The 888,970-nt window shown below is 68.8% G+C and carries 863 protein-coding genes, 10 tRNA genes and 4 pseudogenes (1 of these 877 only partly in view); 416 read left to right on the top strand and 461 right to left on the bottom strand.

From position 1 onward, the window contains the following. Window positions 1-246 precede the first annotated feature (246 nt). From ACZ48X_RS15895 to ACZ48X_RS15885, 3 genes are read left to right on the top strand one after another with little or no spacing between them, the layout of a single operon-like run. The gene (locus ACZ48X_RS15895) at window positions 247-1,584 is read left to right on the top strand and encodes a substrate-binding domain-containing protein (RefSeq protein ID WP_336348776.1); all 1,338 of its coding nucleotides are present in this window, start codon (window positions 247-249) and stop codon (window positions 1,582-1,584) included. Window positions 1,585-1,588: 4 nt separating this feature from the next. Continuing rightward, window positions 1,589-2,545, top strand: a complete 957-nt coding sequence (locus tag ACZ48X_RS15890) for a carbohydrate ABC transporter permease (protein ID WP_336348777.1) — start codon at window positions 1,589-1,591, stop codon at window positions 2,543-2,545. After that, on the top strand, window positions 2,542-3,621 hold the full coding sequence (locus tag ACZ48X_RS15885) for a sugar ABC transporter permease (RefSeq protein WP_336348778.1): 1,080 nt from the start codon (window positions 2,542-2,544) through the stop codon (window positions 3,619-3,621). The genes ACZ48X_RS15890 and ACZ48X_RS15885 overlap by 4 nt, the downstream gene beginning before the upstream one ends. Window positions 3,622-3,839: 218 nt before the next feature. Here the strand turns inward: ACZ48X_RS15885 and ACZ48X_RS15880 are convergent, their stop codons facing one another. Both ACZ48X_RS15880 and ACZ48X_RS15875 read right to left on the bottom strand, forming a co-directional pair. Continuing rightward, window positions 3,840-5,705 carry a receiver/sensor box histidine kinase gene (locus tag ACZ48X_RS15880; RefSeq protein ID WP_336348779.1) on the bottom strand — a complete coding sequence of 622 codons (1,866 nt, stop codon included), beginning with the start codon at window positions 5,703-5,705 and terminating at the stop codon, window positions 3,840-3,842. 400 nt (window positions 5,706-6,105) lie between these two features. After that, window positions 6,106-6,981 (bottom strand): hypothetical protein, encoded by an 876-nt coding sequence (locus ACZ48X_RS15875; RefSeq protein WP_336348780.1) that lies wholly within the window; start codon window positions 6,979-6,981, stop codon window positions 6,106-6,108. Window positions 6,982-7,136: 155 nt separating this feature from the next. Between ACZ48X_RS15875 and ACZ48X_RS15870 the strand changes: the two genes are divergently transcribed. Genes ACZ48X_RS15870 through ACZ48X_RS15860 form a run of 3 tightly spaced genes read left to right on the top strand, consistent with a single transcriptional unit; the run spans window position 7,137 to window position 10,470 of the window. Next, complete coding sequence (locus ACZ48X_RS15870) at window positions 7,137-8,315, top strand: DUF3179 domain-containing protein (protein WP_336348781.1); 1,179 nt, start codon at window positions 7,137-7,139, stop codon at window positions 8,313-8,315. A 46-nt stretch (window positions 8,316-8,361) separates the two neighbouring features. Next, window positions 8,362-8,958, top strand: coding sequence for a hypothetical protein (locus tag ACZ48X_RS15865; RefSeq protein WP_336348782.1), 597 nt, complete (start codon window positions 8,362-8,364; stop codon window positions 8,956-8,958). 60 nt (window positions 8,959-9,018) lie between these two features. Continuing rightward, window positions 9,019-10,470 (top strand): hypothetical protein, encoded by a 1,452-nt coding sequence (locus ACZ48X_RS15860; RefSeq protein ID WP_336348783.1) that lies wholly within the window; start codon window positions 9,019-9,021, stop codon window positions 10,468-10,470. On the opposite strand, the gene ACZ48X_RS15855 is transcribed toward ACZ48X_RS15860, so the two are convergent. From ACZ48X_RS15855 to minD (ACZ48X_RS15845), 3 genes are all read right to left on the bottom strand, one after another. Then, a complete protein-coding gene (locus ACZ48X_RS15855; RefSeq protein ID WP_336348784.1) occupies window positions 10,443-11,204 on the bottom strand; it encodes a histidine kinase in 762 nt (253 codons plus the stop codon). The genes ACZ48X_RS15860 and ACZ48X_RS15855 overlap by 28 nt on opposite strands. A gap of 131 nt (window positions 11,205-11,335) precedes the next feature. Continuing rightward, window positions 11,336-11,881: a DUF8054 family protein gene (locus ACZ48X_RS15850; RefSeq protein WP_336348785.1), complete on the bottom strand. Its 546-nt coding sequence runs from the start codon at window positions 11,879-11,881 to the stop codon at window positions 11,336-11,338. Then, on the bottom strand, window positions 11,878-12,654 hold the full coding sequence (gene minD / locus ACZ48X_RS15845; protein ID WP_336348786.1) for a cell division ATPase MinD: 777 nt from the start codon (window positions 12,652-12,654) through the stop codon (window positions 11,878-11,880). The genes ACZ48X_RS15850 and minD (ACZ48X_RS15845) overlap by 4 nt, the downstream gene beginning before the upstream one ends. A gap of 378 nt (window positions 12,655-13,032) precedes the next feature. Between minD (ACZ48X_RS15845) and ACZ48X_RS15840 the strand changes: the two genes are divergently transcribed. Together ACZ48X_RS15840 and ACZ48X_RS15835 are read left to right on the top strand one after the other, a co-directional pair. Next, entirely contained in the window at window positions 13,033-13,686 is a 654-nt protein-coding gene (locus ACZ48X_RS15840; RefSeq protein WP_336348787.1) for a SatD family protein, read from the top strand. Next, window positions 13,680-14,132 carry a hypothetical protein gene (locus tag ACZ48X_RS15835; protein WP_336348788.1) on the top strand — a complete coding sequence of 151 codons (453 nt, stop codon included), beginning with the start codon at window positions 13,680-13,682 and terminating at the stop codon, window positions 14,130-14,132. Before ACZ48X_RS15840 ends, ACZ48X_RS15835 begins: the two co-directional genes overlap by 7 nt. A gap of 57 nt (window positions 14,133-14,189) precedes the next feature. On the opposite strand, the gene ACZ48X_RS15830 is transcribed toward ACZ48X_RS15835, so the two are convergent. The 8 genes from ACZ48X_RS15830 to ACZ48X_RS15795 all read right to left on the bottom strand — a co-directional run bounded on the left by ACZ48X_RS15830 (window position 14,190) and on the right by ACZ48X_RS15795 (window position 21,473). Next, on the bottom strand, window positions 14,190-15,056 hold the full coding sequence (locus tag ACZ48X_RS15830; RefSeq protein ID WP_336348789.1) for an adenosylcobinamide amidohydrolase: 867 nt from the start codon (window positions 15,054-15,056) through the stop codon (window positions 14,190-14,192). Next, window positions 15,053-16,123: a threonine-phosphate decarboxylase gene (locus tag ACZ48X_RS15825; protein ID WP_336348790.1), complete on the bottom strand. Its 1,071-nt coding sequence runs from the start codon at window positions 16,121-16,123 to the stop codon at window positions 15,053-15,055. The genes ACZ48X_RS15830 and ACZ48X_RS15825 overlap by 4 nt, the downstream gene beginning before the upstream one ends. Window positions 16,124-16,150: 27 nt before the next feature. After that, window positions 16,151-17,155 carry a nicotinate-nucleotide--dimethylbenzimidazole phosphoribosyltransferase gene (locus ACZ48X_RS15820; protein WP_336348791.1) on the bottom strand — a complete coding sequence of 335 codons (1,005 nt, stop codon included), beginning with the start codon at window positions 17,153-17,155 and terminating at the stop codon, window positions 16,151-16,153. After that, the gene (locus tag ACZ48X_RS15815) at window positions 17,152-17,802 is read right to left on the bottom strand and encodes an NTP transferase domain-containing protein (RefSeq protein ID WP_336349656.1); all 651 of its coding nucleotides are present in this window, start codon (window positions 17,800-17,802) and stop codon (window positions 17,152-17,154) included. Before ACZ48X_RS15815 ends, ACZ48X_RS15820 begins: the two co-directional genes overlap by 4 nt. Further along, window positions 17,802-18,626: an adenosylcobinamide-GDP ribazoletransferase gene (locus ACZ48X_RS15810; protein ID WP_336348792.1), complete on the bottom strand. Its 825-nt coding sequence runs from the start codon at window positions 18,624-18,626 to the stop codon at window positions 17,802-17,804. Before ACZ48X_RS15810 ends, ACZ48X_RS15815 begins: the two co-directional genes overlap by 1 nt. A gap of 379 nt (window positions 18,627-19,005) precedes the next feature. Next, window positions 19,006-19,650 (bottom strand): DUF1616 domain-containing protein, encoded by a 645-nt coding sequence (locus ACZ48X_RS15805; RefSeq protein WP_336348793.1) that lies wholly within the window; start codon window positions 19,648-19,650, stop codon window positions 19,006-19,008. Between the two features lie 183 nt (window positions 19,651-19,833). Then, window positions 19,834-20,769, bottom strand: coding sequence for an adenosylcobinamide-phosphate synthase CbiB (gene cbiB, locus ACZ48X_RS15800; protein WP_336348794.1), 936 nt, complete (start codon window positions 20,767-20,769; stop codon window positions 19,834-19,836). After that, window positions 20,766-21,473 (bottom strand): HAD family hydrolase, encoded by a 708-nt coding sequence (locus ACZ48X_RS15795; protein WP_336348795.1) that lies wholly within the window; start codon window positions 21,471-21,473, stop codon window positions 20,766-20,768. Before ACZ48X_RS15795 ends, cbiB begins: the two co-directional genes overlap by 4 nt. Window positions 21,474-21,675: 202 nt before the next feature. On the opposite strand from ACZ48X_RS15795, the gene ncsA reads away from it, so the two are divergent. Then, window positions 21,676-22,683, top strand: a complete 1,008-nt coding sequence (gene ncsA, locus ACZ48X_RS15790) for a tRNA 2-thiolation protein NcsA (protein ID WP_336348796.1) — start codon at window positions 21,676-21,678, stop codon at window positions 22,681-22,683. A gap of 48 nt (window positions 22,684-22,731) precedes the next feature. On the opposite strand, the gene ACZ48X_RS15785 is transcribed toward ncsA, so the two are convergent. From ACZ48X_RS15785 to ACZ48X_RS15765, 5 genes are all read right to left on the bottom strand, one after another. Beyond that, the gene (locus ACZ48X_RS15785) at window positions 22,732-22,998 is read right to left on the bottom strand and encodes a hypothetical protein (RefSeq protein WP_336348797.1); all 267 of its coding nucleotides are present in this window, start codon (window positions 22,996-22,998) and stop codon (window positions 22,732-22,734) included. Then, window positions 22,998-24,077, bottom strand: coding sequence for a hypothetical protein (locus tag ACZ48X_RS15780; protein ID WP_336348798.1), 1,080 nt, complete (start codon window positions 24,075-24,077; stop codon window positions 22,998-23,000). Before ACZ48X_RS15780 ends, ACZ48X_RS15785 begins: the two co-directional genes overlap by 1 nt. A gap of 180 nt (window positions 24,078-24,257) precedes the next feature. Continuing rightward, entirely contained in the window at window positions 24,258-25,469 is a 1,212-nt protein-coding gene (gene ftsZ, locus ACZ48X_RS15775; RefSeq protein WP_336348799.1) for a cell division protein FtsZ, read from the bottom strand. A 2-nt stretch (window positions 25,470-25,471) separates the two neighbouring features. Next, window positions 25,472-25,645, bottom strand: coding sequence for a ribbon-helix-helix domain-containing protein (locus ACZ48X_RS15770; protein ID WP_227132043.1), 174 nt, complete (start codon window positions 25,643-25,645; stop codon window positions 25,472-25,474). Window positions 25,646-25,877: 232 nt separating this feature from the next. After that, the gene (locus tag ACZ48X_RS15765; protein WP_336348800.1) at window positions 25,878-26,483 is read right to left on the bottom strand and encodes a double zinc ribbon domain-containing protein; all 606 of its coding nucleotides are present in this window, start codon (window positions 26,481-26,483) and stop codon (window positions 25,878-25,880) included. Window positions 26,484-26,651: 168 nt separating this feature from the next. On the opposite strand from ACZ48X_RS15765, the gene ACZ48X_RS15760 reads away from it, so the two are divergent. After that, window positions 26,652-26,725 (top strand) — tRNA-Tyr (locus ACZ48X_RS15760). A gap of 42 nt (window positions 26,726-26,767) precedes the next feature. Here ACZ48X_RS15760 and ACZ48X_RS15755 read toward each other — a convergent pair. Continuing rightward, window positions 26,768-28,108 carry a zinc metalloprotease gene (locus tag ACZ48X_RS15755; protein WP_336348801.1) on the bottom strand — a complete coding sequence of 447 codons (1,341 nt, stop codon included), beginning with the start codon at window positions 28,106-28,108 and terminating at the stop codon, window positions 26,768-26,770. Window positions 28,109-28,227: 119 nt separating this feature from the next. Here ACZ48X_RS15755 and ACZ48X_RS15750 point away from each other — a divergent pair, with 119 nt between their 5' ends. Both ACZ48X_RS15750 and ACZ48X_RS15745 read left to right on the top strand, forming a co-directional pair. After that, entirely contained in the window at window positions 28,228-28,683 is a 456-nt protein-coding gene (locus ACZ48X_RS15750) for a DUF4442 domain-containing protein (protein ID WP_336348802.1), read from the top strand. An 88-nt stretch (window positions 28,684-28,771) separates the two neighbouring features. Beyond that, entirely contained in the window at window positions 28,772-29,422 is a 651-nt protein-coding gene (locus tag ACZ48X_RS15745) for a DUF7095 family protein (protein WP_336348803.1), read from the top strand. A gap of 211 nt (window positions 29,423-29,633) precedes the next feature. Here the strand turns inward: ACZ48X_RS15745 and ACZ48X_RS15740 are convergent, their stop codons facing one another. From ACZ48X_RS15740 to ACZ48X_RS15710, 7 genes are all read right to left on the bottom strand, one after another. Continuing rightward, window positions 29,634-30,728: an aminopeptidase gene (locus ACZ48X_RS15740; protein ID WP_336348804.1), complete on the bottom strand. Its 1,095-nt coding sequence runs from the start codon at window positions 30,726-30,728 to the stop codon at window positions 29,634-29,636. A 63-nt stretch (window positions 30,729-30,791) separates the two neighbouring features. Beyond that, window positions 30,792-31,661: an ArsR/SmtB family transcription factor gene (locus ACZ48X_RS15735; RefSeq protein ID WP_336348805.1), complete on the bottom strand. Its 870-nt coding sequence runs from the start codon at window positions 31,659-31,661 to the stop codon at window positions 30,792-30,794. Between the two features lie 96 nt (window positions 31,662-31,757). Then, entirely contained in the window at window positions 31,758-32,558 is an 801-nt protein-coding gene (locus tag ACZ48X_RS15730) for a class I SAM-dependent methyltransferase (protein ID WP_336348806.1), read from the bottom strand. A gap of 72 nt (window positions 32,559-32,630) precedes the next feature. Beyond that, window positions 32,631-33,701, bottom strand: a complete 1,071-nt coding sequence (locus tag ACZ48X_RS15725) for a carboxypeptidase-like regulatory domain-containing protein (RefSeq protein ID WP_336348807.1) — start codon at window positions 33,699-33,701, stop codon at window positions 32,631-32,633. Window positions 33,702-33,900: 199 nt separating this feature from the next. Further along, window positions 33,901-34,812, bottom strand: a complete 912-nt coding sequence (locus ACZ48X_RS15720; protein ID WP_336348808.1) for a deoxyribonuclease IV — start codon at window positions 34,810-34,812, stop codon at window positions 33,901-33,903. A gap of 72 nt (window positions 34,813-34,884) precedes the next feature. Further along, window positions 34,885-35,718: a lipoate--protein ligase family protein gene (locus ACZ48X_RS15715; protein WP_336348809.1), complete on the bottom strand. Its 834-nt coding sequence runs from the start codon at window positions 35,716-35,718 to the stop codon at window positions 34,885-34,887. Window positions 35,719-35,930: 212 nt separating this feature from the next. Continuing rightward, on the bottom strand, window positions 35,931-36,128 hold the full coding sequence (locus tag ACZ48X_RS15710) for a hypothetical protein (RefSeq protein ID WP_336348810.1): 198 nt from the start codon (window positions 36,126-36,128) through the stop codon (window positions 35,931-35,933). Between the two features lie 140 nt (window positions 36,129-36,268). Here ACZ48X_RS15710 and ACZ48X_RS15705 point away from each other — a divergent pair, with 140 nt between their 5' ends. Next, window positions 36,269-37,033 (top strand): MBL fold metallo-hydrolase, encoded by a 765-nt coding sequence (locus tag ACZ48X_RS15705; protein ID WP_336348811.1) that lies wholly within the window; start codon window positions 36,269-36,271, stop codon window positions 37,031-37,033. Window positions 37,034-37,064: 31 nt separating this feature from the next. On the opposite strand, the gene ACZ48X_RS15700 is transcribed toward ACZ48X_RS15705, so the two are convergent. Then, window positions 37,065-37,760: an SDR family NAD(P)-dependent oxidoreductase gene (locus ACZ48X_RS15700; protein WP_336348812.1), complete on the bottom strand. Its 696-nt coding sequence runs from the start codon at window positions 37,758-37,760 to the stop codon at window positions 37,065-37,067. A 119-nt stretch (window positions 37,761-37,879) separates the two neighbouring features. Here ACZ48X_RS15700 and ACZ48X_RS15695 point away from each other — a divergent pair, with 119 nt between their 5' ends. Next, entirely contained in the window at window positions 37,880-39,292 is a 1,413-nt protein-coding gene (locus ACZ48X_RS15695) for an FAD-binding oxidoreductase (RefSeq protein ID WP_336348813.1), read from the top strand. Window positions 39,293-39,335: 43 nt separating this feature from the next. Here the strand turns inward: ACZ48X_RS15695 and ACZ48X_RS15690 are convergent, their stop codons facing one another. Next, window positions 39,336-39,758 carry a hypothetical protein gene (locus ACZ48X_RS15690; protein ID WP_336348814.1) on the bottom strand — a complete coding sequence of 141 codons (423 nt, stop codon included), beginning with the start codon at window positions 39,756-39,758 and terminating at the stop codon, window positions 39,336-39,338. Between the two features lie 233 nt (window positions 39,759-39,991). On the opposite strand from ACZ48X_RS15690, the gene ACZ48X_RS15685 reads away from it, so the two are divergent. After that, window positions 39,992-40,900: an RIO1 family regulatory kinase/ATPase domain-containing protein gene (locus ACZ48X_RS15685; protein ID WP_336348815.1), complete on the top strand. Its 909-nt coding sequence runs from the start codon at window positions 39,992-39,994 to the stop codon at window positions 40,898-40,900. 432 nt (window positions 40,901-41,332) lie between these two features. Here the strand turns inward: ACZ48X_RS15685 and ACZ48X_RS15680 are convergent, their stop codons facing one another. From ACZ48X_RS15680 to ACZ48X_RS15655, 6 genes are all read right to left on the bottom strand, one after another. Further along, window positions 41,333-42,184, bottom strand: coding sequence for a hypothetical protein (locus tag ACZ48X_RS15680; RefSeq protein ID WP_336348816.1), 852 nt, complete (start codon window positions 42,182-42,184; stop codon window positions 41,333-41,335). Window positions 42,185-42,356: 172 nt separating this feature from the next. After that, window positions 42,357-43,346: a metal ABC transporter permease gene (locus ACZ48X_RS15675; RefSeq protein ID WP_336349657.1), complete on the bottom strand. Its 990-nt coding sequence runs from the start codon at window positions 43,344-43,346 to the stop codon at window positions 42,357-42,359. Window positions 43,347-43,384: 38 nt separating this feature from the next. Then, entirely contained in the window at window positions 43,385-44,227 is an 843-nt protein-coding gene (locus ACZ48X_RS15670) for a metal ABC transporter ATP-binding protein (RefSeq protein WP_379761783.1), read from the bottom strand. Further along, complete coding sequence (locus ACZ48X_RS15665) at window positions 44,224-45,303, bottom strand: metal ABC transporter substrate-binding protein (RefSeq protein WP_336348818.1); 1,080 nt, start codon at window positions 45,301-45,303, stop codon at window positions 44,224-44,226. The genes ACZ48X_RS15670 and ACZ48X_RS15665 overlap by 4 nt, the downstream gene beginning before the upstream one ends. A gap of 272 nt (window positions 45,304-45,575) precedes the next feature. Beyond that, the gene (locus ACZ48X_RS15660) at window positions 45,576-46,457 is read right to left on the bottom strand and encodes a polymer-forming cytoskeletal protein (RefSeq protein WP_336348819.1); all 882 of its coding nucleotides are present in this window, start codon (window positions 46,455-46,457) and stop codon (window positions 45,576-45,578) included. Next, window positions 46,454-47,809, bottom strand: a complete 1,356-nt coding sequence (locus tag ACZ48X_RS15655) for a pentatricopeptide repeat-containing protein (RefSeq protein ID WP_336348820.1) — start codon at window positions 47,807-47,809, stop codon at window positions 46,454-46,456. The genes ACZ48X_RS15660 and ACZ48X_RS15655 overlap by 4 nt, the downstream gene beginning before the upstream one ends. Window positions 47,810-48,032: 223 nt before the next feature. Between ACZ48X_RS15655 and ACZ48X_RS15650 the strand changes: the two genes are divergently transcribed. Next, a complete protein-coding gene (locus ACZ48X_RS15650; RefSeq protein WP_336348821.1) occupies window positions 48,033-49,286 on the top strand; it encodes a trans-sulfuration enzyme family protein in 1,254 nt (417 codons plus the stop codon). Window positions 49,287-49,370: 84 nt separating this feature from the next. After that, window positions 49,371-50,717 (top strand): MFS transporter, encoded by a 1,347-nt coding sequence (locus ACZ48X_RS15645; protein ID WP_336348822.1) that lies wholly within the window; start codon window positions 49,371-49,373, stop codon window positions 50,715-50,717. Window positions 50,718-50,759: 42 nt separating this feature from the next. Here the strand turns inward: ACZ48X_RS15645 and ACZ48X_RS15640 are convergent, their stop codons facing one another. The 4 genes from ACZ48X_RS15640 to psmA form a co-directional block, all read right to left on the bottom strand. Further along, the gene (locus tag ACZ48X_RS15640; RefSeq protein WP_336348823.1) at window positions 50,760-53,999 is read right to left on the bottom strand and encodes a PAS domain-containing protein; all 3,240 of its coding nucleotides are present in this window, start codon (window positions 53,997-53,999) and stop codon (window positions 50,760-50,762) included. An 89-nt stretch (window positions 54,000-54,088) separates the two neighbouring features. Next, window positions 54,089-54,775: an MBL fold metallo-hydrolase gene (locus ACZ48X_RS15635; RefSeq protein WP_336348824.1), complete on the bottom strand. Its 687-nt coding sequence runs from the start codon at window positions 54,773-54,775 to the stop codon at window positions 54,089-54,091. 218 nt (window positions 54,776-54,993) lie between these two features. Then, window positions 54,994-55,683 (bottom strand): archaeal proteasome endopeptidase complex subunit beta, encoded by a 690-nt coding sequence (gene psmB / locus ACZ48X_RS15630; protein WP_379761784.1) that lies wholly within the window; start codon window positions 55,681-55,683, stop codon window positions 54,994-54,996. Then, window positions 55,680-56,438: an archaeal proteasome endopeptidase complex subunit alpha gene (gene psmA, locus ACZ48X_RS15625; protein ID WP_336348825.1), complete on the bottom strand. Its 759-nt coding sequence runs from the start codon at window positions 56,436-56,438 to the stop codon at window positions 55,680-55,682. Before psmA ends, psmB begins: the two co-directional genes overlap by 4 nt. A 273-nt stretch (window positions 56,439-56,711) precedes the next feature. Here psmA and ACZ48X_RS15620 point away from each other — a divergent pair, with 273 nt between their 5' ends. From ACZ48X_RS15620 to ACZ48X_RS15610, 3 genes are all read left to right on the top strand, one after another. Next, on the top strand, window positions 56,712-57,098 hold the full coding sequence (locus ACZ48X_RS15620; protein ID WP_336348826.1) for a hypothetical protein: 387 nt from the start codon (window positions 56,712-56,714) through the stop codon (window positions 57,096-57,098). Beyond that, entirely contained in the window at window positions 57,095-57,640 is a 546-nt protein-coding gene (locus ACZ48X_RS15615) for an NUDIX hydrolase (protein ID WP_336348827.1), read from the top strand. Before ACZ48X_RS15620 ends, ACZ48X_RS15615 begins: the two co-directional genes overlap by 4 nt. Window positions 57,641-57,730: 90 nt before the next feature. After that, window positions 57,731-58,204: a luciferase domain-containing protein gene (locus tag ACZ48X_RS15610; protein WP_336348828.1), complete on the top strand. Its 474-nt coding sequence runs from the start codon at window positions 57,731-57,733 to the stop codon at window positions 58,202-58,204. A gap of 41 nt (window positions 58,205-58,245) precedes the next feature. Here the strand turns inward: ACZ48X_RS15610 and ACZ48X_RS15605 are convergent, their stop codons facing one another. The 5 genes from ACZ48X_RS15605 to ACZ48X_RS15585 all read right to left on the bottom strand — a co-directional run bounded on the left by ACZ48X_RS15605 (window position 58,246) and on the right by ACZ48X_RS15585 (window position 62,848). Next, window positions 58,246-59,115 carry an EamA family transporter gene (locus ACZ48X_RS15605; protein WP_336348829.1) on the bottom strand — a complete coding sequence of 290 codons (870 nt, stop codon included), beginning with the start codon at window positions 59,113-59,115 and terminating at the stop codon, window positions 58,246-58,248. A 257-nt stretch (window positions 59,116-59,372) separates the two neighbouring features. Continuing rightward, window positions 59,373-59,963, bottom strand: coding sequence for a 50S ribosomal protein L15e (locus ACZ48X_RS15600; RefSeq protein ID WP_336348830.1), 591 nt, complete (start codon window positions 59,961-59,963; stop codon window positions 59,373-59,375). Window positions 59,964-60,126: 163 nt separating this feature from the next. Continuing rightward, entirely contained in the window at window positions 60,127-61,674 is a 1,548-nt protein-coding gene (locus ACZ48X_RS15595; protein WP_336348831.1) for an Hvo_1808 family surface protein, read from the bottom strand. A 74-nt stretch (window positions 61,675-61,748) separates the two neighbouring features. After that, on the bottom strand, window positions 61,749-62,480 hold the full coding sequence (locus ACZ48X_RS15590) for a class I SAM-dependent methyltransferase (protein WP_336348832.1): 732 nt from the start codon (window positions 62,478-62,480) through the stop codon (window positions 61,749-61,751). A 242-nt stretch (window positions 62,481-62,722) separates the two neighbouring features. Then, entirely contained in the window at window positions 62,723-62,848 is a 126-nt protein-coding gene (locus tag ACZ48X_RS15585; RefSeq protein ID WP_336348833.1) for a hypothetical protein, read from the bottom strand. 364 nt (window positions 62,849-63,212) lie between these two features. Between ACZ48X_RS15585 and ACZ48X_RS15580 the strand changes: the two genes are divergently transcribed. Then, a complete protein-coding gene (locus ACZ48X_RS15580) occupies window positions 63,213-63,818 on the top strand; it encodes a hypothetical protein (RefSeq protein WP_336348834.1) in 606 nt (201 codons plus the stop codon). Window positions 63,819-63,928: 110 nt separating this feature from the next. On the opposite strand, the gene ACZ48X_RS15575 is transcribed toward ACZ48X_RS15580, so the two are convergent. Both ACZ48X_RS15575 and ACZ48X_RS15570 read right to left on the bottom strand, forming a co-directional pair. Next, window positions 63,929-64,000 (bottom strand) — tRNA-Thr (locus ACZ48X_RS15575). Between the two features lie 57 nt (window positions 64,001-64,057). Continuing rightward, window positions 64,058-64,741, bottom strand: coding sequence for a DUF7114 family protein (locus ACZ48X_RS15570; RefSeq protein WP_336348835.1), 684 nt, complete (start codon window positions 64,739-64,741; stop codon window positions 64,058-64,060). Between the two features lie 61 nt (window positions 64,742-64,802). Between ACZ48X_RS15570 and ACZ48X_RS15565 the strand changes: the two genes are divergently transcribed. Both ACZ48X_RS15565 and ACZ48X_RS15560 read left to right on the top strand, forming a co-directional pair. Next, the gene (locus ACZ48X_RS15565; RefSeq protein ID WP_336348836.1) at window positions 64,803-65,507 is read left to right on the top strand and encodes an enoyl-CoA hydratase/isomerase family protein; all 705 of its coding nucleotides are present in this window, start codon (window positions 64,803-64,805) and stop codon (window positions 65,505-65,507) included. An 81-nt stretch (window positions 65,508-65,588) separates the two neighbouring features. Then, window positions 65,589-66,344: a hypothetical protein gene (locus ACZ48X_RS15560; RefSeq protein WP_336348837.1), complete on the top strand. Its 756-nt coding sequence runs from the start codon at window positions 65,589-65,591 to the stop codon at window positions 66,342-66,344. 38 nt (window positions 66,345-66,382) lie between these two features. On the opposite strand, the gene ACZ48X_RS15555 is transcribed toward ACZ48X_RS15560, so the two are convergent. Beyond that, on the bottom strand, window positions 66,383-67,180 hold the full coding sequence (locus ACZ48X_RS15555) for an NAD+ synthase (protein WP_336348838.1): 798 nt from the start codon (window positions 67,178-67,180) through the stop codon (window positions 66,383-66,385). A gap of 135 nt (window positions 67,181-67,315) precedes the next feature. Between ACZ48X_RS15555 and ACZ48X_RS15550 the strand changes: the two genes are divergently transcribed. Next, window positions 67,316-67,386 (top strand) — tRNA-Gly (locus tag ACZ48X_RS15550). 708 nt (window positions 67,387-68,094) lie between these two features. Here ACZ48X_RS15550 and ACZ48X_RS15545 read toward each other — a convergent pair. From ACZ48X_RS15545 to ACZ48X_RS15535, 3 genes are all read right to left on the bottom strand, one after another. After that, window positions 68,095-68,250, bottom strand: a complete 156-nt coding sequence (locus tag ACZ48X_RS15545; RefSeq protein ID WP_227132116.1) for a DUF7331 family protein — start codon at window positions 68,248-68,250, stop codon at window positions 68,095-68,097. A 173-nt stretch (window positions 68,251-68,423) separates the two neighbouring features. Further along, on the bottom strand, window positions 68,424-68,735 hold the full coding sequence (locus ACZ48X_RS15540) for a DUF7577 domain-containing protein (protein ID WP_336348839.1): 312 nt from the start codon (window positions 68,733-68,735) through the stop codon (window positions 68,424-68,426). Window positions 68,736-68,861: 126 nt separating this feature from the next. Next, window positions 68,862-69,770 (bottom strand): acyltransferase, encoded by a 909-nt coding sequence (locus ACZ48X_RS15535; RefSeq protein ID WP_336348840.1) that lies wholly within the window; start codon window positions 69,768-69,770, stop codon window positions 68,862-68,864. A 226-nt stretch (window positions 69,771-69,996) separates the two neighbouring features. Here ACZ48X_RS15535 and ACZ48X_RS15530 point away from each other — a divergent pair, with 226 nt between their 5' ends. The 4 genes from ACZ48X_RS15530 to ACZ48X_RS15515 all read left to right on the top strand — a co-directional run bounded on the left by ACZ48X_RS15530 (window position 69,997) and on the right by ACZ48X_RS15515 (window position 73,496). Beyond that, window positions 69,997-70,296: a hypothetical protein gene (locus tag ACZ48X_RS15530; protein ID WP_336348841.1), complete on the top strand. Its 300-nt coding sequence runs from the start codon at window positions 69,997-69,999 to the stop codon at window positions 70,294-70,296. Window positions 70,297-70,383: 87 nt separating this feature from the next. After that, a complete protein-coding gene (locus ACZ48X_RS15525) occupies window positions 70,384-70,836 on the top strand; it encodes a hypothetical protein (RefSeq protein ID WP_336348842.1) in 453 nt (150 codons plus the stop codon). Window positions 70,837-70,923: 87 nt separating this feature from the next. Then, window positions 70,924-71,982 (top strand): aldo/keto reductase, encoded by a 1,059-nt coding sequence (locus ACZ48X_RS15520; RefSeq protein ID WP_336348843.1) that lies wholly within the window; start codon window positions 70,924-70,926, stop codon window positions 71,980-71,982. Window positions 71,983-72,587: 605 nt separating this feature from the next. Then, window positions 72,588-73,496: a YceK/YidQ family lipoprotein gene (locus tag ACZ48X_RS15515; RefSeq protein ID WP_336348844.1), complete on the top strand. Its 909-nt coding sequence runs from the start codon at window positions 72,588-72,590 to the stop codon at window positions 73,494-73,496. A 125-nt stretch (window positions 73,497-73,621) separates the two neighbouring features. On the opposite strand, the gene ACZ48X_RS15510 is transcribed toward ACZ48X_RS15515, so the two are convergent. Then, window positions 73,622-75,196, bottom strand: coding sequence for a heme-binding protein (locus ACZ48X_RS15510; protein WP_336348845.1), 1,575 nt, complete (start codon window positions 75,194-75,196; stop codon window positions 73,622-73,624). A gap of 135 nt (window positions 75,197-75,331) precedes the next feature. Here ACZ48X_RS15510 and ACZ48X_RS15505 point away from each other — a divergent pair, with 135 nt between their 5' ends. Then, window positions 75,332-75,856: a PadR family transcriptional regulator gene (locus ACZ48X_RS15505; RefSeq protein ID WP_336348846.1), complete on the top strand. Its 525-nt coding sequence runs from the start codon at window positions 75,332-75,334 to the stop codon at window positions 75,854-75,856. A 90-nt stretch (window positions 75,857-75,946) separates the two neighbouring features. Beyond that, entirely contained in the window at window positions 75,947-78,139 is a 2,193-nt protein-coding gene (locus tag ACZ48X_RS15500) for a CARDB domain-containing protein (RefSeq protein WP_336348847.1), read from the top strand. Window positions 78,140-78,181: 42 nt separating this feature from the next. Here the strand turns inward: ACZ48X_RS15500 and ACZ48X_RS15495 are convergent, their stop codons facing one another. Then, window positions 78,182-79,966, bottom strand: coding sequence for a site-2 protease family protein (locus ACZ48X_RS15495; RefSeq protein WP_336348848.1), 1,785 nt, complete (start codon window positions 79,964-79,966; stop codon window positions 78,182-78,184). Window positions 79,967-80,151: 185 nt separating this feature from the next. On the opposite strand from ACZ48X_RS15495, the gene ACZ48X_RS15490 reads away from it, so the two are divergent. Then, a complete protein-coding gene (locus ACZ48X_RS15490; RefSeq protein ID WP_227132140.1) occupies window positions 80,152-80,301 on the top strand; it encodes a 50S ribosomal protein L40e in 150 nt (49 codons plus the stop codon). 71 nt (window positions 80,302-80,372) lie between these two features. On the opposite strand, the gene ACZ48X_RS15485 is transcribed toward ACZ48X_RS15490, so the two are convergent. After that, window positions 80,373-80,987 (bottom strand): MBL fold metallo-hydrolase, encoded by a 615-nt coding sequence (locus ACZ48X_RS15485; protein WP_336348849.1) that lies wholly within the window; start codon window positions 80,985-80,987, stop codon window positions 80,373-80,375. Window positions 80,988-81,094: 107 nt separating this feature from the next. Between ACZ48X_RS15485 and ACZ48X_RS15480 the strand changes: the two genes are divergently transcribed. The 3 genes from ACZ48X_RS15480 to ACZ48X_RS15470 all read left to right on the top strand — a co-directional run bounded on the left by ACZ48X_RS15480 (window position 81,095) and on the right by ACZ48X_RS15470 (window position 82,542). Beyond that, window positions 81,095-81,271: a DUF5786 family protein gene (locus tag ACZ48X_RS15480; RefSeq protein ID WP_227132143.1), complete on the top strand. Its 177-nt coding sequence runs from the start codon at window positions 81,095-81,097 to the stop codon at window positions 81,269-81,271. Next, on the top strand, window positions 81,268-81,852 hold the full coding sequence (locus ACZ48X_RS15475; protein ID WP_336348850.1) for an endonuclease dU: 585 nt from the start codon (window positions 81,268-81,270) through the stop codon (window positions 81,850-81,852). Before ACZ48X_RS15480 ends, ACZ48X_RS15475 begins: the two co-directional genes overlap by 4 nt. 75 nt (window positions 81,853-81,927) lie before the next feature. After that, window positions 81,928-82,542: a uracil-DNA glycosylase gene (locus tag ACZ48X_RS15470; RefSeq protein ID WP_336348851.1), complete on the top strand. Its 615-nt coding sequence runs from the start codon at window positions 81,928-81,930 to the stop codon at window positions 82,540-82,542. Between the two features lies 1 nt (window position 82,543). Here the strand turns inward: ACZ48X_RS15470 and ACZ48X_RS15465 are convergent, their stop codons facing one another. The 4 genes from ACZ48X_RS15465 to ACZ48X_RS15450 all read right to left on the bottom strand — a co-directional run bounded on the left by ACZ48X_RS15465 (window position 82,544) and on the right by ACZ48X_RS15450 (window position 87,894). After that, window positions 82,544-83,578, bottom strand: a complete 1,035-nt coding sequence (locus ACZ48X_RS15465; protein ID WP_336348852.1) for a PhnE/PtxC family ABC transporter permease — start codon at window positions 83,576-83,578, stop codon at window positions 82,544-82,546. Further along, window positions 83,575-84,330 (bottom strand): phosphonate ABC transporter ATP-binding protein, encoded by a 756-nt coding sequence (locus ACZ48X_RS15460; protein WP_336348853.1) that lies wholly within the window; start codon window positions 84,328-84,330, stop codon window positions 83,575-83,577. The genes ACZ48X_RS15465 and ACZ48X_RS15460 overlap by 4 nt, the downstream gene beginning before the upstream one ends. Window positions 84,331-84,390: 60 nt before the next feature. Then, a complete protein-coding gene (locus ACZ48X_RS15455) occupies window positions 84,391-85,365 on the bottom strand; it encodes a substrate-binding domain-containing protein (RefSeq protein ID WP_336348854.1) in 975 nt (324 codons plus the stop codon). 246 nt (window positions 85,366-85,611) lie between these two features. Next, a complete protein-coding gene (locus ACZ48X_RS15450; protein WP_336348855.1) occupies window positions 85,612-87,894 on the bottom strand; it encodes a DUF4350 domain-containing protein in 2,283 nt (760 codons plus the stop codon). A 246-nt stretch (window positions 87,895-88,140) separates the two neighbouring features. Between ACZ48X_RS15450 and hisH the strand changes: the two genes are divergently transcribed. Then, complete coding sequence (gene hisH / locus ACZ48X_RS15445; RefSeq protein ID WP_336348856.1) at window positions 88,141-88,812, top strand: imidazole glycerol phosphate synthase subunit HisH; 672 nt, start codon at window positions 88,141-88,143, stop codon at window positions 88,810-88,812. A 25-nt stretch (window positions 88,813-88,837) separates the two neighbouring features. Here hisH and ACZ48X_RS15440 read toward each other — a convergent pair whose 3' ends face one another. From ACZ48X_RS15440 to ACZ48X_RS15410, 7 genes are all read right to left on the bottom strand, one after another. Next, window positions 88,838-89,251 (bottom strand): DUF5809 family protein, encoded by a 414-nt coding sequence (locus ACZ48X_RS15440; RefSeq protein WP_336348857.1) that lies wholly within the window; start codon window positions 89,249-89,251, stop codon window positions 88,838-88,840. A gap of 24 nt (window positions 89,252-89,275) precedes the next feature. Then, window positions 89,276-89,779, bottom strand: a complete 504-nt coding sequence (locus tag ACZ48X_RS15435; RefSeq protein ID WP_336348858.1) for a DUF5810 domain-containing protein — start codon at window positions 89,777-89,779, stop codon at window positions 89,276-89,278. A 108-nt stretch (window positions 89,780-89,887) separates the two neighbouring features. After that, window positions 89,888-90,412, bottom strand: coding sequence for a ribosomal protein S18-alanine N-acetyltransferase (gene rimI, locus ACZ48X_RS15430; protein ID WP_336348859.1), 525 nt, complete (start codon window positions 90,410-90,412; stop codon window positions 89,888-89,890). 26 nt (window positions 90,413-90,438) lie between these two features. Continuing rightward, entirely contained in the window at window positions 90,439-90,945 is a 507-nt protein-coding gene (locus ACZ48X_RS15425; RefSeq protein ID WP_336348860.1) for an HPP family protein, read from the bottom strand. A 191-nt stretch (window positions 90,946-91,136) separates the two neighbouring features. Next, window positions 91,137-92,168, bottom strand: a complete 1,032-nt coding sequence (locus ACZ48X_RS15420; RefSeq protein ID WP_336348861.1) for a proline racemase family protein — start codon at window positions 92,166-92,168, stop codon at window positions 91,137-91,139. Then, window positions 92,165-92,776, bottom strand: a complete 612-nt coding sequence (locus ACZ48X_RS15415; RefSeq protein WP_336348862.1) for a TetR/AcrR family transcriptional regulator — start codon at window positions 92,774-92,776, stop codon at window positions 92,165-92,167. Before ACZ48X_RS15415 ends, ACZ48X_RS15420 begins: the two co-directional genes overlap by 4 nt. 126 nt (window positions 92,777-92,902) lie before the next feature. Further along, a complete protein-coding gene (locus ACZ48X_RS15410) occupies window positions 92,903-94,879 on the bottom strand; it encodes an aconitate hydratase (RefSeq protein WP_336348863.1) in 1,977 nt (658 codons plus the stop codon). A 214-nt stretch (window positions 94,880-95,093) separates the two neighbouring features. On the opposite strand from ACZ48X_RS15410, the gene ACZ48X_RS15405 reads away from it, so the two are divergent. Then, entirely contained in the window at window positions 95,094-95,603 is a 510-nt protein-coding gene (locus ACZ48X_RS15405) for a deoxyuridine 5'-triphosphate nucleotidohydrolase (RefSeq protein WP_336348864.1), read from the top strand. A 42-nt stretch (window positions 95,604-95,645) separates the two neighbouring features. On the opposite strand, the gene ACZ48X_RS15400 is transcribed toward ACZ48X_RS15405, so the two are convergent. The 3 genes from ACZ48X_RS15400 to ACZ48X_RS15390 all read right to left on the bottom strand — a co-directional run bounded on the left by ACZ48X_RS15400 (window position 95,646) and on the right by ACZ48X_RS15390 (window position 100,913). Next, window positions 95,646-96,425 carry a hypothetical protein gene (locus ACZ48X_RS15400; RefSeq protein ID WP_336348865.1) on the bottom strand — a complete coding sequence of 260 codons (780 nt, stop codon included), beginning with the start codon at window positions 96,423-96,425 and terminating at the stop codon, window positions 95,646-95,648. An 89-nt stretch (window positions 96,426-96,514) separates the two neighbouring features. After that, window positions 96,515-97,945, bottom strand: coding sequence for a S8 family serine peptidase (locus tag ACZ48X_RS15395; protein WP_336348866.1), 1,431 nt, complete (start codon window positions 97,943-97,945; stop codon window positions 96,515-96,517). 142 nt (window positions 97,946-98,087) lie between these two features. Continuing rightward, entirely contained in the window at window positions 98,088-100,913 is a 2,826-nt protein-coding gene (locus tag ACZ48X_RS15390) for a S8 family serine peptidase (protein ID WP_336348867.1), read from the bottom strand. 156 nt (window positions 100,914-101,069) lie between these two features. Between ACZ48X_RS15390 and ACZ48X_RS15385 the strand changes: the two genes are divergently transcribed. Further along, window positions 101,070-103,073 (top strand): winged helix-turn-helix transcriptional regulator, encoded by a 2,004-nt coding sequence (locus ACZ48X_RS15385; protein WP_464379820.1) that lies wholly within the window; start codon window positions 101,070-101,072, stop codon window positions 103,071-103,073. A gap of 47 nt (window positions 103,074-103,120) precedes the next feature. Here ACZ48X_RS15385 and ACZ48X_RS15380 read toward each other — a convergent pair whose 3' ends face one another. From ACZ48X_RS15380 to ACZ48X_RS15370, 3 genes are all read right to left on the bottom strand, one after another. Continuing rightward, entirely contained in the window at window positions 103,121-103,429 is a 309-nt protein-coding gene (locus ACZ48X_RS15380; protein ID WP_379761997.1) for a CHY zinc finger protein, read from the bottom strand. Window positions 103,430-103,575: 146 nt separating this feature from the next. Next, window positions 103,576-104,247 carry a helix-turn-helix domain-containing protein gene (locus tag ACZ48X_RS15375; RefSeq protein ID WP_336348870.1) on the bottom strand — a complete coding sequence of 224 codons (672 nt, stop codon included), beginning with the start codon at window positions 104,245-104,247 and terminating at the stop codon, window positions 103,576-103,578. A 447-nt stretch (window positions 104,248-104,694) separates the two neighbouring features. After that, window positions 104,695-105,723, bottom strand: a complete 1,029-nt coding sequence (locus tag ACZ48X_RS15370; RefSeq protein ID WP_336348871.1) for a hypothetical protein — start codon at window positions 105,721-105,723, stop codon at window positions 104,695-104,697. 134 nt (window positions 105,724-105,857) lie between these two features. Here ACZ48X_RS15370 and ACZ48X_RS15365 point away from each other — a divergent pair, with 134 nt between their 5' ends. Beyond that, window positions 105,858-106,781: a DMT family transporter gene (locus tag ACZ48X_RS15365; protein WP_336348872.1), complete on the top strand. Its 924-nt coding sequence runs from the start codon at window positions 105,858-105,860 to the stop codon at window positions 106,779-106,781. A gap of 125 nt (window positions 106,782-106,906) precedes the next feature. On the opposite strand, the gene ACZ48X_RS15360 is transcribed toward ACZ48X_RS15365, so the two are convergent. Both ACZ48X_RS15360 and ACZ48X_RS15355 read right to left on the bottom strand, forming a co-directional pair. Beyond that, window positions 106,907-107,641: an archaeal proteasome endopeptidase complex subunit alpha gene (locus ACZ48X_RS15360; RefSeq protein ID WP_336348873.1), complete on the bottom strand. Its 735-nt coding sequence runs from the start codon at window positions 107,639-107,641 to the stop codon at window positions 106,907-106,909. An 85-nt stretch (window positions 107,642-107,726) separates the two neighbouring features. Beyond that, on the bottom strand, window positions 107,727-108,194 hold the full coding sequence (locus tag ACZ48X_RS15355) for a thiol-disulfide oxidoreductase DCC family protein (RefSeq protein ID WP_336348874.1): 468 nt from the start codon (window positions 108,192-108,194) through the stop codon (window positions 107,727-107,729). Between the two features lie 99 nt (window positions 108,195-108,293). Between ACZ48X_RS15355 and ACZ48X_RS15350 the strand changes: the two genes are divergently transcribed. Further along, entirely contained in the window at window positions 108,294-109,055 is a 762-nt protein-coding gene (locus ACZ48X_RS15350) for an ABC transporter ATP-binding protein (RefSeq protein WP_379761999.1), read from the top strand. A gap of 12 nt (window positions 109,056-109,067) precedes the next feature. Further along, window positions 109,068-110,690, top strand: coding sequence for a hypothetical protein (locus tag ACZ48X_RS15345; RefSeq protein ID WP_336348876.1), 1,623 nt, complete (start codon window positions 109,068-109,070; stop codon window positions 110,688-110,690). Between the two features lie 96 nt (window positions 110,691-110,786). Here ACZ48X_RS15345 and ACZ48X_RS15340 read toward each other — a convergent pair whose 3' ends face one another. Continuing rightward, a complete protein-coding gene (locus ACZ48X_RS15340; RefSeq protein ID WP_336348877.1) occupies window positions 110,787-111,518 on the bottom strand; it encodes a hypothetical protein in 732 nt (243 codons plus the stop codon). A gap of 429 nt (window positions 111,519-111,947) precedes the next feature. Between ACZ48X_RS15340 and ACZ48X_RS15335 the strand changes: the two genes are divergently transcribed. The 3 genes from ACZ48X_RS15335 to ACZ48X_RS15325 all read left to right on the top strand — a co-directional run bounded on the left by ACZ48X_RS15335 (window position 111,948) and on the right by ACZ48X_RS15325 (window position 113,834). Beyond that, window positions 111,948-112,139 carry a hypothetical protein gene (locus ACZ48X_RS15335; protein ID WP_336348878.1) on the top strand — a complete coding sequence of 64 codons (192 nt, stop codon included), beginning with the start codon at window positions 111,948-111,950 and terminating at the stop codon, window positions 112,137-112,139. Between the two features lie 271 nt (window positions 112,140-112,410). Further along, complete coding sequence (locus ACZ48X_RS15330; RefSeq protein ID WP_336348879.1) at window positions 112,411-113,016, top strand: hypothetical protein; 606 nt, start codon at window positions 112,411-112,413, stop codon at window positions 113,014-113,016. Next, the gene (locus tag ACZ48X_RS15325) at window positions 113,013-113,834 is read left to right on the top strand and encodes a hypothetical protein (RefSeq protein WP_336348880.1); all 822 of its coding nucleotides are present in this window, start codon (window positions 113,013-113,015) and stop codon (window positions 113,832-113,834) included. Before ACZ48X_RS15330 ends, ACZ48X_RS15325 begins: the two co-directional genes overlap by 4 nt. A gap of 143 nt (window positions 113,835-113,977) precedes the next feature. Here ACZ48X_RS15325 and ACZ48X_RS15320 read toward each other — a convergent pair whose 3' ends face one another. The 3 genes from ACZ48X_RS15320 to ACZ48X_RS15310 form a co-directional block, all read right to left on the bottom strand. Further along, window positions 113,978-114,688 carry a hypothetical protein gene (locus tag ACZ48X_RS15320; protein WP_336348881.1) on the bottom strand — a complete coding sequence of 237 codons (711 nt, stop codon included), beginning with the start codon at window positions 114,686-114,688 and terminating at the stop codon, window positions 113,978-113,980. 365 nt (window positions 114,689-115,053) lie between these two features. Continuing rightward, window positions 115,054-118,686, bottom strand: coding sequence for a S8 family serine peptidase (locus ACZ48X_RS15315; protein WP_336348882.1), 3,633 nt, complete (start codon window positions 118,684-118,686; stop codon window positions 115,054-115,056). 270 nt (window positions 118,687-118,956) lie between these two features. Further along, window positions 118,957-119,658: an Ntn hydrolase family protein gene (locus ACZ48X_RS15310; protein WP_336348883.1), complete on the bottom strand. Its 702-nt coding sequence runs from the start codon at window positions 119,656-119,658 to the stop codon at window positions 118,957-118,959. Window positions 119,659-119,973: 315 nt separating this feature from the next. Here ACZ48X_RS15310 and ACZ48X_RS15305 point away from each other — a divergent pair, with 315 nt between their 5' ends. Both ACZ48X_RS15305 and ACZ48X_RS15300 read left to right on the top strand, forming a co-directional pair. Next, on the top strand, window positions 119,974-120,771 hold the full coding sequence (locus tag ACZ48X_RS15305) for an ABC transporter ATP-binding protein (RefSeq protein ID WP_336348884.1): 798 nt from the start codon (window positions 119,974-119,976) through the stop codon (window positions 120,769-120,771). A 6-nt stretch (window positions 120,772-120,777) separates the two neighbouring features. Continuing rightward, on the top strand, window positions 120,778-122,475 hold the full coding sequence (locus ACZ48X_RS15300; protein ID WP_336348885.1) for a hypothetical protein: 1,698 nt from the start codon (window positions 120,778-120,780) through the stop codon (window positions 122,473-122,475). A 128-nt stretch (window positions 122,476-122,603) separates the two neighbouring features. Here ACZ48X_RS15300 and ACZ48X_RS15295 read toward each other — a convergent pair whose 3' ends face one another. The 3 genes from ACZ48X_RS15295 to ACZ48X_RS15285 all read right to left on the bottom strand — a co-directional run bounded on the left by ACZ48X_RS15295 (window position 122,604) and on the right by ACZ48X_RS15285 (window position 125,536). After that, window positions 122,604-123,122, bottom strand: a complete 519-nt coding sequence (locus ACZ48X_RS15295) for a hypothetical protein (RefSeq protein WP_336348886.1) — start codon at window positions 123,120-123,122, stop codon at window positions 122,604-122,606. A gap of 552 nt (window positions 123,123-123,674) precedes the next feature. Beyond that, a tRNA-Arg gene (locus ACZ48X_RS15290) sits at window positions 123,675-123,747 on the bottom strand. Window positions 123,748-124,090: 343 nt separating this feature from the next. Next, complete coding sequence (locus ACZ48X_RS15285) at window positions 124,091-125,536, bottom strand: MATE family efflux transporter (protein ID WP_379762001.1); 1,446 nt, start codon at window positions 125,534-125,536, stop codon at window positions 124,091-124,093. Window positions 125,537-125,696: 160 nt separating this feature from the next. On the opposite strand from ACZ48X_RS15285, the gene ACZ48X_RS15280 reads away from it, so the two are divergent. Then, window positions 125,697-125,960, top strand: coding sequence for a hypothetical protein (locus ACZ48X_RS15280; RefSeq protein ID WP_336348888.1), 264 nt, complete (start codon window positions 125,697-125,699; stop codon window positions 125,958-125,960). An 83-nt stretch (window positions 125,961-126,043) separates the two neighbouring features. On the opposite strand, the gene ACZ48X_RS15275 is transcribed toward ACZ48X_RS15280, so the two are convergent. Then, entirely contained in the window at window positions 126,044-126,625 is a 582-nt protein-coding gene (locus ACZ48X_RS15275) for a 2Fe-2S iron-sulfur cluster-binding protein (protein WP_336348889.1), read from the bottom strand. 185 nt (window positions 126,626-126,810) lie between these two features. On the opposite strand from ACZ48X_RS15275, the gene ACZ48X_RS15270 reads away from it, so the two are divergent. Next, complete coding sequence (locus tag ACZ48X_RS15270; protein WP_336348890.1) at window positions 126,811-127,587, top strand: ABC transporter ATP-binding protein; 777 nt, start codon at window positions 126,811-126,813, stop codon at window positions 127,585-127,587. Then, window positions 127,580-129,121, top strand: a complete 1,542-nt coding sequence (locus tag ACZ48X_RS15265; protein ID WP_336348891.1) for a hypothetical protein — start codon at window positions 127,580-127,582, stop codon at window positions 129,119-129,121. Before ACZ48X_RS15270 ends, ACZ48X_RS15265 begins: the two co-directional genes overlap by 8 nt. Window positions 129,122-129,147: 26 nt before the next feature. On the opposite strand, the gene ACZ48X_RS15260 is transcribed toward ACZ48X_RS15265, so the two are convergent. From ACZ48X_RS15260 to ACZ48X_RS15230, 7 genes are all read right to left on the bottom strand, one after another. Beyond that, entirely contained in the window at window positions 129,148-129,687 is a 540-nt protein-coding gene (locus tag ACZ48X_RS15260) for a 2'-5' RNA ligase family protein (protein ID WP_464379819.1), read from the bottom strand. Next, window positions 129,684-129,881 carry a hypothetical protein gene (locus ACZ48X_RS15255; RefSeq protein ID WP_464379818.1) on the bottom strand — a complete coding sequence of 66 codons (198 nt, stop codon included), beginning with the start codon at window positions 129,879-129,881 and terminating at the stop codon, window positions 129,684-129,686. Before ACZ48X_RS15255 ends, ACZ48X_RS15260 begins: the two co-directional genes overlap by 4 nt. Before the next feature lie 166 nt (window positions 129,882-130,047). Continuing rightward, window positions 130,048-130,857, bottom strand: a complete 810-nt coding sequence (locus ACZ48X_RS15250) for an N-acyl homoserine lactonase family protein (protein WP_336348893.1) — start codon at window positions 130,855-130,857, stop codon at window positions 130,048-130,050. A gap of 74 nt (window positions 130,858-130,931) precedes the next feature. Beyond that, the gene (locus tag ACZ48X_RS15245) at window positions 130,932-131,492 is read right to left on the bottom strand and encodes a GNAT family N-acetyltransferase (protein WP_336348894.1); all 561 of its coding nucleotides are present in this window, start codon (window positions 131,490-131,492) and stop codon (window positions 130,932-130,934) included. 2 nt (window positions 131,493-131,494) lie between these two features. Continuing rightward, entirely contained in the window at window positions 131,495-132,037 is a 543-nt protein-coding gene (locus ACZ48X_RS15240) for a universal stress protein (RefSeq protein WP_336348895.1), read from the bottom strand. 213 nt (window positions 132,038-132,250) lie between these two features. Then, window positions 132,251-133,165, bottom strand: coding sequence for an MBL fold metallo-hydrolase (locus ACZ48X_RS15235; RefSeq protein ID WP_336348896.1), 915 nt, complete (start codon window positions 133,163-133,165; stop codon window positions 132,251-132,253). 315 nt (window positions 133,166-133,480) lie between these two features. Beyond that, entirely contained in the window at window positions 133,481-133,879 is a 399-nt protein-coding gene (locus tag ACZ48X_RS15230; RefSeq protein WP_379762003.1) for a gamma-glutamylcyclotransferase family protein, read from the bottom strand. 54 nt (window positions 133,880-133,933) lie between these two features. Between ACZ48X_RS15230 and ACZ48X_RS15225 the strand changes: the two genes are divergently transcribed. The 7 genes from ACZ48X_RS15225 (at window position 133,934) to ACZ48X_RS15195 (ending at window position 142,945) form a co-directional block, all read left to right on the top strand. Further along, complete coding sequence (locus ACZ48X_RS15225; protein WP_336348898.1) at window positions 133,934-135,340, top strand: MATE family efflux transporter; 1,407 nt, start codon at window positions 133,934-133,936, stop codon at window positions 135,338-135,340. Window positions 135,341-135,426: 86 nt separating this feature from the next. Then, a complete protein-coding gene (locus tag ACZ48X_RS15220; RefSeq protein WP_336348899.1) occupies window positions 135,427-136,461 on the top strand; it encodes a DUF7490 domain-containing protein in 1,035 nt (344 codons plus the stop codon). After that, window positions 136,458-136,820 (top strand): hypothetical protein, encoded by a 363-nt coding sequence (locus tag ACZ48X_RS15215; protein WP_336348900.1) that lies wholly within the window; start codon window positions 136,458-136,460, stop codon window positions 136,818-136,820. Before ACZ48X_RS15220 ends, ACZ48X_RS15215 begins: the two co-directional genes overlap by 4 nt. 55 nt (window positions 136,821-136,875) lie before the next feature. Next, a complete protein-coding gene (locus ACZ48X_RS15210) occupies window positions 136,876-137,169 on the top strand; it encodes a DUF6432 family protein (protein WP_227132215.1) in 294 nt (97 codons plus the stop codon). A 106-nt stretch (window positions 137,170-137,275) separates the two neighbouring features. Continuing rightward, a complete protein-coding gene (ygfZ, locus tag ACZ48X_RS15205) occupies window positions 137,276-138,385 on the top strand; it encodes a CAF17-like 4Fe-4S cluster assembly/insertion protein YgfZ (protein WP_336348901.1) in 1,110 nt (369 codons plus the stop codon). 131 nt (window positions 138,386-138,516) lie between these two features. Beyond that, on the top strand, window positions 138,517-139,965 hold the full coding sequence (locus ACZ48X_RS15200) for an ATPase domain-containing protein (protein ID WP_336348902.1): 1,449 nt from the start codon (window positions 138,517-138,519) through the stop codon (window positions 139,963-139,965). Further along, window positions 139,958-142,945 carry a PAS domain S-box protein gene (locus ACZ48X_RS15195; RefSeq protein ID WP_336348903.1) on the top strand — a complete coding sequence of 996 codons (2,988 nt, stop codon included), beginning with the start codon at window positions 139,958-139,960 and terminating at the stop codon, window positions 142,943-142,945. Before ACZ48X_RS15200 ends, ACZ48X_RS15195 begins: the two co-directional genes overlap by 8 nt. Before the next feature lie 38 nt (window positions 142,946-142,983). On the opposite strand, the gene ACZ48X_RS15190 is transcribed toward ACZ48X_RS15195, so the two are convergent. From ACZ48X_RS15190 to uvrA, 5 genes are all read right to left on the bottom strand, one after another. Then, window positions 142,984-143,898: a metallophosphoesterase gene (locus ACZ48X_RS15190; protein ID WP_336348904.1), complete on the bottom strand. Its 915-nt coding sequence runs from the start codon at window positions 143,896-143,898 to the stop codon at window positions 142,984-142,986. Window positions 143,899-143,900: 2 nt separating this feature from the next. Further along, the gene (locus tag ACZ48X_RS15185; RefSeq protein ID WP_336348905.1) at window positions 143,901-144,992 is read right to left on the bottom strand and encodes a geranylgeranyl reductase family protein; all 1,092 of its coding nucleotides are present in this window, start codon (window positions 144,990-144,992) and stop codon (window positions 143,901-143,903) included. Between the two features lie 178 nt (window positions 144,993-145,170). Beyond that, on the bottom strand, window positions 145,171-146,211 hold the full coding sequence (locus ACZ48X_RS15180) for a beta propeller repeat protein (protein ID WP_336348906.1): 1,041 nt from the start codon (window positions 146,209-146,211) through the stop codon (window positions 145,171-145,173). A gap of 56 nt (window positions 146,212-146,267) precedes the next feature. Next, a complete protein-coding gene (locus ACZ48X_RS15175) occupies window positions 146,268-146,747 on the bottom strand; it encodes a type IV pilin N-terminal domain-containing protein (protein WP_336348907.1) in 480 nt (159 codons plus the stop codon). Between the two features lie 411 nt (window positions 146,748-147,158). Beyond that, window positions 147,159-150,182 carry an excinuclease ABC subunit UvrA gene (gene uvrA / locus ACZ48X_RS15170; protein ID WP_336348908.1) on the bottom strand — a complete coding sequence of 1,008 codons (3,024 nt, stop codon included), beginning with the start codon at window positions 150,180-150,182 and terminating at the stop codon, window positions 147,159-147,161. Window positions 150,183-150,299: 117 nt separating this feature from the next. Here uvrA and ACZ48X_RS15165 point away from each other — a divergent pair, with 117 nt between their 5' ends. After that, on the top strand, window positions 150,300-150,881 hold the full coding sequence (locus ACZ48X_RS15165; RefSeq protein WP_336348909.1) for an LURP-one-related/scramblase family protein: 582 nt from the start codon (window positions 150,300-150,302) through the stop codon (window positions 150,879-150,881). Between the two features lie 41 nt (window positions 150,882-150,922). Here ACZ48X_RS15165 and ACZ48X_RS15160 read toward each other — a convergent pair whose 3' ends face one another. Next, window positions 150,923-153,178: a PAS domain S-box protein gene (locus ACZ48X_RS15160; protein WP_336348910.1), complete on the bottom strand. Its 2,256-nt coding sequence runs from the start codon at window positions 153,176-153,178 to the stop codon at window positions 150,923-150,925. A 184-nt stretch (window positions 153,179-153,362) separates the two neighbouring features. Between ACZ48X_RS15160 and ACZ48X_RS15155 the strand changes: the two genes are divergently transcribed. The 7 genes from ACZ48X_RS15155 (at window position 153,363) to ACZ48X_RS15125 (ending at window position 160,378) form a co-directional block, all read left to right on the top strand. After that, a complete protein-coding gene (locus ACZ48X_RS15155; protein ID WP_336348911.1) occupies window positions 153,363-153,809 on the top strand; it encodes a universal stress protein in 447 nt (148 codons plus the stop codon). A 90-nt stretch (window positions 153,810-153,899) separates the two neighbouring features. Further along, window positions 153,900-154,643: a TIGR00266 family protein gene (locus tag ACZ48X_RS15150; RefSeq protein ID WP_336348912.1), complete on the top strand. Its 744-nt coding sequence runs from the start codon at window positions 153,900-153,902 to the stop codon at window positions 154,641-154,643. Between the two features lie 120 nt (window positions 154,644-154,763). Next, a complete protein-coding gene (locus ACZ48X_RS15145; RefSeq protein ID WP_336348913.1) occupies window positions 154,764-155,444 on the top strand; it encodes a TIGR00266 family protein in 681 nt (226 codons plus the stop codon). A gap of 135 nt (window positions 155,445-155,579) precedes the next feature. Beyond that, window positions 155,580-156,557, top strand: a complete 978-nt coding sequence (locus tag ACZ48X_RS15140) for an ROK family protein (RefSeq protein ID WP_336348914.1) — start codon at window positions 155,580-155,582, stop codon at window positions 156,555-156,557. Window positions 156,558-156,670: 113 nt separating this feature from the next. Then, window positions 156,671-158,188, top strand: a complete 1,518-nt coding sequence (locus tag ACZ48X_RS15135) for an LVIVD repeat-containing protein (RefSeq protein WP_336348915.1) — start codon at window positions 156,671-156,673, stop codon at window positions 158,186-158,188. Window positions 158,189-158,337: 149 nt separating this feature from the next. Then, window positions 158,338-159,870, top strand: coding sequence for an LVIVD repeat-containing protein (locus tag ACZ48X_RS15130; protein WP_336348916.1), 1,533 nt, complete (start codon window positions 158,338-158,340; stop codon window positions 159,868-159,870). 130 nt (window positions 159,871-160,000) lie between these two features. Then, the gene (locus ACZ48X_RS15125) at window positions 160,001-160,378 is read left to right on the top strand and encodes a NifU family protein (protein WP_336348917.1); all 378 of its coding nucleotides are present in this window, start codon (window positions 160,001-160,003) and stop codon (window positions 160,376-160,378) included. Between the two features lie 65 nt (window positions 160,379-160,443). On the opposite strand, the gene ACZ48X_RS15120 is transcribed toward ACZ48X_RS15125, so the two are convergent. Further along, on the bottom strand, window positions 160,444-160,806 hold the full coding sequence (locus ACZ48X_RS15120) for a cell division protein SepF (RefSeq protein WP_227132251.1): 363 nt from the start codon (window positions 160,804-160,806) through the stop codon (window positions 160,444-160,446). Between the two features lie 179 nt (window positions 160,807-160,985). Here ACZ48X_RS15120 and ACZ48X_RS15115 point away from each other — a divergent pair, with 179 nt between their 5' ends. The 3 genes from ACZ48X_RS15115 to ACZ48X_RS15105 all read left to right on the top strand — a co-directional run bounded on the left by ACZ48X_RS15115 (window position 160,986) and on the right by ACZ48X_RS15105 (window position 162,652). Further along, entirely contained in the window at window positions 160,986-161,393 is a 408-nt protein-coding gene (locus tag ACZ48X_RS15115) for a hypothetical protein (RefSeq protein ID WP_336348918.1), read from the top strand. A 68-nt stretch (window positions 161,394-161,461) separates the two neighbouring features. Continuing rightward, complete coding sequence (locus ACZ48X_RS15110; RefSeq protein WP_336348919.1) at window positions 161,462-161,866, top strand: hypothetical protein; 405 nt, start codon at window positions 161,462-161,464, stop codon at window positions 161,864-161,866. A gap of 72 nt (window positions 161,867-161,938) precedes the next feature. Further along, on the top strand, window positions 161,939-162,652 hold the full coding sequence (locus ACZ48X_RS15105; protein ID WP_336348920.1) for a DUF1028 domain-containing protein: 714 nt from the start codon (window positions 161,939-161,941) through the stop codon (window positions 162,650-162,652). A gap of 42 nt (window positions 162,653-162,694) precedes the next feature. Here the strand turns inward: ACZ48X_RS15105 and ACZ48X_RS15100 are convergent, their stop codons facing one another. Then, entirely contained in the window at window positions 162,695-163,174 is a 480-nt protein-coding gene (locus tag ACZ48X_RS15100) for an RNA-binding protein (RefSeq protein WP_336348921.1), read from the bottom strand. Window positions 163,175-163,304: 130 nt separating this feature from the next. Between ACZ48X_RS15100 and ACZ48X_RS15095 the strand changes: the two genes are divergently transcribed. Further along, window positions 163,305-163,601: a DUF7562 family protein gene (locus tag ACZ48X_RS15095; RefSeq protein WP_336348922.1), complete on the top strand. Its 297-nt coding sequence runs from the start codon at window positions 163,305-163,307 to the stop codon at window positions 163,599-163,601. A gap of 72 nt (window positions 163,602-163,673) precedes the next feature. On the opposite strand, the gene ACZ48X_RS15090 is transcribed toward ACZ48X_RS15095, so the two are convergent. Further along, on the bottom strand, window positions 163,674-164,837 hold the full coding sequence (locus ACZ48X_RS15090) for a PrnB family protein (protein ID WP_336348923.1): 1,164 nt from the start codon (window positions 164,835-164,837) through the stop codon (window positions 163,674-163,676). Between the two features lie 147 nt (window positions 164,838-164,984). Continuing rightward, on the bottom strand, window positions 164,985-166,013 hold the full coding sequence (locus tag ACZ48X_RS15085) for an alpha/beta hydrolase (protein WP_336348924.1): 1,029 nt from the start codon (window positions 166,011-166,013) through the stop codon (window positions 164,985-164,987). 120 nt (window positions 166,014-166,133) lie between these two features. Here ACZ48X_RS15085 and kynU point away from each other — a divergent pair, with 120 nt between their 5' ends. The 6 genes from kynU to ACZ48X_RS15055 all read left to right on the top strand — a co-directional run bounded on the left by kynU (window position 166,134) and on the right by ACZ48X_RS15055 (window position 173,372). Further along, the gene (gene kynU, locus ACZ48X_RS15080; protein ID WP_336348925.1) at window positions 166,134-167,426 is read left to right on the top strand and encodes a kynureninase; all 1,293 of its coding nucleotides are present in this window, start codon (window positions 166,134-166,136) and stop codon (window positions 167,424-167,426) included. Window positions 167,427-167,540: 114 nt separating this feature from the next. Further along, window positions 167,541-168,680 (top strand): PAS domain-containing response regulator, encoded by a 1,140-nt coding sequence (locus ACZ48X_RS15075; protein ID WP_336348926.1) that lies wholly within the window; start codon window positions 167,541-167,543, stop codon window positions 168,678-168,680. A gap of 309 nt (window positions 168,681-168,989) precedes the next feature. Then, a complete protein-coding gene (locus ACZ48X_RS15070; protein WP_336348927.1) occupies window positions 168,990-170,291 on the top strand; it encodes a ribonuclease catalytic domain-containing protein in 1,302 nt (433 codons plus the stop codon). A 276-nt stretch (window positions 170,292-170,567) separates the two neighbouring features. Then, complete coding sequence (locus tag ACZ48X_RS15065; RefSeq protein ID WP_336348928.1) at window positions 170,568-171,212, top strand: metal-dependent hydrolase; 645 nt, start codon at window positions 170,568-170,570, stop codon at window positions 171,210-171,212. A 101-nt stretch (window positions 171,213-171,313) separates the two neighbouring features. Further along, the gene (locus ACZ48X_RS15060; protein WP_336348929.1) at window positions 171,314-172,162 is read left to right on the top strand and encodes an SDR family oxidoreductase; all 849 of its coding nucleotides are present in this window, start codon (window positions 171,314-171,316) and stop codon (window positions 172,160-172,162) included. Between the two features lie 73 nt (window positions 172,163-172,235). After that, entirely contained in the window at window positions 172,236-173,372 is a 1,137-nt protein-coding gene (locus ACZ48X_RS15055) for a hypothetical protein (protein WP_336348930.1), read from the top strand. A gap of 59 nt (window positions 173,373-173,431) precedes the next feature. Here ACZ48X_RS15055 and ACZ48X_RS15050 read toward each other — a convergent pair whose 3' ends face one another. The 11 genes from ACZ48X_RS15050 to ACZ48X_RS15000 form a co-directional block, all read right to left on the bottom strand. Beyond that, complete coding sequence (locus tag ACZ48X_RS15050) at window positions 173,432-173,626, bottom strand: hypothetical protein (RefSeq protein ID WP_336348931.1); 195 nt, start codon at window positions 173,624-173,626, stop codon at window positions 173,432-173,434. Between the two features lie 74 nt (window positions 173,627-173,700). Next, window positions 173,701-174,462 (bottom strand): PHP domain-containing protein, encoded by a 762-nt coding sequence (locus tag ACZ48X_RS15045; protein ID WP_336348932.1) that lies wholly within the window; start codon window positions 174,460-174,462, stop codon window positions 173,701-173,703. Window positions 174,463-174,531: 69 nt separating this feature from the next. Beyond that, entirely contained in the window at window positions 174,532-175,122 is a 591-nt protein-coding gene (locus ACZ48X_RS15040; protein ID WP_336348933.1) for a mechanosensitive ion channel domain-containing protein, read from the bottom strand. Window positions 175,123-175,372: 250 nt separating this feature from the next. Continuing rightward, a complete protein-coding gene (locus ACZ48X_RS15035; RefSeq protein ID WP_336348934.1) occupies window positions 175,373-175,987 on the bottom strand; it encodes an HNH endonuclease in 615 nt (204 codons plus the stop codon). Between the two features lie 384 nt (window positions 175,988-176,371). Then, window positions 176,372-177,379 (bottom strand): tyrosine-type recombinase/integrase, encoded by a 1,008-nt coding sequence (locus ACZ48X_RS15030; protein ID WP_336348935.1) that lies wholly within the window; start codon window positions 177,377-177,379, stop codon window positions 176,372-176,374. Further along, window positions 177,376-177,654: a hypothetical protein gene (locus tag ACZ48X_RS15025; RefSeq protein WP_336348936.1), complete on the bottom strand. Its 279-nt coding sequence runs from the start codon at window positions 177,652-177,654 to the stop codon at window positions 177,376-177,378. The genes ACZ48X_RS15030 and ACZ48X_RS15025 overlap by 4 nt, the downstream gene beginning before the upstream one ends. Further along, the gene (locus ACZ48X_RS15020) at window positions 177,651-177,929 is read right to left on the bottom strand and encodes a hypothetical protein (RefSeq protein WP_336348937.1); all 279 of its coding nucleotides are present in this window, start codon (window positions 177,927-177,929) and stop codon (window positions 177,651-177,653) included. The genes ACZ48X_RS15025 and ACZ48X_RS15020 overlap by 4 nt, the downstream gene beginning before the upstream one ends. Then, a complete protein-coding gene (locus tag ACZ48X_RS15015) occupies window positions 177,926-178,279 on the bottom strand; it encodes a hypothetical protein (protein WP_336348938.1) in 354 nt (117 codons plus the stop codon). Before ACZ48X_RS15015 ends, ACZ48X_RS15020 begins: the two co-directional genes overlap by 4 nt. After that, entirely contained in the window at window positions 178,276-178,479 is a 204-nt protein-coding gene (locus ACZ48X_RS15010) for a hypothetical protein (protein ID WP_336348939.1), read from the bottom strand. Before ACZ48X_RS15010 ends, ACZ48X_RS15015 begins: the two co-directional genes overlap by 4 nt. A gap of 79 nt (window positions 178,480-178,558) precedes the next feature. After that, window positions 178,559-178,813, bottom strand: coding sequence for a hypothetical protein (locus tag ACZ48X_RS15005; RefSeq protein WP_336348940.1), 255 nt, complete (start codon window positions 178,811-178,813; stop codon window positions 178,559-178,561). Window positions 178,814-178,910: 97 nt separating this feature from the next. Beyond that, entirely contained in the window at window positions 178,911-179,105 is a 195-nt protein-coding gene (locus ACZ48X_RS15000) for a ribbon-helix-helix domain-containing protein (RefSeq protein ID WP_336348941.1), read from the bottom strand. Window positions 179,106-179,208: 103 nt separating this feature from the next. Here ACZ48X_RS15000 and ACZ48X_RS14995 point away from each other — a divergent pair, with 103 nt between their 5' ends. Then, complete coding sequence (locus ACZ48X_RS14995) at window positions 179,209-179,430, top strand: hypothetical protein (RefSeq protein WP_336348942.1); 222 nt, start codon at window positions 179,209-179,211, stop codon at window positions 179,428-179,430. Window positions 179,431-179,731: 301 nt separating this feature from the next. Here ACZ48X_RS14995 and ACZ48X_RS14990 read toward each other — a convergent pair whose 3' ends face one another. After that, window positions 179,732-180,571 carry a hypothetical protein gene (locus ACZ48X_RS14990; RefSeq protein ID WP_336348943.1) on the bottom strand — a complete coding sequence of 280 codons (840 nt, stop codon included), beginning with the start codon at window positions 180,569-180,571 and terminating at the stop codon, window positions 179,732-179,734. 410 nt (window positions 180,572-180,981) lie between these two features. Here ACZ48X_RS14990 and ACZ48X_RS14985 point away from each other — a divergent pair, with 410 nt between their 5' ends. The 7 genes from ACZ48X_RS14985 (at window position 180,982) to ACZ48X_RS14955 (ending at window position 184,241) form a co-directional block, all read left to right on the top strand. Beyond that, on the top strand, window positions 180,982-181,392 hold the full coding sequence (locus ACZ48X_RS14985; RefSeq protein ID WP_336348944.1) for a type IV pilin N-terminal domain-containing protein: 411 nt from the start codon (window positions 180,982-180,984) through the stop codon (window positions 181,390-181,392). Between the two features lies 1 nt (window position 181,393). Continuing rightward, window positions 181,394-181,804 carry a type IV pilin N-terminal domain-containing protein gene (locus ACZ48X_RS14980; protein ID WP_336348945.1) on the top strand — a complete coding sequence of 137 codons (411 nt, stop codon included), beginning with the start codon at window positions 181,394-181,396 and terminating at the stop codon, window positions 181,802-181,804. Between the two features lie 3 nt (window positions 181,805-181,807). Then, complete coding sequence (locus ACZ48X_RS14975; RefSeq protein ID WP_336348946.1) at window positions 181,808-182,368, top strand: type IV pilin N-terminal domain-containing protein; 561 nt, start codon at window positions 181,808-181,810, stop codon at window positions 182,366-182,368. 22 nt (window positions 182,369-182,390) lie between these two features. Next, window positions 182,391-182,876 (top strand): type IV pilin N-terminal domain-containing protein, encoded by a 486-nt coding sequence (locus ACZ48X_RS14970; RefSeq protein WP_336348947.1) that lies wholly within the window; start codon window positions 182,391-182,393, stop codon window positions 182,874-182,876. 236 nt (window positions 182,877-183,112) lie between these two features. Beyond that, the gene (locus ACZ48X_RS14965) at window positions 183,113-183,409 is read left to right on the top strand and encodes a DUF7692 domain-containing protein (RefSeq protein WP_336348948.1); all 297 of its coding nucleotides are present in this window, start codon (window positions 183,113-183,115) and stop codon (window positions 183,407-183,409) included. 55 nt (window positions 183,410-183,464) lie between these two features. Continuing rightward, the gene (locus ACZ48X_RS14960; RefSeq protein ID WP_336348949.1) at window positions 183,465-183,638 is read left to right on the top strand and encodes a hypothetical protein; all 174 of its coding nucleotides are present in this window, start codon (window positions 183,465-183,467) and stop codon (window positions 183,636-183,638) included. Window positions 183,639-183,641: 3 nt separating this feature from the next. Next, window positions 183,642-184,241, top strand: a complete 600-nt coding sequence (locus ACZ48X_RS14955; RefSeq protein ID WP_336348950.1) for a hypothetical protein — start codon at window positions 183,642-183,644, stop codon at window positions 184,239-184,241. Between the two features lie 3 nt (window positions 184,242-184,244). Here ACZ48X_RS14955 and ACZ48X_RS14950 read toward each other — a convergent pair whose 3' ends face one another. The 14 genes from ACZ48X_RS14950 to pan2 all read right to left on the bottom strand — a co-directional run bounded on the left by ACZ48X_RS14950 (window position 184,245) and on the right by pan2 (window position 196,854). Next, entirely contained in the window at window positions 184,245-184,613 is a 369-nt protein-coding gene (locus ACZ48X_RS14950) for a hypothetical protein (protein ID WP_336348951.1), read from the bottom strand. Window positions 184,614-184,821: 208 nt separating this feature from the next. Beyond that, window positions 184,822-185,985: a P-loop NTPase family protein gene (locus tag ACZ48X_RS14945; protein ID WP_336348952.1), complete on the bottom strand. Its 1,164-nt coding sequence runs from the start codon at window positions 185,983-185,985 to the stop codon at window positions 184,822-184,824. Further along, window positions 185,978-186,772, bottom strand: coding sequence for a hypothetical protein (locus tag ACZ48X_RS14940; RefSeq protein ID WP_336348953.1), 795 nt, complete (start codon window positions 186,770-186,772; stop codon window positions 185,978-185,980). Before ACZ48X_RS14940 ends, ACZ48X_RS14945 begins: the two co-directional genes overlap by 8 nt. Next, window positions 186,772-187,335: a hypothetical protein gene (locus ACZ48X_RS14935; protein WP_336348954.1), complete on the bottom strand. Its 564-nt coding sequence runs from the start codon at window positions 187,333-187,335 to the stop codon at window positions 186,772-186,774. The genes ACZ48X_RS14940 and ACZ48X_RS14935 overlap by 1 nt, the downstream gene beginning before the upstream one ends. Before the next feature lie 33 nt (window positions 187,336-187,368). After that, window positions 187,369-189,021 carry a hypothetical protein gene (locus tag ACZ48X_RS14930; RefSeq protein WP_336348955.1) on the bottom strand — a complete coding sequence of 551 codons (1,653 nt, stop codon included), beginning with the start codon at window positions 189,019-189,021 and terminating at the stop codon, window positions 187,369-187,371. A gap of 24 nt (window positions 189,022-189,045) precedes the next feature. Continuing rightward, entirely contained in the window at window positions 189,046-189,462 is a 417-nt protein-coding gene (locus ACZ48X_RS14925) for a hypothetical protein (RefSeq protein ID WP_336348956.1), read from the bottom strand. A gap of 295 nt (window positions 189,463-189,757) precedes the next feature. Further along, a complete protein-coding gene (locus tag ACZ48X_RS14920) occupies window positions 189,758-190,615 on the bottom strand; it encodes a hypothetical protein (RefSeq protein ID WP_336348957.1) in 858 nt (285 codons plus the stop codon). 582 nt (window positions 190,616-191,197) lie between these two features. Continuing rightward, window positions 191,198-191,269, bottom strand: a tRNA-Ala gene (locus tag ACZ48X_RS14915). A gap of 31 nt (window positions 191,270-191,300) precedes the next feature. Further along, window positions 191,301-191,957 carry a rhomboid family intramembrane serine protease gene (locus tag ACZ48X_RS14910; RefSeq protein ID WP_336348958.1) on the bottom strand — a complete coding sequence of 219 codons (657 nt, stop codon included), beginning with the start codon at window positions 191,955-191,957 and terminating at the stop codon, window positions 191,301-191,303. Between the two features lie 71 nt (window positions 191,958-192,028). Next, complete coding sequence (gene rpsJ, locus ACZ48X_RS14905) at window positions 192,029-192,337, bottom strand: 30S ribosomal protein S10 (RefSeq protein WP_227132365.1); 309 nt, start codon at window positions 192,335-192,337, stop codon at window positions 192,029-192,031. A gap of 3 nt (window positions 192,338-192,340) precedes the next feature. Continuing rightward, complete coding sequence (gene tuf / locus ACZ48X_RS14900) at window positions 192,341-193,606, bottom strand: translation elongation factor EF-1 subunit alpha (protein WP_336348959.1); 1,266 nt, start codon at window positions 193,604-193,606, stop codon at window positions 192,341-192,343. A gap of 365 nt (window positions 193,607-193,971) precedes the next feature. Then, window positions 193,972-194,922, bottom strand: a complete 951-nt coding sequence (locus ACZ48X_RS14895) for a homoserine dehydrogenase (protein ID WP_336348960.1) — start codon at window positions 194,920-194,922, stop codon at window positions 193,972-193,974. After that, the gene (locus tag ACZ48X_RS14890; RefSeq protein ID WP_336348961.1) at window positions 194,919-195,452 is read right to left on the bottom strand and encodes an amino acid-binding protein; all 534 of its coding nucleotides are present in this window, start codon (window positions 195,450-195,452) and stop codon (window positions 194,919-194,921) included. The genes ACZ48X_RS14895 and ACZ48X_RS14890 overlap by 4 nt, the downstream gene beginning before the upstream one ends. A gap of 160 nt (window positions 195,453-195,612) precedes the next feature. Beyond that, the gene (pan2, locus tag ACZ48X_RS14885) at window positions 195,613-196,854 is read right to left on the bottom strand and encodes a proteasome-activating nucleotidase Pan2 (RefSeq protein ID WP_336348962.1); all 1,242 of its coding nucleotides are present in this window, start codon (window positions 196,852-196,854) and stop codon (window positions 195,613-195,615) included. 177 nt (window positions 196,855-197,031) lie between these two features. Between pan2 and ACZ48X_RS14880 the strand changes: the two genes are divergently transcribed. From ACZ48X_RS14880 to ACZ48X_RS14870, 3 genes are all read left to right on the top strand, one after another. Next, window positions 197,032-197,691 (top strand): potassium channel family protein, encoded by a 660-nt coding sequence (locus ACZ48X_RS14880; RefSeq protein ID WP_336348963.1) that lies wholly within the window; start codon window positions 197,032-197,034, stop codon window positions 197,689-197,691. A 265-nt stretch (window positions 197,692-197,956) separates the two neighbouring features. Further along, the gene (locus ACZ48X_RS14875; protein WP_336348964.1) at window positions 197,957-198,844 is read left to right on the top strand and encodes a dihydrodipicolinate synthase family protein; all 888 of its coding nucleotides are present in this window, start codon (window positions 197,957-197,959) and stop codon (window positions 198,842-198,844) included. 152 nt (window positions 198,845-198,996) lie between these two features. Next, window positions 198,997-199,467, top strand: a complete 471-nt coding sequence (locus ACZ48X_RS14870) for a DUF7384 family protein (protein WP_336348965.1) — start codon at window positions 198,997-198,999, stop codon at window positions 199,465-199,467. A gap of 24 nt (window positions 199,468-199,491) precedes the next feature. Here the strand turns inward: ACZ48X_RS14870 and ACZ48X_RS14865 are convergent, their stop codons facing one another. The 4 genes from ACZ48X_RS14865 to ACZ48X_RS14850 form a co-directional block, all read right to left on the bottom strand. Next, window positions 199,492-199,695 carry a hypothetical protein gene (locus ACZ48X_RS14865; protein ID WP_336348966.1) on the bottom strand — a complete coding sequence of 68 codons (204 nt, stop codon included), beginning with the start codon at window positions 199,693-199,695 and terminating at the stop codon, window positions 199,492-199,494. Window positions 199,696-199,766: 71 nt separating this feature from the next. After that, entirely contained in the window at window positions 199,767-200,543 is a 777-nt protein-coding gene (locus ACZ48X_RS14860; RefSeq protein ID WP_336348967.1) for an SDR family NAD(P)-dependent oxidoreductase, read from the bottom strand. A 286-nt stretch (window positions 200,544-200,829) separates the two neighbouring features. Continuing rightward, window positions 200,830-201,444, bottom strand: coding sequence for a non-canonical purine NTP pyrophosphatase (locus ACZ48X_RS14855; protein ID WP_336348968.1), 615 nt, complete (start codon window positions 201,442-201,444; stop codon window positions 200,830-200,832). 77 nt (window positions 201,445-201,521) lie between these two features. Further along, the gene (locus tag ACZ48X_RS14850) at window positions 201,522-202,175 is read right to left on the bottom strand and encodes a helix-turn-helix domain-containing protein (protein WP_336348969.1); all 654 of its coding nucleotides are present in this window, start codon (window positions 202,173-202,175) and stop codon (window positions 201,522-201,524) included. A gap of 131 nt (window positions 202,176-202,306) precedes the next feature. Here ACZ48X_RS14850 and ACZ48X_RS14845 point away from each other — a divergent pair, with 131 nt between their 5' ends. After that, the gene (locus ACZ48X_RS14845) at window positions 202,307-203,986 is read left to right on the top strand and encodes an NADH-quinone oxidoreductase subunit D-related protein (RefSeq protein ID WP_379762005.1); all 1,680 of its coding nucleotides are present in this window, start codon (window positions 202,307-202,309) and stop codon (window positions 203,984-203,986) included. Window positions 203,987-204,010: 24 nt separating this feature from the next. On the opposite strand, the gene ACZ48X_RS14840 is transcribed toward ACZ48X_RS14845, so the two are convergent. The 4 genes from ACZ48X_RS14840 to ACZ48X_RS14825 all read right to left on the bottom strand — a co-directional run bounded on the left by ACZ48X_RS14840 (window position 204,011) and on the right by ACZ48X_RS14825 (window position 206,815). Continuing rightward, window positions 204,011-204,283 (bottom strand): DUF5808 domain-containing protein, encoded by a 273-nt coding sequence (locus tag ACZ48X_RS14840; RefSeq protein WP_336348971.1) that lies wholly within the window; start codon window positions 204,281-204,283, stop codon window positions 204,011-204,013. 153 nt (window positions 204,284-204,436) lie between these two features. Continuing rightward, on the bottom strand, window positions 204,437-206,155 hold the full coding sequence (locus tag ACZ48X_RS14835) for a bifunctional N(6)-L-threonylcarbamoyladenine synthase/serine/threonine protein kinase (protein ID WP_336348972.1): 1,719 nt from the start codon (window positions 206,153-206,155) through the stop codon (window positions 204,437-204,439). A gap of 215 nt (window positions 206,156-206,370) precedes the next feature. Beyond that, the gene (locus ACZ48X_RS14830; protein WP_227132387.1) at window positions 206,371-206,505 is read right to left on the bottom strand and encodes a 30S ribosomal protein S27ae; all 135 of its coding nucleotides are present in this window, start codon (window positions 206,503-206,505) and stop codon (window positions 206,371-206,373) included. A 4-nt stretch (window positions 206,506-206,509) separates the two neighbouring features. After that, window positions 206,510-206,815 (bottom strand): 30S ribosomal protein S24e, encoded by a 306-nt coding sequence (locus ACZ48X_RS14825; protein ID WP_227132388.1) that lies wholly within the window; start codon window positions 206,813-206,815, stop codon window positions 206,510-206,512. A gap of 145 nt (window positions 206,816-206,960) precedes the next feature. Here ACZ48X_RS14825 and ACZ48X_RS14820 point away from each other — a divergent pair, with 145 nt between their 5' ends. Further along, the gene (locus tag ACZ48X_RS14820; RefSeq protein ID WP_336348973.1) at window positions 206,961-209,546 is read left to right on the top strand and encodes a methyl-accepting chemotaxis protein; all 2,586 of its coding nucleotides are present in this window, start codon (window positions 206,961-206,963) and stop codon (window positions 209,544-209,546) included. Window positions 209,547-209,668: 122 nt separating this feature from the next. Here ACZ48X_RS14820 and ACZ48X_RS14815 read toward each other — a convergent pair whose 3' ends face one another. The 6 genes from ACZ48X_RS14815 to ACZ48X_RS14790 form a co-directional block, all read right to left on the bottom strand. Next, a complete protein-coding gene (locus ACZ48X_RS14815) occupies window positions 209,669-210,274 on the bottom strand; it encodes a GTP-dependent dephospho-CoA kinase family protein (RefSeq protein ID WP_336348974.1) in 606 nt (201 codons plus the stop codon). 1 nt (window position 210,275) lies between these two features. Then, window positions 210,276-210,473 (bottom strand): transcription elongation factor subunit Spt4, encoded by a 198-nt coding sequence (gene spt4, locus ACZ48X_RS14810; RefSeq protein WP_227132394.1) that lies wholly within the window; start codon window positions 210,471-210,473, stop codon window positions 210,276-210,278. Then, complete coding sequence (locus ACZ48X_RS14805) at window positions 210,474-211,043, bottom strand: DNA-directed RNA polymerase (RefSeq protein WP_227132396.1); 570 nt, start codon at window positions 211,041-211,043, stop codon at window positions 210,474-210,476. A 2-nt stretch (window positions 211,044-211,045) separates the two neighbouring features. After that, window positions 211,046-211,426, bottom strand: coding sequence for a PIN domain-containing protein (locus ACZ48X_RS14800; RefSeq protein ID WP_336348975.1), 381 nt, complete (start codon window positions 211,424-211,426; stop codon window positions 211,046-211,048). A 7-nt stretch (window positions 211,427-211,433) separates the two neighbouring features. After that, window positions 211,434-212,669 (bottom strand): translation initiation factor IF-2 subunit gamma, encoded by a 1,236-nt coding sequence (locus ACZ48X_RS14795; RefSeq protein ID WP_336348976.1) that lies wholly within the window; start codon window positions 212,667-212,669, stop codon window positions 211,434-211,436. 180 nt (window positions 212,670-212,849) lie between these two features. Further along, a complete protein-coding gene (locus ACZ48X_RS14790) occupies window positions 212,850-214,691 on the bottom strand; it encodes an SLC13 family permease (protein WP_336348977.1) in 1,842 nt (613 codons plus the stop codon). A 156-nt stretch (window positions 214,692-214,847) separates the two neighbouring features. Here ACZ48X_RS14790 and ACZ48X_RS14785 point away from each other — a divergent pair, with 156 nt between their 5' ends. The 7 genes from ACZ48X_RS14785 (at window position 214,848) to ACZ48X_RS14755 (ending at window position 219,803) form a co-directional block, all read left to right on the top strand. Then, window positions 214,848-215,723: a DUF7351 domain-containing protein gene (locus ACZ48X_RS14785; RefSeq protein ID WP_336348978.1), complete on the top strand. Its 876-nt coding sequence runs from the start codon at window positions 214,848-214,850 to the stop codon at window positions 215,721-215,723. Between the two features lie 274 nt (window positions 215,724-215,997). Further along, window positions 215,998-216,432 carry an ester cyclase gene (locus ACZ48X_RS14780; RefSeq protein WP_336348979.1) on the top strand — a complete coding sequence of 145 codons (435 nt, stop codon included), beginning with the start codon at window positions 215,998-216,000 and terminating at the stop codon, window positions 216,430-216,432. A gap of 166 nt (window positions 216,433-216,598) precedes the next feature. Beyond that, window positions 216,599-216,859 carry a hypothetical protein gene (locus tag ACZ48X_RS14775; RefSeq protein ID WP_336348980.1) on the top strand — a complete coding sequence of 87 codons (261 nt, stop codon included), beginning with the start codon at window positions 216,599-216,601 and terminating at the stop codon, window positions 216,857-216,859. 64 nt (window positions 216,860-216,923) lie between these two features. Continuing rightward, window positions 216,924-217,589: an HAD family hydrolase gene (locus ACZ48X_RS14770; RefSeq protein ID WP_336348981.1), complete on the top strand. Its 666-nt coding sequence runs from the start codon at window positions 216,924-216,926 to the stop codon at window positions 217,587-217,589. A 125-nt stretch (window positions 217,590-217,714) separates the two neighbouring features. Next, a complete protein-coding gene (locus ACZ48X_RS14765) occupies window positions 217,715-218,701 on the top strand; it encodes a DUF5787 family protein (protein ID WP_336348982.1) in 987 nt (328 codons plus the stop codon). A gap of 98 nt (window positions 218,702-218,799) precedes the next feature. Continuing rightward, window positions 218,800-219,228, top strand: coding sequence for a hypothetical protein (locus ACZ48X_RS14760; RefSeq protein ID WP_336348983.1), 429 nt, complete (start codon window positions 218,800-218,802; stop codon window positions 219,226-219,228). Between the two features lie 68 nt (window positions 219,229-219,296). Further along, window positions 219,297-219,803 (top strand): DUF367 family protein, encoded by a 507-nt coding sequence (locus tag ACZ48X_RS14755; RefSeq protein ID WP_336348984.1) that lies wholly within the window; start codon window positions 219,297-219,299, stop codon window positions 219,801-219,803. Between the two features lie 24 nt (window positions 219,804-219,827). On the opposite strand, the gene lysS is transcribed toward ACZ48X_RS14755, so the two are convergent. Both lysS and pyrH read right to left on the bottom strand, forming a co-directional pair. After that, window positions 219,828-221,516, bottom strand: coding sequence for a lysine--tRNA ligase (gene lysS / locus ACZ48X_RS14750; RefSeq protein WP_379761785.1), 1,689 nt, complete (start codon window positions 221,514-221,516; stop codon window positions 219,828-219,830). Window positions 221,517-221,690: 174 nt separating this feature from the next. Then, window positions 221,691-222,407 carry a UMP kinase gene (gene pyrH, locus ACZ48X_RS14745; protein WP_336348985.1) on the bottom strand — a complete coding sequence of 239 codons (717 nt, stop codon included), beginning with the start codon at window positions 222,405-222,407 and terminating at the stop codon, window positions 221,691-221,693. 474 nt (window positions 222,408-222,881) lie between these two features. Between pyrH and ACZ48X_RS14740 the strand changes: the two genes are divergently transcribed. Beyond that, window positions 222,882-223,130 (top strand): DUF7123 family protein, encoded by a 249-nt coding sequence (locus ACZ48X_RS14740; RefSeq protein ID WP_227132412.1) that lies wholly within the window; start codon window positions 222,882-222,884, stop codon window positions 223,128-223,130. Between the two features lie 184 nt (window positions 223,131-223,314). Then, on the top strand, window positions 223,315-224,481 hold the full coding sequence (locus ACZ48X_RS14735; RefSeq protein WP_336348986.1) for a site-2 protease family protein: 1,167 nt from the start codon (window positions 223,315-223,317) through the stop codon (window positions 224,479-224,481). A gap of 62 nt (window positions 224,482-224,543) precedes the next feature. On the opposite strand, the gene thiL is transcribed toward ACZ48X_RS14735, so the two are convergent. Next, window positions 224,544-225,443 (bottom strand): thiamine-phosphate kinase, encoded by a 900-nt coding sequence (gene thiL, locus ACZ48X_RS14730; protein ID WP_336348987.1) that lies wholly within the window; start codon window positions 225,441-225,443, stop codon window positions 224,544-224,546. 203 nt (window positions 225,444-225,646) lie between these two features. On the opposite strand from thiL, the gene ACZ48X_RS14725 reads away from it, so the two are divergent. From ACZ48X_RS14725 to hisS, 5 genes are all read left to right on the top strand, one after another. After that, entirely contained in the window at window positions 225,647-226,681 is a 1,035-nt protein-coding gene (locus ACZ48X_RS14725; protein WP_336348988.1) for a lysylphosphatidylglycerol synthase transmembrane domain-containing protein, read from the top strand. A gap of 106 nt (window positions 226,682-226,787) precedes the next feature. Then, a complete protein-coding gene (locus ACZ48X_RS14720; protein WP_336348989.1) occupies window positions 226,788-227,243 on the top strand; it encodes a 30S ribosomal protein S19e in 456 nt (151 codons plus the stop codon). 73 nt (window positions 227,244-227,316) lie between these two features. Continuing rightward, complete coding sequence (locus tag ACZ48X_RS14715) at window positions 227,317-227,664, top strand: DNA-binding protein (RefSeq protein WP_336348990.1); 348 nt, start codon at window positions 227,317-227,319, stop codon at window positions 227,662-227,664. After that, window positions 227,665-228,255: a DUF7411 family protein gene (locus tag ACZ48X_RS14710; protein WP_336348991.1), complete on the top strand. Its 591-nt coding sequence runs from the start codon at window positions 227,665-227,667 to the stop codon at window positions 228,253-228,255. A gap of 93 nt (window positions 228,256-228,348) precedes the next feature. Then, a complete protein-coding gene (hisS, locus tag ACZ48X_RS14705) occupies window positions 228,349-229,653 on the top strand; it encodes a histidine--tRNA ligase (RefSeq protein ID WP_336348992.1) in 1,305 nt (434 codons plus the stop codon). An 11-nt stretch (window positions 229,654-229,664) separates the two neighbouring features. Here the strand turns inward: hisS and ACZ48X_RS14700 are convergent, their stop codons facing one another. Further along, window positions 229,665-230,114: a hypothetical protein gene (locus ACZ48X_RS14700; protein WP_336348993.1), complete on the bottom strand. Its 450-nt coding sequence runs from the start codon at window positions 230,112-230,114 to the stop codon at window positions 229,665-229,667. A 326-nt stretch (window positions 230,115-230,440) separates the two neighbouring features. On the opposite strand from ACZ48X_RS14700, the gene truA reads away from it, so the two are divergent. After that, the gene (truA, locus tag ACZ48X_RS14695) at window positions 230,441-231,283 is read left to right on the top strand and encodes a tRNA pseudouridine(38-40) synthase TruA (RefSeq protein WP_336348994.1); all 843 of its coding nucleotides are present in this window, start codon (window positions 230,441-230,443) and stop codon (window positions 231,281-231,283) included. 73 nt (window positions 231,284-231,356) lie between these two features. Next, window positions 231,357-231,584 carry a hypothetical protein gene (locus ACZ48X_RS14690; RefSeq protein ID WP_336348995.1) on the top strand — a complete coding sequence of 76 codons (228 nt, stop codon included), beginning with the start codon at window positions 231,357-231,359 and terminating at the stop codon, window positions 231,582-231,584. Window positions 231,585-231,587: 3 nt separating this feature from the next. Here the strand turns inward: ACZ48X_RS14690 and ACZ48X_RS14685 are convergent, their stop codons facing one another. Then, window positions 231,588-232,916 carry a M28 family metallopeptidase gene (locus tag ACZ48X_RS14685; RefSeq protein ID WP_336348996.1) on the bottom strand — a complete coding sequence of 443 codons (1,329 nt, stop codon included), beginning with the start codon at window positions 232,914-232,916 and terminating at the stop codon, window positions 231,588-231,590. Window positions 232,917-233,080: 164 nt separating this feature from the next. Between ACZ48X_RS14685 and pepF the strand changes: the two genes are divergently transcribed. Then, entirely contained in the window at window positions 233,081-234,871 is a 1,791-nt protein-coding gene (gene pepF, locus ACZ48X_RS14680) for an oligoendopeptidase F (protein ID WP_336348997.1), read from the top strand. 39 nt (window positions 234,872-234,910) lie between these two features. Here pepF and ACZ48X_RS14675 read toward each other — a convergent pair whose 3' ends face one another. Both ACZ48X_RS14675 and ACZ48X_RS14670 read right to left on the bottom strand, forming a co-directional pair. Then, window positions 234,911-235,306 (bottom strand): DUF6199 family natural product biosynthesis protein, encoded by a 396-nt coding sequence (locus ACZ48X_RS14675; RefSeq protein ID WP_336348998.1) that lies wholly within the window; start codon window positions 235,304-235,306, stop codon window positions 234,911-234,913. Window positions 235,307-235,384: 78 nt separating this feature from the next. Beyond that, complete coding sequence (locus ACZ48X_RS14670) at window positions 235,385-235,819, bottom strand: PaaI family thioesterase (protein WP_336348999.1); 435 nt, start codon at window positions 235,817-235,819, stop codon at window positions 235,385-235,387. Window positions 235,820-235,931: 112 nt separating this feature from the next. Between ACZ48X_RS14670 and ACZ48X_RS14665 the strand changes: the two genes are divergently transcribed. Then, the gene (locus ACZ48X_RS14665; RefSeq protein WP_336349000.1) at window positions 235,932-236,096 is read left to right on the top strand and encodes a DUF7331 family protein; all 165 of its coding nucleotides are present in this window, start codon (window positions 235,932-235,934) and stop codon (window positions 236,094-236,096) included. Window positions 236,097-236,189: 93 nt separating this feature from the next. Beyond that, on the top strand, window positions 236,190-237,098 hold the full coding sequence (gnd, locus tag ACZ48X_RS14660) for a phosphogluconate dehydrogenase (NAD(+)-dependent, decarboxylating) (RefSeq protein ID WP_336349001.1): 909 nt from the start codon (window positions 236,190-236,192) through the stop codon (window positions 237,096-237,098). 6 nt (window positions 237,099-237,104) lie between these two features. Here the strand turns inward: gnd and ACZ48X_RS14655 are convergent, their stop codons facing one another. Together ACZ48X_RS14655 and ACZ48X_RS14650 are read right to left on the bottom strand one after the other, a co-directional pair. Then, complete coding sequence (locus ACZ48X_RS14655) at window positions 237,105-237,755, bottom strand: hypothetical protein (RefSeq protein ID WP_336349002.1); 651 nt, start codon at window positions 237,753-237,755, stop codon at window positions 237,105-237,107. A 226-nt stretch (window positions 237,756-237,981) separates the two neighbouring features. Beyond that, window positions 237,982-239,127, bottom strand: coding sequence for a thiolase family protein (locus tag ACZ48X_RS14650; RefSeq protein ID WP_336349003.1), 1,146 nt, complete (start codon window positions 239,125-239,127; stop codon window positions 237,982-237,984). 131 nt (window positions 239,128-239,258) lie between these two features. Here ACZ48X_RS14650 and ACZ48X_RS14645 point away from each other — a divergent pair, with 131 nt between their 5' ends. From ACZ48X_RS14645 to ACZ48X_RS14635, 3 genes are all read left to right on the top strand, one after another. Beyond that, the gene (locus tag ACZ48X_RS14645; protein ID WP_336349004.1) at window positions 239,259-241,856 is read left to right on the top strand and encodes a flippase activity-associated protein Agl23; all 2,598 of its coding nucleotides are present in this window, start codon (window positions 239,259-239,261) and stop codon (window positions 241,854-241,856) included. 27 nt (window positions 241,857-241,883) lie between these two features. After that, a complete protein-coding gene (locus ACZ48X_RS14640; RefSeq protein WP_336349005.1) occupies window positions 241,884-243,275 on the top strand; it encodes an ATP-binding protein in 1,392 nt (463 codons plus the stop codon). A gap of 92 nt (window positions 243,276-243,367) precedes the next feature. Then, a complete protein-coding gene (locus tag ACZ48X_RS14635; protein WP_336349006.1) occupies window positions 243,368-244,192 on the top strand; it encodes an MBL fold metallo-hydrolase in 825 nt (274 codons plus the stop codon). Window positions 244,193-244,195: 3 nt separating this feature from the next. Here the strand turns inward: ACZ48X_RS14635 and ACZ48X_RS14630 are convergent, their stop codons facing one another. Then, window positions 244,196-245,617: an arylsulfotransferase family protein gene (locus tag ACZ48X_RS14630; RefSeq protein ID WP_336349007.1), complete on the bottom strand. Its 1,422-nt coding sequence runs from the start codon at window positions 245,615-245,617 to the stop codon at window positions 244,196-244,198. A 215-nt stretch (window positions 245,618-245,832) separates the two neighbouring features. Here ACZ48X_RS14630 and ACZ48X_RS14625 point away from each other — a divergent pair, with 215 nt between their 5' ends. The 3 genes from ACZ48X_RS14625 (at window position 245,833) to ACZ48X_RS14615 (ending at window position 248,258) form a co-directional block, all read left to right on the top strand. Further along, window positions 245,833-246,147: a HalOD1 output domain-containing protein gene (locus ACZ48X_RS14625; RefSeq protein WP_336349008.1), complete on the top strand. Its 315-nt coding sequence runs from the start codon at window positions 245,833-245,835 to the stop codon at window positions 246,145-246,147. Between the two features lie 236 nt (window positions 246,148-246,383). Next, complete coding sequence (gene serS / locus ACZ48X_RS14620) at window positions 246,384-247,766, top strand: serine--tRNA ligase (RefSeq protein ID WP_336349009.1); 1,383 nt, start codon at window positions 246,384-246,386, stop codon at window positions 247,764-247,766. Between the two features lie 153 nt (window positions 247,767-247,919). After that, window positions 247,920-248,258, top strand: a complete 339-nt coding sequence (locus ACZ48X_RS14615; protein WP_336349010.1) for a hypothetical protein — start codon at window positions 247,920-247,922, stop codon at window positions 248,256-248,258. Between the two features lie 148 nt (window positions 248,259-248,406). Here the strand turns inward: ACZ48X_RS14615 and ACZ48X_RS14610 are convergent, their stop codons facing one another. Both ACZ48X_RS14610 and ACZ48X_RS14605 read right to left on the bottom strand, forming a co-directional pair. Further along, window positions 248,407-248,850 carry a nuclear transport factor 2 family protein gene (locus tag ACZ48X_RS14610; RefSeq protein ID WP_336349011.1) on the bottom strand — a complete coding sequence of 148 codons (444 nt, stop codon included), beginning with the start codon at window positions 248,848-248,850 and terminating at the stop codon, window positions 248,407-248,409. A gap of 132 nt (window positions 248,851-248,982) precedes the next feature. Beyond that, window positions 248,983-249,858, bottom strand: a complete 876-nt coding sequence (locus ACZ48X_RS14605) for a redoxin domain-containing protein (protein WP_336349012.1) — start codon at window positions 249,856-249,858, stop codon at window positions 248,983-248,985. A gap of 154 nt (window positions 249,859-250,012) precedes the next feature. Between ACZ48X_RS14605 and ACZ48X_RS14600 the strand changes: the two genes are divergently transcribed. The 6 genes from ACZ48X_RS14600 (at window position 250,013) to ACZ48X_RS14575 (ending at window position 257,196) form a co-directional block, all read left to right on the top strand. Continuing rightward, complete coding sequence (locus ACZ48X_RS14600) at window positions 250,013-251,839, top strand: Rieske 2Fe-2S domain-containing protein (RefSeq protein ID WP_336349013.1); 1,827 nt, start codon at window positions 250,013-250,015, stop codon at window positions 251,837-251,839. Window positions 251,840-251,933: 94 nt separating this feature from the next. After that, complete coding sequence (locus tag ACZ48X_RS14595) at window positions 251,934-253,307, top strand: NAD-dependent succinate-semialdehyde dehydrogenase (RefSeq protein WP_336349660.1); 1,374 nt, start codon at window positions 251,934-251,936, stop codon at window positions 253,305-253,307. 84 nt (window positions 253,308-253,391) lie between these two features. Further along, complete coding sequence (locus ACZ48X_RS14590; protein ID WP_336349014.1) at window positions 253,392-254,687, top strand: PQQ-binding-like beta-propeller repeat protein; 1,296 nt, start codon at window positions 253,392-253,394, stop codon at window positions 254,685-254,687. Then, window positions 254,684-255,634 (top strand): hypothetical protein, encoded by a 951-nt coding sequence (locus tag ACZ48X_RS14585; RefSeq protein WP_336349015.1) that lies wholly within the window; start codon window positions 254,684-254,686, stop codon window positions 255,632-255,634. Before ACZ48X_RS14590 ends, ACZ48X_RS14585 begins: the two co-directional genes overlap by 4 nt. Window positions 255,635-255,662: 28 nt before the next feature. Then, the gene (locus tag ACZ48X_RS14580) at window positions 255,663-256,016 is read left to right on the top strand and encodes a hypothetical protein (RefSeq protein WP_336349016.1); all 354 of its coding nucleotides are present in this window, start codon (window positions 255,663-255,665) and stop codon (window positions 256,014-256,016) included. Window positions 256,017-256,125: 109 nt separating this feature from the next. Beyond that, entirely contained in the window at window positions 256,126-257,196 is a 1,071-nt protein-coding gene (locus tag ACZ48X_RS14575; RefSeq protein WP_336349017.1) for a metal-dependent hydrolase, read from the top strand. On the opposite strand, the gene ACZ48X_RS14570 is transcribed toward ACZ48X_RS14575, so the two are convergent. From ACZ48X_RS14570 to ACZ48X_RS14560, 3 genes are all read right to left on the bottom strand, one after another. Further along, window positions 257,178-257,402, bottom strand: coding sequence for a hypothetical protein (locus ACZ48X_RS14570; protein ID WP_336349018.1), 225 nt, complete (start codon window positions 257,400-257,402; stop codon window positions 257,178-257,180). The genes ACZ48X_RS14575 and ACZ48X_RS14570 overlap by 19 nt on opposite strands. A 2-nt stretch (window positions 257,403-257,404) precedes the next feature. Further along, on the bottom strand, window positions 257,405-258,616 hold the full coding sequence (gene ilvA / locus ACZ48X_RS14565) for a threonine ammonia-lyase (RefSeq protein WP_336349019.1): 1,212 nt from the start codon (window positions 258,614-258,616) through the stop codon (window positions 257,405-257,407). 100 nt (window positions 258,617-258,716) lie between these two features. Then, window positions 258,717-258,926, bottom strand: coding sequence for a dodecin family protein (locus ACZ48X_RS14560; RefSeq protein ID WP_336349020.1), 210 nt, complete (start codon window positions 258,924-258,926; stop codon window positions 258,717-258,719). A 135-nt stretch (window positions 258,927-259,061) separates the two neighbouring features. Here ACZ48X_RS14560 and ACZ48X_RS14555 point away from each other — a divergent pair, with 135 nt between their 5' ends. Continuing rightward, window positions 259,062-260,261, top strand: coding sequence for a DUF7093 family protein (locus ACZ48X_RS14555; protein WP_336349021.1), 1,200 nt, complete (start codon window positions 259,062-259,064; stop codon window positions 260,259-260,261). Between the two features lie 37 nt (window positions 260,262-260,298). Further along, the gene (locus tag ACZ48X_RS14550) at window positions 260,299-260,688 is read left to right on the top strand and encodes a DUF5611 family protein (protein WP_336349022.1); all 390 of its coding nucleotides are present in this window, start codon (window positions 260,299-260,301) and stop codon (window positions 260,686-260,688) included. A gap of 201 nt (window positions 260,689-260,889) precedes the next feature. Here ACZ48X_RS14550 and ACZ48X_RS14545 read toward each other — a convergent pair whose 3' ends face one another. Beyond that, the gene (locus ACZ48X_RS14545) at window positions 260,890-261,021 is read right to left on the bottom strand and encodes a hypothetical protein (protein WP_336349023.1); all 132 of its coding nucleotides are present in this window, start codon (window positions 261,019-261,021) and stop codon (window positions 260,890-260,892) included. Between the two features lie 53 nt (window positions 261,022-261,074). On the opposite strand from ACZ48X_RS14545, the pseudogene ACZ48X_RS14540 reads away from it, so the two are divergent. Next, window positions 261,075-262,401 (top strand): annotated as a pseudogene (locus ACZ48X_RS14540) (RNA-guided endonuclease InsQ/TnpB family protein). 49 nt (window positions 262,402-262,450) lie between these two features. On the opposite strand, the gene ACZ48X_RS14535 reads toward ACZ48X_RS14540, so the two are convergent. From ACZ48X_RS14535 to ACZ48X_RS14525, 3 genes are all read right to left on the bottom strand, one after another. Next, window positions 262,451-263,902, bottom strand: a complete 1,452-nt coding sequence (locus ACZ48X_RS14535; protein WP_336349024.1) for a ribonuclease FAU-1 family protein — start codon at window positions 263,900-263,902, stop codon at window positions 262,451-262,453. Next, window positions 263,899-264,327, bottom strand: coding sequence for a DUF7532 family protein (locus ACZ48X_RS14530; protein WP_336349025.1), 429 nt, complete (start codon window positions 264,325-264,327; stop codon window positions 263,899-263,901). The genes ACZ48X_RS14535 and ACZ48X_RS14530 overlap by 4 nt, the downstream gene beginning before the upstream one ends. Before the next feature lie 155 nt (window positions 264,328-264,482). Next, the gene (locus tag ACZ48X_RS14525) at window positions 264,483-264,656 is read right to left on the bottom strand and encodes a hypothetical protein (RefSeq protein WP_336349026.1); all 174 of its coding nucleotides are present in this window, start codon (window positions 264,654-264,656) and stop codon (window positions 264,483-264,485) included. Between the two features lie 190 nt (window positions 264,657-264,846). On the opposite strand from ACZ48X_RS14525, the gene ACZ48X_RS14520 reads away from it, so the two are divergent. Next, complete coding sequence (locus ACZ48X_RS14520) at window positions 264,847-266,001, top strand: PrsW family intramembrane metalloprotease (RefSeq protein ID WP_336349027.1); 1,155 nt, start codon at window positions 264,847-264,849, stop codon at window positions 265,999-266,001. Window positions 266,002-266,071: 70 nt separating this feature from the next. Here ACZ48X_RS14520 and ACZ48X_RS14515 read toward each other — a convergent pair whose 3' ends face one another. Continuing rightward, entirely contained in the window at window positions 266,072-266,689 is a 618-nt protein-coding gene (locus ACZ48X_RS14515) for a riboflavin synthase (protein ID WP_336349028.1), read from the bottom strand. Between the two features lie 157 nt (window positions 266,690-266,846). Between ACZ48X_RS14515 and ACZ48X_RS14510 the strand changes: the two genes are divergently transcribed. Further along, window positions 266,847-267,110: a DUF7533 family protein gene (locus ACZ48X_RS14510; RefSeq protein ID WP_336349029.1), complete on the top strand. Its 264-nt coding sequence runs from the start codon at window positions 266,847-266,849 to the stop codon at window positions 267,108-267,110. Between the two features lie 20 nt (window positions 267,111-267,130). Here the strand turns inward: ACZ48X_RS14510 and ACZ48X_RS14505 are convergent, their stop codons facing one another. The 8 genes from ACZ48X_RS14505 to ACZ48X_RS14470 all read right to left on the bottom strand — a co-directional run bounded on the left by ACZ48X_RS14505 (window position 267,131) and on the right by ACZ48X_RS14470 (window position 273,544). Continuing rightward, the gene (locus tag ACZ48X_RS14505; RefSeq protein ID WP_336349030.1) at window positions 267,131-267,424 is read right to left on the bottom strand and encodes a hypothetical protein; all 294 of its coding nucleotides are present in this window, start codon (window positions 267,422-267,424) and stop codon (window positions 267,131-267,133) included. A gap of 97 nt (window positions 267,425-267,521) precedes the next feature. Then, window positions 267,522-268,616 (bottom strand): nucleotidyl transferase family protein, encoded by a 1,095-nt coding sequence (locus ACZ48X_RS14500; RefSeq protein WP_336349031.1) that lies wholly within the window; start codon window positions 268,614-268,616, stop codon window positions 267,522-267,524. An 80-nt stretch (window positions 268,617-268,696) separates the two neighbouring features. Continuing rightward, the gene (locus tag ACZ48X_RS14495; RefSeq protein WP_336349032.1) at window positions 268,697-269,137 is read right to left on the bottom strand and encodes an ester cyclase; all 441 of its coding nucleotides are present in this window, start codon (window positions 269,135-269,137) and stop codon (window positions 268,697-268,699) included. A gap of 141 nt (window positions 269,138-269,278) precedes the next feature. Continuing rightward, entirely contained in the window at window positions 269,279-269,722 is a 444-nt protein-coding gene (gene arsN2, locus ACZ48X_RS14490; RefSeq protein WP_336349033.1) for an arsenic resistance N-acetyltransferase ArsN2, read from the bottom strand. A gap of 130 nt (window positions 269,723-269,852) precedes the next feature. After that, on the bottom strand, window positions 269,853-271,025 hold the full coding sequence (locus tag ACZ48X_RS14485) for a M24 family metallopeptidase (RefSeq protein WP_336349034.1): 1,173 nt from the start codon (window positions 271,023-271,025) through the stop codon (window positions 269,853-269,855). Between the two features lie 7 nt (window positions 271,026-271,032). Continuing rightward, window positions 271,033-272,889: an ATP-dependent helicase gene (locus tag ACZ48X_RS14480; RefSeq protein WP_336349035.1), complete on the bottom strand. Its 1,857-nt coding sequence runs from the start codon at window positions 272,887-272,889 to the stop codon at window positions 271,033-271,035. A 135-nt stretch (window positions 272,890-273,024) separates the two neighbouring features. Next, the gene (locus ACZ48X_RS14475; protein ID WP_418934290.1) at window positions 273,025-273,183 is read right to left on the bottom strand and encodes a DUF7563 family protein; all 159 of its coding nucleotides are present in this window, start codon (window positions 273,181-273,183) and stop codon (window positions 273,025-273,027) included. Between the two features lie 184 nt (window positions 273,184-273,367). Continuing rightward, window positions 273,368-273,544: an HVO_0416 family zinc finger protein gene (locus ACZ48X_RS14470; protein ID WP_336349036.1), complete on the bottom strand. Its 177-nt coding sequence runs from the start codon at window positions 273,542-273,544 to the stop codon at window positions 273,368-273,370. A 170-nt stretch (window positions 273,545-273,714) separates the two neighbouring features. On the opposite strand from ACZ48X_RS14470, the gene ubaA reads away from it, so the two are divergent. The 3 genes from ubaA (at window position 273,715) to ACZ48X_RS14455 (ending at window position 276,154) form a co-directional block, all read left to right on the top strand. Next, entirely contained in the window at window positions 273,715-274,530 is an 816-nt protein-coding gene (gene ubaA / locus ACZ48X_RS14465) for an SAMP-activating enzyme E1 (protein WP_336349037.1), read from the top strand. An 82-nt stretch (window positions 274,531-274,612) separates the two neighbouring features. Further along, window positions 274,613-275,206, top strand: a complete 594-nt coding sequence (locus ACZ48X_RS14460) for a methyltransferase family protein (RefSeq protein WP_336349038.1) — start codon at window positions 274,613-274,615, stop codon at window positions 275,204-275,206. Between the two features lie 99 nt (window positions 275,207-275,305). After that, the gene (locus ACZ48X_RS14455; RefSeq protein ID WP_336349039.1) at window positions 275,306-276,154 is read left to right on the top strand and encodes a DUF4097 family beta strand repeat-containing protein; all 849 of its coding nucleotides are present in this window, start codon (window positions 275,306-275,308) and stop codon (window positions 276,152-276,154) included. 29 nt (window positions 276,155-276,183) lie between these two features. On the opposite strand, the gene ACZ48X_RS14450 is transcribed toward ACZ48X_RS14455, so the two are convergent. The 3 genes from ACZ48X_RS14450 to ACZ48X_RS14440 all read right to left on the bottom strand — a co-directional run bounded on the left by ACZ48X_RS14450 (window position 276,184) and on the right by ACZ48X_RS14440 (window position 278,401). Continuing rightward, window positions 276,184-277,119: an ABC transporter substrate-binding protein gene (locus tag ACZ48X_RS14450; protein ID WP_336349040.1), complete on the bottom strand. Its 936-nt coding sequence runs from the start codon at window positions 277,117-277,119 to the stop codon at window positions 276,184-276,186. An 80-nt stretch (window positions 277,120-277,199) separates the two neighbouring features. After that, window positions 277,200-277,418 (bottom strand): hypothetical protein, encoded by a 219-nt coding sequence (locus tag ACZ48X_RS14445; RefSeq protein WP_336349041.1) that lies wholly within the window; start codon window positions 277,416-277,418, stop codon window positions 277,200-277,202. Between the two features lie 35 nt (window positions 277,419-277,453). Next, window positions 277,454-278,401 carry a hypothetical protein gene (locus ACZ48X_RS14440; RefSeq protein WP_336349042.1) on the bottom strand — a complete coding sequence of 316 codons (948 nt, stop codon included), beginning with the start codon at window positions 278,399-278,401 and terminating at the stop codon, window positions 277,454-277,456. Window positions 278,402-278,519: 118 nt separating this feature from the next. Here ACZ48X_RS14440 and ACZ48X_RS14435 point away from each other — a divergent pair, with 118 nt between their 5' ends. From ACZ48X_RS14435 to ACZ48X_RS14410, 6 genes are all read left to right on the top strand, one after another. Continuing rightward, window positions 278,520-278,897, top strand: a complete 378-nt coding sequence (locus ACZ48X_RS14435) for a Rid family detoxifying hydrolase (RefSeq protein WP_336349043.1) — start codon at window positions 278,520-278,522, stop codon at window positions 278,895-278,897. Next, entirely contained in the window at window positions 278,897-279,097 is a 201-nt protein-coding gene (locus ACZ48X_RS14430) for a hypothetical protein (RefSeq protein WP_336349661.1), read from the top strand. Before ACZ48X_RS14435 ends, ACZ48X_RS14430 begins: the two co-directional genes overlap by 1 nt. A gap of 93 nt (window positions 279,098-279,190) precedes the next feature. Then, a tRNA-Ser gene (locus ACZ48X_RS14425) sits at window positions 279,191-279,272 on the top strand. A 460-nt stretch (window positions 279,273-279,732) separates the two neighbouring features. Further along, window positions 279,733-281,151 (top strand): LamG-like jellyroll fold domain-containing protein, encoded by a 1,419-nt coding sequence (locus ACZ48X_RS14420; protein WP_336349044.1) that lies wholly within the window; start codon window positions 279,733-279,735, stop codon window positions 281,149-281,151. Window positions 281,152-281,236: 85 nt separating this feature from the next. Continuing rightward, on the top strand, window positions 281,237-282,673 hold the full coding sequence (locus ACZ48X_RS14415; protein ID WP_336349045.1) for a PAS domain-containing sensor histidine kinase: 1,437 nt from the start codon (window positions 281,237-281,239) through the stop codon (window positions 282,671-282,673). Window positions 282,674-282,745: 72 nt separating this feature from the next. Beyond that, window positions 282,746-283,510: an SOS response-associated peptidase gene (locus tag ACZ48X_RS14410; RefSeq protein WP_336349046.1), complete on the top strand. Its 765-nt coding sequence runs from the start codon at window positions 282,746-282,748 to the stop codon at window positions 283,508-283,510. Between the two features lie 48 nt (window positions 283,511-283,558). Here the strand turns inward: ACZ48X_RS14410 and ACZ48X_RS14405 are convergent, their stop codons facing one another. Then, window positions 283,559-285,505 (bottom strand): alkaline phosphatase D family protein, encoded by a 1,947-nt coding sequence (locus tag ACZ48X_RS14405; protein ID WP_336349047.1) that lies wholly within the window; start codon window positions 285,503-285,505, stop codon window positions 283,559-283,561. A 427-nt stretch (window positions 285,506-285,932) separates the two neighbouring features. Here ACZ48X_RS14405 and thsB point away from each other — a divergent pair, with 427 nt between their 5' ends. The 3 genes from thsB (at window position 285,933) to ACZ48X_RS14390 (ending at window position 289,175) form a co-directional block, all read left to right on the top strand. After that, on the top strand, window positions 285,933-287,600 hold the full coding sequence (gene thsB, locus ACZ48X_RS14400) for a thermosome subunit beta (protein WP_379761787.1): 1,668 nt from the start codon (window positions 285,933-285,935) through the stop codon (window positions 287,598-287,600). Between the two features lie 229 nt (window positions 287,601-287,829). Beyond that, window positions 287,830-288,243, top strand: a complete 414-nt coding sequence (locus ACZ48X_RS14395; RefSeq protein ID WP_336349048.1) for a hypothetical protein — start codon at window positions 287,830-287,832, stop codon at window positions 288,241-288,243. Beyond that, window positions 288,240-289,175 (top strand): hypothetical protein, encoded by a 936-nt coding sequence (locus ACZ48X_RS14390; protein ID WP_336349049.1) that lies wholly within the window; start codon window positions 288,240-288,242, stop codon window positions 289,173-289,175. Before ACZ48X_RS14395 ends, ACZ48X_RS14390 begins: the two co-directional genes overlap by 4 nt. Window positions 289,176-289,335: 160 nt before the next feature. On the opposite strand, the gene lrp is transcribed toward ACZ48X_RS14390, so the two are convergent. After that, window positions 289,336-289,797, bottom strand: a complete 462-nt coding sequence (gene lrp, locus ACZ48X_RS14385; RefSeq protein WP_336349050.1) for an HTH-type transcriptional regulator Lrp — start codon at window positions 289,795-289,797, stop codon at window positions 289,336-289,338. A gap of 125 nt (window positions 289,798-289,922) precedes the next feature. Here lrp and glnA point away from each other — a divergent pair, with 125 nt between their 5' ends. The 9 genes from glnA to ACZ48X_RS14340 all read left to right on the top strand — a co-directional run bounded on the left by glnA (window position 289,923) and on the right by ACZ48X_RS14340 (window position 300,332). Further along, window positions 289,923-291,275 carry a type I glutamate--ammonia ligase gene (gene glnA, locus ACZ48X_RS14380; RefSeq protein WP_336349051.1) on the top strand — a complete coding sequence of 451 codons (1,353 nt, stop codon included), beginning with the start codon at window positions 289,923-289,925 and terminating at the stop codon, window positions 291,273-291,275. A 151-nt stretch (window positions 291,276-291,426) separates the two neighbouring features. Then, window positions 291,427-291,762 (top strand): hypothetical protein, encoded by a 336-nt coding sequence (locus tag ACZ48X_RS14375; RefSeq protein WP_336349052.1) that lies wholly within the window; start codon window positions 291,427-291,429, stop codon window positions 291,760-291,762. A 51-nt stretch (window positions 291,763-291,813) separates the two neighbouring features. After that, window positions 291,814-294,108 carry a DNA mismatch repair endonuclease MutL gene (gene mutL / locus ACZ48X_RS14370; RefSeq protein WP_336349053.1) on the top strand — a complete coding sequence of 765 codons (2,295 nt, stop codon included), beginning with the start codon at window positions 291,814-291,816 and terminating at the stop codon, window positions 294,106-294,108. 3 nt (window positions 294,109-294,111) lie between these two features. Further along, window positions 294,112-295,149: an RNA 3'-terminal phosphate cyclase gene (gene rtcA / locus ACZ48X_RS14365; protein ID WP_336349054.1), complete on the top strand. Its 1,038-nt coding sequence runs from the start codon at window positions 294,112-294,114 to the stop codon at window positions 295,147-295,149. A gap of 142 nt (window positions 295,150-295,291) precedes the next feature. Further along, window positions 295,292-296,254 (top strand): bifunctional 2-dehydro-3-deoxygluconokinase/2-dehydro-3-deoxygalactonokinase, encoded by a 963-nt coding sequence (kdgK1, locus tag ACZ48X_RS14360; RefSeq protein ID WP_336349055.1) that lies wholly within the window; start codon window positions 295,292-295,294, stop codon window positions 296,252-296,254. 276 nt (window positions 296,255-296,530) lie between these two features. After that, entirely contained in the window at window positions 296,531-297,742 is a 1,212-nt protein-coding gene (locus ACZ48X_RS14355) for a hypothetical protein (RefSeq protein WP_336349056.1), read from the top strand. A 147-nt stretch (window positions 297,743-297,889) separates the two neighbouring features. Further along, window positions 297,890-299,302: a dihydrolipoyl dehydrogenase family protein gene (locus ACZ48X_RS14350; protein WP_336349057.1), complete on the top strand. Its 1,413-nt coding sequence runs from the start codon at window positions 297,890-297,892 to the stop codon at window positions 299,300-299,302. A 113-nt stretch (window positions 299,303-299,415) separates the two neighbouring features. Further along, window positions 299,416-300,048 (top strand): Hsp20/alpha crystallin family protein, encoded by a 633-nt coding sequence (locus ACZ48X_RS14345; protein WP_336349058.1) that lies wholly within the window; start codon window positions 299,416-299,418, stop codon window positions 300,046-300,048. A 47-nt stretch (window positions 300,049-300,095) separates the two neighbouring features. Further along, window positions 300,096-300,332: a DUF8132 family protein gene (locus tag ACZ48X_RS14340; protein ID WP_227132555.1), complete on the top strand. Its 237-nt coding sequence runs from the start codon at window positions 300,096-300,098 to the stop codon at window positions 300,330-300,332. A gap of 190 nt (window positions 300,333-300,522) precedes the next feature. Here ACZ48X_RS14340 and ACZ48X_RS14335 read toward each other — a convergent pair whose 3' ends face one another. Next, window positions 300,523-302,271, bottom strand: coding sequence for a MutS-related protein (locus tag ACZ48X_RS14335; RefSeq protein ID WP_336349059.1), 1,749 nt, complete (start codon window positions 302,269-302,271; stop codon window positions 300,523-300,525). 122 nt (window positions 302,272-302,393) lie between these two features. On the opposite strand from ACZ48X_RS14335, the gene ACZ48X_RS14330 reads away from it, so the two are divergent. After that, entirely contained in the window at window positions 302,394-303,284 is an 891-nt protein-coding gene (locus ACZ48X_RS14330) for a ribonucleotide-diphosphate reductase subunit beta (protein WP_336349060.1), read from the top strand. 110 nt (window positions 303,285-303,394) lie between these two features. Here the strand turns inward: ACZ48X_RS14330 and ACZ48X_RS14325 are convergent, their stop codons facing one another. Then, window positions 303,395-303,637: a glutaredoxin family protein gene (locus ACZ48X_RS14325; RefSeq protein WP_336349061.1), complete on the bottom strand. Its 243-nt coding sequence runs from the start codon at window positions 303,635-303,637 to the stop codon at window positions 303,395-303,397. A gap of 283 nt (window positions 303,638-303,920) precedes the next feature. Between ACZ48X_RS14325 and ACZ48X_RS14320 the strand changes: the two genes are divergently transcribed. The 4 genes from ACZ48X_RS14320 (at window position 303,921) to ACZ48X_RS14305 (ending at window position 306,671) form a co-directional block, all read left to right on the top strand. Further along, the gene (locus ACZ48X_RS14320; protein ID WP_336349062.1) at window positions 303,921-304,475 is read left to right on the top strand and encodes a metal-dependent hydrolase; all 555 of its coding nucleotides are present in this window, start codon (window positions 303,921-303,923) and stop codon (window positions 304,473-304,475) included. Between the two features lie 121 nt (window positions 304,476-304,596). Continuing rightward, complete coding sequence (locus tag ACZ48X_RS14315) at window positions 304,597-305,523, top strand: hypothetical protein (RefSeq protein WP_336349063.1); 927 nt, start codon at window positions 304,597-304,599, stop codon at window positions 305,521-305,523. A gap of 26 nt (window positions 305,524-305,549) precedes the next feature. Further along, window positions 305,550-306,014 carry a transporter gene (locus ACZ48X_RS14310; protein WP_336349064.1) on the top strand — a complete coding sequence of 155 codons (465 nt, stop codon included), beginning with the start codon at window positions 305,550-305,552 and terminating at the stop codon, window positions 306,012-306,014. 66 nt (window positions 306,015-306,080) lie between these two features. Further along, window positions 306,081-306,671, top strand: a complete 591-nt coding sequence (locus ACZ48X_RS14305) for a DUF4112 domain-containing protein (protein ID WP_336349065.1) — start codon at window positions 306,081-306,083, stop codon at window positions 306,669-306,671. Window positions 306,672-306,688: 17 nt separating this feature from the next. Here the strand turns inward: ACZ48X_RS14305 and ACZ48X_RS14300 are convergent, their stop codons facing one another. Together ACZ48X_RS14300 and ACZ48X_RS14295 are read right to left on the bottom strand one after the other, a co-directional pair. After that, complete coding sequence (locus tag ACZ48X_RS14300; protein ID WP_336349066.1) at window positions 306,689-307,951, bottom strand: hypothetical protein; 1,263 nt, start codon at window positions 307,949-307,951, stop codon at window positions 306,689-306,691. Window positions 307,952-308,003: 52 nt separating this feature from the next. Then, complete coding sequence (locus ACZ48X_RS14295) at window positions 308,004-309,848, bottom strand: hypothetical protein (RefSeq protein ID WP_336349067.1); 1,845 nt, start codon at window positions 309,846-309,848, stop codon at window positions 308,004-308,006. Between the two features lie 439 nt (window positions 309,849-310,287). On the opposite strand from ACZ48X_RS14295, the gene ACZ48X_RS14290 reads away from it, so the two are divergent. Beyond that, window positions 310,288-311,640, top strand: a complete 1,353-nt coding sequence (locus ACZ48X_RS14290) for a phosphoribosylamine--glycine ligase (RefSeq protein WP_336349068.1) — start codon at window positions 310,288-310,290, stop codon at window positions 311,638-311,640. 40 nt (window positions 311,641-311,680) lie between these two features. Here ACZ48X_RS14290 and ACZ48X_RS14285 read toward each other — a convergent pair whose 3' ends face one another. The 4 genes from ACZ48X_RS14285 to ACZ48X_RS14270 form a co-directional block, all read right to left on the bottom strand. Further along, window positions 311,681-312,358: a cob(I)yrinic acid a,c-diamide adenosyltransferase gene (locus tag ACZ48X_RS14285; RefSeq protein ID WP_336349069.1), complete on the bottom strand. Its 678-nt coding sequence runs from the start codon at window positions 312,356-312,358 to the stop codon at window positions 311,681-311,683. 63 nt (window positions 312,359-312,421) lie between these two features. Next, window positions 312,422-313,099 (bottom strand): alpha/beta hydrolase, encoded by a 678-nt coding sequence (locus ACZ48X_RS14280; protein WP_336349070.1) that lies wholly within the window; start codon window positions 313,097-313,099, stop codon window positions 312,422-312,424. A 112-nt stretch (window positions 313,100-313,211) separates the two neighbouring features. After that, window positions 313,212-313,547, bottom strand: coding sequence for a thioredoxin family protein (locus ACZ48X_RS14275; protein ID WP_336349071.1), 336 nt, complete (start codon window positions 313,545-313,547; stop codon window positions 313,212-313,214). Between the two features lie 118 nt (window positions 313,548-313,665). After that, window positions 313,666-314,718, bottom strand: coding sequence for a transcription initiation factor IIB (locus ACZ48X_RS14270; protein WP_336349072.1), 1,053 nt, complete (start codon window positions 314,716-314,718; stop codon window positions 313,666-313,668). A 159-nt stretch (window positions 314,719-314,877) separates the two neighbouring features. On the opposite strand from ACZ48X_RS14270, the gene ACZ48X_RS14265 reads away from it, so the two are divergent. After that, window positions 314,878-315,627 carry a helix-turn-helix domain-containing protein gene (locus tag ACZ48X_RS14265; RefSeq protein WP_336349073.1) on the top strand — a complete coding sequence of 250 codons (750 nt, stop codon included), beginning with the start codon at window positions 314,878-314,880 and terminating at the stop codon, window positions 315,625-315,627. 57 nt (window positions 315,628-315,684) lie between these two features. Further along, entirely contained in the window at window positions 315,685-316,050 is a 366-nt protein-coding gene (locus tag ACZ48X_RS14260; RefSeq protein WP_336349074.1) for a rhodanese-like domain-containing protein, read from the top strand. A gap of 130 nt (window positions 316,051-316,180) precedes the next feature. Here the strand turns inward: ACZ48X_RS14260 and yciH are convergent, their stop codons facing one another. From yciH to ACZ48X_RS14230, 6 genes are all read right to left on the bottom strand, one after another. Next, the gene (gene yciH, locus ACZ48X_RS14255) at window positions 316,181-316,474 is read right to left on the bottom strand and encodes a stress response translation initiation inhibitor YciH (RefSeq protein WP_166039521.1); all 294 of its coding nucleotides are present in this window, start codon (window positions 316,472-316,474) and stop codon (window positions 316,181-316,183) included. Window positions 316,475-316,654: 180 nt separating this feature from the next. After that, window positions 316,655-318,916, bottom strand: a complete 2,262-nt coding sequence (locus ACZ48X_RS14250; protein ID WP_336349075.1) for a transglutaminase TgpA family protein — start codon at window positions 318,914-318,916, stop codon at window positions 316,655-316,657. Window positions 318,917-318,994: 78 nt separating this feature from the next. After that, window positions 318,995-319,999 (bottom strand): DUF58 domain-containing protein, encoded by a 1,005-nt coding sequence (locus tag ACZ48X_RS14245; RefSeq protein ID WP_336349076.1) that lies wholly within the window; start codon window positions 319,997-319,999, stop codon window positions 318,995-318,997. Between the two features lies 1 nt (window position 320,000). After that, on the bottom strand, window positions 320,001-320,993 hold the full coding sequence (locus ACZ48X_RS14240) for an AAA family ATPase (RefSeq protein WP_336349077.1): 993 nt from the start codon (window positions 320,991-320,993) through the stop codon (window positions 320,001-320,003). Window positions 320,994-321,228: 235 nt separating this feature from the next. Next, window positions 321,229-321,423 carry a cold-shock protein gene (locus ACZ48X_RS14235; RefSeq protein ID WP_227132578.1) on the bottom strand — a complete coding sequence of 65 codons (195 nt, stop codon included), beginning with the start codon at window positions 321,421-321,423 and terminating at the stop codon, window positions 321,229-321,231. Between the two features lie 80 nt (window positions 321,424-321,503). Continuing rightward, window positions 321,504-321,803, bottom strand: a complete 300-nt coding sequence (locus ACZ48X_RS14230; RefSeq protein WP_336349078.1) for a DUF7573 domain-containing protein — start codon at window positions 321,801-321,803, stop codon at window positions 321,504-321,506. Between the two features lie 66 nt (window positions 321,804-321,869). Between ACZ48X_RS14230 and ACZ48X_RS14225 the strand changes: the two genes are divergently transcribed. Further along, window positions 321,870-322,088 (top strand): hypothetical protein, encoded by a 219-nt coding sequence (locus ACZ48X_RS14225; protein WP_336349079.1) that lies wholly within the window; start codon window positions 321,870-321,872, stop codon window positions 322,086-322,088. A gap of 137 nt (window positions 322,089-322,225) precedes the next feature. Here the strand turns inward: ACZ48X_RS14225 and ACZ48X_RS14220 are convergent, their stop codons facing one another. The 3 genes from ACZ48X_RS14220 to ACZ48X_RS14210 form a co-directional block, all read right to left on the bottom strand. Then, window positions 322,226-323,221: a 5,10-methylenetetrahydromethanopterin reductase gene (locus ACZ48X_RS14220; RefSeq protein WP_336349080.1), complete on the bottom strand. Its 996-nt coding sequence runs from the start codon at window positions 323,219-323,221 to the stop codon at window positions 322,226-322,228. Further along, window positions 323,211-323,969 (bottom strand): coenzyme F420-0:L-glutamate ligase, encoded by a 759-nt coding sequence (locus ACZ48X_RS14215; protein WP_336349081.1) that lies wholly within the window; start codon window positions 323,967-323,969, stop codon window positions 323,211-323,213. Before ACZ48X_RS14215 ends, ACZ48X_RS14220 begins: the two co-directional genes overlap by 11 nt. Window positions 323,970-324,061: 92 nt before the next feature. Beyond that, window positions 324,062-324,547, bottom strand: a complete 486-nt coding sequence (locus tag ACZ48X_RS14210; RefSeq protein WP_336349082.1) for a metallophosphoesterase family protein — start codon at window positions 324,545-324,547, stop codon at window positions 324,062-324,064. Window positions 324,548-324,603: 56 nt separating this feature from the next. Here ACZ48X_RS14210 and ACZ48X_RS14205 point away from each other — a divergent pair, with 56 nt between their 5' ends. Next, the gene (locus ACZ48X_RS14205; protein WP_336349083.1) at window positions 324,604-325,947 is read left to right on the top strand and encodes an eIF2B alpha/beta/delta subunit family protein; all 1,344 of its coding nucleotides are present in this window, start codon (window positions 324,604-324,606) and stop codon (window positions 325,945-325,947) included. A 385-nt stretch (window positions 325,948-326,332) separates the two neighbouring features. Beyond that, the gene (locus ACZ48X_RS14200; RefSeq protein ID WP_336349084.1) at window positions 326,333-326,908 is read left to right on the top strand and encodes a GNAT family N-acetyltransferase; all 576 of its coding nucleotides are present in this window, start codon (window positions 326,333-326,335) and stop codon (window positions 326,906-326,908) included. Between the two features lie 40 nt (window positions 326,909-326,948). On the opposite strand, the gene engB is transcribed toward ACZ48X_RS14200, so the two are convergent. Beyond that, window positions 326,949-327,566, bottom strand: a complete 618-nt coding sequence (gene engB, locus ACZ48X_RS14195) for a GTP-binding protein EngB (RefSeq protein WP_336349085.1) — start codon at window positions 327,564-327,566, stop codon at window positions 326,949-326,951. Window positions 327,567-327,900: 334 nt separating this feature from the next. On the opposite strand from engB, the gene ACZ48X_RS14190 reads away from it, so the two are divergent. Together ACZ48X_RS14190 and ACZ48X_RS14185 are read left to right on the top strand one after the other, a co-directional pair. Beyond that, window positions 327,901-329,322: a TIGR00341 family protein gene (locus tag ACZ48X_RS14190; protein WP_336349086.1), complete on the top strand. Its 1,422-nt coding sequence runs from the start codon at window positions 327,901-327,903 to the stop codon at window positions 329,320-329,322. Window positions 329,323-329,357: 35 nt separating this feature from the next. Further along, window positions 329,358-330,122: an SIMPL domain-containing protein gene (locus ACZ48X_RS14185; RefSeq protein WP_336349087.1), complete on the top strand. Its 765-nt coding sequence runs from the start codon at window positions 329,358-329,360 to the stop codon at window positions 330,120-330,122. Window positions 330,123-330,138: 16 nt separating this feature from the next. Here the strand turns inward: ACZ48X_RS14185 and ACZ48X_RS14180 are convergent, their stop codons facing one another. The 6 genes from ACZ48X_RS14180 to ACZ48X_RS14155 all read right to left on the bottom strand — a co-directional run bounded on the left by ACZ48X_RS14180 (window position 330,139) and on the right by ACZ48X_RS14155 (window position 334,163). Next, window positions 330,139-331,104 (bottom strand): NOG1 family protein, encoded by a 966-nt coding sequence (locus ACZ48X_RS14180; protein WP_336349088.1) that lies wholly within the window; start codon window positions 331,102-331,104, stop codon window positions 330,139-330,141. Between the two features lie 98 nt (window positions 331,105-331,202). Beyond that, on the bottom strand, window positions 331,203-332,309 hold the full coding sequence (locus ACZ48X_RS14175) for an N-acetylmuramoyl-L-alanine amidase (protein WP_336349089.1): 1,107 nt from the start codon (window positions 332,307-332,309) through the stop codon (window positions 331,203-331,205). Window positions 332,310-332,429: 120 nt separating this feature from the next. Next, the gene (gene hisE / locus ACZ48X_RS14170) at window positions 332,430-332,774 is read right to left on the bottom strand and encodes a phosphoribosyl-ATP diphosphatase (protein WP_336349090.1); all 345 of its coding nucleotides are present in this window, start codon (window positions 332,772-332,774) and stop codon (window positions 332,430-332,432) included. Then, window positions 332,771-333,220: a bifunctional nuclease family protein gene (locus ACZ48X_RS14165; RefSeq protein WP_336349091.1), complete on the bottom strand. Its 450-nt coding sequence runs from the start codon at window positions 333,218-333,220 to the stop codon at window positions 332,771-332,773. The genes hisE and ACZ48X_RS14165 overlap by 4 nt, the downstream gene beginning before the upstream one ends. Window positions 333,221-333,317: 97 nt before the next feature. After that, complete coding sequence (gene pdxT, locus ACZ48X_RS14160; RefSeq protein WP_336349092.1) at window positions 333,318-333,917, bottom strand: pyridoxal 5'-phosphate synthase glutaminase subunit PdxT; 600 nt, start codon at window positions 333,915-333,917, stop codon at window positions 333,318-333,320. Between the two features lie 84 nt (window positions 333,918-334,001). Then, window positions 334,002-334,163: a preprotein translocase subunit Sec61beta gene (locus ACZ48X_RS14155; protein ID WP_323674512.1), complete on the bottom strand. Its 162-nt coding sequence runs from the start codon at window positions 334,161-334,163 to the stop codon at window positions 334,002-334,004. Between the two features lie 184 nt (window positions 334,164-334,347). On the opposite strand from ACZ48X_RS14155, the gene ACZ48X_RS14150 reads away from it, so the two are divergent. Beyond that, window positions 334,348-334,617, top strand: a complete 270-nt coding sequence (locus ACZ48X_RS14150; RefSeq protein ID WP_336349093.1) for a thioredoxin family protein — start codon at window positions 334,348-334,350, stop codon at window positions 334,615-334,617. Between the two features lie 89 nt (window positions 334,618-334,706). Here ACZ48X_RS14150 and npdG read toward each other — a convergent pair whose 3' ends face one another. Beyond that, window positions 334,707-335,375: an NADPH-dependent F420 reductase gene (gene npdG / locus ACZ48X_RS14145; protein ID WP_336349094.1), complete on the bottom strand. Its 669-nt coding sequence runs from the start codon at window positions 335,373-335,375 to the stop codon at window positions 334,707-334,709. Window positions 335,376-335,561: 186 nt separating this feature from the next. Between npdG and ACZ48X_RS14140 the strand changes: the two genes are divergently transcribed. After that, the gene (locus ACZ48X_RS14140) at window positions 335,562-336,401 is read left to right on the top strand and encodes a response regulator (protein WP_336349095.1); all 840 of its coding nucleotides are present in this window, start codon (window positions 335,562-335,564) and stop codon (window positions 336,399-336,401) included. A 128-nt stretch (window positions 336,402-336,529) separates the two neighbouring features. Here the strand turns inward: ACZ48X_RS14140 and ACZ48X_RS14135 are convergent, their stop codons facing one another. From ACZ48X_RS14135 to ACZ48X_RS14125, 3 genes are all read right to left on the bottom strand, one after another. Further along, window positions 336,530-336,964: a hypothetical protein gene (locus ACZ48X_RS14135; protein ID WP_336349096.1), complete on the bottom strand. Its 435-nt coding sequence runs from the start codon at window positions 336,962-336,964 to the stop codon at window positions 336,530-336,532. Between the two features lie 54 nt (window positions 336,965-337,018). After that, complete coding sequence (locus ACZ48X_RS14130) at window positions 337,019-337,489, bottom strand: hypothetical protein (RefSeq protein ID WP_336349097.1); 471 nt, start codon at window positions 337,487-337,489, stop codon at window positions 337,019-337,021. A 130-nt stretch (window positions 337,490-337,619) separates the two neighbouring features. Next, window positions 337,620-338,495 (bottom strand): TIGR01548 family HAD-type hydrolase, encoded by an 876-nt coding sequence (locus tag ACZ48X_RS14125; protein WP_336349098.1) that lies wholly within the window; start codon window positions 338,493-338,495, stop codon window positions 337,620-337,622. A 102-nt stretch (window positions 338,496-338,597) separates the two neighbouring features. On the opposite strand from ACZ48X_RS14125, the gene ACZ48X_RS14120 reads away from it, so the two are divergent. The 5 genes from ACZ48X_RS14120 to ACZ48X_RS14100 all read left to right on the top strand — a co-directional run bounded on the left by ACZ48X_RS14120 (window position 338,598) and on the right by ACZ48X_RS14100 (window position 344,578). Then, window positions 338,598-339,278 (top strand): MBL fold metallo-hydrolase, encoded by a 681-nt coding sequence (locus ACZ48X_RS14120; RefSeq protein ID WP_336349099.1) that lies wholly within the window; start codon window positions 338,598-338,600, stop codon window positions 339,276-339,278. 187 nt (window positions 339,279-339,465) lie between these two features. Then, a complete protein-coding gene (locus ACZ48X_RS14115; protein WP_336349100.1) occupies window positions 339,466-340,584 on the top strand; it encodes a tRNA (guanine(26)-N(2))-dimethyltransferase in 1,119 nt (372 codons plus the stop codon). Between the two features lie 109 nt (window positions 340,585-340,693). Then, window positions 340,694-342,145 carry a YhjD/YihY/BrkB family envelope integrity protein gene (locus tag ACZ48X_RS14110; RefSeq protein WP_336349101.1) on the top strand — a complete coding sequence of 484 codons (1,452 nt, stop codon included), beginning with the start codon at window positions 340,694-340,696 and terminating at the stop codon, window positions 342,143-342,145. Next, window positions 342,142-343,002 (top strand): phosphatase PAP2 family protein, encoded by an 861-nt coding sequence (locus ACZ48X_RS14105; protein ID WP_336349102.1) that lies wholly within the window; start codon window positions 342,142-342,144, stop codon window positions 343,000-343,002. Before ACZ48X_RS14110 ends, ACZ48X_RS14105 begins: the two co-directional genes overlap by 4 nt. 97 nt (window positions 343,003-343,099) lie before the next feature. Further along, on the top strand, window positions 343,100-344,578 hold the full coding sequence (locus ACZ48X_RS14100) for a carboxypeptidase M32 (RefSeq protein WP_336349103.1): 1,479 nt from the start codon (window positions 343,100-343,102) through the stop codon (window positions 344,576-344,578). 7 nt (window positions 344,579-344,585) lie between these two features. On the opposite strand, the gene ACZ48X_RS14095 is transcribed toward ACZ48X_RS14100, so the two are convergent. The 8 genes from ACZ48X_RS14095 to mutS all read right to left on the bottom strand — a co-directional run bounded on the left by ACZ48X_RS14095 (window position 344,586) and on the right by mutS (window position 358,248). Then, the gene (locus tag ACZ48X_RS14095; RefSeq protein WP_336349104.1) at window positions 344,586-344,873 is read right to left on the bottom strand and encodes a hypothetical protein; all 288 of its coding nucleotides are present in this window, start codon (window positions 344,871-344,873) and stop codon (window positions 344,586-344,588) included. A 61-nt stretch (window positions 344,874-344,934) separates the two neighbouring features. Further along, entirely contained in the window at window positions 344,935-346,170 is a 1,236-nt protein-coding gene (locus ACZ48X_RS14090) for a PAS domain-containing response regulator (protein ID WP_336349105.1), read from the bottom strand. Between the two features lie 69 nt (window positions 346,171-346,239). Next, window positions 346,240-346,590, bottom strand: a complete 351-nt coding sequence (locus tag ACZ48X_RS14085; RefSeq protein ID WP_336349106.1) for a hypothetical protein — start codon at window positions 346,588-346,590, stop codon at window positions 346,240-346,242. A 118-nt stretch (window positions 346,591-346,708) separates the two neighbouring features. Next, window positions 346,709-348,685: a cation:proton antiporter domain-containing protein gene (locus ACZ48X_RS14080; protein WP_336349107.1), complete on the bottom strand. Its 1,977-nt coding sequence runs from the start codon at window positions 348,683-348,685 to the stop codon at window positions 346,709-346,711. Window positions 348,686-348,861: 176 nt separating this feature from the next. Next, on the bottom strand, window positions 348,862-350,859 hold the full coding sequence (locus ACZ48X_RS14075; protein WP_336349108.1) for an AMP-dependent synthetase/ligase: 1,998 nt from the start codon (window positions 350,857-350,859) through the stop codon (window positions 348,862-348,864). 292 nt (window positions 350,860-351,151) lie between these two features. Then, a complete protein-coding gene (locus ACZ48X_RS14070; RefSeq protein ID WP_336349109.1) occupies window positions 351,152-353,137 on the bottom strand; it encodes an AMP-dependent synthetase/ligase in 1,986 nt (661 codons plus the stop codon). Between the two features lie 133 nt (window positions 353,138-353,270). Further along, window positions 353,271-355,232 carry an AMP-dependent synthetase/ligase gene (locus tag ACZ48X_RS14065; protein WP_336349110.1) on the bottom strand — a complete coding sequence of 654 codons (1,962 nt, stop codon included), beginning with the start codon at window positions 355,230-355,232 and terminating at the stop codon, window positions 353,271-353,273. Window positions 355,233-355,518: 286 nt separating this feature from the next. Further along, a complete protein-coding gene (mutS, locus tag ACZ48X_RS14060) occupies window positions 355,519-358,248 on the bottom strand; it encodes a DNA mismatch repair protein MutS (RefSeq protein ID WP_336349111.1) in 2,730 nt (909 codons plus the stop codon). Window positions 358,249-358,537: 289 nt separating this feature from the next. Between mutS and ACZ48X_RS14055 the strand changes: the two genes are divergently transcribed. Beyond that, window positions 358,538-358,732, top strand: a complete 195-nt coding sequence (locus ACZ48X_RS14055; RefSeq protein ID WP_336349112.1) for a hypothetical protein — start codon at window positions 358,538-358,540, stop codon at window positions 358,730-358,732. A gap of 75 nt (window positions 358,733-358,807) precedes the next feature. Next, window positions 358,808-359,368 carry a response regulator gene (locus ACZ48X_RS14050; RefSeq protein ID WP_336349113.1) on the top strand — a complete coding sequence of 187 codons (561 nt, stop codon included), beginning with the start codon at window positions 358,808-358,810 and terminating at the stop codon, window positions 359,366-359,368. Between the two features lie 48 nt (window positions 359,369-359,416). Here the strand turns inward: ACZ48X_RS14050 and thiD are convergent, their stop codons facing one another. Together thiD and ACZ48X_RS14040 are read right to left on the bottom strand one after the other, a co-directional pair. Next, entirely contained in the window at window positions 359,417-360,850 is a 1,434-nt protein-coding gene (gene thiD, locus ACZ48X_RS14045) for a bifunctional hydroxymethylpyrimidine kinase/phosphomethylpyrimidine kinase (protein WP_336349114.1), read from the bottom strand. A gap of 114 nt (window positions 360,851-360,964) precedes the next feature. Beyond that, the gene (locus ACZ48X_RS14040; RefSeq protein WP_336349115.1) at window positions 360,965-361,981 is read right to left on the bottom strand and encodes an AIR synthase family protein; all 1,017 of its coding nucleotides are present in this window, start codon (window positions 361,979-361,981) and stop codon (window positions 360,965-360,967) included. 138 nt (window positions 361,982-362,119) lie between these two features. Here ACZ48X_RS14040 and ACZ48X_RS14035 point away from each other — a divergent pair, with 138 nt between their 5' ends. Next, entirely contained in the window at window positions 362,120-362,791 is a 672-nt protein-coding gene (locus ACZ48X_RS14035) for a bacterio-opsin activator domain-containing protein (RefSeq protein ID WP_336349116.1), read from the top strand. Between the two features lie 31 nt (window positions 362,792-362,822). Here the strand turns inward: ACZ48X_RS14035 and ACZ48X_RS14030 are convergent, their stop codons facing one another. From ACZ48X_RS14030 to citZ, 4 genes are all read right to left on the bottom strand, one after another. Further along, entirely contained in the window at window positions 362,823-363,263 is a 441-nt protein-coding gene (locus ACZ48X_RS14030) for an arsenate-mycothiol transferase ArsC (RefSeq protein ID WP_336349117.1), read from the bottom strand. After that, complete coding sequence (locus ACZ48X_RS14025; protein ID WP_336349118.1) at window positions 363,260-363,655, bottom strand: ArsR/SmtB family transcription factor; 396 nt, start codon at window positions 363,653-363,655, stop codon at window positions 363,260-363,262. Before ACZ48X_RS14025 ends, ACZ48X_RS14030 begins: the two co-directional genes overlap by 4 nt. Window positions 363,656-364,260: 605 nt before the next feature. Next, window positions 364,261-364,719, bottom strand: coding sequence for a pyridoxamine 5'-phosphate oxidase family protein (locus ACZ48X_RS14020; RefSeq protein WP_336349119.1), 459 nt, complete (start codon window positions 364,717-364,719; stop codon window positions 364,261-364,263). Between the two features lie 218 nt (window positions 364,720-364,937). Continuing rightward, entirely contained in the window at window positions 364,938-366,074 is a 1,137-nt protein-coding gene (gene citZ, locus ACZ48X_RS14015) for a citrate synthase (protein ID WP_336349120.1), read from the bottom strand. 200 nt (window positions 366,075-366,274) lie between these two features. Between citZ and ACZ48X_RS14010 the strand changes: the two genes are divergently transcribed. Next, window positions 366,275-367,630, top strand: coding sequence for a potassium channel family protein (locus ACZ48X_RS14010; protein WP_336349121.1), 1,356 nt, complete (start codon window positions 366,275-366,277; stop codon window positions 367,628-367,630). Window positions 367,631-367,824: 194 nt separating this feature from the next. On the opposite strand, the gene ACZ48X_RS14005 is transcribed toward ACZ48X_RS14010, so the two are convergent. Continuing rightward, window positions 367,825-368,817: a DUF7536 family protein gene (locus ACZ48X_RS14005; RefSeq protein WP_336349122.1), complete on the bottom strand. Its 993-nt coding sequence runs from the start codon at window positions 368,815-368,817 to the stop codon at window positions 367,825-367,827. Window positions 368,818-368,949: 132 nt separating this feature from the next. Here ACZ48X_RS14005 and ACZ48X_RS14000 point away from each other — a divergent pair, with 132 nt between their 5' ends. Genes ACZ48X_RS14000 through ACZ48X_RS13990 form a run of 3 tightly spaced genes read left to right on the top strand, consistent with a single transcriptional unit; the run spans window position 368,950 to window position 371,595 of the window. Further along, entirely contained in the window at window positions 368,950-369,906 is a 957-nt protein-coding gene (locus ACZ48X_RS14000) for a succinylglutamate desuccinylase/aspartoacylase family protein (RefSeq protein ID WP_336349123.1), read from the top strand. A 1-nt stretch (window position 369,907) separates the two neighbouring features. Beyond that, window positions 369,908-371,032 (top strand): pyridoxal-phosphate dependent enzyme, encoded by a 1,125-nt coding sequence (locus ACZ48X_RS13995; RefSeq protein ID WP_336349124.1) that lies wholly within the window; start codon window positions 369,908-369,910, stop codon window positions 371,030-371,032. A gap of 29 nt (window positions 371,033-371,061) precedes the next feature. Continuing rightward, window positions 371,062-371,595, top strand: a complete 534-nt coding sequence (locus ACZ48X_RS13990; RefSeq protein WP_336349125.1) for an NUDIX hydrolase — start codon at window positions 371,062-371,064, stop codon at window positions 371,593-371,595. A 188-nt stretch (window positions 371,596-371,783) separates the two neighbouring features. Here the strand turns inward: ACZ48X_RS13990 and ACZ48X_RS13985 are convergent, their stop codons facing one another. Next, window positions 371,784-373,142 (bottom strand): tRNA(Ile)(2)-agmatinylcytidine synthase, encoded by a 1,359-nt coding sequence (locus ACZ48X_RS13985; RefSeq protein ID WP_336349126.1) that lies wholly within the window; start codon window positions 373,140-373,142, stop codon window positions 371,784-371,786. 185 nt (window positions 373,143-373,327) lie between these two features. Between ACZ48X_RS13985 and ACZ48X_RS13980 the strand changes: the two genes are divergently transcribed. Beyond that, a complete protein-coding gene (locus tag ACZ48X_RS13980) occupies window positions 373,328-374,311 on the top strand; it encodes a transcriptional regulator (RefSeq protein WP_336349127.1) in 984 nt (327 codons plus the stop codon). 133 nt (window positions 374,312-374,444) lie between these two features. Here the strand turns inward: ACZ48X_RS13980 and ACZ48X_RS13975 are convergent, their stop codons facing one another. The 4 genes from ACZ48X_RS13975 to ACZ48X_RS13960 form a co-directional block, all read right to left on the bottom strand. After that, on the bottom strand, window positions 374,445-374,699 hold the full coding sequence (locus ACZ48X_RS13975; RefSeq protein WP_336349128.1) for a glutaredoxin family protein: 255 nt from the start codon (window positions 374,697-374,699) through the stop codon (window positions 374,445-374,447). A 77-nt stretch (window positions 374,700-374,776) separates the two neighbouring features. Further along, window positions 374,777-376,201 (bottom strand): arylsulfotransferase family protein, encoded by a 1,425-nt coding sequence (locus ACZ48X_RS13970; RefSeq protein ID WP_336349129.1) that lies wholly within the window; start codon window positions 376,199-376,201, stop codon window positions 374,777-374,779. An 82-nt stretch (window positions 376,202-376,283) separates the two neighbouring features. Continuing rightward, window positions 376,284-377,738, bottom strand: a complete 1,455-nt coding sequence (locus ACZ48X_RS13965) for an NCS2 family permease (RefSeq protein ID WP_336349130.1) — start codon at window positions 377,736-377,738, stop codon at window positions 376,284-376,286. A gap of 196 nt (window positions 377,739-377,934) precedes the next feature. Continuing rightward, window positions 377,935-378,684: a YqjF family protein gene (locus tag ACZ48X_RS13960; protein WP_336349131.1), complete on the bottom strand. Its 750-nt coding sequence runs from the start codon at window positions 378,682-378,684 to the stop codon at window positions 377,935-377,937. A gap of 118 nt (window positions 378,685-378,802) precedes the next feature. Between ACZ48X_RS13960 and ACZ48X_RS13955 the strand changes: the two genes are divergently transcribed. Next, window positions 378,803-380,812 carry a DEAD/DEAH box helicase gene (locus ACZ48X_RS13955; protein WP_336349132.1) on the top strand — a complete coding sequence of 670 codons (2,010 nt, stop codon included), beginning with the start codon at window positions 378,803-378,805 and terminating at the stop codon, window positions 380,810-380,812. Between the two features lie 58 nt (window positions 380,813-380,870). Here the strand turns inward: ACZ48X_RS13955 and ACZ48X_RS13950 are convergent, their stop codons facing one another. The 12 genes from ACZ48X_RS13950 to ACZ48X_RS13895 all read right to left on the bottom strand — a co-directional run bounded on the left by ACZ48X_RS13950 (window position 380,871) and on the right by ACZ48X_RS13895 (window position 395,249). Continuing rightward, window positions 380,871-381,581 (bottom strand): phosphoribosyltransferase family protein, encoded by a 711-nt coding sequence (locus ACZ48X_RS13950; RefSeq protein WP_336349133.1) that lies wholly within the window; start codon window positions 381,579-381,581, stop codon window positions 380,871-380,873. A gap of 157 nt (window positions 381,582-381,738) precedes the next feature. Then, a complete protein-coding gene (locus ACZ48X_RS13945; RefSeq protein WP_336349134.1) occupies window positions 381,739-382,290 on the bottom strand; it encodes a DUF7519 family protein in 552 nt (183 codons plus the stop codon). Next, a complete protein-coding gene (locus ACZ48X_RS13940) occupies window positions 382,287-384,275 on the bottom strand; it encodes a DUF58 domain-containing protein (protein ID WP_336349135.1) in 1,989 nt (662 codons plus the stop codon). Before ACZ48X_RS13940 ends, ACZ48X_RS13945 begins: the two co-directional genes overlap by 4 nt. Beyond that, window positions 384,272-385,270, bottom strand: a complete 999-nt coding sequence (locus tag ACZ48X_RS13935; RefSeq protein ID WP_336349136.1) for a DUF4129 domain-containing protein — start codon at window positions 385,268-385,270, stop codon at window positions 384,272-384,274. Before ACZ48X_RS13935 ends, ACZ48X_RS13940 begins: the two co-directional genes overlap by 4 nt. A 152-nt stretch (window positions 385,271-385,422) precedes the next feature. Next, entirely contained in the window at window positions 385,423-387,366 is a 1,944-nt protein-coding gene (gene thrS / locus ACZ48X_RS13930; RefSeq protein WP_336349137.1) for a threonine--tRNA ligase, read from the bottom strand. Between the two features lie 216 nt (window positions 387,367-387,582). Continuing rightward, the gene (gene pyrE, locus ACZ48X_RS13925) at window positions 387,583-388,110 is read right to left on the bottom strand and encodes an orotate phosphoribosyltransferase (RefSeq protein WP_336349138.1); all 528 of its coding nucleotides are present in this window, start codon (window positions 388,108-388,110) and stop codon (window positions 387,583-387,585) included. Window positions 388,111-388,373: 263 nt separating this feature from the next. Continuing rightward, on the bottom strand, window positions 388,374-388,919 hold the full coding sequence (locus ACZ48X_RS13920; protein ID WP_336349139.1) for a CDP-2,3-bis-(O-geranylgeranyl)-sn-glycerol synthase: 546 nt from the start codon (window positions 388,917-388,919) through the stop codon (window positions 388,374-388,376). Between the two features lie 25 nt (window positions 388,920-388,944). Continuing rightward, window positions 388,945-389,700 (bottom strand): maleate cis-trans isomerase family protein, encoded by a 756-nt coding sequence (locus ACZ48X_RS13915; RefSeq protein ID WP_336349140.1) that lies wholly within the window; start codon window positions 389,698-389,700, stop codon window positions 388,945-388,947. Continuing rightward, window positions 389,697-391,313, bottom strand: a complete 1,617-nt coding sequence (locus ACZ48X_RS13910; RefSeq protein ID WP_336349141.1) for a hydantoinase B/oxoprolinase family protein — start codon at window positions 391,311-391,313, stop codon at window positions 389,697-389,699. The genes ACZ48X_RS13915 and ACZ48X_RS13910 overlap by 4 nt, the downstream gene beginning before the upstream one ends. After that, window positions 391,310-393,355: a hydantoinase/oxoprolinase family protein gene (locus ACZ48X_RS13905; protein WP_336349142.1), complete on the bottom strand. Its 2,046-nt coding sequence runs from the start codon at window positions 393,353-393,355 to the stop codon at window positions 391,310-391,312. The genes ACZ48X_RS13910 and ACZ48X_RS13905 overlap by 4 nt, the downstream gene beginning before the upstream one ends. Beyond that, a complete protein-coding gene (locus ACZ48X_RS13900; protein WP_336349143.1) occupies window positions 393,356-394,564 on the bottom strand; it encodes an Nramp family divalent metal transporter in 1,209 nt (402 codons plus the stop codon). 142 nt (window positions 394,565-394,706) lie between these two features. Further along, window positions 394,707-395,249, bottom strand: a complete 543-nt coding sequence (locus ACZ48X_RS13895; protein WP_336349144.1) for a ribbon-helix-helix protein, CopG family — start codon at window positions 395,247-395,249, stop codon at window positions 394,707-394,709. A gap of 155 nt (window positions 395,250-395,404) precedes the next feature. Here ACZ48X_RS13895 and ACZ48X_RS13890 point away from each other — a divergent pair, with 155 nt between their 5' ends. Further along, window positions 395,405-396,244: a proline dehydrogenase family protein gene (locus ACZ48X_RS13890; protein ID WP_336349145.1), complete on the top strand. Its 840-nt coding sequence runs from the start codon at window positions 395,405-395,407 to the stop codon at window positions 396,242-396,244. Window positions 396,245-396,364: 120 nt separating this feature from the next. Further along, entirely contained in the window at window positions 396,365-397,030 is a 666-nt protein-coding gene (locus ACZ48X_RS13885) for a DUF502 domain-containing protein (protein ID WP_336349146.1), read from the top strand. A 43-nt stretch (window positions 397,031-397,073) separates the two neighbouring features. Here ACZ48X_RS13885 and ACZ48X_RS13880 read toward each other — a convergent pair whose 3' ends face one another. Next, window positions 397,074-398,357 carry a DUF7094 domain-containing protein gene (locus ACZ48X_RS13880; protein ID WP_336349147.1) on the bottom strand — a complete coding sequence of 428 codons (1,284 nt, stop codon included), beginning with the start codon at window positions 398,355-398,357 and terminating at the stop codon, window positions 397,074-397,076. 153 nt (window positions 398,358-398,510) lie between these two features. Here ACZ48X_RS13880 and ACZ48X_RS13875 point away from each other — a divergent pair, with 153 nt between their 5' ends. The 5 genes from ACZ48X_RS13875 (at window position 398,511) to ACZ48X_RS13855 (ending at window position 405,696) form a co-directional block, all read left to right on the top strand. Beyond that, window positions 398,511-399,821, top strand: coding sequence for a helix-turn-helix transcriptional regulator (locus ACZ48X_RS13875; RefSeq protein ID WP_336349148.1), 1,311 nt, complete (start codon window positions 398,511-398,513; stop codon window positions 399,819-399,821). Between the two features lie 123 nt (window positions 399,822-399,944). After that, a complete protein-coding gene (locus ACZ48X_RS13870; RefSeq protein WP_336349149.1) occupies window positions 399,945-400,736 on the top strand; it encodes an electron transfer flavoprotein subunit beta/FixA family protein in 792 nt (263 codons plus the stop codon). Beyond that, window positions 400,733-401,692: an electron transfer flavoprotein subunit alpha/FixB family protein gene (locus tag ACZ48X_RS13865; RefSeq protein ID WP_336349150.1), complete on the top strand. Its 960-nt coding sequence runs from the start codon at window positions 400,733-400,735 to the stop codon at window positions 401,690-401,692. The genes ACZ48X_RS13870 and ACZ48X_RS13865 overlap by 4 nt, the downstream gene beginning before the upstream one ends. A 379-nt stretch (window positions 401,693-402,071) precedes the next feature. Continuing rightward, window positions 402,072-403,181 carry a BMP family lipoprotein gene (locus tag ACZ48X_RS13860; protein WP_336349151.1) on the top strand — a complete coding sequence of 370 codons (1,110 nt, stop codon included), beginning with the start codon at window positions 402,072-402,074 and terminating at the stop codon, window positions 403,179-403,181. Between the two features lies 1 nt (window position 403,182). Beyond that, window positions 403,183-405,696 carry a methyl-accepting chemotaxis protein gene (locus ACZ48X_RS13855; RefSeq protein WP_336349152.1) on the top strand — a complete coding sequence of 838 codons (2,514 nt, stop codon included), beginning with the start codon at window positions 403,183-403,185 and terminating at the stop codon, window positions 405,694-405,696. A gap of 82 nt (window positions 405,697-405,778) precedes the next feature. Here ACZ48X_RS13855 and ACZ48X_RS13850 read toward each other — a convergent pair whose 3' ends face one another. After that, window positions 405,779-406,636, bottom strand: coding sequence for a DNA polymerase sliding clamp (locus tag ACZ48X_RS13850; protein ID WP_336349153.1), 858 nt, complete (start codon window positions 406,634-406,636; stop codon window positions 405,779-405,781). Window positions 406,637-407,060: 424 nt separating this feature from the next. Here ACZ48X_RS13850 and ACZ48X_RS13845 point away from each other — a divergent pair, with 424 nt between their 5' ends. From ACZ48X_RS13845 to ribH, 5 genes are all read left to right on the top strand, one after another. Beyond that, window positions 407,061-407,624: a hypothetical protein gene (locus ACZ48X_RS13845; protein ID WP_336349154.1), complete on the top strand. Its 564-nt coding sequence runs from the start codon at window positions 407,061-407,063 to the stop codon at window positions 407,622-407,624. A 94-nt stretch (window positions 407,625-407,718) separates the two neighbouring features. Then, the gene (locus tag ACZ48X_RS13840) at window positions 407,719-409,116 is read left to right on the top strand and encodes a DolP-mannose mannosyltransferase (protein WP_336349155.1); all 1,398 of its coding nucleotides are present in this window, start codon (window positions 407,719-407,721) and stop codon (window positions 409,114-409,116) included. Between the two features lie 111 nt (window positions 409,117-409,227). Continuing rightward, window positions 409,228-410,070: a polyprenyl synthetase family protein gene (locus tag ACZ48X_RS13835; protein WP_336349156.1), complete on the top strand. Its 843-nt coding sequence runs from the start codon at window positions 409,228-409,230 to the stop codon at window positions 410,068-410,070. Window positions 410,071-410,229: 159 nt separating this feature from the next. Continuing rightward, on the top strand, window positions 410,230-410,826 hold the full coding sequence (locus tag ACZ48X_RS13830) for a riboflavin synthase (RefSeq protein ID WP_336349157.1): 597 nt from the start codon (window positions 410,230-410,232) through the stop codon (window positions 410,824-410,826). Next, on the top strand, window positions 410,823-411,290 hold the full coding sequence (gene ribH / locus ACZ48X_RS13825; RefSeq protein WP_336349158.1) for a 6,7-dimethyl-8-ribityllumazine synthase: 468 nt from the start codon (window positions 410,823-410,825) through the stop codon (window positions 411,288-411,290). Before ACZ48X_RS13830 ends, ribH begins: the two co-directional genes overlap by 4 nt. Before the next feature lie 28 nt (window positions 411,291-411,318). Here the strand turns inward: ribH and ACZ48X_RS13820 are convergent, their stop codons facing one another. Then, window positions 411,319-412,428 (bottom strand): DUF373 family protein, encoded by a 1,110-nt coding sequence (locus ACZ48X_RS13820; protein ID WP_336349159.1) that lies wholly within the window; start codon window positions 412,426-412,428, stop codon window positions 411,319-411,321. Window positions 412,429-412,507: 79 nt separating this feature from the next. After that, window positions 412,508-412,759 carry a hypothetical protein gene (locus tag ACZ48X_RS13815; RefSeq protein WP_336349160.1) on the bottom strand — a complete coding sequence of 84 codons (252 nt, stop codon included), beginning with the start codon at window positions 412,757-412,759 and terminating at the stop codon, window positions 412,508-412,510. Window positions 412,760-412,890: 131 nt separating this feature from the next. On the opposite strand from ACZ48X_RS13815, the gene ACZ48X_RS13810 reads away from it, so the two are divergent. Beyond that, a complete protein-coding gene (locus tag ACZ48X_RS13810) occupies window positions 412,891-413,802 on the top strand; it encodes a YqcI/YcgG family protein (protein ID WP_336349161.1) in 912 nt (303 codons plus the stop codon). Next, window positions 413,799-414,380: a cysteine hydrolase family protein gene (locus tag ACZ48X_RS13805; RefSeq protein WP_336349162.1), complete on the top strand. Its 582-nt coding sequence runs from the start codon at window positions 413,799-413,801 to the stop codon at window positions 414,378-414,380. Before ACZ48X_RS13810 ends, ACZ48X_RS13805 begins: the two co-directional genes overlap by 4 nt. Window positions 414,381-414,409: 29 nt before the next feature. Here the strand turns inward: ACZ48X_RS13805 and ACZ48X_RS13800 are convergent, their stop codons facing one another. Next, window positions 414,410-414,928, bottom strand: coding sequence for a phosphate-starvation-inducible PsiE family protein (locus ACZ48X_RS13800; RefSeq protein WP_336349163.1), 519 nt, complete (start codon window positions 414,926-414,928; stop codon window positions 414,410-414,412). A gap of 189 nt (window positions 414,929-415,117) precedes the next feature. Here ACZ48X_RS13800 and ACZ48X_RS13795 point away from each other — a divergent pair, with 189 nt between their 5' ends. Continuing rightward, window positions 415,118-416,113: a radical SAM protein gene (locus ACZ48X_RS13795; protein WP_336349164.1), complete on the top strand. Its 996-nt coding sequence runs from the start codon at window positions 415,118-415,120 to the stop codon at window positions 416,111-416,113. A 72-nt stretch (window positions 416,114-416,185) separates the two neighbouring features. Here the strand turns inward: ACZ48X_RS13795 and ACZ48X_RS13790 are convergent, their stop codons facing one another. Beyond that, window positions 416,186-416,620 carry a DUF7979 domain-containing protein gene (locus ACZ48X_RS13790; RefSeq protein WP_336349165.1) on the bottom strand — a complete coding sequence of 145 codons (435 nt, stop codon included), beginning with the start codon at window positions 416,618-416,620 and terminating at the stop codon, window positions 416,186-416,188. A gap of 139 nt (window positions 416,621-416,759) precedes the next feature. On the opposite strand from ACZ48X_RS13790, the gene ACZ48X_RS13785 reads away from it, so the two are divergent. Further along, window positions 416,760-418,166, top strand: coding sequence for an outer membrane protein assembly factor BamB family protein (locus ACZ48X_RS13785; RefSeq protein WP_336349166.1), 1,407 nt, complete (start codon window positions 416,760-416,762; stop codon window positions 418,164-418,166). Between the two features lie 66 nt (window positions 418,167-418,232). On the opposite strand, the gene ACZ48X_RS13780 is transcribed toward ACZ48X_RS13785, so the two are convergent. Beyond that, window positions 418,233-419,177 carry an alpha/beta fold hydrolase gene (locus tag ACZ48X_RS13780; protein ID WP_336349167.1) on the bottom strand — a complete coding sequence of 315 codons (945 nt, stop codon included), beginning with the start codon at window positions 419,175-419,177 and terminating at the stop codon, window positions 418,233-418,235. 298 nt (window positions 419,178-419,475) lie between these two features. Here ACZ48X_RS13780 and ACZ48X_RS13775 point away from each other — a divergent pair, with 298 nt between their 5' ends. Both ACZ48X_RS13775 and ACZ48X_RS13770 read left to right on the top strand, forming a co-directional pair. Then, window positions 419,476-419,955, top strand: a complete 480-nt coding sequence (locus ACZ48X_RS13775) for a TRAM domain-containing protein (RefSeq protein WP_336349168.1) — start codon at window positions 419,476-419,478, stop codon at window positions 419,953-419,955. A gap of 186 nt (window positions 419,956-420,141) precedes the next feature. After that, window positions 420,142-420,927: an SDR family oxidoreductase gene (locus ACZ48X_RS13770; RefSeq protein WP_336349169.1), complete on the top strand. Its 786-nt coding sequence runs from the start codon at window positions 420,142-420,144 to the stop codon at window positions 420,925-420,927. A gap of 18 nt (window positions 420,928-420,945) precedes the next feature. On the opposite strand, the gene ACZ48X_RS13765 is transcribed toward ACZ48X_RS13770, so the two are convergent. Together ACZ48X_RS13765 and ACZ48X_RS13760 are read right to left on the bottom strand one after the other, a co-directional pair. Then, window positions 420,946-421,977, bottom strand: a complete 1,032-nt coding sequence (locus tag ACZ48X_RS13765) for a mannose-1-phosphate guanylyltransferase (RefSeq protein WP_336349663.1) — start codon at window positions 421,975-421,977, stop codon at window positions 420,946-420,948. A gap of 26 nt (window positions 421,978-422,003) precedes the next feature. Further along, window positions 422,004-422,282, bottom strand: coding sequence for a DUF7091 family protein (locus ACZ48X_RS13760; protein WP_336349170.1), 279 nt, complete (start codon window positions 422,280-422,282; stop codon window positions 422,004-422,006). A 225-nt stretch (window positions 422,283-422,507) separates the two neighbouring features. On the opposite strand from ACZ48X_RS13760, the gene ACZ48X_RS13755 reads away from it, so the two are divergent. From ACZ48X_RS13755 to ACZ48X_RS13740, 4 genes are all read left to right on the top strand, one after another. Next, complete coding sequence (locus tag ACZ48X_RS13755) at window positions 422,508-423,443, top strand: replication factor A (RefSeq protein WP_336349171.1); 936 nt, start codon at window positions 422,508-422,510, stop codon at window positions 423,441-423,443. 1 nt (window position 423,444) lies between these two features. Then, on the top strand, window positions 423,445-424,053 hold the full coding sequence (locus ACZ48X_RS13750) for an RPA family protein (protein ID WP_336349172.1): 609 nt from the start codon (window positions 423,445-423,447) through the stop codon (window positions 424,051-424,053). 125 nt (window positions 424,054-424,178) lie between these two features. After that, window positions 424,179-424,598: a DUF8146 domain-containing protein gene (locus tag ACZ48X_RS13745; protein ID WP_336349173.1), complete on the top strand. Its 420-nt coding sequence runs from the start codon at window positions 424,179-424,181 to the stop codon at window positions 424,596-424,598. A gap of 213 nt (window positions 424,599-424,811) precedes the next feature. Continuing rightward, window positions 424,812-425,012, top strand: a complete 201-nt coding sequence (locus tag ACZ48X_RS13740) for a hypothetical protein (protein WP_336349174.1) — start codon at window positions 424,812-424,814, stop codon at window positions 425,010-425,012. Window positions 425,013-425,024: 12 nt separating this feature from the next. Here ACZ48X_RS13740 and ACZ48X_RS13735 read toward each other — a convergent pair whose 3' ends face one another. After that, complete coding sequence (locus ACZ48X_RS13735) at window positions 425,025-425,480, bottom strand: DUF5814 domain-containing protein (protein ID WP_336349175.1); 456 nt, start codon at window positions 425,478-425,480, stop codon at window positions 425,025-425,027. A gap of 276 nt (window positions 425,481-425,756) precedes the next feature. Here ACZ48X_RS13735 and ACZ48X_RS13730 point away from each other — a divergent pair. The 3 genes from ACZ48X_RS13730 (at window position 425,757) to twy1 (ending at window position 427,515) form a co-directional block, all read left to right on the top strand. Continuing rightward, window positions 425,757-425,829: transfer RNA gene (locus ACZ48X_RS13730), tRNA-His, on the top strand. Window positions 425,830-426,146: 317 nt separating this feature from the next. Continuing rightward, window positions 426,147-426,413: a hypothetical protein gene (locus ACZ48X_RS13725; protein WP_336349176.1), complete on the top strand. Its 267-nt coding sequence runs from the start codon at window positions 426,147-426,149 to the stop codon at window positions 426,411-426,413. 112 nt (window positions 426,414-426,525) lie between these two features. After that, window positions 426,526-427,515 carry a 4-demethylwyosine synthase TYW1 gene (twy1, locus tag ACZ48X_RS13720; protein ID WP_336349177.1) on the top strand — a complete coding sequence of 330 codons (990 nt, stop codon included), beginning with the start codon at window positions 426,526-426,528 and terminating at the stop codon, window positions 427,513-427,515. 28 nt (window positions 427,516-427,543) lie between these two features. On the opposite strand, the gene ACZ48X_RS13715 is transcribed toward twy1, so the two are convergent. Then, window positions 427,544-428,929, bottom strand: coding sequence for a hemolysin family protein (locus ACZ48X_RS13715; protein WP_336349178.1), 1,386 nt, complete (start codon window positions 428,927-428,929; stop codon window positions 427,544-427,546). Window positions 428,930-429,155: 226 nt separating this feature from the next. Then, window positions 429,156-432,239, bottom strand: coding sequence for a PAS domain S-box protein (locus ACZ48X_RS13710; protein WP_336349179.1), 3,084 nt, complete (start codon window positions 432,237-432,239; stop codon window positions 429,156-429,158). A gap of 260 nt (window positions 432,240-432,499) precedes the next feature. Here ACZ48X_RS13710 and ACZ48X_RS13705 point away from each other — a divergent pair, with 260 nt between their 5' ends. From ACZ48X_RS13705 to ACZ48X_RS13690, 4 genes and pseudogenes are all read left to right on the top strand, one after another. After that, window positions 432,500-433,204 carry a DUF120 domain-containing protein gene (locus tag ACZ48X_RS13705; protein WP_336349180.1) on the top strand — a complete coding sequence of 235 codons (705 nt, stop codon included), beginning with the start codon at window positions 432,500-432,502 and terminating at the stop codon, window positions 433,202-433,204. Beyond that, window positions 433,201-433,956 (top strand): 3,4-dihydroxy-2-butanone-4-phosphate synthase, encoded by a 756-nt coding sequence (ribB, locus tag ACZ48X_RS13700; protein WP_336349181.1) that lies wholly within the window; start codon window positions 433,201-433,203, stop codon window positions 433,954-433,956. Before ACZ48X_RS13705 ends, ribB begins: the two co-directional genes overlap by 4 nt. Before the next feature lie 86 nt (window positions 433,957-434,042). After that, window positions 434,043-434,984, top strand: coding sequence for a branched-chain amino acid transaminase (locus ACZ48X_RS13695; RefSeq protein ID WP_336349182.1), 942 nt, complete (start codon window positions 434,043-434,045; stop codon window positions 434,982-434,984). Between the two features lie 214 nt (window positions 434,985-435,198). Continuing rightward, window positions 435,199-435,441, top strand: a pseudogene (locus ACZ48X_RS13690) (type IV pilin domain-containing protein); the annotation flags it as partial. Between the two features lie 281 nt (window positions 435,442-435,722). Here the strand turns inward: ACZ48X_RS13690 and ACZ48X_RS13685 are convergent. After that, the gene (locus ACZ48X_RS13685; protein ID WP_336349183.1) at window positions 435,723-436,397 is read right to left on the bottom strand and encodes a methyltransferase domain-containing protein; all 675 of its coding nucleotides are present in this window, start codon (window positions 436,395-436,397) and stop codon (window positions 435,723-435,725) included. A 154-nt stretch (window positions 436,398-436,551) separates the two neighbouring features. Between ACZ48X_RS13685 and ahaH the strand changes: the two genes are divergently transcribed. The 14 genes from ahaH (at window position 436,552) to ACZ48X_RS13615 (ending at window position 450,642) form a co-directional block, all read left to right on the top strand. Further along, on the top strand, window positions 436,552-436,884 hold the full coding sequence (gene ahaH, locus ACZ48X_RS13680; protein WP_336349184.1) for an ATP synthase archaeal subunit H: 333 nt from the start codon (window positions 436,552-436,554) through the stop codon (window positions 436,882-436,884). Then, entirely contained in the window at window positions 436,871-439,009 is a 2,139-nt protein-coding gene (locus tag ACZ48X_RS13675; protein WP_336349185.1) for a V-type ATP synthase subunit I, read from the top strand. The genes ahaH and ACZ48X_RS13675 overlap by 14 nt, the downstream gene beginning before the upstream one ends. A 191-nt stretch (window positions 439,010-439,200) precedes the next feature. Further along, complete coding sequence (locus ACZ48X_RS13670) at window positions 439,201-439,470, top strand: F0F1 ATP synthase subunit C (protein WP_336349186.1); 270 nt, start codon at window positions 439,201-439,203, stop codon at window positions 439,468-439,470. 22 nt (window positions 439,471-439,492) lie between these two features. Continuing rightward, window positions 439,493-440,080 carry a V-type ATP synthase subunit E gene (locus tag ACZ48X_RS13665; RefSeq protein ID WP_336349187.1) on the top strand — a complete coding sequence of 196 codons (588 nt, stop codon included), beginning with the start codon at window positions 439,493-439,495 and terminating at the stop codon, window positions 440,078-440,080. Beyond that, the gene (locus ACZ48X_RS13660) at window positions 440,077-441,132 is read left to right on the top strand and encodes a V-type ATP synthase subunit C (RefSeq protein WP_336349188.1); all 1,056 of its coding nucleotides are present in this window, start codon (window positions 440,077-440,079) and stop codon (window positions 441,130-441,132) included. The genes ACZ48X_RS13665 and ACZ48X_RS13660 overlap by 4 nt, the downstream gene beginning before the upstream one ends. Next, window positions 441,129-441,452 (top strand): V-type ATP synthase subunit F, encoded by a 324-nt coding sequence (locus ACZ48X_RS13655; protein WP_336349189.1) that lies wholly within the window; start codon window positions 441,129-441,131, stop codon window positions 441,450-441,452. Before ACZ48X_RS13660 ends, ACZ48X_RS13655 begins: the two co-directional genes overlap by 4 nt. Before the next feature lies 1 nt (window position 441,453). Then, a complete protein-coding gene (locus tag ACZ48X_RS13650) occupies window positions 441,454-443,220 on the top strand; it encodes an ATP synthase subunit A (RefSeq protein WP_336349190.1) in 1,767 nt (588 codons plus the stop codon). 2 nt (window positions 443,221-443,222) lie between these two features. Continuing rightward, window positions 443,223-444,638 carry an ATP synthase subunit B gene (locus ACZ48X_RS13645; RefSeq protein WP_336349191.1) on the top strand — a complete coding sequence of 472 codons (1,416 nt, stop codon included), beginning with the start codon at window positions 443,223-443,225 and terminating at the stop codon, window positions 444,636-444,638. Between the two features lie 193 nt (window positions 444,639-444,831). Further along, complete coding sequence (locus ACZ48X_RS13640; RefSeq protein ID WP_336349192.1) at window positions 444,832-446,511, top strand: bacterio-opsin activator domain-containing protein; 1,680 nt, start codon at window positions 444,832-444,834, stop codon at window positions 446,509-446,511. Between the two features lie 72 nt (window positions 446,512-446,583). Further along, window positions 446,584-447,345, top strand: coding sequence for a bacteriorhodopsin (locus ACZ48X_RS13635; protein ID WP_336349193.1), 762 nt, complete (start codon window positions 446,584-446,586; stop codon window positions 447,343-447,345). Between the two features lie 133 nt (window positions 447,346-447,478). After that, window positions 447,479-448,276: a lycopene cyclase domain-containing protein gene (locus tag ACZ48X_RS13630; RefSeq protein ID WP_336349194.1), complete on the top strand. Its 798-nt coding sequence runs from the start codon at window positions 447,479-447,481 to the stop codon at window positions 448,274-448,276. Next, window positions 448,273-449,319 (top strand): Brp/Blh family beta-carotene 15,15'-dioxygenase, encoded by a 1,047-nt coding sequence (locus ACZ48X_RS13625; protein WP_336349195.1) that lies wholly within the window; start codon window positions 448,273-448,275, stop codon window positions 449,317-449,319. Before ACZ48X_RS13630 ends, ACZ48X_RS13625 begins: the two co-directional genes overlap by 4 nt. A gap of 138 nt (window positions 449,320-449,457) precedes the next feature. Then, complete coding sequence (locus ACZ48X_RS13620; protein ID WP_336349196.1) at window positions 449,458-450,153, top strand: V-type ATP synthase subunit D; 696 nt, start codon at window positions 449,458-449,460, stop codon at window positions 450,151-450,153. A gap of 93 nt (window positions 450,154-450,246) precedes the next feature. Continuing rightward, window positions 450,247-450,642: a DUF6276 family protein gene (locus ACZ48X_RS13615; RefSeq protein WP_336349197.1), complete on the top strand. Its 396-nt coding sequence runs from the start codon at window positions 450,247-450,249 to the stop codon at window positions 450,640-450,642. Between the two features lie 337 nt (window positions 450,643-450,979). Here the strand turns inward: ACZ48X_RS13615 and prf1 are convergent, their stop codons facing one another. Further along, the gene (gene prf1 / locus ACZ48X_RS13610; protein ID WP_336349198.1) at window positions 450,980-452,221 is read right to left on the bottom strand and encodes a peptide chain release factor aRF-1; all 1,242 of its coding nucleotides are present in this window, start codon (window positions 452,219-452,221) and stop codon (window positions 450,980-450,982) included. Between the two features lie 274 nt (window positions 452,222-452,495). Next, window positions 452,496-453,170, bottom strand: coding sequence for a hypothetical protein (locus ACZ48X_RS13605; RefSeq protein WP_336349199.1), 675 nt, complete (start codon window positions 453,168-453,170; stop codon window positions 452,496-452,498). Window positions 453,171-453,433: 263 nt separating this feature from the next. On the opposite strand from ACZ48X_RS13605, the pseudogene minD (ACZ48X_RS13600) reads away from it, so the two are divergent. Beyond that, window positions 453,434-454,300: pseudogene (gene minD, locus ACZ48X_RS13600) on the top strand (cell division ATPase MinD); the annotation flags it as partial. Between the two features lie 281 nt (window positions 454,301-454,581). Further along, on the top strand, window positions 454,582-454,725 hold the full coding sequence (locus ACZ48X_RS13595; protein ID WP_336349201.1) for a hypothetical protein: 144 nt from the start codon (window positions 454,582-454,584) through the stop codon (window positions 454,723-454,725). 137 nt (window positions 454,726-454,862) lie between these two features. On the opposite strand, the gene argS is transcribed toward ACZ48X_RS13595, so the two are convergent. Then, window positions 454,863-456,614 (bottom strand): arginine--tRNA ligase, encoded by a 1,752-nt coding sequence (gene argS / locus ACZ48X_RS13590; protein ID WP_336349202.1) that lies wholly within the window; start codon window positions 456,612-456,614, stop codon window positions 454,863-454,865. A 775-nt stretch (window positions 456,615-457,389) separates the two neighbouring features. Between argS and ACZ48X_RS13585 the strand changes: the two genes are divergently transcribed. After that, window positions 457,390-458,004 carry a DUF7344 domain-containing protein gene (locus ACZ48X_RS13585; RefSeq protein ID WP_336349203.1) on the top strand — a complete coding sequence of 205 codons (615 nt, stop codon included), beginning with the start codon at window positions 457,390-457,392 and terminating at the stop codon, window positions 458,002-458,004. Between the two features lie 65 nt (window positions 458,005-458,069). On the opposite strand, the gene ACZ48X_RS13580 is transcribed toward ACZ48X_RS13585, so the two are convergent. Continuing rightward, window positions 458,070-459,251 (bottom strand): CBS domain-containing protein, encoded by a 1,182-nt coding sequence (locus ACZ48X_RS13580; RefSeq protein WP_336349204.1) that lies wholly within the window; start codon window positions 459,249-459,251, stop codon window positions 458,070-458,072. Between the two features lie 114 nt (window positions 459,252-459,365). On the opposite strand from ACZ48X_RS13580, the gene ACZ48X_RS13575 reads away from it, so the two are divergent. Both ACZ48X_RS13575 and ACZ48X_RS13570 read left to right on the top strand, forming a co-directional pair. Beyond that, complete coding sequence (locus ACZ48X_RS13575) at window positions 459,366-459,746, top strand: cupin domain-containing protein (RefSeq protein ID WP_336349205.1); 381 nt, start codon at window positions 459,366-459,368, stop codon at window positions 459,744-459,746. Window positions 459,747-459,823: 77 nt separating this feature from the next. Next, window positions 459,824-459,946: a hypothetical protein gene (locus tag ACZ48X_RS13570; protein ID WP_336349206.1), complete on the top strand. Its 123-nt coding sequence runs from the start codon at window positions 459,824-459,826 to the stop codon at window positions 459,944-459,946. A 22-nt stretch (window positions 459,947-459,968) separates the two neighbouring features. Here ACZ48X_RS13570 and ACZ48X_RS13565 read toward each other — a convergent pair whose 3' ends face one another. Beyond that, entirely contained in the window at window positions 459,969-460,982 is a 1,014-nt protein-coding gene (locus ACZ48X_RS13565; RefSeq protein WP_336349207.1) for a hypothetical protein, read from the bottom strand. Between the two features lie 129 nt (window positions 460,983-461,111). On the opposite strand from ACZ48X_RS13565, the gene ACZ48X_RS13560 reads away from it, so the two are divergent. From ACZ48X_RS13560 to ACZ48X_RS13530, 7 genes are all read left to right on the top strand, one after another. Then, entirely contained in the window at window positions 461,112-463,166 is a 2,055-nt protein-coding gene (locus ACZ48X_RS13560; RefSeq protein WP_336349208.1) for a DEAD/DEAH box helicase, read from the top strand. Window positions 463,167-463,307: 141 nt separating this feature from the next. Beyond that, window positions 463,308-464,048 carry a DUF7504 family protein gene (locus tag ACZ48X_RS13555; RefSeq protein ID WP_336349209.1) on the top strand — a complete coding sequence of 247 codons (741 nt, stop codon included), beginning with the start codon at window positions 463,308-463,310 and terminating at the stop codon, window positions 464,046-464,048. A 319-nt stretch (window positions 464,049-464,367) separates the two neighbouring features. Further along, window positions 464,368-465,075 carry a DUF7504 family protein gene (locus tag ACZ48X_RS13550; RefSeq protein WP_336349210.1) on the top strand — a complete coding sequence of 236 codons (708 nt, stop codon included), beginning with the start codon at window positions 464,368-464,370 and terminating at the stop codon, window positions 465,073-465,075. Window positions 465,076-465,198: 123 nt separating this feature from the next. Continuing rightward, entirely contained in the window at window positions 465,199-467,088 is a 1,890-nt protein-coding gene (locus tag ACZ48X_RS13545; RefSeq protein ID WP_379761800.1) for an SLC13 family permease, read from the top strand. Between the two features lie 75 nt (window positions 467,089-467,163). Next, window positions 467,164-467,236 (top strand) — tRNA-Pro (locus tag ACZ48X_RS13540). A 283-nt stretch (window positions 467,237-467,519) separates the two neighbouring features. Next, complete coding sequence (locus tag ACZ48X_RS13535) at window positions 467,520-468,017, top strand: hypothetical protein (RefSeq protein ID WP_336349211.1); 498 nt, start codon at window positions 467,520-467,522, stop codon at window positions 468,015-468,017. Between the two features lie 160 nt (window positions 468,018-468,177). Beyond that, window positions 468,178-468,621 (top strand): ribbon-helix-helix domain-containing protein, encoded by a 444-nt coding sequence (locus tag ACZ48X_RS13530; protein WP_336349212.1) that lies wholly within the window; start codon window positions 468,178-468,180, stop codon window positions 468,619-468,621. Between the two features lie 11 nt (window positions 468,622-468,632). Here ACZ48X_RS13530 and ACZ48X_RS13525 read toward each other — a convergent pair whose 3' ends face one another. The 17 genes from ACZ48X_RS13525 to ACZ48X_RS13445 form a co-directional block, all read right to left on the bottom strand. After that, a complete protein-coding gene (locus tag ACZ48X_RS13525; protein WP_336349213.1) occupies window positions 468,633-469,301 on the bottom strand; it encodes a hypothetical protein in 669 nt (222 codons plus the stop codon). Between the two features lie 175 nt (window positions 469,302-469,476). Next, window positions 469,477-469,635 carry a hypothetical protein gene (locus ACZ48X_RS13520; protein WP_336349214.1) on the bottom strand — a complete coding sequence of 53 codons (159 nt, stop codon included), beginning with the start codon at window positions 469,633-469,635 and terminating at the stop codon, window positions 469,477-469,479. Continuing rightward, entirely contained in the window at window positions 469,632-470,393 is a 762-nt protein-coding gene (locus tag ACZ48X_RS13515) for an LVIVD repeat-containing protein (protein WP_336349215.1), read from the bottom strand. Before ACZ48X_RS13515 ends, ACZ48X_RS13520 begins: the two co-directional genes overlap by 4 nt. Further along, window positions 470,390-470,884 carry a hypothetical protein gene (locus ACZ48X_RS13510; RefSeq protein WP_336349216.1) on the bottom strand — a complete coding sequence of 165 codons (495 nt, stop codon included), beginning with the start codon at window positions 470,882-470,884 and terminating at the stop codon, window positions 470,390-470,392. Before ACZ48X_RS13510 ends, ACZ48X_RS13515 begins: the two co-directional genes overlap by 4 nt. Continuing rightward, window positions 470,877-471,179, bottom strand: a complete 303-nt coding sequence (locus tag ACZ48X_RS13505; protein ID WP_336349217.1) for a hypothetical protein — start codon at window positions 471,177-471,179, stop codon at window positions 470,877-470,879. Before ACZ48X_RS13505 ends, ACZ48X_RS13510 begins: the two co-directional genes overlap by 8 nt. Then, a complete protein-coding gene (locus ACZ48X_RS13500) occupies window positions 471,176-471,745 on the bottom strand; it encodes a hypothetical protein (protein WP_336349218.1) in 570 nt (189 codons plus the stop codon). The genes ACZ48X_RS13505 and ACZ48X_RS13500 overlap by 4 nt, the downstream gene beginning before the upstream one ends. A 1-nt stretch (window position 471,746) precedes the next feature. After that, window positions 471,747-472,286: a hypothetical protein gene (locus ACZ48X_RS13495; RefSeq protein WP_336349219.1), complete on the bottom strand. Its 540-nt coding sequence runs from the start codon at window positions 472,284-472,286 to the stop codon at window positions 471,747-471,749. Then, on the bottom strand, window positions 472,286-472,543 hold the full coding sequence (locus ACZ48X_RS13490) for a hypothetical protein (protein WP_336349220.1): 258 nt from the start codon (window positions 472,541-472,543) through the stop codon (window positions 472,286-472,288). The genes ACZ48X_RS13495 and ACZ48X_RS13490 overlap by 1 nt, the downstream gene beginning before the upstream one ends. A 4-nt stretch (window positions 472,544-472,547) precedes the next feature. Then, window positions 472,548-473,294, bottom strand: coding sequence for a hypothetical protein (locus ACZ48X_RS13485; RefSeq protein ID WP_336349221.1), 747 nt, complete (start codon window positions 473,292-473,294; stop codon window positions 472,548-472,550). Then, window positions 473,291-473,812 (bottom strand): hypothetical protein, encoded by a 522-nt coding sequence (locus ACZ48X_RS13480; protein WP_336349222.1) that lies wholly within the window; start codon window positions 473,810-473,812, stop codon window positions 473,291-473,293. The genes ACZ48X_RS13485 and ACZ48X_RS13480 overlap by 4 nt, the downstream gene beginning before the upstream one ends. Beyond that, a complete protein-coding gene (locus tag ACZ48X_RS13475; RefSeq protein ID WP_336349223.1) occupies window positions 473,812-474,105 on the bottom strand; it encodes a hypothetical protein in 294 nt (97 codons plus the stop codon). Before ACZ48X_RS13475 ends, ACZ48X_RS13480 begins: the two co-directional genes overlap by 1 nt. A 137-nt stretch (window positions 474,106-474,242) precedes the next feature. Further along, window positions 474,243-474,809, bottom strand: a complete 567-nt coding sequence (locus tag ACZ48X_RS13470) for a hypothetical protein (RefSeq protein WP_336349224.1) — start codon at window positions 474,807-474,809, stop codon at window positions 474,243-474,245. 515 nt (window positions 474,810-475,324) lie between these two features. After that, window positions 475,325-475,702 (bottom strand): hypothetical protein, encoded by a 378-nt coding sequence (locus ACZ48X_RS13465; protein WP_336349225.1) that lies wholly within the window; start codon window positions 475,700-475,702, stop codon window positions 475,325-475,327. Between the two features lie 119 nt (window positions 475,703-475,821). Next, a complete protein-coding gene (locus ACZ48X_RS13460) occupies window positions 475,822-476,211 on the bottom strand; it encodes a PIN domain-containing protein (protein ID WP_336349226.1) in 390 nt (129 codons plus the stop codon). Next, complete coding sequence (locus tag ACZ48X_RS13455) at window positions 476,208-476,408, bottom strand: DUF7557 family protein (protein WP_336349227.1); 201 nt, start codon at window positions 476,406-476,408, stop codon at window positions 476,208-476,210. Before ACZ48X_RS13455 ends, ACZ48X_RS13460 begins: the two co-directional genes overlap by 4 nt. Before the next feature lie 108 nt (window positions 476,409-476,516). Then, complete coding sequence (locus tag ACZ48X_RS13450) at window positions 476,517-477,908, bottom strand: PAS domain-containing protein (RefSeq protein WP_336349228.1); 1,392 nt, start codon at window positions 477,906-477,908, stop codon at window positions 476,517-476,519. A gap of 76 nt (window positions 477,909-477,984) precedes the next feature. Beyond that, window positions 477,985-478,350: a hypothetical protein gene (locus ACZ48X_RS13445; RefSeq protein WP_336349229.1), complete on the bottom strand. Its 366-nt coding sequence runs from the start codon at window positions 478,348-478,350 to the stop codon at window positions 477,985-477,987. 158 nt (window positions 478,351-478,508) lie between these two features. On the opposite strand from ACZ48X_RS13445, the gene ACZ48X_RS13440 reads away from it, so the two are divergent. From ACZ48X_RS13440 to ACZ48X_RS13430, 3 genes and pseudogenes are all read left to right on the top strand, one after another. After that, the gene (locus ACZ48X_RS13440) at window positions 478,509-480,299 is read left to right on the top strand and encodes a vWA domain-containing protein (protein ID WP_336349230.1); all 1,791 of its coding nucleotides are present in this window, start codon (window positions 478,509-478,511) and stop codon (window positions 480,297-480,299) included. An 18-nt stretch (window positions 480,300-480,317) separates the two neighbouring features. Continuing rightward, complete coding sequence (locus tag ACZ48X_RS13435) at window positions 480,318-480,830, top strand: hypothetical protein (protein ID WP_336349231.1); 513 nt, start codon at window positions 480,318-480,320, stop codon at window positions 480,828-480,830. 45 nt (window positions 480,831-480,875) lie between these two features. Further along, window positions 480,876-481,073, top strand: a pseudogene (locus tag ACZ48X_RS13430) (type IV pilin domain-containing protein); the annotation flags it as partial. 149 nt (window positions 481,074-481,222) lie between these two features. Here ACZ48X_RS13430 and ACZ48X_RS13425 read toward each other — a convergent pair. Further along, window positions 481,223-482,338 carry an alpha/beta fold hydrolase gene (locus ACZ48X_RS13425; RefSeq protein ID WP_336349232.1) on the bottom strand — a complete coding sequence of 372 codons (1,116 nt, stop codon included), beginning with the start codon at window positions 482,336-482,338 and terminating at the stop codon, window positions 481,223-481,225. Between the two features lie 103 nt (window positions 482,339-482,441). Here ACZ48X_RS13425 and ACZ48X_RS13420 point away from each other — a divergent pair, with 103 nt between their 5' ends. The 6 genes from ACZ48X_RS13420 to ACZ48X_RS13395 all read left to right on the top strand — a co-directional run bounded on the left by ACZ48X_RS13420 (window position 482,442) and on the right by ACZ48X_RS13395 (window position 487,857). Next, the gene (locus ACZ48X_RS13420) at window positions 482,442-485,063 is read left to right on the top strand and encodes an ATP-binding protein (protein ID WP_336349233.1); all 2,622 of its coding nucleotides are present in this window, start codon (window positions 482,442-482,444) and stop codon (window positions 485,061-485,063) included. After that, entirely contained in the window at window positions 485,064-485,345 is a 282-nt protein-coding gene (locus tag ACZ48X_RS13415) for a DUF7854 family protein (RefSeq protein WP_336349234.1), read from the top strand. 66 nt (window positions 485,346-485,411) lie between these two features. Then, window positions 485,412-485,750, top strand: coding sequence for a DUF7855 family protein (locus ACZ48X_RS13410; RefSeq protein ID WP_336349665.1), 339 nt, complete (start codon window positions 485,412-485,414; stop codon window positions 485,748-485,750). 38 nt (window positions 485,751-485,788) lie between these two features. Next, window positions 485,789-486,607, top strand: a complete 819-nt coding sequence (locus tag ACZ48X_RS13405; RefSeq protein WP_464379817.1) for a DUF7856 family protein — start codon at window positions 485,789-485,791, stop codon at window positions 486,605-486,607. 90 nt (window positions 486,608-486,697) lie between these two features. Next, window positions 486,698-487,174, top strand: coding sequence for a DUF7857 domain-containing protein (locus tag ACZ48X_RS13400; RefSeq protein WP_336349236.1), 477 nt, complete (start codon window positions 486,698-486,700; stop codon window positions 487,172-487,174). Then, window positions 487,171-487,857 (top strand): MinD/ParA family ATP-binding protein, encoded by a 687-nt coding sequence (locus ACZ48X_RS13395; protein ID WP_379762009.1) that lies wholly within the window; start codon window positions 487,171-487,173, stop codon window positions 487,855-487,857. The genes ACZ48X_RS13400 and ACZ48X_RS13395 overlap by 4 nt, the downstream gene beginning before the upstream one ends. A 10-nt stretch (window positions 487,858-487,867) precedes the next feature. Here ACZ48X_RS13395 and ACZ48X_RS13390 read toward each other — a convergent pair whose 3' ends face one another. Continuing rightward, complete coding sequence (locus ACZ48X_RS13390) at window positions 487,868-488,782, bottom strand: transcription initiation factor IIB (protein ID WP_336349238.1); 915 nt, start codon at window positions 488,780-488,782, stop codon at window positions 487,868-487,870. Window positions 488,783-488,952: 170 nt separating this feature from the next. Between ACZ48X_RS13390 and ACZ48X_RS13385 the strand changes: the two genes are divergently transcribed. Next, window positions 488,953-489,468 (top strand): DUF7858 family protein, encoded by a 516-nt coding sequence (locus ACZ48X_RS13385; RefSeq protein WP_336349239.1) that lies wholly within the window; start codon window positions 488,953-488,955, stop codon window positions 489,466-489,468. A 100-nt stretch (window positions 489,469-489,568) separates the two neighbouring features. Here the strand turns inward: ACZ48X_RS13385 and ACZ48X_RS13380 are convergent, their stop codons facing one another. Together ACZ48X_RS13380 and ACZ48X_RS13375 are read right to left on the bottom strand one after the other, a co-directional pair. After that, the gene (locus ACZ48X_RS13380) at window positions 489,569-490,318 is read right to left on the bottom strand and encodes a P-loop NTPase family protein (protein ID WP_336349240.1); all 750 of its coding nucleotides are present in this window, start codon (window positions 490,316-490,318) and stop codon (window positions 489,569-489,571) included. 51 nt (window positions 490,319-490,369) lie between these two features. Continuing rightward, complete coding sequence (locus ACZ48X_RS13375; protein WP_336349241.1) at window positions 490,370-490,795, bottom strand: HIT family protein; 426 nt, start codon at window positions 490,793-490,795, stop codon at window positions 490,370-490,372. A 201-nt stretch (window positions 490,796-490,996) separates the two neighbouring features. Between ACZ48X_RS13375 and ACZ48X_RS13370 the strand changes: the two genes are divergently transcribed. Both ACZ48X_RS13370 and ACZ48X_RS13365 read left to right on the top strand, forming a co-directional pair. Further along, window positions 490,997-491,251, top strand: coding sequence for a hypothetical protein (locus tag ACZ48X_RS13370; RefSeq protein ID WP_336349242.1), 255 nt, complete (start codon window positions 490,997-490,999; stop codon window positions 491,249-491,251). 122 nt (window positions 491,252-491,373) lie between these two features. Next, the gene (locus ACZ48X_RS13365; RefSeq protein ID WP_336349243.1) at window positions 491,374-492,072 is read left to right on the top strand and encodes a hypothetical protein; all 699 of its coding nucleotides are present in this window, start codon (window positions 491,374-491,376) and stop codon (window positions 492,070-492,072) included. A gap of 55 nt (window positions 492,073-492,127) precedes the next feature. Here the strand turns inward: ACZ48X_RS13365 and ACZ48X_RS13360 are convergent, their stop codons facing one another. After that, window positions 492,128-492,313, bottom strand: coding sequence for a hypothetical protein (locus tag ACZ48X_RS13360; RefSeq protein ID WP_336349244.1), 186 nt, complete (start codon window positions 492,311-492,313; stop codon window positions 492,128-492,130). Window positions 492,314-492,466: 153 nt separating this feature from the next. On the opposite strand from ACZ48X_RS13360, the gene ileS reads away from it, so the two are divergent. Both ileS and ACZ48X_RS13350 read left to right on the top strand, forming a co-directional pair. Continuing rightward, window positions 492,467-495,652: an isoleucine--tRNA ligase gene (gene ileS, locus ACZ48X_RS13355; RefSeq protein WP_336349245.1), complete on the top strand. Its 3,186-nt coding sequence runs from the start codon at window positions 492,467-492,469 to the stop codon at window positions 495,650-495,652. 85 nt (window positions 495,653-495,737) lie between these two features. After that, the gene (locus ACZ48X_RS13350) at window positions 495,738-497,912 is read left to right on the top strand and encodes a CARDB domain-containing protein (protein ID WP_336349246.1); all 2,175 of its coding nucleotides are present in this window, start codon (window positions 495,738-495,740) and stop codon (window positions 497,910-497,912) included. Window positions 497,913-497,978: 66 nt separating this feature from the next. On the opposite strand, the gene ACZ48X_RS13345 is transcribed toward ACZ48X_RS13350, so the two are convergent. The 3 genes from ACZ48X_RS13345 to ACZ48X_RS13335 form a co-directional block, all read right to left on the bottom strand. Further along, window positions 497,979-498,515, bottom strand: coding sequence for a heme NO-binding domain-containing protein (locus tag ACZ48X_RS13345; protein ID WP_336349247.1), 537 nt, complete (start codon window positions 498,513-498,515; stop codon window positions 497,979-497,981). Window positions 498,516-498,637: 122 nt separating this feature from the next. Then, the gene (gene prs / locus ACZ48X_RS13340; RefSeq protein ID WP_336349248.1) at window positions 498,638-499,486 is read right to left on the bottom strand and encodes a ribose-phosphate diphosphokinase; all 849 of its coding nucleotides are present in this window, start codon (window positions 499,484-499,486) and stop codon (window positions 498,638-498,640) included. Window positions 499,487-499,557: 71 nt separating this feature from the next. Further along, on the bottom strand, window positions 499,558-500,415 hold the full coding sequence (locus tag ACZ48X_RS13335) for an HVO_0234 family beta-propeller protein (RefSeq protein WP_336349249.1): 858 nt from the start codon (window positions 500,413-500,415) through the stop codon (window positions 499,558-499,560). 159 nt (window positions 500,416-500,574) lie between these two features. On the opposite strand from ACZ48X_RS13335, the gene glmM reads away from it, so the two are divergent. Then, a complete protein-coding gene (gene glmM / locus ACZ48X_RS13330) occupies window positions 500,575-501,939 on the top strand; it encodes a phosphoglucosamine mutase (protein ID WP_336349250.1) in 1,365 nt (454 codons plus the stop codon). Window positions 501,940-501,987: 48 nt separating this feature from the next. Here glmM and ACZ48X_RS13325 read toward each other — a convergent pair whose 3' ends face one another. The 4 genes from ACZ48X_RS13325 to ACZ48X_RS13310 form a co-directional block, all read right to left on the bottom strand. Continuing rightward, window positions 501,988-503,136, bottom strand: a complete 1,149-nt coding sequence (locus ACZ48X_RS13325) for a DUF7118 family protein (RefSeq protein WP_336349251.1) — start codon at window positions 503,134-503,136, stop codon at window positions 501,988-501,990. Window positions 503,137-503,208: 72 nt separating this feature from the next. After that, window positions 503,209-503,580 (bottom strand): phosphoribosyl-AMP cyclohydrolase, encoded by a 372-nt coding sequence (hisI, locus tag ACZ48X_RS13320; RefSeq protein WP_336349252.1) that lies wholly within the window; start codon window positions 503,578-503,580, stop codon window positions 503,209-503,211. Window positions 503,581-503,688: 108 nt separating this feature from the next. Continuing rightward, on the bottom strand, window positions 503,689-504,078 hold the full coding sequence (gene fer, locus ACZ48X_RS13315; RefSeq protein WP_227133873.1) for a ferredoxin Fer: 390 nt from the start codon (window positions 504,076-504,078) through the stop codon (window positions 503,689-503,691). Window positions 504,079-504,213: 135 nt separating this feature from the next. Continuing rightward, complete coding sequence (locus ACZ48X_RS13310; RefSeq protein ID WP_336349253.1) at window positions 504,214-505,359, bottom strand: inorganic phosphate transporter; 1,146 nt, start codon at window positions 505,357-505,359, stop codon at window positions 504,214-504,216. Between the two features lie 195 nt (window positions 505,360-505,554). Between ACZ48X_RS13310 and hisA the strand changes: the two genes are divergently transcribed. Further along, complete coding sequence (gene hisA / locus ACZ48X_RS13305; RefSeq protein WP_336349254.1) at window positions 505,555-506,289, top strand: 1-(5-phosphoribosyl)-5-[(5-phosphoribosylamino)methylideneamino]imidazole-4-carboxamide isomerase; 735 nt, start codon at window positions 505,555-505,557, stop codon at window positions 506,287-506,289. Between the two features lie 187 nt (window positions 506,290-506,476). Here the strand turns inward: hisA and ACZ48X_RS13300 are convergent, their stop codons facing one another. Then, window positions 506,477-506,725 carry a DUF8028 family protein gene (locus ACZ48X_RS13300; RefSeq protein WP_336349255.1) on the bottom strand — a complete coding sequence of 83 codons (249 nt, stop codon included), beginning with the start codon at window positions 506,723-506,725 and terminating at the stop codon, window positions 506,477-506,479. Between the two features lie 424 nt (window positions 506,726-507,149). Here ACZ48X_RS13300 and hisB point away from each other — a divergent pair, with 424 nt between their 5' ends. The 6 genes from hisB (at window position 507,150) to ACZ48X_RS13270 (ending at window position 512,497) form a co-directional block, all read left to right on the top strand. Next, window positions 507,150-507,737, top strand: coding sequence for an imidazoleglycerol-phosphate dehydratase HisB (gene hisB, locus ACZ48X_RS13295; RefSeq protein WP_336349256.1), 588 nt, complete (start codon window positions 507,150-507,152; stop codon window positions 507,735-507,737). Between the two features lie 77 nt (window positions 507,738-507,814). Further along, complete coding sequence (locus tag ACZ48X_RS13290) at window positions 507,815-508,300, top strand: DUF3592 domain-containing protein (RefSeq protein ID WP_336349257.1); 486 nt, start codon at window positions 507,815-507,817, stop codon at window positions 508,298-508,300. A gap of 222 nt (window positions 508,301-508,522) precedes the next feature. Continuing rightward, window positions 508,523-509,026 carry an amino acid-binding protein gene (locus ACZ48X_RS13285; RefSeq protein WP_336349258.1) on the top strand — a complete coding sequence of 168 codons (504 nt, stop codon included), beginning with the start codon at window positions 508,523-508,525 and terminating at the stop codon, window positions 509,024-509,026. Between the two features lie 85 nt (window positions 509,027-509,111). Further along, entirely contained in the window at window positions 509,112-509,630 is a 519-nt protein-coding gene (locus ACZ48X_RS13280) for a hypothetical protein (protein WP_336349259.1), read from the top strand. Next, complete coding sequence (locus tag ACZ48X_RS13275; protein WP_336349260.1) at window positions 509,627-510,238, top strand: IMPACT family protein; 612 nt, start codon at window positions 509,627-509,629, stop codon at window positions 510,236-510,238. Before ACZ48X_RS13280 ends, ACZ48X_RS13275 begins: the two co-directional genes overlap by 4 nt. Window positions 510,239-510,316: 78 nt before the next feature. Then, entirely contained in the window at window positions 510,317-512,497 is a 2,181-nt protein-coding gene (locus ACZ48X_RS13270; protein WP_336349261.1) for a S9 family peptidase, read from the top strand. Between the two features lie 42 nt (window positions 512,498-512,539). On the opposite strand, the gene ACZ48X_RS13265 is transcribed toward ACZ48X_RS13270, so the two are convergent. Further along, window positions 512,540-512,941, bottom strand: a complete 402-nt coding sequence (locus ACZ48X_RS13265) for a hypothetical protein (RefSeq protein WP_336349262.1) — start codon at window positions 512,939-512,941, stop codon at window positions 512,540-512,542. Window positions 512,942-513,110: 169 nt separating this feature from the next. Between ACZ48X_RS13265 and ACZ48X_RS13260 the strand changes: the two genes are divergently transcribed. The 4 genes from ACZ48X_RS13260 (at window position 513,111) to ACZ48X_RS13245 (ending at window position 516,622) form a co-directional block, all read left to right on the top strand. Next, window positions 513,111-513,692: a magnesium transporter gene (locus ACZ48X_RS13260; RefSeq protein ID WP_336349263.1), complete on the top strand. Its 582-nt coding sequence runs from the start codon at window positions 513,111-513,113 to the stop codon at window positions 513,690-513,692. Then, window positions 513,693-514,256, top strand: a complete 564-nt coding sequence (locus ACZ48X_RS13255; protein ID WP_336349264.1) for a magnesium transporter — start codon at window positions 513,693-513,695, stop codon at window positions 514,254-514,256. 125 nt (window positions 514,257-514,381) lie between these two features. Then, window positions 514,382-515,464: a hypothetical protein gene (locus tag ACZ48X_RS13250; RefSeq protein ID WP_336349265.1), complete on the top strand. Its 1,083-nt coding sequence runs from the start codon at window positions 514,382-514,384 to the stop codon at window positions 515,462-515,464. Between the two features lie 90 nt (window positions 515,465-515,554). Continuing rightward, window positions 515,555-516,622, top strand: coding sequence for a nucleoside recognition protein (locus ACZ48X_RS13245; RefSeq protein ID WP_336349266.1), 1,068 nt, complete (start codon window positions 515,555-515,557; stop codon window positions 516,620-516,622). Between the two features lie 48 nt (window positions 516,623-516,670). Here the strand turns inward: ACZ48X_RS13245 and ACZ48X_RS13240 are convergent, their stop codons facing one another. Next, entirely contained in the window at window positions 516,671-517,621 is a 951-nt protein-coding gene (locus ACZ48X_RS13240; protein ID WP_336349267.1) for a CBS domain-containing protein, read from the bottom strand. Window positions 517,622-517,669: 48 nt separating this feature from the next. Between ACZ48X_RS13240 and ACZ48X_RS13235 the strand changes: the two genes are divergently transcribed. Then, window positions 517,670-518,743 carry a molybdopterin-dependent oxidoreductase gene (locus ACZ48X_RS13235; RefSeq protein WP_336349268.1) on the top strand — a complete coding sequence of 358 codons (1,074 nt, stop codon included), beginning with the start codon at window positions 517,670-517,672 and terminating at the stop codon, window positions 518,741-518,743. Here the strand turns inward: ACZ48X_RS13235 and ACZ48X_RS13230 are convergent. Continuing rightward, window positions 518,740-519,402 carry an HAD family hydrolase gene (locus ACZ48X_RS13230; protein WP_336349269.1) on the bottom strand — a complete coding sequence of 221 codons (663 nt, stop codon included), beginning with the start codon at window positions 519,400-519,402 and terminating at the stop codon, window positions 518,740-518,742. The two genes, ACZ48X_RS13235 and ACZ48X_RS13230, sit on opposite strands and share 4 nt — an antisense overlap. A 94-nt stretch (window positions 519,403-519,496) precedes the next feature. Beyond that, entirely contained in the window at window positions 519,497-519,934 is a 438-nt protein-coding gene (locus tag ACZ48X_RS13225) for a MaoC family dehydratase (RefSeq protein WP_336349270.1), read from the bottom strand. Between the two features lie 382 nt (window positions 519,935-520,316). Here ACZ48X_RS13225 and ACZ48X_RS13220 point away from each other — a divergent pair, with 382 nt between their 5' ends. Further along, window positions 520,317-521,216 (top strand): hypothetical protein, encoded by a 900-nt coding sequence (locus ACZ48X_RS13220; protein WP_336349271.1) that lies wholly within the window; start codon window positions 520,317-520,319, stop codon window positions 521,214-521,216. Between the two features lie 698 nt (window positions 521,217-521,914). On the opposite strand, the gene ACZ48X_RS13215 is transcribed toward ACZ48X_RS13220, so the two are convergent. Both ACZ48X_RS13215 and ACZ48X_RS13210 read right to left on the bottom strand, forming a co-directional pair. Then, window positions 521,915-521,989 (bottom strand) — tRNA-Arg (locus ACZ48X_RS13215). Between the two features lie 49 nt (window positions 521,990-522,038). Beyond that, window positions 522,039-522,416 carry a YccF domain-containing protein gene (locus tag ACZ48X_RS13210; protein WP_336349272.1) on the bottom strand — a complete coding sequence of 126 codons (378 nt, stop codon included), beginning with the start codon at window positions 522,414-522,416 and terminating at the stop codon, window positions 522,039-522,041. A gap of 129 nt (window positions 522,417-522,545) precedes the next feature. On the opposite strand from ACZ48X_RS13210, the gene ACZ48X_RS13205 reads away from it, so the two are divergent. The 3 genes from ACZ48X_RS13205 to ACZ48X_RS13195 all read left to right on the top strand — a co-directional run bounded on the left by ACZ48X_RS13205 (window position 522,546) and on the right by ACZ48X_RS13195 (window position 526,128). Continuing rightward, a complete protein-coding gene (locus ACZ48X_RS13205) occupies window positions 522,546-523,118 on the top strand; it encodes a nucleoside monophosphate kinase (protein WP_336349273.1) in 573 nt (190 codons plus the stop codon). After that, complete coding sequence (locus ACZ48X_RS13200; protein WP_336349274.1) at window positions 523,115-523,549, top strand: RNA-binding domain-containing protein; 435 nt, start codon at window positions 523,115-523,117, stop codon at window positions 523,547-523,549. The genes ACZ48X_RS13205 and ACZ48X_RS13200 overlap by 4 nt, the downstream gene beginning before the upstream one ends. Window positions 523,550-523,719: 170 nt before the next feature. After that, the gene (locus ACZ48X_RS13195) at window positions 523,720-526,128 is read left to right on the top strand and encodes an outer membrane protein assembly factor BamB family protein (RefSeq protein WP_336349275.1); all 2,409 of its coding nucleotides are present in this window, start codon (window positions 523,720-523,722) and stop codon (window positions 526,126-526,128) included. A 90-nt stretch (window positions 526,129-526,218) separates the two neighbouring features. Here ACZ48X_RS13195 and ACZ48X_RS13190 read toward each other — a convergent pair whose 3' ends face one another. The 5 genes from ACZ48X_RS13190 to ACZ48X_RS13170 all read right to left on the bottom strand — a co-directional run bounded on the left by ACZ48X_RS13190 (window position 526,219) and on the right by ACZ48X_RS13170 (window position 532,286). Then, entirely contained in the window at window positions 526,219-527,316 is a 1,098-nt protein-coding gene (locus tag ACZ48X_RS13190; protein WP_336349276.1) for an aminopeptidase, read from the bottom strand. An 86-nt stretch (window positions 527,317-527,402) separates the two neighbouring features. Continuing rightward, the gene (locus ACZ48X_RS13185; RefSeq protein WP_336349277.1) at window positions 527,403-527,732 is read right to left on the bottom strand and encodes a transcriptional regulator; all 330 of its coding nucleotides are present in this window, start codon (window positions 527,730-527,732) and stop codon (window positions 527,403-527,405) included. A gap of 313 nt (window positions 527,733-528,045) precedes the next feature. Next, window positions 528,046-530,010 (bottom strand): phenylalanine--tRNA ligase subunit beta, encoded by a 1,965-nt coding sequence (locus ACZ48X_RS13180; protein ID WP_336349278.1) that lies wholly within the window; start codon window positions 530,008-530,010, stop codon window positions 528,046-528,048. Continuing rightward, window positions 530,010-531,512 carry a phenylalanine--tRNA ligase subunit alpha gene (gene pheS / locus ACZ48X_RS13175; protein ID WP_336349279.1) on the bottom strand — a complete coding sequence of 501 codons (1,503 nt, stop codon included), beginning with the start codon at window positions 531,510-531,512 and terminating at the stop codon, window positions 530,010-530,012. The genes ACZ48X_RS13180 and pheS overlap by 1 nt, the downstream gene beginning before the upstream one ends. 342 nt (window positions 531,513-531,854) lie before the next feature. Next, a complete protein-coding gene (locus ACZ48X_RS13170) occupies window positions 531,855-532,286 on the bottom strand; it encodes a hypothetical protein (protein WP_336349280.1) in 432 nt (143 codons plus the stop codon). A gap of 200 nt (window positions 532,287-532,486) precedes the next feature. Here ACZ48X_RS13170 and ACZ48X_RS13165 point away from each other — a divergent pair, with 200 nt between their 5' ends. Further along, the gene (locus ACZ48X_RS13165; protein ID WP_336349281.1) at window positions 532,487-533,143 is read left to right on the top strand and encodes a class I SAM-dependent methyltransferase; all 657 of its coding nucleotides are present in this window, start codon (window positions 532,487-532,489) and stop codon (window positions 533,141-533,143) included. A 59-nt stretch (window positions 533,144-533,202) separates the two neighbouring features. Here the strand turns inward: ACZ48X_RS13165 and ACZ48X_RS13160 are convergent, their stop codons facing one another. Together ACZ48X_RS13160 and ACZ48X_RS13155 are read right to left on the bottom strand one after the other, a co-directional pair. Beyond that, window positions 533,203-534,831 carry a hypothetical protein gene (locus ACZ48X_RS13160; protein WP_336349282.1) on the bottom strand — a complete coding sequence of 543 codons (1,629 nt, stop codon included), beginning with the start codon at window positions 534,829-534,831 and terminating at the stop codon, window positions 533,203-533,205. Window positions 534,832-534,968: 137 nt separating this feature from the next. After that, entirely contained in the window at window positions 534,969-536,567 is a 1,599-nt protein-coding gene (locus ACZ48X_RS13155; protein WP_336349283.1) for a tryptophan--tRNA ligase, read from the bottom strand. Window positions 536,568-536,681: 114 nt separating this feature from the next. Here ACZ48X_RS13155 and ACZ48X_RS13150 point away from each other — a divergent pair, with 114 nt between their 5' ends. Then, complete coding sequence (locus ACZ48X_RS13150) at window positions 536,682-536,861, top strand: hypothetical protein (RefSeq protein ID WP_336349284.1); 180 nt, start codon at window positions 536,682-536,684, stop codon at window positions 536,859-536,861. Between the two features lie 21 nt (window positions 536,862-536,882). Here ACZ48X_RS13150 and ACZ48X_RS13145 read toward each other — a convergent pair whose 3' ends face one another. Further along, window positions 536,883-537,929, bottom strand: coding sequence for a tRNA-intron lyase (locus ACZ48X_RS13145; RefSeq protein ID WP_379761826.1), 1,047 nt, complete (start codon window positions 537,927-537,929; stop codon window positions 536,883-536,885). Between the two features lie 283 nt (window positions 537,930-538,212). Then, on the bottom strand, window positions 538,213-538,977 hold the full coding sequence (locus ACZ48X_RS13140; protein ID WP_336349285.1) for a DUF91 domain-containing protein: 765 nt from the start codon (window positions 538,975-538,977) through the stop codon (window positions 538,213-538,215). Between the two features lie 148 nt (window positions 538,978-539,125). On the opposite strand from ACZ48X_RS13140, the gene ACZ48X_RS13135 reads away from it, so the two are divergent. Beyond that, entirely contained in the window at window positions 539,126-540,142 is a 1,017-nt protein-coding gene (locus ACZ48X_RS13135) for a threonine aldolase family protein (protein WP_336349286.1), read from the top strand. A gap of 36 nt (window positions 540,143-540,178) precedes the next feature. Here ACZ48X_RS13135 and ACZ48X_RS13130 read toward each other — a convergent pair whose 3' ends face one another. Continuing rightward, the gene (locus tag ACZ48X_RS13130; protein WP_227133913.1) at window positions 540,179-540,322 is read right to left on the bottom strand and encodes a DUF7859 family protein; all 144 of its coding nucleotides are present in this window, start codon (window positions 540,320-540,322) and stop codon (window positions 540,179-540,181) included. Window positions 540,323-540,608: 286 nt separating this feature from the next. On the opposite strand from ACZ48X_RS13130, the gene ACZ48X_RS13125 reads away from it, so the two are divergent. Further along, entirely contained in the window at window positions 540,609-541,286 is a 678-nt protein-coding gene (locus ACZ48X_RS13125; RefSeq protein WP_336349287.1) for an ArsR/SmtB family transcription factor, read from the top strand. A gap of 427 nt (window positions 541,287-541,713) precedes the next feature. Here ACZ48X_RS13125 and ACZ48X_RS13120 read toward each other — a convergent pair whose 3' ends face one another. Beyond that, on the bottom strand, window positions 541,714-542,244 hold the full coding sequence (locus ACZ48X_RS13120) for a metallophosphoesterase (protein ID WP_336349288.1): 531 nt from the start codon (window positions 542,242-542,244) through the stop codon (window positions 541,714-541,716). Window positions 542,245-542,391: 147 nt separating this feature from the next. On the opposite strand from ACZ48X_RS13120, the gene ACZ48X_RS13115 reads away from it, so the two are divergent. Both ACZ48X_RS13115 and ACZ48X_RS13110 read left to right on the top strand, forming a co-directional pair. After that, window positions 542,392-542,988 (top strand): hypothetical protein, encoded by a 597-nt coding sequence (locus ACZ48X_RS13115; protein ID WP_336349289.1) that lies wholly within the window; start codon window positions 542,392-542,394, stop codon window positions 542,986-542,988. Between the two features lie 99 nt (window positions 542,989-543,087). Further along, window positions 543,088-544,068: a cation diffusion facilitator family transporter gene (locus tag ACZ48X_RS13110; RefSeq protein WP_336349290.1), complete on the top strand. Its 981-nt coding sequence runs from the start codon at window positions 543,088-543,090 to the stop codon at window positions 544,066-544,068. Between the two features lie 33 nt (window positions 544,069-544,101). Here the strand turns inward: ACZ48X_RS13110 and ACZ48X_RS13105 are convergent, their stop codons facing one another. From ACZ48X_RS13105 to ACZ48X_RS13095, 3 genes are all read right to left on the bottom strand, one after another. Next, the gene (locus ACZ48X_RS13105; protein ID WP_336349291.1) at window positions 544,102-544,272 is read right to left on the bottom strand and encodes a DUF8027 family protein; all 171 of its coding nucleotides are present in this window, start codon (window positions 544,270-544,272) and stop codon (window positions 544,102-544,104) included. A 103-nt stretch (window positions 544,273-544,375) separates the two neighbouring features. Beyond that, the gene (locus ACZ48X_RS13100; RefSeq protein WP_379762012.1) at window positions 544,376-545,587 is read right to left on the bottom strand and encodes an ABC transporter permease; all 1,212 of its coding nucleotides are present in this window, start codon (window positions 545,585-545,587) and stop codon (window positions 544,376-544,378) included. A 20-nt stretch (window positions 545,588-545,607) separates the two neighbouring features. Continuing rightward, window positions 545,608-546,381, bottom strand: coding sequence for an ABC transporter ATP-binding protein (locus tag ACZ48X_RS13095; protein ID WP_336349667.1), 774 nt, complete (start codon window positions 546,379-546,381; stop codon window positions 545,608-545,610). A gap of 240 nt (window positions 546,382-546,621) precedes the next feature. On the opposite strand from ACZ48X_RS13095, the gene rpiA reads away from it, so the two are divergent. Continuing rightward, complete coding sequence (rpiA, locus tag ACZ48X_RS13090) at window positions 546,622-547,356, top strand: ribose-5-phosphate isomerase RpiA (protein WP_336349293.1); 735 nt, start codon at window positions 546,622-546,624, stop codon at window positions 547,354-547,356. A 210-nt stretch (window positions 547,357-547,566) separates the two neighbouring features. Here rpiA and ACZ48X_RS13085 read toward each other — a convergent pair whose 3' ends face one another. Continuing rightward, window positions 547,567-547,734 carry a DUF1931 family protein gene (locus ACZ48X_RS13085; RefSeq protein WP_166039076.1) on the bottom strand — a complete coding sequence of 56 codons (168 nt, stop codon included), beginning with the start codon at window positions 547,732-547,734 and terminating at the stop codon, window positions 547,567-547,569. Window positions 547,735-548,078: 344 nt separating this feature from the next. Here ACZ48X_RS13085 and larB point away from each other — a divergent pair, with 344 nt between their 5' ends. From larB to ACZ48X_RS13060, 5 genes are all read left to right on the top strand, one after another. Next, window positions 548,079-548,852 carry a nickel pincer cofactor biosynthesis protein LarB gene (larB, locus tag ACZ48X_RS13080; RefSeq protein WP_336349294.1) on the top strand — a complete coding sequence of 258 codons (774 nt, stop codon included), beginning with the start codon at window positions 548,079-548,081 and terminating at the stop codon, window positions 548,850-548,852. 135 nt (window positions 548,853-548,987) lie between these two features. Beyond that, window positions 548,988-549,140, top strand: coding sequence for a DUF7563 family protein (locus ACZ48X_RS13075; RefSeq protein WP_418934291.1), 153 nt, complete (start codon window positions 548,988-548,990; stop codon window positions 549,138-549,140). Between the two features lie 56 nt (window positions 549,141-549,196). After that, window positions 549,197-549,484 carry a GIY-YIG nuclease family protein gene (locus tag ACZ48X_RS13070; RefSeq protein WP_336349295.1) on the top strand — a complete coding sequence of 96 codons (288 nt, stop codon included), beginning with the start codon at window positions 549,197-549,199 and terminating at the stop codon, window positions 549,482-549,484. 59 nt (window positions 549,485-549,543) lie between these two features. After that, complete coding sequence (locus ACZ48X_RS13065; RefSeq protein WP_336349296.1) at window positions 549,544-549,789, top strand: ferredoxin; 246 nt, start codon at window positions 549,544-549,546, stop codon at window positions 549,787-549,789. Between the two features lie 97 nt (window positions 549,790-549,886). Continuing rightward, on the top strand, window positions 549,887-551,860 hold the full coding sequence (locus ACZ48X_RS13060; protein WP_336349297.1) for a bacterio-opsin activator domain-containing protein: 1,974 nt from the start codon (window positions 549,887-549,889) through the stop codon (window positions 551,858-551,860). 335 nt (window positions 551,861-552,195) lie between these two features. Here the strand turns inward: ACZ48X_RS13060 and mdh are convergent, their stop codons facing one another. From mdh to ACZ48X_RS13045, 3 genes are all read right to left on the bottom strand, one after another. Then, entirely contained in the window at window positions 552,196-553,110 is a 915-nt protein-coding gene (gene mdh / locus ACZ48X_RS13055; protein ID WP_336349298.1) for a malate dehydrogenase, read from the bottom strand. A gap of 249 nt (window positions 553,111-553,359) precedes the next feature. Further along, on the bottom strand, window positions 553,360-554,154 hold the full coding sequence (locus ACZ48X_RS13050; protein WP_336349299.1) for a cohesin domain-containing protein: 795 nt from the start codon (window positions 554,152-554,154) through the stop codon (window positions 553,360-553,362). An 84-nt stretch (window positions 554,155-554,238) separates the two neighbouring features. Further along, the gene (locus ACZ48X_RS13045) at window positions 554,239-557,556 is read right to left on the bottom strand and encodes a S8 family serine peptidase (RefSeq protein WP_336349300.1); all 3,318 of its coding nucleotides are present in this window, start codon (window positions 557,554-557,556) and stop codon (window positions 554,239-554,241) included. A 306-nt stretch (window positions 557,557-557,862) separates the two neighbouring features. On the opposite strand from ACZ48X_RS13045, the gene ACZ48X_RS13040 reads away from it, so the two are divergent. After that, window positions 557,863-558,507, top strand: a complete 645-nt coding sequence (locus ACZ48X_RS13040; protein ID WP_336349301.1) for an Sjogren's syndrome/scleroderma autoantigen 1 family protein — start codon at window positions 557,863-557,865, stop codon at window positions 558,505-558,507. A 30-nt stretch (window positions 558,508-558,537) separates the two neighbouring features. Here the strand turns inward: ACZ48X_RS13040 and ACZ48X_RS13035 are convergent, their stop codons facing one another. The 11 genes from ACZ48X_RS13035 to ACZ48X_RS12985 form a co-directional block, all read right to left on the bottom strand. After that, window positions 558,538-561,090: a DEAD/DEAH box helicase gene (locus tag ACZ48X_RS13035; protein ID WP_336349302.1), complete on the bottom strand. Its 2,553-nt coding sequence runs from the start codon at window positions 561,088-561,090 to the stop codon at window positions 558,538-558,540. Window positions 561,091-561,199: 109 nt separating this feature from the next. Further along, the gene (locus ACZ48X_RS13030; RefSeq protein ID WP_336349668.1) at window positions 561,200-561,799 is read right to left on the bottom strand and encodes a dolichol kinase; all 600 of its coding nucleotides are present in this window, start codon (window positions 561,797-561,799) and stop codon (window positions 561,200-561,202) included. 29 nt (window positions 561,800-561,828) lie between these two features. Then, a complete protein-coding gene (gene glyS, locus ACZ48X_RS13025) occupies window positions 561,829-563,562 on the bottom strand; it encodes a glycine--tRNA ligase (protein WP_336349303.1) in 1,734 nt (577 codons plus the stop codon). Then, window positions 563,555-564,406 (bottom strand): CBS domain-containing protein, encoded by an 852-nt coding sequence (locus ACZ48X_RS13020; protein ID WP_336349304.1) that lies wholly within the window; start codon window positions 564,404-564,406, stop codon window positions 563,555-563,557. The genes glyS and ACZ48X_RS13020 overlap by 8 nt, the downstream gene beginning before the upstream one ends. A 121-nt stretch (window positions 564,407-564,527) precedes the next feature. Further along, entirely contained in the window at window positions 564,528-565,160 is a 633-nt protein-coding gene (locus ACZ48X_RS13015; protein WP_336349305.1) for a DUF7529 family protein, read from the bottom strand. 125 nt (window positions 565,161-565,285) lie between these two features. Continuing rightward, window positions 565,286-565,744 carry a DUF7555 family protein gene (locus ACZ48X_RS13010; RefSeq protein ID WP_336349306.1) on the bottom strand — a complete coding sequence of 153 codons (459 nt, stop codon included), beginning with the start codon at window positions 565,742-565,744 and terminating at the stop codon, window positions 565,286-565,288. Between the two features lies 1 nt (window position 565,745). Then, entirely contained in the window at window positions 565,746-567,392 is a 1,647-nt protein-coding gene (locus ACZ48X_RS13005) for an ABC transporter ATP-binding protein (protein ID WP_417448646.1), read from the bottom strand. An 11-nt stretch (window positions 567,393-567,403) separates the two neighbouring features. Further along, entirely contained in the window at window positions 567,404-568,795 is a 1,392-nt protein-coding gene (locus ACZ48X_RS13000) for an ABC transporter ATP-binding protein (protein WP_336349308.1), read from the bottom strand. Then, window positions 568,795-570,534: an ABC transporter permease gene (locus tag ACZ48X_RS12995; protein ID WP_336349309.1), complete on the bottom strand. Its 1,740-nt coding sequence runs from the start codon at window positions 570,532-570,534 to the stop codon at window positions 568,795-568,797. Before ACZ48X_RS12995 ends, ACZ48X_RS13000 begins: the two co-directional genes overlap by 1 nt. Continuing rightward, window positions 570,531-571,601, bottom strand: a complete 1,071-nt coding sequence (locus tag ACZ48X_RS12990; RefSeq protein WP_336349310.1) for an ABC transporter permease — start codon at window positions 571,599-571,601, stop codon at window positions 570,531-570,533. The genes ACZ48X_RS12995 and ACZ48X_RS12990 overlap by 4 nt, the downstream gene beginning before the upstream one ends. A 156-nt stretch (window positions 571,602-571,757) precedes the next feature. Continuing rightward, the gene (locus ACZ48X_RS12985) at window positions 571,758-573,674 is read right to left on the bottom strand and encodes an ABC transporter substrate-binding protein (protein ID WP_336349311.1); all 1,917 of its coding nucleotides are present in this window, start codon (window positions 573,672-573,674) and stop codon (window positions 571,758-571,760) included. A 402-nt stretch (window positions 573,675-574,076) separates the two neighbouring features. On the opposite strand from ACZ48X_RS12985, the gene ACZ48X_RS12980 reads away from it, so the two are divergent. The 3 genes from ACZ48X_RS12980 to ACZ48X_RS12970 all read left to right on the top strand — a co-directional run bounded on the left by ACZ48X_RS12980 (window position 574,077) and on the right by ACZ48X_RS12970 (window position 579,980). Then, window positions 574,077-574,247 (top strand): DUF7556 family protein, encoded by a 171-nt coding sequence (locus ACZ48X_RS12980; protein WP_336349312.1) that lies wholly within the window; start codon window positions 574,077-574,079, stop codon window positions 574,245-574,247. 171 nt (window positions 574,248-574,418) lie between these two features. Continuing rightward, a complete protein-coding gene (locus ACZ48X_RS12975) occupies window positions 574,419-574,838 on the top strand; it encodes a PPC domain-containing DNA-binding protein (protein WP_336349313.1) in 420 nt (139 codons plus the stop codon). Continuing rightward, window positions 574,839-579,980, top strand: a complete 5,142-nt coding sequence (locus ACZ48X_RS12970) for an LAGLIDADG family homing endonuclease (RefSeq protein ID WP_336349314.1) — start codon at window positions 574,839-574,841, stop codon at window positions 579,978-579,980. It begins immediately after the preceding gene. Window positions 579,981-580,383: 403 nt separating this feature from the next. Here the strand turns inward: ACZ48X_RS12970 and ACZ48X_RS12965 are convergent, their stop codons facing one another. Continuing rightward, on the bottom strand, window positions 580,384-580,647 hold the full coding sequence (locus tag ACZ48X_RS12965; RefSeq protein WP_336349315.1) for a hypothetical protein: 264 nt from the start codon (window positions 580,645-580,647) through the stop codon (window positions 580,384-580,386). 3 nt (window positions 580,648-580,650) lie between these two features. Here ACZ48X_RS12965 and ACZ48X_RS12960 point away from each other — a divergent pair, with 3 nt between their 5' ends. Together ACZ48X_RS12960 and ACZ48X_RS12955 are read left to right on the top strand one after the other, a co-directional pair. Continuing rightward, window positions 580,651-580,950 carry a DUF7130 family rubredoxin-like protein gene (locus ACZ48X_RS12960; protein WP_336349316.1) on the top strand — a complete coding sequence of 100 codons (300 nt, stop codon included), beginning with the start codon at window positions 580,651-580,653 and terminating at the stop codon, window positions 580,948-580,950. Window positions 580,951-581,046: 96 nt separating this feature from the next. Next, window positions 581,047-581,964: a ketopantoate reductase family protein gene (locus ACZ48X_RS12955; RefSeq protein ID WP_336349317.1), complete on the top strand. Its 918-nt coding sequence runs from the start codon at window positions 581,047-581,049 to the stop codon at window positions 581,962-581,964. An 87-nt stretch (window positions 581,965-582,051) separates the two neighbouring features. Here ACZ48X_RS12955 and ACZ48X_RS12950 read toward each other — a convergent pair whose 3' ends face one another. The 5 genes from ACZ48X_RS12950 to ACZ48X_RS12930 form a co-directional block, all read right to left on the bottom strand. Further along, a complete protein-coding gene (locus tag ACZ48X_RS12950) occupies window positions 582,052-583,086 on the bottom strand; it encodes a lysylphosphatidylglycerol synthase transmembrane domain-containing protein (protein WP_336349318.1) in 1,035 nt (344 codons plus the stop codon). A 79-nt stretch (window positions 583,087-583,165) separates the two neighbouring features. Next, window positions 583,166-584,743, bottom strand: coding sequence for a sulfatase-like hydrolase/transferase (locus ACZ48X_RS12945; protein ID WP_336349319.1), 1,578 nt, complete (start codon window positions 584,741-584,743; stop codon window positions 583,166-583,168). 188 nt (window positions 584,744-584,931) lie between these two features. After that, the gene (locus tag ACZ48X_RS12940) at window positions 584,932-585,288 is read right to left on the bottom strand and encodes a NifU family protein (RefSeq protein ID WP_336349320.1); all 357 of its coding nucleotides are present in this window, start codon (window positions 585,286-585,288) and stop codon (window positions 584,932-584,934) included. Between the two features lie 227 nt (window positions 585,289-585,515). Further along, window positions 585,516-586,205 (bottom strand): phosphatase PAP2 family protein, encoded by a 690-nt coding sequence (locus ACZ48X_RS12935; RefSeq protein ID WP_336349321.1) that lies wholly within the window; start codon window positions 586,203-586,205, stop codon window positions 585,516-585,518. Window positions 586,206-586,310: 105 nt separating this feature from the next. Further along, window positions 586,311-586,628 (bottom strand): DUF5783 family protein, encoded by a 318-nt coding sequence (locus ACZ48X_RS12930; protein ID WP_336349322.1) that lies wholly within the window; start codon window positions 586,626-586,628, stop codon window positions 586,311-586,313. Between the two features lie 158 nt (window positions 586,629-586,786). Between ACZ48X_RS12930 and ACZ48X_RS12925 the strand changes: the two genes are divergently transcribed. After that, on the top strand, window positions 586,787-588,550 hold the full coding sequence (locus ACZ48X_RS12925) for a vWA domain-containing protein (RefSeq protein WP_336349323.1): 1,764 nt from the start codon (window positions 586,787-586,789) through the stop codon (window positions 588,548-588,550). 4 nt (window positions 588,551-588,554) lie between these two features. On the opposite strand, the gene ACZ48X_RS12920 is transcribed toward ACZ48X_RS12925, so the two are convergent. The 3 genes from ACZ48X_RS12920 to ACZ48X_RS12910 form a co-directional block, all read right to left on the bottom strand. Next, window positions 588,555-589,919, bottom strand: a complete 1,365-nt coding sequence (locus ACZ48X_RS12920) for an RDD family protein (RefSeq protein WP_336349324.1) — start codon at window positions 589,917-589,919, stop codon at window positions 588,555-588,557. 1,148 nt (window positions 589,920-591,067) lie between these two features. Beyond that, a complete protein-coding gene (locus ACZ48X_RS12915; protein WP_336349325.1) occupies window positions 591,068-591,676 on the bottom strand; it encodes a DsrE/DsrF/DrsH-like family protein in 609 nt (202 codons plus the stop codon). 1 nt (window position 591,677) lies between these two features. Then, a complete protein-coding gene (locus tag ACZ48X_RS12910; protein ID WP_336349326.1) occupies window positions 591,678-591,923 on the bottom strand; it encodes a sulfurtransferase TusA family protein in 246 nt (81 codons plus the stop codon). Between the two features lie 260 nt (window positions 591,924-592,183). Between ACZ48X_RS12910 and ACZ48X_RS12905 the strand changes: the two genes are divergently transcribed. The 7 genes from ACZ48X_RS12905 to ACZ48X_RS12875 all read left to right on the top strand — a co-directional run bounded on the left by ACZ48X_RS12905 (window position 592,184) and on the right by ACZ48X_RS12875 (window position 597,451). Continuing rightward, window positions 592,184-593,368, top strand: a complete 1,185-nt coding sequence (locus ACZ48X_RS12905; RefSeq protein ID WP_336349327.1) for an MBL fold metallo-hydrolase — start codon at window positions 592,184-592,186, stop codon at window positions 593,366-593,368. A gap of 1 nt (window position 593,369) precedes the next feature. Beyond that, window positions 593,370-593,840: a YeeE/YedE family protein gene (locus tag ACZ48X_RS12900; RefSeq protein WP_336349328.1), complete on the top strand. Its 471-nt coding sequence runs from the start codon at window positions 593,370-593,372 to the stop codon at window positions 593,838-593,840. Further along, the gene (locus ACZ48X_RS12895; RefSeq protein WP_336349329.1) at window positions 593,837-594,310 is read left to right on the top strand and encodes a DUF6691 family protein; all 474 of its coding nucleotides are present in this window, start codon (window positions 593,837-593,839) and stop codon (window positions 594,308-594,310) included. The genes ACZ48X_RS12900 and ACZ48X_RS12895 overlap by 4 nt, the downstream gene beginning before the upstream one ends. A 538-nt stretch (window positions 594,311-594,848) precedes the next feature. After that, a complete protein-coding gene (locus ACZ48X_RS12890; protein WP_336349330.1) occupies window positions 594,849-594,998 on the top strand; it encodes a DUF7512 family protein in 150 nt (49 codons plus the stop codon). Between the two features lie 2 nt (window positions 594,999-595,000). After that, window positions 595,001-596,038 carry a sulfite exporter TauE/SafE family protein gene (locus ACZ48X_RS12885; RefSeq protein ID WP_336349331.1) on the top strand — a complete coding sequence of 346 codons (1,038 nt, stop codon included), beginning with the start codon at window positions 595,001-595,003 and terminating at the stop codon, window positions 596,036-596,038. A 172-nt stretch (window positions 596,039-596,210) separates the two neighbouring features. Further along, window positions 596,211-596,621, top strand: coding sequence for a helix-turn-helix domain-containing protein (locus tag ACZ48X_RS12880; protein ID WP_336349332.1), 411 nt, complete (start codon window positions 596,211-596,213; stop codon window positions 596,619-596,621). A 140-nt stretch (window positions 596,622-596,761) separates the two neighbouring features. Further along, window positions 596,762-597,451, top strand: a complete 690-nt coding sequence (locus tag ACZ48X_RS12875) for a DUF2270 domain-containing protein (protein ID WP_336349669.1) — start codon at window positions 596,762-596,764, stop codon at window positions 597,449-597,451. A gap of 161 nt (window positions 597,452-597,612) precedes the next feature. On the opposite strand, the gene ACZ48X_RS12870 is transcribed toward ACZ48X_RS12875, so the two are convergent. After that, a complete protein-coding gene (locus ACZ48X_RS12870) occupies window positions 597,613-598,308 on the bottom strand; it encodes a TVP38/TMEM64 family protein (RefSeq protein ID WP_336349333.1) in 696 nt (231 codons plus the stop codon). 123 nt (window positions 598,309-598,431) lie between these two features. Next, window positions 598,432-599,052, bottom strand: a complete 621-nt coding sequence (locus ACZ48X_RS12865; protein WP_336349334.1) for a DUF2238 domain-containing protein — start codon at window positions 599,050-599,052, stop codon at window positions 598,432-598,434. Between the two features lie 64 nt (window positions 599,053-599,116). Between ACZ48X_RS12865 and ACZ48X_RS12860 the strand changes: the two genes are divergently transcribed. Beyond that, window positions 599,117-599,719, top strand: coding sequence for a metal-dependent hydrolase (locus ACZ48X_RS12860; RefSeq protein ID WP_336349335.1), 603 nt, complete (start codon window positions 599,117-599,119; stop codon window positions 599,717-599,719). A gap of 185 nt (window positions 599,720-599,904) precedes the next feature. After that, window positions 599,905-601,047 carry a PstS family phosphate ABC transporter substrate-binding protein gene (locus tag ACZ48X_RS12855; protein ID WP_336349336.1) on the top strand — a complete coding sequence of 381 codons (1,143 nt, stop codon included), beginning with the start codon at window positions 599,905-599,907 and terminating at the stop codon, window positions 601,045-601,047. A gap of 156 nt (window positions 601,048-601,203) precedes the next feature. Here the strand turns inward: ACZ48X_RS12855 and ACZ48X_RS12850 are convergent, their stop codons facing one another. The 5 genes from ACZ48X_RS12850 to ACZ48X_RS12830 all read right to left on the bottom strand — a co-directional run bounded on the left by ACZ48X_RS12850 (window position 601,204) and on the right by ACZ48X_RS12830 (window position 607,557). Next, entirely contained in the window at window positions 601,204-602,616 is a 1,413-nt protein-coding gene (locus ACZ48X_RS12850) for a DHH family phosphoesterase (protein WP_336349337.1), read from the bottom strand. 78 nt (window positions 602,617-602,694) lie between these two features. After that, window positions 602,695-603,837, bottom strand: coding sequence for a DUF2332 domain-containing protein (locus ACZ48X_RS12845; protein ID WP_336349338.1), 1,143 nt, complete (start codon window positions 603,835-603,837; stop codon window positions 602,695-602,697). Window positions 603,838-604,962: 1,125 nt separating this feature from the next. Next, entirely contained in the window at window positions 604,963-605,841 is an 879-nt protein-coding gene (locus ACZ48X_RS12840) for an ABC transporter permease (RefSeq protein WP_336349339.1), read from the bottom strand. Next, window positions 605,838-606,845 (bottom strand): ABC transporter ATP-binding protein, encoded by a 1,008-nt coding sequence (locus ACZ48X_RS12835; RefSeq protein ID WP_336349670.1) that lies wholly within the window; start codon window positions 606,843-606,845, stop codon window positions 605,838-605,840. Before ACZ48X_RS12835 ends, ACZ48X_RS12840 begins: the two co-directional genes overlap by 4 nt. Before the next feature lie 202 nt (window positions 606,846-607,047). Continuing rightward, window positions 607,048-607,557: a winged helix-turn-helix transcriptional regulator gene (locus ACZ48X_RS12830; protein WP_336349340.1), complete on the bottom strand. Its 510-nt coding sequence runs from the start codon at window positions 607,555-607,557 to the stop codon at window positions 607,048-607,050. Between the two features lie 130 nt (window positions 607,558-607,687). Here ACZ48X_RS12830 and ACZ48X_RS12825 point away from each other — a divergent pair, with 130 nt between their 5' ends. The 3 genes from ACZ48X_RS12825 to ACZ48X_RS12815 all read left to right on the top strand — a co-directional run bounded on the left by ACZ48X_RS12825 (window position 607,688) and on the right by ACZ48X_RS12815 (window position 610,768). Continuing rightward, complete coding sequence (locus tag ACZ48X_RS12825; RefSeq protein ID WP_336349341.1) at window positions 607,688-608,143, top strand: NAD(P)-dependent oxidoreductase; 456 nt, start codon at window positions 607,688-607,690, stop codon at window positions 608,141-608,143. Continuing rightward, complete coding sequence (locus tag ACZ48X_RS12820; protein ID WP_336349342.1) at window positions 608,140-609,132, top strand: NmrA family NAD(P)-binding protein; 993 nt, start codon at window positions 608,140-608,142, stop codon at window positions 609,130-609,132. The genes ACZ48X_RS12825 and ACZ48X_RS12820 overlap by 4 nt, the downstream gene beginning before the upstream one ends. Window positions 609,133-609,370: 238 nt before the next feature. Then, window positions 609,371-610,768, top strand: a complete 1,398-nt coding sequence (locus ACZ48X_RS12815; protein WP_336349343.1) for an MFS transporter — start codon at window positions 609,371-609,373, stop codon at window positions 610,766-610,768. On the opposite strand, the gene ACZ48X_RS12810 is transcribed toward ACZ48X_RS12815, so the two are convergent. The 5 genes from ACZ48X_RS12810 to hemL all read right to left on the bottom strand — a co-directional run bounded on the left by ACZ48X_RS12810 (window position 610,765) and on the right by hemL (window position 615,887). After that, window positions 610,765-611,514 (bottom strand): uroporphyrinogen-III synthase, encoded by a 750-nt coding sequence (locus ACZ48X_RS12810; protein ID WP_336349344.1) that lies wholly within the window; start codon window positions 611,512-611,514, stop codon window positions 610,765-610,767. The genes ACZ48X_RS12815 and ACZ48X_RS12810 overlap by 4 nt on opposite strands. Then, the gene (cobA, locus tag ACZ48X_RS12805; protein WP_336349345.1) at window positions 611,511-612,374 is read right to left on the bottom strand and encodes a uroporphyrinogen-III C-methyltransferase; all 864 of its coding nucleotides are present in this window, start codon (window positions 612,372-612,374) and stop codon (window positions 611,511-611,513) included. The genes ACZ48X_RS12810 and cobA overlap by 4 nt, the downstream gene beginning before the upstream one ends. Window positions 612,375-612,377: 3 nt before the next feature. After that, complete coding sequence (gene hemC / locus ACZ48X_RS12800) at window positions 612,378-613,502, bottom strand: hydroxymethylbilane synthase (RefSeq protein ID WP_336349346.1); 1,125 nt, start codon at window positions 613,500-613,502, stop codon at window positions 612,378-612,380. Between the two features lie 120 nt (window positions 613,503-613,622). Continuing rightward, the gene (locus tag ACZ48X_RS12795) at window positions 613,623-613,955 is read right to left on the bottom strand and encodes a hypothetical protein (RefSeq protein WP_336349347.1); all 333 of its coding nucleotides are present in this window, start codon (window positions 613,953-613,955) and stop codon (window positions 613,623-613,625) included. Between the two features lie 594 nt (window positions 613,956-614,549). Continuing rightward, window positions 614,550-615,887 (bottom strand): glutamate-1-semialdehyde 2,1-aminomutase, encoded by a 1,338-nt coding sequence (gene hemL / locus ACZ48X_RS12790; protein WP_336349348.1) that lies wholly within the window; start codon window positions 615,885-615,887, stop codon window positions 614,550-614,552. 235 nt (window positions 615,888-616,122) lie between these two features. Here hemL and ACZ48X_RS12785 point away from each other — a divergent pair, with 235 nt between their 5' ends. Continuing rightward, the gene (locus ACZ48X_RS12785; protein WP_336349349.1) at window positions 616,123-617,040 is read left to right on the top strand and encodes a DMT family transporter; all 918 of its coding nucleotides are present in this window, start codon (window positions 616,123-616,125) and stop codon (window positions 617,038-617,040) included. A gap of 512 nt (window positions 617,041-617,552) precedes the next feature. Here ACZ48X_RS12785 and ACZ48X_RS12780 read toward each other — a convergent pair. The 5 genes from ACZ48X_RS12780 to ACZ48X_RS12760 form a co-directional block, all read right to left on the bottom strand. Next, a complete protein-coding gene (locus ACZ48X_RS12780; protein ID WP_336349350.1) occupies window positions 617,553-618,863 on the bottom strand; it encodes an O-acetylhomoserine aminocarboxypropyltransferase/cysteine synthase family protein in 1,311 nt (436 codons plus the stop codon). 129 nt (window positions 618,864-618,992) lie between these two features. After that, window positions 618,993-619,340 carry a P-II family nitrogen regulator gene (locus ACZ48X_RS12775; protein WP_336349351.1) on the bottom strand — a complete coding sequence of 116 codons (348 nt, stop codon included), beginning with the start codon at window positions 619,338-619,340 and terminating at the stop codon, window positions 618,993-618,995. After that, complete coding sequence (locus ACZ48X_RS12770) at window positions 619,333-620,814, bottom strand: ammonium transporter (RefSeq protein WP_336349352.1); 1,482 nt, start codon at window positions 620,812-620,814, stop codon at window positions 619,333-619,335. Before ACZ48X_RS12770 ends, ACZ48X_RS12775 begins: the two co-directional genes overlap by 8 nt. Continuing rightward, the gene (locus ACZ48X_RS12765) at window positions 620,814-620,942 is read right to left on the bottom strand and encodes a hypothetical protein (protein ID WP_464379853.1); all 129 of its coding nucleotides are present in this window, start codon (window positions 620,940-620,942) and stop codon (window positions 620,814-620,816) included. The genes ACZ48X_RS12770 and ACZ48X_RS12765 overlap by 1 nt, the downstream gene beginning before the upstream one ends. Before the next feature lie 392 nt (window positions 620,943-621,334). After that, complete coding sequence (locus ACZ48X_RS12760; RefSeq protein WP_336349354.1) at window positions 621,335-621,757, bottom strand: hypothetical protein; 423 nt, start codon at window positions 621,755-621,757, stop codon at window positions 621,335-621,337. Between the two features lie 322 nt (window positions 621,758-622,079). On the opposite strand from ACZ48X_RS12760, the gene ACZ48X_RS12755 reads away from it, so the two are divergent. Then, complete coding sequence (locus tag ACZ48X_RS12755; protein ID WP_336349355.1) at window positions 622,080-629,462, top strand: outer membrane protein assembly factor BamB family protein; 7,383 nt, start codon at window positions 622,080-622,082, stop codon at window positions 629,460-629,462. Between the two features lie 54 nt (window positions 629,463-629,516). Here ACZ48X_RS12755 and hemB read toward each other — a convergent pair whose 3' ends face one another. After that, window positions 629,517-630,500, bottom strand: a complete 984-nt coding sequence (hemB, locus tag ACZ48X_RS12750; RefSeq protein WP_336349356.1) for a porphobilinogen synthase — start codon at window positions 630,498-630,500, stop codon at window positions 629,517-629,519. A gap of 166 nt (window positions 630,501-630,666) precedes the next feature. Between hemB and ACZ48X_RS12745 the strand changes: the two genes are divergently transcribed. From ACZ48X_RS12745 to ACZ48X_RS12725, 5 genes are all read left to right on the top strand, one after another. Further along, window positions 630,667-631,311: a DedA family protein gene (locus ACZ48X_RS12745; protein ID WP_336349357.1), complete on the top strand. Its 645-nt coding sequence runs from the start codon at window positions 630,667-630,669 to the stop codon at window positions 631,309-631,311. 64 nt (window positions 631,312-631,375) lie between these two features. After that, the gene (locus tag ACZ48X_RS12740; RefSeq protein WP_336349358.1) at window positions 631,376-631,918 is read left to right on the top strand and encodes a GNAT family N-acetyltransferase; all 543 of its coding nucleotides are present in this window, start codon (window positions 631,376-631,378) and stop codon (window positions 631,916-631,918) included. Window positions 631,919-631,981: 63 nt separating this feature from the next. After that, the gene (locus ACZ48X_RS12735; RefSeq protein ID WP_336349359.1) at window positions 631,982-632,536 is read left to right on the top strand and encodes a GNAT family N-acetyltransferase; all 555 of its coding nucleotides are present in this window, start codon (window positions 631,982-631,984) and stop codon (window positions 632,534-632,536) included. A gap of 103 nt (window positions 632,537-632,639) precedes the next feature. After that, window positions 632,640-632,981: a hypothetical protein gene (locus tag ACZ48X_RS12730; protein WP_336349360.1), complete on the top strand. Its 342-nt coding sequence runs from the start codon at window positions 632,640-632,642 to the stop codon at window positions 632,979-632,981. Window positions 632,982-633,160: 179 nt separating this feature from the next. Continuing rightward, window positions 633,161-633,607: a DUF4870 domain-containing protein gene (locus ACZ48X_RS12725; RefSeq protein ID WP_336349361.1), complete on the top strand. Its 447-nt coding sequence runs from the start codon at window positions 633,161-633,163 to the stop codon at window positions 633,605-633,607. A 199-nt stretch (window positions 633,608-633,806) separates the two neighbouring features. Here ACZ48X_RS12725 and ACZ48X_RS12720 read toward each other — a convergent pair whose 3' ends face one another. After that, window positions 633,807-635,972 carry a heterodisulfide reductase-related iron-sulfur binding cluster gene (locus ACZ48X_RS12720; RefSeq protein ID WP_336349362.1) on the bottom strand — a complete coding sequence of 722 codons (2,166 nt, stop codon included), beginning with the start codon at window positions 635,970-635,972 and terminating at the stop codon, window positions 633,807-633,809. Window positions 635,973-636,279: 307 nt separating this feature from the next. On the opposite strand from ACZ48X_RS12720, the gene ACZ48X_RS12715 reads away from it, so the two are divergent. After that, a complete protein-coding gene (locus ACZ48X_RS12715) occupies window positions 636,280-636,894 on the top strand; it encodes a conditioned medium-induced protein 4 (RefSeq protein WP_336349363.1) in 615 nt (204 codons plus the stop codon). Between the two features lie 87 nt (window positions 636,895-636,981). Beyond that, window positions 636,982-637,644, top strand: coding sequence for a CRISPR-associated protein Cas4 (locus ACZ48X_RS12710; protein WP_336349364.1), 663 nt, complete (start codon window positions 636,982-636,984; stop codon window positions 637,642-637,644). Window positions 637,645-637,713: 69 nt separating this feature from the next. Here the strand turns inward: ACZ48X_RS12710 and ACZ48X_RS12705 are convergent, their stop codons facing one another. The 4 genes from ACZ48X_RS12705 to ACZ48X_RS12690 form a co-directional block, all read right to left on the bottom strand. Beyond that, window positions 637,714-638,079, bottom strand: coding sequence for a hypothetical protein (locus tag ACZ48X_RS12705; RefSeq protein ID WP_336349365.1), 366 nt, complete (start codon window positions 638,077-638,079; stop codon window positions 637,714-637,716). 122 nt (window positions 638,080-638,201) lie between these two features. Continuing rightward, a complete protein-coding gene (locus tag ACZ48X_RS12700) occupies window positions 638,202-638,819 on the bottom strand; it encodes an L-threonylcarbamoyladenylate synthase (protein ID WP_336349366.1) in 618 nt (205 codons plus the stop codon). 92 nt (window positions 638,820-638,911) lie between these two features. Beyond that, window positions 638,912-639,430, bottom strand: coding sequence for a peroxiredoxin family protein (locus tag ACZ48X_RS12695; RefSeq protein WP_336349367.1), 519 nt, complete (start codon window positions 639,428-639,430; stop codon window positions 638,912-638,914). Continuing rightward, window positions 639,430-639,762 (bottom strand): glutathione S-transferase N-terminal domain-containing protein, encoded by a 333-nt coding sequence (locus ACZ48X_RS12690; RefSeq protein WP_336349368.1) that lies wholly within the window; start codon window positions 639,760-639,762, stop codon window positions 639,430-639,432. Before ACZ48X_RS12690 ends, ACZ48X_RS12695 begins: the two co-directional genes overlap by 1 nt. Window positions 639,763-640,025: 263 nt before the next feature. Between ACZ48X_RS12690 and ACZ48X_RS12685 the strand changes: the two genes are divergently transcribed. The 3 genes from ACZ48X_RS12685 (at window position 640,026) to ACZ48X_RS12675 (ending at window position 642,252) form a co-directional block, all read left to right on the top strand. Then, window positions 640,026-641,426, top strand: coding sequence for a hemolysin family protein (locus tag ACZ48X_RS12685; RefSeq protein ID WP_336349369.1), 1,401 nt, complete (start codon window positions 640,026-640,028; stop codon window positions 641,424-641,426). Window positions 641,427-641,502: 76 nt separating this feature from the next. Next, window positions 641,503-641,826 (top strand): hypothetical protein, encoded by a 324-nt coding sequence (locus ACZ48X_RS12680; RefSeq protein ID WP_336349370.1) that lies wholly within the window; start codon window positions 641,503-641,505, stop codon window positions 641,824-641,826. 108 nt (window positions 641,827-641,934) lie between these two features. Next, window positions 641,935-642,252, top strand: a complete 318-nt coding sequence (locus ACZ48X_RS12675; RefSeq protein WP_336349371.1) for a hypothetical protein — start codon at window positions 641,935-641,937, stop codon at window positions 642,250-642,252. A 4-nt stretch (window positions 642,253-642,256) separates the two neighbouring features. Here ACZ48X_RS12675 and ACZ48X_RS12670 read toward each other — a convergent pair whose 3' ends face one another. Further along, window positions 642,257-643,450 carry an inorganic phosphate transporter gene (locus tag ACZ48X_RS12670; protein WP_336349372.1) on the bottom strand — a complete coding sequence of 398 codons (1,194 nt, stop codon included), beginning with the start codon at window positions 643,448-643,450 and terminating at the stop codon, window positions 642,257-642,259. A gap of 84 nt (window positions 643,451-643,534) precedes the next feature. After that, on the bottom strand, window positions 643,535-644,278 hold the full coding sequence (locus ACZ48X_RS12665; protein ID WP_336349373.1) for a response regulator: 744 nt from the start codon (window positions 644,276-644,278) through the stop codon (window positions 643,535-643,537). A 126-nt stretch (window positions 644,279-644,404) separates the two neighbouring features. Here ACZ48X_RS12665 and ACZ48X_RS12660 point away from each other — a divergent pair, with 126 nt between their 5' ends. Then, window positions 644,405-645,409 (top strand): hypothetical protein, encoded by a 1,005-nt coding sequence (locus tag ACZ48X_RS12660; RefSeq protein ID WP_336349374.1) that lies wholly within the window; start codon window positions 644,405-644,407, stop codon window positions 645,407-645,409. On the opposite strand, the gene ACZ48X_RS12655 is transcribed toward ACZ48X_RS12660, so the two are convergent. Beyond that, entirely contained in the window at window positions 645,406-646,104 is a 699-nt protein-coding gene (locus ACZ48X_RS12655; RefSeq protein ID WP_336349375.1) for a DUF5828 family protein, read from the bottom strand. The two genes, ACZ48X_RS12660 and ACZ48X_RS12655, sit on opposite strands and share 4 nt — an antisense overlap. A gap of 137 nt (window positions 646,105-646,241) precedes the next feature. Here ACZ48X_RS12655 and upp point away from each other — a divergent pair, with 137 nt between their 5' ends. The 3 genes from upp to surE all read left to right on the top strand — a co-directional run bounded on the left by upp (window position 646,242) and on the right by surE (window position 648,683). Continuing rightward, window positions 646,242-646,919, top strand: coding sequence for a uracil phosphoribosyltransferase (gene upp, locus ACZ48X_RS12650; protein ID WP_336349376.1), 678 nt, complete (start codon window positions 646,242-646,244; stop codon window positions 646,917-646,919). Between the two features lie 84 nt (window positions 646,920-647,003). Further along, window positions 647,004-647,213, top strand: a complete 210-nt coding sequence (locus tag ACZ48X_RS12645) for a DUF7569 family protein (protein ID WP_227134008.1) — start codon at window positions 647,004-647,006, stop codon at window positions 647,211-647,213. Window positions 647,214-647,816: 603 nt separating this feature from the next. Next, window positions 647,817-648,683 carry a 5'/3'-nucleotidase SurE gene (gene surE / locus ACZ48X_RS12640; protein ID WP_336349377.1) on the top strand — a complete coding sequence of 289 codons (867 nt, stop codon included), beginning with the start codon at window positions 647,817-647,819 and terminating at the stop codon, window positions 648,681-648,683. A gap of 30 nt (window positions 648,684-648,713) precedes the next feature. On the opposite strand, the gene ACZ48X_RS12635 is transcribed toward surE, so the two are convergent. The 7 genes from ACZ48X_RS12635 to rpl18a form a co-directional block, all read right to left on the bottom strand. Next, the gene (locus tag ACZ48X_RS12635; protein ID WP_336349378.1) at window positions 648,714-649,952 is read right to left on the bottom strand and encodes an MFS transporter; all 1,239 of its coding nucleotides are present in this window, start codon (window positions 649,950-649,952) and stop codon (window positions 648,714-648,716) included. Window positions 649,953-650,068: 116 nt separating this feature from the next. Next, on the bottom strand, window positions 650,069-650,431 hold the full coding sequence (locus ACZ48X_RS12630) for a DUF6176 family protein (RefSeq protein ID WP_336349379.1): 363 nt from the start codon (window positions 650,429-650,431) through the stop codon (window positions 650,069-650,071). Window positions 650,432-650,487: 56 nt separating this feature from the next. Then, the gene (locus tag ACZ48X_RS12625; protein ID WP_336349380.1) at window positions 650,488-651,894 is read right to left on the bottom strand and encodes a signal recognition particle protein Srp54; all 1,407 of its coding nucleotides are present in this window, start codon (window positions 651,892-651,894) and stop codon (window positions 650,488-650,490) included. Between the two features lie 279 nt (window positions 651,895-652,173). Beyond that, window positions 652,174-652,746, bottom strand: coding sequence for a response regulator transcription factor (locus ACZ48X_RS12620; RefSeq protein WP_336349381.1), 573 nt, complete (start codon window positions 652,744-652,746; stop codon window positions 652,174-652,176). A 146-nt stretch (window positions 652,747-652,892) separates the two neighbouring features. Continuing rightward, complete coding sequence (ftsY, locus tag ACZ48X_RS12615) at window positions 652,893-654,158, bottom strand: signal recognition particle-docking protein FtsY (protein WP_336349382.1); 1,266 nt, start codon at window positions 654,156-654,158, stop codon at window positions 652,893-652,895. A gap of 6 nt (window positions 654,159-654,164) precedes the next feature. After that, window positions 654,165-654,623: a prefoldin subunit alpha gene (pfdA, locus tag ACZ48X_RS12610; RefSeq protein WP_379762019.1), complete on the bottom strand. Its 459-nt coding sequence runs from the start codon at window positions 654,621-654,623 to the stop codon at window positions 654,165-654,167. Next, on the bottom strand, window positions 654,623-654,799 hold the full coding sequence (rpl18a, locus tag ACZ48X_RS12605; protein WP_336349384.1) for a 50S ribosomal protein L18Ae: 177 nt from the start codon (window positions 654,797-654,799) through the stop codon (window positions 654,623-654,625). The genes pfdA and rpl18a overlap by 1 nt, the downstream gene beginning before the upstream one ends. A gap of 456 nt (window positions 654,800-655,255) precedes the next feature. Here rpl18a and ACZ48X_RS12600 point away from each other — a divergent pair, with 456 nt between their 5' ends. Next, entirely contained in the window at window positions 655,256-657,337 is a 2,082-nt protein-coding gene (locus ACZ48X_RS12600; RefSeq protein WP_336349385.1) for a DUF7289 family protein, read from the top strand. A gap of 31 nt (window positions 657,338-657,368) precedes the next feature. On the opposite strand, the gene ACZ48X_RS12595 is transcribed toward ACZ48X_RS12600, so the two are convergent. From ACZ48X_RS12595 to ACZ48X_RS12585, 3 genes are read right to left on the bottom strand one after another with little or no spacing between them, the layout of a single operon-like run. Next, the gene (locus ACZ48X_RS12595; RefSeq protein WP_336349386.1) at window positions 657,369-658,034 is read right to left on the bottom strand and encodes a translation initiation factor IF-6; all 666 of its coding nucleotides are present in this window, start codon (window positions 658,032-658,034) and stop codon (window positions 657,369-657,371) included. Between the two features lie 2 nt (window positions 658,035-658,036). Then, entirely contained in the window at window positions 658,037-658,315 is a 279-nt protein-coding gene (locus ACZ48X_RS12590; protein ID WP_227134018.1) for a 50S ribosomal protein L31e, read from the bottom strand. Between the two features lie 2 nt (window positions 658,316-658,317). Continuing rightward, window positions 658,318-658,470 (bottom strand): 50S ribosomal protein L39e, encoded by a 153-nt coding sequence (locus ACZ48X_RS12585; RefSeq protein ID WP_227134019.1) that lies wholly within the window; start codon window positions 658,468-658,470, stop codon window positions 658,318-658,320. Window positions 658,471-658,609: 139 nt separating this feature from the next. On the opposite strand from ACZ48X_RS12585, the gene ACZ48X_RS12580 reads away from it, so the two are divergent. Next, entirely contained in the window at window positions 658,610-659,965 is a 1,356-nt protein-coding gene (locus ACZ48X_RS12580; protein ID WP_336349387.1) for a hypothetical protein, read from the top strand. Here ACZ48X_RS12580 and thpR read toward each other — a convergent pair. Next, window positions 659,935-660,489: an RNA 2',3'-cyclic phosphodiesterase gene (gene thpR / locus ACZ48X_RS12575; RefSeq protein ID WP_336349388.1), complete on the bottom strand. Its 555-nt coding sequence runs from the start codon at window positions 660,487-660,489 to the stop codon at window positions 659,935-659,937. The genes ACZ48X_RS12580 and thpR overlap by 31 nt on opposite strands. A 172-nt stretch (window positions 660,490-660,661) precedes the next feature. On the opposite strand from thpR, the gene ACZ48X_RS12570 reads away from it, so the two are divergent. Beyond that, window positions 660,662-661,702: a DNA primase large subunit PriL gene (locus ACZ48X_RS12570; protein WP_336349389.1), complete on the top strand. Its 1,041-nt coding sequence runs from the start codon at window positions 660,662-660,664 to the stop codon at window positions 661,700-661,702. Window positions 661,703-661,838: 136 nt separating this feature from the next. Here ACZ48X_RS12570 and ACZ48X_RS12565 read toward each other — a convergent pair whose 3' ends face one another. The 6 genes from ACZ48X_RS12565 to ACZ48X_RS12540 form a co-directional block, all read right to left on the bottom strand. Next, complete coding sequence (locus ACZ48X_RS12565) at window positions 661,839-662,078, bottom strand: DUF7472 family protein (protein ID WP_336349390.1); 240 nt, start codon at window positions 662,076-662,078, stop codon at window positions 661,839-661,841. A 197-nt stretch (window positions 662,079-662,275) separates the two neighbouring features. Further along, window positions 662,276-663,364, bottom strand: coding sequence for a DUF7350 domain-containing protein (locus ACZ48X_RS12560; RefSeq protein ID WP_336349391.1), 1,089 nt, complete (start codon window positions 663,362-663,364; stop codon window positions 662,276-662,278). Window positions 663,365-663,474: 110 nt separating this feature from the next. Then, the gene (locus ACZ48X_RS12555; protein ID WP_336349392.1) at window positions 663,475-664,761 is read right to left on the bottom strand and encodes a DUF7405 family protein; all 1,287 of its coding nucleotides are present in this window, start codon (window positions 664,759-664,761) and stop codon (window positions 663,475-663,477) included. A gap of 135 nt (window positions 664,762-664,896) precedes the next feature. After that, a complete protein-coding gene (locus tag ACZ48X_RS12550; protein ID WP_336349393.1) occupies window positions 664,897-666,453 on the bottom strand; it encodes a TrkH family potassium uptake protein in 1,557 nt (518 codons plus the stop codon). Between the two features lie 98 nt (window positions 666,454-666,551). Then, on the bottom strand, window positions 666,552-667,067 hold the full coding sequence (locus ACZ48X_RS12545; protein ID WP_336349394.1) for a winged helix-turn-helix transcriptional regulator: 516 nt from the start codon (window positions 667,065-667,067) through the stop codon (window positions 666,552-666,554). Window positions 667,068-667,125: 58 nt separating this feature from the next. Continuing rightward, window positions 667,126-667,458: a DUF7471 family protein gene (locus ACZ48X_RS12540; RefSeq protein ID WP_336349395.1), complete on the bottom strand. Its 333-nt coding sequence runs from the start codon at window positions 667,456-667,458 to the stop codon at window positions 667,126-667,128. Between the two features lie 177 nt (window positions 667,459-667,635). Here ACZ48X_RS12540 and ACZ48X_RS12535 point away from each other — a divergent pair, with 177 nt between their 5' ends. Next, window positions 667,636-668,376 (top strand): SWIM zinc finger family protein, encoded by a 741-nt coding sequence (locus ACZ48X_RS12535; RefSeq protein ID WP_336349396.1) that lies wholly within the window; start codon window positions 667,636-667,638, stop codon window positions 668,374-668,376. A gap of 93 nt (window positions 668,377-668,469) precedes the next feature. Next, window positions 668,470-670,947: a DUF5059 domain-containing protein gene (locus ACZ48X_RS12530; protein WP_336349397.1), complete on the top strand. Its 2,478-nt coding sequence runs from the start codon at window positions 668,470-668,472 to the stop codon at window positions 670,945-670,947. 315 nt (window positions 670,948-671,262) lie between these two features. On the opposite strand, the gene hjc is transcribed toward ACZ48X_RS12530, so the two are convergent. After that, window positions 671,263-671,691, bottom strand: coding sequence for a Holliday junction resolvase Hjc (gene hjc, locus ACZ48X_RS12525; protein WP_336349398.1), 429 nt, complete (start codon window positions 671,689-671,691; stop codon window positions 671,263-671,265). 254 nt (window positions 671,692-671,945) lie between these two features. On the opposite strand from hjc, the gene ACZ48X_RS12520 reads away from it, so the two are divergent. Then, window positions 671,946-672,554, top strand: coding sequence for a hypothetical protein (locus tag ACZ48X_RS12520; protein WP_336349399.1), 609 nt, complete (start codon window positions 671,946-671,948; stop codon window positions 672,552-672,554). Window positions 672,555-672,681: 127 nt separating this feature from the next. Further along, a complete protein-coding gene (locus ACZ48X_RS12515; protein ID WP_336349400.1) occupies window positions 672,682-673,269 on the top strand; it encodes a class I SAM-dependent methyltransferase in 588 nt (195 codons plus the stop codon). Window positions 673,270-673,427: 158 nt separating this feature from the next. Here the strand turns inward: ACZ48X_RS12515 and ACZ48X_RS12510 are convergent, their stop codons facing one another. Then, window positions 673,428-674,711, bottom strand: a complete 1,284-nt coding sequence (locus tag ACZ48X_RS12510) for an adenosylhomocysteinase (protein WP_336349401.1) — start codon at window positions 674,709-674,711, stop codon at window positions 673,428-673,430. A gap of 96 nt (window positions 674,712-674,807) precedes the next feature. Then, window positions 674,808-675,356 carry a hypothetical protein gene (locus ACZ48X_RS12505; RefSeq protein WP_336349402.1) on the bottom strand — a complete coding sequence of 183 codons (549 nt, stop codon included), beginning with the start codon at window positions 675,354-675,356 and terminating at the stop codon, window positions 674,808-674,810. Window positions 675,357-675,521: 165 nt separating this feature from the next. On the opposite strand from ACZ48X_RS12505, the gene ACZ48X_RS12500 reads away from it, so the two are divergent. Next, entirely contained in the window at window positions 675,522-677,954 is a 2,433-nt protein-coding gene (locus ACZ48X_RS12500; protein ID WP_336349403.1) for a PAS domain S-box protein, read from the top strand. Window positions 677,955-678,269: 315 nt separating this feature from the next. Here the strand turns inward: ACZ48X_RS12500 and ACZ48X_RS12495 are convergent, their stop codons facing one another. Both ACZ48X_RS12495 and ACZ48X_RS12490 read right to left on the bottom strand, forming a co-directional pair. Next, window positions 678,270-679,016 carry a hypothetical protein gene (locus ACZ48X_RS12495; protein ID WP_336349404.1) on the bottom strand — a complete coding sequence of 249 codons (747 nt, stop codon included), beginning with the start codon at window positions 679,014-679,016 and terminating at the stop codon, window positions 678,270-678,272. 374 nt (window positions 679,017-679,390) lie between these two features. Further along, window positions 679,391-680,677 (bottom strand): amidohydrolase, encoded by a 1,287-nt coding sequence (locus ACZ48X_RS12490; RefSeq protein ID WP_336349405.1) that lies wholly within the window; start codon window positions 680,675-680,677, stop codon window positions 679,391-679,393. Between the two features lie 373 nt (window positions 680,678-681,050). On the opposite strand from ACZ48X_RS12490, the gene hisG reads away from it, so the two are divergent. Then, window positions 681,051-681,899: an ATP phosphoribosyltransferase gene (gene hisG, locus ACZ48X_RS12485; protein WP_336349406.1), complete on the top strand. Its 849-nt coding sequence runs from the start codon at window positions 681,051-681,053 to the stop codon at window positions 681,897-681,899. 112 nt (window positions 681,900-682,011) lie between these two features. On the opposite strand, the gene ACZ48X_RS12480 is transcribed toward hisG, so the two are convergent. The 5 genes from ACZ48X_RS12480 to ACZ48X_RS12460 form a co-directional block, all read right to left on the bottom strand. Next, window positions 682,012-682,362 (bottom strand): hypothetical protein, encoded by a 351-nt coding sequence (locus ACZ48X_RS12480; protein WP_336349407.1) that lies wholly within the window; start codon window positions 682,360-682,362, stop codon window positions 682,012-682,014. A gap of 102 nt (window positions 682,363-682,464) precedes the next feature. Continuing rightward, window positions 682,465-682,839, bottom strand: a complete 375-nt coding sequence (locus ACZ48X_RS12475) for a DUF7473 family protein (RefSeq protein WP_336349408.1) — start codon at window positions 682,837-682,839, stop codon at window positions 682,465-682,467. 92 nt (window positions 682,840-682,931) lie between these two features. Continuing rightward, entirely contained in the window at window positions 682,932-683,555 is a 624-nt protein-coding gene (locus ACZ48X_RS12470) for a PH domain-containing protein (RefSeq protein WP_336349409.1), read from the bottom strand. After that, the gene (locus ACZ48X_RS12465; protein ID WP_336349410.1) at window positions 683,555-684,976 is read right to left on the bottom strand and encodes a PQQ-binding-like beta-propeller repeat protein; all 1,422 of its coding nucleotides are present in this window, start codon (window positions 684,974-684,976) and stop codon (window positions 683,555-683,557) included. The genes ACZ48X_RS12470 and ACZ48X_RS12465 overlap by 1 nt, the downstream gene beginning before the upstream one ends. Window positions 684,977-685,108: 132 nt before the next feature. After that, window positions 685,109-685,678, bottom strand: a complete 570-nt coding sequence (locus ACZ48X_RS12460; RefSeq protein ID WP_323674213.1) for a TATA-box-binding protein — start codon at window positions 685,676-685,678, stop codon at window positions 685,109-685,111. Between the two features lie 172 nt (window positions 685,679-685,850). Between ACZ48X_RS12460 and ACZ48X_RS12455 the strand changes: the two genes are divergently transcribed. Beyond that, on the top strand, window positions 685,851-687,011 hold the full coding sequence (locus ACZ48X_RS12455) for a TIGR01177 family methyltransferase (protein ID WP_336349411.1): 1,161 nt from the start codon (window positions 685,851-685,853) through the stop codon (window positions 687,009-687,011). A gap of 33 nt (window positions 687,012-687,044) precedes the next feature. On the opposite strand, the gene ACZ48X_RS12450 is transcribed toward ACZ48X_RS12455, so the two are convergent. The 5 genes from ACZ48X_RS12450 to ACZ48X_RS12430 all read right to left on the bottom strand — a co-directional run bounded on the left by ACZ48X_RS12450 (window position 687,045) and on the right by ACZ48X_RS12430 (window position 692,443). Beyond that, window positions 687,045-687,425, bottom strand: coding sequence for a hypothetical protein (locus tag ACZ48X_RS12450; protein ID WP_336349412.1), 381 nt, complete (start codon window positions 687,423-687,425; stop codon window positions 687,045-687,047). Between the two features lie 68 nt (window positions 687,426-687,493). Continuing rightward, window positions 687,494-687,931, bottom strand: coding sequence for an acyl-CoA thioesterase (locus tag ACZ48X_RS12445; protein ID WP_336349413.1), 438 nt, complete (start codon window positions 687,929-687,931; stop codon window positions 687,494-687,496). A 155-nt stretch (window positions 687,932-688,086) separates the two neighbouring features. Then, on the bottom strand, window positions 688,087-689,808 hold the full coding sequence (locus ACZ48X_RS12440) for a sensor histidine kinase (protein WP_336349414.1): 1,722 nt from the start codon (window positions 689,806-689,808) through the stop codon (window positions 688,087-688,089). Between the two features lie 125 nt (window positions 689,809-689,933). Further along, window positions 689,934-690,956, bottom strand: a complete 1,023-nt coding sequence (locus tag ACZ48X_RS12435) for an AAA family ATPase (protein WP_336349415.1) — start codon at window positions 690,954-690,956, stop codon at window positions 689,934-689,936. A gap of 167 nt (window positions 690,957-691,123) precedes the next feature. Continuing rightward, complete coding sequence (locus ACZ48X_RS12430) at window positions 691,124-692,443, bottom strand: DUF4382 domain-containing protein (protein WP_336349416.1); 1,320 nt, start codon at window positions 692,441-692,443, stop codon at window positions 691,124-691,126. Window positions 692,444-692,638: 195 nt separating this feature from the next. Between ACZ48X_RS12430 and rnz the strand changes: the two genes are divergently transcribed. Continuing rightward, the gene (rnz, locus tag ACZ48X_RS12425; RefSeq protein ID WP_336349417.1) at window positions 692,639-693,574 is read left to right on the top strand and encodes a ribonuclease Z; all 936 of its coding nucleotides are present in this window, start codon (window positions 692,639-692,641) and stop codon (window positions 693,572-693,574) included. 78 nt (window positions 693,575-693,652) lie between these two features. Next, entirely contained in the window at window positions 693,653-695,668 is a 2,016-nt protein-coding gene (locus ACZ48X_RS12420; RefSeq protein WP_336349418.1) for a DUF460 domain-containing protein, read from the top strand. A 45-nt stretch (window positions 695,669-695,713) separates the two neighbouring features. Here the strand turns inward: ACZ48X_RS12420 and ACZ48X_RS12415 are convergent, their stop codons facing one another. From ACZ48X_RS12415 to ACZ48X_RS12405, 3 genes are all read right to left on the bottom strand, one after another. After that, the gene (locus ACZ48X_RS12415) at window positions 695,714-695,911 is read right to left on the bottom strand and encodes a hypothetical protein (RefSeq protein ID WP_336349419.1); all 198 of its coding nucleotides are present in this window, start codon (window positions 695,909-695,911) and stop codon (window positions 695,714-695,716) included. Window positions 695,912-696,061: 150 nt separating this feature from the next. Then, window positions 696,062-696,256: a hypothetical protein gene (locus tag ACZ48X_RS12410; RefSeq protein ID WP_336349420.1), complete on the bottom strand. Its 195-nt coding sequence runs from the start codon at window positions 696,254-696,256 to the stop codon at window positions 696,062-696,064. A gap of 167 nt (window positions 696,257-696,423) precedes the next feature. Beyond that, window positions 696,424-696,642 carry a DUF7470 family protein gene (locus tag ACZ48X_RS12405; RefSeq protein WP_336349421.1) on the bottom strand — a complete coding sequence of 73 codons (219 nt, stop codon included), beginning with the start codon at window positions 696,640-696,642 and terminating at the stop codon, window positions 696,424-696,426. Window positions 696,643-696,779: 137 nt separating this feature from the next. Here ACZ48X_RS12405 and eif1A point away from each other — a divergent pair, with 137 nt between their 5' ends. Together eif1A and ligA are read left to right on the top strand one after the other, a co-directional pair. Continuing rightward, a complete protein-coding gene (eif1A, locus tag ACZ48X_RS12400) occupies window positions 696,780-697,070 on the top strand; it encodes a translation initiation factor eIF-1A (RefSeq protein ID WP_336349422.1) in 291 nt (96 codons plus the stop codon). A gap of 195 nt (window positions 697,071-697,265) precedes the next feature. Beyond that, window positions 697,266-699,338 (top strand): NAD-dependent DNA ligase LigA, encoded by a 2,073-nt coding sequence (gene ligA, locus ACZ48X_RS12395; RefSeq protein ID WP_336349671.1) that lies wholly within the window; start codon window positions 697,266-697,268, stop codon window positions 699,336-699,338. Window positions 699,339-699,344: 6 nt separating this feature from the next. Here ligA and ACZ48X_RS12390 read toward each other — a convergent pair whose 3' ends face one another. The 10 genes from ACZ48X_RS12390 to ACZ48X_RS12345 form a co-directional block, all read right to left on the bottom strand. Next, a complete protein-coding gene (locus ACZ48X_RS12390; RefSeq protein WP_336349423.1) occupies window positions 699,345-699,767 on the bottom strand; it encodes a type II toxin-antitoxin system VapC family toxin in 423 nt (140 codons plus the stop codon). After that, the gene (locus tag ACZ48X_RS12385) at window positions 699,768-700,013 is read right to left on the bottom strand and encodes an AbrB/MazE/SpoVT family DNA-binding domain-containing protein (RefSeq protein WP_336349424.1); all 246 of its coding nucleotides are present in this window, start codon (window positions 700,011-700,013) and stop codon (window positions 699,768-699,770) included. Window positions 700,014-700,320: 307 nt separating this feature from the next. Continuing rightward, window positions 700,321-700,998, bottom strand: coding sequence for a hypothetical protein (locus ACZ48X_RS12380; protein ID WP_336349425.1), 678 nt, complete (start codon window positions 700,996-700,998; stop codon window positions 700,321-700,323). Continuing rightward, window positions 700,995-701,831, bottom strand: a complete 837-nt coding sequence (locus ACZ48X_RS12375; protein ID WP_336349426.1) for an ABC transporter permease — start codon at window positions 701,829-701,831, stop codon at window positions 700,995-700,997. The genes ACZ48X_RS12380 and ACZ48X_RS12375 overlap by 4 nt, the downstream gene beginning before the upstream one ends. Further along, window positions 701,831-702,874 carry an ABC transporter ATP-binding protein gene (locus ACZ48X_RS12370; RefSeq protein WP_336349427.1) on the bottom strand — a complete coding sequence of 348 codons (1,044 nt, stop codon included), beginning with the start codon at window positions 702,872-702,874 and terminating at the stop codon, window positions 701,831-701,833. Before ACZ48X_RS12370 ends, ACZ48X_RS12375 begins: the two co-directional genes overlap by 1 nt. Window positions 702,875-702,952: 78 nt before the next feature. Further along, window positions 702,953-703,492: a cupin domain-containing protein gene (locus ACZ48X_RS12365; RefSeq protein ID WP_336349428.1), complete on the bottom strand. Its 540-nt coding sequence runs from the start codon at window positions 703,490-703,492 to the stop codon at window positions 702,953-702,955. Window positions 703,493-703,617: 125 nt separating this feature from the next. Then, complete coding sequence (locus ACZ48X_RS12360) at window positions 703,618-704,460, bottom strand: ABC transporter permease subunit (protein WP_336349429.1); 843 nt, start codon at window positions 704,458-704,460, stop codon at window positions 703,618-703,620. Next, entirely contained in the window at window positions 704,457-705,542 is a 1,086-nt protein-coding gene (locus ACZ48X_RS12355; protein WP_336349430.1) for an ABC transporter ATP-binding protein, read from the bottom strand. Before ACZ48X_RS12355 ends, ACZ48X_RS12360 begins: the two co-directional genes overlap by 4 nt. A gap of 193 nt (window positions 705,543-705,735) precedes the next feature. After that, the gene (locus tag ACZ48X_RS12350) at window positions 705,736-706,011 is read right to left on the bottom strand and encodes a DUF7967 family protein (RefSeq protein WP_336349431.1); all 276 of its coding nucleotides are present in this window, start codon (window positions 706,009-706,011) and stop codon (window positions 705,736-705,738) included. Window positions 706,012-706,127: 116 nt separating this feature from the next. Then, window positions 706,128-707,405 (bottom strand): outer membrane protein assembly factor BamB family protein, encoded by a 1,278-nt coding sequence (locus ACZ48X_RS12345; RefSeq protein ID WP_464379852.1) that lies wholly within the window; start codon window positions 707,403-707,405, stop codon window positions 706,128-706,130. 129 nt (window positions 707,406-707,534) lie between these two features. On the opposite strand from ACZ48X_RS12345, the gene ACZ48X_RS12340 reads away from it, so the two are divergent. Then, window positions 707,535-708,110: a hypothetical protein gene (locus tag ACZ48X_RS12340; RefSeq protein ID WP_336349433.1), complete on the top strand. Its 576-nt coding sequence runs from the start codon at window positions 707,535-707,537 to the stop codon at window positions 708,108-708,110. Window positions 708,111-708,126: 16 nt separating this feature from the next. Here the strand turns inward: ACZ48X_RS12340 and ACZ48X_RS12335 are convergent, their stop codons facing one another. Continuing rightward, complete coding sequence (locus tag ACZ48X_RS12335) at window positions 708,127-709,104, bottom strand: hypothetical protein (RefSeq protein ID WP_336349434.1); 978 nt, start codon at window positions 709,102-709,104, stop codon at window positions 708,127-708,129. A 154-nt stretch (window positions 709,105-709,258) separates the two neighbouring features. On the opposite strand from ACZ48X_RS12335, the gene ACZ48X_RS12330 reads away from it, so the two are divergent. Together ACZ48X_RS12330 and ACZ48X_RS12325 are read left to right on the top strand one after the other, a co-directional pair. Then, complete coding sequence (locus ACZ48X_RS12330; protein WP_336349435.1) at window positions 709,259-711,028, top strand: excinuclease ABC subunit C; 1,770 nt, start codon at window positions 709,259-709,261, stop codon at window positions 711,026-711,028. A gap of 86 nt (window positions 711,029-711,114) precedes the next feature. Next, window positions 711,115-711,609 carry an acyl-CoA thioesterase gene (locus tag ACZ48X_RS12325; protein ID WP_336349436.1) on the top strand — a complete coding sequence of 165 codons (495 nt, stop codon included), beginning with the start codon at window positions 711,115-711,117 and terminating at the stop codon, window positions 711,607-711,609. Between the two features lie 59 nt (window positions 711,610-711,668). Here ACZ48X_RS12325 and ACZ48X_RS12320 read toward each other — a convergent pair whose 3' ends face one another. Further along, window positions 711,669-712,658 carry a ribonucleotide-diphosphate reductase subunit beta gene (locus ACZ48X_RS12320; RefSeq protein WP_336349437.1) on the bottom strand — a complete coding sequence of 330 codons (990 nt, stop codon included), beginning with the start codon at window positions 712,656-712,658 and terminating at the stop codon, window positions 711,669-711,671. 46 nt (window positions 712,659-712,704) lie between these two features. Beyond that, window positions 712,705-715,179 (bottom strand): ribonucleoside-diphosphate reductase subunit alpha, encoded by a 2,475-nt coding sequence (locus tag ACZ48X_RS12315; RefSeq protein ID WP_336349438.1) that lies wholly within the window; start codon window positions 715,177-715,179, stop codon window positions 712,705-712,707. 321 nt (window positions 715,180-715,500) lie between these two features. Between ACZ48X_RS12315 and ACZ48X_RS12310 the strand changes: the two genes are divergently transcribed. Then, entirely contained in the window at window positions 715,501-715,653 is a 153-nt protein-coding gene (locus ACZ48X_RS12310) for a hypothetical protein (protein ID WP_227134063.1), read from the top strand. 136 nt (window positions 715,654-715,789) lie between these two features. Here the strand turns inward: ACZ48X_RS12310 and ACZ48X_RS12305 are convergent, their stop codons facing one another. Beyond that, on the bottom strand, window positions 715,790-716,224 hold the full coding sequence (locus tag ACZ48X_RS12305; RefSeq protein WP_336349439.1) for a universal stress protein: 435 nt from the start codon (window positions 716,222-716,224) through the stop codon (window positions 715,790-715,792). Beyond that, window positions 716,224-717,384: a sulfite exporter TauE/SafE family protein gene (locus tag ACZ48X_RS12300; RefSeq protein WP_336349440.1), complete on the bottom strand. Its 1,161-nt coding sequence runs from the start codon at window positions 717,382-717,384 to the stop codon at window positions 716,224-716,226. Before ACZ48X_RS12300 ends, ACZ48X_RS12305 begins: the two co-directional genes overlap by 1 nt. 365 nt (window positions 717,385-717,749) lie before the next feature. Here ACZ48X_RS12300 and larE point away from each other — a divergent pair, with 365 nt between their 5' ends. Then, window positions 717,750-718,637 carry an ATP-dependent sacrificial sulfur transferase LarE gene (larE, locus tag ACZ48X_RS12295; protein WP_336349441.1) on the top strand — a complete coding sequence of 296 codons (888 nt, stop codon included), beginning with the start codon at window positions 717,750-717,752 and terminating at the stop codon, window positions 718,635-718,637. A gap of 233 nt (window positions 718,638-718,870) precedes the next feature. Beyond that, complete coding sequence (locus ACZ48X_RS12290) at window positions 718,871-721,708, top strand: M14 family zinc carboxypeptidase (RefSeq protein WP_336349442.1); 2,838 nt, start codon at window positions 718,871-718,873, stop codon at window positions 721,706-721,708. A gap of 65 nt (window positions 721,709-721,773) precedes the next feature. Here ACZ48X_RS12290 and ACZ48X_RS12285 read toward each other — a convergent pair whose 3' ends face one another. After that, window positions 721,774-723,207, bottom strand: coding sequence for a twin-arginine translocase subunit TatC (locus tag ACZ48X_RS12285; RefSeq protein ID WP_336349443.1), 1,434 nt, complete (start codon window positions 723,205-723,207; stop codon window positions 721,774-721,776). Window positions 723,208-723,317: 110 nt separating this feature from the next. Here ACZ48X_RS12285 and ACZ48X_RS12280 point away from each other — a divergent pair, with 110 nt between their 5' ends. Together ACZ48X_RS12280 and ACZ48X_RS12275 are read left to right on the top strand one after the other, a co-directional pair. Continuing rightward, window positions 723,318-725,822 (top strand): twin-arginine translocase subunit TatC, encoded by a 2,505-nt coding sequence (locus tag ACZ48X_RS12280; RefSeq protein ID WP_336349444.1) that lies wholly within the window; start codon window positions 723,318-723,320, stop codon window positions 725,820-725,822. 109 nt (window positions 725,823-725,931) lie between these two features. Next, window positions 725,932-726,108: a ribbon-helix-helix domain-containing protein gene (locus ACZ48X_RS12275; RefSeq protein WP_336349445.1), complete on the top strand. Its 177-nt coding sequence runs from the start codon at window positions 725,932-725,934 to the stop codon at window positions 726,106-726,108. Between the two features lie 21 nt (window positions 726,109-726,129). On the opposite strand, the gene ACZ48X_RS12270 is transcribed toward ACZ48X_RS12275, so the two are convergent. Next, window positions 726,130-726,906, bottom strand: coding sequence for a 23S rRNA (uridine(2552)-2'-O)-methyltransferase (locus tag ACZ48X_RS12270; RefSeq protein ID WP_336349446.1), 777 nt, complete (start codon window positions 726,904-726,906; stop codon window positions 726,130-726,132). 48 nt (window positions 726,907-726,954) lie between these two features. Here ACZ48X_RS12270 and ACZ48X_RS12265 point away from each other — a divergent pair, with 48 nt between their 5' ends. Further along, complete coding sequence (locus ACZ48X_RS12265; protein WP_336349447.1) at window positions 726,955-727,764, top strand: rubrerythrin family protein; 810 nt, start codon at window positions 726,955-726,957, stop codon at window positions 727,762-727,764. Window positions 727,765-727,792: 28 nt separating this feature from the next. On the opposite strand, the gene ACZ48X_RS12260 is transcribed toward ACZ48X_RS12265, so the two are convergent. The 5 genes from ACZ48X_RS12260 to ACZ48X_RS12240 all read right to left on the bottom strand — a co-directional run bounded on the left by ACZ48X_RS12260 (window position 727,793) and on the right by ACZ48X_RS12240 (window position 731,491). Next, complete coding sequence (locus ACZ48X_RS12260) at window positions 727,793-728,161, bottom strand: hypothetical protein (protein ID WP_336349448.1); 369 nt, start codon at window positions 728,159-728,161, stop codon at window positions 727,793-727,795. Between the two features lie 86 nt (window positions 728,162-728,247). After that, the gene (locus tag ACZ48X_RS12255; protein WP_336349449.1) at window positions 728,248-728,520 is read right to left on the bottom strand and encodes a DUF7553 family protein; all 273 of its coding nucleotides are present in this window, start codon (window positions 728,518-728,520) and stop codon (window positions 728,248-728,250) included. A 60-nt stretch (window positions 728,521-728,580) separates the two neighbouring features. Then, window positions 728,581-730,092, bottom strand: coding sequence for a hypothetical protein (locus tag ACZ48X_RS12250; RefSeq protein ID WP_336349450.1), 1,512 nt, complete (start codon window positions 730,090-730,092; stop codon window positions 728,581-728,583). A 5-nt stretch (window positions 730,093-730,097) separates the two neighbouring features. Further along, a complete protein-coding gene (locus ACZ48X_RS12245; RefSeq protein WP_336349451.1) occupies window positions 730,098-731,006 on the bottom strand; it encodes a LolA-like protein in 909 nt (302 codons plus the stop codon). 38 nt (window positions 731,007-731,044) lie between these two features. Continuing rightward, a complete protein-coding gene (locus ACZ48X_RS12240; protein WP_336349452.1) occupies window positions 731,045-731,491 on the bottom strand; it encodes a hypothetical protein in 447 nt (148 codons plus the stop codon). Window positions 731,492-731,592: 101 nt separating this feature from the next. Between ACZ48X_RS12240 and uvrB the strand changes: the two genes are divergently transcribed. Further along, window positions 731,593-733,692 carry an excinuclease ABC subunit UvrB gene (uvrB, locus tag ACZ48X_RS12235; RefSeq protein ID WP_336349453.1) on the top strand — a complete coding sequence of 700 codons (2,100 nt, stop codon included), beginning with the start codon at window positions 731,593-731,595 and terminating at the stop codon, window positions 733,690-733,692. Between the two features lie 15 nt (window positions 733,693-733,707). Here uvrB and ACZ48X_RS12230 read toward each other — a convergent pair whose 3' ends face one another. The 4 genes from ACZ48X_RS12230 to ACZ48X_RS12215 all read right to left on the bottom strand — a co-directional run bounded on the left by ACZ48X_RS12230 (window position 733,708) and on the right by ACZ48X_RS12215 (window position 736,161). Continuing rightward, window positions 733,708-734,949 (bottom strand): hypothetical protein, encoded by a 1,242-nt coding sequence (locus ACZ48X_RS12230; RefSeq protein ID WP_336349454.1) that lies wholly within the window; start codon window positions 734,947-734,949, stop codon window positions 733,708-733,710. Then, entirely contained in the window at window positions 734,936-735,301 is a 366-nt protein-coding gene (locus ACZ48X_RS12225) for a hypothetical protein (RefSeq protein ID WP_336349455.1), read from the bottom strand. Before ACZ48X_RS12225 ends, ACZ48X_RS12230 begins: the two co-directional genes overlap by 14 nt. 137 nt (window positions 735,302-735,438) lie before the next feature. Further along, on the bottom strand, window positions 735,439-735,687 hold the full coding sequence (locus ACZ48X_RS12220) for a DUF8015 family protein (RefSeq protein WP_336349456.1): 249 nt from the start codon (window positions 735,685-735,687) through the stop codon (window positions 735,439-735,441). A gap of 255 nt (window positions 735,688-735,942) precedes the next feature. Beyond that, complete coding sequence (locus ACZ48X_RS12215) at window positions 735,943-736,161, bottom strand: hypothetical protein (RefSeq protein WP_336349457.1); 219 nt, start codon at window positions 736,159-736,161, stop codon at window positions 735,943-735,945. 78 nt (window positions 736,162-736,239) lie between these two features. Between ACZ48X_RS12215 and ACZ48X_RS12210 the strand changes: the two genes are divergently transcribed. The 4 genes from ACZ48X_RS12210 (at window position 736,240) to ACZ48X_RS12195 (ending at window position 740,459) form a co-directional block, all read left to right on the top strand. Next, on the top strand, window positions 736,240-738,231 hold the full coding sequence (locus ACZ48X_RS12210; protein ID WP_336349458.1) for a MutS-related protein: 1,992 nt from the start codon (window positions 736,240-736,242) through the stop codon (window positions 738,229-738,231). 166 nt (window positions 738,232-738,397) lie between these two features. After that, window positions 738,398-738,556, top strand: coding sequence for a hypothetical protein (locus ACZ48X_RS12205; protein WP_336349459.1), 159 nt, complete (start codon window positions 738,398-738,400; stop codon window positions 738,554-738,556). 123 nt (window positions 738,557-738,679) lie between these two features. Then, window positions 738,680-739,810: an ORC1-type DNA replication protein gene (locus ACZ48X_RS12200; RefSeq protein WP_336349460.1), complete on the top strand. Its 1,131-nt coding sequence runs from the start codon at window positions 738,680-738,682 to the stop codon at window positions 739,808-739,810. Window positions 739,811-739,889: 79 nt separating this feature from the next. After that, window positions 739,890-740,459, top strand: a complete 570-nt coding sequence (locus ACZ48X_RS12195) for a DUF1684 domain-containing protein (RefSeq protein ID WP_336349461.1) — start codon at window positions 739,890-739,892, stop codon at window positions 740,457-740,459. A 4-nt stretch (window positions 740,460-740,463) separates the two neighbouring features. Here the strand turns inward: ACZ48X_RS12195 and ACZ48X_RS12190 are convergent, their stop codons facing one another. Both ACZ48X_RS12190 and ACZ48X_RS12185 read right to left on the bottom strand, forming a co-directional pair. Beyond that, entirely contained in the window at window positions 740,464-740,715 is a 252-nt protein-coding gene (locus tag ACZ48X_RS12190; RefSeq protein WP_336349462.1) for a hypothetical protein, read from the bottom strand. A gap of 84 nt (window positions 740,716-740,799) precedes the next feature. Continuing rightward, a complete protein-coding gene (locus tag ACZ48X_RS12185) occupies window positions 740,800-741,087 on the bottom strand; it encodes a DUF5789 family protein (protein WP_336349463.1) in 288 nt (95 codons plus the stop codon). Window positions 741,088-741,238: 151 nt separating this feature from the next. Here ACZ48X_RS12185 and ACZ48X_RS12180 point away from each other — a divergent pair, with 151 nt between their 5' ends. The 4 genes from ACZ48X_RS12180 (at window position 741,239) to rio1 (ending at window position 743,895) form a co-directional block, all read left to right on the top strand. Next, window positions 741,239-742,039: a PHP domain-containing protein gene (locus ACZ48X_RS12180; RefSeq protein WP_336349464.1), complete on the top strand. Its 801-nt coding sequence runs from the start codon at window positions 741,239-741,241 to the stop codon at window positions 742,037-742,039. 77 nt (window positions 742,040-742,116) lie between these two features. Next, entirely contained in the window at window positions 742,117-742,278 is a 162-nt protein-coding gene (locus ACZ48X_RS12175; protein ID WP_227134088.1) for a DUF6757 family protein, read from the top strand. A gap of 94 nt (window positions 742,279-742,372) precedes the next feature. Continuing rightward, window positions 742,373-742,882, top strand: a complete 510-nt coding sequence (locus tag ACZ48X_RS12170) for a cupin domain-containing protein (protein ID WP_336349465.1) — start codon at window positions 742,373-742,375, stop codon at window positions 742,880-742,882. 95 nt (window positions 742,883-742,977) lie between these two features. Continuing rightward, entirely contained in the window at window positions 742,978-743,895 is a 918-nt protein-coding gene (gene rio1, locus ACZ48X_RS12165; protein WP_336349466.1) for a serine/threonine-protein kinase Rio1, read from the top strand. Between the two features lie 3 nt (window positions 743,896-743,898). On the opposite strand, the gene ACZ48X_RS12160 is transcribed toward rio1, so the two are convergent. Continuing rightward, window positions 743,899-746,004, bottom strand: a complete 2,106-nt coding sequence (locus tag ACZ48X_RS12160) for a BGTF surface domain-containing protein (RefSeq protein ID WP_336349467.1) — start codon at window positions 746,002-746,004, stop codon at window positions 743,899-743,901. A 305-nt stretch (window positions 746,005-746,309) separates the two neighbouring features. Here ACZ48X_RS12160 and trpS point away from each other — a divergent pair, with 305 nt between their 5' ends. The 9 genes from trpS to ACZ48X_RS12115 all read left to right on the top strand — a co-directional run bounded on the left by trpS (window position 746,310) and on the right by ACZ48X_RS12115 (window position 759,221). Beyond that, entirely contained in the window at window positions 746,310-747,593 is a 1,284-nt protein-coding gene (gene trpS / locus ACZ48X_RS12155; protein WP_336349468.1) for a tryptophan--tRNA ligase, read from the top strand. A 107-nt stretch (window positions 747,594-747,700) separates the two neighbouring features. Further along, a complete protein-coding gene (locus ACZ48X_RS12150) occupies window positions 747,701-749,074 on the top strand; it encodes an MFS transporter (RefSeq protein WP_336349469.1) in 1,374 nt (457 codons plus the stop codon). 125 nt (window positions 749,075-749,199) lie between these two features. Further along, window positions 749,200-749,754 (top strand): KH domain-containing protein, encoded by a 555-nt coding sequence (locus ACZ48X_RS12145; protein ID WP_227134093.1) that lies wholly within the window; start codon window positions 749,200-749,202, stop codon window positions 749,752-749,754. A gap of 262 nt (window positions 749,755-750,016) precedes the next feature. After that, window positions 750,017-752,272, top strand: a complete 2,256-nt coding sequence (locus tag ACZ48X_RS12140) for a DUF4350 domain-containing protein (RefSeq protein ID WP_336349470.1) — start codon at window positions 750,017-750,019, stop codon at window positions 752,270-752,272. After that, window positions 752,269-754,638 (top strand): methyl-accepting chemotaxis protein, encoded by a 2,370-nt coding sequence (locus ACZ48X_RS12135; protein ID WP_336349471.1) that lies wholly within the window; start codon window positions 752,269-752,271, stop codon window positions 754,636-754,638. The genes ACZ48X_RS12140 and ACZ48X_RS12135 overlap by 4 nt, the downstream gene beginning before the upstream one ends. Before the next feature lie 197 nt (window positions 754,639-754,835). Next, window positions 754,836-756,524, top strand: coding sequence for a thermosome subunit alpha (thsA, locus tag ACZ48X_RS12130; protein WP_336349472.1), 1,689 nt, complete (start codon window positions 754,836-754,838; stop codon window positions 756,522-756,524). 282 nt (window positions 756,525-756,806) lie between these two features. Further along, on the top strand, window positions 756,807-757,286 hold the full coding sequence (locus tag ACZ48X_RS12125) for a CBS domain-containing protein (RefSeq protein WP_336349473.1): 480 nt from the start codon (window positions 756,807-756,809) through the stop codon (window positions 757,284-757,286). A 111-nt stretch (window positions 757,287-757,397) separates the two neighbouring features. Then, window positions 757,398-758,384 (top strand): ornithine cyclodeaminase family protein, encoded by a 987-nt coding sequence (locus tag ACZ48X_RS12120; RefSeq protein WP_336349474.1) that lies wholly within the window; start codon window positions 757,398-757,400, stop codon window positions 758,382-758,384. Between the two features lie 132 nt (window positions 758,385-758,516). Next, a complete protein-coding gene (locus ACZ48X_RS12115; protein ID WP_336349475.1) occupies window positions 758,517-759,221 on the top strand; it encodes a hypothetical protein in 705 nt (234 codons plus the stop codon). 62 nt (window positions 759,222-759,283) lie between these two features. On the opposite strand, the gene leuS (ACZ48X_RS12110) is transcribed toward ACZ48X_RS12115, so the two are convergent. Further along, on the bottom strand, window positions 759,284-762,142 hold the full coding sequence (leuS, locus tag ACZ48X_RS12110) for a leucine--tRNA ligase (RefSeq protein WP_336349476.1): 2,859 nt from the start codon (window positions 762,140-762,142) through the stop codon (window positions 759,284-759,286). A gap of 194 nt (window positions 762,143-762,336) precedes the next feature. On the opposite strand from leuS (ACZ48X_RS12110), the gene leuS (ACZ48X_RS12105) reads away from it, so the two are divergent. The 3 genes from leuS (ACZ48X_RS12105) to ACZ48X_RS12095 all read left to right on the top strand — a co-directional run bounded on the left by leuS (ACZ48X_RS12105) (window position 762,337) and on the right by ACZ48X_RS12095 (window position 766,541). Beyond that, on the top strand, window positions 762,337-765,216 hold the full coding sequence (gene leuS, locus ACZ48X_RS12105) for a leucine--tRNA ligase (protein ID WP_336349477.1): 2,880 nt from the start codon (window positions 762,337-762,339) through the stop codon (window positions 765,214-765,216). Between the two features lie 133 nt (window positions 765,217-765,349). Then, on the top strand, window positions 765,350-765,928 hold the full coding sequence (locus tag ACZ48X_RS12100) for a hypothetical protein (RefSeq protein WP_336349478.1): 579 nt from the start codon (window positions 765,350-765,352) through the stop codon (window positions 765,926-765,928). Between the two features lie 55 nt (window positions 765,929-765,983). Beyond that, window positions 765,984-766,541: a hypothetical protein gene (locus ACZ48X_RS12095; RefSeq protein ID WP_336349479.1), complete on the top strand. Its 558-nt coding sequence runs from the start codon at window positions 765,984-765,986 to the stop codon at window positions 766,539-766,541. Here the strand turns inward: ACZ48X_RS12095 and ACZ48X_RS12090 are convergent. From ACZ48X_RS12090 to ACZ48X_RS12075, 4 genes are all read right to left on the bottom strand, one after another. After that, complete coding sequence (locus tag ACZ48X_RS12090) at window positions 766,534-766,947, bottom strand: Hsp20/alpha crystallin family protein (RefSeq protein WP_336349480.1); 414 nt, start codon at window positions 766,945-766,947, stop codon at window positions 766,534-766,536. The two genes, ACZ48X_RS12095 and ACZ48X_RS12090, sit on opposite strands and share 8 nt — an antisense overlap. A 131-nt stretch (window positions 766,948-767,078) precedes the next feature. Further along, window positions 767,079-767,903 (bottom strand): prephenate dehydratase, encoded by an 825-nt coding sequence (pheA, locus tag ACZ48X_RS12085; protein WP_336349481.1) that lies wholly within the window; start codon window positions 767,901-767,903, stop codon window positions 767,079-767,081. 111 nt (window positions 767,904-768,014) lie between these two features. Then, window positions 768,015-768,479 (bottom strand): SRPBCC family protein, encoded by a 465-nt coding sequence (locus tag ACZ48X_RS12080; RefSeq protein WP_336349482.1) that lies wholly within the window; start codon window positions 768,477-768,479, stop codon window positions 768,015-768,017. 141 nt (window positions 768,480-768,620) lie between these two features. Further along, complete coding sequence (locus ACZ48X_RS12075) at window positions 768,621-768,836, bottom strand: hypothetical protein (protein WP_336349483.1); 216 nt, start codon at window positions 768,834-768,836, stop codon at window positions 768,621-768,623. A 117-nt stretch (window positions 768,837-768,953) separates the two neighbouring features. Here ACZ48X_RS12075 and ACZ48X_RS12070 point away from each other — a divergent pair, with 117 nt between their 5' ends. Next, a complete protein-coding gene (locus tag ACZ48X_RS12070; protein WP_336349484.1) occupies window positions 768,954-769,292 on the top strand; it encodes a cupin domain-containing protein in 339 nt (112 codons plus the stop codon). A 36-nt stretch (window positions 769,293-769,328) separates the two neighbouring features. Here ACZ48X_RS12070 and ACZ48X_RS12065 read toward each other — a convergent pair whose 3' ends face one another. After that, on the bottom strand, window positions 769,329-770,075 hold the full coding sequence (locus ACZ48X_RS12065; protein WP_336349485.1) for an HU family DNA-binding protein: 747 nt from the start codon (window positions 770,073-770,075) through the stop codon (window positions 769,329-769,331). Between the two features lie 61 nt (window positions 770,076-770,136). After that, window positions 770,137-771,597: a dihydrolipoyl dehydrogenase gene (gene lpdA, locus ACZ48X_RS12060; protein WP_336349486.1), complete on the bottom strand. Its 1,461-nt coding sequence runs from the start codon at window positions 771,595-771,597 to the stop codon at window positions 770,137-770,139. Window positions 771,598-771,735: 138 nt separating this feature from the next. Here lpdA and ACZ48X_RS12055 point away from each other — a divergent pair, with 138 nt between their 5' ends. Continuing rightward, window positions 771,736-772,158 carry a hypothetical protein gene (locus ACZ48X_RS12055; protein WP_336349487.1) on the top strand — a complete coding sequence of 141 codons (423 nt, stop codon included), beginning with the start codon at window positions 771,736-771,738 and terminating at the stop codon, window positions 772,156-772,158. Window positions 772,159-772,172: 14 nt separating this feature from the next. Here the strand turns inward: ACZ48X_RS12055 and ACZ48X_RS12050 are convergent, their stop codons facing one another. From ACZ48X_RS12050 to pdhA, 4 genes are all read right to left on the bottom strand, one after another. After that, window positions 772,173-772,961, bottom strand: coding sequence for a DUF3179 domain-containing (seleno)protein (locus ACZ48X_RS12050; protein WP_336349488.1), 789 nt, complete (start codon window positions 772,959-772,961; stop codon window positions 772,173-772,175). 159 nt (window positions 772,962-773,120) lie between these two features. After that, on the bottom strand, window positions 773,121-774,707 hold the full coding sequence (locus ACZ48X_RS12045; RefSeq protein WP_336349489.1) for a 2-oxo acid dehydrogenase subunit E2: 1,587 nt from the start codon (window positions 774,705-774,707) through the stop codon (window positions 773,121-773,123). A gap of 1 nt (window position 774,708) precedes the next feature. Further along, window positions 774,709-775,722 (bottom strand): alpha-ketoacid dehydrogenase subunit beta, encoded by a 1,014-nt coding sequence (locus ACZ48X_RS12040; RefSeq protein ID WP_336349490.1) that lies wholly within the window; start codon window positions 775,720-775,722, stop codon window positions 774,709-774,711. A 1-nt stretch (window position 775,723) separates the two neighbouring features. Continuing rightward, entirely contained in the window at window positions 775,724-776,833 is a 1,110-nt protein-coding gene (gene pdhA / locus ACZ48X_RS12035; protein ID WP_336349491.1) for a pyruvate dehydrogenase (acetyl-transferring) E1 component subunit alpha, read from the bottom strand. A 403-nt stretch (window positions 776,834-777,236) separates the two neighbouring features. Here pdhA and ACZ48X_RS12030 point away from each other — a divergent pair, with 403 nt between their 5' ends. Then, window positions 777,237-779,219 (top strand): sensor histidine kinase, encoded by a 1,983-nt coding sequence (locus ACZ48X_RS12030; RefSeq protein WP_336349492.1) that lies wholly within the window; start codon window positions 777,237-777,239, stop codon window positions 779,217-779,219. Window positions 779,220-779,258: 39 nt separating this feature from the next. Here the strand turns inward: ACZ48X_RS12030 and lipA are convergent, their stop codons facing one another. Further along, a complete protein-coding gene (gene lipA, locus ACZ48X_RS12025) occupies window positions 779,259-780,203 on the bottom strand; it encodes a lipoyl synthase (RefSeq protein ID WP_336349493.1) in 945 nt (314 codons plus the stop codon). Between the two features lie 25 nt (window positions 780,204-780,228). Then, window positions 780,229-781,458 (bottom strand): alpha/beta fold hydrolase, encoded by a 1,230-nt coding sequence (locus ACZ48X_RS12020; RefSeq protein ID WP_336349494.1) that lies wholly within the window; start codon window positions 781,456-781,458, stop codon window positions 780,229-780,231. A gap of 189 nt (window positions 781,459-781,647) precedes the next feature. Here ACZ48X_RS12020 and ACZ48X_RS12015 point away from each other — a divergent pair, with 189 nt between their 5' ends. From ACZ48X_RS12015 to ACZ48X_RS11995, 5 genes are all read left to right on the top strand, one after another. After that, window positions 781,648-783,063, top strand: coding sequence for an MATE family efflux transporter (locus ACZ48X_RS12015; RefSeq protein WP_336349495.1), 1,416 nt, complete (start codon window positions 781,648-781,650; stop codon window positions 783,061-783,063). Between the two features lie 343 nt (window positions 783,064-783,406). After that, complete coding sequence (locus ACZ48X_RS12010) at window positions 783,407-783,946, top strand: hypothetical protein (protein ID WP_336349496.1); 540 nt, start codon at window positions 783,407-783,409, stop codon at window positions 783,944-783,946. A gap of 201 nt (window positions 783,947-784,147) precedes the next feature. Next, window positions 784,148-784,558, top strand: a complete 411-nt coding sequence (locus ACZ48X_RS12005) for a hypothetical protein (protein WP_464379851.1) — start codon at window positions 784,148-784,150, stop codon at window positions 784,556-784,558. 117 nt (window positions 784,559-784,675) lie between these two features. Further along, window positions 784,676-787,021 carry a DEAD/DEAH box helicase gene (locus tag ACZ48X_RS12000; RefSeq protein WP_336349498.1) on the top strand — a complete coding sequence of 782 codons (2,346 nt, stop codon included), beginning with the start codon at window positions 784,676-784,678 and terminating at the stop codon, window positions 787,019-787,021. 2 nt (window positions 787,022-787,023) lie between these two features. Then, on the top strand, window positions 787,024-787,443 hold the full coding sequence (locus ACZ48X_RS11995; protein WP_336349499.1) for a hypothetical protein: 420 nt from the start codon (window positions 787,024-787,026) through the stop codon (window positions 787,441-787,443). Window positions 787,444-787,567: 124 nt separating this feature from the next. Here ACZ48X_RS11995 and ACZ48X_RS11990 read toward each other — a convergent pair whose 3' ends face one another. Beyond that, the gene (locus ACZ48X_RS11990) at window positions 787,568-788,131 is read right to left on the bottom strand and encodes a hypothetical protein (protein WP_336349500.1); all 564 of its coding nucleotides are present in this window, start codon (window positions 788,129-788,131) and stop codon (window positions 787,568-787,570) included. A 129-nt stretch (window positions 788,132-788,260) separates the two neighbouring features. On the opposite strand from ACZ48X_RS11990, the gene ACZ48X_RS11985 reads away from it, so the two are divergent. Both ACZ48X_RS11985 and ACZ48X_RS11980 read left to right on the top strand, forming a co-directional pair. Next, window positions 788,261-788,539 (top strand): hypothetical protein, encoded by a 279-nt coding sequence (locus ACZ48X_RS11985; protein ID WP_336349501.1) that lies wholly within the window; start codon window positions 788,261-788,263, stop codon window positions 788,537-788,539. Window positions 788,540-788,638: 99 nt separating this feature from the next. Beyond that, on the top strand, window positions 788,639-788,944 hold the full coding sequence (locus ACZ48X_RS11980) for a DUF7344 domain-containing protein (RefSeq protein WP_336349502.1): 306 nt from the start codon (window positions 788,639-788,641) through the stop codon (window positions 788,942-788,944). Window positions 788,945-789,077: 133 nt separating this feature from the next. On the opposite strand, the gene ACZ48X_RS11975 is transcribed toward ACZ48X_RS11980, so the two are convergent. Both ACZ48X_RS11975 and ACZ48X_RS11970 read right to left on the bottom strand, forming a co-directional pair. Further along, complete coding sequence (locus ACZ48X_RS11975) at window positions 789,078-789,563, bottom strand: hypothetical protein (protein ID WP_336349503.1); 486 nt, start codon at window positions 789,561-789,563, stop codon at window positions 789,078-789,080. Window positions 789,564-789,635: 72 nt separating this feature from the next. Next, entirely contained in the window at window positions 789,636-790,226 is a 591-nt protein-coding gene (locus tag ACZ48X_RS11970) for an NADPH-dependent FMN reductase (protein WP_336349504.1), read from the bottom strand. Window positions 790,227-790,395: 169 nt separating this feature from the next. On the opposite strand from ACZ48X_RS11970, the gene ACZ48X_RS11965 reads away from it, so the two are divergent. Further along, a complete protein-coding gene (locus tag ACZ48X_RS11965; RefSeq protein ID WP_336349505.1) occupies window positions 790,396-790,890 on the top strand; it encodes an ester cyclase in 495 nt (164 codons plus the stop codon). Window positions 790,891-791,030: 140 nt separating this feature from the next. Here the strand turns inward: ACZ48X_RS11965 and ACZ48X_RS11960 are convergent, their stop codons facing one another. Then, window positions 791,031-791,162, bottom strand: coding sequence for a hypothetical protein (locus tag ACZ48X_RS11960; RefSeq protein ID WP_336349506.1), 132 nt, complete (start codon window positions 791,160-791,162; stop codon window positions 791,031-791,033). Between the two features lie 283 nt (window positions 791,163-791,445). Here ACZ48X_RS11960 and ACZ48X_RS11955 point away from each other — a divergent pair, with 283 nt between their 5' ends. Both ACZ48X_RS11955 and ACZ48X_RS11950 read left to right on the top strand, forming a co-directional pair. Next, a complete protein-coding gene (locus ACZ48X_RS11955; protein WP_336349507.1) occupies window positions 791,446-792,846 on the top strand; it encodes a phosphoglucomutase/phosphomannomutase family protein in 1,401 nt (466 codons plus the stop codon). A 62-nt stretch (window positions 792,847-792,908) separates the two neighbouring features. Further along, window positions 792,909-793,442: a hypothetical protein gene (locus ACZ48X_RS11950; RefSeq protein ID WP_336349508.1), complete on the top strand. Its 534-nt coding sequence runs from the start codon at window positions 792,909-792,911 to the stop codon at window positions 793,440-793,442. Window positions 793,443-793,588: 146 nt separating this feature from the next. Here the strand turns inward: ACZ48X_RS11950 and ACZ48X_RS11945 are convergent, their stop codons facing one another. From ACZ48X_RS11945 to ACZ48X_RS11930, 4 genes are all read right to left on the bottom strand, one after another. Beyond that, complete coding sequence (locus tag ACZ48X_RS11945; protein WP_336349509.1) at window positions 793,589-794,032, bottom strand: GNAT family N-acetyltransferase; 444 nt, start codon at window positions 794,030-794,032, stop codon at window positions 793,589-793,591. A 2-nt stretch (window positions 794,033-794,034) separates the two neighbouring features. After that, window positions 794,035-794,532 carry a peroxiredoxin family protein gene (locus ACZ48X_RS11940; protein WP_336349510.1) on the bottom strand — a complete coding sequence of 166 codons (498 nt, stop codon included), beginning with the start codon at window positions 794,530-794,532 and terminating at the stop codon, window positions 794,035-794,037. A 4-nt stretch (window positions 794,533-794,536) separates the two neighbouring features. Further along, entirely contained in the window at window positions 794,537-794,737 is a 201-nt protein-coding gene (samp2, locus tag ACZ48X_RS11935) for a ubiquitin-like small modifier protein SAMP2 (RefSeq protein WP_336349511.1), read from the bottom strand. A gap of 120 nt (window positions 794,738-794,857) precedes the next feature. Next, window positions 794,858-795,928: a bactofilin family protein gene (locus ACZ48X_RS11930; protein WP_336349512.1), complete on the bottom strand. Its 1,071-nt coding sequence runs from the start codon at window positions 795,926-795,928 to the stop codon at window positions 794,858-794,860. Window positions 795,929-796,093: 165 nt separating this feature from the next. Here ACZ48X_RS11930 and ACZ48X_RS11925 point away from each other — a divergent pair, with 165 nt between their 5' ends. The 3 genes from ACZ48X_RS11925 (at window position 796,094) to alaS (ending at window position 802,992) form a co-directional block, all read left to right on the top strand. Continuing rightward, a complete protein-coding gene (locus ACZ48X_RS11925) occupies window positions 796,094-799,144 on the top strand; it encodes a replication factor C small subunit (RefSeq protein WP_379761910.1) in 3,051 nt (1,016 codons plus the stop codon). 189 nt (window positions 799,145-799,333) lie between these two features. Next, complete coding sequence (locus tag ACZ48X_RS11920) at window positions 799,334-799,915, top strand: response regulator transcription factor (protein WP_336349513.1); 582 nt, start codon at window positions 799,334-799,336, stop codon at window positions 799,913-799,915. 287 nt (window positions 799,916-800,202) lie between these two features. Then, window positions 800,203-802,992 (top strand): alanine--tRNA ligase, encoded by a 2,790-nt coding sequence (gene alaS, locus ACZ48X_RS11915; RefSeq protein ID WP_336349514.1) that lies wholly within the window; start codon window positions 800,203-800,205, stop codon window positions 802,990-802,992. 177 nt (window positions 802,993-803,169) lie between these two features. Here the strand turns inward: alaS and ACZ48X_RS11910 are convergent, their stop codons facing one another. Continuing rightward, the gene (locus tag ACZ48X_RS11910) at window positions 803,170-803,589 is read right to left on the bottom strand and encodes a carboxymuconolactone decarboxylase family protein (protein ID WP_336349515.1); all 420 of its coding nucleotides are present in this window, start codon (window positions 803,587-803,589) and stop codon (window positions 803,170-803,172) included. A gap of 619 nt (window positions 803,590-804,208) precedes the next feature. Then, window positions 804,209-805,372, bottom strand: a complete 1,164-nt coding sequence (locus ACZ48X_RS11905; RefSeq protein ID WP_336349516.1) for an HD domain-containing protein — start codon at window positions 805,370-805,372, stop codon at window positions 804,209-804,211. A gap of 95 nt (window positions 805,373-805,467) precedes the next feature. On the opposite strand from ACZ48X_RS11905, the gene ACZ48X_RS11900 reads away from it, so the two are divergent. The 3 genes from ACZ48X_RS11900 (at window position 805,468) to ACZ48X_RS11890 (ending at window position 809,010) form a co-directional block, all read left to right on the top strand. After that, on the top strand, window positions 805,468-806,238 hold the full coding sequence (locus tag ACZ48X_RS11900) for an alpha/beta fold hydrolase (RefSeq protein WP_336349517.1): 771 nt from the start codon (window positions 805,468-805,470) through the stop codon (window positions 806,236-806,238). A gap of 403 nt (window positions 806,239-806,641) precedes the next feature. After that, on the top strand, window positions 806,642-807,364 hold the full coding sequence (locus ACZ48X_RS11895) for a type 1 glutamine amidotransferase (RefSeq protein WP_336349518.1): 723 nt from the start codon (window positions 806,642-806,644) through the stop codon (window positions 807,362-807,364). A gap of 74 nt (window positions 807,365-807,438) precedes the next feature. Next, window positions 807,439-809,010 carry an aryl-sulfate sulfotransferase gene (locus ACZ48X_RS11890; protein ID WP_336349519.1) on the top strand — a complete coding sequence of 524 codons (1,572 nt, stop codon included), beginning with the start codon at window positions 807,439-807,441 and terminating at the stop codon, window positions 809,008-809,010. A gap of 40 nt (window positions 809,011-809,050) precedes the next feature. On the opposite strand, the gene htpX is transcribed toward ACZ48X_RS11890, so the two are convergent. Beyond that, window positions 809,051-809,938, bottom strand: coding sequence for a zinc metalloprotease HtpX (htpX, locus tag ACZ48X_RS11885; protein ID WP_336349520.1), 888 nt, complete (start codon window positions 809,936-809,938; stop codon window positions 809,051-809,053). Window positions 809,939-810,058: 120 nt separating this feature from the next. On the opposite strand from htpX, the gene ACZ48X_RS11880 reads away from it, so the two are divergent. The 5 genes from ACZ48X_RS11880 (at window position 810,059) to ACZ48X_RS11860 (ending at window position 815,229) form a co-directional block, all read left to right on the top strand. After that, complete coding sequence (locus ACZ48X_RS11880; protein ID WP_336349521.1) at window positions 810,059-810,523, top strand: hypothetical protein; 465 nt, start codon at window positions 810,059-810,061, stop codon at window positions 810,521-810,523. A 117-nt stretch (window positions 810,524-810,640) separates the two neighbouring features. Then, on the top strand, window positions 810,641-812,935 hold the full coding sequence (locus tag ACZ48X_RS11875; protein ID WP_336349522.1) for an ATP-dependent DNA helicase: 2,295 nt from the start codon (window positions 810,641-810,643) through the stop codon (window positions 812,933-812,935). Further along, on the top strand, window positions 812,935-813,522 hold the full coding sequence (gene cgi121, locus ACZ48X_RS11870) for a KEOPS complex subunit Cgi121 (RefSeq protein ID WP_336349523.1): 588 nt from the start codon (window positions 812,935-812,937) through the stop codon (window positions 813,520-813,522). The genes ACZ48X_RS11875 and cgi121 overlap by 1 nt, the downstream gene beginning before the upstream one ends. Before the next feature lie 72 nt (window positions 813,523-813,594). Next, window positions 813,595-815,013 carry an oxidoreductase gene (locus tag ACZ48X_RS11865; RefSeq protein WP_336349524.1) on the top strand — a complete coding sequence of 473 codons (1,419 nt, stop codon included), beginning with the start codon at window positions 813,595-813,597 and terminating at the stop codon, window positions 815,011-815,013. Between the two features lie 63 nt (window positions 815,014-815,076). Further along, the gene (locus tag ACZ48X_RS11860) at window positions 815,077-815,229 is read left to right on the top strand and encodes a hypothetical protein (RefSeq protein WP_227134142.1); all 153 of its coding nucleotides are present in this window, start codon (window positions 815,077-815,079) and stop codon (window positions 815,227-815,229) included. A gap of 82 nt (window positions 815,230-815,311) precedes the next feature. On the opposite strand, the gene ACZ48X_RS11855 is transcribed toward ACZ48X_RS11860, so the two are convergent. Further along, window positions 815,312-815,384, bottom strand: a tRNA-Gln gene (locus ACZ48X_RS11855). 426 nt (window positions 815,385-815,810) lie between these two features. On the opposite strand from ACZ48X_RS11855, the gene ACZ48X_RS11850 reads away from it, so the two are divergent. Then, on the top strand, window positions 815,811-817,928 hold the full coding sequence (locus tag ACZ48X_RS11850; protein ID WP_336349525.1) for a bifunctional metallophosphatase/5'-nucleotidase: 2,118 nt from the start codon (window positions 815,811-815,813) through the stop codon (window positions 817,926-817,928). Window positions 817,929-818,080: 152 nt separating this feature from the next. Beyond that, window positions 818,081-818,662, top strand: coding sequence for an IMP cyclohydrolase (locus ACZ48X_RS11845; protein WP_336349526.1), 582 nt, complete (start codon window positions 818,081-818,083; stop codon window positions 818,660-818,662). Window positions 818,663-818,711: 49 nt separating this feature from the next. Here ACZ48X_RS11845 and ACZ48X_RS11840 read toward each other — a convergent pair whose 3' ends face one another. Beyond that, a complete protein-coding gene (locus ACZ48X_RS11840; protein WP_336349527.1) occupies window positions 818,712-819,788 on the bottom strand; it encodes a patatin-like phospholipase family protein in 1,077 nt (358 codons plus the stop codon). Further along, the gene (locus ACZ48X_RS11835; protein ID WP_336349528.1) at window positions 819,788-820,648 is read right to left on the bottom strand and encodes an SDR family NAD(P)-dependent oxidoreductase; all 861 of its coding nucleotides are present in this window, start codon (window positions 820,646-820,648) and stop codon (window positions 819,788-819,790) included. Before ACZ48X_RS11835 ends, ACZ48X_RS11840 begins: the two co-directional genes overlap by 1 nt. 154 nt (window positions 820,649-820,802) lie before the next feature. On the opposite strand from ACZ48X_RS11835, the gene ACZ48X_RS11830 reads away from it, so the two are divergent. The 4 genes from ACZ48X_RS11830 to ACZ48X_RS11815 all read left to right on the top strand — a co-directional run bounded on the left by ACZ48X_RS11830 (window position 820,803) and on the right by ACZ48X_RS11815 (window position 823,519). Next, window positions 820,803-821,462 (top strand): metallophosphoesterase family protein, encoded by a 660-nt coding sequence (locus tag ACZ48X_RS11830; protein ID WP_336349529.1) that lies wholly within the window; start codon window positions 820,803-820,805, stop codon window positions 821,460-821,462. A gap of 130 nt (window positions 821,463-821,592) precedes the next feature. Next, window positions 821,593-821,889 carry a hypothetical protein gene (locus ACZ48X_RS11825; RefSeq protein ID WP_336349530.1) on the top strand — a complete coding sequence of 99 codons (297 nt, stop codon included), beginning with the start codon at window positions 821,593-821,595 and terminating at the stop codon, window positions 821,887-821,889. Between the two features lie 233 nt (window positions 821,890-822,122). Next, entirely contained in the window at window positions 822,123-822,704 is a 582-nt protein-coding gene (locus ACZ48X_RS11820) for a hypothetical protein (RefSeq protein ID WP_336349531.1), read from the top strand. Next, complete coding sequence (locus tag ACZ48X_RS11815; RefSeq protein ID WP_336349532.1) at window positions 822,701-823,519, top strand: HTTM domain-containing protein; 819 nt, start codon at window positions 822,701-822,703, stop codon at window positions 823,517-823,519. The genes ACZ48X_RS11820 and ACZ48X_RS11815 overlap by 4 nt, the downstream gene beginning before the upstream one ends. A gap of 52 nt (window positions 823,520-823,571) precedes the next feature. Here ACZ48X_RS11815 and ACZ48X_RS11810 read toward each other — a convergent pair whose 3' ends face one another. Continuing rightward, a complete protein-coding gene (locus ACZ48X_RS11810; protein WP_336349533.1) occupies window positions 823,572-824,750 on the bottom strand; it encodes an aspartate kinase in 1,179 nt (392 codons plus the stop codon). Between the two features lie 278 nt (window positions 824,751-825,028). Between ACZ48X_RS11810 and ACZ48X_RS11805 the strand changes: the two genes are divergently transcribed. Further along, complete coding sequence (locus ACZ48X_RS11805; protein ID WP_336349672.1) at window positions 825,029-825,460, top strand: hypothetical protein; 432 nt, start codon at window positions 825,029-825,031, stop codon at window positions 825,458-825,460. Between the two features lie 61 nt (window positions 825,461-825,521). On the opposite strand, the gene ACZ48X_RS11800 is transcribed toward ACZ48X_RS11805, so the two are convergent. Beyond that, window positions 825,522-827,099 (bottom strand): DNA-directed DNA polymerase II small subunit, encoded by a 1,578-nt coding sequence (locus tag ACZ48X_RS11800; RefSeq protein ID WP_336349534.1) that lies wholly within the window; start codon window positions 827,097-827,099, stop codon window positions 825,522-825,524. Window positions 827,100-827,324: 225 nt separating this feature from the next. Between ACZ48X_RS11800 and ACZ48X_RS11795 the strand changes: the two genes are divergently transcribed. Beyond that, on the top strand, window positions 827,325-828,449 hold the full coding sequence (locus ACZ48X_RS11795; RefSeq protein WP_336349535.1) for a S26 family signal peptidase: 1,125 nt from the start codon (window positions 827,325-827,327) through the stop codon (window positions 828,447-828,449). Window positions 828,450-828,835: 386 nt separating this feature from the next. On the opposite strand, the gene ACZ48X_RS11790 is transcribed toward ACZ48X_RS11795, so the two are convergent. After that, window positions 828,836-830,329, bottom strand: coding sequence for a Cdc6/Cdc18 family protein (locus tag ACZ48X_RS11790; RefSeq protein WP_336349536.1), 1,494 nt, complete (start codon window positions 830,327-830,329; stop codon window positions 828,836-828,838). Between the two features lie 2,335 nt (window positions 830,330-832,664). Here ACZ48X_RS11790 and ACZ48X_RS11785 point away from each other — a divergent pair. The 6 genes from ACZ48X_RS11785 (at window position 832,665) to ACZ48X_RS11760 (ending at window position 837,696) form a co-directional block, all read left to right on the top strand. Continuing rightward, window positions 832,665-833,306, top strand: coding sequence for an Era-like GTP-binding protein (locus ACZ48X_RS11785; RefSeq protein WP_227134152.1), 642 nt, complete (start codon window positions 832,665-832,667; stop codon window positions 833,304-833,306). A 6-nt stretch (window positions 833,307-833,312) separates the two neighbouring features. After that, window positions 833,313-833,699: a DUF2073 domain-containing protein gene (locus tag ACZ48X_RS11780; protein WP_227134153.1), complete on the top strand. Its 387-nt coding sequence runs from the start codon at window positions 833,313-833,315 to the stop codon at window positions 833,697-833,699. Continuing rightward, window positions 833,699-834,844, top strand: coding sequence for an OapC/ArvC family zinc-ribbon domain-containing protein (locus ACZ48X_RS11775; protein ID WP_379761920.1), 1,146 nt, complete (start codon window positions 833,699-833,701; stop codon window positions 834,842-834,844). The genes ACZ48X_RS11780 and ACZ48X_RS11775 overlap by 1 nt, the downstream gene beginning before the upstream one ends. Before the next feature lie 282 nt (window positions 834,845-835,126). Next, window positions 835,127-836,692, top strand: coding sequence for an MATE family efflux transporter (locus ACZ48X_RS11770; RefSeq protein WP_336349537.1), 1,566 nt, complete (start codon window positions 835,127-835,129; stop codon window positions 836,690-836,692). A 78-nt stretch (window positions 836,693-836,770) separates the two neighbouring features. After that, a complete protein-coding gene (locus ACZ48X_RS11765) occupies window positions 836,771-836,860 on the top strand; it encodes a hypothetical protein (protein ID WP_418934292.1) in 90 nt (29 codons plus the stop codon). 5 nt (window positions 836,861-836,865) lie between these two features. Then, window positions 836,866-837,696 (top strand): DUF7089 family protein, encoded by an 831-nt coding sequence (locus ACZ48X_RS11760; protein ID WP_336349538.1) that lies wholly within the window; start codon window positions 836,866-836,868, stop codon window positions 837,694-837,696. Window positions 837,697-837,739: 43 nt separating this feature from the next. Here ACZ48X_RS11760 and ACZ48X_RS11755 read toward each other — a convergent pair whose 3' ends face one another. The 3 genes from ACZ48X_RS11755 to ACZ48X_RS11745 form a co-directional block, all read right to left on the bottom strand. Next, a complete protein-coding gene (locus tag ACZ48X_RS11755; protein ID WP_336349539.1) occupies window positions 837,740-838,183 on the bottom strand; it encodes a nucleoside triphosphate pyrophosphohydrolase in 444 nt (147 codons plus the stop codon). A 22-nt stretch (window positions 838,184-838,205) separates the two neighbouring features. Beyond that, entirely contained in the window at window positions 838,206-838,784 is a 579-nt protein-coding gene (locus ACZ48X_RS11750; protein WP_336349540.1) for a DUF7090 family protein, read from the bottom strand. A 108-nt stretch (window positions 838,785-838,892) separates the two neighbouring features. Then, complete coding sequence (locus tag ACZ48X_RS11745) at window positions 838,893-839,345, bottom strand: DUF2391 family protein (protein ID WP_336349541.1); 453 nt, start codon at window positions 839,343-839,345, stop codon at window positions 838,893-838,895. 355 nt (window positions 839,346-839,700) lie between these two features. On the opposite strand from ACZ48X_RS11745, the gene ACZ48X_RS11740 reads away from it, so the two are divergent. Both ACZ48X_RS11740 and ACZ48X_RS11735 read left to right on the top strand, forming a co-directional pair. Further along, window positions 839,701-840,381, top strand: a complete 681-nt coding sequence (locus ACZ48X_RS11740) for a class I SAM-dependent methyltransferase (protein ID WP_336349673.1) — start codon at window positions 839,701-839,703, stop codon at window positions 840,379-840,381. Window positions 840,382-840,533: 152 nt separating this feature from the next. Further along, a complete protein-coding gene (locus ACZ48X_RS11735) occupies window positions 840,534-842,927 on the top strand; it encodes a PAS domain S-box protein (RefSeq protein WP_336349542.1) in 2,394 nt (797 codons plus the stop codon). A 323-nt stretch (window positions 842,928-843,250) separates the two neighbouring features. On the opposite strand, the gene ACZ48X_RS11730 is transcribed toward ACZ48X_RS11735, so the two are convergent. Continuing rightward, complete coding sequence (locus ACZ48X_RS11730) at window positions 843,251-843,748, bottom strand: MaoC family dehydratase (RefSeq protein WP_336349543.1); 498 nt, start codon at window positions 843,746-843,748, stop codon at window positions 843,251-843,253. Between the two features lie 88 nt (window positions 843,749-843,836). Between ACZ48X_RS11730 and ACZ48X_RS11725 the strand changes: the two genes are divergently transcribed. After that, window positions 843,837-844,685, top strand: a complete 849-nt coding sequence (locus ACZ48X_RS11725; protein WP_336349544.1) for an alpha/beta fold hydrolase — start codon at window positions 843,837-843,839, stop codon at window positions 844,683-844,685. Next, on the top strand, window positions 844,682-846,304 hold the full coding sequence (locus ACZ48X_RS11720) for an AMP-binding protein (protein ID WP_336349545.1): 1,623 nt from the start codon (window positions 844,682-844,684) through the stop codon (window positions 846,302-846,304). Before ACZ48X_RS11725 ends, ACZ48X_RS11720 begins: the two co-directional genes overlap by 4 nt. A 60-nt stretch (window positions 846,305-846,364) precedes the next feature. Here the strand turns inward: ACZ48X_RS11720 and ACZ48X_RS11715 are convergent, their stop codons facing one another. Together ACZ48X_RS11715 and ACZ48X_RS11710 are read right to left on the bottom strand one after the other, a co-directional pair. Beyond that, window positions 846,365-846,733 carry a hypothetical protein gene (locus ACZ48X_RS11715; RefSeq protein WP_336349546.1) on the bottom strand — a complete coding sequence of 123 codons (369 nt, stop codon included), beginning with the start codon at window positions 846,731-846,733 and terminating at the stop codon, window positions 846,365-846,367. A 58-nt stretch (window positions 846,734-846,791) separates the two neighbouring features. Further along, window positions 846,792-847,622, bottom strand: a complete 831-nt coding sequence (locus tag ACZ48X_RS11710; protein WP_336349547.1) for a DUF429 domain-containing protein — start codon at window positions 847,620-847,622, stop codon at window positions 846,792-846,794. 165 nt (window positions 847,623-847,787) lie between these two features. Between ACZ48X_RS11710 and ACZ48X_RS11705 the strand changes: the two genes are divergently transcribed. The 9 genes from ACZ48X_RS11705 to ACZ48X_RS11665 all read left to right on the top strand — a co-directional run bounded on the left by ACZ48X_RS11705 (window position 847,788) and on the right by ACZ48X_RS11665 (window position 857,655). Continuing rightward, on the top strand, window positions 847,788-848,492 hold the full coding sequence (locus ACZ48X_RS11705) for a helix-turn-helix domain-containing protein (protein ID WP_336349548.1): 705 nt from the start codon (window positions 847,788-847,790) through the stop codon (window positions 848,490-848,492). A gap of 124 nt (window positions 848,493-848,616) precedes the next feature. Next, window positions 848,617-850,008: an ABC transporter substrate-binding protein gene (locus ACZ48X_RS11700; protein WP_336349549.1), complete on the top strand. Its 1,392-nt coding sequence runs from the start codon at window positions 848,617-848,619 to the stop codon at window positions 850,006-850,008. A gap of 3 nt (window positions 850,009-850,011) precedes the next feature. After that, complete coding sequence (locus ACZ48X_RS11695; protein ID WP_336349550.1) at window positions 850,012-850,875, top strand: ABC transporter ATP-binding protein; 864 nt, start codon at window positions 850,012-850,014, stop codon at window positions 850,873-850,875. A 74-nt stretch (window positions 850,876-850,949) separates the two neighbouring features. Next, on the top strand, window positions 850,950-851,630 hold the full coding sequence (locus ACZ48X_RS11690) for an ABC transporter ATP-binding protein (RefSeq protein ID WP_336349674.1): 681 nt from the start codon (window positions 850,950-850,952) through the stop codon (window positions 851,628-851,630). A 124-nt stretch (window positions 851,631-851,754) separates the two neighbouring features. Beyond that, window positions 851,755-852,780, top strand: a complete 1,026-nt coding sequence (locus tag ACZ48X_RS11685) for a branched-chain amino acid ABC transporter permease (RefSeq protein WP_379762022.1) — start codon at window positions 851,755-851,757, stop codon at window positions 852,778-852,780. A gap of 379 nt (window positions 852,781-853,159) precedes the next feature. Beyond that, window positions 853,160-854,371 carry a branched-chain amino acid ABC transporter permease gene (locus ACZ48X_RS11680; RefSeq protein WP_336349676.1) on the top strand — a complete coding sequence of 404 codons (1,212 nt, stop codon included), beginning with the start codon at window positions 853,160-853,162 and terminating at the stop codon, window positions 854,369-854,371. Then, on the top strand, window positions 854,364-855,509 hold the full coding sequence (locus tag ACZ48X_RS11675; RefSeq protein WP_336349551.1) for a 3-oxoacyl-[acyl-carrier-protein] synthase III C-terminal domain-containing protein: 1,146 nt from the start codon (window positions 854,364-854,366) through the stop codon (window positions 855,507-855,509). Before ACZ48X_RS11680 ends, ACZ48X_RS11675 begins: the two co-directional genes overlap by 8 nt. A 63-nt stretch (window positions 855,510-855,572) precedes the next feature. Then, the gene (locus ACZ48X_RS11670; protein ID WP_336349552.1) at window positions 855,573-856,967 is read left to right on the top strand and encodes an MFS transporter; all 1,395 of its coding nucleotides are present in this window, start codon (window positions 855,573-855,575) and stop codon (window positions 856,965-856,967) included. A gap of 82 nt (window positions 856,968-857,049) precedes the next feature. After that, window positions 857,050-857,655, top strand: a complete 606-nt coding sequence (locus tag ACZ48X_RS11665) for a DUF7474 family protein (RefSeq protein ID WP_336349553.1) — start codon at window positions 857,050-857,052, stop codon at window positions 857,653-857,655. 406 nt (window positions 857,656-858,061) lie between these two features. Here ACZ48X_RS11665 and ACZ48X_RS11660 read toward each other — a convergent pair whose 3' ends face one another. Continuing rightward, the gene (locus ACZ48X_RS11660; RefSeq protein WP_336349554.1) at window positions 858,062-858,268 is read right to left on the bottom strand and encodes a hypothetical protein; all 207 of its coding nucleotides are present in this window, start codon (window positions 858,266-858,268) and stop codon (window positions 858,062-858,064) included. A gap of 94 nt (window positions 858,269-858,362) precedes the next feature. On the opposite strand from ACZ48X_RS11660, the gene ACZ48X_RS11655 reads away from it, so the two are divergent. Continuing rightward, entirely contained in the window at window positions 858,363-858,791 is a 429-nt protein-coding gene (locus ACZ48X_RS11655; RefSeq protein ID WP_336349555.1) for a hypothetical protein, read from the top strand. A 61-nt stretch (window positions 858,792-858,852) separates the two neighbouring features. On the opposite strand, the gene ACZ48X_RS11650 is transcribed toward ACZ48X_RS11655, so the two are convergent. Continuing rightward, window positions 858,853-859,596 carry a DNA polymerase sliding clamp gene (locus tag ACZ48X_RS11650; RefSeq protein WP_336349556.1) on the bottom strand — a complete coding sequence of 248 codons (744 nt, stop codon included), beginning with the start codon at window positions 859,594-859,596 and terminating at the stop codon, window positions 858,853-858,855. 207 nt (window positions 859,597-859,803) lie between these two features. Here ACZ48X_RS11650 and ACZ48X_RS11645 point away from each other — a divergent pair, with 207 nt between their 5' ends. After that, window positions 859,804-860,175, top strand: coding sequence for a thiol-disulfide oxidoreductase DCC family protein (locus ACZ48X_RS11645; RefSeq protein WP_336349557.1), 372 nt, complete (start codon window positions 859,804-859,806; stop codon window positions 860,173-860,175). 20 nt (window positions 860,176-860,195) lie between these two features. On the opposite strand, the gene ACZ48X_RS11640 is transcribed toward ACZ48X_RS11645, so the two are convergent. Together ACZ48X_RS11640 and ACZ48X_RS11635 are read right to left on the bottom strand one after the other, a co-directional pair. Then, window positions 860,196-861,182, bottom strand: a complete 987-nt coding sequence (locus ACZ48X_RS11640; protein ID WP_336349558.1) for a phosphotransferase family protein — start codon at window positions 861,180-861,182, stop codon at window positions 860,196-860,198. A 531-nt stretch (window positions 861,183-861,713) separates the two neighbouring features. After that, on the bottom strand, window positions 861,714-862,877 hold the full coding sequence (locus tag ACZ48X_RS11635) for an acyl-CoA dehydrogenase family protein (RefSeq protein ID WP_336349559.1): 1,164 nt from the start codon (window positions 862,875-862,877) through the stop codon (window positions 861,714-861,716). Window positions 862,878-863,300: 423 nt separating this feature from the next. Here ACZ48X_RS11635 and ACZ48X_RS11630 point away from each other — a divergent pair, with 423 nt between their 5' ends. After that, on the top strand, window positions 863,301-863,741 hold the full coding sequence (locus tag ACZ48X_RS11630) for a YybH family protein (protein WP_336349560.1): 441 nt from the start codon (window positions 863,301-863,303) through the stop codon (window positions 863,739-863,741). Window positions 863,742-863,883: 142 nt separating this feature from the next. Here the strand turns inward: ACZ48X_RS11630 and ACZ48X_RS11625 are convergent, their stop codons facing one another. After that, window positions 863,884-864,738, bottom strand: a complete 855-nt coding sequence (locus ACZ48X_RS11625; protein WP_336349561.1) for a DUF8054 domain-containing protein — start codon at window positions 864,736-864,738, stop codon at window positions 863,884-863,886. Between the two features lie 1,113 nt (window positions 864,739-865,851). On the opposite strand from ACZ48X_RS11625, the gene pspAB reads away from it, so the two are divergent. After that, complete coding sequence (gene pspAB, locus ACZ48X_RS11620) at window positions 865,852-866,478, top strand: PspA-associated protein PspAB (protein WP_336349562.1); 627 nt, start codon at window positions 865,852-865,854, stop codon at window positions 866,476-866,478. 52 nt (window positions 866,479-866,530) lie between these two features. On the opposite strand, the gene ACZ48X_RS11615 is transcribed toward pspAB, so the two are convergent. Further along, window positions 866,531-867,952 carry a serine hydrolase gene (locus ACZ48X_RS11615; protein ID WP_336349563.1) on the bottom strand — a complete coding sequence of 474 codons (1,422 nt, stop codon included), beginning with the start codon at window positions 867,950-867,952 and terminating at the stop codon, window positions 866,531-866,533. 402 nt (window positions 867,953-868,354) lie between these two features. Between ACZ48X_RS11615 and radA the strand changes: the two genes are divergently transcribed. From radA to ACZ48X_RS11590, 5 genes are all read left to right on the top strand, one after another. Beyond that, window positions 868,355-869,386, top strand: a complete 1,032-nt coding sequence (gene radA, locus ACZ48X_RS11610) for a DNA repair and recombination protein RadA (protein ID WP_336349564.1) — start codon at window positions 868,355-868,357, stop codon at window positions 869,384-869,386. 227 nt (window positions 869,387-869,613) lie between these two features. Next, window positions 869,614-870,012 carry a hypothetical protein gene (locus ACZ48X_RS11605; protein ID WP_336349565.1) on the top strand — a complete coding sequence of 133 codons (399 nt, stop codon included), beginning with the start codon at window positions 869,614-869,616 and terminating at the stop codon, window positions 870,010-870,012. A gap of 62 nt (window positions 870,013-870,074) precedes the next feature. After that, entirely contained in the window at window positions 870,075-870,314 is a 240-nt protein-coding gene (locus ACZ48X_RS11600) for a sulfurtransferase TusA family protein (RefSeq protein ID WP_336349566.1), read from the top strand. Continuing rightward, on the top strand, window positions 870,311-871,450 hold the full coding sequence (locus tag ACZ48X_RS11595) for an NAD(P)/FAD-dependent oxidoreductase (RefSeq protein WP_336349567.1): 1,140 nt from the start codon (window positions 870,311-870,313) through the stop codon (window positions 871,448-871,450). Before ACZ48X_RS11600 ends, ACZ48X_RS11595 begins: the two co-directional genes overlap by 4 nt. A 10-nt stretch (window positions 871,451-871,460) precedes the next feature. Next, entirely contained in the window at window positions 871,461-872,123 is a 663-nt protein-coding gene (locus ACZ48X_RS11590) for a helical membrane plugin domain-containing protein (RefSeq protein WP_336349568.1), read from the top strand. Window positions 872,124-872,133: 10 nt separating this feature from the next. Here ACZ48X_RS11590 and ACZ48X_RS11585 read toward each other — a convergent pair whose 3' ends face one another. Next, window positions 872,134-874,887, bottom strand: a complete 2,754-nt coding sequence (locus ACZ48X_RS11585) for a S8 family serine peptidase (RefSeq protein WP_336349569.1) — start codon at window positions 874,885-874,887, stop codon at window positions 872,134-872,136. A gap of 249 nt (window positions 874,888-875,136) precedes the next feature. On the opposite strand from ACZ48X_RS11585, the gene ACZ48X_RS11580 reads away from it, so the two are divergent. Further along, window positions 875,137-876,051, top strand: a complete 915-nt coding sequence (locus tag ACZ48X_RS11580) for an alpha/beta fold hydrolase (protein WP_336349570.1) — start codon at window positions 875,137-875,139, stop codon at window positions 876,049-876,051. A 215-nt stretch (window positions 876,052-876,266) separates the two neighbouring features. Here ACZ48X_RS11580 and sufU read toward each other — a convergent pair whose 3' ends face one another. Next, window positions 876,267-876,716, bottom strand: a complete 450-nt coding sequence (sufU, locus tag ACZ48X_RS11575; RefSeq protein ID WP_336349571.1) for a Fe-S cluster assembly sulfur transfer protein SufU — start codon at window positions 876,714-876,716, stop codon at window positions 876,267-876,269. 181 nt (window positions 876,717-876,897) lie between these two features. On the opposite strand from sufU, the gene ACZ48X_RS11570 reads away from it, so the two are divergent. Beyond that, window positions 876,898-878,334 (top strand): LVIVD repeat-containing protein, encoded by a 1,437-nt coding sequence (locus tag ACZ48X_RS11570; protein WP_336349572.1) that lies wholly within the window; start codon window positions 876,898-876,900, stop codon window positions 878,332-878,334. Window positions 878,335-878,353: 19 nt separating this feature from the next. Here the strand turns inward: ACZ48X_RS11570 and ACZ48X_RS11565 are convergent, their stop codons facing one another. Next, window positions 878,354-879,025 (bottom strand): HD domain-containing protein, encoded by a 672-nt coding sequence (locus ACZ48X_RS11565; RefSeq protein WP_336349573.1) that lies wholly within the window; start codon window positions 879,023-879,025, stop codon window positions 878,354-878,356. A 1-nt stretch (window position 879,026) separates the two neighbouring features. Beyond that, window positions 879,027-880,274: a cysteine desulfurase gene (locus tag ACZ48X_RS11560; RefSeq protein WP_336349574.1), complete on the bottom strand. Its 1,248-nt coding sequence runs from the start codon at window positions 880,272-880,274 to the stop codon at window positions 879,027-879,029. A 246-nt stretch (window positions 880,275-880,520) separates the two neighbouring features. On the opposite strand from ACZ48X_RS11560, the gene ACZ48X_RS11555 reads away from it, so the two are divergent. From ACZ48X_RS11555 to ACZ48X_RS11540, 4 genes are all read left to right on the top strand, one after another. Further along, entirely contained in the window at window positions 880,521-883,730 is a 3,210-nt protein-coding gene (locus ACZ48X_RS11555; RefSeq protein WP_336349575.1) for a hypothetical protein, read from the top strand. Between the two features lie 187 nt (window positions 883,731-883,917). Then, on the top strand, window positions 883,918-885,162 hold the full coding sequence (locus ACZ48X_RS11550) for a hypothetical protein (RefSeq protein ID WP_336349576.1): 1,245 nt from the start codon (window positions 883,918-883,920) through the stop codon (window positions 885,160-885,162). Continuing rightward, window positions 885,134-885,577, top strand: a complete 444-nt coding sequence (locus ACZ48X_RS11545) for a helix-turn-helix domain-containing protein (RefSeq protein WP_336349577.1) — start codon at window positions 885,134-885,136, stop codon at window positions 885,575-885,577. The genes ACZ48X_RS11550 and ACZ48X_RS11545 overlap by 29 nt, the downstream gene beginning before the upstream one ends. A gap of 2 nt (window positions 885,578-885,579) precedes the next feature. Next, window positions 885,580-885,897: a hypothetical protein gene (locus ACZ48X_RS11540; RefSeq protein WP_336349578.1), complete on the top strand. Its 318-nt coding sequence runs from the start codon at window positions 885,580-885,582 to the stop codon at window positions 885,895-885,897. Window positions 885,898-885,921: 24 nt separating this feature from the next. Here the strand turns inward: ACZ48X_RS11540 and ACZ48X_RS11535 are convergent, their stop codons facing one another. After that, window positions 885,922-886,335, bottom strand: coding sequence for a hypothetical protein (locus tag ACZ48X_RS11535; RefSeq protein ID WP_336349579.1), 414 nt, complete (start codon window positions 886,333-886,335; stop codon window positions 885,922-885,924). Window positions 886,336-886,579: 244 nt separating this feature from the next. Then, window positions 886,580-887,176 (bottom strand): DJ-1/PfpI family protein, encoded by a 597-nt coding sequence (locus ACZ48X_RS11530; protein WP_336349580.1) that lies wholly within the window; start codon window positions 887,174-887,176, stop codon window positions 886,580-886,582. Between the two features lie 192 nt (window positions 887,177-887,368). Between ACZ48X_RS11530 and ACZ48X_RS11525 the strand changes: the two genes are divergently transcribed. Further along, entirely contained in the window at window positions 887,369-888,199 is an 831-nt protein-coding gene (locus ACZ48X_RS11525) for a high-potential iron-sulfur protein (protein ID WP_336349581.1), read from the top strand. A 36-nt stretch (window positions 888,200-888,235) separates the two neighbouring features. On the opposite strand, the gene ACZ48X_RS11520 is transcribed toward ACZ48X_RS11525, so the two are convergent. Continuing rightward, entirely contained in the window at window positions 888,236-888,529 is a 294-nt protein-coding gene (locus ACZ48X_RS11520) for a DUF424 domain-containing protein (RefSeq protein WP_336349677.1), read from the bottom strand. Continuing rightward, a protein-coding gene (locus ACZ48X_RS11515) for a tetratricopeptide repeat protein (protein WP_379761938.1) crosses the window boundary here: on the bottom strand, window positions 888,529-888,970 show its 3' portion. The gene runs 428 nt beyond the window's last position; only the last 442 of its 870 coding nucleotides appear in the window; its start codon lies off the right edge, out of view — the gene reads right to left on this strand; its stop codon occupies window positions 888,529-888,531. Before ACZ48X_RS11515 ends, ACZ48X_RS11520 begins: the two co-directional genes overlap by 1 nt.

Raw genomic sequence — 888,970 nt, 5'->3', positions numbered from 1 at the left:
TCGTTCGTCCCCCTCAGCGTCGCAGCCGTCTCGTTCCTGGCCGTCGGCGTCGCGGGTTCGATGCGCGCGCGAGGGCGCGCCGTGTGGCCGCGGCCGACGTGAACGCCATCGAACCCCCAGTATCGGGGGTCGAACCGCCCGATTGCTAGCGCGGGTGACAGCAGCTAGCAGGGGACCGGCGGGTTGTGAGACGTTCGCACCCAAAGGACTAAATACGCGAACACATATTTCATCATAGATTCAGGCATGAGTGACCAGAGACGGGAGTTCCTGAAGAAGACGGCAGCACTGACCGCGCTCACCGGCGTTGCGGGCTGCGTGGGCGTCTCCGAAACGACCGAGACCAGCGCACCCACCGAGGGCGACGGCGGCGACGGCAACTCCGGCGACGGCGGCTCCGGCGACGAGTCCACCACGACCACCGAGGAAGAGGGACTCAGCGTCGTCGAACCCGAGAACTCCGGCGGCACCGCCGAACTCTGGCACGCACGCCGCGAAGCCGAGAAACGCAGCCTCGAAGCCCAGATCGAGACGTTCAACGGCGAGTACGACCAGCAGGTCAAACCCAGCGAGATCGCGGAACTCGGCACGAAGACCGAGACCGCCATCCCCGCCGGCAAAGGCCCGCACTCGTTCGACCACGCCCACGACTGGGCGGGCAAGTACTACCAGAACGGGTGGGTCGTCGACGCCAGCGACGACCTCCGCGTCGACCCCGACGAGTACTTCACGTCGACCGGCGCGGACGCGACGCAGTTCGACGGCGCGACCGTCGGCCTCCCCTACGCCGCCGAGACCGTCGGCCTCGTCTACAACACCGACATCGTCGACGAACCGCCGGAGACCTTCGAGGAGATGAAGAGCATCATGGACGACTACCACGCACCGAGCGACGGGAAGTACGGCCTCAGCTACCCCGTGAACTCGTACTTCCAGAGCGCGTGGATGCACGCCTTCGGCGGGTTCTACTACGACGACGCCAACGACGAACTCGGCCTCACGAACCAGGAGACGGTCGACGGCCTCGAGTTCATCGTGAACCAGCTCGCGCCGTACATGCCGGACTCGCCTGACTACGGCGCACAGGCGGAGGCGTTCAAACAGGGTCGCGCACCGTTCGCGATCAACGGCCCGTGGTTCCTCGGCGGCGCGCGCGACGCCGGCGTCAGCCTCGACGTCACGTCGTTCCCGACCGTCGACGGCAACGAACCGTCGCCGTACACGGGCGTCAAGCTCCTGTTCTTCTCCAAGCAGATGGGCGAAGGGAAGGACGCGAACGCGACCGCGAGCCGCGAGTTCATCGAGTGGTACACCACGAACCCCGACGTCCTCAAGGGCCTCGCCGACGAGCACGCGTACATCCCCGTCCACAAGGAGCTCGCGGAGAGCGACGACCTCTCCCCGACCGTGAGCGGGTACGCGAGCGCCGTCTCGCAGGGCATCCCGATGCCGACGAACCCGAAGATGCAGGGCGTCTGGGGGCCGACCGACGGCGCACTCAAGCGCGCGTTCAACGGCCAGCAGACCCCGAAGAAAGCGCTCGAGCAGGCCGAGACGGAAGTGCGCGAGAACTGGAACAGCTAGAGGGATGGAGAACGCCAACCGCACCGACTACCGAGAACGCACCAGCAGCGTCCAGCGCTGGGTGCGCGAGAACGCCGGCCTGTTCCTGGTCCTCCCGGGCCTGTTCCTGTTCTCGGCGTTCATGTTCTACCCGATCCTGTACCTGCTGTACCTCTCGTTCATGCGGGCGACGAACGCCCCGCCGACGAGCATCCACGCGGGCAACGAGCAGTTCATCGGGCTCGAGAACTACGTCACCATCCTCGCGGACCCGAGCTTCTGGAACAGCATGGGCGTCACGTGGCTGTTCGTCGCGACGAGCGTCGCACTCAAGCTCGCGTTCGGTATCGCGGTGGCGCTCGTCCTCACGAGCGACCGCGCTCGCGGGAAGCGCTTCATGCGGTCGCTCGTCATCCTCCCGATGGGACTCCCCGCGGTCTTCTCGATCACGGTCTGGTCGAAGATCTTCGACAACGCCCGGTACAGTCTCGCGAACAAGGTCCTCCTGAACCTCGGGTTCGAGAAGGTGAGCTGGATGACCGAACGCTGGCTCGCGTTCCTCACGTACAACGTCACGGAGGTCTGGCTCGCGTATCCCTTCATCGTCATCATCACGGTGAGCGCGCTCCAGGACGTCCCGGACGCGCTCCACGACGCGGCGAAGGTCGACGGCGCCGGCTATCTCGCGCGATTCCGGCACGTCACCCTGCCCGCCATCAAGCGCCCCGTGATGTTCGGCGGGATACTCACGGCCGCGGCGTCGTTCCAGCAGTTCCTCATCCCGTTCATCTTCAACGACGGCGGCCCGGGCGAGGCGAACTCGCTGCTCATCCACTACGGGTACACGGAGGCGTTCGGGAACACGTCGCCCGCGTACGGGAAGGCGGCGTCGATCATGATGCTGACGCTCCTGTTCATCGGCGCGTTCATGTGGTTGAACGTGAAGAAGGGGAAGCTCGCCGACGGGGTGGGTGACCGATGAGTCTCCTCGGGCGCGTCGCACGGTCGGTCGCGAGCGACGCGAAGACGGTCGCGTACTCGCCGATAGCCGCGTACGAGCACACGCGGTACACCGTCACCGGGATGCGGACCGGTGACGTCGACCCGGCGGACGTCGCGATGTCCGTGGTGTCGACGGTCACCGCGCTCGTCGTCGTCTCGCTCCTCCTGTTCCCGATCTACTGGGTGCTGAAGCTCGCGCTGAGCGGCGGGAGCGCGTCGCTGTTCGCGACGAACATCAACCTGCTCCCGACGGACCCGAGCCTCCAGACGTTCGTCTGGGTGCTCGGCGACCTCATCCTCCCCGGGTACAAGGTCTCCGTCACGATTCCGGGCCTCGGGTACGACGTCTTCGTCAGGACGCCGGAGCTCGTGTTCTTGGACGCGAGCGCGCACGGCGTCGAGTACCCGAGCGAGTTCAAGCGCTACCTCTGGAACTCGATGACGGTCGCCGTCCCGACGGTGTTGCTCGCGATGAGCCTCATCGTCCCGGGCGCGTACGCCCTCTCGCGCCGGCAGTTCATCGGTCGCGGGAAGCTCCTCTACGGCTACGTGCTGTTCACGCAGGTCGGCGGCGGCATCGGTATCGCGAGCCTCATCGCGCTGTACGCGCTGTTCGTGCAGGTCGGCCTGGACGCGAACAAGCTCGCGCTCTCGGTGTACTACGCCGCGACCGCGGTGCCGTTCAACACGTGGCTCCTGAAGACGTACATGGACGGCATCCCGAAGTCCTACGAGGAGGCGGCGTACGTCGACGGCGCAAGCCCGCTCCGGGTCGTCTGGGAGGTCGTGCTCCCGCTGTCGAAGGCGGGGCTGGCGACGGTCTTCATCTTCACGTTCCTCGCGGGCTGGACGGAGTTCATCGTCGCCCAGACCATCCTGGCGACCGACCAGTACACGCTCCCCGTCGGACTCTTCCTGCTGGTGAGCGAGTACTCGACGCCGTGGCCGAAGTTCTCGGCGTTCGCGTTGACGTTCGCGCTCCCGATCATGCTCGTCTACCTCGGCGCGCAGCGGTACATCGAGGACGGACTGAGCTTCGGCGGCGTCGAAGGCTGAGGCCTTCGACCGCCACCGAATCGCGGAGATCGACGGCCGCGCCGCACGCGACCGAAACGAAACCGCGTCGCACGCGGCCGAAATCGCATCGCACGCGGCCCACACCCGACGCGCGTCGGTCCGCGGCCGCGAACCACACGCGGTCGACCTCGCCACGGGTCGACCCCATGCCACCACTTCTGACGGACGACCCCGACCCGCCGCCAGTGACGATGTCGTCACTCCTCGACGACGTCGACGCCGTGGAACGCGAAGCGCGCACCGCCGAATTCGCTCTCGCCGAGCGAGACGGTCCAGCCGTGCGCGTCCGCGATCTCGCGGACGATGGCGAGCCCGAACCCGGTGCCCTCGTCGTTCGTCGTGAACCCGTGCTCGAAGACGTCGTCGCGTTCGCTGTCGGGGATGCCGGTGCCGTCGTCGTCGACGAACAGGAGCGCGCTCGCGGTGTCGACGCCGACGCGGAGGCGCGTGGCGTCGCCGTGTTCGATGGCGTTCCGGAACAGGTTCTCGAACACCGTTCGGAGGCGTTCGGGGTCCGCGAGCACGTGCGGGGCGTCCCGGTCGACGTCGAGTTCGGCGTCGGGCGCGTCGACGACGCGCCACGCCTCCGTCGCGGTCGCGGGCAGCGACGCCGGTTCGGGGTCGTCGACGACCTCGCCGTCTCGCGCGAGCGTCAGGACGTCCTCGATGAGCGCCGCCATGCGGTCCAGGCTCGTCGCGATCTCGTCGACGGTCGCGTCGTCCGCGTCGCCCGCGGCGAGCACCTCGAGGTGGCCTTGCGCGACCCCGAGCGGGTTCCGGAGGTCGTGACTGACGACGCTCGCGAACTCCGAGAGCCGTTCGTTCTCGCGCTCCAACCGCCGTTCGCGCTCGTGGCGCTCCAGCTCGTACCGCACCCACGTCCCGAGGAGTTCCACGAACGTCTTCTCCGCGTCCGTGAACTCGCGGGCGTGCTCGGTGTCCGCGAAACAGAGCGTCCCGTACAGCTCGCCGTCGACCTCGACCTTCGTGCCGACGTAGCACGCGAGGTTCCAGCGTTCGTACGCCGGGTCGTCCCGCCACTCGTCGGCGGCGTCCGCGACCGCGAGCGTCTCCTCGGCGGCGATTGTGCGCCGGCAGTACGTCGTCGACATCGGCTCGGTCGCGCCCGGCTGGAGGCCCGGGTGCGCGCTGTCCGCGGCGACGACCTCGAACTCGTCGTCGATCGCCGACAGGAACCCGACGTCGACGTCGAAGCGCTCGCACCCGAGTTCGAGGAGCGCTTCGACCTTCGCCTCGAAGTCCATCTCGGGGTTCGAGGTGAGTTCGACCATCCGGCGGCGCGCGCGCTGGGCGGCCACCTGCTCGGTGACGTCGTCCTGAATGCCGACGTAGTGCGTGACGTCGCCGTCGTCGTACACGGGCGCGACCGTCACTCGATTCCAGAACCGCGTCCCGTCGACGCGATAGTTCCGGAGTTCCACGGTCTCCGAGTAGTCCTCGTCGATGGCGGCGCGGAGCGCCGCGACCCCCTCGGGGTCGGTGTCGTCGCCCTGCAGGAACCGGCAGTTCCGCCCGAGCGCGTCCGCGGCCGCGTAGCCGGTGATGGTCTCGAACCCGCGGTTGACGTACACGAGCGATTCGTCGGGGTCGTCGGCGTCCGCGACCGTGATGCCGACGCCAGCCTGGTCCATCGCGGCGGCGCGGATGTCGCGGTCCTCGCGGACGCGTTCCGCGGCGATGCGGTCGGTGACGCGAGCGCGCAGTAGCGCGTGCTCGTGGTCGGCGCTCGCGGGAACGTAGTCGACGCCGTCGGTCGTGGCGAGGTCGCGGACGCGACCGGGGTCGCGTCCGTCGGCGGTATCGTAGTAGACGACGGGGAAGTCGGGGGCGACGTCGGTCGGATCGCACGGCGCCGTAGGGGTCAGGACGAGACAGTCCGCGGTCCCCGCGTCGACGTCTTCCAGGAGGGTGGACGGGTGGACGCGACGGACGTCGAGCGTGAACGTCGAGTTCTCGATGGGCGCGCCCGCGAGCGCCGTCTCGAGGTCGGCGTCGGCGACGAGCACGGTCGGCGTGCCGGTCTCGATGGCGTGGTCGACCATCCCGTCATCGCCTCCGCGTCGAACTCGACCGGTGGGGGTGAGTGTACCGGTGGGGGTGAGTGTACCGGTGGGGGTGAGTGTACCGGTGGGGGTGAGTGTACCGGTGGAGGTGGGTGTGTCGGTCCGCGCGTGGCGCAGGCACGACTGTGGTGGGCGGCCCCGTCGCGGCGCGGGAGGCGCAGGCGCGACGACGCGAGGACGCCCGACGAACGGCTATCACACGTTCGCGGACGACCCGGGGACAGTAATGCGCTTCGGCCAGCGAACGCCTTCGACGCACGACGCCGACTCGAACCCGAGCGACGCGACGCCCGCAACGGCCGTTCGAGAACGCGGCCACCGTCGCAGTCAGTCAGTCGGTCAGTGTCACTCTCGAGAACGCGGCCACCGTCGCAGTCAGTCAGTCCTCGACGGGAGCGTGCGCGCGCCGCGTCGTGTCGACGCCCTCGTCGGCCGCCCACGCCGTGAGTGCGTCGAGCATCCCCGCGATCTCCGCGTACGTCTCCTCGAGTTCGTGGACGTTCCGCCCGGAGTCCAGGAGTTCGGTCCCCATGTGGTGGACGACGTTCCCGTAGTGCGCGACCTGATTCCGGAGGTCGCGGACGTCTGTGAGCGCGTCGGCGACCGCCTCCCCGTCGTCGTACCCGAGGCAGTCGACGACGGCGTCGCACTCGACGGCGGCCTGCTGGAGCTGCCAGAACGTCGTGTAATCTATCTCGCGGAGCTGGAGGTCCGCGTCCGCGTACGACTCGAACTCCTCGATGACCGCGTCGTACTCGGATGTCTTGCCTGCGCCTTCGCGTTGCAGCATCGAGAGCGTCCCCTGCCAGTTCGCCTCCGCGTCGACGAGGTCCCGGAGCCGCATCTCGAGTTCGCCGATGCGCGTGTAGAGGAACGCGTGCGCCGCGGGCTTGTTCAGGTCCGAGCGCGTGACGATGCCCGCGACCCGGCCGTGCCAGCCGACGAAGTAGAACGGCTCGGCCTCGAGTTCGACGACGAGGTCCTCGAACCCGAGGTCGGGCGAGAGGAGGTTCGAGAGGTCGATGCGGTCGGCGTGCTCGTAGACCCTGTCGTCGGGTGATTCCTCGCGGACGACCGCGAGGTCGTCCCGAGTCACGTAGAGGTACGGCGGGTCCTCGCGCCGCAACGGTGCGGCGGTGTACCCGTTCTCGACGAGCCAGTCGTGGACGTCCGCGACGCTCGCGCCGGCCCCCGCCGCGTCCGGGTTCCGCGTCATGAGCTCGCGGACCGTCACCTGCTCCTGGTGACCGAACATTACCAGTCATCTCGACGCCACGTCACTATGATTGTTCCCTAGCCGTTCCGGGTGACCCCGGTTGCGTCCTGGACCGCGACGTGGCGGCGAGCCCTCGTGCGTGAGTCGTGCACGAGCCACGTAGGGCTTTTCAGGTACGGGTGCTACTGGCTGTCGTGCAATCGAGAACCCGACGGTCCGTGCTCGCCGCGACCGCGAGCCTCGCCGCGGGCGGGCTCGCGGGCTGCCTCGATTCGAGCGACGGCAGCGGCTCGACCCGCGGCGGCGAGACCACCGGCGGCGATGGAACCGCCACGTCCGGCGGCACCGACCCGTCCTCGACCCCGGCGGACGTCGGCCTCCCGACGCGCGAGGAGCCCTTCCACGTCCCGGATTCCGCGAAGCGTCTCCGCGAGAACGTCGTCGGCGGCGGCCCCGGCAAGGACGGTATCCCGAGCGTCGACGACCCCGAGTTCGAGCCCGTAAGCGACGTCGGCGACCGCATCAACCCCGGGATGCCCGTGTTCGGCGTCGAGGTCGACGGCGACGCGAAGGCGTACCCGCAGTACGTCCTCGTCTGGCACGAGATCGCGAACGACGTCGTCGGCGGCCGCCCGCTCGCGGTGACGTACTGTCCGCTCACGGGAACCGCGATGGCGTTCGAGCGCGGCGACGTCGAGTTCGGCGTCAGCGGGCGGCTCGTGAACTCGAACCTCGTGATGTACGACCGCGCGACGGACTCGCGGTGGCCGCAGGTCATCGGGACCGCCATCGACGGCGACTTCGAGGGTGCGAGCCTCCGGCAGGTACCGACGACGTGGACGACGTGGGAGCGGTGGCAGGCCGCGAACCCCGACGGCAAGGTGCTCACCGAGGACACCGGGCACGTCCGGAACTACGGCCGCGACCCGTACGGCGACTACAACCCGACGCGCGGCTACTACGAGTCCACGAACTTCCTGTTCGCGCCGATCCGCGAGAGCGACCGCCTGGAGCCGAAGGCGGTCGTGCACGGCGTCCGCTCGGGCGACGGTGCGTTCGCGGCGTCCGAGGCCGTGCTCCGCCGGGAGCGCGTCGCCGCGGGGAGCGCCGGGTCGCTCGACGTCGTCCTCGTGTACGATCCCGCGTTCGCGGCGGGCGTTGCGTACGCGAACCCCGACGGCGCGAGCGTCGAAGCGGACGGCGACCGCTACCGCGTCGACGGCGGCGAGCGGGTCGCTGCCGGCGACCTCCCGCTCGAGCGGCTCCCGAGCTTCGACGCGATGTTCTTCGCGTGGTACGCGTTCTACCCGGACAGCGAGTTCGTGCTCGCGGACGAGGACGCCAAGTCCCCGAGCGAGGTGCGTGCACGATGAGCGATGCCGAGGTGGACGCGACCAGCGAACCCGGGGGAACCCCGCGATGAGCGAGGCGACGGTGACGCGGTCGGTGCCGCGGCGTGCGCGCCGCGTCGCGAGTCGCACCCGGCGCGCGCTCGGCCTCGTTCGCTCGCGTCGCGACGGTCGCCTCGCGTTCGGGGGCGGCACCCTCGCGTACCTCCTCGTGTACATGGTCGCGACCGGCGCCCTCTCGGTCGGTCGCCCGGTCGGATTCGACGTCGTTGTCGCCAGCGACCCGCTCGGCAAGCTGTTCGCGCGAACCGGCCCGGTGAGCTTCGAACCGCTCGCGCTCGTCGACCTCGGCCTCGCGCGCGTCCTGCTCGCCCCCGGCGACCTCCTTCTGGGTACCGGGCTCGCCGCGCTCGTCGGCGCGAACCTCGCGCTCACGTACCTCGCGGTCGTCCAACCGAAAGCCTGCGGCATCGACACTGGCGCGGGCGTCCTCGCCGCCGTCCCCGCGCTCCTCTCCGGGACCGCGTGCTGCGGGCCCGTCGTCCTCCTCGCCGTCGGCGTCACCGCCAGCGGCGCGCTCGTCTCGCTGTTCGCGTGGCTCGTCCCCCTCGGCGCGCTCAGCCTCCTCGCGAGCCTCGCGTACGTCGCCGGGAAGATAGCCGTCTGAACGACGGTCGAGTCAGGGGGCGGCTATATGACGGTCCCGCCGGAATTTCGACCGTCCGCCATGTTCCGGCGCGGTTCGAGCCCTCCACCCAGTCGCACCGCCACCGAACGAGCCGCGACGTCGCCGTTCGCGACGACACGCTCCGGAGTCGTCGCCCTCGCCCTGGTCGCGCTCGTCGCCCTCGCGGGCTGTAGCGGCGCTCCGACGACCACCGACGCCCAGACGACCACCGACGCCCCGGGGCCGACGGACGCGGCCCCCGCGACGAACGCGACCGCAACCACCGCACCCCCTTCGACGACGGACGCACCCACGACGCGGGCGACGACGGACCGCGAGTCGACCACCACGCCCGGCGACCACGACGGGAACGACACCGCGTCGTTCCGGATTCCGGTCCGGGGGAACGGGACGCTGCCGTTCGACCACAACGAGACGTACGCGCGGACGATGACGCTCCTCGGGCTCGACGACCCCGTCGACCCGCCGAGCCAGATATACCTCTACCGGCCGGCGACGCCCTGGCAGCCGACCGTCTCGGACCCGTTCGCGCTGACGCTCATGGACGCCCGCGAGTCCTCGAACTTCTCGCGAGAGACCCGCACCGGCCTCAGCCTCGCGCTCTCGGGGACCGAGTCCAGGACGGACCTCGAGTTCACGGTCGTCCACGAGTACGTCCACAACGCGCAGTTCGCGCGCATCCAGGACACCCCGACGTGGGACACGACGTTCTCGGACGCGTACCAGCGGCATCGCGCCGCCGCCGCCGTCGTCGAAGGCGCGGCGTCGTACGTCGCCCTCGAGTACCTCGCGCGCTACGAGAACCGGAGTCGCGCCGCCGTGGTCGCGGAGACCGACGGCTACCGGAACGCGTCGCCCGCCGGCAAGTACGCGTGGGCGCCGTACCACTTCGGGCGCGAGTACGTCGCCGAACGCGTGGACTCGCCCGCCGATCACTGGCGGCTCTACGAGGAGCCACCGCAGACGACCGAGGAACTCATCCACGGCCTCGAACCCGGGTCGGAGCCACCGAAGCCGCTGTCGGTGACGGTCGACGCGGACGCGTGGTCGGTCGAGGAGCGCGAGACGCGCGGCGAGCTGTTCGCGCGCGTCGTGCTCGCGAGCGAACTCGCCGAACCGAAGGCTGCCCGTGGCGCGGCGGGCTGGGGGAACGACGAACTCGTCGCGTTCTCGAACGGGAGCGAGCGAGCGTTCGCGTGGACGCTCCGGTGGGACGACGCCGCGAACGCGACCGAGTTCGTCGACGCCTTCGGCGCGGCGACGAACGCCCGCAGTCCCCGGTCGGACGGCGGGTGGACGGTCGACGACACCCGGATACGGCTCGTGCGCGTTTCGCCCGAGACCGTCGTCGTATTCACCGGCCCGGGGTCGTTCGTCGACTCGGCGACCGCGACCGGGAGCGACGGGAACGTCACCGTCGGCGGCCCCGCTGCGGGCCAGTCGCCGGCGTCGCGAGCACGAGGTCAGGCCTGGTACGCGTCGCTGACGTAGGACTCGATGTCGCGGACGCGGTCACGGTCGAACGTCCAGAACCCGCGCCAGTGGCCGTCGTCGTCCTCGACGCACACGAGCGCGGCGTGGTCGGCGTCCGACCCGTCCGGTGGGACGAACACGACGAACCAGACCGCGTCCAGGTTCGGATGGTTCGAGTGCGCCGACAGCGAGCTCTCGGGCGTCCAGTCGCCGACGCCGTAGACGTTCGCGTCGAGGTCGGTCTCGGCGAGCGTCTCGTACACCGTCTTCGTGCCCTTCTCGTCGTCGATGCGTGACAGCCGCTGGAACCCCGAGTGGATGCGGCCCGCGCCCTCGCGGTACGCGAGCGCCTCGATGAACCGCGATATCTCGATGAGGAGGAACTTCTCCTTGCGCGTCGACGGGTACCCTTCTGCGTTGAACGGGACGTCGGCGAGCTCCGCGAGCACCGCGGGCGTCTCGACGTCGGCGAGTTCCCGGGACCCGGTGATGTAGATGTCGGAGTTCACGAACAGGACCGCGTCGCCGACGTCGTCGAGTTCGGACTCCGCGACGCGCTCGCCGTCGCGCGTGAGGACGACGAGGTTCTCCTCGCCGCCGTCGGTGAGCGCGGTCTCCACGTCGACCGGCTGGCGCTCGAAGAGGTCCTCGAACATCCCAGTGACGTGCTCGTTCCCGGCCCCGCTCACGTTCACCACGGTGAGGGACACGCTGGGGGCGTCCAGTTCGTCGACGAAGTCCGCCAGTTGCATTCGATACGTACCAGGGAACGGATTCACAAGTACCTTGCCGCCGGTTCGAGCCTCGATATCGGCGGGACCGCTCTGCCGCCGGTTCGAGCCTCGACGTCGGCAGGACCTTCGGTCGGTCCGCGGCGGCGCGGTCAGGAGAGCTCGTCGACGAACCCCCACTCCTCGGCGCGGCGTTCGGCCTCGGCGCGGGCGTCCTCGCGGAGTTGTTCGACGCGGTCCTCGTTCTCGAGGAACGATTCGAGGGGGTCGTCCGCGGCGTCGTGCCCGGGGTGGTCGGCTTGGGCGCGGTCGCGGGCGGCGGCGGCGAGGTCGTGGTCGCCGGTGAGGACGCGCGCCGGTTCGCCGGGAGCGACCGCGAGCGCGTCCGCGCCGTCGGCGTCGTGCACGTCCGCGAGCGCGTCCGGGTCGACCGCGCGACGTTCCGCCTTCACGGGGCCGGGGCCGGCGAGGTCAGCGAGCGCGTCCGCGCCACCGCGCTCGGTACCGGTGTGCGACGCGAGGACGGGGACGCCGTCGCGGACGGTGAGGACGCCCGCGCCGTCGTCGCCGAGGAGGAGCGTCGCGCTCGGTTCGAGCACGAGGTAGCCCGTGAGGCGTTCGTCGAGTGCCGCGCGGAGCGCGCGCTCGTGGTCGTCGAGGACGCGCGAGGCGACGACGTCGCCCTCTGGGAGTCTCATGGGCGGTCGGGGACGACGGCGCTCGCGAACCGGTCGGCGACCGCGTCCTCGTCGCCGTCCGCGGGGTCGAGGCGCGACGCGGCCGCCCGGAACGCCTCTGCGGGCGGCGATTCCGGGGCGTGCGCGACGAGCGGTTCGCCGGCGGCGCGCGCCTCGCGGACGACGTCGGCGGCGGGGACGCTCGCGAGCACGGGCGCGTCGAAGTACCGTTCGGTCTGGTCGCGGACGGCGTCGACGTCGTCGGGGTCGTGCACGCGGTTGTAGCAGACGCCGGCGGTCTCGGTGCCGTACGCTTGCGCGTACTCGTGGACCTTCAGGCCGTCGCTGAGTGCGGGAATCGTCGGTTGTAGGACGACGACGATGCGGTCGGCGAGGACGATGGGGAGGACGGCGGACTTCGACCCGAGTGCGGCGGGCGAGTCGAGCAGGAGGACGTCGGTGTCGGCGGCGAGGTCGGCGACGACGTCGGCGAGCCGGTCGGGGTCGGCGGCCTCGAAGTCGCCGAGGTCGGTGCCGCAGGGGACGACGCGCATCCCGAAGCGCTCGTAGGTGGCGTCCGCGACGGCGACGTCGTGGTCGCCCAGGAGGAGGTCGTGGAGCGTGACGGGGGCGTCTTCGAGGTCGGCGTGGAAGAGGAGGTTCGCGAGGCCGGTGTCGGCGTCGACGACGGTGACGTCGTGGCCGTCGTCGGCGAGCGCCATCCCGAGGGCGAGCGTGGCGGTCGTCTTCCCGGTGCCGCCCTTCCCGCTCGCGACGGCGATGGCTTCGACCATGCGTCGTCGTCGCTCGCGGAGTTGCTAAGCGGTTTCGGTACGCGAAAGAAAGGCGACCCCACCCTCGGGGTCGACGGGAGGACGGCCGACAAAGGGGGGAAGCCGGCCGATCCGTCTCGAACGGACCGTGTGACACGTCGAGAGTCCACCCCTCGACTGAACGAAATCACTGTCCACGGGGACCTATAGTTTATGGCCGGGGCCTGATTATTCAACCAACGGTTATGGCTGAATCCGAGCACGTACGGTAATCGAAGGCCGTCGGGGCGGCCTCGTCGCACCCCGCCGACGGCCATCCCACGCCCACCCACGCCAAAAAATCAACCACTAATGGTTGAAAGAGTGCTTTTAACCCGTTCGAGGTTGAGCCTTCGGACGATGACAGTCCGTCGTTGCGTCGTCCTCGGCGACGTCGTCGACTCCCGAAACCTCGACGACCGCGAGGACGTCCGCGAGACGCTCGAAGCCGCGGTCGCCGCCGCAACCGACGCCGCCGGCGACGCCATCGTCGCACCGTTCGCCGTCCTCAAGGGCGTCGACGAGGTCGGCGGCGTCCTCGACGAACCGGGCGCGGTCGTGCCAGCGTTGCGCGCGCTCGTCGAACACCTCCACCCCATCGAACTCCGCGTCGGCCTCGCGTGGGGTGCCGTCGACGTCGCCCCCGACGCGGACGCCGTCGCCGCGATGGACGGCCCCGCGTTCCACCGCGCCGACGAGTGCCTGCAGGCCGCCGCCGCCGACGACCGCTACGTCCGCGTCTCGCTCGCGGACGTCCCGGACGTCTTCGCCGCCGTCCTCGGCGACCAGCTCGACCTGCTCTCGCTGTGGACGAGCACGTGGACGCCCCGCCAGCGGTCGTTCGTCACCGCGTACCGCGACGCGGACACGATGACCGCGGTCGCCGACGCGTTCGACGTCTCCGTCCAGATGGTGTCGAAGACGCTCGACCGGACGCGCGCCGCGACCGTCTACGCCGTCGAGGACACGCTCGAAGCAGCGTTCGCCGCTGTCGGCGGTGACGACACGTGGTAGCGTCCTGGCGCGTCGCCCGCGGCACGCTGCTGGTCGCGTCGCTCGCGGTGTTCGCAGCGCTCGCGTGGACCGCGTGGCCCCTCGACCTCTCGGGGGTCCCCCTCCATCGGTACGCCGGGTTCGCGGCCGCCGGCGCGTTCCTCTGGGCGACCAGCGGGTACGTCGTCCGCTGGGCGCTCCGGTTCGCGGGCACCGACAGCGACGCCGGCGACGCCGACACCGGCCGCGCCATCGGGAAGGTCGAGAACGCGCTCGTCCTGACGCTCGTCCTCACGGGCGCGTACACCGCGCTTGGCCTCGTGTTCACCGCGAAGTCCATCGTCCGCTGGCAGGACATGGACTCCGAGAACACGACGTACTACCTCACCGGGAGCGTCGCGAACTTCACGTACAGCCTCCTCGTCGGCGTCGCCGCCCTCGCCGTCTTCGGGCCGTCGCCGTTCTGAACGCGTCGCCGTCCATCGCGGCGACGGCGTCGTCGTCCTCCCAGCGAGGCGACGACCTCAGTCCTCGACCGAGAACACGGCCGCTCGCGAGTCCGTGGTGACGCCGTACCGGGCGTCCGCGACCGACGTGGGCGGGGACTCGCTCGCGTCGTTGTAGCGTGCGTCGAGTGCCGCGGCGACGGCGTCGCGAACGCACGCGCGGGTGGCGGCCCCGACCCTCGTCGCGCTCCCGGAGAACGCCGCAGGGTCGCCGTCGGGGTCGCAGGCGGCGACGACCGCGTCGCTCGTCGTCCCCGGGACGCCGACGCGGTCGAGGAGGGTCGTCGCACGGGCTTCCGCGGCGACGGCGACGAGGTTCGCGAGCGCGCCCGGCGCGAGGTCGCGGGTCGTGCCGACGACGACGTTCACCGTCCCCGGCACGAACTCGCCGTCCGGGAGGCCGTCGTCGCCGTCGCCTCCCGCGTGGTCAGTGGCGGGCGCGCGGAGCGCGTCGTCGTCGGTGGGGAGCGCGGCGGGGTTGGAGACGCCCGCGGTCGCGTACGCCTCGACGGGGCCGAGGCGCGCGCCGCGAGCGTGCCGGGTCGCGACCCCGGTGAGGAGCACTGGTGCGTCGCCGCGGGCCGCGGCGGCGACGCGTTCCGGCGCGACGCCGCGCTCGCGGAGGCGCTCGTCGACGAACCCCGCGAGGTCGTCGCACCGCCAGTCCTCCGGGACCGTACACGAGTACGCCGCGTCCGCACGCATGCGGCCGCCGCGCCACCCCGTCGACAGCCACTCCGTGCCGGGGCGCGCGAACTCGAGGACGTCCTCGCACCGGGTCGCCGCGAAGAACGGCGCGTCCGCCGACGGCTCCGGGACGCCCGCCCCCGCATCCGAGTCCGCGCCGCCGGCCGCCGACGGGGGCGCGTTCCCGTCGTCGCTCACGCGTCCACCACCTCGGCGAGCACCCGGAGCAGTTCGTCGTTCTCCGCTGGCGTGCGGACGGCGACGCGGACGTGCGCGTCCAGCCCATCGAAGGTCGTCGCGTCGCGGACGGCGACGCCGCGCTCGCGGCACGCGGCGACGACGCCCGCGGCGTCGCGGCCGGTGTCGGCGACGTCGAGGAGGACGAACGGCGCAACGCCGTCGCGGTCGGTCGCGTCGTCGTACGCGCGGACGCCGTCGGGGAGCCCGGTTCGGATGCGGTCGCGTTCGACCGCGACGCGCTCGCGGGTATCCGCGACGAAGTCGTGGTCGCGGAGGCAGTGCGCGCCGACCGCGGCCGCGGGCGCACCGAGGTTCCACGTGCGGCGGGCGGTCCGGAGCCGGTCGCGCTCGCGGCCCGTGGCGACCGCGAACCCGGCGCGGAGCCCGGGGAGCCCGAACAGTTTCGTGAGCGAGCGCGCGACGACGACGCCGGGCTCGCCAGCCATCGAGGGTTCGTCGGTGAACCCGAGGAACGCCTCGTCGACCAGCAGGGTCGTCCCGGCGTCACGGCAGCGCGCGGCGAGCGCGCACAGCGCGTCGTGGTCGTACACGTCCCCCGTGGGGTTGTTCGGGTTGCACGCGACGACCAGTCGGGCGTCGGCGAGCGCGCCAGCGTCGAGGTCGACGACGGCGTCGTGCGCAACGCGGTCGACCGTCGCGCCCTGCAGGTCGGCCTCGCGAGCGTACTCCCCGAACGACGGCGCCGGCACGAGCACGCGGTCGCCGGGGTCGAGCGTCGTCGCGAACGCCAACCGGAGCGCGGCGAGCCCACCGGGCGTCGGGACGACGTGCTCGCGACCGATTCCGCGAGCGGTCCCACGGCTGACGTAGTCCGCTGCGGCGTCCCGGAACGCGGGGTACGCGTCGTCGGGATACCGGGTCGCGTCGTCGAGCGCGCGCTCGTAGACCGCGCGGACGCCGTCGGGCCGCTCCGGGTTGACGTTCGCGGAGAACTCGAGGACGTCCGGGTCGCGCGTCCCCCCGTGCGGGACGCGCTCGGCCGCGTCGACCGCGTCAGGGCGCACGCCCCGTCACCTCCCCCGGCGAGCGCGTCACGACTCCCCTCCCGCGGTGGCGTCGCCGACGAGGCGGTCGTAGAGTTCGCCGGCGCGGTCGCGGACCGCCCCGAGGTCCCCGGTGGCGTTCGCGAGCGCGAGCGCCCCGCCCATGCCGACGCCCTCCTTCGCCTCCCCGTCGACGTACCCGCCGAAGCCGACGTGCGCGCGGTCGAACTGCGGGTCGGTCACGGTCGGCTCGCAGTCCAGGCGACGGGCGGTCTCGCGGAACGCGACCGCGTCGTCGTCAGCGACGTAGCTCGTCGTCGCGACGTCGAGCGGGCCGGTCGCGCCGTCGTGGCGGGCGAGCGCGGCGACCGCGAGCTGCTGGGTGCCGCCCGCGAGCGTCACGCGCTTCCCGGCGGCGAGCGCGCCCGTCGCGACGCCGGCGAGCGTCGCGAGCACCGGGTCGCCCATCCGCCGGGTCGCCTCACGCGGGTCGTTCTCGCAGTCGCCAGCTTCGAGGCCGCTCGCCGCGAGCCCCTCCGAGACGACCTCGCGCTTGCGCTCGATGGGGTTCGTCGGGAGCGACGACGACACCGCAGCGTCCTCGCCGAGTGCGCGCAGCACGCCGAGCGCGGTCGTCGTCCCACCGGGGATGGTCTCGGCGAGCACGAGGTGGTCGTCGGGCAGCGACCGCCCGACGCCGCGCGCCGCGAGGAACGCCCCGGGCGCGGTCGGCACCGGGTCGGCCTCGCGGACGTCCTCGCCGGGCCGCGCACCGACCGAGACGGTCGGCGCACCCGTCGGTTCCGCGAGCCCCGCGTCCACGACCGTCACGTCGAACCCGACGACCTCCTGGGCGGCGCGCGTGACGATCGCGGGCGTCGGCGTCCCCGTCGGCGACACCGGTACCGACGGCGCGCGGACGACGTCCCCGTACGCGAGGACCTCCGCGTCCGCGCTCGGCGTGTACGCCATCGCCTCCGGGTCCGCGCCCGCGGCACTCAGTCCCTCGATGCGCGCGGTCTCCGTCGACCCCGCAGCGAGCACGAGCCTCATCGGTCGCCCTCCACGGCGTCGTCCGTCGTTCCGTCGCTCGCGCGAACCGGGGCGTCCCCGGGCGCCGCGGCGAGCGCGGCGGCGACGTCGGCGTCCCCGAGTCGATTCACGTTCACGGCCAGTCGAGCGTCGTAGGTCGTATGCATGTTCTCTCCTCCAGTGTCGACGACGTTCAAGCCCGTCGGTGCGAGCCCGTCGAACGCGGTGTCGACGCTCGCACCGAGGCGCTCCTTGAGCGCGACGGGCACGCAGACCGACAGCGACCCGGTCGGGTCCGCGGCGTCGCCGCCAGCACCGTCCTCGCGAGCGATGCGTTCGCGGGCGGCGAGCGCGCGGTCGACGTGCTCTGGCGCGAGCAACGGCAGGTCCGCGGCGGCGGTGACCGCGGGCCGGCCGACGACGTCGAGCGCGGCGTCGAGGTCCGCGACGTAGCCGTCGCCGGGCGTGTCCACGACGGTGACGTCGTCGCGCGCGGCGAGGTGCTCGCGGGTCCGCGGCGTCTGCGGCGACACCGCGGCGTAGACGTCCTCGATGCCGTCCGCCGCGGCGAGCGCGTCGACGACGCGGTCGACCATCGCACGCCCCGCGACCGCGAACAGCGGCTTCTCCACGTCGGCGTCGAGGCGCGTACCCGCGCCGCCGCACATCACGAGAGCGTCCACGCTAACACCCCCGCGTGGAGCCCCAGGACGCGCGCGACCTCGGTCGCCGCGCCGAAGACGTCGCCGTTCGGGCCGCCGAGGCGACGAGTCGCCCACGCGCCGACGACGGCGGTCCCGGCGAGTGCGCCCGCGAACGCTCCCGCCGCGGCGACCGCGACCGCACCGCTCGCCGCACCGGCCAACGTGGAACCGGCGGCCAGGAGCGGCCACGCGACCGCAGGTCCGGCGAGCGCGAGCGCGAGGACCGCGGTCCCGACGCCGGCGCCCTCGGTGATGGCGCTCCCGAGGCCGTCGTGGGGCGCGGAGCCGAACGCGGCGAGCGCCGCGAGGCCGACGCGCGCACCGACCTCCGCCGCGAGGACGACCGCGACCGCAACGAACGGGGCCGTTCCGGCGACCGCGACCGCTCCCAGCGCGAGACCGGCGACGACCAGGGAGACGGCCGCGAGCGCGCCGACGCCCGTCGTCGTGTCCGCGAGCACCTCGCGCCGGCGGTCGCGGTCGCCGTGGACGACCATCGCGTCCCCGCAGTCCGCAACGCCGTCGAGGTTGTTGACGCCGACGAGCGCGTACACCGCGAGGACGTACGCGAACGCGACCGACGCCACGGGCAGGTCGGAGGCGACCGCGAGCGGCGCGGCGACGACGACCGCCGCGAGCGCGCCCACGACGTACCCGGGGACGACCGCGGCCGCCGGCGCGGCGGTGAACGCCGCCCACGCGTCGCCGTCTCGACCCACCGGCACGCGCGTCAGGAACCCGAGCGCGCCCGCCGCCGCCGCGAGCGCACCGCGAACGCGACCCGTCATCGCGCCACCACCACCGCCGGTGGCGGTCGCTCGCCGCCGTCCGGACGCGAACCGTGGTCCGGACGCGAGCCGCGTTCGACAGCGAACGCGGCGAGGACGCACTCGTTCATCTCGACTCCGGGTTCGCGGACGAACGGTTTGGGCGTTCTGGAACGCCACCGCTATCGAAGCACGCGAAACTCCGAAGAAGGGTCAGCGAACGTACTCAGGTCGGGACGCCGAGCACGCTCTCGTTCTCCGAATCGGCGGCCGGGTGAGGGTTCGACCGACGCGTCGAACGCGACCGCTATCGTGCCGTGGTCGAAGGCGGGGGGAAGCGGAGCCGTCGGGCCGAGAGCAGGCGCCGAGGGGAGGAACGCGCCTCGGTCGCGGGACCGAGTCAGGCGGCGGGGGCGGCGAGCGCTGACGCGGTCGCGTTCGCGGACGTCTCGGTGGCGTTCTGCGGGTCGTCGTCGCGCTCGGTGACGTCGACGAGCGCGGGCCACGAGTCCGCGGCGTCGGCCGGCCGCGGGTTCGCGGGCGCGTCGCCCTCGAACACCATGAGCACGATCCGGTAGTCGTCGCCGGTTTCGTTCACCGTGACGTTCCCGGACACCGTCTGGCGGGCGTCGGCGACGGTCGTCGAACGCTCGAGGAGCGTCTCGTTCGACGTCACCGCGATCGACGCGTTCTCGCCCTCGGTCGTCATCTGGTACTCCTGGAGGAGGGCGACGACGGTGTAGGACTGCTCGTCGTCGGACTGGTCCCGGAGCGTGATCTCGACGGGCGTCGGCTCGCCCGCGTAGACCGTGGGGTGACCGCCGTCCGCGGCAGCGTTCGCGGAGACGCTCCCGGTCAGGACGACGTCCGCGTCGGTCCCCGTCGTCACCGTCGTGCGTTCGGTCGTTTCGTTCGACGTCGCGTCGTCTGCGTTCGTCGTGTCGGTCGCAGTGGTCGCGGTGTTCGGCCCACCGAGGGCGCCGAGACACCCGCTCGTCGCGACGACGACGACGAGGAGGGCGATCGCTGGGATGCGGGAGACCATACTCGGGGTCCATCGGAGACACGACAAATACTTTGTGGAACCACCACCATCACGATACGTTTTCTCGGGCGTCGACTCCGAACCGAAACGAATGCATCAGGCCCCAAGAATCCCGTAAACGAAAGCCTCAGTCTCGACACGTGCACGAACGTTCTCGGTATCGTTACAATCTCTCGATACGCGTCACGGGAGCGCGAGCACCTCCGCGGGGGTGGGGACGGCGAGCGCGAGCGCGGCTGCGGTGGCGACGGCGAGCCACCCGGCGCGGTCGACGACCGCGAGTGCACGCTCCGCTATCGGCGTCGGCGGGAGCGGCGCGTCGGGATTCAGCACGTAGACGCCGGGTTTCTCCAGTCGGACGTCGACCGCGGCCGCGAGTGCACCCATCGGCCACCCCGAGTTCGGCGACGGGACGCCCGCGAGCCACTCGCGCGCGCGACCGAGCGCATCCGGTCGACCACCGGCGAACGCGAGCAGGCCCGCCGACAGCCGCGCCGGCACCCACATCGCGGCGTCGTCGAGGCGTGCGCTCGCGGTCCCGTGACGCTTGGCGGGGTACCCGAGCATCGAGTCGAGCGTGTTCACGGCCTTCACCCACGCCGCCGCGCCCGCGCCCGCAGCGATACCGAACGGGAGCGCGACGACGAACGCGAGGAGGGGCGCGACGAGCCCGTCGGCGAGGTTCTCGGCCGCGGACTCGACGGCCGCGGACCGCACCTGCGCCGGCGAGAGCGCGCTCGCGTCCCGCCCCGCGAGCCCCAAAAGGTCCTCGCGCGCCGCCGCGAGGTCGCGGTCACTCGCTGCGACGACGTCGCGAGCGAGCGCGAGGAGCATGCGTCGACTCGTCGCCGCGAATAACGAGAGAACGGCGGCGACGACCGACAGCCACGGGGTGAGGTATCCAACCGCGAGCACGACGCCCGCGACCACGCCCGCAGCGGCGAGCGGGAGGACGACCGCGACCGCGGCGCCCGCGACCGCCGGGTTCGCCCACTCGCGGTCCGCGAGCGCGACGACGCGCCCGAACCACGCGACCGGATGCAGGCGGTTCGGTGGTTCGCCGACCGCCGCGTCCAGCCCCGCCGCCGCGGCGACGACGAGCGCGCCGAGCGCACTCACTGCGACCCCGCTCCCTCGTCGGTCGCGCTCGACGCGTCACCGTCGTCGTCGACCGTGGTCGACGCGGCTCCGCCCCTGCCGGTCGAACGGGCGAACGACGCGACGACGTCCACGAACTCCGCGGACGCGACGTCGCGGACGTCCACGAACGACCCGCCGACGCGCTCGACGCCAGCGTCCGCGTCCGCGTCGCCGACGTGCACGAGCGCGTTCGGCTCGCAACCAAGCCCGTCCGCCACGCGCTCGAAGATCCGCTCGTCGGGCTTCCGCCACCCGCACGCGGCGCTCGCGACGACCACGTCGAACGCGTCGCGCATATCGGCGCGAACGAGCGTCTTCCGAACGAGTCCGGGAACCGAGCAGTTCGAGCACACCGCGACCGAGCCGTGCTCGCTGGCGGCCGCGACCGCGTCGCGCGCACCACGACGAACCGTCACGTCGGGGTCGAACGCGGCGACGACCGCACGCCGCGGCGCGTTCCCAGGCGCATCGACGCCGCGGCTCGCGAGCGCTCGCGCGACGTGCGCCGGAAGCGGGACCTCGGCTCCCTCCGGCGCGTCCACGTGCACCTCGCGGTACGCCTCGCCCCAGTCCTCGGGGACGTCGACGTCGCGAGCGCGAAGCTCGCGCGCCACCGCTTCAGCGGGGTCATCGGGTCGCGTGACGTCGACGAGCGTCCCGAACAGGTCGAACGATACTGCCACTACGTTCGACTCAGCGAAAACAGACTTGAAGATGACGGAACTACTGACTCGACCAGCATACGGCGCCCGCCAGGGCGCCGTTTCTACCGTCTCGACTCCACGAGCATCCGGCGACCTCCAGGCCGCCGGTTCTCGTGGTCGTGTTTGTCGTGAGCGTGTGGAGCGAAACCCGTTTCCCCTCGGGTCCGGTACGGGTGAGCGAATGGAGTGTTCGAAGTGCGAGCGGGATGCGGTGATGCATGCGGCGTATTCGGGCGCGCACCTGTGTGATGCGCACTTCGCGGAGTCCGTGGAGCGCCGTGTGCGGCGACGGGTTCGCGAGGACAATCTCGTGCCGCGTGACGCGACGCCGGAGGACCCGGAGACGTGGGTGGTCGGGCTGTCGGGTGGGAAGGATTCGGTTGCGCTCACGCAGATCCTGCACGAGACGTTCGAGGCGGATCCTCGTATCGAGCTGGTGGCGTTGACGATCCACGAGGGCATCGAGGGGTATCGCGACGAGAGCGTCGACGCCTGTCTCGAGCTGACCGAGGACCTCGACGTCCGTCACGAGGTCGTGTCGTACGCCGAGGAGTTCGGCGTGGAGATGGACGACGTCGTCGAGGACGACCCCGAAGGGATGGCGCCGTGCGCGTACTGTGGGGTGTTCCGACGCGACCTTCTCGAGCGCTACGCCGACGAGTTCGGCGCGGACAAGCTCCTGACCGGTCACAACCTCGACGACGAAGCCCAGACCGCGCTCATGAACTTCCTCGAGGGCGACGTCGCGCAGATCGCGAAGCACTTCGACGCGAGCCTCGGGCCGTTCGACGAGCGCGGGAGCGACGGCGACGGTGCGCCGAGTCGCGAGGACCAGGAGCACTTCGTGCCGCGCGCGAAACCGCTCCGGGACGTCCCCGAGAAGGAGGTCGCGCTCTACTGTCACCTCCGGGACCTCCCCGCACACATCACGGAGTGCCCGCACGCGAGCGAAGCGTACCGCGGCGAGATACAGCAACTCCTGCACGGCCTCGAGGAGAATCATCCCGGGACCCGTCATAGTATCCTCGCGGGCTACGAGGAGCTCGCGGGTATCGTCGCGAGCGAGTATCACTCCGACGCCGACGACTCGCGGGACGAAGCCGACCTCGGCGAGTGCGAGCGCTGCGGGAGCACCACCACGCGAGACGTCTGTCGGAAGTGCCAGTTACTCGACGCGCTCGACGCCTGAGGCGACCGGACAGGGCTAACTCGACCCGCCACCGCGGCGTCCGACGCGTCAGACGACGACGTACACAACCAGTCCTGCGAGCGCGACGCCAACGCCCGTGAACACGCCGATGTCCACGTACGTTCGGGCGACCGCGTCGCGCGAGTCGAGCGCGACGGCGACACCCGCGACGGCGACACCCACGAGGAACCCCACCGGCCCGAACCACGCGTGCGGCCCGCCACCGCCGCCGTGCGCGGCCACCCGCCCCGACGACACCACCAGGGCGACCATCCCAGTCACGACGAACCGCTGCAGCAACCCCGCTCGCCGCATCACGACACCTCCTCGGTCGTCACCGCCGCACGACCATCGGCCACGACGCTCGCGAACAGCACGCCGACGAGCGCAGCGAGCACCACCGCCCCAACGACGACGTGGATCGACCAGTTGAACAGCCCCTCCTGGAGGTACGAGTGGTCGATGCCGACCGTGAGGTCGACGACCGTGAAGTACACCGTCACGAACGCCGCCGGGAGGCCCGCCGCGAACGCGGTGAACGCTCGCGACCGGAGCGCACGACCAATCCCGACGCGACGCACGTACACCGCGAACACGTCCGCGAGCACGCCCGCGACCACCGCCGGAACCAGCAACCACACGTACCCCTCGACCTGCACGATAGCGAACGCCGCCACCCCGAACGCAACCGTGAACGCACCCGGCACGAGGTCGAACCGACGAAGCGTCGCCACGACCGCACCGACGTACACGAGCGGCCACGCGACCAGCATCGTCACCACCGACCGCATCGACTCCCACTCGAAGTGCGGGTACGGCCGCACGAGCGGATTCACGAACCCGCCGAACATCCCGAGAATCGCGAGCGCGAGCGTCATCGACACCACGACCGGGACCGCCCCGAAGGCCGTGTCCGCGTCCTCGCCGCGACGCGCCGCCGCTCGGAGCGGCGACAGCAGGAACAGGACCGACCCGACCGCGAGCGTCAAGTGACTCGGACTCACGAGCGCCTCGAAACTCTCCTCGAACCCGAACGCCGAATGCCAGAAGAAGTCACCGACGCCCCCGAACCCGAACACGAGGACGCCGACGATACCCCACCGGTATCCCGGCGGCACCGCCGCCACCCAATCCAGCCCACGGGACCGGCGGTGCGCCGTCCCGGCGAACAACGTCACCGCCACCACGAGGAACGCCGAATAGAAGAACACGTGCTCGGCGGTGAAGAACCCCTCCTCGGCGAACGAGATACCGGCCGCGTGCGACCGGAAGTCCGCAGCGATCCCCGCCACGGTCAACAACGAGAACACCGCGACCACCGCGTCGAACGTCCGACTCGACACCGGCAACCCGACGCCCTCGGTCACGTCACTCGAAACTGTCGTCGAACCCATGCCCGACCGTTCCACTCGCGAACACGTATAAATTACAGATTGTTTTCAGAGCCAGCAAAACGTCGCGCTCCGGGCCGCAGCCGTCACTACACCACGAGAACGGAAGGAAGGAAAGAGAACGGCCACGTGGCCACCGACGACGTCGACCGACCAGGGAGATCGGTCTCCACGAGTGCGCCGTCAGCGGATGACGTCCAGACCGTTGTTCCGCTCGACCTCGCTCCGACCGCCGTCGCTCTGCGCGCCAGACTGTCCGCCGAACGACCCGTCGCCGCTGACGTTCTGGCTCGCGTCGAACTCCGTCTCCTGACTGCCACCGACACCGTCGACGCCGTCGATGGCCTGCCGGGACTTGTTCGCCTGCTTCTGCGTGCTCGGCCCGAGCACCTGCGCGGACTGCACGCCCGTCATGATCGCCATGACGCGGACCTTACCCTTGTAGTTCTCCTGGATGCGCGCACCCCAGATGACGTTCGCGCTCGCCTCAAGACGCTCCGTGATGTTGTCCGCGATACCCTCCGCCTCTTTCAAGGTGAGGTCCGGGCCACCCGTGATGTGCACGAGTCCACCGCTCGCACCGCGGTAGTCCACGTCCAACAGCGGATGGTTCATCGCGTCGTTCACCACCTCGCGCGTCTTGTTCTTGTCCTGGGTCTCACCGACGAGCATCACCGCCACACCGCCCTGGTTCATGATGCTCGTCATGTCCGCGTAGTCCAGGTTGATGAGCGACGGCTGCGTGATCGTCTCCGAGATCCCCTTGACGGTCTCCGCGATGATCTGGTCCATCACGGAGAACGCCTTCCCGATCGGGAGGTTCGGGACGTAATCCAGCAGTCGATTATTGTCGAGGACGATGATGGAGTCAGCTTCCTCGCGGAGCTTCTCCAGGCCTTCCTCGGCCTTCACCGTCCGCGCTCGCTCCACGTTGAACGGCGTCGACACCATGCCGACGACGATCGCACCCTGCTCCTTCGCGATCTTCGAGACCACGGGCGCGGCACCAGTCCCGGTGCCACCACCCATGCCGGCGGTCACGAACACGAGGTCGGCCTCACCGAGGACCTCCTTGATCGTGCCCTGCGCCATCTCCGTGGCGCGCTCACCCATCGACGGGTCGCCACCGGCACCGAGTCCGTTCGTGAGGGACTTCCCCACGAGGATCTTGGTGTCGGCCTCGATCATCTTCAGGTGCTGTTTGTCCGTGTTGATCGCGATCGTCTCCGCGCCTTCAACACCGATGTTGTACAGGCGATTGACGGTGTTGTTGCCGGCGCCGCCAGCACCGACGATGACGATGCGGGGATCGCCGAAGTCGTCTCCGTCGATCTTCTGCTGCTTCTTCTTCTCTTGTTCCTCGTTCTCGAGGGCTTCTTGGACTATGTCCTGCATCGTCACACCTTCGCCCAGCTGCGGCCGCCTTTCTCGGCGCGGTCGCCTTGTTCGTTTAGCATTTCACGGACGGCGGAACGGATCGCTTCCGACCGGTTCGGAAACTCGCCCGTCTCCACCATCTGTTCGACCTCCTCGATCTGCTGTTTCGGAATGCGCAGTGTCACACGCTCCATGGTTCGTAATTTCCCCTTTGGGTAAGACGGCACGCGTGAGAGTCACACGCAATTTGTCTTACACGGCTAAACCCCAGTAGGGCAGTCCGTTCATCACCGCCGGACGCAGCCTGTAAGACGACCGTCTTACGCGACTGTATGCACTGTGTCATACGTAATAAAACTACCGCCGACATATTTCGACGGGCTCGTAGAGCGACTCCAGAGCCGCCCTACTCGCCGTTTACAGCGTTTACCCCGAATCGAGGACGTCAGCGGCCGGCGTCCGACGCCCACAGCCCGGACAGAACGCCCAATCCGACCGCACCTCGTCCCCACACTCGCAGAACGCCCGACGAGACGCCTTCTCACCACAGTTCGGGCAGTACACGTGCTCGCCGTCCAACGCCTCCCCGCACTGCGCACACGACTCATGGTCGTCGGACGACGACTCCACGCCCCCAGCCTCACTCTCGCCCGCAGTCGCCTCCGCCGCTTCATCCGACACCTCCGCATTCTCGTCGGACACCGCTCCTTCGACCGCGACCGTCACGTTCACGTCCTGTGGTTGCGGACGAACACCGAACCCGCGGTCCGCGAGCGCCGCATCCACGCGCTCGCGAACCACCTCGTCCACTCGCTCACGAACGAGCGCGTCCAGCGTCTCCGCATCCGCACCCCCAACCGAACCACCATCGGCATCCTCGATCACATCACCGTCCGCGAGCCGCTCGCTCCCCGCGTTTACATCCTCGAGATACGCGCGCAACGCCTCACGAACGACCTGGCTCTTCGAGGCGTCCATCGCCTCGAGTTCCGCGACCAGGTCGTCGTCCGCGCGAACGGTAATCTTACTCATCTAACACCAGCCACAACACAATCATCGTATTTCAACTTTCCTCACCGTCAGACACCCGAATCGACGACCCACAGCGACCACCGCGCCGTGACACGTAATCGCCCCCCGAAGGCACCACGAAAGAAAACCCTTATATCTACCCACGGACCAAGCAGTGAATGCGATTGCCCGCCCTTAGCTCAGACTGGTAGAGCAGTCGACTGTAGATCGACTTGTCCCCCGTTCAAATCGGGGAGGGCGGACTTCTCCTGCAGTCGATTCGTAGTCGAATTCTCGCCGTTCCTTCAGCTAGCGGTGGCGTTCGTCGGTGTCTCGTTCGTGGTATTCGCGGTGGACGGGATGGGGAGGTTCGTGGTGAGTGCTGGTGGGCCGTACATGTTGGTTGCGAGGTACGCCCAGTCGTCGAAGGGGGCGCTGGTGCTGTAGCCGAGGGTCTCCCAGGGGGCGTTGTAGTTCATCACGCTCTCGTAGCGGTCGTGTGGGACGTCGTACGAGTCGATGCCGTCGTAGTCGTCGTTGGAGAGGCCGAGTGCGTGCCCGAGTTCGTGCATGAGGACGTGTGCTTGGCCGCGGGTCGTGTATTGGTCGCCGTCGCGGCCGCTCGTCTGGAGGACGACGTGGCCGGTAGTTGCGAAGCCGGCGACGGAGTCGCCGGCGAGGCGGGCGTCGCGGACGACCATCGCGTGGTGATAGCCGCGGGTTTCGTTGTCGAAGTACGAGAGGCGGAGGCGGAGGCTGTCGAGTTCGTTCGTCTTCGGTTCGCGCGGGATGGCGTCGTCGACGACGACGTGCAGCGAGATGCCGGTGGTGCCGTCGGGGTTCGTGATGGGTGCGTTCGCGTACTCGTCGACGACGAGCGCGATCGCGGTCGCGTTCGGGCGTTCGCCGCGCATGTAGTCGAGTTCGACGAAGACGTCGCGAGCGAGCGGGTCGGCTGCGGCGAGCGGGCCGCTGTCGGCGGCTTCGACGCCGTCTTCGAGGCCGTCGTCGTCGGTGTCGGACGACGTCGGGTCGGTGTCGTACACGCGGAGTTCGACGGCGTCCGGGAGTCGGTCGCCGTCGGTGTCGTTCGTCGTCGGGTCGGTGCCGAGTTCGCGTGCTTCGCGGCCGTCTCGGAGGCCGTCGTCGTCGGTATCGGGGTTCGTCGGCGACGAACCGTACTCGGCGACTTCGACGCCGTCACCGAGGCCGTCGTCGTCGCTATCCGCGACGAGCGGGTCGGTCCCGTACGTCTCAGCCTCCTGACCGTCTTCCAGGCCGTCCTCGTCCGTGTCCACGACCGTGGGGTCGGTCCCGAGCGCGTTCACTTCGCGGGCGTCGTCGAGACCGTCGTCGTCCGTGTCGACTCGAAGCGGGTCGGTGCCGACGTCGACCTCGCGACCGTCTTCCAGGCCGTCGCGGTCGGTGTCCGCGAGCGTGGCGTTCGTGCCTGCGTCGCGTTCCGCGCCGTCGGTCAATCCGTCGGCGTCGGTGTCCGCGACGAGCGGGTCGGTGCCGGCGCGGAGTTCGTCGAGCGAGCCGACGCCGTCGCCGTCGAGGTCAGCGAGTGCCGCGGCTCCGCCGACCGCGAGCGCGAGGATGGCGACGCCGACGAGGAGGACGACGAGTGAACGACGGGAACGCACGTGCACCAAGTTGGCGTGGCACGCGATTAGTCCTTTCGCGCGACGGCGCTGCGAGGAACGCGTCGCGGTGCGCGCGCAGTTCCACAGCGTTCACGATACCGTCGGTCGTGGACCCAGCCATGAGCGAGTCCTGGCGGACGCGGCTGGCGCGATTGAAGTTCAACCTGTTCCCCGTCTACCGCGGAACGGGTGGCCGCGTCCGGTACATCCGCGAGGACTGGCAGGAGATCCGCGTCGAGATCCCGTATTCGTGGCGGACGAAGAACTACATGGGGACGACGTTCGGCGGGAGCATCTACGGGGCGTGCGACCCGATGCACGCGATGCTCCTCATCAAGAACCTCGACGAGTCCACGTACGCAGTGTGGGACACCGAGGCGTCCATCGACTTCAAGAAACCCGGGAAGACGGACCTGTACGCGAAGTTCGAGCTGTCCGACGACGAGATCGCGTCGGTGAAGCGCGCGGTCGACGCGGACGGCCCGGTGAATCGCGCGTACGAGGTGGACGTCGTCGACGCCGACGGCGTCGTACACGCGACCGTCGAGAACGTCGTGCACGTCTCGAAGCGCTGACTCCGCGGGTCGACGGCCTGGGACACGGTTCCCGAGGGCGGCGTGCTGAAGCGGGCTGGTTTTGACCGTGGCCGCGTTACCCTGGAGCATGAGTCTCTCACGGGACGACGCGCTGGACCGCGTCGCCGCCATCGTGGACGCGGTCGAGTCGGAGACGATGCCGGTCCCGGTCCGCGAGGTGTGGGTGTACGGCGACGTCGCACTCGGCCTCGATCCGGTCGACCGCCTGGACGTGTACGTCACGAAGGACATCCTGATGCGTGGGGACAGCGACCGCGCCGACGAGTTCGAGCGCGATCTCGGCGTGAAGGGTGTCGGACAGACCGTGCGCGCGGCGTGGGCCGAGGAGCACCCCGACCTGGTGCGGGCGAACGCGAACGGGCACGCGGCACCCGAACAGTGTCTCGCCGCGCACCTCCTGGAGGACGACGAACCCATCCATCTCGAGGTGTGTAACGCGAGCTTCGAGGACAACGTCACGCAGCGCCTCGAGGGCGCGAAGACGCGCGGCGACTGGACGCAGCTGCTCGACCCGCGTGGCGTCTGTCTGTTCGCGGAGGGCCAGCGGAGCGACGAGGCGATGCGGAAGCTCCGCGACGGCGAGGTCGCGCTCCCGACGCTCTCGCGGTCGCTCCAGATGCTCGGCCTCGACGAAGGGGACGCGCAGGACGCAGCCCAGGAGTTGCACGCGTGGCGCGACGAGCAGGAAGGCGCAACCGTTCGCGGCGACGTCGTCTAGCGGTCGCTACCGGTGGGGTGAACGACGAGAGGGTCGTGGCTGGCGAGCAGGCGGTGCGTGCGTCGTCGTCGCGTCGGCGCACCGCGCTCCCGTCTGGACCGACGCGACCATTCCTCAGCGCATCGCCGTCGTTCGCCGCCCGATGCAACTTGAATCGTTGGGGCGTCGAGGAGGAAGCGGACGGGACCGAGACCCAGCGTCGACGTGTGGATTACTCGCCGTCGAACCCGTCTTCGAACCGGAACGTCCCGTTGCGCTGCACTATCTCGCCGTCGACCTCGATGAACGAGTTCTCGCTCATGTCCACGATCATGTCCATGTGCGTCGCGGACTCGTTGAGGGGTTCGCCGTCGGGGACGGTGTGCTCGATGGCCTTCCCGACCGCCATGTGGACGGTGTCACCCATCTTCTCGTCGAACAGCATGTTGTACGTGAACCGGTCGATGTCGCGGTTCATCCCGATGCCGAGTTCGCCGAGGCGGCGCGCGCCCTCGTCGGTGTCGAGCACCGCGCCGAGGACGTCCTCGTTCTTCGCCGCCGAGTACTCGACGACCTCGCCGTCCTCGAACACGAGGTGGGCGTCCTGTATCTCGCGGCCCTGCGCCATCAAGGGCATGTCGAACAGGACCTCGCCCTCGACGCTCTCGGGTCGCGGCGCCGTATAGACTTCGCCGCCGGGGAGGTTCAGTTCGCCGTAGTCGTTCGCCGTCACCATCCCGTCGACGCTCATCCGGATGTCGGTGGTTTCGCCGGAGACGATGCGGACCTCGTCCGCGGGGTCGAGGATCTCGACCATCTGTTCCTGGTGCTCGCGCTGCGCGTCCCAGTCCTTGTTCACAGCGTCCCAGACGAACGACTCGTACGCGTCGGTACTCATCTCGGCGTCCTGTGCGTTCCCCGGCGCGGGGTACTGCGTGCCCACCCAGCGCGTCTCCATGCGGGCCTCCGAGATGGGCTTCCCGGCCTTCGATGCGGCCTGGACCTTCTCGGGGTCGACGTCGCTCGTCTCCTTCGTGTTCTCGTCGCCACGGACGATGACGACGACGTCCGTCTCCTCCATCTCCGCGAGCCGGTGTTCGGCGAGCGAGAACGAGTCCTCGTCGGCGGCGCGCATGTACGCTCGCGACGCCCGCTGGCTTCGCAGGTGGTACGCGGGGTTCGCACCCTTCTCGCCGAGTTTCTCCGCGAGCGCGACGACGAGGTCCTCGGCCGCCGACGGCGCGACGATGCGGACGTTGTCGTCCGCCTCGACCTTCGTGGAGTGTTCGACGATCACTTCGGCGTGCTGCTCGATGCGTGGATCCATACCGAATCGGTCTCGCGTCCCCGAGTTAAGGGTTTCCAGAAGCGTTCTTCTGTCTGAATCTTTTCACTCGCGGGTGGCGTCGAGGACGTCGCCGGTGTCGCCGAGCGTCACGACGAGGCGCTCCCCGCCGAGCTCGAACGACGTCTCGTACCGCGGCGGGTCGTCGCTCACCGCGGAGGTGTCGTCGTCGACGATGCCGGGGAGCGTCCAGGGGAGTCGCTCCTGCACGGTCACGCCGTGGTCGTGACAGAACGCGACGAACGCCGGATGCCGGAGTGCCGCGACTGCCGCGACGGAGCCCGTGACGTACCCGCAGCGCGTGCACTCGGTGTGGTACGCGTACGCCGGGAGGGCGTCGTCGTCGCTCTCGACCGACCGTATCTCGCCCTCGACGTGTCCGTAGCACTCCGAGCAGATACCCGCCGTCACCAGGTCGAGTTGCGCGTACGTCTTCCGGACCGCGAACCTGACGATCTCCTCGGTCGACCGGTCGGTCGCCGCGGCGGGCGGGAGCGCCGTCACGAGCAGCGGGTGCTCGTCCTCGCACTCGACGCGCAGCTGGCCGTCGCCGAAGTGCGCGACGACCGGCGTCTCGCAGAGCGGGCACTCCTCGTCGAGTGGCGCCGGGTCGAGATCCAAGACGTCGTCGTCGTACGTTCCGGCGAAGATGGCGCCGACGATCTCGTTCCCTGCTTCGGTCAGCGAGTACTCGCCGTCCTCGGACGCGACGAACCGGCCGCGGAGCTTCCCGAGGTGGTAGTTGAACCGGCCGGAGTCCGCGACGCCGACGCGCTCGCGGAGCGCGGAGAACGACAGCCCGGGGTTCTCGGGGTCCTCGCAGCGGGCGTCGACGAGCGCCTCGAGGATGGCGACGCGCGTCTCGTCGCCGAGCGCGGCGAACGCGTCGGAGACGCTATGGGTGTCCTCGACCATACTCGCTCGGTGGCTGCACGCGAACAAAAACCTCCGCTCCGGCGACGACCGCGCGGCGCCTCGCTCCTCGCCGAAGCGAGTGCGCGAGGAGCGCGGTCAGTCGTCGGGGACGCGCCCGACGGTGACGTGGAACGGGACGGTCTCGACGCGCCGATAGTCGCCGTCGGCGGCCTGCGCGGCGGCCTCGCGGCCCATCTCGCGCCAGTTCTCGCGGAGGTCGTCGTACTCGCTATCGGAGAGGACGGCGCGGAGGCTGGCCTCGTCGCTCGCGAGGCCGGCGCCGCTGGCTTTGCGCGCGACCGCTTCGAGGTCGGCGTCGTCGTACGGCGGTTCGATGGTGCGCGTGTGGTCGTACCGCCTGGTGCCGAGGACGTCGAGGCCGGCGTCTTGGAGGATTTCAGCGGCGTCCGCGCCGAGCGCGGGGTCGACCGTCGACCCGGCGATGTACGCGGCTCGCGCGGCCCTGGCGAGCCCTGGTTCGCGGTCGACGGTGGAGTCGACGGTGACGGCGGCGTTGTCGGGTTCGACGACCGCGACCAGGTCCCGGGAGGCGCGAGCGAACTCGCGGACGGCGGCGCTCGGGTCGGAGAGGTTCACGAGGAGCGCCTGGCACGCGACGAGGTCGAACGCGTCGTCGTGGACGGGGAGGCGCGTCGCGTCGCCGGCGACGACGGGGACGTGCTCGCGGGCGACCGCGAGGAGCGCGGGGTCGGCGTCGCACCCGACGACCTCGCCGGGCGTCTCCGCGGCGAGCACCCTGGAGAACTCGCCGGTCCCGCAGCCGACGTCGAGCACGCGCTCGCGGCCGGGGAGGTCCATGTCCGCGAGCGCGCTCGTCGAATCCGCCCACATCCCGCTCCGGGTGTGTTCGAGGTAGTCCTCGTCGAACCGTCGCACGCGTCCACGTCCGGGGGCGGTCGGGAAAAGCGAGTCGGTCCGCGGCGTCGGCTGGTCGACCCGGTGTCGCCGTCAGGCCTGCTGGCGGGCGGCGAACGCGGCGACGACGAGCGTCGTCGCGGCGAGCGCAAGCGCGAGCCCGAACCCGGGAACGGTCCGCTCCACGAGCCCCAGGCCGGTGGTCGTCGCATCGTCCTCGGTCGTCGACCCGCCGGCGCCGTCGTCACCGGCATCGCCGGGCGTGCGCGTCCCGGTTGCGGTGTCGGTCCCAGGGACGGTGACGGTCGCGCTCCCGCGCCACGTCACGACGACCTCATCGCCGGGACCGGGCTCGGGCGCGCTCGCGCTCGCACCGAACCGCACCGAATCGCCGGGCGTCGCGTTCGCGGGCGCTCGCACGACCAGTTCCGCTCGCGCCCAGTCGCCCGCTGGCACGTCCGCGAAGTGGAACGTCCGCGTCGTCTCGTTCACGCGCACCGCCGACCCGCGGTAGTCGACGACCGTCCACCCCGCGGGTGCCTCGAAGTACGACACCGACAGCGACGCCGGGTCGTCGTTCCGGTTGTACGCCGCGACCGTCACCGTCGCGTTCCCGCCGGGCGCGACCTCCGTCCCGCGCGCCTCGTACGTCAACGGGCGGTCCGCGCGCAACGCGAGGTCGACGGCCGCCGGGTCGCCGCTCGCGCTCGCGTTCACCGTCCGCACCGCGCTCACGTTCCCGTCCCGGAGCGCGACGACGTCGTACTCGCCGGCCGGCACCTGGAGACGGAACGATCCGTTCGCACCCGTCTCCGTGACGTGCAGCGTCGTGCTCGTCTCGTCGTCGACGACGGCCGCGAGCTCGCTCGGCGTCGCCTTCTCGAACAGCGGTTCGGGACTCGGCGCGAGGACGACCGACGCGTTCGCCGCCGACGAACCACCGGGCGCACGCACGACCCCGGTGACGTTCCCCGTCCGGTCGTCGTCGTCGTCCACGACCGCGCCCGGCTGGTCGGGGACCGACTCGGAGGACGCCGGCACCGCGTCCGTGACCGGCCCGACACCGACCGCGACGACCGCGGCGGTCGTCACGAGCGCGAACGTCGTGAGCGCAACGAACACCACGACCGCCTGTGCGCCCGGGCCGAGACTCCCGTCACTCATACCTGTTCGTTGCCCGTGAACGCACAAAGACCCACAAGATAGCTTCGATGACGCTTTCACCCTCTCCCGTCGGCCGTCTCCACCACTGCCGTCGCCCTCTCGTCGGCCGTCTCCACCACTGCCGTCGCCCTCTCGTCGGCCGTCTCCACCACTGCCGTCGCCCTCTCGACCGCTCCGTTCCGCCCCTCGTCGCTCGCGTTCAGGCGTCGTAGTCGTCGCGGAGTTCGCGGACGCGCTCGACGTTCCACGTGAAGCTCTTCCCGTCCTCGGTTGGCGTCTCCAGTACGAGCGGCACCTCGCCGTCGACGATGGCGTCGTGGTTCACGAACGCGCGCATCCCCGCCTCGCCGATCTCGCCCTCGCCGACGTGTGCGTGCTCGTCCTTGTTCGTCCCGCAGGCGTGCTTCGAGTCGTTCAGGTGCACGCACTCGAGGTGCTCGAACCCGACGACGTCGTCGAACTCCGCCATCGTCTCCGCGACGGCTTCGGCCGAGGACAGGTCGTAGCCCGCGGCGAACGTGTGCGCGGTGTCGAGGCAGACGTCGAGGTCCTGTTCGGACTGCTCGAGGACGCTCGCGAGGTGCTCGAACTGGCCGCCGAGCTTCGTTCCACTTCCCGCGTCGCTCTCGATGAGGACCGTGACGCCGTCGGGGACGTCGAGTTCGTCGAGCGCGCTCGCCGCGTTCTCGATGCCGCCCTCGACGCCCGCGCCGGTGTGCGCACCGAGGTGGACGTTCACGTACTCGATACCGAGGCGGTCCGCGGCGTCGACCTCCTGCTGCATCGAGTCGATGGACTTCGCGCGCAGGTCGTCCTTCGGCGTACAGAGGTTCACGAGGTACGACGAGTGAATCACCCACGGCCCAGCGAGGTGCTCGCTCGTCTGCCCGCGGAACGCCGCGGCTTCGTCGTCCTCGAGGGTCCCGTGGTCCCAGACCTGCGGCGAATGCGTGAAGATCTGCCCGCAGTTCCCACCGATGACGCGCTGGTTGTTCACCGTCACCTCGATGCCGTCGTCCGCCTTCTTCGACTTCCGCGTGAACGCGTACGCCGAGTCGCCGTCCTCGACCCAGTGCTGGCCCGTCGAGACGTGCGCACCTACCTTGAGCATGCCCGGAGCGACGCGGTAGCGGGTCAAAGTGCCTTCGGAAGCGGCCGGCGCTTCACGCTGGGCGCTCGCGCCCTACCGCGCCGCGTCGCGGTCACGCACCCACTCCTCGGCCGCGTACTTGTCGTCGACGAGGTCGCGTGCGGCGGCGAGTTCCGCGTCGGTCCACGCGCCCTCGCTGGCGTCGCACCAGTCCGCGAGGCCCTCCTCGAGCGCGGTGACGAACACGTCGCGCTCGACGTCGGCCTGTTCGCGGACGCTCGTCACGCGCTCGCGGAACCGCTCGGGCGTGACGTCGTGGTCCGCGAAGACGCCGAGGTGGTTCGCGAGCGCGTGGTCGTACGAGATGGAGCCGTGCTGGATGACGGCGTCGCGCTGGCGGTACTGGGCGTTCCCCGAGAGCTTCCGGCCGGTTCTGTCGTCTCCATCAGCTTCGTACGCGAACACGTCGTGCGCGGGGTGGATGCCCCGCAGGTAACAGGCCGGTTCGTGGATGCTGTCGTACTCGCGGTCGGCGAAGTCCGTGTCCACGCCGACGCTCCGGATAGCGTCGAGCACTGGCTCGCAGAGGAGCTCGTAGCACTCCATGAGGTCGCCGGGTAGCTCGTCGGCGGGCGCGACGATGCTGTAGGAGACGTCCGCGTAGCTGTCGTGATAGATGCCGCCACCGCCAGTCTGGCGCCGCGTCACGTCGATGCCCTCGCGCTCGCAGAACGCCCAGTCGACGCTCTCGGCGGCCTGCCGGTACCCCATCGAGAGGCAGCTCGGCTCCCAGCGGTACACCCTGACGGTGCGAACGCCGTCCTCGACGGCGGTCCGTGCCGCGACCTCGTCGAGCGCCATGTTCGTCGCTCCGTCGTGCGCTTCCTCGCGTATCAACCGCCACTCGGCGTCCGCGACCGAACCCATACCCGCGAGTTCGCCCACCCCCAGCATAGGGGTTTGGACTCGCCTCGAGGACGACCAGCGACCGTCACGCGTCCTCGAAGCGCCGGTTCCGCGAGCCGAACGTCGACGAAACGACTGGATCAGACAGCGGTCGCTCGACGCGTCGAGCAGCCGAGAAGTGGGTGAAGTGGTGTGGGATGACTGCGCTCCGCAGCGGTGGGAGGTGGGCGGCGCTACTCGGTGTCGGGTTCGGCGACCGCCTCGTCGAGACCGTCCTCGCGCGTGGCCTCGTCGAGGTACTCGGAGAGGTCGTCGTCGACCTCGCGTTCGCCGTTTGCTTCCTCGGTGTCCTGTTCTTCGACGACCTCCGTCTCGCCGGTCACCTTCTCGAACAGTGCACCGTAGTCCGCTCCCGACTGGGATTTCGACATTGGGTGATTCCTCCGTACAAGTACGCTACCGCCGACCCCAAATCACCACTCGGCCTAACCTGTATGGCTCGCCGTGACACGCGACGGCGTGGCCGCCACCCATCAACAGGCATATGCCGGGCAGTCGCGACGACGCGACCATGCAGTGCACCCTCCTCGGGACCGGTGACGTGACCGGTGTCCCGGCACCGTTCCGAGCCCTCGACGACGCAGGTGCCGCGGCGCGACGCCGTCGCCCCGGCCTCCTCGTCGAGACCGACGAAGCCACCGTCCTGTTCGACGTCCCGCCGGAGTTCCGCGAGGGCGTCCGCGACCGCGGCGTCCGCAGCCTCGACGCGACGTTCGTCACGCACTGGCATCACGACCACGTCGGCGGCGTCGACGACCTCTCGCTGTCCGCGCGCGCCGACGTCGTCGCGGACGACCTCTACCGGACGCCGACCGCCGGCGAGCACTTCCACCGCGAGAAACCGTACCTCGCCGACCGGTTCGACGAACACGACCTCGCGCACGGTGAGCCAGTCACCGTCGCGGACGTGACCGTCACGCCCATCCCCGTGAGTCACGACCGGCCCGCGTTCGACGCGCTCGCGTTCCGCGTCGAGACCGACGACGCCACGCTCCTCTACGCGCCCGACTTCGAGACGTGGTGCCCCGACATGCCCGGAGGAGACGACTACCGGAACGCCGACCTCGCCATCCTCGAAGCAACGAGCGTCGTCGCCCCCCACATGCTCGACGACCTCGCCCCCCGCGAGGACCCGGTCGCCGACGCCGCCGCCCACCGCACCGTCCTCGTCCACCTCAACGAGCACCTGCTCGCGCGCGACACCGCCACCGTCGCCGCCGACGTCGCCGACCAGGGCTACGAACTCGGCACCGACTTCGAGACGTACGTCGTCTGAGCGCTGCAGCGCCAGACGTCCGCCTCCCGAGTCACCAGGGCTCTAGTTCTTCGTCGCGCCACAGCCGCCCGCTCGGCCCGTCGCGGAGTCGCGCGAGGAACACCGGCGTCTTCGCGCCCTCCGCGACGCTCCGCGGCGCGTGCTCACCGCCCATGTCGGTGCGAACCCATCCAGGACACGCCGCGTTCACGTACAGCGACGGGTACTGGCGCGCGAGCCCCTGCGTGAACGCGTTCAATCCCGCCTTCGACACGCCGTACGGCAGGTGCGAGTCGTCGATGCCGTCCGCGAACTGTCCGGACCCGCTGGAGACGTTCACCACTCGCGCCCCGGACCGGTCGTCGCTCACGAGCAACGGGAGCGCGTACCGCGTCACGAGCATCGGCCCGAGGAGGTTCGTCCTGAGCGTCCGGTCGATAGCCGCGGTGTCGACGTCCCCGTACTGGCCCTGCGGACCGTAGACGCCCGCGTTGTTCACGAGCACGTCCAGGCGCCCGGACTCCGCTCGGAGGCGCTCCATCGCCGCAGCCACCTGCGACATGTCGGTGACGTCCAACTCGACCGGTTCCTGGTGGGTCGCGGTCACCGTCTCCGGGTCGCGCGCTCCGGCGTACACGGTCGCGCCCAAATCGACGAGTCTCGCAGCGATCTCGGCGCCGATACCTCGATTCGCGCCGGTCACGAGCGCGGTCTGCCCGGACAGCGACTCGTGGAGGTCGACGTTCATGGCCACGTAGAGGGCTCGAGCGGGCATAATCCCGCGGCTGACGTATCCAGGGTAGCATCCGTCAGTGCAGAGTTATTCCCTCGTAGCGCGTCTGTACGTCGTCCGTTACGGATACGACCATGAGCACACACAGATCCATCATCGACGAGTCCGTCCTCCGAACGCTCCGCGCCCGCGTCGCCGGTGACGTCCTCACACCGGACGAGGACGGCTACGACGAGGCCTGCACCCTCTGGAACGCCGCGGTCGACCGCGCCCCAGGCGTGTTCGTTCGCGCGCACACCGCCGACGACGTCGCCACCGCTATCGCCGCCGCACGCGAGCACGACCTCCCGCTCGGCGTGCGCGGCGGCGGCCACCACGTCACCGGGAGCGCGCTCGTCGACGACGGTATCGTCGTCGACTGCACCGAACTCACCGACGTCACCATCGACCCCGACGCGAAGACCGCGCGCGTCGAACCCGGAGCGCGCGTGAGCGACGTCCTCGCCCCCGCACAGGAGCACGGCCTCGCGCCCGTCGCGGGCTCGGCCGCCCAGACCGGTATCGCGGGGTCGACGCTCGCCGGCGGCATCGGCTGGCTCCGCCGCGAGCACGGCCTCGGCGTCGACGCGCTCCGCTCGGTCGACCTCGTGACCGCCGACGGCGACCGCATCACGGCGAGCGCGACCGAACACTCCGACCTCTTCTGGGGTATCCGCGGCGCTGGCTCGAACTTCGGCGTCGTCACGAGTTTCGAACTCGAACTCGCAGCTGTCGGGCCCGAGGTCGCCATCGCCCAACCCATCTACGCGCTCGAGGACGCAGCGAGCGTGCTCGCCGCGTACCGCGAGTGGGCTGCGGATGCCCCGCGAGCGGTGACGACGCTCGTCGCACTCATGCACGTCCCGCCGCTCCCGGTCGTGCCCGAGGAAGCGGTCGGCGCACCGGTCGTGATGCTGTTCGGCGTGTACGCAGGCGACGTCGAGGATGGCGAAGCCGCGCTCGCCCCGCTCCGCGAATTCGGCGACCCCATCATGGACATGAGCGGCCCGCAACCGCTCGCGGGCGTCCACGAGATAGCGCGCGACCTGTTCCCGGACGGCCGCCGGTACTCGTGGCACTCCATCTACGCGACCGATCTCGCCGACGACGCCATCGAGACGCTCGTCGACGCGCTCGCGAACGCACCGACCGAGCAGTGCGAACTCGGCGTCTGGCACCTCGGCGGCGCCATCGCCGACGTCGACGACGACGCGACCGCGTTCGGGTTCCGCGACCCCGAGTTCATGCTCGCCGTCGACGCCGCCTGGGAGGACCCCGACGACGACGCGACCGCGATCGAGTGGGCGCGCGACACCTGGACCGAACTCCGCGCCCAAGCGGCGACCGTCGACGGGTTCTACCCGGGCTTTCCCGGGTTCGTCGACGACCACGACGAACGCGCCCGGATGGCGTACGGCGACAACCTCGACCGCCTCCGCGACCTCAAAGCCGAGTACGACCCCGAGAACGTCTTCGCGAGCAATCTCAACGTCGAGCCCGCGAACTGAACCGCTCGAACCGACGACGCACGCTGTCGAGTCGGTTCTTGTCTTAGCGCCTGTACCGTCGCCGTACCAGGAGCCCGGTGATGGGAAGCGCCACGAGTTCGGTGAGAATCAGGATTACGAGGAGTTCGATACCGAACGAATTCACCAACACGAGGGTCGGTAGGATGCCGACCAGGAGTGGGAGCGCGAGATGGGTTCGGTCGCTGAAGGGCCCGAACAGTTCGATGAGGACGACCGAGGCGAGACCAGCGAAGGCGCCGAGCAACAACCCGCCAGCGACGAGTGCGGCGATGAGGGTGCCGAGGAGAGCGAGGCCGTTACCGTCCGTCGCCCCGGGTGCGTCGGTCGGGACGGCGGTTGTCGATGTCGACTGCGCGGCGACGGCGGACGACCAAACGAAGACGCCGAGGGCGGAGATAGCGAGCGAGAAAACTGCTACGCGGGTCGGTGAACTTCGACGGTTCATCGCTTCTATCCTGTCCGATGCGTCAGGCGAGTAAATATGTTCGCTATGTAGAACGAGCGCGCTCGCGTGCTGAACGGCCGCTACGCGAGGGTCCGTCCTCCGAACGAACGATCGAGTATTCTGTCGTGCCCGCGCCCAGCCGCACCGCATTTCGTATCGCAATCACTGGTTTATCACTTATGCCAGGGCCCGTGACGGGAGGCTTTTCCGCGTCGCCCGACTACGCTCGGTCGATGGTCCAGAACGTCGCGCCGATGATGGTCGACCTCGAACAGGAGGACTTCAACCTCCTCTCAGGGGTCGAGCAGGGGATGCGGTTCTCGGAGTGGGTGCAGCGCGGGAAGCTCCCGGACTTCTCCGGGTTGACGGCGGAGAACGTCGACTACCGCCTGGACCGCTGCCTGGACCGCGACCTCATCCAGCGGAAGACGATCCAGTACGAGGGCTACAAGCTCACCCCGGAGGGGTACGACGCGCTCGCGCTCCACACGTTCGCGGAACGCGAGACCGTCCAGGGGTTCGGGTCGAGTCTCGGCGTCGGGAAGGAATCCGACGTGTACGAGGTCCAGTCGTACAAGCCGATGGCGCTCAAGTACCACCGCGAGGGCTACACGAACTTCCGCGAGGTGATGAAGGAGCGCGATTACACGAGCGACCGCGACCACGTCTCGTGGCTGTACACCGCGCGGAAGGCAGCGGAACGCGAGTACGAGCGCCTGGAGACGCTGTATCCCGACGTCTCGGTGCCGCGGCCGGTCGACCACAACCGGCACGCGATCGTCATGGAGAAGATGGAGGGCGTCGAGCTCGCGCGAACGCGCGTCGAACCCGAGCAGGTCGTGGGCGTCCTCGACCTCGTCCTCCGGGAGATGGCGACGGCGTACGACGCCGGGTTCGTGCACGCGGACATGAGCGAGTACAACGTCTTCCTCGCCGAGAGCGGCGTGACGGTGTTCGACTGGCCGCAGGCGGTGCCGTCGAGTCACGAGAACGCCCGCGAGTTCCTCGCGCGCGACGTCGACAACATCGTCGGGTACTTCCAGCGGAAGTACCCGAGCGACGTCCCCGACCTGGACCGGGAGGGCGTCGTCGACGCGCTCGCCGCCAGCGAGTTCGAGTCCGTCCGCGAGCACGCTGCCTGAACGACACTGGCGTTATCCGCGCTCGCGTCGGCTGAAGGACGGGCGGACTGGCGTTATCCGCGCTCGCGTCGATTCCCGGCTAGATTCTTCCGCTCTTTCGCTCGACGAGCGCCGGCTGTCGACGCTCACCCGGAGGGTTCGACCGTCGAAGAACCCGCTCCGCCTGAGCGACGAAGCGCCTTTCGGGGGGTAGAGTTGGCTCCGCGTCGCGATGACCTGGCCGCTGCTCACCGCTACCGTCCAGGATTCGGTGTCGAGATGGGTTCGTCGGTCCGAATACGCCACGAAGAATCGTATTTCGTACATTCTTGTGGGACTGGCCACCAACTGGTAAACCAGATACTGCTATAGCAAATCGGAGAGTGGCTCGCGAGGCAAGGGCTCGTGAACGGTCGCGAGAGAGCGTGACGCGTACGGATGGCTCGCGGGGCGTCAGGCGACCGGCGGTCGGCCCTCGCGAGCGGGTCGAGCGTCGCCGGGCCGCATCGCGCGGAGGTACGCGACCGCGAGTCCCGCGACCACGACGACGGGCGCGAACGAGAGGGCGGCGGCCAGCGGCGTGAGCGTGATGCCGTCGCCAGCTGCGATGGCGAGCGTCATCGCCGAGATGGGGGCGGCGAGGAGCGTGCCCATGACGAAGAGCACGCCGGCGAGGAGTGCGGCCATCGGGCGTTCGCGCCGGAGCCAGACGCCGACGACGACGAGGGCGGGGACGACGACCGCGAGGTCGAGGACGTGCGAGAACAACGCCTGCGGGCCCGTCTCCTGGACGAGGACCGGGACGGTACCCGCGAGTGCGGCGGGAACGAGTTCCGAGAGCCAGAGCGCGGCGAGCGCGAGGCCGACGAGGACGAGCCCGAGCCCGTAGCGCCTCGCGTCGATGCGGCCGGTGACGGCGTCGTGGACCGGCTCGTGGTCCGTGTCGAGGAGCGCGGCGACGAACGTCCACAGCGAGAGCGCGAAGAGGACGAGGTACGCGAAGAACGCGTCGTTGAACGATACCTGGACGACGACGCTGAACCAGATGTACGCCATGAACGCGAGCGCGCCGAGCCAGACGATGCGGCCACGCAGCGACCCGCGGACGGTCGCGTACAGGCCGGCGGCGAGCGCGGGCACGCCGACGAGGAGTATCGTTGCGTCCTGGACCCGGTAGTTGGTGACGAGCGCGTCGGCGTCGCGGTAGTGCTCGGGACGCAAGAGGCCGAGCGCCGTCGCGAGGACCGAGAGGCCGACGATGGCGAGCGATGCGACGAGTTGCCAGCGAGGGATGGGTCGAGCCATGGTGAGTCGTCTAGAAGGACGACGAGCGCGCTATTAGCCCGATATCGCGGTTCTCGGGGGGTGAGAAGGCATCGACGCGGAGAGGACGTCGCGACGCAGGGGGCGACGGCGACGACTCCGAAGGGGCGTCGCGACGACTGCAGGGGGCGGTCGAGGCGGGTCGACGCGAGACTCAGTCGCCGAACGAGTCGGTCTCGTCGACGTTGATGCTCCCCATCTCGGGCGTGGATTCTTCGCCGTACGCCGTCTGGACTTTCCCGATGACGACCGCGCCGACGTAGATGGCGACGGCGATGAGGACGATGACGCCGCCCGCGGTCGCCTCACCGTAGTAGGAGGCTGCGATACCGAGGATGACGGCGAGTTCGGCGAGCACCACGGAGACGAGCAGCGATTCGTTGAAGCTCCGGGAGACCTGCGAGGCGCCCGCGACGGGGACGACGAGCATCGCGGCGACGAGGATGACGCCCATGATCTGCATCGCGCCGACGACGACGAGCGCGGTCAGCATCACCATGATGCGGTTGTACCAGTTCACGGAGAGCCCGGAGACGGCCGCGGCGGTCTCGTCGAACGTGACGTACAGGAGCTGGTTCCGGGTGAGCCCGACGACGGCGACGACGATCGTGAAGAGGACGAGGAGGATAGCGGCGCTCTCGGCGGACACCGTCGAGAGGTTCCCGAACAGGAACTGGTTGACGCCGACGGCGAGCCCGCCCGCGTTGAGACTGATGAGGGTGGTACCGAGCGCGAACCCGGTGGAGAGCACGATCGCCATCGAGACGTCGTTGTACGCGTCGGTCGCTTCGGAGATGAGTTCGATGAAGAGCGCGGCGATCATCGCGACGACGACCGCGGTCAGGTACGGTGACACGCCGAGGTCGAGGACCGCGTTCAGGAACAGGCCGACGGCGACGCCGGCGAACGCGGTGTGTGCCAAGGCGTCCCCGATGAGTGCGAGCTGGCGGTGCACGAGGAACGTCCCGATGAGGGGCGCCATCACGCCGATGCAGAGGCCGACGAGGATGGCGCGATGCATGAAGCCGTACTGGAGGAGTTCCAGGCCGGTGGCGCCGGCGAGCCACGACATGAGGCCCGACCAGAGGTCGAGGAACCAGTAGAGCGGGGCGAGGACGCCGTCTTCGCCGGTGAGGAGTGGCATCCCGGGGGTCCCGGAGAGGACCGCGAGGCTGAGCGCGGTCATGCGTCACCTCCGAGGAAGTTCGCGGCGGTGCCGAACGCGCGGGCGAGGGCGTCGCTCTCGACGAACTCGTCGGTCGGGCCGTCGAAGTATATCTCGCGGTTCAGGCAGACGACGCGGTCGGCGTGCTCGGTGACGGCGCCGAGGTCGTGTTCGATGAGGAGGACGGTGATGCCGCGCTCGTTGAGTCCGTCGAGCAGGTCGTAGAACGCTTCGACGGACTCGACGTCGACGCCGACGGTCGGTTCGTCGAGCACGAGGAGGTCGGCTTCGCTCGCCAGCGCTCGGGCGATGAACGCGCGCTGGCGTTGCCCGCCGGAGAGTTGCGTGACGCGACGGTCCGCGAACGCGGTCATGCCGACGGTCTCGAGGGCGTCGTGGACGATCGCCCAGTCCTCGCTGTCGAGGCGGCCGAACCCGACGTGCGGGAACCGCCCCATCTTCACGACCTCGCGGACCGTGATGGGCATCTCCTTCGAGGCGCTCGCGTGCTGGGCGACGTACCCGATGCGCGAGCCGTCGTCGAACCGATGCGAGGGTTCGCCGAAGATGCTGGCGCTGCCGGTGTCCGGCCGGAGGAGGCCGAGCATGAGTTTCATGAGCGTCGACTTCCCGGAGCCGTTCGGGCCGACGACGGCGACGTACTCGCCGGGGTCGATGCGCAGCGAGATGTCCTCGACGACTGGCGTTGCGGTGTACCCGAAGTCGACGTCGGCGAGTTCGACGACGGCGTCCGTCGACTGGGCGGCGTCGGTCGACGGAGCGGCGTCGTCGCGGTGGGCGTGGTCGGTCTCGCTGTCGTCGTCGGCCATGGTCGTGGTCGGTGAGTGGTTCGCGCTCATTCGAAGTTAGTCCACTCCTTGGCCCAGCCGTCGGGGCCGACGTTTGCGGGTTCTTCGTTCCCGAGGACGACCTCGAACGTGGGCATGTTGATGTTGTACGCGATCTCCTCGTACCCCCAGTTCTCCTCGACCCAGTCCTCGCGGACGCCCGCGTACGGCGTGACGGGGAAGTACGCCTCGACCTGGGTTTCCGCGAGCAGTTGCTTTGCGGGTTTGCGGGACTCGAAGACGCCGTTCGCGATGTACTTGATGTCGTTCTCGTCGATGACGCGCTTCGCGTCGGCGATGTCGGAGGGTTTGACGTCGCCGCTCGCGGCGAGGTTCGTGACGAGCGGACGCATGGTGACGTCGTACTTGACGCCGATGTACTGGAAGGCGTTGTGCGCGGCGAGCTGGACGACGTCGCGGTCGGCGGCGTCGAAGATCGCCTGGTAGTCCTCGTCGATCTGCGTGATGGTTTCGTCCTTGTACGTCGTGGCGTTGTCGCGGAGCGCGTCTTCGTGTTCGGGGGCGAGTTCGACGAGGCCCTCGGTGATGTTGTCGATGCTGGTCTTCGCGCGGTCGGGGTCGAGCCAGAAGTGGGGGTCCTTGCCCTTCTGTTGGCCGACGCCTTCCTCGTCGGGGTCGAGGGTGGCGGCGAGGTCGACGAGTTGGACGCCTTTGCGGGCGTTGATGAGTTGGGTGTCGACGTCGTCGTCCTTGAGCGTCTGGATGGCGCGGTCGGCCCACGGCTGGAAGCCGGGGCCGACGTGGAGGAACGCGTCGGCTTCGATGATGTCCTTCGTGACGCTGGCGTTAGGCTCCCAGCCGTGGCCGTGGAGGCCGGTGGGGACGAGGTTCTCGACCTGGATCGGCGTGCCGTCGACGACGTTCCGCGCGAAGTCGAAGAAGCTGAAGAAGGAGGCGACGACGACGGGGCCGTCGCCGTTCGCGCCGTCGGTGTCGTTCCCGGGCGAGTTGTTCGCGCTACCGATGCTGTCGATGCAGCCGGCGAGGCCGCTCGAGAGGAGTCCTGCGGTCGCTGCGAGCGTGCCGCGGCGAGAGAGTCGCGGTCGTTCGTCCGTCGAATCGGTCATTGTCGAGTAGGTGTAGACCTCGGCTAGGATATAGTACTTTCCATCAAAGTGTAGAATTAGACTAGTCTAAAGTGGTGGCTGTGTCGTGGTTTCGTGCCGACGGGACCTCGGGCATGCAGGCAGCTAGGCTGGTAAGCAGGTTGGTAGGCACGCAGGTTGGTAGGCACGCAGGTTGGTAGGCACGCAGGTTGGTAGGCACGCAGGTTGGTAGGCACGCAGGCAGGTCGGCTGGTAGGCAGCAGGCTGGTAGGCAGCGGTCTGTGACGCGGCGGTCACCCGGGGATGTCCGCCGGTTCGAACGCCTGCCAGCCGAAGTACGTGACGAGGACCGCGCCGAAGCCGACGCTCACGACGACCAGGGTTGCGAGCGTGCCCACGATGGGGACGGCGTCGAGGAGGTCGAGGGCGACGACGAGGAGTGCTGCGCCGGCGGCGGCGGCGACGTCCGGTCGGTCGACGGGGAGCGCTCGTCCGAGTCGGGCGCCGGCGGCGGCGAGCGCGTAGAGGAGGACGAGGAACTCGCCGACGACGCCGAGGACGCTGACGGGGACGAGGACGACGGTGAACGCCATCGCGACGAACCCGACGAGGAGGGTGACGGCGGCGAGCGCCCCGACGACGCCGGAGACGAGCGCGTGCCCGGTCATCGCGTCGCCGACCGTCGCGAGCGCGTCCGGTGCGCGTCGAGCGAGCAGGAACGCGAGGGCTGCGAGCGCGAGCGCCTGCATGGCGAGGAACCCGAGGCGTTCGGCGAGCGTGCGCTCTCGCGGGGCGACCTCGACGGTCGTGCGACGCGGGACGCGCGCGCCGGCGGCGACGCTGGTCGTCCCGCCGAACGAGCGGAGCTCGCCCGTTATCGCGGCGCCGTCGAGGACGCTGAGGTTCCCGGCGAGCACCGTCACCTCGGCGTCGACCGTGCCGGCGACGACCGCGGTCCCATCGATGACGTAGATCGGCCCGTCGACCGTCGCGTTCGCCGGGACGGTCACGGTCCCGCCAGCGACGACGAGCGGGTCCGTCTCACCGCCAGCGGCGAGGGCGTCGGCGTCGCGCGCGCCGTCGAAGACGACGTGCATGGCGTCTGGGTCGGCGCCGCTCGCGCCGACCAGGAGGAGGACGACGACGAGCAGCGGGAGGACGTCCATGACGCTCATCGCTCCACCTCCGGCGCGCTCCCCGCCGCGTCCTCGGGAGCGCGGTCGGCGTCGCGGCGTCGGTCCCTGGACCGTGCGATGGCGTACATCCGTTTCGCGTACGCGCCGACAGCGAGGCCGAACAGGAGGAGGAGGGCGAGCGCGTTCACGAGGTTGAGGTGCGTGAGGAGCGTGACCTCGGCGTGCGCGAGGTAGAGCGCGACCGCGGTGCTGGCGAACGTGGCGACCCAGCCGGCGAGCCCGATACCGAGCGCGCTGTGGGTGCCGATGGTGTCGGCGGTGGCGAGGTCCGGCCAGAGCGCGAAGTTCATCGTCGTGTAGAACGAGACGGCGACCGCGTACAGCAGCGGGTTCGCGAGACTCGGCGTGCCCGCCGCCGTCGGGAACACCGCGGCGACGCGGAGTTCTGTCGTGTAGAGGACGTGCGAGAGGGCGAACAGCGCGAAGATCCAGAGGAAGACGCCGTTGCGCGAGAAGTTCGTGTAGAGGACGCCCGCGGCGAACGCGCCGAGGACGTGCGCGCCGGCGATGAGGAGGCGCGTCTCGATCTGGGGCGACTGCCAGGAGGTGAGGAGGAGCGTGGGCGTCTCGATGATGCGGAGGAACCCGAGGCTGTCGACGAAGAAGACGCCGAACATCAGGACCAGGGGCGCGACGAACGCGAGACTCCGTGTGCGAACGGGGTCGGGGTAGTTGAAGCGTCCGCGGCCGAACGCGTCCTGTTGCGCTTCGAGGTGGTCGAGGACGCGTTCGACGGCGTCGACGCGACCGCTGGCGAGCACGGCGAGCACGACGATACCGGGCGCCACCGCGGCGGTCATGAGGTTGCTGAAGACGACGACGTTCCAGTCGAGCGGGATGGCGTTCGCGAGCCCGTACGTGAGGGCGGTGATGGCGGCGGCGACGTACCCGCGGTCGGGGACGGGGATGGTGTCGATCGCGAGCGCGAACGAGACGGGGAACCCGACGCCGAGTGCGGCCGAGCCGGCGACGATCCACGCGCCGAACGCGGGCGCGGTCCGGACGTGCGGCGCGAGTACGGTGAGGACGAACTGGACGCAGACGACGGCGAGGAGGAGCCGGAGCTTCGTGCGGATGCTCGTGCTCCACCCGCGGCGGTCCATGGTGACGCCGGTGGCGACGGCGGCGACGAACGTGCAGAGCGCGAGGACGCCCATCCAGAGGGACACGGTCGTCTCCGGGAGGCCGACGAGCCGGGTGCCGAGGTCGATGAGGCCGAGCTGGACGAACGTGATGTTGTAGTAGTAGCCGGCGGTCATCAGGGCGACGAAGAGCGCGTAGCCGGCGAGGGTGGACCAGTCGCGGTCGCGGAGGTACCCGAAGAGACGCATCGTACGTGTTTGCTCGACGCGAGCGGACAAAAAGATGGAGCGCCGTCCGTGACCCGCGAACGCCCCGGCCGTGACTCTCTCGGGCCGGGAGTGGTCGAGCTTCGACGACCTCGGCCTGTCGAGATGTCCAGAATCCCGCAGTATTACTTAACAGAATATTGCCCCTGGCCCAATATTACAAACTCATGAAAGGTTTTTTCGCGAGTGGCGGCGAGTATCACGTATGGACAACCGGGACAACCCACACCACTTCGAGACGCTCTCGGTCACGCACGGCGAACGCGCGACGCCCGGCGAACCGATGACGGGCGACGTCGTCTCACCCATCCACCTCGCGTCGACGTACGCGCTCCCCGGCCTGGACACCGAGATGTCTCTCGAGGACCTCGACCCGAGCAAGGGCGACTTCGTCTACTCGCGGCTCTCGAACCCGACGCGGCACGCCGTCGAACAGCGCCTCGCCGCGCTCGAGGGCGGCGACCACGGGTACGCGTTCTCCTCGGGGACCGCCGCCATCTTCACGTTCCTCCTCGCCGCCGTCGAACCCGGCGACCACGTCGTCGCGTTCGACGACCTCTACGCCGGCACCCGCCGGATGCTCGAGGACGTCTTCGCGAGCCGACTCCACGTGGACGTCGACTTCGTGGACGCGACCGACGCCGAGAACGTCGCCGCCGCCGTCACGGACGCGACCACGGTCGTCTGGATGGAGACGCCGACGAACCCGACGATGAACATGTGCGACATCGGCGCCATCGCCGACATCGCGGACGACGCCGACGCCCTGTTCGGCGTCGACAACACGTTCATGAGTCCGTACTTCCAGAACCCTCTCGAACTGGGTGCGGACGCGGTCGCGCACTCGACGACGAAGTACCTGAACGGGCACTCGGACTCGGTCGGCGGGGCGCTCGTCACGAACGACGACGCGCTCGCCGAGGAGGTCGAGTTCCTCCAGACCGTCGGCGTCGGCGACATGCTCTCGCCGTTCGACAGCTACCTCCTCCTGCGTGGCACGAAGACGCTCCCGATGCGGATGGACCGCCACGAGGCGAACGCGATGGCGGTCGCCGAGTACCTCGAAGCCCACGACCTCGTCGACGCCGTCCACTACCCCGGGCTCGAATCCCACCCCCAGCACGACCTCGCGACCGAGCAGATGAGCGGGTACGGTGGCGTGCTGAGCTTCGAGCTCGCCGGCGGTATCGAGGACGCGAAGCGCTTCCTCGAAGCGCTCGAGGAGTTCACGCTCGCCGTCTCCCTCGGCGGCGTCGAATCGCTCGTCGAACTCCCCGCGGGCATGACTCACGAACCGCTCGCGGTCGACGAACGCGAGGCGCTCGGTATCACGGACACGCTCGTCCGCGCGAGCGTCGGCGTCGAGCACGTCGACGACCTCGTCGCCGACCTCGACCGCGGCTTCGACGCGATGGTCGACGGCGCCGAGTTCGAGGCCACGCCCGCCGCCGACGACTGAACAGTCGGGTTCTCTCCTCCCGCTGTCGTCGGCATCGCCGACCGAGAGCGAAACCGTTTCGAGGCGGGCGTGGCGAGAGCGAGTGTGACCTTCGGCCTCGACCGGACGCGCCTGCAGTTCCCCGTCCTCTATCTGACGCGGTTCGCGACCGGGTTCGGGTTCGCGACGCTCGCCGTCCTCCTGGCGACGTACGTCAACCAGTACGACCCGTCGGGGTTGATGCTCGGCCTCTTCACGAGCGGGTTCGCCATCGCGCAGACGATAGCGGTCGTCCCCATCGCGTACCTCGGTGACGCACGCGACAAGCGCAACGTCCTCGTGGGCGTGCTCGCGCTCGGCGTGCTCGCGTACGTCGGGTTCGCCGCGCTCGACGTCTACAGCGGTGGCGAGTGGGCGTTCGTCGGCGTCCGCGCGGTCCAGGGCGCCGCCGTCACGGGGTCGGGGCTCTTGTCGCTCGCGCTCGTCGGCGACCGGTCGCCGCCGACCGAGACCGCGCAGTTCATCGGGAAGGCGAACTCGTGGCGGTTGCTCGCGGGCATCCTCGGCGGCGGCGTCTCCGGCATCCTCTACGACGTCTACGGGTTCGGCGTCGTCTACAGCGTCATCGTCGGTCTGCTGTCGGTCGCGATGGCGGGCGTCGTGTTCGTGCTCTCCCCCGACACGACCCGCGTCGAGGGGTTCCCGTTCAGGGACCTCGCGGTGAACGCGCGCATCCTGACGCTGACGGGGTTCCGCGCGCCGTACGCAGTTGCGGTGACGCTCGTCCGCACGTGGGTGCTCCTGTACGCCGGCGTCGAGGCGCTCCAGGGCGGCCTCGGGTTCGCGGTCGCCGCCGTCAGCATCGTCTACGGCGCCGAACGGTTCACGAACATGATCTGTCAGCCCTACACGGGCCGGCTCTCGGACCGCTTCGGGCGTGCGATGTTCGTCGCCGCGGGCGGTGGCGCGTACGGACTCGTGGCGCTCGCCGTCCCGTTCGCACCCGACCTCGCGTCCGCGATAGCGCTCCCGTCCGCGTCCGCGCTCGCGACCGCCGTCGCCGGCCTCCCCGGCGTCGACGCCCTCGTCGACGCGTCCACGGCCGCGGGGCTCGTCGAACGCGGCCTCGACACGCCGAGCGGGACGTTCCTCGTCCTCGTCGCGCTGAACGGGTTGCTCGGCGTCGCGGACTCGTTCCGCGAACCCGCGAGCATGGCGCTGTTCGCGGACGAGGGCAGCGACGGCGACGGCGTCGCCTCCAGCTTCGGCATCCGCGAACTCGTCTGGCGACCCGGGAGCGTCCTCGCCCCGCTCGCCGGCGGCGTCCTCACCGAACAGGTCGGGTACGCGTCCGTGTTCTACGTCGGCGGCGCGAGCGCGCTCGTCGGCGTCGGCGCGTTCCTCGCCGCGCTCTGGTACACGCAGGGCGCGGACGCGCTCACCAGCTGGTAGCAAGGGGAGGCGCCGTCGAACGCGGGATCCACCGACCGAGAATCAGTCCGCGGTCCCGTCCGCGAGCGGGAGCGTCACCGCGAACGTCGCCCCCGAGTGCTCGTCGTCGACGAGCGCGACCTCGCCACCGTACGCGTCCACGGTCTCCCGGACGAGGTAGAGCCCGAACCCGGTACCCGGGGAGTCGAAGCCCTTCTCGCCCTTCCGGAAGAGGTCGTCGCGCATCGACTCGTCGACGCCCGACCCGTTGTCCGCGACGTACACCGTCGCCGTCTCCGCCTCCTCGTCGACCGCGACGTCGACGAACACCTCGGGGTCGGTGGCGTCGTTGTGCTGGACGGCGTTCACGAGGAGGTTCTCGAACACCTCCGGGAGGAGTTCGTCCGCGGCGACCGCAATCCCCGGCAGCCCCTCGGCGTCGACGGCCACGTCGAACGCGCCCTCGAGCTTCTCTATCTCGCTGTCGAGCACCGCGTCGAGCGCGATCGGTTCGCTGTCGTGGTCGTCCTCGACGAGGATGTGCATGAGCGACCGCATCGTCTCCACGAAGTCGATCATCTCCGCGAGTCGCGACGCCGCCGTCTCCAGGTGGCCCTCGACTGACTCGTCGACGTGGCCCTCGAGCATGTCGGTGCGGGCGTGCGCGACGTTCAGACTGTTCAGGAGGTTGTGTCGAAGGAGACGGTTCACGTACTCGAGTCGCTCGCGTTCGTGTTCGAGTTGCGCGCGACGTTCCCGGCGTTCCGTGACGTCCTGTGCGAGCGATATCCCGCCCGTGATGGAGCCGTCGTCGCGGACCGGGATGGCGCGAACGACGAGCGTGCGGTCGTCGAGCGCGACCTCGCGCTCGACGAGGTCGCCGGCGAGCGCGTCCTCGTGCGCCGAACAGAGCGTGTCGCGAACGGGTTCGGGGAGCGCGTCGACGTCCCCGGGCGCGCTCCCGACGAGCGCGTCCTCGTCGACGCCGAGCACGCGCTCGTAGAGCGACCCCGCGACCGTGACGTACGCGCACTCGGTGTCGAACATCGTCACGGTCGCGTTCGGGACGTTCTCCGCCAAGGTACGGTACTGGCGTTCGCGCTCGCGGAGCTCGCGGTCCCGTTCCGCGAGAGCGATGGCGAGCCCGACGACCTCGCCGAGCTGTTCGACGACGCGACGCTCCCGGCCGTCGAACGCGTGCGGGCGGTCCGCGTAGATCGAGAGGACGCCGAACGTCTCGTCCTCGTGGACGAGCGGCACCGCGACCGACGACCGGTACCCTTCGGCTTCCGCGTGCGCGCGCCACTCGTCGTCGACGTGACCCGTGCGGACGTCCTGGGTCGCCGCGAGCGCGTCCTCGCGGAGCGCCGTCGCCGCCGGCGCGTTCGCGGCACTCGCGTCCAGCGACAGGTCGCGCTCGTCGAGGACGCCGTCGACGCCCGCCTCCGTCCGCACGTACACGTCGCCGTCGCCGTCCGCGTCACCGATCCACGCGAACTCGTAGCTGGAGGCGTTCGCGAGGCGCTCGCAGACGACGCGCTCTATCTCCTCGCGGCTCGAGTACCCCGAGAGCTCGCGGTTGATGTCCCTGACGACCCGCGAGAGCTGGTCGAGCGCGGCGAGACGCTCGTTCTTCGTCGCGAGCGTCCGCTCCCGTCGCTTCCGGTCGATGGCGGACGCGACGACGTTCGCGACCGACCGCACGAACCGCCGGTCGTCCGCTGAGACCGCGTCGGGGTCCGCGACCGTGACGACGAGTTCCCCCCACGGCGCGTCGTTCGCGCCGACCTCCGCGGCGACCACGCCCGGGTCCTCGCGGTCGTGTACGCTCGTCGGTTGGACGTCGACGGTGCCCTCGACCGCGTCGGCGTCACCGACGCACGCGCGAACCCGCGCCTCGCTCTCCGGACCGCCGTCGCCGAACTCGAGGAGGGACGCGCTCGACGCACCGAGGGTCTCCGCGGTCCGCTCGGTCGCCTGCCGGAGGAACCCGTCGACGTCCGCGCGCTCGATCGCCTCCCGACTCAACTCGGAGACGACCTCCTGCTGGGCGAGTCGCTCGTTGAGCGCCTCCTCGCGGTGCTTGCGGTCCGTGACGTCCTGGAAGTACACCGACAGCCCGGATTCGCTCGGGTACGCACGCACCGCGAACCACGTCGACAGCGGCGGAAAGTACTCCTCGAACGCCACCGACTCCTGTTCGCGCATCGCCGCCCGGTACTGGTCCGCGAACGTCGTTCCGGCCGCTTGCGGGAACGCCTCCCAGATGGACTCGCCCGTCACCGCCTCGGGGTCCACGTCGATGAGTTCCGCCGCGGTCTCGTTCACGTACGTGAACTGGAACTCGTCGTCGAGCGCGAAGAACGCGTCCGTCACCCGTTCGAGGGTCTCGTCGAGTTCCGCAACGAGTTCGTTCTTGCGCTGCCGGAGGCGTTCGCGCGCGCGCTCGTCGTCGGTGACGTCCCGGAACGACGCGAACGCCGCAACCGGGTCGTCGCCGAGCGGGACGACGTCCACGACGTACCACGCGGACTCGCCGTCGACCGGGTCGACGCGGAACTGGTGGCCGTAGGACGCCTCCCCGGTCCGGAACACGCTCGCCCACGGTCTCGCGTCCGGCGACACGAACTCGCCGTCGGTGTCGTACACGTCGACGTCGCCCGTTCTCGTCTCCCCGATGGAGATTGCGAACTCCTCGCGCGCCCGGTCGTTCGCCCGCACGACCGTGCCGTCTGGCTCGAAGACGACGAGTCGGTCCGGGCTCGTCTCGAACAACCGGTCGACGACGTGCCCGCGCCAGTTGTCCACCGCGGGCCGCGGCCCCGGTTGCGACGCATCCCCTATCCGTGACTCGTCGTCGCCCATCACCTCGCGCGGCGTTGAGCGCCCCTCACTCGCCGCAGACGCGGCCCCGAGTGCCGCCTCCCCGTCGCGGTTGACAGCCGGGACTCGTGCCGTCGCCCAAACCGGTTCGAACGCGCGCTCGACGGTGCCGACGACGTCGTCGTCGACCGTACAGAACGCCGTGACGTTCGCGTCCACCGCCGCGCTCGCGAGCGCCCCGTCGACCGCGCTCGCGACGACGACGACCGGTGACTTCGGCAGTCGCTCGCGGACGCGACCGACGACCGCCGGGTCGGTCTCCGCGTCGACCGCGAGCACCACGCCGGCGCCCGTCTGCGCGCGCTCGACCGCCGTCTCGACGCCGTCGACGTGCTCGACGTCGACGTCCGACGCTGCGAGCGTCGCCGCGACCGCACCCGCCCCATCCCCCGTGCAGACGATACCGTGTGAATCCGGCATTCGTCGGAAAGTTGAGAGTCCGACGGGCAAAAGCCCACGACCTAAACGACCCGTCGCGAGCGGCCACCGCGGCACCGACGTTCGTGCCGTCAGGCGAGTCGCGCGGCGAGGTCGGCGAGCGCGTCGCTGCCGCCCGCGGCGAGGGGCTCGCCGTGCCCCATGCACGCCACCTCGAACGCCGGGGCGCGGTCGGCGAACGCGCGCACGCTCTCACCGGCCCGACGCCGGTTCCCGTCGAACACCCGCGGCACGCGCCGCAGCGCCCCGTCCGCGGTCCCGCGCACGAGGTCACCGAGCAGCCCGACGCCGAGGCGGTCGCTCACGAAACACAGGTGCCCGGGCGTGTGTCCGGGCGTCTCGAACACCTCGAACGACCCGACGGTATCGCCCTCGCCGACGAACCGGACCTCGAGGTCCGGGCGTTCGACGAGCGGGACCGACACGAACCGCGTCAACACCGCCTTCGCGCCGCGCAACGGCGGCTTGCGCTCGCCCGTCAGGATGCGCCCGTCCGTGTCGCTCGCGTACACCGTCGCGTCGAGTTCGTCGTCGAGGCGCGCGAGCGCCCCGACGTGGTCGACGTCGTAGTGCGTCACGAGCACGCGGTCGACGTCGCCGAGCCCGAATCCCGCGTCGCGAACGCCCTCGCGGATGGTTCCAGCGTCCCACGGCACCCCGGCGTCGACGAGCACGAGGTCGTCCCCGTCCGCCACGAGGAACATCGACGACGCCCGCCCCTCCATCGCCCACACGCCAGCCACCAGTTCCCGACTCATACCCACACGCACCCGCTCCGCCGACAAAAGCACCGCCCCAACGACGCCCTCGCCGGCACGCGAACCGGACCGTCCAGTGCCAGCGCTCGCCGACCGCTCACCGCGACGCCAGCGCGAACCCGACCGCTCACCGCGACGCCAGCGCGAACCCGACCGCTCACCGCGACGCCAGCGCTATCGCTATCGAGCGTCGAAACCGCGAGAACCGAAGGAGCCGATCAGACCTCTTCGGGGTTCGGGAAGTCGTCGTACTCCGTGATGGAGACGTCGCCCTCGGTGACCTCACAGAGGACGAGACCGTTCCCGGAGCCAGTGTCGCGCTCCGCCGCCGAGATGACGGCCTTCGCGGCCGCCTGCTTCGCCTCACTCATCGACATGTCGTCGTGCCAGGACTGCTCGAGGTACCCGTACGCGACCTGCATCCCGCTGCCCGTGACGGTGTAGTCGTCCTTCATCACGCCACCCGCCGGGTCGATGGAGAAGACGTGACTGCCCTCGTCGTCCACGCCACCCAGGATGGGGTTGATGGCGAAGTACGGGCCGCCGCGCGCGAAGTTCCCCGCGAGCGTCGACAGCGCCGTCATACTCATCTCCTCGCCGCGACGCGCCTCGTAGAGGTTCACTTCCGCGCGGAGGCTCGAGATGAACGACTGCGCGCCACCGACGCTCCCGACGAGCGTCATCGCCGCGCTCGGGTGGATCTCCTCGACCTTCACGACCTTCTTGTTCGAGACGAACCGGCCACCGAGGCTGGCGCGGCGGTCGGTCGCGATGACGACGCCGTCGTCGGTCGCGATACCGACCGTCGTCGTCCCCGTCTTGTTCACGTTCTCCTGGTCCTCTCCGGCGTGCTCGCCCCAGTCGCTCGGCGCGATCTCGGGGTCGTAGGGGTTGTCAGCGTCCATCATTCTGCATCACCCTCGTCTTCCTCGGCGAGGAGGTCGAGCGCCTCGAGGCGCTCGCCGATCTCGTCGGTCGACAGCGATTCCACGCTCCCGGTCTCCGTCGGCACGGTCGACACCGCGATGCCTTCCGCCGGGAAGCCGTCCTCGGTCGCCTCCGCGAGCGACTCGAGCGCGAGGTCGACGCCCTCGCCGAGACTCAGCGCGTCGTCGTAGTCCTCCTCGAGACGACGCTGGATGTCCTCGCGAGACCCGCCGATGGCGACCGCCTTCCACTCGTAGGGCGTCCCCGACGGGTCCGTCTCGTAGAGCCGCGGTGTCCCGTCGTGCTCGACGCCGCCGACGAGCAGCGCGACGCCGAACGGGCGCGCACCGCCCGTCTGCGTGTACTGCTGGATGTGGTCCGTGACGTGCTTCGTCAGCGTCTCCACGCCGACGGGCTCGCCGTACCGGAGCTGGTTCACCTGGCTCTGGCGACGCGCGACGTCGATGAGCTGGCGGGCGTCAGCGACGTGGCCCGCGCTCGCGATACCGACGTGGTCGTCGATCTTGTGGAGTTTCTCGACGCTGTCGCGCTCCATGAGCGGCGACCGCGTGCGTCGCTCCGCTGCGAGCACCACGCCGTCGGGCGTTCTGATACCGACGCTCGCGGAGCCGCGCTTGACGGCTTCGCGTGCGTACTCGACCTGGTAGAGACGTCCGTCCGGCGAGAAGATAGTGATCCCGCGGTCGTACGCCTGCTGTTGATTTTGTCCTTGCATGGGAGGTTCCGTAACCTGAGGTAAGTGGACGGGTTCGGAAGTACTTTCTGTAAGCCATCAGCCGGCCATCTGGACTCCGAGCTCGTCCATCGTGCCCGGTTCTTGGACCCGACGACCTTTAAAAACTCCGTCCCGGGCAACACCGCTGGCGTTCTCGGTCCCCTGCCCCGGTTCTGAACGCCGAGCATCGCGGTCTCGTGGCGACCCGCCCCGGCGCGCTCGGCGGCCGCCTCGTCCGGTGGACGTTTCAACGCGACCCCCTAACGTCGGCGTATGCGACAGCGGTACATCCTGGTGCTCGTCGCGCTCGTGGTCCTCGGGCTCGCCGTCGGCGCACTCCCGAGTCTCCTCAAGAGCGGCGACCCGTATCGCGTGCAGGCGACCGACGTCGGGAACGCGTCGACGTTCGACGGCGCGACGTACGACGCGACGGACGTGAGCGAACGCCGGTTCCCGTACGTGACCGAAGCGATCGCGGACGGGACGTCCGGGTCGTACTACGAGGGCCCGTTCGGCGTGAAGGAGTCGTTCAGTCACTCGCCGTTCGACGAGTTCGGCGCGGTCGCGACGCGCGTCCCGAACGCGGTCGAGGGCGACGTGGCGTACGTGACGTACAACGGAACGGTCTACCGACTGGAGATCGTTCGTGAGGACGAATGAGTCGAGACCTCCCCGCAGGCGAGTGGCCGGTTCGCGAGTCGGTCGCTGAGTACGAGACGCCGTGGTACACGGGCGGCCGTGACCGCGTCGAGCAACCGGACGGCTCCGAGAAGGACTACTACTGGGCGGAGCTCCCGGACGCGGTCGTGGTGGTAGCGTCGACGGGCGAAGAGGTCGTGTTCGTCGAACAGTACCGGCCGACGATCCGTCAGACGCAGCTCGAGCTCCCCGCTGGCATCGTCGAGGACGGCGAATCGTACACGACGGCGGGGGCGCGCGAACTCCAGGAGGAGACCGGGTTCGACCCCGCGGGCGTTTCCCTCCTGCAGGAGGTCTGGTGCTCGACGGGCCTGCTCCGGCATCGCCGCGGGTACGTGTTCGCGGAGGGATTGACGCCCTGTGAGCGCGAGCTCGACAGCAACGAGTTCATCGAGGTGCGGTCGGTCCCCGTCGCGGACGCCATCGACGTGGCGCGCGACCCGCCGACGAACGACGCGACCCTGGAGGCGCTGTTGCTCGCGAAGGAGGACGGCCTGCTCTGACCGCGAGCACGGGACGCCCTGCGCTGACCGCGTACGCTCGGTGCCCTGTCCGACCGCGAGCGTCAAATCCTTCGAACGCGTATTGTTAACATGGTTCGAGACGAGTCCGCGGCAAGTCAGCTAGCGGCCACCACCGCGCTGGTCGCGGCCGCGGTCGAGGCGTGGCCCGGCGTGATCGTCCGCGAGCACCCCTTCGGCGGGACGGCGTTCTTCCTCGGGACGCGCGAGTTCGGACACGTTCACCGGTCCGGCCTGCTCGACGTCAACTACAATCGGAGCGTCCGCGACGCCCTCGTCGCCGCCGGACGCACGGGTCGTCACAGCGTCCACCCGGACTCTGGCTGGACGTCGTACCGCATCCGCGACCCGAGCGACGTCGACGGAGCCGTGTGGCTCCTCCGGCTCTCCTACCTCGCGACCGCGATAACGCTCTCGCGCACGCAGACCGGGCGGCGCGCGCTGGCGACCCTCGACCTCGACGCGGAACTCGACGCGCTCGACGCACCGGCGCCCGTGACCGAACGCTACCGGCAGCGAGCGCGGAACCTCGGGCTCGCCGCCTGAAGCTCGCACCCCGAGCCTCTGGGTCTGACCGCGGTCAGCACTCACCCGAGCGCGATGAGTGCGACGCCGCCGACGGCGAGCGCCGCAGCCGCGAGTCGCGCACCGAAGCGTTCCTCGTTCAGGACGACGCCGCCGAGGACGACCGCGACGATAGCCTGCGCGTTCACGAGCGGAGATGCGACGCTCGCCGCGAGCTCGACGAACGCGAGCGCGACGACGTGCTGGCCGACCGCGACGAGCACCGCGAGCGCCGCGAGCGCGCCGAGGTCGCCGCTGACCGCGACGTCGTCCGGCCAGTTGCGCGCGGCGAGCGGCGCGAACATGACCGCGACGATGGGGAAGAGCACGAGGACGAACGCCGCCGGGTCGACGCCGAGGTCGCCCATGAGGTGGCGTTTCCCGACGTCGACCACGCCGAACGTCGCCGCCGAGGCGAGCGCGAGCTGGCCGGGGCGGAGCGTCACCGCACGCCGCAGGGGCGTGAGGAGGTCGCCCTGGTAGTTCGCGAGGTAGAGCGCTATCGTCACGACGACCACCCCCGCAACCTGGAGCGACCCCAGGTCGGTTCCGGGGAGCACGGCGAGTTCGATTGGGAGGACGAACAGCGGCACGACCTTGCTCACGGGCGCGACGTAGGACACGTCGCCGAGCGTGAGCGCGCGGAAGAACGCGAGTATCGCGACGCCGCCGAGGGCGTTGACGCCCACGAGGACCGCGAGCGTGTACGGGTCGGTCGGGACCGTCGCACCGCTCGCGGCCGCGACCGGCGCGTACAGGACGGTCGCGATAGCGTACACGCAGACGACGTACACCGAGTCCGGATAGTGCGCGAACCGGTACTTGACGAGGAAGACGTACGTCCCGAAGACGACCGCGCCGGCGAGCGCGAGCGCGATACCCAGCGTACTCATCGACGACCCCAACTCATCTGCGAGTACCTATCGAGACCGCAGGGAAAAGCCCCGCTATGTTAACTCGGTATGTGTTCGATGGGCGTGGAGGAGGTCCCGAGCGGTCCACGCTCGCAGTCCAACCTCGCGCAGATTCAGCGCTCGCTCGCAGCACACCCCTCGCTCGCAGCACACCCTTCGCATCCAGCCCAGCCATCGCTACGCGAGTGACGCCCGAAAGAAACCGAAATCGCCGCTGGAGTCGACCCGAGTCGGCGTTACTTCGCGCGACCCTGGCCGCCGTTGTTCGAGGGTCGGGTGTGCTCGGTACCCTTGCCCTTGAACGTGAGGCCGCGGTTCTGCGTGCCGGCGCTCGTGAGGCCACGGAACGCACGCGACTGGTGCTGGCTCTCCGTGATCCACGAGAGGTCGTCGTCGTTCTCGATCGCGGGATGCTCGGGGTCCACGAGGATCACTTCGTGCCACTTCTGCGAGCCGTCCTCACCGACCCAGTACGAGTTCAGCACGCGGAGGTTCTTGAACTTCCGCGACGCTCGCTCCTCCGCGATGCGCTGGATGTTCTTCCGGCGCCCGATGCGGTTCACGCCCTGGCGCTTCGAACGACGCCCCTTCTTGTGTCGGGACTTCCGCGCCGTCCCCTTCCGGACGCTGACGCGCGCCACGACCACGCCCTGCTTGGCCTTGTAGCCGAGCTCGCGGGCCTTGTCGAGACGCGTCGGTCGCTCGACGCGCTCGATGGCGCCCTGATTCCGCCATTCTTGCTTTCGCTGCCACTGGAGTTCGGCGAGCTTCCCGTCGTCGGGGTCCCGCCACGCTTCCTTGATGTGCGAGTAGAAACTTCGTGCCATGGTCTATCACCACGGGCGTTTGCCGGTTCAGTCCCGGATGGGACCACATTCCGATGACCTGTCGATGACAGGTGCCCACTGGTGCCCGTCGACCAGCGAGTTGGTCGAACTTCCCGCGTCGTCGCATAAAGGGTTTCGGAACCCCGCGGCGCGCGTCACGGCCTCACACGGCCAGCGGCGCGACGCAGGGCGGTGACGGCGCGAGCGCGTTCGCTGGCGCGACGCGCTGACTCGCCGGTTCGTGGACGTCGCCGAGGTCCTCGACCGCCGGCGCGTTCACGATGGTGACCCGCGACCCCGACACGTCCACGTAGAACGCGTCCGCGTACGGCCCGTCCGGTATCACGAACACACCGTCGTCGCCCGCGTCCGCACCACGGTACCGCAGGAGGTCGCGGTACGCCCGCGCGAACTCCCGGGCCTCCCCGTCGTCGTCGAACCGCAGCCGCCACACGTACCCCGTGTCGCCGTCGTCGCGCTCGTACGCGTACAGCGAATCACCCGCCCAGCCGGCACTCGGCGGGAGCGCGTACGTTATCGGGACCGGCCCGCTGTCCGTGAGGAACTGGTCGCGCGAGACGATGCTCCCCTCGACGTCGTCGTACAGCGTCGCCGCGAACATCGTCGCCACGTCCGCCTCGCCCGCGACCACGCCGCCGTTGCCGACGCGCGACCACTCGCCCGAACTCCGGTCGGGCACCGACACGCTCTCGACGGCGTCGTCGTTCCGGTGGATGATCTGCTCGCTGGACGCCGCCGGGTCGCTGTAGAGCGCGTTCACGGCCGCCCACCCGCCGCGTTCCTTCGTCGCCGCGACGTACGCCTCGCCTTCCGCGTACGGGAAGTACGACAACAAATACAGGCCCATGTTCGGGCGCGGCGCCGCCGCCGCACCCGAGCCACCCTCCTCCCCTCCGCCGTCGCCGTCCGCGGTCGTCCCGCCGTCGCTCGTCGACTCCTCTCCGCCGGTCTCATGGCCGACGCACGCCCACTCGGCCCCGCAGCGCTCGCGGACCTGCCGATCGACGAAGTTCGCGTCACCCTCGATGAGCGCCACGAGCGCGCGCTGCTCGTCCCGCGTCGGCGACTGCGGGAACCGCACGTCGAGGTTCCCGCGGAACTGGTACGCGTGCACGAGCTCGTGCGCGAGCGTCACCTCGTCGACCGTCGGCGTCGACGACGGCGCGACGATGGTTATCTCGTCCGCGTTCGGCGAGTAGAACCCCTGGACGCTCGCCGACCGCGTCTCCGCCTGCTCCTCCTGGGCGTCCGTCGACTCGCCGACGAGGAACAGCGCCTCGAGCCGCACCGCCTCCCTGGTCGCCGCGGCCTCGTCACCACCACCGCCGCCGCCGCTCTGGCGCTCGCGGTACTCCTCGCGCGACAGGATGGAGACCGGCACGCGCCGGTCGAACTCGACGTTCCGCACGTACTCGACGCGGGCCATGCTCCGGTTCACGACCGCCGCGAGCTCCGACTCGTTCAACCCATCCCCGGGCGTGACCGCGAGCGACTCGTTGTACCAGACGCCGTTCTCCCAGCCCTTCACGTCCTCCTCGGGGTCCGCGAGCGCGCCCCCGTCGTCGGGCGCGGGCGCGGTCTCCGAGTCGCTCGTCGTCGCCGTCGACTCCTGGAACGCCGACAGCGTACAGCCAGCGAGCCCGACCATCGCGACCACGGCGACGACGACGAAGACGACTCTCGTTCGCATCTACCCGTACCTCGGAGTCTGCGCGATAAAAACGTCGTGGCGTTCGGCCGCGCCGCCGGGGATGTCTGGGTGAGTCACTCCGGTCGTTGCGCGACGATAGCGCTCTGGACGTTCCAGTGACTCCCGAACGGGTTCTCGCCGTACCCGGCCTTCAAGCCGAGCGCGATCAGCCAGGCGAGGGCGACGAACGGATAGTGGACGAGCGCGAACGCGCCGCTCAACCATCTGACGCCGAGGAACATGCACGTCCGTCGGACGGGCGAGAAGAGCACGTGCAGGAGCGTGTCGACGTAGCTCCCACCTCGATAGAGCGTGTCCACGTCCAAGCCAGCGGCGACTGCGAGGTCGTTCAGGCCGTGGATGCTCGGTCGGGAGTAGTCGTGGGGTTGCCCGTGGAGCGGGTAGTTGAACGCGACGGCGCCGAACAGCTTCCCGCCGGGCTTGAGAACCCGTTGAATCTCCTCGAAGAGCAGGTGGAGGCGGGAGAGCGAGACGTGTTCGAACACAGCCGAGCAGATGACGCTGTCGAACGTCTTCGCCGCGAAGGGGAGGTTCGTGCCGTCCGCGCGAACGTCCAGGTTGTCGTACTGGTCGATGTCCATGCGAACGACCTCGGTCGTGTTCGGGAAGTCCCAGTGGTCGTGCGTGCCACCGCCACCGGCACCGACGTCGAGGACACGCCCGCTGACCGCCGAACCCGTCAGTTCGTGGAAGTGGCTCCGGTAGCGACCGGTGTATCCGCGGTCGGGAGAGAACCGCGTGATGGTCGCGTCGATGATACGTGGACCGTCCGGTGGCGCGTCCATAGCGCTCTCTCGATGTGCGACGGTATAACCACACTGGCCCCATCGACACCCCACGAGAAGAAGTGTCAGCCCGAATATTGGATGTGGTTCGGAATCTTCGACTGCAGCCCGTCGGGCGCTCGCCCCCGGAGTCACCGACCGAGTCCACCACTGCCGCCAGCGCCAGGAACACTCACCCGCTCCACTCGATCTAGTTTCTCCCGCGCGACAGACCAATCGACGGACGAGGAGGGCCGCTCCCGCTACGACCCGACGTACCGCGCGACGACGCCGGCGAGTATCACGAACGCTCCCGTCACGAACGTCCCGGGGATGGGGAGCGCGAACAATCCAACACCGAACGCGATAGCGGCGGTCGACGCTCGCATGGATGGACGTCGCGGCTACGTGAACGTGGAACCCGCGCCAAATCACCTTGTGTGCGTCGACGGTCGCTCGTCGCGCGGCGGGACGGCCCCACCGTGCGTTCGTCGAGCGACGGATGGCCGGTTCACGGCCGGGCGCGGGCCGGTCCGGGGAGCGTGAACGACACGTCGCCGTTCTCCGTCGTGGTGCAAGAGGCGACGAGCGCGTCCGTTCCCCCTCCCACCGGACCGGTCTCCGGGCACGAGCGTGCCGACCGCTCGTACGCCCGACGCCGGCTCGTCGACGACGGAACCGCCCTCCGAACCGATAATCCAACGCGAACTAACCGCGAAATATGTAAACCAGGCCGGGGCGATTCGTCGTAGTATGGCGCCGATCCGCGCGAAGGACCTCTTCGTGACGTTCACCATCTTCGAACTGACGCTGCTGCTGTACTACGGACTCATCGCGATTGACCCCGACCTCGTCGTCCTCCGGTTCTGGGCGCGACCTCTCCACTGGACGGTCGTCTCGACGTACGCGCTCACCGCGCTCGGCGTCGCAGCCACGTGGCTGCACTACGAACGCCCGCTGGAGGTCCGCGACGCGCTCGCCATCGCCGGCGTCGTCTGTCTCGTCCAGGTCCCCCTCTCCCCGATGATAACGCACCCGTTCTACTGGCGGCCGCTCTCCGAGACCGCACTGATGCAGGGGATATACTCGCAGTTACGACTCGGCCTCCCCATCGCACTGCTCCTCCCGCTCGGCGCAGCAGGAACGAAACGCGAGTTCGCGGCCGTTCTCGCACTCGCCTGCTCTCTCCCACTCCTCGCCGTCCTGTACCGCGCCCACAACCACCTCTACTACGGCGGATACCAGTGGCCGGTCGACGTCCTCGCACTCAACGCCACCGTCGGGTTCGCCGTCGCCATCGGCCTCGGCACTCTCAACTTCGCCATCGGCCGCTACGCAGCCACCCGCACCCCGTCGTAGCCACCATCGGACACCAGCGACTCCGCGACGCACGAATCGAACCCGGAACCCAAGGAGCGGTCGGTTCGAGGAACACGTCCAACTACGCAGCGAGAGGAATCGGCGAGAGAAGCCTAGGCCGGAATTTGAATCCGGGGTCTCGTCCTTACCAAGGACGCGCTTTACCGCTAAGCTACCCAGGCGCGTTGGAACGCATCTTCCACTTGTCGGGATTCGTTTTAATGCGTTTCGATTCGCGGCTACGAATCGCCCGCGGACTGGGGGACGCCGTCGTCCGCGGTCGGCTCCTCGGGCGGAATCGTGGCGTGGAGGTCGGCGACGGTCGGGAGGAAGTCCAGTTCGTGCGGGAACCCACGGTCGGTGACGTGGTCGATGCAGTCCGCGACGACGGCGTACAGTTCGGGCGTCGGGGTGCCGTCGGCGGCGGTGGTGCCGGCGAGTGCGGCGAGTTCGAGGACGTCCCGTTCGAGCGTGCGGTCGTGCTCGGCGGGGTCCCTGGTGGGGTCGCGCTCGGCGTCGCGGCGTTCGGTCTGCTCGCGGCCGAACGTGCGGACGGTCTCGACGGCGCGGCCGGCCGCGTCCGTTCGCGCGAGCAGGTAGAAGCCCCTGGAGACGAGGACGTCGGCGGCGAGGATGTCGAGGTTCGGCTGGGTCTGGTCGTCGACGTCCTCCCAGGGTTCCGTGTGGGAGAGCGTGCGGGTGAGGCGAAGGCCGTCGTAGATGAGTTGGACGCCGGCGGCGCGGCTACCGATGGCGTTCAGGTCGACGGTGTCGTCGACGGCGCGCGCGCAACGGAGTGCGAGCGTGCCGGGGGCGAGCGAGCCGCCGTCGACGTGTGCGACGATGTCGTCGCGGAGGCGCGCCGGGTAGACGTCCTCGACGGCGTCCACGGCGGCCGAGCGACACGTTGCTGCCTCGTCCATCGCGCGTAGGTAGCAACGGGACACGCAAAGACCTTTGGAAACGACGGACGTCCGCGGTGGTGTGATTCGAGTCGACCGCGACGGGGACGTCTGCGTGGTGAGCATCGACCGTCCGGACCGGCGGAACGCGCTTCGACCGACGGACCTGGACGTGCTTGCGGACGCGGCCGAGCAGGTGACGGCGCCCGTGCTGTACCTTCACGGGGAGGGGCCGGCGTTCTGTGCGGGCGCGGACCTGGACGTCGTCGCCGACCTGGACCGCGAGGGTGCGCGGGACCTGGCGGCGCGCGGGCAGCGCGTGGTGCGCGCGTTCGAGTCGACGGACGCGGTCGTCGTCGCCGGAATCGACGGCCCGGCGCGTGGTGGTGGCGTGGAGCTCGCGCTCGGCTGCGACGTGCGGGTGGCGACGCCGGCGGCGTCGTTCGCGGAACCGGGCGTGTCCCTCGGGTTGTTCGGCGCGTGGGGCGGGACGGCGCGGCTGGCGCGCATCTGCGGGGAGGGCGACGCGATGGACCTCGCGCTCTCCGGGCGGAGCGTGGACGCGACCGACGCCCACCGGATGGGGCTCGTGTCGCGCGTCGTCGACGACCCGCGCACGGTGGCTGACGAGATAGCGGCGCACCCGCCGGATGCGCTCGGGGCGCTGAAGCGACGGATGCGCGACCGCGAGGACGTCCAGAGCCAGGAGGCCAGGGAGGTGGAGGCGTTCGCGGACCTCGTCGCGAGTCACGCCGACGACATCGCCGCCGCGCGCGACGAGGACTGACCGCGTCGGTACTCCGGTGGGGCATCGGGCAACGAGTCCTCGTCCGAAAGAGTCGTAGTGCGCGAACGCCGACGTTGGGGCGTGACAGATTGCGAGCACTGCTCGGAATCGTTCGAGGACGAGGCCGCGTACCTCAGGCACCTCGGCGACGAGCATCCGGGCGAGATGGGGCCGATAGAGCGACGGCGACTGGACGAACTCGGCGGCGGCGACGGCGGGCCGTCGACGCCGCTGCTCGTCGCCGGTATCGCCGTCGGCGCGCTCCTCCTCGCCGTCATCCTGTACACGCTCACCATCGGGGGTAGCGGGAGCGGTCCGAACAGCGAACTCGGCGAACTCGGGCCGGCGCCGAACCCGCCCGGGCACCAGCTCGGGCCGGCGGGGACCGACGAGGTGTATCGACCGTACAGCCTCGGGGCGGCGCACGAGCACGGGCCGATCAGCGTGAACGTCGACGGACAGCAGATAGACTTCCGGCGAGCGGAGTTCCAGCATCCGCGAGAGATGCGCGCGTTCCACTTCGAACGCGGGCTGCGACGCTGGCACGTGCACGCCAAGGGCGTGACGCTCGAGTACGCGCTGGAGGCGACGGCGTTCGGCGTGACGAACACGTCGTTCGCGTACGACGGCGTCGTCTACCGGCAGGGGGCGAACGCGCAGGCGCCGGACGGCTGGGAGGTCGTGACCGGTGCGACCGTCGTGTACGAGGTCAACGGCGAACCGGTGGCGCCGGAGACGTACGTCCTCCAGGAGGGCGACAGCATCTCGGTTCGCGTGCAAGCACCCGGCGGTGGGTCGACGAACGGGACGACGACGAACGCGAGCGCGCTCGCCTGAGCGGTCTCGATTTCTCGACTGGTTCTCTCCTGGAGCGGTCAGGGCGTGGGGTCGACGGGCGCTGGCGGCATCGCGCGCTTGTGCTTGCTGGCTTCGTAGAGTTCGCGGACCTGCGTGATGGCGTCGCGGTCGACGTCGAGCGCACGTTCGGTCGCGGCGGGCGAGAGGTCGCCGTCGACGTGGAGCGCGAGGATGGCGTCGATTGTATCGTAGTCGAGCCCCAGCTCGCCCTCGTCGGTCTGGTCCGCCCAGAGTTCGGCGGTCGCTTGCTTCTCAGCGAGGTCGTCTGGCGCGCCGAGGTGCGCGGCGAGCTGGCGGACCTGTTGCTTGTAGAGGTTCCCGATGGGGTTGCAGTCGACGGCCTGGTCGCCGTACTTCGTGAAGTACCCGGTGAGGGCTTCGGCGCGGTTCCCGGTGCCGAGGACGACGCGGTTCTCTTCGTTCGCGACGTAGTAGTTCAGGACGCCGCGGACGCGAGCGCGAGTGTTCCCGACGGCGGTTCGGTCGCGGTCGCTCCCGGGGACGGCGTCGACGAGCGCGTCGACGATGGGTTCGATCTCGACGACGTCGTACTCGATGCCGAGGTCCTCGGCGACGCGCTCGGCGTCGCTCATGTTGCCGTCGCTCGATACTTCGGCGGGAAGGACGAGCCCGCGGAGGTTCTCTTTGCCGAGTGCGCTCGCCGCGAGGTACGCGGTCGTGGTGGAGTCGACGCCGCCGGAGAGGCCGAGGACGGCGCCGTCGGCGCCGGCGTCGGCGACGACGTCCTGGATGAACGTCTCGATGTGGTCGCGTCGGTCGCGGAGTTCGTCGTCGGAGAATCGCAGGTCAAGCATCACGCGTCGGTAGGGATTGCATCGACAAATACGGTTCCATGACGCGGAAACGATGGACGTGCGTCCAGTTCCCGGCCGCCCGGCGGCCGCGAAGCGCTACGTTCAAGTGCAAGCGGCCGGAATCGACGGATGCGAGCGCCGTTGGTCCAGTGGTAGGACAGTGGCTTCCCAAGCCACTAGCCCGGGTTCAATTCCCGGACGGCGCATTTTCTGAGCGAAACGAAGAAGATCGCCACCGGGAATTGAACCCTACCAGTCGCGCGCAGCGAACGCAGTGAACGAGCGCGTCTGGTTTCGGTTCAATTCCCGGACGGCGGACTCCCTTCGGTCGTCCACCGTCCGACTTCCCGTTCGCCTCGCTCACGGGAATCCCGGACGGCGCACTTCTCCGGAACACCACGAGCGAGGAGCGACAGCGACGAGCGAGTGCCTTCGCGGGGTGGGGTTCGCGTCGGGGGGTCGGGTGGTATGCGGTGTCTAGTGGGGGTGGATGGTGGGTCGTAGGCGGTTGGTTACGATGCTGATGGGGGTGGTATCGGTGGTGTATGGTCGCCTGGGCTCGCGTGGTGGCGTGTGTGTTCGGTGTGGCGTGTCGCAGGCGAGTGAACGGTGGTGGTTAGTGTGCGGTTTAGTGTGGTGGTTCGGGGTGTGGTGGGGTGCTGGTTGCTGGTGGGTGTGGCGTTGGGGGCGGTGCTGGTGTTCCAAAGTGTTCGGTATGCGTTGTATAGCGTGGGTCTGGTGGTGTTGTGCGTGGCGCTGGTGGTGTTCGCGTTGGAGCCGGAGTGGCGCCAGTATGGCTATCGGTAGGTTGGTGCGGTCGCTCGCTGGCGGCTGTTGCTGTGTGAGGGGTCGTCGTCGCGTGCGTTCGCGTCGACGACCGGTTGCGTCGCTGTACCCACCCCACCCCTGGGGTTTCAGGCTTCGTCGCGCCGTTCGAGTCCGTCTTCGACGGGACGCGTGGTGTCGGATTCGATCCAGGCGTCCAGGTTCTCGCGGTCGTAGATGACCATTCCTTCGACGGTTTCACGGCCGACGTAGCGGTCGGCGTCTTCGTTTTCCTGTGACTGCATCCGGGTTCGATGCAGGATATAGTTCGGTCGGGCTTATGCTTGCTGGCCGGGTGAGCGCGGCGATAAAAGCATGACGGCCACGGGGCGAGGAAGGGTGGTTCGGGGTGATCGAGGGTCGGGTGGTTGGGGTGGCGCGGCGTGGGCGGGGTGGCGGGTCGAGCGGTGACGGAGGGTCAGCCGAGCGAGCGCGTGCAGTTACGGCAGTACTTGATGGTGCCGAGGTGTTCGTTCGCCGTGCCGCAGTGCGGGCATGCGCGGAACGCGTCCTCGGTGGGGTGTGCCGGTGGGACGCGGTCGTCGAGGTCGTCCTCGTCGACGCGGTTCCGGTGGACGCGGTCGCCGACGCGCGTGTATTCTTCGGGGTCGCCGATGGCGCTCGCCTGTGGGTTCCGCTCCCCGCGGCGCACGTAGTACGCGTAGATGGCGAGCTGGACGACCGCGAACAGGACGGCGTAGCCGATTATCCAGCTCCAGACCTCGACCATATGTGCTAGTTGTTCGCATGGCACTTGATTGTTGTCGCTCGCGGGTCCACCTGCGCGCGAGTGAGCGGACGGGTCGTGGCGAGACGGGACAGGACGGGTCGGAGCGGAAGCGGGTGGGTGGCGTCGTCAGCGGCCGCCGGGCGGCGCGAGGTCGCGGCGGAACTCGTCGAACACGTCGAGGTCGTCGTCGAGGTCGTACTCGATGCGGCGTTCCGCCTGGCGGTTCACGTTCGCGTCCTCGAGCGGTTCGGCGACGTCCTCCCAGCCGGGTTTGACCTTCACGCTCTTGGCTGGCGACCCGACGGCGACGTGGTGCGCGGGGATGTCGCTGGAGACCGCGGCTTTCGCGCCGACGACCGCGTTCTCGCCGATCTTGCAGCCCGCGCGGACCATCGTGTCGTACGTGATGCGCGCGTCGTCCTCGACGATAGTGTGGTAGTTCTCGACCTCGGTCTGGTCGACGACGTCGTGGTCGTGACTGTAGATGTGTGCGTCGTCGCTGATGGAGACGCGGTCGCCGATGGTGAGCTTCCCGCGGTCGTCGAGGTGGACGTCGTCGTGGATGACGACGTTGTCCCCGATGGTGATGTTGTGGCCGTACGTGAACGTGATGCCCTTGAAGAACCGGCAGTCGTCGCCACACTCCTCGAAGAGGTGGTCGGCGAGCATCGCGCGGAACCGGAGCGCGAACTCGACGTTGTCCGCCATCGGCGTCGCGTCGAACTGCCGCCAGAGCCACTGGAGGTGCTTCGAGGTCTCGAACTTCTCCTCGTCTTTCTCGGCGTAGTACTCGGATTCGAGCGTGGTGTTGCAGGGGTCGTACCCCTGGAGACGGACGCGTTCTGCGGGCGAGACGTCCGCGTCGTTCTGCCAGCGCTCGTAGGCGTCGCGGTCGCCGTGGAGGTCGACGAGGACGTCCTCGACGACCTCGCACGTGGACTCGTCGTCGCCGCGGAGTCGCTCGTCGACGTCCTCGATGAACGCTCGGACGCCTGCCTCGGCGCCCCCGGGAAGCGTGACGTGCCGTTTCGTCATGCTCGCCAGTTGGCGGTCGGCCCTGATACCCGTTTGGTTGTGCGAAGCCCGCGTCGTCCCGCTCCTCGCGCTGGTTCGGCCAAGCACTGATACCGATGCATCACTTTGGTATGGTATGGCATACTCGCGTCGGTCGGTGCTACGCGGGTTAGCCGCGGCGGCATCGTTCCCAGCGCTCTCCGGGGCCCTGTCGAGCAGGCAGCCTCGGCGCTTCGAGCAGCTATCGGTGTCTGTCACCGGCCCGGGGTCGCTCTGGGTTGGGACGCTCGGGTTCCGCGACGCCGACGGCACCGAGCGCTGGGAGGACGTCTTCGGACTCGGCGACCTGGACTACCTCGCACCGAACGACTTTCAGGTCAACGACCGAGTCACCGAACTGTACACGCCCGTCGAGTTCGTCGCAGCCCCGATGGCCGGCCACGACCCCGCGAACCCGCTCTCCGCGTCGCTCTCGACGGACGACGCCGAACTCGCGTCCGGAACCGTCACCGGGGTCGACGACGCCATCACCCTCACCTTGGAGTGACAGCGAGCCGCCGTTGGAGTGACGGATGGCGGTCGACCGTGGCGAGGTGCCAAGGTTTAAGCAGTCGCCGCAAAACTTGCGTGCCGTATGGGGACAGGCGGCACGGGGCGAGGAGCGAGCGAGATGGATGCGACCCGTAGACGCATCGTCGCCGCGGGCGCGACGGTGGTCGCGACGGCCGGCACCGGGTGCACGTCAGTCATGGGCGTCTTCGGCGACGACGCGTACGACTCGGTGCGCGTGACCGTCGATGCCGACAGCGTCGTCTGGTCCGGAACCGTCTCCTTCCGGAGCACCGACGGGGTGCGCGTGAGCATCTCGGTCGACCGCGCCCTCGGCAGCCGTTCGTACGTCCTTCCCGACGACATCGACGCCGAAGGCTACGACGCGGTCGGCGAACCGATACGCGTCGTCGTCGTCCCGGAACGAGGCGTCTCCGAGCGCACGCCCCTGTCCGTGGTGGTCGATTGCGACGGCGACCGCTGCGGGCGGGCGCAGACGACCGACGGCGACGAACCGCTCCGCGTCGACGTCGGGTGACGACGTCCGACCCACTCGTCGGCTCGCGTTCTCGCTCGATGGCGACGAAGCACACCCGCTAAGTGCGGGGCGTCCCTAGGTCGTCGTATGCATTACCGCGAACTCGGCGCAGCGGGCGTCGACGTGTCCGAGATCGGGTTCGGCGCGTGGACGGTCGGCACCGACTGGTGGGGCGACCGCACCGACGAGGAGGCCAAGGAGATGCTCCGGTACGCGTTCGACCAGGGCATCACGTACTTCGACACGGGCGACGTGTACGGGCACGGGCACAGCGAGGAACTCGTCGGCGAGGCGCTCGCGGACGTCCGCGACGAGGTCTCGGTCGCGACGAAGATAGGGTACGACTTCTACAACAACCCGCAGGCGGGTCACGGCGAGCTCCCGAAGGAGATGCACCCCGAGTATCTCGACGACGCGCTCGAGCAGAGCCTCGACCGGCTCGGGTTCGACAAGGTGGAACTCCTCCAGTTGCACAACGCGAACGTCGAGGAGATCGACGCGGACGTCCTGGAGTGGCTCGACGAGGTCAGGGAGAGCGGTCGCGCGGACGCGGTCGGTATCGCGCTCGGGCCGAGCATCGGCTGGCTCGCGGAGGGCGAGAAGGCGATCCGCGAGGAGTTCGACTCCGTCCAGCTCGTCTGGAACGCGCTCGAACCCGAGATCGGCGACCGATTCCTGGAGGTCATCGAGGAGACCGGGAGCGAGACGAGTCTCGTGCCGCGCGTCCCGCACTCCTCTGGGTTGCTGAACGAGCAGATAACGCCCGAGAACCCGCCGGGCGAGGGCGACCATCGCGCGTACCGGCCGGACGCGTGGTTCGAGACGGGGTTCGAGAAGGTCGAGAAGCTTCGGTTCTTGGAGGGTGACGGCGAGCGGACGATGGCGCAGGGGTCGCTCCAGTACCTCCTCTATCACGACGCGGTGGCGACGGTGACGCCGACGTTCCGCACGCGCGAGGACATCGACGCGTGGGCGGCGGCGAGCGACGTCCCGCCGCTGTCGGCCGAGGAGTACGAGCGCGTTCGCGAACTCCAGGCGAACGGGTTCGAGCTGGACCGCGACGACGGCATGGACAGTCTCCGGTCGTCCGTCGGCGGTGAGGACATCGAACGCGCCGGGCTCGACAAGCACGTCGCGGGCGACTGAGGCGACACTCTCGCGAACCCAGGACGTTGGACGGACGTCGAAAAAAGAACGGGTTCGAGGGCACCGAAGCGGTCGTTCGACGCCCGTAAGCACTCCTTACGGGGCGTTTAGGCAGTCTATACTGATATGGGATACCACCGTAGCACTGAGTGCCCGTTGGCGCTCGTCCCCACATCGAGCCGCCAGGGCCTGTCCGCACACGCACACCATACGAGGGGGGAGGCCGACGCGAGTCGGTTCCGTCGTACCGGGTGCACTCGTGCAGACGTCGACAACCGCACCACCGAATCCACCGGCCGACACCCACCCACCCACCCCACCCACGTCAGGCCGGTTCCACCCACCCACCCATCTACGGTCCGAGGCCGGCCGCTTTCGCGGCCGGCTTCTATCGGATTCTTTCGGTGCGACCGACCCAATTCTCTCGATAGCGACCGCGCCGTCGAACGACCGACGACGATAGCGAGTGAGACGGTTCTGGGGCGTTCTGGAGCGTTCTGGCCCGCTATACGGTAGTTCTCTCGTGACCTTGCGGTTCCCGTCGACGGCGTCGGCAATACAACTTTGGCGCAGGACCTATGTAACCAAGGCCACTCGGTTCGGGCATGACACGAACACGGCGTTCACTGTTGAAAGTCACGGCGGCGTCCGGCGCGGTCGCGCTCGCGGGTTGTTCGAGCATCCTCGGTGGGTCCGAAGGCGCGAGCGAGACGCAATGGCTCTACCAGCCGGGGACGGTCGGCGACGTCGACCACTACCTGTCGCTGCGGTACAAGCCCTCGGCGATCGCGGAGCGCGCGGCGAACTTCGACGACGACGTCTACGACGCGATGCGGTCGTTCGGGAGTTCCGCGCGCGACCTCGTCGGGTTCGAGTTCGGGACGACCGACGCCCAGCTCGCGTTCGGGAAGAACGCCGTCCTCGCTGCGGACTTCGAGACGGACGACGTCGCGTCGACGCTCGAAGCCGAGGAGTTCAGCGGCGAGGACACGTACAAGAACTACGACGTGTACGTCGGCCCGGACGAGGACGCCGCGGTCGGCATCGGGAGCAGCGAGGTCGTCGTCGCGCGCTCGACGGGCATCTTCGGAAGCGCGGACAACGCCGAAGCGGTCCTCGAAGGCATCCTCGACGTGAACGCCGGTGACGCGGAAAGCTACACCGCCGACAGCGAGGACTTCAAGGCACTCACGGACGCGTTCGGTGACAGCGCCATCCAGTCGATGCGGACGTACGACGAGACCGAGTCCACGGACACCGACGACGGCGACTTCGCGGGCGAGGTCGCGCGCGGAATCGACTCCGTGCTCGTCGACGACGGCATCGAGACGACGTTCGTCCGCGTGTTCAACGAAGCGTCCGACATCGACGAAGGCGACATCGAGGACTGGGTGGACGCCGACGACACGTTCGACGAGTTCCAGGACGTCGAGATATCGACGAACGGCCGCGTCGTCCAGGTCACGGGCACGGAAGCAACCGGCGCGTACGACTTCTACGTCGGAAGCGCCTGAACCCGCTCGAACAGTCCCCACCCCGAAACGGCGACCTTGCGGCCGCCGTATGCTACCGCAGTCAGTCAGTTCACACCCCGAAACGGCGGCCTGGAGGCCGCCGTATGCTCCTGCGACCAGTCAGTTCACGCCAGAAAGACGTGCCGCGGGCGGTCCGCGAGGACGTCCCGGCCCCAGTCGACGGTGTCGCTGAAAGCGTCCGAGCGGAAGAACGCCATCGCGTCGCCGCGGGACTGCCAGCGCGACGCGATGAACATGTCGTTCTCGTCCTCGACGTTCGCGAGGAGGTCCGTCTTCACGTGCCCGTCCATGTCCGCGAGGACGCCGCCGACGGTCTCGAACTTGTCGACGAAGTCCTCGCGTTTCTCGGGCTTGGTCGTGTAGAACATCCCCATCGTCCCCCACGTGTCGGCGTCGGCGTCGTCGCCGGCCTGCCGGACGATACCGGGGAGGTCGGTGAGGAACCCGCTCGCGGTGTCGGCGGCCTCCTGGGCCTCCCACACGCTCGCGACGGCGTGCGGCCCGTCGGGGTTCTCGTAGACCGCGGTCTTCACGTGGCGGTCGTAGTGCTCGAAGTTCCCGCGCAGGCCATCCATCTCCTCGTAGAGTTCGTCGACGTCCGCGTCCGAGTAGAGGACGACCGCGTACACGTCCTCGCCGTGGGGCTGCCCGCCGTAGACGCCCTCCGCTTCGAGTTCGTCGCGGACGTCCGCGGGCGGCCCGCCAGCGTCGTCGCCGTGCGCGCGCTCCGCGTCGTCGCCGTGGTGGTGGCCGTCGTCGTCGCCGTGGTGGTGGTCACCCTCGCCGTGGTGATGCCCACCGTCGTCGCCGTGATGGTGGCCGTCGTCGTCACCGTGACCGTGGTCGTGGTGGCCGCCTTCGGCGTCCGCGGCGTCGCGCTCCCCCTCGGGGACGGGGATGTCCTCGCCGGCGAAGAACGCGGGGAGGTCCGCGGGCGGGAACTTCCGGCCGACGAGGAAGTCACCGAAGTCAGCGAACTGCGACGTCGACGGGTCGAACCGCATCTCGTTCAGGAGGTCCTTCACGTTCGAGAGGTCGTCCGCCCAGAGCGTGATCCCCCACTCGTGAGCGTCCATGCCGACGGACGAGCAGATCATCTGGTCGACCTTCCCCGCGTAGTCCCGGCCGATGTCCGCGTGACGCATGATGTGCTCGGCGCGCTCGTCGTACGGCGTGTCGTACCAGTTCTGCTCGGGCTGACGGCGCTTGCTCATCGGGTAGAACGACACGAACTCGCTATCGGGTATCTCCGGGTGGAGTCGGTCGTCGATGTAGTCGCCGATGGCGGCGTCCTCGTCGGTCTCGCCGGCGAGGTACTCGCGGGTCTGCTCGCCGTACCCCGACGCCTCCGTGACGGAGACGTAGCTCGTCGCGCGTTCGGTGAACGCGGCGAGCGCGGTGTCCTCGAACGACCGCTCGATGCGGTCGAGGTCCGCCATCGTCGGCCGCAAGTGCAGGAAGAGGAGGTCCGCCTTGTGACCCATCACCGAGTAGCACGCGGACTCGCCACCCTCGCTTCGAGCGGCGTGCTCGCGGTGCACGAGGAAGTCCTCGCCCGCCTCGAGCGCGCGCTCGCGCTCGTGCTCGGGCGCCTCCCGCCAGGCGTCCCAGTCCACCGTCCGGAAGTCGTGCAGTACGTACGACCCTTCCGCCGTGAGCGGCGGTTCGCGTTGCTCCATGCTCGCGCGTTCGGCGGGCGGCCAGAAGGCCGTGTCGGTCTCGGGTCGGGGACGACGGCGAGCGAACGACCGACAGCGGCAACGGACTCCGAGTATCGAAACCCTTTCACGACCGCCACGGAAGATAAGGACAAGATGCGTAAGAGCGGCCCGCCGAAGGGGCTCATCGCGTACATCGTCCTGGAACTCCTCGCGGAGAAACCACGGTACGGGTACGAGATACTCAAGGAGATAACGGACATCAGCGGCGGCCACTGGGAGCCCTCGTACGGGTCGGTGTACCCGATACTGTACAAGTTCGAGGACGAGGGATGGGCGCAGCGAATCGAGCGCGAGGACGAGCCCGACCGGAAGTACTTCGAGCTCACGGACGACGGCGTGCTCGAACTCGACCGCCGACGCGAGGAGTCCGCGAGGAAGGCCAAGGAGTTCGCGGACGTCATCCTCGGGTTCTATCACGTCTACGTCGCGTTCTCGTGCGACGACCGGTTCGAGGTGCCGGCGCTCGACGGCGAGTGGCACTTCGACGAGGACTTCTCGGCGTGGATCGTCGAGCAGATGATCCGTCACCACGACCACTACTTCGGTGACTTCGAGCGCGTGGACGCGACGCCCGACGAGTTCTACGACGCCCACGGCGTCGACCGCGACGACGAGTAGCGACCGACGAGGGTGGCGCCCCGACGGGGGAGCACGGTCCTGTCATAGTATGGCAATATTTTTTATCAGTAGGTTAGTACGTCAGGATCGATGCCCTCCAATCGACTGCAGACGCTACTTGTCATCGCGGTCGTCGGCCTGGCGGTGCTCGCACCGCTTGGCGCGGCGACCTCGATGGGCGTGGCGACGGACGGTTCGACAGCGAACGACGCGACGACGGTCGGTCCGGACGAGACGCTCGAAGACGGCGGCGAGTACCGCGTCGGCCAGACGCTCGTCTCCGATTCCTGGGACGTGGACGCCGTGGAGCTCCAGTATCGCGAGGACGACTCGTGGGCGTTCGTCGCGCAGTTGTCCGTGACCGACGGCCGCGTTCGCGTGAAGACGGACGGCCTCGACCCGGGCCGATACCGGCTCGCGGCCGACGACACCGATCGAACCGTCTCGTTCCGGCTCCGCGCGGGAACGACCGAGACGACGGTCGACGAGTCGACGACGACGGCCGAACCCACGACGAGCACGTCCGGGACGACGCTCGTCGCGGGCGGCGAGTACCAGCCTGGCCAGGTCCTCGTATCGGACTCGTGGAGCGTGAGCACGGTCGAACTCCAGTACCGGACGGACGACGCCTGGGCGTTCGTCGCGCAGTTGTCCGTGACCGACGGCACCGTCACCGTCTCTACTGACGGCGCCGACCCCGGCCGGTACCGGCTCGTCGCCGACGGCACCGCGCGAACCGTCTCGTTCCGGCTTCGCGCGCCGACGACGGCGGCGACGACGGTCGACGATTCGACGACGACCGAGACCTCGACGAACGATCCGGACGAAGCCCTCGAGGACGGCGGCACGTACTGGATGGGTCAGACGCTCGTCGACGAGCGGTGGAACGTGGACACCGCGGAACTCCAGCAGGAGCGGGACGGTTCGTGGGTGTTCGTCTCCGAGATCCCCGTCGACGACGACACCGTCCGCGTGCACACCGCCAACGCCGACCCCGGCCGGTACCGGCTCGTCGCCGATGGCACCGCGCGAACCGTCTCGTTCCGGCTTCGCGCGCAGACCCTCGACGCCTCGCTGAACGCGTCCGTCCTCCGGGACCACGGTTCGGCGGCGGCGACGACGACGAACGTCTCCATCCGGTCGAACCGAGCCGGGTACGGCCTCGCCGTCACGAGCCCGGACCTGAACGGGTCCACGCTCCGTCGCGTCCTCGAGGCGGGGAAGACGGTCGATACGGACGACGACGGCACCGCCGACGCGGTCCTCATCTACGACGTCTCCTCGAACGCGGAACTGACCGCGGACTTCCGCTGCACTGGCGCCGGGAACCACACGCTCGCGTTCACGCCGGTGGACGCGTCCGCGACGGCGAACGCGACCGTGACCGTCGAGGCGCCGGCTATCGCCGACGTCTACTTCACGGAGAAAGCGCTCCGGTCGTCGAACGATGGCGTGGTCCGCATCCCGGTCGGCATCGACCGGTGCGCTGACCGCGCGACCGTCGTGCTCGGGAGCGGGAACGAGCCGGTGTCGTTCGTCGCGACGCTCGCCGACCCCGACGACGACGGCCGCGCCGTCCTCCGCTGGAACACGAGCGCGACCCAGACCGTCGACAGCGCGCTCGCCGCCGGCAACGGGACGACGCTCGTCGACGCGACCCGACGACGACCCGACGGCGACACCGACGGTGCCGCCGTGAACGGCACGTACGCGCTGTCGCTGTACGCCGGGAACGACACCGACGACGTCGAGGTGGACGTCGCGGCCGCGATGACGGACGCGAACGCGGACGAGTCGCCCGCGGTCGACATCGCTGCCGTGGACGCACCGACCGCACTAGCCACCGGCGACGACTTCGGGGTCGCGGTCACCGTCGAGAACGCCGGCGAGAGCGCGGCGTCGACGACCGTTCGCCTGGTCCGCGACGGCGAGAACGTCTCGACGAAAGCAGTCGACGTCGCGGCCGACGCGACCGAGGTGGTGACGTTCTCCCTGCGCGCCCGCAACGACACGGGGACCGCTCGCTACCGCGTCGTCGCCGGCGACGCGAACGCCACGTTCGAGATGGACGTCCGATACCGCGATACCACAGACGCCACCACGACGCCGACCGAGACGGAGACGGTCGACCCGACTACCGCGGCGACGACCGCCGGAAACGAGACCGCTAGCGCTACCGGAACCGGGTCGTCGACGGACGCGACCGGGATGCCCGGGTTCGGGCTCGTGGCCGCACTCGTCGCGGTCATCGGCGTCACGCTCCTCGCGCGAACGCGGCGCTGACCGGCCGGAGTGCGGTCGTCGAAGAAAGGGGACGCCGGGCGGTCAGAGGAGGCTGGGGACGACGACCATCGCGAGCAGGCAGACGAGCATCGTGACGCCGACGCTCGTCGTGACGTACCGGACGTGCCGGCGTTTCGGGTCGATGGGGAGCCGCGAGATGATGGCTTCCGTGCTCGTGCGGAGGATGTGGCCGCCGTCGAGCGGGAACGCGGGGATGCAGTTGAAGAACCCGAGCTGGACGTTGATCCACCCGGTCCAGAACGCGAGGTTCGCGAGCACGAACACCGCGTCGGCGCCGAGGAAGGAGAGCGGGCCGCCGCTCGCGACGTAGAAGTTCGTGATCGAGCCCTGGAAGCCAGCGAAGTTCAACGGGAGGTTGAACGCGCCGAACGCGCTCGCGAACGGGAGGATGAGCGTCCCGATCATCGTCCCGAAGAACCACTGGACGAGCCCGGCGTCGCCGGGGCCGCCGCCGCCGAGCGCGCCGAGGTAGTTCTCCGCGGGGTACAGTTGCACGCCGAAGTCCGTGACGACGAGCCCGGTCGTCCCGAACACGGGCTGGACGCCGAGGAAGCCGCCGCCGTCCTGCGCGCCGAGTTCGACCTCGTACGTCTCGCGAGCGCCGTCGTGGTACGCGGTGATGGAGACGGTCGTCCCGGGGTCCTGGTTCTCGACGTACCGGACGAGTTCGCGCGTGTCGACGACGCGCTCGCCGTCGACCGCGGTGACGACGAGCATCTCGCCGGCGGGCGCACCACCGGCCGCGAACGGGTCGCCGTCGAGCACGCGGACGTACGCACCCGCGACGAACTCGGTGGTCGCCACCGTTCCGTTCGCGCGTTCGACGGTCGCGTTCACCGGGCCTGGTGACGCCTCGACGGCGTCGTAGAACCCGGCGGTGGTACTGACCGGCGTCCCGTTGATCGCGGTTATCGTATCCTCCGGCGCGACCGCGGCTGGACCACCACGCACTGTCTGCGTGACGAGAACGGTGCGTTCCACGCGCTCGGTGCGCTCGCCGTCGATCTCGACCTCGACGGTCTCCGCGGTGGTGTTCGCGAGCATCGCGGAGACGTCCGCGTTCGACTCGACGACGGCGCCGTCGAACGCGGTGATGCGGTCGCCTTCGCCGATGTCCGCTTGCGCAGCGGGCGACCCCGGGAACGCGCCGGCGACCGCCGCGCCCGGTGCGACCGACAGCGACGCGATGATGGGGCCGAACAGGAGCGCGTACGCGACGACGGTGACCGCGAAGTTGTTCGTGACGCCCGCGGCGAACATCCGCGTCTGCGCGCCGCGCGTCCGGTCGCGGCGCTGTTTCTCGTTCGGTTCGACGAACGCGCCCACGGGGAGGATGGCGAGGAGCGCGAGCCCCATGGACTCGATCTCGATGTCCTCGACGCGAGAGAGGAGGCCGTGTCCGCCCTCGTGGACGATGAGGCCGACCGCGAGCCCGAACACGATACCGGGCGCGGCCGACAGCGGCAGGAAGTCGTTGACGCCCGGGATGACGAGGAAGTTCTTCGGGTTACTGACCGTCTGCGTGGCGGGGTCCTGGACGACGTTGAATGCGGCGAACACGAGCGCGACGAAAGACCCGACCATGACGACGAGCGCGATGCCGACGCCGACGTTCGCCCACGCACGCCAGAACCGCTTCGGGCCGGCGAGCCAGTTCAAGAACGCCCGCCCGCGCTTCGTGTGGAGGGTGAGTATCGGACCGCTCGTCCCGACGAACGACGGGAGGAGCCCGTTCCGGTTAGCGTAGATGACCGCGAGCCAGTAGACTGCGAGCCCGAACAGCACCCACTGCAGCGTGGAGACCATCACTCGTCTCTCGGGGACGCGCGGGCAAATGGCTTTGGTTACCCTGTACTCAGGCGGTCGAACCGACCGCACGCCGGGGGTTCCGCGTTCGAGTGCACTGGAACGGTCACCGCCAGTCGTCGCGTTCAGCGTGGCTCGCGGCGGAACTCGGAAAGGTTTAACCGCGACCGGGAAGGAGGGACGGTATGGCCAGTTTCAAGGAAGCAGAAGCGCGGAACCTCGAGAAGATGATCTGCATGCGATGTAACGCCCGGAACTCCAAGGAAGCGAAGCGCTGCCGGAAGTGCGGGTACAAGAACCTGCGTCCGAAGGCGAAGGAAGCGCGCGCAGCCTGATTCGCGGCGTTCGTCCTCCAAACCGCTTCTTTCACGCGTTCGACGCTCCGTCAGCGAGTGGCGACGCTCGCTCAGGCTTCGTCGGGGTACTTCGGTTCGCGCTTCTCCGCGCGAGCGAGCGCGGTCTCGACGACGTCCCGGACGTCGCCGTGGAACTCGCTCCCGTGCCCGGCGTACATGTGCTCGACGGTCTCGGGGAACCGGTCGAGGAGGTGCCGGATGCTCTCGATGAGGCGCTCGCGGCTCTGGCCCGCGTAGTCGGTGCGCCCGAAGCTCCCGTAGTCGAACGCGCCGTCGTCGTGCACGACGACGTCACCCGAGTACAGCGTCGTCTCGGAGACGAAGGAGACGTGGTCGCTCGCGTGCCCGGGCGTGTAGACGACGTCGAAGTCCTCGTCGCCGATGGCGACGGTGTCGCCGTCCTCGAGCGCGTGCGTTCGGTGCTCGTGTTCGGCGTACGCGTACACGTCCGGGTCGAACGCGTCGACGACGGCGTCCAACTGCGCGACGTGATCGCCGTGCTGGTGCGTGAGGTAGACGACGTCGACGTCGTCGACGTGCTCGCGGACCGCGTCGACGACGCCGTCGTACGCGCCGGCGTCCACGAGCGCCGTCACGTCGCCCGTCACGAGGTAGGCGTTGCACGTGAACGTCTCCGCGTCCGCCGTCACCGTATGTACTGTCACATGAGTACGGACGGACGGTCGATTACTAAAGCCTGACGCGCCACGCCTTCGGAAACTGACGAATCGCCCGTGACGCTTTTGAGCCTGCACGATAGTGTTTCACACGTATGGGTTTTGGGAGTTACGACGAGTCCGAGCAGGGCTCGCAGGAAATCGACACAGACCTGGACGAGGACACCGTCGACGGCCGTGATACCGACCACGACGGTGAGGTCGACTTCGAGAACGGGGCATCGAACGATGAACTCCTCGATCGCTTGCAGGACATCAAAGACGAGACGTGAAGCCAGGGGCGCGCGCGGTGGGGGTCGCCGAGTCCTACACCGGCGACGCGAGCACCCTCGCGGGCGTGGTCGCGCGACGCGACAGAGCCGTCGAATCCGTTTCTTTCGGGCAGTGTACGGTCGGTGGGAGCGACGCCACCGTCGGCGTCGGTGACGTCGTCGAGTCCCTCGAGCGACCGGACGCGCGCTACGTCCTGGTCGCTGGTGTGGCGCTCGCGTGGTACAACCTCCTCGACCTCGACGCGCTCCACGAGCGACTGGACCGGCCGGTGCTCGCGGTGACGTTCGAGGCGAGCGAGAGCCTCGAACCGGCGCTCAGGGACGCGTTCGACGGGGACGCGCTCGACGCGCGACTCGACGCGTACCACGCGCTGCCGGCACGCCGCGCCGTCCGCGTCGCCCGCGACGACGCCAGTGTCGAGGGGCGCAGCGACGTCGTGTACGTTCGCGCGGTCGGTATCGGCGACGAGCACGCCGCCGAGGTCGTCCGCGCGTTCACGCACGAGAGCGGCCGGCCGGAACCGGTCCGCGTCGCCCGCGAGGTTGCGCGCGCCGGCGACGCCCTCCGTCGCGGCGACTAACCGCGTCCGCCGGCCGCGGTCGCGTCGACGACCAGGGGCGAAACCGTTAGGAGCGTGCCCCACCGCGGAGTGCACATGAGCGACGACGACGCGGTCGCGTTCGAGGGCGCGACCGTCACCGCCTGCACGCGCTGCCCGGAACTCTGTGACTCGCGGTCACGCATCGTGAACGGCGTCGGCCCCGACGACGCCGCGCTGTGTTTCGTCGGCGAAGCCCCGGGCGCGAACGAGGACGAACGCGGCGAGCCGTTCGTCGGCCGGTCGGGGGACGTCCTCGACGACGCACTCGGCGACGTCGGGCTCCTCCGCGAGGACGTCCGCATCACGAACTGCGTGCGCTGCCGGCCGCCGGACAACCGCGACCCCAGGACCGACGAACTCGCGAACTGCCGCGACCATCTCGAACGCGAACTCGACGCCGTCGACCCCGACGTCGTCGTGACCCTCGGGAAGGTCCCGAGCCAGCACCTCTTAGAGCGCGACGTCGCCATCACGAGCGAAGCCGGCGACGTCCACGACGTCCGCGTCGGCGACCGCCAGTTCCGCGTCGTCCTGAGCGTCCACCCCGCGGCGACGCTCTACGACCGCAGTCAACGCGATACGTTCACCGACGCCATCGCCGAAGCCGCGGCGCTCGCGGGCGTCGAGAGAGAAGGAAGCGGCGGGCAGTCCCGCCTCGGCGAGTTCTGAGTTACGACCGACCGAGCCAGCGATCGCCGTCGAACAACCGCTTCAGTGCAGCGAAGAACCCGTCACCGGTGTCCTCCTCCGGGCGGAGTCGCGACCGGAGCCGCGAGGAGAACAGCTCGACGCTGATGACGATGACGATGACCATGAAGATGCCAGCCGCAGCGCGACTGAACGCGAGCTGCGCGAGCTGACCCTTGATGTACTGGCCGAGGCCACCCGCGCCGACGACACCCAGCGAGATGGCGATACGGACGTTGATCTCCGTGATGTAGAGTGCCCACGCGATGAACGACGAGAACACCTGCGAGAGCATCCCGAAGCTGATGACCTGCGAGCGGTTCGCGCCCGTCGAGGAGATCGCCTCGATGGGGCCCTCCTCGACCTCCTCGAGTTCGTCCGTGAACAACCGACCCATGTTCCCGATGGTGTCGGTCGCGATGGCGAACATCGCGGACAGCGGCGTCGGCCCGAACACGGGGATGTAGAACAGCACCCAGACGATCGCGGGGATCGCGCGGATGGTGCTCATCGTCCCGCGGAACAGGAAGTTGAACGGGAACGGCGTCACGCGCTCACTCCCGAGCACGCCGAAGAACAGCGCGAGCGGGAACCCGACGACCGTCCCGGTGAGGCCGACGATGATCGTGACGACGCTCGCGCCGACGATGCTCGTCCCCTCGTTGCGTCCCATGACGGCGTCGACGAGCGACCCCGGGTTCGCGAGGCTTCCGAACAGCCCGCTCCACCCGTCGAGTTGGTTCTCGGAGGAGTACAGCGTGAAGAACCGGAAGTCCGGCGTCGCGAAGTTGAACATGTTTTCGAGGAACACCGGGAACTGCCGGACGACCGCCGCCAGCGTGAACCCGAGGTACGCCAGGCCCGCGCCGGTCGCGGCGAGCACGCCGACGACCAGGCCGAGCATGAGGAACCGGCGGATGCGCTGTGCGCGCTCGATCTCCATGAGCCGGTCCTTGATGCGCTGGGACGTGTCCGCTTGCGTCCCGCCCATCTCCACGGACGCGCTCTCTTCGCTCATTGTATCGCCTCCTGGGTGGCCGCCGAGGCCTCCTCGTCGTCCTCGTAGTAGATCTCGTCGACGACGTCCATCGTCAGGTCGTCCTTCCCGCCGTCGAAGACGACGCGGCCGTCGCGCAGCCCGATGTAGCGTTCACCGAACTCGCGCGCAAGTCCGACCTGGTGGAGGCTCGCGATGGTCGTGAGGGTGCGTTCTTTCGCCGCGTCACGCATGTACCCCATCACTTCCTCCGCGGCCTTCGGGTCGAGGCTCGCGACGGGTTCGTCCGCGAGCATGAGGTCGGGTTGCTGGACGAGTGCGCGCGCGATGCCGACGCGCTGTTTCTGCCCGCCGGACATCGAGCCCGCGCGCTGCTGGGCTTCGTCGAGCAAGCCGACGGTGTCGAGCGCTTCGAGCGCGTTCACCTTGTCGGGCGTGTCGTACCACGTGAGGAGACTCCGGACGAGGTCCTCGCGGCTGAGTGCGCCCGTCAGGGCGTTCTTGTACGCGCTCATCGACTCGACGAGGTAGTGCATCTGGAACACCATGCCGATGTCGCTGCGTCGCCCACTGAGCTTCCGGTCGCCCATGTACACGCCGCCTTCCGTCGGCTCGGTGAGGCCGTTCAGGATGCGTAGCAGGGTCGACTTCCCTGCACCCGAGGGCCCGAGGAGCACCACGAACTCGCCCTCCGGGATGGTGAACGAGGCGTCCTCGAGCGCCACGGTATCCCCGTAGCGTTTTGTCAGGTTCTCTACGTTAATCGCTGGCATTGACTAAATATTCGTGAAGAACGGTTAGTTGCTTTCGAACTCGACTCGATGAATCGCCGTTCAGGCGGAGTCCAGCAGGTCGGTGCTGAGGCCGAGCGAGTTCGCGACGTCGATGACCGGCTGGTAGGTCTCGAGGCTCGCGGGACGGACGCCCGAGAACCAGAGGTCGTCCTCGGTCTTGTCCTCGGGAGTCTCCGAGTTCGGCATGCCGTTCGCGCCGAGGTACATCGAGTCGGGCGCGTCCTTGAGCGCGTTCACGAGCGCGTTCTTGTTCTCCTCGGAGAGCTCGGGGCTCGTCACCATCGGCGCGCGCGGGATGCCGTTCTCGTTGTAGTCCTTCATGTAGTCCGCGATCGGGCGGACACCGTCGACGTAGCCGTCGTCACCCTGCGTGATGAACTTCCCGACGGCGGCGGCGTCGGCCTGGCCGTCCTGGAGCGTCTTGAACGCTTCCGCGTGCCCGGACCACGTGCCCGTGAAGTCCGCGCCGTTGTCGCTCGAGGGCGCTTCGCCGACCTTGAGGCCTTCCTCCTTCAGCATCCAGAGGGGGTAGAGCGAGCCGGACGCCGACGTCATGTCCGCGAACGCGATCGTCTTGCCCTTGAGGTCGCTGACGGACTCGATGTCGGAGTCCTCGCGGACGACGATGACGCTCGTGTACTTCCAGGAGCCGTACGCCTTCCGCTGGAGCGCGATGTTGGCCTTGTCGGCCTTGACGCCGAGGGCGGCCGCGAACGGACCGGTCTCGGCGATGTCGGCGGACCCGGAGCCGAGGCCCTGGAGGACCGCGGAGTAGTTCGACGCGTACTGGAGTTCGACGTCCGCTTTGTCGCCGAGCTCGCTGTTGAGGTGCTCTTTGACCGGGCCGTACTGCTTCATCATGTAGTTCTGGGGCTCGGTCGGGCTCATCATGAACTGGACCGTGCCGTCGTTGTACGGCTGGCTGCCGAAGCTACCGATGCAGCCCGCCATGCTCGTGAGGCCGAGGGCCCCCGCCGTGCCTGTCGCCTTGAGGAAATCGCGTCGACTTGCCATTGCGAATCAATTCATAGTTCTTGATTATGACCTTAAGTTTTCCTAATCGTTCTATGTAGAACTATGTAGAACAAAAATAAGACGGCGGCCAGTTCTCATGTTAAACCGTCCTGCGGTATCTGCGGGACGGATGGTAACCAGTTGCGGGATTCGACGGAGGATTCGAAAGTCGCCTCCGTTCCGTCGGGGAGTTCGCCCCGCCGCGGAGAGCGAGTCCGCGAGCGAACAACTCCGGCTATTGAGTCCTCAACTGTAGGACCCGAACAGGTCGAACGTGGTGTCGAAGTTCGACGTGACGGGGATGGCGTCGTCGCCGTTCAGGTTGTTCGAGTAGTCCGTGACCGCGGCGCCGAGGCGGAGGTCGGTGCCGAGCGCGCTCGCGAGGTCGTTGAGTGCGGTCGCGTCGCCGTTGGCGGCACCCATGAGGACGACGGCGCCGCCGTTCGCCGCGAACGACTGGACGGCGTCGACCTCGGCGGTCGTGAACCCGCTCGCGGGCGTGGTGACGACGAGCGCACGACCCGTGGAGAGGTCGGCGTTCGCGAGGTCGTTGCGCTGCTCGAACCCGAGGTCCTGGCCTTCGAGGTACCGCTGGTAGTACGCGGCGTCCTCGCTGGAGAGCGCGGCGTCGGACCCGAACTGGCCGTGGCCGCCGTCGACGAGGACGTTCCCCGTGGTGGCCGCGAGCGAGTCGACGAGGTTCGTGAGGAACGGGAAGTTCCCGTAGTCGCTCGTGTCGACCGCGTACCCTTCGTCGGCCTCGTAGGTCTCGTCGATGACGAGGCCGCCGACCATCGCGACGTTGTTCGCGGCGTCCACGCCGACGAGCGCGTTCGCGCCGTCCGCGTCCGTCACGGGCACGCGACTCGACGAGAGCGAGCCGTCGCTACTCGTGACGGCGGCGGCTTGCGGGAAGAACAGCTCGTCGACGCTCGCGTCCCGGATCTCACTGGAGGCGTCCGGGTTCGCGTTCGCCCAGACGCCGAGGTCGTTCGAGCGCGCGGCCTGCTCCGCCGCGAGGAACGCGTCGTGCTTCGCGAGACTGGAGCCGTACACGCGAGCGTACCCGTCCTCGATTATCTGCTCGTTGTAGAGGGTGTCCCGGGAACCGTCGCCGGTCGCGTCGTACTTGACGTACGCGAGCAGGCGACCGAACGGGTCGGTCTTGCCCTCGTTGTCGTCGTAGAATATCTCGACGGTGTCGCCGACGTCGAACGCGTCCTCGGCGTACTGCGTGCCCTCGTCGCCCCACGTCGCGAGGTAGTCGAGCGAGTCGATGCCCTCCCACTCCGGGGGGCGTTCGGCGTCCTGGTTGCTCGCTTTCTCGGCGGTGTCGATGCCGAGCACGCGGATGCTCTCGGTGGAGCCGTCGTCGAACTGGACGTCGAACGTGTCGCCGTCGCTGAGCGCGTCGATGGTGACCGTTGTCGTGTCCGGGCCGCCCGCGCTCTCGACCGTAATGCTGACCGTGGCGTCGTCGGTCGCGCCGTCGTCGTCGGTGACGGTGAGCGTCGCGTCGTAGCTCCCCGCGGTGTCGTAGGTGTGCGTGGGCGTCGCGCCGGTCGCGGTGGCGCCGTCGCCGAACGTCCAGTCGTAGCTCGCGATACTGCCGTCGGCGTCCGTCGAGCCACTGCCGTCGAAGGCGACGCTCGTCCCGGGTGCGACGGTGGTGTCGTCGGCGCTCGCGCTCGCCGTCGGCGCCTCGTTCCCGTCACCGCCGTCGCCGCCGTCACCGCCGTCACCGTCGAAGTACGGGAAGTCGGTGACGAAGACGTCCGTCGTCGGCTCGTAGGACGCCCCGGCGTTCTGCTCGTCGTCGTAGACCTGGTCGTCGTTGAACTGGAAGACTGTCCCCACGCGCTCGCAGATCTCGTCGAGTCGCTGGGTGGCGTCGTAGTCGTTGTAGTCGGACTGGTCGTGGAGGAACAGCGTCCCGCCGTCGGCGACGAACGCGGCGAGCGCGTCGAGTTCGCCGTCGGTGAGGTACTCGCCGGGCGCGGTGACGACCGCGGCGTCGGCGTCCGCGAGGTCGTTGTGGAGGTTCTGCGTTGCCTGGACGTCGAAGCCGTCGCTCTCGGCGGCGGCTTCGAACTCGCTGAACTTCTCGAGCGTCCAGTACTGGCCGTTGGATTCGTCCCAGAGGACGGTTCCGGAGCCGACCTCGGCGTTCCAGACGTCGAGGAGGAACTGGAGGTTGTCGTACTCGCCGGTGAGCGAATCGTCGTCGACGAGCGTCGAACCGAACGCGACGACGCCCTCGTCGACCGCCACGAGGGGAATCTGGCGGGAGTCCCAGTACTCGAAGGCGTCGTAGTCGTAGTCGGCGTCGTCGTTGGTCGCGGTGTCCTCGGCCCACACGGGGACGTACGCGTCGTCGGTGAGCGGGCCGCCGTCGGCGCGGTAGAACGAGCCCGACGAGTGGAATCGGAGTCGCGAGATGGTGGATGCGGATTGGTGCCCTGCCTTCGCGGACGCCGACCCTGCGAGGGCCGTCGCCGCGGTGAGTTCGATGAAGCGTCGTCGACGCATCGTCCTACGATGGATAGAGACGTTAATTAAAGTCTTCTATGTTCAATATATAGCCTTGGAAACTAACGTAAATAATCCGAAGGGAGTTGGATGCCATCGGTCGACGCCCGCGATACCAGTGGATTCCCCGAGTGCACCCCGAAGGCGCGCGGTTCGACGACCCCCTGCGCCGCCGCCTCCAGTAGCGTCACGGCAGATGGGGCCGGATGGGAAACCCGTATGCCTCGGCGGCGTCGAGAGTGACCCATGAGCCAGCAGTCCGCGAGCGCAGACCGCACGGACGCCGCCGTCGCCGACGTCGCCGTCGTCGACTACGGGCTCGGGAACCTCCGGAGCGTCACGCGCGGCCTCGAGCGCGCCGGTGCGACGGTCACCATCACGGACGACACCGACGCCATCCGGAACGCGGACGGCGTCGTCCTCCCGGGCGTCGGCGCGTTCGGCGAGGGCATGGAGAACGCCGGGCCGTTCCGCGACACGCTCCGCGAGGTCGCGGAGTCGGACACGCCCCTGTTCGGCATCTGTCTCGGGATGCAGATGCTCCTCACGTCGAGCGAGGAAGCCGAGAAAGCCGGGCAGGGCGACGCGAAAGGCCTCGACCTCATCCCCGGCACGAACGAGCGGTTCGCAGCCGACCTCACCGTGCCGCACATGGGGTGGAACGAACTCGACGTCCAGCGCGACCACCCCATCGTCGACGGGGTAGACGGCGAACACGCGTACTTCGTCCACTCCTACTACGCGGTACCCGACGACGACGACGCCGTCGTCGCCACCACCGACTACGGGCACGACTTCGCGAGCGTCGTCGCGAACGACGACGGCACCGTCTTCGGCACCCAGTTCCACCCCGAGAAGTCCGGCGAGACCGGCCTCCGCATCCTCCGGAACTTCGTCGACCTCTGCGTCGACGACTGACCAGCTCGAAAGCCTGGCGACCCCGTCAGAATCGCTCCTTGTATATCTCGCCGTACGCCTGCCGGCGGAGCGTCCCGACCGCGGCGTCGCGTTCTTTCTGGAACGTCGCCGCCACCGCTTCCCCTGCGAACGGGGCGACGTGCCACGCGACCGAGTCGACGTGCTCGCTCCCGCGCTCGACGACCTCGCCGTCGAACTCGTCGCGCCACGCCTCGTACTCGTCGCGCGAGCCGACGCGGACCTCGAGCTCCGCGGCGAACAAGACGTCGCGCGCGGTCTCGACGACGTCGCCCGTGACGCGCTCGCGGTACTCCTCGCGGTCGAACGCCATCGCCTTCGCGACCTCCTTCACGACGAGCTGCGCGGTCGGCCCGACGGACTCGTAGGCCTCGCGCGCCGCCGACTCGGTCTCGGGCGACAGCCTCCCTTCGACGTCCATACGCGAGCGTTCCGGCGTCGGGAACTACTCGCTTTCGCTTGAGGCGTCCTCGGCCGCGTCCGCGTCGCTCGCGTCCGCGCCGTCGTCCCTGCTCGCGTCCTCGCCGTCCTCGTCGAGCCCGTACATCTGCTCGGTGAGTCGCTGGGCTTCCTGCATCACGCCCGCCGCGTCCTCGGTGAGGTCGCCGCGGCCGCCGGCCGGTGCGTCGCTCGCACCACCAGCGCCGCTCATCCCGCCCGCGCCGGGGCCGCGATGCCCGCTCTGCTGGGCGAGCTCGTCCTCCAGTCGCCCGCCGTGGTCGTGGCTCGCGTGGTCGTCGTCCTCGAGTTCGGGGACGTCGACCTCGGGAACCGCCTCCGCGACCTTCGGCGCGAGCGACTCGGGGTCGTCGTCGCCCCAGTCGGGGACGTGCTCGTCCAGCCACGACTCGTGGCCGTCGCCGCGGATGACCGCGGTGAACGCGAGGTGGTTGGCGAGATGCTCCGCGTCGGTCTCGGGGTTGTCGCACACCGGACAACGGTACGCCATCGGCTTATCGCAGGCGCTACGCGGACAAAGGGGTTCGGGACTCGCGTGGCCACTCCACCGCGTCGCCGCCGCAGTCAGTCCGCGCTGTCGGTCGCGTCGCCGCCGCGGTCAGTCCGCGTCGTCGGTCGCGCCGTAGTCGCGGTCGCGACGCCCCCAGTCGTCGAGGCCGCGCACCATCACGAACGCGTCCGTGCCGTCCTCGTAGTAGCCGCCGACGCGCCGGAGCGTCTGGAACCCGAAGTCCTCGTAGAGGTGGATGGCGGCGTCGTTGCCCTCGCGGACCTCGAGTTTCACGCTCGTCGCGTCGCCCTCCGCGAGCCGCGTCAGCGCGTGCGCGAGCAACCGCCGACCGTAGCCGTGCCCGCGGCGCTCGGGGTGAACCGCGAGGTCCTTGACGTGCCCGAACGCTCGCCCGTGGTTCGGGACGACGTCGGCGACCACGTACCCGACGACGGCGTCGCCTTCCTCGGCGACGAGGAACCCGGGTTCGTCGAGGAACCGGTCGAACACCTCGTACGGCCACGGCTGCGGGAACGACGCCTTCTCGATGCGGTAGATGGCGAGGAGGTCCGCGCGCTCCGCCGGTCGGATCCGCGACCTGCCGTCGTCGGGGAGGGGAGCGGTCGTCGTCACGCCTCCCGATTGGTCGCGCTCGCGTATCAATTCTCGGGGTGCCCGCCGACGCGGTCGATGCCGGCGTCGGCGGCGAGGAGCGCGCCGACGGACGCGACGACGCCCGCGAGCTGGAGTGGCGTCGTGAGGAGGCCCAGGGAGACGATGAGCGTCGTCGCACACGCCGGGGCGTGTGAGACGCCGAGCGCGCGCATGCCGAACGTCGTCGCTGCGACCGCGAGCGCACCCGCCACGCCGAGGCGGACGGTCGCGAACGCACCCGGCGGCACCGCGGTCGTGACGACGTGCCCGCCGGCGAGCGCGTGGTACGCGAGCGCGCCCGCGGCGACGCCGACCGCGTGCCCGCCCAGCACCACCCGTCCGCTCGGTGGGTCGTCGGCGGTCGCGAGCACGTACGCCGACGGCCCGAGACTCGGGAACACGAGCGGGACGCCCGACAGGAACGCGGCCGCGGTCGACACGAGCAGGAGGACGCCAGCGCGAGCGCTCCGCGCCAGTTCCAGCGTCCGCGCACCCACGGAACCCCGCGCCATTGCGACATTCGAGCGTACCCGAGGGTTTCAGCGTGACGCTCTCGGACGACAGGTCGTCCCGGAGTCGATTCACTCCACCCGGCCGTTGCCTCGAAGTCGATTCACTCCACCCGGGTTGCCTCGAAGTCGATTCACTCCACCCGGGTTGCCTCGGAGCCGATTCACTCCACCCGGGTTGCCTCGGAGCCGATTCACTCCACGCGGAAGCCGTCCCGGAGCGGGTCGGTGGGGTCGCGGACGAACTCGCTGCGGCCGGTGACGTGCGCGCTCCCGGTGACGCGCGGCACGACCGCGTCGACGTCGCCGACGGTCGTCGTCGTGACTATCTCGCCCGTGAACGTCGTGCCGAGGATGCTCTCGACGACCAAGGGGTCGCCGACGTCGAGCGCGCCGCGGGCGTGCTGGATGGCGAGCCGACCGCTGACGCCAGTCCCGGTCGGCGACCGGTCTATCTGGCCGTCCGCGAACACGCAGACGTTCCGGGAGTCGGCGTCATCGCCGTGGGCGGGGCCGCGGAAGATGGTCCCGTAGACGTACTCCAGGTCGTCGTTCTTCGGGTGGTGGAGGTCGACCGCGTCCGCGACCGCGCGCTTGACCGCCATGCCCGCGCGCTCGATGGCGTCCGCGTCCGCCGTCGTCAACGACAGGTCGAACCGGTCGGCGTCGCAGTACGCGTAGAACGCACCACCGTACGCGACGTCGACCGTCACCTCGCCGTACCCGGGGACGTCCACCGTCTCGTCGAGCGCGTGCGCGAACGACGGCACGTTCTCGAACGAGACGGCGGCGACGCGACTGTCTGCTTCGACTTCCACGGTCGCGGTGACGAGGCCCGCGGGCGTGTCGAACCCGATGGTCTCGGTCGGCGGCGTGGCGTCGACCATCCCGGTCTCGACGAGGACGACGCCGAGCGCGACGATACCGTGCCCGCACATCGTACTGTAGCCGTCGTTGTGCGCGAACAGCACGCCGACGTCGCCGTCCGCGGAGGTTGGCTCGGTGAGGAGCGCGCCGTACATGTCGCGGTGACCGCGCGGTTCCAGCATCAGCGCGGTCCGGAGGTCGTCGTGGTTCGCGACCGCGTCCCGTCGGCGCGCGAGGATCGTGTCGCCGTCGAGGTCGGGGAACCCGTCGACGACGACGCGGAGCGGTTCGCCCGCGGCGTGCGCGTCCACCGTCTCGATCCGCACCCAGTCCTCGGGGAGCCGTGGATTCCAGTTCATCCGTCCGAGTCCCCCTCGAGCAGGCGTTCGTCGAGGTAATCGAGCAGCATCGTCTCCACGTCGCTCGTGTCCACGCCGAGACTCACGCGGCGGTTGTGCGCGCCCGTGAGCGCCGTGGCGACGAACGTCGCGACCGCGTCCGCGTCCACGTCCCGCCGGAACCGCCCGGTCTCCTTGCCCTCCTCGACGTTCGACCGGACGACGTCGTGCAGCAGGCGGTCGAACCGCCGGAGCGACGCCTGGAACGCCTCGTCGTACGGCGCCTGGCTCTCTATCTCGAGTATCGCGACGCGGAGCTCCTCGCGGCCGTCGTCGTCGTCGTGGTAGACGGTGCGGACGACCTCGCGGAGGCGCTCGCCGGGGTCGTCGCCCGCGATACTCGCGAGTTCGGACTCGAAATCGTCGTAGAGGAACTCGAGGAACGCGACGAGGAGGTCGTGCTTCGAGTCGAAGTGATAGTGCAGCGTCGACTTCGAGAGGTCCGTGCGGTCCGCGATGTCGACCATGCGGAGGTCCGCGTACCCGCGCTCGCAGAGCGCCTCGAACGTCCCGCGCATTATCTGCTCGATCGCCTCGGGACTCTCCTCGTCGGCGTACCTCTCACTCATACTGACCGACTAGTCAGTCGACGGGCTTGAAGCTTCCCGCCGCCGCGACAGTTACCGCGTCGAACAGAGACACCGCTCGGTCACCGCACTGAAAGAGAGAGGAGAGATATCGCGTTCGACGACCGCTCAGTCGTCGGCCGGGGACGCGCCGCTCGCACCGTCGCCGGCGCGCTGCTTCGTCCACGGGAGCTTCCCGCCGACCGCGAGCATGTCGCGCTCGCGCTGGGACGCGTCGAGTTTCGCCGTGAACTCCCAGTCGTCGTTCACGCTGACCGTGAACTCCTCCTGGCCGGACTCCACGCCGTCGCGGATGTCGTCGACCACGGAGAGCTCGTCGCCCTGCTCGATCTGCTCGTAGTCCTCCGCGTCGATGCGGAACGGCGCGATACCGAAGTTGAACAGGTTCGCCTTGTGGATGCGCGCGAAGCTCTGCGCGAACACCGCGTCGATACCGAGGTACATCGGGCACATCGCCGCGTGCTCGCGGCTCGACCCCTGACCGTAGTTCTCGCCCGCGACGAGGACGCCACCGTCAGCGGCTTCGGCGCGCTCGGGGAACGTCTCGTCGATCCGCGTGAGCGTGAACTTCGAGTACTCCGGGATGTTCGACCGGTACATCAGGGCGTCCGCGTTCGCGGGCGTGATGTGGTCGGTCGTGATGTTGTCCCCCATCTTCAGGAGGTTCTCACCGGAGAGCTCGGCGTCGAGCTCGTCCTTCAGCGGGACGTCCTTGATGTTCGGGCCCTTCACGAGTTCGTCGTCGACGGCCTCGTCGGGCGCGATGAGGTCCGTCTTCGAGCCGTCGTACTTGTCGGGGAGCTCGAACCCGGGGTCCTCGAGGTCGCCGAGTTCGTCGGCGAGGTCGCGCGGGTCGACGATCTCGCCCTTGATCGCCGCCGCGGTGGCGACCTCCGGCGAGCACAGGTAGACGGAGTCGTCGTCGATACCCGAGCGACCCTCGAAGTTCCGGTTGAACGTCCGCAGCGAGACGGAGTCGGACGCGGGCACGTGCCCGATGCCGATACACGCCCCGCACGTCGCCTCGGAGAAGTTCACGCCGGCCGCCATCATCTCGGCGACCCAGCCGTCGCGCGCGAGCATCTCGCTCGCCTGCTTGCTGCCGGGTGCGACGATCATCTCGGTCTTCATGTCGACCTCGCGGCCCTCCAGCATCTTCGCGGCCGGGAGGATGTCGCTGTACGCACCGTTCGTACAGGACCCGATCATGACCTGGCTGACGTCGACGCCCTCGACCTCGCGGACGGGGACGATGTTGTCCGGCATCGACGGCTCCGCGATGAGCGGCTCGATGTCGGAGAGGTCGACGACGATCTCGTCGTCGTACTCGGCGTCCTCGTCGGGACCGATCTCGACGTAGTCCTCCTCGCGGTCCTGGCGCGCGAGGTAGTCCTTGGTCGCCTCGTCGGTCGGGAAGATCGAGGACGTCGCACCGAGCTCGGTGCCCATGTTCGTGATGGTGGTGCGCTCCGGTACGGAGAGCGTCTCCACGCCGGGGCCGGTGTACTCGAGGACCTTCCCGACGCCGCCCTTGACGGTGAGGCGTCGGAGCATCTCGAGGATGACGTCCTTCGCGGTCGCCCACGCGGGCAGCTCGCCTTCGAGCCGCACGTTCACGACCTCGGGCATCTCGATGTAGTACGGCGCGCCACCCATGGCGACCGTCACGTCGATACCGCCCGCGCCGATCGCGAGTTCGCCGAGCCCACCGGGCGTGGGCGTGTGCGAGTCCGACCCGAGCATCGTCTTGCCGGGCGCGGCGAAGTTCTCCTTGTGGACGTTGTGACAGATGCCGTTACCGGGGCGCGAGAAGTGCGCACCGTAGGTGCCTGCCGCGGACCGAAGGAAGCGGTGGTCGTCCGTGTTCTTGAAGTCGAACTGGTACGTCTGGTGGTCGCAGTACTGCGCCGCGATCTCCGTCTGAACCTCGTCCAGTCCCATCGCCTCGAACTGGAGCCAGACCATCGTCCCCGTCGTGTCCTGCGTGAGGACCTGGTCGATCTCGATCCCGATCTCCTCGCCGGTCTCGAGCTCTCCCTCGACGAGGTGGTCGTCGAGGATTTTCTCGGTAAGTGTCTGTCCCATAGCGTTCAAACGTCCGCGACGACCGACCTTAAAACCCGCGAGTTAGTTGGGGGAAAACCATGAGGAACCGGCGTCGCCGGCCCCTGATTCGTGCGAATCTTGCCAGCGAACTGGACGAGCGTTCACGCCCCCGCATCGGGCGCCCCAGGAGCGACGGCCGGGGTCGTGACCGCGACTCGGAAGCTACATTCCCCTCGACGGAGACCGCCCGGACATGTACAGAGACGGGTCGTTCGTGGCATCGCACGTGGAGCCGACGCGAGAGGACCAGCACCAGCCGAACGGCGTCGACCTCACCTTGGAGGCGGTGTTCGAGCAGCGCGAACCGGGCCGCATCGGTCGCGAAGGGAAGGAGATCGGCGAGCGGCAGGCGCGCGAGCCCGAGACGGTCGGTGAGAGCGCGGGCGAGACCGACGTCGAGGCGAGCGACGACGCGGGCACGTACTACCTCGAGGAGGGGTCGTACGTCGTCCGGTACGGCGAGACCATCTCCATCCCGGAGGGGCACGTCGGGTTCGTGTACCCGCGGTCGTCGCTCATGCGGAACTCCTGCATGCTGAACACCGCGGTGTGGGACGCCGGCTACACCGGGAAAGGCGAGGGGCTCCTGCAGGTCCATCACGACGTCGAACTCGTCGAGGGCGCGCGTATCGCGCAGCTCGTGCTCGCGGAAGCGGAGCACGACGGCGAGTACGACGGCACCTACCAGGGCGAGAACCTCTGACTCACGAGGACGAGAACCGCTAAGGGACGGCCGCGAAGGCGGTCAGGGGCAGACGGGTTCGTCGTCTTCGGTCTCGGGGATCGTGATCTGGCCGACGTCGTCGTAGTCCGTGTAGTTCATCTCGAGGTCGACGGTCGTGGTGCGGCCCTGTTGGACGAACGTGACGTGCATCGTCGTGCGGAGGAGGTTGCGGTCGTCCTGCGAGACGTACTGGGTGACCGTCGCGTTCCGCACCGTGACCTCGCTGAGGTCGACCGAGGAGTCGTTCGCGACGACGCGCTTGAGCGCGTTCACGTTCGGCCGTATCTCGACGACGTACGCGGTCTCGCCGCGAACGGTCTGGTTCTCCAGAAGGGCCGCACTGGTACCGGTCGCGTTCAGGAGTTCGCCCTGGGACTCGACGGAGAGCCCCTGGTTCCAGACGCCGGACACGGACGTCGAGTTCCATCCGGACTCGGTGCTGCTGTCGCGCCAGCAGCGCGTGTCGTCGACGACGTACACGTCGGTGAACTCCTTCGAGCGCGTGGTGTTCGTCAGGACGGACTCGGTGACGTCCATGTAGAGGCGTTCGCTCGTGTGGTTCACGGTCCCGTCGGCGGTCATGTTCACCTCGTTCTGGCCGAACGCGACGACCTGCGTCATCGTGAAGTTGTACGCGGACACCGACTGCATCTCGGAGACGGCGTCGGTGGCGATGGCCTCGGCCTGCCCGTCGTCGGCGGCGTCGTCACCGAGGAACGGGAGGTTCGTGGCCCCGCACCCGGCGAGGGAGACGGCGAGGACGAGCGCGAGAGCGACGCGAGCGTGCGTGGAGCCGGACATCAGTTGCCCGAGCCTAGCATGGGGGTGGTTACGACCTTTTTGGTCCGCGGCCGGCGTCGGCCGCGGGGTCGAACGCCGTGGTCGACCGCTCAGGGGTCGGTGAGCGTGACGTCGTCGAACCCAGCGAGGGTGCCGTCGGCGGCGCGGGAGGCGGCGGCGTCCGCGTCGACGAACCCGGCGCCGGCGTTCGCCGGCGTGTACCCGTCGCTCGCTTCGTACGCGGTCGCTTCGATCGTGTTCAGGACGTCCATCGGAGCGGGGTCGCCGTGTCCGTTCTGGCGGTAGGCGTCGACGACGAGCGCGGCGATGCCGGCGGTGACGGGACAACTCATGCTCGTGCCGCTGATCGTCGCGTAGTAGACGGACTGCGAGGACGCGGTCGCCTTGAGCGCGTCGGCGGGCGACATCGTGGAGTTCACCTGGTTCCCGGGGGCGGCGACGCCGTTCCGGTAGACGCCGACCGAGCCGGTCGCGGTCGAATCGTCCGCGTAGTGCGATTCGAGGTTCGCGAGCGCGGTCTCGCGGTCGTAGTTCGCGTCGGTCGACGCGGCGCGGCCGCGCGACGAGAAGTCCGTCACGGTCTTCCCGTCGGTGGTCGCGGCGACGGAGAGGACGTGCGGCGCCTTCGCGTAGTCGTTGAGCGTGTCGGTACTCGGTCCTGAGTTCCCGGCGGAGATGACGGGGAGGAGTCCCGAGTCGAACGCGGTCCACGTCGCGGTCTCGAGCGTCCCGTCGGGGTTGTAGTCGGCGGCGCTCGCGGACCCGTAGGAGTTCGAGACGACGTCGACGCTCCCGGCGTGGTTCGCGAGGAGGTGGTCGTACGCTGCCGCGGCCTTCAGGATACTGATGGCCGCACCCGAGGAGTAGACGGTGAGGTCGACGCCGGGCGCCATCCCGGAGTCCTCGCCGTTTGCCGTGCCGTCGCCGGCGATGGTCCCCGAGCAGTGCGTGCCGTGGCCGACGTCGTCGGAGTCGAGCGGGCCGACGTCAGTCCAGAGCGTCGGCGACCCGAGCGGATTCCCCGCCCACTGGTAGTTGTGGACGGCGGCGTCTAGGTCTGGGTGGTCGCCGTCGAGGCCGGAGTCGACGACGGCGACGTGCGCGCTCGACCCGTCGTACCCCAGGTCGCTGCGGACGACGTCGACGTCGGTGACGTCGCGCGCGTCGGCGTTGTGGTAGTCGAGTTCGCGGTTCGCCTCGACGAACCTGACTGACTCCCAGTCGGCGACGGTCGCTATCTGCGAGCCCGTCAGGACGGTGTACGCGACGGGGAGGACGTCGAACGCGAGGTAGCCGTCGGCGAGGGCGAGCGCGTCGAGGTGGTCGATGGCGCTCGAGTCGTCGAAGACGACGAGCGCCTCCTGGAGCGCGTCGCTGTCGCGGTCGAGCGCGTCGTCGATCGGGCCGCCGTCGGCGGCAGCTGCTGCGCCGGAGAGGCCGGCGAGCGCGGCGGTGCCGGCGAGGCCGGCGGTCGTCTGGAGTACGGTGCGTCTGTCGAATCGCGCGGTCTCTCGTGTCATCGGAGTTGAATCGCGAGTGCTGGGTTCGGTCGCGGTCGAAGGGGTTGGTCAGCGTCGCCGCGTCGAGCGGTCGTACGTCGTTACGTGCTCGCGTCGAGCGGTCGTACGTCGTTACGTGCTCGCGTCGAGCGGTCGTACGTCGTTACGTGCTCGCGCCGAGGACGACGTTCGTGTCGCTCGTCCCGGAGACGGCGACCCAGCCGGTCGCGTCGTCGGGCTTCACCTCGGCCGGGCCGAACGTGTACGCGTTCGAGGTCAGGCCGCCCTCGGGGGCTTCGGCGAAGTACGTCACGGTCGTGTCGCTGTCGGCGGCCGCGGTCGGCTCGAAGTAGACGTACTGGACGTCGCCGGCGTCCTCGACGTGCGAGACGTCGTCGCTGTACTCGGTGAGGACGTCCCACGCGGCGGGGACGACGTCGCGGAACTCGCTGTCCGCGCTCGGGTTCACCGAGAGGTCGACCTGGTTCGTCTGCCCGCCCGTGAACGCTGACCCGTCGTCCGTGCGCGTCCCGGAGACGAAGAACCCGGCCTCGGCGTCGACGGAGAGCGAGCAGTGCGCCTGCACGTCGTAGCCGTTCACCGCGCCGGGGACGTTCACGAGCTTCGCGACGACGTAGAGCGTCCGGTCGTCGCTGTCACGCGGGATGGAGACGGTCGTACTCGCCGACCCCTGGAGGCCCTGCGCTCGCGCGAGGACGTTCGGCTCGCCGTACTCGGCGGGCTCCTCGGCGTCGTACACGAACACGTCGACGTGCGGCGCCTCCTCGGCCATGCCCTTGTTCCCGCCGCTGTAGTAGTCGAACGACAGGTCGACCGAGACGGTGCCGGGACCGGCCTGGACGTAGCCGGCGACCGCTCGCGAGTCCTCGGGCAGGTTCAGGCCGAGCGTCGCGTCCACGGTCGCGTCCGCGACGTCGCGCGTCACCGCGTCGACCGCCGCGTCCGGGTTCACGCGCCCGTACCCCTCGTAGGGGTCGCGGCCGCCGAAGTCGTACGTCGGCGCGTGCGCCCGATGCTTCCCGGCGGCCGTGAACGGCGTCTCGCTCGCGGTCGCCAACAGCACCTGCTTCAGCCGGTAGACGTCCTCGAGGTCGGCGTCGTCGGGATGCGGGAGCGCGATGCTCGCCGGCGCGTCCTCCTCCATCGCCTGCGAGACGAGGCCGGCGACGCCCGTCGTGAACGGCGTCGCCATCGACGTCCCAGCCTTCCCCGTGTATCCAGCGATCGGGTCCTGTTCGTCCTCGGGCGTGTCCGGCGCGCCCGTGAGCGCGGCGTCGACGACGTCGTCGAGCTTGCCGCCGGGCGCGGAGACGTCGGGCTTCATGTACACCGCGTCGTCGTCCTCGTCGAGTGCGCCGATACCGCCGGAGGAGTACGCGGCGAGCCCGTCGAGCGGCCCGGTCGCGCACACCGAGATGCACTCCTCGGCGATGGCCGGCGAGCCGTTCCCGTTCGCGGGCGTCGCCGCGTTCCCCGCCGCCGCGCACGTCAGGACGCCCGCCTGGGCGATGTCCTTGATGCCGCCGGGGATGGTGTCGAGGACGCCGCCGACGCTCCCGAGCGGGAGGCCGCCGACGTACCCCCAGGACATGTTCACCGCTCGCACGTTGAAGAGGTCCGAGAAGGCCTCGGCGTGCTTCGCGAGCTGGCCGGTGGGCCCGGAGAGCCCCTGGAGGCCGACGAGGCTCTGGTCGGGCGCGACGCCCGTGTGGAGCCCGGTCGGCGTGCCCGTGCGGTCGCCGTTCGTCTCCGCGGGGTCCTCGAACGCGCCGACGCCGACCGCTTCGACCGTCGCGGTGGACGCGAGTTCGCCCTCGGCGGCGCGGACGATGACGGTGTACGTCCCCGTCTCGGTCACGGGCGTCTCGGCGACCGCGTGGTCGTTGACCGCGGAGTCGCTCGTCGCGCTCGTCGCGTCGAGTTCGCGGCCGTCGGGCCCCTCGATGAGGACCTCGATGGCGGTCCCGTAGACGGCGCCGAAGACGCCGGTGTCGGCGTCGGCGTCGACCTCGTACTGGCGGGTGTCGCCGAGCGCGAGCACCTCGCCGGGCTCCTCGTACGTCGCGGTCTCGGGGTCGACGCTGCTCGCGCGACCCGTCCCGGTCATGATGGACGCGCAGTGCGTGCCGTGCCCGTTCGGGTCCCGTGGCTGGTTGTAGCTCCCGTACCGCGGGCCGGGGTCGTACCAGCCGACGGTCTTCGGGGCGGCCGCGCCGGAGCCGGCGTCCTCGAAGACGACGCTCGGGTCGGCAGCCTCGAACGACCCCGACTGCTCGTAGTACGTCGCGGTGATCTCGTACTCGCAGGTGACGTTCAGCCACGTCTCGACGACGAACCGGTACTCGCCGCCGCCCTCGACGTAGCGATCTATCTCCTCGGGCTGGCTGCCCTTCGTGGAGGCAGCGACGCGCTCCCAGTCGCCGTCGACGCGCCGGTCGAGGTAGAGTTCGAGGTCCTCGCCGTTGCCCTGGACGTCCTCGGGCGTCCACGTCATCGTGACGTCGATGCCCTCGGCCTGGTCGCTGGTCGTGAAGACGTGCTCGTTCGTGCTCGGGTTCGCGAACGTGCCCGGACCCATGGTTCCGGAGAACGCTTCGCCGGCGTCGAGGTCGGTGCGTTCGCGTTCGCTCGTCGGGATGACGACGTCGCCGTCGCGGACGACGGCGCGGACGCCGTTCCACGGGCCGAGGTCGGGGTGGCGAGCCTCGACGCCGGAGTCGGTGAGCGCGACGGTGCGGTCGGGGCGGCCGCGGTACCCGCGGTCCCATACCTTCGCGGCTTCGCGCGTTCGCCAGTTGCTGTACGTCGTGTCGACGTCGCTCGCCGCGGCGCTGGTCGCAGCATCGGTCGCGGCGCTCGCGGAACCGGACGCGACCGCTGCGGCCGCCAGCGCGGCCGTACTCGTGAGGAACGTTCGTCGTGTCGTCCCGGAGCTCTCGTCTCCGAGTCCCGTGTCATCGTTGCGCATGACGTACCCTGGAGACTCGACGGGATGGAAAAGGAGATTCACACAAACCCGTCCAAATATGAGAGACACTCACTAGCACGAACCGATGGCGGCCACCATCGCGAACGGTAATAATTGCAAACTTACTTGGCCAGCGGCGGCTAGCCATGCGTCAACGTGACATCGGTCGCTCGCACCAGAGACGCCGCAACGACGGCGCTCGCGCTCCTCGCCGTCGCACTCGTCCTCCTTGCGCCTCCCGTAGCGACCGCCACCGACGCCACCACCGTTCCCGACAACACCACCGACGACGGCCTCACCGGCAACACCACCGACACCGTCGACAATACGACCGATACCGTCGACAATACGACCGATACCGTCGACAATACGACCGATACCGTCGACAACACCACCGACGGCACCATCGACAACACCACCGACGACACTGTCGACAACACCACAGACAGCACCACCAACCCCGACAATACGACCGATACCGTCGACGACACCACCGACACCGTCGACAACACCACCGACGCCATCGACAATACGACTGACGGCACCGTCGACAACACCACCGACACCATCGACAATACGACTGACGGCACCGTCGACAACACCACCGACACCATCGACAATACGACTGACGGCACCGTCGACAACACCACCGACACCATCGACAATACGACCGACGGGACGCTCAACGACACCACCGGGAACGCGACGAGTGACGACCTCGCCGGCAACACCACCGTCGGCAACGCCACCGGCGACGGCTTGACGAACGAGACCACCGCCACGGTAGGGGACGCGTCCGACTCGGTCGCGAACAGCACGACGGGCGCCACCGGGAACGCGACGGACGCGAACGCGAACACCACCAGCAGCATCACGGACACGACCGAGAGCGTCACGGACACGACCGGGAGCGTCGCGAACACCAGTAGTTCCCTCGCGAACGAGACGATAGCAGGCGTGACCGCGACCGTGGAGACAGCAGGGATGCGGTCGCTTGCCGGGACGGTCACGGACCTGTCGACCGCGACGGTCGAGGGCGTCCTCGAGGTCTCGACGATGTCGAGCACCGGCCTGCTGTCGGGCGTCGTCGCCGGAACGACGACGAGTACGACCGGACTCCTCGACGGCGCCCTGGAGGCGACCGACGGGGCGACCGACGCGCTCGACGGAAGCGACGGCGGTGCCGGCGCCGGCGGCGCTGGTGGCAGTGACGGCGGCAGCGGCGCCGGTGACGGCGACGCCGCGAGGTCCGAGACGGCAGGCGGCGGCGAGCAGGCCGCGCTCGCGGACACCAACGACCGCGGTGCGCTCGGCGACACCAGCGGTGACGGCGCCGACGACGGCCCCGGCGCAGGCGTCGGCGGTGGCACGGGCGCGACCGACGAGACCGACCCGGGACTCGTGGGCATCGACGGCCCAGCCGCGACCGCGTGGTACGGCGCGCTCCCCGGCGGCACCGCGACCGCGTTCGCGCTCGCGACCCTCCTCGCGACCGCCGGCATCGGGACCGCGACGACCGCCAGCGCCAGCGCGCTCGGCGCGACCTCGCCCACGCCACTCCGGGCGCTCGCGAGCACCGCGCGCCGCGAACTCGAGGACCGACTACACCGCATCCCCGGCGTTCCCGTCTACAAGTACAGCCGGTACGACGACAGCGACCCGCTCGAGCACGACGTCCGCGACAACGCATACGAGATCATCGACGACGACCCCGGCATTCATCTGTCCGCTGTCGCCGACGCGACCGACGCGTCGCTGTCCACCGTCCGCCACCACCTCCGCGTCCTCGAGGACGAACGACTCGTGCACAGTCGGAAGGTCGACGGCCACCGCCGGTACTATCCAGTCGGGAGCGAGCACGAACCGCTCCGGGACGCACTGAAGGACCCGACGCGCGCCGCGCTCGTCCGCGCCCTCCACGACGACGGCCCCGCCCCCAACGGCGACCTGGCGGACGCACTCGACCGGGACCCCAGCACCGTCACGCACCACCTCCAGAAGCTCGCGGACGCCGGCGTCGTCGAGCGGACGCGCGACGGCCGCCGCGTCGTGAACGCGCTCACCGCCGACGCCGCCACCGCCCTTCCACCGCGTCAAGGCGACGACGACAGCGAACCCGCGACCCGCGACGTCGACGCACCGACACCCGCGGACGACTGACGGGGACGTCGAGGCGCGCAACGCCGCACGAAGAGAGCAGCCTCGAGCTACACGTCGAAGTAGCGGTCGGCGTGCGCCCCGCACCCGGGGTTGAACGCGTGCCCGCACGCCGGGCACTCGTGCCCGCAGTCCAAGTACGTCGCTATCGAGAGGACGGTTTCGCACGCGCCACAGAGGACCGCTGGCGCGTCGAAGCGCTCGCGCGGCCAGCGGGTCGCGTCGTGGTCCGCGACCGCGTCGTGGCACGCGTGACACGGATAGAACTGCTCGCAGCACGCGAACCGTATCGCGACGACGTCACGGTCCGTGTCGTAGTGCGCGCACCGCGTCGCCTCGTCTACGGCGACACCGAACACCGCGACGCCGCCGACGACGCAGCGTCCGTCGGCGACGCAGCCGCCATCGCCGTCGCTGTCGCCGCCCGCGCGGTCAGTGGTCACGGCGTCCGTCGACGGGACGCCAGCGTCCTCGGTCATGACTCTCGACTCCGAGCGCCGTCAGCCTACGTGTTGCTGTTCTCCTCCTCGGCGAGCGTCTCCTCCGTCACCGTCTCGCGGATGAGCGTCTCCATCCCGCGGCGCAGGCGCTCGGACGCCGCCTGCCCGGAGATGTTCATCTGCTGGCCGAGCTCCTGGAGGGTCGTCTCCCGCGGGATGTCGAAGTAACCGACCTGGACGGCGCGCGTCAACAGGTCTCGCTGCGGGTCCGTGAGCGCGATCTCGTCCCCGGACCCGGAGAACGGCTTGCTGTATATCGAGTCGACGTCCACCGTCAGGTCGACTGCGGCGCACGCCTCCCGGAACTCGTTGAACGCGTCCCGGGTCGGGAACAGCATCTTCACCGTCCAGCCGTCGCCGTCCGTCTCCCCCTTCAGGAAGACGCCGTCGGAGTCGATCGCCGCCTCGTAGATGTCGACGTCCGGCTGGTCGAGGTCGTAGTGCACGCGGTAGAGGCGTTCGTCGCCGTTCTCCGCGATCAACCGCGAGTCGGTGATCGTCTCGTCGACGCCGAGTCCCGTTTCGAACGACTCGAAGTCGCCTTCCGACGCCCAGAAGACACTCCGGAGCGGTATCGAGGATGAGGAGTCCACGTGCTGGACCGCCACCTGCATCCCCGGCGCGTGCTCGAGTGCTGTCGACAGGACCTGGGAGTCGAGATGGAACTGTACGAACATCCTATGCTTGGGCAGGTGTCGAGATGTACATCGTATATTCCCCCGTATCAATCAAGGTCTTCAAATCCATTCACGTTTCTAATCCAGCACTTTATATCGGTACTGCCTGCATATGCAGGTTCGAGCGGGTTTCTCGGCCGTCGGTGGTGAATGCAAGTGCTGCCGGAACCTGACGGTCTCGTTCGGCCCCTCGACGGGGCGAATCGCCAGACTCCGGTTCGAGGCTTCGAGACTGCGTCTCGCGGCCACTCCGGTACTTTCCATCAGCCCTCGATGCAGACCATCTCCATCCACTTTCTAGACAGGTTTCTCTGTAGAGGGGTCTCGGTCGAGTGCGCGCGAGCACCGTCGTTCCCCACGGGGGTTTCGACGGGGTTCACCGGGCGAGCGGCCGGCATTCGGACGACGTTCCCTCCGCGGCGAGCACCCGGTCGTCGCGACCAGGGGTCATTCGAGGACGGCGTCGAACGACTCGACGCGCCGCTCGCCGTCGCGATACCGCTCCAGATAGTACCGGACGCCGGGCTGATGGGCTGCGCCGACCACGAGGTGGACGTCGCCGAACTCCCGGCACTGCGCCGACGCGTCGTCGTCCGCAGCACCCGGATCGCCCGGCTGCATCCCCTCGGCGTCACCCGTCTCCCCGGTCGTCGTTCCGTCGGCGTGGGCGACCGCGTAGTCGGCCATCCGCGCGTTCCGGGCGTGCGTGACGAGTTCGAGCTCGGGGTCGTGGCGCCGCAGCCACTCGCGTTCGAGCGGTTGCGGGAGGAACGCGCACTCGTAGTACCGCTGGAGGCGCCAGAGCGCGCTGGGGTCCTCGGCGGCGCGTTCGCGCAGTCGGAACGACGCGAAGTCCGAGCCGGTCGCGTGGTCGGCGTGACTCCGGAAGAACTCGCTGGCGACGCTCCCGACCGCGCGCTCGAACCGCCGCCCGAACCGGTCGCCGCTCGCGTCCACGAGCGAGAACGCCGCCTCCCGGAACTCCGAGGCGAGGTCCCCGACGTCTTCGGCGAGCGAATCGAACGGGTCGCCGTCGACGTGCGATTCGATGCCGCGCCGCTGGCACTCGCGGAGCGCCCACCGATAGTCGTCCATCCCACACACGCCCGGGACGTCCCGGAAGTACATCCCGCGGATGCCCTGCTCGCAGTACACGGTCGCGCCGGCGTCGAGGAACCCCCGGACGTGCTCGCGGAGGAACTCGCGCTCCGCGTCCGTGTCCGCGTGCGTGATACCGTGGACGTGCACGGACCGCTCGCCGACGCGAACCGTCGCGCCCGGCACCCGAGCACCGGCCTCGACGACCTCGTCGACGCCGTCGAGCTCCCGGCCGCGGAGCCGGCGCCACGCGTCCTTCGCCGCGAAGTACGCCTCGTGCTCGGCCGCGGCGTCCACCACGTCGGCGAGCGCGGAGAGCGACCCCGCCGCCCGGATGGCGGCGAGTCGCTCCCGACCCGCTCGCGACAGCTCGGTCATGCAGTCGTGCTAGTACGTGGCACCCCGATAAGTGGCTAGCGGCCGCGCGTCCCCCGCGTCCAGCCGACGCCATCGCACGTGCCACGTTCCCCGCTTCCCCGCCGGTTATGGCGCTCCCGCGCACACCACCACGCGTGGCGCTCTCCGCACCGCTCGACGTCGTCGCACTCTCGCTCCTTCCAGCAGTCCTCTGGGGGTTCACGCCCGTCATCGAGAAGCGCGCGCTCTCCGACGGCGGCACGCCCCTGCAGGCGTCGCTCGTCGTCGTGCTCGCGGACTCCACCATCTACCTCGCCGCCATCGCCCTCCTCGAACCATCGCCGTTCCGCGGCATCTCCGTCGAGACGCTCGCCGTGTTCGCGCTCGCCGGCGCCACCGGCACCGCCCTGGGCCGCATCGCCATCTTCGCCGGGAACCAGCGCGTCGGCGCCAGCATCTCCAGCGCCGTCCTCTCCGCACGCCCACTGTTCGCCACCGCGCTCGCCGTCGGCTTCATCGGCGAACCCCTTTCCGCCCCGACCGCCGTCGGTATCGCCGTCCTCGTCCTCGGCCTCGGCGTCCTCGCCGTCGCGAAAGGCGGTGACATCGAAGGGTGGCAGCCCCAGGACCTCCTCGTGCCGCTCGCCGCCGCGGCCGCGTTCGCCGTCGGGAACGTCGCGCGCCGCTACGGCCTCCAGCTCGGCGACGCCAGCGCACTCGAAGCCGTCGCCATCAACGAGCTAGCCGCGCTCGTCGCGCTCGCCGCGTTCCTCGCCGCCACCGGCCGCCGCGACGTCCTCCAGAAACCACCGCGCACCTACGTCGTGTTCGCCGCCAGCGGCACCATCACCGCCGTCGCCCTCCTCAGCATGTTCACCGCGCTCGCCCACCCCCAAGGGCGAGTCGCCGTCGTCGACCCCCTCGTCGCCACCGCACCCCTCTTCACCATCGCCTTCTCCGCCATCTGGCTCCGTGACCTCGAACGCGTCACGAAAGGCGTGCTCGCCGGCGTCCTCCTCGTGGTACTGGGCGCCGGACTCGTCACTGGCGGCCCCACAGTACTCGACGCAGTCAGCTGAATCGCCGTCGACCCGGACCGTCCCCCAAACCCGACGACGTCGGAGGAGTGAATGCCGAGAACGAGGAAGAGCGCCGCGCCGTGGCCCGCGAACGCTTCCGGGTGCTGCCCGACTGCGGCCGGCGACTACTCGTCGTCGACCGACACGTCGAGTTCCGAGAGGTGGGCGTCGACGGTCTCCGTCGAGAGCAACTCCACTGACGCCGTCGACGCGTCGACAACAGACACGTCGAAGACGCCCGGGCGAACCGTCTCTGTCAACGGTGCGAGCGTCTCCAGCGCCAAGTCGACGCCCTCGTCCAGACTCATCGACTCCTCGTGGCGCTGTGCGAGCGACTCGCGAGCGGCCTCCGCACCGTTCCCGATACCCGTCGCCGTCCACTCGTACGTCGTCCCCGACGGGTCGATACTGAACAGTCGCGACTCCCCGTCGCGAACGCCGCCCACGAGTAGCGCCGCACCGAACGGCCGATAGCCGCCCGTCTGCGTGCGCTCCTGGATGTACTCGCTCAGGAGGTCGGTCAGCTCCGCGACCGAGATCGGTCGGTCGAACTCGAACCGGTTCTCCTGCGCATCCCGACGGCAGACGTCGATGAGGTGTCGCCCGTCCGCGACGTGGCCTGCACTCGCGACAGCGATGTGGTCGTCGACGTAGTGCGTCTTCTCGATGCTCTCCAGGACCACCAGCGGCGAACGAACCCGGCGGGACGCAGCGAGCACGATGCCGCTCTCCGTCCGCAGCCCGACGCTCGTCGTCCCACGTTTGACCGCCTGTCGGGCGTACTCGACCTGATAGAGGCGGCCGTCCGGCGAGAAGATAGTGCTCCCCCGGTCGTACGCCTGATGTCGGTTATCCTCCATGTAGCCGCCGTTTACAATACCCACTACAATAAATATTGATAAGTACTACTGTGGTTCGAACCCGCGGCCGTGGACGGATGGACGGTCACTCGACCGACCGCTGACCGTCCGCAGGGCCGTCCGACAGGAACGCGTTCGAGACGTCGGCATCCGGCATCATGCAGCGGTCCTTCCGACCGAACCACTCGTAGCGGCGAGCAGCGACGAAGTCGTAGACGGCGTCGCTGACCGCGGACGGAACGAACCGAAGCGGCCACGCGTACCGATACGGTGCGTCCAGATTCGCCGCGACGCGCAGCGCCGCCTCTGACTTCGTGTACGCCGCACCGTCCTCGATGAGCACGAATGTCTCCCGCTGACCCGGGTCGAGGTCGTACTCCGAGAGCAACGCCTGCCCGACCGACGATTGGAGCGACGCGAACCTGAAGCGGCCGTCGGCGTCGCGCGGCAACACGAACTGCACGAACCGATTACACAGATTACAGACACCGTCGAACAGGACGACGGGATGGCCGGCAGCGATAGCCTCGCGCGCTTCCTTGACGTCCGTCACGATACCCGATCCTTCGGCGCGCGCGCCCTAATCCATTTCGGACCGAAGTGGGTTTTAAACAAGTCCGCAACTTTGATGAATTGACACGGGCTACGGGACATCGTGTCTCGACGTTTCGCCATCGAAGCCACCCAACTACGGAAGACGTTTGGCGACGAAGTCGCGGTCGACGGCGTCGACCTCCAGGTCCCGAGCGGCCACATATACGGCTTCCTCGGCCCGAACGGCGCCGGGAAGACCACGACGATGCGGATGCTGGTCGGTCTCACCACGCCGACCGCGGGAACGGCCTCGATAGCCGGCGCCGCCATCGAGGACCGCGACGCCGTACGCGCGAACGTCGGCTACCTCCCGGAGCGCCCGCCGCTGTACGACGAACTGACCGCGGTCGAGCAACTGACGTACTACGCCGACCTGCGCGGCGTCCCCGACGCCGAGGTCGACGACCGGGTCGAATCGTGGCTCGACCGGTTCGACCTCCTCGAGGACGCCGACAGACGCATCCAGGACTACTCCACGGGAATGCGCCAGAAGGTCGGACTCGTGCAGGCGCTCCTCCACGACCCACCCGTCCTGTTCCTCGACGAACCGACGAGCGGTCTCGACCCGAACGCCGCCCGGACCATGCGCGAAGTCCTCACCGAACTCGCCGACGGCGGCACGACCATCTTCCTCTCGACGCACATACTCCCCGTCGTGGAGGAACTCGCCGACACCGTAGGGGTGCTCGACGACGGGACGCTCGTCTCTGAAGCGACGCCTGGCGAGTTGACTAGCCGCGCGGAAGCCGGAACCGACTGGTCGCTCGAAGACGCGTTCATCGACATCACCACCGACCGCGAGGGCGAGGTCACCCCGTAATCACGGCCACCAATGAAGACATCTCTCTCAAAGAGCCTCCGAATCGCCGGCATCGAGTCCGTGCGGCAGTTACGGCAGTTGCGCGAACGCCCGGCCCTCGCTGCGATGAACGTCCTGCCAGTCCTCCTACTCATCCCGACCGTCGTCGGACAGGCGCCGATTCCCGTGTACGAGGACCTGATGACGTCCGATGCCGCGTACAGCCTCGGGGAGCGCCTCGCCGCCGGTGAGTCGACGGCCGTCCTCGAGACCATCCGGACCGTCTCCGTCGGGTTCTTCCTGTTCCTGGGGTACCTCGTCGCACTCCCTGAACTCACCGAGGGCGGCGTCGTCAACGAACTCGAGGGGCTCCTCGTCACGGTCGCCCCCGGCGAGATAGCGCTGGGAGAGATGGTCACGTACGTCGGGTTCACCATCAGGCTCGGCGGCGCTATCGTCGTCGCCGCCGCGCTCGCGTTCGGTGCCGGCGTCGGGTCGGCCGCGGCGGCGGCGTTCGTGCTCCTCGCCGGCGCCGCCGCCATCCTCACCGCCGTCGGAATCAGCTACCCGGCGATGCTCGGCGTCCAGCTCGCGTTCAGGCGCGTTCGGTGGCTGAGGGAGAACAAGGCACTGGTCGCCGGCCCCATCGTCGTCGTCGGGTTCCTCGCGACCAGAGTACTCGCCGACCCGCTCGCGGTCGTGCATGGCACGCCGCTGGCGTGGTACGCCGACCTCGCGCTCCTGGGTACGGCCGCGGAGACGTCTCTCGTCCAAGCCGGAGTGGTGCTCGCCGCCGGGCCGCTGGTCTTCGTCTGCGGTGCACTCGCCGCCGGGCGAGTTGGCGCGAGCCTCTGGTACGCCGACGACCGCTCGACGACGTCGACGGACGCGAGCTCGGACTCGCCCGGGTTCCTCCCGCGACTCGCACGGAAGGTGGCGACCAGGGAGGCGGCCGCCGTCGCCAGGGTGACCTGGTGGCGGGTCCGCCGTCGCCCGCGAGTGCTGCTGTTCGGCGGGCTCCTGCTGTCGCTCACCATCAGCGCGGGCGCCGCGGCCGTGAACGCGTACCCGACCATGCTCCCCTACGCCGTGGCGACGTACGGTGCGGCGACGTTCGGCGTCGGAACGACGCTCAACCCCCTCGGGAACGAGGGCCCGATGCTGCCGGCGACGCTCACGACGCCGGAAGGCGGCGCCACGCTACTGAACGGACACGCCCTGGCCGCGTCTATCCCCGGGACGATCGTCGTCGGCGTGGCGACGCTCGCCGCGGGCGTCACCACCACGCTCCCGCTGTCGTCGGTGCTCGCCGTGACAGTCCTCGGCGTCGTCCTCGGAGCGACCGGTCCGTTCATCTCCCTCGCCATCGGCGTTTCGTTCCCCCAGTTCGAGGGCATCTCGATACACAGCAGTCGCGGAATGTACCCGCCGCGCCTGCAGTCCGTCATGCTCTACCTCGTGGTCGTCCTTTGCCTCGGCGTCCCCGCGCTCGTCGGCGTGTACGGGCCCGAGACGGTAGCGACCGTCGTCCCCGTGCCGCCGGCGGCGGCAGCGATGCTCGGCGTGGCTGGCAGCGTCGTCGCGAGCGTCACGCTCGCGTCGGTCGCGTACCGGTTCGCGCTCGGGCGAGTCACCGGATTCGAACTCGCGTCCTGAGAGCGGCCGGCCGGCACGTTCGAGCGACGGCGGTGGCCGTCCGGTAATCGAACGACGGAGACGAAGAAGCGGGCGTCGCTCGAGGACGCTGTCGGCTTAGCTCTGTGCTTCGATGAGTTCGTCGACCGAGGCGCTGACGGTGGTCTCTTCGGTCTCCTCGAGGCTCGCCTCGGCGAGGGAGTCCCGGGAGAGGTTGGCGTCGCCGCCGGCGGCGACGGCCGTCCCGACCGCGAACCCGAACGCTGCGGCGGCGAAGACGCCGACACAGAGGTTCGAGTCGGTGTCGACGCGGATGGAGTCGCCGTCCGTCTCGGTGGGGATCATCTGGTTGGCGTCCTGCTCGCCCTCGTCGAGGGTCGGCGGCACGACGACCAGACGGTACTGGACGTCCGCCGCGTCGTCGACGTCCTGCTCGACAGAGAACGCGTCCTCGTCGAGTTCGCCGCCCTGGTAGGGGGCGACGGCGACGCCGAAGGAGTCATCGTCCACGGCGAGGTCGTCGACGACCGTCCGTTCGTGGTACGTGAGGTCGGCCGTAGCAGCGTCGTCGGCCGTCTGCGGGGCGTCCTCGGCGTCGGTGTACGCTTCGAGTTCGTCCTCCATCAGTTGACGGAAGGCGGCGCCGTCACCGGTCCGAACGGACCGGTCGAACTCCTCGATGACCTCGGAATCGGCACTCCCGTGGAGGAGGACGAGGCTACCCTCGATGGGCCCCATCGAGACGTCCTGGACGTCGTCGTCCGCCACGCGGATGACGGGCGGTGCGACGCGGCGGTGTCCGTTAGCAGTCACTTCACCTTGGTCGAAGCTGTCAAATTGCTCTGACATACAACCGAGAACATATTTACGGGATACGCTAATAAATTTATTGCAAGAAAAGTTATATGGACGGATAGTTTTCGAATTTTGAGAGCGGGCCGGTAGCAATAGAAAATCGATAGGTCCACCCCTGCTGGCAGATTCGTCGGATCGTCGATTCCGTCATCTCGACGCACGCATCGTTCTATAATTTAGATAAGAAAATATCTAGCTCGATTGGACAGACATATTTTATCCAGAGAATACTGACCCATGATAAACAATATCAAGAGTCGTTTGAATTCGTTCTCTTGGGTTGAGGCGTCCACACTCACCGGTCGGCCGAGACCGGGTCGCTCGCGAGGCCGACCCCGCGTCAACACCCCGCCGCCGCCGAAGATTTTTCAACAAGTGTAACCTTCAAAAAGATTTAAGGACCTGCTGCCGTTACTGATGGTTATGGGTCTGAAGGACCAACTCCCTGGCGGGCGCGTCCAGATAGTCGCCCTCTGGGTGCTCGCGGTCGTCTTCGTCGTACTGGCCATCGCGAACGTCCCCGTACTCGGGATCGACCCGGTCTCCCTGGCGGTCCTCGCCACCGTCTTCGCCGCCCTCACCACCACATACAACTGGAACGCCCAAGCGGCCTGACGACCTCGTCCTGCCGCAACGATGACGTGTAGCCGAACAATCACACCCAGGGACCGAACGGTCAGCAAGGTCGCAGGGTCGCGCCCCGGTCTCCACTCGACGGCATTCCCGGGCCGGCCGATACCATCGACCGGCTCGACGACGACCAGTCCTCACCTAACGCGACGCGCCAGTCGATTCCGGCAGGCGTGTTTTCCCATCTCCGATTACGTGAAACTTGCGCGCATATCAGTAAATTTAATGAGCCTATCAGCAAAACGCAATCTGAAACATGAGTCCACTGACTGTGCCGATAATCTTCGTCCTCCTCGCGTGGATAGCTGTAACCATCTTGAACTCGACGGAGCGCTCTCGCTCTCTCCTCCGCCGCATCGTCGGTGACTTCGCACCGATAATCCCCGGATGGAGCTTCTTCGCTCCGACCCCGGGCCAGGTCGACTACCACCTCTTCTACAGGGACAAACGGGTAGACGGCTCGAAGACGGCGTGGCAGCGCGTCCCGCGGTTCGGCATGGAACGCAAGTGGACTCACCTGTTCTGGAACACCGACATCTACCGTGACAAGGCCCTCTTCGACGTCGTCGAGCACTTCACGAGCACCGTCGCCGACGAACACGAACCCGTCGAAGCCGACGAGACGACCGACGGGTCGTCGGCCGTCGCCGACGAGGAGAACGCCCAACAGCTCGAACTAGAGCCCGTCGACCTCGGCGACAAGCAAGGCTCCATACTGTACATGTCGCTGCTCAACTGCGTCTCGCTCCAAGACCACTCCCGTATGAGCGACGCAACCCAGTTCGCCATCATGGCCAACTCGCGCGAGCAAACCCAGTACGAACCGATCTACATCTCGCAGTTCCACAAGCTCGAACAATGATAGACGGCATCATCGACACCAACCTCGCCTTCCGTGCCATGTCCGCGTTCGTCGCGCTCTGGGCGTGCCTGTCGGGACTCGAACAGCTCTCCAGCGCGGGCACCCTCGAGGACGACGGACTGCTCAGTTGGCGCGTCTTCAAGCTCTACTTCCAGAACAACACGGGGTCGAGGTTCGTGGAACCGTTCGTCGAACCGACCGGGTTCAAAGCCGTGCTCGTCACCCGCATCGTCTTCGGCGTCCTCCTGGCCGGCGCTGCCGCCCTGGACGCCCTGCATCCCGCGCTCTTCGGCGTGCTGTTCCTGACCGACGTCGTCATCCTCTACCGTATCCTCGTCGGTCTCAGCGGCGCCTACCACATGGTGATGGTGATGAATATCGGGCTGTTCCTGGGGACGCTGTTCCCCGAAGGGAGCGTCGTGCGGGTCGCGGCGATACTGTTCATGGCAGTCCAGGGAATCCTCGCGTACGCGATCGCGGGCTACCTCAAGCTCATCTCGTCCGACTGGCGGTCCGGTACCGGCCTCCAGGGCGTGTTCGCTACCTACACGTTCGGGGAGAATCGAGTGTACGACCTCCTCACGTCATACCCGAACGTCAGCCTGTTCGCTTCCTGGTCTGTCATCATCTTCGAGTGTCTCTACCCGCTGGTGCTCGTCGTCGACCCGTCGACGACGACACTGTTCTTCGGAACGGCTATCGTCTTCCATCTGATGAACGGGCTACTCATGGGGCTGAACGGGTTCATCCTCATCTTCCCGGCCTCGTACTTCCCGGTGTATCTGACGAACCTCTACGTCCACCAGTGGTTCCTGTAGCGGGGTCGCCGACCGTCGCGGCCGCTCGCACGCACACGACGGGCGTGCACGCCGAGGACGGCGTCGTGACCGTCGTTCGGTGAGGACCGAATCGCGTCAAAAAAGGCGTTGTCGGCTGGTCACGTCGACCACCTCGTCCGCGTTCAGCTCTGTGCGTCGATGAGTTCGTCGACCGAGGCGTCCGCGTCGACGTCTTCGGCGTTCGAGGCCTCGACCAGCCCTTCGGACATACTGTTGACGCGCGAGGTGACCGCGTACCCGGCACCTGCCGAGACGACGAACGCGCCGGCGGCCAGCAGCGTCCCACAGACCTCGGACTCGCCGGCGAGGCGGACGGAACTGCCGTCCGCGTACTCCGGGATGGTATCCATCGCGTCCTGCTCGCCCTCGTCGAGGGTCGGCGGCACGACGATGAGTCGGTATTCGACGTCGGCGTCGCTGTCGACGACGTCCTCCTCGATCTTGAACCCGGACTCGTCGAGGTCCCCGCCGTTGAAGCTGGTGACGGCGACGCCGCAGGTGTCGCCCGCAGCGAGGGTCAGGTCGTCGGTGACGGTACGTCCACAGTAGGACAGCTCCGCGGTCGCCTGCACGTCGTCGCCGTGGCTGTCGGCGTCGGCGGAGAGTTCGGACTCCAGCCAGCTCTGGAACGCCTCGACGTCGGTACCCGAGTCGAACAGGTCGATAGCGGGAGAGTCGGATTTCCCGTAGAGGACCACGAGACTGCCGTCGAGTCCCTCGATGGACGCGTCCGCGACGTCCTGCTGGGTGAGCTCGATAACTGGCGGTGCAACTCGGCGGGTCGAACCGTTGATAGCGGTCCCTTGCTCCAGGACCTCAGTATGCTTTTGCATACGTATTCACCAGCATTGTCATGTGGCTATATAAAATTAATTCATACTACAGTCAGAAACATCGAAGTCAATGGGTCCGCTCACCCAGTTGTCGGGACGCTATCCTGCGATAGTAACCGGAGAATCGAGATGTAAGCAGTTAGTATCGAACTATACGATACGAGAGATGCGCACGTTACAATTCTATTATATTGTACCCGTTCTGAGTTTTGGTTCCCGTTATCGAGGGGCGTGAGTTGTTCGGGTTTCGACCACACGGAAGCGGTCCGCGCCGACGGGACCAGCCGACGCAAGGGGCGTATCAGTTCGCGGCACAGACGACGACTGCCACGGGCGTCGGGCGGATGCTACGCCGCCCTCTGCCGTCAGTCGCGCTTCCGGAGACCGAGCGCCACGGCGGCGACCACCGCGAGCACCGCAACGAGCCCCGAGAACCCCGGCGATCCATCGCTCGCAGCGGTCGTCTTCGTCGTCCTCGTCGGCGCACTCGTCGAGGGCGTCTCCGTCGCCGTCGCGGTCGTGGGTGCGGCCGTCGTCGAAGACGTGGTCGTCGCCTCCGTAGTCGTAGGTACCGTGATGCCTTCCTCGGATTTGTAGGCGCCCTCCCCGGGACCGGCGGGCCCGTCACCGATGACCGTCGCGTTCTCCGACGTGACCATCATGAGGTTCCCCGACTCGTCGACCGCGAGCACGCGAACGTCGAGCCTATCACCCTCGCTGAACGAGGACGTGTCGGCAGTCACCTCGTACGTCTGCGGGCCGACCTTCGAGACCGCGTCCGGCGCGACCGACCCCTCCACGAACGCGCTCAGTAGCGCCTCGTAGTCGTCGTTCTCGAGCGCCCGCTGGACGACCTCCTTCGGTTCGTCACCGGAGACGGTCGCCACGTCGAACTTCCCGATGGCGCCCAACACGGTGACGTTGCTGTCCTCCTTGACTTTCAGGCGGACGGTGGCCTCACCGCGTGGAACGGTATTGTAGACGGTCAGGTTCTCGAGCCAGTACACGTCGAGACGCGGCGGCTGAGTGTCGGTCCCGGGCTCGTAAGTCCCGTGGTAGACCGACTGCGTCATCGTCGACCGGTTCTGGGACGGGTTCCGGCCGATAGTGTACAGCGTGACCGATTCGCCCTCGGCCACTGGAAGCGGTGCCTTCACGACCGCACCCGGACCCTGCGAGTCGAACACTCGCGCGCTATCGTTCCCGATGTCGACGACGAACGTGTTCGGCTCCGGCCCGAAGTCCCGGAGGACTTCGTGACTCAGGTCCTTCTTCTGGGCGGCCTTCGTCGTGAACCGGCCGTCCTGGAGCCGCCACTTGAGGAGCCGACCCGTCGTCGGGTGGACGTTGACCGTGACGATTCGAGAGCTATCGGCGCGAGGCACCTGCGGGTTCGCCCAGCCACCCCACTGGCGCTCCTCGCCGCCACCGTACGCGCCGAACCCGTAGGCGGCCGTCTGCGGCGTCACATGCACGGTCTGTCGGACGCGGTCACCGATTCGGAGCGGGATACCGAGGCTCCCGCCCTCTCGCCACGTCACCGTCTGCACGTAGGGAATGACGCTGTAGGAACTCCCACGGCCGTTCCGGTAGTACGTCACGTCGATCTCCGCCAGTCGACCGGGTTCGGCCGTGAACGTCTCCGGACCGTCGACGCCGACCGTCGCGTAGTGCAGGAGGTAGACGTCCGGTGCGTCGAAGTTCTCGGAGCTCCGACTCACCGACGACCGCGGGACGAGCGTCGCCGCGACGCTGGCGTTGAACTCGGGTGACTGACTGAACCGCACGCTCTGCTGGCGCGCGCGCACCGACCGGAGTTCGAACAGCGTCGACTTGCCGTCCCCGGCGAACCGGCGCTGGATCACGCCCTCCGAGTACAGCGCCATCTGGTTGCCGGCGGTCTCTTCGAGCGCGCCGGCGTCTATCTCGTACCGGACGGTGTCGCTCTCGTTCAGGACGACCGTCCCGTCGCCGTCGACGTCGACGGTCTTCGCCACCATCACCATCTCGCCCGTCCGCTCGTCGCTGCCGATGCTCCCGACGGTGACGTCGTTCCCGAACGTCCGGTACGTCATCGTCGAGTCGTTCAGCGACGTGAGTCGCGACCGCTCGTACTCGGGGACGTTCGAGGTGACCAGCAGCGGGTCGGACGCGACGTCCTGTGCGTCACCACCAGCGGTCTTGTTCACGCGGAGCGTGTGCGAGCGAGCGTACCCGAAGCTCGTCGACAGCGAGTCGCCGCGTTCCGGAGTGACGGTCAGGCGGCCGGCGTACACGCCGCCGTCGCTCCCGGTTTCGACCGTGAGGCGGACCGCCGCGCTGTCGCCGGCGGGAACGGTCACCGTCGAGCGATTGAGTTCGACCGCGCCGGCTCGGTCGTCGGCTATCTCGACCGCGGTGGCGTCGAGCGACACGGTGCGAGCGTCGTCACCGGTGTTCTCGATGGTGACGACGCGAGAGAGCGTCGTCCCGGACTCGCGAGCGCCGAAGCTGATAGTTCCCGGGGAGACGTAGAGGGTCGTGTTCGCGGCGTGACTCGCGTCGACGCTCCCGCCGCCATGCTCGTAGACGTTGCGTCCCTCGAGCGGGTCCGCGGTCGACACCAGGAGCGACTCGACGTCGCTCGGCTGGAGGTCGGCACGCTCCGAGAGCAGGGCCGCGGCGTGGCCGCCGACCAGGGCGGCGCTGACCGACGTCCCGGTCTTCGTGGTGTAGTCTGATTCGACTTCGTCGGCGCCGATTCGGTCATCGGACGCCGCGCCGCGGACGTAGAACCCAGGTGCGACAACGTCTGGCGCCAGGTGCGCCGAGGCGGTCGGGCCGCGCTCCGAGAACGCCGCGACGTCCCCCTGCGGGGTCGTAGTGCCGACCGTGAGTACGCCCGGGGCGGCGCCGATGCCGTGGGACGCCGACCAGAACTCTCGGACGCCACTGTCCGGCGAGGTCTTCGGGACCGGCTTCCCGCCGACTGGCGCAACGACGAGCGACCCGCGCTCGACCGCGGCGTCGACGGCTGGCTCGACGAGCGTCCGGACCTGGCGGCGGTCCGCGTCGACGTCGACGCCGACGTAGATGACGTCCGCGCCGTTCTTCGAGGCGAACTCGATGGCCGAGAGGACGTCGGATAGCTTGCCGCCGCCGGCCGTGTTCGCGACCTTCAAGTCCATGTACTTCGCGTCGCTGGCCACGCCGGCGTGACGGCCGTCGCTTGCGTCGCCGCTCCCGAGCATGACGCCGGCTACGTGCGTGCCGTGGCCGCTGACGTCGGTCGCCTCGCCCCCGGTCTCGGTGTAGTCCTTCTCGAGGACTTCCGCACCGTCGTCGAGGTCGGGGTGCGTCTCGTCGACGCCGGTGTCGATGACCGCGACGACGGGCTCGTCGCCCGCGGCCGCGGCGTCGCCGTCGTCGGTCGACTGCGTCGTCCGGGCGTCGCTCGCCGGTCCCGTGTCCAGCGAGACGTACTCGACGACCGGCGACGTTCGAAGGTTCCGGAACGCTTCGCCGTCGTCGGACGCCGGCACGGACGCGACGATGGCGTCGCTGTCCTCGAGGCGGTGGTGGAATCGAAGCCCCATCTGGGCGGCCCACGCGCGGTGCTGACCGCTGTCGAAGTCGGCGTCGAGGCTGACGACCACGCGCGTCGATTCCGCGTCGTCGTAGCCGTTCCGGAAGAGGTAGTCGACGTCGAACAGCGCGGGCGAGAACCGCTCGAGGTCGACGCCAGCCGGGAGCACGTAGGTGCCGTCGGCCGTCTCAACCCGCCGCAGGGCCGCGTCGTCGGTGGTTCGATACCCAGTCTCGCCGTTGGACTGGACGGCGGTGACGGTCTGGCCACTGAGGAGCGTGAGTTGCTCACCGTCGCCGGCCGGCGAGGCGTGTTCCGGGAGCGTCGACCGTTCAGCGGCCGGGAACGCGGCCCCGGCCGTCGACCCGTCGACGTCGTGGGTCGTGAGTGCGACTTCTGCCGGTCCGGTGGCGCCGTCGGTCGGACTGGCCACACCGACACCGACACCGACGGCGCTGAAGACTACGAGGAGCGTTACGATTCCCGCCGCAAACTGCGCTCGACGTCCAGGTGCCATTATCGATGACTCCGCCTTTTTGTCCTGCATTGATAAATATTTTGTATCTGTATAGAATACATTAGAATCTATCCTCGGGCTGCAGTATAGAAACGGATTCGACGGTCCCTACACCGAGGAACGAGCCGTTGTGGCGCTGTCTCCACCACCAGAACTGTATCGTCTGCCGACAGGTCCGTCGGCGTTTCAGGGAGCGTTCTCGAACGCGTCGTAGCCGGTGACGTCCACGCCGTCGTTCGTGATGGTCGCCACGTGGAGGCCGTTGCCGGACGCCGTGTCGCGCTCGACCGCCGACCGGACCGTCTCCACAGCGAGGTCCGTCGCCGCAGACATCGAGAGGCCCTCCTCGTACTGGTCCTCCAGGACGCCGTACGCGAGTTCCATCCCCGACCCCGTCGCGATGAAGTCGTCAGTGAGCAGCCCGCCAGCGCCGTCGACCGACGCCAGTCGCGGGCCGTCCTCGTCGATACCGGCGACGAGCGGGTGAATGCGGCGACCGCCGACCTCGCGAATCATCTTCGCGACGAACCGCTGGAGGGCCGCGATGTCCAGGGGGTCCCCGCGGCGGAGTTCGAAGTACTTCGTCTCCGCCTGCATGAGTTTCGTGAACGACTGCGCGTCGCCGACGGACCCGACGAGCGTCATCGCCGCCCGCGGATGCACCTGCAGAACCTTCTGGACGTTCTTGTTCGCGACGAACTCGCCGCCGAGCGACGCTCGCTTGTCCGTCGCCAGGACGACTCCGTCGGCGGCGCTGACCCCGATCGCGGTCGTCCCCGTCTTGACGGTGCGCGACGACTCGCTCGTCTCCGAGCGGTCGGAGCGAGAGAGCACGCCCCCGTCTCGCGAATCGAGGAGTCGTCGAACTCCGTGCCGGCTACGTTCCATAATCATGCAGACCGTTCGGGTATTGAAAAATTTGTCGATACATCAGATATCTGTCCGACGGCGCGACCCCACGCCGCCGGCGCGCCCGCGCCGAGCTGGCGAAGTCGCCCAATCGAGGACTGGCAACCGGGTCGACCACGTCGCATCCAGCGTCGGTCGTCCCGGAAGTAACGGAAGTAACCGATAGTTTTAGAGGGAGCCATTCGTTTTATTCGATACGATGTTCATCCGGGAAAATCGACCGTCGCCGCCGCGACCCGACAACGCACCCACGGAACCGGTGCCCGAGGACGCCCCCGAGGTGGCTGCGTCGGGATGACCGACCTCGCGATAGAGACCGACGGCCTCACGAAGCAGTTCGACGACGAACTCGCCGTCGAGGACCTCACCCTACAGGTACCCGAAGGGAGTATCTACGGATTCCTCGGCCCGAACGGCGCCGGGAAGACCACGACGATGCGACTCCTGACGTCCCTGACGGCACCCACGTCGGGGACCGCGACCGTCGCCGACGTCCCGGTCGCCGACCGACCCGCCCTCGCACCGAAGATAGGGTACCTGCCGACTGACCCCCCGGTGTTCGAGGAACTCACCGGCCGCGAGCAGTTGCACCACGTCGCCCGCCTCCACGGACTCGACGACGAGACGCGTACCGAACGCGTACGCGACCACCTCGAACGGTTCGACCTCCAGTCCGCGGCCGACCGTCGCGTCGCCTCCTACTCGACGGGCATGCGGAAGAAACTGGGTCTCATCGGGGCCGTCCTCCACGACCCCGACGTCGTGCTGTTCGACGAACCGACGAGCGGCCTGGACCCCCGTGCCGCGCGGACGGTTCGGGACACCGTCGCGGAGATGACGACTCGCGACGTCACCGTCTTCCTCTCGACGCACATCCTCGACGTCGTCGAGGAACTCGCCGACAGCGTGGGCGTCATCGACGACGGCGTGCTCGTCGCGGAAGGCTCCCCCGAAGAGCTGAAAGCCCGAAAAGAGGACGGCGCACACGGCGACCTCGAGGACGTGTTCCTGCAGGTAACCGGTGACGCGGACGAGCGGACCGCCCGGAGCGACCGCGAAGTGGCGACCGCCGGCTCCGAGGACGTGAGGTGACCCACCGTGAGTGACGCCTCGAAGGACGGGTCGGTCGGCGACCTCCAGCACCTCTCGCTCTCGCGGAGCCGCGAACTCGCCGTCACCGACGTCCGCCGGGAGTTCAGGCGCGTCACCGACCAGGACTTCCTCGTCCTGTTCGGACTGGTGGCGCTCGCCGGCCTCGTCACGGGCGCGTGGGTGACCTACGACGTCGGAACGTCAGTCGGCACCTCGTACGCGAACGGCGAGGGATCGTGGCTCTCGACGACCGGCCTCGTTTACGGCTGGAGCGCACTCTGGCTGGCGATGGCCGCCGTCGCGACGATAGAAGCCGTCGGGTCCAACGGCGATCTGGCGAACGACGGGTACTACCTCACCATCCGCCCCACCGTCGACCTGGTCGCCGCACGACTGCTGTCGACGGCGACGAAGTCGACGCTGTTCGTCGCCGTCCCCGTCGCCGGCACCACCGCCGGCATCTGCCTCGGCCTCGGCACGCCGCTCCCGGTCGTCGGGAGCGCGCTGGCGAGCGTCGCCATTCTCGCCTCCGCCATCCCCGCGGGCTACGCCCTGGGTCTCGCAGCGAAAGGCGCCATCCGACGGTCCCCGGTCCTATCGAGCCTGAAACCACTGCTCGCCCTCGTCGCCGCCGGCGGGTACGTCGTCCTCATCGTCACCGGGGAGATAACCGCCGTCGTCGACGAACTCGGACCGCTCCTGGAGGCCCCACCCCTCGGGTCGCTCAGTGACCTCGCGCTGCTCACGACGACCGGCGCGGACGCGTCCGTCACCGCTGCAGTGACCGCGCTCGTCGCCGCCAGCGCCGTCGGCGCCGTCGGCGCCGTCCTGGCGGTGCCCGCCGCCCGGTTCGCTTGGGAGGCGAGCGGGACTCCCGAAGACGACGACGAAACCACCGACGTCGAGACAGCAGCGTCCGAGGACCGCCTGGACGCCGCCTTCGCGACCGCCGGTTTCGCGCCCGAATCCCGAACGGTCGCAATCACGCGACTCCGACGCGTCTACCGCGAGCCGTTCCAGTTGCTCTTCGCTGTCGTCCCGCTGATTGCCGCGATACCGCTCGCCGCTCGCATCGTCCGCACCGGAGACGTCCCCTGGTACGCCGCCTGGTTCGTCGTCTGGTACGGGGCGTGGGCCGCGGGCGCCGTCCTCCCGCTGAACCCCATCGGCGACCTCGGACAGATGCTCCCGACCGTGCTGACCGCCCGCGCCGACGGCGCGAAGATAGTACGCGGGACCGTCCTCGCCGCCGCGGCACCGGTAGCGCCCGCGACCGCCGCCGTGGCTGCCGTCGTCGGCATCGCTGCAGGCCTCCCCGCTCACGAGGTGGTCGCCGTAGCAGGCGCTGGCGTGGGCGCGGTCGTCGCCGCCGCAGTCCTCGCAGCCGGTATCGGCGCCGTCTTCCCCCGGTTCGAGTCGCTGACTGTCTCCGACCACAGACGGATGGTCCCACCGAGCAAGGTCGCGTACGGCGTGTTCTCTATCGCGCTCACGCTCGCGGTAGCCGGCGTCGCCGTCGGCGTCAGCGAGCCGGCTCGGACCCTCGGGTCCGTGCTCGCCGGTCGGTATCTACCGTTCGGCGTCGACCCCAGCGCCGAGACGCTGGCGACCGTCGGATGGGTGCTCGCCGCGACGGTCGCAGTAGCGGTGCCGGTAGCGTACCGGTGGGCCGTCCACCGCATCGACGACTATCAGGTCGCGTGACATCCGGACGGCGACCGAGAAGCAATCGATAGGTCCGCGCACGCACCGTGACCGCCTCCAGTTCTATTCGAGTACCGCGTCGCGGTCGATGCGAGACCCGTCTGACGGCCCCGCCACCGGCGGCCGAATCACTCGAGAACCGTCTCGGGCGTCCTATCGCCGAGTTCCAGCGCGGCGAGGACGACGAACCCACCGACGAAGATGGTGTTCTTGAGGATGTACGCGGCGAACGAGTCGAACAGCCACGGGACCCCGAAGAGGAACGGGTCCTGGAAGTAGAAGTCTCTCGCGACGACGAGCGAAAGGAACGTGACGAACTGGTGACTGAGGAACAGCGGGATAGCCAGTCGAAGGCGTCTGAAGACGAACAGGAGACCCAACAGCGCCTCGTAGAGACCGATGCTGAGCATCGCGAGGCCGACGCTGACGCCAATCTCCGGCAGTCCGAGAGCGGTGACGAAGTGCGCGACCTCGCCTTTCACTGGCGTGGTCATCCCGGTGAGGAACGCCTGTATCTTCAGCATCCCGTAGTAGAAGAAGACGAACGCGTAGGTTGCGAACGCTATCTGAGTCCCGTAGGGGACGAAGATCCGGTCGACCACGTAGTCGGTTCCGTCGCTATACAACTCCACGGTGCGTGAAACCATTTCAATCACAGGTACCTGTAGATTAGATGCAAATCTTATAAATTTACTCACCCCTTTATTTATTTGATTACGATATCACAGTCGGTATAGCCTCAACCGCGCGAACGCGCCGACGCGACCCGCGGCAGCGCCGCCAGAGACGGCCCCAACGACGTCGACCCACCGTCACACCACTCGCGACACCCGTCCCCGCCTCCAGCTCGAACACCGCAATTGCCGATCGACGGGGCGCAACCACCTCGCTACACTCGTCGTCTTGCGTCGCGAGAAGCAGACCCGACGGGAGTCCCGCGAGCGAGCGGCACGCGGAGCGAGCGAAGCGAGTCCCGCGAATACGAACGGCGAAGCCGTGAGCAGGGAGCGAGTGGAACTACGTCGGGGTAGCGAGATGTTCCGCAGGAACATCGAACGGACCCGACGGGATTTGAACCCGAAGCCAGACGTGCTCGCTCACTCCGTTCGCTGCGCGTCTGGCAGGCATTCAATTCCCTCGTTTGTCGTTTCTGGCGACCCAGACTCCTCGCTGCGCTCGTCGTGTTGCGTCGCCAGAAACGGACCCGACGGGATTTGAACCCGCGACATCGTGGTCCGGAACCACGCACTCTGTCCACTGAGCTACGGGCCCTCGAATGTGCATTACCCACCTGGTGCTATAACGGTTGTGAAGCGGTGTGCGGTCTGGCTGTCGGATCGGTTGGTGGCAGGCGATAGACGAGTGGACCCGACGGGACTCCCATGAGCGAGCACTAGCGAGCGAAGGGGAGTATGTCAGAGTTTGCTCTGACAGGATTTGAACCACGGTCACTCCACTCGCTCCGCTCGTTTCGCTCCCTGATTCAAATCCCGCGACATCGTGGTCCGGAACCACGCACTCTGTCCACTGTGCTACGGGCCCTCGCTATTGGGTTTCGTGGTGGATTGTGGAACGGTTGCGTTCGTGGCGGGTGCTTCCAGTGGTGGTGCGTCTGTTATTGGTCGCCGCCGTCGGTGGTTGCGGTGGGGGTGTCGTCGATGACGGTGGATTTCCAGGTGCCGCGGGTGAAGTAGGCGGCGGCGGCGATGGCGCCGAGGATGTTCCCCATGGCCATCCCGATCCAGATGCCTTCGGGGCCCATGTCGAGCGCTTGGATGACGAGTGGGCCGAGGCTGATGTCGAGGAGTGGGATGGTGAGTGGGCCGAGGGTGATGACGCCGAGGGCGAGGTAGGCGACGGTGGGGACGCGGCCGAGCCAGAGCGCGACGATACTGAAGCCCATCGCCGTTTTGGTGTCGCCGGCGCCGCGGAACGCGCCGAGGAGGACTTGGAGGACGCCGATGAACGCGAATTCGACGCTCCTGATGCGGAGGTAGTTGGAGCCGAGAGCGACGGTTTCGGCGGCTTTGTCGGTGCCGGTGGCCATGAAGACGCCGACGATGGGTTCGGGGAAGACGGCGGCGACGATGGCGGCGACGACCATGACGCCGGCGCTTGCTTTGGCGGCGATCCAGACGGCGCGTTCGGCGCGGTCGGCTTGGTCGGCGCCGAGGTTCTGGCCGACCATGGTGTTCGTCGCTCTGCCGAGGCCCATGGCGGGGAGGAAGATGACGGAGACGAGGCGGTTCCCGAGGCCGTACGCGGCGACGACGGCGGGCGCGAACGTGACGACCATCGCGGTGAGGGTGAGCATCGCGGCGGCGCTCGCGGATTGTTCGAGCGCGCTGGGGACGCCGATGCGGACGATCTCGGTGACGTGCTCGAGTTCGAGGCGGAGGTCGCTGATTGCGACGTCGGGGCCCTTGTGCGTGAAGAAGAGGATGTAGATGCCGAGGACGCTGGCGGCGCCCCGGGAGATGATGGTGGCGAGGGCGGCGCCGCGGATGCCGAGCTGGGGGATGGCGGCGGCTTGCCAGCCGAAGATGAGGATGGGGTCGAGGACGACGTTGAGGGCGACGGAGAGGAACATGACGCGCATCGGCGTCTGGGTGTCGCCGTACCCGCGCATGAGTGCGGAGAACACGAAGAACCCGAAGAGGAACGGGAGGCCGAGGAAGAACACCTCCATGTAGGCGGCGGCGAGCGGGATGACCTGGGCGGTGGTGTCGGCTTGGCTGGGGAGGAGCGCGAGGAGGTCGCCCGTGAAGAGGTAGCCGAGTGCGGAGAGTGCGAGCGCCAGCAGCGTGACGAACCCGAGCGTCTGGCCGGCGACGGTGCCGGCGGAGCCTTCGCTGTCGGCGCCCGTGTACTGGGCGACGAGGATGGCGCCGGCGGCGGTGAATCCGCCGGCGACGCTGATGAGGAGGAAGATGATGGGGAACCCGATGCTCATCGCGCCGACGGCGTCGGCGCTGAACCGCCCGAGCCAGAACGTGTCGGCGACGTTGTACGCGACCTGGAGGAGCTGGATGGTGACGATGGGCCACGCCAACCGGATCATCGGTCGGACGAGCCCGCCCTCCGTGATGGTGTCGTCGCTGGAGGAGCTCACTACGTTTCGAAACGAAAGTGGAACGCTTGAACCTGTTGATACGACCGTGCGGCGACGAAAGGAACGGTCGAGCAGAAGGCATTAGGGCACCGACGACGCACCGCGACCTATGTCAGCTTTCGGAGCGTATCGGGTCGGTGGCGAGGCCGGCGCCCTTGCGGGGTACCTCCTGTTGAGCGTCGTGTCGTACCTGTTCCCGTTCGCCGCGCCGTTCACCGCAGTGGTCCTCTGGTATCGCGCCAGGACGTGGGACGGGTCGGCGAACGGACGGAAGCTCCTGCTAGTGCTCGCCGTCGCGATGACCGCGCTCGCGGCACTCGTCGTGACCGGACTGCCCGTCGACGCCGAGTTCACCGAAGTGACGGGACTGTAGCGGCCCTCGACGGAGAGCCCAACAGAGAGCGGAGAGTGATCGGCGAGAAGAATCGGGAGCGGCGAGTGCGTCCGTCGCGTGCGTCAGGGCGTTTCGTTCGTTTCGAGCGTGAAGGAGTCGCGCGGGTAGGCGACGCAGGTGAGGACGTAGCCGTCCTCGAGTTCGGGGTCGTCGAGCATCTCCTGGTTGTCGTGCTCGACGAAGTCCCGCGAGTCGCCGCCGTCGATGTGGCCGGCGCAGGAGACGCACTGGCCCTGTCGGCAGGCGTAGGGAAGGTCCCAGCCCTCGTCCTCGCCGGCCTCCAGGAGCGTCTCGTTGTTCGCGACCTCGATGGTCTCGCCTTCCTTCGTGTACTCGATGTCGAAGTACTCGATCTCGTCCTCGGGGATGTCGCCGGGACTCGAGGTGTCCTCTTCGGCCTCGCCTTCTGCGAGTTCCCCGCCGGCTTCGCCGCCGCCACCGATGGCGGCGACGCCGCCACCGCCGATGGAGCGGTTCATCGGCTCCGGGAAGTCCGTCTCGGGCACGGTCTCGGCGCGGTGTTCGAGGACCTCCTGGGAGATGTCCTCGTTCGCGGTCCAGCCGGTCCCGCGAGCGTAGTGCAGGACGACGGCGATGACCGTGAGGGCCACCCCGATTCCGAGGCCCACAGTGCTGACTGCCATGTGTAGGCGGATTAGAAGACCTGGTTTAATTCACTTGTGATTGTTCTCGCCGTCGTGGACCGACCCTCGGGTGGTTCGGTGCGTCCAGGGACTCTGGCGGAGCGGCGCGAGCGAGCATCGATGGCGAACTGTGCGAGTGACTTGGACGGGAGGTTCAAGGCGTCGTGGTGGCTAGCGCTCTGGTAGTGACCGACCTCGCCATCGACGCGGACGGCCTCGGGAAGCGCTACGGGGAGACGGTTGCGGTCAGGGACGTCTCGCTTTCGGTGGCGCGCGGGACCGTCTACGGGTTCCTGGGGCCGAACGGCGCGGGGAAGACGACGACGATGCGGATGTTGACGACGTTGACGACGCCGACGTCGGGGTCGGCGACGGTTGCGGGCGAGCCAGTCACGGACCGCGCGGCGGTGACCGAGCACCTCGGGTATCTGCCGGAGGAACCGCCGGTGTACGACGAGTTGACGGGGCGCGAGCAGTTGTCGTACGTCGCCGGGTTGCGTGACCTGCCCGAGGACGTCGCCGGCGAGCGCGTGGACGCGCTCCTTTCGCGCTTCGACCTGGCGGACGCGGCGGACCGGCGCGTCGGCGGGTACTCGACGGGGATGCGCCAGAAGCTCGGCGTCATCCAGTCGGTGCTGCACGAGCCCGAGGTGGTGTTCTTCGACGAGCCGACGAGCGGCCTGGACCCGCGGGCGGCGCGGACGATGCGGGAGACCATCGCGGACCTGGCGGCGCAGGACATGACGGTGTTCCTGTCGACGCACGTGCTGTCGGTCGTCGACGAGCTCGCGGACGAGGTGGGCGTGCTCTTCGACGGCGAGCTCGTCGCGGAGGGCTCTCCGGACTCGTTGAAGTCGCGTGCGGCGGGCGGCGAGCGGACGCTGGAGTCGGCGTTCATGGACGTGACGACGCCGGACGACGCTTCGACGGTCGATGCTCCGGGAGGGCGCGACGGTGCCTGAGCGACGGCGAGGGTGGCTGCGGGACGCGGCGGCGATCGCTCGCGTGGACCTGCGGTGTACGCTGCGACGGTTGCGGGCGCATCCGCGGACGGTGGTGGCGCGCACGCTCGTGCTCGGCGTCGCCTGGGTGGGGTTCTTCGGTGGAGATGGCGTGCTCGCGCCGGATGGGACACCGTCGGTCGCGGGGACGCGGTTGGCTGCGATGGGGCTGTGGGCGTTCGTCGCGGCGACGGTCGCGATGAGTGCGCCGCGGTCGCTCGACGACGTCGACGCGGGCACCGAACTCGTCCTGAGTGCGGGGCTGCGGGCGACGGTCGTCGGGGTGCTCGCGGTGACAGCGGTGGAGTCGGCGTTCGTGTTCCTCGCGTTCGTCGGATTAGGCGTGCTGCGCGTCGCGGTGACGGCGAGCGCGCCCGTGCTGGCGACCGTTCTCGGAGTGGCGACGGTGCTCGTCGGCGTCGGGACCGCGGTCGTCGCCGGGTTCGCGGCCGGTCTCGCGGCGCACCCGCTCGCGCGGCGGACGCCCGGGTTCGCGAGGTATCCGCGAGCGATATTCGTACCCGTTCTCCTGCTCGTCGTGCTCGCGCTCCTGCGCCCGGACGTCCTCGGACCGGCGGCGCGGGCGCTCCCGCCGGCGTTCCTCGCGGACGCGTTCCTCCTCGCGTTCGGCGACGGCGACCCGCTCCTGGCGGCGGTGGCGCTCGTCGGCGGCGTCGCCTCGATACCGCTGCTCGCGTGGAGTGGGTTGCGTGCGGCGCGGAACGTCTGGTTCGACGGCGACGACACCGGCGGCACCGGGACCACGCGCGGCGGTCGCGTCGTCGTCGCGGTCGTCGACCTCGCGCGACCCGTGACGCGTCGGCCGACGCGCGCCGTGGCGACGCGAGCGTGGCTCCGGATGCTCCGGAACCCCCGGACGCTCTTCCAGCTCGTCGTCCCCGCGTTCATGCTCGCCGCCGTCCTGATACAGGACCCGCCCGGTATCGCGGGCGCGCTCCCCGTGCTCGTCGCCGGGTTCGCGGGCGTCAGTGCGGGGTTGACGCTCACGCTGAACCCGCTCGCGCTCGAGGGGGAGGCGCTCCCGGCGCTCCTGACGACGCCCGTCGCCGGCGCGAGCGTCGCTCGCGGCTACGCGTTCGCCGGCGTGCTCGCCGCCCTCCCGACGCTCCTCGTCCTCGTGCCGCCGCTCGCGTACGTGACCGGGCTCGGCGCGACCGCGACGGCCCTGACGGTCACGTGGGGCGTCCTCGTCGCCGCGTTCGGCGCCGTCCTCTCCACCGCGGTCGGGTTCCTCATCCCGTCCTCGGGCGCGGCCGCAGCGGGCGACACCGAGGCACCGACGCAGGCCGCCGTCCTCGTCTACACCCCGATCGCGTTCCTCGCCGCAGCGTTCGGGATGGGCGGCCTCGTCGCGCTCGACTCCGGGGTCGGGCGTGCGCTCCTCGCCGCCGACGTCCTCCTCCTCGCGACGCTCGGCTGGTTCGCGTACCGCCACGTCGCGAAGCGATACGCCGCGCTCACGATTGACGGCTGAATCGGCGCAACAGGACGGACCCCCGCTCAGAACTCGACGCGCGAGCGGATGTGCATCTCGTCATCGGTCGCTTCGAGGTGCGCGACGTCGTTTATCTCCATCTCCCACGCGAACTCGCGTTCGCCGAGGTACTCGACGACGTCCCCGAGCTGGTCGCGTTCGAGGCTGTAGTACGCGAGCGTGACGTGCGGGAACCACCGGTCGGGATGGTAGTAGTCGTCGGCGTGCTCGGCGAACTCCGTGAGGCGATTCCACAGCGAGTCGTGGAGCCCGGCGAGTGCTGGCGACCGCGCGATCGGGAGGTAGACGACGGGCGCGGCGGTGAACACGCCGACCCCGCCCGTGTGGACGGTGAAGGGCTCGGTGTCGGCGGCGACGGAGTGCAGCCGTGATTCGACGGTCGCGGGGTCGTAGCGTTCCGCGACGTGATAGGAGATGTGCGGCGGCGGGAGTTCGCCCGCCGGGTTCAGGTCGAACTCGTCGGCGAGGTCCTCCCAGACGTCGAGGACGCGCTGGTGGTGCTCGTCGGGGAGTGTCGAGATGACGGCTGAGTGCATGTCGGTCATCGGTTGGATGGCGTCGTCGACGTCGACCGCACCGCCCGCACTACCTGCATCGCCCGCACTACCTGCATCGCCCGCACTACCTGCATCGCCCGCACTACCTGCATCGCCCGCACTACCTGCATCGCCCGCACTACCTGCATCGCCCGCACTACCTGCATCGCCCGCACTACCTGCATCGCCCGCACTACCTGCATCGCCCGTGTAGTTCGCGCCGCCGGCATCGTCGGCGTTCGCTCACGAACCTGCGTGCGTTTCAGGGCCGGTACTGGTTGACCTTGCGCGTGGGGGTTCGTGAACGTAACGGCCAGCGAGGGACGCGAATCCGACGCCCGGAACGACGCCTTCCCGGAGCGTCGGCGATCACTCGAGCGCTTCCGGTGGTTCGGGGAGGCTGCCGATGTCGTCGGGGTCGTGGTGGACGTAGACGTCGGCGTCGTGGATGCGTTCGCGGTGCTTGACGTCGCGGATGGAGTCGACGCTCGCTTCGAGACTCCACGCGAACGACGCGGCGAGTTCCTCCTCGTACCCCTGGCGGTGGTTCGCGGCGTCGGCGGCCAGAATCACGGTGCCGGCGTCGGGAAGTTCGAGCTGGAGGCTCTGGTGGCCGGGACTGTGGCCGGGCGTCGGGAACGCGACGACGCTCCCGTCGCCGAAGACGTCGTACTCTCCCTCGATGGGGGTGACGTTCGCGTCGAGCCGGCGGAGCGGGAGGAGGTCGCCGGTGAGGTAGAACAACCGCTGGACGCCGTCGGGCGCCCACGCGTACCGGAGTTCCTCCTTCTGGACGACGATCTCGCAGCCGGCGTCGACGAACAGGTCGAGGTTCCCGGCGTGGTCGGTGTGGAGGTGACTCATCACGACGACGTCGACGTCCCCGGGGCCGTAGCCGACGTCCTCGAGGAGGTGTTCGACGCGCTGGGATTCGTCCATCTCGATGGCGTCGACGAACTCCGCCATGTGGGGCGCGCCATCGGGCCCGTACTCGGTGGGGTTCTCCTTCATGTCGTAGGAGAGCCCGGTGTCGAAGAGGACGGTGCCCTCGGGGTGCTCGACGAGGTACACCGGGCACGTTCCGGCGTACGGTTCGCCGAGGTTCGTCATCTGTACGGCCATCGAGAAGTCGAACGTCCAGTGCCCCGTGTTCAGCGTGTACAGATGGTCTGCGGTCACGGGATCTCGTAGGGGTGCCGCGGGTTTAAGTTCGGCCAATGCACCGACGGCGCCGTCGTCCGGACAGTGGGTCGCTACAGTTCCTTTGCGTACCGGACGCTCCGACCCTTGCTCGACGTCTCGGTGAACCCGAGGCGGTCGTAGACGTGTCGGGCGCGGTGGTTCGACTGGGCGACGGTCAGCCAGACGTCGGTGACGCCGAGCGAGCGCGCGTGCTCGAACGTCGCGTCGAGGAGCGCGGTGCCGACGCCGGCGTCCTGATGGTCCTGGTGGACGAAGACGCCGAGTTCGTGCGCGTCGGCGTCGTCCGGGACGAGGACGGCGTGCCCGACGACGGCGTCGTCGTGGACGGCGAGCACTGACAGCTCGTCGAGGACGACCGACAGCCACTCGGTGCGGCCGGCGTCCGTCGCGGGCGGCAAGCCCTGGGCGCGATACGCCGGCGCGAAGTCGGCGTACATCGCGTCGACGTCGCCGTAGCGCTCGGGCCGATAGCGCTCGAACGCGACGACGCGGCCGTCGTCGTCGACGAACCGGTCGATGCGGGCGTCGTCGCTGCGCCGGTCGTCGACGCCCTCGTCGTCGGGGCGACGGTCGCTGGCGGGGGCCGGCCCGTGGATGGGTTCGCTCGACATCCTCAGTCGTCCCTGCCGAACGTCACCGGGCACGGCGCGTTCAGTGCGACGCGCTGGGCGGTGCTCCCGAAGACTACCTTCCCCGTTGGGGTGCGTCGCCGGCCGCCGACGAGGACGCGCTTGGCGTCGACGGCGTCGGCCGCGGCGACGATCTCGCCGGCGACGTCGTCGCCGACGCGCGCGTCGACGTCCATGGTCGTTCCCCAGGCGCGGAGCGGTTCCTCGAGGCGGCCGACGACGTCGCGGACGGGCGCGACGCGACCGACGAGGTCGTCGGGGTCGGGGCGCTCGTCCTGGTGGTAGTTCAGTCGGTCGCGGACGGCCGCGTACCGGTCTTCGGTGAAGACGTGGAGGACGCGGACGGTGGTCTCCATCATGCCGGCGACCTCGGCGGCGGTGTTCGCGAGCGTCTCGACGCGTTCGGCGTCGCCGTACCCGATGGGGAGCAGGACGGTGTCGCGGTGGTCGCGGCGCGCGCGAACGTCGTTCGCGACGCCGAGGTCCTGGCCTGCAGCGGCGGCGGTTCCGCGCGTCGACTCGGTCATTCGGGGTCCTCCGCGGCCGGTTCGGTCGGCGGGCCATCGATGCGTGGGTTCATCCTGGCTAGCTCTCGCTCGCGGACACGGATAACGGCTGCCCATAACCACACCACCAGAGGATTAAACACCTAGAACAACACGCCTGGACGATTGAGAAAGAACGAGCGTCCAGGACGAGAACGGATAGAGCCCGTATCGTCAGATTACGGTTCCGCGCGGTCAGTCGTCGCGTTTCCGGTCGAGGTACGCGAGGACGCCGCGGACGTTCATCGCGGTCTCCGCGCTCGCCTTCCGGTCGCCCCAGACCGCGTCCATCTCGGTGTTCTCGACGAAGTGCTCGACGACCGCGTCGTCGTCGCCGAGTTCCTGCTGGGCGCGTTCGACGGCTGCGACCCAGTCCGTGAGTCGCGCCTCGTAGCGTTCGAGGCGGTCGTCGGTCGGTTGCGCGCCGAAGTGCGCGTACAGGAGCGTCGAGGGGTCGAGGTTCGCGATGGTCTCGACGTCCCGGAGCGCCTGTTCGAGGTCGAACTGCGGCGGCGGCGTGGTCTCCCTCACTTCGTCGATGGCGGGGACGTAGATGCCAGCGGCGTCCGCGGTGAAGACGGCGTCGTTCGCGGGGTCGTGGAAGACGTGCTGGTGCGGGGCGTGTCCGGGAGCGTCGTGCGCGCGGAGTTCGTGGTCGCCGAGGTCGACGACGTCGCCGTCTTCGAGCTCGCGGATGCGGTCCTCGGGGACGGGCTCGGGTTCGGTGTAGAACTCGAACTGGTCGCCGACCGCCGACTTCGTGCCTTCCCAGAGCCGCGTCGGGTCGACGAGGTGGCGCGCACCGTTTGCGTGGACGGCGACGGTCGCGTTCTCGCATTCGTCGGCGAGGAACCCCGCGCCGCCGGCGTGGTCGAGGTGGACGTGCGTCGGCACGACGTACGCGACGTCCTCGGGGTCGACGTCGGCGTACTCGAGCAGGTCGAGGACGCGGTCGTAGTGCGTGCCGATGCCGGTGTCGACGAGCGCCGGCTCCTCGGCGTCGAGCAGGTAGACCGCGCCGTAGGCGTCCACGTCGTACATCCCGGTGTCGACGTGGTAGAGGTCCGTGCACTCCCCCGTCGTGACTTCGGTGACGTCGCCTCGTGTCATACAGGAAGCGGGCGGGGACGGGCCAAAAGTCGGTCGGTCGCGGCAGTAGCTCGACTACGCTATCAGTCGAGTCAGTAGCTCGACCGCGCTGTCGCTCGCGGGTCGTTGGTGCCAAAGGGGAAACATCGGGGAGCGTGTGACACCCCGAATGCAACCAGAACACGGGGAGGGAGATACATAAACCCCATCCAACCGGAGTGAAAGTATAATCGCACGACTGCGACGGGTTCGAATCGGCGTCTGACGCCAGTTCGACGTCCGTCTGCCGCACCGAACCGGGGGTCGAGGGTGCGAGTCGGCTGGCGAGGTCCATGGTCATCGGGGGGCGATGCTGACGTCGTTCGCGTCGACGTACCGGCGGACGCGCGCCGCGAGGTCGTCGTCGCCGGGCCACGCGACCGACTCGGCGACGTCGAGGCGGTCGGGGTCGCCGACGTACACGGCCGCGCTCGCGCCCTCGAAGCCGGTCGTCGGAACGGCCACGCGGACGTAAAGGCCGCGAGCGACGCCCTCGTACGCGTCCAGTGCGTCGACGGCGTCGGTCTCGAGGAGTCGCCCGTCGACCTCGCCGCCGGGGGCGAGCGTCGGGTATCGGCCGTCGACCCGGTGGAGGCCGCGGAGTGTCGCGTCGCCGGCGAACGACCACGCGCGGTCGCCGAGCACCTCGCTGACGCGGTCGGGGTCGGTGAGCGTCCCGTAGACGAAGGCGTGCACGACGCGGACTTCGGGTTCCGCCACCCTGAAACCCGCGCCCGTTCGACTGAGAGCATGGACTGGCGGCGGACGAAGCGCGTCTGGCGGCGAGTGGCCGGACTCTCCTGGCCGATATCCGTCGAGCAGACGGTCCGCACCGGGATGCGGACGACGGACGTGTTCGTCACCGCCGCGTTCTCGCCGGCCGCCGTCGCCGCCATCGGGCTCGCGGACCTCTACGCCAGGTTCCCGCTCCGCGTCGGCCTCGGCCTCGGCGGTGGCGCCATCGCGCTCTCCAGTCAGGACACCGGCGCCGCGAGCGGGACCGACAGAGACGACGACGCGGCCGCACGAGCCGACCTCAACCGCGACGAGGCCGTGACCCAGGCGGTCCTCATCTCCTTCCTCGCGGGCGTCCCGTTCGTCGCGTTCGGCCTCCTGTTCGGCGAACCCGCCATCGCGTTGCTCGGTGCGCCCGACGAGGTGGCGCGGGTCGGCGGCGCGTACCTCGCCATCATCTTCGCCACCGCACCCGCTCGCATCGTCGGCCTCACCGCGGCGCGCGCACTCCAGGGAACCGGCGACACGCGCACGCCGATGGTCGTGAACGTCGCCGGGAACCTCCTCAACATCGCGGGGTCGCTCGTCCTCGGCCTCGGGTTGTTCGGCGTCGCGAGCTATCGCGTCGTCGGCGTCGGCGTCGCCACCGCCGCCGGGAACGTCTTCATCGCGCTCGTCCTCGCTGCCCTCATCGCGTCCTCGGCGACCGACGTCGGGTTCGTTCGCCCGCGGTCGACGATAGTCGGCCGCCAGCTCGTCGCCGTCTCCGCGCCGCGGATCGTCGAGGGGCTGTCGAACACGCTCGCGAACTTCCCGTTCAACGCGCTCCTCCTGTCGTTCGGGACGGACGTGAACGCCGCGTACCAGATCGGCTTGCGCATCTACCAGCAGGTGACGGGCCCGCTCTCGCGCGGGTTCAACGTCGCGGCGAGCGTCGTCGTCGGGCAGGCGCTCGGCGAGGGCGACGCGGCGGCGGCGCGCGAGAACGGGTGGGCGACCGCGACGCTCGGCCTCGTCACGGTCGGGACCGCGGGCGCGCTCATCTTCGCGTTCGCGCCGACGCTCGTCGGGTTCTTCACGACCGACCCGGGCACGGTCCCGAACGCGGTGGCGTTCACGCGGACGTTCGGCGTCGCCGCGCCGTTCCTCGTGTCGTTCGTCGTCGTCTCCGGCGCGCTCCAGGGCGCGAGCGACACCCGCACGCCGCTCGTCGCGCGGGTCGTCAGTCTCCTCGCGTTCTACCTCGGGTTCTCGTACGTCGCGAGCGTCGAACTCGGCTGGGGCGTCCCCGGCATCCTCGCGGGCGTCGTCCTCCACTACGCGAGCGCCGCGACCATCGTCACGCTCGGGTTCTGGCGCGGCGACTGGGCGACTCGCGCGAGCGACATGTTGCGCGAACGCGGGAGCGCCGGCGACGACTGAGTGCGCACTGAACCACCGGGACACTTGATTTCGCCGGCGTCACGAGGTACACAAGACACTTGTAGTCTCTCTCGGGATTCCGTGACGTGCGAACCGAGTCCCTCCTCCTCGGCGTGGTCGCGCTCGCGGTCGTCCTCGGCGTCGGCGTCGCCGTGGGCGTCCCGGGCGCGCTCGACCCACCCGAGGACACGCCAGACCGCCCCGAGAAGCCCGCGATGGTCGACGTCGTCGAGATGACGATAGCGCCCGGTGACGTCGGCGGCGAGAACGCCACCCTCCGCGTCCGGCCGTTCCTCGCGCAGCGCGGCGGTGCCGCCGAGAACGTCACCGTCCTCCTGCGCGCCGTCGACCACGATACCGGGTTCGTCGCAGCGACCCAGCGCCTCTCCTACGGGACGCTCGACGGCGACGTCACGCGGAGTCGCGAGGGCGCGCTCACGGTCGCTCGCCAGGGCGGCTACGACGTGCAAGCGATCGTGTACGTGAACGGGTCGCGCGTCGAGACCGGCGTCCGCGACGTCGACGGCGTCGGCACGCTCACGCCCGACTACCGCGACACGCCCCTCCAGTTCCAGGACTTCGACGCGGGCCTGCCCGTCATCGAGTACAGTATCGACGCCGTCGAGAACAACCGGTCGACGCTGTCGGTGTCGACGTACCTGACGAACACCGGCGACAGGACCGTCGACGACCTCGAACTCGTCCTGACGGCGCGCCAGAACGGCTCGAACGTCGTCGCCGACCGGACGACGGTCGAACTCGGCGCGGTCGGGAGCGGGAAGACCGTGCAGCCCACGGGAACCATCGTGGTGCCCGACGACTACAACTACTACCTGGACGCGGTCCTGTGGCGCGACGGCACGGTCGTCGCGACCGCGCGCTCCACCGCGAACCTCGCGCCCGGCACCGGCCTCCGGGTGGACGACAACACGACCACTGACGACGACGAGGGCTTCCAGGCCAGCGACTTCGAGTCGACGGAGTCCGGACGCGAGGAGGGGACCGAGGAGCCACTGACCGAGACGCAGGCGGGCGGGAGCGGCGGCCAGCCCGGGTTCGGCGTCGCCGTCGCCGTCGTCGCGCTCGTCGCCGCGGCACTCATCGCGAGGACTCGACAATGACCGACGATTCCACTTCGACGACCGACGCCAGCCGAGATAGCGACGCAGACGACCGCGACCGCGACAACCGCGGCGACCGACCCGGTCGAGAGCGCGACGACCGCGACCGCGAACCGCGCGGGCGCTCCCGGAGCGGGCTGTTCGAGGGCGACCTCTACGAGCGCCTGCAGTGGCTGGCGCTCGTCGTCCTCGTGCTCGTCGCCGTCGCGACGCTGTTCTCGTTCTACACGAACGTGACGCGACTCATCTCGATCTGGGCGAGCCGGAAGTACGAACCGGCGTTGCAGGCGGCGTTCGCGCTCGCGGTGCTCGCGACCGCGCTCGCGGGCATCGTCTCGCTGTCCCGGAACCTCCGCTAGAGACCCCCCGGGTTTGGGGCAAGGGTCAAAGTCCCTCCCGTCGAACTACTGCGTGATGAGAGCGAAGCGGGAGTTCCGTGACCGCGACGACGTGTCGGTCTCGGTGCTCGACGCCCTGGTCGAACGCGGGGAGGAGGGGATGACCGTCTTCGAACTCCGGTCGCACGTCGACGCCGGTATCGACGAGATAGAGCCGGCGCTCACGGAGTTGAAGGACGACGACCTCATCGAGGTCGACCGGTCGGGCGGGCAGACGCTCCTGAAACCCGACCCGCGCGTCGTCCCCGAGGACCCGGAGGACGACGAGCCGTCGCTGTTCGACGCGCTCCGCGACAAGCTTCCGTTCTGAGCCGCGACAGCGTGCAGTGCTGCGGCGTGGTCTCGGGTCGTGGCGACGTCGGTGCGTGCGAACCGGGACCGTACTGCTCTTGCCGTTCGGGCGTCCACGCCTCCACATGACCATCATCGATGACGTGCACGAGGCGCACGGGGCGACGTTCGTCGAGCGAGGGGGCCGTCGCGTCGTCCGGGACTACGGGCGGCCGGCGCGGACGGCGATGGCGGTTCGGCACGTCGTCGGCGCGTTCGACGCGGCGTACGGCGTGGTGACGGTGTCGGGGAGCGACCGCCGGGAGTTCGTGAACGACGCGGTGACGAACGTCGTGCCGCGCGAGGACGGCGAGGGCGCGTACGCGCTGCTGTTGTCGCCGGAGGGGCGCGTTCGCACGGACATGTACGTGTACGAGGCCGACGGCCGGTTGCTGTGTTTCACGCCGCCGGGGCAGGCGGGGTGGCTCGCGGAGGAGTGGGATTCGCGGACGTTCGTGCAGGACGTCGACGTGGCGCGCGCGAGCGACGACTTCGCGGTGTTCGGCGTGCACGGCCCGAAGGCGACGGAGAAGGTCGCGAGCGTCCTGAACGGCGCGGGAACGCCCGCGGAGCCGTTGTCGTTCGTTCGCGGGTCGATGGGGGACGCGGGCGTCACCGTGATCCGGAACGACGGGCTCGCGGGCGAGGAGGGCTTCGAGGTCGTCTGCACCGCGAGCGAAGCCGAGCGGGTGTGGGACACCCTCTTGCATCACGGGAACAACGCGACGCCGTTCGGGTACGCGGCCTGGGAGACGCTGACGCTCGAAGCCGGGACGCCGTTGTTCCAGACGGAACTCGACGGTCGGGTGCCGAACGTCACCGGCGTCCGGAACGGCGTGGACTACGAGAAGGGGTGTTTCGTCGGGCAGGAGACGGTGGCGCGCGTCGAGAACGTCGGCCGGCCGTCGCGGCGACTCGTCGGCGTGGAGCTCCCTGGCGTCGAGGACGGCGACGCGCTCCCGGGTGCGGGCGCGACCGTCAGCGTCGACGACGAAGACGCCGGGGAGGTGACGCGAGCCGCGTGGAGTCCGCACCGCGAGGCGGGTATCGCGTTCGCGCTCGTCCCCTACGACGCCGACGTCGAGCACGTCGCGGTGGACGTCGCCGACGACGACGGTGCGCTCGACGGCGACGTGGTCGCGCTCCCGTTCGTCGACGGCAGCGACCGGTCCGCGCGAGTCCCGACCTACGATTGAGCAGTCGCCACCCCCGCGACGGCGTCGGTCACGGGGCGGCGACCGTGGACGCTCAAACCACCGCCGTCCTGCGGTTTGAACGGATGAAACCGGTGGGCAGGTTTATATTTCGCCGTATCTAGATTTCACGTATGTCTACCACCCCCACCGCGCGCCTCTCCACGGGGGTCCAGGGCCTCGACGACGTCCTCGAAGGCGGCCTGGTCCCGAACCGAGCGTACCTCCTCCGTGGCGGGCCCGGGATGGGGAAGACCATCCTCGGCGAGCACTTCCTGACCGCGGACGACGCCGAGACCTCGCTGTTCGTCTCCCTCGAGGAGTCCGCGGAGAACCTCCGAGCGAACGCGGCGAGCGTCGGTATCGACCTCTCCGGCGTCGAGATAGTGGACTTCAGTCCGGACGCCGACCGGTTCGGCGACGGCGGCGCGTACGACGTGTTCGCGCCCGGTGATCGCGGCCCGTCGCTCTCGGAGGGGATCCGCGAGGCCGTCGAAGCTCACGCCCCCGATCGGGTGTTCGTCGACCCGCTGTCGCGCCTCCGGCAGTTCACCGCGGACCAGAGCGCGTTCTACGACGAGGTGGGCGCGTTCACGTCGTACGTCCGCGACGGGGACGCCACGCTCCTGTTCTCGACGCAGCCGACGACGGCGTCGCCGGACGAGGACCTGGAGTTCGTCGCCGACGGCAGCATCGAGCTCGCACACGAGCGGAAGGGTCGGACCATCAGCGTCCGCAAGCACCGCGGTGCGTCGTTCCAGTCGGGCACGCACACGGTCACCATCGACGGCGACGGGATGCACGTGTACCCGAAGCTCGTTCCGGACGTGCGGACCCGCGAGTTCGAAGCGACGATGCAGTCCACGGGCGTCGGGGAGTTCGACCGCATCCTCGGCGGCGGGATATCTCCCGGCACGGTCACGGTCATCAGTGGCGCGACGGGCGTCGGGAAGACGACGACCGCGGCGCAGGTCGCGGTCGCGGCGGCTGAGCGCGACGAGCGCACGGTCGCGTACCTCTTCGAGGAGGCCGAGGACACGTTCGTGCATCGCGCGGACGCGATCGGGATGCCGGTGTCGTCGATGCTCGACGACGGCAGTCTCGCGCTCGAGACCGTGGAGGCGCTCGCGGTGTCGCCCGACGAGTTCGCCGCGGGCGTCCGCGAGGAGGTCGAGGAACGCGGTGCGCGCGTCGTCGTCATCGACGGTATCGCGGGGTACCGCACCGCGATCCGTGGCGCCGACGACGACCTCGTCCGGGAGCTCCACGCGCTCTGCCGGTACCTCCGCGGGATGGGCGTCACCGTCCTCCTGACCGATGACGTGCACACGGTCACGGGCGACTTCGAGCCGACGAGCGAACGCATCAGTTACCTCGCGGACAACATCCTCTTCCTCCGGTACCTCGAGTACCGCGGGGAGCTCCGGAAGGCCGTCGGCGTCCTGAAGAAGCGCTCGAGCGACTTCGAGCGGACGCTCCGCGAGTTCGAGATAACCGCGGACGGAATCGACATCGGCGAGCCCCTCAGGGACCTCAGAGGGATCCTGACGGGGACGCCGGAGTGGTCTCGCGAAGATGAGTGACCGCTCGAGCGACGGACTGGCGTCGAACGGCCGGACGACGACGTGGCTGGCGACGGACGCGTCGACGGTCGTGCTCGGCGTCGCGGACGCCAGCGTCCGCCGGTCGCTCGAGTCGTGGTTCGAGGACGAGGCGTACGACGTGCGGGTGGCGGCACCCGATGACCTCCCGGCGGACGGGGACCTGTACGTCGTCGACGCGGGCGCACTCCGGACTGCTGCACCGCAGATAGAGCGCTGGAAGGCGGCGTCGTCGGTGTTCACGCCGTGCCTGCTCGTCGCCGAGGGCTCGCAGGGCGATCGCATTGCGGCGAGCACGGAGCAGGTCCTCCAGGTCGTGGACGACGTCCTGGAGACGCCGCTTCGGACGCCGTCGTTGAAGCGACGAGTCGACAGCCTCCTCAGGGCGCGCGTGCTCGCAACGCAACTCCAGGAGCGCTCTCGCGAGTACGAGCGACTCGTCGAACTCCTCCCGATCGGGTTGTTCGTCCTGGACGACGCGGGGACGGTGACGTACGCGAACGAGCGCGCCGGGTCGCTCGTCGGCGTGGACGCCGCGACGGTTCGGGGGTCGGCGTTCTCCGCGTTCGTGCAGCCCGCGGACCGCGATGCGGTCGCGGCGGCGCTGGACGGCGACGGGTCGTCGACGATCACGGTCCACCTCCAGTGCGAGGACCCGCCCGAGGCTATCGGCGCGGCCGACCGCGTGGGTCTGGACACCACAGGTGAACGCACCGTCGAACTCTCGGTGAGCGTCGTCGAGGACGACACGACGCAGGTGCTCGCGCAGGACGTCACCGAGCGGGAGGCTCGCATCGAACGGCTCCGCGTGTTCGAGCGCGCGGTCGGCGAGGCCGGCGTCGGCGTCAGTATCGCCGACGCGCAAGCCGACGACCACCCGCTCGTGTACGTCAACGACGAGTTCTGCTCGCTCACCGGATACGGCCGCGACGCCGCCCTCGGTCGGAACTGTCGGTTCATCCAGGGCGAGGACACCGACCCGAGGGTCGTCGACGAGATCCGCGCGGCGCTCGAGGTCGAGGCACCGGTGTCGGTGACGATACGGAACTACCGCGCGGACGGCACGCCGTTCTGGAACGAACTCACGATAACGCCCGTGTCAGACGCTGACGGGACGGTCACGCACTTCCTGGGGTTCCAGCGTGACGTGACCGAGCGCCGCGAACGGATGCGGTTGTTCGAGCACCTGCACGAGGCGACCGAGCGACTGCAGGGCGCGCGGACGCCGACCGAGGTCGCGGAGTCCGCGGTCGAGTCCCTCCGGAACATCCTCGAACTCGACGTCGTCGTCTGCTGGTTCCCGAACGACGACCGGACGCGCCTGGAACCGGTCGCAGTTGCCGGCGTGGACGAGGCAGTGCCGATCGAATCCGGGTCGAAGGACTGGACGGCGTTCGTCGACGGCGCGAACGTCACCGAGGTCTCGGTCACGGACCACGAGACCGACGCGGAGACGGGGCTCGTGTTCTCGCTCGGCGACCACGGGCTCATCGGTGCCGCCGACCCGGAGCGCGAGTACACGCAAGCGGTGCGGGACGCCGGGCACGCGTTCGCGGACCACGTCACGGTCGCGCTCGACCGCGCCGAACGCGAGGCCGAGCTCGCGGCGACGACCGCGGACCTGGAGAACACGCTCGAACGCATCAAGGACGGGTTCATCGCGCTCGACGCCGACTACGACATCACGTTCGTGAACAAGCAAGCGGAGTCGCTCCTGCCGTACACCGCCGACGAGCTCGAGGGCCGGAACCTCTGGGAGGCGTTCCCGAGCGAGGTCGACGGGGCGTTCTGGACGCAGTACCACGAGGCGCTCGAGACCGGTGAATCGCGGACGTTCGAGGCGCACTACGACGAACTCGACCTGTGGTTCGAGGTGACGGCGTACCCGAGCGACGACGGCCTGACGCTGTACTTCCGGGACGTCACCGGGCAGCGCGAACGCAAGCGCGAGCTCGAGCGGTACGAGACCATCGTCCAGACCGCCGGCGACCCGATATACACGCTCGACGAGGACGGCTACTTCACGAGCGTGAACGACGCGTTCGTCGACCTCACCGGGTACGAGCGAGACGACATCGTCGGCGAGCACGCACGAGCCATCTTTCCGGCGGACGACTTCGAGGCCTGCGAGCGCGTCATCTCGACGCTCCTCTCGGCGGCCGGCCCGGACAGGGAGACGGTCGAGGTGGACGTGATGACGCGGTACGGCGACCAGCGCGACTGCGAGGTCGCCATCGCGCCACTCCCCGGCGAGGACTTCGGTGGGACCGTCGGCGTCATCCGCGACCTCACGGAGTTCAAGGACAACGAGCAACGCCTCGCGGTCCTCGACCGCGTCCTCCGGCACAACCTCCGGAACAACCTGAACGTGGTCACCGGTCGCACGCGCGCACTCGCCGACCACGAGGACGACGCGGTCCGCAAGTCCGTCGAAGCGGTCGAGGAGGCGGCGTCGGACGTCCTGGAGATAGCGAACAAGGCACGGGCGTTCCAGCAGGCGCTCGAGGACGCGCACTCGTCGCTGGGGACCGTCGAGATCTGCGCGGTCGCTCGTGACGTCGTCGACGACGTCGCAGCGGCGACCGAGCGGGCGTCGGTCAGCTGCGAGCTGGAGTCGGCGGCGTCGCTCCGGGTTCGCGGGAACGAAGCGGTGGAGCTCGCCATCGCCGAACTCGTGGAGAACGCCGTCGCGCACAATCCGAACGCGGACCCGTCGGTGCGCGTGACGGTGAGTCGGAGCGACGGCGAGGCGCGGGTGGTCGTCGCCGACGACGCACCCCTCATCCCCGAGCAGGAGGTCGCGGTGCTCGAGTCCGACGTGGAGACGCCCCTCGAGCACGCGAGCGGACTCGGCCTCTGGCTCGTCCGCTGGACCGCGACGACGTTCGGCGGCCAGCTCGCGTTCGACAGCACGCCCGAGGGGAACCTCGTGACGTTCGCACTCCCGATAGTCGAGGACTGACCCGGCCACGCACTGCCAGCCGCGAGGTCGGTAGGTGGCTAGACGTCCCGGAGGCGCGCGCCCCCGTCGGCGGTGCGTTCGAGCGCGCGGAACGCGTCCGGCGTCTCCACGGTCACCGCTTCGCCGCCGCGCTCGCCGGCGTTCTTCTTCGTGACGTCCTCGCAGACGACGTTCCCCTTCCGCGTCACGCGCTCGTGGGGCGTGTGCCCGACGACCTGCTTCGGCGCGTCCCCAGGGAGATGCTCCCAGCCGAGCCAGAGCGGCCCGGCGTCCGGTCCCTTCGGGTGGTCGCGCCCGGCGCGACTCACCCACTCCTCGTCGAACGCGCGCTCGAACGTCCGATACGCGTCGGCATCCGTCCCGACGACGTCCGCGACGCTCGCGACGACCGCCCGGAACGCGTCGTTCGCTCGCGCCGGGTCGAGACCGTCGACCGCGCCGGCGTGACTGTACGTGTACTCGTAGCCGTCGTACGCCACCGCGAGGTCGCCGGCGGCGACCGCGTCGAAGAACGAGCGCCGGGTCGCGTCGTCGACCCTATCGCAGTACCAGTCCGCCGACCCGACGCCGCCCGCGAGCACGAACTGCTCGTGGTTCCCGCAGTGGTACCGGACGTGCCCCGCTGGTGCCTCGCGCTGGAGGCGTCGAATCGTCTCGACGACGCGCTCGCTATCGCCGCCGCGGTCGACGAGGTCGCCGTTCGCGACGAGGACGTACTCGCGCCCATTCTTGCCTCCCACCCAGTGGAGGTCGCCGTCGTCGTCGCGCTCGACGAGCGGCGCGAACTCGGCGTGGTCGCCGGGGAGCCTGAGCGCGGACGCGAACGAGTCGTAGTAGCCGTGGACGTCCGACAGCGAGACGACCGTCGGCGGATACGACTCGTCGTCGGCGAGCGCGAACACGGTGTCGCGCGCCGAACGGTCAGCGTAGCGCGCCGACCCGTCGTCGGGCATCGTCACGACCGCCCGAGCCAGCTCGCGAGGTGCTCGCGCGAGAACACGCTCGTCGGCCGGTCCATGTGCACGCCGATCTCGCCGGAGAACGCCTTGAGACCGAGGCGCTGGACGGGTTCGGGGAGCGAGTACGCGCGTCGAATCCAGTGCCCGAGCCGTATCTCGGTCGCGAGTTCGTCGCGCCACGCCGCCTCGTACGCGCCGAGGGTGCCCGGCCGGTCCGGTTCTATCTCGCGGGCCGCGTGGTCGGCGCTGCGCATCCCGTAGAGGATGCCGCCGCCCGTGAACGGCTTCGTCTGTGCGGCCGCATCGCCGACGAGGAACCCGCGGTGGCTCGTCACCGAGTCGGCCGGGCCGACCGGGATGAGCCCCGAGCAGCGCTTCGTGACGTCGACGTCGTACCCGGCGGGCCCGACGAGGTCGTCGAACAGCTCGTTCACGTCCGGGCCCGGCGACGCGGCGAGGCCGTACTCGACGCCGGCGTCGCCGCGCGGGATGCGCCACGCGAAGAACTCCGGCATCGTCAGGTGGACGTCGACGCGGTCGCCGTGGTCTTCCTCGTCGCTGAACCCGAGCACGCCGTGGAGGAGCTCGTCCGGTTCCGGGAGGTCGAGGTCGCGGCGGACGCGAGACGTCGGGCCGTCGCAGCCCGCGACCATCTTCGCCTCGACGTCCGCGACGCCGTCCGGGCCGCGGACCGTCACCGTCACCGAGTCGTCGCCCTCGTCGACGTTCGTCACGGTGTGGTCCTCGCGGACCTCGGCGCCCGCCTCTCGCGCCAGCTCGGCGAGGTGGCGGTCGAGGCCGACGCGGTCGATGACGTTCGACACGACCTCGGTCTTGTAGAAGTCCTCGAAGTCGCTCTCGGGCCCCTCGACGTGGAAGCGCGCGCCGTACACCTCGTTCTGGAGGAGGTCGTCGCGAGCGCCCTCGCCGGCGTACTGCCAGATATCTCCGGAGACGTGCCCCGAGCACGCGAGCGGCTCACCGAGCCGGCCCTGTTCGAACGCGAGCACGTCGTACCCGGCCTCGGCCGCCCGCCGCGAGAACCGCGCGCCGGCGGGGCCGACGCCGACGACGACGAAATCGTACATGCCCCCACTGACCCACGCGAGGAGTAAAGCAGTCACGGAAACCCCGCCGCAGCCCCAGCAACCGAGAGGCAACCCACCAGAGTTTACGTCTCATGTAAACCCCGGCCGGTGGACGACGGCCCGCCACTGGGTGGACGACGGCCCGCCGCTGGGTGGACGACGGCCCGCCGCTGGCGAGTCAGACGTGGACGAGGCCCCGAGCCGTCCCGCCGCCCTCGCCGAAGGGGAGGTCAACGTCGAGGCGCGTCCACGCGTCGCCAGCGTCTGTCGTCCGGTAGAGTCCGCGGTTCGACGCGGCGTAGAACGCGCCGGCGTCGTCGCCGGCGGCGAGCACTGGCCGGGTCTGGCCGTCGGCGCCACCGAGGCCGTCCATCGCGCGCTCCCAGGGGTCGTCGCCGCGCTTCCGGTAGACGTACGTGTCCGCGTTCGCCGGCGTGTGCGCGGTCCGAGCGCCCGTCGCGGCGCTCACGAGCCGGACGTCCGGGTCGGCCGGGTCGACCGCGACGCTCCAGCAGTACCGATGCCCGAGCCCGTCCTGGGGGTGCTCCCACGCGTCACCGTGACGGGTGCTCTCGGCGTACCCGTCACCAGCGGCGGCGTACACGCGCCCCGGCGCGTCCTGGTGCGTCGCCATCGAGTGCGTGTCCCGACGCGACCCCGGCGGTCGCTCGCGGAACGACGCAGTCCCATCCGCGACGTCCAGCACGACGAGCGCGCCCGCCTCCACCGCGACCAGCACGCGACCCTCCCGATGTGGGTCCGGCTCCAGCCACCGCACGTGATGCGTGTGCGGTCGCGGCGGGAACGCCCACTCGTCGCTCGACGGCAACTCGACCAGGCCCGAGAGGTGCTGGAAGGAGTCGCCGCCGTCGGTCGACCGGTAGACGCGCGACGGCTCCGTCCCCGCGAACACGACGTCCGGGTCCCACGGCGCCACCGCCACCGCCGTCACGTGCGACGCGTCCGCGCCGTCCACAGGTGGGCCGAGCGCGACCCGCGACCACGACCCGCCACCGTCCGTCGACCGGAACAACCCCTCGCCGGCCGTCCCGACGAACGCGCGTTCCGGCCGTGCCCGCGACGCCGCCACGCACTCCACGCGAACGCCGTCCGCGTCGGCATCGTCGTCCTCGTCAGCAGCGGGCACGAACGCCTCCTCGACCACTGGCACCGACGAGTCGACGACCGCCACGCGACGGTCGGTCGCAAGATACAGCATACCACGACTCACGCGACGCGACCGGAAAAGCGCCGCGCCGTCCGTTCCCCGAGAGATCAGGAGAGGTCGGGGAGGTCGCCGTTCGCGAGGATCTGCGAGGACGCGCCGTCGGGCGTCGTCCAGAGCACGAGCACCTGCTCGCCGTCATCGAATGCACTGGTCTCACCGGTGGTGACCCCGAGCACCCACTCCTCGCCGGGCTGCCAGACGTCACCGGGATGGTTCGTCGTCTCCAGCCACGGGTGCCCGGACGGTGGACTGCCCGCGTACTCGACGGTCACGCGATCCGTGTCGATGTCCTCCCCGCCGTCGTGCTCGATAATGAACTCCTCGTTCGGGTCGTTCCCCCAGCCGTCCGCCGTGCCCTCCTCGGACACGTACCGGAATTCGGCGTCGGGGACCGACGTCGTCGTGTTCGCGCCGAGGACGAACACGCCGATGACCGCGGCCATCGTGACCGTGATTCCGACCATCAGTATCACACCGATGACTGGCGATACCGCGTCGTCGTCCGCGAGCAGGGCCCCGAGTTCCATGGTGGATACACCGGACGGTTGCTCGTCCGTTCGGCTGGAACACACGAACGCTTAGTTAATATAGCTACCGGATATTCGAAATTAAGACGCGAGGGGCGTAGTCATCTGGGTCAGAAGACTGCATGAGAAATCAAGTCGATTTTAATAAACCGAGAGATGGCGGTGCCGTCACCGCAGAACCTCCACCGTCGCCCCGAACGTTCAAACCCGAACGCGCGGCGAACCCGGGCGTGCACTGACCACCGCCCCGGCGCGGCCACGACGGGAGCGCGGCGCACCGCCCGGGGACCCCGAGCGCCGCCTGTTCGCCATCACACCCGCTAGCGACGCTCGGGCCAACACCAACGCTCGTGGCGTCAGCGACGCGACAAGTAGCAGCGACGCGAAAAGGAGAAGTGACGCGAGAAGCTGTCAGTCGTCGGTCGCCGGTGCCGCCTCGACCTCCTCGTCGTCGGCGTGCTCCATGTCGCGCGTCTCCGGTTCCACGCGCTCGCCGCGCGGCCCCTCCGCCTCGACCGCCGGGAGGAGGTCGCGCAGATAGCGGCCCGTGTGGGACGCGTCCGTCCGCGCGAGGTCCTCGGGCGTCCCCTCGGCGACGAGTTCGCCGCCGTTCTCGCCGCCCTCGGGGCCGAGGTCGACGACGTGGTCCGCGTTCTTCACGAGGTCGAGCTCGTGCTCGATGACGACGACCGTGTTGTCGTTGTCGACGAGTCGATGCAGGACGTCGATGAGCTTCTTCTCGTCCGCCGAATGCAGGCCCGTCGTCGGCTCGTCGAGCAAGTAGAGGGTGTTCCCGGAGTCCTTCTTCCCGAGTTCCTCCGCGAGCTTGATGCGCTGGGCTTCCCCGCCGGAGAGCGTCGTCGACGGCTGCCCGAGCCGCATGTACCCGAGGCCGACGTCCTTCAGGAGCTTCAGGCGCCGGCGGAGCTGCCCCGAGGACTCGAAGAAGTCGTACGCCTCGTCGACGCTCATGTCCAGGACGTCCGCGATGGTCGCGTCCTTGTACGTCACGTCCAGCGTCGCGTCGTTGTACCGCGCGCCGTCACAGGCTTCGCAGGGCACGTAGACGTCGCTGAGGAAGTTCATCTCGATCTTCACGGTGCCCTGGCCGCCGCACTCCTCGCAGCGACCGCCCTTGACGTTGAACGAGAACCGGCCCTTCTCGTACCCGCGCTGCTTCGAGAGCTTCGTCTCCGCGAACAGCTCGCGGATGTAGTCGAAGACCCCAGTGTAGGTCGCCGGGTTCGACCGCGGCGTCCGCCCGATGGGGCTCTGGTCGATGAGTCGCACCGTCTCGACGTCCTCGATGCCCGTGATGTCGTCGTGCTCGCCGGGATTCACCGAGGTGTTGTCGTTCATCCGCCGCGCGAGGCCCTTGTAGAGGACGTCGTGCATGAGCGTCGACTTCCCGGAGCCGGACACGCCCGTGATCGCGGTGAACGACCCGAGCGGGAGGTCGACGTCGAGGTCCTTCAGGTTGTGCTGGCGCGCACCCTCGATAGTGAGGAACGCGTCCGCGCTCCGGCGCTGTGCCGGCACGGGAATCTGTTTGCGGCCGGCGAGGAAGTCGCCGGTGACGGAGTTCTCGGTGGAGACGATGTCGTCGTAGTCGCCCTGCGCGACCACTTCGCCACCGCGTTTGCCGGGGCCGGGCCCCATGTCGATGACGTTGTCCGCGCGCCGCATCGTCTCCTCGTCGTGCTCGACGACGATGAGCGTGTTCCCGAGGTCACGGAGTTCCTCGAGCGTGTTCAGGAGGCGATCGTTGTCGCGCTGATGCAGACCGATACTCGGTTCGTCGAGCACGTAGAGCACGCCGACGAGCCCGCTCCCGATCTGCGTCGCGAGCCGGATCCGTTGGGATTCGCCCCCAGACAGGGTCGCGGCTTCCCGGTCGAGCGTGAGGTACTCCAGGCCGACTTCGGTCATGAATCCGAGGCGCGCACGGATCTCCTTGAGGATCTCCTCGGCGATCTTCGTCTCGCGCTCGTTCAGGTTCGCCTCGACGCCGTCGAAGTGCGCGAGCGCGTCCCCGATGCTGAGGCGGTTCACCTCCGCGATGCTCGTGCCGTCCACGAGGACGGCACGGCTCGCGGGCTTGAGCCGGGAGCCGTCACACGCCGGGCACTCGGTGACGCTCATGTAGTCCTCGATGTGGTCGCGCGTCGAGTCCGAGTCAGTCTCCAGGTAGCGGCGTTCGAGGTTCGGGATGACGCCCTCGAAGCGCTTCTCCTTCCGGCGCGTGCCGTTCTTCGTCTGGCGCTTGAACACGACCTCCTCGCTGGTGCCGTAGAGGAACGCCTGCTGGACGTGGTCGTCGAGTTCTTCGAACGGCGTGTCCAGACTCACGTCGAAGTGTTCGGCGACCGCGTCGAGGCGCGTCTGGTAGTACGAGCGATTGTAGCTCCACGCTTCGAACACGTGCTTGAGCGGTTTCGATTCGTCGACGACGACGCGGTCCTCGCTGACCTCCTTCGTCTCGCCGATGCCCTCGCACTCCGGGCACGCGCCGTGCGGGGAGTTGAACGAGAACGACCGCGTCTCTATCTCGGGGATGTCGATCCCGCAGTGCGTACACGCGAGCGCCTCGCTGAGTTCCACGACGAGGCGGTCGTCGGTCTCGGTCTCGTCCGCGTCGTCGCCGGCGTCACCGAGCGCGCCAGTGGAGCGTGCCGCGGACCCACCGAGGGCTTCCGCCGCTCCCTCGGGCGGATCGGGGACGACGACCTTCACGACGCCGTCGGCCTCCTCGAGCACCGTCTCCACGGAGTCCGTGATGCGCGGTCGCGTCTCCGTACTCACCTTGATGCGGTCGACGACGACGTCGATCGTGTGGTCGTAGTTCTCGTCGAGGTCGGGTCGGTCCATCGTGAGGTCGTACGGTTCGCCGTCGACCTCGACGCGGGCGTAGCCGTCGGCGACGAGGCGGTCGAACTCGTCCTCGAACGCGCCCTTCTGGTCGCGGACGACGGGCGCGCAGAGCTTCGCCTTCGTGCCCTCCGGGAGTTCCATGATGCGCGAGACCATCTCCTGCGCGCTCTGCTCGCCGACCTCGCGCCCGCACTCGGGGCAGTGCGGGGTGCCGACGCGAGCGTACAGCAAGCGGAGGTAGTCGTGGAGTTCGGTGACGGTTCCAACAGTGGACCGCGGGTTGTTCGCCGCGGCCTTCTGGTCGATACTGATGGCGGGCGAGAGGCCTTCGACGGTCTCGACCTGCGGTTTGTCCATCTGGCCGAGGAAGTTCCGCGCGTACGCCGACAGCGACTCGATGTAGCGACGTTGCCCTTCGGCGTACACGGTCTCGAACGCGAGCGAGGACTTCCCGGACCCGGAGAGGCCGGTGACGACGTTGAACTGCTCGCGCGGGATCTCGACATCGATGTCCTTGAGGTTGTGTTCTTCCGCGCCACGGACCTCGATGTACTCCTTTGTCATTGGGGGTAGACAGTGACTGCACCAGTGAAGGGTTGTCGGTTGCGTTCGATACGGTGGGGTTCCGCGTCCGGGCAGCCCGTCCATTGGTTTAAGTCGGTTACTCGGGCAAGGGACGGTATGGACACAGATCGTTCCTACGACATCCAGGGCTTGGACCTCGTTGACGACCACTACACGGTCGAGCAGGCGCTCGTCCGGAACAAGTACAAGGCGATGGATTCTCGCGGGAACGTCCTCATCCGCGGGAAGCAGAAGATGTTCAAGATGAAGGAGGAGTTCCCGTTCGTGGACGCGGACGGGAACGAGGTGTTCACGGTGAAAGCGGGCGGCATCATCGACGTCGCCGGGAACTACGTCTTGACGGACGCACGGACCGGCGAGGACCTCGTCATCCTCGACAACGACTACAGCATCTTCCAGGACACGTGGAAGATCCGGGACGCGAAGACGGAGGCGAAGCTCGCGGAGATCAACTCGCGTGGGACGCTCGTCACGCTCGCGCGAAACTTCCTGCCGTTCGGTGGGTGGATTCCGCACAAGTACGAGATCACGGACCGCGACGGCGACCACGTCGGGAGTATCGAGGGCCAGTTCTCGCTGAAGGACCGCTACGAGATCCACATCGACGACGCGAGCGACGTCCCGAAGGAACCCGTCATCGCGGCGGCGATGGTCATCGACGCCATCCAGGGGAACTGACCGAGCGGTCGCCGTCGCGGCCCGACGCGTCCGTTCGGGCGTCAGGCCGCGCGGAGTTCGAGGACGACCTCGCTGCCTTCGGTGGGGTCGCCGAAGGAGACGCCGCCACCGAGCGACCGCGCGACCCACGAGACGACCCAGAGCCCGAGGCCTTCGCCGTGTTCGACGCGCGAGACGGACCGGTCGCCGGTGAGGAGGTCGCGTTCGTGGTCTGGGATGCCGGGGCCGTTGTCGGCGACGACGATGTCGACGCCGCCGGCTTCGGTGGGTTCGACGAGCACCTCGACGACGGGGTCGGGGCGCTGTGCGTGCTCGACGGCGTTCTCGACGAGGTTCTCGACGGCGAGGTCGAGGCGTTCGTCGGCGTTCGCGATCGCTTCCTCGGGCGCGTCGGTGGTGATGGTGGCGTCGGGGTACGTGTCGCGGAGTCTGTCGGCGAGCGACCGCACGTGGTCGGCGACGTTCGTCGGGCCGGTCGTGAACGTCGAGTCCTTCCGGATGACCTGTTCGAGCTGGTGGACCTTGTCGGCGAGTGCGGCGGCGTCCTCGGCGCGACCGATGACGTGCCTGAGGATGCCGACGGCGTCGGGGTCGTCGAGGTCCTCCGCGAGCTGGTCGAGGTACCCGGTGACGATGCCCATGTCGGTGCGGAGGTTGTGCCGGAGGACGCGATGGAGGACCTGAAGGTGCTGTTCGCGGTCGTACTGGTCGGTGATGTCGGTGTAGATACCGAACGCGTGCACGTCGTCGCCGTCGACGTGGTACGGGATGCCTCGGAAGAGGAAGTGGCGGTCGCCGTCGGCGGTCGAGCGCGTGATCTCGGCGCTGACGTTCTCGTCGGCGAGTGCGCGCGCGTCGAGTTCGTCCGCGAGTTCGTCGTCGTCGTCGTTCGGGACGAGGATGTCGTTCACGGGCGTGCCGACGACGTCGGCTTCGTCGTGCCCGAATACGTGCTCGAACGCGGGGTTGACGGAGTCGATGACGGGTTCGCCGTCCTGGAAGCTGGAGTCGATGACGGGGTCGGGGAGGTGCTCGAACAGCGACCGGAAGCGGTCGCGTTCCCGGTCGCGTTCCGCTTCGGCGGCGAGCAGGTCGCTGATGTCGCGGATCGCGCCGATGGTGCCCTGGTAGGTGCCGTCGTCGTCGCGGAGGACGGAGAGTTCGATCTCGGCGGGGATGGGGTCGCCGTCGGCGGTGAGGGCGTCGGCGCGGTACGTGCGCGTGGCGTTCGGGTCGTCGTCCTCGAGGAGGTCGACGATGAGTTCGGTGCCGCGTTCGAGGCCGTCGTCGGGGAAGAACCGGGAGACGTGCGAGCCGAGGACGTCCTCGCGGTCGTAGCCGGAGGCGTCGACGACCTCGTCGCTCGCGAGGACGATGCGGCCGCGTTCGTCGAGGACGTACATCATCTCGCGGACGTTGTCGACGACGGTCTGGTAGAGCGACAGGGTCTGTTCGCGGCGGGCGCGGTCGACGCCGGCGGCGGCGTTCGCGGCGAGTATCTCGGCGAGTTGGACGTCGGCGTCGTCGATGGCGTCGACGCCGTCGGCGCCGACGGCGAGGACGCCGTGGTCGCCGAGCGGGAAGAACATGAGCGCGCAGTCGTCGTGCTCGATGACGGTCGGTTCGCCGCTCTCGTAGACGCGCCCGACGGGTTCTTCGCCGGCGTCGTACGTGGTCTGCCAGTCGTGGTCGTCGGGGCGGGCGGCGGCGAGCGCGAGCGTTCGCGGGTCGTCGTAGGCGTCGTGGACGGCGGCGAGTGCGGTGACGTCGTCGACGAGCCAGACGCTCGCGCGTTCGAAGCTGAGGATGTCGACGGCAGCGTCGGTGACGACGGCGGCGATGGACGCCGGTCGGCGCGTGGTCATGAGTTCGCGGGCGGTGGCGAGGAGGCCGCCGAGCGTCTGGTCGTTTGGGCTGGTGACGCGTGCGTCGGCGTGATGCGTGATGCGTTCGCTGAGGCGCGCTTCAGGGTCCGACCAGACGCCGAGTGGGAGGTATTCGGTTGCGGCGCCGGCGGCGACGGCAGCGGCGAGGTCGTCGTCGGGGTCGCGACTGGTGAGGATGGCGGGGACGCCGGGGTGGCTGGTGGTGAGGCGTTCGAGGAGGCGTCGGCCGCTCGGGCCGTCCGAGCGAGCGTTCGGGCAGACGATGCAGTCGACGCGTGCGGAGCCGAGGACGTCGCTGGCTTCCGATTGCGTGGCGGCGGTGTACACCAGGAGGTCCTCGCGGTCGGTGAGGGCGTGTCGAGTGGTGTCTTCGTCCCCTTGCACGTAGAGGACTGCGGTCTGCGCGCTCATCCGCGTCGCATGTCCCTAGGCGGGGGCGTGACTATGAAAGTGTCTGCCGACGACGGCGGGGTCGGTGGAAGGAGTCGGTTGGCGTGGGTCGGCGTCCCCGCGCCCCACCCGAACCCCGTTGATTGCTCCAGATGCGAGTAAATACTCCACCAGTATTATGGTCGTGCCGCCCCATTCGGGGTGCATGACGCTCTCGACGCTACTCGTCGCGGTCGGCCCCGGTGACGCGGACCGGGTGGACACGCTCGCGACGGCCGTCACCGACGTCGCCGTACCGACCGGCGCTCGCGTGGTGCTCCTGCACGTCTTCGAGGAGGACGACTTCGATGGGGTGCGCGAGCGACTCGACCAGTCCGACGCCAGCCCGACGGCGGCCGCACGCCGCCAGAAGACCGTTCGCGACCTGACGGCGGCGTTCGACGACGCCGACGTGGCGTACGACGTCCGCGGGCGCGTCGGGAACAAGTCCGACGCTATCGTCTCGACGGCGGAGGACGTCGACGCTGACCGCGTGTTCGTCGCGGGCCGCGACCGTTCGCCGACCGGGAAGGCGGTGTTCGGGTCGACCGCGCAGTCCGTGATGCTCTCGGCGCCCTGCCCCGTGACGTTCGTCCGCGCCGGCACGACCTAACCGACCGCGAATCGACGAGACCGACCGCGAATCGACGACCGCGACCACCCGTGTGACTGTTTTACAAGGAGTGCGGTGGAACGTGTCTGCATGGACCACGAGATCCGGAACCGGCCGTCGTTCGCCGCCGTCGAGATAGACCTGAACCAGGGCGAGAGCGTGATGGCCGAGTCCGGCGCGATGGTGTCCCACGAGGACGGCATCAGTATTCGCACGGACCGCGGTGGCGGCGGGCTGATGAAGAACCTGAAGCGCTCGATACTCGGTGGCGAGTCGTTCTTCCGGAACACGTTCACCGCCGACTCCCCTGGTTCGGTCACGTTCGCGCCGCCGCTCCCCGGCGACGTCGTCCAGTACGACCTCGACGGGACGGTGTACCTCCAGAGCGGGTCGTACCTCGCCGCGCACCCCGAGATAGACGTGGACGCGAAGTTCGGGGGCGGGCGGACGTTCTTCGGCGGCGAGGGCCTGTTCCTCCTGAAGTGCTCGGGACTGGGCGAGCTGTTCATGTCGAGCTACGGCGCAGTCGAGGAGAAGGAGTTGCGCGCCGGCGAGGGGTTCACGGTCGACACGGGCCACATCGTCGCGTTCGAGGAGTCGGTCGCCTGGAACGTGCGGAAGGTCGGCGGCCTGAAGTCGACGCTGTTCTCCGGCGAGGGCCTGGTCTGCGACATGGAGGGCCCGGGGACGGTGTGGCTGCAGACGCGGAGCCAGGACGCGTTCCTCTCGTGGCTCGTCCCGCACCTGCCGACGCGCGAGACGAGTAACGGTGGCGTGTCGTTCGAGATGGGTGGCGGCCACTTTGGTGGCGGCGGTCGCGGCGGCAACATCTGACCCGCCCCGGGGCGGGCTCGCGCGGTCGGGCGGGCTCGCGCGGTCGCTGTCGGGGGAGCGTGCGTCGGGCGAGCACCCCACGGCGCACGCTTATGGTGTCAACCATCGTATGGGACGGGTATGGAGTACGAGATACGCAACCGGCCGTCGTTCGCTGCCGTCGAGATCGACCTGAATCAGAGCGAGACCATCATGGCGGAAGCCGGGGCGATGGTATCCCACGAGGACGGCATCGCCATCGAGACGAACCGCGGTGGTGGCGGCCTGATGAAGAACCTGAAGCGGTCCGTGCTCGGCGGCGAGTCGTTCTTCCGGAACACGTTCACCGCCGAGTCGCCGGGGTCGGTGACGCTCGCGCCGCCGCTCCCCGGCGACATCACGCAGTACGACCTCGACGGGACGCTGTTCGTCCAGAGCGGGTCGTATCTGGCGGCGACGCCCGAGATAGACGTGGACACGAAGTTCGGCGGCGGCCGGTCGTTCTTCGGCGGCGAGGGGTTGTTCCTGCTCGAACTCACGGGGACGGGCCCTGTTTTCATGTCGAGCTACGGCGCGGTCGAGGAGCGCGAGCTCGCGGCCGGCGAGCGGTTCGTCGTCGACACCGGCCACATCGTCGCGTTCGAAGGTGGCGTGAACTGGGACGTCAAGAAGGTCGGCGGCCTGAAGTCGACGCTGTTCTCCGGCGAGGGCCTCGTCGCGGAGTTCCAGGGGCCGGGGCGCGTGTGGCTGCAGACGCGGAGCCAGGACGCGTTCCTCTCGTGGCTCATCCCCCAGTTGCCGTCGACGAACAACAGCAACTAGCCCCGGTCGCGGCCCCGAATTACCGGTCGCGCCACCGCCTCGGCGCTCGCTTCTTTCCCGTCCGACCACCGCGAAACTCGATATCGAGTAAATGCTACAGCGTTAAGTGCGCGGGGCTCGGTGACTCGAACGAGAATGGCCACGTACGCGGGCGTCGACCTGGGCGCCACGAACATCCGGGCCGTCGTCGGCGACGCCGAGGGACGCGTCGTCGGGTCGAATCGTCGAGGAACACCGCGCGGACCGACCGGCATCGCCGTCACCGAAGCCGTCCTCGACGCGCTCCGGGGCGCGTGCGCGGACGCCGGCGTCGAGCCGACGGCCGTCGACGCCTGCGGCATCGGCTCCATCGGCCCGCTCGACCTGGCCGAGGGGAGCGTCGAAGACCCCGCGAACCTCCCCGATACCATCGACCGCATCCCGCTCGCCGGCCCCATCGGGCAGCTCGTCGACAGCGACCGCGTCTACCTCCACAACGACACCGCCGCGGGCGTCATCGGCGAACGCTTCCACTCGACGCGGAACCCCGACGACATGGCGTACCTCACGATATCCTCGGGTATCGGTGCGGGCGTCTGCGTCGACGGTCGCGTCGTCGCCGGCTGGGACGGGAACGCCGGCGAGGTCGGGCACTACGTCGTCGACCCGGAAGGCCGCATGACGTGTGGATGCGGGAAGGACGGGCACTGGGAGGCGTACTGTTCGGGCGAGAACATCCCCGGGTACGCGCGACTGCTCGCCGAGGACGACCCGACCGTCGACACCGCGCTCCCGCTCGAGGACCCCGACTTCTCCGCCGCGGACGTCTTCGAGCACGCCGACGACGACGCGTTCGCCGCGCACGTCGTCGACCAGCTCGCGCACTGGAACGCCATCGGCGTCACGAACCTCGTGCACTCGTTCGCGCCCCTCGTCGTGTTCGTCGGTGGCGCGGTCGCGCTCCACAACACCGAGCGCGTCCTCGACCCGATCCGTGACCGCGTCGCGGAGATGGTGATGACGAACGTCCCCGACATCGAGCTGACGACGCTCGGCGACGACGTCGTCGTGAAGGGCGCACTCGCCAGCGCGATGACCGAGGGCACGGGCGACCGCAAGCACCTCACCGCCTGACCAGCACCGCCCGACCACCCCAGGAACGGGTCGCGTCACCATCCCGCACGGTTGCTAAAATCAACGCCGTACATTCGCTATCTTTTAACTATACTGCGTTCTGGGATGTTGGTATGCGACGCAGACAGGTCCTCCGTTCGAGCGCTGGCGCGCTCGCCCTCGCCGGCATCGGCGGGGTCGCGAGCGCAGACGACGCATCGTACGCCCCGAAAGGCGAAGTCGCCGTCGACGGCACGCAGGAGGTCGCGACGACCGACGACGGCAACTACGCCGCCGTCGCCGCCGGGAAGGGCTTCGCTATCGTCGACGTCACCGACCCGGCCGCCCCGAGCGTCGCCGCCGAACGCGGCGCGCTCCTCCAGGAGAACGAGAACGGCCCGATGCAGATGATCGCGGACGTCAAGATCGACGGCGACCGCCTCCTCGTCACCGGGCCGAACGGGTCGTCGCGCGGAGAGCTCGTGAAGGCCGCCCTCCTCTACGACATCAGCGACCCCGCGAACCCCGAGCGTCTCGACGTCCTCGAGGTCGACCACCCCATCCACAACAGCTTCTACGTCGACGGGTACGCGTACCTCACCGTCTCTGACTTCGAGTACGAGGGCGCGAAGATGGTGGACGCGACCGGCGACGAGTTCGAGGTCGTGAACTCGTTCTCCATCGTCGACCACGACGACAAGTGGAGCGACGTCCACGGGTTCCTGCGGTCCTGTCACGACCTCTACGTGCAGGACGACGTCCTGTATCTCGCGCAGTGGGACGCCGGAACGTACATGGTCGACATCAGCGACAAGCAGAACCCGACGGTGCTCGGACGCGCCGGCGGGCTCCCCGCGGACAAGCTCTCGCAGGTCCCCCAGCAGAGCCTCGGCGCGGTCGGCCTGCAGCCGCCGGGGAACAGCCACTACGTCCGGCCGGGCCCGGACGCGAACTACCTCTACAAGGGCGCGGAGTCCTGGGACGCGGACCCGAACGACGACAAGCGCGGCGCGAGCGGTATCACGGTGTTCGACATCTCCGACATGGCGAACCCGAAGGAACTCACGACCATCCACCCGCCGGGCGCGGAGGACGAGACCCGCGGCGGGCAGTTCACGACGAGTCACAACTTCTCGGTTCGCGGCGACCGGTTGTTCTCCTCGTGGTACTACGGCGGCGTGATGGTGCACGACGTGAGCGACCCCGCGAACCCCGAGCGCCTCGCGTGGTGGCGCAAACCCAGCGAGACGATGTTCTGGGGCGCGAAGGCCGCGGGCGACCGCGACCTCTTCGTCGCCGGGAACATGCAGGGGAGCGTGATGACGTTCTCCACGAAGGCCGGCGAGATGGCGGACCCGCCGGGCGCGTTCACGCCGCCGGAGGAGACGAGTCTCGTCACGGACATCGACTGGTCGCAGTACCTCGAGAGCGAGAGCACGACGACCGAGCCGACGACCACGGCGCCGACGACGACCGAGCCGACGACCGAGATGCCGACGACGACCGAGATGCCGACGACGACCGAGATGCCTGACACCGAAACCACCGAATCCAGTGGGTCGCCCGGGTTCGGCGCGCTCGCCGCAGCGGGCGGTCTCGGACTCGGCGCCGCACGCCTCCTCTCGAACACGGACGAGGACGACGAGGAGTAACGCACCGCCCGACCGTCGGTGCCCGACGAGGGCCGCACGGCGATTGCCCGCGACCACCGCCCGCCATCCGTCCGTTCCGTCGAGCGCGACGCGGTTTCTTCCAGCGGCGGGTAGACAGTCTTATGCTCGAAGCTCCGTTGTTCGTGTGCATGGAACACGACCCCTGGTCCCTGCGGCGGCGCGACGTCCTTCGCGCTGGCGCGAGCGCGACGGCAGTGGCGGCGCTCGGAGCGACGGCGAGTGCGACCGAGGCCGGCGCGACCGACGCGACCACCCTGGCGTCGAGCGCGGCGTACGCACCGCGCGGACAGGTCGACATCGACGGTGCCGCGGAGGCCGTGGTGACGCCGGACGGCGAGACGGCGTTCGTCGCGGTCGGGAGCGGGTTCGTGAGCGTGGACGTCTCCGACCCAGCGAACCCGACGGTCGTCGGCGAGGCGGCGGGCCTCCAGAGTCCGGACGGCGAGAACGTCCGCGAGGTCCTGGACGTGAAGTACGACGACGGCCAGTTGCTCGTGCCGACCGCGGCGCAAGGCGGTGGGCCGCGTGGATTCTACCTCTACGACGTCAGCGACCCCGCGAACCCGACGCAGGTCGGTGACTGGTTCCCGACGCCAGAGAGCGGCATCCACAACGCCGCGCTCGTCGACGGCGTCGCGTACCTCACGACGGGTTTCAATCTCGAGGTCGACATCGTCGACGTCTCCGGGGACGCCTTCGAGCGCCTCGCGACGTGGGAGCCCAGCGACTGGAACGAGGACTGGGCGCGCCCCCGGAACGCGCCGCTACACGACCTCTACGTCCAGGACGGCGTCGCGTACTGCGCGTACTGGGACGCCGGCGTGTTCGTCGTCGACGTCTCGGACCCCGCGAACCCGTCGTTCCTCTCGCGCGTCGGCGAGTACACGCTCGAGGAGAACCAGGAACTCACGCAGTCCGCGTACATCGAACCGGGCGGGAACGCTCACTACGTGACGGTGAACGAGGACGCGTCGCTGATGGCCGAAGGCGGGGAGTCCTGGGACCTGGACGCGAGCGACGACTCGGGTGGCCCGTCGGGAATCACGCTCTACGACATCAGCGACGCGGCGAACCCGGAGCGCGTCGGGCACGTCGCGCCGCCGGTGTCGCGGAGCAACGCGTACCGCGGCGGGACGTGGACGACGAGTCACAACTTCGACCTCCGGAACGGCAGGCTGTACGCGTCGTGGTACCAGGGTGGCGTGAGCGTCCACGACGTCTCGGACCCGGCGAACCCGGAGCGCGTCGCGTGGTGGGCGTCGCCGACCGAGCGCGCGTTCTGGACGGCGCGGCTCGCGAAGCCGGGCGAGTTCTTCGTCGCCTCGAGCTACGAGGTGAACGGCACGACCGGCGGGCTGTTGACGTTCCCGGACGTCGCGGGGGAGATGGCGGAGAAGCCGAGCGAGGTGGCGTGGACTCGCGAGGAACTGGAGGCGCGAGCGCCGGCGACGACGACGGAGCCGACGACGACCACGACCACGGCGCCCACGACGACCGAACCGACGACCGCCGAACCGACCACGGCGATGCCCGAGGAGGCGCCGACGACCACGACCGAGGACGCGAGCGGGTCGACGCCCGGGTTCGGCGTGCTCGCTGCACTCGCCGGCCTCGGCGTCGGGGCGAGCCGCCTGCTCCGGTCGCGCGACGACGACGCCTGACGCGAGGCCGCGTCGTCGGGACGCCCGGGGCCGCAGCGTCGTCCCGGCGGGCGGTCTATCACGGTCGTTCCAGACGAATCGTGCGACTGATACCCAAACGTTATCCTCGCGCGCAGGCTACCCAGAAGCAATGAGTACGGACGCGACCGACGCCGACGCGACCGAGGAGGCGCTCCGGGAGCGCGTCGAGACGTGGCTCACGAAGCAGATGCCGATCATCCAGATGCACGGCGGCACGAGCGCCGTCCGCGAAGCCGACCCCGAGACGGGCGAGGTCATCGTGGAACTCGGCGGCGGCTGCAAGGGCTGCGACGTCGCGAACATCACCACCGGGAACATCGAAGCGGAACTCCTGACGTGGGAGGAGATCGAGGACGTCACCGTCCGCGTCCCCGACGCCGGCGAGAGCCTCGGCGTCGACCAGGCCGAATCCATCATGGGCGTCGACCGCACCGAAGGCGGCCGCGGCGACTGGGGCTCCTCGAACCCCGGCAAGGACTCCTTCTAAGAGCTTCGGAGCCATCGCTCGCGGACGGTTCCGAGCGCGCCAGCGAGAACGAGCGACGCCGTCGGTCAGTCTCGGCCGAGTTTCTCGCGGCTGATCTTCACGCCCGTCGGGGTGACGATGAGCTGGTCGTCGCCCTTCTGGACGATGTCGCCGCCGACCTCGTCGGCGACCTGTCGGAGTTCGTCGACGATGTGTTCGACGGTGCGGTCCTCGGTGCGGAGGCGCGTGATGTCCGCGATGACGAGGTCGCCGTCGTAGACGGCGTCCTTGATGTCGATGGCGTCGGCCTGGCCGTCCACCTCGGCGATGTGTACCTGCATCGCGGCGCCGTCGGAGGCGGCGGCGTCGAAGTCGCCGACGTCGAGTTCCACGTAGTCCTCGGTGCTGCGTTCGTCGCGGCCGCCGAGGATCTTGCTCATGAAGCCCATACCGGAGTAGGTTCCACGGCAACCGTATAGTTCTTGCGTCAAGGTCCGTGGAACGTGGCCGAGGGCGCGGCGGTGAGCGACGACGAAGGAGCGAAGGTCTCGGTGGCTCGAATCGTTCGAAGCGGCCGCAGGGCGGGCGCTCCAGAAGGTTCTTGTCCAGCTCCGGAGTGGTTGTGCGTATGCGGCAGTCTCGGTTCGCGTGGTTCGGCGTGGTCGAGTTGCTCCTGGCAGCTGCACTACTCGCGGTCTTCGGGCCGGTCGTGCTGACGACGACGGCGGTCGTCCCGCTCGTCGTGGTCTCGGGCATCCTCGCGATTCTCGCTGCCCGGTACGCCGTCATCGAGGTCGCCGGCGTGAGTGTCACGTGGCGCTCGCTCGTCGGCGCCTCCTACCTCGCGTTCGCCGTGATGTGGCCGCTCATCTACGGCCCGACCGTCCTGTTCGGCGACCCGGTCGCGGAGGACTACCTCATGTTCGTCGTCGCCGTCGTGTCCGCCGGCTGTTTCCTGTTCTTCGGCATCGACATCGCTCGCGGCGGCCGGCATTTCGACGTCACTGGCGACGTCGACCGCGTGCTCTCGCTGTGAGGTCGGTCGTCGACGCCGTTCAGCGCCCCCTCGAAAAGCTCTTGTCCGTTCTCCGAGACGTCGACGGTATGCGTCAGTCCCTGTTCGCGTGGTTCGGCGTCCTCCTCCTGCTCGTCCCGGCCGCGTTCGCCGCCATGTTCGGGTGGCGAGCGGCCCTCGGCCAGTCGACGATGCCGCTGTTCGCCGTCGCCGGCGTGCTCGCCGTGCTCGCCGGGCGCGTCGCCGCCGTCGAACTCGGGGGCGTCAGCGTCTCCTGGCGGTACCTCCTCGGCAGCGCGTACGGCCTAGTCGCGGTCGGTAACCTCCTCGGCGTCCCCGCCACGCTCTCGGCCGCCGACGCCACGGCAGGCCTCGTCTCGGCGGGTGCGGCGGTCGTGGTCTCGCTCTGCATCGGGTTCATGGGCATCGACATCGCTCGCGACGGCCGGCACTTCGAGATACGCGGGAACGTCGAGCGCGTCCTCTCGCTCTGAGCGACTCCGCGGGCGCGGTGACGGACTGCCGCGGGACGGACGCTTTTGTCCCGCGGGACGGTACCGGTGCGCATGACGTTCAGCATCTGCGTTCGCGAGACGTACGAGGACGACGACGGCGACGAGCAGACGCGGTTCGGCGTGGCGGTGACGACGCGGTTGCCGGGCGTGGGGACGATGTGTCCGTTCGTCTCCGAGCACGGCGCGGTCGCCACGCAGAGCCTCGTGAACGAGCGCCTCGGCCGGAAGGGCGTCGAGTACCTCGACGACGGCCTCGGGGTCGAGGACGCACTCCAGTCGCTGCTGAACGCGGACGCCAACGCGCCCGCTCGACAGCTCCACGGCGTCGGCCGCGACGGCGAGTTCGCGTTCAGCGGCGACGAGTGCATGGACCACTACGACGACGTCGTCGGCGACGGCTACACGGTCGCGGGGAATCTCCTCACCGGCTCCGAAGTGCTCGAAGCGACGAGCGACGTCTACGAGGGCACGCGCGACGACGACCGCCCGCTCGCCTTGCGGCTCATCGACGCGCTCGAAGCCGGCCACGAGGAAGGCGGCGACAAGCGCGAGGACCTCACCGTCCAATCCGCCGCCGTCAAGGTCGCGACGACCGAGGACCGCGAACCGGAACCGTACTACGACGACCTCCGCGTCGACGCCACCGAAACGCCGCTCGCCGACCTCCGAGAGACCTACGAGTACGCGAAGCAAGGGTACGAGGCGGCGCTGGAGAAGTACGGCGACGCCTACGAGGACGACGACATGGACGCCGCGGAGGAGTAGTCGGCTCACCCGCGAGCGAAAGGACGGCGTCCAGCAACCCGTTCAGACGTCGAACTCGTAGAGGTCGTCGCCGACGTGGTGGACGCTCTCGACGACCTTGCCCTCGCTGCCGACCATGTCGTCGCCGTCGACGAGCGCGCGCCCGATGGCGAGGACCTTCCCGTGGGACTCCTCGGCGATGGCGACGAGGTCGCCCTCGCTGATGGCGTCGTCCGCCTCGACGATACCGGGCCGCATGACGTCCGCGCCGTTCGAGACGAACGAGATGGCGCCCGCGTCGACCGTGACGACGCGCGTCGCCGGCGGGTGCTCGTTCGCGCCCGAGACGGTCAGGAACGGTTCCTCCTCGACGTAGAGGACGTCCGGCTCGCCGTCGACGAGCACGACGTCGAACTCGCTGTCCTCGATCTCGACGAGCTCGTACGCGTCGCCGTCCAGGTCGACACCGAGTGCGTCACTGACGGCGTCCTCGACCTCGCGTACGTCGTCGCTCCGGAGGTGATGCCGGGACTTGACTTCCATACGAGAAGCCCTCGACAGCGACCGGCTTAAAGGACGCGTCTCGCGGTCTCGGTGCGTGTCGGAGTCGTCGCGTTGCGCGATTCGAAACACCGGGCGAAAGTACAAGTCCCGGGGCGCCGTCGCTTCGCGTATGTGGCGGTCAGGGAGCAGTTCGGGGAGTGACCCGGTCGCGTGCGTGGCGTGCGGGACGGAAGTGCCGCGGGACGACGCACGCGAGTACGACAAGCACGGGGACCGCTGGGAGCGCAACGGGAAAGCGTTCGAGTACCTCTGCAAGCCGTGCTTCCGACGTGAGTGCCATCAGCCCCGCGACGAACTCGAATCGCTGCTCGTGGACCTCGACGCGGGCGAGGGCCTGAGCGACGACGAGTTCCTCGCGGCGTACGTCGAGGCGGTCCACGAGCGCTACGGGAAGGTCGAGGAGTAACCGGTCGACGAGCGCTACGGGAAGGTCGAGGAGTAGCCGCTCGCGTTCGCTTCTCGCGGACTCACGGCCCCGTCAGAGGCCGGTGTCCGCGGTCTCGTTCCGCATCGTCCCGAGGAACTGCATGAAGTCGGTGCCGCCGGTGCCGGTGGCGTCGCCGGTGGCGGCGACGATGTACTGGACGACCTGCGAGAGGTGTATCTTCCGGAAGTCGTGGAGCGCGTCGATGGCGTCGTTGTACGCGTCGACGAGCGCCGGGTCGCTGTCCGCGACGTACTCGCGGAGGCCCGTGGCTGCCTCGAAGCCGGCGACGAGCGCGCGATGCTCGGGCGGCATGTACTCGCGCATGTCCCGGAGATGGTCGAGGAGGCTCGTGGCGGCGTGGTCGACGTCGAGCGCGCCGTCGAGCGCGGGGAGGACGCTGCTCTGCGCGCCGCTGCCGCCGCGGTACGATTGCGGGCCGTCGAGGGCGTCGACGCCCTCGTAGACGACGTCGTCGAACCCGTCGAAGTACGGGCGGTAGTCGGTCGCGAACACCGCGGGGTCGTTCCCTTCGGTCATGCGCTGCATGATGCGCGTGCACTCGCCGAGGGACTCCGCTATCTCGCGGCACGCCGCCTCGACGAGCGCGCGGTCGTCGTCGTGGACGCCCTGGTAGGCGTCGCCGGCGGCGACGAGCGCGCGGCCAGCGGCGGCTTCGATGGCGACGTGGACCGCGTAGAACCAGCGTTCGTCGTCGAGGTCGGTGAACGAGACGACGGCGTCGACGTTGTCGACCGCGAACCCCTCGCTCGGGTCGCGGAGGTGCCAGTTGTGGAGGCCCTGCGTGTCGTACGCAAGCATCGGTTTCTGGTCGAGGCGGTCGCTGGCCTCGTAGAGGCCGACGGCGAGCCCCGGCGGTATCGAGTCGACGGGGTCGGCGTCGATGACGTGGACGTGCGCGCTGGCGAGGAATCCCGTGACCTGCCGGAGTCGGACGACCTGTCGCTGGGTGAGGTCGTCGACGATCGCGGGGTCGATGGGGTCGAGTGCGCGCGTGCGGTCGCGGAGCGTGCCGTCTTCGAGATGCGCCGGGAGTGCGTCGGCGAGCGCGTCGAGTGCGTCGAGCGCGTCGGCGGCGCCGGGTGGGACTGGGTCGTCGCTGAACGAGACGAGCGGGTCGTCGTCCGGGAGGAACCCGCGGGCGCGACTGACGCCGTGCGCTCGCGGGTCCGGGAACGACCCGGTTTCTGCATCCATACTCCACACATAGGACGCATGGGGCCAATCAAACTTCCCGGCGACGTCCGTGCGAGAACCACCAGAAGGGACGGGTAGCGTGCAGGTTCGTACGTCGAGGGCCGGTTCTGCCATCGAGCCGGAGTGACGGGGCGTCTTCGACACCGGTCAGCGCACGATATCGTCGACGGCGTCGGCGACCTCGTCGAAGGCGTCGGCGGCGAGGGCGACCTCGTCGACGACGCTACAGAAGCCGTGTGCGAGCGTCGGGTAGTGAGCGTGCGTGACGGGGACGCTGGCGTCGGCGAGCGCGTCGACGTACGCGGCGGCCTCGTCGCGGAGGACGTCGACGCCGGCGGTGGCGACGACCGCGGGCGGGGCGTCCGCGAGCAGGCGCTCGGGCGCACCGAGTGGGACGGCGAAGGGATTGTGTGCGTCGACGGGACTCCGGAGGTAGTGACGCCACCCCCACGCGACGTCGGCGGTCGACAGCAGCGCCGCGTCGTCGTGCTCGTCGTAGGACGCGCGACGGCCGTCGTCGGTTGGCGCGCTCGGGCCGTCGAACGCGCTCTCGGCGGACAGCATCGGGTACAGAAGCACCTGGACGTCGAGGTCGACGCCCGCGTGGCCGGCGCGGAGCGCGGTCGCGGCCGTGATTCCGCCGCCCGCGCTCGTCCCCGCCACGCCCACGCGCTCCGTGTCCGCGCCGAAGGCGTCTGCGTGCTCGCGCGCCCACTCGACGACCGCGAACGCGTCGTCGACCGCCGCCGGGAACGGGTGCTCGGGCGCGAGCCGGTAGTCGACCGAGAGCACGACGCGACCGGTGCGCGCGGCGAGCTCCCGGCAGACGTCGTCCGCGGAGTCGAGCGTCCCGAGCACGAACACGCCGCCGTGCGCGAACACGAGCACGCCCGGGTCGCCCTCGACCCCGGCGTCGCGCTGCTGGCGAGCAGTGGGGCGGTACGCGCGAACCGGAATCGAGTGCTCGCCGGATTCCGCCCCGTCACCCGAGCCCTCGACCGCGAAGTCGCGGACCGTCGTCATCTCGGGACCGCCGCCCGCGCCGAACAACTCGTCCTCGAGGCGACGAGCAGCGTCGACCGCCATCGAGTGCCACGGCGGCAAGCCCGTCTCGGCGAACGACTCGACGACCGCCGCGAACTCCGCGTCCAACTCCCCGCCCTCGGCATCGGTCATACGCGTCGCGTCGCCCGGCGACGACCTAAACCCACCGCCGTCGACGCAGTCCTCGGGCGTCAGCGCCGACGACGGCGCACCACCGAAATCGGTACGTGCCCGCCCGTCGTGCTCGCCAGTATGGACGACTCCGACGCGACGAGCGCGCTCGAACGCGCCAAGGAACGCGACGCCGACGACGAACTCGCCGAGTTCCGCGAGCGCTTCGACGTCCCCGACGAGTACTACATGGACGGGAACTCGCTCGGCCCCATCTCCACGGACGCCGCGGACAGCCTCGAGAACGCCGTCAGCGAGTGGCGCGAGCTCGGCATCCGCGGATGGACGGAGTCCGACCCCGAGTGGTTCCACTACGGCGAACGCATCGGCGCGAAGCTCGCGCCGCTCGTCGGCGCCCGCGAGAGCGAGGTCGTCGTCGCGGACTCGACGACCGTCAACATCCACAAGCTCGTCGGGTCGTTCCTCGACGCGCGCGACGACGACCAGCCACCGGGCGTCCTCGCGAACGACCTCGACTTCCCGACCGACCACTACGCGATGGCCGCCCAGCTCCGCCAGCGCGGCCTCGACCCCGACGAGCACCTCCTGCGCGTCGAATCCGCGGACGGCCGCACCATCGACGCGGACGCCGTCGTCGACGCCATCGAAGAGAACGACGTCGGTATCGTGTTCATGCCGAGCGTGCTCTACCGGAGCGGCCAGCTCCTCGACGTCGAACGCATCACGGAAGCCGCCCACGAGCACGGCGCGTACGCCGGGTTCGACCTCGCGCACTCCGTCGGCGTCGTCCCGCACGACCTCCACGACGTCGGCGTGGACTTCGCGGTCTGGTGTAGCTACAAGTACCTGAACGCCGGTCCGGGCGCCATCGCGGGCCTGTACGTCCACGAGCGCCATCACGACGTCGAGCCGGCGCTCGCGGGCTGGTGGGGCAACGACAAGGAGACGATGTTCGACATGGCACTCGACTTCGACCCGGCGCCCGACGCGGGCCGCCACCAGGTCGGGACCGTGCCCGTGCTGTCGGCGGCGCCGCTCGACGGCGCGCTCGACGTCGTCCGCGACGCCGGCATCGACGCCATCCGCGAGAAGTCCGTCGCCCTCACCGAGTTCATGATCGCGCTCGTCGACGACCGCCTCGCCGAGCACGGCGTCGACGTCGGGACGCCCCGCGACCCCGAGCGCCGCGGCGGGCACGTCGCGCTCGAACACGAGGAAGCGTACCGGCTCAGTGAAGCGCTCCGCGACCACGGCGTCGTCACCGACTTCCGCCAGCCGAACGTCGTCCGCGTCGCCCCCGCACCGCTCTACGTCGGGTTCGAGGACGTCCACGACGTCGTGCACATCATCGAGGACATCCTCGAAACCCGCGAGTACGAAACGTACGACCGACAGAGCGGCGGGGTGACGTGACCGGAGTCGGCTCGGCGCGCTCGAGGCGAGACACCCGGTCGCAGCCACGGGCGGCAGATTCATGCTATCACGGCCCTTGAGAGTGTCAATGAACCGCACGGAGGGTGGGGCGATTTGACTGCGGCCGACGGCGAGTTACGCGTCCTGCACGTGGACGACGACCCGGCCATCGCCGAACTCGCGGCCACGTTTCTGCAGCGGGAGAACGACCGGCTCGACATCGAAGTCCTGACCGCGGCGAGCGACGGCTGCGAGTACCTCAGCGAGCACGACGTCGACGGCATCATCTCCGACTACGAGATGCCGGGCGCGAACGGCCTCGAGTTCCTCCAGTCCGTCCGCGAACACGACCCCGACATCCCGTTCATCCTCTACACGGGGAAAGGCAGCGAGGAGGTCGCGAGCGCCGCCATCTCCGCCGGCGTCACCGACTACCTCCAGAAGGAGACCGGGACCGACCAGTACGCGCTCCTCGCGAACCGCCTCACGAACGCCATCCAGCACCAGCGCGCGACCGTCGCGCGCCGCCGCCAGCTCGCCGCCATCGAGCGCGCCCGCGAAGGCATCAGTATCCTCGACACCGACGGCGAGTTCGTGTACGTCAACGACGCGTACGCCGACCTCTACGGGTACGCGCCCACGGAGATGCTCGGCGAGCACTGGTCGCTCATCTACGTCGACGACGAGATCCCATTCGCCGAAGACGTCATCCTCCCGACCGTCGACCGCGACGGCTACTGGGAAGGCGAGACCACCGGCCTCAGAGCGGACGGGTCGACGTTCCCCGAGGACCACGTCGTCTCCGCGACCGAACACGGCGAACTCGTCTGCACCATCCGCGACGCCACGACCACTCGAACCCCCGACGTCGCCGAGCGCGACGACGTCGACCACCGCTACTCCAAGACCATCCTCGACACGTTCGACGACCCAGTGTACGCGCTCGACGCCGACGGCCACTTCACGTACGTCAACGCCGCGTTCGCCGACCTCGTCGGGTACGACCCCGACCACCTCCTCGACAGCGACGCCACCCTCGTCACCGACACCCGAACCCTCGACGCCGTCGACCAAGCACTCACCGCACGCCCCGAGACCGACACCCCCGACGCACACACCAAACACACCATCGACGTCGACATCACCCCCCGCAACGGCGACCCCATCCACTGCCAAGCAGACCTCACACCACTCGCCACCCCCGACGGCACCCCCGACGGCACCGCCACCCGCCTCCACATCCACACCCCCTAACTGACACCACCACACCGCGGAAGGGCCTCGACAGTCGCGGACGACGTCGCTCGCGCCATCGGCGCTTCCCGACGCCCCGCCACCGCACCGCCGAAGGGCCTCGAGAGTCGACGACGACGTCGCTCGCGCCTCCGGCGCGTCGCGACGCCCCGCCACCGCACCGCCGAAGGGCCTCGAGAGTCGACGACGACGTCGCTCGCGCCTCCGGCGCGTCGCGACGCCCCGCCACCGCACCGCTGAGTGCGGGCGCCGACCGCGGGCGACGTGCCTGTCGACACGTTTTCCTGCCCCACCCGCGTAGCCGGTGCCATGAGCGACAACGCGCAGGCCGAGGCCGGGACCGCGGAAGGCCAGGGCCCCGTGAAGATAGACGAGGAACTCGCGCGACACCTGGAGAACAAGCGCGAGGACCTCTTCGAGAAGTTCGACATCCGCGACGAGTTCCCGCCGGAAGTCATCCAGGAGGCCGAAGAGCGCACCGAGGGCGTCCAGCAGGAGATCCAGGACGAGCTCGAGGAGCGCGAGGACCTGCGCGACCTGACGACGTGGACGACCGACCCCATCGACGCGCAGGACTTCGACGACGCACTCAGCATCCGCGAGAACGAGGACTCGTACACGCTCTGGGTGCACATCGCCGACGTCACGCACTACGTCCACCCCGAGTCGAAGATGTGGGAGGAAGCCGTGCAGCGCTCGAACACCGTGTACCTCCCCGCGTACACGATGCACATGCTGCCGCCGACGCTCGCCGAGACCGTGTGCTCGCTCGTCCCGAACGAGGACCGCCTCGCGCACACCGTCGAGATGGAACTCGACAAGGAGAACCTCGGGTACGAAGAGATAGACATCTACAAGTCCGTCATCGAGAGCGACGAACGCCTCACGTACAGTCAGGCCGAGCAGCGCCTCGACGACCCCGACGCCGACCTCCACGAGGAGAACCAGATGGTGTTCGAGCTCGCCGACCAACTCCACGAGCAACGCAAGGAGGACGGGTCGCTCGTCCTGAACCCGCGTCGGGACCGCGCGCACACCATCATCGAGGAGTGCATGCTGAAAGCGAACAAGGCCGTCACGCACGAACTCATGTGGAATCGCGGCGTCGAAGCGATGTACCGCGTGCACCCGCAGCCGACGCCCGACGAATGGGACAAGGCGCTCGTCGAGATACAGGACTTAGACGGCGTCTCCATCCCGGGGAGTAGCTGGGACGACCCGCGGAAGGCCGTGAACGCGACCCTCGAGGACGCTCCCGCGCGCCAACTCGACAAGATCCAGTGGGCGGTGATGAAGGTGATGCCGCGCGCGAAGTACATGAGCGACCCCTTCGGCGGCCATCACGCGCTGAACTTCGACATCTACGGGCACTTCACGAGCCCCATCCGGCGCCTCTCAGACCTCATCAATCACTGGATCGTGTACACGAACGACGTCCCCGAGGACCTCCAGGCGCTGTGCTCGCGCGCGTCGGACAAACAGAAGGACGCGGAGACCTGCGAGCGCGAGTACAAGGACTTCCTCACCGAGGTCGGCCTCGACCCGAACGCCGTGAACAACCGCGGTCTCGAAGTCGTCGAGGACGCCGAGGACGCCGACCACACGGTCTGATCCGCCGCGCGAACGCGCCCTCGCTCGCCTCGTACTGGCCGCGCTGAGCGATCTCGTCCTGGTTCGTTTTCGGTCACAGGTTCCTGCAGGAGCGTGCCCCGTATTCCGGAAGTTGTCGGCCGTTTGCTCGTCGATACATAAAGAGTGGACATCTGAATGGGACGGCCAATGATGTCATGGTGTATCAGGTAGCACTGGGTTCATGACGTGGGGATCGCAGCCGAGCGACCGACGCATCGACACCGAACGACCGACGACAGTGGGGGTGACCGAGGCGTGTACGCGCTCGGCCATCTGGGTCTAGTCCTCCTCGCCTTCGCCCCGATCGCCCGCCACCTCCGCCGCACGAATCGTACGCCACTCGCCGCCGCCGGGACCATACAGGTCGCCGCCCTGTCGACGATCCCCGACGCCGACCTCCTCCTCGCGAGCGTCTCGCATCGCGGCGTCACGCATACCGTCTGGTTCGCGCTCGCCGTCGGCAGCGGCCTCGCGACGCTCGCCGCCCTGCGAGCGCTCCGCCGACCACCGGCGCCCGGGCGGCGACGCTGGACCGCCGGACTCGCGAGCGGCCTCATCGGCGCGTTCGCCGTCCTCGCGCACCTCGTCGGCGACGTCATCACGCCGATGGGGATCACGCCGCTCGCACCCGTCGTCGACGCGCACTACTCGCTCGCGGTCGTCAACGCCGCCGACCCGAGCGCGAACAACGCGCTGTTCGCGCTCGGCGTGCTCGCGACGACCTCGACTTGGATCGCCGGACGCGTCCGCGTGCCACGAGCGCGACCGACCCCGCGGACCGTGCTCGCGTGGCTCGCGCGCATCGACCGCCGACCGTGGCGGACGCCGACCACGCACCGCGACGACCGCACCGCGGGACAATCGACGCGCGGCGCACTCGACGAGAACGCGCCGCGCTGACCCGGACCGGCGTCCGACCGGGAACCCTCGACAACGGGAACTGCACGCGCGCGGTTGCGGGTTCCCGAACATCGACAAGCCCCGGGTGCGTCCTCCGGGGTATGCCGACTGCACCAGACCTGAGCGGGTCGACCGCCTTCATCACCGGAACGACTCGCGGGATCGGGAAGGAGATCGCGCTCGCGCTCGCCGACGCCGGCGCGAACGTCGTCTCCACGGGGAAGACCGTCGACGACACTGACAGTGATCTAGAGGGCACCATCCACAAGACCGCCGAGGAGTGCGAGGCGAAGGGCGTGGACGCGCACGCCATCCAGTTGAACGTCCGCGACGAGGACGAAGTGGAGGCCGCCGTCGAGGAGGCCATCGACGAGTTCGGCGAGATAGACATCGTCATCAACAACGCGAGCGCGATCCAGATCGCGAACGTCGAGGACCTGCCCGCGAACCGCTTCGACCTGATGACGGACGTGAACGTCCGCGGGACGACGCTCGTCTCCCGCGCGTTCATCCCGCACCTCAAGGAGCAGGACGAGAGCTGGCTGCTGACGAACGCGCCGCCGGTGACGACCGACCGGTCGCCGGGGAAGGCGCCGTACGCGTGGTCGAAGCTCGGCATGTCGTTCGTGACGCTGTCGCTCGCGACGGAACTCGGCGGGTACGACGTCGGGTGTAACAGCTTCTGGCCGGCGACCGCCATCGACACGCGCGCGACGCGGTACTTCGGGCTCGGGACCGAAGACGACTGGCGGACGCCCGACGTCGTGAGCGACGCCGTCCTCGAGATACTCAAGCGCGACCCCAGCGAGTGCACGGGCAACGCGTTCTACGACGAGGAACTGCTCGCGGAGGCGGGCGTCGATGACTTCGCCGAGTACAACCTCACCGAAGGGGACCCGGCACCCACGTCCGCGCAGATGTTCAATCCCGAGTACGAACGCCCGTACTGACGCGGCACTCGCGACCGAGACTCGGCTACCGACCCCAAGCGTATTTCTTTCGAGACACGAAACGCGAGTACTGATGGCTACAGGTTCGGTCGTCGCGTCCGCGCTCTTGATACTCGTCTTGCTCGCGCTGGTCGTGTTCGTCGCGAACGAGAGCGCGCTCCTCCGCAACGCGACCCCCTACGAGTCGACGTGGCCGCATCCGGACCGAGAGGCCGCACGGGTCGTCCTCGAGGATGGCCGGGCGTTCGACGACCGCGAGTGGGAGGCCGTGGAGCGCACGCACTCGTATCTCGCCGCGAACCCCGAGGCGTGCGTCGACGACCTCCTGTTCGACGTCCGGCCGCTCGCGCGCTGCGGGCGACTGTCGCCCCGGGCGTGGTGGGCGGACGTCGTCGCACGCGGACTCGCCACGGAGAGCGACGTGGAACTGGACGCGGTTCGAGCGGGCGAGCGCGCGGTTCCGTCGGCGGCGCTCCGGGAGCGCGCGAGCGACCTCCCGGGGAGTCCGTTCGGGGACGCACCCGCGTTCAGGCCGGCGTACGCAGTGTCGCGACCGCGGGAAGACGACGGGTTCGGGGCGGCGCTCCCGGGGCCGTTCGCGGTCACGGACGTCGCCGCCGACGACCACCGGGTCGTCGTCGAGGGCGCCGACGAGCGGGCGGCGTTCTCGGTGGTCGACCGCGACGGCGACCTGGCGGTGGCGCCGGTCTCGGACGCGTACCGCCGCGAAGGCATCGCCGGCCCGCCCGCGGAGTGGTTCGTGGACGCGGCGAACGCGCTCGAAACCGTACTCCCGGAGCGGTTCGATGCCCTCGACGACGCAGATTCGCCGTGGCCGAGCACGGACGACTCGAGGAGAACTGAGTCCGGAGCGACCGGAGACGCCCCACCGGTCGTCGCACCCCCGGCGCACGCGCCGTCGGTCGACGCGTTCGACTGCACGGTCCACCGTGGACCGGCATCACCGTCCCAAGACGGAACTGCCACGGACGATGCGATATCGACCACGGACGATGCGACGACGGTCCCCGAAAACACGCGAACGATGGTCGACGTAGCCGGCGGCGGCGACCGCGAAGCACTCCTCGTCGACGCGGACGGCGTCGTCCGGTTCTCGTCCACCGGCGCTCGCCGCGGCCACGACCGCGTCTGGGCGACGCGCGCAGTCGCCGCCGCGGACGTCGCCGTGCACGACTCCCAGAACGCGTGATCGTCGCTGCTCGCAACCGTCTGCAGAACCCGGTTACGGGGTCGACGTCGACGCCACGGCTACGGCTCGGGCGTCCAGTTACAGGTCGTGCCGGTCGCAACGTCGGACTCGGTGCTGTACGCCGACAGGCACCCCCAGTTACAGAACGCGAACTCGCTCCCGTCCCTCGCGTCGACCGCGTCGGGGGCGCTCTCGAACACGACCACCGGGTCGTGCGCCTCCACCTCGCACCCGCAGTACGTACACTCGGTCATACCCCAACCGACGCGAGACGGGGACTTCCAACTTCCTCCTCGTCACCGCGTAACGCAGACGGCCACGCTGGCAGTCACTGGTCGGTGCGGTACTCCGCGATGGAGCGCGGGACCGCCGGGACGAGCGGTGCGCGCGACGTGAACTCGTAGAGGCTCTTCCGGAGCGCGCCCTTCCCGTACTGGACCGCGGACTTCGAGATGGGCGTCCGCCGACCGACGACGCTCGTGTCGCCGTTGCTCAGCGCTTCGACGACCTGCTGGACGGAGACGTCCGAGACGCTCGCCGCGTCGACCGCGACCTCGGTGTACGCACGGCCGACGTTCGGGAGGTAGTGCGCGTCGCTCCCCGCAACCGCCCCGTACCCGTACGATTCGGCGTACCGGCGTGCACGCCGGTTCCGCCAGCCCGTGAACAGCATCGAGTTGTACACCTCGACCGCGTCCACGCGCGTCTCGTCGAGCACGCGCCGCCGGACGCCGTGCCTGGTGCGCTGGAACGGATGCGGGACCACCGCCGCCCCACCGAGCTCGCGGACGCGCTCGACGGTCTCGCGGTAGCTCATCCCGCGCGCTGGCCGTTCCTCGACGCCGACCGCGAGCAGGTGTCCGTCCGCGGTCGACACCTCCACGCCGGGGATGCCGACGAGCCCGTACTCGGGCGCGAGCTCGGCCGCTTCGAGACTCGCCGCGATACGGTCGTGGTCGGTCACCACGATACCGTCGAGACCGATCGCGCTCGCGTGCTCCAGCAGGAGCTCCACGGGCTCGTGGCCGTCGTACGACAGCGACGAATGCACGTGCAGGTCCAGCGACAACAGCGTTCGGTCCCCAACCATCAGTTACTCTCCGTTTGCTCCCGACCGACGTGAACCTTCTCCCAAACCCCACCCCACGAAAAGAGTGAGTCAGTCCCCGACCGCGTGCTCGCTCCCCGCGCTCTTGGGCCCGACCGAGTCCTGCCGCCACTTCTTCTCCACGTCTCGGTTCGCGAGCACCACGAGGTCGCCGTCCTCCGCGCGAAGCCGCGTCTTCCGCAGGTCGATCGCGACGATCTCGCCCGTCACGCTCGCGGACTCCACCACGTCACCCTCGTTGAAGTCCGGGTCCCGCAGGAGGTAGACGCCCGCGACCGTATCCGCGATCATCTCCTTCAACGCGTACGCCACCCCGAGCCCGACGAACCCGCTCGCCGTCCCCAGGCTCGCCGCCACGTCCCCGAGCCCAACTATCTTGAACAACGCGAGCGCCGCCCCGAACCACAGGAACACGCCAACGATAGCCACCCACAAGTCCACGACGAGCTCCTGGTCCTCCGGATAGATCCGGTCGAACACCCGCCGCACCACCGTCAACACCACCCGAATCAGGACGTACGCGATCGCCAGGAACAGGATGCCAAGCAGCACGTGCGGAATCGCCTCCACGATCCCACGCACGAACTCCTCGACGACCACCTCCACGTCCACCGGCTCCGCAGGCTCAGTCTGCAATACCATACCACACGCGACTCGCCGCCCACACGAAAACGTACGGGGTAACAGACAGATAGCAATGCCATTCGCACGTCGGCAAACCCGTTCACTGAAGGTTTGAACCCGAAACCAGACGTGCTCTCCCTGCGTTCCCTACGCGCGACTGATAGGGCTTCGAACCACAGCTTCGGCGACGATTCATGCCGCTCGCGGTGGGGTCGCGGCAGAGAATAGTAGACGCGTTGGAAGGTCGCACCGTCAGCAGCAGTGTAGATTAGTAGTCAGATATTTTCGTTTGCCTTGAACCAAGTGACTGACCCCGCTCCTCGAGACTTCTCTCTTGAATCCAATCGGAAAAACCGTCCTCTCCATACACGATCTTCCCCGAGGTTTTCGACCCACCATGTGCGGCTTCGTGACAATGTGAACAGAGCGTTGCTAAGTTTGAATCATCATTCGTACCCCCCTGACTGACTGGCAAAACGTGGTGGACCTCTAATGCCGTTTCAACTTCCAGACCACAACGAAGGCAGGAACCACCATCCCGATTAATTATCTTCGTTCGCGCACCCGGGGAAACCTTCTCATTCTGGTTGGATTTTGACCACTCCTTCTCAAACCCGCCTCTCTCATCATCATATGAGAACCGCCTCGCATACGACGGTGAACAACCGATGGCTTCAGCGACCAGTTCTGACTCAATTTTCTGTTCGCAGTATTCATGTAGTCTACATATCTGTACTTCGTACGTTTCCGATTTCAGCCCTTCAGATTCGAGTAACGATTCCACAACCTCGCAAAATTCGGTTTTAACCGGCTCGGGACGCGGATGAGTAGAACGGTACTCTGTATAGAGTTCCCGTATTTCGTCAGCGGACACGGAGACCATCAATTATCAAAGGGAGAATTAGACTGATGAGACAAATGGTTTTGTCCTCACATAGACCAGACCAATTCCAATGAAACGAGACGAGAGCGCGCTGAGGATTTGAACCCGAAACCAGACGTGCTCTCCCTGCGTTCGCTGCCCGCGACTGGTAGGACTTCAAATCCCAGCTTCGGCTACGGTTCCCGCCGCTCACGCACGCCTCGCTGTCGCTCGCGGTGTGGTCGCGGCGGAGAATAGTGGACTCGCTGGGATCCCCGCGAGCGAACGCAGTGAGCGAGGGGGAATACAGCGAGCCCATGACTGTCGCGAGTGAAACGAGCGGCAGGAATGGACTCGCTGGGCAGGTACCGACGGGTATCGCCGCGCAGTCGTGTAGTTTTCTCATCATTCGAGGTGGTTTTTTCTGACGTTCATCTTCTCGCGCTCGGTTCGGGCGTCGTAGTGCTTGTAGAGGACGTCGAGGCTGACGTCCATCCGTTCGCTGACGGTCTCGGGGGGTGTCGAATCGTTGAGGTGGGTGGTGATGCTTCCACGTCGTATGTCGTGAGGAGAGCGGGCACTCGGGCACTTGCTCGGGTAGCCGTCGGCGCCGCGAGCGTCACACGTCTCCGGCTCGCGGTCGTGCGGGCACTCGCCGAGATTGCACGGGTGCGTGGCCTGGTTCACCCAGTTGTAGATGGTGTCGCCGGTCGGCCGCCCGTACTGGGTCGTGACGAGTGGTTCACGACCGTGGTCGTCGGTGACGTCGTGACGGTCCGGGTTCTCCCGGTACCCCTCGACGACCTCGTAGTCTCGCGGTCGAAGCCACACCCATCGTTCCCCGTTCTCGCCGTTCTTCAGGCGGGTTCCGTCGTCGAGACGGTGTCGGAGTACGATGGCGTTGTCCTCGGGCCGGAGGTCGTCGACGTCGATGGACCGGAGCGCACTCCGTCGCATGCCCGTCCGCCACAGGATGGTGAGGACGGCGTGGATGCGACTCGACCGATGATACTGGTTGTAGTAGTTGAGGATGCGCTCCGCGCGGTCCGACTTCAGCAGCTCGTCGCGACTTTCGGCGCCGTCCGGAAGATCGGGCGCGTGGACCTTCTCCGCGAGACCCTCGCGAACTCCCTCGATATCCGCCCAGTACCGGAGCGCCTGGCGGATGGTCGAAAGCTGTTTCTGGAGCGTGAGGGCGGCGATGTCGTCGCGACGCCACGCGACGAAGTCAGACAGGTCACGGCCCGTGAGGTCGTTCAGGTTCTCGATATCGCGCTCCGCACACCACGCCTTGAAGTAGTTCAGGCGGGTGCGTGCGTTTTCGAGCGTGCTCTCGCGAACGCTCGGCTCACGGTGTCGGAGGAACCGCTTCACGCCTTCGCTCGGCGGGAGGTCCTGGAGGTCATCGGTCATCGTCCGCTCCCTCCGTCGGCGCGAGCCTGCTGTTCGCTCGTCGAGTCGACCGCGGCGGGGGCGAGCGTGTCGCCCCACGCGGCGAGGACGTGCTCGAGGCGGAACGCCATCCACTGGTTCGCCGCGACCTCGAGGACGTCGAACCGCACGTGAACCTCGCCGCGCGCCTCGGTGATGGACCGGACGCGCATCGCGCCGAGCTTCGAGTGCTCGACGTGCGTCCCGACGGCAAGTCGGTGGCCGTCGACGACGACCGCGTCGACGTCCGCGCTCATGCTATCGTCCTCCGGTAGCCGCAGCGCTCGCACGTCTCGGCGGTCTCGACCTGGGGCCAGTCGTCGCTGGTCCGGTACGCGTCGTCGTCGACGACGTCGTCGCTCCAGGACGCGAGCACGCGCCGACCGGTCCGGCGCTCGACGAGGTAGAGCGCCCCGTCGCACTGCGGGCACGACGTCGCCTGGCGCTCGCGCTCGAGGACGCGCGAGCCAAGGTCGGGGTCGTCGACGAACCGGAGGTCGGTCGGCGGGACGTCGGGCGTCGGCCGCTTCATGACTTGACCTCGCGACCGCGCACGACGTCGACGGTTCGCGTGACGTCGTCGCGCTCGTCGAACGCTCTCTCGACGTCGACGAAGTCGGCGGTCCACCGAGGTTCGAACCGCATCACCGCGTCGTCCGTGCGGTCCTCGCGGCACTCCTCGCGACGGACGCGGAACGCGGTGACGGACTCGGGCGGGTCGACGCGCACGGCGCGGTGGCCGTCGAACGCCCACTCGTCGGCGCCGTGGAAGAGCGCCCGGTCGACCAGCTGGAGGTCCGTCCTGTTGACGCAGTCGGGGTCGCGGACGTCCTCGAGCGCGACGAACTCGTGGTCGTCGACATCGTCGAGCGCGGGCGTCACGCCGCCTCACCTCGTTGGTCGTCGACGTCGTAGCGCCCGGCGAGCTTCAGGAGGTCGAGCGTGCCGCGGTCGACGACTCGCGCCTCGGAACCGCCCTGTTCGGCGACCGCGTCGGTCGCGCGTGCCTTCGAGCTCGGCCCGGCGAGCAGCGCGAGTGTGCGGCCGACACCCTCGTCGACGGCGAAGTACTCCCCGCTCATGCCACCATCACCCCGAGCGGGACCGCGACGCCGGCCGTGATGAGCGAGAGCCCGACGACCGCCTTCGTGACCGGCCGCATCACGCGTCACCTCCGACGGCGTCGGGGTCGGCCTCGACGAGCGCCTTCGCGAGCGTGCCGCGGCGGTGGCCGCCGCCGGGACCGCGGTCACGTTCCGCGAGCTCGTCGAACGTGGCGCCGCAGTCGTTGCAGACGTACGCGGCGTCGGGGTCGCGCGACCGCGACGCGCTCGAGTGCTTGTCGCGGCGCGGGTAGACGTTCGTCTCGGCGGTCCCGCAGTGCGGGCACGCGCCGATGGTTGTCGCGTCCGTCACGCGCCACTCCCTCCACGAGTGTCGGTGCCGTGAGTGAAGACGCCGGACTTAGAACAGTCGGCGGCGTTGTCTCCCTCGGGGGCTCGCTGGTAGGACATCACGCGCTGGCCCCCGTCTCCTCGGGCCCCAAACCCGAGGATTCGTCCTGAACGCCGAGTTTCTCGGCGAGCGCGTCGCGGACGACGTCGCTCTTGTTCGGCCTGTAGCCGGTCGCTTCTTCGACCTCGTCCAGGTGCCGTTCAAGCCGGGCCTGGAGTTGGTCACCAATCCGGAATCCGATAGTCGGTGCCATTGCGTTTAGCGTGTTAAACGAGTCTAACAATATAACTTATGGTGCTATTAGACAAGCTGAAAATCCCACGTTGATTAGTTGTGTTGCGTGTAATACAGGTATAATGAGCGACGACGGCGAGACGACGGTGGGCTTTCGCGTAGATGACGAGCTACTCGAACAGTTCATGTTGGCGTACCGGAAGGCTCAGGCGGAGGGTCTCGCACCGGCAAACGGGGACAGGAGCCAAGCCTTTCGTCAGCTGATGCGCGCGTTCGTCAACGACCCGACCATCATCGAGAAGGGCTCGACGGATGCAGAGATCGAGTCCGGCGAAGACTCCTGAAGCACTCCGGGCAGAGGAGCGCGACGCCGACGTTCAGTTCGACGTACCGCCAGCCCGCCGCGTAGTGCTTCTCGGGCTTCGTACGACTGCAATCGGCACATCCTTCGGGCGACTGTTGTGGTGTCATCGTGGCCTCCCGTCTCGAACGAGAACGGAGATACACAAGAGCGTAGTCGGGTGGTTTCCGGAAACTTCCGGAAAGCTCGTCGAACCGCCAGATTCTCGCGGGAGGACGATAGACGCGGTGGTTCTGGAGTTTCAGCGGCGTTTCCGGAAAGCGTCCGCGAACCGGGTGACGGCGTCAGTAATCGAGTAGCACGTCGAGCGCGCGACTGTCCAGGTAGAGGTTGTGGCCGCTTCGAGAGACGAGGTCGGGATGGGTGAGTTCCGTGAAGAGGCGTTCGACGTCGTCGTGGTAGGACTCGGCCCGTTCCTCCTTGATGGCGAGAACGGGTTCGTACTCGCGCATCGTGCCGCGGTTGAGGACGACGGCGCGACACCAGACCGCTCGCGTCTCGGGAGTGGCGTCGAACAGCCACTCGGGAAGGTGTGCTGGGGCTTCGGTGGTCTTCCGGCCGGTGTGTGCGCCAGCAGCGGCGAGACAGCGCCCGAAGAGCGTGACGTGCTCGTCGACGACGATCTCGTTCACGCGCTCGTCGCCGAACATCGCCTCGGGCGCCTTCTCGGTTCGTTCGATGACCCGGTAGTTCAGGCCGACGGCGTCGAGCGCGGTAGCGAGCACGTCCATCTCGCTCTTCACGAACCCCCGGTTCTCGTTGATGCGCGCGTAGAACCGGGGCTGGTAGGAGTCGGCAGCGAGACTGCCGCCGCTGTAGATCCAGGCGACGAGGCGGGTCCAGGCGTGCCCGAGGTCGGTGTCGACGTCGACGTCGAGCCATCCGAGGTCGCGCGCGGTGTCGATGGCGCGGACGGGGTCGGGTTTCGCGTCGCCGTCGACCCACGGGCGGATACGGCTTCGTGGGAGTTCGAGCGCGGTCGCGACGGCGTGACTCCCCTTCTCGGGGTGGTCGGCACAGTACGATTGGACGCGTCGGTATTCTTGAACGCGAGCCCAGGCTTCCAGCTCTCCGTTCCGCGGGTAGGTGGACGCGAGCGCATATGGCGTGATTATCGTGACCATCGGGGTCGTCAGTGTGTCGACCTCGGGTGCCCGCCTGATAAAGGGAGTCTTTAGAGTATCTCTATCACACCGTGGTGCGCGCGATTCGCGCACGCTACGCGCACCAGTCCCGCCACCAATATCGTATATAAATGTTGTCCTGTGCGTTTCGAACAGCCATTTCGTGACAGAATAATATTTAATCTTGTAATGGTTCGTTACGGTATCGTAGAACCACAACCAGTCACCGGTTTTGAACAGTCTTCAAGCCGCCATTGAACGCGCGCAATTCGAGCTATACCAATTTCCAGACACACTTGACGAAGCGGAATCCGAACCGATGGCCGACGGGATTAAGTAAGAAGCTTCTAATCTGAATGGTAACATCGGCACGGTGGGTGAACCGTCAGCCGGTGTGGGAAACTACAACAATGCAACTGAAGAACCTCTTCGCGGACGAGGACGCGGTGTCGCCGGTCATCGGGGTCATCCTGATGGTGGCAATCACCGTCATCCTCGCAGCCGTGATCGGCGCGTTCGTACTCGGAATCGGCGGGAGCCAGGAACAGACTCCGCAGGCCAGCTTCTCGTATGAAGCACCCAGCGGCGGTGGTGCAGTAGACGTAACTCACCAAGGTGGAGACTCAATTGATGCCAGCAATATCCAGTTTGGTGGCGCTGTTTCCCCTGCGGTGGATCCGAGTAGCACGCCATCTGAGTGGACTGCAGGAACGACGCTCACTGCAAGTTCCGGGACCTGGAATCCTGGTGATTCCGTTACCGTGATTTGGTCCTCACCAAGCAGCGATTCCTCGAACATTATCGCAGAGGGGACCGCGTAATATGGATTTTAAAAGCCTATTCACTGATGAGGACGCGGTGTCGCCGGTCATCGGGGTCATCCTGATGGTGGCAATCACCGTCATCCTCGCAGCCGTGATCGGCGCGTTCGTACTCGGTATCGGCGGGAGCCAGGAACAAGTCCCGCAAGCTAGCTGGGACTTCGAACATTCGGGTGGTGAAGTAACTGCGACTCATGCAGGAGGAGACCAGATTAGTGCTAGCCAATTGTCGTCGACTGGTGACCACGCTGAAGGGTCTGGTATCTTCTCAAGCTATACAGAGGTCTCCGCTGGTGACTCCAGCCAAATCACTGATGGAACCGGAAGCTTCGGTTCTGGTGATACGATAAACATCGTCTGGAAGTCCCCTAGCAGTGACAGCTCGAACATCATCGGAACTTTCGAAGGTTAAAACATGAAACTCAACTCCATCTTCACTGATGAAGACGCGGTGTCGCCGGTCATCGGGGTCATCCTGATGGTGGCAATCACCGTCATCCTCGCAGCCGTGATTGGCGCGTTCGTACTCGGTATCGGCGGGAGTCAAGAACAGGTTCCTCAGGCTAGCTGGTCTTCAAGTGCTAATCCAACTGGGACTGGTGTCGAGGCCGGATTCGAGACTGCTGATGGCGACCTAGAGCAGAACGACGAGTTCACTATCGAACACCGGGGCGGTGACTCAATCCAGTGGAACCGGTTGAGCTTCAAGGTGACTGGAACCTCAACTGGTGCTAGTAGTACAACGTATACAGCAACGGTTGACCCGACTTCTGGGACCCAGGAAGGCACGTGGTTCTCCAACGGGGGGTCTGCTTACACTGGTACGAATACGATGAGCGCAGGCACTTCATTTACAATCACTGAAGGAACCGTGAGCGGCACGGACCTGTACCTTATCGACGGTGGCCAAGTCAGCGTAGTCTGGAGTTCTGGTAGTAGCGATTCTACCCAGATTATCAGCACGCAGGAGATCTAAGTTCTCCTGTCGCCCTATTTTTATGCAGCTAAGAGCGCTCATTACTGACGAAGATGCCATTTCTTCGACCATCGGAGTCGTGTTGATGGTGGCGGTGACTGTCATCCTCGCAGCAGCGGTAGGGACGTTCGCGCTCGGCCTGGCGGAAGAATCGACGAAGGAGACGCCGTCAGCTTCGATAGAAACAGAACGCGGGGTAACGACAGTGGCAGGGACGACGCACCAGACGATGGACATCACGATCATCGGTGGGGATGCGCTGAAGCCGAAGTTTGTGACGGTCAAGCTGGATGGGTCGGTAGTGTGGAACTCCGACGAACAGGCTGGAGCGACCACCGGAATTGCGATATACAATTCGAAGACTTGGCCGACGTCGTCGAAGATCGAGTCCGGTGATACGCTCGGGCTGCGTGAGGATGGAACGACGTTCACGAGCGATAAGACGTTCCAGGTGGTCTGGAATAACGGCCAGAAGTCGCAGGTTCTCGGCTCGGCCGCTGCGAACTAACTCAACTTCTCTTCTCGCCTCGGTCTCCCTGCGGTCGCACGTCGACAAACCGGTTCGCCCGGATATGAACACGAGTCGCGCCTCCAGGACGACCGCCGTGTTCACGAGCGCGGGGGTCGCACCGAGATCGTGCCCGACTTGAGCTCGTCGACGACCGCCTTCGACACCATTCTTTATATGTTGACCTCCAGTGGCTGACCGCAGCAAACTAGGAATAGCAGCTCGTGTTCACGAGCATGGCACGCCGAGACGTCCCCGGCAGCGTCCGCATCCGCACCGACGACGGCAACGAATGGCGATACGACGCAATCCAGGCCGCCGCCGACTACTACGACTGCAACCGGTCAGACGCCGTCGCGTACGCGTGCGAGGATATGACAGGAGCCGTTGGTTTTCTTGAAGAGGTCCTGAACCGGAAGGACTTGAGCCAACAACAACGTGAGGAACTTGTTCAATCCGCAAATTCCCACCTTCGAGGTATCCAAACAGAGGTACGGTGTCAAGTGTCTATTCACACGGAGTCAAACAAATAGAAGAGTAAATCCTAACGCACGCCAATTTTAAGTCTTGTAAGAATAATGACCGACTATGGACCCGGGTGAGATTTTTGGTGCAATTGCCACATTTGTCGTTGGAGCAATCGTAATTCTGTCTCTCTTGGGCGTGAGCATCGGAAGCGGAATAATGGATATCGCCACCTCAATCCTCATATTTGCATTTGTTGTTGCTGTTATAGTTGGGCTTCTGAGCGAAGGCTTCTGAACCATGTCCGAGTCTACTAATCTGGAATCCGAAAAGGAAGAAACTACACCGATACGTGCCCGAGTACCAGACTCGCTTTCGCGACTACTAAATCTGGATTTACTGGACGAGATTCTTCGAGACTTGGGCGAGATTCATTGGTTCAGAGTCTCAATTACCACATTCTACGTCGGCGTAATGGGGCTCAGTATCTGGGGTGCGGTCTTCTCAATCGCTTTCGGGTTTTCATATTTATTTGATTCATCAGGGATACTTAGTAGCATAAGCAGATTTGCCACTGTGGGCCCTCTAATCCCTGTCGTCCTGTGGATGTTTGCAGGCTTCTCAAAATATGTAGCTACAAATCTTAGCGAATCGTTTGAGGGAGAGATAGCGAATTGGTCGACAGTAGACAATATCAAAATGTCCCTTGTTGCGTCGTTCAGTCTCGGTGCGGCATTCATTCTCCGGTATTTTGTTTTTCGCGCTGGGTATGAGGTATACCAAGATGGAATTACCCAGTACGAACTCGGAGGGCTCATTATCGTTGATTTTTCTTGGGTTAGCTTGCTACTCATAGGGATTGGAGCATATGGTGCAATCCTATCCGAACAGTCCTACTAAGAACTAAAATTTCAGAACTTCTATTGGGACCTTCGCTTTCCGTGAACCACGATGACCGCCTGTGGAGGACCACTGCATCGGCGGTATCTTCGTTGCTCGCTTCATCCGAACCTTCAGCACGCGCATCCCGCGGCCGCTCCTGGAGTACGGCGCGAATGCGTACCAGCCGTCGGCGTCAAGGAGCTGGTCGTGCGCTCGTTCGTAGATCTGGAAGTAGCCCGTGGAGTCGACGTCGCAGCTCTTTATCTCGACGGGCGTCCCGTTCTGGAACTTCGCGTCGTGCCAGTAGCACCGCGCGGGCTCGAGGTCGCGCTCCTCGATGACGTGGTGCTCGGCCGCGGTGCCGTACTTGTTCGCTTTCTTCGACGGCATCGTTACCCTCCGGGGACCGCGAACCCGACCGTGCCGGGGGCGCGTCGCGACGCGCCACCCGTCCCGCGCACGCGCCGATATATATCCGACTCCGCCACCCACGACCGCGCGCGGTCATCGCGGGGTCGCGTCCCGACCCACGGTCGGGGCGCGTCCCATGACCTACGGCGGGGGCGGTTTCGCTTGGCACGTTTGCAAGGCGGCGCCGTCATCCGATTACCGCCTCCACGTTGGAAACCCACTGCGCGCGCTCGCCGTTCGACTGGATGTCGTTCCACCAGTTCCGAACGGTAGCGTGGCTGTACGGAACGTACTCGGCGGTTTCGCGGTCGCTCATCCCGCCCTCCTTGCAGGTCTTTATCGTCCACGCCGCCACCTGCTTCACCGAGTCCTCCTCGAGCGCGTCCTCGTCGTCGCCCTCGCCCGCGCTCCAGGACCACTCGCTCGCCTCGTCCGTCGACATGTTCCAGTCCGTCGGCGGAATCCCCTCCAGCGGCCGCGGGTCGACGCCCCGGAGTTCGCCGCCGGAGACGCGGTCGGCGATGACGGCCGTCTTCTGCGACTCCTTCTTGATGATCGTCCCAACCCGCCACAGGAGCGGGTGAATCGAGGACTCGCCGTGGGCGATGTAGATGAGCGCCCCGCCGTACTTGCGGATCTTGTAGACGAGCGGCCCCATCTTCTTCCGGACCTCGTGGCCCTGCTTCCCGGTCCCCGACGCGGAACTCGAGAACTCGTCGCCGATGAACAGCTTCGGCTGCTGGCTGTTCTGGACCGGGTCACCGTCCTGCTGGACCCACTCGGTCAAGAGCTCATAGTTCGGAATCCACCCGTCCTCGACCGTGCCGTCGTCGCGAACCCACCGGTCGTTCCGGTCGAGCGTCCGGATGTTCGACCCCACGAGGAGGTCGCCCGAGACCCAACGCTGGCGCAACTGGCCGAGGAGCCCCGCGAAGTCGCTCTTCCCCGCGCCCATCTCCCCGAGCACGACGATGACGGGCGCCGGTCCCGCGACGATGTCCTCGAGGCGCGTGACGGCCTTGATGCCCGCGAGGTCCGCCTCCTGCGACGGGTCCCCGATGTAGTGCTTCAGCGTCACGGTGTCGCCGTTCGCGACCGCATCCCGCGCCGTCTCGTGGCCCTCCGCCCGGAGGATGTCGCGGTTCTTCCCGACCTCCATGTAGTTCGCGGGCGCCTTCCCCTCCCACTTCTCCGGGTCGTGGTGGATCGCGCGCATCGCCAGCTGGCGGTCCACCTGCTCGTCGCGCACGAACGCCGTATGCGGGAGCACCTGCTCCGGGTCGCGCTCACGGTTCCCGTCCTGGAACTCCCGGAACCCGCCCACGGTGTAGTTGTCCTGCTCGTCACCCATGCCTCGACCCTCCGTCCGTCGCCGCCTGCTCCTGGGTCGCGGGCGGTCCCGACGTCGTCTCGATACCGTGTTCGTCGGCGTAGGCCTCGGCGTACTCGTCGACGTCCTGGATCTCGGAGTTGTCCGCGTTCTCCGCATCCTGCTTCGCCGCCTCGAAGCGGTCCTTCACGGCCGTCTTCGGGTTCATCTGCCCGCGCTCGTCGGCCTCGGCCTCTTCGTTGATGACGTCGTTCTGGATCTGTACGCCCATCTTCTTGATGCGCCCACGCAGCCGGTTGAACGACAGCCACGTCTTGATCAGGTCACCGTGGATGTCCTCGAGCATCGACCGCACCGTGACGAGCTTCGAGTCCGCCAGCGCCGACATGTACGTCCCGCGAACCCGGAGCGTCTCCGTGTCCGGGTACCAGTCGAACTCGCGAACCTCGAGGTCGCGCCCGTCGTTGACCGGCTGGGGCGCTGGCCCGTCGACCTCCATCTCGTCGAGGACCTCCGGCTTCACCCGGTACTTCTCGCGCTCGTCGGTGACGCCGTTGATGTGCCAGAGCGTCTCCCTATCGTCCGTTCGGAAGAACTGGATGAGCGTCACGAACCACGCGAACATGATGGGACCGAACAGCAGTCCGGCCGCGAGGATGCCGCCGACGACCGGCGGAACCCTGGGGATGTCCGGCTTGAAGAGCAGCATCGCCACTCCGCCACTGAACAGCACCGCCAGCACGAGCAGCTGGCCTTCCGCAAGCACGTACGCGACGCGGTCCTGGAACCGCTGGAAGCGCGACGGCATCACTCCGCCCTCCGGACGGGCGGGTCCCGTCCATACGTCACGTACACCGCCGCGCCACCGGAGACGACGACTGAGAGCCCGAGCCCGGTGAGCAGGCCGCTCATGCCGCCGAAGTACTGGAACGGGTTCGAACTCATCCCCGTCGACGTGTACCAGCCCTGCCCGTTGGCGAGCACGTAGATCGCGTGCCCGCCGTCGTACTCGGCGGCCTCGAGGCGCACCGTCGTCCGGCCGTTCCGTGTGACCGTGACCTCACGTGACTCGGCGCCGGGCTCGAAGTTCCCACTCCCTTCCTCGGAGAGCCGCGCCATCGACGCCGCCGGGTCCTGTATCGTGACGCGTTCGACCGCGTCCGCCTCGAGCACCACCACCCAGTCGCCGTCGACGACCTCCGCCGACACGATGTGCACCGTGTTCCCGACGTGGCCCTGGTACGACGTCGGCCCCGTCGGGTCCGGCACGCCCGCCGTCGTTGACGTCGGCGCCGGGGTCGTCGACGAGGTCGTCGTGTTGTTCGGGCTCGCCAGCGCCACACCCGCGAGCGCGGTCGATACCACTACCACCGCCACGAAAACCGAGAAGATGCGTCTCATGGGTTAGCTCGCGAACTCCTTGCCGACGACCACCACCACGCCGAGCGCGACGAGCGCCCCGACCCCCGCCCCGAACGGACTGATGTTTCCGAAGTCGAACTCCGGTGGCGGAGTCTCCGTGTCGCTACTATGGGTGTTCAGCGTCTTATCGCGGTATTGCAGGATATCCAGCAACTCCTGTTTCGTGAACGTGGCGTTCGACGTCGCGCGAACCTGTTCTTGCGTCGAGGTTCGGTTAACGCTCTCGCCGGTCTTCACGTTCCTCAAGCTCTCTATCGTGAACGTCCCGTTCAGGATGAACCGCTCAGTCTCGTTCGCATTCACCTGTGCGACGAAGTACACCGGGCTGTTCGTGTTCGACGTGTCGTACGTCGTGTTCACGACGAAGCTCCCGTTCGTCTTCGCCGGCTTCCAGTCCGTGAACATCGTGCCCGTCAGGTTGACAGGCTCCGGGTCGACCGTCTCGTAGCTCGATGAGCTGGCGTTGTAGATCTGCGACGGCACTTCGTCGTAGGTGATGGAGAACGAGTTGTTGATACTCCCATTGATTCCCATGCAACCCATCTCGCCAGCCGCCCAACCGTAGTAGCCAGTCGATTCCAGGTCAGTGTTGAACTGGCTCGTCATCGTCGTGCAATCGACGATATCCATCGAATCGAAGTCGCTGGAGTTAGTCTTTGATTCGATGGCATCAACGAACTGCGCGGCGTTTTCCTTCATCCGCTCCGTCCGGTCTAACACGTCCTGAGTCCGGTTGTAGTAGTCCTCTTGGTCGAGAAAAACTTGATCTCCAGGGTCCGCCGCGAGGGAAGTCGCTTCGGGGTCGTCTATCCAGATAGCGGTATGGGTAGACGAGTTCGGTCCATGGTCGTGCGGAGTCATGTTAAAAACAACATCTCCAGCACTGTTGTAGACGATTAACCGGGCTACCGTCGTCGTGGAACCGTTCGGCAGCGGAGCCTCTGAAGTGCCAAGTCCGAGAGTCCCGAACTCGAAGCTGTGAGTCGTCGCCTTGGGTGATCCGCCGGTTCCCGGGAGGTCGTCGAGCGCGAGCGACGTGTTAAACCCGTACTGCTCGGAGGAGTTGAAAATCATGTACGCATGGTGGGCGCTCGTGTTCCACGATGCGTATTCGTTCATCGCCACCGTCGTGTAGTATTTTTCGACGGTCTGGTTCGCGCTTGTCTTCATTACCGACGTGTTCGATTCGTTCCGGTACTCCTTCGCCACGTCCGCCTTCACGTCCGCCCACACGTAAGTCTCGGAGTCCTTCAGACGGTTCTCCATCGTCGTCAGGAGCGTGGAGTAATGGCTGAAACCCACGTCAGCCGCCGCGAAGGCCTCCGCGTGGCTCGCGTTCTTGATTACCTCCCCGGAGTAACACGTCTGGTTCGCTTCCAGGACGCTTCCGCCGTCCAGGGCGTTGCGAGCAATCGCGTATCCCTCATCTAGACGGCCGACCACGAGGTCGACTGCGAGGTCGCCGGTCGACGGTGGATTACAGTCTGGTTGGAGTTGAACGCCTAGCTCTTTCGTTGCCGCATCATCGGCCCCAGCCGCCAAAGCCGCGCCGAGCATCGGCTGGAACGCCACCGCGACCACGAGGGCCACGATGAGCAAACGGTACGCCTTCCCGGTCGTAGTGGTGGAATCCATGAATAGAGCCTCCGAGAAGGGTGGTTAGTAGTACGCCGCGAGGTAGTACCCCGCGCCCATCACCATCAGTGCGACCGTGCCGATGATGTCGCTCGAGACGACGATGTCGTGGCCGGTCGGGAACAAGACGACGGCGTGGATGACGAGCATCCCGGCGGGGATGTAGCGGTGCCAGTCCTGGTCGTAGTCGCCGACCTCGTTGGTCGCCCACACGACCGCGAGCACGAGCGTCGTCGTCAGCCACGCCCACGTGAGGTCGAGCCCGCCGAGCGTCCAGACGACGTCGCTCATGCTGAAGGAGACGCCGAAGTACGTCAGCGAGATCGTCGCCTCGAGGAGCGTGACGAAGCTGGCGATTGCGAAGAACGGTGCGCCCAGGGAGTCGATGATGTCGACTCCCGAGTTGTTGTGGATGAAGTCTGGTGCGTCTAACGTGGACATAGTCCGCTCGGGAGTTCAGCGAACCGCCTGAAAAACCCACGAACGCAGCGTAACGCGCCCATTCGCGGGTGAGAGAGTGAGACTTTACGCCGTCGTAAACCTCTGGAGACACCGAGTGTAATCCGCGTTGCTGGTTCTTTTCGCGCTCTAACTAGGACGAGAGAAGGACGAGAGATTACACCCCACAGTAGCGAAGTGTTGTGTTCAACCGCGGCGGCCGTGGAAGCTCGTGGGTTCCTGATAGGTTCGGGCTATCGCCCGCCCGGCGGGATTACGGGGGTTCCCCGTCCGGGGTTTACGACGGCGTAATATCACCCCCGTCCGCCAGTGCGTCCCCTCGCTGCGGCGCGTCGCTCGTCGCGGCGCCGTCGTCAGCGGCGCCTGTCGCGTCCCTGAGACGCTCCGTGTACGACACCCACGCCTCGCGGTCCACGACCACGAGGTTCGTGCTGTTCCGTCTCTCGTCGCCGCTGGCGGCGTAGAACTCGAAGAGGTCCTTCCCGAACTTCCCGACGAACTCCATCACGCGACGCACCGTGTTCGGGTTCGGGTCGTGGACGTCGAGACGCTTCGCCAGCTCCGGCGTCGCGACCTCGCGCTCTATCACGTCCCGGACCTTCGGCGACTTGAGGTGCATCTCCTCGCCGCTCGGCGTCGCGTACTGCGCGATGAACGGGAACAGTCGCGCGGCGATCTCCTGGTTCTCCGTGAGGTCGTGCTCGTGAGGCTCGAGGTTCGTCGCCGCCGTGTAGTACTGGTGGAGCGGTACGAGGTCCTCGACGGCTGCACCGCCACTCTGCGCGGCGACCTCCGCAGCGTCGACCTCGCCGCGCGCGACCTCCTCGACGCGCTCCTCCACGTCGTAGAGGCGCTGGAAAACGTGCCCATCCTCGCGCACAAGAGTGTCCGCCTTTGTCGCGCCAATATCGCCGTAAACCACGTCTTCGAGGTCCCAGATGAGGTTCTTCGTGAAGTCGAGTTTCTCTCCCATGTCTCGGTCGACCTCCGCGAGCGCGCGCTCCGCGTCGCGTCGACGCCCGCGTTCCTCCTGGAGCTCGCCCTCGAGGTCCGCGACCTGTTCCTCGAGGTCCGCGATGCGCTCCTCGAACCGCGACTCCATTTCCGCGAGCGCGTCCGCGAGGTCATCGGTCATCGCGAACGCACCCCCGCGGTCGCGCTCGTCGACGAGTCGACCTCGACGAGATTCTTCCCGCACTCGTCGCACCGCCACGCACCGGCGCCGTGGGTGCTCCCGCAGCACGGGCAGGCGATTCGGGTCACTGCGACACCCCCTTGCCCGACTCAACCCCTGGGGTCGCGTCTCGGAAACCGGCTTCCAGCGTCGGCGTGATTCGACGTCCCGTCCCGGTACGCTGGAGTCGACGCGGACAGTTGGTTCCGTGCCCCGCCTCGCGCTGTCCATCCGTGAGGCGCGTGCACCGAGCGCCGCAGTTCGCGCATCTGAACTCGCGGGTGCCGTTCGGCGACGGGTTCGCGTTCTCGCGCCTTCGAAGTTCTTCGGTACTGATAGAACCGAGAACCGCCTCGGCTCGTTTCACCGCGCACCACCTCGAATCCTTCTACCAGACCGCCCGAGGGTAGAGAGGTGGAAGTCGGTCGTTTGGTCCTTCGATTCTGAAACTGGTTCTTTGCGGGGTCGGTCCCATCGAGAACTGACGCGTCCGTCGCGAACACCCGGAGCTACCGGATAGTTCGCGAAGATGTCAGAAATTAGTGGACTCGCTGGGATTTGAACCCAGGGCCTCTTCCTTGCGAAGGAAGCGATCTACCTCTGATCTACGAGCCCGCGGTGCGCGATTATTGGTTGTGGGTGGTGCTTATTTGTAGCTTGCGTTTCGCTGGTCCGTGTGGGTGTTTGGCGGGGGTTGGAGGGCGTCGAGGCGGCCGGCGGCGAGGCCGAGGAGGATGCCGGTGAAGTGCGCGATGAGGGCGACGCCGGGGCTGGCGGTCATCCACGTGAGGATGGCGGCGATGGTGAGTGCGAGGAGCCATTCGAGGGCGGGGCCGACGTTGAGGCGGTTGGCGATGGTGGTGGTGAGGCGGTTGCCGCCGAGGACGTACCCGTAGAGTGCGAGGACGGCGCCGCTCGCGCCGAGGACGGCACTCCCGACGACCGGGCCGCCGACGAGTCCGTTGAGGAGGCCGCCGAACCACACCTGACTCAGTCCAGCGAGCGCGCCAGTCACGAGGAAGAACGCGTGGAACCGCCACCGCGTCGTGTAGCGCTCCAGGACGAACCCGACGAGCACGAGCGCGATCGTGTTCGAGACGAGGTGGCCGACGCCAGCGTGCGCGTACACGCTCGTGAACACCGTCCACGGCCGCAGCGTCACCGGCGCCCCCAGCACGAACAACGTCTGATACAACTGGCCGAGCCCGAGCGCCAGCTCGAACAGTACCGTGACCTGCTGGAAGACGAACACCACCGCGAACGCGACGAGCGTATCCACGGTCGGACTCCCACGAAGACCCATACCCACGACTAGGAGCCTCGCGGCTCTTCAGTGTTGAGGAGAGTGAAAGAAGCCGTGCGCGAGAGAGCGGACTAGTCCTCGAGGACGATCTCGATGCTGACGTCGTTCGGAACCTGAATCCGCATCAGCTGGCGGAGCGCACGCTCGTCCGCGTCCAGGTCGATGAGACGCTTGTGGACGCGCATCTCCCAGTGCTCCCACGTCGCCGTCCCCTCACCGTCCGGGGACTTCCGCGAGGGCACTTCCAGCGTCTTCGTCGGCAGCGGAATCGGCCCCGACAGCGACACGCCCGTCTTCTCCGCGATGTCGCGGACGTCGTCGCAGATGTCGTCGAGGTCGTCGGGGCTCGTCCCGGCGAGTCGAACGCGAGCCTGCTGCATGGATTACTCGCGGTTCTCGACGGACAGGACCTTCCCGGCCGCGATGGTCTGACCCATGTCGCGGACCGCGAACGAACCGAGCTCGGGGATCTCCGAGGACGGCTCGATGCTGAGGGGCTTCTGCGGGCGCACGGTGACGACCGCTGCGTCGCCGGTCTGGATGAAGTCGGGGTTCTCCTCCGCGACCTCGCCAGACGAGGGGTCCATCTTCTTGTCGAGGCTCTCGATGGTACACGCGACCTGCGCCGTGTGGGCGTGGAAGACCGGCGTGTACCCGGCCGTGATGACCGAGGGGTGCTGCATGACGACGATCTGCGCCTGGAACGTCTCGGCGACGCTCGGCGGGTCGTCGGCGGGGCCACAGACGTCACCGCGGCGGATGTCGTCCTTGCCGATGCCGCGGACGTTGAACCCGACGTTGTCACCGGGTTCGGCCTTCGGCACTTCCTCGTGGTGCATCTCGATGGTCTTGACCTCGCCACCGACGTCGCTCGGCTGGAAGCTGACGTTGTCGCCGATGTTCATGATACCCGTCTCGATACGCCCGACGGGGACGGTACCGATACCGGAGATGGTGTAGACGTCCTGGATGGGGAGGCGGAGCGGCGCGTCCGTCGGCGGCTCCGGCTCCGGCAGGTTGTTGAGAGCCTCGATGAGGATCTCGCCGTCGTACCATTCCGTGTTCTCGGAGCGCTCGGCGATGTTGTCGCCTTCGAACGCGGAGATCGGGATGAACTCGGCGTCGTCCGTGTTGAACTGGACCTGGTTGAGGAGGTCGGTGACCTCGCTCTTGACCTCTTTGTACTTGGTCTCGCCGTAGTCGACGAGGTCCATCTTGTTGACACCGACGATGAGCTCGCCGATGCCGAGGGTGCGCGCCAGGAAGACGTGCTCCTGGGTCTGGGGCGCAACGCCGTCGTCTGCTGCGACGACGAGGACGGCGTTGTCAGCCTGGGACGCGCCCGTGATCATGTTCTTGACGAAGTCGCGGTGACCAGGACAGTCGACGATGGTGAACTCGTACTCGTCGGTGCTGAATTCCTGGTGGGCGATGTCGATGGTGACACCGCGCTCGCGCTCTTCGGCGAGGTTGTCCATGACGTAGGCGAACTCGAAGCCGCCCTTGCCCTTCTCTTCGGCTTCCTCGCGGTGCTGCTCGATGACGTGCTCGGGTACGCTCCCCGTCTCGAAGAGGAGTCGCCCGACCAGTGTGCTCTTCCCGTGGTCGACGTGGCCGATGATGGCCAGGTTCTGGTGTTGGTCGCTCATTGGTTGTCTCACGCGCAGAGGCGCTGTGTGGAATCCTTTCGGCAGAAACGGTTAAAACGATTTCGATACGCGCTACCCGAGACCCCGCCGCCCTCGGGCGGTTTGGTGTTGTCAATGTCACGCATGGACGGGTTTGCGACGTCGACGCCCGGTCCGGATACGAACGGTTGACGGGCACGCGAACGCAGGATACGCTGAACGAGCAGTGTCGCCGTCGCAGCCGACCGAACAACCAGTGACGCTATCGCAGCCGACCGAACAACCAGTGACGCTATCGCAGCCGACCGAACAACCAGTGACGTTATCGCAGCCGACCGAACGGCGAGCCGTGTGACCGCGGGCGGCCCAGCGGGTGCGGTGAGCGCTCAGTCTTCGAGTCGGCGGACGTCGGCGAGGACGGCGCTCGCGGTCTCGTCCCCGCCGGCGCCGCGACCGCCGAGTTCGAGCGCACCCGCCGATTCCGTGTCGAGCTGGACGACGTTCTGGGTGCCGGTGACGGCGAGCGGGCCGCCTTCGGGGACGAGTCGCGGCCCGACGCGGGCGCCCTCTGCGGTCGCTTCGCCGACGAGGCGGACGGTCCGGCCGTCTTCCGCGGCGAGGTCGAGCGCGCTCGGGGGGATCGACCGGATGCCTTCGACGTCGGCGTCCTCGAGCGTGTACGTCGCGTCGCCGTCCGCGAGGACGTTCGCGAGGATGACGCACTTGAGCGCGGCGTCGGTCCCGTCGACGTCGAACGTCGGGTCGGCCTCCGCGACGCCGAGGTCCTGTGCTTCCGCGAGCACGTGCTCGTAGGAGAGGCCTTCGGCGGCCATCCGCGACAGCACGAAGTTCGCGGTCCCGTTGAAGATGCCCTTCGCTGCCGTGACCTGCGAGCGCCCGTAGTCCTCGATGGTGCCGAGGACGGGGATGGCGCCGGCGACGGTCGCCTCGAACCGCACGCGCCCCGCGCTCTCGGCTTCCAGGGCCGCGACGTCCGCGTAGCGTTCCGCGACCGGGCCCTTGTTCGCGAGGACGACGTCCCTGTCGCGTTCGAGTGCGCGAGCGACGTGCGAGAACCCGGGTTCGGCGTCGTCGAGCGTCGTCGGCGTCGCCTCGACGAGTGCGTCGTACTCGGCGTCGAGCGCCGCTTCCGGGTCGAGTTCGCCGACGCGACCACGTGCGGACTTCCGCTCCAGGACCGCCTGCGCGTCCAGGCCCTCGTCGTCGACGACCGCGGTCTGCGAGTCCGCGACCGCGACCACGTCGTGTCCGTGTTCGCCCGCGAGCGCGACGACGGACCGCCCGACCGCGCCGGCGCCCATGACCGCGAGCTTCACGCCGACCCCTCCACGAGCGGTTCCACGACCTGCAGGTCCTTCTCGTCGGCGACCGCCCGAACCGTCTCGAGCGCCTCGACGACGCCGTCGGACTCGACCGCCAGGTGCACGCGTGCACTCGACACGTCGTCGGTCCCCTCGGGGGCGTCCAGCGAAAGGTCCGTAACCGAGGCGGCCGCGCACGCCTCCACGCGCGAGAGCGTATCCGAGAGGTCGGTGTCGACGAGGTGCCCGACGAGCAGCACCGTCACCTGCTCGGTGTACGCGTCCTCCCCCGCCTGGATGACGGTGACGCCAGCGTCCCGGAGTGCGTCGACGATGTCGTCGAACCGGTCGGGGCGACACTCGAGGTCGACCTCGACGGGGATGTTCCCGCGCGGTGTGAGGTTCCCGCGCTCGTGGTAGATCGAGAGCAGATTCCCGCCGTTCTCCGAGATCGGTTCCAGCGCCCGCAGCAACTCGCCGGGTTCGTCGACGAGTTCCAGCCGGACCGTGTACGCTCGCACCGCCGCGTCCACGTCAGCGGCCACCCGAGCCACCTCCCTGTCGGCTCCGTCGGTCGTCCATGCTGGAACCAATCGCGTTCTCTCGTATAAGCCTTCAGCCACGCACAAGTCTCGCCGCTCACCAGCGCACTGATACGCCAGGGAAGAAACCGCCGTCGTCACTCCAGAGAGACCGCCGCCGTCGTCAGTAGTGGTACGCCGTGTAGCCCGCGCTCGGAACGGGCGTTCCGGAGTCCTCGTTCTCGAGTTTCTCGATCGCCTCCTCGAAGTCCGCCGTCCGGACCTCGGTGCGCTCGTCGCGGATGGCGAACATCCCGGCTTCCGTGGTCATGCTCTCGATCTCCGCACCCGAGTACCCCTGGGTCTGCTCGGCGAGCGTCTCGAAGTCCACGTCGTCGGCGACGTTCATGTTCTGCGTGTGGATCTCGAAGATGCGCTTCCGGCCTTCGACGTCCGGCTCCGGTACCTCGATGAGGCGGTCGAACCGCCCGGGGCGGAGGATGGCGCGGTCGAGCATATCGAAGCGATTCGTGGCGGCGATGATGCGGACGTTCCCGCGCGCCTCGAAGCCGTCCATCTCGCTCAAGAGCTGCATCATCGTCCGCTGGACCTCCGCGTCACCCGACGTCTTCGACTCCGTGCGCTTCGCGGCGATGGCGTCGATCTCGTCGATGAAGATGATGGCGGGTTCGCGCTCCTCGGCGAGTTCGAAGAGGTCGCGGACGAGCCGCGACCCTTCGCCGATGAACTTCCGGACGAGTTCGCTCCCGGCCATCTTGATGAACGTCGCGTCCGTCTCGTTCGCAACGGCTTTCGCGAGCATCGTCTTCCCGGTGCCCGGCGGCCCGTACAGGAGGACGCCGCTCGGCGGGTCGATACCGACGGTATCGAACTGTGCGGGATTCACGAGCGGTTCCTCGACGGCCTCGCGGACCTCCCGGATCTGTTCCTCGATACCGCCGATGTCGTCGTAGACGACGTCCGGGCTCGCGTCGACCTCCATCGCTTGTGCGCGAGCGTCCGTCTCACCGGAGAGGATGGTCTGCACGCTGAAGGAATCGTTGACCGCGACGCGGTCACCGGCCTGCAGTTCGTCCGCCATCCGCCGCGAAACGTCCGTCAGGACCTCCTGGTTGTTCCCGTGCTGCTTGACGACCGCTTCCTGCTCCTCGTCCGCGACCTCCTCGACGGTCGCGATGTACAGCGACGAGGTCTTCAACGCCTCGTTCTCGCGTTCGGTGTGGTCGACTTCGGCTTTCAGTTCCTCGCGTCGCTCGTCGGCGGTCTCGAGTTGACTCGAGAGCTGCTCGTGGACGTCCGTGATCTCCACGAAGTGCTCTCGAAGCGCCTCGAGGCGTTCCTCGTCCGACATGTCCTGGTCGAGGTCGAGCCTGGGACGGTCGGGCAATGAGGGACTCCGGGACATTCGTTGTCGGTCGTATGCGACGGTCGTAAAAGGACCTTTGGGTTAGCGCACGCCGGACGGCAGCTATCGGATGAACGCGTCGAATCACCCGACGTCACGGCTTCAGCTCGCGGCTCGCACCACGCTGTGGTCGGTCGGGACAGGGCTTTTTATCCGATGGCCGCGTACCGAACGTCCATGAAGTTCGTTATCGTGGGGTACGGTCGCGTCGGTAAGCGAACGTCCCGCATCCTCAGCGAGGAAGACCACGACGTCGTCGTCGTCGACAACGACCACGAGCGCGCCGAACGCGCGCGCGACGCGGGCTACACGGTGGTCGAGGGCGACGGCCAAGAGGAAGCCGTCCTCGAGGAAGCGGGCATCGCGACCGCGGACGCCATCGGCGCACTCACCCCGGACCTGAACGTGAACTTCGCCGCGTGCATGGTCGGGAAACACCACGGCGCACGCACCGTCCTCCGGATCGACGAGGACTACCGCGAGGACATCTACGAGAAGTACGCCGAGGACGTCGACGAGATAATCTACCCCGAACGTCTGGGGGCGGCGGGCGCGAAGACCGCGATGCTCGGCGGCGACTTCAACGTCCTCGCGGACATCACCGAGCAACTCCGCTTCTCGGTGTTCACCGTCGACGCCGACTCGCCGCTCGTCGGCCAGCGCCTCGTGAGCGTCGACCTCCCCGAGGAAGCTCGCGTGTACGCACACGGAGGCGCGGACGAACCACTCACCATTCCACTTCCGACCGTCGAACTCGAAGCCGGCGACCGCGTCGCGGTCGTCGTCGACCAGGACGGCGTCGACGCCGTCCGCGAGAGCTTCCACGCGGCCGCCTGACTCCTCGTTCCTCGTCACACTCGGTCGTCCTCACGTTCGGTCGTCGACCGAAAGGAACCGCAGGGGTTCCGTCGTCGTGTGACCCCACGTCGGTACCCAAAGGGAGAGAGACAGCGACGGGCGCGCGATGGATTCGGATGGGAACTGAGGCCGGATGCGCGCCCATCACTCCCATGCGACCGGGATTCAATAAATGCCCGTCAGACGGCCGGCCGACGGAGGTGTGACGGGAGCGTTTTTCCCGATAGCCGCCACAGTCGTGCGTATGTTCGTCTCAGGGACTGGATTACCGCTCGCGACACCGTTCGACGAGTCTGGGGACGTGGACGAGGCGGCGTTGCGCTCGCTCGTCGAGGCCGTCGAGGCCGCGGGCGTGGATTTCGTCGTTCCGTGCGGGTCGAACGGCGAAGCCGTGCATCTCGACGTGGCCGAGCGAACGCGCGTGACCGAGGTCGTCGCGGACGCCGCCACGTTGCCCGTCGTCGCCGGCACCGGCCATCCGAGCGAGCGCGTGACCGTCGAACAGACGCGAGCGGCGGCGGACGTCGGTGCGGACGCAGCACTCGTCGTCTCGCCGTTCTACCACCAGCACGACGCGGGCGCTATCGCGACGCACTACGAGCGCGTCGCGGACGCGAGCCCGATACCGGTCTACCTCTACAGCGTCCCGAAGTACACGGGGACGACGCTGCCACCGCGGACGGTGCAGTCGCTCGCCACGCACGAGAACGTCCACGGCATCAAGGATTCGAGTGGTGACCTGGAGACGCTCCAGCGGTACGTCACACTCACCTCGGGCGCGGACTTCGACGTCCTCGTCGGCTCCGGGAGCGTGTACGCCGCCGGCCTAGACGCTGGCGCGAGCGGTGGCGTGCTCGCACTCGCGAACGTCGTCCCCGACCTCGCCTCGGAGGTCTACGACCTGCACGCGAACGGCGACGACGACGCTGCACGCGCACTCAATCGCGACCTCGTGGAGTTGAACCGCGCGGTGACAGCCGAGTACGGCGTCCCGGGACTGAAAGCCGCGATGCGTTCGCGCGACTACGCCGCCGGTTACCCGCGCCGGCCGTTCCAGCCCGTCAGCGACGACGTTCGCGCGGAACTGGTCGCGCTCGTCGACGAGGCTCTCGCCGACGCGTCCGTCGAATGACTCCGTGACCGCGCCCGCGACCGGCGCGTTCTTTGACCGGGGCCGTGAACGTCGACGCATGACCTGGGCCGAGCTGTTCGACGCGACGGCCGACCTGGACGTGACCGACGCGGACGTCCGCGAGGCGCTCCGCGAGCACCGGGAGGGCGACGATGCCTGACGCGTCGCCGACGCGGATCGTCGCGGACGCGGACGTCCTCGCCGCGGACGTCCTCGTCGGCGGCGCGAGCCGGGACGCGCTCGATCACGTCCGCTCGCACTCGTGGCTGACGCTCGTCGCGAGCGACGAACTCCTGGACGACGCCGAGGCGGTCGTCGCAGCGCTCGCCGACGACGACCTCGCGGCCGCGTGGCGCGAGCGCGCCGCCGCCGCGACCGAGCGCGTCGACCACGAGCCCGGCGACCATCCAGGACTCGCGTCCGCGGTCCATGGTGGCGCCGCGCACCTCCTGTCGTTCGACGACGCGCTCGGGAGCGTCCAGACGGGGATGAGCGTCCAACCGCACGCGAAGCTCTCGGTCCGGCCGCCGGACGCGTTCGCGCGACTGTTCGACGCCGCGAGCCTCTACGCGGCCGAATTCGACGACGACTACCCGGGACCAGACCAGGACCCGCGCGCCTAGACGCTCTCGCGGGAGTCCACGCGCCTAGACGCTCTCGCGGAACGCTCTTGCGAGCGCGACGTACAGCACTGGTGCGGACACGAGCACCCACAGTGCACCCGCGCCGAGCATGACGACGTCGTCCGCGAACACCCAGAGAACGACGCCGACGACGACGAGTTCCGAGAGGACGGTGAGCGCACCTGCGACTCGCTCGACACCGACCGCTTCGAGTTGCGACTCCGACATACACTGGTTGGCAGTCGGACGCGTCAAAACGATACCGGCCGAGGCGGCGAGGGTCGGGGTGCTCCGACTCGCTACCGGTCGCCGTTGACGCGTTCGACGACGCGCCGGAGGATGGGGCGGGGCGTGACGCGTTCGCCGTAGTACGTCGCCTTGCTCAGGAGGTTCGGGAGGATGATGGTGTCCCCGGCGAGGAGGCCGCGGTAGCCGGCGGCGGCGACGGATTCGGCGTCGTTCATGAACATCGACCCGATTACGGAGTCGGTCATGTCCGCGCGGTCCTGGAATCCGGTGTCGACGGGGCCGGGACAGAGGACGCTGACGTCGACGCCGGTGTCGCGGTTCTCGACGGCGAGCGCTTCGCTGAACGAGTTCACGTACGCCTTCGATGCGTAGTAGCCCGCCATCTTCGGGCCGGGGACGAACCCGGCGGTGCTCCCGACGTTCAGGATCTTCCCGCGGTCGCGCTCGCGGAAGTCCGCGAGGAACAAGCGGGTGAGGACGACGAGCGTCTCGACGTTCAGCCGGATCTGGGAGCGTTCTTCGCCGACGTTGGACTCGTGGAATTCACCGTACGTGCCGATGCCGACGTTGTTCACGAGGATGCCGACGTCGAGGTCGCGTTCGTCGACGTCGTCGTAGAGTGCGTCGGCGGCGTGCGGTTGGTCGAGGTCGTGGACGATGGTGGTGGCGGTGACGCCGTAGCGGTCCTCGAACTCGGTGGCGGCGTCGGCGAGCGCGTCCTCGCTGCGGGCGACGAGGACGACGTCGTGGCCGTGGCGGGCGAACTGGCGGGCGAGTGCGCGACCGATGCCGCCGGAGGCACCGGTGACGAGGGCAGTCTCCTTCACGTCCGGAGTCGAGAGCGCCGGGACGTTAACCGCTCCGCTCTCGGACCGCGAGGCAGGGTGGGTGTGGCGGCGCGGGACGTGGTGAGCGGTGGGTGGCGACGAGGGGGGCGTGCAACGACGGCCGTCGCGAGTGCGTCGGTCGCCGGACGGCGCGCTCGCGAGTGGTGGACGCGGTGGTCGCGCGAGACGGACGTCGATGACGGCGGGGCTCGCGGACCGCGAGCGGTCAGGGCACGCCGGGCGTCGCCGCGGCTTCGTATAAGAAGAAAGGGGGCGGCGGGTCGAGTTACTTGGCACCCTTGGTATCGGCGGGTTCGCCGGCGAGCCAGTCGGCGAACTTCGCGAGGGCGCGACCGCGGTGACTGACGGCGTTCTTCTCGGCGGTACTCATCTCGGCCATCGTCGTGCCGTCGTGCTCGAAGATGGGGTCGTACCCGAACCCGCCGTCGCCGCGCGGGGCGACGATGGTCCCGGGGACGCTCCCCTCGAACGTCTCCACCTGCACCGCGTTGTCGCTCTCACCGGTCTCCTCACCGTCGCCGCCGTCGCCAGCGTCGTCGGGGCGGTGGGCGTACGCGAGGACGGTCCGGAAGTGCGCGCGTCGGTCGTCCTCGGCCTCGCAGAGCCGCCAGACGCGGTCGACGCCGAGGGTGTCCTCGACGAACGACGAGTACGGGCCGGGGAACCCGTCGAGCGCGCGCACGAACAGGCCGGCGTCGTCGACGAGCACGGGGTCGACCCCGCCGAGTGCCTCGAACGCTTCGCGGGCGCCGGCGGCGGCGACGGTCGCGAGGTCCCCCTGGACCTCGGTGTAGTCGTAGTCGACGCGCTCGACGTCGTCGAGGTACTCGCGGGCCTCGTCGGCCTTCCCCTCGTTGCTCGTGACGAATCGGATGGGCATACGCGAGACAGCGGTCCCGGGTGGTAAGGAGGCGTCGGTCCGCGGTCGCCGTCGTAGAGTGGTCGTGGTGTGCGCGGTCACACGTCGAGGTCGCCGAGGATGCGGCTCTCGGCGCGCCGGAGGTGTTCGGCGGCGGTGCCGGGCGCGCAGTCGATGGCGTCGGCGACGTCGTCGACGCCGGCGTCGCGCGGCACCTCGTAGTAGCCCATGCGCTGTGCGGCGCGGACGGCGTCGCGCTGGCGGGTGGTGAGGTCGACGCCGACCTCGGGGTCGGCGGGCGGGTCGTCGCCGACCTGGTCGACGGTGACGTCGATGACGTCGGGGACGCCGTCGAGGACGGCGCGGAGGACGTCGGGGTCGCCGACGACGCCGAGGGACATCGTGCGGTCGGTGTGGTACGCGACGGGTGGGACGGCGAGGACGCTATGCTCGGCGAAGACGTCGAGGAGGGAGGCGTCGACGTCGGCGGGTGATTCCTCGACGTATACGTAGAAGGCGTCGTCGGTGATGGGCGCGAGTTCGAACGACTGGACGCGGTCGAGGTCGGCGAGACGCTCCGCGTACGGCTCGCGGTCGCCGCGGACGTGGAAGAGGAGGGTGTTCGCGTCCGGGCCGTCGTAGTTCCAGTGGATGAGCCGGTAGTCGGCGTAGTCGCCGTGTTCGCAGACGAACGCGTGCATCGGGTGGATGACGTCCCCGGGGAGGTCGAGCGTGAGCCGGAGGTACTTCACGTTCAGTCGATTCCGGACGGTCGACTTAAAACCTCTAGTGGGTGAGACGATGGAGTCGTGCGTCGGCCCCGCGTCGGTTCGACCATGCGATACTGTCGATTCGACGGGGGTGCTCGGTCGTGAGCGAGGCCGTGCTGCGCGAACGCGAGACGGACGCGGACCGGGGGCCGACGGTCGAAGCGCTCGAGCGTGCGCTCGGCGACCTCGCGGTCGGTCGCGACGAGCACGTGAACGCGCCCGCGGTCGTCGTCCGCCCGGACACGGTCGCGGACGCGGTCGCGACGCTCCGGGACGAACTGGGGCTCGACCACTGCGCGTGCGTCACCGCCCAGGAGTACGCCGACCGCTTCGAGACCGTCTACCACCTCCGGGACTACGACGACCCGCGGCGGGAGGGGAGCGTGGTCGTGCCGACGACGCGCGAGTCGCCGGAGAGCGAGAGCGCCGCGAGCGCGTTCCGGACGTGCGACTGGCACGAGCGCGAGGCGTACGACCTCCTCGGTATCGAGTACGACGACCACCCGGACCTGCGGCGCATCCTCCTCCCGGAGACGTGGCAGGGCCACCCGCTGCGCGAGGACTTCGACCAGGACCGCCCGCAGGTCGTCACGCTCGAAGCGCACGCGAACCCGCTCGCCGACGACGCGCGCGGCGGCGCGGAGTCGGGAGGTGGCGAGGCCGGCCGAGAGACGATGTTCCTCAACATCGGCCCGCATCATCCCTCCACGCACGGCGTCCTCCACGTCGAGACCGTACTGGACGGGGAGACCGTCGTCGACGTCGACCCCGACATCGGGTACATCCACCGGTGCGAGGAACAGATGTGCCAGTCCGGGACGTACCGCCACCAGATCATGCCGTACCCCGACCGGTGGGACTGGGCGTCGGCGGGCCTGCTCAACGAGTGGGCGTACGCGCGGACCATCGAGGACCTCGCGGACGTCGACGTCCCCGAGTACGCGCAGGTCATCCGGACGATGGGCGCGGAACTCTGCCGGATCGCGTCGCACATGCTCGCGATAGCGACGTACGCCCTCGACGTGTTCGGCGAGTTCACCGCGGTCTTCCAGTACGGCATCCGCGACCGCGAGAAGGCGCTCGGCCTCCTCGAGGAGTTGACGGGCCAGCGGATGATGTTCAACTACTTCCGCGTCGGCGGCGTCGCCTGGGACCTCCCCCAGCCCCGGGAGGCGTTCTTCGAGCAGGTCCGTGAGGAACTCGACACGCTCCCGGACGCGATGGACGAGTACTACGACCTCCTCGCGAACAACGAGGTCTTCCAGACGCGGACGATGGGAACGGGCGTGCTCGACGCCGAGACCGCGAAGACGTACGGCTGTACGGGCCCGGTCGCTCGCGGCTCGGGCGTCGACTACGACCTCCGCCGCGACGACCCCTACGGGTACTACGACGAACTGGAGTGGGACGTCGTCACCGAGGACGCCGGCGACAACCTCGCTCGCGTCATGTGTCGGATGCGGGAGGTCGAGCAGTCCGCGCGCATCGTCCGCCAGTGCGTCGACGTCCTCGAGGACTGGCCCGAAGACGACCGCGTCGTCCAGTCGAACGTCCCGCGGACGCTGAAACCCGAGCGCGACCGCGAACTGTACCGCGCGGTCGAGGGCGCGAAGGGCGAACTCGGCATCTATCTGCGGAGCGACGGCACGGACTCGCCCGCGCGGTTCAAGATACGGAGCCCGTGCTTCTCGAACCTGCAGGCGCTCCCGGAGATGGCCGAAGGCGAGTACGTCCCGGACCTGGTCGCGACGCTCGGCAGCCTCGATACTATCATGGGCGAGGTCGACCGCTAGAAGGGGAGAACGCCTCGTTCGCCGTCAGTCCTCGACGACGACCTCGACGGGGTCCTCGTCGCCGACCGCGTCGTCGTCGCTGCCGCCGCGCTCGTTCCAGAGGAGCGCGCCGACGACCGCGAGCGCGACCCACGACCGCCAGTTCGCGAGGTTCAGCGTGTACCCGATGCCGAACGGTTTCTCGACGAGCATCCCGTCACCGGGCTGCCAGTAGGACTTCAGCATGCGACTGATGCTCGGTCGTTCGAAGTTGTACGGGATTCCGAAGACCTCCCCGCTGCTGGGCTTGTCGGACATACGAAAGGATACGCGCGGTCGACTTATCAACGTTGCCGTCTCCCAACCCGCTCACGTCCAGTTCCCGTCGCGGTCTCGCGCGACCGCGAGCCAGTCGAGAGAGTACTCGAAGGGTCGCTCCAGTGCTCGAAGGGTCGCCGGAGTGCTCGGCCGCTACTGGTAGCGGCCGCGGCCTTCGACGGCTTCGAGCTGGTCGAGGACGCGGTCGTCGCCGGCGGCGGCGTAGCCGTCGCGGAGCGCGGCGCGGAGCGGCCCGGGGTCGCTCGCGGTGCCGACGAGGCTCTGGTCGAAGACGTGGAGGTCCATCGCGTAGTCCTCGACCTGCTCGGTGTGGTAGCCCAGGCCGAAGTCGACGAGGAACACGCGCTCGTCGCCCGCTTCGTCGTCGATTCCCCCGGCCTCGTCGCCGTCGCCGGCTTCGGCCGCTCCGGTTCCGCTGCCACCGGTCACGCGGACGTTCCGCGTCGTCGGGTCGCCGTGCACGAACCCGGCGTCGTGGAGCGCCGCGAGGTGCGCGCCGACGGCGCGGACGCGTTCGGCGGTGAGCCCGCGAGCGAGGTCGCGGTCGCCGACGTGCTCGAAGACGAGCGTCCCTTCGTCGTCGTCGACCTCGCGGACGACCGGCGTCGGGACGCCTTCGGCGCGCGCGGCGTGCGTGAGTCGCGCCTCGCTCCGCGTCCGGGTCTCGCGGAGTCGACGGTCGAGCTCGGGGTGCCGGTACGCTTTCGGGACGCGGCGCTTCGTGACGACGTCGCCGACGTCGACGACCGCTTCCGCACCGCGGACCTCGGTCCCGGATTCGGGCGCGATGGCGACGTCCTCGCCGGCGTCACGCCACGTCACCGGGACCTCGTCCGGCCGGAAGTTCGCGTCCACGTTCGAGTCCTCGATGGCGAGCGTGTCGCCGGCGGCGTACATCTTCGCACCGAGCAGCGCGATCATGCCGGCGTTGTCCCGGAGGAATCGCGGTTCGGGCGCGTAGAAGTCCGCGTCACGGGCGTCACACATCTCCTCGAGCATCCGTTTGAGGCGCGCGTTCTGCGCGACGCCGCCGCCGAGGACGAGTTCGTCACTTCCGGTCAGACTGAGGGCGCGTTCGGTGACCTCCGCGAGCATCGCGAAGATCGTCTCCTCCAGCCCGCGGCAGACGTCCTCGACGGGAACGCCGTCGTCGGACGCTTGCTTCGCGGCGCTCATGATGCCGGAGAACGAGAAGTCCATGCCCTTCACGACGTACGGCAGGTCGACGTACTCGCCGTCTTTGGCGTGCGCTTCGACCTTCGGGCCGCCGGGGTGACTCCAGCCGACGTGTCTCGTGAACTTGTCGATGGCGTTCCCGACGCCGGTGTCCATCGTCTCGCCGAGGACGCGATAGCGGCCGTCGCGGTACCCGAGCAGGTGCGCGTTCGCGCCGCTCGCGTTCAGGCACACCGGCGAGTCGAACCCGGAGCGATGCCGGCCGATCTCGAGGTGCGCGACCATGTGGTTCGCGCCGACGAGCGGGACGTCGAGCGCTTGCGCGAGCGCTCGCGCGGCCGTCCCGACGATGCGGAGGCACGGCCCGAGGCCGGGGCCGCGCGAGAACGCGACCGCGTCCACCGCCGGCCCGTCGCCGTCGTGCCGGTCGCGAGCGTCCGCGAGCGCCGCCGCGACGACGCTCGGGACCGCCTCCTGCATGTGCTCGGCGGCCTCGCGCGGATGGATGCCGCCGCTCTCGGGCTCGTACGCCTCGGAGTGGATGCGGAAGTCGTCGCGCGCACCGTCGTACACCGCGGCGCTCGCGCACCACGCCGTCCCCTCGATACCGAGCACGCGAACCGGCTCGCCGTCCCGCGTCACGCCGCCGTCCGCTACCTCCCCTGCGTCGGCCATCTACTTGCTCTGGACTCGGCCACCCAGCGAGAAGACGACTTCGGTCCGCGACCGCCGGCGCTCCAGGGAGCCAGGCGCGCGCGACGACGCCGGCGCTCCAGGGAGCCAGGCGCGCGCGACGACGCCGGCGCTCCAGGGAGCCAGGCGCGCGCGACGACGCCGTCGCTGGTCGAGCGTGGCGTCGAAAGAACGGTACGCGGGTACTTGCTGCGGCGCTACTGCCACTCGGTGTAACTGCACTTGCCGCAGTGCAGTCGGTCGCCGTAGTCGCCGAGGAACGTGTCGCCGCAGCGCGGGCACTGTTCGCGCGTGTGCTCGCCGTCGTCGTCGTAGAACTCGTGTGCGGGCATGCTATCAGGCCTCCTCCGCTTCCGCGTCCTCGCCGGTGATGGCGTTCCGGTCGAGCATGTGTTCCTGTTCGACGTCCTGGGCGTCCTCGGCCGTCTCGTAGACCTTCGCGTAGCCGACGGTCTTGCGCATCCCGAACTTCGTGTCGAGTTCGCGGACGACGACCTCGTCGGCGTCCTTGTTCAGCTTCGCCGCGAGGCTGTCGCGGACGGAGAGGCGCGAGGGCGTGGCTTCGTCGTGGACGACTTCGAACGTGACGTCCGTGCGGTGCAACATCGGGTTGTCCTCTTCAGAGAGGATTTCGACGTCCATGGTATCTCAGTTACCGTAACTACCCCTCGAAACCCCTAAAAGAATTTCGAAGTGCCCAACCGACCCCACCGGACAGATACCTTATTTATTCAAGGTCGAGTACCATTGCCATTGGATTTATCACACTCGGGGAGAGTCCCCGGGTATGTTCGGTATACTGCGGCGTGTCGTCCCGGACGCCATCCGGCGACGCTACGCACTCAAGTTCGGTATCGTCATGCTCTGTCTCGGCGTGGTCGTCGCCGGCATCGGTGTCGCCGCGACCACACAGGTACAGAACGAGGTCCAGAACGGCGCGAAGGCGGAGTACGAACAGGTCGCGAGACAGGAGTCCGCGAAGCTCGCAACCTGGAACGAACGCAACCTCCAGCTCGCGACCCACCTCTCCGGGACCCTCGCCGTGCGGCAAGGCGACGGCGACGCGATCGACGCGCTGTTCCAGAACCGCACCGACAGACCAGGGATCTACCGCATCGACTACGTCGACCTCCAAGCTGGCGAGGTCGTCGTGTCGACGCGGCGCGCCGAGGGTCGGTCGCTGTCCGAACTCGACGTCGAGGACGCCGACCGCCTGCGGCGCGTCGCGACGAGCGACGGCGGCGGGTTCTACGGCGCCTACGAGCGCAACAGCGTGGAGGCGATGACGTACGCCGCGGCGACGCCGGACGGCGACCACGCCGTCCTCGTGACGATGGACGCCGGCACGGTCGCGACGGACCTCGATGGTGCGACGGAGAACGGCGCGGTCGCCGTCATCGACCCCGAGAAGCGCATCGTGTTCGACAGCGAATCCGAGGAGGGAACGGGCAAGTTCCTCTCGACGTACGAGACGGGACGCGCGGACCAGTACGTCCAGGCGCGGTCCGAGTCCGCCGGGTTCTCGCAGTCGCTCGTCACGGGGCCGGCGTCGGGCGTGCTCGTCGGCGACGACGGCTACGGGCTGCCCCAGGAGACGTACCTCGCCGGGTACTCGCCCGTCGAGGGCACCGACTGGGTCGTGGTCGTGCACGAGCCGACCGGGACCGCGTTCGGGTTCGTGAAGGACGTCCAGCAGTACGGGCTGCTCGTCACGGGCGGCATCGTCGTCCTCATCGGCCTCGTCGGGCTCGTGCTCGGTCGGAACACCGTCCGGTCGGTCGACGACCTCCGCCGGAAGGCCGGCCGCATGGAGGACGGCGACCTGAACGTGGACTTCGACACGCACCGGATCGACGCCATCGGCCAGCTGTACGTCGGGTTCGCGTCGATGCGGGACGCGCTCCGCGACCAGATACGGGAGGCCCAGGAGGCGCGCGAGGCCGCCGAGGCGGCGCGCGCGGAAGCCGAAGAGATGAACGAGCATCTGGAGCAGAAGGCCGACGAGTACAGCGCGGTCATGCAGGCGTGCGCCGACGGCGACCTCACCGAGCGGATGCGTCCGGAGTCCGAGAGCGCGGCGATGCGGTCCATCGCCGTCGAGTTCAACGAGATGGTCGCCGAGATCGAGGCGACGACCGCGGAGGTGAAGGCGTTCGCGAGCGAGGTCGCGACCGCCAGCGAGGAGGTCACCGCCTCCAGCGAGGAGGTGCGTTCGGCGAGCCAGCAGGTCACGGAGTCCATCCAGGAGATCTCCGATGGCGCGGAACGCCAGAACGAGAGCCTGCAGTCCGTCAGCGGCGAGATGGAGCAGCTGTCGACGACCACCGAGGAGATCGCGGCGTCCTCGAACGAGGTCGCGGACATCGCGGAACGAACCGCACAGACGGGACGCGAGGGCCGGGAGGCCGCCGAGGCAGCCATCGAGGGGATGGCGGAGCTGGAGAGCGAGTCCGAGAGCGCGGTCGCGGCCATCGAGGACCTCGAGAACGAGATGAGCGAGATCGACGAACTCATCGAGTTCATCGGCGACATCGCGAAGGAGACGAACATGCTCGCGCTGAACGCGAACATCGAGGCGTCTCGCGGGTCGGCGGAGGCGAGCGGTGACGGCGACGAAGGGTTCGCGGTGGTCGCGCAGGAGGTCAAGGAGCTCGCGAGCGAGACGAAGGACGCCGCCGAGGACATCGAGGCGCGCCTGGAGCGCATCCAGGACCAGACCGAGCACACCGCGGGCGAGGTCCAGCAGACCGCGGACCGCGTCGCCGAGCACACCCAGAGCGTGCGGGACGCGGCCGGGGCGCTCGACGAGATCGCGGAGTACGCGGCGGAGACGAACGACGGCGTCCAGGAGATATCCGCGGCGACCGAACAGCAGGCGGCGAGCACCGAGGAGGTCGTCGCGATGGTCGACGACGCCGCCACCATCTCAGAGGAGACCACCGCGGAATCCGAGAACGTCGCCGCCGCCGCCGAGGAGCAGACCACCGCACTCACGGAGGTGTCGAACTCGGCGAGTTCGCTGAGCGAGCAGGCGTCGCAGCTCTCGGCGGCGCTCGACCGGTTCGACACCGCCGCAGCACCCGAGGACGACGTCGCGTTCGACGAGGAGACGGTTGCGAGCGCGTTCGAAGAGCACGCGGAGGGCCAGGCGCGACCGGGTGACGAGCCGGCCGGAGAGCTCGGCGAGCCCGAGTTCGACGCGTTCGACGGCGAAGCCCCCGGAGATGCGTCGTCGGAGGACTCGAGCGCGAGCGCCACGCCCGATTCCAGCGGCACGAGCGACACCGACGGCGACGCGTCGGCCGACACCGACGGCTCGCCCGACGGCGACGAGTCCGACGACGGCGACGAGTCGCTCACGTTCGACGACTGACGGCGCAGTCGCGTCCCTTCACCTCGTTCTTCGCGGTCGAGCGACCGACGCCTCCACGGGCGCGACCGGCCCGACGACGCCGTCGCTAGCCGAGTCCGCGAACTTCGAAGAACCGCCCTCGGTCAGGCGTCGTCGACCGCCGCCCAGAACGCGTCCTGGTCGCCGTCCATGCGCTCGAGGAGCGCACGGAACTCCGCTTTCGTCTCCTCGGTCACGGGCACGTGCACCATCCCCGCGTCGGGCTGGCCGTACACGACGCTCGCCCCGACCGGCGCCACCATCACCGCGGGCAGCACCGCGAGGTCCTCCTCGCCGTCGACGAACACCGTCGTCGGCTCGGCGGCCGCGACCGCGTCACCGAGCGCGCGAACGAGCGCCGCCGAGAGCGCGCCAGCCGGGTTCGCGACCGTCACGTCCGGGTGTACGACCGCGTCGCGGACCGCGTCGTCGACGACCTCGCGCTTCGTGTGCTCGTCGACGACCGCCACGTCCGGCTCCCGGCCCGCCTGCAGGAAGTGATACGTCACGATGTCACCCACCGCGACGAGCGGCCCGTCGACGTCCGCCAGGAGCGCCTCGGCGTCCGTCTCCACGGGCCCGAACGGCTCCTTGAACGCCGACCGCAACGACTCCGGGAGCGTCAACAGCACGTCCGCTTGGCCCGCGGTCTCGTCCGCACCGTCCCCGTCGCCCGCACTCTCGTCCGCACCGTCGTCCACGCCAGTCACGTTACCGGACCTTCAACGCGTACGCGCCCGCTTCCGTGACCTCCATCTCCTCCGCGATCATCGAGGTCTCCGGGTGCGCGATGACGACGTAGCCCGCCCAGTCCTCCGACAGCGACGTCGACCCACAGCTCGGACACTGGTTCGCGTCCGGGTCGACGACGCGATGGCACTCGCGGCAGACGAGGCGATCGTTCGCCATCTAATCACCCGCCTCCGCCTCGCGACCCTGCCGGTCCTCGGCCAACCAGCCGTGCTTCCCGAGCCCCGGCTGCTTCGCCGTGAGCCCGATCTTGGAGTCGCGCGGATTCCGTTCGTCGATGCTCTTCGTCACGATACGCGCTCGAATCGCGTCCTCGACGCCGAGCGTGCGATTCGACTCGCTGGACGCGAGCTGCTGGTTCTCGCCGTCGTACGCGAGGTACTCGTCGCTGATCTGGGAGACGTGCAGCAGGCCGTCGACCGGCCCGATGCCGACGAACGCCCCGAACTCCACGACCTCCACGACCGTCCCGTCGACGACCTCCTGCATCTGCGGGTCGAACGTCACCGCGTCGAACTCCGCCTCGTAGTACACGCCCGGGCGGTTCGGCAACACCGCACCCGTCCCGATGTCGTGAACGTTCACGACCGAGACGACGCTCCCAACGTCTTCGTCCATTCGCCCCTCGAGCTTGTCCTGTAGGAGTCGCTTGACGAGCTCCGGACTGACGTCCGCGAGCTCCTTCGGGGGGACCTCTACCGTATCCTTGAGCCTGACCTTCTTGTACATCGCTATGGTCGAGTGATATCCAGTTTGTTCGTGCCGCGTAATGCTATTACCGGAACGCTCGCGTCCAAGACGCGGTCCCGGAGCGGTTGGTCGTTCGTGACGACGGCGTCGACTCGCCCGTCTTCGGCGAGTTCGACGAGCGCGTCGTCCGCGTACGATTCGGTGGTGTCCACGCGCGTCGTGCGCTCGACGGCGAGGTCGTACCCGACCGACGCCGCAGTGCCCTCCAGCCCGCCGCCGTCGGCGAGCTTCCGGAGTTCCTCGACGACCGCCTCCGGGACGACCGGCTCGGCGTTCTCGACCACTCGGTCGAGTTCGTCGAACAGTCGGACGTCGAGTTCGACCGGCATCATGAGTGCACTGGTGTCGAGCGCCACGCGCATCGGTCCGTCACCCGTCGAGGGTCCCGACGCCGATGAGCCGCCAGCGCGCACCGACGCGACGGTTGATGGCTATCTTCGCGCCCGTCTCCGAGCAGACGGGGCGTTTGAGGTTCACTTCGCACTCGCCGTCGCGCGCGGACGTGACCGCACCGACCGTGGTGGCGGTGCCGACGGTGAGCATGAGCGGTTCACCGGTGTTGATGGGTTCGACCTCGGTCATGTCGTCGCCGACGACGCGGTCGAGCAAGTCGACCGACATCGTGAACGAGTCCCAGACCGGCGGGAGCGAACCGGGCGCGCCCGCGAGCTGGCCGGCGAGCGCGTCACCCTTCGTGAGCGCCGGGTCGAGGCCGGTGCCGACGCCGAGCAGGCCACCGGGCGAGACCTCGTCGACGCTCGTTCCGCCCGCCTGCAGCGAGCGAATCGAGGTCTCGATGGGGCGGTACTCGGTCTGCCCGCCCTCCTCGACCTCGCGACCGGGCTTGATCTCGATCTCGTCCTCGGGCTCGAAGCGCCCGCGGACGAGACTCCCGCCGACGACGCCACCGAGGAGGTCCTCCCACGTGGTGCCGGGGCGGTTGATGTCGAAGCTCCGCGCGCAGTGCAGGAGCGGGTCCGCGTCCGGGTCGCGTTCCGGCGTCGGAATCTCGCGCTCGACCGTCTCGATGAGGACGTCCGTGTTGACGTCCTGCTGCGCGCTGATGGGGACGACGGGGGCGCCTTCGGCGACGGTACCCTCGACGAACTCCTGGATCTGCTCGTAGTTGTCGCGCGCTCGCTCCGCGTCGACGAGGTCGACCTTGTTCTGCGCGATGACGATGTTCTCGATCCCGATGATGTCGAGCGCCATCAGGTGCTCTTCGGTCTGTGCTTGCGGGACGTCCTCGGTCGCGGAGACGACGAGGACGGCGCCGTCCATGATCGCGGCGCCGGAGAGCATCGTCGCCATCAGCGTCTCGTGACCGGGGGCGTCCACGAACGAGACGGTGCGGAGGACGTCGGTCTCGACGTCGTGCTCGGGGCAGGTCTCCTCGACGGTGAACGCTTCGGTGTCGTCGCACTCCGGGCATTTGCGGAACGTCGCGTCCGCGTACCCGAGTCGGATGGAGATACCGCGCTTCATCTCCTCGGAGTGCTGGTCGGTCCACTCGCCACTGAGCGCCTGCACGAGCGTCGTCTTGCCGTGGTCGACGTGGCCGACGAGTCCGATGTTCACCTCCGGTTGTCGGTGTGTTCCTGACATCTTCAAAGAGGAATCTTGGATACGACTACCCTTGTGCGCTTGATAAACCCACCGTTCCTGATTTCGCGCGCGAGGCGCCGCGGCGCCGGTAGCGTCGGGTTACGTGCACCGCCGCGTGGGACGCAACCGGCGCTGGGCCGCGAATCGACTCCACGCCCGACCAGAGAGGATTCGGACCCCTTACACGCCGAACCAGGCGGCGATGCCGAGCGTGGTGACGGCGGCGAGCAGGAGTTGGAGTGGCGCGCCGACGCGAGCGTAGTCGGTGAACTTGTAGCCGCCGGGGCCGTACACCATGAGGTTCGTCTGGTAGCCGATGGGCGTCATGAACGCGGTCGGTCCTGCGAACGTGACGGCGAGCAGGAACGCGAACGGGTCGTGACCGAGGTCGACGGCGGTGCGGGCCGCGATGGGCCCGAGGAGGACGATGCTGGCGACGGGCGTGATGACGTTCGCGAGCAGGCCGGTGAGGAGGTGGAAGGCGGCGAGGATGATGAGGACGTGGAGGCCGCCGATGCCGGCGCCGACGGTCTCGGCGATCCAGGCGGCGCCGCCGGTCGCGTCGAGTGCGGTCGCGAGCGGGAGGACGCCCGCGAGGAGGAAGATGACGTTCCAGGAGACGGCGTCGTAGCCGGCGGCGGAATCGAGCGTGCGGGTGACGAACGCGAGCAGGCAGCCGGCGAGTGCGGTGAGGTAGATGGGGAACGGCGTGAGTGCGGCGGCGAGGACGGCGCCAGCGAGTGCGAGGAGTGCGAGCGGCGTCTTCGGGTCGAGGTCGGGGAGGTCGCGAGCGAACGCGTCCGCGAACAGGCCCTTGGTGACGAGGAGGCTCCCGCGGTCCTGGAGGTGGTCGGCGGCGCCGCCGCTCGCGTGCATGAGGAGGGTGTCGCCGGCGCGGAGTTCGGCGTCTCGCAGGCTTTCGTGGCGGACGTCGCTGCCGCGGCGGATGGCGATGACGGTCGCGTCGAAGCGGTTCCGGAACCCGATGTCGAGCGGGGTGCGGCCGACGAACGTCGAGTCGTTGGGGACGACGGCCTCGTAGAGCGTGCTCGCGGTCCACGGGGCGGCGAGGTCTTCGGCTTCGACGACCTCGCGCGGGAGTTCGCGGAGGCCGTACTCGGTCGTGAACCGGTTGCGTTCCTGGCGGCTTCCCTGGAGCGTGAGGACGTCCCCGGGTTCGAGTGCGCGGTCGGTCTCGGCGGCGACGACGACCTCGCCGTCGCGTTCGAACTGGAGGACGTCGACGTGCGATTCGAGGTCGCCGAAGCGTTCGTCGACCTGCATGCCGACGAGCGCGGAGTCCTCGCGGACGACGGCGACGCCGAGGTAGCGTTCGAGCTCGTAGACGTCGACGAGGTCCTCGGTCGGTTCGATGCGTTCGGGGACGATGCGACGGCCGACGGTGAGGAGGTACGTGCCGCCGACCGCGCAGACGAGGAGGCCGACGGGCGTGAGTTCGAACATCCCGATGGGGCCGTGGTCCATGACACCGGCGGCGGTGAGGTCGGTGGCGATGTCGCTCGCGAGGACGTTCCCGGCGGTCCCGACGAGGGTGAGCGTGCCGCCGAACATGCTCGCGTAGCTGAGCGGAATGAGGAGCTTCGACGGGGAGAGGTGGGCGTCCTCGGCGAGGTCGGTTATCATCGGGATGAAGACGGCGACGACGGGCGTGTTGTTCACGAAGCCGGCGAGCGGCATGGTGGCGGCGATGGTGGCGAGGAGCGTTCGGCGTTCGTCGCCGCGCGTCCAGCGCGCCATGAGGACGCCGAGGTAGTCGACGAGCCCGCTGCGTTGGACGGCTTCGCTGAGGACGTACATCGCGAGGATGGTGAGGACGGCGGGGCTCGCGAACCCGGCGACGGCTTGCTCGGGCGTGACGCGCGTCCACGGTTCGAGCAGCGCGAGGGAGACGAGGATGCCGAGGGCGGTGACGTCGGGTGGGACGACCTCGGTGACGAACGCGAGGAGCGCGAGCGCGACGACGACGAACACGACGAGGGTGCCCGTGCTGAGAGCGGCCATTGCCGTCGGGTTCGCGGGGGTGCGTGATATAAGTCGGCGTCGGCTGGATTCACCGACGGGTCGGCGTCTGTCCCACTCCCCCGGAGTTGATGACAGATTTCCTACCAAAGCTCGTTTTAGCGAACGTTTAGGGCCGATGCGGTCGGATTCGTTCGTATGAGTCGCGCCAGCATCACGGAGTGCGAGGACTGCGTCGAGCCCGCGGAGGCGTTCTCGGTCGTGGGGAACGAGACGCGCCTCGCCATCCTCGAGGCGCTCTGGCAGGCGGATGCGGACGTCGTCCGGTTCTCGCGACTTCGCGAGGCGGTCGGCGTCCGCGATAGCGCGCAGTTCAACTATCACCTCCAGGAGCTCGTCGGGCAGTTCGTCGCGGGCGGCGACGACGGCTACGAGCTGAAGTACGCGGGCAAGGCGGTGGTTCGCGCGCTCCTGGCGGGCGAGTTCACGCACGACCCTGAGTGGGAGGCGTTCGAGATCGACGGCGAGTGCGTCGCGTGCGGGGCGACGCTCGTCGCCGAGTACGTCGACGAGACCATCTGCGTCTCGTGTCCGGACTGCGGGCACGCCCACGGCGAGTACGCGTTCCCGCCGGGCGGGCTCACGGACCGGTCGCGCGAGGAGGTGATGGCGGCGTTCGACCAGCGCGTCCGCCACCTGCACTGTCTCGCCGCGGACGGCGTCTGTCCGGAGTGCAACGGCCGGATGCACAGCGAGGTGGAGCGCGGCGGCGACTGCTGTCTGGGCGCGGACCTCCGCGTCGAGCACGAGTGCGCGCAGTGCGGGCACTCGCTGTGTTCGGCGGTCGGGCTCGTCCTCCTCGACCAGAGCGACGTCGTGACGTTCCACCGCGAGCACGGCGTCGACCTGAACGCGACGCCGTACTGGCAGCTCCCGTGGTGCGTCTCCGACCACCACACGACCGTCGAACGCGAGGACCCGCTGCGGGTCGCGGTGGACGTGCCGCTCGACGACGAGACGCTCCGCGTCGCGCTCGACGCGGACCTGCAGGTGGTGGACGTGGAGCGACACTGACGACCGCGAGCGAACCGTTTAGGTGGGTGTAGAGGTATCTGTCGGAGTCTTCTCGCCCGACCTCGTCTCCGTCACGCGGTTCTCTCCCAACGCTCTTATCGTCCTACCTTGGAACGACGCCACATTACCGAACGGCCGTGACGAGTTCGCGTCCCCGGATGCGAACCTGTCGGGGTCCGCACCTCACGCTCGCATAACTAATCTCGCTGCTCGCCTCGAGGACCGTAGCGCACCGAGCACGAGCGACGGGAGCGCAAAAGAGAGACAGACGACAATGGCAACAAAGACCGGTCAGGAGTCGAACGAACGGATTGCGCGACGATACCCCGAAGAGGTCGTGACGAAGGGCGACATCGACCTCATCGACGAACTCTGCACTGTGGACGTCCTCGACCACAGCCCGCTGGGCGAGCTGCAGGGGCATCAAGAGTTGAAGAATCAGATCGAGATGCTTCGAGGCGGGTTCAGTGACTTCAGTGCGAGCGTGGACGAGGTCATCGCCGAGGGCGATCTCGTCGCGATGCGCGTGACGCTGCGCGGAACGCACGACGGCGAGTTCATGGGGACCGAGGCGACGGGCAAGTCGTTTGAGGTGCCGAACATGATATTCACTCGCGTCGAGAACGGACAGATCGCGGAGCGGTGGGTCGTCCCGGACATGTTCGGGATGCTCACGCAGATCGGTGTCGTGGAGCGACCGACGGCGTAACGCTCTTCGGGGACGCCGGTAGCGACCCGAGCAGTTGTTTTGCGGTGTGTTGGTGGCCGGTGAGTCAGACTTGGGTCCCGTACTGAACGAGATTTCAGTACGAACGCCTACAGAAATGTAATTCAGATTACCCTTATGGTGTCGTGGGCTGTAGGTAGAAGTGAAGATGAACTCCCACCACCACTCCCAGAACGGCCGCAACGCACTCGACGTCCCCAGCCCGGTCGCCCCCTCCGGCCTCGAACTACTCGGTCGCGTCGCCGCACTCGTCGTCGCCGCACTCGCCGTCCTCGCCGGCCTCGCGGTCCTCGCCGCGAACGTCCCCGCCGTCGCCGTCGTCCTCGGGATGCTCGCCGCCGCCGCACTCGTCGTCGCCGTCGTCGCCCTCCCCGTCGCGTTCGTCGCCGCCGTCGGCGCCAGCCTGTAGATCACACCCCTGGCTCCCCTTCCCGTCCCACACATTGATACGCCCGTTCAGCGAACGCAAGAGCGTGTACGACGCAGTCGTGTTCGACGTCGACGGAGTGATCCTTCGACGCCATCCCGACTACCCGTCCGTCTATCGCGACGCGGTCCGCGACGCCTTCCGCGCGTTCGACGTCGACCCGTCGCCCGAGGACGTCGAGTCGTTCTTCGGTGGCGCCAGCAAGTCCCTCGCCGAGATGCGGGCGACGTGCGACCGCCACGACATCGACCTCGAAACGTTCTGGCCGGAACGCGAACGCCGATCCGCGGCCCTCCAGCGGCGCATGATCGAGCGCGGCGACCGGGTCCTCTACGACGACGTGAGCGTGCTGTCGACGCTCGCTGAAACGCACGCCCTCGGATTCGTCTCCAGCAACCAGCACGAGACCATCGAGTTCGTCGTCGAGCACTTCGACCTCGCAGACGACCTCGAGACGTTCCACGGCCGGCGACCGACCGTCGACGGCTTCGAGCGAACGAAACCCGACACCCACTACCTCGACGCCGCGCTCGACGACCTCGAGACGCGCGACGCGCTCTACGTCGGCGACGGCGGACACGACGTCGTCGCAGCACACCGAGCGGGGCTCGACAGCGCGTTCGTGTGGCGCGACCACCGCGACGGCTACGACCTCCCGGAATCACCGACCCACGAGGTCGACCGCCTGACCGACCTCCTCGACGTGATATAGCGCGCCCGACCGCGTCCCGTGCGACCGTCCGACGCGACGACGCTCTCCTGCGCGACCGACCACCGTGGACGCCGTCCCCCGTGGCGAGCGCGACGCTTTTGCCCTCCCGAGCCGTGCCTTCGACCGTGTCCGAGTACGGGTTCGAACTGTCGCTGTGCGCGCACCTGGAGCGCGAGCGAACCGGCGTGCTCGCGCGCCAGCTCGGCGGCGGCGTCCACGCCCCCGGGAACCGCGTGCTCGACGTCGTGCACGTCGAACCCGGCCCCAGCTTCGACGAGCGCGCCGCCATCACCGAGCGGCGCATCCCCGACCCCGCCATCCGCGGGCCCGCCGGCCCCGGCCGCGCCCGCCCATGGCGCGGCGCGCTCCCCGACGACCTCCGTGACGAGTCCGCGCGCCGCATCGCGGACGCCTGCGTCGACCGCGGCTTCTTCGAGCGCGAACGCCGCGGGAGCCGCGAGTACCTCCGCCAGACCGCCAGGTATCCCGACGACTGGTTCGGGCGCGTGCTCGCCGTGGAGAACAAACCCGACCTCGGAACGCCCGGCGACCTGGAACGCCAGCTCCGCCTCGACGTCAGTCTCGCGCTCGTCGACGCGGTCGTGCTCGCGACCGAGAGCCACGTCACGGGCGCGCACCTGAACCGTATCCCCGACGCCGTCGGCGTCTGGCGCTACCACCCCGAGTCCGGCGAACTGGACGTCGTCCGCGACCCCCAGCCGCTCGCCGTGGACGACCCGGGCGTCGAGTTGCTGGACGAGCACCCCGCGCGAACCGACGTCGCCGTGGTCGACGCCGCCGAGAAGCGCGGTGCACGCCGTCGGCTCGCCGAGCGCGCGTACGGGAAGGGCTGGCGGACGTTCGCCCTCCCCGACTGCGAGCGCGTCGCGCCCGACGCCGACCCCGTCGCCGACCACGCGACGCTCCCATACTGTACGCACCACGACCGCGTCGTCGACCCCGCCCGCGACTGCGGCACCGACTGCCCCGGGCACCAGCCCGCGGACGCACCCGACGTCGACCTCGACGCCGAACGCGACGCCCACGGCGCCTGGATTCGCGACCCCGACGGCCGCCGGACGCGCCAGAGCGGCCTCGACGCGTTCGAGTGACGGCGAACAGCCTCAACCGCGGCACGCTCGGGGAGCGCGGGCGACCGCAGGCGACCGGAACCGCAACCGTTCTTGACGCGGCGGTTCTTCCATCGGGCATGGTCGCGTTCGAACTCCGGGACGTCGCTGGCGGCTGGGACACCGCCGCCCTCGGCCCCTCGGACCACGTCGAGTTCACCGTGCACGCCGACGACGAATCCGTCGTCCACACGTACGGCTCCTTCCACCAGCTGCTCCGGCTCTACGACTGCGCGAGCCGCGAGCGCACCAGGCACCCGCAGTTCCTCGGGTACGACCTCGCCGAGCGCGGCGACCGCGTGCACGTCGACCTCCACGGCGGCCGCGTCGAGACCACCTACGGCGACCTCGAGACCGCGCTCGAGGCGTTCCTCGCGGACGTCTTCGACGCGCTCGACGCCCACCCGACGCACGGGTCGCGCGACGACCACCTCGCCACCATCGCCGAGCACGACGTCGCACTCGTCGACGTCCGCGCGCTCTACGACGACCTCGCCGGCGGCGACTGACCGGCCACTGCGCACCACGCGTCCGAACGAGCGCCTTTTACTCGCCCGCCGCGAACCACGAGACAATCGTGGACCTGCACGTGCGGTACGAGGGCGACGACGACCCGAAGAAGTGCACGGCGCGCAAGCTCGAGCGCTTCGACCTCGCAGAGCTCCATCGCTCCGACCGCGCGACGCCGTACGGCGTCGTCCTGAACCCGCACGCCGACACCGCACTGTCGCCAGCCGACGCGGACGTATCGAACCTCGTCGCGCTGGACTGCTCGTGGGAGAGCGCCGGCGAAGCGATGTTCAGCCTCCCCGGCGAGCACCGCGCGCTCCCGTTCCTCGTCGCCGCGAACCCCGTGAACTACGGGAACGCCTTCCAGCTCACGACCGTCGAAGCACTCGCTGCCGGCCTCCACATCCTCGGACACCCAGAACACGCCGAGCGTATCCTCGCGAAGTTCACGTGGGGCGAGACGTTCCTCGAACTCAACGCCGAACCCCTCGACCGATACGCCGCCTGCGAGAACTCCACCGAGGTCGTCGCCGTCCAGGACGACTACCTCGTCGACGAAGAGACCGCGGAGTAGCCGCAGCCGCGTCGACGCGACCGCTCAGGCCTCGCGTCGGAGGCGCTGCACGACGAACTCCTGCTCGAGCTTCCCGAGGAACTGCCCGAGTTGCGGGCCCTCCTCCTCGCCGAAGAACAGCTCGTAGCCCGCACCGAAGAAGTCGCCGATCGGTAGTCCGTTGTCCTTCGCCGTCTCGTAGATCTCCCCCTGGATGGCCTCGCCCTCGTGCCCCTCCTCGACGAAGTCCGCGAGGTCGTCGAGCGCGGCCTCGGTCTCCGCGTCGAAGTCGACGTCCGGGAGGTCCTCGAGGACCGTGTAGTTGTACTCGTTGTCCTGCCGGCTCGCCCAGGTGCGGGCTCGCTCGACGCGCTCGAACGCGCGCTCGACGACCGCGTCGCTCGGGTCCTCGGGGAGGTGCCCCTGCTTGACGGCGTGCTCGACGCGCACGTCGTGGTCGGGGAACATCCCGAGGACCGCCGCGAACGTGTACGGAATCCTCGTCGGGCGCTCCTCCGCGGCCGCGTCGGCGGGGGCGGTCCCGGGGTCGAGGTGGTCGACGAGGAACGGGTACACGCGCTCGGCGCGCTCGCGCTCGTCCTCGCTCGCCTCCACCTCGCCGTAGTACACGCTCTCGAAGCGGTCGAACTCGTCGACGAGCTGGTCGAGGTTGGAGAGCGGGAAGTCCCGCGCCTTCTTCGGGTTCTTCGCGAAGAAGAAGCGCAGTACCTCCGGTTCCAGGAGGTCGAGGACGTCGTCGACGAGGACGACGTGCCCTTCGCTCGAACTGAACGGTTCGCCGTCCAGCGTGAACCACTCGTACACCATCGGGACCGGCGGCTCGTTCCCCAGCAGGTTCCGGGCGACGTCGTCGCCGCTCGGCCACGACCCCTCCGCGTGGTCCTTCCCGAACGGCTCGAAGTCGACACCGAGGACCTGCCACTGCGCGGGCCACTCGAGGCGCCACGGGAGCTTGCCCTCGCGGAGCGTCGCCGTGCCCTCGTGCCCGCACCCGGAGATGACCTGGTCGCCGGCTTCCATGTCCGTGCACTCGTAGTCGACCTCGCCGTCGCTCGCGCGGATGGCAGTGACGGTCTCCGTGACCTTCCCGCACTCCGCGCAGATGGGGTTGAACGGGACGTAGTCGTCGTCGACCTTGTCCTGGTACTCGCGGAGGACGTCCCGCGCCTCGTCGACGTGCTCGAGGACGAACCGCGTGACGGCCTCGAAGTCGCCGTCCTCGTAGAGGTCGGTGTTCGAGACGAGTTCGATGGGGACGCCGAGGGCGTCCGCGCCGGACTGGATGAGGTTCGAGAAGTGCGCGCCGTAGGAATCACAGCACCCGAACGGGTCCGGAATCGCGGTGTAGGGATGCCCGAGGTTCCGGCCGAGCGCGCCCGCGTCGACGTCACCGAGGTCGACGAGATTCCCGTCGAGGTCCGCGAGCTTCCGCGGGAGCTTCCGGAGCGGGTCGCGGTCGTCGCTCGTGAACACCTGCCGGACCTCGTAGCCGCGCTCGCGGAGCACTTCCGCGACGAAGTACCCGCGCATCACCTCGTTCATGTTCCCGAGGTGCGGGACGCCCGACGGCGAGATACCGCCCTTGACGACGATGGGCTCGTCGGGGTTGCGGTCGAGAACGACGTCCGCGACGTGGTCCGCCCAGAAGGCGTGCCGGCGGTCCACACCGTCGTCGGCGCTCAGCGTGTACGGACTGATGGCGTCGTCGCTCACGACGCATCACCGCCCGCTACGAGGGGTCGAATCATACGAGAACGTCCGAGCGAGCCGTTCTTAAGGGTTGTCAACTCCCGAAAGCGCCTCGGAGCCGACGAGAACAGCAGGGAGGGAGGAAGGAAGGACTGGAGACGATGGAAGAACTGGAGACGGCGGAGCGGCCGGGGCGCGTTACTCGGCCCAGTACGTGAGCTGGTCGCCGGCGCCGTCGGGAACGACGTCGGTGCCCTCGTGTTCGCCGTAGCGGACGGCGTCGAGGACGCGCTCGGGGTCGGTGCCGTCGAGGACGATGGTGCGGGTGCCGGCGCGCTGGATGATCTTCGCGGCGAGGAGGTCCACGGGCGCGGAGGACCCGGCGTTCATCTCGAGGCCTGCGATGACGTCGACGAGGTCGGCAGCGGAGAGCTCGGGGTACTGTTCGGCGTCGTCGTCCTCGTTCGGGTCCGCGGAGTACACGCCGGGGACCGAGGTGGCGTACACGAGGAGGTCCGCGCCGACGTACTCCGCGACCGCGGCGGACACCGCGTCCGTCGTCTGGGCGGGCGTGACGCCGCCCATCACGCAGACGTCGCCGTTCCGGAGGACCTCGCCCGCCTCCTCGTAGTCGGTGGCGGGCGCGTTGGCGACGCCGTCGCCGAGCGCGGCGATGAGGAGGCGCGCGTTCAGGCGCGTGACGTCGATACCGAGCTGGTCGAGTTCGATCTCGTTCGCGCCGAGGTCGCGGGCCGCACCGATGTACTCGCGGGCGACGCCACCGCCGCCGACGACGGCCGCGACCTGGCATCCGTCGTCGACGAGCGTCCGAACGGCGTCCGCGTACGCCGCCACGCGCGGGGAGTCGAGGTCGGGCGCGAGGACGCTGCCGCCGATGGAGACGACTACCTTCATGTTACACCCGCATACCCCGGTGGCGTTCATAAGGGTTGCCAACTCGCGTGCGACGGACGCCACATTGGTTTGGGTGTGGCCTTTCGTACCGGGAGCGTTCGTGATACGGTGACCCGTGACGGGAGTCCTGCGAGCGGTCGAACGGGCGGTCGCGGCGGCTGACGACCGTCGGCACGCGCCAATGTGGGACGCGCGAGCGGGATTCGTTCGGCGCGTTCGAGAGCGAAAACAGTGGCTTCGGACCCGATAGCTCGCATTACGCAAACATCTCCGGAACCGCAGTAGGTTCGAGTTTAGAAGCGTTAGAAGCGGTTCTAAAACGTCTAAGCGTCTCTGAGGACTTTGTGAAAGGAGAGCGAATCGACGCGAAACGTGAAATGAACACGAGATGACTCGAAAAAACACTAAACGAACCGAAGGGACTGCCCTTTATAACATCCTCCCGGTGATAGCGATGAGCGAGGCGAACTCACAATGAGCGCAACTACCCAACCCTCCACGGACGACGCGCCGAGCAAGGAAGCCCGCCTGACCGAGTACCTGCGCGAGAAGGCCGCGGACGGCGAGATGTACTTCAAGTCGAAGTTCATCGCCGACGAGGTCGGTCTCTCCCCCAAGGAGATCGGTGCGCTGATGGTCAAGCTCACCGACGCCGCAGAGGACCTCGAGATCGAGAAGTGGTCGTACACGAGCGCGACCACGTGGCGCGTCGAACCCGCCTGAGAGGGCGACGCCACGCCGTCCGAGTCGCATCAGTCACTCTCGCGCGGACCTGGTCCCCGCCGGTCCCCGCACCCCTCCCCCACACCAACACCGACTCTCTCACCCACCCGTCCGCCCCGTCGACGACGGCCACTCCCACGGGGCGCCGTGGGTTTTTACGCGACCACGTCATACCGAGGGATAGATGCAGCCCGGTGACCCCGCTCGGTCCGCGAACTCGCCAGCAGGGGGACGGCCGTCGGCACCGCCCGGCGCGCCCGACCCCGCGGCGTTCGACGACCAGTTCCACACGTACGAGACGCAGGTCATCGACGACGAGGTACGGTACTACGGCGAACCGCTCGGGAGCCCCGAGGCGGTCGTGCGCGACATCTGGGAGGTGTTCCACGAGCACGACCACGAGGTCGAGTTGACGGTCGAAGCCGGACGGTACGTCCTCGTCGCGACCGAGCAGTCCTACGGTATCGACGGCGTTCCCTGGAAGAACGTCGCGCTGTTCCTCGCGACGATCGTCACGACGCTGTTCGTGGGCGCGCAGTGGTACCTCATCGACCCGGTCGCGGACCCCTGGAAGGCGGTGACGACCGCGTGGCCGTTCTCCGCGGCCGTGATGGGCGTCCTCATGACCCACGAGCTCGGGCACTACGTCGCGAGCCGGTATCATCGCGTGAACGCGAGCCTCCCGTACTTCATCCCGTTCCCGAGTCTCATCGGGACGATGGGTGCCGTCATCCGGATGAAAGGCCGGATGCCCGACCGGAAGGCCCTGTTCGACATCGGCGCGAGCGGCCCGCTCGCGGGGCTCGCGGCGACGATCGTCGTGACGACCATCGGGTTGTTCCTCCAGCCGATTCCCGTCGACCCGACGATCATCGACGCCGAGGGCACCATCACCATCAGCCTCGGGTTCCCGCCGCTGATGCACGCGCTCTCGTGGATAACCGGCCAGCCGCTCCAGTACGGGCAGGCGCTGAACGTGAACCCGGTCGTCATCGGCGGCTGGGTGGGTGCGTTCGTCACCGTCCTGAACCTCATCCCGGTCGGCCAGCTCGACGGCGGGCACATCACGCGCGCCGTCTTCGGCGAGAACCAGTCGACGCTCGCCGCCGTCGTCCCCGTCGGCCTGTTCGGGCTCGCGGGCTACCTCCACTACTTCGAGGACATCGCGTTCCAGGCGGTCGCCGTCTGGGTGTTCTGGGGCGTGCTCGCGCTCGTCGTCGGACGCGCCGGCACCGCCGAACCGGTTCGCGACGAACCGCTGGATTCGCGGCGGCTCGCGCTCGCCGCGCTCACGTTCGTCCTCGGCGCCGCGTGCTTCATGCCGGTCCCGGTGCTCGTCTCGACGACGTGACCGCGAGCCGTCGGTCGCGTTCGTCCGCGAGTCGCGTGCGTCGACTCGCGTTCGGGTGACGGTTAGTCGCCGTGCGTGAACCCGCGGTCTGGGAGTGCGTCCCCGCCGACAGTGACGGCGCCGTCGCTCGAGGCGGCTGCGGTGTCACCGGTGACGTCACCGACGACGGTGAGCTCGACCGGGCACGCGTCGCGTGCGGTCGCGATCTCGTCATCGGGGAGCGTGCAGACGAGTTCGAAGTCCTCGCCGAAGAAGACGGTCATCTCGCGAGCGTCCGCGTCGTCGGTCGCGTAGTCGGCGACCGCGTCGACCGCGGGGACGGCGGCTTCGTCGACGTCGATCGTGCAGTCGCTCGCGGCGGCGAGCTGGTGCAGTGACCGTGCGAGGCCGTCGCTGGAGTCCATCATCGCGGTCGCGTACGGGGCGAGGGCGCGACCGGCGGCGACCCGGGGCGTGAACTGGAAGAGGTCGTTCGCGCGGTCGACGTCGCCCGCGTCGAACGCGCGGAGCGCCGCTGCCGAGCGACCGAGTCCGCCAGTGACGCAGACGACGTCGTCCGCGGTGGCGCCGGCGCGGGTGACGGGGTCGTCGGTCTCGCCGAGCGCCGTCGACGCGACCGTGAACTCGTCGTGGCCGTCGAGGTCGCCGCCGACGTACTCCGCGTCGACGCGCTCGCAGACGTCGCGAGCGCCCGAGAGGAACGCCTCGAGGTCCGCAGCGTCGAACGCCGGTGCACCGTACACCGCGACGGCAGCGGTCGCCTCCGCGCCCATCGCAGCGACGTCCGAGAGCGACGCACCGACCGCTCGCCAGCCCGCCGTGTACCGCGTCGTCCCCGCCGGGAAGTCCGTCGACTCGTGGAGCATGTCCGTCGTCACCACCGTCCCGTCGACGACCGCGGCGTCGTCCCCGGCGCGCCCGACCAGGCCGCCGACCAGGTCGAGTGCCGCCCGTTCGTCCATGCCCTCGAATTGCGGTCGAATCGACAAAAGCGACGCGATACCGAGCCCCCGTCCCGCTAGCTCCCGCCCCACGCTGCCGGATCCGTCCCGACACCACCGACTCAATCACGGCGTCACCGGTAGCCGTCGCGGCCGCCGACGGCCGCCCCGCGCCATCGTTACGAGGCGGTGGGTTCAAACAGGGTGCGGTCGTCGGGTCGTGTATGTTCGAGGACGTCGACGGTCGCGCCATCGCCGCCGGATTCCTCGGCGCGGCCCTGGTCCTCCTCGCGCTCCTGTGGTTCGTCGGCGTGGACGAGGTGCTCACGCGAGTGACGAACGCACCGCCGAGCGTGCTCGCACTCATCGTCGCCGCCGCCGTCTGCTGGCTCGCGTCGTGGGGGCTCGCGCTCCGCGCCGTCCTCGCGAGCCTCGGCCTCTCGCTGTCGCGGATCCAGTCGTTCGTCGTGTTCTCCGCGGCGACGTTCGCGAACAACGTCACGCCGTTCGGGCAGGCCGGCGGCGAACCCGTGAGCGCGCTGTTCATCTCGCGCGAAGCCGACACCGAGTACGAGACCGCGCTCGCCGCCATCGCGAGCGTCGACGGCCTGAACTTCGTTCCCTCCATCGGGTTCGCGTTACTCGCAGTCGGGTACTACGCGGTCACCATCGCGTTCAACGACCGGCTCGTGTTCGTCGCCACCGCCGTCGCCGCGCTCGCCGTCGCGCTCGCCGTCGCCGCCGTCCTCGGGTGGCGGAACCGGTACGCGATAGAGCACCGGCTCGTCCGCGGGCTCGCCCCCATCCTCGGGCGCGTGACCGCACGACTCCCCGTCGTCTCACGCGTCAAGGTCGACGTCATCGAGCGCCGCATCGAGGGGTTCTTCCACGCCATCGAGCGCGTCGCGACCGACCGCCGGAACCTCGCGAGCGCGCTCAGCCTGTCCGCGCTCGGCTGGGCGTTCTCCATCACGTCGCTGTCGCTGTCGCTGTACGCGGTCAGTGACGTCGCAGCCGTGAGCGTCGTCGCCGCCGCGATGCTCGCCATCCCCCTCGGCAGTCTCGCCGGCGTCACCCCGCTCCCCGGCGGCCTCGGCGGCATCGAAGCCGTCCTCATCTTCGTCCTGACGCCCGTCCTCCCGGCGCTGGGGAGCGGTGCCGTCGCCGCCGCCGTCCTCCTGCATCGCGCCGCGACGTACTGGCTCCCGCTGCTCGTCGGCGGCGGCTCCGTCGCCGCGCTCTCCGCACGAGCCGAGTAGCACCGCGTCTCGCGGTCGTTCACCGCCGAACACGCCGGATTCGAGCGCGTGGACGCGGCTATCGAATACGATGGACTTTTAGGCAGCGCGGGGGTACGAACCGGCAATGACGACGATGTACGACGTCCCGGCGGACGCGCTCATCGAAGCGCTCGCCGACGACCTCTCGGACCGACTCGAGGAACCGGAGTGGATGATCGTGACGAAGACCGGCAACAGCAAGGAGCTGCCGCCCGAACAGGACGACTTCTGGGCGACCCGCGGCGCCAGCCTCCTCCGGAAGGTCGCGGACAACGAACCGATCGGTATCGAGCGCCTGTCGACGATGTACGGCGGCTCGAAGGCGGGTACGAACCGCTACGGCGTCTCCGGCACGCACCGCGAGGACGGCTCGAAGAAGGTCATCCGGACGCTCCTCCAGCAGCTCGAGGACGAGGACCTCATCCAGACGCGCGAGGGCCAGGGTCGCGCCATCACCCCCGAGGGTCGCAGTCTCCTCGACGACACGGCCGGCGAGGTCATGCATGATCTCGACCGCCCGGAACTCGAGAAGTACGCGTAAGCACGTCGACGAATCGGGGCGCGCGGTGTCGAGTCCCGAAACCGTTTTTTCGCCGACGCACGAAAGCGTTCGTATGAGCGACAGCCAGGACGACCTCGAGAAGCTACGCGAGGAGAAGATGCAGGAGCTCCGCGAGCGAAAGCAGGCTCAAGAGGGCGACAGCGAGGCCCAGGAGGCCCGCCAGCAGGAGGCCGAGGCCCAGAAGAAGGCGTTGCTCCGCCAGCACCTCACTGACGGGGCGCGAAAGCGCCTGAACTCGGTGAAGATGAGCAAGCCCGACTTCGGCGAGCAGGCCGAACAGCAGATTCTCGCGCTCGCACAGCGCGGCCAGATCGGGGGGAAGATCGACGAGGAGAAGATGAAGGCGCTCCTGAAGGAACTCAAGCCCGACGAGAAGAGCTTCAACGTGCGTCGGCGGTAGATGGAGCTGGGGTTGCTCTACAGCGGTGGGAAGGATTCGACGCTCGCCGCACTGTTGCTCGACGACTTCTACGACGTGACGCTCGTCACCGGGCACTTCGGCGTGACCGACGACTGGGAGCACGCGAAGGCGGCAGCGGAGTCGGTCGGGTTCGCGCACGAACGCATCGAGCTCGACGAGGCCGCGGCGCAGGATGCGGTCGAGAAGATGGTCGCTGACGGGTTCCCGCGGAACGGCATCCAGGCGGTCCACGAGCACGCGCTCGAGCGACTGGCCGCGGAGGGGTTCGACGCGATCGCGGACGGGACGCGCCGCGACGACCGCGTGCCGACGGTGTCGCGCGCGCAAGCGCAGAGCCTCGAGGACCGCCACGACGTGGACTACATCTCGCCGCTATCGGGGTTCGGGCGTGGTGCGGTCGACCGGCTCGTCGACTCGGCACTCTCGGTGACCGTCGGGCCGAGCGAGTCGATTCCGCGCGCGGACTACGAGGCGGAGTTACGCGCCTTGCTCCGCGAGGAACACGGCGAGAGCGCGGTCGCCGACGTGTTCCCGGCGCACGACCAGACGTACGTCGAAGGGCCGCGGTAGGGCGTCGTTCGGCGCGCACTCGGCGCACGCTCGGGTTCGTGGTGTGCGTCGGCAAGCGAAAGGTTGGAGGGACGGACTCGCGAAGCCTCGGGTATGTATGATGGACTGAAGGGGTTCAAGGACTTCTATCCCCGCGAGATGGCCGCCCACAGGGAGGTCATCGATACCGTCGAAGGGGCGGCCCGGCGATACGGGTTCCGGGAGGTAGAGACCCCGCGACTCGAGCGCGCGGAGATGTGGACGGACAAGTCCGGTGACGAGATCGTCGACGAGCTGTACGCGTTCGAGGACAAGGGCGGGCGGATGGTGACGCTCGCGCCGGAGTTGACGCCGACGGTCGCGCGGATGGTCGTCGCGAAGCAACAGGCGCTCTCGAAGCCGATCAAGTGGATGTCGACGCGGCCGTTCTGGCGGTACGAGGCCGTCCAGCAGGGACGATTCCGCGAGTTCTACCAGACGAACGTCGACATCTTCGGGTCGAGCGAACCGGACGCGGACGCGGAGATCCTCGCGTTCGCGGCGGACGCACTCGTCGACCTCGGGCTCGACGCAGCGGACTTCGAGTTCCGCGTCAGCCACCGCGACGTGCTCGGAACCGTCCTCTCGGAGTACGGCGACGACGTGGACACGCGCGAGGCGATCCGCGCGGTCGACAAGCGCGCGAAGGTCGAGGAGAACGAGTACCTCGGCCTGCTCGCCGACGCCGGCCTCTCCTACGACGACGCCCGCCAGTTCGACGACCTCCTCGTCGCGGGCGAGGACGACCTCGACGAACTCGTCGCGTTCAGCGACGCCGTCGAACCCGCCGTGGACAACCTCCGCGCGGTCCTCGACGCCGCCGAGGACTTCGGCGTCCGCGAGTACTGCGACCTGTCGCTGACGACCGCTCGCGGCCTCGACTACTACACGGGCGTCGTCTTCGAGTGCTTCGACAGCGCGGGCGAAGTCGGCCGGTCCGTGTTCGGTGGCGGCCGCTACGACGACCTCATCGAGGACTTCGGCGGCCAGCCGACGCCCGCGGTCGGCGTCGCACCCGGCGTGATGAACTCGACGCTCCCCCTCCTCCTGCAGCGCGCGGGCGTCTGGCCCGAGGAGGAACTCTCGACGGACTACTACGTCCTCCAGGTCGGCGACACGCGCCCGGTCGCCGCCAGGGTCGCGCGCGACCTTCGCACCGCGGGGCACGTCGTCGAGACGGACGTCTCCGGGCGAAGCTTCGGCGCCCAGATGGGGTACGCGGACTCCATCAACGCCGACACCGTCGTCATCGTCGGCGAACAGGACCTCGAGAACGACGAGGTCACCATCAAGGACATGGCGTCGGGCGATCAGACGACCGCACCCGTCGACGACTTCCCCGGCGACCGCGAGAAGCCGACGTACGACGACTACGCGTAAACTACCCCACCCTACTCGCTCACGGCGTCGCCGTCCGCTTCGTCGAGCGCCTTCCGGCACCGGTAGACGACGGCGGACTGTACCATCTCGCCGGGCGTCCGGAACGCGGTCGTCCGGGAGAGGAACGAGCTCGTGGTCGCGGCCGCGGGGTCGGCGTCGTCGCCGTCGCGTCGCCCGGCGAACGCGGCGTCGACGTTCGAGCGCGTCCACGGGCTCGCGCCGAGGAAGTCCGCGAACGACTCGAACTCCGAGTGCGCCTGGAGGAACGCTGGACTGAGGAGGGTGGCGAGTGCGGCGACGTCGCCGTCCGCGACGCGGTCGGCGAGTTCGGCGCCCTCGCCGAGCGCGTCCGTGAGGGCGTCCAGGTCCGCGTCCGTGTACGGGCCGTCGTCGAGCGCGAGTCGGTCGGCGAGGTTCGCGCCGACGAGGTCGGCGACCTCCTCGCCCGAGTACTCCGTCATGGAACGGTAGTCGGCGGGTGCGCGGGTAAGCGTGTCGCCAACCGACCGCGGCGACACCGGGCGATGGTTCAAGTAGCGAGACGCGGCGACGGTCGGCGTGCCGTGACGACCCATCGCGGGGCGCGCCCGACGACCAGCGCGACGCCAGCGTCCCGCGACGAACGAGCCAGCGCGCTCACCGTCGAGTAGCGGGCGGCGAGCGCGCTCGGCGAGGCGTCGCCAGTCAGCCCCAAGTCGCCTCCGCCCCACCAGCGGCGACGCACTCCTCCGTCGCAGCGGCGCCGTCGTCCGGAGGGCACTTCTCCCCGAGTCGCGTAGCCGTCGGTATGCGTGCGTTCCGCGTCGCGTACGACGGCCGGCCGTACCACGGCTTCCAGCGACAGCCCCAGGTTCCAACGGTCGAGGACGCCATCTTCGACGCGCTCCGCGACCTCGGCGTGCTCGCGAGCGACGCCGACGCACCCGAGGGATACGCGGCCGCGGGCCGCACCGACGCCGGCGTCTCGGCGATAGCGCAGACCGTCGCGTTCGAGTGCCCGGACTGGCTGACGCCACGCGCGTTCAACGGCGAACTTCCCGAGCACGTCCGAGCGTGGGCGAACGCCGACGTCGACGCCGACTTCCACGCGACCCATCACGCCACGAGTCGCGCGTACGACTACCACCTGTACGCGCCGACCGCCGACGCGGACCGGGCAGCAGCGGCGCTCTCGCGAGTCGAGGGCACGCACGACTTCGCGGACCTCACCGCGGCGAGCGACGACGACACCACCCGCACCGTCGAGACCGCGACCGTCGCCCGCGACGGCGACGTCCTCCGCGTGCACGTTCGCGCCGACGGCTTCCTCTGGGAGCTCGTCCGCCGCATCGTCGCGCTCGTCCGGAGCGTCGCAACCGGCGACCGCAGCCTCGACGACGTCGACCGCGCACTCGCCCCTGCTCCGCTCCCCGACCACGAGCGCGTCGGGCCCGCCCCGCCCGAACCGCTCGTGCTCGTCGACGCAACCTATCCCGACGTCGCGTTCGAGCGCGACGACGAAGCAGCGACGAGCGCCACCGCCGTCTTCGAGTCGGCGCACGCCACCGCGGTCTCGCGCGGTCGCGTGACAGCCGCGCTCCGGGACGGTGTCGACGCACCGGCGTCACCGACCGATGCGGACCCGCGCTGAGTCGGCCTGATCACTTCTCGCCGTGGGACGTGATAGCGATTGGACTTATGCCGCTGTCTCCCGTAGCCGTCGTATGGTCGAGTCATCGTCCGCGACGCGTCGGGCGGCACGCGTCGCGGGGCGCGTCATCTACGTGGCGCTCGTCGTCCACGCGCTCTCCGTCGTCCTCACCGCCGACTGGCCCGAAGTGGCAACGCTCGCGTTCCTCCTCGCAGTCTGGTACGACTATCGCGCGTCGATGACCCTCCGCCGCGTCCACCGGCGGGTGTTCGGCCGTGCGGCCGGTCGCTCCGCAAGGTGAGCGTCACGCCTCCCAGTCAGTCGGCCAGATGCCGGCGGCGCGCATCCCGGCGTCGAAGTCCTGATCGACCATCGCGTCCCTGAGTGCGTCCTCGTCGACGCGACCGACCTCCGTATCGGCGATCTCACGCACGAGGAGCGTGGCGAGCATCGCGTGTTCGCGAACGACGCGGGCGTCGGTCTTGTCGAACGTGTCGGCGGCGGTGTGCCCCCAGCCGCGGCCGCGTTCGCCCGAGTCGCTATGCAGTTGGACGGCGGGAACGCGTTCGCGGAGGAACGGCCAGTGGTCGCTCCACGGGTGCGGGTCGGCGTCCGTCCGAACGGGGTGGTCGACGGCGTCGGCGACGGCGTCGACCGCGGTCGCGAGGTCGTCGCTGCCGTGGGGCATCGCGACGAGGTTCCGGTGGCGCCCTGCGCCGTCGACGTTCACGACCGCGTGGACGTCGTCGAGGTCGAGCGCGTCCGCGAGCGCCGCACCGCCGAGGAGGCCGACCTCTTCGGCGCCGACGCCGGCGACGCGGACGCGAGCGTCGAGCGCGTCTGCGGCGTCCAGCCGGCAGAGCGTGCGAGCGACTGCGACGACGACGGCGATGCCGCAGCCGTTGTCGAGTGCACCCTCAGCGACGTCGTGCGCGTCGAAGTGCGCGAGCACGACGACCTCGCGGTCCGCGTCGGCGGGGCCGAGGACGCCATGAACGAACTCGCTCTCGCCGTCGTCTATCGTCGCGTTCACGTCGAGTTCGACCGCCCCATCGCGGTCGGCGTACTCCGCGAGCCACGCGCCCGTTTCCTTCGAGACGCCGACGCCGGGTGCGGCGGCCGGTTCGTCGAACCGGAGCGACCCCGTGGGCGGGAGCTGGCCGTCGATGTGGTTCCGGAACAGGAACGCTTCCGCGCCGGCGTCGATGGCGTGCCCGAACGACTCCATCCGGTGAACGAACCGGCCGTCAGCGGGCGAGTCCGTTCGGGCGAGCGCGATGGCGCCGTCGAGGTCCGCGTCCGCTATCTCGGCGTGCGTGCCGTGGCCGACGTCGACGAGCGGCCCGTCGACGCTCGCGGACGGCGAGTACGGGAGCGCGACGCCTTCGAACGCGCGGTCGACGGGGTCGGTGACGCGGAGCGTCGTCGCGCCGCGCGTCCACACCGTGAGCGGGAACGACTCCCGGTCGACGTCGCGCACGCCGGCGTCCCGGAAGGCGTCCGCGACGAGGTCGGCGGCACGGGCTTCCCCGGGGTGACCGGCCATCCGGTCGTCGAGCTCGCAGAGGCGTCGCAGGAACCGCCGCGGTTCGTCGTCGCGCCACGTCGCACCGAGCGCGCTATCGAGGTCCATGCGTTCCCGTACGAGCGCGAGCGTAAGCCAGTTCGGCCCGCGGCGAGACCGACGACGGCGTCGTCACTCGACGAGGAACCGCCTCGAGGAACGGTCGCGCGACCGAACCGGCGAGACCGTGGCGAGTGGCAACGCTTACCTGAAGCTATGGCCAAGAGCGTGCCATGAGTTCGGTCCCCGAGCGGTCAGAGATCGACGAGGAGTACAAGTGGGACCTCGAGAGCATCTACGCCTCCGACGACGAGTGGGAGGCCGCCTTCGAGGACGTGAGTGAACGACTGGAGGACCTGCAGGCGTACGAGGGCGCGGTCGTCGAAGACGGTGAGACGTTGCTGGAGACGCTGGAGACGCGCGACGACGTGATGCGGGAGGTCGCGAAGGTCGCGAACTACGCGCAGATGCGGTCCGCGGAGGACACGACGAACCAGCAGTACCAGGCGTTGTCGGCGCGCTCGCAGTCGCTGGCGTCGGACGCGAGCTCGGCGGCGTCGTTCATCGAACCGGAGATCCAGAGTGCGAGTCGCGACGAGGTTTCGGCGATGGTCGAGGCGACCGACGGCCTGGAGCAGTACGAGCACTATCTCGACGACGTCCTGCGGACGAAACCGCATACGCGCTCGGCGGAGGTCGAGGAGGTCCTCGCGGAACTCGGTGAGGTCACGCACGGGAGTGGTGACGTGTACAGTATGCTCGCGAACGCGGACATGGAGTTCCCGACCGTCGAGAAGCCCGACGGCGATGCCGTGGAGATCACGCAGTCGAACTTCACGACGCTCCTGAAGAACCAGGACCGCGAGTTCCGGCAGACGGTCCACGAGGAGTTCTACGACGAGTGGGCGGATGTCCGGAACGCGGTCGGGACGGCGTACAAGAACTCCGTGAAGGCGGACGTGAAGGAGGCGCGCGTCCGGAACTACGAGACGGCGCGCGAAGCGGCGATGGACGGCCCGAACGTGCCCGTGGACGTGTACGACAACCTCGTGGAGACGGTGCGGGAGAATCTCGACAAGCTCCACCGACACAGCGAGCTGAAGGCCGAGGTGCTCGGTGTGGACGAACTGGAGATGTGGGACGTCTACATGCCGATGACGGACTCGGAGAGTCCGGACGTCGAGTACGAGGAGGCGACCGAGTACGTCGTCGATTCGCTCGGCGTCCTCGGCGAGGAGTACCAGTCGCGGGTCGCGGAGGGCCTGGAGTCGCGGTGGGTGGACGTCTACGAGAACGAGGGGAAGCGAGCGGGTGCGTTCTCGAGTGGGACGTACGACACGCAGCCGTTCATCATGATGAACTACCAGGACGACATCGCGTCGATGTACACGCTCGCGCACGAACTCGGGCACTCGATGCACTCGCAGTACACGAAGGACGCGCAGCCGTACGTGTACTCGAGTTACGAGATCTTCGTGGCGGAGGTGGCGTCGACGGTGAACGAGACGCTCCTCACGCAGCACCTCCTGGATACCGTGGACGATCCGGAGTTCCGCCGGCACGTCCTGAACGAGTACCTGGAGCGGGTGCGGTCGACGCTGTACCGCCAGACGATGTTCGCGGCCTTCGAGCATCAGGCCCACGAGTTGGTGGAGGACGGCGAGGCGCTCACGCCGGACGTCCTCGACGAACTCTACGGCGACCTCAAGCGCGAGTTCTACGAGCCGGCGAACGTCGACGAGCACATCGAGCGCGAGTGGATGCGTATCCCGCACTTCTATCGCGCGTACTACGTCTACCAGTACGCGACGGGTATCTCGGCGGCGGTGGCGCTCAGCCAGGGGATACTGGAGGGTGACGAGGATGCGGCGGCGCGCTACCGCGAGTTCCTCTCGAAGGGCTCGCGCGAGTACCCGCTCGAACTCCTTTCGGGTGCGGGCGTGGACATGTCGACGAGCGACCCGATCCAGTCGGCGCTCGACGTCTACGACGACTATCTCGACGAGATGGCGGCGCTGATCTGACCGTCGGGCCCGCGAAGAGTATCGAGACGGGGGTGTCGGTCAGTCGTCGCCGGGTTCGTCGGCGTCTTCGAGGTCGATCTCGACGGGGTCGTCGGCGTCCTCGACGTCGTCGGTTTCGTCGTCTTCGGAGAGTGCTTCCGGTTCGTCGTCGGCGTCGCCGGTCGCTGCGGTCTCGGCGTCCACGGTGGTCTCGGCGCTCGCTGCGAGGAGGAAGCCGGTGAGGCCGGCGGCGATCATGCCGGCGCCGCTGGCGCGCGTCGCGTCGACGTACCAGTCGCGGGGCGTGAACTCGCCGTCGCCGAGGTCCTCGTAGCGCGTGGCGAGCGAGAGTTTGTCGCCGAGGACGGCGGCTTTCTTCGGGGCGACGAGGGTGACGACGCCGACGGCGACCGTTCCGAGTGACGCGACCTTCCGGAGCTTCGGGTTACCGAGCATACACGAACGTTCGGGGCGGGCGACCAAAAGCCCGTGCCTTCTGACGTTGGGTGGCGTCGACGGAGTCCCGTGGTGTGGTCACTCGGCGTCGTCGAGTCGGGCGCTCTCGCTCCACGCGGAGCCGTCGACGTCACCGGCGGTCTTGAACGTCCCGCGGGCGGTGGCGACGAGCGTGTCGTCGTGCGTGATCCGGACGTCGGCGACGGCGACGGTGTCGCCGTCCTTCCGGACGTCGGCTTCGGCGTGGAGGTCGCCGCGAGCGGGTGCGAGATGGTCGAATCGGATGTCGATGGTCGGTGTGGGTTTGTGGTGGAGGCTGATGACGGCGGCGCCGGCGACGGTGTCGGCGAGCCCGTGGACGACGGCGCCGTGTGCGACGTCGCTGCCGGGGACCGACGAGTGGTGGTCGTCGAACGCGAGTTCGCCTTCTGCGTGCCCGTCCTCGGCCGCGGTGACCTCGATGCCGAGGTGCCGACAGTACGGGATCTGGGACATGATGTCCGCCAAGTCCATGCCAACCCCTCTGGACCCCAACCTCAAACGCGTTGTGTGTTCTCAGCGACCTACGTCTCTAGCCGCGACAGCTACTCGCGTGTCCACCGTAGCGAGTGTCGAGGAGACTACCATGGGAGCAGACGTCTACGATCCGAACGCGATAGACGACGCGCCGGTCGCGGAGCGCTATACGGCTATCGAGACCGACGATGGCGACCTCGTCGTGTTCGACGCGAAAGCGGAGGACGCCTGGATTCAGGCCACTGACGCGACCTGCCTCCCTCGACTCAGGTGACGACGGGAGCGGTGAGAGCTCGCCGGGACGCGTCGAACCGGGTGTTCGTCGGCGACCGGAATCACTACCTGTCCGGTCCGCGCACGCCGACGCATGCAACTGGGCGTCATCGGCCTCGGTCGGATGGGGCGCATCGTCGTCGACCGGACACTGGACGCGGGCCACGACGTGGTCGCGTTCGATCTGGACGAGCACGCGGTCGCGGACGCGGCTGACGCGGGCGCCGAACCCGCGGAGTCCGTCGTCGACCTCGCCGAGCGACTCGGCGACGACAAACGAATCTGGTTGATGGTGCCCGCCGGGGACGCGGTCGACGCGGCACTCGACGACCTCGAACCGCACCTCGACGGCGACGACGTCGTCGTCGACGGCGGGAACTCGTACTTCGAGGACTCGGTGCGGCGCGCGGAATCGACCGACGCAGCCTATCTCGACTGTGGAACGAGCGGTGGACCGGCGGGTGCAGCGGTCGGGTTCTCGCTGATGGTCGGCGGCCCGAAGTGGGCGTACGACGAGCTCGTGCCGGTGTTCGACGCGGTCGCGACCGGCCCGGACGGCCACGACCGCATGGGGCCGGCCGGCAGCGGGCATTACGTGAAGATGGTGCACAACGGCGTGGAGTACGCGCTCATGCAGACGTACGGCGAGGGCTTCGAGCTGCTCGCGAACGGCCGGTACGACCTCGACCTGGAATCGGTGGCGCGGACGTGGAACAACGGCGCTGTCATCCGGTCGTGGCTCCTCGAACTCTGCGAGGAAGCGTTCAGGGAGGAGGGTAACGACCTCGGGACGGTCGCGGACCGCGTCGAGGGCGGGTCGACGGGGACGTGGACGGTGCAGGAGGCGCTGGAGCAGGAGGTCGCGGTCCCGCTCATCTACGAGGCGCTCGGCGAGCGCTTCGACTCGCGCACTGAGGACCCTGGAAAGTTCTCGCGCCGCCTCGCGAACCGTCTCCGGTACGGCTTCGGCCGGCACGACGTTCCCCGGACCGACGACGCCTGACGACCGTCACTCGCTTCCGTCGGTGGTCGTGTCGCCGTAGACGAGTTCGAGCGTCGCATCCACTTTCTCCGTGCCGTCGAGCAGACTGCCGTCGGTAAGCTTCGTGCGTCCGCGAATCGTCGCGAGCGCGTCGCCGTCGGTGAACTCGGTCGCGGGGGCGAACGTCGTCCGGAACCGGTACGCGACCCCCTGACTGGACGGCTCGGGCAACGTGACCGTCCACGACCGCAGTCGGTCGCTCGTCTCGCTCGCCAGTCGGAACGCGGCGTCCGGACTGTCGGCATCGACGGTCGTCATGTTCGTCTCCGCAGCCGTCACCTCGCCGTCGACGCCCCGCCAGTCGTGCTCGCCGCGGACGTTCGCGTACCGCCACTCCGACCCGAACGCGCTCGCGCCCGACCGAACGCGGTGGAAGCTCACGACCACGAGCGAGCCGTCCGCACGCTCGAACGCCGCCGTCGACGACTCCAGTTCACCACGCGGCGCCCCGCCGCTGCGCGCGTCGTCGAGCGCCACCAACTCGGGGTCCGCGGGCGCCGTCGCCCCACGCCCGAACCGCGCCGGCTCCCCGGAACTCGACCCCAGCGCCGAACACCCCGCCAGCCCGGTCGCAGCCGCGAGCGACCCCGCTCCAAGCACCGCGCGTCGACTCGGCATACCAGACGCTTCGAGCGAACGCCTATCCACCTTCGGAAAGCGGAGCCAGCAACTCCACGACCAGTACCCGAAAAACGTGGGCGAAAAACCGGAATCGACCGCTCGCTTACGCGCTGTTCACGTCGAACTCGATCGCCGCACCCTGCCGGCGACCACCTTTTCTCGGTCCGGTCGCTCCGCTCACGGACCGGAAAACGTGGGCGAAAAACCGGAATCGACCGCTCGCTTACGCGCCGTTCACGTCGAACTCGATGGCGGCACCCTGCCCGAACCCGACGCAGAGGGTGGCGAGGCCGCGGCCGCCGCCGCGCTTGCGGAGTTCGTGGATGAGCGTCACCGGGAGGCGTGCACCGGAGGCGCCGAGCGGGTGCCCGATGGCGATGGCGCCGCCGTTCACGTTGAAGATGTCCTCGTCGATACCGAGCTCTTCGCGAGCGTACACCGTCTGGGACGCGAACGCCTCGTTCAGCTCCACGAGGTCGTAGTCGTCGATGTCTCGACCGTTGCGTTCGAGGAGGCCGCGCGTGGCGGGGACGGGACCGATACCCATCACGGTCGGGTCGACGCCCGCGACGTTGTTCGCGCCGACCTCGGCGAGAATCTCGAGGTCGTGCTCCTCCGCGAACTCCTTGCTCGTGACCAGCGTCGCGGCGGCGCCGTCACTGATCTGACTGGAGTTCCCCGCGGTGACGTCCTCCATGAACACCGTCGGGAGACCCTGCAGCGTCTCGAAGTCCGTGCCCGGTCGGATGCCCTCGTCCTTCGTGACCTCGCCGTCGGGCGTCTCGATGGGCACGATCTCGTCGTCGAAGCGACCTTCCTCGGTCGCGGCGGCAGCGCGCTGCTGGCTCTGGGCCGCGTAGCGGTCCTGGGCCTCTCGCGAGACGTCGTACTCGCGAGCGACCTTCTCCGCGGTCATCCCCATCTGGAGCTCGATCATGTTGTACATGTCCTGGAAGTCAGGGTGGAAGCTCCGGCCGTCCATCCCGCCCTCCATGGGGACGTTCGTCATGTGCTCGAACCCGCCCGCGATGACGGCGTCGCGGTTCCCGGCGGCGACGGCGTCGCTCGCGGAGATGACGGACTGCATCGAGGACGCACACCAGCGGTTGATCGTGGTCGCGGGCACGCTCTCACCGAGGTCGCTCATGAGCGCGATGACGCGCGCCACGTTGTTGTCCTGATGTCCGCGCTGCTGGGCGCACCCCCACATGAGGTCGTCGACGTCCTCGCCGTCGAGGTCGTTCTCGTCGAGGATCTTGTTGATGAGCGGGACCGAGAGGTCCTCGCCGCGGATCTCCGAGTAGACGCCGTCCTTCTTCCCCTGCGGTGTTCGGTACGCAGCCGCGATGACGGGTGTCTGTGGTTCCATGCGGGTACAGTGGGACCCCTTCGCCATAAAACACTGCAGAACTCCGAACGCCGGAGTCCGCAGTTTACGCGCCCGACACGGGAGAGCGGATAGCAAAAAGCGTTTACCCCCACACGGATTCTCCGAGAACAATGACCGACGAGTCCTCGGAGCCCTCCGATTCCGACGAGGACCCCACGCGAGGCGAGCGCGACCCGCCCGACGACGCCGACGGAGTCGACCGGCCCGACCGCGACGAGCAGCCGGAGCGAGACGCCACTGCCGGCGACGACTCGGGCGACGACGAACCGCACGCCGAAGACAGCGCACCCGACCACGACGCAACAGCAGGCGACACGCCCGCCCACGACCAAACAGCAGGCGGGAGGACCGACGACGCACAGGCGGACGAGGCCGGGTTCGAGTTCGGGGGCGCCGTCGAACCCGAGCCGGACGCGGCCGCGTCGACGGACGACGGCGACGAATCGACCTCTGAGGTTGCCGCTGCCAACGAATCCGTGCGCGACGACGAGCACGAGCCCGAGGACGCGGGGTTGTTGGCGGCGGCGAACCGGCGGACGCCGTTCCCGGACACGTCGATGACCGTGCTGGCGTCGCTCGTCGCGATGACGGTCGCTGGGTTCGTGCTGCGGTTCGTGAACCTCGGTGCGCGCGTCGCCCACCAGGACGAGGGCCGGGTCGGGTACTGGATCATCCGCTACCTCGAATCCGGCGTCTGGGAGTACCGTGCCATCGTCCACGGCCCGTTCCTCTTCCACGTGAACAAGTACGTGTTCGGGTTCCTCGGGCCCTCGGACTTCACGTCCCGGCTCGTCGTCGCCGTCATCGGCGCGCTCCTCCCGCTGACGGCGTGGTTGTTCCGCGAACACCTCCGGGACAGCGAGGTCGTCGCGCTCGGCTTCCTCTTGACGCTGAACCCCGTGCTCGTGTACTACTCGCGGTTCATGCGGAACGACGTCCCGCTCGCCGCGTTCATGCTGCTCGCCACCGGGCTCGCGGTCCGGTACTACGACACGCGCCGGTACCGGTACGTGTACGGGAGCGTCGGCGCGTTCGCGCTCGGGATGACGACGAAGGAGAACGGGCTCCTGTACGCGGCGTGCTGGCTCGGCGCGGCCGCACTCCTGCTCGACCACCGGCTGTTCGTCGCGAGCCAGGGCGACGCCGACCGTGGGCCGTTCCGGACCGCGGTCGCGTACGTCCGCTGGCTCCTCCCCGTGCGCGTCAAACGTCTGCCAGCGGCCGTCCAGGGTGCGTGGAACCCCGACCGGGGGACGCCCGACGACGACGCCAGCAGTCCCGGCCGGACGAGCCCGTGGAACTGGGTCGCGGTGAACTGGACCGCGGCCGTGGTCGCCGTCACCGCCGTCCTCGAGTTCCTCGCCGTCATCGTGTTCTTCTACGCGCCCCGCGGCGGCGGCTACATGAAGGTCGGCGGCGGCGGGCCACCGGACGTCCGCGAGGACACCACCGGCGAGATGGGACTGTACTCGTCGCTCGACGGCTTGCTCGCGGGCGACACCACGGAGTTCCGGCTCGTCGTCGAGGAGTCACTCGTCGGGAGCTGGCAGGAGTTCACGCGCATCTGGGGCGGCCACGAGCACTCCTACACCGCGTTCCTCAAGCACTACGTCGAGGTGATGATCGCGGGCGCACTCGTCGTGTCCGCGTTCGCGGTCGTCGGATTCCTCGTCGACCGGTACGGCGACGGCGGCCCGCGCGACCTCGTCGCGCTCGCGAGCTACTGGGGGTTCGTGAGCGTCCTCGGGTACCCGATCGCGACCGACATCAAGGCCGGGTGGGCGACCGCGCACGCCATCGTCCCACTCGCCATCCCGGCCGCGGTCGGGCTCGCGATCGTCATCCGGTGGGGCGTGCAGTCGTTCACGCTCGATGACGGCGTCGGCGTCGCGCTCGCGGTCGTCCTCCTGCTGTCGGTCGTCGGCTGGATGGGGTTCGCCGTCACCGACCAGGTGTACGTGAACTCACAGGCGCCGGACAACAAGATCATCCAGTACGCGCAGCCGTCGACGGACGCGAAACCGACGCTCGACCGCGTGCGCGAACTCGGCATGGAGCGGGGTGGTGCGGGCGACGTGGACGTCCTCTTCTGGGGTGACAAGTTCGCAATCGCGGACGAGAGCGGCCTCGCGCAGCCGCCGGCGCCGGGCCCGTACTACGACCGGCGGGTCTGGATGTGGTACATGGAGATGTACCAGTACGACGCGAACCAGACCGGCGAGCACTTCGTGTACAGCGACACGGACGACAGCCAGGTCCTCAACGAGACGCGGCCGCCGGTCGTCGTGGCGCTCGGCCAGAACGAGGGCGCGAAGGTTCCGAAGGACGGCGGCGAGGAACTCCACGAGTGGCTCGTCGAGAACGGCTACGAGCGCGTGGTCCACCAGCGGTACGGGGACGACCCGGACGGCGACTACTCGCGCCCCATCCTGTTCTACGTCCGCGAGAACCCCGAGGAGTCGACGGACGACCCGCCGCTCGACCCGTCGCCGGGGCCGATAGAGAACGTGAACGCGACGACGTCGATCGACGTCGACTCGACGGCCGTCACGCCCGTCGCTGCGTCCCTGCCGGCGCGCTCACCCGTCACGACCGACCTGACGGCGGTTTCGCCCGTCGAGTCTCCCGTGATGGCGGCGCCGTCGGCGCGTTCGAGCGGGTCGACGCCGCGAGCGACGGCAACGCGACGGCCGCTTCGACGGTCTTAAACGCGCTCCGCTCGTACGTCGCGGGGAATGAGCAACGCGGCGCTCTCGGTCGTCGAACTGTTGTTGACGGCGCACGTCTACAACGAGGAACGGTCGCTGGACGAGAACGACTTGCCGCCGCGGTACCGGCGTGTCTTCTATAGCGACGGGGAGGTCAAACGCCCCGTGTCGGTGACGAACGCGACGGCGCGCGCCGCCGCGAGCACGGACCACCCCTGGGACGCCATCTCGGGGTTGATGTTCACGGAGCGCGACGAGTTCTCGGGCTCCATCTCGCTCGCGGACACGGCGATGGCCGTCGAGTGGTACGCCGAGAACGCGGACGCCGAGCGCGTCCACACGAACCCCGTCCTGGCGTACGCGTACGGCGCGGACGGGTCGTTCGACGTGGACGCGTTCGCGGACGTCGACTACGAGTCCGCACGGGAGGCGAACCGCCCTATCCAGGCCGACCGCGTCTGGATCGACTCGTTGCTCGACGAGTACTTCGACTCGGACGACGAGGACGAGGAGGACATGCTCGACCTCGTGGACATCCGTGCGCCCGAGGAGATCGATATGACCCTGGACGACCTCGTCCTCACGCAAGAGCAGGAGGACGAGATCCAGAAGATCGTGAAGGCCATCGAGCATCGGGATTACCTCGCGAGGATCGGACTGCGCGAGATCGGGAAGTTGCTGTTCGTCGGGCCGCCGGGGACGGGGAAGACGAGTACCGCGCGGGGGCTCGCGCACTCGCTGGACCTGCCGTTCGTCGAGGTGAAGCTCTCGATGATCACGAGCCAGTACCTCGGTGAGACGGCGAAGAACGTCGAGAAGACGTTCGAGGTCGCCAAGCGGTTGTCGCCGTGTATCCTGTTCATGGACGAGTTCGACTTCGTCGCGAAGACGCGCGGCGGGGACGAGCACGCCGCCATCAAGCGTGCGGTGAACACGCTCCTGAAGAGCATCGACGACATGTCGCTCATCGACGACGACGTCCTCCTCATCGGAGCGACGAACCACCCGGACGACCTGGATTCGGCGGCGTGGCGGCGGTTCGACGAGATCGTGAACTTCCCGAAGCCAGACCGCGGGATGCGTTCGGACATCCTCCGACTCATCACGCACGCGATGGACATCGACGAGTTCGAGCCGGACGCCATCGCGGACATCACCGAGGGACTGACCGGGAGCGACCTCCGGCTCGTGATGCGCGAAGCCGTGTTGTCGGCGCTCACGGAGGAGCGGACGACGCTCACCCAGCAGGACCTCGTGGACGCGGTCGAGGAGTTCGAGGAGCGCGACAACCTGAAGAACCTCGACATGATGGACGGCGACGGCGACGCGCTCATCGCGGGCGGGACGCCGGGCGCGACCGACGGCGGCCACGACCACGACCACGACGACCACGCGCACGACCACGGCGACGACGACTGAGCGCTTCGTACTGGACGACGACTGTCGCCTCGGCGCGAGCGGGCGACCCGGGACGCGACGACTTTTCCGGCCGCGTCGTGTAGGGGGAGGCGATGCAGGTGACGTTGCTCGGGACGGGTGATACGACGGGGACGCCGACGCCGGGATGCGAGTGCGAGACGTGCCGGGAGGCGGTCGAGCGCGGCGTCGAGCGCACGCGGTTCTCGGTGCACGTCCACAATCCCCGTACTGGAGAGTCGTTGCTCGTGGACGCGAGCCCGGACTTCCGGTATCAGTTCCTGAAGAACGACGTCGACCTTCCGGACGCGGCGGTCATCTCGCACGTCCACTTCGACCACCTGGACGGCCTCGGGAACGCGTACCGCTTGCTCGACAGTCTGGACGTGTACGCGGCCGACGAGACGGACCCGAAGACCGGCGAGAGCGTCGCTGGGACGGTCGCCCGGAAGTACGACTACCTCGACACGGTCACCGCGTACCCGACCGCGCCGTTCGAGACGGTGGAGACGTGCGGGTTCGAGGTGACGCTCGTCCCCGTCGACCACCCGCCGCTCGTGTGTTACGGGCTCGTCGTCGAGGACCCCGAGACCGGTGCGAAGCTCTCGCTCTCCGGCGACACGAGCTACGGCATCCCCCAGGAGTCGCTCGACGCGCTCGCCGACCCCGACCTCCTGCTCGCGGACGGAATCGTGCCGTCGTCGCTCTGCGAACACCACCCGCTCGGCGGGAAACACGAGGCCTCCGACGGCACGTACCGGACGTTCGGCACGAAGCACATGACGCGAGAGGGCGCGCTCGCGCTCGCCGACGACCTCGACGCGACCGAGACCCGTATCGTGCACGCCGCGCACTTCTACCCCGCCGACGAGGCGTTCGAAGAACCCATCGCGGTCGACGGCGAGACGTACGAGCTCTGAGCGTCAGTCCTCTTGCCGGCCGACGTACCAGTGATACCCGACGACGCTCAGGACGATCGCGCCGAGTGCGACGAACGCAACCGCGAGGTACTCGAGTCCTCGCACGAACCCACCGCTGTTCACGCCGTGGTCGCTGTCCGAGTCGCCGTCAGCTCCGTCCTTCGAGTCGCCGCCGAAGACGTCACCGACGATGTTCCCGCCGCCGGAGCCGCCGTCGATGTCCTCGAATCTCGTCGCGTTCTTCAGGTAGGCGTCGCAGCGCTCCTGCTGGGTCGCGTTGAACGCCGCGTCCCCGTGAATGTTCACGGCGCCTTCGGCGTCCTGGTCGGCGATCGTGGGGCCGCCCGCCTCGTCACCGTACTGGACGCGCTCCACGTCGTAGACGAGCCACGGCGTGTACACCTCCCAGACGACCTCGCCGTCGGGCGCGACCTCCAGCACGCGGTTGTTGCTGGAGTCGCCGACGAGCGTGTTCCCGTTCGGGAGGCGGTCGGCGTCCCGCGGCCACGACAGCGACGACGCGTTCCCGACGCGCCACGTCCGCTGCCAGTCGCCGTCGCGGCGTGCGTACTCGACGATGCGGTTGTTCTCCGAGTCCGCGACGAGCACCGTCGACGTGTCGTTCTCGCTCTCGTAGTACACGGGATTGTGCTGTTTTCGCATCACCTCGCCGCTGTTCGGTTCGCCGAGCTCCCAGACGACGTCGCCGCTCGTGCGGTTCACGAGGATGGTCATGTCGAAGTTCCGCGGGCTCGCGAGGTAGTGCGTCTCGTTGATGGCGTCGACGTCGTTCACGTGCGTCCAGTCCTCGCTGTAGTTCCCGCCGATGTCCGCCTCCCGGCTGTAGTGGTCGCGGAACTGCCACTGCCACGTGATCTCGTCGGTCGTCCGGTTGTAGACAAGCAACCGGTCGCGGTTCCCGGAGACGTTCGCGGTGGCGCGCATGTTCGCGACGAGTATCTCGGTGTCGCTGAGGAGGTCGGCGTCGTGCGTGTCCTGGAACGGCGCGGTCTCGCTCCAGACGGTCTCGCCCGTCTCCGGGTCGAGTTTGTAGAACACCGTCCGCCCGGGCTTTTCCTTCCCGCGGTACTTCGTGGCGGTGACGAACAGCGTCCCGTCGTCGACGGGGTCGACGTCGTACGACCACGTCGTGCCCTCGCGATGATGCACCCACTCGATCTGTCCGCGCGGGCCGAGTGCGACGAGGCGTGCTTTGCGCTTCCCGCCGTCGTCGCCGAACCGCATCCCCTGGACGCTGACGACGGTGAGGCCGTTCGCGGCGCGCTCCATCGTGCCGACGCAGGGGTTCGCGTCGCCGGGCGTGACCGACGTCGTCGACGCTTCGGTCCCGGCGGACGCGGTGAGGACGACTGGTGCGGCGACGCAGAGACAACACAACACGACGAGGACGGAGCGACGACGCATACACCAATCCGGTTACCGGCACTCGGTATCAGTCTTGTCCCACGCATCGAACGCACCGGGCGTCCCGGCCGCTGGTTCGCTCCGCGTTCTCCTTTCCGGGCGCATCAGTCGTCGCAATCCCCGGATTCGGGCTCCGTCTCCTCTAGCGTGTCGGGGTGGCGAGACGTGCTCACGCGGTCCGGAAGGCTAAAGTCGTACTTGGGGAATCCTGTGGTATGGACGAGGAGGAGCGACCGTCACGGGATGGGGACGGTCACGGGGAGACGACGGCCCGGCGGACGTTCGATTGGGCGGAGACGAAGCCGTCGTCCGCGGTCGTCGAGGTCGTTTCGAGCGCACTGGGAGCGGCGGCGACGGACGTCGAACCGCTCTACACTGCCGTCGACCCGGATGCGCTCGACAAGCTCGTCTCGGACCCGGACGGTAGACGTGATTGTACGGCCGTCGTCGTCTCGTTCACGTTCGCTGACCGACACGTGACCGTCGAGGGGACGGGGACGGTCGTCGCCGAACCCGTGAACGTCGGGTGACCGGCTCTTCGATTCCTCGCTGGGTCGCGTGACCGACTCTTCGATTCCTCGCTGAATCGCGTATCCCTCGCTGGGCCGCGTGACCGACTCTTCGACCCTTCGATGGGTCGCGTGACCGATTCCTGTTCGCGACGAACAGCCGCTAGAGGACGCTCTGAGCGGGTCGTCACGGCCTGGCACGCGTGACCACGGTTCCGATACGATTTTCCGCGGGCCAGTCGAACCGTCGGGCAAGAATGCTCAGCCGGCAGTACGTACGCGAGAACCCCGACGAGGTCAGAGACGCCGTCGAACGGAAGGGCGTCACGGACGTGGACGTGGACGAGATCCTCGAGATCGACGCGGAGTGGCGCGAGCTGAAGGCGGAGGGCGACGACCTCCGGCATCAGCGCAACGAGGTCAGTCGCTCCATCGGCCAGCTCAAGCAGGAGGGCAAGGACGAGGAGGCCGAGGAGGCCATCGAGCGCTCGCAGGCGCTGAAGGACGAACTGGAGGCGGTCGAGGAGCGCGCGGACGAGCTCGAGGCGGAGCTCCACGAGCGATTGCTCGAGGTGCCGAACGTCCCTCACGAGAGCGTGCACACGGGCGCGGACGAGTCGGACAACGAGACCCGGTACCGGTGGGGGTTCGAGGACCTCCGTGACCTCCCCGACGAGGTCGTGCCGCATTACGACCTCGGCGAGGACCTGGACGTCCTCGACTTCGAGCGCGGCGCGAAGGTCACGGGTGGCGGGTTCCAGTTCGTCAAAGGTGACGGGGCGCGCCTCGAGATGGCGCTCGTGCAGTTCATGCTCGACGTCCACCGCGAGCAGGAGTACACCGACGTCCTCCCCCCGGTGCCGGTGAACTCGGCGTCGATGCGCGGCACGGGCCAGCTCCCGAAGTTCGACGAGGACGCGTACCGCGTCGGCGCGCGCCAGGACGACGAGTACGACGACGACGACCTCTGGCTGCTCCCGACCGCGGAGGTCCCGGTGACGAACATGCACCGCGACGAGATCCTGCTCGACGACGACCTCCCGCTGAAGTACCAGGCGTACTCGCCGAACTTCCGGCGCGAGGCCGGCGAGCACGGTACCGAGACGCGGGGGTACGTGCGCGTCCACCAGTTCAACAAGGTCGAGCTCGTGAACTTCGTGCGGCCCGAAGAGTCCTACGAGCGCCTCGAAGGCCTGCTCGACGAGGCGACCGAGGTCCTCGAACGACTCGGCCTCCCCTACCGCGTGCTCGACATGTGCACGGGCGACATGGGGTTCACGCAGGCGAAGAAGTACGACGTCGAGGTGTGGGCGCCCGGCGACGACATGGACGACGGCCCCGAGGAGGGCGGCCGCTGGCTCGAGGTCTCCTCGGTGTCGAACTTCGAGGACTTCCAGGCACGACGTGCGGGCATCCAGTACCGCCCCGAGCGCCACGAATCGGCCGAGTACCTCCACACGCTGAACGGGTCGGGCGTCGCGCTGCCGCGCGTGATGGTCGCCATCCTCGAGTACTACCAGAACGACGACGGCACCGTCGAGGTCCCCGAACCGCTCCGCGAGTACATGGGCGGCCAGGAGGTCATCGAGGGGCACAGTCCCGTCGGCGAGAGCGCGCTCGGCGCCGGCGACCGCGAATAAGGTCGCATTCGCGGCCGACTGATTCCCGCCCTTTCCGTCGACGGGATGATTCACCGAGACGACGTCCGGGGATGGTCGGAGGGTCGGACAGAGGGGGGGAGCCTGCGGCGTATACGGACAAGAGATTTGGTGGAGAGGTACACTCGAAGTCACATGTCCCCGACTATATCTCGGAGAGCGGTCGTACTCGCGGTGATACTTGTTGGTGGCCTCGCGCTCGTCCTCGCTGGTGGCGGCTTTCTGACCGAGACGAACGTAACGGTCCACGCGACGTTGGTGGAAGCCCCCGAAAATACGTCCCCGAAGTACACCTTAGCGGAACTCGGTGACGACAATCCAGTGGAGGTCGCGAGCGAAAGAGCGCTGGCACAGAACGGTTCAGGCTCGGTGAACACGACTGGTAGTCGTTTACAGGAGGAGGGAATTCCCCAGGAGACGTTCTTCGTCGGGCATCGCGACCAGTGGATTCGAATAACATTCCGGTCTAAGTGAAGAAAAGGTCTGGAGGGAAGCGGGCAACTCGTATCCTGACGTACCGATTCTACCCGTTATGTTCCGGATGTTCCCGTGAAGACGACGGTCGGGGACGCGACGCTTGGAAGTGAGCGCCACGGTAGCAGTATCCCGTCCGACTGCTATCTCACCGCGTGTAGGTGTCGAGGGCGACGATGCGGTCGGCGAGGACGTCGAAGCAGTCGACGAACCGGACGAGGACGTCGCCTGATTCGCGGACGACGGTGCCGCGTGCGAGGACGGTCTCGGCTTCGTCGCCCGCGGTCGGCGTCCACTCGCCCGTCGCGTCCGCGCCGTCGGTCGCGGTCGGGCGACCCGGTCCGTCGCGTTCGAGTCGAGCGCCGTGCGAGCGGTCCTCGCCCGGTGGTTCGACGAACACGCCGTCGAGGTCGTGCGTGGTGTCGCTGTGCGGTCGCGACTCGGTCATGAACGAGAGGAACGCGTCGCGGCCGTCGAACGTGCGGTCGGGGCGGCGCTGCGTGAACCCGGGTGCGAGTACGTCCCGGAGGTCGTCGTAGCGCGCGTCGTCGAGGCACGCGTAGTACGTGCGGACCGTCGCCTCGGCGTCCATGTTCCAGTGGTTCTCGCCCTGGATTGAAAAGCGCTCGGTGCGCGGACCGCAGGCGGGCGTCGGGCATCGCGGGACGAGCAGCCGCGGCGGTGGACCGCGACCACGGTGGTGGGCCGCGACCGCGGCGGCGTCTCAGTCGAACACGAGGGCGTCGGGGTCGAGTAGTTCGCCGACCTGGCGCGCGGACTCGTGGGGGCGCTGGGCGTCCTCGTGGTACTCGTCGGCGACGCCGTCCTTGCCTTCGACGCGGTGTTCGGCGGCGCTCGCAAACCACGCGGCGGCCTGCCGGAAGTCGTCGCTCGCGTCGCGAGCGGTCGTCGCGGCGTCGTGGACGCGCTCGCTCTCGGCGAACCGGCGCGCGGAGTCGAACGCGCCGCCGGCGGAGTCGAAGTACGCGACCGCTTCCTCGAACGCGGCGACGGCGTCCAGCCAGTTCTCGCGGTCGTACGCGCCGAGGGCGTTCTCGAACTCCGAGCGTCCGTACGTGTAGTGCTGGTAGCCGCGGCCGTAGCGTTCGGCGGCGGTGCGGTCGTCCTGGACGGCGTCGATGGCGTTCCGGACGGCGTCGAGGTCCGGTTGGGTCATCGGGTCGTCGGTACTCCAGGCGTACGCGACGCGGCCGCGGTCGTCGACGACGAACAGCGCGCGCTTCGGGACGCGCAGGTGTCCGTCGAGTTCCTCGTGGAGGACGCCGTACTCCTCGGCGACCTCGCCGATGGAGTCCGTCAGCAGCGGGAACTCGAGCGCGTTCTGTTCGGCGAACGCGCGGTGGCTGTGCACGGAGTCGCCCGATATCCCGAGGATGGTGACGTCGTCCATGAGCGTCAGGAGGTCGATGTCCCGGAGACTGCAGAGTTCGTCGGTGCAACCGGGGCTGAAGTCCATCGGGTAGAACGCGACGACGACGACGTCCTCGCCGACGTAGTCGTCGAGCGCGAACTCGTCGATCTCGCCGTCGTGGTAGCCGGGGAGCGCGAACGCGGGTGCCTCGGTTCCCTCCGTGAGCATTACCGCGGCGTACGCGCGGCCCGTACTTAGGCCTCGTGCCCACCGAACCAGGGGGGGGGTCGTCGCGGCGGCGCGTGCCGTCGTCGCGGTCGAGTCCGGTTGGTGAAATCGAGTTCAGGGAACGCCTTTGTCCCATCCGGTCGAAGCGTGTGGTATGGCAACGAGCGACGACGGCGACGGGTTCGTGCGGGCGACCAGTCTCGCCGACCTCGAGGACGCGGGCCGGGAGCTGTTCACGGCGCGAGGCACCGCCATCGCGCTGTTCCACCACGAGGGCGAGGTGCGCGCGGTCGACAACCGCTGTCCGCACATGGGCTTTCCACTATCCGATGGGAGCGTCGAGGACGGCGTGCTGACGTGTCACTGGCATCACGCGCGCTTCGAGCTGTCCTGTGGCGATACGTTCGACCCGTGGGCGGACGACGTCGCGACGTACCCCGTGGAGGTCCGCGACGGCGACGTCTACGTGCAGCCGAATCCGCCGCGTGACCGCGACCCGGCGGCGCATTGGCGCGACCGCCTCGACACCGGCCTCCGGGAGAACCTCCGGCTCGTCGTGGCGAAGAGCGCGGTCGGCCTCGACGACGCGGGCGTCGACCCGGTCGACGTCGCCGAGCGCGGCGTCGCGTTCGGGACGCGCTACCGCGAGGACGGCTGGAGTAGCGGACTCACGATCCTCGCCGCGTTGACGAACGCGCTCGACGTGCTCGACGGCGACGACCGGAAGCGCGCGACGTACACGGGCCTCCGGCACGTCGCGAGCGACTGCGCGGGCGAGCCCCCTCGCTTCGACCAGCCCGCGTTCGACGTCGACGACGTCTCCGCGGACCGCCTCGCGGAGTGGTTCCGCGAGACCGTCGAGGTCCGCGACAGCGACGGCGCCGAGCGCGTCCTCAGGACGGCGGTCGAGACCGCTTCGCGCGAGGACGTGGAGGCGATGCTGTACGCGGCCGCCACCGACCACGCGTACCTCGACGCCGGACACTCCTTCGACATGACGAACAAGGCCGTCGAGACGCTCGACCACCTCGGCTGGCCGAGCACGACCGACGCCGTCCGCCAGGAGGACGACGCGGCGGACGCGGCGGACGTCCTCGCGAGCCTCGTGACGCGCTTCACGGACGCGGACCGCGCGGAGGAGGGCTCGGAGTGGCGCCAGCCCGAGGACCTGGCGGCGATGCGCGAGAGCTTCGAGGCGGCCCTTCCGACGCTCGCCGCGGGCGAGCGCGACCCGGACTGGCGGCCGCCGTCGGGCTTCCAGGACGCGCTGCTGGGCGACGACCCGCACGACGTCGTCGACGCCCTCCGGGACGCCATCCGCGACGGGGCGACGGTCGGAGCGCTCGCGCACGAGGTGGCGACCGCCGCCGCCACCAGGGTGGCGCGGTTCGGGACGACGAACGAGTTCGGCGACTGGAACACCGTGCATCACACGTTCACGTACGCGAACGCCGTCCAGCAGGCCGCGAGCCGCGTCGAACCCACCGAACTCTACCGCGGCGTGCTCGACGGCGCGTTCAGCGTGTACCTCGACCGGTTCCTGAACAGCCCGCCCGCACCGGTTCCGAACCCGGCGGACGGCGACGCCGGCGAACTCGGGACCGTCGAGACGCACCGCGAGAGGCTCCTGGACGCGTTCGACCGCGAAGGTGCGGTGAACGACGCCGGCCGCGAGGCCGCCGCGCTGCTCGCGGTCGCCGACGACCCGCGCGAACTCTGGTCGACGCTCGGCGGCGCGCTCCTCCGCGAGGACGCCGGCTTCCACACGCTCCAGGCGTACGAGGCCGCACACGCGCAGTTCCACGCGGCGCGCGACCGAGCGAGCGACGGCCCCGAGGGGCTGCCGAGCGAACGCGAACGCACCGCCGCGGTCGCGGCCGCGCGCTACCTCGCCGCGCACACCCCGACGAGGCGCGAAGCCGAGCAGACGTTCACCATCGCCAGCCGCCTCCTCAGGGGCGAGAGCATCCACGAGGACTGACCGACTCCACTCGGCCGCGACGCACCGGGGATCGGCCCGGAAACCGCCGCGGGGGAATCTACTTGCCGCGGGCTGTCGAAGTCGAGGTATGGCGATGGAACGCGTGAATCCGGCGACGGGCGAGCACATCGAGACCGTCGACGCGCACACGGACGCGGAGGTCGACGAACTGCTCGGGGCCGCTCACGAGCGCTACCTCTCGTGGCGCGAGGTCCCGATGCACGAGCGCTGCGAGCTCATGGCGAACGCGGCGGACGTCCTCCGCGAGAACCAGGAGGAGTACGCCCAACTCATGACCGAGGAGATGGGGAAACCCATCACGGGGGCTCGGAGCGAGGTCGAGAAGTGCGCGTGGGTGTGCGAGCACTACGCCGAGCACGCCCAAGCATATCTGCAGGACGAGACGCTCCCGAGTCCGCCGGAGGCGGAGGCGAAGGTCGTCCACGAACCCCTCGGCGTGGTGATGGCGGTGATGCCGTGGAACTACCCGTTCTGGCAGGTATTCCGGTTCGCCGCGCCGAACCTCGTCGCGGGGAACGTCGGCGTCCTGAAGCACGCGTCGAACGTCCCCGGGTGCGCGAAGGCCATCGCGGAGGTGTTCCGCGAGGCCGGGTTCCCGCAGGCGTGCTTCCAGACGCTCCTCGTGTCGGGGTCGAAGGCGAACGAGGTCATCGAGGACGAGCGCGTTCGTGCGGTGACGCTCACGGGGAGCGAGCCCGCGGGGCGCGCGGTCGCCGAGACCGCCGGCCGGGAGCTGAAGAAGACGGTGCTCGAACTCGGTGGCGCGGATCCGTTCATCGTGCTCGACGACGCGGACGTGGAGGCGGCGGTGACGCGTGGCGTGACCGCGCGCCTCCTGAACTCCGGGCAGTCCTGTATCGCGGCGAAGCGCTTCGTCGTCCACGACGCAGTCTACGACGAGTTCATCGAGCGGTTCGTCGCGGAGATGGAGGCGCAGACCGTCGGCGACCCGACCGACGAGGCGACGGACGTCGGCCCGCAGGCGCGCGAGGACCTCATGGCGGAACTCCACGACCAGGTCGAGCGCTCCGTGCGGGACGGTGCGACCGTCGAGTGCGGCGGCGAACCCCTCGACCGCGAGGGCTACTTCTATCCGCCGACGGTGCTGACGGACGTCCCGCCGGACGCGGCCGCGGCGTGCGAGGAGACGTTCGGTCCCGTCGCGGCCGTCTTCCGCGTCGACAGCGAACAGGACGCCATCGACCTCGCGAACGACTCGACGCTCGGGCTCGGCGCGAGCGTCTGGACCGAAGACCTCGAACGCGGCGAGCGCATCGCTCGCGAGATAGAGGCCGGGTGTACGTTCGTGAACGAACTCACGAAGAGCGACCCGCGCGTCCCCTTCGGCGGCATCAAGGACTCCGGGTACGGGCGCGAGCTCGCCCAGCACGGCATCAAGGAGTTCCTGAACGAGAAGACCGTGTGGGTCCAGGACGCCCAGGACTGACCGCGTTCGACGCCCGGGCAACCACCGGCGCGACCCGATAGGTCGAACGCAAGACACTTTCTGTGGCGGCGCGAACCGCCGCGCATGCCCCCCAGCCCTCCACCGACGAGCGACGCCTCGTCGCGGGCGACGGCACGGTGGCGCGACCGCGCCATCTCGCGTCGTGACGCCCTCGCTGCGACCGGAAGCGCCGCCGTCGCCGCGCTCGCCGGCTGTCTCGGCACCGATGCGTCGGCCGCGACCGTGAACGCGGCGCCCTGGCCGATGCAGGGCTACGACGCCGGCCGGACGAACCACCGCGCGGACGCGAAGCCACCCCGTAGCGACCTCGCGGTCGCGTGGCGGGGCGACCTCCCCGAGCGGTGGCCGTCGACCCGCCAGCCGGTCGCGTACGACGACCTCGTCGTCGTCCCGAACGACGGCGTCGTCGGACTCGACCGCGAGGACGGCAGCGAGCGGTTCGCGCTCCACCCTACCGAACGCGGGCTGGCTGTCGCGGCCGCCGACGGCTACCGGACGCCGACGCTCGTCACCGGCAGCACCAGCACCGTCCTCGGCCTCGACGCGACCGGCGGCGTCGATACCGGCGTCGGGAAGCGCGTCGCGGAACGCTGGCAGGTGGGCGGCGACGACGACGGCCCGTTCCCGGGCGGACTGCTCGGCGGCGACGACGTACTCGCGGGGACGACGCCCGTGGCCGCCGACGGCGTCGTCTACCACGCGAGCCCCGACGCTGCGGTGGTCGCGCGCGACGCGGCGAGCGGCCGGGAGCGCTGGCGGCACGTCGGCGAACGCGGTGGCGGGTTCTTCGCGGTCGGCGAGCACGTCTACGTCGCGACGTTCGGCGAGTCCGTTCGCGCGCTCGACCCCGCGGACGGACGCGTCGTCTGGACGCACCGCGAGCGCGACGGCGACCCGAACCGCTGGACGGGCGTCTCGGCGGCTGACGGTGACGTGTTCGTGAACGACGGGCGCGGGGTCACGGCGCTCGACGCGACCGACGGCGGGCGCGTGCGCTGGCGGTCCGGCGACGGCGAGCGAACGGACGTCAGGACGGACTACGGCGTGCCGACCGTCGTCGACGACCGCGTGCTCCTCTCGGGGTTCGACGCGGTGTACGGCTTCGACCGGGAGACGGGCGAGCGCGTCTGGAAGCGCGCGCTCGACCCGACCGACCCGCGGCACGTCGCGGCCGCGGGCGACCTCGCGTTCGTCCCGACCGAGGGCGATGGACTGGTCGCGCTGCACGCTGCGACCGGCCGCACGGCGTGGGAGTTCGCCCCGCCGGACGCGTGGGAGGTCGGCCCGCCGGTCGTCGCCGACGGTCGCCTCTACGCCGTCGCCGGCAACGCGCTCGTCTGCCTGGAGGGGTCGCGATGACGGTCACGGAGGCGGTCCGCGAGCAGCACGAGCGCGACGGTCGAGGTGGACGGGACGCGGCCGACGACCGCGGCGACGGCGACCGTGGCGGTGGCGGGGACGAGCCCCGCGGGCCGGACCCGTCGAAGCCGGTGCGGCGCGCGTTCGGCGTCGTCTCGCGACGACCGGTACTCCTGTTCGCGTTCGCGCTCGCGGCTGTCGTGGTGGCGGCCGCGGACGTCGCGCGCATCCTCGACCCGGTCGGGAACGCGACCCCGAACGTCATCGGGGGCGGCCTGTCGTTCTCGTTCCTCGCGTACCCGACCGGGACGCGCGTCACGATGGTCACGCCTGGTTCGCTCGTCGGCCTCCAGCCGTGGTGGCTGCTGGCGACGGTCGTCCTCGGCGCTATCGGGCCGCTCGCGGCGGGCGTGGCGACGACGTGGACGGTCGCGCGGGCGGCGAACCGCGAGGTGACCGTCGAGCGCGCGCTCGCGACGACCACGTACGTCGTCGCGGTCGCGGCCGCCTGGCACGCCTCGGTCTGGCTCCTCGAGGTGTTCCCGGCGGCGGTCGCACCGCTCCTCCTCGTCGGCCTCTGGCTGTCCGCGCGCCTGTTCCCGGCGCCCGCGCTCGCCGCGCTCGACCTCTCGCCGCTCGACGCGGCGAGCGAGGCGTACGCGCTCACTCGCGGTCGAGCGTTCGGCTGCTTCCTGTCCGTGCTCGGCGCCGGGACGCTCGGAAGCCTCCTCGCGGACCTCGGGACCGTCGCCGCTATCTCGCAGAGCGACCCGAAGTTCGCGCTCGGAACCGTCCTGAGTTACACGTTCGCGGGCGCCATCGGCGCGGTCGCAGCGACAATTTACGCCGTCGAGGCGCGCGAAGAACGCGAACAGTGGCGTGCGGCACGCGAGGAACGCCAACAGGGACGAGCCGGCAGCGAGGACGAGCGGCGAAACGGAAACTGACTTGGCCGCGCCGCCGCGAGGACCGAGCATGACAGACTCCGACGCCGGCGCGACCGACGTCGACGGTGACGGGAGCGCGATGGACGCCTCGACTGCACTCGCCGGGGCGCGCGGGAAGCTCGCGCTCGCCGCGGTGTTCCTCGTCGCCATCGTCGCCGCCGAACTCACGGACGTCAGCGCGCCCGCGGTCGGCCTCGACACGGCGTTCGACGTGCAGGCCGCCATCGTCGGGACGTTCATCGTCCTCTTCGGGGGCGCACAGATCAGTCACGCGACGGACGTCGCCGGAAGTGCGGACGACGGCACCGCCAGCCAGTTGCAGCGCGGCGGCGCGGTCATCGTGCTCGGCGGGCTCGTCGTGCTCGCGGTCGCCTTCCTCTGACCCCGTGGCGCGTGGCACTGGCACGCCGCGCCAGCGACGTGGCGGGCGTGCGATTCGTTCGCACAGGTAGCGAGTCGTTTATTCGCTCGGGCCACGTACAACGGTCGAATTGTTCGTCGGTCACTCGCTGGTCGCGTTCGCCGTGGTCGCCGCCGTCGCCAGCCGCGCGTTCGACGTGGACGGCCGGCGGGCGCTCGTCCTCGGTGCGATAGCGGGTGCGTTCGCGGCGGTCCCGGACGCGGACATGGCGTACGCCGCGACGGGCGTCCTCGACGTCGCGCTCGCCGCGACCGTCGGCGCTGGCGGCGCTGTCGGTGGCAGTGAGGGCGTGTTCGCGGTGACGGGCGCGTTCTGGGCGGCGTCGACGATCGTCCACCGGTCGATGACGCACTCGCTCGTCGTCGCCCCGGTCGCCGCCGTCGGGTTCGCGCTCCTCGTGCATCGCGGGCAGCGCGTGCGACTCGCGGTCGCCGTCGGCGCCGGCGTCCTCGCCGCGCTCGCCGCGCTCGCGGTGGTCGTCCACGGCGCACTCGGGTTGTTCGTGTTCGCGGCGTTCGTCGCCGCAGGCGTCGGCGTCGCCGCCGTCGTCCGCTACGGCACCACGCTCGACGCCCGCGGGACGTTCGTGCTCGCGCTCGTCGGGCTCGCCTCCCACCCGTTCGGGGACGTGTTCACGGGCGAGCCGCCCGCGCTCCTCTGGCCGCTCGACGCCCGCGCCCTCGACGCCCGCGTCGCGCTCTCGACCGACCCGACGCTGCACCTGCTCGGCGCGTTCGCGCTCGAACTCGCCGTCATCGCGCTCGCACTCGTCGTGTACGCCGACCTCGCCGAGCGGTCGGTGCGGCCGTCGCCGCGCGCACTCCTCGGCGTCGCTGGCGGGCTCGCGGCGCTCGCGCTCCCCGCGCCGACGCTCGACGTCTCCTATCACTTCGTGTTCTCCGTGCTCGCCGTCGGCGTCGTCGCCGCCAGCCCGGGCCTCGCCGCGACCGCGCGCCGCCTCGTCGCTCGCGGTCGCGCCGCACTCGCCGCCGCCGCCCCACGCCCAGTGTTCGCCGACGGCGGCCACACCGTCGCCGCGCCCGCCGACCACGACCGCGCGCTTCGCGCGCTCGCCACCGCCGTCGCGACCGTCGCGCTCGCACTCGGCGCGTACGCCGTCGGCTACCTCGTCGTCGCCTGAGCGGACGACTCGTCGCGCAGTCGCCACGCTCGGTACGCAAGCAACGTTGCCGCCGCCGCCAACGCGACGCCGGGGAGCGCGAACAGGAGGTTCGGCGAGCATCCCGCAGCGATACAGAGCGCGTGCTCGAACGACTGCTGGACGAGGACCGCGCCAGCGAGCGCCATCGCCGTCGCGCCGACGACGCGCACGCGAACCGCAACCACAGCTAGACCAGGACCTCGACCTCGTAGCCGGCGTCGCGGATCGCCTCGATGAGCTCCTCGACGTGGTCGTGCCCGCGGGTCTCGAGGTCGATCTCGACCTCGGTGTCGGCCATCCCGATCTGGCGGCTCGTGCGGTCGTGCTGGATGGCGTAGATGTTCGCCTTCTTCGCGCTGATGACGTCCAGCAGGTCCTGGAGGCTCCCGGGGCGGTCCCGGAGGACGGTCTTGATCTTCACGTACCGGCCGGTGGCGACGAGGCCGCGCATGATGACGGTCGTGAGCGTGTTCAGGTCGATGTTCCCGCCGCACATCGCGGGCACGATGACCTCTCCCTCCTCGAAGTCGAACTTCTCGAAGAGCAGCGCCGCGAGCGGCGCGGCGCCCGCGCCCTCGACGAGCGTCTTCCCGCGTTCGAGGACGTACGTGAGCGCCATCGCGATCTCGGGGTCGCTGACGGTGACGACCTCGTCCACGCGCTCGCGGATGACCTCGAACGGCTGGTCGCCGACCCTGCGGGTTGCGATACCGTCCGCGATGGTGTCGACGCTATCGCGCTCGTATATCTCGCCCTTCTGGAGGCTCTGCGCGACGCTGGAGGCGCCCTCGGCCTGCACGCCGACGATGCGGACGTCGGGATTCCGGCCCTTGACCGCGGTCGCGATACCCGAGATGAGGCCGCCGCCGCCGATGGGGACGAGCAGCGTCTCGACCTCCGGGAGGTCGTCCATGATCTCCAGGCCGATTGTGCCCTGGCCCGCCATCACGTACGGGTCGTCGAAGGCGTGCACGTACGTCCGGTCCTCGGATTCCTCGAGTTCGTGCGCGTGGTCCGCCGCTTCGTTGTAGTCCGCGCCGTACAGCACGACCTCCGCGCCGTAGCTCTGGGTCGCGTTGATCTTCGAGATGGGCGCGTACTCCGGCATCACGATCTTCGAGTCGACGCCCGACCGCGACGCGGCGAGCGCCACGCCCTGCGCGTGATTGCCCGCGCTCGCCGTGACGACGCCCTTGTCCCGGGCCTCCTGGGGGAGCGTCATGATGCGGTTGGTCGCGCCCCGTATCTTGAACGACCCGGTGCGCTGGAAGTTCTCCATCTTCAGGTGGACCTCCGCACCCGTCATGTCCGAGAACGTATGCGAGTACTCGATCGGTGTGTGCCGCGACGTCTCCCGTACCCGCTCCAGGGCTTCCTCCACGTCCGCGAGTTCTATCATGCCACGAGATTCCCGGCCCGCCCGCTAATCGTTTTCGGGGCGAGCGAACCGTGGACCGCTCAAGCGGAACCGTCGCCTCGCGACGGCGGGCCTGGCGCGGTCAGTGCTGGTGGTGGACGGGGAACGCGACCTCGACCGTCGTCTTGTACTCCGTGATGCGACCGTCCTCGACGTTCGCCGTCCAGTCCTCCACCTCGATGCCGCTGATGTTCTCGACCGACTCGTTGGCCTGCGCGAGCGCTTCGGCCGCGGCGTCCTCCCAGGATTCGGTCGACGTTCCGAGCACCTTGATTATTTTCACTGCCGTCATGGCAGTCGACGTTGGTCGCGAACCGGCTTTGGTATGCGCGCACCCCGGGAGCGGTATGGGTCCGTTAGTGGAGTGAAAGGTCTTGCATCCGGGGTTGCACTAGCCTTTTACGCTCGCACGGGGAACGGTAGCGCAATGGGTCTCAGGTGTTCGCTCATCGGCCACGACTGGGGCGAGAGCGAGATAGAGCGCGATCGCGACGAACAGGGAAGCGAGGTGGTGTTGACGGTCCGCGAGTACGAGGTGTGTGCGCGCTGTGACGACCGGAACCTCATCAGCGAGAACACGGAGGTGACGACGCTCGCGACCGACGACGAGGCGGCGCCGGCCGAGCGTGCGCCGGAACCGACGCGCGACGGCACCGAGGCGCCCGAAGCGGGCGACGGCGCGGCGGCAGAACCGACGGCCGACGCGGCTGGCGCGGCCGACGCGGCCGAGGCGGGTGACGTGGACGCCGAGCCGGGGACGGACGCGACCGGCGATGGTGCCGACACGCACGGTGACGCAGCAGCGCACGAGGGTGCGCCCGCAGAAGCTGGGGCGGCCGAGATAATCGGCGGCGACGCCGGGTCGACCGACGGCGACGGGACCGACGCGACGGCCGCTGACGCGACGGCCGCCGACGAGACCGCTGCCGACGCGGCCGACGACGAGGAACCGCCGGTCGACGACGCGGTCTTCATCGACGACGCGGAGGACGACGCGGGAGAGGGCGCGGACGTCGACGCCGTCGAGGACGCGGTCGCGGACGCCGAGGAACCCGTCGCCGACGCCGCACCGGACCCGCACGGCGACGCCGCACCCGGTGCGACCGGTGACGCGCCCGACGACGACGCACCGGACGCTCCGGCGGCCGCGGACGAGACGGCGGTCGCGGACGACGACGGCGTCGTCCTCGACGACGACGACGGCGACGGTGGAACCGTGGACGACGACCGCGAGCACGGCGAGTGGCCGGACGGCCCCGACGATGCGAGCGCGAGCGCGCCGAATGCGGACGTCTCGGGCGCCGAGACTGGTGCGGGCGACGCGACGACCGGCCAGTTACACGAGTCCGCCGCCGCGGCCGACGGCGACGACGGCTACGACGCGGAGTTCATCGACGACGACACCGCCCGAGAGCAGACCCAGCCGGAGCCCGAGCAGGCGTCGGATTCGCCGAGCGGTATCAAGTCCGCCGGGGAGACCGCACCACCGGGACAACGCCACTCTCGGACCGGCGAGCTCGTCTGTCCGAACTGCCAGAACGCCGAGAGCGCGGACCGGACGAGCCTCCGCGCGGGCGACATCTGCCCCGAGTGCCGGAAGGGCTACCTGAGCAACCCCGGCGAGTGACGAAACAGGTAAACCACCGCCCGCCAATGTGCCTTCCATGAAGGAGTACAAGATGCGTCGTGGCGAGTACCTCGAGGAAAGAATCCCGGACCTCGAAGGAACCGTCGAGGAGACCTTCGGCCCCATCACTGGCACGGAGGAGTTCAAGGGCAGCGACCTGTTCGTCGTCGGGGAACCCGACAACCCCGTGTTCGAGCGCATCGTCGTCGGCGCCGTCGAGTACGGCTCGAAGAAGGACAAGCTCGCCGTCGAGTTCCACGAGCGCGACCCGACGGAGCTCTCCCCCGACGAGCTCGAGGCCGCCGAGGAAGCGGTCTCGGCGAAGAACGAGTTCCTCCTCGACGCGACCGGTCGCGACGCGAAGGCGCGCCGCGACTCCCTGAAGCGCTCGGTCGAGGACGACCCCGACCACGACGTCGACGCCTGAATCGCGACGTCGACGCCGGAGACGCCACCCTCGTTCGTTCTCTCTTCGTTCCCGTAGCGACGCGGCCGAGCAGCAGGACGGAACCGGCGTCCTGGCGGACGCCACGCTGGTGCGACCGGTAGCCTACCTGGATCGAGGAGAGGGTCCCGCCGTTCACGGCGGGCGTGAATCCGACAACAGAGACACAGCCGGCGACACCGCTCAGTCTGGGGTATCTAGGTCGTTCGCCGCGTGGAGCAACATCCCTTCCCACGTCAGGCCGTGGTCGTTCTTGATTCGACTCAACCGTTCATGCACGTCGTCGTCGACGACAACGTGGATGTTCTTCGCCATACATACATACAAAAACTAAACATACATTAGTCTTCGGATGCAACGACCTGTTGATGAAGCGCACCAACGAGTTCGTCGTACGCCCCCGCTCCGAGAAGGACGAGGAGCTACTGCGACGACTGTTGGACGCTTCTGCCGCACTCTGGAACGAAATCAACTACGAGCGCCGCGAGAACTACGCCGACCCGGACGGCGACGTCTGGGACATCAGCGAGTACCGCGGACGCTACGGTGGCACGCTCGGTGCGTCCACCGTCCAACAGGTCGAGCGGAAGAACCGCGAAGCGTGGCGGTCGTTCTTCGCACTCCAGGAAACGGGTGAAGCCAACGGCAAACCCGGATTCTGGGGGAGTGGCGACGACCGCGAGCTCCGCACGTACATCCGCAACACGTCGTACACGGTCGAGTGGGGCGACTACTCCCGACTCGAGATTCTGGTCGGCCAAGACCTGAAAGACGAGTACGGGCTTGGCTACCGCGAGCGCCTCCGACTCGAAGTTCGGGGCGACCCGAACTGGAAGGAGTACGACAAGCAGGGCCGGTTGGAGCTTTACTACGATGAGGCTTCGGACGAGTTCAGGGCCTTTCAGCCAGTCACTATCGACAATTCTCGACTGGCACAACCACTGGCTTCGGAAGAAGCCGTCACCAGAAATCCCAGATTTCTGGTTGCCCATCAGACGTAGTCTGATGACCGCGCTGGACATCGGTGCGAACAACCTCGTCGCCTGTACGACCACGACCGGCCAGCAGTACCTCTACGAAGGACGCGGCCTGTTCGAGCGGTTCCGCGAGACGACGCGCGAGATCGCGCGCCTCCAGTCCAAACTGGACGACCAGCGCCGGTCGAGCAAGCGAATCGACCGGCTGTACCGTCGGAGAACCCGGCGTCGCGACCACGCACAGGACGCGCTCGCCCGCGACCTCGTCGAGCGACTGCACGAGGAGGGCGTCGCGACCGTGTACGTCGGCGACCTGACGGACGTTCTCGAAACGAGCTGGTCCGTCCGGGCGAACGAGAAGACACACAACTTCTGGGCGTTCCGCGCGTTCGTCGAGCGACTCGCCAACACCGCCGAGGAGTACTGTATCACGGTCGAAGTGCGTTCGGAAGCGTGGACGTCGCAGACGTGTCCGAACTGTGGGTCGACCGACCGGACGACGCGACACCAGGACACGCTGACGTGCGAGTGTGGCTTCGAGGGCCACGCGGACCTCGTCGCGTCCGAGACGTTCCTGAGACGGCAGACCAACGTAGCAAGGCCGATGGCACGGCCTGTATGCCTCAAGTGGGACGACCACAATTGGTCGGAGTCACCACGCTCTCCCCGTCCCAACGAGGAGCATACGAACCCGCAAGTTGCCTCCGTGGGCCGGTAGTCGATACCCCCAGCGCGAGGAAACCCCGGCGTTCACGCCGGGGAGGATGTCATTGGAGTGCGTTCTGGACGGACGTGGCGACGGTGCGTGCGCGGTCGGCGAGCGCGGGCGGGACGTGGCCGGCGTCGACGGCGGCGTCGAGTTCGTCGTCGTCGACGCGCTCGACGGTGCCGTCCGCGTGTTTGACGACGTCGACGTGGAGGTCGACGTAGCGCGCGCCGTCGGGGAACAGTTCGACGGGCGTGCAGACGTTCACGTACGTTCCCTTCGTCTCGCCGTCCTCGCTCCGGTACACGGTCGGGTACCACCAGTTGCCTTCGGTGAGTTTCGTGATGGCGACGTCGCCTTCCTCGCGCGGGATGCCGAGCGCGTCGTACGTGCCGCCGCCGGTCATGTCGCGTTCGACCGTGAGTTTGCCGGCGTCGGCGTCGAGCGCGGTGATGCGGCCGCGGCCGAGCGTGTAGCGGTCGCCCTCGGGTTTCCCGTGCTCGATGGTGATGGTGCCGTCGTCGCGCGGCCCGAACGCGTCGACGACCGCCGCGAACGGGAGGTCGTCGGTCTCGTCGGCGTCGCCCCACGCGCCGTCGCCGGCGTGCGCGAGCACGCCTTCGGCGAAGTCGACGGCGTCGCTCGCGCTCGCACTCCCGGCTTTGACGCGGTGGTGGCCGGGCATCGTCGTCGCCACCGCGCGCCGGTCGTCGTCGAGCGCGAACCGGGACTCGCGCCCGAACCACACCCACGCCGTCGCCGCCGCGGGGACCTCCTCGAGGCTGGTGTCGAGGCGAACCGGGACGTCGTCCGGGTCGCCGTCGGGGAGTGCGTCGAGTGCACGAGCACGGTCGCTCGCGGCGTCGAGCGCGTCCCCGAGCGCGCTCATGTCGGCGTCGGCGGCGGCGCGCTGCCAGCGGACGCCCCAGCCGTCGGGCGGGTCCGGCTGGAGGAGTTCGGTGGTGCGGACGAGTTCGGTTGCGCGCTCCCCGCGGACGTTCGCGCTGACGCCCGAGCGCGCCCGGTCGAGCGCGACGAGGCCCCCGCGAACGCCGAGCGCTTCGGCGACCTCCGGGCGGTCGTCGCCCCACGGCGGCGCCGCGTCGACGACCTGCACGCGCCGGACGTCCCCGGGTTCGACGTAGCCGTCGGCGTCGTCGAACGGCAGGAACGCCTCGCGGTCGCCGAGGTCGACGACCGCGCCGCTCCCCATGGCGTCCGTGACGGGCGCGAGGAACACCGCCCCCTCGGGCGCCGGGTCGTCCCACGAGAGCGCGTCCACGGCCACGCCCGCGAGGTCCTCGCGGAGCGTCCTGACGGCGTCGGGGTCGCCCGAGAGGCCGACGCCCTGACGGTCCGCGGTCGTCGACGCGGCGACGTCCGCGGGTGCGAACCCGAACTCGTGGTCGAAGCGCTCGCGGATCGGCGGCGACGCCTGCACGACGTCGTGGTCGGCGTCGAGCAGTCGCTGCGTGATGGCAGTCGTGTAGATGCCACGGACGCGCGCCCTCATTCCAGTGCCTCCCGCGTCGGCGCGAACCGCACGCGCTCGTGGACGCTCGGGCCGAGCGACAACTCCACCACGAGCGGGTCGCCCGAATCGGTCGCCCCATAGTCAGCAGCGTCGTCGCCGCTCGCGCGTTCGAGGACGCGGCCGTCCTCGACGTACGCGCCCCACGTCTCGAAGCGGAGCCAGCCGCGCATCTCCGCGGCGTGGGTCGTGACGTCGCAGTAGTCGACGGCGTGCTCGGGGTAGTCGCTCGCGCTGTGCGCCATGTCCATGTCGGAGTACACGACGTCGTGCGCGTCGAAGAACGCGCCGAGCGCCGTCGCGGTCTCGTCGACGAGGGCGGCGACGCGCTCGCTCGCAGCCTGGAGGTCGTCGGTGTCGAGGCCGACCTCGCGGAGCGCGGTCTGCGTGCGCTGGTCGAAGTGCATGCCCGACCGTTCGAGGGTCGCCGGTAAGAAATCCCTCGTCTCCGAGCGGCCGGTCGACGTCGCCGGACGCGCTCGAGGTGTGGTCGTACGATGCGGACGCTGGTCGCGTCGCTCGGCGTGACTGTGGGTTGGCGTACGGAAACTCGTCGCTGCGGTCAGTCGTCGGCGGCGGCGGAGAAGGAGGCGGAGCGCAGAGAATGAGAGGCGGCGGCGGCGTCGTCGTCGGGTGCTGGTCGGTTCGAGAGTGTCGGTACGCGTTTTCGGTCGTTCTCGTCCTCGGGTGTGGGGAGTCCCGGGAAGAGAAGGTTGCTGTTGTCCTCGTCTGTCATTAGCATACGTTGGCTCTTCGTTCCTTATGAATCCCCTCCTTAAACAACTTGTGGTAGCTAATAGCATACAAGGACATTTAAGGACGGGTTGGTGCCACGTCGACGCCCCCGGAAGCACCCGGTCGCGCGCTCGGGTGGAGCGGCGCTCGATGGGGCAACGCTTAGGACCCACGTGCAACAAATCGGGGGCATGAAACGGGGTCGGGATCCGGTCGAGCGCGCCGCGAGCGACGACGAGGACCTCCAGGAGATCGCGACCTGGGAGCCCCGGACGCGACTCGACCGGTTCGCGGTCGGGTTCTACGAACGCATCTTCCCCGCCATCCGCGGTCTCGTCCTCGCCACGGCCGTGCTGTTCACCCTCGCCATCCTCTTCGCGAGCAGCATCGGCACCCCGCGACTCCCCGTCGTCGCGCTGTTCGCCGCACTCTCCGCCGTCCCCGCGCTCGCCCTCGCCGCGTACGTCTACGTCGCGGACGTCACCACGAAGGAACCACTCGACCTCATCGCGGCGACGTTCGCGCTCGCGTTCGTGTTCGCGAGCTTCGCCGCCATCGTCAACACCGCCGCCGAACCGCTGTTCGCGGCGCTCGGCGGCCTCGGCGTCGTCGGGTACTTCCTCCTCATCGTCGCCCCCGGCGAGGAACTCGTGAAGCTGCTCGCCGTCCGGTTCTACGCGTACCGCGACGGCCGATTCGACTCGGTCGTCGACGGCGCGGTCTACGGCGCCGTCGCCGGCCTCGGGTTCGCGACCATCGAGAACGCCATCTACGTCACGGGGTTCGTGCAGCAGGCGACCACCGGCATCGTCGTCGACCAGGCGATCGACATCGCGCAACGCCGCGCACTCGCCGGCCCCGGGCACGTCATCTACTCGGGCATCGCCGGGTACTACCTCGGTCTCGCGAAGTTCGTCGACGAACACCGCGGCGCCGTCGTCCTCAAGGGCCTCGTCATCGCCGCCGGCTTCCACGCCCTCTACAACCTCACCATCGGGTTCGCGCCCGGTATCGTCGGCGGGCTGCTGGGCGTCGGCCCCATCGTCGCGTTCGTCGTCTACGTCGTCGCGTTCGACGGCGTCGCCGGCGGCTTCCTCGTCCTCAAACTCTACAACTACCGGGACGCGTACAATCGCGTCGACGCGGGACGTACCTACGACCCGGACGCGCCCGTGGACGCGACCGAGATCGACCCGAGCACGAACGACGACCCCATCGCACCCGGCGCCAAGCGCGCGCAGTCCGCTCAGGAGGCCGACGAATCGACGGCAACCTGGGGGACGGACGACGCCGAGACCGACGCCGGATGGGAGTCCACCGTCGAGGACGACGACAGCGGCTGGTAGCGCGTTCGCTTCTCGTGGCGAGTGGCGCGACCGGTTCTTCCAGCGAGTGTTCGACCGCGTTCCGCGCCGGTCAGTCCTGGTAACCGTCGAGCATGGACGCGACGTACTTCCCGACGACGTCCACCTCGAGGTGGACGGGGTCGCCGACTCCCTTCTCGGAGAGCGTCGTCACGTCGTAGGTCGTCGGGACGATGGCGACCGTGACGCGCGGCCCCGAGTCCCCGCTCCCGGCCTGGAGGTCGGCGATGGTGAGACTGATGCCGTCGAGCGTGATGGAGCCCTTCTCGACGACGTAGTCCGCGTAGCGCGCTGGGAGTTCGAACTCGAAGAACCAGTCCTCGCCGCCCGTGGAGTCGACGTTCGTCACCGCGGCGACCGCGTCGACGTGCCCCTGGACGAGGTGGCCGTCGAACCGGCCGTCCGCCGGCATCGCGCGCTCCAGGTTGACGGCGTCGCCGACGTCGAGGTCGCCGAGGTACGTCTTCGCGACGGTCTCCTCGGCGAGGAACACCTCGAACGTCTCGTCGTCGAACGCCTCGACCGTGAGGCAGACGCCCGACACCGCGATGCTCGCGCCGTGCGCGACGTCCCCGAGGACGACGTCGCCGGCGATGGTGAGCCGCCGGCCGTCCTCGGTGACCGCGACGTCGACGACCTCCCCGGTCTCCTCGACGATACCCGTGAACATGCCTGCGGGTTGGCTCGACCGCCGGATAGCGGTGTCGGTCCCCGGTCGTCGAGCGCGCGATCGTCCGAGAGCGGTGTCGGTCCCGGTCGTCGCGGAGGCGAGCACCGCGAGGCGAGTCCCGGCGGGCTTTTGGTCGCGTAGCGGGTACGGACGGCAAATGCCTCGTTCGATCTCCGAGCAGTTCTCGCTCATGGTGGCGGTCGTCATCGCCGCCCCGATCGCGCTCGCGGGCGTCGACATGACGCTCCGCGGGGAGACGACGTGGGGGCCCGCGCTCGTCGGCGTGAGCATCATGATACTGCTCGTCGAGAAGTACGTCACGACCCCGCAGGACGTGCCGGGCCTGGCGGTCGCGAAGGCGGTCGGGTTCGTCGCGAAGGACCCCGAGGAGGACGCGGACGCGAGCGACGGCGACGGCTGACGCCCTCGCTTGGTCGGAACTTACGCGTCCGCGGACCCGTCGACGGTCGCGGTGTGCCGACCGTACGCGTACCCCGTCCAGACGAGGGCGGCCGGGAGGGCGACGGCCTCGACCAGTCGTACGAGCAGCAGGTAGTACATCGCCGTCTCTCCTGGCGTCCCGAGGCGGGGAAGCCACGGCGCGATAGCGGTGTCGGAGGCGAACGCGGCCGCGAGCACGCGGTCCGCGGCGACGACGAAGGCCGCAAGCGCGAGCGCGACGATGGCGGGGCGGCGCACGGACGGGTCGGTTCGGAGTGCGCGTAGCACGCTCATGCGGGGGCCGTCGGCTGCGCGCCCCAAAGTGGTTGCGTCGGCGTCCCCGGGCGTCTCTCCCACCGCGTCGTCGTTTCACTCCTTCCACGCCGTCGCTTCACTCCGCTCGCGCTGTCGCCTGCCAGTCGCGAGCGTAGCCGGCGATTTCGTCGGCGAACGCGGCTCTCGCCGCGCTCCAGGCTTCCTCGTCCGCGTCGCGGGCGCGCCGCCACGCGGCGACCTGGTCGGCGTCTTCGGCGCTCGCGAGTCGCATCATCTCGACGACGACGTCGTCGGTGACGCGCCAGCGCGCGTCGGGATTGCCGCGGACGGCGGCGCGGATGCGGTCGGGGTCGTCGGCGAGCGTGAACCGCGACTCGGGGAGGCGCCGGGAGAGTTTCGGCTGGTCGTCGAGGCCGGGAACGAGGCGCGTGTAGAGGGCGTGGAGGGTGCCGTCGGTGGGGGCGCGTTCGCGGACGCCGTCGACCATCGGGCGGAGCGAGCGCTCGTCGGCGCCCATGACGATGCAGTTCGCGGCGTAGTCGTCGGCGACGAGCGGGTGGAGCATGTCGGCGACCATCAGGAACCCGTCCATGCGGCGCGTGAAGCGACTTGGTTCCCAGTCGCTGGGGAGGTCGGTCTCGTCGAGTGCGGCGGCGTCGACGCCGGCGTCGTCGTACGCGTCGCGGTTCGCGCGCTCCCACGCGGTGACGTCGAGGTCGACCGCGGCCATGTCGCGCTCGGGGTCGGCGTACCGCGCGAGGTGGTACGCGGTGTGCGTGACGTCCTCGGCACCGTACTGGGTGCGGAGGCGGCCGCGGTCGTGGTCGAACCCGAGCGCGTCGACGAACGCGACGAACCGCCGGGCGCGTTCGCGGACGACGTCGAGCGCGTACCCCTGCGTGCTGTAGGGCTCGAAGTCGGCGACGACGAACTGGACGTCGAACCCGGCGCGCTGGAGGGCGATAGCGGTCTGCATCTGGCCGAGCGTCCCGACGTGGGGCGGGCCGGTGACGCTCACGCCGAACGTCAGGACGCCGTCGGTCCCGGCGCGGTCGGCGAACGCGCGGGCGTCCTCGCCGACGACGAATCGGCGGCGGACCTCGGCCGGCGGGAGGTCGCCGAGCGCCAGCGGTTCGCTGGCGTGGTCGTCGACTGGCTCGTAGCGGTCGCGAGCGCGGAGCGCGTCGTAGTGGTCCTCGAGTGAGGCCATACGACGAATCGTTTCACCTGTCAGTAAAGTGTTACTCTGTGACTAGGTACCGATGCGCAAATGAAGGCCGTGGTCGTCGGTCAGTTCGCGCCGGGGACGTCCATGCCGATCTGTCGCATCACGCCCATGGCGTCGTACTGCGCCCAGGACTCGGCGAGTTTGCCGTCCTCGAACCGCCACTCGATGTGGTCTTCGATGCTGATTCGTTCGTTCGTCGCCGGCATCCCCATGTACTCGCCGGTGTGGATGCCGGACACTCGCCCGCGGTGGAAGACGTGGTCGCCCTCGGCGACGACGTCGAGCACCTCGTAGGTGACGTCGCTCATCGCGTCGTGGATCGGGTCGAACTGGTCGCGCACGTCGGCGACGGTTCGCATACCGTCGGGCACCGCGGGGTCGTGGCCGACGTAGTCGGCTGTGCAGTGTGCCTCGAACTCGTCGTACTTGCCCGACCAGAGCAGGGTGGAGAGTTCCTTCGCGAGCCGCTTGTTCGCCGAGGTGTTGTCGATGGCTGCAGTCATTTGTAATCAACAATAGCTAGGTTTCGTAGCGGCTTAGCTGTTGTTCGACCATCAGAAAAGGCGACGCTACCAGGTGCGGAGGCCCGCGGACCCGCCAGCGAAGCCGGGTCTGACAGTCCGATGGCGGCTCCGGCACGGTGGCTACAGGTGCTTGCGCATGCACGTCGCCGACGCCGGACAGAGGTCGGCGAACTCGGCGGTATCCCGCAGCGCGGCGGGTGCGGTGTCGCGGTCGACGCGGTCGTACCCGCGGTCCGCGAAGAACCCCGCGGCGGTCGTCGTCAGGAGGTAGAGCGCGTCGACTCCCCGGTTGCGGGCTTCGCGTTCCAGGGCGTCGCAGACCGCCGTTCCGTAGCCCTGGCCGCGGGCCGCCTCGCGGACGACGACCGACCGGAGGAGCGCCACGTCACCAGCCACCTCGAGCCCGCCGATGCCGACCGCCTCACCGTCGTCGAACGCGACGAAGAACTCGCCGGGGCCCTCGCGGACGTCCGCCGCTGGAAGGTCGTTCCCCACGAGGAGCGCCTCGACGTCGGCGAGTTGCTCACCGGTCGCGCGTTCCAGCTCGACAGCGCGCTCGCTCATGGGTCGACGTTCGACGACGAGGCTCGTAAGCGCTTCCCAGCGAGAGACCGCGTTCGAGAACGAGCCCGAGCGAGTCAGACGGAATCGAAGCCGGTCAGGGTGCGCAGTCGAGTCACGGTGAACAGTCGAGTTACGGCGAGAGCGACCGGGACGCGGTGCCGAGGCCTTCGGCGCCGTCGTCGGTGACGACCGCCAGGTCCGCGACGCGAACGACGCCGTCCGGCCCCGAGACTGTCGCGTCCAGCGCGACGACCGCGCCCTCGCGCACCGTCTCGTCGCCGTCGAGGGGGCGTTCGCGGCGGGCGAGGCCGACGCCGTGCGCATCGAACGTGCTCGCGGGGTCGTCGAACCCGTACGCCGACACCTCCGCGGCACCCTCGCGTTCGACCGCGGCTAGGTCCACGCTCGGTTCGAGTTCAGCGAGCGCCGCGTCCACCGCACCGTCCGCGGCGAGTTGCGCGCGCCGCGTCCACCCGCCGTCGCCGTCGACGACGAGCGTCCGCACCACGCGCCCGTGGTAGCCGTCGCGGTCCCGCGGCGCGAGCGCGACGACGACCGGTTCGCCCGGACGAAGTGCCGCGTCCGACCGCGGCGTCGCATCCACGCCCGCGCCGACCGCGACCACGCCCGGGTCGACGCCCGCACCCGCGAGCTCGGTCGCGACCTCGCGGCGCAACCGCTCCGTCGTCAACGCCATCCCCTCGAACGCGAGGTGGTCGTCCGCCGGCTCGACCTCCGCCTCGTCGCCAGCGTGCCCATGGCCGTGACCGTCGCCACCGCCGTGGCGTTCGCTCTCGCGCAGGACCGCGCGAGCGCGCTCGACCGCGGCGTCCGCCGCCATCTGCACGCTCCGCACCCGAAGACGCTCCGCGTCCGTCTTCGCGACGCGCGCGTCCTCGACGACCGACGTCGACGCCACCTCGAACCCGCGGCCCTCCAGGTACAGCGCCGCGTCGTGCGGTATCGACCGCGGCGCGAGCACCGAGCCCTCCCGACCGAGGTCCTCCAGGGCGACCGCCACGCGCTCGCCCGTCGGAACGTCGCCACCACCAGGCAGCACGCGGTCACCCGGGAACGCCTCCCGCGCCCCGTCCGGTGAGTCCGGCGCGAACAACATCGCCTGCTCGGGCGTCACGCACATCCCCAGCTCGCCGTCGAGACCGCTCGCCCGCGCCAGATACCGCAGGATAGCGTCGTCGCTCGTCCCAACGTGCACGAACGCCGTCGCCTCGCGGTCCGCGAGCGCCTCGCGAACCGGCGCGTACTCGACCGCGAGCTGTGGGCTGCCTGCGTCCCCACCCATCTCTCGCCTAGTCCGCGGCCTCCATCGGCTCCTTGGCCTGCGCGATGAGGTCCTCGAGGTCCGTGCCCGTCGGCTCGTTGTTCAGGAGCACGTCGATGGGGAGCGTCGGCGCCCCATCGACGAGGTTCTCCAGGAGCACGAGGCGTTCGCGAGCACGCGACATCCCGACGTAGAACACGCGGCGTTCGTTGTCCGTCAACATCGGAACCGGACTCGTCGTCTTCGTGAACTCGCGCCCACCCGGGACCTCGTCGGGGTCCGCGGTCGCCGCCATCTGCTCGACGACCTTCTCCGTCAGGTCCGTCCCCACGAACACGTGATCGGCCTCGCGACCCTTCGCCGAGTGAATCGTCCCCAGGCGGACCGTATCGCGGGGCAGTCCGTGGTAGTCCGGGCTCGCGAAGTACGCCTTCATCGTCTTCTTCTGGAACGACGTCACCTTCCGCACCATGTCCGACGCCGACGCCGGCCCCGGCATGAACGGCACGTGGTCGCCGATGACGTCGGCGGGGATCTCGAGGTCCGTGAGGTCCTCGACGCCCGCCTCCTCCTCCATCTCGTCGACCGTATCGAAGAGGTCGTCGCGCTCGTTCGTCCCGAACGCCGAATCCGCGAGCATGTCGGCGAGCCGACGCGCCTGCAGTCCGTTGACGGCCTCGTCCTCGTCCACTCGCTCGACCGCCGTCACGTAATCGTCCAGGCGGTCCGTCCACATCCGCTGGTCCGTGAGGCACTTGAACGGAATCCCCTCCGTGATGAACTCGTCGATGAACTGGAACATCTGGTAGCGAGCGCGGAACAACAGCATCACCGTCTCGGGGTCGTCGTCGTCCATCGTCTCGTCGACGGTGCGGCGGACGTTCCGGACGAGGTCGAGCATCGACGGTCGCTGCACCGCCTCCACGACACCACCCTCCTTCCGCGGTTTCAGGTCCTTGTCCTGGCGCTTCGAGATGTGTCGAATCTCGCGGTTCACGACGTTCAGGACGTTCGACGGCAGCCGATACGAGTTCGGGAGGATGACGTCCTCGTCCGGGTCCGCTTCCAGCAAGAGGTCGGGGTCCGCGCCCTGCCACGCGTACACGACCTGGTCGTCGTCGCCCGCGATGAGGATGCCCGTCATGTGCGGTTTCCACTCCTCGTACACCTCGTGCTGGAGCTTCGTGATGTCCTGGAACTCGTCGATGACGAGGTACTCGACGTTCGGGAGCAGCGACCGCTGCTTGACGCGTTCGAGCATGTCAGCGAACCCGATGACGCCGTTCTCGCCCTTGTACGACCGCCAGCCGCGGATGGCGTCGGGGACGTCGATGCGGTCGTCGTCGCTCGGCCACGTCGGCGTGTACTTGTTGCCCTCCTGCGCGTTCGGGTCGATCTCGGGCGGAAGGCGGACCTCCTCCTCGTTCCACTGGAAGGGGACGTCGTACCAGTCCGCCACGTCGCGGTTCGTTCGCTGCAGCCACTGGCTCGTCGCGATGATCTTGTTCCCGATAGTCGTCGACCGCGCGGTCCGCCGGCCGGCACCGCCGTACTCGTCCTCGAACTCGAGGCCGAAGTCGTCACAGAACTCCTCCTTGTCGTCCTCGCCGACGACGTCACCGCGGGAGAGGTTCAGGAGGTCGTACGCCTTCGCGTGCATCGTGCAGACGTTCCCCTGGAGCGCCCGCGGGTTCTCGTCGAGGCGCTCGGCGAGGCGTTCGCGGATCTCGGCGGCGGCCGCTCGCGTGTAGGAGACGACGAGGATGTCGCGGAACTCGACGTCGTCGTCTTCGAGGATGCCTTCGACCTTGTCGAGGAGGGCGGTCGTCTTCCCGCTGCCGGGACCACCGAACAGACGGGTGAGTGTCGCGTCCGAGTCGGTCATTGTACCCACACTGGGCCCGAACGTTCATAAGGACCGTGGGTTCGGCGGGGCGGGGTCAACGCGTCGCTAGATGCCGGACGAGGAGAAGGTCCCGGAGGCGGTCGACGAGCGATACGGGGCGTTCCCTGGACGATGCTAGTTGTTGCGCGGAGAGCGGGCTTCGCGCACGTCGCTACCGTCGCGGATCTTGTCCTTGCAGTCCGGGCATACTCGGGGGTTCTCGACGCCCCGAGGTGTGAACACCCGGGCGTATGCATCCGTGACGAAGGACCCGCAGTTTTGACATTCCGGCATTTGGAACTCCATCTTCCTGTAGGGGAATAATCTGTATTAATGGTACCGCCGCTCGTGGTAGGCTGGCGCAATAGCCACCGGCCACCACCAGTGGAATCGAGTGACTGCGGTGGACTTCGCACTGTTTGTTACACTTTCCGGAAGAGTGTGAAAATCAGGTTTTACCACTCTGTGGCCTGCTCAGTCAGGGCTCCCAGTCGCAGACGGTGCACGCGGCAGCGCCGTCGTCGTGGAGCGCCATGCACTCCGGGCACTGGAGTTTGTTGTAGTTTCGCTCCCACCCTACCGGTTCCGTCTCGTGACCGCGGTTCTCGAGGAATTGGTCGAACACGTCGTCACCGGTATCGGGTGCGGACGCCATATGACACGGTAACGCATGGCAGGCATATAAAGTATGCTCCTACGACAGTTCGCGATACGAACCGGCAGGGACGCGGTAACCATCCCGAAACCACCCGCAGTCACCGTCTCGGCCGCGCTCGACGGCGTCGTATCCACGGACGTAAGTTCCTCGACGCGCTACGTCCGGCCGTGAGCGACCTGAACCTGGACGCGACCCAGCTCGACCGGTACTCCCGGCACGTCATCATGGACGAGGTCGGGCCCGACGGGCAGGCGGCGCTGCTCGACGCGAGCGTCCTCGTCGTCGGCGCGGGCGGCCTCGGCGCGCCCGTCCTCCAGTACCTCGCCGCCGCCGGGGTCGGCCGGCTCGGGGTCGCGGACGACGACGTCGTGGAGCGCTCGAACCTCCAGCGGCAGGTGATCCACGCGGACGCCGACGTCGGCCGCCCGAAGGTCGACAGCGCCCGCGAGTTCGTCGAAGCCCTCAACCCGGACGTCGCCGTCGAGACCCACGAGACCAGGGTCGACCGCGACGACGCCCCCGGACTCGTCGCCGAGTACGACGTCGTGGTGGACGCGAGCGACAACTTCGCGACGCGATACCTCCTGAACGATGCGTGCGTCCTCGCGGACACGCCGCTCTGTCACGGCGCCATCTACAAGTTCGAGGGACAGGCGACGACCATCGCGGCCGGCGGTGCACCGTGCTATCGGTGCCTGTTCCCCGAACCGCCCGAGCCCGGAACGGTCCCCGACTGCGCGACGACGGGCGTCCTCGGCGTCCTCCCCGGCACCATCGGCGCCGTGCAGGCGACCGAAGCCGTCAAACTCGTCACCGGCATCGGCGACCCCCTCGTCGGGCGGATGTTCACGTACGACGCCGCCGACCTCACCACCGACGAGGTCCCCTACCGCGCCAACCCCGAGTGCCCGGTCTGCGGCGACGACCCCGTCGAGAGCGTCGCGAGCCAGACCTACCAGGAGACGTGCGCGGTCCCCGAGTAAACGCGTCTCCGGGGGGGTTCCCGGCGACCTCCCACCCAAACCACCAGAGGTTTTAAATTCTAACAGTTTGTGTCCGGAAGCGATGGTCGAACTCGTCGCGTTCGCGGTCGCTGGCGCGTGCGTCGTCGCACTGTTCGCGATGATGGTGGTGACGTTCGTCTCGGACGTCAGACTCTGGCCGTCCGGCGACGACGACCGCAAGTTCAAAGTCTACGTGACGTTCTCGCGAACCTTCCTCCTCGGGTTCCTCGCGACGACCGCGCTCGACTGGGGCGGCACGTGGCTCCCGGTGTCAGGACTCGCTCTGTACGGCCCCGGCGCGGTCCTCCTCGTCGCCGGCGTCGCGCTCCTCCTCAAGTCCGGGAAGGACCTCGGTGGAGACGCGACGAAGGGCCAGGTCGACGAGTTGCGGACCGACGGCCTCTACCGGTACTCGCGGAACCCGCAGAACCTCGCGTACCTCGTCTTCTTCGCGTCGCTCGCCGTGCTGTCGAACTCGACGCTCGTCGCCGCCCTGACCGCCGGGGCAGCGGCGTTCATGGGCCTCCAGGCCGTCGTCGAGGAGCCGTGGCTCCGCGAGACCTACGGCGAGGCGTACCTCGCGTACCGCGAGCGCGTCCCCCGCTTCGTCGGCCTCCGCTCGGTCACGCGCGCCGTCGCCACGCTCCGGGACTGACCGCGCCGCCATCGCGAACACCTGTCGCGACCGCCCGGACCGACCCGTGCTCGCGAGTGTCAGTACGATATTATCTCCTCGGCGCGCGTATTCCCACGCATGACTCCCCGTACATCTCACACCTCCAGTTCCATCGACCGTCGCCACTTCCTCGCGGGCACGGCCGCCGTCGCCGCGACGGCGCTCGCCGGCTGCATCTCGACGAGCGGCGGCATCTCGAACGGCTCGAAGTCCGCGCTGTACGTCGTCCCCGAGGACCGCTTGCTTCGCGTCATCGCCGAGAACGGTGACGTTCGCGTGCTCGCGGACGACAGCCTCGACCGCGTGAAGGTGCGGTCGACCGTCGCGTCGAACGGCCTCGGGAACCCCCTCGAGAGCGCGCCCGTCGAGACCGCCGTCGAGAACGACCGGTACGTCGTCCACGCGCGAGCGGAACGCGACGGATTCCTCGGCGGGCGCGTCCGTCACGACGTCGAGGTTCGCGTCCCCGCCGGCGTCCGCGTCGACCGCGTCGAGACCGCGAACGGCCGCGTCCACGTCTCCGGCGTCGCCGGCGACGTCCACGCGTCCTCCCGGAACGGCGACGTCGCGGCGTCGAGCGTCGACGGCGTCGTCACCCTGGAGTCGTCGAACGGCGACGTCACCGCGACCGCGACCCGCGGCGTCGCGAGCGCGACCACCGGGAACGGCGACGTCACCGTGGAACTCGCCGCGCTCGACCGCGACGCCGATATCAGCTCCGGGAACGGCGACGTCACGGTCAGGGTCGGCCCGGCGCTCGCCGCGCGCGTCGACCTGTCGACCGGGAACGGTCGCGTCAGCGTCGTCGACGTCACCGTCGACGCGGACGTCGACGAGCGCCGGCACGTCCGGGGCCGCATCGGCGACGGCGGTCACCGCATCGACGCCAACACCGGGAACGGCGACGTCCGCCTCGAAGCGTACTGACGCCGCCGTCTCGCTCGGTTTCTATCGGTTCAGGCTTCAGCGTGCAGTTCCGCGAGCGGCCGCGCCGCCTCCCGCGGTGGGGCGTCGAACGCGTCCGGCCACAGCATCGCGGCGACGTGCTCGACCGTGTCGACGATACGGGGACCGGGCCGGTTCGCGTAGTGATGGCCGTCGAGCGCCCACGTCCGCCCCGACTGGACCGCCGAGAGCGACTCCCAGCCGTCGTGGCCGGTGAGCGCGTCCAGGTCGCGTGCGGTCTGGTCGAGGCCGAACCCGCAGGGTGCCGCGATGGCAACCTCGGGGTCGTACTCGCGGACCTCGGCGAACTCGCGGGGGCGCGCCGACTCGCCGGGGTCGACCATCCCGTACTCGCCGCCGGCGGCGTCGACGACGTCCGGCATCCAGTGCCCCGCGACCATCACGGGGTCGAGCCAGTCGAAGATGGCAACTCGTGGACGCTCCGCGCCGGTCGCCTCGCGGACGGCGTCGACGCGCTCGCGGACGGCGTCGACGCGCTCGCGGAGGTCCGCGGCGACCTCGCGCGCCTCGTCCTCGCGGCCGACCGCGGCGCCGACGCGCTCGACGTCACCGACGACGTCCTCGAGGCGATGCGGGTCCGTCGTCACCACCTCGGGGTTCGCGTCGATGCGCTCGACCGCGTCCTCGACGAGCACCGAATCGACCGCGCACACGTCACAGATACCCTGCGTGACGACGACGTCGGGGTCGAGTTCGTCCAGCACGTCCACGCGGATACCGTACACGCCCTCGCCCGACGATTCCGCCTCGGCGACCTGCGCGTTGATCTCCGCGCTGTCGGCCTCCGGGTCGACGTTCGCGTAGTTCACCGCCGGCAGGCGCTCGGCCTCGGGCGGGTAGTCGCACTCGTGACTGACGCCGACCGGTTCCACGCCGACGGCGTACAGGATCTCCGTCGCCGACGGCAGCAGCGACACGACGTTCATGCCCGCAGGTTGGGAGCGGGGTCACAAAACGCCACGCGTTCGCGAGTCGGCACCGGCGTCGACCGCCGCACGGGCTGGCGTCAGCGCGTCAATCCGAGGACGCTGACCGCGAGGCCGGCGACGACGAGCGGCCAGAACTCCGGGAGGACGGCGCCGACGAGGCTGACGTGGATACCGAAGAGGATGAGCTTCGGCCCGGTGAGCAGGCGCTCGTCGGCGCGCTCGGCCTTCGCGGCACGCACCCGAGAGAGCGGAGACCGACCAGAGCCGTCGGGCGCGTCCGTCGACGACTGGGACATACCTCCAGGTAGCGAGCACGAGCCTATGAGTCTCCTCATCTCTCGGCGCCGTACCGGACGGTGAGGAACTTGCGGCCGAACAGCCACATCTCGTGGGTCGCGACGACCGCACTCGAGCGGTCGACGCTCGGTGCTGTCGCGTCGTCCGCGGGCGTCGCGTCGTCGGCGGGCGTCGCGTCGTCGGCAGGTGTGGCGTCGGCGGGCCAGACGCGGAAGCGCTGGTGGGCCGGGAGCCGGTAGTCGGCGGTCGCGGTCGACCAGAACAGGCCGGGGTGGCCGGGTGCGCGCGTCGTCAGGTCGACGCCGACGTCGTCGCCCTCGGCGAGCGCGAGCGCTCGCGGTTCGAGCACCGTCGAGAGCGTCCCACCGGGGAGTGGCACGGCGATGTTCACGTACCGCCGGTCGTCGTGCACGTGCGACCCGTAGACGGCGACGAACACCGCCTCGCCGGTGTCGACGTCCGTCCGCACCCAGAACCGCGCGTCCTCGCGCGGGTCGACCACGTCCGCCGCGCCGCCAGTCGCGCTCGTGGCGGCGTCCGCGTCGAGCGCGTACAGGTCGTTCTCGACGACGCGGACGCGACCGCGCTCGCAGGGACCGGGGAGGTTCAGCTGTTCGAGCGCGCTCGTGACCGGGGCCGCGAGCGCCGCGCCCGCCCTGAACGGCCGATGCCACCCGGCGCTGACGGTCATCCGGTACTCGCTCGTCCGCTCGTAGAACCGCCGCACCGCGGGCGCGACCCGCGACGTCTCGAAGTCCTCGCGAGCGAACGCGTCCAGGTCGTCCATCTCGCCGACGACGCGGTCGCCCGCGAGCCCCGACCGCTCGTGGAAGTCCGCGCCGACGCGACCGCGCGAGCGGACGCGAGCCAAGGGAACGTCGTCGACGCGAGCACGCGAGAGCCGACGGCTGGCGTGCGCTGCGAGTGCCCCGCCAGTCGCGACCGCGAACGCGCCTGCCGCGAACGCACGACGTCGGTCCATGCCCACGCGTCCGCCCCACGGAGCCAAAAACGGGCGGGAACCGACGGCGGCCGGAAGCCGCCCTGGGGCCGACGCCGACCCGCCAGTCTTTAAGAGGCATCCGGGAGTGGTCTCGCGCATGAAGCGCATCATCAGCACGGACGACGCACCCGAAGCGGTCGGCGCGTACAGTCAGGCGACGACGAACGGCGACCTCGTGTTCACCGCCGGCCAGATACCGATGACGCCCGACGGCGAACTCCTCGACGACGAGGACATCACCACGCAGACCCGGCAGAGCCTGGAGAACGTCCAGGGCATCCTCGAGGAGGAGGGCCTCACGATGGAGGACGTCCTGAAGGCGACCGTGTTCCTCGCGGACATCGACGACTTCGAGGAGATGAACGCCGCGTACAAGGAGTACTTCGTCGACAACCCGCCGGCGCGCTCGGCGGTCCAGGCGGGCGCGCTCCCGAAGGGCGTCGGCGTCGAGATCGAGGTCATCGCGTCCGAGTGATGGACGCGGCCGCGAAGTCCGCACTCCTCTGGGGCGCCGTCGGCGCGATGTCGTTCCTCGTCCTCCACCAGGGGTACGTCCTCCTCGGGAACACCGGCATCGGCCTCCTCCCCGCGATAGGAGTGGCGGTCGTCGTCGGCATCGTCACGACCGCCGTCGCGTACGTCGGCGAGCGCAGGCTCTTCCAGAACACGCCCTGAATTGCGTCGCCGCGTCCCCCGACGCCGCGCTCGCTAACCGCCCGAAGCGGAAACAAAGCCCTTAAATTACCGAGTCCGGTATCGTCGAACGGAGCCAGGATGGCCGAACGGTAAGGCGCACGCCTGGAAAGCGTGTTCCCTTTCGGGATTCAGGGTTCAAATCCCTGTCCTGGCGTATTCTACCGCCGACAACAGTGAACGAGACGCGTAGCGTCGAGTGAACGCTGTCGGCGGTGAATCGCCGGACGCAGGGTTTGAACCCTACGAGTCGCAGCGCCCGAGCGGAGCGAGGGCGACCGTCTCGTATCGGTTCGAATCCCTGTCCTGGCGCTTCTTCACCGCAACAACGAGCGAGGAGCGATAGCGACGAGCGAGTCGTTCGGTGAAGAAGCGGAAACAGGATTTGAATCAGGGAGCAGCTTGCTGCGACCGTGGTTCGAATCCCTGTCCTGGCGTTTCTGGAGGCGACAACGACGACGAGCGATAGCGACGGGTGGGTTCGTGTGGTTGGCGCTGTTCGAGGTGGGGGAGTGGTCGTGTGGTGATGGTTGGGGAGACTGGTCGGCGGTATCGCAGTCTGGTGGTCTGGGGGCCGATAGGTCTATCAGCGTACACGTGGTGGGTTCGTGTGATAGATGCCTGAGTCGGTATTGGAGGTGGCGAAGCGGCGGGCTGACGTGCTGGATTTGTTGCGTGATGGGCCGTTCGATAAGCGGATGCTGGTGGAGCGGGTGGGGTCGTCGCGGTCGACGGTGGATCGGGCGACGAAGGAGTTGGCGTCGAAGGGGTTGATTCGGCGGTTGAATGGGGAGTTCGAGACGACGGTGACGGGGGTGTTGGCGCTCGGTATCGTGCACGAGTGCGAGCGGTCGGCGACGGCGTTGGAGCGGTCGGCGGCGGCGTTGGAGCCGTTGTGGAAGGAGGCGCCGTTGTCGGTGGATTTCCTTCGAGAGGCGGATCGTGCGCTCGTCGGGGACGTGGCGGGGTTCGACGTGCGTGCGGGGGTTCGGGCGGCGTTCGAGCGGGCGTCGTCGGTTCGGGCGATAGTTCCGGACGTGTCGAGCGTGGAGCACCTGGAGGTGTTGTACGCGCAGGCGGTGGAGGGCGAGACGGCGGTCGAGTTGGTGTGCTCGGAGGCGTTGTTCGATGCGCTCGCGGCGTCGTACTCGGGGTGGCTGCATGGGATGGTGGTGGATGGTGACGCGTCGGTCGCGACTGCGGCGGTTCCGGAGTTCGCGTTGTTCGTGAGCGATCTCGGGACGCATCGGGTCGCGCAACTGGTCGTGTACGACGACGGCCGGCCGCACGCGGTTCTGCGGAACGAGACCGAGGAAGCGCTTGCGTGGGCGGACGACTGCGTGGACGCGTGCGCGTCGAGGGCGACCGACCGGACCGAGGACGTCCGCGAACTCCCGGAGGCGTCGTCGTTCGCGGGTGTGGACGGCTCGGGGCCGGTGCTCGGTGAGCGCGCTGCGGCCGCGACCGCGCCGGCGGACCTGGGCGAGGGCGAGCCGGCGAGCGAGTCGCTGCTCGGCGCGGGCTACGCGGTCGACGGCGGGCGGCTGCGGACGCCGGCGTTCGGCGCGGCGGGTGCGGCGACGGTCGCGTGCTGGCTGCGGCCGACGGGGTCGCTCTCGACGTGGCAGGTCGTCGCGAAGTGGGACGAACTCACGCTCGCGCTGCGTCGCGAGCAACTCCTCGGGCGGCTGTACGACCGCGACGCCGACCGGTCGCGCGCGGAGGTGAGCGTGCCCGCGAGCACCCTGACCGTGGACGCCTGGCAGCACGTCGCGTACGTCGTCGACGGCGAGACCGCGTGCCTCTACGTCGACGGCGAGCTCGTCGGCGAGACCGCGGACCGGTATCCGGTCGCGCTCGACGCGATCGGTGCGGCGGTCGGCTATCACTACGTCGACCGCGACCAGGGCGTGCACACGCCCGACTTCGAGGGGCAGCTCGCTGACGTCCGGTTCTACGACGCCGCGCTCGACCACGAGGACGTCGAGCGACTCCACCGCACGACCGCGCCGTCCCGCGGGCCGGCGTCGCCCTGACCGGGGTCCGTACCCTGTGACCGACCGCGTATCGAGAACTGTCCCGCCGGAAGCGCTTTTTACGTCGTAGGTCGAGGTACGTGTCGTGTTCCGCGAGTTCGCGTCGGACGATGGAGCGACCGGTGGCGCGAGCGTCTGCGCCGTCGGCGTGGACGTCTCCGGGCTCCTTCCCGCGTTCGACGTGAACGCGGTCGCGGACGTGGACGCGGTGGTGACGGCGGCCGCGGTCGGCGTCGTCGACTGCGTCGTCGTCGGCTCGGACCCGCCGACAGCGTCCCTGGCGGGGTTCGTCGACGCGGTCGACGAGGTCGCCGACCGCGTGCCGGTGGTCGTCGTCACGCACGGTGGCGATGGCGCGGTCGCGGACGCGCTCGCCGCTGGCGCCGACGAGGTCGTGGACGTCACGCGCGCCGACGCGGGTGACGTGCTCGCGCATCGCGTGCATCGTGCGGTCGAGTACGCGGGGTCGCGGCGCGCGCTCGGGAAGGCCGAGGAGTTCTTCGAGCAGGCACTGGACTCGATGATGGACGCGTTCTACGTGTTCGACGAGACGGGGCGGTGTCGGTACTGGAATTCGGCGCTCGCGGACGTCACGGGGCTGTCGGACGCGGAACTCGAGGGGCGGCCGGCGCCGGACTTCGTGGTGAACGCGGACCGGGAGCGCATCGCGCGCGCCATCGCGGTCATCCTGGAGACGGGAGCGGCGACGGTCGAGGTGGACCTGGAGACCGCGGCCGGTGACGCCGCACCCTACGAGTTGACGGGCACGCGACTCACGGACGCCGACGGGGACGTCATCGGGTTCTGTGGCGTCGGGCGGGACGTCTCCGGTCGCGAGCGCCGGGAGCGCGAGCTCCGCCGGCAGGCCGAACAGTTGTCGGTCCTGAATCGCGTGCTCCGGCACGACATCCGGACGACCGCGAACATCGTCGCGGGGTACGCGGAGACGCTCCCGGATCACCTCTCGGCGGTCGACGAGATCGTCGAAGCGGCGCACGACCTGGTGGCGCTCGGGGAGCGCGCTCGCGAGCTGGAGCGCGCGTTCGAGACGGACGTGACGAAGAAACCGTTCGACCTCGGCGCGCACCTCCGGCGGACGGTCGACGGGCTCGAGGAGACGTACGATGCGGCGTTCTCGCTGTTCGCGCCGGACGCGTTGTGGGTGTCGGTGAGCGACCGCATCCCGTTCGTGTTCGAGAACGTGATGGAGAACGCGGCCGAGCACAACGAGGGCGACACGCAGCGCGTCGACGTCGTCGCGCGCGAGGAGCACCCCGGGGACGGCGGCCCGTGGGCGGTCGTGGAGGTGCACGACGACGGCCCGGGCATCCCGAAGCACGAGCGCGAGGTGTTCGACGCGACCGCGGAGACGCCACTGAGTCACAGCGACGGCCTCGGGCTCTGGCTCGTGAACTGGCTCGTCGAGGACGAGGGCGGGACGGTCGCGGTCGACACCGGCGCCGAGGGGACGACCGTCGTCGTTCGATTACCGCTCGCGGACGAGGACGACCGCGGTGCGTGAGGGCTCCGGGAGGGCGGTCCAGCGACCGTCGCCGACGGTGCGCATAAGCGCTCGCCGTTCCTACGCCGAGGTATGTGTGGTCGATACACGCTGACGGTCGAGGCCGGGGACCTCGCGGAGCGCTTCGGCGTGCACGTCCCGGAACGCTACGAGCCGCGGTACAACGCGGCGCCGCGACAGTCCCTCCCCGTCGTCCGGACGGGCGTCGACGTCGACGACGAGCACGCATCCGGCGACTCTCCGGACGCGGCGGTGCCGGAGGATGCTGGTCGCGAGCTCGCGTTCGCCGAGTGGGGGCTGGTGCCGTCGTGGGTCGACGAGCCCGACGACGCGAATCGCCCCATCAACGCGCGGTCGGAGACGGTTCGCGAGAAGCGCTCGTTCCGCGACGCGTTCGCGCGCCAGCGGTGTCTCGTGCCCGCGGACGGGTTCTACGAGTGGACCGAGCGCGGCGGCGGGAAGCAACCGTATCGCGTCACGCTCGACGACGAGTCCGTGTTCGCGATGGCCGGCCTCTACGAGGTCTGGGAGGGCGAGGTCGCGCAGTCCAGTCTCGCCGCGTTCGGCGCCGACGGCGACGACGACGACCGACGCCGGCGCGTCGAGTCGTTCACGGTTCTGACGACGGACCCGAACGACGTCGTCGCGGACCTCCATCACCGGATGGCGGTCGTCCTCGACCGCGAGGACGAGGCGACGTGGCTCCGCGGCGACCCCGACGAGGCTGCGTCGCTGCTCGACCCGTACCGTGGCGGGATGCGCGCGTACCCGGTGTCGACTGCGGTGAACGACCCAGGTAACGAGTCCCCCGGGTTGCTCGACCCGGTCGACGTCTGAGCGCGGCGACTCGCCGCCGGCTACTCGCGCCGGTGGCGTCGCAGTCGGTCACTCGCGCCGTTGGAGTCGCGGTCGGCCGTCGGGGACGACGTACTCGGCGAGCGTCCGTCGGTCGGCGTCGGCGCTGTTCTCGTCGATGTCGACGCCGTACGCGGTGTAGCGCGCCTCGTCGCGCGTGAACTCGACGACCGCGTACCCGTGCTCGTGCCAGTCGACGAACTCCAGGTGCGGGTTCTCCTCGAGCGCGAGGTCGTCGACGTCGCGCTCGTCGAGCCACGCGGGATACGTGAGGACGTCCGCGGCGTTCACGCTGGAGACCGCCGGTGCGAGGAGTTCGACGCCGACGCGTGGTCCGCGGTCGCCGCGACCGAACTCGCCGTAGTGCGCGTGCTGGATGCCCGCCATCGCGCAGTGCAGGTCGCCCGTGAGCGTCACGAAGTTCCGCGGGCCGCGTCGCCGGAGGTGCCGCATGAGCTGGTGGCGTTCGTGCTGGAAGCCGTCCCAGGCGTCGTGCAGGAACTCCACCTGATTCCAGCCCGTTCCCTGCGTGAGCGGCATCGTCAGCACCTCGTTCAACCACACGGTCCAGCGCGCGTCGCTTTTCGCGGTCCACGTCTTCCACCAGCGCTTCTGGTCGGTGCCGAGCATCGTCCGCCCGCGCTCGTCCTCGCTGAAGCACGTCACGACCTCGCCGTCGGGGCACGGCGGGCCGTTCCTGAACAGGCGCTCGTCGGTGACCGCGAGGTCGACGAGGTCGCCGAACTGGACGCGCCGCCAGAGCTGGAGTTGGTTCTGGAGGTGCTCGGCTTCGGGGTCGTAGTCGACACGCATCGGCATGTGCTCGACCCACGCCTGGATGCCGTTCGCCGTGAGCTGTATCGCGAACTCGGGGTCGCGCCCCCTGCGTTTCTCGGGGAGAACGGGGGCGTCGGCGGCGTAGTCCCAGTAGCGGTTGTTCCCGATCTCGTGGTCGTCCCAGCCCGCGACGAGCGTGTGCCGTTCGAGCGCTTCCTGGAGGAACCGGTCGCGCTTGTACCGGTTGTAGAGGTACCGGAAGTCGTCGAGGGACTCCGCGAGCGGCTTGCCGCTCGGCAGCGAGAGTCGCCTGTCCTCGGGGACGCGCCGGCCGGGCGTGGTGTACTGGCCGTTCGCGGATTCGTAGATGAAGTCACCGAGATGCAGGAGGAAGTCGACGTCCTCCTCGGCGACGTGATGGAACGCGCCGTAGTAGCCGTTCTGGTAGTCCTGACACGAGACGACGGCGACGCGCAGCGAGTCGGGGCTCGCGTCCGGTTCCGGGAGCGTCCGCAACCGGCCGGTGCGGGTCGCCGTGCCGTCGTACACGAACCGGTAGTGGTAGAACGAGTCCGCGTCGAGTTCGCCGTCGAGGTCGACCTGGACGACGTGGTCGTGGCGCGCCGAGAACCGAGCGTCGGGCACGATGGTGGAGACGACGATATCCGAGAAGTCGGGGTCGGTCGCGACCTGGCAGACGAGCATGCCGTTGTGTGCGGCGGCCGACGGGGAGAGGCGCGTCCAGACGATGGCGCCGGACGACGTCGGGCCGCCACTCATCACTGACTGCGGGAACACCGCGTCGGGGTCCGCGTCCGCGTTCACGTCGACGACGGTCGGGTCGCGAGCGTCGAGGTCGGCCGCGGCGACCGGCTGGACGATGTCGCGGTCGCCGAGGATTGCCAAGAGCCCACCGCCGACGGTCGCGGCGGCGACCGACCGGAGGAACCGACGGCGACCACCATCACCAGTGGTCGACCCGCCCACACCACCAGTGGTCGACCCGCCCACACCACCCTCGGACTCGCAGGGCACCGACTCATCGGTCCTGGTCACCGATCCATCTGTCCCGGTCTCCGACTCATCTGTCTGTGCCGCTCCGTTCGTCGTCTCCCGGGTCGTCGTTTCCTGGTTCCTCGGCTCCGTGTTCGTCGGTTCCGCGGTGGGTTCCTCGTCGCCGCTGCCAGAACCTCGGTCCATCGCGACACAGGTAGCATGCCAGCGAGATAGTTATCGACCGGTTTGTCCGCGCGTGGTCGTCGACAAGGGCCGACTGTCCACTGGAAAGCCGACCGTAGCGGGAGACGGCACCGCGGGCCCGCTTCCGATGGTGTCCCGGACGCGAAGCCCTGTCAGGTGGTCGTTACACGCGCGACGGTCGGCGCCCGCGCGATGGTCGGTGTTCGAGGGCTGGTTGCCGGTCGTCTCGACGCCCGAAGATAGTACTTAAAGGACGGCCCTTTGCCGAGGAACACGCGTTGCGGAGCTTGGTAACACACGTCACACAACCACCGTAGTCGCGCCACTGTACTGCGTTTTCGCCGAAGGCCCACAGCCAGCCAGAATAGCTGACAATTTGCGTATGTTCAACCTTTATTACGAATCACAATCATAGATGCGAGTGACTATGAGTCAGCGAATGGCCCAAGGCCAGCCCATGATCGTAATGTCGGACGAATCCCAGCGCGTCAAGGACAAGGACGCGCAGGAGTACAACATCTCCGCGGCTCGCGCCGTCGCGGAGGCCGTCCGCTCCACACTCGGCCCGAAAGGGATGGACAAGATGCTCGTCGACTCGATGGGCGACGTCACCATCACGAACGACGGCGTCACCATCCTCAAGGAGATGGACATCGACAACCCGACGGCCGAGATGATCATCGAGGTCGCCGAGACCCAGGAGGACGAGGCCGGTGACGGCACCACGACCGCCGTCGCGGTTGCGGGCGAACTCCTCAAGAACGCGCAGGACCTCCTCGAGCAGGACATCCACCCGACGGCCATCATCAAGGGCTTCCACCTCGCGAGCCAGCAGGCCCGCGAGGAGGTCGACGACATCGCCGAGCACGTCGAACCCGACGACGAGGCACTCCTCCAGAAGGTCGCCGAGACCTCGATGACCGGCAAGGGCGCCGAGCTCGACAAGGAGCACCTCGGCCAGCTCATCGTCGAGGCCATCCAGCAGGTCGCCGTCGACACCGAGGGCGACGAGACTCTCGTCGACATGGACTTCCTGAAGATCGAGACGCAGACGGGTCGCTCCGCGAGCGAGAGCGACCTCCTGAAGGGCGCGGTCATCGACAAGGACCCCGTTCACGACGACATGCCCAAGAGCGTCGGTGACGCGGACGTCCTCCTCCTCAACGAGGCCGTCGAGGTCGAGGAGGCGAACGTCGACACCGAGGTCAACGTCACGGACCCGAGCCAGCTCCAGCAGTTCATCGAGCAGGAGGAAGCCCAGCTCAAGCAGAAGGTCGAGCAGATCATCGACACGGGCGCGGACGTCGTCTTCTGCCAGAAGGGCATCGACGACATGGCCCAGCACTACCTCGCGAAGGAAGGCATCCTCGCCGTCCGTCGCGTGAAGAAGTCCGACATGGAGTTCCTCTCCGAGATCGTCGACGGTGCGGTCGTCAGCGACCTCGACGACGTCGACCCGGCCGACATCGGGCACGCCGACGTCGACCGCGACGACGCCGACGACATGTTCTACGTCACGGGCGACGAGAACGCACACGGCGTGACGCTCCTCCTCCGCGGCTCCACGGAGCACGTCGTCGACGAACTCGAGCGCGGCGTCACCGACGCGCTCGACGTCGTCGCGTCGACCGTCCGCGACGGCCGCGTCGTCGCCGGCGGTGGCGCAATCGAGGTCGAGGTCGCGAACCGCCTCCGCGATTACGCCGACTCCGTCGAGGGCCGCGAGCAGCTCGCCGTGGAAGCGTTCGCGGACGCGCTCGAACTCATCCCGCGCGTCCTCGCCGAGAACGCCGGTCTCGACAGCATCGACACGCTCGTCGAGCTCCGCGCAGCACACGAGAACGGCCAGCACCGCGCCGGCCTGAACGTCTTCAGCGGCGACGTCGAGGACACGTTCGAGTCCGGCGTCGTCGAGCCCGCGCACGCGAAGGAGCAGGCGCTGACGTCTGCCACCGAGGCCGCGAACCTCGTCCTCAAAATCGACGACATCATCTCCGCCGGCGACCTGTCGACGGACAAGGGCGACGACGAAGGCGGCGCTGGCGGCGGCATGGGCGGCATGGGCGGCATGGGTGGCATGGGCGGCGCGATGTAAGCGAGGCAGGCAAACGCGAACCCATCGGGTGAGCGGCAAACTGCCTCGTTGTCGAGCGGGCGTAGCCCGCGAGACGAGACCAGGGCACATTCGCCGCACAGCCCCCATCGACCCGGCCGGAGCCGCACTGACTCAGAACACGCGGATTCCTTCTTTCGCGCACCGTACTCGACAGCCGCGGCTGCGTCGAGCGAGTAGCCTTTTGTAGCATCCGTGTCGATTCCGTGGTATGGCAACGCGACGAGGGGTGTTGGCCGCGCTCGGCGCGAGCGCGCTCGGTGGCTGTGCGGCGTTCCCTCGCGACCGCGCGGCACCGACGACGAACCTCGCGACCGGACCGCAGATGCACGTCGACGTCTCGTACGACACGGCAGGGGGGACGCTCCGGTGCGTGGTCGACATGGGAACACCGTTGACGCCGTCGAACACTGTGCGATTGGTAGTGAGCGGCGAAGGGGGTTCGGACGTGGTATGGGTCGCCCGAGACGGGACGGCGGAACGGTCGTTCCCGGTCGAGCCCGGTGACGTTCTCGAAGTCGAGTGGAGCGCCCCGGACGCCTACGTCTGGTGGGTCGGACCTGGCGGGGGAATGAAGAATGTATTCGGCGAACTCGACGCCGAGGCGACGAGTGACGACGCATGAACTGGCGGTGGCTCGTCGACGCGGACGTCCGCTGGCGGACGCTCGTCGCGGCGTACGTCGGCGTCCTCCTCGTCACCGGGAGCGTCGTCGGGTACGTCCGCATCGCTGACGTCCACGGACCGCCCGCCGAGCACCGCATCTCGCCGGACGCCCAGCCCGGTGAGATGATCGCGACCGCGAACGAGGCGTTCCAGCACGTCGACCATCGCGTCGTCACACGCGTCTCCGCGGTGAACGGGAGCGAAAGACGCCCCGTCTTCGCGTACGAGTACCGCTACGATTACACGGACCGCCAGTTCTTCGCGCAACGCGTCTGGACGGGGTCGTACGCGAAACGATGGGAGCGGTCGTACACCCCGTACTGGTTCCCACTCGCCGTCCTGCCTGGGAAGTACTACGTCACAGACGGCCGCGTCGAGATTGGCGCCAATCATCCGGAAGGAGGCTCGCTCGGTTCCCGCGAGTTCGAAAACCCGAGGCCGCCGTTCCGCAGAGGTGCGTTCTCGGCGTCGTCGCCCGATAACGTGTGGGAGTTCGCATACGGCGGGAACGTCTTCCTCGAGGGTGCGAGCGAGGCGGACTGGTCGGTCGTCAGCGAGAACGCGTCGACGGTCGTCCTCGGTATCGACGCCCACGAGGAGTACTACGAGACGCGACAGATGTTCTACGCACGCGACGTCCACGAGGGGAGTTCCATCCGCGTCGTCGTCGACAAGGAGTCGGGGCGCGTGACGCGGATGGTCGAGCATCGCGTCGCGACGTACGAGGTCACCGTCGAGCGCGCCGACGGCGAGTACGAGGACGTCGAACGAACACGGCACTACGTCGTCGTCACCGAGTTCAGCGAGTACGGGACGGTCGACGTCGAACGACCCGAGGGTGTCGGGTCACCGACGCTCAAGGAACTCTGGCGGGACTTCTTCTACTACTGACCCCGCGAACGGACCGAACGACGACACACCGACCTCGCGGTCGCCGTCTGCTCGTGGGGCGATTCCAACGAGAAACGCCGGCTCGGGGCCGGCGTCTGCTCGTGCGAGCAACCACCCCAGAAACGTCACCCTGGCGGGTGCCGTACGCTCGTGCGGGCGGTTACTCTTCTTCGATGTCGAGCGTGAACTGTTCGTTCTCGTTGACGGTGTTGAGGACGACGCTCGTGTTCGACTCGTTGATGTCGGGGTCGGTGAGGAGTTCCTTGATCTGGGCGTTCATGCCGTCGGTGTCGGTGAACTTCCCGATGGCGACGACGTCGTAGTCGCCGGTGACCTCGTAGACCGAGGTCATCTGCTTGTGGCCCTTCAGGCGCTCCGTGATGTCCGGGAGCGCGCTCCCCTCGACCTTGAGTTGGATGAACGCGGTGACGTCGTACCCGAGTTCGTCGTAGTCGACGATGGGCGTGTACCCGCGGATGACGCCCTGGTCTTCGAGGTCGCTGAGGTGGTTCGAGACCGTGGTCACCGAGACGTCGAGGTCCTCGGCGAGCGATCGGAGGCTCGCGCGGCCATCGCCGAGAAGTGCATTCACTAGCTTCGCGTCGAGATTTTCGTAGGTCATTACCCCAACGTGCGCCCCGGAGGGTTTAGAACTTTACGAACGTACAATCGGTGCGAGTTGGGCGAAAGTTTGCTTACAGCACTAAGGTTTTTGTACTGGAAGTAGTTTGTCGAAGCGAGCATAAGATGACAAGCGGCAACCTCTCCGAGAAGGAGGAAGCGGTGCTGGAGACCATCGACGAAGAGAACATCGACTTCCTGCGTCTGCAGTTCACGGACATCCTGGGGACCGTCAAGAACGTGTCCGTCCCGGCACGCCAAGCGGAGAAGGCGTTCACGGAGGGCATCTACTTCGACGGGTCCTCGATCAACGGCTTCGTCCGCATTCAGGAGTCCGACATGCGTCTGGACCCCGACCCGGAGACGTTCGCCGTGCTGCCGTGGCGCTCCAAGGAGGACGGTGGCGCCGCGCGCCTCATCTGCGACGTCATCGACACGTCCACGGGCGAGCCGTTCTCGGGCGACCCGCGCGGCGTCCTGAAGCACGCGATCGAGCGCGCGGACGACCTCGGGTACACGGTGAACGCCGCGCCGGAGCCGGAGTTCTTCCTGTTCGAGGAGGACGAGGAGGGACGTGCGACGACGAAGACGAACGACGCCGGCGGGTACTTCGACCTCGCACCGAAGGACCTCGCGCAGGACGTCCGTCGGGACATCATCTTCGGCCTCGAATCCATGGGGTTCGAGATCGAGGCGAGCCACCACGAGGTCGCGCAGGGCCAGCACGAGATCAACTTCACGTACGACGACGCGCTGTCCACGGCTGACAACGTCGCGACGTTCCGGTCCGTCGTCCGCGCCATCGCGGCCGAGCACGACCTGCACGCGACGTTCATGCCGAAGCCGATCGCGCGCATCAACGGCAGCGGGATGCACACGCACTTCTCGCTGTTCCAGGACGGCGAGAACGCGTTCCACGACGACGACGACGAGTTCAACCTGAGCGAGACCGCCAAGCAGTTCACGGCGGGTATCCTCGAGCACGCACCCGCGATCGCGGCGGTCGCGAACCCGACCGTGAACTCCTACAAGCGCCTGGTGCCGGGCTACGAGGCGCCGGTGTACGTGGCGTGGTCCGACCGGAACCGCTCCGCGCTCATCCGGAAGCCGGCGGCGCGCGTCCCCGCCGCATCGCGTATCGAGGCGCGCTTCCCCGACCCGTCGTGTAACCCGTACCTCGCGTTCGCGGCGCTCATCCACGCCGGTCTCGACGGTATCGAGCAGGGCATGGAGTGCGACGACCCGGTCCGCGAGAACATCTACGAGTTCGACGAGGCCAAGCGCGAGGAGTACGGGATCGACACGCTCCCGACGAACCTCGGCGAGGCGCTCGACGCGCTCGAAGCGGACGAAGTCGTCCAGGATGCGCTCGGCGAGCACGTCACGGAGAAGTTCCTGGAGGCGAAGCGCTCGGAGTTCAACGATTACCGCGTCTCCGTCTCCGAGTGGGAGAAGGACCGCTACCTCGAGACGTTCTGAGGCGACTCGCGGTCACGGTTCGCTTTTTTCGCGTCGACGACGACCGGTTAGAGGAGCGTGCTCGCGAGTGCGGCCAGCGGTGCGAGGACGGGGAATCGCCGACGGCACGTCGTTCGTCAACGTTTAGCACGCTGAGCGGCTAGCGTGACGTATGGACACGGAGGCGACGTTCAGGGTCGAACGGGACGGTGAACGGGTCGTGCTCGTTCCGCGGTTCTGGCCGAGCGACCTCGACGCCGAGGCGCGCAGCGCCTACGACGGCCTGCGGACGCTGCACGTCGTCGAGGACGGCGCCATCTCGATGCCGGCGGAGTACCTGCCGGGCGTCGAACCAGGGAGTACGGTGGCGCTTTCTTCGGTCTGGGCGGCGCGCACCGAACGCCTGGGTGCGCTCGGCGCCGGCCCGTTCCCGGCTGGCGCTATCGACGGCGCACTGGCGGACCGCGACCGCATCGCTCGCACGCTCCTCGACGACCACGGTCGGTAACCAGGCCGGCCGACCGTCACGCGTTTGACGCCGCCGCCCGTCGACCCGGACATGACAGGGACGGACATCCGCGAGCTCGACGCGAGGACCGTCGAGCGCATCGCGGCCGGGGAGGTCGTCGAGCGCCCGGCGTCGGTCGTGAAGGAGCTCGTCGAGAACGCGCTGGACGCTGGGGCGTCTCGCGTCGCGGTCGCCGTCGAGGACGGCGGGACCGGCGGGGTGACGGTGCGCGACGACGGCCACGGGATGACGGAGGTGGACGTCCGCGCGTCGGTCCGCGAGCACACGACGAGCAAGATACGGGACGTCGACGACCTCGAGGCGGGCGTGTCGACGCTGGGGTTCCGCGGCGAGGCCCTCCACACCATCGGCGCGGTGTCGCGGATGACCATCCGGACGCGGCCGCACGACGCCGAGACGGGGACGGAACTCGTGTACGCGGGCGGCGAGGTCGAGTCCGTGAGCGAGGTCGGGTGTCCGGCGGGGACGACGATCGACGTCGAGGACCTCTTCTACAACACGCCGGCTCGCGAGAAGTACCTGAAGACGACGCCGACGGAGTTCGCGCACGTGAACCGCGTGGTTCGGTCGTACGCGCTCGCGAACCCGGACGTCGCGGTGTCGCTCGAGCACGACGGCCGCGAGGTGTTCGCGACGCCCGGCCGCGGCGACCGGCTGGCGACCGTGATGGCGGTGTACGGTCGGGAGGTCGCGGAGGCGATGCACGCGGTCGACGACGTCGACGTCCCGGAGGGGCCGCTCGACGACGTCCACGGGCTCGTGTCGGACCCGGAGACGAACCGGAGCGCGCGCGAGTACGTCTCGGTGTTCGTGAACGGGCGCGCGGTCTCGGCGAGCGCGGTCCGCGAGGCGGTCATCGAGGCGTACGGCGGGCAACTTGACGCCGACCGGTACCCGTTCACCGCGCTCTTCCTCGACGTGCCCGCGGGCGACGTGGACGTGAACGTGCACCCGCGGAAGATGGAGGTCCGGTTCGCGGACGAGGCGGCGATGAAGCGACAGGTGCGCGCGGCGGTCGAGGAGACCTTGCTGGACGCTGGCCTCGTCCGCTCCTCGGCGCCGCGCGGCCGCTCGAAGCGACCGGAGGCGGCGGTCGAACCGACGACCGCGAGCGACCTCGACGACGACGGCGACGCCGGCGGCGTCGACGACGCTGACGTGCTCGACGCCGAGAGCGCCCGCGATTCGGTCGACCGCGACGACACGGACGCTGGCGACGACACGGATACCGGCGGCGACACGACCGCTCGCGACGACCCGGAGGACGGCGACGATAGCGACGAGGGCGAGCGTGTCGGGGTCGCACCCGACGCGTCGACGCCGGTGGACGACGAGACGACGCGGGACCGGTCGGCGCGCGACGCGAGTGCGGAGGCTGCGAGCGCCCCGTCGTCGACGGCGGACGCGACCGCGACCGGGTCGACGCGGTCCGAGTCGTCGAGTTCGACCGCCGGGCCGGCCGGTGGCTCTACGCGGTCGAGCGAGCGCGTCGACGCCGAGTCCTCGTCGCCGAGCGAGAGCGAATCCTCGTCGCCGGCCGCGGGCGAGCATCGCACGAGCAGTCGGGAGCGAATCGGACGCGCCGAGGGACCCGACGGTGGCGACGACGGGCGGTTCGGTGGCGCGGCCGAGCAGCGGACGTTGACGGGCGAGGCGGCGACGCCCGAGGGCGAGTACGACCGGTTGCCGTCGATGCGCGTCCTCGGCCAGTACCGCGACACGTACCTGGTCGCCGAAACGGAGGACGGGCTCGTGCTCGTCGACCAGCACGCGGCGGACGAGCGCGTGAACTACGAGCGGTTGCGGGCGGCGTTCGAGGCGGACGCGACCGCGCAAGCGCTCGCCGAACCCGTGACCCTGGAGTTGACCGCGGGCGAGGCCGAGGCGTTCCCCGCGTACCGCGAGGCGCTCGCAACGCTCGGGTTCCACGCGGAACGAACCGACGGCGCGACCGACGAGAGCGGGTCGGCCGGCGCGCGCGAGGTGACGGTGACGACGGTGCCCGCGGTGTTCGACGAGACGCTCGACCCGGGGGACGTCCGCGACGTCCTCTCCGGGTTCGTCGCGAGCGACGACGACGGCGCCGCGACCGTGGACGCGCTCGCGGACGCGTTCGTCGCCGACCTCGCGTGCTATCCCTCCGTCACCGCGAACACGAGCCTCACCGAGGGGTCGGTCGTCGAACTGCTCGAGGCGCTCGACGACTGCGAGAACCCGTTCGCGTGCCCGCACGGCCGGCCGACGGTCGTTCGGTTCGACCACGACGAGGTCGAGGACCGCTTCGAGCGCGACTACCCCGGGCACGGCGGCCGCCGGGAGCTCTGACCGATGACGGTCGAGATAGACGGGAGCGCGGGCGGCGGGCAGATTCTGCGGTCCGCGCTCTCGCTCGCGGCCATCACGGGCGAGGCCGTCACCGTCGAGGACGTCCGCGGTGACCGCCCGAACCCGGGATTGAAGCACCAGCATCTCGCGTGCGTGGAGGCGGCCGCCGACGTGTGCGACGCCGACGTCGACGGCGCCGAACTCGGGAGCGACACGGTCGCGTTCGACCCCGGCGACCCAACGGGCGGCGAGGTATCGGTGGACGTCGAGACCGCGGGCGCGGCGACGCTCGTGTTCGAGACCGTCCTGCCACTCGGCGTCGTCGTCGACGACCCCATCGAGCTGTCGGTGACCGGCGGCACGGACGTCGCGTGGTCGCCGACCGTCGACTACTACCGGCACGTCCGCCTGCCCCTCGCCGCGCACGCCGGCTGGGAGGCGACCGTCGACGTCCCCCGGCGCGGGTTCTACCCCGAAGGAGGAGGCGAGGCGACGCTGCACGTGGCGCCGAGCGACCGCGAGCGCGTCGCGTTCGACGACCGCGGCGCGTTCCGAGGGGCGCGCGTCGAAGCGGTGGCGTCCAGCGACCTCGCGGACGCCGACGTCGCCGACCGGCTCGTCGCCGCCGCGGTCGACGACCTCGAGACGGCGAACGTCGACGTGAACGCGTCGACCGCCCGAACCGTCACCGCGCCGAGTACCGGCGCGAGCGTGCTCGTCGTCCTCGACTACGAGACGACGACCGCCGGCTTCAGCGCGCTCGGCGAACCCGGAACGCCGGCCGAGGTCGTCGGCGAGCGAGCCGCCGCGGACGCCATCGCGTTCCGCGAGCAAGCGCGAACGAGCCCGGACGCAGGTGGGCCTCCCCGACCGCCCGTCGTGGACGCGTACGCCGCGGACCAGCTCGTGCTCGCGCTCGCGCTCGCCGACGGTCGCGTCCGGCCCGCGACCGTCACCGACCACGTGCGGACGAACTGCGCGGTCGCTCGCGAGTTCGGCTACGACGTCCACGTCGAGGACGGCGTCCTCGTCGGCGACTGACCCGACGCGGAACGGTTGGTGGGTTCGCCCCAGCCCGCTCGCCGCTGTCGGCCAGTGGAACGCTTGCGTCGCGGGGGAGACTTATACCGGTGCCTTCCATTGGTAGGGACATGACTGGCGTACGCTCCCCTGGGGTGGTTCGATGAGCGACGACCTCGTGACGTTCGGCGAGACGATGCTCCGGCTCTCGCCACCGAACGACGAACGACTGGAGACCGCTCGCGAGTTCGAGGTGCGCGCCGCCGGCGCGGAATCGAACACCGCGATCGCGGCGGAACGCCTCGGCGCGGTGACGACGTGGATGTCGAAGCTCCCGAACACCGCCCTCGGGCATCGCGTCGACGGCGGCCTCCGACAGTACGGCATCAACACGGACGTCGTGTGGACGGACGACGACGACGTCCGCCAGGGCACGTACTACCTGGAGTCCGCGGGCCGCCCGCGCGGGTCGAACGTCGTGTACGACCGCGAGGACGCCGCGGTGACGACGGCGACGCCCGAGGAACTGGACGTGGACCGCATCCGGAACGCGCAGGCGTTCTACACGACCGGTATCACGCCCGCGCTCAGCCCGCAGTTGCGGGAGACCGCGGCGACCTTGCTGGACGCCGCCCAGCAGGCGGGGACGATGACGGCGTTCGACGTGAACTACCGCTCGAAGCTCTGGTCGCCCGAGGAGGCCAGGAAGACGGTGACGCAGTTCTTCCAGGTCGTGGACGTCCTCATCATCGCGCTGAAGGACGCGAAGGCCATCCTGAACTACGAGGGCGACGCGACCCAGCTCGCGCATCACCTCGCGAGCGAGTTCGACTTCAAGACGGTCGTCGTGACCCGGGGCGACCAGGGCGCGCTCGCGTGGAACGACAACGTCATCCACGAGCAACCGGCGTTCGAGACGGATACCGTGGACGCCGTCGGGACCGGTGACGCGTTCGCTGGCGCGTTCCTCGCACAGCGCCTGTCTGGCGCCGACATCCAGAAGGCGCTGAAGTACGCGGCCGCGACCGCCGCCCTCAAGCGGACGATACCGGGCGACGTCGCGACCGTCACGAAACCCGAGGTCGACGCGGTCGTGAACGAAGGGAACGCCGACATCTCCCGGTAGTCGCCTTCCTCCAGGGATGTCGCAGGGTCGGCCTGTCGAAGGGCGGGCCCGGGGCTGAGTCGGTCGGTCGAAGGGTCGACCCGACGCGGGTTCGGCTGGTCGCGGGTCGACTGGGGTCTGGAGTCGGTGGGCTAGCGAGCAAGTTGCCTGTGGTCGTGTTCGAGAGCGCGTGAACCGATAGCGAGTTTGTTACTGTTTCACGCCCGTATCCCGTGATTTCCAATTCACTTAGGACGTATGGATATTGCGGGTACCCGGAATATCCACGAACTGCGTATGAAAGCAAAGTCGACGCTACTGGCCGCGCTCGTCGTCGTCGCTACGATAGCGACGCCCGCGGCCGCGGCGCTGACGACGAGCAGCACAGACGCGACGAACACGGCGGACGCGAAGGCCTACGCCGGGACGCACGTCTCCTACGACGTCCAGGGCGACGCGGTCGTGAACTACACCGTCGACGGCGAGACGATGGTCGACTCGGTGGCGGTCGAATCCGAGTCCGACTACGAGGAGCGGACCGACGCGAGCGGGAGCGTCGGCCTCGGGACCGTCGTCGAACTCGACGGCCTCGGCCTCGAGATGGGTGCGTCCTCGAAGACGGAAGCGACCGTTCGGACCGAGGGCGCAGCCGAAATCGTGACGCACGACAACGCGGACGGGACGTTCGTCGTGAAGAGCGGTGACGGCGGCCAGTACGTCCACGCGAACGTCGGCGCCGACGCCGACGCCGAAGCGACGGCCGACGATCGCGTCGTCGTCGAGACCGACGACGGGAACACGAGCACGTTCATCGTCGTCGGCGACGGGAACGTCACCGTCAACGAGGAAGGGAACGTCACCGCGAACCTCGGCTCCGACGCCCAGCTCGTCTTCCGTTCGTCCGGCGAGGAACGGAGCGAGGACGACAAGCAGGTCGAGCGCATGATCGCGAACGGTACCGCGACCGCCGAGGTGTACGTGATGGAGGAAGGCGGCGAGACCGTCGAGGACACCGTCACGTACGGCGAGGGGACGACCGTCGAGACCAGTGCCGAGGCCGAGCACACGGTCAACGTGACGGTCGAGCGCTCGAAGAGCCAGGGGAAGGTCGTCGTGACGCACGTCTCCGAGGCCGCGGTCGGCGCGACGGACTCGCTCGACGTGACCGTCGACGGCGACGCCGCGGCGAAGGCCGAGAGCTACAGCGCGCTCCGTGCGGCCGCGAACGGCGGTGACGAGGCGAAGTACCGCGTCGTCCAGGACGCGAGCGCGCAGGCCGAGGGCCAGGCGACGGTCCTCGTCGCGTTCGACCACTTCTCGGAGCGCTCCGCGTCCATCTCGGGGTCGGAGACGACGAACGACGACGGCAGCGATAGCGACGACGGGAGCGACGGCGACGACGGCACCGATGACGGCGACGCCGGGAGCGGGATGCCCGGGTTCGGCGTGACGGCCGCGCTCGGCGCGCTCGTCGCGGCGAGCTTCGTCGCACTCCGCGTCCGCGAGTAACCACCACGTCTCGATAGCGAGTCGACGCCGCGTCGTTCGCAGTCACCCGCGCGATTTCTCGAGGACGTTCGGTACACGGCAGGCGATTCTCCACGTTCGGCACACGGCAGGCGAACGCCTATCACGCTCGCTGCCCGAGTGCCCGCCATGACACACGTCGCTATCGTGGGCGCGTACGGGAGTGCGGGCGCCGCCGTCGCCGGCGCGCTCGCGGACGAACCAGGGGTGGAGTTGACGCTCGTCGACGACGGCGAACCCGGCGGTGGGCTCTGCATCCTCCGCGGCTGCATGCCGTCGAAGGAGGTCATCTCCGCGGGCGCACACCGGTTCCAGGCGCGCCACGACCACCGACTCGAGGGCGACCTCCCCGACGTGGACCTGGACGCGGTCGTCGACACGAAGGACGACCACGTCCTCGGGTTCGCCGAACACCGCCGCGGCGCGATCCACGACCTCGCCGAGCGCGACGACGTGACGTTCCACCACGAGACCGCGCGGTTCGTCGACGACCGCGTCCTCGAAGTCGCCGACGAACGGATCGAACCTGACTACGTCGTCGTCGCCACGGGCTCCGCGCTGAACGTCCCCGACCTTCCCGGCATGGACGACGTCGACTACATGGGGAGCAGGGACGTCCTCGACGCGCGCTCGCTCCCGGATTCGGGGATCGTCATGGGGTTCGGGTACGTCGGCCTCGAGATGGTGCCGTATATCGTCGAAGCCGGCGGCACCGACCTCACGGTCATCGAGCACGACGCGCGCCCGCTCGACGAGGCCGACCCGGCGTTCGGCGACGACCTCCTCGAGGTCTACGAGGACGAGTGGGACGTCGATATCCGCCAGCACACGTACGAGGACCGCGTCGAACCGACCGAGGACGGCGGCGTCCGCCTCCACGTCTCCGACGAGAACGGCGACCCGGACGTCGTCGAGGCCGAGGAGCTGTTCCTGTTCACGGGCCGCCGCCCGAACGTCGACGGCCTCGGCCTCGAACACACGCGTCTCGACCCCGGCCGCGACTGGGTGCGGGACACGATGCAGGCCACCGACGACGACCGCGTGTTCGTCGTCGGCGACGTCAACGGGAAGGAACCCATCCTCCACGTCGCGAAAGAACAGGGATTCCAGGCGGCCGAGAACCTCCTCGCGCACGCTCGCGGCGACCACGACGCCATCGAACCGTACGAGAACGTCCACCATCACGTCGTCTTCTCCGCACTCGGCGTGTATCCCTACGCGCGAGTCGGGCACTCCGAGGCGAGCGCCGAGGAAGCCGACCGCGACGTCGTCCACGTCACGCGGGAGGCGAGCGACGACGGCGTGTTCAAGACGAAGGACGTCCCCGAGGGTCGCGCGAGCCTCGTCGTCGACGCCGACGACGGCACCGTTCTCGGCTACCAGGGCCTGCACTATCACGCCGACGTCATGGCGAAGACGATGCAGCTCGCCGTCGAGATGGGGCTGGACGTCCGCGAGATACCGGACCGCGCGTACCACCCGACGACGCCCGAGATACTCGACGGCCTCGTCCGGGACGCGAGCGACGCCGTCGGCGAATGACGGGGGCTGAACGATGACAGACTGAAACAGCCCTAAAGGTGCGTCTGGCACCGTGCTAACTCGGTTCTCTACGTCTTTATCTCCTCACACGGCGTACGTGGTGGTGATTACAAATGCGAAACTTCGACGAAATGAGCCGGATGTTCGAGGAGATGGACCGAATGTTCGACGGCATGTGGATGGACCGCACGTTCGGCGACCGCACACCCATGCTCGAAGGGCGTTCGACCCCCACCCTCGAGGGTCGCACGACCGACGGCATCGAGCACATGACGAACCTCCACGAGGAGGACGACATGTACGTGTTCGTCATGGACCTCCCCGGGTTCGAGAAGGACGAAATCGACCTCGTCTACCACGACGGCCACCTCAAGATCTCCGCGGTGACCGAGATCAGCGAGGAGTCCGAGACGTCGTACGTCCGGCACTCGCGCAGCACGAACGAGACGGTCGCCATCCCTGGCGAGATCGACGTCGACGGCATCGAGGCATCCTACCACAACGGCGTCCTCGAGGTCACCCTCCCCATGCTCGAGGGCGAACGCGACCTCGGTCACGACATCGACATCCGCTATACGACGTTCACCTCGGCGTCGAGTTGGGACGCTTCGGTACGGTCGCTTCGGACCCCGGGTCGACTCAGGGCCCGCCGAGTCTCGGGGGCGAGACACAGACCCGACGTATTCTATTTCGAGCATCAAATCTTCGACCCGCCTACGGTTTTAATATACGCAATCAATTGGTAAGGAAATATTAGATACCTTTAGGCATCTCGCAGATTACCGTTGATGATATGGGTCGGAAATTCGGCGCCTGTCTCGGCACGATCGGACTGCTCACCACCAGCATCGCCTCGTGGTTCCTGATGAAAGGACCGTTCCTCGGGACCGGCCTCCCGGAGACCGAGTACCTGCTCGGCGCGATCGCACTCCTGCTCGTCGGACTCGTGCTGCTCCGGAGCGGACTCAGTTCGCTCATCCACCACCGCGGGAGCACCGACCGCGTCATCATCAGCAACAAGAAGACCTGACCGGTAACGGCCAGACACAGGAACCGCCCCGACACCCGGCCCCGTCGACCCACCACCCCCACCCGAACCCTCACGCGGACCGGACCCATCCGGGTCCACACCCACACCACTCGGAAACCCACACCTTCCCCCGAATCGTCGTGGACCACCCACGACGACCCCCCATCCTCGACGACGACACCACCCGTTCCTAGGACTCGCTCCACCGTGCATCGGCGAGCGTCCGCTGCACGACCTCGTGCCCGACCGCCTCCGCGAGCGTCTCGAACCCCGCGCGCTCCGACCGGTCGTCCGCGTTCGCCACCAGCCGCGACACGATGAACTCCGGCGTCGACCGCCCGACCTGCCCGAACCGCGGCTGATAATCCACCTCCAGCTCCAACTCCGGCGTCAACCCCTCAGCGAAGATACCGTCCACGCGCGCCGTCCCCGGGAGCGGCTCCAGGTCGTCCGCGAGATGCGTCACGAACGTCCCCAGCGCCGCCTTCTCCACCGTCAACGTCACCAGCCCATGCAGGAGGTCCGCGGCACTCCCCGGTTCCGTGATCGCCTCGAACTCGTCGACGAGCATCAACGTCCGGCCCTCCGCGGTCAACGGCGGGACGACGTTCCGGAGCGTCGACTCGAGGACGCCCGCGTTGAAACTCGCGTGCCGCCGATGGAACACCACCGAGTCGAACTGGCCGACGGCAGCACGGTCCGCGGGCACCGGCAGCCCCATGTGCGCGAGCAGGACGACCTGGCAGAGCGTCTCCAGGAGCGTCGTCTTCCCACCGGAGTTCGCGCCAGTGAGCACGCTCACGCGCTCGCGCCCCGGTGGCGCCGCGAGGGCGTGCTCGCCGAGCGCGTACCGGATCGGCTGCACCGACTCCCCGTCGTTCGCAGCGAGCGTCAGATTCCGTGCCCCCTCGACCGCGACCGCGTCCTCGACGAACTCGGGAGCGGTCAGGTCGAACGCCGCCGCGAACCGCGCGAGCGACAGCTCGAACGCGACGTCGTCGACCGCCGCGACCGCCCGGTCGACGTCCTCGCGCGCGTCCGCGACCGCACCCTGGAGTTCCACGCGAACCTCGCGCTCGCGCTCCTCGACCGCCTCCCGCCGGTTCGCCGAGAGCACTCGCAGCGCCTCGTTCACGAAGTCCGTCGCATCCCGCGCCTCCTCGGGTGCCGCGTCGCGGACCGTCGTCGCCTCCACGCCCGTCTCCGCACAGACGTGGTCGACGAACGCGTCCTGGAACCCGCCAGCAGTTCGGGCGCCGTCCCCGCGGATGGCCTCGACGACCGACCCCGCGTTCGCCTCGAGCGTCTCGACGGCCGCGACCTGCTCGCGGAGGTCGTCCAGGCGGTCGTCCGCACCGGTCGCGACGTGTCCCTCGCGGAGCGCGCCCAGCGCACGCGACGCGTCCACGAGCGCGTCGCGGTTCAACCCCGAGAGTGGCGCGAACACGCCGTCGTCGTCGACGACGTCCGCGTCGAGGAGCGCGATCGCCGCCTCGACGCTCGCCTTCTCCCCGCCATCGGCGTCGTCGTACGCGTCGAACGCCGCCACCACCGCCTCCCGTTCGTCGTCCGACAGCGCCTCCCAGGACGCACGTGCCGCCTCCACGTCCGCGAGTCGGTCCCGCATCGCGTCCCGGTCGGAAAGCGGTGTCAGGACGTGGATGGCGTCCGCCGCCCGCGCCGTCAACGCGAACGACCCGGCGACCGACAGCAGGTCCTTGTACACCTCGCGTGCGTCACTCGTCGCGAGCACGTCCATCCCCGACCCACCCGTCGCTCGGCGGAGGATACGCGTCGCTCGTCCACGCGGCACGCCCGCGTCGACGAGCGCCCTGACGTCCCCGGCTTCGATGGCGTCGATCGCCGCGTCCACGCCCAGTTCCTCGACGAGCAACGCCCGCGTCTTCGGGCCGACCCCCCAGTACTCCTCCAGTCGCATACCACAAGCCTGCGAGCGCGACGTAATCAAAACCCCGCAACCGTCTCACGTCACCGCGACGACCGGGGGACCCGGGACCGAGCCCCGGGGGATTGATTTCGCGAGCGCACCAACCGCTACGCATGACCGAGGACGCGCTGCGGGCTGGCATCGACGAGGACGCGAGTTCGTTCCGGTACTATCGCAACGCCGTCTCCCGGCACTGGGACCCGGTGGACGTCGACCTCGACGTGGACGTCGACCGCGTCGCGGACCTGGACGCGGCGGCGTTCGATTCGCTCCGCCGGACGCTCGCGCTGTTCGGCGCGGGCGAGGAGGCGGTCACGGAGGACCTGTCGCCGCTCGCGGTCGTCCTCGAGGACGTCAACGACCAGTTGTTCCTGACGACACAGCTCTACGAGGAGGCCAAGCACGCGGAGTTCTTCCATCGGTACTGGACGCGCGTCATTCACGAAGCCGAAGACCGCCGCGGCCTGGAGCGCTCGAACCCCCACGATCCGGCGTGGTTCAACGACGCGTACGACGAGCTCTTCGAACGCAACGAGGCGGCGATGACTCGACTGCTCGACGACGATACGCCCGAGAACCGCGCCCGAGCGTACTGTCACTACCACCTGACGGTCGAGGGCATCCTCGCGCAGACGGGGTACTACGGCGTGCAGACGTCGTTCAGTGGCGACGTCGAGGGACTCCCGGAGCTCCCGGGGCTCGTCGAGGGGTTCTCGAAGATACGGAGCGACGAGGGACGCCACGTCGGGTTCGGGATGCGGAAGCTGAAGGACCTGGTCGGTGCGGGCGACGTGTCGCCGTCGCTCCTGCACGAGTTGACCGGCGAGCTCGCGATGCTCGTCCAGGACGCGGTGTCGGCGGCGTCGGACGACGACGCGGTCGCCGTGGGCGCCGAGGACCTCGCGTCGTACGCCGCGCGGAAGCACGCCGAGCGCATGGAGCAGATCGTGGACGCGGCGAAGGACGTGCCGGACGTGGAGACGTTGACCGAACTCGACGGGTGACCGGCGGTCGTCCGGACGACTGACGGGCCCCCTCGTGGCCGACGGCCGTCCTGACGGGACAGCTGGAGCTCTTGGACCGGGTCAGCCGTTCACGGTGCTGCGTCGGCCGCTCACTCGCCGTACGTGGTGTCGAGGTACTCGAGGATGTTCGCGGATTCGTTCATCGTGACGCCGTGGGCGTCGTCGACGAGGACGGGCACGGCGCGCTGGCCGGAGACGCGCTTGACATCGTTGCGCGCGGAGTGCATGGCGTCGACCCAGACGGACTCGTAGTCGAGGTCGAGTTCGTCCATGCGGTCCGCGACCTTCTCGCACCACGGGCAGCCGTCGAGCTGGTAGAGTGTTCGCGTCACGCGCCCTCGTAGGTCCCGGTCGTAGAAGGGTCTGGGGGTCCAGTCGGCGTCGCGCGTGAGTGCCATGCCGGCGTCGCACGTGAGTGCCGTGTCGGCGTCGGTGTGGGGCGAGCAGCCGGGCCGTGGGGCGTGACGCGACGGCGGCCCGGGCTCCCGCCTCGACCGTCGCGTCGCACGCGTCAGGTGACGGTGGCGTTGGCCGCGGCTTCGTACTTGAACGCTCGGGTGGTTGGATGGAGCGTCGACGACGACGTTTTGCCGCTGAGAGCGGTACGTATGGGTGATGATGGCGACGACGCACGCGTTCGTCGGGCTGGCGTTGGCGAGCGCGTACGCCGCGGCGGGTGGGGAGTACGCGACGGCCGCCGCAGCGGGTGCGCTCGCAGGGGGTGTGTTCCCGGACGTCGACCTCCTCGCTGAGCACCGGAAGACCCTGCACTTCCCCGAGTACTACGCGGTGCTCGGGGTCCTGGCGGTCGTGGTCGCCGCTGTCGCGACCGTGCCCGTGACCGTGGGCGTGGCGGGGTTCCTTGTGTCCGCGGCGGTGCACTCGGCGAGCGACGTCTTCGGTGGGGGGACGGAGGCGCGGCCGTGGCTCGCGCAGGACGACCGTGGCGTGTTCCTGCACACGCAGGGGCGGTGGGCTCGACCGCGGCGCTGGGTGCGGTACGACGGGGCGCCGGAGGACCTCGCGGTCGCCGTCGCGTTCGCGGTCCCGGGGTGGGTCGCGTTCGACGGCTGGATTCGAGAGGCCGTGGTCGCGGGTGTCGTGGTGTCGGTGGGGTACGTGCTCGTGCGTAAACGACTGCCAGCGCTCGAGGAACGGTACCTCCAGTAGGGCCGATGTCCGTGGGTTGCTTTCGCACGCAGGGTGTATCTCCAACGAACCGGACCTCAGAAATTAAAACGCGCCAACAGATGAGTGAAATTTATGGTGTTGGGGTGCGATGGTTTCTCCAATGGCACAGCGAGAGGACCGAGCCGAGGAGTTCGTCGAGGTGCGGATTCCCGCGGCACTCGCCGACCGCATCGACAACGTCTACGCGGAGTGTCGAGGGTACGACTCCTCGTCGATGCAGGAGAGCCTGAGCGTGCTCTGCGACATCGCGGCCGGTCGTCTCGACGTCCCGGGAGAGACCGCGCTCGACCGCGTCGACCGTACCAGCGTGCCCGAGGACGACGCTGCGGCGGACCCGACGACGGAACTGGCGTCCCCGACGGGCGTCGTCGCCGAGTTGAGCGACGAACGCCGCGCGAACATCGACGCGGCGTTCCCGACGCGCTGGAGTGCGGATTCGACGGTCGCGGCGCGCCTGACGGCTGTCGTCGACCGGTACGTGCAGAACCCGGAGGGGATGCCGGACGCGGACGCTCGCGAAGCCGATGCGCTACACGTCGTCGGGGAACGCGAAGGACTGTCGCCCGACGAACTCCGCGAGCAACTCGTCACGGCCCTCTACGGGAACACCGGACTTCCGGACGACCTCGCCGGCGAGTTCTTCAGTGAGGCGCTCGCGACCGTCGAGGAGGCGGCGTCAGCGGCCACCGAGACCGACGACGACGCGTCGTCGACCGTCGACGCGGACCTCGACGGCCCGGATTCCCCGATATTCGACGACGACGGGCCACCCGCGCTCACGGACGGGCCGCCGGCGAAGCCCGCGCAGCCGGCGAGCGACCTCGACCCGGAGGCGGCGTTCGACTCGCCGACGGACGAGGTCACGGTGGATTCGCTGCTCGCCGACGAGGCGGCGCCGACGGCGCGCTGCGAGCGCTGCGAGGCGTACCACGAGGTCGACGACCTGGAGACCGTCATCGGGTCGGCGTCGTCGACCATCGAGTTACTATGCGGGTCGTGCGCGGCCGCCGTAGAGGAGAAGGATTAACGGGGCGGCGGGCGGACGGTATCCGCATGGCTATCGTCGAAGTCGTCGTTCGCGCGATCCATCTGGTCGTCGCGGCGATGTGGGTGGGGTCGGTGTCGTTCTTCGCGTTCGGCGTGCTCCCGCTGGCTCGAGAGGGGTCGTTGAACGCTGCGCCACTGGAACGGTTCACGCAGCGACTGCAGGTCGGGTCGCGGCTCGCGTCGGTCCTCTTGCTCCTCTCGGGCGGATACATGATCTCGCTGGCTGGGTACGAGACGTCGTCGTTGGTGTCGTCGACGAGCGGGCATCTCGTCCTCGCGATGGTGGTGCTCTGGCTGGCGTTGACGGGACTCGTCGAGGTCGGTGCGTCGAGGGTGCTCGAGGGTGCGGAGGACCTGAAGGTGCGGACGCCCGCGAAGCGCGCGACAGCGATACTGCGTGCGGCGACGTTCGTGGGCGTCCTGCTGTTGGTCGACGCGGTCCTCATCCGGTTCGCGCCGGCGTTGTTCTGAGGGCGCGAGTTCGACGGCTGATTCTTGGGCCCGGTCTTCTTCAGTCGTGATGCCGTAGGTCGGGGTATGACTGGTGACGACCGCGACCCGTTCGCGGAGCCCTACGACGGCCCGGTACCGGATGGCGTCGACGAGGCGGCGGTCGACCGGATGCGTCTCGTCGCGAAGGTGATGGACGACGCGGTGCGGCTCCCGGGGACGGACTTCCGCGTGGGCGCGGACCCGGTGCTCGGTGTCCTCCCGGGCGTCGGTGACGTCGTCGCGGCGGGCGTGTCGATGTACATCGTGCTGGAGTCCGCGCGCCTCGGGGTGTCGTACGGGACGCTCGTTGAGATGCTCGCGAACGTCGCGATAGACGTCGCGGGTGGTGCGATTCCGTACGTCGGCACGGTCGTGGACGTGATGTTCAAGTCGAACCAGCGGAACCTCGCGCTCGCGCTCGACGACCTCGCCGAGGGCGCGTCGGACACGGTGTTCGCGAGCGTCGAGGACGCGGCGACGGACGCGCTCGAAGGCGCGGCGGACGCGACCGAGGAGGTCGTGGACGCCGCAGCGGACGCCGCGAGCGGGGACGAGACGGTCGGTGCGGGGACGACGGCGGAGCGGGACGGGCCGGTGGAGATACCGATCGAGGTCGAGGACGAGGACGTGGAGTGAGTACCTGAGCGCGCCGGTCAGCGCGCGGTCGCGCGCCGGAGGCGGTCGGCGACGTGCTCGGGTCGGTCGACGTACGCGAGCGTCTGCCGGTAGAACCCGTACGGTCGCTGGTCGACGTCGAGGTCGCTCCGGTCGAGGGTGACCGCGGCCGCGTCCGTGCCGGGTGGCGCCAGCCAGTGCCCGCGTTCGACGGAGACGTCGTGGATCGCGTCGAGGGGTGCGCGCCACTGGACGGCGTCGAGGCGCGTGTCGTACGCGACGAGTTCGTCCTCGTACAGTCGGTACTCCGTCGTCGCGAACGCGAGGTCGAAGTGCGCGACGCCCGCGAGCCCGAACCCGACCGCGGTCACGGCGAGCGCGGTGGCGACGCCGACGACGAACGCCGGCATCAGGTCGAGTCCGAAGGCGCCACCGACGAGGGAGACGCCGGGAGCGAAGAAGATGATCGAGATGACTCGATACTTGATGTTGCCGAAGCCCAATTCGATCCGGGGGAGGATGCCGTCGAGGAGTCCGGCAATCCTGACCGCACGCCGATCAGGACGGAACACCTCACTGGGGCGTCCCGCGGGGGCCGCGAGTTCGAACGAATCAGCGGGCGTGGGCGACGCGTCCCGGCGCCGTTCGTACGCGACCCGTCCCAGTACGACGAGGACTGCGATCGTCGCGAATAACGTGGAGGCGTCGAAGGGCGCGTCGGCATGAAAGGTATCGACGACGACGACCGGGAACGGTATGAGTAACGAACCCATCCAGGAACGGGACGGGCGGGTCCGAGCGGCCGGTGGACGCGGCGAGTGGACGAACCGACGGAACGCCGTTCCGTGTTTCACGACGACCGCCAGTCCCCCGGCGGCGAGGACTGCACTCGTCGGCCACGACAGCACCGAGAACGGCGGGTCGAGGGCTCTCGTCGCGAGAACGACGACGGCGACGGAGGCAAACGCCAGGGCGACGGCGCACACCAACGTTATCTTGAAGTTGTGGACGGCAACCCTCGGTAGCCAGCCGACCGGCTTCAGCGTGCCGAGCTTCGCTGTCAGGAACCTGAACGACCCGGGGTCACCGTTCCGTCGGAGCGCAGGCGGCTCCAGCGGCGAATACGTCTCCCGTGGCGCGGCAAACACCGTCTCGACGCTCTGTCGAAGCAGCCCCACGAACAGGTCGGCCCAGTAGAGCAACAGCACGACGTACAGCGAGAACGGATGCACCGCGACCGCCGCGAGCGCGACCGCATCGACGGCGAACGCGGGGACGCGGCCGAAGCGACCAGAGGACATATTTATCAGTTTGGTCATGGGGTAAAAATCCTGTCGAGGACCGTCCGTCAGGTCAGCAGGGGTCGATCTCCGAGATGACGTCTCCGTTGCAGAGGTCGTCCTTCACGTCACGGTAACCGAAGTACTGCGAAATGAACTGGGTGAGGGCCTCCGCCACAACCGCGCACACGACCGCTGCCGGAAGTGCCGCGATGAAGTAGACGCAGGCCGCCGACGTCACCTCGGAGACGATGATATCACGGAGTACGACGGCGAAGAACACGCAGAACGCACACCCCGCGCCGGTATCGAGCGCCTCAAAGAAACCGTTGCTCGCCAGACTGACCAGGGTCACAGCGGGAGCCATGGCGATCCGCCATATCAGCTTCGGGGCCCACTGTTCTTTCCACGGAAGATCATCCGCGAGGCCCGCAATCAGGTATGGCGACGATATGACGATGTTCTGTGCGGTTACGGCGACCTGGTCCATATGCCCCTTGAACACGCCCCATAGCCGCTTCGCCGCATCGTAGGCGTCTGCGCCGATATCCGTCAGGAGGTCCTTCACGTCATTCAGGAACGAGAGGAAACCCTGCGTTCGAACGTCTTCGGGGGTCAAGCGAGCCTCTAGGTCGCCGAGATCAGATGGCTTCACTTGCTTGTCGGGGTTCGCCGTCTCGGCGAACAGCTCCGCGGTGTACTCCACGTCGGGCGTAGCTGGTTCGGACTCCGAGCGACTGACCGTCATCGTTTCGCTCTCTCGACGAAGCTTGTCGACGGTCGGACCGACGGGGAGGATTACGGCGTCGATCGTCACCTGCTCGTTACGCTCGAAGTGCTTGTATAGAACGCTGGCGTGCTCGATACCGCGAGGCGTCTGTCGGACGGACAGCACGGCACTGTCGCCCTGCCCCGGGTCAGCGAGTTCGTGTTCGACCGACCGGACGGTCGTCGTGTCGCCGGACCTCACTTCCTGGCCCGCAATACCGGCGGCGTCATATCGGACGCGCCCCGACGCGATATCGACGAGCCGCTGGAACGCGTCCGTCCGCTCGACTTTCGCTGCCGCCTGGAGCGTGGTCGACTTCTCGGCCGACGGATACTCGTTCCGCGAGAGCTGGACGGACAGGTCGTCGATCACGATCCGTTCCAAGTCACCGAACGGGACGGCCGTCACCGACTCGCCCGCGGACACCGAGAGGTCGGCCACGTCATACGCCTCGTGATCGACGACCAGCCCGTTCGTCGTCTCGACACTGACCCTCGCTCCGGCATCGCCGGGCGCACGGGCAACGATTTGATTCCGGTCGTCGTCAATCTCGACGCGAACACCGTTCGGGTGCTCAACTGCAGTCACCTGCCCGGCGTACCGTCGGACGGTTCGGCCCGTGAAGCGGGCCGCGCCACTGGTTCCGTGTGGCGCCACACTTTCGTCGACGTTACGCGTCGTTTCGACCGTGTACGCTTCCCGCGACGATCGAGCGGTGGCCTTGAACTCGTGTGGCCGCGTCGACGGTAGCACGTCGCTCGAATCGATGCGCGACCCGTTCCGGCGGATCGTCGCGTCACCGTCCAATTCGAAGTACGTGAGTTCGCCCGCGTACGACACGACATGCGTTTCGCGAGCCCGCCCGGTGGCGGTGCGTGCGTTCGGCCGGTCGATCGTGTCCTTGTCGACCGAGACAGCGCCGCTCGCGGACACGTCGTACTCGACCGTCCCGTTCGGCGAAATCTCAAGCGTGTTGTGCGGGAAAGCGTCGACATCGAACGGTTCGCCGTCGACGCGAACGCGCGCTTTGCCGTCGACCGAGAACGCCGTGAACTCGCCCGTGAAGCGGAACGTCCGCGTTTCGTCGGCGATAGACTCCGAGGCGACGCCATCAGTGAGTGCTGATTCTGGGGCGTCTTCAGCCTTCAAGAGCCCTGTGACGGCAATTTCGTACCGAGCCCGTCCCGCGGCGTGGATCTGGACGGTTCGTTCGGCCGCACTCTCCGTTTGGACGTCGCCGAACTGACGGACGTCATCGGCCGCCGCGAGTTCGCTCGCAGCACCCGTCCCGACGAGTCCAGTTCACCGATTGCACCAACTGATCCGAGAAGGTCTCTCCGAGAGACTTCCGAGTTCTGTTTAGACATCCAAGAAAAAGAGAGAATTAATGACTTTTAAATATTTTTATTTTATAAATTTATACATATACGGAGTGGAGTACATGGGCCAGATTTCCCCCCCCCACATGATAGAATTCATATCATGAATTAATTTTCGCCCAAACTTAGAATATCACTGAGACAGTCTCCGAACCCAAACCGGTCAGCCGTGCGAGAATGCTTTTCCGCCCTGCGGGAGTACCGCCGGTATGTCCCCGAGGAACTTCCTGTTCTGTTCGCTCGATGCGGCACTCTGCGGTGACCTCGCGTGGCAGGTCGGTCGGGAGGGCCACGACGTGAAGTACTACGTCGAGCACGACGCGGACCGCGACATCGCCGACGGGTTCGTCGAGAAGACCGACGACTGGCGCGGCGAGTTGGACTGGGCGAACGTCGTCGTGTTCGACGACATCTGGGTCGGCGACGAGGTCGGCACCGGCGAGCTCGCGGCGGAGCTGCGCGCGGACGGACACGCCGTCGTCGGCGGAACGCCCGCGACCGACCGCCTGGAGGACGACCGCGGGTACGCGATGTCCGTGCTCGAGGAGACCGGTATCGAGACCGTCGAGCACCGCGAGTTCACGGACTTCGACGACGCCATCGAGTACGTCCGGTCGAACCCGGCGCCGTACGTCGTCAAACCCCTCGGCGAGGTCCAGAACGTCAAACGACTCGTGTACGTCGGCCGGGAGCGCGACGGGAGCGACGTCGTGGACGTCCTCGAAGCGTACGAGTCCGCGTGGGGGCACCGCATGAAGGGGTTCCAGCTGCAGCGCCGCATCGACGGCGTCGAGGTCGCCGTCTGCGGGTTCTTCGACGGCAACGAGTTCGTCGACCCGATCAACTTCAACTTCGAGCACAAGAAGCTGTTCCCGGGGAACGTCGGACCCTCCACCGGCGAGATGGGGACGGCGATGTTCTGGGCTGGCCGGAACCGCCTGTTCGAGGAGACCCTCGGGAAGCTCGAGGAGTGGCTCGCCGACGAGGGGTACGTCGGCAGCATCGATCTGAACTGTATCGCGACCGACGACGGCGTCTATCCCCTGGAGTTCACGCCGCGCTTCGGGTATCCGACGATCGCGCTCCAGGAGGAGTCCATCCTCTCGGGGAGCGGCGAGTTCCTCCACGACCTCGCGCACGGCATGAATCCGGAGCCGACGGTGCATCGCGGGTTCCAGATCGCGGTGCGCGTGGTGCTGCCGCCGTTCCCGTTCGACGACGAGAAGACGTACGACGAGAGTTCGCGCAACGCCGCGCTCGTGTTCGACACCGAGGACGGTCGACCGCCCGAGGGCGTCCACATCGAGGACGCGAAGCGCGTGACGCCGGACGGGGAGCCCACTGCGGACCGCGACGGCGAGTGGCGGGTCGCGGGCGGGACCGGGATGCCGCTGGTCGTCACGGGGATGGGCGAGACGATGCAGGCGGCCCGCGAGCAGTGCTACGACCGCGTCGACCAGGTTCTCGTCCCGAACCTGTACTATCGCGACGACATCGGCGAACGGTGGATCGATGGCGAGGGCGACCGCCTGCACGCGTGGGGCTACCTCGGCCCGCAGTAGGCGTCGGCGACTGCGGTCGCTGGCCGGTGGACTCCCGGCGTCAGAACTCGGTTCCCTTGCGGGCGCGAACGCCGTCGTCGAACGGGTGACGCTGTTTCTTGACGTTCGTGACGAGGTCGGCGCGTTCGGTGACGTACGTGGGGTCGTCGTGGCCGCCGGTGAGGACGAGTTCGAGCGCGTCAGGCTTCGACTCGACGAGGTCGGCGACGGCGTCGGGCGCGACGAGGTCGCGGTTCGCGGCGTAACAGAGTTCGTCGAGGACGAGCATGTGGACGCCGTCGTCCGCGGGCGCTTCGAGGTCGAGTGGTTCGGTGAGGTCGGCGTCGTGCGCGGCGTCGATGAGCTCGCGGGCGCGCTCGAGGCCGCCCTGGGCGCGGGCTTCGTGGTCGACGTCGTCGGTGCCGTCGTTCATCGCGTGCCAGCCGTAGTGCCCGGAGTGCTCGTACGTGAACCCCGGGACGGCGTTGATGGCGTTGTACTCGCCGCGGACGTCCTCGACGCTCGCCGCGCCGCCCTTCATGAACTGGAGGAGGTGCACGCGGTAGCCGTGGCCGGCGGCGCGAAAGCCCATGCCGAGCGCGGCGGTCGTCTTCCCCTTCCCGTCACCCCACCAGACCTGCGTCCGCCCGAACTCCGCGGGCGCCGCAGGCTGGATGTCGTGTGCGTCGAGCGCACCAGCGTCGTCGGTTCCGTCGGGCGTATCGGCGTCGCGAGGCATACGTCGACGGTCGACCGCGGGTCGCTTCAGTCCTCGCCTTCTCGACGGCTCTTGTTCGGCGCGTCAGTCCGCGCCGTCGCGTGCGCCGTCGACGATGGCGATGGCGGCGTCGAGTTCGTCCTCGACGACGCCGTGCCCGATACCCTGATAGATTCGTTCGTCGACGTCCGCGCCGAGTCCCTCGAGGACCTCGGTGGTCTCGTGGACGCGCTCGAGTTCGATGTGGGGGTCGTTCTCGTCGCAGCCGACGAAGACCGGGGTGCCCGCGAGGTCGCCGTCGTCGGTCGCGTACCCTTCGATGGAGACCTCGGGCCCGATGAGGCCGCCGCTGAAGACGACGAGGCCACCGTAGCGCGCGGGATGCGTCGCGACGTACTCGCTCGAGAGGCACGCGCCCTGGGAGAACCCGAGGAGGACGACGTGCTCGCGCCCGACCGCGTCGACGGCCTCGGCGACGACGCCGTCGACCTTCGCGAGCCCGGAGTCCAGGCCGGGCTGGTTCGACTCGGTCGGCGCCGTGAACGGGTTCGGGTACCACGTCCGACCCGCAGCCTGTGGCGCGAGGGACGCGACGTCGTCGAACCCGAACTGCTGGGTGAGCTGGAGCATCGACTCCGCGGTCGCGCCGCGGCCGTGCGCGCAGACGACCGCGGCGGTCGCGTCCGCGAGGTCTGCACCAGCGGTCGCAACCGGCTGGTCGCCGTGCGGGTCGTCGCCACTGTGCGGGTTCCGGCCTCTCATCGCGCTCGCCCTCCGCGTCTCGACTTCGGACGTGTCATACCTCGAGTTACGGACGCGAGCGGTTTAGCCGGTTGCCTCCCGGTAGGGGCGATGCACTCGTTCGACGCCGCGTTCAGGCGGCCGTGGGTTCGTCGACGAACTCGAGGACGGCGTCGGCGGACTGGAAGCCGTCGGCGACCCGGCGGACGGGTTCGCCGTCCTCGTAGTACACGAGGAGCGGGACGCTCGTGACGTTCAGGCGCTCGACGAGCGGCGGGTCGTCGCGCGGGTTGACGAGCGCGACCGCGACGTCGGTCGCGCGAGCGACGTTCCCGAGCACCGGCTCCATGGACGCGCAGATACCGCAGCCGTCAGTGTAGGCTTCCAGCAGCACGCGGTCGTGCGATTCGAGGAACGCGTCGAGTTCGGCTTCGTCGGCGAGATACGTCGGTTTCTGGGAGTCACTCATCGGGGCATGATAGGGCGTCGAAGCGTTTCAATCCACGGCGGGGAGACGAGGAGCGAGTCAGTCCGCGGCGCCAGTCGTCCGCTCCGCGCTCAGTCCAGCGGCGACGCCGGCAGTCGATTCAGTCCGCGGCCTGCCCTTGCTGGGCGTTCTGGGCGGTGCGGAGGAGTTCGCGGTAGCGGTCGCGGATGGTGACCTCGCTGACGTCCGCGGCGTCACCGACTTCGCGCTGCGTGAGGTCTGCGTCCTCGAGGAGACCGGCGGCGTAGATGGCGGCGGCGGCGATACCGACGGGAGACTTCCCGGAGTGGACGGCCTCGCGCTTGGCGGTCTCGACGAGTTCGCGGGCGCGGCGTTCGACGGCGTCGGGGGCGTCGAGGTCGCTCGCGAACCGCGGCAGGTAGCTCGCGGGGTCCGCGGGCTGGACCTCCAGGGAGAGTTCGCGGACGATGTAGCGGTACGTGCGCGTGAACTCCTGTTCGTCGACGCGGGAGACGCGCGTCACCTCGTCGACGGTGCGCGGCGACCCGGCCTGGCGGGCGGCGGCGTGCAGGCTCGCGGTCGCGACGCCCTCGATGCTGCGCCCGGGCAGGAGGCCGTCCTCGAGCGCGCGCCGGTAGACGACGCTCGCGGTCTCCCGGACGTTCTTCGGGAGCCCCAGCGCCGACGCCATGCGGTCGATCTCGCCGAGGGCCTGCTTGAGGTTGCGTTCCTGGCTGTCGCGCGTGCGGAAGCGCTCGTCCCACGTCCGCAGGCGCTGCATCTGCTTTCGCTTCTGCGCGGAGAGGCTGTTCCCGTACGCGTCCTTGTTCTGCCAGCCGATGGTGGTCGAGAGCCCGTCGTCGTGCATCATCTTCGTGGTGGGGGCGCCGACGCGGGACTTCTCGTCCTTCTCGCTGGCGTCGAACGCGCGCCACTCCGGGCCGCGGTCGACCTCGTCCTCGCTGACGACGAGCCCGCAGTCCTCGCAGACGGTCTCGCCGCGCTCCTCGTCGACCGCGAGGTGCCCGCTGCACTCGGGGCACGTCGTCACGCTCTCGTCGTGCTCGTGCTCGCGTTCGTCGGCCTCGTCGGCCTCGTCGGCCTCGTTCGCCCGGGCGCGTGTACCTGGTCGCGTCCGCGTCGGGCTCTCGTCCGCTCGCGAGCGTCGAGTGTCGAAGCGTTGGGTCGTCATACACACTCGTTTCTCGGACAGCCCCGAATAGGTTCGTTCGGCATTTGCCAAACGGCCTGGTCGAGTGAGAGGGGGAGCCACCACTCACGTCCCGCGATTATCATCACTTAAATAACCACCGGCGAAACAGTTAGGTTGGCATATGCCAAACGAACGGGCGTGAGAGAGTACGTCTTCACGCTCGAGTACGACCGCGGCGTCGACCCCATCGCGGACGTCTTCATCGACCACCCCGAAGCCATCGCGCGCTCGGTCGCCTGCAACGTCGTCGGCGAGGACATGTGGCGCATCGACCGATTCAGCGGTCCCGAGCACGCCATCGACGCCCTCGAAGAGCTCGTGCTCGACGCGAACCGGTGCAACGAATGCCCCGAAGGCGCCTGCGACTCCTACCGCGAACACGAACTCCTCGAGACCAACGCGACGACCGCCACCGTCTACACGTACCGCCAGGGCATCGACGCCTGCCCCGCCCTGCCCTACCCCGCGAGCGAGCACCTCGGCCCCGGCCTCTTCTTCGAGACGCGGCGCCGCGGGAACGAGTACGTCTGGCGCATCCTCACGCGCGACGACACCGGCGCCGGCGAACTCTTCGACCACGTCCGCGACTCGTTCCCCGACAGCATCGGTATCTCCCTCAGTCAGACCGGCGACCCCACGCACTGGGGCGACGGCGACGACGACCGCGACGAACTCCCCTACGAGCAACGCGCCGCGCTCGAAGCCGCCGTCGACGCCGGATACTACCAGACTCCGCGCGAGAGCACGCTCGCCGAGGTCGCCGAGGACGCCGGCATCCCGCGGTCGACGCTCCAGTACCGCCTCCAGAACGCCGAGACGTGGCTCGCCACCGAGTTCACCGAAGGCTGCCTCGGCGTCGACGACGACGTCCCCGAACGCGCACCCTGACGGATCCAGGGAGAGAGCGCGCTCCTTAACACCGCGCCCACCATAGGACGCCTACGAATGGACGGCGAAGTCGCCCCCGATGACGTCGAAACGCTCCGCGCAGCCGACGACGTCGACCTCTGTATCGTCGACATCAGGAATCCCTCGAGCTACGCCCGCGGCCACATCCCCGGGTCGCGGAACGTGCCACTGCCCGAACTCACGAACGCCGTCGACGCGCTCCCCGACGCCGACCGCGTCGTCACCGTCTGCCCGCACGGCAAATCGAGCGTGCAGGCCGCACGCCTCATCGCGTCCTACGAGGGCGTCGACGCCCCCGTCGAGAGCATGGCCGGCGGCCTCACCGCGTACGACGGCGAACTAGCCACCGGCACGCCCGACGCCGACGGCGACGCCACCGACGGCCCCAGCGCGCCCTTCTAACGCCGTCGCTCGCGGTCGTCCGAACTCGCTTCTGACGCTCTCGCTGCCACCGCAGCACTCCTCGACGCACCGAACGGGACCGGCGGCGCTAGCGCTCGCGAGTGGTGAACGAACCGGAAGGAGAGGGAGGTCAGGCGACGTTGAATCCGCGGTCGCGGAGGAAGTCCTCGATGCGGCCCGAGTGGTTCCCCTGGAGTTCGATGTGGCCGTCCTCGACGGTCCCGCCACAGGCGAACTTGGACTTCAGGTCCGACGAGAGGGAGTCGATGTCGACGTCCTTCGATTCGAACCCTTCGATGACCGTTACCTCTTTCCCGTATCTGCGCTCGTCAATGCGGATGGTTATCTCCGTATCTCCCTTGGCCACGTCCTCGCAGACGCAGAGTTCCTCGGGGAGCCCGCACGTCGAGCAGACTTCCGACATTACGATTCGAAGTTACGGCGTCGTCATATTAAACACTATCGGGACTCCGGGACCCGAATAAAACTCGAACCCGGACGCGTCGGCGCGTTTCCGGGGGGTTCGCCGGGATAAGGCGCCGCGGGACGCATCGACGAGGCGACGCGACGCGAACGCCCGGTCGGAGTAGCGGCGTCGCGGACGCTAGCGGAACCGTCGGAGTAGCGGCGTATGCGCTCGCACGGTGTCGTCGACGAGCGCGACGACCTCGTCCGCCTCCGCCTCGTTGACGCCGTTCCCGTACACGGCGTGCTCGTAGAGCTCGCCGACGCGCGTCACCTCCTCGTCGAGGCCGGCGCGCGTCAACGCCTCGATGTACGCGGGCGGTGACTCGTCGACGTGGCGCGCCCGGTAGTGGCGCTCCAGCAGGAGCTCCAGGCGTTCGACCGCGCGCTTCACGTCGGTCTCCGGGTCGACGCGACCGCCGTGCCAGTGGATCTTCGCCGTGCGGAGCGCGCGGTCGGTCGCTCCGGTCCGGTGCGCGCCCGCGGCGAGTCCGACGAGCGCGACGAACGCGACGAACAGCGTCTCCGGCGGGATCGGCCCGCCACCGCTGCCCTCGTCGCCGCCGTCGCTGGCGTTCGTCGTCTCCCCGCCCGTCTCGAGCGTGAAGTTCCCGCCGCCAGCGACCGTCGTCCCGCCGAGATTCGGGTTCCGGAACGTCTGCTCGGTCCGGTTCACGTCCGTGGCGTTCGTCGCCGGCGTCGTCGACGGCGTCGTCGTCGTCAACGGCGCGTCCTCGCTGTCGTCGACGTCGACGTTCGCGTCACCGTCCTCGCGCGCCTGCTCGATGCGCTCGACCTCAGCGGACTGCCGCGGGCCAGCGGGCGTCGGGTCGAACTTCACCCAGCCGACGTCCTCGAAGTACACCTCGACCCACGCGTGCGAGTCCGACCCGCGGACGAGCCACTCGTTGTCGTCGACCTGCTGGCCGGGCGTGTACCCGACCGCGAACCGCGCCGGGATGCCCTGACTCCGGAGCATCATCACCATCGTCGTCGCGTAGTACGTACAGTACCCCTGCTCCATCTCCAGCAGGAACTTCTCGGCGATGTTCCCGCTCGGGCGGTCCGTGTCGAGCGAGTACCCGCGGTTCCCCTCGAGCCAGTCCTCGATGGCGACCGCGGTCTCGTAGGGGTTCTGGGCGTCCGCCTGGGACACGATGCGTTCGGTCTTCGACGTGAACGCCTCCGAGAGCCCCTGCGCTTCCGTGTAGCGGTTCTCGACGCGCGTCGGGTAGTTGGTCCCGGTCGCGCGCAGCGTCTCCTCGTCCGCAGTCGGGACTGCACTCACGACGCTGTACCGGTCGCCCTCGCGGAACCGGACGTCGGATTGGATGCCGCCGTTGAGCGTCACCTTCGTGAACTCGCGGACGTCACCGCGGACCTCGACGGGCTGGTTCGCCGCCGGCATCACCTTCGCCGGCGCGAGCACCTCGAACGTCTGACTCACGCGCGTCGTCTCCCCGGGCGGTTCGTCGAGCAGACTCGGCGAGTAATCCCTGGACTCGCCGCTACGCAACCACGTCTGTCCCGTGAAGCGGTCGTAGGTCGCCACCCGCCAGTACTGCGCCTGGTCGGCCTCGACCTTGAACCGGACCTCCGGCGACAGCCGGATGGAGCCGACGATGGGCGCCCGCCCGGTCTCCGCGGTCAGACTCCCTTCGACGGTCGCCGCGCCCTCGCCGCCCGCTCGCGGCAACAGGAGCGGACTCCCGGGGAGCACAGGTACGGAGGAGATGACGAGCATCGCTGCGAACAGCAAGATGAGGACGTCCACCTGCTTGAGCGTCCCACCGCGGCGTTCGAGTTCGCCGAACCCGACCGCCGCAATACCCGCGACGGCGCCGAACAGCAGCGGGACGCGCCCCAGCAGGACCGGCGCGTCGCCGGTCATGATGAGGACGGCGAGCGCGAGCCCGGCGACGCCCACCGCGGCGACGTACCGCCGTCGGAGCGCGAGGTACGTCGTGATGAACACCGGCGCGGGCGCGAACCCGAGGATCCACACGGTCGGTTCGACGAGCTTCAGAACCCGCCATCCCGTGAGGAGCGCGAACGCGTCGGTGAGAATCTGGCCGCCGCGCGTCGTCAACGACACGACGCCCAGCGGCGTCGCGAGCAGGTACGCGAGGCCGCCCGCGAACACGAGCACGACCGTGAGGATGGCGGCGACGCGCTCGCCGACGGTCCGCGAGAGCGCGTACCCGCCCGCGACCGACCCGAGGACGACCGCCGCCAATTCGGGCGTCCCACCGACCGACGGCACCGCCGTCAGCTCGAACAGGACCGCGAGGAACGTCGCCGTGATACCGGCGACGCCCGCGAGCGCGAGCACGCGGAAGCGATTCGATTCGGACTCCTCGTCGGACGCGAACCGCGCCCCGAGCCGATCGACGGTGCTCATATCGACACCTCCGCGCGACGAGAACAGTCAGTGATACTCATATCGACACCTCCGCGCGACGAGAACAGTCAGTGATACTCATATCGACACCTCCTCCCGAGCGGGAGCGTCGCGGACGAACGACGAAAACGGGACCTCGCGGTCGGCCATCTCGACGCGTACGCCCGTCGACTCGCTGCCCGTGACGACGACGTTCGCGCGCTCGCGGTGCTCGTCGGGAACCTTCCCCGGGCCGACGGTCGCGAGCAACGACAACAGTGCCTCCCGGTGGTCCGCGCCCGCATCCGTCTCGAGTTCGCCGTTCGGCGCCGACAGGCCGACGCGGATGCCCGAATCGAGGAGGTAGAGCGCGATGCTCGCGGTCGCCTCCGCGACGTGGTCGTCCCAGCCGTCAGCGCTCTCGCACGCGATGTGGACGTCGCCGACGTCCTCCTCGCTCACGAACTGCTTCACGACGAGGTCGTTCGCCGCACGCTTCGCGCTCGACTTCCAGTGCACGTCGCGCAGCGAATCCCCGCGGTCGTACTCGCGGAGACTATCGAACTCCTCGCGGTTGTGCTCGAACCCGCCCTCCGGCAGGAGGTTGAGCTCGTGCCGGGTCGACCCCGTCAGCGCGTACACGCGCGGGTAGACGAGCACGCTGTCGCGATGCCCGTACCGGTGCTCGGCCTCCGCGAGCCCGAGCACGTCCACGATGCGGACCGAGAGCGGCCCGAGGTCGTGCTCGCCGCGGTCCGTGTACGTCACGTCGTACGCGAGGTCGCGCGTCCCGAGCGTCGCCTCGAAGTACGCACCGTCGAGTTCGAGGCCAGGGCTAGCAGTATCCTCGACGGTCGCCGCGACCGGCGACCCGACGTCGAACGACAACGTCACCTGCTTCGTCTCGTCGATGAACCCCGGGTCGGGAACGCGTCGCGTCACCTCCGGGCGGCCCGCACGCCGCACCTGGACGGCCGCGCCGACGACCGCCACCAGCACCGGGATGACGATGACGCCGAGCGCCTGCGCGCCGAACACGAACGACGCGAGCACGCCGAGGACGACCACGCCGAGCGCCGCCTTCCCGCGTCGAGTCAACCGCATCTCACTCGACCGGAACCGTCTCGATGGCGTCCGCCACCACTTGCTCGCCCTGGTCCTGCGGCCCGCTCGCCGACAGCCGGATGCGGTGACTGAGCACGCGCGGCGCCTCCGTCTGCACGTCCTCGGGCGTCACGTACCCGCGACCGCGGACGACCGCTCGCGCCTGCGCCGCCCGCATCAGCGCGATGGTGCCACGAGGCGACACGCCGAGCTTCGCGTTCTCGCGCGTGTACGCCGCGATGCGCGTCCCGTACTCGCGGACCGCTTCCTTCACCGTGACGTTCGCGACGGTCTCGCGCGCCTGCCGGATGGTCGCAGTATCGGTGACCGACGTCAACGACTCGATGGGGTGATGGCCGACCGCACGCGCGACGACCTCCGACTCCTCGGCCTCGTCGGGGTAGCCGAGGTGGAGTTTCTTCATGAAGCGGTCGACCTCCGCGAGCGGCAGCTCGTACGTTCGGTTCGGCTCCACGGAGTTCTGGGTCGCGATGACCGTGAACGGCTGCGGGAGCATCCGCGTCGTCCCGTCGACCGTCACCTGCTGTTCCTCCATCGCCTCAAGGAGCGCGCTCTGGGTCTTCGGCGGCGCACGATTGATCTCGTCGCCGAGGACGACGTTCGCGAACACCGGCCCCTTCTGGAACTCGAACTCGCGGGTCTTCTGGTTGAAGACGTTCACGCCCGTGATGTCCGACGGCAGGAGGTCCGGCGTGAACTGGACGCGTTTGAACGAACACTCGATGGACGCCGCGAGCGCTCTCGCGAGCATCGTCTTCCCGACGCCCGGGACGTCCTCGAGGAGGACGTGCCCGCGTCCGAGCATCGCCGTGACGACGTGCTCGATCTCGTCGTGATGCCCGACGATGACGTCCTCGACGTTCGCGATGACGTCCCGACTGACCTGCGCGGCTTCCTCGACCGGGAGCGATTCCGGGTCTGTTTCTGGGCGACTCGACTGCGGCGTCGCATCTGGAGTGTTAGCGTCCGTCATGTGTTATCGTCTGACAGCGCCGGTGTGTGGACCGGCGACCGACCTGGAGGGCGGTCAATCCCTTCGCAGTGCGTGCGACCCTCGCGGCAGCTGGGCGTCGCCGACGCTACCGACGGTCGAACCCGCGCGCCCCGTGCCCGAGCGTGACACACCACGTACTGTCAGTGTGTAGCGGTCGCTGCCATGTAACGTTGCCGGGGACACAAAATTTCGTTTGTCCGAAGCTGTCCTGCGATTAGAGGCGCGTGAGGTTCTCGGCGCGCGGGCCCTTGTCGGCCTGCACGATGTCGAACTCTACCTCCTGTCCCTCTTCGAGGTCGGGGCCGCCGATGTCCTCCATGTGGAAGAAGACGTCCTCGTCCGCGTCCTCGGTGTCGATGAAGCCGTAACCGCCCGTGTCGTTGAAGAAGTCGACCGTACCTGTTGGCATACGCTTGCATGAAGGACGTTGGCAAGCATAAAGGTTGTCACGAGCAAGATTCCGCGGTTTCCGGGCTCGAAACCCCCGTACTACCAGGGTTTGCACGCTGCGCAGACGTCGCCGCCGTCGTCGTCGGCGACCCACAGCCGCTCGACGACCGCGTCACAGACCGCACACGCCGCACCGGCTGGCTCGTACCGCGACGTCGACACCGCCGGTGACGCCGACGCCACGCGTGCGGCGACGGTCGACTCGGTCGCGTCACTCGGGCCGCTCCCGTCATCCGACAGTTCGTCGGCGCCCTGGGCGTCGTCGCCGCACTCCTCGTCGTCGGTCCCGTCCCCTGCATCGCGCCCGACGAACTCGTCGATGGAAGCGTCCTCGGTCATATCACGTTCGAGGAGCGGCCGGGCCTTGAGCGCAACGGACAAGTACCCGCGCTCGAAGGGTCGAGTATGAGCACCGGAACGTTCTGGCTCGTGTCCGAACTGCAGACCGCCGCGGAGTCGTTCGGGACCGCCGCGAGCGTCGACCCGCTATCGGCCGCACTCGTCCTCATCGGCGGCCTCATCACCGCAGGGGCGTCCCTCGCCTTCGGCGCACTCGCCCTCGGCGGCATCCTCGACGCATTCGGCGACAGTTTCTCGCAGTCCCCGCCCCCTGGTTCGAACTGAACCACGACGAAGCGCGAAGCCAAGGCGAAGTCCAGACGACCGACCGCTGACGGCCACGTCGCCGACACGGGTTACGCTCTCCTCGCACTCACCAAGACCTCAGCAGCCCAGCGAACCCGGAATCCCGTCGATGACGGTCACCGCACGCGGTCGAGCGCGTCGGCACTCAGCTCGATCGCGGCTTCGACGTCCGGGCCGAGTGGCGCCGCGGCGACGATGCCGTCCGCGTGGTCGAGGATACCCTCGAAGCGGTCGGCGACGGTCGCTGGCGTCCCCGCGATACAGAACGCGTCCAGCATCGCGTCCGTCACGGCCGCGCCAGCCTCTCCGAACTCGCCCGCGGAGACCGCGTCGCCGACCGCCCCAGCGCGCTCCCGGTCGATACCGTGGCGGTCGAGCACCGGCGGCGGCGCACCGCCGACGATGAACGCGACCGGAATTCGAGCCGCCTCGCGCGCCGCCGTCTCGTCCTCGGCGACGCTCACGCTCGCGTACGCCAGGAACGACACGTCACCGTACTCGTCGGGGCGCTCCGCGCGGCCTTCGGCGACGCGCTCGGCCGCCCACGCGACGTCCCGCGGATGCGACCCGTTGTAGAGCACGCCGTCGGCGTGCTTCGCCGCCATCCGCGTCATGTGCGGGCCCTGCGCGCCCACGAACACCGGAATCTCGCCCGGCGGCTCGTAGTTCAATCGCGCACCGTCCGCGACGAACGTCCCGTCGTGCTCGACGCGCTCGCCGTCGAACAGGTCCTGGGCGACCTTGAACGACTCCAGGACGCGCCGGAGCGGCCGGTCCTGGTCGACGCCGAGGTTCGCGAGCGTCGACCGGTCGCCTGCACCGAGTCCGTACATCCCCCGGCCGTCGCTCGCCTCCGCGAGCGTCGCCACACGTGACGCCTGCGTCACCGGATGCGTCTCGTACGGATTCACCACACCCGGCCCAAGTCGGACGCGCTCGGTTGCCTCGGCCATCCGGGACAGCGCGACGAACGGGTCGCGGTTGTTGTAGTGACTCGACGCGAACACCCCGTCGAACCCGCACGCCTCCGCGGTCTCCGCGAACCCGACGAGGTCCTCGACGGGATGCTCGGGCGTGATTTCAACGCCGAACTGGACGTCCTCACTCGTCATACTCCCACCCCCGCAAGGCCTGCCGGACGAAGTCACCGTCGACCGACCGATAGAGGTTCTCGCTTCCCTCGAGGTCACCGAAGTCCCAGTCGCGCACGACCGTCACGGGCGTTCCCGCGTCCGCTTCACCGGAGACGAGGTTCGCCGCCGCCGCGAGCTCGTCGACGACGCACTGCACCGTCACCTCGAGTTCGTGCCCGTCGCGGTCCGTCTCCCCGCGGTAGTCGCGACTCGCCGGCATCCCCGCATACCCGATAGCGACCCCGGTCTGGCCGTGCCGGAACGGCCGCCCGCTCGTGTCCGTCACCACCACCGGGTTCTGGTGTTCGAGCCTCTCGCGGATGCGAGCCGCGCTCTCGTCGGGGCGTTTCGGTAACAGGAGGACGTCGCCAGTGGGGACGTTCGACCGGTCGATGCCCGCGTTCACGCCGACGTGCCCGAACCGCGTCTCCGTCAGGAGGAACGGCGCCTCCATCAGGAGCTCCGTGGACTCCTCGAGCACCGCCTGCGCGAACCGCGGGTCCTTCTCCTCGCCAGTGAGGTCCGCGAGCCGGTCCGCGATCTCCCGCGCCCGCGGCCCTGCCGGGTAGTCCGCGAGGTCCGCGACGCGTCCCTCGGCCTTCGACACGACCGTCGACGCCACCACGACCACGTCCTCGGGCGCCAGGTCGAAGCGCGCGTCGACGAGCGCCGCGAGGTCGTCGCCCTCGCGGACCTCCGGGACGTCCGGGACCGACAGCAGTTCCATGCACGAGCGTCCGGGAGCCGCCCTCAAAGACCAACCGGTACCGGACGAGCTAGCCACGCCCGAGCGCACCGTCGTCGTGGCGCGCTCGCTCGTCAGCGCTCGTGGAGCGTCACGTCCACGCTGCCGTCGTCGACGTCGAGCTCGTAGCACGTCGTGCGCGTCGCCGGCGCCGCCCCGGTCGCACTCCCCGGGTTCAGGAGGCGGATACCGTCGACGGTCTCGTCGAGGACCTCGTGCGTGTGCCCCGAGAGGACGACGTCGGCGTCGTGCTCGCGGCCGACGTCGAGGACGCGCTCGCGATAGGATTCGACCGGGCCGGTCCCGTGCGTGACCGCGAACCGGACGCCCTCGCGCTCGAAGACCTCGACGTCCGGAAGATCGAGACTCGCGGGGTCCATGTTCCCCGCGACGACGGTCGCGTCCGGCACCAGTTCGCGGACCGCCTGATACGACGATTCCGCGTCGAAGTCACCCGTGTGGACGACGTGGTCGGCGTCACGGACGACGTCCGCGACCCACTCGGGGATGCTGCTCGCGCGAGACGGCACGTGCGTGTCGCCGAAGACGACGAGTCGCATACGCGGGGGTACGGCGAGTCGGAACTAAGTTCCCCGGGGCGGTCGAACGGGCGCGTATGACCGACGAGGAGACCCACGTCGTCACCGCGTTCGCTCGGCACGACGGCCACGTCCTGCTGTGTCGACGCAGCGAGCACGTCGGGACGTACACCGGACGCTGGGGCGCCATCTCGGGGTACGCCGAGGGCGACCCGGACGAACAGGTACTCGTCGAACTCCACGAGGAAGCCGGGTTCGAGACCGACGCCGTCGACCTGGTGCGCGCCGGGTCGACCGTCGACGTTCGCGACGACGACCTCGACACGCACTGGGTCGTGCACCCGTACCTGTTCGACGTCGACGACCGCGACGTCGCCGTGAGCGAGGAGCACGAGGCCTGCGAGTGGGTGCACGCGACCGAGATGCTCCGCCGGGACTGCGTGCCCGGCCTGTGGGCGGCGTACGAGCGCGTCGCACCGTCGGTGCGGTCGATCACGGCCGACGACGAGCACGGGGCGGCGGCACTGTCGGTGCGTGCACTCGAAATCCTCCGAGACCGCGCGGGCGTCCTGCGTGCCGAAGGCGCGTCCCCGGAGGCGGCAACGGACGAGGTCGCGGACCTGGCACGGCGACTGTGCCGGGCGCGCCCGAGCATGGCGGTCCTCGAGAACCGCGTGAACCGCGCGATGGCGACCGCGGACGCGGACGCGGCGAGCCTGGAGACGGCGGCGATGGACGGTATCAACCGCGCGGTCCGCGTGGACGTCGACGCGGCCGAACGCGCCGCGGCGCTCGTCGGCGACCGGACGGTCCTGACGCTGTCGCGGTCCGGAACCGTCCTTCGCGCGCTCCAGGAGGCGAACCCGACCGCGGTGTTCGTCGCGGAGTCCCGTCCGGGGAACGAGGGCGTCGGCGTCGCGGAGCGATTGCTGGCGGACGCCCCGACGACGCTGCACACGGACGCGGCGGTCGGGCACGTGCTCGCGACGGAGGACGTGGACTGCGTGCTCGTCGGGGCGGACGCGGTGCTCGCGGACGGTCGCGTCGTGAACAAGACCGGGACGCGGTTGGCGGCGGTGGCGGCAGCCCACGAGGAGGTCCCGTTCTTCGTGGCGTGCGCGACGGACAAGGTCCGCACGGACGACACCGTGAACCTCGAGTCCGGGCGGCGGTCAGCGGTCTACGACGGGTCGGCGCCGCTGGACGTGACGAACCCGACGTTCGACGTGACGCCCGCGCACCTCGTGGACGCGGTCGTCACCGAACGCGGCGAGCTGGACCAGAGCGACGTACGCGAGGTCGCGGACGAACTCGCGTCGCTCGCAACGTGGGACGACGACGCCGACCGTGAGGCCGACGACGACGGCGACGCTGCGGAAGGGGCTGACAACGACGACGCGTCGGCGGCGAACCGACGGTAGCGGTCGGCGGCGCTCGCGATCGGCTCGCGGCGGGTTCGTGCGACGGGACGTCGTCGGGTTTCGCGAGGCCGTCGCACGACAGTGGTCAGGGCACGTCGCTCCTCGCCGCGGCATCCGACTTGAACCCCTGCTTCCGGGCGCTCGGTGGACCCGGCGGCGAGTCGAAACGCGCAAGACGCCGCCGGGTGAACGTCCCGGTGGCGGCAGTGACGAAGCGTTACCCCCACCGAGCCCCGTCTGACGAGGGATTTTCATCCGAGCCGCCACTCCGACGTTCGACGAGCGACAGCGACGCCGTCGCGTGGTTCCGGTCGGTGTGACAGGTGTGACAGTCGTGACCTGCAGGACCGCCGCTGGTTCTTGTAGGGGTGTGCTTCGTGTAGGTATGAACGTACGACGCATGACGGACCTGGACCGTGGCGCTGTCGCGAACCTGCATCGGCGGTCGGCGCGCGAACTCGGCGCCGAAGCGTACGACGAGGAGACGGCGAAGGCGTGGGCGGGCGACCGCTGTCACTGCGATTACGACCTCGCGGACGCGGACTCGGCGTTCGTGGTTGCGGTGACGGCGCCGGACGTGACACGCGGGCCGCGCGTGGAACGCTCGCCGGGCGGTGGCGAGGGGGACGTTGCGGGGTTCGCGCACCTCGACCTATCCGCGGGCGAGGTTGTAGCAGTGTACGTCAGTCCGACCTACGCCGGCGAGGGCGTCGGCTCGATGCTCCTCTCGCACCTCGAGGCGCGCGCTCGCGACGACGGGGTCGAATCGCTCTCGGTCGCGTCGTCGCTGAACGCGGTCGGGTTCTACGAGCACCACGACTACGCCGTCACCGAGTCGGCGACGGTCGAGACGCGCGGCAACGGTGTTACCGCGACGCTCGACGTCCGCGTGATGGAGAAGTCCCTCGAAACCGAGGTGTCCAGCGTCCAGTCCGCGGAGGTCCCGGCGGCGTCCCGGTGAGCGCGACGCCAGCCTGGAGACCGCGTCGACGAGACGACCGTCAGAAGAACTTGAAGAGGTCGTCGCGCTTCGCTTCGTGGAGGTGCGTGCGGACCGCGTCGTTCAGCGGCTGTATCTGCCCGCGCTTGGCGGTGATGGGCGCGACGGTGTCCTGCCACTGCTGCCACGGCGGGAACAGCCCGAGGCGGTCGCAGAGGTCGTTCAGGCGTTCCTCGCGGTCGTCGACCTTGTCCATCTTGTTCACCGCGACCACGGTCGGCACGCCGAGGTCCTCGAGGACGTAGAACATCTCGACGACGTACGGGATCTCGTCCTCGCCGCTGTGGCGGTCGATGATGTCGACGACGCTCTTCCCGTCGACGACGATGACCGCGACGAGGAAGTTCGCGGCGTACTCCTCGAGGTACGCGACGATGTCGTCCTTGATCTGCTCGCGGTGGTCCTCGTGGACGCCGGACATGAACCCGAACCCGGGGAGGTCGGTGAGCACGAAGTCGTCGCCCGCCCAATCGTAGTGGTTCGGCTCTCGCGTCACCCCCGGCTTCTGGCCGGTGTCGAACGTGTGGCCCGTTATCTCCCGCATCAGCGTGGACTTCCCGACGTTCGACCGGCCGACGAGAACGATCTCGTCCGAACGGTCGGGACGCGTCTCGAACATACCACTCGTACCCGACCGACGGGGAAAAGCATGACTCGTTGAGCTCGCCAGCCGGCCAACTGCGATTGCGCGCCAGCGAGCGAGCGTTCAAGTGCGAAGCCGCGACCAACGCCGGGGCGTGCCGTGAGTCGACCCCGGTCGCCCGAGGCGGGAGTGTGGCACAGCACCGGGGCGCGTCGCGTGCCACCTGCTCGCCACGACGCCTGCTGTCAGCAGCGCGCTCGGGCAACGCCGCGACGCTCGTCGAACGACGGCGCGAGAAACCGACCAGGGCGCCCGGGTCGGTCGAGGAGGACCCCCGACATATTTCTCCGCGGGTCGCGTCGCGTGACTCGTGCGACTCGTCCAAGTGATGGTGCCGGCCGGGAAACGCGAGACGGTCCTCGGCGCGCTCGACGACGAGGGCATCGATTACGCCGTCACCGACGAGACCAGCGGCCGCGAGTACACCGCGGTCGTCTCGTTCCCGCTCCCACAGGCCGCGGTCGAGCCAGTGCTCGACTCGCTACGGGAAGCCGGCCTGGAGCGCGAATCGTACACGGTCGTCGTCGACGCCGAGACCGTGCTCTCGAAGAAGTTCGAGGCGCTCGAAGCACGGTACGAGGCGGACGAGGACACGACCGGTGACCGCATCGCTCGCGAAGAGCTGGCGGCGCGCGCCCAGGACCTCGCGCCGCGATTCACGACGTACGTCCTGATGACGGTCGTGAGCGTCGTCATCGCGACCGCCGGTATCCTCCTGAACTCGCCGGCGGTCGTCGTCGGGTCGATGGTCATCGCGCCGCTCATCGGGCCGGCGATGGCGACCGCGGTCGGGAGCGTCATCGACGACGAAGCGCTGTTCGGTCGTGGCCTGAAACTCCAGGTGCTCGGGTTCGCGATCGCGATCGCGGCAGCGGCGCTGTTCGCGTGGTTCGTGAAGACCGTGCACTTCGTCCCACCGGGATTGGACCCGACGACGATAGAGCAGGTGTCCTCGCGGCTGACGCCGGACTTCCTGTCGCTCGCGGTCGCACTCGGGGCCGGTATCGCCGGCGCGGTGTCGCTTCGCTCGGGGGTGTCCGCGAGTCTCGTCGGCGTCATGATCGCGGTCGCGCTCGTCCCCCCGACCGCCGTCATCGGCATCGGTATCGCGTGGGGGCTCCCCGTCGTCGTACTCGGCGCGAGCGTGCTCGTCGCCGTGAACGTCCTCTCCATCAACCTCGCGGCGATGTCGACGCTCTGGTACTCGGGGTACCGGCCGGACAACTGGCTGCGTCGCGACCAGGCGCGGACCGCGACGCTGTTCCGCATCGGCGTTCTCGTCTCCGCGATCGTCCTCCTGTCCGTGTTCCTCGGTGGGACGACGTACATCTCGTACGCGACCGCCATCGCCGAACAGGACGTCCGCGACGACGTCGAGGGCGTGCTCGACCAGGACGCCTACGACCGTGTGCGTCTCGTCGACCTGGAGACGACGGAGACCGACCAGCTCTGGGAGCAGCCCACGGACCCGATGCCCGAGCACGTGGTCGTGACGGTGTCTATCCCGCCGGGCGCGACCTATCCTGGACTCGCAGCGGACGTCCGCGCAGCCATCGCGGGCGAATCCAATGGCGTCACGGTCGAGGTCCGGTTCGTGGAGACCCAGCGCGCACCCCGGGTCGCCCCGCCGGAGGTCGCGTCCGTGCCATCACCGGACCACGCCAACGCCATTCGCTCGCTAGAACCACCCGCTCACACGCCTCAGTTAGGTGAAGTCGCGGTTTCACGGTGACGTAGGTTCTTCTCGGTAGCGAGCGTACGGTGGGTATGCATTCACGAGTTCTGCAGGTGCTTGCGGTGGCGTTCGTCGTCGCGACCGCGGGCTGTCTCGGTTCCATCGCCGGGACGTCGAACGCTGCGGCGCCCGCGCTCGCGGGTGGTGACGGCGTGGCGACGAACACCATCGACGTGCGTTCGACCGCGAGCGTCACCGCCGCACCGGACCTCGTCGTCGTCCACGTCGCCGTCGTCGGCGAGGGCGATACCGCCGAGGCGGCCGCCCGTGCGGCGGCGGCGGACGCCGACGGCCTCCGTTCGGCGCTGGACGGCGTCGTCGACCGCGACGGCCAGGCGGTCGACGTCACCGTCGAGAACGCCGGGTATCACCTGTCGCCGCGCTACGATTACTCGCGGGAGTCGCGCGAGATCGTCGGCTATCAGGCGACGCAGTCGTTCCGCGTCGAGACCGCCGCGGTCGACGCTGCCGGTGCGGTCGTCGACGCGGTCGTCGACGGTGGCGCGAGTCGCGTCCACGGCGTCACGTTCACGCTCAGCGACGACGCACGCGCCGACCTCCGGAGTGACGCACTCACCGCCGCGATGGAGAGTGCGCGCGCCGACGCGGACGTCCTCGCCGCAGCAGCCGGTGTCAGCGTCGACGCGCTCGCCGGGGCGAGCACCACGAACGTCGACGCGACGCCGTACTACCGCGGGTACGCCGAGGACGCCGGCGCCGACGGCGCCGCCACCTCGTTCGAACCGGGCGACGTCACCGTCACCGCGACCGTCACCGTCGCCTACACGTACGAGTAGCGGAAAGAGAGGGACGTCAGTTCTCGTCGAAGGGCAGTTCGGGCTCGTAGTCGATGACGTCGACCGCCATGTCGAGGACAGCGTCGACGTTCTCGTCCTCGGTGATGCTCATGTACGCGTCCGCGTCCACGTCCGTCGACCGGTCGCTCTTGTTACAGATCGTGAGGACGGGGACGTCGTCGAATCGCGACTCGACCTCCGCGAGGAGTTCGAGCTGTGACTCGAGCGGGTACCCGCAGTCGCCGCTCGCGTCTATCATGAACAGCACGCAGTCTCCGAGGTGCGTGAGCGCCGACACCGCTTGCGCTTCGATGTCGTTCCGTTCGTCCTCGGGTCGGTCCAGCAGCCCGGGCGTGTCCACGATCTGGTAGCGGAGGTGACCGCGCTTGAAGTGCCCGACGCCGATGCCTTTCGTCGTGAACGGGTAGCTCGCGGTCTCGCCGCGCGCGGCCGTGACGGCGTTCACGAACGAGGACTTCCCGACGTTCGGGTAGCCGGCGACGACGATCGCGGGCTCGTCGGGGTTGATGTCGGGGAGCGTCTTCAGGTCGTCGCGCGCCTCGCCGAGACGGAGGAGGTCGTCCTCGACCTCCTCGACGACGTCGGCCATCCGGGCGAACGCTTGCTTCCGGTGTTTGCGTGCCGTGTCGGTGTCGGTCTTCCGGAGTTTCGACTGGTACTCGTCGCGGATCTCGGCGGTCTTCCGGCTCGCCCACGTCACCTCGTTCAGGCTCTTTCGGACGGCGTCGACGTCGACGATGGCGTCCGCGAGCTCGTAGTAGAACGGGTCGATCGTGGAGAAGTCCGGCCACGCGGTGACGACGTTCTCCAGGTTGTCCGAGAGGATGTTCGACGCGGTCGTCAGCATCGACTGCTGGGCTTCCAGTCCGGACTTCGCGCGTCCGGAGCGCGCCGCCCGCGAGAACGCCTTGTCGATGAGTTCCTCCGACCGTGGTGTCGTGGGGAGGTTCTCGAAAATCATGTGCAATCGTACACGACTGCGACGTAAAAGCGCGTCTATCGGGGCGTGGGCGTGTCACGCCGCGGCGTGGTCGGTGTCGCGCTGTCTCGACGACGGCGTCAGCGACTACCGAGGAATTCGCCGGGGCACCACGCCCAGAGGTCTTCGCCGTCGGTGAAGTGGACGCCCCACCACGTGTAGCCGTCCTCGTCGACGGGCCCGTTCACGATCTGGCCGTCGGTTGAAGCGGGCATGACCTTGATGGCGGTGGCGTCGAGCCCGGGTTGTTCGCGGACGTAGACGTCGGCGGTGGTCTCGACGAGTTCGTCCATGACGAACTTCTGGGGGGCGCCGGCGTCGAGGTACTGTTCGACCGACCAGCCCCAGACGTCCTGGTCCTGCCAGTGGAGCCCCCACCACGTGTAGCCGTCTTCGTCGACGGGCCCGTTCACTATCTCGGCGCGGGAGTCGGCGGGGATGGTGTCGACGAGTGCGGCGTCCGTGCCGGGTTGTTCGCGCGTGTTGAGGTCGGTGGTGTTGTGCACGATGTCGCCGTCGGCGAACGTCGGGTCGCTACCGCCACCGCCGCTGCCGCCGTCGTCGACGAGCGACATGAGGTAGTCCCAGTCGAACGTGCTGCCGGGGTCCTGTTTCCCGCCCGTGACCTGGTCGCAGTCGTAGGGTGAGGGGACCTGTTCGTGCCCGATGACGCCGCCGTCGCCGTCGTACGCGCTACACGGTGCGAGGTCGTACGTCGGGTGTTGGGCGGGGACGTCGTACGCGTCGCAGACGTACTGGATGATGTCGGCGGTCTGCTGGTAGATGGCGTCGTTGAAGTCGGTCTCGTCGGCGTAGCCTTCGAGTTCGATGGAGACGCCGGTGTCGTTGTACGGGCCGTTGCCTTGCGTCCACGCGACGTCGTCGAGGCGCACCATCTTCGTCGTCTGGTCGGGTTGGTTCCCGACGACGTAGTGACTGGAGACGTTCGAGTCGGGGTTCTGGAACCAGCTGATGCAGCCTTCGTAGCTGCCTTCGATGGTGTGGACGACGATCCAGCGGACGTCGCTCGGGCCGCGGGAGGCGTACTCGAAGTTGCTGTCGTCGGCGGGCCGCCAGTCGTCGGTGGGGTCGGTCGCTGCGCTGGTGGTGGTCGCGAGGCCGCCGAGTGCGAGGGCGCCCAGTCCGGTGCCGGTCGCGCGGAGGATGTCTCGTCGAGACCCGTTCATGGGACGCGAACGCATACCGAGGACGGGTTGTTGAAGCTTGTTGAACAGCAAGCAACGCAGAGAGAGTTTCCATTGGCTATTTCCAACGGTTTCGGTCGTTGCGTGTGTTGACGGCGGTCGCTACCGGCGCGACGCCAGCTCCTCCCGGAGCGCCTCCAGGGGGACGTCCTTCATCGCCAACAGCACGAGGAGGTGATAGACGATGTCCGCGCTCTCGTGCGCCATCTCGTCGTGGTCGTCGTCCTTCGCCGCGAGCACGAGCTCCGTCGTCTCCTCGCCGAGCTTCTCCAAGACCGCGTTCTCGCCCTTCTCGTGCGTGAACAACGACGCCGTGTACGAGTCCTCCGGGAGTTCGCGCTTGCGGTCCTCGATGACCGCGAACAGCTCCTCGAGTATCTCGTCCGCGGACTCGCCGGCACGCTCGTCGACCGCCTCACTCGCGTCGCTCCCGTCGGAGTCCGTCATGGGTAGTCGGTCACCTCGCGGACGTCGTCGAACTCGTCGAACTCCGCCGGGTCGCTCCGGCCGCTCTCGAAGACGGCCTCGGTCATCTCGATGGGGACGTTCGTGCGCGCGGCCAGCGCCAGGCAGTCGCTCGGGCGCGCGTCCACCACCGTCTCCCCGCGGGGCGTCTCCAGGTGGAGGTCCGCGATGTACGTCTTGTCCTCCACGCGACTGACGACGACCTTCTCGACGCGCCCGCCGAGTTCCTCCATCACGTCGAGCAGGAGGTCGTGCGTGAGCGGTCGCCCGATGTCGGTCGCGTCCATCCCGCGAGCGATGGCGAGCGCCTCCTCGCCGCCGACGAAGATGGGGACGACGTCGTCCCGGTCGTCGACCGCGAGCAGGACGACTGGTGCCGGCCCGTCGTGGGTAGCTGCCACGCGAACCGAGTCGATCTTCGCATGCATAGGCGTCCGGTCGCCCGCCAGCGGGAAAAACACATCTACTCGGGGAGGGCGCCTCGTCTCGAAGCGCCATGTCGCTGCCGCGAGCGCGCGCTCGCGGTCAGGCGTCGACCGCGACCGAATCGAAGAACGCGAGGTCGTGGACCCGCGAGTCCGTCGTCAGTTCGGGGTGGAAGCTCGTCCCGACGACCGCGCCCTGCTTGACCGCGACCGGGTTGTCGTCCCAGGACGCGAGGACCTCCACGTCGTCGCCGACGTCGTCGATGACGGGTGCGCGGATGAACACCGCGGGGAACGGGTCGTCGAGACCAGCGACGTCCAGTGGCGCTTCGAAGCTGTCCTTCTGGCGGCCGAACGCGTTCCGGTCGACGGACACGTCGAGCACGTCGAGTTCGCGGACGCGGTCGTCCTTCGCGTCCCGGGACGCGACGATGAGGCCCGCACACGTCGCGAGCAGTGGCTTCCCGGCGTCGACGTGCGCGACGATCTCCGGCGCGATACCCTCGTCGTGGAGGAGTCGCGAGATGGCGGTCGACTCGCCGCCCGGGAGGAGGAGGACGTCGCACTCGGGGACGGTCCCGGACTGGCGTATCTCGTGGACGACCACGTCCTCGCCGTGCGCTCGGCCCGCGCGGCGGATAGCGTCGGCGTGCTCGGAGACGTCGCCCTGGACCGCGACGACGCCCGCAATCAGTGTCATGCTCGGCGCTAGGCGATGTGAGAACAAAAACGGACGGCATCCGTCGTCGATGATGACGGACCAATCGGAGAACGGGCGACCGCTTCAGAGTGCCGCCGACAGGACGAGCACGAAGACGCCGAAGAGCGCGCCGACGGCGACGACGGTACGGGGGTCGATGCGGATTGCGTTACGGTCCTCGGCGTCGAAGTACCGGACGAGCCCCGCACTGGACATCAGGCCGCCGGAGTTCTGACCACTGCTCATGAGTGTCCTTCGGCGGCGCGACCCACTAAACCTTTCGACCCGCGGATTCGCCCGTTGCGTCGGGCTCGACCGCGAGCGTGCCACGGAGCGATCGCTCGAACCGGTGTCCGTGGTCGGTCTGGTGACGGGCGCACCCGTCAACCAAACCCTTAACCGGTCCGGTGGGCAAGTTCGCATCGATACGATGACGGTGACACTCAAGGACTTCTACGCCGACTGGTGTGGCCCCTGCAAGACCCAGGACCCCATCCTCGAGGAACTCGAGGAGGACTGGGAGGGCCGCTTCCAGGTGGAGAAGGTGAACGTCGACGAGGAGCAGGACGTCGCGAACGAGTACCAGGTTCGGTCACTGCCGACGCTCGTCGTCGAGAACGACGACGGTATCGTCGAGCGATTCGTCGGTGTCACGCAGCGCGAGGACCTCGAGGACGCCCTCGAGCAGGCCGGCGCCTGAGCCGGAACGCTGCGCGCTTCCTTCGTTCTTCGAGGCTCGTGAGCGACGGCGCTGGGTCGTTCGACCCAGGAGTGGTTGCGGCCGAGTCCCTACTGGAACTTCACGCCGACGTCGTGCATGCCGTCGTTGTGTCGCGCGATGTTGATGACGAGTGGCGTCACGGACTCGACCTCGCTCGCGTTCGCGATGGGGCCGGCGTCGAGCGCGCGGAGCCCCTCGATGGCGGCCGCGAGCTGGGAGACGGTGTCCTTCGCGTCGGGGTCGTCGCCGACGAGGAGCGTGTCGAGGTCGAGTTCGACGTCGAGGTTCGCGAGCCGGTCGGCGCTGAGGTTGTGGAACGCGCCGACGACCGGGACGTCGTCGGGGGCGGCGCGGGCGGCGAGCGCGGTGACGCTTCCCGCGCTCGGTGCGTGATAGTGCATGCCGTCCTCGTCGCCTTTCATCCCGACAGCCGGGGAGACGAGGACCGTCTCGGAGTCGAGCTTGTCCGCGACGGCGTCGACGGTGTCGCCGACGTGATACGGTGGGACAGCGAGCACGACGACGTCCGCGCGGTCGGCCGCCATCGCGTTCTCGAACCCCTTCACGGTGACTTCGCGGCCGCGCGAGTCGAGTTCGGTCTCGTACTCCTCGGCCTTCGTCCGCGCTTTCTCGGGGTCCCGAGAGCCGATGATGACCTCGTGGTCGGTGTCGTACGCCCAGCGGAGCGCGAGCCCCTGGCCGATGTCGCCGGTACCGCCGAGTAGTGCGATTCGCATGCGTCATCGTGCGTGTGGCGTGCGATTAAGCGTTTGGAACACGGTCGTCCTGTCGGACTCCCAGATTACTGCTGGCAGCGAGGCGACGGTATCGACGGTGGTCGCCGGTGTCGGTATCCGGTGACTACTCCCCGGTAGATGGCAACTACAGTACTAGTTTATGCTGGTAGGAGCTGTATGTCTGTCATGGAATCCCCCCGAAGCCCGGCCGTAAGCGTGCTGCACGTCGACGACGACGACCGAATCCTCGAACTCGTGCAGACGCGACTCGAACGCGAGTTCGACCGCCTCCACGTCGACACGACCACGAGCGTCGACGACGCCATCGCCGCCTTGGAGGACGACGTCGACTGCATCGTCACCGACTATCGGATGCCGGGCGACGACGGCCTCGACCTCCTGAAGCGCATCCGCGTCGCCGACCCGCACGTGCCCGTCGTGTTCTTCACCGGCCACGGGAGCGAGGAGATCGCTGCGGAAGCGATCAGCGCGGGCGTCACGGACTACCTCCAGAAGGGCGCGGACGAGAGCACGATAGCGCTCCTCGGGAATCGCGTGCTCTCGCTCGTCGACCGTCGGCGCGCCGACGAGGCGGCTCGCGACGCCGACCGGCGCGTTCGCCAGGTCTACGAGCGCATCAACGAGGCGTTCCTCGGGCTCGGCCGCGAGTGGGAGGTCACGTACGTGAACGACCGCGCGGAGGAACTGCTCGACGTCACCGAGGACGACGTCGTCGGCGAGGAGGCGTGGTTCGTGCTCCCGGCGCTCGACGGCGAGTTCCGCGAGCACGTCGAGGCGGCTCGCGAGGCACAGGAACCGGCGACGTTCGAGTATCCCGCGGAGGACCGCTGGTTCGAGGTCGCCGCGTACCCGAGCGAGGACGGCGTCTCCGTGTTCCTCGCGGACACCACCGACGAACACGCGGCGAAGCGCGCGGTCGCGGCGCTCTCGAAGGAGCTCGACACCGCGAACAGCCAGTTCCGTCAACTCCAGTCGCGGCTCGCACGCCCGCCCCGCAAGTTCTGACGTGCGGACGGCTGGACGACGGGCACCGACCGCGTGACGCGGTCGGTACGTGACGGTCGGCGACGGTGTGGGGAGGGAGTACAGTCGAAGGGAGTCCGGCCGGAGGGGGGTTCGGTCGGTTCGGACGGTCAGTTCTGACGGTAGTACGCGTCGCGGTCGTACCAGTCGAGAGCGTCGGCGACCCTGTCGCCGAGCCAGCGAGTCCCGAGGAGCGAGGACGCGACGATGCCGACGACGAGGAGGTCGCTCGCGACGTCGGCGGCGTCCGCGAGCGCGAGGGCGGCGGTGACGAACGCGAGGGCGGCGAGGAGTTCGACCGCCCAGCGCCGGCCCTCGACCGGTATCAGGAGCCGGTCGTATCCGCCAGCGAACACCAGGACGACGGTGGCCGCAGCGCCGGTGAGGCCGGCGCCGGCGAGCGGTACGGCGAGCGACGTCGCGGTCGCGTCCGGCGCGAGCACGACCGCGAGAACGAACCCGACGACGGCACCGCCGGCGAACGTGACGAGTGCGCCGAGGACGCGGTCGACGCGAGGGACGGCGTTCGTGGAGGAGGGCTGCATGCGCGACCGTGCCGGCGCTCGGCAGTTGAAGCTTCGGCTTCCGCTGGCGGGTCGTCACCGGTGGTCGCTATCGGCCGTCGGTCGCGGTCTCCGGCGCCACGCGTAGGCGTCGCGGTCGTACCAGTCGCGCGCCTCGGCGACGCGCTCGCCGACGTGGACGGTCCCATAGTACACGACAGCGGCACCGAGCGCCACCCAGACGATGGTCAACGTGGGGACGAGGTCGACGAGCGCGGACGCGGCGAGGACGGCGACCGCGACGACCGCGAGTTCTATCGTCCAGCGACGCCCCTCCACGGCGACGCGGAGGTACGCGTACCCGTCGCCGAGGACGAGCAGGAGCGTCCCGAGGACGCCAGCGATGGCGCCGCGAGCGACGCCCGCGGGGCCGGCCGCGGCGGGGAGCGTCGGGTCGACGAACGCGGCACCGAACGACCCGACGCCGGCGGTGACGAAGAACGTGAGCGCCGCCCCGAGCGCGCGGTCGACGGGCGGAACTGGCGCGGCGTCGGACCCGAATTGCACGCGTACAACGCCCCGAGCGCGACACATCAATCTTCCCGTCGCAACGGCGGGCGGTCGCCGCTCGCAATCGCTCGATAGAGTACGGCGGGCGGTCGCCGCTCGCAATCGCTCGATAGAGTGAGGCGAGCGGTCAGTCGTCGAGGAACGCGGGGAGGTCCTCGATGGAGTCGAGAACGGCGCTCGCACCCGCGGTCTCGTACTTCTCGCGGCCCGAATCGCCGGTGAGGCCGCCGGTGAGGACGCCGATACCGTAGTAGTCGCGGTTCGGGTCCGCTTCGCTGGCGTTCACGGCTGTCTCGACGTCGTCGAGCGTGTCCCCGACGAACGCGACGGAATCCGCGGCGAAGCGCTCGGCGAGCGTCGTGAGCGCGTACGGATGCGGCTTCCCCTCCTCCCAGTCGTCCATCGTGAACCGGTGCTTCGCCGGGAGGTCGAGGCCGACGCGGTCGAGCGCGATCCCGGCCTCCGCCGCGGGCCGACCGGTGACGACGCCGACGTCGAACCGCCGCGTCAGCGCGTCGATGGTCGCCGTGCTCGCGAGCACCGGTTCGTCGTGGATGAAGCCCTCGCCCGCGATATCGGGGTCCGGCTCCTGGTCCTCGATGCCGCGGTAGAGGTCCGCGCCGAGATAGAGCTGCTGGAAGACGTCCCGGAGGCGTTCGCGGTCCCAGTCGCGGCGTACGCGCTCGGTCGCGTTCCCGCCGAGTTCCGCGCGCACGACGCGCTCCGCGGCGTCGACGCCACCGCCTTCCTCGGCGATGCGGTCCGTGTACGCGTCCATCGAGAGCCCGAGGCCCTCGCCCTGCGCGAGCACGAACAGCGCCGCGGCGTACGTCAGCTCCCAGTCGTTGTTGAACCCGCCGGCGTCCTTGAACTGCTGGATGTCGTCCTTCCTGATGGTGCGCCCGTACACCGTCTCGATGCTCTCCACGATGGCGCGCCGATAGGAGCCAGCGACGTCCACGAGCACGCCGTCCACGTCCAGTACGACCGCGTCAACGTCCATGCGCGACCCGACGCGGGCCGGGGGCAAGAGCGTCCCGACTCGGCCCGAGCGAACGACGCCAGATGGCCACACCTAAGCGCGGTCACGACGCACCCGCCAGTCGTGGCAATCCAGATACACGAGGGCGTCTGGCAGATCGACTGCCGGACGCGCGACCAGCCGAACGTCTACGTCGTCGACGACGTAGACGTAACGCTCGTCGACGCCGGCTGGCCCGGCGACGCCGACACGGTGCGAGCGGGGGTGCGCGACGCGGGCTTCGAACTCGCAGACGTGGACCGCGTCCTCCTGACGCACTACGACGCGGACCACGTCGGGTCGCTCTCGAGACTGACGCCGGAACTCGACGCGCCCGTCCACGTTCACCGACTGGAGGCGCCCTACGTCGCCGGGGAGCGACTGCCGCCGTGGACCGCCCGTCGCGGAGTGGAAGCCCTCCACCGGCTCTACTACCGGCGGCTCACGCTCCCGGACCTCCCGGTTCGACCGGTCGAGGACGACGACACGATTGGCGGGTTCCGAGCGTACCACACGCCGGGGCACACGCCCGGCCACGTCGCCTACGTCCACGACGCACACTCGGCGGTGTTCCTCGGCGACCTCGCGTACGCCCTCGGCGACTCGCTCCGCGCATCCGGGCGACTCCTGAGCTACGACCACGGCCAGGTCACCGAGAGCGTCCGAGCGCTGCGCGACCGAACAGACGACGTCCGCTACGTCTGCCCTGGACACGGCCCGCACCTCGAAGGCGCCCACGACCGGCTGTCCGAACTGCTCGACTGACCGCGAGCGCGGGACGAACGGAGCGAAACGCATCGCGTTCCAGTCCCCAATGAAGCCGACGACCGAACGGTCGCCGGATGCTCCTCCGGCCACAACACACCAGAACCGACGACCGAGCGGTCGCCGGATGCTCCGCCGGCCAGCGGACTCCGCGTCGCTTTTGCGCGTTCGCGGTCAGTGGTCGAGCATGGAGGTCACGGAGGGCGCGGTGACGGTCGAGGTACCCGAACAGGAGGGGGAGGGGAAGACGGACGCGGTGTTCTTCAATCCCGTCCAGGAGTTGAATCGCGACCTCACCGTCGCCGTCCTGGACGCGTACCGCGAGCGCGAGGAGCGCGCGGAGACGTACCTGGACGCGATGACCGCGACCGGGATCCGCGGCGCTCGCGCAGCGGCGCAGGGCTGGGACGTGACGTGCGCGGACGTCGACCCCGAAGCGGTCGAACTCGCCGAGTCGAACCTCGCGCGGAACGACCTCGACGGCCGCGTCCTCGAACGCGACGTCAACGCCCTGCTGTGGGACGAGTACGTCGACGTCGTCGACATCGACCCGTTCGGGTCGCCGATGCCGTTCGCGGACGCCGCGTTCGCCAACACGAGGGACCTCGTCTGCATCACCGCGACCGACACCGCGCCGCTATGTGGCGCGCACTTCGACTCCGGCGTCCGCTCGTACAGCGCCGTCCCGCGGAACACGGACTTCCACGCCGAGATGGGGTTGCGCATCCTCCTGGGTGCGCTCGCGCGGACCGCCGGCCGGTTCGACGTCGGCGTCGACCCGATATTCACGCACGCCACGAGTCACTACGTCCGCACGTACCTCGACTGCACGCACAAGGCCAGCGCCGCGAACCGGAGCGTCCAGGACGCCCAAGGGTACCTGTATCACTGCGAGGACTGCCTCTACCGCGAGTCCTCGCGCGGACTCGTCGCCGACCCGCCCGAGGCGTGTCCGCGCTGCGAGAGCAACCGCATCTCCGCCGCCGGCCCGCTCTGGCTCGACGCGTACGTCGACCGCGAGTTCACCGCGAGCGTCCGCGAGCGCGTCACCGACGACATGGGGACCGCCGAGAACGCACGCGAACTCTGCACGACGCTCGAACGCGAACTCGACGAACCGAGTCACTACGACCAGCACCGCCTCTGCAAGCAGTGGGGCGTCGGCGCCCCCGCGATGGACGCCTTCCTCGACGCCGTCCGCGACGCCGGCCACGACGCCAGCCCCGCGCACTACGGCGGCACGACGTTCAAGACGACCGCGAGCATCGACGCGATGCGCGACGCCGCGAGCGACCTCGGCCCCTGACCGCTCGAGTGCAGGGTGAAGACCACCAAGCGGTCGACGTGGTACGGAGTCCGGAGACCCCCGTCACGTCGGGCGGACCCTTTTCCGCGTCCTCGTCGAACGATACGGCGTGCTCTCGGGAGGAATCCGTCGAACCGTCGGCGTCGGCCGCGCGACCATCGCGCTCGCTCGCAGCGAGCAGATCACGTTCCTCGCCGCCGCCATCGCGTACTACGCGTTCGCCTCCGTCGTCCCGCTAGTCGTCCTGACCGCGGTCGTCGCGAGCGTCCTCGGCGGCGAAGCGCTCGCAACCGACCTCGTCGCCGTCCTCGGCAGCGTCCTGACGCCCGCCAGCCAGGACGTCCTCCTGTCGACGCTCACGACCACCACCGGCCGAGGCAGTGCAACGTTCGTCGGCGTCGTCGCGCTCCTCTGGAGTTCCCTGAAGGTGTTCCGCGGGCTCGACACCGCGTTCTCGCTCGTCTACGGGAACGACGGCACGCCCGGGTTCCTCGACGCGATCGTCGACGGCGTCGTCGCGCTCGCCGCCGTCGGCGTCGCCATCGGCGCGAGCGTCGCGCTCCTCGCCACGCTCGCGTTCGTCGACCTCCCGTACCTCGACCGTGCCGGGTTCGTCCTCGAGGTGTTCGTGCTCGCCGCCGCGTTCTACCCGCTGTACTACCTGTTCCCGGACGTCGACGTCGAGTACACCGAAGCGGTTCCGGGCGCGCTCCTCGCGGCCGTCGGCTGGACGGCGTTCTCCGGGCTCTTCCGGTTGTACGCCGAGAACGCGGAGAGCTTCGCGGTCTGGGGCGTCCTCGGCGCGGCCCTGGTCGTCGTCACGTGGCTGTACGTCGGCTCGATACTCCTCCTCGTCGGCGCCGCCGTCAACGCCGTGCTCGCGGGCAGGGCGCTCCCCGCCGTCGAATCGGACGTCTCCGCGACCGTCGACCGGCACCTTCAAAGTGCGGGCTTGCGACACACCGAACCAGCAATGGGGGACGACGACCGCGAGGACTCCCGGGACGTCGACGCGACCGACGAGCCACAGGACGACGTCGAGACCGGTGCCACCGACGAACCACGAGACGACGCGGATACCGGTGGGACCGACGAGCCACGGGACGACGCGGCCGCCGCGAGCGCGACGGGCAGCGCCGCGAGCCACGACCACGCCCCGTCGGAGACCTCCGGCGAGACCGACGAACCGGACCCCGAGGCGTTACGCGAGGAGATCGAGGAACTCCGCCAGGAGCTCGAGTCGTTCGAGGACGACGTCGACGACCGCACCCTCCACCGGGACGAGATCGAACGCGACCTGAAGCGGTACGTCCGCCGGCGCGTCCGCCGCGGGAAGGCCCGCGGGTGGGGGCCGTACCTCGTCCTCCTGTACGGGACCGTGATGACGCTCGGCGTGTTCTACACGCCGTACCTCGGCGACGGCTGGGCGATCTTCGCGATGATCGTCATCTGGCTGTCCACGCTCGGCCTCTACGCGCTGATGCTCCTCGTCGGCCTCGGCGTGAACGCCGTCCGCGCGCCGGGACGACTCCGTGACGCCATCGGCGACTGGCGGTCATGAGTCGGAGCGTCGGCGTCGCGGAGTTCCTCGCGGGCCTCGTCCCGCCGTGGGCGCTCCCGGTCGTCCTCGTCGCGACGACGCTCGCGGAGGCACCCATCGTCGTCGCGCTCGTTCTCGGCCGGTACTGGTTCCGGGACCGCGGCGACGGGATGCGCCTCGCTATCGTGGTGGCGACGGCGTTCGCGGCGATGCTCGCGCTCAAGCACCTGTTCGCGCTCCCGCGGCCGCCCGCGGAACTGCGCGCACCCGTCTCGGCGGTCCCGGCGCCGTTCGACGTGATCTACGAGAGCTTGCTCGACACGGACGAGTCCGGGTTCCCGAGCGGGCACACGACCATCGCCGCCGCGGTGTTCGGCGGGGCGGCGCTGGACGCCGAGAACCGTCGGAAGTGGCTCGGCGTCGCTGCGGTCCTCGTCGCGCTCGTCGGCGGGTCGAGGCTGTTCCTCGCCGTGCACTACCTCGCGGACATCGCGGGCGGCATCGCGCTGGCCGCGGTCGTCATCGGTGCGGCGCGGCTCGCTGACGGCTGGCTGGAGGCGCCGAAGGGCGCGCTCGCGGTCGGGAGCGTCGGCGTCCTGCTCTCCGCGGCCGTCCTCCCCGGGTCGCCGGAGGTGCTCGCCGCCGCGGGCGTCGTCGTCGCCGTCGGCCTCATGTGGCTGAGCGTGGACGTCCCCGAGGAACCGTGGACGCTCTCGGTCGGGACCGCCGAGCGCGCGCTCGTCGCCGTCGGTATCGGCGCGCTCGCCGCGACCCCCATCCTCGTGTTCGGGATGACGCCCGTGCTCGCGTTCGTCGTCAGCGTCGTCGGGGTGAGTGCGGCCGTCGCCGTGCCCGCGTTCGACGACCTGGAACGCTGAGTCGGCACTCTCTGACTGGACGCCACCACGCTCGCCGAGCGCGTGGCGTGGTGCCGCTACCCAAACGACGATGCGGCTGGGTGTCGCGAGTGCTGGCATGAGCGCGTACGACGACCTCCTCGACCGGTACCGACGGTACTCGAACCTCGGGAACGCCGCGATGTTGTTGAACTGGGACCAGCAGGTGACGATGCCCGAGGGCGGGACGCCCGCGCGCGCCGAGCAGTCCGCGGCGCTGTCGGCGGTCCGCCACGAGCACTTCACGGCCGACGAGACCGGGCGACTCCTCGACGACGTCGACGAGAGCGACCTGAGCGACGCCGAGCGCGCGGTCGTCCGCGAGATACGCCACGACTACGAGCGGAACGCGGAGGTACCGAGCGACCTCGTCGACGACCTCACCCAGTTGCAGAGCGAGGCCCAGGAGACCTGGCAGGCCGCGAAGCGCGACGACGACTTCGACGCGTTCGCCGACTCCCTGGTCGACCTGAAGGCGCTGCATCGCGAGCGCGCCGCCCACATCGACCCCGACAAACCGGCGTACGCGGTGATGTTCGAGGACGGCGAACCGTACCTCCCCTTAGAGCGCGTCGAATCCGTGTTCGACGAGCTCCGCGAGGGCCTCGTCCCGCTCATCGACGACATCCGCGAGAGCGACACCGAGGTGGCGTGGCCGTTCGACGGCGAGTACGACCACGACGTCCAAGAGGCGCTGTCGCGGGACGTCCTCGACTACCTCGGGTACGACTGGAACAGGGGCCGCCTCGACGAGGCGCCGCACCCGTTCATGTCCGGAACGCAGTACGACGCCCGCATCACCACGCGGTACAGCGACGACGAACCGCTGGACGCGCTCACCGCGACCGTCCACGAGTTCGGGCACGCCACCTACCAGCTCGGGCTGCGCGACGACGCGTACGCGACGCCGCTCGGCGAACCGCGCTCGTCGGGCGTCCACGAGTCCCAGAGCCGGTTCTACGAGAACCACGTCGGGCGCACGAAGGCGTTCTGGGACGCGAACCGCGACCGGTTCGTCGAGCACTTCCCGCGCCACGACGACGTCTCCGCGCGCGAACTCTACGAGGCCGCGAACAAGGTCCGCCCGGACAACCTCGTCCGCGTCGAGGCGGACGAACTCACGTACCACATGCACATCATCCTGCGCTCGGAGATCGACCGCGCGTTCGTCGAGGGCGACCTCGCGGTCGACGAGATACCCCACGCGTGGAACGAGAAGATGGACGACTACCTCGGCGTGGTACCCGAGTCCGACCGCGAGGGCTGCCTGCAGGACATCCACTGGAGCTACGGGTTCGCGGGCTTCCAGAACTACACCGTCGGGAGCGTGCTCGCCGCCCAGATCGACCACGCGATGCGAGAGGACCTCCTCGTGGACGCGCTCGTCCGCGACGGCGACCTCGACCCCATCCACGACTGGCTCACCGAGCACGTCCACCAGCACGGCCGCCGGTACACGACGCCCGAACTCGTCGAGGAAGCCACCGGCGAACCGCTCACCGCAGAGTACTTTCTCGACTACGTCACCGAGAAGTACACCGACCTCTACGACCTCTAACCAGGCGTCAGAGGAGGTGCGCGAGCCCGCCCGCGAGGAGCGCGAGCCCGCACGCACCGACGACGACCGCGACGATCTCCGGGCCGTGCTCGCCGAACGGCGACGACGCCCAGTCGGTGTGCTCGTGGCCCGACGCCACCTGGACGGCGACGACCGCGAGCATCACCGCACCCGACCCCACCGAGACCGCGACGAGGAACGACCCCGTCGGGTCCGCGATCGTCGCGGCCGCGAGCACGAGGTTCGCGACCGCCGCGAGCGCGAGCGCCCCGCCGAGCGCGTCGTAGCGATCCATGGCCGACTCCTCGTACGCTGCCCCGAAAAAGCCACGTCACGGTTCCACGACGCGAGACCGACTAATCGTCGACGACCTGGATCGTGAACACGAGCAGTTCCAGGTCGCCAGCGTCGTCGTACAGCGGCGCGCCGTTCACCGACACCGTCAGTCGCTCTCCATCGTCGCGAACCACCGAATGCAGGAGGTTCTCGACGCGGACGTCGTCGCCCGGCGCCGACCGCTCCGCCTTCGCCTTCAGCGTCTCGAACCCCGTCTCCGCGGGCGGGAGCGGGTCGCCATCGGGCGTCTGGAGCTCCCACTCGTCGTCGTCGTACTGCCTGTCCAGCACCGCCTCCCGGGTCGTCCCGAGGATGTCGAGCGTGCGGTCGTTGATGAGGTGATACGACCCGTCGAGCTCGTTCACCATGATACCGACCGGGCTCGTCTCCAGGAGCTGGCGCGTCAGGTCGCGCTCCCGGCGCAGGTCCTCGCGGAGCTCGCGCTCCTCGGTCACGTCCGTGATGACGCCCTCGAGCGCGACCAACTCGTCGTTCTCGAACACGCCGCGGCCGCGCTCCCACACCCACTTCGACTCGCCGTCGGCCGTCCGGATCTCGTACTCGACCTGGAACGGCTCCCGCGCGTCGATCGCCGTCTGCACGACCTCCCAGATATCGTCGCGTTCGCCCTCGACGATGACCTCCTGCTCCCAGTTCACCGCCTCGGACTCCAGTTCCGACGGCGAGTACCCCGTGAGTGCCTCCGCGCCGTCGCTCACGAACGTCATCGGCCACCCGCGCTCGTTCTCGCAGCGATACACCATCCCCGGGAGGTTCGAGACGAGCGTCCGGAACCGTCGTTCGCTCTCCCGCAGCTGCTTCACGCGCCGCTCCAGCTCTCGCTCCGTCCGGTACCCGTCGACCGCGTTCTCGATGCGGTTCGCGAGCACCTCGTACTGCTCGGTCCCCGTCTCCTTCTGGAGGTAATCCGTGACGCCCTTCGAGATGGCGTCGCTCGCAACCTCCTCGCTCCCCTTCCCAGTGAACAGGATGAACGGGAGGTCCGGATGGTCCTCGCGGACCGCGTCGAGGAACTCGATACCCGTCATCCCCGGCATGTCGTAGTCGCTGACGATGCACTCGAAGTCCTCCGCCGCGAGCCGGTCGAGCGCGGTCGACGCGTCCTCGACGTGCGTCACGCTCAGCTCGCCTTCGCGTTCCAGGAACTCTCCGGCGAGCGCTCCGAGCTGGGCGTCGTCCTCGGCGTGCAACACGCGGACGTCACCACCCCGGTTGCGCTCGGCACCAACGGTCATCGCGGTGTGTTTGACCGAGGAACCGGGTAAGTGTTCTGTCCGCGCGAGTCGCGTCGCCGAACCGGCGACCTAGAGGAACTCGCGGACCTCGGAGTACCACATGTCGTGGTACTCGGTCGCGTCGATGGCGTCGGCGATGACGGCGGCGAGCGCGTGCCAGCAGCGCTCGGTCGGGTCCTCGGGGTCGAGGTTGTACTCGGCGTCCTTGCACGTGCAGCCGTCGCCCTCGACGACGTACTCCTCGCGGTGCCCGACGACGACCACGAAGTCCCGGTACTCCTTGACGCGCCCCTCGCTGACGGCCTCGATGGCGCGCTGGCCGCGGTCGCCGTGCACGTCGACGATGCGGCCGACGACGTCCGGCGTCAACTCGCCGGCGGCCCCGAGGTCGCGTCGCCACTCCTCGAAGGGATTCGTCACGACGACCACCCGACGCGGTCACTCACGCCCGAGTCGTACGGAGGCCACCGCCAAGTACGGTTCGGTCGGCCGACACCTCCGCGCGACGAGGAGTGGATGACAACCAGCGACGTCGCGGTCAATCGCTGGGGTTACAGACCGACATCGCCTCGCGGACGCCGTCGCGCCGCCCGAGGAGCGTTATCGAGTCGCCTCGTTGGAGCGTGAAGTCCGCGCTCGGCACCTCCGTCTTCCCCTCGCGCTCGACGAGCGCGATGAGACAGCCCTCGGGGAGTTCCGGCCCGATCTCGCGGACGGTACGGCCGGCGAGCTGTTCGCTCGTCACCTGGACCTCCTGGACGTCGCCGTTGTCGCCGATGTGCGTCATCCAGTTCGCGAGCGCCGGCCGCTCGATCTGGTTGTCGAGCGCCCACGCGGTCGCCATCGTCGAGGAGATTGTGCGGACGCCGAGGTCCTCGAACGCTTCGACGTTGTCCGGGTTGTTCGCGCGAGCGAGCACCTTCTCGGCGTTGAACTTCGAGTCCGCGAGCTGCGCGACGAGGAGGTTCACGTCGTCGTCGCCGGTCGCGGCGACGACGATCTTCGCGTTCTCCGCGCCCGCGGACCGCAGGACGTCGGTGTCGGTGCCGTCGCCCTTGTGGACGGTGAATCCGGCTTCGCGAGCGGTCTCGATGATTGCTTCGTCGTTCTCGATGAGGACGACGTTCTCTCCACGGTCTTCGAGGCGTTCGGCGAGCGCTCGGCCCACCTTGCCGCCTCCGACGACGAGTACACGCATTGGTATCACATCTAGGTATTCCGCGATCTGTCTGGCGAGCCCTCCTTCGAAGACGACGGTGAGGAGGATGACGAGGAAGACGGTGCCGACGAGGACGTCGGAGCTCGCCACGAGCGCGTCGGCTTCCTGTGCGAGCGCCGCTGCCTCGGCGCCCGAGGCGGCTTCGGCGGCTTCGCGGGTCTCGCTGGCGAGGCTCTCGAGTTCGAGCGCGAACAGCGTCGCGACGGACGCGGGGATGATGCCGCGCGGCCCGACGAGACTCACGAACATCCGTTCGGCGTTCGTGAGGCGGTCGCCGGTCGTCGAGACGAACACGAGTAGCGGCCGGAGGACGAGCGCGACGACGACCACGACCGCGAGTCCCTGCCAGCCGAGGGCGATGAGCTGATCGAAGTCGAGGAGGGCGGCGAGCGCGATGAAGACGAACGAGAGCACGAGCAGCGTCACGTCGCCCTTGAACTCCTCGATCTGCTCCTCGTAGGGGAGGTCGGTGTTCCCGAGGACGAGCCCAGCGGTCGCGACCGCTGCGACGCCCGCTTCGGTGAATATCTGGTTCGCGGCGGCGAACGCGACGATGGCGCCAGCGATGGTGAGCAGGCGCGCGTTCTGCGGGGCGTTGTCCGGCGACAGGTCGACGTACCGGATGAGGTAGTAGAGTACCGCGGCGACGACGAGGCCGACGAGGACGCCGGTGCCGAGGCGTTCGGCGAACAGGCGGACGTAGTCGGTGGCGGTCGGCGCGTCGAGCCGGAGCGTCTCGAAGATGACGACCGCCATGATGGCGGCGCTGACGTCGTTCACGATGCCCTCGGTCTCCAGGGCGGCCGCGACGCGGTCGCGGACCGGGACGACGGCGAGGATGGGCGTGATGACCGTCGGGCCGGTCGCGACGAGTAGCGACCCGATGAGGAAGGAGATAGTCCAGGACGCCCCGAGGAGGTAGTGGACGGCGATGCCGGTGCCGACGAACGCGATGACGGCGCCGACGGTCACCAGTCGGAGCGTCGCGGTCGGTGCCTCCCGGAGTTTCTCTATCTTCAGGTGGAACGCGCCCTCGAAGACGATGATGGCGACCGCGAGCCCGACGATGGTCGAGAGCGGGCCGGCGCCGCCGAACGTCTCAAGCGTGATGATGCCGAGGACGGATGGCCCGACGATGATGCCCGCGGTGATGAGGAAGAGGACGCTCGGAACGCGGAAGCGCGCACCGAGGACCTGGGAGCCGACGCCGAGCGCGACGATGAGGGCGACGAACGTCAGCAGGTTCAAGCCATCCCCACCTGTGGCGAGCACCGGCGCTATCTCGAAGCCGAGCATGTATCGGCCACGAACAGCGCCGACTCCTTAAAGGGGTCGTTTGCGGATGGTGCCATACGGGAAATCACTGGACGTGCGTCCAATTTTACTCTGCGAACGGGTTACGGACGGACGCCCGACCGGTTGACTCGGCAAAATTGACCATGTGGCGAGTTAGCGCCGCATCCGGGCCCGCCCTAGTCGTCCGCCGCGGCCTGCGACCGCTGGTCGGACTCGCCGTATATCTCCTCGACGAGCACGTCGTACCGGTTCTCGATGTTCCGACGCTTCTTCTTCATCGTCGGCGTCAACAGGTCGTTGTCCTCCGTGAACTCCTCGGTGACGAGCCGGAACTCCTTGATCTGCTCGTGCTTCTCGAAGCGCTCGTTCACCTCGTCGACCTCCTCCTGGACGACCTCGATGACGCGCTCGTGGGTCACCATCTCCTCGGGGTCCGCGGGGACGTCGACGCCCTCGCGCTCGGCGGCGTTCCGGAGGAACTCGAAGTTCGGCACGACGAGCGCCCCGATGAACTTCTCGCCGTCGCCCGTCACCATCACCTGCTCGACGACCTGACTCGACGCGAACGCGTCCTCGATCGGCGCCGGCGCCACGTTCTTCCCCGTCGACAACACGAGGATCTGCTTCGCGCGCTCGCGGAACACGAGGTAGTCGTCCGGTCGCTGCTGGACGATGTCCCCGGTACGGAACCAGTCCTCGCCGTCGTCTTCGGCGGGCGTGAACGCCTCCTCGGTCTCCCCCGGCTTGTTCCAGTAGCCCTCGGTGACGTTCTCGCCGCGCACGAGCAACTCCCCGATCTCGCCGAGCGCGTCCACCGACTCGTCCTCCGGGACGACGCTCGTATCGATCCGCGTCTCGACGCCCGGGAGCGCCGGCCCGATCGTCCCGATCTTCGGGTCCTCCGGCGGGTTCGAGGAGACGACCGGCGCCGCCTCCGTCAACCCGTACCCCTCGTAGATCGGGAGCCCCATCCCGTGATAGAGCGTACACAGCTCCTCGCTCAACGTCCCACCGCCCGAGATGAGGTAGTTGATGTTCCCGCCGAGCGCCCCCCGGACGTCACTGAACACGAGTTTGTCCGCGAGCCAGTACCGGAGTTTGAGTCCCGCTCCCGGCCGGTCCGACCGATAGTAGTCCCTGGAGACGTCCGTCGCCCAGTTGAAGATGCGCTCCTTGAACCCGGACTCCTGGGCTTGCTCGCGGATGGCGTCGTAGATCTTCTCGTAGACCCGTGGGACGCTCGTCGCCGTCGTCGGTTCGACCGCCTGGAAGTCCTCCTTCAGGGTGTCGACGCTCTCGGCGTACGCGACGCACGCCCCGGCGCCGAACTGGAGGAAGTGCCCGGTGAGCCGCTCGAAGACGTGCGCCAACGGAAGGTACGAGACGGTCCGCGTCTCGTTGTCGACCACGGGGTACTCGCTTCCCTTGTCCTCGCGGGGCCCGTACCGCTTGTACGTCTGGTTGACGTTCGCGCGGAAGTTCCGGTGCGTGAGCTTCACGCCCTTCGGTTGCCCGGTCGTCCCGCTCGTGTACACGAGACTCGCGAGGTCGTCGACGTCGGTCTCGTCCAGCCACGACTGATACTCCGCCTCGTCGAACCGGCTTCGCCCTTGCTCGTAGACGTCCGCGAGCTCGTAGACGCCGTCCTGGTCGTCGTACTCCGCGGGTAGCTCGTCGAGCGAGACGACGAACCGGACGTCGAGCGAGTCCGAGACCTCGAGCACGCGCTCCACGAGGGCCGCGTTCTCGACGACGACACCGGTCGCGCTCGGGTCGTCGAGCAGGTACCGGACCTGCGCGGACGACGACGACTTGTACACGGTCGTGACGACCGCGCCCGCCGACAGGAGCCCGAAGTCGCACTGCGCCCACTCCATGCGGGTGTCCGCGAACATCCCGACGCGCTGCCCGTTCTCGACGCCGAGCGCGCGGAACCCCGCGGCGAGCGACGTGACGACGTCGTGCATCTCCCCGTACGTTAGCGTCGCGTACTCGTCGTCGGGTGCTGCATCAATCGCGTCCGTGTTCGCGAGCGACCGCTCGTACACCCCGCCCTTGTACCGCTGTGCGGGCCGGTCCGGTTGCCGCGTCGCCGTCTCGTCGAACATCTCCGCGAGCGTGTTCATCCCCACCAGCTCGTCCGTGAACGTTCGCTCTGCCTCCGCCCAACTCATGTTCGGTCGACAATACAACCGAACCCCGATAAATCAAACCCCTCGTTACCAGTCCGCACGGTCGAAAGAAATCGCACGCAGGCGTCGACGGCCACAACACCCATGCGTTCCTTTCGTGAGCAAGGTCGGCGAATCGCACCGTCGACGAACCCGCACCGACCGCGCGCGAAACCGTCGTCACGGACCACCGCTCGCGGACCACGGCACGCACCGGAGCGTCGACCGGTACCACACCACTCGCACGCTCAGACCGCTCGCACAGCGCCGGCTCGCGTCCGCACGTCGCACTCACTCACGCCTCGACGCGCGCCTCCTCGTCCGCGTACATGTCCTCGACGAGGTCCTCGTAGCGCTCGTGGATGTTTCGACGCTTCTTCTTCAACGTCGGCGTCAACAGGTCGTTGTCCTCCGTGAACTCCTCGGCGACGAGCCGGAAGTCCTTGATCGTCTCGTGCTTCTCGAAGCGCTCGTTCACCTCGTCGACCGCGTCCTGCACGAGTCCACGGACCGTCTCGTCCGCGACCATCTCCGCCGGGTCCGAGGGCACGTCGACGCCCTTCCGCGACGCGACCTCACGAACGCCCTCCGGCGCTATCACGAGCAGCGCCGACACGAACTTCCGCTGGTCGCCGACGACCATGCACTGCTCGACGACCTCCGAGGACACGAACGCGTCCTCGATCGGCGCCGGCGCCACGTTCTTCCCCGTCGACAACACCACGAGTTGCTTCGCGCGCTCGCGGAACACGAGGTAATCGTCCGGTCGCTCCGTCACGATGTCGCCGGTGCGGAACCAATCGTCGCCGTCGTCGTCCGCGGGCGTGAACGCCGACTCCGTCGCCTCCGGCTTGTTCCAGTATCCCTCGGTGACGTTCGGCCCACGGATGAGGAGTTCGCCCGTCTGCCCGAGCGCGTCGTCGAACTCGCCCTCCGGCACCACCGACTTGTCTATCTTGTACTCCTGGTCGACGATCGCCGGCCCGATCGTCCCGATCTTCACGTCCTCCGCTGGGTTCGCCGCGACCGCCGGCGCCGCCTCCGTCAACCCGTACGCCTCCAGGATATTGAGGCCCATCCCGTGATAGAGCTGGTTGAGGTCGTCGCTCAACGTCCCACCGCCCGAGAGGAGCGCCTCGATGTTCCCACCGAGCCCCTGCTTTATCTGCTGGAACACGAGCTTGTCCGCGAGCCAGTACTTGAACCGGAGACCGGCACCCGGCCGCTCGGTGCGGTACACCTCGCGGGAGACGTCCGTCGCCCACTCGAAGATGCGTTCCTTCAACGCCGACTCGCGCGCCTGCTCGCGGATGCCGTCGTAGAGCTTCTCGTAGACGCGCGGGACGCTGTTGGCGACCGTCGGCTCGAGTTTCGGGAAGTCCTCCTTGAGGGTGTCCGGGCTCTCCGCGAACCCGACGCACACACCGAGATTGTACATGAAGAAGTGACCGGCGTGCCGTTCGAGAACGTGCGCGAGCGGGAGGAACGAGATGGAGACAGAGTCCGGCCGGACCTGCGGGACCGAATCGGGTTTGTCCGGTCGCGGCCCGTACCGCGTCACCATCTGATTGATGTTCGCGCGGAAGTTCCGATGCGTGAGCTGGACGCCCTTCGGCGGCCCCGTCGTCCCGCTCGTGTACACGAGACTCGCGAGGTCCTCGACGTCGCGGTCGTCCAGCCACGACTGGTACTCCGCCTCGTCGAACCGTTGTCGTCCCTGCTCGTAGACGTCCGCGAGCTCGTAGACGCCGTCCTGGTCGTCGTACTCCGCGGGCAGCTCGTCGAGCGAGACGACGAACCGGACGTCGAGCACGTCGGCCACCTGGAGGACGCGGTCGAGGAGTTCGGCGTTCTCGACGACGACGCCGGACGCCCCCGAGTCCGAGAGCAGGTACCGGACCTGCTCGGGCGACGACGACTTGTACACCGTCGTCACCACGCCGCCGGCAGCCAGAAGCGCGAGGTCGCACTGCGCCCACTCCATGCGGGTGTCCGCGAACATCCCGACGCGCTGGCCCGGTTCCAGGCCGAGCGCGCGGAATCCCGCGGCGAGCGACCGGACGATTTCACGCATCTCCTCGTAAGTCAGCGTCGCGTACTCGCCGTCCGGCGCCGCGTCGACAGCGTCCGTGTTCGCGAGCGACCGCTCGTACACCCCACCCTTGTACTTCTGCGCCGGGTCCGACAGGTTCCGGCCAGCGGACCGTTCGAACATCTCCGCGAGCGTCTCCATCCGAACGTGCTCCCCATCGTGCGCACGCTCGGCCTCTTGCCAATCCATGCCGGCAAAGACGTGGGGGCCCTCAAAAAGACTTGTAGCCGATGAATGACATTAACTCGCACGCCGAGAGCGGTGACCCACCGTCCACGCCGAACCGACCACCACGAACACCGCGACCGCGAGCGGTCGGCGCTTACTCGTCGTATATCGACGCGACCGCGTCCGCGTACCGCTCCAGGATGTTCCGGCGCTTCTTCTTCATCGTCGGCGTCAACATGTCGTTGTCCTCCGTGAACTCCTCGTCGACCACGCGGAACTTCTTGATCTGCTCGTATGACTCGAAGTCCGGGTTCACGCGGTCGACCTCCTCGCTGATACGGTCGTGGACGTACTCGTGCTCTGCCGCCGCCGCGTCCGCCTCGGGCAGCGCCACGTCGTCGTCGACCGCCTGCTCGCGGAGGTACTCGAAGTTCGGCACCATCAGCGCACCGACGAACTTCTCGCCGTCCCCGACGACCATGCACTGCTCGACGACCTGCGACGAGGCGAACGCGTCCTCGATCGGCGCCGGCGCCACGTTCTTCCCCGTCGACAACACGAGGATCTGCTTCGAGCGCTCCCGGAACTCCACGAACCCGTCCTCGCGCCGATGCACGACGTCACCCGTCCGGAACCAGTCGTCGCCACCGTCGTCGGCGGGCGTGAACGCCGCGTCGGTCTCCTCGGGCTTGTTCCAGTACCCCTCGGTGACGTTCGGCCCTCGCGCCAGCAGCTCGCCGACCTCGCCGGGGTCGTCGGCGAACGGCGCCTGCTCGACCGCCGCCTCGTCCACCCGCAGTTCGACGCCCGGGAGCGGATACCCGATCGTCCCGATCTCGGGTTGCTCGGGCGGATTCACCGTCAACACCGGCGCCGTCTCCGTCAACCCGTACCCCTCGAGGATGGGGAGCCCCATCCCGTGATAGAGCGCGCAGAGTTCCGCGGAGAGACTCCCACCGCCCGAGATGAGCATCTCGACGTTCCCACCGAGCGCATCCCGGACCTGCTGGAAGACGAGGCGGTCCGCGACGCTCGCCTTCGCACGCAACGCCAACCCCGGGTCGTCGGTCGTATGGTACTCGACGCCGACGTCCGTCGCCCAGTTGAAGATGCGTTCCTTCACCGACGATTCCGTCGCCTGCTCGCGGATGGCGTCGTAGATCTTCTCGTAGACGCGCGGAACGCTCGTCGCCGCCGTCGGCGACACGAGCGAGAAGTCCTCCTGGAGCGTGTCCGGGCTCTCCGCGTACGCCACGCACGCACCGGACCCGAACATCAGGAAGTGCCCCGCCAGCCGCTCGAAGACGTGCGCGAGCGGCAGGTACGAGACGGCGCGCGTATCCGCGTCGATGCTCGGGAGGCCCTCGCGGTCCGGACGCGGCCCGAACCGCTTCCGGATCATGTTCACGTTCGACCGGAAGTTCCCGTGCGTGAGTTGGACGCCCTTCGGTTGCCCGGTCGTCCCGCTCGTGTAGATGAGGCTCGCCAGGTCGTCGAACTCGCGCGCATCGACCCACTCCAGATACGTGTCCTCGTCGAAGTGCTTCGAGCCGAGGTCGTGGACCTCGTCGAGCGTGTAGATGTCGTCGCGACGCTGATGTCGTCGCTCCTCGAGCGTACTCATCGAGACGATGAACTCGAGGTCGAGGTCGTCCTCGACCGCGATGACGCGCCGGAGCATGTCCTCGTTCTCGACGACGACCGACGTCGCGTCCGGGTCCGACAGCAGGTACCGAACCTGGTTCTTCGACGACCCGGCGTACACGGTCGTGACGACCGCGCCCGCCGACAGGAGCCCGAAGTCGCACTGCGCCCACTCCATGCGGGTGTGCGAGAACAACCCGACGCGGTCGCTCGGCTCGACGCCGAGTTCACGGAATCCGGTCGCGAGATGCGCGACGATCGTCCGCATGTCCTCGTAGCTGATGGCACGGAATTCACCGTCCGGCGCCCCCGGGAGCACCGATTGCGTCATCGCACGGTCGTACACGCCGCCCTTGTACATCTGCGCGGGCCGGTTCGCGTTCCGCTGGGCGCTATCTTCGAACAATCGTGCGAGGTTCGTCTCCCCTGTGACCTCGTCCTCGTACTCCGTCTCCGCGTCCCGCCAGTCCATACCACACGATTATCCACCCAGGTACGATAAAACCCCTGAACCGAACGACCGTTTACGCACCGCGGCTTCAAGTCGGAAGCCGCGGCCAACGCGAGCGTGCCCTGACCCGTCACCGCGCGTCGACCCACCCCCTGCCGCGAGGCGAACGAACGTGACCCTCGACGCCCACCCCGGGCCAGCGCGACGACTCGACGCGCGACCCACATCACCCAATAGTCGCCCGCACGCCCCCAGGGACAGCCACCGCGACCGCTACTCGCCGTCGTCACCAACCTTCCAGCGACCGCTACTCGCCGTCGTCCAACCGCTCCTGCCACGCCTGCACGCGAGACAACAGCTCGACCGGTGCCGTCGCCGCCACGTCCACGTCCGCGAGTTCCGCGAGCACCTCGCGCTCGCGTTCGCTGAGCGCATCGTCGCCCTCGCCAGCGGTGCGCTCGCCGGCCACGTCGTCGTCCCGCGCCTCGACCACGTCGTCGCCACCGGTCGCGTCCGCGGTCGTCGCCCCGCCGTCCGCCGACGCCGACCCTGCACCGTCGTCGCTCGCGCGGAGACTCCCGCTCTCGAGGTCGAACACGACCTGCTGGGTCCCGCCACCCGTCCCGCCGTCGCTCCCGCGCGCCTCGATGGCCTCGTCCTCGCGTAGCCTGTCGAGGACCTCCCGAGAGCGGTCGACGACCGGACTCGGCACTCCAGCCAGGTCCGCGACGTGCACGCCGTACGAACGGTCCGTCGGGCCCTCGCGGACGGTCCGGAGGAACGTGACGTCGCCGTCGCGCTCGTCCGCCGCGACGTGCACGTTCACCACGCGTTCGAGGTGGTCGGCGAGCGTCGTCAGCTCGTGGTAGTGCGTCGCGAACAGCGTCTTCGCGCGCACCTCGTTGTGGAGGTACTCCGTCGCCGCCCACGCGATACTGATGCCGTCGTACGTCGCCGTACCGCGGCCGACCTCGTCGAGGATGACGAGCGATTCCTCGGTGGCGGTGTGGAGGATGTTCGCGAGTTCGGTCATCTCCACCATGAACGTCGACCGGCCCTGCGCGAGCTCGTCGAGTGCGCCGACCCTGGTGAAGACGCCGTCGACGACGCCGACGGTCGCGCCGTCGGCAGGCACGAAGCTCCCGACCTGCGCGAGCAGGACGACGAGCGCGGTCTGGCGCATGTACGTGGACTTCCCGCTCATGTTCGGGCCGGTGACGACCGCGAACCGCCGGTCGTCGTCGAGGTGGAGGTCGTTCGGCACGAACTCCGTGGTCTGCTCGACGACGGGGTGTCGGCCGGCGTCGACGTCGAGGACGTCCTCGTGCGTGAGTTCGGGGCGCGTCCAGTCGTTCGCGACGGCGTGCTCGGCGAAGCTCGCGAACGCGTCGACGCGCGCGAACGCTCGACCGACGTCCTGCAAGAGTGCGGCGTGCTCGGCGACCTCCTCGCGAAGGGTCTCGAAGCGGTCGCGTTCCAGGTCGCTCCGGCGGTCCTCGAGCTGGACGAGGTCGCGCTCGCGTTCCTCGAGTTCGTCGGTGACGAACCGCCGCGAGTTCTTCAAGGTCTTCACCTCGCGGAACCGCTCGGGCATCCGGTCGGCTTCGCTCTTCCCGACCTGGACGTACCAGCCGTCGGTCTTGTTCCGGTCGACGGTGACGTGCGTGAGTCCCGTCTCCTGTTTGACGGTGGCTTCGAGCGTGTCGAAGTACTCCTGGGCGGCTTCGTGGCGGTCGCGGGCGTCGTCGATGGCGTCGTCGTAGCCGCGAGCGAAGATGCCGCCCTGGGTCGTCGTCTGCGGTGGGTCGTCGACGAGTGCGGCGTCGAGTTCGTCGTGGAGGTCGGCGGCGCGCTCGCGGGTATCGGCGTCCAGCACGGTGGCGAGCGGGCTGTCGGCGAGCGTCGGGTCGTCGACGATGCGGTCGTGGACGACGGGGACGAGCGCGAGCGTGTCTCGGGCTCTCGCGAGGTCGCGTGGGTCGGCGCTCCCGCTCGTGGCTTTCGACGCGAGGCGTTCCAGGTCGTAGGCGTCCGCGAGGTGTTCGCGGAGGCCGTCGCGCGCGAGTGCGGCGGTGGCGAGTGCGTCAACGGCGGCCTGGCGGTCGCGGAGCGCGTCGACGTCGCGACGCGGGCGCTGGAGCCACGCGGCGAGCAGGCGACGGCCGGCGCTCGTGACGGTGTGGTCGACGGTCGCGAGCAGCGACCCCTCAGAGCCGCCCTGCATCGTCTCGGTGAGTTCCAGGTTCCGCTGGGTGGTCGCGTCGAGCGTGACGCGGTCGTCGTCGGCGAGCGTCCGCACTCGCGTCATGGAGGCGAGCACGCCGGCGTCTGTCGCGTCGACGTACGCGAGGACGGCGCCGGCGGCGCGGACGGCGGCGTCGGTCGCGCCGACGCTCTCGAACGTCTCCCGCCCGAAGTGCTCGCGGGCGACGTGGGTCGCTCTCCCGGGTGCGAACGCCTCGTCGTCGTGGAGCGTCAGTCGGGCGTCGGTGTGGTCGCGGAGTCGGTCGAGGGCGTCGTCGTCCCTGACGCCGGGGCCGGGGATGATCTCGGCGGGGTCGAACCGGTAGCATTCCGAGAGGGCGGCGTCGACGTCGTCGGTGCTGGTGACGACGAACTGGCCGGTGGTGACGTCCGCGAACGCGAGGCCGTACGCGTCGCCGTCGTCGACGATGGCGGCGAGATAGCGCGCGTCCGCGTCGGTCGTCTCGAGGAGCGTCCCTGGTGTGACGACGCGCGTGATGGCGCGTTCGGGGCCGTCCGCGCCGTCGTGCTGGTCGGCGACCGCGACGCGGTACCCGCGCTCGACGAGGCCCTTCAGGTACGGCGTGAGGTCGGCGACGGGGACGCCAGCCATCGGGTACGACCCGCCCTGGCTGGACTTCTCGCTCGTCTTCAGGTCGAGTTCGTCCGCGACGAGTTCCGCGTCGTCGCCGAAGAACTCGTAGAAGTCACCGACCTGCATCGCGAGCACGTCCGCGTCGGTCTCCTCTTTGAGTGCGAGGAACTCGCCGACGATTCCCGTCGCCGCTGGCATACGCGTTCCTCAGTTCCGCCGGGCGTAAAACCGCTCCGTTCCGCGGAACGTAGTCGTCGGTTCGAGTCGGCGAGGCGTCGAGGGCGTGGGCGAGGGTGAGGTCGTTGGCGAGAGCGAAGGCGAGGGCGAGGGTGAGGTCGTTGGCGAGGCGTCGAGGGCGTGGGCGAGGGTGAGGTCGTTGGCGAGAGCGATGGCGAGGGCGAAAGCGCGAGCGATGGCGAGGGCGAAAGCGCGAGCGATGGCGAGGGGGTCACAAGAGTTAACTCGGGTGCGAGCACCGGTTCGGGGTATGGCTCGCGGTGGGAACGACCACGACCGGAATCGGCTGATTCGCGCTCTCGTGTACTTCCTGGTTGCGTTCGTGGCGACGCCGGTTCTCGGCGTGGTGTTCCGCGTGGAGGTCGGCATCTCGTTCCTGATGGGTGGGGCGCTCGGAATATGTCTGGTCGTGGCCACGTTCGTGCTCGCGTCGACCGGACTCTGAACGCCACCCACCCGCGTTTGTTTATAAACATCTGCCGTATAGTTCATGGTTAGTGGCCCTGTATGTCGGCCGTACATGACTGAGGACGCGTGCGTGCTCGTCGTCGACGACGAAGTCCGGCTGGCCGACATGTTCTCGCGGGTGGTGGGACGCCGACACGAGACACGGACGGCGTACAGTGGCGAGGAAGCCCTGGAAGTCGTCGACGACGACGTCGACGTCGTGCTCTTGGACCGGCGGATGCCCGACAAGACGGGCGACGAGGTGCTCCGCGAGGTGAAGGCGGCTCGCGTGAACTGTCGCGTCGTGATGGTGACGGCGGTCGACCCGGAGATGGACGTCCTGAAGCTCCCGTTCGACGATTACCTCTGCAAGCCCGTCGAGACGGACGTCCTCCTCGACGTGGTCGACCAGCAACTGGAGGCCCAGGCGTACGACGACCGTCTCACGGAGTACATGAGCGTCGTCGCGAAACTCGGCGTCCTGGAGGCGACCGCGGCCGAACGCGACCTCGTCGACCGGGACGCGTACGGCGAGTTGAAGACGCGGGAGGCTGCGCTCCGCGAGGACCTCGAGGACGCCCTGGACGAGTTCGACGACGTCGCGCGGGCGTTCCGAGCGATTCCACGCGCGTGAGTGTGTAGTCGTCGTCCACGCGCGTGAGTCGTCGCTCTTCTCGGCGTGTCAGCGTCGGTCGGCGAGCGTCGTGAGTCGGTCGGCGAGCGTCGTGAGTCGGTCGACGAGCGCGTCGGGCGTCTCGGTCGCGAGTTTCGTCATCGGTTCCTTGCCGTGTGCGCCGCGGTCGACGACGGCGACGGGCCGGTCGTCGTCGCCCCGGTAGGCCTGGTCGGCGCCCCAGTCCATCGTCCCGGGGGCGTCGGCGGGTTCGTCGCGGCGGTCGTACTCGCTGACGGGCCAGTCGAGGGCGTCGAGCGCGTCGGCGACGCGGTCGTCGTAGCGGACGTTGACGGCGTACCGGAGTTCGGGGTGGTGTTCGCGAGCGGCGAGCAGGAATCGAGCGACGTGACTGGAGGCGCCGGGGCGGACGCCACCGGTCGCGCGCACGCCGCTGTGGGTGGTCGCGAGGCGGCCGTCGACGGCGACGGTGTCGGCGACCCGGTCCGCGTGCGGTGGGGCGCCGACGACGTTCGTGCCGACCTCCGGAAGGAGTGCGGCGACGGGAGCGGTCGCGTTCTCGAGCCTGGCGACGACGCGCGAGACGTCGCGAGCGACCCGAGTGAGGTCGGCGCTGGTGCGTGCGTCGACGAGGTGCTGGACGCTCCCGGCGCCGTTGCCGACGTCGTGATGGTAGCGGACGGCGCGCTCCAGGAGGTCGGTCGCGGCGTCGACCGCGTCGACGAGGACTCCGTCGTCGGCGTTCTCGGCGGCGTCGCGTGCGAGGTGGGCGGTGATGGCGGCGGAGAGCGTACAGCCGGAGCCGTGTGTGGCGGCGTCTCGGATGCGCGGATGCTCGAACGTGTGGACGTCGTCGTCGGTGACGAGGACGTCCGTGACGATATTCGAGTCGGTCACGGAGCGGTCGGTCTCCTGTGCGTCCTGGCTGTCGTTGAGGTGGCCGCCGGTGACGAGGACGGCGTCGACGCCGGTGTCGCGGATGGCGAGTGCGGCGTCGCGAGCGTCGGCGACGGTGTCGACGTCGCGGTCGGCGAGCACTGCGGCTTCGTCGACGTTCGGGGTGGCGAGCGTGGCGTCCGCGAGGAGGTCGTGGTACGCGCGTTCGGCGGTGCGGTCGAGGAGGCGGTCGCCGCTGGTCGCGACCATCACGGGGTCGACGACGACGGGCGCGTCGAGTGCGGCGAGCCGGTCGTGGACGGTCTCGACGACGTCGGCGGTGGCGAGCATCCCGGTCTTCGCGGCGGCGACCGCGAAGTCGTCGGTGACGGCGTCGACCTGGGCGGCGACCTCGTCGGTCGGGAGGACGTGCGTCGATTCCACGCCGCGCGTGTGCTGGGCGGTCGCGGCCGTGATAGCGCTCGTGCCGTGGACGTCGTGCGCGGCGAACGTCTGGAGGTCCGCCTGGACGCCAGCGCCGCCACCGGAGTCGCTGCCGGCGACGGTGAGGGCGACCGGACGTGTGACTGGTGCAGGCTCACGCATACGCTAATCACCAAGTGGTACCACCTTGTCGTTGTCGGTCTCGGTGATTGAATCGTCGTCGCCGAAGCCGCCGGTGCCAGGCTCGCACCTACCCGCCCGCCAATTCCGACCGCGTCAACCGTCGCCGTACTCGGCCGAAAGCGCCTCGAACGCCGCCCAGGACGGGTCGACGTCCGGGTGCTCGAGGCGGTCGCCGTCCACGAAGACGCCGTCACCATCGCTGACGCGCCCGATCTCTGCGGCGGTCGCGCCCTCGTCGCGGAGCGCCGCGAGCGCGCCGTCGACGGCTTCCGGCGGGACGGCGGCGACGAGCGTCCCCGCGGACGTACACGCCCACGGGTCGACGTCGAGGTCGCGACACGCCGCCTCGACGCCGGGCATGAACGGGACGCGCTCCCGGTCGACGTCGATGCGGACGCCAGCGCCCGCCGCCACCTCGTTCAGCGCGCCAGCGAGCCCGCCCTCGGTCGCGTCGTGCATCGCGTGCACGTCCGTCGCCGCCGCCAATCGAAGCGCTTCGCGGACGCACGACGCGTCGTCGAGCCGCGACTGTGCGTCCGCAAGCGTCGCATCGTCGAGGTCGAACCCCTCCGGGTAGAGCGTCGTGAGGAGACCCGTCGCTTCGGCCGCCGGCCCGTTCGTCACGAGCACGCGGTCGCCCGGCCGAGCCCCGTCCGGTCGGACGACGTCCTCGTGCTCGCCGACCGCCATCGCGGTCGCAGCCCCCACCCACGGGAACGAACACCCCCCGTACCGCGCAGTATGCCCCGTGAGGACGCTCACGCCGAGGTCTCGGCACTCCGCGTCGACGGTCTCCCAGACCGCCGCGAACGCCTCGTCCGTCATCTCCGGCGGAAGCGAGAACGAGACCGCGAGATGACTCGGTGGGATACCCGAGACCGCGACGTCCGCGAGCACGATGGAGAGCGCGAACTCCGCGGCGCGCTCCCAGCCGAGCGCCGGCAGTATCGAAACGGGGTCCGTCGCTGCGACCAGCGCCGTCCCGTCGACGTCGAGCACGCCGAAATCCACGCCGTGTTTCGGGCCGAGTGCAACGTCGTCGCGCGAAGCACCGAGGTGATCGAGGACGTGCGCGTCGAGGAAATCGCGGTCGACCTTCCCGAGGTCCATGCCCGTACTCGCGTCGGCGCCCCGATAGCCGTGGCGATTCCCACCCCCACGTCACTCGCCAGCGATTCCACCGCTTCACGGCCGCCTCTCGGCCCGTCAGGGGCAATACGTATCACGTCAGAAACCCTCTCTTCAGGAATGAGCGTCATCGCAGAGTTCACCGCCGACGGCGACGACTTCGTCGTCGGCCGGGCGCTCGCCGTCTCGCACGGCTCGACAGTCGACCTGGAGTGCATCGTCCCGATCGACGACGGGCTGTTCCCGTACTGTCGCGTTCGCGGTGAAGCCGACCCCGCGGTGTTCGCCGAGACGCTCGCCGCGAACCCCGCGGTCGACGCCGTCGTGCTCGTCCCCGACGAGGACGACGGCGACCTCTACCGCGTCACCTGGAGCGAGAACGCCGTCGACGACCTCCTCGAACTCCTCATCGAGCACGAGGGACAGGTGCTCGCCGCGAGCGCGCGCGACGGCCGCTGGCGGTTCCGCCTGCGGTTCCCGTCCACCGGGCTGCTCGCCGACTTCCAGCGAACGACCACCGACGCCGGCATCCCGCTCGAGGTCGGTCGCGTCTACACCGCCGCGGAATCGACGGACCCCGACTTCGGGTTGACGACCGCGCAGGTGGACGCGCTCGTCACCGCCGTCGAGACCGGGTACTTCCGCGTGCCACGCGGCATCTCGACCGCGGACCTCGGCGCGTTACTCGGTATCAGCGACCAGGCGGTATCCGAACGCATCCGCCGGGGCGTCGAAACCCTCGCGCGGAACGCGCTGAACGTCCCGGACGGCCAGCGAGACGGGAGTCGCTGAGCACGCGCCGTCGTCGGGGTTCGTCCAGGACTCAGTTCGCGGCCGCGAGCTCGTCGAACAGCGAAGCGACCCGCTCGGCGATCTCGTCGCGAATCGCGACCGCTTCCTGGCGCGTCGCGTCGTCCGGGTCGTCCAGTCCCCAGTCGCGGTTCTCGCCCGCCCACGACGCCGGACAGACGTCCTCGGCCGCACACCCCATCGTGACGACGTAGTCGCACGCCTGTATCTCGTCGAACGTCACCTCGCGCGGGGTGCGGTCCGCGAGGTCGATGCCGACGTCCGCCATGACGTCGACGACGACGTCGTGCACGTGCTCGGCGGGGTCCGTACCGCCAGTGACGATACTGACGTCGCCGTCGAGGTCGCGCTCGGCGAGTTCGCGCTCGGCGAACGCGGTCGCCATCTGACTTCGCCCCGCGTTCTGCACGCACACGAACCCGACAGTCGTCACCGCGTCGGCATCGTCAGTCATCGCACGCCCTCCGCGGTCGCGTCGAGCGCGTCGAGCAGCGCCGTCGCTCGCTCGGTCGTCTCGTAGTACCGCCATCGACCCTCCTTCCGCCGGTCGAGTAGTCCCGCCGTCGTCAGGTCACTGAGCGCGTGACTCACCGCACTCTCGCTCACCGACAGGAACGGCGCGAACTCGCAGACACACAACTCCTCGCCCGCCGCCTCGAGGATGCGGACGATGCGGTAGCGCGTATCGTCCGCGAGCGTCCGGAGCACGTCGAGGTCCCGCGCCCGCGACCGCTCGTCCGCCGTCGCCGCGAACCCCGACAGCTCGCGACGACGCGCCTCGACGTCCGACGGACAACACTCGTCGTCGGTCGCCGCCACGAACCGCTCCAGCCTGCTAGTAGACATACTCGAACACTTGCACACTCGTTCAATCAAGCTACCGGTTCGCCAACGACACCACCAACCCACCACCCTCCACCCCGAACGACACCACCGAGCCAGTGCCACGCAGACTCCCGCAACCCTCAAATCCCAACATCGCCTCCAGGACTCGAAGGAGGTGAAGCAACCAATGACGTGTCTCCGATGCACCCACCCCACAAACCACACGGGCGGGTCCACACACTGCACGCACTGCGGCTGGCGCGAATCCAGCGGCGCAGATTAAGCAACCATCTTTTTACCGACCATCTTTTTACGTCGTCGGGTCGCCTGCGGCGACCGCTCCTCGTAAAAACATGGGTGAAAAACACCCGGGCCTCGCGACGCTCGGCCCGGTGAACCGGCGGCTTCGCCGCCGGACGCTTCTCCGACACCGCACCGCGACCGCAACACCGACCGCCACCGCAACAGCAGCAGCAGCGACCGCCACCGCAACAGCAGCAGCAGCGACCGCCACCGCAACAGCAGCAGCAGCGACCGCCACCGCCACCGCGACCGTGGAGGTTTACGTCTCGTGTAAACCTCATGGTCGGTGACGGTGGCCGTCACCGGGTCGGGCCAGCCGTCGGTCATTCCTCGGGGTCGACGACCTCGGTCGCGCCGTCGAGCGGCGTCCGGCGACCCGTCACGCTCTCCGCGTCGAACCGGTACAGCGCCGCGTCGAGGTCCTGCACGGTCTCGCCGAAGATACGCATCGGCCCGAACCGCTCGTTGATCGTCGTCGCCGACGCTTCTCCCTCACGGACCAGGTCGCCGCGGAGCAGCACGCTCCAGGACTCCGACTCGCCCGCACCGTACACCACCAGCGACGCGGACGTCGTCGCCTCCAGGAACTCGAGCTTCTCGCTGCCCTCGCGCTCCCCGAGCCGCACGAACACGTCATCCCCGTCGTAATGCACGTGCACCGGGACACCGTACGCCTCACCGCCATCCGCGAGCGACAACACCCCCGTCTCCGCTCGCGACAGATACTCGCCGACCTCCGCCTCGTCCATCCCGAGCGTATACACGTACTCGACGTTCCTCATACCGACCACTACGCCCGCCACGACCATAGCACCACCCCACGAACCCACCCCGCGAGAACCACCACCAACAGCACCACTCCAGAACAGAACCAGCCCAAGAACACAGCACCGCTCGGCCAGAAACGGCGACCCCGCAATCAGAAACAGCGACACCTCGGCCAGAAACGGCCGCCTGGCGGCGGCCGTATGCTCGTGCAGTCAGTCAGTCAGTCAGTCAGTTACCGCTCGCCGAGCGCGACGAAGTCCTCGTGTTCGCTGCCGACGTAGCGGGCGCGCGGCCGGATGAGGCGGTTGTCCTCGTACTGTTCGAGGACGTGCGCGATCCAGCCGCCGACGCGACTCATCACGAAGATGGGCGTGTAGATGTCGATGGGGATACCCATCTGGTAGTACGTCGAACTCGAGTAGAAGTCGACGTTCGGCGCGAGGCCCTTCTCGTCCATGATGTACTCCTCGATGCTCGTCGAGTACTCGTACCACTTCAGGTCGCCCGCCGCCTCGCCGAGCTCCTTCGAGCGTTCGCCGAGGATCTTCGCGCGCGGGTCCTTCACGTTGTAGACGCGATGCCCGAACCCGGGGACGCGACGGCCTTCGTCGAGGAGGTGCTCGACCCACTCCACGGGCTCCATGTCCGTATCGTCGAGTTCGAGCAGCGCCTCCATGACGTCCTGGTTCGCGCCGCCGTGCAGGCTCCCGGAGAGCGCGCCGATGGCGCCCGGGATCGACGAGTGGAGGTCCGCGAGCGTCGACGAGATGACCATCGACGTGAACGTCGACGCGTTCAGGCCGTGGTCGGCGTGGAGGACGAGCGCCATGTCGAACGTCTCCGCGAGCACGTCGTTGGGCTCCTCGCCGTTCAGCATGTAGAGGAAGTTCGCGGCGTGAGACAGGTCCTCGCGCGGCTCCACGATCTCTTCGCCGTTCCGCACGCGGTCGTACGCCGCGAGAATCGTCGGGATCTTCGCGGTGATGCGGCGGCCCTTCCGGAGGTTCGCCTCCCGGTCCGTCGGGTCCGCGGCCGCGTCCGGGTCGTACGCGGAGAGCTGCGAGACGCCTGTGCGAAGGGCCGCCATCGGCTCCTCGTCCTGCTCGGCGAGCTCGCGGACGGTGTCGATGACGCCGTCGTCCACGTGGCGCTCCGCCGCCATCGTGTCGCGGAACTCGTCGTACTGCTCCCGATTCGGGAGCTCCCCGTGCCAGAGGAGGTAGAGGACTTCCTCGTAGCTGGCGCCGCGAGCGAGGTCCTCGATCTCGTACCCGCGGTAGATGAGTCGCCCTTCGTCGCCGTCGATGAAGCTCAGCGCCGATTCAGCGACCAGGACGCCCTCCAGCCCCTTCTTCAACTCGTCAGACATACCGTGAACCTTGACGGGGGTGGCCGAAAAGGGTTGTCGTTCACGACGTAAGCCCCGCGAAGTCGGTTGTTCGGCGTTTCACTACGAATCCAGTTCTCGGTCGGTCGCCGCGGTCGTCGCAGCGAGAGCGCGGCGGCGGTGCCCGGTCGGCGTCGACGCGCGGGCGAACGCTTTTTTCGCGGCCCAGCGTTGGTCCGGGTATGACGGGGAGCGTCGAGTACGAGCCGGTGAGCGTGAAGGCGGTGCTCGCGGAGATGAAGGACACCGCGGAGCTCATGATCGACCTGTCGTACTCGGCGGTCCTGTTCGGGAGTCCCGCGGTCGCCGAGGAGGTATTAGCGCTCGAGGACCGCATGGACGTCCTCCAGATGCGAGCGCGGATGAGCCTCCTCGTGGCGGCGCGGAGCCCGGAGGACGCGGAGGCGCTCGCGCCGGTGCTCGCGGTCGTCGGCGCGACCGAGAAGATCAGCGACGCGGCGGGGGACATCGCGAAGGTCGTCCTGGAGGAGATCGGACTGCCGGACGCGCTCCGGTCGGTGCTCCCGGAGGCGGTGGAGACGGTGGCGCGCACGGACCTCGTTTCGGAGTCGCGGTACGCGGGTCGCTCGCTCGCGGACGTGAACCTGGAGACCGAGACGGGCGTCCGCATCATCGCCATCCGGCGTGGTGGGGGGCGCGCGCACGAGAACGACGGCGCGTCGACCCCCCGGGACGACGAGTCAGGGGGTGCGTCCACGACGCGGGAGGCGGCGAAGCGCCCGGCGAGCCGCGGCGACTGGCTCCTGAATCCCGACCGCGATACCGTCCTCCAGGCGGGGGACGTGCTCGTGCTCCGTGGGCCGGACGAGCAGTTGGCGGCGGTCTCGGAGACGGCGTCGGGCGAGCCCTACGAGCCGCCGGCGGACGTCGAGGCCGGTATCGACGACCTGGAGCGCGCGGTGGACGCGATCGTCCTGATGAAGAACGTGAGCGAGGTCGCGGTGGACCTGGCGTACGGCGCGGTCCTCTACGACAGCACGGCGCTCGCGGAGGAGGTCGCGGAGCTGGAGGCGGAGGTCGACGCGCTGGAGTCGCGGTTCGAGGCGTGGACGCTCCGCGCCGCCGCCCGCGTCGACGACCCGGTGTCGCTCCGCGGGCTCGTGCATCTCGCGGGGTCGACGGAGGTCATCAGTGACGCGGCTCTGGAGATCGCGGAGGGCGTGCTGCGCGGCCTCGGCACGCACCCGGTGGTCGCCGAGGCGGTGTTCGAGAGCGACGAGGTCGTCGTCCGCCTGGAGGTGGCGACGGGGAGCGAGCTCGCTGGGTCGACGCTCGGCGAGCACGAGGTGGCGACGGAGACCGGGATGCGCGTCGTCGCGGTCCGGCACACCGCCGCAGACGGCGACGGTGATGGCGACGGTAGCGACGACGGAGACGGTGACGGCGGCGAGTGGGAGCCGTCGCCGGGGCCGACGACGACGCTCCACGCCGGCGACGTGTTCGTCGCGAAGGGCACGCGAGCGGGCGCGGAGCGACTCGCGGCGCTCGCGGGCGACGATTCTCTGGACGTGGACTGACTGACTGACTGACCGTTCGAGCGTACGGCCGCCCCCAGGCGGCCGTTTCTTGTCGATAGCTTGACTGACCGTTCGAGCGTACGGCCGCCCCCAGGCGGCCGTTTCTTGTCGATAGCTTGACTGACCGTTCGAGCGTACGGCCGCCCCCAGGCGGCCGTTTCTGTCTGCTGGGCCGCCGATCGGTGTTTCGGGTCTCAGACGGGGCGTTCGGGGTACGTGCCGGGGTCGCGGGCGACGGTGACGCCGAGGAGTATCCAGGCGAGGCCGGGGAGGACGAGCAGCGTTATCGGCGTGAGGAGGGGTTCCGTCGCGACGAGCCCAGCAAGTCCGAGGGACGCGCCAGCGAAGGCGCTTGCGCCGGTCGTGAGGGGCGTATCACGGGTTCTGCGGTGGACGGCGAGCGCGAGGGCGGCGGTTCCGGCGGCGAGCGCGAGCGCTCCGCCGACGAGGAACCCGGCCCCCGTCACGTTCCCGGGAGTCGCGCCGAGGAACGCCTCGGTCTCGAGGAACGTCGCGACGTGAACGAGGGCGATGCCGACGAGCGCGAGGACGGCGCCGGCGTTCGCGACCCGCGGTCGCGCGAGGACGTGGTCGAACACGTCGGTCCCGTCGCTGTCGAGCGAATCGGTTCCGTCCCCGTCGGCGCTGCCGGTGCGGGCGAGCGCGCTCCACGCGCCCACGGCGAGGACGAGCACGGGCAGCGGGAGCGTCGCGAGGACGAGGGGTTCGACGCTCGCGGGCGCGACGTCGACGGTGACGGCGAGCGCGAGCGCGCCGGTGAGCGCCCACCACGCGCCGCCGACGGCGGCGACGACCGCGGCGCGGCGCGTCCACTTCGCGTAATCCATGACGCGGCCGGCGACCGCGCGAACCGCGAGCGCGCTCGCGACGAGGAGCGTCGCCGCGGTCGCGACGACGAACGCGAGCGCGACGTACAGAATCGGGGATTCGGCGCGCGCTGGCGTCCCGGGGTCGACGAGCGGGAGGACGACGAAGAACCCGAACACGACCGCGGCGAGCGAGAGCCCGACGGCGAGCCCGCGCTTGGCGTGGTCGACGACGCCGAGCGCGTCGACGAGGCCTGCGACCGGCGCGCGGTCCGGGCGGTCGTCGACCGCGCCCGTCCCACCGTCCCTCGCGGCGGACTCCTCGGCGTCCGACGACGACGTCGACGAAGCGTCTGGCACGCGCGACCGTAAGGCTGGCGCGCACAAAGCCCCGACGATTCCCGAGGCCGACCGCACCCGCTCGACGCACGCCACCCCGACAGCCCCCGGGCATCCGAACAATAAAGACGCGTCGTGCGTTCCGTTCCGGTAATGACGACGCTGGGCAGCGCGACGGCCGACCCGGGCGAGGTCGACACCGGGCGGTTGACCGTCGGCGAGACGCGAGACGGCAGCCCCATCGGGCTACCGGTCTGCGTCATCAACGGCGCCGACGACGGACGAACGCTCTACATGCAAGCGGCGAGCGACGGCGACGAACTCAACGGCGTCGGCGTCCTCCGCGAGGTCGTCCCCCGAGTGGACCCGAGCGAGCTCGCCGGCGAGATACACATCGTCGGGATCGTGAACTATCACGCGTTCCAGGTCGCGAAACACCGGAACCCCATCGACGACACGAAGATGAATCGCGCGTACCCCGGCGACACCGAGGGGTCCTCGAGCGAGCGCATCGCCGCGGCGACGTTCGACGTCGCTCGCGACGCGGACCTCGTGCTCGACCTCCACCAGGGGTCGACGAGTCGGATGATAAACGAAGCGCGCGTCCGGTGTGGGCGACGGCATCGCCTCCACCAGAAGTGCCTGGAGCTCGCGAAGGTGTTCGGCGCCGGGCACATCCTCGACCAGAAGGGCCCGGACGGCCAGCTGGCGCGCGCCGCGCCCGACGAGGGCGTCCCCACCATCGACCCCGAGCTCGGCGGGAGCGTCGGGTTCGACGAGGAATCGATCCAAATCGGGGTCGACGGCGTGTTCAACGTCCTCCACTACTACGACTTCATAGAGGGCGACGTCGAGCGGGCGACGCAGACGCGCGCGAAGAGCTTCGACCAGTACGGCTCGCCCGCGGGCGGCCTCGTCGACTTCCACGTCGACCTCGGCGCGGACGTCGCCAGGGGCGACCGCTTGTTCACCGTCACCGACCCGTTCGGGACGCGGAAGGCCGAAGTGACCGCCGACTCCGCGGGCGTGTTCTGGCGGACGCGACGCCTTCCGCAGGTCGCGTCCGGCGAGTACGTCTGCTCGGTCGGCACCGACATCGACTCCTACTAACATGGTACGCGACCTCACCTGTCCGAGCTGTAACGAGACGTACGACGCCGGCGCCGAGGAACCCTGGCGGTGCTCGTGCGGGCACGCCCTGAACCTCGTCGACCAGCCGGTCCCCGGCGGCGACCCCCTCCCGGTCTCGCAACTCGACACGCGACGGGGCCTGTGGACGTTCCACGAGTTCCTCCCCGTCGAGCGTCGCGTGAGCTTCGACGAGGGGTTCACGCCGCTCGTCGACGCGCCCGACTGGGGCGCCGACTTCAAACTCGAGTACCTGTTCCCCTCCGGGTCGTTCAAGGACCGCGGCGCGACGACGACGCTGTCGCGCGCGGTCGACCTCGGCGTCGACAAGGTCGTCGAGGACTCCTCCGGGAACGCGGGTGCGGCCATCGCGACGTACGCCGCTCGCGCCGGCATCGAGGCGGACATCTACGTGCCGGCGGACGTCAAGCAGTCGAAGCTGATGGCGATCCAGCGCGCCGGCGCGCGCCCCGTTCGCGTCGAAGGCTCCCGCGAGGACGTCACCGCGGCCGCGATAGACGCGGTCGAGAACGGTGAGGGCTGGTACGCGAGTCACGCGTGGAACCCGGCGTTCTACGCGGGGACGATGACGTTCGCGCTCGAGCTCGTCGCGCAACGCGACTGGGAGGCACCGGACGCGGTCGTCCTCCCCTGCGGGCACGGGACGCTCCTCCTCGGCGCGTACCGCGGGTTCGACGTCCTCGCGAAGGCGGGCATCATCGACGACGTACCGCCGCTGTTCGCCGCACAGGCCGCGGGGTACGCGCCCGTCGTGGAGGCCCGCCACGGCGAACTCGGAACGACCGAAGTGCACGCGGACGACGAACCCGAAGCGCCGAACGAGATCGCGGACGGCATCCAGATCCGCGAACCGGCTCGCATGGACGAGATACAGCACGCCATCGAGTCCTCCGGCGGTGACGCCATCGCACTCGGCGAGAACATCGTCGAGAACACGCTCGACGACCTCCACCGCGACGGCTTCTACGTCGAACCGACGTGCGCCGTCGCACCCGCCGCCCTCCGGAAACTCCAGGACGCGGACGTCCTCCACGCGGAGCACGACGTCGTCGTCCCGCTCACCGGCAGCGGCCTGAAGACGCTCTGAATCGCGGCCGAACTCCTCTCCCCCCATCGATGACCACCTACGAAGCGACGTACTGTCCGCGCTGTGGCACCGAACTCGGAACGACGCACGTCGACGGCCGCGACCGCCAGTACTGCGCGTCCTGCGACCGCGTCGAGTGGCGCAACCCCGTGCCGTGCGCGGGCGTCGCCGTCGTCGACCCCGAGCGCGGCGCACTCCTCACGCGTCGCGACGTGGAACCCGGCGTCGGCAAGTGGACGCTCGCCGGCGGCCACATGGAGGTCGAGGAGTCCCCCGAGCGCGCGGCCGCCCGGGAACTCGCGGAGGAGACGAACGTCCGCGTCGACCCCGAGGACCTCGACCTGCTGGACGCGTACACGCTAACGCGAGGGGACGGGAAGTACGTCGTCTCCATGGGATACGTCGTTCACGCGCGCCACGCGACGGGCACGCCCGAACCCGGCCCCGAAGTACAGACGGTCGGCTGGTTCACGCCGGACGAGTTCGCCGCCAGCGACCACCGATACCTCGAACCGCACGACCAGCGCTTCGAGCGCGCCTGGACGCACGTCACCGAGGACTGACCGAGCACACCCCGTGTCGCGTCCGAGCGTTCAAATAGGATGCCGCGGCGACCGCCCACGATGCACTGACGAGTCGGTCGCGTCGCCCGAGACGGGAGCGTGAACCAGCGACGCGACCCCCCGCCGCGGTTCGCCTGCTCGCCCCACAGGGACGCGAGTGACGACGCCGTCGGGACGCGACCGCACACCTAGCGCTCGGGGTGCGTGGACGCGTCGAATCCGCCCCTGACGAGTGGCTTCGCCAGATGGCGGCGCGCGCACGGCGGCACCTCGTACCAACCGGGTTCGAGGTCGCGTTCGAGGGGCGCCTCGACCTTCCCGGGCGCGCTCGTCACACAGTCCCGACAGCGATAGCCCTGGTCGCGGCCCGCGGACTTCATCGACCGCCCGCAGTCTGGACAGTCGGGCGTCGCCAGTTCCGTCTCCACGCGCTCGCGGAGCGCGAACTTCTCCAGTTTCAGCGTCCCATCGCTGACCTCGCCGCAGACCGTGACGCGGTCCCCAGGGACGAGCGACCGGACGCGGTCCCGGAAGTGCTTCGTCGGCTCGAACGCCGCCGCCTCGCGCACGACCGACTCGTCGTCGGCCGCGTCCACGGCCGGGATCGCGGTCGCGTCACCGCCCGGACCGACGACCGCGTCCCCGCCCGCGAGTCCGACGAAGACGTGCCCGCCGCGGCGCGTCTCCGGGGTGGTCGCGACGACGGCGTCGACGCGGTACGCGCGGTCGTCGCCGAGGTCGGCGAGCGACGCCCCCGTCCGGAGGTGCGCGTCCGTCCCCTGGTTCGTGACGAACGTCTCCCGCGACCGGACGGACTCCGTCCCGTCAGCGCCGACGGTGTCGTCGACCACGCGACGACACGCCTCGGGGTCGTCGCCGCGGACCGCGAGCAGGATGGGACACGGCGTCCGTGGAACGCACACGAGGTCGCCAGTCTCGCGGTCGACGGTATCCCACGCGCCGGGGTACGCGTCGTCTGCCGCGTCGAAGAGGGCGTCTGCGTCCACGTCGCGGTCTGTCCCCCAGCGCTCGCGCTCGCGGTACGCGATGTGTTCAGTCGTCCAGTCCTCGAACGCTCGCCACGCGCCGACCGCCGCGAGCGCGCCGACGACACCGCGCCCGTCGCCCCAGGACTCGACCGCGAACCCGCACTCCGAAGCCAGCTCGCGAGCGTCCGCGAGGTCGTGGAGCTCGTGGACCGCGTCCGCCGCGAACGCCGCGACCGCGTCCGGAATCGCGTCGGGGTCTCCGGGATCACCGGCGGCGACGACGAGTCCCGGGTTCGTCTCCGGCGCGTCGACCTGCGCGCAGTCGTCCACGACCTCGCTCGCGACGCCGCGAACGACCGCGACCGGCGCGTCGGTATGCACCGCGAGCGCCGCGTTCCCTCGCGTCTTGTGTTTGACCGCCGGATTCAGGCGGGCGAGCACGACGCGGTCGACGTCGTGGCCGCGGTCGCGGAGCGCGGTCGCTATCGAGTGCGCGACGAACGTCGTGCACATCCCGGTGACTCGCGAATCCGTGTCGTCGACGCCAACGACCGTCATCGCCAGACCGTACGGCCTCGCGCCGACAAACCCGTTTCGGGCCGCGTGCGTCCCCCGTCGAGCGGCTCGCGTCCCGCACCACGATACTATTTAAGTGGTTCGCCGGGTGAATCGGTGAATCGCCCGACTGGACGCGTCTGGCCGCGTCACAACGCATATATGGCATCGCCAGCTTACGTGTGGGTATGTCCCGGGAGGCACTACTGGGGAACATCACCGCGATGCTCGGCGACGCCGGCTTCGTCGTGAGCGACCGGTGCGCGGTCCGCCCCAAGAGCTTCGACCTGGTCGCCCGCCGCGGCGAGGAGATCCTCCTGGTGAAGGTGCTCGCGAACGTGGACGCGCTGGACGCCGCGACGGGCGCGGAACTGCGTCGCCTCGGCACGTACCTGGACGCGACGCCGATCGTCGTCGGCCTGCGGACGCGCGACGAGGATCTGAAGCCGGACGTGACGTACTTCCGGCACGGCGTCCCCGTCATCTCGCCGGATACCGCCGTCCAGTTGTTCGTCGACGGCATCCCGCCGCTCATCTACGCCGCACCGGGCGGGTTGTACGTGACGCTGGACGGTGACTTGCTCGCGGACGAACGCCAGGAGGCGGAGATGAGTCTCGGACAGCTCGCGAAGGAACTCGGCGTGTCCCGGCGCACCGTCTCGAAGTACGAGGACGGCATGAACGCGAGCGTGGAGATCGCGCAGCGACTGGAGGAGTTGTTCGACGCGCCGTTGACGGCGCCGGTGGACGTGATGGACGGCGCCGAGGAGGTCCGCGAGGCGGACCCGATGCCGGAGGACCCGGAAGCGGACCCCGACGATGCACCGGTCGTCGCGGTCCTGCGTCGCGCCGGATTCAGCGTGCATCCGACGCTCCGTGCACCGTTCAAGGCGGTGAGCGAGGACGAGGAAGGCAGGGGTCGTGGCGACGCGGAGTCGACGGTCCTCACCGGTCACAGCGAGTTCAATCGAACCGCGGAGAAGCGCGCTCGCATCATGGCCTCGATCGGGAACGTGACGCGGACGCGCTCGGTGTACTTCGTCGACCGGTCCAAGCGCGAGAGCGTCGACGGCACCGCCATCATCGAGATGGACGAGGTCGAGGACGTCGACGACGCGGAGACGCTCCGGGACATCATCCGGGAGCGCTCCGACGTCGAAGAACCCGCCTGATTCACGCCGTCTGAAGCGGTTTCGGCGTCTCTCAGAGGCGCCTCCGACGGCTCTCGTTGTTTGATTCAGAAACGCGGTCGAGAGCGGTCGCTCTCGTGCGAATCGGTTCGTGGAGAACGCGGGAATCGACGGGTCAGGCGGCGGCGTCGCCGTAGGTCTTCTCGAGGTACGCGACGATGTCGTCGGATTCCGGCATCCCCTCGACGTCGTGTTCGGTGTCGACGAGCACGGGGACGCCCGTCTGGCCGCTGACGGCTTTCACTTCGTCGCGTCTCGCGTGCGAGCTCGGCACCTCGTGGGATTCGTACTCGAGTCCGAGTTCGTCGAGTTTCGACTTCACCTTCGCGCAGTACGGACAGCCCGGGAGTTCGTAGAGTTCGAGTGTCATCGGTCGAGGGGACGCGTTCCGTGGACAAGAGGACCGTGGTCGCGTGCACGCGTCGTGCAGGAGCGAGCGGTTCGCGGTCAGCTCGTGAGACGCTGCCGGGCGCTGGCGAGGCGCGCGCGCTGCCAGTACGCGAGTTCGCCGACGGTCCACGCGACCGCGAGGATGGCGGCGACGACGAGGCCGACGAACGCCCACGGGTCGAGCCACACCGGTCGTACCCACTCGGAGATGACGTCCCACTGGTCGGCGAACCCGTTCGCGGCGCCGCCGACGACGGGGAGTTCACCGAACGTTCCCGACACCCAGTCCGAGAAGCTCATGGACTCGCCGGTGCCGGGGACGAGGCCCGCGCTCCCCGACAGCCGGTACGACCCGCTCGCACCCATGTCGCGGATGGTGGGGCGCGACGCGTTCATCGCTTCGTCACCGTACACTTCGCGCTCCACGTCGTACGGCGCCCACGGCGCGAGCGTCTCCCAGACGATCTCGCCGGACGGCGTCACCTCGACGACGCGATGGTTCTGCGTGTCGACGACGAGCGTGTTCCCGTTCGGGAGGCGGTCGGCGTCTCGCGGCCAGTCGAACTGGCCGTTCCCGACCTCCCACACCTGATTCCAGTCGCACGTCCCGTTCGCGTACCGGGATTCGCACGCGTACTCGACGACGCGGTCGTTCTCGGAGTCCGCGACGAGGACGGTGGGGGTGCCGTTCTCGCTCTCGAGGTACGTCGGGTTGTGCTGTTCGTCCATGATCTCGTGGTTCCCGTCGGCCCCGAGGCGCATCGTGACGTTCTTCGTCGACTTGTTCACGACGATGACCTGGTCGAAGTTCCGCGGGGAGAGCATGTACTCGCCGGGCGCGATCTTGTCGATGTCGTTGACGTGCGACCAGTCGCCGGTGTTCGAGATTCCCTGGTCGGTGCTCGCGGGGTAGTGGTCGGCGAAGTCCCACTCCCACGTGCGTTCGTCGGTCGTGAGGTTGTAGATGAACGCGCCCTCGTCGCTCGTCGACCCCTCGCTCGCGCGGAGGTGCGCGACGAGGAGCTGGTCGCCGTTGATGAGGTCGACGTCGTGCGTGTCCGTGATGTTCAGGGTCTCGGACCAGACGCGCTCTCTGGTCTGCGGGTCGAGCTCGTAGACGAGCGTCTTCCCGGGTTTGGTGTTGACGGCGAGGAGGTTGCCGTTCGGGAGCGGGTCGACGTCGTAGAACCACGAGACGCTCTCGCCGCCGTCGTACACCCACTTCGTGCTGGCGCGTTCGTCGAACGCGACGAGTCGCGCGGGCTTCTTCTTGTTGCCTTCGCCGTCGAAGTGGAACCCTTGCACGGCGACGTACGTGGTGCCGTTCGCTTCGTTTTCGACGGTTCCGGCCTCGAGTTCGGGGGGCTCGTAGTTCGCGCTCGTGACGCCGGCGCCGACGACGAGCGCGAGGACGACGACGGCGAGGAGCGCCCTGAGCTTGTGGCGGCGTGGCGCGTCCACGAGAGCGGAGCGGGCGGACATTAGGCGTAGGAAACGGTACGGTCGGTATAAGCCTCGTGGTATGCGGTGACTGTGGCGCGAAAAGCGGGTCTTCCGGCGGTGTCTAGGCGAGCGTGTTCGTGCGGACGACGTAGTAGATGACGACCGCAGCGGCGAGTGCCCACTGGCCGACCTGGACGTCCTCGAACTCGCCTTGCGCGGTCTTGACGAGCGGGTAGGACAGCAGGCCGGCGGCGATGCCGGTGGCGATGGAGTGCGTGAGCGGCATGAGCGTGATGGTGAGTGCGCCGGGGATGGCGTGGGCGTTGTCGTCCCACGCGATGTCGGTGACGTTCCGGAGCATGAACACGGCGACGACGAGGAGTGCGACGTACGGCGCGTACGCGGGGAGGAGGCCGAGCAGTGGGATGAACGGGAGCGTGAGGAGGAAGAGGCCGGCGACGACGAGCGTCGTGAACCCGGTGCGGCCGCCTTCCTCGATACCGGTGGAGGATTCGATGAACGTCGTGACCGTCGAGGTGCCGAGGATGCCGCCGACGGTGGTACCGATGGCGTCGGCCATGAGCGGTTCGTCCATGTCGGGGACTTCGCCGTCCTCGTCTGTCATGTCGGCCGCGCGGGAGAGGCCGACGAGCGTGCCGGCGGTGTCGAAGAAGTCGACGAAGAAGAACGTGAACAGGACCATCGCGAACGTGAGGCCGGTGACGTCACCGAAGCCCTCGAGGAACGCGCCGGCGAGCGGCGTGATGTCGTAGGATGCGGCGTCGAACGCGAGCGCGTCGTTCACGATACCGATGACGTCGCTCGGTGCGAGTGCTTGCGGCTGGAGGTCGTAGGTGTCGCCGACTTCGTTGGCTGCGGCTTCGAGGCCGACAGCTGCCGCGATGTAGCCGAGCGCGCTCGTGCCGAGGACGCCGATGACGATGGACCCGCGCGTGCCGCGGGCGTAGAGGACGAACGTGAGGAGGATGCCGAGGATGGAGACGACGGCGACGGGGTCCTGGGCGAGGATTGGGTTGAACGAGAGGATGTCGCTCGTGTCGAACGCGGTGATGCGCATGAACTGGAGGCCGATGATGGCGAGGAACAGCCCGATGCCGGGGCCGACGCCGGCTTTGACGGGTTCGGGGAAGAGGTTGATGACGTACTCGCGGGCGCCGATGGCGGTGAGTGCGATGAAGAGGACGCCTTCGAGGAAGACGGCGGCGAGCGCGGTCTGCCACGTGATGCCGAGTTGTGGGGAGAGGACGACGCTGACGAAGAACGCGTTGAGGCCCATGCCGGAGGCGAGCCCGAACGGGAGGTTCGCGTAGAGCCCCATGACGAGCATCGCGGCGACCGCGGAGAGGATGGTGGTGACGGCGAGGAGCTGGACGGCCATCCCGTCGGCGACGCCGAGTTTCGCGTCGGTGATCGCGATGTTGAGGATGAACGGGTTGACGACGATGATGTAGCTCATCGTGAGGAACGTCGTCAGGCCCGCGAGCAGTTCGGTCGAGTAGTCTGTGCCGTGGTCGTCGAAGCCGAAGAACGCGGCGACGCTATCACCCAGAGCCATGATTCACGTTCGACCAACTCAAGACCACCATCGTAAATACTTTCGATTGGAATGCGGATTTTCTATACACGAATATGGATAGAAAACGGGTTTGGACAGATTACGGTCCGAGACGTGTCTGAGGAATCTGAAGTATCAGCAGCGGTCGCTCGCTCCCCGTTGGGGAGTCGACTCGCGCACCGCTCGCTGTCCGGAGTCAGTCCACGCGCCTGCTTCCGGTGGCGGTGACGTCGACGCCGGGACTGTAGTAGTGCGGGCCCTCGCGGTCGGGGTCGGGGAACCCGTTCGCCTCGAACACCTGGTTCTCGCGGACGTCGACGTCGACGGTCGCGAGCGGCCAGCGCGGGTGCTCGATGCCCGCCGAGCGGAGGTCGCCGCCGGGCGTCTCGGTGTAGTACCGGTAGCGTTCGGTGAGGAACTCCGCGAGCGTCCCGGGCCGTGCGTCCAGCGGGTCGTCGGGGTCGCCGCCGAGGCCCGCTTCGGGCTCGCTCGTCGGCCGGTACGTCGCGTCGAAGTTCGCGGGGCGAGTCCCCGGGTGCGTACGACGTGACGTGAAGTGAACGCCGCCCGCTCCGTCCTCGTCCAGCGAGATGTCCGCGCGGTAGTACGGGAGGTGATGGAAGACCCGTGCGGCGGCGACGCCGAGGTCGCCGTCCGCGTCGAGACTGTAGAAGTAGACGCCGGGCGCACCGCCGCCGTCCGCGTCCGTCCGCCGGACGTACGTCCGCAGGTTCAGTTCGGGGAGCGCGAACCCGAGCCCGCGCGGGAGGCCCTTCGGGCGGACCGCGACGTTCGTGAACGGCACCACCGACAGCCACGCGTCGCCGTCGTACGTGTCCACGGCGAGCGCGTCCGGGAGGCGCTCGTCGACGACGGACGGCTCCACCGGATAGTTCAGGAACGCGAGGTTCAGCCACCCCATCGCGACCGGCAGGTCGGGGAACATACGCGACGATAGGGCCCCCAGGCCCGTAAGGAGGCCGCTCACCGAATCCGACGCGCTCGGGAGTCCATCCCTCGCCCGGACGATTCTTTATACGTGGTCCCGCCGAAATCCCTGCCAGATGGACGTCGCCGACCTTCCACTGGACGACGAGTTCGTCGCGCACTTCGAGTCCCAGGGCGTCGAGGAGCTGTACCCGACGCAGGTCGCGGCCGTCGAAGCGGGCGTCTGCAACGGCGAGCGCGTGCTCGCGGCGATCCCGACGGCGAGCGGGAAGACGCTCGTCGCGGAACTCGCGATGCTGACCGCGGACGGCCCCGCGCTCTACGTGGTGCCGCTACGGGCGCTCGCGAGCGAGAAGTTCGACGAGTTCGACGCGCTCCCCGGGGTGAGCGTCGGGATGGCGACCGGCGACTTCGACGCGACCGACGAGGACCTCGCCGAGCACGACGTCGTCGTGGCGACGAGCGAGAAGGTCGATTCCGCGATCCGGAACGGCGCGAGCTGGGTCGAAGCGCTGTCGTGCGTCGTCGTCGACGAGATACACCTCCTGGACGCCGAGGGCAGGGGGCCGACGCTCGAGGTCACCATCGCGAAGCTCCGCCGGTTGACGCCGGACGTCCAGCTCGTCGGGCTGTCCGCGACCGTGGGGAACGCTCGCGCGATCGCGGACTGGCTGGACGCCGAACTGGTCGCGTCGGACTGGCGGCCCGTGGACCTGAAGACGGGCGTGTACGCCGACGACGCGATGCAGTTCTCCGACGGCGAGGTCCGGCGGGTGCCGGCGGGCGAGCAGGGGGCGGCGCGCGCGCTCGCGTCGGACGTCGTCGAGGGCGAGGACGGCCAGTGCCTCGTGTTCGTGAACTCGCGCCGCGGCGCGCAGGACCTCGCTCTGACGCTCGTCGACGAGTTCTACGCGACGCCCGCGGACGTCGCCGAAGAACTGCAGTCGACGGCGCGGACCGCGACGGGCGTGGAGCTCGCGCGCTGTGCGGCGCACGGCGTCGCGTTCCACCACGCTGGGCTGGCGAGCGAGCAGCGCAGGGTGGTCGAGCGCGCGTTCCGCGACCGCGAGCTGAAGGTCATCGTCGCGACGCCGACCCTGGCGGCGGGCGTGAACGTCCCCGCCCGACGGGTGGTCGTCCGCGACCACGAGCGCTGGAACGGCAGCGAGATGGAGCCGCTGTCGGTGCTGGAGGTCCACCAGATGTTCGGGCGCGCCGGTCGTCCGCACCTCGACCCCTACGGTGAGGCGGTCGTGGTCGCGGAGAGCCACGAGGTCGACGACGTCCGCGAACGGTACGTCGAGGCCGAGCCCGAGCCGGTGCGCTCGAAGCTCCGGAGCCAGCGCGCGCTCCGCACGCACGTCCTCGCGAGCGTCGCCAGCGGGTTCGCGGACTCGCGAGCGGCCATCCTGGAACTCCTCGACGAGACGTTCTACGCGCACCAGCGCCGCGAGGGCGGCGGCGTCGACGGTGAGGACGCCAACGACGACGTGGACGCGACGAGCGACGACGGCGGCGAGGAGGAGACCGCTGACGACGGCGACGATGGCGGTATCGACGACGTCGTCGACGAGGTGTTGACGTACCTGGACGCGGTCGGGATGCTGGCGCGCGACGGCCAGTCGGTGCGTGCGACGCCGCTCGGCGACCTCGTGTCGCGCGTGTACGTCGACCCCGTGACGGGCGCGAGCGTCGTCGAGGCATTGGAGCGCGCGTCGACGCTCCCGCACGTCACCGCGCTCACGGTGCTCGAACTCGTCTGTGATACGCGAGACATGCCGACGGTGTACGTCCGCGACGACGAGGCCGGACAGGTGAGCGACGCGGCGATGCGGCGACGCGACGAACTCGCGCGGGACGTCATGGACTTCGACGGCGACTACCAGGCGTGGCTGGACTCGCTGAAGACCGCACTCCTCCTGGAGGACGTCTCGGAGGGGATGGACGTGGAGCAGCTCAGCGAGCAGTACGGCGTCGAACCCGGTGACGTCCGGCGGTCCGTCGAGCGAGCGGAGTGGCTGCTGACCGCGACGGAGTCCCTCACCGAGCACGTCGACGCCGATCTCTCCGCGGTCGCGGCGGTCATCAGGGAGACGCGCGACGACCTCGTCGCCGTCGACGTCTGAGCGTCGCTCCGGTCGGCTCGCGCGGGCGAGCGCGGTCCTGTCCCGCGACCGCGGTCGCTCAGAACTGCGTGAGTGCGCCGACGGGCGCGTCGGTGTGCTCGCGGGCGCGGTCGACGCCGTCGTCGCCGACGGCGATGAGCGCGAACACGCCGACGACGTCCGCGCCGGCGGTGTGTGCGATGTCCAGCAGGAGTTCCTGGGTCTCGCCGCTCCGGATGAGGTCGTCGACGACGAGTACGCTGTCGCCGTCGTCGAGCGCGCGCTCGGGGAGGTAGTACGTCAGTTCGATGCCGGACTGGAGGCGCTGGCGGGCTTCGACGAACTCCTCGACCGCGGTCTCCTTCGTCTTCTTCGCGTACGCACAGCGGGCGCCGAAGTAGCTCGCCATCGCCGCGGCGAGCGTGATACCGTCCGTGGCGGCCGTGAGGACGACGTCGGGCGCTTCGAAGTCGAACGCGTCGGCGGCGACGGGCGCGGCGAGGTCCAGGAAGGACTGGTCGAAGACGGCTGCGGAGTTGTCGACGTACCCCTCGTCGTCGACGCGCACGCGCTCCTCGAGTTCGGCGGCGAGTTCGTCGCGGCCAACCCCTTCGACGACCTCGCGGGCGCGGTCGGCGCTCGGGAGGACGTGCCCGTTCACGTACCGGTTCAGGTCGCCGGCGGGCAGGTCGGTGAGGGCCGCCAGTTCGTCGTAGGTGCGGGTCTCCTTGAGCATGCGGAGGACGGAGACCGCGCGAAGCTGCAAGGCGGCCTTCTCTGCTCGATTCATGGCGGATATGCGCGGTTGCACAACTATGAATACATCGAATCGGAGAGCGAGGGCTGTGCGCACGTCCGTGCACGCTCGGCGGGTGGTGAGCGACACGGCGACGGCGCGACCCAGTCGAGGACGAGCGCGACGGCGGCGACGATGGCGACGGCGCGACTCAGTCGAGGACGAGCGCGAGGACGAGCGCGACGGCGGCGACGATGGCGACGCCGGCGACGACGGGCGTGCCGCCGGCGCCTGCGAGGAACGCGGCGGCGGCGACCGCGAGCCCGAGCGCGCCGACGAGCGTCGCGTCCCGGACGTGTGCGAGCGCCACCCCGCGGTCCGTCGCCGTGCCGACCTGAGCGTCGACCGCGAGCGCGTACGACGCCCCGTCCCAGGCGACGAGCGCACCCCACGCACCCAGTGCCGTCGCGACCGGCGCCGCCCCGCCGAGTCCGGCGAGCACGGCCCCGGCGGCGAGCGCGACGCTCCCGGCTCGAACCAGCGGTCCCCGTCCCCGGCGCGCGCCAGCGGCCAGCGCCAGCGCGCCGCCGCCCGCCGCCGCCGTCGCGAGCCACGACGCCGGAGCAGTTGCGGCGAACGCAACCACCGCAGCGAGGGCCGCCGCGACGAACCCCGGGTTCGTCGCTCCGAGCCCATCGGACTCGCCCGAGGGCGCGACCGCTCGCCCCTCGGCGCCCCCGGTCGACCCGTCGCGGTCGGTCATCGGCCGTCACCCCAGACGGTCGTCCGCGAGAGCGCGACGCCGAGCGGTTCGTCCCACGCCCAGTCGACGACGCGGACGCCCGACCCGCGGAGGCCAGTGACGCGGAGGCGGCGGCCGACGCGCGCGAGGCGATGACTGGGCGTTCGCGCGAGCGTCGGGTCCGGACTCAGGACGGTCACCGCGCGCCCGCCGGCCTCGAACCGGCGCGCGATGGTCGCGGCGCGGTCGTCACAGAGCGGCGTCAGGAAGAACACCTGCGCGCCGTCCGGGATGCGACGGCGCAGGCGGTCGACGGACTGCGTGACGCGGAGGTTCCGCGCCGCCGGCACCGGAGACAGCGCGGGGTTCGTCGCGAGGAGGTCGCGGACGCGCTCGCGGTGCCCGCGACCCGACCCCGGCGGGAGCCAGCACTCGCTCGTCGACACCGCCGCGACGCCGACGCGGTTCCCGCTCGCGACGAGCGCGTCGTACAGCGACCCCGCCGCGTCCACCGCACGGTCGAGCGCGTGCGGTCCACCCGCGTCCGGGGCGACGTAGCCCGCGGCGCGGCCGTCGACGACGAGGACGATGGACGCGGCGCGTTCCTCGCGGAACTCGACCGTCGAGAGCGCGCCCGTTCGCGCGAACCGGTTCCAGTCCACCCTGGAGAGCGGGTCGCCGCGGCGGTACTCGCGCGTCCCGAAGAACTCCAGGCCCGACCCGCCCTCGTCGGTGTCGACGTTCCCCGCGTACCGCGTCGTGTGCTCGCGAAGCGGCACGTCCCGGGTCGCGTCGCCGAGCGGCGGAACGCATTCGAGTTCGTCGGGCGCATGCACGACGTGGCGCTCCTCGATTGCACCGGCACGGTCGGTGACGACCGCGAGCGCGCCCTCGTACGCGTGCACGCCGCGACGTGCCTCGACGACGTACTCGAAGGAGGTGGCGTCGCCGGACGCGAGCGAGCAGTGCGCGCGCGCCGACCCGTCGACGACCGAGAGCGCCGCCGGGACGCCGTCGACGACCCGGCACTCGCGGAGGGCGTCGTCGCCGACGTTCTCCACGGTCACCGCGACGCGCACGCGCTCGCCGGGGTCGGGGTCGGTCGTCGAGAGCGACCGCGACACCGCGAGGTCGACGCTCGGGGCGCTCGCAGCACCGCCCCAGGCTACGTACGCGGCGGCGACCGCGCCCGCGAACGCCGTCGCCGGCGACCCCGCGAACGTCCCGACGCCGAGCGCGACCAGCGCGAACGCGCCAGCGCCACGGTATCGGCCGGTTCGAGCGCGCTCCCGACGCACCGTCCCCGCGTCTTCGCCCACGGAGGCGTCCTCCCCGCCGTCGCCATCGGACGCCTCACCGCCGCCGTCAGCGGCGCTCGCGGGCAGCGAGACCGTGTGCGGGACTGCACCCAACCCGGCTGCGGGCGGGAACCACGACGACGACGGCGCGTCACCGTCGCCGTGGATGCCGGCGCGTTCGGCCACCGCGTCCGCCGCGGCCCGCGCCGCGACCACCACCGGCCGGTCACCGCCGACGCCGAGCGCGTCCCGGACGCGCTCCGCGACCGACGACTCCGGGAGCGACCACTCGCTCGCGAGGTACCGCGCAGCGACGGCGTCCTCCGTCCACGAGCCGTCGTCGACGCGCTCGCGCGCCACCGACCCCGGGACGCCCTCGCGAACGGAGACGACCGCCGTCGCCGCCCGCCGGAGCGCGTCCCGCACACCGCGCGGCGTCAACTCGACGTGCGCGCGTCCGACCAGCGAACCGAGCGCGACGTTCAGGCGCGCCCCCGGCGGGTCGCTCGCGACCGGCGACTCCACCGCCGGGAGCGGTCCGAGTCGGTCACCGCCACCGGCGTACGCGACCCACGCCGCCGCCACCACCGCCACCGCCGCCGCGACCGGACCGAGCACGCTCCCAGCAGTCGACTCGCCGACGGTCGCCGCGACCGCCCCCGCCAGCGCGAACGCGCCGACGCCGACCGCGACCAGCCACCGCCTCACGGCGCCTCCCCCCGCTCCTCGTTCCCGTCGTCGCGCGCGGCACCGGCAGCATCCATCTCGTCGCGCGCGGCACCGGCGGCGTCCGCCTCGTCGACAGTGGATTCGTCCGCGCCGTACTCGGCCTCGATGCGTTTGAGCGCCGCGATCGCGCGCTCGGCGCGTTCGCCGGTCGGGTCGCGGTCGCCGTAGCGGACCGCCTCGAACAGCGCGGTGAGTTCCCCGACCGCGTCCGGGTCGACGCCCGCGGCCGTCGCCGCCGTCGCGAACTCCCGAGGCGTCGACGTCGCCGGTCGCGAGACCGGGAGCACCGCCGCGAGTTCCCGCCACGCACGTACCACGTCGTTCTGCGGCGACGACCCCGCGTCGTCGAGGTACGCCGCTGCCCGGCCCGCCGCCGACCCCAGCGCCGTCCCGTCGACGACGTCAGTTCCCGCGTCGTCGGGTTCGTCCTCGGCCGACGCGGCCGCTTCGTCCGCCACGCGCTCGCCACCGTCGTCGCCGCGCAGTCGTCGCACCACGAGCCACCCGCCGACGAGGAGCGCGAGCACCACGAGCACCGCCAGGACCACGCCCGGTCCCGGCCCACCCGTCGCAGGCAGGCTCTCGGGCGACCCCTGCACGAGCGGACCACCGACACCGTCCGGGCCACCTGGCCCCTCGCCGTCCTCGAACACGCGCACCGCCACGAGCAGCACGCCCGCCACGACGACCGCCACCGCGAGCACCAGCGCGACGAACCGCCGCCGCAACCGCTCCCCGCCACCGCCGCCCGACCGCAGTCGCTCCACGAGCAACCACGCCCCACCCGCGACCAGCGCCACGAGCACCACCAGCCAGAGCACGCCACCGAGCGCCACCCCACCACCACCGCCCGCACCCGCCCCGAACGTCACACTCCCACCCCCAGCAGGTGCTGTCGACGGCGACACCGCGCCCGCCGCGAGCGCCACCGACGCCACCGCCAACGCACCCACGACCACCCCACGTCGCTCCATCACGCCCCGCTACGCCCGCCGCACACGAAAAGGCTTCAACTCGACACACCCGCGTCCGCCCCCGAACCCATCCCACCAGATGCCGGGCGTCGCACGGCAACCGCTCGTCGACCCCGAAATACACGAGAAACGAACTGCGACGACGCGAGCGCTCAGTCCGCGAGGAAGTCCGGGTTCAAGCGCTTCTCGCCGTTCTCCGCCTGGAGGTGCGCGAGGAACGCGTCGCGCTCCACGTCGTACTCCTGACGCTCCTTCCGGTCGCGCACCGAGATGTTGCCGTCCGCTTCCTCGTCGTCACCGACGATGATCTGGTACGGCACGCGGTCGTCGTGCGCCTGCCGGATCTTCCGCTCCAGCGTCGCGTCGCGCGTCGACACCTCCACGCGGAACTCGTCGAACTGCTCGGCGACCTCGTACGCGTACTCGAGGTTGTCGTCCGAGATCGGGAGAACGCGCACCTGCTCGGGCGCCAGCCAGAACGGGAACTTGCCCTCGAAGTGCTCGATGAGCACCATGAAGAACCGCTCGTAGCTCCCGTAGATACCGCGATGGATGACGACCGGGCGATGCTCCTCGTTGTCCTCACCGACGTACGAGAGGTCGAAGCGCTCGGGCATGTTGAAGTCGAGCTGGACCGTCGGCCCGTCCCACTTTCGCCCGAGCGCATCTTCGAACGCGAAGTCGATCTTCGGCCCGTAGAACGCACCGTCGCCCTCCTCGATGACGTACTCGTCCTCGTGCTCCGAGAGGACGCGCTCGAGGATGGACTCCGCGCGCTCCCATATCTCGTCGCTCCCCATCGACTTCTCCGGGCGCGTCGCCAAGGCGACCTCGTAGTCCAGCTCGAACGTCTCCAGCACCACGTCGATCGCGTCCATGATCTGCTCGACCTCCTGCTCGATCTGGTCCGGCCGCACGAACAGGTGCCCGTCGTCGATCGTGAACGACCACACGCGAGAGAGCCCCGACAGCTCCCCGCGCTGCTCTTTGCGATACACCTTCCCGTCCTCCGCGTACCGCACGGGCAGCTCGCGGTAACTCCACGAGTGGTCCTGGAAGATGGCGGCGTGACCCGGACAGTTCATCGGCTTCAGACCGTACTCGTCGTCGCCGACGTGGAAGAGGAACATGTCGTCCTCGTAGTTGTCGTAGTGCCCGGACTGCTTCCAGAGGTCCGTCTTGAACACGTGCGGCGTCTCCACGTACTCGTAGCCAGCGTCGAGGTTCAGGTCCTCGATGAACGCCGACAGCTCCCGGAGCACCGTCTTCCCCGGCGGATGATACAACGGCAGGCCGGGACCCGTGACCTCCTGGATGGAGAACAGGTTCATGTCGCGCCCGATCTTCCGGTGGTCGCGACGCTCCGCCTCCGCCTTGCGCTCCAGGAACGCCTCGAGCTTGCTCTCCTTCTCGAACGCCGTCCCGTACACGCGCGTCAGCATCTCGTTGTCCTCGTCGCCCCGCCAGTACGCGGCGGCGATCTCGCGGAGGTCGAACGCCTCGACCTCGCCCGTCGACGCGACGTGCGGGCCCGCACAGAGGTCCTCGAACTCGCCCTGCGAGTAGAACGTCACCGTCTCGTCGTTCTCGGCGAGGTCCTCGAGGAGCTCGAGCTTGTACGGCTGGTCAGCCAACCGCTCCTCGGCCTCCGCGACCGAGACCTCCTCGCGCTCGATGTCGTAGTCCGACTCGACGATGGCCTCCATCTCCTCGACGATACCGGCGAGGTCGCCCTCGTCGAGGTCGACGTCGTCGAAGTCGTAGTAGAAGCCCTCGTCCGTCGGCGGCCCGATAGCGAGCTTCGCGTCCGGATACTCGCGGAGCACGGCCTGCGCGAGGACGTGCGCCGCCGAGTGTCGGAGCACCCGTCGGTACTCGTCGCTCCCGTCCGTGACGATCTCGATCTCCGCGCCGTCGTGCACGGGCGCTTCCTTCGCGACGAGGTCGCCGTCGACCTTGCCCGCGACCGTGTCTCGGCCGAGACCCGGCCCGATCTCGTACGCGACGTCCTCGACGGACGCGTCCGCGTCGACCGCAAGCTCCGTGCCGTCCGGGAGGACGACCGTTATCTGTGACTCTGATTCTGATTGTGACATTGTTGTGACTGGGAATCCACGAGCTGGTTGGTATCTGCGAACGCGGAGAACGGTAGGGTGGGGGAGTTAGCGGGCGAAAGCCCGGCGTGTAAAGCAGACACCTACCATCGTGCCTCAACGTATCCGCGGTGCCAGCAAAAGGGTTGCGATGCTTCTCGAAGCGTTCACACGGCCCGTTCACCGCCGAGAGCCCGCGAGACTGCGACGAACCGGCGTTCAGTCGTCGACGTGCGCGAGGAGTTCGTCGGCGGTGACGAGCGATTCCAGTTCGACGCCAGCGTCCGCGAGGTTCTCCGTCCCTCCTTCTTGCCGGTCGACGACGACGAGTGCACGGTTCACTTCGGCGCCCGCGTCCCGGAGCGCCTCCACCGCATCGACGGCGGACTGCCCGGTCGTCGCGATGTCCTCGACGACCACGACCTCCTCGCCGTCGTCGAGCCGGCCCTCGACGAGGTTCGCCGTCCCGTACTCCTTCTGTTTCTTCCGCGCGATGACGTACGGCACGTTCGCCTCGAGTGCGGTCGCCACCACGAGCGGCACCCCGCCGAGTGCGACGCCCGCGGGTGTCTCGCCGTCGAGACGCTCGGCGAACGCCTCGCCGATGAGTCGAAGCGGTTCGGGGTTCGTCTCGAACAGGTACTTGTCGACGTAGTACTCGCTCGTTCCACCGTGCGAGAGCTCGAACTCGCCGAACTGCACCGCGTCAGCCGCCACGAGCGCGTCGATGAGGTCGTCGTTCGTCATTGCGAGAACTCCCGCCACGAACCGGCATAAGCGAACTGGAATCCGCGCGTCCCCGACCAGCGAGCCGTCCCGACCGACGATTCAAGTACGAACCCGCGGCGACGACCTGCGTGACGTAACCACGGCCTCGTCGCGGCCGAGACGGGAGCGCGACCACCCGCACGAGGCACCAGCCTGGTCGCCTGTCAGCCCCACCACCAGACAGCGACGCGACTCGACGGCGGAAACAACGCGAGTCGCTCGGAGCCCGACCCCGAGACGGTTCACCAGGGTTCGTCCTTCAGTCCGAGCTGGTACGCGATCATGTTCGTCCCGACGTGCAGGAGCGGCGTCAGGACGACGACCACGGCGAGCACCGGGAGCGTGAACCACGTCCCGAACCACTCGGGCGCGACGAGCGCCGCGAGCGCGAGCGCCACCACGACGAAGTCCAGTTGGTCGACGAGCGGGAACGCCGCACCGCGCTCGCGACCCGTTCGTCGCTTCAAGAACGACGCCAGAACGTCGCCGAGCATCGCCCCGAACGCGAGCGCGACCGCCGCCGCGAGCGGGAACGTCGGAACTGCGACGTCGAGCGCGTCGCCGACCGTCGGCGCGACCGCCGACAGCACGAGCGCCACCAGCACGCCCGTCACCGTCCCACCGGCCGTCCCGCGCCACGTCTTCCCGTCGCCGAGCACGCGACGCCCACCCCACGTCCGCCCGCCATCGATCGGTGCACCACCACCGAAGAGGACGGCCGCGTTGTTCGGGACGTACGCCGGCAGCATCGCCCAGAACGCCACGACGACCGTCGCAACCAGGTTCATACTCGGGGGGATTCGGCCCGGGTTCTTAACGACCTGTGATTTCGCCGAGACGACCAGGGACGGCCGACGCCGCCGCATCGGTCTCTCCGGCGGCCTCGAGCGCGTCCCAGAGCGTCGCCGCGTTACTGGAGACGACCGGCAGCTCGAACTCTCGTTCGAGCGCCGGCAGGAGGTCGAACGTCGCGTAGTTCGTGCACGAGACGAACACGGCGTCGGCTCTCGGTTCGCGGACGCCACCGGAACCGAGCGCGTTCCGGACCTGTCGCGCGGCGTCCGTCGCCGAGAGCGCACCGATCGCGGCGTTCGACTCGATACCGCGGCCGTCCACGGTCGCGACCGAGATGCCTTCCGCGTCGAGGAACTCGACCTCGCGGTCGTTCAGGTCGTCGGTGTACGGCGTGACGAGCGCGACAGTGCTGGCGTCGAGCGCGGCGAGTGCACGCTTCACCGAGCGTGCGGTCGCGACCGCTGGCGCACCCGTGATGTCCGCGAGTTCGTCCTCGAGTTCCGCGTCGAACCCGGGGCCGTGCAGGAGGCTGCCGGTCGTGCACGCGTACGCGACGACGTCGACGTTCGCGTCCGCCAGGCGGTCGGCGGCGGCGCTCGCGTCGTCGGCCATCGCGTCGAGTTCGTCGACGGTCACGTTCTCGAGCGGCATCCGCGCGACGTGCAGGGAGACGTCGTCGACGTCGCGGAGTACGGTCGCGAACTCGCGTTCGACGGTCGTGTTCGACGACGGAACGACCACGCCGAGCTTCGTTCGGTCTGCCGGCACGGTCACACCTTCTCGTCCGCGCGGTCGGTCTCGCGCGCCTCGTCGTCGCGGTCGGCGGCGTCGCCGTGGCCACCGCCACCTGGCGTGCCGACGGTGACGGTCGTGCCGGCGGAGATATCCCGCGTCGTCTTCGCGGGGACCGACTCGTCGTCGATGCGGTTCTCGCCGGGCTGGCCGTCCTCGCCGCCGGCGACACCCTTGGGTGCGTGCCGCCGTCGTTCAGTGAGGAGGGACACGGTCGCGTCCGCCTCGACGGTCACGGAACGCACGATGCCGAGGCCGCCGCGGTGTTCGCCGTCCCCGCCACTGCCCTCGCGGAGCCCGTACCGTTCGACTCGCAGCGGGTACTCCGCTTCGAGCGCCTCGATGGGCGTGTTGAGCGTGTTCGTCATCCCGACGTGGACGCCGTCGGTGCCGTCGCCGGTCGGACGCCCGCCGGCGCCACCGCCGATGGTCTCGTAGTAACTGAAGCCGTCGGCGTCGCGGCTGCCGACGACGAGGTTGTTCATCGTCCCCTGGCCTTGCGCCGGGACGCGTTCGGGGGCGGCGTCGGCGAACGCGGCGAGGACGACGTCGGTGACGCGTTGACTCGTCTCGACGTTCCCGCCGACGACGGCCGCTGGTGCGTTCGGGTTCAGGAGCGAGCCGTCGGGTGCCTCGACGTGGATGGGGTCGTAGCACCCCTGGTTCGGGGGGATGTCGGGGTCGGTGACGCAGCGGACGACGAAGTACACGGCGCTCGTCGCGACTGCGAGCGGCGCGTTCACGTTCCCGTCGACCTGGTCGGCGGTCCCCGCGAAGTCCACGGTGACGTCGGCGCCGTCGACGGTGACGGTCGCCTCGATGGGGATGTCCTCGTCGGTCTGGCCGTCGCCTTCGAGGACGTCTCGTGCGTGGTACTCGCCGTCGGGGAGTGCGTCGAGTTCGGCGGTGATGCGGTCGCGCGAGTAGTCCATGACGGCGTCGAACGCGCTCTCGATGCAGTCCCGGCCGTGTTCGGCGACGAGGTCGCGGACGCGCTCCTCGGCGCGGTCGTTCGCCGCGAGCTGTGCGCGGACGTCCGCCTTGCGTTCGCTGGCGTTCCGGACGTTCGCGAGGATGACGTCCATGACGTCGTCGTTCACGTCGCCGTCGATCGCGAGCCTGACCGGCGGGAGCCGCAGGCCTTCCTGGTAGATCTCGCGTGCCCCAGCGGGCATGCTCCCGGGGCTCTGTCCGCCGACGTCGGCGTGGTGCGCTCGCGAGACCGCGTACCCGAGGATGTCCGCCGAGTCCGTGGCGGTGACCGGCGACACCATGGTGACGTCGGGGAGGTGCGTGCCGCCCTGGAACGGGTCGTTCAGCACCCAGACGTCGCCCGGGTCGGGGTCCTTCGCGAGGACGGCGTCGACGGCGGCGGGCATCGCGCCGAGGTGCACGGGGATGTGCTCGGCTTGCGCGACGAGGCGGCCGTCGGCGTCGAAGAGCGCGGTCGAGCAGTCCCGGCGTTCCTTGATGTTCGGCGAGTACGCGCTCGTGATGAGTACTTGGCCCATCTCCTCGGCGACGCCCTCGAACTGGTTCCGGAGGATCTCGAGCGTGACGGCGTCGAGTTCCTCGGCGGACTCGGACTCGCTCACGCGTCGTCACCTCCGTTCGTCATGACGAACGTTCCGTCCGGTTGAACGGTCCCGGTCCAGGCGGGTGGGACGACGACCGTGCTCTCGTGCTGTTCGAGGATGGCGGGGCCGTCGACGGTCGCGCCCGCTGGGAGTGCTTCGCGGTCGTAGACGGTCGTGTCGTGGAACGCGTCGTCGAAGAACGCCTGCCGTTGGCCTTTGACTGGGTCGCCGCTGGAGTCGTACTGGACGCTGACGTCGGCGCGGTCGACGACGGCGGTGGTGCGGGCGTTCACGAGTTCGAGCGGGTCGTCCATCCGGTACCCGTACGTCGATTCGTGCGCGTCGTGGAACCGTTCGGCGACCGCGTCGGCGTCGAAGTCGTCGTCGACGGGGACGGTGAGTTCGAAGCTCTGGCCGGCGTACCGGACGTCGGCGGCGCGTTCGACGGTCGCGTCGGTCGTACCGGTGGTGGCGGCGTCGTCTCCGCCCGCGTCGGCGACGTCGGCGCGGACGGTCGCGGCGAGGTCGTCGTACGCGGCTTCGACGCGCTCGCGGTCGAGCGAGTCGAAGGGTTCGCGGAGCGTGCGGACGGCGTCGTGCTTCTCGTCGGCGGTGAGGAGGCCGTACGCGGAGAGGACGCCGCACGCGCGCGGGACGACGACGGTGTCGACGTCGAGTCGGTCGGCGAGCGCGGCGGCGTGCATGGGGCCGGCGCCGCCGAACGCGACGAGCCCGAACTCTCGCGGGTCGTGGCCGCGTTCGACGGTGACGGCGCGGATGGCTCGGGTCATGTTCGCGTTCGCGACGCGGTAGACGCCGCGGGCCGCGTCGAGCGCGTCGTCGAGGCCGGCGGTGTCGGCGAGTGCGGCGAGCGCGTCTTCGGCGGCGGCCTCGTCGAGCGAGAGTTCGCCACCGAGTGCGCTGGAGCCGCCGATGTACCCGAGGACGACGTTCGCGTCCGTCACCGTCGGGTCGGTGCCACCGCGACCGTAGCACGCGGGGCCGGGTTGGGCGCCCGCGGACGCCGGGCCGACGCGGAGCGCGCCGCCCTCGTCCACCCACGCCTTCGACCCGCCGCCGGCGCCGACGGTGTTCACGTCAACCATCGGCACTCGGATGGGGCGACCGTTGATGTCGGCGTCCGTGGTGCGTTCCGCGTCACCGTCGCGGACGAGACTCACGTCGCTGCTCGTGCCGCCCATGTCGAACGTGACGAGGCCGGCGAGGTCGCGGGTCGCGTCGCTCGCCGTCGCGGCGGCGCCGACGACGCCCGCGGCCGGCCCGGACATCGACGTGGTGACGGGGCGGTCGCGGACCGTCCCCGCACTGGCGATACCGCCGTTCGCCTGCATGATCCGCGGGGCGGGCACCTCGAGGTCGGCGGCGCGCTCCTCGAGTCGGCCGAGGTACGCGTCGATGACGGGCTTGACGTACGCGTCCACGACCGTCGTCGACGTGCGCTCGTACTCGCGGAACTCCGCGAGCACCTCGTGGCTCGCCGACACCGGCACGTCGAGTTCCTCGCGGAGCAGTTCGGTGACGCGCCGCTCGTTCTCCGGGTGCTGGTACGCGTGCAAGAACGACACGGCGACGCTCTCCGCGTCGCTCTCGCGGACGCGGTCGGCGACCGCGCGGACGTCTTCCGCCGCGACCGGTTCCTCGACGCCGTCGGTCGTCGTTCGCTCCGCGACCTCGAACCGGCGGCGTCGCGGGACGAGCGGGTCGGGTCGCGTCTCGTCGAAGTCGTAGAGGTCCGGGCGGTCCTGGCGCGCGATCTCGAGGACGTCCCGGAACCCCTCGGTCGTGACGAGCGCCGTCGCCGCACCCGCTTCCTCGAGGAGTGCGTTCACGGAGACCGTCATCGCGTGCGTGAACTCGTCGACGTCACTCGGCTCGACGCCCGCTTCGCGGCAGGCCTTCTCGATGCCGTCGACGACGCCGACGCTCTGGTCGCCCGTCGTCGGCACCTTCGCGGTGACGAGGTCGTCGTCGGCCGTCGACAGCACGACGTCCGTGAACGTGCCGCCGACGTCGACGCCGACGTGCGTTCGGTCGCTCACTTAGAGCACCCCCAGGATGGAGAGGAGCGTGCGGAGGCCGAGCCACGTCGCGACGAGCGTGACGACCGCGCCGAGGACGTTCTGCACTGTCGAGTTCGTGTAGCTCCCGAGGATGTCGCCGTCGTTCATCACGTAGATGAGGAAGATGGCGACGATCGGGAGCAGGAGGCCGTTCGCGACCTGCGCGAACACGATCGCTTGCACGGGACTGTACCCGAGCGCCGAGAACACGACGCCGACGAGGAGGATGCTCCCCCAGACCGCACGGAAGCGCGTGGACTTCAGGTCGGCGTCCCAGCCGAGTGCGCCCGCGGTGGCGTACGCGCCGGCGAGCGGCGCGGTCGTTGCGCTCGTGAACCCGGCGGCGAACAGCCCGATACTGAAGAGGACCTTCGCGTGCGTGCCGACGAGCGGCTCGATCTGCTCGGCCATCGTCCCGACGTTCTCGATCTCGGTGCCGACGGGGAACGCCGCGGCGGCCGTGATGAGGACCGCGCACGTGATCGCGCCGCCGAGGACGATGGAGAGGACGGTGTCGGCCCGGGACTCCGGGAGGTCGCCGGGGCCGTCCCAGCGCTCCTGGACGCTGCTCGCGTGCAGGAAGAGGTTGTACCCGACGACGGTCGTGCCGACGAGGCCCGTGATGAGGAACGCGGAGCCGTCGGGGACCGACGGCACGAACCCGGTTGCTATCTTCCCGACGTCGGGGCCGATGAGGATGGCGTCGAGGACGAACGAGAGCGCCATGATGGCGATGAGGCCGACGAGCGCCTTCTCGATGAGCTTGTAGCGACCCGTCCAGAGGAGCGCGCCCGCGCAGACCCCCATGAGCGGCCCCCAGACGTTCTCGCTGACGCCCGTCATGACGGCGAGCCCGGACGCGCCGCCGATGATGTTCCCGGTCTCGTAGGCGGCCGTCCCGATGCCGATGGCGGAGACGACGAGCGCGATGGCGGTGTAGCGCGCCGCGGGGTTGTCGAAGCGTTCGCGGAGCGCTTCCCCGAGGCCCTCGCGGGAGACGAGGCCGAGGCGCGCGCTCATCTCCTGGAGGACGATGGTCGCGACGACCGAGAACGCGATCGTCCAGAGGAGCGCGTACCCGAACTCGGCGCCAGTCACGCTCGCGGTCGTTACCGTGCCCGGTCCGATGAACGCGGCGGCCACCATCGCGCCGGGGCCGACCGCCTTCAGGCGTTGTACGATGTTCATGGATGACTATGTACGGCACTACGTCACACAGAAACACCCAAATAAGTACTTGAGACCGCCGAATACGCGCACCTCACGGAGTATGAAGCAGTATGAAGTCGTGTGAACGGACGAGGTGTCGGCCGGGTCGCCGCGACGCCCGCTACTCGCGGACTTCGGTGAAGATGACCTTCGAGACGCCCTCGTCGACCTCGACCGCGAACGGCAGTCGCGCCGTCGACTCCTCGACGAACCCCGTCATGAACCACTTCACGGACGCCGTCGGGAACACGACGTGGAACGTCTCCCCGTCGCTCTCCCGGACCGTGAGGAACCCGCAGAACGACAGCCAGTCCAGCAGTTCGCCGAGCGAGTCGAAGCGCTCCTCGTACTCGCGAGCGTGGAACGCCGCGACGCGATCGGCGGCCTCGACGAACTCCGGGTCGGGGTCGCCGTCGGCGTTCTCGACGTAGTCGAGGAAGCAATGCAGGAAGTCGACGTCGAGGAGCACGTGCTCGCCGCTCGACAGCATCCGATGGTACGATTCGAGGTTCGGGCCGGCGTCCGCGGTCGCCGCCTCGAAGTTCGCGGCGTAGAACGAGAGCGCCTGTCGCACCAGCTCGCTCTGCGAGCGCTCCGTCCGGTTCGTGAGCGACTCCAAGGCGGTCACGGCGTCCTCGTCGAGCGAGACCGTGATGCGTTCCATTACACCCCGAAACACGTTGCGCGTAGAAAGGAGTTCCCCAACTCGCACGTACACGGATGGGGCGGGACCCGGAACGCGTCGGGCCGCCGAGTACCCGCAGAGTACGCGAGCGCGGACCATCAATCCATTAATACTCCCAGTTCGGAGTTCCGTGTATGATTCCCCCTATCGCGTCGCGGTTCGTCGCCGGCGAGACGCCAGCGGAGGCCATCGACCACGCGCGAGCGCTCAACGACGACGACGTCTCGGCCATCCTGAACCTGCTCGGCGAGCACTACGACGAGCGCGAACCGGCTGCCGCGGACGCCGACGCGTACGTCGACCTCGTCGCGGACGTCGGACGGAGCGACGTCGACGCGTGCGTCTCCGTGAAACCCAGTCAGATCGGGCTCGACGTCGGCGAGGACGTCTTCCGTGACCTCCTCGAACGCGTCGTCGAGGCGGGCGACGAGCACGACGTCTTCGTGTGGGTGGACATGGAGGACCGCCACACGACGGACGCGACCCTCGATGCGTTCGAGGACTTCGCCCGCAAGTACGAGGGCGACGTCGGGCTCTGCGTGCAGGCGAACCTGAAACGCACTCCTGAAGACCTCGAACGGCTCGCGGACGTCCCCGGGAAGGTCCGACTCGTGAAGGGCGCGTACGACGAACCGAAGGACGTCTCGTACAAGCAGAAGTCGAAGGTGAACGAGCAGTACCGCGACCTCCTCGAGTACATGTTCCAGGAGTTCGAGGACGGCATCGCGGTCGGGAGTCACGACCCCGCGATGATCGAGTACGCGGCGGAACTCCACGACGAGTACGGGACGAGTTACGAGGTCCAGATGCTCATGGGCGTCCGCGAGGACGCCCAGCGTGACCTCGCCGCGGAGGGCGTCGAGGTCTGGCAGTACGCGCCCTACGGCGGGAAGTGGCTCCAGTACTTCTACCGGCGGGTGCGAGAGCGCAAGGAGAACGTCCTGTTCGCGGCGCGCGCCGTCCTCGGCGTCTGAACGAACCGCCCCGAGGGCGCCCCTCGACGCGGACGGAACCGAGCCGACACCGCTCCTCGGCGGCGACGACCGGCGTCGTGACTCGTCACACCCAAGACCCCGCCCCTACATTCCTCGGGCATGTCCTCCTGGAAGCGCGACTTCGCGTCGGGCCTCATCGTCGTCGTGCCCGTCCTCGTCTCCGCGTACGTCATCGCGTACCTCTACCGAATCGTATCGGGGGTAACGCCGAACGAGTTCGTCACGGTGGAACTCCTCAAAGAGCTCGGCGTGCCCAGGGCCGAAGCCGTCCAGCAACCCATCCAGGTCCTGTTGGTCATCATGGTGTTCCTCGTGCTCGTGCTCGCCATCGGGTACCTGATGCGGACGACCGCCGGCGGCCTCTTCGAGGGCGTCATCGACGACCTCGCGAACCGCGTCCCCGGCCTGCGCGTCATCTACAACGCGTCGAAGATGGCAGCCGAAACCGCGCTCGGCGGCACCGACTCCCTCCAGACGCCCGTGAAGATAACGACGTGGAACGGCATGCGGATGACGGCGTTCAAGACCGGGAAGACGACCGACGACGGCCGCGAAGTCCTGTTCCTCCCGACCGCACCGAACATCACAACCGGGTTCGTGCTCGAGGTCGACCCCGCGGACATCACGGAGACCGACGAGAAGGTCGAGGACGCCCTCACGCGCATTCTCTCCGCCGGCTTCGGCGACTCCGACACGATGGGCAACACCGTCGACATCGAGGACCTCACCGGCGGCACCGACCGCGAAGACGACCAGGAACGGTGACGGCGGACGCCAGCGACCGACCGCGAGACCGCGAGCCGTCGCGCTAGCTCGAGACGCTGACGTTTATCACCGTCCCGTCCTGCACGACGCGGACCTCATAGGCACCGTCGTTCGGGGGGAGCAGCCAGATGCGTCCATCCTCGCCCGTCCGACCGACCGTGTGGTCGTTCACGCGCACGAGCGCGTCCAGCGGCGTCGCGGACCCGTTCCCGCTCGCCGTCCGCGAGACGTTCACGAGCACCGGGGCGTCGCCGAGCGTCGGCGTCACGCTGACCGTGACGTTGTCCATCACGGCGACCGTGGACCCGGTCTTCGGGAGCTGGTCGAGGATGAGCTCCTGCTGTTCGCGTGCGACGTCGCTCGTCCCACCGTCTGCGTAGATCGCAATCGACCCCTGCGGGTGCCGGTACGTGATCCGATAGAGGTTCCGCGCGAGGTGCGTGTCGACCTCCGCGTTCCGTCGGAGCGACCCCTGGTACGACCACGGGTACAGCTCCGCGATGCGCGACCGGAACCGGTCGATGTTCCCGTCGAACTGGTCGACGCTATCGGGCGCTCGGTTGTCGAACCGGATCGCGTTCCGGTAGTATCGGCGGTCGTCGAGCATCTCGACGACGACGCCCTCGGTCGCCGCAGCCACGTGAATCTCGTTCACGGCGCCCTTGAGTTCGCCGGTGGCGGCGCCGCTGACGTGTTGCCTGATCGGCGATTGGAACGCTTCGAGCTCCATCCTGATGCTTCGGAGTCGCTGCGGGACCGGTGCGTCGGTGCGCTGGAGGCGGTCGAGCGAGTCCTCCATGGCGCGCGCCCGCCGGTCGACCATCGCAAACCGGAGTAGGAGCGTCCTCACGTCGACCTCGCCGGTCTCGTACTGGCGGACGGCCGCGGTCTCGGCGGCCGAGAGCGACTCGAGTTCGTCCTCGATGCTGTCGAGGTACGCGTCGACGACGGCTTCGCGAGCGCTCTGCGCCTGGAGCTGTTCGAGTTGGATGGCGACGAGCGTCGTCTGGTACTGGCTCTGGACGCGGTCCCCAGAGAACGCCATCGTCGCGGCGAAGTCCAGCTCGACGCTGCTGTAGTTCTCGGTGGCCGGCCCCACGAGCGAGAGGCGTCGGGTCGTGTTGTTCGAAGCGGTGTCGGCCTCGGGAGTCAGTCGGTTCGAAGCGGTGTCGTCCCCGAGACTCGATTCGGTGATGGAGGTGGCGTCGCCGGTAGCTGTGGTCGAGTCCGCAGCTTCAGTGACCGTCGACGCGTCGACGGCAACGGCCGGTGCGACGCCGGCCGTGAGAAGGAGGGCGGCGACGGCGAGAGCGGCAGAGCGACTCATTACCGGATGGTTACGCGTGCCGATACAAAAAGCGGTCGACGTTACGTAGTCGCCCGAGAGCGCCTCCGAGACGCCCCCATATCGTTCATAACGCCCGCTGACGTTTTATCGGGATGGAAAGCGTTTTTTCCTCGGGGGGTGCAAGGTCGGGATATGCGGTTTCGCCCCGCGTTGGTCGGAATCCTCCTCCTGTTGGTCGTGTCAGGGGCCGTGGTCGCCGCTGACGGGGCTCGTAGCGGCGGGTTCGAGTCGGCAGCGGCCGCCGAGTCGACGGCGTTCGAACGCGCAGACCCCGGGCTCGTGGTGACCGTCCAGTTACGGGCGGATGGCGACGCGAGGTGGCACGTCACGCACCGCTTCGTCGTGAACGGGACCAACGAGACGCGGGCGTTCGAGCGGTTCGCGGACGACGTGCGGTCCGGGAACCGAGACCTCGGCGTGGGGCGAGACACGTTCGCGCGGTTCGCGGCCGCGTCGAGCAACACCACCGCCCGCGAGATGGAGATCCGTGACGCGAACTGGACGGAGTCGACCGTCGAGAACGGCACGGGGACGGTGACGTACTCGTTCACGTGGACGAACTTCGGGCGCGTGGAAGGCGAGTCGTTGTTCGTCGGGGACGCGTTCCGGAGTCCGGACGGGACGTGGTTCCCGCGGCTCTACGACGGCCAGCGACTCGTCATCCGGCCGCCCGAGGGCTTGAACATCGTCGGGACGCCGCCGGACAAGGGACTCGACCAGCGAGCGCTCGTGTGGGACGGCTACCGCGAGTTCGAACCGGGGTACCTGTCGGTGGTACTCGAGCGACCGGCGACGACGTCGACGACGACGTCGTCCGTGAACACGTCGACGGAGGGGCCGGTTCAGCCGGACGATTCGTTCCTGCTCGGCGTCGGGTTCGCGCTCCTCCTGGTGTTCGTCGGCGCGGGGAGTTACTTCTTCGCGCGCTGGCAGACTCAGCAAGACGACGGCGACGGCTCGGCGGGCGTCCCGGAGGCATCCGACGGCGGGAGTCCACCTGCGGGGAGCGGTACGACCGATTCCGGGTCGGCGACGACCGCCGGCTCCGATGCGGCGTCGACGCCGCCGGACACCGGTTCGAGCGGCCCGGACGCGTCCGGCGGTGACGCGTCGACCGCGGTCGACGCTGGCGACGCCGCCGGTGGGGCGACTGCGGCAGGTGCCGCTGGTGCTGCGGTCGAGGACGGCGACGAGGACGGCGACGACGAGATCGACGAGGCGTTGCTCTCCGACGAGGAGCGCGTGCTCCGGTTGCTCGAAGGGAACGGCGGCCGGATGAAACAGGCGAACATCGTCACGGAGACCGGGTGGTCGAACGCGAAGGTCTCCCAGCTCCTGTCGGGGATGCACGACGACGACGAGATACAGAAGCTCCGTATCGGCCGGGAGAACCTCATCGCGCTCCCCGAGGAGAACGTCGCGGACTTCGGCGACGACGAGTGACGCCAGGTCTCGGTGTTCGGCTCGGGTGGGGTCGAGGGCGACGTGCTGGCGCGAGTCAACGGTTCTCGCGGGAACGCGGGTTTTCGTAACTATTACCCTGATTCCCGGAGAACCACTCGGACGATGAAGGTTCTCGTCACCGTCAAGGAGGTGGCTGCCGTCGAAGATGAATTCGAGATCGACGGAACAGCCATCGACGAGGCGTACCTCGAGTACGACCTCAACGAGTGGGACGACTACGCCATCGAGGAAGGCGTACAGATCAGTGAAGCCGAGGACGACGTGGAGGTCGTCTCGGTCACGATCGGCCCGGAGCGCTCCGAGGAGACGATCCGGATGGCGCTCGCGAAGGGCGCGGACCGCGCCGTTCGCGTGTGGGACGACTCCCTGGAGGACGCGGAACTGCTCGACGTGGAGGCGAAGACGAAGATGCTCGCGGCGGTCGTCGAGGAGGAGGATCCGGACCTCGTGCTGTCGGGCGTGCAGGCGGACGACGACGGGTTCGGTGCGACCGGTGTCTCGCTCGCGGACGAGGTCGGGTTCGAGTGGGCGGCGGTCGTGAACGACCTCGATCTGGACGTCGAGGACCGCGTCGCGAGCGTGCGCCGCGAACTCGAGGGTGGCGTCGAGGAGCTGACGGACGTGGAGCTTCCCGCGGTCCTCACCATCCAGACGGGTATCAACGAGCCGCGGTACGCGAGCCTGCGTGGCATCCGGCAGGCCCAGCGCAAGGAGATCAAGCCGATGACGCTCGACGACCTCGGCCTGTCGGCTGACGTCGCCGAGTCCGACCTGGAGATCGTGGACATGTACGAGCCCGAGACCGAGAGTGACGCGACGTTGTTCGAGGGAAGTCCGGAGGAGACGGCGGGACAGCTTGCGGAGGTTCTCCGTGACGGAGGTGTCGGCCAATGAGTGACGTGCTCGCGGTCGCCGAGCACCGTCGTGGCGAGCTCCGTGACGTCTCCTACGAGCTGGTGACGGTCGGGAGCGAGGTCGCGGACGCGACGGGCGGTGACCTCCACCTGGCAGTCATCTCGGGTGACGTGGACGCGCACGCTGACGCGCTGAACGTCGAGGGCGTCGACACGATTCACACGGTCGACCACGGCGAGGAGTTCAATCACGACGTGTACGCGCAGGTCGTCGAGCAGCTCTACGACGCGGTCGATCCGCAGGTCCTGTTGACGCCGAACAGCGTGAACGGCCTGGATTACGGGCCGGCGGTCGCGAACGCGCTCGACTTGACGTACGTGAGTGACGCGGTCGGCGTCGAGTTCGACGGGTCGACGTTGACGGCGACGCGCGAGATGTACAGTGGGAAGGTCGAGACGACGACCGAGGTCGAGGCGGAGTCGGTCGCGGTCTCGATCCGGAGCGCGGAGTGGCCGGCGACGGAGGCTGCGGGCGACGCCGGTATCGAGGCGTTCGACGCGGCCGTCGACGAGGACGCGGTGAAGTCGACGGTGAAGGGCTTCGAGGAGGTCGGTGGCGGCGACGTCGACATCACGGAGGCGGACGTCCTCGTCTCCGTGGGTCGTGGTATCGAGGAGGAGGAGAACCTCGACCTCGTGCGCGACCTCGCGGATGCGCTGGACGCGACGCTGTCGTCGTCGCGTCCGATCGTCGACAACGGCTGGCTCCCGAAGAACCGGCAGGTCGGGCAGTCCGGGAAGGTCGTGACGCCGGACTTCTACATCGCTATCGGTATCTCTGGCGCCGTTCAGCACGTCGCTGGCATGAAGGGCGCGGAGAACATCGTTGCGATCAACACGGACCCGAACGCGCCGATCTACGACATCGCGGATTACGGTATCGTGGACGACCTGTTCGAGGTCGTGCCGGCGCTCATCGAGGAGTTCGAGGGATAGCGCGACGCGGGCTTCCGCGGTCGGTTTTTCGCCCACGTTTTCCGACGGCTCCTCGGTGAGCGCAGCGAGTCGAGGCGGCCGTCGAGAGAAGGGGTCGCAGGTGGTGGAGTTGTCTGGTTTGGGATAGCTGTCGTCCCGACGTGAGAGTTGATACGTATCTCGACAGCTTCGCGGGAGTCGCGGCTATCGTTGCCGGTAAGTGCGGCGTGGGAGACATTTCTTTATTTCCGTCTCGAACGGGAAGAGAACAGCGAGACAGTCGCGCTTGCTCGCGGTTTCGTCGTCCCTGTCGTTCGCGGGAAGTTATGCTTGGGAATGTGTCGCAATCAAGCCACTGGCGAGTAACCTTAAGTGATAGACTTGAATAACTAACCTCGTCATGAAGTCGAGACGCGCCGTCCTGACAGGTGCAGGAACTGTCAGCACGGCGGCATTGGCGGGGTGTGCGTCACGGCTACCCGGGGTGGGTGCCGGCGATGGCGACGAGGTATCGACGACGACGACCAAACAGTTCGACGACAGCGACACCTACGTGGGGATGGTGTACGCGACCGGTGGCCTCGGCGACGACTCGTTCAACGACATGGCCAACCGCGGCATCAAGCGCTCGCGCGTCGAGTACGGCGTCGAGTACAAGAACGAAGTCCCGGAGTCACCCGACGACATGCAGGACCTACAGAGCGGGTACGCCGCCTCGTCGAATCCGGACTTCGACCTCGCGGTCTGCGTCGGGTTCCTCCAGACGGACCCACTCAAGCAGACCGCGAAGGCGCACGGCGACCAGCAGTTCATGCTCATCGACTCGGTCGTCGACCGCGACAACGTCGCGAACTACGTGTTCAAGGAGCACGAGGGGTCGTTCCTCGTCGGGCACCTGTCGGCGCTCCTCACGACGCAGGAGTTCGCCGCGGGTGCCGGCAGCACGAACCCGGACGCGACGACCGTCGGGTTCGTCGGCGGTATCGAGTCCGGCCTCATCAAGAAGTTCGAGGCCGGGTTCCGGGCCGGCGTCGACCAGGTCGACGAACCGGTCGACGTGCAGACGGCGTACGTCGGCGCGTTCGACGACGTCGAGGGCGGGAAGGAAGCGGCCGCGAAGATGTACGACGACGGCGCGGACGTCGTCTACCACGCCGCCGGCGGCACCGGCCTCGGCGTGTTCCAGGCCGCGCAGGAACGCGGCCGGTTCGCGATGGGCGTGGACTCCGACCAGTCCGAGAGCGACCCGCGGTACGCGAACGTCATCCCCGCGAGCATGGTCAAGCGCGTCGACACCGCCGTCTTCCAGGCGGTCGGGAACGTCGTCGACGGCGCGTTCCAGGGCGGGAGCGTCAACTCGCTCGGCCTCGCCGAGAACGGCGTCGAACTCGTCTACGGTAGCCCCCTCGGGGACGACATCCCGAGCGACGTCGTCGACGCGGTCGCGGCGTCCCGCGAAGGCATCGTGAACGGCGACATCAGCGTCCCGACGACGCCGGAGGGGAACTGACATGAGCGACGACGGCAGTTCCATCGCGGCGACGCTGACCCCCGGGTTCGTCCGGCGGCGGTACTCGGTGAAGTTCGCGGTTTCGATCCTCCTCGTCGTGCTCGTCATCGGCGCAGCAGGGTTCTACGGCTACCAGCAGACGAAGGAGACCGTGGAGACGAACACGAAGTCCCAGCTCCGCGAGGCGAGCGACCTGCGGGCGGCGGCGCTCTCGGGGTGGACCGAAAGCATCCGCGACCAGACGCGGTCCGTGTCCGCCGGCGACTCGCTGCGGACGACCGGCGACGCGGAGTCGTACCTGCAGACCGAGCAATCGCGGTTGTCCGACGACATCCTCGGCATCCACCTCGTGAACAGCTCCACGAACAGCGTGATGGCGAGCACCGACCCGATATCCGGGTTCGAGCTGTCGAAGCTCGGCGTCCCGTGGGCGAACGCGCAAGTGACCTCGGGGTCCGCGGAGGCGTCCGACCGCGTGTGGATCTCGAGCAGTTCGTACGAGTCGCCGCTGATGCCGTACACGCGCGGCCAGGTGGTTGCGTTCGCGAGCGCGGTCCCGAACACCGACGACCGGTACGTGGTCGTCGTGACGCGCATCCAGTCCCGTCTCGACACCGTCAAGGGCGGTGAGACGGCGGGGGCGACCCAGATCGTGAACGCGAGCGGTGGGACGGTCCTGGATTCGGGGAGTCAGGTCGAGTCGTCGCTGCACGGCGGCTCGCTCTCGGCGGCTCGCGAGTCCGGCGACCCGCAGTTCCAGCAGGCCGACGGCGAGGTGTACGCGTACTCGCGCGTCGACGGCACGGACTGGGTGGCGATGACGAGCGTCGACACCGCGCAGGCGTTCCAGGTCAGGAACGCGGTCGGCCAGTACGTGCTGTTCATCGTGCTGTCGGCGCTCGGGATGCTCGCGGTCGGCGCGGTCGTGCTCGGCCGGCAGACGGTGACGCCGCTGGCGCGCCTCCGGGACCGTGCGAGCGAGATGGAGGACGGCGAGCTGAACGTCGACCTGCAGACGAACCGCGTCGACGAGATCGGCCGGCTGTACGGGGCGTTCGCGTCGATGCGCGACTCGCTCCGCGACCAGATCCAGGAGGCCGAGGCGGCGCGAGAGCGCGCCGAGACGGCTCGCGAGGAGGCCGAGCAGTTGAACCGGCACCTGGAGCGGAAGGCCGACGAGTACAGCGACGTGATGGGTGCGGTGAGTGACGGCGACCTGACGGCGCGGATGGACACGGCCTCGGAGAACGAGGCGATGTCCGAGATCGCGCGCGAGTTCAACGGGATGATCGGAGAGATCGACCGGACGGTCGCGAACCTCCGGACGTTCGCGACGGACGTCGCGAGCGCGAGCGAGGAGGTCACTGCCTCGAGCGAGGAGGTTCAGAGCGCGAGTCGGCAGGTCAGCGAGAGCGTGCAGTCCATCAGTGACGGTGCGGAACGCCAGAACGAGCAGTTCCAGGCGGTCAGTGGCGAGATGGAGTCGCTGTCGACGACGACCGAGGAGATCGCGGCGACGACGAACGAGGTCGCGGACATCGCCGAACGGACCGCCGAGACCGGTCGCGAGGGCCGGGACGCGGCGGAGGACGCCATCGAGGGGATGGCGGCGCTCGAGTCCGGCTCCGAATCGGCGGTCGCGGCTATCGAGGACCTGGAGCGCGAGATGGCGCAGATCGACGAGCTCATCGAGTTCATCGGTGACATCGCGAAGGAGACGAACATGCTGGCGTTGAACGCGAACATCGAGGCGAGTCGCGGTGGGAGCGAGGCGGCGGCCGAGGACGAGGGGTTCGCGGTCGTCGCGCAGGAGGTCAAGGAGCTCGCGAGCGAGACGAAGGACGCGGCGGACGACATCGAGGCGCGCCTCGAGAGTATCCAGGACCAGACCGACGAGACGGTCGCGGAGGTCCAGCAGACGGCGGACCAGGTCGCTGCGAACACGGAGCGCGTCGAGGACGCGGCCGGGGCGCTCGACGAGATCGCGGCGTACGCCCAGAAGACGAACGAGGGCGTGCAGGAGATCTCGGCGACGACCGAGGAGCAGGCCGCGAGCACCGAGGAGGTCGTCGCGATGGTGTCGGAGGCGGCGACGATCAGCGAGGAGACGACGTCGGAGGCGGAGAACGTCGCGGCGGCTGCGGAGGAGCAGACGGCGTCGCTCTCGGAGGTCACGGAGAGCGCGGGGCATCTCGCGCAGCGCGCGTCCCAGTTGAGTCAGGCGCTCGACCGGTTCGACACGCAGTCGTCGGCGTCGGCGGACGACGGGTTCGTCGCGGACGCCGAGGCGGACGTGGACTTCGATGCGGACGCGGTGGCGTTCGAGGCCGAGTCGACGGACGCGAGCGCGGTCGAGGACGGCGCGCCGGCGGACGCGAGCCCGCTGGCGGACGCCGGCGGGGAGTCCGGTTCGGCCGGCAGTGACGCGGCGGACGAGGACGGTGACGGGTCGTCCGACGACGGCGACGGGCTCGGCGACGACGCGTTCGAGTTCGGCGCCGGCGACGACGCCTGAGGACCGCGCTCGGTCGCGCGGTCGGTCCGGTTCGTTCTTTCAGCGTTCGTCTCGGGAGCGACGGCAGTGTCCCTGGGCGCGTTCAGGTCCGGCTGAGTCGTGGGGCGACGAGGAGCTGGACGCGACCGTGGTCGTCGGCGACGTCGTAGCCGAGGGCGACGGGGGCGTCCTCGTCGAGGTGGACGTCGACGGGGGCGTCGCCGGGGAGGACGCGCGTGAGTGCGGCGAGGTAGTCGACGGAGAACAGCGACTCGGCGGGTGCGGGGTCGAAGCGGTGGCAGTCGCCCGCGGGTCGCTGGAAGTCGACGGTGTCGGCGTCGCCGTCGGCGTGCGCGTAGAAGCGGTCGGGGTCGGTGTCGAGGCCGAGTTCGAGGGTGTCGGCGACCATGTCGGCGGCGTCGATGGCGCGGGCGAGGACGTGGCCGTCGACGGTGACGGTGGCGTCGAGGTCGCTGGCGATGGCGACGGTGTCGGGCGGGGCGCGGACGGTGTCGGGGTCCAGCAGCGCGAGCTGGTAGGCGAGTTCGTCGATGCGGACGTGCAGCGTGCGCGTGGTCTCGTCGACGGCGAGTTCGACGGGGTCGTCGCTGGCGGCGAGCGCGAGGACGTCCTGGAGTCTGTCGAGCGCGACGCCGAAGCGCATGCCGTCGGCGTCGTAGCTGTGGAACGCGTCGGCATGGAGGTCGAGGTCGACCATGCCGACGGTCGCGGCGTCGATGGCGGTTATCGCGAGGCCGTCGGGCGAGACGTCGACGATGCACTCGTCGACGACGACGCTCGCCGCGTCGAGGACGGCGGTGAGCGTGCTCGCCGGCGCGATGGCGTGCAGGCCGGTGTCGTCCGGGTCGCGGTCGTCGGTCGGCTGGTCCTTGGTGGCGTCGGTGGTCGAGTGTTCGGTGTCGGTGCGCTGACTCGGGTCGGGTGTGGTGTCGGATTGCATGTGCGTGCTCCGTGGGTCGCGTCGACGCGCGACGGCAGCGCGTGACGGCGGGCGTGGCGGGGGCGGACGGCGAGCCGGTGGCTGCTCTTTGGGTAAGCGATAAGCCGCCGGCTACGGGAGTCACGCACGTGGTGCGGGACTCGGCTCGTGCCACGACGACCGGTCGTGCACTCGCGAGCCTGGCAGGGTAGGCGAGTGCGCGACGACGGTTCGGTGCCGTTCTGATTGCGACGACGGTTCGGTGCCGTTCTGATTGCGACGACGGTTCGGTGCCGTCGGGGTGCGCGTCGACCGCGACCTGTTCGCTCCGAGCGGGAACTACCTGATAAGGATTGCCTAGACGAACCGAGAGGAATCGCCACAGATAATCAGTATCGGGTTATATTTCTGTCTTCTCTCGTAAAGTCGTAATCGTATTCCGATTATGCCTGATTCGTCAGCGCGCGACCGTGGCGTCCTCACGAACGCGGACCGCGCGTACCTCCGCGGCGACCGCACGTACGGGAGCGTCCAGGCCGAACGGAACGCTCGCGCCCGCATCCGTCAGCGAACCCTCGACGCCCTGCTCGACTTCGAGACCCTCGTCGAGGGCCTCGAGGACCGCGACCTCGACCTCGTCTTCGCGTCCTCGCTCGCGGACCGCGACGGCACCGAAGCCTTCGACGCGCTCGTCTCCACCGTCGCCTTCCTCTACCGCGGCGTCGACCGCACCGACCTCGACTTCGAGACCGTCCTCCGCGAAGGCGTGAACCTCGCCGAGGCCGCCGACGACCGCGCCGCCACCGTCTCGCTCGACGTCACGAACCACGACCTCGACGTCGACCACCTCACCGGGAAGCTCGAAGCCGGCGAGTCGCTGTCGCTCACCGAGATCGCGTACCTCTACGAGTCCACCGAGGTCGCCCGCGACGAACTCGCGACGTACTTCGACGACGACGCCGGCGAACTCGACGACGGCCGCGTCCAGTCGAAGGTCACCGACTACTGACCGCGAAGCGGGACCCGCCCGGACGCGATACGGAGGGCGGCCGAGTGCGAGGGGGAAGACACTTTCCGGTGGCCGGCGCGCGTCCGTACGTCGGATGGTCGCCGCCGAGGTCTCCCTCCCGTCGAGCGTCGAGCGAGTGCTCGCTGCGGTCGCGAGCGTCCAGCGGCGCGTCGACGCGGCGCTCGCCGAGCGCTGGCGCGCGCTCGTGCTCGTCCTCGCGACGGTCGCGCAGACGGTGTCGGCGTTCCGCGTCCTCTCGCGTCCGGGTTATCCGCGGCTCCGCGATTCGAAGATCTTCGAGTACGTCGGCTGGCAGCTCGCTCGCGGCACCACGCTGTACGTGGAGACGTTCGAGGTGAAACCGCCGCTGTCCTTCGAGACGACCGCCCTCCTCTCCCTAATCGCGGGCGACGACCAGTTGCTGTACCATCACCTGAACGTCGCCCTGACCTGTGCCGTCGCGGTTCTCGCGGTCGCGCTCGTCGCGGAGTTCGCGCACGCACTCTGCGGCGAGCCCGCCGCGGCGGTCGCCGCCGCCTGTTCGCTGTACGTCCTCCCGCAGTTCGCGCTCCGCTCCGGCTTCGGGTTCAAGGCGAAGTACTTCGTGCTCGCGGCCGGCCTGCTCGCGCTCTGGCTGGCGCGCGACGACGTCGGCGTCCTCGGTCGAGTCGCAGGTGACGGCCGCGCTCGGTCCGCGAGCGACGTGCTCGCGGGCGTGGCGGCAGCGGCCGCGGTCGGCTACTGGCAGCTCGCCGCGGTCGTCCCGGTCGTCGTGCTCGGGATGGCGGCGCGACGCGGTCGGCGTGCGGTCGGGCGCGTCGTCGCCGGTGGCGCGCTCGCCAGCCTCGTCGTGCTCGCGCCGGTGCTCGCCGCGGGGGTCGACGGCGTCGTCGCGATGGTGAACCAGACCGTCCTCGTCTCGCGGTACGCGACCCAGGGCGGGAGCGCGCTCGACCGAGCGGTTCGCGCACCGAACATGCTGTACTGGGGGCGACCGCTGTTCGCCGTCGGGCTCGTCGGGCTCGCGGTCGCCGCGGTCCACGGCCGCGACCGAGGCGGCGCGTGGCCGCTCGCGGCGTGCGGGGCGTGGTTCCTCGGCGTCGTCGTCGCGTTCGACCTGGACGCCGCCCCGGACCTGTTCCCGACGCTCGCGTTCGTCGCGGTCGGCGTCGGCGTCGTCGCCGGGCGTCGCGGTCCCGCGGTCCGCGGCGTCGTCCTCTCGCTCGCGGTGGCGGCCGCGGTCGTGAACGTCGCGTTCCTCGGCGGGTTCGGCGTCGTCGTCGAGCCCTTCGACCTCGCGGAGGGCCCGCCGTCGGTCGCCGAACCCGAGACCGTGGCGGCGCCGTACTCGACCGCCGAACACCACGCGCTCCTCTGGCACGGCATCCCCGCGGAGACGTGTCACGTCTTCTTCGGGCCGACCCAGCGGGCGTGGGTCGCCGCGGTCGACGGCGACCCGCTCGCCGAGCGCTGTCGGACGACGTTCCCCTGAGGCGCCCGAGGTTCGTCGGGTCCGGCGACGGCGATCGCGGGACTGATGCGTGCTGGCCCACGGTCGCCCAATCCGTCACCTACATGGCAGGGACGCGCCTAGGCGCTGGCAATGGAGTTTCTGGAGCGACGTCAGGGGCTCGTGAACGACCGGTTGCGGGAGGTGCTGTCGGCGGTGGAGCCGGCGGCGCTCCGCGAGCAGGTCGAGCACGTGTCGCTCTCGGGCGGGAAGCGCGTGCGACCGGTGGTGACAGTGCTCGCGTGCGAGGCCGCGGGTGGCGACGCCGAGGACGCCGTCGATTACGGCGTCGGCATCGAGCTCGTGCACAACGCGTCGCTCGTCATCGACGACATCATCGACAAGTCCGACCTCCGGCGGGGGACGGCGTCGGCGTGGACGGAGTACGGGCACGGGCCCGCCATCGTGGCGAGCGACGGCCTGCTCGGGGAGGCGTTCGCGCTCTTCAGTCAGGACCCGCAGGCGACGCAGGTCGTCGCGGAGGCGATGGTCGAACTCGGCGAGGGCGAGGCGACGGAGCTGGCGGCGATGCCGACGAACGAGGACGAGTACATGGAGCTCGCGCGCCGGAAGACGGGCGCGTTGTTCCGGGCGGCGGCGGAGCTCGGCGCTATCGCGGCGGACGCGGACCCGTACACGGTCGAGAAGCTCGGCGAGTACGCCGAGCGCGTCGGCGTCGCGTTCCAGATCCGGGACGACGTCTTGGACGAGACGGCGGACGCGGACGACCTCGGGAAGCCGACGGGTATCGACGAGGCGATGGAGCGACCGTCGGTCGTCCAGGTCACGGAGCTGTCGGCCGCGGAGGCGACCGAGCGCGCGGAGGCGGAGTCGGCGGCGGCGCTCGACGCGCTCGCGGCGGTGGACGCTGACGACTCGGAGGCCGGCCAGTACCTCCGGGACCTGGCGCGGTTCGTGGTCGTGCGCGAGCGCTGACGACCACGCTCGATTCTCCTCGTGGGCGCCGGATCCTGTGTTCGTCGACAGCGGCCGCCGTCGGCGTCGAGCGCGGGCACGTCCCTTCGACCGTCGAATTATCGTCTCATTTCTGGAACCCATAACGCGTTTGTGAGCGGCGGGTGGTGGTCGGAGTGCATGTACACCGGCGTCGTCCGCCACACCGGTCGCATCGCTTCGGTCGACGAGTACCACGACGGCGCGGTCCTCGACGTCGAGACGCCCGATCTCGGGGCCGAACCCGGAGACAGCGTTGCGGTCGACGGCGTCTGTCTTACCGTCGAGGCCACGACGGACCAGGGCTTCCGCGCGTTCGCGTCGAGCGAGACCGTCGCGTGCACCGCGCTCGTCGACCGCGCCGGCGACGAGGTGAACCTCGAAGCGCCCATCTCGCTCCGGGACGCGCTCGACGGCCACCTCACGAAAGGCACCGTCGACGCCGTCGCGACGGTCGAGCGCGTCGACCGAGAGGCCGCGGACGGCACGTGGACGTACCACGTTGCGATACCCGAGGGCCACGCCGCTCACGTCGCCGCGAAGGGCGCGGTCGCGCTCGACGGCGTGAGTCTCACCGTCGACCGCGTCGACGACGACCGCGGGACGTTCGCGGTCGCGGTCGTCCCCGAGACCCGCGACCGCACGACGTTGTCCGAACGCGGCGCGGGCGACGGCGTGCACTTCGAGGCGGACGTCCTCGCACGGTACGCGGTCCGCGCCAGCGAGGTCGAGACGTGACGCCCACGGAAGCGGATTCCGCGACCACCGCGGAGGCCGACTCGGTCGCTCGGGTGGCGCTCGTCGTCGCCCGGTTCTACCCGGACCTCGCCGACGAGATAACTGCGGCCGCCGAGGCGCGCGTCGACGCGCGGGACGCGACCGTCGTCGAGCGCGTCCCGGTGCCCGGGGCGTACGACGCGCCGCTCGTCGCGGACCGCCTCGCCCGACGCGACGACGTCGACGCCGTCGCCGTCCTCGGCGTCGTCGTCACCGGCGACACCGACCACGACCAGGTCGTCACGCACGCGACCGCCCGCCTCCTCGGTCGCGTCGCCCTCGACCGCGACACCCCCGTCGGGTTCGGCGTCCTCGGCCCCGACATGAGCGGCGCCGAAGCCCACGACCGCGTCGAGAAGGCCGCGAGCGCCGTCGACGCTGCCATCGACACGCACGCGGCACTACGGAGCGTCACGTCGCCATGACTCGCCGCCGGACGAGCGGTGCCCGCGGTCAGTTCGCGGGGTCGACGCGGTCGGGGTCGTCCTCTGCGTCGCCGCCGAAGTGCGTCTCGGCGACCGCGAACGCGAGCGTGGAGGCGACCCCGAGCAGCGTCCCGCTGAGGAGGGTCGCGGCGAGGAACGGGAGCGAGACGAGTTCGAGGAAGTACGCGCTGACGCCGTAGAGCACCATCCCCATGGCGACGACGTAGAACGGCGCGTTCAGGTACCGCCACTCGAGGCGGCCGGCGATGTACTCGTCGGTTATCTGGCCGAGGCTCGTGGTGACGCCGGCGGCGGCGAACCACTGGACGGCGCCGTAGACGAGCGCGGCGAGCACCTGGAGGACACCGAGTTCGCCCGCGGTGCGCCCGCGGACGGTGTCGAGGGTCTCCACGCCCGTGATGCCGCCGACGCCGAGCAGCGCCGCGGCGACGACGTAACTCAGTATCGTCATCCGGCCGGCGTACAGCGACGACCGCACGCGCTCGACGGTCGCGTCGAGCTTGTCGCCGACGCCGAGGCCGCGGCCGAGCACGTAGAACCCGATCGCGGCCGAGGAGAGTCCCAGGACTTCGCCCGGGAGCTGGAGGAGGTCCGCGAGGATGGCGAGCGGGTAGATCAAGAGCAGGATGCCGAGCGGCACGAGGATGGTCCCGCGGGTCTCGGGGTCGTTCATCACCTGCTTGAGCGTGTAGTACATCGACTCGAGGTCCTGGGCCTGCCGGACGACGACGCGCCTGACGCCGTCGACGGTGACCCGGGAGCGGATGACGGGGATGACGGACTCGTCCTGCGCGCCGTCCGTGACGATGAGCGCCTTCACCTCCTCGCTCGTCGCGAGGCCCGCGAGGACCTCGTCGACCTCGTCGCCGACCGCGCGGTTCGCGCGGACGTCGCCCTTCTCGTTGCCCGTGACCGCCGCCACCTCGACGCGCTGGTCGGTGATGGTGTCGGCGAGGTGCACGCCCTGGAAGAGCACGTTCACGTCGGAGTCCTCGGGGTCCGCGGTCGCGAGCTTGACGGCGGCGTCCTCGACCGCGTCGCGACCGACGACCGGCGTCTCCACGTCGGTCTTCCGGCCGACGTCGTCGTCCAGGTCGACGCACACCACGAGCAGCATCGTCGGTACGTTCGCCGTCGCCGTTTATCTGTTTTTGGTTGGTCGCGGTCGTCCACGGCGCCGCCGCCAGTCCACGCGGTCAGCTCCCGCGCCGGCCGCGGAGGCGGGCGAGGAGCCCGCGGTCGCCGGTCCGCTGCTGCAGGTGTTTCTGTGCGGTTTCGGCGGCCTCGGTGCGGTCGCGGACCGCGTGCGTGTCGACGCGTCGACCGGCGTCCTTCCGCTCGGCGAGCGAGCGGACGCGGCCGCCCGGACTCCCGCGGTGGACGACCCACGCGAGGACCGCGAACGGCGCGACCGCACCGAGAACGACCATCGCCACGATGACGCCCATGTCACCGACTAACACATTTGAAGATAAATTGGTTTCGGCCAACAGGTCTGGTGGGTGGTTGCGGACCGCCAACGGTCGCAGGGGGTCTGATTCCGACGCGTTCATGACGTCGTAGACCCGAGCACTAGCGCATGAGCACCGGCGTCGCGAGCGGACGGGAGGAACTGGTCGGCGGCGACGTGGTCCGGCTCTTCGAGCAGCCCCGCGTGGAGCGTCGCATCGAGAACGGGACGCTGCCCGCGTGGGCGCGACGACAGTACGAAGCGTTCGACGAGAAGCTCCTCGGCGAACGCAACGGCACGGACTTCCCGTGTCACTTCGGCGTCGACGCCCAGCGCAACGGCGGCGCGCTCTACACGTTCGTCCCGCTCGCGGACGGCACGAACGCGGTCGGCGCGGACGCGCTCGACGCGACCGCCCTGGACGCGCTCGCCGACGTCGTCGCGGCGTACCTGGCGACGCGCGAGATGCACGGCCCGCGCACGAGCCTCGTGACGTTCTTCGAACCACCCGCGGACCCCGACGCCTGGACCGAGGCCGACTACCGGGAGGCGTTCTGGCGCGTCCTCCAGTCCCTCCACGACGCCGACACCGCGCCCTGGCCCGCGGACATCGCGACCGACCCCGCGCACCCGCAGTTCGAGTTCTGTTACGCCGGCGAACCGATGTTCGTCACGGGGGCCGCACCGTTCTACGACGAGCGCGCCAGCCGGTACAACGGCGTCGGCCTCGAGGTCACCTTCCAACCGCGGAGCGTCTTCGCGGGCATCACGGGCGACACCGACGCCGGCCAGCGCGCCCGCGAGCAGATACACGACCGCATCGAGGACTACGACGGCACGCACCCCCACGCCCACATCGGGGACTGGGAGGACGACGACAGCCACGAGTGGAAACAGTACCTCCTTCCCGCGGGCGACGAGGCGTTCGCCGACGACGCCTGCCCGCTCGACGTCCACCCCGTCGACGTCGCGAGCTCGAACGACGACGCGGGCCCAGAAGACGACGCGACCGCATCGCCGGGCGACGGTGAGAGCGCGTGACGTCCGACACGACCGAGTCCGGCGAGCGCATCCTGCCGGACCCCGGGACGGCGCTCGTCCTCGTCGACGTCCAGGAGGGGTTCGACGACCCGGCGTGGGGCGACCGGAACAACCCCGACGCGGAGGCGCGCGTCGGCGACCTCCTGTCGTCGTGGCGGCGCCGCGGCTGGCCGGTCGTCCACGTCAAGCACGACTCGACCGAACCGGACTCGCCGCTCCGCCCGGACGCGCCCGGGAACGCGTTCAAGACCGAGGCGGAACCCACAGACGGCGAACCCGTCTTCCACAAGTCCGTCAACGGCGCGTTCGTCGACACCGACCTCCAGCCGTGGCTCGACCACCGCGGCATCGGCCGGCTCGTCCTCTGTGGGCTGACGACCGACCACTGCGTGTCCACGACCGCGCGGATGGCGGAGAACCGCGGGTTCGACGTCACCGTCGTCGCCGACGCGACCGCGACGTTCGACCGCACCACACACGACGGCGAGGTCCTGCCCGCCGAGGCGTCCCATCGCGCCGCGCTCGCGCACCTCGACGGCGAGTTCGCGACCGTCGTCGACGCCGCCGACCTCACCTGACCGCGTAGTGGCCACCCGCTGGCTGCGGGCTACGAGTCGCTGACGGCTTCGCGTTCGACGTAGAGGAGCGCGCCGAGCGAGAGCAAGATGACCGCGTAGGCAGCGGCGGTGAGGAGGGCATCGGTCTTCGTCGCGAACGTGTCGGTGCGGTAGACGATGACCTTCCTGACGATGGCGATGATGCCCGTGTAGAGGACGAGCCGGACGATGCTACGAGTCTCGTCGCGTCGGGTGTACGCGACGACGGTCTGGTAGACCTCGACGATGATGAACAGGAGGAGCGCGGTGTCGATGAACCCGACGACGACCTCGGGGTCGAAGATGTTCGGCGTGAACGCCTGCTCGCCGATCTGGAGCGAGAGGTCGAACACGCCGATCGCGAACAGGACGACGAGGACGTACGCGGCCACGATCTCGATACCACGGATGAGCGACTCCGAGAACTCGACCACGCGCTGGGTGCGCGACTCCGCCTCGTCGTCGCTCCCGTCGGCGAGCTCTTCGGCGGCGTCGTCGACGGTCGCCTCCGAACCCTCATCGACAGTCATTCTCTCACACGACACTGCGGTCGCGGACGGGATAACTGGCGGGGCAGGTACGGCGGACCCGACCCACGCCACCGAAACCGCAGGGACCGCGCCGAGGGGGTCCGTGAGGAGGACTCGCACGTCCGGCGAGCGCCAGCGTCCGCGTTTCGCACGCTTTTTCCCGCTCGACGCGGTTGCTAGGTGCAAGGAATGATATCGAAGGGCTGCGAGCAGTGCGCCAAGGGCGGCAAGATGGTGATGTTCGTCTACGGGTACTGCGACCAGCGCGATTGCTTCTACTGTCCGCTCGGCGAGAACCGGAAGAACGTCACGGACGTGTACGCGAACGAGCGTCTCGTCGAGAGCGACGAGGACGTCATCCAGGAAGCGAAGCGCATGGACGCCCTCGGCACGTCCATCACTGGCGGGGAACCCCAGGAGGCGATGGACCGCACGTGCCACTACCTTTCACTACTGAAGGACGAGTTCGGCGAGGACCACCACACGCACCTCTACACGGGCATCCCCGGCGGTCGCGAGAACATGCGGCGCCTCTCGGAAGCGGGCCTCGACGAGATCAGATTCCATCCGCCCGTCGAACTCTGGGGCGACATGCACGGGACCGAGTGGGAGGACATCCTCTACGTCGCTCGCGAGGAAGGATTGACGCCGGCGTTCGAGATTCCGGGCATCTACGCGGAACCGGAGTTCCTCGAGTTCCTCGACGAGGGCGCGGCGGAGTTCTGTAACATCAACGAGTTCGAGATGAGCGACGGGAACTACCGCCGCATGCAGGAGGAGGGCTTCGAGCTGAAGGACGGCCACATGAGCGCCGTCGAGGGGTCGCGCGAGGACATCCTCGACGTGATGGGCGACCACGAGAAGGTGTACTTCTGCACGTCGGTGTTCAAGGACGCCGCCCAGCACCGCCGGCGCCTGAAGCGGATGGCGCGGAACATCCGCCGGGAGTTCGACGAGGTCACCGACGACGGGACGCTCGTCTACGGGAAGACGACGGTTCCCGCGGAGCGCTTCGAGGCACTGGGCGTGCCCGAGGAGTTCTACACGGTCAAGTCGGAGCACGTCGAGGTCGCGTGGTGGCTCTTAGAGGAGATGATCGAGGAGGGCGACGTCGACGAGGGCGAGATCGTGGAGCAGTACCCGACGGTGAACGGGACCGTCGTCGAGCGTACGCCGCTGGCCTGACTGTTCCAGCATCCGGCGACCGCCAGGTCGCCGGGTCGCGGGAAGTCGACGATTCTCAGTACTTGTATCGGTTCAGACGGGGTAGGAGCGGCGGCGTTGTCGGCGGTCGCGGGTGTGGAACGCGAAGACGATCGCGGCGAAGCCGCTGGCGGCGGTGGCGAGCGCGGCGACGCCGAACTGGGTGAACGGGTCGAAGTAGGTTCGGCGCGCGAACAGGTGGTACTCGCCGGCGTAGCGGACGGCGATGGGGCCGCGTCCGGGGCCGGGGAGGGCGCCGAGGCTGTCGGTGACGTAGCGGTCGCCGGCGATGCCGGCGGTGACGCGGTCGCGGTCGGCAGCGGTGAGGTCCGGGTAGTCGACGACCCAGTCGGCGTCGGCGAGGTCCGTGGTGACGCCGGCGTACGCGAACTCGAAGCGGATGGCACCGACGCCGAGGACGACGCCGGCGACGACGAGGCAGACGCCGAGGACGAACGCGAGCGAGGGTGCCTGCGGCGGGGAACGCATGCGATATGTAGGCATCGGGGAACGATAAGGACTGCGAGCGGGCGGTGGATTCGGTGGCGAGGCGACGTCGAACGGGAGTCCGAGTGATGGTCGCCCCCTCGGCCCGCAGTTTCATGTACGTTTCTCACAAGGAACGCGTATGGCGAAGCGACGTCGATTCTTGGCGGCAGTCACCGGCGGGTTGTCGCTCGCGGGCTGCCTGCGATTGGAGGGGGGCGAGGGGGCGACCGCGGAGGGAACGACGGTACCCGGGACGGACGAGCCGGCGCCGCCGTCGAGCGCGGCGCCGACGACCGAAGCGCCCACCGAGGAACCGACCGACGAGGACCCGGGGTCCGCGACGGCGCTGTCGGGGACGTGGCGGCAGTTCCGCGGTGACGCTGCGAACACCGGCCGCACGACCGCTGCTGGCCCGAGTGCGTCCGTGGAAGCGACCTGGCGGTCGAAACCGTCCGACCCGGTCGCGGCGATCTCGTCGCCCGTGGTCGCGGACGGTCGCGCGTACGTCCTCGCCGACGAGGGCGTGCTCGTCGCGCTCGACGGGACCGACGGGTCGCTGGTGTGGTCCCAGCAACTGCCGGGGGACTCGGACACGGTCGGGTCGCCGGCGGTCGTGGACGGGACCGTGTTCGTGGCGTCGCTCGACGGCGGTACCGCGTACGCGCTGAACGCGTCCTCGGGCGCGTTCGAGTGGCAGGCGTCCATCGACGGCGGTGCGTTCGCGTCGCCGGCCGTCGGTGACGGGGTCGTCTACGTGGCGTCGACGACGGGCGTCGTGCACGCGCTCGACGCTGCGGACGGCTCGGAGCGCTGGCGGTACGAGACCGGCGGCCGGACCGTGCTCGCGTCGCCCGCGCTCGACGACGGGTCGCTCTACGTCGCGAGTACGACGCCGAACGAACTCCCGTCGGGCGTCGACGACCTGTTCGACGTCCTGTACTACGACCAGTTCTACCGCGGTGGCGACGTCGAGACGGAGCCGCACGCGACCGCTGCGAGGCTCGACGCTCGCGCCGGACTGCACGTGCTCGACGCGTCGAACGGGGACGTCCTCGGCACGCAGTCGTTCCCGCACTTCGTCGCGTCGACGCCCGCGGTCGCGGCCGACGCGCTCGTCGTCGGCTGCTGGGACGGGAACGTGTACGCGCTCGAACGCGGGTCCGGCGCGGAGCGATGGGTCGCGTCGACCGGCGCGCCGATCAGTGCGTCGCCGGCGGTCGGCGACGGCGTCGTCTACTGCGGGACGTGGAACGGGAGCCTGCACGCGTTCGACGCGAGCACGGGCAGCCAGGAGTGGTTCCTCCCCGTCGGCGAGAACGTCTCGTCGTCGCCCGCCGTCACCGACGACGCGGTGTACGTCACCGGGCGAGGGGGCGGACTCGTCGCCGCCGGACTCGACGGCGGTGTCCGGTGGCGGTTCGACGGCGCCGCTGGCGGCTTCCATCCGTCCTCGCCGGCGGTCGTCGACGGCGCCGTCGTCGTCTGCGGCGAAGGCGACAACCCGGACGCGGCCGACGGCGTCGTCTTCAGGCTCGACGCCGCCTGAACGCGGCCGCGCTCGGGGCGCGTTCGACGGTCACTCGGGGCCGAGGAACTACCCGGGGCCGAGGAACTACTCGGGACTGAGGAACGCGAGGATGGCGTCCCGGGCGTCCGTGGTCGGTTCGAGCCACGGCGTGTGGCCGTGGTCGTCGAGGACGACCATCTCGCCGTCGGGCATGGCGTCGGCGACCGGACGGCCGACGGCTGGCGGCCAGAAGAAGTCCTCGGTCCCCCAGACGAACCGCGTCGGGACCGTGCTCGTCTCGAGTTCGTCGCGGACGACGAACCGCGCGTGCATTCCGCCGCGGAGCGTGCCCGCGGTCGTGTTCAGCGCGACGAGGCTGTCGGTCTGTCCGGGAACCCGTTCGCCCGCGAGGCCGACCTCGAGGAGCGCGTCGTCGAGCGCGCTGTCGTCCTCGAGGTTGATGAGGTTCCACTGCTCGCGGGCGTCGTCGAGCGAGTCGGCGATCGACCGGCGGAACAACCACGGGCCGACCTTCGGCGCGTACGTCAGGCGGAACACCCACGGGACCTTCCGGGAGAGCCCGCCGGGCGCGCCGACGAGGCACGTCCGGTCGACGCGCTCGGGGTGGTCGACCTGGAGGTGCAGCGCCTGCATCCCGCCCAGGGAGTTCCCGAGGACGCGCGTCGCGTCGACGTCGAGCGCGTCCATGAGGCCCGTGACGTAGTCGACGCCGAACTCGCGGAAGTCCACGGTCGCGTAGTCCACGGCCGTCGACAGCCCGCGGCCGGGGCGGTCCGGCGCGACGACGCGGAACTCGTCGGCGAGCGCGTCGAACAGCGGGAGCCACGTCGCGGCGTTCGTACTGAGGCCGTGCAGGCAGAGCAGCGGCGGGCCGTCGCCCGCTTCGAGGTAGTGAATCCGGTCGCCGGCGACGGACGCGGTCCGCGACGCGACCTCGACGTCCACGTCGTCGACGTACGCCTCCAGCGCGTCCACGTACGCTCGCTCGGCGGGGTCGTTCGCCTGCACCTCCGCGACGGTGAGCGACATGCTCGACCCGAGTGGCGCCGGCAGGAAAGAGGTACCGCCGTGACCGACCGTCACCGGACGAATCCCCGTAATCGCTCAGTCGCGTCCCAGACCGCGAGCGGGGAGCCAGCGCACCGGACGCCCGAAGGGTCGATCACTCGACGCCGCCGCACCCACAGCGAACGCGTCATTCTGGTAGCATAGTTGGTCCAACGGACCAGTGCTTGGTTTTACTCACGGCTGGACGCGTGAACGCGCAATGGGCGTGGGACACCGCCCCAACGCAAGCGTTTTGCCTCGCGGGCCGCAACTGATGGCCATGTCGGACTGTCCACTCGCCGACGACTGCCCGCGATTCACAGAGCGCGTCGCCGGCATGGGGTGTCAATCCTACGGCGACCGGAGCGGCATGGAGTGGTGCAAGGACTACGACCAGCCGATCTCTGACTTGAAGACCCAGCCCGTGAAGCCCGGGGAAGAGATAGTCGTGGAGGTAACGGACATCCACGAGAGCGGCGCTGGCGTCGGCCGCACCGAGGACGGCTTCATCGTGATGGTCGACGGCGTCCTCCCGGAGGCTCGCGCGAGAGTGAAGGTCACGAACGTCCACTCGAATCACGCTCGCGCCGACGAGATCGAGCGCCTCCCGATGGACGAGGACCTCGACGACGGTGACGGCGCCGAACTCGGGTACGACGACCCCGACGAAGCCGACGCCGACGACGACGAGGACGACGATAGCGGCCGGCGCGTCGACCGCGAACGCCTCGGGAGTCGCGAGAACTTCTGGGGGAACTAGCCGGCCGTCGCGGGCAGCCCATCGACCTGGACAGTCCAACCGCCGTCCGTTTCTGCAGACCGCTCTCGACCCGTCGCTTCTGCGAGTCGCGCTCGACGCATCGAGTGGCGACGCGCGTGCGCACCTGTCGCGACGAGCGCTGCCGGCGGCACATGCTATTAGTTCTCTGCGAGCGTCGCCCTTGGCATGGACCTGCATCTTGACGGTGACGTGGCGCTGGTAACGGCGAGTTCGAGCGGGCTCGGATACGCGAGCGCCGAAGCACTGGCTCGTGAGGGCGCACACGTGGCGATCTGTGGTCGGGACGAGGAGCGACTCGCGGCCGCCGAGGCGGACCTCGAAGCCGTCGGAGACGGCCGCGTGCTCGCACAGCCCGCGGACCTGACCGACCCCGCGGACGTGAGCGCGCTCGTCGACGCGACCGCCGACGAGTTCGGCGGCATCGACCACCTCGTGACGTCCGCCGGCGGCCCGCCGTCGGGCGGGTTCCTCGACATGGAGGACCGCGACTGGTACGGCGCGTACGACACGCTCGTGATGAGCGCCGTCTGGACGCTCCGCGAGGCGTACCCCCATCTCGACGCGAGCGAGAAGGGGACGTGGACGGCGATCACGTCCCGGAGCGTCCGCGAGGTCATCGACGACCTCGTCCTCTCGAACGCCGTCCGGCGGGCGGTCATCGGCCTCGTCAAGTCCGTGAGTCACGAGTTCGGCCCGAGCGTCCGCGCGAACGCCGTCCTCCCGGGCGCACACGAGACGAGCCGCATCGAGGAACTCGTCGAGGACGCGGTCGAGCGCGGCGACCACGAGACGTACGCTGACGGGCTGGCGGAGTGGGGCGAGGGCGTCCCGCTCGAACGCATCGGCGACCCACAGGAACTCGGGGACGTCGTCGCGTTCCTCGCCAGCGACCGTGCGAGCTACGTGAACGGCGTGAGCGTCCCCGTCGACGGCGGGAGCCTGCGAAGCTAGCGCTCCGACAGCGAGCACTCAGAAGGCGTCGCGTTCGCGGAGTTCGGCGACGACGTCGCGGACGCGCTGGCTCGCGTCTCGCGGCGCGACGAGCACGCGGTCGTCGAACGCCGCGACGACGATGTCCTCGCAGTCGACCACCGAGACGTGTGCGTCGTCGGTCGCGACGACGCTGTCCGTGGTGTCGACGAGGATGGCGTCGCCGGCCGGGCCGTCGTCCGAACCGAGGACGGCGTTCCCGTCGGTGTCGGCGTCGAGGATGCGCGCGAGGGCGTCCCACGAGCCGAGGTCGTCCCACGCGAACGTCGCGGGGACGACGTACGCGTCGCTGGTGCGTTCGAGGACCGCGTAGTCGACGCTGATCGCGGGCGCGACGGCGAACGCCGACTCCAGGTCGAGCGCGTCCTCCGCGAGCGACGAGAGCGGCGTCTCCTCGCACTCGCGGAGGAACGCGTCGGGCGTCCACGCGAACACCCCCGCGTTCCAGAGACACCCGAGGTCGAGCAGTTGCTCGGCGGTCGCCCGGTCGGGCTTCTCGCGGAACGCCGCGACGGGTGCGTACTCGCCGCCGTCCGCCGTCTGCTGGAACGCGGCGGGTTCGACGTACCCGTACCCCGTCGCCGGTCGCGTCGGTTCGACGCCCATCGTCACGAGTCCGTCCGTGTCGACCGCGACGCGGGCAGCGTGCCGGGCGACCGCAGCGAAGTCGCCGTCGACGTGGTGGTCCGCCGGGACGCAGCACATGACGCACTCGCCGAACTCGTCGCGAACGCGCTGCGCGGCGTACGCGAGCGCCGGCCCCGTGTCCTTCGGTTCCGGTTCGACGAACACCGTAGCGTCGGGTGCGTGCTCGCGGACCGCGGCCGCGTGCCGGTCGCCGGTCAGGACCACCGTCTCGTCTGCGAACGCGACGCGGTCGACCGTCTCCGCGAGCAGCGAGCACTCGCCGTCGAGCGCGAGGAACTGCTTCGGGCGGTCGCTTCGACTCGCCGGATATAGCCGCGTCCCGGTGCCGCCGGCGAGCACGCACGCGACGACCGGGACGTCCACGCCGCCAGCGCCCGCGGACGCCTCGTTCACCACGTCTGCACGCACCCCTCGCGGACGTCCTCCGCGCAGCCCTCGCAGTCCGGGTGGCCCTCCTCGAAGCACGCCGGCCGCCCCTGGTCGTCGACGAACGCCGCGCGCTTCTCGACGTACCGCCGGCAGACGATCTTGTGCCGGCCGTGCTCGTCTTGCGGCAGCTCCGCGGTCGCCCGGCCGGTCCGGTACGCCTTCTGGGCCTCCGCGTACCGCCGCCCCGCCGCGCGCAGCGAATCCCGCAGGCGCTCAGCGATGTCGTCGCCGTCTCCCATACGTCCCCGTCCGGGCGGGCCGCGGAAAGCGTCTTCGCCCACGGACGGGAGACCGTCGAGACCCGAAATCGACCGCCAGCGGGCGTCGACCACCCCCAGCGAAGCGCCCTCTCGACGCCCAGACCGCCCGTCTTCACTTTCACTCCGCATACCACAGTTTAAATACCATCGGGCGCGAAGGTCGATGCGTCTCCCACGAAACACACGCGGAGACAGGAACCCAACATGAGCGATCTGCGAGACCACGCCGAAGACATACACGAACAGTTCTCGGACCACATCGACATCGACGTCGACGACGTCGAGGAACGCCTCAGCACGCTCGTCGACGAGTACAAAGTCCCGCTCGACGAGGCACGGCGCTCTGTCACGAGCCACTACCTCGACGAAGCCGGCATGGAGCGCGACGCGCTCGGTGGCGGCAGCGGCTCGAACGACCACGTCCAGGTCGCGGACGTCGACGAGGACGAACAGTGGATCGACGTCACCGCGAAGGTCGTCGACCTCTGGGACCCTCGGAGCGACGCCGTCGCCCAGGTCGGGCTGCTCGGCGACGAATCGGGCACCATCAAGTTCACCGCGTTCGCGTCCAGCGACCTCCCGAAACTCGAGGAGGACGCCGTGTACGCGCTCGGGAACCTCGTCACCGACGAGTACCAGGGCAACTACTCGGTGAAACTCAACCGGACGACCACGATCGAGCAGCTCGACGAGGACATCGAGGTCGGCGACGACTCGACGACCGTCGAGGGCGCGCTCGTCGCGATGCAGTCCGGCTCCGGACTCATCAAGCGCTGCCCGGAGGAGGACTGCACGCGCGTCCTCCAGAACGGCCGCTGTAGCGAGCACGGCGAGGTCGAAGGCGAGTTCGACCTCCGCATCAAGGGCGTCGTCGACGACGGCGTCGACGCGCACGAGGTCATCTTCGACAAGGAGACGACCGAAGCCATCACCGGCATCAGCCTGGAGGAGGCGAAGGACATGGCGATGGACGCGCTCGACACGACCGTCGTCGCCGACGAGATCCGCGACCTCGTCATCGGCACGTACTATCGCGTGAGCGGCCCGACGTTCGGCCGGTACGTGCTCGCGGACGACGTCGAACAGCTCAGCGAGCCGGTCGATGCGACCGCGGCGCTGGAACGAGCGAGGTCGATGTGACATGAGTCAGGCACCCACTCGCGAAGTCGCGAAACGCGTCTTCGCACGCGAATTCAACGACGCAACGTTCACGTTCAAGGAATCCGACGACGAGCGCGCCCCGAACTTCGCGCTGCTCCCCACGGGGGACCGCGCGAACCGCGTGTTCGTCGTCGGCACCCTGACCGAGACCGAGGACATCGGTGACGAATCCGAGTACTGGCGTGGTCGCGTGGTCGGTCCGACGGGGACCTTCTTCGTGTACGCCGGCCAGTACCAGCCGGACGCGACCGCGTTCCTCCGCGACGCCGAGGCGCCGGAGTACGTCGCGGTCGTCGGGAAGCCGTCGACGTTCGAGACGGACGACGGCACCGTGAACGTCTCGCTGCGGCCGGAGTCCATCTCGGCGAGCGACGAGAACGCGCGCGAGCGCTGGATCGTCGAGACCGCCGAGCGGACGCTCGACCGCATCGAGGCGTTCGAGGACGAGACGAACGAGTACGCGGAGATGGCGCGCGACGAGTACGATACCGCCGTGGAGACGTACCGTCGCGAGGCCGAGGCCGCGCTCGACTCCATCGTCGAGGACGGCGACGCGGCCGAGGAGTCGGAGCCGGAAGCGGCGCCCTGACCGCCGGGGCGCTCGCCGCCCGGCCTCTCGACCGCTGACCGCTGCCGTTTTCTACTGCATCGCGCCCGTCCGTGCGAGCGTCTGACAAATACTTAAGTGCGTGAACGCGATAGTACGCGCCTAGGATGGGGAACAAGAACAAGACGATCTCCTTCCGCGTGAACGAGGACGCGTTCGAGACGCTCCAGGAGATCGCGGAGGAACGAGACATCTCGCTGTCGGCGGTGTTCCGCGACTACGTCGACATGCTGGTCGCGCACGACGGCCAGGTCGCGGTGATGCCCGAGCACGAGATCAGCGAGGAAGACACCGACCAGGAGGAATGGCCACCGAAGGTGAAGGTCCCGAAGAGCTTCGTCCGCGAGCACGAACGCCTCGAACTGGAAGCCGACCACCTCCGCGACCAACTCGACGAGTACAAGCAGTACGTCACGAAGCTCCGCGAGGAGGTGGACGACGACCCCGGCGAGGACGTCATCCACCTCGAGGACCTCGACGGGAGCGAAACCGAAGAGGACGACGAGGACACGCCGTACGTCGGCTGACCGTCTCCTTCTCAGTACGGACGACTCGCTGGCGGCGTTCCCCTGGTTTCGTCGCTCTCGAACCAACCTGTCGTTTCTCGTTCGGTACCGTAGCGCGTACCGGTGCGTCTGGCTCTGTGGGGTTTCGGGGCACGCGGGGTCGGGAACAGTAAACTCGAGCCGACAGGTATCGGTTCCGACAGTTCAAAGCGAGTGGACGTTCGAGGCAGAGTCGTGCGTGAAGTCCTCTATCGGGTCGGCCTCGGGTCGTACGTCCTCTGGCTACTACTGGTGGTGCTGTACGTGCTCGGTCGGTACACGCCCGTTCCGCGGTTCGAGTTGGTGTACTCGGGGGTCGTCTTCGGCGCCGCGGTACTGACCGTGTTCGGTGCCGGTCGGCTACTTCGAAAGGGATATCGTCGGGTGGTCGACTGACACGGAGGCGTCTCACCCGGAGAGGTTGCGTTTCGCGGAGCGCATGCGGTCTCTTGCTTCCTGTCGGTCGTCGACGTCCGCGAGTTCCTCGGCGGCTTCGAGCGTCCGCACGCTCTGATCGAGGAACGAGAGGATGTCGCCCTCGTACGCGTACAGCATGTAGTCGTCGCTCATCACGTCGACGATGGCGCTCGGCCCGAGGCCTTGCGCGCGGAGTTCGAGGAGGTACCGGATGAACTTCCGTTCGGGGTGCCCGCAGTAGGGGTTGTTGTCGCACGAGCAGTCGAGGAAGTCCTTCGCGAAGTCCAGCACGCGGTCTCTGGTCGCCTCGTCGAGCTTCTCCAGGCCACCGCCCTGGAAGAGGATGTCCAGCGTCGCCCCCTTGAACGCTCCTTTCGGGATGTTCGTGTCCAGCTGCGAGGAGAGCTGCCGGTGGTTCTTGACGTAGATCTTGTCCGTGATCGCCACTGTTGCCCACTCGTAACCGACGAACCGCCAAAAGTCGTTCGCGTTCGCGGTACCACGTCGCACGCCACAGCCGCGACCGCAGGCCGCGCGGAGTCGGCTGGGGAGGACGAGGTGCAGTGCGGAGGCGGTCGCGGGTCCTGACACCAACCACCCACCACCAGATGTTTACAAGATACGTAAACCCCTGCGCCGCCGGGAGTGTGCGACCAACCGACGCGGCCGCCCCGAGTCGTAACGTATATCCATCACAGGAATCGTATCTCAAACTGCAACGTGTCCGGGTTGGGGTAGTGGACTATCCTTCAGCCTTGTGGAGGCTGAGACGCGGGTTCAATTCTCGCACCTGGACCTTCTCCGAACGACCACGCGAACAGCCGCCGCCTCGCGCGGCGGCTGTGAGCATCCTGAGAGAGGAGAAGCGCCGATGGAGAGAATTGAATCAGGGAGGTCGCGCGCAGCGAACGGGGGTGAGCGAGCGCGTCCGACCGAGGTTCGATTCTCGCCCCTGGACCTTCTCCGAACGATTACGCGAACAGCCGCCGCGCCAGCGGTGGCTGTGAGTTCCCCGAGTGAGTGTTCTTGTGCTGGTGTTGGGTGTGGGTGCTCGGTGGTGAGAGGGGTGGGTCGTCCCGTAGTTGTTTGTGGGTGCTGTTCGTAGGCGTGTGTATGGCGCTTGACGATAACGACCACGCGGTGTTGCACGACGTGGTGGAGATGGGTGAGGTGGCGGATACGGAGTACGTGGATTCGCCGATCGAGGGGGAGCCGTCGCGGTTGTACGTGTTGTTCGAGTCGGACGTGGACGTGTTGTCGGACGATTTCCAGCAGTGGATGGTGGAGATGGGGGTGGCGGCGATGAACGTGGGGTTCGAGTCGGACGCGGTCCTCGACCAGTTGTTCGTGGAGTTGCAGGACGTGGACGAACTGGTCTGACTGGCGTGCGACGCCCGCTCGGGCGCTGTTTCCGGTCGTCCGTTCTCGACGTCGGCCGGTAGGGCGCGTGGACACCGCGTGTTTTTCCCCGCTGGACGGCGAGGGGGTTGGTATGAGCGATAGCGAGGACGCCGAGGGCGGGCCGATGCAGGTGTCGGACCCGAACTATCATAGCGTGAATCACACGGCGGCGCAGACGTGTGGGTGGACGAAGAACGCGCTGGAGGGCGAGGGGAAGTGCTACAAGTACGCGTTCTACGGGATCGAGAGTCATCGGTGCATGCAGATGACGCCGGTGGTGAAGTGCAACGAGCGCTGCGTGTTCTGTTGGCGCGATCACGCCGGGCACGCGTACGAGCTGGGGGACGTGGAGTGGGACGACCCGGCGGCGGTCGCGGACGCGACCGTGGAACTCCAGCGGAAGCTCCTGTCGGGGTACGGCGGGAACGAGAACGTGCCGCGTGAGGTGTTCGAGCAGGCGATGGAGCCGCGGCACGTCGCCATCAGTCTGGACGGCGAGCCGACGCTGTACCCGTATCTGCCGGAGCTGATCGACGAGTTCCACGAGCGCGATATCACGACGTTCCTCGTGAGTAACGGGACGAAACCCGAGGTGCTCGAGCGCTGCGACCCGACGCAGTTGTACGTGTCGGTGGACGCGCCCGAGCGGGCGACGTTCGATTCGACCGTGAAGGCCGTGGACGACGACGCGTGGGAGCGCCTCGTCGACACGATGGACGTCCTCGCGGGGAAAGACGAGACGCGGACGGTCCTGCGGACGACGCTCGTGAACGGCGAGAACATGCATAGTCCGGACTGGTACGCGGCGTTCTATCGGCGCGCGAACCCGGACTTCGTGGAGCTGAAGGCGTACATGCACGTCGGGCACTCGCGGGGTCGCCTCGACCGCGATGCGATGCCGGCCCACGAGGACGTGCTCGCGTTCACCGAGGACGTCAAGGAGCACATGCCCGAGCACGACCACCTCGCGGACGTCCCGCAGTCCAGGGTCGCACTGCTCGCGCGGGACTCGGATACGTGGGTGCCGGAGCTCCGGAAGGACAGCGAGTTCTGGGCCGACGATCCGCTCGCGGACGTCTGAACGCGGCCTCTCGGAGCGCTGACCCCGGTCAGTCGTGCTCCTGGACGTCGTCCGCCGACGTTTCGTCGACCACGTCGCCCGGGTCGCGGTCGACGGTCACGCGGACCTTCTGGACGCGAGTGTTCTCCACGTCTTCCGCGCGGAGCGTCACGTTCTCGTACTCGAACGCCTCGCCCTGCTCGACGAGACGGCCCGCGCGGTTGAACAGGAACCCGGCGATGGTCTCGAACTCCTCGCCCTCCGGGAGGACGATGTCGAGCGCCTCGTTGACCGCTTCGACGTTCACCGAGCCGTTCGCCACGACGGTGTCGTCGTCGACGAGCTCGATCGGGTGGTCCTCGTCGCCGACGAGTATCTCGCCGACGATCTCCTCGGTCATGTCCTCCATCGTGATGAGGCCCTCGGTGGCGCCGAACTCGTCGATGACGATGACCATGTGCAGTCGGTTCTCGCGCATCTCCGAGAGGAGGTCGTCGACGTTCTTCGACTCGGGGACGTGCAGCGTCGGATTGACGACGTCCGCGACCGTGAGGTCGCCGTAGTCGTCGGCGTCGTCCCCTTCGAGTTCGCGGATGTCGAAGACGCCGACGACGTTGTCGAGACTGCCTTCGTACGCGGGGAGGCGAGCGTGCCCGGACCGGATGCACTCCTCGATGGCGGTGTCGACGCTCGCGTTCGTGGAGATGGCGGCCATGTCGAGGCGCGGCGTCATCACCTCCTTGGCGGTCGCATTCGTGAACCGGAGGGTGCGTTGGAGCATCTCGCGTTCCTCCTCTTCGAGGATACCCTCGCGTTCACCGGTCTTGATCATGTTCCGTATCTCCTCGCGAGTGACGTACGTGGACTCGATGGACGCGTTCCCGCCGGTGACCTTGTTCACGAGCGACGTCAGATAGTAGAACAGCGTGATGAGTGGCCACAGTACCTTCTCGACGACCGTCAGTCCGCGCGCGACGCGGCGTGCGTGCAGTTCGGTGTTCTCGACGGCGTAGGACTTCGGCGCGCTCTCACCGAATATCAGGACCATCGACGTGATGCCGAACGAGGAGACGAGGACCGCCGCGCCCGGGTCGAAGTAGAACTGGACGATGGTCGTCGAGATCGACGACATCGTGATGTTCACCATGTTGTTCCCGACGAGGATGGTGACGAGCAACCGGTGGGGGTCCTCCTTGAGTCGCTGGACCGCGAGCGCGCCGCGTTTCCCCTGTTCGACCATCGCGTCGATCTGGTGGTTCGGGAGGGAGAACAACGCGATCTCGGACGACGAGAAGAACCCCGACCCCATGAGCAACAGGGCGATGAGGAAGCCGCCGACGGCGGTGAGGCCCGGTTCCCCGAGTTCGATACCGACGAACGGCACGGTGTAACTGGTGCTGGCCACGGCCGCTCCTGCGAGCATGGATGTCCCCATCAGTAGGCCGTTTCCGACGTGGAATGGTAATACTTGCGCCCCGAAGCGGACGTTCCGAGACCCAGCCGGACGAATACGGAGAATATCTTGATGAACGTATCAGAATTATCTCGAAAGGCATTCGTTCGTAAGCTTCCCGGTTTGCCGCGGCGCGCCGACCACGCCGAGGGTCGAGGCACGGGCGCGCTGGCGCTTCGGACGGCACGCGCCGGGGCTGCGACCGCGCTCAGTCCTCCGTGGCGTTCGCAGACCCCTCCTCGTCGGTCGCGTTCGCGGACTCGTCGCGTTCGGCGGCGAGCGGCGGGTGGGTGTCGTCGCCGGCGCGCGGGAGGACGGCGACGACGGTGCTGGCGTCGTCCTCGAACCGGAGCTCGCCATCGAACGCGTCCAGGAGCCACGTCGCGATCCAGAGGCCGAGCCCGCTCCCGTGCTCGAGTTGCGTGATGTCGCGGTCGCCGCCGACGAGCTCGCGCTCGAACTCGGGGATGCCGGGACCGTCGTCGCCGACGCGTATCTCGACGGTCGCGTCCGTGGTGGTGACGGAGACCGTGACGTCGCCCGCGCCGTGCTCGAACGCGTTCTCGACGAGGTTCTGGACGACGACCTCGAGCCGGTGGTCGGCGACGGCGGTCGCCGGGTCGGCGTCGAACGCGACGTCGCGCTCGGGGTGGTCGCTCGTCGCGTCCGCGATCCCGTTCTCGACGTGCGTGACGACGTCGACGAGCGCCGGGTCCGGCGTCTCCTCGAGCGCGCGTTCGAGCTCGCGGGCCTTGTCGCTGAGCGCGACGACCTCGTCGACGGCGTCCCGGATGCGGTCCGCGTACTCGCGTTCGTCGCTGCTCGCGGCGAGCTGGTCGACGTACCCGGAGACGAGCGTCATCTCCGTCCGGAGGTTGTGCCGGAGGATGGTGTTGAGGACCTGGAGGCGGCGTTCGCGCTCGTGCTGGGGCGTGATGTCCGTGTAGATGCCGTACCCGCGGTGGACGTCGCCGTCGAGGTACGAGATGCCGCGGAAGAGGAAGTGCCGCGTCCCCTGACTCGTCTGACGGACGATCTCGCGGGTGACGACGGTCGCTCCCTCGGATTCCACGTCGACGGTGCTGGCGTCGAGCCGCCGCGCCTCCTCGCCGCGGTCGTCCGGGACGATGAAGTCGTTGATGGACTCGCCGACGAGCTCGCGCTCGTCGTACCCGAAGACGTCCTCGAACGCGGGGTTGACGCGCTCGATCATCGGTTCACCGTCGACGAACCGGTTCTCGACGACGGGGTCGGGGAGGGACTCGAACAGCTGACGGAAGCGCGCGTTCTCGGTCTCGAGGCGAGCGCGCGTCTCCGTGAGGTCGCTGATGTCGTGGACGACGCCGACGACGGCGTCCTCGTCGTCCGCGGGGAGCGCGGCGACGTCGACGCGCACGGGGAACGGGCGTGGCGCGTTCAGGACGGTCTCGACCGAGGTTTCGGCGGCCGCGCTCTCGCGGATGGCCGCGAGCGCGGCGTCGATGGTGGCGGTTTCGGCGTCGAGGATAGCAGCGAGATGCGTTCCTTCGAGGAGCGTCCGCGGGACGTCGACGGCGGCCGCGAGCGGCGAGCTGAGGAACGCGAACCGACCGTCGTCGTCGAGGACGAACACCATGTCCTGGACGTTCTCGAGCACGGTCTCGTACCGTTCGAGGACGTGCTTTCGTTCGGCGTCGGCGAACGCGGCGGCGGCGTTCGTGACGAGGATCTCGGTGAGTTGCCGTTCGGTCTCGGTGACGGCGCGCTCGTCGTACCGCGAGGCGACGGTGAGGACGGCGTGGTCGTCGATAGGATAGTAGCGGGCGGCGGTCAGCGGCCCGATGGCGTCGTCGCCGTCGACCTCGCGTTCGACGATCTCGCCTCGCGCGAACGCTTCCCCGGGTCCGCCCTCGCCGACGCGGTACGTGGGACGGTCCGGGAGGTCGGCGTCGAGTCGGTCGGTGCTCGCGGCGACCGAGAGCGTGTCCGTCTCCGGGTCGTGAAGCCGGAGGGCGACGTAGTCGTACCCGAGGATGTCCTGCATGGCGTCGACGACGGCGTTCGCGATGGCGTCGCGGTCGGTCTCCGCGAAGAGGTTCCGCGTGGTCTCGAGGAGCCCCGTGAGTTCCGTCTCGCGACGCTTGCGGTCGCTGACGTTCTTGAAGAACACGGACAGTCCGTCCGTGGCGGGGTACGCGGCGACCTCGAACCAGGCGTCGAGGGGCTCGTAGTACTCCTCGAAGACGACCGGCGTCTGTTCGGTCATCGCGCGCTCGTAGCGCTCGCGGAACCGTTCGGCGTGAATGTCGTCGTACTCGTCCCAGATGCGTTCGCCGACGAGCGCGTCCGGGTCGGCGTCGAGGAGGCCTTCGGCGCGCTGGTTGACGTACGTGAACCGCCAGTCGTCGTCGAGCGCGAAGAACGCGTCGTCGATGCGTTCGACGACGCGCTCGTAGCGTTCGCGGGCGTCTTCGAGGTCGGCGTGATGCCGGCGGCGTTCCAGTTCGTGCTCGCAGAGTTCGACGGTGAACTCGACGAACGTCCGGTCGGCTTCGTCGAACGATTCGGTACGGGCGGGGTCGCCGGCGAAGCAGAGGCTCCCGTAGAGTTCGCCGTCGCGTTCGACGGTCCCGCCGACGTAGCAGCCGAGCCCGAAGCGCTCGTAGGGGTCGCTGTCGGGGAGGTCGGTCTCTGCGTCGGCGAGCGCGAGGAAACCGTCGTCGGTCGCGGCGGTGTACTGGCAGTAGGATTCGGGGAGTGGCGCGACCGCGCCCGTCTGGAGGTCAGGGTGGTTGCCGATGGCGGTCGTGACGTGCTGTTCGTCGCCCTCGAACCGCGTGAGGAAGCCGTACGGTAGATCGAGGCGTTCGCAGCCGACGTCGAGGAGCCGTTCGACGATGGTCTCGAAGTCGTCCGCTGGTTCGGTGACGGCGTCGTGCAGTCGCCGATACCAAGCCTGGTCGACGGTCGGTTGCCTGTCGAGGTGCGCGTCGAGGCGGGCGGCGAGGTCGTCGGCGTGCGTGCAGTAGCCGGTGGCGCCGCGTGCGCTGACGGCGGACGCGTACTCGCCGTCTGGCTCGGGCGACCGGGCGATGACGGGGGCGTCGGTCGCGTCGACGACGGCTTCGAGCGCGTCGAGCCGCCAGTCGTCGGCCGTGGCGTCGTGGACGACGCCGTCCACGTCGATGCGGTCGAGGACGTCGAGTGCGGTCGCTGCGTCCGTCGCGTAGTGGACGTCGTACGATGTGCTCTCGAGGGTCGGTTCGTGCTCGCTGGTCGTGACGTGGAGGACGTTCGCTGTCGTCGATTGCACCGGTCTGTTTCCCCCGACTCAGGCGGCATGGTCGGTGCCTGCGTCGTTGCCGCTACTGAGACGCCGACGATAATAAACGCTCTTGCCACCGGTTCGACAGCACCTGCGTGGACCGACGCGTTTAAGCGAGGAGCGCGCAAACTCTCAACTCGAGTCTCGTTCCTGCGGTCGCGTCACGCTCACGGAACGCACCCCATAACAGAATCGGGACGCATACCGTATTCGTTATGCTTATCCGGGGTGGGTTCGAACCTACTCGTATGCAAGAGACCACGTCCGACGTCGGGCACGACGAGGTCGCCGTCGCCAAACGCCTCGCGATGGACGGCGCCCTCACCGGCGAGGTCAAGACGACCTGCACGACCCTCGCCGAGCAGCTCGACGCCTCCACGCAGACCGCCTCCCGACGCCTGCAACGCCTCGAGACGGCGGGCTGGGTGACCCGCGAGACCGTCAGCGACGGCCAGTGGGTCGCGCTCACCGACGCGGGCGAACGCGGCCTCCGCCGCGAGTACGAGGACTACCGCAGCATCTTCGAAGGCCACAGCACCGTCGAACTCGAAGGGCGCGTCACCAGCGGCATGGGCGAAGGCCGTCACTACATCACCCTCCCCGGGTACATGGCGCAGTTCGAGGAGCGCCTCGGGTACGAACCGTTCCCCGGCACGCTGAACGTCGACCTCACCGACGCGAGCGTCCGCCGCCGCCGCGCGCTCGACGCGATGGACCCCGTCCCCATCGACGGGTGGGAAGACGACGACCGCACGTACGGCCCCGCGGTCTGCTATCCCGCGACCGTCGAGACCGCCGACGGCGACGTCCACGAGACCGTCCACACCATCGCCCCCGAACGCACCCACCACGACGACGACCAGCTGGAACTCATCGCGCCCGAGAAGCTCCGGGACGTCCTCGACCTCGAAGACGACGACCACGTCACCGTCACCGTGGAGGGCACGCAATGACCCACACCGACCACGCGACACCGACCGCCGAGGACGCCGGCGACGACGCCGCGACGGGCGACGGGGACGCGACAACGAACGACGAGAGCGCAGGCGGTGCGGTCGACGCGGCCATCGACGCGTTCGCGCGCGGCGACCCGGTCTGCATCCACGACGCCGCCGACCGCGAGGGCGAGACCGACATCGTCTACCCCGCGAGCGGCGTCGACGCCGACGCCGTCCGCCGCATGCGGAACGACGCCGGCGGCCTCGTCTGCGTCGCGCTCGCCGACGACGTCGCCGCCGCCTACGACCTTCCGTTCGCGCAGGACGTCATCGACCACGACCTCGCCGCCGACCACGACCTCCAGTACGACGACCGTTCGTCGTTCTCCCTCACCGTGAACCACGTCGACACCTTCACCGGTATCACGGACGACGACCGCGCACTCACCATCACGCGACTCGCCGACGCCGCCGCCGACGCCCGCGCCGGCGACGCCGCCGCGTTCGACTTCGCGAGCGAGTTCCGCGCACCCGGTCACGTCCACCTGCTGCGCGCCGCCCCCGACCTCACCGCCCAGCGCGAAGGCCACACCGAGCTCGCGCTCGAACTCGCCGACGCCGCCGGCGTCGAACCCGCGGCCGTCGTCTGCGAGATGCTCGACGACCAGACCGGCGGCGCAACCACACCGAGCGACGCCCGCGCGTACGCCGACCGCGAAGGCATCCCCTACGTCGAAGGCAGCGACCTCGTCGCCGCACTCCGCTGACCGACCGCGGAGACGGCCGACGTCGGATACTTTTGCGCGAACCGAAACCGGGTACACTCTTATCCTAGGCACTCAATTCGTCGACTATGGCTGGCTTCGACGAGATGGACGTCGACACGATCTGGATGGACGGCGAGTACGTGGACTGGGACGACGCGCAGATTCACGTCCTCACGCACGGCCTCCACTACGGGAGCGGCGTCTTCGAGGGCGCGCGCTGCTACGATACCGAGAACGGCCCGGCGCTCTTCCGCTGGGAGGAGCACGTCGACCGACTCTACGAGTCCTGCAAGCCGTACGACATGGAGATCGACCACGAGCCCGAGGAGATCACGGAGGCGACGAAGACGCTCATCCGCGAGCAGGATCTCCGGTCGTGCTACGTCCGCCCGATCGCGTTCTACGGCTACAAGAGCCTCGGCGTGTCGCCCGGTGACTGCCCGACGCGCACCGCGATCGCGTGCTGGCCGTGGGGGACGTACCTCGGCGAGGACGCGCTCGAGAACGGCATCGAAGTGATGGTTTCGTCGTGGCGCAAGCACGCGTCGAGCCAGATTCCGACGAACGCGAAGACCACCGGCCTCTACGTGAACAGCATGCTCGCCGGCGAGGAGGCCCGCCGGAACGGCTACCCCGAAGCGATCGTCCTCAACAAGGAGGGGAACGTCGCCGAAGGACCCGGCGAGAACCTCTTCATGGTGAACGACGGCGAGATCTACACGCCCGGCCTCTCTGAGAGCATCCTCGACGGCATCACGCGCGACACCGTCATCACGCTTGCCGAAGAACGCGGGTACGAGGTCCACGACAACGTCTCCGTCTCCCGCGGCGAACTCAACACCGCCGACGAACTGTTCTTCACGGGGTCGGCGGCAGAGGTCACGCCCATCCGGAAGGTCGACAACGTCACCATCGGGAACGGGACCCGCGGACCCGTCACCGAGGAACTCCAGCAGGCGTACTTCGACCTCGTCGAAGGCCGTACGGACGACCACGAGGAGTGGTTCACGTACGTCGATATGGACTGACGGACCGCACAAGCATCCGGCGGCCTCCAGGCCGCCGTTTCCTCCTGCCTGCCTGACTCCACGAGCATCCGGCGGCCTCCAGGCCGCCGTTTCTTCGGGCGGTGACTGACGCTACGGGGAGTGGGTATCGTGCACGTTTGACGTTCGACTCGTTCGTGGCTGGAGTCCGTTTCGGCACCGAGGGTTCAAGTGCGGAGCCGCGGCCACGGTCGGCGTGCCTTCGGTCAGTCCAGCGGACGTTCGCGCGGTCAGTCCCGCGGTCGGCGTCGTCCTCGTCGTCGCGTTGACGGTCGTGCTCGCGAGCGGCGTCGCCGTCGCGTTCGCCGTCGGCGTCGCCCCCCAGGAGCCCGCGCCGAACGCACGCATCGGGCTCGGCGTCGACGCCGCAAGCGACGAACTGGTCCTCGAACACCGCGGCGGTGACGCGCTCGACGTCGCCGACCTGCGTGTCGTCGTGACCATCGACGGCAGTCGCCTCGCGCACCAGCCGCCGGTGCCGTTCTTCGCAGCCGTCGGGTTCGAGCCAGGTCCCACGGGGCCGTTCAACCGCGGGTACGACGGCGCGTGGACCGCCGGTACGACCGCGTCGGTCGCGCTCGCGAGCACGAACGACCCCGCGATTTCGCCCGGGGACCGCGTCGTCGTCGCCGTCTACGCCGCCGACGCGCTCGTCGCGCGCGCCAGCGCAACCGCTCGCCGAGCGAGAATGACCGGGAGAACCACGTTGCGTCCGAACCCTCAGGCGTCCGCCTCGACCTCTGACGTCGCCGTCGCGGACGCGTCAGCGTCCTCGTCGTCCGGGACGCGCGCGACCGTCGTGATGGCGATGTCCGGGTCGTACGACGGCCCCATCAGGCGATGCGTGACGTCCTCGAACCCGGCGTCGTGGAACATCCGGTCCGCCTCGTCCTCGTCGTAGAACAGCATGATGGCGTCCGCGAGCTTCTGGAAGAGGCTCGACTTCGGGTAGTTCGGGCCGACGACGAGCACCTGTCCGCCGGGCTTGCAGACGCGGCGGAACTCCCGGAGCGTCTCGACGGGATTCGGCCAGTACTCGATGCTCCCGCTCGACCACACCACGTCGAACGCGTCGTCCTCGAACGGCAAACGCTCCGCGTCACCGAGATGGAACCGGACGTCGCCGTGCTTCCCGAACTTCGCGTACGCCTTCTCCAACTGGTGAGGACTCTGGTCGAGGCCAACGACCTCGTCGACGACCTCCAGCAAGCCCTCCGTCGCGAACCCCGTCCCACACCCGACGTCCAGCACGCGGTCGTCGCGCTCGATGTCCAGCATCCCGATCGCTTCCGTCCGCATCTCCTCGTTCCAGATGAACGGGTTGATCGTGTCGTACACCTTCGAGAGGTACTTGTAGAACAACCGCGCTCGCGCTTTGTCTTCGAGGACTCCCATTGCTCGCGCTTCGAGCGGCGCGACCAAAGTATTGCTGATTCCGGCCACAGCGCGACCGTGGAAGTCCCGGCGAGACGACCGCTGCGCCGGAATCCCGCGACTGCCTTTCGCAACTACCAAATAGGCGCTGTTGTAACTCTCGAACGTTCATACCATGCCGAGGCCAGAGGTTCTCGAACGCATCAAGACGGCCGAAGGAGAGGCCGACGACATCATCGCGGAGGCCGAGGCCGACCGCGAGGAACGCATCTCCGACGCCCGCGAACGTGCCGAAGACATCCGGCAGGAGGCCGAAGAAGAGGCGCGAGCGCTCGAGGCGGACCGCCTCGAGGACGCCCGCGAAGAGATAGAGACCGAGCGCGAGCGCATCCTCGAGGACGGCGAGGAAGAACGCGAGCGCCTCCGGTCTCGCGCCGAGGGCAGAGTCGACGACGTCGTCGACTTCGTCCTCGAGCGCTTCACGGAGGAGGTACATGCTCAGACCTGAGCGGATGAGTAAGGTCTCGGTGACGGGGTCCAAGGCGGTCATGGACGACGTCATCGAGGCAGTTCACGAACTGAACCTCGTCCACCTCAGCAACTACGACGGCTCCTGGGAGGGCTTCGACAACGGCGACCCGGTCGAGGGCGCCGAGGAGGCCTCCGAGAAGCTCGTGACGGTTCGGTCGCTCGAGAACATCCTCGAGGTCGACGCCGCGGACGCCGGCCCGAGCCGCATCGTCACCGAGGAAGCGCTCGAGGAGGAACTCGAGGAGGTCCGCCAGGAGGCGAACCGGCTCGACGACCGCCGCGACGAACTCGAGGACGAGCTCCGCGACGTCGAGGAGCAGGTCGATTCGATGGCGCCGTTCGCGACGCTCGGGACGCCCCTCCATCTCCTCTCCGGCTACGACAGTCTCGAGGTTCGCGTCGGCGAAGGCGACGCCGACGGCGTCCGCGAGGCGCTCCGCGGTGCCGCGGTCGTCCGCGAGTTCGAGGTCGAGGAGGAAGATGGCGTCGTCGCCGTCTACGTCTACCCCGAGTCGAACGCCCGCGAGGACTTCCTCGACGACCTCCTCGTCGGCGTCGACTTCACGACCATCGACGTCCCCGAGGACGCTGAAGGGAATCCCTCGGAGTACGTAGAGGAGCTCCGGCATCGCAAGCAGCGTCTCGAGTCGAAGCTGAACACGGTCGAGGACGAGCTCGACGACCTCCGCCTGGAGGTCGCGAGCTTCCTGCTCGCCGCCGAGGAACGCCTGAGCATCGACGTGCAGCGCTCGGAGGCGCCGCTACAGTTCGCGACGACCGAGAACGCGTTCATCGCCGAAGGCTGGATTCCGACCGACCGCGTGGATTCGCTGCGCGCGGCCGTCGGTGACGCCGTCGGCGACCGCGCGGACGTCGAGGAGCTGGAGCGCGCTGACTACGACCAGCACGGCGAACCCGAGCACACGGAAGCCGTCACGGACGGCGGCAGTGCGGTGTCGATGGACGAACAGCCGCCGACGGTGATGGAGAACGACGCGCTCTCGAAGCCGTTCGAGCCGCTGACGAAGATGGTCGGCGTCCCGAAGTACTCCGAGATCGACCCGACGATGATCATCATGCTGACGTTCCCGTTCTTCTACGGGTTCATGATCGGGGACCTCGGGTACGGTATCCTCTACACCGCCGCCGGGTACGGTATCTACAGCAAGTTCGAGTCCGAGATCATCAAGGGCATCGGCGCTATCGCGATGTTCGCGGGCGGCTTCACGATGCTGTTCGGCGTGCTGTACGGCGAGATATTCGGGATGCACGTCCTCGGCGAGGTCCTGTTCGGTGACGCCGGGCCGCCGCTGCACAAGGGCCTCCAGCCCGCGTTCGGCTACTACGCGCGGTCGTTCCTCGTGCTGAGCCTCGTCGCCGGTATCGTCCACATGACCGTGGGCTTCTGGTTCGGGTTCTGGAACGACCGGAGTCACGGCCTCGTGGACGCGTTCACGCACAACCTCGCGTGGTGGTTACTGATGGTTGGCGTCTGGGGATGGATGTTCAGTAACACCTTCATCGACCAGAAGCGCGACATCCTGTTCGCGCCGCTCGCAGAGGCGCACATCCTGTCGTCCGCCAGCGGCCTGCCCGCGAGCGTCGGCTGGGCGAGCCTCTTCGGACTCGGGTTCGTCGGCATCGCCGGCATCCTCTACGGCGAGTACCAGGAGTACGGCTTCATCGGACTCATCATCGGGCTGCTGGAGACGCCGAACGCGCTCGTGAACGTCCTGTCGTACATCCGGATGGCGGGCGTGCTGCTCGCGAAGGCCGGGATGGCGCTCGTCGTCAACCTCCTGTTCTGGGGGGCATACCAGTACGAGGGCGAGATCCACTACATGACGAGCTACGGTCCGGAAGGCGTCGAACACGGCGAGATCCTGTTCGGCGGCCTCGTCCACGGCGGCGTGGCGTTCGCCGTCCTCGGCGTCGTCATCTTCGTCGTCGGGCACCTGCTCGTCCTCATCCTCGGCGTGACGAGCGCCGGCCTGCAGGGCGTGCGTCTCGAGTTCGTCGAGTTCTTCAACAAGTTCTACGAGGGTGGCGGTCGCGCGTTCGAGCCGTTCGGGTACGAGCGCGAGCACACGACCGAGGACTGACCTCGCCACCGCTCCTTTCGTTCGCGCAACACGTCCCAGCGGTCTCGCCGGTCGAGACCGAAAACGTCTTTATATCTGCCTCCGGTTTTTCACGGTTATACAGCCGGTACTGCCCGATTTCTTTGGGAAGTTTTATGGGTGCGCTGTGGCCAGTACGACCTGTCTGGTAGACACGGAGGACTACGCAAACTATGATGGAACTCGCAGAACACGTACTCAATCTCGGTGTTGCACTGCAGGAGACAACGGGCAGTTCGTCGCCCGCCCTCGAAAAGCCCGCCGCTGCCGCGATCGGCATCGGCCTCGCCGCACTCGGCTCCGGGTACGCCGAGCGTGGTATCGGCGCAGCCGCCATCGGCGCGCTCGCCGAGGACTCGATCTCCACTGGTATCGCTATCCTGATGACGGTCCTGCCCGAGACGCTCGTCATCCTGGCGCTCGTCCCGCTGTTCGTCGGGTAATCAACCGCTTCGTTTTCCCACAATGAGTCTGGATACAGTCGTTGAGGACATCCGGGACGAAGCCCGCGCGCGTGCGGAAGAGATACGAGCGGACGCTGAAGCGGAGGCTGACGAGATCGTCGAGCAGGCGGAAGCGGACGCCGAGGAGACGATCGAGGAGGCGAAGCGCGCGGCGGAACGAACGGTCGAACAGGAGCGAGAACAGAAGCTCTCCAGCGCGAAGCTCGAAGCGAAGCAGATGCGTCTCGAGGCTCGTCGCGACGTCCTCGAGGACGTCCGCGAGCGCGTCGAGGATGCGCTCGCGTCGATGGAGGGCGAGCGCCGCGAGGAACTCACGGCCGCACTCCTCGACGCTGCGAGCGTCGAGTTCGAGGACGAGGAGAGCGTGAGCGTGTACGGTCGCGAGGACGACCAGGACCTGCTCGCCGACGTGGTCGCGGACTACGACGGCTACGAGGTCGCTGGCGTCCACGACTGCCTCGGTGGCGTCGTCGTCGAAGCCGACGAGAGTCGGGTTCGCGTGAACAACACGTTCGACTCCCTCCTGGAGGACGTCTGGGAGGACAACCTCAGAGACATCAGTAACCGGTTGTTCGACGAGGAAGAATGAGCAGCGCACAGGGAGCCAATCCGGAGTACGTGAACGCGCGCATCCGGGCCCGCCGTGCGAAGCTGTTCGACGACGAGGACTACCGGAAGCTCGTCCGGATGGGACCGAGCGAGATCTCTCGGTACATGGAGGAGTCCGAGTACGAGGCGGAGATGAACGCGCTCGGGTCGCGTCACAGCGGCGTGGACCTCATCGAGTACTCGCTGAACCGGAACCTCGCGGAGAACTTCGAGGACATCCTCGATTGGGCCGGTGGGAGTCTCTACGAGCAGATCGCGTCGTACCTGCGGAAGTTCGACGCGTGGAACGTCAAGACCGTGCTTCGCGGTATCTACTCGGACGCGCCGCGCGACGAGGTCGCGTCCGACCTCATCCGCGCGGGCGAGTTCGACGACCGCTTCCTGGAGCGCTTGCTGGACGCGCAGTCCATCGAGGGCGTCGTCGAGCTGCTCGACGGCACGATCTTCGAGAGCGGCATGGAAGCGGCGTTCCCCGAGTACGAGGAGACGGACGTCCTCGTGCCCCTGGAGAACGCCGCGGACCGTGCGTTCTACGAGAACCTCATCGCGGAGCTCGGCGACTACGAGCCCGACAGTGCACTCGCGCTGTACGCGGGGTTCCTGAAGGCCGAGATCGACTTCCGGAACGCGCGGAACGCGCTCCGGCTCGCGCGAAGCGGCGCGGACCTCGACCCCGCGGAGTACTACATCGAGGGCGGTGACCTGTTCTCGGAAGGACAGCTGTCGTCGCTCGTGTCGAGTTCGAGCGAGCTCGTGTCCGTCATCCGCGACAGCGAGTACGGTGACGAACTCGGGCAGGCGCTCGCGGAGCTCGAGGACGCGGACAGCCTCATCGGGTTCGAGCGTGCGCTGGACGCGGCACTCCAGGAGTACGCCGACCACCTGAGTCACGTGCACCCGCTCTCGATCACGCCCGTGCTCTCCTACGTCATCGCGAAGGAGCGCGAGGTCAACAACATCCGCGCTATCGCGCGCGGACGGGAGGCCGGGTTGAGCGAGGACGAGATCGAGAAGGAGCTGGTCACGATATGAGTCAGGAGATCGCCGTCATCGGGACGCCGGACTTCACGACGGGGTTCCGGCTCGCTGGCGTCCGGAAGTTCCACAACGTCGAGGACGGTGACGACGTGGAGGCGCTGGACGACGCGGTCCGCGAGGTCGCGCGCGATCAGGACGTCGGCATCGTCGTGATGCACGACGAGGACGTCGCGAAGTTGTCCCGGGAGCCGCGGAGTATCGTGGATACGAGTATCGAGCCGACGTTCGTGACGCTCGGCGGTGGTGCGGGCTCGAGCGGGCTGCGCGAGCAGATCAAGCGAGCGATCGGTATCGACCTGATGGACGAGGACTAATATGAGTCAAGCAACAGACACTGACGTCCGCGAGGACGGCCAGATCGAGAGCGTGAGTGGTCCGGTCGTGACCGCCACGGACCTCGGAGCCCGGATGAACGACGTCGTCTACGTGGGCGACGAAGGGCTGATGGGCGAGGTCATCGAGATCGAAGGGAACCTGTACACGATTCAGGTGTACGAGGAGACGTCTGCGGTCGCGCCGGGTGAGCCCGTCGAGAACACGGGCGAGCCGTTGAGCGTCGACCTCGGGCCGGGGATGCTGGACACCATCTACGACGGTGTGCAGCGTCCGCTGGACGTGCTCGAGGAGAAGATGAACTCGGCGTTCCTCGACCGTGGCGTCGACGCGCCGGGTATCGACCTGGAGAAGACCTGGGAGTTCGAGCCGACCGTCGAGGAAGGCGACGAGGTCGAGGCGGGTGACGTGATCGGGGTCGTCGACGAGACGGTCACGATCGAGCACAAGGTCATGGTCCCGCCGGACTACGAGGGTGGCGAGGTCGTCGCCATCGAGGCGGGGAACTTCACGGTCGAGGAGCCGGTTGCGGAGCTCTCCTCGGGCGAGGAGGTCCAGATGCGCCAGGAGTGGCCGGTCCGTGAGGCCCGTCCTGCTGGCGACAAGCAGACGCCGACGACGCCGCTGGTCTCCGGGCAGCGTATCCTGGACGGCTTGTTCCCGCTCGCGAAGGGCGGGACGGCGGCGATTCCGGGACCGTTCGGCTCCGGGAAGACGGTGACCCAGCAGAGTCTGGCGAAGTTCTCTGACGCGGACATCGTCGTCTACATCGGGTGCGGTGAGCGTGGGAACGAGATGACGGAGGTCATCGACGACTTCCCGGAGCTCCCGGACCCGCAGACGGGGAACGCCCTCATGGCGCGCACCTGTCTCATCGCGAACACGTCGAACATGCCGGTTGCGGCCCGGGAGTCCTGCGTGTACACGGGTATCACCATCGCGGAGTTCTACCGCGACATGGGGTACGACGTGGCGCTGATGGCGGACTCGACGAGCCGCTGGGCGGAGGCGATGCGCGAGATCTCCTCGCGTCTCGAGGAGATGCCCGGCGAGGAGGGCTATCCGGCCTACCTCGCGGCGCGCCTCAGCCAGTTCTACGAGCGTGCGGGGTACTTCGAGACCGTGAACGGTCGCGAGGGCTCCATCTCGGTCATCGGCGCGGTGTCGCCGCCGGGTGGGGACTTCTCCGAGCCGGTCACGCAGAACACGCTCCGTATCGTGAAGACGTTCTGGGCGCTGGACGCCGACCTCGCGGAACGGCGTCACTTCCCGGCTATCAACTGGGACGAGTCCTACTCGCTGTACAAGGACCAGCTCGACCCGTGGTACCGCGACAACGTCGCGGAGGACTTCCCGGAGATCCGCCAGTGGGCGGTCGACATCCTCGACGAGGAGGGCGAACTCCAGGAGATCGTCCAGCTCGTCGGGAAGGACGCGCTCCCCGAGGACCAGCGCCTCATCCTGGAGGTCGCGAAGTACCTCCGCGAGGCGTGGCTCCAGCAGAACGCGTTCATCGAGGTGGACCAGTACTGTCCGCCCGAGAAGACCTACCGCATCCTGCAGGCGATCAAGCACTTCAACGACGAGGCCGCCGAGGCGCTCGACGCTGGCGTGCCGGTCGAGGAGATCCAGAACGTGGATGCGGCACCGAAGCTGAACCGTATCGCGTCGACCGAGGACGACGAGGTCCCCGAGTTCGTGGACGACCTCGAGGAGTCCCTGTCGAACCAGCTGCGTGAACTCTACTGACCATGAAGGAATACCAAACAATCACGGAGATCTCCGGTCCGCTCGTGTTCGCGGAGGTCGACGAGGCCATCGGTTACGACGAGATGGTCGAGATCGAGACGCCCGGCGGCGACACGCGCCGCGGGCAGGTGCTGGAGTCCAGCGAGGGCCTGGTCGCGATCCAGGTGTTCGAGGGAACCTCTGGTATCGACATGGATTCGTCCGTTCGGTTCCTGGGCGAGACGATGAAGATGCCCGTGACCGAGGACCTCCTCGGGCGCGTGCTCGACGGGTCCGGGAACCCGATCGACGGTGGCCCGGACATCGTTCCGGAGGAGCGGCGCGACATCGTCGGTGAGGCGATCAATCCGTACGCTCGCGAGTACCCCGAGGAGTTCATCCAGACGGGTGTCTCGGGTATCGACGGCATGAACACGCTCGTTCGCGGCCAGAAGCTCCCGATCTTCTCGGGGTCCGGTCTCCCGCACAACGACCTGGCGCTCCAGATCGCGCGGCAGGCGACGGTCCCGGAGGAGTCCGAGGGCGGCGACGACGACGAGGAGTCGGAGTTCGCGGTGATCTTCGGCGCGATGGGTATCACGCAGGAGGAGGCCAACGAGTTCATGGCTGACTTCGAGCGCACCGGTGCGCTCGAGCGCTCGGTGGTCTTCATGAACCTCGCGGACGACCCCGCAGTCGAGCGGACGGTCACGCCGCGACTCGCGTTGACGACCGCGGAGTACCTCGCGTTCGAGCACGGCTATCACACGCTCGTCATCCTCACGGACATGACGAACTACTGTGAGGCGCTGCGCGAGATCGGTGCGGCGCGCGAGGAGGTCCCGGGCCGTCGTGGCTACCCGGGGTACATGTACACGGACCTGGCGCAGATCTACGAGCGTGCGGGTCGCATCAAGGGCGTCGAGGGGTCGATCACGCAGATCCCGATCCTGACGATGCCCGGCGACGACGACACGCACCCGATCCCGGACCTGACGGGGTACATCACGGAGGGCCAGATCGTGATGGACCGCGACCTGAACAGTCAGGGACTGAAGCCGCCGGTGAACGTCCTGCCGTCGCTGTCGCGCCTGATGGACGACGGTATCGGCGAGGGCTTCACGCGCGCGGACCACGCGGACGTCTCCGACCAGATGTACGCGGCGTACGCGGAAGGTGAGGACCTCCGTGACCTCGTGAACATCGTCGGTCGCGAGGCACTCAGCGAGCGCGACAACAAGTTCCTGGACTTCGCGGACCGCTTCGAGGCGGAGTTCGTCGACCAGGGCTTCCAGACGGACCGGTCGATCGACGAGACGCTCGACATCGGCTGGGAGTTGCTGTCGATGCTCCCGAAGACGGAGCTGAACCGCGTCGACGAGGAACTCATCGAGGAGCACTACGTCGAGGACGTCGGCGAGGAAGTCGCCGCGGACTGACTGCGGTCGCGCGCTCTCTCGGTTTCTCTCGTTCTCTGGTCGTCGACGAGCGACTGCAATCGGTTGGTTCGTGGGTTGTGGTGGGTAACTGGTCGGGGTGTAGGGACTTGGTTGGTCGTGTCGTACGTTGGGTATGCGAGCGCACGAGAGCCGTCGGTCGGGTCGGGTTGTCCTGGCGGATGGTGGGTCGAGCGTGTTCGAGGAGGAGCCGGTGCCGTCCCGGCGCGAGGCGGCGCGTGCGGTCCCGGTGACGGAGGCGGTCAAGCAGCAGGCGATGGACGCGGCGCCGGTCGGCATCACCCTCACCGATCCGTCGCTCCCGGATAACCCGCTGGTGTACGTGAACGACGCGTACGAGCGCATCACGGGGTACAGTCGGGAGGACGTCATCGGGCGGAACTGTCGGCTCCTGCAGGGGCCGGAGACGCGGGAGGCGCCGGTCGCGAAGATGCGGGCGGCGGTCGCCGAGGCGGAGCCGGTGACGGTGACGTTACGGAACTACCGGAAGGACGGCGAGTTGTTCTGGAATCGCGTCGAGCTGGCGCCCTTGTTCGACGACGACGGCGAGGTCGCGTTCTACGTCGGGTTCCAGTTGGACGTGACGCGTCGGAAGCACGCGGAGCGGGCGGCGCGGGAGCGGGCGCGCGCGTACCGCGACGAGCGGATGGCGTTGGAGGCGGTGCTGAGTCGCGTCGACGGGTTGCTCGCTGACGTGTCGGCGACTGTCGTGCAGGCGTCGACGCGCGAGGAGTTGCAGGCGCAGGTGTGTCGGTGCGTGGCGAGTACGCCGGAGTACGCGTTCGCGTGGGTCGGCGAGTACGGGTTGTCCGGTGAGACCGTCGACCCCGTCGTGGGGTTCGGTGGGGAGGCGGGTGCGCCCCGGCGCGTGGACGAGGTGTCGCTGTCGTTCGACGACGACGACCCGGTGGTGGCGGCGGTTGCGTCGAACGCACTCCAGTTGCGGGACGCGAGCGAGTGCGTGGGCGGACGTCTGCACGGCCCGGAGTGGCCGGACCGCTACGGGTCGGTCGCGGTCGTCCCGCTCTCGTACGGTGACGTGACGTACGGCGTGCTCGCGGTGTACGCGGACGAGGAGGGCGCGTTCGACGAGCACGAGCGCGTGGTGCTGGCGTCCGTGGGGCGGACGGTGGCGACGGCGATCAACGCGGTGGAGTCCCACGAGCGCGTGGTGGCGGATGGCGTCGCGGAGGCGCGGTTGGACGTCTCGGGGTCGGAGCTGTTCCCGGTGGTGCTCGCGGCGGGCCGCGAGTGCGAGGTCTCGTTCGCGGGTGCGGAGGTCGCGAACGGCGAGGTGTCGGTGCTGTGGGACGTGTCCGGTGTCGACGCGGCGACCGTGTTGGAGACGGCCGCGGAGTTCCCCGAGTTGTCGACGTCCGTGGTGGTGGACGGCGAGGACGGGTGTCTGGTGTCGATGACGGGGTCGATGGGCGAGCTCGTCGAGGGGCTTGCGGCGCGGGGTGTCGAGGTAACGTCGCTCTCGGCGGACGGCGATGGGGCGTCGCTCGTCCTGTCGATCCCCGCGGGCTGCGATGGGCGTGACGTGGTGTCGACGGTCCAGTCGCGGTTCCCGGGGGCGACGCTTTCGGCGTACCGGTCGGGCGAGCGGTCGGTTCGGACGCGTCGCGAGTTCGTCGCGGCGCTGGACGCGGACCTCACGGACCGGCAGCGGGCGGCGCTCGTTCGAGCGCACGCGGCGGGGTTCTTCGAGACGCCGAGAGCGGTCAGCGGGGAGACGCTCGCGGCGTCGATGGGCGTGTCGACGTCGACGTTCCACGAGCATCTGCGGGCGGCGCTCGGGAAGGTCGTGGGCGAAGTCGTGGACGGCATCGCCCCGACCGACGGTCCCTTATAAAGACTGGTCGGGAGGGTCGGAAATTTCCGGTGGTGGAGTTAGTTCGGTCCCTCGCATACGTGTTGGTGTAGCATGGCATCACCAGGAGGCGAAGCACTGTGGCTGTGGATCGGCACCGCGGGAATGTTCCTCGGGATGGTGTACTTCATCGCCCGGGGTTGGGGCGTAGAGAACGAGAGACGACAGAAGTTCTACATCGCGACGATATTCATCACCGCGATCGCGTTCGCGAACTATCTCGCGATGGCGCTCGGGTACGGGTTGACGACAGTCGTCGTCGGTGGGGAGGAGATCCCCATCTACTGGGCGCGATACACGGACTGGCTGTTCACGACCCCGCTACTCCTGTACGACCTCGGGCTGCTAGCGGGCGCTGACCGGAACACCATCTACACGCTCGTCGGCCTCGACGTCGCGATGATCGGGACCGGCGCGGTCGCGACCCTCACGGGCGACCTCCAGGGTGCCGCGCTCTCCACGGGCGCGCAGCGACTCATCTGGTGGGGCGTCAGCACGGCGTTCCTGCTCGTGCTCCTCGTGTTCCTCTTCCGGAACCTCACCCAGCAGGCTCGGAACCTCTCGGGCGAAGCGCAGTCGAAGTTCCGGCTGTTACGGAACATGCTGACCGTCATCTGGCTCGTCTACCCCGTGTGGTGGCTTATCGGAACGGAGGGCGTCGGCGCGGTCGGACTCGGCATCGAGACGGCCGGGTTCATGGTCCTGGACCTGGTCGCGAAGGTCGGGTTCGGGTTCATCCTCCTGTCGAGCCACGCGATCCTCGACGAGGCCGACACCGCTTCCGAAGCACCGAGCGGCGCGACCACGGCGGACTGACACTACCGCGACGCGGTTTTTTCGTACCCGAAGTCATCATGCACTCGATACACTCGTCCGGCGGACGTTCGCCTCGTGGCGTCCAGGGTCACCCAGGTCACTCGCCTCGCGCCCGTCCCTGGGGTGAGTGCGCGTGACCGACGCGCTCACGTACGTCGTCTTCCACCTGGCGTTCGTGGTGCCGGCGCTCGCGGCAGTCGCCGTCCTCCGGCGGGTGCGCGGCCTGGACGAGTGGACGCGAACGCTGAAGGTCGGGACGCCGGTCGTCGTCGTGCTCGCGGTCGCGTACACGACGCCGTGGGACAACTACCTCGTCGCACGCGGCGTGTGGACGTACGGCGAGGGGACGGTGCTCGCGCGACTGTGGTGGGCGCCCGTCGAGGAGTACGCGTTCTTCGTCCTCCAGTCGATCCTCACGGCGCTGTGGGTGGGGAGTCTCGGGCTCGTCGACGTCTCCGGCGCCAGCATCTCGCGTCGCCAGCGCGTCGCGGGCGCGCTCACCGCCGCCGCCGTCACGGCACTCGGGCTGGCGTGGGTGCTCCAGGGCGGCCAGACGCTGTACCTCGGCGCCATCCTCGCGTGGGCCGGCCCCGTCCTCGGCGTCCAGTGGGCGTTCGGCTGGCCGGCCCTCGTGCGCGCCCGGAAGACGTTCCTCCTCGGCGTGCTCGCGCCGACGCTATACCTCTGCGTCGCCGACCGCGTCGCGATCGACGCGGGCGTCTGGACGCTCTCGGAGACCTACACCACGGGCGTGCTCGTGCTCGGGCTCCCCGTCGAGGAGGGCCTGTTCTTCCTCGTGACGAACGTCTTCGTCGTGCAGAGCCTCGTCCTCCTCCGGTGGGTGTACGCCGCACCCGCCGCCGCCGTCCCCGCACCGCTCCGCCGGTTCGTTCGCCCCCGAACGACCCGTGGCGAGGGCGTGCCACGATGACCGAGAGCGGCTATCGCGCCCGGTCGTCGACGTCCTCGGGCGTCCGCGACCGGCTCGTCGCGCTCGCGCTCCTCCCGTCGTGGGTGGTCGTCGGCGTCCTCGCGGTCGCGTTCGCCGCGGGCGTCGACCGACCACCGCTCGTCGTCCAGCTCGTCCCGCTCGTCGCGAGCGTCGTCCTGTTCGGACTCCCACACGGCGCCGTCGACCACCTCGCGCTCGCACGAACCGGCGGCCGGCCAGCGACGCGCGCCCACCAGCTCCGCGTCGGCGCGCTCTACGCCGTCGTCGGTGGGGCGTACGCCGTCGCGTGGTTCGTCGCCCCGGTCGCGGCCGCGGTCGCGTTCGTCATCCTGACGTGGGCGCACTGGGGCCAGGGCGACATCTACCCGCTCGTCGCGCTCTTCGACGGCCGGCACCCGCACGGGCGCGTCCAGCGCGCGCTCACCGCCGCGGTCCGCGGCGCGCTCCCCATGACGATACCGCTCGTCGCGTTCCCCGGCCAGTACGAGCGCGTCCTCGGGTGGTTCGTCGCCCCGTTCGGCGCGTCGACCGACGCCATCGGGTGGCTGTTCACCGCCGACACCCGCCTCGCCGTCGCCGCCGGCGTCGGCGCACTCTCCGTCCTCGCGCTCGCGAACGGCTACCGCGCCGACGGCGCCACCACCGCGTGGGTCGTCGACGTCGCCGAGACCCTCGTCCTCTGGGCCTTCTTCCTCCTCGTCCCCCCCATCCTCGCCGTCGGCGCGTACTTCTCCGCGTGGCACGCACTCAGGCACGTCGCGCGCCTCGTCGCCGTCGACGACACCGCAAGCGCCGCGCTCGAACGCGGGAACACCACCGGCGCGCTCGCCGCGTTCGCCCGCGACGCCGCCCCCCTCACCGCGGGCGCACTCCTCGTCCTCGCCGCACTCGCCGCACTCGCCCCCGCCACGCCCACCACCCTCCCCGGCCTCGTCGGCGTCTACCTCGTCGGCATCGCCGTCCTCACCCTCCCGCACGTCGTCGTCGTCACCGGGATGGACCGATACCAGGGCATCTGGTAGCACGCTCGCGAACCCCCTCGAAGCCCCCGGGACCCGCGACCGGGCCGCTGGCGAACGTTGCCGCGAGCGGCCCGCTCGCACGCTCACACCCGCTGGAATCGTAAAGGGTTAACAGGCTGGCTACGCAACTGGCGCGTAATGGCCAAGGACGTCAAGCCGACTCGGAAGAACCTCATGGCGATCGAGGACCGCATCGAGCTCTCCGAGCGCGGCCACGACACGCTCGAGCAGAAGCGCGACGGGCTCATCATGGAGTTCATGGACATCCTCGACAAGGCCCAGGACGTCCGCGGCGGCCTGGAGCAGGATTACCAGACCGCCCAGAAGAAGATCAACATGGCGCGCGCCATGGAAGGCGACGTCACCGTCCGCGGCGCCGCCGCCGCACTCAAAGAGCACCCCGAGATCACGACCGAGTCGAACAACATCATGGGCGTCGTCGTCCCCCAGATCGAGTCCTCGAAGGTCAAGAAGAGTCTCGACGAGCGCGGCTACGGCGTCCTCGGCACCTCCGCGCGCATCGACGAGGCCGCGGAAGCGTACGAGGACCTGCTCGAGTCCATCATCCTCGCCGCGGAGGTCGAGACGGCGATGAAGAAGATGCTGAAGGAGATCGAGACGACCAAGCGCCGCGTGAACGCGCTCGAGTTCAAGCTCCTCCCCGAACTCTACGACAACCAGGAGTACATCGAGCAGAAGCTCGAGGAGCAAGAGCGCGAGGAGATCTTCCGCCTGAAGAAGATCAAGGACAAGAAGGAAGCCGAGGAGAAAGCCGAGGAGGAAGCCGCGCGGGAAGCGGAAGCGGCGGAGACCGAGACCGTCGACGCGGACTGAATCGAGAGACCGAGACCGTCGACGCTGACTGACCCAGGGATTCGGGGCGTCTCGCAGACTAGTTTTTAGGCGGTCGGGCGTGTCGGGGTGATTATGCAATGCTCCGAGTGTCGTGGTGACGTGACTGCGTTCGAGGTGCCTGCGGACCTGCGCGAGTTCGCGCCGGGTGACGCGGCGACGATCTGCACGCAGTGCCTGACGGTGTCCGCGGCGAATCCGGCGAACGCACAGTCGGCCGACGAGGTGCGATTCGAGGACATCGTGGAGTCGTTCCCGCCCGGGACGGCGGGCGTGCGGATGGCGCTCGTCGTGGGGATGCTGTCGTCGCTGGCGTTGAACCGCTCGAACATCGAGACGGTCGTCGAGGACCTCGCGGCGGACGGCGTGGACGCGATGCTGATACTGGAGGACCTCGAGAACGAGGGGTCGCTCCAGCCGCGTGTCGCTATCGGCCGTCGCCGCAAGCAACTCGAGCAGCTCATGGAGTAAGTCGGCGACCGCGACGAGGTCGATATCGCCAGCTCACCCCGACCGCACCGGTAGATACAAGTACTGGTTTTCGCGGTGCGTGCATCCGGTCGGTGCGTGACGATTTACCCGTGCTCGACCTACGGGGCCGTGTCGTTCGGCGCGTCGGCGGAGTCCGCCCGCCAACGGGCAACACACTCACCACGGGGGAATCGGCGGTCTTGATTTGACACGGTCCCGTCGTCGACGTCGAACGCGTCGCCAGGTCCGGGAGGCAAACACCTCTCAAGCTGGCGTTCGAGTATGAGGACGGCGAGAACGAGGAGTCAGCCGACCGCTCGACCGTCGTTCGACGCGATCAGACGCCGGTCTCGTACCGGAGCAAGCCAGCGATACCACCGAACGCGTTGAGGAGCTGTTCGCCCTTCTCGAAGTCCGTGGAGATGAACTTCGTCTCGGTGCCGCGCTGGTCGGCGATCGCCATCAGGAACTCGATGACGTCCTCGCGTTCCTCCAACTCGGCAGTCGACCCGTCTTCGCACTCGTGACTCGGCGTCGCCTTCCGCGCGTCGAAGGTCTCGTACTCCTCGGTGTTCCCGCAGTCGAAGACGGCGACGTCCTGCCGGAGGTCCTCGCTGATGAGGAGCGTCTCGACCGACCCCATGACGAGGTTCTGGCGCGTCGGCTCGAACCCGTACGTCGCCTTGTTCCCGTCGTGGAGTTGCTTGAAGAACCGTTCCATGAGGTCCTTGTCCTCCATGATCTCGGCGTCCGCGAGCACTTCGTCCGCGGCGTCGACGAGGTCGTAGAGGCCGGATTCGTCGGTGTACGCGACGTCGAACTTCCCGAGCACCGAATCCTGGAGTTCGTGGTGGAGGTAGTCGCCGTCGAGGAACTCGTCCTTCGTCGGACTGGGGCCGCCGACGAGCACGCCGTCGAGCTCGTGGCGTTCGGGGACGAACAGCTCGTTGGCCATCTCCGCGACCTCCTGGTAGAAGTTGTCGATGGCTTCCAGCCGGAGGCGCGCGAACCGCTGGGCGGACTGGCCACCTTTGCGCTGTTTCCCCGGGACGAGCGAGCTCGCTGACTTGACGGGTTCGACGCGCTTCCCGCGGAGCCACCCGACGTTCGCCTCGCGGCGGTCGAGGACGACGAGCCCGTAGAGGCCCTGGTCGGCGAGCATGTGCTCGAGTGGTTCGGTGAGGAACTCGCTGTCGCAGTGGTACCGGAACGACTCCACGGGTTGCGGTGGCGACTCCAGCACCTCGGTCTTCATGTCGGTCTGGCCGCCGCCGGAGTCGATGGCGCCCGAGAACAGCACCATCCCGTTCTCCGGCGGGTCCTTGTAGTACTTCAGTCGCGCTTTCAGCGACGACAACGCGTCCTGGACGGCGGTCCGCGTCTGTTTGGATTTGATGTTCGACGCTTCGCTGTGCTCCTGGGTGATGTGCGCGACGACGTCCGAGATCCGGCGATCCTCCGGGACGTAGATCGTGACGAGTTGCGTTCCTGATCCCTCGTGGGCCTGCAGGTCCTCGATGACCTTCTGGAACTCGTACTTCTTCCGGTCGGACTGTTCCTCGCCCTCTTGCTGACTCATTGGATATAAATCACCGACGTGCGCGTAAGTAACTGTTCCTTGTCCGCGAAACGGTCGCACGGCCACGCTCGCGGCCGTGTGCGCCACAGCGGGCGCTGTCGGAATCGACCGCAGCCATCGCGCGTAGTGGTGTCAGCAGCCACCACGTCCGTCCCGGTGTGGCTGTCGCTGTCGAGGACGGGGACTCGAAGAAACGAGGTCGATTACAGCGTGGGTCGGGGCCGCGGGGAGGCGTCAGCGGGGGGCGTCAGCCGCGGGGGTCGCACGGCGTCGGTCACGCGTCGGCGTCGTCGCCGGCGAGGAACGAGACGACGGCGTTGACGAGGCCGTTCTCGTTCGCGTTCTCGCTCGCCTGCTCCTGACCGGTCGCGCTCGCGTTCGCACCCGCGTCAGCGTTCGCCTCGGCGTCCGCGTCAGCGTTCGCGCCTGCCTCGGCGTCAGCGTCGACCTTCGCGTCCGCGTCGGCGTCGGTGTCCGCACTCGCGTTCGCCGCCTCGTCGTCGTCGCCGCCGACGACGCTGGAGAGGGCGTCACCGAGCGAGTCGTGCTCGCGCTCGCTCTCGTTCGCGCCGAACCAGTCCGCGATGGTGGACTGGACGGTCTTGGCGGTGTCGCTGGCCTGCTCGGGGAGCGACCGGTCGCTCGCGCCGTTCGCCGGGACGTCGACCGGCGCGTTCGCGCCCGGCTCGGCCTCGCTGTCGCCCTCGTCATCCTCGCGCTCCATCTCGTCCTCGTCGCTCTCGGCCGCGTCGTCGTCGTCAGCGCGGTCCGCGGGCGGCGCGTCGTCGCTCGCGCCCGCGCCGTCGGATTCGTTCGCGGCGTGATCGTCGCCCGGGAGGGCGTCGGCCGCGGTCTGTCCAGACGTCGATGCTGCCGGCGTGGCCGCGACCGCTCCCGCGCCCACGACGAGCACGGCGAGGACGGCCGCGACGAGTTGCGTCGATTTCATGGGTCGTTGCACTCGAAGCCAGTGCTCGGAGTCACTTGAAGGGGGAACGCCGTTCTGGACAGTTCGAGCGTTTCAGGCGCTCTGAACCGAGTTTCGGCGGTTCTGAACGACGTGAACGGGCGTGAACGACGCGAGAACCGCGCGTCGTGAACGCGCCTGAAGCGAGTGAACGACGACCGCGACGAGCGAGCCACGGGGACCCGTGCGAGAGGATGCCGCGCGAACCACCATTTATTACTCCACCAGCACTGTATCGACTCGTAATGAGTACGCAGGAGACGGTGTACGCCATCGCGAGTGGGAAGGGTGGCGTCGGGAAGACGACGACGACGGTGAACCTGGGCACGGCACTGGCTGGCGTCGGCAATCGCGTCGTCATCGTCGACGTGGACCTCGGCATGGCGAACCTCGCCGGGTTCGTGAGTCTCGACGCAGGCGGGACGTCGCTGCACGACGTCCTCGGCGGGTCCGCGACCGTCGACCAGGCGACGTACGAGCTCGCGAACGGGATCTGGGCGATCCCGAGCGGCGTCGACCTCGACGGGTACGCGGACGTCGCGACAGAGGAACTGACGAGCGTCGTCGCGGACCTCCGCGAGCGCTTCGACTTCGTCCTCCTGGACGTCGGCGCGGGCGTGAGTCACGAGACGGTGCTCCCGCTCGGGCTCGCGGACGCGACGCTCCTGGTGTCGACGACGGAGCCGGCGGCGATACAGGACGCGACGAAGACCGTCGACCTCGTCGGGCGCGCCGGCGGCACCGTCGGCGGGATGGTGGTGACGCGAACGCGCCCGAACGAGCCGGTTTCGCCCGAGGACGTCGCGGAGAAGGTCGGGACCGACCTCCTCGTTGCAGTACCCGAGGATCCGAAGGTCCGCGAGAGCGTGCACGCGGGGACGCCGCTGGTCGTGCACGAACCGAAGTCGCCGGCGGCGCAAGCGTACCGGTACCTCGCCGCGCGCCTGCTCGGGCAGGCTGACGACGACGACCGGCCGCAGTTCGGCGCGGAGAACGAGGGGACCGCGGCCGCGAGCGAGTCGGCTGGCACCGAGCGCGACGACGCGACCGACGACGGCGACGTGGCGTCGGCGGACGACGTGTCGAGCGCTATCAGCGAGGTGGACGCGGAGGACGGTGACGGCGACCGCGTCGACATCCCGGACGCGGACGCGGACTACGGCGCGCGGAGCGCGGCCGACGAGCACGTCGAGCGCGCGCTCGCCGACCGCGACGGCGACGCGGAGCGCGCGGGCGAACCCGCGACCGACGGCGGTCGCGACGACGACCGCTGACGTCGGTCGCGCGCCACTGCAGGTCCGGCCGCACGCACCCGACCGGCGACCGGACTGGGTCGTTCCACGGCGCTCTCGAACGGAAACGGCTTTCCCGTCCGACGTTCCAACGACCGTACATGGCTGACGACAACTCGATTCCGCTCTCGTGGATACTGCTCTTCCTGGTGCTCGTTCTCGGCGTCGGCGCCGGCGCCGTCATCTTCGTCGGCGGGAGCATCATGGCCAGCGGCGGCGTCATCGCGCTCCCGCTACTCGGCTAAGCGCTCCCGCGACGTCGGCGTCGATGGACGCAGGTGGGGCGTCGAGAGCGCGTCGTGTCGACATCCGGGAGCGGTCGCCACGCCGGACGGTCGAACGAACGGGGGAGAGAATCGAGAAGGGTCGCGTCGCCAGTTGCTTACATCGAGTCGGGTGCGGCGACGCCGAGGAGCGCGAGTGCGTTCGCGATCGTGTTGCGGGCGGCGGCGACGAGCGCGACGCGTGCCGCGCGCAGCTCGGGGTCGTCCTCGCTGAGGACGGGGCATTCGCGGTAGAAGCCGTTGAACGTCTCCGCGAACTCGCGCGTGTACGTCGCGACGTTGTGCGGTTCCAGTGCGTCCGCCGACGCTTCGACGACCGCGGGGAACCGCGCGATCGTCCGCAGGAGGTCGCGAGCGGCCTCGTGTTCGAGCGCGCTCGCGTCGAACTCGGGTACCTCGTCGACCTCGTCCAGGATGCCGCAGGTGCGAGCGTGGACGTACTGGACGTACGGCGCGCTCTGCGCTTCGAAGTCGAGCGCGCGGTCCCACTCGAACGTGATGGTCTTCGTGAGTTGCTTCGAGATGATGTCGTACCGGACCGCGCCGATACCGACCTGATGGGCGATGCGGTCGACGTCCTCGTCGGTGAGGTCGTCGTCGCGGATGCGGTCCTCCATGCGGTCCTCGACCTCTCCGCGCGCACGGTCGACGGCCTCGTCGAGCAGGTCGTCGAGGTCGACGCCGGTGCCTTCGCGCGTCGACATCCCGAGCCCGCCGGGGAGGTTCACCCACGAGAAGATGACGTTCTCCAGCTGGCTCGTGTCGTTCCCGAGCAGGTCGAGCGTCGTCTGGAGTTGCTCGGCCTGGAGCTTGTGGTCCTCGCCGAGAACGGTGACGGCGCGGTCGTACTCCTCGAACTTCCACTCGTGGTGCGCGAGGTCCCGGGTCGTGTAGAGGCTCGTGTCGTCCGACCGCAGGAACACCATGTTCTTCTCGATGCCGTGCGGCGAGAGGTCGAGCTGCCAGGCGTCCTCCTCGTAGACCGCTTCGTCGAGTTCCTTGAGGCGCGCGACCAGGTCGTCCGTGGAGCCGTCGAACATGAACCGCGACTCCTTGACGAACTCGTCGAACTCCGCGGGCAGGCGCGCGAGGCACTCGCGCATCCCCGACAGCACCTGGTCGACGACCTCGGTGACGCGCTCGTGGACGTCCTCGTCGCCCGCCTCCAGGCCCTGCATGATCGCCTGGATCTCCGCTTCGGCTTCCTCGACCTCGTCGGCGGGACCGTCTTCGAGGAACGCGTTCCCCTTCCGGTAGTACCGGACGAGGTCGTACTCGATGCGGTCGCGCTCGGGCTCGCTGTCGAGATCTTCCTCGTCGAAGTGCTCGTACGCCCACGTGAACACCGCCATCTGGCGGCCGGCGTCGTTCACGTAGTAGTGCCGGTCGACGTCGTACCCCGCGAAGTCGAGGACGTTCGCGACCGCGTCCCCGACGATGGGGTTGCGGGCGCGCCCGACGTGCACGGGCCCGGTCGGGTTCGCGCTCGTGTGCTCGACGACCGCGGACTCGCCGGTGTCCGGCAGGCGCCCGTAGTCGTCGCGCTGGCCGGCGTCGAGCGTCCCCGCGTAGTACGCGTCGCTCGGCAGGAAGTTCACGTACGGCCCCTGGGTCGTGATATCGGCGACGTACTCGATGTCGTCCGCGTCGAGGGCGTCCGCGACCTCCGCGGCGACCTGCGGCGGCGGCGCACCGGCCTCGCTCGCCAGTCGGAACGCGACGCTCGAGGCGAGGACGGCGTCGACGTCTTCCGGCGGTTCCTCGATACCGAGGTCGTCGGTCGGATAGTCGAGGGCGGCGAGCGCGTCCGCGAGCGCGTCCTCGACGGCCGACCGGAGTGTCAGGAACATACCCACCGGTTCCCCGCCGTCGCCTAAAGGGGTTACTGAACGGCTTGCACGCCCGCTCGCGGGAGCCGGGCGTCGGTTCCGCGCATCCGGGTTCGGCGTCTCCCTGTCGGCCCCCTTTCACTCGACGCTCTCCGCCCCGTCGATTCCCGTGCGCCGGACGCTCTCCGCCCCGTCGATTCCCGTGCGCCGGACGCTCTCCGCCCCGTCGATTCCCGTGCACTCGTGATCCACGGTATCTGGATCGGCGGTGTCGTTCGGGCCGGGTGTCGGGGGCGTCGTGTCGTTGATGGGCGCGCTCGTGCATTCGTGGGTTCTCTGCCGCGTCCGACCGACGCCTCCTCGGTTCTCCCTGCGGCGAGCGCGTCGACGTCGGTGGCCGGGAGGGACGTGTGGGCGAACGACCGCCACCGACGTTGTGAGAGGAGTTCGATCGGATAGGTTGGTGAGCTCAACGGGTCGTAATCGCCCGTGTCGGTCCGCATTCGGCCGACAGTAGTACCACGGTTGTTCCGAACAGCGCGACGGTGCGCGCCATCGGCGGTCGCGGACAGTGCCGTCGAGGACGTCGCGTAGACGCCTTTTCGTGGCGGGGTTCGCCCGTCGTCCGACGGTTCCCTGACGGGGATTGGATGGTAATTATCCCATACTCGTCGCGAAGTCTTTTCAGGCAGCACTATCTGGCTGGAATTTTTCGAAACCCGACAGGGCATGTGTGGTAAAGTCACACAATTAAGCAGTGCCGGGGATACTGTGTGTTCGTCCGGGGGGACATCCGATGAGCAAAGCACAATCGAAAGGGGGAGTCGATACCGCCACGTCGTCCGACGGCACGGGAGCGGACGTGGACGGCAGCACGACCGATAGCGCGGGGACACCGACGGACGACGAGGTGTTCGAGTTACTGGCGAACCAGCGTCGACGGTTCGTCCTTCACTACTTGCGGCGACGACCCGACGAGTGCGTGTCGCTGTCGACGCTCTCGGAGGCCGTCGCCGGCTGGGAGCACGGCGTCGACCCGGCGGAGCTCGACTACCGGGAGCGTAAGAGCGTCCGGAACTCGCTCCACCAGTTCCATCTCCCGAAGCTCGACGACGCCGGTATCGTCGCGTACGACGACGACGGCGACGAGATATCGCTCCGCGACCCCGTCGTCGTGGACGCGTACCACGCGGTCGCGGGCGCCGACGACGCGGTCCCGTGGACGGCGTACGTGGTCGGTGCGGGCGCTGGCGCGGTCGGCGTGCTCGTGCTCGCCGCGACCGGCGTCGTCGAAGGGGTCGTCGCCTGGGTGCTCGCGGTGCTCGCGGCGGTCGCGGTCACGGCGGTGCACTATCACGGGCGAAGAACGGGACGGGACGTCGACGGGCCGCCGCCGGAGTGCGGAGAGTAATCGCTCGTCAGTCGATCCGGCTGTCGGGGTCGGTCATCACGCGATCCGGCTGTCGGGGTCGGTCATCACGCGATCCGGCTGTCGGGGTCGTTCGCGGGTTCGGTCGTCGACCCGGTGAGCCGGCCGCTCTCCTGGATGACGTTGAACGCGGTGACCAGGTCGGTTCGGGAGACGAGGCCGACGAGGTCGTCGTCCTCGATGACGAGGAGTCGGCCGACGTTGCTGCCCTGGATCTCCTGGAGGGCGTCCATCGCCGCGGCGTTCGGTTCGATGGTCTTCAGTTCGGTCGTCATGACGTCACCGACGGTGTACGCGTCGCGCTCGACGGGTTTGACGTCCTTCGCGTCCGCGAGCGTGACGACGCCGACGAGCGTGCCGTCGTCGAGAACCGGATAGCCGGTGTGGCGTTCGCGGAACATGCGTTCGACGAGTTCCGCGACGCTCGTCTCCGGCGTCACGGTGTGGAGGTGTTCGCGCGTGGTCATCACGTCCGCGACGGTGACGCCGTTGAATACCGCCTTCATCACGACCTGCTGGCTCTCGCCGCTCGCGCCGATGTAGATGAAGAACGCGATCCCGATCATGAGGAGCTGCGTCGTCAGGAGCCCGAACAGGCCCAGCAGGACGGCGAAGCCCTTCCCGACGCTCGCCGCGATCTGGGTTGCCTTGGCGTACGGGCGGTTCCGCGCGAGGAGTGCGCGGAGGACGCGCCCGCCGTCCATCGGGAACCCGGGGAGCATGTTGAACACGGCGAGCGCGACGTTCATCACGGCGAGGTACGCGACGACGAACGCGACCGCTGCGAGGCTCTCGGGGACGAGGAACGCGACGGCGACGTACGCGAGCGCGCCGAGCGCGACCGAGACCGCTGGGCCGGCGATGGCGACCGCGAGTTCTTGCTTCCAGTCCTCGGGCATCTCCGAGAGCGCGGCGATACCACCGAAGATCCAGAGCGTGATGGAGTCGATGGTGTACCCGTACCGCATCGCGGTCAGCGAGTGCCCGAGTTCGTGGAGGACGACGCTCGCGAACAGCCCGATGGCGGCGGCGCTCCCGACGAGCCAGCGGACGTTCTGGCCCTCCAGCGCGCCGGCGTCGATGGCGACCCGCGGGAGCTGGTTGACGAGTTCGACGGTGCTCGCGACCTGGCCGGCGATGAGGTACGCGAACAGCGGGAGGACGAGGAGGAAGGTCACGTCCAACTTGATCGGGATGCCGAACAGCGACCCGATGCGGTAGCTTCGCATACGCACACGTAGCGGTGGAAGGGGCTTAAATCGCCGGCCACGCTGGCACGGTCGGCGCGCAAGCGCCGTCCTCGACGACGCGGTTTGAAGTACGGTCGTGGCGAACGGTCGACCATGAGCGAGAGCGACGCGGCGACACCGGTGATTCGACGCGGCGAGGACGTCGAGTACGAGGCGGTGGATGCGGCCGATGGCCTGGAGAAGGGCGTGCTCGTGGACGAGAGCGATGGTGCGCCGAACTTCGCGATGCGGCGGTTCACGCTCGCGCCCGGGAGCGAGGTGCCGGAGCACACGAACGCGGTCGAGCACGAGCAGTACGTCCTCGAGGGCGAGTACGTCGTGGGCATCGACGACGAGGAGTACGAGGTCAGCGCTGGGGATTCGCTCCTCATCCCGGCGGGGACCGTGCACTGGTATCGGAACGAGAGCGACGAGCCGGGGGCGTTCATCTGTGTCGTCCCGAACGGCGACGACACCATCGAACTCGTCGAGTAGGAGCGGGTGCGGTCCGGTTGGCGTGGGTTGCGGTTGCGACCGGCACCCTTTTGTTTCTTTAGGCCAGCCTAAATCGTATGGACGAGCGAGACGTTCCCGGCACGACGCGCGCCCGAACCAGCCTCGCGCTCTTCGCGGCAATCTTCGGGTTCGGCGACCGCAGTGGCGACGTGCGAGCGGACGGCGGCGAACGCGACTGACGGCCGCCGTCGGCGGTCGCGGTCAGGGGTCGAGGTAGAGGTTGAACACGTACCAGTCGCCGTCGTAGGACGCGACCGCGCCCCTGAAGTCGACGCGCTCGTCGTACTCGTCGGCCGGCCGCAGGTCGTCGGCGATACCGAGGTCGTCGAGGACCGTCGAGAGCGCGTCCGAGACCGGTGGCTCCTCCTCGTACCGCTGGCCGGATTCCTCGTCGACGGCCGCGTCGAGAACCTCGCGAACGGCGTCCGAGGGGTCCTCGAACCGGGCGTCGGGGACGGTCTCCTCGACGTGGACCTCGAGTTCGCTCCGCGTCGACGCGACGCGCTCGACCGCGAACGTGCGCTCAGGGACCGACACCGTCCGCTGCTCGGCGACGACGCGATAGTAGTCGTCGTAGTAGTCCACGTACTCGAACGGCGGGTCCGGAACCAGGTCGCTCTCCTCGACGGACACGTCCCGATGGTACTGGACGGGGCGGAGGCCGTCGACATCGGGTTCCCCGAGGAACCCGTCGTTGCCGGCGTAGACGGCGTCGAGCGCGGCCTGGAGTATCTCGCGGTCGCGCTCCGATAGCGAGTCGAACGGCTCGCTTCGGACCGTCGCGTCGCTCGGCGGGTCCTCGTCGGTGCGCTCGACCGCGAACAGCCAGCGGTCGCGGTCGACCTGACGCGTCCGCTCGACCGTGACCGCGTGGAACGCGCCCTCGTGCTGGAGGAAGGTCGGTCGCAGCCGGACGTCGTCGCCCCACTCGTCCGGTTCGACGAGCGGCCACTGGACCGCGGTGACGCGCCCGGTCCCGAACAGTTCGTCGAGCCAGTCGCGCTTGGTCGCGGCGTCGTAGTCGAGGCGGGTGCTCGCGCGGACCGCCGTCGGGTCGGCGACCAGGAGGTGGCTCGCGAGCGAGCCGTCGACGTCGTCGGCGTGCAACACGTACCTGTCGCCTGCGCCGATGCTCACGCACCCGGCGCCAGCGGTCGCGCTGGCGCCGGCGAGCGCGCCGGCCGAACGGAGGAGGGCGCGTCGAGAGGACGGCATGAGTCGTCCGGAACGTGCCAGCAAACTGGTATACGTCTTGTGTTCGCTGGCGCGTCGACCCACGGAGACACTGGTGGGCGCTAGCGTGACTCCGAGAACCTGAAATACCCGGGTCAAGTAGAGTCTCGCGTGTCAAAGCAGGTCCAGCGCGTCGACACGCTGTTCCTCCACGAGCGCGGCGACCGGTACGACGTCGTCGTCCAGTCTGGTGGGGAGCGTGCGCTCCGCGGGAAGCTCGAACCGAAGGAGACGTCGGCGGGGCCCCGCCCCGGGAAGTTCCGCGTCGTCGACGGCTCCAGCGAGGACCCACGGTCGCCCGACGAGTTCGTGGACCTGGCGCGTCGCGCCGACCGCATCCGCATCAGCGAACAGACCAGCCAGCCGGCGCGCGACGAACTCCGCGAACTCCTCGACGGCTACCAGCTGTCCGCGAAGGTCGTCCGCACGTGCCGGTACTGCGCGACCGACGGCCGGTACTCGCCGATAACGAGCGACACCGCCATCAAGGCCGGCCGCGACGAGATCTGTCCGGACTGCGCTCGCGCCGAACTCGAGCAGGAGCTCGCGTTCCACGGCGAGTTCACCGCGGACGCGAAGGACCGCCTGGAGGAACTCATGGTCGACGTCCGCGACCTCGGCCGCATCAAGAACCTCCTCGAAGGCCAGCTCGACCCGGACCTGACGAAGTTCGACGAGATATCGGCGACCACCGACGACATCGACCTCGTTGGCGTCGACACCCTCGACCTCCACCCGGGCATCCAGAACCACCTCGAAGGCCGGTTCGATACCCTGTTGCCCGTGCAGAGTCTCGCCGTCGAGAACGGGCTCTTCGAGGGGAAAGACCAACTGGTGGTGTCCGCGACCGCGACCGGGAAGACGCTCGTCGGCGAGTTGACGGGACTCGACCGCGTGCTGAACGGCCAGGGGAAGATGCTCTTCTTGGTGCCGCTGGTCGCGCTCGCGAACCAGAAGCACGAGGACTTCCAGGAGCGCTACGGCGACATGGTCGACGTCACCATCCGCGTCGGCGCGAGCCGCATCAACGACGACGGGAACCAGTTCGACCCCGGCGCGGACGTCATCGTCGGCACGTACGAGGGCATCGACCACGCGCTCCGGACGGGGAAGGACCTCGGGGACATCGGGACGGTCGTCATCGACGAGGTCCACACGCTCAAGGAGGAGGAGCGCGGCCACCGGCTCGACGGCCTCATCTCGCGACTGAAGTACTACTGCGAGAACCGGTCGGCTGCACGACCAAGCTACGGCGGGGCGCAGTGGGTGTACCTGTCCGCGACCGTCGGGAATCCCCGCGAGCTCGCGGTAGGACTGGAGGCGAACCTCGTCGAGTTCGAGGAACGTCCGGTGCCGATCGAGCGTCACGTGACGTTCGCGAGCGGGAAGGAGAAACCCCAGATAGAGAACCGGCTCGTGAAGCGCGAGTTCGACCGGGAGTCCTCGAAGGGGTATCGCGGGCAGACGATCATCTTCACGAACTCGCGACGGCGCTGTCACGAGATAAGCCGGAAGCTCGAGTACTCGTCCGCGCCGTATCACGCCGGGCTCGACTACGGTCGCCGGAAGACCGTCGAGCGGAAGTTCGGGAATCAGGACCTCGCCGCCGTCGTCACGACCGCGGCGCTCGCGGCCGGTGTCGACTTCCCCGCGAACCAGGTCATCTTCGACACGCTCGCGATGGGTATCGAGTGGCTCTCCGTTCAGGAGTTCGAGCAGATGCTCGGGCGCGCCGGCCGCCCGGACTACCACGACCGCGGGAAGGTGTACGTGCTCGTCGAGCCGGATTGCGCGTACCACAACTCGATGGAGATGACGGAGGACGAGGTCGCGTTCAAGCTCCTCAAGGGCGAGATGGAGGACGTCCTCACGAAGTACGACGAGGACGGCGCGGTCGAGGAGACGCTCGCGAACGTCGCCGTCGGTGGGACGGACGCGAAGCGGTTGAACGACCGGATGCTCGGCGACATCCCGACGAAGCACGCCGTCGGGAAGCTCCTGGAGTACGCGTTCATCGACGGGTTCGAGCCGACGCCGATCGGGCGCGTCGTCTGCTCGCACTTCCTCACGCCGGGGGACGCGTTCACGATACTCGACGGGGTCCGGAAGGACGCGCATCCGTACGAGATCGTCGCCGATATCGAACGCAAGGACGCCGACCTCTAGCCGGGGCGCGGTTCGAGACTGCGAAGTCGTAAAATCAGCTCGGCGTTCGGCCTAGAAATAGTCGTTCCTGGCCACCAAAGAGGCCAGAAGTATCAAGTAAAAGCTTCTCAATCTTCTAACAAGCGGAGGCTGGGGTTCATCATGGAAGGCATACATATCGACGATGGCGCGCACAACGTGCTGGTGACGACGGACGACGTGGATACCTGCACGGCGTGCCTGGACGAGGGGAACCCGGACCACCGAGCGGAGTTGACCGTGACGTATCCGAACGAGTCCGCGGAGCAAAGCGGGTTCGGTGACCACAGTCGGATGCAGCCCGCGAAGAAGGGCCTCATCTCCATCGGGGACACGATGCGGTCGGCGACGGCGGCGAGCGGGAGCGGCCCGGATTTCACGGGTGCGGTCGCGCAGGACGCCATCGCCGACCCGACGAACCTCCAGCGGCTCGGGACGTCCATCAGCGAGTTCTGTCAGCGCTGGGACGACAGCGGCTACGACATCTACGTCTGCTTCGATTCGCTCTCGGCGCTCCTCGAGTACACCTCGCCCGAGGTCGTCTTCCAGTTCTGTCACGTCCTCACGAAGCGACTGGAGTCCGTGGACGCGACCGCGCACTTCCACCTGGACCCGGAGAGTCACGCGGACGAGACGGTGGCGACGTTCCAGTCCATCTTCGACCAGGTCGTCGGCGAGGAGACGGAGGCGTCGACGATGGACGTCGACTACGAGGAGGCGAGCGACGACGACATCGCGGCGCTCGCAGAGGACTGGAGCGAGGAGGCGTCGTACTCGATCGTCGGCGGGACGTACGACCGACCGGACGAGGTCACGGAGGCGACGGACGACGACATCGAGCAGACCCTCGCAGAGCGCCTCTGAGAACCCCCGATACCCCACATTCCTCGCGGTGCTTCCGGCCGATTCTCTCGGCCTGGTCGACCCACCAGAGTCGTTCGGTTTTCGTTCGCCCGCGCAAGTCTCGTTCGCCCGCGCAAGTCTCGTTCGCCCGCGCAAGTCTCGTTCGCTCCCGTGCGCTCGGTCCGTCGGTTCGAACGAGCGACCGACACCGGCATGGGTACCCAACGTCCAGCAAGCGAATAACCAACAGAAATCACCGTAGCGGCGCTCTCGGGCCGGAAACCATTTACTTACGGTCTACGTGAAACGTTACGAACCGGCCACCAACCGGGGGTATCTGATGACCGACCGAACCGAACCCGAGAAAGCCGTCCTGCTCGTCGACGAAACCCTCGACGACGAGGACGGCGAACACTGCGACGAACTCATGAACGTCGCCGACGCCAGCGACCGCGCCGAGCTGTTCGTCACGTTCCCCGCGGACGCCACCGACCGCGTCGGGTTCGGAACAATCGGCATGGGGCGCCAGCCCCACAAGCGCGGCATCGTCGTCGTCGGCGAAGTCGTCGGCGCCCACGCCGACGAACCCGACTACGACGACCCCATCGCAGAGGACCACGTCGCCAGCGCCGACGACCTCCGCGCCCTCGGCCAGTCCATCAGTCGCTTCTGTCAAGAATGGCGCGACCGCGGCCACGCGATCGGCGTCTGCTTCGACGGGCTCGGCGACCTCCTCGACGCGAACGACCCGGAAGCCGTCTTCCAGTTCTTCCACGTCCTCACGAACCGCCTCGAGACCGTCGGCGCCACCACGCACGTCCACGTCGACCCCGACCGCGTCCCCGAACGCACGCGCCTGACGTTCGAACAGCTCTTCGACGAAACCGTCCACGAAGAGGTCGAACTCGACGCACTCATCCCGACGAGCACCGGACGCGCGAGCGACGACGACGTCGCCAACGCCATCGGCGGCGACGGCGGCACCAGCACGCACCGCTCCACGAGCGAAGCGAGCGACGACGACATCGCCGACGCCCTCCCCGACTGACCCGCCGCACCAGGCCACAGCCACCAGCGGCAAGCACCCACGTGCGAAGAACCTGCGACCACAACCCTCGTCAGCCCCGCCGACTTCCCTAGGTTTTAGGCAGCGACTCCCGTCGACACTGGCGTGGTCGCACTCACGCCCGAGATACTCGTCGTCTTCCTCGTCATCGCGGGCGCACTCGCGCTGTTCGCAACCGAAGTCGTCCCCGTCGACATCACCGCACTCGGCGTCGTCGTCGCCCTCCTCGTCGTCTCCGAAGGCAGCCAGTACCTCCAATCGGTCGGCGTCATCGCCGACAGCGTCGTCCTCGTCACCCCACAGCAAGGCATCAGTGGGTTCGCGAGCACCGCCACCATCACCGTCCTCGCGATGTTCATCCTCTCCGACGGCGTCCAACGCACCGGCATCGTCGGCATCCTCGGCCGGAAGATGGCCGCGTTCACGAAAGACGACGAGAACCGCCAGCTCGGCGCCACCATGACTCTCGTCGCCCCCATCAGCGGCTTCATCAACAACACCGCCGCCGTCGCCATCCTCCTCCCGATGGTCACCGACCTCGCACACGACGGCAAGACCTCCCCCTCCAAACTCCTCATCCCCCTGAGTTACGCGTCGATGTTCGGCGGCACCCTCACCCTCATCGGCACCAGCACGAACATCCTCGCGAGCGAACTCGCAGCCGGCCTCTACGACCCCACGGACGCCCGGTTCATCGGGCTCGAAGGCGGCTTCAGTATGTTCGAGTTCACCGCACTCGGCGCCATCGTCACCGTCGTCGGGTTCGTCTACCTCTTCACCGTCGGCCGCCTCCTCCTCCCCGAACGCATCAAACCACGCGCCGACCTCACCGAAGAGTTCCAGATGGCGGACTACCTCACCGAAGTCGAAGTCCGCGAAGACTCCCCGATCATCGGGCAGACCGTCCGCGACGCACTCGTCCAGACGGACTTCGACGTCGACCTCGTCCAACTCATCCGCGGCAGCGAGACGTTCCTCGAACCACTCGGCCCCAAAACGATCCAGGCCGGCGACGTCTTCGCGGTGCGCACCGACCGCGACACGCTCGTCGAACTCATGGACGCCGAAGGCCTCGACCTCCTCGCCGACGTCACCGTCGACGAAGCCGAACTCGAAACCGCAGAACGCGCCGAGAACCTCGTCGAAGTCGTCGTCGCCCCCGGCAGCTCGCTCGTCTCCCAATCCCTCCGCACGAGCGCGTTCCGCCAGCGCTACGACGCCACCGTCCTCGCCCTCCGCCGCGGCGACGAACTCTTCCGGAAACGCATGGACAACATCGACCTCCGCGTCGGCGACACCCTCCTCGTCCAAGGCACCGCCGACAGCATCGAACGCATGGACGCCAACCGCGACTTCATCGTCGCCCAAGAGATCGAACGTCACGACTGGCGCGAAGGCAAGATCCCGGTCGCACTCGGTATCGTCGCCGCCGTCGTCGGCGTCGCCGCCGCCGGCATCCTCCCCATCGTCGCCAGCGCACTCGCCGGCGCCCTCGCGATGGTCCTCACCGGCTGCATCAAACCCAGCGAACTCTACGACGCCGTCCAATGGGACGTCATCGTCCTCCTCGCCGGCGTCATCCCCCTCGGCATCGCCATGGAAACCTCAGGGGCCGCCGCACTCGTCGCCGACGCCCTCGTCGACGCCGCGAACGTCCTCCCCGCTATCGTCATCCTCGGCCTCTTCTACGTCCTCACCGCCGCCCTCACGAACGTCATCAGTAACAACGCCAGCGTCGTCCTCATGATACCCGTCGCCGCCGAAGCCGCCGTCACCCTCGACGCCTGGGCGTACCCCTTCATCCTCGCCGTCACCTTCGCCGCCAGCACCGCGTTCATGACGCCCGTCGGCTACCAGACGAACCTCTTCGTGTACGGCCCCGGCGGCTACAAGTTCACCGACTACCTCCGCGTCGGCACCCCCCTCCAGGCCATCTTCGCCGTCGTCACCACCCTCGGCATCTACTTCCTCTGGGGCCTCCAACCGCCCGCCTAGACCGACGGGCTCACCGCGAGGACGCCCCACCCGGAACGAAACCCTTACCACCAAACCAACCGAAGGAGTAAGCGAGGGCTGGTGGGTTAGCCTGGTATACTTCGGGCCCTGGGAGCCTGTGACGCCAGTTCAAATCTGGCCCAGCCCACTCTGAATTAATATTTTTTGGGCGATTAGCTAACAGCTCGGCCGTTCTAAGGCGGTGGTTTGCATGAGCGTCGAGCACTCCAACGAGCCCCAGATCTGCAACTTCTGTGGGCACCGGATCGACGAGCCGCTGAAGCGGTGTCCGGCGCTCGACGAGGGGGTGTGTCGCCCGTGAGACGACACTGTCCGCACTGCGGCACGCGGATGGTCACTGTCACCACCCGCGGCGGCCTCACCCGCCGCGAGTGCCCCGAGGGACCCCACGGCGTCGGAGGTGACTCGGCGTGAGGGTCGACCGCCACGTCGGCCGCGACGGCGTCGAGAAAGCCCGCAACGCGCTCGACAAGCGCCTCGCACCGCCGACGATGACCTTCCCCGACGACTGGACCATGTCCACCGCCTGGGAACGTGCTCAGCGCGCAGCCGCCATCTGCGCGCCCACCGGCCCAGCCGCCTTCCGCGTACTCATGGGGTACATCGACCACGACGGCCACGGTGACGAGCACGAGGTTACGTTCACCATCTACGACGGCGACCTCGTCGCAGACTGTTCCTGCGCCGGGTTCTCGCACCCGCCACACCGCCACTGGTGCGCCCACGTCGCTCGCCTCTGGTGGGAGTGGGTCCGCGACGACCTCGCCGTCACCGACCTCGACACCGGGAGCATCCACACCGCCCCGCCCTGGTGGCTCCGCGTCGACGACCACGACGCACCCACGCCAACCAGCGCGTCGCGGGGCGTCGCGCGCACCGACGGAGGTGAACCCCAGTGGCGCGACTGAACCAACACCGACGACGGTTGGCCACGCGCAGGCGGAAAGTGCGCGCCCGCACACGAAGCCCGGACTCCCCCACCCCAGGGGGTTCTATTAACGGATGCAATCCCCACCGCCGTCCTGCTATTAGCACCCCCCGATTCGCTATTAACGAGGTGGGTACCTGATGGCGCGCCCCACTGACTCCGGCCCCGGCGCCACCGTCTCCGCGTCGTCGGTCCCGCAAGAGCTCGTCGACGAGTTCGACGACTGGGTCGACCGCGGCGACCGCTTCGACTCCCGGAGCGAAGCCATCCGTGGCCTCATGCGCAACGCCGTCGGCAGCACCCCCGAGTACATGACGCCACTGGAGCCACCGCGTAACGAACGCCTCGCACGCGGCTACAAGCGCCTCTGCCAGGCCGCGAACAAGAACGGGGTCGTACGTCGGGACTCCGCTCGAAAGGCGTGCTCAAACGGGCCACAAAACCTCAGCAAGCAGGAGGTCGACGCGCTCGTGCTCAAACCGCTCGACCGGCGCGGCTACATCACGCTCCAGTCGAACGTCTACGGGGACAGCGCCTGGAAGATCGTCGGCTGGGAAACCGACGGGGAGTGCATCAACCGATAATCGATACCCAATCAGATTTCGACAGAGTTGATGAACTCCCTGGCCTCGCGTTCCAGAATAGACTTCTTGATATTCGTTCCCTCGTCATCGTAGGCGGCTCCGATTGCTACACCCTTTCCGGAGGGAAGCTCGCCTGTTACGAGAATTGCTTCGAAGTCTGGGTCTTCTTTGAGCCACTGAGGGCTGTACTTGTAACCCTGTTTTTCTGCGGTAACGTCCGTCAGATTCAGAGAACCGCTGTATGAGAGTCCATACTCTGACCAGTTGTTCCAGAAGCTGAACTGCCCATGCTTGATCCGCTGGGAGCTGAGTGCTTCATTGAAGGCTTTCTTTCCACCCTTTCTGATATCGTCGCCGAATGGGGGATTCCAGCCGAACATCCCTGATTCTCCCGGATCGACTGTAGCAGCGAATAGCGCGAGAATTGGGAACTTTTCGTTATCCTCGGTAGCGACGTAGTTCAGGTTCGAATCATGGGGGAATCCAAACCATCCGTTGTAGAATACGTCTCCTCGGGATTGCTGTACGTTTCTTACACGCCATCCATTTTGCTTCACGCGAACATGCTCTACCGGTCGACTCGGAAGATTTGAGTCACTATCGGCAGCGGCGGCTCCTATTCCACCAAGACTGAGGGCACACACAGTCCCGTGCTTGAGGCACTCCCTTCTGGATTTCATATGATTCGCAACTGCCGCGAAACACAAATGCTTTGGGCTGAAAATTTGGAAAAAGTGGAAACAGAGTGGACTTCCTCTTGGATTTTTCCAAGACCTTTGGAAAATCCAGATTATTTTTCGGGAGAGGGTTAATCGAGAGAGAATTAGAGATCGGGGACCGCGTTGAGATACCTCGTTATTCCCTGCGGTCTCCGTCCTGTGTCCTCTCCGGCGGTTTGTACGGGAGCTTCACCACGAAGTGCCGGCCGAACCCGCGCAGGCGCTCCATCGCGAACTGGAACGGCACGAACAGCCCGAGCACGAACGCCAGCAGGTGCGTCGCCTCGACCATCATCCCGAGAGCGACTCCTCGAACTTCATCAGTCGGTGCGACCCGCCACCGTCGTAGTCCCGAACGAGCAGGTGCGTGTCCGAGACGGCGTGCCCGAAGACGTAGTTCTGGGCCTTGAACGACGGCACGCGGACGCCCATCGGGACGAGATCCGGGAGCGCGGTCGCGTCGAACGCCAGAACCGTCGGCGCTCCTGGCCGTGCGAACGCGTAGATCACGCCGTCCGCAATCATCAGGTGCCGGAGATCGACCCGAAGGTCCGTGTTCGGCGCACCGTTCCAGGCCGCCATCCGCCCCGCGTCCAGCGTGTCACCCGCTTCGAGCGGGTCCGACCGGTCCAGGACGTTGACAGGCGTGTTCCCGCCGAGCGTGACCGCGTAGTTCTCCGTGACGGTGATGTCGTCGTTCACGAACGAGTAGCTCCCCACCGCCCCGAACGTCCCGTCCGAGTTGACGGGGACGACCTTGTAGCCGCCCGAGAAGTAGACGTGCTCGCCACTCGGGGAGACCGCTGGGGTCGCCTGGGCGCTGTTGTCGTCGCCGATGTCCACCGAGTCCGCCAGCAGCGGGTTCGCCGGGTCCGTCATGTCGAACACCCGCGCCGTCGTCCCCTCGTGCTGGTAGAGGTAGTCACCGTCCGGCCCGAACGCCATCTCGCCACCCGTCGGGATGGGCGATCCGTCCGGTATCTTCGCGACGAACTCCACGTCAGGACCCGCCGAGTACCCCGACGACGGCACGGGCTTGCCGAACCCCGTCACGGCCAGGCCTCCACCCACACAGTTGGGTCACTCGTCGCCGAATCAGCCCGCACCACGCCCATCGTCTGGGTCTCCACGGGGATGCCCTCGGCGTGCTTGTCCTGCTTGCGGTACTCGATGACCCGGTTCGCGTTCCCCTGTGGCTTGAACGCCACCTCCACGGAATCCGTGAATCGGAGATCGACGCTCGTCGCCTCGAACCCGAAGTCGAGCCGGCCCTGGTCGTCGGTGACGTCCTCGGGCGGCCCGCTCTGGGTGACGGTGAACTGCTGCGCGTAGTACTGCGTCCCGCTGTCCTCGTCGGTGTACTCGCTCTGAGCGTCGTCCAGCGCCTCGACGAGTTCCTGGCCACGCTGTTCCAGCAGGAGCGCGAGCAGTAACCGGTCGGTGTCGCTCGCGAAGACGTCCGACACCCACGAGTTCACACCGACGCCGTACTCGTCGAGCAGCGCCTCGATGTTCGACCCCGGTCCGGCAGTCGTCCTAACCATCGGTCGACCCCCCGAGTACGGCGACGCGCCGGCGCGTCTCGACCACGCGCTCCTCGAGTTCGTCGACGCGCGCCTCGACGTCCTCCAAGGCCGCGACGAGTCCGTCGCTTTCGACCTCGTCCTCGCCGGCGACGACGCGATGGGCGGTCTCGGCGGTCGACTCGATGCGTTCGAGCTTCCGCGAGTTCCGCGCCGCCAGCACCACCGACGCCGCAATGAGTGCTGCCGTCACCGGGTCGCCGCCCGTCGCGGTCATCACCCACGACACGAGCGTCGCGAACACGCCAACGCTCACGACCCGCCACCTCCGGCGGCCGTGTTCGCGAGTTCCAGCGCGGGACCGGCGGCCGTCAGCGCGTACAGCACGACGATACCGCCGAGCACGTAGCCGGGATGTGCGACGAGCCACCCGAGCGGCCCGCCGAGCTGGGACCCAGCATCCTCGAAGGTCTGGGCTGCGGCACCAGCGTAGCCCTGTTCGCGGGCGTCGTCGGCGGTCTCCCAGGACTGCTGGCCGGGACCGGCGGTGTTCCCGGGTTCGCTATCGACCAGCGAGTGCAGGCCGAGCGCCCCCCGCGTGAGGAAGCTCTGGTCGTCGCCCTGGAACTCCTCACCGAAGCCACCACGAAGGCCGCCGCCAGGGGTATCGTCGAACTGCCGGCCGATCGCCTCGTCGACCGACCCGCTCAGATGGTCGAGCGTCCCCGCCGCGCCGTCGACCAGCCCACCACCGGCCTCGTCGTCGGTCGCCCTCGCGACGGACTCGTCGACGCTCCCGGCCGCGTGGTCGGCCACGCCCGCCGCCGTCTGGTAGGCGCCACCGGCAGCGTTGGCGAGCCCGCCCAGGAATCCACCAGGCATCTCAGTTCACCACCACGTACAGGAACCCGAGTGCGCCCACGCCGATCGCGGCCGCCGCAGCGGGCGACACCGGCAGTTCATTCATCGCATCAGGGACGTTCGGGGTGGTTGCCTGTGCCTGGGACGACGACCCGCCGTTCTCGCTGGTGGTGTCGACGTTCGAGACGCCCTCGCCACTCCCGATGTCATCGACGTCGCTATCGCCGAACGCGAGCCCGTTCGTCGCCTCCTCGACGGCCTGCTCGGTCTCCTGAATCGTCTCCGTCGACGTCGACCCGCCGAAGGTCGTCACCGTCACGTCGTCCTCGGTCTCCGCGCTCCCCGTCGTGTTGCCGGGCGTGGAGCCGCCGCCGACGGACCCGAGCGTCTCGGTCGCCCGGCCGGTGTCCGTGTCGACGCCGAGGTTGAGCGTGGCGTTGGCGCCGACGGCGTGCCGGAGCGCGTCACCCGACGACGCCGGCCCATTCGATTCGTCCTCGTCCTTTTCCTTGAGGCGCGTCCCACCGCCGCCGCTGGTGGGGAACGCGCGTGGAATTGCCATCAGTCGGTCACCTCGACGTAGAGTTCTGCAACCTCCGCGAGCGCCTGCAGCGCCAGCGCCAGCATCACCACGTCCGCCAGCGTCACCTCCATCCCACGGACGGTGACGACGACCTGACGCATGGCTCCCGCGTCGGCGGCGGGCGGCGCGGCCTGCTGGGTGCTCGGCGCCGTCGTCGACGACGTCGACGCCGCGCCCGGGTACGCCGTCACCGAGACAGCGCCCGTCTGCTGGCCGCTACTCAGTCCGCCCTGCATGATTCTAGCTCAGCTCCGCGATGTCGGCCTTCACCGCGTCCTTGAGCCCGGGGATGCGGTTCTCGGTCTGTTCACGCGGGAGCGACAGGAGCGCGTTCGTCGCCTCCGTTCCGCGCGTCGGCTCCTCGAACTTCACGGTGTAGTCGGCCTTCACCTGCATCACGACCTCCCACTTCCGCGGGACGAACGGTTGGAGTTCCGTGCGGTTCAGGTCGAACGAGAGGGGTTCCTCGATCTGGTCGCGAGTGTGCGCGATGGCCGTCGGGATGCTGAACAGGTCCTGGCCGAACGACGCACCCCCGCCGGGTGCGGTCTTCTTGAACTTCACCGTCGCCGGGTCCCGCGGCACGTAGTAGATGTCCAGCGTCGTCCCGGTGTTGGGCGAGGAGTAGTCGAACGAGTCCGCCGCGTAGTCGACGGTGAGCGCACTCCCCGAGACGCGGGTACCGTCGTCGTAGACGACGATGTTGTTCGTCGCCGGCGACTCCAGCAGGTTGTGCGAGAGCTTGAAGGTCTCGCTGTTGTCGGCGGTGTCATCGACGGTCTTGGTCTCGTACGCGGGGACGACGAGCGAGAGTTCGCGGTCCTCGCGGAGCCAGATCGGCCGGGGCGCCTGGAACCGCGCGACGGTGGAGAGTTCGCCAGGCGTGTTCGTGGAGAACTCCCAGGAACTCGTCGGGACGTGGCCCTCGCTCCACGGGAAGTTCCGCGCGAGGCTCCGGCGGGTGAACTGCTGCTGGCCGGTACTCATTCGATGTCGACCTCCTCGACGGCGTCGCTGTCGACGTAGATCTCGCTCTTCGAGTGGTCGATCTGCACGCTCGACTCCACGAGCACGTACGCGGTGTCGATGTCGCGGATCTCCAGGGTCTGGCCAGCCTTCTGCTCGGGCGTGCCCTGAGCTTCGAGTTCGAGCTTCACCGAGTCGACGTTGTCCTTCTTCTGCTGATCGGTGATGCTCTTCTCGTTGAACGAACGGATGTTCGCGAGCGGGACGCTCACGATCTGCCACTGGTTGTCCGTCGGCGACTCATACGCGAGGGCGACCCGCGTGTTGTTCGGGAGCGGGTCACCGTTCGAATCCCGAAGGTCGGCGTAGACGGGGAAACCGACGAGCTTCTGGCCGACCGCGACGGAGTTCCGGAGGATGAGCCCGACGCCGTCGTCGGGCGAGATCTCCAGGACCGGGCTGAAGTTCCCGGTGTCGTTCGTCGCGGTGGTGACGTACTCGCTGGTGTCGCCCTCGGCGGCGAAGAGAGACTGGGTCATCAGGCCCCACCCCCGAGCGACGTGACCGAGTTCTTGAGGCCGAAGCGCTGTGCGAGCGCGTCAACCGTGTAGAGCCCGCTGCCGACGGTCATCATGCGCTCACCGACGACCATCTCGGAGCCGGCGATTCCCGCGACGCCGTACAGTTCGTTCGGCAGGTCCACGCCCATCGTCCCCTCCAGGAGCGACCCGCCGACCGCGGGAACGAGGTAGCCGCCCGCCACGTAGCCGGCATCGACCCAGGTATCGCTTTCAGTCAGTGCATCCATGGCATCGCCGTAGTTGCTCGCCATACGGACACCCATTGAGGCCAAGAGCGCATAATAGCGGTATAGAGCATCTCTACTAGCTGCATAGAACGAAATCGAGACGGTTTAGTTTGAAGCGAATCGATTAATCCAGCATTCTGATGGTAGATTCTACAGGCTATTTACCCTCTCCAAGATTCTATAGTACGAATAGCCCAATCACACCTCTTCATATCAATTGAATCCCATTCTTCTCTTTGAGTTTTAAAAATGTAATGCAGTTCGTGAAGGATCCAGATTATCCAAGAAAGGCCCACGAAAACCGATAGACTGAACGGCATAATTTCCGGAACGGATTTGGCCTTCAGTACTAACACTATAGACAAAAAGAGGAGAAGACCCGCATAGCGGAGCGCGCTGAGCTGCAGTCGAAAGAACAGAATCCGAATTGCGCCAACTAATTCTAAAATAAAGGTAACCATCAACAGGCCTGCTGAGACGGTTAGCGCAATCAGCGTCAGTTCCTCAAAGTGCGTGATGTCTGAACCATCTAAGGTGAACTGGAGGACGACTAAGACAACTGCCAAGATGGAGAGGGCCCGTCCAGCAAATTGATCAACAGCAGATGCAATTTCGTTGCTTGTTGGCGGTTCTGTGAGTGTTGCTGGATTGATTAAAAATATCAGAACAATATCGGCGGTTATCCCGAGTATTATCGAAATTGAGAAAGCTTGAGAAGAAACAACCATGACGCTATCCTCTGTGCTCTACGCAATAATCTCTCTCAATCCCGATCGTCGCTGTGCATCCTTTCTGTTGACAAATGGATTGTAACTCATCTTCTTCTTCTCGGTCAGGGTCAGTCATGATTGATTGTTTCCACAGCTAATTCCTGTGTGCAGGGCAAAAGTCGCGTTCCCTTCCTACCGGAACCTTACAGCCCGAGGCCGCACACAGCTTTTGTTTGTGAATTTCAGGGTCTTCGTCGCCACTTCCGCTCATAACACCCTTTGACTAACTACTTGGATATAAATCACTGCCACTCTGGAGAAAGCCCTCAGCGAAAGCCAACCGGTTCATTTGACCCAAATTTCAAAGACCCTCGACTAACGACTGACCAGAATGGTCCTTGTTAAGATTATAACAGGCCATAACAAGTCCAACCGTCTCTGACTTCGAAGGTTGGTAGCCGAGTTTCTCCGTTAAATCCTCACGTATCCGTCGGAACCGTTCGGCTCGGTCGCTGTGGAGCTTGATTTGTTCTTTAGTCATCGTCGAAGGGGTGACTCACTCGGATGCGGTCGCTGCCGTAGTGGGTGCTCTGCATGGGCCAGTGTTGGGAGTTCTCGCGGCGGAGTGTGGTGTCGTCGCTGTAGATCCATTCGGAGCCGATGGTGTCGCCGTCGTCGTTCGAGAACCGCCGGAGCGTCAGGGGTTCGCCGTCGACGAGCAACTCCTCGGGGAGGGTCCGGCCGTCGACGCGTTCGGCGTCGGCCTTGTGGACTTCCCGGGGGTACTCGACGGCCTGCGCGACCTTGTCCAAATCCGAGTCGCGAAACCCGCCCAGCAGCGTCGCCTGCGCTTGGGTCACGACGTCCTTGTCGAGTTTCGCGAGGCGCTGGGTGACCCACGCGACGATCATCCCCTCCCCGTGCCACGTCGTCGAGAGCGTGTCGTACGCGTCGGGGTACTGCTCGCCCTGCGACGCGAGGCACTCATCGGTTTGGCACGGTCCACTGCCCCGAGTTCATTCCACCTCGACTACGATCGCAGGTTCGTCACCGTCATCGCGTCTTCGAGCACGTCCGTCTGGAAGTCCGCGTCCGCGACCACGAGCTCGTCGCCGGTCGACCGTGCCGTCGCCGCGATGAGCAGGTCCGCCGTCGCCAGTCGACTCCCGTCGGTCACGAGTTCGTCCTGGAGGCGTCCGGCCTCCAGCGCGATCTCCTCGGTCAGGTCGAGCGCGTGGACGCCAGCGAAGTCCTTCCGGACCTCAACCATGTACGTCTCTCCAGCCCCAACGCGACCGTTGATGACCTCGAACACGCAGATGGTCGACGTCAACCACGGCTTCCGGTCCTCGATGTAGTCCTTCACCTCACGGTCGCCCCTGAGGTACTGGATGATGGTGGACGTGTCCAGGAACGTCATGTGTCACCGCGCTCGCGGCCCTCGCGGAGTCGCTCCATCGCCGCTTCGGCCTCGTCGTCGCTCCACGCGCCGAAGGTCATCGCTTCCTCGTCGCTCGCGAGCCGGAGCAGGAACTCGTCCCAGGTCTCGCCCTCGCGCTTGAGTTCTCCCAGCCGGTCCTTGGTCTCGGAATCCAGCGGGATGGACGTGCGACTCATATGAATTCACTATGAATTCAACCCGTTTCAGTCTTTTCCGAGAGCTCGGGGGGCGATTCGGAGGTCGCTACACGTCGACCGGGAGCCAGTTGGTGGCGTGGTCCTCCGTCACTCCGGTGCGCGGTCGAACGCGAGTTCGATTTGGTTCCCGTCGTCGGTGGAGTCGACCGCTATCTCGCCGTGCGAGCGTTCGACGAGCCAGTAGACGAGCCAGAGGCCGAGGCCGCTTGAGTGGTAGACGTCGGTCATGTCGTGGTGGCCGGTGAGGACGTTCGCTTCGACCTGCGGGATAGCGCTGGCAGTGTCGGTGACGGCGACGGTGACGGTGTCGGTGGTTTCGGTGACGGTGACGTGCACGGTCGGTTCGGGGTGGTCGTTGTGGTGGATGGCGTTCTCGAGGAGTTCGGTGATGGCGGCGTCGAGGCCGTCGATGCAGTGTGCACGAGCGGCGTCGGGGCAGTCCGCGTCGACGGTGCTGTTCGGGTAGCGGTCGTCGATGCGTGCGACGCACTCGTCGACGGTGGCGGCGACGTCGACGCGGTGTCTGGACGCGTCGGCGTCCAAGCGTTCGATGAGCGCGCGCCCCTTCTCGGCGCTTTCGAGGAGCGCTTCGGCGGTGTCGCAGATGACGTCGGTGTGCGGGGTAGCGTCGGGGTACGCGTCCGCGATGCGTTGGGCTTCACCGAGGACGACCGTGAGGTCGTTCCGGAGGTTGTGCCGGAGGAGCGTGTCCATGACGTAGAGTTGGCGTTCGCGACGCCGACGGCTGGTGACGTCGCGCGTGAAGCCCGTGATGCGGACGACGTCGCCGTCCTCGACGATCGGTTCGGCCTGCACCCACACCCACGTGCCGTAGCCGTCCGTCGGGTCGACGCGGTACTCGATGCTCTGGGAGTCGCCGCCGGCGAGTGCGGCCATCGCCTCCTCGACGCGCGGGACGTCCTCGGGGTGGACGGTGTCGAGGAACGACGCCGGGTCCGCACGCAGGTCGTCGACGGTTCCGCCGTAGACGTCCTCGTAGGCGGGGTTGACGAAGAGGAGTTCCGTCCAGTCGGCGCTGAACATCCAGAGGACGTCGCCCGTGGTCGCGGCGAGCTCCTGGAGGCGCGAGGTCGTCTCGCGGCGGTCGCGTTCCGCGGTGACGCGGTCCGTGATGTCGCGCGAACTGACGACGTACCCGTCGAGGTCGTCGTCCGTACAGTTCGACAGTCGGGATTCGAACGTCACCCACGAGCCGTCGTCGTGCCGGAAGCGGTACGTGGCGGTGGCTTCGGCGTACGTGTCCGCCTGGACGACGCGTTCGAACGCGGTCCGGATGGCGTCGACGTCATCGGGGTGGATGTACTCGAACGCGTTCGTGCCGATGACGTCCTCGGGGTCGTACCCGAGCGAGCGCCGGATCGCTTCGTTGGCGTACGTGACGTCGCCGTGCTCGTCGACCACGACGATCTTGTCCTGCGCGTGGTCGAGGAGGACGTCGAACGACCCGGACGGTACCATTGACTAGAGTCGTAGTAGCCCGGAGGTGTATAGATGCGTCGGCAAGTTATTAGATGGCCGATACTTCTTCGGGTGGTTACTCGTCGGCGTCGCGTGCGTTCTCGTCGTATGGGTCGACGTAGAGGTTGACGCCGAGGATGGTTATCTCCTGGTCGCTCGCGGGGTCGTCCGCGGGGAACTCCGGTTGCACGTACTGGTAGGAGCGTTCGCGGACGACGTACGCCTGGTCGTCGACGTCGAGGTCGCCTTCGGCGCGGGCGTCGCCGTCGCTCCGGTCGATGGGGAGCGACCCGAACTCGACGACCTCGCCGACCTCGGGGACGGGAAGCTGGGAGGCGAACCGCGTCTCGAGGAGTTCCTCGGTGTCGTCGTCGCGGAAGTAGTGGTACGTCTGGTTGGGTGCGCGCGGGCCGGCGTTCACGTCGATGCTCGGGTCGCTCATGCCCGTTGGTTCTCCGGACCACAGGATAAGGGTTGGGTGCTGGCGAGCGCGCGACGTCGATAATCCAGGGGTCGCGTCCTCGTGGAGAGGTCAGTTTTGTCAAAGAGTCGTTTCACTCTTCCAACTCCTTAACCCCATGTGCATAGCTATCGTGCAACATGCGCCGACTCGTCATCGCAACGACCCTCCTCGCGCTCGTCGTTCTCGCCGGCTGCATCGGTAGCAGTTCGAGCGACAGCGTCGGGTTCGCTGCCGGAGGCGCACAGGACGCGAACGACTTCCGGCACAACGTCAACGCCGGCTACGTGCCACAACCCGCGAGCCTTCCCGCCGAAGGCCTCTACCACGACTACTACTTCGACACCGGCCAGACCCAGCCCTGCAACGCCACGTTCTGCCCGTCGTACAGTCGTGCCGTCACAAAAGACCCCATCTCGGGCAACCGCGAACAGTTCCTCACGGTCGGCCTGAACTCGGGTATCGACGCGAACGAGTTCGAACGAAAACCCCTGAACCTCGTCGTCGTCGTCGACACCTCCGGGTCGATGGAGTCGCCGTTCGGGTCGTACTACTACGACAACGGCACCCGGAAGACGGTCGAGGACGACTCCTCGAAGATGGCGGCCGCCCGTAGCGCGCTCAGGACGCTCACCACGCACCTCACGGCCGACGACCGGTTCGGCGTCGTCGCGTACGACGACGACGCCCGCCGCGTCGTCGACATGGCACGCGTCGGCGACCGCGACATGGACGCCGTCAACCGGAAGATCGGGTCGCTGCGCGCTGGCGGCAGCACGAACCTCGACGCCGGGATGACGGTCGCCGAGGAGATGCTGCGGCCGTATCGCGACGCCGACCGCACCGAGCGCGAGACCCGCGTCGTGTACCTCACGGACGCGATGCCGAACGTCGGGACGACCGACGGCGGCACGCTTGGCGACCGCCTCGCGGCGAACGCCGACGCGGGCGTGTACTCGACGTTCGTCGGCGTCGGCGTCGACTTCAACGCGCGGTTCGTCGACACCGTGAACGACGTCGAGGGCGCGAACCACTACGTCGTCAAGTCACCGAGCGAGTTCGCCGACCGGATGGACGAGGGGTTCGCGTACATGGTGTCGCCGCTCGTGTTCGACCTCTCGGTGTCGGTGAACGCTTCGGACTATCGCGTCGAGCGCGTGTACGGGTCGCCTGACGCGAACGCGACCACGGGCGACGTCATCTCGGTGAACACGCTATTCCCGTCCCGGACGAGCGACGGCAAGACCGAGGGCGGCGTCGTCCTCGTGGAACTGGAGCGAGTCGGGAACGCCACGCCAACCGACGACGGCCCAGGGAGCCCGGCGGCGGTGACGCTCACAGCGCGCTACGAGACGCGCAACGGCGAGCGCCACGCGACCACGCGCACCGTCGCGTTCGCGGACCGCGAGGCGCCGTACTACGAAAGCACTGGCGTCCGCAAGGCCGTCCTCCTCGCGGAGTACGCCACCCTCATGCAGAACTGGATGGCGTACGAGCGCGCGACGGCCGGTAACGGCACCGTCGACGTGGCCGCGGACGACCCCATCGAGGGACGGACGCTCGGCGAGTGGGAGCAACGCTCGGTCGCTCTCCGAGCGTCGCCACCCTACCGCGACCGCATCCGCGCGTTCCGCGAGCACTTCGCGAACGAAGCGAACGCTCTCGACGACGACGCCCTCAACCGCGAACTCGCCATCATGGACGCCATCCTCGCTGCCGCCGAGAACGCCACCGACACCCAAGCGACCTTCGACGCCAGGCCCCTCAGGACCGCAGTCAACCCAGACACCAGGACCACAGCCAACCCAGACACCAGGACCGCATCCAACCCAGACACCACGAGCATCAGCACCGTACCAAGCTTCGGGCTCGATGTCGAGTCCGTCCAAGCGCGCGCCAGGGAAGCCCCAAGACGTACACCGGCCGGCTGAGAAGTCGGCCGTGACTCGATGCACGTCCGCGCCCTCCTGACGGACTCGCGTGCCGTCTCCCCCGTGGTGAAGTTCGCACTCGGCGTCGGCGTCGCGCTCGCCGTCGTCACCGCGGCCGTCGTCGCGTTCGGCGGCGTCTGGTCCGCGTTCGCGTGCCCGCTGGTCGGCGGCTGCGAGGACCCCACCGCTCCCCCGACCCTGGAGGGCACCGTCGACCCAGGGACTGACGGCTGGGGGACCGGCGACGAGACCGTCACCGTCGTTCACCGTGGCGAGGAGACCCTCGCGGTCGCACGACTCTCCCTCCGCGTCGGCGAGGACACCGTCACCGACGTCGCGTGGCCCGACGGGAACCGCTGGAATCGCGGCGAACGCGCGACCTACGAGGGCTCCGTTCCCGCGGGCGCCGACGTGCACGTCGTCTGGACGAGCGCCGACGGCGAGCAGGCGCAGGTTCTCGCCGCCTGGACCGCAGGGAGCGCTCCCACCGCGACCGACGCCGACGAGCGCACGACGAATCATCACTCGTAACGCTACGAAGTCCTTTCAGCGTCCAGCACGAGGACCCAGACGAACATGCAGCACGAACGCGGCGTCTCGTCGGTCGTCGCGGTCGTCCTCATGGTCGCAGTGACCGTCATCATGGCGGCAGCAGTCGGGTCGTTCGTCCTCGACCTCGCGGGCGTCGAACAACAACCCGCGCCGCAGGTCGCGAACGCCGACGCCGAGCTCCAGGCTGACGTCGCGGGCGGCGGCGACCAGACCGTCCGCATCACGCATCGGGGCGGGGACACCGTCACGGTCTCGGACCTCGCGGTCGTCGTGACGTTCTCGGACTCCTCGAAGCACTCGCGACTCACCGGCGTGCCGACGCCGCGTATCGACGCGACCGACTACGACGGAGACGACGTCTGGGACAGCAGCTACGGCGGCATCGGCGGCGCGCTCGCGAGCAACGAACCAGCGGGCAGCGACGGCGAGTGGTCAAGCGGCGAGGCGCTCGTGTTCCGCATCGCGAACGGCGACGTCTCCCTCGACCCCGGCGACCGCGTCACCGTCACCGTCGTCCACGAACCTAGCGGGAAAGTCCTCCTGGAACGAACGCTCACCGCGTCCACGAACGCGCTCGAACCCAGGGCCGGTGCACTCGACCTCGCCATCCCCTCGGCCGGGAACGTCGCGTTCGCCTCATCCGAGCGCACGCAGCGGTCGTACTCGGTGCAGAGCCAGTCCGCGACCGCGGCCGCGAGCCGGTCGTGGGCCGTCGAGTAGCCTATCCTCGCGGACTGCCCGCCCGCTTGCCCGTAGTACCACCCCGCCTGCGAGTGGTTCATCCCGTCGATGCGGACGACGCTCGCGTTCGCCGGGAGGTTCCCGCGGGTCTCCGCGAACCGCTCGCGGTCGAGCACCGCGTCGCGCGACCCCACGACCGAGAGCGCTGGCATCCCGCGCACGGGGCGGTCGCAGTACGCGCCGACGAGCACGAGGCCGTCGACCCGATCTGGGTTCGCGTTCGCGTACCGGCACGCCATCGCCCCGCCCAGCGAGTGCCCGCCGACGACCCACGTCTCCACGCCGTTCTCGCCCGCGAGGACCGCGTTCGCCTTCCCCTGCGAGAGCACCGCGAGATTCGCTCGCATCTTCGGGACGAACACCGTCACGCCAGTCTCCTCGACGACGCGCGCCGCCGACGACAGGTACGCGTCCGGCGCCACGCGCCCACCCGGATAGAACACCACGCCGACGCCCTCGCCCGCACGCCGGGTCTCCGCGTCCAGTTCCTCCGTCGGCCCCAGGACGAACCCGCCGTACGCACGCTCGACGCTCACGTTCCCGTTCGCACGCACCGACTCCGTGACCTCGACCGGCGCGTGGAACCCGAGCACGCCGAAGTACACCCAGAATCCGGCCGCCGCGAGCACGAGCACGCCGAGCACGCCCGCCGCGACCACACCCAGCCACCGGCGACGCGACCACGACGGCACCCGGTCGCGAACGCCATCGACGAACGACGATAACACGCCTTCGAGGACGCACACCACCCTCCTCAAACCACGTGGTCCCAGTGGAGACCGACCGCGGCGTTCACTTCCACCCACCTTTGCGAACCTTCTTGAGTCGGCACGCGTCTAGAAGCGTGTAATGGCTGCAGGGGACAACTCCGAACTCGTCGACGCGTTCCTCGACTTCTACCGCACCTACTACCGCGACGAAATCGGGAAACTCGCACAGAACTACCCCACCGACCAGCGCTCGCTGTACATCGACTACGACGACCTCTACCGCTTCGACCCCGACCTCGCCGACGACTACGAGAACCAGCCCGAACAACTCCAGAAGTACGCCGAAGAAGCCCTCCGCCTCTACGACCTCCCCGTCGACGTCAAACTCGGGCAAGCGCACGTCCGCATGGACCCCCTCCCGGACTCCACGGACATCCGCGAGATACGCGCCCGCCACGTCAACACGCTCGTCACCGTCCGCGGCACCGTCAACAAAGCCACCGACGTCCGCCCGAAGATGCAGGAAGCCGCGTTCGAATGCCAGCGCTGCGGCACCCTCACGCGCATCCCCCAATCCGGCGGCGACTTCCAGGAACCACACGAATGCGGCGGCTGCGAACGCCAAGGCCCGTTCGGGCTGAACTACGACCAATCCGAGTTCGTCGACTCCCAGAAACTCCGCGTCCAGGAATCACCCGAAGGCCTCCGCGGCGGCGAAACGCCGCAAGCGATCGACGTCCAGATCGAGGACGACATCACCGGGAACGTCACGCCCGGCGACCACGTCGCCGCCACCGGCATCCTCCGCCTCGAACAACAAGGCAGCGAGCAAGACAAGTCCGCGGTGTTCGACGTCTACATGGACGGCGTCAGCGTCGTCATCGACGAAGAAGACTTCGAGGACATGGAGATCACGGACGCCGACAAAGAAGCCATCTACGAACTCTCCAACAACCCCGACATCTACGACAAGATGGTCGCGTCCGTCGCCCCCAGCATCTACGGCTACGACGAGGAGAAACTCTCCATGATCCTCCAACTCTTCTCCGGCGTCACCAAACACCTCCCCGACGGCTCACGTATCCGCGGCGACCTCCACATGCTCCTGATAGGGGATCCGGGTACGGGGAAGTGCGTCTCAGGAGACACCACGGTCACACTGGCCGACGGAAGCGAACGCGAGATACGCGGTCTCGTCGAAGCCAACCTCGACAACCCGAAACCCGTCGACGACGGCGTCTGGGACCACGCCGACTTCGACGTCCCATCGCTCCAACCAGATGGAGGCATCGCAACCGAGTCCGCGACGAAGGTCTGGAAGCGCGACGCACCCGAGGAAATGTATCGGATCCGGACGGCGAGCGGTCGCGAAGTCGACGTCACGCCCTCACACCCGCTTTTCGTCCAGGGTGACGCTGGGTTCGAAGCAGTGCAAGCGGACCAGCTTGCGGAGGGAACCGTCATCGCCGCGACGAGTGAAGCCGTCGCAGATGGCGGTGTCGTCGCCGAAACCGGGACGAGCCAGCCCGACGCCCTCGAACTCACGTGGAGCCGAATCGAGTCCATCGAGACGTACGAACCCGAGGCCGAGTGGGTGTACGACCTCGAGGTCGCGGGGACGCATACGTACGTCTCGAACGGTGTCGTCTCGCACAACTCACAGCTACTTTCGTATATCAAAAACGTAGCACCCCGTTCGGTTTATACATCAGGGAAAGGAAGCAGCTCAGCAGGCCTGACTGCCGCTGCTGTACGCGATGACTTTGGAGATGGACAACAGTGGTCGCTCGAAGCCGGGGCGCTCGTGTTGGCTGACCGTGGGATTGCGGCGGTGGACGAGCTGGACAAGATGGCGCCGGACGACCGGTCGGCGATGCATCAGGCCCTGGAGCAGCAGGAGATCTCGGTGTCGAAGGCGGGTATCAACGCGACGTTGAAGTCTCGGTGTTCGCTGTTGGGTGCGGCGAACCCGAAGTACGGGCGGTTCGACCAGTACGAGCCGATCGGCGAGCAGATAGACCTCGAACCCGCGTTGATATCGCGGTTCGACCTGATATTCACGGTGACGGACCAGCCGGACGAGGAGGAGGACCGGAATCTCGCCCAGCACATCCTGAACACGAACTACGCTGGGGAGCTGTCGACGCAGCGCTCGAAGATGACGAACGTGGACGTGTCGGACGAAGAGATCGATTCGGTGACGGCGGACGTCGACCCGGACATCGACCCGGAGTTGATGCGGAAGTACATCGCGTACGCGAAGCAGAACTGTCATCCGCGGATGACGGAGGCGGCGCGACAGGCGATCGAGGACTTCTACGTGGACTTGCGGTCGAAGGGGCAGGACGAGGATTCGCCGGTGCCGGTGACCGCCAGGCAGTTGGAGGCGATCGTGCGGTTGGCGGAGGCGAGTGCGCGGGTGCGGTTGTCGGATACGGTGGACGAGGCTGATTCGGAGCGCGTGATCGAGATCGTGCGGTCGTGCTTGCAGGACATCGGCGTGGACCCGGAGACTGGGGAGTTCGACGCGGACGTGGTGGAGACGGGGCAGTCGAAGACGCAGCGTGACCGTATCAAGAACCTGAAGGCGCTCATCGCGGACATCGAGGAGGAGTACGACGATGGGGCGCCGGTGGACGTGGTGATGGATCGTGCGGACGAGATCGGGATGGATGCGAGCAAGGCCGAGCACGAGATTGACAAGTTGAAGCAGAAGGGCGAGGTGTACGAGCCCAAGCACGAGCACCTGCGGACGACGTAGATGGACCGGATCAGTGCGTTGCGGAACGTGGAGTCGGCGCTCGCGGCGTTCGAGGACGGGGAGTGTTCGTTCGCGGAGTTGGAGGGGCGCGTGCAGGGCGTGTTGCGGACGTACGTGTCGTCGTTCGAGGGTGATGGCGTGGCGCCGTATCGGGTGGTGGAGGGGCCGGAGGCGGCGGTGGGTGTGGTGGTCGTCGCGGCGGACGCGGTGGAGGCGCGCGAGCGCGTTCGCGAGCTCGTTGACGTCGAGGGCGGGGTGTTGTCGGTCGAGCGCGTGACGTAGGGCGGGGTGTTGTCGGTCGAGCGCGTGACGGAGGACTTTTTTCGCGCTGGTGTGGAGCGAATGGTAGTGATACTGGTGGTGACGTACTCGCGGGCGGCGCGGCAGGCGCTCCGGAACGCGTGTCGGGCGCACGAGGACGCGGTCGTCCGCCGGTTCGGGCGGGTGGCGCTCCTGGAGGCGACGGCGTTCGGCGCGTTCCTCGGGTTGCGGCTCCGGGAGCGCCACGGCGGTGACGTGCAGTTGGAGCGGACGACGCCGTTGAACGAGTTCGAGGACGCGTTCGCGGACGCTCGCGAGGCGGCGGTCGCGTACGAGGACCGCGAGTCGCCGTCGACGCCGTACGCGAAGTTCGCGGCGGGTCGGGACCTGCCGTCGAAGGAGCGGCTCCGCGAGCAGGAGCTGTGAGAATCGAGTATGGAGCAGCGTCGTGGTCGGGGCCGGCGGTGGACTGCCGCGAGCTGGCCGTGTCGGTGCGTGCGGTCGTGGCGGCGGTTCGCGCCACGGGACCGGCCGCGGTCGGCGACGGCCGGGCGCTGCGGGTGGACTGTGAGCCACCTGGGAGTGTCTTCGAGCACGTCGGTGTGGTCCGTTCGGATGCGTCGGTGGACGTGCGTGCGGCGCTCGCGGCGGCGGCGCGGTCGCTCGACGTCGACGTCGAGGGCGTCGAGGCGCTCGAGGCGGCGCGCGAGGAGTTGGCTGCGGTCGAGGTCCCCGAGGTGGACGTGTCTGGGGCGCGCGAGCGCGTGGCCGAGGCGCGGGCGGCGGCGGAGGCGGTGACGGCGGACGTGGCGGCGGCGCGTGGTGCGGTGCAGGCGCGCGAGGACCTCGACGCGGACGTCGACGCGGGCCGGGAGCGGTTGCGGGCGGCGGTGGCGGACGCGAGCGAGCGCGAGACCGAGCTGGTCGCGGCCGAGCAGGCGCTCGCGCGGGAACGCGAGCGGGCTCGGGAGGCGCGGGATGCGCGCGAACGGCGGTTGTCGCTCGCGGACCGCGTCGGGCGCCTGGAGCGCGAGGTACGCGCGAATCGCGTCGCGGCGACGTGGTCGGCGTTCCGCGATGCGGTCGCGGCGGTCCCTGGCGGCGACGTCGACGACGTGGGTGCGGAGCCGGGGTCGTTCGCGGGTGCGGACGCGACCGCGGCGCTCGCCGCCGTGCGCGTCGCGGACGTCACCGCGCCGGTCGTCGTGGGCGTCGACCGGTTCGACGACGCCGAGACCGCTCACCGGGTTCTCGACGCACCGGTCGTGCTCGCCGTGGACTGACGCACAGTCGACGCGAGCGCGACCGCCCGAGAGGTTCCCGGCTCCGCGTCCGCGTCGTCGTTTATCAGTGATGGCGCGGCCAGAGCGGGCATGGTCGACGTGAGCGTGCGGGAGTCGCGCCGCGACGGCGTGACGTTCGCGACGGTGGTCGTGGAGAATCCTTCGAGCGAGCGACGGCGCGTGCGATTGGCGGTGTCCTGCGAGGGCGCGCTCTGGCCGCCGCGGCGGCGCGGCGTCCCGGCGGCGGGGTGGGACGCCGACGGCGTTACCCTGACCGTGGCCGCGGGCGGCGTCCGCGGCGTCGGGTTCGCGACGCCGGCGTCGACGGTCGACGTCGAGTGCGTCGCGACCGAGGGCCGAGGTGGCGTGGAATCTGAGGCCGTAGCCGCGGACGGCTCGGAAGAGCCGAACGCGCCGGACGTCGACGGCGTCGTTCGTGCGCTCGGGTCGTTCGCACCGCCGCTCGCCGCGACACCGCGCGAGAACGCGAGCCCGGAGGAGTCGGGCGAGCCGGTCGCGCGCGGCGCGAGCGCCGCGCCCGGGGACGGCGACGGGTGGGACGCGTGATCCTCGCGGTCGCGGGCGGGAAGGGTGGCGTCGGAAAGTCGACGGTGGCGCTGAACGTCGCGGACGCGCTGGCGTCGGTGGTCGTGGACGCGGACCTGGCGATGGCGGACCTCCCGGGCGGGCGCGGCCCGGACCTCCACGACGTCCTCGCGGGGCGAGCGAGCGCGCTCGAGGCGGTGCGGTCGGTCGCAGGCGTCCGCGTGCTCTCGTGCGGTCGGACGCTCGCCGGGGCGCGAGCGAGCGACGTCCGGCGGCTCGAGCCCGCGCTGCGCGCGGTCGAGCGCGAGTTCGGCGCGGTCGTCGTGGACTGTCCGGCGGGGATGGCGGCGGACGCGGGCGTGGCGCTCGCTGTCGCCGACCGCGTCGGCGTCGTCTGCGAGCCGACCGCGTTCGCCGTCCCGGCCGCCGTCCGGACGCGAGCGCTCGCTCGCGAGCTCGACGCCGGCCTCGCCGGCGTCGTCGTGAACCAGGCGCCCGAGAATCTCGACGTCTCGCGGTTCTCGCGCGCGCTCGGTGCACCGGCGGTCGCCGTCCCCGAGAGCGACGCCGTCGCCGACGCGCAGGCGCGAGGACGCCCCGTGGCGCGCGACGCCCCCGACGCGCCAGCCGTGGACGCGTTCGCGGCGGTCGCGCGGACGCTCGCCGACGGCGCGACCGACGGACGGGCGGACGGCGACTCCTGACAGCGACCGCTCAGTCGTCCGCGACCGCTCCAGTCGCGACGTCCTCGCCGCCCGGCGGGTCACGCCGCTCCTCGAGCGCCTGGTACGTGTGGCGGACCGTCACGGGCGAGACGTCCGCGGCGTCGGCGGCGTCGGCCTGCGTGCACTCGACGCCCGCTTCGGTCGCAGCGAGGTAGAGGCAACCGGCGGCGACGCCACTCGGGTTCTTCCCCGTCGCGAGCCCGGACTCGACGGCCGTGGTGGCGAGGTCGGTCGCGCGACCCTCGACGCCCTGCGGGAGGTCGAGTTCGTTCGCGTACCGCGGCAGGTACTCGCGCGGATCGACTGGGCCCGTCGGGAGGCCGAGGTCGCGGTTCAGGGCGTCGTAGGCGACGCGGAGTTCGCGTTCGTCGGCGCGTGCGACCGCCGCTATCTCTTCGACTGTCCGGGAGAGCGACCGGACGCGACACGTGGCGTACACCGCGGCGGCTGCGAACCCTTCCAGTGAGCGGCCCTTGAGGAGGTCCTCGTTCTGTGCGGACTCGAAGAGCGTGCACGCCTGCTCCTGGATGGACTCGGGGAGCGAGAGCGCGCCGACGACCCGGCGCACCTCGGTGAACGCGTACACCTGATTCCGGTCGCGTTTCGTCGCGATGCGCGCTCTGGCGTGCTCGCGACGCATCCGGGCGACGCGACGGCGCTTCCGGCCCGTCAGGCGCGTGTCGTTCCCGTGCCCGATTGTCGTGGAGAGTCCACGGTCGTGCCGGGAGCGCGTCAGCGGCGCGCCGGTGCGTTTGCCGTCGGCGGGGCCGTCGTCGAAGCTCCGCCACTCGGGGCCGCGGTCGACGCGGTCGGCGGCGACCACGAGCCCGCAGTCGGTGCAGACGGACTCGTCGTCGCTCGGTCGAACGGTACCATCGCACTCGGGGCAGACTGTCGTTCCCATACTCGAACGTTCGCCGCGAACCCTTACTTAACTGCAGGTGGTCGCGGGACGAAACGCCCGACTGCGGCCAGTCGAACGTACCGGATTCCGGTACGTTCCTCTCGCGAGAAGGCGTTAGATGCGCCACCGTATGCAGTGATTTAAACCACGGCGGGCGCGTACGTGCTGGCATGGGGTTGGCCGACATCGCGGCGGGACTGTCGACGACGACCGAGCAGGACGAGCGCGGCGTGGCGAGCGTCGACGCCACCGACGCTGGCCTGGCGGACGCGCTCGCGAGGTTCGCCGAGGACCTGCCCTGCGAGCCGGGTGCTGCAGCGGCGGTCGCCGAGGCGTACGTCGGCGGTGCGCCGGTCGACGCAGCCGGCCACGACGCCGACGTCGCGCCGATGACGGCCGCGAAGACGCTGCATCGCCTCGGGTTCGCCGGCCTGTCGCCCGTGAGCGCGACCGGCGAGCGCGTGCTCGAGGACTACCTCGCTGGGCGAGTGTCGCGAGCGGACGCACGCGGCCTGCTGTCGCTGTCCGACGCCGAGTTCGCGCTCGCGGCGTACGTCGCGACGCACGACCCCATCGAGGGTGCGCGTGGCGTCGTCGACGGCGCGCTCGAGGACGAGCGGGAGGCGAGCGTCGAGAAACGGGACGCGCTCGCGGAGACGATGTCGAGCGCCGACGAGTTCTACTGACCGTCGAGGTGACCGCCCGCGTCGCAGTCAGTGGTCGGCGTCGAAGGATCCGTATCCAGACCCGCCAGCCGGGCCACTCGCGAATCGTGATTCGTTGGCGTCAGTCGAGAAGGCGTTCCGTGACGGTCCGCTGCTCGACGTCGACGTCGAGGTCGGCGTCGAACGCGCGCTCGGCGAGTTCGCTGACCGCTCGCGGGAACGCGCCCGTGGCGGTGTCGCAGACCGGTGCAGCCGCGGGGTCGACGACGTCGCTCTCGGGGACGGCGACCGCCGGGTCCGCGACGACGGGTGCGTCTGCGACGCGGTTCGCGACGACGAAATCGCCTGGGGAGGCCGCGTCGAGGTCGCGGAGGCGGTCGCGGAGTCTCGGGAGGGCGTCCGCGCCGCGGCGGCCGTCGCGGGCGACGAGCGCGGCTCGGTCGGTGGCGCTGACCGCGGCGACGTGCTGGTTCGCGGCGACCGGTGGCACGTCGACGAGGACGTGGTCGAACGCGTCGGCGGTCTCGCGGAGGACGGCGTCGAAGCGTTCGGCCGCGGCCGCGGTCTTCGCGTCGGCGAGTTCGGTGAACGACGCGCGGACGGGGCACGCCGCGACGCGACCGGATGCGTCGACGTCGAGGTCGACGAGCGTTTCGCTCGGTGCGACCGCGTCGTCCGTGAGGAGTCGGGTGGCGTCGACGTCGACGCGTTCGGGGACGTACTGGGCGAGTCCTTGCGTGGCGAACGCGGCGTCGAAGACGGCGACGTCGCGGTCGTCGCGCGCGAGGATGCCGGCGGTCTCGACGACGAGTCGTGTCGTGCCCGCGCCGCCGGTGGCGCCGGCGACAGCGACGGAACGTGGCGTACTCATACCTCACGTTCCGTCGGTTTCACTGATAAATCTCGTGAACGAAAGTTCGGGTCAGGCGTCGGCGGCGATGCGCGCGGCGATGTCGTCGAGTTCGTCGTCGCTCAGGTCCGGCGGGGACCCGGCGATAGCGTGGATGGGGCCGCCGCCGTCCCCCTCGAATCGCGGGATGACGTGCCCGTGGACGTGCGGGACCTCCTGACCGGCGGCCTCGCCGTTGTTGAACGCGACGTTCGACGCGTCCGCGTCGACGGCCTCCTCGATGACCGGCGTCAGCCGGTGAAGCGTCTCGAACACGCTCGCGCCGGCGTCCGCGGGGAGGTCGCCGAGCGTCTCGTGGTGGGCTTTCGGGATGACGAGCGTGTGCCCGGGCGCGAGCGGGTTCGCGTCGAGGAACGCGAGCACGTCGTCGTCCTCGTAGACGGTCCTGTTCGGGATGTCGCCCGCGACGATCTGACAGAAGATGCAGTCCTCGCTCATGTGCGGGACGTCGGCCGGCGGCCGTATGAAGATTACCCGTCGTCCACCTGCGCCCGTGCATCCGTCACCGACGTGCCCGAGGACCGGCGCTCGCTCGCGCGGTGGCGGCAAGTCCCTCCGGGAGCGACGCGCCCCGGCGCCGTCCCTTGGATATACAGCCAGAACGCTCCTAACCGTGGTATCTGAAACCCCAGTCAGGGAATGGGTTCGAGCATCTTCGCCGACGAGTCGGGGGACGAGTCGGCACGCGAGGAACGGACAGACGAACGCGAACCGTCCGTGTTCCGGCGACGCGACGACGCCAAGGCCGGGCGGATGGACGACGGCGTCGACGACGAGTCTCACTCGACGGACGACGTCGACCGCAGCGAGAGCGGGTCCGGTGACGGCGGGGCGACGATGCGGGTGTTCAGCGGCGACGAGGTCTTCGAGGTCGCGGTCGACGACGAGCGCTAGTCCTCGGAGCGGCCACGACCGACAGTCCTGGTAGCGGCCACGACCGACCACGACCCCGCGGACGTGATGGTTCGCCTGACTGCCCGGTACGTTTATATTTCGACCGCGGGTCGTGTCGAGGTATGCCAGGGTGGACCTCGGCGACAGACGACGCCGACGACGCGATACGGACGGACGGTGGGACCGAAGACGACGACGCGGACCAGATCAAGCAGTTGCTCTCCGAAGGCGACGACGACGGCAGCCTCGCGGACGCCGTCACCGGCGAGGACGACGAGGACGACGAGTACGAGGGCGGGCCAGCGATGGACTTCGGGCTGAAGCTCGGCGCGCCGTTCGCGCTCGTCGCCGTCGGCCTCCTGTTCGTCGGCCCACAGCCCCTCCTCGAGTTCGACCCGACGGGGAAGTACTTCATCGACACGCTCGACGTCGGCGGCCCCGGGAACATCGTGTACATCTCCGCGTCGACGCTCGCACTCTCCTTCCTCGCCGGCTTGCTGTACCCCTCGCTCGCCGACGACCTCGACGCCGAAGACGACTTCAAGATGGACCTCGGCCTCGGCCTGTCGCTCCCGACGGTCGCCGTCATGGGCCTTGGCGTCCTGTTCTTCATGTTCTGGCCCGCCGTGTTCGCGCTCCTGAACGGCGCGCTCGTCGAAGCGCTCATCACGGTCGTCATCGCGGTCGTCCTCGTCGCGATCGCGGTCGCCGGCTCCATCATCACGCTCGTCGTCGCCGCCATCGCGACGCTGTACTTCGTCGGCCCCGCGCTCATCGGGTCGTACGTCGGCGGGTTCATCGGCGAACGCATCGCGACCTGACCACGGCCGCTCGCGGTCGACACGAGGCTACCGGTCGCGGCGTGAAGCCGTTCGCTCAGCGCAGTACGTGCAGGCCGACGACCATCACGGCGCTCGCGATGACTCCCGAGATGCCCGCGGTCGTGATGCGGGAGACGCCGTCGAGCGTCGTCGCGTTCCACGTCAGGAGGACGACGACCGTCGCGACGAGGAGGACCGCGCTCAGTTCTTCCTCGGTGAACGACGACAGCGTCGTGTTCATGCCCGTCACGTTCGCCCACGACACATATCAAAGTTCGGGGGGATCGTCGAGGGTGCGAGCGCTCACGGCTTTCGGCCCCGGCGACTGCTGGTTCTTCGGTCGTCGCCTGCAGGACCGAACCCCATTTAGTGACGGAGGGAGTTAGCGTCGGATATGGAACGGTTCGAGGAGGTCGCGGACCAGTACGACCCCGACGCGGTCGAGGACCGCGTGTTCGAGCACTGGGACGCGGTCGACGCCTACGAGCAGACACGACGCCACCGCGACGGCGAGGAGACGTTCTTCTTCGTCGACGGCCCGCCGTACACGTCCGGCGCGGCGCACATGGGGACGACGTGGAACAAGACCCTGAAGGACGCGTTCATCCGCTACTACACGATGCAGGGGTTCGACGTCACCGACCGCCCGGGCTACGACATGCACGGGCTCCCCATCGAGACGCGCGTCGAGGAGAAGTTAGGGTTCGAGAACAAGAAGGACATCGAGGAGTTCGGCGTCGAGAACTTCATCGAGGAGTGCAAGGCGTTCGCCGACGACCAGCTGGAGGGCCTCCAGGAGGACTTCCAGAGCTTCGGCGTCTGGATGGACTGGGACAACCCCTATAAAACAGTCAATCCGGAGTACATGGAGGCTGCGTGGTTCGGGTTCGAGAAAGCCCACGAGCGCGGGCTCGTCGAGCAAGGTCAGCGCTCCATCAACCAGTGTCCGCGCTGCGAGACCGCCATCGCGAACAACGAGGTCGAGCGCCACGACGTCCACAAACCCGCGATCTACGTGAAGTTCCCCCTGCTGGGCGAGGAAGGGAATCTCGTCATCTGGACGACGACGCCGTGGACGATCCCCGCGAACACGTTCGTCGCGGTCGACCCCGACGGCGAGTACGCGAAGGTGCGCGCCGAGACCGGCGACGGCGACACCGACGTCCTCTGGGTGTCCGCGAGTCAGGTCGAGACCGTCCTGAAGGCGGGTCGCTACGAGGACTACGAGGTCCTCGAGGAGCGCGACGCCGACGAGCTGGTCGGCCTCGAGTACGAGCACCCGCTCGCCGAGGAGGTCCCCGACCACCCGCAGGGCGAGGGCGCTGGCGAAGTGTACACGGCAGAGTACGCGGACGCCGGCGACAAGTCAGGGATGGTGCACTCCGCGCCCGGGCACGGTGAGGAGGACTTCGAGCGCGGCCGCGAACTCGACCTCGAGATCTTCTGTCCGGTCGAGAGCGACGGGACGTACGGCGAATCCGGCGGGAAGTACGCCGGGACGTTCGTGCGCGACGCGAACGCGGACGTCATCGCGGACCTCGACGCGAAGGGCGCCCTGCTCGCGCACGACGAGAACTACCTCGTCGAGGGCGAGGGGAAGTGCTGGCGCTGCGACACCGACATCGTTCGGCTCGTCACCGACCAGTGGTTCATCACCGTCTCCGACATCAAGGACGAACTCCTCGCGAACATCGAGGACTCCGAGTGGCATCCCAGCGACGCGCGAGACAACCGCTTCAAGGACTTCGTCGAGGGGTCGCCGGACTGGAACGTCTCCCGGCAGCGCTACTGGGGCATCCCCATCCCCATCTGGACGTGCGACGACGACCAGTGCGAGCACCTGAACGTCGTCGACACGCGCGAGACGCTCGCCGACCGCGTCCACCAGGACGTCGACCCCGCGAGCGTCGACCTCCACAAGCCCACCGTGGACGACCTGACGATGGACTGCGCGGGCTGCGGGAGCGAAGCTCGACGCGTCCCGGACGTGTTCGACGTCTGGCTCGACTCGAGCGTGGCATCCTGGGGTACCCTCGACTATCCCGAGGACGACTCGCAGTTCGACGAGCTGTGGCCGGCGGACCTCATCATGGAGGCCCACGACCAGACGCGCGGGTGGTTCTGGAGTCAGCTCGGGATGGGGACGGCGGCGTTCGGCGAGATCCCCTACGAGGAAGTTCTCATGCACGGGTGGGCGCTCATGCCCGATGGCCGAACGATGTCGAAGTCCAAGGGCATCCTCGTCGACCCCCAGGAGGTCATCGACGACTACGGCGTCGACCCGATGCGCGCGTTCCTCCTCAGCCAGAACCCGCAGGGGAGCGACATGAAGTTCTCGTGGGACGGCATGGACAACGTCTCGCGGGACCTGAACATCCTCTGGAACGTCTTCCGGTTCCCGCTGCCGTACATGGAGATGGACGACTTCCAGCCGAGCGACGAGGACCTCGTGAAGCTCGACACGCGCCTCGTCGACGAGTGGGTGCTCGCGCGCCTCCAGTCCGTCAAGCGCGAGATGACCGAGCACTGGGAGGACCGCCGGCCGGACAAGGCCCTGAACGCGCTGCTTTCGTTCGTCACGGACGACGTGTCGCGGTTCTACGTGCAGGCGATCCGCGAGCGCGTCTGGGAGGAAGAGGAGTCCGAGAGCAAGCTCGCCGCCTATGCGACGATCTACGAGGTCATGCACGAGGTCGTCGCGCTCCTCGCGCCGTACGCGCCGTTCGTCGCGGACGAGATGTACGGGACGCTCACGGGCGACAGCGGGTTCGATACCGTCCACATGCGCGACTGGCCCGCGGTCGAGGAGACGTGGGTGGACGACGAACTCGAGGCCGACGTCGAGGTCCTCCGAGCGATGGAAGAGGCGGGGGCGAACGCGCGCCAGCAGGCCGACCGGAAGCTCCGCTGGCCCGTCACGAGGGTCGTCGTCGCGCCGAACGACGAGCGGACGTACGAGGCGGTCGACCGTCACGTGTCGCTGCTCGCCGAGCGTCTGAACGCGCGCGACGTCGAACTCGTCGACCCCGGCGAGCAGTGGGGCGAGCTCGCGTACTCCGCTCGCGCGGACATGAGCGAACTCGGGCCGGCGTTCGGTGACCGCGCGGGCGAGGTCATGCAGGCGCTGAACGACGCGCGCCTCGACGCGAAGGACCTGGACGCGCTCCGCGAGGTCGTCGGTGAACCCGACCTCGAGGAGTCGATGGTGTCGTTCGAGTCGGAGACGCCCGAGAGCGTCGCCGGGTCGACGTTCGAGGTCGACGGCGACACGAAGGGCGTCGTGTACGTCGACACGACGCTCACGGAGGACATCGAGAGCGAAGGGTACGCTCGCGAGGTCATCCGTCGCGTCCAGGAGATGCGCAAGGACCTCGAACTCGACGTCGACGAGCAGGTCCGGTTGACCGTGGACGTCGCGGACGACCGCATCGCGGGGCTCGTCGACCAGCACCGCGACCTCGTCGCCGAGGAGACGCGCGCGACGTTCGTCGACGACGTCGACGGCACCACGCGCGAGTGGGACGTCGAGGGAACGACGGTCACCATCGCGCTCGACCCGGTCGCCGAAGCCGAGGCCTGAACGCGGCGACCCGCTGCGGTGTCCGCGTTCACTCCGAGACGCGAGCGGGGACAAGAGTCTTCTCCGAACCGTCCGAACGACGGGTGTGTTCCGTCGGCTCGCGCTCGTCGTCGTCCTCGTCGTCTCGCTTCCAGCGGTCGCAACTGCTGGTGTCGGTGCGCCCGCGTCGCCACAGTCGGTCGATGCACGCACCGATGCGGTCGTGCAGACAGCTGCCGACCCGCTCGAGTCGACCGCGAGCGCGGCCCCGGGGACCGATTCGGTCAGCGAGTCGACCGCGAGCGCGGCGACGGAGACCATCCGTCGAACCGTCGAGTTGTCGCTGACGCCCGAGGAGCCGGGGTCGGTTCGGGCGGTGGTGCAGTACGAGGTGCCGTCGCCAGTGACGCGCCTCGAGGTGTCGCTGGGCGAGGAGTCGACGGTCGTGGACGCCGACGGGTTCGAGCGACAGGGCGACGGCACGTACGCGTGGACGGAGTCGACGTCGACGCCGACGCTGACGTTGCGCGTGGACGCGAACCAGACATCTGGCGGTCGTCGCGTCGACCTCGACGCCGCCCGCGGAGTGACGCCGACCGCTGACGCCCGGAGTGCCGGTGGCGCGTCGACCGCTGACGCCGGGAGTGTCGGTGCCGCGGCGACCGCGGACGGGTACGTGTTCGTGGACGCGGGCGCGTGGGCGCTCGTGCAGGTGCCGCGCGTCGGGACGCGCTGGGGGTGGACGGGCGCGGCCGACGTCGACCTGGAGAAGGACGCGGTCGTGGACGGTGCGGGCGCGACCGGCGGCGAGATGGCGTACCTCGGGCCCGTCGAGCGATACACCGCCGAGGGCCGCGACGAGCGCTTCGAGCTCGTCGTCCCCGAGCGCGCCGAGTTGAACGCGACGCCGCGAGCGGTCCTCGGGTCGCTCGTCGCGGCGAGCGAGGACCTCCGCGTCGACGCACGCAGCGAGGAGGTGTTCGTCATCGCCGCCCCCGAGGACGTCGACTGGGGGATCGCCGGCCTCCAGTTCGGCGAGGACGACGCGTGGGTGCTCGCCGGGTCGCCCGTCGACTCGCCGGACAGCGTCTGGATCCACGAGTACATCCATACGCGCCAGGCGTTCGACACGACCGAGAGCGGCCGGTGGGTGACGGAGGCGACCGCGGACTACTACGCGGCGTTGCTCGCGTACGAGCAAGGGAACGCGAGCTACGCGGCGTTCCGCAGGCAACTGGAACGCGGCCAGCGCGACCGGTACGACGACGACGTCCTGGCGTTCCCGCAGACGTGGAGCGGCGGCGCGAACTACCTGAAGGGCGCGCTCGCCGTGGGCGCCGTCGACCTCGCCATGCGCGAGTCGACGAACAGTACGGCGTCGTTCCAGACGGCCTACAGGACGCTGAACGCGCACAACGGGACGGTGTCGAACGACGTCGTCCTGGACGCCGTCGGTGACGGCGCTGGCGCGAACGTCCGCGCGTACGCGTCGGCGTTGACCCAGAGCGACCGGACCGCGGAGACGTGGGGCGAAGCCACGCACGAGCGGTACTTCGGCGTGCAACCGCCCGTGTTCGACCTCTCGGTGCCGGTCGGTGGCGTCTCGACTACCGGTCCGTACGGCGAGCGGCGACTCGGGCGGACGCGGCCGACGGTCGTCGCGGGCGAGACGCTCTCGGTGACGGTGGCGGTGACGAACGTCGGCTGGCAGGCTGGCACGTACGCGACCGCGATGACGGTGAACGGACAGCAGGTCGCGACCCGCGAGGGCGAGCTCGCGACCGGCGCGTCGACGACGGTCACGTTCGAGCAGGCGTTCGACGAACCCGGGACGTACCGGGTGCGTGCCGGCGGGCGAACGCTCGCGGTCGAGGTCGTCGAGCCGCCGTCGCCGACCGTCGAGGACGTCTCGGTGCCGACGACGGTCGCGGCCGGCGAGGCGGTGACGCTGTCGTACGCGGTCCGGAACGACGCCCCGGTGCCGGGGCGCGTGGTCGTCCCGGTCGCGCTCGACGGCGAGGTGCTCGCGAACGAGACGGTGCTCGTGCCCGCGGAGTCGAGCGTCCAGCGGACGTACACGGTCTCGTTCGCCGACCCCGGCGAGCACGTCGTCAGCGTCCGCGACACGACGGTGACCGTGCAGGTGACGGGCGCGACGACCACCTCGGCCACGTCGCAGGACGGAGAGACCAGCGAGGAGTCGCTGCCGGTTCCAGGGTTCGGTGCGACCGTCGCACTCGCGGCGCTCGCCGTCGTCGGAATCGGTCGAGCACGCACCTAGCAGTTCGTCACGGTCGGTCGAGCACGCCGCTAGAAACCCCCTCGAATCAGCGTCGCGCCACCGGCGTCACGCGCGTTCGACGTGGAACTCGCAGTGATCCTCGCCGTCGCGCGTACACAGCTCCTGGGTGACCTCGCAGGGGTCGTCGAGTTCCTCGCCGACGCCGACGATGATGCCCTCGCCGAGCGTACAGAGGTCTCGCTCCGAGCGGAACTCGACGACCGCGACGTCCTCGCTCAGGCGTTCGGTGGTGACGTCGGGCGTCGTCGTCTCCGGATTCTGGGCCTCGATCTGCTCGTAGATCCCCGGGAGTCCGTCGAGGAGGTCGAACGTCGACCAGTCGTCGCGGACGTGAGCCTTGAACGTCGAGAGCAGGTCTCCCGCGAGAAACGCACCGAAGTCCCGCTCGATCGCTGACTCGTCGTGCCCGCTCATCTCCGCGATGACCGACAGCGACCGCGTGAGGTCTGTATCCGGGTAGTGCGAGACCGGGAGGTAGAGCTTCGGGTCGATGTCCGCGCGCTCGAGGACGTCGTCCCAGACGTCCTCACCCATGTTCTCAGCGACGTACGTCTTCAGTGACTTGTGGAGGATTCCGTGCATGTTGCGTGCTCGACAGGCTGACTGTCGCCTACGTACGGCGACCATATCTTAAAACATTGGGGTAGATTCCACGATGACGGCAAGAACCCGTGACGCTGCCCGAACTCGCGACCGACGGCGGGCTAGAGGTGCTCCGCAATCACCGGGGCGACGCTAACGACGCTCTGCGGGCGTTCGAGCGTGTCCGTGCCGACGATGCGGGAGACGCCCGCGCGGCGGAGTTTCGTGACGGCGTTCCCCGCGAACAGGGGGTGGACGGTCGCGACCGACACCGACGCGGCGTCGCGGTCGCGCAGCACCGCGATCGACTCGCTCATCGTCGACCCGGTGGCGACGATGTCGTCGACGACGACGACGTCCCGGTCGGCGACCGCGGCGTCGCTCGGCGTCACCTCGACCTCGTCGCCGCTGACGCGATGCTTCACGAAGTGGTCGGTCGCGCCGCGACCGTACGCGTCCCGGACGGTCTCGGCGAGCGCGCACGCACCCTCGTCGGGCGCGAGGAAGAGCGGGTCGTCGAGGTCGTCCGGGAGCGGGTCCGCGAGCACGCCAGCGCCGTCCACGGCGGTCGCGGTCGGCTCGAAGAACTCGCAGATAGCCGTCTCGTGGGGGTTCACCGTGAGGACGCGGTCCGAACCCGTCGAGATGGCGCGAGCGACCGCCCGCGCCGACACCGGGTCGCCCGCCTCGAACGCCTCGTCCTGGCGCGCGTACCCCATGTACGCCAGGACCGTCACGACCTCGGTCGCGCCCGCCTCGCGCGCCGCGTCCTGGAGTTGCAGGCACTCCACGTGCGCGTCACTGCTCGCGGTCGACGCGACCACGATAGCGCGGTCGGGCGCGACGTCGCCGACGTTCACCTTCAGTTCACCGTCCGGGAACCGCTCGTAGTCGACGAGCGCCAACTCGTCGTCGAGGACCTCGGAGAGTGCCGCCGCGAGCGACTGGGTGCTCGACCCACCGAATATCATGTTCGACGCGTCGACGCGGGCGCGTAAATCCGTTTTCTTTGCGCGCGAACGCCGCCTCCGGGCGGACGTCCTCACTCGGTCGTGGTACGCGCGACCGCCGCCGTCACGTCCCGCACGCCGAGTTCCTGATGGCGCCAGCCGTCCGGGCCCTCCGCGGCGAACCGGCCGTCCTCGGAGACCGCGTACACCGTGTCGCCGTACGCCACGTCCACGATCGGGCGGTCGAGCTGCGTGGCCGTCGACCAGTCGCCGTCGTGGTGCGCGTACAGGACGTCGTCGGTGCCGGCGTGCGCGCGCCCGAGCCGTCCGTCTGCAGCGCCCGGGTCGCTCGCGACGAACCGGAAGTCGCCGTCGGCGACGTCCATCCACCCGTTCCCGAGCTGGAACAACCCCTCGCTGGTCGTGGCGAGCGGCACGCCGGCGGCGGCGACGTCCGTCGCGCTCGCCAAGCCCGCGTGCCGGAGCGAGCCCTCGAGCGCGCGGTAGACGCCGTCCGCGGTCGCGAGCAGGTCGCCGTCCATGCGCGCGACCGCCGTGAGCTCGCCGAGGTCGCGCCACTCGCCGTCGCGATACCGCGCGACCGCGCCGTCGTCGGTCGCCGCGAGCACGTCGTCGCCGTGGACCGCGACCGCCGACGCCGCCCCGAACCCGGTCTCGACGAACCGCTCGCCCGAATCGCCGGCAGTCGACCGCGCCCCGTCGCCCGCGTCGAGCAGGACGGCGTCGTCGGTCGCGACCGCCAACCCCGCCGGCCCGGACGCGACGTCCCGTGCCGTACAGCGGACCGCGAGCTCGAACCCGCCGACGCGCTCCTCGACCACCGACACGGCGACCACGCCCGTCGACGCGGCGACGTACACGGTCGTCTCGCGTTCGTCGCCATCGTACACGCGCTTCTCGTCGATTCCGATGTCCTCGTCCGCAGGCATCACCCGGCCATTGGGTGCGTCCACGTATCAAACCCCGGCCGGGCGACCGCTCGACGCGCACCGGGTTCGTGTCAACGCACTCGCAGAGGCGTGCGAGCGCGTCTCGCGGCGATGCGGTAACGGAATCCCTTAGTCGACCCCGCGCAAGGAGATACACGAATGAAGGTATTCGGTTCCAGTGGGACGCGCGGCGTCGCCAACGACGAGTTGACGCCGGGGTTCGTGCTGCGCGTCGCGAAGGCCGCGGGGACGGCCTGGAGCTCGGAGCGCGTCGCCATCGCTCGGGACACGCGAGCGACCGGGCGGATGCTCGCGGACGCCGCCGCAGCGGGCCTGGCGAGCGTCGGCGTGGACGTCGACCGCCTGGACGTCGTCGCGACACCGGGCGCGCAGGCGTACGCCGAACGCGAGGGCGTGCCGGTCGTCATGATCACCGCGAGCCACAACCCGCCGGAGTACAACGGCGTGAAGCTCGTCGGCGCCGACGGCGTCGAACTCGCCGTCGAGGACCTCGAACGCGTCGAGGACGTCCTCGTCGGCGAGACGTTCGCGGACGCCGACTGGGACGAGGTCGGGTCGGAGACGCGGGTCGCGGACGCCCGCGACCGCTACGTCGAGGAACTGCTCGCGAGCGTGGACCGCGAGAAGATCGCGGACGCGGACCTGACGGTCGCGCTCGACCCCGGGCACGGCGCCGGCTGTCTCACGAGCCCGACGTTCTTCCGGCGACTCGGTTGCAGGGTCGTCACCGTGAACGCCCAGCCCGACGGGCACTTCCCGGGCCGCGACCCCGAGCCCGTCCCGAAGAACCTCGCGGACCTCGGGCGGCTCGTCCGGTCGACGGACGCCGACGTCGGCATCGCGCACGACGGCGACGCGGACCGCGCCATCTTCTACGACGAGCACGGCGAGTACGTCGAGGGCGACGCCACCCTCGCCGCGCTCGCCGCCGCGAAACTCGAAGCCGGCGACACGACCGTCTCCGCGGTGAACGTCTCCCAGCGTCTCGTCGACGTCGCGAAGGACGCCGGCGCCGACCTCGAACTCACGCCGATCGGGTCGACGAACATCATCACGCGCATCGAGGAGCTCGAAGCCGACGGCGAGCACGTCCCCGTCGCCGGCGAAGGCAACGGCGGCATCTTCTTCCCGGACTACCGCCTGAGCCGCGACGGCGCGTTCATCGGCGCACGCTTCCTGGAACTCGTCGCCGACCGCCCCGTCAGCGACATCGTCGCGCCGTACGACGACTACCACAACGTCCGCCGGAACCTCGAGTACGACACCGAGGACGAACGGACGGCGATGCTCGACGCCGCCGAAGCCGTCGCCGCCGACGCCGACGCGGACCTCTCCACCATCGACGGCTACCGGCTCGACTACGGCGACGCGTGGGTGCTCGCACGACCGAGCGGGACCGAACCGCTCGTGCGCGTGTACGCCGAAGCCCGGACCGCCGAGCGAGCGAACGAACTCGCGGACTTCGTCGTCGCCCAGCTCGCTGCCGCCCGTGGCGGCGCCTGAGGAAGGAGTTTCTCCGCGTTCGTCGAGGAACGAGATTCTTCGCGTTCGTCACGCCAGGTCGTCGGTGTCGTCGAGCGCCGCCCGAAGGGCCTCGCGTTCGTCCTCGAGCGCCGCGAGTTCCTCGCTGACGGCGCCGGCGGCGAGACGGTCGCGTTCCGCGTCGCCGAGTTCGTCGAGCGCGACCGCGGCCGTTCGCAGGCGCGCGTAGTCGTCGCGCCACGCGAGCTCGCGGACCGACTGGAGCGTCGCCGCGACGTCCTCCTCGGCGAACCCGGGGACGACCGACAGCAACTCGCGCGTGACGTACTGGAGGACCTCCGCTTCCGGCGGCGGCCACCCTATCGTGAACCCGCTGCCGTCGAGCCGGTCGAGGTACGTTCGCCGGGTGCCGACCGCGGTCCGGAGCGCGCCCGGGTCGTCGACGTAGTGCTCGAGCTTCGACTGCGAGTAGTCCGCGTACTCGAGCAACTCGGGGATGGTGTGGTCGTCGCCCGCGGCCGCGACGTACTCGCGGAGCTCTTCGGGGGGCGCGTCGACGTCGACGAGCGGGTACGCCGCGGCGTCCGCGAGCACGTCGAACACCTCGCCCGCAGGCGCGTTCCGGCGGAACGACGCGAACGCGTCCGTGACCGCGTCGTCGTACGTCCCGATGGGGTCCCGGAGGTCGTCGACGGGCGCGTCCAGGTCCGCGTTCCCGAGTTCCAGCAGGCGCTCACGCGCCGCGATACCGTCCTCGACCGCGTCCAGGCGGTCGGTCGCGCGCCGTCGCGCGTCCGCGAACGCCTCGCGCGCCGACGACAGCCGCTCGCGGACCGACGCCAACTCGCGCGCCGGCCCCAGCGCGTCGCGCGCCGCCACGAAGTCCGACTCGCTCAACCGTCGCTTCTCCACGCACTCCAGGGCAGTCTCGAACGCCTCGCGCTCCGGGAGGTCGTCGTCGAGCCCCTCGACGAGCGTCGCGAACGCCTCCTGGAATCGGACGTACGACTCGAAGTCACCGGTCCCCGTCGCCGACTCCTCGTAACTGTTCAGCTTCCGTTCCGCGTCCCTGACCGCCGACGCGACCGTCTCAAGTTGCTCGCGCCCCCCGTGGTCGTCGACCGCGTCCCGGGCCGCCCGCAACTCGCTCGCGGCGTCCCGGAGCGCGTCCGCCGCGCCCGCGTCGGACGGGTCGACCGACCCAGCTCGATCAGTCATCGTAGCCCTCGTCCGAATCGACTGTCTTGCACTCAGTCATCGTAGACCTCGTCCGAATCGACTGTCTTGCACTCAGTCATTGTAGACCTCGTCCGGGTCGAACGCCTCCTCGCCGACGACCTCGCCGTCGACGGTACGATGGAAACAGGACTCGTAGCCCGTGTGGCACGCCCCGCCCTCCTGGTCGACGAGATAGAGGAGAGCGTCCGCGTCACAGTCGACGCGCACCTCCTCGACGCGCTGAACGTGCCCGCTCGACCCGCCCTTCTGCCAGAGTTCGTCCCGCGACCGCGAATGATAGTGCGCGAGCCCCGACTCCAGGGTCGCATCGAGCGCCTCCGCGTCGACGTACGCGAGCATCAACACCTCGCCCGAATCAGCGTCCTGCGCGACCGCCGGCACCAGGCCATCCTCCCCGAAGTCGATATCGACGCCGTCGCTCATGGCAGAATCTCACCGCGGACGCGCCATGGGTCTTTCCCTCGCGACCGCCAGCCACAGCCGACGCTGTTGCTACCCGGTGAGCGAGTCAGAGAGAAGGGAAGAACCCTTTCAGATGACGCGGTTCTGGAGGTAGTCGAGGTGCTTCGCGTTGTAGACGATCTTGACCTCGTCGGCAGCCGGGCTGCCGATACAGGTCAGGCGCACCATCTTCTCTTCGACCTCCTCGTCGCTGAGGATCTGCTGCATGTCCATGTCGATCTCGCCCTCCTTGACGATGGCCGCGCAGTTCGCGCAGGCACCGGCGCGGCACGAGAACGGCCAGTCGTAGCCCTGGGCCTCGGCGGCCTCGAGGATGTATTCGCCCTGGTTGACTTCGAGAGAGCCGTAGTCCTCTCCGTCGAGACCGGCGTCTCCGGCCTTCTCGAAGAGGTCGTCGTCGTCCATGTCCCAGCCGTTGTCGTCGAGCACTTCGTAGTTGAGGTATTCTACCGTGGGCATCAACGCGACAGTTCGCGTTCGCGCCCCTAAGACCTTGCTGTTTGCGAAATCACGAAAGACCATTGAGAACTCGGGGTTCGAACCGTCGAGACGTGCACTCCCGGACGTGTCGGGGACTGGATGGTCGCCGACCGGTCAGAGCAGGTCGACGGTCGAGAACAGCGCGTAGCTCGCGCCCGCGGAGATACTGGGGGTCGCAACCCAGAGCATGATGACGCGCCCGGTCGCTCGCGGGTCGAACAGGTCGCTGGCGTCGAGTTCGTCGGGTTCCTCCTCGCCGATGGGCGCGACCTCCTTCCCCGGTTCGTCCGCGTTGAGCGCGCTCATCGCCACGCCCGCTTCGGCTGGTTCCTCGTCGGGGTCCTCGATACCCTGGCCCTGGACAGCCTTCGTCGCGGCCTCGGAGATGGTGGTGGTGCGCGTCGCGCGCCCCCACCCGAGGCCGACGATGCTCATCGTCGCGGACACCGCGAGGCTCGCGGGGATACCGATGAACGAGAGGAACGTGATGAGGCTCGCGCTCACGACCTCGACGATGAGAGACGCGAGCAGCGGGAGGTCCGTGAGGTCGTTCCCGACGGTGTCGAGCGTCCGGCGTGCGATGGTGAACGCCCCGAGTGCGATGGCGCCGCCCGCGAGGAACACGCCGTTGTTCGCCGACAGTTCGTTCGCGCCGACGAGCGGTGCGACGGCGTTCGCGACGTTGCTCGCCCCCGCCGAGTACGCCATGTAGCAGCCGATGGCGACGACGAGGAACTGCCCGATGCGCTCGGCGACGTCGCTCGACTCGCCAGTGCCGAGCGGGAACGTCGACGCGAGGTAGGGGTAGAGGTACCGCCCGATCATCGCGCACACCCAGAACGCGAGGATGGGGGCGACGAACCACCACGTCACGATCTCGCCCATCTTCTCCAGGTTGAGTTCGCCGATGGCGGCACCCATCCCGGCGATGGCGCCGACCGCGGTCATCGACGTGGACGCGGGGACGCCGAAGAGGTTCGAGACGAGGAGCGCGAACCCGACGAAGAACAGGATGGCGACGCTGGCGGCGAGCGTGAACGAGACGTTCACGATACCGGTTGACATCGTGTCGATGACCTGCCGTCCGGCGGTCCAGCCGCCGATGAGCGCGAACGCACTCATCAGCGCCGCTGCACCAGTTTTCCCGATCGTGTCGCTCCCGACGGCGGGCCCGAACGCGACGCCCGTCGAGGAGCCACCGATGTTGAACCCGACGAAGACCGCGACCGCGATGCCGACGAGTAGCAACAGGGCAACCATTCGTCACCCCGTTCCGACCGACCACCCGTATGGCTTCCGGTCGCTCCCAGCGTCGTGGGACGACGCCGCGGCCGAGTGGCCGAGCGAGGCCGGTCGGGCGCGCGCTGCGGTCGTGGTCGACGGCGTCGATTCCGGTAGGCTCTCCACGGCGTGGATTCCGGTGGGTTCTTGCGCGCTGCCGCCGGTCCCCCGCGTATGCAACCGTTCCCCGAGTTCGAGGTCGTTCCCGCGGTCGACGTCCAGGACGGCGAGGTCGTCCAGCTCGTCCAGGGCGAGCGAGGCACCGAGAAGACGTACGGCGACCCCGTGGACGCCGCCCGTCGGTGGGTGGACGCGGGCGCGGAGACGCTGCATCTCGTCGACCTCGACGGGGCGTTCGAGGGCGAGCGCGCGAACGCCGCGGCGGTCGAGCGCGTCGTGGACGCGGTCGACGTCCCCGTCCAGCTCGGCGGTGGCATCCGGACCGCCGCGGACGCCAGGGACCTCCTCGACCGTGGCGTCGACCGCGTCATCCTCGGGACCGCCGCCGTGCAGGAGCCCGAGATCGTCGCGGAGATCAGCGAGACTCACCCGGGTTCGGTCGTCGTGAGCCTGGACGCGAAGGACGGCGAGGTCGTCGTCGAGGGCTGGACGGAATCGACCGGGCTGGACCCGGCCGAGGCGGCGACGCGGTACGCGGACCTCGGCGCGTGCGCCATCCTGTTCACGGACGTGGACGTCGAGGGACGCCTGGAGGGTGTCGCGACCGAGCCGGTGCGCGAGCTCGCGGCCGCGGTCGACCTCCCGGTCGTCGCGAGCGGTGGCGTCGCCACCGTCGACGACGTCCTCGCGCTCCGCGACGCGGGCGCCGCGGCGACGGTGGTCGGGAGCGCGCTCTACGAGGGCCGGTTCTCGCTCGCCGACGCGCGCGACGCGCTCGCCGACGAGTAGCGAGCAGGCGAGCGTGAGGAGAGGAGGGCGCAGCGGCTGTGTGTTCGTCGGGAAGGTGGAGGAAGGGTCGTCCACGACCACGTGCCGGCCGCCGCGTCGGCGGCGGGTCGCGCGCACCGCGTTGGTGTGGGAGTCCGGTGCGCGCGCGGGTCGTGCGATGCCAGGGTCCGGTTCGTTCGTCGGGTGCCTACTCGCCGGGTTGGTGTCCGTGCCCGGCCGCGAGCGCGAGGACGTGCAGCCCGAGCAGGAGGGCGAACGTGGTGGTCTGCGAGACGGTCTCGAGCCCGGAGACCAGCAGGGGCACGTACGCGAGGGGGAGCGCGAGTGCCGCGTAGAAGCTGGTCGCGCGGACGGGCTTGAGTATCGTCTCGAGGCCGAGACGGGAGCGGAGGTCGGTCGCGGAGGGGTCGGGGGTGGAGGGGGTGGTCGTGGACATGTTGGACACCTTGTCGGCAGTTACCCCTATATTCCATACCATAATAAACTGGGTCGAGGGTTCGGTTGAATTCGCGACGTTTCACCCATGTTTCGCCATTTTACGGATTTTCTCGGACGCTTCGAGAGCTCTTTAGACGTTTTACAGCCGCTTCTAGAACGATACGACAGTAACTGAGAACCAAACGGATAATGTGAACTTTTACTGGTACGTCCAGGGTAAGCTGGGGTTTCCCCGGGCGTCGAGTTGCTCTCGCGCACCGACCTCGGTCCAGCGCGCGCGGCACCGGCGACACCGTCGCGACGCCGCACGCACCAACCACCGTCGGCGCACGCACCGGCGTCGGAGCGAGCAGCGAACTGGCAGCCCCGGGTCGCCGCTCCGCCCCGCCAGTGCTATGAGTCCGCCCACCCAACCGCGAGGTATGACCGACCGAACCGCCGCCGTCACCCGAGCGACGGCGGAGACGGACGTGGAGGTGACCGTCGCCATCGACGGCGACGGCGACAGCGAGGTCGACACCGGCATCGGGTTCCTCGACCACATGCTCGCGTCGTTCGCGAAACACGGCCTGTTCGACGTGACGGTGCGCTGCGACGGCGACCTCGAGGTCGACGACCACCATACCGTCGAGGACGTCGCCATCACGCTCGGGTCGGCGTTCGCGGAGGCGCTCGACGACAAGCGCGGCATCCGTCGGTTCGCGGACCGCAAAGTGCCGCTCGACGAGGCCGTCGCGGGCGTCGTCGTGGACGTCTCCGGCCGGCCGCTGTTCGAGTTCGACGGCGCGTTCAGTCAGGAGCGCGTCGGCGGCCTGACGAGCCACATGGCCGAGCACTTCCTGCGGTCGTTCGCGATGAACGCCGGCCTGACGCTGCACGCGGAGGTCGACGGCGCGAACGCCCACCACGAGATCGAGGCGTTGTTCAAGGCGCTCGCGCGAACGCTCGACGACGCGACCCGGCTCGACGACCGCCGGAGCGACACCCCGAGCACGAAGGGCGAACTCTAGTCCGCCGTCGCGGAACGAACCGGATTCGACCGACGAGAACTGCATAGCTTCTTCGTGTCGGCGCGCTTCCAGCAGCTATGGTGGCGAGACAGCTGGTCGCGGTCGTCCTGATGGTCGTGTTCGGGCTCGTGTTCGCGGGCGTCGGCGGCTACCTCTACGTCGAGGAGCAGCGAGCGATCGAGAACAGCGAGCCCGTGGCCGCGACCGTCGTCAGCGCGGAGGTCGTGGTCGAGACCGACCGCGACAGCGACGGCGACGTCACCCGCAGCTATCGCCCCGAGGTCGTCTACCGGTACGAGGTCGACGGCGAGTCCTACGAGGGCGACAACGTGATACCGGGGCCGGGGAGCGTCTCGAAGGGGCGGTCGTGGGCGACCCGCATCGTCGACGAGCACCCGCCGGGCGCGAACGTCACCGCGTACGTCGACCGCGACGGCGCGTCGAAGGCGTTCCTCGTGAAGGAACGACAGACGCTCTTCCACGCCATCTTCGTCGGCGTCGGCCTCTTCACGTCGCTCGCGGGCGTCGCGTGGCTCGGTCGACTCGCCCTGTTCGCTCGCTGACCGTCCATCCGCTCGCTGCGCGGCGTGGGTTGCCCGCGCGCGAGCGGCGTTCCTTTCAGGTCGTCGAACGAACACAGCCCCGTCCAGTCGTTGATAATTCTCTAAAAATATGAGCGTAATTTGTATTCTGCGGGCGTTTACGGTGGTTAGACGCCCGTTCACACGACCCAGAGCGGGTCGACAACCACAATCATAAATCGTCGGGCGTCGTCGATGCACGTGATGTTCGACGAGATCATGGAGAAGTTCGAGGGGTCGCCGAGCCAGCAGGCGGTCATCCGCCTGCTCCTCGAACGGGGGTTCTCCGTGAACGACGACGGGCGAGTGGTCTCGGGGGGAATCGAGATACCGAACACGGGCATCGCGCGAGAGATCGGCGTCGACCGCCGCGTCGTCGACTCCACGACCGACGCCATCCTCGAGGACGAGGAACTGCGACGCATCTTCCAGAACATCTCCCAGGTGCCGAGTCTGATGGACCTCGCGCCCGTCCTCGACCTCACGGTCCTGTCCATCGCCGTCGACGACGCCGACGACGTCGGCATCGTCGCCACCGTCACCGGCCTGCTCGCCGACCACGACGTCTCCATCCGCCAGACCATCAGCGAGGACCCCGAGTTCACCGACGAGCCCAAGCTCCACATCGTCACCGACCACGACCTCCCCGGCGACCTCATCAACGAACTCCGCAACCTCGCGTTCGTCCGGAAACTCGAGTTCCAGTGACCCCGCGGCAACCCAGTGCGGGTCCCCGCGACCTCGTCCGCGGGCGGACCGACGCGTTGAGGTAGCGCGAACCCCGAGCGTCGGTATGGACGAGAACGTGGATGCGGCGCTGCGCGTGGGCGCGCTCCAGTTGTCGCTCGTCACGGCCGCCATCCACCTCTGGGTCGGCTGGCCGCGGCTGTTCGTCTACGTGCAGGCGGGCACGCCGTTCATCGACCCGCTCCAGATACTGTTCGTGCTGTCGTCGCTCGCCGTGCTGGCGGGCGTCGGCCTCGCTGCGTGGGGACTGCGCCGGGACTACGTGTACGCGCTCGGCGTCGTCCTCATGCTCTGTTACCTGCTCGGGTGGGTGTTCCTCGGCGGGCACCGCACCGGCGGCGCGTTGATCGCGCCGGCGTGGGAGACCACCGGGCACTCGCATGGCACCGCGCTCGCGACGCTGTTCGAGCACCTGGTCGCGGACTGGCTCCTGCTCGTCAGCAAGGTCGTCGAAGCGACCGCGCTCGTCGTCCTCCTCGCGCTGCTGTACGGCGAACGAACGACCGACGACGGCGGCGAGACCCCCGAGAGTCGAACCGACGACCCGACCGGAACGGACCCGTGAGCGACGACGCGTACGACACGGTCGGCGGCCGCGGCGAGGCGGCGTTCGAGGTGCAGGGCTCGGAGTTCATCGGGCACGCCCGGCCCGTCGATACCGTCGACGACGCGGAGGCGTTCGTCGACGAGATACGGAGCGAGTTCCCGGACGCGACGCACAACGTCCCCGCGTACCGCGTGCGCGCCGACCCCCTGCGGGAGTACTCGAGCGACGACGGCGAGCCGACGGGGAGTGCGGGCAAGCCGATGTTGAACGTCCTCCAGATGCGCGAACTGGAGAACGTCGCGGTCGTCGTCACCCGCTACTACGGCGGGACGAACCTCGGCGTCGGCGGGCTCGCGCGCTCGTACTCGCAGGCCGTGAAGGACGCCGTCGACGACGCGGGCGTCGTCGAGGAACGCCCGCACGAGCGCGTCCACGTGGTCGTCGACTACGACGACTCCGGGACCGTCCGTGGTATCGTCGAGAGCGCGGGCGTGGAGTTCGACGCCGACTACGGCGAGCGCGTCCGCATCGACGCGCGCGTCCCCGTCGAGGACGCTCCAGAACTCCGGGATCGCCTCCGGTCGGCGACCAGCGGGCGCGTCGAGTTCGACGACGCCGAGAACTGACCGGTCGCGTCCGCGTCTCGCGCTCGTCGCTGTGCCGGAGCCCGAATCCCCTTGGGGGTGCGTGGCGTTCGCGGAGGCATGAAGACTGTCGACGCCGAGGACTACCTGGAGCTGGCGACGCCGAGCGACCCGCGCGTGTCGCCCGACGGCGACGCCGTCGCGTTCGTCCGACGGACGGCGCGCGTGGACGACCACGAGAGCGATAGCGGCGGGAGCGACGACGAGTCCGGGGAGGACGGAGCGGACGACGATACCGGCGGGGACGCGACGGACGTCCAGGACGTGGAGGCGTCGGTGTACGTCGTCGACCTCGGGGGCGAGGAGCCGCGTCGGTTCACGGCGGCTGCGGGCGTCGATGCCGAGCCGCGGTGGAGTCCGAGCGGGGACCGCATCGCGTTCGCGACCGACCGCGGCGAGGACCGCGCGCCGGACGTCTGGGTGCTCCCGGTCGACGGCGGCGAGGCGCGGCGCGTGACGAGCGTGCCGGGCGGCGTGTCCGCGCTCGCGTGGGGGCCCGACGGGGAGCGGGTGGCGTTCCTGCAGTCGACGACGGCGGGCGAGCGCGAGCGCGGCGACGACCTCGCGGTCGACGACGACTACGAGCGCGAGGACCCGGACCCGCGCGTCGTCGACCGGACCGTCTACCGCGCGGCGCAATCGTACACTGACGGGACGCGCTCGCACGTCTACGTCGCGAACCTCGACCGCGACGACGCGGTGACGCGGGTGACCGACGGCGAGGTCGACCACACCGCGCCGGCGTGGGGGCCGGAGGGCGCGCTCTACTTCGGGGCGCGCGACCCCGCGGACGAGGACGCGGACCCGGACGACACGACCGAGTTCGCGCTCCGACGCCGCGATCCCGACGGCGACGTGGCGACGCTCGTGCGCGACACCTCGTGGGCGCCCCGGGTCGCGGTCGCCGACGACGGCCGGGTCGCGTACGCGTCCACGCCCGAGGAGCGCGGGACGCTCCGGCAGGCCGACGTCCACGTCTACGACCCGGAGACGGGCGACGTCCGCGTGCCGACCGCGGGCCTCGACCGCACGGTCGCTGGCGACGGCCCCGTCCAGTTCGGCCCCGGCGACGAGTCCGTGTACGTGCTGACGCCCGACGCGGGGAGCGTCGTCGTGCGACGCGTCCCGGTCGCGCCCGCGGGTGCCAGCGAACCGCCCGAGGAGGACGCGGCCGTGGTCGTCGGCGAGGACGCCCACTGCAGCGGGTTCGACGCGAGCGCGGACGTCCTCGCGTTCACCGCGAGCGAGTGGGACCACCCCGGCGACGTCTTCGCCGCGACACCGCGCGGCGCCGAGGAGACGCGGCTCTCGACGCTGAACCGCGAGTACCTCGACGAGCGCGCGGTCGTCCAACCCGAGGCGTTGTCGTTCCCAGCGGGCGACGCGAGCGCGCTCCGCGCGGACGACGGCGACGCGGCGACGGCGACCGCTGGTAGCGATTCGGTCGACGTCGACCGCGTCGACGACGCGTCCGTCCAGGGGTGGCTGTTCACGCCACCAGAGCTCGGCCCGGAGGAGTCAGCGCCGCTCGTCGTCGAGGTCCACGGCGGCCCGCACGCGACGTGGACGGGGTCGGGGACGATGTGGCACGAGTTCCAGACGCTCGCGGCCGCCGGGTTCTGCGTGTTCGCGTCCAACCCGCGCGGGTCGACGGGGTACGGCGAGGCGTTCCAGGCCGCCATCGAGCGCGACTGGGGCGCGGTCACCGGCGCGGACGTCCTCGCGGGCGTCGACCACGTCCGCGAGCGCGACGCCGTCGACGACGACGAGCTGTTCCTCGCCGGCGGCTCGTTCGGCGGGTACATGACCGCGTGGCTGCTCGCGCACACCGACCGGTTCGACGCGGGCGTCCCCCAGCGCGGCGTCTACGACCTCGTGTCGTTCTACGGGTCGACCGACGCCGCGTACAAGCTCGTCGAGGACGACTACGGGGAGACGCCGTGGACCGACCCCACGTTCCTCGCCGAGCACTCGCCCGCGATGCACGCCGACGCCATCGACGCGCCGACGCTCCTCCTCCACGCGGAGGCCGACTACCGCGTCCCCATCGGCGGCGCCGAACTCCTCTACCGCGGCCTCCGCAAGCACGGGACGCCGACGCGACTCGTCCGCTATCCGCGGGAGGGCCACGAACTGTCGCGGTCGGGCGAACCCGGGCACGTCGTCGACCGCATCGAGCGCATCCGCGACTGGTTCCGCGGCTACTCGACGGCGTTCGAGGACGTCGACGAACCGCTGTAGAACGAGGGCGAGGAGCGCGCGTCGCCCGGTTGGCGCGCGAGGCTACCGGAGGACGTCGAGGACGACGAGGTTCGCGCCGCCGACCGCGACGAGGACGCCGAGCGTCCCGACGGTGACGGTGAAGCCGCCGACCGCCACGAGTGCGACGCCGCTGCCGGCGGCGAGCACGAACAGGCCGACCGCGAGCGTCCCGTGTCCGAGCGCGCGCAGCCCCTGGCCGCGAGCGCTCGCCTTCCCACCCGCGGCGACCGCGGCGAGTGCGAGCAACAGGAACGTCACCGCGAGCGCCGACACCGACCCGCCGGGGACCGCGACCGCGGTCGATCCGTCGAGCCAGAGCGCGAACGCGACCGACGCGCTCACGAGCGACCCGACCTCCGCCGCCAGCCAGCCCGCGCCAGCGACGTCGCGGTCGTCGTCGCTCGCGGTCGCAGTGTCAGTCATCGTGCGTCCCTCGGGGCGCGCGCTCGGAATACCTGTCGCTTCCGACGCGACCCGGTCGGCCATCGCGACACGGTCGGGCACCCGGACCGGGTCGACCGTCGCGAGGGCCACGGGCCGGACACTCGCCGCCTGGGGAAGCGTCAAGACCCGGGCGTGTGTGCCGTCGCGTATGACAGTCCGCGAGGTCGCCGCGAGCGCGTACCGGGAGGCGCTGCCGGCGCTCGCCGCGAGCGTCGTCGGCGGCCTGTTCGCGGGCGCGGTACTGGGTGGGATGCGAGCGGAACTCGGGGACGTCTCCGGCCTCCTCGTGCTCGTTCCCGCGTTGCTCGCGACGCGCGGGAACGTCTACGGGAGCCTCGGCGCGCGCCTCGCCACCGGCCTCCACCAGGGCTTGCTCGAACCGAAGATCGACCTCGACGACGACCGGCTCCGCGGCGCCATCGCCGCCGCGCTCGCCAACGGCGTGCTCGTGTCCGTGCTCGCCGCCGTCGCGACGTACGCCGCCCTCACCGCGCTCGGCTCGAACCCCGCGAGCCTCCTCGCGCTCGTACTCATCGCCCTCATCGCGGGGGTCCTGTCCGGTATCGCGCTCACCGTCGCCGTCGTCTCCGTCGTCATCGTCGGGTTCCGGCGCGGACTCGACCCGGACACGTTCGTCGGCCCCGTCGTCACCACGACCGGCGACTTCGTCGGGCTCGCCGTCCTCTTGCTCGCCACGCGAATCGTCGCCGCCGCCCTCGGAGGGATCTAGATGCCCGAGCACTGGACGGTGCGCGCCATCACGCGCGCCACCCTCCCGTTGCTCGTCGTCCTCTCGCTCGTCGAACTCGGGAGCGGCCTCGTCCTCGGGAGCGTCGAGGACACCCTGCTGGCGTCGCCGTCCCTGCTCGTGCTCGTGCCCGTCACCATCGGGACCGCCGGGAACCTCGGGAGCGTCCTCGCCGCCCGCCTCTCCACCGCCGTCCACCTCGGCACCGTCTCGTTCGCGGCCGACGACGACGCGCTCGTCGGGAACGCGCTCGCGACGTTCGCGCTCGCCGCGAGCGTCTTCCCCGTCGTCGGCCTCGGCGCGTGGGTCACCGCCGAACTCGTCGCCGGCACCACCAGGCTCTCGCCGCTCCGGGTCGTCCTCGTCGCGACCGTCGCCGGCGTCGCGCTCGCCGTCCTCGCGGTCGCCGTCACGCTCGTCGCCACGTACGTCGCGTACCGCCGCGGCCTCGACCCCGACGACGTCGTCATCCCCGTCGTCACGAACGCGTGCGACGTCCTCGGCGTCCTCGTCCTCGTCGGCGTCGCCGCCGTCTTCGCCCCGTGAGCGACCGATGCGACCGCGACGCCACCGCCCGGATTCGGGCACGTGAACGGTCGTGAACGGTGCGAATAGTCTGAACCTACCGGAACTGCCAACGCGTTCAAGAGGCCGTAGATGCAGGAGACGGTATGGAACGACGAGACATGCTCGGCACGGTCGCGGCGCTCGGCGCGGGCGCCATCGCGGGCTGTTCGAGTTCGCCGACGTCCGGCGGCGACGGCGGCGACGGCGGGAGCGGTGGCGACGGCGGGAGCGGGGACGGTGGGTCGGGCGGCGATGGCTCCGGTGGCGGGTCCGACGACGGGTCCGGGAGCGGGGGCGACGAGAGCGAGGCGACGACGACCGACGAGAACGACGCCGACCTCTACATCGCGCAAGCGGTGAGTACGCTGAACGCGGTCGCACTCCGCCTGAACAAGGTCAAGGACAACCTCGACTCGCCCGACGAGGTCGACCTCGACCAGGAGAAGCTCCTGAACGGTATCGAGGAGGCTCGCGGCCAGCTCGACGCGGCGAGCGAGACCGCGACCGAGACCCAGACCAAGCAGATCGCGACCCTCCGGAACCTCGCGACGGTGCTCGCGGAGATGACGCGCGTCGTCGGTATCCTCCTGACGGTCGACGCGAACGCGCTCGCCGGGGACGCGCAGTCGGCGCTCGACGAGGAGAACTACGACGAGGCGCTGTCGGTCGTCCGGGACGCGAAGGCGAAGGCGGCGACCGCTCAGGAGCGCACGACGACCGCGGAGGAGGCGCTCGACGGCGTGAATCAGGACCGGCTCGCCGCGGTCGACGGCGTGGAGTACGCGAAGGTCGAGGCGGCGGTCACGCAGACCGCGTCGCTCGTCGACACGCTCGACGCGCTCACCAGCGGGTACGAGTCGACCATCCTCGGCGCGAAAGACCTGGAGACGGGGCGCTCGCAGAGCGAGTCCAAGGAGTACGAGGAAGCCGAGGAGTCCTTCGGAGCGGCGAAGGCGCACTTCGAGACGTCCGACGAGACGTTCGCCGACTCGGCGGCTGACGCACCGGACGACGTCGCCGCACGCATCGACGTCGCGGCGTGCCAGACCACGCACCTCCTGAAGGCCGCGACCGCGTTCGAGAAGAGCGCCGCGGCGGCGAGCGACGGGAACCTCGCCGACGCGAAGTCCCACCAGGAGGACGGCGAAGCGCAGATGCAGCAGGTCGACGAGTGCAGTAGCAACTGACGGCACCCCCGACGGGCCACCTCGTCGTCGACGCCGTCCTCGCGTGCGGACATCGAGACGACTTTACTCGCGCCGTCCCGACGTTCACGCGTGAGCGAGGCGTCCATCATCGACGTCGTCCTCGGGCAGGTCCTCCCGCGAGTCGTCACCGTCACCGCGCTCATCGCGGTCGGCGTGACGCTCGCGAACCTCGCCGTCGAGTTCGGCGTCGTCGACCGCGTCCGCGGACTCGCCGAACCACTCACCGAGCAGGCGAACCTCCCCGCCGAAGCCGGGGTCGCGGTCGTCACCACCGCCGCCTCCCCGACCGCGGGCTACGGGATGCTCGCGACGCTCCGCGACTCGGGGACGCTCGACGACCGCGCGACGCTCGTCGCCGTCACCATCAACACGTTCTTCGGGTTCGTCCAGCACATCTTCACGTTCTACGTCCCCGTCCTCATCCCGATACTCGGCCTCGAGGTCGGCCTCATGTACGTCGGCGCGCGCGCCGCCATCAGCCTCGCCATCACCCTCACCGGCGTCCTCGCCGGCGCCCTCTTCCTCTCGCCCGCGAACGTGAATCCCGACGCGACGCCAGCCGACCTCCGCGGCGACGACGCGGACGACGACGTCGCGAGCGACGGCGGCCACGCCGACGCCAACGACGCCGACGCGGACGCCAACGACGCCGACGCGGACGACGCCGACGACCCCGAGTCGCTCCGCGACCGCGCGAGCGAGGCGTTCGAGTCGACGAAGTCGACGCTCCGCCGCGTCGTCCCGCGCCTGCTCGTCGTGTACTCGCTCGTGCTCGTCGCGGTCGAGCGCTACCCCGAGGTGTTCGACGCCGTCACCGGCGTCGCCGACCCCCTCACGAGCCTCCTCGGGTTACCGGGGGCGGCCGCGGGCGTCGTCGCCGTCTTCGCCGTCGACACCACCTCGGGCGCGTTCTTCATCGCCCCCCTCATAGGGCCCGACGGCCCGTTCACGCCCCGGACGGCGGTCGCGACGATGCTCGTCGGCGGCATCGTCTCGTTCGCCGTCTCCACGTTCAAGCGCTCCATCCCCTTCCAGTACGGCATCTGGGGCGCCTCCTTCGGATCGAAGGTCGTCGCGCTCAACACCGCACTCAAGGTAGTGTTCATCGGTATCGCGCTCGCCGTCCTGCTGGTCTGAGTCGACGACGCGCTCGTCGACACGGACGACGCGCTCGTGAACGACCCGCTACGCGGGGATGTCGTCGACGAGCACCGTCGAACCGCCCTCCAGCAGCATCTCGCCGTCGCCGTCCTGCACGGCGACGTCGAGCCGATACTTGTCGTCGCCGAGGGCGTCGACGACCTCGCACGTCGCCATGCAGCGCTCGCCGAGGTCGACCGGGCCGAGGTACGAGCAGTCCTGACTCAGGTAGATGATGGCGCCCGGCATCCGCGCGAGCGCCGCGGAGACGAGGCCGAGCGTGAGGACGCCGTGCGCGATGCGACGACCGAAGCGCGTCCCCGCCGCGAACTCGTCGTCGAGGTGCAGTCGGTTCGTGTCCCCGGTCGCGTGCGCGAACTCCTCGACGTCCGACTCGGTAACCGGCTTCGAGAACCGCGCGACGTTCCCGACCCGGATGCCGTCGCCGCCGTCCCACTCGAACGCCCAGTCGCCCTCCTCGTACGCCGTGTCCACGCGCCCCGGCTTCCGGACGTGCCCGTAGCGGTCGCGGTCGCCAACGCGCACGGCATCGTCGGCCGCGCCCACCGCGTCCTCCCCCACCGGTACGTCGGCCGCGCCCGGGACGGCGTGCCGGCGAGCGATCGCCGGCACGTAATCCACGACCGTCGTCGCCGACAGCACACCCACGACGTCCCCGGCGTCGTCCACGACGACGACCTGCCCGACGTCCGCATCGCCGAGCACCTTCGCCGCGTCCGCGAGGTCGTCGCTGGCGTGCACGGAGAGCGCCGGCGCCGACATCGCATCGCGCACCGACCCCTCGGTGTCGCCGGCGGCGAACGCGCGCACCACGTCGGACTTCGTGATGATACCGACCGCGTCCCCGTTCCCCGCGACGACGAGCGACCCGTACCCCTCGGCGAGCCGCGACGCCGCCGCCGCGAGCGACGAATCGGGCGATATCGTCTCCACGGGCTCGGTCATGACGTCCGCGACCGCGATGTCGACGAGCATACCGGTTCCTGCGACGGGCACGTCCAAAATCCCCCGGGTGGCACACTCATGCACGTCGAGTCCCTACGAGCGAGCGTGTCCCGGCTCTCGACGTGGCTGCCCTCGCGACTCGTCGACGCCGTCCTGCTCGCGGGCGTCGTCGTCGCGGCCATCACGGGGTTCGCGAGCATCCTCGCCGGCACCGAAAGCGACGCGTGGGTGTTCTGGCTGCACGGCGTCGCGGGCGTCGTGCTCGTCGGCGCGCTCGCCGCGAAACTCGCCAGGGTCCGCCACCGGCTCTCGGGCTCCTGGAACTGGACCGTCCGCATCTCGGTGGCGTTGACGGTCGTCGCCGTGCTCGCGCTCGCGACCGGGCTCGCGTGGACGCTCGGCGTCGTCGAGCAGGTCGGGCCGTTCACGGGGCTCGTCCTCCACGCGTACGTCGGCATCGCACTCGTCCCCATCTTCCTCGTCCACCTCTACTCGCGGTTCCGGACGCCCACGCGCCAGGACGCCTCACGGCGGAACGCCCTCAAGCTATCCGCGACGCTCGTCGCCGGCGCCGTCGCGTGGCGACTCACGCGCATCCTCGGCCCCACCAGGCGCTTCACGGGCTCCACCGAGCGCGGGAGCGACGACGGGAACCGGTTCCCCGTCACGTCCTGGGTCGCCGACGACCCCGACCCCATCGACGGCAGCGCGTGGACGCTCTCCGTCACCGGGCGCGTCGACTCCCCGCTCGCCCTCGACGAGCCCGCAACCCTTGGTGAGAAAGAGATACGCGCCAGCGAGCAGCGCGCGCTCCTGGACTGCACGAGCGGCTGGTACAGCGAACACGACTGGCAGGGCGTCCGCGTCGGCGACCTCCTCGACGCCGCCGACGCCGACCCGGACGCCGACTGGGTGCGGTTCACCTCCGTCACCGGCTACCGGTGGAGCCTCCCGCGGGAGGAGGCCGAACGCGCGCTGCTCGCGACGCACGTCGACGACGACCGGCTCTCGCACGGCCACGGCTACCCGCTCCGCCTCGTCGCCCCCGGCAGGCGCGGCTTCCAGTGGGTGAAGTGGATAGAATCCGTCGAGGTCCGGGACCGCGCCGACCCCGCACAGTGGGTCGTCACGCTCGTCTCGGGGTTCGACTAGTCGAGTCGGTCGAGGAGGTCCTCGAACGACCGCAGTGGGTCGCTCGCAGGCGAGTCGCCGTCCGGCGCGTAGTGGATGCCGCGCCATCCGGCCTCGCGAGCGCCCTGGACGTCGGCCTCGTAGGAGTCCCCGACCAGCACGTACTCGTCGGCGGGCAGGCGGTCCGCGGCGAGCGCGAACGGCGCCGGGTCGGGCTTGTGCGCGCCCGCCTCGTAGGACACCACGCTCGCGTCGACGTATCCCTCGAGGTCGTGCCCGCGGAGCTTCGCGAGCTGGAACGCGGGGACGCCGTTCGTCAGCACGCCGACGCCGTCCCCGCGGTCGCGGAGCGCGTCGAGCGCGCGCTCGACGCCAGGCGACGGTGCGACGCCAGCGACCTCGCGCTCCCGGAGCGTCTCAACGAGCGCGTCCACCGACACCCCGGCGTCCGCGTAGTCGTGCTCCGCGAGCGCGTACTCGAACGCCCGCCGATACGGCGACTCGGCGTGGTCGCCGAGCAGCTCGAGGAACCGGTCGCTGTAGGTCACCTCGAACACCTCGTCGCCGCCGCCGAGATGGCGCTCGGTCACCTCCCGGAGCACCGTCGCGTACTCGGTCTCGAACGCGAGGAGCGTGTGGTCGAGGTCGAAGAACACCGCCCGCTCGAACGGATCACTCATACCGACCGCGACGCCCGCACCCCTCGAAAAACCACCGCTGCCCCGACAGACAACCACACGCACGCCGCGGCGGGCGTCGACCGACCGCACGCCCTCACTCGCGCTTCTCGTACAGTACCAGCCCGACGAACGAACACACCTCGCGGTCGTCCTGGTTCAACGTCCGCGTCTGCGACCGCACCAACCCCACCCCCGGCTGCCAGTCCTCCTTCGACAACGCCGTCGTCTCCACGCGAAGCGTATCCCCCGGGAACACCGGCTGCTTCCACCGCAACTCGTCCACGCCGATGGCCCCCATCGCCTTCGTGTCCTGTAACTCGTTCTCCACGAGCAACCGCATCGTCATCGCGCACGTATGCCACCCGCTCGCCACAAGGTCCCCGAACATCGACTCCTGGGCCGCCTCCGGGTCCGTGTGGAACGCCTGCGGGTCGTACCGCTCGCCGAACTCGATTATCTCGTCCTCGTCGACCTCGTACGACCCGAACGCGTGCTCCTCACCGACCTCGACGTCCTCGAAGTACCCGTCCATATCACGGCGTACACGAACCAAGAGCAAAACGTCTCGGGTGGCATACCGATCCCGGTCGCCCAAGTCGTGAGGGTGATACCTGTCTGCTCCCGGGCGAGGAGCAGTCGATTTTCAATGAAGTAATCCGGACAGATACGCGACCACAATTGTAGTAATAACAGCATCAACTCCTGTATTTGAGTAAAGGTATCGGCGGTGAAGTCTCTGACATGCGAGCGATAGGCACCACAGACGGACGGTTTCTATACAATCTTTGTCAGACTAGGTTGAGGCGCGTTGAGAACCACCATCTGGCAGATATAATAGAAATCCGACTAAAGATATTAGACAGTCGAACATGGCTAAATAAAAATATAAAATCGTTTTATTTATCAGTGTTCGTTTGGATTTCAAGCTGATGCCAGAAATCAATCGGCGACAGATGCTGAAGCACGCGGGAGCAGCGACCTCTGGGTTCGCCCTCGTCGGGTCTGCTCAGGGCAAAGCAACACAGGATTCCCTGGGTGGCGTTCTTATCAAAGTATGGCCGCAGAAGGAGTCAGATCATGCAAAGGCGGAGATCGTCGAGGACACCCTCGACGACTTCATCTCGCAACTGCAATCCGCTGATGCCATCGGATTCAGTGCTGTCAACAAAAGCACAAAATCGACGTTCAACGACGGTGATGTTACCGGAGTTGAGTTCAACGATTGTGGACCAACTAACGAAAGCTATCTAGATTTCCAAGGGGACTGCTACGATATCTACGAAGGCGACAACTACCAGAATTGGGACATTCACGTTCTGGTGTCCGATGAGACATCCTTCGCGGGTGCAGATACTGGCGGTCCCTTCCTCGATTTCAGCAATGGGATGACTAGCCTTGATCGACAAGGACTCGGCTTTGCTCACGTCGGGACTGCCGGAAACTATCCAGGAGCTAAATCGAACAGCGACCCCGTCGAGCGCATGAAGAACCTGTCCATCCAAGAAGTTGGACACACCCTCGTCGATCAACGGATCGTCGACGACGAAGATCACCATCTCGGACAGATACGAGCGCCTACCTACCCCGGTCACGGACCACTGGAGGGCCCTGTAACGCCGATGGCCACGTTCTACGAAAATAATGAAAGCGTCAGTCCGGGAGGCTGCGGGATGGCTGAAAACGCCGCCGACCAAGGCGAATGTGACTCTCTGGGAGGAGAAGTTGCCTGGGACGGCACTCACACCCAGGAGATAACCAACTGTACGATCGACGCAATCAGAACGACAAGTCAACAAACCGGCTACAACGAGTAGGTCACCGACGGGAAGAGAGCCGAACGCCGGACCGAGAGCGACCGGCTGAAGGTCGCGTCCGTTCTGACCCGCCCACCCATGCGGTTTCAGGAAGACCACGCGTCGCAGCGAACACACCCGCGACCTCGCTTCTCACTGCGACCTGGCGGCGCTCACGAACCTCCGTCACTCGAGGGAGACAGACGAACGCTCCATATCGACACGCTCACCTCTCAACAGCGGGGCTGGCAGGCCCCACGAGCGATACTGTGCGTCGTTTCTACGCCAACCGGCCGGACCCTCGTAGAACGGACTTCGTGTAATCCATTCGGCGAACGAGACCGAACCGCCGCTATCGAAATCCGCAAGCAACCGGAGGGACGGACGAGAATCCCACGAGCGAACCATAACCCACGAAAGACGAGTACGATGGGAGTCCCGCGAGCGAGCGGACCGCGGGGCGAGCGTCCCAAGCCCCGCGAAAGCGAACGACGACGCCGTGAGCAGGGAACGAGCACGAGGGGAGTCCAGCGAGCGACCGCAGGGAGCGAGGGGGACTACATCGTGCTCGTGAATCCGAGCGAAGCGAGGATGAACGAGCACGAGGGGATTCGAACCACGGTCGCACGACACCTCGCCGCGCTCGGTGCTGCGTGCTCCCTGATTCGAATCCGCTCGGTCCGCGATTCGCTCCTCGCCTTCGTTCGTCGCAGAATCGACGAGCACGAGGGGATTCGAACCCCTGACCATCGGATTAGAAGTCCGACGCTCTATCCTGGCTGAGCTACGTGCCCTCGTTGTCGTGTCGTCGGTGCGGGCAAAAAAGCGGTCCGGATTCGGATTTCAGGCGTCGAGCCGGTAGAGGCTCGTGACGTACGGTAGTTTCCCGAACATCCAGATGCCGAACGGGATGCCGATGACGGTGACGCAGAGGAACCAGGCGACGTTCGCCCAGATGAAGCTCGCCCACCACCCGACGAACACGAAGTAGACGGCGCGCACGAGGAGACTCGTCTGCGGGACGCCGTCCGGGTCGAACCCGGTGTCGCGGCGTTTGAGCGTGAGGAGGTACGGCACGCGGTTGATGATCTTGATGCCGAGCGGCAGGAGGATGATGGTGACGTTCAGGACCCACGCGACGTTGATCGCGAGGAGCGTGAGCCACCACCCGACGAGGAGGAACCACGCGATGCGGACGACGAGCGAGTGCTGGTTGGCCATACTCGAACACTCACCGCGAGCGCGTATGGGTCTTCTCACATGCCCCGGATTCGTCGAGGACGACGTCGAGGCGCGACGTGGCGCGCGAGAGCGGTGGGGTTAAGCCGCCGACTCGACTATTCGTCTCCAATGACTGTCATCGGTACCGTTGGCCTGCCCGGGAGCGGGAAAGGCGAGGCTGCAGCGGTCGCCCGCGACGCCGGCATCCCCGTGGTGACGATGGGGGACGTCATCCGCCAGGAGTGCCGGGACCGCGGGCTCGACCCCGCGACGCATCACGGCGAGATCGCGCAAGCGCTCCGCGAGGAGAACGGCCCCGACGCCATCGCGCAACGCTCGCTCCCCATCATCCGCGAGCACCTCGAGACGACCGACACCGTCCTCGTCGACGGCCTCCGCTCCGGCGTGGAAGCCGACCGGTTCGAGGAGGCGTTCGGCGACGACTGGATACTCGTCAGTATCGAAGCGCCGTTCGAGGTACGGAAGGACCGCATCACGGACCGCGGCCGCGACAAGACCGACGGCGACGTCGGCGAGACGCTCCGCGAGCGCGACGACCGCGAACGCGGGTTCGGGATGGACGACGCGATGGCGCGCGCCGACGTCACCATCGACAACACCGACACGCTCGAATCGTTCCGCGCTCGCATCACGGCCCTCCTCGAAGACGGCCCGGAAGCCGTCGCGGAGGTCGACGCATGATCTACTCCGTGGACGTCGAGATAACCGCGCCCGTGAACGACACCGAGGTCACGGACCGCGTCGTCGACGCCATCACGAACCTCTTCCCCGACGCCGACGTCACCGAACACCCCGGCGAGGTCATGGCGACCGCGCACCAACTCGAGCACTTCAGCGAGCGCCTGCACGCCCAGGAGATACTCGACACCGCCCGCGGCCAGTTCCAAGCGGGCCGGGACGGCGACACCTTCGAGTTCGCCCTGAAGAAGCAGGCGGCGTTCCAGGGCGTCGTGAACTTCGCCGTCGGGAACCCCGACGAACTCGGCGACATCCACGTCCGCGTCCGCGTCGAAGACCCCAGCGTCGACGAGTTCGTCGACTACGTCGCCCCACCCACCGAGGACGGGCGACCCGTCACGAGCGACGCGGAAGACCGCGGCCCCGGGAACTGACTCGCGGCAGTCCGCTCGAAACGCGACGTTTCTCCGAACCGCTACCGCGTCCAGTACCGTCGTTTACTCGTTCCTAACCGACTGCTCGGTTCGGGTAGGTTCCGCGTCCCGTTACCGGAAACCCCGAACTATCTCCCGCGCTTAACCCCGCGGTCGTCACCAGAGGAGGCATGGGCCACGCGGACGACGAACGACGGGGAATCGACCGACGGCTTCTGCTCCGGGCGCTCGGCGCTGGCGCGTTCGCGGGCGCGAGCGGCAACGCCGCCGGAAGCGGCGAGCGAGCGGGGCACGGGGCCAGCGAACGCCACCGCGAGCGCGGACGGTCGCGCTGCGTCGTCGACGACTTCCAGGACGGCGACCTCGACGAGTACGTCGCCAGGGACGGCCCGATGGCCAACTGGCGGGTCGCGTCGTTCCGCAACGGCCGCGTCCTCGAGTTCCAGGGCGGCGACGGCCCGGACCTTCAGTCCTACAGCGGGCTCGAGACGTACCCGCGTCGCGGCGACCAGTTCTCGTTCCTGTTCTACCCCTACGGGAACTGGGACGGGTACGCGATGTTCAGCTTCGCCATCGCCGACTCCGAGAACTTCCAGCGGCGGTACGAACTCGAGTTCGAACCCGCCGCCGACGAGGTCCGCCTCCAGTACAGTCGCGCTCCCGGCGACGAGGAGACCATCGCCAGCGCGTCCCGGTCGTTCGACGGCCGCGACCGACAGATCGTCGAGGTGGACTGGGCGGCGTCGAGCGACGACATCGTGGTGACCGTCACCGACCCGGACGACGACGGGACGACCCTCCGCGCGAGCGAACCCGGTGACGCGCCAACCGGCGGCGGCATCGGGTTCTACGCCAGCGGCGACGCCGGCTGGCTGTTCGACTACGTCACCATCCTCGACTGCGACGACCGCAGCGACGGCGACGATGGCGACGACCAGGACGGCCTCGTCGTCGACGATTTCGAGGACGGCGACCTCGACGAGTACGACGGGGGCGACCCACCGACGAACTGGACCGTCGTCTCGGAGCCGACCGCGGACGGCTCCGGAGCCCTCCAGTTCCAGGACGGAGGTGGGGAGGACATCCGTTCGTACCGCGGCCTACCCACGTACCCGCAGCGTGGCGATCGCATCCACCTGGACTTCGGAACCTTCGGCGACTGGAACAGCTACGCGATGTTCGGATTCGGAGTCCAGCCAGACGACTTCCAGCACCGCTACGAACTCGAGTTCGAACCAGCCGAGAGCGAGGTTCGACTCCAGTACAGTCGCGCTCCCCAGGACGAGACCACCATCGCGAGCGCGACCGCGGACTTCCAGCGCGAGCGCTTCTATCGCGTCGAGGTCGACTGGGCATCCTCGGGTACGGAACTCGTCGTCGACGTCGCCGAGCTCGCCACGCTCCGCGCGTCAGAGCCGAGCGGCGCACCCACCAGTGGCGGCATCGGGTTCTACGCCAGCGGCGACGCTGGCTGGGTGTTCGACAACGTCCGACGCGTCGGCCAGCACGACGACGGGCGGGTTCCGAGCGACCGCGACTGGCCGACCGTTCAGCACGACTTCGCGAACACCAGTTGGACGCGAGCGAGTCGCGGCCCCACCGACGGGGTCGAGGAAGCATGGTCGAAGCTCGTGAGTCTCGATCGAGCCAACGAAGCGGTCGTCGACGACGACGTCGTGTACGCCACCGGCACGGGGCGACGCGGCGGTCTCTACGCCCTCAGTGCGGACACTGGAACGGTGCGCTGGCGATACCCCATCCAAGGCGGGACGTATGCTCCGGCGTCGATCGTAGACGGTTCGGCGTACCTCATCGGCAACGACCGGTTCGGTCACGCGGTGGACGTCTCCACCGGCGAGCGCCGCTGGCGGACCGCCTTCGAGGACACCGGCGAGGTCGCCGCGGTCGTCGCCGGCGACACCGTCGTCTTCGGGGACTACTCGAGTCTGGTCACCGGTGTCGACGCTAGCGACGGGACGGTTCGCTTCAGTGCAAATCTCAGCGACGGCGTCCAGGGCGGCATGGCAGTCGTGGACGACGTGGTCTACGCTGCAGGAATCCCGTCAGGTGGATTGAACGCTATCGATCTCGGCACGGGCGAGTTCAGATGGCGGACCCTCGACTACGGAGAAGCCGGAATCACGCCGCCGAGTGTCGTCGACGATACCGTGTACGTCGGCGAGCAGAGTTCGGGATCGGTCTACGCGCTGTCGGTGACAGACGGTCGCGTCCGCTGGCGGTTCGACGTCGTGCCGAGTTCGTCGCTCGCAGTCGCCGATGGGTGCGTGTTCGCTCCGACGGGCGACGGAAGACTGTACGCGCTCGATGCCACTGACGGCTCCGTTCGCTGGCGGCGGACGCTCAACATTCAGACGGGCATCGGCGGCCCGAGCGTTGCGGACGACGTGGTCTACGTCGCCGACACCGAAGGGGGATTCTACGCACTCGACGCCGAAGACGGGTGCGAACGATGGGTCGAAGTCCTCGACTACACGATACGTGGTTCCCCGGCGGTCGTCGACGACACCATCTACGTCGGTGGGAGCGACGGCCGCGTTCACGCCCTTAGAGAACCCTGAGCGTGAACCGAGTCAGGCCTCGTCGTCGAACCCGACCACTCACGGCTCGCTTCGCTCGCCGTTCGTGGGTTCCGCGGCGCGAGCGCCGCGTTACTCCTCGAACCCGTCTTCGAACTTGAAGGTGCCGTCGCGCTGGACGACCTCGCCGTCGACCTCGATGCGCGAGTCCTCGCTCATGTCCACGATCATGTCGACGTGCACCGCGGAGTCGTTCTGTTCGTTGTCGTCGCCGACGGTGGCGTCGTACGCGCGCCCGACGGCCATGTGGACGGTGTCGCCCATCTTCTCGTCGAACAGCATGTTGTACGTGAACTCGGTGATGTCGCGGTTCATCCCGATGCCGAGTTCGCCGAGGTAGCGCGCGCCGTCGTCGGTGTCGAGCACGCCCGTCAGGACGTCCTCGTTCTTCTCCGCGCTGTGCTCGACGACCTTCCCGTCCTCGAAGACGAGGTGGACGCCCGTTATCTCGCGGCCCTGATGGTAGAGCGGTTTGTCGAAGAGGACCTCGCCCTCGACGGAATCCTTCACGGGTGCCGTGAACACCTCGCCGCCGGGGAGGTTCCGTTCCGCGGTGTCGTTCAGCGTCGAGTTCCCAGCGACGCTCATCGTCAGGTCCGTCTCCTCGCCGGAGACGATGCGGACCTCGTCGCCGTCGTTCAGGATGTCCACCATCTGCTGCTGGAACTCGCCCTGGGCCTCCCAGTCCTTGTTCACCGCGTCCCACACGAACCCCTCGTACGCCTCGGTGCTCATCTCCGCGAGCTGCGCGAACGAGTCCGTCGGGTACTGCGTGAGCACCCACGTCTTCCCCAGTCGCTCCTCGAGCAGCGGCCGTCGCGCCTTGTCGTACGCCATCTGCACGTCGCTGTCGACGTCGCTCGTCTGCGTGACGTTCGCGCCCGACCGGATCGCGACGTAGACGTCCATCTCCTCGAACAACGCCATCTCGTGACTCGGCAACTCGAAGTCCTCGGGGTCCGCGTTCCGGAGGTACGCACGCCGGAACCGGTCACCCATCCGCTGGTTGATCGACAGCGGGTTCGCGCCGACGTCCGCGCACTGCTCGAACAGCGCCGTCACCAGGTCGCCAGCCGTCCCGTGCGCGTCGACGACCACGTTGTCGCCCGCCTCGATACCGGCCGAATGAGTCGCGATGATCTGTGCGTGCTTACGTACTCGAGGATCCATACCTTGCAGTCCGACAGCGGCCCGCAGAAACCTTTCCCTTTCGCCGAACCCGGCCACGTGCCCGTCCCGTCGGTCGGTCCGGCGCGCTACAGCCAGTCGTCGGGGAGTTCGTCCTCGTGGTCGACGAGGAGCGCCAACAGCGGCCGTATCTCGTCGAAGTTCGGGCCCTTCGACACCTCGTTCGTCTCGCGGTCCCAGACGATGAACCCGTAATCCGCGAGCTTCGGGAGATGCACGTGCCGCATCTCGAGGAACCGCGTGAACTCCTCCTCGACCGATTCGTCCACGTCGATCACCGCCGGGTCGTCGTCCTGCGGGTTGTGTATCAGCAGCGCACGCAACAGCTTCCGGCGCTGCACGTGCCCGAACGCGTCGAGTATCTCGTCGAACGACCGGTTCCCCAACTTATGCTGCATGACCAATCAACGAGCTACAGACAGAAGGAGACGCCAGTTTTTCACCCCCACCCGCTGTGAGGAGTAATCGAGTTACAACCGACAGCCCCACCAGATTCACTCGCTAACGGACCCGAGTGCGGAACCCTCCTCGAGCGCCGCGAGGTCGAACTCGAACCCCACCGCCGGCACCTCGAGGTCCTGCCCCGACCTTCTTTTGTCGGGTCGCCTCGCTTCGACTCACGGGCTTCGCCCGTTCGTCATTCGAGACGACTCCGTCGTCTCGCTTCGCTCGCGACCCGCAAAACATGGGTGAAAAGGTGTCCGGCGCCCCTTACTCGAGCGCCGCGAGGTCGAACTCGAACCCCACCGCCGGCACCTCGAGGTCGTGCTCGACGAGCACGCTCGGGTGGAGTTCGCCGACGACGCCCGCGGGTTCGCCGTCGATGACGACGGTCGCGGTGCGCCCGTCGATGAACGACGGATGCTCTGTCGGCGGGGTCGCGAGGTCGACGTCGAAGTTCCGCGCGAGCGCCTGCAATCGGCTCTTGGCGTCCTCGTAGGAGGCGTCGGCGCGAGCCAGGACGGCGGCGACGTGGCGTTCCTCGCGGACGCCCGTGGGTTCGTCGGGGTCGACGTGCGCGACGAGCCCGATCTCCGCGAGGTCCTGGGGGTACGCACGGTGCGTGTTGTTCTCGAGGACCATCGCGAGGCTCGGGAGCGCCCACGACCGCAGCATCTCGTAGTCCTCGCTGTACGGCTCCGTGATGGTCACGGGCGGTTCGGCGCCGAGCGCGCTCGCGTCGGTCGCGCTGTCGGCGGGCGCGAGGTGCATGCGGTCGTAGTTGTCCTCGCGAGCGACCATGTGGAAGTTCAGGAGGTCCTGGAAGCCGAGGCCGACGAGCTGGCCGCGGACCGCGCGTTCGAGGCGCGAGCGCTCGTGACGGCCGCCGGTCGTGGAGACGTCCGGCGACTTCGGCTCCAGTTCGTTGAAGCCGTACGCGCGACCGAGGTCGTCGACGACGTCGAGCGCGTGCAGGACGTCGACGCGGTACGGCGGGATGGCGACGTCGTACACGAGGTCGCCCGCGACGGTCGGGCCGGCGTCGACGTCGTCCTGGTCGGCGCTCGCCGTCGTCGGCTGGTTCCCCTCGATGCTCCCGCGCGGGTCGTCCGGCAGGTCACTCCCGGCGCGCTCGCTCGCCTCGGGATGCTCGCCCGTGGCGGTGTCGATGGGTGCCGCGTCCAGCCCGGCGCGCTCCGCGAGGTCGACGACGTCGCTCGCGTCGAGCGTGACGCCGAGCACGCGCTCGATGCGCTCGTGGCTGACGCGCTTCTCGTCGACGTCGAGGTTCGGGCGGACGAGCGTCGCGCCCGGGTCGACGAGGTCGTCGTCGGCGTACACGCCCGAATCGGGGTACTCGACCTGGACCTCCTCGACGGTCGCCCCGCGCGCTTCGAGCGCGTAACAGACGACGTTCAGCATCTTGTCGATCGTCCACTGGTCGGTCCCCGTCATCTCCACGAACAGGTTCCGCGAATCGGTGGAGACCTCGGTCCGGCGACCGTTGATGACCGGCGGGAACGAGAACAACCCGAGGTCGTCGTAGATGGCGGGATACCGCTCGTAGCCGCTCACGAGGTCCGCGTACTCGCGGCCCGTCTGGTGGTCCGTGAGGACCTCGGCGGGCGTCATCTCGCGGTCGCTGTCGAGGGGTACGAACTCGTCCTCGTCCGGCTCGACGCCCACGTACGAGATGGACTTGTTCGTCTCCGAGACGCGGACGTCGTCGCCGACGTCAGCCGCGGTCTCGCCCGCGTCCGCGGCGTCGTCGTCGCGTTCGACCGCCGAGCCCTTCAGCATCGTGAGGTCGTGGATACCGATAGCGCCCTTCGCGCGCTTGCGGCCCATCGTCGCGTGCAGTTTCTCCTGCAGTTGGATGAGCGAATCCAGCGCGTCGTCGTCCAGGTTCACGTCCCGGATCACGGCGCCCGTGACGTACGGGCGCTCGTCCGGCACCGACTCGTCGACCTCGATCGTCCAGTCCGCGTCGTTCGTCTTCGGGACGTAGACGCCGCGGTCGTCGCCGTACTGATAACGGAGGCTGCGCGCGACGCCCTCGACGCTCAGCCGGTCGAGACGGTCGGGCGCGAACTCGAGTTCGAACGCGCCGTCCTCGGTCTCGCCCTCGAACTCGAGGCCGAGCGCGAACAGGTCGCTCTTGAGTTCCTCGTCTCCCTTCTCGTCGTGCCCGGTGAGCTCGCGGAGCTCGTCGGGGTGGACGTCGACGACGGGCATCAGTACACCACCTCCTCGTTCCGCAGGAAGTCGAGGTCGACGAGCGTCCCGTGCACGTCGCGGATGTCCTCGAACCCGTGCGTGAGCATCAGCAGTCGCTCCAGGGCGAGCCCCCACGCCATCACGTCGCACTCGACGCCGAGCGGCTCCAGGACCTCCTCGCGGAACAACCCGGAGTTCCCGATCTCGACCACTTCACCGGTCTCGGGATGCTCGCCGAACAGCTCGAAGCTCGGCTCCGTGTACGGATTGTAGTGGGGCTTGAACTCGATGTCGGTGATACCGAACTGCGCGTAGAACTCCTCGAACGTCCCCATCAGGTCGCGGACGGAGAGGTCCTCGGCCATCACCCAGCCCTCGATCTGGAAGAACTCCAAGAGGTGCGTGGCGTCCAGGGTGTCGTTCCGGTACACCTTCTCGACGCTGAAGTACCGCTCCGGGGGTTCCAGGTCGCCGACCTGCTCGCCCGAGAGATACCGCATGGAGAGCGAGGTCGTGTGCCCGCGGAGGTCGACGCCGCGCGCCATCTCCTCGCCCCACGGCGAGTGATAGCCGTCGCCGTCCTCGCCGACGCCCTCGCGGTGCGCGTGCTCCACGCGGTCCATGAGGTCCTCGGGGAGGTCCTGCATCGGCGGGACGTCGAGCGCGAACTGGTCCCAGTGCGTCCTGGCGGGGTGGTCCTGGGGCATGAACAGGCAGTCGTTGATCCAGAACTCCGCGTCCGCGTGCGGGCCGTCCATCTCCTGGAACCCCATCCCGACGAGGACGTCCTTCACGCGCTCCGCGGTCTGCCGGAGCACGTGCTCCTTGCCGGCGTGCTCGACGTCAGCGTCCGCCTCGACGTCGTAGTCGGCGAACTCCGCGTCGCGCCACTCGCCGGAGGAAAGCATCTCGGGCGTGACCTGGCCGACCGCGTCCGTCGCCTCCACGCCCTCCATGAGCGCGGTGACGCCGTCCTCCGTCAGTTCCACGAACCGGACCGTGCGCTCGTCGACGACGACGAGGTTCCGACGTTCGAGGTCGGAGCGCACGTCCTCGTCGATCGCATCGCCTGCGGCGACCGCGTCGAGCGCCGCCGCCTCGGCGTCCGCGTCCGGGTCCGCGTCCGGGTCCGCGGTGACCTCGCCGCTGTCGACGACCCCGTACCCCTTCCGCGCGTAGTTCGCCAAGGCGATGTCGACCGCGTCACCGAGGTCGCTCGCCCCGATGACCTCGCCCATCGGGACCGCCTCGGCGTCGGTCGCACCGACGTCTCGCGCCGCCCGATACAGGCGGACCTCCGGCAGGCCCGCGTCTCGATACGATTCACCCTCCGCTGTCAGTTCGACGGTCTCCTCGACGCGCTCCGTGACGTCGACGAGCCCGCGCTCCGCGAGGTCGAACGCCGCACCCGCGACCGACTCCGGGGGCTCCCCCGTGTCGTCCGCGAGCGCGTCGACCGACCGCGCCTCGGTCGCATCCGCGGCCTCCAAGACCGCGACGTGTGTCGCTTTCAGTTCCATCAATCTTGTATGCGTATCCGCAACTCGGTCAGTTATCTGTTCCGACAACGCGACGACCGCGGTTTCGCGACCACCACACGCCGGCACGCGACTGCTCGCGTCCCAGACCGCGGCGGCCGTCCACCGCGCTCACGCCGCCGCAAAGAAGAAGCCGACTCCGTGGACGCGAGCGTGCTCGTCGACGCTACCACCGGAGCCGGGTACGGCTACCATGCTACGACGTACGCGTCCCTCGCCGGTTAAACGTTCCGTCGACACCGCGTCCACCAGACGGTCGCCCACGCCACCGCGTCCACCAGACGGTCGCCCACGCCACCACGTCCACCCGTCCCACCGGCGTCGCTACCAGTCGACGTCGAGGTCCCAGTCCGGCGTCGGGTCGTCGACGTCGGCCCACTCGAAGCGCGTGTTCGCCGGCGGGACCGCGTACAGCGTGTTCGCGAGGAACGCCGCCGCGTTCTCGTAGGGAATGGAGTCGACCTCGGTGTTCGCCGCGACCTCCTCGAAGTCCGCGCGGTCGCGAGCGAGCCCACCGGCGTCGCACCCGGAATGGTCGTCGTCGGTGTCGCTCGCCGCGTCGGTCGGCGCGTCGACGACCGCTGCGAGTTCCGCGAGCGCGTCGTCGAGCACCGGGAGCACGGCTTCGTCGTCGTCGGTCTCGTCCGCGACCGTGTAGACGTCGACGTCTTCGAGCTCGGTGAGCACCTCGTCGACGTCGCCGGCCGGGGTGTACGGGACGGACGGCACTTCATCTGGGCTGGACGTGGTTGCCATTAAATCAGGTATCGGGACGATATTATTTAATAGTTGTAATCGTTTCACGTGGTAGGCGCCACCGACCGAGACGTAGCCGGTTCCAACTTGGGCGTAGGCATCGTTTACGGGCGCGTCGAGCGCGAACGCGCTCCACGACCCTGAAGCCGCGACCGGTCGCGCTCCACAACCCTGAAGCCGCGACCGGTCGGACCACCGGTATGGGGTTCTCGTGGGAGTCGTACTACGACGGCGGTGACTGGGACCGCGGCGCGTACGTCGGCGGCGACGACATGGCCGCGCACCTGGACGCGTTCCTCGAGGTCGTCGGCGACGTCGACGCGGTCGCGAGCATCGGGTGCGGGCCCGCCGCGGCCGAGTTCGACGTCGCCGCGGGCCGCCCGGACGTCTCGTTCGCGTGCTACGACGCCGCGCCCGCGGTCGTCGACGCGAACCGCGAGAAAGCCGACCGCGAGGGCGTCGAGAACGTCGCGTTCGACGTCGCGACGCTCCCCGACACCGGCATCGACCGCGCGTTCGACGTCGTCTACTGCATGGCGGTCCTGTACTTCGTCCGCGACGCCGAGGCCGCGCTCCGCGAGCTCTGGCGGCTCACCGCACCCGGTGGCGCGCTCGCGTTCACGTACCCGAACCGGAACATGCAGGCGTGGGCGCAGGGGCTCACCGACGACGACCACGACAAACGCGAGGCGTTCAGTCTCGTCGCCGACGGCGAGAACCTCCTCACGTACGACCGCATCCACGACGTCCTCGGCCACCACCCCAGGAACTACTGGACCGCGGTGGACGCCGACCCCGACGCCGACTACGTCCAGCGAAGCGGCTCGCCGGCGGTCTACGTCCGGAAGCCGGCGTGAGCGCGTTCCGGAAGCCAGCGTGAGCGCGTCGCCAGCCGAGCAGCGTCCCACTGGGCGTATCAGTCGCTCGCGCTCGTCCGGTCCTCGCCGACCCCCGAGGACTCGTTCACCCAGACGAACCCGTCGTCGGTCTCGCGTTCGTCCGCCGGATTGGCGGTCGGGTCGAACTCGTCCTCGAACGTGAGCCTGGTCTCCGCGGGCTCCGCACGTGGGATCTCGGGGAGGAACTCGTCGTCGTCGAGCAGCCCGCGACACGAGATACCGGCGGGTGCGGCGATTGCAGCGCCGACCGCCGCGAACCGGTCGTCCTCGGTCTGCTCGCCGGCGTCCACGCCGAAGGAGTCGCCGCCGACGCGACTCGTCTTCGCGCCCGCGTCGAACGACGACACCGCGTCCGCCGAGAAGAACCCGTCGTCGCCATCGCCGTCGTTCTCGGCGTCGCCGTCGCTCTCGCCGTCCGCTGCGTCGACGCCGTCGTCGGCACGCGCATCGGCGTCCACGACGGTCCCCGCGTCGCCGTCGTTCGCGTCGTCGCCCCACGTGAATCCCGACGTCGACAGGTCGCTCGACGACGACCCGTCGTCGACCGGGTCCGCGGAGCGAGTGGTCGCGTCGACCGACCCACCGATGGACCACCCGTCGAGGTCGTCGTCGTCCGCGTTCGACCCCGTCTCCGCACTCGGGACGCCATCCGTCTCCGCGTCGCGGACGACCGGTGCGTCGGCATCGCGGACGACCGTCGACCCCGCTCGCGTCGACGTGCTCGCGTCGCTCGCACCGTCGTCCGACCCGGCATCCACCGACTCGTCGTCGGAACCGTCGACGAACTCGATAGCGGCCGCGGCGTCGGCCGCGTCCGCCTCCTCGCGGTCGCTCGCGGACGCAGACTCGTCGTTCGCGAGGTGATCGAGACCGCCGACGTGGTCCGCGTCGAACGCGTCCGCCGTCAGTCGACGGCCGCGCCACGAGCGCTCGCGGGACTCGCTCGCCCACGCCGGCACCGGCACGCCGCCAGCGTCTTCGACCACATCCGCGTCGGCGTCCGGGACGTACGCCGCCGGCTGGTCCGCGGCGAGCAACGGCCGGTCGAACGCCGTGATGCGCTCGCCGAACCGCTCGACGAGCCGGTCGAGTTCGTCGGTCTCGACGAGCGCGAACCGCCAGCGATCCGTGCCGTCCGACAACTGCACGAACCGACAGTCCAGGCCGAACAGGAGCTCGCGGTTGACGGCGTCCACGAGCGCCGGATAGTTGTCGTCGCCCAGCGGCGAGTCCGGGAACGAGAACTCGGTCGAGCGCGTCCGCCCGTCGGCGTCCTCGACGCGCAACCGGTACGGTTGGGCGTCGTCCACCGAGAGCGACCGGCCGTTCGCGCTCTTCACGTCGAACGTCCAGTCGATCGCCGCGAACACGTCCCCGAGCTGGGTCTCCGGCGCCGTCGTCCAGAACCGCGCGGGCGAATCCACGCCCCGGGGTGCCGCCGCGACCGTCCGTCGAACGAACGCCGTCGGATGCTCGGGGTCCGCGAGCGCCCGCTGGATGGCGGTCTCCAGGTCCTCGCGCGGGTCGACGGTCGTCGCGTCCGCGACGTGCTCTCTGACGTGCGCACTCGACACGCCGAACCCGCCGAGGACGTCCGCGCACGCGAGCGCGTCCTCTCGCTCGAACCCCGAGGTACCCTGGCGCATGACTCCGCGTGACTTCGTGCTTCGTCGGACGAACGTATATATTTTCGTCAGACGAGCAGGCGAGAAAACCTGTCAGCGGAGGATACGGAGCGGCTGTGCGAGGTCTGCGCCCTCGGCCGTTCTCCGTTCTCGACGGTCTACCGCTTCCGCGAGGACTCCAGTTCGATGTCGAGGTCGTCGAGCAACGCCTCGGCCTCCGCGCGCTTCTCCTGGTGGTCCTCCAGGAACTCGCGCATCAGGGTCGCGGCCTGCTCCTTGCAGTCCCCGCAGAGGCGCTCGCCGCCGACGCACTCCTCGTACACCTCGGTCGCGAAGTCGTCGTCGTCGTTCGCGAGCAGATAGGCATAGAGCTCGTACACCGGGCACTCGTCCGCCTTCCCGCCCTTCTCGCGTTGCTCCTCGGCGGACTGGCGACCGCCCGTGGTCGCGGACTTCACCTTGTCGTAGCCGTCCTCCGGGTCGTCGAGCAGACTGATGTGGCTCGCCGGAACCGACGACGACATCTTCCCGCCCGTCAGCCCCGTCATGAACCGATGGTAGATCGAGGAGGGCGCGACGAACCCGTACCCGCCGTGGTCGAGTTCGACCTGCCGGGCGAGCTCCTCGGCCTCGCCGCGGTCGAGGTCGAACGCGTCCACGTGCCCCTCGTACACGCGCTTCTCGCCGTCGACGGCGTCGATGAGTGCCTCGAACGCGTCGTCGGTCGCCTGCCGGTCGAAGAACCGCGTGCGCGGTCGAACGGGCTCCATCCCGGCCTCGTCGAGCTTCGCCGCGACGGACTCGCGCGCGCCGGTCGGCTCGGGTGCGTGCTCGCGCAGCCAGTCCGCCGCGTCCTCGCACCGCACCATCTCGTCCTCGTCCAGGTCGTCAGCGAGCGCCGCGTACGCCGCCGCGACGAGCTCGCGCTCGGCGTCGTCGCACTCGAAGCTCGCGTACGCCTTCGAGACCTTGAAGAACCGCATCCGCGTCGCGAGGTCCCGCGCCAGCCGGACGTGCGGGTCCTGGTCGGGCCCGACGGGGATGACGGTCGGCTTCGGTTCCTCGAGCTGGGGGTAGAGGATGTCCGCCATCTGCGTGACGACGCTCTGCATGTGACTCACGTCGGTCTCGCCGTCGAACCCGTAGATCGCCTGGAACTCCGAGAAGTTCGCCTCCGCACCCAGCTCGAACGCGAGGTCCTGGAGCTCGCGGTTCTCGCTCTGCCGGTACAGCGTGCCGTCCTCGGGGTCGAATCCGAGCGCGATGAGGGAGAGGAGGTAGTCCCGCGAGTGCTCGTCGATCTCGTCCCAGGTGAGGCCACGCGCAGCGTGGGCTTCGAGGTCCGCGATGAGGCCGTACGCGTCACCGCCCTGCTGTTGGTGCCAGATTATCTCGTCGAACACGAGCTTGTGCCCGATGTGCGGGTCCCCGGTCGGCATGAACCCCGACAGCGCCGCGAACGGCTCGCCCTCTCGCATCGCCTTCGCGACCGGCTCGTAGTCCCGATGCCCGAAGATGACGCCCCGGCGCATCAGGTAGTGCGGGTTCGGCACGCCCTCCAGCAGTTCGTCGAACTCCTCGATGCCGAACTCCTCGAACAGTTTCCGGTAATCGGCCACCGTGGACGAACCCCACGGGTCGAGCGTCACGTCGTCAGCACCCGCCGCGGCGGTCTCCCCGCCGTCGGCGCGAAGCCCGTCCACGCGGTCGCCGGACCCAACCGGCTGGTCTCGCGCGTCCGCGTCGTCGTCTGTCATACTCCGCACTCGCCGCGGAACGCGCAAAAAGCGTTCGCTCTCGACACCACCTCGCGAGTCGGGAGCGGCGGGACACCACAAGGCGTTTTGCGTCCCCGGTCCGGACCTCGACCCGTGCAGCCAGTCGCACGCGTGCTCGACGGACTCGACCACGGGGCTACCGGGTATGCGCTCGCCACGCTCGCGTTCGTGGCCGCGACGAACCCAGGAGGGCACGCGCTCCCGGAGCGGGTCGCGTTCGCCGTTACACTCGCGATACTCGGGTACGCGCTCGTCTGGCTGTTGCAGCGATAGTCGTCGGTCGCGGTCGCGAGTTCAGGGCGTGAGTCGCTGGATGGCGAGCCAGTCGACGCTCGCCGCACCGTCGCCGTTCGCGTCGACGACGGCGTACGTCATCGTCTTCTTGACGCCGTTGGCGAGGCGGACGTCGAGCGCGAGGTCGCGTGGCGCGAACGCGTGCCCGCTGGGGAGGACGCGCACGAGGCGTTCGCTGTGCCCGACGTTCTCAGGGTTCTGGAAGTCGGCGTACGTCCGGAAGTCGGCGCCGAACTTGAACCCGGTCTTGGGGGCGACCCCCGCGGCGCGGAGGTCGCGGTACGCGGCGAGTCGGCGGTCGAACCGCTCGCCTTCGACGTCCCGTCCTCTGGCGACCGCCGCGGCGGGGTCGACGTCGAGCGCGTCCTCCGCGGCGAGATACGCGGCTTCGACGAGCGACAGCACGACCGCGTCCCGGCCGGTGTCGCGCCCCGAGAGCGGCGTGCCGTAGAACCCCGTCTCGTAGAGCGACTCTCCACTCGCGCCCCAGACGGTGACGCGGTCCGCGAGCAGGTCAGCGTCCGCGCCCCCCGGGAGGCCCGCGTCGACGTCGCCGGCGACGTCGGGCCGAGACGTGTCGAGGTACGTGATCTCCGATTCCTCGTCGACGACCGCGAGCACGCAGTCCCCGAGCGCGCGAGCGGGGACCTCGGTGCGTTCGCCGGTGACGCGTACCCTGTAGGCGAGTTCGCCGTCGCCCGGGCCGCTCCCGCGGGGGTAGACGACGAGGTCATCTCCGTCCCGCGCGAACTCGGTCCAGTCCGGGTGCGAGGGCGCGCTGTAGAACCCGCGCTCGCGGAGGTCCGCGTACACGAGATAGCGGACGGGGAGGGTCGGGTCGTCGCTCGCGCGGAGGAACGCGCGGAAGTCCATGCCGTCGACCGCCGCGAGGTCGTCCCTGGCGAGCAGGTGCGCGGCCTCGACGGGCGCGAGCGCGACGTCGTTCCCCTCCAGGGGATAGCCGTACCCGCGCGAGTCGTGGAACCGCTGGCGAGCGTCGTGCCCCACGTGCACGACGTCGCCGTCGACGTGACCCTCGATGTTCATGTTCGCAGGGACTCGGTGGTCGCCGAAAGCGGTGTCGGTACGCACTGGTCGCACCAGCATACGGCGTCCGCCAGGACGCCGTTTCCCGTCTCCCTGCCCGCACCAGCATCCGACGACCGCCACGTCGTCGGTTCCTACGGTGTTGCGTCCGCCACGTCGTCCGTTCCTACGGTGTTGCGTCCGCCACGTCGTCCGTTCCTACGGTGTTGCGTCCGCCACGTCGTCCGTTCCTGCGCGCTGGCGTCCGCCACGTCGTCGGTTCTCGCGGTACTGCGTCGTTCTGTCAGGTCGCCTCGCAGGTGGCGTCGAGGCAGCGACGGCCGTTGGCGACGGCGAACGCGGGGAGCCCGCAGTCGCAGGTGCCGTCGTGGATCCCGCTGGGGACGTAGAACGCGGTGTCGCAGTCGGGGCGGTGTTCGCAGGCGAGGTAGAGGCCGCGTTCGCGTTGGACGACGAGGTCGCCGTCGCAGTCCGTGCAGTCGAAGGCGCGGTCGAGGTGGTCGCGGACGCGGTCGTCGAGGGGCTCGCAGTTGCGGTCGACGCAGCAGTCGATGGCGGCGCCGCGTTCGACGCGCATCCGTGGGAGCCCACAATCGCAGCGGGCGCCGTGGAGGACGGCGTCGTCGGGATAGCCGTGCACCTCGTCGCAGTGGATGCACGCGACGGCGCCGCCGGTGTCGACGAGCGCGCCGTCGCAGTCCGGGCAATCGCCGACGGGGTCACCGGCAACTGACACCGGATAGCGGCCGGAGAGCGCGGGGCGGCCGTCGGCGTCGCCGCCGGCGTCGTGGCCGGTGACGCGCAGCCAGTCGTCGGCACGTTCGTCGTGCGCGGTCACGCGCACCGCGTCCTCGTCGTCGGTGACGGTGACGGCGTCGGCGCGCGTCAGCCACGCGACCGGCTGGTAGCCCGACTCGTCGTGCACGAGGACGGTCCCGTCAGGTTTCGCGAGCACGACGACGCGCCCGCGGTACTCGCGGCGGTCGGTGGCGTCCTCGACGACGGTCGCGTCCCCGGCGTACAGCGTCGCGGTTGCTGTCTGCGGCATGCCGCTCGTGGCCGCGGGTTCGTACTTGAACCCTCGGCCGCGCCGCAGCGGGACGGCCACCGGTCACCGTAGCGTCGCTGGGGGTCGCGGTCGGGGTCGCGGTTCCGCGTGGGGCAGGTTTTTGCTCGCACCGCGGGTACGTCCGGGCATGATAGACCTCAGGAGCGATACGGTGACGACACCGAGCGAGGAGATGCGGGCGGCGATGGCCGACGCCGACGTCGGCGACGACGTCTACGGCGAGGACCCGACGCTCAACGAGTTGGAGGCGCGCGCCGCGGAGCGACTCGGGATGGAGGCGGCGCTGTTCGTTCCCAGTGGAACGATGGGGAACCAGATCGCGGCGCGCGTCCACACCGACCGCGGCCAGGAGGCCGTCGTGGACGTCCAGAGTCACGTCTACAAGTGGGAACTCGCGGGGTTCGCGCAGCACGCCGAGTTACAGGTGCGGACGTTCGACGCGCACCGCGGCGTGCCCGCCCCCGAGCAGGTCGAGGCCGCGCTCCTCGAGGAGGACCTGCATCGGCCCGGCACGGGCTTGCTCTGTCTGGAGAACACGCACAACTCGCGCGGCGGGCTCGCGATACCGCCGAGCGAACTCGGGGACGCCGCGGCGGTCGCTCGCAACGCCGGCGTGCCAGTGCATCTCGACGGTGCGCGACTGTTCAACGCCGCGGTGGCGCTCGACGAACCCGCGAGCGCGTTCGCCGCGCACGTCGACTCCGTGATGTTCTGTCTCTCGAAGGGCCTGGGTGCCCCCGTCGGGTCGATGCTCGTCGGGAGCGAGGACTTCATTTCGGAGGCGCGACGCGTCCGGAAGCTCTTCGGTGGCGGGATGCGGCAAGCGGGCGTCCTCGGCGCCGCCGGCCTGTACGCGCTCGAGAACGTCGACCGGCTCGCGACCGACCACGAGCACGCACAGCTCCTCGCCGCCGGGCTCGACGACGTCTCGGGGGTCACCGTCGAGCAACCGGAGACGAACATCGTCGTCGCCGACGTCACCGGGACGGGGATGACCGAGGACGAGTTCGCGGACGCGTGCAGCGACGCGGGCGTGCAGTGCTCCGGGTTCGGTGATGGTCGCGTCCGCCTCTGCACGCACCTCGACGTCACGCGCGAGGACGTGGACGACGCTGTCGACGTCGTCGCGGACGTCGTCGACTAACTCGCCGTCGACGCTCGAGGGTCGTCGTCGAACCGGCTAGTTCTGGCCTTTCCGCATGCCCTCGCTGAATTCCGTGACGGTCTTGCGGAGCATGAGGTACACGAAGAAGATGAGGCCGAGGACCAGGAGGACGAACACGAGCGCGACTGGGTCCTCCGGGATGAAGCCTAACCACGCCATTGTTGCGTGGACGTTCCGGTAGCGGCGCTATAGGCCTTTCGCAGCGTGCGTCGCTTGCTCGCACCCAGAGCCACGCCTCGTGCTATCGTGCCCCATGAGTAATGCTACCAGAACTACTGGTGATTTCCATACCTCGCACCAGTTTTCTGTGAGACGTGAAGCGGATACGCCGGATTCTTTCACGGACGACCAACCATCAGCGACGTTCGTTCGACGGTTCGGTGCCGCGTTTTTCCCGGGGAGAAATATACAAACATTCATGGGAACCGATGACTAGCCGTAGCACATGGCTGACTTGCTGCCCTCCACCCCCGACACGTCGGCCGTCGAGGACGCGGAACCCCGCGTCATCGGGCTCGACAGCGAGGACGCCGACGACCTCATCGGGGCGCTCTCCTCGGGCACTGCCAGGGAACTGCTGACGGCACTCCACGAGGACCCAGCGACACCGTCGAAGCTCGCCGACCGCGTCGACACCTCCCTCCAGAACACCCAGTACCACCTGGAGAAACTCGAGGACGCGGACGTCATCGAGGTCATCGACACCGCGTACTCCGCGAAGGGCCGCGAGATGAAGGTGTACGCGCCCGCGAACCAGCCGCTGGTCGTGTTCGCTGGCGGCGAGGAGAAGTCCACGGGACTGAAAGCCGCGCTCACGCGCCTCCTCGGCGCGTTCGCGCTCCTCGCCGGGCTGTCCGTGCTCGTGCAGGCGCTCGCCGGCGACCTCGGCGCGCTGTTCGGCGGCGACGCCGGCGTCGGTCGCCCCGCACCGGGCCCGGGCGAGGCACCGGTCGCGGGGAACGCGAACAACTCGACCGTCGAGACGACGACCGCCGCCACGGACGCCGCGACGAGCGCGGCCGACGCCGCGCTGAACGCGGTTCCGCCGGGCGTCGCGTTCTTCCTCGGTGGCGCACTCGTCCTCGCCGCCGGGTTCGCGTACTGGTACACCACGAGCGCCTGAACGACCGCCAGCGCACCTCTCGACCCCCGACGCGGACGAACCGGTGGCCGTCGAGTCGACGATTCAAGGCTAGGTAAAACTCCGCTTTGAGTATTCGGTATGCCTTTTGATACATACGCTGTACGTACAGGTGCGTCCCGGGCGTCACGCTGACGCCCACCCTCCACCCCCCACCCACCCACGTGGCGTGCGACGACGCGTCGCACGCCGTCCCGCTGACGCCATCCCCCACCCATCCCCGTTGACGCAGCGGCCCCCCTGACCGAACGCCCACCTCCACCAACCCCTACCCTTCCTGCGGTCCGTCTCTGTGTTCGGCGACCGATTACGCTCCGCCACGGCCGTGGAGCGACGCGGGTGCGACTCCCATGCGCCCGACCTACTGCACGCCCAACCTCCTGCGCGCCCGACCTTCTGCACGCCCAGCCTACCGCGCGTCCCCACGTTCGTCCGTGGGAACGTGGAAGGTCTCCGCGACGGTTCCGTCCGGCGACACGAGTCGACCCTCGAGCCCGCCATCGGTCGGTTCGAGTTCCGCGTGCCCGGGTCGGTTCCCGCGCGGGTCCGCGTGACTCCCCGGGTTCAGGAGCGTCAGGCCGTCCGCGTCCGCGACCCGGGGTCGGTGCGTGTGCCCGGAGACGACGAGGTCCGCGTCGCGCTCCCGTCCGAACAGCGCCAGACCCATCCCGCCGCCGCGCTGGCGGTGCGTCATCGCGACCGATACGTCCGCGTACGAGAACGACCGCGCGGTCGGCAAGCGCTCTTTCACCGCGGGCCGGTCGGCGTTCCCGTGCACGGCGTGCAGTCGCGAGGCGGCGTCATGGAACGCGTCCAGGGCGTCCTCGGTGACGAAGTCCCCGGCGTGCGCGACCACGTCCGCCTCGCGGACGGCGTCGAGCGTCCGCCCCTCCAGTCCGGTACCGGTCTCGCGGTGCGAGTCCGAGACGACGACGAGCATACGCGTCGTTCGAACCGGCGGGGGTCGTGTCTTTCGGCACGCCCCGACGCAGTGGCACCCGACCGGGCCGACCGACGGTCGGTCTCGAGCCGACGCGGTGGCGTCGAGTGGGAAAGGACCATGTGGGCGCGTCACTAACTCGGGCGCATGTCCCAGGAGCGCGAACGCGACGACGCGACGACACCCGCCGGCGACGACCACCCGGAGCGGCCGGCGGTCGTCGACCGCGACGCGGTGTCGGCCGCGTTCGTCGACGCCGCACCACGCACGCTCCCCGAGGTCGTCGACGAGACCGGCGTCGAGCGAGAGCGCGCGGCGGACGCGCTCGACGCGCTCGTCGCCGACGGCGACCTCGCGACGAAACAACTGCAGTCCGGCGCGGCGACATTACGCGTCTGGTACCTGCCCGCGACCGCGCACGTCGAACGGCTCGCGTCCGGCACGCCGGACGCCGACCGGACCGACGCGGTCGAGGACGCCATCGCCGACCTCGACGTCCCCGGCGTGAGCGAGATGATGCAGGACTGGCGTCGCGACGCTATCCGGAACGCGTGGGAGTACCTCGCCGAGCACGGCGCGGCGACCGACGCCGGCATCATCGACGCCGTCTACGGCCCGCACAGCGCCGGCTACGACGACCGCCAGAAGTGGTGGGAGTGCGTGCGACCACGCCTCCGCACGCTCCCCGGCGTCACCGCGCCGACCGACGGCGACGACGACGTCTGGACGTACGTGCCCGCCTGAACGGGCCGCCGCGGCGTCGGCTGGGAGGCGGGTAGCGGGCCGCCGCGGCGATACGGAAACTACTTTTGCACCCGAGAGTGCGTGAAAGAACGATAACAGATGGCCTCCAGTACCAGCGTCGTCCTCGCGGCCCTCATCGCGAACGGAGCCATCGCGGTCATGAAGTTCGTCGGCTACCTGCTGACGGGCAGTCCCGCGATGCTCTCGGAAGTGTATCACTCGATATCCGACACCGGGAATCAGGTGTTCCTCCTCGTCGGCATCAAGTACGGCGGGAAGGACGCCTCCCGTAGTCACCCCTTCGGGTACGGGAAGGCGCAGTTCTTCTACGCGTTCCTCGTCTCCGTGATGCTGTTCGGTATCGCCGGCTGGGAGTCCGCGAAGCACGGCTGGCACGCCATCAACCACCCCGAGCCCGTGGACGCGTCCTCGGTCCTTCTCCCCGTGGTCGAGGTGTCGATCCCGAGCGTGTGGGTGAACTACACCGTCCTCATCGGTGCGGTCATCTTCGAAGCGTGGGCGTTCGCGAAGGCGTACAAGGCCATCAGGAAGCAGATGGAGCGCAACGGGTGGACGTCCGTCCGCGAGGCGTTCCGGAAGTCCAGCGACATCACGACGCTCACCGCGCTCACGGAGGACACCATCGCGGGCGCCGGCGCCGGTATCGCGCTGCTGGGCGTCTACCTCTCCCGGACGACCGGGAACCCGATCTACGACGCGTCGTCCGCGTTCATCATCGGCCTCCTCCTCATGGGGTTCGCGATACTGCTGGCGTGGGAGAACAAGCGCCTCATCCTCGGGGAGAGTCTGCCGGAGGACGCCGAGAGCCCGCTGCGTGACGTCGTCGCGGAGTGGGAGGGCGTGGAGAACGTCGCGGACTTCCGGACGGTGTTCTTCGGCCCGCAGAAGCTCGTCGTCACCGCGGACGTCGCGTTCCGGAGCGACATGGACACCGAGGCGATCGACGACGCCATCACCGACATCGAGTCGAAGCTGAAGACGATGGAGTCGTCGGTGAAGACGGTGTACATCGAGCCGCGCGTCCTCGGTGGCACCGAGGGCCAGGCGGCGGACGACTGACGGCCCGGTACCGAGTCGGGCGGGCGCTCGCGGTCAGGCTGTGACGCGGTCGAGGTCGTCGTCGTCGAGGACGTCGAGCAGGCTCTCGCCGGCGTCGAGTCGCGCGCGGTCCTCGTCGTCGAGGACGTCGTCGAGCTTCTTCTCGTCGATGCGTTCGCGGAGGTTCTCGTCGAGGTCGTCGAGGTCGTAACCAGGGATGACCATGGTAGAAGGTAGCACGCGAGTCGTCTTATCTCTAGGCCCGGGACCGGCAGCGTCGCGGCGACGAACCAGACCGGGGATGGGCCGCTGCTCGGTCGCCCTGGGCTCACTCGTACCGGAGCGCGTCTATCGGGTCGGTCTTCGAGGCGTTGTACGCCGGGTAGAGGCCGGCGAGGACGCCGACGGCGATGCCGACGACGACCGCGATGGCGCCCCACTCCCAGGGGACGACGAGTTCCTCGAACCCGACGAGTTCCGCGACGCCGAACCCGGCGACGAGCCCGAGCGCGAGCCCGAGGATGGCGCCGACGACGCCGAGCACCATCGCTTCGACGATGAACAACTGGAGGATGTCCCGGCGCTGCGCGCCGACCGCTTTCATGATGCCGATCTCGCGGGTGCGTTCGGTGACGGAGACGAGCATGATGTTCGCGATGCCGATGGAGCCGACGAGCAGCGAGATGGCGGCGACGCCGACGACGAAGTTCTGGAGGACGCTGAACAGCTCCTGGAACTGGTCGAGGAGTTCGAGGCTCGTCTGGAAGTTGTACACGAGGTCCTCGTCGCCGAACCCGGAGGCGTCGCTCTCGGAGCTGTTCAGGTACGCGAGCGCCTGGCTCCGGGCGTCGTCGACGCTCCCGCGGTCCGTCGCCTCGACGACGACGAGCGAGAACCGCGTCCGGTCGGCTTGCGTCACGTCGGTCACGTACGGGTCCGTCGGGAGGTACACGCGCGGTTCCGGATTGAATCCCTCGAACGGACTCCGGGACTCGGCGTCTTCGGTGATGCCGACGACGGTCGCGTTCACGCTCCCGACGACAGGTACCTGTATCTCGATGCGGTCGCCGACCGTGAGGTTCTCCTCGAACAACGCCGCTGCGGCGGGATTGATGACGGCTTCGCGTTCACCCATCCGGAACTGGCGGCCCTCCGCGACGTCCTCGCGGTCGACGTACGCCGGCCCGGTCGCGTACACGCCGCTCCCGCGCGGCACCGTCTCGTTCCCGGACGAGATGGTCTGCGTCGGTATCGGCTGGAAGCCATAGGCTGCCCGGACCGCGGGCTCGCTCTCTATCTGCGCGAGGTCGCGGGGCGTGAACACGGGCTGTGCGCCCGCACCCGGCCCGCCGTTCGTGTCCGGCGGCGACGCCCACCCGTAGACGTTCTCGCGGTCGTCCGGACTCACGTCGCCGATGACGCCCGCCTGCAGGCTCGCGCCGAGGATGACGAACGTCAGGACCGCGGCGACGCCGATGACCACACCCAGGGTCGTCAGCGTCGACCGGAGCTTGTGCGCGCGGATGGCGCGCCACGCCATCGTTACCGTCGTCCCCGCCTTCACGACCCATCACCGCCGACGTCGGCGTCGCGACCGCCCGCACCGCCGTCGCCGCGAGCGCCCTCGCGTTCGCTCGCCGCCGACTCGTCGTCGTGCTGGCGGCCTTCGAGGTCACCGACCGCTTCGATTCGCTCGATCTTGCCGTCGAGCAGGTGGATGATGCGGTCGGCGCGCTCGGCGACGTCGCGCTCGTGAGTCACCATGACGAGCGTGTTCCCCTCCGCTTTGAGTTCGTCGAACAGGTCGAGGATGTTCGCGCCCGTCTCCGAGTCGAGGTTCCCCGTCGGCTCGTCCGCGAGCAACAGCGCCGGGTCGTTCACGAGCGCGCGAGCGATCGCGACGCGCTGGCGTTGCCCGCCCGAGAGCTCGTTCGGTGCGTGCTCGAGACGGTCGCCGAGGCCGACGCGCTCGAGGATGCTCGCCGCGCGCTCGTGGCGTTCGTCCTTCGAGACGCCACGGAAGACGAGCGGGAGGGCGACGTTCTCCACGGCCGTCAGCCGCGGCATGAGGTTGAACGTCTGGAACACGAACCCGACCTTCTCGCCGCGGACGCGCGTTCGCTCCCGGTCGTTCATCGCGCCGACGTCCGCCCCGTCGACGAACACCGACCCGGACGTCGGCGTGTCCAGGCACCCGACGAGGTTCATGAGCGTCGACTTCCCGGACCCCGACGGCCCCATGACGGCCGTGTACGAGCCACGTGGGACGTCGACGGACACGCCGTCGAGTGCGTGCACGGGCTCGCCGAGCTGGTACGTCTTCCGGGCGTCCACGAGTTCGACCGCGGCGTCGTCACCGCGCTCGCCGCCGTCGTCTGCGTCGGTGGTCGAGGACGCAACGGCGTCCTCTCCACCTGGAGGTCCTCCAGTCACGACTCGAACGAGGGCGTCCGGACGTATCAATACCGCACCCGACGAAGCCCTCTCGGCACGCGCTAGGCCCCATCGGCGCGCGCCGGGACGGCCAGCGAGCGACCGAAGCGCCTACCTGCCGGGGCCGCGAGCGTCTCGGGCATGAAGCAGTCCGGCGGAAGCGAGGACCAGAAGCGTCGAGCCGGCGAGCGCGCCGCCGCGCGAGTCGATGACGGCGCGGTCGTCGGGCTCGGAACCGGGTCGACCGCCGCGCACGCCATCCGGGAACTCGGCGAGCGCGTCGACGCCGGCCTGGACGTCGTCGGCGTCCCGACGTCGTTCGCGTCGCGCGAACTCGCCCGCGAGGTCGGCGTCCCGCTCGCGGACCTGGACGCGGTCGACGGCGTCGACGTCGCCATCGACGGCGCCGACCAGGTCGTCGGCGTCCACAGCGACGACGAGACGGGAGCCGCCTCCAGCGTCCTCGTCAAGGGCGGCGGGGCGGCGCACGCCCGCGAGAAGCTCGTGGACGCGGCCGCGGACGCGTTCCACGTCGTCGCCGACCCGTCGAAGCTCGCCGCCTCCGTGTCCGTGCCGGTCCCGGTGGAGGTCCTGCCGGCCGCGCGCACCGTCGTCGCCGACGCCGTCCGCGACCGCGGCGGCGACCCCAGCCTCCGGCGCGCCGACCGCAAGGACGGCCCGGTCGTCACCGACAACGGGAACCTCGTCCTCGACTGCACGTTCGACGCCGTCGACGACCCGCGCGCGCTCGCGACCGCGCTCTCGACGACCCCGGGCGTCGTCGAACACGGCCTGTTCGTCGACCTCGCCGACACCGTCCACGTCGGCACCGACGACGGCGTCGACGTCCACGACCTCGCGAGCGAGCGCTCGTAGCGCACGGCACGCGCTCGCTCGACCGCGTCGACCGACCCGACCGAACCGACCGAGCGCTGCCGCTGGTCACCTCTCGATGCGAATCGACCGAGCGCTGTGGCTGTTCGCTGTTCGAACGCAGCGACCGACCGAGCGCTGTGGCTGGTCGGTCGTGGAAGAAGCGGCGACCACCGCGGTCACCGCCGGTTCAGAAGTCGGTTGGGACCGGGTTTAGAGGTCGCGCGGCTGGACCGTCTTTCGGTCGTTTGCCTCGGCGCGACGGGCGGCGTCCTCGAGGAGCTCCTCGACTTCCTCGTCGAGTGCGTCGTAGAAGTCGGACGCAACGTTCTTACCCTCGAGCTGTTCCTTCACGGCTGCCTTGACGATGAGGTCTGCCATACAAGCGGCCATTCCCATGCCCCCTTTATAATAGTTTCCAGTTAGAGCCGTCAGACGGGCGCGAGAGCGCGTCTACAGGGGTGACAGCACCCACCACGAACCGAAAGGTACTCATTCGTGCGTCGGTTCGGGCCGCGGAACCGTCGTCGACGGTCGCTCGCAGCGGGCGTTCGCAGTGGCGCGCGCGCCGATTCTCGGGCGAACGCGGACCACCCACGTGCGCGTCAGCGATCGAGACACCGACCGCTACGTGATGCATCTGCTACCGATGCGTCGACGGATACGAGTGCGTCACCGACCGATGCGTCGACGGATACGAGTGCGTCCGCGACTGAGGGGCGAGCATGCGCGACGTACTGGAGCGGGTGGCCGACGGCGACCTGTCGCCGGCGGCCGCCGAAGCGGAACTGCGCGGGTACGCGACGACCGACGACGGCCGATTCGACGCGGCCCGCGAGCAGCGCCGTGGCGTCCCCGAGGCCGTGCTCGCCGACGAGAAGACGCCCGAGGAGGTCGCGACGCTCGCGGCCGCGGCCGTGGAGACCACTGGGCGTGCGCTGGTCACACGGGCGAGCGACGCCGCCGCGACGGCTGTCCGCGAGCGTCTCGCCGCCGACCACCCCGAAGCCGACGTCACCGTCCACGACCGCTCGGGGTTCGTCGTCGCGCACGCACCCGGGTTCGACGCCCCGGACGTCCCGGCGACCGTCGCGGTCGTCTCCGGTGGTACCGGTGACGCCGCGGCCGCCGAGGAGGCCGCCGTGGTCGCTCGCGAGATGGGCGCGACCGTCGACACCGTCCACGACGTCGGCGTGGCGAGCATCGCTCGCGTCCTCGACGCTCGCGAGACGCTCGACGACGCGGACGCGCTCGTCGTCGCCGCCGGCCGCGAGGGCGCGCTGCCGACGGTCGTCGCCGGCCTCGTCTCCGCGCCGGTCGTCGGCCTCCCGGTCTCGACCGGCTACGGACACGGCGGCGAGGGCGAGGCGGCGCTTTCGGGAATGCTGCAGTCCTGCACCGTCCTGTCGGTCGTGAACGTCGACGCCGGGTTCGTCGCGGGCGCCCAGGCGGCGCTCGTCGCCAGGCGCGTCGGCGCCGCACGCGACGGGAACACGTGAGACCCCGTACCATATCACGGCTTTAGACAAGAATCTTTTCCCGATTCCCAACGTCGTCTTGCGATTCCAGCTGTATTTATACGTATATCGCCAACGGGGAGGTACCGGCACCCGAATCACGCCGGTCCCCCCACCATGCCAGACTGTGACAACTGCGGCGCCCACGTCTCGGAACGATTCGCACGCGTGTTCGCGGACGAACACGGGCGAATCCTGGCGTGCGTGAACTGTTCGGCGAACGCAGGAATCGCCGAGGAGTCCCGGCGCCGCGCGAGGCCAGATTCCTGACCGCGTGCGAACCACCACGCGAAGCCTCTTTCAGCGACCACCGAGTACCGCCCTCCGTGAGCGACCACTACGTGTACGTCCTCGAGTGCGCGGACGGGACGTACTACACGGGCTACACCACCGACGTCGAGCGACGCGTCGACGAGCACGACGCCGGCGACGGCGCGAAGTACACGCGCGGCCGAACGCCGGTGTCGCTCGTCCACGTGGAGACGTACGACTCGCGGTCGGCCGCGATGTCCCGCGAACACGAGGTGAAGACGTTCTCGCGAGCGCGCAAGGAGCGCCTCGTCGCGAGCGACCGCGGCGACGCGCCCTCGGACGCGACCGCGGACGCGGAGTGACTCCAGCGGTGGACGCGCGGGCGTCAGGGTTTTCCCCGCCGTCCCCGAACCAGCGGCGTATGCGCGTCGAGTACGACTACGACACCTGCATCGGGATGTTCCAGTGCGTCGCCGAGTGGGACGCCTTCGAGCGCGACGAGGACGCCGGGAAGGCCGTACTCGCCGACGCCGAGGAACGCGAGGACGGCGTGTTCGTCCGCGAGGTCCCCGCCGACGCCGAGCTGGACGCGAAGTTCGCGGCACGCGCCTGTCCCGTCGAGGCCATCACCGTCTACGACGACGACGGCGACCAGCTCGTCCCCTGACAACGTCGAGCCACCACCGGCCGTATTTACGCAACGCACCTAACAGGTGAGGGTTCGGAGGCCGTACTTCTATACCACTGGAGTCGTAGCCTATGGTATGACGACACGTTCCCGGGTGCTCGTCGTGGACGCGGACGCGACTCGAGCCACCGAGACCGCGGACGCGCTCGCGACCCCCGAGCGCGAGACCCGGACCCTCGACGCCGCGGACGCCGCACTGACGGCGCTCGGCGACGACCCGATCGACTGCGTGGTCTGCGAACGCGACCTCGACGACAGCAGCGCGCTGGAGCTCCTCACGCACGTCCGCGACGTCCACGGCGACGTCCCGTTCGTGCTCCTGACAGCCGACGGCGACGAGGCGCTCGCCGAACGCGCCGTCGCGCACGACGTCTCCGCGTACGTCCGCCGCGTCGACGACTGGCGCGACCGCCTCCGGACCGCGGTCGCTCGCGCCATCGACGCGGACCGCGACCCGACCGGCCTCCTCAAGGAACGCGCGCTCGACGAGGCGCCCGTCGGCATCACCATCGCCGACGCCCGCGACCCCGAACTCCCGCTCATCTACGCGAACGACGCGTTCGAGGAACTCACCGGCTACGACCGCGAGTACGCGATGGGCCGGAACTGTCGGTTCCTCCAGGGCGACGACTCCGACCCCGAATCCATCGGCGAGATGCGCGCCGCCATCAACGCCGAGACGAGCGTGACGACCGAGCTCGCGAACTACACGAAAGACGGCGAGAAGTTCTGGAACCGCGTCGACATCGCGCCCGTCCGCGACGCGACCGGCGACGTCACGCACTTCGTCGGGTTCCAGACCGACATCACCGAGCGCGTGAACGCCGAACGCGTCGCGGAACGCCGCGCCGCCGAACTCGCCGCCGAACGCGAGAACCTCCAGCACGTCCTCGAACGCATCGACGGCCTCCTCAAGGACGCCGGACAGGCGCTCGTCGAGGCGACCACTCGCGAGAGCGTCGAGACCGCGATGTGCGACCTCGTCGTCGACAACGAGCCCTACACGTGTGCGTGGGTCGGCGAATCCGACCTCGCGGACAAGTCCATCGCGCCGAGCGCCATCGCGGGCGGCATCGCCGACGGCGACCCACTGGACCTCCTCGGCGGCGACGGCCCCGTGAACGAGGCGATCGCGTCCGGGGAGACGCAGGTCGTCGACGTCGCGGACCTCCCGGACCGCGAGTGGCACGAAGCGCTCGTCGACGACGCGTTCGCGACCGTCGCCATCGTCCCGCTCTCGCATCGCGACGCGAAGTACGGCGTGTTCTGCGCGTACGTCGACGACGCCACCGCGCTCGACGAGCGCGAGGTCGCCATCCTGAACGCGCTCGGACGGATGGCCGGCACCGCCATCTCCGCGGTGGAGACGCGACGGACGCTCACCGCCGACGACATCGTCTCGCTGTCGTTCGCGGTCCGGAACCGCGACGCGTTCTTCGTGCGCGTCGCCGAGACCGCCGGCGTCTCCCTGACCTACGCCGGGTCGATGCATCGCGACGACGACCGCCTCGGGTTGTTCTTCACGGCCGAGACGGACGACCCGGACGCGCTCGAAGCGGCGGCCGCGGACGTCGACGGCGTCGTCGACGTCACCGTCATCACCGCGAACGACGGCGCCTGTCTCGTCGAGTTCGAGGTCGAGAACGCCGGCCTGCTGTCGACGCTCGCGGACTACGGGGCGGACATCCGCGAGATAACCGCGTCGCCGACGAACGCGACCGTCGAGGTGGAGCTGCCGCGGGACGCGAACGCGCGGTCGCTCGTCGACCACGTCGAAGCCGAGTACGACGACGTCGAACTGACCGCGTACCGCGAGCGCGAACGCAGCGCCTCCACGAAACAGGAGTTCATCGCGAGCCTCGAATCCCAGCTCACGGACCGCCAGCTCACTGCCCTTCGCCGTGCGTACTTCGGCGAGTTCTTCGAGTGGCCGCGCCCGACGAGCGGCGACGACCTCGCGGAATCGATGGGTATCGCGCGGTCGACGTACCACCAGCACCTCCGCGCCGCCGAACGCAAACTCGTCGGCGAGTTCTTCGACCGACCCTGACGACGACACCAGCACGTCGAGTGGACAACCAGCCGACACGTCTGGAAGCGGCGTAAGAGTTAATCTCTCCGGCGTACACGGTACCTACCGACATGGGAGGAACAGAGCGACGCACTCACATCGAGGAATGGGCACGACTCCTCGACGCGTCCGTCCCCGACGCGCTCGTGGACGACCGCAGCACCGACCACGACCACCGCGAGTGGTGACGAACGAACCCATCACCCGACCGACGCCAGTCCCCGGACTGGCGCGTAGCCGTCGAGGAAGCAGCCACCAGGGACCGTTCGACCGAACCGACCGCGGACCGAAACCGCCCGAACCGAAAGAACTGCTTACGCTATCTCGTCGTACTGCTCGCTGAGCTTGTCGACCGCCTCACCGAGCTGCTCGCGCTCGTACGCCGACAGATCCCACTCCACGACCTCTTCGACGCCGTTCGCACCGAGCTTCACCGGAACGCCGAGCGCGACGTCGTCGTGCCCGAACTCGCCCTGGAGCTTCACGCTCGCGGGCAGGACCTCGCCGGTGTCGTTCAGGATGGCCTCGACCATGTGTGCGACGCCCGTCGCGGGCCCCCACTCGGTCGCGCCCTTCCGCTCGATGACGTTCATCGCGGACTGCTTCAGGTCGTCGAGGATCTCCTCCTTCTCGTCCCCACCGAAACTCGGGTCGCGGCCGTCGACGCGGACCTTCGAGAACACGGGGACCTGCGCGTCGCCGTGCTCGCCGAGGATCGTCGCGTCGACGTTCTGGACCTGCGTGTCGAAGCGCTCGCTCAGGACGTACCGGAAGCGCGCCGAATCGAGACGGCCACCGAACCCGATGACCTGGTTGCGGTCGCGGTCACCGGCCTCGTAGAGGTGCCGGTTCAGGAGGTCGACGGGGTTCGACGTCGTCACCGACACGTAGTCGTCGTTGTGCTCGTCGAGACTCGACTGGATGTCCTCCATGATGGGCGCGTTGTCGCCCGCCAGGTCGATACGCGTCTGCCCGGGCTGACGCGGGATACCGGCCGTGATGACGACGACGTCCGAACCTGCCGTATCCGCGTACGTGCCCTGTCGGACGGTCGTGTTCGAGTCGTACGCGACGCCGTGGTTGGCGTCCGCAGCCTGCCCGATCGTGACGTCCTCCTGGTCCGGGATGTCCACGAACACGAGGTCGTCCACGACGTCTCGAAGTGCGAGATTGTACCCTGCTGCGGCACCGACCGTGCCGGCCGCGCCGACAACGCTGACTTTCGTCATAACACCCGGAACTGCCCGCGGAGGGGAGTTAATCGTGTCGAAGTCCGCAGAAACTGGATACCGGCACTCGCCACCACCAGTGGCGTCCACGCGCCGCTTCCTCGGCGCCACCGCCGCCCACGCGCTCACCCCCCGCCGTCACCGCCGCCCACGCGCTCACCCCCCGCCGTCACCGCCGCCCACGCGCTCACCCCCCGCCGTCACTGCCGCCCACGCGCTCACTCCCCGCCGTCACCGCCGCCCACGCGCTCACTCCCCGCTGTCACCGCCGCCACCGCCGCGCTGTCCGAGGAAGTAGCCGACGCCGAGGACGCCACTCGCACCGAGGAGACCGGCGACGAGGAGCAGCGGCGACGGCCCGCCATCGTCGCCGTCCGCGTCAACACCCTGCGAGGTCGTCGTCCCGTCGTCGCCATCGGTCGTCGCCGCGACGGTCGTCGCCGAGTCACCGGTCGCCGTTCCCCGACTCGTCGTCCCGTCCGTCGTCGTCGCGACCGAATCCTCCGAGACCGTCGCGGACTCGCCGACCGCGACCGCGCCCGACTCGAGCGCCGTCTCCAGCTGCGCGGACTCGTTGTTCACCGACGAGTCCCGAGCGACGAACGAGAGCGCCGCCTCGTCGCCCGCGTCGCCCACGACGGTGAAGGTGACCGTCGCGACCGTCGGCGAATCCACGCCGTCGGACTGGGACTGCGTCATGAACACCCAGCCAGGGCCGCCGTTGGTCACGGGCTTCGAGAAATCCGCGCCAGACACCGACTCGAGACGCAGGACGGACTCGTCCCACGTCAAGTTCGCCTGATAGCCCGCGATGCCAGTACCGTCGACCGCTATCGGGACCGTCACCGTCTCACCGGCCGGCGCACTCGCACTCCCGACCGAGAGCGTCGCTTCGGCGTCGGTCTCCCCGGTCGCGCCCACACCGGCGTCGACTCCGGCTCCGGCAGCGCCGGTCGTCGCGACCGCAACCGGCGCGACCGCACCGGCGAGCGCGAGCCCGACCACGAACAAGACGGCTGCGTGACGTGTCACGTTCGATGACATCCGTACACGTGGTTTCGTCTCAAACGAGATAAACGTATCCGTCTACCGTCTCGAAAAAAGAAACCGGGTTGTCGTTCCGTCGACTCAGGCCGCGACGAACGGCATCGGCGAAGCGACGTCCGAGACAGCGACGACCGAGGGCGTCCCCGAATCGTCGTCCTCACCGACGATCTCCTCGAGGATGAGGGTCACGTCGGCCGACGTCACGTCACCGTCACCGTTCATGTCGGCGCACGACGGGACGAAGTTCGCGGGCTCCTGCCCGACGATGTACTGCTGGACGAGCGTCGCGTCCTGCACCGTCACGGACCCGTCCTGGTTCACGTCACCGGGCGCGCACGGCGGCGTCTCGACGCCACCGTTCGAGAAGTCCACCGACGGCGCGTTCCCACCGGAGTCCGAGACGAGCGACTCCTCGACCGCCCACTCGACGGTCGCGGACTCGTTGTAATCGTCCATCAGCACGTCGAACTCGACCTCGACGAGCGACGGCGAGTTCACGCCACTGGCCTGCGCCTGGGCCATGTAGACGACACCGTCCTCGTTGTCGACACGCACGACCGGGTCAGCGAAGTCGACACCGGAGACGTTCGCAACCTCGAGCTTCTGCGGGTCGAACGTCAACTTCGCCTGGTAGCCAGCGACGTCCTCGACGCCGCTCGCGTTCACCGTCACGGTCGCGTCCGTACCGGGGTCGACGACCTGCTCGTTCACGTCGAGCGTCCCCGCGGACGAATCGACGCCCTCACCGGCCGCCCACTGGACGGCGTTCGCGAGGATCTGGTCCGCAGCCTGCGTGAACTGCGGGTCCTCGACGTACGTCTCGCGACCGAGCGTGGACGCGAGCACGTCGCGACGCGACTCGTCGACCGCCAGGCCGACGCCCTTCACGCCAGCGTCAGCCGTCTCGAGGTCCGCGAGCACCGTCGCATCGGTCCCGTTGAACCACGAGTGGTCGTTGAACCCCGTCGCCGTATGCACCTGGACGTTCTCGCCGGGCGTCGCAACGCCAGCGAGGATCGGGTGCGTCTCCGTCACCGCGTACGAGACGTTCCCGTCACCGTACGCGAAGTCCGTGTTCGCGGGGTCACCGAGCGCGCTCGAACGCGCCGGAATCCCGTTGGCCTCGCCACCCCAGTTGTCGAGGTAGACGACACCGGTCGAATCGTTCGCAGTCGCCGCCGTGAACGCGTCCGCGTTCCCGGAGGCGAGGTTCTGCACGACGAACGCGTCGAACGCGTCCGCGTACTGCGTCGCCGTCTCGCTGTCCAGGACCGTCGTCCGGTACGACGCCGGCAGCATCTCGTCGAGCGTCGACTGCACCGCCTCGCCCTGCGAGCCGGCGTCCTCGACGACACCGACCTCGGTCACTTCCTCGAACACCGCGGTCGGACCAGTCGTGACCTGCACGCTCTCGCCGAGTCCACCGAACGTGTGCACGACGGAGACGTTCCCGCTCGTCCCCGGCGCCGTCTGGATGGTCAGCGTCGCGGTACCGGAGGTGGGCTCACCGAAGTCGAGCTCCTCGCCCCACTGGATCTGCGTGCCCTCGAGGTACAGCGTCGCGTCGTCCGTGCTGTACCCGTCAGCGAGCTCCGCCGTGTACGTCTGGAGGTTCGCAGCGTCGACGGTGACGGTGACGTTCTCGCCACCTTCAGCGATGGTACGCTGCCCGTCGACGAGCGACACGTCGAGCGTCGGCGACAGCGACACGTCCTTCGTGACGTAGTCGCCGTCGACCGTCACCGTGGTCGTCGTCGACTCGTAGCCGAACGCGTTCACGGTGAGGTCGTACGTGCCGTTCTGCGCGACGATACTGTACGCCCCGCTGGCGTTCGTCGTCGCACTCCCGGCACCCGAGAGCGACACCGTCGCACCCTCGATGGGCGTCCCGTTCGGGCCCGTGACGGTCCCCTCGACGCCCTGTTCGAGGACGGCGAAGTCGACCGCTGCCTTCGCGTCGACGATACCCTCGCCGTAGCGGACGTCCTTCTGGTCGGGGGCGTCAGCCGGCTTCCAGGCGCTCTCGCGGAGCGCCGTCCGGATCTCGTCGTTCGACAGTTCGTCTTCGCCCGCAACGGACTCCATGAGCGCGACGATACCCGCGACGTGCGGGGCTGCCATCGACGTGCCGGAGTACTCCGAGTAGGAGTCGCCGGGGACCGAACTCTTCACCGCCACGCCGGGCGCGGAGACGTCCGGCACGACGTACTCGCTCGGCCAGTGCTCGGGTGCGGCCGAGCCCCAGGCCTCGGTCGTGTTCACGACCATCCCGCTGGAGAACGACGCGATGTCGTAGTTCACGTCGGACGCACCGATCGAGACCGCGTCGTAGACGTTCCCGGGCGAGCTACTGAAGCCCTGCCCGTCGTTGCCCGCGGACGCGATGACGATGGTGCCGGCCGCTTCCGCGTTCTGAATCGGTTCGATGGTCGCTTCCGTGTAGCACGCGGTCTCGCCGACGATGCAGCCGAGACTCATGCTCATGACGTCAGCGTCCTCCTCGACGGCCCACTGCATGCCACCGAGGATGGCGGCGAACGTCCCGCCGTTCTCGGTCAGGACGCCGCCGTGGATGAGCGTCGCGCCGGGCGCAACGCCAATGTGCTCGCCGCTGGCGTCACCGCCTGCGACGGTCCCGGACGTGTGCGTGCCGTGTCCGTTGGAGTCGTACGGCTCGCTCCCGGGGATGACGGCACCGCTACCGTTGAACTCGGCCCACCCACCGGGGTACGTCGGGTCCGAGGCGTTCTCGGTGTAGAGGTCGATGTCCTGGTGGCTGGCGTCGACGCCAGTGTCGAGGACTGCGACCTTCACGCCCTCACCTTGCGTGTCGTACGCGTCCCAGACCTCGGTCGCGTTGACGTGGTCGAGACCGTACGTGGTGTTGTAGTCGTTGGTCGTGCTCGCGCTGGCCGTCGACGCGCCGCGACGCGGGTCGGGGCGCTGGACCTCGAAGTTCGCGTGCAGCTCGCTGACGCCGCTCATGCGAGCGATCTCGCCGAGGGCGACGGAGTCGGTGTCGACCTCGAGCAGGACGGCGTTCGTGATCCAGAACGTGTTCTCGACGGTGACGCCCTCGCGCTGGGCGGCGAACTGGACGAGCGAGTCCTGCGTGCTCGCGGCCTGTCGCTTGAGCGTGGAGACCACTTCGGTCCCGCTCTGGCTCGCGGCGACCTCGGCGTCGTCGAGGCGCACGATGACCTGTTTCGTTCCCTCGGCGTCTTGGAGGGAGGGATGTATCTTGTCTACCGGTTCGGCTGTGTCGACGGTTCCGAGCTCGGGGTTCGCGGCATCTGTCGCGACCGTGGCCGAACCCGCCGAGACGACGGGTGCGACCATGGATAGCGACATGATGCAGACGAACAGTACCGAGAGGAACCGCGTACGGTTGCTTGTCATGAGTCGTATCGTTCCCGCACCGAGTTCGTCAGTGCGTACTATTGTTTCTTGTAAGTTCAACTTAAATATTTGGTAAGTAAGTCACTGCTTTAATATTTGGAAAGTATGTATTGAGTTGGTGTAATGGGTCGGAACTGCAGGACAGCGCCGGTACAGACGGAAGAAACACCGTCCCATACCACGCGAACCTGAGAAGTGAAACTTTCCAAAGACGAACCTCGAAGCGAACCCCGGCAACCTCCAGCGAACCGCCCGACCTGTAGCCCGAACGCCACGCTTTTCGCCGCCGACCGCGTCCCAACGCACATGAGCGACTTCGACAAGGAAGCCGAACGTCAGCGCCTCAAGGAGAAGTACGAGGCCGAACGAGAGGACCGCGAGGCGACCCAACACATGAGCGAGTTGCTCCTCAAGGGCGCCACGATGACGAACGCCCACTGCGGCACCTGCGGCGACCCGATCTTCCGGTACGACGGCCAGGAGTTCTGCCCCACGTGCAGCAACCAGGTACAGGACGACGCCGCCACGACAGCGAACGCGAGCACGGGACAACAGGACGACACGGCCACGACAGCGAACGCGAGCACGGGCCAACAGGACGACACGGCCACGACAGCGAACGCGCAACCCCAGGACGCGAACGCGCAACCTCAAGACGGGACCCGAACCAACGTTGACGCCGACCCGACGACCACGGCCGCCCCACAGTCAGCCACCGCTCCCGGCGCAGAACCACGAGCAGGAGACGACTCCGCACGGCGTCGCGACACCACACCGCCCACCGACGCCGCACCGACCGACGAGAACGCAGTCGCGAACGTCCAAGCGACCGTCGAACGGTTCGCGGCCGCCGCCGCCGACACCGACGACCCCGAGCGCGCTCGCGAGTACCTCGCCGTCGTCCGCGACGCCACCGACACGCTCCGCACGCTCCGCGGCGACGCACACTGACCGCGGACGCGACCGCAGTCGAGACCCCCCTCAGTCGCGGCCCGGGTCGTACTCGCTCCCGACGACCTCTCGGACGCGTTCGGCCGTCACCGCACCGACGCCCGCGACCTCCTCCAGGTCCTCTTGGCGAGCCGTCATCACTGCCTCCACGGTCGAGAAGTGCTCCAACAGTGACCGCGCCGTCACCGGCCCGACGTCCGCGATCGAGGAGACGACGTACTCCTGTTGCTCGGTGAGCGTCTTCGACGCCTTCTCGCCGTGCACGCTCACCTCGCGACCGTCGACCTCCTGTTCGCGTTCCGCGATCACCGACAGGAGTTCCATCGTATCCGCCTCGCTCTGCGTCCGCAGGACGCTCACGCCGAAGTCGACCGCGAGCGACGCGAGCGCACCCCGGATCGCGTTCGGGTGCACCTGCCGTCGCCCGTACAGGCTCCCCTCGCCCTCGACGACGACCACGGGCCGCGAGTAGTGCCTGGTCGCGTCACCGAGCTGCTCGAACATCGACCGGTCGCCGCCCGTGAGCGTGTCCAGGAAGTCGTCCACTGACTTGCGTTCGACGACCACGCGGTCCGAGAGCACGTAGTCGCCGACCGACAGCGTCTCCAGGCGAGTCGTGACGCCGTCGCGCTTCGAGAGTTCGCGCGGGATCGTCGAATCCATCTCGCGCTGGTCGACCACCACCTCGACCGTGCCGTCCGCGTCCGGTTGCGCGCGCTCGACCGGTTCGCTCCCCGCGTCGGCAGCGACCGCTGCCTCGTCGCCACTGTCGGCGGCGTCGTCCACGCCGTCGTCCGCGGCTTCGTCGGCTCCGTCGTCCATCTCCTCGCTGTCGCCGCCGGCGTCCGCGTCGCTGCCGGCGAAGTCCTGGAGGCCAGGTTGCCCGTCGCCGTCACCGCCAGCGGTGCCGCTCGAACCGCCGTCGCTCGCGGCCGGTTCGCTCGTCGGCCCGTCGCTCGCCGACTGATCGCCCTGGTCGGTACCGTCCTCGAACGCGTCCAGAGAGGCCTGCGAGTCGTCGAGTTCCTCCGCGAGGTCGTCCACGCTCGCCTTCAACTCGCGGAGTTCGCTCTCCATCTCGCGCTCTCGTCGCTTGCTGATCCAGAAGTACGCTTCGTCGCGCGTGTCCTCCGCCATCAACACCACGACGCGACCCTCAGCCTGCCGGCCAGTGCGGCCCTTCCGCTGGATGGAGCGGATCGCGGTCGGCACCGGCTCGTAGAACAACACGAGGTCGACCTCCGGCACGTCCAAGCCCTCCTCCGCAACGCTCGTCGAGACGAGGACCTCGAACTCGCCGGCGCGGAAGTCGTCCAGCACCTCCTGCTGTTCGTTCTGCGTCATCCCGTCGGACCCCTCCTTGTCGCCCTGCCCGACGAACCGCCGGACGTCGAACCCGTCCGACAGGAAGTCCGTGAGCGCCTCCGCAGTGTCCCGGGACTCCGTGAAGACGATGACGCGCTCCCCGCCCTCCAAGCCGAGCGTCTCCGCCAGCAGCCGCCTGGCTTGCGCGTACTTCGGGTGGAGGTCGTCGTACTCGCGGGCGCGCCGCATCGCCTCCTGGACCTTCGCCTCGCTTATCATCCGCTGACTCGCCTTCGACGCCCCCGAGGACCGCGCCGCGTTCTCCTGGCGCTCGAAGTACCGCCGCAGGCTCTCCACGCTCTGCGTTTCGACGTACGTGACCGCCGTCCGGAGCTTCCGGATCTCCGCGAGGAAACTCATCCCCTGATACCCCTCGCTCTGGTCGTTGTCCATCAGCTTCCGTAACTCCGCACTCATGCGATTGACGACCTTCTCCGAGAGGTCCGGCTGCGTCGTGTTCACCACGCCGAGCTCCTTCAACTCCTCGAGTCGGTCGCTGATGACGTCGTTCAGCGCGTCACGGATCTCGAGGATCTCCTCGGGCAGCGTGACCTCCACCCATTCGACGTCCGTGTCGTGCGTGTACTCCTCGACGTCCGCGTCCTCCTCCGTCATCACCTCCACCTGCCTGATGCCGAGGTTCGCGCAGACGTCCGCGATCTCCTCTTCGTTCCCACCCGGGGACGCACTCATCCCCGTCACGAGCGGGTCGTTGGCGTCCTCGTGGTAGCGCTCCGCGATGTACGTGTACGCGTAGTCGCCGGTCGCGCGGTGGCACTCGTCGAACGTCACGTGCGTCACGTCCGCGAGCGATATCCGCGAGCCGACGAGGTCGTTCTCGACGACCTGCGGCGTCGCGATCACCACGGTCGCCTCGCCCCAGAGCTCGGCGCGGTCCTCGGGCTTGACCTCGCCCGTGAACACCACGACGTCGTCGTCGGGTATCGAGAGCGCCTCCCGGTAGAACTCCGCGTGCTGGTTCACGAGCGGTTTCGTCGGCGCGAGCAACAGCGAGGTGCCGCCGACCTCGTCGAGTCGACGCGCCGTCACGAGCAGACTCACCGTCGTCTTCCCCAGGCCCGTCGGGAGGCAGACGAGCGTGTGCGCGTCCGCGGCCGCACCCGCGAGCTGGAGCTGGTAGAGCCGGCGCTCGATGAACCCGGGATTCAGCAGGGCGTGTTCGACGTACGCGACGTCGCCGTCGTCAGTCGTCGCCATCTACCTCGTCGTTGAGCGGCCTCGCGGTTAAGCGTTCGCCGAGCACGGTGAAAGTGAAAGCACGGCGTGGGAAGCGGCGCCGACAGCGGCAGCGCCCACACCACCGGCGCTACAGCGACAACGGCCCGAGGACGGGCGGCAGGTACCGCAGGCCGACCCAGGCTGCGCCCGCGACCGCGAGCGGGATGGAGAGGTTGTCGTCGACCACCACGCCGCGGAACCGCGGCTTCACGCCGTCGGCGACCGTCGCCCCCACAGCTCCCAGGAACGCCGCGGACAAGGGGAGGAACGACCACGCCAGCACGAACGACGTCCCGAACATCGCGGCGAGGACGCGCGGGCGCTTCACCGTCCGCAACTCCCCGTCCGAGAGCAGGCCGCTCACGGGGTCGCCGAGCATCAACGCGAGCATCGCCGGCACCGCGATCGCGGGCTCGAACGCGAGCGCGACCGCGGTCGCGCTCCACGTGTAGAGCGCGTACCCGGCCGGATTGTCCTGCTCGTACTCGCGCGTCAGCGTGTCGAACACCACCCAGTCGAGGCCGACGAACAGCCGGAGCGTCTCCAGGACGGTGACCGCGACCGCGAACACCACGAAGAACGCCCGGACGTGCCACCATTCGACACCGACGCCACGACCGAACACCCACGCGAGCGGGACGACCGCACCGCTCGCGTGCACGAGTCGACGCGCCACCTCGTCGCGCAGCCCGACGAGTTCCTGCGGCTCGGACTCGCTCACGCGTCCGCGAGTTCCTCGAAGTCGAGTTCGCCCGCGCGAAGCTCCGCGAACGTCCCGACGAGGTCGTCGACGTCCACGCGAACCTGCTCGGTCGAATCGCGTTCGCGGATCGTCGCCGTCCCCTCGGGGTCCGCGTCGAGCGTCACGCAGTACGGCGTCCCGACCTCGTCCTGGCGTCGGTAGCGACGACCGATACTCCCCGAGTCGTCGTACGTCACGTCGAACCCGGCCGCGCGGAGCGTCGACGCGACGTCGCGCGCTTTCTCCGGCAGGCCGTCCTGGTCCGTGAGCGGGAACACGCCGACGAACGTCGGCGCCACCGCCGCGGGGAGTCGCAGGACGTCGCGCTCCTCGCCCTCGACCTCGTCGGTCTCGTGAGCGTGCGCGAGCACCGAGTAGACGACGCGCCCGACGCCGAACGCCGGCTCGACGACGTGCGGCGTGATGTGCTCGCCGTGCTCCGTGACCTCCTCGACCGCGAACCCCGTCCGCTCGGTCGGCACCGCGTACGTCTCGCCGTCGACCTCGACGGTCACCTCGTCGTCGTCGAACGCCGACCGGTCGCGGTCCGCGAGCGCCTGCAGCGCCTCGGCGACGTCGCCAGCAGCGCCGCCGAACTCCGGCCCGAGGTAGCTCATGTCCGGGTCGACGGTCGCGCGCTCGGTCGACACCGGCTCGTCGTACTCCTTGAACAACGTAAAGGAGTCGTCGCCGTACTTCGCGTGCTTGCTCAGGTCGTAGTCGCTACGTGCCGCGATACCCTCGATCTCGACCCAGTCGCCGTCGACGAGCGCCTCCGCGTCCCAGCAATCGCTCGCGTAGTGCGCGAGCTCGCCCGGGAGATGCTGGCGGAGTCGATACTGCTCCATGTCGATACCGACGCGCTCGAACCACGCCGTCGACCGCGCCAGGAAGTACGCCAGCCACTCGCCCGCGACGACGCCCTCCTCGACCGCCTCCTGCGGCGTCAACTCGAGGTACTCCTCGCCCGCTGCCTCCTGCGCGTCGGCGGGATACAGCGGGAGCGTGACGTCCGCGACCGCGTCCAGATTCGGTTCGTCCTCCTCCGGGTCTATGAACATCTCCAGTTCCGCCATCGTGAACTCGCGAGCGCGCAACAGCGCGTTCCGCGGCGAGATCTCGTTCCGGTAGCCCGCGCCGATCTGGGCGACACCGAACGGCGTCTGGTTGCGCGCGTACTCCTTCAATCGCGGGAACTCCACGAACATCCCCTGCGCGGTCTCCGGCCGCAGATACCCGGCCTGGTCACCGCCCGGCCCGATGCTCGTCTCGAACATCAAGTTGAACGTCTCCACGGGCTGGCCCGCGAGCGCCTCACCGCACTCCGGACACGCCAGGTCGTGCTCCGCGATGAGCGCCTCGACCTCGTCGGTCGGCAGGCTCTCCGCGTCCTCCAGGTCCGTCGCATCCTCGACGACGTGGTCCGCGCGATGACTCTCGCCACAGCCAGGGCACTCGACGAGCATGTCGTCGAACCCATCGAGGTGCCCCGACGCCTCGAACACCGCCTCCGGCGTCACCGTCGGCGCGTCGATCTCGAGGTTCCCCTCCTTCGTCACGAACCGGTCGCGCCACGCGTCCTCCACGTTCCGCTTCAACGCCGCACCCTCCGGCCCGTACGTGTAGAACCCCGCAACGCCACCGTACGCCTCGTTCGACTGGAAGAAGAACCCGCGGCGGCGCGCGAGCTCGCTCAGGTCACTACTCATACAGCGCCTCCAGGACGCCCACGTCCCGAACCACGCCGACGAGACGGTCACCGGACACCACCGGCACCTGCTCGATGTCGTGCGTGATCATCTCCTGCGCCGCCTCCTGCACGGACTTTCGTCCCGAGATCGTCACCAGGTCAGCCGTCATGAACTCGCTGACGGGCTCCGCCGGAATCTCGACGTTCCGCGTCGGCACGTACCGGCCACCGACCGCCTTGATTCCCTCCCACATCCACTCGTCGTCATCGCTCGCGATGGAGTTCCCCGTCTCGTCCTCACCCTCGACGATACGCGCCACCTCGATGATGTCGACCTCCGTCAACATCCCCGCCAGGTCCGCCTCGTCGTCCAACACGACCGCGTACGGGACGTTCGCGTAGAACAGCTCGCGTTCCGCGACCGGGAGCGGCGTGCCCGCGTACGTCGCGTTCACGTCCCGCGTCGCCACCGACTCCACGGTCGCGTCCGTCGCCGCGTCCCCGCGAGCGACCGCGTGCACGACGTCCGTCATCGTCACGATACCCTCGAGTTCACCGTCGACGACCGGCATCCGGCGCGCACCATCCTCGACCATCTGCCGCGCGACCACCGTCAGGTCCGCGTCCGCCGTCGTCGTCGGCACGTCCTCCATCAGGATCGCGAGCTGGTCCTCGTCGGGCTGCTCGATGAGCGCGTCGCGAGACACGAGCCCGCGATACTCCTCTCCAGCCTCGGTCCGCTTCACCACGGGCACCGACGAGAACCCGTGCTCCTGGAGGTACTCGAGCACGTCGTCGCGCGTCCCGGGCAACTCGACCGTAACCAACTCCGAGCGCGTCGTCATAGCGTCGGCAACGTTCATACACGCACCCTACAGTCAAAACGGAAATAAAGCCCCTGTTTCTGCCGGCGCGCGCGCACCGCACCCGTCGACGCCGCGAACGACCGCTCAGGCGCCCTCGGTCGACGCCGCGAACGACCGCTCAGGCGTCCTCGACCGACCCGTCCTCGACGTCTTCGGCCTCGACGTCGTCGAGCTTCTTCGCGACCTCCTGGGGGTCCATCGAGTCCATCCGGTAATCCTCGATACGCTCGATCTCCGGGACGAACTTGTCGACGCTATCGTGCTCGAACGCGCCGACGCGCGTCCCGTCGATGAGTTGCGCGTACGTGTACATCTCGCCCTCGCGACGCGCCGCCTTCACCATCCCCGGCGCGAACCGGAGCTCGTACTGGCCCGCGACGAAGATGACCGTCTCCGTCTCCGGGTCGATGTACTCGACGACCACGTACGCGCGACCCTCGTCCTCCGCACGATACACCTCGTACTTCGGGAACTCGCGACCCTCGTACGCTTCCTCGAACTCCTCGGCCATGTTGTTCGGGAGCACGAACACGAGACCGAAGTCGTCGCGGTCACCGGCGTCCGGGTTCGTCGGCGCCGTATCGACCGCCATACACGAGACGGCTGTCCACCCCTCCTCGCGGCGAGCCGCAGCCATCGCCTCCATGTCCTCCAGGGTGGCCTCCCAGGCCTCCCGGATAGCGTCCGCGTTCGCCGCGATTCGGTCCGCCTGCGTGAAGTCCTCCTCGTCGATATCGGGGGCTTCGGGCATGGTTCGCACGACGCACCCGAGTCGGTTAAGGGTGTCTCTACGCGCCGACAGCCACCACGCACGACCGTACCACTACCCGTCTCGAACCCGCGAGAACGACAGGACGAACAGTCCGTGTCACGGACTCACGCACCGAGTCCGATACCGAACACGAACTCCATCGCCATCGACGCCGCGACGACCGCAACCCCACCGACGAACCGCTTCACGTTCGGCGAGAACCGCTCACCGACCGACAACTCCGTCCACCGGGCCGGCGGCACCGCCGCCGCCAGCCGCTGCACGACCGACACCTCGACGTTCCCGACCGTCGGATGATTCGCGCCCGCATCCACCGACGCCGCACGCTTCTTCGGCGAATCCGGCCGGAGCTTCAGGCTCGCGTACGCCGCCAGCCCCACCCCGACGAGGAACGTCACCCACTTCGTGAACACCAACCCACCGAACACCACCTGCTCGAACACCGACAGCGGCGCGAACACGAGCACCAACAAGACCACCACGTACGTCGCCAAGTCCACGACCTTCAACGCGAACGCCTCGACGGCATCCGGCGACACGCCCTTCGAAGACGACGCCGCCATCCTAGAGGCGCTTGAAGACCGACTGACTGTCCTCGAACTCGTCGATGTGACGGTGACAGAAACTCGTCCGGAGGTCCGTCACCGAGTGATGCCGCGGCTTCTCCTTGTCACAGACGCTCCCGAACTCCTCGAAGAGGTAGTTCCGAGCCTGATTGTCGTTCCCAGCGTCGACGTAACTCGACGCCTCGCGGATGTGCTGGCGCGCATCGTCCGGCAGTTTGTCCTGCACGTCACCGAACAACTCGTCCGTGATCTCGGCGATGTCAGAGAACCGCGTCTCCTTCCCGAGGAACTCGCGGACCCGATCCGAGAACGACCGGTCGGCGCGCGTCCGCTCGCGGATGACCTCCCGGAACACCTCGATGCGCTCCCACGCCTCGTCGTCCATCCCGCGGTACGCCTCCGGCCGGATCTTCGCCGGACACCGCGTACTGAACGGACACCCAGCAGGCGGGTCGCGCGGACTCGGCGGCGTCCCCCGCAACGTCACGCGGTCCTTCTCCGCGTTCGGGTCCGGCTCCGGGATCGCCGACAGCAACGAGTGCGTGTAGGGATTCGCCGGCGCCTCGAACAACTCCTCGGTGTCACCGATCTCCATGATGTGCCCGAGGTACATCACCGCCACCCGGTCACAGATGTGCTTGACGACCGAGAGGTCGTGCGCGATGAACAGGTACGTCAACCCGAACTCCGTCTGGAGGTCCTCCAGGAGGTTCAGGATCTTCGCCTGCACGGACACGTCCAGCGCCGACACCGGCTCGTCGAGCACCAGGAAGTCCGGCTCCAACGCGAGCGCTCGTGCAATGCCGATGCGCTGACGCTGCCCGCCACTGAACTGGTGGGGATACCGGAAGTAGTGCTCCGGGCGAAGCCCGACCGTCTCCAGGAGTTCGCGCACGCGCTCGCGGCGCTCGCGCTTCGTCCCCCAACTGTGAACGTCGAGGGGCTCACGAACGATCTCACCGACCGTCATCCGGTCGTTCAGGCTCGACTCGGGGTCCTGGAAGACGATACCCAGTTGCTTCCCGCGAAGCTTCTTCAACGCGTAATCCGGCGCCGACGTCACGTCGATGTACCCGGCGTCGACCTGCACGCCGTCACCGCTCTTCGACCCGGACTCCACGAACACGAAGTCCTTCTCGTCGTACAACCCGAGACGCTCACCGAACCCTTCGTCGACGATGGATTCGACCGTCACGTTCCCCTCCGTGACGAGCGTCTTCGCGTTCGCCTCGTCCGCACTGATCGTCGCGAACTTCGGCGTGTCAGTGATGAGCTGGGGTTTCACGCCGTCGTTCAGGAGCTGCTGGACGAGCTCGACCGCGTCGTGACGCTCGTAGACGTCCGGCAGGAACACCGTCCGTCGTCGATTCCCGTTCGCGAACGTCTGCACGACCTCCGGCTTCGAGAACCGACTGACGCCAGCCGTCGCGTCCTCCAACTGCACGAGCGTCCGACCGAGCGTCGACTTCCCACACCCGGACTCGCCGACGAGACCCAGCGTCTCACCGCTCCGGATGTCGAAGTTCACCCCGTCGACCGCCTTCACGGGGTTACTCGAAACCAGCCCGCCACCCTCGTAGTACGTCTTCAGGTTACGGACCTCGATCATCGCGTGCTCCTCGTCTGTCTCCTGCGCCGTAGACATCGCTTGTTTGCTCATTCGTCACGCCCTCCTTTCGCCTTGTGGAGTTTGATCGCCTCTGCTTGCGTCGCGTCCTCCGGATACAGGAGGCACGCCGCGATATGGTCGTCGGCATCGTTGGCGACGCCGACGCGCTCGGGATGCACCGCCTCGCAGTCCTCGAACGCCTCCGGACACCGCGGTGCGAACCGACAGTACGTCGGGTCCTCGTTCGGCGTCGGCACGTCCCCTTCGATCGTCAGCAAGCGATCACCGTCCTGCTGGCCAGGGATGGACTTCAACAGCCCCTGCGTGTACGGGTGCTTCGGGTCGTGGAAGACGTCCTCCACGTCCGCCGTCTCGACGACCTCGCCAGCGTACATCACGTTCACGCGGTCGGAGATGTCCGCGATGACACCCATGTCGTGCGTGATGAACATGATGGACAGGCCGCGTTCCTCCTGGAGGTCCTCCAGGAGCTCCAGGATCTGCGCCTGGATGGTGACGTCGAGCGCGGTCGTCGGCTCGTCACAGATCAGGACCTCGGGGTCGCACGCCAGCGCCATCGCGATGACCGCACGCTGACGCATCCCACCACTGAACTGGTGGGGGTACTCGCGGACGCGCCGCCGCGAGTCCGGAATCCCGACCGCTTCGAGCAGGTTGATCGCCTCCTCGGTCGCCTCCGCACCACGCAGCCCGCGATGCAAGCGAAGCGCCTCCTTGATCTGGTTCCCGACCGTGTACACGGGATTCAGGGACGTCAGCGGGTCCTGGAACACCATCGCGATGTTCCCACCGCGGAGCTTCCGGAGCCCGCGGTCGTGCGCTCGCGTCACGTCGATGTATCCCGCGTCGACGGTCGTCCCACCGGAGGAGACGTCGCCGCGTTCGACGAACACGAAGTCGTTCCCGTCGATGAGACCGAGGTCGTCGGCGTACCCGGACGTGATGAAGTCGTCCCAGTGAACCGCACCGTCGGCAACCATCTGCTGTGGGTTCACCTGCTCGGCGGGCTTGTCCGCGTACTTCTCGTGGTTCGTTACCTCGCTCGGCTTCGCGCCGAGTTGCGTGAACGCGTCGTCGAGTGCCGTCGCCAGATCGTTCTTCTCCGAGAGCTTCTGGAGGTCGACGGTCGACCCACGGAACGTGTTCGCGAACCGCTCGACCGCACGCGGCGCACGGAACTGGACGCTGCTCCCGCGGAGCACGCGCCCCGGGCTCTCGACGAGCCCCATGATCGAGCGCGCCGTCACGGACTTCCCGGACCCGGACTCGCCGACGATACCGACCGTCTCGGACTCGTGGATGTCGAAACTGATCCCGTCGACGGCGCGGATCGTCTCCTTGTCCGTGAAGAACGACGTCTGCAGGTTCTTCACGCTGAGCACGGCATCGTCCGTCCCGATCTGCTCGGGCGTGGACATCATCCACCACCCCCTGCGGCCGCGGCCTCGTCAGTCGACGCCCCGTCGGACTGCGGGTCGATGGCGTCACGGATGCCGTCACCGAACGCGTTGAATCCCGTGACGACGAGCACGACCATGATACCGGGAACGGTCGCGATGTGCCACGAGAACGACGCGACGTACGGCTGCCCGGAGTTCACCATCCGCCCCCACTCCGGGACCGGTGGCGTGATCCCGAGCCCGAGGAACGACAGCGCCGCGACGCTGATGATGATACCGCCGAGGTTCAGCGACGCGTACACGAGCAGGTAGCCGAGGATGTACGGCGCCATGTGCTTCTTCATCGTCGTGGTCGGCCGCTGCCCGTAGCTCTTGGCAGCGTCGATCCACTCCTGCTCGGAGACCTGGAGCGCGGGCCCACGCAACGCACGCCACAGGCCAGCCCACCCGATCGCGATGAAGATGAGCACGAGCACGAGCGCGCCGTTGTACACCTGCGATATCGGATGCCCGGCGAGCACCGTATTCAACAGGATGAGCACGAGCAACGCCGGCATCGCCTGGATACCGTCGGAGAGGACGACGACCGCGAGGTCAGTCAGTCCCTTGTAGTACGCCGTCACGAGCGCGAGCGACGCCGCGATGAACCCGCTCCCGACGATGGCGAGCAGCCCGATGAACAGGCTGACGCGCGACCCCATCGTCATGAACGTCCACAAGTCCTTGCCGTTCGTCGTCGTCCCGATCGGGTGGAACCGACCGAAGTCGTCGTACTGGAGGACGCCGACGTTCCGGTCACCGCCCTGCGAGAGCGACCCGGCGTTCGCGCCACCGTGCGAGATGTTCTTCACCGTTCCGTTCTCCGTATAATTCACTTGGTAACTGTACGGTTCCTGGATGTTCTCCTGGGCGGTCACCGGCCCGAGCGGCGGTGCGAAGATCGCCATCGTCAGGAACATCGCGACGACGACGAACCCGAACTGCCCCCAGCGGTGCGTGGAGAACCGGTCGATCATGTCGTCCCGCGGCGTCCAGTCAGCGTACCGGTAGTGCCGACGGAACGTCTTGTACCCGAACCACGCCCAGCCGATCCATAGGAACGCGTACAGATACACGAGCAGGACTCGGAACGCCCACACGACCGCCGGCTCCAGCCCGAGGAACGTCCCGTGGTACGGGCCGAGCGCCCCGGTCGGATACTGGTCGGTCGCCCCCGCGGGCGGCTGGAAGCCCTGGTTCGGCATCACGTCCCGCGAGAGCAGCGTCCACTGGTCCGTGAACACGCTCGCGAAATCGGCGAGCAGCGCAAACAGGGACTGGAGCGCGCTGCCGAGCGGCGAGAACACGAGCAGGACGCCAATCACGCCGATGACCGAACCGACGATTGTCCGCTCGAGGAGGTCGGCGCTCACCGGCAGGTCCTCCCACCCGAACGTCTCCACGATGGAGAACGGGATGAAGAACGCCTTCACGAGCACCGTCACGATGGATACCAAGACGAGTCCACCGACCGCGATCATGAAGTAGCCGCCGGCGGTGCCGAGCGTCCCGATCATCGTATCGACGTACCAGCTCATGATCTCGAGCGACCCCGTGGTGAACGGGTTCACCATGTCGCCCCAGAGCACGAGCGTCTCGAAGAACGCACTCGTCTGCGGGAGGAACAGCAAGAACGCGCCCGCGAGCCAGATCATCGCCGGCTCGGGGTGCGCGAGTATTCGCTCCCGAATCGTCGAGTTGTCAGGTGATTCACTCATTTGTCATACCCCACTCGCGGATCGATGATCGTGTACAGGAAGTCCTGCAGGATGTTGAGGAACACGATAATCAGGATGAAGATGTACATCAGCGACCCTGCAAGCGGCAGGTCCGCGTTGGTGACTGCTTGGAAGAACAGCCACCCGAGGCCGTTGATTCCGAAGATGGTTTCGAGGATGACCGAGCCACCGATGAGGAGGAACGCCTCGTTCAGGATGATGGGCACGAGCGGAATGAGCGCGTTCCGGAAGACGTGCTTCCAGACGATCTTTCCGTTCGACAGCCCTTTCGCCCGCGCGGTCTCGACGTAGTTCGAGTTCACCGTCTCGAGGACCGCGGTGCGGCCGAGACGCATCTCGTTCCCCATCGACGCCGACCCGAGGACGACCGCGGGCGGCAGGATTCGCTTGATCGCTTCGAGGAACGTCTCGAACTTGAACTTGAACGGCAGTCGGAACAACGTCGACCCGCCGACCTTGATCCGCGTGACGCCTTCGACGTTATAGAAGTCGAGTGGCGGTGCACCGATGACGCCGGTGTCGACGATGAACGTCTTCCAGTTGAACCCCAGGAGGACGTTGTCCTGACTGAGTCCCGCGAGGAGGATCACGCCCAACCAGAAGTTCGGCATGGACCGCCAGACGATCCCCCCGAGGGACGCGAGGTAGTCCGACCACGTGTTCGGATTCAGGCCTGCGTAGAAACCGAGCGGGATACCGACGAACAGCGGGAGGAGCACCGACCAGAAGCCCAGCCAGAGCGTCCGCGGTGCGAAACTCCCGATGAGCTCCATCGCCTTCGTATCAGGTTGGATGACCCACGACTCGCCGAGGTTGAACATCGCGAGGTCCACCAGGAAGTCGATGTACTGCCCGAATAAGGGCTTGTTGAGCCCGAGTTGCGCCTCGATCTGCTCGTAGGCCTGGGTGGGACCTTGCGGTCCGACGATGGCTGACACTGGGTCTATCGGACCCAGGTAGATGATCATGAACGTGAGTGTCGTCCCGAAGAGCACGACCGGGACAGCCAATATCAGTCGGCGCGCGAAGTACGACCACCGACTCATTTTTCGGCCCTCCGGTGAGCCACTTCCATCACCATTGTTCTACTGATAGTGTATTTCGCACCCATGGTTATGTCTTGCGTTCCTTAGTTGAGCATAACCGGCTCGTAGCCGGCGCTACGGCCGCGAAAAACGGAAAACGCGTCGGTTGCCGAGACGTTACTTGTCGCGTTGGCTGATGACGAACTTCCAGCGCTTCTGCCGGGAACCACCGCCACCGCCGAAGCGCGGTGCGTCGACCCAATTGTACCACATGCGCTCGTCCGTCCGGTGGTACATCGGGAGGAGGACCATGTCTTCCCACATGGCTTCCTCCATCTGCACGTACGCCTCGTCACGCGCGCTCTGCGCGGAGTCCGTCGGCTCGGGGTTGTTCTGGATGGTCTCCCAGGCGCTCTGGGCCTGCTGTGCGGCGTCGCTCATGCCGCCGTCGTCGCCGTCCCAGTCCAGGTAGAAGCCCTGCGCACCGCCTTCCTGGTCGGTGTTGGTGAGTTCGGGGACGGCCTGCCCGAGGAAGTTGTTCGGGCGCGGCCAGTCCATGATCCAACCCAGGGAGTACGCTTCGAGGTTCCCGTTCCGACCACGCTGGAGGAGCGTCGAGAACGGCGCTTCCTCGAGCTGCATGTTGACGTGCGCGGACGCGAGCTTGTCGCGGAGGATCTTCCCGAGACCCTGCCACGTCGGCGACTGGTACGTCGTGAACGTGACTTCGTACTTGTTGTCGGGGCCGTAGCCGGCCTCCTCCATGACGTTCTTCGCCTTGTTGAGCTGCGTCGTGTTGTACCCGTAGGGGTAGTTGTTCTCCGCGTGGCTCGTGTACTCGTTCGCGCCACCGGGGTAGATGTTCGGCGGCGTCAGGTGGTAGGCCGGTGCACCGCGGCCCTTGAACACCTGCTCGACGCCCTCCTGCTGGTTCATCGCGTACGCGATGGCCTGGCGGACGGGCTTCTCGACGTTCTCGCAGTTGAAGCCGATGTAGAACGAGTTGATCGTCGCGACTTCGAGGTAGTTCGCGGTGACGCCGTTGTCCATCGGGCCGTAGGAACCGTACCTGCGCCCGAGGTCGTCCGTCCCTTCGACCTGCACCTTGCCGGGGTCGTACTTCGACGTCGGCATCGAGATGAGGTCGGAGTTCTTGTTCTGGGAGTACTGGTAGGCTGTCTCCGCCTTCGGAATGACCTTCCAGTAGACGCCGCCGTTGAGGACCTCGCCGCCGTGGTAGTTGTCGTTACGGACGACTTCGGCTTCCTGGCTGGTCTCCCAGTGGTCGAACTCGTAGGGGCCCGCGCCGATGGGGTTGTTGGTCGCGAACTCCTTGTGCTCCATCATCGGCTCGCCGAGTTCTTCGGTCTCGTCGGAGTCGAGGCCGCCCGAGGGGACGACGTCGATGTCGCCGACGATGTTCTTCGGAATGACCGAGAACGAGGTGTAGGCGAGCATCTCGAGTGCCGGAGCGAACGGCTTCGCGAGACGCATCTGGAACTCGTAGTCGCCGGTCGCTGCCATCTGGAGCGAACCGGGGACGTACGCGTCCTCGCTGTCGGTCTCGTGTGCGATGTTGAGTGCGTACGCGAGGATGAAGTACGTCCGTCGGGAGTTCGAGGATGCCGCGAGGCGCTCGAAGGAGTACACGACGTCCTCGGCGGTGACTTCGCCGTTGTCGCCGTGGTACTCGACGCCTTCCTTGAGTTTGAAGGTGTACGTCTTGAAGTCGTCGGAGACGGAGACCTCCTCCGCGAGGAGGTTCTCGACGGCGACTTCGCCGTTCGGGTAGTTCATCAGGGCGTCGAACACCTGCTGGATGATGATGCCGGACGCGGTGTCCGTCGCCTTGATGGGGTCGATCGTCGTGATGGTGGAGTTGATCAGCTGGAGGGTGCGGTCGTTGCCCTCGCTGCCGCCGTCGCCACCATCTTCGCCGTCGCCACCGTCGCCACCGTCGCCACCAGTGGTGGTTTCGGGTTCAGTTTCTGTCGAATCGCCGCCACCGAGACAGCCCGCGAGGGCTGCTGCGGTTGCTGCGCCACCGGTCGCCTGTAGGAAACGGCGACGGGGAACGCTGTTATTGTCTGTCATCCCACGCAGTGCTTTGGCGACGGTTCGGTTAAAATTACCGTTATGGTCTGTCCCGGTTTTACATACCCAAACGTTCTTATGTCTGTATTTGGAATCGGCAGAGGGCTCGACCCGACCACGAGCGCGAATTGTTGCCGGTATCGTGACGGCATTATATACGAATATGGATAGGTTGCCGGTTCCCCGGTCTCCGCCGCGCCGACGGTCGGCACGGACCCGTCGCATCCGGTACGTCACCCCGAAGCGAACCATGGTAACCCCACCCGTGACAACCAGAAACGCGGCATTATTCGCCAGTCGGAGCGCTCATCTCGACCGAATCGGGCCCTCGGCGCTCGAGGAGATGATAAACCGCTCTGTCTTTTCGGAGCGTTTATACCCCTCCATGAGACAGGTACGCACATGGCCGCATCCGAGTCAGGACCCACCGACGCGAACAGTGGGTGCGATGTGGTATCGTCTGTCGACGGCGAGGGCTCCAGTAAGGAGTACGTAATCGCCGACATCACAGCAGACGGTGCGTGGCTCGCGATGCAGGCGGACGACGCCCCGGACCTCCCGGACTGGCGGTAACCACCTCCCGGCCCGTACACCGGGCGACACCCTCCTGCGAGTTCTGTTCTCGAACGTCCCGTTAGCGACGTCGATAGCGCCCGATACTCGGGTGCGACCGGCGCCGGATCGTCGTCGTCGCCAGCGGCGGCGTTGGTCAGTTTTTTGCCCACCCGTGCCGTGGACGCCAGTATGAACTACCGGGAGGTCGAGACCGTCGGGGAGTACCTCGTTCGGCTCGAGAACGGGCGGGACTGGCGAGCCCAGGTGGAGGAACTCGCGGACGAGGCGAACATCACCGCGGGCTGGTTCGTCGGACTCGGTGCGGTCCAGGACGCGACCGTCTGGTACTATCACCAGGACGCGGGCGAGTACGAGCCGGTCGAGTTCGACGAGCACCTCGAGGTCGCGTCCTGCGTCGGGAACCTCAGCGAGTTGGACGGCGAGCCGTTCGCGCACACGCACGCCGTGCTCTCCCGACCGGACGGGGAGTCGGTCGCGGGCCACCTCGACGAAGCGACCGTGTTCGCCGGCGAGGTGTACGTCAAAGCGTTCGACACCGACCTCGTGCGCGAGCACGACGCCGTGACCGACCTGGACCTCTGGCTATAGATGCGGGAGGACGACGAGCGGTACTTCGAGCGGCTCGAATCCCGGCTCGACGAGGCGTTCGACGTCGCGGAGCGCGCGAAGGCGGTCGGTGACGACCCGAAGCCGGAGGTGGAGATCCCGACCGCTCGCGACATGGCGGACCGCGTGGAGAACATCCTCGGTATCGACGGCGTCGCCGAACGCGTCCGCGAGCTCGAGGGCGAGATGAGTCGCGAGGAGGCGGCGCTCGCGCTCGTCGAGGACTTCGTCGAGGGGTCGGTGGGTGACTACGAGTCCCGCGAGGGGAAGGTCGAGGGCGCGGTCCGGACCGCGGTCGCGCTCCTCACCGAGGGCGTCGTCGCGGCGCCGATCGAGGGTATCGACCGCGTCGAACTGCTGGCGAACGACGACGGCACGGAGTTCGTGAACGTCTACTACGCCGGTCCCATCCGCTCGGCGGGCGGGACCGCGCAGGCGCTGTCCGTGCTCGTCGCGGACTACGCCCGCAGCCTGCTCGACATCGAGGAGTTCAACGCGCGGAACGACGAGGTCGAGCGCTACGCCGAGGAGGTCGCGCTCTACGACAAGGAGACGGGGCTCCAGTACTCGCCGAAGGACAAGGAGACGAAGTTCATCGCCGAGCACATGCCCATCATGCTCGACGGGGAGGCGACCGGTGACGAGGAGGTGTCGGGCTTCCGTGACCTCGAGCGGGTGGACACGAACTCCGCACGCGGTGGGATGTGTCTCGTGCTCGCGGAGGGCATCGCGCTGAAGGCCCCGAAGATACAGCGGTACACGCGCCAGCTCGACGAGGTCGACTGGCCGTGGCTCCAGGACCTCATCGACGGCACCATCGGCGACGGGGACGACGCCGACGACGAGGCCGCCGAAGAGGACGACGCCGACGAGTCCGTCGAGGCGGACGCGGACGCCGGCGGGGCAGACGAGGGTGAGGAGCGTGCGGGCCCGCCGCGTCCCGAGAAGTCCAAGAAGTACCTCCGGGACCTCATCGCGGGCCGGCCCGTGTTCGGGCATCCGTCGGAGTCCGGTGGGTTCCGCCTCCGGTACGGTCGTGCGCGGAACCACGGGTTCGCGACGGCGGGCGTGCATCCGGCGACGATGCATCTCGTCGACGACTTCCTCGCCACCGGCACGCAGATCAAGACCGAACGCCCCGGGAAAGCCGCCGGGGTCGTTCCCGTCGACTCCATCGACGGCCCGACGGTCAGGCTGGCGAACGGCGACGTCCGCCGCATCGACGACCCCGCGGAGGCGAAGGAGGTCCGGAACGGCGTGGAGTCCATCCTCGACCTCGGCGAGTACCTCGTGAACTACGGCGAGTTCGTCGAGAACAACCATCCGCTGGCGCCGGCGTCGTACACGGTCGAGTGGTGGCGTCAGGACCTCGAGGCTGCCGGCTGTGACGTGCAAGCGCTCTCGGATTCGCCGCGCGTCGACCTCGCGGACCCGGACGCGAGCGCAGCCCTGGACTGGGCGCGCGAGTACGACGCGCCACTCCATCCGCAGTACACGTACATGTTCCACGACGTGAGCGTCGACGACTTCGAGACGCTCGCTGACGCGGTCGCCGGCGCGAGCGTCGAACCCGCGGTCGCCGACGGCGGCGCGCTCGCCCACGACGGCGACGACGACGGCGACGGCAACGACGAGACGCGAGTGCCCGTCGACCCCGACAACCCGGGCGTGCTCGTCCTCGAACGAACGGAGACGACGCGGCGCGTCCTCGAACGCCTGCTCGTCACGCACCGCCAGACGGACGACGAGTTGCGCGTCGACGACTGGGTGCCTCTCGCCGCGAGCCTCGGCGTCGAGGCGACCCGCGACCCGAGCGCCGACGGCCCGACCGTCACCCTGGAGAAGACGTGGGACGCGACCGACCTCTCCGAGCGCGCTCGCGAGTACGCCGACGGCGAGAACGCCATCGAGGCCGCGAACGAGGTCGCGCCGTTCGAGTTACGCGAGCGCGCCCCGACCCGCATCGGGAACCGGATGGGGCGCCCGGAGAAGTCCGAGTCCCGCGACCTCTCCCCCGCCGTCCACACCCTGTTCCCCATCGGCGAGGCCGGCGGCAGCCAGCGCTCGGTGAGCGACGCCGCGAAGCACGCGCCCGACATGCGCTCGACGCCAGGTATCGTCGAGGTCGACGTCGGCCGCCGCCGCTGCGAGTCCTGCGGCACCGAGACGTGGCGCGCCCGCTGCCCCGAGTGCACCACGCGGACCGAACCCGAGTACTGGTGTCCGTTCTGCGAGCAGGACCTCGAACCGGACGAGGCCGGCCGCGTGTACTGCGACCGCTGCGACGCCGACGGCACCAGCGTCGAACCGACCGACGTCGACGTCAACCAGGTGTACCAGGACGCCATGCGCGCCGTCGGCGAACGCGAGAACGCGTTCGACATCCTCAAAGGCGTCCAGGGGCTGCTCTCCGCGAACAAGACCCCAGAACCGATGGAGAAGGGCGTCCTCCGCGCGAAACACGGCGTCACGTCGTTCAAGGACGGGACCGTCCGCTACGACATGACGGACCTCCCCGTCACCGCCGTCCGCCCGAGCGAACTCGACGCCACCGCCGACCAGTTCAAAGGCCTCGGCTACGAGACCGACGTCCACGGCGACCCCCTCAAGCACGACGACCAACTCGTCGAACTCAAAGTCCAGGACATCGTCCTCTCGGACGGCGCCGCCGAACACATGCTGAAGACCGCGGACTTCGTCGACGACCTCCTCGCGCAGTACTACGACCTCGAACGCTTCTACGAGTTCGACGACCGCGACGACCTCATCGGCGAACTCGTCTTCGGCATGGCCCCCCACACGAGCGCCGCGACAGTGGGACGGGTCGTCGGGTTCACGAGCGCCGCCGTCGGCTACGCCCACCCGTACTTCCACGCCGCAAAACGCCGCAACTGCTTCCACCCGGAAACCAAGGTCTGGTACCGGGACGAACACGACGAGTGGCACCACAATCACATCGAGACCCTCGTCAAGGAACGGCTCGACCCCGAAACCGCGGACGAGGACGACTTCGGCGCACTCGTCCAGGAACTCGATGGGGAAGTGCACGTTCCGTCGGTGACGCCCGACGGTGAAGAGATTATCAGACCGGTCGACGCAGTCAGCAAGCATCCCGCTCCGGAGCACTTGGTGGATGTGAAAACGCGGAGCGGTCGTGAGTTGACAGTGACTGCAGATCACTCAATGCGACTGTGGGAGGGTGGCGTTGAACGAGTCAAAGCGGGAGAACTTGAGGTCGGGGACTCGATTCCGATGCCCAAGGAACTAGATTTCGACGGGCAGGAAACTGCGCTGGACCTCCTAGCCGAGTTCATCGACTCGTCGGAGATTCCGAATGAGGATCTCACTATCGTCGGTGCCGGCTCAGAGCGTTTGAAGCAACTACTCGACGACGCGACCGATTCCGACCAGTATCTCAACCCCGTCGCAGATGCACTCGATGTTAGCAATTCGACGGTCTACAACTGGGTGAGTCGGGATAGTATACCGGTGGCCCCCTTGCTCGAACTGTTCGATGCACACGAGTTAGTCGAGAGAGTACCAACGAATACGAAGCTGTCCGTCCGTCGGGACACTGCAACAATCAACCGAATGTTCACCATCGATGAACGTGTCTCAAGGTTGCTCGGATACTTCGCCGCAGAGGGGTTCTCGAGACAGGAGAACGGTAGTTTCTATCAAACAACAATCTGTATCCCAGATGCAGCCCCGAGAGCGAAAATCAAGGACACCTTCCAAGACGTACTCGGTGTCGAAGCCTACGAGGAGAATGAGTGGAAGGTAACCGTCTCAAGTCGTCTCGTTGCGGTCCTGTTCAGTAAAATCCTCAATTGCGGAAGCCGAGCAGAGACAAAACGAATTCCGGATGCGGTCTTTGGGAGTCCAAAGAGCCACCTCCAGTCATTCTTGGCCGCGTATTTCGCCGGAGATGGAAGCGCATCATCCGATAGAATCGAAGTACGTGCGACCACGGTAAGTGACGATTTAAAAACGGATCTCGTGGCGGCCTTGAAGCGGTTCGGTATCGTCCCAAAGACCTACAAAGAGACCAGAACCCCGCAGACGGGGGCGGTTGCAGAGTTCTACGACGAGCCGCGAGAGTTCAGCTCATGGACCCTGAAAATCACATCTTCGAACGCTGCGCGGTTCGCGGAAAGAGTCGGATTTACTCTCGACCGTAAGCAACAGAGCATCGAGCAAGTTCTCGAAGAGACAGAACTCCGCACGCAGCGGTTAGTCAACGACGGCGGAGAATTATGGCTCGACGAGGTCGTGTCCGTCGATTATGTGGAATCTGAAGTCGAGTCGACGTACTCGCTGACCGTTGCAGAAACGAATACGCTTGTTGCAGAGGACTGTTACGTCGGCCAGTGCGACGGAGATGAAGATTGTGTGATGCTCCTTTTAGATGGGCTTTTGAATTTTAGCAAAACGTACCTTCCGGACAAGCGTGGCGGACGGATGGACGCGCCGCTCGTGATGTCTTCTCGAATCGACCCGTCGGAGATCGACGACGAGGCGCACAACATGGACGTGATGTGGGAGTATCCGCGGGAGTTCTACGAGGCGACGCGGGAGATGGCGGACCCGGAGGACGTGGAGGACGTGATGACCATCGCGGAGGAGAATCTTGGAACCGAGCGCGAGTACACGGACTTCTTCCACACGCACGATACGAGCGACCTCGCCCTGGGCCCGGACCTGTCGGCGTACAAGACGCTCGGGTCGATGGAGGAGAAGATGGACGCCCAACTGCATCTCTCCAGGAACCTCCGGGCAGTCGACGAGACAGACGTCGCCGAGCGCATCATCGAGGGGCACTTCCTCCCGGACCTCATCGGGAACCTCCGCGCGTTCGCCCGGCAGGAGACGCGCTGCTTGGACTGCGGGGAGAAGTACCGACGGATGCCGCTGACGGGCGACTGCCGCGAATGCGGCGGGCGCGTGAACCTCACCGTCCACGAAGGATCGGTGAACAAGTACATGCAGACCGCGATCGACGTCGCCGACGACTTCGGCTGCCGCCCCTACACCAAACAACGCCTCGAGAAACTCGAACGCGCCCTCGAGAGCATCTTCGAGAACGACCACAACAAGCAGAGCGGCATCGCGGACTTCATGTAGAACAACCTTTTTTCTGCGGAGGGTCGCCTCGCGGCCTGCGGCCGCGTCGGCGACCCCCGCTTGAAAAAACGTTGATGAAAAAAGAGCCGAGCGACTCGCTCGCTTCGCTCGCTCGCGCTCGGTGAGTGCGCTGGGCGAGACCGCCACCGCACCGCGACCGCACCGCGGCAGCGACCGCGACCACACCGCAACAGCGACCGCGACCACACCGCAACAGCGACCGCGACCACACCGCAACAGCGACCGCGACCACACCGCAACAGCGACCGCGACCACACCGCAACAGCGACCGCGACCACACCGCAACAGCGACCGCGGCCGCCACCGCGACAACGACCGCGACGGCGTGCCAGCAGCGACCCTGGGAGGCGACTGCGCCTGACTGCACCGCGAGGTTTACGTCTCATGTAAACTTCGTCGTCGTGGCGAGCGCGAGTTCACCCGGTCGGTTGCCGCTCGCCGCGTCGATGGGGCTGAGCTGGACCCCCACTGCGACCGCGACCGTACCGGACGCCGCCACTGCGGCCGCGACCGTACCGCACCTGCAGTTCCCCTGCTCGGGCGCGCTTGCGCGGTGCTGCGCGCCCCTCGCGGCCGAGTGGTTGTGGTGGTCGCGAGCGTGGGACGTTCGGAACAGAATTTTATGTTGCTTGGTATCGTCTATCATGGTATGAGCCAGTCCGAGGAGCGCGGCGACGTCAAGTTCGGCACGAAGGTGTACAGCGACGACGGCGAGTTGCTCGGGCACGTCCGCGGGTTCGACGAGCACGGGTTCTACGTGACCGCGGAGGACGGCGTGGAGGGCTGGAGTATCGAGCACTCTCGCGCGGGCCACGACTTCGGTGAGGCGGAGTTGATGTGGCGGTGCTGGGAGTGCGGCGAGATGGGGCGGCTCGACGGCGACCTCCCGGAGGCGTGCCCGAACTGCGGGACCGAGCGCGAGGACATCTACTACTGGACGGAGGACTGAGCGCGACCACCGCAGCGAGCGGGGTCGCCGCGAACTCGGCCCTCGGCCCCGAGGGGACGAGAGCGTTTTTCTTCCCCGACGCCGGTAGCTCCCAGTATGGACATCGTCGTCTTCGGCGCGGGGAGTCTCGGGTCGCTACTCGGTGGGGTGCTGGCGCGCGAGCACGACGTGACGCTCGTCGGCCGCGACCCGCACGTGTCGGCGGTCCGCGACGCCGGACTGCGCGTCGAGGGCGCGTTCGAGGCGACGACGACCCCGGACGCGACGACGGACGGCACCGACCTATCGGGTGACGTCGCGCTCGTGACCGTGAAGGCGTTCGACACCGCCGAGGCAGCGAGTGCGCTCGCGACCGGCGACTTCGACGCGGTCTGCTCGCTCCAGAACGGCATGGGGAACGAGGAGACGCTCGCCGACGCACTCGACTGTGAGATTCTCGCTGGCACCGCGACCTGCGGTGCGATACGCCAGGCGCCGGGCGTCGTCGAGTGCACGGGCCGCGGCGAGATCGTCGTCGGCGCGGCCGACGGCGGCGACTCGCCCATCGCCGAGTCGCTCGCGGCGGCGTTCGACGCGGTCGGCTTCGACTGCGAGGCGGTCGCGGACATGCCGCGACGCCTCTGGGCGAAGCTCGCGGTGAACGCCGGCATCAACGCGGTGACGGCGCTCGCGCGCGTCGACAACGGCGCGCTGCTTTCCGGCGACGCGAACGACCTCGCTCGCGCCGCCGCCCGGGAGACGGCCAGGGTGGCGAGAGCGCGGGACGTCTCGCTGTCGAACCGCGAGGCCGTGGCGCGCGTCGAAGCCGTCGCCGAGGGGACGGCGACGAACACCTCCTCGATGCGCCAGGACGTCGAGGCCGAGCGACGCACGGAGGTCGACGCCATCAACGGCTACGTCGTCGACGCGGCCTGCGAGGCGCGCCGCGAACTCGACCTCGACGTCCCCGTGAACCGCACACTCACGAGCCTCCTGCGGGCGTGGGAGGACGGCGCGGGCGTCCGCGAGAGCTGATCGGCTCGCCGGCGTCCACGAGAGCTGACCGCGGTTCGGCGTCACCAGAACCGGCGGCCGAGCGGCCGCCGGACGCGCTGCAGCCAGTCACGTCCGGTACGTCACCCAGAACGCGGCGACGCCACCGAGGACGAGTGCGAACACGTAGCTCTCGAGGCGGTAGAGCGTCGCGACGGCGGCCGCGGTCCCGTTCGTCGTCGCGGTGAGGCTCACGAGCAGCCCGATGAGTGCGCCCTCGACCGCCGCGAGGCCGCCGGGCGTCGGGACGAGCCCGGCGATCGTGCTCGCGGGCACGATGAACAGCACCATCAGGAGACCGACGGGGGCGCCGACGGCTTCGACCGCGAACCACATCGGGAGCGCGAACAGGAGCCAGCCGACGTAGGAGAACGCGAGCGCGACGAGGAGCTGTCGGGGTTCGCTCGCGATGCGCTCGACGCTCTCGTAGAACCGCTCGATGCGGTTGCGCGCGCCCTCGACCGTGACGCGGCTCGTGACGTTCGTCAGCGGCTTCACGATGGCGAGCACGAGCGATTCCACGGCGTCCCGCCAGTGCCAGCCCGCCCAGACGATACCGGGGACGCCGACCGCCATCGCGCCGAGCGCGACCGCGAGTCCGTCCGCGGTCCCGTTCCCGCCGAACCCCGACGAGAGCACGAGGTACGCCGTCCCGACCGCGGCGAAGTTGAAGAACGGCAGGAGGTTGAGGAGGTCGGCGGTGACGACGCTCGCGAGGCTCTGCTCGTAGTCCGCCTCCGTATCCCGGGAGAGGACGTACGCGATGAACGGCTCGCCGCCGGCCTGCCCGAGCGGCGTGACGTAGTTCGCGAACGTCGCCGCGAAGTACGTCACGACGAGCTTGCGGTACGGCGCGTCGATGTTCCCGACGCGCAGCACGACCTGCCACGCCTTCCCCCACGCCATCAGGCCGAGCGCGGTCGACAGACACCCGAGCGCGACGTAGACGGGGTCCGCACTCCGAAGTTCCGCGAGCGCCGCGCGCCACCCGATCGCGGTCGCGAGGATCGCCAGCAGCGCGATGGCGATACCGAACCCGACCACCATCTTCACGATCGTCTGCCGGCCGAACACGTCCGCGAGCGAGCCCTCAGTGCGCGTCACGAGTGTCGTCCTCCTGGCATACGTTCTCCTCCGTCCGCTGCCGGTCGGTCGTCCGTGCGTCGGTAGCCGTCAGCCAAGGTTACTCGAGGTATCCGAGGTCCTGCAGGCGGTCCTTCGCGTCGTCGCTCATGTCCGAGAGGACGTCGTCGTCCTCGACGGACTTCCACTCGCCGCCGCGGCGCTCCTCGAACGCGGCGAGCGCCGCCTCCGTCGCCTCCATGGCGGCTTCGTCGAGGTCGCTCGCGTGCTCGCGAGCGTCGCCGGCGAGGTCGACGTTCTCGCCGGGGTCGTCCTTGAGCCGGTAGAACTCGTCGGCGATGCGTTCGTTCCGGACGTACTTCGCGTCCACCCGGCGACCGGCGCGCATCCGCGAGTAGAACCGCGAGTCCTCGTCGAGCGTGATGCCCGCCGAACTCGCCTTCTGCTCGAGTTGCTTGAGTTCGACGACGGGCCGATAGTACTCGACGAACGCGTACTCGCCGCGGTCGCGGTCCGCGCCCTCGTACGCCGGCTCGTCGAACGTCCGGTGGTCGTCGCGCAGCAGCGACCGCGTCGCCTCGAAGTCCCGCGCCTGCGGGTCCCGCGTCAGGGCCGCGGGGTCGGCGTCCGCATCCGGTGCGGTCCCGGCGTGGTCGAGGACGGTGTGGTAGAGGTCGAGCATCTCGAACTGCTCGTCGTACCGGCCCGCGCCCAGGTCGGGGTGCTTGACCATACAGGGAACGTTCACGAGCGGGTCGTAGATACAGAACTCGTGGCCGTACAGGTCGTGCTCGCCGAAGAGTTCGCCGTGGTCCGCGCAGACGACGACCATCGTGTCCTCCCAGACGCCCTCCTCGCGCATCCACGAGAACAACCGGTCGAGTTGCGCGTCCATGTGCCGTATCTCGGCGTCGTACAGCCCCTGGAGGTCCGCGAACTCGTCGTCGTCGATGTCGCGGGCGCCACAGTTGTACTCCTTGGAGTTCTGGCAGACCTCCGTGGAGTCGACGCCCGGCGCGAACTCCTCGGCGTACTCCTCGGGCGGGTGATAGGGGAGGTGGGCGTCCATGAGGTTGATGAACTGGAACCAGTTCTCGCCGTCCGCCTCGGCGTCAGCGATGAAGGATTGGGTCTTGTCGATGACCTCGGGCGTCTTCGAGTCCGCACCCTCGCCGCTCGCGGTGTACTCGTGGATCTTGTTCCCGACGCTCACGAGGTAGTCCGCGACCTTCCGCAGGTGGTCGTTGTCGTTCATCGTCTTCCAGACGCTCGCGAGCGGCCCGGAGAGGAAGTCACCGGGCATCACCTCGAAGAAGTTGTCCTGGTCGTCGAACCCGTCGGTGAGGTGCGTGTAGGGCGTGATCCACGCGTTCGACGAGTAACACGCCGACCGATGGGTGGAAGAGAGGGACTGGGCGAGCGTCGTGGCGTCCTCCAGGTACGGGTTCTCCTGGCTGGCGCCGTGCTCGCTCGGGTAGAGGCCCGTGAACATCGACGCGTGCACGGGGAGCGTCCACGGGGCGGGAGAGATCGCTTGCTCGTAGACGGCCGCCTCGTCGGCGAAGTCCTCGAGCGCGGGCGTCGTCGGGCGGTCGTGGTCGTAGACCGAGAGGTGGTCCTTCCGGACCGTGTCCAGCACGACGAAGAGAACGTTCCGCCCGGAGTCGGTGCGGTCCATACCGGCTTTCGAGTGAAGCAACGACTAAGAACTGTTGTTTTCGCCGAGCGTTCGCGCGCCGGCGAGAACACGCGCGTGAACCGCCGAGAGCGCGTCGACGCGTCGGTGAACCGACCATCGCGCCACGGGGATGACGGTCGCTGTCGGGGGTTCGGCGTCGCGAGGAGGAGTGGTCGGCGCGCTCGAAGTCAGAACGGCGCCTGCGGGCCTTCGTCGCCGTCGCCGTCGTCGTCGCCCTCGTGGCCGGGGAACGACGGGCTCATGCCGCCGCCACCGCCGCCGCCGTCCATGCCGGTATCTGCGTGCACGGTCTCGATCTCGGGGATCTCCTTGACCATCCGGGACTTGATCGCCTGGATCGTCATCGGGGAGATACCACAGCCCGAGCACGCGCCGCCGAGCTGGATGGAGACCTCGCCGGTCTCGCGGTCGAGGTCGGTGATGGCGGCGTTCCCGCCGTGCATCTGGATCTGGGGGAAGTTACGGCGGAGGAAGTTCGTCACGCGCTCCTCGAGGTCGTCGCCGTCCTGGGTCTCCGTACTCATGGTGCGGACTAGCCCGTGAACGGGCTTAGGCCTTTGGACTGACGCGTTCGGCTCCGGGGTCTTGGACTGACGCGTTCGGCTCCGGGGTCCGGCCGCATCTCGGGGTCGACCGTCGGCGGTCGGGACGCCCGTGGCGACCGACAGCGCGCTCAGTCGCCGCTCGCGGGTGCGGGCTCGGAATCAACCACTCAGTCGCCGCTCGCGGGTGCGGGCTCGGAATCAACCACTCAGTCGCCGCTCGCGGGTGCTGGCTCGGGGTCGGCACCGGCGCGAGCGAGCGTGCCGCGGATCGTCGGCGTGAGGCGGTACGAGGCGTACGCGAGCCCGAGGCCGAGCGCGAGGTCGGTCAGCCAGTGGATGCCGAGGTAGAGCGTGGACGCGAGCACGACGCCCGTGACCGTCCAGCTCGCGCGCTCGTAGCCCCGTGGGGCGTGGAGGGATGCGCTCGCCGCGAGGCCGGCGTGCAGGCTCGGGAGCGCCTTCTGGAGCGTGTCGACGTTCAGCATGAACGCCTGTATCGGGCCCGTGGACTCGTAGAGGACGGGCTGGACGGCGTCGAGGTAGTAGCCGGTGACGCCGACGGGGACGAAGTAGAAGAACGGTATCGAGACGACGATCGTCATGGTGTACGTGACGACGTAGTCGAGCGCTCGGGACCGTCCCTGCTGGCGCTTCAGCGCGACGTACGTCCAGAGGAGGAACGCGGGGTACGCGAGTAGGTAGCACGCGACGAAGAACGTCGTGAGTGCGGGATGGACGAACGGCTGGAAGAGCGCGACGGTGCCGCCTTCGATGGCGTGCACGAGGTCGGTTCGGAGCGGGTACGGCGACAGTTCCGACGCCATCCCCGCGACGGCGGAGACGAGAAGCGGGACCGCGATGTAACTACAGTCGCGGCGGTCGAGTGGAGGGCGCATCGCTGGAACCTCCTCAGCGGACCGTTGAATATCTGTTGTTTGATTTGTCCAGGCTTCGAGACGAGACCGGGCGCGAAGGCGACGGCCGGTGACGCTCGACCGGTATCAGACGCTGAAGACGCGCTTGAGTTCGGTCTTTATCTCGTCGAGGTACGCGTCGAGGACGGCGTCGAACTTCTCGCGGTCGGCGAGCACGCCCTCCAGGCGGTCGTAGGGGTCGTCGGGGACCTCGATGGTGAACTCGCCGTCGCCCTCGTAGTGCGGTTCGCTCTCGTTGAGGACCTGCTGGTCGATGGCGTGCACGAGCTCGGCGTCGTACTGTTCGTTCACGCGGTTGAACGCGTTCTTGTACGCCTGCTGGAGCTTCGGGAAGTAGTCGACGTACTTCTCCTCCTCGAACGTCTCGGGGTCGAGGTCGGTCATGGTGGCGTGTCGGGGGCCGCGAGTGAAAAGTGAGGCGTTTCGCGCCCCGGCTATCAGGACTCGATGCGGGCGGTTCGGTCGCGTCGAGCGCCAGCAGAGGTGAAATCGTCGTTTCAGCTAGTCTACGTGTTATGGTCGTGGCGGTGCATCCTCGTCGTATGTCCCCGCACAGTAGACGGACGGTCCTCTCGCTCGCGACCGCCGCGACGGCGGCGCTCGCGGGCTGCAGTGGTCGCATCGCAGACCTCCCTTCGTTATCCGACGACGGCGACGGGCGAGGGGTCGACGACTGGCAGTACTCGCCGGGCGACCTCGGCGGCGACGGCGGCGCCGGCGGCGGGTCGAACGTCACGTACCAGGCGTCGGCCGCTGGCGCGTCCGCCGACAGCGCGAGCGTCGGGCTCGCCGCGGGCGGTGCGAAGGACGCGAACACGTTCCGGCGGAACGTCGAGAACGACTACCTCCCCATCCCGTCGTCGCTCTCCTACGAGGGATTGTTCTACGACTACTACTTCGATACCGGCGACGGCGGGGCGTGCAGCGACCTGTTCTGTCCGCGGTACGCGCCCGCGGTCACCGCCGACCCGCTCTCGGGCGAGACGGAACGCTACCTCTCGGTCGGCCTGAACTCTGGGCTGGACGCGGACTCGTTCGACCGGAAGCGCCTGAACCTCGTGCTCGTCCTCGACGTCTCCGGGTCGATGGGGTCGTCGTTCGACCGCTACTACTACGACCAGTACGGGAACAAGCAGACCGTCGAGGACGCCGGTAGCGAGTCGAAGATGGCAGTCGCGAAGGACGCGCTCGCGTCGCTCACGGAGAAGCTCCGGCCGGGCGACCGCCTCGGCGTCGTCCTCTACAACAGCGGTTCCGCGGTCGCGAAACCCCTGAATCCCGTCGACGAGACCGACATGGACGCCATCCGCGGCCACATCCGCGAGGACGTCCAGCCCGGCGGCGGTACGAACCTCGACGCCGGCATGAACGACGCGCTCGACCTCCTCGAACCGCACGCCGACGCGGACCAGACGACGTACGAGAACCGCATGATCGTCCTGACGGACGCGATGCCGAACGTCGGCATGACGAGCGACGAGGGACTGCGCGGTCGCCTCGAGACCGCTGCCGTGGAGCGGAACGCGCACGCGACGTTCGTCGGCGTCGGCGTGGACTTCAACACCGAGATCGTCGACGAGATAACGAGCGTCCGCGGCGCGAACTACTACTCGGTGCACTCGCCCGCGCAGTTCCGCGAGCGCGTCGTCGAGAACTTCGAGTACATGGTGACGCCGCTCGTCTTCGACCTCTCCCTCGAACTCGACGCCGACGGCTACGAGATAGAGACGGTGTACGGGTCGTCGGCGGCCGACGAGTCCACCGGCGAGATGCTCTCGGTGAACACGTTGTTCGCGTCCCCGACGTCGGACGGGAAGACGAAGGGTGGCGTCGTGCTCGCGAAGGTCTCGCGGACCGCCGACGCGTCCGGCGACGCGTCGCTTCGACTGCGCGCGAGCTGGGCGGACCGGACCGGCGAGCGGAGCGAGCGCGAGACCACCGTCGAGTTCCCGAGTGGCGGCCCGGAGCAGTTCGCGAACTCGGGCGTCCGGAAGGCCGTCCTGCTCTCGCGGTACGCCGACCTCCTGAAGAGCTGGATGGTCGCGGAGCGCGAGCGCGACGGCGAACCCGAGAGCGACGGCGTCCCCGTGTACGACGGCGACCACCTCGGCGAGTGGGAACAGCAGAGCGAGCCCCTCACCGTCTCGAGCGCGTACCGCGAGCGCTTCGCGTCGTTCGCGGACCACCTCGAGCGAGAGATGGACGTCCTCGGCGACGACGCGCTCGAACAGGAGCTCGAACTCCTCGAGACGCTCGCCGCGTACGGGACCGCGACCGACTCCCGTCGGGCGTCGTCCCGTGTGTGAGCGACTAGCCGCCGTCGGTCGTGGGGGCGTCGGCGCGCGATTCCGCAGGCTCCGAGCTGTCGGTCGATTTCGCACGACGACAGACGTACGTGCCGGCGAGCCGGTCGCCGAGCGTGCGGTTCCCGCTGGACGCGAGCGCCGTGAGGCCACCAGGGGCGTACGCGAGGAGCGCCCCGGCCGGCCGGAGGAGGTTCCGGACGACCACGGCGCGACCGGACGGGAGGTCGTGACTGTCGTCGACGACGACGAGTCCGAGCAGATACTTGCCGACGGTCATGCCGAACCGCCACTCGAGGAATGCGTGGTAACCGCCGACCGCGAGCATCCAGATGGACAGGATGCCGGCGAGTTGCACGCCGAGCGAGCCGTCGACGAACGGCTCCCCAGCGACGCCGACGAGGGCGACGAGACCCATGAACCACAACGTACCGGCGAGCACGAGGTCGACGAGCGCCGCGACGGCGCGTCGCCCGAGGACCGTGCGTTCGCTTCCCGGGACGACCGCCGGTGGCGTGCGGAAGTCCCGAGCGTTCGGGAGGTCGACGTCGTCGCGCTCGCTCGCCTCGAAGTCCGCGTGCGTCGTCCCGTCGCCGCGCCAGTTCGACAGGTGGACCGACGGCACCGCGAGGCCACGGTCGCGGGCGAGCTGGACGACGCCGCCGACGTGCGCCTTCCCCGTGACGATGACTGCGTCGTCGTAGCCCTCGTCGGCCGAGAGTCGCCTGGCGCGCTCGACCATCGCCTCGTTCCGCCGGTCGACGGTCCGGAATATCGTGACGAGCGCGACGACGAGGGCCGCAAAGAGCACCACGGCGAACACGTTCGAGAGCGCGATCGCCGCGACGACCCCCGCGAACCCGACGGGAACCAGCGCCATCGCGGCGTAGCGGTGGCCGCGCCGCCTGACCAGGACCGGGAGGAGTCCGCTGACGACGACGAGTCCGATACCGACCGGCACGCGGACCGGCTCGAGCGCGAGTGCCGGTGCGAGCAACGCCCAGTTCGCGAGCGAGTGGACGAGGTTCCCCTCGAGGAGTTGGCGGTTCGGGTGGTCGTCGACGGCGTGGAGCGCGACGTCGTGGTCGTCGACGACGCGGCGCGCGGCGACGAGTTCCGTCTGGAACAGGTCGCGGTTGAACAGGAGGTACAGTGGCGAGTACGCGACGGCCTGGAAGGCGAGCATCCCGAGGAGGTAGAGTGGCGCGCGCAGGAGGAGTTCGACGTACTCCAGTGCACTCGCGGGGTCCGTCGGGTACTCGATGAAGATGGCGTCGGCGTCGGCAGTGAACGCCCGCAGTTCGCGCGTCACCTTCTCGGGGTCGTCGACGTGGATGACGCCGAACGGCCGGAGCGCGGCGAGCGAGGACATACGCCCCGTAACGACCCTCGCCCATAAAATCCACCGGGTTCGCCCGCGGAATCATGCGTCGTCGGACTCGACGCTCGTCAGAGCCGTCCGGGCCGGCCACGCCACAGCCGGCTCAAAACGCGACCACCCCATATTCGATATCGCGGCTATAGGTTTATGGAATAGATGGCGTCGAACTGCCCGCACTTGATCGGACCGGCGCGAAACAGCCGACACCCGTCGAAGAACCCGACAGCCGGCAGGCTCGTCGACGATTACGCCACGCCAGCCCATCCACGCAGCACGACCGGCACCAACTGCCCACGAATCCCCCGAGGACCACCCACGATCGACCACAGAGCGCCAGCCGTCCACGGCCGCAGACCACTCCAACTCCGTTCCGCTCCGCCAACGTCAGACAACGTACCCCAACACCTCCGCCCCGACCCTCCACGGCAACCCTTTCCGGCCACGCTCGACCGCTCGACCCACTACGCCCCGACCGCTCCACCCCACTACGCCCCGACCGCTCCAACCCACTACGCCCCGACCGCTCCAACCCACTACGCCCCGACCGCTCGATCTCATCCTCACCCACTCACGTCTCAGTCCGCACGACACCCTGGTCCGACCAGCCGATACCTCCGCAAAACGACGGTCGCTGGAGTCACTCGCCGGGACCGCGCCGATGACCGCCACCTTCGAGTTGCGCGTACTCGCGTCGCTCGGGAAGACCGTCGACCGAGACCGACGACCTCTGGGATTCGCGGCCGCTCTCACGTCCGCATTCGTGGGTTCGAGAACGACGGAGGACCGCGTCGACTCCGATCCCAGTCTCGCGGGGGACGCGGCGAGGAGAGGAGCCACGGCCGGTTCCCGGCCGGGCAGTCCGCGAATCGAGCCGTCCTGGAGCTCGCTCGCGCGAGTCGCGAGTGCTCTCACTTGCGGCTCGCGACCGCAACGAGGCGGCGGCCAGAATCGGCGTTTCGAGGACGTCTGCAGCAGTGCAGACGCGTTCGGGGAGGTTCGCGTGCTGCACCCACCATCGAGCTAATAAACCAGTAGCCGCGATACAGAATCGTCCAGATGGTGGTGTGGGCCGGTCTGCGGGAACGGCGTCGCTGGGGTTCGAGATTGTCGAGAACGAAGGTCTGGGTGCGGCTGGCGGGTTAGACGAGGAGTTGGACGTCCGCGTCCACCATGTCGCCGAGTGCGCTGGCGGCGCCGACGCCGGTGGTGACGCCGTCGAAGAAGTCGTCCTCGTCGTAGTCCATGAGGTCGATCGTCATCTGGCACGCCTGGAACTCGACGCCCATGTCGAGGCTCGTGTCGATGAGCTCCTGGATGGACGCGGTGTCGTTGTCGGCGATGCGTTTCTCCATCATCTTCGTCGTGAGCCGGTCCATGCCGGGGAGTGCGCCGATGGCGTTCGGCATCGGCATGTTCGGGTTCCCGACGGCGCTGAGCTGGAGGTTCTGCGAGCGCTCCTCGTGGAGGATGTCCAGCCCCCAGAACGTGTGGAAGACGGTGACGTCCCACCCGAACGCGGCGGCGGTGCTCGCGAGGATGAGCGGCGGGTACGCCATGTCGAGCGTGCCCTTTGTCGCGATGATGACCATCTTCCCCTGGTCGTCGCCGTCGTCGGTGCGGACGTCGGCGAGCTCGTCCTCGAGTTCGTCGATGCGAGCCTCGAGTGCGGCGACGTCCTCGGGTGCGACGCTGCCCGCGGCGGTCGCGGCGGCGTCTTCCGTCTCGCTGGGGTCGGTGTCGGTGCTCATGTCACTCGGTCTTCCGGACGTAGTGCGTGTACACGTCGTCGCCCTCGACCTGATCGAGGAGTTCGACGCCGTTCGTGGTGTCCGCCCAGCCCGCGATGTCGCTCATCGAACCGGAGTCGGTCGCGACGACCTCGAGGACGTCGTCGACCGCGAGGTCGTCGATGGCCTGCTTGGTCTTGACGACCGGCATCGGGCAGTTCTCTCCTTTCACGTCGAGCGTCTCGGTGGCACTGATGTCTACACTCATCGTTGTGTGTACACCACAATATTGCACTATGCACTAAATATCTGACGGTGCCGGACGAGCGTTCACGGACGCGGGAGAATCACAGGGTCGTCCTCGAGTCGCCCGAATACAACATCTAGAGCCATTCATGCTCGCGTAGAGCGTGTGTTCGGGGGGCGTGCGACGCTGGAGGTGCGCTTCTGAACGAGAGATAGTATTGTGGATGTTGCGTACAACTATCCAAACCGTTAAGTGCGACGGTCGGATACACTCGACCGAAGATGAGCGAGCAACTGTTCCCAGAGACGGACGCTACCGTCGACAGCATCGACGCCGAGACCCTCTTCGAGCAGGTCGAGGACGACGACGACGTGACCCTCCTCGACGTGCGCGCCAGCTCGGAGTACGACGACTGGCACATCGACGGCGAGAACGTCGACGTCGCGAACGTCCCGTACTTCGAGTTCCTCGACGACGTCGACGACGACCTCCTCGACCGCGTGCCCGACGGCGACCCGGTCGTGGTCGTCTGCGCGAAGGGCGGCGCCAGCGAGTACATCGCCGCACAGCTCGAAGACAACGGGTTCGACGCCGTCAACATGGACGGCGGCATGAACGAGTGGGCGCGCCTCTACTTCGCGACCGAGGTCGACGCGGACACCGACGCGACCGTCCTCCAGTACCAGCGGCCTTCGAGCGGGTGCCTCTCGCACATGGTCGTCTCCGACGGCGAGGCGCTCGTCGCCGACCCGCTCCGCGAGTTCACCGACCGCTACGTCGCCGACGCCGCCGACCACGGCGCGGAGCTACGGTACGCGGTCGACACCCACATCCACGCCGACCACATCAGTGGTGCGCGCGAACTCGCCAACGAGGTCGAGAGCGTCGAGGCGGCGTACCCGCAGGCGTCGCTCGACCGGGGCGCGGCGTTCGACCCCGACGTCGTCCTCGAGGACGGCGACGAACTCGCGGTCGGCGACGTCGCCGTCCAGGCCGTGTTCACGCCCGGGCACACGACCGGGATGACGAGCTACCTCGTCGACGACGCCGCGCTGTTCACCGGCGACTTCCTGTTCACGGAGAGCGTCGCCCGCCCCGACCTCGAGGACGGCGACGAGGGCGCGCCCGACGCCGCACGCCTGCTCTACGATTCGCTGCAGACGCTCCGCGAGTTCGACGACGACGTCGTCGTCGCACCCGGGCACTTCTCCGACGCGGCAACGCCTGCCGCCGACGGCACGTACACCGCCACGCTCGGGGAACTGTTCGACGAGATGAGCGCGCTCTCGATGGACAAGGAGGATTTCGTCGACTTCGTCCTCAGCGACATGCCGTCGCGGCCGGCGAACTACGAGGACATCATCGCGACGAACCTCGGCGAACAGGACCCGGACGCCGACGAGGCGTTCGAGCTCGAGCTCGGCCCGAACAACTGCGCGGCCAGCAAGGACGCGATGACCGAGTAGGATGCTCGAGACTCTCTTCCCGAACGGGATCGCGCAGTACGCGATCGGTGGCGCGCTCGTCGGGCTCGGCGTCGTCATCATCTACGTCGGCACCGGTATCATCGCGGGGGCGAGCACGTTCCTGGAGTCGACGTGGTCGTACGTCTCGGACCTGGACCGGTTCCAGCGCCGGAAGTACGTCGCGTCCCGCGACTGGCGCGTGGTGTTCACGCTCGGTATCGTCCTGGGGGCGGCCGCGTACACGGCCGCGACCGGTGACTTCAGTTACTCGACGCGCGTGGAGCCGTGGCGGCTCGTCGTCGGCGGGTTCCTCGTCGGCGTCGGCACGCGCCTCGGGAAGGGGTGCACGAGCGGGCACGGCGTCTGCGGCGTCGGGTCGCTCTCGCAGACGTCGCTCGTGAACGTCGCCACGTTCCTCCTGGTCGCGATCGGGACCGCGCAGCTGGTGTTCGCGATGGGGGTGCGGCCATGAGCGCCGAGCCCCAGGACCGCGGGCTGGCGTTCAACCTGCTCATCCTCGCTGGTGGGCTGGTGTTCGGCGTCGGGCTCGCGGTGAGCGAGATGGCGAAACCGGAGGTCGTCCTGAACTTCCTGCAGTTCGAGGACTTCGGGCTCGTGTTCGTGATGTTCGGCGGGAGCATCGTCGCGGGCGCGTCGTTCTGGCTGCTGAGCAGGACGGGGCGGGCCGCGCCGTTGACGGGCCGCGAGTACGCGCGTCGCCTGAAGTCGTTCGACCGGAACGTCCTCGCGGGCGGCGTCGTCTTCGGCGTCGGCTGGGGGCTCTCGGGTATCTGTCCGGGTGCGGCGTACGCGAGCGTCGGCATCGGGAACCTCACCATCCTCTGGGCGATCGGTGCGATGTTCGCCGGCGCGTACGCGCAGGCGCTCTGGCGGCAGTGGAGCGCGAGCGACGCGGACGCGGCGACGACGACCGCCGACTGACCTGCTACGTCGTTGGACCCGGTTCGGTTCCCTTCTCGCGCAGGGCGCTACGGCTCCCAGTCTCATTCTTCTCCTGATTCCCTGCGTCTGCGCACGGCGTTCGGGATGACCCGGACGTTTCGACGAGCTGCGCGTTCGATCCTTCGACCATCGGTCGCTCACCCGGGTGACCGTCGTATCAGTCGTTCTTGGTCGTTCCATCATCACACTTTCGTGGTGACGAGCGTTCTCGCTGTCGTCGCGGTGGGAGACGGGTCACTGGGACAGGTCTCGTGCGCGCGCCGGTGGTCGCTCGGGCGCGCGGCCGGGCTCCGGGTCTCGCTCGGGCGCGCTCTCGGGCGGGTCGTTCGGGGTGTCGAATCGTCAGTGAGGCGTCGGGTTCGGGCGGTGTAGTCATGCGTAAGTTATGGATGGCGATGGGTTGGGTAGCGAGATATAGTATTGTACGCTCTTCCCAAAACCGTTAAGGCCCGCTGTCGGCTACGGTCGACTGCACAGAAATCCATGCTCCACACAATACTGAAGCAGGTGGTCGTCGATGTTCGGCATTGAGATCTCCCAGGGCGTCGTCGACGGGGCGACGCTCATCGGCATCGTACTGCTCGAAGCGATACTCCTCTACGTCGGCTACGGCGCCCTCGAGAAGCTCCTCGGGCCGCGCCTCACCGCGTTCCTCCGGGGTGACTGACCATGGAGGTCTTCGGGGTCGCACTCTCGCTGCTCGTGATGTTCAGCGGCTTCGGCCTCCTCATCGGCCTCCTCTTCGGGTTCTTCGGGATGGGCGGGTCGTTCCTCGTCACGCCCGCACTCCTCGTCATGGGGTACAAGACCGACGTCGCGGTCGCCTCAGGGCTCGCGTTCGTCTTCGGGACCTCCGTCATCGCGACCCTCAAGCACCGCGACCTCGGGCAGGTCGACTACAAGCTCGGCGTGCTCATGATCGCCGGCACGACCGCCGGCATCGAGGTCGGGAAGATCGGGTTGCACTGGCTGCAGGACATCGGGCTCGCGAACACCGTCGTCAGCGTCTCCTACGTGTTCCTGCTCGGCGCCATCGGGGTGTTCATCACGTACAACGCCGTCAAGGGCGACGACGACGGCGGCGTGAGTCACGACGCCGGCGACGACGAGGAACTGGACGCCGACGACATCCCGGACATCGCGAAGAAGATACAGTCCTACCGCGTCCCGCCGATGATGAAGCTCCGCGGCGGCGTGCGCGTCTCGCTGTGGATGATCCTCAGCGTCGCGTTCCTCACCGGCCTCCTCTCGGGGTTCCTGGGGGTCGGCGGCGGGTTCATCCGGATGCCCGCGTTGTTCTACCTCATCGGCGTCCCGGTGCCGGTCGCGGTCGGGACCGACCTCTTCGAGATCGTGTTCTCGGGCGGTATTGGGAGCTTCCTGTACGCCATCGACGGCGCGGTCGACCTCACCATCGTCGCGCCGCTGCTCGCCGGGAGCGCCCTCGGCGCTCGCATGGGCGCGGCCGCGACGAGCCTCGTCGAGGAGTCCGAGATCAAGGTGTACTTCGGCGTGATGCTCCTGCTCGGCGCGACCGCGGTCGCGGTCCGCGAGATCGGCGGCATCGTCGAGATGCCCGTGCTCGACCTCGTGAGTCTCGCCATCATCGTCGGCGCGGCACTCCTCGTGAGTGGCGCGGTCGTCGTGAGCTCGATCCGCGAGCTCCGCGCCGAGGGGACGCGCCCGACCGCGCAGACCGCGGACTGACCGCGTCGCGCGCGTCGACCACGACACCGTTTCTCGCCGCTTTCTCCGCCGGCAGCCGACGCCATCGTTCCCTCGCGCGGTCGCTCCATCCTCCGGGCTCGACGACGCCCGTGCGCGGTGTTGCACACACCGAACAAGACTTTTAGGCGCAGAGTGCGAAGGCCAAGTAACGATGGCAAACTCGATGCAGGAGTACCTCCAGCAGGACATGGAGTGCGAGGGGCTGCTGGAGTGCATCCACGGACTGAAAGAGCTCGACCGGGAGGTCTACATGACGATCGTGGACAGTCCCGAACCGTTGACCGTCGACGAGGTCGCCGACCGCGTCGACCGCGAGCGCTCGACCGCGTACCGCGCGGTCAAGCGCCTCCAGCAGACCGGATTCGTCCAGCAGGAGCAGGTGAACTACGACCAGGGCGGGTACTACCACGTCTACAAGCCCGTGAACCCGGACGACGTCGCGGACGACATGCAGTCGATGCTCAACGAGTGGTACGCGAAGATGGGGACGCTCATCGGCGAGTTCCGCGAGAAGTACGACGAGCAAGCGACCACGCAGGAAGCGACCGCGGCCGGCGAGTGACGTCCACGGACGGTTCGACGACCAGCGAGTCGTCGTCGGACGCCGAGTCAGCGCCGCATAGCAAGTCGTCGTCGGACGCCGAGTCAGCGCCGCATAGCAAGGCAGCGTCGCATAGCGACGCCTCCGTCGACGATGCTGGCGTGGACCCGACGGCCGGTGCGGCCCGGGACCTCGGCCGCGGGCTGTTCGAGGAGGAGATGGGACCGGGGTCGTCGCTCGCGCACCTCTACCGCGGCGAGATACACCGGATGAAGTTCTGGCGCGAGCGCCTGGACCGGACGACGAACTGGGCGGTGACGACCATCGCCGCCATCCTCACGTTCTCGTTCTCCAGTCCCGACCACCCGCACTATCTGTTGCTCGCGGGGTCGGTGATGCTCGGTATCTTCCTCGTCATCGAGGCGCGCCGATACCGGGGGTACGACGTGTGGCGGAGCAGGGTGCGCGTCCTCCAGGAGAACGTCATCGCGCACGGATTGGACCCGCGAGAGCAGGTGCGGGACGAGCGCTGGCGCGAGCGCCTGAGCGACGACTACCGCGAGCCCACGTTGAAGATATCCGCGGAGGAGGCGCTCGCGCACCGGTTGCGTCGCGTGTACCTTCCGTTGTTCTCGGTGCTCGTCGGCGCGTGGGTGGTTCGCGTGACCGTGATGGCGACCGCCGGGTGGCCGACGAGTGCGGCGATCGGGACGATACCGGGACGCGTGACGACGGCCGTGGTCGTGCTCGCGTACGCGGCGCTGTTCGCGGTGTCGTTCCGGCCGCGCGAGTGGCAGGCGGAGGCGGAGCTGCGGACCGAGGACCTCTCTGCGTGGGACGACCGACACTGACCGCGTTCGTGCGTCCTCAGACGACCGGCACTGACCGCGTTCGTGCGTCCTCAGACGACCGGCACTGACCGCGTTCGCGCATCCCCAGCGTTGACCGTATTCTCGCGCCCCCAGCGCTGACCGCGCTCGCGCTTCGAGCGCTCGCGGCGCGTGCCGTGTTCCTAGTCGACGTCGGCGAGGGCGCGATAGATGCGGTCTCGTTCGAGGTACGCGAGGAGGGTCGCGCCGCCGGCGGCCGCGAGGAGAACGGCGGTCGTGGCGTACGCGTCGGTGGCGACGCCAGCGCCGGCGGTCGTGAGCACGAGGTAGCCCGGGAACCGACCGAGGACGGAGACGAGCGCGACGTCGCGGGCGTCGAGCCCGAGGAGGCCGGCGGCGAAGCAGACGACGTCGTCGGGGACGCCCGGGACGAGGAACACGAGGAACGTCGCGAGGAGCCCGCGGCGGTCGACGATCGCGTCCAGTGACGTGAGCGCGTCGTCGTCGACGAGCCGTTCGACGCGCTCGCGGCCGAGTGCGCTCGCGAGGCGGACGGCGACGTACGTCCCGATGGTCGCTCCGAGGAGGCTGTACGCGACCCCGCGCCACGGCCCGAACAGGTAGCCGGCGAGGAACGCGAACGTCTGCCCGGGGATGGGTGCGACGACGACCTGCATCGCTTGCGCGAGGACGAACGTCGCCGGGGCGAGCGGGCCGGTCGACAGCACGAGCGCGCGGAGGGACTCGAGCGACGTGACGTCCGCGAACGCGCGTCCGAGCGCGGCGACGAGGACGGCGACGAGCACCGCCAGCGCGGCTGCGTACGCGAGGACGCGACCGCGGTCGACGTCCGGCGCGAGGAGCGAGAGACGCGGCACGGGTCCGCGTTCGCAACGCGGGCGCTTGAACGTACGTGCCGAGGAGGGTGTCGAGAAGGCGAGAAGGGTGCCGAGAATGCGAGCGTGCGAGCGACGGCGTTCCGACATCGAGCGGCGCCGGGGTCAGTCGCGGAGGCGATCTGCGAGGTGTCGCGCCGGCTCCTCGAGCGGCCCTCGGCCGAACAGCGCGACGACGACGCCACCGCCGGCGTCGAACACGAGGTCGAGCACGGAGTCCTCGAGGCCGTACACGACGAGCACGGGCTCGAACCCGCCGGCGATGGCGAGCTGGCGCATCGCCTCCTCGCCGACCTCCCAGACGACGCCGGCGGCGAGCGCGAACGCGACGACGTACGCGCCGAGGAACGGTTGCGGGATGTAGATGCGGCGGTCGTGTTCGTCGAACGCGGTGACGACGACGTACCCGACGCCGGCGACGACGCTCGCGGACAGCACGTGCGTGAGGTGGTCCCACCACCAGACGTCGTCGTAGAGCGCGACCATCCCGACGCCGTGCAGGAGGACGGCGACGGCGACGTACGCGGCGGTCCACGGTGGGAGCGGGACGTCAAGGTCGCGTCGGATGACGCCCGGGAGGTACGAGACGGCGAGCGCGCCGGTGGCGTTCACGATGACGGAGACGTTCCGCGTGAACGCGCCCACGACGAGGACCGCGACGATGCCGGCGCGCGCGGCTCGCGTGACCTGTCGCGGGTCCAGGAGCGCGCTGCGGAGGGAGTGCACGCGCTCGGGTACGACACGCGGTGACAAAAAGGTGCAAATACTCGCAGTCCCTACCAGACTATCTATGATGGGGACGACACACGCGTTGGCTGGGGCGTTCCTCGGGGCGGCGATAGCGGTGGTCGCGCCCGAGTTCGCGGCGGTCGTGGTGGTGGCCGCCGTCGCGGGGAGCGTCGCACCGGACCTCGACATCTACCACGGGCATCGACGGACGCTGCACTATCCCGTGTACGGGTGGCTGGTGGCGGCGCCAGCGGTCGCGCTCGCGATGGCGGTGCCGTCCGCGTGGACCGTCGGTGCGGCGACGTTCCTCGCGGCGGCGGCGCTGCACGCCGGCATGGACGTCTTCGGCGGCGGGCTCGAACTCCGGCCGTGGGAAGCCGGGAGCGAGCGCGCGGTCTACAGTCACTATCACGGCGCGTGGCTCGAACCGCGACGCCTCGTGCCCTACGACGGGTCGCCGCACGACCTCGGGCTCGCGGGCGCGTTCGCCGTGGTGCCCGCGACGACGCTCCCGGAGCCGGTTCCGGCGTTCGTCGCCGCGGTCCTCGCGGTGTCGGTCGCGTACGTCGCGCTCCGCAAGCGCCTGGCCGCGCTCTGGGCGACCGTCGCTCGCGCGCTCCCCGCACCCGTCGCACCGTACGTCCCCGAGCGCTTCTACGACTGACCAACGACCTGTCGCGCGCTCACCTTCCTCTCCTCGAGAACGCGACCACCCAGTCGCAACCATGTCTACGTTCCCCACACGTCCCGTCAGAGTCGACCCAACCCATATGACCCGAATTGTGGACTATGAGCGGGGCGTACCCCTATTATAAACCGCTTTAGTCGCTATCGAGTGAGTACTCGGTGATGGCCGACAAGTCACAGCGGGTTGCTGACGTCGTATCGCGGCGGAAGTTCATCGCGACATCCGGCGTGGCCGGTGCCACGGCGGTCGCCGGCTGCATGGGGGACTCGGGCGGCGAAGACACGGAAGCGTCCGACGACGACTCGTCGGGTGGCGAGTCGACGACGGCGCAGAACGACGACTCCGGAAGCGGTTCCTCGTCGAGCGGTCCGACGACGCTGACGTCCGGTGGGTCGTCGACGGTGTACCCGATCATGAACACGGCGGCGTCGTACTGGAACGCGAACCGGCCCGCCAGCGACTCGGAGTACTGGCCCCACGGCGAGTACGGCATCGAGACGGACAAGGCCCTCGCGGACTACTGGGGTGGCCTCTACGGGTTCCAGGGCGAGGACGGCGACCCGCCGTTCCAGTTCACGGTCGGCCTCTCGCACTCCGGGACGGGCGTCGAGAAGGTCATGAACGGCCAGCACGACATCGGGAACTCCTCGGGGAACGTCGAGGACGAACTCCCCGACCGCGACTCCTACGACGACTTCGTCGACCACGTCGTCGGCGTCGACGGCCAGCCGCTCGTCGTCAGCCAGGAGATCGCCGACGCCGGCGTCGACGAGATCACCGGTGACGAACTCAAGGGCCTCTACAAGGGCGAGATCACGAACTGGAGCGAACTCGGCGGCCCCGACAAGGAGATTCAGGTGCTCGGGCGCGTCAAGGGCTCCGGGACGCGCACCAGCTTCGTCGCGAACGTCTTCGGCAACCCCGAAGAGGACACCTCGGTCGCGAACCGCTTCGGGCAGAACCAGCGCCTCGCGCAGGCGATCGCGCAGGCCGACAACGCCATCAGCTACCTCGCGCTCGCGTTCATCGACACCAGCGGTCTCTCACCCATCGCACTCGAATGGGAGGGCACCACCTACAGCTACCAGGACGACCAGAACGGCCTCGACTCCAAGGCCTACCCCCTCTCGCGTGACCTCCACTGCTACACGTGGCAGGGCACCAGCAAGCAGGAGGCCGCCGTCATCCGCATGGTCCTCAGCGACTTCGGCCAGGACACCTTCGTGAAGCCGAACAACTACTTCGCGCTCGGCAAGCGCCGCCAGGAGGAGCAGCTCGCGAAGCTCCCCGAGCCCTCGAACTGAGCAGGCGACCAGCTAGACCGATTCGCGGGCGTCGGTCGTCGCGCCACCACGCGTCATCCCACGTCACCGTGCCACCGCCCGCGCTTCTCTTTCGACGCCAACGCCCCAGAGAGCGACAGCGTCGGTCTCTGCGGTCAGAGGAACCGCGAGGAGGTGTCAGCCGAGTTGCTCGCCGACGATGCGGTCGGCTTCGGCGACGAACGCGTCGCGTTCCCCGCGTGGGATGGTCGCGCCCGCCGCGACGTCGTGGCCGCCGCCGTCGCCGCCGACCGCGCGCGACGCCTCCTGCATGACCGCCGAGAGGTCCAGTCCCTGGCGGACGAGCGCGTGCGTCCCTCTGGAGGACACCTTCACGTGCTCGTCGTCCTCGTTCGCGAACGCGAGGATGGGGCGGTCCCTGGCGACGCCGTCGGCGCCGAGCGCCATCCCGGCGACGATGCCGACGATGGTCTCGCGGATGCGGTCGTCCGCGTCGAACCACTGCAGGTGCTCCTCGTACGTGACGCCCTCGTTCTCCACGAAGTTCACGCCCTCGCTGAGGTTCCGCCGGTGGTTCCGGAGGAGTTCGCGAGCGCGGTCGAGCGCGCCGGTGCGGTCGCCGAGGCAGACCGCGAGCCCGACGTCGGCGCGCTCGTAGCGCGCGGTCGCGTTCAGGAGCGTCGAGAACTCGCTCGCGTCGTGGAGTTCGGTGCCCGTCGACTCGTTCGGGAACGTGTACGCCATCGAGACGAGGTCGTCGATGCGGTGCGACGGGACGCCCCGTCCGATGGCGTGCTTGATGAGTGCGCTCGTGATCGTCTGTCGCTCCTCGAAGGAGAGGTCGACCCACGTCCGCCAGTCACCGTCCCGGTAGCATTCGACGTCCAGTCCCTTCAGGAACGACTGCGCGCCGCGCGCGTCGTTCGAGATGCCAGGGATGTTCAGATCGCTCGCGTACTCGAGGAGCTTCGGGAGGGGCCTTGTCTGCTTGCCGTACACGGCGAGGTCCTTCGCGGTGTCGAGCGCGCCGACCGCCACGCCTTCCTCGACGATGCCGGCGTTCGCGCCGACGAGTTCCCCGCTCTGCTCCTGCATGTCGCCGACCGCGCCGACGACCGCGAGCGCCGCCAGGTCGCGGTTGTCGACGCCGTCGGGTTCGAGCGCGCGAGCGAGGACGTACGCTGCGCCCGCGCCCGAGAGCTCCGTCGCCCCATTGAGCCCCTCCAGGAGCGGGTTCAGGTGGAACTCGGTGTCGGCGTCCGCGGGCTGGTGGTGGTCCGCGATTATCGGCACGAAGTCCCCGTTGGCTTCGTGTTCGGCGATGACGTCGAGCTGGCCGCTCCCGAAGTCCGTGAACAGCACGACGCGTTCGTCGCGGGCGGCGATGCTCGCGATCTCGGTCTCGTCCAGTTGCTTCTTGAACACGACGTCGTGGGGGACGTCGGCGCGCGCGAGCGCACTCGAGGCGACGGCGGCGCTCGTGAGGCCGTCGGCGTCGATGTGCGACGCGAGGAGGACGCGGTCTGCGTCGCGGATGCGGTCGGCACAGGCCGTGGCGCGAGCGTCGAGTTCGGGGACGGGACCTGCCATCACCGGATGTAGTCGCGGCTTCGGGGTTAAACTCCCGGGTCCACGCGCGACGTCGGCCGACCGAGACCGGGCGGCCCCTCAGCGCTCGCGGTCGTGGACGGTCGCGGGGCCGTCGGTCCCCGCGTCGCGGTCGTCGTCGCGCCACGCGACCCACGCGCCGTGCTGTTCGAACGTCCCGAGGTGCTCGCCGCCCGCCGTAGCGTCGTCGTCCACGCGGGCGAGTCGGAGCTGGATGCCGTTGTCGCGGTCGGGGTCGGGGCGTTCGCCGGCGAGGTGGAACGTGGGGGCGTCGCGCTCGGCGGCGAGCGCAGCGACGGCGTCGTGGAACGCTTCGCGCGCGGCGTCGTCGAACTGGTAGAGGACGAGGCTGTGCGAGACGACGAGCGGCGCGTCCGCTGGGAGGCGGTCGGCGACGGCGCGGAGGTCGGCGACGGCGTCGCCTTCGACGACGTCGGGTGGATGCTCGCGGGTGGTGGCGAGGGCGCCGTCGAGGACGCGCCGCCGGTCGTGGTGCTCGGGCCAGACGAGCGCGCGCAGCCAGCGCGCGTCGGCGGAGTCGGTCGGGTCGAGCGGGTTGACGTCCACGCCGACGCGGCCGGCGACCGCGGGCGGGTCGCGTGGAAGCGTCGGGACGACGTCACCGTGGACGTCCGCCTCGATGGTCGCGGACGATCCCGCCGCCCCGACCCTGTGCACGCCGTCCGGGATCCGGTAGGTGTACCCGTAGCGGTCCCAGTTCAGGTTCAGGCCGGCGCTCGACCCGACCTCGAGGAGCGCGAACGGCTCGTCGACGCGGTCGGCGACGGTCGCGTATCCGGGGTAGAGCGCGCTACAGCGCCGCACTGCGTTCGTCTGCACGCGCCGCGAACCGACGCGGTCCCGGAGGGCGGCCTCGTGCTCGCGGACGAACGCACGGACGGTATCAGCGAGGTCCTCGTCGGGTACTTTCGTAGCGTCGACCACCGAGGGATAGTACGCGGCGAGCGCACCGTCGACCGTCTCCGGATCGTTCGTGGCGTCGCTCGCGAACAGTTCCGCCTGGATGGCGGCGAGCAGGAGCTGTGGGGCGGGCTGGCCGGGCGTGTGGTCGGCGGCGACGTCGAGGAGCACGTCGTCGGCCGCGGCGGCGCGACAGAGGCGTTCGTACAGCTGGGAGGACCCCGCACACCACGACTCGAGGTCCTCGAACTCGGCGGCGACGGCGTCGAGGTCGTCTGTCACGATGCAGCGATTCGCCGTACGGGCACCTGAAACCTCGCTTCGCGACGGGCGCTCGGTCAGTCCGGGGTTCGCGGTACTGAACGCATTTCGTATCGTCGGCTATGATTGATAGCGGCTGACGGGCGTCAGACGCTCGCGGACGTCACCGTGGGAAACCGCATGCATGCGGCGGGTTCTCTGGACTTCGCGCGGAGTGCTGTGAGCGTCGCCCGACGACGACCGACCAGTACGCCCGAGGATGCCTCGGCGACCTACGATGAACCTGACTGTAACCCACATCGATGCTGACAGCTCGACCTTGGACCGTCAGGGGTCGCGGCGGCCACTGCGCGCTGAAGCCCGGTCGAACCGGCCGGCTACCCGGAGCGCACCGCAATCGCCGCGGACTGAGCGTGTTCCGGTCGCATGTGCAGGGTTCGAGTGCAAGCGAACGTGTCGAGCGTGGCATCGAGTATCGTCGAAGTGCTCGACCTGGAATCGGCACCCCCAGAGTGCTCGAACTCGAGTCGTGCCCCGTCCCTATCTCGAAGAATTGGCGGAGCATGGTGTCCGGCGTGTTCGCGGGACGATCGGCGTGGTGGTGCGAGCGGCGACGCGGCAGCTGGCCCCTGGACACCGTTGGTGGCATCGATGCGCGTATCAGGAAGTCTGCGCGTGCACGAAGTCAGTCGGGGGTTCCGACGGGAACAACCACCGACGCGGTGGAGTTGATCGAGGACTTGATCGTTTCGTCGTTCGACTGTGGCCCGCGGAGACGGTGGCACCAGTCGGTGACACGTCAGTCAACCGGGTGCTGGCGATTCCATCCCCGGGGTAGTGGGTCGAGGGCATGGCTTACGGGGTCGCGGTCGGATCGTTCCGCAAGCGACCGCCAGAGTCACGACCAGACCGTTCCGCAAGCGACCGCCAGAGTCACGACCAGACCGTTCCGCAAGCGACCAGCGGGATTCCTGGTCGAATCGGTGGATTTCGGACGGTTCGAGTGTTCTCGTCTGGGTCGACTCAGTTCGGGAGAATCCGACCGAACCCAGCCGATAAATCAGATGACGCGATATAGAATCGCCTGTGCGAGGTCGGTGTCGCGAGTAGAGAAGGGGGCGCGGCACAGCAGCCGCACGGCGTCGGTCACTGCACGTTCGAGCTGGATGCGCGCGAGATGAGGTAGACGGCGACGGCGCCGAGCCCGAGGGCGAGTGCGACGAGGACGGCGACGCCGGGGACGATGGTGTTCATCGCGCCGTCGAACCCGGTGACGTCGACGACGGTCATGACGTCGCGGTCGAGCATGATGGCTCGCGCGGCGTCGACGCCGTACGTGACGGGGTTGAAGCGCGCGAACGTCTGGATCCACTCGGGGAGCGCTTCGAGCGGGAGGAACGCCGAGGAGAGGAAGAGGAGGGGGAACTGGAGGAGGTTCGCGGCGATGATGGTGGACTCCTGGTCTTTCGTGATGACGGCGAGGCTGTTCGAGAGCGCGACGAACCACAGCGAGAACAGGACGCCGACGGCGACGATGCCGAGGGCGCCGACGACGCCGAGTTCGATCTCGGCGCCGAGGAGGACGCCGAGCCCGAGGATGATGGCGACCTGGACGGCGATGCGGAACACTTCCGCGGCGGTCTTCCCGACGAACACCGCGGTGCGGTTCATCGGCGACACGAGCACCTTCTCGAACATGCCCTCCTCGATGTCGTTCACGAGCCCGATACCGGAGGTGACGGCGGCGGCGAGACTCACCTGGATGGCGATGGCGGGCACGAGGTACGTCTCGTAGCTGACGTCGCCGAGCCCCTGGCTGACGGCGGCGCCGGCGACGTTCCCGAACACTTCGGTGAAGAGGACGAGGAAGATGACGGGTTGGACGAGTGAGACGACGAGGACGAACGGGTTCCGCACCGCCTTCAGGTTCCAGCGTTTGAAGTTCACCCAGACGTCGCCGAGGAACGTGTTGCTGGAGCGCCTGACCGAGTGGGAGTCAGTGCCGCTCGCAGTGGTGTCGCTCATCGCCCTGCCTCCCCGTCGACGGCGTCGGTCATCGCTCCGTCCGTGACCGCGTCGTCAGTGACGTCGGCGTCGAGGTGCTCGCCGGTGATGGCGAGGAAGACGTCGTCGAGCGTCGGTGCGCGGACGTTGAAGCCGGTGACGACGAGGTCGGCGTCGCGGAGGGCGACGAGGAGGTCGGTGCCGTGCTGGCGCGCGGCCTCGCTCGTCACCGTGATGCCGTCGTCGGTCGTCTCCACGGCGGCGTCGCCGAACACGGCCATGTCCTCGGCGATGGCGGCGGCGCGCTCGTGGGCGTCCGCGCCGTCCTCGAGCGACACCTCAAGGACCTCGCCGCCGACGCGACGCTTCAGGTCCGTGGGCGAGCCGTCCGCGACGATCTCGCCGTCGAGGATGACGGCGAGCCGGTCGCAGAGCGCGTCGGCTTCCTCGAGGTATTGCGTGGTGAGGAAGATGGTGGTGCCGCGGTCGTTGATGTCCTCGAAGTACTCCCAGAGGCGATTCCGGGCCTTCGGGTCGAGGCCCGTGGTGGGTTCGTCGAGGAACACGAGCGGCGGGCGGTGGACGAGCGCGGTCGCGGCGTCCAGTCGCTTCTTCATGCCGCCGGAGAACTCGTCGGCGCGCTTGTCCGCGACGTCCGCGAGGTCGACGAGGTCCAGGAGGTCCGCGATGCGGTCGGCGCGGTCGGCCTTCGGGACGCCGTAGGCTTCGCACGCGAACCGGATGTTCTCCTCGGCGGTGAGCTCGGGGTCGACGCTCGTCTCCTGAGCCATGTAGCCGATGGATTCGCGGACCGCACGCGGGTCGGTGGCGACGTCGAACCCGTTCACGGAGACGTCGCCCGCGGTCGGCGAGAGGAGCGTCGCGAGGACCTTGATGGTCGTCGTCTTCCCGGCGCCGTTCGGGCCGAGGAACCCGAAGAACTCGCCTTCGGGGACGCGCAGGTCCACGCCCCTGACGGCCTGCGTGCCGTCCGCGTACGTCAACTCGAGGCCAGTCGCGTCGATGGCGGCGCGACCGAAGTCGGATGGTTCGTCGGTCGCCTGCCCGGCGACGGTCGCGTCCCCGTCGCGTGTGGACTCGTCCGTCGATGATGCGGGTTGCTGGGTCACGTCAAAGACTACGGCGACTGTAGTGATATGCTTGTGACTTCGAAGCCATAGGCTTACTACAGAACGTGAAGTAAGGTCGCGTCCCGGATTCGGCGCCTCAGATGGTGTATCGCATCCCCCAGTGGTGGAGGTGCGCGAACACGGGGAACAGCGCCTCTGCCTGCTCGGTGGGCGTGTACTCGACGCGCGGCGGGATCTCGTCGTACGCCTCGCGGTCGAGCAGGCCGGCGGCGGTGAGTTCCTTGAGGCGCGCGGAGAGCGTGTTCGGAGCGACGTCGAGTTCGCGTTCGAGGTCGGAGAACCGGAGCGGGCCGTCGGCGAACGCGAACGCGCTCAGGACGGCCATCGCGTGCGTCTTCCCGAGGAGGTCGAGCAGGTCGGCGACGGTCGCCTCGACGCGCTCGCGTTCGGCGGGCGGGATGGCGTCCCGGAGCGCCTGCGCTTCCTCGCGCGTCCGCCCCGCGTTCAGGTCGGGGACGGAGACGTCGTCCGGGAGCGCGTCCAGGTCAACGCCGACCGCGTCGTCCTCACCGGCTGCCTCGCCCGCTCCAGTCGCGTCGTCGTCCCCGCTCGCTTCGTCGGACCGGCCGGAGGTGTCGTCGCTCATGCCCGGAGGGACGCCTCGTGACTGCTTGGTGCTTGCGTTCTCGAAGTAACGTCGAAACGGTCGTTTTGCGGCCGTTACTTCGAAGGTTCGAAGTTGCAAGTTCAAGCACTCTCGGGTCGATAGTGTCGGTATGCGACTCGCAGTGTTCGGCGCGACGGGACGGACCGGCCGCCCGCTCGTCCAGCAGGCCATAGAGCGCGGCCACGACGTGGTGGCGTTCGCGCGCGACCCGAGCGACCTCGACGACCTCGCGGACGCCGCGCTGACGGTCGTCCGGGGGGACGCGTACGCCGGCGACGGCGTCGCGGAGGCGGTCGCGGGCGCGGACGCGGTCGTGTCCGTGCTCGGGCAGACGAAGGCGGGTCCGGACGACCTCCTGACGGTCGCCGGCGACAACGTCCTCGACGCGATGGCCGACGCGGGCGTTTCGCGGTTCGTGACGCTCGTCGGCGCGGGCGTCCGCGAAGACGGCGAGTCCGTGTCGCTGACCGGGAAGGCGATGGGGACGCTCCTGAGGCTCCTCGCGAAGGAGGCCCTCGAGGACGACGCGTACGTCGGCGAGCTGCCGAAGGTGGGGCCGGCATGACCGCGTCGACCAGCAACGACTCCACCGGTGAGGGCGCGGGTCCGGTCCTCGTGACGGCGGCGACCGGGACGGTCGGCCGCGCGGTCGTCCGCGAGCTCGCCGCTGTGGGCGTGCCGGTGCGTGCGGCGTCGCGGGACCCCGAGCGCGCCCGCGAGCGCTTCGAGACCGAGTGGCTGGCGGACGAGAGCGACGGCGACCACGTCGAGTACGTCGCGTTCGACTTCCAGAGACCGGAGACGTACCATCCGGCGCTCGACGACGCGAGCGCGACCTTCCTCGTGCGACCGCCCGAGGTCGGGCGCGTGGCCCGCGACGTGTTCCCGTTCGTGGACGCGGCCGAACGCATGGGCGTCGAGCACGCGGTCGTGCTCTCCGTGCTCGGCGCTGAGAAGAACCCGCTGCTCCCGCATCGCCGCATCGAGAAGCACGTCGCCGCGAGCGGGCTGGCGTGGACGTTCCTCCGCGCGTCGTTCTTCCTCCAGAACCTCCTGGAGGTCCACCGTGCGGACGTCGTGGAGCGCGACCGCATCTTCCTGCCCGCGGGCGACGGCGAGACGAGTTTCGTCGACGCGCGCGACGTCGGCGCGGTCGCCGCCGAAGCCTTCCAGGACGCCTCGCTGCGCTATCGCGCGCTCGACGTCACCGGCGCCGAGGCGCTCACGTACCACGAGGTCGCCGCGGTCATGACGGACGTCCTCGACCGCGAGATAACGTACGCGAACCCCGGCGTCCTCGAGTACGCGCGGACCGAATACCGGCACGGGACCGCGCTCCCGTTCGTCCTCGTGCAACTCGCGGTGTACGGGACCGCGCGCCTCGGGCTCGCCGGCCGCGTCACCGACGACGTCGAGCGCGTCCTCGGTCGCGAACCCCGGTCCGTCCGCGAGTTCGTCGAGGACCACGCCGACGCGTTCGCGCCCGCCAGTGATGCCAACGCGTCCGACGCAGGCGCGAGCGACGCGGCCGCGGCGAGCCCCGGCCGCGACTGACGCGTATCGAACGACTTTTTTCCATGGGCCTGGTTCGTGGTGGTAGTCTTCTCCGCGAGAGAACCGGGTAGCCGCGGCACTGCGACGTCGCACGGACGGTGCAACGCGACGACGTCCGGCGGTCGGTCGCCGGCCCGCGGCTCGACCGAAACCAGCGAACAACGATGCACGTGCACGGACGTACTGGTCGGTCGTACCGGGAGTCGAACGAACGCGAGCGGTCTCGGCGGTGGTCGCGGTGAGCGACGGAACCGCGGCCGTCGACGCGGCCGTCAGGCGATTCTACGCGTACCGGGTGGCGATGGGTGCGGGGTTCACGTCGTCGTTCCTCGTCGCGTTCCTGGCGGCGCGAGACGTGTCGTTCACCGCCGTTGGGGTCGGTATCGCGGCGCTGTCGGTCGTGAACGTCGTCGGCGAGGTCCCGGCGGGGTACGTCGGCGACCGCTGGGGGCGTCGGCTGTCGATGCTGCTCGCGAGCGCGACGTACGCCGTCATCGGCGTCGGGTGGCTGGTCGCGCGGACCGCGCCGGCGGTCGTGGCGCTGTACGCGCTCTCGGGCGTCGCGGTGTCGTTCCAGTCCGGGGCGGCGTCGTCGTGGCTGTACGAGACGCTCGCGGAGTTCGACGCGACCGAGCGCTACAGCGCGGTCGCGGGCCGGAGTTTGTCGCTGCTGCGGTGGACGCAGGTCGTGACGACGCTCGTCGGCGCGGGATTGTTCGTGCTCGCGCCGACGTACCCGTTCGTCGCGAGCGCGCTCGCCGGCGTCGTCGCGCTCGCGGTGACGTGGACGCTGCCCGCGACCGAGCGGTTCCGCGACGACGGGGAGCGGGACCGTTCCAGCGACGAGGTCGAGGACGGTCCGGGCGGTGAACGCGTCGGGCCGCTGGCGGCGGTGCGCGCGATGCGGACGTTCGTCCGCAAGCCCGCGGTGCGGACGATGCTGGCGTTCTCCGGCGCGTTCGCGAGCGCCATCGTCGTCGCGGGCCGGTACGTCCAGCCGGTCGTCGACCGCGCGGTCCGCGCGGACGGACTGGCGGTCGCGAGCGTCGACGTGCCGGGTGTCGTCGTCCTCGGCGTCGTCGGCGCGACGTACACGGCGGCGTCGGCGCTCGTCGTCGACCAGGCGGACGCGCTCGAATCGCGGGTCGGCCGCGGGCCCGCCATCGCGGGGACGTACGGGACGTGCGCGGTGGCGATGCTCGCGCCGGCCGCGGCGTGGTACGGCCCCGTCCCGCTCGTCACGGCGGCGGCGGTCGCGGCGGTCGGGTTCCAGTCGCTTCCGTCGGTCGCTTCGGTCCTCCGCGACGCGTACCTCCACGAGCACGCGCCGTCGCTGACGCGCGCGACGACGATGAGCGCCGTCGCGCTCGCGCTCTCGCTCGTCCGCCTCCCCGTCGTCCTCGCCGGTGGCGTCCTCGCGGACGCGCTCTCGCCCGCCGCCGCGGTGGTCGGTGCCGGCGCGAGCGCGCTCCTCGTCGGCGCCGGCATCGTCGCCGTCGACGGGCCGCTGACGGTCGCGAGCACGGACGGTACCGACGCCAGCGAGAACACCAACGCCAGCGAGAACACCAACGCCAGCGAGAACACCAACGCCAGCGAGAACGAGGGAGGTGAGACGGAGTCGACGGCGGACTAGTCGTGGTACGTGGGCGCGGCGGCTTCGACGACCGCGGTGGCGAGCGCGTCGAAGTCGGCGACGTCGGGGACGACGTCGACGGTGATGCCGTGGGATTCGGCCGCGTCCTTCGTCGGCGGGCCGATGACGCCGACCGTGGCGTCGTTCAGGCCGGCGATGGCGGCCTCGCGGACGCCCTGCTCGGCGGCGGCGTCGAGGAAGTGCTCGACGGTGAGCGTCGAGGTGAAGCAGGCCGCGTCGAGGTCGCCGCTCGCCGCGAGCGCGGCGGATTCGCCGCTCCCGTTCGGTCGCGTGAGTTCGTAGAGGACGGTCTCGTGGACGAACGCGCCCGCGGCCTCCAGGCCGTCGGTGAGGACCGGCGAGCCGTGGTCGCTCCGGGCGACCTCCATCCGCTTGCCGTTCACGAGCGGTTCGAGCGCGGCGACGAGTCCGCTCGACGTGAACTCGTCGGGGACGACGTCGACGTCGTATCCGCGGTCGCGGAGGCGGCCCGCGGTCGTGTCACCGATAGCGGCAACGGTTGCGCCCGCGGCGTCGAACCCCGCGTCCGCCGCGAGGTCGACGCCGGTCTTGCTCGTGAACACGACGACGTCGGCGTCCTCGCGCGGTGCAGCGCCCGTGGCGGCGACCGCGAGCATCGGGTCCGCGACCGGGGTCGCGCCGAGGGACTCCACGAGTTCCGCCGCGGCCGCGAGCCGGCCGTCGTCCGGCCGGAACACCGCGACGGTCGTATCCCGCGTCGTCATTCCGCGCCCTCCGCGTCGTCGTCACTCTCTCCGCCCGTCTGGACGCTCGTGACGCGGTCGTTCGCGAGGAACTCGCGGAGGCGGTCGTGGCTCGCCGCGACCTCGCCGATGACCGTGACGGCGGGCGGTTCGATGCCGGCGTCGTCCCGCGTCGCTTCCGCGGTACCGAGCGTACCGGTGGCGACGCGCATCTCCGGCCACGTCGCGCGTTCGACGAGCGCGAGCGGCGTCTCCGGGTCCATGCCCGCGTCCAAGAGGGCCCGGGAGTACTCCGGGAGCTTCCCGACGCCCATGAGGACGACGAGCGTGCCACCCGTGGCGGCGAGCGCGTCCCAGTCGACTGCGGACTCCTCTTTCGTCGGGTCCTCGTGGCCGGTGACGAACGAGACGCTGGAGGCGTGGTCGCGGTGCGTCACCGGGATGCCGGCGACGCCGACACCGCCGATGGCGGACGTGACCCCGGGCACGACCTCGAACGGGACGTCGTGTTCGGCGAGGTGCTCGGCTTCCTCGCCGCCGCGACCGAACACGAACGGGTCACCGCCCTTCAGACGCGCGACCGTCTTCCCCTCGCGAGCGAGCTCGACGAGACGCCTGTTCGTGTACTCCTGAGGCGTCCACTCGCCACCCGCGCGCTTCCCGACGTCCTCGCGCTTGCCCTCGGGTATCGACTCGAGGATCTCCGGGCCGGGGAGCTTGTCGTGCAGCACGACGTCCGCGGTGTCGATGACCTCGCGCGCTCGCACCGTCAGCAGCCCCGGGTCGCCCGGGCCGGAGCCGACGAGGTAGACCGTGCCGACGTCGCGCTCGGTCGCGTCCTCGTCCTCGCCAGCTGACCCGATTGGAGCGTCCTCGGCCATCGGTCAGTCCTCGCGAGCTTGCGCGACGAGGTCGGCCGCGCCCCGCTCGCGGAGGTCCGCCGCGAACTCGCGGGCCGCGGTCGCGTGCGATTCCACGGGGAGGTCGCGGGTCTCGACGACCGACGTCTCGCCGCGCTCGTCGTACACCGCCGCGGTGACGCTGACGTGCGCGCCCTGCACGACGCCGTACACGCCGATGGGCGCGATACAGCCGCCGTTCAGGCCCGCGAGCACGCTCCGCTCCGCGGTCGTCTCCACGCGCGTCCGGGCGTGGTCGAGGACGCCGTGGATGGCCTCGCCGACGTCGTCGTCGCGCGAGGTCACCGCGAGCGCGCCCTGGCCCGCGGCGGGGACGAACTCGCGGATGGGGAGGCGCTCGGTCTCGACGTGATGCGCGAGCCCGATACGCTCCAGGCCCGCCTCGGCGAGGACGATGGCGTCGAGCTCGTGGTCGGGGTCGCGCTCGGTCGCGCGCCGCTGCACCTCGCTCAGCGAGTCGAACCACTCCTCGACGCTGCGCTCGTACGTGTAGTCCTCGGGGTCGACGTCGACGTCCTCCGCGTCGATACCGTCGATGTCGCCGCCGGCGTCGCCGCGCTTCTCCGCCTCGACCGCGCTCCGGCGCTCGTGCTCGGTCTGGAGGTGCGTCGCGAGGAGCTTCTCGACGCGCGTGTCGACGTTCCCGCGGAGCGGGACGACGTCGAGGTCCGGACGCGTCGACAGGAGCTGGGCCTTCCGCCGGAGCGAACTCGTTCCGACCGTCGCGCCCTCCGGGAGGTCCTCGAAGCTCGTGCCGTCGGGCGTGACGAGCACGTCCCCGGGCTGAGCGCGCTCGGGGATGCCCGCGACGACGAGGTCGTCCGGGCTGTCCGTCGGCATGTCCTTCATCGAGTGCACGGCCGCGTCCACGTCGCCCGACAGCACTTGCTCGTCGAGCGACCGGACGAACGCACCGGTCTTCCCGAGGTCCTGGATGAGCTCGTCGCGAACGCGGTCGCCCGCCGTCGACACCTCCACGAGCTCGACCTCGTACCGGCGGTCCTCCAAGGCCTCCGCCACCGTCGCCGCCTGCCGGCGCGCGAGGTCCGAGCCACGCGTCGCCAGCCGTATCGTCCCCTTGCTTCGCATATACAGAGTCGTCGGCGACGCGCGGGGAAAAGTACGTCCGTTTGCCCGCGGCCACGAGTCACGCTCCCAACCAGACCGCGGATGCGGCCGGCGCACGACCGGTTCGGGGCGCGAGTCGATTCAGGCGTCCGCGGCGACGAACGCCGCCGTCGCCACCACGTACCCGGACGCGATACCCGCGAACGCGGAGATGGCGAGCGCCGGCGCGTACTCCGCGCCACCCCACGCGAACGCGACGCCGACGAGCGCGAACAGCGGCGGCGGCACGTCGTCCAATACCTCGGCCGCCTCCGGGATTCGCTCCGCCACGATAGCGCCGATGAGGCCCACCCCGGCACCGAGCCCGACCGCGAGCGGCCGCCAGAGCCCCCCGAAGTACGCCATCCCCACCATCACGACAGCGACCAGTCCGACCACCACGAGCCGATTCGCCACGAGCGCGCGAACGTTCACACCCCCAGCCAGCACGCGAACGGTCATTCGCGTTCCGGTCCACTCCGCACCACCGGAACCGAGACGAACCGAACCGAGACGAACCGAGACGAAGCAGCGACGGAACGAATCGAGTCCGCGCCAACCGGCTGGCGCGCGCTGGCGTCGCGACGCGAACGGCGGTGAGCGTCGCGACGACGTCACCGTGCGAGGGATGCCGACCGAACGAAGTGAGGGAGAAATCGGTTGGGGAGGGCGAGGCGCAGTGCGGTGCGGTGCAGTGCGGTGCAGTACAGTTGCCACGTGGTCGGACGACGAACCCGACCGACGCCGAAGGGTACAGCAGAGACCGGTACCGAGGTTTACAGCAGACGTAAACCCCACCCGCCCCGCACGCACCGCTCACGACGACGTCGTCGCTCCCGAACATTCACGTACGAAACCGCGGCCACGACCACCGTCACCTGACCACTGCCCGCGAGCGACCGAGACGGTAGCGCCCCGCACCGCCGCGACCCCCAAAACCGACCGCGGGGCCTGCACGCCCCCACAACAGCGACCGCCAACCCCCCGACGGCGACCGCCAACGCACCCGACAGCGACCGACAGGTCGCCCTACAGCGCCTCCCGGTACGCGTCCAAGGTCTCCTCGATGTCGTCCTCGGTGTGCGCGTACGACACGAACTGGGACTCGTACTGGTTCGCGGTGAGGAACACGCCCTGCTCTTTCATCTGCTGCCAGAACACGCGCTCCCAGCGCTCCGTATCACACGCAGCGACGTCCGCGCCCGTCTTCGGACACAGCTCGTAGCGCGGGCAGTCCTCGCGCTGCGTACAGCCCGCGTCGCAGTGCCCCTCGAACTCGTCGGGCGCATCACGCGTGAACAGGACCTTGAACATCGAGTCCGTCCCCACCACCGTGTACTCCGGCGCTTGCTCGCGACAGATCTCCGTGAGGCCCTCGCGGAGCTGCTCGCCGAGCGCGTTCACGTGCTCGTACACGTCGTGCTCCGCCGCGTACTGCAAGTAGGCGTGCCCCGCCGCCATCGTCACCGGATGCCCGCTGAACGTCCCCGACTGGAACACCGGACCGCTCGGCGAGAACTGCTCGATGATTTCGGCTCGCCCGCCGATGGCGCCAACGGGGAACCCGCCGCCGATGATCTTCCCGAACGTCGTCACGTCCGGCGTCACCCCGAACTTCCCCTGCGCGCACTGCAAGCCGCCGACGCGGAACCCCGTGATGACCTCGTCGAAGACGAGGAGCGACCCGAAGTCGTCACAGAGGTCCCGCAAGGTCTCGTGATACCCATCCACCGGCATCACGATGCCCTTGTTCCCCAGGATCGGTTCGGTGAGCACCGCCGCGATGTCGTCGCCGTGCTCCTGGAACACCTCGATGATCGCTTCGGTGTCGTTGAACGGCACCGGAATCGTGTGCTGGGCGAACTCCTGGGGAATCCCGCGCGTCGACGGGTGCACGTGGTCGCCCTCGCCCTCGACGAGCGTCGACTCCTGCGCGCCGTGATACCCGCCCTGCATCACCACGATCTTGTCCCGGCCCGTGTACCCCCTGGCGAGTCGGACCGCCGACACCGTCGCCTCCGTGCCGGAGTTCACGAACCGCAGCATCTCCACGCTCGGGACGTGGCGCGCCACGAACTCCGCGTGCTCCACCTCGATCTCCGTCGGCGCGCCGTACATCGGGCCCTGACTCGAGTGCTTCTGGACCGCCGCCTGCACCTCCTCGGGCGGCGAATGCCCGTACAGGAGCGGCCCGTAGCCGTTCACGTAATCGAGATAGCGGTTCCCGTCCGCGTCCACGACGTGCCCGCCGTCGCCCTTCTGCACGAAGAACGGGTACGGCATCGTCGCGCGCACCGAGGAGTTCACGCCGCCCGCGAGCACCGAGAGCGCGCGGTCGTACAGCCGCCGCGACTCGTCACTGGTCATACCCCGCGGTTCGGACGCACCCCACAAGTGCGTGTCGAGATTTCCGGCACCCCGGGACCCACCCGCGTCCGCGCTCGCGACCACCGCCAGCGACGCGGACCGCCCGGCGGCGTCCATGGTCGCCCCCGGACCGAAGCGCGCGGCGGGAATCGCTAGCCGGCACCGTGCCCGCCAGAATCGTGTTGAGCGTTCCCACCACGCAAACGCTATTGCGGACAGTCCCATCGGTCGAATCGTGACCCGTCACGAGAACGCGCTCGGGTTCCTCGCACTCGCCGCGCTCTGGGGCGCGAGCTACCCCGCCATCACCGCCGCGAAGGCCGGCGTCGACCCGCTCCTGATGGCCGCGCTCCGGTTCGACGCCATCGGCGTCGTCGTCCTCGCGTACGCCGTCGCCCGCGGTCAGCGCATCCGGCCGACCGCCGCGGACGCGCGAGCGGTCCTCGTCGGCGGCATCGGCATCGTCGCCGTCCACAACGGCCTCCTGTTCCTCGGCCAGGCCAGAGTCTCGGGCGCCGTCGGCGCGGTCGTCCTCGCCACCGTCCCCATCTGGAGCGTCGCGTTCGCCGTCGCGTTCCTCGACACCGCCCGCCCCACGCCGGCGCGCGTCCTCGGCATCCTGCTCGGCGCCGTCGGCGTCGCCGTCCTCGCCGTCCCCGCACCCGGCGCCGTCGACTCGCCCGACCCCGTCGGCGTCGCCCTCCTGACCGCTTCAGCGATCGTGTTCGCGCTCGCCGCCGTCGGCCTCCGCCGCGAGACCCCGCGCCTCGGCGTCGCCGCCCGCCAAGGCTGGATGATGCTGCTCGGTGGACCGGTTCTCCACGCCGCCAGCCTCCTCGCCGGCGAAACGCAAGCGATAGTCGTGACGACCGAAGCGGCGGTCGCGTTCGCGTACCTCGTCCTCGCCGCCGGCGTCGTCGGCTACCTCCTGTACTTCGAGCTCCTCGACCGCCTCGGCCCCGTCGAGATCAACCTCGTCGGCTACGTCGCCCCCGTCTTCGCCGCGCTCGTCGGCTGGCTCCTCCTCGACGACGCCATCTCCGTCCAGACCATCGTCGGCTTCACCGTCATCGTCGTCGGGTTCGCACTCGTCAAACGCGCCGCCATCCGCAACGCGCTCGCCGACGACCCGCCGCCCACGACCGGCGATTGAACGCCGAGCCGGGACGAGCGGCCCTCGGCCCCGTCGCGACCATGCCCCAGAATAATGACAACTTATTTATTACTGTTGGCAGTGATGATGACTGCCAGATGACGACATACACCTGTAGCTATTGCAACCAGTCCGTGGACGAGTACAGCAAACCGAGCACGTGCCCGAACTGCGAGAAGTCGGGAACGATGAGTGAAGACGAAGGCGGCTTGATCGGCTGACGGTAGCCCAGAGAGCGGCCCGTTCTCCCCACCACCCAGTACCGTGGCAGGACGTTCGGTCGAGACCCCCGTCCGGGCGTTCTGGACACGACCCGGCTCTTGGCGGGGATACCCGTCAGAGAGGTCGGCGGACGCAGTCTGGCCTCGAACAGTGCTATCGCCTCCGTCCGGCTTCCCCACCGAGAGCAACGGTGGCACGACGCGGCGCGATACGCTTCTACGAGTTTCGACAGCGCTCCTCGAAGAGGCGACTGGGAGCGGTGTGCTCGTGGACGCCGTCCCCGCGAGCGGTCAGTTCGACGCGGTCTCGATGGCGTCGGCGAGGTCCGCGACGATGTCCGCCGGGTCCTCGATGCCGACGCTGAGGCGGACGAGGTCGCCGGTGACGCCGGCTTCCTCCTGTTCCTCCTCGGTGAGCTGCTGGTGCGTCGTCGAGGCGGGGTGGATGATGAGGGTCTTCGCGTCCCCGACGTTCGCGAGGAGGCTCGCGAGCTCGGTGTTCTCGACGGTCGCCTGGGCGGCGTCGTAGCCGCCTTCGAGCCCGAACGTGATCATGCCGCCGTAACCGCCGTCGAGGTACTTCTTCGCGTTCTCGTGGGTCGGATGGCTCTCGAGGCCGGGGTAGTTCACCCACGCGACGTCCTCGTGGTCGTCGAGGTACTCGGCGACCTTCATCGCGTTCTCGCAGTGGCGGTCGACGCGCAGCGGGAGGGTCTCGAGGCCCTGAAGGGTCTGCCAGGCGTCGAAGGGACTCTGTTGGTTGCCGAGGTCGCGGAGGCCGCGCGCGATGGCAGCGTACGTGAACGCCGCGTCGCCGAACGTCTCCGCGAAGTTCACGCCGTGGTACGCGGGGTTCTCCCCGCCGATCTCGGGGAACTTCTCGGCGTGCTCGCCCCAGTCGAACGTCCCGCCGTCGACCACGACCCCGCCGACGGTCGTGCCCGACCCGTGGATCCACTTCGTCGTCGACTGCCAGACGAGGTCCGCGCCGTGCTCGATGGGGTTGCAGAGGTGCGGCGTCGCGAACGTGTTGTCGACGAACAGCGGGACGTCGTTGTCGTGCGCGATGTCCGCGACGCGCTCGATGTCCGGCGTGTCCAGCGCGGGGTTCCCGATGGTCTCCAGGTGGACGTACGCGGTGTCCTCGTCGATGGCCTCCTCGTAGGCGTCGTAGTCGAGCGCGTCCACGAACCGCGTCGTCACGCCGTTGCGCTCGACGCTATGCGTGAGGTAGGTTGCAGTGCCGCCGTACAGCGACTTCGAGGAGACGACGTTGTCGCCGACGTCCGCGAGCAGGAACGTCACGAGGTTCAGTGCCGCCATCCCGGACGACGTCGCGACCGCACCGACGCCACCTTCGAGCGCCGCGAGGCGCTCCTGGAGCGTCTCAACCGTCGGATTCATCAGCCGCGAGTAGATGTAGCCGGGCTTCTCGAGCGCGAACTGGCTCGCCGCGTCCTCCGCGTCGTCGAAGACGTAACTCGTCGTCTGGTACAGCGGCGGGGCGCGCGACCCCGTCGCCGAATCCGGCTCCTGGCCGGCGTGCAGCGAGTGTGTGGCGAATCCGCGGTCGTCGGCGTCGTCGGTTGACTCGTCCGTCATGGAAGCTACCAGGGCGTCGACGCCCTTAGCCGACCTGAGTGTGGTGACTCTTGCCGGCGTCTACGACCAACTGGCGACAACGATGCGACGAACTCGCAGAAGAGACCCGTGGTGGTATCGACGTCGCCGTCAGACCGCGTCCGGCCCGGTCTTCCCGGTGCGGACCTGGTAGGCGTCCTCGACGGGGAGGACGAAGATCTTCCCGTCGCCCTTCTCGCCGGTCTGCGCGGCCTCGGCGATGGCTTCGACGACGTCCTCGGCGGGCGTGTCCGCGACCACGGTCTCGACCTTCACCTTCTGGTGGAGGTCGACGACGTACTCCTCGCCGCGCCACTGGCTCTTCTTCGCGGGCTGACTGCCGCGCCCGGAGACGTCCGTCACCGTCAACGACGGTGCGCCGGTTTCCGAGAGCGCGCGCTTGACGTCCGTGAGGCGGTCCGGGCGGATGATCGCGACGACCATCTTGATGTCAGTCATCGCGCTCACCTCCGGTCGTCGCGTCCGAAGTGTCCACGGTCGTCTCCGAGGCGTCCGCGCCACCGTCGGTGCGGACGTTCGTGCCGCCGTCGGTCGTCACCGTCGCGCGACCCGATTCGGGACTGGCGTCCCCGACGAACTCGGGGTACGTCGAGATGCCGTGTTCGCCCGCGTCCAGGCCGGCTTCCTCCTCCTCTTCGCTGACGCGAAGGCCGACGGTCGCTTCGAGGACGAGGAACACGCCACCGGTCGCGAGCACCGTCCACGTGCCGATGACGGCGACGCCGACGACCTGCATCACGAGCTGGTCGACGCCGAGGAACGCCCAGCCGTCGCCGAGGATGGCCGTTCCGCTGCTCGATGCACCGAAGAACGGGATCAGGATGGTGCCGACGCCGCCGGCCGCACCGTGGACGGCGAAGACACCGCAGACGTCGTCGATCTTCAGCGAGTCGACGGTCCAGCGGTACGCGGGCAGGACGAGTGCACCGCCGATGGCGCCGATGACGAGGCCGCCCCACCACGTGACGTGCGGGACCGCGCCCGTGACCGCGACGAGACCCGCGAGGAGGCCGTTGGCCATCCAGAGCGGGTCGGGTTTGCCCTGCCAGAACGTCGAGACGAGCATCGCCGCGACCGCGCCGGCGCCCATGCCGAGCGTGGTGACGAGCGCGACGCGACCGAGCGCGGCGCCCATGAACGCGACGGAGCCGTCGTCAGCGACCGAGAGCACGGTCGCCTGCGTGCCGACGTTGAACCCGTACCAGCCGAACGCGAGGATGAGCGTCCCGAGAACCGCGAGCAGCATCGAGTGCCCGGGGATGGGCTGGCTGTTCCCGTTCTCGTCGAAGCGACCCTTGCGCGGGCCGACCATCTTCGCGGCGACGAGGCCGGCGAGGCCGCCGACCATGTGGACGACGGTCGCACCGGCGAAGTCGAGGTAGCCGACGCCGAGCGCACTCCCGATGAACCCGCCCGTGCCGTCGGCGGTCGGGCCGGAGAGCAGGCCGCCCGCCCACGTCAGCCCCTGGACGGTCGGGTAGATGAGGGCGGTGATGGCGACGACGAAGAGGACGTACGCTTTGAAGTCCATGCGTTCGGCGACGGCGCCGGAGACGATCGTCGCGGCGGTCATCGCGAACACGGCGCCGAACACCCAGCTGACCCACGAGCCCGCGGAGCCGACGTACGAGAACGCGCCCATGACGTCGAGCGCGGAGCCCGAGGTGAGTGCGCCGACGACGCCGGCGAGGCCGGCGCCGACGAGGAAGTAGACGAGGACGCCGAGCCCCCAGTCGGTCATGTTCTTCATGAGGACGTTCCCGACGTTCTTCGCGCGGACCTGGCCGGCTTCGAGGAGCGCGAACCCGGGCTGCATGAAGAAGATCAGGAAGGAGACGACGAGTACCCAGACGGTGTTGATGCTGTTCGCGACCGCGCTCGGGTCCATCTGGAGGGCGAGACCGTCGAGCATCAGGTCTCGACCTCCGCGAGCGTCGCGAGCAGGTCGTCGTTCACTGCGCGCGTTGCCGCCGTGTCGGGGTCGGTCGTCGAGTCACCGAACCCGCCACTCGTTCCGGTAGTGGCTGACCGTTCGTCCACGATACTGTTAGATTTACACGCGTTCGTGTTCCGAGTCACGGATAGTCGTCATCATAGCACAGTACATAAGGGTTAGCGTTGTTGAACGTCCACAATAACAGTCTCATTATGGACGTTCGTACGAACTTCAATCGAATCAAGTCTGTTTAAGGACGTAAAGCGTCCAGAAGTCGTGCGTTCGCCAGCGTGGAATTCGACGTTCGTCGAGTCCGCGAGCGCGCCAAGCACCCGCCCACAGCGACACGCGCCACCACGGTACGCAGGGACGAGGACGGAAACCGCAAGACGGCGGCGACCCACTCCGTCGGCAAATCTTGCACGCGCGACCGCCCAGAACCCGTCCGACCAGGCACGACGCTGGACGTCGGCGTCGACGGGGCGACGCCCCGCCGCTACTCCTCCAGCCCGATGTCCGTGACGATGATCGTCACGTCAGCGTCCGTCTCCGCGTCCGGCTCGATGGGGAACCCGACGGCGTACGCGCAATCGCCGTTCTCGATGTTCTGCAGTTGGAACCCGCCACCGAGCGTCTGCAGGGACGCACGACCCGTGCCGTCGTCGACGATGACCTCGGACTGCGTCGCCTTCTCGATCGCGCCGACCACGCGCGGCAGCTCCTCGGTCGTCTCCGACCCCGACCCGCTCTCGTTCCCACTCTCCGTCTCTTCATCCTGCTCGCGCGCCCGCTCCGCCAACGCACCGATCTCGTTCTCGCCAGGGCCACAGCTCCCGAGCACGCCACAGCCAGCCACCGATGCCATGCCCCCCGCGGCCGTCGCGGCCCCGGCCCGCTTGAGTACGTCTCGTCGATTCATGTACACACACCGACACCGATTCGACATAAAGCTACCCACCCTCCCGCCCGAACCCGACGCCGACCCTGGAAACGACGGGTGGCCGACGCCACCCCGGAGCACTGGCTCCGCGTCGTCGATAGAGCCCGGGACGGAGCGGGGACGGAGAAGTGTTGTCCAAAAGTAATAAACCAAGTGGATTCTACATGGATGCCGTGAACCGCGTCGATGAGCTCTCAGTTTCGAGAGTTCGGGAGGGGGAATGGTTCGAAAATTTAGATTGGGGTGACGTTCGTGACGTGGCGGACACGCCCAAGTCGCGGACGCCGAGGAGGGAGTCAGCATGAGTCGGGTCGCGGCGACACTCGTCGCGTTGTTGGTCGTGAGCGCGTCGCTCACGGGAGCAGTCGCCACGAATGCGCAGGGCGAAGCGGGCGAACAACAGCGCAGAGGGGGAACCGAAACGGTCACCGACCCCACCGGCTTCGCCGAAGCACCCGAGTCGCAGTCCGCCAGCAGGGAGACGAACGCCCGCACCTACGGATCGCTATCGCAGGACGCTTCAGTCCTACCGGGAAGCGACCAGGAGTTCGTCAACGGAGGGGTCTACACCGCCATCGTCACCGTCAACGTATCCGAGTCGGGACTCCTGCAGGCGAACAAGGTGACCGACCCGGCGCTCCGCGTCGCCGTCGAGTCGACCGCGGGCACCAACGCGTCCATCGTCGGCGTGTCTTCGGGCGCCACCGACTACGACGTGGTACCGTCCAACGCGAGCGCGGAGTGCCCGAACTCGTGCGTGGTGGAGAGCACCGGCTCGTTCGCCGCCGGTTCGACGCACAGCGTCCTCGTCCGGTTTCGCGTGAGCGCCACGGACTCGCCGGGCTCGGTTACGTTGAGCGCGGACCCGACCCCAGGCGACTCGACGAACGAGGACGACGCGAGCGTCACGTACAACGTCACGCGAGGGGTGAACACCTCCGCGTCGATGGCGCGAACGGCCGAGGCGCGGACGACGCTCGCGAGAGGATACACCGCGACGTACGAGCGATTGCTCTACCAGGCAGATTGGGACGAGCGCTTCGAGCGGAGCATGTCGGAGGCGTTCACGGTCGTCGCCAACGACGCGGCGCAGTCACTCGTCACCGGCTACGCCGACGAGGCGCTGGCGGGCGCGACGACCCTCCAGAACGCGAACAACCTGGAGACGCTCCAGAGCACGCAGACCGCTTACGGGCTGACGCAGGGGTCGTACGGAGACGGCACCGTCGGCAAGATAGCCAAGATAAACCACCGGCTCTACCTGAATCTCCTCCGCCGAATGGACGTCGACGCCATTCAGAACGCGGGGAACGCCTCGTACGCGCTCCGAGAGCTCGCTCGGCTCTCGCGGGCGGAGGCGGCAGCGTGGCGGAACGGGAACCGAGAACGAGTGCGCGAAATCCTCCACAAGAAGCAGGTCGTTCTCGTCGGGTTCTCCAAACACGCGTCCGGGTACGCGTTCCAGCGGAACTTCGAACCGCCGCTGTCAGCGCCCGACAACGCGGCGTTGCTATCGCAGGCACGCAGCCAGCGACAAGCCGCGTCTCAGTCGGCGACGCCAGCCATCTACGACTACTTCGTGGCGCTGGAGGAGTACGCCAAAGCCGAGTACCAGTACATCGAGAACACGGCGCTCCCGATGGCGAGAGAGCCACGTCCTCGCGTTTCCATGAACGTCTCCCGGAGCGCTCTGCACGCGAATCTCTCCGACCTCGGCGTCGGCACGGGGGAGACGGTGACGGTGAACGTCACGGTATCGAACGCCGGTCACGGTGGTGTGACCTCGTCGCAAGCTTACCTCTCGCTCTCGCATTCGAACAGTCTCTCGGTCGTCGACGTCCGACAGGTCCGCGGCGACGTGGACTGGTCGGTCACGAACAGTTCGGTCGATGACACCATCAACTTCAGGGATGGGAGTACGGGCCCCGCCAAGTACCCGCTCGTCGACGTCCGCGAGCAGTACGACCCCGGCGAGACGAACACGTACCAGGTGACGTTCGAGCGCGTCAGCGCGAACGAGACGTGGGCGGCGTACCGGACGGCGTTCCAGCCGGTCGTCCACGACGAAGCCGGCGGGCAGGACACGTACGTGCGCTATCCGACCGCCGAACAGGCATCCGGGACCGACCAGCAGAACTTCGCCGCGTGGAACGTGTCCGCTGAGACGACCAGTGGAGAGAACCGGCCGCCCATCGCCGACTTCGTCGTGTCCGAGCGAACCGTCTCGACCGGTGGGTCCGTGACGTTCGACGCGAGCGCCTCGACCGACGACCGTGGCATCACGTCGTACGCGTGGCGCGTGGACGCGAACGGGAACGGCACGAGAGGCGTGCGTCGCGGCGAGCGAGTCACCGTCACGTTCTCCGGCAGCGGCGCCCGGACGGTATCGCTGACGGTGACCGACGCTGCCGGCGAGCAGTCCTCGACGACGGTCAACGTCACCGTCCTCCGACCGTCGAACGTCACCGCGGCGTTCGACGTGAACCGGACCATGGTACAGCCCGGAAACGTCACCGAGTTGCGTGCCTCCACGGCCGCCGAGACGTACGCCTGGGACCTCGACGGTGACGGGAACTACGACGACGCGAGCGGGAGAGAGACAACGTGGCAACCGTCTTCCGCAGGCGAGTACAGCATTGGGTTGCGCGTAAGCGCCGGCGGCCAGCAGTCGACCGTGACCTACAATTACACCGTCCAGTCCGCCGTAGAGCGCCTCTCCGAACCGACGGTAGTTGTTGACGCGCCTCTGACACTCACCGTCGGAGAGACCGGCGTGTTCGACGCGCGAGACTCGTTCGACCGGGTCGTCGTCGACGGAGCGGTCCGCATCGAGAACATAAGTAGCTACGACTGGGACCTTGACGGCGACGGAACCCCCGAATCGACCGCGGCCGTGGCGAGACCCTCGTTCTCGTCGCTGGGGAAGCACAACGTCACCCTGGTCATCCGCGACGGCGAGGGCAACAGCGCCTCCGTCACGCGAACGGTGGAGGTGACGACCGCCACAAACGGTGACGGAACGCCACAGGCCTGTACGCCCGACGAGACCGTGACGGAATGGAGCGCCGTGCATCGGAACGCCGCGCACACGAGTCGAACGATCGGATGCGGCCCCGTCTCGGACGTCCATGTGGCGTGGAACACGTCGCTATCGGACGTCACCGGGAGTTCGCTACTCGGCCGCAACGACACCCTCTACACCGCGGGGTCCAGGACGGTGTACGCGCTGAACGCGACGAGCGGGACGGTCAGGTGGAACGCGACCGTCGGTGACATCAACACCGGCAACGCTGCCGCGTCGACCCGTGGCGCGCTCGTCCTCGCAGACGACCACCTCGTGGTGCCGCTCTCGAACGGGTCGATGGTGAGCGTCGACCCGCAAACCGGCGAACGCCAGTGGCAGACGCCACTCCCGAACGCGACGACGGACGACAACCTGTACGCGCCGATTGCGACCGAGAAGACCGTCGTCGTGACCGGATACAGGACCGGGAACGTCTACGCGTTGTGGCTCGCGAACGGCTCCCGCAGGTGGAACGCGACCGTCGGCAGCGGCGAGCGAGTCCACGTCAACTCCCCCGCGTACAGCGACGGAACCGTGTACGTCGGGTGGTCCGAGAGCACCAGTGGCACCGTGTCCGCGTTCGACGCCACAACAGGCGAGTCCGAGTGGCAGACCGGCCTGGGGAGCCAGGTCCATGGGGTAACGGTGTACGACGACACGGTATACACGTCGTACTGGACGGGAGGCGTCAAGGCGCTGAACGCGTCCACGGGCGCCAAACAGCAGCGCATCTTCGTTCCGACTGCCGCGTCGCCCGCTGTCGGTCCCGCTGGCGACGCCCTCGTCGGCGTCAGGAACGGTAGAACGTATTCCACGGCCGGACTGGAAGCCTGGTCGCGGTCGTCCGGCGAGGAGAAGTGGTCGTTCGGTCCGACCACGTCGAGCACCGCGCCCGTAGCCGCAAACAATGCGGTCTACTTCGGCTCGAATAACGACGACATCTACGCAGTGAATGCCTCGACCGGGGCCGGTCTCTGGAGACTTTCGTTGGAGGAGAGTTCGAACGGTGTCGATCGCACAAGACCGATTCTCCTCAATGGGACGCTGTACGCGGTTACGAACAGCGGTAACGTCTACGCCGTCGAGGGGAACTCGACGTACGACCCGCCCAGCCCCCAGCTCGGTATCGCGAGCAGTGACGCCACGCCGTTCGCTCGGCAGACGGTGACGCTGAACGTCACCGACACGGGTAACGACAGCCTCCGTCCGCTGTACGATACCTACGAGTGGCGGGTCGCGGGGACCAGACAGCTGGGCCGGTCGGCGACGGCGACGTTCAACGAGACCGGGACGGCGAGGGTGACGCTCGTCGCGACCGCCGCGAACGGCGAGCGGTTCACCGTAACGCGGACCCTCGACGTTCGGTCGTTCGACGGCGAGATTGACGAATCGACGGCCTGGCCGACGTTCGGGGGAGCGCCGGGGCACGCTGGACGGACGACCGAAGACCTCCCGTGGTCGCTCCCACCTGCGTGGAACCGCACGGGTGGCACTGCAGACTCCACGATAGCGACGACCACGACCGCCGTCTACGAACTACGTGGGAGGACACTCTGGAAGTTCTCGAAGAACGGGTCGGTTCGCTGGAAGCACCAGCTTGATGCGACCACGAACATCGACGTCGATAACAGTCCGGCCATCGGCCCCGACGGCAACGTCTACGTCTCGCTGTGGGGGTCGTTGATATCACTGGCGCCGAACGGTAGCGTCCGATGGCGGATTGGAGACGAGAGTTACGGAACGAACTGTGGCGGTACGTGCATAGACAGGTTGAGTGACCCGGTCGTAACCGAAGACGGCGTGTTCGTGACCGGCGAGCGTGATGGGTTTGGCGGCCGTCGCCTGTTCAATATCTCCCGTTCGACTGCCGAACTGCGATGGGAGACGCAGGTATCTGATACCGTCGGTCCGGAGCTTCCACCGACTGTCGGCGACGATGGACAGATCTACGTCGCAGTTCCCGGCTCCGGCCTGACGGCGTACTCGTCGGAGGGGAGCGAACGCTGGCATACCGACGTCGACGGGAACGCGACCACGTTCCCGGTCCTCACGCCGAACGGGACGGTACTGCTCAACACCGAGACCTCGCTGATCGCTGTCCGAGATTCGAACGGGTCGGTCGCGTGGACCGTCGAGTCGAGGAGCCGCGTGGCCCCTGCCGTCGACCGAGACGGGACGGTCTACGCGCCCGCCCCGAAGATAAGCGTCGGGAGCTACCGGCTCCGGTACTTGCATCCGAACGGGACGCAGTTCGACGAGGTGTCGTGGCAACCGCGAGATATCATTAACGCACGAAGCTACGGATCCGAATCGCAACCTGTACTCGGCCCTAGCGGGCACGTACTCGTGCTCGTCGGCGACCGCGAGGACGACTACTACGAGAACCGACTGCACGTCGTGACGAAGTCGGGGCAGAAGGTCGACGGCCGCGCCGTCGGGCTGGCGAACGCGGTCGCACCGCTTGCACCGGGATACGTAGCCCTCGTCGGGGAGAGTGGCATGCAGACGTACGGCGACGGCGCAGGGACGAGCGAGCCACTGAATGCGTCGCTCTCGTACGAGCCAGTGGTGCCCAAGCCCGACGACCCGTTGACGCTCTCCGCCGCGGGCAGCAACGGAACGGGGACGCTCACGTACACATGGTACCAGAACGGGACGGAACTGCGCTGTAGCGGCCCGGAATGCACGGTCGACGACCAGTTCTACTCGGTGTATCCGACCGAGGTCACCGTCGAGGTGAAACAGGCAGATGGACGCGTGGACACGGCGAGCGTCGTGGTGAGGGCGTCGTCGATCGGCTTCGACACGTCCGTCGACGGACAGACCGTTCCGGACGACGCGGGCGTCGAACTGCTCACGAACGACACCGTCGCGGTCTCGCTACACGAGGAGACGCTCTCGCACGAAGTCGTGGACGTCCAGTGGCACGTCGACGGCGCGCTCTCCGCGTCTCCCAACGGGGAGACGATTACCGTGTCACCGACCGCCGCCGGTGCCGGCGCGGTCAACGCCACCGTCACGCTCCGTGGTCCGAACGGTGAGACGGCGACGCGGAACGCCTCGCTCGCGGTCGACACGTACCGGTTCCACGGGTCGTCGATGGGGAACTACACGTTCCAGTTCCAGAATACGCCGTCTGGACGCTGGCGAGTCGAGGTCGCGAAACTCCAGGAGCGACTCCCGACCCTCTACCGACGGGTCGCTCAGCGCACGGACGGACTCCCCTCGACGGTCGACGTGACGTTCACGACCTCGGGAGGGATCGACTCGAAGTGCGGAACGGCCCCGTTTGCGTGCGCGAGTAATCCGAACGACGTCTACCTGCCGTACACGCTCTCGCGGGTTCGGTTCGAGGGACGAACTCAGACCGTTCGCCACGAACTCACGCACCTCGCGCAGTTCGAGGTGGACGCGCAGACGAACGGCGAGTGGGAGTTCTTCGCCGAAGGACACGCCGTCTACGAGGAGTCCCCGCTGTTCTGGACGCGGACGGTGGAGAAACCGTCGAAAGCCAGCCTCTTCGAGATGCAGGTGACGGAGACTGAGTACGACGAGGCGGGGAGCTTCGTCGCGGCGTTCGCGGCGACGTACGGTCGCCAGAAGACGCTTGAGATGCTCCGGCGGTCGAGCGACCAGGGGTTCCAGAGTGCGTTCCAGGCTGTAACGGGCGATTCGTTCGATGCGTTCTATCGGACGTGGAAGCCCGCACAGGAAGACGCCGGACCGAACGCCATCCGGTTAGGCGGCGGTGGGAACATCTTCTACAAGCCGATGTTCGAGTACCACGACGGGCGGCTTCGGGTGGTGACGCCCATCGGCTACGACCTCCCCGACCGAATCACGGTGTCCTGGGACACGGACGGCGACGGGACGTTCGAACAGCGCGGACGCACCGTCCAGTGGTCCGCACCCGGCGACGACGTGCAGGCGGTGACCGTGCGGTACGAGACGAGCGCCGGGTCGCTGACGCAGACGCAGCGATTCGGTCCGGGCAGCAGCACCGGTGGCGGCGACGACGGCGGCGACGACGGCGGCGACGACGGCGGCGGTGGCGGCGGTGGCGGCGGTGGCGGCGGTGGCGACGACAACCGCGTCCGCATCGAGTCCGTGACCGTGAGTCCGCAGGACATCGACGTCGGCGATACCGTGACCGTCGAGGTCACGTTCTACAACGAGTACTCGACGGCCAAGACCGTCTCACCGACGCTCTCGGTCGGGTCCGAGGTGATAGACGAACGTGCGGTTTCGGTCGGCGCCAACAGCGAGCGAACCATCACGTTCGAGCACACGTTCGAGGAACCGGGAATGTACTCGGTCCAGGTGGACGGTCGGAGAGGTGGGTTCGTCTCCGTCGCCGAGCGTGACGATGACGCGACGACAGCCCGGTCAACGACGGACTCGACGACCACGTTGCCGACGACGACGGACTCGACGACCACGGTCGGGACGGACGAGACGCGGGCGTCCGCGACGAACCGTTCGACCGATAGGAGGGCGACGAGCGACACCGCGGTCGGCACGACGAGGAACGATAGTGCCGGCAGTCCTGGATTCGGCGTGTTCGTCGCAATCGTCGCGTTGCTGAGCGCGGCGACAGCGGTTCGGCGACGACGGTCGTAGACCGGCGGCGTCTGCGACCGCGAACCGACTCGGGGTCCGGTCCGGGACGGCCGATCAGTCCTCGCTCTCGGCGAGCAGTTCCGCGAAGTACGTCACGACGAGGTCCGCGCCGGCGCGCTTGATGGAGAGCACGGACTCCCTCGCCGTCGCCTCGAGGTCGAGCCAGCCCTTCTCGGCGGCGGCGTGCAGCATCGCGTACTCGCCGGAGACGTTGTACGCCGCCACCGGCCGGTCGAACTCGCGGCGGACGTCCGCGACGATGTCGAGGTAGGGGAGCGCGGGCTTGACCATGAGAACGTCCGCGCCTTCCTCGACGTCCAGACGGACCTCGCGACCCGCCTCCCGTCGGTTCGCGGGGTCCATCTGGTAGTGTCGGCGGTCGCCGAACGCGGGCGCGCCGTCCGCCGCATCCCTGAACGGGCCGTAGAACGCCGACTCGTACTTCGCCGCGTACGAGAGGATGGGGACGTCCGCGTGCCCGGCGTCGTCGAGCGCGCCACGGATCGCGTCGACCATCCCGTCCATCATCCCCGACGGCGCCACCATGTCCGCACCCGCTTTGGCGTGACTCACCGCGACGCTCCCGAGCAACGGCAGCGTCTCGTCGTTCTCGACCGTGAGTTCCGCGGCCTCGTGCGCGTGCGGCTCCAGCACCCCGCAGTGCCCGTGCTCGGTGTACTCGCAGAGACACACGTCCGTGATGACGTACGCGTCCGTCGCCTCGGTCACTCGACGCGTCGCCTCCTGGACGACACCGTCTTCCGCCCACGCCCGCGACCCCCGCTCGTTCTTCGACTCGGGGATGCCGAACAGCATCACCGCCTCCACGCCCGTCTCCAGAACCTCCTCGACGCGCGCCACCGCCTCCTCGACCGGCACGCGCTCGTGGCCCGGCATCGACTCGATGGGCACTCGCTCGTCGGTCGTCGCGTCCACGAACACGGGCGCGACGAGGTCCGTCGCCCTGACCTCGGTCTCGCTCACCAGCTCGCGCACGCCGTCCTTCCGGAGGCGACGCGGACGCTCGATTCGCTCCATACCGGTCACTCCGAGCGCGCCTGAGGTAAGCGTAGCGCTCTCGACGACGACCGCCAGCGACATCCCGGCGGCGACACTCCGCCAGCGACACGCGGCCCGGTCGCCGGTCGCGTCGCGGGCCGCGTGACAAAACGCATTTACCTGCAGACTCGTGACTCTAGGTCGAATGACGACCGACGTCGCCGACGGCACGCAGCCCAAAGAGAACGGCCTGCGATGGCTGCTCGCGGAGTACGGGCCCCTCGCCGTCGCGGTCGGGTTCTGCCTCCTCGCCGTCGCCGGCATCGCGCTGTTCCTCGTCGGCGACGAATCGCTCGCGCGAGCGTTCCTCGACCAGTACGGGATGCTCGCGCTGTTCGCCATCCTCATCCTCGAAGGCGCGATGCTGCTGTACTTCGCGCCGAGCGAGGCGCTCGTCCCGGCGAGCATCCAGTTACTCGCTGCGAGCACGCAGGACGTCGAGACCATCGCTGTCCTCGTCCTCGTCGCCGCCGCGGGCGCGACCATCGGCCAGTACGCGCTGTTCACGCTCGCGAAACGCACCGGCCGCGACTGGCTCTTGGAGCGGACGTGGTTCCGCGTGAGCGAATCCAGGCTCGAGCGCTTCGAAGGCTGGTTCGACCGCTGGGGGCGCGCCGCCGTCCCCGTCTCGAACGCGCTCCTGTTCACGCGCGGGATGCTCACCGTCCCCGCCGGGTTCGCGGAGATGAACGACCTCGAGTTCCTCGCGCTCTCCGCGGTCGGGAGCGTCCTGTTCCAGACGTGGCTCGCGCTCGCGTGGCTCGGCGTCCTCGAACTCGGCGTCTTCTGACGCGCCACGTCACGCGCTCGCACACACCCACAAGGGCTTTTCCGGCACCATCGAATCGTCGCGTATGCCCGGTGCACGCTTCCTGGAGACGGAGCGACTGACGTTGCGGACGATAGAGGAGGAGGACGTGGACTTCGTCCACGAGCACAAGAACCCGCCCGAGGTCCATCGGTCGTACATCTGGCCGTACCCGGAGAACCGCGGCGACGTCGAGGAGTACCTGTTCGAGGGCGACGACGGCACGAGCCTCCTCGTCTGCCGCGAGGGCGACGACGGCGAGCCCGAGCCCGTGGGAGAGGTCGGGATGCACGTCGACGACCGCACGCGCGAGGCCGAGATCGGCGTGTGGGTCGCCGAGCCGTACTGGGGCGAGGGCTATGGAACCGAGGCGTGCGAGCGGTTCGTCGACTACGCGTTCGCCGAACGGAACGTCCACCGGATGATGGCGAAACACATCGAGGACAACGGCGGCTCGAAGCGCATCTGGGAGAAGCTCGGGTTCGAGCACGAGGGCGTGCACCGCGAGAGCGAGTTCATGGACGGCGCGTACCGCGACATGCACGTCTACGGCGTGCTCGCCGAGGAGTGGCGCGAGCGCGACGAGTGAATCCCTGCGACAGTCCCTCATGCCCCCACAACGCCTTTTGAGGCGCTCGCGGAATCGGGTCGTATGCCTGGTGCTGTCTTCCTGCGCGGCGACCGCGTCTCCCTCCACACGATCGAGGAAGGAGACCTCGACCTCCTGAACGAGAACGTCAACGACCCGCGGGTCCGACGGCCGTTGACGTCGGCGACGCCGACGACGATGCGGTCGACCGAGGAGTTCTACGAGGACGTCGTCAGCGACGACGACTCCGTGAACCTCCTCGTCTGCGTCGAGGGCAACGACGGCAATCCGGAGGCGGTCGGCGACATCGCGCTGTTCAAGATCCACGAGCGGACGCGCTGGGGCGAGCTCGCGATCTCCATCCACCCCGACCACTGGGGCGAGGGGTACGGGACCGCGGCGAGCCGGCTGCTCGTGGAGTACGCGTTCGACGAGCGGAACCTCCACCGAGTGCAGGCGCGCGTGATGGCGACGAACGACGCCTCGCGGCGGGTCTGGGAGAAACTCGGGTTCGAGCAGGAGGGGCGGATTCGCGAGAACCAGTTCGTCGACGGCGAGTACGTCGACACGCTCTACTTCGGCCTCCTGGAGTCCGACTGGCGCGCTCGCGAGCACTGAAACCGAACCGTCGCGGGCGGTGAAGTTCTCGGTGAGGAGTCATCAGGAACGTGGCCACCAAGTGTCACGGTAAGTATATCTCTCCGGTCGGCGTATCAGTGGTATGGTCGACAAATTCACACTCCTGGAACTGCACCTCGACGACGCCCGATTCAGCAACGCCGTCGGCAGCACGCCCGAGGAGGCCGCGGACCTGCTCGACGAGATGGACGACGAGATCGACGCCGAGATGGATGACGTCGAGACCGAGGACGTGGAGGAGTCGGGCCGTTCGATGGGTTCGACGCTCCGACGTGCGGCGTTCCTCGTGGTGCTCGCGGTCGGCATCCGGACCATCGCGCGCCGCCTGCTCTCCGACGACATCGAGGACATCGAGGACGTCGTCGGCGAGGACGCGGACTCGGACTCCGTCGCGGTCGACCTCGACGAGCACGTCGAGGCCTGAACCACGCGATAAACATACGATATCGTATATTTTCGAGTTTTCTGTCCACACCTAGTGTCGTCTTTGTAGCCGTTACGTCCGGTTCGATACCGTATACAGACCATACGGCACCCATTTTATTTCTTACACATCTGCCGTCTTTAATACGTCACATGCGGTATTAGGTAACGAGTCACATTATGGCAACCGAAGACATCAATACCGACACGTCCACCACCGAGCACAGCACAGAGACCATCCAGGAACGCTCCAGCACCGGCCTCGACTCGAACGTCGCCGGCGCACTCGCCTACCTCTTCGGCGCCCTCACCGGCATCATCTTCTACTTCCTCGAACCCGAGGACGAGTTCGTCCGGTTCCACGCCGCACAGAGCATCGTCCTCAGCGTCACGCTCTTCGCCGTCAGCATCGGGACCACGTTCGTCTCCATCCTCGTGAGTATCATATCGAGTGCAAGCATCGAAGCGAGCTTCGCCGGCGCGCTCGTGTCACTCGTGTTCTTCCTCGCGTGGCTCGTCATCGGGCTCGGCGCGTTCGCCCTCTGGCTCTTCCTCATGCTCCGGGCCTACCAGGGCAAGAAGACGCGCATCCCCGTCGTCGCCGGGCTCGCCGACCGCATCGCCTGAATCGACCACCCGCCACGACCGCCGCGACCCCCCGCTCTCCGAACGCAGCGCTCTCCTTTCGACGAACTCCCACTCGAGAAGCGACCGCACCGTCAGCAAGACCGCGACAGCGACCGCAGCCGAAACGGAACCGCGACAGCGACCGTGACCGCCCGATATCGCGGTAGCGAGGCCGCCACCGGAACGTGATCGACGGCCGTCAGACCTCGATCTGGTCCTCGGCGCCGATGGCCTCGACGATGAGTTCCGCGACGTCGACGACCTCGATGTCGTCCTCGAACCCGCCGGTCTTCCGGCCGTCCTCGTACATCGTCATGCACATCGGGCACGCGACGACGAACTTCTCGACCGCCGACCCGGCCTCGGTGTCCTCCAGCGCCTCGCGGAGGCGTTCCTCGCTCGGTTTCGTCTCCTCCTCGACCTCCATCCAGAGGCCACCGCCACCGCCACCGCAACAGAACGAATCCGCGCGATTACGGGGCATCTCGTGGAGCTCGCAGCCCGTCGCCTGCACGAGCTCGCGGGGCGCCTCGTACTCGTCGTTGTACCGCCCGAGGTGACACGGGTCGTGGTACGTGACCGTGTAATCGAGTTCGGTCCCGCGGAGCCCGAGCGCGTTCCGCTCGACGAGCTCCTCGACGACCTGCGTCCAGTGCTTGACGTCGATCTCTCCATCGGCGTTCCACTGGCCCTCGAACTCGAAGGGCATCATCGGGTCGTCCGCGAACTCGTCGAAGTCGACCTCCGGGTACTCGTTCTTGAACGTGTTGTAACTGTGGGGGTCCGTGCAGACGAGCTTCTCGAACTCGCAGTCCTCGAAGGACTCCACGTGATGCCCGGCGAGTTCGACGTAGAGGAACTCCTCGCCGACCCTGCGGATGTCGTTCCCGTCGTACTTCTCGTCGTCGAACAGGATACCGAAGGAGACGTCGGCCTCCTGGAGGATGGTCGCGAGCGACCGCGCGACCTTCTTGTTCCGGTCGTCGTAGCTCGGGTAGTCGCCGACGTACCAGAGGTACTCGACCTCCTCCTCGCGCGCGTCCGTGACGTCGAAGTCGAGGGGGTCCGCCCAGTCCGCGCGCTTGCGTTGCGGGTCGCCGAACGTGTTCCCCTTCTGCATGAGGTTCTGGAAGACGTCCTGGAGGTTCGAGTCGATCTCACCGGCGTCGGTGAGTTCGCGGTTCATCCGCGTGAACGACTTCAGGTGCTCGATCTCGACCGGGCAGGCGTCCATGCACGCCATACAGGACATGCAGGACTCCATGGTCTCCGCCTGGATGACCGACGACCCGCCGTCCGCGACGATCGCCTTCTCGTCGCCGCCGGCGTCGAGGTTCTCCCGGTACTGCTTCAGGTCGAGGATGACGTCGCGCGGGTCGAGGTTCCGGCCGCTCGCCTTGGCCGGACACACCGACGAGCAGCGCCCGCACTTCGTGCACGCGTCCTGGTCGAGTATCTCCTTCCAGCTGAAGGAGTCGATGCTCTCCGCGCCCGTGTCCGCGTCGAGGTCCGCCGGGACGCCCGGGAGGCGCTTCCCGGCCTTCTCGTCGCGCGTGACGACGTTCGCGAAGCTCGAGATCATGTGGAACGGCTTCGCGTACGGAATCGCGGCGATGAACACGAGCGCGACGATGGCGTGCGTCCACCACGTGAGCGGGTAGACGGCGGTCGCCATCGACTCGGTCATCCCCGCGGCACTGAACACGTCGGCGACGAACCACCCGACGAAGCTCACGGTCTCGAACTCGGGGCGGCCGGTGCCGAGGATGCGAACGCCCTCGGTGACGTACCCGCCGACGCCGAGGTAGAACAGCGTCCACACGAAGAGGTCGTCCTCGGTGCTGGTGTGTTTGCCCCAGAGGCGGCCGTTCCGTTCGACGTACCGCCGGTAGATCGCCATGCCGACGCCGACGACGAACAGGAGCCCCATCGCGTCCATCACGAACGAGTACGCGACGTAGAAGTCGCCGACGAAGAACGACTGCTTGTCCCCGAGGACGAACTGCGTGAACTTCTGGTAGCCGTCCATGTCGACGGCGAGGATGCCCGTCCCGATGGTGAGCGTGAGGAACCCCCAGAGGATGAACGTGTGCATCACGCCGGCGTAGAGGTCCCTGTCGAACTGTTTCTCGTTCGAGGCGACGATCTTCGTCGCCTCGAGGACGCGACGGCCGAGGTCGTTGGTGCGCTCGAACCAGTCCTCGTCGCCCTGCGCGTAGCGCGCGAACCGGTCGTAGACTCCCCAGAGGAAGACGACGATGGCGACGGCGGCGAGGTAGTAGAACACGACCTCCCCGACGTGACTGATCTGCCAGAACGTCGGGCGGGTCGTCTCTTGGGCGAGCGGTACCAGCGGAACTGTCATAGTCTATCACCCGGACGAGTCGGGCTTAAATCTTGCCACACTCGGTCGGTTGCCCGCTCCCCTCTTGCGAGAATCCTCCCGGAGTTGAGCGTTTCCGGGTTCGGGCGGGCTGCCTTCGTGCGATTCACGACCGAGTCGACGCCCGCTCGCGACCGCGATACGCATCCGAGTAGTCCACCAGTTCCGCGTCGCGCACGACCACCCGTCGTAGCCTGCGGTTGCTCGGCGAGTCGGCGCGTAGAGGAAGGCTACCGGGGTCGAAAGGTGTGGTACGTTTATGTACCGTGAGGGGTTGAGTGTCTCCGTGATGGACCGCAAGACCGAGGAACTGCGTGACATCTTCATGGACGTCGCCGGTGACGACACCGTCACCGAGTCCCAGGAGGAGTCCCGTGGCTCCCTCACAGACCGCCCAGACGTCGACGCCGCCCTCCACGACATCGTCGAGACGCTCCGGGACCGCTACGGGTTCGGGACCGACCTCGACGACGACGAACTCGTCGAGCTCGTCCAGCTCGTCTACGACGACGTGGACGACGACGCCATCGCGAGCGAGCTCGACGCCGACGTCGACGCGTTCGAGGTGTTCGTCGCCCGCACCGACTGTCACCTCGTCGACGACAGCGACCTCCCCGCCGAAGCCGACCTCGACGACGACAGCGACCCTCTCACCGTCCTCCGCGAGGCGCGCGAGGACGACCTGGACGCCGTCGCGGACGCGTTCGACGTCGACGAACGCACCGCCCGGAAGTACGTGCTCGCGCTCGACGCCAGGGAGCGTTCGCGCGCCGCGAACGACCGGTACCGGGACGCGTTCGACGACGTCCTCACGGACGCAGCGCTCTCGACGAACCTCGACGACGCCCGCGAGGACGGCCTCGACGAGGCGACCGAGGGGATGGAGGTCGACGTCGACTTCTAGCCCGCGACGCGCCGCCAGCCACCACGACGCCGCCCGCATCGACGACCACGCCCCGCGGTTTTTGTACGAGACCGCGCGAACGTCGGCGTGCTCGCGTTCAGCGACCTCCGGACAGCCGCGTACTGCCCGCGCCAGCTCTGGTACGCTCGCCAGCGCGACGACCGGTCACCGCCGGAGCGCGTCGACGCGGTCCGCGACCTCGCGACCCGGTACGACGACGCGCTCGCGGACCCCGAAGCGGTCGACGTCAGCCTGCTGGACGTCCCCGTCGAGACGTGGCGCGAGCGCGTCCGGGGCGTCCGCGAGCGCGAACCGCGGTTCCCGGACCTCTGCGACCCCGCAGGGACCGACGTCTTCCTCTCGGGCCGCGAGTGCCACGGCGTCGCGTCGAAGGTGCTCCCGGACCCGCCGCTACCCGCGCTGGTCTCACCCGGGAAGCCGCCCGAGCAGGGCGTCTGGGAGCCCCACGCGGTGTGGGCGGTCGCGGCGGCGAAGGCGCTCGCGTGGGAGCGCCAGACCAGGGTCGACGAGGCCATCGTCGAGTACCCCGCGTACGGCGTGGTGCGGCGAGTCCGCCTCACCACCCGGAAGAAGGCGGCGTACCGGGACGCGATACGGACCGTTCGGGACCTGGGCGCGCCGCCCGAGCGACTCACGGGCGACGCCGCGTCGAAGTGCGAGCCCTGCCAGTACGCCGAGGAGTGCGGCGTCCGGACGAGCACGCTCCGGTCGCGGCTCACCGGGCGCTGACCCCGCGGCTCACCGGGCGCTGACCCCGCGGCTCACCGGAGGATGACTCGGACTTCCGTCGCGACTCACTTAGCACGGCGAGACGTTCGTCCCGCTGACCCGCCGGGTTTCGTTCTCGGTGACGAGGTACGTGGCGTCGGTCGCCACGTCGGCCTCCTCGTCGTCGGTCGCGTACGAGAGCGGGTGCGTGACGTTCACGTAGACGCCGTCGGCGGTCCGATTCAGGACCGTCGCCTCCTCGTCGATGCCGACGTACGAGGTGAGACTCCAGCTCTCGACGCAGGACGCGTTCTCGAAGCGCTCGGTGATGGACGCTTCCTCGGCGTCGAGCGCTCGTTCGGTCGCGTCGTCGTTCGAGACGCCGCCAGCGGTCAGGCAGCCGGCGGTCGCGAGGACGACCAGGAGACAGCAAGAGACGCGAGTCAGTCCACGCATCGACCGGTTCGTCGACCGGTTCGCATGAGTATCTTCTGTCGCAGCGACCCGCAGGGCGGTGCTCGTCGAACCACGCGGCGACAGGTAGGTCAGTGCTCTCGAACCGCGTCGCGCTCGGGCGGTCAGTGTGCGTCGAGCCAGGCTTCGATGGCGCCGGCGAGCGCGCCCTCGCGGACGATCTCGCCGGTCGTCGGGTCGACGACGGTGCTCTCGGCGCCGTCGGTACGGCCGCCGTCGAGCACGCTACTGACCGCGTCCAGGAACTCGGGGTCGAGGTCGTCGGGGTGGCGGACGCTCGGCTCGCCCGAACGGTTCGCGCTCGTCGCCGTCACTGGAGTGCCGGCGGCCGCGTAGAGGTCGAGCGCGAGGTCGTGCGCGGGAACGCGGACGCCGACGGTGTCGCCGCCGGCGACGAGGACGTCCGGGACGTGGTCCGCTCGCTCGCAGAGCACGGTGACGGGGCCGGGGAGGAACGCGCGCATGAACGCCATCGTGTGGTCGTCGGCGTGCACGTGCTCGCGGGCGGCGGCGACGCTCTGCACGCCGAGCGAGAGCGGTTCCGAGCGGTCCCGGCCCTTCGCGTCGAACGCACGCTCGACGGCGTCGGCGTTCAGTGCGTCCGCCCCGAGGCCGTACACGGTCTCCGTCGGGTACACGACGAGGTCGCCCGCTTGGACCGCTGCGGCGGCCGCGGCGACGCTGTCGCCGGGTTCGTCCACGGACTGGTTCCCTCGAGTCATCGCGTGAACGTACCGCGAGGAAGCGGAATAAACTGCTGGTTCGAACCGTCAGTGTAGCGGTTCGCGACGGTCAGGACACCGGCAGTGGCCCGTCACTGCTCGTCGAGCGCTCCCGCGATCTCGTCGTACGGCGGGAAGTCCGGCCACTCGCTCGCGGCCCACGCGTACTCGACGGTGCGCTCCTCGTCGAGCAGGAACACGCTCGGCCGCGGTTCGGTGACGCCAGTCATCCCGTCGAGGTCGTGGACGACGCCGTACGCCTCCGCGACGCCGTTCTGCGGGTCGCTGAATATCGGGTAGTCGATGCCGCGGTCCCGTATCGTCTCGGTGGTGTCGTAGGGGTCGCTGATGGTGACGCCCACGATGGAGACGTCGTGGTCGGCCTCCCAGTCGCGCTCGCGGAGCTCGTTCCACGTGTACGTCGCCGGGAACGCGCCGTTCATCGTCGTGAACACGAGCAATACTGGCCCCTCCTCGGTCAGGTCGTCGAGGCTGCGATCCTCCCAGAACTCGTCGGTGACGAGCGGTCGCGTGAACGCCGGCGCGGTGTCGCCCACCTCGGGGTGGTCGGCCTCGGGGAGGTCCACGACGTCGAAGTCGAGGTCGACCATCAGGCGTCACCCCCGTCGGTCGCGGCGTCTGCGCCGTCGTCGGTCTCGACGTCTCTGCCGCCGTCGGTCGCCGCACGCTCGTCGCCGTACGTCGCGCGCAGGTACTCGACGATGTTCGCGGACTCGCTCATCGTCACGCCCGTCGCCTCGTCGACGAGCGCGGGCGCCGTGCGACTGCCGCTGACGCGCTGGATGACGTTCCGCCGCGAATGCAGCGGTTCGACGAACCGCGAGCGATACTCGAGGTCGTACTCGTCGAGCACGCGCACCACGCGCTCGCAGAACGGGCACGCCTGCAGTCGATAGAGCGTGATCTGGGGGTCCTCGTCCATACGCGTACTCGGAGAGCACGCGACTAAGGGGCTTGGGACGCGGCAGGCAACAGCGCAACGCAGCAAGCGAGAGTGCAGCGCAGGCAGCACAAACTGGCAGGCGGCGGGCGAGAGTCCTCGCGGCGAGCCACGCGAACGCGCCGCCGAGCGAGGTGGCCACGGGCGGTCGCCATCGGTCGCGAGGGCGACGGCGCGCAATCTGCCGGTCAGTTCGGGGGACAAGAAAAGAGTTAATCCGGCAGGATACCAAGGTTCGGCGTTGAATGGGTTCATCGCTTAGTGCTGTATCCCTGGCGACGGCCAGCTGGACCGTCCCGTTCCTCGGTATCGAGCTGGGACAGACCGCCATCGCTGTACTCGGCAGTCTCACGATTCTCGTGCTCATCGTGCTCTCGGCGTTCTTCTCGTCGTCGGAGATCGCGATGTTCTCGCTCGCCGCACACCGCATCGACGCGCTCGTCGAAGACGGGCGGTACGGCGCGGAAACCGTCAAGGAACTGAAGGACGACCCCCACCGGTTGCTCGTCACCATCCTCGTCGGGAACAACATCGTGAACATCGCGATGTCGTCCATCGCGACCGGGCTGCTCGTTGCGCTCGGCGCGAATCAGGGCGAGGCTGTCTTCTTCGCGACGTTCGGCATCACGGCGCTCGTGCTCCTGTTCGGAGAGAGCGCGCCGAAGTCCTACGCGGTCGAGAACACCGAGTCGTGGGCGCTCCGCATCGCGAAGCCGCTGAAGGTCTCCGAGTTCGTCCTCCTCCCGCTCATCGTCCTCTTCGACTACCTCACGCGTATCGTGAACAAGGTCACGGGCGGCCGCTCGGCCATCGAGACGAGCTACGTGACCCGCGACGAGATACAGGACATGATCGAGACCGGGGAGCGCGAGGGCGTCATCGAGGAGGATGAACGCGAGATGCTCCAGCGCATCTTCCGGTTCAATAACACCATCGCGAAGGAAGTGATGACGCCGCGCCTCGACATGGACGCCATCTCGAAGGAGGCACCCATCGAGGAAGCCATCCAGCAGTGTATCCACGGTGGCCACGCGCGCCTCCCCGTCTACGAAGGGAGTCTGGACAACATCATCGGCGTCGTCCACATCCGCGACCTCGTCCGCGACCTGAACTACGGCGAGAACGGCGACCTGGAGCTCGGCGACCTCATCCAGCCGACGCTGCACGTCCCCGAGTCGAAGAACGCCGACGAACTCATGGCGGAGATGCGCGAGAACCGCATGCACATGGTCATCGTCATCGACGAGTTCGGCACCACCGAGGGCCTCGTGACGATGGAGGACATGATCGAGGAGATCGTCGGCGAGATCCTCGAGGGCGAGGAGGAGGAACCCATCGAGCAGGTGAGCGAGGACGAGGTCCTCGTCAAGGGCGAGGTGAACATCGAGGAGGTCAACGAGTTCCTCGACATCGAGCTCCCGGAGGGCGAGGAGTTCGAGACCATCGCGGGCTTCATCTTCAATCGCTCCGGGCGCCTCGTCGAGGAGGGCGAGGTGATGGAGTACGGGCGCGTCCGCATCACGGTCGAGCAGGTGGAGAACACGCGCATCATGAAGGCGCGGTTGACGCTCCTCCCCGAGGAGGAGGCGAACGACGAACCGGACGCGGACGCGGACGTCGAACCCGGCGAAGTCCCGACCGAGTGACAGCGCGTCGGGGCGCTCGCTCCAGCCGAGTGCCTCTCCACCAGCTTTTTTCAGTCTTTAGGTCCCCGAGTTGAACGTGACGTCTCGTACTGGTGTGGACGACGGTCCGGGGCTCGGGCGGATGTACAGGTTGCTCGCGGGTGGTATCGGACTCGGTGCACTCGGGTTCGTGCTCGTCGGTGCGACGATGGGCGTCGGTGAGCCCGGCGTCGTCGCGAAGTCGGGGCTCGCGCTCCTGGGCGCGGGGTTCGCGATGGTCGGGTACGGGCTCGTCCGATACCGCGAGCCGGTCGCGGCGACGGACTCGCGGTACGACTACGGGCCGGTGACCATCGCGACGTTCGGCGTCGTGGCCGTCGCCGCCGGCGTCGCGCTCGGGTACGCTGCGGTCGTCGCGTGACCGACCCGGACGCCTCGAACCGCGTTCCGTCGGCGGCCGCATCGCTCGTCCCGACGGTCGCAGCACCGGAAGCCAGAGTTTTTTACGGAGACGTTAGCCACGTATCGTATGGCGAGTCGAGAGGCTCCGTTGGGGCGGTTCAAGGTGCTGTGGATGGGCGGGTTCGCGGCCGCGTTCGTCGGCATGTTCGTCGGGCTGGGTGCGCCCGACGGCAGTCAGTACGCGGCCGTCGAGCGCCTCGGGTTCCTGATAGCGGCGCTCGGGTGGGGGAGCACGGGGTACGGCCTCGTCCGCTATCGCGACGCGCTCGCGGCCGTCGAGGGGCACCCGCGGAGCGTGTACGGGAGTTCGACGACGACGAACGTCCTGACGAGCGTCCCCTTGTTCTGGTTCGCGTCGGCGTTCGCCGCCGGCGCCGTCCTGTGACCGACTACAGGAGGAGTACGTCGACGAGCCAGAAGCCGGCGTAGGCGACCACGAAGGAGAGGACGAGCGAGCCGATCCACGCGGCGACGGTCTTCAGCATCTTCTCGCGGCTGACGCCGCTGGAGCCGGCGGCGTACCCGCTGCCGACGATGGTCGAGACGATGATCTCGTTGAACGAGACGGGGACGCCGAGGAAGATGGCGACCTGCGCGATACTGAACGCGGGGATGAGCGCGGCGATGGAGCGGCGTGGGCCGAGCGACGAGTAGTCCTGACTGAGTGCCTTGATCATCCGGGGGGCGCCCGTCCACGAGCCGACGAGGAGGCCGAGGCCGCCGGCGAGCAGCAGGACGGTGAGCGGGAGGACGACGGCCTGCCCTTCGCCGACGAGGGGCGTGAGCGGGCCGATGGCGAGGCCGACCTGGCTGCCGCCCGCGGAGAACGCGACGAGGCCGCCGAGCGCGACGAGGAAGTGCTGTTGGCCGGCGGCCTCGTCCGCCCGGAGGTCGAGCGCGAGCACGCCGGCGACCGCGAGCGCGACCGCGGCCGTGACCGCGAGGACGCCAGTGGTCGACGCGACGCCGAGCGCGTCGGCGACGGCGGCGGCCATGGATCGCGTCTCGCCTTCCGGGCCGAGGAGCGTGAACCCGATGTTCGCGACGATGGCGCCGACGATGGCGGCGAGAACGGGGACGACGACGCGCTCGCTGACGCCCTCGGCGCGTAGGAGTCGAGCAGTCGTGTACGCGACGAACCCGCCGACGAACGGGATGGAGACCCAGACCGCGACGAGTTCCTGGTACTTCGATATCGCGGGGTCGCCGCCCATCGCGAGGCCGACGCCGACGACCGCGCCCGTGACGGTGAACGCGGTCGCGATCGGGTAGCCCGTGTAGACGCCGAACGCGACGAGGACGGCGGCGACGAGCAAGCCGACGGTCGCGGCTTCGGCCGACAGCGCGGTGTTCAAGACGAGTTCGGACCCGACGGCCTCGGTGACGTTCGCGCCCTGGAGGACGGCGCCGGCGAACCCGAGGATGCCGACGACGAACCCGGCGCGCATCACGCCGATGGCGTTCGCGCCGACCGCGGGCGCGAACGGCGTCGACCCCGAGGACCCGGCGCCGATCGTCCACGCCATGAACAGACTCGCGAGTCCGGCGACCGCGAGCGTGGCGAGCGTGCCGGCGTCCACCATTTCGTATGGGTTCGAGTGTGGGACGATACAAGTAGGCGTCGCCTCCGGCGTCGACGACCTCGAGATGTGGATTGGGGCGTGCAGTCAGCGCTCGCGGTCGCTGGCGTCGTGGACGATGGAGAAGAGGACGTCGTCGCCACCGACGCTGACGGGCGTGGAGTAGACGTCGACGGCGCGGACCTCGCCGTCGGCGAGTTCGTGCTCGAACTCGAAGTGGTTCTCGTCGCCGGCGTCCGCGGCGGCGCGACGGGCGGCGACCTCCTCGGGCGGAAGGGCGTTGATGTCGTCGACGCGACGGTCGGTGAACGCGTCGGCGTCGTACCCGTAGAACTCGCGGGCGGCGTGGTTCGCGCGCTCGATGCGGCCGGTGTCGGGGTCGACGAGCAGCATCGGGGAGGCGTGCTCCTCGAAGATCGCTTCGAAGCGGTCGGCGCGCTCGCGGAGTTCGCGCTGCGCGCGGTACTCGGAGACCGCGCGTTCGACGCGGTTCGCGAGCAGCGTCCACGCGTCCGCACCGCCCTTCTGGACGTAGTCGCTGACGCCCGCGGAGATGGCGGTGCTCGCCACTTCCTCGCTGCCTTTGCCCGTGAACAGGACGAAGGGCACGTCGGGGTCGTGGTCGCGGACGCGTTCGAGGAACTCGAGGCCGTCGCACGACGGCATGTCGTAGTCGCAGACGACGCACTCGACGTCGTCGAGCGCGTCGAGTGCCGCGTCGGGGTCGGCGTACGTGCGCACGTCGAGGTCCTTCCGTTCGAGGAATCGTTCGGCGAGGTCGAGGAACGCCTCGTCGTCGTCGAGGTGCGCGACGATCGGCTGCTCGACCATACTCGGTCGAGCGCGCGCCGCGACAAAGAAGTTCGGGGGGAGATACGTCGGGTCGACGGTCGTCGCGTCCACCCTGACCTTCGAACCCGAACGTTCGAGTGGCGGCCGGGCGAACCGCTCGCGTCCATGGTCTCCCTCCCCGAGTACGTGCAGGCTGCGTGGGGTCGCGTGCGGTCGGACGCCGTCCTGCTCGTCCTCCCCGTGGTCGGTACCGCCCTCCAGTTCGAGAACGCGCTGCGCGTGCTACGCGCCGGCTCCGGCGGTGGCGTGACGTTCACGTTCCCGACGGGGTTCGCGACGCTGTGGTCGTTCGTGAACGTCCCGACGCCCGACGGCGTGTTCGTGCGGCCGGTCGCGTTCGTCGTCGGCCTGCTCGTGCACGCCGCACTGACGGCGGTGTACGTCCCGCGGGTCGTCGAGCGCGTCCGTCCGGGACGGGGCGAGGCGCGCGTCGGCGCGGCGCTCTCGCGGTACTTCGCGCCAGTGTTCGGTATCGCGCTCGCGCTCGCCGCGTTCGGCCTCGTCCTCGTCGCCGCGGGCCTCGCGCTCGGCCCGCTCGTCCTGCTCGCGCTCCCGCTCGTCCTCGCCGTCGGGTACGCGCTGTACGCCGCGCCGTTCCTCGTCGTCGTCGAGGACCGCGGCGCCGCCGACGCCATCGAGCGGAGCGTCGACCTCGCGACCGACGGCGGCGCGTACGCCAGCTACGGCGGCCAGTACCTCCTCGTCGTCGCCGTCGTCTCGCTGCCCGCGTCGACGGTCGTCCGCGCCGGCGTCCTCTCCATCGCGCTCGCGACGCTCCTCGCCGCGCCGCTGGCCGCCGCGCTCACCGCTGCCACGGCCGCGTTCGTCGCCGACCTCGTCGACGGTCGGTTCGACCGCCACGACCGTGGAGGCGACGACGGTCGGCCGTCGAGCGCGCCCGACCGCGCGAGCGACGACGCCCCCCGCAACCCCAGTGACGGCCGCGACGCTCGCGACGACGAGGGACGCGGGAACCACTGGATGCACGAGAACGACCGCAACAGCCGCGACGAGGACGGCGCCGACCGTAACAGCCGCGACGAGGACGGCGCCGACCGTAACAGCCGCGACGAGGACGGCGCCGACCGCAACAGCCGCGACGACCGCTAGTTCGAGTCCGGCCGGGACCGACCCTCGGTCGTCGAGTGCGGCGGTTCGACGCCTTCCGCGGCCTCGGCGATCTCGGTGTCCTTCTCGGTGTCGACGTGCCAGCGGTCGACGGTGTCCTCGTACTCGTAGAGGCGCTCGGCGACCTCCTCCTTGAGGTCGTCGTCGTTCACGTTCACCTCGAAGACGAACGTGTCGTCGTCACCGCCGGTCTGCTGGATGTTCGCGGACACGAGCGCGTTGTCGAAGTAGTACGGCGCGAGCTGGGTCATCACGTGCTGGTAGACGGTGTCCTCGACCTTCCGCAGCGCCTTCCGGCCCGCGGAGTCCGCGGCGCGCGCGACGTACCCGATGGACTTGCGCCACTCCTCGACGGCGTCGTCGGTCTCGCCGTTCTCCAGGCGCTCGTAGGACTCGCTTATCTTCTCGCCCGCGGACTGCACATCCTCGCCGGGTTCCTTCCCGGCCTTCTCGCCCTCGCCCTCCTCGACGCTCGCCTGGTCGGCGGTCTTCGGCGCGACGTCGTCGTCGATGTCCTCGTGATGCTTCGGTCGCCACTCCTCCCACTCGTCGAACGCGCCCGCGTACTCGTCGTAGGGAACGTCGAGGTCCCGGAACGCCCGCGTGACGCGTTCGCCGTGCTCGACGACGTCCGACCACGACCCGCGGACCTTGAACCCGGAGATGCTCTCTTCCATTCGGTTGGGAACGACGTACGGCGCGAACGCTGATAAGTGTTGTACGCACCCCGATAGCACGGCGCTGGGCGGCCTGCGAGCGCGACGGGGGCGGTGAGACCGAATGGATTTACTTCGCGGGCGTCGCGTTGTCGGGTATGACCATCGAGAACCGGGACGAGGCGTACCTCGTCACGCACGCGCTCGCGAAGGACACGCTCTCGAAGCTGCGGAGCGTCGAGACCGAGCAGGTGGCGTTCCGGAAGGGCCTCGTGAAACTCGGCCGTATCTGCGGGTACGAGATCATCGACGGCCGGATGGAGACGGAGTACGTCCAGATCGAGACGCCGCTCGCGGACACGATGGGCGAGCGCGTCAAAGGGCTCGACGACGTCGTCATCGTGAACGTGCTGCGGGCGGCAACGCCGTTCGTCGAAGGCCTCCTGAAGGCGTTCCCGCGCGCTCGCCAGGGCGTCATCTCCGCGAGCCGCGACGAGGAGGCCGGCCGGAACGAGGACGGCGAGTTCCCCATCACGGTCGACTACGTGAAGCTCCCGGAGATAACCGAGGAGGACACGGTCATCGTCGCGGACCCGATGCTCGCGACGGGGTCGACGATGGGGCGCGTCCTCGAGCACGTCACGGAGAACGCGCCCGAGCCCGAGCACCTCATCGCGCTGTCGGCGGTGTCGGCGCCGGAGGGCCTCGTTCGCGTCGCCGACCAGTGCCCGGAGGCGGACCTCCTGACGGTCGCGATCGACGACGAGCTCGACGAGAACGGCTTCATCGTTCCCGGGCTCGGGGACGCCGGCGACCGCGCGTTCCGCACGACGTAGGCGGTCGAGGTCCGGCCGCCGAGTCGCGGTGGGTCGACTCGCGCGGTGCGGGGGTTTATTACGAGCGGCGTGCACGTAGCGGCCATGACCGAGGATGCGTGCGACGACTGCGGGGACGCGGTGTCCGACGCGCTGGCGCGGACGGTGCGGCTGGCGGTCGACCGCACCCAGATCGACTCCCAGCGACTGTGCCCGGACTGCTTCGCGGGCTGGATCGACCGCTATCAGGCCGAGATGCAGCCGGGTGGGATGGACGAGCCGACGATCGACGACGACGACATCATCGTCGACTAGATTACTGGCTCCGAGCTTCGAGTGGCGAGGCCGTGACGCTCGAACCCCTCCGTTTCCCGTCTAGACCCCCAGCAGGCGTCGAGGTGTCACGCCTGGTTTTCCACCGGAGACGCTCCCCGCGAGTGATGAGGGTCGCTCGGTGTGGTTCGAGAGCGCGATCGGGACGGCAACAGCCACTCCCGTCGAACCCCCTCGTTTCGGGTCCGGAACCGGACGACTCCGGTCGGTTCGAGGCGGCTGTGTCTCGGGCCGAAACCACCCCTCCCTTGGCAACGTAACGCACACGAGTGAGTGAGAGCGGGCTCGTCGACCCACTCACTCGAACCCCCTCGTTTCGACTGTGTAATCGCACGACTACGCCCACGTCCATCCCTCGTACGTTCCGTCCGAAACCCACCCATCATTGCGAATCACCATCACAGTAGCGGTTCGTCGACTGCGACCGAGTCTCGCACCCGAACCCCCTCGTTTCGAGTGAGTGGTCGCCGCCGACGCGACGTCTGACGCGCGTTATCTCCTCACGAAACGCCCCCCAGTAAACTCCGGAGCCAGCGAGGTGTCGCGGTCGAAAGCCGTTTCTCCCGCCGCACCAACGTCCTCGCAATGACAGAGGTGCTGCTGACGAACGACGACGGCATCGACGCGGACGGACTCGCCGCGCTCTACGAGGAACTGCGCGCGCTCGGGGACGTCACCGTCGTCGCACCAGTCGAGAACCAGAGCGGCGTCGGCCGCGAACGCTCGCAGTACGTCACGCGCGAGGAACACCCGTGGGGGTACGCGGTCGACGGGACGCCCGCGGACTGCGTCGCGTACGCGCTCCGCGGCCTCGACACCGAGTTCGACCTCGTCGTCTCCGGCGCGAACCACGGCCCGAACCTCGGCGCGTACGTCCTCGGCCGGAGCGGGACCGTCGGCGCCGCGATGGAGGCCGCGTTCCTCGGGACGCCCGCGGTCGCGGTCTCCGCGTATCACTCGCGGGACTTCCACGTACATCCGCCCGACGACCACGACTTCGACCCGCCGGCGCGCGTCGCCCGCGAGGTCGTCGCGGCCGCGCTCGACGCCGGGGTCTTCGACGACGTCGACGTCCTGAACGTGAACGCGCCCATCGAGGACGCCTCGGCGCGCGTCCGCCTCACGCGACCCGACGCGGACTTCGACCTGCACGTCGAACGCCACGAGGACACCGACGACCTGCCCGTCGACGTCGACGACGACCAGGACGTCATCGGTCTCCGAGACTCGCTGTGGCCGCACGTCGTCGGCTGGGAGAACCCGATGCCGGGCATCGACGAGCACCGCGAGCGCTACCCCGTCGGGACGGAGCGTCGCGCGGTCATCGACGGCGAGGTCGGCGTCTCCGGACTCACCGCCCCGCGGAACGCGCTCGAGACCGACGCGCTCGAACGGGTCGTCCGGTCGGTCGACAGTGCTCGCACCGCGCTCGCGGACGCCGGCGACGAGTAGCGTCGAGGCCGCCGAGGCCGGACCAGGGGCTCACCGCGAGAGCACCGCGACCGCGGCGAGCGCGACGAGCGCGCCGACGAGCGCCGCGAGTAGCGCGGCGAACGCGACCTGGAATCCGAACGCTTCGGCGAGGACGCCGACGGTCGCGGGCGCGACGGCGCCGACGCCCATGATGGCGGTTCGGACGACGCCGAGCGCGCCGCCGGCGACGTCGTCCGGGACGAGTTCCACGAGGTACGCGCCCCGAACCGGCCGGAAGCCGTGACTGCCGAGGCCGAACGCGACGACGCTCGCGCCGACGACGAGGACGCCCGCGGTCGGGAGGGCGACGACGAGCGCGAGCCCGACCGCGGCGAGCGCGAGCGCCGCCGCGATGACGGGGAGGCGGCCGAGGCGGTCGCTCGCCGCACCCGTCGCCACCTGGACGACGCTCACCGCGAACAGCGCCGCGTAGACGGTCCCGGCGGTCGCGGCGGAGAGGTCGGCGGTCTCGACGAGGTACGTCGGGAGGAAGGCGACGGCGCCGTTGTACGTGAACGAGAAGAGGACGGTGACGGCGACGAACGCGGCGACGTCGCGGTCCGCGAACAACGCCGCGTACGCCGAGAGCGACGTTCCGCTGTCGGGGTCGCCCGCGCCGGCGTCGCCGACGCGCCCGGGGACGCGGAGCGCGAACGCGACGGCGAGCACGAGGCCGGTCGCGCCCGCCGCGAGGAACACCGCCGGCCAGTCCGTCGTCGCGGCGAGGGCGCCCGTCGTCACCGCGACCACCGCGACGGGCGCGACCACGCCACCGAACGCCCCGAACGTGTCGAGGACGCCCAGCGCCCGCCCGCGTCGCCGCGAGTAGATACGGGACAGGAGCGGGACGGCGACGGTCTTGTGCGCGCCCGTCCCAACGCCGACGAGGACCATCGCCGCCACGAGTACCGCGAACGGGAGCGGCGAGCCGAGCGCGAGCGGGACGGCGAGCGCGAGCGACGCCACCGCCGCCACCAGCGCCCCCACGGTGACGACGCGCCACCCACCGACGCGGTCCGCGAGCACGCCCGAGGGCAACTGCATCGCCGCGTACGCCAGCATCAGCGCCGTGAACGCCCCGCCGACCACCGCGTTCGACACGCCGTACTCCGCGGTGAGCGTCGGGAACAGCGGCGGGAACAGGTATCGCAGGAACTTCGCGAGGAACCAGATACCCGCCGTCAGCACCAGTGCGTCGAGGCGAGCGACCCGGTCTCGAAACCCGTCAGTCGCGGTCGAGGCCCGCATCGCCGTCGCCTACGCGACCGACCGCCTTGACGGCGGTGGTCCGAAGGACGTCACCGTCGCGTCTCAGCGCGGACTCGAGGGGCTTGCACCGCCGGGGATAGCTGCGCCGCGCAGCGTCACTCGACCTGGTCGCGGGCCGACACCGAGAATAACCGCTCGAACTCGGTCAAGTCCTCGGGATGGTCGTGTCCCGGAGCGGCGACCGTCTCGAAGAAGCCGTGATGGTCCTCGCTCAGCGCCGCTAGAGCCTCGTCCATCTCGTCGGGGTCGACGTCCTTCGGATACTCGTCGCTCTCCTCGTGGAGATAGTACAACGCAGGCTCCGCTGCGTCGAGCCAAGCCGTTTCCCCGTTCATCCCCTCTAATTCCAGTCCACGCTCGAAGGTTTCGCGACGGTCTTCGAGTCCGTCGAAGTGCTCTCGGACCTCCGTCAGGCGCTCCGGATCGAGCCGTAACTTGAACAGCCGTCTGTTCGCCATCGGTTACTCGCACGGAGCAAGTGAATAAAAAGCCAGTGTTCAAATCGTTCGTGCGATCAGTCGCCGAACGGCCCCTTGCCGCCACCCATCCCGCCCATGCCGCCCATGCCGCCACCGCCCTCGCCCTGCATCTTCTTCATCATCCGCTGCATGTCGCCGTCCATCCCGCCCTGGAACTGCTTGAGGGTGCGTTCCATCATCTTGTGCTGCTGGAGGAGTTCGCGGACCTCCTCCTCGGCACACCCCGAGCCGCGCGCGATGCGCTCGACCTGCGTCTGCCCGACCCCGCGCGGGTTCTCCATCTCCTTCTCCGTCATCGAATCCATGATGATCTCGAACCGCCGCATCCGGTCCTGGGTGACGTCCATCGCGTCGTCCGGCAACTGGTCCTTGATGCCGCCGCCCATCCCGGGAATCATGTCCATGATCTGGTCGAGCGGCCCCATGTTGTTCATCGCCTCCAGCTGCTTCTGCATGTCCTTCAGCGTGAACTCGCCCTTCAGCATGTCCTCGGGGTCCCAGTCGTCCTCCTCGTCGCCCGTCTCCTCCATCGCGCGCTCGACGCGCTCGGTGAGTTGCTTGAGGTCGCCCATCCCGAGCAGTCGCGAGATGAAGCTCTCGGGCTCGAACCGCTCGATGTCCTTGACCTCCTCGCCCGTGCCGAGGAAGCCGATCGAGGAGTCCGTCTGGTCGACCGCCGTCAGCGCCCCACCACCCTTCGCGGTCCCGTCGAGCTTCGTGATGACGACGCCGTCGATACCGATGGACTCGTCGAACTGACTTGCCTGGTCCTTCGCGCCCTGCCCGATGGCGGCGTCGAGCACGAGCAACGACCGGTCCGGGTCGACCGTCCGGTCGATCTCCTCGATCTCGCTGATGAGGTCGTCCTCGAGCGCGTGCCGACCCGCCGTGTCCACGATGTGGACCTCCGCGTCGCTCGTCGCTTCCAGTCCCTCGCGAGCGATCTGGACGGGGTCGTCGCAGTCCGGGTCACCGTAGAACTCGACCTCCGCGCGCCGACACATCTCCTTCGCCTGGTCGTACGCACCAGGGCGGAACGTGTCCGTCTGGATGACCGCCGGCCGGAGTCCCTTCTTCGAGAACCACCACGCCATCTTCGCCGCGGACGTGGTCTTCCCCGACCCCTGGAGGCCCGCGAGCAGGATCGTCTGCTCTTCGAGCGGGATGTCCGTGGACTCGCCGACGAGGTCGACGAGTTCCTCGTAGACGATGCGGAGGACGTGATCGCGCGCCGTCGTGCCCTTCGGCGGTTCCTCGTCGAGCGACCGCTCCTTGATGCGGTCCGAGAGGTCCATCACGAGGGAGACGTCGACGTCGGCCTGCAGGAGCGACCGCTGTATCTCCTTGACGACCTCCTCGACGTCTTCCTCCGAGATGCGTGACTTCCCGCGGAGCGTGTCGAGCGTGCCCCGCAGAGAGCTTCCGAGGTCGTCGAGTACCATTATTGGCCGGAGATACGTGACTCCCACCTAAAGGCCTTTTTCTCGCGTGCGAGGACCAACCGAGGCCGCCGCCGAACACCTCACCACTCGGACAGAAACTGTCTTCGCGATAACTTTTTCACGAGGGAATCGCGTACTCGTGAACGCAGCTGGTGCCTCGCCACCGCTGGCTGTGGATCAGTCGGCACTCGACGCTGGCTGTCATCCTCCACTTCCATCACCACTTTCGCACGTCACCCGCGAGCGACCGCGTTCCACGCGACCGAGCCGAAGAGCGCGCTACGCGCGACCGCGATGCGACGAGCGGTACGCCTCGAGCACGGACTCGAAGTCGTCGACGGTCCGCTGCAGCCGGTCCTTCAGTTCGTCGTACTCCTCGACGAGGGACTCCCACTCGGCCTCCCCCGAGAGCGCCATCTCGCGGTGCTCGGCGAGCAACACGCGCCGCTTCGTCTCGAGGCGCAGGAACCGCTGGAGGTCCGCGTCGTGCTCGCGCGCCCGCATCTGGAGTTCGATCGCGTCCACGAGCTCCTCGTGCTGCACGGGCTTGACGAGATAGTCGTCGAACGGCATCTCGAGCACGTCCAGCTCCGGGTCGATCGCCGTCACCACGATGACCGCCGGGTCCGCCTCCCGTCGCTCCAGCATCTCCAGCACGTCGTCGCCCGAGTACCCCGGCATCCGTCGGTCGAGTAACACCACGTCGACGTCCTCGTCCACCTCCGCGAGGAACGCCTCCCCCTCGTAGACCGTGCGAACGTCGTAGTCCGCGCGCAACCAGAGCGTGAACATGTTCGCGAGCTTCTCCTCGTCGTCGACGACGAGCACGGTCGTCTCCTGGTCTCCTGGCATCTGCTATCGAACCACTAACACGTGGAGTGACTTAGCAGTTGTAGCCGTCGCCGCGAGTAACGAACCGCAGAGAAGCGCCCGCGGAGTCCGCGGCCACCGCGCGACCGCTTCACACGACGACCGCGTGGCCGTCGCGATGCGACGGGTTACTCGTCGTCGTCGAGCAGTCGGTCGACCATCCGGTCCGGGTCGAACCGCTCCAGGTGGTCGTACCCCTGGCCGACGCCGAGGAAGAGGATGGGCTTCCCGGTGACGTGCGCGACCGAGATGGCGGCCCCACCGTTGGAGTCCGCGTCCGCCTTCGTCAGGATGGCACCGTCGATCTCCGCCGCGTCGTTGAACTGCTTCGCGCGCTGCACGGCGTCCTGTCCTGCGACCGCCTCGTCGACGAACAACGTCATGTCCGGCCCGACGACCCGCCCGATCTTCTCGAGCTGGTCCATCAAGCCCTCGTTCGTATGCAGTCGACCCGCGGTATCGCCGAGGACGACGTCCACGTCGTTCGCGTTCGCGTACTCCACGGCGTCGTAGATGACCGCCGCCGGGTCACCGCCCTGCTCGTGCGCGATGAGCTTCTTCCCGAGCGCGTTCGCGTGCTCTCGGATCTGCTCGTTCGCCCCGGCGCGGTACGTGTCGCCGTTCGCCAGCACCGACGACATGCCGCGTTCCTCGAAGTACCGCGCCATCTTCGCGATACTCGTCGTCTTCCCGACGCCGTTCACGCCAGTGAAGATGATGACGAGGGGCTTGTCGGCCTCCGCGACGCGCTGCTCGAAGTCGAACTGGCCGACGCTGATGACGTCGTAGAGCGCGTTCCGGAGCGCCTCCTCGACGACCGAACCGGTCGACTCCGTGAACTTCCGCGTCTCCCCGACGAGGTCCTCGCGGATGTTGTCGAGGATCTGCTGGGCGACGCCCATCTCGACGTCAGAGGACAATAGCGCTATCTCGAGCTCCTGGAGGGGGCCTTCGAGGTCCTCCTCCTCGATGACGAACTTCCCCGTGGCGAGCGACTTCGCCTTCCGCGCGAACCCCGTCGACTTCGAGGACTCGTCGTCGTCCGTATCGTCGTCGTCCGCGTCCGCATCGACCGCCGCGGCGCTCGCATCGGCCGCGTCGGCGTCGACCGTCTCTGCATCGGTCGCGCCGACGGCATCCGCATCCGAGGTGCCAGTGTCCGCATCGACGGTGTCCGCGTCGTCGACAGCGGTCGCTGCGTCAGTCGACGCGGTCACGTCGTCGGTCGCCTCACCGCCAGCAGCGGTCTCGTCGCCGTCGACGTCGGCCGCGTCGACGACCTCGCCGTCAGCAACGTCGGCGTCCTCGGGGTCGAGCTCCTCGGCGTTCTCCTCGGCCGCCTCCTCGGCGTCCTTCCGGAAGCTCCCGAGCTTCTCCTTCAGACTGTCGAACATCGAGCCTTACTCGTCGTCGCCTTCCTGCTGCTGCATCTGCTGCATCTGCTGCTGCATCTGCTGCTGCTGCATCTGCTGGGCCTTCTCCTCGAGCTCGCTGGACTCGGCCTCGAGGTCGTCGATGTCCTCGGAGACGGCGTCGATCTTGTCGTCGACGACGTCCTTCTTCGTCTCGAGCGTCTCGATGGCGTCGCCCTCGGACTGCTCGGCCGCGTACCCGCCGCCGAGTCCGACGACGACCTCGTCGAGGTCCTGGACCTCTGCGCGAACGTACGCGTCGCCGCCGAGGGGCACCTGCACCGTCGACCCCGTCTCGAGCGTCTCGAGCGCCTCGATGGCCTCGTCGATCTCGGTCTTCTCGTCGCGGAGGTCCTCGATGTCCGCTTCGAGCCCCTCGATCTCTTCCTGGATCTGCTGGAGTTCCTGGGAGAGCTGCTGGAGTTCACCGCCGCCGCCACCACCCATCATTGTGCTTCGACCTCCTCGATCTCGACCTGGTGACGCGTGCAGCCGTGGCGGCTGCCGAAGTTCGCGTACGTGTGTTCGCGAGCGACGTTCTCGTTCGTCGCGTCGATTGTCGTCTCGAAGTTGTTCCGTCCGCGCTTCGTCTGGAACGTCCCGCGGATAGTGAACTGACTCATGTAGTCGAATCCGTCGCCTAGGGGGAAGAATCTTCTCACTTCAATATCCCGCCGCTGTGGCGTGCTCGCCAGGCGAGCGCCGGGAATATCCGGCGGTACGGCCGCGGGCGGACTGCCGGCGACCGTCTGTGTGGGAGTAGGTCGCGTCTACGGTGGGTTCGGGCGTGGTCGGCGTTCGGTCCCGTCGACGCTGCAGTCGGTCGGTGCCGGCTCTCGTCGCCGTCGGCGGACGCGTCGTTCGCGGCAGCGGTGCGCTCGGTCACGCTGGCGGAGGCGTCGGTCTCGCTGCTGGATGCGCTCCGTCTCGCTCGCGGGACCCCTCCGTCTCGCTCGCGGGACCCCTCCGTCTCGCTGGCGTATACGCTCGTTCCCGTGGCGTATGCGCTCGTTCCCGTCGTTGGAGCCAGCCCTAGCTGGTCTCTAACTAACTCCAATCCTGTCGAGTTGGTAACTATCATGCAGCCGCTCGGATGCAGCCCGCGGCGCGAGCGAGGTCGTGCGGCGGCACCCCTCGTGGGCGTCGTCCTCATGCTCGGGCTCGTCGTCGCCGGTGCAGGCCTCGTGTACGCCACCGGGATGGACGCGAAAGCATCCGTGCAGGACGCCTCCGCGGCCGACAGCGCGGAGACGTCGCTCCAGGCTGCCGGCGCGACGTTCGCGTCGGTCGCGCACGCCGGGGGCGATGCGACCGAGTTCGTCGACCTCGGCGACTCGGCGCGGGACATCCGCGTCGAGAGCGACGGCCGCCTCCGCGTCCAGGTGAACGGCCGCGCGGCGTGTACGGCCGAGACCGAGCTCGGGACGGTCGTCGCCGACACCGGCTCGGACGTCACGGTCGCGTACCAGGCGGGCGCCATCTTCAGGCGGTCGGCGAGCGGGACGACCATCGTGCAGTCGCCCGCGCTCGACTACCGCACCGAGCACGTGAACGGTCACCCGATCCGGACGGTGTCGTTCCCGGTGCCGAACGTCACCGGCGACGTCGACGGCCGCGAGTTCCTCGCGAGCGCCGACCGCGCCGACGACACCATCCAGGACGACCTCTGCCTCACCGACGACGGCGCCGTCGACCTCGAGTACGTGCGCGAGGTCACCATCACGGTCGCGGGCAGCGACCACTATCGCGCGTGGCATCGGTTCTTCGAGCGCGAGTTCGGCGCGGTCGCCGACCACAGCGTCGACCACGGGACCAAGACCGCGTCGGTCACCGCACCGCTGGGTGCGGGCGTCCGCCCGAGCCAGTTCACGTTCGAGGGCATCCAGGTGTACGGCGCGATCTTCTCGACGGCGTCCTCCGGCGAACTCCTCCTCCAGACCCAGCACGCGACCGTCGACAGCTACGACAGCGCGGCCGGCCCGTGGGGTGGCGCCGCGCCGACGTACGAGAGCGACGGCGCCGTGTTCACGCGCGGGAGCGTCGCCGTGCAGGCCAACGGCGCGACCATCGCGGGGAACGTGTACGCGGAAGGCGAGGTCGAGCTCTCGCAGTCCTGTGGCTCCGGCACCGACCAGTGCGTCACCGGGGACGTCTACGTGAACAACTCCACGGCGAGCGGGCCCGTCACCGCCTTGCACCCGTCGAGCGCGAGCGAGCGCGCCGAACGCATCGGCGGGACGTGGGGGAACGGCACGCAGCTCCCGGCGGTTCCGCCGATGGACGCGACCATCGACCGGACGGTCGCGACCGCGAGCACGTACAACACGAACGACGACGAGTCCGCCGTCGACGCCTCGGGCGTTCAGTACGCGGCGGGGAGCGCGACCGTCGAGTCCGGCGTGTACTACGTCGACGACCTGACCGTCCCCGCCGGGAACGAACTCGTGTTCGACACGACCGACGGTGACGTCGTACTCGCCATCGCGGAGGACGTCGACATCGGCGCTGACGCCACGGTGACCGTGAAGGGCGACGGTCGCGTGCACGCGTTCGTCGGCGAGTCGACGACCGCGGGCGACCAGCTGTTCGTCGACGAGGGCGCGACCGTGCGCGTCCTCGACGCCGGCACGCGAACGTACCGGTCGAACGCGTTCGTCGTCGCGTGCAAGGCCGGGTGCAGTGCGACGTTCGCGGACGCCCCGTCGTCGAACCCGACGACGTTCACGGGCGTGCTCTACGGGCCCGGTGACGTCGCCGACGACGGCACCGTCAGTCTCGGGAAGCGCGTCGACGTCTGGGGCGCGCTCGTCGCCGGGACCGTCACGTTCGAGCAGCAAGCGGAGTTCCACTTCGACGAGTCCCTCCGGAATCAGGTCGCCGCGGACGACGACGGCGACGGCGCACCCGACGCGACCGGCGGCGGCCTCAGCTACGTCGACCCGCCCATCGAGAACGGGTACGTCATCACCGTCACGTACGACGACGTCAACGTCACCGACGACACCGCCCGCATCGTCCCCGCCAGCGACGCGCTCGCCGCCAGTCAACTCGGGTCCGTCGGCGACCGGTCCTTCGACTCCGTCGTCGACCGGCGAATCGAGACCGTCGTCGACGCACGACCGACGCCCCGTGCACCGCTCGCCGTCGTCGACCTCGCGTGAAGAAGAAACGCCTCGCGACCCCGAACCGGGGTCAGTCGAGGAAGCCGAGCGTCTGCTCGATACGCGTCAACTCCGGGCCGCTCGTGTCCTCACCGACCACGTACCCGTGGTCGTTCGCGAGCAACCCGGAGCCGACGAGCGGCGCACCGAAGTTCACGGTCCCGACGTCCGCGTGCACGCCGAGGTGCTCGTCGAGCGCCGCGAGCTCCGCCTCCGTGGCCTTCGGGTGACAGAGCACGCCGTCGTTCGTCGCCACCGCCGCCGTTCCGACGGTCCGAACGCCACCGAGCTCACCGCGCTCGACCGGCACGTCGAGCGTCTCCTCGACGATTCCGACGGCGTCGTCGCTCAGCTCGGGGTGGACGTACGCGCCAGTGTCGTTCGCGAGCACGACGTTCCCCGCGGCGTTCCGACGACCCGGGAGCACGCCGACGTCGACGTCCACGGCGTCCTCGAGGCGGTCGCGCTCGCGGTCGCGGATGCGGCCCGTGACCACGAGTCCCTTCGAGTTCCCGGCGACGAGCGACCCGACGGTCGCGGACCCACCGATGTTCGTGGCAATCGCTGGGACCTCGAGCTCGTCGGCGAGCGCGTCGACGAGTTCGTCGTCGACGTCCGGTCGAACGACGAGTACGGTGTCGGTCGCGCGAGCGAACACGCCGACGTACGGCGATCCGACGAACGCGGTGCGTAGCACCGTTATTCTGCGTACTCGGCTTCGACGACGCGGTCGCCGTCGACGTCGAACGGCGCTGCGCGCACGCGAACCTTACTCGGGGGCTTCTTCCGGCCGCGACTCCAGATCGCCTCGTTGATCGAGGGGTCGAGACGGACCTGGTCTTCGTCGACCTTGAAGTGCTGTGCGAGGTGCTCGCGGATGAGCGTCATCGCCTTGTCCGCGCGCTTGTGCTTCGCTTCGGCTTTGGCGTCTCGGAGCGGGACGGTAACGACGCGCTCTTCGAATTCTTCTGCGCTCATCGTTACTCGTCCGTGTCGTTACGCCGCCAGTTCCGGCGCTTGTAGTTCCGCTGGACGTCCATGTCGGTCTTGAGCATGACCCACGCCGGCACCCGACTGTTCTGTCGGTCGAGCTTGGCGAGGCGCTTCTTCTTCGCCTTCGACTTCTTGCTCATAGTGGCCGAGACTATCGCGTGGGACCTTATAGGGTTGTCCTTTCGGTTCGGTGATGGACGCGGTCGGGTGGTTGGGATCGCCTCCGGCGCGTGTCGGCTCGCCGGAACTTTCATTCGGCGGGCGTCTGTCGTGGCGCGTATGCGTTCGACAGCCGCTCCGGTGCTCGTCGCGCTTCTCGTCGCGCTCGCCGGCTGCGGGACGGCCGTGCCCGGGACGAACTCGACGCCGGACGCGACGACGGCCGGTGACGGGACGGCCGAGGCGGCGACGACCGCCAGCGACGACTCGGGTGCGACGACGAGCACCGCCGCGACGACCACGACGACGACCGCGCGGTCGACCGCCGCGGGCACCACGACGACATCGGAGGCGGTCGACGGCGACCTGCCGCCGGGCGTGAACGCGTCCGGAATCGTCGACGCGGGCACGCTCTGGAGCGCGCACACCGAGGTGGCGTACGACGGCGACGGCTACGAGCACGTCCTCGCACTCGCGGGCGACGCGGGGAACCGGACGACGATACGGCTCCGGGCGAGCGCGAACGCGTCGCGGGCGCTGGCGGCGTTCGAGAACGGGACCGCGACCGAGTACGCGTGGTTCGCGGACGGCGGGAACCGGTCGGCGACGTGGAACACGACGTCGCCCGAGCGAGCGTACTACGAGCGAGCGGGGCTGTCCTCGGTCGGGCCGGCGCTGGTCGTCGCGGTCGCGGAGTCGTACCCGGCGTACGTCCTCCGGCGGGTCGCGGTCGAGCCCGCCGGGACCGTCGAGCGCGACGGTCGCACGTACGTCCGGTTGCGAGCGACGGGCGTCGCCGAGAGCGAGACGGGCGGTGGCGTCTTCGAGCCGTCGCTCCCGAGCGACGAGTACGCCGACGCGAACGGGACGGTCCTCGTGTCCCGCGAGGGGTTCGTCGCGTCCATGGACCTCTCGCTCGACCCGGCCGACGGCGGGACGGCGCTATCGGTGACGATGAACGCGACCCGGACGGCGCCGGCGGTCGAGCCGCCGGACTGGCTCGGGGACGCGCCCGCGCTGTCGACGTCGGTCGTCGAGCGGACGGACCGCGGCGAGCCCCTGCTGCTCGCGGTCGAGAACGCGGGCGACGTCGCGGTCTCCACGGGCGCGACGCTCTCGATCGGGAAGACCGGGTTCGACTTCGGGAACGTCACGCTGTCCGAGCCGATCGCGCCAGGCGAGACCGCGTACGTCTCGCTCGACGGGAACTCGACGTTCGACGCGGACGTCGAGGTCGCGGTCGGCGACCGGCCGACGGTCGCGGGCGACGCGCCCGACTTCGGGTCGGCGTCCGGCGTCGTCGTGACGGTCGTGGACGGGAACGTCACGGCCGCGGTCGGCCTGCCGGAGAACGAGACGACGACCGCCGCGGCGGCGGCGGTCGCCTCGGAGCGCGCCGTGGCCGCGACGCCCGCAGTCGAGCGCGCCGCGGGCACCGCGCTCCCTCAGAGTTCGAACGCGCGAAGGGTTTCGTAGCGCGGGCCGTCGTCGGTGAGCGTGCTCTCGGTGAGGTGGACCTCGTCGACGAGCGTAGTGCCGACGGTCGGTTCCTCCTCGATGACGACCGCCTGTACCTGGTCCTTGCCGCCGCCGTGGCGGACGCGAGCGATGGTGGCGTGGGGCGTGAAGTCGTGGTCCTCGGGGTCGTAGCCGAGCGCGGTGGTCTCGCGTTCGACGGCGTCGTGGAGGTGTGCGAGCTCGAGGTCGCCGCGGCGCACGCCGACCCAGATGACGCTGATGTAGTCGAGGCTCGGGAACACGCCGAGGTCGCCGTACTCGACCTCGAAGGGGTCGACGTCGGCGTCGTCGACGGCGTGCTCGACGGCGTCCGCGACCGCGTCCAGGCGGTGCTCGGGTGTCTCACCGAGGAACTTCAGCGTGACGTGGGTTCCTTCGGGGTCCGTGGGGTCGACGCCGGCGGCGTCCGCGAACAGCGATTGGACGTCGGCGACGGCGGGAGCGAGCGCGTCGGGGAGGTCGACGCTCACGAACAGTCGCATACCCCCGAGTCGAGCGCGCGCGACCGTAAACCCCCACGCCCGTTCAATCACCGTCGGGGCGCCCGTACGCCGGTGCAATCCCCGTGCGACGGACGGGGTACGCCGGGGAGTACGCGGCGCTGGGGAGCGCGGACCGTCGCGCTTATTCGACGGCGGTCGGTAAGCCCTTGGCATGGAGTCGTTGCACGCGCGATACCCGTTCTTCGAGAGCGCGCGGGAGGCGGTCGACGACGCGGCCGTGGACCTCGGCGAGCTCGTCGCTCGCGGGGACGCGCCGGCGGTCGACCGCGCGGTCGAGCGCGTCACGGCCGCGCTCACGGAGGGCGACGTGGGCGCGCCGCGACGGCGCACGCGCACGGAACTGCTCTCGTATCCGGTCGCGCGCGTGCTCGTGTCGCTCGTCGACGAGCCAGCGGTGACGCGGACGTACGCGCAGGCGGAGGCGGCGACCGCGGTCGAACGCATCCGCGCGGACGTGACGGAGCACGCGGACCTCTCCTACGGGTCGGGCGGCGAGGTGTCGCTGTCGGGGTTGCTGTCGGAGTTCGGGCTCGACGACGCCGTCGAGCCGGTCCCTGGTGAGGACGCGTACCGCGTCGGCGTGACGGCGTACCTCCGGTTGTCGTCGAACCTCGACGGCGACGCGTGGCGGCTGAACCGCCGCGAGCTCGCCGACGGCGAGGTGCCCGTCGAGCGCGACGAGTTACTCGTCTTGCTCCGGCAAGCGATCGAGGACCGCGTCGCCGACGGCCTCCCGCTGTCGGTCCCCGACGCCATCGCGGACGCGCTCACCGACGCGGTTGGCCGCGTCGAGGAGGTGCTCGCGGACATCGACGTCGCGGTCGACATCGACCGCGTCGTCCCCGAACTGTTCCCGCCGTGCATGCACGCGCTCCTGGAGCGCGCTCGCGACGACGAGGAACTCCCGGCGCACTCGTGGTTCTCGCTGTGCTCGTTCTGCGCCGCCATCGGGATGGACGCCGAGGACGTCCTCGAACTCCTCGACGTCGCCGAGGGCGAGGACCCCGTGCTCGCCCAGCGCGTCCGGTACGGCCTCGAGCGCGTCGCTGGCGAACGCGGCGTCGAGTACCCGCTCCCGTCCTGTGAGACGATGGACGCGTACGGCGACTGCGTGAACAAGGACGACCTCTGCGCGGACGTCCAGCATCCGCTCTCGTACTACGAGGCGCGCGTCGAGTCCGCCGGCGACTGACCGCTCGCAGCGCTCGCGTCGACTCGGGTGCGTTGGGACTTCCGTCGCGGAGAATCCAGTGCGTTACCGCTCGCAGCGCGCTCGTTCGTCGATGTGATTCGTCGGTCGAGTCGCCGGCTGGCCGCGTGCGCCGCGGTCAGGCCGGGTTGCCGTTGTCGTCCTCCTCGCCGTCCTTCGTGAAGTACGCGAGCGCGTACCCGATACCGACCATGAACACCACGAAGAACATGATGGCGCCGGCGAGCGCGAACCCGCCGTCGACGGTGAGGACGCCCTGGGCGTCGCCGTAGGTCAGGCCGATGGCGACGAAGATGGCGAGCATGACGAGAACCGAGGCGATGGAGACGACGACCTCGGTCCAGTCTTGACGGTCCATAGGCGAGTTGAACCGGGGCGGGGACAAAAGGGTGTCTAACTCGCCGTCCGCGCGTTCCAGGGGTGAGCGTGACGTGGATACCTACCGGACGTTCAGGCAGTGAGCGCGAGGTGGCCGCCGGACTCACGCGGTGAGTTCGACGAGGACGTCGGCCGTTCGTTCAGGCGGTGAGTTCGACGAGGACGCCGGTCGTTCGTTCAGGCGGTGAGTTCGACGTCGTCGAACTCGAGGAACGCGGTCTCGTAGCCCTCGTGGCGTGCGACCTGCGCGGGCGTGGTCACGGAGAGCGTGACGTCGTCGTCGGGTTGGACGTCGACGTTCGCGCCGTAGTGGTAGCCGAGTTCGGGGTCGAGGACGCGGTCGAGCGCGTCGTCGAAGACGGTGTCGCCGTCGCGGTCGACGGTCGCCTGGATACCCATGCGGGGGACGACGTAGCCGTTGTACGGCGTGCGCGGGCTGACGGCGAGGTACCGGCCGTCGAAGCGGTCGGCGTCGACGACGGTCGTCGCGAACACCGCGTCGCCGCTCTTCGGTTCGCCGTTCGCGGGGTCGCCGAGGACGCGCCCGGGGAGGTCGCCGGGTGCGGGCGCGACGCCCATCGGCATCTCCATGTCCCTCTCCATGGGGCCGCGCGCCGCCAGCTCGCCGGCTCTGTCGGGCGTCTGCTCGTACGTGATGTTCTCCTTCGTCGCCTCGCTGTACGGTAGTTCCACGGGGATGGTCGCGCCCTCGCTGAACCGGCCGGCGTAGTCGCCGGTCATCGTCACGCCACTCCCCTCGAGCCCGCCGACGGAGACGTTCACGGTGAGCGTCGCCGCGTCGACGTCGCCGAGGTCGAAGTTCGCGCCGTAGTGGAACCCCATCGGTTGGGAGAGCATCGGGTAGATGGTCTCCTGGCTGACGGTCTCGCCGTCGCTCTCGATGTCGATACTGACGCCGGCGTCGGGCAGCACCTGCTTGGTCTCCGGGTCGAACACGCTCACCATGACGTGCGCGTCGTCGCCCTCCTGGATGGGGGTCTTCTCGACGCTCGTCCCGTTGACGTTCCAGAAGCGATGCGGGTACGAGTACATCGTCATCGCGGCGTAATCGCCGGATTTCGCCATCTCACCCATCTCCATGCCTTCGATGTGCGTCGGGAAGTACACCGCGTTCGGGCGGTCCTCGAGCACGGGCGGGGAGCGCGCCGAGCGCGTCTCGAGCAGGCCCATACAGCCCGCCGTCGCGCCGAGCGCGCTCGCCGTCGCACCGGCGCTGGCCGTCCGGAGGAACGTGCGTCTATCCATGTACGAGGGTCGGGGAGTCACGTAAAAGCGGGTTCTGGTTTAGGACTCGAAACCGCGTGGTTCGCGGGTCGAACGTCGAACGCGTCACGCCGGGACGGGGGCTGCGCTCGTCACGCCGGTCGGGGCGTGGGGAGTGCGCGGTGCTCTCGCGGTGGGAGCAGGAAGTTGCCGCGGCGGCGGACGAACGTGTACTCGAGGATGCCGTTGTTGACGCGCTGGCGGATGGCTGGGTTCTCGGTGGCGTCCGTGCCGTTCATCGCCTCCCGGGTCTCCACGAAGTCCGTGATCGTGCGTTGGACGGCGAGGAAGTGCAGGCCGGCTTCGCCGCCGTCGGTGGAGTCGAAGTCCCGGCGGAGGATGCGCGGGTTGTCGTTCTCGTCGCGCGCCATCGCGGTCTTCTGGTTGTGGCCGACGCGCCCGTACTCCTGGGCGGTCTCGTCGAGGTGCGCGGGGCACTCGCTGACCGCGGAGCCGTCGCCGAGGTTCTCGCCGGTGCCTTCGACGACGTCGTTCTCGGCGTGCGCGGGACAGAACATCTCGGCGACGCGATCGTCCTGGTCCTGCTCGCCGTACCAGTCGTCGAGCCGGAGGCGTATCTTCGAGACGTGCTGGGTGGTCGCGCCCTCGAAGGGGCCGGACTGGATGGTGACGGCGTCCTCCGTCGCCTGATTCTTCGTGAAGCCGGACTTGAACCCCATGTACAGCGGGGCGTCCTCGTCGATGTCGGCGTCGTCGGGGATGCCGTCGACGTCGCTGTTCTCCGCGGGGAGGCCCTTGCCGACGAAGCCGGTGCGGCGGTCGGCTTTCTCGAACACGCCGCCGAGGTCGGCGTCCATCTCGCGGTCGTTCGCCGCGTCGCGGTTGCCGAGGAGCGCCTCTTCGGCCTCGAGGACGACCTCGGCGTGGTCGCTCGCGAGGTGCACGACGACGTCCTGCTCGTCGAACTCGGGGTCCTCGAACGACGACAACGGTTCGGGCGCCGGGAGGTCGACGCTCTCGGGTAACTCCTCGTCGAACCGGTCGAAGTACGACGGCGAGTACCCGACCGTGAACAGGAGGCCGTCGTTCGAGTACTCGTAGGCGCGTTCGAGGCTCTGCAGTGCGGTTTCGACGGTCTCGCGCTCGCCGTCGGTCGGCGTGCCGTCGCCGGCGTAGTCGAGGTACGCGAGGACGTGGTGGCGCGCCATGACGTCGTTCCCGTGGTCGTCCGTCGAGAGGAACTCGTTCCAGCCGTGCTGGCGCGCGGGCAACGCGGACGGGTCGCCGCCCGCTGGTATCTCGCGACCGCCGCCGGGGAGGCGGTCGAGGCACGCCGAGAGCGCGCTCGCCCCGCCGATGGCGACCGCCGACTTCACGAACTCGCGGCGGTCGAGTCCGCGACCGTCTCGTGGATCCATGCGCGGCGCTAGGGACTACACTTTCTTGTACTGCGTGGTCCGGTAGTCGAAAGAGCGAGCGGTCGAGCAGGCCCCCGGCCCGCGAGGCTGCGGTCGCGGTGCGGTGGCGCCCACGAGAGCGGGTGCGTCCCCGCGCTAGGACCGCCAGAACGACGGCGTGAGGATGACGAGCACGGAGACGACTTCGAGGCGGCCGATCCACATCAGGAACACCATGTAGAGCTTCCCGGCGTTCGAGAACGGCTCGAAGCTGTTCATGGGGCCGATGGGGCCGAAGCCGGGGCCGACGTTCCCGAGCGTGGCGATGGCGGCGCTCATCGCTTCCAGGCCGGTGAGGGACAGCTCGGGCGTCCGGAGGGTGTCGAGGTAGAGGAGGACCGTCGACGCCGCGAACAACGCGAGGAACAGCACGACGAACGTGAACACACTCAGGATGGTGTCCTCGTCGACGGGTTCGTCGCCGAGACGCACGGGTCTGACGGCGTCGGGGTGGACCGACGTGAACAGCGACCGGACGACCGCCTTCTCGACGAGGACCCAGCGGACGATCTTGATGGAGCCGGCGGCCGAGCCCGCGGACCCGCCGAGGAAGTACGCGAACAGGATGATCGTCTGGGTCGACGCGTCCCACGTGTTGAAGTCCATGCTCGCGTATCCGGTGGTGGTGACGACGCCGATCACCTGGAAGAGTCCCTGTCGGAGCGAGTTCTCGGCGTTCCCGGGGATGACGTCGACGTTCGCGGGGGTGGCGTCGAGGCCGACGCCGACGAACAGCAGCGCGGAGACGAGCGCGCCGAAGGCGACGACGGCGAGCAGGTACGACCGGAACTCGGCGTTCTCGACGAGCCGCCGAGGTTCGCCGCGGAGGACGTACCAGAACAGCGCGAAGTTCGTGCCGGCGACGAGCATGAACGGCATCACCGCCCACTGGACGGCGGGCGCGAACGCCTCGACGCTCCGGGCTTTCGGCGAGAACCCGCCGGTCGGCATCGTGGTGAGGGCGTGCGCGACGGCGTTGTAGAGGTCCATGTTCGGCGCGACGTCGAGCAGGTGGAGGCTGTAGTAGACGACGGCGGCGAGGAGCGTGAAGCCGACGTAGATCGCCCAGAGGACGCGTGCGGTCTTCTGGATGCGCGGCGTGAGTTTGTTGAGCGAGAGCCCGGGGGATTCCTGGTCCATGACCTGCGCGCCGCCGACGGAGAGCTCGGGGAGGATGGCGACCATCAGGACGAGGATACCCATGCCGCCGAGCCACTGCGTGAGCTGTCGCCACATGAGCATCGCGTGGCCGTGACGGGCGACGGAGATCTCGCCGAGGACGGTCGCACCGGTCGTCGTGAACCCGCTCATGCTCTCGAAGAGCGCGTTGACGGGGCCGGCGACGGTGCCGGTGCCGGCGACGAGGTACGGCACCGTGCCGGCGAGCGGGACGACGAGCCAGGCGAGGCTCACGACGAGGAACGCCTCGCGGTTGCCGAGGGCGTCCTCGTCGTTCGTGTCGTGCGCTCGCTCGAAGAGCACGCCGACCGCGAGCATCACCGCACTCCCGGCGACGAACGGGAGCGGGTCCTCGCCGTAGAAGACGGCGAGCAGGAGCGGGAACAGCGGTGCTGCGGCGAGGTACTTGAGGACGGACCCGATGTAGGCGACGCTCACTCGGTAGTCGACGTACGCACTCGTCGGACGGGTCATCTGTCCCGTCATTGTCGTGGGGGATTGAAGAGCGTACCAGTTTCGACGCTGGTATTCGGTCAGTGGCGACCGGTCGATGCCGCGGTGGTCGTTTCCGGTCAGTCGGCGGCGAGGAGGTCGTCGACGAGGCGCGCGAAGCGGTCGACGAGTTTGTCGGAGACGCTGGGTTCGACGGTCTCGAGGAGGTCGGCGGTGCGTTGGGGGCGGGCGAGCGCGAGCGTGACGCGGCCGCGACTGTCGCGCTCTTTCTCGAGGACGCCGGCGGCTTCGAGGTTGGTGACGTGGTGTTCGAGCGTGCTGCGGGCGATGCCGACGCGGTCGGCGACGTCGCCGGGGCGGTTCGAGTCGTCGTCGAGACAGGCCAGCAAGACGTCTCTCGTGGTTTCGCGGCGGACGAGCGCGAGGACGCGCCGCTGGAAGGCGTCGTACTCGGGCGGGTAGTAGTGCGTGCGGCCGAACAGTTCCTCGCGGGCGAGCGCGCCGGCGTCGACGAGGTCGCGCACGTGGTACTGGATCTGTCCGGGGGCGTAGGCGGTGTCGCGGACGAGTTCGTTGAAGTGCACGCCGGGCGTGGTGGCGACGGCACGTTCGATGCTGGTTCTGGTGTCGGTCATGCGTGTCCTGGAGTGTGGTCGGGGCGTGGTCGTGGTCGTCGACGCGTGGTCGTGGTGGTCATGAGGTGGTTGGGCGGATGCTGCGGGCGTACCAGACGGCGGCGACGACGAGCGCGACCATGACGACGTCGAGGCCGTGTTCGGCGGTGTGGTGCGTGGTCGCGGAGAGGCCGCCGACCATCCCGAGCCACCCGAGCGCGCTGCGTGCGGCGAGGGCGACGACGGCGAGCGCGACGAAGAGGTACGGGCTGGTGCGGCGGCGTGCGAACGCGGCGAGCGCGAGGCCGCCGAGTGCGGCGCTCCCGAGGCTCGCGAGGACGAGCACGGCGGCGTACGCCGGCCCGACGGTTGGCGTGGCGTGCAGCGCGACGTCCGCGACCACGGATGCCATCGCCGGCGCGTACGCGCTGGAGCCTCCTGAAGGACTCGGTCGGTCCCGCCAGCGACCCGATTCCGTCAGAGCGGTCGTGCGCGCGTGCTCGCGTGCGTGCGAGGGTTGAAGTCGCTGGAACCCCTGTTTCTAGTCGACGGTTGCGCGGCCCGGACGGGCCGTGCGGCCTGGATACCTATGACGCACACTCGAAACACACCCGCGTCAGGAACTGATCGGTTCGACGACCGTGCTGCGGTGCCGAGCGACCGCGTTCTCGGCGCCGACGGGGGCGTCGATCAAGACGTCTACGGCCCCGTGGACGGTGCGGACGGCGAGCGCTCGAAGTCGGACGTCGACGAGCGGTCGGTTCGGGCGCGCACGGAGGCGATGACGGTGCTCGCGCTCGGGAGCGGCCGGTACGCGGTGCACAGCGAGAGCGGGCACGAGTACCTCGTCGACGTCACGGAGGGGCGGTGTTCGTGTCCGGACCACGCTATCAGGGGCGCGCGCTGCAAGCACCTGCGACGGGTCGCGATCGAGATAACGGCGGGTGCGGTGGCGCCGCCGAGTCACGTGGCGTCGACGTGCGCGTCCTGCGGCGGGTTCGCGCTCGTGCCGCCGGGTGCGCGGGAGCCCCATCTCTGCGACACCCATCGGCTCGCGGTCGGGGACCGGGCGTTAGACCGGGAGACGGAGGAGGTCGTGCTCGTGGTCGCGGTGTCGCCCGAGCGCGCGGACGCCGTGAGCGTCCCCGGACGGGACGTCACGGTCGCGGGATACGAGACGAACGCGGCGTATCCGGCGAGCGACCCGGTCGTCGCGGCGGTCTACCCGTCGGTGCACGTGGGGCGGGAGGGGCCGCGGCCGGGCGAGTTGCGCGTGTACTCGTTCCCGCTGTCGCGCCTGGAGCGCCTCGACGACGAGCGTCGATTGTGAACCTGTGACATCGAAAACCGCACGACAGAGACGGTTTTAGGTCGGCCAAAGAATCGACGGTCTTTTGTGCTTTAGGCCAGCCTAAATCCGAGCATGGGACTCGATAGACGCAAGCTCCTCCGCTCGCTCGGCGCGACAGCCGGCGCGGCGGCGCTCGCAGGCTGCAGTAGCACGTCCGACGACGCGACGAGCACCGACGCCGAGAGCACCGGCGAACCGACCGACGGCGAGAGCACCGAGAGCGACGAGGACGAGGAGTCCAGTGCGGCCGCCGACGTCTCCGCGGAGGTCGCCGTCGCCGCGGAGTGGTCCGCGATGCGCTCGCGGCTCGACGACGCCCGCGCGCTCGTCACCGCCGGCGACTTCGACGCCGCCGCGAGCGTCAGCGCCGAGGTCTTCGCGAACTTCGAGCAAGCGAACGGCGAGTACGGCGCCCACGAGATGCTCGAAGCGACCTCGAAGGAGGACTACGAGGGCTTCGAGAGCGCGCTCGGCACGTTCAAGACGAAGGCCGAGGAGGGAGACCCCGACGGCGCGAAGGACGCCCACGAGACCGCCGTGAATCACCTCTACGAGGCTCAGGAGGAACTCGTCGGCGGGACGACGACGCACGCGATGGACCTCCAGCGGCTCGGCGCTCGCGTCGCGAACGCGCGCTACCTCGCCGCCATGGACAAGTACGCGGCCGCCGCGACCGTCGCCGCCGACACGAAGGCCGCGTTCGAGGGCTCGGGCGCCTACGAGGACGTCGAGATCGCCGCGCCCGAGGCCTACGAGGCGTTCGAGGCCGCCATCGAGACGACCCAGGACGCGACCGGGTCGGGCGACGCCGAGCAGATCGCGACGGCGTCCACGGACGCGCTCGCCGCCGCCATCGAGGGATCGTACGCGATGGCGGGGCACGCGGAGAACGCGGGCGCCGGCCAGCTCGCGACGATGCAGGCGCGCGGGTTCGACGCGGCGACGCTCGCCGGCATGGGCGGCCCGTCGACCGCGTTCGCGCACGCCGCGGCGCTGAACGCCTACCGGCACGCCGCGTTCGACGCGCACTGGCTCGCCGCACGCGGCGAGACCGACGCCGCCGCGACGCTCGCGGGCGACATCTACGCGGACTTCGAGGGCGCTCGCGCCCACGAAGCGCTCGAAGAGGCCGACGCGGCGGCGTACGAGGGCTTCGAGGGTGGCCTGGAGTCACTGAAGGCCGCCATCGAGGACGGTGATTCCGACGGCGTCGACGACGCGGTCGCGTCCGTCGAGTCGAACCTCCGCGCGGGCATCGGCGCGCTCGCCGGCGGCACGGGCGCGGCGGTCCTCCAGGCGTCGTTCCTCCGGACGCGCCTCGAGGACGCGCTCGCGCTCTACGCGTCCGGCCAGAACAACACGGCCGCGAGCGTCGTCGAGTCCGTCTTCGGGCGGTTCGAAGCGGACGAACTCGGGTTCCACGAGGCGTTCGAGTCCTGGGACGCGGAGACCTACGAGACGTTCGAGAGCCACCTCGAATCCCTCCAGGGAGCGATGTCGAACACGAACGACTCGGGCGTCGAGACGCACGCTTCCGGCGCGATGGACGCGCTGTTCGCGTTCGAGGCCGGCGCCGGTTCGACGGCGCAGGTCAGCGCCGCCGCGTCGGGGTACATGGCCGCTCGCGCGTTCGACGCCGCGAACCTCGCGGCGCTCGGGAAGCGCTCGCGCGCCGCGACCGCCGTCCAGGAGGCGTTCGAGTTCTTCGAGGGCGGCGCCGGCGGGTTCCACGAGGCCCTCGAGAGTGCCGACGAGGAGCTCTACGAGACCTTCGAGACGACGCTCGGTGGCGTGACGACCGCCGCGGAGGACGACAGCGACGTGTACGCGGCCGCCGTCGAGTACCACGCGACGGCCGTCGAGGGCGCGTACGCGGTCGTCGAGAACGCCGGCGGGTCCTTCGGTGGCGCCGCGAACGCCATCGCGAGCGACGCGTTCGCCGCGTTCGAGAACGCCGAAGTCCACGAGCTCCTGGAGGACGGCGACGAGGGCGCGTACGAGACGTTCGAGGCGAAACTGAACGCGCTCGTCGAGGCGACGAGCGACGGGAGCGGCGGCGGCAGCGCGGCGTCGGCGTACGCGACCGCGACGACGCGCGCACAGTTCGCGGTCGTCGGCGCCGTCGAGGACGCACCCGTCGACGCGTCCGGCAGCGGCGAGAGCGAGGAGGGGACCGAGCTCGAGGGCGGCCCGAACGTCGTCTCCGGCGTTCCCGAGGACGCGGACCACGTCGTCGACATGAAGGCGGTCGCGTTCGACCCCGTCGAGTTGACCGTCAGCAAGGGCGACAAAGTCGCGTTCGAGCACGTCGGCGGCGAACCGCATAGCGTCACCGCGAAGGCCGACGGCATCCCGAGCGACGCCGAGTACTGGGCGTCGGGCGGCTTCGCGTCCCAGGAGAAGGCCGAGACCGGGTGGGAGAACGGGACGGGCGCGGTCGCGTCCGGCCAGTCGTACCTCCACACGTTCGAGACGACCGGCACGCACGAGTACTACTGCATCCCGCACGCCGCCGCCGGGATGGAAGCGACGATCGTCGTCGAGGAGTAGCGACGACGCGACGACGGCCCCTGGTAGTCACGGCCGCGCCGCGGGCACTCTGGGCCTCTCGGCCCCTGTCATCCCACGTTCCGAACACGCCGATAGCCACGGCGCTCGTCCGTCGGTTCAAGTACGAGAACGCGGCGAGCGTCGACGTCCTCGAACGAGACGTCTCGCCGTCGCCGAGACGGGAGCGCGGTCCACGCGGCGAGAAAACTGCCCGCACGAACGTACGGCCGCCGTCTGGCGGCCGTTCCTCGCGGGTGCTAGCGGGCCGGGGCCGCCTGCTCGCCACTCGAACCAGCGACAGCGATGCCGCGGTCGTTACCCGTCGAAGTCGCCGATGCTCGTCCGCTCGGTGTCGCCGACGAGTTCGTCGAAGTCCGTGCCCTCCGCGAGCGCCGTCTCTTTCTTCACCCTGTAGCTGCCCTTGTCCGTCGTGTAGAGGTCGCCGGGGTGGAAGAAGTACCAGTCCTCGCGGTCGAACCGCACCGCGATACGGGGTTTCGCGCCGAAGTTCCGCGCGAAGTACACGAGCGCCTCCACTTCCTCACCTTCGAGATAGATGGGACGCCCGGACGACGACTTCGCCTCGATGGCGTAGAAGTCGTCGCCGTTTCCCGCGAGGACGTCCGGGAGCTCGCGGTCCGTCGCCGCTCCCGACGCCGGCGCGCGCATCACCGCGAACCCGGCCTCGTCCAGCGCGTTCACGAGCTCGCGCTCCCGACGATTCCCCTTCCGACTCGCGCTCATACGAAGGAGTCACTCACCGACCGGTATAAACCACCGGATGGCGCGGTGGAAGTGGAATCGAGCGGAACACCAGCCACCAGCCCACCTGAAGCGACACCGTCCAAACAACTGGTTTCGCTCGGCTCCAGCAGTCGCCCTGGAGACACGGCGTCTCTCAGTGACCTGGTCGTCTCAGTCACCTCGTTTCGACGGAGAGACCGGCCCGCGAGGACAACGAGCGAACGACGGATACGTGAGGACGGTCTGGTTCCAGTATGCAACGGCTGGATGCGCTCTTGCGACCCTTCGAACGATATGCGGACGCCCTCTCCGCGAAGCGTCACGGTATCGTCGCCACCGTGTCGTTCTGTCTCTTCGTGGGTGTGATCGCGCTGGGGTTCGTGCCGGTGACTCGCCGGATCGAGACGTCCGGCTACTCGACTTCGGACTTGCAGGCTGCGACGACCCGCGCGGAAGTGGACGCGATACTGCAGGCGTTCCAGCCGGTCATGGAATCGGTGATGCTGCTCTCCGTCCTCGATTACGTCTTCATCGTCGCCGGGTTCCTCCTGTTCTTCTCGCTTCATTCGGTCTCCCTGCAGACGCTTGCAGGCCACGACAGACTCATTCAGGTACCGAAGATAGGGATGGGGCTGACGGTCGTCTCGCGCCTCCTCGATTCGCTGGAGAACCTCTGGGTCGTCCTCATCTACACGAACCCCGACGAGTACGCGACCGTCCTGATCGGTCTCATGAACACCTCGGAAGCGCTGAAGTGGATGGTCGTCAGTGTCGAGTATCCGATGCTCGCCGTCGCCATCGCGCTTGCACTGCTGACTCGATTCACCTCGCTGTTCGACAGTCGCTCGGAGAACCCACAGTAGGCAGGACCGACGGCCTCGACCGAGAAACAGTCTCAGGAGCGGCGTCGAATCGAGGGAGCGAGCCGGTCGAACCTGTCAGCGATAACTCTTGAGACCCTTATCACTCGACGCGGCCTATTCCCCGCCAATGACGAACACGGAGTCTGATGGCTACACGCCGATGGAGTACGACGCGGACAGCGAGAACGACGAGACGTACCAGCGGTGTCTGGCGTATCTGCTCGCACACGCACCGATCGACCCCGACGATACGGTGGTGGACGTCGGTACCGGCACCGGTATCGTCGCGCTCGAACTCGCGTCGAAGTGCGACCACGTCGTCGGACGAGACATCTACGACGAGTGGCTCCAGTACGCACGAGAGAAGGCCGAACAGCACGGCATCGAGAACGTCTCGTTCGACCACGGGTCGTTCCGCGAGCCCAACGTCGACGACCCCGTCGACGTCGTCGTCGCAAGCTACGCGCTGTACATGGCCTACGACGAGGGCGGCGAGGAGGAACTACGCGCCGCCATCGACGGACTCGCCTCGCTGGACTCGCGGTGCGTCGTCGTCGCCGACAAGATGCGTTTCGGACCAGCGCAGTCCCCCAGCGACTACGAGACGCTCCCACCGATGGGCACCGTCGCCAACCTCCTCGCGGATGCAGGATTCACGCTCACCGACGTCGAGATCGTCTCCGACGCCGTCGGCGTCCTCATCGCCACCCGATAACACCAGCCGACTTCAAGCAGAAACCACCCACGAGAGCCAGTTCGTTCACCGCATCACCCGAAACGGCCGCCTCGCGGCGCCCGTATGCTCGTGCGGTCAGTTCATCCCACAGCGCTGGAAACGGCCGCCTGGCGGCGGCCGTATGCTCGTGCGGTCAGTTACGTCCCGTGCTGCCAACTCCCCATGTACTCTTCCTGGGTGTCGGTCAGCGAGTCGAAGTCGACGCCTTCGGCCTCCAATTTTATCTCGGCGACTTCCTTGTCGAGGTCGTCGGGGACGTCGTGGACGCCGGCGTCGTACGCGTCGGGGTTGTCGACGAGTTCGCGGACGCAGACGGCCTGGATACCGAAGGATTGGTCCATGACTTCGACGGGGTGCCCGAGCGCGATGGGGGCGGCGAGGTTCACGAGGCGGCCTTCGGCGAGGACGTTCAGGCGGCGGCCGTCGTCCATCTCGTACGCTTCGACGCCGTCGCGGGCCTCGTACTGGTCGACGGCCATGTCGGAGAGCGCGTCGAGGTCGACCTCGATGTCGAAGTGACCGGCGTTCGCGAGCAGCACGCCGTCTTTCATCTGCTCGAAGTGCTCGGCGGTGACGACGTCGCGGTTGCCGGTGACGGTGAGGAATACGTCACCGATCTCGGCGGCCTCGCTCATCGGCATCACGTCGTAGCCCTCCATGTGGGCTTCGAGCGCGCGGCGGGGCTCGACCTCGGTGACGATGACATCGGCGTTCTGCCCGCTTGCCTTCTTCGCGACGCCGCGGCCGCAGTCGCCGTAGCCCGCGACGACGACGTTCTTCCCCGCCCAGGAGAGGTTCGTCGTCATCGCGATGCTCGCGAGCGAGGACTCGCCGGTGCCGTGGACGTTGTCGAACAGTCGCTTCATCGGCGTGTCGTTGACGGCGAAGACGGGGTAGTCGAGCGCGCCGTCGTCGTCCATCGCACGGAGACGGTGGACGCCGGTCGTCGTCTCCTCGGCACCGCCGATGATGGAGTCGATGAGTTCGGGGTAGTCCTCGTGGATGGCGGCGACCATGTCCATCCCGTCGTCGACCGTGATGGTCGGCTCGATGTCGATGACGGCCTCGATGGCGGCGTAGTACTCGTCGTCGTCGACGCCCCGTTTCGCGTAGCTCGTGATGTTCTCGTGGGCGTCGAGCGCCGCGCTCACGTCGTCGTGCGTCGACAGCGGGTTGCAGCCAGTGATGGCCACCTCCGCGCCGCCGTCGGCGAGCAACTCGACGAGGTTCGCGGTCTTCGCCTCGACGTGCATCGCCATGCCGATGCGCTGGTCCGCGAACGGCTGGTCGGCTTCGAAGTCCTCGCGCAGTGCGTTCAGGATGGGCATGTGCTGGCGTGCCCAGTCCATCTTCCGACGGCCCTCCTCGCGGGCGGCATCGGGGTCGTCGAGTTGCGCGGTGATCGACGGATAGTCTGTCATGCGAGATACCAGCGGGAGCGACGCAAAAACCCTACCGAAGCCGGATTCGTTCGCGGCGGCGGGTCAGTCGACGCGGCGCGACGACGTCCGAAGGGGTCAGTCCGCGGGCTGCGGGCTGGTGCCGGGCTCGAACTTGGCCTTGTACTGGCGGGAGACGTACCAGATGGCGGCGCCGCCGATGACGGCGGGAAGCAACCAGATCACGGGCAGGGGGACGCCCGGGAGCTCGCGCGCGTTCGTCGCGACGACCGCGGTGACGGTCGCGATGTACGCGCCACCCATGCGGTTGAGGTGCTCGAAGAACCACGTCCGTGGGTCGAGGTCGGTGGCGCGGAACTGCCGGACGTCGCCCACGGTCGTGGTGAGCGCGATACCGCCGAAGACGAGCATGACGAGACCGAACTGGTTCCCGGAGGTGAGGAACCACGCTCCCATGGCGAGGAGGCCGACGCCGGACGCACCGAAGAGGCCGGTGGCCACCCAGTCGACGGTGCCGGGGGTGTCGATGGTGCGTTTCCGGGAGAGGACGCGATAGCCGGAGAACGCGAAGTAGAAGCTGAACACGGCGACGAACCCGAGGAATATCCGGAGGAGGGACTGTTCGAACGCGAGCAGTTCGAGTGCGGTGACCGGTACGACCGCCATCGCGTACACGTACGTGCGGCCGAGGCGTCGATGCCGCGGGCCGCCTTTCTTCGTGACGATCGCACCGGCGCCGGTCGCGTACAGCGTCGACGACCCACGACGAGAGTATCGGGGCTAGACAGTTAGGTGGGGTGTCTTTGCGGTCCGGTCTACGCATGATACGATATGGACATCAGCGACGACCTCCAGCGACGGATCGGCGTCTTCGTCCTCCTCGCGCTCGGGGTCGTCGTCACGGTCGCGCAACTGTACGACGTGTACGCCGACATCGTCTGGGACGGCGCGTCGGTTCTCATCTCCCTCGTCGAGTTCACCTTCCCCGGACTCCTCCTCGTCGCATTCGGCGTCGTCGTCACCTGGTTGTACTTGAACGACTGGGACGGCGAGCACGTCCTCCGGGTGGCGACGTGGAGTCTCGTCGTGAGCGCTGGCGTGCTCGCGCTCCAGGCGTGGGTGCTCGGCATCCAGTTGTTCTACCACACCGGCACGGACTTCGGCGTGATCGCGTCGAGCAACGCCGCGGTCGGCCTCGTCCTCGGGTCGTTCATCGGGATCTACAGCGTGATGCGGTCGCAGGACCGACGCGAGCTCGAGCGGAGCGAGGAACGGTACCGGTCGATGACGGAGGACGTCCTCGACAGCAGTAACGTCGGTATCATCATCTTGAACGACGACAACGACGTCGTCTGGGTGAACGAAGTGATCGAGGACTACTTCAGCGTCGAACGGTCGGCCGTCATCGGTCGCGACAAGCGCGACGTCCTCCAGGAGAACGCGACCGCGGTCGCGGACTCCGATCGGTTCCAGCGACTCGTCGAAGAGACGTACGGGTCGGACGTCTACGAGAAGCACTTCGAGTTCCACATCCTCCCCGGTCCCGACCGCGAAGAACGATGGATCGAGCATCGGAGTCAACAGATCGAGTCCGGGCTCTACGAGGGCGGACGCATCGAGCACTATACCGACATCACGGAACAGAAGGAGACGACGGCGCGACTCGAGGGCCGCGAGCGCGTCCTCCGCGAACTCCACGACATCCTCCTGGACCGGTCCGCGAGCGTTGACGAACGCATCGCGGCGCTCCTCGAGGTCGGCCGCGAGCAACTCGGCATGGAGTTCGCGCTCCTGGCGCGCGCCGACGGCGAGGACTTCCACGTCCGGGCGGCGAGTCCACCCGAGTGGCCGTTCGTTGAGGGCGAGACGTACCCGCTCTCGGACACGGTGTGTCGACGCGTCGTCGAAACCGAGGAGAGTCAACGGTTCGCGCACCTCTCCACGGAGGCGCCTGAACTCACGGACTCTCTCTCTCACGCGGACGTCGACATGGAATCGTACGTCGGGATGCCCGTGCACGTCGACGGCGAGCTGTACGGGACGCTCGCGTTCTACGGGCCGGAGCCCGGGGAGCCCGTCGACGACTGGGAGATGACGGTCATGGAGTTGATGGGGAACTGGGTCGGGAACGAACTGGAGTTAGTGCGTCAGCGCGACGAGCGCGAACAGGCCCTGCGGGAGACCAGAGAGCAGTTCTCGTCGCTCGTCGGTGACGTCGAGGAGTACGCGATCTTCCGGTTGGACGTCGACGGGCACGTGGCGTCCTGGAATCGTGGGGCGCGCCAGATCAAGGGCTACGAGCCCGACGAGGTCCTCGGCGAGCACGTGGAGACGTTCTACCCGGAGTCGGCGCGCGACGCGGGGCAGGCGGCCAGGTTGCTGTCGGAGGCGCGCGAGCACGGGCGGACGGAGACGGAGGGGTGGCGCGTCCGGAAGGACGGGTCGCGGTTCTGGGCGAACGTCTCCATCACGGCGCTCCGGGACGCGGACGGCGACCTCCGCGGGTTCCTGAAGGTGACGCGGGACATGACCGAGCGCCGGGAGCGCGAGCAGCAGTTGGAGCACGAGCGCGAGCGCTTGGAGTTCATGAACCGCATCATCCGGCACAATCTCCTGAACGGGATGAACGTCGTGGATGCGCGCGCTGGCCTCCTCTCCGGGCACGTCGACCCGGAGGTCGCGGAGCACCTGGAGACGGTGCAGTCGCGCGTCCGGGACATGGTGGACCTCATCGAGACGATGCGGTCGTTCATGCAGGTGTTGACGGAGGAGGACGGCGAGCGCACGGAGCCGGTCGACCTGGACGCGGTCCTGTCGGCGGAGGTGGAGAAGGCGCGGAAGGCGTACGACGATGCGACGGTCGCGTACGACCCGGCGCAGGACGTGCGCGTCGTCGGGAACGACCTGCTGCCGGAGGTGTTCGAGAACTTGCTGTCGAACGCGGTCCAGCACAACGATTCGGCGTCGCCGACGGTCGAGGTGTCGGTGCACGTCGAGGGCGACGAGGCGGTGGTGGCGGTCGCGGACGACGGGCCGGGCGTCGACGAGGCGATGCAGGACGCGATCTTCGAGAAGGGCGAGAAGGGGTTCGATTCGCCGGGGACGGGGTTCGGGTTGTACCTCGTTCGCGAGCTCGTGGCGTCCTACGACGGCGGTATCGACGTCGAGAATCGCCCGGAGGGTGGCGCGGAGTTCACCGTCCGGCTTCCGCTCGCGGCCGGCGCCGCCGAGGGCGGCGAAGAGTCAGAGCTCGTGTCGGACTGACGACCGCACCAGCATACGGCCGCCGTCAGGCGGCCGTTTCCCCGTCGGCTTCCCGGGTGCTCTGACGACTGCACCAGCATACGGCCGCCGTCAGGCGGCCGTTTCCTGTGTGGGGAGCCGTCGCTGTCGGGGTTCCTGTGAGCCGCTGCAGGCGACGCGTCGCTGCCGGGTCGTTGGAGCGTGTGCGCGACGCGGGGGGAGTGCGTCGCGAGAGGGGAGAAGCGGCGTCGCAAGGGGGAGCGGCGACGCCGCGGGGGTGCGGGGACCGCGTGGCGGCGTGAGGGGGTCGGTTGGGCCTGTGTGTTGCGTGCGGTGTCAGTAATCGAACGGCGTCGTCACGGCGACTGCGGCGTGCGCCGCGAAGTCCGCTGCGACGGTGGTCGTGGCGGTGACTTGCTTCGGGCCGTTCCCGTTCCCGCCGCCGTTCCCGTTCCCGCCGCCGTTACCGGGTGCGCCGCCGTCGGTCTCGTTCCCGGTCGGTGCACCGCCCGGCGTTCCGTTCGGCGGGCCGCCGCTGGAGCCGTTCCCTGCGCTCGCGCCGGGCGTGCCCTCGGGCGGGCCGCCGGCGGACGCGTTCGTCTCGTTCGCGGCGCTAGCGCCGGGGGTCCCGTTCGGCGGACCGGCGTGAGCGGGCGCGTTCCCGGGGTTGTTCGCGACGACGTACGACGCGATGACGCGACCGGGCGCCGTCGTGTTCGTGTCGTTCGTCGCGTTCGCGATGACGCGCTGGAGGCCGGCGACGAACTCCTGCATCGCCGCCTCGGAGCTCGTCTCGTTCCCGTCCATCACGTCCTCGGTCTCGTTCCCGTCCGTCGCGTTTTCGTCCGTCTCGTTCTCGTCGAGGTCGGACTCGTTCTCGTCGAGGTCGGACTCGTTCTCGTCGAGGTCGGAGTCATTGTCGTCGGTCGTCTCGTTGTCGGGGCTGATCGCGAAGTCGGCGTCGTCGTCGATGGCGGTGGTCGCTGTCGTGTCTGCGGGTGCGGCGGCGCCGACCATCGGGCCGACGGCGGCGACCAGCATCACGAGCACGCCGAACAACGCGGTCTTTCTGGAGTCTGGCATCACCTGGTAACAACGTGGATACCTGCATAAACCGGGCACCTCGTTCGTTCCGTTCACCACCTCCACGAGACGCCCTCAGAGAAAGTTAGGGCGTTCACGAACGACTCTCGTCGTTTAATTCCGGTCTCCAGGAGAGACGGGGTCGATGGTGACGGGGTGCGCGCTCGTGGCGAGCACGTCAGCGAGCGAACGTTTCATTGCCTTCGCACGAGGAGGTGGTGTATGCGAAAGGGGAGTGGTCGGGGGGCGTCGTCACCGATGGGGTCGCTGCTGATGGTCGCGTTGACGCTCGTGGTGGTCGGCGCGACGAACGCGACCGTTCCCGCTCGCGTCGGTGCTTAGCCGCGGTCGCGGAGCACCGGGAGCGTCCGACGTCAGGCGCGGTCGACGAGCGCCTGCGCGTGTTCGCTGGCGCGCTCGCGGACGCTCGCGGCGTCGAGCGTGGTGAGTTCGCGGTCGCGCATGAGCACCTGGCCGTCGCAGACCGTGTGGCGGACGTCGCTGCCGGTTGCGGCGTACGCGAGGTGACTGACGAGGTCGTGCTGGGGGGTGAGGTGCGCGGCGTCGAGGTCGAGGACGGCGAGGTCGGCGTTCGCGCCCGCCTCGATGCGTCCCGAGTCGATACTGAGGACGTCGGCGCCGCCCTGGGTCGCCATCTCGACGACGGCGTCCGCGGGCACGGCGCTCGCGTCGTCGGCGGCGAGCTTCCCGAGCATCGCGGCGTCGCGCATCTCGTCGAAGACGTCGAGGTCGTTGTTCGACGCGGCGCCGTCGGTGCCGAGCGCGACCGTCACGCCCGCCTCGCGCATGTCTTGGACGGGCGCCATGCCGCTCGCGAGCTTCATGTTCGACGCCGGGCAGTGCACGACGCCAGCGCCGGTTTCGGCGAGGAGGTCGTGCTCGCTCGCGTCGGTGTGGACGCCGTGCGCGAGGAAGTCCTCGGGTTCGAGGAGGCCCTGTTCTCGCGCCCAGGCGAGCGGGCGCTCGTCGTGCTCGTCGAGGATGGGGTCGACCTCGTCGGTCGTCTCGTTCGCGTGGAAGTGCACGGGGACGCCCGCCTCGCGGGCTTCGGCGGTGTACTCGCGGAGGACGTCGGGGTCGACCGTGGTGAGGGAGTGCGGCATGAACGCGGTCGACACGCGGCCGTCCGCGGCACCGTCGAACCGCTCGGCGGCCCGGATGGACTCGCTCGCGTCCTCGCGCGCCGCGTCGTCGTCCTTCCCGACGGTGACGACGCCGTGGCCGACGCGAGCGCGGAGACCCGCTCGCTCGACCGCGTCGACGACCGCGTCCACCTCGAAGTACATGTCCGCGAACGCCGTCGTCCCGCTTCGAATCATCTCCACGGCGGCGAGTTCGGTGCCCGCGCGGACGTCCTCACTCGTCAGCGCCGCCTCCACGGGCCAGATGTCCTCCTGGAGCCACGCGTCCAGGGGCTTGTCGTCCGCGATCCCGCGCAGGAGCGTCATCGCGGCGTGCGTGTGCGCGTTCACGAGCCCCGGCAGCACGAGACAGCCGTCAGCGTCGAGCGTCTCGTCGCCGTCCAGGTCCTCGTCGACCGCCAGAATCGTTCCCTCGTCCCGGTCGACCAACACGTCGGCTCGCACGACGTCGTGGTCCGGGAGCAGGACGCGCCCGCCGGACACGCAGAGCGTACTCATGCCACTCGCTTTTGCACCCCGAGGCATGTGCGTTCCCATCCTGACTGCGACCACGCCGGGGTTTACGTTTCATGTAAACCCCGCGTCGCGGTTCGGGCCGCCTCAGTCACCGGCTGGCGCGCGCTGGCGTCGCGGGGCGAGCGACGGCGAGCCTCGCGACGCCGACATCGTGCGAGGGACGGCGACCGAACGCAGTGAGGGCGCCGTCGGCTGGGGAGGGCGTGGCTGCGGTGCGGTCCGGGCGCGCCGACGCACCACCGTCGCTCCCACCCCAACGCAAACCACGACAACGCAAACCACGACAACGCAAACCACGCCACCGCGCGACTGCCGCGAGGGAAAGCGTATTCCCCACGCCACCGCAAGCAGACGCATGCGCATCGCGGTACCCAACAAGGGCCGGATTCACGACCCCTCGATCTCGCTCCTCGAACGCGCGGGCCTCCCCGTGGTGGACGGCGCCGACCGCAAACTCTACGCGGACACCGTCGACCCCGACGTCTCCGTGCTGTTCGCACGAGCGGCCGACATCCCCGAGTACGTCGCCGACGGCGCCGCAGACCTCGGCATCACCGGACTCGACCAGGCCGAAGAAGCCGGGCACGACAACGTCGAAGCGCTACTCGACCTCGAGTTCGGCGAGTGCCGGCTCGTGCTCGCCGCACCCGAGGACGGCGACGTCGAGACCCCCTACGACCTCGAAGGGAAGACGGTCGCGACCGAGTTCCCGCGACTCACCCGCGAGTACTTCGACGAACGCAACATCGACGCGGAGGTCGTCGAGGTCACGGGCGCAACCGAACTGACGCCGCACGTCGACATGGCGGACGCCATCGTCGACATCACGAGCACGGGGACGACGCTCCAGGTGAACCGCCTCGCGATAATCGACGAGGTCCTCTCCTCGAGCGTCCAGTTGTTCGCGCGCAGCGACGTCGTCGACGACGAGAAGACCGAGCAGGTCCGCACCGCGCTCGCGAGCGTCCTCGCCGCCGACGGCAAACGCTACCTGATGATGAACGCCGACCGCGAGAACCTCGACGCCATCCGCGACGTCATCCCCGGCATGGGGGGCCCGACCGTGATGGACGTCGCCGGCGACGACAAGGTCGCCGTGCACGTCGTCGTCGACGACGCGGACGTCTTCGAGACCATCAATCGCGTGAAGCAAGCGGGCGCGAGCGACATCCTCGTCACCGAGATCGAACGCCTCGTCGAGTAACCCGAGCGAACGCCTCGTCGAGTAACCCGAGCGAACGCCTCGTCGAGTAACCCGAGCGAACGACGTCGCCCGACGTCGTCCCGTCGCTCGACCGCGCGCCACCACCGAGTCCTCAGAACTGCTTCTCGAGGAGGCCGGCGGTGACGAGCTGGACGACACCGAGCGCGACCAACAGGCCACCGACGACCATCCCCGAGAGCGTGAACGCGTCGCTGAGCGCGATCCCGACCGCGGCGACACCGGGCGCGAACCACACCGCGCGCACCACGGGCTCGCTCGACAGCACGACCGCGACCGCGAGCGCGAGCGACCCACCGACGAGGCCCGCGTACAGCGACGGCGACGATTCCACACCCAGCACCGCGAACGCGACGACGAGGAGCCCACCGACGAGGAGGAACACGCCACCGCGCGCGAACTTCGCGCGGTCGTCAGCGTCCATCTCGACCTCTGACGTACTCATGGCGCGACCTACGGCCGGTACCGTACAAAAAGCCCGGCGTTCCGGGTGAACGGGTGACTGCGTTCCGGGCGAGCGCGCGACCGCGCGCCGGGCGAGGCGCGCTCAGACGGGTGCGGTCTGGAGGAGCGCGACGAGGTTGAATATCGTGATGCCGGCGATGACGGCGACCGTGTAGTGCGCGACCGCGACGAGCGCCGTCGACTTCCAGGAGAGCCGGTAGACCGCGGAGATCGCGAACGCGTCCAGGCCGAGCGTCACCGCGATGACGATCGCTGGCTCGTAGCGCTGGAGGAGCATCGACGCGACCGCGAGAATCACGCCGACGACCACGGCGCGTTTCAGTGGCGCGTCACCGAGCACGTACCGCGCGGCGACGAACAACGTCAGCGAGTAGAATACCGCGGCGACGAGGAACGTACCGACGAACGCGACCGGGCTACCGGCGACCGGGTCGAGTTGCGCGGGCGAGAGCACCATCACTCGACGTGAGGGGCCGACGGGTTTTCAGTCCAGCCCTTCCGGAGTCGGCGGGTGGAGGCGACGCCAGCGGTCGCGGCGGCGAGCCGCGCTCACCGGAGCTGGTCTATCTCGTTGCGAACCGTTTCGGGGTCGGTGATGCTGCGGAACGTCACGGACGTCGACGGCGACCGCATCGTGACGGTGCCGGCGTCGACGAGCCGTTCGATGCGGGAGTCGGTGCGGTTGACGCCACCGACGGCGTCGATGTCGACGTCGGACCGGTCGACGCTGAACATCCGGTACTCGCGGATGGCGCGCTCGGTCGTCACGTAGTACGTCGTCAGGCTGTTCCGGTAGTAGGTCGCGCCGCCGCTGACGAGGAGTGCGAGCGCCACCAGGCCGGTGACCGTCGGGTAGACGTACGGCGTCCGCGTGAAGTACAGCAGGTAGCCGGTCGCGACGAACCCGAGGACGCCCAGGGCCATGGTCGCTATCGCGGGCGTCTGCACGGGGTTGTACTGGAGGACTTCCTCCTCGCCGTCGCGGTACGTCGGTCGTTCGGGTGCGAGCTGGTTCGCGCGCACGCCGACCGCGAACACGAGCAAGCCGACGAGCAGGAGGGGCGTGCCGAGGCCCGGCGGGAGTGGCGTCTGGTCGAACTGGACGCCCAACCCGAGCGCGGCGAGCAACGCAGCGATGAGGCCACCGACGGCCGCCGGGCGACCGCGCGCCATCAGTCGTCACCTCCGCGGAGTTGCGCGATGGTGCCGAGCGTCCCGACGAGCCCGATGAGGAGACTCAGCGTCGTCGTCGACACCGACTCCTCCAGGGACTTCGCGTCCTCGCCGTTCGAGAAGAACCCGCGCGTCGGGCCGTCGTCCGCCGAACTCGTCCGCGTCGCGTCGCGCTCGCCGTCCATCGACGTCGACGTGCCCTGGTCGTCCGTCGACCCGGACGTCGACGTGCTCGAGTCGACCGAGGACGACCGCGTCCCGTCGGCGCCATCGGACTGTTCGTCGTCGCCCGCGGCGGTCGTCGCCGTCGTCGTCCCCTCGCGCTCGTTCGCGGAGAGGTCGTACCCGAGGAAGGCCGCACCGACGTGGTTCCGCTCGCCGAGCGCGAGGACGTCGCCGTCGACGGCCGGGCGCGTCATCCACGTCCGCGACGTCGCGTCGCCGAGGTCGAGCGCGAACTCGACGACGCCCGTCTCGGCCGCGTACGCTCGAACGACCTGCGTCTCGTTCTCCTCGCCCGCCACGTACAGCGTGCCGTCCCGGAGCGTCGGCGTCCCGGCCTCGCCCGACCCGGTCCACGCCGTCGACCCGTCACCGGCCTGCAGCGCGAACACGCCGCCGTCCTGGAAGTCACAGAAGTAGACGTGCTCGCCGTCGGCGACCGCACCGGACAGACGCGTTCCGACCGACCGCTCCCACTCAATCTCGCCGGTTCGGACGTCGACGCTCGCGACCTGGCCTTCGTGTCCGGTCACGTACGCGCTCCCGTCCGCGACCGCGACGACGTTCTGCGTCCAGCGCGTGGACATCGACGCCGACCAGCGCTTCGCGCCGGCGTCGCGGCCGTACGCGAGCAGGCCGCCGTTGTTCTGGAGGAGGACGAGGTCGTCGGTGACCGCCGGGACCACGGGACCGATGCGGTCGAACGAGCGCGCCGACTGCTGCCAGCGGACCTCGCCGGACGTGGCGTCGACGACCGCGAGCGTCCCGGACGTCGAGGTGACGAAGAACGCGCCGTCCTCTCCGATGCTCCCGGAGACTGCGCCATCGAGGGCGCGCCGCCAGCGCGCGTCGCCGGACTGGGCGTCGAACGCTCGCAGGTCGCCGCTCTCCCCACCGAGGAGCACCGTCCCGGTCGCGGCGTCGCTGGCGGCGGCGACGGCGGCGCTCCCGAGATCGCTCGTCCACGCCTTCGTCCCGCTCGCGACGTCGACCGCGAACGCGGTGCCGTCGTCGGTGCCGACGACGGCGCGGTCGTCGAGGACGGTCGTCGCCATGCTCCCCTCGGGCACCTCGTACCGCCACGTGGGCGTCGGTTCGTCGCTAGCCGTCGACGCACCGACGGCGCCGCCGGCGATCGAGAGTCCGACGGCGCCGCCCGCTGCCGTCGCGAGCACCCGTCGACGAGTCAATCCAGACATGCCTTAGCGAACGAATAATCGCGCCTAGTAGAATAAAATTTTCAATCTTCCCCGTAGAAATATCTCGCCGGCGTCGGTCCTGCGTCGTCGACGGTCGTGGAGAAGTGGTGGAGTGGAGCCGCGTGGCCGTCGTCAGGAGTCGAGGAGGCCGAGGTCCTCGAGGCGCGAGACGATCTTGTCGACGGCGTGCCGGGCGTCGTCGGGCTTCTTCCCGCCGGTGATGACGAGCTTCCCGGAGCCGAACAGGAGCGCGACGACCTCGGGGTCGTCGAGCCGGTAGACGAGGCCGGGGAACTGCTCGGGCTCGTACTCGATGTTCTCCAGGCCGAGGCCGATCGCGATCGCGTTCAGGTTGAGGTTCCGCCCGAGGTCCGCGCTCGTGACGATGTTCTGCACGACGATCTCGGGGTCGTCCTGCACGTCGATCTTGAGGTCGCGGAGCTTGTCGAAGACGATGCGGAGGCTCTCGTGGACGTCGTCGGTGCTCTTGGCGCCCGTGCAGACGATCTTCCCGCTGCGGAAGATGAGTGCGGCGGACTTGGGTTCCTGCGTCCGGTAGACGAGACCGGGGAACTGCTCGGGGTCGTAGTCTGCGCCTTCGAGGTCCATGGCGACGGACTGGAGGTCGAGCTCCTGGCCGATGCCGGTGGAGGCAACGACGTTCTCGATGTTGATGGTGTCCTTGGGGTCGTCGTCGGTCATCGTTCGCTCTTAAAGTCGTATTTAAGGCTTATAAAGGTTGGTGCTGCGGTGAACGTGCCGCGACCGACCGACACCCCGGTTCTCGGCGAGTTCGCACGCACGAACCCGGTCTTAAGGGGTACTTGAGGCGGTGTTCGAACGCCTTTTGGGCGACGGCGAGGTACGGGCGGTCGTGTACCTGCTGGAACTCGGCGGCGAGGACGACGCGTTCGCGCGCCGCGAGGCGGCGACGGCAGCGACGGGCGTCGAACGCCTCGGCGTCGGCCTCGCGACCGCGGACGCGGTCGTCGCCGAACGCGTCCGCGGGCTGGCGTATACCCGGCGCGCGAGCGAGCTCGTCGGGACCGGCGACGCCTCGGTCGCGTCGGCGCGCGCGCTCCTCGACGCCGCACCGCTGGCGCGCGAGGGCTCGGTCGCGGTTCGCGCGCGGGACGTCCGCGGCGCCACGGGCGTGTCGACGAGCGACGCGGAGCGCGAACTCGGCGGGGTGCTCGTCGACCGCGGGTTCGACGTCGACCTCGACGACCCCGACAACGTCCTGCGCGTCGCGTTCGCGCCGGATGACGAGGCGCCGCGCGCCTCGGACAGTCGAGCGGGCGACGCCCGCGACGCCGTCGACGAGGCGGGCGACGGCGACACCGGCGCGGAGCGCGCGCCCGGCGACGCGGCGCGTGGCGACGGAGGCGTCTGCGCGGTCGGCTGGGAGACCGCGGCGTCGGTCCGTGACTTCGGCGACCGGAAGCCGACGGACCGCCCGTTCTTCCAGCCGGGGAGCATGGACCCGCTGCTGGCGCGCGCGATAGCGAACCTCGCCGGCGCGCGCCCCGGTGCGACCGTGCTCGACCCGATGTGCGGGACCGGTGGCGTGCTCGTCGAGGCGGGGCTCGTCGGCGCGGACGTCCTCGGCGTCGACGCGCAGTCGAAGATGGCGCGCGGGGCGCGCGAGAACCTCGCCGCGTTCCTCGACGGCGACCGTGCTCCTGCCGACACCGCGGACCGCCCGAACCCGGGCGACTGGGCGACGATGCGCGGCGACGCGACCCGGCTCGCGCTCCGCGACGACGCCGTCAGCGGCGTGGTGTTCGACGCGCCGTACGGCCGCCAGTCGAAGATCGAGACGCACGCGCTCGACGACCTCGTCGCGGGCGCACTCCGCGAGAGCCGTCGGGTCGCGGACCGCTGCGTGCTCGTCGCCGACCGCGACTGGCGCGACGCCGCCCGGGACGCCGGCTGGACGGTCGACGCGGCGTTCCAGCGGCGCGTGCACGCGAGCCTCGACCGGTACGTGCTCGTGCTCGACGACGACGACGGCGTCGACGCCCGCGCCGTCTGACCGCAGTTCCGGCGACGGTTTCTGGGCCGTGAGCTACGCGTACCGGCCGTAGCCCGCGGCGACGACCACGCCACCGAGGCTCGCGACGGCGAGCACGAGCACGCGGTAGCCCGCGTCGTCGAGGAAGACGTTCGACGCGACGAGCACCGCGATGCGGCCCTCGGGCGCGAGCGAGACGAACGGGACGGCGACGAGCCACGCGCCGAGCGCGAACGCCCACACGGTCTCGTACGCGAGGACGCCCGTCGTCGCGGCGACGACGCCCGCGAGCGCGCCGAGTGCGAGGACGGCGACGACGAACGCGGTCCGAGCGTCCGTCGCGACGGCGTCCGCGAGGAGCGCGACGACGAACACCGCGACGAGCGCGACGCCCGCGGCGACGCCGACGCGCTCGAAGCGACCCAGGTCGGTCATGCGACCCCCTGCGAGAGCGCGCAGAATAGGTCTTTTGTCGCTCGACGCGACCCGCGCGCGGATCACGATCACGCCACGCTGTCGCGCGCGGTCGCCTGCAGCTCGCGTTCCTCCTCCGAGTCGACGTCGAGCGCCGGCACGCCCGTCGGCTTCCCGTCCTCGTCGACGGCGACGAACGTGAAGCACGCCGCCGTGGTCTTCGCGGTCTCGCCCGTCAAGGGGTCCTCGCGGTGCGCGCGCAGGAAGACGCGGACGCTCGTCCGGCCCGCGTCGAACACGTACGCCTCGATGACGGCAGTGTCACCGACCGGGATCGGGCGTTCGAAGCTGAACTCGTCGACGGCCGCGGTCACGCACGGCGCGCCCGCGAACCGCATCGCGCTCATCGCCCCCACCTCGTCCATCCACTTCATCAGGTTCCCGCCGTGGACGGCGTCGTAGTTGTTCGCGTGGTTCGGCTGGACGCGCTGGCGGTTCTCGATGTACGTCTCGGCGAGCGTCGGCATACCTCGACCGTTCGCGCACCCACCGCAAAAACCCCGGGCGCGGCCGCGGCCCACCGTAAAAACCCCGGGCGCGGCCGCGGCCCACCGTAAAAACCCCGGGCGCGGCCACGACCAGCCGACGCAACCGCGCTCGCCCCGGTCGGACGCCTCGCGAGTCAGTCGTCGACGCGGTCGACGCCCCGGAACTCGAAGCGCGCGCCACCGTCGACGCTCTCGGCGAGATGGACGCGCCAACCGTGACCGTCGGCGACGCGTTCGACGATGGCGAGCCCGTACCCCGTCCCGTCGCCGGCCGTCGAGTACCCGGACTCGAACACCGCGTCGCGGTCGCTCTCGGGGATGCCCGGGCCGTCGTCCGCGACGAAGAACCCCGCGTCGTCGTCGATCACACCGACGGTGACGCGGACGCCGGGCGCGTCGGTCGCGCCGCCGTCCGAGCGCGTCCCGGTCGCGCCGTGCTCCATCGCGTTCCGGAACAGGTTCTCGAACGCCTGCAGGAGCCGCGACCGGTCCGCGAGCACCACCGCGTCGTCGGTCACGTCGAGCGTCCCGGCGTCGGTCTCGACGGACTGCCACGCGGACCGGGCGGCGGCGGCGAGTTCGACCGGCTCCGGGTCGACGGCGTCCCGGTCGTTGCGCGCGAGCGCGAGGACGTCCTCGACGAGGTCGTCCATCCGGTCGAGCGCGCGCCGGACCTCCTCGATGGCGTCCTCGTCGCCGGTCTCAGCGGCGAGCTCGGCGTACCCTTTCGCGACCCCGAGCGGGTTCCGGAGGTCGTGACTGACGACGTTCGCGAACTCGTCGAGTTGCTCGTTCCGGCGCTCCAGGAGGCGTTCGCGTTCGGTGCGCTCGGTGACGTCCCGGAGCACGAGCAGCGACCCGCGGCGGACGTCGTACGGCCCGAGCAGCGGCGAGACGTTCACGTCGTACACCGCAGTCTCGGTGACGTCGTCGGGCGCCGGTAGTTCGACGCTCTCCCCGGACTCGACGGCGGCCGCGACGCCCGGGAGGACCGCGGCGAGTTCCCGGTCGATGGGGTCGCCGTCGACGAGCGCCGCCGCGGTCGGGTTCGCGTCGACGACGCGGTCGTCGTCGTCGAGGACGAACACGGCGTCCGTCATCTCCGCGATGAGCGTGTTCGCCGCGAGCGGGCCGACCGTCAGGAAGTCGAGGCGGAGGAGCGCCCACCCGATGACGACGCCGTTCAGGGCGAACGCGAACGGCGTCGGGTCGAAGTACTGCCAGTTCCCGCTCCCGGCGAGGTTGAACGCGACCGCGACCGCGCCGGCGAGCGTCACCGTCGTTCCGAGGAGGACGGCGGTGGTCTGCTCGCGGTAGACGTTCCGCGCCGCGAACGCGTACCTCGCGAGGAGTACGACCCCGTAGAGGACGGCGCCGACGACGAACAGGAAGTGCAGCGTGAACGCGAGCGACGGCACCTGCGTGAGGACGGTCAGGCCGTCGACGGTCACGGCACGCACCTCCTCGGCGAACAGGAGCCCGTGCCACGGTTCGGTGGCGTACACGACGGTGTAGCCGACGACGTCGACGGCGAGCAGGAGCCTGAGCGGTCGTTCCAGGCGGTCGCGGTGTCCCGTGTAGTTCGCGACGAACAGCAGGAACAGCCACGCGGTCGCCGTCGCCGTCGTCGCGCGGAGGACGTCGAACGCGAACGCGAGAGGCGTGGTGGGGCTGAGGAGCACGAGCGCGTACGCGAGCCCCCACGTACCGCCCACGGCGACGTAGCTCGCGTACCCGCGGACCCGTGGCGCGTCGGCCTCGCGACGCCACGCGACGTAGCCGACGGCGTAACTCAGGGCTGCACCCATGAGCGTCGCGCCGAGCGCGAACCACGCGACTGGCGTCGTCGGGAGCACGAACGTACGCTGTCGCTAGACGAACCTAATCGTGACGGCGAACCGCCATGAATATGCAAGCCCAGAGTTGGTTTCGAGCGGGTCCGAGCGCTCTCGAAGTGACGGCACCGAGGCGCCAGGAGTCCTCAGGCGTCGACGCGCGGCCCGTCCTCGCGGCCGAGTTCCGCGAGCAGGTGCGAGAGGTGCACGCGGTCGCTCGACCCCTCGGTCATGTCGAAGTCGATCTGGCCCGCGAGCTCGTACAGCGTCGCCAGCCTGTCGCCGTCGTACCGCGACCTGGCCTCGTCGAGCACGACCTCGAGGACCTCCCCGCCCTCGTACCCCTCGTCGACGAGCAGGTCGTCGAGCACACCACGAGCGTCCGTGAACTCGCCGGCTTCGGCGGCGTCCAGCATCTCCTGGACCTGCTCCTCGTGCGCGACGTCCCCGAGCGTCTCGTACGCCGCCTGCATCGACACCTCGCCCTCGCCCTCGTACGTCGTCTGCGCCGCCAGCACCGCCTCGCGGACGTCACCGTCCGCGAACCCGGCGACGTACTCCAGGCCGTCCGCGTCGTACTCGACGCCCTCGCGCTCGCAGACGCGCTCGAGGACGTCCACGAGCGCGCCGTGACTCGCCGCCGGCATCGACACCGGGAAGCACCGCGAGCGGATCGGCGGGATGAGCTTCGTCGGCTGCCGCGTCGTCACCACGAACTGCGTCGCCTCGTGGTACTGCTCCATCACGCGCCGCAAGGCCTGCTGGAAGTCGATGCGGACCGCCTCCGCGTTATCCAGCACGACCGTCTTGTAGTGCCCCGAGACCGGCTGATAGCTCGCACTCTCCTTCAGGACGTGATTGATCATGTCGCGCTTCGACAGGTGGGACTTCCCACGGAGGAACGACGCGAACCGCGGGTCGTTCGTGATCTCCTTCTTCGTCCGGTCGAAGAAGTCCGCGACGTTGATCTCCACGAGGTCGTTCTCCGGGTCAGCGTGACTCTCTCGCGCGAGCGCTCGCGCAGCGGCGGTCTTCCCGACGCCCGCCGGCCCGTACAGCACGAGGTTTATCGGGTCGTCCACGGCGTGCTGGAGGTACTCGCGAGCGTCCTCCTGCGGGAGGTCCGCGAGCGTCGGCGCGTGTCGGTCCGTCCACAGCGGCGCGTCCATCACGACGACGTAGTCGCGGCCGCGGTACGAATCTGTCGGTTACGTCACGGCGTCGTCGTCCACCGAGTCGACGCCGCGCGCCCGCACGGAGTCACCGCGCGCCGCGACGCGCCGCTGTGGGGTCGTGGAGAACGGAAGAATACGCGGGGACAGGGCGTCGTTCGCGGTTAGACCGCGGCGAGCGCGTGCCCGCCGAGCGATTGCGCGGTCACGCTACCGTTGCCGTTCCCGCCGCCCGCACCGCCCTTCACTTTGCGTTCGAGTTCGACCTCGGCGTCGCCGCTGGTCACCGTCACCTCGAGCTCCTCGGTGTCGGGAACCTCGAACGCGAGCGTTCCATCGGAACTGGTCTCGCCGACGGTCTCGCCGTTCACGGCGACGGTCGCGTTCGCGACCGACCCGTTCGCGTCCGTCACCGAGAGCGTCACCGTCTCGCCGGCGCGGACCTTCCCGTCGAGCGTCGCGTCGAGCGCGCGCTCGGTCTCGGACTCGTCGTCCTCGGTCTCGTCGCCGTCGTCGTCATCGTCGTCGCCCTTGTCCTTCCCCTTCGCGCCGCTGTTCCCGGGGTTCTCGGGCTTCCCGTTCTTGTTCACCTTCTCGATCGCGACCTGGTCGCCCGTCCCGGACTCGCTCACGACCGGCCGGAGGATGTACTTCCCGGAGTTCCCGGCCTTGTGGACGTTGATGTCGAACACGAAGTCCGGCGACGAGTTCGCCGACAGCTCGAAGTTCTTGTTGATCTGGAGCTTCGAACTCGGGAGCTTCACGTTCACGGACTCGCCGTTCGTGAGCGTCGCGTTGATGTCGCTGACGTACACGAACACCTTGTCGTACTCGCCGGCGGGCACCGAGACGTTCGAGATGGCGGTCGCGTTCGCGCCCTTGAGCTTCGTCAGGTCGACCGTCTCGTTGTCGACGTCGTGCATCACCCAGCCGTCCTCCTCGGAGTCCTCGGCGTCGTCGTCCTCGGATTCGGCTTCCTCGGACTCCTCGCCTTCAGACTCCTCGTCTTCGGTCTCTTCGGGCTCCTCGGTCTCCTCGGGTTCCTCCGTCTCTTCGGGCTCCTCGGTCTCCTCGGAGTCCTCGGTCTCGGTGTCGTTCATCTCGACGGTCGTCTCGTTCGGGTCGTCGACCGTCGTGGTGTCGACGTCGCCGACGTCGGCGTTCGCGTCCGCCTCGGTCGTGTCGTCCGCCGACTCGCTCGTCTCGTTCGCCGACTCGGTCTCCTCGGCGTCGTCACCGCCGGCCTCGTGCAGGCCGATCTTCGTGATGGTGACGTTCAGGTGCTCGAAGTCCTCGATGGCGCCCGGGCGGTCGCTCACGTAGAACGTGAGGGCCGCCGAGTCGCTCGCGTCCATCGAGCCGGCCTCGCCGTCGTCGGTCGTCGCCTGTGCTTGCGTCGTCGTGCCCGGCACGGCCGTCGAACAGCCCGCCAGGACGAGGAGGGCTGCCACGGCGACCGCACCGATCGCCTTCTTCGTGGTCATCGTCGAGAGTACGTAGTGCCTACTTGGTCATAACCTGGCCAGAACGTTCGGCCCAATTCAGTAGGCGTGAACGGTTTGAACGGACGCGAACCGTCCGCGAAACCGGGCGGCGCGGCGGCGGTCCGCTCCGCGAGCCCGGTCGGCGGGTTCGTTCCGATACGGGTTTCCCCGTGGCCCCACGAGAGTCACGCGAGCATGTCGTTACGCGTGACGTTCCTCGGGACGAGCGGGGCGATCCCGACCACTGAACGGAATCCGGCCGCGCTGTTCGTGTCCCGCGAGGGCGACGACCTCCTCTTCGACTGCGGCGAGGGCACCCAGCGCCAGATGATGCGGTACGGCACCGGGTTCGGCGTCGACCACCTGTTCGTCACGCACACGCACGGCGACCACGTCCTGGGGATTCCCGGCCTCACCCAGACGATGGACTTCAACGAACGCGAGCGACCGCTCGCCGTGCACGTCCCGGCGGGCGAACGCTCGACCGCGAAGCGACTCCTGAACGCGACGGGGAACACCCCGAGCTTCCCGGTTCGCGTGAAGGAGGTGCGCGCGGGCGACGTCGCGCTCGACGGCGACGGGTACGAGGTCCGCGCGTTCGACGTGAATCACCGGACGAACGCGGTCGGGTACGCGATCGTGGAGGACGACCGGAAGGGCCGGTTCGACCGCGAGAAGGCCGAGGAGGAACTCGGTATCGAACCCGGGCCGAAGTACTCGCAGCTCCACCGCGGCGAGTCGGTCGAACTCGAGGACGGGACCGTCGTCGACCCGGACGCGGTCGTCGGCGACCCCCGCCCTGGCCGCACCGTCGTCTACACGGGCGACACGACGCCGACGGGGAGCACGGTCGAGGCGGCCGCGGACGCGGACCTGCTCGTGCACGACGCGACGTTCACCGACGAGTGCGAGGACCGCGCCGCGTCGACCGCGCACTCGACGGCCGCGCAGGCCGGGAGTATCGCCCGGCAGGCGGGTGCGAGGCGGCTCGCGCTCGTCCACATCTCCTCGCGGTACGCGGGCGACGTCTCCGCGCACGAAGCCGAGGCCGCGGGCGAGTTCGACGGCGAGTCGTGGGTGCCGAGCGACGGCGAGACGTTCGACGTGCCGTTCCCCGACGCCGACGACTGACCGTCGAGCGCGGCCGGTCGTCGCTCGAAACCGCCACCCCCGCGGAACTTATCTGCGTCTCGCCCCTACGCCCGGGCAGTGAGTGCGAGAACCAGCGCACTGGACAGCGTCGTCTTCGGCGTGGACGTCCAGAGCGGGGACGTGCGCGGGGACGCGCCGTCGTACGCGCTCGTCGTGCTCGAGTCGAGCGCGGACGGCGACGGGTACGACGTCGAGCGCGACGTCGTCACCCTCCGGAAGCTCCGGCGGCGCATCGCCAGCGAGGAGCCGGGTATCGTCGCGACGGACAACATGTACGAGCTCGCCGCGGACAAGGACGCCCTCGTGCACTTCCTCGGCGAGCTCCCGGCGGGCACGAAGCTCGTGCAGGTCACGGGCGCCGAGCAACCCGAGCCCCTCTCCAGGGTGGCGAAACGCCACGGCGTGCCGTACGGGAAGGATCCGATGCAGGAGGCCGAGGCCGCAGCTAGGCTGGCGGCGGCGAACGTCGGCGTGGAGGTGTCCGCGTTCACCGACGAGACCACCGTGAAGGTCTCGCGCGGCCGCTCCACGGGGAAGGGCGGTTGGTCCGAGGACCGGTACACGCGGCGCATCCACGGGAGCGTGAAGACGCGGGCTCGCGAGGTCGAGCGCGAGCTCGACGGCGCTGGCCTCGAGTACGAGCGCGAGGTCACCGAGAAGTACGGCGGGTTCTCGCAGGCGCTGTTCCACGTCGAGGGCCGCCCGCAGGACATCCCCGTGAGCCGGCATCGGTCCGGTGACGTCCGCGTGGAGATCGAGCGCGAGCGGCGCGATGGCATCGAGTTCGAGCCGCTCGCGAAGCGCCGCGACCACGTCATCGTCGGCGTCGACCCCGGGACGACGACCGCGGTCGCCATCGTCGGCCTCGACGGGAGCGTGCTCGACGTCCTCTCCACGCGGACCGCCGATACGGCGGCGGTCATCGAGTGGATCGTCGAACGCGGGCGCCCCATCGTGGTCGCGGCGGACGTGGAGCCGATGCCGAACACGGTCGAGAAGATACGGCGGAGCTTCGACGCCGCCGGGTGGATACCGAGCAGCGACCTGCCGGTCGACGAGAAACAGCATCGGACGCGTTCGGAGGGGTACGAGAACGACCACGAGCGAGACGCGCTCGCGGCGGCGTTGTTCGCGTTCGACGACCACGAGGACCAGTTCGAGCGCGTGGCCCGGAAGACGCCGCCGCGACTCGACCGTGGCGAGGTCACGGCGCGCGTCGTCGCTGGGGAGGAGTCCGTGGAGGCGGTCGTCGCGGACCTCACCGACGACGGCGGTGACGGCGACGGCGGCGACGACGGGAGCGAGCACGTCGAGCGCGAGCTGAGCGCGGAGGAGAAGCGCATCAGGACCCTGGAGCGCCAGGTGGAGCGCCTCCAGGACCACGTCGCGAGCCTCGAGGAGACGGTCGACGAGAAGGACGACCGCATCGAGGAGCTGGAGGGGGAACTGGAGGAGTCCCGCCGCGAGGAGCGCCGGGACGCACGCGAGCGCCGGACCGTGTCGCGGCTGAAGCGCCGGAACGACGCGCTGGAGCGCGACATCGACGAGCGCGACGACCGCATCGACGAACTAGAGGGGAAGCTCGCGCGCCTCAAGGAACTCTGGAAGCTCGACCACTCGAACTTCGCGGACGTCGAGGAGAAGAAGAAGGGCCTGGTGCCCGTCAAGCCCGTGAACGAGTTCACGAAGGCCGCCATCGACGACGCCCACGAGGCCTACGGGTTCGCGACCGACGACGTCGTGTTCCTGCGGAACGCGGCGGGCGCCGGGCGGTCGACCGCGGAGAAGCTCGCGGCCTTCGACCCGCGCGTGGTGCTCGTCGGCGACGGCGGGCTGTCGGACGCGGCGGATTCGGTGCTGTTCGACGCGGAGATACCGGTCGGACCCGCCGAGGACGTCGCGATGCAGGAGGTCGACGAGCTCGCGGTCGCCCGCGAGGACGACGTCGAAGCTGTCGTCGCGGACTGGCACGACCGCGCCGAGGAACGTCGCAAAGAGCGGAAGGCCGAGCAGCTCGACCAGCTCATCAGCGAGCATCGCGCGGAGACGAAGAAAGAGCAGCGGCGGAGCTAGACGGCGCGGCAGGCGAGTCGCCGGCGGCCGCCAATCTGCGGGTGCTTACTTCCAGGGGCTCGGGGCGACGCCGAGCCGGAGGACGACGGGACGGTACAGGAACGCGAGTGCGACGACGACGGCGAGTTCGCCCCAGAAGCCGATGTCGCCCACCGCCGTTCGAAGAACCGTGAGAACGCCGAAGACGAGGATGATCATCGCGAGGTAGTGCGGAACGAGTTCCTTCAACTGGTCGGTGTCCATACCGTCCTCTAGGCGAGGAACGGTATCAAACCACCCTCGGCGGCGAAACGAAGTCGCTGCTCGGCGTCGACGCCGCGATGACCGTCGACGACCGAACCGGTAGACGCGACCGGTCGACGTGACGAGGCTACCTCGCATGTGTCGGCCGCATCAGCCGACGAACGTTGCGAGAGCCGAGACGAGGACGGCGACGACGGCCCCGAGCAAGAGCCCGATGACCGCGGCTAGGATTACCGAAACGTACAGTGACGAGGCCGTGACTGCCACAGTCACAGCGATAACCACCGGAAGCTGCAGCGCGAACCGGGGGAGAAAACCGGACGTCGCTTCGGATGGAGAGTCCATACTCGGAGGATGTGATATCCAGGCGAAAAAACCACCGAATGGACTGGTTCGTCGGCGTAAGTATCGGTTGCTTCGCCGCGAGAGGGTTCCGTTCGCGGTCCGCACCGAGGCGGAAAGCGCGGCGTGAGAATAGCTTCGTCGAGCCGATACGGCGCACTCGACCTGCGTCACATCATGCCGCCCATACCCATCATCCCCATGAGGCCGGAGACGAGGGCGCGGACGAACAGGCCGAGGCCGGCGAGGACGAGCGCGACGCCGCCGCCGATGATGAGGTTCTGGCTGGCGATGGCTGCGATGCCGCCGAGGATGCACAGCAGGCCGAGGAATCCGGAGACGCCGAGCATCTTCCCCATGCGACCGAGACCGCCACTTCGTTGACTCATGTCCCCCGATTGCTTGGCGGGACGGCCTAAACCTGCCGGTCCACGGTCGGACGCCGGGGCGGTTTGACGGTGCCGCACGCGGGGGGTGCGTCGACCGCGAGCGAATAGTTAAAAACGTCGCGTGAGAAGCGGAACGTATGAGCGACAACGACGACGGGGGACGGAACGACCTCCGGATGCCCGACGACGACGAGGTGTTCGCTACCGTGACGGATATGCTCGGCGCGAACCGGGTGAAAGTCAGGTGCGCGGACGGCGTGGAGCGCACCGCTCGCATCCCCGGGAAGATGCAGAAGCGCGTCTGGATCCGCGAGGACGACGTCGTCCTCGTCGACCCGTGGGACTGGCAGGACGAGAAGGCCGACATCACGTACCGGTACGAGAACCAGGACGCCGACCAGTTGCGCGAGGAAGGCCACATCAACTGACTCGTTCTCGACGCGTGGTCGCGCTCGCCGAGGGATAGCGACCGGAACTGCGAGCGTTTTAGGCGGATGCGGGCGTAGCGACGGGTAGTGACTTCGAGCGACGCGAGCGAGACGACGGCGGACGGTGATGGGGGCGAGGACGACGGCGCCAGCGACGCCGGGACCCACGGCGCCGGGACCGGTGACGCCGGTGACGTGCCGGTGGACAATCCATACGTGGCCGACCCCGACACCGCGTTCGAGCCGGTCGAGGAGCTCGACGAGGCGGCGGCGCGCGAGCAGGCCGAAGCGCTCCGCGAGGCCATCCAGTTCCACGACTATCGGTACTACGTCGACCACGACCCCGTAGTCGCGGACCGCGCGTACGACCGGTTGTTCCAGCGGTTGCTCGACCTGGAGGCCGCGTTCGACCTCGCTGTCGAGGGGTCGCCGTCGAACCGCGTCGGCGGCGAACCCGTCGACGCGTTCGACACCGTCGAGCACGTCGCACCGATGCTCTCCATCGACCACACGGACGACGCCGCGGGCGTCCGCGAGTTCGACGACCGCGTCCGCCGGCAGGTCGGCGACGTCGAGTACGTGCTGGAGCCGAAGTTCGACGGCGTGAGCCTCGAGGTCGTGTACGAGGACGGCGAGCTCGTGCGAGCGACCACGAGGGGCGACGGCTACGAGGGCGACGACGTGACGCGGAACGCCAGGACCATCGCCGCCATCCCCCAGCGGCTCCGGGGCGACTACCCCGAGTTTCTCGCGGTCCGCGGCGAGGTCTACATGCCCCGCGAGGCGTTCACCGAATACAACACGGAGCGCGTGGAGCGCGGCGACGACCCGTTCGCGAACCCGCGGAACGCGACCGCGGGAACGATCCGTCAGCAGGACCCGACGGTCGTCGCGGAGCGCCCGCTCTCGATCTTCTTCTTCGACGTCCTCGAGTCGAGCGAGCCGTGGGACACGCACAGCGCGGCGCTGTCGGCGTTCCGCGAACTTGGGCTCCCGGTCTGCGGGCGCGTGGAGACGGGCGCGGACGTCGCCGCCGCCGTCCGGTACCGCGAGGACCTGCTCGCCGAACGCGACGACCTGGACTACGAGATAGACGGCGTCGTCGTCAAGGTCGACTCGGCGGCGAAGCGCGACGAGTTGGGCGCGACGGCGCGCGCGCCGCGGTGGGCGAAGGCGTACAAGTTCCCCGCCAGGGACGAGGAGACGCCGGTCGCGAACGTCACCGTGCAGGTCGGACGGACGGGGCGACTCACTCCCGTGGCGCTCCTGGAACCCGTGGACGTCGGCGGGGTGACGGTCTCCAGGGCGAGCCTCCACAACTTCGACGAGGTCGAGGACCTGGGGGTCGGCGTCGGCGACGTCGTGCGCGTGCAGCGCGCTGGCGACGTCATCCCGTACGTCGCGGAGGTCGTCGAACGCAACAGCGACGGCCCGTACGAGCTCCCCGATTCGTGCCCGGTCTGCGGGAGCGTCGTGGAGCGCGAGGGCCCGATCGCGTACTGCACGGGCGGCCTCGGCTGTCCAGCGCAGCTCCGCCGCTCCGTGGAGTACTACGGGAGCGAGAAGGGACTGGACGTCGAGGGCCTCGGCGAGGAGACCGTCAGCCAGCTCGTCGACGCGGGCCTCGTCGCGGACGGCGTCGCTGACCTCTACGAGCTCACCGAGGACGACCTCCGCGAACTGGAGGGCTGGGGGGAGCGCAGCGCCGAGAAGCTCGTCGCGGAACTGGACGCGACCCGCGAGCCCGCGCTCGCGGACTTCCTCGCGGCCCTGGGCATCCAGGAGGTCGGCCCGGAGCTCGCCGACCGGCTCGCGCGCCACTTCGAGACGTTCGACGCGCTCCGCCAGGCCGCCGCGACCGACGACCGCGACGCCCTCACCGCGGTCGACGGCGTCGGCGACGCGGTCGCCACCCAACTCGTCGACTTCTTCGCGAGCGACGCGAACGCGGCGGTGCTCGACGACCTCCTCGTGCACGTGTCTCCACTGGAAGCGGAGGGGGTCGCGGGCGAGGAACTCGACGGGCTCACGTTCGTCTTCACCGGCTCGCTCTCGGCCTCACGGAGCGCGTTCGAGGACGTCGTCGAAGCCCACGGCGGGAGCGCGACCGGGAGCGTCTCCGGGAACACCGACTACCTCGTCGTCGGCGACAACCCAGGCGCCAGCAAGACGAGCGACGCCGACGACGAAGGCGTCCCCACCATCGACGAAGCCGAACTCCGCGAGGTACTCGAGGAGCGCGGCGTCACCGAGTGGCCCGGCGAGTAGGCGCGACTAGTACGGGTCGGTCGGGCTCGCGAGTCGCGTGACCGTCTCGACGCGGTCGAAGTCGTCGTCGAACGAGTACAGGTACTCCTCGCCCGTTCGCTGCGCGACGGCAACGATGGTCGCGTCGACGAACGAGAGCGACGGATACCGTCGGAACAGTGCCTGTGCAGCCGTGAAGTCGGCCTGGGCTGCGTGCCGAATCTCGAAGTGAGCGCCCTCGATCAGTCGATCCAAGAGCGCGTTCGCGGCGTCGGGGCCGAGTTTCTCGCGCGTGAGGTTGAGCGTCTCCGCGACGACGTAGTTCGTGACGATACCGGTCGGGAGGTCCCCGTGGTCGATGCCGACGACGATCTCGCTCGCGGTGTCGTGGTGGACGTCGCCGGCGCTGGCGGTGGCGAAGAGGACGTTCGTGTCGAGAAGCACCGGCATCTACTCGTCCCCGAAATCGCGCTCGGCTTCGACGGCGTTCGTCCGGCCGACGTCGACCGGTTCGAAGTCGTCGAAGACGCCCTCGCGCTGGTGGACGACCTCCACGGAGAGCGCGCCGTCGCTCGTGACCTGCCAGCGCAGTTTGTCGCCCTCGTCGATGTCGAGGTGACGACGTATCGCAGCGGGAATCGTCACCATCCCCCGCTCGCTGACCTTCGTCTCCTCAGGTGCCTCTCCCGTAGCCATACGTGCACGTACCGTCCACTCACTGTTACATGTTGCGCCACATGTGGCCGGCATCGTCGACCGTCCATCCGAACCGGCGGCCCGGCGGCCGCCGGATGCTCGCGCAGTCAGAAACACCCCGAACCGGCGGCCCAGCGGCCGCCGGATGCTCGCGCAGTCAGAAACACCCCGAACCGGCGGCCCAGCGGCCGCCGGATGCTCGCGCAGTCAGAAACACCCCGAACCGGCGGCCCAGCGGCCGCCGGATGCTCGCGCAGTCAGAAACACCCCGAACCGGCGGCCCACCGGCCGCCGGATGCTCGCGCAGTCAGTAGACGTCGTGGTCGTCGGGTTCGTACGCGACCGGCGGTCTGCTCGTGCGGTCGGCGGCGAGGCTGGCGAGCCACGCCCAGTCCTCCTCCTCGAGCGCGGCGGTCAGCGCGTCGTCGTCGAGGTCGGCGACGAGTTCCCGGACGCGCTCGCGGGGGTTGCCCCGGATAGCACCCTCGCGGAGGACGGTGTCGGGGTCGGCGACGTCCGCGAGCTGCTGCGCGTAGAAGTGGAGTTCGTCGAGCGGTCGGTAGTCCGCGCCGTACTCGCGCTCCAGGCGCTCGCGGAGCCCGGTCGGGTCCCGAGCGGCGTCCAGGCCGAACTGGCGCTTGATCGCCGCGTGCGCGTCGCTGCCCGCGTCGCCACCATCGCCGAGTTCCGCTGCGAGGCGCTGGAGGCCGCCGCCGTCGCGGCCCTGGTAGACGTACCCGAGTTCGACGCGCTCGCCGTCCTGTTCGGTCGCGACGATGGCCGCCGCCCGTTCGCCGGGCTGGAGGACGTTCCCGGCGAGGACGCGCGCGTTCGGCTCCGTCCCCTCGGGGAGGTGGACGACGAGGCGGTCGTCGCCGTCGACCACGACGACGCCCGGCGTCGGGCCGACGTAGGCGCGAGCGCGGAGGCGCGCGAACCGCCGACGGCGCTCGTCGTCGAGGAAGCACGTGACGGTCGCCGTCACAGGTCCGCCCCCTCGAAACGCTCGAGTGCGACGTACAGCGGCGCGGTCGCCCAGACGACGAGGACGACGAACCCGACCGCGGGTTCCGCGAGCAGCGTCAGTTCCGTCGGCGGCGTCCCGCCGAAGTACCCGAACGCCCCGCCGATGTTGGGGTAGACGCCGACGACGAGGTTCCGGAGCGCGGTGAACGGCCCGAACTGCGCGACCGCCGGCAGGAGGGTCGCGGGCGCCGACTGCGTCCCGTACACGCCGTTGACGAGGAGCCGCCAGAGGATGTCGTGGAGGCGGAACACGAAGAACAGGTAGACGCCGACCGCGAGCACGGCGGCGCGCGTCGTCCCGGACACCGCCGCCGATATCGCGGTGCCGAGCGCGACGAACACGCCGGCGAACGCGACGAGGACCGCGAGCGCGGCGACGAGTCGGAGGAGCGGGATGGGCGCGAGCATGAGGGCGGCGACCGCGGTCGCGAACGCGAACAGGCACGTCACGACGGTCGCAGTCACCGCGAACCGGCCGGCGAGACTCCCGAGGACGACGTCGCGGCGCGAGAACGGCATCCCGAGGAGGACGACGAGTTCCCCGCGACTGCGTTTGTCGACGACCCGGCCTTGCGCGAGCATGATGGCGGCGATGGGTGCGAGGAACAGCGCCGCGCCGACGAGCACGCCGAGGAATCGGAGGCCGGGCCGGTCGACGTACGCGGGGTCGTAGCTGCTCGCGTAGATGTAGCCCGCGACGAGGCCGACGACCGCGAACAGGCCGACGCCGACGTGGAGTTGGCGTTCGCGGACGCTATCGCGGACGTCCTTGCGCGCGATGAGCCGCCACATCACTCGTCACCTCCGCGAGTCGGTGGGGAGGCGTCGCCGACCGCGGAGCCGTCGGTGTCCGCGGTCGCGTCGCCGACCGTGGCGGTCGCGTCGACGGTCCGGCCGGCCGAGCCGGTCGCGCTGGCGTCGCCGCTCGTGTACGCGACGAACAGCTCCTCGAGGCTGGCTTCGCGCGTGTCGACGTCGCGGACGTCCGCGCCGTCGTCGTAGCACGCTTTGACGACGCGACCCTTCGCGGCGGGCGTGCAGGCGGCGTCGACGACGGGGCGTTCTTGCTCGTCGGTGTCGACGGTGACGTCGGTGACGCCGCGGAGACCGGCGACCGCGTTCCGGAGCGTGTCTGGGCGTTCGTCGAGCGTGACGGTGACGCCGCCGGTCGCGCCCGCGGTCTCGCGGAGCGCGTCGATGCTGTCGACGGCGACGAGTTCGCCGCCGTAGAGGATGCCGACGCGGTCCGCGACCGCCTCCACCTGCCCGAGGATGTGACTCGAGAAGAACACGGTCTGGCCGTCGCTGACGGCGTCGTCGATGACCTCCCGCATCATCCGCGCGCCGGCGGGGTCGAGCCCCGTGGTCGGTTCGTCGAGCACGAGGAGGTCGGGGTCGCCGACGAGCGCCATTCCGAGCATCAATCGCTGCGCCATGCCCTTCGAGTACGTACGGACCTGGCGGTCGCCGTCGCCCGCGAGGCCGACGCGCTCCAGGACCTCGTCGGGGTGCTCGCGGCCGCGCCGCGCCTCGATGGTGAACTCGAGTTGCTCGCGGCCCGTCATCCGCCCGAGCGACCCGTAGCCGTCCGGGAGGATGCCGACGCGCTCGCGGACCTTCGTGGGTTCGGCCTGCGCGTCGTGCCCGAACACGCGAGCGGTCCCGCTCGTCGGGCGGACGTAGTCCATGAGGATGTCGATGGTCGTGGACTTCCCCGCACCGTTCGGCCCGAGGAACCCGAACACCTCGCCCTCCTGAACCTCGAGGTCGAGGCCGTCCAGGGCCGTGACCGTCCCGAAGCGCTTGGTCACGTCCCGCAGTTCGATAGCAGCCATACCCTCCACGTGTCGAGGAGCGCACAAGATACTACCGGAGCGCGGAACGACGACGGAGCGTGACCCATCGTCGCGTCGTCAGTCGGGGAGGTCGTAGCCGAGGACGCGCCCGAGGGCGGCCAGTGCGCCGAACACCCAGCGTTGCGGGCCGGCGACGACGAGTTCGTCGTCGTACTCCGCGAATAGCATCGCGAGGAGGATCGTCGAGCGGAGGCCCTCGGGCGGCATCGACACGCCGCGTTCGGTCTTCAGGGCGTGGAACCGCCGGAAGAACGCCTCGATGCGCATCGCGGGACGGTGTACGTTGCGCACCGTGGCGGGCCCGGGGTTCCGGAACGCGTGCTCGGTCCCGGCGGGGACGACCATGCGGTCGCCCGCTGCGAGCGTCGACCACTCGCCGTCCACGCGGACCTCGATCTCGCCCGTTTCGACCTCGTAGACCTCCTCGGCGTGCGGGTGGACGTGCACCGGGAGCTCCGACCGCTCGTCGAGGTGCATCCTGGTCGTGAGGCGCTCGCCGTCGGTCTCCGCGGTGGTCTCCAGTATCTCCCAGCGACCCGGGAACCCCTCGAAGTCGAGGACGTAATCGGACGCCCCCGGTGCCTTGGAGGATGCCATATGCTAGCGTTCGTCACGGCCGGCCAAGCCGGTTCTGACCAGAATGCGACGACTCGACGTGGTGCGTGACCGACGAGACCAACTGGCAGCGAAAATCGAGACCGAGCGGGAGCGAGCCGACCGTCTCAGAGGTCGGCCTGGGTGAACTTGCCGTACGCGAGGGCGAGGGGGACGATCGCCCAGACGGCGAGCCAGACGAACCCGAACCAGGGTTCGAGGTAGACGGCGTCGCTGCCGGCGAGCCCGCCGCTGCTGGTGGCGTCGACGACCGCGGCGACCGCGGACTGGTAGGCCGCGGAGGGCACGAAGCTGACGAGCCCGAAGTACCACTCGGGGTACTGCGCGACGGTCGCCGGCAGCGTGAAGCCGTTGGCGACGTAGACCGCGCCGGTGGCGACGAGACTCCAGACGAGTTCGAGGACGACGAACGCGCCGAACGCGAGCGCGCTGGCGCGACTCGTCGTCGAGACGCTCGCGGAGATGGCGACCATGAGGCTGACGTACGCGAACGCGAACAGGACGGTGACGCCGACGAACAGCGCGTAGTCCACGAGGTTCACGGCGCCGAGCAGCCAGAACGCGAGGCCGAGCGCGAGCCCGAACCCGAGGAGGACGGGGATGGCCATCGTGAGGCTGCGGCCGAACACCTTCCCGATGACGACGTCGCGTCGCGAGTGCGGGAGGCCGAGCAGGAGCTTCGCGCTCCCGGTGTCGCGCTCGCCAGCGACGGCCTTGTACGCCACCACTAACGCGGTGATGCTCACGAACAGCGCGGCGCTGGCGGCGAGGAAGTCGTAGAACCCGAGCGCGGCGAGGTCGGGGTCCGCCCCGACGCCGCCGGCTTCGAACTCGCTGAACGCCCACACCATGAACGCCGCGAACAGCACGAACAGCGCCGTGAGGAGCCAGAGCGCGCGCGAGCCGCGGGCGTCCTGGAAGTCCTTCCGGGCGATGGCGGTGACGCTCATCGCGACACCTCCGAGGGCTCGGCCGCGTCAGTTTCGGTCGCGTCCTCGGAATCGGTCGCGTCCTGCGTCGATGCATCGGTCCTACCGGTCGCGTCGGTCGTGGTCGCGTCCGTGGTCGGTGCGTCGGCCGCGGCGCGGTCGGTTTCGGCGGCGGTCAGTTCGTCGTCGGTGGCGTGGTTCGTGTACGTCATGAACAGGTCCTCGAGGCTGGTGCGTTCGGTGGCGAAGTCGCGGACTTCGACGCCCTGCGCTTCGATGGCGTCGAGGACGCGCGTCTTCACGCCGGGGTCGCACGCGACGGTGAGCGTCGAGTCGCTCGCGGTGACGGCGGTGACACCGGTGACGGCTTCGACGGCGGTGATGACCTCCGGGGTGGGGACGGCGTCGAGTTCGACGGTCATGCGGGCGTCGGCGTCGACGCTGTCGCGGAGGTTCTCGATGGTGTCGATGGCGACGACGCGGCCCTCGTCGAGGATGCAGACGCGGTCGCAGACCGCTTCGACCTGTTCGAGGATGTGACTCGAGAAGAACACGGTCGCGCCGCGCGCGGCCTCCTCGCGGATGATCTGGCGTATCTCGCGGGCGCCGTTCGGGTCGAGGCCCGTGGTGGGTTCGTCGAGGATGAGGATGTCGGGGTCGCCGACGAGCGCCATCGCGAGCACGAGGCGCTGCTTCATGCCCTTCGAGTACCCGCCGGCCTTGCGGTCGGCGGCGTCGAGGATGTCCACGCGCTCGAGGAGCGCGTCGACGTCCTCCTCGACGCGCTTGGAGTCGACCGCGAACTGGACGTGCTGGCGGCCGGTGAGGCGGTCGTAGACGTGGAAGCCGTCCGGGAGGACGCCGACGCGCTGGCGGAGCGCGACGCCCTCCTTCTGGGGGTTCATGCCGAGGACGCTGACGGTCCCCGACGTGGGGCGGACGAAGTCGAGGAGGACGTTGATGGTCGTGGACTTCCCGGCGCCGTTCGGGCCGAGGAACCCGAATATCTCGCCCTCGTGGACCTCGAGGTCCACGTCCTCGAGGGCGAGGACATCGCCCGGGAATCGCTTCGTGAGACCGGCGATGCTGATGGCTGAAGACATATACCAGATAGACGACCGCCGAGTACTTATAGATAGACTGAAACTTCGTGTCATAGGTTCCTGTCGGCTTCTACGTGCAGTTAGACGCAGTCTATCGGAACCAATCGTTGGAATCGGACACGTTCCGACGGCGGGGCGGCCGGCCCGTCCCAGTGGCGAGGCGACCGTCCCGTTCCGGTCGCGGCCCCGTCGCCTACAGCGCGTCGTCGGGCGCGTGACTCTCGCTGGTGCGTTCGACCTCGGTCGCGTACCGGTCGCGCGTCGCCGGGTCGTCGACCGGCTCGAGTTCGTCGACCTCGACGTCGACCGCGGCGGTGACGTCCTGGCGCGCGAGCATGTTCGAGGAGCGCTGCATGACGGCGGCGCGCTCGCCGCCCGGTTCGGCGTACACGAGCGTCACCAGGCCCTTGTCGGTGTACTCGCGCTCCACGAGCCAGCAGCGCACGTCGTCGGCGTCGGAATCGGTCATCGCTAGGGGATTCCCGGAGCGCGGGTTTGTATCCTCGGGAAGTCAACCGGTGCCGCGACGGACGAGCGCACGAATCGAGTCCGACGGTTCTGCGACGAGCGAGCGCACGAGCCGGGTCAGACGGCGCTCGCGACCTTGTAGAGGCCGCCGGACGTCCCGGACGCCCCGGACTCGTCCGCGAGGTAGGTCTCGGACGCGCGGTCGGTGAAGTAGACCGCGCGGTCGTGGACGAGCGGCGTGCTCGTCACGCGACCGACGCCGCTCGACCCCCACGTCGGTTCGCCGTCGGCCTTCGAGACGACGTGCAGGGTCTCGTCGTACGCGCCGACGAGGACGTGCTCGCTCGTCACGGTCGGACACCCGATGATGGCGCCGTCGGCGTCGAACGTCCACGTCTCGTCGCCCGACGCGGCGTCGAGCGCGTACAGCGTCTCGTCCTTGCTCCCGACGTACACCGTCCCCGTCGCGGCGTCGACCGACGGCCCGGACATCACGAGCCCGCCCGTCCGCTTCGTCCACTCGACCGAGCCGTCGTCGAGCGCGACCCGGTACGCGTTCCGGTCCCACGACCCGAAGAACGCGCTCCCGTCGTAGGTCGCGACCGGGCCCTTGATCGGTTGCTCGGTCGGCGTCTTCCAGACGAACTCGAGGTCCGGGTAGGACCACGCGTAGAGGTAGCCGTCGTTCGACCCGACGACGAGCCGGCCCGCGTCCCGGTCGATCGCGCACGTCGAGTGCGGGTGGTCGGTGACGCGCTGGTCCTCCCAGACGACGTCCCCGCTCGACGCGTCCAGGCCGAACATCGCGCCGCTCGGGTCGGCGTACTCGACGGCGATGTAGACGACGCCGTCGTGATACCCCGGGCTCGACCCGATGGCGTCCCCGAGGTTCGCGCGCCACGCGAGGTCGCCGGACTCGACGTCGAGCGCCGTCATCACGCCGTCGTACGCGCCGATGAACGCGACGCCGTCCGCGACCGCCGGCGTGCCGTGGATGCCGCGGGACGCGTTCGTCACCTCCGTCTGCCAGACGACGTCGCCCGCCGGGGTCACGCGCCAGAGCGAGCCGGAGTCGCCGGGGACGAGCAGGTCGCCGCTCGCGAGCGCGACCGGGCTCGCCTTCGCCGCGGTGTGGTCGCCCGTGTTCACGCCCCGGAGCGTCCACGCCGGCCCCGCCTCCGTCGGCACCCTGGCGTCCGGGTAGACGCCCTGACGTTGCAGCCCGCCGCGGAACTGCGTGGTCGCGGTCGTCGACGTGACCGCGACGCCATCACCGACCCCGAGCGTCCCGAGGCAGCCTGCGGTCGTACCGACGCCGACCGCACCGAGTGCGGCGAGCGCGTCGCGTCGAGAGACTCCGTCGTTCACGCCTAGCGTCGGGACGCCGACCACCATACGGTTTACTCCCCGGTCGCGCGAGGACGCGACCGGTCGCGGGTCGACCACCGGCCGCCGACGGAACCCCGGCAGCGTCAGACCGCCAGCCCGAAACGCTATCCGCGCGGCCGCGGTACGATGGCGGTGATGTCGTGGCGCGACCGCGTGAACGAGTTGCTGTACGACGGCGAGACCGTCCGGGAGACCGTCGACGTGGGCGCGAACCGCGTGTACGTGACGAGTCATCGCGTCCTCGCGTTCCCCGCCGCGACCGCGGACGACGATGCCGCGAACTTCCGGCACGTCGACCACCCGAACGTCGAGGGGGTGACTGCGGGGGCGGAGAGCGACCGCGGCGCGCTCGCGAGAGCGGTCGCGTGGAGTATCGCGGGCGTGCCGTTCGTCGTCGCGGGCGTCGTCGTCGAGGTCGGCGACTGGTTCTCGCTCCCCGAGAGCGTCCAGTCCGGCGGCGTCGCCGGGACCGGCGGTATCGTCTCGCTGTTCGCGGACGTCTTCGGCGCGCTCGCGCTCCTCGACGAAGCAGTCGCGCTCGCCGGCGCCGGCTTCCTCGCGGTCGCCGCGTGGTACGGCGTCCGCTACTGGCGGTCCCGCGACCGCGTCGTCACCCTCGGCGTCGCCGGCGACACCGACGTCCGGTTGCGCGTCGACGCTGGCGAGGAGGAGGGAGCGCGGCGGCTCCGGGACGCGATACGGTCGGCGTGACCGGTCGACGCCGGCGTCACCCGATGATCGTCCGCGCGCCGAGGTAGACGAGCGCGAGCGCGGGGAGGCCGAACGCGCCCGCGAGGAGGGCGTTCCGGGCCGCGTTCACGGCGGCGACGAGCGCGAAGAGCCACGGGCCGCGCGTCGAGACGACGCCGTCCCGGACGACGACGCGACCGTGGCCGCTGCGGTCGACGTCGCCGAGGACGTGGACGACGTCGCCGGCGTCGAGTCGTTTCAGGTAGACGACGCCGGTCCCCTCGGGGTCAGCGTCGGTCGTGGCTGCGCGAACGCGGTCCGGGACGGTCGGCGCCGTCGGCGAGCGAACGGCGTCCCAGGCGCCGAGCGGCGAGCGCCCGTTCCGGTACCGCGCGAGCGCGACGAGCGCGACTGGCGTCCCGACCGCGGCGGCCGCGATCGGGGTGCGAGCGAGGAACGCGATCGCACGAGTGAGGAACGGGAGGAAGAAGAAGTTCAGGACGACGGGGACGATCAGGGTCGCGAGTACCGCGAGCGCGACCAGCCAGGGGACGAGCCCGTGGTTCGGTTCGATGCGCTGCACGGGATACGCGTCGTCGTCGAGTTCCAGCGTGCAGCGGTTCCCGTCGGCGTCGACGTCGAGCGGCGTCGGCGAGATTGCGCCCGCGCGGCGCCGGTCGGCGCCGTCTCGGAGTTCCTTGCGGTCGTGGTCGCGGAGGAACAGCGCGCCACCGAGCATGCTGAACGCGTTCGACCCACCGCCCTCCGCGACGAGGACGCGCTGCCACCAGTAGTCGAAGCGGTCGACGCCGAGCGCCAGCACGCCCGGTTCCGCGGCGGTCGCGGCGTAGAGGCCCTCGTCGTCCCGATGCGCGTCGGCGAGCGACGCCGGCATCCCGCGAACCGCGAGCCAGAACCGTCGCAGATCCCGCACCCACCACTTGACCGCGACCAGTGCGAGCACGCAACCGACGATCCCCGTCACGCCGAGGACGAGGCCAGCGACGAGCGACATCGTCCCACCAGTCGTCGTTCCGACACTTGACTGGTTCGGCTGCACGCTGTCGGCGGGTGCGCGACGCCCGACGAGACGAGCGAGCGGACGCGGAACCGGCGAGGTCGCCCGGGACGCGTCACGCCTAAGCGCGCGAGGCCGCTAGGGGCTGGCGATGGACGCGGCGACGGTCCGCGAACGCGCAAGCGACCTCTCGACGGAGCCGGGCGTCTACCAGTTCCACGGCGACGACGTGGTGCTGTACGTCGGGAAGGCCGTGGACCTCCGCGCTCGCGTGCGGTCGTACGCGGACCCGCGGTCGGCGCGCATCCGGCGGATGGTCGAGCGCGCGGACGCCCTGGAGGTCGCGGAGACCGACACGGAGACACAGGCGCTCCTGTTGGAGGCGAACCTCATCAAACGCCACCAGCCGCGGTACAACGTCCGCCTGAAGGACGACAAGTCGTACCCGCTCGTGCAGTTGACCGACCACGAGTTCCCGCGCATCGAGGTGACCAGGGACCCGGCGGACGACGCGACCGTGTTCGGGCCGTACACGGACAAGGGCGACGTGGAAACGGTCGTGAAGGCGTTGCGGGAGACGTTCGGCGTGCGCGGCTGTAGCGACCACAAGTTCTCGAACCGCGAGCGACCGTGCCTGGACTACGAGGTCGGCCTCTGCACCGCGCCGTGCACCGGCGAGATCGGCGAGGCCGAGTACCTCGGCGACGTCGAATCAGTGACGCAGTTCTTCAAGGGCGAGACGGGCGTGCTCGCGGACCCGCTACGGAGCGAGATGACCGCGGCGTCCGCTGCCCAGAACTTCGAGCGCGCCGCGAACCTCCGGGACCGCCTCGCGGTCGTCGAGTCGTTCCACGGCGCGGGCGGCGAGGCGGTGTCGGCCGCGGGCGGCGACGGCGACGACTACGAGCGACACGTCGACGTCCTCGGCGTCGCCATCGACGGCGACCGGGCGACCGTCGCCAGACTCCACGCCGAGGGCGGCCAGCTCGTCGAACGCGACCGGCACCGCATCGACGTTCCGACGGCGGACCCGGCGACCAGTGGTGTGGACGACGAGCCGGTGCCGGCGGTGCTGGCGGCGTTCCTCGTGCAGTACTACGCGGAGCGCGACCTCCCGGACGCGATACTGTTGCCGGAGGCCCACGGCGACGACGAGGTGGCGGCGTGGCTCGACGCCGAGGGCGTGGCGGTTCGCGTCCCGGGTGCGGGCCGGGAGGCGAAGCTCGTCGACCTCGCGCTGAAGAACGCGCGGACGGCGACGGGGACGCGCGACGCGGGCCGCGAACTCGCGGTCGCGCTCGACCTCGACGCCGCCGACCGCATCGAGGGGTTCGACGTGAGTCACGCGCAGGGGAAGGCGGTCGTCGGGTCGAACGTCGTCTTCGTGGACGGGAGCGCCGAGAGGGCGGATTATCGCCGGAAGAAGCTCACCGACGAGAACGACGACTACGCGCGGATGCGCGAACTCGTCGCGTGGCGCGCCGAGCGCGCGGTCGAAGGACGCGACGACCGGCCGGACCCGGACCTCCTCCTGATAGATGGCGGACGCGGGCAGCTCGACGCCGCGCTGGAGGCGCTCGACGAGGCGGGGTGGGACGTGCCCGCGGTCGCGCTCGCGAAACGCGAGGAGACCGTGGTGACGCCGCGACGCGAGCACGACTGGGACGGCGACGCGAAGCTCCAGCTCCTGCGGCGGGTGCGCGACGAGTCCCATCGGTTCGCGGTCCAGTACCACCAGAGCGTGCGCGACGACGTCTCGACGGTCCTCGACGACGTCCCGGGGGTGGGGCCGGCGACCCGGAAGCGGCTGCTGGGGCGGTTCGGGAGCGTCGAGAACGTCCGGGCGGCGAGCGTCGAAGAGCTCGCGACCGTCGACGGCGTCGGCGAGAAGACCGCGCGCGCCATCGACGAGCGGCTCTGAGTCGTCGCTCGCACCCCGCAAATCAAGTGAACTTGTTCTAAGTTAATTCGAGTGGTTTTAGGTGGTCGCGGTGGTCGGATACGCGTATGTACGACCACGACTCAGACACCGCCAGCCTCGCCGAGTCCTACACCGAGATGTCCGAGATACTGATGCCCGACGACACGAACAACCTCGGGCGCGCGCTCGGCGGCGCCATCCTCCACTGGATGGACATCGCCGCCGCCGTCGCCGGCCGCCGGTTCGCGCGCGAACAGGTCGTCACCGCCGCGATGGACCACGTCGACTTCCGCGCCGCCATCGACCTCGGCGACATCGTGACGGTGCAAGCGTACGTGTTCGCGACCGGCGACACCAGCATGGACGTCAAGGTCGACGTCCACAGCGAACGCCCCGAGACCGGCGACTACGAGGCGACGGCGACGTCGTTCTTCACGATGGTCGCCGTCGACGACGACGGCACCAGCGCCCCCGTCCCGCACCTCGAATGTCCGACCGAAGCCGAGGTCGCGCTCCGCGAGACCGCGCTCGAAGGCCGCCGCGAACGCCGCCGGGACCTCCTCGACGCCGCCACCGCCTGAACGGTTCGAACGGTCGACCGCGAGCCACGACCGGTCGAGCAGGCCGTCGGTTCCGGCGGCTACCAGTCGAGTTGGCCGCCGGACTGGTACTCGGTCACCGTCGTCTCGAAGAAGTTCGCCTCCGTGTTCAGGTCCGCCTGCTCCGCCATCCACGGGAACGGGTTCTCGGTGCCGTACGCGGGCTCCAGGCCGAGCTGGTCGAGTCGCCGGTCCGCGACGTACTCGACGTACTCCGCGAACGCGTCCGGACTCGTCCCGAGGACGTCCTCCGGGCACGCCTCGCGCGCGTACCGCTGCTCGAGGTCGACCGCCTCGGTGACGAGGTCCGCGAGCTCTCGCTCGAACGCGGGCGTCCACGCCCCCGGGTGTTCGTCGCGGATCGCCTGGACGAGGTCCACGCCGAAGTTCAGGTGGAGGCTCTCGTCGCGCATGATGTACGCGAACTGCTCGCCGACGCCGACCATCCGGTTCCGACGCTTCAGCGCGAGCATCATCGCGAACCCCGCGTAGAAGAAGATCCCCTCCATGATGACGTAGAACCCGACGAGGTCGCGGAGGAGCGCGCGGACGTCCGCGTCCGTCTCCACCGAGAACGCGGGGTCGTCGACGACCCTCGTGAGGTCGACGACGAACTCGTCCTTCGCTTCGATGGCGGGGATGCGGTCGTACATCCCGTACAGGTGCTCGGGGTCGAACCCGAGCGTGTCACAGCAGTAGATGAACGTGTCCGTGTGGATGGCCTCCTCGTACGCTTGCCGGAGGAGGTACTGGCGGCACTCGGGCGCGGTGACGTGGTCGTACACCGCGAGCACGATGTTGTTCGCCGTGAGGCTCTCCGCGGTCGAGAAGAACCCGAGGTTCCACTCGACGAGGCGGCGTTCGGCGTCGGTCAGGTCGTCGCCGTTCCACTGGGAGACGTCGTCCTGCATCGGGACCTCGCTCGGCACCCAGTTGTTCGCGACCCCGGCCTCGTAGTACTCGCGAGCCCAGGGGTAGTCCATCGGCAGTATCTTGTTCGGGTCGTGGCCGTCGGTTTCGAGCAGTGGCATCGATGTGTCGTGGTGGTGAGTCGGTCGGCTGGTCGGTTCGCTGCCGTCACTGGCAGGCGTCGCACGTCGGGTCCTCGACGGTCGGCAGGTCCGAATCGTCGCGAGTACGGTCGGTGTCGGTCGACTCGTCGCGAGTACGGTCGGTGTCGGTCGACTCGTCGCGACCGCGGCGCTGGGTGTCGTCGTACTCGGAGACGTCGAGCGTCGACTTCTCGAACTGGGAGGCGCCGAGCGTCCGCAGGTAGTACGTCGTCTTCAGGCCGAGTTCCCACGCGTGCTGGTAGATGTCGGCGAGTTCGCTCCCGTCGGTGCTCGGGAAGAACACGTTGTGGGACTGGGACTGGTCGATCCACGTCGCTCGAGCTGCCGTGAGGTCGAGCTGGTGGCGTGGGTCTATCTCGAACGCGCCACGGTACAGTTCCTGGAGGTCGTCGGGGACGCGGTCGATGGGCTGGACGCTGCCGTCGTGGTACTTGAGCAGGTCCCGGGTCTCGTCGTCCCACAGCCCGCGAGCTTCGAGGTCGGCGACGAGGTGGTCGTTCAGGCGCGTGAAGTCGCCGCTCATGTTCGACTGGACGTGGAGGTTCGCGTACACGGGCTCGATGCTCGCGGTCGTCCCGGCGATGGTGGAGATGGTCGCCGTCGGCGCTATCGCCATCGTGTTCGAGTGCCGCATCCCGTGCTCGTCGACGCGCTCGCGGAGTGCGTCCCAGTCGAGGCGCTCCGTGACGTCGACGGGTATCTCGCGGCCGCGTTCGCGTTCCAGCAGTTCGAGCGTGTCCTGCGGAAGGAGCCCGCGGTCCCACTTCGAGCCCTCGTAGGAGTCGTACGTGCCGCGTTCGGCGGCGAGGTCCGTCGACGCGCGGATGGCGTGGTACGCGAGCAGTTCCTGCGCGCGGTCGGCGAAGTCGACGGCCTCGTCGCTGGCCATCGGGATGGACTGCTCGAACAGCGCCTCGTGGAACCCCATGACGCCGAGACCGACCGGGCGATGCCGCGTGTTCGACCGTTCGGCGTTCTCCGTGGGGTAGAAGTTCAGGTCGACGGTGTCGTCGAGCATCCGCATCGCGGTCGAGACGGTGTCAGCGAGGCGGTCGCGGTCCACGCCGTCGGCGTCGACGTGCCGCGCGAGGTTCACGCTCCCGACATTGCAGACCGCGGTCTCGTCGCCGCTCGTGTTCAGCGTCACCTCCGTGCAGAGGTTCGAGGAGTGCACGACGCCCGCGTGGTCCTGCGGACTCCGGACGTTGCAGGGGTCCTTGAACGTCACCCACGGGTGGCCGGTCTCGAACAGCCTGGTGAGCGTCGTCCGCCAGAGGTCGCGGGCGTCGACGCGCTCGTAGTGCTCGATGTCGCCGTCGTCGGCGAGCGCGTCGCGTTCGGCGGCCTCGTAGCGCTCGACGAACTCGCGACCGTACGTCTCGTGGAGTTCGGGGACGTCGTCCGGCGAGAACAGCGTCCACTGCTCGTCGGCGCGAACGCGCTCCACGAACAGGTCGGGGATCCACGCGGCGGTGTTGAGGTCGTGCGTGCGACGACGGTCGTCGCCGGTGTTCCGCCGGAGGTCGACGAACGCCGGGTAGTCCAGATGCCAGATGGCGAGGTACGCGCACGCGGCGCCGCGGCGCTTCCCCGAGCGGTTGATGGCGGCAGTGACGTCGTTGCTTATCTTGAGGAACGGGACGACGCCCGTGGATTCGACGCCGGTGGATTCGATGGTGGCGCCGTCGGCGCGTAGCGGCGTCCAGTCGTTCCCGAGGCCGCCGGACCACTTCGAGAGCTTCGCGTGGTTCCCGTAGTTCTCGAAGATGTCGTCGAGGTCGTCGTCGACGGTGGTGAGGTAGCACGAGGAGAGCTGTGGGTGCGTGGTGCCGGCGTGGAAGAGCGTCGGCGTGGAGTGCACGAACCGGAGCGTCGAGAGGACGTCGTAGAACTCGCGAGCGCGGTCGTGACGCTCGCTCTCGGGTTCGGCGAGCGCGATACCCATCGCGACGCGCATCCAGAACGCTTGCGGGAGTTCGATGGGGGCGTCGTCGACGCGGAGGACGTACCGCTGGTGGAGCGTGGTGACGCTCTGGTAGTCGAGGCGGTCGCTGCGTGCGGGGTCGAGGGCGTCGGCGAGCGCGTCGAGGTCGTACTGCGCCATGCGTTCGTCGAGTTCGCCGGCGGCGACGCCGCGGTGGATACCGTCGACGAACGCTTCCCGGATGGCGCTCGCGTCGGCGGTGTGCTCGGGGTCGGCGGCGTCCCTCGGGACGGTGCCGGTGACGTCGTGGTGGAGGCGTTCGCGGGCGACGCGGGCGGCGACGGCGTCGTACGCGGGGTGGCGTTCGACGCGGGCGGTGAGTTCGCCGAGCAGTGCCTCGTAGCGTTCGTCGACGGTGGCGTCGTCGTAGCCGCTGCGGTGGGCGGCGGTGACGAGTTCGTCGGTGACGGCGTCGGTGACGACGTGGTCGTGGCCTGTGCGTGCGCGGTCGAGGACCGTGCGGTGGTCGAGAGCGTCGGCTGTTGCGTGACTCATGCGTGTGGTAGTGTCGCCACTGGGCGGCGACGTCGGGCGATTCCGATCGAATCGCCGTGGACGTAGGTGCGGGACGCCCGACGCAAAAATCTTTCCAACAAGCGTTGATGTAATTCAAGTTGGTTTGTTTTATGGTGCGTCGTCGGGGTAGGTCTCACAAGCCGATTACTCTGAGAAATACCACGCTGAGGCCGACAACGCGCCGAAACTCGCCACTCGTTGGACCACTCGATGGCCGCCACAGGCCCCGAGACCCCAGCCAACGGGAGATAGCACCAACTTTTATGACGTTACACACTCCATGTCACACACGTCCTTTGTATGAGCCACAAAAATGACCCAGCCGGGGTACGTGGACGAGGCGACGACCGTGCGAACCGAGGGCCGCTTCGCGCGCTCGTCGACCGGTTGCGCCGCCACGACCGCGAATGGGCCGACCGCTACGTCCGGATGCGGTTCGACGCCGGCCGCTAGCCGGCCACCAGCAGTCACGCACCGCCGATAGAACGAGTTCGCTTTCACCACCGCTCGCCCGCGACCACACAGCGACGCGTCCGTCGACCGACTGCGAGTGAGAAGACAGCGACAGCGCCGTCGACCGAGCAGGAGCCTACTCGTCGAGTCGCACCGACAGCACGGGCGCAGCGGACTGCCTGACGACCTTCTCCGTGACGCTCCCGATGAGGTAGTGGTCGAGGCCGGTTCGGCCGTGCGTTCCCATCACGACCACGTCGACGTCGGCGTCGTCGACGTACGCGACGATCTCCTCGTGGGGGACGCCCTCGCGGAGGACGCGGTGGACGTCGACGTCGTCGCCGAGCGCGTCGACGGTCGCGTCGATAGCGGCCTCGGCCTGATCGCGTTGCGCCTCGTCCCACGCCTCGGGTGCGATACCCGACGTCGGGCTCTCGAAGCGGTTCCGCGAGTCCGCGACCGACAGCACGTGCACGGTCGCGTCGTACGTCGACGCCAGCTCGGCGGCGTGCGTCGTCGCCGCCGTCGTCCCCTCGCTCCCGTCCGTCGGCAGCAGGATGTCGTCGTACATCAGAACCCACCCGTCGCCATCCCGAACAGGGCCAGCGAGATGATCGCGAACAGGCCCGCGACGAACTTCTTGATGGTGCTCGTCTCGAGCGCGTTCGACACGTACGGCGCGATCTGACCACCCGTCACCGTCGCCGGCACCGTGAACGCGACCATGTTCCACGGCGTCGACGCGATGTCGAGCGTGTGCGCGTCCCCGAAGATCGCCGGGAACATGTCGACGAGGATACCGCCGCCGAAGACGTGCATGAGCGACGCGAGGATGGCGGTCGTCGCGACGATGATGTGGTTCGTGCCGATGGCGACCCGCACCGGGACCTTCGTCCCGAGCATCGACACGATACCGAGTTCACCCGAGCCGAAGCCGGCGAGGCCCTGGAACGTCCCGCCGACGCTGTAGTTCGCGAACCGCCGGAGGTACCCGCTCCGGGTGTACTCGTAGTCGTCGCCGCCGCGGTCGACCCGCGTGACCGTCCCGTCGTCGTCCGTGCGGACGCCAGCAGGCCCGAGCTTGTCGTCGTCGTCCGGCAGGTTGCGGTCGGCCGTACCACCGTCGGCCGCGGCCGTCGTCTCGCCCGCTGCGGCGTCGTCCTCGCCGGGTTCTTCGTGGTCGAGGTCCGCGCGCATCAGGAGGTACGCGGCGGCGGTGAGCGCGAGCCCGAGCAGGAGGTGGAACACCCACGCCGGGATGACGAAGGAGATGATAGCGCCGAGGATGACGAACGGAACGCTCCCGCCGACGATGGTGAGCGCGAGTTTCCGGTCGACGAGCCCGTACTGGATGAACGCGATGGACGACGACGACAGGCCGAACGCCTCGCTGATGAGGCCGACCTTGACGAGCGTCGTCGGTTCGAGCACGTGCACGCCACTCCACGCGCTCGGGTCGAGGCTCCCCGAGGAGAAGATGGGGAACAGGAAGATGAGGAACGGCACGAACAGCGCACTCCCACTGATACCGACGGTGTTCACGATGGTCGCGCCCGTGAGGAAGACCGGGAACAGCCACCAGTACTCGAGCCAGTAGCTCGTCCCACCCGCGCCACCGGTGGGTGCGAACAGGAGGACGGTCGCGACGAACAGGACCGGGGCCGCGAACACGAAGAAGTGCTGGTACTTGAGGAAGTTCTTCTGGACGGTCGCTTTCGATGGCGTACTCATACGTTCAGTCCTCCGTGATGGGCGCGGTCACCGGACGCGACCGAACGGTACCGCGAGCGGTTGCTGTGCGGTCGGTCGAGGTCGTGCGAGAACGAGCGGGTCGGCGGTCAGCGCGAGTGCAACGACGGCGGGGCATCCTAGGAGATCCCCCCGGGTGGTTCGCTGTGGAGCAGTTGCGGCGCTGGCTCGTCGCGGGTCGCGAAACGCGTCATGGTGAGCGTGGCCTAACGAGGATTCGAATAAAAGCCTTGAGGTTCGCGAGCCGCTTGCCACGCCGCCACACGCGAACGTTGCCGGTACGAGGGCCGGGCAACGCCAGTCGCGACCCACGCTGCTTTTGCGTGCGCGGCGACTACGAGCGTGCCATGACCGATATCGCGGCGAAGGTCGAGGCGATGCGCGCGGACCTCCGCGAGCGCGACGGCGTCCTCGTCGCGTTCAGCGGCGGCGTGGACTCGAGCGTGGTCGCGGCGGTCGCCCACGACGCGCTCGGCGACGACGCGGTCGCGTGCACCGCCAAGAGCGAGACGCTGCCCGACGCCGAACTCGACGATTCGCGGCGGGTCGCGGACGAGATCGGGATCGAGCACGACGTCGTCGAGTTCAGCGAGCTCGATTCGCCGGACTTCGTCGCGAACGACGGCGACCGCTGCTATCACTGCCGAACGATGCGGCTCGGTCGGATGTTCGAGCGCGCGACGGAACGTGGAATCGACGTGGTGTGCGACGGGACGAACGCGAGCGACGCGGACGGCGGGCACCGCCCCGGCCTCCAGGCGGTCGACGAACTGGACGCGTACTCGCCGCTCCTGGAACACGACTTCACGAAGGAGGACGTCCGCGCCGCCGCGGACGAGTACGGCCTCTCGGTTGCGGACAAACCGTCGATGGCGTGCCTGTCCTCGCGCATCCCGACCGGCATCGAGGTCACCGAGGAACGCCTGAGTCGCGTCGAGAAAGCGGAGGCGGCGCTCCGCGAGTGGGGGTTCTCGCAGTTCCGCGTCCGCGACCACGACGGCCTCGCACGCATCGAAGTTAGCCCCGACGAACTCGACGTCGCACTCGATCGCGACTTCGCCGAAGCCGTCCGCGAACGCCTCTCGGACCTGGGATTCGAACACGTCACGCTCGACCTCCACGGCTACCGGACCGGGAGCGTCAGCCCCGAAAGCGACGACGCAGCGATCAACGGAGAGGACGGCGACGACGAGCCCGTGGTCGCGAACGTCTTCGAGCAGGAGTACCCGCAGTAGCGGACGAGGCCGCGGCGAACCGAGCGATGCTCGCCGCGTGGAACGGTGGATGAACGAACGGGGCTTGCTGCCCGGCTACCGATAGCTGTTCCTCGAGTTCCGTCCAACTAGACACCGTTGTATACGGACCGGTAATGAGTAGCTAACAGTAAAAGCGATTTCTAACGGTCATTGTCGTTTATTACACGTGGGTTTGTTGCACGACGTCGTGGGCGCCATCCCACAGTCCCCAAATGAAACGACAGAGACAGGAAGTCGATGCGGACACGGCGGACGACGGACCGGACCGGTACGACCGCACGGACGCAGCCGAACTCGACGAGGACGCGTTCGAGGGCCGGGGGGGAATCGACCGGCGGACGTTCCTCGGCGTCGCGGCCGCCACCGGCGCAGCCCTCGCACTCCCCGGCACCGCGAGCGCCGACGTCACCGACGACTCGATGACCGACCTCGCGGAGTTCGTCGTCAACGCCACCCCCGACGACTACGAGGCCGCGCTCGCCATCGAGTTCGACGACGCCACCTCGCTCGACGCGTTCGACGACGAATACGGGGAAACAGACTGGGACGTTGACCAGGACGACCGACCGCCGAAGGTGGTGACGCGCGACGCACCCAGTCCCTCCGCACACGCACACGTCACGGCACAGGAACTCGCGTTCACGCTCGACGAGATCGGTGGCGTCGAGCACGTCGATTACTCGCCGGGCGCCAACCCGTTCTGGAAACTGGACGACCCCTACGCGGACGGCGTCGTCCCCGACGTCGAGAACGCCCGCGACTGGATCTCTCACCCGGAAGCCGGCGCGGCGCTCGAACACCTCGAGACCGAGCACCCCGACATGGTTCGCCTCGAGCGGATCGGTCAGGGTCCCGGCTGGGAGAACAGCTACACCGGCGAACGCCCCGACCCCAACGACATCTACGTCGCGGAGCTGACCAACGACGTTCGAGACGACGCGACGTTCCAGGAGAAGGACAAGGCCGTCTTCATCACCGGGATTCACGGGAACGAGCGTGCCGGCGTCGAAGCGGGCACCCGGATCATCGAGGACGCAGTCACCGGCGACGCCGAGGCGTTCACTCACCTCCTCGACGACATCGTCATCGTCTGGGTATACATCAACCCGGACGGCTGGACCATCCGGAAACCACAGTACGGCCCCCACCCGTACGCGGGATTCTTCGGGTCGCCGTTCTACGGGCACTATCGCGGGAACGCGTCGCTGGTGGACACGAACCGCCAGTACCCGACCATCGGATGGACGAACCCAGCGTTCTGGCCGGCCGACCACGGGAACGCACCCGACGTCCGCCCCGGCTACGACGTCGGATACGACGACGTCGTCCCGGACGCGCTGGCGACCGTCGGACACCTCCGCGAGTACGACAACGTCGAGTACCTCTGCGACTACCACATGATGGGGTTCGCGGACACGATGGTGCTGAACCTCGAATCCAACGCCGCCTACGAGCACGACGGCACGCACGACCTCGACGAGGTGAACCGACGCATCGACGACGCGATGACCGACCGGTGGGGGAGTCCGGAAGCGATCGCCAGCGACACGATTCGCGCGGGAAAGGACACCATCTTCGGCGACCCGAACGACTACGTCCCGGACGAACTGCTCGACTACGGGTCTATCTACGACTCCCTGGGGTACAACGTGACGGGCGGCCTCCTCGGGTGGGCCGGGCAACCCGAGGAGTTCGGCGGGCTCGGCGCCGTCACGGTCGCCCCCGAGCTCGCGATGCGAGCCTGGTCGAACTGGCGCCCGTACATCGAGCGCCACCTCGAGACCGCGTACCGCCTCTCGATGCGCGAGTTCGCGGAGCTGACCGCCGCCAGTACCGACGCGACGGTCGCGACCGACGGCCAGGACACGGCGTACGTGACCACCAGCGAGTTGACTCGTTCCTCCGCGGACCTCTCGCATACCGACGAGAGTCCCGGAAACGGCAACGGTCGCGGCCAGGAGCGCGCGACCGACGTGCAGCGGCGCCACGAGACGGTGCAGCCCGGCCCCGGCGGTCGCGCGGACGTGAGGTCGGCCGGGCGGACGCACTCGCTCGCTGCGGTCGTCAACGACCGCGGGCACGAGTCCGGCGTCGTGCAACTCGTCAACCCCGGCAGACAGGTCGTCCGCACGCTGGACCTCGGCGAGACCGACGAACGCAGTTTCTACGTGCCGAACCCGGCGTCCGGCGACTGGTCGGTCGAGTTCGACGGCGACGGCGACGTCGGCGTCGAGTTCGTCACGGTCGACACCGACGGGGACCACCCGGACCCCGAAGAGGCGTACGGCTACTCTCAAGAGGAGTACGTCGTCAACCCGATGCAGTTCTTCGCGGATCTCGAACCCAATCTGGAGTCCGGGAGCATGGACGGGGTCCGCGTCCACGACGTCCGCGTCGGGAAGCTGCTTCGCGGGAACTCCGGGAAGCGCCGCTACGACAAGGTCGTCGTCTCTCACGACGTGGGGCGCGACGACCCGCGGTACGTCGACGAACTCGAGGCGTTCGTGGACGCGGGCGGCGACCTGGTGTTGACCGACACGGGGCTGCACCTGCTCGCGGACCTCGACGTCGGCGAGGCCGCGGCCATCGAGGACGACGACCTCCAGTCGATCCGCGTCGGCATCGCGAACCTCGTCGACCGGAACTTCGACCACCACATCCTGGCGGACATCCGACCGCTCCAGTTCGAGATGTGGAAGAGCCCGCAGGTCGGGTACGTGCCCAACGAGCCCGACCAGCCGGCGACGGTCGTCGACGACGACGCGTTCGCGGACGCGGGCGGTGACGTGGCCGGCCGGATGACGGGAGCGCTCGCGGACGGCTCGGAGGCGGGCGGCGTCGCCGCCGGGTCGCTCGCCGCCGGCGACAGCGAGATAAACGTCCTGGGGTCGGTGCTCCCGCCGGCGAACCAGCGGGAGCTCCATCCGTTCGGGATGGCGGACTACGCCGTCTCGTTCATGGGGCACACGATGATCTGTAACGCACTCGGCTTCCAGCAGCGCCGGTTCGTCGAGGGCGAACTCGTCGGCACCTGGGGCGAAGTCCGATAGTCAGGGCGCGACGCTCGCCGTCGACTACGCTCTCGGCGTCGAACCGGTCGGCGTTCGAGCGCGACTCAGCGGCCGGTCCACCGCAGCAGCGCGAGCGTCCCTTCGAAGAGGACGATCATCGACACTGCGATGATGAACGGCGCCATCCCGGTCGGGTCGGGCGCGAACAGGAACGCGATACCACCGAAGGCGCCCCAGAAGAGGAGGCGGCGGGATTCGAGCCACTGGCGCGAGGTGACGCCCATCATGATGGCGAGCATCACGAACAGCGGGATCTGGAAGACGACCGCCTGCAGGCCCATGAGCGCGACGATGAGGTTGAACGTCGACTGGAGGCCGTACGCGATGACCGCGTTCCCCTCGGTGTAGTAGTCGAAGTACTGGAAGAGTCCGGGGAGGACCGCGAAGTACGCGAACGCCATCCCGGCGACCGCGAGCACGAGACTCGTCGGGACCGCCGCGAGGTAGTACCGGCGCTCTTGGGGGTAGAGCCCGGGTCGCATGAAGAGATACGACTGGTAGACGAGCACGGGTAAGGCGATGAGGACGCCCGCGAGGCTCGCGACCTTGATCTTCGTGAAGATGAACTCCAGGGGCGCGTAGAGGTGCGGGCGCGCCGCGTCCTCGCCCGCGGGGAGGATGTCCGTCCACATCTCCATGACGAGGATGTCCGAGTAGAGGTACATGAGGATGGTCGCGACGGCGCCCGCGAACACGACCGCGGCGAGCCGCAGCATCATCTCCTCGATGTGGTCCGCGAGCGGCATCTCCTCGTCGTCGGGCGGCCCCTCGAACAACTCCTCGTCGTCCTCTATCGTACGGCCGCCGCCCGCGCCAGTCCCGGTGCCCGTTCCGGCGCTCGCGCCGGCACCTGCCGGCGTCGCCTCACCCGGGTTCGGTGCGCCGGCGGCGTGCCCGACCGGGACGTCCGACGGCGCGCTGTTGTCGCGCTTGTCCGGGTGCTCCGGCCGATGCTTCTCCGGCGCGTCCTCCGGGCGCTCGAACCCCGCCTCGACGCCGCGGTTCGGTACCTTCTCCTCGTCCGCGACCACGCCGTCGTCCGGTCTCGCCATCTCCTCGCCCTCCTCGGGGAGGTCGACGTGCCGCGTCCGCGGCTCGACGCGCTCCAACCCGCCCGAATCCTCGTCCTCGACCTTCTCCAACCCACCCGAATCCTCGTCGGACGCATCGTCGTCGGACGCCTCGTCGGCGTCAGAACCGTCGGCGTCGTCCGCCTCGTCCGCACTCGTCGACTCGTCGACGTCCGGCGCATCTTCGTCGTCGCCAAGGCTCTCGTCGGACGGCACCTCGGCGTCGTCCGTCTCGTCTGGCGAGGCATCCTCGTCGGTCGAGTCGTCCGCGTCGGGAGCATCCGTCGTCTCGTGAGAATCGTCCGCGTTCGTGGTCGAGTCGGCTGTGGCGTCGGTCGCGTCGTCGCCAGCGTCGCCGACGGCGTCGCTCGGCGCGCCGTCGTCGTAGTCGTCCGACTCGTCCGGCATCTGTCGGAAGTAGACGGGTGTGGCGTTATAGGCCTTTTTCTCCGTCGCGCTCGCGAGCGAGCGGGGAGAAGAAGATTGATGTTTCCGAGGTAGGTAGCCTCCCGCAACTAATGAGTTCGGTCATCAACGAGGACACCGCCCGGACCATCGACGCCGGGCGCGAGACGATCGGGGCACTCCTCCGCGCGGCCCAGAAGGAGCTCCAGAAGGTATTCATCGTCTCCCTCGTCGGACTGCTCGGGACGATCTGGGCGCTCCGGACGTTCCTCTGGAAGGCGCTGAAGGTCAACACCAAACAGCGCATGCCGCCGGAGATCGCCGCGCAGGTCGACATCATCGCGCGGACGCCGTTCGACGTCATCCTCCTCCAGTTCAAGATCGGCGCGGTCGTCGGCATCCTGTTCGGCCTCCCGGTCCTCCTGTACTACGCGAAGGAACCGCTGAAGCGCCGCGGCTGGACGCCCGAGGTTCCCGTCTCGCGAGCGCAACTCGCCGGGTTGAGCGTGCTGATGGTCCTCCTGTTCGTCGGTGGCGTGGCGTACGCGTACATCGTGTTCTTCCCGTTCATGTTCGAGTTCCTCGCGCAGAACGCGATCAACGCGACGCTGAAGCCGACGTGGGACATCACGATGTGGACGCAGTTCCTCTTCCTGCTCACGCTCTCGTTCGGGCTCGCGGCGCAACTCCCGCTCGTGATGTCGTCGCTGTCGTACGCGGAACTCGTACCGTACGAGACGTGGCGGGACAAGTGGAAGTTCGCGGTCGTCGGCATCTTCGCGTTCGGCGCGATCGCGAGCCCGCCGGACCCGCTCACGCAGGTGATGTGGTCGATTCCGCTGTGTACGCTGTACGCGGCGTCGCTCGCGCTCTCGAAGGTCGTCGTGAACCTCCGGCGGCGCGGCGAGGGCGCGGCCGAGGCGGACGGCCTGCTGCGGATGCGGATGCTACAGTTCGGTGGGTTTTTCGCGGCGCTCCTCCTCGGGGCCGTGCTCGCGATCCGCGTCGGCGTGGTCGCGACCATCGACGCGGCGGTCGTCCCGGCGCTCCCCGGCTTCCTCCAGCCCGCGAACCCGCTCGCGTCGGGTGGACTGGCGCCGGAAGCGGGCTTGGTCGCGCAGGGACTCATCTCGATGCAGATCGCCATCATCGTGTCGCTGCTCGTCCTGCTCGCGTACACGCTGAAGGTCCTCCGGAGCCCCGTCGTGCCGCGCGCCGGCGGTCGCGGCATGGACCCGGCGGACATCGACCTGGACGTCCTCGACGAGGCGGGCGTTCGCGCCGCACCGCCGGAGGTGTTCGCGGAGATGACCGAGGACGAGGCGCTGTCGAAGGCGAGCGCCGCGATGAACGCGGACGACCCGGACAAGGCGCAGGCGATCCTCGACCGGTTCGACCAGATTCAGGAACAGCAAGCCGCGCAGGAGGCGGCCGAGGCCGCGGGCGCTGGCGCGGCCGCTGGCGAGGCGACGAGCGCGACGAGTGACGGCCACGAGTTCGCGGCCGGCCCGCCGGGCGACACGCCCGTGACTGACGTCGACGCGATGAAAGGCAACACGGACGCGGCGAGCGACGACGACGGGAACGTCCTCCAGTCGACCGCGGCGGGCATGATGGACCCGTTCACCGAGGAGGAGACGACCGAGGACGACATCGGCGGGTACTACTACGACATCACGTTCGTCCTCCAGTCGCTCACGTCGAAGGTCTTCAGGCTGGTCGCGGTGTTCATGGCGACGCTCGCGGGCGTGTTCTTCTGGCTGTACCGCGGCGGCCTCGGCACCATCAAGGAGCAGTTCCTCTCTCGGGTCCCGCCGGAGGTCCGCGGCGACCCGAACACGCTCCCGTTCGCGGAGAGCGTGGAGACCGCGAACGCGTTCGCGTCCGCGATGACGACGATGCCCGGCGGAACCGCGGGTGCGACCGCGGGACCGTCGAGTCCGACGACGATACTGGACGTGTTCCCGACCGCGGAACTGCTCGCGAACATGGGTGGCGTCGGCCAGATCGGGATCGTCGTCGCACTCCATCCCGTCGAACAGCTCATCTTCGCGGTGAAGGCGAGTACGATACTCGCGGCGGCGGTGACGCTCCCGCTCCTCGGGTACTACGCGTGGCCAGCGGTCAAGGAACGCGGGTTCGGCGGCGACGGCGACTCGTCGGCGTTCCTCCTCTGGGGTGGCGCGATGTTCCTCGGGTTCGCGGTCGGGAGCGCGCTCGGCTACCTCGTGTTCGCGCCCGCGGTCGTCTCCTACCTCGTCGAGGACGCCATCCGCGCGAACATGGTCATCTCGTACCGCGTGAACTCGTTCATGTGGCTCATCGCGTTCATGACCGTCGGCATCGGCATCCTGCTCGACATCCCCGTGTCGATGGTGCTGTTCCACTACGCGGACATCGTGAGCTACGACGCGATGCAGCGCGCGTGGCGCGGCGTCGTCCTCGCGCTGTTCGTCGGCAGTGCGTTCATCACGAGCAGTAGCGTGCTGTCGATGCTCCTGTTCGCACTCCCGCTCTCGGTCGCGTACGGGTTCGGTCTCCTCGTCCTCCGCGTGCTGACCGTTCCGGAGCGGCTCTTCGGTGGCGGCGGCGGGTCCGAGGTCGAAGGCACGGCCTGATTGCGCGCGAACTGGTCGACGCGAACTGGTCGTCGTCGACCCGACGCGCCGAGAACTCCCTGCAGGAAACGGCACCAATCATAAGAGGTGCCCTCGCGAATCTTCGAGTATGCCAAAGATAAGCGTCGAGGTGCCACAGGAACTCCTCGACGACCTGGACGACCACGTCGGCGGGGAGGGGAAGTTCGTGAATCGAAGCGAGGCCATCCGTGCGTCCATCCGGAAGACGCTGGATACGCTCGACGAGATCGACCAGCGGCACGGTCGGTTGGACGACGAGTCGTAGGCAGCACCGAGTCCGCGTCGGTTACTCGTCGACGGGTTGGGCGAACGCGAACCGGGGTTTGACCTGGTCGATGCGGACGTCGAGTTCGTCGCCGACGTCGGCGCCGGAGACGAACACCGTGAAGTCCTCGACCTTGGCGACGCCGTCGCCTTCGCTGCCTTCGTCCTCGATGGTGACGGTGACGACGTCGCCTTCGCGGACGGGCGCGGTCAGGCGGTGCTTGCCGACGATGTAGACCTCGGAGGACGAGTCGCGGGAGGCTTCGGGGACGACGGTGCGGGCGTACTGGAACTCCTCGTCGACGTCCGCTTTGAAGTCCTCGAGGTCCTGGCCCTGGAAGACCTTCACGGCGAAGTCGCCGCCGGTCCCGAGGACGTCCGTGGCGACGTCGAGCGCTTGCCGCGCGAGGTGGACGCTGCGGGCGTGGTCGAGGCCGTACTCGCCGGTCATGTTCGGTGCCATGTCCGAGAGGACGACGTCGACGTCGCCGCCGGCGACGTCGCGAACCTCGGCCTTCGTGTCGTCCTCGGTCATGTCGCCGCGGACGAATTTGACGGTCGCGTCGACGTCGTCGAGGTCTTTGATGCGCTGGAAGTCGACGCCGATGACGGTGCCGCCTTCGCCGACCTCTTCGGCGGCGACCTGCAGCCAGCCGCCGGGGGCGGCGCCGAGGTCGACGACGGTGTTCCCCGGGCCGAAGAGCCCGGTTTCGCGGTCGAGTTGCTGGAGCTTGTACGCGGAGCGCGTCCGGTAGCCCTCCTGTTTCGCTCGGTTGTAGAATCGGTCTTTCCGCGTCATTCGATTGGGAACGCGTACGACGCGGGGGCGGTTAGGGCCTTCGTCTCGGTGGCGCCGGTGTCGCGAGCGAGCGTCGCCGCGGGCGGCGGCCTGCTGTCGGCGTCGCGTCGCGACCGAGCGGCGGTCGCGCTCGGACCGGCGTGCGGGGCGTCGTCGGTCCCGGCAATCCCGGGCGTTGGCGGTACCTACAAGCGCGGTGCGACCGCATTCTCGGGCATGGATACGGATGCGTTCCTCGCCGAGGTACGGGAGGCGAACGAGACGGCGCTGTCGCGGCTCGGGTCGTCGAAGTCGCTGTACGCGTTCACGGACGGGGAGTTGGAGGCGGCGGCGGTCGCGTCGGTCGCGGCGAACGTCTCGCACGCGGCGGCTGCGGCGCTGGAGGCGTACGCGGCGAACGCGTCGAGCGACGCGGCCGCGGAGGCGTTCACGGCGTTCGGCGACCTGTCGGCGGAGCACGCCGGGACCGCGGAGAGCATCAGCGACGACGTTCCGGCGCTGGAGTCGCACGACGCCGTGGCAGCCCTCGGCGAGTACGGCGACGGCTCGGGCGCGACCGACGCTGAGCGACTGGGCGCGCTCGTCGGGTACGCGCTCGTCGCGAAGAAGATCGCCGAGCAGTCGACGGGGTTCTTCACGGGCGAGGCGGACCCGCAGACCGCGAGCACGTTCCGGTCGTACGGGAGCGACGTGGAGGCGCGCCGAGACGACGCGCTCGACGCGCTCGCGGTGGTCGTCGACGGCGACGCGGACCGCGAAGCCGCGCTGGCGGCGGCGACGGCGGTCGTCCAGGGCGCGTACGAGGAGTACACCGAGCGACTGGAGGCGATGGGCGTGAACCCGAAACCAGTCTGCTAAGACCGAGTTTTCTGCCTCGAACAGCGTTTCAGGCGGTGTAGCGGGCGAGTGCGACGCCGGCGAGTGCGAGCGCGCCGCCGGCGAGCGCGAGGTACGCGCCGACGCCGGGACTGCTCGTCGCGACGTGCGCACCCGGTGGTGGACCGTCGCTCGCGAAGTCGGTGATCGCTTCGAGCGCGAGCCCCGTCGTCACCGCGGCGAGGACGCCGACGGCGAACTGGCTGCGGCGCGACCACTCGCCGACGGCGACCGTGACGACCGCAGCGCACGCGACGAGCGCGTACACGCTGTGGACGTCGAGTTCGAACCCGGCGGCGGCGACCCACGGCAGGACCGCGCCGAGCACGCCGACGGCACCGCCGGCGACGGCCGCGGCACGGTATCGCTCCGAGGACATATCCACGGAGTTGGACGCCCAGTGCGTAAAAAGACTCGTGTGACTCGCGTCAGACGCCCTGTGAGAATCCCGGCGAGTGGGGTTAGTCAGACGCCGTCGACGGTCGAGCGGTACGCGCGGACGGCGTCGATGGCCTCGTCGATCTTCGACGCGACGGTCCCGCCCTCGGCTTCGGCGATCTCGGTGAGGATGCGTTCGTGGCGCGCGAGTCGACCGTGGTCGGGGCCGCGCTCGCTCTCGGCGTGACTCGCGAACTCCGCGGCCTGCTTGCTGAGGCGCTCGGTGGCGTCCTCGTGAGTCGCTGCGTCGGCTGCGGCTTCGAGCAGCTCGCCCGCCCGCTGGAGGTTCTCGTGTACCATGGGAGAAGAGACGACGCGACCGGGCTTAAAGCTCGGTTCGCTCGCAGGTTCGGCCGGTGTCTATGACGCCCGCGGGAGGCTCGTCCCGGCGTTCCCGCCGGTGGTCGCGGTGGCGTTCCCGCCGGTGGTCGCGGTGGCGTTCCCGCCGGTGGTCGCGGTGGTGTTCGCGCCGTCGACGGCGACCGTGACGGCGCCGGACGTGCCACTGATGGCGAGGTCGGCGACGAATCCGGGGGTGCCGACCGCGAGGACGAGCGTCCGGTTCGCGGGGCGGTGGAGGGTCGCATGCGAGTTCGGGAGGCGCCAGCGGGGGATGGGCGTCGACGTGGAGGGGGCTGCGTCAGCGGGTGGTCGTTCGTCACGGGCACGGTCGCCGCGCGCGTCGAGGACGGCGGCGAGCGCGCGCTCGGCTTCGGTCGCGTCGCGGGCGGTGTCGAACCGGAGGACCCACGCGTGGTTCGCGGTGCCGTCCTTCCGGAGGACGACGAGCGCGTCCTCGCCCCAGCCGGCGGCGGCGACCCTTGGGGCGGGTGCGGTCTCGGTACCGTCGCTGGCGTTGCGTGGCGCGTTCGCGAGGGCGACGCGGAGGAACGCCTCGCCGAGGCGGTCGGCGACGCCGCCGCGGTACGCGGTTCCGGCGGTGTCGACGGTGACGTCGAGCGCGACGGGCGCGTCGCGGGTCGCGTGCAGGACCTGTTCGCTCGTCTGCGGCGGGTCGGCGTAGACCGCGGTGGCGTTCGCGGGCTCGTCGAACCGATGGGTGACGTCCCGGTAGCCGGCGACGTAGGGATGCTGGCGGTACCGGAACGCGCTCCCGCGGGGGAGGCGGTCGAGCGCGCGCTCGCTGCGCTCGATGCCGGTCTCGCCGTTCGGTCGGTACCGCCGGACGTACGCGGTCTCGACGGCGACGGCGACGCCCTCGACGACGGCGCGGCGAACGAACCACGCGTCGGTCGTCCGCGGCCGCGAGACGTTCCCGGCGAGCGTCGCCGCGCGCCCCTCGCGGAACTGGACGTAGTGCGCGAACTCGTGGGCGAGCACGGCCGCCGCGCTCGCCGCGGTCGCGTTCTCGCCCGGGTACACCGCGACCGTGCCGTACGAGACGGTCGCGCCGTTCGGCCCCACGACGCGCGAGCGGTTCACCGCCCGAGCGAGGCCGAGTGCGCGCTCCAGGCGGTCGTGACCGCTCGCGGACGCCATCGTCGACCCCGACGCGTTCCCGTAGAACGCGGTCGCGTTCGTCACGCGCACCGACGCCGGCGCGGTGACGTTCGCACCCATGATACGCTCCACGTGCTCGAACACCCGGGTCGCGTTCACGGGGAGCTCGCCACCCCGAACCGCAATCGGCGACTGCGTCTCTCCCACGCCCGACGGCGCGGCGGTGGTCGACGACGCGACAGTGGCCGCCGACGCGACAGTGGCCGACGCCGACGTGGTCGTCGTCTCCGGAGACGAAGGCGGACCCGTGGACGCGGTGGTCTCCGGGACCGCGTCGGTCGCGAACGGCGCGGAACAGCCCGCGACCGCGAGCACGACGGCGACGGCGACCGCAGCGAGCGAGGGACGCATAGAGGTCAGGGCTGCGTGCCGTTGATGGGCGTCGCCTCGCTCGCCTCGTCGGGGAGCGACACCGTCACCGGCCCGTAGTGGATGAACTGGCGGGTGACGTCCGTGACGACGGTGACCTCCTGGCCGTACGCGTTCTCGACCGTCCGATTGAGGTGCATCGTCGCCGCGTGCACGCGACCCGTCTCCGGGTCGACCGCGAGCGTCCCCGAGAGCGCGTTCAGCGACTCGGCGTCGACGCGGTAGCCGCTCAGGGTCGCGAGCGCGCTCGCGTTCACGTCGAGCGCGAGCACGACCGCGCCGTCGCCGTCGACCGTCGTCTCGCCGGCGACCGACGCGTCGGAGGCGTTCGCGAGCCGCGCGACGACCGCGGTCGAGGACGCGTTCACCCACGCGCCGTCGGCCGGCACGCGCACCCACTCGGTACCGTACTCGCGCTCGTACGCCGGCGACCGCTCGAAAACCGTCCCGTTCACGAGGTACGTCGCGGTCTCGACGCGCTGGCCGTTCGCGCGAACCGTCCGCTCGATGGCGAGCTCGCGCGCCGCGACGTCGTCGCGCTCCGTGAACGCGACCTCGACGGTGGTCGCGCCGCTCGCGGTGCGGACCGTTCGCGTCACGTTCCCCTCGACGACGACGCCCTCCGCGGTCGCGAGCGACGACGCACCGGCGGACGCGAGCGCGTCCGCGTCGACGTCCTCGAACTCGCTCCCCGCGTCGTCATCACTCGTCGACCCCGAGCCGGTCGTCGCGACGGTGCTCGACCCAGCGGTCGTCGCTGCGCCAGCGTCGGCGTCGGTGGCCGCGGTGGCGTCGGTCGTGGTCGATACGGTCGTCGTCTGGCCGGTCGTACCGACGCACCCGGCCGCGAGGAGCGCGAGCGCGAGTGCGACGGCGACGAGCGCGTGTCGCGTCATCGGCACCCGGCACTACCGGGTCGATAGCAATAGGGGGACTAGGGGCTTTTCTCGACCGGAAAATCCGCTCGTGCGTCCTCGTCGGAGATGCCGTACTCGCGGACGGCGGTGGCGGCGAGGAGCGCGTACCCGAGGAGCGTCAACGCACCGAGTGTGACCATGAGGAGGCCCGTTCCGGGTTTCAGGCCGCTCCCCACGGCGGCGTGGGCGTCGGGGATGTCGATCCACGTCATGCTGGCGCTGGCGAGACTCGTACTGCCGACGAACAGCGAGACGACGACGTGCGTCAGCAGGTCGTTCGAGACGAACAGCAGGAAGAGGGCGACGATCGCGAGCAGGAACACGATGTGCGCGCCGTTCGCGAACCCGTGAATCGTCTCCGAGGCGACCGCCGACGGGTCTCGGAACCACGGGAGGAGCGAGCCGACGGCGACGAGTAGCGACCCCACGAAGCCGGCGGCCGATTTCGGAGATAGCAGAACCATGAATCAGCGAATAGTGTGGTGGAAGAAACGCGTTTCGGTCCGCGGTCGCCAGACGCCGGGAGGCGTGCGCGTCAAGTGCCTCCGCGCCCAAGCGAGTTCCAATGACCGACACCCCCGAGGACGCCGACGCGGAGCGCGAGCGCGCCGAGCCGGACGGTCCGCTGTCGCCGGACCGGCCGGAGGCCGAGCGGCCGTTCCGGGTGGACGCGCCGTTCGAGCCCGCGGGCGACCAGCCCGAGGCCATCGAGGCGCTCGTCGACGGCTTCGAGTCTGGGATGACCGAGCAGACGCTGCTCGGCGTCACTGGCTCCGGGAAGACGAACACCGTCTCGTGGGCCGTCGAGGAACTGCAGACGCCGACGCTCGTCATCGCGCACAACAAGACGCTGGCCGCACAGCTCTACGAGGAGTTCCGGGAACTCTTTCCGGACAACGCCGTCGAGTACTTCGTCTCCTACTACGACTACTATCAGCCCGAGGCGTACGTCGAGCAGACGGACACGTACATCGACAAGGACGCCTCCATCAACGACGAAATCGACCGCCTCCGGCACTCCGCGACGCGCTCGCTCCTCACCAGGGACGACGTCATCGTCGTCGCGTCGGTCTCCGCGATCTACGGGCTCGGTGACCCGCGGAACTACGAGGACATGAGCCTCCGCGTCGAGGCCGGCGAGCAGGTCGGCCGGGACGAACTGCTCGCGCGGCTCGTGGACCTGAACTACGAGCGCAACGACGTCGACTTCACGCAGGGCACCTTCAGGGTGCGCGGCGACACCGTCGAGATCTACCCGATGTACGGCCGGTACGCCGTCCGCGTCGAGCTGTGGGGCGACGAGATAGACCGCATCGTGAAGATGGACCCGATGCAAGGCACCGTCGTCAGCGAGGAACCAGCCGTCCTCCTGCACCCCGCGGAACACTACTCGATACCCGAGGAACGCCTCGAACGGGCGATGGACGAGATCCGCGAGGACCTCGACGACCGCGTCCGGTACTTCGAACGCCAAGGCGACGCGGTCGCCGCGCAACGCATCGAGGAGCGCACGACGTTCGACCTGGAGATGATGCAGGAGACCGGGTACTGTTCGGGCATCGAGAACTACTCGGTGTACCTGAGCGAGCGCGAGATCGGGGACGCGCCGTACACCCTGCTCGACTACTTCCCGGACGACTTCCTGTGCGTCGTCGACGAATCCCACCAGACGCTCCCGCAGGTCCGCGGGCAGTTCGCGGGCGACAAGTCCCGGAAGGACTCGCTCGTCGAGAACGGCTTCCGGCTCCCGACGGCGTACGACAACCGCCCGCTGACCTACGAGGAGTTCATGGAGAAGACCGACAAGCGCCTGTACGTCTCCGCGACGCCCGGGGACTACGAGCGCGAGCACTCCGAGCAGATCGTCGAGCAGATCGTTCGCCCCACCCATCTGGTCGACCCCGAGATAGAGACGGCGCCCGCGACCGGGCAGGTCGACGACCTCATGGACCGCATCGAGGCGATGCCCGACGACGAGCGCGTGCTCGTGACGACGCTCACGAAACGGATGGCGGAGGACCTCACGGAGTTCTTAGAGGAGAACGGCGTCGACGTCGCGTACATGCACGACGAGACAGACACCCTGGAGCGCCACGAGCTCGTGCGGTCGCTGCGATTGGGGGACATCCAGGTCCTCGTCGGTATCAACCTCCTCCGCGAAGGCCTCGACATCCCCGAAGTGTCGCTCGTGGCTATCCTCGACGCCGACCAGGAGGGCTTCCTCCGGAGCGAGACGATGCTCGTGCAGACGATGGGGCGCGCGGCGCGGAACGTGAACGGGAACGTCGTCCTCTACGCGGACGACCCGAGCGACGCGATGAAGGCCGCCGTCGAAGAGACCGCGCGCCGCCGCCGCATCCAGCGCCAGTACAACGAGGAGCACGGGTACACGCCGACGACCATCGACAAACCCGTCGGCGAGACGAACCTCCCCGGGTCGGAGACGGACACGAGCGGCGTCGCCGGCGACGCGCCCGCGGACGCCGAGGAAGCCCAGGCGCGAATCGAGCGCCTGGAGGACAAGATGCAGGAAGCCGCGAACAACCTCGAGTTCGAACTCGCCGCCGACATCCGCGACCGCATCCGCGAACTCCGCGAAGAGTACGACGAACTCGTCGGCCCGGATGAGGACGGCGTCCCCGTCGAATCCGACCCCGAGTTCTAGTCGGGAGCCGGCCAGTCAGGCGTCGAAGGCGTCGTCGAGAGGGGCAGGCAGGTCGCGTCCGAGTGGGAGGGCGTCGCGCGCCGCCTCGGGAGCGTCGGCCGCGAGCGTCGCGACCACCTCCCGGATTCGGTCGCGCTGGGCGTCGGTCTCGGCGACGCGAGCGGCGGCGTACGCGACGCAGGCGCGAGCGTCGGCGTGCTCGGAGTCGAGGGCCCCGATGACCGCGTCGGCGTGCGGCCGCAGCCAGTCGGGGTGGTCGTCGGCGAGGTCGACGAGGACGCGCGAGGCCGACCCCCTAGTCGCGGGCGTCCCGCCGAGGCCGACCGCGCCGTCGGTCCGGTCGTCGCACGCCGCGAGGAGCGCGTCGACGACTCGCCCGGGGTCGGGGTGGTCGAGGAGCGGGTGGTGGTCGAGCCCGCCGGCCTTCGCGAGGGCGTGCGCGGCGCGCTTGCGAACGACGGCGACGTCGTCGTCGAGCCTCGCGACGAGGCGGTCCGCCGCCTGCCGCACGAGGTCCGGAGCGTCCCAGTACGACGCGACGGTCCGAAGCAGGCTCTCGGGGAAGACGCCGACCGCTGACTGGCGGACGGCCGGGTCGGGGTCGTCGAAGAGGTCGAGGAACGCGCGGAATGCGGCGCGACCACGGTCGGTCCGGGCCGCGTCCGCGTCGTACGTGAACGGGACGTGGACGAGCGCCCCGCGGACGCGCGGGTCGGGGTCGGCGAACGCTCGCTCGGCGAGCGCGCGGAGGACGGCGGCGTGCTCGTGGTCGTCGAGCGTCGCCTGCCGCCAGACCTCGACGACGTGCCGGCGGACGGGTGCGTGCGGGTCGTCGAGCGCCGCGGTCAACGTCCGTGCGCGCTCGGTGACGAGACGATCGCGGACGCCGGTATCGTCCAGGGAGAACCGCAGGAGAGCGGCCGCGGCCGCGCGTCGTTCGGCGTCGGGCGCGTCGAGCGCCGCGATGACGTCGTCGAGCGCGCGGTCCGCGAACCGGTCGACTGGTTCGTCTATCGCGTCGTCGACCCGGGTCGCGGTGCGCTCCTGGAGCGCGGCCCGGGCATACGCTCGCGTCCGCGGGTCGGGGTCGTCGACGACGCGAGCGAGCGTCCAGAGGACGTCGACCGCAGTGCTCGCTCCCCGGTCCGGATCCGTCGCGGCGTCGCGGAGGACCGCGGCGGCGTCCCCGCGCACGTCCGGGTCGGCCGCAGTCAGGCGGTCGCGCCCGGCCCGGACGGCGTCGTCAGATGGCGACATCGACCCCGTACTCGCGAGCGAAGTGGTCGACGAGCAGTCGCGAATCCCACCCCTCGCCGGTCCCGTGCACGTCCACGGTGAGCACCTCGCCGTCGTGGCGCTCGTAGTAGTAGCCGGCCGAGTAGCCGGTCGAATCGACCTCCCAGGCGAGGGACGCGCGCTCGACCGCGTCGCCGGCCGCGTCGAGCGCGTCCTCGACGTGGACCTGGTCGCCCGGGCCCACGAACACCAGCGCGTCGCCGTGCTCGCACGCCAGCGAGAGCCGGTTGTCGTCGGTGACCACGGTCGCGAGCGCGTCGCGATCCGCGCCCGCTTCGGGTTCGACCGCGAGGTAGAGCCAGTTCGCTCCCATGCCGGCCAGTCACCGCGACCGACGAAAAGCGTGCGGGGCGACGGCCGCGGCCGGGCGGCCGACTCCGAGAAGCGCGACGCTGGCCGCCGCCCCGACGACGTGCGACGGCGGGCCGAACGCCGGACGGGACGACCGCGTCAGTCCGCGAGCGCCCCCGGGGCGACCGGGACCTCCTCGGGTTCGACCTCGTCGGTGAGGTCGTCCACCGAGTCGACGGGCCCGCGGACGAACAGCCCGTGGCCCATGATGCCGACGGCGACGAGGCTGGTCGCGGTGACGCTCGTCGTCGCCGCGACCGGCGTCGCGACCCCGACGACGACGCCCGTGGCCATCGCCGCGACGATGCCGAGCAGCACGAGGTCGTAGTACTGCCACTGGTAGTCCATACGTCCACGCACGGGAGCGTTCGACTAAAGCGTTCGCACGGGAGATAAAACGCCTCGTCACCGGGTCGAGCCGGGGAATACGCCGGTCGCTGTCGCGACGTCGCTGCGAGGGTTCAAGTACGATGGCGCGGCGAACGGCGACGTGCCCGAGTAGCGGGGTCGCGTCGACCACGGCGGGAGCGTGGCGCATCGACGCGACGACGACCGTGTGCGCCACCTGTTCGCCAACGATACCCGAGAGCGACAGCGCCCGCCCTACAGCGCCGCGAACGCCGAGAGCACGGCGCCCGGGAACGCCGCGAGGACGGCGCCGAGGACGCCGAGCGCGGTCGAGACGACGAAGAGGAGGTCCGCGACGACGACGCCGAACACGAGCAGCGCGGCGACGAGGATGAGGACGAGTCCGAGCAGGCGGAGGTACGGCTCGTACCCGCGCTTCCGTCCGCTGCCGGTGCGTTTGCGTCGGTGACTCATACGTTCATGACGCGCTCGGAGACCGTAACTGTTCCCAGCGGGAGTTTTTTGCTCGCCGAATGGGTAGGGGGGCGCAGGATGGAACTGTCGGCGATTCCGGGCGTGGGCGAGAAGACCGCCGCGGCGCTCGCGGACCTCGACGACCCCGAGGGCGCGCTCCGTCGTGGGGACGTGGCGACGGTCGCGACCGCCCCCGGTATCTCCGAGGGCCGCGCCGCACGCATCGTCCGCGGCGCGATACGCTACGAGCACGACGACCCCGGCGGGTTCCTCGCAACCGACCGTGCTCGCGAAGTGTACAAGGAGGTCCTCGGTCTCCTCAAGGACCGGACGGTCACCGAGTACGGCGCGAAGCGCGTGGAGACGTTCTACCCGAGCGCCGCCCCGTCGCGCGTCGAAGAGGTCCAGGCGTTCGTCAGCGAAGCGATGGCGCGCGACGTCGACCCCGAGGCGCGAGCGGCGCTGTCGGACGTCGAGCCGCTCGCCGCGCCGAACGACGTCGTCGTCCGCGACCGCTGCCTGGCGACGACGGACGCGGAGGTGTACGCCGAGGCACGCGAGGCGATCCCGGAGGTCTCGGTAGAAGTCGTCGAGGACGCCCGCGGGCTCGCCGAACTGGCGCGGGGGTACGCGACCGTGGTCGCGCTCGACGAGGCGTTCGCGGGCATCGACGTCGAGGGCGACGTTCGCGTGGAGCCGGACGCCCTGGAGCGACCCGCGGCGGTCGTTCCCGAACGCCAGCTCGCGTTCTTCGCCGTGAACCGCGACCGACTGCGGGCGGCAGCGGAGGTCCACCGCGAAGCCGACCTGGAGGCGCCCACGGACGTCGAGGACCTCCTGGCGTCGCTCGACCGCCTCCGCGAGGACGGGACGGTCGCGGACGACGACGAACTCGACCGCCTCCAGGACGCCGTCGACGACCTCGACGCGGCGGTCGGGATGGCGGAGAACGTCGCGAACGACCACCTGAAGGAGGCGATACAGGAGCGCGACGTCACCATCGAGGGCGCGGACCTCCTGAGCCTCGTCGAGCGCGGCGCGGGCGTCGACTCGCTGCTCTCGCGGGAGCTCGCCGACGAGTACGCGCAGGCGGTGGACGCGGCCAGGGACCACCTCGTGGACACGCTGGACCTTCGCGGGGACGAGGCGGAGATGGCTCGCCGTGCGTTCGGCGACGAGCCGACGTACCCCGTGGCCCGCGACGACGAGGTCGTCTCGCGGCTCCGCGAGTCGCTCACGACGGCGCGCGACCGGCGGAGCGCGCGATTGAAGCGCGAGCTCGCGAAGGACCTCGCCGACCACCGGGACGGCGCTCGCGACCTCGTGCACGCGGCGCTCGAACTCGACGTCGAGTACGCGGTCGCGCGGTTCGCCGCGGACTACGCGTGCACGATGCCCGAGTTCGTGGAAGCTGGAGACGACGGGAACACGCCTGGGTTCGCCATCGAAGGCGGTCGGTCGCCGCTCCTGGACGTGCCCCACGACGAAGTCGACCCCGTGGATTACGCGGTCGACGGCGTCGCGCTGCTGTCGGGCGTGAACTCGGGTGGGAAGACGTCGACGCTCGACCTCGTCGCGACCGTCGTCGTCCTCGCACACATGGGGTTACCGGTACCCGCGGACTCGGTACGGCTCGGGTGGTTCGAGGACCTGCACTATCACGCGAAGACGCAGGGGACGCTGGACGCGGGCGCGTTCGAGTCCACGGTCCGCGAGTTCGCGGACCTCGCGACCGGCGGCGCCGGCTCGCTCGTGCTCGTGGACGAACTGGAGTCCATCACGGAACCGGGCGCGTCCGCGAAGATCATCGCGGGCATCCTCGAGGCGCTTTCCGGGAACGGCGCGACGGCAGTGTTCGTCAGTCACCTCGCGGGCGAGATACGCGAGATGGCGGACTTCGACGTGACCGTCGACGGTATCGAGGCGGAGGGCCTCGAGGATGGCGAACTCGTCGTGAACCGGTCGCCGGTGAAGGACCACCTGGCGCGGTCGACGCCGGAGCTCATCGTCGAGAAGCTCGCCGGCGAGTCCGGCGACGGGTTCTACGACCGGTTGCTCGCGAAGTTCTGAACGCGAGCGCCGGTCGGCGGCGCCCACGCCGTTCGCTGCGTCGGCTCGCCCGGTCCGTCGAGCGCATGTCGGTACCCGACCATGTTGTGGTAATCGTTATGCAGGCACATAGCGAACGGCGTGGTATGGGAACCCTCGCACGGCCGGCTCGACGAGGTGGCACGGCGTGAAGTACGCGTACCAGTGCCCCCACCACGGGTGCAAGTTCACGCTCGAAGCGAACGACGACAGCGCGCTGGAACGTCGCGTCGCACGACACGACGCCCGCGAACACGGCCGGAAGTTCGACCGCGCGCGGTTCGAGGACCGACTCGAGGTCTCCTGACGCGACGCCCGACGGCGTCGTGACGCGGTCGACTGGACGCGTCTCGACCACTCACCCGACGGCAGCCTCGTCCGACGCGTGGCTGCCGAACAGCTAAGTGCCCTGGGCAGCAGGGTGAAAGTGATGTCCGAGGACCCCGAGGAGGGGATGCTCTCGTGGGACGAGTCCGTGTTCCGGGACGAGCGCGTGTTCGAGATCGATTACGTCCCCGAGACGTTCCAGCATCGAGAGAGCCAGATGCGGACCCTCCAGTACACGCTGCGGCCGGCGACCCGCGGCAGCCGGCCGCTGAACGCGATGGTTCGGGGCCCGCCGGGGACCGGGAAGACGACCGCGATCCAGAAGCTCTTCGGGGAGCTCCGCGCGGAGACGAGCGACGTGCACACGGTCCGCGTGAACTGCCAGATGAACGCGACGCGGTACTCGGTGTTCGCGCGCCTGTTCGAGGGGATCTTCGACTACGAGCCGCCCGCGTCCGGCATCTCGTTCAAGAAGCTGTTCGGGCAGGTCACCGAGAAGCTCGTCGAGGAGGACGACGTGCTCGTCGTCGCGCTCGACGACGTGAACTACCTGTTCTACGAGAACGAGGCGAGCGACACCCTCTATTCGTTGCTGCGAGCGCACGAGGAGTACTCGGGCGCCCGTATCGGCGTCATCGTCGTGAGCTCGGACCCGAGCCTGGAGGTCATCGACGAGCTCGACTCGCGCGTGCAGTCGGTGTTCCGCCCGGAGGACGTCTACTTCAACGTGTACGACCGCGAGGAGATCGCGGGCATCCTCCGGAATCGCGTGGAGCGCGGGTTCCACGACGACGTGGTGTCGACGACGGTCCTGGATTACGTCGCGGAGAAGACCGCCGAGAGCGGCGACCTCCGCGTCGGCATCGACCTGCTGCGGCGCGCGGGGTTGACCGCGGAGATGCGCGCGTCGAAGGTCGTCGAGAAGCGCGACGTCGACGAGGCGTACGAGACGTCGAAGTTCGTGCACCTGTCGCGGTCGCTGGAGAGCCTGAGCGAGTCGGAGACGGAGCTCCTGGAGGTCATCGCGGAACACGAGGGCAAGCAGGCGGGCGAGGTGTACGAGGAGTTCCAGGCGGTCTCCGGCCTGGGGTACACGCGGTACTCGGAGATCGTGAACAAGCTCGAGGACCTCGGTATCGTCGCGACGAACTACGCGGAGGTCGACGGCCGCGGGCGCTCTCGGGAACTCCACCTGGAGTACGAGCCCGAGGCCGTGCTGTCGCGACTGGAGTAGGCGCGAGGTCGCGAGCGGTCGTGCGACGTGGTTGCGGTCGAGCGGAACGGCCTTCCGGTGCGAGGGCGAATTCTGGGGTATGAGTGAGACTGCGGAGTTCGACGTGGACGCGTGGGAGCGCGAGCTGGAACAGAATCGCGAGGAGAAGGACGAGTTCTTCGGGAGTCACCCGCATTCGCCGATTCCGAAGGAAGAACGCGACGACTTCGAGGGCCTGGAGTACTTCGCGCCGGACCCCGCGTATCGCGTGACGGCGACGGTGCATCTGACCAGCGGGGACGACGAGGACGTGTACCGGATGGAGACGTCGACGGGCGGCGAGCAGCGGTACCTGAAGGTCGCGGAGTTGACGTTCGAGCTCGACGGGGAGACGCACTCGCTGGCGGGGTACCGTCAGGAGGGCGAGGACCGCGAGTCGCTGTTCGTGCCGTTCCGCGACAAGACGACCGGCCAGCAGACGTACGGCGCGGGCCGCTACATGGAGTTGGAGGCCGAGGGCGAACTCGAAGACGGCCAGGAGATCCCCGTCGACTTCAATCTCGCGTACAACCCGTTCTGTGCGTTCTCGGACGCGTACGCGTGCCCGCTGCCGCCGGAGGAGAACTGGCTGGAGACGACCGTCGAGGCCGGCGAGAAGGACTGGGAGTGACCGGTCAGTCAGCGTCGCTGGTGACGAGTTCGTAGCACGCGAGGGCGGCGGTGCCGGCGGCGATGGCGACGGTGCCGAGGAACGCGAAGAAGACGAGGAGGTCGGGGAGGGCGTCGGTGGTGGTGATGGTGCCGGCGGCGACGAGCGCGAGGCAGCAGACGGCGAGTTCGAGGAGGACGTCGTGTTTCGTGCTCGTGCGCGGTCGCTGGTCGGCCTGCGAGGCTGGAGCGGCGGGGCGGTCGCGCTTGCTGGGCATGCGCGTGGCGTCCGCTGCGCGTCGTGAAAGTCTTGTGTCTGGTCGGAGCGGTCCGTGTGGCCCGCGTCGAGGGCGGTGTGGTGGTCAGAAGGAGACGCACTCGTGCCCGTAGACGCTGCCGGGCGTGGTGGGGTCGCGGTCGGAGTAGCCCTTGCGGCCGATGGCGCGCTCGCAGACGCCGGCCTGGAGGGTGTGTTCGACCTCTTCTGGCGTGTGGAACGTCTGGTCGCCGAATCGCTGGAGGATGTCGGCGATGGTCTCGGTGCCTTCGGCGAGGTCGAGTTCGTCGTCGCCGATGGCGTCGGTGAGGTCGTCGGTGGTGAGCGGGTACGTCTGGTTCGCGATGGCGTCGCCGGTGCCGTTCAGGCGCATACCCAATAGCGTGTGAAAGATAATTATAAACATTGTCCACTAACGTCCTTGGTGGGTTGGGTAGTGGTTATATTCCTTAAGGACCGCGAGCGAGGGATTCCGACCGACCCGTAGTGGACAGGTCCTTGGTGGTCGCCCCGCAAGCGCGAGCATGCCCTACGCCGACCTCCACGCGCACACCACGAACTCCGACGGCACGCTCGAACTCGACGAGGTGCCGGCGGCCGCGCGCGACGCCGACGTGTCGGTCGTCGCCGTCACCGACCACGACCGCACCCACCCCGGCCTCGACGCACCGGTCGTCGAGCGCGACGGCGTGACGCTCGTCCACGGCATCGAACTCCGCGTCGACGCCGGCTTCGGGCGCGTCGACCTCCTCGGGTACGGCGTCGTCGAGACCGACGCGCTCGCCGCGCTCGTCGACCGCGTCCAGACCGACCGCGCCGAACGCGGGCAGCGCATCATCGACAACGTCGAGGACCACCTCGGGGTCGAACTCGGCATCGAAGGACGGCCCGGGCTCGGGCGGCCGAACGTCGCGCGCGCCGTCGCCGACCACCCCGACACCGACTACACGGTCCAGGGCGTGTTCGACGACCTCATCGGGAACGACGGGCCGTGCTACGTCGCGCGCGACGTCCCGACGTTCGACGAGGGCCGCGAGGTCCTCGCCGAGGCCTGTGCCGTCGTCGGCCTCGCGCACCCGTTCCGGTACGACGACCCGGAGCGCGCGCTCGCACTCACCGAGACACTGGACGCGGTCGAACGCGACTACCCCTACGGCGACGGCGTCGACGCGGACCTCGCCGCGGTGGACGCGGCCGCGACCGAGCACGACCTCCTCGTGACCGCCGGCACTGACGCGCACGAGCGCAAACTCGGCGTCTGCGGGCTCGACGAAGCCGACTACGAGCCCCTCCGCGAGCGTCTCGCCGCCCACGGCGACGCCTGAGGGGCCGGCACGACCACCGGCCCTGCAGCGTCGCCTGGAACGCAGCCTTCAATGCCTCGCAGCCCCAATAACTGAACATGAAGTGTCACTACTGCGACGACGAAGCCGCCTTCGCCGCGTCGACCGAAGGCGTCAAAGTCGGACTCTGCGAGGTTCACTTCCGCGAACGCCTGGAGGAGCTCTCGGACGCGGACGAGCTGCAGGCGCTCAAGGAGCACGTCGACGTCGACCGCGCCTGACTGCGGCCACGACGACCACCGTTCTCCGCGCGCCGGTTCGCGAGCGACCGCGTTCGACGCCGGATTTAGTACGTGACCGGTCGTCGTCGCGGGTATGAAGAAGGTCTCCGTCGACGAACTGGAGTCACGCATGGGGCCCGGGTCGGTCCGGGCGTCGCTCGCGAAACCGCTCGGGCTCGCGAACCTGGGCGCGAACCACTACGAGCTCGAACCGGGCGAGAGCCTGGCGTTCGGCGTGCACGCTCACGAGCGCCAGGAGGAGGTGTTCGTCGTCCAGGAAGGCGCGGTGACGTTCGAGACGTACCCGGACCGCGACGCCGCACTCGCCGGCCCCGACGGCGACGACGCGGAGACGGTCGTCGCCCAGGCTGGCGAGGTCGTCCGCGCGGCACCCGGCGAGTACCAGCGCGGCCGGAACGACGGCGACGAGCGCGCCGTCGTGTTCGCCGTCGGCGCACCCCAGGACCCCGGCGACCTCGACCTCCTCCGCGACTGCGAGCCCTGCGGCGAACGAACCGCGCACCGCATCGAACTCACCGACGACCGCGACGCCATCCTCGCCGTCTGCGAGGACTGCGACGGCGAGACCGCGCGGTACACGTAGGTCGACGCTAGCGAGACCGCCGGCGTTCCGTCGCGACGACACTGCTGGGGGCGTACGCCAGTCCTTTAGGGCTCGCCCGCCAGACCTAGTGGTAGATGACAGGCGAGTACGGTCTCGTGGACCCGAGCGAGGCCGACACACCGGGTGACGAGTGGGAGGAGATCGACGTCTCGGACACCGACGCGGACCGCATCGCGCGCAAGCGCGACCGAGAGTTCAACGAGTTCCGCAAGCGCATCAAGGACGCCGACCAGTTCAAGGTCGAGGCGTCGGTGTTCGACGACGCGACGTACGCGGCGCTCTACAAGCTCGTCCAGGACGGCTGGCTGTCCGCGTTCGGTGGTCCGGTCTCGACCGGGAAGGAGGCGAACGTCTACACCGCGCTCGGCGGCGACGAGGCCGCCGATGCACTCGACGAACCGGAACCGGAGGTCGCGGTGAAGGTGTACCGCATCAACGCGAGCGACTTCCGGGACATGCGGGATTACCTCGCTGGCGACCCGCGCTTCGAGGGCATCGGCGGGAAGAAGAGCCAGGTCGTGCTCGCGTGGGTGCGCAAGGAGTACGCGAACCTCAAGCGCGCCCAGAAGGCCGGCGTCCGCGTGCCGAACCCGCTCGCGGTGGAGCGGAACGTGCTCGTGATGGAGTACATCGGGACCGACGAGGGCGGGCGTGCCCGCCGGCTCGCGGAGGTGAACGTCGAAAACCCCGAGACCGCCTATCACGTCGTCCGCGAGTACATCCGCCGGCTCTACACGGCGGGACTCGTCCACGGCGACCTCTCCGAGTACAACATGGTCATCGAGGACGGCGAACTCGTCGTCATCGACCTCGGCCAGGCGGTCACCGTCCATCACCCGAACAGCGAGGACTTCCTGAAACGCGACTGCCGGAACGTCGCGAACTTCTTCTCACGGCAAGGCCTCGACGTCACGGGCGAGGAGTGCTACGAGTTCGTCGTCGAGCACTCGGACCCGTCGAGCGACGGCGACGACAACCGGAACGCCCGCTAGCCGTCAAGAGTCCCGGCGACGGCGGGACGCACCCACGAGGACGACCGCGAGCAGCGCCGCGGCCGCGACCCCGGCGCCGAACCCGGGAATCGGGTCCTCGGCGACGGGCGTGGTGGGGTCGACCGTCGGCCGCCCGCTGGTCCTGGTCGCGGTGGTCTCGGTGTCATCGCCGAGGATGGGCGTCTCGTTGTACGTGGTGGTCGGTGGCGTCGTCGTGTTCGTGGTCGGTGGCGTCGTCGTGGTCTCGGCCTCGAACGTGATGGTCGCGCTGGCGCTCCCGTTCGGGTAGCGCTCGCCGTGCGTGCCGTCGTCGCGGACGCGGTACGCGACGACGCGGTACGTGCCGTTCGCGGCGGCCGCGGGGAGCGAGAACGTGACGGTCTGGTCGACGCCCGCGTCGAGGACGGTCGTCTGGTCGACGACGCCGGTGTCGTTCCGGAGGACGAGCACGCCGCCGTGGCTCAGGTTCGCGCGCGCCGAGACGTACCCCGTGGACGTCGTCTGGTCGTCGAACTCGATGACGGCGCGCCGTTCGCGGACCGCGAGTGTCGCGGGGGCGCGGGTGAGCGTCCGCGAGCGGTTCGCGGCGAGCGCGACCGTGACGTTCACCGTCGTGGGGGCGTCGACGCCTGCGAGGTCGAGCGTCGCGTCGTACCGCCCGCGGTCGTCGACCGTGGCGACGGCGGTCGCGACGACGCCGGCGTCGGTCCTGGCAGTGACCGCGAGTTCGGTGCCGGGCGCGACCGTCGTCGTGCCGGCGACGGTGACGTTCGCGCCGGGTTCGAGCGGGCCGGTCGTGGCGACGAACGCGGCCGCGGGGCGGAACTTGACGCGACGGCTGGTCGCGGCGAGGCCGCTGACGCTGTCGTTCGCGTAGTACCGCGCGGTGTAGACCTCGTACGCGTCGAGGCCGTCCTCGAAGAGACCGTCGAAGCGGTAGTCCTCGTCGTCGTCGCGGTACTCGGCGGCGACCGCGCTCGGATCGTCGAACGGGCTGGCGTGGACGGCGAGGACCTTCGACGGGTCGACGACGAGGCGGTAGCGGTCGTCGCCGGCGACGTCGCGCGCGTCGACGTTCGTCGCGTTCAGCCAGAGGCTCCTGGACTGGCGCTCGGGCGTGGTGGTGTCGGTGGTCTGCCGGACCGCGAAGTGCCCGCTCTCGTTCAGCGCGGCGAGGACGCGCGCGGTCAGGTTCGCGGACGCGTTCCCCGAAGCGTTCGCGACGCGAGCGTCGAGCCCGGGGACGGTGACGTCGACGACGAGGCGGTCCCGCGCCGTGACGTTCGTCGCTTCCGCGGTGGGGTTCCGGAAGCTCGCGACTTCGCTCTCGCTGGCGTTTGCGACGTCGACGGACTCGGGGACGCGCCAGGTGTCGACGGTTGCACTCTCGTTGGACGGGTAGACGAACGCGACCGGTCGGCTCTCGGCGACGACAGGGTCGTCCGAACGCTCACGATAGTTCGCCGCGAACGTCCGAGTCTCCTCTGTCCAGCTCTCCTCGAAGAACCCGAGGACGTTCGAGGTACCCACGTGGTCCTCGTAGGCACCCGCGAACGACCGGTCACCGTCGAGCAGATGGCCGTCGCGGATACCGATCGTCTCGTCGACGTCGACGACGAGGACGTATCGGTCGGCGGTAGATCCGTCGACCGCACGGGTGTTCGACGCGTTCAGCCAGAGGACACCAGGTTGGAGGGATACCGGGGTCGTCTCCACGGTCTGGACGAGCGTTAGCCGACCGCTGTCGGTCAACGCGGCGAGCACGCGCTCGGTCACGTTCCCGCTTCGGTCAGCGACGGCGGCGTCGAGGTCGGGAGAATCGACCGCGACGGCAAGATAGTCGTCGCTGGTCACGTTCGTTCGAACGCCCGGTTCGTGGTAGCTCGCGAGTTCGCTCGCGCTCGCGTTCGCGGCGTCGACGTAGCCGGGGACGCGCCAGGCGTCGACGGTCGCGTTCTCGGCCGAGGGCGTTGCGGCGTCGAGCGAGTCGCCGTCGGACGCGTGGTCGGTCGCGGTCGCGTCCGTGGCGGCTATCGCCGGTGCGACGCCGGCGAGGACCACCAGCGCGGCGACGACGACGGCCGTGGCTGGTCGTGGAGGGCGGAGCATGGGGGCGTGTTGTCGGGATTCCGGCAAGTGCTTTCCCCTGGAACGCCAGCCTCGACGGCGCCAGCGCGGGCGTTCGTGGTGCGCGGTCAGTTGGCACGCCGTCGTAACGCTCTTGTCGACGCGTCGTGGACGTGCTGGTGATGGAGTCCGCTCCCTGCTGGCGCTGGCGCACGCAGTCCTCGGGAGCGGACAGTGTGGTCTGCGTGCGTCGCCGGACGTAACTCGGCGTCGCGGGCGGTCGCGCTCACTCGTTCTCTCGACGCCGCACCGGACAGCCGACCGCACGCGACACAGCTACGACACACATGCCAGCGCACGACGACGGCGCGACAGCCGAATCGACGACCGAACAGCCGAACGAGACCGACGCGGGCGACGGCGACGGGTTCGTGGTGACGCCGTACGAGGTCTCCGGCGAACTCGATTACGACAAGCTCCTCGAGGAGTTCGGGGCGGACCGATTGACGGCCGAGGACGTCCGGCGGTTCCCGGACCATCCGATGCTGCGGCGAGGCATCTACTACGCGGGCCGGGACGTCGACGCGTACCTCGACGCGGCCGCGGGCGACGCCGTGACGGCCGACGCCGCGACGGCCGACGTCGACGCGGCCACGGGCGAGGACGGCGCGGGCGGGACGCATTCCATCGTGACCGGGGTGGGGCCGTCGGGGCCGATGCACCTCGGGCACGCGCTCGTGTTCTACCTCGCGAAGGAGCTGCAGGACGCGACGGGCGCGACGGTGTACGTCCCGCTGTCGGACGACGAGAAGTACCTCTCGAAGGACTTGACGTTCGAGGCGGTGGGTGAGGCGACGCGGGAGAACCTGCGGGACCTCCTGGCGATCGGGTTCGACCCGGAGCGCACGCGGTTCGTGCTCGATTCGGCGGACGCGGACGTCGTGTATCCGCTCGCGGCGACGTTCGCGAAGGACGTCACGATGAACCAACTGGAGGCGACGTACGGGCGGCCGGACAACGTCGGGATGGGGTTCTATCCGGCGGTGCAGACCGCGCACCTCCTGCTCCCGCAGTTGGTGGAGGGCGCGCATCCGACGCTCGTGCCGGTCGCGGTCGACCAGGACCCGCACGTTCGCGTGAGTCGCGACGTCGCGGCGAAAGCCAGGTACCCGGTCCGGAAGCCGGGTGCGTTGCTCGGGAAGTTCCTCCCGGACCTCGCGGGGCCGGGGAAGATGAGTTCGAGCGAGGGCGCGGCCATCTACCTGACCGACGACGCAGAGACCGTCCGGGAGAAGGTCCTCGAGCACGCGTACTCGGGCGGTCGCGACAGCGTCAGCGAGCACCGCGAGCACGGCGGCGACCCGAGCGTCGACGTCGCCTTCCAGTACCTCCGATACTTCTTCGAGCGCGACGACGACCGGCTGGCGGAACTGGCGACGCAGTACCGTGAGGGCGAGTTGCTCTCCGGCGAGCTGAAGTTGGAGGCAGTTGACGCCATCACCGAGTTCCTCGAATCGCATCAGCGGCGGCGCGACGCGCTCGGTGACGTCCGCGACGAGCTGGAACCGTACCGGTTGACCGAGGCGGAGCGCGAGCGTGCGCTGGATGCGGCGGGCGTCCCGCGCCTCTAGCGGGCGCTCTCTCTGGACTGGCGCGAACAGAACGAGATTTCTGTTCCGTCCCCTACAGAAGTGTAATTCTGATTACCTATATCCGGATGGGTGGCGTCTCGGATACCATGCGCTCGCTCCTCTCCAATCGGAACTTCACGCGGCTGTTCGCCGGTCGCCTCGTCACGAACGCCGGCGACAGCCTGTACTTCATCGCCGCGATGTGGCTCGTCTACGACCTCACCGGCAACGAGTTCTACAGCGGGCTCGCCGGATTCCTCACGATGGCACCGCAGGCGCTCCAGGCATTCTCGGGGCCGCTCGTCGACCGCTGGAACGTCAAGCACCTGCTCGTCGCCACCCAGCTCGTCCAGGCCGTGCTCATCCTCGCCATCCCCATCGCAGCGTGGACCGGGAACCTCACCGTCTGGGTCGTCCTGACAGTGATGCCGCTGCTCTCGCTGCTCAACCAGTTCGTCTACCCCGCCCAGTCCGCGCTCCTCCCGCGCATCGTCGACGACGACGAACTCGTCGCCGCGAACTCCGCGTTCTCCATGGCGTACCAGGGCGTCGACGCCGCGTTCAACGCCGTCAGCGGCCTCCTCGTCGCCGTCGTCGGCGCGACCGTCATCTTCCTCCTCGACTCCGCGACGTTCGTCGCCGCCGCACTCCTGTTCGCCACGCTCGCACTCCCCGACCGCGACGCCGCCGACGTCGAGACCGGCGACGCGGCAACCGAGGGCGACGCGGACGCGGACGCCGGCGCGGTCGCGACCGACGGCGGCGACGCGGACCCGCACTCGAGTGCGGCCGACGACGCGGACGCCGACGCGTCGCTCGGCTATCTCGAGTCGCTCCGCGAGGGCGCGGCGTTCGTCCGCGGGAGCGTGCTGTTCCCGATGCTCGCCGGGTCGCTCGTCATCAACTTCACGTTCGGCGCGGCCATCGCGGTCCTCCCGAGCTACGGGGACGTCGTCGGCGCGGCGAGCGGGCCGCTCGCGGGCGTCCTCGGCGGTTCGGTCGGCGGTGCGAGCGCGTACGGGCTCCTGATGGCGGCACTCGGTGGCGGGATGTTCGTCGGCGCACTCGCCGCGAACGCCGTCAGCGACCGCGCGTTCGGCCGGCTCGCGGTCGTCACCATGGCCGTCGGTGGCGTCGCGTGGCTCGCCGCGGTGTACGCGTCGACGCCCGCGGCGACGGTGCCGCTGTTCGCGCTCGCACTCGTCCCCGCCGGTATCACGAACGTCCTCATCGTCTCGATGATCCAGTCGCTCGTCCCCGACGCGCTCCTGGGCAGAGTCATGGGCGTCGTCGGGAGCGTCTCCGCGTTCGCGACGCCGTTCGGCGCGCTCGCCGGCGGTGCCGTCGCCGCAGCCTACGGGCCGACCGTCGTGATGTACGCCGGCGGCGTCGGCCTCCTGTTCCTCGCCGCGTACAACCTCGCGGTGCCGAGCATCCGCCGACTCCCCGCGGTCGGCGACGTCGAGACGCTCTCGACGTGACCACGGCATGCAAGACGGTGTCGGGCGAGAATCGGCGGGCTCGCACCCCGAGCGCCACGGGACCACGTGACGCGGGCGCGAGGGGTGCCGAAGTCTTAAGCGTCGCGAGAGCCCATTTGTGGCGTATGCAGCACGTGAAGATTCCGCAGGACCGCATCGGCGTGCTCATCGGCGAGGGTGGGGAGACGATGCGACGCATCGAGTCTCGCGCGGGCGTTCGTCTCGACATCGACTCCGAGAACGGGAAGGTCGCCATCGAGCAGGTCGGCGACCCCGTCGACGCCCTGAAAGGCCCCGATATCGTCGAAGCCATCGGTCGCGGGTTCGCGCCCGAGGACGCACTGACGCTCCTTGACGACGACATGCGGATGTTCGACCTCGTCGACATCGGCGCCGTCGCCCGGAACAGCAAGGACATGAAGCGAAAGAAGGGTCGACTCATCGGCGAGAACGGCCGCACCCGCGAGCTCATGGAGGAGTTGACGGGTGCGATGGTCGTCATCTACGGGTCGACGCTCGGCATCATCGGGTCGCCCAAGCAGACGAAGATCGTCCGCGAGGCCGCCGAGCGCCTGCTCGACGGCGCCCCGCATGGCTCGGTGTACTCGTTCCTCGAACGCAAGCACAACGAACTCAAGCGCGAGGGGCTGGACTACCACCGCTACCCCGGCGGCACCTGAACGCCGATAGCTCCCTCGTCGTTCTCGCGCGTTACCCGTCCCGAGTACCGACGCGTCCGCTACAGTCCCCCCAGTGGTACTTACTTTTGTCCGACAGGTTGTCTTAAATTAGCGCCGTCATAAGCCAACGCAATTAAGATTCCGTAGGGATTGCGATTGGTGCAACAGCATGGATAGGAGAACATTGCTCGGAGCGATTCCAGCGGCGGCACTCTCGGCTTCCGGCGTCGCTGCGGGCCGTCCGAGCAGGTGGCAGCGAGGCGTGGGGGGCGACGCGACGGCAGGACAGGCACCCGCGGGCGAACGGACCGGGACGGTCGTGGACGTCCAGGACGGCGACACCATCACGGTCGAGTTCGAGGACGGGACGACCGAGGACGTCCGGCTCCTGGGCGTGGACGCGCCGGAGCGCGCGGTCAGCCGACAGTTCGAGCGTCCCGAGGAGTGGGAGGGGCTCGCGTACCGCGAGGACCGGAGTCTGCTCCAGCTCCGGTTCGACTCGGTGTCGTCGCTACACGCACCCGACGGGACGCCGCTGTCCGACGACTCGGTGGTCGCGGTGCGGTCCGAGTCGACGGCGCGCGTCGAGGACACGGACGGCGAAGGACCGACGGTCGCCACCGACGGCGAGATACCGCTCGTCGCCGTCAGCGGTCGCGTCGTCGGGTTCGGCGCCATCATGGTGGACGGCGCGCCGAACTTCGACGAGGACAACGAGGAGTTCCTCCTGAACGTCTGGGACGAGGTCGTCGGCTCCGGAACCGTCCTCTGGGACGAAGGCCACGACCAGTTCTTCGACACCGAGGAGGTGGAGGCGTTCCCCACGCACGCCGAGGACCACGGGTACTCGGTGCGGGGGACGACGTCGCTCGTCGACGACCTCCCGGACGCGGACGCGCTCGTCGTCACGTCGCCGTCGAAGGCGTTCTCGGACGCGGAGCTCGACGCCGTCGCGTCGTTCGTCGACGACGGGGGTGCCGTGTTCCTCCACAATCAGGCGGACTACAACGACTTCGACGCGACGGGGAACCACAACGCGATCGCGGACGCGCTCGACCTCGAGTTCCGGTTCGGCGACGACCAGGTGCTCGACGACGAGCACAACGGCGGGCAGCCGTTCGTCCCGACGACGCGGAACTTCTCGTCGGCGTTCGCGTCGTTCTTCCGGGACCGCGAGGGCATCGACGGCGTGCCGGCGCGGTCCAGCGAGCACCTGCTCGCGGCCGCCGAGGACGCGACCGCGTTCGCTCGCGACCGACTCGCCGACGAGACGGTCACGCTCGCGTTCGACGGCGACGAGCCGACGCGCGACGGCTCGGACCGCCTGCTCGCGTACGTCCGCTACGAGGACGACGACGGCGAGCAGCGACGGTTCAATCGCGAACTCGTCGCGAACGGGCTCGGTCGCGTGTTCGACTCCGGGTTCGCCGCGCACCGCGAGTTCCAGCGGTTGGAGCGCGAGGCGCGCGCGGCCGGTCGTGGCGTCTGGACGGAGAGCGACGTGTCGAGCGCGCCGTCGTACCGGAATCGGCGCGTGGAGTCGCTTTACTTCCCGGCGCCGGCGAGCGTTCGCACGATGGACGGCCAGCTCCCGCGGGACCGCGCGCCGGTGCGGGCGATGTCGACCGCGACCCAGGACGGATCGCCGGCGGTACCGTACGACGTCGGCATCCCGCTCGTCGGCGTGGACCCGGAGTCGCGGGTCGCGCTCGTCGGCGCACCGCTCGTCGACGAGCGTTACGAGGCGCTCGAAGGGTACGGCGTCGACACGAGCACGTACGAGAACCACGCGTTCCTGACGAACCTCGCGGCGGCACTCGCCGACCGGGACGGTGACGTCCTCGTCGACGGCGCGCACGGACAGTACGCGGCGGCGCACGCACCGGCCGCGGAGCAGGCGGCGTACTACCAGCGGTACCTGGAGGGACAGGGCCTGAACCTCGAACAGCGCAACGAGGTGACCGCGGAGACGCTCGGTGACGCTCGCGCGCTCGTCGTCGCGACCCCCGCGTCGTCGTTCTCGCCGGCGGAGCTCGACGCGCTCGCATCGTTCCGCGACGCCGGCGGTGCGGTCGTCCTGCTCGGGTCGGGCGCGGTCGAACGCGACCGCCTCGAGTACCTGAACGACGTCGCTGGTGGGCTCGGGAGCGACCTTCGGTTCAACGCGGACGCCGTCACCGACGCCGCGAACGGGCTCGGCGGCGACCCGGCCGTGTTCGAGACGCGGTCGTTCGCGCGCCCCTACGGCGGGCTGTTCGAGGCGTTCGACGGCACCGCGTCGCTCCCGGGGCGAGCGGCACAGGGCGGGTCGACGCCCGGGACGACGCCCGAGACGACGAGTCCGGCGACGACGACGTTCCCCGCCGTCGACGCATCCAGTGGCCCGCTCGACGGACTGCTCGTGCCGGGTGCCGTCGCGGCGGGCGGACTCGCGACGGTCCTCGCCGCGCTCGGCCTCCGGCGCGGCGGCGGGGCGCGCGACGACGAGGCCGTGACCGACGGAGGTGACGCGCGATGAGCGACGACGGCGCGACGACCGACGACGCGAGGAGCGACGACGGCGGGCGGCTGCTCGCGCTCTCGCGCACGATAGTCCCCGAACGCATCCGGCGGAGTTACGCGCTCAAGTTCGGGATGTGGTTCGTCGTGCTGACGATAATCGTCGGCGTGGCAGGCCTCGGCGCGACCTCGTTCATCGCCGACGGCGCGACCGGGGACGCGAACCAGGACCTGCTCGGCGTGACGAGTCAGACCGCGAACAGCATCGAGAACTGGAACGACCGGAACCACAACCTCGTCGAGATCGTCGCGCGGAACGTCGACGAGAACGCGACGTACACGCACGTCGAACGCGAGCTCGAGTCCGAGTCCCTCGCCGCGATGCCGGCGTACGTGACCGGCATCCACTACGTGGATCTCGACGCCGAGCGCGTGCTCGCGAGCACGACCGACCGGAACGAGGTCGGGGAGCGCCTGGCGAGCGTCGCGTCGAGCACCACGCCGAACTCCCGGCAGGCGTGGGCGGCCGAGTCGAACTACGCGTTCGAGGGGACGACCGGAGTCTCCGACGTCTACACCCACGACGACACGACGAAGGTCGCGTACTATCGTCGGGTCTCGAACGCGACCGCGGCCGACGGTGGTCGTGCGCTCGTCGTCGTCGCGGACCTGGAGGCGGCGGACATCGGTATCGGGTCGGACGCGAGCGAGGACGGGTTCGTGCAGGTCGTCGACGAGGACGGCGTCGTCGCGTTCGACGAACGCGACCGTCGGTACGGGAAGGCGTACTACGGCGGCGCCTCGTCTGCGGTCGTCGAGACCGCGCAGTCGTCGACCGCGGGCGTGAACCGCTACAGCGCGAGTCCGGCCGTCGAGTACGCGCTCTCGACCGACGAGTACCTCGTCGCGCACGAGCGCGTCGACGGCACGAACTGGGTGGTGCTCCGCCACGAGAACCCGGCGTCCGTGTACGGGTTCGCGTCGAGCGTCGAGCGTCTCGGGCTCGTCGGCACGATCTCGCTCGTGTTCGTCGTCGGCGTGTTCGCGACGACGCTGAGTCTGCGGACGTCGCGGTCCATCGACCGCCTGAAGCGCAAGGCCCGTCGCGTCGAGGACGGCGACCTCGACGTCGACTTCTCGACGGCGCGCGTCGACAGCATCGGCCAGCTCTACGGCGCGTTCGACGCGACCCAGCGGTCGCTCCGCGAGCAGATCCGGCGCGCGGAGGCCGCGCGCGACGACGCCGAGCAGTTGAACGAGCACTTGGAGCGGAAGGTCTCCGCGTACAGCGAGGTGATGCAGGCGACGAGCGACGGCGACCTGACGCGACGGATGGACCCCGAGTCCGAGAACGAGGCGATGTCGACGATCGCGGAGGAGTTCAACGACATGATGACGGACTTCGAGCGCGCGGTCGTCGAACTCCAGTCGTTCGCGTCGGACGTCGCTGCGGCGAGCGACCGCGTGAACGAGAACGTCGACGAGGTCGACACCGCGTCGCGCCGGGTGACGGAGGCGATACAGAAGATCTCGGACGGTGCTGAGGAGCAGAACGCGCGGTTCCAGGACGTCTCCGCGGAGGTCGACGAGCTGTCGTCGACGACCGAGGAGATCGCGAGCACGTCGAGCGAGGTCGCGGACCTCGCGGAGCGGACGGCCGAGACGGGTCGCGAGGGCCGGGAGGCCGCGGAGGCGGCTATCGAGAGCGTCGAGGAGATAGAGCAGGGTGCGTCGAACGCGGTCGCGGAGATCGAGCGCCTCGACGACGAGATGGAGAAGGTCGACGAGCTCGTCGCGGTCATCTCGGACCTGGCGCATCAGACGAACATGCTGGCGTTGAACGCGAACATCGAGGCGTCCCGCGGCGGTGGTGGCGACGAGGGCGGCGAGGGGTTCTCGGTGGTCGCGGGCCAGATCAAGGAGTTCGCGGCGGAGTCCAAGGAGGCGGCCGCGGACATCGAGGCGTCCCTGGAGCAGATCCGCGAGCAGGCGGACGCGGCGGTCGACGAGGTGAAGGGGGCGTCGGCGCGCATCGCGGAGAACGAGCAGTCGGTGCGGGACGCGGCGGCGGCGCTGGAGGACGTCGCGGATTACGCGGAGCAGACGAACGACGGCGTGCAGGAGATCACGGAGAGCACGCAGTACCAGGCGCGGTCGACGGAGGAGATCGTGCCGATGGTCGACGACGCGGCGCGTATCTCCGAGCGGACGAGCGAGGAGTCGGAGACGGCGGCGGCGGCGGCCGAGGAGCAGACGGCGGCGTTGACGGAGGTCAGCGAGTCGATGAGTTCGCTCGCGGCGACCGCCGAGGAGCTCGACCAGGAACTCGGTCGGTTCGAGGCGTCGAAGTTCGAGCGCGCGATGCCGGCGGCGGACGACGACTGACGGCGTCCGCGGTGGTCCCGTCGGGATCGTCGTCGCTCTCGTCGACGACGTTCCGGTGGATTCGACGCCGACCAGGCAGTATATAAACCCCTTCGTTTGCGAACGTTTCGCACGGTTATTCGGGTGCCCCGTGGGGCGTTCTTGCGGATCCAATCCAGTACTTTTTTATAGAATCACAATCAATCTTCCAGATACCTATGTCACAGCAGATGGGCGGCGGTCAGCCCCTCCTCGTACTCAGCGAAGACTCGCAGCGCACATCCGGAAAGGACGCGCAATCCATGAACATCACGGCCGGGAAGGCCGTCGCGGAGTCCGTCCGCACGACCCTCGGCCCGAAAGGCATGGACAAGATGCTCGTCGACTCCAGCGGCGAGGTCGTCGTCACGAACGACGGCGTCACCATCCTGAAGCAGATGGACATCGAGCACCCGGCGGCCAACATGGTCGTCGAAGTGAGCGAGACCCAGGAGGACGAGGTCGGCGACGGCACCACGAGCGCCGTCGTCATCTCCGGTGAACTCCTCAAGAAGGCCGAGGACCTCCTCGAGCAGGACATCCACGCGACCACGCTCGCACAGGGATACCGTCAGGCCGCCGAGAAGGCCAAGGAGATCCTCACCGAGTCCGCGATCGAGGTCTCCGAGGACGACCGCGAGACGCTCACGCAGATCGCCGCCACGGCGATGACGGGCAAGGGCGCGGAGTCCGCGAAGGACACCCTCAGCGAACTCGTCGTCGACGCCGTCCTCGCCGTCAAGGACGAGGAAGGCATCGACACGGACAACATCAAGATCGAGAAGGTCGTCGGTGGCTCCACGGAGAACTCCGAGCTCATCGAGGGCGTGCTCGTCGACAAGACGCGCGTCCACGACAACATGCCGTACTTCGTCGAGGACGCGAACATCGCCGTGCTCGACGACGCGCTCGAAGTGAAGGAAGCCGACATCGACACCGAGGTCAACGTCACCGACCCCGACCAGCTCCAGCAGTTCCTCGACCAGGAAGAGGCACAGCTCAAGGAGATGGTCGACCACCTCGTCGACGCCGGCGCCGACGTCGTCTTCGCGCAGGACGGCATCGACGACATGGCCCAGCACTACCTCGCGAAGGAAGGCATCCTCGCGGTCCGCCGCACGTCCAGCGACGACGCGAAGCGCATCGCGCGCTCCACGGGCGCCCGCATCGTCTCGAACCTCAGCGACATCGAAGCCGACGACCTCGGGTTCGCCGGGAACGTCGTCGAGCAGGACGTCGCCGGCTCCACGAAGATCCTCATCGAGGACGTCGAGGACGCGAAGTCCGTCACGATGCTCCTCCGCGGCGGCACCGAGCACGTCGTCGACGAGGTCGAGCGCGCCATCGACGACTCGCTGGGTGTCGTTCGGACGACGCTCGAGGACGGCCACGTCCTCCCCGGCGGCGGTGCGCCCGAGACCGAGCTCTCGCTCGCCCTCCGCGACTTCGCGGACTCCGTCGGCGGCCGCGAACAGCTCGCAATCGAGGCGTTCGCCGACGCCGTCGAGGTCATCCCGCGCACGCTCGCGGAGAACGCCGGCCTCGACTCCATCGACAGCCTCGTCGAACTCCGCAGCAAGCACGACGCCGGCGACGCCGACGCTGGCCTCGACGCCTACACCGGTGACGTCATCAACATGAGCGACGAGGGCGTCGTCGAGCCGCTCCGCGTCAAGACGCAGGCCATCGAGTCCGCGACGGAGGCGGCCGTGATGCTGCTCCGCATCGACGACGTCATCGCGGCGGGCGACCTCTCCGGCGGTCAGGTCGACCCCGACGACGGCGGCGACGGCGGCGGCCCGCCCGCTGGCGGCCCCGGCGGCATGGGCGGCATGGGCGGCATGGGTGGCATGGGCGGCGCGATGTAAACGAGGGAGGAAAACGCGAGCCGCAGGCGAGCGGCATACTCCCTCGATATCGAGCGGGCGTAGCCCGCGAGATGACTTCGGCTTCGGTTACACGCTCCCCCACCCCGATTCGTCTCGTCCCGCTCGCAGACCGACTTGCGGTTCTTTGCTTTCGACGCTGGTCGCGTAGTGGCGACGCTGTCTACGGGTTCTCGTGGTCGACGCTGGGTGCGAGCGGAGTGGTGTCGTCCTCGAGTCACGATGGCCGAAACACACCTAACCGCGGGGGAGAGACAACAGGCAATGTTCGTCGAGTCGGTGATGACGACGCCGGTCGAGACCATCGACGCGGACGCCACGATGACGGACGCGCTCCACGAGATGCTCGAAGCGAAGGTCGGGAGTCTCGTGGTGACGACCGGAACACCACCGCGGAAGACCGGTATCGTGACGGACGCGGACGTCAAGACCGCGCTCCACGACTTCGAGCACCCGCTCGAGGACGCGTCCGTGCTGGAGCGGTTCATGTTCCTCCTGCGTCGCCCGATCACTGGTGCGCCCGTCCGCGAGTACATGAGTTCGCCGCTCGTGACGGTCCAGCCGGACGCGACGCTCTCGGAGGCGGTCGCGACGATGAACGACCACGAGATCAAGCACCTGGTCGTCACGAAACACATGCGCCTCGAGGGTATCCTGACGTCGTCGGACGTCGCCGCCGCGCACGACGACATCGTGAGCGAAGCCAGGGAATCGAGCACGCGACGCCCGCACTGGGAGCGCTGAGGAGCGACGCGAACCCGGCGCATCATCGGGGACGGGGCGTCGTCTCGCGGCACAACTTGAACCACATCCCTACCGGTTTAACTAAGTGGAGTGCCGGGGTACCTTCGGCGCATGGACACACTGCTGCTGGACAGTTCTGACGTCGACGAGAACGCGCAGATGGGTGACGTGGTGGCTGCGGTCGAAGCCGCGTTCGCGGCCTACGAGGAGGGGCGGACGAAGATGCCGGCGAAGTCCTACGTGGACCTCCCGAAGTACAACGGCGACTTCCGGTCGATGCCGGCGTACATGGCGGCCGACGACTGGGACGCCGCGGGCATCAAGTGGGTGAACGTTCACCCCGACAACCCGGAGAACTTCGACCTCCCGACGGTGATGGGGACGATGATCTACTCGGACCCCGAGACGGCGGTGCCCCTCGCCATCATGGACGGCACCGAGTTGACGATGAAGCGCACGGGCGCAGCGGCCGCGGTCGCGACCGACTACCTCGCGGTCGAGGACGCCACCTCGCTCGGTATCGTCGGCGCCGGCGTGCAGTCGTACACGCAACTGGACGCCATCGCGCAGGTCCGGGACATCCAGACGGTCGTCGTGAGCGACGTCCGCGACGAGGCCGTCGAGCGCTTCAAGGACGTCTACGGCGACGACTTCGACGTCGAGCGCGGCGAGATATCGGACGCGGCGCACTGCGACATCGTGTCGACGGTGACGCCCGTCGAGGACCCCATCGTCACGCCCGATGACGTCGGCGAGCACACGCACATCAACGCGATGGGCGCCGACGCCGAAGGCAAACACGAGCTCGCGGACGACGTGCTCCTCGACGCGAAGGTCGTCATCGACGACTTCGAGCAGTGCACGCACTCCGGCGAAGTGAACGTCCCCTTCAGCACGGGTGTGATGGACGCCGACGACATCTACGGCGAGATCGGCGAGATCGTCACGGGCGTCCGCGACGGCCGCACCAGCGACGACGGCGTCACGGTGTTCGACTCCACCGGGCTCGCCATCCAGGACGTCGCCGCCGCGCACGTCGTCTACGAGCACGCGTTCGAGAACGACAACGGCACGCCGTTCGAACTCATCCAGACGTAGACGCCTCCGTTCGAACGCATCCAACGTAGGTGGGCGACGTGGCAGTCGCTGTGGTGCTGCCCGCGGTCGTTCTTGGTTTCGATGGTGGCGGGTTGCAAGAATACATGTTCCTGGGAGCGCGTGCTCCGGACGATGGTCGACGAGGAGGTGGTGGCGTACGGGGTTCGGCTGCCGCGGGTCGTTGACGCGCCAACGCGGTTCGCGCTCGCGGCGCTCGTCGGGAGCGACCGGTTCTGGATGACGGTGTTTCTCGGCGTCCCGCTCGGTTCGGTGGTCGCCGCGAGCGTCCACGACGGTCTCGCGTCGCTCGCGGCCGGCGTTCCGGTCGTACTCTCGCTGTGCCTGCTGTGGCTGAGCCACGAGTTCGTCGAGCCGACGCTCGCGGTCGACCGCGAGCGAGGGACGGTCGCGAAGTCCAAACCGTACGGGAACGGCGAGTACGACGCGTTCGCGGCGGACGACCTCGTCGGCGTCGAGATTCTCTCGTTCGAGGACGTCGCCCTCGTCCGGTTCGAGCACCCGAACGCGCTTCCGTCGAAACCGCAGTCGACGGCGGTCGACGCGGCGGACGTCGCCGCGCTCGCCGCGGACCTCGACGCGATGGGCGTGGACGTCCGGACGCGAGAACGCTCGCTGTGGCGACTCTCGGGGGAACCCGTGCACGCGCGCGTCCTCGGCACGCCGCTCATGCTCGTCAAGACCGTGCTCGCCGTGGCGACCGCTCACGGCGTCGGCGCGTTCGCGACGGACGCCGTCGTCGTCCCGGGCGTCGTCCTCGTCGCGTTCTGGCTGTACGGCGTCCACTGGACGAATCAGGTGCTCAGCGAGGGCGAGTGACGAGGGAAAACGCAGCAGAGCGACGGCGGACGCGCCATCGCGTCGCCGTCTGAGGTGGGGAGTTACTCGATGTGGACCGCGGGCCGGTAGGGCTGTGCGCGGTCGGCCTTGTCGGCGGGGTCGACGACGTCGTCGCCGTCCTCCGCGTACACTTCGACGTCGGCGTCGAACTCGCGGCCGAGGAAGTCCGCGGCCGCCTCGTAGACGCTGCGTTCGTCGACCGACTCGAGCGCGTCCAGCGATTCAGCGTCGCGTTCGCGGACGAACTCGACGAGGTCCTGCGCGAGGTCGTTCACGGTATTGCCCTTCTCGCGGAGGTCCGGGTCGCTCATGACCTCGCTCATCACCTGGCCGACGTTGCTGCCGACCTCTCGCACCGTATCGAGGACGTCGTACTTCCACTCCGCGGCGGCGTACACGCGGATGACGTCGGGGTCGGTGTCGGTGACGTCGACGATGTCGTTCACGTCAGCGGTGAGGTCCTCGACGAGGCGCTCCTCGACGAGCACCGACTCGTCCACGAACTCGTCGTCGACCGCGGGCCACGCCGCGTCCTCGGCGGGTTCGCCGGCGAGTTCCTCGTGGAGTTCGTTCGCCATGAACGGCGTGAACGGCGCGAGCAGCTTCAGGCGCGTCTCGAGGACGCGGCGCTGCGTCCACCGCGCGCCCGGCGCGTCGAGGTCGCGACGCCGGCGGTACCACCGCAGGTCCTCCTCCAGGTTGTAGAACGCCGCCTGGCTCGCGGTGCGCGTCTCGAAGTTCTCCATCGCCTCCGTGACCGTGTCGACGGTCTCCTGGAGGCGCGCGAGCAGCCACCGGTCGGCCTGCGCGAGGTCCTTCTCGCCCGCTGGCCCGTCGACCACCTCCTGGGCGCGCCGCCAGAACCGCTGGAGCTGGTCCTGGGTCGTCTCGACCTGGTCGTCGCGCCAGTCGTAGTCCTGCCAGGGCTCCGCGGAGTTCATCAGGAAGAACCGGACGGTGTCCGCGCCGTAGTTCGAGATGGCTTCGCCGGGAAGGACGACGTGCCCCTTCGAGGAACTCATCTTCTCGCCCTCGAGCAGTCCCATGCCCATGACGGTGATGCCCTCCGGCCAGTTGTCCGGGTCGAACAGCTCCGCGTGATGGAACAGGAAGAACGTCAGGTGGTTGTTCACGAGGTCGTTCGCAGAACACCGGTAGTCGACGGGATACCAGTAGTCCCACTCCTCGCGGAGTTCGAGCGCCTGCTCGGGCGCGTCACCCTCGACCGCGTCCGCGCCGTAGAACAGCGCGTCGAAGAACTCCTGCGTGAGGTCCTCGACGGGCACGTCGCTGATGCGGTGGGCGATCGTGTAGTACGCCATGTAGATCGTCGAGTCCGACAGCGGCTCGATGACGAAGTCCTCGTCCCACGGCAGTCGCGTTCCCAACCCATAGTTCCGGATGCACGGCCACTCGTTCAGCCAGTCGACCGTGTGGTCGTACTGCTCGCGGGTGTTGTCCGGGATGGCGTCGAGCTGGGCGACCGCGTCGTGGGCCTTCTGCTTCCAATCCTGGTCGTTGTACCGGAGGAACCACGTGTCCTGCTTCGCGACCTCGACGTCGCCACCGCAGCGGCAGACGACCTCCTCGCTGAACTCCTGCATCGTGTCGAACGCCTCGCCGAGGTACGCCGCCTTGAACTCGTCGCGGACGTCCTCGACGACGCCGCCGGCGAACTCGCCGTAGTCGTCGTGGAGTTCACCGGAGTGGAACTCGGCGTTGTAGAGGTCCTGCGTGACCTCCTTCAGCGCGGGGTCCTCGCTCGACTCGATGCCGGCGTCCTCGACCGCGGACTTCGCGGGAATCTCGCCGTAGCCCTCGATGTCGAGGATGGGAATCGGTTCGATGGCGTCGACGGCCGCGGGGTCGATACCGTACTGCTCCATGCGGGCGTCGTCGGCCTTCGCCTCCTGCAGCGCGAGGTAGTCGTCCGGCGAGTGCGCGGGGACGCTCATCACGACGCCCGTCGCGTTGTCCGCGTCCACGAACCCGGCGGGCAGCACGAGGACGTCGTCGCCCGTCACGGGGTTCGTCACCGTCTCGCCGACGAGCGCCTCGCCGCTGTACTCGTAGCGGACCTCGACGTCGCGACCCTGGAGTTCGAGCTTGCGCGCCGCCTGCGCGGAGACGAACCAGAACTCGCCGTCGACCTCCGCCACGACGTAGTCGGCGTCGGGGTCGATGTACGCGTTCGTCACTCCGCGAACGGTCTCCGGGCGGAGCGTCGCCATCGGCACCGTCACGGCCGCGCCGTCGATCTCGGCGCCGAACTCGACGAGCGTGTACTCCTGGAACTCCGCCTCCTCGCCCTCCAGGATGTCGTGGGTCGTGACCGGCTGGTCCTCGTTCGTACAGTACTTCACCGGGTGCAGGCCCTTCTCGAGCAGCCCGCGGTCCTTGAGGGTGCGGTACTGCCAGGTGATGAACTTCGAGTACCGGTCATCGTTCGTCGTGAACTCCCGGCGCCAGTCGATGCTGAGGCCGAGGTCCTGCATCCCCTTCTTGTAGTGCTCCTCGATGAAGTGCCGCGCGAACCCCATCGGCGTCTCCAGGTCCTGGAGCGTGTCCTCGTCGACGTTATAGGTGTTCTTCAGGACGTCGAGTTGCTCCTCCTCGCCCTTCTTCAGGCGCTCGACGGCGCCGATGATGGGCGTCCCGGTGACGTGCCACGCGATGGGGAACAGGACGTTGTCGCCCTGCAGTCGCCGGTAGCGGGCGTACACGTCGGGGACGGTGTAGGTGCGGGCGTGCCCGATGTGCATCCCACCGCTCGGGTAGGGGTAGGGGACGGTGACGAACGTCGTCTCCTCGTCGCCAGCGGGGTCGGCCTCGTAGCGCCCCTGCTCGCGCCATCGCGACCGCCACTTCGACTCCAGTTCCTGGGGGTCGTACTCGCTCATACACGGTCGTGCGCGGTCGACCGTCAATAAACGACCGATAGCACGTCGGCAGGGTGCGCGACGGCGTCCCCGACGCGACCGCGACGCCTGTGGCGTGGTAGCGCGTGGCAGTTCTTGCCGGAGGCTGACAGCGCGACCTGTCAGCCCGAGTGTCCTTAGGGTGTGGCTCTCGTCGAGTCGGGTATGACACGGCCATGAACCGAGACGGTTCGACGACGACCGGCGACGCCAAGGACCCCGGCACGACGCCCGAACCGGCCGCCAACGACGGCTACGACCACGAGCGCGTCGAGCGCGAGTACCAGACCGCGTGGCGCGACGCGGACGTGTTCGAAGCACCCGACGACCCGGACCCGGCGTCGGCGGCGTACGTGCTCGCGATGTTCCCCTACACCTCGGGCGAACTGCACATGGGGCACGTGCGGAACTACGCCATCACGGACGCCTACGCCCGATTCCGGCGGCTGCAGGGCGACGACGTCCTGCACCCGATGGGGTGGGACGCGTTCGGGCTGCCGGCGGAGAACGCCGCGCTCGCCGCTCGCGAGGACGACCCGGACGCCGACGTCGACCCCGAATCCTATACCAGGGAGTGCATCGCGTCGATGAAGGCCGCCTTCGAGGACCTGGGGATGGGCTTCGACTGGTCGCGCGAACTCGCGACCTGCGACCCCGATTACTACCGGTGGAACCAGTGGCTGTTCACCGAGTTCCGGGACGCCGGGCTCGTCGACCGCCGGGAGCGCGCGGTGAACTGGTGTCCGGACTGCGAGACCGTGCTCGCCGACGAACAGGTCGAGGAGGTCGGTGGCGGCGCGAACGCGACCGAGGTCTGCTGGCGGTGTGACACCGGAATCGAGGAACGAGACCTGGAGCAGTGGTTCTTCCGTATCACCGAGTACGCGGACGAACTCCTGGACGACCTCGACGCCCTCGACGACTGGCCGGCGAGCGTCCGCGACCAGCAACGCAACTGGATCGGGCGCACCGAGGGCGCCGCGGTCGACTTCGCCGTCTCGGTCCCGGGTGGCGAAGATGGCGACGGCGACGACGCCGACGACGAGCACGCCGTGACGGCGTTCACGACGCGCCTGGACACCATCCACGGCGCGACGTTCTTCGCGCTCGCCCCCGACCACCCGCTCGCCGAGGCGGCCGCCGAGCGCGACCCCGCGGTCCGCGAGTTCGTGGAGGAAGTCGCCGACCCCGAGGGCGACGAACCGCAAGGCGTGGCGACCGACATGACCGCCACCAATCCGGCGACGGGCGAGGAGATACCGGTCTACGTGGCGGACTTCGTCCTGAGCGACGTCGGAACTGGTGCGCTGATGGCGGTGCCGGGCCACGACGAGCGCGACCACGCGTTCGCGAGCGAGCACGACCTCCCCATCCGGCAGGTCGTCGCGCCCGCGCCGGACGACGACGCCGAACCCGCCGACGCCGACGACGTGGACGTCCAGGAGGCGGCGTTCACCGACGACGGCGTCCTCGTGAACAGCGGCGAGTACAGCGGGCTGGAGAGCCAGGCGGCGCGGGACGCGCTCGTCGACGACCTGCCGTCGGCCGCGTCCACGACCCAGTACCGTCTGCGGGACTGGGGGGTCTCCCGGCAGCGGTACTGGGGGACGCCCATCCCGATAGTGCACTGTCCGGACTGCGGACCGGTGTCGGTCCCCGAGGATGACCTGCCCGTCGAACTCCCCGAGTTCGTCGCGAGCACGGGGAACCCGCTGGACGCCGCCGACGAGTGGCGGGAGACGACGTGCCCGGACTGCGGCGGCCCCGCGGAGCGGGAGACTGACACGATGGACACGTTCGTGGACTCGTCGTGGTACTACGCGCGCTTCGCCGGCGGCGAGGACGCCGCCGACGCGGCGCCGTTCGACGCTGACGCCGCCGCACCGTGGCTGCCCGTCGACGAGTACGTCGGCGGGAGCGAGCACGCCGTCATGCACCTGCTGTACGCGCGGTTCGTCGCGAAGGCGCTGCGCGACCTCGGGCACCTCGACGTCGACGAGCCCTTCGAGGGGCTGACGACGCAGGGGATGGTGCTCGGGAGCGACGGCGCGAAGATGTCGAAGTCCGGGGACAACGGCGTGGCGCCCGAGCGCATCGTCCGCGAGTACGGCGCGGACACCGCTCGCGCGTTCGCCCTGGGGGCGGCCGAACCGGAGCGCGACTTCGCGTGGGACCCCGACGGCGTCGAGCGGCGACGACGGTTGCTCGACCGCGTGCATGCACTCGCCGAGGACGTCGCAGCGAGCGAGGGGGACGCTCCCGCGGGCGTCGACGCCGCCACCGCCGACCGCGACCCGTCGCCGACCGACGAGTACGTCGCTCGCGAGGTGGACGCGGCCGTCGAATCGGTCACGGCGGCGTACGACGCGATGCGGTTCGACCGCGCGCTCCGGGACGTCGACGCGCTCGTGTCGCTGCTCGCGCGGTACCGGGACGAGGCGGCCGCCGACGCTGGGGTGCTCGCTCGCGGGGCGTCCGTGGTCGTTCGCGTCCTCGCACCCGTCGCGCCGCACGTCTGCGAGGACGCGTGGAGCGCGCTGCAGGGGACCGCGGTCGCCGGCGACAGCGGCGAATTCGTCGCGACCGCGCCGTGGCCGGTCGTCGAGCGCGACGTCGACGACCACGACGCCGCGTCCCGGTTCGTGGAGCGCACGCGCGAGGACGTCCGGGACATCGTCGACACCGCCGGTATCGACGACCCCGAGCGTATCGTGGTCGTCGTCGCACCCGAGTGGACGTACGACGCGCTCGCGCTCGCTCGCGACGCGGTCGGCGACGACGGCGGCCGACCCGGCGAGGTGACGAGCGCCGTCATGCAGGACGCCGCGATGCGCGAGCGCGGTGACGCCGCGGCCGAGTACGCTCGCGACCTCGCCGACGGCGGGACGCTCCCGGCGAACCTCGGCGCGGCACGCGAACGCGCGGCGCTGGAGCGGGCCGCGTGGCTGCTCGAACGCGAGTTCGGCGCGGCTATCGTCGTCCACGCGGCGGACGAGGCCAGCGACGACCTCGCTGGGCGAGCGCGGCCCGGGCGGCCAGCCATCCACGTCGACTGACTCGACGCCCACCCGGCCGAGTCGGCCGATTCCGCGAGCCACCCAGATGCCTCGACCGCTCGGGCGTGCTAGCATTCCTCACTATACTTTCTTGTCGCCCGGGTAGAATTTTCGGTCGAGAGGTCCACGAAAGATGACAGACGACGCGACGGCGGCGGCCCGAGTTGAATCGCTCGCTGACCCCGAGGCGCTCCACGAGCGCGAAGACGTGCCGTACGAGGAGGACGAACGCGACCTGCCGGCCGAGAAGTTCGAGGCGCTCCGCGAGCGCTACGAGCAACTCGCGGGCGTCACCCAGTTCGGTATCACGAACGACGACGGCGGGGTCCTCCTCGCCGGGGACGAGTCCTACGCGCCGCTCGGGGGGAACGTGCGCCCCGACGACGACTGGGTCGCTGCGACCGAGCGTGCCGCCAGCGCGCTCTTCGCGGTCGACGTGCGCGTCGACCACCCGACGATGGTCGAACGGACCGTGTTCCGGCACGAGGACGACCCAGACCGGGCATTCGTCGCCGACAGCGTCCTCTTCGAGGCGAGCGTCGTCCCGACCGACGACGGGCGCGTCGACTCGTTCCTCGCGACGCCGTCGTTCGTCGACGACCTCGACCACCCGATGTACGGCGGCGACGAGACGACCCTCGCGTGGTTCGACGCGGTCACGGACGACGTCCACGAGAACCACCGCGGCCACGTCGAGCGCTTCCTCGACTGACTCCGGCGTCCGGTCGCCCGCCGGGACTAAGTGTGGTGCCGGCGAGCTCCAGCTCGTGGGCGAGTTCGCGCGCACGCTCCAGACCGCCGTCCGCGACGGCCTCGCGGCCCGGACGACCGGGTTCGCGTGGCACGAGGAGTACGACGTCGGCGGTACCCCGGTCGACGTCGCCGGCGTCTCCGACGAGAGCGACGGCGACCGAGGACGCGGCGGCGACCCGGCGCACGACGACGGCGCGACTGGCGAGGCCGCCGCGACCGTGCTCGTCGCGGTGGAACTCGAGGTTCGGCGCGCGGACCCGGCGAACAACACCGTGAAACTCCTGCGAGCGCTCGAGAACGGCGTGCTCGACCGGTTCGATCGCGTCGTCGTCTGCCAGGTCTTCTCCGCGTACTACGACCTCGCGAGGGGTGGCGTGAGCACGAAACGCGAGAACGCGACGTTCGTCGGGCGACTCGCCGCCGACGCACACGAGCACGTCGCCTACCACGCCATCGACCTCCCCGTCGACCCGCCCAAGCGCGGGAACGACCCGGCTGAGGGATGGGAGGCGGGCGTCCAGGAGGCCGTCAGAACGGTTGCATCTGTCCTCGACAGCGGCGACGCTAGTTGATGTCGATGCTGTGCCCGTCGACCTCGTCGGTCGCCTTCGGGAGCGTGACGGTGAGTGTCCCGTTGTTGTACGTCGCGGCGATCTCGTCCTCGACGACCGGGTCCGGTACCCGGACGACTCGACTCGCGGATTCGCTGCGCTCGCGGTGGACGTACGTGCCGGCGTCCTCGTCTGTCTCCTCTGATTCCTCCTCGCGCGAGGCGTCGATGCGGAGGTCGCCGTCGGCGAACGTCAGGTCGATGTCGTCGACGGCGTACCCGGGGAGGTCCGCGACGACGGTGTACTCGTCGCCGTGATCCTGCATGTCCACGGGGACGGCGTTGAACTCGCCGAGGTCGCCGGTCTCGAGTTGGCGGCTCATCCGGTCGAACATGTCCTCCAGTTCGTCGAAGGGATTCCGTCGCATGACAGAGGACAGTTCGACGCCGGGCGACATAAATCTCTTCCCGCGAACCGTTCGAGCGCCGGCGGCGTCACGACACGGCTGACGCGGCCGCGGGCGGCGTCACGACACGATCGTAGCGGCAGCCGGAGCCGTCACGACACGACGGTCTTCACGTCGTACGACCCGAGTTCGCGCACCCAGCCGTTCTCGCAGAGGTCGCGGACGACCGCCAGTGCCTCCTGGGTGCGGTCCTCGTAGAGCCCGCCCTCGACGTCGAGGTGGAAGCAGTAGTCGCCGAGGCGCTCGCCGCTCGGCCGGGACTCGACGCGCGTGAGGTTCACGTCCCGCTCCGCGAACGGCTCCAGGAGTTCCAGGAGCAGCCCCGGGTAGTTCGCGTTCGGGTACACGACGAACGTCGACTTCCCGCCCGCCTCGGACTTCTCGCCGGGGCCCGCGATGACGAAGAACCGCGTCGCGTTCGACGTCCGGTCCTGGACGTCCTCGGCGAGCACGCGCAGCGCGCCCTCGCCGGGTTCGTCGTCGGCGTTGTCGGGGTGGGCGATGGCGGCGACCGACGGGTCCTCGCGAGCGCGCTCGACGCCCGTCGCGGTCGACGCCACCGCCTCCTGGTGGACGTCCGGGTACGCGTCTTCGAGGAACCCCCGGCACTGCGCGAGCGCCTGCGGGTGACTCGCCACCACGTCGAAGGCGTCTCGCTGGGCGAGCAACGCGTGCTTGATCGGCGTCACGACCTCCTGCGTGACGGCGACGTCGTAGTCCGCGAGCGCGTCCAGCGTCTCCGTCACCGACCCCTCGATGGAGTTCTCGATCGGGACCACGCCCCGGTCCGCGTCCCCGGACGCGACCGCCTCCACGATGCTCGTCACGGACTCGCGGAACGACACGTCGCCGTCGCTGACGGCGCGCGCAGCGCGATGCGAGTACGTCCCCGACGGACCGAGCGTCACAGTCGACATACGCCCCGCTACCGCGGCGGGCGAGAAAAGCCCGTCGGGGCCGACAGGATTGACCGGCGGACCCGACGCGAGTGCCCGAGGAGAGGCGGTCACCGCTTCCGAGAGCGCGTCCTAGGCGACGCCAGCGGCGCGTTCCCGGAGTTCCGTCGCCCAACCGTCGAATATCTCGTCGACCATCGAGGGCGCTCGCGACGCCAGCACTTTCGAGACGAGCCACCCGACCGGCCCGTACTTCGTGTCGTAGTCGAACGCCACCGTGACCCGAGTCCCGTCACCGGTCGACTCGAGCCGCCACTCGCCCTCGAACCGCGAGAAGAACCGACGATGGAAGCCGCTCGACGCGACGTCGACCGCCATCCCGAACCCCTCGCCGTCCGTCCAGTACGTCGCCGCCTCCGTCCACTCGTTCCCGTCCGTGTCGACGCACCGACGGACCGTGTCCCCACCGGTGCCCTCCAGGACCTCCACCACGTCGAGGTTCGGCGCGACGCGCTGGTAGACGTCCGGGTCGCTGACGACAGCCCAGACGGCCGCTCGCGGTGCATCGTACGTCCGGTCGAACGAGAGCTGAGGCATGAGAGAACCGGTTCGTGCTACGCTCCGTGCCGAGATGAACGTACGGTGACTGGACGAACCGCGCGTCCAACCTCCAGGGGCGCCTCGACGACGACAGAATCAGGGACGCCAGAACCGGTTACGGCAGCGCTAGCGTGTGGCTCAAGCGTCGTCCTCGACGCCGCCCGCCGGAGCGTTCTCGCGTTCCGCGTCCGACCGCCCCTCGCCAGCGTCAGCCTCGCGGAACGCGAACGCGAGCGCGAGGAACACGACGCCGAGCGTGACGAACGTCGACCACACGATACCGCCAGCGACCGTCGAGGAGGCGACGCCGACCGCGAGGAACGCGACGCCGACAGCGAGGAACGCCTTGTTCATGGCCCGAGTTGGTTCGACGGACGCATAGCCGTTGCGTCGACGGTCGCGACCGGCAACCACCCGCCACGGGCCGCCGGTGCGCGAGCGTTTTTCGCGCTGGCCGCCGAACCCGAGCGCATGGATGTCGTTCCAGAAGCCGCGGTCGAGAGCACCGAAGCGGTCGACGACGTACACTTGAAACTCCTCGCGGGCGGAGAGCACGCTAACGTCCAGCACTTCCGCATCGACCCGGGCGCGGTCGTCCCCGAACACAGCCACCCGAACGAACAGCTCGGCTACGTCGTCTCGGGGACGCTCGAGTTCCACGTCGACGGCGAGACGAGGACCGTCGAACCCGGCGACTCGTACGTCCTCGCCGGCGACGAACCCCACGGCGCCGAGAACACCGGCGACGAACCAGCCGTCGGCATCGAGGTGTTCGCGCCACCGCGAGAGAACCCCGACTGGCGGAACTGACGGAGGGGTCGCCGCGTCCACCGACTGTCGTCGCGCTCAGTTCACCGCCTTCGAGAGCTCCGCGCCCGCCTTGAACTTCACGACGTTCTTCGCGGCGATCTGGATCTCCTTCCCCGTCTGGGGGTTGCGTCCCGTCCGCGCGGACCGCTTCGAGATGCTGAACGCGCCGAAGCCCGGCAGCGAGAGGGTGCCGTCGCGTTTCAGGACTGTCGCGGCGGCGACTGGGAACGCGTCGAGGAACGCCCGCGCCGCCTCCGGCGAGAGCCGCGCTTCGGCAGCGAGGTCGTCGGCATCTATCGGACAGCCGTCGACGGGGTCGCAGGAGCCGTCGCGGCCGCGTCGGCGCTTGCGCCGTGCACGATGCCGGCGTTCGTCGCCCGCGCCCGGGACGAGGTCGAGCGCGGCGGCGAGTTCGTCGCCGCACCGGAACCCCACCACGTTCGTGGTCGCCCCACCGGTTCGCTTGCCGGTCTGGGGGTTCCGGCCCGTTCGCGCCGACCGCTTCGAGATGCTGAACGACCCGAATCCCCGCCACGCGAGGCGGTCGCCTTTCTTCAGCGCCTTCGTGGTCGCGGCGACGAACCCGTCGAGCGCGCGCTTCGAATCCGCCTTCGACAACCCGCTCTCCGTCGCGATGGCCTCGACCAGTTCCGGCCGCTCGCCCGCTGCGACCTGGCCCGTCGCCGCCGGCAGTCCGAACCCGAGGACGACTGCCGCCCCGACGCCTCGCCGGAGGACGGTGCGACGCGAGACGCTATCCTGATCGATGGTATCGTGCTTCACGCTGTCCAGTCGCGCCATAGAACGATAAGTATAGCAGGCGTATCCGCAGCAATCCGGGCAGTTACCGGTTGAGCGTGTGGATGGCGTGCCCGAGCGCGTTCTCGGCGGCCTCCATCACGGCCTCGGCGAGCGTCGGGTGCGTGTGCACGGTCGACGCGACGTCCTCGAGGGTCGCGCCCATCTCGATGGCGAGCGAGAGTTCGGCGACGAGTTCGCTCGCTTCCGGGCCGACGATCTGCGCGCCGAGGATGAACCCGCTGGGTTCGTCGGCGACGATGCGGACGAACCCGTCCGTCTCGCCGGTGGTGAGCGCGCGCCCGCTCGCCTGGAACGGGAACTTCCCGACCGCTGGCTCGAAGCCCTGTTCTTCGGCCTCGGCCTCGGTGAGCCCGACGGTCCCGATCTCGGGTTCGGTGAACACCGCGGCGGGCATCGCCTGGTAGTCCACGGCCGACGGCTCGCCCGCGACGACCTCCGCGGCGACCTGCCCTTCCTTCGAGCCCTTGTGCGCGAGCATCGGTTCGCCGGCGACGTCGCCGACCGCCATGATGTGCTCGACGTCCGTGCGGCAGCGGTCGTCCGTCTCCAGGAACCCCTGCTCGTTCGGTTCCAGGCCCGCCGCTTCGAGGTTCAGGGTGTCAGTGACCGGCGAGCGGCCGACGGCGACGAGGACCTTGTCCGCCTCGAGTTCCAGCGCTTCGGCCTCGTCCTCGGCCTCCGCGGCCTGGCCGCCGTCCGCAGCGGCGGGGCTCGCGGTGACGACGATGCCGTCGTCGGTCTCCTCCCAGTCGCTCGCGGAGTACCCGAAGTGGAACTCCACGCCGAGGTCCTTCGCGTGCTTCTTCACGACCCGGCTGACGTCGGCCTCGTACGGCGGGAGGACGTCGTCGAGCATCTCGACCACGGTGACGTCCGTGCCGAGCTTCGCGTACACCGACGCGAGCTCCATGCCGATGTAGCCCGCGCCGACGACGACGAGTTCGTCCGGCACCGACTCCAGGCTGAGCGCGTGCTCGCTCGAGAGGACGTGCTCGCCGTCGAACTCGAACCCCGGAATCTGGATGGGGCGCGAACCCGTCGCGACGATGCAGTGCTCGAAGTCCAGGCTCTCGGAGCCCTGGCCTTCGCCGCCGTGAACGATACGCACGGAGTTCTCGCCGGAGAACTCCGCGGTCCCCTCGATGAGGTTCACGCCGTTCGCCTTACAGAGCTTCTCGACGCCCCCGGTGAGGTTGTCGACGACGTCGTCCTTCCAGGACATCATCTGGGTCATGTCGACCGCCGGGTTCGCGTGGATACCCATCTCCTCGGCGTTCGCCGCGTCGTGCTTCAAACTCGTCGCGGTGATGAGCGCCTTCGAGGGGATGCACCCGCGGTTCAGGCACGCGCCACCGTACGCGTCCTTCTCGACGAGCGTGACGTCGAGCCCGAGCTGTCCCGCGCGGATCGCCGCGACGTACCCGCCGGGGCCCGCGCCGATTACGAGGAGGTCCGTGCCAGTTGTGACGTCTCCAACGACCATATCGATACCACCGCCAGCAGGCATAAGAAACCCCAAGTATTGCCAGCGCCGTGGTTCGCCGTTCCACGACGCGCACTCCGCCGACGAAGTCGGTGCCGCGAGAGAAGCGTTTTGTTCGTCGCGGTTCGACGTGTACGCATGCGTCGACGAACCGTCGTCGCCAGCGCCTTCGGCGGGGTCGGACTCGCGAGCTGTAGCTCGTTTGCCGAGCGCGAACCGCCGGTCGGACTCGGTCGCATCCGGTTGGTGAACGCGACCGACGACGTGATCGAGGTCGTCGTGACCGTCGAGCGCGAGGGACGACGCGTCCACGAGGACGCGTTCGAGCTCGAATACCGCGGCGTGCGCGAGGTCGTCGACGAGACCATGGGTCACCGAGTGCCCTACGCCGTCACCGTCTCCGTCCCGGGAGACTCACGCGCCGGAACGACGTCGTGGGAGCGTCTCGACTCGCTCGTCTCGAACTGGGGGGACATGACCTGCTACGAGCTCTCGTTCACGGTCGACACCGACGAGATAACCACCGCGTTCAACGCCGACGGCGTCGAGTGTCCGAGCTGAACGCTCGTGGACGCTCAGTCGTCGCCGGGGCGCGTGAGCGTCGAGTGCGGCGGCGGCAGGAGGAGTTCGCTGTCGGGGTGCTCGTCGCGCCACGCGCCCCACGTCGACATCTCGAACGCGCGAACGCGGAGCCGTTCCTCGCGCTGCGGGCCGCAGATCGCTTGTCCGAGTAGCTGCGACCAGTAGGATTCGGTGGCGCGGTCGTACATGACGAGGTTCGCGGTCGGACTCACGCCCTCCGCGCGGTCGCTCTTCACGCGCTCGTCCGCCTCGCTCGCCGCCGCCCAGATCCGCGGGGGCTGCCAGAGCGTCCCCGTCACGTCGAACACGGTCGGTTCCCCGGCGACGGTTCGGTCGGCGACGAACCCGCTCCGACACAGCGGACAGAACGACACCAGGAGCGGTCCGCCGAAGTCGTCGTTCACGATCTCGTTCACGGCGAGAATCGACAGCGGGTACGCTCGTGCCCGACCATCTGGGAGCGCGACGCCGACGACGGCCGAACCGTCCGTGACCGGCCGGTACGGCGGGCCGACGTCGTCGGGCCACTCCGTTCCGAACGCCGGCCGCTCGATGGCGACGATGTCGCTGTCGCCGATGGGGCGCTCGCAGACGTCCGCGGGGCGGCCCGTCGCAGCCAGCGAATAATCGACGACGCCGTCGGTCGCGTCACCGTCATCTGGTCCATCCGCGCCGGCCGCCGCGTCCGCCAGGTCGCCCGAGCGCGTGAGCGCGCCGCGACACCCGGCGGTCGCGACGACGCCCGTCCCGAGCGCGGCGAGCAACTGGCGGCGGCGAGTCATACCCGGAGAAACGACGTGTGGCGAGTTAACGTGCCCGCGGCTGTGCGAGTTCCGAGCACGGGCAGCGCAGGTGCTCCCCGTTCGGAACGTCCACGAAAACTGCCGCCGCGTCGCCCGGTCGCGCAGACCGTCGAAGGTGGGTCCGCGAGCCGCCCGAGACTACTCCAGCAGGAGCAGTTCGGGGTTCTCGAGGTACTTCTTGACCTCGTTCGTGAACCGTGCGCCGTCCGCGCCGTCGATGATGCGGTGGTCGAACGACAGCGAGAGCGTGAGGACGTGCCGGATCTCGATGGAGTCCTCGCCGTTCTCGTCGGTCATCACGCGCGGCTTCTTCTTGATCTCGCCGAGCGCGAGGATGGCGCTCTCGGGGTGGTTGATGATCGGCGTGGCGTACTCGCCGCCGATGCCGCCGATGTTCGTGATGGTGAACGTCCCACCGCGCATCTCGTCGATGCTGATGGTGCGGTCGCGCGCCTTCTGGACCTTCTCGTTCATCTCCGAGGAGAGCTGGAGGAGGCCCTTCCGGTCGGCCGCATCGATGACGGGCACCATGAGGCCGGCCTCGGTCGCGGTGGCGACCCCGATGTTGTAGTAGTGCTTCGTGACGAGTTCCTCGTTCTCCTCGTCGAGCGAGACGTTCATCTGCGGGTACTCCTTGAGCGCCGCGACGACCGCCTTCATCACGAACGGCATGTACGTCAGGCGGATGCCGCGCTCCTCGGCCTCGCCCTTGAGGCGCTTGCGGGTCTCCACGAGCTCGGTGACGTCGACCTCGTCGTGGTGGGTGACGTGGGGCGCGGTGTACTTCGAGTTCGCCATCGCGTCCCCGATGGTCTTCCGGACGCCCTTGTACGGCTCGCGCGTCTCGCGCTGGCCGTCGGCGCCCATCGACTCGCCCGCCGCCATCGCGCCGGCGTCGGCCTCCTGAGCCTGCTGCATCGCTTCCGCGTACTCCGTGACCGCTTCGGGCGTGACGAACGCCTCGCCGTCGCGGGTCTCGTCGGTCGGGACGTCGTCGATGTCGACGCCCTTCTCGTCGGCGAGCTTCCGCGTCGCCGGCGCCGCGAGCGTCTTCTCGCGACCCGCCGCCTCGACGCCCTGCGGGGACGGTGCGCTCTGCGTCGTCTGCGCCGACTGCGCGCTCGCCGTGCTGCCGCCCGCGGCCGCCCCGCCGGCGTCGCCGCTCTCGGCGGTCGCGGGCTCCGCGGACTCCTCCGCGGCCGCATCGTCCGCCTCGCCAGCGTCGGCGTGCGCCTGGACGTCCGCGTCCGTCACGCGACCGCTCGGGCCCGTGCCGTCGACCTGCGAGATGTCGACGCCGAGTTCCCGGGCGAGCTTCCGCGCGCTCGGCGGCGCGAACACGCGCCCCTCGGGCGTCTCGACCTCCTCGGTCTCGCCAGCGTCCGCGCTGGCCGCAGCGTCGTCGCCGGCGTCCGCGGCAGCCGATTCGGCGTCGGCGTCCGCGGCGGCGTCCGCGCTCGAACTCGTGTCGTCGAGGTCGTCCTGGCCTTCGACGTTGTACACCATGATGACGTTCCCGACCGGCACCATCTCGCCCTCCTCGGCGAGCAGTTCCTTCACGGTGCCGTTGTACGGCGACGGAACGTCGACGAGCGCCTTGTCCGTCTCGACCTTCGCGACCGCCTGGTCCTCCTCGACGGTGTCGCCGGGCTCGACGAGCCACTCAACCAGTTCCCCCTCGGCGACCCCTTCGCCGACGTCGGGGAGCTTGAATTCCTGGGGCATCTTAGAAACTCACCGCGTCGCGGATGCCCTTCTTGATGCGCGCCGGCTCCGGGAGGTAGTAATCCTCGAGCGCGTACAGCGGGAACGGCGTGTCGAACCCGGTGATGCGCTCCACGGGCGCCTCCTGGTACATCAAGGCCTCCTCCTGGATGATGCTCGCGATTTCGCCACCGAGACCACCGGATTTCGGGGCCTCGTGGACGACCGCCGCACGACCCGTCTTCTTGAAGGACTCCACGATGGTGTCCTTGTCCAGCGGCGACATCGAACGCAGGTCGACGACCTCCGCGTCGATACCGTTCTCCTCCGCGAGCTCTTCGGCGGCCTCCATCGTCGGGCGCGTCATGGCGCCCCACGTGAACACCGAGATGTCGCTCCCTTCGCGACGCACCGCCGCCTCGCCGAGGGGAACCTCGTAGGAGTCGTCCGGGACCTCCTCGCGGAACGCCCGGTAGATGAGCTTCGGTTCGAGGAACACGACCGGGTCCGGGTCGCGGATCGCCGCGATGAGCATCCCCTTCGCGTCGTAGGGCGTGCTCGGGATCTGGACCTTGAGGCCGGGCTGGTGCGCGAACATCGCCTCCGTCGACTCGGAGTGATGCTCGGGCGCGCGGATACCGCCACCGTAGGGCGCGCGGATGACCATCTGCGCGGTGAACCGGCCGCGACTCCGCGTGCGGAGGCGCGCGGCGTGACTCACGATCTGGTCGAACGCCGGATAGATGAAGCCCAGGAACTGGATCTCCGGCACGGGCTTCAGGCCGTACGCGGCCATCCCGATGGCGGTGCCGACGATGCCGGCCTCGGCGAGCGGCGTGTCGATGACGCGGTCCTCGCCGAACTCCTCGTAGAGCCCGTCGGTCGCGCGGAACACGCCGCCGTTCTTCCCGACGTCCTCGCCCATCACGAGCACGTCCTCGTCGTCGCGCATCTCGCTCTGCAGGCCGTCGCGGACGGCCTGTACGAGCGTCAGGTTCTCCGTCTCACCGTCGATGTCTTGTGCTTGCTGACTCATGTTAGTCCTCCAGTAGGGCGTCGTCGCCGAACTCCTCGCGCACCTCGTTGAACCAGTCCAGTTGCGTCTGGAGGCGCTGGGGCATGTCGGCGTACACGTGGTTGAACATCTCTACGGGGTCCGGGCGCTCCACTTCCTCCGCCGCCGAGATCGCTTCGGCGACGTCGTCCTCGATGCGCTGCGTGATCTCGTCGTCGAGTTCGTCGTCGAGGATACCTCGTTCGCGGAGGAACGTCTCCATCCGCGGGATGGGGTCCTTCTGCTTCCAGCGCTCGACCTCGTCGTCGTCCCGGTAGACCGAGGGGTCGTCGGCGGTCGTGTGCGCGCCGAACCGGTACTGGACCGCTTCGATGAGCGTCGGCCGGAGCTCGTCCTCGTCGGGGTCCTTGGCCTTCTCGACGGCCTCCTTCGTGACCTTGTACACGGCGAGCGGGTCCATGCCGTCGACCTGCACGCCCTCGAAGCCGTACGCGTTGGCCTTCTGGGCGATGGTCTCGCTCGCGGTCTGCTTCTCGCGGGGCACCGAGATCGCCCACTGGTTGTTGTTACAGAAGAACACCGCGGGGGCGTCGAACACGCCCGCGAAGTTCAGGCCCTCGTGGAAGTCGCCCTCGCTCGTCGCGCCGTCGCCGAAGTAACAGAGGAACGCCTTCTCCTCGCCCTTGAGGCGCGACGCCCACGCCGCGCCGGTGGCGTGCGGTATCTGGGTCGCGATGGGGACCGCGACCGTGAACAGGTTCACGTCCTCGGGAATCGCGTTCCCCTGTTCGTGACCCATCCAGTACAGGAGCGTGCGTTTCAGGCCGAACCCGCGGACGAGTGCGGCACCGTGCTCGCGGTAACTCGGGAACATCCAGTCGTCGGTGTCGAGTGCATGTGCGCTCGCGACCTGCGCGGCCTCCTGGCCGGACAGGGGCGGGTACGTCCCCATGCGGCCCTGGCGTTGCAGGGACACGGCACGCTGGTCGAAGTGCCGTGCGAGCTTCATCTGCTCGTAGATCTCGAGGAACTCGTCGTCGGAGAGGTCCGGCACCTCCGCGTCGTCGAGCACTCGACCGTCGTCGTCGAGTACCTGTACGCGGTCTCGGGGGTTTCGTTCTAGCGTGCTCACGGGAAGACGCACCTTCGCATGACCGATACGTCTCTTGCTCGCGTTATATGATTTTCGTAAAAACGTTACTATCAAGCGTATTCTTGCCACACCTTCGCATTGAACGTCCGGGAATCCCCGCGAGAACTGTAACCTTTCAGTTTTCCACCGGTGTATCGAACGCTTCGAACGTTCCTCACGGTTTTTCCACCGACATTCTGGACGAACGGGCGAGAGTAGTGAACGGGTACGGGGCCCCGCAACGACCGACACGGGCGAATCGAGACACGTGACCACACCGCACACCCCGGTCGCGGCGTCGCGGGAACACGTCACCGAACCGAACGACCCCACGAACGGCCGGGCGATCAGTGTTCGACGGCGCCAGAACGGTTAATCGTCCACGCTCCGTACCCGGACTACGTTGCTCGCAGTCCTGTACGGAGCGTTGCTCGTGCCCGTCGTCGTCGGGCTCGGCTGGCTTGCGGTTCGACTCCACCGCGACCACCACGACCAGCCTGGCGCAACCGCACTCGCGGTCGCACTCCTCGGCTGCGGCGGGTACGCCGCGATGGACGCCGCCGAGGCCGCCGCCACGACGACCGCGTGGAAGTACGTCTTCCTCGTCGCTCAGACCGTCCCCTACGAGTTCATCGGCCCGGCGATACTCGTGTTCGCCCTGGAGTACACGGGCGCGAACCGGTACGTCTCCCGACGACTCGTCGCGGTCCTCGCGGTCGTCCCGACGATAACGGTGCTCGCCCTCCTCGCGTGGCCACTCGCGGACGTCGGCCTCTACCTCAGCGACCCGGTCGCGGAACCGTACGCGGCCGGGATGCTGACGCTCTCGTACGACCCGGGGCCGTGGTTCTTCGTCGACGGCCTCTACAGCGTCGCGCTCGCCGCCATCGGCGCCACCCAGTTCCTCCTCCTCTGGGTCCGGTCGACCGGCATGTACCGCCGACAGGGCCTGTTGCTGTTCGCCGGGTTACTCGTCCCGCTCCTCGCCGGGTTCGTGAACATCGTCGCGTTCCCGGACGCACCGATGGATCTGGCACCGCCCGCGTTCGCCGTGACGTGGCTCGCCATCGGGTACGCGCTCTTCAGGTCGGAGCTCCTCGCGGTCGTCCCGGTCGACTGGCACTCGCTCATCGACCAGCTCGCCGAGGCCGTGTTCGTCGTCGACCCACAGGGCCGCATCGTGCAGGCGAACGCGGCCGCCGCAACCCTCCTCGCAGCCCCGGAGCGCGTCCACAGCACGGCCAGTGACGGGGCCGGCATCACGGGCGTGGCGGCGGACGGCGGGGCGCTCGTCGGTGCGTCCGCCACCAGCGCGGTCGCCCGCGCGTTCCACGTCGACGAAGCCGAGATAGACGACGGTGACGTCCTCGCGCTCGACGACTCCCCCAAGGGAACCGACGGTGGCGTCGAACGCTCTCGCCGCGACGTCGACGACGCTGCGACGGACGAACGCGACGCGACGCACGACGACGAGGCGACCGTATCCGTCGAGTCCACGAGCGTCGACGAACGACGGTTCGAGGCGCGCGTTCGCACCGTCGATGACGCTCGCGGTCGACAACGCGGCCGGCTGTTCCTCCTCTACGAGGTCACCGAACGCGTCGCGCTCGAACGACGCACGCGCAACCAGTACGACCAGCTCTCCGTCCTCAACCGCCTGCTCCGGCACGACATCCGGAACGACGTCGCCGTCGCCATCGGGTGGGGCGAACGCCTCGAAGCCGACCTGGAACGGGACGTGACGGACGCCGACGGCCAAGCCGACGCCGGCGGGGACGGCTCGACGCCCGCCGCGCACAGTCAGGACGGACTGACGCCCGCCGAGCGCGTCGACCACGCGGACGCGGTCCTGACCGCGAACCGCCACATCGAGGAGTTGACGCTCGTCGCGCGGGACATCGCGGAGAGCGTCGCGAACGACGCCGACCTCGAGCTCGCGAGCGTCGACGTCGGGACCGTCCTCCGAGACGCGTTCGAGACCGCCGTCGCGTCGTACGAGACCGCCACGTTCGACCCGCCGGCGTCGTACCCGTCGGTCGTCGTCGAGGCGAACGAGACGCTCGGGTCGGTGTTCACGAACCTCCTGAACAACGCCGTCCAGCACAACGACGGCGACGAACCGACCGTCGACGTCACCGCGAGCGTGGACGAGACCACGGTCACCGTCCGCGTCGCGGACGACGGCCCCGGCATCCCCGACGACCGCAAACGGTCGGTGTTCGGTCGCGGCGACAAGGGCCCCGAGAGCACGGGCTCCGGACTCGGCCTCTACCTCGTCGACCGACTCGTCGACGAGTTCGACGGGAGCGTCCGCGTGGAGGACGCCGCCCTCGGCGGCGCCGCGTTCGTCGTCGAACTTCCGCTCGCGGACGGAGCCGACGACTGACGGCGACCACGCTCCCGGAGAGAACGCCAATCCGTTCGCTCAGTCCGATGCGACCCGACGCGCCTGCTCGCGGGCTTCCTCGACGCTCTTGCCGTCGCGCAGCACGGCGTCGACGAACAGCTCCCCGGCCTTGTACGACGACCGCACCATCGGGCCGGAGGCGCAGTAGAGGAAGTCCATCTCGTCCTCGGCGACCGCACGCCACGTGTCGAACTCGTCGGGCGTCACGTACCGCTCGACGTCCAGGTGCGTCCTGCTGGGCTGGAGGTACTGGCCGAGCGTGACGACGTCCAGGTCGATCTCGCGGAGGTCGCTCAGGGTCTGATAGATCTCGTGGTGGTACTCGCCGACGCCGAGCATCAGGCTCGTCTTCGTGTACACGTCGCTCTCCTGGCTCACCTGTTCGAGCACGGAGAGGGACTGCTCGTAGCCCGCGCGACGGTCGCGCACGGGGTGTTGGAGGCGTTCCACCGTTTCGACGTTGTGCGCGAACACGTCCGGGCCGGCGTCGATGATCTTCCGGACGAGTTCGGGGTCCCCCTGGAAGTCCGGCGTGAGGACCTCGACGAGGATACCGGGGTGGCGGCGCTTGATCTCGCGGACGGTCTCCGCGAAGTGCTCGGCGCCCTGGTCTGGGAGGTCGTCGCGGTCGACCGACGTGAGGACGACGTAGTCCAGCCCGATCTCGGCGATGGCGTCCGCGACGTTCGCGGGCTCGTCGGGGTCGAGCGGCTCCATCCCGCCGGTCTCGACGTCGCAGAAGTTGCAGGTGCGCGAGCACCGGTGGCCCATCAGCATGAACGTCGCCGTGCCGCCGTCGCCGGACCCGTTCCGGCCGCTCCAGCACTCCCCGAGGTTCGGGCAGTTCGCCTCCTCGCAGACCGTGTTCAGGTCGTGCTCTCGGAGGGTTTCCTTGATGTCCGTGAACTCACGGCCCGACGGCGGCCGCATCTTCAGCCAGTCGGGCTTCCGCGAGCGACTCATGACGGAAACTGCGGGATGGGATGGGTTAAAGCGTGGGGTTCCTCGCGTCCGCGTTCGCCGCGAGCCAGTCCGCGGGCGCGTTCGCGAACGCGGTGACGGCGTCGCGGACGTCGTCGCCGTGCCCGAAGACGAGGTGGCCGCCGGTGTCGTACGCGCGGAGCGCGGCGTTCGGGGCGCGCTCGGCGAACGCTTCGGCGTCCGCGAAGTCGGCGAGCGGGTCGTCTCGGGCGTGGACGACGAGCGTCGGGACGGTGAGGTTCGCGGGGTCGTACCGGTCGGGGTACTCGGCGACGTGGGGGTTCGTGAACTCGGTGTCGAGAGCGATGCCCTCGCGGCGCGGGGCGACGGGGAACAGCGTGTCGAGGAGGGCGTCGACGCGGTCGCGGTCCGCGTCGGTGGCGAGCGCCCAGTCGTCGCCCGAGACGCCGAACGTGCGGCGCAGGAGTCCGGGTGCGCGCGAGCGCACCAGCCAGAAGACGGGGTCGCGGAGGAGCGGCGCGGGTGGACCCGTGGGGCCGTCGCGGTCGCGGTCCCGGTCGTCGTCGGGCGCGAAGGCGGACGCGGGCGGCGTCCCGGCGGCGAGGAGGACGAGGCCGCGCGTTCGCTCGGGGTGGTCGAGCGCGAACCGGATGGCGGCGGGTGCGCCCGCCGAGGTGCCGACGACGACGGCGTCGTCGACGTCGAGGTCGTCGAGGAGTTCGGCGAACGCGCGCGCCTGCGTCGCCGGCGACGGGTACGTCGGGATCTCGGAGCCGAGGTACCCGAAGCGCGACGGCGCGACGATGCGGGCGTCGTCGACGAGACTGCGCCCGATCTGCATCGCCTGGTCGCAGCCGCCGACGATGCCGTGCGAGACGAGGACCGGTACTCCGCTGCCGCGGTCGCGGTACTCGACGTCGCCGACGGGCGTGTCCGCGACGCGGTGCTCGGTCGGGGCGACGCGAGCGTACGCGGCGTCGCGCTCGCTCCGGTAGGTGGCGTAGCCGCGACTGAGCAGGGCGAGCGTGGTCGCGCCAGCGGCGACACCGACCGCCATCAAGCCGGCCGTCCGGGTCTGTTCGCTCGGCAGCACGTCGATGGTGTCGTCGTCGCCGCCGTCGTCGTCGCCGACGTCGGCGGGCGTCTCGTCGGAACGGAAGCGGCCGGCGACGCGGTCGAGGATGGACCGCGGGAGCGCGAGACGCTCGGAGCTGGCGTCGTCGGAGCCGGCGCCGTCGGGGGTGAAGCGGTCGGGTGTGGGGCGGTCGGCGGACATCGTCGTTCGCGTATGTGTTGGACGCGAGAGCGTGTAGGTCGTTCGCGTGATTCCCGCCGCACGGGAACAGCGACGGCCAGTTCGTTCACAGTTCGAACTTGCCATGTCAAGTCGAATAGGGTCGTGATAAATCCAATCGCGATTTCCGATAGAGTTTAGTGGGTGGTGTGCACCATATTGCCAAAGGCAATGCTAGACGTCTCCACGGAGGAGATCACCGACGGGTCCATCCTCCGCTCCCTCCTCCTCCTCGCCACCCCATTGGTCCTCCAGAACGTCGTTCAATTCGCCCAACTGATCGTCGACGCGCTCTTCCTCGGTCGCGTCGGCGAGACAGCCGTCGCCGCCGTCGGGTTCGTCTACCCGCTCACGAGCGTGATGCTCGCGGTCATCATCATGCCGTTCGTCGGGACGCAGGTCGTCGTCAGTCAACGCGTCGGCGGCGAGGACAGGTCCGGCGCCCGTCGCGTCGCCGTCAACGGCGTCGCGCTCGCGCTCGTCGTCGCCCTCCCCGTGCTCGCCGGCGTCCTCCTCGTCGGCCCGTCGCTCGTCGACGCCGCCGTCGCGTTCCTGAACCCGACCGACGGCATCGCCGACCCCGCGAGCATCTACCTCGTCACGTACGCGCTCGCCGTCCCGTTCATCGCGGTGTCGGACACGCTCGAAGGCGCGTTCGTCGGGTGGGGTGACTCGCGCGCGGCGCTGTACGTGAACGTCGTCGCGGTCGCCGTGAACCTCGCACTCGACCCCATCCTCATCTTCGGATGGGACGCCATCGGGCTGCCCGCGTACGGCGTGCAGGGCGCGGCGCTCGCGACCGCTATCGGGTACGCCGCCGGGATGGCGCTCGTCCTCGGGTTCTCGCTCGGCCTCCGGGACACGTTCACGCTCTCCCGGAGCGACCTCGCGTTCGACGCCGACGCGTGGCGCGAGCTCGTCGACGTCGGGTACCCGAACTCGCTCCAGCGCGTGTCGAAGGACGGCGTGAAGGTCGCGATGGTCGCGCTCGTCTTCTACGCCGGCGGTGGCGCGGCGATGGCGGCGTACACCATCGGCGTCCGCGTCTCAGCCATCGCGTGGATTCCAGCGAGCGGCCTCCAGCAGGCCGCCCAGAGCGTCGTCGGCCAGAACCTCGGTGCGGGGAATCCCTCGCGCGCGAAGGAAACGACGTGGGTCGGCGTCGCCATCGCCGCGGTCGGCCTCGGCGGCATCGGTATCGTCCAGTGGTTCGTCCCGGAGGCGCTCGCGAAACTGTTCATCCCCGGCGTCTCCGGGGACGCACTCCGGTACACGGTCGCGTACCTCCAGATCCTCGCGGTCGGCTACTGGGCGATCGGCGCGAGCTACCTCCTCCAGGGCGGGTTCAACGCCGCGCGACGCACGAGGACGAGTCTCGTCGCGAGCCTCGCCCAGAACTGGGGCGTCCGCCTCCCCATCGCGGTCGTCGGCATCGTGCTCCTCGGCGGCGGCGCCATCGCGGCGTTCTGGGCGGTGACGCTCTCGAACGTCGCCGTCGCACTCGGCCTCGCCGCCTACTACCGGTACCAGACGAGTCACGGCATGCTCGACCGCGCCGCCGAGACCGCGGAAGCGAGTGGCGCCTGACGGCTCGCACCGAGGACGGCATCGAATCAGTCCCACACCAATCAACAGCGACAGGCCAAATCGGTGAACCGCCCCGGGGTCAAGCCCCGAGGCACTCGCCTTGTTCATCTGTAGATACAGAGGATGTATCCCTCACTGTGAGGCTTGAATCCGGAACTCTGCAGCGAGATACGGCTCAGTAAACGTCCAGAAACTGGCGTCAGACACCCGTCTCATACTGTTCTGCCCGTGTATCTGGTCTATCCTGTAGCCTATGCTGCCCCAGATCGGGAGATGGACAACAAGATTCGGTCCAGCCGGCGGAAAAAAGTAGTTCAAGTACAAGTTACGAGTTGAGAACGTCATGGTAGCCAGGCTGGACCGAGTGGTGCGGCTGTACGGTCGATACGGACCGACACGGTTACCGCTCGGGGACCGACAGGACGTCGGGGCCGGCTACAGTATGGCCGCCGGTGTCCTCGCCGGTGGCATCGTGTTTGCTCCGGTGAGTACGCTGCTTTCGGGGACGGTGGGTTCAGCAAGGGTGATTCTGTCTGCGACCCCGGTGTACATCGCCACGGGATTCGTGGTCGGGGCGCTCACGTGGCGCTCCCTGCCGTCGAGTGTCCCATACTACAGTGCCGTCGCAGCGTTGGTCACGGTCGCCGGGAACTACCTTGCCGGAACTGCCGTGTGGTTGCTACTGGCTCCGGTGTACGGCTACGAGTTTGTGAACCCATACGGGGGAGTTGACCCGCCGACCTCGCTCACCGAGTTCCTCGGAGCGTTCTTTGAGGTGTACCCCGATACCATCTTGGTAGTGGTCGTGTGGACGATCTGGATAGCCGTCCCACTCAGCCTCGTTTTCAGCTACGTCTACGAGCGCAGTCGTAGCGGAGAATAGCCGATACGTTCGCACACCTACTGAACGGCTGGTTCAGCAGTTCGTCAACGGAGCGAACACCGGTAGAATCGGTCTATGACGACCTTTCTCACACCAGTGTGGGGCGGGTGACGGAGTAACGTTTCTGTGGTGGGGCTACTGGAGCGTCGAGTGGTTGGACGGCCGATACGACTATACTCGTCGCTGTCCGGTTGTTAATGAATGCGAGATAGGGTGTGTCCGATCGAGGAGTGTGCGGCGACAGTGCGTTTCGACGCGGTGGTGGTGGAGGTGACGCCGCGGTATCGCCTGCACGACCTCGGGGAGGTCGACGAGTTCGCGACGTGCCCGGAGTGCGATGCGGAGGTCGCGGGGTACTATCCCGAGGAGGAGGACGACGACGGCGACGTGGAGCTCATCCTCGACATCGACGACGAGGACGACAGCGGGGACGACGATGCTGACGCGACCGCGGACGAGCGCGGAGCGGCCGGTGGCGGGTTCGATGCGGCGACCGACGCCTTCGACGACCCGGACGACGTGCTCGACGAGGCCGCGGGTGACGGGGACAGCGACGAGGCGTCCGACGGGGACGATGGGGACGCGGGCGACGACGACCTCGTGTTCGGATAGCCCGGGGAGCGAGCGTCGTCGTCGCGTCGGTGGCGGCGGCGCGCTCGCCCGGGAGTGGTCGGTGCGCGACTCTGGACGGAAACGCCTTTGCCGCGTGCTCTCTCCGTACCTATCAGGATGGAGGTTGCCGAGGTCGTCCCGGAGTTCGCCGACGCGTTCGCGTTCGAGGAGTTCAATCCGATGCAGCGCGAGGCCCTGCCCGCGTTGCTCGAACGCGACGAGAACGTGGTCGCGAGCGCGCCGACCGCGAGCGGGAAGACCGCGCTCGCGGAGCTCGCGATCTGTAACGCGCTCGCCGACGACGGCACCGCGCTGTTCGTCGCGCCGATGCGCGCGCTCACGAACGAGAAGGAATCGGAGTGGGAGCGCTTCGAGGACCTCGGGTACTCGGTGTACGTCGTCACGGGCGAACGCGACCTGAACCCGCGTCGGGCCAGGCACGCGGACGTGCTCGTGATGACGCCCGAGAAGCTGGATTCGGCGACCCGGAAGCACGACTCGGCGAGATACGACTTCGTGACGGACGTGGACGTCGTCGTCATCGACGAGGTCCACCTGCTGGACTCGGACAAGCGCGGGCCGGTGCTGGAGGTGACGATATCGCGGCTCCGCCGGCTCTGCGATCCGCGCGTCGTCGCGCTGTCGGCGACGATGCCGAACGTCGAGGACGTCGCCGCGTGGCTCGACGCGCCGCCGGAGTGCACGTTCGAGTTCAGCGAGAAGTATCGACCCGTGGAGTTGAACGCGGGCGTGAAGACGTACACGCACGGCGACAACTCGTTCGCGGACAAGTACCGGCGGCTCTACCGGGCGCTCGACCTCGCGGAACCGCACGTGCGCGAGGACGGACAGGCGCTCGTGTTCGTGTCCTCGCGCCAGGACACCGTGCAGGCCGCGAAGAAGGCGCGGGACGAGGTCGCCGAGCGCGACATCCCGATGGGCGCACGGGGCGACTACGACTTCCACACGGACGCGAAGGAACTGCAGAACGAGACCCTCAAGAACAGCGTCCTCGACGGGGTGGCGTTCCACCACGCGGGCCTGTCGAAGGGCGACAAGGACCGCGTCGAGCAGTGGTTCAAAGAAGGGAAGATCCAACTCTTGTTCTCGACGTCGACGCTCGCGTGGGGCGTGAACCTCCCCGCGCGGTGCGTCGTCATCCGCGACACGAAGCTCCACGACCCCCTCGAGGGCGAGGTGGACATGAGTCCGCTGGACGTCCTCCAGATGCTCGGGCGCGCCGGGCGCCCGGGCTACGACGACGTCGGGTACGGCTGGGTCGTCTGCGACCGCGCTGACGCCGACAAGTACCGGCGCCTGCTCAGGGAGGGCAAGGACATCGAGAGCCGGCTCGCGGACAACCTGGACGCGCACCTGAACGCCGAGATCGCGATGGGCACTATCAGGGACCTCGAGGACGTGATGTCGTGGCTGGAGACGACGTTCTACTACGTGCGGGCGTCGTCGGCGCCCGACCGCTACGACTTCGAGGGGCTCCGCGAGTACGTCCGCGAGAAGCTCGAGGGGCTCGTCGACGGTGGGTTCGTGGACGCGAGCGAGGACCTGTCGCTGTCGGCGACCTCGCTGGGGATGCTCGCGTCGAAGTTCTACCTGCGACTCGACACGGCGGCGCGGTTCCGCGAGCTGGCGACGCGCGACGGGAGAATCGACGAGGACGCGGTCCTGGGTGCGGTGGCGACGGCGACCGAGTTCGATTCCGTGAGTGCGCGCCAGAGCGAGAAGGAGGCCGTGGATGCGGTGCTCGTCGGGCGGGACACGGGCGACATGGACCCCGGGCAGCGGAAGGTGCTCGCTATCGTCCAGTCGACGATGACGGGGTCGACGCCCGCCGAACTGCGGTCGGACGCGTGGGTCATCAAGCAGAACGCGCTCCGCTTGCTGGGGGCGTGCCGGGCGTTCCTGGAGCGGTTCGCGGACGGGCACGCGGCGAACGTCGCGGAGCGCGTCGCGGCGAGAGTGGAGAACGGCGTCTCCGGTGACGCGGTCGGCCTCACTGCGGTGGACGGCGTCGGGTCGGGGCGTGCGAGCAAGCTCGCGAAGGAGGGGTACGCGACGCCGGGCGACCTGACCATCGGGGGCGTCGAGGACCTCGTGAACGCGGGGCTCTCTGAGGGCGTCGCGGAGCGCGTCCACGAGTCCGCGAGCGAGCTTCCCGCACCCCGCGTCGAGTGGGGGGCGTTCCCCGAGCGCATCGCGCGCGGCGAGAACGACCATCGGGAGGTCCGCGTGGTGAACGGCGGCGGCGGCGCGAACGCGCACCTCCGCGTCACCGTGAACGGCGTGGAGATGACCGAGACGGAGACGTACCTCGGCGACGACGCGACGCTCCCGGTCGCCGTGTTCGGTGCGAACGACGACGAGCTCACCTACGAGGTGTCGGTCGCGTTCCCGGACCACCCGCTCGTCCCGGTCGCGGAGACGCGGACGGTGGAGGTCGAGTAGTCGTGGGGGCGGCCGACCCGGGCGACGAGTCCGCGACGGACCGCATCACGGCCGCTGACGAGGATGCGCCGGCGACGGACGCCGAGGAGCGCGTGGACGTCGTGTGGTTTCCCGCGGACGACGACTACGTCGTGGTCGCCGCGGGCGACGGCGACCGCGCGGTCGCCTTCCACCGGTACGGCCGTCTCATCGTCGCGGGCATCGGCGCGCTGTTCGCGGCGCTCGGCGTCGTGATCCTCCACGGGTTCGTCACCGCGAACACGAGCCTCGCGTGGCCCACGTCGGGCGTCGTCTTCGGTGTCGGGGCGCTCGCCGCGACCGCGTACGTCTACTGGCGGTACGACCCCGAACCGGCGCCCGGGGTCGTCGCGCGCGACGAACCCGTCGACAGCGCACGAGACGAGTTCGACTTCGAGGACTGACCGACTCGCTGGCATACGGCGACCGCCAGGTCGCCGTTTCTGCTGACACCTGCCTCCCGAGCGTACGGCGACCGCCAGGTCGCCGTTTCTGAGATGCACTGAGTCGACTCGCAGGGTGTCTCTGTTACTCCGCGGCCGTGTGCTCGACGAGGTCGTATCGCTTGACGAACACCGGGTAGTCGATGGTCCACGTCTGCTCGTGGAGCGGCACGGTCACGGAGACGGTCTCGGGTGCGCGCTCGACGAGTTCGGTCGTCGAGAGGTCGGGGTCTATGGTTCCCGTCTCTCGGGGGGCGGTCGGTCTCGTCTGGTGGTGCACGTTCAGGTGCCGTTCGCGACCCTGACCCGCGGGATAGAAGACGATGCCTCGTCGCTCGTGGAGCGACGGGTCGAATCGGTTCGCGACGACCTGTATGGCCGTGTCTTCGCCGACCCAGGCCGCCCACACCGCGGCGTCGGTGTACGCCTCCGTCCCCGAGTCGTCGGTGTCCCGGACGGTGTCGTTCGCGGGGACGTACGCGTGGTCGGGTGGCCAGCCGTCGAGCGTCCGACTGGCGGGGTCGCCGATGGCGCGCATGCGGTCGCCGTGTTCGAGCGGCGGGTCGTCGTCGAGGACGCGGGAGACGCAGCCGCTGGTCGCGGCGAGCGCGCCGCCGAGGAGGGCGAGGGCGCGGCGGCGGGTGGGCATGCGCGACCGATGCGACCGCGCTGGCGAAGTGTTTTGGGGTGCACCGAGTGGTGGTGGTCGCCAAGCGAGACGAGAGGCGGGGCGTGCGGGACCGCAACCTACACGCCGCGGGCGCGTCTCGGCCCTGGTATGTCGCCGACCGTCGACGACCTCCGGAACGAGATCCGCGCCGCGACCGGCCGTCACGAACGCCTCGTCTCCACGGGGTTCACGAAGGAGGCGCTCGCCGCCATCTGCGGCGAGTTGGGGTACGACGTCGGTGACGGGCAGTTGCCGGCGAAGGAGGTGATGCGCGCGGAGATTCGAGCGCGCGTCGGGCTCGCGGACGACGCGGACCCCGAGACCGAGGGGAGCGCGTTCCGGAAGGCGGACCTGGAAGCCATCGCGGACGCGGTCCGCGAGGAGTAGCTGCGAGTCGAGTGCTCGCAATCCCCGTGTTGTCGTTCAGCAGACCTTGAGAATCCACGCCGGGGCTCTTTGTCGGAAGCGGCAGATACCAGCATACGTATGTGTTCAGGCACTGATTCGAAGATGGTTGATGCGCTGCATCGGTGTCTCGAGCACCCGCTCCGTCGCGCGGTCCTGTGCACGCTGGCGGCGCAGCCCGACGAGGTGACGACGCTCGAAGCGCTCGTCGACGCGCTCGACGAGACGATGGTGGGCGGCGAGGACCGACTCCGGATCGCGCTCCATCACGTGCATCTGCCGAAGCTCAGCACGCTCGACGCCGTCGAGTTCGACTACCGGAGCGGCGACGTCCGATACCGCCCGGAGTCGACGACGTCGCAGTTCGTCGAGCGGGAGTTATCCTAGTCCTGAGTCGGTCCGAGCGCGACCGCGACCACCCGAGGTTTACATGAGACGTAAACCCGCGATGACGGCGCTGGTGCCCTTGTCGGCGCGCGAGCCGGTAGCGGCGCGATGGAGTCGTGGCGACTGATCGCCGTCAGTACGAGACGCCCTGGTCGGTGACCTCGACGCGGAGTCCGTAGTAGGCGCTGCCGCGTTCGAGGTACGCCATCGTGTCCGACTGGCGCTGGAGGTGTTCGCGGACGCGGACGACGAAGCGGTCGAACGCCGCGCTGGGGTCGCACGTCGAGTAGCCGCCATCGGTCGTCACGACGTCGAGCAGGTCGCGTTCGGCGTCGCTCAGCGCCACGAACCGGACGGGTGCGTACCCGCCGTCGAGGCTCGTCGTGGTGTGGTCGACGGCGATGGTGCTGTCGTAGTGTTCGTCCATCCCGTCGCGTTCCTCGCTGGTGACGCAGTCGGGCGTGTGGTCCCACGCGGTCAGGTTCCCCGGCGCGGTGTGCTCGCTCTCGGTCCCGCCGCCGATGCCGCGCGTGGAGAGGCAGCCGCCGAGTGCGGCGGTGGCGGCGGCGACGCCAGCGGCGGCGGTCTGGAGGAGTCGTCGACGTGGAACGTCGGTCACGGTACGCTCGTCGGGGTCGAGACAGGAAAGGGTGGTTCTAGCTGAAACGCGCGTTTCGCGGCCTTGAGTCGTCTAGTCGTCGGCGGTGGTGGGGGTCTCTTCGCAGGGGTCGGTGGCGAACCGGCGGGCGTCGCGGACGACGGCGTCGCCGAGGTCGCGGAGGCGGGATTCGATGTCGGGATCGGTGACGGCGCGGTCGTCGAGCGCTTCGGGGTCGGGCTGGAACTTGCTGGAGGCGTTCCGGATGCCGACCTGTTCGGGGACGACGTGACCGTGGACGCCGCGGACGGTCGCTCGCATGTGGTCGAGCGTGCTCGCGTAGCTGCCGCCGCCGGCGGTTGCGACGAGGCCGACGACGGTGTCCTCGTACTCGTCCCAGCCGCAGTGGTCGTGGAAGTTCTTGAGGGCGCCCGTGAGGCTGCCGTGGTAGACGGGCGAGCCGAGGAGGACGGCGTCGGCGTCCTCGACGGTCTGGAGGAGGTCCGAGACGCCCTGGTCGTCGACGTCGGGGTCGTACATGGGGACGTCGGCGGTCCGGAGGTCGAGCAGGGTGGTGGTGGCGCCGCACTGCTCGGCTGCGTCGAGCGCGTACGTGAGTGCGGTTCGCGTGTAGGACGTCTCGCGGAGGCTCCCGCAGACGGCGACGACGGAGACGGCTGTCATTGGCTCGCCTTGGGGATGCGCGTGGTTAAGCCCCGCGTCATCCGGAGAACCGTCGGAGTCGCACTGCTGTCGTGTGGTTTGTGGCGCAGTCGTCGGGGTCGCGGCGCGGTCGTGTTGGGGCGACGACGCGTCGAGAAAGTTGTATGGTACCGAAGCGCATGCTTTGGGTATGGAGTCAGCCGGTCCATACGCGGACGCCGAGAACCGGCACGTCGCGACGCGCGTCGTCGACGCAATAGACAACGGGAGCGACCCGACGGCCGCACTCGACCTGCTCGCCGAAGACGTCCGGATCGTCCAGCCGGGGCGGGGCGTCGACGAGCGCGGCCGAGCGGCGGCCGTCGACTGTTGGACGCACTGGCACGCTGGCCTCCCCGACTACCGCGAGGACGTCGAACAGGTGGTCTGCGACGGCGACACCGTCGTCGTCTTCACCACCTGTCGCGGCACGCACGTCGGCGAACTCGACGGCATCCCGTCGACGGGGCACGCCGTCGAGGTCCCGCGCGTCCACCGGTTCCGCGTGACCGACGGGCACGTCGTCGAGTGGTGGACGCTCACCGACCGGCGTGCGGTCGCCGAACAGCTCGGCGTCCAGCCGACGAGCCTCGGCGGCCTCGCCCGCGTCGGCATCTCCGCCATCAAGCGCGCCGTGAAGCGGTGATGGACGAGGTATCGAGATAGTAGCCGGCGTCGCCGTTCGCGTCGTGGAGCTGTGGCTGTGGCGACACGGTTATTGGCGTGCGAAGAACACACACGCGTAGGTTCCGCTCCGGGAACCCACGGCGCGTCGCGACGGCCGCCCTACCGGCCGTCGCGGTCGTTCGCGTTCGATGCGTCACCGTCGCTGGACGCGAACACGGCGACCGCGAGCAGGACGTACCCCGCCTCGTTGCCCTGCGCGAGCAGGGACACGGCGCCGGTCGCCAGCGTCATCCGTACCTTCGTTCGTATCGAGAGACACCTCCGCCGGCGGCTGTTTCCGACGCAGAGCGGCGTGCGTCGCGCCCGCGTGACCGATTCGACGTCGACGGCCGAGCGCGCGGACTCGCGCCGGGTGGCGCTATCGGTGATTACGGACGGTGGTCGGAAAAGGGCGAGCGTAGCGCGGTGAAAGTGAAAGTGGAACCGCGAACCGCACACAGCAAGCCGCTGGCCTCAGCCCAACGGCCGTATCCCGTGGTGGGGTTTTTTCGCGTCGGCCGGCCTTCGGTCGCACATGGACGCCATCTCCTTCGGGACCGACGGCTGGCGTGCGACGCTCGACGAGTTCACCGACCGACGCGTCCGCATCGTCGCACAGGCCGTCGCCAGTCACCTCCGCGAGACCGGCCGCGAGGGCGAGACCGTCGGCGTCGGCTACGACGCCCGCGAGACCAGCGAGGGCTTCGCCGAGGAGCTCGCTCGCGTCCTCTGCGCGAACGGCTTCGACGTCCTCATGCCCGAACGCGACCGCCCGACACCACAGCTCGCGTGGGCCATCAAGGAACGCGAACTCGCTGGCGGCTGCATGATCACCGCGAGCCACAACCCGCCCGAGTACAACGGCGTGAAGTTCGTCACGGACGACGGCTCGCCCGCCCTCCAGGACGTCACCGACTCAATCGTCTCCCACCTCGCCGAGCCCGACGCCCTCCCCGAGGACGAGTGGGGCGACGTCGAACGCGTCGACATGGTCGGCCCGCACTTCGAGCAATGCAAGCGCCGCGTCGCCGACGTCGCCGACGCCGACCCCGACAGCGAGTTCCTCGACGGCCTCCACGTCGTCTACGACGCCATCCACGGCTCCGGGCGCGACGTCACCGACCGCCTGCTCGAAGAGGCCGGCGCGACCGTCGACCGCCTGCGCTGCGAGCGCGACCCGACGTTCGGCGGCGCCCACCCCGAACCCAGCGAGGACAACCTCCAGGGGCTCGTCGACGCCGTCGAAGCGCGCGACGCCGACATCGGGATCGCGAACGACGGCGACGCCGACCGCATCGCCGTCGCCACCCCCGACGGCTTCCTCGACGAGAACCTCTTCTTCGCCGCCGTCTACGACTACCTCCTCGAATCGAGTAGCGGGAGCGCGGTCAGGACGGTGTCGACGACGTTCCTCGTCGACCGCGTCGCCGACGCGTACGGCGAGACCGTCCACGAGACCCCGGTCGGGTTCAAGTACGTCGCCGACGCGATGCGCGACCACGACCCGCTGATGGCCGGCGAGGAGTCCGGCGGATTCGCGGTTCGCGGCCACCTCCGCCAGAAGGACGGCGTCTTCATGGCCTTGCTCGCCGCCGCCGCAGCCAGCGAACGCTCGCTCGAAGACCGCGTCGACGCCCTGCTCGCCGAACACGGCGAGATACACCAGGGGAAGGTGAGCGTCGACTGCCCGGACGACCGCAAAGAAGGCGTCCTCGGCGACCTCGAGGACCACATCCCCGAATCGGTCGCGGGCGAACCGGTCGCGGACGTCGTCACCGTCGACGGCTTCAAGCTCCTCCTCGAGGACGGCTCCTGGACGCTCATGCGACCGAGCGGCACCGAACCGAAACTCCGCGTGTACGCCGAAGCCGGCAGCGAGGCGCGCGTCGAGGAACTGCTCGACGCCGGGCGCGACCTCGTCGAACCGCTCGTGTAAACCCCGACCCGAACCCCACGGTTGGCGGAACTGTTTTATTCCCGACCGCTCTCCATTCCGACATGACCGCCGGAGATGGCCTCGGCGAGATGCAGCGACTGCTGTCGGGCGACCTCGACACGCAGACCGCGCACGGCGCGCCGAACAGCCTCCCGCTCGTCTTCCTCGGCCTCGTCGTCGCGGGCGCCCTCGGCTGCATCGTCGGCTACGTCGGCCCCGGCCTCCCGGCCGGCCACAACGTCAACGTCGCCGTCCCCTACGCCGCCCTCGCCGCCCTCCTGTACGTGTTCGCGGTCGCCGCCGGCCCCGTCCACGTCCTCGAACGACTGCTCGCCGGCGCCGTGACGTTCACGTGGTTCTACGCGATGGCGCTCGACGACCACGTCGTCAGACAGACCGTTTCCGCCGACCCTACGCTCTCGGTCCTCGTCCCCGGCACGGTCGTCACCGTCGCCGTCGCGCACCTCACCTGGCGCGCCGGCGTCCTCGACGGCCTCCGCTGGCCACGCGACATCTACCCCCGCACGCGGAACCTCGCACTCATCTACGCCCCCACCATCTACTTCGCGACCTCGACCCTCGTCCTCGGCCTCTGACCACCCGCCGAACGACGGTTCCTCTCCCGGCAATTCAAGTCCGATACCGCGGCCAGGCTCCACGTGCCCACTCGTCGGGCGTGCGAGGAGTCGAGACGGGAGCGGTGGACGCCCTCGCACGCCGCCGTCGTCCACCCTGCTCGCCACTACCGATTCAGCGACCGCTCGGCCCACAGCCGACCGTCGCTTCCTGTCCCTTCGTCGACGACGTCGAAACCGAGCGCGTCGTAGAACGCACGAACACCTGGGTCGAACGCGACCGTGAGCCGCCGCTCGCGGTCGAGCGCCGCCGAGACGAGCGCGCGCCCGACGCCTCGTCCACGCCGCCGCCGCCTGACCGCGACCGCGTCGACGTGCATCCCGACGTCGCCACCCACCGCCTCGGGGAGCGCGACGTCGTCCAACGGCACGAGCACGAGCGCACCCACCACGCGCTCGTCGTCGACCGCGACGAACGCGTCACCGCGAGCGACCGCATCGCTCACCGCGTCGGTCTCCAGCATCGCGCCGTCGAGCACGCGCCGAACGTCCAGTTCCGCCTCGACGGTCGCCTCGCGAACCACCACGTTCGGGTCGCCAGACGCCGACACCGTCACCCCTCCCGATGCTCGTCGATAGCGCCGAGGAGGTCGTCGACGCTCGGCCGGTCGAACGTCGACCGACCCGCGTACGACCACACCACCTCCGGGCCAGCGTCGGCGTCGCGACAATCGACGAGGACCGCCTCCGGCATCCGGCCGAGGAAGTCGCTCCACTCGCCGAGGAACCCGAACCGGACCGGCTGGTCGTACGCCTCACCGACCGCGACGTCGGGGTCCGCGAGCAACGGGAACGGGAGGTCGTAGCTGTCCTGCCACTCCTGGACGTTCTCGCGTGGCTCCGGGACGACCGACACCACCTCGGCGTCTCGCTGCTCGAACTCGTCGTAGCGGCTCGCCACCTGCTGGACTTGCTCGCGGCAGTTCGTACAGTAGTGGTCGCGCTGGAGCAGAACGAGGACGAAGTCGTGGTCCGCCGCGAGCGCCGACAGCGAGCACGGGTCCGGCCCGGGACCGACGTTCGCGAGTTCGAACTCGGGTGCACTCGTCATCGCGCTATCCTCCCTTCACGAGCCGCAGGACGGTCACGTGGTCGACGCTCACGGGTTGGTCCTCGGGGACTGGACGCCCGTCGACGAGGACGGTGACCTCGTGCGGACTCAACTCGACCGCGGACAGGAGGTCCGCGTACGTCGCGTCCGCGCCAGCGTCCACCTCGAGAACGTCCTCGCCTTTCACGTCCACCGTCACCTGCATACCCCACGGTATCGGGCGAGCGCGCTTCAGCGTGTCGGGAGTGACGCGTCGAGAACGAGGTCCGTGGGACGAAAAGTGGAACGAGTCCGGTACCCGAGTCCGGACTCGGTACGGTTCGGGTCAGGCGGTGGGCGCGTCGGTCGTCGCACCGCGGCGAGCGTTCCGGCGGTCGCGGCGGTAGCCGTCGAGCACGAGCGCGATGGCGCCGAGGCCGACGAGGAACACCAGGAACGTCAGGACGCCCCCGAGGATCGGGACGAGGCCGACGACTGCGGCGACGAGGAGGCCGACCGCGAGCGCCGCCCAGTCGTTCTCGACGTCCAGCCGCCCGAGCGTCCACGACGCGGCCGCGAACCAGCCGTAGACGACCGCGGTCCACGCCAGGAGCGCGAACAGCATCGCGCCCAGGATCGTCAGCGGGATGCCGACGATGGTGATCGCGAACGCGACGAGCACGACGGGGACGGCGACGAGCGTCACGAACCCGAACGCGCCGGCGCGAACGGGCGTGTCGGCGACGGTTCGAGCGATCTTCCGCGTGGTACCGGGGAACGCGACGAGGAGGACCGCGCCGAGCACGAGGTTCGCGAAGAACCCGTAGATCGCGCCGACGCCATCGGGGACGGGCGAGAACTGGAACTCGGCCCCGCCGATGGAGTCGTCGCGGACGACGTCGCCCGCGATAGCGGCGCCACTGCGTTGCGTGAGGTCGCCGTCGTACCGGAGCTCTCCGCCGAGAACGGCGGTGTCGGCCACGAGGATGGTGTCCGCGCCGACCGTGACGTCACCGTCGACCTGCCCGGCGAGCGTCGCGTCGGCGGCGCCGACGTTCACGCTCCCGGTAACGACCCCGCTGTCGCCGAGGGCGAACGTCGCGACGCCGGTGTTGACGTCACCACGGACCTCGCCGTCGATGCGGAGGGTCGCAGCGGCGACGTTCACGTCGCCGTTGACGACACCGGTCTCGCTGATGCGGACCTCGGCGGCGACGCCGTCGATGTTCCCGTTCACCGTCCCGTGAACGATGACGGACGCGGCGGCGACCTCGAGGCCGTCGATTGATTCACCGGCCTCGACGGTCACCGTCGAGCCGACGCGTGTCTCTGCAGCGGCCAGTCCCGGACCGGCCGCGAGCACGAGCGTGAGGACCATGACGAGCGCGAGGGCTCGTCGAGCGAATAGAGTGCTCATACCTAGAGAGACGCCGGACGTGACGATAGCAGACGTCGCTGGTTCTCGCTCGCAGAGAACTGCGCGCATGGATAGACAACCACTCGGTCGCGAACCGCGACCAAGCCACCGCCGTCGTTCCGGCGTCTCGGGGGCTTTATCAGCGCCAGGGCCGTGCCTCGTCGTATGAGCGAGTCCGCGGACGAAGGGGACCGACCCGCCGGGAAGACCGAGGTCTGGATCGAGAAGTACCGGCCGGAGTCCCTCGCCGACGTCGTCGGGCACGAGGACATCATCTCGCGTATCGAGAGCTACGTCCGGAAGAACGACCTGCCCCACCTCATGTTTGCAGGGCCAGCAGGCGTCGGGAAATGTGCCACGGGAGAGACGCCGGTTCTGACGAACGAGGGCGTCCAGCGTATCGAGGACGTCGTCGGTGACGTCGACGGGTTCGCGTCCCCACGAGCGGACCTCGAGGTTGCGACGTTCACCGAAGGCGGCGAGTTCGCGTTCGTCGAACCGAGCGAAGTGTTCAGTAAATCGACCGACGCGCTGGCGGCCGTCGAGACGAGAGACGGCGGACAGTTGCGCGTGACTCCGGAGCATCGCCTGCTCGTGGTCGACGAGGACGGACTGACGTGGCGGGAGGCCGAGAAGTTGGAGGCTGGCGACAGGGTGGCTCGACCGCTCGAGACCCCCACGCCGGATGCTGACGACGAGTTGGAGTGGCTCGCAGCGATCAACGGGAAGCGGTACGTCGCGACGGTGGCGGAGTCCTTCGCCGCCGAACACGAGATTCCGGCCGAAGAGCAGTTCGTCGGCGCGAAAAAGCGCATCGTCCGAGGACTCCGAGAAGACGACGTCGATGGCGTCGACGCCAGCGGCTCCGTGACCGTAGAGACCATCGAGGCGTACGCCAACCGACTGTCGGACGTCGACGTCGACTCGTACTCGACGGTCGCCTCGGTCGAGTTCCTTCGGTCCCTCGACGTCGACGCCGCTACACTCGAGTCGAACGTCGAGTCCCTCCAATACGTTCCGAGGAACGGACAGGAAACGCAGCCGATCACCCCACCCTGGACCGCTTCCGCGGAGCTTGCAGAGTTCGTGGCGTGGGTCGTGAGCGAGGCGCGCGTCGATAGCGGACGAATCCGGTTCTACAACACGGACGAGTCAATCATCGAGCGGTTCGAGTCACTCGCCGAGGACCTGTTCGGCGTCGAGACCGAACGGATGGAGCGGAAGGGCGTTCCGTTCGTTCGAATCCGGTCGCGGACGCTAACCGGCTTCCTCGAGGCGTGTTTCGACGTGGTGTCGTCTGACGGCATCGGGTCGACGCTCGTCACGGCGCCGTCGGACGCCAGGGAGGCCTTCCTCCGTGCGATGTTCGACGCGGAAGCGCACGTTTCGAAGAACGGTATCGTGGAGTTCACGCAGAAGGACGGGGACGTGGTCTCGCTCGTCTCGTATCTCCTCGGGTCGCTGGGGATTCCGAGTCGACGGAAGACCGAGCAGAAGGCGGCGACGAACGGCAGCGGTATCGAACGGACGTACCACACGTTGTACGTCTCCGGCGCGAGCGCCCTGTCGCGATTCGAGGAGCGCATTGGCTTCTCCATCGACGAGAAGACCGAACGGCTGGCGATGGCGACGGCTCGTGACTCGAACCCGAACCACGACACGATACCGACCCAGCGTGCCGTCGACGACCTCTGTGACGTGCTCGCGCTGAACAAGACCGAACACGTGCCGACGACCACGAACCCGGACTCGCCGGGGCGGGAGCGATATCTCGAATCCGTCGAGTCGGTTCTGTCCGCGGCCGTTTCGAAGGTCGAGACGGCCCAGCGCGTCAAGGAAGGGGTTCCAGCGGACCTGGACGCTGTCGTCGCGACACCCGCAGCGTGGGTCGGGGAACGCGAGCGGTTGGAGCCCCTCGAGACGCGGAAGGACGTCGCGGCCGAGACCGGGGTTCGGTCGGACAGGCTCCTGGAGTACGCGGACGGACGGCGGTCGCCGACCGCCGAGCGAGCGCAGCAGTTACTCGTCGAACTCGACGGCTCGGCGCGTGGAGACGTCGCGGCCGTCCAGCAGACGCTGTCGTCGTTCATCGACGACCTCGGTGTGTCGTACAATCGCGTCGCTGAGAGCACTGGCCTCCGTGGAACCGACGTGAAGAACCTCCTGGAGAACGACGACCACGACCTCGAGTCGCTCCCGCGGTTCGCCACCGTCGCGGACCGGATTCGCGCGGTCGCCGACGAGATGCTCTCCGGTGACGTGCTCGAATCGCTCTCGATGCTCGACTCGCTCGCGAGCGAGTCGCTGTACTTCGACGAGGTCGTCTCGGTCACCGTCGAGGACGCCGACGAGCGCGTGTACGACGTGACCGTTCCGCAATCGCACAACTACGTCGCTGGAGCCGTTCCGACGGTGATGCACAACACGGCCACGTCGGTGAGCATCGCGAAAGAAGTCTATGGCGACGATTGGCGAGAGAACTTCTTAGAGCTGAACGCGTCGGACCAGCGCGGTATCGACGTGGTTCGCGACCGTATCAAGAACTTTGCACGTTCGTCGTTCGGGGGGTACGAGTACCGCATCATCTTCCTGGACGAGGCGGACGCGCTCACGTCGGACGCGCAGTCGGCGTTGCGGCGGACGATGGAGCAGTTCTCGAACAACACGCGGTTCATCCTGTCGTGTAACTACTCGAGTCAGATCATCGACCCGATCCAGTCGCGGTGTGCGGTGTTCCGGTTCTCGCCGCTTGGGGACGAGGCGGTGGCGACGCAGGTTCGGAAGATCGCCGACGAGGAGGGGTTGGAGGTGACCGACGACGGCGTGGACGCGCTCGTGTACGCCGCTGACGGTGACATGCGGCGGGCCATCAACGCGCTGCAGGCGGCGTCGGTGACGGACGAGGTCGTGGACGAGGCGACGGTGTACGCGATCACGTCGACGGCGCGCCCGGAGGAGGTCGAGGAGATGGTGCGGCTCGCCATCGACGGGGACTTCGTGGCGTCGCGGTCGCGGCTGGACGAACTCCTGACCGAGCGCGGGCTCGCGGGTGGCGACATCATCGACCAGTTGCATCGGTCGGCGTGGGAGTTCGACCTGGACGACACGGCGACGGTGCGGCTCATGGACCGGCTCGGGGAGGCGGACTTCCGCATCACGGAGGGCGCGAACGAGCGCATCCAGTTGGAGGCGTTGCTCGCGTCGCTCGCCCGATAGGACTCCGCACCTGCTGGAGCGGCCGTTTGGGTTCGCGAGCTCGGGGTCGCCCGCTGGCGTTCGCTCGGTGGTAGCACCCGGGATTCGTTCGTTCACGGGGATGTCGCGATGATTTTACGCCGGACCATGATTTCCGGCCGAGAGCTTTATCAATCGTTCTAGCAACGGTTGTGCTGAACAGTATCTACCATGACGGATGACACGTCGGTCCTCGTCGTCGAGGACAACGTCGAACTCGCCGGGCTGTACGCGTCCTGGACGCCCGCGGAGTGGTCGGTGGAGACCGTGACGAACGGCGAGGACGCGGTCCCTGCGGTCGACGAGTCGACCGACGTCGTGGTGCTCGACCGACGCCTCCCGGGGTGTTCGGGCGACGAGGTACTCGAACGAGTTCGCGATGCCGGGTACGACTGTCAGGTCGTCATCGTGACGGCGGTCGACCCGGACTTCGACATCGTCGAGATGGGGTTCGACGACTACCTCGTCAAGCCCGTCGAACGGGAGACGTTCGAGCGCACGCTCGAACGGTTGCTCGCGCGTTCGGCGTACGACGAGGAGTTGCGGGCGTACTACGCGGCGGTGTCGAAGCTCGCGGTCCTCGAGACGCACAAGACGAGCGAGGACCTCGCGGCGTCGACGGAGTACGACGACCTCCAGGAGCGCGTGCGACGCCGAGGCGGTCGTGCGGACGACCTCCTCGACGACCTGCTCGCGGATTCCGTTGCGAACTCGCAGGTGTTCCGCGGCCTCCTCGAGTCGGCGACGCAGTGACCCGTTCAATCCTGATGGCCTCGGCGCAGTGACCCGTTCAATCCTGATGGCCTCGGCGCAGTGACCCGTTCAATCCTGATGGCCTCGGCGCAGTGACCCGTTCAATCCTGATGGCCTCGGCGCAGTGACCCGTTCAATCCTGATGGCCTCGGCGCAGTGACCCGTTCAATCCTGATGGCCTCGACGCAGTGACGCGTTCGGTACTGGTGTCCTCGACCGGTTGAGACCGTCGGCGTCGGGGGTTCCCGGAACTGTTTTACGCGCCGCGAGGCGACGGTTAGCCAAGAATGAGTGAGCTTGAGGACGAATATCGCCTCGATTATTTCGAGGAGAACGGGTTCGTGCGGAAGTCCTGCACGGACTGTGGGGCGAACTTCTGGACGCGAGATCACGACCGCGAGACGTGCGGCGAGCCGCCGTGCGAGGATTACGCGTTCATCGACGACCCGGGGTTCGACGAGCCGTACAGTCTGGAGGAGATGCGGGAGGCGTTCCTGTCGTTCTTCGAGGCGAACGACCACGAGCGCATCGAGCCGTATCCGGTCGCGGCGAACCGCTGGCGGGACGACGTCCTGCTGACGCAGGCGTCGATCTACGACTTCCAGCCGCTCGTCACGAGCGGTGAGACGCCGCCGCCCGCGAACCCGCTCACGATATCCCAGCCCTGCATCCGGATGCAGGACATCGACAACGTCGGGAAGACGGGGCGGCACACGATGGCGTTCGAGATGATGGCGCATCACGCGTTCAACGCTCGCGAGGACATCGAGGACCCCGAGCAGTACGCGTACGAGGGCGAAGTGTACTGGAAGGACGAGTGCGTCGAGTACTGCGACGAGTTCTTCGAGTCGATGGGTGCGAACCTCGACGAGATCGTGTACATCGAGGACCCGTGGGTCGGTGGCGGGAACGCCGGGCCGGCCATCGAGGTCATCTACAAGGGCGCCGAGTTGGCGACGCTCGTCTTCATGTGCATGGAGCTCGACCCCGACGGCGAGTACGAGCTGAAGGACGGGAACACGTACTCGTTCATGGATACGTACATCGTCGACACCGGGTACGGCCTGGAGCGGTGGACGTGGATGAGTCAGGGGACGCCGACGGTGTACGAGGCGGTGTACCCGGACATGATCGCGTTCCTGAAGGAGAACGCGGGCATCGAGCTCTCCGACGAGGAGGCGGAGCTCGTGCATCGCGCGGCGAAGCTCGCCGGCCACATGGACATCGACGAGGCCGAGGACATGGAGAGTGCGCGGGACAACATCGCGCGGAAGCTCGACGTCCCCGTGAGCGAGCTCGAGGCCCTCATGGAGCCGCTGGAGGACATCTACGCCATCGCCGACCACTGTCGGACGCTGGCGTACATGTTCGGTGACGGCATCGTGCCGAGTAACGTCTCGACGGGGTATCTGGCGCGGATGGTGCTCCGGCGGACGAAGCGGCTCGTGGACGGCGTCGGCGTGGACGCGCCGCTGGACGAACTCGTGGACATGCAGGCAAAGCGCCTCGAGTACGAGAACCGCGACACCATCCGTGACATCGTTCGGACGGAGGTCGAGAAGTACCGGGAGACCCTCGAGCGCGGCGGTCGGAAGGTCGAGCAGCTCGCCGAGGAGTACGCGCGGAAGAGCGAGCCGATTCCGACGAGCGAGCTCATCGAGCTCTACGACTCGCACGGTATCCAGCCGGATATGGTCGAGGAGATCGCGGCGGAGTCGGGTGCGGACGTGAACGTCCCGGACGACTTCTACTCGCTGGTCGCGCAGCGTCACGACAGCGAGGAGGCGTTCGAGGAGGAGGGGAGCGAGGGCGACGACCGCATCGACGACCTCCCGAAGACGGAGCGGTTGTACTACGACGACCAGCAGCGCACGGAGTTCGAGGCCGTCGTCTTGGACGTGTTCGAGCGCGACGACGCGTTCGACGTGGTGCTCGACCAGACGATGTTCTACCCCGAAGGCGGTGGGCAGCCCGCGGACACGGGGACGCTGTCGGACGACGACGACACGTACACGGTCGAGGTCGAGGACGTCCAGATACGCGACGGCGTCATCCTGCATCGCACGGACGAGCGCCCCGAGAAGGGCGACATCGTCCGTGGCCAGCTCGATACGCGTCGACGCCGGCAGTTGATGCGGAATCACACGGCGACGCACGTCGTCATCCACGCGGCCCGGCAGGTGCTCGGCGAGCACATCCGGCAGGCGGGCGCGCAGAAGGGCGTGGACTCCTCCCGTATCGACGTCCATCACTACGAGCGCATCGACCGGGAGGACGTCAAGCGCATCGAGCACGTCGCGAACGAGATCGTGATGGAGAACACGCCCGTCACGCAGGAGTGGCCGGACCGCCACGACGCGGAGGCCGAGCACGGGTTCGACCTCTACCAGGGCGGTATCCCGCCGGGCGAGAACATCCGCCTCATCCACGTCGCGGACGACGTGCAGGCGTGCGGTGGGACGCACGTCGCGCGGACGGGCGACATCGGGACGATCAAGGTCCGGAACGCGGAGCGCGTGCAGGACGGCGTGGAGCGGTTGACGTTCGCGGCCGGTGAGGCCGCGATCTCGTACACGCAGGAGGCCGAGGACGCGCTCTACGAGGCGGCGGACGTCCTGGACGTGAACCCCGAGGAGGTGCCCGAGACAGCGGAGCGGTTCTTCGAGGAGTGGAAGGCGCGAGGGAAGGAGATAGAGGACCTCAAGGAGGAGCTCGCGGCGGTCCGCGCGAGCGGTGCGGGTGACGCCGAGGAGGTCGACGTCGGCGGGACGCCCGCGGTCGTGCAGCGCCTCGACGCTGACACGGACGAACTCCGGGCGACGGCGAACGCACTCGTCGAGGAGGGCAAGATAGCGGTGTTCGGCTCCGGCGCCGGCGGGAGCGCGCAGTTCGTCGTCGCGGTCCCCGAGGACGCGGGCGTGAACGCCGGCGAGGTCGTCGGCGAGCTCGCGAGCAAGGTCGGCGGCGGCGGTGGCGGCCCGCCGGACTTCGCGCAGGGCGGCGGCCCGAACGTCGACGCGCTCGACGACGCATTAGAGGACGCCGCGGACGTGCTGCGCGCCGTGAAGAACGCCTGACGTCGGTTCACCCGAACGCCTGACGTCGGTTCACGCCGTCGTGTTTTCGTGACGGTTCCACTCGCTTGGTTTCGAGGACGTCGCTCGGGGCGTCGACGCGACGTGGGACGTCCCAAAGCTAGTACGTGAAAAATCTCAGCGGAGCTGAGTTTGCGCAGCGTCGTTGCGTTTGCGACTCTAGTTAGCGGCCTGCTGTTGTTCGGTGAGGTAGGCACCGATCTGGTTGAACTCGTCGACGAACGTGTCGTAGTCGTACTGCTGGGCGTGAAGCATCGAACTCCAGCGCTGGGTGATGCTCGTCAGGAGGCCGGCCTCCGCGATTTCTTCCTCGGTAGCCCCGTTGAGCTCGGCGGCGCCCGAGTGGAACGTGGAGCAGTATTGGCAGTGGTGGGACGACGCGACTGCGAATTGCATGAGCTCGCGGTACTTCGGCGGGATCTCGGTCTCGCCGAGCGTGTACTGCTTGAAGACGGGCCACTCGTGGACGAGCGCGTCCTCCGGGACGGCTGCCATGAAGCCCGGGACGACCCCGAGGGTGTCTTCGATGTCTGTTAACGTATCCTGATAGCTCGTGTTGGTGGTGGGGGTTGCTGCCATAGTGTTGTCTCGTCGGTGAGCCTCTGAGAATGTCTTGCTGGGTCCCGATATCGACGATGAACCAGGGGCGAACTCGGAGATTCGGTGTACGGTACGAGACCCACGGGAATAAACATCCACTATTATTTGGTACAGTTATGCGTTCGTCTCGTTCAGTGACGGGGAGCGGCTCGTACGGTTCCTCGAGGGACTCGAGATCGCTTTCTCCAAGGTCGATCTCGACGGCTTCGACTGCGTCCTCGAGGACCCAGTCCTGCCAGTCGCTCGACCCGAAGCTCATGCACCCAGACAGATCTTGCCCACCGTGAGCCCCGTGTTACCAAGTGTCGTGTACTCCACGTCCGCGGGAGCGATTAAAAAGTTTCCAGAACGCGAACGTCGACGCGAGCGCGGTCGCTGTCGAGCGTTGGAAGGTCGCACCCCCCGAACCGGGGGGCGCGATGAGGAATGATAGTGGCGTATCCCAGTCGGTCACTCGGTGCGTGCCGAGTGTCGGTCAGGAGGCAACGACTGATCCGATTACGCGCAGGGCTCTCGCCCTATGGGAATACTCGGCATCATCCGTCTAAAACCTATTGGCTAAATGAACGGCCGTCGGTCGCGGTGGTCCGAGGTGGGGTCAGGCGTCGAGGCCGAGCGTGGCGGTGGCGGCGTCGGCGACGGCGTCGAGGTGGGGTTCGGGGGCGTAGACGCCGGCGCGCCACTGGACGTCCTGGGCGGCTTGGAGGCCCTGGACGAGCGGGGATTCCTCGTGGAGGCGACGGACGTCGCCGTCGACGACGACGCGCGTGGAGGATTCGGGCATCGAGGGGCGGCCGGGGACGTCGAGGTGGACGAGCGCGGGGTGGAGGTCGGCGGCGGCGGCGACGTCGCGTTCGAGGTCCCGTAGTTCGGCATGGGTGGCGTCGACGACGTGGTCGGGCGTCTCGTCGAGTTCGAGCCAGCACGCGCGCTTGTAGAGGTCGCGCGTCCCGAGGCGGGCGGCGGCGTCGGCGGTCGCCGGACAGTCGCGGAGCGCGGCGAGGAGTTCGTCGTCGGTCATGCGCGCGAAGTCCTCGGCGTGCAGGCTCGTCTCGTCGAGCAGGCGCTCGCAGGCGCGTTCGAGCATCGTGCCGGCGATGCGGGAGACGTGATGGCGGTAGACGGTCGCGTTCATGAGCGCGCGAGCGACGAGCAGCGATTCGGCCGATTGGACGTTCCCCTCGGCGAGGACGAGGTCGCCGTCGACGTACCGCAGCGCGCGCAGGAGTCGGCCCTGGTCGATGGTGCCGTAGGGGACGCCGGAGTGGTGGGCGTCCCGGACGAGGTAGTCCATGCGGTCGACGTCGAGTTCGCCGGAGACGAGTTGTCCGAGCCGTCCCTGGCCGTCGATGCGGTCGGCGACCGCGTCGGTGTCGAGCCCGTGGCTTTCGAGGACGCGCCCGACCTCGCCGGTCGCGATGATGTCGTGGACGTCGTCGTGGTGCCGGCCGAGTCGGCGCTCGATGACGCCCTCGGTCTGGTGGCCGTAGGGACCGTGGCCGACGTCGTGGAGGAGCGCGGCGGCTTCGACCGCTTCCGCACGAGAACCGTCGATATCGAGGTGCCGGCACGCGCGCCGGGCGAGGTGGTAGACGCCGAGGGAGTGCTCGAAGCGCGTGTGGTTCGCGCTCGGGTAGACGAGGCGGACGGTCGAGAGCTGCTTGACGTGCCGCAACCGCTGGAACGCCTCCGTGTCCAGCAGGTCCGCGGCGACGCCCTCGACCTCGATGTAGTCGTGGACGCTGTCCTTGATCGCTCGCATTGGCCTATCGATAGCCGGGTGCGTGCAAAAAGGACGCGAATCGGTCGGCGACCGGTTCTCCTGGTTTCAAGCCTGCGGGCGTTCGAGTCCGTGGTATGCCGACTGTCGAGCGCGACGGAACTGAACTCTACTACGAGACCGCTGGGAGCGGTGAGACGGTCGCGTTCGTCCCCGATATCGGGACGGGCGCGTGGCTGTGGGGCTGGCAGCACGCGGCGCTCGCCGGTCCCTACGAGACCGTGGTGTGGAATCCACGCGGGACGGGCGAGTCGTCGCGGCCGCGCGGGGACCTGTCGATGCGGACGTTCGCGAACGATCTGGACGCGGTCCTCGCCGATATCGGCGCGAGCGCGACGCACGTCGTCGGGTGCGGGCTCGGCGCGATGGTCGCGCTGGAGTACGCGCGCCGGAAGGGGCGAGCGCGAAAGCTCGTGCTCGTCTCGGGTGCTGGGCGCGGCGACGCGTACGACCCCGAGCCGCTGTTCGCGGACCCCGGCGACGAGCGAGCCTGCCGGGAGACCCTCGAGTACGCGTTCAGCGACGACTTCCGTTCCGAGCAGCCCGACGCCCTCGACGACGTCGCGGCGTGGCGCGCCAGCGAGGACGCCGACCGCGAGTCCTGGGACCGCCAGCGCGCCGCGCTCGACGACTGGGACGCCGACCCGCTCTACGAACTGGACAATCCGGCGCTCGTCGTCGACGGCGGCGCGGACGACCTCCTCGACGCGAGCGCGGGCGAACGCCTCGCCGACGACCTCCCACGGGGCGAACGCCAGTCGTTCCCCGACGCCAGCCACTTCGTGCACGCCGAACGCTCCCGCGCCGTCAACGACGCGGTTCTCGGGTTCCTCGATACCGCGGACTGACCCAGCATCCGGCGGCCCCCAGGCCGCCGGTTCCGCTGCTCTCCACTGACCCAGCATCCGGCGGCCCCCAGGCCGCCGGTTCCGCTGCTCTCCACTGACCCAGCATCCGGCGGCCCCCAGGCCGCCGGTTCCGCTGCTCTCCACTGACCCAGCATCCGGCGGCCCCCAGGCCGCCGGTTCCGCTGCTTTCGACTGACCCAGCATCCGGCGGCCCCCAGGCCGCCGGTTCCGCTGCTTTCGATTGACCCAGCATCCGGCGGCCCCCAGGCCGCCGGTTCCGCTGCTCTCGACTGACCCAGCATCCGGCGGCCCCCAGGCCGCCGGTTCCACGCGCCGTTGTAGACGGCGGCAACGTCTCGATGCGACGCAAGCGTTTTTCCCACGCAACTGTTCGGTTCTGGTGATGCGACGACCCCGTATCGCGTTCGTGGATGCTTCGCACGGCGACCCTGGAACGCGCCGGAACTTCCGGCGCGAGCTCGACGCGGACCTCGTCGAGTTCGACGCGACCGAGTGCGAGCTCCCGTGCGGGTTCGAGTACGACGCGGTCGTGGTGACGGGGTCGCGGTCGTCGGTGTACGAGGACGAGGCGTGGATCGATGGGACGCGCGAGTGGGTTCGCGAGGCGGTCGAAGAGCACGGCCTGCCGGCGCTCGGCGTCTGCTGGGGGCACCAGTTGCTCGCGGACGCGCTCGGTGGCACGGTCGAGGACATGGGCGAGTACGAGATCGGGTACCGCGAGATAGAGCGCGCGTTCGACGACGCCGACGCGGACGTTGACCCACTGCTCGCCGGCGTCCCCGAGTCGTTCACGGCGTTCACGACGCACTCGGATTCGGTCGTGGAACTGCCGCCGGGCGCGACGGAGATCGCGCGGAACGACTACGGGAATCACGGGTTCCGGGTCGGTGACGCGTTCGGCGTCCAGTTCCACCCCGAGTACGACCGCGAGATGGCGCGGTCGGTCACCGCGGGGAAGGACGAGTTGAGCGACGAACGCAAGCAAGCGGTGTACGACGGCATCACCGCGGAGGACTACGCGGCGGCGTGCGAGACGAAGGCGTTGTTCGAGAACTTCACGGCGTACGTTCGCGCTCGCGCCGCCGACGGCGTCGCCGCGGACTGAGCGGTCGCGCGTCCCCTGGCGCGCGGCGGCCGAGAACTGCAAAACTCTTGGTCGCGTATCTCTTCGCTCGTCGTGTGAACGTGGGTTCGATGGTCGTGGCGCTCGGGGAGCGACGAACGCGTCTGGCGGTGTACGTCGCGGTCGTGGTGGTGCTTTCGCTCGCACTGGGGTTCCAGGCGGTGACCGCCGGCGGGACGACGACGACGACGAGCGACGACGGCCGCTGGACGCCGACGTCGACACCGGGCGACGCGACAGGGACGACGAACGGCTCGACCGACAGCAGCGCGACCGACTCGGCGGTTGATCGGACGGGCGTGCTCGTGACCGTGCAGAGCTACGGCGGGTTCGGCCAGAACAACGGTCGCGCGGTCGTCGTGAACGACGGTGGCGTCGTGTGGTCGTTCGCGCCCGAGGACTCGCGCGTGTTCGACGCCGAGATGCTCGAGAACGGGCACGTGCTCGTGTCGTACGCGACGGCGCTCCCGGCGAGCGAGTGCCCGGAGCGCACGCTCGAGTACAAGGACGACCGCTGCGTGCGGAACAACGTCGTGGAACTCGACTACGAGACGAAGGACGAGGTGTGGGCGTACCGCTGGTACGACGCGTTCATCACGCACCACGAGGTCCACGACGCCGACCGCCTGCCGAACGGCGAGACGGCGATCGTCGACATGGGGAACGACCGCGCGTTCGTCGTGAACGAGAGCAAGGACGTCGTGTGGAACTGGTCGGCGCGCGAGCACATCGGACCGGGGAGCGACTTCTGGGAGAAATACGGCGGGCCCGAGCGACCGCGGCCGGAGAGCGACTGGACGCACATGAACGACATCGACCAGCTCGCGGACGGCGACTTCTCGCTGTCGATACGGAACTTCGACGTCGTCCTGGAGGTGAACCGGTCGACGAAGGAGATAGAGCGCGTCGTCGGCGAGGTCCGCGGCGGGAAGGACGTCGAAGGGCGCGAGCCCATCCTGGACGACCAGCACAACCCGATGTGGGTGTCGAGCGAGCACGTGCTCGTCGCGGACTCGGAAGCGGACCGCATCGTGGAAGTGAACGCGTCGACGCAGGCGGTCGTGTGGTCGTACGGCGACGGCCTGCTGTGGCCGCGGGACGCGGACCGCCTCCCGAACGGGAACACGCTCGTGACGAACTCGCTCCGGTACGAGGTCGAGGAGGTGACGCCCGACGGCGAGGTCGTTTGGCGGTATCGGGTCGCGTGGAACGGGAAGCGCGGCATTCCCTACGAGGCCGACCGCGTGCAACTCCCCGAGGAGCCCGACGGGATGCCGACGCTCGGCGACCGCGCGAGCGACGCGGCGACGACGTCCGGGGCGTCGACGTCAACGGGGACGGCGGCCCCCGAGGCCACCGGGGCACCGTCCGAGACTGCGGCGCCGCAGGCGACCGGGAGTGACGGCGGGTCGGGTGCCGGGAGCGATGCGGGCGGGAGCGCCGCGGGTGACGACGGGAGTGGCGGCGGCGTCGTGGAGCGACTCGCCGGGTACGCGTACCTCTACCTCCCGTTCTGGGTCGGTGGGGTCGAGCTTGCGCTCGTCGGCGTCGGCGTCCTCGTGGGCGTCGTCGCGGTGCTCGACGGCGTCGCGTTCGCTATCGGACGGTTTCGCGACGTGAACGCGTAAGGAGGCGAGTGGAGCGCGACGGTGGCTGGCTTGCGCGCGGTCAGCGCGATTCGAGGTCGCGTTCGAGCGCGCGGAGGCGCTCGATGCGGTTCTCCGTACTGGGGTGCGTGCGGAAGAGGCTCCCGACGAACCCCTTCTTGATGGGGATGATGAAGAACGCGTTCATCTCCGATTGTTCGCGGGCGTCCTCGGTCGGGATCTTGTCCATGCGACCGCTGATCTTCATGAGTGCGGACGCGAGCGCGCTCGGGTTCCCGGTGATGGCGGCGCCGCCGCGGTCGGCGGCGTACTCGCGGTACCGCGAGAGCAGGCGGATGAGGAGGAAGCTCACGATCCAGACGACCAGCGAGACGAGGATGGCGACGACGACGCCACCGCCGCCGTTGCGGTTCCCGCCACGGTGTCCGCCGCCGAAGAACGCGCCCCAGCGGACGATGAGAAACGCGAGACTGGAGAGGAAGGAGGCGACGGTGATGACGAGGACGTCGCGGTTCTTGATGTGCGCGAGTTCGTGCGCGATGACGCCGTCGAGCTCGTCCTGATCGAGCATCTGCATGAGGCCCTTCGTGACGCAGACGGTCGCGTTCTTTCGGTTCCGGCCGGTCGCGAACGCGTTCGGGACCTGCGTGTTCGCGACCGCGACGGTCGGCATCGGGAGGTCGGCTTGCTGACTGAGGCGTTGCACGGCCGCGTGGAGTTCCGGGTACTCCTCGCGGGACACCTCCTTGGCGCCCATCCCGTAGAGCGCGATGCGGTCGCTGAAGTAGTACTGTGCGACCATGAACGCGCCCAGGCCGATGGCGATGACCCACCAGCGAGTGCCGAGCGCGACGGTGAGGCCGGCGGCGAACGCGAGGTAGACTGCGAACAGGAGGAACATGGTGATACCCATGCGCGTCCGGAGTCCCCAGTCCGTCTTCCACTGCATGCGTTCACGTAGGCGTCCGACGGGGATAAATCCGGGTATGGCTCGCTTGCGCACGCACCGAGGCCGCGGAGTCGCGCGAAGCAACAAGGTTTACGTCCTACTCGCGCGTTGACGTAACGAATGTCCACCCGCGAGGCTGGACTCCTCGAGTCGAGCATCACGCTCGTCACCGCGGTCGTCGTCGGCGTCGTCAGCGGTATCACGGTGGTCGCGGCACCGCCCGCGCTCACCGAACTCGTCGTGCTGGCGAGCGACCTCGCGGGGACGTTCTACGCGGGCGTCCTCCTCGGGACGATGCTCGGCCTCTTCCTCGCGGGCTTCACCGCGTTCCTCACGTACCGCGTCTACCGCCTCCAGCAGGTGACGACCGGCGAGGTGTCGAACGACATCGGGCCGGGTTTCGCGCCCACGGCCGCCCCCGAGGTGACGTACTCGGGCGCCAGCGACCCGCCGTGGTTCGACATGTACCTCGTCGGCGTCGTCACCGCGCTCGTCGCCGCGGTCCTCACGCCCGTCGTGTACGCGCCGCTCGCCGCCGGCGTCGTCGGGGCGCTCGGGAGCGCGCGGTTGTTCGGCGGGCTCTGAGGCGCACGGCGCCGCGGCGGCGGGTCCCATCGGCGGTTCGCGGCGTCTTCGACGAGAACGGCGAGTCCCGGTGCGAGGACGACAATTTAAACCGGGGGAGGCGCCAACCGGAGTGTGATGAAGGTCGCCGACGTGCCGAACCTCCCCGATGCCTTCCGCGAGCAACTGCACGACGACGGCATCGAGGAGCTGTACCCGCCCCAGGCCGAGGCCGTCGAGGCGGGTGTCACGCGCGGCGAGAACGTGGTGGCGAGCGTGCCGACGGCGAGCGGGAAGACGCTCGTCGCCCAGATGGCGATGCTGTCGCGGGTCGCCGAGGGCGGGACGGCGCTTTACATCGTCCCGCTGCGGGCGCTCGCGAGCGAGAAGGCCGAGGAGTTCCGCGCGTTCGAGGCGTTCGGCGTCGATGTCGGGGTGTCGACGGGGAACTACGAGGGGACGAGCGAGTGGCTCGCGGAGAAGGACGTCGTGGTGGCGACGAGCGAGAAGGTGGACTCGCTCGTCCGGAACAACGCGTCGTGGCTCGGGAACGTCTCGTGCGTGGTCGCGGACGAGGTGCACCTCGTCGACGACCGCGAGCGCGGGCCGACGCTGGAGGTCACGCTGGCGAAGCTCCGACAGTTGACGAGCGACCTCCAGGTGGTCGCGCTGTCGGCAACCGTCGGGAACGCGGAGGTGGTCGCGGAGTGGCTGGACGCCGAACTCGTCGACTCGGACTGGCGCCCCATCGAACTCAAGAAGGGCGTGCACTACGGGTCGGCGCTGCACTTCGAGGACGACGACCAGGTCGAGGTCCGCCCGCGGAGCGGCGAGAAGCCCGAGGCAGCCCTGGTTCGGGACGCCCTGGAGGACGGTGGGTCGTCGCTCGTGTTCGTGAACTCGCGGCGGAACGCCGAAGCCGCCGCACGGAGACTCGGCGACACCGTCAAGCCGTTCCTCACCGACGACGAGCAGGCGCGCTGCGAAGAGCTGGCGGCGGAGATACGCGACGTGAGCGACACGGAGACGAGCGACGACCTCGCGGACGCCGTCGCGAACGGTGCCGCGTTCCACCACGCCGGCCTGGCGAGCGAACACCGCAGTCTCGTCGAGGACGCGTTCCGCGACCGCACCCTGAAGGCCGTGAGCGCCACGCCGACGCTCGCCGCGGGCGTGAACACGCCCGCCCGCAGGGTCGTCGTCCGCGACTGGCAGCGCTACACGGGCAGCGGAATGGAGCCCCTCCCGGTGCTCGAGGTCCACCAGATGATGGGGCGCGCCGGCCGCCCCGGCCTCGACCCGTACGGCGAAGCCGTCCTCCTGGCGAAGAGCCACGAGGACCTCGACGTGCTCTTCGAGGACTACGTCGAAGCGGACCCCGAGGAGCTGCGGTCGAAGCTCGTCGCGGAACCGGCGCTGCGGATGCACGTGCTGTCGACGGTCGCGAGCGGGTTCGCGCGCTCGCGGACCGCACTCGTCGAGTTCCTCCGCGAGACCCTGTACGCCGTCCAGGAGGAGGACCCGGCGCGACTGGAGTCCCTCCTGGACGACGTCATCCGGTACCTGGAGCAGAACGACTTCGTGACCCGGGACGGTGACGAGCTCGCGGCGACCGGGCTCGGGCACACGGTGTCGCGGCTCTACCTCGACCCGATGAGTGCCGCGGCGATCGTGGACGGCCTGAAGGCCGCCGACGGGAAGCCCTCGGCGCTCGGCCTCTACCAGCTCGTCTCTCGCACCCCGGACATGTACCAGCTCTACCTGAAGTCGGGGGACCGCGAGCAGTACACCGAGGAGTTCTACGAGCGCGAGCAGGAGTTCCTCGGTGCGGCGCCCAGCGAGTTCGAGGACGCGCGCTTCGAGGACTGGCTGTCGGCGTTGAAGACCGCGCGCCTCATGGAGGACTGGGCGAGCGAGCTCGACGAGGACACCATCACGACGCGGTACGGCGTCGGCCCGGGGGACGTCCGCGGGAAGACCGAGACCGCTGAGTGGCTGCTGGGTGCGGCGGAGTCGCTCGCGACGGAACTGGACCTCGGCGGGGACGTCGTCGTCGGCGTTCGCGAGGCCAGAAAGCGCGTGCAGGACGGCGTGCGCGAGGAGCTGCTGGACCTCGTGGGCGTCCGCGAGGTCGGGCGGAAGCGCGCCCGCCGGCTGTTCGACGCGGGCATCGAGACGCGCGCGGACCTGCGGGAGGCACCGAAGGCGACCGTGCTCGCCGCACTCGGTGGGAAGGAGAAGACCGCGGAGACGATCCTCGAGAACGCAGGCCGGCAGGACGCCTCGATGAGCGACGTCAGCGTCGACGACGCGCCAGACGAGGTCGCCGCCGCCGCGGCCAGCAGCGCCGGGAGTGCTGGCGGTGCGAGCGACGACGGCGGCGACGCCGAGGACGGCGACGACGACCAGCAGGCGAGCCTGGGTGACTTCTGATGCTGGTACTCGAAGGGACTGCGACCGTGGAGGATTTGGACGCGTTCGTCGCGGCGCTCGGCGATGCCGGCGACGCGCACGACTGCGTGGTGCAGGCGTTCGACGCGCGGTACGTCGCCGACCGCGAGCACCTCGCGACCGCACTCCGGTACGCCGCCCGCGCGCACCGCCGCGGGGACGCCATCGCGCGCGACCCGGCGGTCGAGACGCTCCTGTACGCCGCCGGCCGCCGCCAGATCGACCGCGCGCTCGAGATGGGCGTCGGCGAGGGCGAGGGCGACGTCGCGGTCGTCGTCGCGAGCGACTTCCCCGACGACCCGCTCGCCGAGAGCGACGCCGAGCGCGAGTGCGCGGACGCGGTCGCCGAACTGCTCGACGACGCGACCCTTCTCGTCGACCGCGACGGCGGCGCGGACGGGGCGGCGACCACGGCCGAGGGAGCGACCGCGGACAGCGCGCTCGCCGCGACCGACCCCGAGCGCGTCCGCGAGTTCTTCGACGTCGGCGACGCCGAACTGGCGGCGACCGACGCCACGCTCGCGGACCTGGTGCGCGAACGCGTCGTCCTGCTGTCCATCGACCACTGACCGCGGGACCGAGCGGTTCTCGGGCGTTCGAACCGGCGTAACGCTCAATCCGTCGCGCTCGAACGAACCCGTATGGGCGCGCACCTCGAGGACCCGCTGGACATCGGGTCGGTGACGGTCCCGAATCGCTTGTATCGCGCGCCGCTCCTGGAGTGCGCGGGCAACGGCCCGGACGCGGTCGACGCCCTCGTCGCGGACCTGGAACCGGCCGCGGCGAGCGGCGTCGGCCTCGTCTTCCAGGGTGCGACCATCGTCCGCGAGGAGGGTGGGTGTGCCGCACCGGGGATGACTCGCGTGCACGACGACGACTTCGTCTCGCGGCTCTCGCGGCTCACGGACGCCATCCACGACCACGGTGGGCGGATATTCGTGCAGTTGGAGCACGGCGGGCTCCGGTCGATGGAGACCTGGCACGCCAGATATCGACGCGAACACCCCGACCAGACCCAGCTCGCGGTCTCCCGGCCGCCGTGGCAGTTGCGCGCACTCGATACGGTGGGGTTCCTCGACTACGACCCCGACGTGATGACGACCGCGGACGTCGACGAACTCGCCGCGGACTTCGGGCGGGCCGCAGCCCGCTGCGTGGACGCCGGCTACGACGGCATCCACCTCGCCGGCGCGAACATGGGCCTGCTCCACCAGTTCGCGACGCCGTTCTACAACCGCCGGAGCGACCGCTACGGCGACCGCGGCGCGTTCTTCGAGCGCGTGCTCGACGAGATACGCGACCGCGCCGGCGACGTTCCGGTCGTCACGAAGGTGCCCGCGGAGACGCCCGCCCCGCGGGTCGTCCGCCGCCACCTCGACCTCGAGGACGGCGTCGACCTCGCGGTGCGACTCGCGGACTACGGCTACGACGCCGTGGTGCCCGTGCAGACGAACGTCTTCTGGGACATGAGCATCGTCCGCGGCGCGTACCCGAAGCGCGCGTGGACCGACGAGTCGCTCCAGGACGCGTACGCCGAGGCCTTCGGGAGTCGCTGGCGCGCACTGGGCGTCCGCGCACTCAACCGCCTGCAGGCTCGCCGCATGGACTTCGACGCCCCCTGGAACGCCGAGTTCTGTCGGCGCGTCCGCGAACGCGTCGACGTCCCCGTCCTCTGCGAGGGCGGCGTCCGCGAACGCCGCGAGATGTACCGTCTTCTCGGTGCCGCCGACGACGACCCCGACGCTGCTGGCGGCGACAGCGCGCCCGCCGCGGACGCCGTCGGCCTCGCACGCCCGTTCTACGCCGAACCGCGCCTCGGCGCCCGCCTCCTCGACGACCACGGCCGCGAGCACGTCACCCCAGGAACGCGCGTCGTCTGCGAGTCCTGCAACAACTGCACCGTCCCGCAGGCCACCGGCGCACCCGGCGTCTGCCGGACCCCGAGCGTCCTCCGCGAACGCGGCCGCCTCGAGAAACGTGGTGCGTACGACCCTGACGACGAAAGCCCGAAACCACCCGAAACCGGCAACATAGACGACAGCGGGCCGACAGACCGATAACCCTCCACGCCAAAACTCCAAGGTACTTGCCACCGTCTAACAGGGGGGTGACCTGACACACCAATGCCGCAATGCAACGTCTGCATGGCCGACGTCGACGAGAAGGAAGACACCCACATCGAGGTCGTCAAACCGATGGAGTACAAGGGCGAGACCCAGCAGATACGGCACTACTACTGCTCCGTCGCCTGCCTCATGGAACACGCCCAGGACTGACCGCGCCGACCACGCGCAGACCCCTTCGTTTCCACTGGAGAATCACACGAAGGCGTAACGGTCGATGACGAAATCGAAGAAGTAGTTCCACCAGGATTCGAACCTGGGTCGTTGCCCCCAGAAGGCAACAGGATTGGCCGCTACCCCATGGAACTTTTCTGACACGTCTTCCGGGTGTCGGCTCGCCGGAATCCAGCAGATAGTACCGGCCTTGGATATTTGAGTGTTGCGAATCGAACGAGGTACGCCATCCGGTACCGGGTCACCGGCGCGTCCTCCGCGAGAGTTCCAACCACGCCAGACCCCGATGCTATCGATCGGTGTCCGCATGAACGACGCCCGCATCTCGGTCGTTCAGGCTCGCTCGATGTCGACGCCATCGAGAGTGAACGGGTCGTCGAGCGTACCGGATGCCCGCGGGCAATGCAGTACGCTTCATGGGGTGACGACGAAACCTCCGCGAGTCCCCGGTTCGTGGTCGCTTGAACTCCCGAGACTGTGTTGACATCATTAGTAATTCGTATCGGTAGTTACTGATGATATAACGATTTTTGAGGCAGGGATTTGAACGGGCGGATGCTGTGGTATCCGACAACGCACTGCGCGTGGCTGGAACGCTGACAGTACTGCTTCTCGTGGTCACCGCGTCGCCGGCAGCGGCGGCAGCGGCGGGCGGGGCCGCGACGAGTGACGCACCCGGTGACGGGGACGCGGTCGCCGCGGCGGGCTCGGCGACCGTCGCGCCCGACGGGAACGAGACGAACGCGACGACGCTGACGGTGCTCGCGTACAACGACGTCCAGACGGCGGCGTCGGACCCCGGCCGGATGGGTCGGCTCGTCGGCGTCGTGAACGAGCGACGGGCGGCGCACGACAACCCGACCGTCGTGGTCGGTGGCGGCGACGAGGTGAGTCCGAGTTCGCTGTCGCCGATCAGCCAGTGGCGCGTCCCGGTGGACGTGCTGAACGTCATGGAGCCGGACGCGGAGGTCGTCGGGAACCACGACCTCGACTACGGGTTCGACGCGGTCGGGAACTACAGCGAGGAGTCGGCGTTCCCGTGGCTCGCGGCGAACGTCGTCCACGAGGACGGGAGCTCGATTCCCGGGACGAGCAACTACACGATCGTGGAGCGCGACGGCGTGCGCGTCGGCGTCGTGGGGCTCGTCGACGACGCCATCAAGTCGAAGACGGCGGTCGACTTCGACGAGCGCGGGTATCGCGTCGCGGACTTCGCGCGCGTCGGCGACCGCATCGCGACGACCCTGAAGACCGAGAAGGACGTCGACGTGGTCGTCGCCGCGGCGCACATCGGCGTGCCGGAGTCCGAGGAGCTGGCGCGCGAGAGCGACGCCATCGACGTCATCGTGACCGGCGACGACGAGGTGGCGTACGCGCCGCAGACGACGAGCGGGACGACCATCGTCGAGGCGCAGGCCCGCGGCGCGTTCGTCGGCGAGGTGAACCTGACCGTGAGCGACGACGGCGTGTCGCTCGCGAGCGGTCGACTGGTCGCGGTCGACGAGAACTCGTCGGTGAACGAGACGGCGAAGGCCATCGTCGAGGACGCGCGCGGCGAGCAACTCGAGCGGGTCGCGGGGCGGACGACGGTCCCGCTCGACTCGACGTTCGCGTCGAACTACCACGACGAGACCGCGTGGGGGAACCTCGTCACGGACGCGTTCCGCGCGGAGACCGGCGCCGCGGTGGCGGTCACGAACGCGGGCGGTATCCGCGGGAACTTCGTGATGGAACCCGGGACGGTGACGTACGGCGACGTCTACACGTCGCTGCCGTTCGGGAACTACCTGGTGACGAAGGAGATGACGGGCGAGCAGCTCCGCGAGCTGCTGGCGAGCCAGGTGGTGCCGCGGACGTCGAACTACGGCGCGGAGGCGAAGCTCCAGGTGAGCGGCGTCTCCTACGAGTTCGTCCCCGACGAGAACTCGAGTCAGCCGGTGCAGGACGTACGCGTGAACGGTGAGGCGCTCCGCGAGGACGCGACGTACAACGTGACGATCAACTCGTACATGGCCGGCTGGGGCTTCGAGGACCGGTACGGATGGTCGTTCAGTGACCTGCCGACGACGAGCGTCGACCAGTCGCTGTACGGGTCGGTCGTCGCGGAGTACGTCAACGAGACGACGCCGGTGTCGCCGGCTGACACGAACCGCATCCGTCGCGTCGACCTGCACGTCGGCGAGACGACGGTGCCGGTTCCGCCGGGTCGGTCGGACGAACTGACGGTTCGCGTCGACGTGCCGGCGAGCGTGTCGTCGGTGAACGCGTCGACGGTCGACGTGCAGAACGCGACGACGGGGTCGGTGTCGGCGACGAGCGCGACGATGCGCGACGGCGTGCTCGTCGCGACGTTCGACCGGGCGGCGTTCGAGACCCTGGTCGCGTCGAGCAGCGACCTCGACCTGTACGCGCACTACGACGGGAGCCTGTACGGCGCTGACAACTACTTCCGTGCAGCTATCCTGAACGTCGACCTGGACGTGCCGCCGGGCCATCAGGCCGATGGGCCCGGGAAGGCGTCCGGCGGCGACGAACGCGGGCCGCCGTCGCACGCTGGCCCGCCCGCGCACGCCGGGCCGCCGGCACACGCCGGCCCGTCCGCCGACGACGACGATGACGACGAGGACGAAGACGCTGTCCTTGCTCCTGTGACCAGTCGCGCGGTCGCGGTCTACTGACGGGGCGACGCGGACACCCTCGCTTCTTCACCGATTCGCTCGCGGCGCGACGGGTCACGGCCGGCCCGTCGACGCCGACCGAGCGCGCCGTGTGAACCACTGTTCGTGCATACATCGACGCCTATTTGCCGTGGTCTTGCGCACGGTCGTGTATGTACGTTGGGCGATTCGTCGTCGTCGGTCCGGACGTGGCAGCGTATCGAGTGAGTTCGCGGTCGTTCCCGAACCGCGAGATCCGAGAGCGCGAGGACGCGCTGACGGTGGGGCCGACGGCGAACGCCGAGGAGACGGACAACCCGTACGTGGAGTACAACTGCGTGCGGGAGACGACCGACGGCGCGCAGGCGGTGCTGGGGAACGGGTCGCACGTCGACCCCGTCGTGGAGAAGCTCGACCTCGGGTATCCCGCCCGGGATGCGCTCGCGAGCGTCCTGCTCGCCCTGGACTTCGAGAAGGACGACTACGATACGCCCCGCGTCGCGGGCGTGCTCGACGACGACGGCGACGCGTACGTCGGTATCGTCCGCCGCGACGCGTTGTTGGTCCGGAAGGTCGACGAGCCGACCATCGTCGCGACCTACGAGAGAGATGCGCCCGAGGCGTTCGCGCTCGACGCGACTGACGCCGAGGGTGCGGCCGCCGAGGTGTACGAGCACGCGTTCGAGCACGCGGTCTGCGCCGCGGGCGTGGCGCGGGACGGAGACGGGTTCGAGACCGCGGTCCACAACGGCTGAGGGCGCTCGACGCGCGCCGACCGCGCCGAAGGTCCGCGCGGCAGTCAGTTCAGTCGTCGCCGTGGGCGTCGTGCGCTCGCGTCGCGTCGACGTGGAAGTGCTCGTCGACGTCACCGGCACGGCGGCGCTCGCAGAACTCGGCGGCCGCAGTCCGGCCGAGTGCGACGAGATCCTGGATGAAGTCGGCGTCGCGGTCGAGTTTCGTCGCGTACGAGAGGTCGCGGTCGAGTTCGATGCGGCGGAGTTTCACCTGCTGGAAGTCGCTCTCGGGGAGGTGACCGGCGTCGATCCAGTCGTTGACGCGCTCGAGGAAGTGCAGCTGTTGGTTCAGGGAGATGTTCCCGGAGAGCTCGTTCCGGCGGTCGCGTATCTCGCGGAGCGTCGTCGGCCGGTCGTCCGTGTCCTGTGGGTTGATCTGCACCACCCAGAGTTCCTCGGGTTTCCGGTCGCGGTCGACGTCCATGAGGTCGCGGATGGGTGGGTTGTTCGAGAACATCCCGTCCCAGTGGAGGTGGCCGTCTATCTCGACGCCCGGGAAGAGGTCGGGGATGGCGCTGGAGGCGAGGATGGCGTCGGCGGTCACGTCGCCGTCGACGAACGTCTCGAACGCGCCCGCGTCGACGTTCACGGTCCCGACGGCGAGCCGTGGACAGTCCGAGGTGGCGAGGTCGGGGAACGCGTCGAAGTCGATGTTCGCGGTGAGCGCGCGCCGGAGGCGACGCTGGCCGAGCGCCGCGCCCGGGTTCTGGTAGGGGCTGATGCCGGGCGTCGGATAGCCCGTGGCTTCGACGCTCGACCCCCAGACGGTGACGCCGTTGAGCGCGCGGTCCATCGGCGTGGTCGCCGCGACGTCGTGCCAGACCGCGTCGAGGACGCCCGCGGGCGTCTCGTCGTCGGCGAGCAGACCGTACCACGCGGCGCTCGCGCACACCGCGCCGCCGCTCGTGCCCGAGAGCCCGACGACCTCGCAGTCCGGGTCGTCGAGCAGGACTTCGAGCGCGCCGGCGGTGAACGCGGTGTGGCTGCCGCCGCCCTGGCACGCGATGGCGACCCTGGTGCGGTCGTCGGATTCGGTCGCGTCCTGTTCCGTGGCCTCGTCGACGTCGGCGTTCGGGTCGTCCGCCATCAGTACGTGAAGAGGTGGCCGCCGTCCCACGTGAGGTCGCCGCCGTCGAGGTGGCGGCCGTGCTTGCTGAACCCGAGGACGAAGAGGTTCGCGACCTCGACGGGCTCCATCATCTCCTTGACCTTCGCGTCGCCGAGCATCACGTCCTCGACCACTTCCTGCTCGCTGATGCCGCGCTCCTGGGCCGTGTCGGGTATCTGTTCGGTGACCAGCGGCGTCTTCACGTAGCCCGTGGACACGCTGAACGCGCGGAGCGTGCCGTCGCCCTCGGCTGCGATGGACTGCGTGAGTCCCCGCAAGCCGAACTTCGCGGAGATGTACGCGGCCTTGTCCTCGGTCGCGGTGTGCCCGTGGATGCTCGCCATGTTCCCGATGGCACCGGTTCCACCGTCCGACTCGCGGATGTGCGGCATCGCGTGTTTCGCGAGGACGAACGGCGCACGGAGCATCACCCGGTGCATGAGGTCGAACTTCTCGACGGGGAACTCCTCGATGGGGTCGATGTGCTGGAGGCCCGCGACGTTCGCGACGAACTTCACGTCGCCGAGGTCGGCAGCGGCGTCGACGATGCTCGCGATGTCCTCGTCGACGGTGAGGTCGGCCTCGTGCGTCTCGACGCTCCCGTCGACGTCGAGCTCGTCGGCGCGGTCGACGGCGTCCGCGAGCCCGGCCTCGTCGAGGTCCGTGGCGAGCACCGTGAGGCCGTTCGCGGCGAGCGCGACCGCTGTGGCGCGACCGATACCGGACGCGGCACCGGTGACGATGGCGACGTTCCCCGCCTCGAACGCGGGGTCGTCGACGGTCATGACGTTGTCGTGCGTGACGGGTTCGGGCGCGAAGTCCTCGGAATCGGCGGTCATCGCCTAGACGCGCGCCCGCCGACGGCAAGAATCTACCTCCGGACCGCCCCGAGGAGCGGCCGTCGGACTGTCCCGACGACTGTCCGCCGAACCACCCGGATACCCTGTACATTCACCGGGAGACTGAAAGGGTCGAGTGGCATACACCGAGCGTATGCGTGTCGCCGTCATCTCCGACGTCCACGGGAATCGCGTGGCGCTCGACGCCGTGCTCGACGACATGCCTCGCGTCGCCGGCGTGCTCTGTGCCGGCGACGTCGTCGGCTACGGGCCGTGGCCGGGCGAGTGCATCGACCGCGTCCGACGCGAAGGTGCGACCGCGGTCATGGGGAACCACGACCGCGCGGTCGTCCAGGACTCGGGCTTCCGGTTCAACGACATGGCGAAAGCCGGCGTCGAGTACGCTCGCGACGTCCTCGACGACGACCACTTCGAGTACCTCGCCGACCTCCCCGACGAACGCCTCGCCGCCGGCGGTCGCGTGAAGGTCGTGCACGGGCACCCCGACGACCCCGACCACTACACGCGCCCCCACGAGTTCTCCCCGCGCCTGCTCGACGACGAGGACGTCCTCGTCATGGGCCACACGCACGTCCAGAGCCACGAGAAGTACGGCGAGGGCATCGTGATGAACCCCGGGAGCGTCGGCCAGCCCCGCGACGGCGACCCCGACGCCGCGTACGCCCTCCTCGACCTCGACCGCATGACCGTCGAGGAACGCCGCGTCGAATACGACGTCGACGAAGTGCAAGCGGCGGTCGAGGAGGCAGGACTCCCGAAGCGCATCGGGACGCGTCTCGCTCGCGGCGAGTGACGCCCCTCGACGTCCGTCCCGCTACCGGACGGTAGCCCGACCGCCGGCGGTTCGAATATGTACCGAGTAATTATCCCGCCTATTTTCTCAAAGGTTTTATCAATGATTCTTCTGTACGAACTTCCGTAATATGTTCGAGAACCTGACGGCAAGCGGAGCCGAGTCCGCCGACGAGAAGCAGTCCCTCCTCGAGAGTCGTGCGGATTCCCTCATCGGTGGCGACGTCGAATCGGCGCACGGCGGCATGGTGAAGCGACTGAGCTGGGCCAGTTTCGTCCAGAACGTCGCGTACGTCGTCCCCACGGTGACGGCGGCCGGAACGGGAGCGTCCGAGGACGCGGACGCTTCCGCGTTCGATTCCGACGTCGTCGACTCGGAGATGTCGCTCGACGAACTCCTCAGTACGCGCCAGGACGCCGCTCAGTAGACGCGATCCGACGACGCGTCGGATAGCGACAAGGACGACGGACGGCAGGGCATCACGCCCTTTAATTTCTTGCTCAGGAAGATAAATTACATAAGTAATTGCAGCTTTCTCGTGCATAAGATGGCAGACGTCGCGCGTCGACGCGTTCGGGCCGACGGACGTACCGGAGTCAGGTTGCCACGACGGTCCTCGACGGAACCGACCACGCCCGACCGTTCGACAACGTGCTCGACATGACCCAGCACCTCGCCGAATACGCGCTCGGGTCGGTGTTCCTCGCCTGGACGGGGCTCACGCTCCTGCAGGCGGTCGACCAGACGTTCGACACGAACGCGACGCGACGACTGCCTCGCGTGGTCGCGTTCCTCGTTCCGAACTGGAACTTCTTCGCACCGCATCCCGGCGAGTGGGACTACCACCTGCTGTACCGGCGCGTCGACGCGACCGACGAAGCGCCGAGTTGGAACGAACTCCCTCGCGTGAACCGAACCCGGTCTCGGCTCAAGTGGCTCTGGAACCCGAACATGCACGTCATGAAGGCGCTGTTCGACATCACGCAGGAACTCACGTCGGTGCTGTCCGAACAGGAGGAGTCCCCGGACGATGCGAACGAACGCCCGCCGGACGACGGGAAGCTACGAGCGGTCGAAGATTCCAGTGTGCAACTGTCGCCCCAGTACCTCTACCTCCTGAACTACGTCGTCTCGAACGCCGACCTCGACGGCGCCGCGAAGGTCCAGTTCGCCATCCTCGCCCACAAGCCCCAGGTCGACGACACCGAGCCGATGTTCGTCTCGGGGGTGCACGAGGTATGACCGTCAGTATCGACGAACTCGTCTTCGCCACGTCGCTACTGGCCTCGCTCTACGCGGTCTACTCGGGAGCGGTCCTCTGGACGCTCCGAGACACGTTCTCGGCGGACGGTTTACTCAGTCGAACCGTCTACGCGACGGTCCTCGAACGGCGACCGTTCCTGTCGAAAGCCGGTCGCCTCCTCGAGGCCCCCGGCTACGTCTTCCTCGCTCGCATCGGTACGGGACTCGCGTTCGCCGCCGTCACCCTGTCTCTCGAGCGCTCCGTCTGGTTCGCGGCGTTCCCCGCAGTGCTGTTGCTCACCGACTTCCTGATAGAGCAACGGGTCGTCGCCGGGATGAGCGGTGCGTCCGACATGTCGACGCTCGTCAACTGCTCGCTCGTGCTGCTCGTCCTCTTCGACGGGCGACCGACGCTCCAGACGATCGTCGTCGCGTTCGTCGCCGTTCAGGGCGTGCTCTCGTACTGCGTCGCGGGACTCGCGAAGCTCGCCGGGTCGAGCTGGCGCGACGGCTCCGCCGTCGAACGGATATTCGCCACCGACTCGTGGGGCGACGACCGCGTCCGCGCGCTCCTGTCGAGCAACGACGCGCTACCGCTCGCCATCGCGTGGTCCGTGATGCTGTTCGAGGTCGCGTTCGTCCTCGTCCTCGTCGTCCAACCCGCGTACGCGATGGGGCTGTTCGGGGTCGGCGTGCTGTTTCACTTCGCGAACTCGGCACTGATGGGCATCAACGGGTTCCAGTTCATCTTCCCCGCGACGTACCCGAGCATCCTCTACGTGAACGAACTCCTCCGCACGTCCGGACTCCTGTAGGTATCGGCGTTCGCTCGAGAACGATTCGACGTCGACGCGTCGCTGGCGGCGGTCAGTACCGGTCCTGAACGAGTTCGAGGGTCTTCTCGCGGTCGTCCCAGTCGACGAAGATGGCGACGCTCGTCGCGCTCGTCATCACGTCGTGGATGTTGATGTTCGCGTCCGCGAGCGGGTCGACGATGTCGCGGATGACGCCAGGGCGGTTCGGGAGTTCCCCGCCGGTGACGCGGACGACCGCGACGTCGTCGTCGACGGTGACCGACGACAGGTGCTCCTCGTCGACGACCTCGCGGTGGAGGATGTTCTCCGCGCGCTCCGCTTCGGTCGCGTCGACGTAGAACGTCACCGAGTCCATCCCCGACGAGACCGCGTCGACGTTGATACCGGACTCCGAGAGCGACTTGCTGAGCGTGTGGAACACGCCCGTCTGGTTCCGGATGGCGCGCCCCGCGACCGTGAGGCACGCGAGCGGGCTCTCGCGCATGTCCACGAGGTTCTCGAACTTCCCCGTCACGCGCGTGCCGCCCGAGAGGAGGTCGCCGTGCTGGTAGTGGACGACGCGCACGCCCAAGTCGTCGTCCTTGTAGCTGAGCGCGCTCGGGGCGACGACCTCGGCGCCGCGGAACGAGAGGTTCCGGAGCTCGTCCACCGATATCTGGCCGACGTTCCGCGCGCCCTCGACGACGTGCGGGTCGCCAGTCATGACGCCCTCGACGTCCGTGATGATGACGACCTCGTCCGCGTCCATGTACTTCCCGAGCATCACCGCGGTCGTGTCGCTCCCACCGCGCCCGAGCGTCGTCACCGTGCCGTCCGGGCCCTCCGCGAGGAACCCCGTGATGACGGGCACGGTCTCCGTGAGGTCGCTCGCGACCGCTGCTGCACGCTCGGTCGTCGTCTCCACGTCCACCTCGCCCGCCTCGTTCGTCACCACCGGCCAGTCGTCGACGCCCGGCTCGTAGAACTTCGCGTCGATACCGCGCGCGGCGAGCGCGGCCTTCAGCATCCGGACCGACGTCCGCTCGCCCATCGACACGATCTCCGCGCGGTCGAGCTCGTCGACCTCGAACTGGATCTCGTCGAGGAGCTCGTCGGTCGTGTTCCCCATCGCGCTCGCGACCACCGCGATCTCGTGGCCCTCGCGGACCGCCGCCGCGATCGAGTCCGCCGCCCGATTGATGCGGTCGCCGCTCCCGAGGCTCGTCCCACCGAACTTCGCGACTACGCGCATCCCGCCACCTCGCAACCGTCACCGTCGACGTCCGCACTTCGAAGAGTCATGGCCCCACCTAACCCGCGCCGCGAGATAACTCCTGTCCTCCGGGGAAAGAACTGCCGGTCACCCACGCGCGTATCCCGGAGCATCGCTTCGGTATCAACCGGACGGACCGCTTGGCGTCCACCGGAAGGACCGCTTGGGGGTTCACCCGACTCCGTCGCGCGAGACGCCCAGACTGCCGTCCGGTCGTCGCGGGGAGTTATGGTCGTGCGGTTCGTTAGCAATCGATGATGCGTGTACGTGACGCGGTGGAAGCGGACGCGGAGGCGATGGCGGCGATCGCCGACTCGCCGGCGGACGTGATGCGGAACATCGTCCACGACCGGACGGTCCGCGTCGTCGAACGGGAAGCGAACGCGCGGGACGAGAACGCCGACGCGAACGACGCTGACCCCGACGACGTCGTCGGGTTCGTGAGCTTCGACGTGCGCGGCGACGTCGTTCACGTCACACAGATAGACGGGACGCCCGACGCCTGCGAGTTACTGCTCGCCGAACCCATCCGGTTCGCCGAACACGAGGGGATGCGCGTCGAGTTGCTCGTCACGGACGCGGACGGCGACGTCGCCGCGGCCGCCGAACGCGTCGGCTTCCGGAACGACGGCGCCGGCCCACGGTTCGACGGCGAACGAACCGTCCGGTATCGTCTCTCACCAGCCTGAACGCCCCTCATCGACTTGCGTCCTCGCTCGTCCAAGGTTCCCGACTCGGCGTCCCACGCGGTTAGCTGAACTTCCGGATGGTGACGTCGAGCGTGTCGAGGTCGACGATGGGCGCGTACCCCGAGTCGGGGTCGATGTTCACGGACTTCTGGAAGTCGGTCTGTTCCTGCCAGCACCCGGAGTTGATGGCGAGGACGTTGTGGTACTTCCCGTACCCGAGCTTGTGGACGTGGCCCGTGTGGAAGACGTCGGGGACGTCGTCGATGACGAGGTAGTCCTGCTCCTCGGGCGCGAGTCGCATGTGTCCGCCGTACTGCGGGGCGACGTGACGCTTCTTAAGGAGGTGGTACATCGCCTTGTGCGGTTCGTCGTAGCTCGCTTTCTCCTCGGGGAACTCCGCGATGACCTCGTCGAGGCTCTTGCCGTGATACATCAGCACGGAGACGCCCTCGACGGTTACCGTCGAGGGGTTCCCGACGATGCGCGGGTCGTGCGCCGACATGATCTCGCGGAGGTCCTCGTCGAACCCGGGCTGTGGTTCCGCGAGCCGGACCGCGTCGTGGTTCCCCGGGATCATGATTATCTCCATGTCTCCCGGAACCTGCTTGAGGTACTCGCTGAAGCGCTCGTACTGCTCGTAGAGGTCGATGACGTCGAGTTCCTCGTCCTGGTTCGGGTAGACGCCGACGCCCTCGACCATGTCGCCCGCGATGAGGAGGTACTCGACGTGCTCGGCCTCCGCCGTGTGCAGCCACTCGGTGAATTGCGTCCACGCTTCCGCCATGAACTCCTGGCTGCCGACGTGCACGTCGCTGACGAGCGCCGCCTGCACGTGGCGGTCCGCGGTACTGGGCTTGTAGGTTCGGGGGACGTCCGGGAAGTATAGTTCGTCGACGAACACGATACCGGCGTCGTCGCTGAGCGTCCCCTCGATCGCGATGACCTCGTCGAAGAGAAGTTCGTCGACGCTGTCCGCGAGGTCGCGGTCCTTCGTGACGAGACACGGGAAGACGCCGTTCGTGTCCTCGAGTTCGACGATCCAGTGGCCGTTCTTCGTCGACCGGACGTCGTTCACCATCCCGACGAGCCCGACGTCGCTCCCGCCGACCATGTCCTCGATGCTGTCCGTGGGGCGGTGGTTGACGCGCCCGCGGAGCTTGCTCCCGAGGCGGTCGTAGCGGTCGCGGAACACCTTCACGAAGTCGTCGTACGCACCGGTCCCCGTCGAGTGCCCGGTGACGTCGCCGGCTATCTCGACCGACCGAAGCGCCTCGTCGACCGTCCGCTCGAACGAACCAGACCCCTTCGTTTCAACTGGAGACCGGTTCGGGTTTCGGTCGTTCGAGGTCGTATCGACCTCGTTCGAAGCGTTCGTTCCACTCGAAACAGAGGGGTGTGGTGGCGGGGCGTTCGCGTCGCTTCCACCACCGGGACGGCTGGTTCCACGCTCTCCGTCCAGCACCGCCTCGACGTCCGCACGCGTCACCTTGAACGCGTCCGCCGGGAGCTCGTCCACGACGCGCTCGATCGCCGCCGCGGAATCGTCCGCACTCGAAAGGAGGGTCACCGCCTCGCGCTCCGCGTTGTAGCCGCGGCTCGCCAGTTCGCGAACCACCCGCGCCGGCGCCTCCTGTGGCACACCACTCGAAAGCGGACGGGCAGCAAAAAGGATAGCGGAACAACCGACGCTCCGCGAGCGCGCAAGTCGGAAGCCGCTCACCGGCGCCGCGAGCCGGAAACCGCTCACCGGCGCCGCGAGCCGGAAACCGCTCACCGGCGCCGCGAGCCGGAAGCCGCTCACCGGCCACGCACCGACGCCGCGAGACAGAAGGTTCATTTCGAGGCCGCCGCAACCTCGACCAAGATGAACGGGCACGACCCCGACGACAGGGGCGACGACGCCGACGGGACGTCCGACGACACAGCGGAGCGTCCCGACGGCTGGCCCGACGACTGGACCACCGCTAGCGACGACGCGCAACCCTCGAACGACGAATCCCCCCACTCGAACGACGAATCCCCCCACTCGAACGACGACCCGCCGACAGACGACGTCGCAGGCGACGGCGACGCGACCGTCGACGCGCCGACCGACGTGACCACGAACGACCACGCCACCGCCGACGGCACGGCCCGTGGCGACGAAGCCGCGCCGACCGGCGACCGCGAGTCGACGCTCGGCGAACGCTCCGCGCCAGAGAAACCACCAGCGCACGACGTCGACGACGATCCGCCGACGATTGCCGACGACGGCGTCATCACGTGGTTCCTGAACTCGCCGAACGGGAGCGTCGTGTTCGTCCGCGACGTCGTCTCGAGCGTCGCCGCGGTCGCCGCCATCGGCCTCGTCCTCTTCGCCATCTCCGGCATCTGGCCGCCGCTCGTCGCCGTCGAATCCGGTAGCATGGAACCGCACATGAGCAAAGGCGACCTCGTGTTCATCGTCGACGAACAACGATACGCGCCACAGAGCGCCGTCCAGGACACCGGCGTCTCCACGCACACGAGCGCGCAAGCTGCGAACGGCTACTCGAAGTTCGGGAACTACGGCGACGTCGTCGTCTACCGACCGTACGGCGACCGCGGAGCCACGCCCATCATCCACCGCGCTCGCTTCTACGTCGAAGAAGGCGACAACTGGGTGAAAGACGCCGACCCCGACCACCTCGGCGCCGTCGACACCTGTGCCGAAGTCCCGCGAAACCAGTGCCCCGCCCCCTACGACGGCTTCATCACGAAAGGCGACGCGAACGACAACTACGACCAGGTCCAATCACAGAGCGACATCGTCAAGCCCGAATGGGTCCGCGGCAAAGCCCAAGTCCGCGTCCCCCTCCTCGGCTGGATCCGTCTCCAGTTCGCGAAACTCACCTCTGCAACCACCAGTCCCGTCGCGCCGACCATCCCGGCGAACGGGCCAGCGCTGTTCGCTCGCCTCGGCGCACTCGGTGCCGCAGCAGGCGCTGCCGTCGTCGCCACACGGACCTGAACGACTCACGCGTCACGTCCCGGACGCTGTACGGACCTCCCAAGTACGGCCACTAGTACCTTTCAAGTACGAACACTACCTCCATTCGAAACAGCCGTAATTCGACTTCCCTCCCGCAGAAAGCAACCCCCTTCGTTTCGACTAGAAACCCAACTCGAATCCAGCGGACGAGCGCTCGCACGACGCACAGCACCGAGTTCGGACACCGCGACAACGCTACCGTGATCACGCGTTCGAACACACGTCACGTTCAGACAGAACCGCATACGTTCAGACAGAACCGCATACGTTCAGACAGAACCGCACACGTTCAGACAGAACCGCATACGTTCAGACAGGACCCGTCCGTCAGATAGGACCACAGCTGTCAGATGGGACCGCGTCCGTCAGTTATCGAACCGCGCCTGCACGAACGGCTGGACGTCGTCGATGTCACCCAGCCGCGAATCCGACAACAGGACCGCCTCCGTCTCGTCGATCGGCACCGACAACGAGATCTCCTTCGTCCGCCCGTACCGGCCCTTCGAGACGACGACAGCGTTCACGATACCGAGCATGTCCAGCTCGCTGATGAGGTCCGTGACCCGACGCTGCGTCAACACGTCCGCGTCGATCTCCTCGCAGAGCCGCTTGTAGATGTTGTACACCTCGCCCGTGTTGATGTTGTGCACGCCGTTCTTCTCCAAGCTGATGATGGCGAACAACACGAGCTTCGACTGCGTCGGGAGCGTCCGAACGACCTCCACGACGCGATCGAGCTCGATCTTGTCCTGAGCCTTCCGGACGTGCGCCTCGTCGACGGACTCCGCCTGGTCGCGCTCCGCGAGCTCGCCCGCCGTCCGCAGGAGGTCGAGCGCGCGACGCGCGTCCCCGTGCTCCTGGGCGGCGAACGCCGCACACAGCGGGATGACGTCGTCCGTCAGCGCCTCCGACTTGAACGCGACGTCCGCGCGATGCTGGAGGATGTCCCGGAGCTGATTCGCGTCGTACGGCGGGAACACGATCTCCTCCTCGCCGAGACTCGACTTCACGCGCGGGTCCAGGAAGTCCGTGAACTTCAGGTCGTTCGAGATCCCGATGATGGACACCCGCGAGTTCTGGAGTTCGGAGTTCATCCGCGAGAGATTATAGAGCGTGTCGTCCCCGGACTTCTCGACGAGCTTGTCGATCTCGTCGAGCATGATGACGACCACGCGCTCGTGGTAATCCACCGCGTCGAAGAACACGCTGTACACGCGGTCGGTCGGCCACCCCGTCATCGGCACCTCCTCGAACTCCTCGCGGTCCGCTTCGAGTTGCGCGATACGCTCCTCGACCGCATCCGTCGAGTCGAACTCCGTCTCCGGAAGCACCTCGGACGGCCGCTGCTCCTCGACGTCCTCGAGAAGCGCTTCGAGCTCCTCGATGCGGCCGTCGATGTACTGCTCGTTCTCCTCGATGAACTTGTTCGCGAGCTGCGCGAGCACCCGATACTGGGTGTCGGTGACCTCGCAGTTGATGTACTCGACCTCACAGGGGACGTCGTAGCGCTGACTCGTCGACTCCAGTTCCTGACTGACGAACTTGGCGCTCGCGGTCTTGCCCGTCCCGGTCTTCCCGTAGATGAGGATGTTCGACGGCGTCTCTCCACGGAGTGCGGCGACCAGGATGGTCGCCATCTTGTTGATCTGTTCCTTCCGATGCGGGAGTTCGTGTGGCGTGTACGACGGCCGGAGGACCTCTTTGTTCTCGAAGATCGGTTCGCCGCTCAGGAGGTCGTCGAACAGGCCCGTCGACTCCTCGTCGTCACCCTCGTCGAGGACGACCTCGTCGAGGTCGACGTCGAAGTCACGGTCCTCTCGTCGCGGCTCGGCCGTCGAATCTGTGTCGTCGTCGGACATTACTTGACCCCTTCGTTTCTACTGGAGTTCCCGCCGCCAGAGGGGAGAGCGTGCCGGTAGAGAACCCCGAACGGACCGATTACGAGAGTGGGGCGTACGCGGAACGTCCAGTTGATGCACACGAACCAGATGAAGGGTAGGTACTTAATAGTTGCTCCTTGGGCGTCAGGTTCCGGTGCTGTGCCGCGGACCAGACATCGAACACCAACCTTCACGACCGGACGACGAGTAACCATCACCTTCCAGCGACCGTCGACTGGAACGCTTCGCCCTCGGTCGGTTCCAACGCACGCCGTCACTCTTCTAACGTTCTAGTTCATTCGCTCGCGACGCGTACGCGCGAGCCACAGCGTGAACTTCGAGTGGAGTGTCCCGGAACGACGAGGGGCAGACCGCGACCGTTTCACGTCGAACTCGATAGAACACGGGTCCCTGCGACCGACGCCACTCCGTTGTGCGACCGACGGCACTCCGCACACCAGTCCATCCGCACGTCACCGCAGTCGTGCCAGCAGGTTCCCGGTCGTTGACGCACACCTCGTTCGACGTTGGTGTCGATGAGGCTGTCGCTATCGCTGTCGGCCCAGTTGGCCCAATCAGTGTCGAAGCTCGGAATCGCTGAGTTCTATCGTGCCTGGAGTTGAACCGGTGGGGTCGGCGGTGTCGTTGTGGACTCGAAGCAGGGGGCTAGGTCGGAAGGGGTGAGTCGGGGCGCTTCGGGTGTATCACGGTGACGTGTGGCTCTGTTCGGTCGTTCCCGTCCGTCGAGGCGCTCGCTTCGACTGGAAGACGAACGACGGACGCTCGGAGCGCCAGTCGAGTGCCCTGGGTTCGAGTCGAACGGACGGACGGTGGTCGGTCGAGTCCGATGAACCGCTACAGATGGATGGTGTTCGTTCCGAATCTCGAGGCGTGAGGTGTCGGTCTGCATGGATCGACCGGATCGATGGCGTGACGCAATCAACGAGACGAGGTAAGCGAAGCCGCGACACGAGTGAAGCCGCGACACGAGTGAAGCCGCGATGGATCTGAAGGGGTGTCGGAGTCGGAGCGAGGCGTACTCGGACTTCCCGTCGTGATTCTGGGGGGCGTTGGAACCGCTGGCTCGTTTCGTAGTCGTCGGGGGATTCGGAGTCGTGGACACTGGCGAGGCGAGGTTTGTCGTTCGACTCGAATCGGTGGGTGTTCGTATTGCAGTGTTGTTCGTGCAGGCCGGGAGTATTTCGAGTCGAACGGCCTCGAGAAGCACTCGAGTCGCCGTGTGACGACTGCCGTCGCCGGGGTGCTGCTGCCGGGATGGGGTTCTCGTGTCGTGGCTGCAAACGAAAGAGGGGTCGGGTTGCTCGTCGGAGGTGGGGACCCCCCCACCCCTTCGTTTCGGGTGGAACGCGTGGGAGGGTGGGGTGGGGGAGGGGGGTGTCTAGTAGGGGAAGCATTAAGTAACTACTACCAGAACCATACCCGTAAACCAGAAATAACGCCGTACTTGTTTGTTTCTAGTCTAGTTGTCTAGACAGCTGCTCGATTAATCTAGCTTTCACTAGAATTCCGTCCAACACGTCTCCGGGTTTCTCATCCAGTCCGTGTCGCGAGCCGCCCGAGGCCACCCGTCCCCCACGACCCACCCCCTCCACAACTCGACGTTCCACCCGAAACGAAGGGGTGGGGGGCTGCACTCCGTCGAATGATACCATCCCGCACGCACTCTCGTGTCCTGGTCCGCGTCAGTCGATCGGGAGGCCCAGTTCGCAACGACAGAATCCGGCTGGACCCTCGGCCTTCTCCTTCCGTTCCGGATTGACCTTCTCCTTTCGTTCCGGGCTGCCTTCTCCTTTCGTTCCGGACGGGAAACTGGCCTCGTTGCTCGTCCAGTGGCACTGACATGCATCGACGTTCGTCGATTTTGTCGGAGCGATTCTAGTGAAGTAAAGGGGTCGTACCGGTGCACTTGAAGCGTTGGTGTGTCCGGTAAGTACCGGTTTCGAGGACGTTTAGACGGCCGATTCGTTTCCAAACGTGGTACTATCGTCCCACCCCCAGTTCCAGTCGAACCCTCCGCCATTGTTATAGGGGATCTAACACGTCTGACACAGGCTTAAGTGAATCCAGTGCGGTAGTACGTCCAGACGCACGCAAATCGTCGCGCAAGCACGCGCCGTCGTCCCCGACGACCGGGGAGATGCCGCGCGTTTCGACGGCGTCGACACGACCCCGATTCGGCTCCCACGAGGGTCTCAGACGCACCCCGTCGACGCGGGCTCGGCGCCCGTCGAACCGCAAGGCGAGAGCCGTGTGCCACACACATAACCGAACGCGGACGGGAGGATAGACCAGGATGGGACTGCTATCAGGACTCAAAGACAGCCTCCAACGGGTTACGGACAGCCTCTTCTCGGAGGACGAACAGAAACGCATCGGCATCTACGGACCGCCGAACGCAGGGAAGACGACACTGGCGAACCGAATCGCTCGGGACTGGACCGGGGACGCGATCGGTCCGGAGAGCCACATCCCTCACGAGACGCGACGGGCGCGTCGGAAGGAGAACGTGGAGATCGAGCGGAACGGGAAGTCGGTGAGTATCGACATCGTCGACACGCCGGGTGTGACGACGAAGGTGAACTACGAGGAGTTCCTCGATTACGAGATGGAGAAGGACGACGCCGTGCGACGCAGCCGCGAAGCCACGGAGGGTGTTGCGGAAGCGATGCATTGGCTGCGCGAGGACGTCGACGGCGTCATCTACGTGCTGGATTCGACCGAGGATCCGTTCACGCAGGTGAACACGATGCTCATCGGGATCATCGAGAGCCGGGACTTGCCGGTGCTCATCTTCGCGAACAAGATCGACCTGGACGATGCGAGCACGCAGCGGATCAGGAACGCGTTCCCGCAGCACGAGACGGTACCGCTGTCGGCATTGGAGGGTAACAACATGGACGAAGTGTACGACAAGATAGCGGAGTACTTCGGGTGATCGTGGATGCCTGAAGCCAAAGCATCAGACAACGACGGCGTTCAGATAGATCTCATCAGTGCCGAGCGGATGGATGGCCTGGCGAGCATGGAGAAGATCCGGATGATCCTGGACGGCGTCCGTGATGGGAAGATCGTCATTCTCGAGGACGGGTTGTCGCCGGACGAGGAGTCGAAGCTCATCGAGGTGACGATGACGGAGATCAGTCCGGACGAGTTCAACGGGATCGAGATCGAGACGTATCCGCGGTCGTCGACGAGCGATTCGGGGATCCTCGGTCGGATCATGGGGCGCGAGGAGACGTCGAAGTTGACGGTCATCGGGCCGGCGAACCAGATCGAGACGTTGCACAAGGACGAGACGGTGATCAGTGCGCTGGTTTCACGGAAATAATGCCGCATCAGTGCACGGAGTGCGCGCGGACGTTCCCGGATGGCTCGAAGGAGATGCTGTCTGGGTGTCCGGACTGTGGTGGGAACAAGTTCCAGTTCAAGCCGTCGGACGCGGTGGACGTTGGCGCTGGCGGTGGTGCTGATAGCGGTGACGCTGGTAGCGGTCGCGTTGGTGGCGGTGTCGCTGATGGGTCGTCCGCTGGTGGGGAGGGCGGTGCGATGAGTCGCGCGAAGGCGACGGTTCGCGATCTGATGGGCCGCGGTGATGGCGACGACGGGACTGCGTCGACCGCTGGCGAATCACCGGGTCCCGGACCGTCGACGAACGCTCGCGAGACGTCAACTGCGGGGAACGGGTCGGCGAGTGCGAGTGACGCGCCGACGAGTGCGAGTGACGCGTCGAGTTCGGCGGCGTCCGAGTCGGAGTCCTCGGTGTCGCCTGCCGGCGATTCGTCGTCCTCCAATGACGTCGATGCGGACCGCGACCGTGTGACGCCGTCGGGGAGCGGTGAGTGGCCGAAGTCGGCGACGGAGGAGTACGATACGCCGGCGGAGAAGGCCAGTAGCCGTGAGTCCTACGAGGAGTCGGTTACGACGAGCGAGTCCACGACGTCTGAACGGTCGGTCGACACGTCGGAGTCCGTCTCTGGTGCGTCGGAGTCGTCGGTGAGTGAGGACGAGTCGGTGAGTGAGGACGAGTCGATCACTGCGCAGATGGGTGAGACGGAGGACGATGCGCAGCGGTCGGCTCGCTCGGACGTGGTGTCGCCCGACGAGTTACCGAGTCGTGAGTCGGCCGCTCCGGGCGGAATGCGCGACGATACGGGCGACAACGGGCCGTCTGAGCGTGTGGAGTCGTCTGAGCGCGCGGACCGGCCGCCGTCGAGCGAGGCGGCGGACGTGAAGGACCGGCCGAGTGCGGGTGACGTCGCGAGCGAGCCGGACGACGACTCGCCGAACCTGGACGAGCTCCGCGAGGAGTTGAACAGTCAGTTCGAGAGCATCAAGGTCCTCGACCCGGGGAAGTACGAGCTGAACCTGATGGAGTTGTACGACCGCGAGGAGTACATCATCTCGCTCCAGGAGGACGGCCGGTACGTCATCGAGGTGCCGGAGTCCTGGCGTGGCGACGCGAGCCCGGACTGACCGGGTCGTTCTGGTCGAGTTCGTTCGGGTCGAGTTCGTTCGGGTCGAGTGTGCGGGTTCGCTCTCGACCGTCGATTGTGCTCTGAGCGTGGTTGCGCGTCGTTCTCGTCGAATTGCGTGCTTCGACACGATGTCCCGACACCCCTTCGTTTCGTCTGGAGATTCTTATATCACCACTGGAGGGTCGACTGATTCGCGACCTCGCAAAGCGGTCTCGTGCGCTGCGACCTCGTCGGACGTAATCGGTAAGAGAGTGTGGTCGGTAGTCCCGGGCGGACTCGAATGGTTCGTCTCCGCGACGGTGCGCGTCGGCTCGCGTTCGCGTTCCCGGCGTTGCTCGCACGGCTCGGTGTCGTGGACCGGGAGCGCGGCGACGAGGCGTTCGACCTGGCGTTGCCGGTGATGGTGACGGGTGCGCTCCGGACGTTCCTGCGGACGGCGGACTTCCTGATGGTCGGGCAGGCGATCGGTGCGTCGGCGGTCGCGGCACTCGAACTCGGGTTCCAGTACTACTTCATCCCGTTCGGGTTGTCGTTGGCGTTGACGAGCGGCACTATCAGTGTCGTGTCGCGGTTCGTCGGTGCGGACGAGACGGGGCGCGCGAACACGACGCTCGCGGTGTCGCTGTGGTTGTCGCTCGCGTTCTCCATCCCGATGACGGCGGTGGCGTGGGTGTACGCGGACCCGCTGGTGGCGGTGCTCGCGCCGAACGAGACCGTGACCGAGATGGGGGCGACGTATCTGCGTATCGTGATGCTGTCGGTGGCGTTCCGGTTCTGGAGTATGACGGCGGCGCGCGCGCTCGCCGGTGCTGGTGACACGCGGACGCCGATGTACGTCCGACTCCTGACGCTTCCGACGAACATCGGACTGAACGCGGTCCTCATCTTCGGGCTCGGCCCGATAGCGCCGATGGGGGTGGCGGGCGCGGCGTGGGGGACGGTCGCGGCGAACGTTCTCGCCGCAGCGGTGTTCTTCGTGCTACTGTCGACGACGCGATTCCCGGTTCGGTTACCGCTCCCGGGGTTGCGGTCGCGTGCGGCGTCGACGGACCCGGGGTCGTCGACGGAAATGGGGTCGTCGACGGAAATGGGGTCGTCGACGGAGACGGCGACGACTGGGCGGCTCTGGGATGGTGGCATCGCGCGGGAGGTGGTTCGCGTCGGCCTGCCGCTGGCGGGGACGCGGTTGTCGCGGACGCTCGGCCGGTTCCCGTTCCTGTTCGTGCTGGGGGCGTTCGGGACGGGGACGCTGGCGGCGTACGCGATCGGGCGACGCGTGATGTTGCTTGCGATGATGCCGGCGTGGGGGTACTCGACGGCGGCGAGCACGCTCGTCGGCCAGCGCGTCGGGGAGGGCGATGGCGACGCCGCCGAAGCGGCGGGGTGGGCGACGCTTCGGGTGGCGCTCGCGACGCAGCTCTGTATCGCGCTCGTCCTCGTGGTGCTCGCGCGCCCGATATCGCTGGCGTTCGGCTCCGAGCACGTCGCGGACACGGTGACGTTCGTGCGCGTGTTCGGGCTCGGTGTCGGCGCGTTCGCGGTGTCGCGGACGATGCGCGGCGGACTGCGTGGCGCGGGTGATACGACGTGGCCGTTCTACGGGACGCTCGCGGGTACGTACCTCCTGAAGCTCCCGGTGGCGTTCCTCGCGCTCCCCGCGACGATGTCGGTGGGCGCGCTCGGGTTCGCGTTCACGCCCGGCATCGGCCTGGGCGTCGTCGCGGTGTACGCCGCCATCCTGCTCGACATGTACTTCCGGGCGGCGGTGAACGCCGTCCGTTTCAAGTCCGGGACGTGGCGCGTCATCGCGCGCCAGTCCGAGGTCGGCGCGGACGCTCCCGGGTGAGCTGGACGCCCGATGTCGCTCGCGGCGCGAGCGGCGTGCTTCGAAAACGGTAAGCCCGAGCGGTCGGACGGTCCGTGCATGAGTGACGCTACGAAGATCGTGCTCGTGACTGTCGGTGTGTCGGCCGTGCTCGCGCTCTCGTTGATGGCCGTGACGCTGTCGACGTAATCGGGATGTTCTCTGCGCGCGAGTGCTCGCCGGCCGTCGAGCGGGTTCGCGAGGCGCGAGCGCCGGATGCGGTCGTGGTGACCGCGGGGAGTGACTTCGAGACGCTGCCGCCGGCGCAAGCGGAGGACCTCGGCTTGCTCGTGGACGCGCTCGACCCGGTATCGTGCCCCGAGGAGTGGCTTCCCGAGGATGCGCCGGCGCTGCTCCGTCGGTTCGCGGGCGGGGACTTCACGGTCGGGATGCCGGGGGACGGAAGCGTGGTGTGGACGCGCCAGACGTCGCCGCCGATAGTTATCGTGAAGCCGCGCGTGGAGGGGTCGCCCGAGTCGTTCGTGGACTTCCTGGTCGCGGAGGCGCTCGTCGAACTCGGTATCGACGCACAGGGGGCGCGTGCGGACGACGACGCTTCGACGCCTGCGCCCGAGCACTTCCTGCCGTTCTTCGGGTCGACGTACCCCGACCTGGCGGCGGGGACGACGCTCGGGCCGAACGCGACGTACCAACTCGCGAACGCGCTCTACGAGGGCTGGCTGGGATTGCATACGCGCGACGTGTTCGCGTCGTGGGTGGACGCGAGCGACGAGCGCGCGGCGCTCGGCGAGGCGTGGGTGGACGCGGGCGAGCGCTTGGAATCCCGCCTCGACGGGCTGTCGCGGGAGGTGGCGCGCGGCGAGACGGAGTTCGCGGACGCGGCGGAACTAGCGTGTAGCGGCATCAAGCACGACGTCGACGTGCCGTCGCCGTTCGCGGCGCTCGCGACGGACGCGTACCGCGAGCGCGGCGCGCCGTTCGCGGTCAGGTGGGCGGAGAAGACGTTCGACGCGCTCGCGGACTAGGCGGGCGCGGCGTCGGTGGGGTCACTCGCCGGGGTCGGCGGGGTCACTCGCCGGCGTCGATGCGTTCGAGGACGACGCCGTCGACGAACCGGCCGCGGTCGGTGGCTTTCTCGCGTTCGCGAGCGTCGACGTCGTCCTGGGAGAACGCGCTCTCGTCGACGATGGCGTCGAGGACGGCGTGCACGTCCGCGAGCTCGTCGAGCACGTCGTCGCTTTCGTCACTGTCCGAACCATCGTTCGCGCCCGAGCCCTCGGTTTCGACTGCGTCGGCGTACTCGCGGGCTTCCTCGACGAGCTTCGCGGCGAGGTAGCGCTCGTACTCGCCGCCGTCGACCCGGCGCGTCACGGGCCGGTTCCCGTCCGCGCGGACGACCGCGGGGACGTCGTCGCGGACGAGCTTGTCGTACGCGCCGACGTACTCGTCGGCGGTGTCGCTGGCCGCGGATCTGCCGGCCGTATCACTGTTCTGGGTGTCGTCGTCGGTCATCGAGGAAGCCAGTGAAAGGAGGTCAGTCGGTGAGTTCGACGTTCCCGTCGACGTCGAGGTCGACGACGACGTCGAAGCGGTCGCGGTAGGATTCGACGACGGCGTCGTCGTGGACCTCGTCGGAGAGATGGAAGAGGCCGACGGCGTCGTACTCGGCGAGCAGGTCGAGGAGGCGGCCGACCGCCTCTTCGGTCGGTTCTTCGCCGGCGTAGTACGCGAGTTCGGTGATGGAGTCGACGCTCACGCGGAGTTTGCCGTCGTGGCTGTCGAGGAAGCGTTCGGTCTGTTCGATGATGCCGTCGAGGTCGTCGGGCGCGGAGACGTAGTGGACGTTGTCGCTGGAGCGGCGACTGTAGCCGCGTTCGACGCTGAGGGTGTCGAGGATGACGGCTTTCTCCTCGTCGACGTCGTAGTAGTCGAGTTTCTGGCGGACTTCGCGAGCGGTGGTGCGCGTGGAGATGACGAGGAAGGCGTCGGTGTCGTCTCGGAGGAAGTCGGTGTCGATGCGGTCGGTTTCGCCCGTAGAGGGATGAACGAGGAGGACGCCTGTCCCACCCGGAATGGTGTCCTCGGTGCCGTCTACGGCGAGCGTGTAGTCCATAGGTGTTTGGGACCGGCGGGACAGACTTAGGCGTTCGGGTGCCTGCTTGCGGTTCGCTAGCAAGCGATTGCGGGCGGGTGCGATTGGTCGGGAGCGCTCGGTTCGCGGTCAGAAGACGCTGTCGGCGGTGGCGGCGCCGACGACGCTGAAGATGGCGCCGACGGTGATGGCTTTCCCGGTGGCTTCGGCGACGACGGCCATCGGCGGGTCGGGGTCGGCGAGGATGGCGTCGGCGCCGACGAGGAACGTGGTTGGGGCTGCGAACGCGAGTGCGAGGATGGTCACGGAGCCGTACGCGACGACCATCAGGGAGAGGAAGCGGAGGGGGATGCCGCCGAGTTCGGCTTCGCGGTCGGGGTCGCGGTCGTCGTCGGCCTTGTAGAGGGCGCCGTAGCCGATTCCGAAGACGATGGCGATGGTGACGAGTGCGTGCCAGACGGTCATGTTCGCGGCGAGCACCCAGACCTCTTCGGTGACGACGAACGGGCCGGCGAGCAGGAATCCGCCGACGAGCTGCTGGGCGGTGTCGGCGAGCGCGTACCGTTTCCGTCGGCCGACCATGCCACAGCGGACGCTTCGTGCGTTGAAAAAACCCGTGGGGGCGGATGCGTCCCGGTTGGTCGTCGAGTCGGGTCGTCGTGGGAGCGTGCGGGGTCGAAGCGCCGCGAGTGCGTTCGTCGATGCGGTGAGTGCGTTCGCCGATGCGGTGAGTGCGTTCGCCGATGCGGTGAGTGCGTTCGCCGATGCGGTGAGTGCGTTCGCCGATGCGGTGAATGCGTTCGCCGATGCGGTGAGTGCGTTCGTCGATGCGGTGAATGCGTTCGCCGATGCGGTGAGTGCGTTCGTCGATGCGGTGAGTGCGCGGTCGGGGGCGTGGAGCGAACGGGTTTTGATGCGGGGTCGTGTGGCATCCCGTATGAGTGTTCGCGAGGAGTTCGACGCGTGGGCGGCGGATGGCCGCGACAAGGGCATGGAGGACCGGCACTGGCACACGGCGAAGCACGCGCTGGCGCGGATGCCGGTGGAGCCGGGGGACGTCGTCCTCGACCTCGGGTGCGGGAGCGGGTACGCGGGGCGTGCGCTGAAGGAGGCGGACGACGCGGGGCGCGTGTACGGGCTGGACGGGTCGCCTGAGATGGCGCGGAACGCGCGCGAGTACACCGAGGACGAGGACGTCGGGTTCGTCGTCGGTGACTTCGGGAGTCTGCCGTTCGCGACCGATAGCGTCGACCACGTGTGGTCGATGGAGGCGTTCTACTACGCGAGCGACCCCCACGAGACCCTGCGGGAGGTGCGGCGCGTCCTGAAGCCGGGTGGGTCGTTCTACTGTGCGGTGAACTACTACGAGGAGAACGTCCACAGTCACGGCTGGCAGGATTCGATTAGCGTGGAGATGACGCGCTGGAGTCACGACGAGTACCGCGAAGCGTTCCGCGACGCGGGGTTGTACGTCGCCGAACAGGATTCGATTCCGGACCGCGACATCGAGATTCCGGACGCGGACGCCTTCCCGACCGAGAATTGGGAGACGCGCGAAGAGATGGTGGAACGCTACCGCGAGTACGGGACGCTCCTCACCGTCGGCGTCGCGCCCTGACCGTCGGCGTCGCGCCCTGACCGTCGGCGTCGCGCCCTAATCGTCGGTCTTGTGGCTCGACGCACCAGGTTCGGAGGCGGTCGCGATTCTCGGTTGCGGGAGAGTCCCGATATGCCATAGCTTTAGGCGATTCGGGGGCGTTCCTTGGAGATATGAACGAGGGCGACGGGCGAGCTTTGCGGTACTCCTGGACGGCGAGCGGGTCCGACGAGCCATCCGAACGGTTCAAGATGCTCGTCGGGACGCTCGAGGACGCGGTCTTCGAGCTCGACGGTGACGACCGGCTCGTCGCGGTGAACGACGCGCTCGTTGCGCAGACCGGGTACGAGTCGTCGGCGCTCTTCGGCGAGGACGCGTCCACGCTCGTCGCGGAGCAAGACGAGACCGCGTTCGTCGAGTCGCTCGCGGCGCTCCGGTCGGCGTCGAGCGACGACCCGTCGACGTTCGACGTCCGCGTCGATTCGCCGACCGGCGACCGCGTCCACTGGTCGGTTCAACTCGCGGCCGTGGACGAGCGCGAGGACGACGAGCGCGTCGTGGGCGTGGCGCGGGACGTCACCGCGGAGCGCGCTCGCGCGGAGGAACGCAGGAAGTACGAGCACATCCTCGAGACCGTCCAGGACGGCGTGTACGTCGTCGACACGAACGGTCGATTCACGCTCGTGAACGACGCGTTCGTGGACTTCTTCGGGTACGAGCGCGAGACGTTGCTCGGCGAGCACGTGTCGACGGTCGTCGACGACGAGATCGCCGAGCGCGCGGCCGACCGGGCGGCGGCGCTCGAGGCGGACCGGGCCGAGGACCCGCTGCTGGAGGCGGACGTGGAGACCGCGACCGGCGAGGCGCTCACGGCGGTGGCGTCGTTCGGAATCCTGCCAGGTGAGGACGACCGATTTCATCGCGTCGGCGTGGTCAGGAACGTGACGGAGCGACGAGCGCGCGAGCGCGCGCTCGAGGAGTCAGAGCGACGGTATCGGACGCTCGTCGAGAACTTCCCGGAGGGCGCGGTCGGGTTGTTCGACGAGGACTTCCGGTTCACGGCGGTCGGTGGCGAGTTGATGACGGAGATTGGGACGAATCCGGCCGAGCGCGTCGGCGAGTACGTGTTCGACCTGTACCCGGAGGACGTCGTCCGGGAGATTCGGCCGTACTTCGAGGGAGCGATCGCGGGCGAGAAGCACTCGTTCGAGATCCAGTACAGGGGGCGTGACTTGCTCGCGCACACGCTCCCGGTGAGCGGCGACGACGAGGTGTTCGGTGGGATGCTCGTGGTCCAGGACATCTCGGAGCGCCGGGAGCGCGAGCGCGAGTTGAGCGAGGAACGCGAGCGGTTGGCGGCGGTGAACAACCTCCACGAGGTCGCGCTGGAGGTGAATCGGGCGCTGGCACGGCAGCGGTCCCGCGAGCAGATCGAGGCGGCGGTCTGCGAGCATCTGGGGTCGTCGGATTCGTACACGTTCGCGTGGGTGGGGTCGCTGGAGCGCGAGGGCGTGGGCGCGGACGAGCGGACGCGCGTGGTGCCGTCGTCGGCGACGGACGAGTCGATGACGTTGGAGGCGTTCGACGTGGACCTGGACGCGCCGGTCGAGGAGATGGGGCCGGACGAGCGAGCGATGGCGACTGGCACGGTTCAGGTGTCGTCGACGGTATCGGCGGCGCCAGCGGACGGGTTCTGGCGGGCGCACGCCGAGGAGATGGACGTGGTGGCGGTGGCGTCGGTACCGGTTCGGTTCGAGGACGAGCCGTTCGCGGTATTGAACGTGTACACTGACCGCGAGGATGCGTTCGGCGAGGTGGAGCGTGGAGTGCTGACGCAACTCGGTGAGATCATGGGGTTGGCGATGGCGGCGGCGGCGCGCGCGGAGACGGTGGCGTGGGAGCGCGAGCGCTTCGAGCTCCTGAATCGCCTCATCCGTCACAACCTCCTGAATTCGCTGAACGTGGTTGGTGCGCGCCTGGAGCTGTTGGAGGGGCACGTGGACGAGGCGGTGCTGGGGCATCTGGAGACGGTGCAGGTGCGGACGCGGGAGATGACGCGGGTCGTGGAGACGATCCGGCACGTGATGCAGGCGATCGGGGACGAGAACCACGAGCTGGAGCCGGTGGCGCTCGGGTCGATGGTCGCGGAGCAGGTGGAGCGTGCACGGTCGTCGTATCCGGCGGCGTCGTTCGAGGTGTGCGGTGACCTGAATGAGGTGGGGCCGGTGATGGCGGACGAACTGCTGGGTGAGGTGCTCGAGAACTTGTTGTCGAACGCGGTGGAGCACAACGATGCCGACGAGCCGCGGGTCCGCGTGGGGGTGTCGTCGTCGGATCGGGCGGCGTCGGTGTGGGTGGCGGACGACGGGCCGGGGGTGTCGGCGGAGATGCGCGAGCGGTTGTTCGAGAAGGGCGAGCGTCGGTTCGACAGCCCGGGGTCGGGCTTCGGGCTGTACCTCGTGCGGGAGATCGTGCACGCGTACGACGGGGTGGTCGAGGTGGAGGCGTCCGAGATGGGTGGGGCGCGCTTCGAGGTCACGCTCCCGACGCCGGACGACGCGACGTGAGCGTGGCGGACTGGCGTCGTCGGACGGGCGCGGGACGGGCTCGCGCGCCGAACCAGTCGTGACGGAGCGGTTCGCCGGCGAGATTCTCGACGATTCCCTCGGCTTCGAGTGGAAGCACTGGTGTCTGGAACGACCGGGGTCCTGTGGGTCCAGCGGTGCGGCCGTCAGACCGACCCCAGGTTTACGTCTCGTGTAAACCTCGCTGGGTTTCGGATGGTCCCACGCACGCACCGAGCGCGAACGCAGTGAGCGCTCGGCCTCTCTTCGGCAACGTTTGTTCGAGGAGGGTGCGCGTCCGGCGCACCCTTCGCAGAAAGCGGTTGTTAGTCGTCGCAGGTGGCGTCGGCAGCGTCGGTTTCGGCGTCGGCAGCGTCGGTTTCGGCGTCGCCGGTTACGTCGTTCGATTCGGGTGTTTCGTGGGGGACGCTCATGACGATGGCGTCGCCGGAGAGGACGGTGGTCTCGTCGGGGGTGTCGGTGTGGGTGGTGACGGTGGTGTTGGCGCGGAGCTGGTCGTTGCCGAGGTCTTCGACGATCTCGACGTGGGCGGTGACGGTCTCGTCGGGGCGGACGGGGGCTTCGAACTGGAGGTCCTGGGAGAGGTAGACGATGTCGCCGTCGAGGTCGGCGAGGGCGGCGGAGAGGACGCCGGCGGAGAGCATGCCGTGGGCGACGCGGCCGTCGAACATGGTGTCTTCGGCGTAGTCGGTGTCGACGTGGATGGGGTTGGTGTCGCCGACGAGGTCGGCGTACGCTTCGATGTCGCTTCTCGTGATGGTCTTGGTGGCGTCGGCGGTGTCGCCGACGGATGCGACTGGCATGGACGTGGCTTTCTCTGAGGCGTCATTAGCGTGTCGGGTTAACATGTGAATCAGGAGATTCAGGGTGGTCGTGGGTGATTGGTGAGGTATGCCACGGGTACGGAACGACGGAGTGGAGATCGCGTACGACGTCGCGGGGCCGCCGGATGCGCCGGTGGTCGCGTTCTGCGAGGGGCTGGGGTACGGGCGGTGGATGTGGCGGTTCCAGCGCGAGCGCCTCGCGGACTACCGGACGATCGCGTTCGACAACCGTGGGACGGGCGCGAGCGAGGAACCGGCGGACCCAGAGGCGTACTCTATCGGGGCGTTCGCGAGCGACCTGGAGGCGGTCCTGGACGCGGAAGGCGTCGAGTCGGCGCACGTCGTCGGTGCGAGCATGGGTGGGATGACCGCACAGCGGTACGTTCACGAGTACGACCGCGCCGAGTCGCTCTCCCTGCTCTGCACGAGTCCGGGCGGCGAGCTCGCGGTGCCGACGCCGGCGGCGACCCAGGAGCGGATGTTCGACGTGCCCGAGGACGCGGACGAGCGCGAGGCGATCCGGTTCAAGATGGAGCCGGCGATGACGGAGTCGTTCTGGGCGGCGAACCAGGACCTCGTCGCGGACATCGTCGACTGGCGCCTCGAGAGCGACGCGAGCGAGTTCGCGCGGAACCAGCAGGCGGCGGCGGTCGCCGCGTTCGACGCGACGCCGTGGCTCGCCGACCTCGACGTGCCGACGCTCGTCCTGCACGGGACGGGCGACCGCGTGCTGCCCGTGGAGAACGGCGAGCGCTTGCACGAGCGACTGCCCGAGAGCCGTCTGGAGTTGTACGAGGACGGCGCGCACCTGTTCTTCGTGGAGGACGCCGATGCGGTGACGGCGGACGTCCGCGAGCACGTCGCGGCGGTCGAGGGCGACGACGGGACGACCGAAGCGCCGGACGCGGACGCATGACGGTGCACGGGCACGGGTCGCGGCCGTACGACTGGGTGGGTGACTGGAGCGCGCGCCGACGCTCGCTCTCGCCTGACGCGGTCGGGCTGCGGGACGCGACGACCGGCGAGGCGTTCTCGTACCGCGAGCTGGACGAGCGCGCGAACGCGACCGCTCGCTTGCTCGCCGAGCACGGCGTCTCGAAGGCGTCGCCGGCGGCGGAGCCGGCGCCGGGCCCCGACCAGGTCGGCGACGCTGCGGTCGGCGGCCGCGTCGCGGTGGTGTCGCGGAACCGCCCGGAGCTCGTGGACCTGTTCTTCGCGACGGGGAAGACGGGTGGGGTGCTCGCGCCACTCAGTCATCGGCTCGCGGAGCGCGAGCTCGCCGAGTTGCTCGACGACGTCGCGCCGAGCCTCGTCGTGGTCGAGGGGGCGTTCGACGACGACGTGGCGGGTGCGCTCGCGCACGACGCTTGTGGCTACGACGGGCCGGTGCTCGGGCTCGGCGAGTCGCGCTTCGACGCGTTCGCGGACGCGGTCCCAGACGACCGCTCGCCGTTCGACGGCCCGGACCTCGGGATGGACGACGCGCACATGTTCCTCCACACGGGCGGGTCGACGGGGACGCCGAAGGAGACCGTCCTCACGCACGGCGGTATCGCGTGGAACTCGTTCAACACCATCACGATGTGGGGGCTCCGTCCGGAGGACGCGACGCCGATGGTGTTCCCGATGTTCCACACGGGCGGCTGGAACGTCCTCACGCTCCCGCTCTTTCACCTGGGGGCGGAGGTCGTCATCGCGCGCGAGTTCGACGCCGAGCAGGTCCTCGAGATCGTGGACGAGGACGACGCGACCCTCCTCGTCGCGGTCCCCGCTGTATTGCGGATGATGACGGAGGCCGAGGGGTGGGAGTCCGCGGACCTCTCCACGCTCCGGTTCGCGAAGTCCGGCGGCGGGCCGTGCCGGCAGAGCGTGATGGAGGAATGGTGGTCTCGGGGCGTCGACCTCTCGCAGGGGTACGGCCTCACGGAGTGCGGGCCGAACAACTTCGCGATGCCCGAGGGGTGGGCGCGCGAGAAGGCGGATAGCGTCGGTGTCCCCGGGATGCACGTCGACGCCAGGGTCGTCGACGACGATGGCGAGGAGTGCGAGCAGGGTGCGGTCGGCGAGCTCGAACTCGCGAGCCCGCACGCCGCGGACCGCTACTGGCGGGCGCCCGAGGAGTCCGCGGCGACGTTCGGCGCTCGCGAGGGAGACGACCACGCGTACGTCTCCACGGGCGACCTCGCCAGGGTCGACGACGACGGCTACGTCCACATCGAAGGTCGGAAGAAGGAGATGTTCGTCTCCGGCGGCGAGAACGTCTACCCGGCGGAGGTCGAGGACGTCCTCAGCCAGCACGCGAAGGTCGACGACGTCGTCGTCATCCCCGTACCCGACGACACGTGGGGCGAGGTCGGGAAGGCGGTCGTCGTCGGCGACGAGACCCTCGACCTCGCGGCCGTCGAGGCGTTCTGCGACGGGAAGCTCGCGCGGTTCAAGATCCCGAAGCACCTGGCGTTCGTCGACGAGATGCCGACGAGCGGCCCGTCGAAGATCGACCGTGGCGCGGTCGAGGAGCGGTTCGGCGGGGCGTAAGGCCGCCGATGGCGGTTCGGCGGGACGTAAGGCCGCCGATGGCGGTTCGGCGGGACGTGGTCACCAGGACCAGGACCCGCCGGGGTCGTCGACGCCGCGGACCCGCCTGGCGCCCTGCCAGACCTGGGTGACCCCGATCAGGGTTCCGACGAGGACGGCGACGACCCAGGGAACGGCGTCGAGCGCGCCGCTGACTGCCATCGCGAAGAACGCCAGTCCGATGCTCGCCTCGCCGGCGCCCCAGAGGTGGTGGGACTCGACGCTTGCTGGCGGGCGAGCGCTCGTGATGTAGAGCACGCCAGCGAGCCCGAACAGCGCCACGTAGCTGGCGGTGCCCGGCTCGGCCCACGCTCCCGTGACGAAGACGGCCATCAGCACGCCGAGTCCGAGGAGGACGGCGCCGTAGACGGCTCTGGTTCGCGGCTGCACGGATTCGGCTTCCGCGGCGACGCTGAAAAAGGTCGGTCCTACGGCTCGGGGTGGGCGTCTACGACTCGGGGTGGGCGTACACCATCTCCATCCGGAGTCCCTCCTCGTCCTCGCCGGGGTCGTCGGGGAGCGTCTGGAACTCGCCGGTGAGTGAGCTGGCGGTGACGGCGAGCGCGAACGCGTCGAGGAGGTCGTCGTTCGAGAGCGCGGGGTCGTCCCAGTCGAGGAGCGCGCTGCCGGCGTCGGCGAGCGCGTCGTGGAACGCGCTTCGGCGGTCGCCGTGGTCGTCGGTGACGTCGGGGTGAACGGCGGCGAGGGCGTCGACGCGCTCCCAGTACGCGGCCGCGGGCTGGCTCGACTTCGAGAACCGCATATCCTGGTGGTCGTTGAGCGCCCAGAAGCACACTTCGGGGTGGGCTTCGCGGATGCGGTCCTGGGTCGCTTCGGTGGCGGCGTCGTCGCGTAGCACGCTGTCGACCTCGCGGATGCGATGGGTGATGTTGAACGTCTGCTGCATCAGGCCCTTGTCCACGCACTCCTTCTGGGTCGCGTTCGCCGTGGCGTAGTCGTCCTCGTCGAGGATCTCCCGGATCGGGACGTTGAACACGCTCGACTGGCGGTTCTCCAGGCGTTTGCGCGCTTGAACCTCCGGCTCGCGGGCGGGGTCGTCGTCGGGGAGACCGATGGGGACGTCGACGAGGACGGTGAGGTGCTCCGCGTCGACGGTTTCGAGGTCGCTCCAGAGGTCGGTCCAGAGGGCGCGGAACGCGCTACCGTCGGCGTCGGTGTCGGCGTAGCGATGGACGCTCGCGTACTCGCGGTCGTGGTATTGGACGGCGACCCAGCCGTCGGGGGCGGCGTCGACGCCGACGGCGACGTGTTCGGGCATGACTGCGCGTTCGGATGCGGCGAGGATAAGCCCCCGGTCGTCGCGCACCGAACTGACCTTGGAATACAAAGCAAGGGCGCGTGTCTTGCCGGTTCAGGGGTGTTTCGGGAAGAAAACGCTTATGAACGAACACGTCGATGTTTGTGTAACGGTACCACACGAATCATGATCGACCTCGCGATGGACATGGAGCAGTACGACTGCCCGTTCATCGACACGACCGCCGACCACGACGTCGAGTTCGCGGCCGCGCACTGGGAGTTCCATCCGGTCGCGGAGGAACTCGAGTGCCGGATGGTCGTCGAGAGCCCGGACCGCGGCGCGCTCGACAACGGGCTGTCGGCGCTCCAGTCCCACGAGAACATGCACGACGTCGACCTCCTCGCGAAACAGGAGGGCGTCGCGCACCTCAAGACCGTGATGGCGGAGACGGACGCGATGGGCACCATCCGCGACAACGACGGCTACATCACGGGCCCGTTCTACATCGCCGACGGCTCGGAGACGTGGCACGTCGGGTTCGACCAGGCGTCGAAGGCCGACGGCACGCTCAGCGAACTCGAGCGCGACAACGAGTTCGACGTCGTCGAACGCGACGAGGTGACGCTCCCGCAGATGAACGACGTCGTGCAGAACGCCGCGGCGGCGATGACGCTCGTCGACGGCTGCCGCGAGCTCTCCGACGTCGAACGGCAGACGCTCGAATCCGCGGCCAGCGGCGGGTACTTCGAGAGCCCGCGGCAGACGAACCTCGGGGACCTCGCCGAGGAGTTCGACGTCTCCAAGCCCGCGGTCTCGAAGAACCTCCGCAGGGGCGAGCGGAAGATGGTCGAGCGCGTCGTCGACGCGCTCTCCGAACTCGACGACTGAGCGGCCGCCCGGTCGACACACGGGAGTTCCGCGGTCAACGTTAACACGTTAACGTGGCAGTTCTTGCGGGATGCGAGCATCTACCAGTAGTGTCATGAGTCGCGTACACGTGTCACGAAGGAAGATGCTGGGAGCGATCGCCGCGGCGGGCATCGGGGGCGCCGCCGGGTGTACCACGGGGAACGGAACCGAGACGGAGACCGACGGCGACGGCGGCGACGGCGGTGGCGGGTCGACGACGAGTCAGACCACGTCGCAGGCGGACGTCTCCGCGAGCGGCACCGTGAAGATCGGCGTGATGCAGCCGATGAGCGGCGACCTCCAGTACTACGGGATGCAGGCGATCTGGGGGTTCCTCTCCGGGCTCGCGTACAAGACCGACACCGACCCGCTGACGGGCGTGTCCGAGGGAACGGAGACCATCGAGGACGGGGACGTGACGTGGGAGCTCGTGTTCCGCGACACGGAGTTCTCCGCGGACAAGGCCCAGACGATCGCGACGAACCTCGCGCAGGACGACGAGGTCGACGCGCTGTTCGGCGGGACGTCGTCGGCGGCCGCGGGCCGCATCATCGACACGGTCATCAACACGCAGGAGGTCGACATCCCCTACATGGCGGGGCCGGCGGCGTCCGCGAGCATCACGTCCAGTTCGAAGACGTGCTCGCCGCAGGTGTTCCGCGCGAACGAGAACACCGCGATGGACGCGCGTTCCGGCGGGAAGTACGTCGCGGAGGAGACGGACGTCGAGCGCGTGTTCCTGATGGGCGCGGACTACTCGTTCGGGCGTGCGGTCGTCCAGAACTACAAGGAGGTCCTCGAGACCAACGGCGTGGAGATCGTCGGCGAACGGTTCGTTCCGCAGGGGTACGACGAGTTCGACGGGTTGTTCCAGCAGGCCGTGGAGGCGGACGCGCAGGGCGTCGTCGGCGGGTTCACGGTCGCGACGCTCCCGAACTTCCTGACGGCGGCGGCGAACTACGACGTCCGCGTCTTCGGCGGGTTCGCGACGGAGATCACGAACTCGGTGCTGGGTGGACTGCTGGAGAACCTGCTCGGCGACGACTTCACCGCGCAGGGCATGCGTGACGCCGAGATCGGGCCGTTCACGACGCGGTACCACTGGAACCAGTACGACAACGACATCAACTCGTCGTTCGTCGACATGTACACGTCGGCGTACGGGAAGGTCCCGGACCTGTTCACGTCGGGGACGTTCACGGCGGCGTCGTCGTTCCATCAGGCCGTGCACGCGTCCGGGTCGACGGACGGCGTCGACCTCGTGGACGCGATGACGGGGATGACGGTGACGGACACGCCGAAGGGCGAGGACGGGTACGTCTTCCAGGAGTACAACAATCAGGCGCGCTCGGAGATGACGGTCGCGTATCCGGTGCCGACCACCGACGAGTGGTCGGACCTCTGGGGGGCGAGCATCCAGCCGAGCGACCCGGTGTCGCGCGTCGACAAGGACCAGACGACGATCCCGCGTGGCGGCATGGATTGCTCGCTGTAGGCCATGGGGACGGAACTACTGCGGACGCAGGGACTCGAGAAGCACTTCGGTGGCGTGACCGCGGTCGACGACGTCGATTACTCGGTGTCGACTGGCGAGACGGTCGCGCTCATCGGCCCGAACGGCGCGGGGAAGACGACGTTCTTCAACCTCCTGACGGGGTCGCTGTCGCCGTCCGCGGGAACGGTCGAGTTCCGCGACGACGGCGAGTGGGTGGACGTCACGGACTTCGACACGCACGAGACCGCGCAGGCGGGCATCCACCGGTCGTACCAGGTGACGAACATCTTCCCGACGAGTACCGTCCGGGAGAACGTGCGTGTGGCGGCGCAAGCGCACGGATCGGACACGCATCGGTTCTGGCGGCACGCGGACAGCTTCGAGGACTACCACGCGGAGACGACGCGCATCCTCGAGCGCGTCGGACTCGGCGACCTCGCGGACCGACCCGCGCAGGCGTTGAGTCACGGCGAGAAACGCCACCTCGAACTCGCCATCGCGCTCGCGGGCGACCCCGACCTCCTCCTGCTGGACGAGCCCGCGGCGGGCGTGTCCAGCGAGAGCGTGGACGAGGTCGTCGACCTCATCCGGGACGTCGCGCAGGACCACGCGGTCCTGCTCGTCGAGCACAACATGGACGTCGTGATGGACCTCGCGGACCGCATCACGGTCCTGCATCGCGGCGCGCTCATCGCCGACGGCGAACCGGAGGCGGTCCGGGCGGACGAGCGCGTTCGCGAGGCGTACCTCGGCGGGTACGGGAGCGACGACGACCCGACTGCTGGTGATAGTCGACCGGACGACGCGGGCGACGGCGCCGGCGACGGCGACGGCGATACCGCGGCGACCGACGGAGGTGTCGCATGAGCGCGGACGAGCAACCTGCGACCGATGCGACAGCCGGAGGCGTGGCCGAGAGCGTCGACGCGCCGCTCCTCGAGATGGAGGACGTCCACGCGTACTACGGCGAGAGCCACGTCCTCGAAGGCGTGTCGCTGCGGGTCGACCGCGGGGAGACGGTCGCGCTCATCGGGCGGAACGGCGTCGGGAAGACGACGACGCTACGCGCGGCGCTCCAGTTGACGCCGCCGCGCGAGGGCGTGGTCAGGCTCCGCGGCGAGGACGTCACGGGCGAGCCGACCCACGAGCTCGCGCATCGCGGCGTCGGGTGGATTCCCGAGGACCGCCGGATGTTCGAGGAGCTGACGGTCGCGGAGAACATCGGCGTCGCGGTGAAGGACGCCAGCCGCGTCGACGAGAAGCTCGAGAGCGCGCTCGAGACGTTCCCGGAGCTCCGCGAGCACGAGAACCGGAAGGCGGGCGACCTGTCGGGCGGCCAGCAGCAGATGGTCGCCATCGCGCGCGGGCTCGTCGGCGAGAACGACCTCCTGCTCGTGGACGAACCGAGCGAGGGCCTCGCGCCGCAGATCGTGCAGACGGTCGCCGAGGCCTTAGAGCGCGTGAGCGACGAGGCGTCGCTCCTGCTCGTCGAGCAGAACTTCCCGCTCGCGATGGACCTCGCGGACCGCTTCTACCTCGTCGACAACGGCCGCGTCGTCGAGAGCGGTAGTACGGAAGGCGTGACCGCCGACGACGAACGGATACGGAGGTACCTAGCGTGACCTGCTCGCACGAGCGTCCGGCGTCCGCCAGGACGCCGGTACCGGTGCGGTCGACGGGTCGCACAGCGGCGGGTCGGAGGTGGTCGGCGTGACCTTCGACGTCGCGTCCGTCCTCCTCGCGGCCCTGTTCGACGCGGTCGGCGGACTGCCCGTCGGCGCTATCGTCGGCGACTTCCTGGAGTTCCTGTCGCCGTCGAACCTCGCGGGCGTGCTCGTCGACGGCATCGCGAAGGCGGCGGTGTTCGCGCTCATCGCGGTCGGCCTGACGCTCATCTTCGGGCTCATGGGCGTCCTGAACTTCGCGCACGGGTCGTTCACGATCGTCGGCGCGTACGTCGCGGGCCTGGCGATGGTGCTCATCGTCTCCACCGGCGACGGTATCGTGACGCGCGTGGCGCTGTTCTTCGTCGCGGTCGTCGTCGCGTTCGCGGCGGTCGCGGCGCTCGGCGGCGTCATCGAGACGAAGCTCATCCGGCCGCTCTACGACCGGCCGCCGCTCTACCAGATCCTGCTGACGTTCGGGTTGACGCTCGTCATCGACGAGGTCGTCCGGATGGTCGTGGACTTCTACGGCCTCCAGCCCCGGAGCGCGTGGCAGGAGGCCCTCGGGACGCGCCCGGACTGGTTCCGCGAGAACCACGAGTACTTCGGGCTCACGGTGGAGGGCATGGACCTCTTCGAGATCTTCCTCGGCGTGGTCGTCATCGGCGCGGTCTGGCTGTTCCTCACCCGCACGCGGTACGGGCTGTTCATCCGCGCGGGCAGCGAGGACGCCGAGATGGCGGAAGCGCTCGGCGTCGACGTCCGCCGCGTGTTCACGGTCGTGTTCGGTATCGGCGCCGGCCTCACGGGCGTCGCGGGCGCGCTCCTCATGTGGGACCCCGGCTGGGGCGCGAGCGTCACCGTCGGCGCGGAAGCCCTGCTGCCGGCGTTCGTCGTCGTCATCGTCGGCGGCCTCGGCACGTTCAAGGGAACCGTCGTCGCGGCGCTCGTCGTCGGGCTCGCGGACGCAACGATGACGTGGTGGTTCCAGAACGTCCTCGTCACCATGTCGTGGCTGCCCGAGGTCGTCGTGTTCGCCATCCTCGTCGGCGTCCTCATCGTGAAACCACGCGGCCTCTACGGCGTCCAGGAGGTGGGCGGCCATTAGCCCGCCTGCCTCCGGCGCCGACGACGACCGCGACGGTGTCGCCGAGGACGCGAACGCGACCGCGTCCACGGACGGCGGCGAGACGCCACCAGCGGACGCGCCGGGCGACGACGCGGCCAGCGCGTCCGAGCGCCGGCCGCGCACGAGTCACGGCCTGCTCGGCGGGACGCTCGCGAACGTCCTCGGTGGCGACTCGGCGTTCGCGCGGTACGCGCGGTCGACGACCGCGCACGCCGTCGTCCTCGCCGTCCTCGCGCTCTACCCGTTCGTGCACGCGTTCTTCACGAACCCCGCGACGTTCAACGTCGTCCCCGTCCTCTCGGCGGCACCCGAGTACTGGGCGGAGACGTTCGTCGCCGTCCTCCCCCGAGTGGAGACGATGGTCGCCATCTTCTACTTCGGGCTGTTCGCCGCGAGCTTCGACTTCATCTCCGGCTATACGGGGTACCTGTCGTTCGGGCACGCGGCGTTCTACGGCGTCGGCGCGTACGGCGTCATCCTCGTCGCGAACGGCAAGATCCCGCTGCTGGGGAGTCAGACGCCGTTCATGGTGACGATACTCGTCATGGCGATAGCTGCCGCGGTGCTCGCGGTACTCCTCGGGCTCGTGTCGTTCCGGCTGTCGGGCGTGTACTTCGCGATGATCACGCTCGGGTTCAGTCAGATCCTGTACGTGCTGTTCGCGTCCTGGGACTTCGTCGGCGAGAACCCGCGGGACGGCGTCGCGGTCCTCGACCACCCGGAGGGGTTCGAGATCGGGGTGCCGTTCGTGGACGCGCTGAACCTCCAGATCGGCCAGCTCCAGGGCGACTCCGTGCTGTACGGCCTGGACATGGCGAAGCTCGGGTTCGACTTCCTCGGGTTCGTCGACGTCACGGTCGACCTCGGCGGGACCGAGGTGTCGTACTACATGGTCGGACTCGTCGCCGTCCTGGGGTACGCGGCGATGCAGCGCATCATCCACTCGCCGTTCGGCCGCGTGATGATCGCGATCCGGGAGAACGAGGAGCGCGCTCGCGCCATCGGGTACGACGTGTACAAGGTGAAGCTCGCGGCGTTCGCGATGAGTGCGTTCTTCGGCGCTATCGCCGGCGGCCTGTTCGCGGGGTTCCGGCGCTCCGTCAGCCCGGAGAACTCGCTGTACTTCCTCGTCGCCGGGGACGCCCTGCTCGCCGCCGTCATCGGCGGGTTCGGGACGCTCGCAGGCCCCATCTTCGGGCGGCTGTTCCACATCAGTATCGAGGAGTTCCTGTCGAAGTCCGGGAGCGGCGGCGGCCTGCTCCCGTGGCTCGAACGCACGCTCGGGGACGCGACGATGTCGACCGAGACCGTCGGCGGCGTCACCGTCGGCGAGGGCGTCGACACGTTCCTGAACGGGCACGCCGAGCTGTACGTCGGGCTCGTGTTCGTGCTGTTCGTGCTGTACGTCCCGAACGGCTTGCTCGGCACCATCCGCGTCCGCATGGGCGGGACGGTCGCCGGGCAGACCGCGGCGCGCATCAAGCGCTGGGCGGCCGGCTCGGGGCGCGCCGACGCGGACGCGGCCGCGAGCGCGACCTCGGGCGCGGACGCGGAGGACGACGATGACTGACGGGGCGTCGACCGGCGACGCGCCCGCGGTCTGCCTCACCGGCCTCGGGACGTACGTGCCGAGCATCGTCGTCACCGGGGAGGAGATCGCGGACGCCTCCGGCGTGCCCGAGGACGTCGTCGTGGAGAAGATGGGCGTGCGCGAGAAGCGCGTGTGTCCGAGCGACGACGACCACGCGACCGACATGAGCGCGAAAGCCGCCAGAGAGGCGCTCGACGACGCCGAAATCGACCCCGCCAGTCTCGACCTCGTGCTCTACCATGGGAGCGAGTTCAAGGACCACGTCGTGTGGTCGGCGGCCGCGAACGTCGCGGACCGCATCGGCGCCACCGAGGCGTACGCGACCGAGTCCTACACGCTCTGCGCTGGCGCGCCCATCGCGCTCCGGCAGGTCGCCGCGCAGGTACGCGCCGGCGACGTCGACCGCGCGCTCCTGGTGGCGGCGAGCCGCGAGGAGGACCTCGTCGACTACGAGAACGAACGGTCGAGCTTCATGTTCAACTTCGGGAGCGGCGCGAGCGCGTACGTCGTCGAGGCGGGCGACGCTGCGGCCACGGCGACCGGCGGTGACGAGTCGGTCGCGACCGACGGTGGCGACGCCGCGGCCGCGAGCGCGGAACTGCCCGCGAGCGAGCGCGCTCGCGCGGTCGTCCGCGAATCGGCCGCCGTCACCGACGGCTCGTTCTCGATGGACGTCGTGATGCCAGCCGGCGGCTCGAAGCACCCACCGAGTCGCGAGACCGTCGCGGCTGAGGAGCCGATGCACACGCTCGACGTCCCCGACCCCGACGGCATGAAGGAGCGCCTCGCGGACGTGAGCCTCGAGAACTACCTCGACGTCGCCGACGACGCACTCGCGAAGAGCGGGTACGACCGCGGCGACCTCGACTTCGTCGCGGTGACGCACATGAAGCGGTCGTTCCACGACCTGCTGTTGGGTGAGCTCGGCTGCGACCCCGAGACGCAGGGGTACTACCTCGACGAGTACGGGCACGTCCAGAGCGTCGACCAGGCGCTCGCCGTCGAGGAAGCCCTCGCCGCCGACCCGCCGCGACTCGAGGACGGCGACGTCGTGCTCTTCCTCGCCGCCGGCACCGGGTACACGTGGGCGGCGACCGTGCTGGAGTGGGTCGGGTAGGAGCCGAGTCCTCGGGTGCCGGTGGCGGTACCTTCTTCTCTCCGCCGCGAGTCGATTCGGGTCATGTCTGCGCCTGCGGCCGCGGCGAGCGCGTCCGACGCGAGCGTCCCGAAGCGCCGGCGGCGCGCGTTCGCGGTCGTGGTGTTCGTCGTCGTCCTCGACCTCCTGGGGTTCGGTATCGTCATCCCCATCCTGCCGTTCTACGTGCGGTCGTTCGTCGCGAACGACCTCTTCATCGGGCTGCTGGCGGCGTCGTACTCGCTCGCGCAGTTCGCGAGCGCGCCGTACCTCGGCCGCCTCAGCGACCAGTACGGCCGCCGCCCCGTCATCGTCATCTCGCTGGTCGGTGGCGCGGTCGCGTGGACGGTGTTCGGCGTCGCTGGGGCGCTCTGGCTGGTGTTCCTCGCGCGCATCGTCGCCGGCGCCGCTGGTGGGAACATCGCGACCGCGCAGGCGTACGTCGCCGACATCACGCCACCGAAGGACCGCGCGGGCGCGCTCGGCATCCTCGGCGCGGCGTTCAGCGTCGGGTTCATCATCGGGCCCGCACTCGGTGGCGTCCTCGCCAGCCCCGAGGTCCTCGCGGTCGCACGCGACGTCCTCCCCGGCGTCGTGCCCGTGACGCGGTTCTCGATGCCGAGCTTCGCCGCCGCCGTCCTCTCGCTGGGCGGCGCCGCGGTCGCGTGGCGGTACCTCCCCGACCCCGCGAGCATCTACGACGACCCCGACGCGGCCACAGGCGAGGACGACCCGGACGCCGAGGACGCATCGGAAACGACCCCGTCGGACGCGCCCGCGCCGACGACGCCGGCGCGGCCGTCGACGCTCGTCTCGCAGTTCCGCGACGCGCTCGCGAGCGACGCGCTCCGCGGACTCGTGATTGCGTTCTTCCTCGTGAACGTCGCGTTCTCGGGCGTCACCGTGGCGTTCGTGCCGTGGCTCGCGGACGTGTTCGGGTTCGCGGAACCGCAGGCCGCGGCGTTCCTGACGTACATCGGCGTGCTCGGCGTCGTCGTGCAGGGTGGGCTGGTGCCACGGGTGTCGCGCCGCTTCGGCGACGCGAAGATGGCGGTCGCCGGCCTCGGCATCCTCACCGTCGGCGCCGCGGTCCTGCCGTTCACGCCCGACGTCGGGCGGCTCGCCGACATCGCCGTCGGTGGCTTCGCACCCGCGGTGGTCGCACTCATCGTGCTCCTGCCGCTGATACCGCTCGGGAACGGCCTGCTGTCGGCGGCACTCGGCGCGCTCGTGTCGACGAGCGCGAGCGCGAGCGAGCAAGGGAGCGCGTTCGGCGTCACGCAGGGCGCGGGGAGTCTCGGCCGCACCGTCGGCCCGCCCGTGATGGCGGGTCTCTACGAGTTCGGCGCGCGCTGGTCGCCGTTCGTCGCCGGCGCCGTCCTCCTCGTCCCGGCGCTCGTCGTCGTCGCACGGCGGCGCGTCGACGCGGTGGAGTCGTAGCGCGCTCCCCGGCGTCGCTCGCGCCCGCGACGGCGGTCGTGGAGCGGTACGCTCATGAGCGAGCGGCCGCTATCCGTGCGTCGTGGCGCGCTACTTCAAGTACCCGTGTCCGGGCTGTCGGAGCACGAACGACCTCCACGACTTCGACTGCAAGTTCACGGGCACGCCGTGGTTCGACGTCGAGAAGGCGTACACGGACATCGTCGGCGCGCTCGCGGACGGCGCGAAAGCCGAGGACGAACTCCGGGCGGCGGCACACGGCGACTGGGACTCGTTGCATCAGGCGGCGTTCCAGGAGCTCCGGGCGACGCGACGCGTCGACGAGACGACCGACGAGAGCGGCCGCGAGGTCCTCGAACTCGTCACGCCCGACGAGTACCGCGAACGCCTCGCGCATCCGCCCCACGACCCCGTGAAGACCATCTACGAGGAAGGGAGCGTGCCGGGCGCGCACGACAACAGCGTGTTCGCGATGGTCGCGTACTACGAGATGATCGGCCTGTCGTGGGAGGAGACGAGGGAGAAGGTCGTCGACTGGCTCGTCGAGTCGGGGACGTGGCAGCGCGGCGGGTTCGAGGAGGAGAGTCCGGAGGAACTCGTGGACTCGAAGCGGCACGTCCACGAGCAGGGCTACGGGTGGAAGGAGAAGGCGAAGGCCGCGAAGGCCGTCATCGACCGGCGCGCGTGACGTGATCTCTGCGAGCGATTCTGCCGGGACTGGTGTGAGCCAGTACTTCCATCGGTTCCAGTGACCGTCGCGTCGCCGCTACTGGCGCCGGTGCCTATGGATGGCCGCACGGCACCGCGGCCGCACGGCACCGCGCCTCGCCCTCCCCAGCCGACTCCTCGTTCGCGCCGCTCACTCGTCGCCCCTCGCACGCGTCGCGCCGCCGCGGCTCGCCGCCGCTCGACGCGGCGCGCGGCTCGCGCGCCGACCGCCACGGGGACGACTACTACGCGCTCGGGTTCTCTTTCGCTCGCGGTGCGTTCCAGGCGATGAGCGAGTGCGCCCGCTCGACGGCGTCGAAGCGGTGCCCGAGGCGGACGAGAAGCCGGGAGGCGCGGGGGACTGACGCCGACCGTCGCGCGAGCTCTCAGGCGTTCGACTCGCTCCCTGAACCCGTCTTGCGCTGGTTCCGCGCCCAACCGAGCGCGAACGTGGCGGTTCCGGCGAGCACGAGGAGGCCGCCCGCGAGGGAGAGCCCTGCCTCGCCCAGGACGTCGACTATCGGGTCGTGGAGCACGAGCGTGTTCCCGACCACCGCGGCGAGGAGGCCCGCCCTGCCCAACGCGTCGTCCATATGTCGACGAACGCGAACGAGGGATTTAGGGGTTGGGAACGCGCCGCCAGCACGAAGTGCAGGTTTCTTGTCGCTACCACGAGTAGCGGGCACCATGTCGACCCTCCGGTCCCTCCGTGCGTGGTCGAACCCGGAGTGGCCGTCCACGCCGACGTACGCCGCGCTCGCTCGGTTCGGCGTCCGGCGGAGCGCGTTCGTCGTCCCGTTCGTCGTCGCCCAGATCGCGATACAGTTCCCCGCAGGCGGGTACTGGATGTCGGCGTTCCTCGTCGGTACCGTCGCGTCGTTCGCTCCCGGGTATCTCGCCGGCGCCGCCGTCATGTTCGACGACTACGGGCGGGCCGCGCTCGCCGCCCTCGCGAGCGCCGTCGTCCTCGTCGGGACAGGCGCCACGATGCACGCACTCGACCCCGGCAACGGCTTCGCCGTCGGCCTCCTCGCGTTCGGCGCATTCGGCTCACTCGCCCTCGGCGTCTTCGGGTACACCGCCGCCGAACGCGCGACCTGGGCGGCCGAGGACTGAGCCGGCGCTACCGACGTCAGCGTCGTCGAGAGAAGAACCGCGAGAACCGAACCGACCGTCGTCAGTTCGACTGGATGCGCGGCGCGAGCATGAACGTCACGTGCCCCATGCCCTCGGCGATGTCGAAGTGCATCTTCACGGGGAACTCCTCGCCGAGCTCCATCGTGACCTCCGCGTCCTTCGGGATGGCCTTGTCCATGTCCTTCAGGTAATCCAGCGAGAACAGCGAGTGCGCGTCGGCGGCGGAGAGGTCGATGAGGTCGTCCCGGCCGAGCTCGAGGTGGACGTCGTCCGCGTCGCCCTCCGCGTCCACGTAGAACTGCTCGTTCGACCCGTCGACGCCGAGCGCGATGTGGTCGCTGACCATGTCCGCGGCCTTCACCGCGCGGTTGATGTCCTTCCCTTCGACGACGACCTCGGCGGCGAGGTCGAGGTCCGGGATGTCCGGCTCCTGTCGGATGCTGTCGGGGTCGATGAGCGTGAGCGTGTACTCGAGCCCGTCGATCTGGATGTGGAGCTTCCGCGTCTCCTCGTCGAGTTCGAGACTGACGAGCTGGCCGGCGTCCGCCATACCGGCGATGTCTTCGAGCCGCGAGAGGTTCACGCCGATGAGGCCGCCGTCGGCCTCGTACGACTCGAACGCGTCCGCGGACAGCGACAGGTCGACCATGCCTACGTTCGCGGGGTCGACAGCGCGGATCTCGAGGCCGTCCTCCTCGAGGTGGATCTTGCACTCGTCCACCAGGACGCTCACGGAATCGAGCGTCGTCTTGAGCGTATCCGCGCTCACGATGGCCTTGAACATATTATCTCGTGGTACGAAAGCGGGCCCTAAAAAGACACCCTTTCCGGCCTCCGTGCGGGCGTTCCACGCACTCGCGACGCCCGTCGGAACGCCCCGGTTGGCGCGGCCTCGTCCGGGGGGACGGGCACGCCGACAAGGTGGCGCGTCGCGGTCGAGCACGTCGAGCGCGTCGTGGCGCTCTTGAGGCCGCCACGCGTACGTCCACGTATGACTCGCCCGACTATCGTGTACGACGACGACTGCGGGTTCTGTACGTGGAGCGCGGAGTACGCGGACGCACACGGCAACTTCCACCTGCTCGGGTTCTCGAAGCTCACGCCCGAGGAACGCGCTCGACTCCCCGACGACTACGAGGACTGCATGCACGTGTTCGACGGCGACGACACGTACTCGTGCGGCGAAGCAGCGGAGTTCGTCGCGGCGCAACTCAACACCGCCGAGGGCACCGCCGCGCGCGTCTTCCAGTCGCTCCCCGAGGGTGCGCGACGGCACGTCCGCGACCCGACGTACCGGTTCATCGCGGACCACCGGGATTGGTTCGGGAAGGTCCGCTCGAAGCGACCGCCAGCGCGGGACTGACCGCCTGCTCGCGAGTCTCCTCACCCGTCGACGGTGTCGAGTCGTACGGCGAGTTCGCCACGCACCCACGACGCGAGGTCCTCCACGCGCTCGGGTGCGTTCGGCGTCCAGCGCTCGAACGTCCGAACCGTCTCCAGGAACGTCACGGCGCGATACAGCGGGTAGCGTTCGGCGAACCCGTCCGGGAGCCGGCCGGCGTGGTCGCGGTAGCCGGCGCGGAGCGCACGCCGTAACCGGTCGTCGTCCGCGTCCTCGACGTCGGCGCGCTCGACGTACTGCGCTTCGGCGCGCACGACGTCCAGCGCCGGGTCACCGACCATCGCCGTCTCCCAGTCGACGAGGCCAGGACCGCCGGAGTCGACGAGACAGTTCTCGGGACGCGGGTCGTCGTGGACGAGCGTCGCCGGAGCCGCGTCCAGCGTCCTCGTGGCGGAATCCACTGCGGCGAGGACGTCCGCGACGCAGTCCCGGAATCGTTCCGGGAATCCCTCGTCGACGCGCGCACTGAGCGTCTCCTCGAGGACGCTCGACCACGACCCGCTCGCGAGCTCGAACCCGTCGCGCTCGTCGCTCCACCCGCGGATGCGTGCGTGCCGGTCGAAGCCGTCCGCGACGTGCACGCCGGCGAGTGCTCGCCCAACGGCCCGCAACACGGTCGCTCGCGCCACCGTCGAATCCACCGGCCAGTCGGTCGCGATCGCCGTCCCCGATAGCGCCGCCGTCGCGACGTACGCGGGCGTGCCAGCGGTCTCCACCGCCAGCACGTCCGGGACGCGAACGACCGCGTGCCGGCGTGCGTACCGGAGCGCTGCCGCGTCACGCGCCAACCGCTCGCGCACCCACGGCCCGTCGTCGACCGCGACCTTCAGGAACACCACGGCACCGTCCGCGAACCGGACGCGAACCGTCTCGTTCCCCTCGCTATCCGACCCCGTCGCCGCCGTCGTCGACGCAACCTGACGCTCCGGGAACGCCGACGCGAGCACCCGTTCGACGTCCCCATTCATCACTAGCAATCGACGCCCCCACGACCCAAGTGCGTTCCGGGCCAACATACCACATACAACTGGTGCGAACGCCGTCGCTCACCACGAACCACGCACGCAGAAAGTCGCGAAAGATGGCAAGTCGACGCGACTTCCCACTCTTTCACCCGGACGCGAATAAACGTTTCCTCACCGGATGACCGTTCCCCTGTCCCCGACGGTACTCGAACGCGGGAATCCTGGTCTTTTCTCACCGCAATCGCAGTGTCCTCGTGCCGCCTGCGGCGTCACTCGAACGCCGCAATCCCTGTTGCTGACGTGAATCCCAGATGTTCTCGCAGCGCCTGCGGCGCTACTCGAACGCTGGAATCCCAGTCTTTTCTCACCGGAATCGCAGTGTCCTCGTGCCGCCTGCGGCGTCACTCGAACGCCGCAATCCCTGTTGCTGACGTGAATCCCAGATGTTCTCGCAGCGCCTACGGCGCTACTCGAACGCTGGGATCCCCGGTCTTTTCTCACCGGAATCGCAGTGTCCTCGTGCCGCCTGCGGCGTCACTCGAACGCCGCGATTCCGGTGAGATCCTCCCCGAGAATCAACGTATGGATGTCGTGCGTGCCTTCGTACGTGTACACGGTCTCGATGTTCGCCATGTGCCGCATCGGCGAGTAGTCGCCCGTGATGCCGTTCCCGCCGAGCATCTCCCGGGCCGTCTTCGCGGTCTCGCGCGCCATCCGGACGTTGTTCCGCTTCGCCATCGACACGTGCTGCGGGCGGAGGTCGCCGCGCGCCTTGAGGTCCGCGAGGCGGTGCGCGAGCAGTTGCGCGTTCGTGATCTGGGTCGCCATCTCCGCGAGCTTGCGCTGCTGGAGCTGGAACCCACCGATGGGCTTCCCGAACTGCTCGCGGTCCGTCGCGTACTGGAGCGCGGTCTCGAAGCAATCCTGTGCCGCACCGACCGCGCCCCACGCGATACCGTAGCGCGCTTGCGTGAGACACGACAGCGGGCCCTTCATCCCGCGGACGTGCGGGAGGACGTCGTCCGCGTCGACGTGCACGTCGTCGAGCGCGATCTCGCCCGTGATCGAGGCTCGCAGCGAGAGCTTGTCGTCGATCTTGTTCGTCGTCACGCCCGCCTTGTCCGTCTCCACGAGGAACCCGCGAACGGGATCGTCGTCCTCGGAGCGGTCCTTCGCCCACACGACGGCGACGTCGCTGATGGGGGAGTTCGTGATCCACGTCTTCGACCCGTTCAGGACGTAGCCGTCGCCGTCCGCTTCGGCGTGGGTCTCCATCGCGCTCGGGTTCGAGCCGTGATTCGGTTCGGTGAGCCCGAAGCACCCGACGGCTTCGCCGTGCCCGAGCTTCGGGAGCCACTCGTCCTTCTGGGCGTCGCTCCCGAACGCGTGAATCGGGTACATGACGAGCGCGCCCTGCACGCTCGCCATCGACCGAATCCCGGAGTCGCACGCTTCGAGCTCCTGCATGAGGAGCCCGTACGCCTTCTCGCTGACGTTCGGGAGGTCGTACCCGTCGAGGTTCGGCGCGTAGAACCCGAGTTCGCCCATCTCCTCGATGATCTCCATCGGGAACGTCGCGTCCTGCCAGTGGTCGGCGATGTCGGGGCGCACCTTGTCCTCGACGAAGTCCCGTGCCGTGTCGCGGATGAGGCGTTCCTCCTCGCCGAGGTCAGCCTCCAGTCCGACGTAATCGAGCATACGAAACCTGCGAACTACCGCGTGAAAAACGCTCCTAATCTCGCGCAATCGTTGCCGGTACCGGTCGCACGAGCATACGGCGGCCGTCAGGCCGCCGTTTCGGGTTGATTTGTCGCACGAGCATACGGCGGCCGCGAGGCCGCGGCTTCCGCTGGAACCGCCCGCACGAGCATACGGCGGCCGTCAGGCCGCCGTTTCGGGTAGACTCGCCCGCACGGGCATACGGCGCCCTCACGGCCGCTGTTTCGGGTGGACTCGTCCGCATGGTTATCCGGTGACGTGTATCCGTACCGGGACGAAGTGGATAGTATCCATCTCTGATATTCGTGGCGTAAATTGGCGATACGTCTGCGATTCTGACTATGTGCGATAGTTGAGTATTTGTATATATACTCAGCGGCCGTTCTAGGAGTGAGGTATTTAATGTCCACAAAGCGCGTAGCGGCTGAAGACGACGTCAGAGCGGCATCCGACCGGTTCTACGGGGCACTGGAGGCGATGGCGAACGGGGATGCGAGCTCTATGGCGGACATCTGGTCGCATGCGGACGACGTGACGACGATGCACCCGATCGGTGGGCGAGAGGAGGGCTGGGCGGCCGTCAACGAGTCCTGGACGGGTGTCGCATCGGCGAGCACTGACGGCACGATCACTCGGGGGGACCAGCGCATTTGCGTCGTCGGCGACGGTGCGTACGAACTCTGCACCGAGTCGGCGTCGATGACGTTCGCGGGCGAACCGGTCTCTCTGGAGACGCGGGCGACGAACGTCTACCGGAAGGAGGACGGCGAGTGGAAGATCGTCCACCATCACGCCGACCTCGACGCCGAGTTCGCCGAGATGGTGGCGAACATGGGCGCCTGAACTATCGACGACGCACGAGACGACCGCCCGATTTCACGTTCGAGTACGGGCGCCGCGGTCGGCAGGACGCAGTTTTTCGATCGACGAACGATTCCACGGAGCGAGTGCGCTGCGTCGGCCGGCGACGACTGGCTGGGAGGACTCAGGCGGGGATGTCGTCGACTCGCTGTTCGAACAGGCGTTCGCCGCTCCCCGAGCACTCGACGGTGACGACGTCGTAGCTAGAGCAGCAGGATTCGACGGTGTCCTCGCGGAATTCGGCACGGGAGCCGTCCGGGCACGTCTCGAGGAACACGCGGAGGCCGTTGAGGACGCGGCCTTTGGCGACGGCGGACATGTCGCTCCATTCGGGGTGGCGGTCGGCGAGTGCGCGGGCGCCGGCGACGTCCGCGACGAGTGCGGCTTCGCTCGGCCACTGGCCGATGCGGTGCGGGCCGCGGTTGAGGAGGACGGCGTCGTCGTGCCGGCTGAGTTCGTAGTCGTCGTCGTCGAACCCGAACGTGGCGAGGGCGTCGTCGACGGCGATGTCGTCGATGGCGTCCATCTCGGTCTGCCAGGCGTCGGCGAAGTCGGCGCTGAGGCAGAGGTCGTCGACGTCCTCGCAGGGTTCGACGGCGCCGGCGTCCATGAGGACGCGCTCGGGGTCGACGTCGACGTCGCTCGGGTCGACCGCGTCGCTACCGCCGTCGAGGCCGCTCGCGTCGTCGGGGGCTTTCCCGAACCACGCGAGCATCCACTCGGGCATGTACTGCTTCGTCAACTCGGGCGTGCCGGGGACGAGGTAGCCGCGGAGCCAGATGCTCGCGGCGGCGAGCGCGAGGAACCCGACGGCGGCGCCGGCGGCGACGGTGGTGGACGCGTCGGCGACGATGGTTCCCGCGGCGACAGCGCCCGCGAACGCGACCGCGAGCACGCTGTTGACGACTGTGCACGGTATGCATCGGTTCTCGCCCGTGTACTCTGGTCGCTTGAGCGACTCTAACGCACTCGTTGCCATTACTATCGGTAACGCGACTCGAGTATGAAAAGACAACGCTTCCCTGCCAGGTCGGTCCGCATCGCGACCCCCTCACCGCCACCACGTCATCGGAACGCCGGTCCGACTCGAGGGAATGACAAACCACTTGGGTACTGAAGGCGACACGATCCTGCAATGATACGTGCCCGAAAGCCGAATCGGGAACAGCAGGCACGCCATGAGACGGCTGATTGACCGCTTCGAATCCCAACCTCCAGCGCGACGCGTGCTAGAAGGTTCCGTGTTCTGTGCGCTCGCCTGGGTCGGGTACCGATTGACGATTGGCCAACCCAAGTACGGGCTCGCTGTAGAAGCGCTGCTCGTCGTTCTCTTCTGGTTCGTGGCCTCCTGTCTGCCTAGCCTCAGCAGAAGATACGTGGAGTGAGCAGCGATACAGCGACCTGGTCGCCATCGACTCTCGTGGTCAGTGACGTCGTGCGTGGACGTCGATTCCCTCACTACTCGCGCTCGGGGCGAGAATCGCTCGAAGAACGCCGTGCACTCGGTACCGGAGACGCCACAGTGCGTACTCGAACAGTGGAATACGCGAGAACTCGTGCGACGCCGTCGACCGGCGTCAACCTCCTCACTATGACCCATTGCGACCAGAATGACTTAAAGAACCGTGCCGGTGGTTCGCACGATACGTGTTGGTCGGTGCATCGACGACGTCCCTGGCCACGGTTGGGAGCGGTGGCGGAGTGCGAGCCGTCGCTGTTCGATCGGACTTCGGAGAAACGCGTTCGGCGCCGCGGGACGCGGCGCCAACTTCCTCACTATGACCCATTGCGACCAGAATGACTTAAAGAACCGTGCCGGTGGTTCGCACGATACGCGTTGACTGGTGCGTCGAACATGACGACGGCCGCCGTCTGAATCCGACCCATCTACGCGTCGCTGCCCGATTGGACGCCGTAGAAGCGCGTGCGACGCCGCCGGCCGGCGTCAACCTCCTCACTACGACCCATTGCGACCAGAATGACTTAAAGAACGCCGGGTGGCGGTCGCGACGCCGAGGTCGCGGTTGCTGGCGCGGTCGGCCGAGCGGGTGGTCCGTCAGGACAAAGACCCAGCGCCACCGACGTGTACGCAATGGGCTTGCTGGATTCGATCCGGGCGGTACTGGGGTCGCGCGCCGAGGCGGACGCGTCGCGCGACGCTGACCCCGAGGACCTCTTCGGGATGAGCACGGCGTACATCACGATGGGCGCGGAACTCGGGTGGGAGTCCACGGGGGACGCCGCGCTCTGCTTCGCGGACGTCGACAGCACCGACTTCTCGGACACCGTCGACGAGGTGAAGGCGATCCTCGACGCCGGCGGCGAGGAGACCGGCACGGAGGCGGACTTCCACGAGGATTCGCACGGCTACAACTGGGTCGTCCTCCACGACGACAGCGACCCCGAGGACCTCGTGACGAGCGTGCACTTCGCCGCGGACACGCTCGTCGAGCGCGACTACGGCTCGCGTCTCCTCGCCGCGCTGTTCGCGTTCGAGAACGTGAACGGGGACGGTACCGAGCCGACGCACGCGTACTGGGTGTACTCGTTCCGCCGCGGCGCGTACTATCCGTTCGTCCCGAAGGGGACGAGCGAGCGCGACAGCGGCGTCGAGTTCAAGCTCGAGAGCAAGTTCGGCACCGAACTCGACCTGGAACCCGAGAAGGAGTACTGGTACCCCTACTGGCCGCGCAGCGCCGGCCAGCACCCCTGGGAGTAGCCGCGACCCCACTGCATCCCTCGACCAGCTCTCGGTATCGACGGCGCCGTGCTCACTCCTTGGGCGCTTCCGTGGCGATCCTATCCAGTCGGTCGGTGTTGAACAGTAGCTCCATCCCCGACTCGGTTCGCCTGAACCTGACCGGCTCTCGCACGCCGTTCTCGCGGATCACGTGGAACGTGTAGTCGTCGTGCCCGATCGACGCGGGGAATGCCGGGAGATCCCAGTCGGGGACGTCCCGGTACGAGAGGACGACGTGGCCGCCGTTCCCGGGGCGAACGGTCATCGTCGGACTGCCGCGATAGCCGTCGTAGACGCCCGTGACTGCGTCAATCTTCGCCTGCAGCGAGAGGTAGGGAACGACCGACTCGGGTACTTCGCCGGCGACGATGGCGAGCACGCCCTTGCCGAACGCGTAGATGGGCACGCCGGTCGTGTTCACCGCGAGCGTCACGCCGATCCCTCGTTGGGGGAGATACCCCACGTAGGCGCGGGAGACGCCGGGTGCGCTCCCGCTGTGGTCGACGTACCGCTCACCGAGGAAGTCACTGACGCGCAGACCGTAGCCGTACCCGGCTCGCTGGCCGCCGAGGCGCTCCACTTCCGGTGCCTGGCCGCTTGCCATCGCCGCTACGAGGTCGGCGTCGAGCAGACGCTCCCCATCGAGCTCGCCGTCGTTCAGGAGACACCGGACGAGTGTGGCGACCTCCGTCACCGAACTGAGGATGCCGCCGGCTGCGAACGGGGGACGCATCTCGGCCTGCAGGTCGTGGTCGGTAGCAACGGGCTCGCCGTCCTCGATGGTGTAGCCGGTGATCGAATCCTCCGCCGTCTCAGATATCTCGCCGTACCCGACCTGTGACCGATCCATCCCCAGCGGCTCGAAGATGTTCGACTCGACGTATTCTGTATGCGTCTGGTCGCTCACCGTCTCGAGGATCTCCCCCAGGATTCCGTAGCCCCGGTTGCTGTACATCAATCGGTCGTGATCGGTGATACGACGATCAGCCGCGCTGTTGGCGTGGCGGATCTCATCCGCTCGCGTCACTAGAGGACTCGTCGGGAGTGCATCGTTGAACAGGAGCTGTCTCGTGCCGGCGTAGTCATCGGGCATCCCGGAGGAGTGCGAGAGCAGGTCGTGCACGGTGATCGGGTCGCCGGGAACGTCGTTCCAGAAGTCCACGTACTCGCGGATCTCGTCGTCGAGCGCGAGGTCGCCGCGGTCGACGAGTTGCATGATGGCGACGGCGGTGAACGGCTTCGTCACCGACGCGATACTGTAGAGGGTGTCGGGGGTCGCCGGCGCTCGTGACTCGACATCTCGCGCACCCATTCCGCGCGTCAAAAGGAGGTCGTCGCGATCTAGGACGGCGACGCTCAATCCAGGAATGTCGTGGGTCACGCGCTGGTCGTCGAGGAACGATTCGACCTCGCGGCGCATCTCCGGCGGGAGTCCGTCGGTCCTGGCACCCATGAAATGATCTGCGTAGTATCCTCCCCAGCGAACAATAAACCCCCTCGCTGACTGGCGGCACCAGCTTCGCTTCCCACCAGTCGGCTACCCGAGCGCCTGCCCCGGCTCATTCACGTTGAGTTCGGATGGAGCGGGATACATCCCGCCGGCTGACGACTCGTGCGCTGCGTCGATCACGTTCGCAGTCGCTGCGGGACTCGACACCGTCGCGGTCACTGCTCTCCGCAGTCGCTCCGCGGCCGGGATCGCGGTTCGAAGCGGCCGACCGCGCGAGCCGGCGAATGTGTTCTTCCCGTTTGAATCCTCGCGACGACCTGCCGAGCGCCCGGTTCCGCGCCCGCGATTTCACTTTCACTCTCCTGTTAACGAGGCTTTATACCCCTTGCCGCGCCAGTAGCGTGTATGGCAGACGTCAACCTCGAAGAACTCCCGGGTGTGGGTCCCGCTACAGCAGACAAGCTCCGCGACGCCGGTTACACGTCCTTCCAGGGCATCGCGGTCGCGGCGAGCGGTGAACTCTCGAACCAGGCGGACGTTGGCGAGTCCACGGCGTCGGACATCGTACAGGCCGCTCGCGAGATGGCGGACATCGGCGGGTTCGAGACGGGCTCGCAGGTCCTGGAGCGACGGAACGAGATCGGGAAGCTCTCCTGGTTCATCGACGAGGTCGACGACATGCTCGGCGGCGGCGTCGAGACCCAGTCCATCACCGAAGTGTACGGCGAGTTCGGTGCCGGGAAGTCCCAGGTCACGCACCAGCTCTCGGTGAACGTCCAGCTCCCCAAGGAGCACGGCGGGCTCCGCGGCAGCGTCATCTTCATCGACAGCGAGGACACGTTCCGCCCGGAGCGCATCGACGACATGGTGCGTGGGCTGGACGACGAGCTCATCCAGGCGACGATGGACGACCGCGGCATCGAGGGCAGTCCGGACGACGAGGAGGCGATGGACGAGCTCCTCGAGGACGTCCTCGACAAGATCCACGTCGCGAAGGCGTTCAACTCGAACCACCAGATGCTCCTCGCGGAGAAGGCCCAGGAGCTCGCGGACGAGCACGAGGATTCGGAGTGGCCCGTGCGCTTGCTGAACGTCGACTCGCTGACGGCGCACTTCCGCGCGGAGTACGTCGGTCGTGGCGAGCTCGCGGAACGCCAGCAGAAGCTGAACAAGCACCTGCACGACCTCGACCGCGTCGGGAACCTGTTCAACTGCGCGGTGCTCGTGACGAACCAGGTCGCGTCGAACCCGGACTCGTTCTTCGGCGACCCGACGCAGCCGATCGGTGGGAACATCCTCGGGCACAAGTCGACGTTCCGGATGTACCTCCGGAAGTCCAAGAACGACAAGCGCATCGTGCGGCTCGTGGACGCGCCGAACCTCGCGGACGGCGAGTCCGTGATGCGCGTGACGAACGACGGCCTGAAGCCCGAGTGACCGCCGCGACGGGCTGACCGAACGCGTTCTTTTCCTCGACCGGTCGTGTACGAGTAGTGCATACTTTATCGCCCGTAGCGCCCGGGCTGAGGTGGTGGGGGTGAGTGGCGTGGCGTGGTTCTCTGTTGGTGTCTGGCATGGCACCTGTGTCGCTTGATTCTCATAGTCTTGGAATTACTCTACAAGACTAACCCGTCGGGTCGCGCATCTTCAGGTGTGACCGAATCATGACTGGCTACGCAATCGTCATCGCGACCGAGGACTTCGAGAAGATCACCGCGTCGAGCATCATCAGCTCCGTCGCCGCGGCGTCGGACGTCCCCGTGGACGTGTTCGTCACGATGAACGGCCTGCGCGCGTTCGAGCGCGAGGTCGTCGAGACCCACGACTTCGACATGGGGCCGCTCGGCGAAGCGATGCTCACGCACGAGGACACCGACGTCCCGCTGTTCACCGAGCAGTTCGCGCAAGCGAAGGAAATCGGCCCGCTCTCCGTGTACGCCTGCACGATGGCCATGGAGATGTGGGGGCGCGAACTCGAGGACTACGTCGACGTCTTCGACGGCGAACTCGGCGTCTCCGGCTTCCTCGGGAAGGCCGAGGACAAGCAGGTCATCTTCGTCTGAAGACGCGACGACGCACGCTCAGGACAGGCACGCGAACACTCCAACGAATCCACCCCAAGACAATGACCGAAACCATCACCCCCGACGTAACGATCGACGCACGCGGCGCCGGCTGCCCCGGCCCCCTCATGGACCTCATCGGGAAGATCAAGAAGGCCGACTCCGGAACCGTCGTGGAACTACAGACGAGCGACCGCGGCTCCACGACGGACGTCCCCGAGTGGGTCGAGAAGGCCGGCCACGAACTGCTGGACAGCGTCGAGCACGACGACTACTGGAGCCTGTACGTGGAGAAAGCATGACTCGAATCGTCATCGTCGGGGCGGGCACCGGCGGCGTCGTCCTCGCGAACAAGCTCGCGGACGAACTCCACGCGGAGATCGACGCGGGCGAGGTCGCGGTGACGCTCGTCGACGAATCCCCCGACCACGTCTACAAGCCGACGTTCCTGTACGTGCCGTTCGGGAAGAAGACCGTCGCGGACGCGAGCCGCCCACTGAGCGAGCTCGTCGACCGTCGGGTCGACCTCCGCATCGGGCGCGTCACCGAGATGGATACCGACGCGAAGACGCTCGGGTTCGAGGACGGCACGAGTCTCGAGTACGACTACGCGACCGTTGCCACGGGTGCACGACTCACGCCCGAGGCGGTTCCCGGTCTCGTCGAGGGCGGGCATCACTTCTACGGCCCCGAGGGCGCCGAAGCGCTCCGGGACGAACTCGCGGCGTTCGAGTCCGGCCATCTCGTCCTGAGCGTCGTCGGCGTGCCGCACATGTGTCCGGCAGCGCCCGTCGAGTTCGTCCTGATGGCCGACGAGTGGTTCCGGCAACGTGGAATCCGCGACGACGTCGACATCACGTACACGTACCCGATCAACCGAACGCACGGCCTGGAACCCATCGCGGAGTGGGCGAGCGAGCGCTTCGCGGAACGCGACATCCGCGCGGAGACGTTCTTCAACGCGGAATCGGTCGACCCCGAGGCGAAGGTCATCGAGTCGATGGAGGGCACCGAGCTCGACTACGACCTCCTCGTCGCCATCCCGCCCCACGACGGCCAGCCCCTGATCGCCGAGGCGGGTCTCGGCGACGACGGCTGGGTCGAGGTCGACAAGCACACCCTGGAGGCTGCGCGAGCGCCGGACGTGTACGCCATCGGTGACGCGGCGGACGTCCCGACGTCGAAGGCCGGGAGCGTCGCGCACTATCAGGCGGGCGTGGTCGCGGAGCGCCTCGCCGCGTCGGTCCGCGGTGCGGTGCCGACGGCGACGTACGACGGGAAGACGATGTGCTTCCTGGAAGCCGGGATGGACGAGGCGACGTTCGTCGACTTCGACTACGAACGCCCGCCGGTCGTCCGCGACGAGTCTCGGCCCGTGCACTGGGCGAAACTCGCGTACAACCAGTCGTACTGGCTGACCGCCAGGGGGACGCTCTGAGGTGGTCGAGATGAGTGAACAGGAGCAACGGGCGTTCGAGGCCGTCGACCTCGACGGCGCGGACCGCGAGGCGCTCGCGGCCGCGATCGAGGCGAACCCCGAGGCGGTGGCGCGCTTCCTCGAGCGACTCGACGCCGTGAACGACCTGCTGGACGTCCTCGACCTCGGCATGGGGGCGATGGACGACGAGATGGTGGAATCGCTCGCCAAAACGGGCGGGACGCTCGCGGAGTCCGCGGACGGACTCGCCACGCGGGAGACCGTGCAGCTCGCGGAATCCGTCGGCGCGAACGGGAGCGAACTCGCGGACGCGATGGAGACGGTCGTCGCGCTCCAGCGGTCCGGGACGCTCGACGACCTCGCGGCGATGGCTGACGTCGTCGCGCTCGCGTCCGGCGCGCTCGACGACGAGATGGTGGAGACGCTCGCCGCACGCGGGACCGCGCTCGGCGAGCTCGCGGACACCGCTGCGGAGCCCGAGACGGTCCGCGGGCTGGAGACGATGCTGGAGGCAGTCGGCGACGCGGCCGACGAACCCCCCGAGAGCGTCGGTGTCGTCGGCGCGCTCCGCGCGACCCGCGACCCCGAGGTGCGCACCGGCCTCGGGTTCCTGCTCGCGGTCGCGAAGGCGCTCGGCGCGAGCGTTCGCGACGACGACCGCCCTCAGCGGTGAGGGAGCCGATTCAGTTCCCGAGTTCTTCGACGTCGAGCGTGTAGCGGCCGCCGCCGCTGTACGAGTCGACGAGCACGCCGAGGTCGCCGTCGACGTCCTCGACCGTGATCTGTTCGTCGCTCCGCGGCGTGATCGAACGGAGGTCGTAGTCGTACGTCGTCGGCGTCCGGCCGTCGGTCGTCACGTAGAGGTCGAAGTCGCTGCCGCGACCGCGACCGGAGAGCGTGAGCGTGACGCGGCACGGGTCGCCGGTCTCGGTCGTGTACGTGTAGGAGTCCTCGTCCCACCAGCCGCGGAGCAGGCCGCCGACGCTGTCGGTCGCGGTCTCGTCGCCGCAGCTCCCGCCGGTCTCGTCGACCTGGACGGTGACGTCGTCGCTCGCGCTGGCGCCGTCGTCGTCGACGACGGTGACGGAGACCGTGTGCTCGCCGGCGTCCTCGAACGCGTACGTGAACATCGGCTCGGTGCCCTCGGTGACGAACGCACCGTCGACGCTCCACTCGTAGGTCTCGATGGTGCCGTCGGCGTCGCTCGACCCGGACGCGTCGAACGTCACGTCGCTCCCGACGGGTGCGTCGTCGGCGTCGGCGACGACGCTCGCGGTCGGCCCCTGGTTCGGTTCGGTGACGGTGACCGTCGACTGCGCGTCGTCGCTCGCGCCGTCGTCGTCGGTGACGGTGACGGTGACGGTGTACTCGCCGGCGTCGGTGTACGCGTGCGTCGCGGTCTTCCCGGACGCGGTCGCGCCGTCGCCGAACGTCCACTCGTAGCTATCGATGGAGCCGTCGGTGTCGCTCGACGTCGAGGCGTCCACGGACAGCTCCTGGCCGGTCTGGACGCTCCCGTTACTCAGCGAGAGCTTCGCCGTCGGCGGTTCGTTCGGCTCGGGTTCCTCGCCGCCCTCCTGTGCGAACCCGTGCTCTTCGACGTCGATACTGTAGTCGGCCTCGTCCGCGCCCTTCTGGGCGAGCACGCCGACCTGGAGCGCCTTCGAGGAGTCGATGTCGCTCGAGAGGAGCGTGATGGACTCGCCCGTGAAGACGTCGCGGTCGCTCCCGCTCCCCTGGATGACGAACCCGGTGTACTTCCGGCCCTCGGGGTACGTGAACGAGAGCTCGAGCTCGCAGGGTTCGGTCGTCTGCCACGAGTAGTCGTGACGGCTGATGTCGCGCTGTTCGGCGGTCGGACTGACCGTCCCGCTGAACGAGTCGGTCTTCACGGGGCCTTCGGCGCACGTCCCCGGCTGGACGGTGACGTCGACGCTGTCGGTCGCGGTCGCACCGTCGTCGTCGGTGACCGTCAGCGTGACCGTGTAGTCGCCGGCGCTGTCGTACTCGTGGACGACCTTCTCGCCGGTCGCGGTCGTCCCGTCGCCGAGGTCCCACGACCACTCGCTGACGTAGCCGGCGGCGTCGCTGGAGTCGCTCCCGAGGAACGTCACGCGTTCGCCCTCGTGGGGGTCGGTGATGCTCGCGCGAGCGACCGCATCGGGCGCCTGGTCGTCGTCGCCGGTCGCGCCGACGGCCTTCGCGGCGTCGACCCGGCCCGCGCCCTGTTCCGTCTCGCCGAGGCCGATGTCGACCGCGGTGTCCTTCAGGTGCTGGCGGAGTTCCGTCGGCGACAGGTCGGGGTTCGCGGCCGCCGCGAGCGCGGCGACGCCGGTCGTCGCGGGCGTCGCCATCGACGTCCCCGAGATGCGGTTGTACTTCCCGCCGAACTCGCTCTTCTCCTGGGTCCAGCACGAGAGGACGTTCACGCCGGGCGCGGCGAGGTCGATCTTCTCGCCGAACTGGCTGAAGCTCGCGAGGTTCAGGTTCTCGTCGATGGCCGAGATGGCCATGCACTCGTTGTAGCCCGCGGGGTAGGAGACGCCCTCGGTGCCGTTGTTCCCCGCGGCACAGATGGGGAGGCAGCCGTTGTTGACGGCGTACGAGACGGCGGATTTCATCGTCTCGGAGTACCCGCCGCCGCCGAGGCTCATGTTGACGAGGTCGGCGCCCTGATCGGTCGCCCACTGGACGGCGTCCGCGATGTCCGCGGTCTTCCCGCCCTGTGCGCCGAGTGCGCGGCACGCGAGCAGCGTCGCGTCGCTCATCCCGGCGACGCCGGTGTCGTTCCCGATGCCGGCGGCGATGGTGCCGGAGACGTGCGTGCCGTGGGCTTCCTGGGCGAGGTCCGGCGGGTACGGGTCGTCGTCGCGTTCGGCGTCGTCGACGGTGACGAAGTCACGACCTTTCGTCTCGCCGTACTGGTCGGCGAGGTCGGGGTGGTCGTACATGATGCCGGTGTCGACGACGGCGACCGTGACGTCCGAACTGCCCTGCGTGGCCTCCCACGCGATGGGTGCGCGGACCTGCTGGGGGGCGTACATCTCCTCGAACAGTCGGTCGTTCGGTTCGACCGCCATCGGCTGCCACTTGGCCGCGTTGTCCTCGTGGTACTTGACGTCGGAGTTGTCGGCGAGCCGGGATTCGAACGTGGAGACGTCCATCGTGCTCGCGCTCGCGTCGAGCTCGACGACGGCGTAGTTGAGGACGTCGTTCCGCGAGACGATCTCGGCGCCTTCGGGGAGGTCGTCGCCGGCGAGGATGGTGGCTTCGGCGTCCGCGACGTCGACGGTGTCGCTGAGGCCGACGATGCGTTCGACGCGCTCGGCTGCGTCGTCCGCGCCCGCGACGCCGCCGATGGCTGCCGTTGCGCCCGCTACGCCGACGCCCTTGAGGAAGGAGCGTCGTCCTGCGTCAGGTGTGCTATCTCCAATCACGACACCACGGTCTCGAACGAACGAGGTTAAAATTTATCAAAGCATTGTGCGAAAGTTAACTGCTGGCTAGGTGGATGGTAACGGGAGCCAATTCAACGCTATCTGGCAATAATCGAGACGTGACTACTGCAATGAAGTCGGGGTTCTCGCGGCCGTGCCGCCTGACGCCTTCGTCGAAGCTCGACGGCACCTCCCGGCTCGTCGTGGGGGACGCGGCGTCGTTATGCCCACAGCGAGCGTACCGCTCGCATGCAGCACGCGAGCACGGACGCCGGGGAGCCGGCGACGGTCGACCCGACGGCGGGGTCGTTCCTCGAGACGTTCGAGCGACTCGAGGACCTCGAACGCGGGACCGCACGGACGAACGGCCTCGACACGAGGTACTATCGACGCGGGAGCGGCCGACCCGTCGTGTTCGTACATCCGATGGGGATGAGCGCGACCGTGTGGGCGCAGCAACTCGACGCGTTCGGCGACGCGTTCGACGTCGTCGCGTACGACACGCGCGGCCACGGCCACACCGGCGGCTCCCAGCGCGAGTCGTACACGATGGAGTTGTACGCGCTCGACCTCCGCGCGCTCCTCGCCGCGCTCGACGTCTCCCAGCCCGTGCTCGTCGGCGCGTCCATGGGTGGCGCCATCGCCCAGCAGTACGCCGCGATGTACCCCGACGACGTCGCCGGCCTCGTCCTCGTCGACCCCGTCAGTACCGTCCCGGTCGGGTGGCGCGGCCGCGCCGCCATGGGGTTCGTCACGCTCCTCTCCAGGCTCGACCGCATCGTCTCCTACGACGCCCTCAACCGCCTCCAGATTCGAGCGTACGAGACGCTCGCGCCCGGGTCAGCGGGGAACGCCGACGCCATCCTCGAACTCGTGGCCGCCGACCCGCCCATCGCGCACGACGAACTCGTGAAGGTCGCGGATGCCACCACCGGGTTCCCGCGGAGCGACTTCGACCCGACCGCCGTCACCGCACCGACGCTCGTCTGCTACGGCGACGCCATCCCCGGCACCCTCGCGACGATGGCAACGGGACTCCAGACCCTCCTCGTGAACGCCGACGTGGACGTCGTCACGGTCCCCGACGCCGGCCACGGCTCCGTCGTCGACAACCCCGCGGTCGTCACCGACAGGGTCCGCGCGTTCCTCGACACCGTCGCCTGAGCAGGTAGCGAACGCAACTCGAAAACAGTCGCTCAGGCGTCGTCGGGGACGTCGGCGTCGTCGTCCTCGGTCCGCGTGACGTGCAACCACCTTTTCTCGGCGGCCTCGCCGCTCGCTTCGGCTCACGGGCGATGCCCGTTCGCCATCGAGGCGACTGCGTCGCCTCGCTTCGCTCGCGACTCGACCGCCGGAAAACGTGGGCGAAAAGGGGATGATCAGGCGTCGTCGGGGACGTCGGCGTCGTCTTCCTCGGTCCGCGTGATGTCGACGTCCTCGATGTCGCCCTTGTAGATGTCCGCGCCGTCCTGTGCGACCTTCTCGGCGAGCACGGCGCACTTCACGCGCATCGGCGAGATGTCGACGCCGAGCATGTCGACGACGTCGTCGCGGTCCATCGCGTGGAGCTCGTCGAGGGTCTTCCCGCGGAGTTCGCTCGTGAGCATGCTCGCGCTCGCCTGCGAGATGGCGCAGCCGTCGCCGCGGAACGCCACCGCCTCGATGGTCTCGTCGTCGTCCTCGAGGACGACGTCGATCGTTATCTCGTCGCCGCACATCGGGTTCTCGCCGACGTGCGTGAACGTCGCGTCCTCGATCTCCCCGTAGTTACGCGGGTTCTTGTAGTGATCGAGGATCTGCTGTCGGTACATGTCCGAGCCCATTCCCATCGTTGTGTCTGGGTTGGGTCGTCGGCCGCAAAAGCGTTCCGCAGCACCCCGGAGGTGCCGGAATCGCGACTGTTGCGCGTGCTGCGGTCGGGGTGGCGTGGACGACGGACGGTTCGGCGCGCAACCAGTCGGTCGGCACGTGGCAACGAGCGGTTTGACGCGAGCGCCGCAAGGGGACGGTATGCGCGAGCGAGCGACCGGCCCTCGGCCGACGCGACGGCGCGTCCTCGCGACCGTCGCCGGACTCGGCGTCGTCTGCGGGTTCGCTGCCGCCAGCGGGACGGTTCGAGCGTCGGCGACCGACGACGCGTCGACCGCGGCGGGCGTCGATCCCGAGGCGTCGACCGGTGCGAGCGTCGCTCCGGAGGCGTTCCCGACCGTCGACCCGGCGGGGCGACTCGCTCTCCCTGGAGTCACGGAGGCGGTCGTCGACGACGACGGCGAGACGGTGTACTGCGCGCTCGGCAACGGGTTCGCGGTCGTGGACGCGAGCAACCCGTTCGACCCGACCGTGGCGTTCGTCGAACGCGACCTCGAAGCCGGCGCGGACGACGGGAAGCGACCGATGACGGCCGTCCGGGACGTGAAGGTGTCCGGCGACCGACTGCTCGTTGCCGGCCCGACCGCGCAACCGCGCTTCCTCTCGCAGTCACTGAAGGGGTTCTTCCTGTACGACGTCAGCGACCCCGCGAGCCCGGAGCGCGTCGCGTTCCACGAGACGGCGTTCGGCCCGCACAACTCGTTCGTCGACGGCGACCACGTCTACCTCGCGGGCAGCGGCGAGTTCGGCGAACCGGTCGTCGTCTACGACGTGCGCGACGACGACCCCGAGGAGGTCGCACGCTGGAACCCCGCCGACGCGGATTCGGCGTGGGCGACGGTCCCGGGCCTCTTCCGGAACTGCCACGACGTCTACGTCCAGGACGGTGTCCTGTACGCGGCGTACTGGGACGCGGGGACGTGGGTCGTCGACGTCGCGGACCCGACGGCGCCGACGGCGCTCGCGCACCTCGGCGGCCACGACCCGGCGTACCTCGCTGGCATCGATGGGCTGGCCGCGGAGTTCGAGGAACGACCGGGGAACAGCCACTACGTGCAGCCGAACGCGAACGGGAGCGCGGCGTTCGTCGGGAAGGAGGCGCTCGACGTCCCGCGAACACTCAAGGACGGCGGGCCGGGTGGCGTGGAGTGCTGGGACCTCCGCGCGCTCGACGTCGACGGCGCGACGCCGTCGGTCCGGTCGGTGCTCCGGCCGCCCGACCCTCGCGGGAACCGAACGCAGTCCGGGTGGACGGCGCACAACCTCGGCGTCGACGGTGACCGCCTGTACACGTCGTGGCACGGCGGCGGCGTCCGCGTGTACGACGTCGCGGCACTCGCCGAGCCGCTCCTTCTCGGCGAGTGGCGTGCCCCCGAGCGCACGTGGTTCTGGACGGCGAAACCGCTCGAATCGGGGTTCGTCGCGACGAGCTACCTCGACCCGCGGTACTCGCTGGGCGCGCAACGCCGCGGCGAGGGCGCGGTCCTGTACGTCTTCCCGGAGCCGTCGGCGGCGGACGCGGTGCCGGCGCCGACGATGCAGCGCCGCGAGTTCCCCGACCCCGAGGACGACGAGTGACACGGGATCGCCGGACGCGTCAGTCCTCGCCGCTGGCTTCGCGTTCGAACCGGTCGAGGAAGGATTCGACGTACGCGTGGCGGTCGCGTGCGAGCGCCGCGCCGGCGGCGGTGTGCATGCGGTCCTCGAGGTGGAGTATCTTCTTGTGGAAGTGGTTGAACGACGTCTCGCCGGCGTCGGTGTCGTCCTCGCTCGGCGGCAGGTCGGGGTCGTAGAGCGTGTTCCCGTACTCGCCGGCGTACGCGAACACGCGAGCGACGCCGACGGCGCCGGTCGCGTCGAGGTTGTCCGCGTCGCTCAGGAGTTCGGCCTCGAGCGAGTCGGGCTCGACGTCGTTCGAGAACCGGTGAGCGTGCACGCAGTGCGCGACCGCGTCCAGGAACGCGTCGTCGGTGCGGCCGAGCTCTCGGAGGATGGTTCTGGCTTCGCTCGCACCCCACTCGGCGTGACACTCGATCTCGCCGCGGGACTCCTTCGCGCGACCGACGTCGTGCAGCCAGCCGGCGGCAACGAGAACGTCCCGGTCGACGTCCCGCGGGCGGGCGTGCACGCCGCGCTCGGTCTCGTCCGCGAGGCGCTTCGCGGTCGCGACCACCCGGCGGACGTGCTCGAAGTCGTGACACGGCGACACGCCGTCGAAGTACGATTCGGCGCGCTCGCGGACCGCAGCCTCGTCCAGCGGGGCGTGCATCTCAGGCGAACAGGTCGCGGGCGCCCTCGATAGCCTCGACGAGCTTGTCGACCTCGGCTTCGGTGTTGTAGATGTAGAAGCTCGCGCGAGCGCTCGCGGCGACGCCGAGCCGGTCGTGCAGCGGCTGCGTGCAGTGGTCGCCGGCGCGGATCGCGACCGCGTAGTCGTTCAGGATGCTCGAGAGGTCGTGCGCGTGGACGTCACCGAGGTTGAACGACACCAGCCCGGTGCGGCCCTGCTCGGGGCTCGGGCCGTACACGTCGACGTCGTCCATCGCGGTGAGGCGGTCGTACGCGTACTCCGCGAGGCGCTCCTCGTGACGCTTCACGTTCTCCATCCCGATGTCGTCGAGGTAGTCGATGGCTTCGGCGAGCGCGATGCCCTGCGCGATGACGGGCGTCCCCGCCTCGAACTTCCAGGGGAGGTCGTTCCACGTCGAGTCCTCGAACGTCACCTTCCGGATCATCATCCCGCCGTAGAGGTACGGGTCCATCTCCTCCAGCAGGTGCTCTTTGCCGTAGAGGACGCCGACGCCGGTCGGGCCGCACATCTTGTGGCCGCTGAAGGCGTAGAAGTCCGCGTCGATGGCCTCGACGTCCACGGGCCGGTTCGGCGCGGCCTGCGCGCCGTCGACGAAGAACAGCGCGTCGTGGTCGTGCGCGACGTCGGCGAGGTCGCTCACGGGATTCACGCACCCGAGCGTGTTCGAGACGTGCACCGCCGAGACCATCTGGGTGTCGTCCGTGATGGTGTCGCGGGCGTCGTCCATGTCGAGCTGGCCGTCCTCGGTCAGTCCGATGTACTTGCATTCCGCACCCGTCCGCTTGCATATCTGCTGCCAGGTGACGAGCGCGGCGTGGTGCTCCATCTCCGTGAGGACGACCTCGTCGCCGGGCCCGAGCTCTGCGAGCCCCCACGCGTACGCGACGACGTTCATGCTCTCGGTCGTGTTCTTCGTGAACACCACCTCCTCGCGACCGCCGCTCGCGCCGATGAACTCCGCGACGCGGTCGTGCGCGTCCTCGTACGCGATGCTCGCCTCCTGACTGAGCTGGTGGAGGCCGCGGTGGACGTTCGCGTTGTACTCGCGGTAGTACCGCGCGATCTCGTCGACGACCTGGTCGGGCGTGTGCGACGTCGCGGCGTTGTCGAGGTAGACGAGGTCGTGTCCGTTGAACTCGCGCTCGAGGATGGGGAAGTCCTCGCGGATGGCGGCCACGTCGAGGCCTTCGGCGTCCTGCGTACTCATTACGCGTGTCTAGCGGCTCAGGGGCCTATTGTCCTTCGGTCCCGCGAGTCCGTGCCACACTCGGGGACTGGTAAGTATCTGACCAGCAAACTAACGCAATTACCGTAAACAATATTAGCATCTCAGTGGCCTGAAACGGCTGAAAAGAACGAATGATTAAGTGCGCGGGGTGGAAGTGTTCTACTGATCTAATCATGCAGTATTCGACGCGTTCCGGGTGCAGACTGGTAACCAGGGTGAGGGGGCGTGTTCTCCGCTGAGGACCCGGTCTCGGACACCGAGCAGGACGTCGGGGAGGAACGAGCGACAGAGGACGGCGGGCCGTCACCCGCCTCCGTCGGGACCGGGGAGGCGTTCGGCGTCGTCGTCAGCACCGACCGGTTGACGTCGTTCCTCGCCGCGGGCGACGCGGACGTTCGCGCGTACGCCGCCCGACAACTCGGCGCGCTCGCGGCGGACTCGCCGCGGGACGTGCAGCGCGCCCGCGACGACCTGCTCTCGCGGTTCGATGACGAGCACGGCCGGGTGCGGGTGCGGTGCGCGGAGGCGGTCGCGACGCTCGCCGTGGCCGACCCCGGCGCGTTCGTCGAGGACGTGGACGCGCTCGCGGACGCACTCGGGGACGACCGCGTGGACGTCGTCGCTGCTGCCGTCGACGCGCTCGCGTCGGTCGCAGCACACGACCCGGCGAGCGTGGCTCGCGTCGCGGACGCACTCGCGGCGCACCTCGCCGACGCGGAGAGCCTCGTCGCGGCGCGCGCACTCGCCGACGTCGCGAGCGCGGACCCGGACGCGGTCGCACCGGCGACGGACGCGCTCGCTGAGGCGCTCGCGTTCGCCGCCGTGGACGCGGCACGAGCGCTCGCGAGCGTCGCCGCGGTCGACCCGGGAGCGGTCGCCGCGGTCGCCACCCCGGTCGCCGACGCCGTCGCCGCCGGCCCGCCGGAGGCGCGTCGGGACCTGACGGCGGCACTCGCGACCGTCGCACCGACGCACCCCGACGCCGTCACCGCCCACGCGTCGCTCCTCGAGGCGGCACTCGACGACGAGGACCGCGCGGTCAGCGGGCACGCCACGTCGGCACTCGCCGCGGTCGCCGACGTCGCCCCCGGTCGGGTCGCGGCGAGCACGGGCGCGCTCGTCTCGCACCTCGACGCGACCGACCCCGCGGTCCGCGTCGACGCCGCTCGCGCACTCGCCGCGGTCGCGGCGACCGACCGCGAGGCCGTCGCCGCGGCACCGCCCTCGCTCGCGGCGCACCTCGACGACGAGTGCGTGGACGTCAGGCGTGCGGTCGCGAACGCACTCGCGGTGCTGGCGGCACAGGACGCGGACGTGGTCGCGCCGTTCGTCGCCGACCTCTCGGACGCACTCGGAGATGCGGACGCTGCCGTCCGGGAGGCCGTCGCGGACGCGCTCGCTGCGGTCGCGAACGAGACGCCGACCGCCGTCGCCGACGCCGTCGGCGTCCTCGTCGCCGGCCTCGACGACGACCCCGCGGTCCGGGAACCGCTCGCCGAAGCGGTCGCCGCGGTCGCGACCGCGGCACCGTCGGCGGTCGCGGACCACGTCCAGGACGTCGCCGCACACCTCACGGTCGCTGGCGTCCGCGAACCGCTCGCGGACGCGGTCGCCGCGGTCGCTCGCGACGCTCCGGGCTCTGGGGACGTGGACGCGCTCGCGGACTCGCTCGCGGCCGACGACGCCTGGACGGCTGGGTACGCGGCGAGCGAACTCGCCACGGTCGCCGAGCGCGCAACGGCGACGCTCTCGCCGACACAGGAACGACTGCTCGCGCGACTCGACGACGACGCGGCCGCGGTCCGCACTGCCGCCGCGGCGGACCTCGTCTCGCTCATGGACGAGCGCCCGCACGAACTCGCCGGGACCGTGCCGGCGCTCGCGGACGCGCTCGACGACGACGAGGTCGCGGTCCGCGAGGGCGTCTCGTGCGCGCTCGCGTCGGTCGCGGCAGCCGCACCCGACGCCGTCCGTCGTGCCGGGGCCGTGCCGGCGCTCGTGGATGCGCTCGACGACACCGCGGCGACGAGCGACTGCGCCGCGAGCGCACTCGACGCCGTCGCGCAGACGACGGGCGTGGACGCACGCGAGGACGTTCGCCCGTTCGTCGCGTTCCTCCTCGACCGCCTCGACGACGAGGCTCCGGTCGAACGGCGTCGCGCCGCACTCGCCGTCCCGACCGTCGCACGCTCGACGCCGGAGGTCGTGGCCGCGACGGACGCACTCGCCGCGGCCGTCGGAGACGACGCGGTACGGTCCGCGGCCGCGCGAGCGCTCGCGTCGCTGGCGATCGACGACGCAACGCCGCTGTCCGTGCTTCTCTCGCGCGTCGCCGACGACGATCGGGAGGCGACGCGTGCGGTCGCCGCGATGACCGCGTTCGAGCCGCTCGTCGCGGACCCGTCGGCGCTCACGGACGCGGCGACCAGCCCGGACGCGGTCGTCCGCCGCCGCGCCACGCGCGCCCTCGCAACCGCCGCGAGCGACCGCGACGACGCCACCCCAGCGACGGGCGTCCTCCTCGATTACGCAGACGCCGTCGACGGGGCCGTCAGGGCGCGTGCCGCGAGCGAACTCGGCCGGCACGCGCTCGCCCGCCCGGACGACGCTCGCGCCGTGGTGGCGGACCTTCCGACGCTCCTCGGAGCGGACGACGACCTCGTGCGCGGTTACGCGGCGGTCGCCCTCGTGAGCGTCGCCGTCGACGACCCGGCGAGCGTCCCAGTCCGTGCACTCCCCGACTCGGGCCGCTCGGCGGACGCGGACGACGAGTGGCTCGCGGACGTGGTCGCGTTCGTTCGCGCTTACGCCACCGATGCCGAGGATGCGGCCGCGGCGGCGAGCGCGCTCGCCGACCGGCACGACCACGACGACCCGGCGGTTCGCGCGGTCGCCGCACTCGCCACGGGCGCGTCCGGGACGGCGTGCCCGCGCCATCTCGTCGACGCACTGACGGACGACGCGGTCGCCGTTCGCGCCGCGAGCGCTCGCGGGATCGCCGCCGTCGCGGCGCGCGACCCGAACGCGGCCGCGTCCCTCGCCGGTCGGCTCGTGGACGCGCTCGACGACGACCCGGCGGTCGTCGCGTCCGTCCTCCGCGCACTCGCCGCCGTCGCCCGGGCGTCGCCTGGCGCGATCGCGCCCGACGCGCTCGACGTCGTCGCGCGCCGACTCGCCCACCCCGACCCGCGCGTGCAGATCGCCGCCGTACGCGTCGTCGCTCGCGTCGACCCGGACGCGTACGCCGACGCGCTCGACGAGTGCCGCGAGCACGCCCCCGAAGGCGTCCGCGACGCCGTCACCGCCATCCTCGACGAGTCCACGGACGCTCCCGACGACGCGAGCGACACCGCCGAGGACTCCTGGCTCGCTCGTGCATCCCTGGGGCGCGTCCTCGACGGTGCACTGTCGACGCTCACCGACCGTTTGCCCTGATCCAGGACCGCGACGACTCCGGCACCACGTCGCGAGGCGTCGTGGTCGACCGCTCGCCCGTCGCTGCCCGAAGCGCGCGTTCGGCACCGGCCACGACTGACCGCTCTATTTAATCCTTTCTCCGGGTTCCAGGGCCGTCACCGTCGGTCCCCATTTATAATACCACCCGGCATCAAACCTGTTCACGATGCGACAGAGCGCGGACGACGGTGGTGGTGGTGGTCGGTCCCGGCGCCAGGTGCTGCGTCGAACCGGTGGGCTGCTCGCCGCGGGCACGGCCGCTGCGAGCGCCGGGTGCACGAACCTCCTGCCGCCGGCGAGCCGCGCGATACGGTACGGCGACGTCGACCTCCCCGGACGCGGTGACGCCACCCCCGGCTACCGGCGATGGTTCCCCGCGGAAGCCGAACTGCCGCCGCTCGACGCGGCGGACGAGGACGACCCGTACGGGAACTGGACGTACGCGACGCCAGGCGACCTCGGCGCGGCACAGCTCGGCCGGCCGTTCGACATCGGGCGGAACGTCGCGCAGGCGTCGATGGACTACGTCGGGTACCCGCTGGCGTCGTACGACCGCCTCGTCAGCGTCGGCGCTCTCGGCAGCGTCGCGGAAGCGTCCGTCGACCGCGCGACCGTCGAGCGGACGCTGGCCGACACGAACTACGGGCGTGCCGACGACTACCGCGAGTTCGACGTGTACGACCGCACGGACGTCGACCGACTGCTCGCCGTCTCCACGGACGCGGTCGTCCACACGGCCGGCGAGACCCGCCGGGCGAAAGCACGGGCGCTCGTCGACGCCGAAGCGGGCCGCGTCGACCGGCGCCACGAGGTCGACGCGTCGTTCGCGGCGTACACCGAGCGCGTCGGCGCGCCGCCGACGGTATTGAGCGCGTTCGGTATCGTGAGCGGCGACCTCGCCAGCGCGGTGTGGTTCACGTTCGACGAGTCCTCGGCGTACTTCGTCTACGACCACGCGTTCGCCGACGGCGAGACGCCGTCGAGAGCCGAGGTCAAACGCCAGATCAGCGGCATCACGCGCGGCGACCGGGCGTCGCGCGTCGACGTCACCGTCGACGACCCGTTCGTCCGCGTCGCACTCCAGCTCGACGAGAGCGCGTACATGGACGGCGACGACGGCGACGACTACCGCTCGCTGCCGTTCGTCACGTGGGGCGTCGACCAGGGCTCGGATACGATAACGGTCAGCCACGACGCGGGCGAACCCGTCTCCGTCGACCGCGCCGAGTTCCGCCCCACCGAGGCGCTCCGGAACCCACCAGCGTCGGGGTCGACGCTCGAACCCGGCGACGAGCTCGCGTTCGCGACGGGCGACCTCGCCGCCGACGACATCGAGTTCACGTACAGTCAGGACGAACACAGCCGATCGCTCCTGTTCAGCTATGAGCCAGCAAACGACAGCGACACGTGACCGCCGACCGACGCGTCGGGACGGGACGACCGACCGACCCGAACCGCTCACGCCGACCCTCCTCAGTAGCATGACCGACCCCGCCGACCTGTCGACCGTCGCGGACCTGCTCGCGGACGAGCACGTCCAGCGCATCCTCGCGGCGACGAGCGTCGACCCGAAGTCCAAGAGCGAACTCGCCGAGGGCTGCGAGGCCTCGCTGCAGACGGTATCGCGCCGCGTCGACGACCTCGTGGACGTCGACCTGCTGCGCGAGGAGACGCGTGCGCGTCGCGACGGCCACCACGACGCCGTCTACGTCGCGCGCCTCGACAGCTTCGAGGTCCGGCTGCGCGACGGCGCGCTCGAACACGACGTCGCGCGCATGGACCGCGATATGACCGACGAACTGCAGCGCCTCTGGAGGAAGTTCTAGCTATGACGGGACTCCTCTCGTACGCGGTCGTCGAGATCGCCACACTCGCGCTCGCCGCCGGCTCCGCGATAGTCGGCCTGTTCATCGCGGCGCTCGCACTCCGCGGCGTCCTCCGGGACCGCAGCCGGAAGATGCTGTTCCTGTCCGCGGGCATGATACTCCTGTTCGGTGCAGCGTACGTCACCGCGCTCGTCGGGTCGGCGCTCGTCCGGTTCCACGTCATCTCGCTCCTCCAGCAGAACTACGTGCTGCTCGCCGTTCGCGCCCTCCAGTTCACGGGCCTGTGCTCTATCGCGTACTCGCTCGTCATCGGCGAGTGAGCCGACGACGCCGTGTTGCGACGGTCACGACGACCCGCGGCGGTTCCGGTGGTACTCGACGACGACGCCGACGGCGAGGCCGAGCGGGACGGCGACGAACCGGCTACCAAGCACGTCGAGTCCGGTCCCACTGGCGGTGAGGTGCGTCAGTATCTCGTCGGTGGCGAGGGCGAGCATCGCGAGCCCGATGCCGACGCCGCCGGCGCGCCACGCCGGGTCGGCGGAAACCCTCGGGCGGGCGCGAAGGGTCGCGACCGCGACGAGGAGCGCGAGCGCGTTCCCGGCGACCGTCCGCTGCTGGGGTTCGAGGACGGGGTCCAGTGCGAGTTGTGCGAGTGCACCGACGGAGAGCGTGAGTGCGAACCACAGCGAGAGCACGCGAAACGGGGTGACGTCCGGCGCGTCGGTCTCGTGGGGGTCGGTGGCGGCGTCAGCCATCGATTCCGTGGACTCGTGGCGGAACAAAAGCTCGATGGTGCGGGTCAGCTGTCGCGGTGGAAGACGGCCCACTCGACGCCGCGTCGTCGTCGCTCGACGGGTTCCGGGCACCGTCGCGACGCGCGGCTGGCATCGATTCCGTCCACGATAGTCGGCGTGAAAAATTCGGTGGTCTGGCCGACCGCGCGCGGCGAGCGATTCAGTCGTCGTCACCGGACTGCGTCCGGTTGCTCGACTGACGAAGTCAGTCGTCGTCGGCGGCGACCGCGGCGTCGTCGTGCACTATCTCGTCGCCGAGGACCGTCATGAACTGGCGGAGCCACTCGGCGTGGTCGGGCCACGCCTGCGCGGTGACGAGGTTCCGGTCGGTCGTGACCTCGTCCACCCACGCGCAGCCCGCGCCCTCGACCTCGGCCTGGACGGCGGGGTAGCTCGTCATCTCGTAGCCGTCGAGGACGTCGGCGGCGGCGAGTATCTGCGGGCCGTGACAGATGGCGGCGACCGGCTTCTCGGCGTCGAAGAAGTGCCGGACGGCGTCCAGTACCTCGTCGTATCCGCGGAGGTACTCGGGGGCGCGGCCGCCGGGGACGACGAGCGCGTCGTACTCGGCGGGGTCGACGTCGGCCATCGTCGCGTTCAGCTCGAAGTCGTGCCCGCGCTCCTCGAGGTACGTCTGGTCGCCACGGAAGTCGTGCACCGCGGTCTTGATCTTCTCGCCGGCCTCCTTCTCCGGGCAGACGGCGTGAACGTCGTGCCCGAGCATGTCCAGCGCCTGGAACGGCACCATTATCTCGAGGTCCTCCCCGAAGTCGCCGACGATCATCAGTATCTTCTTGGGCATTGGTAGCACCTGTAGTGGAATACGGTCCGAGAGGCGATAAAGCTCCGTGATGAACGCGTTCGACGGGGTGAGGCGTGGTTGCGTCGGTCTCGCTCGGTCGGTGGGCCGTGTTCGTATGCAGTCGCTACCGGCTCCCTCGGCCGCTGAACCGTATTCACGTATAATGGCCTCTCATCTCGTCTGCCGAAACGTATGACAGAAAATTTCTCACGCGAGTCTGGTGGCGACGGCTACGACCGGAGCGACGTGTTCGACCTGCTCGCGCGCCGACGCTACCTCGCGGCGGCCGCTGGAACGACCGCCGGCCTCGCGTCGCTGAGCGGCTGTCTCAGCGGGACCGGCGACACCGACACCGAAGCCGAGACCGACGAACCACCGGACGAGGACGACGACGAGGACGGGGACGACGACCGACCCGAGGGCGTCTCCGAGGAGGAGTTCGAGCGCGGGCCCGTCCCCGAGGCGTACCAGACCGCGACGTCGCTCGGCGGTGAGACGCGCGATCCGGACGACCTGCAACCGAAGGGGAACGTGAAGTTCTCCGAGTACGACGACGCCCTCGAACAACCGACGCACAAACCGGGGCGCTGCTGTGCGAACTGCGCGGACTACATCCCCGACAAGAACGGCGACCGGTTCGGCGCGTGCGCCGAGGTCGAAGGGTACGTCGACGGCGCCGACTGGTGCTCGCTCTACGAGTCGCTCCCCGAACCGTCGGTCCCGGAGGGGATGAACGAGGGGGACCTCGCGACCGCCGAGGTCCCCGAAGCGTACCGGACCGCGACCTCGCAGGGCGACGAGACGCGCAACCCCGAGCAGCTCAGCGCGCAGGCGGACGTCAGCCTCACCGAGTCAGTCGAAGCGTTAGCGGACGGCGACGCCGAACCCGGGCAGTCTTGCGGGAACTGCGCCGAGTTCATCCCCGACCAGAACGGCGACGGGTGGGGAGCGTGCGCCGCCGTCAAGGGGTTCGTCGCCACTGAGGACTGGTGCGTCATCTGGGAACACGTCAGCGAGGGATGACCGAGAGCGGCGGCTGACCGGGATCGATGCCGACGCTCACCCGAGTCGCAGAACCTGCGCGTGCAGCGTCCCGTCGACCGTGAGCGCCGTGCTCTCGTCGACGACGCCGGCGTCGACCGCGGCCTCGACGGTCTCGGTACCGACGAGGTTCGCGACGTCCGAACGTCGGACGGCGTCGACCGCCGTCTCGGCGTCGACCTCGTCGCCGCCGTAGAACTCCTCGGTCACCGTCAGCGAGATCTCGCCCTCCTCGAACGTCTCCCCGAGGAGGTCCGCGTCGCAGGCCGCGACGAGCAGACCCTCGCTCGTCTCGCGCTCGCTGAGCAGTATCACAGCGGACCACCGCCGCCGCCGGGCCCGCCTCGCGGGTCGTCGCCGTCGACGCGCGGGTCGTCCGCCGGGTCGGGCCGCGGGTCCTCGCCACGCAGTCCCTCGGGCGACCCGCCGGGTGCCTGCCCGACCTGCTCTTCGACCATCTGCTGCTCCATGTCCTCGCGGAGCTCCTCGGCCTCCGCCGTGACCTCCTCGGCGCGCTCGTCCTCGCCCATGTCCTCGAGCGCTCGCGCCTTCTCCTCGAGGATCTGCGAGTTCCGCATCCCGAGGCGGATGGCGTTGTCGAAACACTGTACGGCGTCCTCGGAGAGCCCGCGTTCCGCGAGGAAGAACCCGCGATTGTACCACGCCTGCCCGAACCGGTCGTCGATCTCGACGGCGCGCTCGGAGTGCTCGAGCGCCCGCGAGACGTCACCGGACTCCCAGAGCGCGTACGCG

The organism is Halorubellus litoreus, from assembly GCF_055378595.1.
The sequence above is the reverse complement of the archived record's forward strand: the minus strand, read 5'-3'. Positions and strand labels throughout refer to the sequence as shown.

What these genes read in the sequence shown, in the direction of transcription:
- ACZ48X_RS15895 (WP_336348776.1), top strand. Translation starts at nt 247, where the DNA reads ATGAGTGACCAGAGACGGGAGTTCCTGAAGAAGACGGCAGCACTGACC.
- ACZ48X_RS15890 (WP_336348777.1), top strand. Translation starts at nt 1,589, where the DNA reads ATGGAGAACGCCAACCGCACCGACTACCGAGAACGCACCAGCAGCGTC.
- ACZ48X_RS15885 (WP_336348778.1), top strand. Translation starts at nt 2,542, where the DNA reads ATGAGTCTCCTCGGGCGCGTCGCACGGTCGGTCGCGAGCGACGCGAAG.
- ACZ48X_RS15880 (WP_336348779.1), bottom strand. Translation starts at nt 5,705, where the DNA reads ATGGTCGACCACGCCATCGAGACCGGCACGCCGACCGTGCTCGTCGCC.
- ACZ48X_RS15875 (WP_336348780.1), bottom strand. Translation starts at nt 6,981, where the DNA reads ATGTTCGGTCACCAGGAGCAGGTGACGGTCCGCGAGCTCATGACGCGG.
- ACZ48X_RS15865 (WP_336348782.1), top strand. Translation starts at nt 8,362, where the DNA reads ATGAGCGAGGCGACGGTGACGCGGTCGGTGCCGCGGCGTGCGCGCCGC.
- ACZ48X_RS15860 (WP_336348783.1), top strand. Translation starts at nt 9,019, where the DNA reads ATGTTCCGGCGCGGTTCGAGCCCTCCACCCAGTCGCACCGCCACCGAA.
- ACZ48X_RS15855 (WP_336348784.1), bottom strand. Translation starts at nt 11,204, where the DNA reads ATGCAACTGGCGGACTTCGTCGACGAACTGGACGCCCCCAGCGTGTCC.
- ACZ48X_RS15850 (WP_336348785.1), bottom strand. Translation starts at nt 11,881, where the DNA reads ATGAGACTCCCAGAGGGCGACGTCGTCGCCTCGCGCGTCCTCGACGAC.
- minD (WP_336348786.1), bottom strand. Translation starts at nt 12,654, where the DNA reads ATGGTCGAAGCCATCGCCGTCGCGAGCGGGAAGGGCGGCACCGGGAAG.
- ACZ48X_RS15840 (WP_336348787.1), top strand. Translation starts at nt 13,033, where the DNA reads ATGACAGTCCGTCGTTGCGTCGTCCTCGGCGACGTCGTCGACTCCCGA.
- ACZ48X_RS15820 (WP_336348791.1), bottom strand. Translation starts at nt 17,155, where the DNA reads ATGAGGCTCGTGCTCGCTGCGGGGTCGACGGAGACCGCGCGCATCGAG.
- ACZ48X_RS15815 (WP_336349656.1), bottom strand. Translation starts at nt 17,802, where the DNA reads ATGTGCGGCGGCGCGGGTACGCGCCTCGACGCCGACGTGGAGAAGCCG.
- ACZ48X_RS15810 (WP_336348792.1), bottom strand. Translation starts at nt 18,626, where the DNA reads ATGACGGGTCGCGTTCGCGGTGCGCTCGCGGCGGCGGCGGGCGCGCTC.
- ACZ48X_RS15805 (WP_336348793.1), bottom strand. Translation starts at nt 19,650, where the DNA reads ATGGTCTCCCGCATCCCAGCGATCGCCCTCCTCGTCGTCGTCGTCGCG.
- ncsA (WP_336348796.1), top strand. Translation starts at nt 21,676, where the DNA reads ATGGAGTGTTCGAAGTGCGAGCGGGATGCGGTGATGCATGCGGCGTAT.
- ACZ48X_RS15785 (WP_336348797.1), bottom strand. Translation starts at nt 22,998, where the DNA reads ATGCGGCGAGCGGGGTTGCTGCAGCGGTTCGTCGTGACTGGGATGGTC.
- ACZ48X_RS15780 (WP_336348798.1), bottom strand. Translation starts at nt 24,077, where the DNA reads ATGGGTTCGACGACAGTTTCGAGTGACGTGACCGAGGGCGTCGGGTTG.
- ftsZ (WP_336348799.1), bottom strand. Translation starts at nt 25,469, where the DNA reads ATGCAGGACATAGTCCAAGAAGCCCTCGAGAACGAGGAACAAGAGAAG.
- ACZ48X_RS15770 (WP_227132043.1), bottom strand. Translation starts at nt 25,645, where the DNA reads ATGGAGCGTGTGACACTGCGCATTCCGAAACAGCAGATCGAGGAGGTC.
- ACZ48X_RS15765 (WP_336348800.1), bottom strand. Translation starts at nt 26,483, where the DNA reads ATGAGTAAGATTACCGTTCGCGCGGACGACGACCTGGTCGCGGAACTC.
- ACZ48X_RS15750 (WP_336348802.1), top strand. Translation starts at nt 28,228, where the DNA reads ATGAGCGAGTCCTGGCGGACGCGGCTGGCGCGATTGAAGTTCAACCTG.
- ACZ48X_RS15745 (WP_336348803.1), top strand. Translation starts at nt 28,772, where the DNA reads ATGAGTCTCTCACGGGACGACGCGCTGGACCGCGTCGCCGCCATCGTG.
- ACZ48X_RS15740 (WP_336348804.1), bottom strand. Translation starts at nt 30,728, where the DNA reads ATGGATCCACGCATCGAGCAGCACGCCGAAGTGATCGTCGAACACTCC.
- ACZ48X_RS15735 (WP_336348805.1), bottom strand. Translation starts at nt 31,661, where the DNA reads ATGGTCGAGGACACCCATAGCGTCTCCGACGCGTTCGCCGCGCTCGGC.
- ACZ48X_RS15725 (WP_336348807.1), bottom strand. Translation starts at nt 33,701, where the DNA reads ATGAGTGACGGGAGTCTCGGCCCGGGCGCACAGGCGGTCGTGGTGTTC.
- ACZ48X_RS15720 (WP_336348808.1), bottom strand. Translation starts at nt 34,812, where the DNA reads ATGCTCAAGGTAGGTGCGCACGTCTCGACGGGCCAGCACTGGGTCGAG.
- ACZ48X_RS15715 (WP_336348809.1), bottom strand. Translation starts at nt 35,718, where the DNA reads ATGGGTTCGGTCGCGGACGCCGAGTGGCGGTTGATACGCGAGGAAGCG.
- ACZ48X_RS15710 (WP_336348810.1), bottom strand. Translation starts at nt 36,128, where the DNA reads ATGTCGAAATCCCAGTCGGGAGCGGACTACGGTGCACTGTTCGAGAAG.
- ACZ48X_RS15705 (WP_336348811.1), top strand. Translation starts at nt 36,269, where the DNA reads ATGCAGTGCACCCTCCTCGGGACCGGTGACGTGACCGGTGTCCCGGCA.
- ACZ48X_RS15700 (WP_336348812.1), bottom strand. Translation starts at nt 37,760, where the DNA reads ATGAACGTCGACCTCCACGAGTCGCTGTCCGGGCAGACCGCGCTCGTG.
- ACZ48X_RS15695 (WP_336348813.1), top strand. Translation starts at nt 37,880, where the DNA reads ATGAGCACACACAGATCCATCATCGACGAGTCCGTCCTCCGAACGCTC.
- ACZ48X_RS15690 (WP_336348814.1), bottom strand. Translation starts at nt 39,758, where the DNA reads ATGAACCGTCGAAGTTCACCGACCCGCGTAGCAGTTTTCTCGCTCGCT.
- ACZ48X_RS15685 (WP_336348815.1), top strand. Translation starts at nt 39,992, where the DNA reads ATGGTCCAGAACGTCGCGCCGATGATGGTCGACCTCGAACAGGAGGAC.
- ACZ48X_RS15680 (WP_336348816.1), bottom strand. Translation starts at nt 42,184, where the DNA reads ATGGCTCGACCCATCCCTCGCTGGCAACTCGTCGCATCGCTCGCCATC.
- ACZ48X_RS15675 (WP_336349657.1), bottom strand. Translation starts at nt 43,346, where the DNA reads ATGCCACTCCTCACCGGCGAAGACGGCGTCCTCGCCCCGCTCTACTGG.
- ACZ48X_RS15670 (WP_379761783.1), bottom strand. Translation starts at nt 44,227, where the DNA reads ATGAGCGCGAACCACTCACCGACCACGACCATGGCCGACGACGACAGC.
- ACZ48X_RS15665 (WP_336348818.1), bottom strand. Translation starts at nt 45,303, where the DNA reads ATGACCGATTCGACGGACGAACGACCGCGACTCTCTCGCCGCGGCACG.
- ACZ48X_RS15660 (WP_336348819.1), bottom strand. Translation starts at nt 46,457, where the DNA reads ATGAGCGTCATGGACGTCCTCCCGCTGCTCGTCGTCGTCCTCCTCCTG.
- ACZ48X_RS15655 (WP_336348820.1), bottom strand. Translation starts at nt 47,809, where the DNA reads ATGCGTCTCTTCGGGTACCTCCGCGACCGCGACTGGTCCACCCTCGCC.
- ACZ48X_RS15650 (WP_336348821.1), top strand. Translation starts at nt 48,033, where the DNA reads ATGGACAACCGGGACAACCCACACCACTTCGAGACGCTCTCGGTCACG.
- ACZ48X_RS15640 (WP_336348823.1), bottom strand. Translation starts at nt 53,999, where the DNA reads ATGCCGGATTCACACGGTATCGTCTGCACGGGGGATGGGGCGGGTGCG.
- ACZ48X_RS15635 (WP_336348824.1), bottom strand. Translation starts at nt 54,775, where the DNA reads ATGAGTCGGGAACTGGTGGCTGGCGTGTGGGCGATGGAGGGGCGGGCG.
- psmB (WP_379761784.1), bottom strand. Translation starts at nt 55,683, where the DNA reads ATGATGGACGCTGACAACCCCTACGACCCCGAGATCGCGCCGAGCGAC.
- psmA (WP_336348825.1), bottom strand. Translation starts at nt 56,438, where the DNA reads ATGCAAGGACAAAATCAACAGCAGGCGTACGACCGCGGGATCACTATC.
- ACZ48X_RS15620 (WP_336348826.1), top strand. Translation starts at nt 56,712, where the DNA reads ATGCGACAGCGGTACATCCTGGTGCTCGTCGCGCTCGTGGTCCTCGGG.
- ACZ48X_RS15615 (WP_336348827.1), top strand. Translation starts at nt 57,095, where the DNA reads ATGAGTCGAGACCTCCCCGCAGGCGAGTGGCCGGTTCGCGAGTCGGTC.
- ACZ48X_RS15610 (WP_336348828.1), top strand. Translation starts at nt 57,731, where the DNA reads ATGGTTCGAGACGAGTCCGCGGCAAGTCAGCTAGCGGCCACCACCGCG.
- ACZ48X_RS15605 (WP_336348829.1), bottom strand. Translation starts at nt 59,115, where the DNA reads ATGAGTACGCTGGGTATCGCGCTCGCGCTCGCCGGCGCGGTCGTCTTC.
- ACZ48X_RS15600 (WP_336348830.1), bottom strand. Translation starts at nt 59,963, where the DNA reads ATGGCACGAAGTTTCTACTCGCACATCAAGGAAGCGTGGCGGGACCCC.
- ACZ48X_RS15595 (WP_336348831.1), bottom strand. Translation starts at nt 61,674, where the DNA reads ATGCGAACGAGAGTCGTCTTCGTCGTCGTCGCCGTGGTCGCGATGGTC.
- ACZ48X_RS15590 (WP_336348832.1), bottom strand. Translation starts at nt 62,480, where the DNA reads ATGGACGCGCCACCGGACGGTCCACGTATCATCGACGCGACCATCACG.
- ACZ48X_RS15585 (WP_336348833.1), bottom strand. Translation starts at nt 62,848, where the DNA reads ATGCGAGCGTCGACCGCCGCTATCGCGTTCGGTGTTGGATTGTTCGCG.
- ACZ48X_RS15580 (WP_336348834.1), top strand. Translation starts at nt 63,213, where the DNA reads ATGGCGCCGATCCGCGCGAAGGACCTCTTCGTGACGTTCACCATCTTC.
- ACZ48X_RS15570 (WP_336348835.1), bottom strand. Translation starts at nt 64,741, where the DNA reads ATGGACGAGGCAGCAACGTGTCGCTCGGCCGCCGTGGACGCCGTCGAG.
- ACZ48X_RS15555 (WP_336348838.1), bottom strand. Translation starts at nt 67,180, where the DNA reads ATGCTTGACCTGCGATTCTCCGACGACGAACTCCGCGACCGACGCGAC.
- ACZ48X_RS15545 (WP_227132116.1), bottom strand. Translation starts at nt 68,250, where the DNA reads ATGCAGTCACAGGAAAACGAAGACGCCGACCGCTACGTCGGCCGTGAA.
- ACZ48X_RS15540 (WP_336348839.1), bottom strand. Translation starts at nt 68,735, where the DNA reads ATGGTCGAGGTCTGGAGCTGGATAATCGGCTACGCCGTCCTGTTCGCG.
- ACZ48X_RS15535 (WP_336348840.1), bottom strand. Translation starts at nt 69,770, where the DNA reads ATGACGAAACGGCACGTCACGCTTCCCGGGGGCGCCGAGGCAGGCGTC.
- ACZ48X_RS15525 (WP_336348842.1), top strand. Translation starts at nt 70,384, where the DNA reads ATGGGGACAGGCGGCACGGGGCGAGGAGCGAGCGAGATGGATGCGACC.
- ACZ48X_RS15520 (WP_336348843.1), top strand. Translation starts at nt 70,924, where the DNA reads ATGCATTACCGCGAACTCGGCGCAGCGGGCGTCGACGTGTCCGAGATC.
- ACZ48X_RS15515 (WP_336348844.1), top strand. Translation starts at nt 72,588, where the DNA reads ATGACACGAACACGGCGTTCACTGTTGAAAGTCACGGCGGCGTCCGGC.
- ACZ48X_RS15510 (WP_336348845.1), bottom strand. Translation starts at nt 75,196, where the DNA reads ATGGAGCAACGCGAACCGCCGCTCACGGCGGAAGGGTCGTACGTACTG.
- ACZ48X_RS15505 (WP_336348846.1), top strand. Translation starts at nt 75,332, where the DNA reads ATGCGTAAGAGCGGCCCGCCGAAGGGGCTCATCGCGTACATCGTCCTG.
- ACZ48X_RS15500 (WP_336348847.1), top strand. Translation starts at nt 75,947, where the DNA reads ATGCCCTCCAATCGACTGCAGACGCTACTTGTCATCGCGGTCGTCGGC.
- ACZ48X_RS15495 (WP_336348848.1), bottom strand. Translation starts at nt 79,966, where the DNA reads ATGGTCTCCACGCTGCAGTGGGTGCTGTTCGGGCTCGCAGTCTACTGG.
- ACZ48X_RS15490 (WP_227132140.1), top strand. Translation starts at nt 80,152, where the DNA reads ATGGCCAGTTTCAAGGAAGCAGAAGCGCGGAACCTCGAGAAGATGATC.
- ACZ48X_RS15480 (WP_227132143.1), top strand. Translation starts at nt 81,095, where the DNA reads ATGGGTTTTGGGAGTTACGACGAGTCCGAGCAGGGCTCGCAGGAAATC.
- ACZ48X_RS15470 (WP_336348851.1), top strand. Translation starts at nt 81,928, where the DNA reads ATGAGCGACGACGACGCGGTCGCGTTCGAGGGCGCGACCGTCACCGCC.
- ACZ48X_RS15465 (WP_336348852.1), bottom strand. Translation starts at nt 83,578, where the DNA reads ATGAGCGAAGAGAGCGCGTCCGTGGAGATGGGCGGGACGCAAGCGGAC.
- ACZ48X_RS15460 (WP_336348853.1), bottom strand. Translation starts at nt 84,330, where the DNA reads ATGCCAGCGATTAACGTAGAGAACCTGACAAAACGCTACGGGGATACC.
- ACZ48X_RS15455 (WP_336348854.1), bottom strand. Translation starts at nt 85,365, where the DNA reads ATGGCAAGTCGACGCGATTTCCTCAAGGCGACAGGCACGGCGGGGGCC.
- ACZ48X_RS15450 (WP_336348855.1), bottom strand. Translation starts at nt 87,894, where the DNA reads ATGCGTCGACGACGCTTCATCGAACTCACCGCGGCGACGGCCCTCGCA.
- hisH (WP_336348856.1), top strand. Translation starts at nt 88,141, where the DNA reads ATGAGCCAGCAGTCCGCGAGCGCAGACCGCACGGACGCCGCCGTCGCC.
- ACZ48X_RS15440 (WP_336348857.1), bottom strand. Translation starts at nt 89,251, where the DNA reads ATGGACGTCGAAGGGAGGCTGTCGCCCGAGACCGAGTCGGCGGCGCGC.
- ACZ48X_RS15435 (WP_336348858.1), bottom strand. Translation starts at nt 89,779, where the DNA reads ATGGCGTACCGTTGTCCGGTGTGCGACAACCCCGAGACCGACGCGGAG.
- ACZ48X_RS15425 (WP_336348860.1), bottom strand. Translation starts at nt 90,945, where the DNA reads ATGGCGCGGGGTTCCGTGGGTGCGCGGACGCTGGAACTGGCGCGGAGC.
- ACZ48X_RS15420 (WP_336348861.1), bottom strand. Translation starts at nt 92,168, where the DNA reads ATGAACTGGAATCCACGGCTCCCCGAGGACTGGGTGCGGATCGAGACG.
- ACZ48X_RS15415 (WP_336348862.1), bottom strand. Translation starts at nt 92,776, where the DNA reads ATGAGTGAGAGGTACGCCGACGAGGAGAGTCCCGAGGCGATCGAGCAG.
- ACZ48X_RS15410 (WP_336348863.1), bottom strand. Translation starts at nt 94,879, where the DNA reads ATGGGACAGACACTTACCGAGAAAATCCTCGACGACCACCTCGTCGAG.
- ACZ48X_RS15405 (WP_336348864.1), top strand. Translation starts at nt 95,094, where the DNA reads ATGTACAGAGACGGGTCGTTCGTGGCATCGCACGTGGAGCCGACGCGA.
- ACZ48X_RS15400 (WP_336348865.1), bottom strand. Translation starts at nt 96,425, where the DNA reads ATGTCCGGCTCCACGCACGCTCGCGTCGCTCTCGCGCTCGTCCTCGCC.
- ACZ48X_RS15395 (WP_336348866.1), bottom strand. Translation starts at nt 97,945, where the DNA reads ATGACACGAGAGACCGCGCGATTCGACAGACGCACCGTACTCCAGACG.
- ACZ48X_RS15390 (WP_336348867.1), bottom strand. Translation starts at nt 100,913, where the DNA reads ATGCGCAACGATGACACGGGACTCGGAGACGAGAGCTCCGGGACGACA.
- ACZ48X_RS15375 (WP_336348870.1), bottom strand. Translation starts at nt 104,247, where the DNA reads ATGTTCGTACAGTTCCATCTCGACTCCCAGGTCCTGTCGACAGCACTC.
- ACZ48X_RS15370 (WP_336348871.1), bottom strand. Translation starts at nt 105,723, where the DNA reads ATGACCGAGCTGTCGCGAGCGGGTCGGGAGCGACTCGCCGCCATCCGG.
- ACZ48X_RS15360 (WP_336348873.1), bottom strand. Translation starts at nt 107,641, where the DNA reads ATGGAGGATAACCGACATCAGGCGTACGACCGGGGGAGCACTATCTTC.
- ACZ48X_RS15345 (WP_336348876.1), top strand. Translation starts at nt 109,068, where the DNA reads ATGAAGACATCTCTCTCAAAGAGCCTCCGAATCGCCGGCATCGAGTCC.
- ACZ48X_RS15340 (WP_336348877.1), bottom strand. Translation starts at nt 111,518, where the DNA reads ATGTCAGAGCAATTTGACAGCTTCGACCAAGGTGAAGTGACTGCTAAC.
- ACZ48X_RS15335 (WP_336348878.1), top strand. Translation starts at nt 111,948, where the DNA reads ATGGGTCTGAAGGACCAACTCCCTGGCGGGCGCGTCCAGATAGTCGCC.
- ACZ48X_RS15330 (WP_336348879.1), top strand. Translation starts at nt 112,411, where the DNA reads ATGAGTCCACTGACTGTGCCGATAATCTTCGTCCTCCTCGCGTGGATA.
- ACZ48X_RS15325 (WP_336348880.1), top strand. Translation starts at nt 113,013, where the DNA reads ATGATAGACGGCATCATCGACACCAACCTCGCCTTCCGTGCCATGTCC.
- ACZ48X_RS15320 (WP_336348881.1), bottom strand. Translation starts at nt 114,688, where the DNA reads ATGCAAAAGCATACTGAGGTCCTGGAGCAAGGGACCGCTATCAACGGT.
- ACZ48X_RS15310 (WP_336348883.1), bottom strand. Translation starts at nt 119,658, where the DNA reads ATGGAACGTAGCCGGCACGGAGTTCGACGACTCCTCGATTCGCGAGAC.
- ACZ48X_RS15305 (WP_336348884.1), top strand. Translation starts at nt 119,974, where the DNA reads ATGACCGACCTCGCGATAGAGACCGACGGCCTCACGAAGCAGTTCGAC.
- ACZ48X_RS15295 (WP_336348886.1), bottom strand. Translation starts at nt 123,122, where the DNA reads ATGGTTTCACGCACCGTGGAGTTGTATAGCGACGGAACCGACTACGTG.
- ACZ48X_RS15285 (WP_379762001.1), bottom strand. Translation starts at nt 125,536, where the DNA reads ATGATCCGGTTGGCGTGGCCCATCGTCACCATCCAGCTCCTCCAGGTC.
- ACZ48X_RS15280 (WP_336348888.1), top strand. Translation starts at nt 125,697, where the DNA reads ATGTCAGCTTTCGGAGCGTATCGGGTCGGTGGCGAGGCCGGCGCCCTT.
- ACZ48X_RS15275 (WP_336348889.1), bottom strand. Translation starts at nt 126,625, where the DNA reads ATGGCAGTCAGCACTGTGGGCCTCGGAATCGGGGTGGCCCTCACGGTC.
- ACZ48X_RS15260 (WP_464379819.1), bottom strand. Translation starts at nt 129,687, where the DNA reads ATGACCGACATGCACTCAGCCGTCATCTCGACACTCCCCGACGAGCAC.
- ACZ48X_RS15255 (WP_464379818.1), bottom strand. Translation starts at nt 129,881, where the DNA reads ATGCAGGTAGTGCGGGCGATGCAGGTAGTGCGGGCGATGCAGGTAGTG.
- ACZ48X_RS15245 (WP_336348894.1), bottom strand. Translation starts at nt 131,492, where the DNA reads ATGTCGAGCGAACCCATCCACGGGCCGGCCCCCGCCAGCGACCGTCGC.
- ACZ48X_RS15240 (WP_336348895.1), bottom strand. Translation starts at nt 132,037, where the DNA reads ATGACCGAGTCGACGCGCGGAACCGCCGCCGCTGCAGGCCAGGACCTC.
- ACZ48X_RS15235 (WP_336348896.1), bottom strand. Translation starts at nt 133,165, where the DNA reads ATGACACGAGGCGACGTCACCGAAGTCACGACGGGGGAGTGCACGGAC.
- ACZ48X_RS15225 (WP_336348898.1), top strand. Translation starts at nt 133,934, where the DNA reads ATGGACTGGCGGCGGACGAAGCGCGTCTGGCGGCGAGTGGCCGGACTC.
- ACZ48X_RS15215 (WP_336348900.1), top strand. Translation starts at nt 136,458, where the DNA reads ATGACCGACGATTCCACTTCGACGACCGACGCCAGCCGAGATAGCGAC.
- ACZ48X_RS15210 (WP_227132215.1), top strand. Translation starts at nt 136,876, where the DNA reads ATGAGAGCGAAGCGGGAGTTCCGTGACCGCGACGACGTGTCGGTCTCG.
- ygfZ (WP_336348901.1), top strand. Translation starts at nt 137,276, where the DNA reads ATGACCATCATCGATGACGTGCACGAGGCGCACGGGGCGACGTTCGTC.
- ACZ48X_RS15200 (WP_336348902.1), top strand. Translation starts at nt 138,517, where the DNA reads ATGTCTACCACCCCCACCGCGCGCCTCTCCACGGGGGTCCAGGGCCTC.
- ACZ48X_RS15195 (WP_336348903.1), top strand. Translation starts at nt 139,958, where the DNA reads ATGAGTGACCGCTCGAGCGACGGACTGGCGTCGAACGGCCGGACGACG.
- ACZ48X_RS15190 (WP_336348904.1), bottom strand. Translation starts at nt 143,898, where the DNA reads ATGCCCGACGACGGGTCGGCGCGCTACGCTGACCGTTCGGCGCGCGAC.
- ACZ48X_RS15185 (WP_336348905.1), bottom strand. Translation starts at nt 144,992, where the DNA reads ATGTACGATTTCGTCGTCGTCGGCGTCGGCCCCGCCGGCGCGCGGTTC.
- ACZ48X_RS15180 (WP_336348906.1), bottom strand. Translation starts at nt 146,211, where the DNA reads ATGCTGTATCTTGCGACCGACCGTCGCGTGGCGGTCGTCGACTCGTCG.
- ACZ48X_RS15175 (WP_336348907.1), bottom strand. Translation starts at nt 146,747, where the DNA reads ATGGAACTCGGGGCCCTGCTCGCGGACGACGACGCGGTATCGCCAGTC.
- uvrA (WP_336348908.1), bottom strand. Translation starts at nt 150,182, where the DNA reads ATGACAAAGGAGTACATCGAGGTCCGTGGCGCGGAAGAACACAACCTC.
- ACZ48X_RS15165 (WP_336348909.1), top strand. Translation starts at nt 150,300, where the DNA reads ATGGACACAGATCGTTCCTACGACATCCAGGGCTTGGACCTCGTTGAC.
- ACZ48X_RS15160 (WP_336348910.1), bottom strand. Translation starts at nt 153,178, where the DNA reads ATGAGCGCGCAGACCGCAGTCCTCTACGTGCAAGGGGACGAAGACACC.
- ACZ48X_RS15155 (WP_336348911.1), top strand. Translation starts at nt 153,363, where the DNA reads ATGACGCTCTCGACGCTACTCGTCGCGGTCGGCCCCGGTGACGCGGAC.
- ACZ48X_RS15150 (WP_336348912.1), top strand. Translation starts at nt 153,900, where the DNA reads ATGGACCACGAGATCCGGAACCGGCCGTCGTTCGCCGCCGTCGAGATA.
- ACZ48X_RS15145 (WP_336348913.1), top strand. Translation starts at nt 154,764, where the DNA reads ATGGAGTACGAGATACGCAACCGGCCGTCGTTCGCTGCCGTCGAGATC.
- ACZ48X_RS15140 (WP_336348914.1), top strand. Translation starts at nt 155,580, where the DNA reads ATGGCCACGTACGCGGGCGTCGACCTGGGCGCCACGAACATCCGGGCC.
- ACZ48X_RS15135 (WP_336348915.1), top strand. Translation starts at nt 156,671, where the DNA reads ATGCGACGCAGACAGGTCCTCCGTTCGAGCGCTGGCGCGCTCGCCCTC.
- ACZ48X_RS15130 (WP_336348916.1), top strand. Translation starts at nt 158,338, where the DNA reads ATGGAACACGACCCCTGGTCCCTGCGGCGGCGCGACGTCCTTCGCGCT.
- ACZ48X_RS15125 (WP_336348917.1), top strand. Translation starts at nt 160,001, where the DNA reads ATGAGTACGGACGCGACCGACGCCGACGCGACCGAGGAGGCGCTCCGG.
- ACZ48X_RS15120 (WP_227132251.1), bottom strand. Translation starts at nt 160,806, where the DNA reads ATGGGCTTCATGAGCAAGATCCTCGGCGGCCGCGACGAACGCAGCACC.
- ACZ48X_RS15115 (WP_336348918.1), top strand. Translation starts at nt 160,986, where the DNA reads ATGCGGCAGTCTCGGTTCGCGTGGTTCGGCGTGGTCGAGTTGCTCCTG.
- ACZ48X_RS15110 (WP_336348919.1), top strand. Translation starts at nt 161,462, where the DNA reads ATGCGTCAGTCCCTGTTCGCGTGGTTCGGCGTCCTCCTCCTGCTCGTC.
- ACZ48X_RS15105 (WP_336348920.1), top strand. Translation starts at nt 161,939, where the DNA reads ATGACGTTCAGCATCTGCGTTCGCGAGACGTACGAGGACGACGACGGC.
- ACZ48X_RS15100 (WP_336348921.1), bottom strand. Translation starts at nt 163,174, where the DNA reads ATGGAAGTCAAGTCCCGGCATCACCTCCGGAGCGACGACGTACGCGAG.
- ACZ48X_RS15095 (WP_336348922.1), top strand. Translation starts at nt 163,305, where the DNA reads ATGTGGCGGTCAGGGAGCAGTTCGGGGAGTGACCCGGTCGCGTGCGTG.
- ACZ48X_RS15090 (WP_336348923.1), bottom strand. Translation starts at nt 164,837, where the DNA reads ATGGATGCAGAAACCGGGTCGTTCCCGGACCCGCGAGCGCACGGCGTC.
- ACZ48X_RS15085 (WP_336348924.1), bottom strand. Translation starts at nt 166,013, where the DNA reads ATGACCGATGCCGAGGGCGGGGAGTTGGACGCGGAGTTCGCGGCGGTC.
- kynU (WP_336348925.1), top strand. Translation starts at nt 166,134, where the DNA reads ATGGACGACTCCGACGCGACGAGCGCGCTCGAACGCGCCAAGGAACGC.
- ACZ48X_RS15070 (WP_336348927.1), top strand. Translation starts at nt 168,990, where the DNA reads ATGAGCGACAACGCGCAGGCCGAGGCCGGGACCGCGGAAGGCCAGGGC.
- ACZ48X_RS15060 (WP_336348929.1), top strand. Translation starts at nt 171,314, where the DNA reads ATGCCGACTGCACCAGACCTGAGCGGGTCGACCGCCTTCATCACCGGA.
- ACZ48X_RS15055 (WP_336348930.1), top strand. Translation starts at nt 172,236, where the DNA reads ATGGCTACAGGTTCGGTCGTCGCGTCCGCGCTCTTGATACTCGTCTTG.
- ACZ48X_RS15050 (WP_336348931.1), bottom strand. Translation starts at nt 173,626, where the DNA reads ATGACCGAGTGTACGTACTGCGGGTGCGAGGTGGAGGCGCACGACCCG.
- ACZ48X_RS15045 (WP_336348932.1), bottom strand. Translation starts at nt 174,462, where the DNA reads ATGGTTGGGGACCGAACGCTGTTGTCGCTGGACCTGCACGTGCATTCG.
- ACZ48X_RS15040 (WP_336348933.1), bottom strand. Translation starts at nt 175,122, where the DNA reads ATGGTATTGCAGACTGAGCCTGCGGAGCCGGTGGACGTGGAGGTGGTC.
- ACZ48X_RS15035 (WP_336348934.1), bottom strand. Translation starts at nt 175,987, where the DNA reads ATGGTCTCCGTGTCCGCTGACGAAATACGGGAACTCTATACAGAGTAC.
- ACZ48X_RS15030 (WP_336348935.1), bottom strand. Translation starts at nt 177,379, where the DNA reads ATGACCGATGACCTCCAGGACCTCCCGCCGAGCGAAGGCGTGAAGCGG.
- ACZ48X_RS15025 (WP_336348936.1), bottom strand. Translation starts at nt 177,654, where the DNA reads ATGAGCGCGGACGTCGACGCGGTCGTCGTCGACGGCCACCGACTTGCC.
- ACZ48X_RS15020 (WP_336348937.1), bottom strand. Translation starts at nt 177,929, where the DNA reads ATGAAGCGGCCGACGCCCGACGTCCCGCCGACCGACCTCCGGTTCGTC.
- ACZ48X_RS15010 (WP_336348939.1), bottom strand. Translation starts at nt 178,479, where the DNA reads ATGAGCGGGGAGTACTTCGCCGTCGACGAGGGTGTCGGCCGCACACTC.
- ACZ48X_RS15000 (WP_336348941.1), bottom strand. Translation starts at nt 179,105, where the DNA reads ATGGCACCGACTATCGGATTCCGGATTGGTGACCAACTCCAGGCCCGG.
- ACZ48X_RS14995 (WP_336348942.1), top strand. Translation starts at nt 179,209, where the DNA reads ATGAGCGACGACGGCGAGACGACGGTGGGCTTTCGCGTAGATGACGAG.
- ACZ48X_RS14990 (WP_336348943.1), bottom strand. Translation starts at nt 180,571, where the DNA reads ATGGTCACGATAATCACGCCATATGCGCTCGCGTCCACCTACCCGCGG.
- ACZ48X_RS14985 (WP_336348944.1), top strand. Translation starts at nt 180,982, where the DNA reads ATGCAACTGAAGAACCTCTTCGCGGACGAGGACGCGGTGTCGCCGGTC.
- ACZ48X_RS14980 (WP_336348945.1), top strand. Translation starts at nt 181,394, where the DNA reads ATGGATTTTAAAAGCCTATTCACTGATGAGGACGCGGTGTCGCCGGTC.
- ACZ48X_RS14975 (WP_336348946.1), top strand. Translation starts at nt 181,808, where the DNA reads ATGAAACTCAACTCCATCTTCACTGATGAAGACGCGGTGTCGCCGGTC.
- ACZ48X_RS14970 (WP_336348947.1), top strand. Translation starts at nt 182,391, where the DNA reads ATGCAGCTAAGAGCGCTCATTACTGACGAAGATGCCATTTCTTCGACC.
- ACZ48X_RS14965 (WP_336348948.1), top strand. Translation starts at nt 183,113, where the DNA reads ATGGCACGCCGAGACGTCCCCGGCAGCGTCCGCATCCGCACCGACGAC.
- ACZ48X_RS14960 (WP_336348949.1), top strand. Translation starts at nt 183,465, where the DNA reads ATGGACCCGGGTGAGATTTTTGGTGCAATTGCCACATTTGTCGTTGGA.
- ACZ48X_RS14955 (WP_336348950.1), top strand. Translation starts at nt 183,642, where the DNA reads ATGTCCGAGTCTACTAATCTGGAATCCGAAAAGGAAGAAACTACACCG.
- ACZ48X_RS14950 (WP_336348951.1), bottom strand. Translation starts at nt 184,613, where the DNA reads ATGCCGTCGAAGAAAGCGAACAAGTACGGCACCGCGGCCGAGCACCAC.
- ACZ48X_RS14945 (WP_336348952.1), bottom strand. Translation starts at nt 185,985, where the DNA reads ATGGGTGACGAGCAGGACAACTACACCGTGGGCGGGTTCCGGGAGTTC.
- ACZ48X_RS14940 (WP_336348953.1), bottom strand. Translation starts at nt 186,772, where the DNA reads ATGCCGTCGCGCTTCCAGCGGTTCCAGGACCGCGTCGCGTACGTGCTT.
- ACZ48X_RS14930 (WP_336348955.1), bottom strand. Translation starts at nt 189,021, where the DNA reads ATGGATTCCACCACTACGACCGGGAAGGCGTACCGTTTGCTCATCGTG.
- ACZ48X_RS14925 (WP_336348956.1), bottom strand. Translation starts at nt 189,462, where the DNA reads ATGTCCACGTTAGACGCACCAGACTTCATCCACAACAACTCGGGAGTC.
- ACZ48X_RS14920 (WP_336348957.1), bottom strand. Translation starts at nt 190,615, where the DNA reads ATGACCGATGACCTCGCGGACGCGCTCGCGGAAATGGAGTCGCGGTTC.
- ACZ48X_RS14910 (WP_336348958.1), bottom strand. Translation starts at nt 191,957, where the DNA reads ATGGGTCTTCGTGGGAGTCCGACCGTGGATACGCTCGTCGCGTTCGCG.
- rpsJ (WP_227132365.1), bottom strand. Translation starts at nt 192,337, where the DNA reads ATGCAGCAGGCTCGCGTTCGACTCGCCGGGACGAGCCCCGACGACCTC.
- tuf (WP_336348959.1), bottom strand. Translation starts at nt 193,606, where the DNA reads ATGAGCGACCAACACCAGAACCTGGCCATCATCGGCCACGTCGACCAC.
- pan2 (WP_336348962.1), bottom strand. Translation starts at nt 196,854, where the DNA reads ATGTCCCGGAGTCCCTCATTGCCCGACCGTCCCAGGCTCGACCTCGAC.
- ACZ48X_RS14880 (WP_336348963.1), top strand. Translation starts at nt 197,032, where the DNA reads ATGAAGTTCGTTATCGTGGGGTACGGTCGCGTCGGTAAGCGAACGTCC.
- ACZ48X_RS14875 (WP_336348964.1), top strand. Translation starts at nt 197,957, where the DNA reads ATGTTCGTCTCAGGGACTGGATTACCGCTCGCGACACCGTTCGACGAG.
- ACZ48X_RS14870 (WP_336348965.1), top strand. Translation starts at nt 198,997, where the DNA reads ATGCCTGACGCGTCGCCGACGCGGATCGTCGCGGACGCGGACGTCCTC.
- ACZ48X_RS14865 (WP_336348966.1), bottom strand. Translation starts at nt 199,695, where the DNA reads ATGTCGGAGTCGCAACTCGAAGCGGTCGGTGTCGAGCGAGTCGCAGGT.
- ACZ48X_RS14855 (WP_336348968.1), bottom strand. Translation starts at nt 201,444, where the DNA reads ATGCCCATCCGATTCGTCACGAGCAACGAGGGGAAGGCCGACGAGGCC.
- ACZ48X_RS14840 (WP_336348971.1), bottom strand. Translation starts at nt 204,283, where the DNA reads ATGTCCGACAAGCCCAGCAGCGGGGAGGTCTTCGGAATCCCGTACAAC.
- ACZ48X_RS14835 (WP_336348972.1), bottom strand. Translation starts at nt 206,155, where the DNA reads ATGGCCGACGCAGGGGAGGTAGCGGACGGCGGCGTGACGCGGGACGGC.
- ACZ48X_RS14830 (WP_227132387.1), bottom strand. Translation starts at nt 206,505, where the DNA reads ATGCCCGCACACGAGTTCTACGACGACGACGGCGAGCACACGCGCGAA.
- ACZ48X_RS14825 (WP_227132388.1), bottom strand. Translation starts at nt 206,815, where the DNA reads ATGGACGTCGAAATCCTCTCTGAAGAGGACAACCCGATGTTGCACCGC.
- ACZ48X_RS14820 (WP_336348973.1), top strand. Translation starts at nt 206,961, where the DNA reads ATGTTCGGTATACTGCGGCGTGTCGTCCCGGACGCCATCCGGCGACGC.
- spt4 (WP_227132394.1), bottom strand. Translation starts at nt 210,473, where the DNA reads ATGGCGAACGATCGCCTCGTCTGCCGCGAGTGCCATCGCGTCGTCGAC.
- ACZ48X_RS14805 (WP_227132396.1), bottom strand. Translation starts at nt 211,043, where the DNA reads ATGTACAAGAAGGTCAGGCTCAAGGATACGGTAGAGGTCCCCCCGAAG.
- ACZ48X_RS14800 (WP_336348975.1), bottom strand. Translation starts at nt 211,426, where the DNA reads ATGCGCGTGGCGCTCGACACCAGTGCACTCATGATGCCGGTCGAACTC.
- ACZ48X_RS14795 (WP_336348976.1), bottom strand. Translation starts at nt 212,669, where the DNA reads ATGTCAGGAACACACCGACAACCGGAGGTGAACATCGGACTCGTCGGC.
- ACZ48X_RS14790 (WP_336348977.1), bottom strand. Translation starts at nt 214,691, where the DNA reads ATGGCCGCTCTCAGCACGGGCACCCTCGTCGTGTTCGTCGTCGTCGCG.
- ACZ48X_RS14785 (WP_336348978.1), top strand. Translation starts at nt 214,848, where the DNA reads ATGAGTCGCGCCAGCATCACGGAGTGCGAGGACTGCGTCGAGCCCGCG.
- ACZ48X_RS14780 (WP_336348979.1), top strand. Translation starts at nt 215,998, where the DNA reads ATGGCAACAAAGACCGGTCAGGAGTCGAACGAACGGATTGCGCGACGA.
- ACZ48X_RS14775 (WP_336348980.1), top strand. Translation starts at nt 216,599, where the DNA reads ATGAACTCCCACCACCACTCCCAGAACGGCCGCAACGCACTCGACGTC.
- ACZ48X_RS14760 (WP_336348983.1), top strand. Translation starts at nt 218,800, where the DNA reads ATGGTCGCGTTCGAACTCCGGGACGTCGCTGGCGGCTGGGACACCGCC.
- pyrH (WP_336348985.1), bottom strand. Translation starts at nt 222,407, where the DNA reads ATGAAGGTAGTCGTCTCCATCGGCGGCAGCGTCCTCGCGCCCGACCTC.
- ACZ48X_RS14740 (WP_227132412.1), top strand. Translation starts at nt 222,882, where the DNA reads ATGAGCGCAACTACCCAACCCTCCACGGACGACGCGCCGAGCAAGGAA.
- ACZ48X_RS14735 (WP_336348986.1), top strand. Translation starts at nt 223,315, where the DNA reads ATGCAGCCCGGTGACCCCGCTCGGTCCGCGAACTCGCCAGCAGGGGGA.
- thiL (WP_336348987.1), bottom strand. Translation starts at nt 225,443, where the DNA reads ATGGACGAACGGGCGGCACTCGACCTGGTCGGCGGCCTGGTCGGGCGC.
- ACZ48X_RS14725 (WP_336348988.1), top strand. Translation starts at nt 225,647, where the DNA reads ATGTTCGAGGACGTCGACGGTCGCGCCATCGCCGCCGGATTCCTCGGC.
- ACZ48X_RS14720 (WP_336348989.1), top strand. Translation starts at nt 226,788, where the DNA reads ATGACGACGATGTACGACGTCCCGGCGGACGCGCTCATCGAAGCGCTC.
- ACZ48X_RS14715 (WP_336348990.1), top strand. Translation starts at nt 227,317, where the DNA reads ATGAGCGACAGCCAGGACGACCTCGAGAAGCTACGCGAGGAGAAGATG.
- ACZ48X_RS14710 (WP_336348991.1), top strand. Translation starts at nt 227,665, where the DNA reads ATGGAGCTGGGGTTGCTCTACAGCGGTGGGAAGGATTCGACGCTCGCC.
- hisS (WP_336348992.1), top strand. Translation starts at nt 228,349, where the DNA reads ATGTATGATGGACTGAAGGGGTTCAAGGACTTCTATCCCCGCGAGATG.
- ACZ48X_RS14700 (WP_336348993.1), bottom strand. Translation starts at nt 230,114, where the DNA reads ATGACGGAGTACTCGGGCGAGGAGGTCGCCGACCTCGTCGGCGCGAAC.
- truA (WP_336348994.1), top strand. Translation starts at nt 230,441, where the DNA reads ATGCGTGCGTTCCGCGTCGCGTACGACGGCCGGCCGTACCACGGCTTC.
- ACZ48X_RS14690 (WP_336348995.1), top strand. Translation starts at nt 231,357, where the DNA reads ATGGTCGAGTCATCGTCCGCGACGCGTCGGGCGGCACGCGTCGCGGGG.
- ACZ48X_RS14685 (WP_336348996.1), bottom strand. Translation starts at nt 232,916, where the DNA reads ATGGACCTCGATAGCGCGCTCGGTGCGACGTGGCGCGACGACGAACCG.
- pepF (WP_336348997.1), top strand. Translation starts at nt 233,081, where the DNA reads ATGAGTTCGGTCCCCGAGCGGTCAGAGATCGACGAGGAGTACAAGTGG.
- ACZ48X_RS14675 (WP_336348998.1), bottom strand. Translation starts at nt 235,306, where the DNA reads ATGCTCGGTAACCCGAAGCTCCGGAAGGTCGCGTCACTCGGAACGGTC.
- ACZ48X_RS14670 (WP_336348999.1), bottom strand. Translation starts at nt 235,819, where the DNA reads ATGGACTTGGCGGACATCATGTCCCAGATCCCGTACTGTCGGCACCTC.
- ACZ48X_RS14665 (WP_336349000.1), top strand. Translation starts at nt 235,932, where the DNA reads ATGGGAGCAGACGTCTACGATCCGAACGCGATAGACGACGCGCCGGTC.
- gnd (WP_336349001.1), top strand. Translation starts at nt 236,190, where the DNA reads ATGCAACTGGGCGTCATCGGCCTCGGTCGGATGGGGCGCATCGTCGTC.
- ACZ48X_RS14655 (WP_336349002.1), bottom strand. Translation starts at nt 237,755, where the DNA reads ATGCCGAGTCGACGCGCGGTGCTTGGAGCGGGGTCGCTCGCGGCTGCG.
- ACZ48X_RS14650 (WP_336349003.1), bottom strand. Translation starts at nt 239,127, where the DNA reads ATGGAACCACAGACACCCGTCATCGCGGCTGCGTACCGAACACCGCAG.
- ACZ48X_RS14645 (WP_336349004.1), top strand. Translation starts at nt 239,259, where the DNA reads ATGACCGACGAGTCCTCGGAGCCCTCCGATTCCGACGAGGACCCCACG.
- ACZ48X_RS14640 (WP_336349005.1), top strand. Translation starts at nt 241,884, where the DNA reads ATGAGCAACGCGGCGCTCTCGGTCGTCGAACTGTTGTTGACGGCGCAC.
- ACZ48X_RS14635 (WP_336349006.1), top strand. Translation starts at nt 243,368, where the DNA reads ATGCAGGTGACGTTGCTCGGGACGGGTGATACGACGGGGACGCCGACG.
- ACZ48X_RS14630 (WP_336349007.1), bottom strand. Translation starts at nt 245,617, where the DNA reads ATGCGTCGTCGCTCCGTCCTCGTCGTGTTGTGTTGTCTCTGCGTCGCC.
- ACZ48X_RS14625 (WP_336349008.1), top strand. Translation starts at nt 245,833, where the DNA reads ATGGACGAGGAGGAGCGACCGTCACGGGATGGGGACGGTCACGGGGAG.
- serS (WP_336349009.1), top strand. Translation starts at nt 246,384, where the DNA reads ATGCTCAGCCGGCAGTACGTACGCGAGAACCCCGACGAGGTCAGAGAC.
- ACZ48X_RS14615 (WP_336349010.1), top strand. Translation starts at nt 247,920, where the DNA reads ATGTCCCCGACTATATCTCGGAGAGCGGTCGTACTCGCGGTGATACTT.
- ACZ48X_RS14610 (WP_336349011.1), bottom strand. Translation starts at nt 248,850, where the DNA reads ATGGACGCCGAGGCGACGGTCCGCACGTACTACGCGTGCCTCGACGAC.
- ACZ48X_RS14605 (WP_336349012.1), bottom strand. Translation starts at nt 249,858, where the DNA reads ATGCTCACGGAGGGAACCGAGGCACCCGCGTTCGCGCTCCCCGGCTAC.
- ACZ48X_RS14600 (WP_336349013.1), top strand. Translation starts at nt 250,013, where the DNA reads ATGGCAACGAGCGACGACGGCGACGGGTTCGTGCGGGCGACCAGTCTC.
- ACZ48X_RS14595 (WP_336349660.1), top strand. Translation starts at nt 251,934, where the DNA reads ATGGAACGCGTGAATCCGGCGACGGGCGAGCACATCGAGACCGTCGAC.
- ACZ48X_RS14590 (WP_336349014.1), top strand. Translation starts at nt 253,392, where the DNA reads ATGCCCCCCAGCCCTCCACCGACGAGCGACGCCTCGTCGCGGGCGACG.
- ACZ48X_RS14585 (WP_336349015.1), top strand. Translation starts at nt 254,684, where the DNA reads ATGACGGTCACGGAGGCGGTCCGCGAGCAGCACGAGCGCGACGGTCGA.
- ACZ48X_RS14580 (WP_336349016.1), top strand. Translation starts at nt 255,663, where the DNA reads ATGACAGACTCCGACGCCGGCGCGACCGACGTCGACGGTGACGGGAGC.
- ilvA (WP_336349019.1), bottom strand. Translation starts at nt 258,616, where the DNA reads ATGATAGAACTCGCGGACGTGGAGGAAGCCCTGGAGCGGGTACGGGAG.
- ACZ48X_RS14560 (WP_336349020.1), bottom strand. Translation starts at nt 258,926, where the DNA reads ATGACGGCAGTGAAAATAATCAAGGTGCTCGGAACGTCGACCGAATCC.
- ACZ48X_RS14555 (WP_336349021.1), top strand. Translation starts at nt 259,062, where the DNA reads ATGGGTCTCAGGTGTTCGCTCATCGGCCACGACTGGGGCGAGAGCGAG.
- ACZ48X_RS14550 (WP_336349022.1), top strand. Translation starts at nt 260,299, where the DNA reads ATGAAGGAGTACAAGATGCGTCGTGGCGAGTACCTCGAGGAAAGAATC.
- ACZ48X_RS14545 (WP_336349023.1), bottom strand. Translation starts at nt 261,021, where the DNA reads ATGGCGAAGAACATCCACGTTGTCGTCGACGACGACGTGCATGAACGG.
- ACZ48X_RS14535 (WP_336349024.1), bottom strand. Translation starts at nt 263,902, where the DNA reads ATGAGGGCGCGCGTCCGTGGCATCTACACGACTGCCATCACGCAGCGA.
- ACZ48X_RS14530 (WP_336349025.1), bottom strand. Translation starts at nt 264,327, where the DNA reads ATGCACTTCGACCAGCGCACGCAGACCGCGCTCCGCGAGGTCGGCCTC.
- ACZ48X_RS14525 (WP_336349026.1), bottom strand. Translation starts at nt 264,656, where the DNA reads ATGACAGACGAGGACAACAGCAACCTTCTCTTCCCGGGACTCCCCACA.
- ACZ48X_RS14520 (WP_336349027.1), top strand. Translation starts at nt 264,847, where the DNA reads ATGAAACGGGGTCGGGATCCGGTCGAGCGCGCCGCGAGCGACGACGAG.
- ACZ48X_RS14515 (WP_336349028.1), bottom strand. Translation starts at nt 266,689, where the DNA reads ATGTTCACGGGTATCGTCGAGGAGACCGGGGAGGTCGTCGACGTCGCG.
- ACZ48X_RS14510 (WP_336349029.1), top strand. Translation starts at nt 266,847, where the DNA reads ATGCCTCGTTCGATCTCCGAGCAGTTCTCGCTCATGGTGGCGGTCGTC.
- ACZ48X_RS14505 (WP_336349030.1), bottom strand. Translation starts at nt 267,424, where the DNA reads ATGAGCGTGCTACGCGCACTCCGAACCGACCCGTCCGTGCGCCGCCCC.
- ACZ48X_RS14500 (WP_336349031.1), bottom strand. Translation starts at nt 268,616, where the DNA reads ATGGCCTCACTCGAGGACCACTACGACGCGCTCCGCGCTCGCGACCGC.
- ACZ48X_RS14495 (WP_336349032.1), bottom strand. Translation starts at nt 269,137, where the DNA reads ATGACTGCAGCCATCGACAACACCTCGGCGAACAAGCGGCTCGCGAAG.
- arsN2 (WP_336349033.1), bottom strand. Translation starts at nt 269,722, where the DNA reads ATGAGCGAGCGCGCTGTCGAGCTGGAACGCGCGACCGGTGAGCAACTC.
- ACZ48X_RS14485 (WP_336349034.1), bottom strand. Translation starts at nt 271,025, where the DNA reads ATGGGTGGGGACGCAGGCAGCCCACAGCTCGCGGTCGAGTACGCGCCG.
- ACZ48X_RS14480 (WP_336349035.1), bottom strand. Translation starts at nt 272,889, where the DNA reads ATGACCGACTCGGACGCGACACTCACCCGTCTGTTCGGTGGTCCCGGC.
- ACZ48X_RS14475 (WP_418934290.1), bottom strand. Translation starts at nt 273,183, where the DNA reads ATGCCGGAATGTCAAAACTGCGGGTCCTTCGTCACGGATGCATACGCC.
- ACZ48X_RS14470 (WP_336349036.1), bottom strand. Translation starts at nt 273,544, where the DNA reads ATGGCGTCCGCACCCGATACCGGTGACGACGTGTTCGACCAATTCCTC.
- ACZ48X_RS14460 (WP_336349038.1), top strand. Translation starts at nt 274,613, where the DNA reads ATGGTCGAACTCGTCGCGTTCGCGGTCGCTGGCGCGTGCGTCGTCGCA.
- ACZ48X_RS14455 (WP_336349039.1), top strand. Translation starts at nt 275,306, where the DNA reads ATGACTCCCCGTACATCTCACACCTCCAGTTCCATCGACCGTCGCCAC.
- ACZ48X_RS14450 (WP_336349040.1), bottom strand. Translation starts at nt 277,119, where the DNA reads ATGAACGTCGTGTCGCTGCTGCCGTCGGCGACGGAGATCCTGTACGCC.
- ACZ48X_RS14445 (WP_336349041.1), bottom strand. Translation starts at nt 277,418, where the DNA reads ATGTCCCAGTCGTCGACGGACGCGCCCGACGGCTCTGGTCGGTCTCCG.
- ACZ48X_RS14440 (WP_336349042.1), bottom strand. Translation starts at nt 278,401, where the DNA reads ATGGACCGACGTCGTGCGTTCGCGGCAGGCGCGTTCGCGGTCGCGACT.
- ACZ48X_RS14435 (WP_336349043.1), top strand. Translation starts at nt 278,520, where the DNA reads ATGAAGCGCATCATCAGCACGGACGACGCACCCGAAGCGGTCGGCGCG.
- ACZ48X_RS14430 (WP_336349661.1), top strand. Translation starts at nt 278,897, where the DNA reads ATGGACGCGGCCGCGAAGTCCGCACTCCTCTGGGGCGCCGTCGGCGCG.
- ACZ48X_RS14420 (WP_336349044.1), top strand. Translation starts at nt 279,733, where the DNA reads ATGCCTGAGTCGGTATTGGAGGTGGCGAAGCGGCGGGCTGACGTGCTG.
- ACZ48X_RS14410 (WP_336349046.1), top strand. Translation starts at nt 282,746, where the DNA reads ATGTGTGGTCGATACACGCTGACGGTCGAGGCCGGGGACCTCGCGGAG.
- ACZ48X_RS14405 (WP_336349047.1), bottom strand. Translation starts at nt 285,505, where the DNA reads ATGGACCGAGGTTCTGGCAGCGGCGACGAGGAACCCACCGCGGAACCG.
- thsB (WP_379761787.1), top strand. Translation starts at nt 285,933, where the DNA reads ATGAGTCAGCGAATGGCCCAAGGCCAGCCCATGATCGTAATGTCGGAC.
- ACZ48X_RS14395 (WP_336349048.1), top strand. Translation starts at nt 287,830, where the DNA reads ATGGCAACGCGACGAGGGGTGTTGGCCGCGCTCGGCGCGAGCGCGCTC.
- ACZ48X_RS14390 (WP_336349049.1), top strand. Translation starts at nt 288,240, where the DNA reads ATGAACTGGCGGTGGCTCGTCGACGCGGACGTCCGCTGGCGGACGCTC.
- lrp (WP_336349050.1), bottom strand. Translation starts at nt 289,797, where the DNA reads ATGACCTACGAAAATCTCGACGCGAAGCTAGTGAATGCACTTCTCGGC.
- glnA (WP_336349051.1), top strand. Translation starts at nt 289,923, where the DNA reads ATGACAAGCGGCAACCTCTCCGAGAAGGAGGAAGCGGTGCTGGAGACC.
- ACZ48X_RS14375 (WP_336349052.1), top strand. Translation starts at nt 291,427, where the DNA reads ATGGACACGGAGGCGACGTTCAGGGTCGAACGGGACGGTGAACGGGTC.
- mutL (WP_336349053.1), top strand. Translation starts at nt 291,814, where the DNA reads ATGACAGGGACGGACATCCGCGAGCTCGACGCGAGGACCGTCGAGCGC.
- rtcA (WP_336349054.1), top strand. Translation starts at nt 294,112, where the DNA reads ATGACGGTCGAGATAGACGGGAGCGCGGGCGGCGGGCAGATTCTGCGG.
- kdgK1 (WP_336349055.1), top strand. Translation starts at nt 295,292, where the DNA reads ATGAGCGACGACCTCGTGACGTTCGGCGAGACGATGCTCCGGCTCTCG.
- ACZ48X_RS14355 (WP_336349056.1), top strand. Translation starts at nt 296,531, where the DNA reads ATGAAAGCAAAGTCGACGCTACTGGCCGCGCTCGTCGTCGTCGCTACG.
- ACZ48X_RS14350 (WP_336349057.1), top strand. Translation starts at nt 297,890, where the DNA reads ATGACACACGTCGCTATCGTGGGCGCGTACGGGAGTGCGGGCGCCGCC.
- ACZ48X_RS14345 (WP_336349058.1), top strand. Translation starts at nt 299,416, where the DNA reads ATGCGAAACTTCGACGAAATGAGCCGGATGTTCGAGGAGATGGACCGA.
- ACZ48X_RS14340 (WP_227132555.1), top strand. Translation starts at nt 300,096, where the DNA reads ATGGGTCGGAAATTCGGCGCCTGTCTCGGCACGATCGGACTGCTCACC.
- ACZ48X_RS14335 (WP_336349059.1), bottom strand. Translation starts at nt 302,271, where the DNA reads ATGCGACTGGAGGAGTACTGGGGGGTCGGCCCGAAGACGCGGGCGTTG.
- ACZ48X_RS14330 (WP_336349060.1), top strand. Translation starts at nt 302,394, where the DNA reads ATGACCGAGGACGCGCTGCGGGCTGGCATCGACGAGGACGCGAGTTCG.
- ACZ48X_RS14320 (WP_336349062.1), top strand. Translation starts at nt 303,921, where the DNA reads ATGATGGCGACGACGCACGCGTTCGTCGGGCTGGCGTTGGCGAGCGCG.
- ACZ48X_RS14315 (WP_336349063.1), top strand. Translation starts at nt 304,597, where the DNA reads ATGGCACAGCGAGAGGACCGAGCCGAGGAGTTCGTCGAGGTGCGGATT.
- ACZ48X_RS14310 (WP_336349064.1), top strand. Translation starts at nt 305,550, where the DNA reads ATGGCTATCGTCGAAGTCGTCGTTCGCGCGATCCATCTGGTCGTCGCG.
- ACZ48X_RS14305 (WP_336349065.1), top strand. Translation starts at nt 306,081, where the DNA reads ATGACTGGTGACGACCGCGACCCGTTCGCGGAGCCCTACGACGGCCCG.
- ACZ48X_RS14300 (WP_336349066.1), bottom strand. Translation starts at nt 307,951, where the DNA reads ATGTCCTCTGGTCGCTTCGGCCGCGTCCCCGCGTTCGCCGTCGATGCG.
- ACZ48X_RS14290 (WP_336349068.1), top strand. Translation starts at nt 310,288, where the DNA reads ATGTCCCCGAGGAACTTCCTGTTCTGTTCGCTCGATGCGGCACTCTGC.
- ACZ48X_RS14285 (WP_336349069.1), bottom strand. Translation starts at nt 312,358, where the DNA reads ATGCCTCGCGACGCCGATACGCCCGACGGAACCGACGACGCTGGTGCG.
- ACZ48X_RS14280 (WP_336349070.1), bottom strand. Translation starts at nt 313,099, where the DNA reads ATGAGAGGCCGGAACCCGCACAGTGGCGACGACCCGCACGGCGACCAG.
- ACZ48X_RS14275 (WP_336349071.1), bottom strand. Translation starts at nt 313,547, where the DNA reads ATGAGTGACTCCCAGAAACCGACGTATCTCGCCGACGAAGCCGAACTC.
- ACZ48X_RS14270 (WP_336349072.1), bottom strand. Translation starts at nt 314,718, where the DNA reads ATGACGACCCAACGCTTCGACACTCGACGCTCGCGAGCGGACGAGAGC.
- ACZ48X_RS14260 (WP_336349074.1), top strand. Translation starts at nt 315,685, where the DNA reads ATGGACGGCGAAGTCGCCCCCGATGACGTCGAAACGCTCCGCGCAGCC.
- yciH (WP_166039521.1), bottom strand. Translation starts at nt 316,474, where the DNA reads ATGTCGGAAGTCTGCTCGACGTGCGGGCTCCCCGAGGAACTCTGCGTC.
- ACZ48X_RS14250 (WP_336349075.1), bottom strand. Translation starts at nt 318,916, where the DNA reads ATGAGCACCGTCGATCGGCTCGGGGCGCGGTTCGCGTCCGACGAGGAG.
- ACZ48X_RS14245 (WP_336349076.1), bottom strand. Translation starts at nt 319,999, where the DNA reads ATGCGGTTGACTCGACGCGGGAAGGCGGCGCTCGGCGTGGTCGTCCTC.
- ACZ48X_RS14240 (WP_336349077.1), bottom strand. Translation starts at nt 320,993, where the DNA reads ATGACGGACGCTAACACTCCAGATGCGACGCCGCAGTCGAGTCGCCCA.
- ACZ48X_RS14235 (WP_227132578.1), bottom strand. Translation starts at nt 321,423, where the DNA reads ATGCCAACAGGTACGGTCGACTTCTTCAACGACACGGGCGGTTACGGC.
- ACZ48X_RS14230 (WP_336349078.1), bottom strand. Translation starts at nt 321,803, where the DNA reads ATGACCGAGGACGCTTCCATCGACGAGTTCGTCGGGCGCGATGCAGGG.
- ACZ48X_RS14225 (WP_336349079.1), top strand. Translation starts at nt 321,870, where the DNA reads ATGAGCACCGGAACGTTCTGGCTCGTGTCCGAACTGCAGACCGCCGCG.
- ACZ48X_RS14220 (WP_336349080.1), bottom strand. Translation starts at nt 323,221, where the DNA reads ATGACGAGTGAGGACGTCCAGTTCGGCGTTGAAATCACGCCCGAGCAT.
- ACZ48X_RS14215 (WP_336349081.1), bottom strand. Translation starts at nt 323,969, where the DNA reads ATGGAACTGCTGTCGGTCCCGGACGTCCCGGAGGTCCGCGAGGGCGAC.
- ACZ48X_RS14210 (WP_336349082.1), bottom strand. Translation starts at nt 324,547, where the DNA reads ATGCGACTCGTCGTCTTCGGCGACACGCACGTGCCGTCTCGCGCGAGC.
- ACZ48X_RS14205 (WP_336349083.1), top strand. Translation starts at nt 324,604, where the DNA reads ATGACCGACGAGGAGACCCACGTCGTCACCGCGTTCGCTCGGCACGAC.
- ACZ48X_RS14200 (WP_336349084.1), top strand. Translation starts at nt 326,333, where the DNA reads ATGAACGTACGACGCATGACGGACCTGGACCGTGGCGCTGTCGCGAAC.
- engB (WP_336349085.1), bottom strand. Translation starts at nt 327,566, where the DNA reads ATGTTCGAGACGCGTCCCGACCGTTCGGACGAGATCGTTCTCGTCGGC.
- ACZ48X_RS14185 (WP_336349087.1), top strand. Translation starts at nt 329,358, where the DNA reads ATGCATTCACGAGTTCTGCAGGTGCTTGCGGTGGCGTTCGTCGTCGCG.
- ACZ48X_RS14180 (WP_336349088.1), bottom strand. Translation starts at nt 331,104, where the DNA reads ATGATTTTCGAGAACCTCCCCACGACACCACGGTCGGAGGAACTCATC.
- ACZ48X_RS14175 (WP_336349089.1), bottom strand. Translation starts at nt 332,309, where the DNA reads ATGAACGGGTCTCGACGAGACATCCTCCGCGCGACCGGCACCGGACTG.
- hisE (WP_336349090.1), bottom strand. Translation starts at nt 332,774, where the DNA reads ATGACGGACTCCGACGGGAGCGACGCGAGTGAGGCGGTCGACGAGCGT.
- ACZ48X_RS14165 (WP_336349091.1), bottom strand. Translation starts at nt 333,220, where the DNA reads ATGCATGCGAAGATCGACTCGGTTCGCGTGGCAGCTACCCACGACGGG.
- pdxT (WP_336349092.1), bottom strand. Translation starts at nt 333,917, where the DNA reads ATGACACTGATTGCGGGCGTCGTCGCGGTCCAGGGCGACGTCTCCGAG.
- ACZ48X_RS14155 (WP_323674512.1), bottom strand. Translation starts at nt 334,163, where the DNA reads ATGAGCAGTGGTCAGAACTCCGGCGGCCTGATGTCCAGTGCGGGGCTC.
- ACZ48X_RS14150 (WP_336349093.1), top strand. Translation starts at nt 334,348, where the DNA reads ATGACGGTGACACTCAAGGACTTCTACGCCGACTGGTGTGGCCCCTGC.
- npdG (WP_336349094.1), bottom strand. Translation starts at nt 335,375, where the DNA reads ATGCGAATCGCACTACTCGGCGGTACCGGCGACATCGGCCAGGGGCTC.
- ACZ48X_RS14140 (WP_336349095.1), top strand. Translation starts at nt 335,562, where the DNA reads ATGGAATCCCCCCGAAGCCCGGCCGTAAGCGTGCTGCACGTCGACGAC.
- ACZ48X_RS14135 (WP_336349096.1), bottom strand. Translation starts at nt 336,964, where the DNA reads ATGCAGCCCTCCTCCACGAACGCCGTCCCTCGCGTCGACCGCGTCCTC.
- ACZ48X_RS14125 (WP_336349098.1), bottom strand. Translation starts at nt 338,495, where the DNA reads ATGGACGTTGACGCGGTCGTACTGGACGTGGACGGCGTGCTCGTGGAC.
- ACZ48X_RS14115 (WP_336349100.1), top strand. Translation starts at nt 339,466, where the DNA reads ATGGAGGTCACGGAGGGCGCGGTGACGGTCGAGGTACCCGAACAGGAG.
- ACZ48X_RS14105 (WP_336349102.1), top strand. Translation starts at nt 342,142, where the DNA reads ATGAGTCGGAGCGTCGGCGTCGCGGAGTTCCTCGCGGGCCTCGTCCCG.
- ACZ48X_RS14100 (WP_336349103.1), top strand. Translation starts at nt 343,100, where the DNA reads ATGAGCGCGTACGACGACCTCCTCGACCGGTACCGACGGTACTCGAAC.
- ACZ48X_RS14095 (WP_336349104.1), bottom strand. Translation starts at nt 344,873, where the DNA reads ATGGATCGCTACGACGCGCTCGGCGGGGCGCTCGCGCTCGCGGCGGTC.
- ACZ48X_RS14090 (WP_336349105.1), bottom strand. Translation starts at nt 346,170, where the DNA reads ATGACCGTTGGTGCCGAGCGCAACCGGGGTGGTGACGTCCGCGTGTTG.
- ACZ48X_RS14080 (WP_336349107.1), bottom strand. Translation starts at nt 348,685, where the DNA reads ATGCTCGGCTTCGAGATAGCGCCGGTGCTCGCCACAGGTGGGGATGGC.
- ACZ48X_RS14075 (WP_336349108.1), bottom strand. Translation starts at nt 350,859, where the DNA reads ATGAGTTGGGCGGAGGCAGAGCGAACGTTCACGGACGAGCTGGTGGGG.
- ACZ48X_RS14070 (WP_336349109.1), bottom strand. Translation starts at nt 353,137, where the DNA reads ATGGATTGGCAAGAGGCCGAGCGTGCGCACGATGGGGAGCACGTTCGG.
- ACZ48X_RS14065 (WP_336349110.1), bottom strand. Translation starts at nt 355,232, where the DNA reads ATGGACTGGCGGGACGCGGAGACGGAGTACGAGGACGAGGTCACAGGG.
- mutS (WP_336349111.1), bottom strand. Translation starts at nt 358,248, where the DNA reads ATGCCAGCGGCGACGGGAATCGTCGGCGAGTTCCTCGCACTCAAAGAG.
- ACZ48X_RS14055 (WP_336349112.1), top strand. Translation starts at nt 358,538, where the DNA reads ATGGCTCGCGGTGGGAACGACCACGACCGGAATCGGCTGATTCGCGCT.
- ACZ48X_RS14050 (WP_336349113.1), top strand. Translation starts at nt 358,808, where the DNA reads ATGACTGAGGACGCGTGCGTGCTCGTCGTCGACGACGAAGTCCGGCTG.
- thiD (WP_336349114.1), bottom strand. Translation starts at nt 360,850, where the DNA reads ATGCGTGAGCCTGCACCAGTCACACGTCCGGTCGCCCTCACCGTCGCC.
- ACZ48X_RS14040 (WP_336349115.1), bottom strand. Translation starts at nt 361,981, where the DNA reads ATGGACCTCGGGAAGGTCGACCGCGATTTCCTCGACGCGCACGTCCTC.
- ACZ48X_RS14035 (WP_336349116.1), top strand. Translation starts at nt 362,120, where the DNA reads ATGAGCGTCATCGCAGAGTTCACCGCCGACGGCGACGACTTCGTCGTC.
- ACZ48X_RS14030 (WP_336349117.1), bottom strand. Translation starts at nt 363,263, where the DNA reads ATGACTGACGATGCCGACGCGGTGACGACTGTCGGGTTCGTGTGCGTG.
- ACZ48X_RS14025 (WP_336349118.1), bottom strand. Translation starts at nt 363,655, where the DNA reads ATGTCTACTAGCAGGCTGGAGCGGTTCGTGGCGGCGACCGACGACGAG.
- ACZ48X_RS14020 (WP_336349119.1), bottom strand. Translation starts at nt 364,719, where the DNA reads ATGAGGAACGTCGAGTACGTGTATACGCTCGGGATGGACGAGGCGGAG.
- citZ (WP_336349120.1), bottom strand. Translation starts at nt 366,074, where the DNA reads ATGTCTGACGAGTTGAAGAAGGGGCTGGAGGGCGTCCTGGTCGCTGAA.
- ACZ48X_RS14010 (WP_336349121.1), top strand. Translation starts at nt 366,275, where the DNA reads ATGACGGGGAGCGTCGAGTACGAGCCGGTGAGCGTGAAGGCGGTGCTC.
- ACZ48X_RS14000 (WP_336349123.1), top strand. Translation starts at nt 368,950, where the DNA reads ATGACGACGCTGGGCAGCGCGACGGCCGACCCGGGCGAGGTCGACACC.
- ACZ48X_RS13995 (WP_336349124.1), top strand. Translation starts at nt 369,908, where the DNA reads ATGGTACGCGACCTCACCTGTCCGAGCTGTAACGAGACGTACGACGCC.
- ACZ48X_RS13990 (WP_336349125.1), top strand. Translation starts at nt 371,062, where the DNA reads ATGACCACCTACGAAGCGACGTACTGTCCGCGCTGTGGCACCGAACTC.
- ACZ48X_RS13985 (WP_336349126.1), bottom strand. Translation starts at nt 373,142, where the DNA reads ATGACGGTCGTTGGCGTCGACGACACGGATTCGCGAGTCACCGGGATG.
- ACZ48X_RS13980 (WP_336349127.1), top strand. Translation starts at nt 373,328, where the DNA reads ATGTCCCGGGAGGCACTACTGGGGAACATCACCGCGATGCTCGGCGAC.
- ACZ48X_RS13975 (WP_336349128.1), bottom strand. Translation starts at nt 374,699, where the DNA reads ATGACACTCGAACTCTACGAACTCCCGGGCTGTCCGTACTGCGCGAAG.
- ACZ48X_RS13970 (WP_336349129.1), bottom strand. Translation starts at nt 376,201, where the DNA reads ATGTCCGCCCGCTCCGCTCTCGTGGACGCGCCACGCCGCCACAAGCTC.
- ACZ48X_RS13965 (WP_336349130.1), bottom strand. Translation starts at nt 377,738, where the DNA reads ATGGCTCTGGGTGATAGCGTCGCCGCGTTCTTCGGCTTCGACGACCAC.
- ACZ48X_RS13960 (WP_336349131.1), bottom strand. Translation starts at nt 378,684, where the DNA reads ATGTTCCCCGACCTGCCGGTCGCGATGGGGTGGCTGAACCTCGCGTTC.
- ACZ48X_RS13955 (WP_336349132.1), top strand. Translation starts at nt 378,803, where the DNA reads ATGGACGTCGCCGACCTTCCACTGGACGACGAGTTCGTCGCGCACTTC.
- ACZ48X_RS13950 (WP_336349133.1), bottom strand. Translation starts at nt 381,581, where the DNA reads ATGAATCGAGCAGAGAAGGCCGCCTTGCAGCTTCGCGCGGTCTCCGTC.
- ACZ48X_RS13945 (WP_336349134.1), bottom strand. Translation starts at nt 382,290, where the DNA reads ATGACCGACCGCGACGGGTCGACCGGGGGCGCCGAGGGGCGAGCGGTC.
- ACZ48X_RS13935 (WP_336349136.1), bottom strand. Translation starts at nt 385,270, where the DNA reads ATGGAGCGACGTGGGGTGGTCGTGGGTGCGTTGGCGGTGGCGTCGGTG.
- thrS (WP_336349137.1), bottom strand. Translation starts at nt 387,366, where the DNA reads ATGTCACAATCAGAATCAGAGTCACAGATAACGGTCGTCCTCCCGGAC.
- pyrE (WP_336349138.1), bottom strand. Translation starts at nt 388,110, where the DNA reads ATGACGAACGACGACCTCATCGACGCGCTCGTGGCGGCTGACGCGGTG.
- ACZ48X_RS13920 (WP_336349139.1), bottom strand. Translation starts at nt 388,919, where the DNA reads ATGAACCTGGTTGCGACGGTCGTCGTGGCGTTCTGGGCGATGCTGCCG.
- ACZ48X_RS13900 (WP_336349143.1), bottom strand. Translation starts at nt 394,564, where the DNA reads ATGAACATCGTACAACGCCTGAAGGCGGTCGGCCCCGGCGCGATGGTG.
- ACZ48X_RS13895 (WP_336349144.1), bottom strand. Translation starts at nt 395,249, where the DNA reads ATGGAACGCATCACGGTCTCGCTCGACGAGGACGCCGTGACCGCCTTG.
- ACZ48X_RS13890 (WP_336349145.1), top strand. Translation starts at nt 395,405, where the DNA reads ATGATTCCCCCTATCGCGTCGCGGTTCGTCGCCGGCGAGACGCCAGCG.
- ACZ48X_RS13885 (WP_336349146.1), top strand. Translation starts at nt 396,365, where the DNA reads ATGTCCTCCTGGAAGCGCGACTTCGCGTCGGGCCTCATCGTCGTCGTG.
- ACZ48X_RS13880 (WP_336349147.1), bottom strand. Translation starts at nt 398,357, where the DNA reads ATGAGTCGCTCTGCCGCTCTCGCCGTCGCCGCCCTCCTTCTCACGGCC.
- ACZ48X_RS13875 (WP_336349148.1), top strand. Translation starts at nt 398,511, where the DNA reads ATGCGGTTTCGCCCCGCGTTGGTCGGAATCCTCCTCCTGTTGGTCGTG.
- ACZ48X_RS13870 (WP_336349149.1), top strand. Translation starts at nt 399,945, where the DNA reads ATGAAGGTTCTCGTCACCGTCAAGGAGGTGGCTGCCGTCGAAGATGAA.
- ACZ48X_RS13865 (WP_336349150.1), top strand. Translation starts at nt 400,733, where the DNA reads ATGAGTGACGTGCTCGCGGTCGCCGAGCACCGTCGTGGCGAGCTCCGT.
- ACZ48X_RS13860 (WP_336349151.1), top strand. Translation starts at nt 402,072, where the DNA reads ATGAAGTCGAGACGCGCCGTCCTGACAGGTGCAGGAACTGTCAGCACG.
- ACZ48X_RS13855 (WP_336349152.1), top strand. Translation starts at nt 403,183, where the DNA reads ATGAGCGACGACGGCAGTTCCATCGCGGCGACGCTGACCCCCGGGTTC.
- ACZ48X_RS13850 (WP_336349153.1), bottom strand. Translation starts at nt 406,636, where the DNA reads ATGCAATCCGACACCACACCCGACCCGAGTCAGCGCACCGACACCGAA.
- ACZ48X_RS13845 (WP_336349154.1), top strand. Translation starts at nt 407,061, where the DNA reads ATGCCTGATTCGTCAGCGCGCGACCGTGGCGTCCTCACGAACGCGGAC.
- ACZ48X_RS13840 (WP_336349155.1), top strand. Translation starts at nt 407,719, where the DNA reads ATGGTCGCCGCCGAGGTCTCCCTCCCGTCGAGCGTCGAGCGAGTGCTC.
- ACZ48X_RS13835 (WP_336349156.1), top strand. Translation starts at nt 409,228, where the DNA reads ATGGAGTTTCTGGAGCGACGTCAGGGGCTCGTGAACGACCGGTTGCGG.
- ACZ48X_RS13830 (WP_336349157.1), top strand. Translation starts at nt 410,230, where the DNA reads ATGTACACCGGCGTCGTCCGCCACACCGGTCGCATCGCTTCGGTCGAC.
- ACZ48X_RS13820 (WP_336349159.1), bottom strand. Translation starts at nt 412,428, where the DNA reads ATGCTGCTCGTGGTGTGCGTCGACCTGGACGACGACGTCGGCCGGAAG.
- ACZ48X_RS13815 (WP_336349160.1), bottom strand. Translation starts at nt 412,759, where the DNA reads ATGGGCGTCATCGTGGCGATGGTCGTTCTCGGTGCGGTCGCGCCGTTC.
- ACZ48X_RS13810 (WP_336349161.1), top strand. Translation starts at nt 412,891, where the DNA reads ATGAGCACCGGCGTCGCGAGCGGACGGGAGGAACTGGTCGGCGGCGAC.
- ACZ48X_RS13800 (WP_336349163.1), bottom strand. Translation starts at nt 414,928, where the DNA reads ATGACTGTCGATGAGGGTTCGGAGGCGACCGTCGACGACGCCGCCGAA.
- ACZ48X_RS13795 (WP_336349164.1), top strand. Translation starts at nt 415,118, where the DNA reads ATGATATCGAAGGGCTGCGAGCAGTGCGCCAAGGGCGGCAAGATGGTG.
- ACZ48X_RS13790 (WP_336349165.1), bottom strand. Translation starts at nt 416,620, where the DNA reads ATGCGTTCCCCGCCGCAGGCACCCTCGCTCGCGTTCGTCCTCGGCGTC.
- ACZ48X_RS13785 (WP_336349166.1), top strand. Translation starts at nt 416,760, where the DNA reads ATGGCGAAGCGACGTCGATTCTTGGCGGCAGTCACCGGCGGGTTGTCG.
- ACZ48X_RS13780 (WP_336349167.1), bottom strand. Translation starts at nt 419,177, where the DNA reads ATGTCGCTCACCGTCGCGGAGGTGCAGGCGAACGACCCCGCCGAGCGA.
- ACZ48X_RS13775 (WP_336349168.1), top strand. Translation starts at nt 419,476, where the DNA reads ATGTCGGACTGTCCACTCGCCGACGACTGCCCGCGATTCACAGAGCGC.
- ACZ48X_RS13770 (WP_336349169.1), top strand. Translation starts at nt 420,142, where the DNA reads ATGGACCTGCATCTTGACGGTGACGTGGCGCTGGTAACGGCGAGTTCG.
- ACZ48X_RS13760 (WP_336349170.1), bottom strand. Translation starts at nt 422,282, where the DNA reads ATGGGAGACGGCGACGACATCGCTGAGCGCCTGCGGGATTCGCTGCGC.
- ACZ48X_RS13755 (WP_336349171.1), top strand. Translation starts at nt 422,508, where the DNA reads ATGAGCGATCTGCGAGACCACGCCGAAGACATACACGAACAGTTCTCG.
- ACZ48X_RS13750 (WP_336349172.1), top strand. Translation starts at nt 423,445, where the DNA reads ATGAGTCAGGCACCCACTCGCGAAGTCGCGAAACGCGTCTTCGCACGC.
- ACZ48X_RS13745 (WP_336349173.1), top strand. Translation starts at nt 424,179, where the DNA reads ATGGGGAACAAGAACAAGACGATCTCCTTCCGCGTGAACGAGGACGCG.
- ACZ48X_RS13725 (WP_336349176.1), top strand. Translation starts at nt 426,147, where the DNA reads ATGGCGCTTGACGATAACGACCACGCGGTGTTGCACGACGTGGTGGAG.
- twy1 (WP_336349177.1), top strand. Translation starts at nt 426,526, where the DNA reads ATGAGCGATAGCGAGGACGCCGAGGGCGGGCCGATGCAGGTGTCGGAC.
- ACZ48X_RS13715 (WP_336349178.1), bottom strand. Translation starts at nt 428,929, where the DNA reads ATGGGGACATCCATGCTCGCAGGAGCGGCCGTGGCCAGCACCAGTTAC.
- ACZ48X_RS13705 (WP_336349180.1), top strand. Translation starts at nt 432,500, where the DNA reads ATGCAAGAGACCACGTCCGACGTCGGGCACGACGAGGTCGCCGTCGCC.
- ribB (WP_336349181.1), top strand. Translation starts at nt 433,201, where the DNA reads ATGACCCACACCGACCACGCGACACCGACCGCCGAGGACGCCGGCGAC.
- ACZ48X_RS13695 (WP_336349182.1), top strand. Translation starts at nt 434,043, where the DNA reads ATGGCTGGCTTCGACGAGATGGACGTCGACACGATCTGGATGGACGGC.
- ACZ48X_RS13685 (WP_336349183.1), bottom strand. Translation starts at nt 436,397, where the DNA reads ATGGGAGTCCTCGAAGACAAAGCGCGAGCGCGGTTGTTCTACAAGTAC.
- ahaH (WP_336349184.1), top strand. Translation starts at nt 436,552, where the DNA reads ATGCCGAGGCCAGAGGTTCTCGAACGCATCAAGACGGCCGAAGGAGAG.
- ACZ48X_RS13675 (WP_336349185.1), top strand. Translation starts at nt 436,871, where the DNA reads ATGCTCAGACCTGAGCGGATGAGTAAGGTCTCGGTGACGGGGTCCAAG.
- ACZ48X_RS13670 (WP_336349186.1), top strand. Translation starts at nt 439,201, where the DNA reads ATGATGGAACTCGCAGAACACGTACTCAATCTCGGTGTTGCACTGCAG.
- ACZ48X_RS13665 (WP_336349187.1), top strand. Translation starts at nt 439,493, where the DNA reads ATGAGTCTGGATACAGTCGTTGAGGACATCCGGGACGAAGCCCGCGCG.
- ACZ48X_RS13660 (WP_336349188.1), top strand. Translation starts at nt 440,077, where the DNA reads ATGAGCAGCGCACAGGGAGCCAATCCGGAGTACGTGAACGCGCGCATC.
- ACZ48X_RS13655 (WP_336349189.1), top strand. Translation starts at nt 441,129, where the DNA reads ATGAGTCAGGAGATCGCCGTCATCGGGACGCCGGACTTCACGACGGGG.
- ACZ48X_RS13650 (WP_336349190.1), top strand. Translation starts at nt 441,454, where the DNA reads ATGAGTCAAGCAACAGACACTGACGTCCGCGAGGACGGCCAGATCGAG.
- ACZ48X_RS13645 (WP_336349191.1), top strand. Translation starts at nt 443,223, where the DNA reads ATGAAGGAATACCAAACAATCACGGAGATCTCCGGTCCGCTCGTGTTC.
- ACZ48X_RS13635 (WP_336349193.1), top strand. Translation starts at nt 446,584, where the DNA reads ATGGCATCACCAGGAGGCGAAGCACTGTGGCTGTGGATCGGCACCGCG.
- ACZ48X_RS13625 (WP_336349195.1), top strand. Translation starts at nt 448,273, where the DNA reads ATGACCGAGAGCGGCTATCGCGCCCGGTCGTCGACGTCCTCGGGCGTC.
- ACZ48X_RS13620 (WP_336349196.1), top strand. Translation starts at nt 449,458, where the DNA reads ATGGCCAAGGACGTCAAGCCGACTCGGAAGAACCTCATGGCGATCGAG.
- ACZ48X_RS13615 (WP_336349197.1), top strand. Translation starts at nt 450,247, where the DNA reads ATGCAATGCTCCGAGTGTCGTGGTGACGTGACTGCGTTCGAGGTGCCT.
- prf1 (WP_336349198.1), bottom strand. Translation starts at nt 452,221, where the DNA reads ATGAGTCAGCAAGAGGGCGAGGAACAGTCCGACCGGAAGAAGTACGAG.
- ACZ48X_RS13605 (WP_336349199.1), bottom strand. Translation starts at nt 453,170, where the DNA reads ATGAAATCGACGCAACTCGTCGCGGCCGTCCTCGCCGTGCTCGTCGTG.
- ACZ48X_RS13595 (WP_336349201.1), top strand. Translation starts at nt 454,582, where the DNA reads ATGGCTGACGACAACTCGATTCCGCTCTCGTGGATACTGCTCTTCCTG.
- argS (WP_336349202.1), bottom strand. Translation starts at nt 456,614, where the DNA reads ATGTTCCTGACACTCCGGTCGGCCGTCGAGGACGCGCTCGCGGACGCG.
- ACZ48X_RS13585 (WP_336349203.1), top strand. Translation starts at nt 457,390, where the DNA reads ATGAGCAAAGCACAATCGAAAGGGGGAGTCGATACCGCCACGTCGTCC.
- ACZ48X_RS13580 (WP_336349204.1), bottom strand. Translation starts at nt 459,251, where the DNA reads ATGCGAAGCTACCGCATCGGGTCGCTGTTCGGCATCCCGATCAAGTTG.
- ACZ48X_RS13575 (WP_336349205.1), top strand. Translation starts at nt 459,366, where the DNA reads ATGAGCGAGAGCGACGCGGCGACACCGGTGATTCGACGCGGCGAGGAC.
- ACZ48X_RS13570 (WP_336349206.1), top strand. Translation starts at nt 459,824, where the DNA reads ATGGACGAGCGAGACGTTCCCGGCACGACGCGCGCCCGAACCAGCCTC.
- ACZ48X_RS13565 (WP_336349207.1), bottom strand. Translation starts at nt 460,982, where the DNA reads ATGCCGTCCTCTCGACGCGCCCTCCTCCGTTCGGCCGGCGCGCTCGCC.
- ACZ48X_RS13555 (WP_336349209.1), top strand. Translation starts at nt 463,308, where the DNA reads ATGGAAGGCATACATATCGACGATGGCGCGCACAACGTGCTGGTGACG.
- ACZ48X_RS13550 (WP_336349210.1), top strand. Translation starts at nt 464,368, where the DNA reads ATGACCGACCGAACCGAACCCGAGAAAGCCGTCCTGCTCGTCGACGAA.
- ACZ48X_RS13530 (WP_336349212.1), top strand. Translation starts at nt 468,178, where the DNA reads ATGGCGCGCCCCACTGACTCCGGCCCCGGCGCCACCGTCTCCGCGTCG.
- ACZ48X_RS13525 (WP_336349213.1), bottom strand. Translation starts at nt 469,301, where the DNA reads ATGAAATCCAGAAGGGAGTGCCTCAAGCACGGGACTGTGTGTGCCCTC.
- ACZ48X_RS13520 (WP_336349214.1), bottom strand. Translation starts at nt 469,635, where the DNA reads ATGATGGTCGAGGCGACGCACCTGCTGGCGTTCGTGCTCGGGCTGTTC.
- ACZ48X_RS13510 (WP_336349216.1), bottom strand. Translation starts at nt 470,884, where the DNA reads ATGGTTAGGACGACTGCCGGACCGGGGTCGAACATCGAGGCGCTGCTC.
- ACZ48X_RS13500 (WP_336349218.1), bottom strand. Translation starts at nt 471,745, where the DNA reads ATGCCTGGTGGATTCCTGGGCGGGCTCGCCAACGCTGCCGGTGGCGCC.
- ACZ48X_RS13495 (WP_336349219.1), bottom strand. Translation starts at nt 472,286, where the DNA reads ATGGCAATTCCACGCGCGTTCCCCACCAGCGGCGGCGGTGGGACGCGC.
- ACZ48X_RS13490 (WP_336349220.1), bottom strand. Translation starts at nt 472,543, where the DNA reads ATGCAGGGCGGACTGAGTAGCGGCCAGCAGACGGGCGCTGTCTCGGTG.
- ACZ48X_RS13485 (WP_336349221.1), bottom strand. Translation starts at nt 473,294, where the DNA reads ATGAGTACCGGCCAGCAGCAGTTCACCCGCCGGAGCCTCGCGCGGAAC.
- ACZ48X_RS13480 (WP_336349222.1), bottom strand. Translation starts at nt 473,812, where the DNA reads ATGACCCAGTCTCTCTTCGCCGCCGAGGGCGACACCAGCGAGTACGTC.
- ACZ48X_RS13475 (WP_336349223.1), bottom strand. Translation starts at nt 474,105, where the DNA reads ATGGCGAGCAACTACGGCGATGCCATGGATGCACTGACTGAAAGCGAT.
- ACZ48X_RS13470 (WP_336349224.1), bottom strand. Translation starts at nt 474,809, where the DNA reads ATGGTTGTTTCTTCTCAAGCTTTCTCAATTTCGATAATACTCGGGATA.
- ACZ48X_RS13465 (WP_336349225.1), bottom strand. Translation starts at nt 475,702, where the DNA reads ATGATCGTCGCGTGGGTCACCCAGCGCCTCGCGAAACTCGACAAGGAC.
- ACZ48X_RS13460 (WP_336349226.1), bottom strand. Translation starts at nt 476,211, where the DNA reads ATGACGTTCCTGGACACGTCCACCATCATCCAGTACCTCAGGGGCGAC.
- ACZ48X_RS13455 (WP_336349227.1), bottom strand. Translation starts at nt 476,408, where the DNA reads ATGAGTCGCACGTCCATCCCGCTGGATTCCGAGACCAAGGACCGGCTG.
- ACZ48X_RS13450 (WP_336349228.1), bottom strand. Translation starts at nt 477,908, where the DNA reads ATGGTACCGTCCGGGTCGTTCGACGTCCTCCTCGACCACGCGCAGGAC.
- ACZ48X_RS13445 (WP_336349229.1), bottom strand. Translation starts at nt 478,350, where the DNA reads ATGAGCGACCCGAGCATCGACGTGAACGCCGGCCCGCGCGCACCCAAC.
- ACZ48X_RS13440 (WP_336349230.1), top strand. Translation starts at nt 478,509, where the DNA reads ATGCGCCGACTCGTCATCGCAACGACCCTCCTCGCGCTCGTCGTTCTC.
- ACZ48X_RS13435 (WP_336349231.1), top strand. Translation starts at nt 480,318, where the DNA reads ATGCACGTCCGCGCCCTCCTGACGGACTCGCGTGCCGTCTCCCCCGTG.
- ACZ48X_RS13420 (WP_336349233.1), top strand. Translation starts at nt 482,442, where the DNA reads ATGGCTGCAGGGGACAACTCCGAACTCGTCGACGCGTTCCTCGACTTC.
- ACZ48X_RS13415 (WP_336349234.1), top strand. Translation starts at nt 485,064, where the DNA reads ATGGACCGGATCAGTGCGTTGCGGAACGTGGAGTCGGCGCTCGCGGCG.
- ACZ48X_RS13400 (WP_336349236.1), top strand. Translation starts at nt 486,698, where the DNA reads ATGGTCGACGTGAGCGTGCGGGAGTCGCGCCGCGACGGCGTGACGTTC.
- ACZ48X_RS13390 (WP_336349238.1), bottom strand. Translation starts at nt 488,782, where the DNA reads ATGGGAACGACAGTCTGCCCCGAGTGCGATGGTACCGTTCGACCGAGC.
- ACZ48X_RS13385 (WP_336349239.1), top strand. Translation starts at nt 488,953, where the DNA reads ATGGGGTTGGCCGACATCGCGGCGGGACTGTCGACGACGACCGAGCAG.
- ACZ48X_RS13380 (WP_336349240.1), bottom strand. Translation starts at nt 490,318, where the DNA reads ATGAGTACGCCACGTTCCGTCGCTGTCGCCGGCGCCACCGGCGGCGCG.
- ACZ48X_RS13375 (WP_336349241.1), bottom strand. Translation starts at nt 490,795, where the DNA reads ATGAGCGAGGACTGCATCTTCTGTCAGATCGTCGCGGGCGACATCCCG.
- ACZ48X_RS13370 (WP_336349242.1), top strand. Translation starts at nt 490,997, where the DNA reads ATGGGTTCGAGCATCTTCGCCGACGAGTCGGGGGACGAGTCGGCACGC.
- ACZ48X_RS13365 (WP_336349243.1), top strand. Translation starts at nt 491,374, where the DNA reads ATGCCAGGGTGGACCTCGGCGACAGACGACGCCGACGACGCGATACGG.
- ACZ48X_RS13360 (WP_336349244.1), bottom strand. Translation starts at nt 492,313, where the DNA reads ATGAACACGACGCTGTCGTCGTTCACCGAGGAAGAACTGAGCGCGGTC.
- ileS (WP_336349245.1), top strand. Translation starts at nt 492,467, where the DNA reads ATGGAACGGTTCGAGGAGGTCGCGGACCAGTACGACCCCGACGCGGTC.
- ACZ48X_RS13345 (WP_336349247.1), bottom strand. Translation starts at nt 498,515, where the DNA reads ATGCACGGAATCCTCCACAAGTCACTGAAGACGTACGTCGCTGAGAAC.
- prs (WP_336349248.1), bottom strand. Translation starts at nt 499,486, where the DNA reads ATGATATTCGGTGGGTCGAGCACCCAGTCGCTCGCGGCGGCACTCTCC.
- ACZ48X_RS13335 (WP_336349249.1), bottom strand. Translation starts at nt 500,415, where the DNA reads ATGCCTGCGGACGAGGACATCGGAATCGACGAGAAGCGCGTGTACGAT.
- glmM (WP_336349250.1), top strand. Translation starts at nt 500,575, where the DNA reads ATGAAGGTATTCGGTTCCAGTGGGACGCGCGGCGTCGCCAACGACGAG.
- ACZ48X_RS13325 (WP_336349251.1), bottom strand. Translation starts at nt 503,136, where the DNA reads ATGACTGATCGAGCTGGGTCGGTCGACCCGTCCGACGCGGGCGCGGCG.
- hisI (WP_336349252.1), bottom strand. Translation starts at nt 503,580, where the DNA reads ATGAGCGACGGCGTCGATATCGACTTCGGGGAGGATGGCCTGGTGCCG.
- fer (WP_227133873.1), bottom strand. Translation starts at nt 504,078, where the DNA reads ATGCCCACGGTAGAATACCTCAACTACGAAGTGCTCGACGACAACGGC.
- ACZ48X_RS13310 (WP_336349253.1), bottom strand. Translation starts at nt 505,359, where the DNA reads ATGGTTGCCCTGTTGCTACTCGTCGGCATCGCGGTCGCGGTCTTCGTC.
- hisA (WP_336349254.1), top strand. Translation starts at nt 505,555, where the DNA reads ATGCAACCGTTCCCCGAGTTCGAGGTCGTTCCCGCGGTCGACGTCCAG.
- ACZ48X_RS13300 (WP_336349255.1), bottom strand. Translation starts at nt 506,725, where the DNA reads ATGTCCACGACCACCCCCTCCACCCCCGACCCCTCCGCGACCGACCTC.
- hisB (WP_336349256.1), top strand. Translation starts at nt 507,150, where the DNA reads ATGACCGACCGAACCGCCGCCGTCACCCGAGCGACGGCGGAGACGGAC.
- ACZ48X_RS13290 (WP_336349257.1), top strand. Translation starts at nt 507,815, where the DNA reads ATGGTGGCGAGACAGCTGGTCGCGGTCGTCCTGATGGTCGTGTTCGGG.
- ACZ48X_RS13285 (WP_336349258.1), top strand. Translation starts at nt 508,523, where the DNA reads ATGTTCGACGAGATCATGGAGAAGTTCGAGGGGTCGCCGAGCCAGCAG.
- ACZ48X_RS13280 (WP_336349259.1), top strand. Translation starts at nt 509,112, where the DNA reads ATGGACGAGAACGTGGATGCGGCGCTGCGCGTGGGCGCGCTCCAGTTG.
- ACZ48X_RS13270 (WP_336349261.1), top strand. Translation starts at nt 510,317, where the DNA reads ATGAAGACTGTCGACGCCGAGGACTACCTGGAGCTGGCGACGCCGAGC.
- ACZ48X_RS13265 (WP_336349262.1), bottom strand. Translation starts at nt 512,941, where the DNA reads ATGACTGACACTGCGACCGCGAGCGACGACGACCGCGACGTCGCTGGC.
- ACZ48X_RS13260 (WP_336349263.1), top strand. Translation starts at nt 513,111, where the DNA reads ATGACAGTCCGCGAGGTCGCCGCGAGCGCGTACCGGGAGGCGCTGCCG.
- ACZ48X_RS13255 (WP_336349264.1), top strand. Translation starts at nt 513,693, where the DNA reads ATGCCCGAGCACTGGACGGTGCGCGCCATCACGCGCGCCACCCTCCCG.
- ACZ48X_RS13250 (WP_336349265.1), top strand. Translation starts at nt 514,382, where the DNA reads ATGGAACGACGAGACATGCTCGGCACGGTCGCGGCGCTCGGCGCGGGC.
- ACZ48X_RS13240 (WP_336349267.1), bottom strand. Translation starts at nt 517,621, where the DNA reads ATGCTCGTCGACATCGCGGTCGCGGACGTCATGACCGAGCCCGTGGAG.
- ACZ48X_RS13235 (WP_336349268.1), top strand. Translation starts at nt 517,670, where the DNA reads ATGCACGTCGAGTCCCTACGAGCGAGCGTGTCCCGGCTCTCGACGTGG.
- ACZ48X_RS13230 (WP_336349269.1), bottom strand. Translation starts at nt 519,402, where the DNA reads ATGAGTGATCCGTTCGAGCGGGCGGTGTTCTTCGACCTCGACCACACG.
- ACZ48X_RS13225 (WP_336349270.1), bottom strand. Translation starts at nt 519,934, where the DNA reads ATGGACGGGTACTTCGAGGACGTCGAGGTCGGTGAGGAGCACGCGTTC.
- ACZ48X_RS13210 (WP_336349272.1), bottom strand. Translation starts at nt 522,416, where the DNA reads ATGGCCAACCAGCACTCGCTCGTCGTCCGCATCGCGTGGTTCCTCCTC.
- ACZ48X_RS13205 (WP_336349273.1), top strand. Translation starts at nt 522,546, where the DNA reads ATGACTGTCATCGGTACCGTTGGCCTGCCCGGGAGCGGGAAAGGCGAG.
- ACZ48X_RS13200 (WP_336349274.1), top strand. Translation starts at nt 523,115, where the DNA reads ATGATCTACTCCGTGGACGTCGAGATAACCGCGCCCGTGAACGACACC.
- ACZ48X_RS13195 (WP_336349275.1), top strand. Translation starts at nt 523,720, where the DNA reads ATGGGCCACGCGGACGACGAACGACGGGGAATCGACCGACGGCTTCTG.
- ACZ48X_RS13190 (WP_336349276.1), bottom strand. Translation starts at nt 527,316, where the DNA reads ATGGATCCTCGAGTACGTAAGCACGCACAGATCATCGCGACTCATTCG.
- ACZ48X_RS13185 (WP_336349277.1), bottom strand. Translation starts at nt 527,732, where the DNA reads ATGCAGCATAAGTTGGGGAACCGGTCGTTCGACGAGATACTCGACGCG.
- ACZ48X_RS13180 (WP_336349278.1), bottom strand. Translation starts at nt 530,010, where the DNA reads ATGCCCGTCGTCGACGTCCACCCCGACGAGCTCCGCGAGCTCACCGGG.
- pheS (WP_336349279.1), bottom strand. Translation starts at nt 531,512, where the DNA reads ATGGAACTGAAAGCGACACACGTCGCGGTCTTGGAGGCCGCGGATGCG.
- ACZ48X_RS13170 (WP_336349280.1), bottom strand. Translation starts at nt 532,286, where the DNA reads ATGGCAACCACGTCCAGCCCAGATGAAGTGCCGTCCGTCCCGTACACC.
- ACZ48X_RS13165 (WP_336349281.1), top strand. Translation starts at nt 532,487, where the DNA reads ATGGGGTTCTCGTGGGAGTCGTACTACGACGGCGGTGACTGGGACCGC.
- ACZ48X_RS13160 (WP_336349282.1), bottom strand. Translation starts at nt 534,831, where the DNA reads ATGCGCCAGGGTACCTCGGGGTTCGAGCGAGAGGACGCGCTCGCGTGC.
- ACZ48X_RS13155 (WP_336349283.1), bottom strand. Translation starts at nt 536,567, where the DNA reads ATGACAGACGACGACGCGGACGCGCGAGACCAGCCGGTTGGGTCCGGC.
- ACZ48X_RS13145 (WP_379761826.1), bottom strand. Translation starts at nt 537,929, where the DNA reads ATGAACATCGAGGGTCACGTCGACGGCGACGTCGTGCACGTGGGGCAC.
- ACZ48X_RS13140 (WP_336349285.1), bottom strand. Translation starts at nt 538,977, where the DNA reads ATGCCGCAGACAGCAACCGCGACGCTGTACGCCGGGGACGCGACCGTC.
- ACZ48X_RS13135 (WP_336349286.1), top strand. Translation starts at nt 539,126, where the DNA reads ATGATAGACCTCAGGAGCGATACGGTGACGACACCGAGCGAGGAGATG.
- ACZ48X_RS13130 (WP_227133913.1), bottom strand. Translation starts at nt 540,322, where the DNA reads ATGGCGTGGTTAGGCTTCATCCCGGAGGACCCAGTCGCGCTCGTGTTC.
- ACZ48X_RS13125 (WP_336349287.1), top strand. Translation starts at nt 540,609, where the DNA reads ATGGCTGACTTGCTGCCCTCCACCCCCGACACGTCGGCCGTCGAGGAC.
- ACZ48X_RS13120 (WP_336349288.1), bottom strand. Translation starts at nt 542,244, where the DNA reads ATGCTCGTCGTCGTCTCGGACTCGCACCGCGAGACCGGTACCGGACTG.
- ACZ48X_RS13115 (WP_336349289.1), top strand. Translation starts at nt 542,392, where the DNA reads ATGTCCCAGGAGCGCGAACGCGACGACGCGACGACACCCGCCGGCGAC.
- ACZ48X_RS13110 (WP_336349290.1), top strand. Translation starts at nt 543,088, where the DNA reads ATGGCCTCCAGTACCAGCGTCGTCCTCGCGGCCCTCATCGCGAACGGA.
- ACZ48X_RS13105 (WP_336349291.1), bottom strand. Translation starts at nt 544,272, where the DNA reads ATGGTCATCCCTGGTTACGACCTCGACGACCTCGACGAGAACCTCCGC.
- ACZ48X_RS13100 (WP_379762012.1), bottom strand. Translation starts at nt 545,587, where the DNA reads ATGGCGTGGCGCGCCATCCGCGCGCACAAGCTCCGGTCGACGCTGACG.
- rpiA (WP_336349293.1), top strand. Translation starts at nt 546,622, where the DNA reads ATGAAGCAGTCCGGCGGAAGCGAGGACCAGAAGCGTCGAGCCGGCGAG.
- ACZ48X_RS13085 (WP_166039076.1), bottom strand. Translation starts at nt 547,734, where the DNA reads ATGGCAGACCTCATCGTCAAGGCAGCCGTGAAGGAACAGCTCGAGGGT.
- larB (WP_336349294.1), top strand. Translation starts at nt 548,079, where the DNA reads ATGCGCGACGTACTGGAGCGGGTGGCCGACGGCGACCTGTCGCCGGCG.
- ACZ48X_RS13075 (WP_418934291.1), top strand. Translation starts at nt 548,988, where the DNA reads ATGCCAGACTGTGACAACTGCGGCGCCCACGTCTCGGAACGATTCGCA.
- ACZ48X_RS13065 (WP_336349296.1), top strand. Translation starts at nt 549,544, where the DNA reads ATGCGCGTCGAGTACGACTACGACACCTGCATCGGGATGTTCCAGTGC.
- ACZ48X_RS13060 (WP_336349297.1), top strand. Translation starts at nt 549,887, where the DNA reads ATGACGACACGTTCCCGGGTGCTCGTCGTGGACGCGGACGCGACTCGA.
- mdh (WP_336349298.1), bottom strand. Translation starts at nt 553,110, where the DNA reads ATGACGAAAGTCAGCGTTGTCGGCGCGGCCGGCACGGTCGGTGCCGCA.
- ACZ48X_RS13050 (WP_336349299.1), bottom strand. Translation starts at nt 554,154, where the DNA reads ATGTCATCGAACGTGACACGTCACGCAGCCGTCTTGTTCGTGGTCGGG.
- ACZ48X_RS13045 (WP_336349300.1), bottom strand. Translation starts at nt 557,556, where the DNA reads ATGACAAGCAACCGTACGCGGTTCCTCTCGGTACTGTTCGTCTGCATC.
- ACZ48X_RS13040 (WP_336349301.1), top strand. Translation starts at nt 557,863, where the DNA reads ATGAGCGACTTCGACAAGGAAGCCGAACGTCAGCGCCTCAAGGAGAAG.
- ACZ48X_RS13035 (WP_336349302.1), bottom strand. Translation starts at nt 561,090, where the DNA reads ATGGCGACGACTGACGACGGCGACGTCGCGTACGTCGAACACGCCCTG.
- glyS (WP_336349303.1), bottom strand. Translation starts at nt 563,562, where the DNA reads ATGAGTAGTGACCTGAGCGAGCTCGCGCGCCGCCGCGGGTTCTTCTTC.
- ACZ48X_RS13020 (WP_336349304.1), bottom strand. Translation starts at nt 564,406, where the DNA reads ATGAACGTTGCCGACGCTATGACGACGCGCTCGGAGTTGGTTACGGTC.
- ACZ48X_RS13015 (WP_336349305.1), bottom strand. Translation starts at nt 565,160, where the DNA reads ATGCCCGAAGCCCCCGATATCGACGAGGAGGACTTCACGCAGGCGGAC.
- ACZ48X_RS13010 (WP_336349306.1), bottom strand. Translation starts at nt 565,744, where the DNA reads ATGGCGGCGTCGTCTTCGAAGGGCGTGTCGCCGGATGCCGTCGAGGCG.
- ACZ48X_RS13005 (WP_417448646.1), bottom strand. Translation starts at nt 567,392, where the DNA reads ATGTCTACGGCGCAGGAGACAGACGAGGAGCACGCGATGATCGAGGTC.
- ACZ48X_RS13000 (WP_336349308.1), bottom strand. Translation starts at nt 568,795, where the DNA reads ATGTCCACGCCCGAGCAGATCGGGACGGACGATGCCGTGCTCAGCGTG.
- ACZ48X_RS12995 (WP_336349309.1), bottom strand. Translation starts at nt 570,534, where the DNA reads ATGAGTGAATCACCTGACAACTCGACGATTCGGGAGCGAATACTCGCG.
- ACZ48X_RS12990 (WP_336349310.1), bottom strand. Translation starts at nt 571,601, where the DNA reads ATGAGTCGGTGGTCGTACTTCGCGCGCCGACTGATATTGGCTGTCCCG.
- ACZ48X_RS12985 (WP_336349311.1), bottom strand. Translation starts at nt 573,674, where the DNA reads ATGACAGACAATAACAGCGTTCCCCGTCGCCGTTTCCTACAGGCGACC.
- ACZ48X_RS12980 (WP_336349312.1), top strand. Translation starts at nt 574,077, where the DNA reads ATGGCCGCATCCGAGTCAGGACCCACCGACGCGAACAGTGGGTGCGAT.
- ACZ48X_RS12975 (WP_336349313.1), top strand. Translation starts at nt 574,419, where the DNA reads ATGAACTACCGGGAGGTCGAGACCGTCGGGGAGTACCTCGTTCGGCTC.
- ACZ48X_RS12970 (WP_336349314.1), top strand. Translation starts at nt 574,839, where the DNA reads ATGCGGGAGGACGACGAGCGGTACTTCGAGCGGCTCGAATCCCGGCTC.
- ACZ48X_RS12965 (WP_336349315.1), bottom strand. Translation starts at nt 580,647, where the DNA reads ATGATAGACGATACCAAGCAACATAAAATTCTGTTCCGAACGTCCCAC.
- ACZ48X_RS12960 (WP_336349316.1), top strand. Translation starts at nt 580,651, where the DNA reads ATGAGCCAGTCCGAGGAGCGCGGCGACGTCAAGTTCGGCACGAAGGTG.
- ACZ48X_RS12955 (WP_336349317.1), top strand. Translation starts at nt 581,047, where the DNA reads ATGGACATCGTCGTCTTCGGCGCGGGGAGTCTCGGGTCGCTACTCGGT.
- ACZ48X_RS12945 (WP_336349319.1), bottom strand. Translation starts at nt 584,743, where the DNA reads ATGGACCGCACCGACTCCGGGCGGAACGTTCTCTTCGTCGTGCTGGAC.
- ACZ48X_RS12940 (WP_336349320.1), bottom strand. Translation starts at nt 585,288, where the DNA reads ATGAGTACGGAGACCCAGGACGGCGACGACCTCGAGGAGCGCGTGACG.
- ACZ48X_RS12935 (WP_336349321.1), bottom strand. Translation starts at nt 586,205, where the DNA reads ATGCGCCCTCCACTCGACCGCCGCGACTGTAGTTACATCGCGGTCCCG.
- ACZ48X_RS12930 (WP_336349322.1), bottom strand. Translation starts at nt 586,628, where the DNA reads ATGACCGACCTCGACCCCGAGACGTTCGAGGAGGAGAAGTACGTCGAC.
- ACZ48X_RS12925 (WP_336349323.1), top strand. Translation starts at nt 586,787, where the DNA reads ATGTCCCCGCACAGTAGACGGACGGTCCTCTCGCTCGCGACCGCCGCG.
- ACZ48X_RS12920 (WP_336349324.1), bottom strand. Translation starts at nt 589,919, where the DNA reads ATGTCCTCGCTCGCCGCGCTCCGGCCGTTCGGCGTCATCCACGTCGAC.
- ACZ48X_RS12915 (WP_336349325.1), bottom strand. Translation starts at nt 591,676, where the DNA reads ATGAGCACCGACACCGACCCCAGCGAGACGGAAGACGCCGCCGCGACC.
- ACZ48X_RS12910 (WP_336349326.1), bottom strand. Translation starts at nt 591,923, where the DNA reads ATGAGTGTAGACATCAGTGCCACCGAGACGCTCGACGTGAAAGGAGAG.
- ACZ48X_RS12905 (WP_336349327.1), top strand. Translation starts at nt 592,184, where the DNA reads ATGAGCGAGCAACTGTTCCCAGAGACGGACGCTACCGTCGACAGCATC.
- ACZ48X_RS12900 (WP_336349328.1), top strand. Translation starts at nt 593,370, where the DNA reads ATGCTCGAGACTCTCTTCCCGAACGGGATCGCGCAGTACGCGATCGGT.
- ACZ48X_RS12895 (WP_336349329.1), top strand. Translation starts at nt 593,837, where the DNA reads ATGAGCGCCGAGCCCCAGGACCGCGGGCTGGCGTTCAACCTGCTCATC.
- ACZ48X_RS12890 (WP_336349330.1), top strand. Translation starts at nt 594,849, where the DNA reads ATGTTCGGCATTGAGATCTCCCAGGGCGTCGTCGACGGGGCGACGCTC.
- ACZ48X_RS12885 (WP_336349331.1), top strand. Translation starts at nt 595,001, where the DNA reads ATGGAGGTCTTCGGGGTCGCACTCTCGCTGCTCGTGATGTTCAGCGGC.
- ACZ48X_RS12880 (WP_336349332.1), top strand. Translation starts at nt 596,211, where the DNA reads ATGGCAAACTCGATGCAGGAGTACCTCCAGCAGGACATGGAGTGCGAG.
- ACZ48X_RS12860 (WP_336349335.1), top strand. Translation starts at nt 599,117, where the DNA reads ATGATGGGGACGACACACGCGTTGGCTGGGGCGTTCCTCGGGGCGGCG.
- ACZ48X_RS12855 (WP_336349336.1), top strand. Translation starts at nt 599,905, where the DNA reads ATGGCCGACAAGTCACAGCGGGTTGCTGACGTCGTATCGCGGCGGAAG.
- ACZ48X_RS12850 (WP_336349337.1), bottom strand. Translation starts at nt 602,616, where the DNA reads ATGGCAGGTCCCGTCCCCGAACTCGACGCTCGCGCCACGGCCTGTGCC.
- ACZ48X_RS12840 (WP_336349339.1), bottom strand. Translation starts at nt 605,841, where the DNA reads ATGAGCGACACCACTGCGAGCGGCACTGACTCCCACTCGGTCAGGCGC.
- ACZ48X_RS12830 (WP_336349340.1), bottom strand. Translation starts at nt 607,557, where the DNA reads ATGAGCGACGACACCTCCGGCCGGTCCGACGAAGCGAGCGGGGACGAC.
- ACZ48X_RS12825 (WP_336349341.1), top strand. Translation starts at nt 607,688, where the DNA reads ATGCGACTCGCAGTGTTCGGCGCGACGGGACGGACCGGCCGCCCGCTC.
- ACZ48X_RS12820 (WP_336349342.1), top strand. Translation starts at nt 608,140, where the DNA reads ATGACCGCGTCGACCAGCAACGACTCCACCGGTGAGGGCGCGGGTCCG.
- ACZ48X_RS12810 (WP_336349344.1), bottom strand. Translation starts at nt 611,514, where the DNA reads ATGACGACGCGGGATACGACCGTCGCGGTGTTCCGGCCGGACGACGGC.
- cobA (WP_336349345.1), bottom strand. Translation starts at nt 612,374, where the DNA reads ATGGCCGAGGACGCTCCAATCGGGTCAGCTGGCGAGGACGAGGACGCG.
- hemC (WP_336349346.1), bottom strand. Translation starts at nt 613,502, where the DNA reads ATGCGAAGCAAGGGGACGATACGGCTGGCGACGCGTGGCTCGGACCTC.
- hemL (WP_336349348.1), bottom strand. Translation starts at nt 615,887, where the DNA reads ATGACCAGTGACGAGTCGCGGCGGCTGTACGACCGCGCGCTCTCGGTG.
- ACZ48X_RS12780 (WP_336349350.1), bottom strand. Translation starts at nt 618,863, where the DNA reads ATGACGGACGAGTCAACCGACGACGCCGACGACCGCGGATTCGCCACA.
- ACZ48X_RS12775 (WP_336349351.1), bottom strand. Translation starts at nt 619,340, where the DNA reads ATGACTGACATCAAGATGGTCGTCGCGATCATCCGCCCGGACCGCCTC.
- ACZ48X_RS12770 (WP_336349352.1), bottom strand. Translation starts at nt 620,814, where the DNA reads ATGCTCGACGGTCTCGCCCTCCAGATGGACCCGAGCGCGGTCGCGAAC.
- ACZ48X_RS12760 (WP_336349354.1), bottom strand. Translation starts at nt 621,757, where the DNA reads ATGAATCGACGAGACGTACTCAAGCGGGCCGGGGCCGCGACGGCCGCG.
- ACZ48X_RS12755 (WP_336349355.1), top strand. Translation starts at nt 622,080, where the DNA reads ATGAGTCGGGTCGCGGCGACACTCGTCGCGTTGTTGGTCGTGAGCGCG.
- hemB (WP_336349356.1), bottom strand. Translation starts at nt 630,500, where the DNA reads ATGGAGCGAATCGAGCGTCCGCGTCGCCTCCGGAAGGACGGCGTGCGC.
- ACZ48X_RS12745 (WP_336349357.1), top strand. Translation starts at nt 630,667, where the DNA reads ATGACGACCGACGTCGCCGACGGCACGCAGCCCAAAGAGAACGGCCTG.
- ACZ48X_RS12740 (WP_336349358.1), top strand. Translation starts at nt 631,376, where the DNA reads ATGCCCGGTGCACGCTTCCTGGAGACGGAGCGACTGACGTTGCGGACG.
- ACZ48X_RS12735 (WP_336349359.1), top strand. Translation starts at nt 631,982, where the DNA reads ATGCCTGGTGCTGTCTTCCTGCGCGGCGACCGCGTCTCCCTCCACACG.
- ACZ48X_RS12730 (WP_336349360.1), top strand. Translation starts at nt 632,640, where the DNA reads ATGGTCGACAAATTCACACTCCTGGAACTGCACCTCGACGACGCCCGA.
- ACZ48X_RS12725 (WP_336349361.1), top strand. Translation starts at nt 633,161, where the DNA reads ATGGCAACCGAAGACATCAATACCGACACGTCCACCACCGAGCACAGC.
- ACZ48X_RS12720 (WP_336349362.1), bottom strand. Translation starts at nt 635,972, where the DNA reads ATGACAGTTCCGCTGGTACCGCTCGCCCAAGAGACGACCCGCCCGACG.
- ACZ48X_RS12715 (WP_336349363.1), top strand. Translation starts at nt 636,280, where the DNA reads ATGGACCGCAAGACCGAGGAACTGCGTGACATCTTCATGGACGTCGCC.
- ACZ48X_RS12705 (WP_336349365.1), bottom strand. Translation starts at nt 638,079, where the DNA reads ATGCGTGGACTGACTCGCGTCTCTTGCTGTCTCCTGGTCGTCCTCGCG.
- ACZ48X_RS12700 (WP_336349366.1), bottom strand. Translation starts at nt 638,819, where the DNA reads ATGACTCGAGGGAACCAGTCCGTGGACGAACCCGGCGACAGCGTCGCC.
- ACZ48X_RS12695 (WP_336349367.1), bottom strand. Translation starts at nt 639,430, where the DNA reads ATGGTCGACCTCGACTTCGACGTCGTGGACCTCCCCGAGGCCGACCAC.
- ACZ48X_RS12690 (WP_336349368.1), bottom strand. Translation starts at nt 639,762, where the DNA reads ATGGACGAGGACCCCCAGATCACGCTCTATCGACTGCAGGCGTGCCCG.
- ACZ48X_RS12685 (WP_336349369.1), top strand. Translation starts at nt 640,026, where the DNA reads ATGGGTTCATCGCTTAGTGCTGTATCCCTGGCGACGGCCAGCTGGACC.
- ACZ48X_RS12675 (WP_336349371.1), top strand. Translation starts at nt 641,935, where the DNA reads ATGGCGAGTCGAGAGGCTCCGTTGGGGCGGTTCAAGGTGCTGTGGATG.
- ACZ48X_RS12670 (WP_336349372.1), bottom strand. Translation starts at nt 643,450, where the DNA reads ATGGTGGACGCCGGCACGCTCGCCACGCTCGCGGTCGCCGGACTCGCG.
- ACZ48X_RS12665 (WP_336349373.1), bottom strand. Translation starts at nt 644,278, where the DNA reads ATGGTCGAGCAGCCGATCGTCGCGCACCTCGACGACGACGAGGCGTTC.
- ACZ48X_RS12660 (WP_336349374.1), top strand. Translation starts at nt 644,405, where the DNA reads ATGGTCTCCCTCCCCGAGTACGTGCAGGCTGCGTGGGGTCGCGTGCGG.
- ACZ48X_RS12655 (WP_336349375.1), bottom strand. Translation starts at nt 646,104, where the DNA reads ATGGAAGAGAGCATCTCCGGGTTCAAGGTCCGCGGGTCGTGGTCGGAC.
- upp (WP_336349376.1), top strand. Translation starts at nt 646,242, where the DNA reads ATGACCATCGAGAACCGGGACGAGGCGTACCTCGTCACGCACGCGCTC.
- ACZ48X_RS12645 (WP_227134008.1), top strand. Translation starts at nt 647,004, where the DNA reads ATGACCGAGGATGCGTGCGACGACTGCGGGGACGCGGTGTCCGACGCG.
- surE (WP_336349377.1), top strand. Translation starts at nt 647,817, where the DNA reads ATGACAGAGGTGCTGCTGACGAACGACGACGGCATCGACGCGGACGGA.
- ACZ48X_RS12635 (WP_336349378.1), bottom strand. Translation starts at nt 649,952, where the DNA reads ATGCGGGCCTCGACCGCGACTGACGGGTTTCGAGACCGGGTCGCTCGC.
- ACZ48X_RS12630 (WP_336349379.1), bottom strand. Translation starts at nt 650,431, where the DNA reads ATGGCGAACAGACGGCTGTTCAAGTTACGGCTCGATCCGGAGCGCCTG.
- ACZ48X_RS12625 (WP_336349380.1), bottom strand. Translation starts at nt 651,894, where the DNA reads ATGGTACTCGACGACCTCGGAAGCTCTCTGCGGGGCACGCTCGACACG.
- ACZ48X_RS12620 (WP_336349381.1), bottom strand. Translation starts at nt 652,746, where the DNA reads ATGCCAGGAGACCAGGAGACGACCGTGCTCGTCGTCGACGACGAGGAG.
- ftsY (WP_336349382.1), bottom strand. Translation starts at nt 654,158, where the DNA reads ATGTTCGACAGTCTGAAGGAGAAGCTCGGGAGCTTCCGGAAGGACGCC.
- pfdA (WP_379762019.1), bottom strand. Translation starts at nt 654,623, where the DNA reads ATGGGTGGTGGCGGCGGCGGTGAACTCCAGCAGCTCTCCCAGGAACTC.
- rpl18a (WP_336349384.1), bottom strand. Translation starts at nt 654,799, where the DNA reads ATGAGTCAGTTCACTATCCGCGGGACGTTCCAGACGAAGCGCGGACGG.
- ACZ48X_RS12600 (WP_336349385.1), top strand. Translation starts at nt 655,256, where the DNA reads ATGCAGCCGCTCGGATGCAGCCCGCGGCGCGAGCGAGGTCGTGCGGCG.
- ACZ48X_RS12590 (WP_227134018.1), bottom strand. Translation starts at nt 658,315, where the DNA reads ATGAGCGCAGAAGAATTCGAAGAGCGCGTCGTTACCGTCCCGCTCCGA.
- ACZ48X_RS12585 (WP_227134019.1), bottom strand. Translation starts at nt 658,470, where the DNA reads ATGAGCAAGAAGTCGAAGGCGAAGAAGAAGCGCCTCGCCAAGCTCGAC.
- ACZ48X_RS12580 (WP_336349387.1), top strand. Translation starts at nt 658,610, where the DNA reads ATGCGTTCGACAGCCGCTCCGGTGCTCGTCGCGCTTCTCGTCGCGCTC.
- thpR (WP_336349388.1), bottom strand. Translation starts at nt 660,489, where the DNA reads ATGCGACTGTTCGTGAGCGTCGACCTCCCCGACGCGCTCGCTCCCGCC.
- ACZ48X_RS12570 (WP_336349389.1), top strand. Translation starts at nt 660,662, where the DNA reads ATGGAGTCGTTGCACGCGCGATACCCGTTCTTCGAGAGCGCGCGGGAG.
- ACZ48X_RS12565 (WP_336349390.1), bottom strand. Translation starts at nt 662,078, where the DNA reads ATGGACCGTCAAGACTGGACCGAGGTCGTCGTCTCCATCGCCTCGGTT.
- ACZ48X_RS12560 (WP_336349391.1), bottom strand. Translation starts at nt 663,364, where the DNA reads ATGGATAGACGCACGTTCCTCCGGACGGCCAGCGCCGGTGCGACGGCG.
- ACZ48X_RS12555 (WP_336349392.1), bottom strand. Translation starts at nt 664,761, where the DNA reads ATGGATCCACGAGACGGTCGCGGACTCGACCGCCGCGAGTTCGTGAAG.
- ACZ48X_RS12550 (WP_336349393.1), bottom strand. Translation starts at nt 666,453, where the DNA reads ATGACCCGTCCGACGAGTGCGTACGTCGACTACCGAGTGAGCGTCGCC.
- ACZ48X_RS12545 (WP_336349394.1), bottom strand. Translation starts at nt 667,067, where the DNA reads ATGACCGACACCAGAACCAGCATCGAACGTGCCGTCGCCACCACGCCC.
- ACZ48X_RS12540 (WP_336349395.1), bottom strand. Translation starts at nt 667,458, where the DNA reads ATGGCATCCGTGGTCGCGGACGTCGCGCTGCACGCCACGCCAACCGTC.
- ACZ48X_RS12535 (WP_336349396.1), top strand. Translation starts at nt 667,636, where the DNA reads ATGACGCACACTCGAAACACACCCGCGTCAGGAACTGATCGGTTCGAC.
- ACZ48X_RS12530 (WP_336349397.1), top strand. Translation starts at nt 668,470, where the DNA reads ATGGGACTCGATAGACGCAAGCTCCTCCGCTCGCTCGGCGCGACAGCC.
- hjc (WP_336349398.1), bottom strand. Translation starts at nt 671,691, where the DNA reads ATGAGCGCGAGTCGGAAGGGGAATCGTCGGGAGCGCGAGCTCGTGAAC.
- ACZ48X_RS12520 (WP_336349399.1), top strand. Translation starts at nt 671,946, where the DNA reads ATGCAACGGCTGGATGCGCTCTTGCGACCCTTCGAACGATATGCGGAC.
- ACZ48X_RS12515 (WP_336349400.1), top strand. Translation starts at nt 672,682, where the DNA reads ATGACGAACACGGAGTCTGATGGCTACACGCCGATGGAGTACGACGCG.
- ACZ48X_RS12510 (WP_336349401.1), bottom strand. Translation starts at nt 674,711, where the DNA reads ATGACAGACTATCCGTCGATCACCGCGCAACTCGACGACCCCGATGCC.
- ACZ48X_RS12505 (WP_336349402.1), bottom strand. Translation starts at nt 675,356, where the DNA reads ATGGCGGTCGTACCGGTCACCGCACTCGAACTGCTCGCGTTCGAACAG.
- ACZ48X_RS12500 (WP_336349403.1), top strand. Translation starts at nt 675,522, where the DNA reads ATGGACATCAGCGACGACCTCCAGCGACGGATCGGCGTCTTCGTCCTC.
- ACZ48X_RS12495 (WP_336349404.1), bottom strand. Translation starts at nt 679,016, where the DNA reads ATGCCAGACTCCAGAAAGACCGCGTTGTTCGGCGTGCTCGTGATGCTG.
- ACZ48X_RS12490 (WP_336349405.1), bottom strand. Translation starts at nt 680,677, where the DNA reads ATGAGTACGCTCTGCGTGTCCGGCGGGCGCGTCCTGCTCCCGGACCAC.
- hisG (WP_336349406.1), top strand. Translation starts at nt 681,051, where the DNA reads ATGCGCATCGCGGTACCCAACAAGGGCCGGATTCACGACCCCTCGATC.
- ACZ48X_RS12480 (WP_336349407.1), bottom strand. Translation starts at nt 682,362, where the DNA reads ATGAGTACGTCAGAGGTCGAGATGGACGCTGACGACCGCGCGAAGTTC.
- ACZ48X_RS12475 (WP_336349408.1), bottom strand. Translation starts at nt 682,839, where the DNA reads ATGGTGCTCTCGCCCGCGCAACTCGACCCGGTCGCCGGTAGCCCGGTC.
- ACZ48X_RS12470 (WP_336349409.1), bottom strand. Translation starts at nt 683,555, where the DNA reads ATGGCGCGCGGTCGCCCGGCGGCCGTCGGTGGCCTCATCGCTGCGTTG.
- ACZ48X_RS12465 (WP_336349410.1), bottom strand. Translation starts at nt 684,976, where the DNA reads ATGTCTGGATTGACTCGTCGACGGGTGCTCGCGACGGCAGCGGGCGGC.
- ACZ48X_RS12460 (WP_323674213.1), bottom strand. Translation starts at nt 685,678, where the DNA reads ATGACCGACGACGACCCCAAGGACACCATCAACATCGAGAACGTCGTT.
- ACZ48X_RS12450 (WP_336349412.1), bottom strand. Translation starts at nt 687,425, where the DNA reads ATGACCGACCTGGGTCGCTTCGAGCGCGTCGGCGTCGCCGCGGGCGTC.
- ACZ48X_RS12445 (WP_336349413.1), bottom strand. Translation starts at nt 687,931, where the DNA reads ATGCCGACGCTCGCCGAGACGTACATCGAGAACCGCCAGCGCGTCCAG.
- ACZ48X_RS12435 (WP_336349415.1), bottom strand. Translation starts at nt 690,956, where the DNA reads ATGGACGCGCCGCTGTGGACGGACCGACACGCGCCGACGCTCGCGGAC.
- ACZ48X_RS12430 (WP_336349416.1), bottom strand. Translation starts at nt 692,443, where the DNA reads ATGACCACGAAGAAGGCGATCGGTGCGGTCGCCGTGGCAGCCCTCCTC.
- rnz (WP_336349417.1), top strand. Translation starts at nt 692,639, where the DNA reads ATGTCGTTACGCGTGACGTTCCTCGGGACGAGCGGGGCGATCCCGACC.
- ACZ48X_RS12415 (WP_336349419.1), bottom strand. Translation starts at nt 695,911, where the DNA reads ATGGACACCGACCAGTTGAAGGAACTCGTTCCGCACTACCTCGCGATG.
- ACZ48X_RS12410 (WP_336349420.1), bottom strand. Translation starts at nt 696,256, where the DNA reads ATGGACTCTCCATCCGAAGCGACGTCCGGTTTTCTCCCCCGGTTCGCG.
- ACZ48X_RS12405 (WP_336349421.1), bottom strand. Translation starts at nt 696,642, where the DNA reads ATGAGTCAACGAAGTGGCGGTCTCGGTCGCATGGGGAAGATGCTCGGC.
- eif1A (WP_336349422.1), top strand. Translation starts at nt 696,780, where the DNA reads ATGAGCGACAACGACGACGGGGGACGGAACGACCTCCGGATGCCCGAC.
- ACZ48X_RS12390 (WP_336349423.1), bottom strand. Translation starts at nt 699,767, where the DNA reads ATGCCGGTGCTTCTCGACACGAACGTCCTCTTCGCCACCGCCAGCGCC.
- ACZ48X_RS12385 (WP_336349424.1), bottom strand. Translation starts at nt 700,013, where the DNA reads ATGGCTACGGGAGAGGCACCTGAGGAGACGAAGGTCAGCGAGCGGGGG.
- ACZ48X_RS12375 (WP_336349426.1), bottom strand. Translation starts at nt 701,831, where the DNA reads ATGTGGCGGCTCATCGCGCGCAAGGACGTCCGCGATAGCGTCCGCGAA.
- ACZ48X_RS12370 (WP_336349427.1), bottom strand. Translation starts at nt 702,874, where the DNA reads ATGGCTGCTATCGAACTGCGGGACGTGACCAAGCGCTTCGGGACGGTC.
- ACZ48X_RS12365 (WP_336349428.1), bottom strand. Translation starts at nt 703,492, where the DNA reads ATGGCATCCTCCAAGGCACCGGGGGCGTCCGATTACGTCCTCGACTTC.
- ACZ48X_RS12360 (WP_336349429.1), bottom strand. Translation starts at nt 704,460, where the DNA reads ATGAGCGTCACCGCCATCGCCCGGAAGGACTTCCAGGACGCCCGCGGC.
- ACZ48X_RS12355 (WP_336349430.1), bottom strand. Translation starts at nt 705,542, where the DNA reads ATGTCTTCAGCCATCAGCATCGCCGGTCTCACGAAGCGATTCCCGGGC.
- ACZ48X_RS12350 (WP_336349431.1), bottom strand. Translation starts at nt 706,011, where the DNA reads ATGACCGATTCCGACGCCGACGACGTGCGCTGCTGGCTCGTGGAGCGC.
- ACZ48X_RS12345 (WP_464379852.1), bottom strand. Translation starts at nt 707,405, where the DNA reads ATGGTGGTCGGCGTCCCGACGCTAGGCGTGAACGACGGAGTCTCTCGA.
- ACZ48X_RS12340 (WP_336349433.1), top strand. Translation starts at nt 707,535, where the DNA reads ATGTCGTGGCGCGACCGCGTGAACGAGTTGCTGTACGACGGCGAGACC.
- ACZ48X_RS12335 (WP_336349434.1), bottom strand. Translation starts at nt 709,104, where the DNA reads ATGTCGCTCGTCGCTGGCCTCGTCCTCGGCGTGACGGGGATCGTCGGT.
- ACZ48X_RS12330 (WP_336349435.1), top strand. Translation starts at nt 709,259, where the DNA reads ATGGACGCGGCGACGGTCCGCGAACGCGCAAGCGACCTCTCGACGGAG.
- ACZ48X_RS12325 (WP_336349436.1), top strand. Translation starts at nt 711,115, where the DNA reads ATGTACGACCACGACTCAGACACCGCCAGCCTCGCCGAGTCCTACACC.
- ACZ48X_RS12320 (WP_336349437.1), bottom strand. Translation starts at nt 712,658, where the DNA reads ATGCCACTGCTCGAAACCGACGGCCACGACCCGAACAAGATACTGCCG.
- ACZ48X_RS12315 (WP_336349438.1), bottom strand. Translation starts at nt 715,179, where the DNA reads ATGAGTCACGCAACAGCCGACGCTCTCGACCACCGCACGGTCCTCGAC.
- ACZ48X_RS12310 (WP_227134063.1), top strand. Translation starts at nt 715,501, where the DNA reads ATGAGCCACAAAAATGACCCAGCCGGGGTACGTGGACGAGGCGACGAC.
- ACZ48X_RS12305 (WP_336349439.1), bottom strand. Translation starts at nt 716,224, where the DNA reads ATGTACGACGACATCCTGCTGCCGACGGACGGGAGCGAGGGGACGACG.
- ACZ48X_RS12300 (WP_336349440.1), bottom strand. Translation starts at nt 717,384, where the DNA reads ATGAGTACGCCATCGAAAGCGACCGTCCAGAAGAACTTCCTCAAGTAC.
- larE (WP_336349441.1), top strand. Translation starts at nt 717,750, where the DNA reads ATGACCGATATCGCGGCGAAGGTCGAGGCGATGCGCGCGGACCTCCGC.
- ACZ48X_RS12290 (WP_336349442.1), top strand. Translation starts at nt 718,871, where the DNA reads ATGAAACGACAGAGACAGGAAGTCGATGCGGACACGGCGGACGACGGA.
- ACZ48X_RS12285 (WP_336349443.1), bottom strand. Translation starts at nt 723,207, where the DNA reads ATGCCGGACGAGTCGGACGACTACGACGACGGCGCGCCGAGCGACGCC.
- ACZ48X_RS12280 (WP_336349444.1), top strand. Translation starts at nt 723,318, where the DNA reads ATGAGTTCGGTCATCAACGAGGACACCGCCCGGACCATCGACGCCGGG.
- ACZ48X_RS12275 (WP_336349445.1), top strand. Translation starts at nt 725,932, where the DNA reads ATGCCAAAGATAAGCGTCGAGGTGCCACAGGAACTCCTCGACGACCTG.
- ACZ48X_RS12270 (WP_336349446.1), bottom strand. Translation starts at nt 726,906, where the DNA reads ATGACGCGGAAAGACCGATTCTACAACCGAGCGAAACAGGAGGGCTAC.
- ACZ48X_RS12260 (WP_336349448.1), bottom strand. Translation starts at nt 728,161, where the DNA reads ATGTCCTCGGAGCGATACCGTGCCGCGGCCGTCGCCGGCGGTGCCGTC.
- ACZ48X_RS12255 (WP_336349449.1), bottom strand. Translation starts at nt 728,520, where the DNA reads ATGGTACACGAGAACCTCCAGCGGGCGGGCGAGCTGCTCGAAGCCGCA.
- ACZ48X_RS12250 (WP_336349450.1), bottom strand. Translation starts at nt 730,092, where the DNA reads ATGCGTCCCTCGCTCGCTGCGGTCGCCGTCGCCGTCGTGCTCGCGGTC.
- ACZ48X_RS12245 (WP_336349451.1), bottom strand. Translation starts at nt 731,006, where the DNA reads ATGACGCGACACGCGCTCGTCGCCGTCGCACTCGCGCTCGCGCTCCTC.
- ACZ48X_RS12240 (WP_336349452.1), bottom strand. Translation starts at nt 731,491, where the DNA reads ATGGTTCTGCTATCTCCGAAATCGGCCGCCGGCTTCGTGGGGTCGCTA.
- uvrB (WP_336349453.1), top strand. Translation starts at nt 731,593, where the DNA reads ATGACCGACACCCCCGAGGACGCCGACGCGGAGCGCGAGCGCGCCGAG.
- ACZ48X_RS12230 (WP_336349454.1), bottom strand. Translation starts at nt 734,949, where the DNA reads ATGTCGCCATCTGACGACGCCGTCCGGGCCGGGCGCGACCGCCTGACT.
- ACZ48X_RS12225 (WP_336349455.1), bottom strand. Translation starts at nt 735,301, where the DNA reads ATGGGAGCGAACTGGCTCTACCTCGCGGTCGAACCCGAAGCGGGCGCG.
- ACZ48X_RS12220 (WP_336349456.1), bottom strand. Translation starts at nt 735,687, where the DNA reads ATGGACTACCAGTGGCAGTACTACGACCTCGTGCTGCTCGGCATCGTC.
- ACZ48X_RS12215 (WP_336349457.1), bottom strand. Translation starts at nt 736,161, where the DNA reads ATGAGTCACCGACGCAAACGCACCGGCAGCGGACGGAAGCGCGGGTAC.
- ACZ48X_RS12210 (WP_336349458.1), top strand. Translation starts at nt 736,240, where the DNA reads ATGGAACTGTCGGCGATTCCGGGCGTGGGCGAGAAGACCGCCGCGGCG.
- ACZ48X_RS12200 (WP_336349460.1), top strand. Translation starts at nt 738,680, where the DNA reads ATGTCCGAGGACCCCGAGGAGGGGATGCTCTCGTGGGACGAGTCCGTG.
- ACZ48X_RS12195 (WP_336349461.1), top strand. Translation starts at nt 739,890, where the DNA reads ATGAGTGAGACTGCGGAGTTCGACGTGGACGCGTGGGAGCGCGAGCTG.
- ACZ48X_RS12190 (WP_336349462.1), bottom strand. Translation starts at nt 740,715, where the DNA reads ATGCCCAGCAAGCGCGACCGCCCCGCCGCTCCAGCCTCGCAGGCCGAC.
- ACZ48X_RS12185 (WP_336349463.1), bottom strand. Translation starts at nt 741,087, where the DNA reads ATGCGCCTGAACGGCACCGGCGACGCCATCGCGAACCAGACGTACCCG.
- ACZ48X_RS12180 (WP_336349464.1), top strand. Translation starts at nt 741,239, where the DNA reads ATGCCCTACGCCGACCTCCACGCGCACACCACGAACTCCGACGGCACG.
- ACZ48X_RS12175 (WP_227134088.1), top strand. Translation starts at nt 742,117, where the DNA reads ATGAAGTGTCACTACTGCGACGACGAAGCCGCCTTCGCCGCGTCGACC.
- ACZ48X_RS12170 (WP_336349465.1), top strand. Translation starts at nt 742,373, where the DNA reads ATGAAGAAGGTCTCCGTCGACGAACTGGAGTCACGCATGGGGCCCGGG.
- rio1 (WP_336349466.1), top strand. Translation starts at nt 742,978, where the DNA reads ATGACAGGCGAGTACGGTCTCGTGGACCCGAGCGAGGCCGACACACCG.
- ACZ48X_RS12160 (WP_336349467.1), bottom strand. Translation starts at nt 746,004, where the DNA reads ATGCTCCGCCCTCCACGACCAGCCACGGCCGTCGTCGTCGCCGCGCTG.
- trpS (WP_336349468.1), top strand. Translation starts at nt 746,310, where the DNA reads ATGCCAGCGCACGACGACGGCGCGACAGCCGAATCGACGACCGAACAG.
- ACZ48X_RS12150 (WP_336349469.1), top strand. Translation starts at nt 747,701, where the DNA reads ATGCGCTCGCTCCTCTCCAATCGGAACTTCACGCGGCTGTTCGCCGGT.
- ACZ48X_RS12145 (WP_227134093.1), top strand. Translation starts at nt 749,200, where the DNA reads ATGCAGCACGTGAAGATTCCGCAGGACCGCATCGGCGTGCTCATCGGC.
- ACZ48X_RS12135 (WP_336349471.1), top strand. Translation starts at nt 752,269, where the DNA reads ATGAGCGACGACGGCGCGACGACCGACGACGCGAGGAGCGACGACGGC.
- thsA (WP_336349472.1), top strand. Translation starts at nt 754,836, where the DNA reads ATGTCACAGCAGATGGGCGGCGGTCAGCCCCTCCTCGTACTCAGCGAA.
- ACZ48X_RS12125 (WP_336349473.1), top strand. Translation starts at nt 756,807, where the DNA reads ATGTTCGTCGAGTCGGTGATGACGACGCCGGTCGAGACCATCGACGCG.
- ACZ48X_RS12120 (WP_336349474.1), top strand. Translation starts at nt 757,398, where the DNA reads ATGGACACACTGCTGCTGGACAGTTCTGACGTCGACGAGAACGCGCAG.
- ACZ48X_RS12115 (WP_336349475.1), top strand. Translation starts at nt 758,517, where the DNA reads ATGGTCGACGAGGAGGTGGTGGCGTACGGGGTTCGGCTGCCGCGGGTC.
- leuS (WP_336349476.1), bottom strand. Translation starts at nt 762,142, where the DNA reads ATGAGCGAGTACGACCCCCAGGAACTGGAGTCGAAGTGGCGGTCGCGA.
- leuS (WP_336349477.1), top strand. Translation starts at nt 762,337, where the DNA reads ATGAACCGAGACGGTTCGACGACGACCGGCGACGCCAAGGACCCCGGC.
- ACZ48X_RS12100 (WP_336349478.1), top strand. Translation starts at nt 765,350, where the DNA reads ATGACAGACGACGCGACGGCGGCGGCCCGAGTTGAATCGCTCGCTGAC.
- ACZ48X_RS12090 (WP_336349480.1), bottom strand. Translation starts at nt 766,947, where the DNA reads ATGCGACGGAATCCCTTCGACGAACTGGAGGACATGTTCGACCGGATG.
- pheA (WP_336349481.1), bottom strand. Translation starts at nt 767,903, where the DNA reads ATGTCGACTGTGACGCTCGGTCCGTCGGGGACGTACTCGCATCGCGCT.
- ACZ48X_RS12080 (WP_336349482.1), bottom strand. Translation starts at nt 768,479, where the DNA reads ATGCCTCAGCTCTCGTTCGACCGGACGTACGATGCACCGCGAGCGGCC.
- ACZ48X_RS12075 (WP_336349483.1), bottom strand. Translation starts at nt 768,836, where the DNA reads ATGAACAAGGCGTTCCTCGCTGTCGGCGTCGCGTTCCTCGCGGTCGGC.
- ACZ48X_RS12070 (WP_336349484.1), top strand. Translation starts at nt 768,954, where the DNA reads ATGGATGTCGTTCCAGAAGCCGCGGTCGAGAGCACCGAAGCGGTCGAC.
- lpdA (WP_336349486.1), bottom strand. Translation starts at nt 771,597, where the DNA reads ATGGTCGTTGGAGACGTCACAACTGGCACGGACCTCCTCGTAATCGGC.
- ACZ48X_RS12055 (WP_336349487.1), top strand. Translation starts at nt 771,736, where the DNA reads ATGCGTCGACGAACCGTCGTCGCCAGCGCCTTCGGCGGGGTCGGACTC.
- ACZ48X_RS12050 (WP_336349488.1), bottom strand. Translation starts at nt 772,961, where the DNA reads ATGACTCGCCGCCGCCAGTTGCTCGCCGCGCTCGGGACGGGCGTCGTC.
- ACZ48X_RS12045 (WP_336349489.1), bottom strand. Translation starts at nt 774,707, where the DNA reads ATGCCCCAGGAATTCAAGCTCCCCGACGTCGGCGAAGGGGTCGCCGAG.
- ACZ48X_RS12040 (WP_336349490.1), bottom strand. Translation starts at nt 775,722, where the DNA reads ATGAGTCAGCAAGCACAAGACATCGACGGTGAGACGGAGAACCTGACG.
- lipA (WP_336349493.1), bottom strand. Translation starts at nt 780,203, where the DNA reads ATGAGTCGCTCGCGGAAGCCCGACTGGCTGAAGATGCGGCCGCCGTCG.
- ACZ48X_RS12020 (WP_336349494.1), bottom strand. Translation starts at nt 781,458, where the DNA reads ATGTCCGCCGACCGCCCCACACCCGACCGCTTCACCCCCGACGGCGCC.
- ACZ48X_RS12015 (WP_336349495.1), top strand. Translation starts at nt 781,648, where the DNA reads ATGCTAGACGTCTCCACGGAGGAGATCACCGACGGGTCCATCCTCCGC.
- ACZ48X_RS12010 (WP_336349496.1), top strand. Translation starts at nt 783,407, where the DNA reads ATGGTAGCCAGGCTGGACCGAGTGGTGCGGCTGTACGGTCGATACGGA.
- ACZ48X_RS12005 (WP_464379851.1), top strand. Translation starts at nt 784,148, where the DNA reads ATGCGAGATAGGGTGTGTCCGATCGAGGAGTGTGCGGCGACAGTGCGT.
- ACZ48X_RS12000 (WP_336349498.1), top strand. Translation starts at nt 784,676, where the DNA reads ATGGAGGTTGCCGAGGTCGTCCCGGAGTTCGCCGACGCGTTCGCGTTC.
- ACZ48X_RS11990 (WP_336349500.1), bottom strand. Translation starts at nt 788,131, where the DNA reads ATGCCCACCCGCCGCCGCGCCCTCGCCCTCCTCGGCGGCGCGCTCGCC.
- ACZ48X_RS11985 (WP_336349501.1), top strand. Translation starts at nt 788,261, where the DNA reads ATGTCGCCGACCGTCGACGACCTCCGGAACGAGATCCGCGCCGCGACC.
- ACZ48X_RS11980 (WP_336349502.1), top strand. Translation starts at nt 788,639, where the DNA reads ATGTGTTCAGGCACTGATTCGAAGATGGTTGATGCGCTGCATCGGTGT.
- ACZ48X_RS11970 (WP_336349504.1), bottom strand. Translation starts at nt 790,226, where the DNA reads ATGACAGCCGTCTCCGTCGTCGCCGTCTGCGGGAGCCTCCGCGAGACG.
- ACZ48X_RS11965 (WP_336349505.1), top strand. Translation starts at nt 790,396, where the DNA reads ATGGAGTCAGCCGGTCCATACGCGGACGCCGAGAACCGGCACGTCGCG.
- ACZ48X_RS11960 (WP_336349506.1), bottom strand. Translation starts at nt 791,162, where the DNA reads ATGACGCTGGCGACCGGCGCCGTGTCCCTGCTCGCGCAGGGCAACGAG.
- ACZ48X_RS11955 (WP_336349507.1), top strand. Translation starts at nt 791,446, where the DNA reads ATGGACGCCATCTCCTTCGGGACCGACGGCTGGCGTGCGACGCTCGAC.
- ACZ48X_RS11950 (WP_336349508.1), top strand. Translation starts at nt 792,909, where the DNA reads ATGACCGCCGGAGATGGCCTCGGCGAGATGCAGCGACTGCTGTCGGGC.
- ACZ48X_RS11940 (WP_336349510.1), bottom strand. Translation starts at nt 794,532, where the DNA reads ATGACGAGTGCACCCGAGTTCGAACTCGCGAACGTCGGTCCCGGGCCG.
- samp2 (WP_336349511.1), bottom strand. Translation starts at nt 794,737, where the DNA reads ATGCAGGTGACGGTGGACGTGAAAGGCGAGGACGTTCTCGAGGTGGAC.
- ACZ48X_RS11930 (WP_336349512.1), bottom strand. Translation starts at nt 795,928, where the DNA reads ATGAGCACTCTATTCGCTCGACGAGCCCTCGCGCTCGTCATGGTCCTC.
- ACZ48X_RS11925 (WP_379761910.1), top strand. Translation starts at nt 796,094, where the DNA reads ATGAGCGAGTCCGCGGACGAAGGGGACCGACCCGCCGGGAAGACCGAG.
- ACZ48X_RS11920 (WP_336349513.1), top strand. Translation starts at nt 799,334, where the DNA reads ATGACGGATGACACGTCGGTCCTCGTCGTCGAGGACAACGTCGAACTC.
- alaS (WP_336349514.1), top strand. Translation starts at nt 800,203, where the DNA reads ATGAGTGAGCTTGAGGACGAATATCGCCTCGATTATTTCGAGGAGAAC.
- ACZ48X_RS11910 (WP_336349515.1), bottom strand. Translation starts at nt 803,589, where the DNA reads ATGGCAGCAACCCCCACCACCAACACGAGCTATCAGGATACGTTAACA.
- ACZ48X_RS11905 (WP_336349516.1), bottom strand. Translation starts at nt 805,372, where the DNA reads ATGCGAGCGATCAAGGACAGCGTCCACGACTACATCGAGGTCGAGGGC.
- ACZ48X_RS11900 (WP_336349517.1), top strand. Translation starts at nt 805,468, where the DNA reads ATGCCGACTGTCGAGCGCGACGGAACTGAACTCTACTACGAGACCGCT.
- ACZ48X_RS11895 (WP_336349518.1), top strand. Translation starts at nt 806,642, where the DNA reads ATGCGACGACCCCGTATCGCGTTCGTGGATGCTTCGCACGGCGACCCT.
- htpX (WP_336349520.1), bottom strand. Translation starts at nt 809,938, where the DNA reads ATGCAGTGGAAGACGGACTGGGGACTCCGGACGCGCATGGGTATCACC.
- ACZ48X_RS11880 (WP_336349521.1), top strand. Translation starts at nt 810,059, where the DNA reads ATGTCCACCCGCGAGGCTGGACTCCTCGAGTCGAGCATCACGCTCGTC.
- ACZ48X_RS11875 (WP_336349522.1), top strand. Translation starts at nt 810,641, where the DNA reads ATGAAGGTCGCCGACGTGCCGAACCTCCCCGATGCCTTCCGCGAGCAA.
- cgi121 (WP_336349523.1), top strand. Translation starts at nt 812,935, where the DNA reads ATGCTGGTACTCGAAGGGACTGCGACCGTGGAGGATTTGGACGCGTTC.
- ACZ48X_RS11865 (WP_336349524.1), top strand. Translation starts at nt 813,595, where the DNA reads ATGGGCGCGCACCTCGAGGACCCGCTGGACATCGGGTCGGTGACGGTC.
- ACZ48X_RS11860 (WP_227134142.1), top strand. Translation starts at nt 815,077, where the DNA reads ATGCCGCAATGCAACGTCTGCATGGCCGACGTCGACGAGAAGGAAGAC.
- ACZ48X_RS11845 (WP_336349526.1), top strand. Translation starts at nt 818,081, where the DNA reads ATGTACGTTGGGCGATTCGTCGTCGTCGGTCCGGACGTGGCAGCGTAT.
- ACZ48X_RS11840 (WP_336349527.1), bottom strand. Translation starts at nt 819,788, where the DNA reads ATGGCGGACGACCCGAACGCCGACGTCGACGAGGCCACGGAACAGGAC.
- ACZ48X_RS11835 (WP_336349528.1), bottom strand. Translation starts at nt 820,648, where the DNA reads ATGACCGCCGATTCCGAGGACTTCGCGCCCGAACCCGTCACGCACGAC.
- ACZ48X_RS11830 (WP_336349529.1), top strand. Translation starts at nt 820,803, where the DNA reads ATGCGTGTCGCCGTCATCTCCGACGTCCACGGGAATCGCGTGGCGCTC.
- ACZ48X_RS11825 (WP_336349530.1), top strand. Translation starts at nt 821,593, where the DNA reads ATGTTCGAGAACCTGACGGCAAGCGGAGCCGAGTCCGCCGACGAGAAG.
- ACZ48X_RS11820 (WP_336349531.1), top strand. Translation starts at nt 822,123, where the DNA reads ATGACCCAGCACCTCGCCGAATACGCGCTCGGGTCGGTGTTCCTCGCC.
- ACZ48X_RS11815 (WP_336349532.1), top strand. Translation starts at nt 822,701, where the DNA reads ATGACCGTCAGTATCGACGAACTCGTCTTCGCCACGTCGCTACTGGCC.
- ACZ48X_RS11810 (WP_336349533.1), bottom strand. Translation starts at nt 824,750, where the DNA reads ATGCGCGTAGTCGCGAAGTTCGGTGGGACGAGCCTCGGGAGCGGCGAC.
- ACZ48X_RS11805 (WP_336349672.1), top strand. Translation starts at nt 825,029, where the DNA reads ATGCGTGTACGTGACGCGGTGGAAGCGGACGCGGAGGCGATGGCGGCG.
- ACZ48X_RS11795 (WP_336349535.1), top strand. Translation starts at nt 827,325, where the DNA reads ATGAACGGGCACGACCCCGACGACAGGGGCGACGACGCCGACGGGACG.
- ACZ48X_RS11790 (WP_336349536.1), bottom strand. Translation starts at nt 830,329, where the DNA reads ATGTCCGACGACGACACAGATTCGACGGCCGAGCCGCGACGAGAGGAC.
- ACZ48X_RS11785 (WP_227134152.1), top strand. Translation starts at nt 832,665, where the DNA reads ATGGGACTGCTATCAGGACTCAAAGACAGCCTCCAACGGGTTACGGAC.
- ACZ48X_RS11780 (WP_227134153.1), top strand. Translation starts at nt 833,313, where the DNA reads ATGCCTGAAGCCAAAGCATCAGACAACGACGGCGTTCAGATAGATCTC.
- ACZ48X_RS11775 (WP_379761920.1), top strand. Translation starts at nt 833,699, where the DNA reads ATGCCGCATCAGTGCACGGAGTGCGCGCGGACGTTCCCGGATGGCTCG.
- ACZ48X_RS11770 (WP_336349537.1), top strand. Translation starts at nt 835,127, where the DNA reads ATGGTTCGTCTCCGCGACGGTGCGCGTCGGCTCGCGTTCGCGTTCCCG.
- ACZ48X_RS11765 (WP_418934292.1), top strand. Translation starts at nt 836,771, where the DNA reads ATGAGTGACGCTACGAAGATCGTGCTCGTGACTGTCGGTGTGTCGGCC.
- ACZ48X_RS11760 (WP_336349538.1), top strand. Translation starts at nt 836,866, where the DNA reads ATGTTCTCTGCGCGCGAGTGCTCGCCGGCCGTCGAGCGGGTTCGCGAG.
- ACZ48X_RS11755 (WP_336349539.1), bottom strand. Translation starts at nt 838,183, where the DNA reads ATGACCGACGACGACACCCAGAACAGTGATACGGCCGGCAGATCCGCG.
- ACZ48X_RS11750 (WP_336349540.1), bottom strand. Translation starts at nt 838,784, where the DNA reads ATGGACTACACGCTCGCCGTAGACGGCACCGAGGACACCATTCCGGGT.
- ACZ48X_RS11745 (WP_336349541.1), bottom strand. Translation starts at nt 839,345, where the DNA reads ATGGTCGGCCGACGGAAACGGTACGCGCTCGCCGACACCGCCCAGCAG.
- ACZ48X_RS11740 (WP_336349673.1), top strand. Translation starts at nt 839,701, where the DNA reads ATGAGTGTTCGCGAGGAGTTCGACGCGTGGGCGGCGGATGGCCGCGAC.
- ACZ48X_RS11735 (WP_336349542.1), top strand. Translation starts at nt 840,534, where the DNA reads ATGAACGAGGGCGACGGGCGAGCTTTGCGGTACTCCTGGACGGCGAGC.
- ACZ48X_RS11730 (WP_336349543.1), bottom strand. Translation starts at nt 843,748, where the DNA reads ATGCCAGTCGCATCCGTCGGCGACACCGCCGACGCCACCAAGACCATC.
- ACZ48X_RS11725 (WP_336349544.1), top strand. Translation starts at nt 843,837, where the DNA reads ATGCCACGGGTACGGAACGACGGAGTGGAGATCGCGTACGACGTCGCG.
- ACZ48X_RS11720 (WP_336349545.1), top strand. Translation starts at nt 844,682, where the DNA reads ATGACGGTGCACGGGCACGGGTCGCGGCCGTACGACTGGGTGGGTGAC.
- ACZ48X_RS11710 (WP_336349547.1), bottom strand. Translation starts at nt 847,622, where the DNA reads ATGCCCGAACACGTCGCCGTCGGCGTCGACGCCGCCCCCGACGGCTGG.
- ACZ48X_RS11705 (WP_336349548.1), top strand. Translation starts at nt 847,788, where the DNA reads ATGATCGACCTCGCGATGGACATGGAGCAGTACGACTGCCCGTTCATC.
- ACZ48X_RS11700 (WP_336349549.1), top strand. Translation starts at nt 848,617, where the DNA reads ATGCTGGGAGCGATCGCCGCGGCGGGCATCGGGGGCGCCGCCGGGTGT.
- ACZ48X_RS11695 (WP_336349550.1), top strand. Translation starts at nt 850,012, where the DNA reads ATGGGGACGGAACTACTGCGGACGCAGGGACTCGAGAAGCACTTCGGT.
- ACZ48X_RS11690 (WP_336349674.1), top strand. Translation starts at nt 850,950, where the DNA reads ATGGAGGACGTCCACGCGTACTACGGCGAGAGCCACGTCCTCGAAGGC.
- ACZ48X_RS11680 (WP_336349676.1), top strand. Translation starts at nt 853,160, where the DNA reads ATGGTCGCCATCTTCTACTTCGGGCTGTTCGCCGCGAGCTTCGACTTC.
- ACZ48X_RS11675 (WP_336349551.1), top strand. Translation starts at nt 854,364, where the DNA reads ATGACTGACGGGGCGTCGACCGGCGACGCGCCCGCGGTCTGCCTCACC.
- ACZ48X_RS11670 (WP_336349552.1), top strand. Translation starts at nt 855,573, where the DNA reads ATGTCTGCGCCTGCGGCCGCGGCGAGCGCGTCCGACGCGAGCGTCCCG.
- ACZ48X_RS11660 (WP_336349554.1), bottom strand. Translation starts at nt 858,268, where the DNA reads ATGGACGACGCGTTGGGCAGGGCGGGCCTCCTCGCCGCGGTGGTCGGG.
- ACZ48X_RS11655 (WP_336349555.1), top strand. Translation starts at nt 858,363, where the DNA reads ATGTCGACCCTCCGGTCCCTCCGTGCGTGGTCGAACCCGGAGTGGCCG.
- ACZ48X_RS11650 (WP_336349556.1), bottom strand. Translation starts at nt 859,596, where the DNA reads ATGTTCAAGGCCATCGTGAGCGCGGATACGCTCAAGACGACGCTCGAT.
- ACZ48X_RS11645 (WP_336349557.1), top strand. Translation starts at nt 859,804, where the DNA reads ATGACTCGCCCGACTATCGTGTACGACGACGACTGCGGGTTCTGTACG.
- ACZ48X_RS11640 (WP_336349558.1), bottom strand. Translation starts at nt 861,182, where the DNA reads ATGAATGGGGACGTCGAACGGGTGCTCGCGTCGGCGTTCCCGGAGCGT.
- ACZ48X_RS11635 (WP_336349559.1), bottom strand. Translation starts at nt 862,877, where the DNA reads ATGCTCGATTACGTCGGACTGGAGGCTGACCTCGGCGAGGAGGAACGC.
- ACZ48X_RS11630 (WP_336349560.1), top strand. Translation starts at nt 863,301, where the DNA reads ATGTCCACAAAGCGCGTAGCGGCTGAAGACGACGTCAGAGCGGCATCC.
- ACZ48X_RS11625 (WP_336349561.1), bottom strand. Translation starts at nt 864,738, where the DNA reads ATGGCAACGAGTGCGTTAGAGTCGCTCAAGCGACCAGAGTACACGGGC.
- pspAB (WP_336349562.1), top strand. Translation starts at nt 865,852, where the DNA reads ATGGGCTTGCTGGATTCGATCCGGGCGGTACTGGGGTCGCGCGCCGAG.
- ACZ48X_RS11615 (WP_336349563.1), bottom strand. Translation starts at nt 867,952, where the DNA reads ATGGGTGCCAGGACCGACGGACTCCCGCCGGAGATGCGCCGCGAGGTC.
- radA (WP_336349564.1), top strand. Translation starts at nt 868,355, where the DNA reads ATGGCAGACGTCAACCTCGAAGAACTCCCGGGTGTGGGTCCCGCTACA.
- ACZ48X_RS11605 (WP_336349565.1), top strand. Translation starts at nt 869,614, where the DNA reads ATGACTGGCTACGCAATCGTCATCGCGACCGAGGACTTCGAGAAGATC.
- ACZ48X_RS11600 (WP_336349566.1), top strand. Translation starts at nt 870,075, where the DNA reads ATGACCGAAACCATCACCCCCGACGTAACGATCGACGCACGCGGCGCC.
- ACZ48X_RS11595 (WP_336349567.1), top strand. Translation starts at nt 870,311, where the DNA reads ATGACTCGAATCGTCATCGTCGGGGCGGGCACCGGCGGCGTCGTCCTC.
- ACZ48X_RS11590 (WP_336349568.1), top strand. Translation starts at nt 871,461, where the DNA reads ATGAGTGAACAGGAGCAACGGGCGTTCGAGGCCGTCGACCTCGACGGC.
- ACZ48X_RS11580 (WP_336349570.1), top strand. Translation starts at nt 875,137, where the DNA reads ATGCAGCACGCGAGCACGGACGCCGGGGAGCCGGCGACGGTCGACCCG.
- sufU (WP_336349571.1), bottom strand. Translation starts at nt 876,716, where the DNA reads ATGGGAATGGGCTCGGACATGTACCGACAGCAGATCCTCGATCACTAC.
- ACZ48X_RS11570 (WP_336349572.1), top strand. Translation starts at nt 876,898, where the DNA reads ATGCGCGAGCGAGCGACCGGCCCTCGGCCGACGCGACGGCGCGTCCTC.
- ACZ48X_RS11565 (WP_336349573.1), bottom strand. Translation starts at nt 879,025, where the DNA reads ATGCACGCCCCGCTGGACGAGGCTGCGGTCCGCGAGCGCGCCGAATCG.
- ACZ48X_RS11560 (WP_336349574.1), bottom strand. Translation starts at nt 880,274, where the DNA reads ATGAGTACGCAGGACGCCGAAGGCCTCGACGTGGCCGCCATCCGCGAG.
- ACZ48X_RS11550 (WP_336349576.1), top strand. Translation starts at nt 883,918, where the DNA reads ATGCGACAGAGCGCGGACGACGGTGGTGGTGGTGGTCGGTCCCGGCGC.
- ACZ48X_RS11545 (WP_336349577.1), top strand. Translation starts at nt 885,134, where the DNA reads ATGAGCCAGCAAACGACAGCGACACGTGACCGCCGACCGACGCGTCGG.
- ACZ48X_RS11540 (WP_336349578.1), top strand. Translation starts at nt 885,580, where the DNA reads ATGACGGGACTCCTCTCGTACGCGGTCGTCGAGATCGCCACACTCGCG.
- ACZ48X_RS11535 (WP_336349579.1), bottom strand. Translation starts at nt 886,335, where the DNA reads ATGGCTGACGCCGCCACCGACCCCCACGAGACCGACGCGCCGGACGTC.
- ACZ48X_RS11530 (WP_336349580.1), bottom strand. Translation starts at nt 887,176, where the DNA reads ATGCCCAAGAAGATACTGATGATCGTCGGCGACTTCGGGGAGGACCTC.
- ACZ48X_RS11525 (WP_336349581.1), top strand. Translation starts at nt 887,369, where the DNA reads ATGACAGAAAATTTCTCACGCGAGTCTGGTGGCGACGGCTACGACCGG.